The sequence below is a fragment of the Pseudomonas sp. RC4D1 genome, assembly GCF_018390395.1.
Lineage (GTDB): Bacteria > Pseudomonadota > Gammaproteobacteria > Pseudomonadales > Pseudomonadaceae > Aquipseudomonas > Aquipseudomonas danubii.
The window spans coordinates 616981-1387383 of the sequence record NZ_JAHBAW010000003.1; the positions used below are offsets into that span (position 1 = coordinate 616981).

Consider the following 770403-nt stretch of genomic DNA (forward strand, 5'->3'; position numbering starts at 1 on the left):
GCCGATGCTTGGCAGGTTGGCGGCATACACCGCCAGTTCCAGGCGTGAGCGCCGCTCGCGGGCATCGGCCAGCAGCTGTTTGCCCACGCCCTGGCCCTGGTGCTGCACACTGACGAAAATCGCTGCCAGCTGATCCTCATGCAGGCAGTAGAAACCCAGGAGTTGGCCGTCGCGTTCGGCCACTCGGGTCTGGGCATGGGGAATGTAGAGGTTGCGCATGTCCTCGACTTTGGCGCGCCAGAAATCGGGGTCGACAAAGTGGTGGGCCTGGATCGAGGCGTCCAGCCAGAGCGCCAGCAACGCTTGCAGATCGCTGCTTTGAAAGTCCCTGATCAGCATGTTTGGGGGCCTGTCTGTTTGAAATGTGCGCCGCACGCTACCCAGGTGGCGGCGGTCTGTCCAATGGTTGAGAGTCAAGGAAGTATTCGATGCTGGAAAGCAACCGCACCATCACCCTCTCGGGGGAGCAGGCCCTGCAAGCCCTGGCGGAACTGGAGTTCGTGTTGATCTCGCTGCACAAGATGGGCGCCTACTACAGGGATAAACCCGTGGCCGACTACCAGCGCGCCACCACCGATTTCATCGATAACCAGCAGGTCACCCAGCGCCTGGCGCAGGTGCGCAGGATTCTCAGCGAGCCCTTCGACCGCACCCTGGGGGAGGACGACATGGACGACATCGAGCGTCATGTGCAGGGGCTCGAACTGTGGCGCCCCGAGTAACCGCGCTGTCATTACCTGTCGTTTTTCAAGGAACCTGTCATGTCCCGCATCAGCCTCGCCACGGCGACCCCCACCACCAGCCTGGCGCTGGTCAAGTTTCTCCATCAACGCCTGGGCCTGTCCCTGAGCGTTGCCCAGGGCTATCTGCGCCGTGGCGCCGAGGGTTTCTTCTACAGCGCCAAGCTGTTTCACAACGACCATGTAGAGCGCGAGCAGGAACTGCGCGACATCCTCGCCTTCTTCAACAACGCCCAGGTGCCGCTGCTGATTGTCGAAAGCGACCCCGATGAGGAGTGGAACGGGGTTGCGCCCGAACCGTTGCAGGACTGCGCGATGCCCCAGGAGCACTTGTTCAATCTGCTCCAGGCCTATGAAGAGGATTATCAATAAGGCCCGGGAGCGGGCCTGTAGCCCCCAACTGAATGCGAGGTTTTCCTAAAGTTCTGGGCCCTGGGGTCGAGACGTTGGTGCTGTCCGTTGATCAATAAGGATATTTCGTGTTCAAAACCCTCCTCAGGGCCGCCGCCCTTATCGCCACCCTGGCGCTGACCGGCTGTGTCTCCTATAGCGTCACCGGCCCGCTGGGCGCGCCGCTGCATCCCGCGCCCATCAGCAGCCCGCGCACTGCGCAAATTGCCGATGTGCAGGTCACCGCGCCCGGTATCGACGAAGCCACACGCACCGCCATCAGCCGTTCTCTCACAGCCCAGCTGACCCCCTACGTCAAGAGTGCCGGCTACTTCCGTCAGCTCAGCGAATTCCCCACCCGCCTGGGCGAGGAGGACGTAGTGCTGAAGTTCAACATGACCTCCCTCAAGGGCCACCGCGCGCCTCACCCGGGCTACCTGCCTGGAGCCTTGCTGACCCTGACCGTATGGATCTGGGTCAACGGGCCGATCTACGTCGATAGCTTCGACCTGGCCGGCGAGCTGTCGATCGTCGATCGCAACGGCCAGGAACTGGCCAGTGCCAAGGAGCAGCTCAAGTTCGAGCGCAACGTCGGCCTGTACGGCCGTGAGTACTGGGCCCCGACCCAGGGCGCCAAGCAAATGAATGAACTGGTTGCCAAATTGCTCGACAACGCCAGCGCCCGGTTGGCACAACGCTAAGATCAAGGAGAGACACATGTTGGTTTCCATCAAGCACGTCCTGGTGCTCGGCGCAGTGCTGCTGAGCGGCTGCGTGTCCTACTCGCAACACGAACTGACAGCCGTCGGCACCTGGCCTCCGGCGGCACAGACCACCGAGCAAAAGCCCAGCGCCTTTGTGCGCACCACCGCCATGTACCAGGTCAACGGCGGCCCGGCCAATGCCGCCGCCGGCGCTCCGGCGGCCGCCTGGGAAACCGTGGTGGCCGACGCCTACCGCCAGTCCGGACGCTTTGCCCGGGTCAGCACCGACAAGGTCGAATCGGACCTGTATGCCGAAGCCACCCTGTACAACAACGAACAGTTCAGCATGGCCTCGGCCATCATCACCGGCGCCACCTTCTTCGTGATTCCGTCCACGGCCAAGAACACCTTCACCCTGGAGACGGTGTTCAAGGACAAGGACGGCAAGGAGCTGGGGCGGATTCGCAAGAGCGAGTCGGTGCGCACCTGGATGCAGTTGCTGCTGATCGTCGCCATTCCTTTCCAGGCGGATACCCGCGACGTGGTCCAGCAACTGGCCCGCAGCACCCTGGATGAAGCGGTGCAGCGCAAATTGCTGTAAGCCTCGCGCCGCTGGCCGGGCGCAGACAAAAACGCCGCGGGCTCTGATCGGAGCCCGCGGCGTTTTTTTTCGGATGCGGTTTACTTCAGCGCTGCGCCGCCCAGTAGGCATGCAACTGCCGCGCGGCAGGTTCGATGGCCGCGATCTGCTGGCGATGCTGCTCCAGGTCCAGGTCGGCGGGCAGTTCGAAGTTGTCCTGTTCGGCGCAGTCGATGATCAACTGCAGCGCCTGGACCTGCGGCGCCGGCATCTCCGGCCAGTTGCCCACGGCCACCCCGCGCAGGTAGCCGAAGCACCATTCTTCGGCCAGCAGCAGGTCCTGGCCCTGGTGTTCGGTCTGTTCGAAGCGCGCCTTGAACGCTTGCGGAGCCTGGGTCAATTGCGCGGCCAGGGTGTTGATGTGACGCACGCACAGGTCGATGAACTGCCGGCATTGCTCCGGGGTTTCCCAGGCCGGGTTTTCGCCGCCCCAGATGCCCGGGAACCATTCGGCGATATCGACTTGAGCCGGGCCCGACACCAGCGCGGTGAAGTAACCGTCCAGCTCGCAAGGATTGAGCACCGAGTGGTCGTCGCCGTACTGGAGCAGGGTGTCTTCGATCAGCTCGAAGTCGGCGGCGTTCAGTGGGGTGTTTTGCATGAGGGGAGTCCTGGAAAAAGCAGCGGCAAGTTTCCAGTTTTGAGCCACAAGCCGCAAGCCTGCTGCTTGTAGCTGAAACTTGCCGTCAGGTATCGCGCAGCAAGTCCTGGGCATCGAGCAGGCGGTAGGCGATTTCCGGGCGGTTCTCCATGGCTCGGCGGATGGCGGCGGGAATCGACTGCCGGGTCTTGCGGCACAGGCCGGGGTGCTCGGCCAGGGCGATCGTGATACCGCGCATGCTGCGCACTTCGTTGTCGCTGGGGGTGATCTCCACACGGACCCCCAGTTGCTGGTAGATCCGTCGCTGCATGTGCTCCAGGTCCGCCAGGTCCTTGAGATTTTCCAGGCGTTCGAGCAGGCGCTTTTCCTCCTGGCGCGTCAGATTGAGGATGCGCAGGTCGGCTCCGGGGGTGTCCAGCAACTGCTCGCGCTCGCAGATGCAGGCGCCGGGCGGACAGGGTTGGCGAAGGGCGAGGCTGGTGTTCATGGGAAAACATCATAGCGAGCCGGACGCGGCGCGCAGAGAAAAATGTGCGCGAGGGCGCATCCGTTTCCTAGGCTCATTCGCAGGATTGTTGTCTCGGCGCTAAAGGGGCGAGCTGATGAGCATGGAGATCCTCGACATGGAGTCTATGCGGCACCTGCCGCTGGCCGCCCTCAGCGATGAATTGCAGTTATTGCCGCCTCTGCTGGCGGGCGAGCAGCGGGCCTTTCGGCAGCATCAGGCCGCCGTGGCCGGGGTTGAGTCACCGGATGCTGGATTGTCCTGGTCGGCCTGCCCCGCAAAGCCCTTGCGGTTGGCGTCATCTCTTTAGTTCTCCCAATCAACCAGAAGAGTGGTTTCGAAATCCTGGCCACCGTAAAAAAGGCCCAAGATGACAACCTTCCGGGTCTCGACGGCAAAGGCGATCACGACCCGCTTGCGATAGTGTGTGATACGCAGGCCGGGGCGTATGTCATCCCGCTGGTTTCCCCGTTGAGGAAAGGTCTGCAGCGTTTGGCAATGGCTCACGATGGCGTCGGTATAGCGCTGGGCAATGTTTGGCGAGGCTGCCGTGGCTATATAGCGATAGAGCGCGGTTAGCTGCTCCAGAGCTTCTGGAGCAAATTCGACGGTGTGCGTCATTCCAGTTTGTTGCGGGCGTTCTGGTGCTCTGCTGACAACCGAGCACGGACCTGATCGACACTGAGTGTGCGTGAAGCGTCCGCTTTCAAGGCATCGTAGGCGGTTGCCACTTGGCCGGTGAGCCAGCTTTCCATGGCTCGATCACGAGCCATCAATGCCCGCAGGCCATCGCGTATGACTTCACTTTCGCTGGCATATTCACCAGTAGCGACTTTGGCTTTCACCGCGTCGGCCATCTGGTTTGGCAGGGTGATGCTGAATTGCTGAGTGCTACGCATGGGGAGTTTCTCCAGCTGAGTAGGATTTAATCCTACCCTCGCGCCGAGCAAAATGCATAGAACCCCTCATGCATGGGCTGTACCCGTCCGACTGAAGGTTGTACTCCTCTAGCCGCGTCGCGCCATCAACAGTACCGACGCCGCCCCCGACAACAGCACTGCGCAGGCGCGATTGAACAGGCGCTTGCCCCGGGGTTCGGCGAACCAGCGGCGCAGGTGCAGGCCCATGTAGGCGTAGGCGCAGATGGCGATCCACTCCAGCCCCAGGAACAGTGCGCCCAGGGTCAGGAACTGCGGGCCCATCGGCTGCGCCGGATCGACGAATTGCGGCAGGAAGGCGGTGAAGATCAGGATCGCCTTGGGGTTGCCCGCGGCCACCAGGAATTCCTGGCGGGCCAGGGCCCACAGGCCGACGCGGGCCGGGTCATCGGCCACTTCATTGCCGGGGTTGGCACGCCACAGTTGCCAGGCCAGGTACAGCAGATACCCCGCGCCGAGGATCTTGATGGCATGGAACAACAGTTCCGACGTCTGCAGGACCACCGCCAGGCCGGCGGCGGCCAGGGCGATCATGGCGGCGAAGGCCAGCAGCCGGCCGCTGCCCGCCAGGCACGATTGGCGATAGCCATAACGGGTGGCGTTGCTCACGGACAACAGGTTGTTCGGGCCGGGGGCCATGTTCAGGGCGAAACAGGCGGGGATGAACAGGCTCAGGGTGGCGAGATCCATACAGTCTCCGGGACAAGGCAAGGGAACGGGCCCACGCCATCGGCGACCTCGGGGCTGGCCGGGAGGTTGTTGCGGCGGGGGGCGATAAAATACGGGCCGCGTCGGGCGGGAGGCAAGTGCCTGGTTCGCGGTGCATCAAGGCTTGGCCAAGGTTGAGCGGGGAGGAGAGGCAGTGACAGTGATCGGGCAGGGCGACGGCAAGCCCCTCTCCCGGTGCCGACAGGGAGAGGGGCAAGGCACTCAGTTGATATTGATGTAGGGGTCCCAGTCGCAATAACCCACCACCTGGTTGTCACTGTCGACAATCATGAAGGCCCAGGTATAGGTGATGCTGCCTTGGCGCACGGCGCGGCCTTCCCAATAGAAATTCTTGACGCTCTGGGCGATGGGCTGCGCGGATGGATTGCTTTGATTGATGATCGGCATGGGCGTGTGGTTCAAGACCACCGGGGTGATGTCTTGCACGTAATTGGGGTTCTGTTGCGTCACTACCGGCGACGTCTGGGTGTACTGATACAGCAGCACCGTGTGGTACAGCCCCTCGGACAGGCTGGTGCTGCGCCAGTGGATCAGGTCGCCCTCCTTGAGGTTGACCGACAGTTCATCCGTACCTTCGCCGACTGGGGCGTTGTTGCGTCTGGCAACCATGTAGATCGCCTGACTGGAGAGCCTTACCCCGCCGGTGGTGAAGTTGTAGAGGTGGCTGGGCTGCGTCGGGTCGCTTTTTTGCAGGTTGAATGTTTGGCCGCTGTCGAATTGTTTGCCCTGGCTATTGAGAATGGTGTCCACATCAATGGTGACCATGATGTCGATGATGTTGTCGTTCATGTCCAGCTCCCTGCTGTCGCGTTAGATGCCTGGAGTGCCCAGGCAAACAGGCAATCGAGTTTCCGGGCGCGGCCACTGAGCATCGGTACCCGGGCCCCGGTTTGCCGGGCTTCGAGCTTGATGCACTTCCGTGAAGTCGCGAGTGGAATCTAGATCCTCAAGACGCTTAGTCAAATGGCCCGCTGTAAAAAGAGCGAGCACAAGACGAGCGGTGCAAGGCCAGGGGCAGGCGTCCGCTTGGGCGCCTTCGATCAGGCTGCGCCCAGGTGCTGGTCGAGCCATTGCGCCGCCTGAGTGGCATGGCTCAGGCCCAGGTCGTGGTCGGCCCCGGGCACGATGCGCAAGAGGGCTTGTGGCAACAGTCGGGCCAGACGCTGACCCACCGCCACCGGGCTGATGGGATCGCAGTCGCCCCACAGCAGCAGTACCGGCATGGGCAATTCCCCCAGGCGCGGGCCGAGGTTGCTGTGATCGTCGACAAACCAGCGGGGCAGTTGCGGATAGGTCGCGGTGTAATCCTTGCGCCAGTTACTGGCGCCCAGGTCGGACATGTCGACGCCGCCGGAGGTGACGCTCAACACCAGATGGGTGATCAGCTGCGGTCGCGCCAGGGCCGCACGCACCGCAATGATGCCGCCCATGGACTGGGCCACCAGCGCGGTGGGCTGGTCGATGCGTTGCAGCACCAGGTCCACCAGATCGTCCATGCCCTGCACGTCCGCCCGGGCCGGGGTGTCGCCAAAACCCGGCCAGCCCAGGTGCACCTGGCGCGCCGGATGGCGCAGCTGTGCGGCCAGCGGTTGCCAGAATTGACGATTGCCCGAGGCGCCGGGCAGGAACAACAGTTGTTGGGGGGCTTGGGGCATGGCATCGCTCCGGGTCCATGGGCAGTGGATTGAACCCTCGCGCTGACGGCAGGGTCGCGCGCGGCGCTAGAAAGTACGGTGCTCGGGCTGCGCGAGCAAGCGCTGTATCAGGCGACCGCGGCTCGCCATGCCGCCGCCCCGGGATCGGCCGCGACGGTTTATCATGCTGCGCTGCCGCCCGTTGCCCGCGCGACCAGGGGCTGCTCTTTTCGCCCACCGTGGAGGCGCCCGCCATGCCCGATCTGCAAAAGCCTGCTGCTATCCCTGAGTTCCCCGTGTGCCACGCCCGTGGCGGCACCTCCACCGGGCTGATCCTGGCCCGCGAAGCGTTGCCCCGGGACGAAGCCCTGGTGGAAGAACTGCTGCGCCACCTGATGGGCGTGCCGCTGCAGGGCGAGTGGCCGGGCAACACCCAGATCACCGGCCTGGGGCGCGGCGGGCCCACCAGCAACAAGGTGTTCATCGTCGAGCGCCGCCCCGGCGAGACGCGGATGATCAGCACCCTGGCGCAACTGGCGGCGGGCAAGAGCGCCATCGACTGGAGCGTCAACTGCGGCAACATGTCCGCGGCGCTGCCGCTGTACGCCCTGCAACGCGGCTGGCTGGAGCCCGGGGAGGGCGGTGGACAGATCGAGATCTACAACAGCAACACCCAGACCACGATGTATGCACGCCTGGGTTTTAGCGACGGACGCCTGCTCAGCGACACGCGAATTCCCGGGGTCAACGGGGTGTTTCCCGGGGTCGACCTGTTTCTCGACAAGCCGGTGGGGGCCAAAACCGGCGCGCTGTTTCCCACCGGGCAACGGGTCGACCTGCTGGACGGCATCGCCGCCACCTGCATCGATGTGGCGGTGCCCATGGTCATCCTGCGCGCAGCGGACCTGGGCCAGACCGGCGAGGAAACCCCGGCCGAACTCGACGCCGACCCGCAGTTCAAGGCGCGTCTGCTGGACCTGATGGTGCAAGGCGGCCTGCGCATGGGCCTGCGCAAGCGCGATGGCAGCCTGATGAGCGCCGACGACCTGCGGCGCAGCGAAACCATCCCGAAGATCTGCATCGTCAGCCCGGCGCGAGAAGGCGGGGATATCGCCACCCGCTACTTCACCCCGCAGAACGCCCACCCGTCCCTGGCGGTGTCCGGTGGCTGCTGCCTGGCGGCGGCCTGCCTGGCCGAGGGCACCGTGGCCCACGCCCTGTTGGCGCGGGCGCCGGTGCTAGGCGAGGAGCCGGGCGAATACCCGCTGGCGATTGAAAATCCCGCCGGGGTGCTGGAGACCCTGATCAACGCCCGACAGGTGTCCGGGGAGCTACTGATCGACGGCGCCGCCTACCGGCGCAGCGCGCAGATCCTGTTGCAGGGCAGTACACCGCTGTACAACGCCTCGCCCGAACTTACCGCCGCCCTTGGCGCCGCACACCGCGCATGACCCCACCCCGAATCCGCCTCGTGTAGCCGCTGCCGAAGGCTGCGAACGAGCCACAGGCTCGCGGCGATCCCCCAACCGCCGAGGCCCCTGCGGTGCCTTGCGCAGCCTGAGGCAGCGGCTACAGAGGTGCCCATGACGCCAGCGCCAGCATCCGCTTCATGTGGCCGCTGCCGAAGGCTGCGAACGAGCCGCAGGCTCGCCGGCGATCCCCCAACCGCTGAGGCCCCTGCGGTGCCTTGCGCAGCCTGCGGCAGCGGCTACAGAGGTGCCCGTGACGCCAGCGCTAGCATCCGCTTCATGTAGCCGCTGCCGAAGGCTGCGAACGAGCCGCAGGCTCGCCAGCGATCCCCCAACCGCTGAGGCCCCTGCGGTGCCTTGCGCAGCCTGCGGCAGCGGCTACAGAGGTGTCCGTGACGCCAGCGCTAGCATCCGTTTCGTGTAGCCGCTGCCGAAGGCTGCGAACGAGCCGCAGGCTCGCCAGCGATCTCGCAAACCGATGGGGTCTTGCGCAGCTCCACCCGCAGCTTGGGCGGGGCCCTGAATGCCAAAGGCATATCAGCGACCCTCGCCGCCATGAGGAAGAAACGGCGGCACCTTCTGCCGCAACAACTGGATCAACTCCGGGTCCATGAACTCGTAATCATCGGGAATGTTCAGGCACACAATCTGCTGCTCGCGCAGTTGCGCCTTGAAGCGCTTGCGCAGTTTTTCCCGGTGCCGGGTTTCCATCACCACAATCAGCCCGGCCCATTGCACCAGCTCCGGACCCAGGGGCACTTCGGCATCGTGGTTGAGCCCCGCCGAAGCGGTTTCGATCCCCGGCCAGTCGGCGAACAGCTGCTCGGCAGTAGGGCTACGCAGCTTGTTCTGGCTGCAGACAAACAAGACATTGAGCATTGGGCCGAACTCCTTGGCACAGACGCCCGGCCCGTGGAGGGCAGGGCAAAGGCGCTGATTTTTCGGGGCTTTTACTGCACTGTCCAGCAACTTGTGGCGGGCCGGACCAATTGCATTGGTCGGCGCCAGTTGCCCGCCGTGGGCCGAGGCTGCGAAACTGCCGGCCCCTTTACTCGCATCGCCCAGGCCATGTCCGCAGCCTTGTTCACCTCACCCCATCTTGGTCTGGCCCTCAGGCGCTGGCGCCTGTTGCACCGGGTCAAGCAACAGCACGCCGCCGAGCTGTTCGGCGTGGCGCAGTCGAGCATTTCCCGTTGGGAAAACGGCCAGCAAGCCATGGAACCGGCAGAGCGTGCGCGCCTGGAGCAACTGCTGGCGGCCAACCTCAGCGCCGCCGCCGATCAGGCACTGGCGCGGCTGGTGAACGACAGCCCGCGCGCCGTGCACCTGGTGTGCGACCTGACCCATCGCCTGCTGGCCTGTTCAGCGACCCGCGCCGGGCAGTTCGGCGTGCCCTTGAGCGAGTTGCTGGGCCAATCGCTGTGGGGCTTTTGCACCGAGGAAATCACCCGCAAGGAAGCCGCCCTGGATGACCTGGGCTGGCGCGCAGTGCTGGCGCCGCCGTCCGTGGAATTCTTCAGCGGCCACAACGATTCGGCCATCGTGCCCATCGCCCCCAGCCAGTGCCGCTGGACCCGCCTCAACCTGTCCGACGGCAACGCCGTGCGGCTGGTGGAAACCCTCTGAAGCGCCTGTCGAGGCCACGCCACGCATATTTTATCCGTGGACCGGGCTCCGGCCGCTGACTAGTCTGGTAAGCCATCGCCCGCCGCCCCACGGCGCGGGCCTCGTTCACTTGCAGCAGGCTTGTCCATGACCCCCGAACTTCTCAGCGGCCGCCTTGAATTCCTCCGTGAAGCGGAAAAACTCAAGGACGTGCTGCGCAGCGCCCACACCTCCAGCGGCCGCCAGGAAAGCACCGCCGAACACAGCTGGCGCCTGTGCCTGATGGCGCTGCTGTTCGAGGACCAACTGGGCGAACTGGACCTGCTGCGGGTGCTGAAACTGTGCATCGTCCACGACCTGGGGGAGGCCATTCACGGCGACATCCCGGCGGTGGCCCAGGCCGGCCATCCACACAAAAGCCAGCAAGAGCGCGACGACCTGCAATTTCTCGCCCGGTCCCTGGACGCCCCGGCCCGCCAGCGCCTGCTGGACCTGTGGGATGAATACGAAGGCGCCGCCAGCACCGAGGCGCGCACGGTCAAGGCGTTGGACAAGCTGGAAACCCTGCTGCAACACACCCAGGGCCAGAACCCGGCGGACTTCGACTACCGCTTCAACCTCGGCTACGGCCGCCGCTACACCGATGCCAGCCCGTTGTTCCAGGCCCTGCGCCAGCAGATCGACATCGACACCCAGCGTCGTCTGAACGCCCAGGGCTAAGCCGCTGTTCAGGATGTGCGGTGTTTGCTTTATGCGGCGTTGAACAAGCCTGAGCATCGCTCGCCAGAGGATGAACAGGCTCCAGGGGGCAGGGCGCCCGCTGCGAGCCTGGCACCTGTCATGGTTTTTTTCTGCCAGGGTCATCAAGCGAAGCTATTTTTACCTTCGCTTGTCCTTCACTACGCTGTTCACACGGTTGTCCAACCCGGGGCCAACGTCGAGCGGCAGGTTTCCGATGACCGAAGGAGTGACCCATGTCCAACGAATCCAAGTGCCCGTTCAAACACACTGCCGGCGAAGGCACCAGCAACCGTGACTGGTGGCCCGGCCAACTGAACCTGAAGATCCTCCACCAGCACTCGCCGCTGTCCGACCCGATGCCTAAGGACTTCGACTACGCCGCCGAATTCAAGACCCTGGACCTGGCCGCGGTGAAGCGCGACCTGCTGGCCTTGATGACCGACTCCCAACCCTGGTGGCCGGCGGATTTTGGCCACTACGGCCCGCTGTTCATCCGCATGGCCTGGCACAGCGCCGGCACCTACCGCATCGCCGATGGCCGTGGCGGCGCCGGGGGCGGGCAGCAGCGCTTCGCCCCGCTCAACAGCTGGCCGGACAACGTCAGCCTGGACAAGGCGCGGCGGCTGATCTGGCCGATCAAGCAGAAATACGGGCGCAAGATTTCCTGGGCCGACCTGATCATCCTCACCGGCAACGTCGCCCTGGAATCCATGGGTTTTAAAACCTTCGGCTTTGCCGGTGGCCGCCAGGACGTCTGGGAGCCGGAAGACCACGTCTACTGGGGCAGCGAAACCACCTGGCTCGGCGACCAGCGCTACAGCGGCGACCGCGAGCTGGAGAACCCCCTGGGGGCGGTGCAGATGGGCCTGATCTACGTCAACCCGGAAGGCCCCAACGGCAACCCCGACCCGCTGGCGGCAGCCCGCGACATCCGCGAAACCTTCGCCCGCATGGCCATGGACGACGAAGAAACCGTGGCCCTGATCGCCGGCGGCCACACCTTCGGCAAGACCCACGGCGCCGGCCCCGCGACCCACGTCGGCCCGGAACCGGAAGCCGCCGGCCTGGAAGAACAGGGCCTGGGCTGGAAAAGCAGCTTCGGCACGGGCGTTGGTGGCGACGCCATCACCAGCGGCCTGGAAGTGATCTGGACCACCACCCCGACCCGCTGGAGCAACGACTTCTTCGACCACCTGTTCGGCTTCGAATGGGAACTGACCACCAGCCCCGCCGGCGCCCACCAATGGCGGCCCAAAGCCGGCGCCGGGGCCGACAGCGTGCCCGACCCCCACGACCCGAATAAACGCCGCACGCCGTCGATGCTCACCACCGACTTGTCGCTGCGCTTCGACCCGGCCTACGAGGCCATCTCCCGGCGCTTCCACCAGCACCCCGAGCAACTGGCCGAAGCCTTCTCCCGGGCCTGGTTCAAACTCACCCACCGCGACATGGGCCCGCGCGCCCGCTACCTGGGCCCGGAAGTGCCGGCCGAGGAACTGATCTGGCAAGACCCGATTCCGGCGGTGAATCACCCGCTGATCGACGCCCAGGACATCCAGCAGCTCAAGGGCCAGATCCTCAACTCCGGCCTGTCGGTTGCGCAACTGGTGTCCACCGCCTGGGCCTCGGCCTCGACCTTCCGCGGCTCGGACAAGCGCGGCGGCGCCAACGGCGCACGGATTCGCCTGGCCCCGCAGAAGGACTGGGAGGTCAACCAACCGCAGCAACTGGCCCAGGTGCTGCGTGCCCTGGAAGCAGTGCAAAGCGCCTTCAACAGCGCGCAAAGCACTGGCAAGCGCGTATCCCTGGCGGACCTGATCGTCCTTGGCGGCTGCGCGGCGGTGGAACTGGCGGCGAAAAATGCCGGCTACAGCATCAGCGTGCCCTTCGCCCCGGGGCGCATGGACGCCAGCCAGGAACAGACCGACGTCGAATCCTTCGCCGTGCTGGAACCGGTGGCCGACGGCTTCCGTAACTACCTCAAGCCGGTTTCCGGCGTCACTGCCGAAGCCCTGCTGGTGGACAGAGCGCAACTGCTGACCCTGACCGCCCCGCAACTGACCGTACTGCTGGGCGGCCTGCGGGTGCTGGGTGCCAACGTCGGGCAATCGCCCCACGGCGTGTTCACCGCGCGCCCGGGCACCCTGAGCAACGACTTCTTCGTCAACCTGCTGGACATGGGCACCCAATGGAAACCCCAGTCCGAGGCCCGCGACCTGTACGAGGGCATCGACCGCGCCACTGGCCAGTACAAATGGAGCGGTACTCGGGTTGACCTGCTGCTGGGCTCCAACTCGCAACTGCGGGCCCTGGCCGAGGTGTATGCGGCCGCGGATGCGGGGGAGAAGTTCGTGAAGGACTTTGTCGCGGCCTGGGACAAGGTGATGAACCTGGACCGGTTCGATCTGCGCTGAGAGGTTTGCAAACCGGGTAAAACCACAACGCCTCCCTAGGGAGGCGTTGTTGCAGAGCGCTCACGGCACGAGCGCTGCAGATCAACGAGCGTCGCACCTGCAGCGCTCGCCCGACGCTTTACTGGGCCTTGAGGTACTCATTAAGAAACGCCTGGGCATCGCCATAGCTGGACAGGTTGCTGTCATAGCCCACCTTCAGCGGCTTGGCCTCACCCGGCAGATGCAGCTCGCCATAGCCTTCCTGAAGCAGCAGCACCACGAACTTCTGCTCGTCCACCTGAGTGAAGTAACGGGTGTCGCGGTCGGTTTGCTCCACGTTCATTTTCTGAATGCGCATGTTCCAGTCGTGGTCGGCGTCTTCCACCTGCACCAGCGCCTGATTGGCGCTGCGCTCACCGATGCGCAGGGTCCAGACCTTCACCCCGTGCGGCCCGGTGTAGGCCAGGATCTTGTCCGCCACCTGTGGCCGTTCCTCGGCCTGGGCCAGCCCGGTTCCCAGTACCCACGCCATGACCCACGCGGCCGCCCAACGGTAATAAAGCTGCATCCTTCTAGCTCCTGAACATGAAAAGGGGCGGTTATTGAAGCCGACCCATGCGGCGCTGCCAAGCACCCAAGGCAACAGGCGGGATAAAAAACCTTGGTGCACAACCCACGCCGTGCCACCCGCGAGTGGGTTACCATCCGCCGCCTCGGCGCCCCGCACGCGCTGGAGCGATGCACTGGCCCGGCAAGGCCGCCGGTCAACTTCCAGCCTCATCAGGACCCAGCCCCATGAGCCAACTCACCGCACTGATTGCCCAAGCGCAAGCCGGGCTTTCGGTCCAGCAAAACATTCCGCAGGAACGCTGGGAGGCCATCGCCACCCAGTGCGGCGCCGAGGAAATCGCCGAGATCAAAACCCGCATCGCCTCACTCAAGGCCGCCCGCGAAGCGGTGGAAGACTGGGACGGCGACACCCGCGATGACCTGTATTTCGCCATCGCCCACTTCACTCGGCTGCTGGAACTGGCCACCGCCCACGCACAAGTTCAATGAACATGTCGGTGACCGCACAAGGGATTATTTCTGCTACTAGCGGCTTTGCCAGCGCAACACCCATTGGCGTCGAAGTCATTGCAGTCGGCAGCTCCAGAACCTCGTCTTAAACAGTACAGACACGTATCAACTTCAACTCGATCGGTGGCGTTACGCTCTACTCAGAACGTGGGCGTTGGGTGGTGCAGACAAGAGGTCAAGCAGAAAGCGTGCTGAACAGCTGGCTGGTCGATACACAGCAGAAGGCTCAAGGCGTCGTTGACGCGGTGATGTTCTTTAAACGGAACTAAGGCTTGAAAGCCGCACATTTGGACTAGAGTACAAGGTGCCAGCAACTATCATCAATCGGTGAAAGGTATGTGAATCTATAGCTAGTATTTCCTCATGCTTGACTGGAGAGCGCACATCAAGAGGGAGCTGTAAATGAAGAAACTTATCTATATTTCTGCGGGACTACTAACAGTTTTCTTGTTTCTAGGAGTCTTGGCTCTTCAAACAGGCATACTGGGCCATGGTTCTTACCAACCTGCACCTGCACCTGAATCCCTTCCTCCCGACCTGCCAGAAGAACCTCCGCATACAGATGATTTCCTCGCTGCCGATCGGGCGTTGGAAGAATTGAGAATTGCAAATATTGCTTTTAATGCCCCTCAGAAAATCAACATAGAAGACAGCACTAAAATCCAACTTTTTTTGAGCTTGTCAAATTCAAGTGAAGAGCTAAGTAGTCGGATTACCGCTCCGGGAACACAGGAGTCAGCATCGATAAGAGTCTCTAAGGAAATGGAGGCACGTTTGACTGGGACGAATTTCTCAATATCAGCTATAAAAGCCGAAAGGCAGATGGTTACAGGGGGTTCAACAACTGAATGGGAATGGGTGGTTCAGCCAAAAAATGAAGGCAGTTCAACTCTTTATTTAACGCTCACTGCCATCGTTGACGTCAATGGCACCTCTGTTCAAAAAGCGATTCGCACCTTTGATCGGGAAATAGAGGTGGAAGTAACACTTCAACAGACTATTAGTTCATTCCTCAAAACGAATTGGCAATGGTTATGGGCCGCTATATTAATTCCTCTCGCTGGATGGGGCATCAAAGCGATAAGGACTAAGCCAATCCGTAGAACACCTGACTGAATGGAAACGACTATCAACTTCTGCTCTTTTAGTCTGTTTCCCTAGATTCCGTCGTTTGTGGATCTCAAAATGAGCGGAATGTTCAGTGCCCGGATGTGAACACGCCCAGTTTATCTAGGTCAGGATGTGGGGGCGCTACTGGGAGTGCGAAGCGACATGTGACATTGTTGGCACCATAGGGGTGGAAACGCCAGCAACGAGTTCTACAGTCACATGCAGGAAATTGGTTTAGTTCCACTGTTGAGTTCTTTGTATAGGCTTGAGCCAGATAAAGTGATCAGCGCTCATAGCGCTTAGCTCTTTGCTGTCGATTGGTTCGATTACCAGCGATTGAGTCGAATGATGTTGCTTGGTCGCTGGTGTCCATCGGAATGTTGCGCAGGCTCAATGGTGGCTCCGAAGAATATGTAGTGAAGGGCAGTAGGAGCCTTTTCGGTGACAGCACAAGCAGGCGTGATCGCTCAGATCCAACAACACAAGATTGCTGGAATTGCTTGACGCACACGCCGCGCCTTTGCACATTCCTGCCGCGATCGCTCCGATCGATAGGCCGCTTCTTCAGGACGAATACCCCATGAGCCAACTCACCGCACTGATCGCCCAAGCCCAAGCCGGGCTGTCGGTCCAGCAAAAAATTCCCCAGGAACGCTGGGAGGCCATCGCCACCCAGTGCGGCGCGGCGGAAATCGCCGAGATCAAAACCCGCATCGCCTCACTCAAGGCAGACAGGGAAGCCGTCGAAGACTGGGACGGCGACACCCGCGATGACCTGTATTTCGCCATCGCCGACTTCACCCGACTGCTGGAACTGGCCAGCGCCCACGCACAAGGTGAATGAGCATGTCGGCTGACCGCACAACGGATTATTTCGAGAGCAGCGAAGGCGCCGTGCGCCTATGGATAGAGCAGGGCAGTGCCATTCATCTCAAGGCCATCAGCCCGTACAACGACCCCGTGGAACTGACGGCAGAACAGGCCCTGGAACTGGCCCAGGCACTGCAACGCTTGGCCGGCCGCCTGGCCGACTGAATGAACGCCACGCTGCGGCTGACGCACCCCGGGCGCCCGAGCCCACTCAGACAAAATCCGCCGGTTCGAAGCGCTCGCTGGTGTCCATGCGGATAGCACGCAGGCCCAGCGTCTGCAGATGGGACTCATACAGCCCCAGGGCGCAATAGCTGACCAGCAAGCTGCGACGGCGCGCACCACTGGGGTTCAGACTGGCCCCATGCACCAGATCGGCATCGAACAGCAGCACGTCCCCCGCATTGCCCGCCAACTGCACCACCCGGGATTCATCACTGAAATCAAAGGGCGCCAACCGCTCCCCGGGGCGATGACTGCCGGGCACGATGCGCGTCGCGCCATTGGCCGGCCCATAGTCATCGAGATAGACCAGCGCCGTGACCCGGTCACCGAGGCGCTGGTCCGACAGATCCCGGTGCAACACCTGATGACCGCCCCCCGCCAACGGCTCGCGGCCCTCCACCTGCGCCAGAAAAAAGCCTTCCCCGATCAACTCCCCGGCCACCGCCAACACCGCCGGCAAGCGACACACCGCCTGCACCCGTGCATCCAGATCCACCAGCGCATGACGCCAGTCCGCCCCCCGAGGCACCGGCCATTGCTCGGGCCCAATCACCCCCGCCTCGAAAGCGGCCCGCAGCTCATCCAGCCAGTCGGCGGGCACTACCTGACGCAGCAACTGGTAACCGTTTTGATGGAGGTGTTCGCGGTCGATCATGAGGGGGGCAGATGTCCTTATCCGGGGTGGGGGAGAGCATAACGGCTCGCTAATCCGAGCGACATAACCGGCTACGGTTTAGCGGTTGCCCCTGCGTGAGCAGACCGCCTAGTCTGCTGCGGTCGCTGCAAAATCAGCGACCGGGCCTGAGAACCCGATCAGATGCAGGCACATTGTTGATCAGGGAGTTTCAATCATGTCTGCCGGTAATCTGTCTGAAATTTGCTGCTGTTCCTTTCGCCTTCCTCCGCTCAAAAGCCTCTGCTGCCAGACCCTGGCGGGAGGTGCACGATGAGCCATTCAAATTCAATCAAAACCCAAGGTTTTGTCACCTTTGGCCAATGTGCCGATCCTGAACTAACGTTGTTTCGCGTCAATGCGGATGTGCCTTTGCAGCAGGCGTTGGAGCAGGCTTCGACGCTGTTGTACTACGCCAAGAAACTTGCGCTGGATGCGGCTATGGAAGAGCAGGGGGAGCGGTATGCGTGGGCTGCGTACTTTTTGGCGGAGATGGGGAAGGCGGTGGTTGATGATGTGTGTTTGGGGTTGGGGGAAAGAGAGAGTTAGGGATACATCGTATGAGGTAAAAACGAACGCCGCTTACTGCTGGTTGGTAAGCGGCGTCTTTATGACTTTAGGGGTCGTTTTCGGCCAATAGCTGCCGATCGTGGGTGACCGCTTTGTCCCTTACTACTTGAATTCCCCGGAAGTGTTCTGACTGCTGAAGTGCTGCTGCACGCCGATCGCCACTGTCTACAAGGCGGTCGAGGATGACTAGCAGGCCGCGGGCTTGTGTGTGCGTCAGTGGGTAGTTGGCATGTGCGAGACCTTGGATGCCCCCCGAGATAGATGCAGGAATGGCCGCAGCCTTCCAGCGTTCGAGGCGTTATGACTTATGAGGCCGTTTTCGGTCGTTAGAGAGTATCTACGAATCTAGGGGCAGTTCAGCGTCCTTCACGGGCCAAGTTCAATGGACGTGATGATGGCACTGAGCTATGTTCGCTTGCACGATTAAGCGCGAAACCGCGTGATGACTCAGGAAAGGAATCGACGCGATGATTTACCAATGCAATGGATGCAACAGGACTACCTTCGAGACAGTATGCCCATGGTGCATGGGCTCCCAAGTATCGCCGTCATCAGAGCTCACTTTGCAACACCTCACTCCGCTGGATCCTTCGTTCTACCCCGATTTCCAATACAGATCCAAAGGTCTGATTAAAGACTTCCTTGGGAAGAAGAAGGAGCAGGCTCAGCTCAACGACCTTCTGAACAACGTGTTGAGAAAGTACGCGGAACTGAAGCAGCCATACTTTACGAACTTCATTCACACCACTCGTGAGAGTGCAGGCAGCAACGATGACCCGGGCGTGCCTGGCCCACGCTTGGACGGTGTTTATAGCGAGAGAGAATTGTTCCGGGAGGTATTGATTCGCAAGGGGTTCGACGAGCTCGAAGGGCTTCCATCTCTCTTGGAAAAACTGCTGGAGACCACCGCCTTCAACTCGGCCTATCTGGGATTTTCGAGAGAGCTGACCCGTCACATTCGAGCTGATCTTGTCAACACGTTCCGTTCTTGGATCGAAGAGGCTGGGACAACGTTCAGGTCTGACTTGGCCCTGTTCTACTATTACCTCTGGGAAAATGATGTTCCCTTTCCGAATGTCCAATTCAATCCCCAGGCAGCCTCCACATCTGGCGTGCCACTCCTTTCTCTACAGGCTTTTCGACATGGCTTGAGTCTATGTGAGGAAATCTATTTTGACATTCTCGTCGAGCGGTTGGGCTCGCAGCTCGAGCATTTCAATCCGAGTCAGTTCGTCACGATGTACTTGGTGGATGCCATGGACGGATTTCAGTTCGAAGCCTTTCTGGTTGAGATCTTCCAGACCATTGGATATGACGTCAGAGAGACCAAAAAGACGGCTGATCAAGGCGCCGACCTTTTTGTTAACCGGTTCGGTAAAAACATGGTCATCCAGGCTAAGAACTACTCTAGCTCTGTAGGCAACGCGGCTGTGCAGCAAGTCATCTCTGCTAAAGCCTTCTACGGATGCGACGACGCCATGGTAGTCACAAACTCCTATTACACAAAGTCTGCAAAAGAATTGGCCGGCACGGCGGGCGTGCGGCTGATTGACCGGGATGGACTTCAAAACTATCTAGATGACTACAACCAAAAACTCATTGAGGTCTTTCAAACAGAGGAGAATGCCTAGTCGTCAACTCGATAGGGCTTCTAGAGATAAACTAATATAATAAATGCAATGGAGATGCGTTATGACGGCAGACGCTTTTTGGAGACCGTTTGAGGTTGAAATATACGATTTTCATGGCTTGGTTAATGTGATTAATCAGGTGATGGAGAAAGCGCTAGAAAGAAATATTAGTTTTGCTTGGCGTGGGCAGGTTGATGCTAGTTGGGCGTTACATAGCTCTATCTATCGAAGAATGAATATTACTCGCGGCAAGATACTTCAGGAGGCAGATATTGAAAAAGCTGAGGGGGATATTCTTGTCGAGTTACATAGGTGGGGGCTTCATTCGTCTCCTCAAGGCGGAAGACTCTCAGTGCTGAAGCAGCTAGCTATGCTGCAGCACTATGGTGCACCTACACGGTTGATTGATATTACATTCAACGCGTGGGTTGGCGTTTGGTTCGCTGTCGAAGAAAAATGGAGTAACGGCGTTTTAAATAAAGATGTAGATGCTAGGTTATTTGCATTCGATGTTACCGATAGATTGATTAATGAGAGGGCTGAGTTTCGGCCGTGGGAGGACTTGTATCACCGGCCGTGGAAGAGTGGGGGTGTTAATCAACTTGATAGGAAGGAGTGGACAACTTCCGTGTACGCATGGAAGCCTTCAAGTCTAGATGCGCGAATTGCAGCTCAAAACGGCGGCTTTCTTTTTGGAGGAATTCCAGCCACCATCAAGCCGGACAAGAAGAGATTTCAGTTCCCTAAAACTAAAAATTTCAATGATGGATGGTGGTCAATCGAGGAAGGGAGAAAGGCATGTTGTATCGCCGCCAGACCTCATGTTTTTGAGCCAGCTAAAGGTAAGGGCGCTGGGCCGGGTGCACTCTATACCTTCAGAATTAAAGCTGCTGCCAAAGCTGATATAAGACAGCGACTGGAAAAGCTTTTTGGATATAGACACTCGACGATTTACCCGGATTTTTCTGGCTTTTCGTCATTTGGCGTCCCTTACATAAAGAGCTACTAGCAATGAAGGTAGTGTATGAACTTGCCTTGGCACTCAAGCTGCGCCGTCCTTAAATAATCGTAATCGACACTGAGTTTCGTTGGAGTTCCATTGTAAGCGGAGCTCAGAGATCTTCGACTTGTTGAGGAAAGCCTTTAGGTCAGGAGCTAAGCGGTCTATTCGGACACCCGAAGCCCTAGGTCTAAGCGCGGGCGAAGCTTTTCAAGCTAAAATCGAGATGCGGAGGCGATGGCTATTTTGGGATGAGGGCCGAGGTTTGCATTATTAGGGGCCACAAAGGCATAGTTCAAACGCCGGAATTCTCGGCTAGCACCAAGGACATGAACCAGAATGGGTCGGTTTGATACCAATATCTACGGCAGTCGGAGATTTGTGTCCTTCAGGGTTTTTTATGCGTAAATTTATCTATCGGTACAAGTATCTGCCCGACATGAGGGGCATCGAAGGCGTGATTGCCAACGGAACAATCAAGTTCACCCATCCGGCTAACTTCAACGATCCATTCGATTGCATGCCGAGCTCGAAATTCGGTGACTACTCTGGACTCAAAGCTAAGAATCCTGAAATGTACGGAGTCTTGGGGGGCAATATTCAGCATCCGGTGAAACGATTTGAGACTACCAGTAGGGTGCTTAGGTTGCTGGAGCAAAAAGTGTTGAGGGGAGAAATGATTTCGGATTTGCTTAGCGATGCATCTGTCCTGTCCCTTTCGAAAATACCTGACAGTATTCTGATGTGGTCGCACTACGCGAAATACCATACGGGTGCTGTCGTCGAGTTCAGAATTCCTATCGATAGGTACTATGAGCCTCACTTCGAGACTTACTATAACCTCCTGCCATTCGATGTTAAGTATTCCAGTGTCCGTCCGACGATGGAATACAGCGCTGCTCCTACTAATCCTAGGACTATCATTGACACTTTATTTATGACCAAATCCGAAGTTTGGGAATATGAGCAAGAGAGCAGAGTGATTAAAAATCGAGGGGGAGAGGGGGTTTTTGAATACAACCGCAAACTCCTGAATGCTGTGATAGTTGGAGCCAAGAGTACTGATCTAAAAACGATCCACGCCATGGTCAAAAATGCCTCTGGCGCTATCGGGCACGAAGTTGGATTTTTTAAAGCCGAGTTTTGCAATAAAACCTATGCGATAAAAATACCCAAATTCCGCATGAAAAAAGACAGCGAATAATCACCTTCACCGACGTTGTGTAAGAACGGCTTTATGAGGGCAGTCGGAGATTCTGTAGTCAGTCTAGCTCCTTCTGAAGACTAACAATTGCTTACAGGATGATGGGTGCCGATGGAGCTGATGTATTTGCACCCGCTTGAAAGTGAAGGATAGATGCCTGTAGTCCCCCCCCCCCATCTATAGTGTGATCATTGCTATCGCAACGGCTGTGCGTAAAGCTGAACTAGGGCGAGAGTGGGGTAGATCAGAACATTTTAGGGAGCAGAATCTGTAGTTGCAGGACAACGAACGTTATAAAAAAGGCACCACTCATGAAATATAGGCCCATCAGTATGAGGCGGCGGATGGGATGCATCGTGTTCTGCCAAAATGCAATCGTCTGAGCAAACGTTAAAGCTCCTGTGTGATCTGAAAATAGGTGATCCAACCCTTCAGTTTCGTTGCGAATGTTTACGGATCGTCGATTCGGGAGGTGAGAAGAAATACCGAGAGGGCATCTGTGCCAATTAAGTACCAGATCCCCAACCTTCAATTGCGGATTCCCCTGGATGTCATACTCGTTGAGCAAGTGAATAGTTAAGCGATGCATCAAGGGACGGTTACCCTCGTAGCCGTACGTTGGTGTGAACTCCCGCAAGTCAGATGGATGATCACCTTTTCGCCAGATGGTTACCTTACGTAAAGTGCAATATTCGAAAAGGGCGCGTTCGATATGAGCGCAGGCGTAACTGTCGAATCCCGCAAATGCCGGCACTCCATATCCAGACATAATCGCTTTAGCTGTTCTATCTTCTGACGTTTGCTCATTTAGCAGGTCAGGATGTGGCCACCATTCTCGCTTGCTCCACCACCGTCGCAATTCATCCTCAACCAGAGTACGAAGCCAAGCACTGGGCTGGTTTTCGAGTAGTCCGGGTTTTGAGGAAAGAGTTTGCTTCAACAAAAGAGGGCACCAGATTTCATACCAAAACACAGCTACTAAATAGGTCAAGCCCGCCAGCAGAAGCCATCCGAACGTGGTGGCTGCATCGCTGGCCTCACCATGCAGACCCGGAACGGCTTGGTAAAATGCGCTCACCAGCCCTCCAAAAGCTGCAAACCGGACTGCAGTGGTAGTCTTCAACTGTGACCAAAAGATCCAGCCTGTCCGCTGCCTCAACCAGTGGTACCGAACTTCCTGCTGAGTTGAGCGCTGGTTCGCTAGCAAGTTTTTGTACATGTCTTGAGCTGGGAACTCGTCGAGATACCACGCCAGAGGATTCCTTTCTCTGAAGCTGGCAGCCCGCTTCCTCCTGCGATGAGCTCTGACCATCGCGAAGTATTGCTCTGCAGTTTGAAAGAGCTCTTTGCTTCGTTCCCTGTCTTCAATATTGCCGCTCTCAGGCTCAGACATTCGCATTCCTTCCATGTCGAAATAAAAAATATGACCTCGTCTACCGAGCCGGCAGATCATAGCCCTGTGCCTTCATGTGTACGATCGAGTATAAGCTTGAACTCTCTGCATACTACGAAGTGGTAATGGCACTACCTCTCAGCAACTCCCCCTCAAAACGTCGGCGGAGTAATCACCCACAACACCACCGCATCCTCCTCCCCAGGATTCCCATACTTATGCGGTTCCTGGCTGGAGAAACTAAAGCTATCCCCCTCACTCAGCTGAAAATACCGTTCCCCCACCCACAGCTCAAAGCTCCCCGACAGCACATACCCGGCTTCCTCGCCCTCATGGCTGTAACTCTCCTTGCTGTAGGTCCCCGGTGGAAACCGCGAGTGCAAAAACTCCAACTGCCGGGTCGGTTGCGGGGTCAGCAACTGATCGATAATCCCGTTCTCATAATTCACCTGCAGCCGCTGTTTCTTGCGCACTACATAGCCCTGGTCCTCTGGCGCGGTCTGGGTTTCGCTGGCGAAGAACCATTGGATGGTCACGCCCAGGCTGCGGGCGATGTTGAACAGGGCGGGGATGGAGGGGTAGGCGAGGTTGCGTTCCAGTTGGCTGATGTAGCCGGCGGTGAGTTCGCTCTGCTGGGCCAGTTCGCTCAGGGTCAGGCCGCGGCGTTTGCGCAGGCCGCGGATGCGGGTGCCAAGAAACTGTGGGCCGCCAGGGGCCTGGTTGTCGGTGCCGGGCTCCGCTGCGGGAGGGCGGCTCGCGGGCGGCGTCTTGCTGCTGGGGTTCATGGCGGGCTCCGGACCAGGTGAACGGGCACATCCGGGCACCCGTCCTGCAAAAGGCCTGGAGTATAAAGCAGCCTCAAAGCGCCCAGGCGACTTTCAAGCCTTCGTGGATGGCTTCTTCCACGGTGCGCGGTGCCAGGCAGTCGCCGATGCGTTGGAAGGGCACCAGGCCCTTGAGTTGCTGGCCGAGGTCGTCCACGGATTGGTGGCCTTGGCACAGGACTAGGCTGTCGACGTTTTCCAGCAGCATGGGTTCGCCGCTGGCGGTGTGTTGCAGGTAGACGGTGCTGTCGTCGCAGCCGTAGAGGCGGGCGTAGGGGATGATCGGGATCGCCAGTTTGTGCAGTTCGCCGGCCATCTGGTCGCGCACGTACAGCGGCAGGCTTTCGCCGCAGTGGGTGCCGTTGACCGCCAGTTGCACTTGGTGCCCGGCGCGGACCAGGCGCTCGGCGATGCCGGGGCCGATCCAGTCGCAGCGCCAGTCGGCCACCACGACGCTGCGGCCCAGTTGCACTTCGTCCCGCAGCACTTGCCAGGCGTCCACCACTTGCAGGTCGCCGCCGCGTTCGAAGTTCGGCCAGTAGGGTTGGGCGCCGGTGGCGATGATCACGTGGTCGGGGTTTTCGCGCTCGATCAGGGCGCGGTCGACCCGGGTGTTGCGCACCACTTCCACACCGGCCAGTTGCATTTCCCGTTGCAGGTTGGTGCTGGCGCCGCCGAATTCGCTGCGCCGGGGCAGCAGTTGCGCCAGTTGGATCTGGCCGCCCAGTTGCGCGCTGGCTTCGTAGAGGGTCACGCGGTGACCGCGTTGGGCGGCCACCGCAGCGGCTTTCATCCCGGCCGGGCCGCCGCCCACCACCAGGATGCGTTTGCCGCGGGCGCTGGGCTTGGGCTGGCCGTAGAGCAGTTCGCGGCCGGTTTCCGGGTGCTGGATGCAGGAGATCGGCAGGCCCTTGTGGAAGTGGCCGATGCACGCCTGGTTGCAGGCGATGCAGGCGCGCACGTCCTCGCTGTGGCCGCGCTCGCTCTTGTTGGGCATCTGCGGGTCGCAGATCAGCGCGCGGGTCATGCCGCACACGTCGGCCTGGCCCTTGGCGATGATCGCTTCGGCTTCCTGGGGCTGGTTGATGCGCCCGGTAACGAACAGCGGGATCGACAGCTTGGCCTTGAAGGTGCCGGCTTCCCGGGCCAGATAAGCCGCTTCCACCGCCATGGGCGGCACGATGTGCACGGCGCCGCCGAGGGAGGCGGAGGTGCCAGCGACGATGTGCACGTAGTCCAGTTGCCCTTGCAGCAATTGCACGGCGGCCAGGGATTCATCTTCGGTGAGGCCTTCGGGGTCGCGTTCATCGGCGGAAATGCGCAGGCCGATGATGAACTCGGCATCGGTGCTGGCGCGCATGGCGCCGAGGATTTCCCGGATAAAGCGCAGGCGCTGTTCCAGCTCGCCGTTGTAGCCATCGGTGCGGCGGTTGACCCGCGGGTTGATGAACTGCGCCGGCAGGTAGCCGTGGCTGGCCACCAGTTCCACGCCGTCCAGCCCGGCCTGATGCAGGCGCCGGGCGGCGTCGGCGTAGCCCTGGATGATCTCGTCGATCATGTCCTGGTCCAGGGCCCGGGGCATGACCCGGAAGCGTTCGTTGGGCACCGCCGAGGGCGCGTAGGCCACCGCCAGCAGGCCGTCGGCGGACTCCATGATTTCCCGCCCCGGGTGGAAGATCTGCGACAGCACCACGGTGCCATGGGCGTGGCAGGTTTCGGCCAGGCGCCGGTAGCCGTCGATGCAGGCGTCGTCGGTGGCCATCAGCACGTGGCTGGTGTAGCGCGCACTGTCGTGGACCCCGGCCACCTGCAGCACGATCAGGCCGACGCCGCCTTCGGCCCGGGCGCGGTGGTAGGCAATCAGCTGTTCGTTGACCAGGTTATCGGTGGGCATCGAGGTGTCGTGGCCGCTGGACATGATGCGGTTCTTCAGGCGTTTGCCACGGATCTGCAAGGGTGCGAACAGGTGCGGGAAGGCGCTGGTCATTGCGGTGACTCCAGGCGGGCCAAGGGCAGGGGAGCACAGCCTTGGCGTTGTTATTGTTGGCCTATCAAAATTTACCGCCAGTAAAAAATCAACTTGTTTTTTTACTAAGGCTTGCAGTAGCTTCGACCTGCGCCCGCTTTTGGCGCGAACCTCACAACAATAAAAAAGGGCCGTGCCGGCGCCTGCCGGTGTGGCACCGCGACGAGGATTCACAGATGAAAGCGCTCACCCGCAAGCACGGTTGTTCTTTCCTGGCCCTGAGCCTGGCCTTGGGTCTGACCCTGGGCCAGCCGCTGATTCACAACAAGGCCCAGGCAGCCCCCGACATGGTGGTCGTGGCGTACGGCGGAGCCGGAGAAAAAGCCCAGGATGTGGCGTTGTTCCAACCCTTCAGCAAGGCCGATGGCAGCAAGCTGATCCAGAGCGAATACAACGGCGAAATGGCCCGGATCAAGGTCATGGTCGACACCGGCAACGTCGACTGGGACCTGGTGCAGATCGAAGGCCCGGACCTGATGCGCGGCTGCGACGAAGGCATGTACGAACCCCTGGACTGGAAGGCCCTGGGCCGTGCCGACCAGCTGATTCCCGATGCCGCCCAGCCCTGCGGCTCGGCGGTGCTGGTGTGGAGCGTGGCCATCGCCTATGACCGCAACAAGCTGGCCAAGGCCCCGACATCTTGGGCGGATTTCTGGGACGTCAAGCAGTTCCCCGGCAAGCGCGGCCTGCGCAAACGCGCGGTGTACAACCTGGAGTTCGCCTTGATGGCGGACGGGGTCAAGGTCGAGGACGTGTACAAGGTCCTGGCCACGCCCCAAGGGGTGGAGCGGGCCTTCGCCAAGCTGACTGAACTCAAGCCGTACATTCAGTGGTGGGAAGCCGGGGCCCAGCCGGGGCAGTGGCTGGCCGCCGGTGATGTGGTGATGACTTCCAGCTACAGCGGGCGTATCGCCGTGGCGGCCCAGGGCGGCGCCTCCCAGGCGGTGGTCTGGCCCGGCAGCCTGTATGGCATGGATTACTGGGCGATCATCAAGGGCTCGAAACACGTGGATCAGGCCAAGCGTTTCATCGCCTTCGCCAACCGCCCCGAGGTCCAGGTCGACTACGTCAAGCAGATCCCCTATGGCCCGACCAACACCCTGGCCGCGGCCAAGCTCGACCCGGCGCTGGCGCAGTGGGTGCCCACCTCGGAACAGAACCTCAAGGACGCCCTGGCGATGAACGTGGAGTTCTGGGTCGATCATGGCGAGGAGCTGGAAGAGCGCTTCAACGCCTGGGCCAGCAAGTAAGCGCAACGGGCTGGACGCCTGCGGGCGTCCGGTCCTATTGTTTGCCGGCTGTTTTTACCGACCCCGTTTGCCCGCCCACCCGCCTGGAGGACTCCAACAATGAACAATATCGCTCCCAGCCCCCACGCCCTGACCGAGCGCAGCGCCACCGAACAGCGCCTGCGCGAAGAGCTGGCGGCCTGCTACCGGTTGATCGCGCACTTTCGCATGACCGACCTGATCTTCACCCACATCTCGGTGCGCCTGCCCGGGCCCGAGCATCATTTCCTGATCAACCCCTACGGCCTGATGTTCCAGGAAATCACCGCCTCCAACCTGGTGAAGATCGACCTCAATGGCGAGGCCGTGGAGCCTTCGCCGTACCCGGTGAACCCTGCGGGTTTCGTGATCCACAGCGCGATTCATGGCGCCCGGGAAGACGCCCAGTGCGTGCTGCACACCCACACCAAGGCCGGTTGCGCGGTGGCGGCGCTCAAGTGCGGCTTGCTGCCGGTGAACCAGATTTCCATGGAGTTCTATGGCCGCGTGGCCTACCACGATTACGAAGGCGTGGCCCTGGACCTGGGCGAGCAGCAACGGCTGGTGGCTGACCTGGGGGACAAGAGCGTGCTGATGCTGCGCAACCATGGCTTGCTCACCGTGGGCGAAACCGTGAGCCAGGCGTTTTTGCGCATGTATTACCTGGAGAAAGCCTGCGAGATCCAACTGGCGGCCCAGGCGGCGGGGGAGATCGTGCTACCGCCGGACGCAGTCTGTGCCCACACCGAACGCCAATTCAACGACCCGGGCCGGCCACTGCAGGAAGGCGAGCTCAACGACCCGGACGCCATGCAACTGGCCTGGGCAGCGTTGCTGCGCCTGCTGGAGCGCATCGCCCCCGACTACCGCGCCTGACCACCCGTGGGTTTGTATCTACCTGTAGCCGCTGCTGAGCCCTGGCGAAGCTGCGAAAAGGCCCGCAGGGCCTTGCTTGACGATCTCCAGCCGAACCTGTGTCGCCTTCAAGATCGTTGCGTCCCTTCGGGCCGTGCGCAGCCTTCGGCAGCGGCTACAGGGACCGCGCCGTTTGTTGTTTTTGTCACGGTGCTCCCGGCTTTGTCATGTGTAGCCGCTGCTGAGCCCTGGCGAAGCTGCGAAAAGGCCCGCAAGGCCTTGCTTGACGATCTCCAGCCGAACCTGTGTCGTCTTAAAGATCGTTGCGTCCCTACGGGCCGTGCGCAGCCTTCGGCAGCGGCTACAGGGACCGCGCCGTTTGTTGTCTTTGTCACGGTGCTCCCGGCTTTGTCATGTGTAGCCGCTGCTGAGCCACGGCGAAGCTGCGAAAAGGCCCGCAGGGCCTTGCTTGGCGATCTCCAGCCGAACCTGTGGCGCCCGCAGGATCTTTGCGTCCCTACGACGGAGTGCCGCCCAGACCGTTCGCAGCCTGCGGCAGCGGCCACAGGAAGCGGTGCGGCTTGGGCGGCCACACAAACGCTGGATCGCCACGAAAGGCCTGTTGTACAGTCGTTCAGTTTCAATTTCCCGCCACTGTCCAAGGAACCCGCCCCATGAGCCAGGAAGCGCGCTTTTCCCGTCTGGAACCCGACCTGCGCAAGGCCGAGCTGATCGAGGCGACCCTGACCTGTCTCAAGCGCCACGGTTTTCAGGGGGCGTCGATCCGCAAGATCTCCGCCGAGGCCGGGGTGTCGGTGGGGCTGATCAGCCATCACTACGCCGGCAAGGACGAGTTGGTGGCCCAGGCGTATCGGGCGGTCACCGGGCGGGTCATGAACTTGCTGCGCGAAGCCATGGAGCAGGCCGCGCCCACTCCTCGGCAACGGTTGTCGGCGTTCTTTCGCGCCTCGTTCTGCGCCGAACTGCTGGACCCGCGGCTGCTGGATGCCTGGCTGGCGTTCTGGGGCGCGGTGAAGACTGCCGACGCGATCAATCTGGCCCATGAACATTCCTACGCCGAGTACCGCAATGAACTGGCGAGCCTGCTGGGCCAGCTGGCCGGGGACCAGGGCTGGGAACGCTTCGACGCCGATCTGGCGGCCATCAGCCTCAGTGCCTTGCTCGACGGCCTGTGGCTGGAGTCCGGGCTCAACCCCGGGACCTTCAGCCCGCAGCAGGGCGTGCAGATCTGTGAAGCCTGGGTTGAGGGCTTGCTGGCCAGCGGCGGGCGCGGGTTTATCAGGCCGACATAGGGCTGTTGATCGGTTGTTCAGTAATGGCTAGGCTGCTGCGCACAAGGTTTCTTTTCTAATAAAAATAATCAGGAAACAGGCGATGACTCCTCGGGTTTTGATCGTCGACGACGATCCGCTGATTCGCGAACTGCTTCAGGCTTATCTCTCTCAGGAAGGCTACGACGTGCATTGCGCCGCCACCGCGGAGCAGGCGGAGAGCTTTCTTGGCCAGCACACGGTGGACCTGCTGATGCTGGACATCCGCCTGCCGGGCAAGGACGGCCTGACCCTGACCCGGGAACTGCGGGTGCGCTCGGAAGTGGGGATCATCCTGATCACCGGGCGCAACGACGACATCGACCGCATCGTCGGCCTGGAATGCGGCGCCGACGACTACGTGATCAAACCCCTCAATCCTCGCGAGCTGGTGTCCCGGGCCAAGAACCTGGTGCGCCGGGTGCGCCATGCGCGCCAGCCGCAACCCCAGGCGTCGAGCCCGAGCCCGGTCAAGCAGTTCGCCGACTGGGCCCTGGACACCGACCGCCGTCGGCTGATCGATGCCGGGGGCGCTGAAACCCTGCTGACCCATGGCGAGTACCAACTGCTAAGCGTGTTCCTGCGCAACAGCGGTCACACCCTGAGCCGCGACCAGTTGATGGACCAGATCCGCAACCGCGAATGGGTGCCCAGCGACCGTTCCATCGACGTGCTAGTGGGCCGCCTGCGGCGCAAGCTGCACGACGACCCGGCCGAGCCGGAGCTGATCATCACCATCCACGGTGCCGGTTACCTGTTCACCGCCAGCGTGGCCGCCTGAATTGCTGCGCCGCGCAGTGGGCCTGTGCCTGAGCCTGTGCTTGATCCTGCTGGCTGGCCCGACGTTCGCTGAACCCCGGCCCGTGCTGCGTTATTGCGACTACCCGGTGTACCCGCCGATTTCCTGGAGCGACGGCCAGCAAGTGCGCGGGCTGGCGCCGACCCTGGTGCGTCAGGTGCTGGGGGACCTGGGTTATCAGGTGCAGGTGGTGGTGCTGGGCAACTGGAAGCGCTGCCTGCTGGACGCCGCCGCAGGCCGGGTGGATGTGGTGCTGGCCTACAGCACCAGCCAGCGCCAGCAGGAGCTGCTGTTTTCCCAGGTGCCGGTGCTGCGCGAAGAAGTCGCGCTGTTCGTCAACCGCCGCCATCTGCCGCGTTTTACGCACTTGCAGGACTTGCGGGCCTATCGCGGCGGCCTGCTGTTCGGCGAGAGCTACGGCCAGGATTTCGACCGCGAAGTGGTGCAGCACGGCAACATCGAATGGGTCTCCAGCAGTCAGCAGAACTTCGGCAAGCTGATTCGCCAGCGCATCGATTTCATCCCCCATGAACGCCGTACCGGGCAGCTGTTTATCGAGCAGCTGCCCGGTGCCGAGGACATCATCGCCTTGCCCCAGGCGGTGAGCGTCGACTACCTGCGCCTGGCGGTGTCGCGCCACTCGCCCCTGGCGCCGCGCATGGCCGAGATCGACGCGCAGTTGCAGCAGCAGGTGGACAGCGGCGCGGTGCAGCGCTGGCTGGCGCAAAGCCAGGACGACTACCGCGCCATGCTCAAGGCGCAACGGGAGACAGCGCCATGATCCCCCTGCGTTCCGCCGGCCTGTTGCGTCGCCTGCTGCTGTTTATCCTGCTGTTCAGCCTGTGCTTCACCGTGCTCGCCAGCAGCGTGCAGCTGTACTTCGAATACCGCCGGGAAATGCGCGAGATCGACAGCCGCATGGAGCTGATCCGCGCCGGTTACCTGGGCAGCCTGGAACGCAACCTGTGGGACCTCAACCAGGAGCAACTGACCGTGCAGTTGCAGGGGCTGGTGGATTTTTCCGACGTGGCCCGGGTGCACCTGATCAGCAACGATTTCGACTTGCAGCAGGGCAGCGCCGAGCTGATCGGGCCGCTGCGGGTCGAGCGTTTTCCCTTGAGCTATCAACCGCCGTCCGGGCCCTTGCGCCAATTGGGCGAGTTGCAGGTCAGCACCGACCTGGGGGCGGTGTATCGGCGCCTGTACGCCACCGGGCTGGCCAGCCTGTTGTGGATGAGCGTGTTTCTCTGCGGGCTGGCGGTGGCCTTGTCCGGGCTGTTCTACCGTCTGGTGACCCGGCACCTGCAGGTGATGGCCGATTTCGCCCGGCGCGTGGCGGCCGGCGAGCTGCACGAGCCCCTGCACCTGGACAAGCGCCAGCGCCCCGGCGGCGACGAGATCGACACCGTGGCCCGGGCCCTGGACGACATGCGCCGGGCAGTGCTCGACGACGTGCAGCGCCGCGAAGCCGACCGCCTGGCCTTGCAGGACAAGCGCGACGAATTGCAGAAAATGGTCCAGCGCCGCACCGCCAGCCTGATGCACGCCAAGGACGAGGCCGAAGCCGCCAACCTCGCCAAGTCGCGCTTTCTGGCGACCATGAGCCATGAACTGCGCACCCCGTTGAACGGCATCCTCGGCATGGCCGAACTGCTGCGCCAGGCGCCTCTGGATCAGCAGGACCGCCAGCGCTTGCAGGCCTTGCATCAGGCCGGGGAAGGCCTGCTGAGCATCCTCAACGAAGTGCTGTCCTTTGCTCGGTTGGAGGAGGGCGAAAGCCGCCCGGAACTGCGGGACTTCTCCCTGCGTCAGTTGCTGGAAGAAGTCACCACCTTGTTGCAGCCCCGGGCCGAGGCCAACCGCACCCGCCTGGAACTGCATATCGATGAGCAACTGGCGCCGCGTCAGCAGGGCGCCGAGCAGTACCTGCGCCAGGTGCTGAGCAACCTGCTGGCCAACGCCATTCGTTTTACCGAAGACGGCTGGGTGCGGGTCGAGGTGCAGGTGCTCGGCAGCACCGCCGAGGGCCAGCGCCTGCGCTGCTGCGTGCGCGACAACGGCATCGGCATTGCCGCGTCGATGCGCGAGAAGATCTTCGAGCGTTTCGTCCAGGCCAGTGACGAGGTGACCCGGCGCTATGGCGGCACCGGCCTGGGATTGGCCATCTGCAAGCACCTGCTGCAACAACTGGACGGACGCATCGGCGTGGACAGCGAGCTGGGGCAGGGCAGTTGTTTCTGGTTCGAGCTGCTGCTGGGAATTGCTCAAGAGCCCTTGCCGGCGCCCGCGATTCAGCTGCCGACGCAGGCTTTGAAAATCCTGGTGGTGGAAGACGTGGCCCTGAATCGCGAAGTGGCCAGCGGACTGCTTGAGCGTGACGGCCATCAGGTGTGGCTGGCGCAAGACGGTGAAAGCGCCCTGGCCCTGTGTCAGCGGCAAGCCTTCGACCTGTTGCTGCTGGATGTGCACTTGCCGGGCATCAGCGGAGTCGAGCTGTGCCGCGAGATCCGCCAGAGTCCCGGGCCCAATCGGCAGGTACGCATTGTCGCCCTGACCGCCAGCGTCCAGCCGTCCGTGGTGCGCGGTTATCTGCAGGCCGGGATGCAGGGCATTCTTGGCAAGCCGTTGCAACTGGAGAGCCTGCGGCAGGTGCTGGCCGGGCAGGCGCAGTTGCCGCAGGCCGACACAGAGGAGGGCTTGCTCGACCAGGGCTTGCTGGACACCCATCGCAGCCTGTTGGGCGAGCAGAAATTGCACAGCCTGCTTCAAGTCCTGGCCGATGCCCTGGATCAGCAACTGCCCCTGCTGACCGATGCCCTGGCCGCCGAAGACTGCACCGAAGTCCAGCACCTGGCCCATCGCCTGGCGGGCAGCGCCGATTCCCTGGGCTTCTGCGCCCTGGCCCGGGTGCTGCGGGAAGTGGAGGAGGCGGCGCAGCAGACGGATCGCCCGGCGCTGACGGCCCTGGCGGCGCGCCTGCATCCGTCATGGCAACAGTCCCGGGCCTTGCTGCAACAGTTGTTGGCGGCCTGACGTACAAAATCCTTACGACTTTTTACATCTTCGATCCTGGCGTTCAATCCGAACTTACATGGCTTTCCAATAATCGCTTGAGCCGCGCCCGCCGCGGTCTTCGAAGCTTATTGGAGATAATAATAATGAACTGCCTGCAAGCTGCTTCCGCCTTCCGCCACACCCCTTCGCTCCGCGCCCCGCGCCTTACCGACTGCTGAGGTGCGCCATGACAACCACCACTGAACGTAAAGGCGTCCACCTGACCCGGTCCTTGAAGAGCCGGCACATTTTCATGCTGTCCCTGGGCGGCGTGATCGGCACCGGGCTGTTCATGGGCTCCGGGGTCACCATCAACCAGGGCGGCCCCTGGGGGGCGATCCTCTCTTATTTGGTGGCCGGGTTCCTGATGTACCTGGTGATGGTCTGCCTCGGCGAGCTGTCGGTGCAGATGCCGGTGTCCGGCTCGTTCCAGGCCCACGCCACCAAGTACATCGGCCCGGCCACCGGCTTCATGATCGGCTGGGTCTACTGGATGAGCTGGGCCACCACCGTGGGCCTGGAGTTCACCGCCGCCGGCATGCTGATGCAGCGCTGGTTCCCCGACGTGCCGATCTGGTACTGGTCGGCGCTGTTCGTGGCCTTGCTGTTCGGCATCAACGCCCTGGCCACCCGCGCCTTTGGCGAGGCCGAATACTGGTTTGCCGGGATCAAGGTGCTGGCGATCCTGAGCTTTATCGTGGTGGGCGCGCTGGTGATCTTCGGCGTCATCGACCTGCCCAGCGGCGCCCCGGCGCCGATGTTCGACAACCTCAAGGGCGACTCCCTGCTCCCCAACGGCCTGCCGGCGGTGTTCGCGGTGATGATGACCGTGGTCTACGCCTTCCAGGGCTGCGAGATCATGGGCGTGGCCGCCGGCGAAACCGACCAGCCGGAAAAAAGCATTCCGCGGGCCGTGCGCAACGTGGTGTTCCGGGTGCTGATCTTCTACGTCCTGGCGGTGATGGTGCTGGCGGCGATCATTCCCTGGCAGCAAGCCGGGCTGGTGGAAAGCCCCTTCGTCCAGGTGTTCGACATGGTGGGCATTCCCTACGCTGCCGACCTGATGAACTTCGTGATCCTCACGGCGATTCTTTCGGTGGGCAACTCCGGGCTCTACGCTTCCACGCGCATCCTCTGGGCCATGTCCAAATCCGGCATGGCGCCCAAGGCCCTGTCGCCCCTGAGCAAACAGGGCGTGCCCCTGCGTGCCTTGTTCATCACTCTGTGCTTTGCCCTGATCTCGCTGATGACCAGCTTTATCGCCGCTGACACCCTGTTCATGGTGCTGATGGCCGTGAGCGGCATGGCCGGCACCGTGACTTGGATCGTCATCGCCCTGGCCCAGTACCGCTTCCGTCGCCAGTTCCTGCGCGAAGGGGGGCAACTGGAGCAGCTCAAGTACCGCGCGCCGTGGTTTCCTCTGGTGCCGTTGCTGTGCATCGTGCTGTGCAGCTCGTTGTTTGTGTTTCTGGCTATGGATGAAACCCAGCGGCCGTCGTTGTATTGGGGTTCGGGTTTTATTGCTCTGTGCTATGGCGCCTATTACCTGATGCAGCGCAAGCGTCAATTGCAACCTGTAGCGGCGGTTTAGGAGCCGGCTTGTCGGCGAAGGGGCCCGGGGGGCGTGCAGCGTCTGGGTGGGCGCCTTCGCTGGTCTTTGCGGCTTGAGGGGCGGGGTACATATCTGTTGCTGCGGTCACGGCTGCTTAGGGTTTTGCTCTTATAGCGGTGGGCGGGGTACATATCCGTTGCTGCGGTAACGGCCACTTAGGGTTTCGCCCTTACGGCGAGTCCCTTTTTTTCAAACGCCAAAAAAAGGAACCAAAAAACGCTTGCCCCTCCATGGGCCCCTCGCTGGGGCTCGGGGTTCCCTCTCTCCGGCATTGCTCCGGGGGCCCGCCGCCAACCGGCCATCCATGGCCGGGTGGCGGCTAGCTCGGCATCCATGCCGAGCTGCCCCCTACGCAACGCCTACGCTCGGCCGGCTGGGAAGGGGCCGGAAGATCAAGATCAAGATCAAAATCAAGATCAAAAGCCAAAGCCAAAGCCAAGGTGCGCAGGCCGGCTCTTTGTAGCCGCTGCCGAAGGCTGCGAAAGAGGGCGACGCGATATGTCAGGAAAATTGGGGGGGCAGGTTTAGCGTCTCCTGCGGAGCCGTTCGCAGCCTGCGGCAGCGGCTACAGGTAACGCGAACGGCAATGAAACAGGCCGGCCGGCAGGCCGCCGTCAGATTTTGATCTTGCTCTGGCTTTTGATCTTGATCTGAGCGCCCCGTTAACCACGATGGCCGAACGCAGGCATTGAGCCGTGGGTAACCCGGCAGGGATGCCGGGTTAGCCGCCACCCGGCCATGGATGGCCGGTGGCGGCGGCCCACGGATCAATGCCGGAGTGAGGGCATGCCGAGCCTAAGCGAGGCACCGAGTGGAGGGGCAGAAGCGTTTTGCTTACTTTTGCGCTTTTCAAAAGTGAGCCGCTGTAAGAGCGGAACCGCCAGCGGCCGCACCCGCAGGAATGGATATGTACCCAACCCCCGCTGTAAAAGCGGAACCATAAGCCGCCGCACCCGCAGCAACGGATATGCCCACCAATCAGACCGCCCCCTCATGTTTTACGACCGCCGCGCGCCCGAGCGGGAGCAAGCGCCCTGGCCACAAAAAACTCCCCCACCCGCACTTTTGTCGAGGCTTGTTCGAAGTTGTAACAACCCCCACGCAACAACTCCCAATGCCCAGATTTTTACCCAATAAAAACAAAGGGATATCTCAAAAAGTCGACCAAAACTCCCCCCAATCCCCCCAATTGCCGCCTTGTTGAACACTCGTTTAGTATCACCCTCAAGCCACCCCCTCACGCCAACCACAATAATTCGAGGACGCCCATGACCCTTTCATCGTCGCTGCTCAGCCGGATCGAAGCCGGCGTAGCCTGGATCACCCTCAACCGCCCGGCGCAACGCAACGCCCTGGACATCCCGACCCTCAAAGCGCTGCACAGCCTGCTGGACACCTGCAACAGCGACCCCAGCGTCCGAGCCGTGGTACTCACTGGTAGCGGCCGCAGTTTTTGCGCCGGTGCCGACCTGGCGGAGTGGGCCGAAGCCGAAGCCCGGGGCGCTCTGGAAAGCTACGGCTGGACCGAAACCGCCCACGCCTTGATGACCCGGCTGCAGAGCCTGGACAAACCCACCATCGCCGCCATCAACGGCACCGCCGTGGGCGCGGGCATGGACCTGAGCCTGTGCTGCGACCTGCGGGTGGCGGCGCAGTCGGCGCGGTTCAAGGCCGGCTACACCAGCATGGCTTACTCGCCGGATGCCGGCGCCAGCTGGCACCTGCCGCGCTTGATTGGCAGCGAACAGGCCAAGCGCCTGCTGTTTCTCGACGAATTGTGGAGCGCCGAACGGGCCCTGGCCGCCGGCTTGGTGGGCGAGGTGTGCGCCGACGATCAGTTGATCGCCAGCGTCAGTGAGCTGGCCGCGCGCTTGGCAGCGGGCCCGACCTTCGCCTTTGCCCAGACCAAGAAGCTGATCCGCCAGGGTGCCGAGCGCAGTTTGCCGCAGCAGTTGGCGGCCGAGCTGGCCGCCGGCCTGCTGTGCGGGCGCAGCGCCGACGGCGCCGAAGCCCTGCGCGCCGCCACGGAAAAACGCCCCCCACGTTTCCAAGGGTTGTAGGAGCGGTCGGGCAGCGCTCGGTTTGCCGGCGAAAGAGCCCCTGGGCCATGCGCCCATTTTGTAGGAGCCGGCTTGCCGGCGAAGGCGCCCGCAAGAACAGCGCCTTATTCAAGGGCCTCTTCGCCAGCAAGCTGGCTCCTACGGGAAGGTTTTTTCGGCAGGCCGTCCTGCCCGATCACTGTTTTTTTGCACCGTCACTCACTCACAGGTAGCGCCATGAATTTCCAACTCAGCCAAGAACAAGAAATGCTGGTGGACGCGGTTCGCAGTTTTGTCAGCAAGGAGTTGCTGCCCCACGAGGACGCGGTGGACCGCGCCGATGAGGTCAGTGCCGACCTCGCCGGGGAGATCCGCAGCAAGGCCATCGCCGCTGGTTTCTATGCCTTCAACATGCCCGAGGAAGTCGGCGGCGGCGGTCTGGACTACCTGTCCCAGGCGCTGATCGAGCGTGAACTGGCCAAGTGTTCCTGGGCCCTGCATGTGTTCGTGGCCCGGCCTTCGAAAATCCTCATGGCCTGCACCGGCTCGCAGATCGGCGACTACCTGCTGCCCTGCGTGCAAGGGCGCAAGGTCGACTGCTTCGCCCTGACCGAGCCCGGCGCCGGTTCCGACGCCAATGCGATCAAGACCCGCGCCGTGCGCGACGGCGGCGATTTTGTGCTCAACGGCAGCAAGCATTTCATCAGCCACGCCGGGCATGCGGATTTTGCCATTGTCTTTGCGGTCACCGGTACCTATGAGCACAACGGCCGCCAGCGCAACGCGGTGACTTCGTTCCTGGTGGATCGCGACACCCCGGGCCTGACCATCCGCCGTGGCCCCAAGTGCGTGAGCAACCGTGGCTACCACACCTTCGAGATGTTCTTCGACGACTGCCGGGTGCCGGCCAACAAGGTGCTGGGGGAGGTGGGCAAAGGCTGGGAAGTGGCTAACGCCTGGCTCACCGCCGGGCGGGTGATGGTCGCGGCCAACTGCGTCGGGCAGGCCCAGCGCGCCTTGGATGCCTCCCTGCAATGGGCGGCGGATCGCAAGCAGTTCGGCCAGGCCATCGGCAGCTACCAGGGGGTGTCGTTCAAGCTGGCGGACATGGCCACGCAGATCCGCGCCGCCGAGCTGTTGACCCTGCACACCGCCTGGAAGATGGACCAGGGCAGCATGACCGACGGCGAGGCCGGCATGGCCAAGCTGTTCGCCAGTGAAGTGTTGGGCCGGGTGGCCGACGAGGCGGTGCAGATCTACGGCGGCATGGGCCTGATGGACGAAGGGCCGGTGGAACGCATCTGGCGCAATGCGCGGATCGAGCGCATCTGGGAAGGCACGTCGGAGATCCAGCGCCACATCATTTCCCGTGAACTGCTGCGGCCGCTGATGCGCTGAACGCCCTGGAGAATTGCCGTCATGTCCCAGACCTTGCGTGACAATCTCAAACGCCTGCTGGCGCCCCGGCATCTGGCTTTCGTCGGTGGGCGCAGCATGGCCCGGGCCCTCAAGCGCTGCGCCGAAGGCGGTTTTGCCGGGCCCATGTGGCTGGTCAACCCGCAGCATGCCGAGCTCGATGGCGTGCCCTGCGTGGCCAGCATCGAACAGCTGCCCTGCGGCCCGGATGCGGTGTTCGTCGCCACCAACCGCGAGCTGACCCTGACCTGCGTCGCGGCGCTGGCGGCCAAGGGCGCGGGCGGGGCGATCTGCTACGCCTCGGGCTTTGCCGAAACCGGTGCCCAGGGCCAGGCCCTGCAACAGCAACTGCTGCAGGCGGCCGGTGACATGGCGCTGCTGGGCCCCAACTGCTACGGCCTGCTGGACTACCTGCACAGCGCCGCGCTGTGGCCGGTGGCCCATGGCGGTCAACCCGTGGAACGCGGTGTGGCGGTGCTGACCCAGAGCGGCAACTTTGCCTACAACCTGTCCATGAGCGATCGCTCGCTGCCGGTGGCCTACATGGCGTCGGTGGGCAATCAGGCGCAGTTGGGCATTGCCGAGCTGATGGACGTGCTGCTGGACGAACCCCGGGTCACGGCCATCGGCCTGCACCTGGAAGGGCTGAAGAATGTGCCGGGTTTTGCTCGGGCGGCGCATAAAGCCCTGGAGAAGGGCATTCCGATCATTGCCCTGAAGACCGGGGTGTCGCAGATCGGCGCCGAACTGGCCTTGAGTCACACCAGTTCGCTGTCGGGTTCCGATGCCTTGTACGACGCGTTGTTCCAGCGCCTGGGGGTGATCCGGGTCAGCGGCCCGGTGAGTTTTGTCGAGACCTTGAAGGCCGCCTCTTGTGGGCAGTTGCCGGCCGGCCCGCACCTGATGGCCCTGGCCTGTTCGGGGGGCGATGCCGGGCTGATCGCCGACTACGCCGAGCGCAACGGCCTGATGCTGCCCAAGCTGGATGCCGGGCAATGTGCAGAGCTGGCCGAGGTGCTGCCGGGCTACGCCAATCTGGTCAACCCGCTGGATTTCACCACGGCGATCTGGGGCGACGCCCAGGCCCTGCAAACCATGCTCGATAGCGCCCTGCGGACCGAGGCCGACAGCGCCATGCTGGTGCTGGATTACCCGGCCGAGTTCACCGGCGAGCGCAAGGAATGCGACCTGCTGCTGGAGCTGTTTTGCGCGGCGCTGGAACGCCACGGCAAGCGCGGTTTTGTCACTTCGGCCTTTCCCGAACTGCTGCCGGCCAGCGCCCGGGAGCGTTTGCATGCGCATGGCATTCCCGCCTTGCAAGGGGTGGAGGATGGCCTTGCAGCTTGGGGCCGGATCGTCGCCTATCAACAGCGACGCTCGGCGTTGCTGGCCCTGGGTGAATCAGCCCTGGTGCCGCTGTGCCCGCAGGCCCTGCACGGCGTCAGCGTGCTGCTGGACGAGTGGCAGTCCAAACAGGCCTTGCGCGGCTTCGGCCTGAGCATTCCGGACGGTGTGTTGAGCACCCCCGAGCAGGCCCTGAGCGCGGCCGCTGCGGTCGGTTATCCGCTGGTGCTCAAGGCGGTCAGCGCGCAGTTGCCGCACAAGACCGAGGCCGGGGCGGTGGCCCTGAATCTCAAGGACCCTGAAGCCCTGAGCGCAGCCCTGCGCTTGATGCGCACGCGGATCGCCGAGCATGCCCCCAGCGTGGCTTTTGAGCGGGTGCTGCTGGAACCCATGGCCGCGCCGCCCCTGGCGGAGTTGATTGTCGGCATCAAGCGTGAGAACGACTTCGCCCTGGCCCTGGTGATCGGTGCCGGCGGGGTGCTGGTGGAACTGCTCAAGGACAGTCGCAGCCTGCTGCTGCCCACCACCGAAGGGGCGATCCGCCAGGCCCTGCTCAGCCTGCGCAGCGCCGCCTTGCTGCAAGGTTTTCGCGGGCGCCCGACGGCTGATCTTGACGCCCTGGTGGCGGCCATCGGCGCGGTGGCGGACTACGCCTGCGAGCACGCCGGGCAACTGCTGGAACTGGATGTGAACCCATTGTTGGTCGGTGCCCAAGGCACCGTCGCGGTCGATGCGTTGATTCGCCTTGGCCAGGCTTGAGGAGAGAGACATGCACGATCAGACCTTGACCGGTGGCCAGGCCCTGGTACGCCTGCTGGCCGGCTACGGCGTCGACACGGTGTTTGGCATTCCCGGGGTGCACACCCTGGAGCTGTATCGCGGGCTGCCCGGCAGCGGCATCCGCCATGTGCTGACTCGGCATGAGCAGGGCGCGGGCTTCATGGCCGACGGTTACGCCCGGGTCAGTGGCAAGCCCGGGGTGTGCTTCGTCATCAGCGGCCCGGGGGTGACCAACGTCGCCACGCCGATTGGCCAGGCTTATGCCGACTCGATCCCGCTGCTGGTGATTTCCAGCGTCAACCACAGCGCCAGCCTGGGCAAGGGCTGGGGCTCGCTGCATGAAACCCAGGATCAGCGGGCGATGACCGTGCCTATCACCGCGTTCTCGGCCTTGGCCCTGAGCCCGGAAGACTTGCCCGAGCTGATCGCCCGGGCCTTTGCCGTGTTCGACAGCGAGCGCCCGCGCCCGGTGCACATCAGCGTGCCCCTGGATGTGCTGGCGGCCAAGGTCGCCCGGGACTGGACTGGCGAAGTGCGGCGGCGCCCGGCTCGCGGCCCGGCTGCGGCGGCGGATATCCAGCAGGCGGCAGACACACTGCGCAACGCCAAGCGGCCGATGATCATTGCCGGTGGCGGCGCGCTGCACGCCGCCGAGCAACTGCGGGCCCTGAGCACTCGGTTGGGCGCGGTGTTTTTCAGCAGCGTCGCCGGCAAGGGCCTGCTGCCGGACGAGGCGCCACTGAACGCCGGGGCGACCCTGTGTGTTGAGCCCGGCTGGCAGTTGATCAGTCAGGCCGACGTGGTGCTGGCGGTGGGCACCGAGATGGCCGACACCGACTATTGGCGCGAGCGCCTGCCGCTGAACGGCGAGCTGCTGCGCCTGGATGTCGACCCGCGCAAGTTCAATGACTTCTACCCGTGTTTGGTGGCCTTGCACGGCGATGCCCGCGCCACCCTGGACGCCTTGCTCCAGGCCTTGCCACCCACACCGGCCGAAGCGGGGGCGGCGATTCACGCGGTGGCCGATCTGCGTCAGGCGGTGCAGAACGGGCAGGGGCCTTTGCAACAGATTCACCGCTCGATCCTGCAACGGATTGCCGCTGAGTTGCCGGAGCACGGCTTTATCGCCAGCGACATGACCCAACTGGCCTACAGCGGCAACTACCTGTACCCGAGCCGGGCCACCCGCAGCTGGTTGCATCCCACCGGCTACGGCACCCTCGGCTACGGCTTGCCGGCGGGCATCGGCGCCAAGCTCGGTGCCCCCGAGCGCCCGGGGCTGGTGCTGGTGGGCGACGGCGGGTTTCTCTACACGGTGCAGGAACTGGCCACGGCGGTGGAGGAGCTGGACAGCCCGCTGGTGGTGCTGCTGTGGAACAACGACGCACTGGGGCAGATCCGCGATGACATGCTGGATCTGAACATCGAGCCCATTGGCGTGCTGCCGCGCAATCCGGATTTTGCCGCCCTGGCCCGGGCCTTTGGTTGCAGCGTCAGCCAGCCCGCCAGCCTCGATGAGTTGCAGCAGGAACTGCGCAGCGGCTTTGCCCGCAATGGCGTGACCCTGATCGAACTCAAGCACGCCTGCGCGCGTTGACCATCCCTTTTTGCCTGGAGCCTGAGCATGCGCTTTTCACAACTGACCCAACGTATTGCCGGAGACGGCGCCGCCGCCTGGGACATTCATTACCGGGCCCTGGCCAAACGCGAACGTGGCGAGGAAGTCTGGTTGCTGTCGGTGGGCGACCCGGATTTCGACACTCCGCAACCCATCGTCCAGGCGGCCATCGACAGCCTGCAGGCCGGCCACACCCATTACGCCGATGTGCGCGGCAAGCGCGCCTTGCGCGAGGCCATTGCCCGGCGCCATCAGCAGCGCAGCGGGCAAGTGGTGGATGCCGAGCAAGTGGTGGTGCTGGCCGGTGCCCAGTGCGCCCTGTACAGCGTGGCCCAGTGCCTGCTGGACCCGGGGGACGAGGTGATAGTGGCCGAGCCGATGTACGTCACCTATGAAGCGGTGTTCGGTGCCTGCAATGCCCAGGTGGTGCCGCTGCCGGTGCGGGCCGAGGACGGCTTTCGGGTGCAGCCCGAGGCGGTGGCTGCGCGCATCACCGGCAAGACCCGGGCCCTGGTGCTCAACAGCCCGCACAACCCCACGGGCGCCAGTATTCCCCGGGCCACCTGGGAAGCCCTGGCGGCGCTGTGCATCGAACATGACCTGTGGCTGATCTGCGACGAGGTCTACAGCGAGCTGCTGTACGACGGCGAACACGTCAGCCCGGCCAGCTTGCCGGGCATGGCCGAGCACACCGCGACCCTCAACAGCCTGTCCAAGTCCCACGCCATGACCGGCTGGCGCCTGGGCTGGGTGGTGGCGCCGACGGCCCTGGCCGCGCACCTGGAAAACCTCGCCCTGTGCATGCTTTATGGCTCGCCGGAATTCATCCAGGACGCCGCCGTGGCGGCCCTGGAGCAGCCCTTGCCGCAGTTGCGGGACATGGCCGAGGCCTATCGCCAGCGGCGGGATCTGGTCTGCGACTGCCTGGCCGATTGCCCCGGCGCCCGGCCGTTGAAGCCTGATGGCGGCATGTTCGTCATGGTCGACATCCGCGCCACCGGGCTCAGCGCCCAGGCCTTCAGCCAGCGCCTGTTGGACGAGCAGGGCGTCTCGGTGCTGGCCGGCGAAGCCTTCGGCCCCAGCGCCGCTGGGCATATCCGCCTGGGGCTGGTGCTGCAAGCGGATGACCTGCGCGAAGCCTGTCGGCGCATCGCCCTGTGCGCTGAGCACTGCCTGAGCCGCCGCGAAGCTTGCGCCACTTTGCCCACTGTTTGAGGAGTCTTCATGAAGGTACTGATCGTTCACGCCCACCCCGAGCCGCAATCCTTTACCGCCGCCTTGCGCGACCAGGCCCGCAGCACCTTGGAGGCCCAGGGGCATCAGGTGCAGGTCAGTGACCTGTACGCCATGAACTGGAACCCGGTGGCCAGCGCCGCCGACTTTGGCGCCCGGGATAATCCGGATTATCTGGTGTACGCCCTGGAGCAACGTCTGGGGGTGAAGAACGCCAGCATCGCCGCGGATATCCAGGGCGAGCTGGACAAGCTGCTGTGGGCTGACCTGTTGATCCTCAACTTCCCGGTGTTCTGGTTCTCGGTGCCGGCCATGCTCAAGGGCTGGATCGACCGGGTGCTGGTGTCGGGGGTGTGTTATGGCGGCAAGCGCTTCTATGACCAGGGTGGGCTGGCGGGCAAGAAGGCCCTGGTGACCCTGACCCTGGGCGGGCGCGAGCACATGTTTGGCGAGGGTGCGATCCATGGACCGCTCGAAGAGATGTTGCGCCCGTTGCTGCGGGGCACTTTGGCCTATGTGGGCTGTGACGTACTGGAACCGTTCGTGGCCTGGCATGTGCCTTACATCAGCCAGGAGGCCCGAGAAGAGTTTCTGCACAGCTACCAGCAGCGCTTGCAACACCTGGCGGACGAGCAACCGTTGGTTTTTCCACGTCTGGACCAATTCGACGAAGCTCTGCATCCACTGCCCCTGTAGCCGCTGCCGCAGGCTGCGAACGGCCCGCGAGGGCCGCGGCGTTCTTGAGATCGCTGCGAGTTTGGCGGGCGATCGTCAAGCAAGGTCCTGCGGACCTTTGCGCAGCTTCGCCGTGGCTCAGCAGCGGCTACAGGGCCAGTGCCGATCCGAGAGTTGTGTAGCCGCTGCCGCAGGCTGCGAACGGCTCCGCAGGAAACGCGGGGATCTTGAGGCCGCCCAAGATCGGCAGGCGATCGTCAAGCAAGGTCCTGCGGACCTTTGCGCAGCTTCGCCGTGGCTCAGCAGCGGCTACAGGGCCAGTGCCGAACGGGGTTGTGTAGCCGCTGCCGCAGGCTGCGAACGGCTCCGCAGGAGACGCGGGGATCTTAAGGCCGCCCAAGATCGGCAGGCGATCGTCAGGCAAGGCCCTTTGGACCTTTGCGCAGCTTCGCAGGCTCAGCAGCGGCTACAGGGGGCGGCGATTCTATGGGGCGCTCAGAAGCGCAGGGTTGCTCCGGTGGTCAGCCAGCGGTCGCGGTCTTCGGTCAGGTGCTGGCCAACGATCAGGTCCAGGTCCAGGTGCTGCCCCACGTGCAGGCGCGGGCCGGCCTGCCAGCCCTGTTCGCCGCCGCGCTGGCCGTAGCGCTCGGCAATCAGGGTCAGGCTCGGCATGAGGTCGTATTCCACACCGGTGCCCCAGGTCCAGCGGTGGTTCTGTTCTCCTTCGTCGTAGGCATGGGTCCAGCCGGCATTGAGGTTCAGGCGCAGGCGGTCGCTGGCGCTGAAGGTCAGGGGCAGGGTGAGGTCGCCGCCGTCGAAGCTGTGGTGGCGGTTCAGGGCCCAGTGGGCGGAGCCGGCCAGGGCCAGTTGCAGGCCCAGGTCTTCGCGGTTCAGCAGTTGGACCTTGATCTGCGGGCTGAGCTGGGTTTCGCCGTGATCGTCGGCCTGCTGGCGCTGCACGGCGGCCCCCAGTTGCACCCAGGGCAGTTGGCTGAAGGTGCAGGCCGGGGCAATCACGCTGTTGTGGCTGGAGCCTTGATGCCGGGTGCTCTGGTACCAGACATCGACATTGCATTCCCCGGGGGCGTTGATGGCGCCGTCATCCACTACATAGGCGCCGCCGGCGGCCTGGGCCTTGGAGCACAGGGCCAGGGTGGCGGTGGCACCGGCAGTGAGGGCGAGGAACAGCAGGTTGCGTTTGAGCATGCGGCTTTTTGCGGCAGGCAGGGTGTGGCCCCAGGAGGCGGAACGCGAGGAGCGATGTGGACGGTGCTTGGACATGGCGGATCTCGTTCTGTTGGGGCGCCGGACCGTTTAGTTGGAGAGCCGGCGCGGGTGGGTGCTGCGTGGGGTGTTTACTGGTCGTCGACCGATAGGGTCTGGATGCCGCGGACCCGGGCCTGGGCCAGCAGCTCTTCGGTGTCTTCCCCGCCGGGCAGGGCGAGGACGATGTCCGGGCGGCTGTCGGCCAGCATGAAGCTGTTGCGCAGGCGCTCGGCGTGTTTGCCGTGCAGTTGCCAGTTGGGCGGGTAGCGGACGATGTGGGCCCCGGTTTCCCGGGCCCAGTCCTCGATGTGGGCGCCGAGGAACTGGCTGCCGCCGTGGATCACCACCCGCACTTCGTGCAGGCGCTGGAAGGCTTCCAGGACCCGGCGACACAGGCGGCTGTCGGCGTAGTAGCGGCCGGCGCAGATCAGGACGCGCATGGGCTGTCCTCCTTGGCTCCGGTCACGGGGTGCTCGGCGCCGGGCGCGTCGGCCAGGGGCTCGCTGAGGTAGCCGTGCTCGATGTCGCGCTCACCGGCGCGCTCCAGGGCCGGGTAGGCCAGGGCGGCGATGTGGTGGTGGACTCGGCGGTAGTCGCGCAGCAGGCGCTGGAAGATGTCCCCGGATTCGGCCCAGGCACTCTGGTCTTCGCGCAGTTGGCGAAAGTGCTCGCGGCCGGCGGCGGCTTCCAGGCGCCGCACGTTTTCCTTGCGCGCCAGCAACTGGTGGGCGGTGGGCAGGTCTTCGCGCAGGAACACGGTGATGGCCAGGCTCAGGCTGTCCAGCAACTCCTGGTGCAGCGGGTACAGGGTGCCCAACTCGAAAGCGGAAAAGGCCTCGCCACGGCGCAGACGCCTTACTGCCAGTTGCGCCAGGCTGGTGGAAAGAATGTCGCCGGCGTGTTCCAGGTTGATCACCAGCAGCAGGATTTCCTGGGAGCGGTCGGCGTCCTGGTCGCTGATGCCTTCCTTGCCGATGTCCGCCAGGTAGGCGCGGATCGCCGCGCTGAGCAGGTCCAGGGACTGGTCGATGTGCCGCACCTGCTCGGCATGGGTGATGCTTGAGGTGCGAAACAGCTGCAGCACCCGGTCGAGCATGCTCGAAAGCATGTCGGCCATGCGCAGGGCTTCGCGGGCGGCGTTGGCTAGGCCGATATTGGCCACTTCCAGGCCGGCCTGGTCCAGGTACAGCGGCATGCCCGGATCGGTGACCGGGGCGGGAGCCGGCAGCAGCCGGGTCAGCAGCTTGCCCAGGGGCTCGGTGAAGCCAATGAACAGCAGGCCGAGGATCAGGCTGAAGGCGCTGTGCAGGTAGACCACCAGCAACTCCGGTGGCAGGGCTTGCACTGCGTCCAGGTGGGCCAGGGTGGTGATCCAGGGCAGCACCAGGACCACGCCCACCAGGCGCACCAGCAGGTTGCCCAGGGGCAGGCGCCGGGCCACGTTGCCGCTGGCGCCGAGCAGGGACGGTAGGGTGCCGCCCAGGTTGACCCCCAGCACCAGGGCCATGCTGGTGGCTGGCGACAGCAGGCCGGTGCTGGCCAGGGAGGCGATCAGTAGCACCACCGCGACGCTGGAGTGGCACATCCAGGTCAGCAGCATGGCCACCAGCAGCGCCAGCAACAGGTCGCCGTCGAGGCTGGTCATCACCAGCTGGAACACCGGGGTGCTTTCCACCGCGCCCAGGGTGGCGCCGAGCATGCCCAGGGCCAGCAGCATCAGGCCCAGGCCGATCAGCGCGCAGCCGATGCTTTCAAAGCGCGAGTCGTCCCGCAGGCGGAAGGTCAGGAAACCCGCCAGCAGCAGCACCGGGGCCAGCAGCGAGAGGTCGAGGCTGAGCAGCTGGACCACCAGGGTCGAGCCGATATTGGCCCCCAGCATCACCGCCAGCGCGGGGGCCAGGCCCAGGGTGCCGGCAGCGGTAAAGGAGCTGGCCATCAGGCTCACTGCGGTGCTGCTTTGCAGCACGCCAGTAATGCCGACGCCGCACAGCAGCGCCAGCCAGCGGTTGTTCAGGTGTTGCCCGAGCCAGTGCCGCAGTGGGCTGCCGAAGCCGCGCAGGAGTGATCCGCAGATCATCTGCGAACCCCACAGCAGCAGGGCGATGGCGCCGGCCAGGTTGATCAGAAGAGTGGTGCCCGACATGAGTGTGCTCCCGGGTCGGTGACAGGTTCAGGCCATCGCCACGCGCAGCGAGGCGCGGGTGAGGGCGGCGCTGAAACCCAGCAGAAAACGAATTTCAACGGCGCTCAGCAGGCCGCGGACATACAGCCGGATGCTCACGCGGGTGAGCAGGCGGGCGCAGGTGCACAGGCTGCAGACCAGCAGGGCCTGGAGGCCGCGTTGCAATATGGAAAAAGGCTTGAGATACATGGCGATGCTCCTTTCGGGCGTACAGCGTCGCCGTCGGCAGGGCGCTGGCCGCGCCGACGGTGGCATCGTTGGTTAGGTGTATCGGGCGCGGCCGGCCGGGGGCGGCCGCGCCGGGCTCACGCCCTTAGAACCAGGCCCTTAGAACCACTGCTTGAAGCGGCGGATGTACAGGGTCTTCATGGTCTGGGCGACCACGCAGTAGGCGAGCAGGGTGCCCACCAGCCAAGGGAAGTATTCCCACGGCAGCGGCACCAGGCCGACCATGCTGCCCAGAGGCGAGAAGGGCACGTAGATCCCCAGCGCCATCACCAGTCCCGTGGCCAGCATCACCGGCAGGGCCGCGGTGCTCTGGATGAACGGGATCTTGCGGGTACGCAGCATGTGCACCACCAGGGTCTGCGAGAGCAGGCCTTCGATGAACCAGCCGGACTGGAACAGGGCGGCCATTTCCACGCTGTTGGCGGCGAACACGTACCACATCAGAGCGAAGGTGGTGATGTCGAAGATCGACGAGGTCGGCCCGATCCACAGCATGAAGCGCCCGATGTTGTTGGCGTCCCACTTGCGCGGCTTGGCCAGGTATTCCTTGTCCATCTTGTCCCACGGCAGCGCCAGCTGGGAGAAGTCGTACATCAGGTTCTGCAGCAGCAGGTGGATCGCCAGCATCGGCAGGAAGGGGATGAAGGCACTGGCCACCAGCACCGAGAACACGTTGCCGAAGTTGGAGCTGGCGGTCATGTTCAGGTACTTCATGATGTTGCCGAAGGTCTCGCGACCCTTGATCACCCCTTCTTCCAGCACCATCAGGCTCTTTTCCAGGAGGATGATGTCCGCCGATTCCTTGGCGATGTCGGTGCCGCTGTCTACCGAGATGCCGACGTCGGCATCGCGCAGGGCCGGGGCGTCGTTGATGCCGTCGCCGAGGAAGCCCACGGTGTGGCCGTTGGCTTGCAGGGCCTTGAGCACCCGGGATTTCTGCAGGGGGGTGAGCTTGGCAAACACCGTGCGCTCTTCCACCAGGCGCCCGAGCACCTGGTCATCCATGTGCTCGATGTCGCGACCCAGCAGCGGTTCGCCCGCTTCCAGGCCCACTTCGCGGCAGATCTTCGCGGTGACGATGGGGTTGTCGCCGGTCAGCACCTTGACCGTCACGCCGTTGTCACGCAGGGCGGCGATGGCCGGGCCGGCGGTTTCCTTGGGCGGATCGAGGAAGGTCAGGAAGCCTTCGATCACCAGCTCGCGCTCATCGCTGGCGCTGTACTGGCTGCGGGTCTGGCCCTTGGGCAGGTCCCGAGTGCCCACCAGCAGCACGCGGAAGCCGTCGCGGTTGTAGTCCTCGGCCAGTTGCAGCAGGGCGGCGCGGCGCTCGGCGTCGAGGCTCACGGCCAGTCCGTCCTGGCGTACCCGGGTGGCGGTTTCCAGCATTTCTTCCACCGCGCCCTTGCACACCAACAGGTGATCGCCACGGGCGTCGGCAAGGATCACCGACAGGCGCCGACGGACGAAGTCGAAGGGCAGCTCATCGACCTTGCGCCAGGCGGCCGGCGGGGTGAAGTGCGGGTTGCCCTCGGCGAAGCTGACCACGGCGCGGTCCATCAGGTTCTTCATGCCGCTCTGGTGGTGGCTGTTGAGCCAGGCCAGTTGCAGCACCGCGTCGCAGCGGCTGCCGCTGATGTCGACGTGGTGTTCGAGGATGATCCGGTCCTGGGTCAGGGTGCCGGTCTTGTCGGTGCACAGCACGTCCATGGCGCCGAAGTTCTGGATCGCGTTGAGGCGCTTGACCACCACCTTGCGCTTGGCCATGGCCGCAGCGCCCTTGGCCAGGTTGGCGCTGACGATCATCGGCAGCATTTCCGGGGTCAGGCCGACGGCCACCGCCAGGGCGAACATGAAGGCTTCGGCCCAGTCGCCCTTGGTGAAACCATTGATCAGCAGCACCACTGGCACCATCACCAGCATGAAGCGGATCAGCAGCCAGCTGACGCTGTTGACCCCACGGTCGAAGGCGGTCTGGGTACGCGAGCCGACGATGGAGCGGGCCAGGGAGCCGAAGTAGGTGCGCCCGCCGGTGGCCACCACCACGGCGGTGGCGGTGCCGCTTACCACGTTGGTGCCCATGAAGCAGATGTTGGGCAGGTCCAGCAGGTCTTGCTGGTCGGCGGCCAGGGCCTGGGCGGATTTTTCCTGCACGGCCCCCAGGGTGTCGTATTTCTCCACCGGCAGGGCTTCGCCGGTGAGCACCGCCTGGCTGATGAACAGGTCACGGGATTCGATCAGGCGGATGTCCGCCGGGATCATGTCGCCGGCCGACAGCTGGATGATGTCGCCCACCACCAGTTCGCGCATCGGTACTTCGCGAACCCGGGCCTGCATGCCCATCTGCTCGCGGCGCAGTACTGCGGCGGTGGTGCGGACCATGGCCTTGAGGGCTTCGGCGGCCTTGGCCGAGCGGTGTTCCTGCCAGAAGCGCATCAGGCCGCTGGCCAGCACCATCACCAGGACGATGATCACGCCGGTCAGATCAGTTTCTTCGCCGGCTTGCAGCGGCAGCCAGAAGTCGGTGAAGAAACTGATACCGGTCAGGGTCATCAGCACATAGATGAAGGGGTTGTTGAAGGCTTGCAGCAATTGCACCAGGGCGTGAGGCGGACGGTCGTGGGCGACCTCGTTGTGGCCGTCCCGTTGCAGGCGGCCTTCGGCGTCCAGTTCAGTCAGGCCAGCGGTGCTGGAGTTGACGTTGGCCAGGGTCACGGCCAGGCCGTTCTGGGCTTCGCGGGCGGCACGCATCGACAGTTTGTTGCTGTCGCGGGTGGCGCTGGTGTTGCGGGAAGTTGTGGTTTTTACAGTCATTGCGTGTGCTCCTGCCGCCTGACTACGGCACGACACAGCGACCACTCAACTAATTAAAGACGAGCGAAAGTATGTCAAGCCGCAGGTTAGCGATCGATACGGATCTTGGCGTTTTTCAGGTTTTAACGTTCGCTGCCCAAACAATGAAGTTGAATGGACAGCGAACCTACTACTGGCCTCTTCCATAACTTTCTCCAGCAAGTTTTATTAACAAGAAGGCAATAAGGCGCCGTCAAACTTCCAAGTAAGAAGTTTGTGTGAAAACAACGGAAAGTGACCGTTGATTTATGGGTAAGTGCGCGCCCCGAGGTACAGGCCGAAGATCAGTCCGGCCTGCTGCAAGAGCAGGGCCGCGCCCCGACTCTGCGGGTCCTGGCTGTCGTCCAGGCTCCAGCGTTGTTGCAGCTGGCCGGTCATCGGGCAGACGCGCCAATTGGCCCGCAGGGCGGTGGCGGCGCAAGGTGAGGATGAGGAGAACGGCGAGCGTGCCAGAGCCTTGGGCTCACGGCACAGCTTGACCCGCATGGTGGCGGCAAAGGCGCGTACGCCGGGCATTACAGAAGATGTGAAGTGCATAACTTGTGCCTCGTGACCGGACTGGTTCCGGGGAGGCAAGTTACGTTGGAGCGTCAAGCCCTAGCGCAGCTCACCCGACCGCGGAGTCGAGTCCCGTCATTTTTCAGGGGTGCCTGGCGCTGCGCAGCGGCAGTGACCAGACAGCGTCTAGATACTGTGTCCATTGGCTTCTTTAGTGAGTTGAAAAAAGGCCGGATTTCCCGGCCCGCGCAATTTACTCAGGAGGGTCCATCGAGTCAAGGTTAAATTGCCTTGAATCGTTGTTCGATGATGAAGTTTCAGGTGAGGTTCAGCTTGAGGGATGAGTTCAGGCGTCGAGAGTGGGAAACATATAAGGGATACAAATAAAAAGTGCCCATGACCGATGGGGCGTCATGGGCACTGAATATAACTTCGCGGATTATCAGTTCAGCAAGTGCCGGGAGATATCCTTGTAAGTGTTGCTGTCGGTGGCGGCCATCAGTTGCCGTCCATCCTTTAAGGTGCCGATGAAGGTCACCTCGTTTTCAGTCCCCGCCATCAGGTAACCGGCAATGGCGCCTACCGGCCCCAGCAGCATGGCGCCAGCGATGCCATAGCCAAACGCGTCCTTGTTGGCGATGGGACTTTCAGTAGCGATTTCCAGGCTCTTGAAGGCCGATGCCTTGATCTCGACACCGGCGCTGTTGAGCACTGTCTTGAGCCTGAAGGTGCCGTGGCGGTACTCGCCGGCGCCCTGCAGAAAATCGCCCGATAAAACTTCAATATTTGCCATGTTGAATCATCCTTATCCAAGCATAACGAGACGGACCATTGAGCCCCTGGTCAGTGGGGGCGTCAACGGGGTTGCGATGAAGGGTGCTACCGCCAGTCCGCCTTCACCTGTCCTGAGCCTCGGTCAGGATCTCGCGCTCAATGCTGATCCAGATCAGGGCTGTGAAAGGTTGTAGCAGGGGATGGCGACTGGACCTCTATGTTCCGACCAGTGGCGGGCGCGGGCCGGAGGCAACGGGCAGGAAAAAGCGATGTTAAAAAATGTTAGATTGAAAAATATCTTCACATAATCCGCTCATTGGTGGATGATCATTCACAGCCAACGCTCAACCTGATAACAACAGCAACAGGATGGCCATGATGATCGCTTCGCTCCTGCCTCTCTCGGCACCGGTTCACGGTGCCATGCACCTTCCGGGCTTGCCGTCTGGCGCTGCGCCTGTTGCCGCTCTCTGTGTTGCATTTGCCGGACCTGCAATCCGGATTTCCCTGTCCTGCCCGGTTCTTGCCCGGCGCCTGTCCGGCGCGGCACAGTCCTGGTCTATTTCTGGAGTCCCCCATGAATAACAACAATGTCGGCGTCATCGGTCTTGGCGCCATGGGCCTGGGCATCGCCCGTTCGCTGTTGCGCAGCGGTTTCAAGGTGCACGCCTGCGATGTGCGTGCCGCGGTCACCGAGCAGTTCGCCGCTGAAGGCGGCGTGGCTTGCGCCTCGGCCGCGCAGTTGGCAGAGCAGTGCGAGGTAATCATCACCGTGGTGGTCAACGCCGAGCAGACCGAGAGCGTGCTGTTTGGCGAGGGCGGGGCGGTCGCGGCCCTGCGCCCCGGCAGCCTGGTGATCGGTTGCGCCACTGTGGCCCCGACCTACGCCGTGGACCTGGGCCAGCGCCTTGAGGCCCAGGGCTTGCTCTATCTGGATGCACCGATCTCCGGGGGCGCGGCCAAGGCTGCCGCCGGCGAGATGACCATGATGACTTCCGGCCCGGCCAGCGCTTACGCCAAGGCCGAGGCGATCCTTGCGGGCATGGCTGGCAAGGTCTACCGCCTGGGGGATGCCCACGGGCTGGGCTCCAAGGTCAAGATCATCAATCAGTTGCTGGCCGGGGTGCACATTGCCGCCTCCGCCGAAGCCATGGCCCTGGGCCTGCGCGAAGGGGTGGACGCCGATGCCCTGTACGAGGTGATCACCCACAGCGCCGGCAATTCCTGGATGTTCGAGAACCGCGTGCCGCATATCCTCAAGGCCGACTACACGCCCTCGTCCGCGGTGGACATCTTCGTCAAGGACCTGGGCCTGGTGCTGGATACCGCCCGCGCCAGCAAATTCCCGCTGCCGCTGTCGGCCACCGCGCACCAGATGTTCATGCAGGCTTCCAGCGCCGGTTTCGGTCGCGAGGACGACTCGGCGGTGATCAAGATCTTCCCGGGCATCGAGCTGCCCGTGGCCAAGCCTGATGCCGTTTGAGGAGCCTGTGATGACGACTTCCACTCCACGCCCGTTGCTGGGTTGCATCGCCGATGACTTCACCGGCGCCACCGACCTGGCCAACATGCTGGTGCGCGGCGGCATGCGCACGGTGCAGAGCATTGGCATTCCCAGCGCCGAAGTGGCCGCCGGCCTGGACGCCGACGCCGTGGTGATCGCGCTGAAGTCCCGCACCACCCCGGTGGGCGAGGCCGTGGCCGAATCCCTGGCGGCGCTGCAATGGCTGCGCGAGCAAGGCTGCGAACAGATCTTCTTCAAGTACTGCTCGACCTTCGACTCCACCGCGGCGGGCAACATCGGTCAGGTCAGCGAGGCGTTGCTCAAGGCGCTGGGTGGCGACTTCACCCTGGCCTGCCCGGCGTTTCCCGAGAATGGCCGGACGATTTTCCGCGGCCATCTGTTTGTCCAGGACCAGTTGCTCAACGAATCGGGCATGCAGCATCACCCGCTGACGCCGATGACCGACGCCAACCTGGTGCGGGTGCTGCAGGCGCAGACCGCACTGCCGGTGGGCCTGCTGCGCTACGACAGCGTGGCCCAGGGCGTGGACGCGGTGCGGGCGAAGATCGCCGAACTGCGGCAAAAGGGCGTCGCCATGGCGATTGCCGATGCGCTGTCCGATGCCGACCTCTATACCCTCGGCGCCGCCTGCGCCGACCTGCCGCTGTTGACCGGCGGTTCCGGGTTGGCCCTGGGCCTGCCGGAGAATTTCCGCCGCGCCGGCAAGTTGCGTGATCTCGACGCCGCGAATCTGCCGTCGGTGGCCGGTGGCGAAGTGGTGCTGGCCGGCAGCGCCTCGGCAGCCACCAATGCCCAGGTGGACGCCTGGCTTGAGGCCGAGCGTCCAGCCCTACGCATCGATCCCCTGGCCCTGGCAGCGGGCGAATCGGTGGTGGCCCAGGCCCTGGCCTTTGTCCAGGCGCAGCAGGACACGGTGCTGATCTACGCCACCAGCACTCCCGAGCAGGTCAAGGCGGTGCAGCGGCAATTGGGCGTCGAGCGTGCCGGGGCCCTGGTGGAGAACGCCCTGGGCGAGATCGCCCGTGGCCTGCGGGATAACGGCGTGCGGCGCTTTGTGGTGGCCGGCGGCGAAACCTCCGGAGCGGTGGTCAAGGCCCTAGGCGTGCGCCTGCTGCAGATCGGTGCGCAGATCGATCCCGGGGTGCCGGCCACGGTCAGCAGTGGCGGTGAACCCCTGGCCCTGGCCCTGAAGTCCGGCAACTTCGGCGGTCGCGACTTTTTCAGCAAGGCCCTGCGCCAACTGGCCGGAGGTCAGCCATGAGCCGCGAAAACGCCCTGCGCGAAGAAATCTGCGACGTCGGCCACAGCCTCTATCAACGCGGCTACACCGTGGGCAGCGCCGGCAATATCAGCGCGCGGCTCGACGATGGCTGGCTGATCACCCCTACCGATGTCTGCCTCGGGCGCCTCGATCCGGCAGCCATCGCCAAGGTCAACCTGGCGGGGGAGTGGGTCAGCGGCGACAAGCCGTCCAAGACCCTGGCCCTGCATCGCCAGGTGTATGACCGCAATCCGGGTGTGGGCGGGGTGGTGCACACCCATTCCACTCATCTGGTGGCACTGACCCTGGCCGGGGTCTGGCGCGACGACGACATCCTGCCGCCGCTGACCCCGTACCAGGTGATGAAGGTCGGGCACATTCCACTGATCGGCTACCAGCGTCCGGGTTCGCCCAAGGTCGCCGAGCAGGTGGCGCAACTGGCCAACCGGGTGCGCGGGGTGATGCTCGAACGCCTGGGCCCGGTGGTCTGGGAAAGCAGCGTGTCCAAGGCCAGCTATGCCCTGGAAGAACTGGAGGAAACCGCGCGCCTGTGGCTCATGAGCCAGCCGCGACCTGAGCCCCTGGATCAACACGCCCTGGACGAACTGCGGGACGCTTTCGGCACCGCCTGGTAATCACTGACAACGCTTCACGGCAAGCGCCCCCGGGAGCGCCATCGGGCTCTCGTGGGGAGCGGCTTGCCGGTAAAAAACAATAACAACAGGACTTCCCGAGATGAATGACTGCATTGGCTTTACGGGTTCCAGCGTCACCTGCAACACCTGCCAACCACTGGGTGGAGGGCTTGCCCAATGAGCCCGCTGATTCTGATGATCACTGCCGGGGCCGGCATCGCCCTGTTGCTGTTTCTGGTGCTCAAGTACAAGTTCCAGCCCTTTGTCGCGCTGATGCTGGTGAGCATCCTGGTGGCCCTGGTGGCCGGGGTGAAACCGGCGGAGCTGGTGGCCACCATCGAAGGCGGCATGGGCAAGACCCTTGGCCACATCGCCATCATCATTGCCCTGGGCGCCATGATCGGCCGCATCATCGAACTGTCCGGCGGTGCCGAGGCCTTGGCCAAGACCCTGATCGAGCGCTTCGGCAACCGCCGCACGCCCCTGGCCCTGACCATCGCCGGCTTCATCATCGGCGTGCCGGTGTTTTTCGAGGTCGGGGTGATCATCCTCATGCCCCTGGCCTACGGCGTGGCCCGCAGTGCGCGCAAGCCGCTGCTGGTGTTCGCCTTGCCGATGTGTGCCGCCTTGCTCACCGTGCATGCCTTCCTGCCGCCCCATCCGGGCGCGGTGGCGGCGGCCAGCCAACTGGGCGCGGACCTGGGTCGGGTGCTGATGTTCGGCCTGCCGCTGACCGCGCTGCTGTGCTACGTCGGCTACCGCGTGGCCGGGCGCATGACTCGACGCAACTACCCGATGACCGACGATATCCGTGCTGAAGTCTACGGTCCCCACGTCACCAACGAAGACCTGGCGGCCTGGAACAGTGGTGCCGAGCAATCGGCCAGCCCGCAAGCACTGGCGGCCGTGGCCCACATGGGCCTGGAGGAATCCACCGGCACTCTGGCGGCGAAACTGCCACCGGCGCCGCCACCGGGTTTCGGCCTGATCGTCAGCCTGATCCTGCTGCCTATCGTGTTGATCCTGCTGGGCACCCTGGCCACGTCCTTGCTGCCTCTGGAATCCACCCTGCGCGGCGTGTTGACCGTACTGGGGGCACCGCTGGTGGCGCTGCTGCTGGACACCTTGCTGTGTGCCTGGCTGCTGGGTTCGCGCCGCGGCTGGAGCCGCAGCCAGGTCTCCGACGTGATCGGTTCGGCCTTGCCCGGGGTGGCCATGGTGATCCTGATCGCCGGTGCCGGCGGGGTGTTCGGCAAGGTCCTGGTGGACACCGGGATCGGTGCCGTGGTCTCCGACATGCTGCGCACCACCGGCCTGCCGGTCCTGGCCCTGGGCTTTTTGCTGACCATGCTGCTGCGTGCCGTGCAAGGCTCCACCACCGTGGCCCTGGTGACCACGGCGGGCATCATCGCGCCGCTGATCGCCACCCTCGACCTGAGCCCCAACCACATGGCCCTGCTGTGCCTGGCCATGGGCGGTGGCGGGCTGGCCATGTCCCACATCAATGACGCCGGGTACTGGATCTTCACCAAGCTGGCCGGGCTCAACGTCGCCGATGGCCTGCGTACCTGGACCGTGATTACCACTTTGCTCGGCACCTTGGGGTTCTGTATTACCCTGCTGATCTGGCCGTTTGTCTGACCCTTTGTCCCAGGAGTTCCCATGCCTCGTTTTGCTGCCAACCTCAGCATGCTCTACCCGGAACATGCCTTTCTTGAACGTTTCGCCGCCGCAGCGGCAGACGGCTTCACGGCCGTGGAGTACCTGTTTCCCTACGACTACAGCCCCCAGGTGCTCAAGCAGCACCTGGACGACCACGGCCTGCAGCAGGCGCTGTTCAATGCGCCGCCCGGTGACTGGGCGGCGGGGGAGCGGGGCATCGTCTCCCTGCCCGGACGCGAGCAAGAGTTCCGCCAGGGCTTCGACAAGGCCCTGGAGTACGCCGCGGTGCTGGGCAATTCACGGATTCACGTGATGGCCGGTCTGCTGCCGTCGGAACAGGACCGGGCCCGCCATCACGCGGTGTACCTGGAGAACCTGGCCCATGCCACGGCCCAGGCGGCCAAGGTCGGAGTCACCGTGCTGCTGGAGCCGATCAACACCCGTGACATGCCGGGGTTCTTCCTCAATCGCCAGGACCAGGCCCAGGCCATCTGCAAGGAAGTCGGTGCGGCCAACCTCAAGGTGCAGTTCGACTGCTACCACTGCCAGATCGTCGAAGGCGACCTGGCGGTGAAGCTGCGTCGGGACCTGGCGGGCATCGGCCATATCCAGATCGCCGGGGTGCCGGATCGTCACGAGCCGGACCTTGGCGAGCTGAACTATCCCTACCTGTTCCAACTGCTGGACGAGCTTGGCTATGACGGCTGGGTCGGTTGCGAATACCGCCCCCGCGGCGACACCTCCGCCGGCCTGCAATGGCTGCGCGACTGGCAGGCGCGCCAAGGCTCGGCGGTGTAGCCGCTACTGCAGGTTGCGCAGGAAAAGGTATCTGGGGAACGTCGCGCAAGGCCCTGCGGGCATCGCTTTATGTAGCCGCTGCCGAAGGCTGCGAACGAGCCGCAGGCTCGCAGCGATTCCCCGACCGCCGAGGCCCCTGCGGTGCCTTCGCGCATCGCTTTATGTAGCCGCTGCCGAAGGCTGCGAACGAGCCGCAGGCTCGCAGCGATTCCCCGGCCGCCGAGGCCCCTGCGGGCCTTCGCGCATCGCTTTATGTAGCCGCTGCCGAAGGCTGCGAACGAGCCGCAGGCTCGCAGCGATTCCCCGACCGCCGAGGCCCCTGCGGTGCCTTGCGCAGCCTGCGGCAGCGGCTACAGAGGGTACGAAGGCCACGAACGGCTTGCGATGATTCGTAGCGATAAACACAGGAGTTTTTCCATGCAGCGTCTTGCCTGCCGGGCCGCGCTCGGCCTGATTTTGTCCCTGGGTGGTATGTCCCTGGCCGCGGCCGCGAGCTTGCCGCCGGCCACCGAGGGCGATTGGGTCGCCCCGCAGTTCACTTTCCACAACGGCGAACAGCTCGCCAACCTGAAACTGCACTACATCACCCTGGGCAACCCCAAGCACCCGGCGATCCTCTACCTGCACGGCACCTACCGGCCGGCCAGCGACCTGCTGAGCAAGGATTTTGGTGGCGAGCTGTTCGGCCCGGGGCAGCCTCTGGACGCGAGCAAGTACTACATCATTGCCACCGATGGCATTGGCGTCGGCCAGTCGAGCAAGCCTTCCGATGGCCTGCGCGCGCGGTTTCCCCAGTACAACTACGACGACATGGTCCAGGCCCAGTACCGGTTGGTCACCGAGGGGCTGGGGGTCAAGCACCTGCGCCTGATCATCGGCAACTCCATGGGCGGCATGCAGACCTGGCTCTGGGGCCAGCAATGGCCGCAGATGATGGACGCCCTGGTGCCCATGGCCTCCCAGCCCGGGGAAATGTCCTCGCGCAACTGGATGATGCGCCGGCTGCTGGTGGAGTCGATCAAGCAGGACCCGGCCTGGGACAACGGCAATTACCGGGTCCAACCGCCATCTCTGCGTCTGGCCAATGCGTTGTTCGCCACTGGCACCAGCGGCGGCACCCTGGCCTATCAGGCCCTGGCGCCGACCCGGGCCCAGGCCGACCAGTTGGTGGATGAACGCCTCAAGGCGCCACAGACCGCCGATGCCAACGACTTCATCTACCAGTGGCAGTCTTCGGCGGACTACAACGCCGCGCCGGGGTTAAGCAAGATCCAGGCGCCGGTGTTGGTGATCAACGCCGCGGACGATGAGCGCAATCCACCGGAAACCGGCACCCTGCAAGCGGCGCTCAAGCAAGTGAAAGATGCTCGCCTGCTGTTGATTCCCGCCAGCGCCGAAACTCGCGGGCACGGCACCACCGGCATGGCCCGGTTCTATGCTCGTGAGCTGGGGCAGTTCATGGCCGACACTGAGAGAGCCCACTAGGCTCTGTCCGAACAGTGTTGAGACGAAGGTCAGGCAAGGCGAAAACGGTCGAGGAACGGCCGGGGTCGCGTTCGACTTTACGGGGTGTAAATGAGCCTTCCGATCGGACTCGCGCGCGAGACCGTTTTCCACGCAGCTTCACCGAGTATCAAGGCTTTTCGTACAAAGCCTAGGGAGGGCTGTTCACTCTTTGTGGCGAGGCAGCGTGCTGATGCTGGGTGGCGCAGCCGCCCCAAACCTGGACGGCGCGACCTTTCGGGGATTGAGGGGCATCAGGCATTGCGTCAGCTGCGCAGATGAGCGGGAGCACGTTCCCTGGCCACGGATTGCAGGTGTTGGGGGCTATCGCTGGCCTCAGGATGGTGCCGGCAGCAGCAATTCCACCCCGTGCTTGCGAATGCCGTCCGCCGCTGCGGGGGCCAGGGCCGCGTCGCTGATGATGATGTCGAACTGCTCCAGGTCGGCGATCTTGTACATGCCGAAGGTGCCGTACTTGGAGCTGCTGGCCACCAGCACCACCTGGGTCGCCGATTGCATTGCCACCTGCTTGACCTCGACCTTCAACGCCGAGGGCGTGGTGAGGCCCCGGCGCAGGTCCCAGGAACTGGTGGAGATAAAGGCCACGTCCGTGACCACCTGGCGCAGGGTCGCCACTGCCAGCCCGCCAACGCAGGAATGGTTGGAATGGTCCAACTGCCCACCGGTGTGGATCACTGTCACTTGGGGCGCGTCGAGCAACGCCTGGACTACGCCGAAATCGTTGGTGATCACGGTCATGCCCGACAGCGCCTTGATGTAGGGCACGATCTCCAGGGTGCTGGTGCCGGCATCCAGGTACACCGTCATGTCCGCATGCAACAGGCCCGCCGCGAGCTTGGCCATGGCCTGCTTTTGCGGCAGTTCCACCACGGCCTTGGATTGATGGCTGGGCTCACTGTGCAACTGACTGGCGATGCGCACGCCACCGGTCACCGAATGGGCGCGGCCTTCCTGTTCCAGCAGGGCGATATCCCGGCGCACCGTCATGTGCGAGCAGTCGAACATCTCCATCAACTGATGCACGCTGAGTACCTGATGCTTGCGCAACTGGCGCAGGATCTGCTCGCGGCGCTGTTCCGGAATCATCGGGGCGTTGCTGTCAGTGGCGAGGTCCTTGGGACTGGGCATTGGGGCTCCGGATTGGCGGGTCGGCAAAGACAGAAATGGGCTCGTCATAGTAGCGAAACTCGCCGCCGCGGACGAGATTTACTGCCGTTCACGAGTCAGCAAATTCTATCTTGAGGCCGTCGTCAGCAGTTGCTTGAGCAGGCAGTGCGGTCGATATGCCAGCGCTGTTTGAGCCGTTGCAGGCTGCCATCGCGTTTCATCGCCTCCAGGGCCCGCTGCCAGCGGGCGACCCGGGCGGCGTCGACCTTGGGGGAAAAGGCGATGTAGGCGTCCTGGCGCATCAGCGGCATCTGGTAGCTCAACTGATCGAAGGGCATGCCTTCTTCGGCGGCAAAGGTGCTGACGCTCATGGTGTCGGCCACCAGGTATTGCACCCGTCCCAGTTGCAGCAGGCGAATCATGACCTGCGGGCTGTCCACCCCCCACAGATTGTCCAGCCCCTGTTGCTTGAGGTAGCGGTAGACCAGCCACTTGCGCGGTACGGCAATCTGCCCGCGGGTCTGGTGCAGGTCGGTGACCGCGCTGTGGTCGCCAGTGCGGGCGTACAGCGCGGTTTCGGTCTGCATCAGCGGCCCCACCCACTGATAGCGCGACTCGCGCTCGGCCGTGCGCAAAATGGTAAACACCGCGGTGTCTTCGGCCTCGCTGGCATCGCGCAAGGCGCGCAACATTGGCCGTTGCTGGACCTGCACCGGATCACCGGTGCGTTGCGCCAGGGCTTGCACCACCTCCACAGCGAAGCCCGTCATGTGCTCGCCCTGCTGGAAGTGCAGCGGCGGGTGGTTGTCGGTCAGCATGCGCAACTCGCCAGCGTGAGCGGTGAGACTCAACAGCGACAGCATGGTCCCCAGTACCCAGTTCATCGTGTTCCTTGAATAGACAGAAGAGCAAAGCTTAGTACGAGCCCTCACGAGGCGTCGCCAGAAAAAATACGGCGTCATGGGTCGGCACGCTGATAGAGCCGGGTGTTGGTCTCGTCACACTGACGACACTGCAGCAGCCGGCTTTCCGTCATCAAGGCCAGGGTTGAATACAGCCGGTCTTCGGTCAGTCTGGGTTGCCAGGCCTTGTCGGTACCGGACAGCAGGGAAACCAGGCCTTGGTCCTCGAGGCTGATGCGCAGCCTTGGCTTGGCCTCGGTCATGCGCATGGCGGCGATGCCGAAGTGCTGGCTCAGCAGGTTGTTCTCGATCAGGTTGAGGACCAGTTCCGACAGGCTGATCTGTTGTTTGCGCTGCAGTGAGCGAGCCCAGTACTGCAATGACAGCCGCGCCTGGCCCCCCTGGTCCAGATAGGCGCTGTGCCGGGGGCAGGCGCTGAGGTCCTGGGTGATGGCCGCCACCAGAAACAGCAACTGCAAGGCCTCGCCGGCGGCTTGCTCGTCGTGGTTGTCGATGTATTCCTGCAGATGGTCGATGCGCTCGAACAGATCCAGCTCGGCCACTTGCAGCCCCGCCTCCAGCAAGTTCGCGGCCTGCGGGGACAAGGCCCGGTAGTGTTCCAGGACCGCTTGCACCGAACTCTCGGCCCGCAGTGGGATGCAGTCCAGGGACAGCAGTCGGTCGCGCAGTGCCTCACTGCTGTGCAGGCCCTGGGCGATATGCAGTTCCATCCAGCCGAACAGGCTTTCAAAGGCCAGGCGCTGGGCCTGGCGCAATTGCAGGACTCGCCACAGTGCCTGGGTCGGGGCCAGTCCGGCCACCTGCTCGGCCGGGAAGTCGGACAGGGGCAGCAGCGCCATGGCCCGGCGCAGCACCGGCAGGCTGGTTTCGCTGCCCAGCACCTGCAACGTGGCGCGGATCAGGTTGATGGAACATTCGCGGTGGCTGGCCCTGGGGTTTTTCGCCGTTCCCGCAGGTGGGTAGAACTCGTCGCGAAAAATCTGCGCTTCCTGGCGGGTTGGCCAATTGCGCCCCCACTTCATATGCACGGCGCCGGCCTGCTCGACACTGCCCTGCAGGTCTTCGACGCAGATCAGCCACGGATAGAGCGCCAGCGTACGCAAACCTTTATCCAGGGCCCGGGCCAGTGCTTCACCCGCTTCGGTGACGCCGTAGGTGCCGTCGGGTTGCGGCCAGGCCAGGCCCAGGCCGGTGTCAGGCTTGAACGAGGGGCCGTACTGCACCGCATCGAACCAGCTGGGGCCGCGATGCCAGGCCTTGAAGTCCAGGGGGAAAGGGCCTTTGCCGGGCGGGCTGTACTGGCGATTGCCGGCCATGTAGGCACCGTCACCGACCAACTGATGGCTCCAGCCGAACAGCACCTCGATCTTTTCCCTGAAGCGTTGGAAGCGCTGACCCGCGGGCAGTTCGCCCGAGTAGGTCTGGTTGTGCTGATTGAAGATCCACACCGCCCAGCACATCACCGAATACGGGCGAATCCATTGGGTACCGTTGTTGATCCCGGGCATGAACTGGTCCATCAGTTCCAGGTTGGCCTGTCGCAGTCCGAGGTAATCCACGCCGCCGCTCTCACGCACGGACGGGGAGACGAAAAAGGCACGTTGTGGCAATGGGTTCATGGTTCGAGTGACACCATCAGGGCCTGGCAATACTGGCATTGGTTGATGCGGCGTTGTTTCAGGCGAGCAAGGGCTTCGCGCTCCACCGGGGCGTAGCACTGGCGGGTGTTGGGACAACTGCGGATGGTGCGGTGGTTGACCCGGTAGTAACCCGGCCGGGAGCTGTTGGGGGAGTGGATGTGTTGCAGCGCGGTGATCTCTTGCGCAGTGAAACGATCCGCCGGCAGGCGTTGCTGGCGGGCCTGTTGACGATCTTCGATGTAGCTGCTGAGCAACGCCCGCAAGGTGCTGGTGTGTTGCACCGCGTCCAGGGCTTCCAGGGCCTCGGCCACCCCGTGGTCCACCAGCCGTTGCGCAGGTTCCTGGTTGAACCAGCGTTGCGCCAGGTGCCGGGCCTGGACGAAGTCCACGGGCCCCTGGCCGTAGCGTTCCAGGTACTCATGCAGGGTGGTGGCGTCCAGCGTCCCCAGGGTTGTGCGAGAGGCCAGCCTGCCCGGCAGCGCCAGGGTGGCGGCCAGGCCGTAGACCGCTTCGTCCACCAGTGGGCGATCTTCGGCGGCCAGTTGGGCATGGTCGACGCAGTTGAGCCAGCGCTGGGCAAAATCCCGGGCATTGGCCGGCAGGTGCAGGCGACGCAGATAGAAGTCCAGGGCGACATGGCACCAGACATACAGCAGCTGGGCTTTCTTGCGGCTGCTCAGGCCCTTGAGGTTGACCAGACTCTGCAGGGGCTGGTTGAACTCGTTGATCAGGTTGGGAGAGGGCAGCGATTCGAGGTTGTGGTCCGACGCCGGATCGAAGTCGCCGTCTTCTCGACCATCGTCCAGCTCGATGATAGGTGCCGCATCACCGTGCCCCACGGGTCCTTGCCCGGGGTTGGCGTGGTGCAGCAAGCCTGCGATGGCCTGGAGCAACGCCCAACTGCCGTCGCGGCCGGTAGCGGCTTTGGCCACGCTCGGCAGCCAGTGGCGAGGGCGCTGGGGCGGCTGTAGCGCAGGCGGCTCGGTGCCGCCTGGCGGGTTGACGGGCGTCGTGGCGGGCTCAGTGCGCAGCGGAGCATCGGGCTCTTCGGGCAGTTGTTGCGCGTGCAGCACCAGGCAGTTGAGCAGGATCTGCAGGTCGCCCTGGGCTTGGTTGCCCCCCAGCAGTCGGCCCAGAGCCCCGCACAGGCTGCGAATCGGCAGGGGCATGCTCAGGTAGGCGTCAATGCAGACCCAGCCTCGGGCACTTTGTGTCGCGCGCTCCAAGCGAAGTTGCAGCCCCTCGTCCAGTCTGGAGTCCAGGGGCCGCTGTAGCGGCCAGACGAAGCCGCCTTGCGCGGTCAGTTGCAGTGGCGCCGTTTCGAGGACTTCTTCGGCGCACTCCAGGATCGCCAGCCATTCTCCGGCCAGCGCTTGCTGACCGATCAGCCGGCCTTCCAGCTGCTGTTCTTCGTTGAGGCGTGCATAGACGCACAGGGTCGCCTCCTGGTCCTGGCGCTCGAAGGCGTCCGCTTCATAGCGCGGTGCTTCGACGGGCTCCCAGCACTCGTCCGTGGCGCTGTCGAGCTTGCGCAGCACCGCCACTTCCACGTTGTCGGTGCTGTCCATGGAGGTCCGGGTGGCATTCACGCTGCCGGTCAGGGTCCAGCTGCCGGCGCCGCGCAACTCCAGCCACTTGGCGTGCAGCCGTCGCTGGTTGTGTTCGACCTTGGGCGTCACCCAGTCGATCTCGACTGGCCAGTCCCTGGTCTGCTCCAGGGGAAAGGAGCAGACGCCGTTGCCTGGAACCCCCACGGTGAGCCGAGGGATGCTCAAGGTCTTGAGCAGATGGCCCAGGGACTGTCCATCACGGCTGTGGAAGGGCGAAAGCAGCAGCAGGCTGTGCCAGCGCCGGCCTGCGGCGCGCTCGATCAATTGCTCGGTGATGGCGGTGTCCAGGGAATGCAGCAGTTCCACCGGCTGCGGTGGCGCCTGATCATGAAACTGCTGGCTGAGGGCCCGGGCCCGTTGAATGAAGGGCAAGAGGGCGCTGTCGTCGGCGATCTGCAGGTGCGGCCGGGTGCAGAGATTTTCCAGGAAGTCGGCGAAGTCGGCGAAAGCCCCCGGCTGCTCCCCGGCGCTGAGGACTTCCAGTACCTCGACATTGCCGCCGTGGCCGCCAAAGGTCAGGTTGCCGCTACCGACCATCAGCAGGTCCTGATCTTCGCCGCGCAGGTAGGTGATCTTCGGGTGGAAAATGCCGTCTTTGACCCGGACCGGAATCAAGGCGTAGTCCTTGCCTACATGCCGCGCCCGCAATTCCATCATCGAGGCGCGGTAACCCTGGATATCCACCAGCAGGGTGACTTTTTCACAGCCGGCTTTGCGCAGTCGAGGCAGCACGTAGCTTTCGAAGTAGGTCAGGCTCAGGGCATAGGTGGTGAACAGGGCCTCTTTCCACGGGCCGTTTTCGATGAAGTGCAGTGGCGACGGTCCGTTCGGGCCTGGGGGGTTCGGGGGGGACGCCATTGTGTTCTCCAGTCCATGGGGCGAGGCTCAAGTCGGTGGCTGATTATCGGGCAACGCAGCGCTGTTGCAAGTGTCGGTGATGTCACAGTGCTTGCATGGGGGCATGAGGCCGGGAAGGAGGGGGCAGAGGGATTTTTTTCATGAATGCTGCGTGAGTAAGAAGTCGACGCAGGTATTCTTGCAAAGCCCTTTTTGAATGGAATCGAACCATGTCCGCCTCCCTTGTACGTCCACTGCGGGCCAGTGGCTTGCTGCTCGCTGTCCTGGCCTGTGCCACCGCGACCCAGGCCAGCAGCTTCGACTGCGCCAAGGCCGCCAGTGCCAGTGAGAAGGCCATCTGCGCCGACCCCTATACCGCCGGGCTGGACAGCCAGCTGGGCAAGGCCTGGACGGCGACCCTGGCCGAGGCCAAGGACCCCAAGGCGCTGCGCCTGGGGCAGCGTGAATGGCTCAAGCAGCGCGACCAGTGTCAGGCCGACCTGGGCTGTCTGCGCAGCCAATACCTGAGCCGGCTGATGGTGCTGCGCTATGTGAATATTGCGTTCAACTGGCAGGGCACCTGGCAGCGGGTCTCGGTCAGCCCGTTCTACGGCGGTGAGCTGGTGATCCGGCGCAGCGGCGAAGATCGTCTGAGCTTCGACCTGTCGGCCATGGGCGGCGCCAATTCCGGTGCGCTGGCGGGCAAGCTGCAGCTCAAGGACGGTGAAGCCCGCTACAGCGTCGAGGGCTGCCAGCTGCGCTTGACCCCGCGCAACGGCCTGTTGCAGGTGACCCAGGAGGGCGACTCTTATGCCTGCGGCGCCGGTTCGGGGGTGTATTACGACGGGCTCTATGTGGCCTCCCGGCAAATCCTGGAGCACCAGTACGATTTGCTCTCCACCGCCCTGGTGCGTACCGAGGAAGAAGATCTGCGCGCCCGCAAGCTGCTGCAAAAGGATTACCAGACCCTGCTCGACAGCGGCTCAGTGTTCTCCCAGGACACCTCGGCTGAGCTCAAGGGCGCCGAGGTCACCGATATGTGGCTGCAAGGGTTGGCTAATACCAATGCGGCGATTTTCGTGCGCGGTGCCAAGGGCGAGTTGTGGGTCGCGCTGCTGGCAGTGGTGGGCCCTACCGATGAAGTGCGGGTGCACTACTACACCACCGAGCCTGAGTGGAAGCAGCGCCTGCCGGACGTGGTACAGCGCTGGTACGAGGCGCGCAGCCAGGGCCAGCAACTGCCGCTGGACATGATGCCCTGAAGCACAGGCGGGCCGGACTTCATCATCTGTTGATGAACGTGGCGGCAGAAATTTCGCCGGGTGGATGCTGAAGCCGGCCGGTGCAGCTGCTAGAGTCTCGGCCCGGGCCGCCTGGATATCGCCCCGAGGGTGCCGGCACAGGGGCGCCAAGCCTTGGCCTGCCGGACAAATTCCATCAGTTGGTGACGCGAAGCCATTGTGAGCGTCTACGACCTTAGCAAGTGACACTGCCGCCGCCGTTACCGGCGCCTGGCACATTGAAATTGGGAGATTGTAAATGGTCATCAAACCCCGCGTTCGCGGCTTTATCTGTGTGACGACCCATCCAGTGGGTTGCGAAGCCAACGTCAAGCAGCAGATCGATTACGTCACCCAGCAGGGCGCCATCGACGCAGGGCCTAAGAACGTGCTGGTCCTCGGCGCATCCACCGGTTACGGCCTGGCCGCGCGGATCACCGCGGCCTTCGGTTGCGGCGCCAACACCCTGGGGGTGTTCTTCGAGCGCGGCAGCGTTGACGGCAAACTGGGCACTGCCGGCTGGTACAACACCGCGGCGTTCCACAAGTTCGCCGAAGAAAAGGGCCTGTACGCCAAGAGCATCAACGGCGACGCCTTCTCCGACGCGGTCAAGGCCGAAACCATCGAAACCATCAAGCGCGACCTGGGCAAGATCGACCTGGTGGTCTACAGCCTGGCGGCGCCGCGCCGCACCCACCCCAAGACCGGTGAAGTGCTGAGCTCGACCCTCAAGCCCCTGGGCAAGTCCGTGACCCTGCGCGGTGTCGACACCGACAAGGAAATCGTCAAGGAAACCACCCTGCAGCCGGCGACCCAGGAAGAGATCGACGGCACCGTGGCAGTGATGGGCGGCGAAGACTGGCAGATGTGGATCGACGCGTTGCACGAAGCCGGTGTGCTGGCCGAAGGCGCGAAAACCACCGCCTTCACCTACCTGGGCGAGAAGCTGACCCACGACATCTACTGGAACGGCTCCATTGGCGAAGCCAAGAAGGACCTGGACCAGAAAGTCATCGGCATGCGCCAGCAACTGGCCGAGCTGGGCGGCGACGCTCGGGTGTCGGTGCTCAAGGCCGTGGTCACCCAGGCCAGCTCGGCGATCCCGATCATGCCGCTGTACCTGTCGCTGCTGTTCAAGGTGATGAAAGAGCAGGGCAGCCACGAAGGTTGCATCGAGCAGGTCTACGGCCTGTACAAGGACAGCCTGTACAACAGCGAGCCGGTGATCGACCAGGAAGGCCGCCTGCGTGCCGACTACAAGGAGCTGCAACCGCAGGTCCAGGACCGGGTCAAGCAACTGTGGGACCAGGTGACCAGCGAGAACCTCTACGAGATGACCGATTTCGTCGGTTACAAGCAAGAGTTCCTGCGCCTGTTCGGTTTCGAGATCGAAGGGGTCGACTACGAAGCCGACGTCGATCCGGACGTGAAGATCAGCAACCTGATCCAGCTGTAATCCGCGTCTAGCGTCAGCCAGCGCCCCTCCTTCGTGAGGGGCGTTGTCGTTTCTGCCCCCGTATTTCATCGAGGAGCCGGCTTGCCGGCGAAGAGGCCCGCACGTCTTGTGCTGGTCTTGGAGACGCCTTCGCTGGCAAGCCAGCTCCTACAGGTAGGTTCTGCTGTCGTGTAGGAGCCGGCTCCTACGGGGGTGGGGCAATTGCGCAAGATTGTTCAAGCCAGGGGGCGTCGGCAGATGGCACAGTCAGCGTCCGTTATCTGTGTGCAGGGTGTCATGTCCAGCGTTCTCTTACCTCGTGCCGCCTTTATCCGCGGCGCCATCGCCATCGTGCCGCTGTCCCTGGCCACCGCGCCTTGGGGGCTGCTGGCCGGTTCCATGGCCATCGAAGCCAATCTCACGCCGCTGCAGGGCCAGGGGCTGTCGAGCATCGTCTTTGCCGGCGCCGCGCAACTGGTGGCCATCGGCATGCTCAAGGGCGGGGCAGGGATCTTCTCGATCCTGCTGACCACCTTGCTGCTCACCTCCCAGCACTTGCTCTATGGCATGAGCCTGCGCTCGGTGATCTCGCCCTTGCCCGGGCGCTGGCGGGTGGGCCTGGGCTTTCTGCTCACCGATGAGCTGTTCGCCTTGACCAGCGCCCACGACAAGCAGCAGTTCGACCGCTGGTACGCCCTGGGCGTGGGCCTGACCTTTTATGTGGCCTGGAACCTGTTCACCCTGCTGGGCATCGTGCTGGGCAAGAGCATTCCGGGCCTGGAGCACCTGGGCCTGGACTTTTCCATCGCCGCCACCTTCATCGCCCTGATCACGCCGCTGGTGCGCAATGTGCCCACCGTGGTCTGTGTCGCAGTGTCGCTGTTCTGCTCGGTGCTGTTCAGTTACTGGCAGTGGGGCTCGGCGCTGGTGTTGTCGGGCCTGGCGGGGATGGCCGCGGGTTTTGTCTGCAACAAACTGTATCGGGGGCAAGCATGATGGTCTGGGCAGTCATCTTCGGCATGGGCCTGTTGGTCTTTCTCAATCGCTATGTGTTTCTCGAACCGCGCCTGCCGCTGCGCCTGAGCAGCAATGCCCGGCAGTTCCTCGGCTTTGCGGTGCCGGGCATGCTCACCGCCATCTGCGGGCCGATCGTGTTCATGCCCGATCACCAGTTGAACCTGCACTGGGACAATCCCTACCTGCTGAGCTCCCTGGTGGCCATTGCGCTGGTGATCTACACCCGCAACACCCTGGTCAGCATGTTGCTGAGCATGGGGTTCTTTTTCTTTCTGCGCTGGTGGCTCTGAGGGCCATTTGCGCTAGCCTGTGCCGCTTTCGGCGCAGGCCGACCTTTAAATCGCAACGGATGCATCGGATGAGCGACTTCCCCCACGATATCGACCTGGACGCGTTCTGGGACAGGGCCACCCACTGCAAGATCAACCAGGCACCGGCCAGCGCCGCCATGATCGCCGAGCTGCAAGCCGAGCTGGGCTATCGCCTGCCGCCGTCCTATGTGGCGTTCATGAATCGCTACAACGGCGGGCGCCCGCACCTGTGCTGTTGCCCCACCGAACAAGGCACCTCCTGGGCTGAGGACCACTGCGCGATCGACAGCTTCCTGAGCATTGGCCGCGACACCGCCTATTCGTTGGGCGGCAGCCTGGGCAGTCGTTTCAAAATCGAGAAATGGGGTTACCCGGACCTCGGGGTGTACATCTGCAATTGCCCGTCTGCCGGGCACGACATGGTGGCTCTGGACTACCGCGAATGCGGCCCCGAGGGCGAGCCGCGGGTGGTGCACGTGGACCAGGAACGCGACTACGCAGTGACCGTGCTGGCGCCGAACTTCGAGGCCTTTATCCGCGCTCTGGTGTCCCCCGAGGTCTACGACACCTCGGAGCAGGATTACCTGGACGATCTGGACAAGGTCGCCAGCGCGCCGTTCTCAGCGCTGCTGGAGGAGTTGCTCGAACAGTTCCACGAAGTGCCCGACCTGGGGCCGCTGATCCGCCAGATCGCCTTGCGCATCGTCCATGAAAAACGCTACTTCGCGCTGCATGCCGATCCGCTGTCGCAACTGCTGTATGACCTGCAGTTCTGGCTGTACCGCAACTGCTATCCGGTCAACGACGAAGAGTCGTACCTGCAGGTCTACTGCGACATGATCGCCTTCGCCAAGGGCTTCGGCACCGGTGGCTACGCCCCGGACTTCATCCGCGACTGGTTTCGGGCACGGCTGGCCGGCGGCCAAATGCGCCAGGCGGCGGACGGGTTGGTCTTGACGCCAGCCTATCGCGCGCAGTTGCTGGAACAACTCTCGGGGTTTCGCCCCTTCAGCCCAGACTCTCAGGAGCAGCCATGAGCGAGGCATCGATTCGCATCACCGCCGAACAGACCCTTTCTGATAATTGGTACGTGCTGAAGAAGTACAGCTTCGAGCTGCGTCGCCGCGACGGCAGCTGGCAGGCCCAGGACCGTGAGGTCTATGACCGGGGCAATGGCGCGACCATCCTGCTGTACAACCTCAAGCGGCGCACGGTGCTGCTGACCCGGCAGTTCCGCATGCCGGCTTTCGTCAACGACCACCACGGCTACCTGATCGAGACCGCTGCCGGCCTGCTGGACAACGTCAGCCCGGAGGTGCGCATCCGTCAGGAAGCGCAGGAGGAAACCGGTTGCCGGGTAGGCGAGGTGCAGAAGGTTTTCGAGGCCTTCATGAGCCCGGGTTCAGTGACCGAGCGGGTGCATTTCTTCATCGGTCATTACCAGGCCGAGGACCGCATCGATGAAGGCGGCGGACTGGAGCACGAAGGCGAGGACATCGAGGTCCTGGAGCTGGACATCGACCAGGCCCTGGGCATGATCGACAGCGGCGAAATCGTCGACGGCAAGACCATCATGCTCCTGCAATACCTGCAGCTGCATGTGCTCAAGCCGCGCAGCCTGATGGTGCTGGTGGCCGGCCCGTACCGTTCTGGCAGCGGCGACGATCCGGCAGTGCTGGCACGCAATGTCGCGGCCATGGAGCAATGCGCCGCCCAGGTGCTGGCGGCCGGGCATTTTCCGGTGCTGGGGGAGTGGGTGGCGTTGCCCATGACCCGGTTGGCGGGGTCCCTGGCGGTGGGCGATGAGATCTACAACGCGCAGTTCCACGCCTATGCCGAACGCTTGCTGGAGCGCTGTGATGCCGTGCTGCGCATCGGCGCGGCCTCGGCGGGCTGCGACGCCATGGTGCGGGTCGCCGAGCGCCTGGGCCTGAGTGTCTATCACCGGGTGGAGCAATTGCCGGCTGTGACGCCGGGCGCGCTCCGGGCTGATTCCGACGACTGATTCAGTGCAGCGCGGGTGGTCGGATCGATCGCCTGCGCTGGCCGTCAGCGCCAGCACCGCACCTGCACCCCACCTTTCAAGAACCCCCTCACCACAGCCGCAGCCTTCGTGCACCCGGCATTTCCAGGCCCCGCGGGAAAATACTGTCTATCGTCAATAGGCAAGCGCGAGCTTCGTCAAGGACTGTGTGGGGCAGGGCCTCACCGGTCGGTTTGTCGCCATGGCGCCTGGAGCATTATGGAAAACCTCGGTCAGGACCCATCTCAAGGACGCAGCACCTCCAATCAGGCGCTGACTCGTGCCACCTTGCTGGGGTGCTCGGGGCTGCTGCTGGCGCTGTTCCTCTTCACCGGCTTGCTGCTGGTGTACATCGCCCTCGACCAGAACCTTTCCGCCGAACAGCACAATCGCCTGGATATCGAAAAGGCCCTGCAATCGCTGGACAGCAATGCCCGCACCACGCTCAAGGACTATGCCCTGTGGGGTGACGCCTACCAGCACCTGCACCTGCAGGTCGACCTCGACTGGGCCTACACCCGGCAGAACTTCGGTCCGACCCTGTACCACGACCTGGGTTTTGACGGCGTGTTCGTGATCAGTCCGGCAGGCCGCACCGTGTACTCCCTGGTGGCTGGGCGATTGGAGTCGATGGATGCCCGGGACTGGCTGGGGGAACAGCTGGCGCCCCTGGTGCAGGAGGTACGTTCGCAAGCCGGCGGCAAGGCCATCAGCCGTTACCATGCCATCGCCGGGACCCCGGCGCTGGTGGTGGCCGACCTGTTGAACCCAGGCAACGACCCGCAAGTGCGTGCCGACAGCGGGCCTCAGTCGGTGCTGATTTTCGTTGCGCGCCTGGAACCGTCGCGATTGTTGGCGCTGGGGCAGGGACTGGGCATCGAACAGTTGCAGGTGGCCGGCCCCGCGCAGGCCGCCGCACTGCCGTCCCTGACCCTGCCCGACGGCGCCGGAGTCCTGCAATGGCAACCGACACGCCCCGGGCATCAGTTGCTGGTACTGGTGATGCCGTTGCTGCTGTTGGCGGGCCTGCTGGCGGGCATCATGGCCGGCTTTCTGTTGCGCCGGGCCGGCGCGGCGGCCCGGGTCATGGACGATCAGGTCCAGGCCCTGCGGGTCAGTCGTAGCGCCTTGCTGGCCAGTGAAGAACGCTTTCGCGACGTCGCCGAAGCAGCGTCCGACTGGATCTGGGAAGTGGACCGGCACTTGTGTTTCACCTACTTGTCCGAGCGTTTCGAGGTGGTCACCGGGCTCTCCCGGGAGTCTGCGCTGGGGCGGCCGATGAACGAGCTGCTGAGCTCCGAGCAGGGGTCGCTGCTCAACTGGCTGGCGGCCCCGGAGCGGCGTTCCCAGGCGATCCTGCAATGCGCTTACCTGGATGGCCACCGGCAGCCGCGGATCTGCCGCCTTTCGGTGCGAGCCATGGCCGCCGGTGGTTATCGGGGCACTGCCAGCGACATCACCGAGGAGGTCGCCGCAAGGCGGCGGATCGAGTACCTGTCCCAGCACGATGCCCTCACCGGACTGGCCAACCGTACGCGCATGCAGGAGTTTCTCGAAGGCAAGCTGTTGGCCCTGCCGACCCTGCAGGAGCCCTTGTTGATGCTCAGCGTCGACCTCGATCGCTTCAAGCCGGTGAACGATCTGCTGGGGCATGCGGCGGGCGACCAGGTGCTGCATGAGGTGTCCCAGCGTCTGGCCCAATGCCTGCGGGGCGAGGATCTGGTGGCCCGGGTCGGGGGCGACGAGTTTGTCCTGGTGGTCCCGGGGCAGGTTGCCCAACCCGAGATCGAAGGCCTGTGCCGGCGCCTGATCGAGCGGATCGAAGAGCCGTTCTACATTGCCGAGCATGAAGTCTTCATCAGTGCCAGCATCGGCATTGCCCGGGCGCCGGTGGATGCCAGCCTGGCGGAGGAGCTGCTGCGTTTTGCCGACATCGCCCTGTATGAGGCCAAGGCGGCGGGGCGCAGTACCTGGCGGTTCTATGCCAGCGACATGAATGTGCGGATCATCGAACGCCGCGGCCTGGAGCGCGACCTGCGCCACGCCATCGAGCAGGATCAGTTGCTGCTGCAGTTCCAGCCACGCTATCGGCTGGCGGACGGACAGCTGGTGGGCGCCGAGGCGGTGGTGCACTGGCGGCATCCTCAGCGTGGGCTGCTGGGGCCCGAGGTGTTCTTACCGATTGCCGAGGACACCGGGCTGATCCTGCCCTTGAGCAACTGGGTGCTGCACGCCGCCTGCCGCGCGGCCCGGGCCTGGCCCGAACGCCTGCTGCTGGCGGTCAACCTGTCGGCCGCCGAGTTCCAGCGCGGGCAACTGGTGGCCAGGATCAGGACCGTCCTGGGTCAGAGCGGGCTGGCGCCCTCGCGGCTGGTGCTGGAAATGACCGACAAGGCGCTGCTGGACGACGGTCGCCAGGTGCTGGAGATCATGCAGGGGCTCAAGGCCCTTGGGGTGCAACTGCTGATGGACGATTTCGGCAGTGGCTACTCGGCATTGCAGTACCTGCGGACCTTTCCCCTGGACGGCCTGAAGATCGACAGCAGCCTGGTGGCGGGACTGGGCGGCAATCAGGCCGGGCATTCGATTGTCCAGGCCATCGTCGATCTGGGGCATGCCTTGAATCTGAAGGTGATTGCCGAAGGTGTGGAAAGCCCGGAGCAGTACCAGGCGCTGCAGGACATTCAGTGCGATCAGGCCCAGGGGCCGCACCTGAGTCCGCCTCTGGACAGCGACGCCTGGGTGAGGCTGTGCACCGAGCTGTCCCAGGCCAGCCGCTTTACCACTTAAGGCGGACCTTGCAGCGCTCGCTGGCCGTTGTGCCGCGCTCGCAATCAGCGCCAGGGACGGGGAGGGCGTGCCCGGCTCAGACCGGGTCCGGACGATGGGGGCCCTGACGGATCGGCAGTTCCACCCGAAAGGTGCTGCCCACCCCCAACTGGCTGCGGACGCTGATTTGCCCGCCGTGTTTCTTGACGATCCCGTAGGACAGCGACAGGCCCAGCCCGGTGCCCTGGCCCACCGGCTTGGTGGTGAAAAAGGGGTCGAAGATCTTCTGCAGGTGCTGCTCGTCGATGCCGCAGCCACTGTCGCTGACTTCCAGCCAGACCCGCTCGCCTGCCACGCCGTTGCTCAGGGTGATGGTGCCGCGCTCGGGGCCTATGGCCTGGGCGGCATTGATCACCAGGTTCATCACCACCTGATTGAGCTGGGAGGGCAGGCACTCGATCTCTGGCAGCGGCTGGTAGTGCTTGATCAGGTCGGCCTTGTACTTGAGTTCGCTGGCGACGATGTTCAGGGTCGAGTCGATGCCCTGCTGCAGGTCCGCCATTTGCCAATGCTGGTCGCTGTCGACCCGGGAGAAATTCTTCAGGTCCTTGACGATCTGCTCGACCCGGCCGATGCCGTCCTTGGACTCCTTGATCAGCAGCGGGATGTCCTCCTGGAGAAAGTCCAGGTCGATGCTTTCGCGCAGGCTTTGCAGGCGCTTGCGCAACTCCGGCGCGGCGATGGCCTCTTCACTCTGGCGATAGGCCGTGAGCAGCTGGCTGATCTGTTCCAGGTAGCCCGCCAGGCTGCCGAGATTGGAGGCGACGAAGCCGATGGGGTTGTTGATCTCGTGGGCGACCCCGGCCGCCAGTTGCCCGAGGGAGGCCAGTTTCTCCGATTGCACCAGCTGGTTTTCCAGTTGCTTGCGCTCGTCGATTTCCTGTTGCAGGGCCGCGCCGGCCTGTCTCAGGTCCTCGGTGCGCTGCTCCACCAGGTCTTCGAGATGGTGCATCTGCAGCAGTGCACGGGCGGTCATCTCCCATTTGCTGGTGAGGGTGCTGGCCATCTGCTGGACTTCGATGTTGTCGAAGGGCTTCTTCAGGATCAGCAGGCGGTTGTGGCCGTGCAGACGCTCCAGCAGGTCCTCCCAGGAGTAGTCGGAATAGGCGGTGCACACCACCACCTGCAGGCGCGGGTCCTCTTGCCAGAGGCGCTCGATGGTCTGGGCTCCGTCCCAGCCCTGGGGCATGCGCATGTCGACGAAGGCCAGGGCATAGGGGCGCTGCTGTTCCAGGGCCTGGCAGACCTTGTTCAAGCCTTCCTGGCCGCCGTAGGCCGAGTCCAGTTCAAAGGGCTGTTGTCGGGGCTTGGCCTGGGCGCCGAACAACTGCGCTTCCAGGTCGTCCAGGCTGTTGGCGTCCGCCGCAGGCGGGGTGAGGATCTTGCGAAAGTCGTCGTGGATCGACGGGGTGTCGTCGATCAGCAGAATTCGCCGGTTGCTCAGATCGTCCATCATTGGCCCTCAGCGCTGATCAGCGGTATGTCCAGGGTAAAGGTCGCTCCCAGCCCCGGCCCGTCACTGTGCACGCTGAGCTGTCCGTCCATTTCCATGGCGGCCAGGGCGCAACTGTGCAGGCCGAAGCCGTGTCCTTCCTTGCGGGTGGTGAAACCGTGGGCAAAGATTCGCGTCAGGTTCTCGGCGGCAATGCCTTCGCCGCGGTCGCGGACTTGAATGCGCAAGGTCCGGTTGTCGATCACATGGGCACTCAGGGTCAGGGTCCGGGAGTGTTCGTCGAGATCGGACATGGCGTACTTGGCGTTGCTGATCAGGTTGATCAGGATCAGCAGCAGGCGGTGCTTGTCGCCCAGGACCGGTGGCACCTGGGTGTAGTCCTTGACCACCGTAACCTGATGCCGGGCCAGGGCGCCGGAGTTCATGCGCAAGGCGTCATCGATCAGTTCGCCGACCTGCAACGGCTCGATCAGCCGCGAGGCCCCGGCGTAGGACTGCTGGGTGGCGACGATTTCCTTGATGTGGTCGACGCTGCGCCCAAGCTGGGCCAGTTCGCTGCTCATGCCCTGTTGCTCGCTGGCAATGGCTTGTACCAGTTGGTTGAGGTAGCCGGGGAGCAGCTTGCCTTTTTCGTCCTCACTGAAAAAATGCCCCAGATCATGTTGATGCTGATTGATCAGTTCCATCGCCTTGCCCAGGCCCTGAGCCTTGCTGGAGCGCAGGGTGCGGCTGAGCATCTCGCTGGAGATGTTCACGCTGTTGAGCACGTTGCCGACGTTGTGCAGGACATTGGTGGCGATTTCCGCCATGCCGGCCTGGCGCGCGGCGTCCAGCAACTCGCTCTGGGCCTCCTTGAGTTCCCGGGTGCGTTCCTCGACCCGCTGCTCCAGGTGTTCATTGGCGCTCTGCAGGGCGGTGTTGACCCGACGGATGACGGCAAAGCTGCTGATCAGGCGGATCGCCAGATAGAGGATCAACAGCACCAGCAGCACCGAGAATGCCAGCAGATACTGGTGGGACTTCTGGTCCTGCAGGTCGGCCTGGAGCTGGTCGTGGTTGAGCAGGCGGGTGATGTCGTCCAGGCGTTCGGCCACCGGGACCGAGGTGAGCCGCTCCAGCAGTTCATTGACCACCGGCTGCTCGCGCAGGATCACGGCGACGTGCTTGCTGAGGATGTCCACCGGTTCTTGCATGGCGGGGGGCAGGCGTTCCTTGTTGACCGTCAGTTTGTTCAGCCCTACCAGGATGTCCGCGGCTTTGTCGCTGCTGGAGATCTGGGCGAACTCCAGGCTGCTGAGCAGCAGGTCGTAGGTGTCGATGGCAAAATTCTGCAGCGCCAGTCGCTGCTGATCATCGAGGTCGGCCAGCCGGCGCTGGATGTCGTCCTCGGCGTAGGGCAGGAATGCCAGGGAGTTGCGCAGCACCGCGTTGTGGGATTTGAACCGTTCCACCAGGCCGGCTTTTTCCTGGAAGGCATTGAGGAACGCCTGGTGACTGGCCTGCCAGGCCGCCGGGTCGCTGTGACCCTGTTGCGAGAGCTGATCGAAGTGCTGCCACACCTGGTTGATCTGCTGCACCGGCTGCACCAGCGGATCGTAGTCGTGGGTAATGGCGATGCGCGCCTTGAGCACTTCGGTTTCCCATTGGGCGTTCAATTGCTTGATCTGGCCGATCAGGTCCCGGGACAGGGCGAAGTTCGGGGATTGGCCGATCATGGTCTTGAAGTAGAGCAACGCCAGCGCCAGGACCAGGCCCAGGGCCACCAGGGTCAGGAGCGTGGAGGGCCAGCGGCGGCGCAACTTCATAGCGGCTTGCCCTGCCATTGCCCGGTGAGGGTCTGGAGAAACTTGACGATCAGGCGGGTGTCCTGGGGGTTGGGGGTACGGCCCAACTGGTACTTGAACATCACCTCCACGGCCTGTTCCAGGGTTTTTGCCGAGCCGTCGTGGAAGTAGGGGGCAGTGACCGCCACATTGCGCAGGCTGGGGACCTTGAACACGTTGCGGTCCTGCTCGTCGCCGGTGATCAGGAAACGCCCCAGGTCGGCGTCGGTGGGGTTGCCCCGGTCGGCAAAGTAGTCATTCATCACGCCGAACTTCTGGAACATGTTGCCGCCGATATTGACCCCTTGATGGCAGGCGATGCAGCCGTAGTCCTTGAACCGCTGGTAGCCGTACTTCTCCTCCTGGCTGAGGATCTCGGTGTTGCCTTGCAGGTACTGGTCGAAGCGCGAGCCGGCACTGAGCAGCGTCCGTTCATAACTGGCCAGGGCGTCCTGCACGTTGGCCGCGGTGATGGCGTCCGGGTACAGCGCGCCGAAGGCCTGGCGGTAGCTGGCGTCGTCATTCAGGGTGCGCAGCAGGTTGGGCCAGTTGTTGCCCATCTCGGTGGGGCTTTGCACCACGTTGTCGATCTGCGCCTGGAGGGTCTCGACGCGACCGTCCCAGAACTGGCGAAAGTTCAGCGCAGCGTTGAACACACTGGGGGTGTTGACCTGGGAGAGCTGGCCCTTGATGCCTTGGGACTTGACCTGTGCGTCGGCCCCACCCTGGTCCAGCCGATGACAGCTGGCGCAAGAGAGGCTGTTGTCCAGGGACAGGCGCGGCTCGTTGAACAGCCGCCTGCCCAGCTCCACCCGCTGGGGATCGAGGGTGGGTACTGCGGGCAGGGGCTTGAGCGGTTCGTCCAGCGGTGCCGGGAAGGCCGGCGGGGCGACAGCGGCCATCGCCCAGAACAGCAGGCCGATGAGGCTGTGCGAGCGGCGTTGGCGTTGTCTGGGCTGCTGTTCAGCGGTCATGGTCGGCTACCTGCTTCTGAGACGCCTGGGCCCGCAGCAGGCGGGCAAAACTGTCGGCCGGCAGGGCCTTGCTGAAGTAATAGCCCTGGCCTTCCTCGCAGCCCTGTTGCTTGAGGAACGCCAGTTGTTCCTGGGTTTCCACCCCTTCGGCGATGATGCTCAGGTTCAGGCTGCGCCCCAGTTGGATAATCGCGCTGACCAGGGCGGCGTCCTTGGGCTCGTGACTCAGGCCATGGATGAAGGACTGGTCGATCTTCAGCACGTCCACCGGGAACTTGCGCAGGTAGCTGAGGCTGGAATAGCCGGTGCCGAAATCGTCTACCGCCAGGCGCACCCCCAGGGCCTTGATGGCTTGCAGGGTGGCGAGGGTGGCTTCGACGTTCTGCATCAGTACCCCTTCGGTGATTTCCAGTTCCAGCAGGGTCGGGTCCAGGGCACTGTCCAGCAGTGCGCGCTGCAACTGCTGGAGCAACTGCGGTTGCCTGAAGTCGCTGGCCGAGAGGTTGACCGACAGGCGGATCGGCGCCAGTCCCGCCTGCTGCCAGGCACGGGACTGGCGGGTAGCTTCGCCCACTACCCACTGACTGATCCGGTTGATCAGGCCACTGTCCTCGGCCACTGGAATGAACTGGGCGGGGCTGATCCAGCCCTGTTGTGGGCTGAACCAGCGAATCAGCGCTTCGGCGCCCACCACCTGGCCCGAGGCCAGGTGGATCTTGGGCTGGTAGTGCAAACTCAACTCCTGGCGCTCCAGGGCCTGGCGGATGCCCGATTCCAGGTGTTGGCGTTCCCGGGCGCGGTGGGTCATGTCCTCGGTAAAGAAACCGTAGCCCCCCGGTGCCTGCTCCTTGCTGTTGCGCATGGCCATTTCGGCCTTCTTGATCAGGCTCAGGGCATCCTGGCCATCCTCGGGGTAGAGGCTGATCCCCAGGCTGGCGGTGACCCGCAGGTCGTGCCCGGCCACATCGTGGGGCTGGCTCACCGTCGCCAGGAGCTTTTCGGCGACGCTACGGACCTGGGGCGGCGGCTCCTGATCATGGAGCAGCACCACGAATTCGTCGGAGCCGTAGCGGAACACCGAGTCCGACTCGCGCATGCCGTGCTGCAGGCTGTGGGCGATCCTCTTGAGCAACTCGTCGCCGGCCGGGTAGCCCAGGGCATTGTTGATCCGCTTGAAACGGTCCAGCCCGAGGAACATCACCGCCAGCTGTTGCCCATAACGCCGGGCCCGAGCCATTGCCTGGCCCAGGCGATCGCCGAGCAAGGCGCTGGAGGGCAACCCGGTGAGGGTATCGTAGTGCAGCAGGTAGGAGACCTTGAGCAGTTCCGCGACCCGTTCCTCGATGGTGCGCTGCAGATCGTCGAGCTTGTGCCGCGCATCCTGGGTCATCTGCCACTTCCAGGTCAGGGCACTGGCCATCTGGCGGATTTCCAGGCTGTCGAAGGGCTTTTTCAGGATCAGCAACTGGTCGCCAAAGGCCAGGCGCTCGGCCATGGTTTCCCAGGAATAGTCCGAATAGGCGGTACACAGCGCGATCTGCAGATCCGGGTCGACCTTCCACAATTGCTCGATGGTTTCCAGGCCGTCCCAGCCCGGCGGCATGCGCATGTCGATGAAGGCCATGGCATAGGGGGTGTCTCGGGCCAGGGCCGACTCGACCATGGCCAGGGCCTCGCGACCCTGGAACGCCGAATCCAGGCTGAACACCTGGAGCGGGCGGGGGGGGACGCTGCCGAACAACTGGTCTTCGACCTGGCTCAGGGCCAGGTTCTGCGAGGGCATGAGGATCTTGTGGAAGTCTTCATGAATGGAGAGGCTGTCATCCACAATCAGCACCCGTCGGTTGACGCTCGCAGATGGTGAGTCCGAGGGGTCTTGCGAACTTGTCTGTGCGTCGCAGCCAGTGTCCATTGACTTTCCCTAGTGTTCTGAGCGCGCGTCCAACGCTGTGAGCATAGTCACTGGAACATGCGCCGTACGAGGTTTTTTCGATTTACATCCCCGGGTGAAAATCAAAAAAATAGCTAGGATTGTCTGGGCTGTAGCGCCGCTGGGCGCTGGCCGGGCGGAGCTGTCCGGGGAACGAGATGCAGGACAGGGGGACCCACCATGGAAGAGTTGCAGCCCACCGAACCAGGACAGCGTCCAAGCCTGTTGCTGGTGGATGACGAAGAATCGATCCTCAACAGCCTGCGGCGCCTGCTACGCAGCCAGCCCTATGAAGTGCTGCTGGCCGACAGCGGTGCCAGGGCCCTGGAAATCCTGGCCCAGCGTCCCGTTGACCTGGTGATGAGCGATGCGCGCATGCCCGACATGGACGGCGCCACCCTGCTGGCCCGGGTGCGCGAGGGCTACCCGGCCACCCGCAGGATTCTGCTCACCGGCTACGCCGACCTGAGCACCATCGTCAAGGCCGTCAACGAAGGGCAGATCCACCAGTACCTGAGCAAACCCTGGAACGACGAAGAGCTGCTGCTGATCCTGCGCCAGACCCTGGAATACCAGCACGCCGAGCGCGAGCTCAAGCGCCTGCAGCAACTGGTGCTGGAGCAGAACCGCCAGCTCAAGGTGAGCAACGCCGAACTGGAAAAGCGCGTGGCGTCCCGGACCGCCGAGCTGCAACAGACCGCCGACATGCTGGACCTGGCCTATGAAGAGCTCAAGCACAGCTATGTGACCGGCACTGAGGTGTTCTCGCTGCTGGCCAACCTGCGCCTGCCGGCGGACAAGCAGACCAACCGCAAGATCATCGAACTGGTGCGCGCCTGTTGCGCAAGCTACGGCCTGGACGAAACCGCCAGCCGTGACCTGACCATGGCCGCCGCCTTGTACAACATCGGCAAGCTGAGCTGGAGCGATGCCATGCTGGCCGCTCCGGCGGAGCTGTTGCGGCACGCCGATCAGGAGCGCTATCGGGCCTATCCCTCCCAGAGCGAGTCGCTGCTGATGACGCTGGAGCCGATGCAGGATGCGGCGCGGCTGATCCTCCATCATCAGGAACGCTGGGATGGCAGCGGCTTTCCCCAGCATCTGCGGGGCGAGGCGATTCCCTGGGGCGCCCGGCTACTGAAGCTGGTGGTGGACTTCATCGAGTTGCAGTGCGGGTTGATTCTGGAGCGGCGGATGAACAGCGACGAGGCTTTGCTGTTCATTCGCAAGTACGCCGGCCGTCTGTATGACCCGAACATGGTGGAAGGCTTTGTTCGGGTCTGTGCTGCCTACCTCAATGACGTGACCGTCGATGATCCGACGGTCCGGGTGCTGGGCACCCGTGATCTGCAGGCGGGGATGGTCCTGCGGCGCAACCTCAATGCCGACAACGGCATGCTGCTGCTCAATGCCGGCAAGGTGATCAGCGAGCCGCTGGTCCAGAAGCTGATTGCTTTTGAAGCCATGGAAGGGGGGCACTACAGCATTTTTGTCAGCGTGCCTGAAGCCCCAGGGCCGTCTCTGGACATCGGGCACTGATCGCCGCTCTTGATCTGTGCCCGGTTGTTCCGTCATCTTTCGCACCGCGCGCCGCCCCAGGCCCTGGCGCAGTGTCCCGCTGGCGCCTCGGCCGACGCTCGCTCGGCGGTCGTCGCGCCTGGCCGGCTTTGCCGGGGCACGGCGCGGCGAATGTCATGTTCCTGCAACCCCGGCATGCCAAGAAAGTGAAGCTGTGTGCCTGCAGCTGCACCCCGATGGCGTGGCCAGGACAATCCGATATCCCTAGGAGAGGTAACGATGAGAAAGTTTTTTGCCCTGATGGCAGCCTTGGTGCTGACCCTGGGGATGGTGGGCATCAGCGACGCGCGTCAGCCCAAACAGCAGCGCGAGTCGGTGGCGGGGGCTTTTGACTACTACCTGCTGGCTTTGTCCTGGTCACCGACCTTTTGCCTGATGCATCCGGAGAACGAACAGTGCTCGGGCAAGGGCTATGGGTTTGTCCTCCACGGTCTGTGGCCGCAATACGCCAAGGGCGGCTGGCCCCAGTCCTGCCCACCCTTGACCCCGCTGACGCAGGATGAGCGGGCCAAGGGACTGACCCTGTTTCCCACCGCCAAACTGATGAACCACGAATGGACCAAGCACGGCACCTGCAGTGGCCTGGGGGGCATGGGTTACCTGGATGCGACGGACAAGGCCCTGGCGACGGTGCAGATACCGCAAGCGCTGCAGCCTTCGACCGCGGTGCGTTACTTTGAAGCCACGCAGATTGCCCAGCAGTTTCGCCAGAGCAACCCGGGGATCGCCGAAAACGGCATCGCCATTCTCTGCAGCGGCCCCGAGCTTTCCGAAGTCCGGGTCTGCCTGACCAAGGACCTGGACTTTGGCGAGTGCGGCAAAGGCGTTAAAAACCAGTGCCGCGCCGGCCAGATCCGTATCCCGCCGATCCGCTGAAAGCGTCCGCGCGCCGCGCTGATCGGCGCCGACGGGGCATCGAGACTGTCGTGCCCCCACTTCTGTAGGAGCCGGCTTGCCGGCGAAGAGGTCCTCGAACCTTGCACCGGGCTTGAGGACGCTTTCGCTGGCACGCCAGCTCCTACGGGCCACAGGCACGTCAATTCCGATGCTCCGTAGGACAAGCCCCTTCAGGGCAGGTCGGCCAACAGGTTTTGCAGGTGTACGGCGGTGGCGGCGCTGCAATCCTGCATCGGTGCCCGCAGGTGTGGCTCGATCAGTCCCTGATGGGCCAGCAGGGCCTTCACCGGCGCCGGGTTGGGCTCGGCGAACAGCGCCTGAATCAGCGGCACCAGTTGCCGGAAGGTGGTCCTGGCCGCATCCAGCTGCTGGTCCCGCACCTGGCGCTGCAACTGCACGAACAACTCCGGACGAATGTGCGCCGCGGCCGCAATGGCGCCGCTAGCCCCCAGGCACAGGGCGCTGAACAGTTGCAGGTCTTCACCGCACAACACCTCTACCGCGCCACTGGCCAGCAGCGCCAGGGTCTTGTCCAGGTTGCCGCCACAGTCCTTGACCGCTGCAATCCGCGGATGACGCACGATGTTGAGCAGGGTGTCCTTATCCAGGTTGACCCCGGTGCGATAGGGAATGTCGTAGACGATCAGCGGCACGCTGGAAGCATCGGCGACGCTGTGGAAGAAGCTTTCCAGGGCCGCCTGGGAGGGGCGGATGTAATAGGGCGCAGGCACCAGCAGGGCCGCCACCGGGCGCTTGAGGATTTCCGTTTGCAGGCTCAGCAGCGATTTCAGGTTGTTGCCTGCCAGGCCCATGATGACTCGCCCGGCAGGGGCCTGTTCGAGCACGGCGTCGAGTACCGCCAGTTGTTCGTCCTTGTCCAGGGCCGCGGCTTCGCCGGTGGTGCCGCAGACCACCAGCCCGGCCACGCCGCTTTCCAGCAGATGGGCGCTCAGGCGCCGCAGGGCGGCAAAGTCGATGGCGCCATTGTGAAAGGGCGTGACGATGGGGACCCAGATTCCTTGAAACGATGACATGCGTGTTCTCCTGATGGTTGACCGTCGGGTCGTCGTCAGAAGAGTAGAAGGGCGTTAAGCAGGGGGCGGGTGTCCGTAGCGCTTGATGTCCTGTCAGCTCATCTGACGGGACACAGCGCCCCGGTCACATGAGCGACTGTTTCTTCGATTTAGAGTTGCAAGCCACCCAGGCTCCGGCCTTGGCCAGCAGGCCAATGGCGCGAGAATCGAGGGTAAGGGCTTGGGACATGGCTGGGGCAGACTCTGAAATCAGGCGCACAGTTTTAAAAGCCGGCGCGGGGTTTGTCAATCCTCGAACAGGGCTCGGTTGATTGGCTGCTGCCACGCCGGGTCAAGGCGGGTTCTACGCGGGTCACAGGGTCTTGACGGCGCGGCCGATGAACTGCACGGGGCCGGTAGGCCTGCCAACCGCCGAGCCTTGGCGATCTTCCAGGGTCAGTTCGAACAATTGGTTGGTTTGCAGGGGCGGCAGGTGATCAAGCGGCACACGCAACGGCTGGCCGGGCTTGACCAGCCCAAGAGACACCGGGCCCTTCCAGTCGTCGGCCTTGGTCCAGAACTCCAGGGCCTTGTCCGCCGGAACCTCGATGCTGCCCAGTGGAATCAACTGCAACTCCCGGGTGTCATTGGCTTGCACCACCCAGCCGGGTGATTTGTCCTGAGGGGCTACCAGCACCACCAGGTAACTGGGAGGGGCATCGGGGCGCAGCATCAGCAGGCTGGCCAACAGGACACTGGCGGCCAGGCCAGCAGCGGCCAATCCGCGCCACAGCGCCAGAGGGTTGAAGCGCCTGGCGCTATTTGCGGCCGAGACCGACTCAGGTTCAGCCAGTTGCTCCAGGCTGCGTTCTATACGCCGCCAAAGCCAGGGCGACGGCGTGACGGGAGCGGCCAAAGCGGTGAGGGGATGCAGGCGCTGTTCCCAGTTTTGCACGGCGCTACGCAGGGCGGGGTCATGGGGCAGGCGCTGTTCGAGCAGGCGACGTTGTTCGGCGTCCAGGGTGCCCAGGACATATTCACTGGCCAGGGCCTGGAGCGTGGGATCGCTGTCGTCCCGTGGACCGATATTCATCCCAGGCACTCCCGTAAAGCACTGAGACTGCGCTTGATCCAGGCTTTGACCGTCCCCAGCGGGGTGGTCGTTCTGGCGGCAATCTCCATGTGTGAATAGCCGTCCAGATAGGCCAGCAGGAGACACTCGCGGCGCTGTGAGGGCAGTTGCCCCAGGCAATGCTGAAGACGTCCGGCATCAGCCAGCACGGTGACTGCCTCTGTGTTCATGGCCAGCCCGTCAAGGGTGTCCAGGTGGTCTGCATAAGGTTCTTCAATAGGCACCTCACGGCCATGGCGGCGCAGGAAATTCAGCGCCAGATGCCGGGTGATGCTGAACATCCAGCCGCGGGCACTGCCCCGTTCGGGGTCGAAACTGCTTGCGCCTTGCCAGATTCGGATAAAGGCGTCGTGCAGGATGTCTTCGGCCAGGGCCGTGTCGCGTACCAGGCGTTTGGCGACGCCGAGCAAGCGCGGCCCTTCCACGTGATAAAGGGCTTCCAGAGCCTGGCGCTCACCTCGGGCACAAGCGGCGATGCAGCCTGCGTGGTCAAACAGGGGTTCGGGTAGAGACAAGGGCATTTACCTGCGACAGATGACAGCCACCGCCACCCAAGCGGTGCAGTGGCTGTCAGCAGCGTAGACCAGTTGCCAATGCCTGGCCTTGCATCTTGGGTGGCGAATCAGCGGGCCGCCCAGAAGATGTAGTCCGCCTGGTACTTCACTGTTTCACGGGTGCCCTTGTTAGCAGCGGTGCACGCGCTGCTGGGGGCCACGCCACCCTTGAGGGCTACTCGCTGAATGTAACTGACGCCGCTCATCAGCCCCTTGCCTTCGGCCGGATTGGCCTTGACCAGTTGATAGGGCAGGTTGCCGGCGCTGGACGGCGCCACGGCGACCTGGGTCCCGGTGATCTTCGAACCGTCCTTGGCCTGCCAGGTGGCTGGTGGGCCGAAGTAGTCACCCAGCACCTTGCCGCTGCGATCGCTGAGCACCGCCTTGGGGCCGACGAAGACCCATTCGGTCTCGCCCGGTGCATTGGCCTTGTCCCGGCACTCGTAGGTGATTTCACCGGTGCCCACGGTTTCCAGGGCAACTTTGTGGCCCTCCGGCACCTTGATGCTGTCGGGCAATGCGCTCTGCGCCTGGGCCACAGGCAGGGCGCCCAGGCAGGCGATGGTCAAGGTTGCGCTGAGGCAGAGAAGACGTTGTTTGGCGTGCATGGTGGCTCTCCATTGGGGATCGGTTCGGCAGTTTTCAGGACTGCTATGGGTACTACCCCTGAGCGACGTATCTGGATGCAGCGCCGAGAAAAAATATTCAGTGCAGCGGCATATCACCCGCTGCGGGTCATCCGGTGATCCTGGGCGTTGAGCCGGTAGAGCAGGCTCGGTGGCTGCCCGGGAAAGTCCTCCAGCTCGCCGTCCAGCGTCATCCCCAGGCGTTCCAGGGCCCGCCTGGACGGCAGGTTGTCGGGCCGCACCAGGCCGGTGACCCGGGGCGCCAGCAGTTCGCCGAAGGCCAGTTGCAGGGCCGCCTGGGCCATCTCGTTGGCGAAACCCTGGCCCCAGGCTTCGGGGGTGAAGCGAAAGTACAGGTTCAGCCCGGCCTCCTGCCCGAAGTGCGCCCGCATGAGTCCGCCAAAGCCGATGATCTGTTGCGGTGCGTCCAGCCGGGCGATTGCCCAGTAGCCAAAGCCGTACTGCTGCCAATGGGCAATCCAGCTGTGCAGCCGGTCGCTGGTGGCTTCGGCGCTGTCGGGGCCGCAGGGGTTGAAGCGGTGGGTCTGCGGGTCGCCGTGGATGGCGCAGGCCTGCGGTAGGTCGTCCAGGGTCGGTGGACGTAACAGCAGGCGTGTGGTGCGGGTGATGGACGACAACATGGACGAGGCTCTTTGCTTCAGATGAGATGGAGCGCCAGGTGGCAGGTGGTGGTCAGGCCTGTGCGGGTGGCCCCGGAGAAGGTAGGTGATCACCCCGGACTTTTCCATTGTCGTCAGGGCGCGCTGGTTGAAGCCGCGAGCAGGGCCCAGCCTGCGCAACGAACCGCTTGCCGCCGCTGCGGCGTCAGCCCGGCCAACGGTACAGGCTGGCGGGATAGCCCTGGGCGATGATCGGTGTCGGGGTTTGCCCCGGCAGCATGGCCTGCCAGAAATCCCGGGCGGGCAGGTTGGCGCTGAAGTGCATCACCTGCCAGGGCCCCTTGTAGTGCTCGAACAGTTGTTGCGTCACCTGCCGGCCGACGCCCAGGCGGCGCAGCCGTCGAGCGATGAACAGGTAGCCGAGGTTGTACCGCGCATCGCTGTCGCAGCGTTGCTGGTCGACGACGGCAAAGCCGGTCAGTTCCCCCGCCACCAGGATCAGCCAGGGATGGGTGGCCGGGTGGCGCCAGTAGTCGTCCAGGGCCTGGATGGCGTACAGCCCCTGGGCGGCGAATTTGAGTGGCAGCCACTGACTGAGCTCATAGAGATAGAACTGCATGAGGTTTTCCAGGCAGGGCCAGTCGTCGCGAGCGGCCGGGCGCAGTTCAAGATGGTCCATCAAGGGCGACTCCAGCCCCGATCGGTCCGAGGCGCAACGGGTGGTGGTGAAAAATGGGGAGTGGTTAAAGGGAATCTGCCACTGATCAATGCGCGCGTGAAGGTTTCTACGAGTTTGTTTTTCATAGGCGGAAGATGGAGTTTGCAGCGGCACTGGGTATTTTGGAAATAATGCTTCTCAATAATTAGAAAGTTAGCTTCCTATGTTTGGGGCGAATATTGATGTACATCACAAAAGTCTTTAATTCGGCGCGTTCAAGTGGGGTGGTGTGATGAATTTTCCGCACTCTGATCAATGCTCGAACCTAGACTTAAGTCGACTGGATCGATAGTGGCCATTTGCAATAATTGACTTGGCTCTGGAAAGTTCTGCGGGTAAGCAGAGGAAGTCTTCAGGTCATCGCAGGATGCGGAAGTTGTTGTTTGATAGTGAATGGCAATTGAATACTTTCCTGCGAGGCATTTCAGAATGAGAAACAATCTTCCTGTGACCCAGCGCGAGCTGGTGTTTCCTGCGGAACAGCGGCTGATTTCCGCCACCGATGTTCACGGCAAGATCACTTACTGCAATGACGAGTTTGTCGCGGTCAGTGGTTTCAGTCGGGAAGAACTGATCGGCAGCCCGCACAATATCGTGCGCCATCCGGACATGCCCGAAGCGGTGTTCGCGCACATGTGGTCCTACCTCAAGGACGGCAAGAGCTGGATGGGCATCGTCAAGAATCGCAGCAACAACGGCGATCACTACTGGGTCAACGCCTATGTCACGCCTATTTTCAGCAAGGGCGTGATCGCCGGCTACGAGTCGGTGCGGGTCAAGCCCGAACGTGAACAGGTAGAGCGCGCCAGCGCCCTGTATCAACGCATGCGCAGCGACAACCTGGCCTTGCCCTGGAGCTACCGGGTGGCCAGTGTCTGCGGCTTTGCCTTGCCGCCGCTGCTGGCCCTGGCGGCCACGGCCGGGGCCTACTGGCTGGGTGGCCCCTGGGCTGCGCTGGGGGCGGCGGTTCCCGGTTATTTCGCGGTCCAGGGTTATGCCTTCTATCGCGCGCGGCAGATGTTGCAACGCATCAGTTCGGTGTCCCTGGGCAGCTTTGACAGCGAGCTGATCGCGCGCACCTACACCGACGAACACGGCCCGGTCGCACAGTTGCAGATGATCCTGATCAGCGAATCGGCGAAAATCCGCACCGCCCTCAGCCGGCTTGGCGACTACGCCAATCAGGCGGCGTCCCTGGCCTCTACCAGCCAGAGCCTGTCCAAGCAGGCGGAAACGGCCCTGGGCAAACAGCGCGATGAAGCGGACATGGCCGCCACAGCCATGAACCAGATGGCCTCGTCGATTTCCGAAGTCTCGGTGCATATCCACGACACCGCCTCGGCCGCCGATCAGGTCAACAACCTGACCCAGGTAGGTTCCCAGGAAGCCCAGAAAACCCGGGTGGTGATCGAGAAGCTGGCGGACACCGTGGATGCGGTCAGCCATTCTGTGGAAGGCCTGGCCGAGGAAACCCAGTCCATCCAGCAGGCGGCGAACATGATCCGGTCCATCGCTGAACAGACCAATCTGCTGGCCCTCAATGCGGCGATCGAGGCAGCCCGTGCCGGCGAGCAGGGCCGTGGTTTTGCGGTGGTGGCCGACGAGGTGCGGGCCCTGGCCTCCAAGACCCGGGAGTCCACGCAGAGCATCCAGCGCATCATCATCACCTTGCAGGAAGTAGCCAGCCAGGCAGTGGAGGTGGCCCGCCAGGGCAGCATCGAGGCGCGTTCCGGGGTGGCCCAGGTGATCAGTACCCAGGAAGCCCTGAATGGCATCAACTCGGCGGTGGAGCGCATTCACCAGATGAGCCAGCAAATGGCCGCCGCGTCTGAGCAGCAAGCTCATGTGGCCGAGGAAATATCCGAGCAGATCACCAATATTGCCCGGGTCTCTGACCAGAACGCCGACATCGCCGTGCACTCCTCTTCAGTAGGCGGTGATCTGGAAACTACCGCTCATGAACTTAATGCCTTGGTGACCCGTTTCAACAATTGATCGCCAACGGCAATCAGAAACTTTTGTTAATCGCCAATTGATCAAGTTGATCAGGGCAGGGGGTTCGTATGTCCAGAGTGATGGAAACGGTAAACAGCCGTACTCAGTTGGCAGGGCCGAATCGTCTGGAACTATTATTATTTCGTTTTAATTAGTTGCAGTTGTATGGCATCAACCTGTTAAAAGTTAGGCTCTGTCCGAACAGTTTTGAGACGAAGGTCAGGGGCAGAGCGTCAATGCCCGACATTGATTACTTGATTGAAGTGAGAGCCACGCCAATGTCTGAGCTCAGTTATCAGCAAGCCTTGATGCTGTACCTCTCTGAACGTCCGGAGCTCGTTGCCCGGCTGGGGCTCGGGCGGCCCTCGGGCCACTGCTGGCAGCCCGGGGACTTGAGCGATTGGCAGCTCCAGCAGGCCGGTCTCCTGTTTGACGAAGAAGCCCAGCTGCGTGGCATCGGCACCTGGGAGTTGGCCCTGTCGTTCGTTGCTCGAACGCCCCAGGAACTGAGCCAGATGACCCTCCACGCGCATCGGGAAATCGCCGAGATGGTGGACATGGAGTGGGAGCAGTACTGCGCGCTGAATCATTTGCAGCACTAGCAGAGCCTGAGGGCAATTTTCTTCAATACCGGCTGGGTGCCTTGGCCTAACTTGTCCCGCAGTTGTTCCGACCAAGACAAGAGAGGCAAGCAATGAGCGTAGTGTTTTCCATGGCGGCCTTTGCCCTGGCCGCGTCTATCACCCCGGGGCCGGTGAACATCGTGGCCCTGGGCAGTGGCGCACGGTTCGGCTTCAGGGCCAGTTTGCGCCACGTGGCCGGGGCCACCCTGGGGTTTGTCCTGTTGCTGGTGCTGATTGGCCTGGGGTTGCACGAACTGCTGCGCCAGTGGCCGCTGCTGACCCAGGGCATTCGCCTGTTCGGCATAGCCTTCCTGTTGTACATGGCCTGGAAGCTGGCCCGGGACGATGGTCGCCTGGATGCCGACGCTGCGGCCCGAGCGCCGTCGGCCTGGTACGGCGCGCTGATGCAGTGGCTCAATCCCAAGGCCTGGCTGGCCTGCGTGGCCGGGATGGGCGCTTTTGCCGCCGACGGGGACGTGGGCCTGGTGTGGTTGTTCGCCGGGTTGTATTTGCTGATCTGCTACCTGTCGATTGCCTGCTGGGCCTATGCCGGCAGTTGCTTGCGGCACTACCTGAGCAACCCGGCGCAGATGCGTCTGTTCAACCGCTGCATGGCCGCGTTGCTGGCTGTCAGCGCGGCCTATCTGTGGGTCTAGCGTTGGCCGCGGTATTGACCGGGAGTGGCCGCCAGATGCTGTTTGAAGGCCCGCTGGAAATGCGCCTGATCGGCAAAGCCGGCCTCCAGTGCCACCTCGGCGATGGGCGCGCCGCTGCGCAGGCGAGCCTGGGCAAACTGCACCCGCTGGTTGACCAGGAAGGCGTGGGGCGGCATGCCGAATTGCTGCTTGAAGGCGCGGATCAGGTAGGACGGGGAAAGCTCGGCGACCCGGCAGATATCGTCCAGTCCCAGCGTTTCGGTGCAGTGCTGACGGATGTACTGCGCCGCTTGCAGCAGCTTTTCATTGCTGATCCGTGGCGGCCGCTCGGCGGGGTTCAGGCGTTGCTGCAAGTCGCTGAAGAAGATCACCGCGCAGCTGTGCTTGTGCAGGGGCTCGGCGTCGGGGTCCACCAGGGTCCGGTACAACTGCTCAAATTCGGCGAAGAGCTGGGGGTCCTGGCTGTGGGTTGTGCTGAAGGGACGAAAGTCCAGCTCCGGGCTGAAGCCCAGTTCGTGCTGCAGGGCGGTGAGCCAGGGTGTATCGACGTACAGCATGCGATAGGACCAGGGCTGGTCGTCGATGGGGTTGCAGGCATGCACCACCCCGGGGTTCATCAGCACCACGGTGCCGGCGCTGACCCGCCAGCGGGATTGCCCGCTGAGGTAGGTGCTCTGGCCGGCGGTGATGCTGCCGATGGAGAACTGTTCATGGGCGTGGCGGCTGTAGCAGACCTTGCGGCCATCGGCGATGGCGCGGGCCTCGATGAACGGCAAGGCCGGATCGCGCCAGAACTGCGGCGCCTGGTCGGGGGGCAGGGCAGGTTTCATCCTGAAGGTTCCATCAGCGGGAGCTGACGCGAGTGTATTAGCTCTTGCCGTCAAAGGCCCGTTGCAGTTGGTCGATATCGATTTTTTTCATCCCCAGCAGGGCCTGCATCACCCGTTGCGAGCGGCTTGGGTCGGTGGCGCACATCATCTGCGCCTTGTAGTCGAACCACAGGCAGGGGGTGATGGTTTGAATGCGCTGCATGGTGTCGGTCCTCTGCGGGTTGATCACGCTGGAACGTATTCAACCCGGCACAGGGGCGGTGCACCGCAGATCAGCTGCCGGGCGCGGCCTCAGAAGTCCCAGCGGGTGGTCAGTTGCAGGCTGCGGGGTTCACCGTAGAAACCGGTGCCGAAGTTGCCCAGGCCCGTGTAGTACTGCTTGTCGAACAGGTTCTTCACATTCAGGGTCGAGCTCAGGTGCGAGTTGAACTGGTAGCGGGCCATGGCATCCACCAGGTAGTAGCTGTCCTGGGTGATGCGTGAATCGTGTCCGCCATTGACCGGATCGTTGGGATCGGGCTGGAACACCTTGCCGAAGAAATCGCTCTGCCAGTTGACCCCGCCCCCTAGCGTCAGGCGTTCCCAGGCCCCGGACAGGCGATACGTGGTGAACAGCCGGGCCACCTGTTGTGGCGCGGTGGTTTGCAGGACCGAGCCGTAGACATAGTCGTTGTTGGCGTCGCGGGTGTGGTTGTAGCTGTAGCCGGCGGACAGGTTCCAGCCTTCGCGCAGCTCGCCGGCCACCTCGACCTCGAAGCCTTTGGTGGTGGAACCCTCGATCGGCTTGTAGATGCCCTCGGTGCTCCAGCCGCTGACCAGTTGCGCGACGTTGTCCTGCTCGATGCGGAACACCGCGAAGCTGGCATTGACCCGGCCGTCCAGGTACTCGGCCTTGATCCCCGCCTCATAGCTGTCGCCTTCCACCGGGTCGAGCAGTTTGCCGCTGACGTCCTTGCTCATCTGCGGCTGGTAGATGTTGGTGTAGCTGGTGTAGACCGAGTAGGTGTCATTCAGGTCATAGATCAGCCCGGCATAGGGGGTGACCACACCTGTTTGCTGATAGCGCAGGCGTACGTCGGCCCTGGTTGGATCGATGTAGTGGGTGTTGTCGATGCCCTTGAAGTCGCTGACCCGGGTGCCGAGGATCACCGCCAGCTCGTCGGTGGGCTTGAGCCGGGTGGCCAGGTAGGCGCCGGTCTGGCGCTGGAGGATGTCGTTGTCGCCGATCTTCGGGATGTCCGGCTTGGCGAACTCGCCGCGCCACTGGTAAATGCTGCCGCCCACCGGCGGGTACACCGAGCCGTGGACCGGGATGTCCTGTCTGGCGTTCATCAGCATGAAACCGGCGATCAGCTCGTGCTCGCGGCCGAACAGGCTGAAGGGCCCATGCAGGTTGATGTCCAGGTTGTCCTGAATCTGCTCGCCCTTGAACTTGCCCATGTACATGAACATGCCGTCACCGGTGGTCGGGTTCGGATTGCCGCCGCTGGCGGAGCCCAACAGGGTGTCGTGCTGGCGGCGCAGGCGGTCGTAGCTGACCTTCAGGGTCCAGTCATGGGCCAGTTGCTGTTCCAGGGAAGTGAACAGGGTCTGGTTGTTGAAGTCGCGGCGGCTCCAGTCGGTGGCCGGGTTGAACGAGCGCGAGAAGCGGGTGCGCGAGCCGTCGCTGAAGTACATCGGGAAGCCGGTCCAGGTGGCGCCCCGGGAGCGGGTGTTCTGCTGGTCCAGGCCCACCGTCAGCAAGGTGTCCGGGGTCAGGTCGGCTTCGAGAATGCCGTAGGCGATGTCCTTGGTGTTCTGGTAGTGATCCAGGTACGAGCTGCGGTCCTGATAGACCCCGACAAAACGCCCGCGCAGGTTGCCGCTTTCGGTCAGCGGGCCTGAGATATCGCCTTCACTGCGGTAGTTGTCCCAGGAGCCGACGGTGCCGGTGACCGAGGCCTTGAACTCACGGGTCGGGCGTTTGCGGATCAGGTTGACGGTGGCCGACGGGTCGCCGGAGCCGGTCATCAGGCCGGTGGCGCCCTTGATGATCTCCACCCGGTCGAAGGTCGCCATGTCGGTGCTGGTGGTGCCGTAGTCGTAGACCCCGTCGTAGGTGGTGTTGACGCCGTCGTACTGGAAGTTGGTGATGGGCATGCCGCGGCTGGAGAACTCCCAGCGCTCGCTGTCGTAGTTCTGCACGCTGACCCCGGGGGCCCGGCGCAGGGTGTCGGCAATGCTGCTGGTGCCCTGGTCGTCCATCTGCTGGCGGGTGATCACGGTCACCGATTGCGGGGTTTCCCGCAGCGACAGGTTGAGGCCGGTGGCCGAGGCGCTGGCGCCGGTGGTGTAGAGGTGGCTGTCCTCGGTGACGGCGCCCAGGCCCTGGGCCGAGACCTGGGTGGTGCCCAGTTGCAGCGGGCCGCTGTGGGCCGGGAGAGCTTGCAGCACATAGCCGCCGCTGACGGCCTGGGCTTGCAGGCCGCTGCCTTGCAGCAACTGTTGCAGGGCTTGCTCGACGCTGTAGCGGCCCCGCAGACCGGGACTCTGCTTGCCGGCGGCGAGGTCATTGTGGCCGGCGACAAAGACTGTGCTCTGTTCGGCGAAGCGATTGAGCACGGTGACCAGCGGGCCGGGGCCGATGTTGTAGGTCTGGCGCTGGCTGTCCGCTTGTTGGCTGGTGGGGTTTTCGGCGGCCTGGGCCCAGGGCGCGGGCAGGCACAGAAGGGCGCTGCACAGGGTCAGGGGACGCAGGGACAGGCGCAGGCGGGGACGGCTGGGGGTTGGCATGAGGTTCCCTTGTGGATCGGTAATGTGAGAGCTGTTACCGGGTTAACCGAACCAGAAAGACAAAAGGGAACCGCAACCTGAAAAAAAAGCTCACCGCGTGTTCAGGCCCGGGGTTCAAGGGTCACCCACCAGGAGGCCAGACGCTTGACGCGCACCGGCAGGGCAGCCTCCAGCAGCGCCAGGGCCTGGTCGGAGTCGTGCAGGGGAAAGGCCCCCATCACCGGCAGGCGGCCAATGGCCGGGTCACAGCCCAGGTGCCCCGGGCGATAGCGTCCCAACTCATCGAGCAGGTGCTCCAGCGGCAGGTTGTCGGCCAGCAACAGGCCGCGGCTCCAGGCCTCGCGGGCCGCGCTGGCGCCCAGCAGCGGGCCCAGTGCGCGGGCGTCGAAGGCCAGTTGCTGGCCGGCGTTGACCACCTGCACCTGGCCCCCTTCGGCGTTGCGTACTTGCACGGCCCCGGCGTAGACATTGAGCAGGGTGCGTTGCCCGTCCCGGCGCACGCTGAAGCGAGTGCCCAGGGCCTGCAGCCGTCCATGTTCGGTGTCCACCAGGAAGGGGCGCTGCGGGTCCTTGGCGGTGTCGATGAGGATTTCTCCCTGGTGCAGCAGCAACAGCCGCTCCAGGGCGCTGTAGCGCACATCCAGCGCACTCAGGGCATTGAGCCAGAGGTGAGTGCCATCGCTGAGGCGGGCATCGCGCACTTCCCCGGTGCCGGTGGCGAAGTCCGCCCGCCAACGGCCCAGTGCCTGGGGCAGCGCTGTACCGCGCCAGGTGCCCCAGCCCAGGCCGATCAACAACAGGCCGCCGAGCACCTGGCGCCGTGCCAGCGCCGGGCGCCGGTCACCGCGCAAGGCCTGGCCGGCGGCTTGCTGGGCCGCGGCGTCCTGCAACGGCAGCAGGCGCTGGCTGACCCGCTGCACATAACCCCAGGCCTGGCGGTGTTCCGGGGTCTGCTCGAACCAGGCCTGCCAGTGACGACGCTGCTCGTCGCTGACGGCTTCGTCCTGGAGTTGCACGTACCAATGGGCGGCCTGTTGCAGGCTGGCGTGGCTCAACCGGTTGCTGGTGTGTTCGCTCATGGCGTTCTACTCCACCAGCAGGCCATCGAGTTCGGCCTCCAGCAGTGCGCAATGCACCAGGGCCTGGGCCAGGTACTTCTTCACCATGCGCTCGCAGACGCCCAGCTCGATGGCAATCTCTCTGTAGGGGCGCCCGTGCAGTTGCGCCAGGATAAAGGCCTCGCGTACCCGCTGGGGCAGGCGGCCGAGCATGGCGTCCACTTCGTGCAGGGTCTCGACGATGATCGCCCGTTGCTCCGGGGACGGTTGCACCGCCTGGGGCCGCGCCGCCAGGGCCTGGAGCCAGGCCTGTTCCAGTTGCCGGCGGCGCCAGTGATCGATGCACAGGCCTCGGGCAATGGTGGCCAGATAGGAACGTTGCTGGACCTCGCCATCGAGCTGGGGTGGACGCTTGAGCACACGGACGAAGATCTCGTGGGCCAGGTCGGCGGCATCCCAGGCATGGTTCAGGCGCCGTCGCAGCAACTCGTAGAGCCAGCGGTGATGGGCGTCGTAGAGGTGGTGGACCACAGCGGGGCTGGCGGGTGGCGTCGAGGGCAAGGGCGTGGTCCGGTGACAGGCTGGGCTGTAAATGGGAATTGATCGCGATTAAAGCAAAAGCCCGAATGCCCTGCAAATGATATCGATTCGCCGTTGTGCGGCTGCCGATCAGGCCCGAACCTTGGAAAAAGACATCAAGTCTGGCGCCCGGGAGGCGATAAAACACTCAGGCCCCCTGTATTCAATGCTTGCTGGCAGGGGTTTCTTCAGTGGTATCGTCGCTTGCATCCGATTGTCACGGCTGGGCTGTGCAACCCGCTTGCCAGGCTGTGACGGCGCCGTCTGCGGGGGGCGGGCATGCAGTGGCAGAGGGAGAGGTTGATGCGGCAACCGAGGTTCAAGCTGTTTTTCACCCACCGCCTGGCGCTCCTGGCGGGCGCCGAGTCCTTGCGTTCGATACGTGAGGGGCTGCTCTGGCTGTTGCCCTGTCTGCTGGTTTCGGCGGTATTCCTGATACTGGCCCAATGCGCCCAGGCCCTGGGGGCTCCCAGTACCCTGGTGGACTTGCTGGCCGGGCTGCACAAGCGCATCAGTTCGATCATCCCCTTACTGGTGGCGGCGTCCATCGGCTACATGCTGGCGATCCAGTACCGCTTGCCCCAACTGCCGGTGGCCTTTCTCTGCCTGTCCCATGTGGTGATCGCCATCTACCTGCTGCGGGACTATCCGCTGGCGTCGGCGACGTTCGTGCTGTTCATTGCCATTGCCTCGCCTCTGGTCAATGTCCCGGTCATGGCCTGGCTGCATCGCCGACGCTGGACACGGCTGGTGGACGAGGGGCTGGTGGGGCACAACCTCAAGGGCACTATCAATATGGTGCTGCCGGGGGTGCTGACGTCCCTGGCGCTGGTGGCGGTGCTGCAGTCGCTGTTGCAGGTCCACGACTTTGCCTACGTGCAAGGCCCGATCGACATCGACAGCCTGGACTATCCCTACTTCAACGCGATCCTTTTGACCACGACTAACTCCCTGCTGTGGTTCTTCGGCATTCACGGCACCTACGCCATGCAGCCGTTGATGGAGGTGATGGATCAGGCGGTGGCCCTCAATGCCGCCGATCACGCTGCCGGGCAGCCCCTGCGCTATGCCCTCAACAGTGGCTTGCTGGGCTGTTTCGCCTTTATTGGCGGCTCCGGCGGCTCCCTGGCCCTGGTGCTGGCGATCCTCGGTTTTTCCAAGAGCCGTTCCATGCGCCTGCTGGCGCTGGCGAGCCTGGCGCTGTCGCTGTTCAACGTCAACGAACTGCTGCTGTTCGGCCTGCCGATCATTCTCAACCCGCGCTTGCTGGTGCCGTTCATGCTGGTGCCCATGGTCAATGCCTGCCTGGCACTGCTGGTGGTGCAGCAGGGCTGGGTGAGCCCGGCGCTGGTCAGTGTGCCCTTTACCTCACCGGTGCTGCTCAATGCCTACCTGAGCACCCAGGGCGATTGGGGCGCGGTGCTCCTGCAACTGGTGCTGCTGGGCGTCGGTACGCTGATCTACACGCCTTATGTGCGCAGCATCCAGCGCCAGGGCGAAGGCAGCGAGCAGGTGTACCTGAAGGCCTTCGACGCCACCTTCCATGGCCTTGAGGAGCGCGGCCGGCTGTTGGAGCTGGACCCGATGGTGGCGGCCTACAAACAGGCGGCCCAGCAGTCCTTGCAACTGGCGCGGATCCAGCAGTTGAGCGGCTACGACTTCCACCTGGAGTATCAGCCCCAGGTGGCCAAGGGCAGTGGTCTGTGTACGGGGTGCGAGGCGCTGATCCGTGCCCGGGATGCCCAGGGGCAGGTCAAGTCGCCCTGGGAGCTGCTGCAATGGCTGGGGCAGGCCGGGCTGATGCCCGAGGTGGATTTCTGGGTGGCGTCCCAGGCGGTGCGCCAGCACCTGGCCTGGAGCAAGATCGGGTTCGAGTTGCCCATCACCATCAATATCTCCAGCGCCACCCTGGCCTCGGCGGAACATGGCCGGCGCCTGCTGGAGATTCTGGCCCGGGCCCATGGCCAGGTGTCGGTGGAGATCACTGAGGACGCCCTGGTGGGGGATGCGCTGCTGACCCAGCAATGGATCGGCAAATTGCATGCCCTGGGCGCGCGGGTCTATATCGACGACTTCGGCACCGGCTTCTCGGCCTTGAGCTACCTGCATCAGTTTCCGGTGGACGGGATCAAGATCGACCGCAGCTTCGTCCTGGCCCAGCGCGAGCCCAAGGGTGCCCAGGTGCTCAACGGTCTGCTGCGTTTTTGCGAAACCCTCAAGCTCCAGGTGGTGGTCGAAGGGGTGGAGACCGGTGAGCAGCTGGATTTCTTGCAGTCCAGTTCGGAGTTGATCATCCAGGGCTGGTACTTCAGCAAGTCCTTGCCCGGGGAGCAGATTCCCGGTTTTGTCAGCCAGCGGGCGCGCAGTGCCCTGGCGGCCAGCGAAGACTGAGCGGCGGCGTCAAGGGGGCGACCTGAAGGCCGGGCGATCCGGGCGTGGCAACGCTTGACCCTGCCACTGGGGAGCGATCCGCAGGCACTGTTTCTCGACGCCCAGCAACAACTGCAGCTGGCAAAACGCAGCTTGGGGTTTGCGGTCATATTGACTTTATTGTCGTCTTAATGACCTTTTTTGCTCGTTGTCAAAAAGACTGTGCAAAGCGCAGGACCGCGGTTTGCGGCAGATCTGGCGCTGGCATGAATCGTGATGGGGATGGGGCATATCGCCACTGATTGGCCGAGGAGCCCCACGATGATCCGCTACTGCAATTGGCCACTGTCTGTCCTGATTCCGGGGAGGGCGGCCTGTGTCTTTGCCTGAACGTTGGCGGCAATGGGCCGCACAGCCATTGTGGAGCCTGGGCTTCCGGCCGTTTTTCCTGGCGGGAGCCGCCTTTGCCTGCCTGGCCCTGCTGGGCTGGGGGCTGTGGCTGCACGGCGCCCTGAGTGGCCTGCAACCGGTGGCCGGGATGCTGGCATGGCACCGTCACGAAATGCTCTTTGGCTTCGCGGTGGCGATCATTGCCGGATTCCTGCTCACGGCGGTGGCCAACTGGACCGGCCGTCCGGGCCTGAGCCGCACCCCGCTGCTGTTGCTGTGGCTGGTTTGGCTGGCGGGGCGCCTGGCCTGGTGGCTGCCGCTGCCGGTCCCGCTGTTCCTCAGCGTGCAGTTGGCCTTCATACCGCTGCTGGTGGCCGTCATCGGGCGCGAGCTGTGGTGCGCCGGCAAGCGCGAGAATTACCCCATGGTCGTGGTGCTGGGGCTGCTGGCGCTGTTTCAGGGCCTGACCCTGTGGGGCCTGCTGGAGCACCAGGACAGCTGGCAGCGGCGTGGCGAACTGGGCGCCTTGTGGCTGGTGGCGACCTTGATGACGGTGATCGGCGGGCGGGTGATCGGTTTCTTCATCCAGCGCGGCCTGCAACTGCCGCCCGCGGCGCCGGCATCGCCCTGGCCGACCCGGGTGCTGCTGGTGGGCAGCCTGCTGGTGGCACTGTCCATGGCCCTGGGCGGCGGCGAGGCCCCGCACGGCTGGCTGGCGCCGGTGTTTGCCGTGCTGGTGGGCCTGCATGGCTGGCGCCTGTGGCGCTGGCACCAGCCGCGGCTGTGGCGCGTGCCGCTGCTCTGGTCGCTGTACCTGGCGTACCTGTGGCTGGCCCTGGCGACCCTGGGCATGGCGCTCTGGCACCTGGGCTGGGCCGTGCCGCAGAGCCTGGTGACCCATGCTCTGGCGGTGGGCGGCCTGGGCGGGCTGGTGCTGGGAATGATCGCCCGGGTCAGTCTTGGCCACAGCGGGCGGCCGCTGCAGGTGACCGGGGCCATGGCTGGTGCTTTCGCCTTGCTGTTCCTGGCGGCGGTGTGTCGGGTGCTGCTGGTGCCGTTCAGCAGTTTGGGGTTAGGGGGCTCGGCGGTGCTGGGGGCGCTGGCGTTTGCCCTGTTCGTTGGCGGATATGCGCGGATTCTGCTGACGCCACGGCGTTGACACGCATCAAGTAGCGACATCGAGCCACATCGTTACCAGTAAGGCGGTGGTCAAACTGGACTACGCTTGCGGTCTTAGCCGCGAATGGAGTCAGCGATGTTGTACCCAAGCAAACCCAACAATGAGGCCCTGCGAATTCAGACCCTGCGCGAGCTGAATGTCCTCGATACTTCGCCGCAAGAGCGCTTCGACCGCCTGACCCGGCTGGCCAAGCGCCTGTTCAATGTGCCGATCGCCCTGGTCAGCCTGGTGGATAGCGACCGGCAATGGTTCAAGTCCTGTGTGGGGCTGAGCGCCACCGAGACTTCGCGGGATATTTCCTTCTGCGGCCACGCCATTCTCGGTGACCAGATTCTCACCGTCTGCGACGCCGAGCTGGACGAGCGTTTCCATGACAACCCGCTGGTCGTCGGCGAGCCGGGAATTCGTTTCTATGCCGGTTGCCCATTGACCGTGCCCAATGGCAGCAAGCTAGGCACCCTGTGCCTGATCGACGTCAAGCCCCGGGACTTGGACGATGAGGAGCGCGCCTTGCTGCGGGACCTGGCGCGCATGGCCGAGCAGGAGCTGGCAGCGGTACAGATGGCCAGCATGGATGAGATGACCCTGCTGTCCAATCGCCGCGGCTTCGAAGCCCTGGCCCGGCACGCCCTCGGGGTCTGCAAGCGCTTGAAGAAGCCGGCGACCCTGCTGTTTTTCGACCTCAACGAGTTCAAGCACATCAACGACAGCTTCGGCCATGCCGAAGGCGACGGGGCATTGAAGACCTTTGCCGATGTGCTGCGCATTGCCTTTCGCGAGAGCGATGTGATTGGCCGCCTGGGCGGCGATGAGTTCGTGGCCCTGCTGAGCGCTGCCGATCACGTCGAGACTTCGGCGATCATGGCGCGCCTCGGTGAGCTCCTCAATGAACGCAACGCCACCCTGAAACGTGGCTACGACATCCGCTTCAGCGTCGGCCAGATCGAATACGACGCCGGACGCCATCCTGACATCGAGGCGTTGCTGGCGGACGCCGACAAGGCCATGTACCTGCACAAGCAGGCTGGCAAGCGGGCTCGCTGAGGGTTGCTGCCGCCAAGCCCTGCCCGGTGACGCGGGGCAGGGAAGGGCGTCAGTGGCAGGGCGCTATTGGCCGCGCTCCATCAGCGGTGGGCTATAGCTTTCCTCGATGTCGACCCCGGCCGCCCTGGCTCGGCTTTCAACTTCTGAGCGACGTTGCAGCCGTTCTTTCAAATGCGCAGGGAACAGGGTTCTCCATTGGGCTCTTTGTGCCTCTGCAAAGTCGCGGGTCCAGAACGTGTCCAGGGACATCAGGTTCAGGCTTATCAAGTAGACAGCGCTTTGCAGGGGGGCGCTTTTCGAGTCGTAGCGCAGGGCTCGGACATGCGCAATGTAGTTGCCGTGATAGAGATACCAGTCATAGAACATGTTGTTGCCCAGCCACTGCTCAAGGCTCATCTCATGGTTGGCATCGAACAGCGGGTGGCTGAGTGGCTGGGTACCCAGGAGGCTTTCCTTCCAGTCCAGCTTGTGCAACTCGCCAGCGGCTATTCGGGGGTCGGAAGGGAAGTAGTATTTTTGCCATCCAGCGTTCTTCAACGTCCTGAGAAGGTTATAGACAAGCGCCTTGTTGGCCTCGTGAGTGCTGTTGTCCGGCAGCCCGCGAAGGTCGATGTTCAATGCCTGGATGGTGTTTGAGGTATTGCCATCAACGGCAATCAGCAGCCCGGCCACCTGATCCAGTTCAAGCGTGCCCTCGGGCTGGGCCAGGCTCAGGTCAAGGAGTGCTCCCTGACGATCCGCCTCATACCAACATAGGTTGACCGCATCCAGGCAGTCGGCGGTAAAGCTCACCGGGCTCTTTTCCAGGAACTCGGCAACCGGTGTGCCCAAGGGGATGTGCAGGCGTGCGACGCTGCTCTGGGTTTTATTCGGGGCTTTATCTTGAGTGTGGTCGCAGCCGGCTAGAAAAAGTACGAGCAACAGATAGCACAGCTTCATGTTCGGCCTTTGCAATGAGCCGGAGGGGGCAGGGTGGCGAGTGCGCAAGCCCCCTCGCCGCAGCCAGCAATCACTCGTCGAGGTTGCCCATGGCGGTAGTGTTGAAACCGCCGTCCACGTACATGATCTCGCCGCTGATGCCGGAGGCCAGGTCCGAGCAGAGGAAGGCGCCGGCGTTGCCGACTTCCTCGATGGTGACGTTGCGCCGCAGCGGGGTCTGGGCTTCGTTGGCCGCCAGCATCTTGCGGAAGTTCTTGATCCCCGAGGCAGCCAGGGTGCGGATCGGGCCGGCGGAGACGGCGTTGACCCGAGTGCCTTCCGGGCCCAGGGAACCGGCCAGGTAGCGCACGCCGGCTTCCAGCGAGGCCTTGGCCATGCCCATCACGTTGTAGTTGGGCATGGTGCGCTCGGCACCCAGGTAGGACAGGGTCAGCAGGCTGCCGTTGCGGCCCTTCATCAGCTCGCGACCGGCCTTGGCCAGGGCCACGAAGCTGTAGGCGCTGATGTCGTGGGCAATGCGAAAGCCTTCGCGGGTGGTGGCGTCGGTGAAGTCGCCTTCGAGTTGATCGCCCGGGGCGAAGCCTACTGAGTGGACGATGCAGTCCAGGCCGTCCCATTGTTTACCCAACTCGGTGAAGACCTGGGCGATCTGCTCGTCGCTGGCCACGTCGCAAGGGAAGCACAGCTCGGCGCTGGAGCCCCAGCCGGCGGCGAACTCCTCGACCCGGCCCTTGAGTTTTTCGTTCTGATAAGTGAAGGCCAGCTCGGCGCCTTCACGGTGCATGGCGGCGGCAATGCCGGAGGCGATCGACAGCTTGCTGGCGACACCGACGATCAGGACACGCTTCCCAGCGAGAAAACCCATAAGTAGCTACTCCTGTTGCAGGTTATTGGGCGTGTGCCGGAGCCAGGAAGGCGGCTTCCAGCAGTTGCTGTGTGTAAGGGTGTTGCGGGGCGTCGAAGATATGCCGTGCGTCACCCTGTTCCACCACCTGGCCGTGCTTGATCACCATCAACTGGTGGCTCAGGGCCTTGACCACCGCCAGGTCGTGGCTGATGAACAGGTAGGTCAGGTTGTACTTGCGTTGCAGGTTGCGCAGCAGTTCCACCACCTGGCGCTGCACGGTGCGGTCCAGGGCCGAGGTCGGCTCGTCCAGCAGGATCAGCCGCGGCTTGAGCACCAGGGCCCGGGCGATGGCGATGCGCTGACGCTGGCCACCGGAAAACTCATGGGGGTAGCGGTGCCGGGTGTCCGGGTCCAGGCCGACTTCCTTGAGCGCTTCGATGATCGCTTGTTCCTGCTCCTGTTCGCTGCCGATCTTGTGAATGCGCAAGCCTTCGCCAACGATCTGGCTCACGCTCATGCGCGGGCTGAGGCTGCCAAAGGGGTCCTGGAACACCACCTGCATTTCCCGCCGCAGCGGCCGCACCTGGTGCTGGGACAGGGCGTCCAGCTGCTGCCCCTCGAAACGAATCCCGCCCTGGCTGGCGATCAGGCGCAGGATCGCCAGGCCCAGGGTCGACTTGCCCGAGCCGCTTTCGCCGACGATGCCCAGGGTCTGGCCCTGGGGCAGGCTGAAGTGGATGCCGTCCACCGCCTTGACGTGATCCACGGTGCTGCGCAGCAGGCCTTTCTTGATCGGGAACCAGACCTTGAGATTGTCCACTTCCAGCAACGGCGGGCCGATCGGGTTGTTCGCCGGGGTGCCGCTGGGCTCCGCGGCCAGCAATTCCCGGGTGTAGGGATGCTGCGGCGCGCGGAACAGCTCCTCACAGGACGCCTGCTCGACGATGCAGCCCTTTTGCATGACGCAGACCCGGTGGGCAATGCGCCGTACCAGGTTCAGGTCGTGGCTGATCAGCAGCAAGGCCATGCCCAGGCGCGCCTGCAGTTCCTTGAGCAGCTCGAGGATCTTCAACTGCACGGTGACGTCCAGGGCGGTGGTCGGTTCGTCGGCGATCAGCAGCTCCGGCTCGTTGGCCAGGGCCATGGCGATCATCACCCGTTGCCGCTGGCCGCCGGAGAGTTCGTGGGGCAGGGCCTTGAGGCGCTTGTGCGGCTCGGGAATGCCCACCAGTTCCAGCAGTTCCAGGGTGCGCTTGCTGGCGATCTTGCCGGTCAGGCCCTTGTGGATGCCCAGCACTTCGTTGATCTGCTTCTCGATGCTGTGCAGCGGGTTCAGCGAGGTCATGGGTTCCTGGAAGATCATGGCGATGCGGTTGCCGCGAATGTGGCGCAGGGTCTTCTCGTTCAGGGTCAGCAGGTCGTGCCCGGCGTACTGGATGCTGCCGGATGGGTGCTGGGCCAGGGGGTAGGGCAAAAGGCGCAGGATCGAGTGGGCGGTCACCGATTTGCCGGAGCCGCTTTCCCCCACCAGGGCCAGGGTTTCGCCGCGCTTGATGTCGAAGCTGATGCCTTCCACCACGCGCTGGCACTGGGCGCCGGCGACGAACTCCACCGCCAGGTCGCGGACTTCGATCAGAGTGTCCTGGGTCATGTCATTTCCTCGGGTCGAAGGCATCGCGGGCGGATTCGCCGATAAACACCAGCAGGCTGAGCATGAGCGCCAGCACGGCAAAGGCACTGATGCCCAGCCAGGGCGCCTGCAGGTTGGACTTGCCCTGGGCCACCAGCTCGCCCAGGGACGGCGCCCCCGGCGGCAGGCCGAAGCCGAGGAAGTCCAGGGCGGTGAGGGTGCCGATGGCGCCCGTGAGGATGAAGGGCATGAAGGTCATGGTGGAGACCATGGCGTTGGGCAGGATGTGGCGGAACATGATGGCGCCGTTCTGCATGCCCAGGGCCCGGGCCGCGCGCACGTATTCCAGGTTGCGCCCGCGCAGGAACTCGGCGCGCACCACGTCCACCAGGCTCATCCAGGAAAACAGCAGCATGATCCCCAGCAGCCACCAGAAGTTGGGCTGCACGAAGCTGGCCAGGATGATCAGCAGGTAGAGCACCGGCAGCCCGGACCAGATTTCCAGGAAGCGTTGCCCGGCCAGGTCCACCCAGCCGCCGTAGAAGCCCTGCAGGGCGCCGGCGATGACCCCGATGATCGAGCTGAGGATGGTCAGGGTCAGGGCGAACAGCACCGAGATGCGAAACCCGTAGATCACCCGGGCCAGCACATCGCGGCCCTGGTCGTCGGTGCCCAGCAGGTTGTCCGTCGAGGGTGGCGCCGGGGCCGGCACCCGCAGGTCGTAGTTGATGCTCTGGTAGCTGTAGGGGATCGGCGCCCACAGCACCCAGGCGTCCTTCTGTGCCAGCAGCTCGCGGATGTAGGGGCTCTTGTAGTTGGCTTCCAGGGGGAATTCGCCGCCGAAGGTGGTTTCCGGGTAGCGCTTGAGGGCCGGGAAGTACCAGCCGCCTTCGTAGTGCACCACCAGCGGCTTGTCGTTGGCGATCAGTTCGGCGCCCAGGCTGAGGACGAACAGCACCAAAAACAGCCACAGCGACCACCAGCCGCGTTTGTTGGCCTTGAAGCGCTCGAAGCGCCGGCGATTGAGGGGGGACAGGTTCATCTCAATGCTCCCGGCTGTCGAAGTCGATGCGTGGGTCCACCAGGGTGTAGGTCAGGTCGCCGATCAGTTTCACCACCAGCCCCAGCAGGGTGAAGATGAACAGGGTGCCGAACACCACCGGGTAGTCGCGGTTGATCGCCGCCTCGAAGCTCATCAGGCCCAGGCCGTCGAGGGAGAAAATCACCTCCACCAACAGGGACCCGGTGAAGAAGATGCCGATGAAGGCCGAGGGGAAGCCGGCGATCACCAACAGCATGGCGTTGCGGAACACGTGACCGTAGAGCACCCGGCGCTGGGTCAGACCCTTGGCTTTGGCGGTGACCACGTACTGTTTGTTGATCTCGTCGAGGAAGCTGTTCTTGGTCAGCAGGGTCATGGTGGCGAAGTGGCCAATCACCAGGGCTGTGACCGGCAGCGCCAGGTGCCAGAAGTAATCGAGGATCTTGCGGCCCCAGCTCAGCTGGTCGAAGTCGTTGGAGGTCAGGCCGCGTAACGGGAACCAGTTGAAATAGCTGCCGCCGGCGAACACCACGATCAGCAGGATGGCGAACAGGAAGGCCGGGATCGCGTAGCCGACGATGATCGCCGAGCTGGTCCAGACATCGAAGTGGCTACCGTGGCGGGTGGCCTTGGCGATCCCCAGGGGGATCGACACCAGGTACATGATCAGGGTGCTCCACAACCCGAGGGAGATGGACACCGGCATCTTTTCCTTGATCAGGTCCACCACCTTGGCGTCACGGAAGAAGCTGTTGCCGAAATCCAGGGTGGCGTAGTTCTTGATCATGATCCACAGGCGTTCCGGCGCCGACTTGTCGAAGCCGTACATGTGCTCGATTTCCTTGATCAGCGCCGGGTCCAGGCCCTGGGCGCCACGGTAGCTGGAGCCGGCCACCGAGACTTCGGCGCCGCCGCCGGCGATGCGGCTGGTGGCGCCGTCGAAACCTTCGAGCTTGGCGATCATCTGCTCCACCGGCCCGCCGGGGGCGGCCTGGATGATCACGAAGTTGATCAGCAGGATGCCCAGCAGGGTGGGGATGATCAGCAGCAGTCGGCGAACGATATAGGCCAGCATGTCATTGCTCCCTGTCGGCTGTGGCCGCCTGGTCCGGGGCCGGTTCTACGGCAGGCTTGGCATCGGGTTTGATCCACCAGGTGTTGATGCCGATGTCGTACTTGGGCGCGACTTGCGGGTGGCCGATGTGATCCCAGTAGGCCACGCGCCAGGTCTTGATGTGCCAGTTGGGGATCACGTAGTAGCCCCATTGCAGGACCCGGTCCAGGGCCCGGGCGTGGGCCACCAGGCTGGCGCGCGAATCGGCGTTGATCAGGCTTTCCACCAGGGTGTCGATGGCCGGGTCCTTGAGGCCGATGTAGTTGCGGCTGCCGGGCTTGTCGGCGCTGGAGGACATCCAGAACTCGCGCTGCTCGTTACCCGGGGAGTTGGACTGGGGAAAGCTGCCGACGATCATGTCGAAGTCCCGCGAGCGCACCCGGGTGATGTACTGGGACACGTCGACCCGGCGGATCACCAGGTCGATGCCCAGGTCGGCCAGGTTGCGCTTGAACGGCAGCAGCACCCGCTCGAACTCGGTCTGGGCCAGGAGGAACTCGATCACCACCGGTTTGCCATGGGCGTCCACCATCTTGTCGTCGACGATGCGCCAGCCGGCTTCCTGCAGCAGTTGGTAGGCCTGGCGCTGCTGGGCGCGGATCATGCCGCTGCCGTCGCACACCGAAGGCGAGAAGGCCTGGTCGAACACCTGGGGCGGGATCTTGCCCCGCAGCGGTTCGAGAATCGCCAGCTCCTCCGGGCCCGGCAGGCCGGTGGCGGCCATCTCCGAGTTCTCGAAGTAACTGCGGGTGCGGGTGTAGGCGCCATTGAACAGCTGCTTGTTGCTCCATTCAAAATCCAGCAGCAGGCTCAGGGCGTGGCGTACCCGCACGTCCTGGAACAGCGGCCGGCGGGTGTTGAAGACAAAACCCTGCATGCCGGTGGGGTTGCCGTTGGCGATCTGTTCCTTGATCAAGCGGCCCTGGGCCACGGCCGGGGTGTTGTAGGCGTTGGCCCAGTTCTTCGCGCTCATCTCCAGCCAGTAGTCGAACTGCCCGGCCTTGAGGGCTTCCAGGGCCACGGTGTTGTCGCGGTAGTAATCGCTGGTGATCACGTCGAAGTTGTAGAAGCCGCGGTTGACCGGCAGGTCGCGGCCCCAGTAGTCCTTGACCCGCTCGTAGCGGATCGAGCGTCCGGCCTTGACCGCGGTCACCCGGTAGGGGCCGCTGCCCAGGGGCACTTCCAGGTTGCTCTTGGCAAAGTCGCGGCTTTCCCACCAGTGCTTGGGCAGGACCGTCAGTTGGCCGAGGATCAGCGGCAGTTCACGGTTGTTGCTGTGCTTGAACTTGAACAGCACCCGCAGCGGGTCTTCGGCGATCACCTGGTCGACGTCGGCGTAGTAGCCGCGGTACAGCGGCGAGCCGGCGCTCATCAGGGTCTGGAAGCTGAACACCACGTCCTCGGCACGAATCGGCTGGCCGTCATTGAAACGCGCTTCCGGGCGCAGGTAGAAACGCACCCAGCTGTTGTCCGGGGCTTTCTCGATCTTGCCCGCCACCAGCCCGTACTCGGTGAAGGGCTCGTCCAGGCTCTGGGCCATCAGGGTGTCGTAGATCAGGCCGATGTTCTGCTCGGGCACGCCTTTGCTGATGAATGGATTGAGGCTGTCGAAGCTGCCGAAACCGGCCATGCGGAAGGTGCCACCCTTGGGCGCATCGGGGTTGACGAAGTCGAAGTGCTGGAAGTTCGCCGGGTATTTCGGCGCTTCGTTGTACAGGGTCAGGGCATGTTGCGGCGCAGCCTGGGCACAGCAGGCGATGACGCCGAACAACAGGCCGCTGGTGCGCAGGAGCAGGGCACGCAGAGGCATCATTGGGGACTCTCCAGGGACTTCAGCCACCAGGCGTTCAAGCCCAGGTTGTAGGGCGGCGTGGTGACCAAGGCGAACCGGTTACGGTAGGCCAGTCGGTGATAGTTGAGGTACCAGTTGGGAATCATGTAGTGCTGCCACAGCAGCACCCGGTCCAGGGCGCGGCCGGCGGCCAGTTGCTCGTCGCGGCTCTGGGCGGCCAGCAGTTGCTCCAGCAGGTGATCGACTATGGGGTTGTTGATGCCTGCATAGTTCTTGCTGCCCTTGACCGAGACCTGGCTGGAGTGGAAGTACTGCCATTGCTCCAGGCCCGGGCTCAGGGTCTGGTTGAGGGTCATGAGGATCATGTCGTAGTCGAACTGGTCCAGGCGCTGCTTGTATTGCGCCCGGTCCACGGTACGCAGGCGCGCGTCGATGCCGATGCTGGCCAGGTTCTCCACATAGGGCTGGAGAATGCGCTCCAGGTTGGGATTGACCAGCATCAGCTCGAAGCGCAGCGGCTGCCCGGCGCTGTTCTGCAGGCGCTGGCCATTTAGCTTCCAGCCGGCTTCGGCCAAAAGCCCCAGGGCGCGGCGCAGGGTATCGCGGGGGATGCCGCGGCCCTCGGTACGGGGCAGGCTGAAGGCCTGGGTGAAGAGATTGGGGGGCAGTTGCTCGCGGTAGGGCGAGAGCAGCAGCCATTCGTGCCCCACCGGCAGGCCCGTGGCGGAGAATTCGCTGTTGGGGTAGTAGCTCAGGGCGCGCTGGTAGGCGCCGCTGAACAGGGTGCGGTTGGTCCATTGGAAGTCGAACATCAGGCCCAGGGCCTCACGCACCCGCACATCGGCGAAAGTCCCGCGGCGGGTGTTCATGAACAGGCCCTGGGTCTGGGTGGGGATCTGGTGCGCCACCTGGGCCTTGATCACCTCGCCGCGATTGAGCGCCGGGAAGTTGTAGCCGTTGGCCCAGTTCTTGGCCTGGTGCTCGATGTAGATGTCGAACTCGCCGGCCTTGAAGGCTTCGAAGGCGACGTCGCTGTCGCGGTAGAACTCCACCTCGACCCGGTCGAAGTTGTTGAAGCCGCGCTTGACCGGCAAGTCCTTGCCCCAATAGTCCTTGACCCGTTCGAACACCAGTTGGCGTCCGGGCTGGACCTGGGTGATGCGATAGGGGCCGCTGCCCAGGGGCGGGGTGAAGGTGGTGGCCTTGAAGTCGCGGTCTTTCCAGTAGTGCTGGGGCAGGACTGGCAACTCCCCCAGACGCAGGATCAGCAGGGGGTTGCCGGCGCGCTTGAAGACGAAGCGGATGCGCTGCGGGCCGAGGATATCCACCCGCTGCACCTCCTGCAGGTTGGTGCGGTACTGCGGGTGACCTTCCTTGAGCAGCAGGCGGTAGGAAAACGCCACGTCATAGGCGGTGATCGGCTTGCCGTCGTGAAAGCGTGCCTCGGGGCGCAGGTTGAACACCACCCAGCTGCGGTCCTCGCTGTATTCCACGGAGCGGGCGATCAGGCCGTAGCTGGAAGTGGGTTCATCGCCGGAGGGCGCATAGAGGCCGGTGCCCACCATCAACGGCTCGTTGAGCTCGTTGACGCCGTATTGCAGGAAGTTCGGCGTGGCGACCGGGCTGATGCCCTTGAAGGTATAGGGATTGAGGGTGTCGAAGGTGCCAAAGGCCATGACCCGCAAGGTGCCGCCTTTGGGCGCCACGGGATTGACCCAGTCGAAGTGGGTGAATTTGGCCGGGTACTTGAGCGTGCCAAACTGCGCGTAACCATGACTTTCGGTGATCGTCGCGCTTGCGGGAAAGCTCAAGGCCAGACTGATGAAGAACAGAAGGAGGGGACGCATCGAGTCAGAGATCCGATCCAGGCGGCTTGGGCTTTGTGCTCCGTACAGTAACAGCTTGTATCAGCAGGAAAAAGCGCGCTTTTTCTGCGGCTTGTGTAGCGAGGGGGCTGGCTCCCGTTGGGGCGCGCAGCGCCCATTGACCCAGGCGCCGCGTGACTTCAGATACCCTCAGCTTTCAGGGCTTGCCGGTGCTGTGCACTGGAGCGCGAGCCCGCTCCCTCGCCACAACGAGCCGGGTTGCCCTGTCAGTGCGGCAGGTAGACCGTGAGCATCTGGCCCGGCTTGAGGGCCTGGGCTGCGCGCGGGTTCCAGCGCTTGAGGTGCTGCATTTCCACATTGAAACGCTTGGCCACGATGTACAGCGAGTCGCCTTGCTTGACCTTGTAGCGGGTCGATTTCTGCTTGCCGCTGCTGGCGACGGTGGTTTTCTTGCCGGCGGCCTTGCGGGTGTCCTGCATCACCAGGGTCTGGCCGACCTTGAGGTTCTTGCCGCTGAGCTTGTTCCAGCGTTGCAGGTCCTGCACATCCACCTTGTTGGCCTTGGCGATCAGGGTCAGGTTGTCGCCGTTCTTGACCCGATAGATGCGCTTGGGCCGCAGCGAGTCGCGGCCTTCGTCGCGGTCGAAGACCGGCTTGAGGGAGCGTTTGCTGATCAGCTCTTCGGGTTTCATGGTGGACAGGCTGGTGGTCAGCAGCTGTGCCTTGGACGTTGGCACCAGCAGGTGTTGCGGGCCATCGACGGTGGTGCGCTGCTTGAACGCCGGATTGAGCTGGAACAGCTCGTCCTCGTCGATGTTGGCCACCGCCGCGACCTTGGACAGGTCCATGCGCTGGTTGATTTCCACGACCTGGAAGTAGGGTTCGTTGGCGATCGGGTTGAGATTGACGCCGTAGGCTTGCGGGGCCAGCACCACCTGGGACAGGGCCAGCAGCTTGGGTACATAGGCCTGGGTTTCCGTCGGCAGCGGCAGGTTCCAGTAGTCGGTGGGCAGGCCGAGCTTCTCGTTACGCTCAATGGCCCGGCTGACCGTGCCTTCGCCGGCGTTGTAGGCGGCCAGTGCCAGCAGCCAGTCGCCGTTGAACATGTCGTGCAGGCGGGTCAGGTAGTCCAGCGCCGCGGTGGTCGACGCGGTGATGTCGCGTCGGCCATCGTAGAAGCGGGTCTGGCGCAGGTTGAAGTAGCGACCGGTGGCCGGGACGAACTGCCAGAGTCCCACCGCATCGGCCCGGGAATAGGCCAGCGGGTTGTAGGCGCTTTCGATGACTGGCAGCAGCGCCAGTTCCAGCGGCATGTTGCGCTCTTCGAGACGTTCGACGATGTAGTGGATATAGAGGCTACCGCGCTCGCCGGCGTTTTCCAGGAAGGAAGGGTTACTGGCGAACCACAGGCGCTGTTGTTCAATACGCGGGTTGACGCCCTGGCCTTCTTGCAGTTGGAACCCCTGGCGCATGCGTTCCCAGACATCCTGGGGGACTTGCGGGCTTGGCTGGTTGCTCAGCCAGATGGGTTTCTGCTTGATGCGGGCGTTGAAATTCTGAGTGTGTGTCGCGTCGCTCTGCGGGGCATGACCGGTGCTTTGGCAGCCCGCAAGAGTCGCTGACACAGCTACCGCGATGGCCTGGGCCAAGCGCGTCAATGCGTCTGAACTGATGGAATAACGAATAGATGACGACATTGGCTGGAAGTAAGTTCCGGGCAAAAATGTCGGGCGATTCTAGAAAGCACCCGGGGTGCGGTCAACCATTCAGAATTTTTGTGCCAACAGTTGGCCGGCTTAGAACTTATCTTTCCAGGCCCTCAGGGCCGCAAAGACCGCACTCTGGGACGGGTTATCCTGGCCATTCCGTTCGTCCGCTTTTTGTTTAACGGATGTTTCACCGGTACGCAAAAACGGGTTGGTCAGTTTCTCCAGGGCCAGGGTTGATGGCAGGGTCATGCGCCCTTGCTCGCGCATTTGCTCGACCTTTTCCAGACGCTGGGCAATGTCCGGGTTGGCGGGTTCCACTGCCTGGGCGAAGCGCAGGTTGCTCAGGGTGTATTCGTGGGTGCAGTAGATCAGGGTGTCGTCCGGCAGCGCGGCGAGGCGGCTGAGGGAATGGTGCATCTGCTCTGGGGTACCTTCGAACAGGCGGCCGCAACCGGCGGCGAACAGGGTGTCGCCACAGAACAGCAGGCCGTGATGGTAGTAGGCGATATGCCCCAGGGTATGGCCCGGTACGGCGAACACCTCGAAGTCCCAGCCGAGGATGTTGGCGTGGTCGTTGTCGTTCAGGGCCACGTCGCGTCCGGGGATCTTTTCCTGTGCCGGGCCGTAGACCGTGGCGCCACTGTGCTGTTTCAGGCGCTCGACACCGCCGACATGATCGTGGTGATGGTGGGTCACCAGGATGTCGCTCAGGCTCCAGCCCGGGTGCTGTTCCAGCCAGGCCAGTACCGGCGCCGCATCCCCGGGATCGACGACGGCGCAGCGCTGGCTGCGATGATCTTGTAACAACCAGATGTAGTTGTCGGTGAAGGCGGGCAGGGCACTGATCTGTATCATCTTTGGATTCGCCAAGCGGAAAACAATGGCGCATCTTAGAACTTCTTGGCGTGTTGGAGAATGCAATGACCGATAAAGCCTTCGCTCAGGCAGATCCCGACTGGCTGGCCCTGATCAGTGCGGCCCGGGACTGGTTGTCCGGCCCTCTGGGGCAGTTTCTGCTGGATGAAGAGCGACGCATGCTTGAAGAAGAGCTGGGGCGTTTCTTCGGCGGTTACCTGGTGCATTACGGGCCCTCGGCGCAGACCCCGCCGGCGGCGCCCCAGGTGCAGCGCAATGTACGCCTGGGCGCGCCGTTGCCCGGGGTTGAGATCGTCTGTGAGGAACAGGCCTGGCCCTTGAGCGAACATGCCGCCGATGTGGTGGTGCTGCAACACGGCCTGGATTTCTGCCTGTCGCCCCACGGCCTGCTGCGCGAGGCGGCCAGCAGCGTAAGGCCCGGCGGCCACTTGCTGATTATCGGTATCAACCCCTGGAGCACCTGGGGCCTGCGCCACGTCTTCGCCCATGATGCCTTGCGCCAGGCCCGCTGCATCTCGTCGTCGCGGGTGGGCGACTGGCTCAACCTGCTGGGGTTCGCGCTGGAGAAACGCCGCTTCGGGTGCTATCGTCCGCCGCTTGCCTCGCAGGCATGGCAGGCACGATTGGCGGGCTGGGAGCGCAAGGCCGGGCAGTGGCAGCTGGCCGGTGGCGGCTTTTACCTGCTGGTGGCGCGCAAGATCGCCGTCGGCCTGCGCCCGGTGCGCCAGGTGCGACGCGAACCCATGGGCAAGCTGTTGCCACTGCCCATGGCCAAGGTCAATCGCCGTAACAGCGAACCCTGACGACCTGCAGCAACCTTCTTTTTATATAGACCGGCCGAGTGACCTCGGCCCTGGGCGCTGTCGACCGCAATCGGCAGGCCTACTGGCAATTTTCTGATGGAAGGCGTGGATGAGCGATAGCGTAGAAATCTTTACCGACGGTGCCTGCAAGGGCAATCCCGGCCCTGGTGGCTGGGGCGCTTTGTTGGTGTGCAAGGGGGTCGAGAAGGAACTCTGGGGCGGCGAAGCCAACACCACCAACAATCGCATGGAATTGATGGCGGCGATTCGCGGCCTGGAAGAGCTCAAGCGCCAGTGCGACGTGTTGCTGGTCACCGACTCGCAGTACGTGATGAAGGGCATCAACGAGTGGATGGCCAACTGGAAGAAGCGCGGCTGGAAGACCGCAGCCAAGGAGCCGGTGAAGAACGCTGACCTGTGGCAGCAACTGGATGAGCAGGTCAACCGCCACAACGTCACCTGGAAATGGGTGCGTGGCCACACCGGCCATCACGGTAACGAGCGTGCCGACCAGTTGGCCAACCGGGGTGTAGACGAGGTTCGCGGCTACAAGGGCTGATGGCGTTACAGGGTGAGGATCGCCGCAGCCAGTTGGGTGTCGCTGTAGGCCGGGTTGTGCAGCACCTGGCGAATCCTCTGCAGCGCCGACTCCAGCTGTACGCCGCGAATCGCCCCGTTGCTGGCGATAAAGGCCGCGGCATCGCTGCGGGCTTTCAGGACGATCTTGTCGTCCTTGAACGAGCTGCTGATCCCGGCGGTGCCTTCGCTGCTGGTCAGCAGCCCGCTCATGCTCAGGTCGGTGCTGATCACCAGGCTGGTGGCCTGGCCGGAGTTGTTGAACAGACCGGCCAGCAGCAGGATTGGCAGGTAGCGCCGGAGTGTCGTCATGGCTGGAAAAGTCCGTGGGGAAGATCGGCGGCACCCTAGCAGGCGAGCCTTCGGCCCACCTCAGCAGCTTTGCTAATAACTGTTAAAAAGTGCGCGGCAGCGGCGTGACCGGTGCGCGCACAGTCCATGGGTTGGGCATGCTAAAATCCCGCCCTTTGCCAGATTGAGAACGGACCACTGATGGCCAACAGATCTGTTGTACTCGATACCGAAACCACCGGTATGCCGGTGACCGACGGTCACCGGATCATTGAAATCGGTTGCGTCGAGTTGATCGGTCGGCGCCTGACCGGGCGGCATTTCCACGTTTACCTGCAACCGGATCGCGAGAGTGATGAGGGCGCCATCGGCGTTCACGGCATCACCAACGAGTTCCTGGTGGGCAAGCCGCGTTTCGCCGAAGTCGCCGATGAGTTCTTCGACTTTATCAAGGGCGCGCAGCTGATCATCCACAACGCGGCGTTCGACGTTGGTTTCATCAACAACGAATTCGCCTTGATGGGGCAGCACGAGCGGGCGGACATCACCCAGCACTGCACCATCCTTGACACCCTGATGATGGCCCGTGAGCGGCACCCGGGGCAGCGCAACAGCCTCGACGCCCTGTGCAAGCGCTACGGTGTCGACAACTCCGGCCGTGAATTGCACGGCGCCTTGCTCGACTCGGAGATCCTGGCCGACGTCTACCTGACCATGACCGGTGGCCAGACCAGCCTGTCCCTGGCGGGCAATGCCTCGGATGGCAACGGCTCTGGTGAAGGTGCGGGCCGGGCCTCGGAGATCCGCCGGTTGCCGGCCGAGCGGCCGCGGGGGCGGATCATCCGCGCCAGCGAAGCCGAGTTGGCCGAGCATCAGACGCGCCTGGAGATCATCGCCAAGTCTGCCGGCGCCCCGGCCCTGTGGACCCAGTTGCTCGAAAACCAACACTAAGCCTTTGTCGTCCGTGGCCCCGTAGCCGCTGCCGCAGGCTGCGAACGGCTCCTTAGGAGATGCGGCGCTCTTGAGGGCGCTGGAGATTTGGCGGGAGATCGTCAAGCAAGGTCCTGCGGACCTTTTCGCAGCCTCGCTGTGGCTCGGCAGCGGCTACAGGGTAATGCCGAGCCGAGAGTGTTGTAGCCGCTGCCGCAGGCTGCGAACGGCTCCGAAGGCGACAGAGGTTTGTCGGGAGATCGCCAAGCAAGGCCCTGTGGGCCTTCACGCAGCTTCGCCATGGCTCAGCAGCGGCTACAGGTGTGTGGGGCGTGGGCCGGCAATTGTGCCTGTGCGACCTTTTGTTACATCGAGTCTGTGCTCGGGGTGACAGGCGACGCCAGGAGCTTCTACCCTGAGTCCATTGGCGGGACCTACCCGCCGCCTCAGGACAGCCTGCCCCATGTATAAAGACCTGCAGTTTCCGATCCTGATCGTGCACCGCGATATCAAGTCCGACACGGTGGCGGGAGACCGGGTGCGGGGCATCGCCCGGGAGCTGGAGAAGGACGGGTTCAGCATCTTTTCCGCGGTCAACTACGCCGAAGGGCGACTGGTGGCTTCTACCCATCACGGCCTGGCCTGCATGTTGATCGCTGCCGAGGGCGCCGGGGAAAACACCCATCTTCTGCAAAACATGGTGGAGCTGATCCGCCTGGCCCGGGTACGCGCACCCTTGTTGCCGATCTTCGCCCTCGGGGAGCAGATGACCCTGGAAAACGCCCCCGCCGATGCCATGAGCGAGCTCAACCAGCTGCGGGGCATTCTCTACCTGTTCGAGGACACGGTGCCGTTCCTGGCCCGGCAAGTGGCCCGGGCCGCGCGCAATTATCTCGACGGCCTGCTGCCGCCGTTCTTCAAGGCCCTGGTGCAGCACACCGCCGATTCCAACTATTCCTGGCACACCCCGGGGCACGGCGGTGGCGTGGCCTATCGCAAGAGCCCGGTGGGCCAGGCGTTTCACCAGTTCTTCGGGGAGAACACCCTGCGTTCGGACCTGTCGGTGTCAGTGCCGGAGCTGGGTTCGCTGCTGGACCACACCGGGCCCCTGGCGGAAGCCGAGGCGCGGGCAGCGCGCAATTTCGGTGCCGACCATACCTTCTTCGTGATCAATGGCACCTCCACCGCCAACAAGATCGTCTGGCATTCCATGGTGGGGCGCGATGACCTGGTGCTGGTGGATCGCAACTGCCACAAGTCGGTGTTGCACTCGATCATCATGACCGGGGCCATCCCCCTGTACCTGTGTCCTGAACGTAATGAACTGGGGATCATCGGGCCGATTCCCTTGAGCGAGTTCAGCCCCGAGTCGATCCAGGCCAAGATCGACGCCAGTCCGCTGACCCGTGGTCGGCCGCCCAAGGTCAAGCTGGCGGTGGTCACCAACTCCACCTATGACGGCCTGTGCTACAACGCCGAGCTGATCAAGCAAAGCCTGGGCAACAGTGTCGAGGTGCTGCATTTCGACGAGGCCTGGTATGCCTACGCGGCCTTCCACGAATTCTTCGCCGGGCGTTACGGCATGGGCACCTCGCGCTCCGCTGACAGCCCCCTGGTGTTCACCACCCATTCCACCCACAAGCTGCTGGCGGCTTTCAGTCAGGCGTCGATGATCCATGTGCAGGATGGCGGCGCCCGACAACTGGATCGGGACCGCTTCAACGAAGCCTTCATGATGCACATCTCGACGTCGCCGCAGTACAGCATCATTGCCTCGCTGGATGTGGCCTCGGCGATGATGGAAGGGCCGGCGGGGCGCTCGCTGCTACAGGAAATGTTCGATGAAGCCCTGAGCTTCCGCCGGGCCTTGGCCAATCTGCGGCAGAACATCGCCGCCGATGACTGGTGGTTCTCGATCTGGCAGCCGGAGCGGGTCGAAGGCATCGATCAGGTGCGCACCGGCGACTGGTTGCTGGAGCCCGAAGGCGAGTGGCACGGTTTTGCCGGCGTCACCGACGACTATGTGCTGCTCGATCCGATCAAGGTGACCCTGGTGATGCCCGGCCTTACCGCTGGCGGGGCCTTGAGTGAACACGGAATTCCCGCGGCCGTGGTCAGCAAGTTCCTCTGGGAGCGCGGGCTGGTGGTGGAAAAGACCGGGCTCTATTCGTTCCTGGTGCTGTTCTCCATGGGCATCACCAAGGGCAAGTGGAGCACGCTGCTCACCGAGCTGCTGGAGTTCAAGCGCAACTACGACGCCAATGTCAGTCTGGCCAGTTGCCTGCCCAGCGTCGCCGGGCAGGACCCGCAGCGCTATCAGGGCATGGGCTTGCAGGATCTGTGCGACCAGTTGCACGCCTGCTACCGCAGCAACGCCACGGCCAAGCACCTCAAGCGCATGTACACGGTGCTGCCGGAGGTGGCGATGAAGCCCGCCGATGCCTATGACCATCTGGTGCGCGGCGAAGTGGAGGCGGTGTCCATCGATCAACTGCAGGGGCGTATCGCAGCGGTGATGCTGGTGCCATACCCGCCGGGTATTCCGCTGATCATGCCCGGTGAGCGATTTACCGAAGCGACCCGCTCGATCATCGACTACCTGGCCTTTGCCCGAGCGTTCGACAGCAGTTTCCCGGGGTTCGTCGCCGATGTGCATGGCCTGCAGCATGACGACCAGGACCATGGCCGGCAGTACACCGTCGATTGCGTCAAAGCATGAGGAGTTTTCCTGCTATGCAACCTGTGGTGAATCCCAAGTATCCGGGACTGGCGATCCGTGTGGCCGACGAGGGCTTCGCCGCCTATGTCTGGGGCAGCGACTTCAGCTTCGAAGTCAGTGCCTACGCCGAGGCCGAGCGGGGCATGCCGGTGGCGGACTGGCCGCTGCGCAGGATCGTGCCTTACCGCAAGTGCTATGGCATCGATCCCGAGGAATTCAGCAGTTACCGCAACGCCGCGGACAGCGAGATCTTCATGGCCTACCTGGACGACCAGCCCGTGGGGCACGTGGTGGTCAGCACCAATTGGAACGGTTACGGGCATATCGACGAGTTGGCGGTGCATGCGCCGGCCCGGCGGCACGGCGTCGCCAAGGGGCTGCTGGAGGTGGCGCAGTTCTGGAGTCGCAAGAAGCAGTTGCCGGGGGTGATGCTGGAAACCCAGAACAACAACCTCGGCGCCTGTCGCCTGTATGAGCGCTGCGGCTACGTGGTGGGCGGGGTGGATCACCTGCGTTATCGCGGCATCGATCCGAATACCAGCGAGGTGGCGATTTTCTGGTACCGGCTGTTTACCGATGAGCCTCAGGCGTAACGGTCCTAGCCGGCCAGCAGCGTTTCGGCCTGCTCGGTCAGCAGTTCCAGCAGGGCGCCGAGCAGGGGCGAGTCCTCGCCAGAACTGCGGCGCAAGGCGTACAGCGTGACACTGATGGGGGGTGACAAGGGGCAGGCATCGAGCCCGGCGCCACGGGCACCCACGGCGGTGAACGGGTCGACGATGGCCAGGCCCTCGCCGGCCTCCACCAGGCTGCGCATCATCTGGTAGGTCTGTACCCGGGTCTGGATTACCGGGCTTGGGCGCAGATTCTGCAGCTTGCTGGTGAGTATCACGCTCAGCGGGTCCTGGCCCTCCAGGCCCACCATGGCCTGGCCCGCCAGCTCCTGCAGGGCTACGTATTTCTGCTTGGGTTGCAGCCAGCCATGGGGCGCCAGCAAAAACAGCTTGCCCTGAGCCAGGGCCTGGCTGTGGATGTCCGGGTGTTCGGGGTCATGCAGGCTCAGGCCCAGGTCACAGTCGTGCAGCAGCAGGCTGTGGACCATGTCGCGGGTGCTCTGGCTGAGGAGGCTGCAGGGCGTATCGGCGAAGCGCCGGCGCAGGGCCGCGATGCACTGAGGCAGCAGTTGCTGGACCAGCGGGGGCGTGCCAACGATGCGCAAAGGCGGCGCCTGATGAAACCTCAGGCTGTCAGCCAGGCGTTGTACCGGCTCGAAAGCGTCGTACACCCGGTTGATTGCCGGTTGCAGTTCCCGGGCTTCGCGAGTGGCCTGCAAGCGCCCGCGCACGCTGGCGAACAGCATGAACCCCAATTGGCTTTCGGCATCGCGTAGCAGGGCTTCGACTTCAGCCACCGAGAGTTGCAGCAGCTCGGCGGCGGTGCCCAGGTGGGCGGTTTGCAGGAGCGCCTGAATCACTTCGATATGACGTAAACGCATGCTTGAAGTCCATGTCCAGCCGGTTAGGGAGTCAGGCGTTGAATCCTACCCCAAGTCCGGGCCGGCGGGCATGATCACTCACTGACATAGGTTTCCGGCTCCCGCACGATGGTGACGTCCGATTGCACCAGCAGGAATTGATTGTCATCGAGCTTCTTGACCCGGTCGCCAATGGCCAGGCGGTAGGTGGTAACGGGCTCCGAGCTGGCCTGGTCGCCCTCTGCGGGCATGGATTCCTGGAACTCGTGCACTGAATACACCCGTCCCTCGGCATCTCTTGCATGGAATTGTCCGACAAGTACTGCTGCCATCTTTAGAGCCTCTGGAGATAAAACACGCAAATTCGGTGCTGTAGACCCGACGTGTGCAAGGTAAGTTTTGCCGGCCGGAAAAAATAATCCGCCGTCGCAGCAGGCGGCCTCCCAGGTCTTGGAACTTATGCAGGGAAATGGTTTGTGTGGGGTAGCAGGCGACCCCCAGGCTCATCTATAACTAACACCTTCTTCAAGCCAAGGGTTGGAATGCAATGAGCAATGTCTACAAAGTCGCAGTGCTGGTCGGCAGTCTGAGAAAACAATCCCTGAATCGCAAGGTGGCCCTGGCGCTGGCCGAGCTGGCGCCGGCGAACCTGCAGTTGAGCATCGTCGAGATTGGCGATCTGGCGCTGTACAACGAAGACATCGACGTGACGCCTCCCGCGGCCTACACCCGCTTTCGCGAACAGATCGGCGCTGCCGATGCGGTACTGTTCGTCACCCCGGAGTACAACCGCTCGGTACCGGCAGCCCTGAAGAACGCCATCGACGTGGGTTCGCGTCCCTATGGCAAAAGTGCCTGGAGCGGCAAGCCCGGAGCGGTGATCAGCGTTTCCCCCGGGGCCATCGGCGGCTTCGGTGCCAACCACCACCTGCGCCAATCCCTGGTATTCCTCAATGTGCCGTGCATGCAGCAGCCCGAAGCCTACTTGGGCGGCGCCGGCTCGGCGTTCGACGAAGCGGGCAAGCTGTCGGAAGCGACCCGGCCGTTCCTGCAGAACTTCATCACCGCCTACGGCCAATGGGTCGAGCAGCACAAGAAGGCTTGAGTGCTGTCTGTCACCCACATTCTCCTGCTGTGGTAGGCACCGGTTTGCCGGCGAACGGGCTCCTGGGGCTTGTATCAGCCTCAGGTGCACGGTCGCTGGCAAGCCAGCTCCTGCGCTAGTCCCCTCTTTATTCAAGATTTCTTAGTCATGTTGATTGCAGTATCGATTTTCTTGCTGACCATTACCCTGGTGATCTGGCAGCCCAAAGGCCTGGGCGTCGGTTGGAGCGCGGTGTTCGGCGCGCTCCTGGCCCTGTTCTGCGGCGTGGTGCAACTGGCCGACATCCCGGTGGTGTGGCAGATCATCTGGAACGCCACCGGCACCTTCGTTGCGCTGATCATCATCAGCCTGCTGCTGGACGAGGCCGGGTTCTTCGCCTGGGCGGCCCTGCATGTGGCGCGCTGGGGGCGGGGCAGGGGGCGACGGCTGTTCGCCTTCATGGTGCTGTTGGGAGCCCTGGTGTCGGCCCTGTTCGCCAACGACGGCGCGGCGCTGATCCTCACGCCCATCGTCATTTCCATGCTGCTGGCCTTGCGCTTTTCTGCCGCCACGACCCTGGCTTTCGTCATGGGGGCCGGCTTCATCGCCGACACCGCAAGCTTGCCGCTGGTGGTGTCGAACCTGGTGAACATCGTCTCCGCGGACTTCTTCCAGATAGGTTTCAACCGTTATGCGGCGGTGATGCTGCCGGTCAACCTGGTGAGCGTCGCGGCGACCCTGGCGGTGCTGCTGTGGTTTTTCCGCCGGGACATCCCTGAGCAGTACGATCCGCGGCAACTGGCCGAGCCGGCCAGTGCCATCCATGACCGGGCGACCTTCATCGCCGGCTGGTGGGTGCTGCTGATCCTGCTGCTGGGCTGTTTTGCCCTGGAGCCGCTGGGGATTCCCATCAGCGCTATTTCCGCGGTCTGCGCCACCTTGCTGCTGGTGATCGCGGCACGTGGGCACAAGATATCCACCCGCAAAGTGCTCAAGGAAGCGCCATGGCAGATCGTGATTTTCTCCTTGGGCATGTATCTGGTGGTTTATGGCTTGCGCAATGCCGGGCTGACCGGGTACCTGGCGGGCTGGCTCGACGGCTTTGCCGCTGGTGGCGTCTGGGGGGCGGCGCTGGGCACCGGATTGCTGACGGCGGGGCTGTCATCGGTGATGAACAATTTGCCCACGGTGCTGATCGCTGCCTTGTCCATCGATGCCAGTCAGGCCACCGGGGTGGTCAAGGAAGCGATGATCTACGCCAATGTCATTGGCAGCGACCTGGGGCCGAAAATCACCCCCATCGGCAGCCTGGCCACATTGCTTTGGCTGCATGTGCTTGAACGCAAGGGTATCCATATTGGCTGGGGTTATTACTTCCGGGTCGGCATCGTGCTGACACTGCCGGTGCTGCTGGTGACCCTGGCGGCCCTGGCGTTGCGGCTTTCCCTGGTATAGCGAAACCCCACCGAGCCGGCTTGCCGGCGAAGGGGGCGGCGAGATGTGTGCCCGGCGGGGGAGGACTTTCGCTGGCACGCCAGCGCCTACGCAGGTTGGTCTCTGGGCGCTAGGGGCTGGGTCGCGGGGACGTTGGGCCAGAGGTCGGCCACCAGGAACAGGCGCTCGGCTTCTTCCCAGCCCCCTTCGGCTGTTTCCACCAGTCGTACCAGCAGCTGCGCCGGGGCCTGGGCGTCCAGTTCTGCAAGCCATTGCTGCAGTTGCCCGGCCGTCCAGGCCTGTTCGGCCGGATAGTGAGCCGGAGCCAGCCAGGCGTGGCGGGGCAGGGGCTGCCAACGCCCGGGTGCGCTCTGGGCGATGAAGGCGGGCCAGTCACGCTGGTGCAGCCAGCGCCCTCGCAGGTGCTGCGGGTGAGCGCCTTGAGGTGGTTCGGCGTGGCCCGGCCAGGGATAGAGCAGGTAGCCCCCCAGCCACAGGTGGGCGCTGAACTGCTGGATATCCAGCGCCGCCAAGGCTTCGCGGCTTTCGGCGCGGGCGGAAATCGGCAGTTGGTGCTCGTCCAGGTGCGCCAGCTTGCGGTCCAGGCGGTCGTGACAGCCCGGGCCAAGCCATTGCGCGCTGTCGCAGCCGTTGCCGTGCTGCGGGCCCAGGTAGAGCTTGATCGCCAGCTCCAGGTGATGCACGCCTTCGCGGTCGCGCAGCAGCATGTCCAGTTCACCGAGGGTGTGCCCCTCACGGCGGATCGGCAGGTTGGCCGCCAGCAGTTCCACCCCCGGCGCATGCTGCACGGCAAATTGCCAGAGGCGTTCGTAGTACAGGCCCAGGCGCCGGGTCCGACCCTGATTCAGCCAATGGCGCAAGGCGCGGTTGTCCAGATCCTGGCATCGCAGCCAGTGGGCCAGCAGTTGTGGCGCCAGCACCCAGTCGCTGCCGGCCAGGGGGTGGCGCTGTGGCCAGGGCGTATGGCTGAGCATCGGCGGCGCGAGGATGACCCAGGCGAGGTCGCGGACTTCAGGTTGACGCAACTGGCGGGGGAGGCTGAGCAAATCCGGGAACAGGAGCATCTTGCGAGCATAGACGCAAACCTGTGCCGTTCGCGATAAATGCGTGCCACTCGCAGTTGCGTCGCCTGCTCCCAAGCGCCCGTGGCTGAAAGGATTTTGTCTAACGCCGGGTTTCGCCCATAATCCTCCGTTTCGCCCGTACCCGAATTCCGCAGGAGCCCCATGGAGCAGTTTCGCAATATCGGCATTATCGGTCGCCTGGGCAGTTCCCAGGTGCTGGACACAGTTCGCCGACTGAAGAAGTTTCTGCTGGCGCGCCACCTGCACGTGATCCTTGAAGACACCATCGCCGAAGTGCTGCCGGGCCACGGTCTGCAGACCTCCTCGCGCAAGCTGTTGGGCGAGGTCTGCGACATGGTCATCGTGGTCGGCGGCGACGGCAGCCTGCTGGGCGCCGCTCGGGCCCTGGCCCGGCACAATATTCCGGTGCTGGGGATCAACCGCGGCAGCCTGGGCTTTCTCACCGACATCCGCCCCGATGAGCTGGAAGTCAAGGTTGCTGAAGTGCTCGACGGTCACTACCTGGTGGAAAACCGCTTCCTGCTGCAGGCCGAAGTCCGTCGCCATGCCGAGGCCATCGGCCAGGGCGATGCGCTCAACGACGTGGTGCTGCACCCGGGCAAGTCGACGCGGATGATCGAGTTCGAGATCTACATCGACGGCCAGTTCGTCTGCAGCCAGAAGGCCGACGGCCTGATCGTCGCCACGCCTACCGGTTCTACGGCCTACGCGCTGTCCGCCGGCGGCCCGATCATGCATCCCAAGCTGGATGCCATTGTGATTGTGCCGATGTACCCCCATACCTTGTCTGGAAGGCCGATCGTGGTCGATGGCAACAGTGAGCTGAAAATCGTCGTGTCCAAAGATATGCAGATCTATCCGCAAGTCTCCTGTGACGGGCAGAACCACTTCACCTGTGCCCCGGGCGACACCATCACGGTCAGCAAGAAGGCGCAGAAGCTGCGCCTGATCCATCCGCTGGACCACAACTACTACGAGGTCTGTCGGACCAAACTCGGCTGGGGCAGCCGACTGGGCGGTGGAGGCGACTGATGCTCGATCCCGCGCGTAGCTACGACCTGATCGGTGACGTGCACGGTTGCGCCCTGACCCTGGAGCACTTGCTGGATCGGCTCGGGTATCACAAGCAGGGCGGCGTCTGGCGGCACCCGTCGCGCATGGCGGTGTTCCTCGGTGACATCATCGACCGCGGCCCGCGAATCCGTGAATCGCTGCATATCGTCCACGACATGGTGGTGGCCGGCCAGGCGCTGTGCATCATGGGCAACCATGAATTCAACGCCCTGGGCTGGAGCACCCCGGCGGCGGCCGGCAGCGGCAAGCAGTTCGTGCGCGAACACACCCCGCGCCATGCCCGACTGATCCACGAAACCCTGACCCAGTTCGAACACCACCCTGGTGACTGGCACGACTTCCTCGAGTGGTTCTATGAACTGCCGCTGTTCGTCGACGCCGGGCGCTTTCGCGTGGTGCACGCTTGCTGGGATGCCGGCCTGATCGCGCCCCTGCGCCAGCAGTATCCGGACGGTTGCATCGATCGAGCCTTCCTCCAGGCCTCGGCGCTGCCCGACAGTTTTGCCAGCACCGCCTTCGATCGCCTGCTGCGCGGCACCGACATGCGCCTGCCCCACGGCCTGACCATGACCAGCGGTGACGGCCTGACCCGGGCGTTCTTTCGCACCAAGTTCTGGGAAGACGACCCGCAGACCTACGGCGACATCGTCTTCCAGCCCGATGCCTTGCCCGATCCAGTGGCGCGCACGCCGTTGTCCCCAGCCGAGAAAAACAGCCTGCTGCGCTACGGCGCCGACGAACCGATGCTGTTCGTCGGCCACTACTGGCGCAGCGGCAAGCCGGCGCCGATCCGGCCCAACCTGGCGTGCCTGGATTACAGCGCGGTGCTCTACGGCAAGCTCGCCGCGTATCGGCTGGACCAGGAAACCCGCCTGGACCCGAATAAATTTGTCTGGGTCGACGTCGAGCGGCCCGAGGTGTTGCGATGAGCGCGGTAGCGGTTTTGCGTCTGCCCCTGGCCACGGATCTGAGTGGTTTCGTCAAACTGCTGCAGCGCATGCAGGTGCCGCACCGAGTCAGTGAGGAGGCCGGCGAGCAGGTGCTCTGGGTGCCGGAATCCATCAGTGAGGATGTGCGGGGCCTGTACCAGCGCTTTCCCCAGGGCGATCCCGAGCAGCAACTGGATATCCCGCAGGCGGCCACCCCGGCCCGCGTCGGCCTGGGGGAGCAGTTGCGCCGCAGCCCGATTACCGCGTTGATCCTGCTGCTGAGCCTGGCGGTTTGCGGCATCACCTTGCTGGGGGACAACCTGCAAACCCTCGGCTGGTTTACCTTCCTCGAGTTCCGCGTGGTCGGCGACTACATCCAGTTCAGTTCCCTGGCCGACAGCCTGGCGGCGGGGCAGTGGTGGCGCCTGGTGACGCCGATGCTGATCCACTTCGGCATCCTGCATATCGCCATGAACGGCATGTGGTACTGGGAGCTGGGGCGGCGTATCGAGTTGCGCCAGGGCAGCATCAACCTGCTGGGCTTGACCCTGCTGTTCAGCCTGGTGTCCAACTACGCCCAATACTATTTCAGTGGCCCGACCCTGTTCGGCGGCCTGTCCGGGGTGCTCTACGGTCTGCTCGGGCATTGCTGGATCTACCAATTACTGTCCCCCAACCCCATCTACCGCCTGCCCCGGGGCGTGCTGGTGATGATGCTGGTGTGGCTGCTGCTGTGCCTGTCCGGGCTGGTGTCGATGATCGGTTTCGGCGAAATCGCCAACGCCGCCCACGTCGGCGGGCTGCTCGTCGGTTGCCTTACTGGTTTGTTGGGCGGCTTGTACAGTCGCCGTAAACTGGCCCTTTGAATGCTGGAGTCTTGTATGTCGTCCTTTGTCGAAATGATCGAAAACATCACCCCCGAGATCTACCAGAGCCTGAAGCTGGCGGTAGAAATCGGCAAATGGTCCGACGGCCGCAAGCTCACCGCCGAGCAGCGCGAACTGTCGCTGCAGGCGATGATCGCCTGGGAAATGCAGAACCTGCCCGAGGACCAGCGCACCGGCTACATGGGCCCGCAGGAATGCGCTTCGAAGTCGGCGCCGGTGCCGAACATCCTGTTCAAGTCGGATGCCATCCATTGATCGAGATTGGCCGCGGTTCCATCAGCAAAATGTCGGCACGCCTGGACGGGCCGAATGTTCAGTACGCTTTTCGCCTGGGTGACAGCGAGGTGCCGGTCAACCCCCTGATCGGTACTCAGGTGCGCCTGGAATACCTGGGGGCGATCCACTGCACCCACTGCGGGCGCAAGACCAAGACCAGTTTCAGCCAGGGTTACTGCTATCCGTGCATGACCAAGCTGGCCCAGTGCGATATCTGCATCATGAGTCCGGAACGTTGCCACTACGACGCCGGCACCTGCCGCGAGCCGTCCTGGGGCGAGCAGTTCTGCATGACCGATCACGTGGTCTATTTGGCCAACTCCTCGGGGATCAAGGTCGGTATCACCCGCGCCACCCAGTTGCCGACCCGCTGGCTCGACCAGGGCGCCAGCCAGGCGCTGCCGATCATGCGCGTGGCGACCCGCCAGCAATCGGGCTTCGTCGAGGATCTGTTCCGCTCCCAGGTGGCGGACAAGACCAACTGGCGTGCCTTGCTCAAGGGCGATGCCCAGGCGGTGGACCTGGTGGCGGTGCGCGAGCAACTGTTTGAATCCTGCGCCGAGGGCCTGTTGGCCCTGCAGGAGCGTTTCGGCCTGCAGGCGATTCAGCCGGTGACCGATATCGAGCCCCTGGAGATTCGTTATCCGGTCGAGCAGTACCCGGCCAAGATCGTCAGCTTCAACCTGGACAAGAACCCGATTGCCGAAGGCACGCTGCTGGGGATCAAGGGCCAGTACCTGATCTTCGACACCGGCGTGATCAACATTCGTAAGTACACGGCCTACCAGCTCGCCGTGCATCAGTAGAAGGAATTCGCCATGCGCACCGACCAACCGAAGATGATCTACCTGAAGGACTATCAGGCCCCCGAGTACCTGATCGACGAGACCCACCTGACCTTCGAGTTGTTCGAGGACCACAGCCTGGTCCATGCGCAGCTGGTGATGCGTCGCAACCCGGCCCGTGGCGCCGGGCTGCCGCCGCTGGTGCTGGATGGCCAGCAGCTGGAGCTGCTATCGGTGAGCCTCGCCGATCAGCCGCTGAGTGCTGACGACTACCAGCTGGACGACAGCCACCTGACCCTGCACCCCACCAGCGCCAGCTTCACCCTGGACACCAGCGTGAAGATCCACCCGGAAAGCAACACCGCCCTGGAAGGCCTGTACAAGTCCAGTGGCATGTTCTGCACCCAGTGCGAAGCCGAGGGCTTTCGCAAGATCACCTATTACCTCGATCGCCCGGATGTGATGAGCAAGTTCACCACCACCGTGGTGGCCGAGCAGCACAGCTACCCGGTGCTGCTCTCCAACGGCAACCCCATCGCCAGCGGCCCCGGTGAAGACGGCCGGCACTGGGCGACCTGGGAAGACCCGTTCATGAAACCCGCCTACCTGTTTGCCCTGGTGGCCGGTGACCTGTGGTGCGTGGAAGACAGCTTCCGCACCCAGAGCGGCCGCGATGTGGCGCTGCGCATCTATGTCGAGCCGGAAAATATCGACAAGTGCCAGCACGCCATGAACAGCCTGAAAAAGTCCATGCGCTGGGACGAAGAGACCTACGGCCGTGAATACGACCTGGACATCTTCATGATTGTCGCGGTGAACGACTTCAACATGGGCGCCATGGAAAACAAGGGCCTGAACATCTTCAACTCCAGCGCCGTGCTGGCCCGTGCCGAAACCGCCACCGACGCCGCCCACCAGCGGGTCGAGGCCATCGTCGCCCACGAATACTTCCACAACTGGTCGGGCAACCGCGTGACCTGCCGCGACTGGTTCCAGCTGTCGCTCAAGGAAGGCTTCACGGTGTTCCGCGATGCCGGTTTCTCCGCGGACATGAACTCGCGCACCGTCAAGCGCATTCAGGACGTGGCCTACCTGCGCACCCACCAGTTCGCCGAAGACGCCGGCCCCATGGCCCATGCCGTGCGCCCGGAAAGCTTTATCGAGATTTCCAACTTCTACACCCTGACCGTGTACGAAAAGGGTTCGGAAGTGGTGGGCATGATCCACACCTTGCTCGGGGCTGAAGGTTTCCGTAAGGGCAGTGACCTGTACTTCGAGCGCCATGACGGTCAGGCCGTGACCTGTGACGATTTCGTCAAGGCCATGGAAGATGCCAACGGCGTCGATCTGACCCAGTTCAAACGCTGGTACAGCCAGGCCGGTACGCCACGGCTGGCGGTCAGCGAGTCCTACGACGCGGCGGCCAAGACCTACAGCCTGACCTTCCGCCAGAGCTGCCCGCAGACCCCGGACAAAGTGGAGAAACTGTCGTTCGTGATCCCGGTGGAGCTTGGCCTGCTGGACTCGAAAGGGGCGGGTATGGCCCTGCGCCTGTCCGGCGAAAACGCCGCCCAGGGGACTTCCCGGGTGATCTCGGTGACCGAGGCCGAGCAGACCTTCACCTTCGTCGATATCGCCGAACATCCGTTGCCATCGCTGCTGCGGGGCTTCTCGGCGCCGGTGAAGCTCAGCTTCCCCTACAACCGCGACCAGCTGATGTTCCTCATGCAGCACGACAGCGACGGTTTCAACCGTTGGGACGCCGGCCAGCAGTTGGCCGTGCAAGTACTGCAAGAACTGATTGCCCAGCATCAGCAGGGTCAGGCGCTGGTGATGGACGACCGTCTGGTGACCGCCCTGGGCACCGTGCTGGCGGATGACAGCCTGGACCAGGCCATGGTCGCGGAAATGCTCTCCCTGCCGGGCGAGGCCTATCTGACCGAGATCAGCGAAGTGGCGGATGTCGAGGCGATCCATGCGGCTCGCGAGTTTGCCCGCCAGCAACTGGCTGACAGCCTGTTCGATGCGCTGTGGAAGCGTTATCAGGCTAACCGGGCAGTGTCCAAGGCCACGGCCTATGTCGCCGAGTCCGAGCACTTTGCCCGTCGCGCGCTGCAGAACATTGCGTTGTCCTATCTGATGTTGACCCGCAAGCCCGAAGTGCTGGCGGCGGCCATCGAGCAGTTCGACAGCGCCGACAACATGACCGAGCGCCTCACCGCCCTGGCGGTGCTGGTCAACTCGCCGTTCGAGGCCGAGAAGGCCCAGGCTCTGGCAGTGTTCGCCGAGAACTTCAAGGACAACGCCCTAGTCATGGACCAGTGGTTCAGCGTCCAGGCCGGCAGCCCGTTGCCGGGCGGCCTGGAGCGGGTCAAGGCGCTGATGCAGCACCCGGCGTTCAACCTCAAGAACCCGAACAAGGTGCGGGCGTTGGTGGGGGCTTTTGCCGGGCAGAACCTGATCAACTTCCATGCGGCGGATGGTTCGGGTTATCGCTTCCTGGCGGATCTGGTGATCCAGCTCAACGGCTTCAACCCGCAGATTGCCTCGCGGCAACTGGCGCCACTGACTCGCTGGCGCAAATACGACAGCGCCCGCCAGGCGCTGATGAAGGGCGAACTGGAGCGCATCCGTGCTTCCGGCGATCTCTCCAGCGACGTGTTCGAAGTGGTGAGCAAAAGCCTCGCCTGACGGCGGCAGCGGCTACGCCTGTAGCCGCTGCTGAGCCTGCGAAGCTGCGCCAAGCTCCGCAGGACCTTGCTTGGCGATCGCTGTCATACCTCTGTCGGTCTTGAGATCGATGCGTCCCTGCGACGCAGTGCCGCCCAGACCGTTCGCAGTCTGCAGCAGCGGCTACAGAGGGGGCAGTGCGCTGCTCAAGTCGCGGTGATAGTTCTGCGCGCCAATGGCGTGCAGGATGCCCACTCGCTCAAGCTTGGCATGAACCTTCAGGTTGGCTTCGCACAGTTTCACCACGATCCCGCGCTTGTGCAGCTGACCTATCACTTCCTCCAGGGTCTGCAGCCCAGTGATATCCATGAACGGCACATGCTTGAGGCGGATGATCAGCAGCCTGGGATCGCTATGGGTCTGGGCCAGGGCCCGTTCAAAGGTTTCGGCAGCGCCAAAGAACAGGGGGCCTTCGATGGTATAGATCAGCACCCCAGCAGGCAGGTGCCCGCGTCCTTTGCCGCGCAATTCATTCTCCAGATCCTCTCCCACCACTTGCTGCACCTCCACCGAGGAGGCCATGCGCCGCAGAAAATGCAGCATCGCCAGGATCACTCCGATGTTCACCGCGATCACCAGATCACTGAACACCGTCAGCACAAAGGTACACAGCAGGATCGCCACATCCGCCCGGGGCGCGCGTTGCACCATGCGCTTGAAGTGGTGCAGCTCACTCATGTTGTAGGCCACCACGAACAGGATCGCCGCCAGGGCGCACAACGGGATATTGGCCGCCAGCGGCGCGAGAAACAGGATGATCAGCACCAGCACCACGGCGTGGGTGATGCCGGCCAGCGGGCTGCTGCCGCCGTTGCGGATGTTGGTGGCGGTGCGAGCAATGGCGCCGGTGGCGGCGAACCCGCCAAACAGCGGCGTGGCCAGGTTGGCGATGCCCTGGCCGATCAGTTCCTGGTTGGAGTCGTGGCGGGTGCCGGCCATGCCGTCGGCCACCACCGCCGACAACAGTGATTCGATGGCTCCGAGCATGGCGATGGCGAAGGCCGGTCCTATCAGGTCGAGTATCCGTGGCAGGCTGATCTCGGGCAGTTGCAGGGTCGGCAAGCCCTGGGGAATGCCGCCAAAGGCACTGCCGATGGTGGCCACGCCCTGGAACTGGAACAGTGACTGCAAGGCGGTGGCCAGGACCATGGCAACCAGCGGCGCCGGCAGGCGCTTGAGCGCGGGGATCTTGGGTACCCACAACAGCAGCGCCAGGCTGAGCAAGGCCAGCAGGGTGGTGGCCAGGTGCAGTTCGGGCAGGGCTTGCAGCAGGTGCCAGAGCTTCTGGTGGAAGTGCTCGCCCTGGACGGCGGGCAGGCCGAAAAAGTCTTTCCACTGGCTGACCCAGATGATCACCCCGATCCCGGCGGTGAAGCCGAGAATTACCGGGTCGGGGATGAATTTGATCAGGGCGCCCAGGCGGCTGATGCCCAGCAGGAACAGGATGATCCCGGCCATCATGGTCGCCAGCTGCAGGCCGTCGACCCCGTACTTGGCGGTGACCCCGGCGAGAATCACGATAAAGGCCCCGGTGGGGCCGGCGATCTGCAAGCGGCTACCGCCGAACAGCGACACCAGCAGGCCACCGACGATGGCGGTGTAGATGCCCTGTTCCGGCTTGACCCCGGAGGCGATGGCAAACGCCATGGCCAGGGGCAGCGCCACCACGCCGACAATCACCCCAGCCACCAGGTTGCGAGCCCAGTGCCGGGGGCCGAGCAAGCCAGCCTTCCACGCCTCGCGTATGGCAATCATGCGTCACTCCTGAAGGTCATCGGGCTCGCCACCCACGCAGCTCATCATAGTCAACGCTGGGTAGCGGCGGCTTATGCCCTGGATCAGCCTTTGGTCGTGTACCGGCGCTACACGCCGACAGGCCGCGCAAACCTCAGCTAAATTGACAAGCTTTTCGTACCGGCATCAACGCTTCCTCGCCTGCTGCAGAGGAGCATCGATCAGCCCAGCGAATGCCCGAGCATTCAGGGGCCTTGCCAGACGCGGTGATTAACAAAAGATAACGTGGCGTTGATTGTCAGACCTTTCCAAAGCCCGATAGGATAGCCCGCAGCCGAAGGGGCTCTAGAGTGCAGGTTTCAGGACGATCTTCACGGTCGGTCCAGGCATCGCAAACCCCTGAAGGCGCCCTGAGAGGTCAAATGACCTGACAATAATAATGGGGGAATGGTCTATGAGTGAGCCTGTCATGGGTGTAGTTGTTGGCCGCCCGCCGGCGCTGCGCACGTTCGCATTGCTGGCTACAGCGCTCTCGCTGTTGGGTGTCGTGACGCTGTCGACACCGGTCCTGGCCGCTGCCACCGCAGCGGATACTGTCTATTCCATCGAATCGCCCAAGGCGGTGAAAAGCCTGATGCTCGATGTGGTCCACGCCGGCAAGCGCCTGGTGGCAGTGGGCGACCGCGGGCACATTCTCTATTCCGACGATCAGGGAGCGTCCTGGGTGCAGGCCAAGGTGCCCACCCGGCAACTGCTGACCGCGGTGTATTTTGTCGATGACCAGCACGGCTGGGCGGTGGGCCACGATGCCCAGGTCCTGGCCAGCACCGATGGCGGTGTCACCTGGAGTCGGCAGTTCCAGGACCTCAAGCGTGAAGCGCCCTTGCTCGATGTCTGGTTCAAGGACACCCGCAACGGCTACGCCGTCGGTGCCTATGGCGCGTTGCTGGAAACCACCGACGGTGGCCAGCACTGGGAAGACGTCAGCGATCGCCTGGACAACGAAGACCAGTTCCACCTCAACGCCATTGCCCAGGTCAAGGATTCCGGACTGTTCATCGTCGGCGAGCAGGGCAGCCTGTTCCGCTCCGCCGATGACGGGCAGACCTGGGAACGCCTCGAAGGCCCCTATGAAGGCTCGCTGTTCGGCGTGATCGCTACCGGCCAGCCGGCGACCCTGCTGGTGTTCGGCCTGCGGGGCAATCTCTATCGTTCCACTGATTTCGGCAACACTTGGGAGCAGGTGGAGTTGAACGCTGCCCGTGGCGCCCTGGAGTTCGGCCTGTCGGGTGCTACCTTGCTGGACGACGGCTCGCTGGTGATCGTCGGCAACGGCGGCAGCGTGATCCGCAGTACCGACCACGGCCAGACCTTCAGCGTATTCAACCGTGCGGACCGCCTCTCGCTGTCGGCGGTGACCGCTGCCGGCAATGGCAAGCTGATCCTGGCCGGGCAGGGCGGGGTGCGGATCTCTGCGGCAACCGGCGCTGACGTCGGCAAATAAGCCGGGCACATAATAAGAAGGTGGGGAATTCCATGAGCAGTCATCACCAGGACAAGGCGAACTTTCTCGAACGCCTGATTTTCAACAACCGCCCGGCAGTGATCTTCATTTGCCTCTTGGTCAGCGCTTTTCTGTTCTGGCAGGCGACCCTGATTCGGCCTTCCACCAGTTTCGAAAAGATGATCCCGCTCAAGCACCCGTTCATCGAGCGGATGATGGAGCACCGCAATGACCTGGCCAACCTGGGCAACACCGTGCGTATCTCGGTGGCGGCCCGCGACGGCGACATCTTCACCCAGGAGTACATGGAGACCCTGCGGCAGATCAACGACGAGGTGTTCTACATCTCTGGCGTCGATCGCTCCGGGCTCAAGTCGCTGTGGAGCCCCAGCGTGCGCTGGACCGAGGTGACCGAAGAAGGTTTCGCCGGTGGCGAGGTGATTCCCCAGAGCTATAACGGCTCGCCCGAAAGCCTCGACCAGTTGCGCAACAACGTCCTCAAGTCCGGCCAGGTCGGGCGCCTGGTGGCCAACGATTTCAAATCCAGCATCGTCGACATCCCGTTGCTGGAGTCCTACCCGGACCCTCAGGACCAGGGCAAGCTGCTGGCCCTGGACTACCAGAAGTTCTCCCACCAGCTGGAAGAAAAGATCCGCGACAAGTTCGAAGCGCAGAACCCCAATGTGAAGATCCACATTGTCGGTTTCGCCAAGAAGGTCGGCGACCTGATCGATGGCCTGATCATGGTGGTGATGTTCTTCGGCGTGGCCTTCATCATCACCTTGGTGCTGCTGTACTGGTTCACCTGGTGCATCCGCAGCACCATCGCGGTGCTGATCACCACCCTGGTGGCGGTGGTCTGGCAGCTGGGGCTGATGCATGCCTTCGGCTTTGGCCTGGACCCGTACTCGATGCTGGTGCCGTTCCTGATCTTCGCCATCGGCATCTCCCACGGGGTGCAGAAGATCAACGGCATCGCCCTGCAGTCCAGTGACGCCGACAACGCCCTGACCGCGGCGCGGCGGACCTTCCGCCAACTGTTCCTGCCGGGGATGATCGCCATCCTCGCCGACGCCGTGGGCTTCATCACCTTGCTGATCATCGACATCGGGGTGATCCGCGAGCTGGCCATCGGTGCCTCCATCGGTGTGGCGGTGATCGTGTTCACCAACCTGATCCTGCTGCCAGTGGCGATTTCCTACGTCGGCATCAGCAAGCGCGCCATCGAACGCAGCAAGAAGGATGCCTCCCGCGAGCATCCGTTCTGGCGCCTGCTGTCGAATTTTGCCAGCCCCAAAGTGGCACCGATCTCCATCGCCCTGGCCCTGGTGGCCTTTGGCGGCGGCCTCTGGTACAGCCAGAATCTGAAGATCGGCGACCTCGACCAGGGCGCGCCGGAGCTGCGTCCCGACTCGCGCTACAACAAGGACAACAACTTCATCATCAGCAACTACTCCACCAGCTCCGACGTTTTGGTGGTGATGGTCAAGACCGCGTCCGAAGGTTGCTCGCGCTATGAAGCCATGGCTCCCATCGACGAGCTGATGTGGAAGATGCAGAACACCGAGGGCGTGCAGTCGGCGATCTCCCTGGTGACTGTGTCCAAGCAGATGATCAAGGGCATGAACGAGGGCAACCTGAAATGGGAAACCCTGTCGCGCAACCCCGATGTGCTCAACAACTCCATTGCCCGGGCCGACGGCCTGTACAACAACAACTGCTCCCTGGCGCCGGTGCTGGTGTTCCTCAATGACCACAAGGCCGCGACCCTGGACCGCGCGGTGCATACGGTGCAGGAATTCGCCGCGCAGCACAACAAGGATGGCCTGGAGTTCATCCTCGCCGCCGGCAACGCCGGGATCGAGGCGGCCACCAACGAAGTGATCAAGGAGTCCGAGCTGACCATCCTGATCCTGGTGTACATCTGTGTGGCCGGCATGTGCATGATCACCTTCCGCTCCTGGGCGGCGACCCTGTGCATCGTCCTGCCGCTGGTGCTGACCTCGGTGCTGGGCAACGCGTTGATGGCCTTCATGGGCATCGGCGTCAAGGTCGCGACCTTGCCGGTGGTGGCGCTGGGGGTGGGCATCGGTGTCGACTACGGCATCTATATCTACAGCCGTCTGGAAAGCTTCCTGCGTGCCGGACTGCCGTTGCAGGAGGCTTACTACCAGACCCTGCGTTCCACCGGCAAGGCGGTGCTGTTCACCGGCCTGTGCCTGGCCATCGGCGTGTGCACCTGGATCTTCTCGGCGATCAAGTTCCAGGCCGACATGGGCCTGATGCTGACCTTCATGCTGCTGTGGAACATGTTCGGTGCCCTGTGGCTGCTGCCGGCCCTGGCGCGGTTCCTGATCAAGCCGGAGAAGCTGGCGGGGCAGAAGGGCAACTCGCTGTTCGCTCACTGATCCAGGCGTTTTGAACACTCAGCCGCGCCCTCGGGCGCGGCTTTTTCATGCCTGCTCCCAGGGCATGAACAGGCTGGCGCCGCAGGGCAATGCCAGACCCCTTCGACAGTGCCCGCAGGCCGCACCGGCGGCGAGTGATGACTGGACGCAATACGGGCCCGATCCTTGGGCGCCGATCAGCTATGATTGCGCCTTTCCAATTGATGATTGATTGCTATGACCGCTGCTACCGACACCTTGCTCACCGCCCTTGAAGCCTGCGACATGCTGGAAATCGACGGCCTGCACGCCTTCGATTTCACCCTCGACGAGCAGCGCCTGCTGATCGAGTGCATGGATGGCCGTGCCGCCAAGCGCTGGAGCTTTACCCTGGCCCAGGTGCAGGCCGCGACTTTTGATCAGGCGCTGCAGAGCTGGACCCTGGTCGCTGATTCCGGCGAGCACCGCCTGGTGTGCATGAGCGCGTTCAGTGCCCGCGACGAAGAGGAGAGTGAGCATGAAGATGCGTAATTTCTGGCCGCTGTTGATGGCCGGCAGTGTTGGTGCCATGGCGGTCCAGGCCGCGCCGGCAGAGACCCAGGAACTGCTGGTGGGTTCCTACACCCAAGGGCAGAGCCAGGGCCTGTATCGCCTGCGTTTCAACGAGGGGACCGGGCGGATCGATGCCAAGCCGTTGCAAGTGGTGAAGAGCTCCAACCCGTCCTGGCTGACCCTCTCCAAGGACCAGAAATTCGTCTTTGTGGTGAATGAAAACAGCCCGGGGCAGGTTGACCCCATCGGTCGTGTCAGCAGCTACAGCCTGGCGCCCAAGACCCATCAACTGAACCTGATCAACCAGGTGCAGAGCCAGGGCAACGAGCCTACTCACTCCAGCCTGAGCGCCGACGGCAACTACCTGTTCGTCAGCAACTATTCGGTGGACGTGGACCCGGGTGGCAGCCTGGCGGTGGTGCCGGTCAGCGCCGACGGCCATCTGTCGCCGGTGGTGCAGCTCACCAGCCATCCGGGCAGCCGGGTCGATCCCGAGCGCCAGCAGTCGGCCCACGTGCATTCGTCGGTGTCGTCCCCGGACGGCCAGTTCGTGTTCGCCAACGACCTGGGGGCAGACAAGATCTTTGTCTACCGCTACGACCCCAAGGCCAATCCGGAACACCCGCTGACGCCCGCCGAACCGGCCTTTGTCCAACTGCCCCCAGGCAGTGGTCCGCGCCACTTGCTGTTCAGTGCCGATGGCAAGCGTGCCTACCTGACCCTGGAGATGAGCGCCCAGGTGGCGGTCTTTGACTATCAGGACGGCAAGCTGACCCAGCGTCAGTTGCTGGATCTGGCGGCCAATGGCTCCAAGGAGAAAAAGGCCGCCGCGGCCCTGCATGCCTCCAAGGACGGCCAGTACCTGTATGTCAGTAACCGTGGCACGGCCAACCAGTTGCTGGTGTTCGCCATCGACCCGAGCAACGGCCAGCTCAAGGAGATCCAGCGCCGTTCCGTGGAAGGCGATCACCCGCGGGAGTTCAGCCTCGATCCGAGCAACCGCTACGTGCTGATCGGCAACCAGAAAAGCAATGAAATCGTGGTGATCGAACGTGACGCCAAGACCGGTTTCCTCGGCAAGACGGTGCAGAAACTGCCCTTCGAAGCCCCCAGCGACATCAAGTTCCTGGTGCGTCAATAGACCGCAGGCCCCGGTATCCGGGGCCTGACTGCTTCTATCAATCACGCTGATAATAGCTACTGCCGCAAAGCATTTTTTCCCGCCAACCCTCGGGAGTAAGTTTGCTCAACAGCCCACACGGGCAAGCAAGCCAACTGAATCCGAGGGTTATACCGATGAACTTCAATCTCTTCTCCGTGATCGCAGCCTCCGCCATTTCCGCCAGCGTGGCCCTGCCAGCCAGCGCCAACGTGGAAATCAGCCGCAAGACATCCTCCACCAACACCTACACCCAGAAGTACCTGCAACAAAGCGCCAACTTCTACGCCGCCCTGGATCACAAGAGCCACGGCTGATCGGCTAGCGTTACGCCTGTGCTGGCTAGCCACCTGGCATGTCCAGCGCGATATCCACGTTGCCCCGTAGCCACTGAGTTCCTCACACGATTTGCGCCCAAGCCGGCATGGCTTGCCGACCTTGCGATCGACAAGCTCTGCTTCATGTCATAGGGGAGGGCGCAAGGGGGAGGTTTGCTCAGGCCTGGCTGATGTCCAGCAATCGAGGCATGGCAATCGCCAGATAATCCTGCGTATCGAGCACCATCGACGCATCCAGCCGCCCCGCGTTGAAGGCTATTTCTGCGTAGCCTGTGGTCAAGGCCGGATCGACGATCAATTGAATCCGCTCATCGAAAACAAAAGGAGGGATGGCGCCGATCCGGCACCCGGTCAGTTCCATGGCGGTTTCGGCCTTCACCAGCTCGGCTTTTTTCCCGCCCAGGGCCGCTCCGACTTTCTTCATGTCCAGCTTCTGGTCGCCCGGCAGTATCACCAGGGCATAGGGTCCGGGCTGCCCCTTGAGGGAGCAAAGCATGGCCTTCGCGCCTTGGCCGGGCTCGGTGCCACGGATTTCGGCGACGCGCGCCGACTGGCCCTCGGCATCGTGCATCAACACCCGGTAGGAGGCTGAGCGGGCATCGAGTAGTGCCACGAGGCGATCGAACATCGGATGCATGTAGTTTTCCTCTGGTTTACAGGAGCATGTCGTAGGACAGTTTGCTGATCAGAATCACCAACAACACCAGGAATAGAGCCCGGACAAAGGGCACGCCCTTATGAACGGCCAGCCAGGTGCCAGTGAGCGCGCCCAGGATGTTGAATGCCGCCATGGGAATTGCGATCAGGTAGAGCACGTTGCCCGTTGGGATGAAGAACATGAGTGCCGCTACGTTGGTCGCGATGTTCACCAGCTTGGCCGACGCCGAGGCATGCAGAAAGTCGAAGGCGAAGCAGCGGATGAACAGGAAGATCAGGAAGCTGCCAGTGCCGGGACCGAACAGGCCATCGTAGAAACCGATGGCGCCGCCGATGACGATCGCCAGCAGTTTTTCCTTGGTACCGATGCGCATGGGTTTGTGCAGGGCGCCGAAATCTTTCTTCCAGAAGGTGTAGATCGCCATCAGTACAATCAACACCAGCACCGCCGGCCGGATCATCGACTGAGGTACGAACGACACCGTGGCGGCGCCGAAGAAGGCCATGACAAAGGCCGCGCAGGCGGCGGGGATCACAAGCCCCCAGTTGATCACCACCTTGCGCACGAAGGATCGGGCCGCGAATGCGGTGCCGCAGGCGGCCGCGACCTTGTTGGTACCCAGCAGCGCCGCCGGCTGAGCGGTGGGGAGCACGTTGAATAGCGCAGGAATCTGGATCAGTCCGCCGCCGCCCACCGCCGCATCGATCAGGCCGGCGGCGAAGGCGAACATGCAAAGGATGACAATATCGACCATGAAATCAGGCTCTGCCTATGTAGGGTTGATGAGGGGCCAGCGGCACCACGCGTGCCGGATCATTGACCCCGAAGACCCGCAACATCCAGCGATCACGGCCGTCGTAGCGGGGTGTAAAACCATCCCGGGCATGCAGGGTTTGCTGGTTCTTGAAGATCAGCATGTCCCCTGGTTGCAGCAGTATGTGGTGCACGACATCGGGATGATCGGCGGCGGCGGCGAACAGTTGGAGGGCAAACTGCGCATTGGCGCAGGTCGCTTCGACACTCGCTTTGTTGTAGCGGCAATACAGGTCACCGGTTGCGCTTCTGTACAGCAAGGGGACGTTTTCCAGCACATTCCCCTGTTTGCCGAAGGAGGCCGGTCGGCGAACGGTGAAGTTCGGTCGTAACAATTCCTCTTCGACACAGGCCGGCAGAATGGCCAGCACCTCGTCAATGGCGACGATGCGCGTCGGCACATCGAGCTCGCAGCGCAGGCCGGTCAGGGACAGGTACTCCGGACAGGCCGACAACTGCGAGACGGGTTCGCAGGTCAAAGGCAGGTGAGGGTTGTCGACGTGCATGCCCAGGTCCGCGCGCGAGCCATAGGAGCTCTTTTCGGTCTCTCGCTTGTGCTTGGGCGATACGTGACGGAACACGGTGTCGTTGCTTTCACCCTCGTAGGCCAGAGGACGGGTTTGCAGGGTTTGCAGCACGGACAAGATAGCCCCGGCCAGCGTTGATACGTTCTCGATACCCGGCTCCAGGTCATAGGGCGTGGCCGGCAGTTGCGGGTCCAGCGGCAGCCCCCTGACGATCATCGCCACGTCACGGGCCTGTGGAAAATTGCGTAGCTGCTGGATTTTCTCCGGGCACAGGGCACTTTCCAGCAGCCGCCCCAGGGCCGGCATGTGGCGGATACCCGAGGCACTATCGGTCACGTCCAGCGCTGCCAGACCGGCCTGAAGTGTGCGTTGTTCTTCGAGCGACAGATGAATTTGCGGTATCTCCCGTCGGGTCGAAGTCACTGATTTTTTTTCCAGCCATTCATGAGTGACTTCATCAACACAAGCTGCGGCTTTCCCGATTACTTCATCCAGCTTTGACACGTCCTTGCGCTCCTGTTTGCCCCATCCTTGTGGGTTGAGCGGGAAGGTTAACGGAAGGGCCTTTTTTTGTGTTGCAATGCCGCGTTGTGAAAAATGCAATGAGGTGGACAGTGGCATTGAATATGTTGGGGGAACTTGAAGCCTTCGCGACCGTGGCTCGCAAGCGCAGCTTCGTCGCCGCGGCACGGACGCTGGGGCGCTCCCCCAGCGCACTGACCCGTGCCGTTCAAGCCCTGGAGGAAAGTGTGGGGCTCAAGTTGTTCAATCGCTCCTCCAATGCCGTGAGCTTGACCGAAGCGGGTGAATGCTTATTGCCCCACGCGTACAAAATGCTCGACCTGCAACGTGAGGTGGATGAAGACCTGTCCGGTCTCAGCGGCCTGGCCTCCGGCTGGATCCGTTTTTCCGCCCCCGAGTTTCTCGGACAAGGGGTATTGCCCCGGTTGATCGCGCAATACTGCGAGCGTTATCCAGACGTTAATGTCGATGTGATTTTCACCGATGAGATCATCGACCCGGCCAAGAGCAAGCTGGACTTCTCGATTCGCGGCGCGTTTCCACAATCCAGCGACTTGATCGGCTTTGCGCTCTGGAGTTACTCACGTTATCTGTACGCCAGCCCCGGCTACCTGGAGCGCAACGGCATGCCCGACTCCATCGAGGCACTGGAGTCGCATTCGCTGATCCTGCATACGGCGCCACGGATTCTCAAGGAGTGGAATTTTCGCAGTGAGGAGCAGGCCATCAGCTTTCGGGTTCACCCCAAATTTCGTTTCAGCTCCGGTCTGGCGGTATTCCAGGCAGCCCTGGCGGGCGTCGGGATCGCCCGCTTGGCGGATTGGATGGCGGAGCCCGAAGTGGCAGCAGGGCGCCTGCTCCGGGTTTGTCCTGAGTACAAGCTCACCTCCAGCAGCGGTGAGAGCCCACAGATGCACGCGGTGTACCCGGCCGGAAATTTGCCGCTGCGGGTGAAGGCATTGCTGGAGATGATCCGCGACTTAGGTGAAAGCCTCGAATGTAAACGCGGCTCAGCACAAATTATGCTTGGCAGTGGCACATAGCCATGTGTTTAAATTTGACGCTGAATTATTGACTCTTTCCCGAGCAAGGATCGAAAGCATGCTGACGCGTCTGGCTGTGGTTCTGCTGTTGCTCTATTCCACCCCCATCCTGTCTTCTGCCCAGCCTGTGGAAGGCGAGCCAGAGACCTCTCGCGAGCGTTTGACCAGCCTGTTGCAGGACTGACGTTCGAGGTTGGATTGAGCGTGGCAATCAAGGAAGGAACGGGTCCCGGAATCGGGACCCGTTTGTCTGGGTTCAGTCCTTGGACGAACCGCGTTTTACCAGTTTCATGACCACCACGAAGAACACCGGGACGAAGATCACCGCCAGGGTCGCGGTGATCATGCCGCCGATCACCCCGGTGCCGATGGCCTGCTGGCTGGCGGAACTGGCGCCGGTGGCAATGGCCAGGGGCACCACGCCGAGGATGAAGGCCAGGGACGTCATGACGATCGGCCGCAGACGCAGGCGTGCTGCCTGCACCGTGGCGTCGATCAGGTCGTGGCCTTCGTCGTACAGGCTCTTGGCGAACTCGATGATCAGGATCGCGTTCTTCGCCGACAGGCCGATGATGGTGATCAGGCCGACCTTGAAGAACACGTCGTTGGGCATCCCGCGCAAGCTCACCGCCAGCACCGCACCCAGCACCCCCAGGGGCACCACCAGCAGCACCGAGGTCGGAATCGACCAGCTCTCGTAGAGCGCCGCCAGGCACAGGAACACGATCAGCAGCGACAGGCCCAGCAACAGCGGCGCCTGACTGCCCGAGAGGCGTTCCTGCAGCGACAGACCGGTCCACTCCAGGCCCAGGCCGGCGGGCAACTGGCTCACCAGTCGCTCGACTTCCTGCATGGCTTCACCGGTGCTGTGGCCCGGAGCCGGTTCGCCGGAAATGGCAATCGCCGGGTAGCCGTTGTAGCGGGTCAGCTGGGCCGGCCCCAGGGTCCAGGTGGCGCGGACGAAAGCAGACAGCGGCACCATCTTGCCGGCGCTGTTGCGCACGTTCATCCGCAGCAGGTCCTCGACCTGGCTGCGTTGATCGCCTTCGGCCTGGACCACCACCCGCTGCATGCGTCCCTGGTTGGGGAAGTCGTTGATATAGGCCGAGCCCAGGGCCGTGGACAGCAGGTTGCCGATATCGGCGAAGGACACGCCCAGGGCGTTGGCCTGCTTGCGGTCGACTTCCAGTTGCACCTGGGGCGCTTCGGCCAGGGCGCTCTCGCGGACGTTGGCCAGGATCGGGCTCTTTTCCGTGGCAGCCAGCAGCTCGGTCCGGGCCTGCATCAGCGCGGCGTGGCCGACGCCGCCACGGTCCTGCAGACGGAATTCGAAGCCACTGGAGGTGCCCAGGCCGTCGATCGGCGGCGGCAGTACGGCGTACACCACGGCGTCCTTGATCGCACTCAGGGCGCCGTTGGCGCGGTCGGCAATGGCCATGGCCGAGTCGTCGCTGCCCCGTTGCGACCAGTCCTTGAGGGTGGTGAAGGCTAGGGCCGCGTTCTGTCCGCTCCCGGAGAAGCTGAAGCCGAGGATGATGGTGCTGTCGCCCACCCCCGGTTCGCCGGCGTTATGCGCCTCGATCTGTTCCACCACCTTGATCGTGCGGTTCTGGCTGGCCCCGGGCGGCAGCTGGATGTCGGTGATGGTGTAGCCCTGGTCTTCCACCGGGAGGAACGAGGAGGGCAGGCGGCTGAACAGCAGCGCCATGATCGCCAGCAGCGCGACGTAGATCAGCAAGTAGCGACCGGTGCGCTTGAGGGCATAGCTCACGCCGCCCTCGTAGCGGTTGCTCAGGCTTTCGAAACGCCGGTTGAACCAGCCGAAGAAACCGCTGCGTTCATGGTGTTCGCCCTTGGCAATGGGCTTGAGCAGGGTGGCGCACAGGGCCGGGGTCAGGGTCAGGGCGAGGAAGGCCGAGAACAGGATCGAGGTGGCCATGGACAGGGAGAACTGCTGGTAGATCACCCCCACCGAACCCGGCATGAAGGCCATGGGAATGAACACGGCGACCAGCACCAGGGTGATGCCGATGATGGCCCCGGTGATCTGCTTCATGGCCTTGCGCGTGGCCTCCTTGGGCGACAGGCCCTCGGTGGCCATGATCCGCTCGACGTTCTCCACCACCACGATGGCATCGTCCACCAGGATGCCGATGGCCAGCACCATGCCGAACATGGTCAGCACGTTGATGGAGAACCCCAGGGCCAGCATGGTGGCGAAGGTGCCCATCAGCGCCACCGGCACCACCAGGGTCGGGATCAGGGTGTAGCGGATGTTCTGCAGGAACAGGAACATCACCAGGAACACCAGGGCCATGGCTTCCATCAGGGTGTAGATCACTTTGGTGATCGAGACCTTGACGAAGGGCGAGGTGTCATAGGGGATCTTGTATTCCACGCCGGTGGGGAAGTAGCGTGACAGTTCGTCCATCTTGGCGCGGATCAGGGTCGCGGTATTCAGCGCGTTGGCCCCGGGGGACAGCTGCACGCCAACAGCGGTGGAGGGCTTGCCGTTCAGGCGTGTGCCGAACTGGTATTCCTGGCTGCCGACTTCCACCCGCGCCACATCGCCGATGCGCACCGTGGAGCCATCGGGATTGGCCCGCAGGACAATGTCGGCGAACTCTTCCGGCGTGCTCAGCTGGCCCTTGACCAGGATGGTGGCGGTGATTTCCTGGCTCGACGGGTTGGGCAGATCGCCGATGCTGCCTGCCGGCACCTGGGCGTTTTGCGCGCTGATGGCGGCATTGACGTCCGCCGGGGTCAGGTTGAAACCGATCAGCTTCTGCGGGTCGAGCCAGATGCGCATGGCTCGCTCGGCGCCGTACAGCTGGGCCTTGCCAACCCCGTCCACGCGGCGGATCTCGTTCATCACGTTGCGCGCCAGGTAGTCGCTGAGGGCCACATCGTTGAGGCGCCCGTCATTGGAGGTCAGGGTGATCAGCAACAGGAAGCCGGCGGAGACTTTCTCCACCTGCAGGCCTTGCTGGGTCACGGCCTGGGGCAGGCGCGGCTCCACCGCCTTGAGGCGGTTCTGCACGTCCACCTGGGCCAGCTCCGGGTTGGTGCCGGGCTGGAAGGTGGCAGTGATGGTGGCGCTGCCCAGGCTGCTCTGGGAGGAGAAGTACAGCAGGTGGTCGGCACCGTTGAGCTCCTGCTCGATCAGGCTGACCACCGACTCGTCCAGGGTCTGCGCCGAGGCACCCGGATAGGCCGCGTAGATCTCGATCTGCGGCGGTGCCACGGTGGGGTACTGCGCCACCGGCAGTTGGGGAATCGCCAGGGCGCCACCCAACAGGATGAAGAAGGCGACCACCCAGGCGAATACCGGGCGGTCAATAAAGAATTGCGGCATGTCGTACTACCTACTGGCCAGGATTCTGAGCGAGCGGAAGGGGCGTGTCGTCGATCTGCACCAGCTCGCCGGGACGGGCGTGCTGCAAGCCTTCGACAATGATGCGGTCACCGGGCTTGAGCCCTTCGGTGACGATCCAGCGGTCTTTCTGTACCCCGCCCAGTTGCACCGGGTGTTGCACCACACGGTTTTCGGCATTCACCAGCAACACCTGGGCGACGCCGGCGCTGTCACGCTGGATGGCCCGTTGCGGCACGCTGATGCCCTGCTGGTTGACGGCCTGCTCCAGGCGCACGCGCACGAAGCTGCCGGGCAACAGATCGAGGTCCGGGTTGGGGAACTCGCTACGCAGGATGATCTGCCCGGTGCTCGGGTCGACGCTGATGTCGGCGAACAGCAGTTTGCCCGGCAACGGATAGAGGCTGCCGTCGTCCTGGATCAGGGTGGCCTTGGCCTGGTCCTTGCCCACCTGTTGCAACTGCCCGGCCCGCAAGGCCCGGCGCAGTTCATTGAGCTCACGGGTGGATTGGGTCAGGTCGGCGTGGATCGGGTCCAGTTGCTGGATCAGCGCCAGAGGCGTGGTTTCGTTCTGGCCCACCAGGGCGCCTTCGGTCACCAGGGCGCGGCCGACGCGACCGGAAATCGGCGCGGTAACGGTGGCGAAATCCAGATTGAGCCTGGCACGTTTGACTGCGGCCTGATTGGCCGCGACTTCGGCATCGGCCTGGCGCCGGGTCGCCCGGGCGTTGTCGTATTCCTGGCCGCTGATGGCCTGGTCGGCGATCAGCTTGGCAAAGCGTTGTTCCTGCAGGCGCGCCTGGAAGGCACTGGCCTCGGCCTTGCGCAGGTTGGCCCGGGCGCTGTCCAGGTCGGCCTGGAAGGGCGCAGGGTCAATGCGGAACAGCACGTCACCCTGCTTGACGTCGGAACCCTCGCGGAAGGTCCGTTGCAGCACCACCCCGGCCACCCGGGCACGGACTTCGGCGATCCGCGGTGCGGCGATGCGCCCGCTCAGTTCGCTGGTGATGGACAGGGCCTGGCTCTGGATCGTCTCGATCCGCACCGTGGCGGTCGGTGGTGTCTGTTCGCCCTCGGTTTGGCCGCAGGCGCTCAGCGCCCCTGCCAGAACCAACAGGCAGAGTGGCGCGAAGAGTTTATTCGACATGCTGATACCCCAATAATGACCTCGGCATGCTAAGGGCATGAGTCAAGGCCCGCTGTGAAGCTGTGTAGGTGCTGTGTGAAAAAGTGTGAAGCAGGCGCGCCCGGGCTGCCGCTGTTGTATATCCTTGGCGCCTCGCTGGTTGTAGCCGGTGCTCTATAAGAAACGCCGGTACTCTGTATTTCTTCAATAAAGACCTCAGCTCATGCCCAATATTCTTCTCGTCGAAGACGACTCCGCCCTCTCGGAACTGATTGCCAGTTATCTGGAGCGCAACGGCTATCAGGTCAGTGTGATCAGTCGTGGCGATCAGGTGCGGGAGCGGGCCAAGAGCAATCCGCCGGACCTGGTGATCCTCGACCTGATGTTGCCGGGGCTGGACGGTTTGCAGGTCTGCCGTTTGTTGCGCGCCGACTCGGCGACTTTGCCGATCCTGATGCTGACCGCGCGCGATGATAGCCATGATCAGGTCCTGGGGCTGGAAATGGGCGCCGACGACTATGTGACAAAACCTTGCGAACCGCGAGTGCTGTTGGCACGGGTGCGTACCTTGTTGCGCCGCAGCAGTCTGAGTGAGCCGCAGACCGCCAGCGACCAGATCCTCATGGGCAACCTGTGCATCGACCTCTCCGAGCGCACCGTGACCTGGCGCGAGCAGTTGGTGGAACTGTCCAGCGGTGAGTACAACCTGCTGGTGGTGCTGGCCCGGCACGCCGGTGAAGTGCTCAGTCGCGACCAGATCCTCCAGCGGTTGCGGGGCATCGAGTTCAACGGCACCGATCGCTCGGTGGACGTGGCCATCTCCAAGTTGCGACGCAAGTTCGACGACCATGCCGGCGAGGCGCGCAAGATCAAGACCGTCTGGGGCAAGGGCTATCTGTTCAGCCGTTCCGAGTGGGAATGCTGAGTCCATGCTGCGCATCCTGATCCGGCTGTACCTGATCACCATCGTCGCCTTCAGCGCAGCGATCTACCTGATTCCCGACCTGGTGATCAAGGTCTTCCACGAGCGTTTCCTGGACTACAACCTGGATCAGTCCCGCGGGCTGCAGAGCTTGATCGTCAAGCAGTTTCGCGCCATGCCTGCGTCCCAGTGGCCGACCCTGGCCGAGGAAATGGACGAGGAGTTCCACCCGCTGCAGGTGGCTCTTGTGCGCATCGACGATGCGGACTTCAGCCTTTACGAACGTGAGCGCCTGGAACGCGGCGAGAAGGTCGTGCGCCTGGGAGACTGGGGCTGGCGCACACTGGCAGTGTCGCCGCTGGATGACCAGCTGGCGGTGAAGCTGGTGGTGCCGCCGGACCCTCTGGACGTCAACCTGCTGTACTGGAGCATCAACGTGCTGATCGTCGCGGTGCTGCTGGCCTGCCTGCTGCTTTGGGTCAGGCCCCACTGGCGCGATCTGGAGCGCTTGAAGCGCACCGCCGAGCGCTTCGGCAAGGGCCACTTGAGTGAACGCACGCAACTGCCCGGCAGCTCCAACATCGGCAGCCTGGCCCATGTCTTCGACACCATGGCCGGGGACATCGAGCAACTCCTGAACCAGCAGCGGGACTTGCTCAATGCGGTGTCCCACGAGTTGCGCACGCCTTTGACCCGACTGGATTTCGGCCTGGCCCTGGTGCTCTCCGACGATCTGCCTGCCGCCAGCCGCGAGCGTCTGCAAGGGTTGGTGGCGCATATTCGTGAACTGGATGAACTGGTGCTGGAGCTGCTGTCCTACAGCCGCCTGCAGAATCCGGCCTGCCTGCCGGAGCAGGTCGAGGTGTCGCTGGACGAGTTCATCGACAGCATCCTCGGCAGCGTTGACGATGAACTGGAATCGGACATCGTCATCGATGTCCTGCTGCACGGCACCCTGGAGCGTTTCACCCTGGACCCGCGGCTGACTGCCCGGGCCCTGCAGAACCTGCTGCGCAATGCCACCCGTTACTGTGAGAAACGCATCCAGGTGGGCGTTCTGGTCAGCGACGAGGGGTGTGAAATCTGGGTCGACGACGACGGCATCGGCATTCCTGACGACGAGCGCGAGCGGGTATTCGAACCCTTCTACCGCCTGGACCGCAGCCGCGACCGCGCCACCGGCGGATTCGGCCTGGGCCTGGCCATCAGCCGCCGGGCCCTGGAAGCCCAGGACGGCACCCTGACCGTGGAAGCCTCGCCCCTGGGTGGCGCGCGTTTTCGCCTGAGCCTGCCGCCCCCGACCACCCGCTGAACGGCGCCCACGGCCTTGTCGCCGCTGCCGAGCCTGCGAGGCTGCGATCGTCGACGCAGTCGGCGCAAAGCTGGAACAACGCGGCGTCTGCTCCAGCGTGCCCTCAGGGCCCGTTCGCAGCCTGCGGCAGCGGCTACACAAACCGGCGTGCCTTCAAGGGCGCGCGCCAGCCTGCGGCCAGTCCCGTTTTTGGCCAATGCGCTGCCTTACGGGGCGGCGCCACCACTTGCTATAGTTCGGCCCTCATTTTCCGCCCAGTAAAGGATCACTGCCATGTCCGAATACCAAGCCTTTCGCGTCGAACTCGCTGACAACATCGCCCATGTGCAGATCAATCGGCCGGAAAAGATCAATGCCATGAACGCCGCGTTCTGGAGCGAGATCGTCGAGATCTTCCGCTGGATCGATGACACCGATGCGGTGCGGGTGGTGGTGCTCAGTGGCGCCGGCAAGCATTTTTCCTCAGGTATAGACCTGATGCTGCTGGCTGGCGTGGCCAACGAACTGGGCAAGGACGTGGGCCGCAATGCCCGTCTGCTAAGGCGCAAGATTCTCCAGTTGCAATCCTCCTTCACCGCCGTGGACAACTGCCGCAAGCCGGTGCTGGCGGCGATCCAGGGCTATTGCCTCGGGGGCGCCATCGACCTGATCAGCGCCTGCGACATGCGCTATGCCGCTGACGATGCCCAGTTCTCCATCAAGGAAATCGATATCGGCATGGCGGCGGATGTCGGCACATTGCAACGTTTGCCACGTATCATCGGCGACGGCATGCTGCGCGAGCTGGCCTACACTGGGCGCACCTTCGGTGCCGAGGAAGCGCGCAGCATCGGCCTGGTCAACCGCACCTACAGCGATGCCGCCAGCCTGCTGGACGGGGTCATGGAGATTGCCCGGGAGATTGCCGCCAAATCGCCGATCGCGGTCAGCGGCACCAAGGAAATGCTCAGCTACATGCGTGACCACCGGATCGATGACGGCCTGGAATATGTCGCCACCTGGAACGCCGCCATGTTGCAGTCCAACGACTTGCGTGTGGCCATTGCCGCCCACATGAGCAAACAGAAACCCGAATTTCTGGATTGATTGACGATGATTGCACGCTGGACCACCGCAGTACTCGACACCGACCTTCCTGGCGGCTGGGCCGTGGCCCGCGGCCCGGAAGGCTTTCTCCATGACGACAACGGCGCGCTGTTCCCGCGGCACTGGCTCAAGGGCCAGGACCTGCCGCTGCTGGCGGAACACGGCATCGGCCACCTCGATGGCGAGCCGGTGTACCTGCTGGAACTCAGTGGCCGCACCGAGGTGCCGGGCTGTCGCTGGAAAAGCCTGCGAGCCTTCATGCTGGAGGGCGATCACACCCTGTACAAGGTCCTGGGCTACGCCGCACAGATCGGCACCTGGGCCCGGGAGCATCGCTTTTGCGGCAGTTGCGGCCGAGCCACGCGGCAAGTGCCGGGGGAGCGGGCAATGTATTGCGAGCCCTGCGATCTGCGGGCCTATCCGCGCATTTCACCGAGCATGATCGTGCTGATCACCCGGGGCGACGAGATTCTTCTGGCCCGTTCTCCGCGTTTCGTTACGGGTGTCTACAGCACCCTGGCCGGCTTTGCCGAGCCCGGCGAGTCGGCGGAGGATTGCCTGATCCGCGAGGTGCGGGAGGAGGTGAGCATCGAGGTCAGGAACATCCAGTACGTGGGCAGTCAGTGCTGGCCGTTCCCGCATTCGATGATGCTGGGCTTCCATGCCGAATACGCCGCTGGCGAGATCATCCCCCAGGAAGACGAGATCGAGGATGCCCAGTGGTTCAACGTGCACGCGCTGCCGCCGTTGCCGGCCTCGCGCTCGATTGCCCGCTACCTGATCGACCTCTATGTGGCGCGCCGTCTAGGCCACGCTGAACCAGTGCTGCCAGGCTAGGCGCACGGTCAACCCCAGGACCACGGTGATGAACACCGGGCGAATGAACTTGGCACCACCGCTGATGGCGGTGCGTGCGCCGAAGAACGCCCCGACCATCACCGACAGGCCCATGCACAGGCCGATGATCCAGTCCACCTGCCCGGAGAACACGAACACCGACAGCGCCGCGATGTTGCTGACGAAGTTCATGCTGCGGGCCACGCCGCTGGCCTTGACCAGGTCGATGGGGTACAGCAGCAGGCTGCTCACGGTCCAGAACGCCCCGGTGCCGGGCCCGGCCACGCCGTCATAGAAGCCCAGGCTGAAGCCCTGGCTCGATTGCCACTTCTTCTTGATCGGTGCGTCGCTGTCCAGCGGCGCCTTGGGGGTGCCGCCGAACAGCAGGTACAGGCCACAGGCGAAGACGATCACCGGCAGCATCTTGTTCAGCCACTCGGCCGGCAGGTAATGGGCGACGATGGCCCCGGTCAGCGCCCCCACCAGGGTGCCGACAATGGCGTGGGTCCATTGCCGGGGGTGGAACAGCTTGCGGCGATAGAAGGTGAAGCTGGCGGTGGCGGAACCGAAGGTCGAACTGAGCTTGTTGGTGCCCAGGACCAAGTGCGGCGGCAGCCCGGCCGTCAGCAGGGCCGGCGTGGTGAGCAGCCCGCCGCCGCCAGCGATGGCGTCGATGAAACCGGCGATGAATGCTACGAGGGCGAGAATGGCGAGGGTGGTCAGGTCTACGCTGAGTTCGAAGGGCATGGATTCGGCTTATTGTTCGGCGGGAAGCGCAAAGGGGGCTGCGCGCAAGACCGCCATCTTACCTGCAACTCCGCCCGCTGCGCGACCGCCTCGACCTTGGTCTGATACCCCTATCCCAGGCGCCGGCTTACCGGCGAGTGAGCCCCTGAGTCTTGCGCACGATCGGAGGACGCCCTCACTGGCAAGCCAGCTCCTACGGACGGCGCATGGCCCGGAAAGCGTAGGAGCCGGCTTGCCGGCGAATGGGCCCTTGAGCCTTGTGGCACCACCGGAGGGTGCCTTCGCTGGCAAGCCAGCTCCTACGGACGGTGCAGGGAAGGGTCAGCGTTGCGGGCCGTTGCCGATCTGCCAGACAAAGGGCGGTTCGCTGCCGTTGATACGCCAGTCACCGACAATCCGTGCCTTGTAGATCACCGGGTTATGGGACGACACGGTCCGCGCATTGCGCCAATGCCGATCCAGGGCCTTGCCCTGGCGAATGTCCGAAGCCCCCAGGGCATTGAACAGTTCGCTGGTGGCGCGCTGGATCAGTTCGCTCACCACCACCTGGGCCGTGGCCGATTCGATTTCCGCGGCCACATTGGCTTCACGTTCCTTCACCTGATCCCCGGCAAAGCGCGCCAGGTACGCTCGTTGCGCCGGCGCCGCTGCCCGTACTGTCGCCGCCTCGGCGGCATACACCAGGGCTGCAATCTCGCCCACCACCTGCTGCACCTGGGCGTCGGCGCTGACCTGCGGTGCGTTGCCATGGCTGTAGATGCGTTTGCGCAACCGCACTTCGTGAGCCACATCGCGCAGCGCGGCGCGGCCGATCCCGGACAGGGTCGCCAGCAGCACCAGTTGATAGAAGGCGGTCTGGTATTTGAAGCGGGTGGCGAAGTCGATGAGGTTCTCGGCCTCCACTTCGGCGTCGGTAAAGCGCGAGGTGCCACTGCCGGTGGTGCGCTGGCCGAAACCGTCCCAGTCATCGCTCTGCTGGATGCCGCTCTGGCGAGTTCTTACGGCGGCAATCACATCGCCGCCGGTATCGCTGCGCTGGGCGTAGACATCGATCCAGTCGGAAAAAATGCTGCCGGTGCTGTAGAACTTCTCGCCATTGAGGCGCCATTTTTCGCCGTCCGGCGTCACCTTGGTGATCACTTGGCCAATCTCCACCGCGCCGATTTCAGTCCAGGCGCAGCCGACGATATCGCCCTCGACAAAACGCTTGAACCATAGGTCCCGGGCCGGGCCAGGGGGCGCATTGAGGCGATCCTCGGCAAAGGCGAAGTGCCCGCGCAGGGCCTGGGGCACATTGGCATCGGCCTCGGCCAGCTCGATCAGCAGTTGAAACAGCTGGGGCAGGGAGGCGCCGCCACCACCGTATTCCACCGGCACCCGCAGCGCGCCGAAGCCGGCCTCCTTGAGCCATTGGATAGGTTCATAAGGCAAGGTGCGGCTGTGCTCGCGCTCCACGGCACCGGCGGCGATCTTCTGGAAGATTGGCCGGAAGCGTTCGGCCAGGGCTTCGTAGTCGACGCCTACGGACAGCGGATTGATTACCTGATGTTCGGTCATGGTGTGGCTCCTGGGGCAGGCAGTAAAAAACAGTAGGTGTCGAAGCTGATTGCACACAGCATGCCGGAATCCCCAGTGCCGGTTTGCCTGGGCGCGGTCGGGGACGAGCCTCCGGCAACTGTTGTCCGGGCAACAGTTGATCAACAAATCGGTTGATTGCAGGTTTTTTGGATGGCCTGTCGCAGCTGTTGCAAGTGGCGCTTGCAGGGGGCACCGAAGTCGCCCCTGCAACCCTGGCAAGCCGCTGCGGGCCTGGTCCTGCGCCGCGGGCCTGTGCCTTGCCCGGGCTCCGGAACAAGGCTTGCGCTGGCGCTGTCGGGCGCTGGCACGCTTGCTGCTCTGGTCCTTGCACCTTAATCAGTCCCGAGGACCGAACCATGAGTCAGCAAGCCGTCAAATTTGCGTATTGGGTGCCTAACGTCAGTGGCGGGCTGGTGGTGAGCAAGATCGAACAGCGCACCCACTGGGGCATCGACTACAACCGCAAGCTGGCGCAGATCGCCGAAGCGGCGGGCTTTGAATATGCCCTGACGCAGATCCGCTTCACTGCCGGTTACGGCGCCGAATACCAGCATGAGTCGGTGGCCTTCAGCCATGCGCTGTTGGCGGCAACCGACAAGCTCAAAGTGATCGCGGCGATCCTGCCCGGGCCCTGGCAACCGGCCCTGGCGGCCAAGCAACTGGCGACCATCGATCAACTGACCAATGGCCGCATCGCGGTAAACATTGTCAGCGGCTGGTTCAAGGGCGAGTTCCAGGCCATCGGCGAGCACTGGCTCGAACACGATGAGCGTTATCGCCGTTCCGAGGAGTTCATCCGGTCCCTGCGCGGGATCTGGAGCCAGGACCACTTCACCTTCAAGGGGGACTTCTATCGCTTCGACAATTACAGCCTCAAACCCAAGCCCCTGGGGCAACCGGAAATCTTCCAGGGCGGCAGTTCGCGGGCGGCCCGGGACATGGCCGCGAGGGTGTCGGACTGGTACTTCACCAATGGCAACAGCGTGGAGGGCATCAAGGCCCAGGTTGACGATATTCGTGCCAAGGCCGCCGCCAACCAGCATTCGGTGAAAGTCGGGGTGAATGCCTTTGTGATCGCCCGGGACACCGAGGAAGAAGCCCGGGCGGTGCTGGCGGAAATCATCGACAAGGCCGATCCGGAGGCAGTGAATGCCTTTGGCGATGCAGCCAAGCAGGCCGGCAAGGCCTCACCGGAGGGTGAGGGCAACTGGGCCAAGTCCAGCTTCGAGGACCTGGTGCAATACAACGACGGCTTCAAGACCAACCTGATCGGCACCCCGCAGCAGATTGCCCAGCGGATTGTCGCCTTGAAGGCGGTGGGGGTGGATCTGGTCCTGGCGGGCTTCCTGCATTTTCAGGAGGAGGTTGAGTATTTCGGCCAGCGCGTACTGCCGTTGGTGCGGGAGCTGGAAGCCCAGGCCCTGCTCAAGGAGCAAGAAGCCGCAGCTTGAATGGCGTGTTGCTTGCCGGCGAAGAGGCCCGCAAGCCTTGCATCGCCCTCGAAGACGCCTTCGCTGGCAAGCCAGCTCCTACGGGAAGGTGTTGTGCGAGGTTGCTTGTAGGAGCCGGTTTGCCGGCGAAAGGGCCCCTGGGTCTTGTGCAAGGCTTGAGGACGCTTTCGCTGGCAAGCCAGCTCCTACAGGGGCGGGTGGGTTACAGGCCCAGGTCGCTGAGGCCTGGATGGTCATCCGGGCGCCGGCCCAGAGGCCAGTGGAATTTGCGCTCGGTTGCCTTGATCGGCATGTCGTTGACGCAGGCAAAACGCCGGGCCATCAGCCCTTGTTCGTCGAACTCCCAGTTCTCGTTGCCGTAGGAGCGGAACCAGTTGCCCGAGTCGTCATGCCATTCGTAGGCGTAGCGCACGGCGATGCGGTTGTCGGTAAAGGCCCAGAGTTCCTTGATCAGGCGGTAATCCAGTTCCTTGGCCCATTTGCGGGCGAGGAAGGCCTTGGCCTCTTCGCGGTTGTGGGCAAACTCGGCGCGGTTGCGCCATTGGGTGTCCAGGGTATACGCCAGGGATACCCGTTCCGGGTCCCGGGAGTTCCAGCCATCTTCGGCCAGACGGATCTTTTCAATCGCCGACTCGCGAGTGAAAGGTGGAAGGGGCGGGCGCACTTGAGCGTTAGACGACATGACTTGTCTCCAATAAAAGTTGCTGTTCAAACAAAGCAGTTGCTCTTGTTTAAAACAATCAGAGGTCCAATAACTTTCGCGCCATGCATTGCGCATTATCAGCAGCACTGTGATCGCCCATGACAAGGGCAACGGTAATGGCGCCATCGATCAGGATCAGCAGTTGCGCTGCCAGTTCCTTTGGATGTTGCACGCCATGTTCCTGGCAAAGCTCGGTCACGTAATCGAGCAGTTTCTGTTTATGTTGTTTGGCCACCTGGCGCACCGGGTCCTGGGGATCGCCGGTCTCGCCGCTGGTGTTGATAAAGGCGCAGCCGCGGAAACCTTCGGACCCGAACCAGTCCCTGAGTACGCTGAACAGCGCCAGCAGCCGCTGTGCAGAGCCTTCGGCCTTGCCCACTTCAGTCCTGTACCAGTGCATCCAGCGCTGGTCGCGACGTTCCAGGGCGGCCACCACCAGTTCGTCCTTGTTGCTGAAATAGCGATAGACGCTCTTTCTCGAGACCCCGGCGGTCTTCACCAACAGATCCATGCCAGTGGCGGCAATGCCGCTCTTGTAGATCAGCTTCTCGGTGACGTCGAGGATGATGTCGCGTGTTTCAGAGGGAGTGATTTCGTTCATGGCGCAAAGAGTAGAACGATCGTTCTCCTTGGTCAATCCTGTTATTCAAGCTTTTATATTCAGCGGTCTTTCTCACAGGTGCTGGCTTGCCGGCCAAGGTAATTTCCAGGGCAGTGCAAGACTCAAGATGCTTTGCGCCAGCAAGCCGGTTACTTCAGAACGGGCTGACAGGGGACTCAGCCTGTTCCATGGTGTAAGCTCTTGCGCTCTTTGGATTTGAGCCACTGCGAGCCCTATGCCGTCGCTTTTCAAACGTTCCTTGCTGCCCAAACTGCGTAGCTTCCCCCTGGCTGCCGAAGCCTTCACCACTCTGACTGGCGCTGCGCAATTTCGTCGCACTCTGCTGGAGCAAATTGCCCAGGCCCGGCGGCGCATCTATATCGTCGCGCTGTACCTGCAGCAGGATGAGGCCGGTCAGGAAATCCTCGATGCCTTGCATGCCGCCAAGGCTGCGCGCCCGGAACTCGAGGTGCTTGTGGTGGTGGACTGGCTGCGGGCCCAGCGCGGCCTGATCGGCGCCGGCAAGCAGCCGGGCAACTCGGCCTGGTATCAGGAAATGACCCGTACCCACGCCACCGAAGTGCCGATCTACGGCGTGCCGGTGCAGACCCGGGAGCTGTTCGGGGTCCTGCACCTCAAGGGCTTCGTGATCGACGATTGCGTGCTCTACAGCGGCGCCAGCCTGAACAACGTGTACCTGCACAAGTTCGACAAGTACCGCTTCGACCGTTACCACCTGCTGCACAACCGCGCCCTGGCCGACTCCATGCACCATCTGGTGCAGCACGGCCTGGTGGCGTCGCGGGCGGTACATCGCCTGGACCTGCCGAACCTGCCGACCACCCGCAGTCTGCGTAACGACATCGGCGACCTGCGCAGTCGCCTCAAGCACGCCACCTACGACACCACCGCTGGTGGCCTGGACAAGAGCGGGCTGTCGGTCAGTCCGTTGCTCGGCGTCGGCAAGGGCAACCCGCTGAACCGGATCATCTGCGAACTGATCGCCGGGGCCCGCCAGCAACTGACCATCTGCACCCCGTATTTCAACCTGCCCTTGGTGGTGACCCGGGAAATCAATCGGGCCCTGGAGCGCGGGGTGAAGATCGACATCATTGTCGGCGACAAAACCGCCAACGACTTCTATATCCCGCCCAGCGAGCCGTTCAAGGTCATCGCGGCCCTGCCTTACCTGTACGAGATCAGCCTGCGACGCTTTGCCAAGCGCCACCAGAAAGTCATCGACAGCGGCCTGCTCAACCTGCACCTGTGGCGTGACGGCGACAACACCTACCACCTCAAGGGCCTGTGGGTGGATGAGCGCTACACCTTGCTTACCGGCAACAACCTCAATCCCCGGGCCTTCCGCCTGGACCTGGAGAACGCCCTGTTACTGGACGATCCCAAGGGCGAGTTGCTGGAGGCGCGTCGTGCCGAACAGGCCGAGATCTACCGCCATACCCGGCGCATCGAGCACTTCCAGTACCTGGACAGCCTGGTGGACTACCCCGAGGCGGTGGGCAAGTTCCTGCGTCGGGTCAGCCGGGTGCGCATCGAACGCCTGCTCTACCGCATGCTGTAGCCTGTAGCCGCTGCCGAGCCTGCGAGGCTGCGCAAAGGTCCGCAGGACCTTCAGCGCTCCCAGGAACGACGCCTTCTACAGAGCCGTTCGCAGCCTGCGGCAGCGGCTACAAAAGCTCTGCGATAACACCTGTAGCCGCTGCCGAGCCTGCGAGGCTGCGCAAAGGTCCGCAGGACCTTCAGCGCCCCGAAGAACGACGCTTCCTGCAGAGCCGTTCGCAGCCTGCGGCAGCGGCTACAGGGATCGGGGGGTTGGCCAGATGGCGATCAGTACCAGCAACACCGCCGCCAGCAGGTAGGGCAGGCGCGGTTCGATGGCGTAGATCAGGCTGCCGGCCATGGGGCCGATGACCACGCCCAGGCCCTGGGCCGCGCCGATGCTGCCAGCCGTCGCGCCCTGTTCCGAGGCCTCTACGGCATTGGCCGCCAGGGCCGAGAACGATGGAAACACCCCACCCATGCCTGCCGCCGAGACAAAGAACGCCAGCCACAGGCCCCAGGCACTGTCCACCAGCATGCTGCCGGCATAGCCCAGCGCCGACAGCAGGGCGCCGTAGCGGATCATCCGCAGCGGCGGCCATTCCAGCTTGCGCACCACCAACTGCGCGCAGATCAGTGCCACGCCGACCATGGCCAGGGCCACCCCGGCCGTCTGGGCGGCATCGGCGGGACTCATGCGCAGCCGGTCCAGGGCATAGAAGCTGACGGTGATCTGGGCAATCGACACACAGAGCATGGCGACAAAGGCCACCACCATGGGCCGGCGCAGCCTTGGGTCGCCCAGGCGTACCTGGGTCGGGGCATGGGCCAGGTGCAGTTCCTGGCGCGGCAACTGGTAGCGCAGCACCACAAATGCCAACAGCGGCAGCACCGCCATGGCGTAGAACGGCAGACTGAGGCTGTAGCGGGCCAGCAAGGCGGCCACCGCAGGACCCACCACCAAGCCCACGGCGTTGGCGGCGCCCAGGGTGGCCATGGCGCGGGCGCGGTGCTGGGGTTCGACGTTATCGGCGATCAGGGCGAAGCCGCCCACCGGGATCGCCGCATAAAAGGCGCCGATCAGCCCGCGGCCAAGCATCAGGCCGAGAAAGGCCATGGCGACGCTGGGCAGCGACTGCAGCGACAGGTCGATGAACAGGCACAGGGCCCAGTAGGCGAGGGTGAAGCCGGCCGTGCCCAGCAGCAGTACCCGACGCCGCCCGAAGCGGTCACTGGCATGGCCCCAGGGGCGCGCCAGGAGCATCCAGATCACCCCGGAAACGGTCACGGCGGCGCCCGCATGCCAGGTTTCCAGGTGCAGGGCCCGGGAGATCGGGCCAATCAGCGAGACGAAGGCCATCATCGACATGGTGCAGGCCATGTAGGCGGCCATCAGCGGCAGCAGCGAGAAGGGTTTGGCAGCCAGCGGCGTGGCCGCTGCTGTGGAGCGAGACATAGTGGGTCTTCCATGAAAGCCGTTGGGCCGTGAACGTTATCGGGATAACGGGCAACCGCCCAGCCTTATCTGCGTCGGTGATGGCAGCACCCTTCAGGCGCCGGCTTGTCAGCGAAGCGGGCGACCAGGACGAAGAGGCAATTGGGGCCTGTGTTGTTCTGGGCGTCGCTTTGGCTGGCCAGCCAATTCCTGCACCAGCCAACTCCTGCATGAGCTGGCTCTGGTGAGGGCGGGCTCAGTTCAGGCCCAGTTTGCCGCGCAGGGTGGAGAGGTCTTCGGCCAGGGTGTTGACCGGACCGATCAGGGCCTTGCGGTCGTTTTCCTTGACCTTGTCGTAGGTCATGAAGCCGCCCTCCGGGGTTTTGTACTTGGCGAGGATCTTGTTCACCGTGGCGAAGTTCTTGTCCACCTTGGCGACAAAGGCTGGGTCCTGTTTCGCGATCTGCCCACGGAACAGGTCGACGATTTTCTTTGCGCCGTCGATGTTGCCCTGGAAGTCGTAGAGGTCGGTGTGGCTGTAGCGGTCTTCTTCTCCGGAGACCTTGGTCGCGGCCACTTCCTCCAGCAGGGCGGCGGCACCCCCCACGACCTTTTCCGGTGGGAAGGTCAGGCCGGCGACGCGGGTCTGCAGGTCCTTGACGTCCTTGTTCAGGCCGTCGGCGAGCTCGCCCAGGCCTTCGGTGCTGTTTTCCGAGAACAGCGAATATTCCAGGCGGTGGAAGCCGGTGAAGTCTTCGGCCTTGACGCCTTGCTCGTGGTCGTCGACCCGGGAGTCGATGGCGGCATCCAGGTCGCTGAAGAGTTCGGCGATGGGTTCGATCGACTCGTAGTAGACCCGAGTCGGTGCGTAGAGCTTCCTGGCGCTGGCCAGGTCGCCCTGTTTCACCGCGTCGGTGAACTCTTGGGTGTGGCTGGCCAGTTCATCGAGCTGCTCGGTGACGTAGATCTTGTAATCGGAGATCGGCCCCACCAGCTCCAGGGGCGCAGCGGCGGCGAACGCCGACAGCGGAGTGTGGAGCAAGCCAAGGGTCAGCAACACAGCGAGGGGCGACTTTTTCATGGGACTTTTCCGTGGGGGTTGAAGTGTCATGGGGGTCAGGCGGTGGTGTTCGGTCGGGTGGCTTCGAGCAACGAGCGACCGATGAAATCGCCGGCGCCGGTGACCCCCGGCAAGCTGAAGAAGTAGCCGCCACCGGTAGGCTTGAGGTACTCCTCCAGAGGCTCGCCGTTGAGGCGGGTCTGGACGGCGATAAAGCCTTTTTCCAGGTCCGCCTGGTAGCAGATGAACAGCAGGCCCATGTCCAGCTGGCCGTTCTTGTTGACCCCATTGGAGTAGTTGAACGGCCGGCGCAGGATCAGGTTTTGCCGGGTCTGTGGGGTGCGCGGGTTGGCCAGGCGGATGTGGGCATCGAGCTTGGTCAGCTTGCCGTGGGGGTCACGGGCGTAGTCGGGGACCTGGCTTTCTTTCTGGCCATCCATGGGCGCGCCCGTGGTCTTGACCCGGCCGATGATGCTTTCCTGCTCCTGCAGCGGGGTGCGGTCCCAGCGCTCGACAAAATTGCGGATGATCCGTACCGCCTGGTAGCTGCCGTGGGTTGCCCAGGCCGGTTCGTCGCTACCGGGCTGGACCCAGACGATCTGCTGCATGGCTTGCTGGTCATTGGAGTCGGGGTTGGCCGAGCCGTCGCGAAAGCCCAGGAAGTTGCGCGCGCTCTGCGCTGGCTCCCCGGGCTTGGCCGGCGCCTGGGGCGGCACGCTGCCTTCCTGCTTCCAGCGCACCAGCAGCAGGTCGGGGAGGTTTTTCACGATGTCGCGCAGGGCGTGGATATTGGTGTCGGCGGTGTTGGAGCAGAACTGCAGGCTCAGGTCGCCATGGCAGCAGGCCGGCTCCAGGGCATCGTTGGGAAAACCCACCATGCGGATCAGGCGCTTGGGTTTGGCGGCGGCCAGGCCAAAACGTTCGTCGAACAACGATTCGCCCACCGACACGGTGATGGTCAGGTTGTCCGGGGTCACTACCGGGCCGAGGATGCCGGAATCCAGGGGCGGCAGTTTCGGGTCGACCTGGGCCACCGGCCCGCCGCTCATGAGAAAGGCGATGCGTTCGTCGAGGGTACGGAACAGTCGCTCCAGGTCGTCGCGGTCGCTGGCCAGCACATCGAAGGACACCAGCATGCCCGAGGTCGGGCGCGGGGTGACGATGCCGCTCTGGTGCTGGCCGTGGTAGTCGTGGCGGTCCTGGGTCTTGTCGCTGCTGGGGGCCTGGGTGACCTGGGCTGCGGCGCCGGCGGCCATGGCCGGGCCACTCAGGCTGCTGCCGGCCAGGGCCACTCCGGCGGCGCCCATGCCCAGCAGCACGCGCCGGCGCTGGGCGGAAAAGCACGGGTTGGATGGATCGGAATCGTTCATTGAAAACTCGTCTGGTTACAGGCCGGAGAGGCCGAGTGCGGGATCGATGGCGTCGAGAGCGTCGGCCAGGGCCTTGGCCTTGTCGGCGATCTCTTTGCGTTGTGCGGCGCTGACCTTGTCGTAGTCCAGGTAGCCGGCGTCGTCGCGCAGGCTGGCGAGCCGGGTGTCCAGTGCATTGGTGGCGTTGTCGATCTGGGGCAACAACCGGGCAGCGGACTTGGCCAGCAAGGGGCGCAGCAGGTCGAGGACCTTGCGGGTGGTTGTCAGGTTGGCGGCAAAGCCGTTGAGGTCGCTGTGGCTGTAGCGCTCTTCCTCGCCGCTGCTGGCCCGCTGGTCGGCAAGGCTGCGCAGGTTGCGTGCGACGATGCTCACCAGTTGTTCCGGCGCCAGGGTTTGGGCCAGCAGTTGCTCCTTGAGGCGCGAGACGTTGCTGGACAGCTGCTTCGCGACCGGAGCCAGGCCGGCCAGGTCGCGTTTCTGGAACAGGCCGTATTCCAGGCGGTGGAAGCCACTGAAGCCCGGGTCCTGTTCCCGCTGTTCGAAATAGTCGGCGCGGGCGTTGATGGCGTTGTCCAGCGCGGCCAGGCGCTGGGCGGCCGGGGCCAGTTGCTGGTAGGCGGCGCGGGCCGGCAGGTACAGGGCTTGTGCCTGCTTCAGGTCACCGGCATCGATGGCCTGTTGCAGAGCGTTCACCGCCTTGATCAGGGCACCGCCTTGGGTGCTCAGGTAAACCCGGAATTCCGCCAGTGGGCCGATAAAGGCCACCATCGAAGGCCGGGCCTTGGCCTGGGCCTCGGACTGCGCGGTCGGGGTCACGTGCAGGGTGCCGCGCGGGTTGCTCAGCAACCCGCACGTGATGGCGTAGTCGCCCGGTTGCAGGGTGGCGTTGATCACCTGGCTTAGGCCCGGAGCGATGTTCTCCCGCTCCTCGACCACCAGCACGCCATCGAGGATTTCCCATTCCACGGCTCGGTCCGAGCGGTTGACGATGCGAAAGCTGGCGTGGCCTGCCGGCACCGTCAGCGCGTTGGGCTCACAGCTGTGGGGATGGAGGGTCACGGTGATTTCGCCCTGGTGGGCCTGGCGCTTGCTGGCGGCCCGTTGCGAGGCGTAATAGAACAGCCCGCCGGCGGCGATCATGACGATCACCGAGCCGGCAACCGCCCAGCGCAGGGCGCGGGGCGGCGAGGCCTGGGGAGAGGCTTGCTGGGTCATTGAGGGAGCCTTACTGACTGGAAACGGAAGATGCTGAGCCGGGCGCCTTGGCCGGGGCGCCACCGGGCAGGAAGAACAGCACCAGGGTCACGCCCAGGTACAGCACATAGGCGCCTAAGGTGCTGAGGGTGGGGGCGTCCTGGTAGCCGAACATGCCGGCCAGCACCGAGCCCAAAGGGCCATCCATGGGCAGGCTGGCGCTGACATCGAAGAGCACGCTCTGCAGGTGGTTCCAGACCCCGGCTTCATGCAGGGCCTGCACCGAGTTGGCGAGGATGCCGGCGGCCACCACCAGGATGAACAGCCCGGTCCAGCGGAAGAAGGCGGCGAGGTTCAGGCGCATGCTGCCGGTATAGATCAGGAAACCGACGATGATCGCCACGATCAGCCCCAGCAGGGCGCCGAGCGGCGCGCCCGGGCCTTCGCTCTGCTGGAACACCGCCAGCAGGAAGAACACGGTTTCCAGGCCTTCCCGGGCGACGGCGAAGAACACCATGGCGATCAGCGCCGTGATCTGATGCCGGGAGCCGGCCAGGGCCTGGTCCAGGGAGGCTTGCAGGGAGTGCTTGATCGAGCGCGCCACCTTGCGCATCCAGAACACCATGGAACTGAGAATGCCTACGGCCACCAGGCCGACGATGCCCTCGAAGAGTTCCTGCTGCTTTTGCGGGAATTCGGCGCTCATCAGCTCCAGGCCGCCGCCCACCAGCAGGGCCAGGGCCGCGGCGAGAAACACTCCGATCCACACCGCGGGCATCCACTGGCCACGGCCGGTCTGCTTCAGGTAGCTGGCGATGATGCCAACGATAAGCGCGGCTTCAATCCCTTCGCGCAGCATGATCAGAAATGGAACAAGCATTCAGCACCGGCGGGGCAATGGGTAGGGAGCTAACTTGTAACATAATGATACTCATTGCCAAATGAAGATCATTGACATCTGCTGAACCTAGGCTGAACGAGGTTTATTTACCAGTGTTCGCGCTCTGTAGGAGCCGGCTTGCCGGCGAAGAGGCCCCTGAGCCCTGCGCAGGACGTTGGACCGCCCTCGCTGGCAAGCCAACTGCTACGGGGCGGGGCGATCAGCCCAGGTTCTGCTCGGTCAGGCGTTGCACCGCCAGGCGGCGGTAATGGGAAGGGGTCATGCCCTTGAGTTGCTGGAAGCGGCGATTGAAGTTGGAGATGTTGTTGAATCCCGACTCGAAGCACACGTCGGTCACCGGTTTGTCGCCATCGGCCAGCAGTTCGCAGGATTTGCTGATCCGCAGGCGATTGACGAACTCGATGAAGCAGCGCCCCGTGGCCTGTTTGAACACCCGGGAGAAGTAGGTGGGCTTCATCCCCAGGTACTGGGCCACTTCCTCCAGGGGCAGCTCTCGGGCGTAGTGGGCAAAGATGTAGTCCACGGCACGGTTGGTGCGGTCGACACTGTGTTCGTCCGCCAGTTGCACGTGGGTGGCGCCGGACAGCAGTTGATAGTCGTCGCAGGCCGCCAGCAGTTCCATGAGGATGAAAAAGTGGCCGAGGCGGGTGATGCCGCTGGAATCGGCAATGCGCTGCATCAGGGGCAGGGCCTGGGCGATGGTGTGCTTGCAGCGGAACTCGATACCGTATTGCGCCCGCTCCAGCAGCGGGCTGAGGTTCTTCAGTTCGGTGAACACCTGGCTGCCGCTGTCGAACAGTTCGTCGGTGAAGTTCACCAGCATGTCGCGCTTGGCCACGACCTCGTCCTCGGCCACCTGGCTGATCCAGTTGTGGGGCAGGTTGGGGCCGGTCAGGAACAGCGTCTGCGGATAGAAGTTGCCAATGTAGTCGCCGATGAACACCTTGCCGGAGCTGGCGACGATCAGGTGCAGTTCGTATTCCTTGTGGAAGTGCCAGCGCACCAGGGGGCAGGGGAAGCCGTGCTGGCGATAGATGATCGACAGGCCGTTATGGTCGTCCATCAACTCGTAGGAGGGGTCGCTGATCTTGCCGGTTCGACTCATGGCGCGGGACTGTTCTTGTTGTTGGCCGCGCTGATAATGCCTTGTGCCCCGCCCGCGCACCAGTAGGAGCTGGCTTGCCAGCGAAGAGGTCCTTGAGGGCGATGCAGGGCTTGCGGGCCTCTTCGCCGGCAAGCCGACTCCTACAGGGAGTTTGCGTGTCTCGCCCGTAGGAGCAGGGGGTCATGGGGCAGGGCGGTTCTTGGCTTCGATCCATTGCGCCATGTATTGGGTGCTCTTGTGATGGTGGTGTCGCAGCATGGCGCCGGTGAAGTTGTCCCGGCGCAACTGCTCCAGGTGCTGGCGGCAGTCTTGCAGGCGCTGGATCAGGGCCGGGCCGTGGACTTGCTGGCGGTAGCGCGCTTCAAGCAACCGCCGGCCATCGGTCTGGGCCTGTTCCCACAACTGTTGGTCCTGGTACAGGCGCACGGCCGCGGTCGCCAGGGCGCTGGCCGATTCGGCCACCGCGCCCGGCCAGGGCAGGCCATCCTGGGACATGGATTCGCTGCCCACCGGCGTGGTGACGCTGGGCGTGCCGCAGAGCATGGCGTCCAGCAGCTTGCCCTTGATCCCGGCGCCAAAACGCAGGGGGGCCAGGCAGATCCGCGCGGCGCTCATCACCTGCAGCGCGTCTTGCGCCCAGTTCATGATGTAAAAGCCCTGGGCCGGGTTGTGCAGGGCTGCCGCCTTGGGCGGGGTGTAGGCGCCGTACAGGTGCAGTTGCGCGCCAGGCAGTTGCTGGCGGATCAGCGGCCACACGCGGTTTTTCATCCAGAGCACGGCGTCCCAGTTCGGCGCGTGGCGGAAATTGCCGATGCTGAGGAAGTGCGCCCGCTGTTCGAAGGGCGGGAAGTCCTGCGGCAGTTGTTCCAGCATCAAGGGGCACCAGTGCAGCAGCGCCGGAGGCAGGCGGAACTGCTGCACCAGCAGCTCGATCTCCACCTCGGAGATCATCAGGCTCAGGTCGCAGCGGTAGATGGCGGCGATCTCGCGCTTGGCCAGGTCGGTGTCGGCCATGTGCTGGAATTCTTCTGTCGCTGCCTGGGTGAACAGGGCACTGAAGTCATCTTCGTCGGCGCAGGCCTTGAGGTGGTCCTTGAGGCGCTGATGCCGGGCATGGCGCAGGCATTGCAAATCCGAGGTTTCCAGGACCCGCAGGGCATTCGGGCAGTGTTGCTCGACCCGCCAGCCGAACTGTTCTTCCATCATGAACTGGTCGAACAGCACGATGTCCGGGGCCAGTTCGGCGACAAAGCGGTCAAAACTGCTGTTGTTGAGCTCGATCGGGCATTCGCGGATACCCAGGGCCGTCAGGTCCTCCTTGTGTTCGCCCTCTTTGGCCGGGCTGCTGAAGGTCAGCTCCCAGCCCTGGTCGAGGAAACTCTGGAGGATCTGCATCATGTGCCCGCCGGCGGCGGAGGAGCGGGGTTCGGGCCAGACGTAACCAATGATCAGGACTTTGGTTGCGGCGGTGGGACTCATGAGGGGCGATTCCTGGCAGGCAAGGGCAAAAAAAGGCCGCCATTAAACCACAGCACGTCAGCGGCGGATCAGGCCGCTGCCGGGCTCAACCGAGGATGCTGCGCACCTTGTCCCGCAACTGGTCGATGGAGAAGGGCTTGCCGATCACCGACATGCCGGCAGGCACGTCGATGGACTCGGCATAGCCGCTGGCAAACAGCACCGGCAGGTGCGGACGCAGTTGCCGGGCGCGTTCGGCCAGTTCACGGCCGTTCATGCCGGGCAGGCCGACATCGGTCATCAGCAGGTCGATGGTCTGTTGCGGGTTTTCCAGCAGGCTCAGCGCGGCGTCACTGCCATCAGCCTCCAGGACGCTGAATTCGAGCTCTTCGAGAACATCGACAATCAGCATGCGCACGATGGCATCGTCTTCGACGACTAGGATGGTGGAGACGCTGGCGGGCATAGGGACTCTCTCAAGAAATGGGTGGTACGGGGCGCTGCGACAGGCGGCCCTGTGCATCAGTAAGTGGCGACTGGCCACAAGTTCCCGAAGCTGTACAGAAAAATGCTGTTGTACAAGCGCCGGCAAGAATAACCGCTTCCCTTGTCCCAGGGCAGGTCCAATCGCAGTTGTGAACCCATGGGTTATAAAAAATAGCTGCGATGGCCGAATGTGGGGCAAACTTCGTTTTTTTTCCTGCGCCAAGGTCCATCAAATGATCCGTCCGTCATCGGTTGATGAACAGAGTTTTCGCAAGCTGCTGACCCGCAACATCAGCCTGCCCCTCGGTGTAGGCGTGCTCAGCGCGGTTTTTTTCGTGTCCCTGATCACCTACCTGCTCTCGGTCATCCAGTGGGTGCAGCACACTGACCGGGTGATCAACAATCTCAACGAGGCGGCGCGCCTGACCATCGACCTGGAAACCGGCATGCGCGGGTTCCTGATCACCGGCGATGAGCATTTCCTCGACCCTTATGAAGTGGCCAAGCCACGCATCCTCAGCGAGCTCAATGGGCTGCGTGATCTGGTCGCCGACAACCCGCAGCAGGTCGACCGCCTCAAGCGCCTGGAAGCCCTGCAGCTGGAGTGGAACAACTTCTCCCTGAGCATGATCGAGCTGCGTCGGCAGAACGGCGACTACCGTGGCGCGGTGCAGGCCGGGCGGGGCAAGCGCCTGACCGACGAGATCCGCAAGGAATACGAGGATGCGGTGGGCATGGAGCAGCAGTTGCGCCTGGAGCGTAATGAGAGCGTCAGCCGCACCACCATTTTCAGCGTGATCCTGTACCTGTTGTTCGTGGTGGGCATCAGCGGCTTGCTGGCCTATGTCGGGCGTCGGGATCTGCTGGCGCTGTCCAAAAGCTACAGCGACAACCTCGAGGCCCAGGAAAACAGCGCCCGGCGCCTGGAACAGCAGGCCTGGCTGCGCAACGGCCAGACCGAACTGGCCGAACAGATGCTCGGCCAACTGACCCTGAACCTGCTGGGGCGCAATATCCTCCAGTTCTGCGCCCATTACCTGGGGACACCGGTGGCGGCGCTGTATGTCCGTGAAGATCACGGCGGCCTCAAGCGTGTGGCTTCTTATGGATTTTCCCGTGAGCTGGAGCAGCAAGAGCAGTCGCTGTATGGCGATGAGGGCCTGGTGGGCCAGGCCGCGCAGCACAAGCGCCTGATCCGCCTGGACGATGTGCCGGTGGATTACTTCAAGGTCAGCTCCGGCCTGGGCGAGGGCGCGCCGCGCAGCGTGCTGGTGGTGCCGACCCGTGATGACGACCGGGTCAATGGCGTGATCGAGCTGGGCTTCCTGCGGGCGCTGAGCGATCGCGATGTGGAGTTGCTGGAGCTGATTGCCGGCAATATCGGCACCTCCATCGAAGCCGCGCGCTACCGCCAGCGCCTTCAGGAAGTGCTGGCCGAAACCCAGCAGCTCAACGAAGAGTTGCAGGTGCAGCAGGAAGAATTGAAGACCGCCAACGAGGAGTTGGAGGAGCAGTCGCGGATTCTCAAGGAGTCCCAGGTGCACCTGGAAACGCAGCAGGTGGAACTGGAACAGACCAACGAACAGCTGGCCGAGCAGGCGCAGATCCTCGCCGAGCAGCGCGACGCCATGGACCGCAAGAACAGCGAGTTGAACGAGGCGCAGACCCAGCTTGAAGAGCGCGCCGAAGAACTGCAGCGCTCCAGCAAGTACAAGTCCGAATTCCTCGCCAACATGTCCCACGAACTGCGCACACCGCTCAACAGTTCGTTGATCCTGGCCAAGTTGCTGGCGGAAAACCCCCAGGAGAACCTCACTGCCGAGCAGGTCAAGTTCGCCGAGTCGATCTATTCCGCCGGCAACGACCTGCTGAACCTGATCAATGACATCCTGGATATCTCCAAGGTCGAGGCGGGCAAGCTCGAAGTGCGTCCGGAAAATGCCAGCGTGCCACGCCTGGTGGACGGCTTGCGCAGCCTGTTCCAGCCGTTGACCGCGGACAAGGGCCTGGCCTTCAAGGTGGAGCTGCAACCGGGGGCGCCACAGAGGCTGTTCACGGATCGCCAGCGGGTCGAACAGATACTCAAGAACCTGCTGTCCAACGCGGTCAAGTTCACCGAAAGGGGCCAGGTCAGCCTGAGCGTTGGTGCTCAGCCGGGGGGCGGTATCGCCTTTGTCGTGCAGGATTCGGGGATCGGCATCGCCCAGGACCAGCAGGAAAGCATTTTCGAAGCCTTCCGCCAGGCCGACGGCACCACCAACCGGCGTTATGGCGGCACTGGCCTGGGGCTGTCGATCTCCCGGGATCTGGCGACCTTGCTGGGGGGCTCCATCAGCGTCAGCAGTGAGCCGGGGCAGGGCAGCATTTTCACGCTGGTGCTGCCAGAGCAGTACAGCGAGGCGGCCGAGCCGGTGCTGGCGCCAGCACCTGCAATGATGCCGGTGGCGGCGCCTGTTGCACCCAGTGCGCCGTTGCCGGTGGCTGAAGTGCCTGGCAGTGAGATCCCGCGCTTTGCCGATGACCGGGACAAGGCCCCATTCAGCAGCCGCTGCATCCTGGTGGTGGAAGATGAGCCGAATTTTGCGCATATCCTCTTCGATCTGGCCCACGAACTGGGTTACCACTGCCTGGTGGCCCATGGCGCCGATGAGGGCTACAGCCTGGCCGAGCAGTACATCCCGGACGCCATCCTGCTGGACATGCGCCTGCCCGACCATTCCGGCCTGACCGTGCTCCAACGCCTCAAGGAACATGCCCAGACCCGGCACATCCCGGTGCACGTGATCTCGGTGGAAGACCGGGTGGAAGCGGCCATGCACATGGGCGCCGTGGGCTACGCGGTGAAACCCACCACCCGCGAGGAGCTCAAGGACGTCTTCGCCCGCCTGGAAGCCAAGCTGACGCAGAAGGTCAAGCGCGTGCTGCTGGTGGAGGACGACGACCTGCAACGCGACAGCATTGCCCGGCTGATCGGCGACGACGATATCGAGATCACCGCCGTGGGCCTGGCCCAGGATGCCCTGGACCTGCTGCGCGAGAATGTCTACGACTGCATGGTCATCGACCTCAAGCTGCCGGACATGCTCGGCAACGACCTGCTCAAGCGCATGTCCACCGAGGACATCTGCTCCTTCCCGCCGGTGATCGTCTATACCGGGCGCAACCTGACCCGAGATGAAGAGACCGAGCTGCGCAAGTATTCCCGTTCGATCATCATCAAGGGCGCCCGCTCGCCGGAGCGCCTGCTGGATGAAGTGACGTTGTTTCTGCACAAAGTCGAATCCCAGTTGTCCCATGAGCGGCAGAAGATGCTCAAGACCGCCCGCAGCCGCGACAAGGTCTTCGAGGGGCGCAAGATCCTCCTGGTGGATGATGACGTGCGCAACATCTTTGCCTTGACCAGCGCCCTGGAACACAAGGGCGCGGTGGTGGTGATCGGCCGTAACGGCCATGAGGCCATCGCCAGACTCAATGAAGTCGAGGATATCGACCTGGTGCTTATGGACGTGATGATGCCGGAGATGGACGGTTTCGAAGCCACGGTGCAGATCCGCAAGGACCCGCGCTGGCGCAAGCTGCCCATCATCGCCGTGACCGCCAAGGCCATGAAGGATGATCAGGAGCGCTGCCTGCAGGCCGGCTCCAACGACTACCTGGCCAAGCCGATCGATCTGGACCGGCTGTTTTCCCTTATCCGCGTATGGCTGCCGAAGATGGAAAGAATTTAGTGGAGCGTAATACCGAGATCGAACTGCGTTTGCTGATCGAAGCTATTTATCTCAAATACAGCTACGACTTCCGCGACTACTCCGGTGCTTCGATCAAGCGCCGGGTCAACCACGCTTTGCGTCAGTTCGAGTGCAAGACCATTTCCGCGCTGCAGGAGCGGGTGCTGCACGACCCGACGGCGTTCATGCAATTGCTGCAGTTCCTGACCATTCCGGTGAGCGAGATGTTTCGCGACCCGTCGCACTTCCTGGCGATCCGCCAGGAGGTGGTGCCGCTGCTCAAGACCTACCCGTCGATCAAGATCTGGATCGCCGGCTGCAGCACCGGGGAAGAGGTCTATTCCATGGCCATCCTGCTGCGCGAAGAAGGGCTGCTGGAACGCACCATCATCTATGCCACGGACATCAATCCCAGCTCCCTGGAGAAGGCCAAGCAAGGCATCTTCTCCCTGGAGAACGTGCGGGCCTACACCCACAACTACCAGCAGGCCGGCGGCCAGCGTTCCTTTGCCGACTACTACACCGCAGCCTACGACTACGCGATCTTCGACAAGAGCCTGCGGGAGAACGTGACCTTCGCCGACCACAGCCTGGCGACCGACAGCGTATTCTCTGAAACTCAATTGATTTCATGCCGTAACGTATTGATTTACTTCAATAAAAAATTGCAGGATCGGGCCTTCGGACTGTTCCATGAGTCGCTCTGCCACCGGGGTTTCCTGGTGCTGGGCAGCAAGGAGACCCTGGACTTTTCTGCCTACGGCAAGCACTTCGAACCCTTGGTCAAACAAGAACGGATCTACCGCAAGACATGAACCAGCAGACTGCCGGACACAACCTCTGGCCACGGGTCGAGGCCGTTGTGGTGGGCGCATCCGCCGGTGGCGTGGAGGCGTTGTTGAATCTGTTCAGTGACTTTCCCCAGGACTTTCGCCTGCCGGTGATCGTGGTCCTGCATCTGCCGGACGAGCGTCGCAGCCAGTTGGCGGACATCTTCGACCGGCGCCTGGCGCTATCGGTGAAGGAGGCTGAGGACAAGGAGCAGATCGTCCCCGGTACCTTGTACTTCGCTGCCCCCGGTTATCACTTGTCGGTGGAGCAGGACCGCAGCCTGTCCCTGAGCCAGGAGGAGCGGCTGCACCATTCCCGTCCCGCCATCGACTACCTGTTCGAATCCGCGGCTGATGCCTACGGCAATAGCCTGGCCGCCGTGCTGCTGACCGGGGCCAACCAGGACGGCGCCTGGGGGTTGGCGCAGATCAAGCGCCAGGGCGGCCTGACCATTGTCCAGGACCCCCGCGAAGCCCAGGTCGCGACCATGCCGGAAGCGGCCCTGGCCCTGCAGCAACCGGATTACATTCTCCCTTTGCGCGGCATCAGCCGTCTGCTTGCCGAGCTGGAACGAACCTCATGTTAAGTACTATTCAAGCCAAGCTGCTGATCGTCGACGATCTGCCGGAGAACCTGCTGGCCCTGGAAGCGCTGATCAAGCGCGAGGACCGCCTGGTGTACAAGGCGCTGTCGGCCGACGAGGCCTTGTCGCTGCTGCTCCAGCATGAGTTCGCCATGGCCATCCTCGATGTACAGATGCCGGGCATGAATGGCTTCGAGCTGGCCGAGTTGATGCGCGGCACCGAGAAGACCAAGCACATCCCCATCGTTTTCGTCAGTGCTGCCGGACGCGAGCTCAACTACGCCTTCAAGGGCTACGAGAGCGGGGCGGTGGACTTCCTGCACAAGCCCCTGGACATCCACGCGGTGAAGAGCAAGGTCAATGTGTTCGTCGACCTGTACCGCCAGAGCAAGGCCATGAAGCAGCAGGTCGAGGCCCTGGAGCAGAGCCGGCGTGAGCAGGAGGCGTTGCTCAACAAGCTTCAGGCCACCCAGAACGAGCTGGAGCAGGCGGTGCGCATGCGCGATGACTTCATGTCCATCGTCGCCCATGAAGTGCGCACGCCCCTCAATGGCCTGATCCTGGAAACCCAGCTGCGCAAGATGCACCTGGCCCGGGAGAACGCTGCCGCCTTCAGCCTGGACAAGATGCACGCCATGGTGGATCGCGACGAGCGCCAGATCAAAAGCCTGATCCGCCTGATCGAAGACATGCTGGACATCTCGCGGATTCGCACTGGCAAGCTGTCGATTCGCCCGTCCCGGTTTGACCTGGCGCAGTTGGTACGCGGGTTGGTGGAAAACTTCGCGCCCCAGGTGGAAGCTGCGCAATCGTCCCTGAGCCTGGAAGCCGAGCAGCCGTTGCAAGGCCACTGGGACGAATTCCGCATCGAACAGGTGATTTCCAATCTGCTGACCAATGCCTTGCGCTACGGCGCCAAGAGCCCCATCCAAGTCCGGGTCTATGCCCAGGACGGCGAGGCCCGGGTCGAGGTGCGCGATCATGGGATTGGCATCAGCGAAGAGAACCAGAAGCGAATTTTCCAGCAGTTCGAGCGGGTCAGCGCCAGCCACGTGGCGGCGGGCCTTGGGCTTGGGCTGTTTATTTCCGAGCAGATCGTCACTGCCCATGGCGGCACCATCAGTGTTGAAAGCCGGATTGGCGAGGGCGCGCTGTTTCGCGTGAGCCTGCCCTTGTCGACGACCGACGAATGACTAAAAGCGTAATGCTCACGCAACCTCTGCGTGACCCAATGGTCGTAACAGCAGCAATTGATCGAGCAAAGGTTTTCCATGAGTGAAGATGCACAAGACGTCGTACTGATCGTCGAAGATGAACCCGTCATCCTGATGCTGCTGGCCGACTATCTGTCGGGCCTGGGCTACCGGGTACTCCAGGCGGAAAATGGCGAGCAGGCGTTCGAGATCCTGGCCAGCAAGCCGCACCTGGATGTGATGATCACCGACTACCGGCTGCCCGGCGGCATTACCGGGGTGATGATCGCTGAGCCGGCAGTGAAGCTGCGCCCGGACCTCAAGGTGATTTTCATCAGCGGCTATCCCAACGAAATCCTCGAGTGCGGCAGCCCCATCACCCGCAAGGCACCGATCCTGGCCAAGCCCTTCGACCTCAACAGCCTGCAGGAGCAGATCCAGCAACTGCTGGCTTGAGCCGGTCCTCAGTCGCGGATCATCTCCTGCACCTTGGCGGTCAGCAGGTCGAAGGTGAAGGGCTTGGTGATCAGTTGCATGCCGGGGTCGAGGAAGCCGCCCCGGGCGGCAGCGTGCTCGGCGTAGCCGGTGATGAACAGGACTTTCAGTTGCGGGCGGATCTGCCGCCCGATCTCCGCCAGTTGCCGGCCGTTCATGCCCGGCAAGCCCACATCGCTGATCAATAGGTCGATGCGTTGCCCCGAATCGAGGATCGGCATGGCGCTGCGGGCGTCGCCGGCTTCGACAAAGGCGTAGCCCAGCTCGCCGAGTACCGCGCTGACCAGCACCCGGACCGCCGGATCATCCTCGACGATCAGCACCGTCTCGCCGTTCTGTGCGGTGCCCGACTGGTGCTCCAGCGGCTGTTCATGCAGCTCCGCACTGCCCCGATAGCGCGGCAGGTACAGGCTGACCTCGGTGCCCCGGCCCAGTGTGCTGTTGAGGGACACGTGGCCGTGGGACTGCTTGCTGAAGCCATAGATCATCGACAGCCCGAGCCCGGTGCCCTGGCCGATGGGCTTGGTGGTGAAGAAGGGGTCGAACACCCGATGGATGATGGCGTCGGGCATGCCGCAGCCGTTGTCGCTGACTCGCAGCAGCACGTAGTCGCCGGGTTCGAGGTTGTCGTGGGCCTGGGTGAAGTCCGGGCCCAGGTGCTGATTGAGGGTTTCCACCAGCAGCCGGCCGCCATTGGGCATGGCATCCCGGGCGTTGAGGACCAGATTGAGCAGGGCGCTTTCCAGCTGGTTGGGGTCGGCCTCGGCGATCCACAGTTGCGGGCACAGCTGCATGTCCAGCTGGATGCTTTCGCTGAGGCTGCGTTGCAGCAGTTCGCCCATGGACGTCACCAGGGCATTCATTTCCACTGGCTTGGAGTCCAGCGACTGGCGCCGGGAGAAGGCCAGCAGGCGATGGGTCAGGCCGGCGGCGCGATTGGCCGAGGTGACCCCCAGGTCGATCAGTCGGTCCAGGTCTTCGGTGCGGCCCCGGGCCAGGCGCCGGCGCAGCAGCTCCAGGCTGCCGATGATGCCGGTGAGCATGTTGTTGAAGTCATGGGCGATGCCGCCAGTGAGCTGGCCCACGGCTTCCATCTTTTGCGACTGGCGCAGGGCTTCCTCGTTGTGCCGCAGTTGCGCCGTGCGCTCTTGCACCTGCTGTTCCAGGGTTTCCAGGGTGCATTGCAGGCGCAGTTCGCTCTGGCTCAGGTCGATCAGCCGGTCCCGGGCTTCGTATTGGCGACGGCGTCCGCGCAGGGCGGCGCTGACCAGGCTGATCAGAGTGGCCGGATGGAAGGGCCGTTCGAGGAAGCTGACGTTGCCCAGGGGCACGCTGAAGCCTGAGGCCGGGTTCTGCTCCGGACCGCCGTGCTGGGTCAGCAGCACGATGGGCAGGTCGGACCAGGCCGGTTGTTGTTGCAGATGGCGCAGCAGGGGGGCCAGGTCGACCCCGCGCAAAGCCTCGGCGGCGATGATCACCAGCCCGGCACCGTGCTCCAGCTCTGCGCACAGGACCGGCAGATCCGGGCAGATCAGGCTGCGAAATCCCGCCTCGTTGAGCATCATCTGCGCCAGCTGGCTGTCACGGCCGTGGGGCGTAAGCACCAGGGCGCGTTCGGAAAATGCCAGGTCCTGGGTCATCGCCCCTCGTCCCGAAGCAGCGGTTTGCTTTCGCCCAGGTAGGTGGGCACGCCGCGCAGTACGCCCTGGAAGGCTTCCAGGGGTTCGCCGATGGTCAGCCCGCGAGCGCCGATGCGGTATTCACGGATGGTGGACTCGTGGCTGCCGGTGCGTTTCTTGATGATGGAGATGGCCCGACGCACCTTGCCCAGGGCCTCGAAGTAGCGCAGCAGGACCACGGTGTCCGCCAGGTAGGTGATGTCCACCGGGGCCTGCATGTCGCCCACCAGGCCGTGCTGGGCCACGGTCATGAAGGTCGCGGCGCCCTGGCGATTGAGGTACAGCAGCAGTTCGTGCATGTGCAGCACCAGGGCGTTTTCCTCGGGCATGGCCGCCTGGTAGCCGTTGATGCTGTCGATCACCACGGTCTTGATCCGTTGTTGGTCGACACAGCGCCGGACCCGGTAGGACAGTTCCCCCGGGGACAGTTCTGCGGCGTCCACTTGCTCGATCACCAGATTGCCGGTGGCTTGCAGGGCCTCCAGGTCGATGCCCATGTTGCGCATGCGTTCCAACAGCAGCCCCAGCTCTTCGTCGAAGATGAACAGCGCGGCTTTCTCGCCCCGGGCCACGGCGGCCGCGGCGAAGATCATCGAAATAAGCGATTTGCCGGTACCGGCGGGGCCGAGGATCAGGGTGCTGGAACCGCTTTCGATGCCGCCTCCCAGGAGCGCGTCCATTTCCGCAATGCCGCTTGTCAGGGTCAGGCGCTCGTTGCGGCCCCGGTGTTCGGCAGCCACCAGCCTTGGGAAGACATGGACCCCGTCGCCCATGATGGTGAAATCATGGAAGCCGCCGCGGTACTTCTGGCCACGGTATTTCACCACCCGGACGCGCCGGCGCTCGGCGCCGTAGCTGGGGGTCAGCTCTTCCAGGCGGATCACCCCGTGGGCCACGCTGTGCACGGTCTTGTCCAGGGATTCGGTGGTCAGGTCGTCCAGGAGCAGCACGGTGGCGTCATAGCGCACGAAGTAGTGCTTGATCGCCAGGATCTGTCGCCGGTAGCGCAGGGAACTCTGGGCCAGCAGGCGGATTTCCGAGAGGCTGTCGAGCACCACCCGCGTCGGCTTGACCCGTTCCACCACGTCGAAGATCTGCCGGGTGGCTTCCCCCAGCTCCAGGTCCGAGGAATACAGCAGGCTTTGCTGGTGCTCGGCGTTGAGCAGGCTTTCCGGTGGGGTCAGCTCGAAGATGTGGATGTTGTGGTCCAGCTGCCAGCCGTGGGACTGGGCGCCCTGGCGCAGTTCGCGCTCGGTTTCCGAGAGGGTGATGTACAGGCAGCGCTCACCGGCCAGGGCGCCGGCACGCAGAAAATGCAAGGCCACGGTGGTCTTGCCGGTGCCGGGTTCGCCTTCCAGCAGGAATACATGGCTGCGTGATAATCCTCCAGAGAGAATATCGTCCAGGCCTTCGACGCCAGTGGCGGCTTTTTCGCTGAGCAACGCAGATGAGGTCGACAAACAATGCCCTCGCACATATGGGTCCAGGTGATCGGCGATGGCGACGAACGCCTTGATATCGCTGATAAATCACTTGACCGTCTGCCGTTGCCACGGTTCAACCTTTTGTTGTGTAGCCGCTGCCGCAGGCTGCGAACGGCTTGGGCGGCATGCCGACGTAGCAGGCGCGGGGATCTTGAGGGCGGCAAAGGTTTGGCTGGGGATCGCCAGGCAAGGCCCTGCGGGCCTTTTCGCAGCCTCGCGGGCTCGGCAGCGGCTACAGGCCCTGCTGCAGGGCCGGGTCGTCGGGGTTCTGCTGTTCCAGCTGGGCCAGCAACACCTGGACGTTCTGCAACTGGCCGCTCTCTTTCCAATAGTTGATCAGCAGCACCCGCGCCTTGCGGTTGTAAGGCTGGCGCTGGACGATTTCCTCCAGTTGCTTCTGCGCCGCCTCCAGCTCCTGCTGGCTGTGCAGGGTGGTGGCCAGGTCGTAGCGGTAGGCGGCGTTGTTGGGTTCCAGTTCCACCGCCCGCGACAGGCCCAGCAGGGCGAATTCGCCTTGGCCGTGGTGCAGCAGCCAGAGCCCCAGGGCATGTTGCAGGTAGGCGGAGTCTTGCTGGGCCTGCAGTTGCTTGGCCAGCAACTGGCGGGCGGCGTCGCTCTGGCCTTGCTTGTCCAGCACTTCGATCTGCAGCACCACCGCTTGCAGGTTGTCCGGGGCCAGGCGCAGGGCCTGTTCCAGGGTCTGCTGGGCCTTGCTCAGGTTGGCGTTGTGCAGGTACAGGCGGGCCAGTTGGTATTGGGCCTCGACGTCGTCACCCCGGGTCTTGAGCACCTGGGTGTATTCGTCGATCACCTGCTGCAGCGGGCCGAAGTACAGGCCCTGGTCATCCGGGCTCAGGCCGAGCAGGGCGTCTACCGCGGCAAAGCGCACGCTTTGCTCATGATCGTCGAGCAAGGGGCCGAGCAGTAGGCTGCGCTGGCCACTGGGAACCAGGCCGAGCACGCTCTTGATCGCTGCTTTGCGCACCTCGGGCGAGGGGTGATAGAGGTCGGCGTCCGCCAGCTTCAGGGCCTGGGGGCTGGGGTAGTTGGGCAATACCGCCAGCAGGCGGGTGCGCTGCTGGTCATTGAGGTCGGGGCGCGCCAGTTGCTGGTACAGCACCCGTGCTGCGCCCGGCTGGCCGTTGCGGGCTTTCTCCAGGGCCGGGCCGTAGCCATGCTTGATCGCTTCGGGAACCGCTGGCGGGCTGCTGCGCAGAAAGGTCCAGGCCAGGGCCAGGGCGATAACGAGCAACAGGCTGATCAGCAGGTAGCGACGGGGCAGGGGCATGCAGGAATCCGGAAGCTGGCGACTTTTGGAAGGCGCAAGCTTCGGTCAGGAATGGGCCTGAGTCAAACCCGGGTTCAGGTCAGTACGTATTCCTGGGGTTGCAGTGGTGGCGGCAGGTCCCGGTGCCCCAGTGCGGCCAGGACTTCACGCTCCAGGCCGCGCAATAGAGCGTTGCACGGCAGATCATTGTCGTCGTAGCCAAAGGGGTCTTCGAGGTCATTGCCGATTTCGTCGAGGCCCAGGAAGGTGTAGCTGACGATGGCGGTGAAGATCGGTGTCAGCCAGCCCAGGGGCTCGGCCATGGCAAAGGGCAGGAGGATGCAGAACAGGTAGATGGTGCGGTGCAGCAGCAAGGTGTAGGGGAAGGGCAGCGGGGTGTTCTGGATGCGTTCGCAGGCGGCCTGGACCTGGCTCAGGCTGACCAGGCGGGTTTCCATCTGGGTGTAGCGCCATTCACTGATCAGCCCCTGTTGCGCCCACTGCGAGCAGCGCTGGCCGATGCGTTGCAACTGGGCATCGGTGAGGTTGGGGTGCTGCGGGTCGATGTCGGCCTGGGCCCAGGGTTGCAGGGCGCGGGCTTCGTCTTCATGGCGCAGACGGGCAATCAGGCTGTGGGCGAAGCCGCAGAGGTCGCGCAGCAGGCCCTCGCGCTGGTGATGAGCGTCGATGATCAGGCTTTCGCGGATCAGCGAACGGACCTCGATGATCAACTGCCCCAACTGCTTGCGGCCTTCCCACCAGCGGTCGTAGCAAGCGTTGTTGCGAAAACTCATGAAGATCGACAGCGACAGGCCCAGCAGGGTGAAGGGCGTGGCATTGACCTTGGAGAAATAGGTGGGCTGCAGGGTTTCCACCAGGACGATGACCGACGCCAGCAGGGTGATCAGCACGCAGCGCAAGGCAATGCGCTTGGCGATCGAGCCCTTGAGGGCAAAGAGGATGCTGATCAGGTTGGGCTTGGGGCGGACGATCATGAGGGCTGAGGCCAGGGCAATTACGCGGCGAGTGAAGAGTAGGAGGGCGCTGTAGGGCTGTCCAATCGCAACGATCGACCGAATGATCGATTGTCTCTATCGGCCGCCGGCCCTTGCCTGACGATTGCCCGCGGAGCCTTGAGCGGCCTTGCGATCCTGGCGTCCCTTCGGGCCGTTCGCAGCCTGCGGCAGCGGCTACAGGGAGCTGTGTAGCTGCTGTCGAGCCTGCGGCGAGGCTGCGCGAAGGTCCGCAGGACCTTGCTTGGCGATGTCGTGGCAAAAAAAAGCCCCGCGACCGAATGATCCACGGGGCAAAACATTGGTTGGTTGCGGCCAACCAAAGGAGCTCGTTGCAAATCCTTACTGGCTGGCCACCGTCTCCGGCTGCCAGCCACCGCCCAGGGCCTTGTAGATGGCGACAATGCCGCGGTACAGGTCGACTTCGGCCTGGGCCTGGGCATCTTCGGCCGCCAGCCGTTCACGCTGGGCGTCCAGCAGCACCAGGAAGTCCACGGTGCCTTCGCGGTAGCGGATCTCGGCCAGGTCCGCGGCGGCTCGGCTGGACTCGCTCTGACGAATCAAGGAGATCAGCCGTTGCTGGCGCTTGCCGTAGTCGCTGAAGGCGTTTTCCGATTCTTCCAGGGCCAGCAGCACTTGCTGCTCGTAGCTGGCCAGGGCGCCGTCGGCATTGGCGTCGGCACCCCGCAGGCGGGCCCGTACGCTGCCCAGGTCAAAGGCCGCCCAGGTGATGCTCGGGCCCAGGGCCCAGGCACTGGCCGCCGATGAGCCGATCTGTGAACCGCGTCCGGCGGTGAAGCCGAGGAAGCCGCTGAGGCTGACCCGTGGAAACAGGTCGGCCTTGGCCACGCCAATCCGTGCGGTGGCCGCCGCCAGCTGGCGTTCGGCGCTGAGGATATCGGGACGACGTTGCAGCAGCTCGCCCGGGTCGCCAATCGGCAGGGCCTTGGCAATCGCCGGCAGCTGCGCCGGCGACAGGTCGACGCTGAGCTGGTCCGGACGCTCACCCAGCAGGGTGGCGATGCGGTTGCGCTGGCGGGTCTGCTCGGCCTGCAACTGCGGCACGCTGGCTTCCACCGAGGCCAGGCGGGCATCGGCGCGGACCACGTCGAGCTGGTCGCCGACCCCGGCGTCGCGCAGGCTTTCGGTGATCTTGCGCGAGGCCTGCTGGTTGTCCAGGTTGGCCAGGGCGATCTTTTCCCGCAGCTGTGCGCCGCGCAACTGGCCGTAGGCGTCAACCAGCTCGGCGATCATGGTCACTTGCAGCTGATACAGGTCGGCCTCGGCGGCTTGCTGGTCGGCGTCGGTGGCTTCCAGGTTGCGCTGGATGCGGCCAAACAGGTCCAGCTCCCAGGCCATGTCCAGGCCCAGGTCGTAGCGCTCGCTCTTGACCCGCTTGGTGGTCTGCCCCGGAATCTGCCCCTTGGCTTGGTCGCTGCTGGCGCGGCTGGTGATGGTGGGCATGGCGTCATTGCTGGCGTCATCGCGAATTGCCCGGGCGGCCCGCAGGCGAGCGAAGGCCACCCGCAGTTCACGGTTGCCCTGCAAGGATTTGCTCACCAGCTGGTTCAGGGTCGGGTCATCGAACTGCTGCCACCAGATGCCTTCGAAGCGTGCGCGGTCGAAGTTCTTCTGGCCCGCGGCGCCATCGGTGGCGGCGCTGATGTGCGCCGCCTCGGTGGTTGGGCTCTGGTAGTCCGGACCGACGGCGCAGGCACCGAGGGCCAGCACCAGCAGGCTCGGCAGGAAGACTTTGGCACTCATTGTTGCGTCTCCAGTTGCAGGGCGCGGGCGGCTTTGCGGGCCTCGCTGCGCTCCACATAATTGCGGATCAGGACATAGAACACTGGGGTCAGCAGCAGGCCGAAGAAGGTCACCCCGAGCATCCCGGAGAACACTGCGACGCCCATGGCGTGACGCATTTCCGCACCGGCGCCGCTGGAGATCACCAGGGGCACCACGCCCATGATGAAGGCGAAGGAGGTCATCAGGATCGGCCGCAGACGCAGGCGGCAGGCTTCCAGTACCGCCGCCAGCGGGTCGAGGCCTTCCTCTTGCTTGTCCTTGGCGAACTCGACGATCAGGATCGCGTTCTTGCAGGCCAGGCCCACCAGTACGATCAGGCCGATCTGGGTGAAGATGTTGTTGTCGCCACCGGAGATGATCACCCCGGTAATCGCCGACAGCAGGGTCATCGGCACGATCAGGATCACCGCCAGCGGCAGGCTCCAGCTCTCGTATTGCGCGGCCAGTACCAGGAAGGCCAGCAGCACGCAGAGCGGGAAGACGAACAGGGCGGTGTTACCGGCCAGGATCTGCTGGTAGGTCAGCTCGGTCCATTCGTAGGTCATGCCGTTGGGCAGTTCTTCCTTGAGCAGTTTCTCGATCGCCGCTTCCGCTTGCCCGGAGCTGTAGCCCGGGGCGGCCGCGCCGTTGATTTCCGCGGTAACGAAGCCGTTGTAGTGCATCACGCGGTCGGGACCGGCGGTGTCGCTGACCTTGATGAAGGTCGCCAGGGGAATCATCTCGCCCTTGTTGTTGCGCACTTTCAGCTGGCCGATCTGTTCGGGCTCGAGACGGAACTGCTGCTCGGCCTGGACGTTGACCTGGTAGGTGCGGCCAAAGCGGTTGAAGTCGTTGGCATACAGCGAACCCAGGTAGATCTGCAGGGTGTCGAAGATGTCGGAAATCGCCACGCCGTGGGTCTTGGCCTTTTCCCGGTCGATGGCCGCGTCCACCTGAGGCACGTTGACCTGGTAGCTGGTGAACAGCCCGGCCAGTTCCGGCACGCTGCGGCTCTTGGTGATGACGTTCTGCACTTCTTTATACAGCTCGTCGTAACCCAGCCCGCTGCGGTCTTCCACTTGCAGGCGGAAGCCACCAATGGTCCCCAGGCCCTGTACCGGCGGCGGTGGGAAGATCGCCATGTAGGCGTCCTGGATATCGGCGTACTTGCCGTTCAGGGCGCCGGCGATGGCCCCGGCGGACATGCTCGGGTCCTTGCGCTCATCGAAGGGCTTCAAGGTGACGAAGACGATGCCGTTGTTCGGGCTGTTGGTGAAGCCGTTGATCGACAGGCCGGGGAAGGCCACCGCGCTTTCCACGCCGGGCTGCTTGAGGGCGATGTCGGACATGCGCTTGATCACGTCTTCGGTGCGGTCCAGGCTGGCGGCGTCCGGCAGTTGGGCGAAGGCCACCAGGTACTGCTTGTCCTGGGCCGGCACGAAGCCGGTCGGGGTGTGGGCGAAGCCGAACCAGGTCAGCACCATCAGGCCGGCATAGAGGAACAGGGCGATGCCGCTGCCGCGGATGACCCGGCGCACGGTGCCGACGTAGCCATGGCTGGCGCGATCGAAGAAGCGGTTGAAGGGTTTGAACAGCCAGCCCCCCAGCAGCTTGTCGAGGATCTTCGAGAAGCGGTCCTTGGGCGCATGGTGTTCCTTGAGCAGTACCGCGGCCAGGGCCGGCGACAGGGTCAGGGAGTTGAAGGCCGAGATCACCGTGGAGATGGCAATGGTCAGGGCGAACTGCTTGTAGAACTGCCCGGTCAGGCCGCTGATGAAGGCAGCCGGTACGAACACCGCGCACAGCACCAGGGCGGTGGCGATGATCGGGCCGGTCACTTCACGCATGGCGCGTTGGGTGGCCTCCACCGGGTTCAGCCCCAGGCCGATGTTCCGTTCGACGTTCTCCACCACCACGATGGCGTCGTCCACCACGATACCGATGGCCAGCACCAGGCCGAACAGCGACAGGGCATTGAGGGAGAAGCCGAACAGGTGCATCACCGCGAAGGTGCCGATCAGCGACACCGGTACGGCCACCAGCGGGATGATCGAGGCGCGCCAGGTCTGCAGGAACAGGATCACCACCAGTACCACCAGGATCAGCGCTTCGAACAGGGTGTGCACCACCGCTTCGATGGAGCCGCGGACGAAGATGGTCGGGTCGTAGACGATGCTGAAGTCCATGCCCTGCGGGAAGCTCTGCTTGAGTTCGGCCATCTTGGCCCGCACTTCATTGGAGATCTCGATGGCGTTGGAGCCCGGGCGCTGGAAGATCGGGATCGCCACTGCCGGCTGGTTGTTGAGCAGCGAACGCAGGGCGTACTGGCTCGACCCCAGTTCGATGCGGGCGATGTCTTTCAGGCGAGTGATCTCACCGTCTTCGCCTGAGCGAATGATGATGTTCTCGAACTCTTCCTCGGTGACCAGTCGGCCCTGGGTGTTGACCGACAGCTGGAAGCTGGTGGCGCTGGGCGCAGGTGGTGCGCCCAGGGCACCGGCGGCGACCTGACGGTTCTGTTCACGGATCGCAGTGACCACGTCGGTGGCGGTCAGGTTGCGCGAAGCGGTCTTGTTCGGATCGAGCCAGACCCGCAGCGAGTAGTCGCCCATGCCGAACAGCTGTACATCCCCCACGCCGCCCAGGCGCGCCAGCTCATCCTTGATGTTGAGCAGGGCGTAGTTGGACAGGTAGAGCATGTCGTAGCGTTTGTCCGGCGAGGTCAGGTGGACCACCATGGTCAGGTCCGGAGAGGCCTTGTCCACGGTGATACCGATGCGCGTCACTTCTTCCGGCAGCTTGGGCTGGGTGCGGGTTACGCGGTTCTGCACCTGCACCTGAGCGTTGTCCAGGTCGGTGCCCAGGGCGAAGGTGATGGTCAGGGTGATCTTGCCGTCGGCGGTGGATTGCGAGGACATGTAGAGCATGTTCTCGACTCCGGTGATGGCTTGTTCCAGTGGCGCGGCCACGGTTTCACCGATGACTTTCGGGTTGGCCCCCGGGAAGTTGGCGCGCACCACCACGGTGGGCGGCACCACTTCCGGGTATTCGCTGATGGGCAGCTGGAACAGCGAGATGGCGCCGGCGATCAGGATCAGCAGCGACAGCACCGCGGCGAAGATCGGCCTTGAAATGAAAAACTGGGAAAAATTCATCTTGAGAGTCGTCCCTTAACCGCGCGGTGTCGCAGCGGCGAGTTTCACAGCCGGAGCCGCCTTGGCAGGGGTGACCTGCGGCAGGTTGCTGGCTTCCAGTGCTTGGCGTTGTTGGGCCAGGGCGGCGAGGGTTTCCTGGCTGGCCATGGGGATCACTTCAGGTGTGACCGGGGCACCGGGACGTGCCCGCTGCAAGCCCTTGACGATGATGGTGTCGTCCTTGCTCAGCCCGTTGCGTACGATGCGCAGGCCTTCGATCTTCGGCCCCAGCTCCACGGCGCGGTAGGCCGGCTTGTTGTCGGCGTCCATCACCAGCACGAACTTCTTGCCCAGGTCGGTGCCCACGGCCTCGTCATTGATCAGCATCGCCGAGTAGGTGCCGCTGCCCACCAGTTTCAGGCGCGCATACAGGCCCGGGGTGTAGCTGCCGTCACGGTTGTCGAACACGGCGCGGCCGCGGATGGTGCCGGTCTTGGGGTTGACCTGGTTGTCGACGAAGTTCATCTGGCCCAGGTGCGGGTGGCCTTCTTCATTGGACAGGCCCAGGTACACCGGGGTGGTCTGGCCGCGCTGACCCTGGCGGGCGAGTTGGGTGTACTTGAGGTACACACGTTCGTCGGCGTCGAAGTAGGCGTAGACCTTGTCGGTGGACACCAGGCTGGTGAGCGGGGTGACATCGGCGGTCACCAGGTTGCCGGCGGTGATCTGTGCGCGGCTGACGCGACCGCTGATGGGGGCCACCACCCGGGTAAAGCTCAGGTTGAGCTTGGCCAGGTCCAGTTGAGCCTGGATCGCATCGACTCCGGCCCGGGCTTCCTGGGCGGCGCTGCTGCGGGTGTCGGCCAGCTCGGCGGAAATCGCGTTGCTGGTCAGCAGGCGCTGGCCGCGCTGGGCTTCGTTGGCACTGCGGGTGGCGGTGGCCCGGGCTTGTTGCAGCTGGGCTTCGAGGCGGCGGACTTCAGCCTGGAAGGGGCGCGGGTCGATCTGGAACAGCAGGTCGCCTTTCTTCACCAGGGCGCCTTCGGTGAACGCCACCTGATCGATCTGGCCCGAGACCCGTGGCCGGATTTCCACGGTTTCCGGGGCTTCCAGGCGTCCGGTGAACTCATCCCATTCGTTGACCGGCTGCTCCAGCACCTTGGCCACACTGACCTTGGCAGCGGGCGGGGCGGAGGCGGTTTCCGGGGCTTTGCCGCAGGCACTCATGACCAGAACGGCGAGGGCGGCTAAGGGGTAACGCAAGAGTTTGACTGACTGGTCCATGGTTCATCCGCCAAGGTAATTTGAGATGGGCGGATGATGCTCGGCAGGGTGGTATCTCACGAATCGAATGAAGCGAAGGTAACTATCATTCGGAATGATATAAGCCCCAAGCGAGCCCTCTAGCCTGCACCTTTCGTTAGGGTGCTATCAATCCCCTGGTATGCAATTGATTGTTGCCGCATACGCAACATTGCCCGCCGGAGCAGGGGGCAGCTGTCGGCGAACAGGCCCTCCTGTCTTTGTATTCGGGCATTGCAGAGATTGTTTGAACGGCTCGCAGGCGCCTGTCGCGCAGGGACCTTCTGCGGGTCATGCGGGGCGTGTTGAGCGCTTTTTGCAGATGACTCCACTTGACAGCGAAGGGTTTGAAGACGCGTAATATGTCGCAATGTTAACGTTAACCTAGATAAGAACAAGAGGGTCGTCACATGCAGCTTGCCGCCAAACGCGAGTACTGGCTTATCAGTGGTTTATTGTTTTTCTTCTTCTTTTCGTGGTCATCCAGCTATTCGCTGTTCTCTATCTGGCTGCATCGAGTCATTGGCTTGAATGGCACGGAAACCGGGTTCATTTTCGCCGCCAACGCCATTGCGGCGTTGCTGGTTCAGCCCTTCTACGGCGCTCTTCAAGACCGCCTCGGGCTGTCCAAAAAGCTGTTGGTATGGATTGGCATCTTGCTCTGCGCTGCGGCCCCGTTTGCCATTTATGTCTACGCCGGCCTGTTGGCGCAGAACGTGGTGCTCGGCGCCTTGGTCGGTGCGGCGTTTCTGGCGCTGGCGATGCTGGCAGGCGTGGGGGTAATCGAGTCCTACACGGAGCGTTTGTCACGTCATGCGGGGTTCGAGTTTGGAACCACCCGAATGTGGGGATCGTTGGGCTGGGCCAGCGCGACCGGTGTGGTCGGCGTGGTGTTCAACATTGATCCTGACATTGCTTTTTACATGAGCAGCGCCGCCGGCGTCGTGTTCCTGCTGATCCTGTCCCGCCTGGACCTTGACCGTTTGAACCAGCCGGCTGCCCAGGCGGGCACCATTGCCCACCCCGTGCGCCTGAACGATCTCTGGAAGTTGCTGACACTCCCGCGATTCTGGGCTTTCAGCCTCTACCTGACGGGGGTGTGCGGGATCTACATGATCTACGAGCAACAGTTTCCGGTGTATTTCTCCTCGTTTTTCCCGACCCCGGAGGAGGGCACCCGCGCCTATGGCTACCTGAACTCGTCTCAGGTGCTGGTCGAGGCGGTCTTGATGCTGTTTGCACCCTGGGTGGTCAGCCGTACAGGCGCCAAATACGGGCTGATCCTGGCCGGCAGCATCATGTTTGTACGCATCCTTGGCTCCGGGATGGCAACGCAGGCCTGGGCTATCGCCGCCTGCAAGATGTTGCACGCCTTGGAAGTGCCCATCTTGCTGGTCTCGATATTCAAATACATTTCGCTGAACTTCGACTCTCGGCTGTCCGCCTCGATCTACCTGGTGGGATTCCAGTTCGCCCAGCAATTGACCGCCATGCTGCTATCGCCGCTGGTGGGCTACGGCTACGACCATTTCGGTTTCTCCAGCGTCTACGTGCTGATGGCAGGCCTGGTCGGCGTTTGCCTGTTGCTGTCATGGACCTTGTTGCGCAAGGACCCCGTGCGCGGCGCCGCTCAAGACCGGTCTGGCGATTCGCCGGAGCTGCCTGCCATCGCTCAATCTGCCCTTCGTTATGAACCCTAGACAGGAACCGGCCATGCACGCTGCACTGTTAGAGCAAGCGCATCGCGCTATCGAAAAAAAGCTGCCCGAGCGGGAGGATGACTATCGCCTGGCCTATCACCTTGCGCCGCCGGCAGGATGGATGAATGACCCGAACGGCCTGGTGTTTTTTCGCGGTGAATACCATGTGTTCTACCAACATCATCCCTATTCGGCTAAGTGGGGGCCGATGCACTGGGGGCATGCCAAGAGCCGCGACCTGGTGCACTGGGAGCATCTGCCCATCGCGCTGGCGCCTGGCGACGCCGATGACCGCGATGGCTGCTTTTCAGGATCTGCGGTGGTCGCGGACGACAGGCTGTACCTGATCTACACCGGGCATACCTGGCTGGGTGCGCCGGGTGATGAGCGGCACATTCGTCAGGTCCAGTGCCTGGCCAGCAGCATCGATGGCGTTTCGTTCAGCAAGCACGGGGCGGTGATCGATACGGCGCCTGAGCCGAGCATCATGCATTTTCGCGATCCCAAGGTGTGGCGGCGAGGAGAGCAGTGGTGGATGGCCCTGGGCGCTCGCCAAGGCGACGACCCGCTGCTCCTGCTCTATCGCTCCGACGATCTGCATCACTGGAAGTACCTCAGGTGCGCGCTGCAGGGGCGACGCGAGTCGGACGGCTACATGTGGGAGTGTCCGGACCTGTTCGAACTCGATGGCAACGATGTGTTTCTCTATTCGCCTCAAGGCCTGAAGCCCAGCGGTTATGACAACTGGAACAAGTTCCAGAACAGCTATCGGATGGGCCTGCTGGACGACCGTGGATACTTCAGCGAGTGCGGTGAGCCGCGTGAACTGGATCATGGCCACGATTTTTATGCGGCGCAGACCCTGCTGGCGCCGGACGGACGCCGCCTGTTGTGGGCCTGGATGGACATGTGGGAGAGCCCGATGCCGAGTCAGGCGCAGCACTGGTGTGGTGCGCTGTCGCTGCCTCGTGAACTGAGCCGTAATGGCGAGCGCCTGCGCATGCGGCCGGCTCGCGAGCTGAAGGCGCTACGCCAGTCGCAACGGACACTGGCGATCGGCGTGGTCGAATCCGGCAATTGCCTGCTCGATGAGCGAGGGACGTTACTGGAGTTCGAACTGTCCCTGGACCTGGCTGGCAGCACTGCTGAGCGCTTTGGGCTGGCGCTGCGTTGCAGTGAGGATCAGCAAGAGCGGACCCTGGTGTATTTCGATGCGATGGCGCGCCGCCTGGTGCTGGACAGGCAACACTCGGGAGTGGGGGTGAGCGGTGCGCGCAGCGTGCCGATAGCCAAGGGACAAACGCGGATAGACTTGCGGATTTTCCTTGATCGTTCGTCTATCGAGGTGTTTGTCGATGACGGCGCTTATAGCTTGAGCAGCCGGATCTATCCTCGTCCGGACAGCCAGGCGGTCATGGCGTTTGCGGTCAATGGCAGCGCTGGGTTTGGCGATGCGTCGGTCTGGCACCTGGCCGATCTGCGCCTCTGACCCTGGTGATCGGCCATGGGCGCGCGACGTCTGGCGATGTGTTGTCATGCTTTTGCCAAGCATGACATGATGCCCGGCCATACAAGCATTGGCACCTGCGAATGGCCTCAGTTAAAGATGTCGCGCACCTCGCAGGGGTTTCCTTGATGACGGTGTCCAGGGCGCTCAATACCCCGGAAAAAGTCAATCAGGAAACCCTGGCGAAAGTCCTGCAAGCGGTTGAGACCCTGGGTTATGTCCCCAGTCTTTCTGCCCGACAGATCCGCGGCGGCGCTTCCCGTAGCAAAACCATTGGCGTCTTCGCGCTGGATACCGCCACCACGCCCTTCGCCGTGGAAATGCTCCTGTCCATGGAGCGCACCGCCCGGGAACACGGCTGGAATGTCTTCATCCTCAACGTGTTCGAAGTGCCGCCGAGCCAGCAGACCATCGACCTGATGCTGTCCCACCAGCCTGACGGAATCATCTTCAGCGCCATGCAGCTGCGGACCATCGAGATCCCCCCGGCGTTGCGCAGCCTGCCGCTGGTGCTGAGCAATTGCATGAGCCTTGAGTCCGGGGTGGCCTGTTATGTGCCTGACGATGCCGACGGCCAGTATCAGGCTGTGCGGCATGCGCTCAAGCGTGGCTACCGCCGTCCGTTGTGCATCAACCTGCCACAAGCCAGCCTGGCCTGGGAGCAGCGCCAGCTTGGATTGTGTCGAGCCCTCACTGAGGCTGGAATATCCGTGGCCGATGTTCCTCAATACAGCCTGTCCCAGGATGACGCCTATCAGGAAACGATCGCCGCGCTGGAGACGCAATTGCAAGCGTCGCAAGGAGCGCCAGCGTTCGATCTTCTTATCTGTGGTAACGACCGCATCGCTTTGCTGGCTTACCAGTACTTGCTAAGTCGCGGTCTGCGTATTCCGCAGGACGTGGCGGTTCTGGGGTACGACAACATGATCGGTGTTGCCGAGCTGTTCTATCCGCCGCTCAGTACCGTGCAGTTGCCGTATTACGAGATGGGGCGGCGTTCTGCTCAATACCTCATCGAGCGCTGGGAACAGCCGACGATTCACAGGGTTGCGTGCCCGCTGGTGGAACGCGAATCCTGCTGAACGGCATGGCTGACAGGACAATGCGCGCACCCGGTGGGTGCTCATGATCCTGGTGCTGGCGAATCGTCGGCCGGCCTTTACATTTTTTGACTGCAGATTCACTGATTAATACAACTCCGGCTTCAGCAAAGTTTGATACTGCGTGCTCTACCGTCCCGAAGGATTCTCCGCTCGGGGTATCGCTCCAAATGCACGAAAGGAATCATCCGGATGTATCTCTCTCATAGGCTCACGGGGATCGGTCTGTGTACCGCGTTGTTTGTCCTGGCAGGTTGCGCGCCCACTTCAATAGCCGGACTCGGGGCCAACAATGTGCGCATCACCCACAACGAACCGGGACGTGAATGCCAGTTTCTTGGTGATGTCACCGGCAGTCAGGGCGACTTTTTATTGGGCAGTATCACGGGTAACGCCAATCTCGAAACCGGCGCCCGCAACGACCTGAAAAACAAGGCCGCGGCGCTGGGGGGCAACCGGGTTTACCTGCTCACTCAGCGCGCAGGGCAGACCGGTTCGGACAATCGCCTGGAGCAAACCAACGTGACGCTTTCGGGCAATGTCTATCGCTGTCCCGAGTCCTGAGCCGGCGGCCTGCCGCTGAGCGCTGAACATCTTTCCCCGTCAATGGCCGAGCTGTCAGCGCTATGGATGTCGGCATCGGTTCGGGAGCGGTCAGCGCCGGGATCTGCGTCCGCTGCTGCCAATGATCATGCGCTGGTGATGTGTTGAACGGAGCGCTCGGCCATTTCTGCTGCCGAGCCCGCAGCAGGATGATGCTTGCAGCGGGCGCCTCAGGAGGGGAGGGACAGCAACCAGGCGCTGAAGGTCTTGAACGCCGGAAAGTGCTGGTAGCGCGCGGCACAGGTCAGGTAATAGTTGCGGCCGCTTTCCATGGGGTCGAACAGCTTGACCACGGCTCCAGACTCGATTTCCTCCTGCACCAGGATATCGGGAACCAGCCCGATACCTATGCCTGCGGCCACCGCCTGGATCAGGTGGGCGGTGAGCTCGAAGCTGGGACCCGTGCGCATTTTCTGGTGATCCAGGTTGTTGAAGTCGAACCAATCAGACCAGCCGTTGGGGCGAGACACCACATTGAGCAGCAAATGATGGGGGAGCTCGTCCAGCGATAGCTCGGGGTTGCCTGCCAGGGCCTTGGGGCTGGCGATGACGATCAGTTTTTCTCGCAGCAGCAGGTGCGACACGTAGCCCGGCCAGTCCCCTTTCCCCGCACAGATGATGGCCTGCATGTCGCCCACGCTGGAGGGGTTGTCGGCGTGAATGATCCTTGAATGGATATGCACCAGGTTCCTGGGATGACGGGCATAAAACTCATGCATTTTCGGCAGCAGCCATTTTGAGCCGAACGTCGGAAGCACCGCCAGGTTCAACGGGCCATCTTCTTCCTTGAAGGCAATGGTCTGCAGGGTGGCGCTGCGAATGCGCCCCAATGCGGCGCTGAGCTCATGCTGGTACAGGGCGCCGGCGGCGGTGAGTTCGATTTTTCTGCCCTCGCGCTTGAACAGCGAGATCTCCAGCTGCGATTCCAGGGCCTGCACTTGCCGGCTGACCGCGCTTTGGGTCAGGGCCAGTTCGTCCGCGGCTTTGGTGAAGCTGCAATGGCGGGCGGCGGCCTCGAAGGCGACCAGCAGGGACATTGAAGGGGTCAGTCGGCGTGGGTTCATTCATAAAGCTCATGCAAAAGCTGCAGGTTTTACGTTTGTGTGAAACGTCTTGGCCCCACAAAATCGTGGGTGCGCCCCTTGCCATGCAGCAGCTGTCGGGGGGTAAGCATACATAACGAGAATGCTCAGATTAGCGGTATCGCCAGTAGGAATTCCAGCATGATTGCCCGGTTGTCTCCCCATGAAGTCAAAAACCCAGCCTGCGAGTTGTTCCTGGCTCGCCTGGAACAGGAAGGTTTCCAGGGAGAAATCGCTCGCGATCATGGGCTCAGGACCGTGCTGGCGACCGACAACTCGATCTATCAGCGCCTGCCGCAAGCCGCGGTGTTTCCGCGCAATGTGCAGGATGTTCAGCTGTTGGCCCGCCTCGTGGCGCTGGCGCCATTCAGCTCGGTGGTACTCACGCCGCGGGGCGGAGGAACTGGCACCAATGGTCAATCGTTGACCAGCGGGATCGTGGTCGACTTGTCGCGCCACATGAACGGCATCCTTGAGATCAACGTCGAGGAGCGCTGGGTGCGGGTGCAAAGCGGCGTGGTCAAAGACCAGCTCAACGCGGCGTTGAAGCCCCATGGACTGTTTTTTGCGCCCGAGCTGTCGACGTCGAACCGGGCCACCATCGGCGGCATGATCAACACCGACGCAAGCGGCCAGGGCAGCTGCACCTATGGCAAGACCCGTGATCATGTCCTGGCGCTGTCGACCATTCTCATCGGTGGCGAGCGGCTCGACAGTGCGCCCCTGGAGCCTGAGCAGTGGCAGGCACAGGCCCGTCGCGAAGACAAGGTGGGCGCGATCCATCGCTGTGCATCGCAGATCGTGGAGCAATACGCCGAGCTGATCGAACACACCTTTCCCAAGCTGAACCGTTGCCTGACGGGGTACGACCTGGCGCATCTGCAGGAGCCCAACGAGCGACTCAATCTGAACAGTGTCCTGTGCGGCTCCGAAGGTTCGCTGGGTTTCATTGTGGAAGCCACGCTCAATGTGCTGCCTGTCCCCCGGTACTCGATCCTGGTCAATGTGCGGTATGCAGGCTTCATGGATGCGTTGCGCGACGCCAAGGCGTTGATGCAGCTCAAGCCGCTGTCCATCGAGACGGTGGACTCCAAGGTCCTCGGGTTGGCGATGAACGACATCGTCTGGCACGGCGTCGCCGAGTACTTTCCCCAAGACCCCGAGGTGCCGACCCTGGGCATCAACCTGGTTGAATTCAGCGGCGACGACGAGGCGGCCTTGCTGCAACGCGTGGATGAATTTGTCCTGCACCTGCAGCGTGACACCCGCGTGGTGCGATTGGGGCACACCCTGGCCGTCGGCGCCCAGGCAGTGCAGCGGGTCTACGCGATGCGCAAGCGGGCCGTGGGGTTGCTGGGCAATGTCAAAGGCTCCGCCCGGCCCCAGCCGTTCGTCGAAGATACCGCCGTTCCTCCCGAGCACCTGGCTGATTTCATTGCGCAGTTCCGCGAGTTGCTCGATAGCCATGGCCTGGAATATGGCATGTTCGGTCACGTGGACGCCGGGGTCCTGCATGTGCGGCCGATCCTGGACATGAAAGACCCCGCTCAGGCGGCCCTGATCCGGCCCATTTCCGACGCCGTCGCCGAGCTCACGCACAAGCACGGCGGCTTGCTCTGGGGCGAGCACGGCAAAGGGTTGCGGTCGCAATACGTGCCCGACTACTTCGGCGAACTCTATCCGGCCCTGCAGGAGCTCAAGGCGGCTTTTGACCCGCACAACCAACTCAACCCGGGCAAGATCGCCACGCCCAAGACGCTGCCCGACGCCCGGTTGACCCGGGTGGACGAGGTCCGGTTGCGGGGCGAGCTTGATCGCACCATCGATGAACGGGTCTGGTCGCACTACGACGCCGCGGTGCATTGCAACGGCAACGGCGCCTGCTACAACTTCGACCCCGATGACGCCATGTGTCCGTCCTGGAAAGGCACCCGCAATAGACTGCACTCGCCCAAGGGGCGCGCGTCGCTGGTGCGTGAGTGGCTGCGCTTGCAGGGCCAGCAAGGTGTCGATGTGCTGGAAGTGGCTCTCTCATCCAGGTCCGCGCTGCTCGGCCTGCCCAGGCGTGCGCTCAATACGCTGGCACGGAAGCTGGGCCAGAAAGACTTTTCCCACGAGGTCTACGAGGCGATGGCCGGGTGCCTCGCCTGCAAGTCCTGTGCGGGGCAGTGCCCGGTGAAAGTCAATGTGCCGGACTTTCGCTCGCGGTTTTTGCAGCTGTACCACAGTCGCTATCTGCGCCCGTTGAAGGATTACCTCATCGGTTCCCTTGAGTACACCATTCCCCACTTCGCCCGCGTGCCGCGCTTGTACAACGGGATCATCGGCTCGCGGATGGTGGGGGCGTTTCTGCGGCGGGTGGCCGGAATGATCGACAGTCCGCTGCTGAGCCTGCTGGATTTTGATGAGGTTTGCCGGCGGTGGAACGTGCGCGTGGCGTCGCCTGCGCTGCTTGAGCGGCTGGACGAGGCGCAACGGGCTCGCAGCGTGATTCTCGTGCAGGACGCCTTTACCCGTTACTTCGAAACACCGCTGCTGGCCGATTGGATCGAACTGATTTCCAGGCTGGGGTTTGAGGTGTATATCGCGCCGTTCGCGGCCAATGGCAAGCCGCTGCAGGTCCAGGGCTTTTTGAAAGCCTTCGCAAAGGCTGCGCATTGCAACGGCCGATCGCTGCGCCAGCTGCACCGATATCAGATTCCATTGGTGGGTCTTGATCCGGCGATGACCCTGGTTTATCGGCAGGAGTACGCCAAGACCCTGGGTCAGGATCAGGCCCCGAGCGTGCTGCTGCCGCAGGAATGGCTGGCCCAGGTACTGGTGCCGTCAGCGCTGGGCGCGGACCAGGAGACTTACCACTTTGTGCCGCACTGCACCGAGAAAACCAACGAGCCGGGCAGCGTGGCGCTGTGGCAGACGATCTTCGCCCGAGTCGGCCTGAAGTTGCAGGTGCAAGCCAGCGGCTGCTGTGGGATGTCCGGAACCTACGGCCACGAAACCCAGAACGCCGGGACCTCGGAGGTCATTTACCGCCAGTCCTGGGGCCCCTTGGTGGCCCGTCTCAATGGGGCCGGGCGCCTGCTGGCGGATGGCTACTCGTGCCGCAGCCAGGTCAAGCGCAAGGACGGACAGACCGTCCAGCACCCGCTCCAGGCCTTGCTGAAGTTGCTGCGCGGCGCCGACCAAGCTGGGCGTCTTCAGAAGCCGTAGAGCTGTGCCGGGTTGTCCACCAGGATCTGCTTGATCAGCGCGTCATCGTTTTCAACCCAGTCGAACAGCATCTCCAGCAGGCTGGCGTCGTTGGGCATCGGCACCGGTATGCACGGATGTGGCCAATCGCTTGCCCACAGCAGCCGGTTCGGATTGGCTTCGATCAACGCCCGGGCGTAGGGCGTTACGTCGTCATAAGGAAAGTCCTTCGACGCGGTAAAGCGATAGGCGCCGGAAAGCTTGACCCACACCCGGCCTTCTTGCAGCAGGCGCAGCAGGTCGGTGAATCCCGGGTGGTTCAGCCCGCAACTGGTGGGCATGTGCCCCATGTGGTCGATGACGACTGGCACCGGCAGGCTGGCCACGGTTTCGTACAAGTCGGCGAATTCGGTGATATCGATCAGCAACTGAAGGTGCCAGCCAAGGGGGGCGACTTTTTCCGCCAGGGCCGCAACATCCGATACCTCGACGCCACTTTTAAAGATCAGGTTGACGCGCACGCCGCGAACCCCGAGGCGATGCATCGCCTGCAGGGTTTGGCTATCGGTGTCGGTATCGATCACCACAACCCCGCGCAATGCGCTGCCCCCTTGCTTCAGCGCCGCCAGGGTGGTGCTGTTGTCCGCCCCGTAGACACTGGGTTGGACGATGACTGCGCGACTCAACCCCAGGGTTTTCTGGACGTGCTCAAAGGCCTCCAGGGGAGCGGGGGGCGGCGTGTAGGAACGGTGAGGGGAGAACGGTTGCCCATGCTCGTCACCAAAGACGTGGAAGTGGCAGTCGCATGCCCCGTCCGGCAAGGTGCGTTGCAGTTTGCGCGGCTCGGGATCCGGGCCTGCGCATTGCGGGGCATAGGTTTCGCCCAGCGAACTCATGCGAGTGATTTCCCAGCCTTGCAATCCCCGCAACCCATTGCGCTCGGCGGAGTTGATGATCTGTTGCCAGGTGGCGCGCCTGGCTAGGTCGGGGTCGCCGAGCTTGATCGCGTCAAAGATCGCCTGGTGTTCGGCCAGCAGGGTTTCGCCGAGGTCGCTCGAACGCACCAGGCGGTTCTCCAGCAAGGCCGCTTCGTAGACGTGGCTGCAGAGAAAGATGATGAAGTTGCGAAAGTACTCATTGCCTGTGGCGTCGGCAATGGCGCGCTTGAACTGCAGGCTGTGCTCCAGCATGTCCTGAGGGTTTTGCAGGCCGTCGCGCAGGGTGTCCAGCGCCGCCGCGATCTTGTTCAACTGATTGAGTGAGCGACGGCGGGCGGCCATGGCGGCTGCGGCGACTTCGAGGTCCAGGCGCAGTTCGTAGAGCTGGCGCAGCTTGGTGCTGTCGGTCAGTTCCTCTTGAGTGATGCGGAAGCTGCTCTGGTTGGCTTCGGTGGCAACAAACACCCCAAGCCCTTGGCGACTGATGACGAGGCCAGCCGAACTGAGCCGCGCCACGGCTTCACGCACGACATTTCGGCTAACGGCGAAGGCTTCGGCTAAGCGGCTTTCGGTGGGGATGCGATCACCGGGACGGAGTCGACCTTCACGTATTTCACTTTCCAGATAACGAAAGATCTCAACCGAGAAGTGATCACGTCGGCCAATTGCTTTTATAGTCATTTTTCTCAGTCATCGAATGTCGGTTTCAAAAGCTTGAAACGTAGAACGCCCGCGTAACGAACGATACGCGGGCGTTACTCTAACAAATGATGTCTGGTTCAGTGCAATTGCTTGCCCCTGGTTTCCGGGAGGAAGCAGGTCACCACCAGGACCAGGCAGTAGGCACCTCCGGCGAACATCGCAATCGCGGTGCCCAGGCTGTATTGGGCACTGATGAAACCGACGAGTCCCGGGAACAGTGCGCCCACCGCGCGCCCGAAGTTATAGGAGAACGCCTGGCCGTTGGCCCTCACTGCCGAAGGATAAAGTTCCGTCAGAAAGGCCCCCATGCCGCTGTAGATACCGGATGCGGCGAACCCCAAGGGAAAGCCGAGAATCAGCATCTGGGTATTGGTCAGGTTCAGTTGCATGTAGCAGATCACGCTGATGGCCGACAGAACTGCGAAGAGGATGAAGTTGGCGCGGCGCCCCAGCCGGTCAGACAGGTAGGCACCGCAGACATAGCCGAAGAATGAACCCAGGATGACCACCAGCAGGTAGCTGCCGGTGCCGAAGACTGACAGGCCCTTCTCCAGCTTCAGATAGGCCGGCAACCAGGTGGTGATCGCGTAGTAGCCACCTTGTACCCCCATGCACAGCAGCGCGGACAACAGGGTGGTGCGCAGCAGCGAGGGGGAGAAGATGTGCCAGAAGGCCACCCTGTTGCCTGTTTCGCTCTGGTGCTTTTTGCTCTGCAGGAACACCTCGGGTTCTGGCACGTATTTACGAATGTAGAGCACCAGGAGTGCAGGTGCGATGCCGATCCAGAACAGCGAGCGCCAGGCAAGGTCTTCGGGAAGGTAGCTGAAGGCCACTGTGTAGAGCAGCGCGGCCGCGCCCCAGCCAATGGCCCATCCGCTCTGCACGATACCCACGGCCTTGCCGCGATGTTCCGCTCGGACCATTTCGCCGATCAGCACCGAGCCCACTGCCCACTCGCCGCCGAACCCGAGGCCTTGCAGCGCACGAAGGACAAACAGCTGTTCGAAGTTTTGCGCGAAGCCGATCAGTACGGTGCAGATCGAGAACCACAGAATGCTGATCTGCAGCAGCCGCACCCGACCGTAGCGGTCAGCCAGGATCCCCGCTCCCCATCCGCCAATGGACGAAAACAGCAAGGTCACGGTGCTCAGCAGTCCCACTGATCCCTTGTCGATGTGCCAGAGGGTCATCAAGGAGGCGATGACGAAGGTGAACACCATGAAGTCCAGGGCGTCCAGCGCCCAGCCACCCAATGCGGAATAGAAGGTGCGTTTTTCAACGGTATTAAGTTCGCTAAACCAGCTCATTATTGTTCTCCGTGCAGCACCTTAGTGCCGCTGGGTTATTGTTTTTGTTATTTGAAGTCGTACAGAACGGCGGGGTTATCGACCAGGATGCTCTGTCGTTGGCGTTCATCGGGCGCCCATGAGTACAAGCGATCCAGTAATGAACCGGTGTCGGGCGTGCTTTCGAGCGCTACGTGGGGCCAGTCGCTGCCCCAAACCATTCGTTCGGGGGCAACGCCCAGCAAGGCATGGGCCAGCGCATCCGTATCGGCATAGTCCGGATGCCGCTCACTCAGGCGATAAGCGCCCGACAACTTGACCCACCAACCGTGTTCCGCCACGTTTCTCAGCAGCAACTCGAACCCCGGCTCCTTGACGCCCAGGCGGGCCGGGAAGTGTCCGAAGTGATCGATCACCACGGGGCAGGGCAGCCTGGCTATCCGTGCCTGCAGCTCGCTTAACAGCCGGACATCAATCAAAAACTGCAGATGCCAGCCAAGGTCGGCAACTCGATGGGCAAGACGCTCCATCAAGTCCAGATTCACGCCGCCGCGAAACAGCACGTTGATGCGAACTCCACGCACACCCAAGGCGTGCATGTGCGCCAGTTCGTCATCGCCGATTCGTTCGTCGACTACCGCGACGCCCCTCAGTCGATCGTGATGACGTTGCAACACCTCGAGCATGTAGCGGTTATCGGTGCCGTAGACGCTCGGCTGCACCAGAACCCCGCGCTGCATCCCCGTGGCCCGCAACATGTCCAGATACAGCGCCTCAGGTGCGGGAGGCGGGGTGTAACTGCGCTCGGGTACCAGGGGATAGCGCTCAAAATCAGCACAGATCACATGCGCATGGGTGTCGCATGCACCTGTCGGCAGCACGAAGCTCGGGGCTTGGATCGTTTCTCTCGGGGCGGCACAGGAGGGCGGCCACGCTGTGGCGGATTTGGGGTGAGGCATGGATTTCATCTCCTCGACAGCTCTTCGCACGCCTTGGCGGTTGCAGAGCGGTACTTGTTGGTTGTTGGTTGTAGGTTGTCCAACAAGTGATGGCATGTTGAATTTTTGCCCTGGCCTTGTCAATGGATGCAGGTGGGGATTTCGCGCGACGCGCTTCGGTGATGGCTAGGGGGGGAATAGCGGTCTTGGGTGCTAATGGGAATTTGTATTAATTGCGAATGGTTTTGTATAGCATGCGCCGGAGTTTTTTGGCGGTTTCACCCCTTGTATTGGCCTATTCGTAAAGGTTTTTTCTCTCCATGCGCCGAACCCTGCTTTCCATTTGTGTGCTGCAAGCGTTGTCGTCTACCTCATGGGCTGAACAAGCGCAGGTAAAGCCCTCAACCCTTGAGTTGGGCACGGCCGATGTCATCGGCACCGAGACTTACGAAAGGGCAGATGGTCCGGTGCAGGGTTATCGCGCAACGCGCTCGGCCAGCGCCACGCGGACCGATACCTCGATCCATGAAACCCCGCAGTCGATCAGTGTGGTCGCCAAGGATGCGGTGGAGGATCTTGGAGCCACGCGTTTGCAGGACGCGCTGGACTACGCCGGGGGCGTGGGGCGGGCGAACAATTTTGGTGGGCAGGGGCTGACCACGTTTACCGTCCGTGGCTTCACCACCGGCGAGTTTTACCGCAACGGTTTTCCCATCAATCGCGGCTATCCGAACATGCCGGATGCCAACACCATTGAACGCCTTGAAGTGCTGCGCGGCCCGGCAACCATGCTTTATGGCCGGGGTGATCCTGGCGGTACTTTCAACGTGGTTTCCAAACAGCCGTTGCCCGAGCGCACGGTCACCCTGGGCAGTCAACTGAACGACCAGGGCATGAGGCGCGGCACGTTGGACGCTTCCGGGCCGCTCGACGAAGACGGGCGCCTGGCCTATCGACTGAACGTCGTGGGCGAGGGGGGCGACACCTTCCGCGATCATGTCGACACCGAGCGCTACGGTGTCACGCCGGTGCTCAGCTGGCAGGTAAGCGACGCGACCAGGCTGATTTTCGAAGGCGATTTCATGCGTAACAACGCGCCTCTGGATCGAGGCGTTACCCGTTACGCGAAGCAGATTGGCAGCGCTTCTCGCGACAGTTTTTTCGGTGAAAAAGACGTTGGCAAACTGCACAACGACAACAACATGGCGCAACTGCGCTTCGAACACCTGCTCAATGACGACTGGACCCTGGGGGGTGGTGTGCAGTGGCTCGATGGTTCGCTCAAGGGCAACGCGGTCGAGGCCAACGGTATTGCCGCTGACGGCCGCACCTTGGGGCGCAACTTCAACTATCGCAAGCTGGAATGGACCGACCGGGATGCCCAGCTCAACCTGACCGGCCATTTCGATACCGCCGGTTTGCAGCACACTTTGCTCACCGGTATCGAATACGAAGACTACGACTACCAGTCGATCATTCAACGCTCCAGTGGTGCTGTCGGTGCGTACCCCATCGACCTCTTCGATCCGCTGTACGGCCAGCCGCGTCCGGCCCTGACCCGCACGCCGACTCATGACAAGGAAAACCTCAAGACTTATGCCGCGTTCGTGCAGGATCAAGTGGCCCTGACCGACAAACTGAAAGTGCTGGCAGGGGCGCGTTTCGAACGCTTCGAACATGACTATGAAACCTATGTACCCGGCGGCAAGAGTTGGCAGGCCAGTGACAACGCGGTCACACCGCGCATTGGCGTGAGCTACGACTTGACCGAGACCTTGGCGCTCTACGCCGATACCGCTCGCTCGTTCAAGCCCAACACCGGCGCCAGCCGGCTCGGCGGCGGGTTTGCGCCGGAGAAGGGCAAGTCTTATGAAATGGGTCTCAAGTGGGAAGCACTGGATCAGCAGTTGAGTGTCGACGCGGCGATCTATCAGATCGAAAAGCGCAACGTCTTGACCACCGACCCTGTTGACTCGACCTTCAGCGTGGCCGCCGGTGAAGTGCGAAGCCGTGGTTTCGATGTCAACGTTGCCGGCAACCTGACACCCGAATGGCGCGTGATCGGCGGCTACGCCTATGTCGATGCCGAAGTCACCAAGGACAACGTGCTGCGCTCTGGCACGCGGCTGCTGAACATCCCGAAAAACAGCTTCAGCCTGCTGAATATGTACGAGTTCCAGGACGGCATGCTCAAGGGCCTGGGCCTGGGGAGCGGACTCAGGTACGTCGACGAGCGCGCCGGGCAAACCGCCAATACCGGGTTTTCGATGGGCAGCTACACCGTTGTCGATTTGCTCGGTTTCTACAAGGTCAATGACAAGGTGCGGCTGAATCTGGATCTGAAAAACCTGTTTGACCGTGATTATGAAGAGGGCGCGTTCGGCAACGTTTACGCTTATCCGGGGGCTCCGCGAACGCTGCAGGTCGGCATTGCCTACACCTTGTAGTGGGTGTGTTCTGCTGGCACGGGCCGAGCTTGTTCCGCTGACACGATGGTAATCGTGCCTGTTTGCAATGGGACCTTGTGCCGGTGATACACAGCAACTCCAAAACCAAGAGAGCCTCGAAATGAGTCGACCGTACAATTTCCTTGTCGCCCATCTGAAAAAGGAGGGTTCGGCACAACTGCCTGCCGTCAGCGTCTCTTTAAGGGAATGGTTTGGGCAGTTGGGAGTGGCCATTGAACGCTTCGGTAACAATGCCGGGAAAGTCGTCAAGTTCTCTGAGAAAAATCATCAAAAGAACTTGCTGGCTCCCGATTCCGCAGGAGTAACGCTTTATTCCGAGCGAATCTGGTCAAAGGATGAATGCGACGAATCGATGAACTGTCATGTCAGTGCCGTTTTCCTGCACGACAATGGCTTGCTCTTGAGCGTCGCAGACGAGGTCATGAGTCTCGAGCAACTGATCGAATCGTTCTGGCGTCTGGAGGACTTTGCCGAGCTCTTTGAATATCTGTATGCCTATCAGGAAAGCCAGGGTTACGGAACCGGGTTCGGCTTGGGCTTTTACACCCCGGACGAGTTGCACCCTTTGATGTGGGAGGGGCGTAACCAGGTCGGCAAATGGGCAGCGTCCACTCGAAATGCAGTCGATGCTCACTACATCAGGGATGTTTTTGACTTCAATGGGTTCAGTGAGGAAAAACTGAATGCCTTGCCAGCGCAAAAGCAAAGCGCACTGGAGTCGGTGATGAATCGGTTCGGTGAGCGTCAGTTGCGAAACGGCTGGAATGTCTGGCGCATGACTGGCGACGATCAGTGCAACGCCAGAAAAGAGCTGATTGCCAGCGATGTGCTCGCCGCCTTCTCTGCATGAGGGCCGAGTGTTGGCATTGATGCGCAATTGCCCCGCCTGCTGAGGGCAAGACTGCCCCAACATGGATAGGTAGATACCGCGTACAGACGGCCTTAGCCTTGAAGGCTGCTTGGGTCAGCGGTTTTTCGGCAGATGGGTCAATTCTTCATCAGCGCCTACAACCCTGGCGCCACTACCTTGGATTGCAACACTCATCCAATAATCGGTGGATGTTGAAGGCGACACTGGTCGATCTCAAAGGCTATCCGGATCGCCGAAGAACATTTTGACTAGGCTCTAGTGTGATGGTTTCAGGCCATAAAAAACAAGCTATGCCCCCACTTTTGCCCCCGCTGCATGTGATGCACGAGCGAGTTCGCATGGTGATTTCTGACAGAGGTCTTGGGTGGTAGAGATTGGCTTAGCATGGCCGAGGTCATGCTGCCCGATTTACGACAACCCGGCGAGTTCACAGGAGACCTATTCGCTCAGACTCAGCCCGGACGTAACGGTAACGCGATACGGACGATGGATGCCATCAATGCACGCTGTGGGAGAGGCACGGTGCGCTCTGGAATCGTACCTGCCGAGCCTGGTCGTGGAATGCGCCGTGAGTTGATGAGCAGGAATTTCACCTTGCACCTGGATCAACTGTGGAGCGTCAATTGAAGGTGACGGCGTCTCGGACTTCCTTATACTACTCAGCCCCAAGGCTGCCATGGCGACTCGTGGGCGGCCGTTCAAAAGGCGTTACACAAGGACATTGAAATGCACGAGGAAGCCGCCGAAGTAAAGGCAAAACTGCTCGTAGAAATAGAGAAGGATCGTAGCTCTATCAACGAGCAGATTGGACGGATAAAGGCCGAGCTCGACGCTCCGGCTGTTCCTGAGGACGACGATAGTCGTACTCAAGAGCAGCGATATCGCAAACGTGCGTTGGAGTACTTTCTCCAGAAGAACGAGGCTGCGGCGGCCGAAATTGACGAGTACATCAAGGTTCAACTCGAGAACGCTTCGCTCAGTCTCGCGATTCAATGGAGACCTGAGGGAGAGAAGATGTTTGGCCTAGGGTCACTCATGGGCTTGAGGCCGCCGAGTCTCGATGATGCCCTCACCTATAGCTATCGGTTCCGTAATCGGAAAACCCGAAACTTCGATCCCGATCTCCTGGAGGAAATGGATTTTCGCTTCCTGTCGCTACCTGTACCTACGTACTACGAAAACATCGACCAAATCCGGGCGTACTACAAGGACCGGGAGGTGAGCGATGACTACTACCAGGTAGCCGATTGGTACATCGAGGACAGCATCATTCCGAGGTTCTTGGAGGCTGGCCGTAACGACATTCATGTTGCTGGCAAGGGCGATCTCGTAGAGCACATCGTCGAGCGCTTCAAGGAACGTGATTACATTTCGTTGTCGTTCATCCTGCCGCCGTTCATCGAGGGAACCATTCACGGCATCTGCCAGACGCTTGGCTTGAAGGAGTCGATGAGTGAGAGAGCTGCTCTCAATCAACTGCTCAAGACGATTCAGAAGCACACCGATCTAATCGGCATGGAGTACCTCCTCTTCATCATGCCAATTCGTCGCAATCGCATTGCCCATGGTCGGGATCTGTACGCCAGCTATCGGGAGGTCGCAGTGAGCTTCATGCTTGATCTTGACCTGCTTCTGGTGCTTGCCAAGCGAAGTGATCTTCCGCTGAATGGTCTTCTGGATGTGTTGCGGCAGCCGACAATAAAGAAGGTCAAAAAGATCTTCACCATGGGAATCGAACAGCATCACGCCCGGCTCGAGTCCGAATGCAGGGCGTTGGGCCAGTGGATCAACACGGATGAGTTCTGGAGCCAACTGGATAAGCAACTCACACAAACGGATGTCGAGTCCAAGGAAACCCATCGCTTTGTGAGCAAGCTCGAATATCATTCGGTTTTGTTTGGCGATGATGATGTCGCTTCGCAGATTAAGGCGCGTGGTAAGGAGTTTCTGCGTACCTTGCCCGCTGCACGCCAGCGTCTGCTGGAAGATTCAGAAAAGAGAGCGCGCATGCTCGAGTCGCTCAAAGCCAGGCTTGATCGTCACGATTGAACCTCGCCCTCATTGCGCTTTGGTTTTCTCGATCTCTTGCAGGCGGTCACGCACGGTACTGCCTTCGTAGGCTCCTCGAGCGCCCGCCGCACGAGCACCGTGGCGCTGGAAGATCATCTTCGGTGAGTTGGAGGTGCGTGTCTCACTCGTCAGTCGTGGAGATGGGGCAGGCTTTCTCCGTTCGCAATCCAGTACTTTTGAGATGTTTGAGCATGCATTTGAGGCGGTGCTATGGGCGGAGTCAAGAGAATGATGGAAGAGGACATGGAGCGAGGTTTCTCGCGAGTCGAGGACACGTTTGTGTGCTTACGCTGCGTCGAAGATGACGGCCTCAAAGCTTTCATCAAGGATAATTCGGTGAGAGGGACCTGCAGCTATTGCAATGGAAACCGACGCGTCGCTGACATGAATTACGTGATTGAGCACGTTTTCAATAGTCTCTCAATAGAGTGGGGCGAAGCTACGAATGAGGGGCTCGCTTACGAAACCCGTGAAGGAGGCTGGCAGGGCCGCGTATGCGGCACATGGGAGCTTCTCTACTACCACGGCCCCGAGTGTTCGGAAGAAGTGTTCGACACTATCGCCGGATCCATGCACGACGTGGCATGGTGCGAGAGAGATCCGTATTCATTACCCATAGATCGAACGCTGGTCTACGGATGGCAGAGCTTCAGTCATTTCATCATTCACACAGCACGATTCGTGTTTTACAAAGCTGTGAACACCTCATATGCAGCTGATCAGCACGATGAGATGAACCCGGTCGACATTCTTGAAACGCTGGGGAGCGTGGCGAAAAAGCTCGACCTAATTGATACAGTGCCTACAGGACAGTCGATCTTCCGCGTTCGCATCGTCGATCCTGAGGTTCACCTCACCCGAGCTAGTGAGCTTGGGCCGCCACCAGCCGCGCATGCGAACATGCCGAACCGGATGAGCCCCGTGGGAATCCCTATGTTCTACGGGGCGTTCGATCAAGACACCGCCATTCGTGAAACCTACGATCCTGCTGAGGGAGCCCTTAAGAAGGCAGCCACCGGCGAGTTTTCGCCTATCAGGGATCTGCGGGTGGTTGATCTGTCCCGCTCGTTTTATGTGCCGAGCCTTTTCGATCCTGAACTGCAAACGCTAAGGCCATACTTCAGCTTCATGTGTAACTTCGTCGAGGATTTCACCAAACCGATCGAGCGAAGCGATCGAGCTCACGCGGACTATGTTCCGACCCAGGTGGTGACTGAGTATTTCAGGCACGTCTACCGTACCGATGACGATCATCAAATTGATGGGATCATCTACCCGAGTTCGAAGACTGGGAACAAGGCGATCGTTATTTTTGCTGATGCTTCAGGCTGTATCGACGCTGGCGATACGTCTAGTGATCGAACGCTGTTGCGGCTCGACAGAGCATTCGACGTTGACTTGGCCGACTTCGCGGCAGGCGAAGATGACGATGAGATCTTCTGACTATCTGCAGATGCCCTGGGGAAGCAGGGTGAATCGCCCCGGATTCTCTAGACACCTTGCAAGCTCATTGTGGACTGCCCCCGGCATCGTAGACATCTCCAGCCTATGCTTTGAGCATAGGAGGAAGTTTATGAGCACCCAACGATTCACGCCGGAATTCAAGGCAGAAGCCGTCAGGCAAGTCATTGAGCGCGGATACTCCGTTGCGGAAACAGCAGAGCGCCTCGGCGTTTCGACCCACAGCCTCTACAAATGGGTCAAAGCCGTGACGCCTGACAAAACCGAGAAACAGGCCAGCGAACTGCTCGAAGCCAAAAGCGAGATTTTACGGCTGCGAGCCCAAATGCGACGCTTGGAAGAAGAGCGCGACATCTTAAAAAACTGCCTCTGCGGCGCTCCGCAGCCCATTGCATTAGAAACACGGGCGCTACACTGAGTTAGTTGGACAGTGGTCGCTGGCTTTTTGGAGGCTTTGACCCCGTCAAAAAACATGACCCAGGGGAAGCTGCGGACCCGTGATTGGTGGCACGTGCCGTGACCCCGTTTAGGAATGTGATCTGATCCGAGTCCCCGTCCAACATCTCTGCGTTGGAGGGTTGTCATGAAAAAGTCTGCTACTCAAATCGGCCTGCCGATCATCAATGAACGGGCGGCCGGCATCGATATCGGTTCAAGGTTTCACGTCGTGGCGATTCCGCCAGGACTGTCCAAGGAGTCTATTCGAACCTTTCAAGCGTTCACCGGCGATATAGAGAAGATGGCAACCTGGCTGATCGACGTCGGCATCCAAACAGTAGCCATGGAGTCGACCGGTGTTTACTGGATTCCAGTTTACGAAATCCTTGAGACCCATGGACTTCACGTCGTATTGGCGAACGCGCGCGATGCTCGGGCCGTACCCGGGCGCAAGACGGATGTGAATGATGCTCAGTGGATTCAAAGGCTGCATGCCTGCGGACTGCTGCGCGCAAGCTTTCAGCCTGATCGAGCCATCTCGGCGTTACGTAGTTATCTCCGGCTCCGAGAGCGCCATCTTGACTATGCAGCGGCTCATATCCAACACATGCAAAAAGCGCTCACCCATATGAATCTTCAGTTACATCATGTGGTCAGCGACATCACGGGCGTGACCGGTATGCGGATCATCCGGGCCATCGTGGCCGGGGAACGCGACGTCTCAAGGCTGGCAAGTTTGCGTGATACGCGCTGCAAATCCAGTGAACAGACGATCCACGACGCGTTGATTGGCAACTACCAACCCGAACATGTCTTTGCCCTTACGCAAGCGCTGGCCATGTATGATGCTTATCAAGAGCAGTTGCTCATCTGCGATCAGCAGATTGCCAGAAGCCTCTCCAGCCTTTCCCTGCAACAGCCTCCGCCGACAGAGCCCTTACCGAAGGCCCGACATAACACTCGGCAACCCAACGCCTTGGCCTTTGAAGTGCGCCCCCTGCTTTACCAGCTAGTCGGCGTCGATCTGACGCAAATACACGGCATTGGCCCCTATCTCGCGCTCCGCCTGGTGGCTGAGTGCGGCACGGACCTCAGCCGATGGCCCACAGCTCATCATTTCACTTCCTGGCTGACGCTTGCTCCTGGTTGTCGCATCAGTGGCGGAAAGGTGCTGTCGGCCCACACCAGGAAAACCAACAATCGGGTGACCGCGCATCTTCGGCTCGCCGCGGTGACTATCGGTCGAACGAGCACGGCCCTTGGGGCCTTTTACCGACGCCTGTCAGCCCGCATCGGCAAGGCGAAAGCGGTCACTGCCACCGCCCGGAAAATTGCCATCTTGTTCTACAATGCCATGCGGTTCGGCATGGCCTATCAGGATCCAGGTGCAGACCACTACGAGCAGAAGTACCGAGAGCGCGTCGTTAAGAGCCTCCATCGGCGTGCTGCGGAGTTTGGATTTTCGCTGCTGCCTATGGAAGGTGTTTCTTAGGAAGGCAGCGCGGTACTTCGCCAGGGAACCCGAGTGAAATACCGATTTATGAACGAGCACCGACATCAATACGCGATCACTACGCTGTGTCGGGTTCTGCAAGTTGCTCGTGCCGGGTTCTATCAATGGCTACACAAGCCTGTTTCTGATCGAGAAAAAGAGAATGGTCGGCTGTTAGGGCTGATCCGCGACTCCTATGCGGCCAGTCGAGGTGTGTATGGTGCACGGAGGGTGTTTGCTGACTTGCGCGAGGCTGGAGAAAGTTGCGGCAAGCACCGTGTCGCGGCGCTGATGCGCACCAATAAAATCAAGGCGCTCAGAGGCTATAAAGCCCCGCGCGCAATCAAAGGGCGGCCATCGATCATTGCCCCCAATCGACTCAACCGGGCGTTCACTGTCGATGCCCCTAATAAGGCTTGGGTTACCGATATCACTTACATCCGGACGTGGCAGGGCTGGTTATATCTGGCCGTCGTACTGGATCTGTATGCTCGCAAAGTGGTCGGCTGGTCAATGAAGCCAACGCTGGGCAAGGAGCTGGCATTGGATGCACTGCTCATGGCGGTATGGCGCCGAAAACCCAAAACCAGAGTCATCGTGCATTCGGATCAGGGTAGCCAATATGGCAGCGATGACTGGAAACGTTTTTGTTTGGCCAACCACCTAGAGCCGTGTATGAGCCGCCGAGGAAACTGCTGGGATAATGCCGTGGCGGAGTCTTTTTTCAGCAGCCTGAAAAAAGAACGCATTCGCAAGAGGATCTACAAAACCCGTAACATGGCCCGTGCCGACGTATTCGATTACATTGAAGCGTTTTACAAGCGAACGCGTCGTCACAGTTACTTGGGCGGCGTCAGTCCTGAGGCCTTCGAAAGTGCCTCACTTTGAGGCTGGAAAATGTCTATGAGGGCGGGGGCAGTCCAAATGATTGCAATTCAGTTAGTACTTGTTGGTCGTTTGGATTTTCAATCTTCGGGGGTAGAAGGGTCCTTACGGGCTTTTGAAAACCGACGTGATCATTGGGCGACGGTTGTCCTGCAAGCGATGCCTGTGTCAGCCACTGCGACATCAACCCAGCAAGCGCTCAGACTGCTCCAACGGCAATGAGCACTCTGCGTATTTGAGCTGAGGTGATCCGATAGCATTCAACGGCGATAGGGAACTGTCGCAGGTGATTTTTCGAGAAGAAGATTGTTGAGCCTCAGACTGGGGGCATCCTTTTCAAACCATCCAAAGCATGCCCTCAGATATGCCCCCAATGTAGCAATCCACTGGAGTTGGATGGATCTCCATGGTCTATGAAAAGGCAGAAATGATCAGATAAACAGCCCGCCAGACGGCCCCTATAGACTCTCAGGATCGCCAAAAAACATCTGAATCCGCGAACGCAACCAGCGCTCTCCCGGGTCGTTGTCCTGGGAGCCGCGCCAGGCCATGTGCAGCTCGAAGCTGCGCACCGGCAGGGGCGGGTCTTCGGCGCGTACGCCGCCGGCGGCGGTGAGCGCTTCGGCGGTGTAGTCGGGCACGGTGGCAAGGATGTCGGTGCCGGCCAGCAGGGTGCTCAGACCGTTGAATTGCGGCACGGCGAGTACCACATGGCGCTTGCGTCCGAGCTTCTCCAGTTCTTCATCGATAAAGCCGCTCAGGTCCCCGGCGAACGACACCAGGGCGTGAGGGCGGGCGCAGAAGTCATCCAGGCTCAGGGCGCCCGGAACGGTGTCGGCACGCAGCAGTTTGGGCAGGCTGCGGCGCAGGACTTTGCGCTTGGCGTTGGCCGGCAGGTCGGCGGTGTAGCTGACGCCGATGGAGATTTCACCGGAGGCCAGCAGCGACGGCATCAACAGGTAGTTGGCCCGGCGCACCACCAGTACGATGCCCGGGGCTTCGGCGCGCAGGCGCTTGAGCAGCATCGGCAGGAGGGCAAACTCCGCGTCGTCGGACAGGCCAATGCGGAACACCGTGGTGCTGGTGGCCGGGTCGAACTCGGCGGCGCGGCTGACGGCGGTGGAGATCGAGTCCAGGGCCGGTGAGAGCAGGGCGAAGATTTCCACGGCCCTTGCCGACGGCTCCATGCTGCGGCCGGTGCGTACAAATAGCGGGTCGTCGAACAAGTTGCGCAGCCGCGACAGGGCGGCACTGATGGCTGGCTGACCGAGAAACAGCTTCTCGGCGGCGCGAGTCACACTGCGTTCGTGCATCAGTGTCTCGAACACAATCAATAGATTCAGGTCGACACGACGCAGGTCATTACGATTCATCTGGAGTCCTGGCAGAGTCAGCGAACTTGACGGGAGCGGCCATATCGGAACAATGGCCGGCGTGAATCTTACGGGTAAAGGCTGGTACTCTGCATCGGCTAAATGTTGTTTGTTTGTGCTCAGGCTGCGGCCCGACACGCTGTTCGCCCCGATTTTCAAGGGCACGGAATCAATGACAGACATGTCGACTATTAATAGGCACTGATAGTCTTGCTTTCAAAGCCCGGATAAAGTTCGCGGCATTAGAGGTTAATTTGACGAGGTTTGCGATGTCCCGCACGATTCGTTTTCACAAGTTTGGACCGGCCGAGGTGCTCAAATGCGAAGAGCATGCGGCCTCGTTGCCTGCGCCAGGCGAAGTGCAGGTACGAGTCGAAGCCATCGGTATCAGTTGGTACGACGTGCTCTGGCGGCAGAACCTGGCGTCGTCCCATGCGCGTCTGCCGTCCGGCCTCGGGCATGAAATGGCCGGCGTGGTCACGGCGGTAGGCGAGGGCGTCGACGACCTCGCGGTCGGTGACAAGGTCGCCAGTTTTCCCGCGCAAAGCCCCAATGACTACCCGGTGTATGGCGAGCAGATCGTCCTGCCACGCTCGGCCCTGACCCGTTATCCGGATGTGCTTAGCCCTATCGAAGCCGCGGTGCATTACACGCCGCTGTTGATCGCCTATTTCGCCTACGCTGACCTTGCGCGGGTCAAGCCCGGGCAGTTCGCCCTGGTCACCGATGCCAGCCACTGTGCCGGCCCGTCCTTTGTGCAGTTGGGCAAGGCCCTGGGTGTGCGGGTGATTGCCGCTACCAAGACCGCTGAAGAACGTGAGTACCTGCTGTCCCTCGGCGCCGAGAAGGTGATTGTCACCGAAGAGCAGGACCTGCTGATGCAGATCAACAAGCTCACCAACAATCGCGGGGTCGATGTGGTGTTCGACGGTCTGGGCGGTCCGCAGATGTCGATGCTCGGTGATGTCCTGGCGCCTCGCGGCAGCCTGGTGTTGTACGGCCTGCAAGGCGGCAACCAGACTCCATTCCCGGCCTGTGCGGCGTTCCAGAAGAACATCCAGTTCTTTGTCCACTGCATCGGCAACTTCACCGGCAAGCCGGAGCTGGGGATCATTCAGGATCAGGTGGCGTTGCAGCGTGCGCTGCGCGACATCAACCAGCTGACTGCAGATCGAGTGCTGGTGCCCTTGAAGACCCGAGTCTTCCCCTTCAGCGAGTTTGTCGAGGCGCACCGTTACATGGACGAATGTCCATGTCGCGAACGGGTTGCGCTGCAGGTCGAACCGGCCTGATTCCCCCAACGCCAGGCCAAGCCTGGCGTTTTTGTATCTGTATCTTTGTCGGCCCCGGCTTGTCGGCCAATGGGGCCTGAGCCTCGTGCAAGCCTTGAGGCTGTTTTGCCTGGCAAGCCAGTTCCTGCGTAAGCCAGCTCCTGCTTCAGTCAGCTGAGAAAGGCGGGGTTGTTCTGGGATAGATTTCGTCGCGCGGTGGTCAAACTGCCAGTAAACTGCGCTCCATTTCCGAACCATCCTTTTTCAGAGGTTTTGCATGACTCTCAGTCCTTTTGCGGGCAAGCCGGCACCCGTTGAGTTGCTGGTCGATATCCCGCGACTGGTTACGGCGTATTACACCGGTCAGCCCGATGCATCGGTGCCCACCCAGCGCGTGGCTTTCGGCACCTCCGGGCACCGCGGCAGCTCGTTCGATCTGAGTTTCAATGAATGGCATGTCCTGGCCATCAGCCAGGCCATCTGTCTGTACCGCGAAGCCCAGGGCATCACCGGGCCGCTGTTTGTCGGCATCGATACCCACGCACTGTCGACCCCGGCCGGGGCCAGTGCCCTGGAAGTCCTGGCCGCCAACGGCGTGACCGTGATGATTGCTGCCGGTGACGAGTACACCCCGACGCCGGCGGTGTCCCATGCCATCCTCTGCTACAACCGCGGTCGCACTTCGGGCCTGGCGGACGGGATCGTTATCACCCCGTCCCACAACCCGCCACAAAGCGGCGGCTACAAGTACAACCCCACCAATGGCGGCCCGGCCGACACCCACATCACCAAGTGGATCGAAGCCAAGGCCAACGAATTGCTGGCGGCCAAGCTCGCCGGGGTCAAACGCATCAGCTACGAGCAAGCGCTGAAGGCCGACACCACCCATCGCCACGACTACCTCAACACCTATGTCGCCGACCTGATCAACGTCATCGACCTGGACGCGATCCGCAACGCCAAGCTGCGCCTGGGCGTGGACCCGCTGGGTGGAGCAGGGGTGCGTTACTGGTCGGCAATCGCCGAGCACTACCGCCTTGACCTGGAGGTGGTGAACAAGCAAGTGGACGCCACCTTCCGTTTCATGTCGGTGGACTGGGACGGGCAGATCCGCATGGACCCATCCTCCAGCTATGCCATGCAAGGGCTGATCGGTCTGAAAGAACGCTTTGACGTGGCCTTTGCTTGCGACCCCGATCATGACCGCCACGGCATCGTGACCCCAAGCGGCGGCCTGCTGGCGCCCAACAACTACCTGGCGGTGTCCATCGACTATCTGTTCCAGAACCGTCCGCAATGGCGTGCCGATGCCGCCGTGGGCAAGACCGTGGTCAGCAGTGGCTTGATCGATCGGGTGACGGCACGCCTGGGTCGTCGCCTGTACGAAGTGCCGGTGGGCTTCAAGTGGTTTGCCGATGGCCTGTTCGATGGCTCTCTGGGCTTTGGTGGCGAAGAAAGTGCTGGTGCTTCTTTCCTGCGCAAGGATGGCGGCGTTTGGTGCACCGACAAGGACGGCCTGATCCCGTCGCTGCTGGCCGCTGAAATGACCGCGCGCACCGGCCGTGATCCAAGCCAGGCTTACCGCGCGCTGTGCGATGAACTGGGCGAACCTTTCTCGGTGCGGGTCGATGCCAAGGCCAATCCGCAGCAGAAAGCCTTGCTCAGCAAGCTCTCCCCGCAACAAGTGACCTCGACCCAGTTGGCTGGCGAGCCGATCCAGCAGATCCTCAGCCAGGCCCCGGGTAACGATCAGGCCATTGGCGGCCTGAAAGTCATGACTGAGAACGGCTGGTTCGCCGCACGCCCGTCTGGCACCGAAGACATCTACAAGATCTACGCTGAAAGCTTCATCGGCGACGACCACCTCAAGCAGCTGGTGCAGGAAGCCCAGACCCTGGTGGACACCGCCATCAGCGGCAACTGATTCACGTCGGAGCCGGCTCGCCGGCGAAAAGGTCCTTGAGACGGACACAGGTCTTGCGGATGCGTTCGCTGGCAAGCCAGCTCCTACGGTGGTTGTTCATTGCACGATCTGTGTAGCCGGCTAGCGGGCAAATAAAAAGGGGCGACCAGCATGGTCGCCCCTTTTTTATTTGCCGCTGCGGTTCAAGCCAGGTCTACCAGCACGATTTCGCTGTCTTGCACGGCGCTCACCCGCAGCACCCGCTCATCTTCGATTGCAACACCGTCTCGAGCTTCGGCACGCAAGCCGTTGATCTCGATCACCCCGGTCGCCGGCACCAGATAAGCCCGACGTCCTGCGTCCAGGTGATACTCGGCGGTTTCCCCGGCCTTCAGGTTGGCCGCTACCAGCCGCGCATCGGCACGAATACGCAAGCTTTCCTCATCGCCATCCTTGCCGCTGGCCAGGGTCACGAACCCTTCGCGCAACCCTTTGGGAAAAGGCTTGGCGCCCCAAGACGGCGCGGAGCCGGCCTGGTTGGGAATGATCCAGATCTGGAAGATCTTGGTCGGCGTGGCTTCCAGGTTGTATTCGCTGTGGGCGATCCCGGTCCCCGCACTCATCACCTGCACGTCACCGGCTTCGGTGCGTCCCTTGTTGCCCAGGTTGTCCTGGTGGCTGATGGCGCCTTCGCGAACGTAGGTGATGATTTCCATGTCCCGGTGCGGATGCTGGGGGAAGCCGGTGCCGGGAGCGATTACGTCATCGTTCCACACCCGCAGGTTGCCCCAGTGCATGCGCTTGGGGTCATGGTACTCGGCGAAGGAAAAGTGGTGATGGGCATCCAGCCAGCCGTGGTGAGCGCCACCCAGGGAGCTGAAAGGTCTGAGTTCAAGCATGATCGTCTCCTCAAAAGGGCTCGTAATGGCTCGTTGGACCCGGGCCAAAAAACGATAACCGTTGGTTGATGGCGTGCATCTTCCATCAGCTATTGATCGATAAAAAGCGCAAAAAATGCCGTAATCCAATCGTAAAATTGGATGGTTTTTTTGTCGCAGAGCTGGTGTTAAACCTTCGGTTCATCGCTTAAGTTAATGACCCGCAAGCAATTCGCTGGATACCGTGAAAAAATCCGGCGACCATTACCGCTCAGTCTCATCCCCTGGAGTCCGCGTGTCGCAACACAGCCCCGATCTGCCCCCCGATCTTTTGCCCCTGGCTCAGATGCCCCTGTTGAAGCGCTTGGCGGCGCGGTTTTTCGGCCATGGCCTGAATCGCCTGCGGGCTCAGCATCGCGCGTCCTGGCTGCACGGTCAGGCCGACGGCTTTCGCAGCGGGCACACGGCAGGCGTGGAATACGGCTACCAGGAGGGACGGCTCGAAGGGCTGGAGGAAGGGCGTCAGGTGCTGCTGATTCGCGACAGTCGCAACACCGAGCACCGGCCGCCGGGGGTGGATGACCGGCTGTTCGACGACTGGCGCCTGCCGCTGAGCGCCGAGTTGAAAAAACGCTTCAAGGCCGATGTCTCCCGGTTGCTGGCGCCGCAGTCCCAGCCCAGCGCCGCCCAATGGAAGATGATTTTCAGCGACACGCCTGCCACTGCAGTGATTGCCGGGGCCGGGGCGGGCAAGTCGACTTCTTTGGTATTGCGCCTGCTTTTGCTCAATCACTACCTGGGATTCGAGCTGGATTCCATGACCGTAGTGACCTTCACCCGGGAGTCACGCAAGGATTTCATCAACAAGCTGGTGCAGGTCTTTGCCCTGTGGGGCCGGGCGCTCAGCCCCCGGGAAGCCCGGGATCTGGTGCGCACCTTCCATTCGCGGATCTTGCCCATGGTGCGCAGTCTGCCGGGGTTCGAACGCCTTCAGGCCTTCGAGAACCTCAGTGAGCGGGTGCAGGGGGCCGAAGACGAGGTGGACAGCAATCCCTTCGTCCTGCGAATCAACGACGCCCAGCGCAAGCACCTCAATGCCTGCTACCAGGCGCTGTACCGCAGCGACGAACGCTTCCGCCTGGCGCTCAAGCCCTTGCTGCGCCACGCCTTGCAGCTCAAGGAGCTGGAGCGCGATCACCCCGATGTACAGAAGCGCGTAGCGGTCACCGAGTTGGCAGCCAAACGTGATGAGGAGCTCTGCGACACCGTGGAAGACCTGTGGTTTCGTGCCGGGGCCTGGCCGATCAAGGGCATCGAGCCTCAGCGCCAGAGCTTTGAAATCAACGGGTCGACCTTCCATTGCCATGGCTATGCCGCTGAGCTGGATGCCTGGGTGGTACTGGGCTTCGACCCGCGGGAGAACCCGCAGATCAGCCGGCCCGGAGCCAAGCTGACGGTGCGGGCGGAGTGGGCGGTAAAGCGCACCCTGTTTCAAGCTTTCTGTCGTAAGCCATTGATTTGGTTGGATAGTTACGAGTCGTCCAAGCGAGCTTTGGGCGCCTTTTCTGCCGAGGTCAGTGCCGGCCCGGGCTTCGACTACAAGGTCAAGGGCGAGCTGGCTTCGGCGCCGTTGCTGGATTGTTTTGTTGCCGCCGCCGGTTTTATCGAGAACCTGGGGCTGGATGTGGGCGACGCGGTCGGCAACATGAGCTTTGCCCAGGATGATCCGGACCGATTCTTCTTCGAGGCCTTGAGCCTGTTCTGGCGAGCCCTTGAAGACCACTTGCTGGATCAGTCGCCGCCGATCATGAGCTACAACCGGATGTTCGCCCTGTTCAGCGAGCGCTCCCCGGAAAACTTCAAGCTGCTCAGCGACAGTTGCCTGAGGCCGATGTCGCATCTGATGATCGACGAGTTTCAAGACGTTTCGCCGCAGATCGTGTCTTGGATCAAGGCCAGTCTCAGGGAGATTCGCAGCCGTGGCGCGGCCCTGCACGTGGGGCGTGGAGCCCAGCATTCTTCCTTGCTCTGCGTGGGCGATGACTGGCAATCGATCTACGGCTGGCGCGGCAGTTCGCCGAAGTACTTTATCGAGTTCAACAAGGAGTTCCCGTCTCCGGCCACCAATCGAGTCATGCTCAGCGAGAACTACCGCAGTCATCAGCATGTGATCGATGCGGCGGAGCATATTGTTCGCGCAGCCCCGGCGATTGCCGGGAAGAAGGCCAAGGCCAGTGGCGAGGCCAAGGACCTATGGCCGGTGCAAGTACTGGATCGTGACGATCAGGGCCTGGCCCAGCGCCTGGCAGAGCACTATCGGCAGGGCGATTCAATCTTGATGCTGTTTCGAAAAACTAGCGATAAGTTATTGATAGAAGAGCATATTTTACCAATAGTTAATGTTGATTCTAGCTTGCCGCCCGCGGCTCGACGGCTCAAGCAACTCACCTATCACAGTGCCAAGGGCTTGCAGGCGGACGCGGTGTTCCTGCTGGGAGATTGCCAGCACCTGAGCAGCTCGCCCTACAAGAATCAGGTGTATCGCATGGCCGGCCTGGGCAAGGATGGCGACGCCGAACCCTACGACAGCGCGCAGAAGGACGAGATCCTGCGCCTGGCTTATGTGGGGATCACTCGGGCGGCCAAGCACTGCTACTGGTACGTCGATCGCCAGGAGGCGGCGGCGGGCAATGCGCCCAAGGCTTCGGACCGGGTGCCCCGAGACAAGCCATATTTCCGCGACCTGCGGCAATGATGACGAAAAAAGCCCGCCGGTCAGGCGGGCTTCGGTCGATGGGGCCTGGCGTCAGGCCTTGAGTGTCAGGGACGGAGCAAAGGCCTCCAGTTCATCTTCCACCGCCTCGATTATTCGTTCGACATCCGCGGCGCTCATCACCGTGGCACAGGGAATGCCGGCGATGGCGATCATGGTTTCGCCGCTGGCACGGTCGAAGAGCCGGGCGATCATGCTGCCTGGCGCATCCATGCTGGCCTCGAAGCCCAGGGGATGAAAATGCCAGCGCATCAGCTGGCAGGCGTTGGGAAAGGTGACTTTGCTGGCCCAGACTCTGTTCATCGGTGGCCCACCTTGATTCATTGAGCGCTTCCTTGTGCTCGCGGTAGGAACGATCGGCTCGTCAATGACCCGATCAGTCAAGGGTTTAAAAATAGCACCGGCTTGTGACCGCTCGCAGTTTTTTTGCCCACCGTCCGGCGGTTCACTCGCAGATTTTTGATGCACGTCATGTATTCGCCCAAATGGGGCTGGAGAACCCGGGTCCTTGGCTGGAGGACGGTCATTGATGCCTCTGCCGAAGTTCGGCAAGCTGCGCTTTTTTGGCTGTTCGAGATCCTTATGACTGCCCCTGACGACGGGCCTCTGCAAACCCAGGCCACCGGTGAAACCGTGATGCGTTATCACCTTTGCTGGAAGCACCGCGACCTCGATGGCGTGATGGCGCTTTACCATCCGCAAATCCAGTACAACGACTTTTTCCAGAATCGCACCCTGGGCCTCGCTGAGCTGCGGGAATACGTGCGTGTGAGCATGCCCCGCGCGCCCGATGAGGCCCTGGAGCACTGTGATCGCATTCGCCTGGATGGCAACACGGCCTTTATCCAGTATCAGGTGACCCTGCGGGGTGGCCAGGGCCTGGTGTCGTTCCGCTCCAGTGAAGCGATTACCGTGCGCGACGGCCTGATTTGGCGGGTCAATGAATATGCGTCCCTGGTGCGTGAACCGGCGCCGGACAGCTCTTCAGCCAGCCTGCGCCCGGCGGTCAGCCGCCTGGGGCTGTCGCCGCGCCAGTTGAGTTTCATGGCCGAGGACTTGCAACAGTACTTCCAGCGCCAGCAGCCTTACCTCGATCCGCAACTGGACCTGCAGCGGGTCGCCCGGGAGTGCGGCTACAGCCGCAATCAGATTTCCTACCTGCTCAATCAGGTGCTGGGCCAAAGCTTCTACCGTTATGTGAACCAGGCGCGCCTGCAGCATGTGCTGACGGCCCTGGACCAGGCCGCGCCGCCGCTTCGGGTCGACGAACTGGCCTTTGCGGCCGGGTTCAATTCCCTGTCGGCGTTCTACAGCTGTTTTCGCCAGCACACCGGGCAGTCGCCCAAGGCTTATGCCAAACAAATTTCTTTGCGTGCACGCGCGCAAGACAGCCCCTGAAGACAGGGACTAGGATCGCCGCATTCGAAGTTCGGATTGCGGAGTGCTTGCATGCCAGCGTGGCGCAGTATCAGTTTGTGGATGGACCAGTTGGACGAGCCGCTGTTGCCGCGCCCGTCCCTTGAGCAAGACCTTGATCTGGACGTGGCGATCATTGGCGCCGGTTACACCGGGCTGTGGACGGCCTATTACCTCAAGCGCCAAGCGCCGCAGCTCAAGGTGGCGGTGATCGAGGCCCAGACCGCAGGTTTCGGCGCCTCGGGGCGCAATGGCGGCTGGCTGATGGGCAATCTGCTGGGAGAAGACCGCCTGCTGGCAGGGCTGTCGCCGGAGCAGCGTCGAGCCTCTTTCGACCTGCTGCATGGCATTCCCGATGAGGTGGCCAACGTCATCGAACGGGAAGGCATCGACTGCGATTACCGCAAAGGCGGGGTGCTGTATTGCGCGGCCCGCTATCCCGAGCAGGAAACCAGCCTGCGCCAGTACCTGGACAAGCTCTACGCCCAGGGCCTGAACCAGGACGATTACCGCTGGCTGAACCCCGAGCAACTGGCTCAGCAGTTGCGGGTGGCCAACGCCTATGGCGCTATCTATGCCCCCCATTGCGCCACCATCCAGCCGGCCAAGCTGGTGCGCGGGCTGGCGCGTGCGGTGGAGCGCCTGGGGGTGAACATTTACGAGAACAGCCCGGTGACCCATTGGCAGGCCGGCAGCCTGCAGACCCGCCACGCCGCAGTGCGCAGCCGCTGGATAGTGCCGGCGGTGGAGGGGTACTCAGTGACCTTGCCGCCCCTGGGTCGTTATCAGTTGCCGGTGCAAAGCCTGCTGGTGGCCACCGAGCCCCTGCCGGAATCGACCTGGGACGAAATCGGTCTGAACCAGGGCCAGGCCTTCAGCGAAAGCAGTCGCCAGGTCACTTACGGTCAGCGCTCCATGGATAACCGCCTGGTGTTTGGTGCCCGGGGTGGATATCAGTTCGCCAGCAAGCTGCGCCACGATTTCGACCTGAGTCGGGACGAGGTCGAGCTGCGTCGCTACCTGTTCGGCGAGCTGTTCCCGCAATTGAAGAATGTGCGCATCACTCATTCCTGGGGCGGCAACCTGGGCATGTCCCGGCACTTCATGCCGCACATGCTGTGTGACCGGCGCAAGGGCATCGCCTTGTCCGGTGGCTACGGCGGCGAAGGCGTCGGCGCAAGCAATCTGGGTGGCCGGACCCTGGCCGACCTGATTCTGCAGCACGACAGCCCGCTGGTCCGCCAACCCTGGGTGTTGGCGCAAAGCGGCCTCGACGCCCTGCGGGTCTGGGAGCCTGAACCCTGCCGCTGGCTGGGCTACAACGCGATCATTCGCAGCTTTGTCCATGAAGACCAGACCCTGGCCAACCCGGCTTCGCCTGCGTGGCGACGGCGTCTGGCCAGCCGGGTCGCCGGGTTCATGGAAGGTTTCATGCACTGAGTCGGGTTTCTTGCACCGAACGATGTCCGTTCGGGTTTTTCAACCAAAGGTAGAGCCATGAGCATCACGCAATTCAAGCACACCGCCACGGTCACCCTGGACGAGTCGGCGCCGGTCGCCGTGCCCCTGGGGACGCCCGTAGCCGTGACATCGGTGACTGCCGTCGAACGCAACGACGGGGTCGAAACCGGGATCTGGGAATGTACTCCGGGGCGCTGGCGGCGGCAGATCGTCGCCCAGGAGTTCTGTCATTTCATCCAGGGCCGCTGCACCTTCACGCCCGACCATGGCGAGCCCCTGCACATAGAAGCCGGCGATGCACTGATGTTGCCGGCCAACAGCACCGGCATCTGGGATATCCAGGAAACGGTGCGCAAGACCTACGTCTTGATTTTCTGATCCTTTGATTGCCTGCCTATAACAAAACCAGCCACAGGTATCGACTCATGATCCGCAAGACTTGCACTTTGCTGTTACTCAGCCCCTTGTTCCTGGGCGCTTCTCTGGCCCAGGCCGCCGACACGGTCAAGATCTACAACTGGTCGGACTACATTGCCCCGGACACCACCAAGCAGTTCCAGAAGGAAACCGGGACAGGTTTCACCTATGACGTCTACGACAGCAACGAGACCCTGGACGGCAAGCTGATGACCGGTAAATCCGGTTACGACGTGGTGTTCCCCTCCAACCATTTCATGGCGCGGCAGATCCAGGGCGAGGCGTTGAAGAAGCTCGACAAGAGCCAGTTGCCCAACTGGAAGAACCTCAACCCGGCGTTGCTCAAAGCGCTGGAGGTCAATGACCCGGGCAACCAGCACGGTTTTCCGTACCTGTGGGGCAGCACCGGGATTGGCTACAACGTGGCCAAGATCAAGGAAGTGCTGGGGGATGACGCACCGCTGGAATCCTGGGACCTGATCTTCAAGCCCGAGTACATGCAGAAGCTGCAGAAGTGCGGCGTGGCGATTCTCGACAACGGCCCCGAACTGATTCCCACGGCCTTGAATTACCTGGGGCTGCCACACCACAGCAAGAACCCGGCGGACTACAAGAAAGCCGAGGCGCTGCTGATGAAGGTCCGGCCTTATGTCAGCTACTTCCATTCGTCGAAGTACACCAGCGACCTGGCCAACGGCAATATCTGCGTGGCGGTGGGGTTCTCCGGGGACATCCTGCAAGCGGAGAGCCGGGCCAGGGAAGCGAAGAACGGGGTGGAGATCGGCTATTCGATTCCCAAGGAAGGCTCGCCGATCTGGTTCGACATGGTGGCCATGCCTGTGGACGCACCGGATGAGAAGGCCGGGTATGCCTTCATGAACTACCTGCTGCGCCCGGACGTAATGGCCAACATCAGCAACTACGTGCATTACGCCAATGGCAACCAGCAAGCCGATGCTCTGGTCGACCCAGCGATCAAGAACGACACCAAGGTTTACCCGAGCCCGGCCATGATGGACAAGTTGTTTGCCCTGGAAGCCATGCCGCTGGACATCGACCGTATCCGCACCCGCTTGTGGAACAAGATCCGCAGCGGCAACTGATCCCCATCCCCACAAGCTGCGTAGGAGCCGGCTTGCCGGCGAAGAGGCCTCAGAGGCAAGCACTGCCCTTGAGGACGCCTTCGCTGGCAAGCCAGCGCCTACAACTGGCTGTTTTCCGGGAGCAGGGCGCCGCCGTCCACTATCAGGGTCTGGCCGGTGATGTAGCCGGCCTGTGGCGAGGCCAGGAACAGCATGGCGTAGGCAATGTCCTCAGGCGTTCCCAGGCGCCCGAGGGGAATGCCCCTGGACAGGGTCGCGGCGTCATCAGGTCATGGCGGGCGGCGCCGATCGCCGTACCCTGGGAATGCCCGTGGCCGTGACATCGATGACCGCCGTCGAAGGCAGCGACGGGGTCGAAACCGGGATCTGGGAATGCGCCCCCGGGGTGCTCGCGACGCCTTTGATCGGCTCGCCTCTTGCAAAATCGGCGTTGGATGAAGTCAGCCCAAAATACGCCGCTACGTCAGACCACCCTTAGCGGCGGGCTGATTAGGCGCAAAGGACCTCCGCAACACCTTCCTCTATAGCCAACGCCTTTGCATTTTAGAAATGCTAATTCGGAAACAGAATTTGCATCGCTTTTGCGGCCGGCTAGAGTCAACTCGAACAAGCACATTGATGTGGCTCTTGCACGGATGCACGGAGACTGGCGGCCTCTACCTCATGGCCGGCAGTTCGCCTTGAAACAAGGAGTGTTATGAACAAGCCGATCAAGAATATCGTCATCGTGGGCGGCGGTACTGCGGGCTGGATGGCCGCCTCGTACCTCGTCCGGGCGCTCCAACAGCAGGTAAACATCACGCTCATCGAGTCTGCGGCGATCCCCCGGATCGGCGTGGGCGAGGCGACCATCCCGAGTTTGCAGAAGGTGTTCTTCGACTTCCTCGGGATACCGGAGCGGGAGTGGATGCCCCAAGTGAACGGCGCGTTCAAGGCCGCGATCAAGTTCGTGAATTGGAGAAAGCCTCCCGACCACTCGCGCGACGATTACTTCTACCATTTGTTCGGCAGCGTGCCGAACTGCGACGGCGTACCGCTTACCCACTACTGGCTGCGCAAGCGCGAACAGGGCTTCCAGCAGCCGATGGAGTACGCGTGCTATCCGCAGCCCGGGGCGCTTGACGGCAAGCTGGCACCGTGCCTGCTCGACGGCACCCGCCAGATGTCCCACGCGTGGCACTTCGACGCGCACCTGGTGGCCGACTTCTTGAAGCGCTGGGCCGTCGAACGCGGTGTGAACCGTGTGGTCGACGAAGTCGTGGAGGTTCGCCTGAACGACCGCGGCTACATCTCCACCCTGTTAACCAAGGAAGGTCGGACGCTGGAGGGAGACCTGTTCATCGACTGCTCCGGCATGCGGGGGCTCCTGATCAATCAGGCCCTGAAGGAGCCCTTCATCGACATGTCCGACTATCTGCTGTGCGACAGCGCGGTCGCCAGCGCCGTGCCCAATGACGACGTGCGCGAGGGGGTCGAGCCGTACACCTCCGCGATCGCCATGAACTCGGGGTGGACCTGGAAGATTCCGATGCTGGGCCGGTTCGGCAGCGGCTACGTCTTCTCGAGCAAGTTCACCTCGCGCGACCAGGCCACCGCCGACTTCCTCAACCTCTGGGGCCTCTCGGACAATCAGTCGCTCAACCAGATCAAGTTTCGGGTCGGGCGCAACAAGCGGGCGTGGGTCAACAACTGCGTCTCGATCGGGTTGTCGTCGTGTTTTCTGGAGCCCCTGGAATCGACGGGAATCTACTTCATCTACGCCGCGCTTTACCAACTCGTGAAGCACTTCCCCGACACCTCGTTCGACCCGCGGTTGAGCGACGCATTCAACGCCGAGATCGTCTACATGTTCGACGACTGTCGAGACTTCGTCCAGGCGCACTATTTCACCACGTCGCGCGAAGACACGCCGTTTTGGCTCGCGAACCGGCATGAGCTGCGGCTCTCGGATGCCATCAAAGAGAAGGTTCAGCGCTACAAGGCGGGACTGCCGCTGACCACCACGTCGTTCGACGATTCCACGTACTACGAGACCTTCGACTACGAATTCAAGAACTTCTGGTTGAACGGCAACTACTACTGCATCTTTGCCGGCTTAGGCATGCTGCCCGACCGGTCGCTGCCGCTCTTGCAGCACCGACCGGAGTCGATCGAGAAGGCCGAGGCGATGTTCGCCAGCATCCGGCGCGAGGCCGAGCGTCTGCGCACGAGCCTGCCGACGAACTACGACTACCTGCGGTCGCTGCGTGACGGCGATGCGGGGCAGTCGCGCAACCAGCGCGGGCCGACACTCGCGGCGAAGGAAGGCCTGTAGTGGAACGCACCTTGAACCGGGTATCCGCATTCGCGGCCACGCACGCCGCCGTGGCGGCCTGCGATCCGCTACAGGCGCGCTCGCTGGTTCTGCAGCTGCCGGGCCTGAATCGTAACAAGGACGTGCCGGGCATCGTCGGCCTGCTGCGCGAGTTCCTCCCGGTGCGCGGCGTGCCCTCCGGCTGGGGCTTCGTCGAAGCCGCTGCCGCGATGCGGGACATCGGTTTCTTCCTGGGGTCGCTCAAGCGGCACGGACATGAGCCTACCGACGTGGTGCCCGGGCTTGAGCTGGTGCTGCTCGACCTGGCACGCGCGACCGACCTGCCGCCGCGCGAGACGCTCCTGCATGTGACGGTCTGGAACCCCGCGGCGGCCGACGCGCAGCGGAGCTACACAGGGCTCCGCGACGAAGCGCACCTGCTCGATAGCGTGCGCATCTCGATGGCGGCCCTCGAGGCGGCCATCGCGGTGACCGTCGAGCTGTCCGATGTGCCCCTGCGGTCGCCCGCGTTCGCGCAAGGGTGCGACGAGCTAGCAGCCTATCTGGAGAAAATGGTCGAATCGATCGTCTACGCGTACCGCTTCATCTCGCCGCAGGTCTTCTACGATGAGCTGCGCCCCTTCTACGAACCGATTCGAGTCGGGGGCCAGAGTTACCTCGGCCCCGGAGCCGTAGAAATGCCCCTCTTCGTGCTGGAACACGTCCTGTGGGGCTCGCAATCGGAAGACCAAGCTTATCGAGAATTCAAAGAGACGTACCTGCCCTACGTGCTTCCCGCGTACAGGGCGGTCTACGCTCGGTTCGCTGGGGGGCCGGCGATCATCGATCGCGCGCTCGCCGAGGCGCGAGCGGTCGATGCACGAGGCGAGTCCGTCCGGGCTGGGCTGACAGCCCTCGAGCGGGTCTTCAAGGTGCTGCTGCGCTTCCGGGCGCCTCACCTTAAATTGGCGGAGCGGGCGTACGAAGCCGGGCGAAGCGGCCCCGCAACCGGCAGCGGAGGGTACGCGCCCAGCATGATCGGCGATCTACTCACGCTCACGTGTGCCGTGCGGTCCCGCATCCGCGCTGCGCTCGACGAATCCTGACGCGCACGGCCAGGTCCTATCTGACAAGGAGAGTTTGCCCCATGACTCAGCAGAGCCCCGCGAACGGGCGCGATAGCAACCATTTCGACGTGATCATCCTCGGCTCCGGCATGTCCGGAACCCAGATGGGGGCCATCCTGGCCAAACAACAGTTTCGCGTGCTGATCATCGAGGAGTCGTCGCACCCGCGCTTCACGATCGGCGAATCGTCGATCCCCGAGACGTCGCTCATGAACCGCATCATTGCTGATCGCTACGGCATTCCGGAGCTGGGCCACATTACGTCGTTCTACTCGACGCAACGTTACGTCTCGTCGAGCACGGGCATCAAGCGCAACTTCGGCTTCGTGTTCCACAAGCCCGGCCAGGAGCACGACCCGAAGGAGTTCACGCAGTGCGTCATTCCCGAGCTGCCGTGGGGACCGGAGAGCCATTATTACCGGCAAGACGTCGACGCCTACCTGTTGCAAGCCGCCATTAAGTACGGCTGCAAGGTTCGCCAGAAGACCAGCGTGACCGAATACCACGCCGATAAAGACGGCGTCGCGGTGACCACCGCCGAGGGCGAACGGTTCACCGGCCGGTACATGATCGACTGCGGAGGCCCGCGCGCGCCGCTCGCGACCAAGTTCAAGCTCCGCGAAGAACCGTGTCGCTTCAAGACGCACTCGCGCAGCCTCTACACGCACATGCTCGGGGTCAAGCCGTTCGATGACATCTTCAAGGTCAAGGGGCAGCGCTGGCGCTGGCACGAGGGCACCTTGCACCACATGTTCACAGGAGGCTGGCTCTGGGTGATTCCGTTCAACAACCACCCGCGGTCGACCAACAACCTGGTGAGCGTCGGCCTGCAGCTCGATCCGCGTGTCTACCCGAAAACGGACATCAGCGCGCAGCAAGAATTCGATGAGTTCCTCGCGCGGTTCCCGAGTATCGGAGCTCAGTTCCGGGACGCCGTGCCGGTGCGCGATTGGGTCAAGACCGACCGCCTGCAGTTCTCGTCGACCGCCTGCGTCGGCGACCGCTACTGCCTGATGCTGCACGCGAACGGGTTCATCGACCCGCTCTTCTCCCGGGGGCTCGAGAACACCGCGGTGACCATCCACGCGCTTGCGGCGCGTCTCATCAAGGCGCTACGCGACGACGACTTCTCCCCCGAGCGCTTCGAGTACATCGAGCGCCTGCAGCAAAAGCTTTTGGACCACAACGACGACTTCGTCAGCTGCTGCTACACGGCGTTCTCGGACTTCCGCCTATGGGACGCGTTCCACAGGCTGTGGGCGGTCGGCACAATCCTCGGGCAGTTCCGGCTCGTGCAAGCCCACGCGAGGTTCCGCGCGTCGCGCGACGAGGGCGACCTCGATCACCTCGACAACGACCCCCCGTACCTCGGGTACCTGTGCGCGGACATGGAGCAGTACTACCAGTTGTTCAACGACGCCAAAGCCGAGGTCGAGGCCGTGAGCGCCGGGCGTAAGTCGGCCGAGGAGGCCGCGGTGCGGATTCACGCCCTCATCGACGAACGCGACTTCGCCAAGCCGATGTTCGGCTTCGGGTACTGCATCACCGGGGACAAGCCGCAGCTCAACAACTCGAAGTACAGCCTGCTGCCGGCGATGAAGCTGATGTACTGGACGCAGACCCGTGCGCCGGCAGAGGTGAAAAAGTACTTCGACTACAACCCGATGTTCGCGCTGCTCAAGGCGTACGTCACAACCCGCATCGGCTTGGTTCTGAAGAAGTAGTCGGTCGAGGACGACACAAAAGCGATGAACAACATTCAACTGGATCAAGCGAGCGTCAAGAAGCACTCCCCGGGGGCGTACGACGCGACCACGCGCGTGGCCGCGAGCTGGTACGTCGCAATGCGCTCGCACGACCTCAAGGGCAAGCCGAAGGAGTTGACGCTCTTCGGCCGTCCGTGCGTGGCGTGGCGCGGAGCGACGGGGCGGGCAGTGGTGATGGACCGCCACTGTTCGCACCTGGGCGCGAACCTGGCTGACGGGCGGGTCAAGGACGGGTGCATCCAATGCCCGTTTCACCACTGGCGGTACGACGAGCAGGGCAAGTGCGTTCACATCCCCGGCCACAGCCAGGCGGTGTGCCGGCTGGAGCCCGTGCCGCGCGGGGCGCGCCAGCCGACGTTGGTCACCGCCGAGCGATACGGCTACGTGTGGGTCTGGTACGGCTCCCCGCAGCCGCTGCACCCGCTGCCCGAGATCGCCGCGGCCGACGTCGACAACGGCGACTTTATGCACCTGCACTTCGCGTTCGAGACGACGACGGCGGTCTTGCGGATCGTCGAGAACTTCTACGATGCGCAGCACGCGACCCCCGTGCACGCGCTCCCGATCTCGGCCTTCGAGCTCAAGCTTTTCGACGACTGGCGCCGGTGGCCGGAGGTTGAGTCGCTGGCCCGGGCGGGCGCGTGGTTCGGTGCCGGGATCGACTTCACCGTGAACCGCTACTTCGGCCCCCTCGGCATGCTGTCGCGCGCGCTCGGCATGAACATGTCGCAGATGAACCTGCACTTCGATGGCTACCCCGGCGGTTGCGTCATGACCGTTGCCCTGGACGGAGACGTCAAATACAAGCTGCTCCAGTGTGTGACGCCGGTGAGCGACGGCAAGAACGTCATGCACATGCTCATCTCGATCAAGAAGGTGGGCGGCGCCCTGCGCCGTGCGACCGACTTCGTGCTGTTTGGGCTGCAGACCAGACAGGCCGCGGGGTACGACGTCAAAATCTGGAACGGGATGAAGCCGGACGGCGGCGGCGTGTACAGCAAGTACGACAAGCTCGTGCTCAAGTACCGTGCGTTCTACCGGGGCTGGGTCGACCGCGTCGCGGGTGAGCGGTGATGCATGAGGCCGAGCCGGTATCGGCCGCGTCGCTCCGCCAGGCGCTCGCGAACCTGGCGAGCTGCGTCGCGGCCACCCGCTTCGCGTCGGCGTCGCTCTTTCCGAGGTACTCATGACCATCTGGCTGTTGCAACTCGTGCTGGTGATCGCGCTCTGCAATGTCTGCGGCCGCATTGCCGAACGCCTCGGCCAGTGCGCGGTCGTCGGCGAGATCGCGGCCGGTCTGCTGTTGGGACCTTCGCTGTTCGGCGTGATCGCACCGAGTTTCTACGACCTGTTGTTCGGCCCACGTACGCTGTCAGCCATGGCGCAAGTCGGCGAAGTCGGCCTGATACTGCTGATGTTTCAGATCGGTCTGCATATGGAGTTGAGCGAGACGCTGCGCGGCAGGCGCTGGCGCATACCTGTCGCGATCGCGGCGTGCGGGCTCATCGCGCCGGCCGCGATCGGCATGATCGTCGCCAGCGTCTCGAAAGATACGCTTGCCAGCGACGTGCCGGCGCTGCCCTACATACTCTTCTGCGGTGTTGCGCTTGCGGTATCAGCGGTACCGGTGATGGCGCGCATCATCGACGACCTGGCGCTCAGCGCCATGGTGGGCGCACGGCACGCAATGTCTGCCGCGATGCTGACGGATGCGCTCGGATGGATGCTGCTTGCAACGATTGCCTCGCTCTCGAGCGGCCCTGGCTGGGCATTTGTGCGCATGCTCGTCAGCCTGCTCGTGTATCTGGTGCTGTGCGCGCTCCTGGTGCGCTTCGTGGTTCGACCGGCGCTTGCGCGGCTCGCATTGACTGCGCATGCGGCGCGCGACCGCTTGGCCGTTTTGCTTTGCTTCGTAATAGCGTCGGCACTCGCGACGTCGCTGATCGGATTCCATAGCGCATTTGGCGCACTTGCGGCGGCGCTGTTTGTGCGGCGCGTGCCCGGCGTCGCGAAGGAGTGGCGCGACAACGTCGAAGGCTTCGTCAAGCTTGTGCTGATGCCGGTGTTTTTCGCGTATGCGGGGCTGCATGCCTCGGTCGGCACGATCGACGACGCGGCATCCTGGATGTGGTTCGGTGTATTCCTCGCGGGCGGATTCATCGGCAAGTTCGGCGGCAGCTATCTGGGCGCGCGTGCCACCGGGCTTGTGCCACACGATGCGATGCTGGTGAGCTCGTTGATGAATACGCGCGGCTTGATGGAGCTAATCGTCCTGTCGATCGGTCTGCAGATGCAGATCCTTCCACCAAAGGTCTACACGATCCTCGTGGTGTTCGCGCTGGTGACGACGGCGCTGACCGCACCGCTGGTTCGATTCACGCTGCGCGTGCAATCGCGCGCAATGAGCCAACAGGCCATCTGAGCCAGCTTGAGGGGAGAGATCACCATGAATGCTGCCACCGAAACCAAGGCTCAGGATTTGCTCGATGCCGAGGGCTGCGATGTTCGCGATGTCCGCGAGCTGCGCAACTTGCTGGGGCAGTTTGCTACCGGTGTGACCGTGATCACCACGCGCACCGCTGAGGGCCGCAACGTCGGTGTGACAGCCAACTCGTTCTCCTCACTCTCGCTATCGCCGGCGCTGGTGCTCTGGAGCCTGGCACGCACCGCACCGAGCCTGAAGTTTTTTTGCTCGGCGAGTCACTTCGCCATCAATGTGCTGGGCGCGCACCAGCACCACTTGTCGGAGCAGTTCGCACGGGCAGCCGCTGACAAGTTCGCCGGTGTAGCTCATTCCTATGGCAAGGCGGGATCCCCGGTGCTGGACGATGTGGTGGCAGTGCTGGTGTGCCGTAACGTCACCCAGTACGAGGGCGGTGATCACCTGATCTTCATTGGCGAGATCGAACAATACCGATACAGCGGCGCAGAACCGCTGGTCTTCCATGCAGGCCAGTACCGGGGTTTAGGGAGCAATGAAACAGAAAGTGCACTCAAGCTCGAATAGCCCGGTTTGTGTGATCCTCTGGCGGTAGGGGGCACTGATCTGCGTCCGGATTGCGTAGTGCCACAGTTCATCTTGAGCAACTTCCCAGCGCCTACAACTGGCTGTTTTCCGGGAGCAGGGCGCCGCCGTCCACTATCAGGGTCTGGCCGGTGATGTAGCCGGCCTGTGGCGAGGCCAGGAACAACATGGCGTAGGCAATGTCCTCAGGCGTTCCCAGGCGCCCGAGGGGAATGCCCCTGGACAGGGTCGCGGCGTCGCCGAGGTTGTCCATGGCTTGGGTGGCGATAAGCCCCGGTTCGACGCCGTTGACGGTGATCCCATACTCCGCCAGTTCCAGTGCCGCTGCACGAATGAAGCCATTGACCCCCGCCTTGGACGCCGCGTAGTGGGCCAGTCCGGGAATTGCCGTGCGTGGGCCGGTCACCGATGAGGTGACGACGATCCGCGGTGCTCGGGCCCGGCGTAGCGCCGGCAAGGCTGCCTGGGTCAGCCAGAAGCAGCTTTTCAGATTCACTGCCAAGGTGCTGTCGAGGGTCTGCTCCTCAAGCTCGGCCAGCTTCTGCATCGGAAAGATCCCGGCGTTGTGCAGCAGCAGGTCCAGGCCGCCAAAGGCGTCCAGGGTCGCCGCTACCGCCTGTTCGGCGGCTGCCCGGGTGCCGAGGTCCAGGGTCAGCAGCTCCGCTGTTCCGCCAGCCTGACGAATCAGGCGTTGGGTTTCGGCACCTGACGCAGCGCTGCGGGTGGCCAGCATGACCTTGGCGCCCCCGGCGGCGAACACCTGAGCGATCGCCCGGCCAATGCCTTGGCCCGAGCCGGTGACCAGGGCGATGCGCCCGCGGTCATCCTGGCTCATGGCTGGGCTCCTGGCAGGACCTGGGCCAGGCACTGGTCCAGCAGCCGATTGTGCAGGTCGACCTGCGCCTCGCTGGTGGCCGGACACATCAGGGCCATGTTGTGGAATGGGGTCAACAGCACCCCGCGATTGAGCAGGTACAGGTGCAGGTACGCCTCGATCAGAGCATGGCGGGCGTGGTGGGCTTCGCCACCGTTACGCGGGGCCTGCTGCATGAACAGGTATTCGACCCGGGCACCGATGCGGGTCACATGCCAGGGCAAGCCGTGCTTGCCGATGATGCTGTCGACGCCGGCTCGCAGGCGCTCCGCGAGCAGGAACATGCGTGCGTAGTTTTCATCGTTCATCACTTCGCTGAAGGTGGCGCGCATGGCGGCCATTTGCAGGGCGTTGCCGGCCAGGGTTCCACCGAAGCCGAAGTGGTTGATCGCCTGGCCCGGCTGGAAATGCGGCAGTACCCGCCAGATCCGTTCGGCCATGGCCAGGCTGCAGCCCCAGACAGCCGTGGGAATGCCCCCGGCGATGGATTTTCCCAGGACGAAGAAGTCCGGCTGCAAGCCCTGTTCGCCGCAATAGCCCCCCGGTCCACAGGACAGGGTATGGGTTTCGTCAATGATCAGCGGTACGTCATAGCGCTGGGTCAACTGCCGCAAGCCGTCATGGAAACCCGGGGCCGGAGGCACCATGCCGACGTTGGTCATGAAGGGTTCGGTCAGCACCGCGGCCACGTCGCCATGGGCCAGCGCCGCCTCCAGGGCCGGCAGGTCGTTGAACTCCACCAGTCGGGTGGTGGAGGCGTGCTGCAAGCCGTTGGCGTGCACGCCGTCTCGGGGAATCATCTGCCCCTGGGCGTCGAATTCCACCTGGGATTCGTCGACGCTGCCGTGGTAGTTGCAGTTGAACACCAGGACCTTCTGCCGTCCGGTGATCATCCGGCACAGGCGCAGGACAAAGCGGTTGGCATCGGTGGCTGAAGTGGTGACCTGCCAATAGGGCAGGCCAAAGCGCCGGCTCAGCTCCTTGCCGACCCACAGGCTGTCGGCGGTGGGCAGCATCAGCGTCGAGCCATGCAGTGCCTGTTCGGCAATGGCTGCGGCTACCGCCGGCTGGGCATGGCCGAACATGGCGCCGGTGTCGCCCAGGGCAAAGTCCACGTACTCGCGGCCGTCGCAATCGGTGAGGGTCGCACCACGGGCATCCGCCACCATGATCGGGTAGGCGCCGGGCCATTGCTGCATCCAGTGCAACGGCGCGCCGTACAGCCAGTGCTTGAGGTTTTCCTGATAGAAGGCGCCGGAGCGCGGGTGTTGCTCGACAAACAGCTGCAGTTCGGACTGATAGCAGCTGGCGACGCGTTGCAGATCAAGGCCCAGAGTCATGGAAGTATCCTGTGAAAAGCGCTGCCGGCTGGCGCTAGGACAAGCCGGCAGCGGTGCGGAATCAGGGGTGTTGGGTTCGGTTGAGGACCTGGGCCAGGGCGCCCACCGGGAAGTTGGCGGCATGGCTGAAGTCTGCACCCTGGTAGCCGAATATCTTGCCGTCGCTACGCCCGGCCTTGAGGTCGATCAGCACCAGGCCCAGGGTCGGGACGATCTTCTCGCGCCAGACAAACAGGTACAGCTGCTCGGCGATCTTGTAGTAGTGACAGCGGTCGGTGTCCGCCAGGCCTTGCTCGACACCCCTGAGGCACTGCCAGCTATAGAAGTTGGCATTCAGGTAGATGTGCTCGTAGGCCTCGCTGGCACTGTAGACATACTGGTTGCGCAGGCCGATCAGTTCGGAGGTGGGCGCATGTCGCGCAGTCTCGGCCGTGGGCAAGGCATCGATTGCACCCTGGAGGAACTGCGCCTTGACCGAGGTCAGCTCGCCGCCAGCCAGCGCCCGGCTGAACAGGTCGACGCCGCATTCGGCCTGGCTCGGCATCTGGCCGATCACGGCGGTGAAGCACTGGCGCTCAAGATCGAGGATCAGGCTTACCGAATGGGACTGGCCTTGCTCCCGCTTGAGAAAGTCCACCAGGTAGATACCGGGGCGTATCGAAGTGGCGCGATAGGGCAGGTCGTCACTGGCGGGCTGGCCGAGGCTGTTCCAGCGCAGGGTGTCGACAGCGAAGTGGTGTTCGATCTGCCAGCCGTTGTCGAAGTGCAGGGTCAAGGTGCGACCGGACAGATCATCCACCCCCGCAAGGATGTGATTGTCGTCTGCAAAACCGTCCGCCAGGGCGCCGACGGTGATCCACTCAGGTTGCTGATTCATGGCAAGGCTCTTGTCCAGGAAAGGAGAACCCCATGTTCTGCCTGGGCGCCGATGCCGCCCATCAACCAAATGGTTGAGCCGGTGGCCCGTTACAAGAACAGCGTGCTCACCAGCTCCGTGCGATTGCCGACCCCGACCTTGCGAAACAGGTTGATCAGGTGGGTCTTGACCGTGGGCAGCCCCAGGTCCAGGCGCCTGGCGATGCTCTTGTTGTCGGCACCATCGCGCAGCAGCCAGGCGATCTCCCGTTCCCTGGGGGTGAGGTTGGCCAGACGTTCGTCGACCTGGGAATAGGGCGCCAGGGCAGCGATTTCCAGCAGGCCCTGCAAGGCATGCAGGGTGCCCAGTTCGTCGACGCTGAAATGCCCCAGGGCGTTGTCCCGTAGCAGCGACAGGCCGGCGACGGGCCGTTCACCGTCACAGGCAAGAATTTCCACTACATCCAGTACCCCGTGACGTTGCAGGAACCCCTGGTAGACCTCGGTTGCATGACGGCCCTGCTGGGCCATGCCCATGTGCAGCGACAGCACCGGGCGCCCGGCGGCGGCACAGTTGCGTGGCTGCAACGGGTCGTAGTGGCGGTAGCGTTGCAAATAGGCCTGGTGCATCTGCTCGGGCATGCGGTACAGCGAGAAGTCCCGGGCCTGCAGGTTCGGATCGATGCGGTAGAAAGCGCAGAGGGTGGCGGGTACCACCCGGGTAAAGGCGGCGATGCAGCGTTGCCCCAGTTCATGGGCCCCGGGCAAGGAAGTGGGCGCAATCATCGGATAGCTCCTGGCTGCCGGCTGGGCAGTGGCTCGGGTGGTTGGGGACTGTGACGGGTGTGCGCTGTCCGTGTCAGGGCGAGTGAAAACCAGGAGCGGGGCGCCTGGCAAGCAGGGATGCAGCACAGGCTGCGGTCGCTGTTTGATTGACCGCAGCCGGTTGCAACGATCAGCGCTGGGCCTTGCTCAACCCCTCGGCGAGGGCATCGACTATGGCATCCACCTGTGGCTGCTGGATCACCAAGGGCGGCGAGAGAATGATCTTGGTGCCCACCGGGCGCACCATGACGCCATTGTCCCGGGCAATCTGTGCCACCTGATTGGCATAGCCACTCATGGGGTCGATGGGTTCGCGGGTGGTCTTGTCCGCCACCAGATCCAGGGCCAGCATCAAGCCCTGGCCCCGCACTTCACCGACGGTGTCGAAGCGCTCGACGAAGGGCCGCAGCTTGTCCAGCATGTAGTCGCCCATCTTCGCCGCGTTGGCCGGCAGGTCTTCCTTGACCACGATGTCCAGGCAGGCCAGGGCAGCAGCGCAGGCCACCGGGTGCCCGGAGTAGGTGTAGCCGTGCATGATGGCGCCGGTGAAGTTGGCGTTTTTCTCGAAGGCGGCCTCGATCCTCCGGTTGACCACTGTCGCGCCCAGGGGGATGTAGCCTGAGGTGATGCCCTTGGCCAGGCACATGATGTCGGGTTTGACTCCCCACAGGCGGCTGCCGAACATCGAGCCGCTGCGGCCGAAGCCGGTGACCACCTCGTCGGCGATCAGCAGGACGCCGTACTTGTCGCAGACTTCGCGGATCAGCGGCCAGTAGTTGGCCGGTGGCACTATCACGCCGCCGGCGCCCTGGATCGGCTCGGCAATGAAGGCGGCCACGGTGTCCGGGCTCTGGAACTGGATCTCCCGTTCCAGCAGGTCGGCGCAGATCTTGCCCAGCTCTTGCGGGTCCTGGCTGTAGGGGTTGCGGTACAGCCAGGGCGTATCGATGTGGTAGCAGCCGGGCAGCAGGGGCTCGTAGTTGCGCCGGAACACCGTGTTGCCGTTGACCGAGGCGCCACCGAAGTGGGTGCCGTGGTAGCCCTGGCGCAGGGAAATGAACTTGGTGCGGTCGGCCTGGCCTTCGAGCTTCCAGTACTGGCGGGCCAGCTTCAGGGCACTTTCGATGGCATCCGAACCGCCGGAACTGAAGGACACCCGGCACATGTCCTCGGGCTCCAGCAGGTTCATCAGCACCCGGGACAGCTCTTCGGCACGAGGGTGGCTGACCCCATCGAACAGCTGGAAATACTCCAGCTCATCGAGCTGGGCGGTGATGGCCGCTTTCACTTCCTTGCGGTTGTGGCCGACGTTGACGTTCCACAGCCCGGCGACGCCATCCACCAGCTGGTGGCCCTTGTCGTCATAGACATAGCAACCATCGCCGCGGACGATGCGTATCGGTTCGCGTTGCTTCATTTCGTTGGGGTGCAGCATGGGGTGCCAGAAACGGCTTGCTTGGCTCACGTTGAGTCTCCTGAAAACGCACGGACAGCGTGGAGCTATTAGTGCGTCATTTGCGGGCTCCTGGCTTGCCTCTGTGTGCCAGGACATTTGACCCAGGCTGCCAGTGGCGATTTGGCGGGTATCGCTGCCGGCCATTGGCAGGGGCTGGCTTGCCAGCGAGGGCGTCCGTGCAGGCGGCGCAAGGCTTGTGGGCCTGTGCGCCGGCAAGCCGGCTCCTACGGCCAGCGTAGGTGCCGCTGCCGCTGGCAGCCAGGGCCAAGTTTTGCGGCAGCCAGGATCAAGACGGCATCCGACTTTGGGCTCAAAGTCCACCTCGAACAAGGTCTACCTGCGAGGAATCAAGATGAGCGTTGCCATCGACCCACGTGTCGCTGCATTCATAGACAGTCAGCACGGCCTGCTGATTGACGGTCTCAGCCAGCCCGCGCTCTGCGGAGCACGGATGCCGGTGTACAACCCCGCCAGTGGCGAGCAGTTGACCCAGGTTGCCGCCGCCGCCCAGGCCGATGTGGATCTGGCGGTGGGGGCCGCGCGTCGGGCCTTCGAAGGCAGCTGGAAGGCGTTGCGTCCCGCCGATCGCGAGCGCCTGCTGTTGAAGCTGGCGGATCTGCTGGAGGCCAATGGCGAGGAGCTGGCGCAGTTGGAGACTCTCAACAACGGCCAGTCGATCCATCTGGCCCGGGCCCTGGAGGTGGGGGCGGCGGCGGAGTTCACCCGCTACATGGCCGGTTGGGCCACCAAGATCGAAGGCAAGAGCCTGGATGTATCCATCGCCGCGGTGCCGGGGGCACAGTACCGGGCTTATACGGTGCCGGAGCCGGTGGGCGTGGTGGGAGCCATTGTGCCGTGGAATTTCCCATTGCTGATGGCCATCTGGAAAATCGTCCCGGCCCTGGCTTGCGGCTGCACCGTGGTACTCAAGCCCGCCGACGAGACTCCGCTCACCGCGCTGCGCCTCGGCCAGCTTTGCCTGGAAGCAGGGATCGCCCCCGGCGTGGTCAACGTGGTGACCGGCAGTGGCGCCCAGGCCGGTGCCGCGCTGGCCGCCCATCCGGGGATCGACAAGCTGGCGTTCACCGGTTCGACCCAGGTCGGCAAGCTGATCGGCCACGCGGCGGTGGACAACATGACGCGCTTTTCCCTGGAACTGGGTGGCAAGTCGCCGGTGATCGTCCTCGACGACTGCGACCCGCAGACTGCTGCCGCCGGGGCTGCTGGGGCCATCTTCTTCAATCAGGGACAGGTCTGCACGGCGGGCTCGCGGCTGTATGTCCAGCGCGGGATCTACACCCAGGTGCTGGAGCGTCTGGTGGCCATTGCCGAGTCCTTGCGCATTGGCCCGGGGTTGGACGAGCAGGCACAGATCAATCCGCTGATTTCTGCCAAACAGCAGAAGCGCGTGCTGCAGATGGTCCAGCGCGGGGTCGAGGAGGGCGCCAAGGTGCTCTGTGGCGGAGTTGCCCATGGTGAGCAGGGCTTTTATGTCCGTCCCACGGTGGTGGCCAACGTCAACGCCAACCTGCAGCTGGTGCGCGAGGAGATTTTCGGCCCGGTGGTGGTCGCGACGCCTTTCGATTCTCTGGAGGAAGTGGTGGCCCTGGCCAATGACAACCAGTACGGGCTGGGTGCAAGTATCTGGTCCAACGATCTGAGTCAGGTCATGCAACTGATTCCCCAGATCAAGGCCGGCACCGTTTGGGTCAACACCCACAACATGCTGGACCCGTCGATGCCCTTCGGCGGTTACAAGCAATCGGGCATGGGCCGCGAGATGGGCCATGCGGCCATCGAGGCCTATACCGAGAACAAATCGGTGTGCATCGCTTATTGAGCACGCCCCACGCAGACGCCTTTGCCGGCCAGCCGGTTGACTGTAGGAGCCGGTTGGCCGGCGAAGAGGCCCCCAGGACAGGCGTCATTCTCATGGACGTCTTCGCTGGCAAGCCAGCGCCTACAGGGCGTGAACATGATTTCAGCTGCGTCAGACAGCCAAGCTCTGCGCCCTTGCCGGGCGTGCCCTTGAAATGCCTAGAACAACAATCATCAACCCATGCTTTCGAGGTTTACCATCATGTCGCTCAACGACAGACTCAAGCACCACCTGGATCAGGGCGTGGTCGGCTTTCCCACCGCGCTGGCCAGTGCCGTGGGCCTGATCATGGCCAGCCCGGTGATCCTGACGGCCACCACCGGATTCGGTATCGGTGGTGGAGCGTTCGCCGCGGCGATGGTGATCGCCCTGCTGATGATGCTGGCGCAATCCACCACCTTCGCCGAAGCGGCCTGCCTGTTGCCCACCAATGGCTCGGTCTATGACTACCTGGCCTGTGGCCTGGGTCGTTTCTTCGCCATCACCGGGACCTTGTCCGCCTACCTGATCGTGCATGTGTTTGCCGGGACGGCGGAAACCATTCTCAGTGGCGTCATGGCCCTGGTGAATTTCGAATCCCTCAATACCCTGCTGGAACAGAGCGGCAGCGCCTGGTTGGTGGGGGTCGGGTTGGTAGTGTTCTTCGGCCTGCTCAACGCGGTGGGCATCACCGCCTTCAGTCGTGCCGAGGTGATCCTGACCTTCGGCATGTGGACCACCCTGATCATCTTTGGCGTGCTCGGGGTCATCAAGGCCCCGGCTGTGGAGCTCGATGGCTGGTTCGGCGCGTCAATGGTGGGGACCGACCTGACGACCATCCTGTCCCTGGTGGGCATGGCCATGTTCATGTTCGTCGGCTGCGAGTTCGTCACCCCCCTGACCCCGGATGTACGCAAGGCCGCGAGGACCATTCCCCGGGCCATGGCCCTGGGGCTGGTAGGCGTCGCGGTGTGCATGTTCATCTACGGCGCAGCCATGAAGCGCCAGGTGGAAAACATTGCCCTGAGTGAGGATGGCAGCGTGCATTTACTGGATACGCCCATGGCCATCCCGCATTTCGCCGAGCAGATCATGGGGCCGTTCGGCCGTATCTGGCTGGGGATCGGCCTGCTGTTTGCCGGTGCCGCGACTATCAACACGTTGATGGCCGGCCTGCCGCGAATTCTCTATGGCATGGCCCTGGACGGGGCATTACCCAAGGTTTTCACCTACCTGCACCCGCGCTTCAAGACACCGCTGCTGTGCATCGCCGTGGCGGTCCTGATTCCCTGCCTGCATGCCTGGTGGCTGGGCGGCAGCACCGACAGCATCATGCACCTGGTGCTGGCGGCGGTCTGTGCTTGGAGCACCGCCTACCTGCTGGTCACCTTGTCGGTGGTGATGTTGCGCATTCGCCGGCCGGATTTGCCGCGGGCTTATAAATCGCCATGGTTTCCGTTGCCGCAGATCCTGTCTTCGGTGGGGATTGTCCTGGGCATGTGGTTCATCACTCCCCCCGGGATGAATCCACGGGATATCTATGTGCCCTTCGGCAGCATGTTGGGCCTGACTGCAATCTACGCGCTGGTCTGGACCCTGCTGGTACAGAAGGTCAATCCGTTTCGTCCGGTGCCGGTGGAGGAGGTGCTGGAACAGGCGCTGAGCCTGTCGCCGGATGAAGTGCCAAGCCCTCGGGAGAACCTGTCTGATGAATCTTTCAAGCTGGCGACAAAACCTCTTTGAGTTCTGGCACCGGGCACCTTCGGGCTATCGCCCGGGGGTCACCCTGGGTCAGGTGCGGCGGGATCTGGCGGGCCTGGATTTCACCCCTCGCTCTGCTGGGCTGGGTGTTTTCCACTGCCCGCAAAACGCTCTGGAGTTCGAAGTGCGGGAGCGTCCCCAGGCGCAGTTCCTGATGCATATCGTGGTTTGTGAGTGGCGTCTGCGGGTGCCCTGCGAGCGTCCCGGGCAAGCGCGGATCGGCCTGCGCCACACCGGGGCGATTCGTCGACAGGGCGTCGCCGCGCGATTGCTTGCGGGGGAGGCAGAGCAATGGGCGCCCTTGCTGCAGAAGCTGTGCAGTGATCAGTCGTTGCTGGAGCGGCTGCTGCCGCTGGACTTCAAGCACCTTGAGCTGTGGCGGGATGAGCAGGGCTGGCAAGTGCGCCTTGAACACTTTGGCGCCAGCGAGGTGGTCAATCGTTTACCGGGGTTCAGGCGCTACATACGCTTGAGTGTCCAACAGCGGGCGGCGCTGTTGGGCAGCTTCACTGAGTTGTACAAGCTTCTACGAGAATTCTGACCGACATAACCGTAAGCACTGGCATACACCCTGCTTAAGCCATAACAGACTATCCATGCTGTCAGGCTCCTTGCCTGGCAAATAGATAACATGTTAATGATATCGCCATAACAACAAAGGCGGTCTGAACCGGCTTATGGAGGTGCACAGTGCTTGCTTCGCATAGTTTCAGTTCCTGGGTAGGTGCCCTGCAGGGTGTCTGCGGTCGATTCGACGCCCGCCCGGCGCGCAATCCCGCCTTGTTTATCGGTGAAGTGGGTCTACAGGATTATGCCGGGCTGGAGGTGGCGCAGATCCGCACCAATGCCGGGCTGATCTCCCGTCAGAGCACCAAGGTCGACCATGAGGACGATCGCCATTGTTTCCTGATCATCCAGCGCAGTGGCCACGCTCGCCTGAGCCAGGATGGCGAGAGCATTGAGCTGGCTCCCGGCGACATGGCGTTGCTGGATTCGGCCGGTGCCTGTGAAATCGTGCCCCACGGCCTGATCGAGCACGCCTCGTTCCACCTGAGCCGGGAAGAGGTTTACCGGCATCTGCCGACCCCGCAGCGCAAGTTCGGCAAGTTGTCGCAAAACTGCGCCAGTGGTCGCCTGATGCGTTTGCTGGTGGAGCAGATCTGCGCCGGCGATCTGCAGGGGTGTGCGGCGCAGCAGGAGGGGCAGGCCCTGCAAGAGGCCCTGATCGCCTTGCTTGGGCCGACCCTGCGTCAGACGGCCAGCACTCTGGATGGCTTTGACGAGAACCTGCATGGCCAATGCCTGCGTGATCAGGCTCGGCAACTGATCAATCAATCCCTCAATGAGCCGGGCCTGACCCCGGTATCCCTGGCCGGGCAGTTGAATATTTCGGTGCGCCAGCTGTACCGACTGTTTGAGGAGCAGGGCGACAGCGTGTGTCGCTTCATCCAGCGCTCCCGGCTCAAGCGCAGCGCGGCGGACCTGAGCAACCCGCAGCTGCGTAACGAATCCATCACCGATATCGCCTTCAAGTGGGGGTTTACCGATTCGGCGCATTTCAGCCGGACGTTCAAGAAGCATTTCGAACAGTCGCCCCGTGACTTCCGCGCCCGCTCCCTGAACGCGTAGGCGCCGGAGTTTCGCATCGCCCTCAAAAACGGCAACGCTGGCTACGTAGGAGCCGGCTTGCCGGCGAAGGGGTCCTTGAGTTTTGCGCTGCCCTTGAGGACGCCTTAGCTGGCTGTGTAGGAGCCGGCTTGCCGGCGAAGAGGCCCTTGAGTTTTGCGTTGTTCTTGAGGACGCCTTCGCTGGCAAGCCAGCTCCTACGGCAAGCGGGCAAGCGGGCAGGCAAGCAATAACGCAAGACCGCGAAAAGACCGTCAACAGCAGCCTGAACAGGGGCGTCAGGGATTTTCCAGATCATGCCCCAGGGATTGGATGAACAACGAAAACAACTCGGGCTGGCTGGAGATGTCCAGCTTGGCGTAAAGGTGGCGGCGGTGCACCTTGATGGTGTCCGGCGAGATTTTCAAACGCTCGGCCATGGCTTTGGAAGAAAAACCCCGGAGGATCAGTCGGGCAATCTCCAGCTCCCGATCCGACAGCACCGCGCTGCCGAAATGGCTCAGGGCATCGCGAATCTGGCTGGCCATTTCCTCTGCAACCGGGGCCTGGGGACGTATCTGGCTGTGTTGCCAATGCTGTTGCATCAGTGGCAGCACCCAGGCCGCAAAGGTCGTGAGCTGGCCGATTTCCTCGCGATTGAAGACCCGTTGGTTGCCCAGTGACAGGGACAGGGTGCCGGCTTCGGGCAGTTGCAGGATGAATTGCACTTCATCTTCCAGGACGTTGTCGTGGAAGTAGCTGAGAAAGTACTCGCTCTGGCGGAAGTGGTCCGGGGCCACTTCTTCCAGGCGGTACAGGCCGCTGGGGTAGCCCTCGCGACAGGCCTGGAAGAACGGGTCCAGCAGGTACAGGCCATTGAGGTAGGTGAGCATCGACGCCGGTTTGCTGCTGGGCTCCGCGTCATATTCCTCAAGGGCCCGGGGCGGACCATCCACCGGGTAGAAGATCGCCAGGGCATTGTCGAACGGCGTGGCCTGGTGCAACAGCAGGATCAGCTGTTTCCAGAATCGCGGGTTGCCGATCAGCGTAAGGGTGCGACCCAGGCCGGCGTGCATGCCGACCTCCCTGAACAGATTACTCAAAGACCTTGCTCCATTGATGCGTCGAAAGTGCCGTAGAAGGGTTTCGTCGATTTGCCTGTTGCCGTCAAGGGGAGTACTCCAATAGGGGAATTGGTCGCCGTCATGTGACTGCCTAGAGTAGTTCCCAGCCAGTGCGTCCCAGAGCGCACACGCCCGATGGATTTCGTTTCTGCCTCAGACCAACAATAAACACGAGGATAACGATATGAGCTCTCCCTCCGTGCCCGACGGCGCGCTGAAACCAACCTTGAGTGTGTTCGATGTGGTGGCTATCACTGTTTCCGGTGTGACCCCCGCCAGTTCCGTGTTCGTGATCGCGCCCTTTGCCATCCACCAGGCCGGCAGCGGGGTGTTCCTGGCGTTCGTCATGGCCGGGTTGCTGGCACTGATGTTTGCCTTCTGTTACGCCGAGCTGGGCCGGGCCCATAACAGTGCCGGCGGTGAGTACGTGTATGCCAAGCGCGTGTTTGGCGGCATGGCCGGCTATGCCACCTTCCTCACGGTGCTGGTGATGTTGCTGTTCATCCCTCCGGTACTGGCCACTGGAGCCGCCACCTATTTGAACAATGCCCTGGGTACCGACTTCGACTCCCAGACCGTAGCCCTGGTGATAGTGGTCTGCAGCTATCTGCTGGGCATCCTCAACATCAAGCTCAATGCCTGGATCACCGGCACTTGCCTGTTGCTGGAGGTGGCGGCGTTGCTGGTGATTGTCTGGCTGGGCTTTGGCAACGCCACGCAACCGGTGAGCATTCTTTTGCAACCGCAGATCGTCGATCACGGTGCATTGCAGATGGCGCCCTGGGCCCTGGTGATCGGTGCGGTGGGTATCGGTCTGTTTTCCTACAACGGCTACGGGCCGGCGGTGCTGCTGGCCGAAGACATGAAGTGCAAGGGGCGCGGCGTGCACAAGGCGGTGCTCTGGTCCCTGGTGCTGGTGGTGATCATCGAACTGGTGCCGCTCACCGCGCTGCTGATCGGCGCGCCGTCCTTGAGCGCGATGCTGGCCAGCCCAGATCCCATCGGCTACCTACTCACCAGCCATGGCAATGAAACCCTCGCCAGGGTGGTCAGTGGCGGGATCTTCCTGTCGGTGTTCAACGCCATTGTCGCGATCGTCATCCAGATCGGCCGGGTGGTGTTCAGCAGCGGCCGCGACGCCCTGTGGACGACCACCATCAACCGCCTGTTCACGCGGATTCATCCACGCTGGGACTCGCCATGGCTGGCTACGTTGTTCCTGGCGATTCCTTCGGCAGTACTCAGTTTCAGCTCGAATCTGGCGGACCTCACGTCCTTCAGTGTGTTGCTGATCATGCTGGTGTACCTGATCGTTGCCCTCAGCGCGCTGATGAGCCGGGTGCTGCTGCGCGACCGCGAGCATCCCTATCGCATGCCCCTGTGGCCGGTACCGGCGCTGCTGGCGGTGATGGGCGCGGGGTATCTGCTGATCAATCTGTTCCTCGAGGCGTCCCTGCGGGACATCATGGTGATTATCGGGCTGCTGGCACTGTCGGTGATTCTCTATGGCACCAATGGCCGGTACAGCCCGGCGTTTCAGAAATTGTAAGGAGTGGTTATGCGAGCACGTCAATTGGGCATCAGCCTGGGTCTGGGGACACCAGGCCCGTTCAATGCGATCACCGACGTCCCCGGGGTACGGGTGGGGCACAGCACCCTGAAAGCCAGCGTGGGCGGCAAGCAGGTGCGCACCGGGGTCACTCTGGTCCAGCCCCGGGCCGGGCATGCGCGGCAACAGCCCTGTTTCGCCGGTTGCCATGTGCTCAACGGCAATGGCGATGCCACGGGGCTGGAGTGGATTCGCGAGGCGGGCACCCTGACCACGCCGCTGGCCATTACCAATACCCACAGCGTCGGCGTGGTGCGCGACACCCTGATCGCCCTGGAGCGCGAGGCCCTGGCGGACCCCGCCGTGTACTGGTGCATGCCGGTGGTGATGGAAACCTACGACGGCCTGCTGAACGATATCTGGGGTCAGCATGTGGGGCCGCAACAGGTGCGCGAGGCCATGGCCAGCGCCGAATCCGGGCCGGTGGCCGAAGGCGCGGTAGGCGGCGGCACCGGGATGATCTGTCATGAGTTCAAGGGCGGGATCGGTACCGCCTCCCGGCGGCTGGCGGCAGCGCAGGGCGGCTACACCGTCGGCGCTCTGGTCCAGGCCAACCACGGCAAGCGTGAAGAATTGCGGGTGGACGGTTACCCGGTGGGGCGTCATCTGGGAGGGATTGCCTCACCTTTTGCCGAGCGCGGCACCCCGGGCATGGGCTCGATCGTGGTGATCCTGGCCACTGATGCACCGCTACTGCCCCATCAGTGCCAGCGGCTGGCCCAGCGTGCTTCCATCGGCATTGCCCGCACCGGTGGCGGCACCGAAGATTCCAGTGGCGATATCTTCCTGGCCTTTGCCACGGGAAACCGGGACTTGCCCGCTGCGGATTATGGACGCAAGGACCTGGCGTTCACTGCACCTCTGGCGATGCTCAACAACGATCACATCTCGCCGCTGTTCAGCGCAGCGGCCGAGGCGGTGGAGGAGGCCATCATCAATGCCATGCTGGCAGCCGAGCCGATGACCAGTGCCGACGGGGTGCAAGTACCGGCGCTGACCCCGCAAGCATTGAGGCAAGCATTGGAACTAACTGGTTGGAACATGAAATAACCGACTAAGAAGTGCGACGCAATCGACATAATTTTCTACATGGATATTTAATAATTAAATTGTAGATTGTCGGACAATGCCTGGCGCTAATCGGCTGGAAAAGAATCTTTTAAGTGCACGGTCATTGTTTGCGGGAGTTTGTCGGAACAGTGGAATTTGGCGTCAAAAAAGTAGTGGACGCCTGATTTCAAATTGTGTCAGCTTTCTTTCGCCTGCTTAGGGCGAGTGATAGGACGATCTCGCCAGGGATTGTCGCTATCTGACAAAAACTGTTCCATTGATTACAAGGAAGTGTGTTTATGTCGACAATAAAAAAGAGCGCTATTGCATCTGCCGAACAGCAACTCGAGCCATTGGCCGCAGCAAGTTCGGCTTATAACCAGATCAATAGCTTTAGCCACCAATACGATCGTGGCGGCAATCTCACGGTTAACGGCAAGCCTTCGTTCTCAGTCGATCAAGCCGCCACGCAATTGCTGCGTGACGGCGCGGCGTTCAAGGACCTGAACGGTAACGGCAAAATCGATCTGTCCTATACCTTCCTGACCTCGGCCTCCTCGAGCACCATGTACAAGCACGGTATCTCCGGGTTCAGCCAGTTCAGTGCCCAGCAGAAGGCCCAAGCAGTGCTGGCCATGCAATCCTGGGCCGATGTGGCCAATGTCGTGTTTACCGAGAAAGCCTCGGGTGGCGACGCTCGCATGACCTTCGGCAACTACAGTGGTGGCCAGGACGGCGCGGCGGCCTTCGCCTACCTGCCGGGCACCGGTGCCGGTTACGACGGTACCTCCTGGTACCTGATCAACAGCAGCTACACCCAGAACAAGAATCCCGACCTGAACAACTATGGCCGTCAGACCCTGACCCATGAGATCGGTCACACCCTGGGCCTGGCTCACCCTGGCGACTACAACGCAGGCGAAGGCAACCCAAGCTACAAGGACGCCAGCTACGGCCAGGACACGCGTGGCTACAGCATCATGAGCTACTGGAGTGAAAGCAACACCAGCCAGAACTTCAGCAAGGGCGGGGTCGTGGCCTATTCGTCCGGTCCGCTGATGGACGATATCGCGGCCATCCAGAAACTCTACGGGGCCAACTACGGCACCCGTGCCGGCGATACCACCTATGGCTTCAACTCCAACACCGGGCGCGACTTCTACAGCGCCAGTTCGTCTGCCGACAAGCTGGTGTTCTCGGTGTGGGACGGTGGTGGCAACGATACCCTGGACTTCTCCGGGTTCACTCAAAACCAGAAGATCAACCTCAATGAGGCCTCGTTCTCCGACGTTGGCGGCATGGTGGGTAACGTTTCCATTGCTCAGGGCGTGACCGTGGAGAACGCCATCGGCGGTTCGGGCAACGATCTGTTGATCGGCAACAACGCTGCCAACGTGCTCAAGGGAGGTGCCGGCAACGACATCATCTACGGTGGCGGTGGCGCCGATAAGCTCTGGGGCGGTTCGGGTTCGGACACCTTCGTGTTCGGCGCCAGTTCCGACTCCAAACCGGGCGCGGCCGACCAGATCATGGATTTTGTCAGCGGCCTGGACAAGATCGATCTGACCGGTATCACCAAGGGTGCAGGCTTGCACTTCGTCAACGCCTTCACCGGCGCGGTGGGTGACGCCATCCTCACTACCTCCGGGGGCATCAGCACCCTGTCCGTGGACTTCTCCGGGCACGGCGTGGCGGACTTCCTGGTCAGCACCGTTGGCCAGGCAGCCGTCAGTGACATCGTGGCCTGAGTGAAGTAGGCGGAAGGCGGCGCCGATGCGCTGCCTTCCGTTCTTGCATTGGCCCCGGGGCTGAGCGAGTCTACCGGGCGGACGGAGCACCCTATGACCCCACACACCTTGAGTTGCAAGGCGGCCACCTGGCTGCTGGCGACGCTGACGATCTTTTATGGAGCACTCACCATGGCAAGCAGCCTGCGTTTGGCGGACCCCTCGGAACTGGTTGGACACTGGCAGTTGCAGCAACAGAGCGAGCCTGGCGGCGCCTGCGCCCTGGACCTGCTGCAAAACGCAGCCCTGGGAGACGGCGCCGAGTGCCTGTCGAAGTGGATCGGTGAGGCGGCGGTGGGCTGGTTTCCGGAGCCCGACGGTATTGCCATCACGGGACGGGAAGGTTCAAGGATTATCTTTTTCAGTCGACAGAGAGAAGGCCTGTACGAAGCGCGCCTCAAAGGCGACGGTTTGATCGTGTTACAGCGTGCTGGCTAATTAAGGCAGCAGGTTGTTCGTTTAATCTTGGGTGGTTGTGGTTTTAGTTTTACCACTCTTTTAATCGACAGGTTTTTAACCGGATGACTGTTAACTACAGTTGTCTGGTTTGGGTGTGTCTGCAGACTTTGAGACTAAGGGGCACACATCTTTAGTTGCGCCGTATATGAGGTGCTCGCGTTCGGCGCGCAGGGTCGGCTCAGGGAAATGTTGAAGATGCTGAATAATAGTCATCCTGCACCACTGTTCAAGGCATTGGGCGAATACAAGGGCATCCTGATCAGTGTCGGCTGTTTCACCGCGTTGATTAATGTGCTGATGCTGGTGCCCTCCATCTATATGTTGCAAGTCTACGACCGGGTGCTGTCTTCGCAGAATGAGACCACCCTGGTGATGCTGTCGCTGATGGTGGTGGGCTTTTTCCTGTTTATCGGGCTGCTGGAAGTGGTGCGCAGCTTTATCGTCATCCGCATCGGCAGCCAGTTGGAGCGCCGCTTCAACCTGCGGGTGTATCAGGCGGCATTCGAACGCAACCTGGCCCGTGGCGAAGGCCATGCCGGCCAGTCACTGGGCGATTTGACCCATATCCGCCAGTTCCTCACCGGGCCGGCGTTGTTCGCCTTCTTCGATGCCCCCTGGTTTCCCATCTACCTGCTGGTGATCTATGCCTTCAACGTCTGGCTCGGGGTGTTCGCCACGGTGGGCGCGGTGTTGCTGATCGCCCTGGCGTGCCTGAATGAAGCCATGACCAAGAAACCCCTGGCCGAGGCCAGCGGTTTTTCGCAACGCTCCACCCAATTGGCCACCAGCCATTTGCACAATGCCGAGACCATTCAGGCGATGGGCATGCTTGGTGCCTTGCGCAAGCGCTGGTTTGCCGTGCACTCGCGCTTTCTCGGCTTGCAGAACGAGGCCAGCGACACAGGTTCGGTGATCAGTTCCCTGAGCAAGACCCTGCGTCTGTGCCTGCAATCCCTGGTGCTGGGCCTGGGCGCCTTGCTGGTGATCAAGGGCGACATGACCGCGGGGATGATGATCGCCGGGTCGATCCTCATGGGCCGGGTCCTGAGTCCCATCGACCAGTTGATCGCGGTGTGGAAGCAATGGAGTTCGGCCAAGCTGGCCTATGGTCGACTGGACGCGCTGCTGCGCGAGTTCCCACCCAGTGACAGCGCCATGTCGTTGCCGGCGCCCAAGGGCCAGGTGAGTTTCGAGCAGGTCAGCGCCGGGCCTCCCGGACGTCGGGCGGCGACCCTGCAGCAGGTGAGCTTCAGTATCAATGCCGGTGAAGTGCTCGGGGTGCTGGGGGCCTCCGGTTCCGGCAAGTCGACCCTGGCTCGGGTACTGGTGGGCGTCTGGCCGACCCTGGCCGGCACGGTGCGCCTGGACGGCGCCGACATTCATCGCTGGAATCGCGATGAGTTGGGTCCCTACATCGGCTATTTGCCCCAGGACATCGAACTCTTCACCGGCAGCATCGCCGAGAACATCGCACGCTTTCGCCAGGCCGACCCGGAGCAGGTGGTCCAGGCCGCGCAGCTGGCCGGAGTGCACGAGTTGATCCTGCGCCTGCCTCAAGGCTACGACACCGTGCTTGGCGATGACGGCAGCGGCCTGTCCGGGGGCCAGAAGCAGCGGGTGGCCCTGGCCCGGGCCTTGTATGGCAATCCCAGCCTGGTGGTGCTCGACGAACCCAACTCCAACCTCGACACCGTGGGCGAGAGCGCCCTGGCGGCGGCGATTGCCCAGCTCAAGGCCCGGGGGACCAGCGTGGTTCTGGTGACCCATCGCTCGTCGGTGCTGGCCCTGGCCGACAAGCTGCTGGTGCTCAATGAAGGTCGCCTGCAGGCCTTTGGCCCCAGCCAGGAAGTACTCAAGGCGTTGGCCGGTGCCCAGCAGCCCCAGTCACTCCAACCCCAGGAACCGGCCAGACCCGCCGCTGCAGCCGCACCCGGTGGCTTGAGCATGAGCCGCCAGTATCAGGCTCCGACACGGAACAAAGGCGCATGAGCAAGGACAGCAACATGATGATCGAAGAGGGTTACGCGCCGGAACGGGTTGAGCGTGATGCGGGCTTTTTCGCGCGCATGGGCTGGATACTGGCCCTGGTGGGGGCCGGCAGTTTTTTCATCTGGGCTGCGCTGGCTCCACTGGATCAGGGGATTCCCGTGCAAGGCACGGTGGTGGTGTCCGGCAAGCGCAAAGCGGTGCAGTCCATGAGCAGCGGGGTGGTCAGCCGGATTCTGGTGCGCGAGGGCCAAAGCGTGAAGCAGGGCCAGCCGTTGTTCCGCCTGGATCAGACCCAGGTGGCGGCGGACGTGCAGTCGCTGCAGGCCCAGTACCGCATGGCCATGGCCAGCCTGGCGCGCTGGCGCAGTGAGCGCGACAACCTCAAGCAGGTGGACTTCCCGCCGCAACTGAGCAACAGCGACGACCCACGCCTGGCCCTGGTGCTGGAAGGCCAGCGCCAATTGTTCAGCAGCCGCCGTGAGGCGTTCTCCCGCGAGCAGGCGGGCATCCGCGCCAATATCGAAGGCGCCACCGCGCAACTGGCCGGCATGCGCCGGGCGCGCACCGACCTGGGCAGCCAAGCCGAGTCCCTGCGCCAGCAACTGAGCAACCTGCAACCTTTGGCCGACAACGGCTACATCCCGCGCAACCGCTTGTTGGAATACCAGCGCCAGTTGTCCCAGGTGCAACAGGAGCTGGCGCAGAACACCGGTGAAAGCGGGCGCATCGAGCAGGGCATTCTCGAGTCCCGGCTCAAGCTGCAACAGCACAGCGAGGAGTACCAGAAAGAGGTCCGCAGCCAATTGGCCGAAGCCCAGCTCAAGACCCAGACCCTGGAGCAGCAACTGACCTCCGCCGGCTTCGACTTGCAGCACAGCGAAATCATCGCCACTGCCGACGGCATCGCGGTCAACCTTGGGGTACACACCGAAGGCGCCGTGGTGCGCCAGGGTGAAACCCTGCTGGAAATCGTGCCCCAGGGCACGCACCTGGAAGTGGAAGGGCGGTTGCCGGTCAATCTGGTGGACAAGGTCGGCCCCCATCTGCCGGTGGACATCCTGTTCACCGCCTTCAACCAGAGCCGCACGCCACGGGTGCCGGGGGAAGTCAGCCTGATATCCGCCGACCAGATGGTCGACGAGAAGACCGGCATGCCGTACTACGTGCTGCGCAGCAGCGTCAGCGACCAGGCCATGGAGAAGCTCAACGGCCTGGTGATCAAGCCGGGGATGCCGGCGGAGATGTTCGTGCGCACAGGCGAGCGTTCACTGCTCAACTACCTGTTCAAGCCTCTGCTCGACCGGGCCAGCTCTGCATTGACCGAAGAATAAGGATGTCGCGTCGTATGAGTAAGCTTTCCATTCTCGCCGCGGCCTTGTCCTTGCTGGTGTGCCAGGGGGCCCAGGCCATGGGCCCGTTCCAGATCTACGAGCAGGCCCTGCGCAACGATCCAGTGTTTCTCGGCGCCATCAAGGAGCGCGATGCCGGCCTGGAAAACCGCGCCATCGGCCGCGCCGGTCTGCTGCCCAAGGTGGGCTACAGCTACAACAAGGGCCACAACAACTCCAAGGTCACCTACCTGGACACGGTGCGCGGCAGCGTCAGCGAAAAACGCAACTACGACAGCTACGGCTCGTCCCTGACCCTGCAGCAGCCGCTGATCGACTACGAGGCCTACGCCAACTACCGCAAGGGCGTGGCCCAGGCCCTGTTCGCCGACGAGAACTTTCGCGGCAAGAGCCAGGAGTTGCTGGTGCGGGTGCTCAGTTACTACACCAAGGCCCTGTTCGCCCAGGATCAGATCGAGATCGCCCTGGCCAAGAAGAAGGCCTTCGAGCAACAGTTCCAGCAGAACCGGCACATGTTCGAGCAGGGCGAGGGCACCCGTACCGATATCCTCGAGGCCGAGTCGCGCTACGAGCTGGCCACCGCCGAGGAGATCGAGGCCCGGGACGAACAGGACGCGGCCTTGCGTGAACTGGGGGCGCTGATTGGCGTGCCCGACCTCGACGTGCGCGACCTCGACCCCTTGCAGGAAAACTTCCAGTCCTTTGCTCTGAGCCCGGCCAATTACGACACCTGGCATGAGATGGCCCTGAGCAACAACCCGGTGCTGGCCTCCCAGCGGCAACGGGTCGAGGTGGCGCGTTATGAAGTGGAGCGCAACCGCGCCGGGCACCTGCCCAAGCTCAGCGCCTACGCCAGCGTGCGGCAGAACGAATCGGAAAGCGGCAACACCTACAACCAGCGCTACGACACCAACACCATCGGCATCGAAGTCAGCCTGCCGCTGTACGCCGGTGGCGGGGTGTCGGCCTCCACTCGCCAGGCCAGCCGCGCCATGGAGCAGGCCGAATACGAACTGGACGGCAAGACTCGGGAAACCCTGATTGAACTGCGCCGGCAATTCAGTGCCTGTCTATCGGGGGTGAGCAAATTGCGCGCCTACCAGAAGGCCCTGACCTCGGCCGAGGCCCTGGTGGTGTCCACCAGGCAGAGCATTCTTGGCGGTGAGCGGGTCAACCTGGATGCGCTCAATGCCGAGCAGCAGCTCTACACCACCCGACGTGACCTGGCCCAGGCCCGGTATGACTACCTGATGGCCTGGACCAAGTTGCATTACTACGCCGGAACCTTGCGTGAAGAAGATCTGGCCCGGGTCGATGAGGCCTTTGGTCAGCGCACCGGTCCCTGACGGGCCGCAGGATAAAAAGGAGAAACGCACATGAGCATCTTCGACTACAAAAACGCCGTGGGCGGTGCCGGCAAGGCCCAGTACAGCGAGGCCATCACCCTGGCCTTGTATGCAGGCAATCCCACCGGCGAGGCCTTGCCGGGCACGTCCTGGCGACCCATCAGCGCCTCGCAGTTGGGCTATCAGGGCCACGTCAGCGCCCAGGGCACCATTTCCGGCGAGCAGTCTTCGGTCAGCGACGCCCAGGTCGAGATCCTCGGCAAGTACGACGGCGCCGGGCAGTTGCTGTCCATCGGCATCAGCTTTCGCGGCACCGACAGCCTCAAGGACGGCCTCAACGACCTGCAGGCGGCCTTTGTCTCCGGCTTTGCCGACAACTACAGCCGCCTGGCCTTCGACAACCTGCTGGGCAAGGTCGCCGCCTTCGCCGCGGCCCAGGGCCTGAGCGGCAGCGATGTGCTGGTCACCGGGCACAGCCTGGGCGGGTTGGCGGTCAACAGCCTGGCGACCCTGAGCACGGAGCACTGGGGCGGCTTCTTCCAGGACGCCCACTACCTGGCCTTCGCCTCGCCGACCCAGAGCGCCAGCGACAAGGTGCTGAATATCGGTTATGAAAACGACCCGGTGTTCCGTGCCCTGGACGGCACCCACTTCAACGCCTCGTCCCTGGGCACCCACGACAAGCCACAGGAGTCGGCCACCAACAATATCGTCAGCTTTACCGATCACTATTCGTCGTTGTCCGGCAAGCTGGTGCCCCAGAGCATCCTCAACCCCTGGTCCTGGTCGGCCCATAGCGCGGTCGACTACGCCGCGGGGCTCAACCGGGTGATCAATTCGGACTTCTATGACCTGACCAGTCGCGATTCGACGGTGGTGGTTTCCAACCTGTCCGAGGACAAGCGCGACCAGGTCTGGGTCAAGGACCTGAATCTCTACGCCGACCAGCACAGCGGCAGCACCTTCATCATCGGCACCCAGAGCAACGACCTGCTGCACGGCGGCAAGGGCAACGATTACCTCGATGGCGGGGCCGGTGATGACCGTTTCCGCGACGACGGCGGCTACAACATCATCCATGGCGGCTCGGGTCATAACGTTTTGCAGCTGCAGCAGCCGCTGAAGAACTTCTCCATTGCCAATGACGGCGACGGCACTTTGTACGTCCGCGATGCCTACGGCGGCATCAGCATGACCCGGGATATCGGCGCCCTGGTCAGTCACGAGGCCGGGAGCTGGTGGCAACTGCTCGGCAAGGACGTCAGCTACAGCGTGACCGCCGACGGCTTGCAGAACGGCAACCAGTGGACCGCCTACAACCACTCCCTCAATGGCGATGCCTATGGCAATGCCCTGGTGGCCGATATCAATGGCGACTGGCTGTTCGGCCATGGCGGCGACGACCTGCTGAGCAGCGATAAGGCCAACGTGACCTTTGTCGGCGGTGCCGGCAACGACGTCATGTACTCCAGCGGAGGTGGCAGCAACACGTTCCTGTTCAGCGGCAACTTCGGCCTCGACCTGATCCACGGCTACCAGAACAGCGACAAGCTGGTGTTCATGGGCGTGCCCGGCATCGATGCCCATTACGACTACAGCCAGCACCTGTCCCAGAGCGGCAACGACACCTTGCTCAAGGTGGGCGACTACTCGGTGACCCTGGTGGGCATCGGTATGGAGGGGCTCAACGGTTCAGGCATCGTGTTCGCCTGATTCAGCCTCGGCCGGGGGAGCGCAGGATTCGCTCCCCCGGGCTTTGCGGACCTTGAACCCAGAGAGAGTCGGGGTGGCTCCCCTGAAGTCGCCGGCAACATCCTGATCCGTCCTGGATGGACGATCGAACAACAACAAAAAACGAGAAGTCATCAACATGGATGTCAGATGTCATCAGTTCAACAGGCTGGCGGGCACCCTGTGCCTGGCGTTTGCCGCAGGCCTGCCGTTGACGGCCGCCCAACGCCGTTCGGCACACCGGCCAGTGGGGCGTTCCCGCCCCCCCATGCCATCGGCGCTCTGGCGCTAGCCATGGCACCTTTCCCTTATCTGAACAGCCAGCAAGCCCAGCAGGTGCTGCCAAGCCCCGTGCGCCTGTGCTGCTGCCTTGGCGCGCCTGGGGTGTTGGTGAGCGACACAAGGGTGTCGGAGTCAATCTGCAATGGCGTTTCCACGACGTCATTCGAGCGGCGGGCAGGGAGCCTGCCAGGGCCATTTCGCAACACAACTAAGGAAGGTCGTAGTGAAGCAAGTCAAACGCAAGGATGGCGCTGTGCTGGGGCAGGAACGGGGATGGTTGACCCTGGCTCCGGCACTGTTGGGTTGGGTGGCGCTGCTGGGCACGGCCCAGGCGGCGCCCTATGTGGAGAACGGCCGCCGGGGCGACGCCGGCAGCTGGCGCAGCGCCGAGTTCAAGGCCGATTGGGGCCTGGGGGCGATTCATGCCGACAGTGCCTATGCCGCCGGTTACAGCGGCAAGGGCGTCAAGCTGGGGATCTTCGACCAGCCGGTGTATGCCCAGCATCCGGAGTTCGCCAGCCCGGGCAAGGTGCTGACCCTGGTCACCAGCGGCACTCGCCAGTACACCGATCCCTATATTCCGGTGCAGGCCGGCGATGCCTTCGTCTATGACGGCCGACCTTCGGTGGGCTCGGACGGCAAGCTGGGGTCCCACGGCACCCATGTCGGCGGGATCGCCGCCGGCAACCGCGATGGCGGGGCGATGCACGGGGTGGCCTTCGACGCCCAGATCATCAGCGCCGACAACGGCGATCCGGGCCCGGAGGACGGCATCATCCTCGGTAACGATGGCGCGGTGTACAAGGCCGGCTGGGACGGCCTGGTGGCCAGTGGCGCGCGGATCATCAACAACAGCTGGGGCATCGGCATTACCGAGCACTTCAGCCAGGGCGGTCGTGATCCGGCGTTCCCGCACTTCACCCTGGACGATGCCCGGGCGCAGTTCGCGCAGATCCAGCCGTTGCTGGGCAGTTTGCCGGGCGGCGCCTACGACGGGGCGATCGCCGCAGCCCGCAGCGGGGTGCTGACGATTTTCGCCGCCGGCAACGATTACAACCTGAACAACCCCGACGCTATTGCCGGGCTGGCCTACTTCGTGCCGCAGATTGCCCCCAACTGGCTGACCGTGGCGGCGTTGCAGCAGAACCCCGATACCGGCAGCGCCGATCCCTATGTCATCAGTACCTTTTCTTCCCGCTGCGGCTACACCGCGAGCTTCTGCGTATCGGCCCCCGGCACCCGGATCTACAGCTCGGTGATCGGCGGCACCAGCCTGGAGAACATGACCCTGGGCTACGCCAACAAGAACGGCACGTCCATGGCTGCGCCCCATGCGGCTGGCGCCGCGGCGGTGCTGATGGAGCGTTTCCCCTACATGAGCGCGGCGCAGGTGGCCAGCGTCCTGCGCACCACGGCCACCGACCTGGGTGCCCCGGGCATCGATGCCTTGTACGGCTGGGGGATGATCGATCTGGGCAAGGGGATTCGCGGGCCCGGCATGCTGGTGACCGAAGCGGATATCCCTGAGGAGTTCCGTATCCAGGGCGGCTACGGTTCGACCCAGTTCGTCGCTGACCTGCCGGGCTATGGCGCGCTGCTGGATGCCGGCAAGCCGACCCAGCGGCGCTGCAATGACATCAGCTGCGTACTGGATATCTGGAGCAACGACATCAGTGGCCACGGCGGCCTGACCAAGCAGGGCGTCGGCACCCTGGTGCTCAGCGGCGCCAATACCTACGCCGGGCCGACCCTGGTCAATCAGGGGCGGCTGGCGGTCAACGGCTCGCTGCTGTCGGCGGTGACGGTGAACGCTGGTGGCATCCTCGGCGGCACGGGCCGCGTGGGCGCACTGACCGCCAACGCGGGCGCGATTGTGGCCCCGGGCAACTCCATCGGCACCTTGCATGTCAGCTCCGATGTGAACTTCCTCCCGGGTTCGACCTACGCGGTGGAGGTGTCCCCCAGCGGTAGCGACCGGATTGTCAGCGACGGCCAGGCCACCCTCGGCGGAGCCAGCCTGGCCCTGGAGCTGGAAAACCCGGGATTGTCCCTCAATGCGCAACGGGTCCCGAGCCTGGTGGGGCGGCAGCTGGACATCCTGCAGGCCGCCAATGGCGTACAGGGCAGCTTCGGCCCGGTGCTTTCCAACTCGCTGTTTCTGGGGGGCAACCTCAATTACAGCGCCGGCGGTGTTCAGCTGTCGGTGGCGCGCAATGCCACCTCGTTCAGCAGCATCGGCCTGAGCCCCAACCAGCGTTCGGTGGCCGATGCTGCCGAGCAACTGGGGGCGGGCAACCCGGTGTATGAAAGCCTGCTGCTGGCCGCCAGCGCGGCCAGTGCACAACAGGCCTTCGAGCAACTGTCCGGGGAAATTCATCCGGCCGTTGGCAGCCAGTTGCTCAATGACAACCGCTACCTGCGTGACGCGATGGGTGAGCGGCTACGCCAGCAGGGCGGGGACGCGGTGCCTACCGTCGAGGGCGGCGAGCAGGGGCTGTGGCTCAAGACCCTGGGCGCCTGGGGCAAGGCCGACGGCGGCCAGGATCGAGCCGGCTATACCAGCTCCATCGGCGGCCTGCTGGCCGGCTTCGACGGGCAACTGGACCCGAGCACCCGCCTGGGCGTGTTCACCGGCTACAGCGACAGTTCGCTGAGCATGGGCGATGGCCGGCATTCTTCGGCCAGCATCGACAGCTACCACCTGGGTGCCTACGCCGGACGCGAGCTTGCACAACTGCGCCTGAGCCTGGGCGGTTCCTACAGCTGGCACCGCATCGCCACTCGGCGCGAGCTGCAATATGACGAGGTTGCCGATCGCCAGAAGAGCAAGCGTGATGCCCGCAGCCTGCAGCTGTTCGGCGAGGCGGCGTGGCACCTGGATCTGCAGCCCATGGCCCTGGAACCCTTTGCCAGCCTGGCCTATGTGCATGTGGATAGCGAGCGTTTCAAGGAGCACGGCGGCGCCACGGCACTCAAGGGCGATAGCGACAATCGCGAGGCCTGGCTCTCGACCCTGGGCATGCGCGCCGGCAAGCAGTTGCAGTTGTCTTCCGGGCAGACTGTGGAACTGTCCGCTACCCTCGGCTGGCAGCACAATCTGAGCGCCACCGGCGCCGACCAGCATCTGGCGTTTGCCGACGGTGGACAAAGCTACAAGGTGCAGAGCCTGTCACTGGACCGCGATGCGGCGGTCGTCGGTGCACGGGCGGGCATTGCCCTGGGTCGACAGACCCGGGTCAATCTGGATTACAACGGGTTGCTGGGCAGCCGTGACCGGAACCATGGGGTCGGCTTGACCCTGGACTGGACTTTCTAAGACCCAGGCAACGGATGTGCAAGGTGTTGTACAGGTCCTCCAGACCCGGAAACGGGGCCTGCGAGGGCCTGAGCTTTCTCTGACAATTCCAACAATAGAGAGGCAATACCATGGGTGTGTTTGACTACAAGAACTTCACCGCAGCCGACTCCAAAGCGCTGTTTTCCGATGCGCTGGCGATCACGCTGTATTCCTATCACAACCTCGACAACGGCTTTGCCGTGGGTTACCAGCACAACGGCTTCGGCCTTGGCCTGCCGGCGACCCTGATCACCGCGCTGATCGGCAGCAGTGATTCCCAGGGCGTCATCCCCGGCATTCCCTGGAATCCGGATTCGGAGCAGGCCGCTAAAGACGCGTTGCACCAGGCGGGGTGGTCCACCCTCAGTGCCCAGCAACTGGGCTACAGCGGCAAGGTGGATGCCCGGGGCACATTCTTCGGCGAGAAGGACGGCTACGGCACGGCCCAGGTGGAGATCCTCGGCAAGTACGATGCCCAGGGCCACCTGAGTTCCATCGGCATCGCCTTTCGCGGCACCAGCGGCCCCCGGGAATCGGTGATCGGCGACACCATCGGTGATGTCATCAGTGACCTGCTGGCCGCCCTGGGACCCAAGGACTATGCGAAGAACTACGCCGGTGAGGCCTTCGGCAAACTGTTCGCCGATGTGGCGGCTTTTGCCCAGGCCAATGGCCTGTCGGGCAAGGACATCCTGGTCAGTGGCCACAGCCTGGGCGGGCTGGGGGTCAACAGCCTGGCGGACCTGAGCAGCGAACGCTGGTCCGGGTTCTACAAGGATGCCAACTACATCGCCTATGCCTCGCCGACCCAGAGCACCAGCGACAAGGTGTTGAACATCGGTTATGAAAACGACCCGGTGTTCCGCGCCCTGGACGGTTACAACTTCAACCTGTCGTCCCTGGGTGTGCACGACGCCCAGCAGGACTCGGCCACCAACAACATCGTCAACTTCAACGACCATTACGCCTCGACCCTGTGGAACGCGCTGCCGTTCTCGATCCTCAACATCCCCACCTGGATTTCTCACTTGCCCACCGGCTACGGCGATGGCCTGACCCGGGTGCTGCAGTCGCAGTTCTATGACTTCACCAGCAAGGACTCCACCATTGTCGTGGCCAATCTGTCGGACCCGGCCCGGGGTAGCACCTGGGTCCAGGATCTGAACCGCAACGCCGATACCCACAAGGGCAGCACCTTCATCATTGGCAGCGACGGCAACGACCTGATCCAGGGCGGGGGCGGCAACGATTACCTGGAAGGCCGCGACGGCAACGACACCTTCCGCGATGACGGCGGCTACAACATCATCCTCGGCGGCAAGGGCAGCAACACCCTGGACCTGCAGCACTCGGTGAAGGACTACAGCTTCGCCAGCGACGGCGCCGGGACCCTGTACGTGCGCGACGCCAGCGGCGGGATCAGCATGACCCGCGACATCGGCGCCATTCAGAGCAAGGAGCCGGGGTTTCTCTGGGGGCTGTTCAAGGATGATGTGTTCCACCAGGTCACCGACCAGGGGTTGAAGGTGGGCAGCCAACTGACCCAGTACGCGTCTTCGGTGAAGGGCGACGGCGGCGACAACCTGCTCAAGGCCCATGCCGGCGGCGATTGGCTGTTCGGCCTGGACGGCAACGATCACCTGATCGGCGGCAAGGGCAACGATGTCTTCGTCGGTGGCGCCGGCAATGACCTGATGGAGTCGGGTGGGGGCAACAACACCTTCCTGTTCACCGGTCATTTCGGCCAGGACCGCATCCTCGGCTACCAGAGTGGCGACAAGCTGGTGTTCATGGGGGTGAGCGGCGTGCTGCCGGACCAGGACTATCGGGCCCACGCCAGTAGCAGCGGCAATGACACCGTGCTGACCTTCGGCCATGACTCGGTGACCCTGGTGGGCGTCAGCCTCGCGCACCTCAACGGCTCGGGCATCACCCTCGCCTGATGGACCCGCAGCGTGGGGCTCGCAACGGGCTCCGCGCTGACTTGGCAAGAAAATCGTGACCTGTCGGTCTATTGGCGACTCAAATACTTGTAAAACCCAAGCCTGGTCATGCGTTACCCAAGGTATTGAGCAGTAATCGATTCAAGGAAAAGGCAGGAGAGTGTTGACAGTGAGTAATAGCAAGAGGTGTGCGGGCGGACTGGTGCTGGCCCTGTGGGCGCTCATGGCATCGGCTGAAGAGCTGCCTCAGAGCTCGATTCTGAAACGTTACGGAGTAACCCCGGATCAATTGCCGGCCGGCCAGCCGGCGTCAGCCGAGAAAGAGGAGCCAGCACCCAGTCGCTTCAATCTGCAGCCGGAGCAACCCATTGCAAATTTCCGTCTGGGGGACGGCAAGGCGCCAGAAAGCACGGGCAACATCAGTATCGATAACGCCGAAGCCCGGGAGCGGCAGCGCTGCCAGCAAGTGCGTGACGAGATGTCAAAGCGCGGCAAGCCCCTGGGGATTGTCTGCGAGCCGGGGCAGGGACCCTTTCCCTGGTCGCACTGAGGTGCACGGCTGAATCATTGTTCCTGGCGAACGGTGGCCACATCGTCCGCCTTGACCCGGATGGTCTTGCCGGAAATGTCCTGGAATTCGTAGAAGCCATCAGCGGTCTTGGTCTTGGGCTGGTCCCGGGTCAGGTACTGGGTACCGTTCTGCAAGGTCACCACGGTGGGTGAGGCGCAGCCGGTCAGGGCCAGGGCGGCGACACTGGCCAGGAGCAATCCCAGGTTCTTCACATTCATATAGACCTCTTATCGGTAGGGGTATCCGTGTTGCGCCGGACACTATAAGCATGGCCCCTTGGTGTCGTGAACACGACGAAAGTTCGCCTGGGCACTGGAAAAATCTTCTTCCCGCCATTTATCCAATAGTGTTTGCCAGACTGGGGCGTCGGCTGTTATCTGTACGCATAACCAGTACCAGTCCAGCCGTGGCGTCTTCGTTCAGTGACTTCCAATCCCCTCGAGAACCCCTTTTATTACCTGCACAACTTCCAGCAAGTCCTGAACTGGCTGGAGCTGCGCTATGCCGATGTGCTGCGCGATGAAGAGCAGCGTTTCATCACCGATTTCGCGCAGTTGCCCCAGCCATCCCAGGCCTTGCTGGTGCGCATGGTGATGCGCAAGGGGCGGCATTTTCGCCTCGGCAAGTTGCGTTACCCGGAGATCGGCGACAGCGCCCGGGCCCTGCAGCCGTTGCTGGCGTTGGGCTGGGTCGATGAGCAGGCACCCTTGGCCCTGGACGAGTTGTTCGGCCTGTTGCAAAAGGCCGAGATCCTGCAGTGCTTCAGTGACCAGGGGCTGGTGGCCAAGGCCAAGAAGAACCAGTGGCTGGAGACCCTGCAGGCGCTGTACCCGCAACCCCGGGCGTTCGGCCAATGGTGCCCGGCACTGGCGGACCGGCTGCTGAGCCTGACGGTCATGCCGTTGTGCGATCGCCTGCGCTTGATGTTCTTCGGCAATCTCTACCAGGACTGGTCGGAATTCGTGCTGGCGGACCTGGGGATCTACAGCTACGAAAAGGTCGAGATCAGTGCCGATGCCCGTGGCTTGCGCAGCCGTGACGACGTGGACGGCTTCATCTACCTGCACCAGTGTCAGGAAGCCTTCGAGGCCGGGGAGGAGGTGGACGCGGTGCTCGCGCGCATCGCGGCTTTCAGCACCGCCAACCCCTGGCTGGAGAAACGCCGCGGCAAGCTGTTGTTCCAGCTGGGGCAGCATTGCGAGCGGTTGACGGACTGGCGGCAGGCCCGGGAGATCTACCAGCAATGTGCCTACCCCGGTGCTCGCCTGCGGTTGATCCGGGTCCTGGAGCTCAGTGCCGAGTATCAGGCGGCGCTGGCGCTGGCCGAGCAGGCTGCGGCGGCGCCCCAGAGCGCCGCCGAGGCCCAGCAGCTGCTGCGGGTCATGCCCCGGCTGCGGCGCAAGCTGGGTGGCCCGCCAGCGCCTCGGACGGTCAGCCGTGAGGTGGCGCGACTGGACCTGTGCCTGCCCCGTGACGCCGATGGGCTGGCGGTGGAGCTGCATGTCCAGGCCCATCTGCAGCAGCCCCAGGCGCCGGTGCACTACGTGGAAAACAGCCTGATCAATTCGCTGTTCGGGTTGCTGTGCTGGCCGGCGATCTTCGCCCCCTTGCCCGGGGCGTTCTTCCACCCGTTCCAGCGCGGGCCGGTGGATCTGCTGAGCGAGGACTTTCATCAGCGGCGCAGCGATCTGTTCCAGGCCTGCCTGGAGGAGCTGGACGATGGTCGCTACCGGGACAGCATCCGCCAGCGGTTTGTCGACAAGTGGGGCCTGCAGTCGCCCTTCGTGTTCTGGGGGGCCTTGACCGAGGAGTTGCTGGAGCAGGCCCTCGACTGCCTGCCGGCCGAGCACCTGAAACACTGGTTTGAGCGCCTGTTGCTGGATATCAAGGCCAACCGGGCCGGTATGCCGGACCTGATCCAGTTCTGGCCCGAGGCCAGGACCTACCGGATGATCGAGGTCAAGGGTCCGGGCGACCGCCTGCAGGACAACCAGCTGCGCTGGCTGGACTTCTGCCAGGAGCACCGGATGCCGGTGGCGGTGTGCTATGTGCAATGGCAGGACCTGTCGACGTGAGTTACCGCATTGCGGTGCGCGCCTTGTGCGAGTTCAGCGCCAAGAGCGGCGACCTGGATCTGCGTTTCACCCCATCGCCTACCGCCCTGGAGGGAATAGTCGGGCACCGCACCGTGGCATCCCGGCGCAATCCCGGCTACCAGAGCGAAGTGGCCCTGGAGGGTCAATACGGCGAGTTGCTGGTCAAGGGCCGGGCGGACGGTTATGACCCGGCGCAGAACCTCCTGGAGGAGATCAAGACCTATCGGGGCGACCTGGCGCGCATGCCCGACAACCACCGGCAACTGCACTGGGCCCAGGCCAAGGTCTATGGCTGGCTTTTGTGCCAGAGCCTGCAACTGCCGAGTATCCGGGTCTCGCTGGTGTATTTCGACATCCTCAGCGAGCAGGAAACCGCCCTGGTGGAGGAGCACAGTGCCGAGGCATTGCAGGAGTTCTTCAATCGGCAGTGCGCGGTGTTCCTGGAGTGGGCGCAGCAGGAAATGCGCCACCGCGAGGCCCGGGACCAGGCCACTGGGGCCCTGGTTTTTCCCCATGGCGAGTTCCGCCCTGGCCAGCGGCACCTGGCGGAATCGGTGTACAAGGCGGTCAGCACTGGCCGTTGCCTGCTGGCCCAGGCGCCCACCGGTATCGGCAAGACCCTGGGCACGATCTTTCCCATGCTCAAGGCCATGGCCCCGCAGCAACTGGACAAGCTGCTGTTTCTCACCGCCAAGACCCCGGGGCGGCAATTGGCGCTGGATGCGGCCCGGGTGCTGTTCGCCAGCCAGTCCCAACTGCCGTTGCGGGTCCTGGAGCTGGTGGCCCGGGACAAGGCCTGCGAACACCTGGACAAGGCTTGCCACGGCGAGTCCTGTCCGCTGGCCAAGGGGTTCTACCAGCGCCTGCCCGCGGCGCGTCAGGCGGCCAGCCAGGTGCCGATGCTGGATCGCCAGGCGCTGCGCGAGGTGGCCCTGGCGCATCAGGTCTGTCCTTACTACCTGAGTCAGGAGATGGCCCGCTGGAGCGATCTGGTGGTGGCCGACTACAACTATTATTTCGATTTCAGCGCCTTGCTGTTCGGCCTGGCCCAGGCCAATCAATGGCAAGTGGCGGTGCTGGTGGACGAGGCCCATAACCTGGTGGAGCGCGGGCGTGGCATGTACAGCGCCAGCCTGGATCAACAAACGCTGGCCAGCGTGCGCAGCACTGCGCCCCAGGCGCTGAAAAGTTCGTTGCAACGGCTCAACCGCGAATGGAACGCCTTGCACAAGGAACAGCTCGCGCCATACCAGGCCTATGACCAACTCCCGACGGCCTTGCTCAGGGCGCTGGCCTTGTGTGTCGCGGCCCTGGGGGACTACTTCAACGAGCAGCCTCAGGGCCTGGACGTTGGTTTGCAGGGGCTGTATTTCGAACTGCTGCAATTTGCCCGGGTGGCGGAGCTGTTCGATGAACAGCAGTTCATCTTCGATATCAGCAAGCGCTCCCTGAGTGCCAGGCGCAGCCTGTCGCGGCTGAGCCTGCGCAACGTGGTGCCGGCGCCGCTACTCGGGCCGCGACTGACGGCGGCCCGCAGTACGGTGCTGTTTTCCGCCACCCTCAACCCGCAGCATTACTACCGCGACCTGCTGGGATTGCCCCAGACCACGGTGTGGCTGGACGTGGAGTCGCCGTTTGCCGCCGCGCAACTGGACGTGCATATCGTCAGCCGCATCTCCACCCGCTATGTGCATCGACAGGCGTCCCTGGCGCCCATCGTCGAACTGTTGGCCCAGCAGTTCGCTGCGCGGCCGGGCAACTACCTGGCGTTCTTCAGCAGCTTTGATTACCTGCAGCAAGTGGCCGAGCTGTTGGCTCGCGAGCACCCGCAGATTCCCCTGTGGTTGCAGTCCAGGGGCATGGATGAAGCGTCGCGTCTGGGCTTTCTCCAGCAGTTTCGTGCAGAGGGGCAGGGCATCGGGTTCGCCGTGCTCGGCGGGGCTTTCGGCGAGGGCATCGACTTGCCGGGCTCAAAACTCATTGGCGCCTTTGTCGCCACCCTCGGGCTGCCTCAGCTCAACCCGTTGAACGAGCAGATGAAACAACGCATGGCCCGGCTGTTCGGCTCCGGGTACGACTACACCTACCTCTATCCCGGACTGCAGAAAGTGGTGCAAGCGGCAGGGCGGGTGATTCGCAGCCAGGCCGATCGGGGCGTGTTGATGTTGATCGACGATCGCTTTGCCGAGCCCAGGGTGCGGCAGTTGTTGCCAAGCTGGTGGGCCGTGGACGCCCAAGACCCGGCGTCGGCTGGTGAGATTTCGAGGTGATAGCGCGGAGCTGAAGCCGCTTGCCCCCGGCGTTTGTGCGCCGGGGGCGAGGGTCACTGGCCCTGGCGGACCCGGACGAAGCGCCGCAGGGTCTGGCCTGGCCCGGTGCTGAAGCGGGTTGGCCGGGGTTGGCCTTCATCGGCGGCGATGAACACGAAGTCGTCCTCAGTCAGCTCATAGCTGGCGGGCAAGGGCTTGCCCGCATCCGCGCCGATGGAGTCGATCCAGGTGATCGACTTGGGGGTGGTGCTGCTGTCGAGGGTGAAGCTTCCGGCCAGCAGCACGTCTCCCGCCACCGTCAGCACGCGAAACTGATCACCTTCGATCAGGGTCAGGGCTCCGGGCGCACTGTGCTCGTCCGGCGGGTTCAGCACGCCGCTGTCCTCCATTGAGATTTGCTCCCAGGCTCCCTGCAGGCGTTGAAGTTCCAGCGAGTCGTTGCTCCTGGTTGATGATGCAGTATCCATTGTCGATCAATTCCTTGTGGGGGCGTTCAGTTGAAGATATTGCGGCCTATGCAGTAGGTCAGCAGGTCCTGGTCGCTCTGTACCTCCAGCTTGCGCATGGCGGAGATCTTCTGGGCACTGATGGTCTTGGAGCTGCGGTTCTGGCTGCGGGCGATGTCGCTGACGCTTTTGCCGGACACGAACAGGCGGAGGATTTCGAACTCCTTGGGCGACAGGGTGGAGATGCGCTCATCGATCGCCACATTGGATTCCATCACCGAGTTGGAAGCCGGCTCCAGACTGCGGTAGACGCCTTTTTGCGCGATGGCCTTGAGGGCGGTCTGGATCTCTTCGTGCAGCTGGCTTTTCTGGATGACCCCAACCACGCCCAACTCGTGCAGGCGGGTGAGGATCAGTTGGTTGGAAATCATGGTGAGGATCAGGATCTGCAGGTGCGGAAAGTTACGCTTGAGGTATTCCACCAGCTTCAGGCCATCACCGTAGGGTGAGTCTCCAGGCATGTTGTAGTCGGTGATCACGATGTCCACCTGTTTGGCTTCCAATTGCTGGATCAGGCCTTTGGAACACACCGCTTCACCGACGATTTCGAAACGTTCGTCGCGCTCCATCAACTCGCGTACGCCCAGCAAGACAATAGGGTGATCGTCAGCAATGACTACTTTCAGTTTTTCCATGGCAAACACACCCGTGTAATACGCAAATGAGTAAAGAAACATGAGACTGACGGTACATTAAACCCTGCCACCCATTATTCAAGGGGCAACAGGAGTTCCGACAAGTGCTGCATCAGTTGCCTGACTTGAGCTACCAGTGTCGGGCTCAGGGTGTTTTCCAGTAATTGGCACTCCAGTTCGGCGCAGGCCCTGGCCAGCGCCCCGGCCTGCACCGCCCCCATGGCCCCGGCAATACTGTGCAGACGCTCGGCCGCCGCCTTGCCGGAGCCGGTTTCCAGGGCTTTGGCCAGCCGTTGCAGGTCATCGTGCATGGTGCTGAGAAACAGCGGTCGCATCCGCTCCGAGACCTGAATACGGTCTCTGACGGGGTGGGGTGACACGGGCCGGTTTTCGCTTTGCAACCCAGGTCTGGCGGCGAGCGGGGCGCTTTTGCCGGGCACCTGGCAGAGTTTCGACAATTGCCCCCGCAGGGTCTGCAGGCTCATGGGCTTGACGATCCAGCTGTTCATTCCGGTAGCCAGGCAACGGCGGCCTTCCTCGCGCAAGGCATTGGCAGTGACGCCGATGATCGGCAGTTCCGGCTCCCTCAGACGCAACTCTCTGGCCAGGTCGTAGCCGTTCATGACCGGCATGTTGACGTCGGTCAAGGCGATGTCGAACCGTTGCGGCAGCCACTGTTCCAGGGCTTGCTCACCATTGGCCGCCAGGGTTACCTGGCAACCCAGGGCCTCCAGCTGCTCCTTGATGATGGCCTGGTTGATGGGGTTGTCTTCCGCCACCAGGATGTTCAGGTTCAGGCATTGCAAGGTGTCGGGTTCGCGCTGTGCCAGATGCAGCGGCTGTCCCTGGCGGGCCAGCGCTGCGGCCTGGGCGATGGCACGAATGTCGTGGGCGTCGACCTCCCAGTGCGCCGGCTGCAAGCTGCTGCTGTGCCAACGACCGCTGGAACTGGCACTGACGCAGGGGCCGGGCCAGGTGGGCTGGGCGTCCCGGGGCAGCATGTCGATCAGGACGCTGCTCTGGGGGTTGTCATCCCAGCTGGTGGGCAGCGGATAGGCCTGGACCCCCAGGCGGTTGAGCCAGTCGCACGTGCTTTTCATCAGTTCCGGCACCGGTGCGCGGACATACACAGGTGGTCCTTCGGGCAGTGGCTCGGCTCCCGACAAGGTCCCCGGCAGGCGTTGCAGGGTCAGGCGCAGGGAAAAGCTGCTGCCCAGCCCTGGCTCGCTGATGACCTGCATCTGCCCACCCATCATGTCGCTCAGGCGCTGGCAGATCGTCAGACCCAGCCCGGCCCCGGCTTCGCTGGAAGCGTCGCGGACCTGATAGAAGGGGTCGAACAACTGGGGTTGCTGCAAGGGCGAGATGCCAATCCCGGTATCGGTGACTTGCCATTCGATGCTGGCCTGGCGCACGTCCTGCTCCAGCACCCGGACGCGCAGTACCACCCGGCCGCAATCGGTGAACTTGATCGCATTGCTCAGCAGGTTGCTGAGAATCTGCTGGATACGGTTGGCGTCCCCCAGCATCAGGTCCGGCAGGCTCGGGTCGATGCAGGCGTAGAACAGCAGCCCGCGGCGTTCGGCAAAGGCGGCGTAGGCGTGCAAGGCATCTTCTACCAAGTCCAGGGGGCAGAACGCCTCCGGGTCGATGCTCATCTGCCCGGATTCGATCTTGGAGACGTCGAGAACGTCGCTGATCAGTTGGAACAAGGTGCTGGAGGAGCGCTGGATGGTTTGCAGGTAATCGCTCTGGCGCGGATCCAGTTGGGTCAGGCCCAGCAGTTCAAGGGTGCCGAGCATGCCATAGAGCGGGGTACGGATCTCGTGGCTCATGGTGGCGAGGAACAGGGTCTTGGCTTCGTTGGCCGCGTCCGCCGAACGTCTGGCCTGTTCCAGTACCTGGGCGTCCTCGACATGCTGGGTGACGTCGTTGAAGGTGCAGAGCAGCACCTCCTGGCCCTGGTAGCGGGTCGAGACCAGGCCAACCTGCAAATGGCGTCCGTCGACATCGAGACTGGTCTCGTCGTTGTCCATCAAACGCTGGTCCTGCTGCAGCAGGGCCAGCAGTTTTGTCGTGCCTTGCCATTGTTCGGCCTGACGATTTTCCAGCAGCACTTTGAAGTCTTCCCGACGCACCACACACAGGCCCGTGGGCGCGGTGTCGAGTACCACCCGGCTGAAGGCTTCACTCTCGGCAATGCTCTGGTGCGCCAGTTGCGCCGGCGTCACTACCTTGTTGCGATACCAGCGACTGGCGGCCCAGCCGCTGAAGAAGGCGCCCAGGGCCAGGGTCAGCAGGCCTGCCAGGGTCCACAGGGCGTAGCCGAAGTAGCTCTTGTAGCTGATGCTGTAGATCCCGGTCCAGAGCGCCGGGGTGTGGCTCGTCACCTTGAAGACCATCCCTTGCCAGCCGAAGTTGAGGCCCTCGTGCAGGGCGTCGGCACGGACGTGGGAGCCGGTGAGGATGCTGCCGGAAGGTTCGATCAGGGTGAAGTCGTCATAGATCGACCAGTTCATGAGGCGCTCGATGTTATTGACATCGTCCAGGTTCAGCAGCGAGGCGACCACCATCGACTCGTGCGTGCCCTGGGTGCGCAACTGTTGCGGCCCTGCATGCAGGCTGATGTAGGCCAGCAGCTTGGGGGAAACCTGCGCCGAGGCCGGAACATTGTATGTTTCCCAGTAGACCTGATTGTTCGGAAGGTCGTTGTTCTTCACTGCCAGGTGCCGCAGGACCCTATCCACCACGCCGCTGTAGGGCATGTCGCTGTTCCAGGGAGTGCCGCGGGAGTGCCGCGCTGCGGGTACGCTGATGTCGAAGTTGCCGAAGGTGTTGAAGAGTAAGGTGCGTGGTGCTTGATAGTGCGAGGTGGACCAGAAGGCACCGTAGAACGTCGACAGGTGCATGCCCAGGGCGAACACCTTGGGCAGCTCGCTGGCGGCCAGTTGCTGGTGATTGAAGTTCAGGCTGAAAGGCGTCGAATAGGGCGCTTGTTGCCCTTCGTAAGCGGTTTCTCCCTCGCTGGGCAGGGGCTGCTGCAGATACTGCGCAGTGGGTTCGTCGGCCAGCAATGCCTGTATGGACGGGTGGCTGGCCAGGCGCCGGAGGAACAGCTCTTGTTCCTGGATGTTTTCCATCAGTCCGGTGAAATGCAGCTTTACCGTGCTGTCCTGTTCATTGATCAGGCGTTGGGCGGCCCAGTAGAGAAGGGTGAACAGCAGCAGCGCCAGGCCCGCGAGAATCAACAGACCCTTGTTCAACCGGATCGAGCTTCGACTGAGACTCTCCAGGAAGGTGTCGCGGTATTTCATCACTGAATTCCCAAATGCATATAAGGGCCTCGATTCCGAGATTCCTCTCTCTGAAGCAAGGCCGTCAGCGATGAGTGAAGGTTGCGTGGGTGAGCAAAGGGCTCATCGGCTAGTACAGGGTCGCTGGTCCGTCTTGGGCCAGTAGTTGTTGAAACTGTTGCGAGGACACCGCGTGGGAAATCAGGAAGCCCTGCACCTGGGTGCAGTCGATTTTGCGCAGCAGGGCCAGTTCCTGTGCGCTCTCCACGCCCTCGGCGACCACTGTCAGGCCCAGTTGGCGGCCCAGCGCAATGATGCTGGTCAGGGCCTGGGCGATTTCCTCGTTGTTGTGGCAGCCCTGGACCAGGGCCCGATCGATCTTCAGCTCGGTAAAGGGCGTCGACACCAGATTCATGTAGGAGCTGTAGCCCTTGCCGAAATCGTCCTGGGACAGGCCGAAACCCTTGATGCGCAGGCGGCAGGCACCGGCGTAGAAGTTGCTGATGTGTTCCGGAGTGGAGCACTCCATCAGCTCGAAGCAGATCTTGCCGGGTATGCCCTGGCGCTGGATCACGAAGTCATGCAGTCGATCGGCCAGGTCGGCGCTGTTGAGCAGGTGGGTTGGCAGATTGATCGACACCGGAATGTCATAGCCGTCTTCCCGCCAGCGCACCTGAGCTTCCAGAGCCTGTTCGAGGATCAGCCACAACAGCTCCTCTTCGAGTCCCGCCTCGGTGAGTTCCGGTAGAAAGTCGCAGGGCAACAGCATGCCGTGTTGCGGGTGCATCCAGCGCACCAGCGCCTCGGCGGCGACGATGCGGCCGTTGTTCAGGGCTTTCTTGGGCTGGAACCAGGCTTGAATCTGCGAATTGCGCAGGGCGTGTTGCAGGGTCTCAGTGCTGCACTCGACCCAGATCGCTGGCGGCGGCTCGCTGCTGATCAGCTCCGGTAGCTGCGCAGTGAGGCTGCGCAGTGCCGCCAGGCTCACGGGTTTGGAAATCAAGCCTATGACCCGCAGGCCCAGGTTTCGAGCCACCAGGCTGGCGCCCATCAACATGCGCCTGGAGGAGGCACTCATGATTGCCAGGGCCGGGCGTACGCGGTGCTTGGCCAGGCCCTGGATGAACTGCACACCGTCCATGCCAGGCATCAGCAGATCTGTCAGTACCAGATCGAAATGCCGTTGCTTGAGACGCTCGAGAGCCTCGGAACCGTTGCTCGCGACCTCCAGCTGGTAAGGCCCCAGCTCGTTGAACAAGTGTTGCAGGTACATGTACTGAAACGGCTGATCTTCGACGATCAAAATGCTACAGGACTTCATGAGGGGCTCTTTCATAGGGCGCCAGATAGTTGAACAACGCTCTTAGTGCAAAGGGCTTGACCAGGCAGTGGTTCATCCCGGCTGCAAGACAGAGCTCTTCTTCTCCGCGCATTGCATTGGCCGTCGCCCCGATGATCGGGATCGAACAGCCTTGACGTCGAAGCTCCTTGGCCAGTTCATAGCCGTTGAGCTTCGGCATGTTCACATCAGTCAACACCACGTCGAAGTGCCCGTTTCTCCAGATGGACAAGGCATCTTCTCCGTTCGAGGCCAGTTCCACGCTGCAGCCCAGCTCCTCCAACTGGTCCTTGAGGATCAACTGGTTGATCACGTTGTCTTCGGCCACCAGCACATGCAGGCTGAGTTTTTTCAGTTCGCGGCTGTCGGTATGTTCCTCGCTCTGGGCCACCCAGACGCCCTGTGCCTGGCTCACCGCCTGGTGGATCGCCCGCAGGTTGTTGGTGTTCACCTGCCAGCTGCCGCCACGGATCCGCGGTTCGTTGTGGCCGTCACCACTGGCGAGCACCAGAGGGCCCTGCCAATCGGGCTCCAGGCGATGTTCGACGATCCCCGGGTGCAGCTCGATCAGCACGTTGCCGCGGCTGCGATCCGACTGCGTGGGCAGGCTGAACTGGGCCCGGGCGCCCCAGCGCCGTAACCACCCGGCCACGGATTCCGCCAGTTCGCGGACCGGGGACACCACATAGATCATCTCCGGCAAAAGCGGGCTGATCAGCGGGGTGTGGGACACCATGGGGCAGGCTTCCAGGGGCAGGGTGAGGGTAAAGCTGCTGCCCAGCCCGAGTTCGCTGACCATGCGGATGTTGCCGTTCATCAACTGCGTCAGGCGCTGGCAGATCGGCAGGCCCAGGCCCGTGCCGGCGATGACATTGGTGTTGCCTTCGGTCTGGTAGAAGGGTTCGAAGATCAGCGCCTGGTCGTCCTGGGCGATGCCGCGGCCAGTGTCAGATACCTGCCAGAGGATGTTGCTGCGTTCGCCGTCACGACTGTCCACCCGGACTCGCAGGACGATACGTCCTGAGTCGGTGAACTTGACCGCGTTGTTCAGCAGGTTGCTGAGGATCTGGCGGATCCGTGTGACATCACCAAGAAGAATTTCCGGCAACTGCGGGTCCACGCAAGCATAGAACTGCAGTCCCTTGGCGTGGGCGGCAGCGGCATAGCCCTGGATGATCTCGTGCACCAGATCCAGGGAGGAGAATTCACTGAGTTCCAGGGCCAACTGCCCGGCCTCGATCTTGGACACATCCAGCACGTCGCAAATCAGTTGCAGCAGAGTGCCGGAGGAGCCTTCGATGGCCCGCAGGTAATCCTTTTGCTGGTTGTCCAGGTGGGTTCGGGAGAGCAGCTCAAGGGTGCCGAGCACGCCGTACAGCGGTGTGCGGATTTCGTGGCTCATGGTGGCCAGGAACAGCGTCTTGGCTTCGTTGGCGGTATCGGCCAGGCGTTTGGCTTCTTCCAGGGCCGCTTCGATCTGCTTGCGTGCACTGATATCGCTGAAGGCACAGAACAGCACGTCCTCGCCGTTGTAGCGGGTCGGTGCCGAGCTGAGATAGAGATGGCGGCCATCGGCGGTTTCAAAGTAATCCGAACTATTGGGGCGGTTGGGATCGAAGGCCTGTTCGATCCAGCCGGCACAGAGTTGATCGCGCTCGGTGCCATTGCCCAGCCATTGCTGAGACAGGGTGTTCTCCAGCACCACCTGGCCATCGCTGCGGCGCAGCACGCACAGGGCTACCGGAGCGATCTGGATCACGTCGCGACTGAAAGCTTCGCTTTCGATCAAGGCTTGGATCCGGTCCAGCGCTGGAGCGATCAGGCGCACCTCGACCCAGTGGGTCAAGAAACCGATCAGTGCCATGCCGAACAGGCTGATGAGCAAGGCTACAAACAATTGCGGCCAAAGACTCTTGAGCAGATTGTGCAAGTCGAAGGAGTACACCAGTTGCCAGTCCGATGACCCCAGTTGCTTGCGGATCACCAGATGGTCGGGCCACCAGCGGCCGCCGAGAAAGCCGAAGAAGCTGCCGCCCTTGACCTGCTGCACGTCCTCGCTCAGTTGTGCGCTGGGGGTGCTGCTGAAAATCAGCCCGCCGTGGGAATTGAACATCATGAAATCCCCGGCGCTCTGGTCACTGAGGGCCGCGGAGACACTCTTGCCGTCCATCTCCAGACCCAGCCAGCCAGAGTTGGCGTAGCGCTCGTCAAGGCGGGTGAAAATGTACAACTGGGCAGTGCCCGAGGAGTGATCCATCAACCACAACTCTTCACCCGGCGGGACTTCGGAGAACTTCAGCGTGGCCAATTTGGCCAGCAGCGGTCCGGGCAGATACGCCGATTCAGGCTGGGTACTGAACAGCCGTTGCACTTGGGATTGTTCGCCGCCGGGGACATACAGCAGGTTCAACTGTTTGCTTTTGAGATAGTCGCGCATGCGTTTGGTAAGCCAGATCCCCCATTGGTTTCCCTCCGGCCCACCCAGATGCAAGTGGATTTCCTCCGCCGGGTCGGCACTGGGCTCGTAGGCCTCGTTCTGCCGGGATTTGTGTACGGCGGACAGGCTCAGGCTTTCCAGCAGGGCTTCACGGCTGGTGAAGAAAGTCTGGGCTTCGGCAATGGCGCTGCTCATGTAGCTGCGCCGTTGTGACAACTCGTTGCTGATACTTGAACGCAAGAAGTTGTAAACGGCACCCAGCAGGCCGATCAAAAAAATCAGCGCCACGACACGAAGCAGCCGACGGGCTGCTTCAGGACTGGAAAAAAGGGGATTGATCTGATGCAGGTAGCTTTTTAATCTCATCCGCCAACTGTAATTGTGGGGCATGCCAACCAGGGATCAGACAATTCTTAAATAGCTGGGTACAAAGTAGCTTTGTGGTGTTTATGTTTATCTGGAACTTAGTTGTTTGTCTGAAACAGCAACTTTCCTATCAGCCATTTTCTTGCAACTAGTCTTTTGTAACTTTTCCTGAAATCGAGAGTTTCTTATTCCGTTACAGCGGTTTCAGACCATCTCCAGGTGCTGTTTACGCCGGGGCGGAGTAAACACTTGATCCAGGGCTTGCAGGTCCTGGGGTTCCAGTTGCAGTTCACCGGCCTGGGCGTTGAGCCGTAGGTGCGCCGGGCGCACTGCCTTGGGAATCACCAGCACCTGGTCCTGGCGCAGCAACCAGGCCAGGGCTACCTGGGCTGAGGTAACCCCGTGGTTCCGGGCAATCTGCTGCAATACCGGTTCGGCCAGCAAGGCGCCGCCCTGGCCGATCGGGCAATAGGCCATAAGCGGCATCCGTCGCTGCTGGCAGGCGGGCAACAGGTCGAACTCGATACCCCGCGACTCCAGGTTGTACAGCACTTGATTGGTGGCGCAGGCCGGTGCATCCAGTTCCTCCAGGTCAGCCACGTCGAAGTTGGAGACCCCCCAACGGCGAATTTTTCCGGCTTCGCGCAGCCGTTCGAAGGCTTCGACGGTTTCCGCCAGCGGATACTGTCCGCGCCAGTGCAGCAGGTACAGGTCGATGACCTCGGTACCCAGGCGTTGCAGGCTGCGTTCGCAGGCCAAAGGCAGGCCCTTGCGACTGGCATTGTGGGGATACACCTTGCTCACCAGGAACACCTGATCGCGGCGCCCGGCAATGGCCTGGCCGACCACCTCCTCGGCGCCGCCTTCGCCGTACATCTCCGCGGTGTCGATCAGGGTCATGCCCAGCTCGATTCCGCTGCGCAGCGCGGCGATTTCCTGATCCCGCTGCCGGCGATCCTCCCCCATGCGCCAAGTGCCCTGGCCAATGACCGGAACCTGGGTATCCGCGAGCTCGAGCGTGCGCATGCTGCCTCCTGGGATCTGTAGCGAGTCGGATGGGGAGGGCACAGGGAAACAAAGCCATGGGCGGCGGTCAAGGCCCGCCAAGCCCAGGGCGAGGGTGGAAATCATATATTCCTAAAATGCATAAAATTCTAATTATTTATTCCTTTGAAGGCTTTGGCTAAAGGTGCATGTTTGTCACCAGCCGCTCAATTCCAGAGTCCGGTGCCAGCAGAGGAATTTTCAGCATGACCATTCAAGCGATCAACGTACGCAACCAGTTCAAAGGCGTGATCAAGGAGATCCACGAAGGCCAGGTGGTTTCGGAAATCGACGTGCAGACCGCTTCGGGCATTGTCACCTCGGTGATCACCACCCGCTCGGTGCGCGACCTGGAACTGAAGATCGGCAGTGAAGTGATCGCCTTCGTGAAGTCCACTGAAGTGTCCATCGCCAAGCTCTGAGACACGCACCTCGGACGTCGTCAATTCACAGGGGAGTGAAACATGCCGCACTCGCTGGATATCACCGCGTTACCCGTGCTCGACCTGAGCCAGTTGGAGGGGCGCCCGGAGCAGCGCCAGGCCTTTCTCCGGAGCCTGCGCCAGGCGGCGCGGGACGTCGGGTTCTTCTACCTCACCGGGCACGGCATCGACAGTGGCCTGCTGCGTCGGGTGCAGGATCAGGCCCGGGCCTTCTTTGCCTTGCCCGACGCCGATAAGGCGGCGGTGGGCATGATCCACTCGCCGCATTTTCGCGGCTACAACCGTGCGGCCTCGGAGATTACCCGAGGCCAGCCGGACCTGCGGGAGCAGTTCGACCTGGGTGCCGAGCGCCAAGCCTTGCCGCTGGACCCGCAAAGTCCACCCTGGGCCCGCCTGCAAGGTCCCAATCAGTGGCCGGCACAGTTGCCGCACTTCAAGCCCCTGTTGTTGGAGTGGCAGCAGGCAATGACCGGCATGTCGCTGCGCCTGCTGCGAGGTTTTGCCCAGGCCCTGTCATTGCCGGAGCATGCTTTCGACCCCTTGTACGGCGAGCGGCCCAATGAACATATCAAGCTGATCCGCTATCCCGGCCGCGCCCCGGGACAAAGCAACCAGGGCGTAGGCGCCCACAAGGATTCCGGATTCCTCAGCTTTTTGCTGCAGGACCAGCAGGCCGGTCTGCAGGTGGAAGTGCAAGAGGGCCGCTGGATCGATGCACTCCCCAGGGACAACACCCTGGTGGTGAACATCGGCGAGCTGCTGGAACTGGCCACCCACGGCTACCTGCGAGCCACGGTGCACCGGGTGCTCTCGCCACCGGCGGACCGCGATCGCTTGTCGATTGCCTTTTTCCTCGGCGCCCAACTGGACGCTCGAGTGCCGCTGTACCCCTTGCCCGCAGCCCTGTTGCAGGAAGCCCGGGGCCCGGCCAGCGATCCGGACAACCCATTGTTTCGTGAAGTGGGCTGGAACTACCTCAAGGGCCGCCTGCGCTCCCACCCCGATGTCGCCCAGCGCTTCTACCCCGATGCCCTGGTCCCCAAGGCCCTGAGTGCCTGACCCCGATTCGCCGACCCAAGGACATAACCATGTTGAACAAGAACCTGTTTGCCCTGGCGCTGCTGGCCGGCCTGGGTCACTTTCTGCCGGCGGTTGCCGCGCAGCCGTTGCGGGTCGCGGCAGACCCGGTGCCCCACGCGCAGATCCTCGCGTATGTGCAGAAGCTCGACCCGCAACTGGCGTTGCAGATCATCGAGATTCCCAACGGCGTGAACTCCAATGAGTTGCTGGCCCACGGCGATGTGGACGCCAACTACTTCCAGCACCTGCCTTATCTCAAGTCCCAGGAGCAGGCCCTGGGCCAGCCGTTCGCGGTGGCCGCCAGCGTGCACATCGAACCCCTGGGCATCTACTCCCAGCGGCACAAGAGCTTCGATCAGGTACCACAGGGCGGCACAGTGGCGGTGCCCAACAATGTCACCAACCTGAGCCGTGCCCTGTACCTGTTGCAGAGTTACCAGCTGATCCGCCTCAAGCCCGGCTTCAGCGATCCGGCCCGTGACCAGGCCACCCCCAAGGACATCGCCGACAACCCCAGGCAGTTGAAGATTCTGGAAATCGAATCACCGCAGATTCCCCGGGCCCTGGAGGATGTCGACCTGGCGGTGATCAACGGCAACTACGCCCTGGAAGCGGGCCTGGTGCCAGCCAAGGATGCCCTGGGGCTGGAACAGGCCGAACACAATCCCTACGCCAATATCCTGGTGACCACCCCCCAACTGCAGGACGACCCACGCATCCGGCAGCTGGCCAAGGACCTGCGTTCTCCTGAAGTGGTCAAGTACATCACCGAGTCCTACAAGGGTTCGGTGATCCCGGCCGCGGACCGCCAGCCATGATCCAGGTGGAGCAGGTCAGCAAGGTCTATGGCGAAGGCCAGCCGCCGGCCCTGGATCGGGTGTCACTGACGGTTCCCGACGGCGCGGTCTACGGCATTCTCGGCCGCAGCGGTGCCGGCAAGTCGACCCTGTTGCGCTGCCTGAACCTGCTGGAGCGCCCCAGCAGCGGGCGCATCCTGATCGATGGCCAGGACCTCGGCGCGCTGTCCGAAGGCCAGCTGCGCAGGCAGCGCCAGGGCATCGGCATGATCTTCCAGGGCTTCAACCTGCTGCATTCACGCACGGTGCAGGACAACGTCGCCGTGCCTCTGGAAATCGCCGGCCTGGGCAAGCCGCAGCGACAAGCCCGGGTCCTGGAACTGTTGGATCTGGTAGGGCTGAGCGACAAGGCCCAGGCCTTTCCTTCCCAACTGTCCGGTGGCCAGAAGCAACGGGTAGGCATTGCCCGAGCCCTGGCCGCCGGCCCCCGTTATCTGCTCTCGGATGAAGCCACCAGCGCCCTGGACCCGGAAACCACCGCCTCGATCCTGCAACTGCTGGCGCAAATCAACCGCGAGCTGGGGCTGACCATCGTGCTGATCACCCACGAGCTGGAGGTGGTCAAATCCATCTGCAGCCATGCCGCTTCCCTGGCCCAGGGCCGGTTGCTGGAGTGCGGTGCGATTGCCCAACTGCTTGCAGACCCGCAATCGGCCCTGGGTCGCGCCTTGCTGCCGGGCTACAACCTGCCGTTCAACGGCAGCCAGCCCGAGGCCGAGCTGACATTTTTTGACAACCAGCGTGCCGCGCCGCTGCTTGCGCAACTGAGTCGCCAGCAGGCGTTGGAGCTCAAGGTGCTGGCTGGCGGGGTCGAGTCGGTGGGCGGCCGGCGGGTAGGGCGCCTGCGCATCGCTGCCGCCGGTGCCGACGTCGGAAAATTCCAGCAACTGCTGACGGCCCTGGCCCAGCGCGGCATCCGGAGTGAACGCCTGTGAACCGCAGTATTGATTGGCAGGAACTGGCGCAACTGCTGATAAACGCCACCGGCGAGACCCTGTACATGGTGCTCCTGGCCTCGCTGTTCACGGTGCTGATCGGCTTGCCTCTGGGCGTGCTGCTGTTCGTCAGCCGCAAGGGCGGCCTGCGCCCCATGCTGCGGATCAATCGCCTGCTGGGCACCCTGGTCAACCTGGGACGTTCCTTGCCCTTTGTGGTGCTGCTGATCGCCTTGATTCCCCTGACCCGGCTGGTGGTCGGCACCACCCTGGGCAGCACCGCAGCGGTGGTGCCCATCACCATCGGCGCCTTTCCATTTTTTGCACGGATCGTCGAGAACGCCCTGGATGAGGTGGACAAGGGCCGGATCGAAGCGATCCTGGCCATGGGCGGGCATATCGGCCATGTGATCTTCAAGGCGCTGCTGCCGGAGGCCTTGCCGGCACTGCTGGCGGGGCTGACCCTGACCCTGGTGATGCTGATCGGCTTTTCCTCCATGGCCGGCGTCATCGGGGGCGGCGGCCTGGGCGACCTGGCGATCCGCTACGGCTATCAACGTTTCAACAACCAGATCATGGTGGCCACGGTGCTGGTCCTGGTGTTGCTGGTGCAGGGAGTACAGAGCGGCGGCGACAGGCTGGTGCGCTCCCTGGCGCACCGCCGTTAAACCCTGTGCGGGTGCCACTCAGCGCCCTTCATGCTGCTTGCGATAGGCCCCGGGCTGCAGGCCCACGGCCTTGGTGAAGGCCCGGGTGAAGGCGGCGATGGATTGATAACCCACGCTCGCCGCTGCCTGCTCCACGGTCTGGTTGGCCTTGAGCAATTGGCAGGCGTGGCGCATGCGCAGGGCCAGCAGCACCTGCCCCGGGGACTGCCCGGCCAGTTCATTGAAACGCTTGAAGAACGCCGAACGCGACAGCCCGGTCAGGGCCGCCATGCTTTCCAGGGGCCAGGGCTGGCCGGGTTGCTGGATCAACTGTTCCAGCAGCGGGGCAAATCCCGGGTGCCGAGCCAGGGCCACCAGGCCGCCGAGGTCCTGGTTGTCGCTGACCTGTTGGCGCAGCACATAGAGGAACAGCAGGTGGCTGAGACGCTCCAGCAAGGCCGAGGACGGTGCCGGGGTGCGCTGGCACTCGTCGAGAATCAGTTGGAACAGTGCGCGGGCGGCGCTGAGGGACGGATCGCCGGCCCGCAGGATCAGCCAGCCCGGCAAGCCGTCGATAATCAGCGAAGACAATCCCGACTTGAAGTGGAAGAAGCCGCAGACCAGGCCCACGCCATCCTGGGCGCTGGAATCCAGGGCCGTCATGGCCATGCGCGGCAGTTGTTGCGCCACTGCGGACTGCTGGGCGCTGGACAGTCGATAGCCCAGGTCCTGTAGCAGAAACACCGCATCCCCGGCGTCCAGGCGCAGCGCCTCGGGCACGCCATCGATGTGCAGCCAGCAATGGCCCTGGACGATCAGGTGGAAACTGGCCCGGGCCAGCCCCTGGGTGCTGGCGTGCCAGCCACCGCAGTAACGCCCGACATGAAACAGGCTGGCATCCAGTTCCAGGCCTTCTAATAACCAATCAACCAAGGGGCTTGATGAAATCATCTAAGGGAAACACTCAGGAGCAAGTAATCGCTACTTTAGAATATGGATCGGAATTCTTATAACCAACAGACTTGACGCACACCTACATACCAGGAGTCCACTCCATGTCCCGCGTCACTCTACACACCTTGCACAGCGCCCCAGAAGCCGCCCGGCCATTTCTTGAAAATGCCCTGAAAAATTCCGGCTACATTCCCAACCTGCTGGGCATCCTGGCCAACGCCCCGGCCGCCCTGGAGACCTACGTCACGGTCTCGGGCCTCAACGCCAAGGCTGATCTGAGCCTGGCGGAGCGGGAAGTGGTGCAGTTGATCGCCGCTACCACCCATGGCTGCGATTTCTGTGTCGCAGGTCATACCGCGGTGGCCCTGAACAAGGCCAAACTCCCGGACCCGGTGATCAGCGCCCTGCGTGAGCAGAGCAGCTTGCCCGAGGCCCGTCTGGAAGCCCTAGCGGCCTTCGCTCGGGAAGTGATCGCCACCCGGGGCAAGGTCAGCGACCAGGGCTACGCCCAGTTCAAGGCCGCAGGGTACAGCGAAGGCAACGCCCTGGAAGTGATCCTGGGCATCAGCCTGGCGACCCTGTGCAATTTTGCCAACGTGTTCGCCGGGACCGAACTGAACCCCGAGCTGGCCCAGTATCGCTGGTCGGCCCAAGGTCAATGATTCAAGGCGCCGGTTATCCAACGGCGCCCCCTTCAAGGAGAAAACCACATGCTCAGTGCGCACTTGAGTGAATGGCTGGATGCCCAGGCCCAGGCGCTGGACCAGGGTCACTGCGATCCCCAGCAGGTACTCGCTCGCCTCGCCGGGGCCGATGTGCTGCGGGTCGGCATCGACCAGGAACTGGGGGGCAGCGGCGGCGAGCTGACCGATGCCCTGGAAGTCATGGCCGCGGTGGCCAGTCACTCCCTGGCGGCCGCCTTCGTGTTCTGGGGCCAGCGGGCCTTTATCGAATACCTGCTGCACAGTCCCAACCAGGCGCTGCGCGAGCGCTTGCTGCCCTCGTTGCTCAGTGGCGAGCTGGCCGGGGCCACCGGGCTGTCCAACGCCATGAAATTCCTGTCCGGGATCGAGGCGCTGCAAGTCAAGGCCCGGGACCAGGGCCAGGGCTGGAGCCTCAACGGCCGCCTGCACTGGGTCACCAACCTGCGCAAGAGCGGTTTTGTGGTGGCGGCGGCCATCGAGCACGAGGAGGGCGATGCGCCCTTTATCCTGGCGATCCCCGATGCCTTGCCCGGGCTGCAGCGCTCCGACGATCTGCAACTGATGGGCCTGCAATCGAGCAACACCGCGGCCCTGGACTTGAGTCAGGTGCAGGTTCCGCGAGACTGGCTGCTGCACGAGGACGCCCGAGTCTTCCTGCCGGCCGTGCGCCCGGCCTTTCTCGGTCTGCAATGTGCCCTGGCCATCGGCCTGGCGCGCCGGGCCCTCAGGGAAGTGGAAAGCCATGTCCAGGGCGCCCGCTCGATTCTCATGGAGCCGTTGCACGAGCAGCGCCAGCACCTGGAACAGACCGTTGCCGAGCTCAAGGAGGGTCTGCTCGACGGGCGTTTCCTGACCCAGCCCGCTGCGCTGTTCCGGGTGCGCATCGCCTTGGCCGAGGCCACTGCCAACGCCGTGCAACTGGAGTTGCAGGCCAGCGGTGGCAAGGCCTACCTCAATGAATTCGGCAGCGGCTTTGCCCGGCGCTGGCGCGAGTCGGCCTTTGTGCCCATCGTCACGCCAAGCCTGGTGCAATTGCGTGCCGAACTGCAGCGCCAGGCGCGTAACGCAGCATGAGCGCGTTGTTGAATGCGCAGAACATCAGTCTGGGCTATCCCGGGGCCGAGGGCTGGCACGCGGTGCTGGAAGACTTCGAGCTGCAACTGCAAGCCGGCGAAGTGGTGTCCATCCTCGGCCCCAGCGGGGTCGGCAAGTCCAGCCTGTTGCGGGTCCTGGCCGGCCTGCAGCAGCCCCACAAGGGGCAGGTCAGCCTGTTGGGCGAGGTGCTCAGCGGTCCTCATCCTCGGGTCGCGGTGGCCTTCCAGGACCCCAGCCTGTTGCCCTGGCTGACCCTGGAGCACAACGTCGCCTTCGGCCTGGATTTTGCCCGCCAGCCGCACCTGAGCCAGGCGCAGCGTCAGGCCCGTATCGACCACGCCATCGCCGCCGTTGGCCTGGACCATGCCCGTCGGCAGTACCCGGCCCAGCTCTCCGGCGGCATGGCCCAGCGCACCGCCCTGGCCCGCTGCCTGGCCCGGCAGCCGCAAGTCTTGCTGTTGGACGAACCCTTCGGCGCCCTGGACGAGGTGACCCGGGCCGACATGCAGCAACTGCTGCTCAAGGTGATCGGCCAGCACCGCACGGCCGCGCTGCTGATCACCCACGACATCGACGAAGCCCTGCTGTTGTCCGATCGGGTGCTGCTACTGGGTAACAGCCCGGCGCACACCCTCGGCCAGTGGCACATCGACCTGCCGGCGCCCCGTGCCGAACGGATCGAGGAACTGGGCGCCTTGCGTATCGAGATTCTCAAAACCCTTCGGCGGGCGAGCCGCAACCCCCTTAATTCCCCATTGCCTGCACCGTCGGAGATTGACCATGTGCCTGGACGACTTCACCCACACGCGTCGTGACTTCCTCAAACTCAGCGCGCTGCTGACCGCCGGCGGCGCCTTGCCGCTGCTCAACAGCCTGCACGCCCGCGCCGCCCAGGAGCCGGATGCGCCAGTACGCATTGGCTACCTGCCGATCACCGACGCCACGCCCTTGCTGGTGGCCCACAACAACGGCCTGTTCGAGGCCGAGGGCATCAAGGCCGAACGCCCGGTGCTGCTGCGCAGCTGGGCGCAGGTGATCGAGGCGTTCATTTCCGGGCAGGTCAATGTCATTCACCTGCTGTCGCCGATGACCGTCTGGGCCCGCTACGGCAGCCGGGTGCCGGCCAAGGTGGTGGCCTGGAACCATGTCGGCGGCTCCGGCCTGACCGTGGCCCCAGGCATTACCGAGATCAAGCAATTGGCGGGAAAGTCGGTGGCGATTCCGTTCTGGTACTCGATCCACAACGTGGTGGTGCAGCAACTGTTTCGCGACAACGGCCTGGTGCCGGTGAGCAAGGCCGCCGGCAGCGCCCTGGGCGCCAACGAGGTCAACCTGCTGGTGCTGCCGCCATCGGACATGCCGCCGGCCCTGGCCAGCCAGCGCATTGCCGGCTACATCGTCGCCGAGCCCTTCAACGCCCTGGCCGAAGAGCTCAAGGTGGGGCGGGTACAGCGCTTTACCGGGGATGTCTGGCGCAATCACGCCTGCTGCGTGGTGTTCATGCATGAGCACGACCTGAACATCCGCCCCGAGTGGTCGCAGAAAGTGGTCAACGCCATCGTCAAGGCCCAGCTCTGGACCCGGGACCACCGCGCCGAGGCTGCGCAGTTGCTGTCCAAGGACGGCAGCAATCGCTACACGCCCCATGCGCCTCAGGTGCTCAATCGAGTGCTGGCGCCAGCGGCCAGCGACCGTGAGGCTTATCTGGCCAGCGGCGCGATCCAGCACAGCCACTGGGACGAGTCGCGCATCGACTTCCAGCCGTATCCGTTTCCCAGTTACACCGAGGAATTGGTCAAGCGCCTCAAGGACACCCTGATCGAGGGCGACAAGGGCTTTCTCGCCAACCTCGACCCGGCGCAGACCGCCCAGGACCTGGTGGACGATCGCTTTGTGCGCAACGCCATCGCCGCAGTGGGCGGGCTCAAGGCGTTCGGTCTGGCAGACAGCTTCGAACGCAGCGAGGAGTTTGGTCTTTGATGGGCAAGCAACCTTCCTCCCTGAGCCATTGGGTCCTGGGCCTGGCGGGGCTGCTGAGCCTGCTGCTGGGCTGGTGGCTGGGGGTGCACCTGCTGGGAGGCGGCAACGGCCTGGCGGCGCGTTTCTCCCCCGAGGCGACCTTCGCCAGCCTGGTGGAACTGCTGGGGCGCGGCGAGCTGTATGAGCATGTGCTGGTGAGCCTCAAGCGCATCTTGGTAGGGCTGCTCCTGGCCTTGCTGATCGGCGTGCCCCTGGGTCTGCTGGTGGGCAGCTACCGGCACCTGGAGGCGGCGACCACCCCGGCGTTCCAGTTCTTGCGGATGATCTCGCCGCTGTCCTGGATGCCCGTGGTGGTGATGCTGATGGGGGTAGGGGACCAACCGATCTACTTCCTCCTGGCGTTTGCCGCCCTGTGGCCGATCCTGCTCAACACCGCGGCCGGCGTGCGTCAACTGGACCCGCGCTGGCTGCAACTGAGCCGCAGCCTCAGCGCCACCCGCTGGGAAACCTTGCGCAAGGTGATCTTGCCCGGGGTGGTGGGGCATGTCCTGACCGGGGTGCGACTGTCCATCGGCATTCTCTGGATCGTCCTGGTGCCCTGCGAAATGCTCGGTGTCAGCGCCGGCCTGGGCTACTTCATCCTCGACACCCGGGACCGCCTGGCCTACTCGGAACTGATGGCCATGGTGCTGCTGATCGGCGTGCTCGGGTTTGCCCTCGACGCCCTTGCCCGTGGCCTGCACCGACGCTGGTCCCATGCCTGATCCGGCTCCCTCTCCCGCAGGCGCCGGCTTGTCGGCGAACAGGTCATGGAGACAGTCGTGCGTGCCGCCACGCCTTCAAGCCGGGTCAGCGCTGCTCTGCTCCGGCGGAACCTGGGCCTGACGGGCCTGTTGCAGCAGAGCGACCCATTCATTGGCGAAGCGGTGACAGTCCCCCGGCCAGCGCGCAGTCAGTAGATTGCGGTCGCGGACCACAAAGCCGCGCTCGGGGTGCTGTGCTGAATCCCGGCGCGGCAGCCAGGGCCCGGAAAGAAAATCCGCCGGGCTGGCCAGTACCTGCTTGATCTCTTGCTCGACGCTGTGGTCGTAGGTGCGGTAATAGCGCCCCAGCCACGGCGCGGTGACGATCCAGGCCGCCAGTTCCATGGCTCCTGCGAGCAGGGCGGTGACCTTGCGCCCGTAGAGCACCGAGCGCCCGCTGTCGGGGTCGATGCAGCGGGCCAGCGCGAGTGGGCCGTGACACACCGCGGCCACGGGTTTGTCGGCCTTGAAGAACGCCAGGATGATTCGCCTCACATCCGCGGACTCCAGCAGGCTGCGCATGCCCCGGGCATGCCCGCCCGGAATCAGCAGGCCCTCGAAGGCTTGCGGATCGACGTCGGCATAGTTCAGGGGGCTGAGAAACGCCGGGTCGCGCGTCATGCTGTGGTAGTGCTCAAGGTCAGCGGCGGGGGTCATCAACAGCGGATTGAGCGGACCGAAGCCCAAGCTCACCAGGCGCGAGTCGGCGTAGGCCGGGAACCCCAGGGGCGTGGCGAATTGCGCGTCAAAGCCAGCGTCCCTGGCGGCCTGCCAGGGCAGGCTGCTTTCGGTGGGGTCGTAGTCGGCGTGGGGCAGCAGGATCAGGATCATGGCGCGCGCTCGCAGCACAAAGGGTGCGCTGCAGGTTAGCAGCCCCTGGCGTGCGTGCAGGCGCTCATGGCACGCCGCTGGCGCAGCGTGTCATGGCTGCCCACTTGGCCGCTCACTTGGCCGCCACGGCGGCGCGGGTGCGTTCGATCTCTTGCACCAGGCCGTCGATGCGTTGCAGCTGCTCGCGGTTGTCGTGGTCCCAGGGATGGAAGCCCGGCTTGAAGAATTGCAGCCAGGGCAGGGCGATGCGCGGGAACACGCCCTTGGGACCGTAGAGGTACTTGATCACCTGCCACAGGCCGCGCCAGTGACCACCGCGACGGCGGTCGGCGATGAGCATGCGCACATGGAAGTCGAACACCACCAGCCAGAAGGTCAGGGTGGTGAAGAGCATGGTCCCGGTGCGGATCAGGTAGCGCTTGGGCCCGGGCTTGAGCACGGTGTTAAAGACGTCGTAGGACACCGATTTGTGTTCGGTTTCCTCCAGGGCGTGCCACAGCCACATCTGCCGATAGCCTTCCACCGAATCGCCGAAACGGCTGGGGTCGCGCAGCAGCAGGTCGGCAAGGATCGCCGTGTAGTGTTCCAGGGCCACGGTGATGGCCAGGTTGAAGGCCGCGGGGAAGTGCTTTTTCTGGAAGTCGAGGATCATCCGCAGCCGTCGATCCAGCAAATGGGCCGGCAGCCCGGCGTCCTGTAGCAAGTCGTTGTAGCGCACGTGCTCGCGGCTGTGCATGGCTTCCTGGCCGATGAAGCCCTGGATCTCGCGCTTGAGCTCGGGGTCGTGAATCTGCTCGCGGTAATGGCGCACGCTGTCCATGAAGAACAGTTCGCCGGCAGGAAACAGCAGGGACAGGGCATTGAAGAAGTGGCTCACGTGGCTGCCTTGTTCGTGCCAGTCGCAGGCACGTTCGGCAGGCAGTTCGACCTGGATGTCGCGGCGGATGGGCAGCATGGCTGGCGCTCCTCTAGACATGAAATGGGTACGCGGCGCTACAGGCCGCGCTCGTCCTGGGCCTCGTAGACTGCCGGCCGTTCCTGGCCCGGCTTGGGCGCCATGCGCCGGCTGATCCACACCACCAGGGCCTGATAGGCGCCGGGCAGCAGGCGCACCAGCAGATCGAGGAAGTGCGCGTCGCGGCCGATCAGCACCCGGCGCTTGTTTTTGCGCACCCCGAGCAGGATCAGCTTGGCGGCGGTTTCGGCGCCGGTGATGAAGAGCTTTTCGAAGTCATCCCGGGCCTGCTGTTCATTGTCGATCAGGAAGCCCTTGACGTTGTCGCTGATGCGGCTGCTGCGGGCGATGTCGGTACGGATGCCGCCCGGGTGCACGCAAGTGGCAGAGACGCCGTTGCCTTGCAGGTCCAGCTCCTGGCGCAGGGATTCGGTAAAGCCGCGTACGGCGAACTTGGTGGCGTTGTAGCCGCTCATGCCCGGTTGGGAGAACAGGCCGAAGACGCTGGAGGTGTTGATGATATGGCCGTCGCCGGATTGCTTGAGGTAGGGCAGGAAGGCCTGGGTGCCGTGGACCACGCCCCAGAAATTGACGTCGACGATCCACTCCAGGTCCGCCAGGCTCGAACCTTCCACGGTGCTGGACAGGGCCACGCCGGCATTGTTGAAGATCAGGTTGATCTGCCCGTGTTCGGCGGCGCTGGCGGCGGCCCAGGCGAACATCGCTTGGCGGTCGCCGACGTCCAGTTCCTGGCTGCTGATGCGCAATGGCAGCAAGGTCGCGGCCCGGGCCTGGGTCACGGTCTGGGCCAGTCCCTGGGGGTTCTTGTCGGCCAGGGCCAGGTGGCAACCCTCGCGGGCCAGGGCAATGGCCAGGGCACGACCCATGCCGGAGGCGGCGCCGGTGATGGCCGCGACTTTACCGTTAAAATTTTTCATCGATGGCGGCCTCTTGCAAGTTCAACGGGCGCGCTGCGGCCGGCGTGGCGGCAGTCCCGGGGTGAAGCAGGTGAGTGGTCAGGTAGTCCTGGAGCTGGAAGTGCTGCACGGTCTTCCTGAAGCTCCAGGTAGAGCCGGGCCAGAGGGTGGTGTTCTGGCCGCTGCGGGGGTCCAGGTACCAGCTGCGGCAACCGCCGGTGGACCAGATGGCCCCGGCCAGGCGCTGTTGCAGACGCTGGTTGTACTGGCTCTCGACCTGGGGCTTGACCTCCAGGCTGGCGATGCCGTCCAGGCGCATCCGCTCCAGGGCCTTGAGGATGTAGTCCACCTGAGCCTCGATCATCAGGATCATCGAGTTGTGCCCAAGACCGGTGTTGGGGCCGACGATCATGAACAAGTTGGGAAAGCCCGGCAGGCAGGTGCCGAGGTAGGCATGGGCGCCCCTGGACCAGGCGTCCATCAGGTCCTGGCCCCGACGGCCGAAGAGCAGGCCCTGGGGAATCGGGTCGGTGGCCTGGAAGCCGGTGCCGAAGATGATGCAGTCCACCGGGTGGCGGGTGCCGTCGGCGGTGATCACGGCATCGCTGTCGATGCGCTGGATGGCATCGCTGATGACCCCCACATTGCCCCGGGACAGGGCCGGGTAGTAATCGTTGGAAATCAGGATGCGCTTGCAGCCGATGGTGTAGTCGGGCGTCAGGCGTTGGCGCAGGAGGGGATCGGCGACTTGCTTGCGCAGGTGCCGCAGGGCCACGCGCTGCACCACTTTCATCAGTTTCGGCCGACGGGAGAAGGCGATCACCCGGCTTTCCAGGGCCCAGTACAGCGCCGAGCGCACCAGCCGCTGGGTGAAGGGCAGGTGCTTGAAGGCCCAGCGTTCCGCCGCGCTGAGCTGGCGGTCGGGCTTGGGCATGATCCACGGCGGGGTGCGCTGGAACAGCTTGAGCTGCGCCACCCGGGGAGCGATTTTCGGGACGAACTGAATGGCACTGGCGCCCGTGCCTATGACCGCCACGCGCTTGCCTTGCAGGGAGTAGCGATGGTCCCACTGCTGGGAGTGAAAGCGCTTGCCGGTGAAGGTGTCCAGGCCGGGAATCTGCGGGATCGCCGGACGCGAAAGGCCGCCCATGCCGGACACCAGCACCCGCGCGCTGACCTTGCGGCCATTGCTGAACCTCAGTTGCCAGCGCTCTGAAACCTCATCGAAGACCGCCTGCTCCAGGCCCATGTTGAAGTGCAGAAAGGGCGCCAGGGCGAAGTCCCTGGCGCAGTTCTCCAGGTACTCGCGGATTTCCGCCTGGGGCGCGAACTGCCGGGTCCAGTTCGGGTTGGGTGCGAAGGAAAAGGAGTAAACGTGGGATTGCACGTCGCAGGCGCAGCCGGGGTAGTGATTGTCGCGCCAGGTGCCCCCCAGGGACGCGGCTTGTTCGGCGACCAGGAAGTCTTGCAGCCCGGCTTGCTTGAGCTTGATCGCCATGCACAGCCCGGCGAAACCGGCGCCGATGATGGCGATGTCAACGACCTCGGGGTCGTTGGGTGGCGAGTACGCATTCATGGTGTGTACCTCGATTGTGGTGACGCTTGGGGTGACTTTCGTCGGTGAGTGAAACCTCAGGATTGCACAATTTAAAATAATGTTTTAAAAATTAATTTAAATAAATCACCTGAAAAAGTCACCTACGCCATTCGCTTGTGGATCTTGCAGGGCTCATCCGGACCTGGGATGAGACGCCACAGGCAGTACCGGGCCAAGGCGACAGCCACTGCGGCGGATCATCCTGGTCCTGCAGCGCGGCGCAGGGAAGCTGGGGGGACGGGTTATGCAGTGGCTGGTAGCGGCGGCGGTATTTCTGGCGGTCAGCGCGGTGCTTTGGGTGGTGAGCTTGCGTATCAACCGCAGGATCGAACGTCAGGTGCCGATCAACGGACGCTTTCTCGAAGTCGGCGGTGAACGCCTGCACTACACCGACGAGGGCCGCGGCCCGGCACTGCTGATGATCCATGGCCTGTCCGGCTGCGGTCGCAACCTGACCCATTCCCTGGCGCCGCAACTGCGCGAACGGTTCCGGGTGATCACCCTCGACCGCCCCGGCTCAGGCTATTCCACTCGGGCCCGCGGTGCGGCGGCGGACCTGCCGGCCCAGGCCAGCCTGGTGGCCAAGTTCATTCGCACCCTGGACCTGGGGCAGCCGCTGGTACTCGGGCATTCCCTGGGCGGCGCCGTGGCCCTGTCTTTGGCGCTGGATCATCCGCAATCGGTGTCCGGGCTGATCCTGGTGGCGCCCTTGACCCATCCGCAACGCATGCTGCCCTGGGTGTTCCTGTCCCTGGGAGTACGTCCGGCCTTCCTGCGTCGCTGGATGTCCCTGACCCTGGCGGCGCCCATGGCGATGCTCGGTCGTCGCGGTCTGGTGAAGGCGATATTCGCCCCGGACCCGGTGCCCGAGGACTTTGCCGAGCGTGGCGGCGGCTTGTTGGGGATGCGTTCGGACAACTTCTATAACGCCTCCAGCGAGATCGCGGTGGTCAATCGCGCCTTGCCGGGCATGGTCAAGCGCTACCCCAGCCTGAAGCTGCCGGTGGGGCTGATCTATGGTTCGGCGGACTCGATACTCAATTACCGCCGGCATGGCGAGGCCATGGTGGGCAAGGTGCCTGGGTTGCAACTTGAGATCGTTCCAGGTCGGGGGCACATGCTGCCCATCAGCGCCGTCGAGCGAGTGGTGGCCATGGTCGAGCACATTGCTGCACAAGCCGCACCACAGCGCAGCGCCACCGTGCTGCGCCCGCCGTTCGCGGCATCCCGAGCAGGCTAGGGGCGTTGTAGGTGGCGATTGCGATCGTCGCGCAACGACTCTGGCAGCAGCTGTAAAGGCTTCACGGGCGACATTCAAAACAGGCCGAGAAAATAGTTGACGAGCTAACGAACCCGAGCTATTTTTTTAAAAAAATGTTTTGAATGTTTTTTTTGAAAGTGCAATTGAGCGATTAAAATAATGAAAATAACGCCATTTCACGCTTTTGTTTTTTCATCTGTTCACGCTCCCTACAGCGCCGTCGCGCTGTCCTCTATGGCATCCCTGCCGACGGCCATCCTGCGGAGGCTGCCATGACTGTCTCCGTGGCGGCACCCGGCGTCTGGACCGATGGCAAGCGTCACCTCTGGTGGCTGGGCACCTTGCCGATGATCACCCCCTTGCTTGCAGGCCTGTTTGCACTGACCACCGGTGTCCAGGTGTTCTGGTGGAGCGGGGTGGTGGTGATCTTCGGCCTGATTCCCCTGATTGACGGCCTGCTCGGAGAGGACGCCAGCAACCCGCCGGAATCCGCGGTTCCCGATCTGGAAAAACAACCCTACTACCGTTTCATCGTCTACAGCTGCGCCGTGCTCTCGGTGGTGTCCCTGGTAGTCACCGCCTGGATGGCCATCAAGGGGGTCGACTGGATCATGGCCGGTGGCTTGTTGCAGCTTAGTGAACAGCTGCACCTGCAGGGCAGCCTGGCGAGCTTCGCGGCCTTCCTGACCGAACGTGCGCAACTGCATGGCAGCGTCGGCTGGTTCACTTACCTGGGCATGGCCATGTCCACGGGTGCCGCCACCGGCATCGCCATCAACATCGCCCATGAGCTGGGGCACAAGAACCGCGGGATGTCCAAGTTCCTGGCCAAGCTGGCCCTGGCCTCGACTTTCTACGGGCACTTCTTCGTCGAACACAACCGTGGTCACCACGTGCGCGTGGCAACCCCTGAAGATCCCGCCAGCTCTCGTCTTGGCGAATCCTTCTGGAGCTTCCTGCCGCGTACTGTGTGGTTCAGCCTGCGCTCGGCCTGGCACCTGGAAAGCGAGCGCCTGCACAAGCTCGGGCTGCCGACCCTGCACTGGAAGAACGGCGTGCTCAGTGCCTGGCTGTACAGCGTGGTGCTCTGGGGCGTGCTGATCGCCTGGCTCGGCGCGGCGGTGATTCCCTTCCTGGTGATCCAGGGCATCTACGGTTTCTCCCTGCTGGAAGTGGTGAACTACGTCGAGCACTACGGTCTGCTGCGGCAGAAACAGCCCAACGGCCGGTATGAGCGCTGCTCGCCACGTCATTCCTGGAATAGCAACCGCATTGTCACCAACATCTTCCTGTTCCAGCTGCAGCGTCACTCTGACCACCATGCCAACCCGACCCGTTCGTACCAGGCCTTGCGCCACTTCGACGAGTCCCCGCAACTGCCCTATGGCTACGCCACCATGATCGTCTGGGCCTATGTGCCGGCGCTCTGGCGGCGACTGATGGACCACCGGGTCCTGGCCCATTACTCGGGGGATGTGCGGTTGGCCAACCTGCATCCGGCCAAGCGTGCCGAACTGCTCAAGCAATACGGTTTCACCGACACCGATTGAGACACCGCTCTTTAGTTGGACCGCTCACCCCTTCAAGTGCCCGTGAACCGCCTGCGTTTGCCTGCTTGAAGGGTGAGCCCCGAATACAGAAGTCCTTGAACACGTTGACCGACAACAACAATAAGCAACTGTAAGGAAGTCACGGATGTCTATTTCACCTCTGCTCGCTGCCCGTCTGTTCGTGGTCATGCTGGGTGTGTCACTGATGGGCGCCGCCGATGCGGCGCGCATCGAGCCGGCCAACACCGAGTTCACCGCCAAGGGGCCCATCAGCTTCGCCAAAAGCATCATCAATGCCGACTGCACCATCCAGGTCAGCGGCAAGGTCAGCCCCGACGGCAGCTTCGCCAGCGTCGAGAAAGTCGACTTCAGCGGCGGCCTCAAGTGTGGCCAGGTGGAAGCCACGCACCTGCCCTGGAAGCTGATTGCCAAGGATGAAACCAGCGGCGCCATGTCCGGCATCCAGGTCACCGTACACGCCCCCCTGGTGGGCGGCGATTGCGGGCCGAGCACCGCCGAAGGCAGTTGGAACAACCGCACCGGCAAGCTGGAGGCGACCCAGGTCAGCCTTGAGGGCGGCTGCACCATCAAGACCGTATCGATCCAGATGCCGCCCACGTTCCGGGTTGCGCCCTGAGTCACGACAGATTCCATGGAGGGACGCTGATGAACTTGCGATCAAGTAGTCCGAAAGCGCCGGCAGCTCAAGCCCGGTCGGTATCGCCATAGCGTGCTCCAGCACCGAATTCGGTCGAACTGGAGAGCCGATGGCGTCATCGACACCCTGGCAAGGCTGATAACCCCCTGGCAACTGCCTGTTGCCTAAATCTTGAGGAAAACAACAATGCAAAGCATCAAGACTCTGGTATCCGTAGCTTCTTTCGCCATCTGCCTGGGCGCCGCGTCGATGGCCAACGCTGCCACCATTGCACCTGCCGGTGCGTCCTTCTCGGCACCGGGCACCATCTCGGTGTCTTCGCCGGCATCGTTTGGGATTCCAGTCAATTGCAACATCAACTTCACCGGTACCGTGGCGGCCAACGGCTCCAATGCCTCGATCACCGGCGCCACCGTCAGCGGTAGCAACTCGCTGTGCGGCGTGCCGGTTCTGCTGAACCTGCCTTGGACCCTGACCGCCTCCAGCGCTACCGCAGGCACCGTGACCGGGGTCAACTTCAAGATCCTCTCCAACTGCAGCAGCACGCCGGTGACCATCAACGCCACCTGGAACAACGCCACCAACACCCTGAGCATTCCTTCGGCGCAATCCGTCGGCAGTTGCAAAATCACGGCGTTGAGCGTCAAGCCGAACCCAGCCTTCACCGTAACCCCTTGAAGTTGATCTGACTTCAGCCTGTTGATCACTTGCTGAAAAAACAGGCGCCTCGTTTGAGGCGCCTGTTGCAACGCCCTGGATCGGTGGTGGCCGATCGCGGTCGATAATAATAAGGAGTGGGGCATGAATAATAAGAAACACAAGATCCAGGCCGCTATTGGCCTGGCGGTGCTGGGTGGCCTGATTGGTTCCGGGTCGGTGCAGGCGGGTGGTTTCTCAACTCCGACCTATGGCGCTCCAGGCTGGGGTCGGGCGTTTGGTGGTGGTTCGCTGTTCAAGAATGATCCCAGTGCTGCGTACAACAACCCGGCAGCCATGGCGTTCATCGATCACAACGTGGCACAGATGACCGTGGATTACGCGCGGATCAAGATGAAGTTCAAAGGCAACGTCAACGACTATCAGGGGAATCCGGCCTCCATCACTCCCGTGGATGACACCGGCGCTCCCAGCGGCGCGGCGATGCCCCTGACCGGCGATGGCGGGGAGGGTGGTTTCACCGCCTGGCTGCCCACCGGTTTCATGGTGATGCCGATCAACGATCGCTTTGCTTTTGGCCTTAGCCAGGTCGTGCCCTTGGGCATGCGCAGCACCTGGGACGAAGGCTGGAAAGGTCGTGACTTCGCCGTGGATACCAAGATTGAGACTGTCGGCCTGACCGGGGCCCTGTCGTTCAAGGTCCGTGAGGACTTCTCCATCGGTGCCGGGGTCATCGTGCAGCACAGCAAGGGCTTCGTCAGCCAGAACCTCAACGTCAGTGGTTCGGCGGGCATGTCGGTGCTTCCTGGAGCGCCCTCGGGCATTGGCTCCAACCTGATGCGGGTCAAGGTCGATAACACCTCGGTCGGCTGGTTTACCGGCATCACCTGGAAACCCACCGAGCAGGACACCCTGGGCCTGAACTATCACGCCAAGATCAAGAACAAGATGGAGGGCAAGTACAACATTCGCGCCGACGCCCTGGGCCGCAATTTCATGACCCAGCCGGCCGGTCCCAACGGTGAAACCCTGACCGAACTGGCTTATCCGGGCCTCAAGCTAAACCCCGATGGTGCCAACGCCAGTACTCAACTGGACATTCCGGCTACCGCCGGCCTGGACTGGGTCCACGTGTTCAACGATCGCTTCACCATGGGCGCCAGTCTGCTCTGGACCCAGTGGTCGTCGTTCAAGGACCTGACGCTGAAGTCCGATGGCAACACCCTGGTGGCGATTCCTTACAACTACAAGGACTCGATGATGTACTCCCTGGGTGGCGACTATCGCTTCACCGATGAGCTGACCCTGCGCGCTGGTGTGGCCTTCGACCAGACCCCGACTCGCAATTCGACCCGTGACCCACGGATTCCGGATAACGATCGCTGGTTCACTTCCATCGGTTTTGGCTATGACATCAAGGCCATTCCCGGGCTGACCATCGACGGCGCCTATTCCCGGCAGTTCGTCAAAGAGGCCAAGCTCAAGACCGTCAACGTTGACCGTCTCGGCGGTTCCACCATCGACGGCAAAGTCGACTCCAAGGGCGAAGTGGTGAGTCTCTCCGCGACCTATCACTTCTGAGGCCTCGCGCTTCATCCATGCCTTGAGATAACGGCAGTACCAAGGGATTGTGCGACTGTCGTTGGCTGGACGGGTCACCTCAGGACCCGTCTCGACCTGCCTGCTTTTCCAACCTTTGGCTGACATCGTTCAGCCGTTATGCGTTGTCGAAAACACTCAAAACAATATTTAAAAATAAAATTTGAAACATGCTTCTTTCCTTTGTAGGGTGATCGTCGAGGGGCCGGCACAACGCCCGGGCTCCCAGTGGTTGTCTCGTTAGAACAAGAGAGGTATTCCATGATTGTCTGGTTATTGGTGGGACTCGCCGCAGCCTGTGCACTGGCCTATCGCCAGGCCGCCGCGGCCCTGTGGCTGGGCAGCGGCCTGGTGTGGCTGGCGGCAGGTTATCTGTTCAATCTGGTGGGCACCCTGGGACTGACCCTCGGCGTGCTGCTGGTGCTGGCGCCGGCCGCGCTGCTGAGCATCAAGCCCCTGCGCCGCGCCTTGCTCACCCGCAAGGCCCTGGCCATGTTCCGCAAGATCATGCCGGCCATGTCCGACACCGAGCGCGCCGCCATCGAATCCGGCACGGTCTGGTGGGACGCCGAGCTGTTCAGCGGCAAGCCCGACTGGCCACGCCTGCTGCAGGCCGCCCCGGCCAGTCTGAGCGCCGAAGAGCAGGCGTTCATGGACAACGAAGTGGAAACCCTGTGCAACATGGCCAACGACTGGGAGACCACCCAGATCTGGCAGGACCTGTCGCCCAAGGCCTGGCAATACACCAAGGACGCGGGTTTCCTGGGGATGATCATTCCCAAGCAATACGGCGGCAAAGGCTTCTCCCATTACGCCCATTCCCAAGTGGTGATGAAGCTTTCCACCCGCTGCTCGGCGGCGGCGATCTCGGTGATGGTGCCCAACTCCCTGGGCCCGGCCGAGCTATTGCTGCACTACGGCACCGAGGCCCAGCGCCAGCATTACCTGCCGCGCCTGGCCCGTGGCGAAGACATTCCGTGCTTTGCCCTGACCAGCCCCTATGCCGGTTCCGACGCCGGGGCGATTCCCGATGTGGGGGTGGTGTGCAAGGGCCAGTTCGACGGCCAGGAAGTACTGGGCTTTCGCGTCACCTGGGACAAGCGCTACATCACCCTGGGCCCCATCGCCACGGTGCTGGGCCTGGCCTTTCGCGCCGAAGATCCGGACGGCCTGCTGGGTAGCAAGGGCAGCCTGGGGATTACCTGCGCACTGATTCCCACCACCCATCCGGGGGTCAATACTGGGCGTCGCCACTGGCCGCTGAACGCGGTGTTCCAGAACGGCCCGACCACCGGCAAGGATGTGTTCATTCCCCTGGAATGGGTGATCGGCGGTGGCGCTCAAGTGGGCAATGGCTGGCGCATGCTGATGGAGTGCCTGGCGGCCGGGCGGGCGATTTCCCTGCCGTCGGCCAACGTCGGCCTGGGCAAGGTGGCAGTACGCGGCACCACGGCCTATGCGGCGATGCGCAAGCAGTTCGGCCTGCCCATCGGCAAGTTCGAAGGGGTGCAGGCGCCGTTGGCGCGCATGGCCGGGCACCTGTATGCCTGCGATGCGGTGCGCAAGGTTTCGGTGGCATCCCTGGATGCCGGCGAGAAACCTTCGGTGATCTCGGCGATTGCCAAATACCACGTCACCGAACGCGCCCGGGCTATCGTCAACGACGGCATGGACATCGTCGCCGGCAAGGGCATCTGCATGGGCCCCAACAACTTCCTGGCCCGGGCCTACCAGCAAAGCCCGATCGCCATCACCGTGGAAGGCGCGAACATCATGACCCGCTGCCTGATCATCTACGGCCAGGGGCTGATCCGTTGCCATCCTTATGTGTTCCGTGAAATGGAAGCCGCTCGCGATGGTGGACGCAAAGGCCTGGAAGCGTTCGACAGCGCCATGTTCGGCCATATCAGCTTTGTCTGCGCCAACACCGTGCGCGCCGCGGTGCATGCGCTGACTGGCGGCCGCCTGATCAAGGCCCCGGCCAACACCGACAAGGCCCTGGCTGGCTATTACCGGCAGATCCAGCGTCTGTCGGTGGTGCTGGCCCTGGCTTCGGACATTTCCATGGGCGTGCTGGGCGGTGCCCTCAAGCGCAAGGAAAGCATCACCGGACGCCTGGGGGACATTCTTTCCCAGCTGTACATCCTGTCCTGCGTGTTGAAGCGTTTCGAGGACGATGGCCGGCCCCAGGCCGATCTGCCGCTGGTGCATTGGGCGGCCCAGGATGCCCTGCTGCGGGCCCATGAAGCCCTGGCCGAGGTGCTGGACAACTATCCGTCCAGAGCGGCTGCGCGGATTATTCGTGGCCTGAGCTTCCCCCTGGGCATTCCCCAGCACAAACCCAGCGACCGCTTGCTGGCCGAGGTGGCCGAGCTGGTGCAAACCCCAGGCGCCACCCGCGACCGCCTGTTGGCCGACTCCTACATCCCGCAACCGGACATCGACAAACTGGCCTACGGCGAACTGGCGTTCCGCCTGCAACCGCAAGTGGAACTGATCGAGGCCCGGCTCAAGCCGGCGATCAAGCAGGGCGCCCTGGCGCCGTTGCCGATCTCCCGCGAGGCCTTCGGCGTGTGGCGGGTCCAGGCTCTGGAACAGCAGTTGATCAGCCAGGACGAAGACGAGCTGCTCAGTCGTTACGTGGAATACGGCGATCACGCGATCCAGGTCGACGACTTCCCCCAGGACTTCGGTCTGCTGGAAGCCTTGCAACAGCGTCAGGCGCACTTCGAGCAAAGCGCCAAGCCGGCCTCGCGCAAACGCGCTGCCAGCAGCGAAGACGCGGTGCTGGCCAGCGATTCGGCCTATTGAGCCTCTACTGGATTGGATCGGGATCTCTTTATGTCTGACGGTTATCTTTCGTTCGTCAATTCCGGGTGGGGCCGCTGGCTGGCCCAGCGGACCGGCCTGCCACAACCGCTGCCGCTGCAACGCCAGCGCGAGGGGCAGGGCGGCAACCTGATCAACCCGGTGGTCCTCGCCGCGGCGCCCGAGGGGCGCCTTCTGGGCGAGCTGCAACGGATCTTCGCCGCCACCGACACCGTGGCGGCCCAGGCCGCAAGCATCAACGCGCCCTCGACCGTGAAGGTCCAGGGCCTGGTCTTCGACGCCAGCGGGCTGGCGGATATCGCCCAGCTCGATGAGCTGTACCGCTTCTTCCACGCCAATGTCCGGCGCCTGACCGCCCACGGTCGGGTGCTGGTGCTGGGCACGCCGCCGGAGCACTGCAAGGCGCTGGCCCAGGCCGTGGCGCAGCGGGCCCTGGAGGGTTTCGTGCGTTCCCTGGGCAAGGAGTTGCGCCGGGCCATTACCGCGCAACTGCTGTATGTCGAGCCCGGTGCCGAAGGTGAACTGGACAGCAGCCTGCGATTTTTCCTGTCCCGTCGTTCGGCTTATGTCTCGGGGCAGGTGGTGCGCATCGGCGAGCCGGTGGACGTGCCCAGGCACATCAATTGGGCCCAGCCACTGGAGGGCCGGCGGGCCCTGGTCACGGGGGCCTGTCGCGGCATCGGCCTGGCCATTGCCCAGGTCCTGGCCCGGGAAGGCGCCCAGGTGGTGTGCCTGGACATTCCCCAGGTCGAGGCTGAGTTGCAGCAGGCGGCAGCGGGCCTCAAGGGCAGCGCCCTGGCCCTGGACATCACCGCTTCTGGTGCCGGGCAGCGGCTGCTGGAGTTCGTCGGTGAGCACGGTGCTTTCGATATCGTCGTGCACAACGCCGGCATCACCCAGGACAAGACCTTGGCGAAGATGACTGAAGCCGCTTGGCGCAAGGTCATGGCCGTCAACCTGGAAGCACCGCTGTTACTGAGCCAGGCGCTGCTGGAGGGCCAGGGCCTGAACCCGGGGGGACGGATCGTCTGTGTCTCGTCGATTTCCGGGATCGCCGGCAACCTCGGGCAGAGCAACTACGCCACGTCCAAGGCCGGGGTCATCGGTCTGGTGGAGAGTCTGGGGCCACTGGCGGCGCGTCAGCAGATCACGGTCAACGCGGTGGCACCGGGCTTTATCGAAACCCAGATGACCGCGAAGATCCCGCTGCTGATTCGCGAGGCCGGACGGCGCATGAATTCCATGTCCCAGGGCGGTCAGGCCGTGGATGTGGCGCAAACCATCGCCTGGCTGGCCCATCCGGGCTCCGGCGGGATCAATGGACAGGTGGTCCGCGTCTGCGGACAAAGCCTGCTGGGGGCCTGAACCATGAATGCCGACTCTGCCATTCGCATCATCGAACCGCCGCCGTCCCGGGGCCAGTTGCTGTACGACGGCATCCGCAGCTTGCGCAAGCCCAAACTGGAGGCCGTCCCCAAGCTGCCCAGCGAGCGCCTTGTGCGCCCGGCGGTGGAGCTGCAGGCCGCCGAAATCGCCCGTTATGCCCAGGCCTGTGGCTTTCGCCGGGAGCACGGTGTGCCGCTGGCCTTTCCCCATACCCTGGCTTTCCCGTTGCACCTGTTGCTGCTGACCCACCCGACGTTTCCCTATCCGGCCAGCGGCATGGTCCACCTGGCCAACCGTATCCGTCAGTACCAGAAGCTGGAGGAAGGGCAGGCCCTGCGCCTGGAAGTGTTTGCCGAGCGTTGGCTGGCCCATCCCAAGGGCCAGGCCTTGTCGATTGCCACCCGGGCCCACAGTGGCGGCAGCCTGGTCTGGGAAAGCGACAGCCTGTATCTGCGCCGTGGCGTCAGCGCGCCCATTGGTGAGCCCTGGCAAGGCTCGCTGCCGCTGGATGAACAGGCCCTGGTGCGCACTCAACGTTGGAGCCTGGGGGGCGACCTGGGGCGGCGCTTTGCCCAGGTCAGCGGCGATTTCAATCCGATCCACACCTCCTGGCTCGGCGCCCGGCTGTTCGGTTTCCGTCGGCCCATCGCCCACGGCATGTGGACCCTGGGCCGGGCACTGGCAGCGCAGCAACCGCCCCATCCACTGGCGGCGGCGGAGCTGGATTGCGAGTTCAAGCTGCCGATCTTCCTGCCGGCGGCGGTGACCCTGTGGAACCGTCTGCCCGACGGTCCGCGCCATGCGTTCGAAGTGCGCAACAACGCGGGGGACAAACCCCACATGCGCGGCCTATTTATCTGGGGAGCTGGGCAATGACTGAGTACAGTTTCAATCCGGCGCCGGTGCGCCGGGTGGCGATCATCGGCGGCAACCGGATTCCGTTCGCCCGTTCCAATACGGTGTATGCCAACGACAGCAACCAGGACCTGCTGGTGGCGGCGTTGCAGGGGCTGGTGGATCGCTACGGCCTGTCGGGCCAGCGCCTGGGGGAGTTCGCCGCGGGGGCGGTGATCAAGCATTCCCGGGATTTCAACCTGGCCCGGGAAAGCCTGCTGTCCACCACGCTGTCGCCGCAGACCCCGGCCTACGACGTGCAGCAGGCGTGCGGCACCGGGCTGGAGGCGGCGCTGCTGGTGGCCAACAAGATCGCCCTGGGGCAGATCGAAGTGGGCATCGCCGGTGGTGCCGACACCACTTCCGATGCGCCCATCGGCATCAACGAAGGGCTGCGGCGGACCTTGCTCCAGGCCAATCGCGCCAAGGGCGCCGGCAACAAACTGCGCAGCTTGCTCAAGGTGCGCCCGGGGATGTTGTTCAAGCCGCTGTTGCCGCGCAACGGCGAGCCGCGCACCGGCCTGTCCATGGGTGAGCACTGTGAAGAAATGGCCAAGCGCTGGCATATCAAGCGTCTGGCCCAGGATGAACTGGCCCTTGCCAGCCACCAGCAACTGCAGGCCGCTTATCAGCGCGGCTTCTTCGACGACCTGATCACCCCGTATCGCGGCCTGACCCGGGACAACAACCTGCGGGCCGATGCCAGCCTGGAGAAGCTCGCCGGCCTGGGCCCGGCCTACGACCGCCACAACGGCACCCTGACCGCCGGTAACTCGACCCCGCTCACCGACGGCGCCTCAGTGGTGCTGCTGGCCAGCGAGGAGTGGGCCGCCGCCCACAACCTGCCGGTGCTGGCCTACCTGCGGACCGGGGAAACTGCCGCAGTGAACTTCGTCGACGGTACGGAAGGGCTGCTGATGGCTCCGGCCTACGCGGTGCCGCGCATGCTCGCCCGGGAAGGCCTGGGCTTGCAGGACTTTGACTTCTACGAGATTCACGAGGCTTTCGCCGCCCAGGTACTGTGCACCCTCAAGGCCTGGGAAGACCCCGACTACTGCAAGGACAAACTCGGCCTCGACGGCGCCCTAGGCAGCATCGAGCGCAGCAAACTCAACGTCAACGGCGGCTCCCTGGGCTGCGGGCATCCCTTTGCCGCCACCGGCGGGCGCCTGTTGGCGACCCTGGCCAAGGCGATCCACCAGCGCGGTTCCGGCCGCGGGCTGATTTCCGTTTGTGCAGCCGGCGGGCTGGGTATCACCGCCATCGTCGAAAAATAAAATAACCAGGAGACTGCCAATGAGTGTCGTGAGCCTGCAACCCGCCGAGCGTATCTGGCTGAACGCTTACCTGCCGGGTGTGCCCAGCGATATCGAAGCCGACATCGACCGCTACCCGTCGCTGCGGGAAGTGTTCCTCGAACACGTGGACAAGTACCGCCACCGGGTGGCCTACGTCAGTATCGGCACCGAGATGGGCTACGACCTCTGGGAGAAGCGCGTATTCGCCTTCGCCGCCTGGTTGCAATCCAAAGGGGTGAAGAAGGGCGATCGGGTGGCCCTGATGATGCCCAACTGCCTGCAATATCCGATCTGCCTGTTCGGCACCCTGTTGGTGGGGGCGGTGGTGGTCAACGTCAACCCGCTGTACACCGCCCATGAACTGCGGCACCTGCTCAAGGACAGCGGCGCCGAAACCGTGGTGATCTTCGAGAACTTCGCCCACACCCTGGAGCAGGCGATGCCGGGCAGCCAATTGAAGAACGTGGTGGTGGCCGCCATTGGCGACTTGCTGGGCACCTTCAAGGGCGCGGCCTTGAACTTCGCCCTGCGCCATGTGCAGAAGCAGGTGCCCAAGTTCAACCTGCCGGGCTCGATCCGCTTCCCGGCGATGATGAAACTGGCCGCCGTGCTGGAGCCCCGTCCAGTGGAGCTGAAGCAGGATGACATTGCCTTCCTGCAATACACCGGCGGCACCACCGGCGATGCCAAGGGCGCCATGCTCACCCACCGCAACATCCTCGCCAACCTGATGCAGGCCAAGGCCTGGGTTGGCGACCAGTTGGACGAAAACCAGCAGGAAACCAACGTCACCTTGCTGCCGCTGTATCACGTGCTGTCACTGACGGTGAACTGCCTGATGTTCATGTGCCTGGGCGGGCGCAACATCCTGATCGCCAACCCCCGGGACGTGAAGCGGGTGCAGATGATCCTGCGCAAGGAGAAGTTCAGCGGCATCGTCGGGGTCAACACCCTGTTCAACGGCTTGCTGGAGAACGAAGAGTTTCGTGGCCGGGACTTCTCCGACCTGAAGCTGGCCATCGCCGGCGGCATGGCCACCCACACCGCCGTGGCCCGGCGCTGGAAGGAAGTCACCGGGGTGCCGATCATCGAAGGCTACGGCCTGACCGAATGCTCGCCGGTGGTGAGCATCAGCCCCATCGACATCGCGCGCATGCGCGAGGGGGACTTCACCGGGACCATCGGCGTGCCGCTGCCGTCGACCTGGGTGCGTTTCGTGCGTGAGGACGGCGAACTGGCGGAGCTGGGCGAGGAGGGCGAGTTGCAGGTGCGTGGCCCCCAAGTGATGAAGGGCTACTGGCAGCGTCCGGAAGAAACCGCCAAGGTCCTGGACCGTCACGGCTGGCTGTCCACCGGGGATATCGGGGTGATGAACGAGCAGGGTTTCATCCGCCTGGTGGACCGCAAGAAGGACATGATCCTGGTGTCCGGCTTTAACGTGTACCCCAACGAGATCGAAGATGTGGTGGCCTTGCATCCGGGCGTGGCGGAAGTGGCGGCGATCGGGGTCGAGGATGGGGTGACGGGGGAGAAGGTGAAGATCTTCGTGGTGCGCAAGGACCCGAACCTGACCCAGGAGCAGTTGCTGGCCCACTGCCGCGAGTACCTGACCGGCTACAAGGTGCCGCGCTACGTCGAGTTCCGCACCGAAGAGTTGCCCAAGACCACCGTGGGCAAGGTGCTGCGCCGCGCCCTGCGTTAGTTCCGAGGGCGCCCGAGGTTGTTCTGAAGATCGCCAAGCAAGGCCCTGCGGGCCTTTTCGCAGCCTCGCCGGGGCTCGGCAGCGGCTACGATCGGTGTAGCCGCTGCCGAAGGCTGCGAACGGCCCGCAGGGGCGCAAGAGTCCCGAGGGCGCTAGAGGTCAGGCAAGCCTGAACCTACAAGGCGTTGGGCAGGCGGACCTGGCCCGGCTGCAGGCCAAACACTTCGACACCCTCAGCCGTCGATTGGCCCACGCTCACCGGCAGCCGTTGTGCCGGCTGATCGGCGCTCGCCCGATATTCCACACTCATGCCATCTGCGCCGCGCTGGATCGCTGCCGGCGGGATCACGATTGCCTGGTCGTTGCGGTAGGTGATGATGGTCAATCGCGCACTCATGCCCAGGCGCACCCGCTGCAGTTGTTCCCGGGTCAGCGTAGGGATCGACAAGGTCACCGGGAACTGTGCGCTGGCACCGCTGGCGTCGCCGGGCAGGGCCAGGCTGCTGACGATGTCCACCTGGCCATTGAGGCGTTCGCCATCAAAGCCGTCACCGAGGATTTCCACGCTCTGGCCCTGACGCAGCTGGTTGATGTCCAGCTCCGAGACCTTGCTGACGATCTTCAGTTGCTCGATGTTGGCCAGACCGAACAGGGCCTGGCCCTGGCCGACCTTGCTGCCGGTTTGCACCGGGCCCGAGGCCCCTGCCGAGGCGATTTGGCTCAGGTTGACGCCCGGCGCCGGCACCACGATGCCGGCAAACGGCGCGGTGACGTCCTTGCCCGCCAGTAGGGCGCGCAGGGCTTCGTATTTGACCGTGGCATTGGTCAGTTCCATCTCGGCAATCTGCCGGTATTCGCCCTTGCCCTGATCCAGGGCCTGTTGCAGCTCGCCCTGGGCCGCGCTCAGGTCCAGGCGCTGGGTCTGCAGTTGTTGGGTCAGGTCGTCCAGTTCGTTGCGGGGAATGATGCCCCGGGCAAACAGGCTCTGGCTTTCACTGAGCTTGCGCTCGGAATTGCTGACCGCCATCTGCGAGGAACGCAAGGTCCGCCGGGCACGGGTGACCTGGGCGCTGTTGTTCCAGTCCTGCAGTTCCTGGACGCTGCGTCGGGCCTTGAGCTGGACCGACAAGGCTTCGCGCAACTGGATCTCGATCAGGCTGGGGTCCATTTTCAGCAGGGTCTGGCCGGCCTCCACCCGTTGGCCCTGTTCCACCAGGTTGGCCAGGACAATGCCGTCGAACGGCGCGGTCAGGCTGATGGTGCGCTGGGGTTCGATCTTGCCCACCAGGCCGATCTGATGAATCAGCGGCGCGCTGCTGACCTCGATCCAGCGGCCCTTGTCAGTCGCTGTGTGGTCCGGGGCGTGGTAACCGCTCAGGGCCACGCCGGCCAAGGCCAGCACCACCAGCGCCGCGCCCCCTTGCAGGTAGCGTTTGCGCGAGCTTTTCTGCTCAGTAGTCATTGAGCGCAATGTCCCAGGTCTCCAAGGTCGTGCCCAGGGTCAGGTCCAGTTGGGTCTGGGCGTTGAGGTAGGCGATAAGTGCGTTGAGGCGGGCGTTTTCACTGGTGCGCAGGTCGCTTTCATAGCTCAGCACCTGAAAGTTGCTGGAGCGTCCGGCGCTGAGTTTTTCCCGTTCGATCTCCAGTTTGCGCTTGGACAGTTCCACCGCGCGCTGGGCAATTTCGTACTGGCGCCAACGGGTGCCGAGGTCGCGCACCACGTCATTGACACCGCGCTCCAGGGCCTGGCGGGCATCGGCCAGGACCAGCGCCTGGTTTTCCACGTCGACCCGGGCATGGACTTCCGCCTGGCGGGTACTGAGGTCGCCAATGGGGATTTGCACCTGGACCCCGGCATAGCTGTCCCAGGTCCTGCCCGCGCCATTGCCGCCGTCGTTGTCGTAGCGGTTGCGCACCTGGTTGGCACCGGCCACCAGGGACACGTCCCAACGGCCCTGGTCCTTGGCGATCACCAGGTTCAGATCGGCCTGCTGGCTGCCGAGCAAGGTCGCCAGGTAACTGGGTTGCTGGAGCTGGGCCAGGCGCAGGGCGTCCTGCTGGTCGATGCTGATCCTGGCGGCCTCCAGGGCGTCGCTGGCGCGAATGCGCGTGGACAGGTCCAGGGCCAGCAGCCGCAGCAGCGACAGGCGATTGATGTCCACCTGATTGCGCGCTTCTTCGACCCCCAGTTCCTGGCTGGCGATATCGGCTTCGGTCTGCACGATCTCAAACTCGGCCATGCGCCCGGCGGCGATCAGCGCCTTGTTCACCTGGAGCAGGGCATTGGCGCGCTTGAGGGCATCCTCGACGATCGCCAGCTGTTGCTGGGCCCGCAACAGCTCGCGGTAGGCGCCGATGATGTCGCTGATGGTCTGCGCCACGTTGGCCTTGAGGTTGAGGCGATAGGCCTGTTCGTTGATCCGCGCCAGGCGTAGCGGGGCGGTGGTCACATCCCAGCCGGCGCCCTTGAGCAGGGGCTGGATAATCGCCAGGTCGAGGCCGTCGCGCCGGTAGTAGCCGGCCCGATTGGCATTGCTCAACTCTTGCCGCCAGGCCATGTTCAAGCGGGTGCCGTACTCCCCCAGCAAACTGGAACTGGGCGTGAGCATGGCGTTGCGTACCCCGTCGTTGCTGCCCTTGTTGGCCTGGTAGGTACCACTGAGCAGCAGCTTGGGATTGAAGGCATCTTCCGAGACCCGCAGATCGAACTTCTGCGCCACGCGCTGCAAGTAGGCGCTGCGAATCCCGCGGTTGTTGCGCAGGCCCAGGTAGACCGCATCGGCGAGGGTCAGGTCGGTCTGCTGCTGGCTCAACAGGACGCTGCGTTCATAACCGCTGTGCAGGGTCGGGGCTGACGCTTGGCGAGCCACATTCATGTCCTGGGAGGCGGCTTGCCCCAAGGGGCTGATCAGCCACAGCAGCAACAGCCCGGCGCGTTGGCGATCATTCATCGCGCAGCGCCTCCACCGGTTGCAGGCGCGAGGCCGAGATGGCCGGGTACAGGCCGAAGAACAGGCCGATCAACAAGGTGCTGCCGATGCCCAGGGGCAAGGATGCAGAGGCCAGGGAAAACTGCCAGCCGGAAACCCGGGCATAGAGGTAGGCGGCGCTCATGCCCAGCACCGCCCCGGACAGGGCACCGACCGCCGTCAGGGTCACGGCTTCGAGCAGGAACAGGTTGCGGATATCCCGGCGCCTGGCGCCCAGGGCCATGCGGATGCCGATCTCGCGACGCCGTTCTGAGACGTTCATCAGCATCACGTTCATCACCCCGACGCCGCCCCCCACCAGGGAGATGCCCCCCAGGGCCATCAGCAGGTAACCGAAGGTGCGGCTTTGCCGGGTCATGCCGTCGATGATCTTTTGCGGTATCTGTACTTCCACGCCCCGTCCCGGTAGCTGTTTTTTCAGCGCATCGCCCAGGGCCGTGGCCAGTTGGTTCATGTCCTGGGAGGGCGCGGCGCGGGCTATCAGGTTGCTGATCTGCGCACTGGAGGAAATCCGCCGCATGCCCTCCAGGGGCACGAACAGGGATTCGTTGGTCTGCACCGGGATCAGCACGGCAGCCGGTTGCGGTTGCAGGATGCCAATCACCTGGAACAGATAGTCATTGATGCGGATTCTGTCGCCCAGGCGCAGTGGGTCATGGGGCTGGCTCAGTGCCTGGGCCACTTGTGCCCCCACCACCGCGTAGGTTTCGGCGGCATCGAATTCCGAGAGGAAGCGTCCTTGCTGCAGCTGCAGGCGCATGGCGTCGGTCAGTGCCGCGGTGCTGCCCACCAGGTTGGCGTTGGTGGTGCGTCCCTGGAACACCACCGGGCCGCTGAACAATGCCACCGGGGCGATGTGCAGCAGGTTGGGCAGGGCCTTGTACAGGGTGGCGATGTCCAGTACCGCCGGCATGGGCGTGCGCGCCCCCGAAGTGTCGGGGAACTGCACCGCCAGGGTGTCGGTGCCCATGTCCTGGAAGATGGCCGCGGCGTCTTCGGCGGCGTTGTGGCCGATATTGATCAGGGCCACCACCGATGAACTGCCGATGACGATCCCCAGCAGAGCCAGGATCGAACGCTTGCCTAGGGTGCGCAGGCTGACGAAGGCTTCGTGCAGCAACTGGCTGGCGCTTTGCTCGACCTTGAGGCTCATGCCGGGCAGACCTCCTGGACCACGCCGTTGGTGACCCGGATCTGCCGCTCCAGGCGCTGGGCGATGCCCGGGTCGTGGGTGACGATGATCAGGGTCACCTGGCGCTCGCGGTTCAGCGACAGCAGCAGGTCCATGATCTCCTGGGCGGTGTGGCTGTCGAGGTTGCCGGTGGGTTCGTCGGCGAGGATCACCGAGGGTTCGCCCACCAGGGCCCGGGCAATCGCCACCCGCTGGCGCTGACCGCCGGAGAGGTCCGCCGGGCGGTGGTGGGCCCGTTGCCCCAGGCCCACCTGATCGAGCATGTGCTGGGCGCGTTCCAGCGATTCACGCCGTGCCACTCCGCGATAGCTCAGGGGCAGGGCGACATTGTCCAGGGCACTGAGGCGCGGCAGCAGGTTGAAACTCTGGAAGACGAAGCCGATCTGCTGGTTGCGGATCGCCGCCAGTTGGTCGGGGCTGGCGCGGAAGATATCGTGCCCGGCAAAGCGATAGTCGCCGTTGTCGGGCAGGTCCAGCAGGCCGAGGATGTTGAGCAGGGTGCTCTTGCCGGAACCGGAGGCACCGAGAATGGCGCAGCTTTCACCGGCTTCGATGGACAGGGAAACGTTCTTGAGAATGTGGAGCGGTTGCTCCGCCAGCCGATAGCTCTTGCCTATGCCTTGCAGGGAGATAAAACCTGGGTCGATTATCGTCGCTGTCATCGCTTACCGCGCCGGCTGGCTCGACTGAATGCTTGAACACTCCCACCACGTAGGGCTCGTGCAGCGGGGGGTCAGGGGCAACGCCAAGCTCTGGTTTTATTTATTATTTTAAAAAATTTGTTTGAATAGTAACTGCGTTCATCCTGGCGCGCCAGCTGTCTGAACCGGGTAATTGCGGGCTTTTTTCGGGATTTTTCTACCAGGAACCCGCGGGTCACAAAACGGCCTCGGGCCGCTGGGGACGTCCCTGAGACGCTTGCTTTTAGGGCTTCTCGCGGGTATAAAAAATCAAATTTTTTTTTAAAACACTGTTCGAACGGTCAGTTTTTCATCCCAGCAAAGGTTAGTCCTCCATGGTCGCCAAGAAACTCAGTGCCCCCAATGTCACCAAGACCCGACTGCTGGAAGCGACCGAGGCATTGTTCATCAAGTACGGCTACGACGCCGTGCTGCTGCGTCAGATCACCGAGCGCGCCCAGGTCAACCTGGCGGCGGTGAACTATCACTTCGGCGACAAGGATTCGCTGATGAAAGCCTTGCTGATGCAGCGCCTGGGCCCCCTCAACGATCAACGCCTGGAGCTGTTGGCCAAATGTGAAGAGCAGGCCCAGGGACCGCTGGATTGCGAGACCCTGCTGGGGGTGCTGTTCGCCCCGGCCATGGGCCTGGAGCGCAGTGATGAAAGCGGTGGCCTGGAAGGCCGGTCGTTCATCCGTTTCCTGGGCCGGGTGTACAGCGATACCTCGCCCTTCATTCAGGAATACCTCAAGGAACACTACCAACCGGTGTTCGAGCGCTTCTTCAAGGCCTTCGCCCTGGCGCTGCCGGACCTGCCGCGCAACGAATTGGGGGTGCGCCTGCAGTTTGCCCTCAAGGCGATTTCCGGGGTGATGGCCGGCACCGAACTGCGCCTGCTGATGCAGGCCATGAGCCTGGGCCGTCCGGCCACTGACGCCGAAGTCATGGCCAAGCTGATCAGCCTGGTGTCGGCGGCGATTCGTGCGCCCATGCAGGATCCCGACTCCGAGCAGGCCCTGGAAAAGGTCTTGAACACTCAGCGCCTGATTCGTCAGCACAGCCAGTCCCAGGTCGGAATGATTTCCGCCTGAGGGGCTGCCGCTCCTGCCAGCACCGCACAGTGCCGGCAGCAGCGGCAGTGTCATTCGAAGCATCAATATTGCTCAGGGCTGCGGCCGCCATCTGCCAGGTTCTGCTCCTCGCATCGACCCTGGAGCGCCCGGCATCCAGAATGAGCGGCCACAACGGATCAATGCGCTGTTGCTGGATTTTCCGCAGCGACGGTTCTCCTGGAGAACCTGCCCGCTCCGTAGCAAGCGAGATGGGCCGGCGAAGGCGGGCGGTCAACCGAGCATTTCCCGCATCCGGTGCCAGAGCATGCCCAGGGCCAGCAGCGGTGCGCGCAGGGCTGGGCCGCCGGGGAAGGTCATGTGTGGGACGGCGCTGAACACATCCAGGCCATGGCTGTGCCCGGCATGGATGGCTTCGGCCAGCAGCCGTGCAGTCCAGTGGGTGACATTCAGGCCATGGCCGGAATAGCCCTGGGCGTAGTACACGTTGGGGTACTGGTGCAGCCGACCTACCTGGGGGAAGCGATTGGCGGTGATGCCAATCTTGCCGCCCCACTGGAAGTCGATGGCCACATCCTGCAACTGGGCAAATACCTTGAGCATCTTCGGCCGCATGTAGGCGCCGATGTCCGCAGGATCTCGTCCTGAATAGTGGCAGGCACCGCCGAACAGCAGGCGTCGATCCGCCGTCAGCCGGTAGTAGTCCAGGCCCACTTTCTGGTCGCACAGCGCCAGGTTCTGCGGGATCAACTGTGTCGCCAACTCCTCAGGCAATGGCTCGGTGGTGATGATGTAGCTGCCGGCGGGCAGCACCTTGCCGCTCAGGCGTGGCTCCAGTTCATCCAGGTGGGCGTTGCATCCGAGCACCAGGCTGGCGGCGCGCACGGTGCCTGTGGCGCAACGCACCTCGACGCGGTTGCCATGCACCAGCTCCAGCACCGGGCTCTGTTCGAAGATCCTTACCCCCAGGGACGCCGCGACCCGCGCTTCCCCCAGCACCAGCTTGAGTGGGTGCAAATGCCCCGAACCCATGTCCACCAGGCCCCCGGCATACACCGGGGAGTCCACCACCTGACGCATGTCCTGAGGCGCCACCAGGCGGGTAGGGTGGCGGTAGCCCAGGCTCGCCAGATGCTCCTGTTCTGCCTGGAACGCCGCGAACTGGGCCCGGGTATTGGCCAGCTCGCAGAAGCCCCAGCGCAGGTCGCAATCGATGCCGTGTTCGGCGATGCGCTGGCGCACCACCTCCACTGACTCGATCCCGGCATGCTCAAGGTATTTCACCCCCTCCTTGCCGACGTAGCGGGCAAAGCCGCTGACGTCATGGCCAATACCGCGGATCAGTTGGCCGCCATTGCGCCCACTGGCGCCCCAGCCAATGCGCCGGCCTTCCAGGAGAATCACCGACAGCCCGCGCTGGGCCAGTTCGATGGCGGTGTTGACCCCGGTGAAACCACCGCCGATGACACAGACATCGGCGCTCAGGTTCCCGTCCAGGGACGGGTAGCCGGGCAGGCTGCCGGCGGAGGCGGCGTAGTAGGAGCGGGCGTGCCCATTGGCACTGCCCGAAAGGTTTGGCTGAATCATTTGTTGGACTTCACTTTGCTCCAGGAGCGGGTCATCAAGCGCATGATGGCCGGCGACTGGGTGGTGGAGATGTACAGTTTGTCGAGCACGTCCTGAGGCGGGTACACCTCGGGATTGTTCACCAGCTCGGCGTCCATGTACGGCTGGGAGGCCGGGTTGGGGTTGGCATAGCCGACATAGCCGCTGACCTTGGCGATCACTTGCGGGTCCAGCAGGTAATTGATGAAGGCGTGAGCCTCCTTGACGTTGCCGGCATCGGCGGGAATCGCCAGCAGGTCGAACCACAGGTTGCTGCCTTCCTTGGGAATGGCGTAGGCGATGTTCACCCCGTTCTTGGCTTCCTTGGCCCGATTGGCGGCCTGGAACACATCCCCGGAGTAGCCGAAGGCGATGCAGATATCACCGTTGGCCAGGTCCGAGACGTACTTGGAGGAATGGAAGTAGGTGATGTACGGGCGCAGGGTCAGCAGCTTGGCCTCGGCTTTCTTGTAGTCCTCGGGATTTTCACTGCGCGGGTCCAGCCCCAGGTAGTTGAGCACCGCCGGAAACACCTCGTCCGACGAGTCCATCATCGACACCCCGCACTGCTGGAGCTTCTTCAGGTTCGCAGGCTCCAACAGCACCGCCCAGGAGTCGATGCGCTCGATGCCCAGCACCTGCTTGACCTTGTCGACGTTATAGCCGATGCCGTTGGTGCCCCACAGGTAGGGCACCGAGTACTGGTTGCCGGGGTCGTTCTGCTCCAGCAGCGCCAGCAGCTTGGGGTCCAGGTTCTTCCAGTTGGGCAACTGCGAGCGGTCCAGCTTGAGGAACGCGCCGGCCTTCACCTGGCGCGCCAGGAAATGGTTGGAGGGCACCACCACGTCGTAGCCGGTGCGCCCGGCCAGCAACTTGCCCTCCAGGGTTTCGTTGGAGTCGAACACGTCGTAGATCACCTTGACCCCGGTTTGCCCCTGGAAGTCGGCGAGGGTGGTCTGGCCGATGTAGTCGGTCCAGTTGTACACGCTGACGCTGGGTTGTGCCTGGACGGCGGTGCTGCACAAGACCGCCAGTGCGGCCGGGATCACTGCTTGCAAAAGACGCATATCGACACCTCTTCGGGTTGTTTTTATTGATTGCAGAAGGTGGGGAAATCAGACGCTGAGCAGCAGGAACTCACGTTCCCAGGAGCTGATCACGCGCTTGAAGTTCTCGTGTTCGGCGCGCTTGACCGCCACATAGCCACGGACGAACTTGCGCCCCAGGTACTGCTCGATGGTCGGGCAATCCTCCATGTGCGCCAGCGCGTCCTCGATGGTGATCGGCAGGCGCAGGTTACGGCGTTCATAGGCCCGGCCTTCCACCGGGGCGCTGGGCTCGATGCCCTCGACCATGCCCAGGTAGCCGCACAGCAGGCTGGCGGCAATCGCCAGGTAAGGGTTGGCATCGGCGCCGGGAAGGCGGTTTTCCACGCGCATGGCGTCGGGGCTGGCGGTGGGCACCCGCAGGCCGACGGTACGGTTTTCCTCGCCCCATTCGACGTTCACCGGGGCCGAGGTGTCCGGCAAAAAGCGGCGGAACGAGTTGACGTTGGGGGCGAACATCGGCAGCACCTTGGGGATGTACTTCTGCAGGCCGCCGATGTGGTGCAGGAACAGCTGGCTCTTCTGCCCATGTTCGTCGACGAAGATCGGCTTGCCGGTGGCGATGTCCACCACGCTCTGGTGCAGGTGCATGGCGCTGCCGGGCTCATCGGCCACCGGCTTGGCCATGAAGGTGGCGGTGACGTTGTGCTTGAGCGCGGCCTCGCGCAGGGTGCGCTTGAACACGGTGATCTGGTCCGCCAGATCCAGGGCGTCGCCGTGGCGGAAGTTGATTTCCATCTGTGCCGGGCCGTCTTCGTGGATCAGCGTGTCCAGGTCCAGGCCCTGGGCTTCGCACCAGTCATAGACGTCTTCGAACAGCGGGTCGAACTCGTTGGCGGCATCGATGGAGAACGACTGGCGGCCGCTTTCCGCCCGTCCCGAACGGCCCAGGGGCGCCTTGAGCGGCAGGTCCGGGTCTTCGCAGCGCTGGGTCAGGTAGAACTCCATTTCCGGGGCGACGATCGGCTGCCAGCCCTTGTCGGTGTACAGCTGCAGCACTTTTTTCAGCACGTTGCGCGGCGACAGCTCGATGGGGTTGCCGAACTTGTCGAAGGTGTCGTGGATGACGATGGCCGTGGGCTCGATAGCCCAGGGCACCAGGTAGATCGATGACGAGTCGGGGCGGCAGATCATGTCGATGTCCGCCGGGTCCAGCAGTTCGTAGTACAGGTCGTCGTCGACAAAATCCCCGGTTACCGTTTGCAGCAGGACACTTTCCGGCAGGCGCATGCCGCGCTCATGCAGGAACTTGTTGGTGGGCGCGATCTTGCCGCGGGCAATGCCGGTCAGGTCGCTGACCACGCACTCTACTTCGGTAATCTTGTGATCTTTCAGCCAGGAGGAAAGCTGATCGAAAGGGGCGTTCATAAAGACCTCGATGATTGGTTTTGTCTGCACCGAGGTGAGCGGGAGTATCCCGGCAAGGCTTCCCCTGCGGCGCATTGGCGACTATCTTGGGCGAGCCTTGTTGTTCCATCTATCCACTTTAAGCAGCACCAAAGCGCACCAAAAGAGTGCGCAAGGTCCCCCGATGACAGCGTCCAATCCGCTTCAGGTTCAAGCCTTCAACACCTTCGATGTCGCCGATCAGATCCGTGCTACCCCGGGTTGGGTCCAGCACTACCAGCAGATGTCCCCCGGGCATTTCAACGGCCTGGTGCGCTACCTCGACCTGCAGGGCGTAGAGATCTACGAGGAGTGCATGAACACCCGGGTCGAGCAGAATTTCAGTGCCCCGCAAGGCGCCCTGGCGTTCTGTTTCGATCGCAGCGACAACGCCCTCTACCTGCTCAATGGCGAGAGCCGCAACATCTGGATCACCCCGGAGAACTACCAGGAAGTGGCGGTGGTGTTCGGCCCCGAATTCGTCCAGCGCCAGGGCCTGGGAGTGGAACGCCTGGAGGGCCTGTTCATGGCCCCGCTGACCAACCAGCAGAATGCCCTGTTCTGCCGCTGGCTGAGCGCCACCTTGACCCGCCTGTCCCAGACCCTCGACCCACCCAGCCGCGAAGCGCTGACCCAGCAACTGCTGGACGACTGCCTGTACATCCTCGACAACGCCTGCGTGCGCCTGGACCCGGGCAGCCTGCAACGGCGCAACGAGGAGCGGGGCATCATGCAGCGGGTGGCGCAATGGGCCGCCGACGTCCCTGAAGAAACCCTCAACCTGCTGGAGCTGTCCCAGGTGGCCGGGGTCTCCCTGCGCCAGTTGCAGAGTGCGTTCAAGGCCTTTACCGGCATGGCCCCCAGCCAATGGCTGCGCCTGCGCCGGCTCAACAGCGCACACCGGGAGTTGCTCAGCCGTGGCCCTGGCGAAACCACCGTGGCCGAGGTGGCGATGCACTGGTCGTTCTGGCACCTGGGACGCTTCTCCAGCAGCTATCGAGCGCTGTTCAAGGAGTTGCCCAGCCAGACTCTGAAACGCCATGGCCGCGCCTGACCCATAGCGAAGAAGCCCGCAAACCCTGCATCGCCCTCAACACAGTCTTCGCCGGCAAGCCGGCTCCTGCAAGGCGCTGGGCGGCCGATTCGCGAAAGCGCCGGCAGCGCTCTATTCTCGGTGTGGGCTGTCTTCCTGGGGCGTGCAATGCTTGAAACCATCGACCTGACCAACGCCGCCGCGGCCCTGGGGATCGGCATGCTGGTGGGCCTGGAGCGCGAGCGGCGCAAAGGGCAGGGGCCTCAGCGTGGCAGCGCCGGGTTGCGTACCTTCGCCATCACCGCGCTGTTGGGGTTCATCGGCCAGCGAGTCGGCGGCCCGCTGCTGCTGGCCTCGCTGGCCATTGCGGTGGCCGGGTTGGTGACGGTGGCCTACTGGCGCAACGAGCAAGAGGACCCGGGGGTCACCAGCGAAGTGGCGCTGCTGGCGGTGCTGATCCTCGGGGCCTTATGTGGCACGGCCCCGGAGCTGGCGCTGGCCATCGCCGTTGTCATGACTGCCTTGCTGGCCTATCGACAGACACTCCATCACTTTGTGCGCAGTCAGTTGAGCGACCGGGAAATCGCCGATGGTCTGACCCTGCTGGTGGCGGCGCTGGTGATCCTGCCCCTGGCGCCCGACCGGTTCATCGGTCCCTATGGCGCCTTCAACCTGCGCACCATAGGCACCCTGACCGTGCTGTTGATGGCGGTGGGCGCCTTGGGACATGTGGCGGTACGAGCCCTGGGCACCCATTACGGGTATGCCCTGAGCGCCGTAGCGTCGGGGTTCGTGTCCAGCACCTTGACCATCGTCTCCATGGGCCAGCGGGTCGCCAACGCGCCGCAGCAGGTCCGGACCCTCGGCGCGGCGGCGATTCTCTCCAACCTGGCCACGGTGGCGCAGATCGGCCTGATTCTGGCGACGGTCGATAGCGCGCTGCTGCAGGCCATGTGGCTGCCCCTGCTGCTGGGGGGCGCGAGCACGGCGCTGTATGCCGCCTGCCTGATGTTTCCCCGCACCGATCCCGGCAGCGTCGAACCGGTCAGCGACAAGGGCGCGTTCAATCCCAAGCTGGCCTTGATCGTGGCCCTGACCATGAGCGCCATCACCTTCGCGTCTTCGCTCATGCTCAACTATTTCGGGCAGTTGGGGGTGATGTTGACCGCGCTGATTAGCGGTTTTGCCGATGCCCATGCGTCCACGGCGTCCATTGCTTCGCTGGTCAAGTCCGGGCAATTGCCCGCCGCGGCCATCGGCAGCGTGGTGATGCTGGCCGTCAGCAGCAACGCACTCAGCAAGTGCGTGCTGGCAGCCATCAGTGGCGGGCGGCGCTTTGCCCTCTGCGTCATACCCGGGCAGGTGCTGTTGACCCTGGCGATGTGGGGCGGCGTCTGGCTGCAGTAACCAGGCCCTGGAAAAAAAACGCGACGCCTGACAAAGATCAACTCGCCTCTGGCCAGAGCGCTCAGTCTTGAGTGCCCCTTGCGGTTTTTTTTCAAGCGCTTGAGCCGAGGTGAACCATGTCGCAAACACCACGTTTACTCTTGATCGCGCCCCAGCAGATGCAGCGCACCGCGGCTTTCGAGCGCACTGCGCAACTGGCCAAGGCCTTGCAACTGCCGGTGCACATGGTCGCCCTGGATCATCTTCAGGCGCTGACGCTGGCAGGGCTGTTCGACAGCGGCCAGGCCGAGCAATTGCAGGTGGCCTATCTGCAACAGCACCGGCAATGGCTGGAACAACAGGCGCAACCGATGCGCGAGCAGGGCCTGCAGGTGACGTGCGAGGCGCTGTGGGTCACCCAGCCGTATCAGGCGATCCAGCAGTTCGCCAATGAAATGCCCCTGGCCCTGATCATCAAGGATGCCCATGCCGAGTCGGCGATGCGGCGGATCTTCTATACCCCGCTGGACTGGCAACTCTTGCGCGACTGCACCTTGCCGGTGCATCTGGTGACCGAAGCCCGCCACCCGCGGCCGCGGCGGGTGCTGGCGATCATCGACGTGCTGCGCAGCGAAGTGCAGGACTTGCAGTTCAACGATCAGATCGTCGACGCGGCGGTAAAACTGGCCGAGCAGTGCGACGCCGAGCTGGACCTGCTGCATGTGTATGACTGGGTGGCGGTCTATGCCAAGGACACCGGCGCCGGCGCGCTGTCCTTGGCCAGTGGTTTGTATGAAGCCCTGGGCGCGGCGCAACACGAGGTTTATCGCGCGCTGGCGGAGCGCCACGGTGTGCCCCCGGAACGCAGTCACTTCATTGAAGGCATGCCGCTGCAGCAAATCTGCCGCTTCGCCGAGGAGCATCAGAGCGATGTGATTGTCATGGGCACCACCCAGCACCGTGGTGTGCACAAGCGCCTGGGCAGCACTGCCGAGCACCTGCTGTTGCAGGCACCCTGCAGTATCTGGGCGGTCAAGCCACCGCGCGAACCCCAGCAGTGACAGGGGCCGGCCACGCCCGCCATGGGGCGGCGTGGCAGCTCGGGTCAGAGGAACAGGCGGTGCACCACCTGATGGGCATCGTCGGGATCGGTACGGGTGGTGAAACCCAAGGCAGCGGCCAGCTCACGCATCGGCTGGTTGTTGGCGCTGTCCACTGAATACATCTGCTGAAAACCATGCTGGCGGGCTGCGCGGATCAGGTGGGTCATCAGCAATGAGCCCAGGCCCAGGTGCTGCCATTCATCGGCGACAGTGACCGCGCATTCGCATTGATCGCCGGTGGCGGCGGCATAACGACTGACGCCGATTTCAATCAGTTTGCCGTTTTCATGCACCAGGGCTATGTATGCCAGGCGCTGCTTGCCATCGACGTCCATCAACTGGTTAAGCATGGCGGTGTCGGGCTCCTTGATCTGGGCCAGAAAACGCATGTGCCGGGAATCGGCGGACAGCCGCTTGATGAAATCGTATTCGCGCTGCCGATCCTGCTCTGTCAGGGGCCTGATCAGCACGTGGCGGCCATCATCAAGGGCTTCGATCCAGTGCTGACCGGTCACGCAGCCATAGGCTGCGGCGGCCTGGTCATTGTGTTCTTTGATGCTGAACATGGGGGCGATCCTCTAGGGATGATCAAGCGTGGCCCGCGACCCCAGGCCGCGTGGTTCCTATCCTTTACGCCTGTTGCAGGGGGCAGGATCTGATCTGGATCAGACGCGGCTCAGGGGCTCGGATATTCACTGCCGACGCGGCGTTAACCCGCCGCTTTGTGATTTTTATCAAGCCGGCGGCGCGGGTGGCGAGCATCATCGAGGCATCGGCTGGGGGCGCCCTGGCCGTTGTTCAGTGCGCCGTCCGGGAGGTGCCCATGTCCACACTGCAACGCGTGCTATTGATTGCACCTACGGCCCTGTCCCGCAGCCCGGCATTTGATCGCGCAAGCGCGTTGGCCCGGGCCTTGGGCGCCAGTTTGCACATCGTCGCCTTTGACTTCGTCGAGGTGCTGGAGGTGGCGGGGCTGTTCGATCATCAAGCCATGGCCCAGGCCCGGGAAGGCTACCTGCAGGTGCATCGGCATTGGCTGGAACAACAGGCCCGCTTCGAGCGGGCCCACGGTTTGCAGGTGAGCACCGAGGTGCTGTGGGCCAAGGCTCGCCTGCAGGAGATTCTCGACTATGTGAGCGACTACCACCCGGACCTGGTGGTCAAGGACGCCCAGCCGGTGCCAAGCCTCAGGCGCATCTTCTACCAGCCTCTGGACTGGTTGCTGCTGCGCGAGCTGCGCCAGCCGTTGCACCTGGTAACGGACTGCCGGCACCCCTTGCCGTTGAAGGTATTGGCCGCCCTGGACCTGTCCCATCTGGAATACCTGACCCAGGGCCTGAACCAACGCATTCTCGAGATGTGCGCGACCCTGGCCAAACACTGCGGTGCCCGGGTGCACTTGCTGAATGTGGTGGATTGGGCCACTGAGAACGCCACCGGCCTGCCGATCTACAGTCCTGACACCAACATCAGCTTGCGCGATGCGGTGAATGATGCGCAGCAGGAAGCCTTCGAGACCCTGGCCGAGCGCTACGCCATTGCCCCTGAGCACTGTTATCGCCTGGAGGGTGTGCCGCATCAGGTCATCGCACGCTTCGCCGCCGACAACGATTTCGACCTGATGGTCCTCGGGCGTGTGCATCGCCGAGGCTTGCAACGCTTCATCGGCTCCAGCGCCGAGCAACTGCTGTATCACACACCTTGCAGCCTGATGCTGGTGGAGCCTCAGGAGTGAGATCGGGCTTGAGCCGTGGCCCTGCCCGGCAGCCAGGAGATGACGATGCGCATTAGTTTTCTCGGTGCCGCCGGCACTGTCACCGGCAGCAAATACCTGTTGCAGCACGAGGGCCGGCATGTGCTGGTGGACTGCGGGCTGTTCCAGGGCTACAAGCAACTGCGCCAGCACAACTGGGAGGCCTTTGGCCTGCCACTGCGTGAACTGGATGCCATTGTCCTGACCCATGCTCACCTTGATCACAGCGGTTACCTGCCGGTGCTGGTGCGCAACGGCTATCGCGGGCCGGTGTATGCCACAGCGGCTACCTGCGAGTTGGCGAAGATTCTGCTGCGCGACAGCGGTCGCCTGCAGGAAGAGGAGGCGGCCTATGCCAATCGTCATGGCTATTCCAAGCACTCCCCGGCATTGCCGCTGTATACCGAGCGCGATGCCGAGCAGGCCCTGAAACTTCTGCACCCGGTGCAACTGCAGCACCGAGTGGAGGTGGTGCCGGGGATGCACATTCAATTGCGCGGTGCCGGGCATATTCTCGGCGCCGCCACGGTCCAGGTGGATGCCGCAGGCATGGCACTGGTGTTCTCCGGCGACCTGGGACGCATGCAGGACCCGGTGATGTTCGCCCCGCAAAGCATCGAACAGGCCGACTACCTGCTGGTGGAGTCGACCTATGGCGATCGCCTGCATTCCCGGGACGACCCCGAGCAGCAACTGGCTGACGTCATCAACCGCACCGCCCAGCGTGGCGGCATCACCCTGGTGCCGTCCTTTGCCGTGGGCCGCGCGCAGTTACTGATGTATCACCTGTATCGCTTGCGCCAGCGCCAGGCGATTCCCGACCTGCCCATCTACCTCAACAGCCCGATGGCCACCGACGCCACCCATCTGTACCAGCGCTTTCGCAGTGACCATCGGCTGTCCCGGGAAGAGTGCGAAGGCATGTGCCATGTCGCACACATCGTGCGCAGCACCCAGGAATCCATGGCCCTGGACTCGCTCAAGACCCCGGCGGTGATCATCGCCGCCAGCGGCATGGCCACCGGCGGTCGGGTGCTGTACCACCTCAAGGTACTGGCGCCCGACCCGGTCAACAGCCTATTGATTCCCGGGTTCCAGGCCGGCGGCACCCGTGGTGCGCAGATCATCGCTGGCGCCGAGTCGGTACGTATCCATGGCCGGGAAGTGCCGATCCGCGCCGAGGTCACGGCCATGCAGAGCCTCTCGGCCCATGCCGATGCCGACGAGATCATGCAATGGCTGCGAGGCTTCAAGCGCCCGCCGAAACACACCTACGTGGTCCACGGCGAGGCCAACGCCGCCGACACCTTGCGCCGGCGCATCAGCCTGGAACTGGGCTGGTCGGTGTCGGTGCCGGAATACCGGGACAGCGTGGAGTTGCAGCCTTGAGGGGCGGGGGACTATTCCCTGGCGGCGTTATGACAACCCGCCACCCGCTGTTTCAGGCCTTCCAGATCGAGGATCTGGACCTGCTTGCCGTCGATGATCACCAAGCCCTGATCCCGCAGATGGGCGATGCACCGGCAAATGGTTTCCAGGCGCAGGCCCAGGTAGGAGCCGATCTCCTCGCGGCGCATGCGCAGGACAAAGGCCCGTGACGAATAGCCCCGCAGGCTCAGGCGTTGCGACAGATTGAGCAGAAAGGCTGCCAGACGCTCGTCGGCGTTCATGTTGCCCATCTGCAGCAACATGCTGTGATCACGCACGATCTCCCGGCTGAGGATCTTGTTCAGGTTGTGCTGCAGCGAAGGCAGGGCCTGGGACAGCTGTTCCAACTGGGCAAAGGGAATCGGGCACACCTCGCCATCTTCCAGGGCAAAGGCGCTGCAGGCGTGCAGGTTGCTGCTGATGGCATCCAGCCCGAGAATCTCCCCGGCCATCTGAAACCCGGTGACCTGTTCACGACCGTCCACCGACAGCACGCTGGTCTTGAAGAACCCCAGGCGCACCGCGTACAGCGAGCTCAAGGGATCGCCGGCGCGATACAGCGTGTGGCCTTTCTTCACCCTGACCCGTTGCAGGATCAAGGTGTCCAGGCGTTCGACCTCCTGGTGGCTGAGGCCCAGGGGCAAACACAATTCCAGAACGCTGCAACTTGAGCAGGCGGCTTTGAGGTACTGCACCTGGATAGGGCGTGTCTCGAATGGCGGCATGGGGGGGCTCGCTGCAGTTGAGTCGGCTCAGGCCAGAGGAGGAGGGCGAGCCTGGTGATTGAATGTAGACCGATGCGGCCCGGGGAGCACGGTTAAACGATTTTAACATTCGCCGGTGGCGCCTGACGCTGATCCGGAGCGAGCAAGAGAAGGGGGGTGGCAATACGCCATAAAGCATTTAAAGTGAGCGCCCCCTCTCCCATGTTCAAGGATTGACGATGCGCAGGACTGGATTCTGGACCCGTTGCCAAACGACTTTGCTGACAAGCTGCCTGCTTAGCCTGCCATTGGCGGTACTAAGCCTTGAGACTCAGGCAGCGGAGCCTGATTTCATCACCCTGGTGATCGAGAACGAAGGCGACTATCCCATCACGTTTGAGCCGCCGTTCCACGTCGATTCTTCGGATTTCGAGCGCAAATACCCGGTAAGCGTGCCCAAATACGCCACCGCCAAGGGCCTTGAGTCCGGTCCCGTGGTGATCGGCGCGCGCCAGCAGGGCATGCTGGTGATGGCCTTGAGCAAACCGATGTTCAACATCTTCGATATCTTCCACAAGGATTGGGGTTTCAACCTCAAGTTCTGCCAGGAACGCGGGGCCTGCGACGAAGCCCGGCTCAGCGGGACCATCAGCTCCACCACCAGCTTCAACTGGAAGCAGTCGAAAAACTTCAGCCAAGCCCAAGTCAGCAACATGACCAACGACGAGCTGGAGGCCTATGCCAAGACCAAGGCCATGATCTCGGGCATTCTGAGCACCCTGGGCAGCGTTCTCGGCCTGCCGATCGGTGCGGGTGGCATGATCGGTGGCCTGCCGGATGCGCAGAACTTCAAGGTGACCCTGAAGCAGCAATGCAATGCACGCTTCTCGATGAACCTGGAGCCTTCGCTGGCACAGAACGGCGATTTTCTCGTCGACTTGCGGGTCAACCGCGTGCTGCCCAGCGACATGACCAACTTCAACGGTTTTGTCATCGACGACAGCGCTGTGGTCGGCAAGGGGTTGCGCCTGGTGGAAAACAACTGCCGCGATGGCCGGCAAGCCCAGTGCCTGATCAGATTCAACGGCGGCACCGATATCAAGAACCTCAACACCACCGAGTTCTCCGTCACCGATCGCGCCGGTTGCATCGCCGGCGACAAGCTGGCCTATTCCCAGGGCGCGTTCATGCTCAGCAACAAGGTCGGCTTCCCTGTGCGCTACACCCTGTTCATCAAGGACCGCATGGTCGACAACGGCGAAGTCTGGCCCGACCAGAACAAGGACCTGCGCCAGTTGGTGGGCCAGGTCATGGCCACCGTCGGCGACCAGGAATGCCCGCAGGCCCAGGACCCCTGGATGGGTGGGCGGCGCATGGGTGTCTGCCCGTTGCGCCTGGAAGTCCAGGGTGACGGTGGCCCGGGGCTCAAGGGCAGTCTGCGTTGCAGCCTGTCCATGCGCCAGGGCACCGTGGGCGACCCCAATGCCGACTACATGAACCTCTACAGCCTGACCGGTTGCACCCCGGCCATGCCGGCGTCCATCAGTCCGGTGGCCGGTTTCTACCAGATGGACGCCAAGCGTCTGGTGCCCCTCAGTGGCATGCACAAAATGATTTCCATCGAGCTGATCAAGCCGCAGCAGTAAGGACGTAAGCAGATGTCAGCCACACAGACTTTTACCGCCCCGGGTGGGCACGACGCGGCGCTGACCCGACGCGAGGACGACCTTCTGGACCGCTGGCCGGTGGCCAAGCTGGTCTACCGCATGATCACCGCGACGCCCTTGGGCTGGTCGGCGCGGATCGGCCTCTATGGTCAGTGGGGCAGCGGCAAGACCAGCGTGCTGAATTTTCTGCAGCAGATTGCTGAGAAGAACGACGATATTGTCATCCGGCTTCCCGCGTGGCGCACCACCGGGGAGCAGGAGTTCATCGTTCAGTTCTATCTGGCGCTGGCGGATACACTGCAACGTTCAGGTGTTGGCGAACCCTTCAAGCACTGGACCAAGCGCCAGTCGAAAAAGATCGCCGAGATCCTGGGAAAAGCCGCCAATAAAACCGCTGACCTCAAACTGCCCGAGTCGGCCAGCTACAGCGAAATCGTAACCTTGGCCGCCGGCGCGGCAGGGTTGGTCTTCGAGAAACTGAGCGAAATACTGCAACTGGAAAAAAGCGACCTGGATGCCCTGCGCAAGCAACTGGGCGATAGACGCATCATTGTCTTTGTCGACGACCTCGACCGTGCCGATCCCCGGATGCTCCCGACGACCCTGTTGACGCTGCGGGAACTTCTGGACTGGCCGGGATTTGTCTTTGTCCTGGCCTTCGACAAGGACGTGGTGGGCAAGGCACTTCGCTCCTATTCCGAAGCCTTCGGCGAGTCGGCCCAGCACTTTCTGGACAAGATCATCGATGTACCGGTGACCCTGCCCGAGCCAAGCCCGAAGCAGGTGCAGCGAATGGTCGCCAGGAACCTGAAATACTGCTGCCCATTCCTGCCGGACACGGCCATCGCGCAGACCGCCGAGTGGTTTCCCACCAATCCGCGCCAGGCCAAGCGCATCTGCCGCAGCTTGTCGGTGTTTGGCGCGGCGGCTGATCGACATGCCGAGGGCCAACTGGACTGGCGCGGAATCATCCTGCAGACCATCTTGCGTGAGACCGAGCCCAAGGTGGCCCAGGTGGTTGAAGAGCACTTGTTGGGTTTCCACTCGGCCTTCAGAGCCAACATGTTCGGCAATGCCAATACCAAGGAACAGGAGCAGCACAAGCAAGTAGCGCTCAACGCCGCACAATCTCCCAAGGATGAGATTAAGAACAAGCGCCTGCTGAAGTTGATCGAAGAGCTGGGCCATGCCAGAAGCAAACTGTCTCTGGCAAACATTCACTATGAGATGAGCCTGGCGGTCCGCGAAGTGGAGTTCACCATTCCCGAGTTTTCCCGGTTGGTGAAATCCTGGGGTGAATTCCAGAACGTCCAGACCCTCAACGACTTCATTCGTGATGCGGCCAGTCGTAGCGATGAAGGAGAGGTTGCCGTGGCCAGCGCGATGCTCAACATGGCGAATTTCCAGTATGGCGAGCAGTTGGGCAGAACCGCCTCGTTCTACTCACGGGAAGCCTTTGAGCGAGCGTTGAGCCGTGCCGGTGAGCTGCTGGGGTTGATCGAGTTCTGTTACACGGCCGATCTTCAGGGCGCCATATTCAAGGCTCGCAGCGAATATGACGTGTGTATCGGCTTTATCAGGAGCTTTTATGGGAGCGTCTCAAAGGACGGCAGCCAACCGGAAAGAGCGCTCCGAGAACGCGAGCTGCGATTGGCGGCGATCATTGCCGCTCAGTGCGATGATCCACAGCGCCTGTATCTGGATGCAGAGCCTATACAGGGCACGCTGCGTGTTCCTGCCTGGGAAGTTGCCCGAGCATATGAGCACTATGTGGATGCGTTGCGGACGGTGCTCGCGCCGCCTCTGATACACAGTGCCATCCAGGTGTTCGCCTTGCCCAATGGCGTAGCGAATGCACTGGGCCAGGATGATGCGCGACTGAAGTGGGTACTGACTGAAGAGCGCTCACCCCTGTATACCCAGGCCAGCAAAGACTTGGGATGCGCAGCCTTGAAGGAACTGATCGGCAGCACCCAGGAGCTGGGCGCCAGGGAAATACTGGCGAAGAACGCCTTGTCCTACCTTGGTGCGTTTACTGATCGATGGGAGTCTTCCTCTACCTGTGCAGAGCAGGCCACGCGCTACCTGGAATATATCCAGCTGGCTTGGCAAGCCCTCTGCCAGCTGGAGCCGACCATCCAGACCCGGGTATATCTGAAGAAGTTGAAGTCGCAGCTTGAAAAGCAGGTGGCAAGCCCGGGGTTGCTTGCCACTCCCGACTGGTGGAGTGGCAAGCCCGATGACATCGAGCACGAACTGCGAGGCATTTGACTCCGCGCAGCCTCTGCTCAATGGTGCGAGAAGTCATCGACCCAGGTGTCGATGACTTTCCTGGGCCTTCAGCACAGCGGTCGTGCTGCACTCACCCCGGCGGCAACAACCGCAATGGGTCCACCGGTACGCCATTGGCGCGGATTTCGAAGTACAACTGGGCGCGGTCGGTGTCCTGGGACCCGGCCTCGGCAATCTTCTGGCCCTTGATCACCATCTGGCCTTCCTTGACCACCAAGCGGCTGTTGTAGGCGTAGGTGCTGGTGTAGGAGGGGCCGTGCTGGAGGATCATCAGGTTGCCGTAACCGCGCATGTAGCCGGCGAACGCCACTTTGCCGCCCAGGGTGGCGTGGATGGGCTGGCCCTGAGTGGTGGCGATGCGGATGCCCTGGTTGAGCTTGCCGGTGGGGGAGAAACGGCCGATCAGCACCCCGCGCAGCGGCCAGCTCCAGCCTTGCAGGGTGACCTTGGGCATCGGCGGGGCGGGCGGTGCGGCCTTGACCTTGCTCTTGCTGGCGGTGCTGCGCGACTTGCTGCTGACCACGCGGGTGGTCCTGGTCGCGCCGCCAACCCGCAGCACCTGGCCGACTTCCACGGTGTAGGGCGCCTTGAGGCCGTTGAGCCGCGCCACTTCCTTCCAGTTGGTGCCATTGCGGCTGGCGATCGAATACAGCGTGTCGCCACGCTTGACCCGGTATTCACCGGCCTTGAGGGGCGCGTTGCCGCCAGGGCTGGAGGAATTGGAGCTGCAGGCCGATACCGCCAGCAGTAGTGCAATCAATAGAAGTCTTACCAACACACGGCAACCATTAAGTCCTGATAAAGCCCTGCAGCCCGAGCTGCCCGCGACGCGCCAGGCAAGCCGGCAACTATACCTGTTTGCGGCTTGAGAGGCGCGTTATAGACCGCAACATGCAGCGTTAAATTCAATGATTGTGTTGCTGGTTGAGCGCTGGGCCATCTAGCGTCAGGACTTATGACGCCGCAACGATCAGGCAGTGCTACGCCGATACACCGTCGCACTCCAATAGCGGCTGCCGGAGCGTTCTTGGCGACGCCAACCGGCGCCAGCCAGCTGTTTGCCAATCAGCCGATTCATCCAGCCGTGGCCGAGCAACAGCACGGGGCCCTGCTGGGTCAGGGACTGAAGTTGCAGGGCGGCGGCTGCCGCCCGACTCCGGGTCGCAGTGGCGGTTTCGACGTGCCTGGAGTAACCGCAGCACCACAGGATTCGCAGAATGGCCGCCCAGGTAATAGGTGACAGGCGTGGTTGTCGCCAAGGTCCATAAGGCAGTTGCGCCTCGCAGAACAGTGGGTCCACCAAGGTCGGTTGCAGCCCCAGGGCCTGCACCGATGCCAGTGCTCGAGGAGCGCTGCTGGAGACAATCACGGCGGCGCTGGCGGCCAGTTGCAGACTGGATGGTGGGGCTGGGTGCGCAGTGATTGCCGAGCGATCGTAGTCCTGGATCCAGCCCTGCATGTCGAGTGCTGAAATCCTGTCGTTCGCTATGCCTTCGGGTTGACCGTGACGCATGAGGATGATGGTGCTGTTCAAGGTCTGGTTACGTCCTGCTTGGTGCGGTTCGAGGAATGGGCGGCCGGCGCCTGTCTGGGAAGCCAGCCATGGTCCTGATACCAGGCCAGGGTATCGCTGATGGTGCGTTCCAGGGACCGGAAGCTCAGGTCCAGTTCCTGTTCGCTCTTGCTCGGGTCGAAACGGCTGCGACCGGATTCCTGAAGCATTAGACGCACCGTGGCCAGGCTCAGCAACACCGGCTTGCCGGTCAAGCGGGCATAGAGTTCCTGCACCGCCGCCAAGGTATAGAGCAAAGGGACTGGCAACGGGCGCACTGGGGTCCTGACGCCAGCGACACGCCCCAGCAGCGGTACCAGTTCGGCCATGGTCATGTGCCGGCCCGCCGCCAGGTAGCGTTCGCCCCGGCGTCCCTGGCGCGCGGCGGCAATCTGCGCCAGTGCCACATCGCGGGCGTCGACCACTGAGAAACTGCCTGGAACCAGGCCGGGCAGGCGGCCAAGCACCACGTCGTTGAGCAATTGTCCGGAGGACGTCGGCCCGATGTCTCCGGGGCCCCACATCCAGCCGGGCAGAACCATGCAGGCATGCATCTGCGGATGGCTCTCGAGGAACGCCAGCACTGCTTGATCGGCGAGGATCTTGCTGCGGTAGTAGTCATCCGCATCGGCGGGGTCACGCAGGCACGTCTCGTCGATCAGTTGGCCGGGCTCGCCCTTGAGCACGGCAATCGACGAGGTGTGGATGAAGCGGCGGATACCGGCGCTGTAGGCCCGCTCCAGTAAGCGCTGGGTGCCCAGGACGTTGATCTTCTGCAGTTGTTCCCAGTGACTGCCACCCTTGTAGTTGTCGCGAAAGAACGCCGCGGTATGAAACAGCGTGTCGCAGCCATGCAGTGCAGCGGCGAACCAGTCGACATCGGCCATGTCGCCCACCACCAGTTCCAACCCTGGCAGCGAACCGAACTGCTGTTCACCCTTGGCTCTTGAACGTACCAGGGCCTTGACCTGGCAGCCTCGGGCCAGCAGTTGCCGGACCAGATTGTTGCCCAGCAGGCCAGTGGCCCCGGTGACAAAGGTGTAATGCATTTCAGGGCGATAGCCGGCATCGGCGTTCGCTTGGGTGCGGTGTTCGGGGGCAGTGCTCATACGGTCCGTTCCATGGGTTTGGAGGGCGCTAGATATACCTTGGCCAGCACCACGGAAAAACAGCGAGTCCTGCATAATGGCTTTGCGAATTTGCAAAGCGACCAGCAGGGAGTAGGGCTTTGGAAGCGAATTGGGATGATCTGCGCCTGTTGCTGGCGGTCTGGCGGCGCGGCAGTTTTCTGCAGGCCGGCCAATTGCTGGGGGTGGCGGCCTCGACGGTGTCCCGTCGCTTGAGCCAATTGGAAACGGCCCTGGGCGAGCCACTGCTGCAAAGAGGTGTCGAGGGCTGTTGGCTGACGCCGCGGGGACAATCACTGGTGGAAGTCGCCCTGGCCGCAGAGGAAGGGCTGAGGCGCCAGAGCACTGTGGGCCTCACGCAGTCGCAGAGCGAACTGCGCGGCAGCATCCTGGTCAGTGCAGGCGAGGGCTTTGCCCCTTGGGTGCTGGAGGCAGCCCATCGGGTGACGTCGGTTCATCCAGGCTGCTCGGTGGAGCTGCAGGTGAGCGCCGAGTTTCACAAGCTGGCCCGCGGCGTGGCGGACATCGCGGTGCGCACTGCGCATCAGGGTGAGCCTTCGCTGATCTATCGCGCATTGGGCAAGCTTGAGTATGGCGTGTTCGCCAGTGCTGACTTGTTGCGCAGGTGCCCGGACATCACCCCGGCGACGGCCGCCACCATCGGCTTGCTTCCACCCCTGGACAACCTGCCGCAGATGCGCGCGGCCAAGGCCGCAGGCCTTGAGGGCCGGCAGATCAGGGTGAGTTCGTTCACGACTCAGGTCGAGGCGGTACGGCGCGGGATGGGGATTGCGGTCATGCCGCGGATTCTGGGGCGCGATCTGGTGGAGCTGTTTGCGTCGATGACGTTTCCAGCGATGGAGATCTATCTGGTGACCCGGCCTCAAGCCTTGAAGCAGGCGCATATCAAACACTGCTTCGAGGTTCTGGAGCAGGTTTTGAGTGAGGCACTGGCGCCTGGACAACCCGGCGCAATCCCTTAGGACTGCGCCGGTGCGTCACTCAGTGCGGCGCGCGGGGAATGGTCTTGAGCAGGTCTTCGGGGCTGATGTGGCCGACGACGGCTTCGGCGGCGGCGCTGCCCGGCAGCGGCAGGTCGAGGATGTGGCCCTTGATCTTGCCCACGACGTGCATTTCGCAGGGCTTGCAATCGAACTTCAAGGTCAGTACTTCGTCACCGTGCACCAGTTGCATCGGTGCCACCTTGGTGCGCACGCCGGTTACGCCCTTGGCCTGCTTGGGGCACAGGTTGAAAGAGAAACGCAGGCAGTGCTTGGTGATCATCACCGGCACGTCGCCGTGTTCCTCGTGTGCCTCGAAGGCAGCATCGATCAGTTGCACGCCGTGGCGGTGGTAGAAGTCGCGGGCCTTCTGGTTGTAGACGTTGGCCAGGAACGACAGGTGCGACTCCGGGTACACCGGCGGCGGGTTGCTTTCGGCCTTGCGCGTGCCCCGTGGATGAGCCGCGACGCGGGCCGTGTCCAGCGCTTCGATGACTTCCCGGCGCAGGGCCTTGAGCTGGGAATTGGGGATGAAGTACGCCTGGGGCGCATCCAGCTTGATGTCGGTGGCGTGGTAGAGGGTGGTGCCCAGTTGCCCCAGCAGGTCCTGCAGCTGCCCGAGGGCCTGCTCCGGCTTGTTGGCCACGCCGAACGGACCGTCCAGGGTGACGCTGGCGCTGATGCCTTCTTCGCTGGTGGCGGTCAGTTGCAGGCGTTCTTCACGCAGGGTGGCCAGCCAGGACAGGCCAATGCGCCGCTCGGCGGAGGTGCGGGTCAGGGCCTGCTGCCAGTTGTGGTCGAGGTTGCGGCTCAGCGGATGGTTGGGCCGCAGGCGCTGCAGGGCTTCGGGCATCTCGTTGGGTTCGACCCGATAGCGGTAGCGTTTCTCGCCGTCTTCTTCGAATTCGCCGCGGGCTTCGGCGATGTTGGCGCGAAAACCCACCACTTCACGCTTGACCAGCAGGTTGAGGCCGTCGCCGTTGGACAGCGGCTCGAAGGTCACCACTTGCAGGTCGCGCTTGCCGACTTTTTCCACGGTGCCCACTGGCAGCCCGGTGAAGGTCGGCGAGTCGAAGGCGCCGATGTCTATCTTGCGCTCGCTGACGAAGTAGTCGGTGCTGCCACGGTGAAAGGTCTTGTCTGGATCGGGGACGAAGAAGTGCGCGGTGCGGCCGCTGGAGGCGCGGGCCAGGTCCGGACGGTCTTCGAGGACGTCGTCCAGGCGCTGACGGTAGTAGGCCGTGATGTTCTTCACATAGGCCATGTCCTTGTAGCGCCCCTCGATCTTGAACGAGCGTACGCCGGCTTCCACCAGGGCGCGGATGTTGGCGCTCTGGTTGTTGTCCTTCATCGACAGCAGGTGCTTCTCGTAGGCGATCACGCCGCCGTGCTCGTCTTTCAGGGTGTAGGGCAGGCGGCAGGCCTGGGAACAGTCGCCGCGGTTGGCGCTGCGGCCGGTCTGGGCGTGGGAGATATTGCACTGACCGGAAAAGGCCACGCACAAGGCGCCGTGAATGAAAAACTCGATGGCCGCGTCGGTTTCGGCGGCGATGGCGCTGATTTCCTTGAGGTTCAGTTCACGGGCCAGCACCAGTTGGGAGAAACCGGCCTGGTCGAGGAACCTGGCCCGCTCCAGGGTGCGGATATCGGTCTGGGTGCTGGCATGCAGCTCGATGGGCGGAATATCCAGCTCCATCACCCCCAGGTCCTGGACGATCAACGCATCGACACCCGCGTCGTACAACTGATGGATCAGCTTGCGCGCCGGCTCCAGTTCGTTGTCGTGGAGGATGGTGTTGAGGGTGGTGAACACCCGGGCGTGATAGCGGCGGGCGAACTCCACCAACTGGGCGATCTCGCCCACCTCGTTGCTGGCGTTGTGACGGGCGCCGAAGCTCGGGCCACCGATGTACACCGCATCGGCGCCATGCAGGATGGCTTCGCGGGCGATGGCCACATCGCGGGCAGGGCTGAGCAGTTCCAGGTGATGTTTGGGCAAGGACATGTTTTTTTAGTCAGGCTTATCAGGATCAAGGCGCGCATTGTAGCGGCGAAACGCGTGCCCGGCACCCGTATGCTGCCCGGTGGCGGCCACGCATTGCGCGCAGCCGCGAATAAACCCGCGGCGTCAGGCCTTGGCGGCCATCGCGGTGACCTCCACGCGCATGCCTTCCACCGCCAGGGCGGCCACGCCAACGGCGGCGCGCACCGGCCAGGGCTTGGCGAAGAAACGTTGGTAGACCTCGTTGAACGCGGCGCGGTCGGCCATGTCGGTGAGGTAGATGGTCAGGTGCATGACCCGGTCCATGGAACTGCCGGCTCGCTCCAGGGCCACTTTCAGCGCCTGCAGGGTGCATTCGCTCTGCAGGGTGATGTCCCCCAGTTCCAGGCTACCGTCGGCGCGGGTCGGGATCTGAGTGGAAACCAGGATGCCGTTGAACGCGGCGACGTCGGAGGAGATGGAGTCCGCGTCCGGGTCGGGGGTGAAGATGAGGTCTGGGTTGGCCATGGGGGTCTCTTGTTCGAGGGAAAACGGTTCGCAAGGATGAGTGGGTGCCGATTGAAGTTCAAGTTATGAGGGTCTTTTTCCGGTCCTCATCCCATGCGTCGTCCAGGTCACGCTTGCAGGCTCAGGAGCCTGTTCACATCGCGGACCCGTTGCGCGTCGGCTGCGGGAGCGCTTTTGAGCATAAAGCTGAGCTTGTCGTCAGCGAACTTCATTCCCGGCTACCGGCCTGGAACAGTTGCAGGAAGCCTTGCAGGGTGTTGTCGACGAAGCGCTGGTCCGAGGTGCCGGCGGGAAAGTGCAGGACGCCATGGATCACCAGCGACGCCAGGCCATGGGTATAGGACCAGCCGGCGAGGGCGGCCCGACGGACCTCGGGGTGTTCGATGTCCAGTTCGAGGATCTCGGCAATGATCCGTCGCAGCTCGCCAAAGGCTTGGTTGCGGGCATTGAGTAAGAGGGGCGGCATCTCGCCAGTGGCGAACTCGGGGCCGAACATCAGCTGGTAAAGCGCCGGGTTGGCGCGGGCAAAACTGAAGTAGGCCAGGCAGGCATCGCGCAATTTTTGCAGGCCACTCTGGGTACTGTCCCGGGGCAACACCTGGGCCAATTCGTGAAAGCCTTGAGCGGCCAAGTGGCCGATGAGCTCCGCGCGATTGGCGTAATGGTGATAGGCCGCCGTGGCACTGACCCCGACCCGTTCGGACACCGCGCGCAGCGACAGCTTGGTCGGGCCGACTTCCTCAAGCATGTCCCGGGCCGCATCGAGCAGTTGCGGTGCCAGATTGCCCACGTGGTAGGAATCCCGTGAGCGCGAGGAGTGCTTGGTCATGTTTGGAAGGCCCCGAATGGCTTCGACTGAAAGGCAAAAAAAAGCGCCGAAATCTTATCATGAGCCATAATCTTGACGGCGCTAAGATTGGCTCGTAGCCTGGGCGCCACAACAACAAGACCGCTTAAGGAAGCCCCCTATGTCAGAACTGAAACTGCAACCCCAGGCCGCCGTATCCTTGCAACGCTGGCACGCCATGGTCGCCGGGCAAGACCTGCACGACTTGCCCGGACTGCTGGACCCCAAGGTGGTGTTTCGTTCGCCCATGGCCCATACCGCCTACCCGGGAGCTCAGGTCGTGGCGACCATCCTTGGCACGGTGCTCAATGTCTTCGAGGACTTTGCCTATCACCGCGAGCTGGCCACCGCCGATGGCCTGAACGTGGTGCTGGAGTTCAGCGCCCGGGTCGGCGACAAACAGGTCAAGGGCATCGACATGATCCGCTTTGACGAGGGCGGCAAGATTGTCGAATTCGAGGTCATGGTGCGGCCCATGAGTGGGTTGCAGGCCCTGGGAGAGGAAATGGGCAAGCGTTTGTCCGCCTACCTCGCCGCCAGCAAGGGAGCGCCGTCGGCACCCTGAGAAGCCGGGTTATTCGAGGGTTTCACCGGCGGCCGGGCTCAGCCAGGTCGCCACCACCCGCCGATCCAGCTCTTCCCAGTCCGCCATTCCCAGCACCCGAGTGGTGTTCAGGCCGCGCAAATAGCCGCGCAGTTGGTAGGCAACCGCCTGCAATGCCTGCGGGTCTGCGCTGTTGTCACGCAATACGCTTTCATACTCGATCAGGTAGTCGGCCACCCGCTCGCGAAATTCGGGCAGGACGGCATCGCGGATAAGGTCAAAAGTTCGCACGCAAGAATCCCTTTTAGTTGTAGTTGGACTGCCGGGCAGTCTGCCCGCAGGGCAACTATTGGTTCAAGTGATAGTGACAATCAAAAAACAGCTATTTTGTCGGACGCGTCAACCGTGGAAAATCGCCGCCCTCGATAGCGCCCGCAGGGTTCACCCCGTGGCGCCCTGTACCCGCGTTCTTGACTCCAGGATGTGTCCGATGCGCCTTTTACCCCTGTTTGCCATGACTTCTGCCGCTGTTGTGCTGGCCGGCTGCGCCTCTGCGCCGAACAACCCGAGCCTGGTCATGCAGACCCGCAAAACCCCCGCCCAATACGCCGATTGCGTGATGCCCAAGCTGCAGAGCAGCGACCAGACCGCTACCGTTTCGCAATCACAGCGCGGCTACCGGATCGTGGTCACCAGCAAGGTCGCGGCGGACAACGTGCTGGAAGCCTACAAGGCGCCCAACGGCGGCAAGGTATTCCTCTATGAGCGGCATTTGCTGGCCTCCAGCTTTGCCCCGTCCCATTTCGAAAAGACCGCACAAGACTGCCTGTAACCCGCCGGGGCTCATGGCTTCCTGGCGCGGGCGCTGCGGCGACAGCGTTCGGAACACCAGCGCACCTCATCCCAGCAACGCGCCCAGCGTTTGCGCCAGGTGAAGGGCCGGCCGCAGGCGGCGCAGTCCTTGCGCGGCAGGTCGGATTTCTTCACAGGGGCTCTCCAGCGTCCAGGCGCGCCAGCAACTCCTCGCCCCGTTGCCAGATGGCGTCCCGGCGCGGGGCGTCCATGCGCTGCAGGTTGCGATAGGTCAGCGCCAGGCGCGGATTGGCGCCCAGTTGCTCCTGGTGGCGGATCAGGAAATGCCAGTACAGGGCGTTGAACGGGCAGGCATCGCTGCCGGTGGCCTGGTCCACCCGGTAACGGCAGCCGCCGCAGTAGTCGGACATCCGCTGGATATAGCGACCGCTGGCGCAATAGGGCTTGGAGCCCAGGTAGCCACCGTCGGCATGCATCACCATGCCCAGGGTATTGGGCAGTTCGACCCAGTCGAAGGCATCCAGGTAGACCGCCAGGTACCAGTCGCAGATGGCCTTGGGGGCGATGCCGGCCAGCAGGGCAAAATTGCCGGTGACCATCAGCCGCTGGATATGGTGGGCGTAACCCAGTTCCAGGGTCTGGCCAATGGCCTGGGACATGCAGCGCATGTCGGTGGCGCCGCTCCAGTAGAACTCCGGCAGGGCCCGGGTATTGCCCAGGCCGTTGAGCTCGGCGTATTCCGGCATGCGCAGCCAGTAGATGCCGCGTACATATTCACGCCAGCCGATCAGTTGGCGGATGAAACCCTCCGCGGCATTCAGCGCCACCCGGTTCTCGCGGTAGGCACGCTCGACATCGGCGCAGAGTTGGCGCACATCCAGCAGGCCGATGTTCAGCGCGGCGCTGATCCGCGCATGAAACAGAAAGGGCTCGCCCTCGGCCATGGCGTCCTGGTAATCGCCGAACGCGGCCAGGGAAAAGTCGAGGAAGTGCTGCCACAGCTCCTGCGCCTGCTCGTGGGTCACCGGATAGTCGAAGCGCGCCAGGTCACCGTAGTGATCGCTGAAGCGCTGGCCTACCAGTTGGAGTACCTCGCGGGTAATGGCGTCGTGGCCGAAGCGCGCCGCAAAGGGCCCGCGCAAGCCCCGGGGCAGGGCCTTGCGGTTGTCGGCATCGAGGTTCCAGGTGCCACCGCAGGGGCGGCCATCGGGCTCCAGCAGCAGGCCGCTTTGCCTGCGCATCTCGCGGTAGAAATACTCCATGCGCAACGACGTCCGTCCGGCCGCCCAATCGCGGAACGCTTCGCGCGAACACAGGAACCGCCGATCCACATGAACAGTCAGGGGCAGGCCGGCATCGCGCAGGGCCTGTTCCAGCCGCCATTCTCCGCACTCGGTGACATGCAATTGAGCCGCACCGAGGGCCGTCTGCCAGCGCCGCAACTCGCCATGAAGGCTGCCGCTGTTGTCAGGGTCGTCCAGCTTGACGTAGATCACCCGCCAGCCTTGCTCGCGCAGGCGCTCGGCAAAGTGGCGCATGGCGCTGAAGATCAGCAGGATTTTCTGTGGATGATGGCGGACATACCGCGCTTCGCTGTCGACTTCGGCCATCAGCAGTGTGTCGTGGACCGGGTCCAGGACCTTGAGCAACTCCAGGTCGAACGACAACTGGTCGCCCAGCACCAGCCCCAGTCGGCCGCCAGCGCCGGCGGCTACCACGGCAGACGCTCGCCGTCGTAGGCAAAGAACTGGCCGCTGTCGGCCGCACTCAGGCGGTCGATCAGCGTCAGCAGCTCCCAGGCCGCCACGCTGGCCGGACGCGCCGCCGCGGAGCCGCGAAACGGTTGCGACAGCTGTGACACCACCGTGCCGGGATGCAGGCTGAGCAGACGGGCCCCGGGCCGGGTTCGCGCCAGTTCGATGGCCGCGGTTTTAACCAGCATGTTCAGCGCGGCCTTGGAGGCGCGATAGGCGTACCAGCCGCCCAGGCGGTTGTCGCTGATGCTGCCGACCTTGGCCGACAGCAGCGCCATCGCGCCCTGGGGCGCCAGCAAGGGCAGAAAGTGCCGCAGGACCAAGGCCGGGCCCACGGCATTGACCTGGAACACTGCCTTGAGCGCCTGGTCTTCAAGGGCGGCGTAGGTTTTTTCCGGTTTGATGTCGGCGCGATGCAGCAGACCGGCGGCATGCACGATCAGCTGGTAGGGCGCCTCACCCGCCAATTCGGCGGCGGCCCGGGCAATGCTGTCGGGCTGTTCAAGGTCGAGCGCGGGAAGCGTGCCGCGGGACAGGGCGCGCACCCCGGCGCAGCGCGGGTCCTCTTCGAGCCACTGGCAAAAGGCCGAGCCCAGCGCGCCGCTGGCGCCAATCACCAGAGCACGATAGCCCGCACCCAGGGACTGCATGTTAAAGGTAGTGCTCATTGTGTTTTACCCACCGATTGACGTGGCAGCGAGCCTGACTCCCTGCTCGCACTGTCAAAATCCATGAGTAATAGTTGTACATAAAATTTGATTTTGTACAGGATTTTTGCAGCGATTGCGGCTAAAAAGTCTTCAGGGTGAAGCCGCTGCCGGCTTCGGCAATGGAAGGAGAGGGCAATGTGGGGTTTTTGCTTGATGCTTGGCCTGGTATTGGTCGTGGCGCTGTTCCTTTGCCTGCGCCGTCGCTGGCCGAGGGTGCGGCGACCGGTGCGCAAGGCCAGTGCCTGTCTGGGCGGCGAAGAGCAGCACCCGCTCGATTAGGTTGTACGTGTGCGATTGTGCTGTACAGCTTTGCTCTATGGCTGTGCTGATCATGATTCGCCCGCCGGCACAGGAGTCCGGCGGGCGGAGCGCTCCATCAAGCAGCAACCCCCAGCCAAGGCAGCGCCAGGTACAGCTTGATCACGATGGCGTTGCTGATGTCGATAAAAAATGCCCCCACCATCGGCACCACCAGGAATGCCATTGGCGATGGTCCGTAGCGCTGGGTCACCGCCTGCATATTGGCGATGGCCGTCGGCGTCGCGCCTAGCCCGAAACCGCAATGGCCGGCAGCCAGGACCGCAGCGTCATAGTTGCGGCCCATGACGCGGAAGGTGACGAAGATCGCAAACAGCGCCATCACCAGGGTCTGCACGGCCAGCAGAATCAGGATGGGCAGGGCCAGGCTGGCCAGATCCCACAGCCGCAGCGACATCAAGGCAATCGCCAGGAACAGCGACAGGCTCACGTTGCCCAGCAGCGACACTTCCTGATCGAAGACCTGATGCCAGCCCAGCGCCGACAGGCCATTGCGCAACACCACCCCGACGAACAGCACGCAGACGAAGGTCGGCAGTTCCAGCGCCGTGCCCTGGATCAAGCCGCTGAGAAAACTCCCGGCCTGCAGGCTGATGGCAACCAGGGCCAGGGTCTCGATGAAACTCAGCGCGGTGATCTGCCGCTCCTTGTAGGGCTGCTCATAGCCTCTGGGCAAGCGCGGTTCGCCTTGCACGGCCCCAGGGGTTTGCACCCTCTTGACCAGCAGGCGAGCGACCGGCCCGCCGATCAAGCCCCCCAGCACCAGGCCGAAGGTGGCCGAGGCCATGGCGATTTCGGGGGCCGAGGCCAGGCCATATTGCTCCTTGAACACTGCGCCCCAGGCTCCGCCCGTGCCGTGACCGCCGGACAGTGTCACAGAGCCGGTCAACAGCCCCATCAAGGGATCAAGCCCCAGCGCCTTGGCCAGACCAATGCCCATGGCGTTCTGTACCAGCAGAAAACCGGTGACCAGCAGCAGGAATACCGCCAGGTTGCGCCCACCTTTTTTCAGGCTGGCAAAGTCTGCGCTCAGGCCAATGGTGGCAAAGAAGGCCAGCATCAAGGGCGCCTGGAGCGAGGTATCAATGCGGACTTCCATGTCCCCCATACCCCGCAGCAGCAGAAGCAGCAAGGCCACCACCAAGCCTCCGGCCACAGGTTCGGGAATATTGTAGGCACGCAAGAAACCGACTCGGGTGACAAGGCCACGCCCCAGTAACAGCACCAACGATGCGGCCACCAGGGTTCCATAGAAGTCCAGTTGGACCATTCGCACACTCCTCAGTCTGGGTTTCTGGACGCACTGTCTGCCAGTCGCGCCAGCGGCTAGGGTTGAGAGGCCTCAACCTGATTGATTGCGGGCTGGACGGCGGTTACTGGCTTGCGACCTGCACGGATAGCCACGCACATTGCCTGGCGCCGATCGATCAAGTCGGGCCGTTGGATAAGGCTGTCGCGCAGCGGCAGGCGCATTGAGTGGTCGCGCCGCTGCCGGTAGTCGGTCTGGTGTTCTGCGTGGGAGGTTTTCAAGTAATTGATTCACGCCCGCACTTTGCGCCCGCAATGGCGGGCTGATTGCATTGCGCTGGCGTTAAGAGCGGATTAACAGAGGCCCAGGCGTGCGTGGAAAGCGGGTTTTTAAGAAATGTCTGATCAGGGGGCGAGATCAGGCGAGGGCGCATCCCCGAGCAGGATCGATTTGAACTACTGGTTTTGCAGGCACTCCACGGCAGAAGGGACAAGATTTCTTCGCCCAGACGTGTCGCCACCAGGGAAAAACCATGAAGTCCGTCGATGATTTCCGGCTTGAGGCGTACAAGCTGCTACTTGAGCTGGATGCTGCAACGACGAGCATGATGATGCTGGTTTCCGCACGACAGACCTGCGGGCCTGAGTGGGAGAACGCAACCCGCAGGCATCAGCAGGCTTTTGAGGCCTGGACGCTGTTTCTTAGAAGCCAGGCCCCGGAGCCCTCTTTATAGGGACAGGGCCACATCCAATAGCGCTTCTATACGCGGCTATAGGGTGTACTATCGAATTCTTCTCACCCACTATCAGCCAGCCATGTCCACGCTAAGCGAAGAGAGCCGCCAGATCGTAGCTTCTCTGGCGCGAAGTGTTGGCCCGGAGGCTGACGTTGCAAGCATCGCCCAGGCGATTGTCTCAACCTTGCAGCGCATGAGCCGCGCCCTCACGCCGATTATCGGTGAGCAGGGGGTTGCCGCTCTTTACTGCCGCAGCCTTCATCTGTGCATCTCGGCGCAACCGCGCCTGGCCGGCCTCTATGACGGGCTACAGGCCGAATTGAACCTGACGGCCCTCAAGTCGGTACTCATAGAGCAAAGCCCGGCCGAGGCGCTGTTTTTCGGTGAAGTGATGCTCACCACCTTCTATGAACTGCTGACCACGCTGATTGGTCCCTCGCTCACTGCACGCTTGCTGAGTGGCGTGTGGGAGCCTTTCTTGAGCGATCCCCCTTCGCAGGAACATGCGCCATGAGCAGCAAAGTCACGATCAACCGCTTGGCCACTGGCGTGCCAGGACTGGACGAGGTGCTGGGCGGAGGATTGCCGGAGTTTTCGTTCAATCTGATCGCCGGCCCGCCGGGCTGCGGCAAGACCACCCTGGCTCACCAGATGATGTTCGCCCTGGCGACGCCGCAGCGTCCGGCGCTGTTCTTTACGGTGCTCGGGGAGCCGCCGTTGAAGATGCTCCGCTATCAGCAACAGTTCGACTTTTTTGACAGCGCAGCGATCAACCAGTCGATTCACTACATCAACCTGGCCGACGACACCCAGGCCGGCGACCTCGACGAGGTACTACGGCGTATCGTCAGTGAGGTCCAGGCTCACTCGCCGGGGTTGGTGTTCGTCGATTCCTTTCGTTCGGTGGTGCTGGCAAGCCAGACCCGGGACAACCCCAACAACAACCTGCCGCTGTTCGTCCAGCAGTTGGGCATGTTGATGACCACATGGCAGGCGACCACCTTCCTCATCGGTGAATACTTCAATGAAACCGACACCAACCCGGTGTTCACCGTTGCCGACGGCTTGATCTGGTTGCGTCAGAGCGTTCAGCGCAACTCCATGGTGCGCAAGATGGAAATCATGAAGATGCGTGGCCAGCCGACGCTGCCGGGGCTGCACACCTTTCGCATCGCCACTTCGGGAGTCCGGGTTTTTGCACCGGCGGCCATCAGCACCGTTGAAACGCCACTGGAGTTCCCCATCAAGCGCCTGAAGATGGGCGTTGCGCGTCTTGACGACATGCTCGGTGGCGGCCTGCCACAGGGGTATTCGCTGCTGGTGGCCGGACCGTCGGGCTCGGGCAAGAGCATTCTGGCGGCGACCTTCCTCGCCGAAGGCGCGCGCAACGGTGAAACCGGCGTGATTGCAGTGTTCGAGCAACGACCCAACCATTCGCAGAACCCCACCCTGGCCGCCCTGATCCACAGTGGCCAGGTTGGCCTGGTGGACAGCCGGGCCGCTGATTTGTCGATCGATGAAATAGTCCATCTGCTGCTGACCGAGATCACCCGGATCAAGGCGACCCGAGTGGTGGTGGATTCACTGTCCGGCTTCGAGCTGGCCCTGGCGCCGACTTTTCGCGAGGATTTTCGCGAATCACTGGCGCGGATGGTCAGCGCGCTGACCGGCGCCGGCATTACCGTGCTGCTGACCTCGGAGTTGGAAGATCGCTACACCGACCTGCGCTTCAGTCCCTACGGTACGGCGTTTCTCACCGATGCCATCATCGTCCAGCGCTACATCGAAGTGCAAAGCCGTTTGCAGCGCATCATGGCGGTGGTCAAGGTGCGAGCCAGCGCTCATTCCGATGAGCTGCGCCTGTACCAGATCGATGATGACGGCTTGCAGATCGGCGAAATGCTGCCTGATCAGGAAGGCCTGCTCGGCGGTCGTCCCACCCGGCAACACGTGGACAAAGGCGAGGTGTGAGTAGAAAACAATGAACGAGGTCAATGGCAAGACCGACCAGGCCGCCACGGCGGCTCGTGAACTGTTGCTCCTCGGCCAGAAAATCGTCCAGGCGCGCGCAGTTCTGGCGTCGTTGCAAAAAGAACTGGGCGAAGCCAACACCCGGGTCGGCGATAGCCAGTACATCGAGCAACTGATCGAGGCCAATCAGCAACTGGTACAGGCCATCCTGCTGGCGCAATCCAACGCGCAGGAGGCCTTGCGCATCCAGCAGGAGCAGCCGTTGAACCTGGAGATGCGCGAAGCCAATGAGCAGTTGGTGATTGCAGCGCTCAGCGCGCAACACCTGCAGGCCACCGCCGAGCAACTGCTGGAGCAACAGCGGCACATCCTGGTACTGGTGGCCCATGAACTGCGCCACCCACTGACGCCCATCAGCATGATTGCCGGCCGCCTGGCCCGGGTCCCCAGTGAAGAGCTGCCACGAATGCAGGCACTGATCGAAGGTCAGGTGCAGCATATGTCGCGGCTTGTGGATGATCTGCTGGATGTCTCCCGGGTCAGCACCGGCAAGCTGCACCTGGATCGCCAGGTGGTGGACTTGAGGCAGATTGTCGATGACGCCATCGAGACCTGTAGACCCTTGATGAAGGCCCGGCATCTGCACTTCAGTGCCCAGCGACCGGATGACCCGTTGCCGGTCGAAGGCGACCCGGTGCGTCTCAAGCAGATTCTCGGCAACCTGCTGGGCAATGCTGCCAAATACACCCCCGCAGAGGGGCAGGTGACGCTTTCGGTCAGCACCCGGGGCGATGCCGTGCAACTGACGGTTTGCGATAACGGTATTGGCATTTCTGCCAAAGCCCTGCCGTTTATCTTCGAACCCTTCATTCAGGACGCCCATGCTATCGGCTTCAATGGCGCCGGGCTGGGCATCGGCCTTACGGTGGTGCGCGAACTGGTGGAAGCCCATGGCGGAACAGTGCAAGGCATGAGTGAAGGCAGCGGCAAAGGCAGTCGCTTCGTCGTGATTCTGCCCCTGGTGAGCGATTTAATTTCCACCCCCAACCCGTAGCGGTGATCGCCTGATGCCATCACTGCCAAGGCTGATAGCCTTGATCCAGAGCCTTGAAGTGCTAAGTCGTCAATATATTGGCCCTTGTTTGGCTTTGTAGCTGAAAAAATAATAAATCGACGCAATATTGACGCGATAGTATTTTTATCCCAGTATCCGGCCGCTGAACGCTTGATTTTATTGATGTTTTTTTGACGTCAGGGTTTCGGGCGTTCTTCCAGAAAGGCGTTTCAGCCTTTGAATAAGCGTGAGTAACCAGGGAAATATTGGCCATAGGGGCTAATAGCCATGGCGTATTCAGTGGGTGTGCTAGTTTCAAACGGCGCAGCTGCGATATTTTTCTTCGGGATGATCTATGTCTACTGAACGGATACTGGTGACAGGGGGCGCAGGCTTCATCGGTTCTCACCTGGTTGATGCGCTGTTGGCCAAAGGCTATGGGGTCCGGGTTCTGGATGACCTTTCGACCGGCAAGGTCAGCAATCTGCCGATGGACAATCCGCAACTGCAACTTGTAGTGGGGGATGTGGCCGATGCCGCGGCCCTGGCAGAAGCCATGCACGGCTGTGGCGCGGTGGTGCACTTGGCGGCTGTCGCTTCGGTCCAGGCCTCGGTCGAGGACCCGGTGCGCACCCACCAGAGCAACTTCATCGGCACGCTGCGGGTGTGCGAGGCCATGGTCGCCGCCGGCATCCGTCGAGTGGTGTTTGCGTCCAGTGCGGCGGTCTATGGCAATAACGGGGAGGGCACCCCGATCAACGAAGACACGCCCAAGTCTCCCCTCACGCCCTATGCGGCGGACAAGCTCGCCAGTGAGTACTACCTGGATTTCTACCGTCGCCAGCATGGCCTGGAGCCGGTCATCCTGCGCTTCTTCAATATCTTCGGGCCGCGCCAGGACCCATCGTCGCCGTACTCCGGCGTGATCAGCATCTTCAGCGAACGGGCCAAGCGCGCACGCCCCATCACCGTGTTCGGTGATGGTGGCCAAACCCGCGACTTTGTCTATGTTGAGGACTTGGTGAAGATCCTGGTCCAGGGCCTTGAACATCCGGCACCTGCAGCCGATGCCACCAACGTCGGCCTCAGCGGCGTGACCACCCTCAATGACCTGATTGCCGCTCTGGAACAGATCAGCGGCCAACCCCTGAACGTCAGCCATGGGGCGGCCCGTTCTGGCGATATCCGCCATTCCAAGGCCGACAACCGGCGTTTGTTGGAGCGTTTCGACCTGGGCACGCCCACCAGCCTGACCGAAGGCTTGGCTAGGCTGTACCGCAGTCTTTAGCTTTGCGGGCTTGCACTGACCCGTTTCCGGGGACTTGAGCGTTTGCTGTTGTGCGGATTGATTGACTTGAAGAGTGAGTGATGGACATGGAGTTTCGCCGGGGGAGTGTCTGCACAGTGGTTCGGCGTCTGTTTACTGCATTAGCGTTATGTGCCGGCCATTCGCTGGTGCAAGCCGCCCCGGCGGCTCCCGCCAGCGTCGGTTTCTGGTACGCCGAGCAACCGCCGCTGCCGGAGCTGGCGCAGTTCGAGTGGGCGGTGGTCGAGCCCGGTCATATGGCCCCAGGGGATGTCGCTACCTTGCGCAAGCTGGGCAGCCAGCCGTTCGCCTACCTGTCGGTGGGCGAGTTCGACGGCGATCGCGCCGCACTGGACAAGGAAGCCCTGAGCCACGGAGCCAGCGCCATCCGCAACAAGGCGTGGAACAGCCAGGTGATGGACATCGCCACCCCGGCCTGGCGCGAACACCTGTTCAAGCGTGCCAAGGCGTTGCAGGACCAGGGTTATGCCGGTCTGTTCCTCGATACCCTGGACAGCTTCCAGTTGCTTCCCGAAGCCGATCGCGAACCGCAACGCCAGGCCCTGGCGTCGTTCCTGCGGGAACTGCACAGCCGCCTGCCGAACCTCAAACTGTTCTTCAACCGGGGGTTCGAGGTCTTGGGCGAACTCGACGGCGTCGCCTCGGCCGTGGCGGTCGAATCGATCCATGCCGGCTGGGATGCCTCGACCAAGCGTTATCGTCCGGTGTCCGAGTCCGATCGCAACTGGCTCGAAGGCGAACTCAAACCACTGCGGGCAAAAAACATTCCACTGGTGGCCATCGACTACTTGCCGTCCAACCGTCGTGAAGAGGCGCGCAAGCTGGTGCGCCAGTTGAGTCAGGAAGGCTTTATCCCGGTGGTCACCACCCCGGACCTGAATGCCATCAGCATGAGCACCGTGGAAGTGCAGCCGCGGCGCATCGCCATGCTCTATGACCCGCGTGAAGGTGAACTCTACGACCACGCCGGGCACCGGATGCTGGGCGGCCTGCTGGAATACCTGGGCTATCGGGTCGACTACCTGCCCGCCGATGACAGCCTGCCGTCCTACAGCTTCGCCGGCCTCTATGCCGGGGTGGTGCTGTGGATGACCAGCGGCCCGCCCCAGGACAGTCGTGCCTTTAACAGCTGGATTGGCCAACGCCTGGACGAACAGGTGCCGTTGGCCATCATGGCCGGGCTGCCCATCGAGGATCGCGCACTGCTCAAGCGCCTGGGGCTGAACCTCGCAGCGCCAGGGGCTCGCGGGGCACTGCAGGTGCTGAGCCAGGACAAGACGCTGATCGGTGGTTTCGAAGCGCCGGTCGTGGCCCGTTCCCGTGAACTGACCCGGGTGACGCTGCTGCCCGACGGGCCGAAACCGGCACTGTTGCTGGGCGATGACAAGGGTGGCAAGTACGCCCCCGTGGCCATCGGCGCCTGGGGCGGCATGGCCTTGGCGCCTTATGTGGTGGAGTCCAATATCGAGCGTAGCCGCTGGATTCTCGACCCCTTCGCCTTTATCCAGAAAGCCCTGCGTCTGCCGGCGCAACCGCGCCCGGACACCACCACCGAGAACGGCCGGCGGATCGCCACCGTGCATATCGACGGCGACGGCTTTCCCTCCCGCGCCGAAGTGCGCGGCACCCCGTATTCCGGGCGCCAGGTGCTGGATGACTACATTCGTCCCAACCCGTACCTGACCTCGGTGTCGATCATCGAAGGGGAGATCGGGCCCAAGGGCATGTCGCCGTTTCTCGCCAGGGAACTGGAGCCGATCGCCCAGGAGATCTTTGCCGACCCCAAGGTCGAGGTGGCCACCCACACCTACAGTCACCCGTTCTACCTGCAGCCGGAGAAGGCCAAGAAGGACGAGGACTTCAGCGCCGAATACGGCCTGCGCCTGAATATCCCGGGGTACAAGAACCTGGATTACAAGCGCGAGATCCTCGGCTCGCGGGACTACATCAATAGCCGCCTGACCACCGCGCAGAAGCCGGTGAAGCTGCTCTTCTGGCCGGGGGACGCGCTGCCCAGCGCCGAGACCATCAAGCTGGCCTACGACGCCGGACTGAAAAACGTCAACGGCGGGCAGACCATCCTGACCAAGGCCAATTCCTCGTTGACCGGCCTGTACCCCTTGCTGCGTCCCACCGAAGGCGGCTTGCAGTACTACGCGCCGGTGATCAACGAGAACATGTACACCAACCTCTGGAAAGGCCCGTATTACGGCTTTCGCGACGTGATCGACACCTTCGAACTGACCGACAGCCCACGGCGCCTGCGGGGCATTCACCTGTACTACCACTTCTATTCGGGGACCAAGCAGGCGTCGATCAAGGCCATGACCGACATCTATCAGTTCATGCGTGGCCAGCAGCCGATGTCCTTGTGGATGAGCGACTACCTGGATCGGATCCATGGCCTGTACCAGGCCAGCCTGGCCCGTACGCTCAATGGTGACTGGCAGGTTCGCGGCATGGATGGCTTGCGCACCCTGCGCCTGGACCCGGCGCTGGGCTGGCCGGACCTCGGCCGTTCCCAGGGCGTAGCGGGGGTCCGCGATCTGCCCCAGGGGCGTTATGTGGCCTTGAGCCGCGATCATGCGCTGCTGGCCCTGCGTCCTGAGCGTGATCCACGTCCGGCTCTGGAGCTGGCGAACATTCCCCTGCGTGACTGGCGCTATGTCAGCGATCGACAGGTGACGTTCTCATTTGCCGGTCAATTCAACCTGGAGTTCTCGGTGCGTTCGGCCAGCCCCTGCCGGGTCGAGGTCCAGGGCCAACGTTATGCCGGCAAGTCCGAGCAGGGCCTGTGGCATTTCCAACTTCCCATGAAGCAGGTGAGTAATGCCCAACTCCTCTGCAACTAAGGCCCCACGCGCGCGGCTGCTCAATCCCTGGGCGTTGCTGGTGGTGGCGATTGTCGTCGGTATCTTGCTGTGGGCGACCTATCGCAACGAAGATGCGTTCCGTCCCAAGGGCGGCCAACCGGATGAAGTGTCCGCCAGCTATGCCGAAGTCCTGCTGGCGGCCCACCCGGAAAACAACGAGTTGCGCACTCAGTTGCTCGATCTGCTGATTCAACTGGGCGACTACCCGAGAGCGGAAAAGCACCTGGCGCAGTGGTCACAGCCCGATCCGGCGCTGAAGGCCTACTACCGCTTGCAACTCGATGCCCTGGCGCTGAACAACAGCACTGACAGCGCCGCGTTACAGGCCCTGGCCGAGCGCTTCAAGGCCTTTGACTACAAGGCACTGCCCAGCCCGCAGCTCGAGCGCCTGGCCACTCTGGCCTTGAGCGCCCAGGCCCCGGGACTGGCAGCCGATGCCTATACCGAGCTGGCCCGTCGCGATCCCAAGCAGCGCGATCAATGGCTACCCGAGGCGGCCAAGTGGTACCAGGCCAGCGAGCAACCCGGGCGCGCCGCCGATCTCTATGTGCAACTGCTCGATGCCAGCCAGACGCCGCAAGAGCGTCGCCAGTTCCTGGAGAAAGCCTTCAAGAGCCTGGTGGCAGCGGATCGTGGCGATCAGGCCGCCGAGCTGCTGGCCCGGGAGCTGGCCACCCAGCCGGACGCGCTGGATGCGGCGCTGCTGGATCAGGGCGTCGACGTGGCGGTGGCGCACAACCGCAGGGACCTGGCCGAGCAGTTCTTCAGTGCCTGGCGCAAGTTGCAACCCGACAGCCCGGAAGTGCTGGCCAAGGAATTCAAGCAGCGCCTGGCCTTCGGTGACCTCGAAGGTGCATATGCCGTGGGCTCGCAGCTGCTGGAGCTGCATCCGGATGATCCGCTGCTGCTGGAGCAGATGGCCCACATTGCCGAATGGCAGGGCGATTCGGCCTCGGCCCTGGGCTACTGGATCAGCCTGAGCAAGCTGCGCAACAACCCGGCCGAGTTCGAGCACACCTGGCGCCTGGCGATGCAGACCTACGATTTCGACCGGGGCATTCCACTGCTGGCGGGGATCATGGAGACCCGGGCCTTGAGCGATGTCGAACTCGATGCCCTGGTGTACGCCGAAGAATCCAGGGGCACGCCCGAGCAGGGGGAACAGTGGCTGCGCCGCTATGTCGGCAAATACCCGAAACACCGGCTGGCCTGGGTCCGCCTGTTGCAGAACCTGGAAAACACCGCGCAGTACCCGCAGCGGCTGGCGGTCTGGAAGCGCTTCGCCGGCCTTTATCCGTTGACCAGCACCGAGCGGGTGGACTGGGCCAACAACCACCTCAAGCTGTTCGACAGCCCGTCGGCCTGGAAGGTGATCACCGCAGTCGACGGCAACAAGATCGATGACTTCAACTACTGGCAGTCCCGTGCCGCACTGGCTTGGGACCTGGAGTTGGACGATGAACTGCAGCTGGCACTGGAGAAGATGCTGGCCATCAAGGGCTCGCTCAATAGTGGCGACGAGAGTGAGTTGATTGCCCTCTATCGCGTCCGCGACCCGCGCAAGGCCTTGCAGTTGACCGTCGACAGTTGGCGCCGTGAGCACAATCCGCAACGCCTGATTGCGGCCCTGCAACTGGCCCAGGAGCTTCAGGACTGGCCACTGGTGGTCGACCTGCTCAAGGAAGCCGACCAGTACCCGGATGCCTCCGACCGCTCCCAGGTCCTGGCTGCCCGCGGTGCGCTGGCGGTGCAACAAGGCCGTACCGACGAGGCCCTGCGCCTGTATCGCCTGGGCTTGAGCCGCTTCCCGGATGACAACACCTTCCGCGAGCGCCTGATGTGGCTGTATGTCGACCTGGGTCGCACTGGCGAGCTCAAGCCGCTGTTGCAGCAATGGCGCTCCCTGGCCCGCGGTGACAGCACCCTATGGTTGCCGTTTGCCGCTGCCAGTCAGTTGCTCGGGCGCAATACCGAGGCCCTGGCCTGGTACCGCCTGTACCTGCGGAGCAACCCACAGGACTGGATGGTCCAGGCGGCCTACGCCGACGCCCTGGAAGGCGCGGGTTATGCCGACTCGGCCCAGCGCCTGCGGCTCAAGCTCAACCGCGAAGTAACGCCTGAGCAGATCCGCGCCACGCCTCAGGGCTATGCGACCTGGCTGCGCCTGGTGGCCAGCAGCTACTCGTCGCGCAAGGCGCTGAACAAGGCGATGCAATGGCAGGACGGCTCCAAGCCGATGCTGCAGTTGTGGTTCGACCAGATGCTGGCCCGCCTGGATGAGATCAATCAGTCGACGCAGAAAGATGACTGGCTGGCCTGGGCCCGCGTCCGTGGCCTCAAGGTCAATCGCTACGAACAGATCCAGGAAGCCCTGCGCGGCAACAACCGCCAGGCCCTGGAACGCCTGGTGGCCAGCGACGACCTGGACCCGGCGCAACGGGTCGAGGCCCTGAACAGCCTGGGGCGCAGTGGCGAAGCGCTGGCCGTGGACCTGTCGGCGCTGGGCGAGGACCAGCCTGCGTCGCTCCGTGAGCAATTGCGGCGCCAGGCCATCGAATTGACCGAGCGCACCCCCCAGGGTGTGCAGATCGCCTGGGATCGCCAGGACTACGGCGGACTGGTGTTCAACGGCCCGCGCCTCACCGCGGCGCGTTACCTGAACGACAACTGGTACGCCAAGCTGGTACTGGAGCAGGGCCGATACAGCGGCGATGTCCTCGACCCATCGCGCCTGGGCAACGAGACCAACACCGAATTGACCTTGCAGCGGCAGTTGGAGAACGGCAACTACAAGCTGATTTTCGACAGCAGCCTGCGCAAGGACGATGACCGCAACGGCCTGGGCGCCAGCCGTACCTGGCAGGTGGACAGCGGCAACGAACTGGACGTCGGCGCCGATTGGCATCGCAAGAACGAGGACAGCGGCTACATGCGCACCTTCGGCCGGCAGGATGATGTCTGGGTCGGTGGGCGGCATCGCTATTCGGCCCGTGACCAGTTGTCCTGGAGCCTGGCCCAGCGCTGGTTCTCGACCCGCGGCGGCGATGACCTGGGCAATGGTCAGGCGTTGAAGATCGAGTTCGACCACACCCTGCAGTTCGAAGGGCCGAACTGGCAATTGCGCAGCGGTATCGATTACCAGCAAAACAGCCTGAACAACCGTTCGCTGCCCAACCTGGCCAATACCCTGGGTGGGGGCATCGACCTGATCGGGGCCGAACTCGACAATCCGGACCAGATCAACAGCCAGACCCTGCTGCAGAAACACTACGGCCAGCTGTTCTTCGGCAGTTCGTGGCGGCGTGGCTTCCCGGGGGCATTGAACCGCACGCGCGGGCAATACACCTGGCTGGTGGACGTCAGCACCGGCTGGCAGTGGACCGACAACACTATCAACTACGCCATCAGTACCGGTATCGGCACCGAGGTCATAGGGGATGACGAATTGGCAGTGACCTTCGGCTACCAGTCGGCGCCACAAGGCGGAACTGGCCAGTCCGGTGGCACCGCAGGTGTCAGCTACAGCGTGCGTTTCGGACGCTGATCATGGAATTCAAAGAGGAGTGAACCTTATGCAATCCATTCGTTGCGTGAGTCTGGCGATGGCCGCTTTGCTGATGGCCGGCTGCACCAGCTTTACCGGTCAAGACAGCCCTGAACTGTCCAAGAGTGCGCGCTGGGGCGTGTTGCCGCTGGTCAACTATTCCCAGACGCCCCAGGCCGGGGAGCGCAGTGAGCAGATTCTGCTCAGCGTGCTGAGCAGCCGCGGCCTGCAACCCCAGGTCTACAGCGGCGCGCCGGGGCAGGGCGAGCAGGCCTTGCTCGACGACAACGAGCGTCTGGCCGGTGCCATGGATTGGGCCCGCGAGCAGAAGCTCGACTATGTGGTGTCCGGCAGTGTTGAAGAGTGGCAGTACAAAAATGGCCTGGATGGCGAGCCGGCGGTGGGCATCAGCCTGCGGGTGGTCGAGGCGGGCACCGGCAAAGTGCTCTGGAGCAATAGTGGCGCCCGTGCCGGCTGGTCTCGTGAAAGCCTGGCTGGCGCAGCGCAGAAGGTGCTCGACAAGCTTGTCGGTGGCCTTAGGATCGAGTGACTGTCATGAGCTCTCCACACATGGACTACGCGCTGGCGCCCCGCGCCAGCGGTCCGGCGTCATGGCTGGAAACATTCCTGGTGACCGCGCTGGTCATCGGCTTGGGGCTGTGGCTGACGCCGCAGGACCCTTTGCAAGTACAGGCCGAGTTCCCCTGGCCGGTGCTGGCGCCGTTGTTGCTGGGCGTGCGCTACGGCTTTGTCCGCGGCCTGATCAGCGCCAGCCTGCTGGTGGCGGCGTTCTTCATCCTGCGTCAGTCGGGGCTGGAGGCTTACGCGCCTATCGCTTCGTCCTACATCGTCGGCGTGCTGGTCTGCGGCATGCTCGTGGGCGAGGTGCGCGACCTGTGGGAGCGGCGCCTGTTGCGCTTGCAGATGGCCAACGAGTATCGCCAGTACCGACTCGACGACTTCACCCGGGCGCACCAGATCCTGCGGGTGTCCCATGATCGCCTGGAACAGCGTCTGGCCGGCAGCGACCAGAGCCTGCGCAGTTCCTTGCTGGGCCTGCGCGAGCGCCTGCGCGCGGTGCCCAATGGCGATGATTCGCTGACCCTACTGGCCGAGCCGGTGCTGACCCTGCTGGGCCAGTACGGCTCGTTGCGGGTGGCCGGGCTGTACCGTGTGGAGCAGGCCGGTAGCGCGCCTCCCACCCTGACGCTGCTGGCCTCCACCGGGACCATGGGCCCCCTGGACAACCAGGACCTGCTGGTGCGTTTGTGCCTGGAGCGCGAAGAGCTGGTGAGTGTGCGTGAAGAGCTGCTCGACAGCGGCGGGCAGGCGTCGGTGTCGTCCCTGCAGGCCTGTATTCCCTTGGTCGATACCCAGGGGCGGGTGCTGGCGATTCTCGCGGTGCGGCAAATGCCGTTCTTTGCCTTCCAGGAGCGCACCCTCAGCCTGCTGGCGCTGCTGGCCGGGCATATCGCCGACCTGCTGCACCCGGATTCACAGGTACTGCAGCTGGAAAACGCCGACGCCCAGCACTTCACCCGCCAGCTCAAGCGTTCGCTGGTGGATGTCGAGCAACACGGTCTGTCCGGATGCCTCTACGCCTTTGAACTGACCCAGCCCAACGATGAACTGGCGCGGCTGTTCGAGCGCAGCCAGCGCGGGCTGGACCTGCACCTGAGCCTGGTCAACGGGCGCGGGCACGGGCTGTTGCTGGTGCTGTTGCCATTGACCAGTGCCGAGGGCGCCCAAGGCTACCTGGCGCGCCTGGGCAAGCTGGTTCACGAGCACTTCGGCATGAACGTGGACCTGGCCAGCCTGGGGGTCACGGTGCTGCCTTACGACCTGGAGTCGGCCCGGCAACGCGATGGGCTGCGTAACTTCCTGTACAACGAGTGTGGCCTGAATGATCAGCAAGTGGCTGTTTAGCGGAGCGCTGTTTTTCGAGGTGGGGAGCTGGGCCAGTCTGACGACTCAATTGCCCGGCCTACAGATCGCGCTGCTGTATGCAATGTCCCACGGTATCGCCTGCGGCCTGCTGACGGCGGCGGTGTGGCTGCTGCTGCCGGCCCGCTATCGCCGGCCGTTGCCCTGGAGCCCGCTGTTCATTTTCAGCCTGGCGTTCTTTGTACCGTTGCTGGGCTCGGTCGGGGTGATTGCCGCGATCTTTCCGGCGCTGTATCTGCCGCGCAAGCGCGAGACGCAGATGTGGCAGGCGGTTGGCATTCCCGAACTGCCGTTTCGCGCCCAGACCCATCTGCATTCGCCGACCTTCGGCGACAGCGGCTTGCAGGATGTGCTGCGCCACGCCCCGGACCCCGACCAGCGCCTGGCAGCGCTGCTCGCCACCCGCAAGATGCCGGGCAAGGAAGCGGTGCCGATCCTCAAGCTGGCCCTGGGAGATCCCAGCGACGATGTCCGCCTGCTGGCCTATTCGATGCTCGACAAGCAGGAAACCGACATCAACCAGCGCATCCAGACCGCCCTCGAACAGTTGCCCGGTGCCGCGCCGAAGAAGGCCGGCGCCTTGCATGCCACCCTGGCGCGCTGGTACTGGGAGCTGGCCTACCTGGGCCTGGCCCAGGGCAGCGTCCAGCAGCACGTGCTAGGGCAAGCCGGCGAGCATGCCGAGCTGGCGCTGGAGGCGGGAGAGGGCGGCGAGTTGCTGTTGCTGGCCGGGCGTATCGCCCTTGAGCGGGGCGACATTGGCAAGGCGCGACTGCACATGCACCAGGCCCAGGAAGCGGGCATGGACCCGGCCAAGGTCTTGCCGTTTCGGGCCGAGATCGCCTTTGAAACCGGCAACTATTCAGAGATTCCCGCGCTGCTCAAAAGCTTGCCGCCGCAGATGCAACAACGTCCGCCCTTTGCCGGGCTGGTAAGGACCTGGACATGAAAACCGCCGTCAACCCAACGCCCATTGCCGATGTCTGCCTGTTGCTCGAGGGCACCTGGCCTTATGTGCGCGGCGGTGTGTCCAGCTGGATTCACCAGATGATCCTCGGTCTGCCGCAACTGACCTTTTCCGTGCTGTTCATTGGGGGGCAGCGCGAAGCCTACGGTCAGCGCCGCTACGAGATCCCGGCCAACGTGGTGCACATCGAAGAAGTGTATCTGGAGGAGGCCTGGCGCAATCCCAAGCACAAGCGGGTTGCCCACACGGCGTCCCTGGAGGAATTGAGCAACCTGTACCGTTACCTGCACAACCCGGAGAAACCGGCCGCCGAGCTGGGCATTGGCGTGCTCGATTCACTGGCCCAGGCGCGTATCACCCTGGATGACGTGCTTTACAGTCGTCCCAGCTGGGAGGCGCTGACCGAAGGTTACGAACAGCACTGTGCCGATCCGTCCTTCGTCAACTATTTCTGGACCCTGCGCACCATGCAGTCGCCGTTGCTGATGCTCGCCGATGCCGCCCGGCACATGCCGCGGACCCGGGTCCTGCACTCGATTTCAACCGGTTATGCCGGGCTGGTGGGCTGCATTCTCAAGCAGCTGTGGGGCTGCCAGTTGCTGCTCAGCGAACATGGGATCTACACCAAGGAGCGCAAGATCGACCTGGCTCAAGCCAGCTGGATCGCCGAAAACAGCAACCAGGCGCTCAACGACAGCATGGACGCAGGCTCCGGTTACATCCGCATGCTCTGGGTGCGCTTCTTCGAGCGCATCGGTCATCTGGTCTACGAAAGCGCCGACCAGATCATTGCTCTGTACGACGGCAACCGCCAGCGCCAGATCAAGGACGGCGCTCCGGCCGAACGCACCCAGGTGATTCCCAACGGCATCAACCTGGACGTCTGGACCCAGGCCCTTGAGTCCCGGGCCGACGGCATCGCTCCGGTGGTCGGGCTGATCGGCCGGGTGGTGCCGATCAAGGACGTGAAGACCTTCCTGCGGGCCATGCGCGGGGTGGTCAGCGTCATGCCCCAGGTCGAAGGCTGGATCGTCGGGCCGGAAGAGGAAGACCCCGAGTACGTCGCCGAGTGTCGCAGCCTGGTGGCCAGTCTCGGGCTGGAGCAAAAGGTGCTGTTCCTCGGGTTCCAGAAGATCCAGGACATCCTGCCGCAACTGGGCCTGATGGTGCTGACCTCCATCAGTGAGGCCCAGCCCCTGGTGATTCTCGAAGCCTGGGCCGCCGGCACGCCGGTGGTGAGCAGCGACGTGGGCTCCTGCCGTGAGCTGATCGAGGGCGGCGAGGCGGCCGACCGCGATCTGGGGCTGGCCGGGGAAGTGGTGGCCATCGCCGATCCCCAAGCCACGTCCCAGGCGATCATCGACCTGCTGCGTAGTCCCGAACGCTGGAAGTCCGCCCAGGCCGCCGGCTTGCTGCGGGTGCACCGCTATTACAGCGAAACCCTGATGATCGAACGCTATCGCGCGCTGTATGACACCGCCATGAGCACCGCACACAAGGAGGCTGTGTAAAATGGCCGGCATCGGTTTTGAACTGCGCAAGATTCTCTCCCGCGACTCCTACACGGCGACGCTGCACGCCTATGTCTATGCCGGGCTGATCAGCTCCGGACCCTGGGTGCTGTCGATTCTCAGCGTGATGCTGGTGGGGGTCATCAGCCTGGGGCTGGTGATTCCGGAGGTGTTGATCCGCCAGTTCCTGATCACCGTGACCTACCTGATGGCCACGTCGCTGATCCTCACCGGCGGTTTGCAGCTGTTCTTCACCCGTTTTGTCTCCGACCGCCTGTTCGAGCGCAAGTACGAGCAGATCCTGCCGAACCTGGTGGGTGTACTGCTGCTGGTGACCCTGGGCTCCGGGGTGCTGGGCATCGTGCTGTTGAGCTCCTTGTTCGACCAGCCGCTGCTCTACCGCCTGCTGACCCTGGCCAACTTCGTGGTGCTGTGCAACCTGTGGCTGGTGATCATCTTTCTCTCGGGGATGAAGGCCTATAACCGCATCCTGCTGGTGATGCTGGTGGGCTACGGACTGATGGTCGGCAGCGCATTCTTCCTGCGGCACATGGGCATGGAAGGCTTGTTGCTGGCGTTGCTGCTGGGGCATAGCTCGCTGTTGTTCCTGTTTCTCTACGACATCCTGCGCGAGTACCGGGCGGAAAAGCTGGTGGCCTTCGACTTCCTCGACCGTCGCCAGGTGTTCCTCAGCCTGCTGTTGACCGGGTTTTGCTACAACCTGGGCATCTGGATCGACAAGTTCATCTTCTGGTTCAACCCGGACACCTCCAGCCAGGTGATCGGGCCGATGCGCGCCTCGATCCTCTACGACTTGCCGATCTTCCTCGCCTACCTGGCGATCATTCCCGGCATGGCGGTGTTTCTGGTCAGGATCGAAACCGACTTCGCCGAGTGGTACGACCGGCTGTTTCGCGCGGTGCGCGACGGCGAGACCCTGCAGCATATCGGCTCGCTGAAAGCCGAGATGACCTTCTCGATCCGCCAGGGCCTGCTGGAAATCTGCAAGGTCCAGGGGCTGACGGTGGTGCTGCTGTTTCTCTTCGGTCCGCGCCTGCTGGAGTGGCTGGGGATGTCCAGTTACTACCTGCCGCTGTTCTACATCGACCTGATCGGGGTGAGCATCCAGGTGGTGTTCATGGCGATCCTCAACGTGTTTTTCTACCTCGACAAACGCGCGATCGTGCTGGAGCTGTGCCTGTTCTTCGTCGCCCTCAACGCCGCCTTGACCCTGCTGAGCCTGCACCTGGGGCCGAGCTACTTCGGTTATGGCTTTACCCTGTCGCTGCTGATCTGCGTATTGCTGGGGCTGGCGCGGCTGTCGACGGCGCTGGATGACCTGGAGTACGAGACCTTCATGCTCTCGCGTTGAGGTCGTGGGGAAGGGGAGGATGGGTATCTGTTTTTTAGAGGTTGACACAGAGCAACGGCCAGTTGTATCGCACTCAACACCAGCTCAGTCGGCATGTTCAGGGACATGGATCAGCTGACTATCTTGCGTGAGAACAAGTCGAGCAACGCGGCCAGACACAGTTAGTCACTGTGAGTCTGTATGTCATAAATGTTTGCCCCTCAAGTCTGATTCCCTTATTCGACAACCCCGGCAAACACAAGCCCACACACGGGAACCGTGTCCTTGTTAGGCCGTTCATTTTCGATCGAAAAGGGTAGCGAGAAAGGATCTTTTTCTTGCAAAGGTTAATGATGCTGGCAGAATGCGCGCTTTTCGAAAAAGGTAGAAAGCTGTTGGCTTTGTGTGACCTTTAATAGAGCGGAAGTGGTCGACTTTAAAAGCTGCCTGAGCATTGGACTCATATCCGGCCTAAAAAACTCTCTCCTTATTGTGCTGGGCGCAGTGCTGGGATTGACTCTCGGTATTACCATTGCCCTGTAGCGATACCTCATTCATAGCAAAAAAACGGCAGTGGTCAGCCCTGTCACACTGGACATTTTTACCTCGACGCTGCACGTGACTTCTACCAAGACGCTGGTGCATGACTGAAAAGGCACCAAAGTACCTGCAATGCCGCCGCCCTGCGATTTAGTGGTATCAGTAGGGCGGCAGCTCATTCTATAATTCCTCATTTTGCGCTGTAGTCATGCCTTCTAATGTTAGATCGGTGAGGGCGCAACCATCGACCCACGATTATGTCGCCTCGTGGGCTCGGGCGAATCTCCTGAATGGTTTCATGGAGTTAGATTACGAATCGGCAAATATGCTTCGCATATCGAATGGAGCTATTGTTTTTGAAACTTACCCAGACCAGGGTTCCTGATGTCGTTGTTATCGAACCCAATGTATTTGACGATGATCGCGGCTGGTTTATGGAAACCTTCAACGAACCTGCGTTTCATGCTCGCCTGAGAGCTTTGGGGCTTGCGCTTCCTCGCCCACTCATTCAGGACAATCATTCCAGCTCGAAGAAAGGCGTGCTACGTGGATTGCACTTCCAGCTCGCACCGCATGCTCAAGGCAAGCTTGTTCGTGTAGTCAAAGGGGCTGCCTGGGACGTTGCTGTGGATATCCGCAAAGGTTCGCCTACCTACGGCATGTGGGTCGGTGAGGAGCTGACTGCTGAAAACCGCAAGATGATGTGGATTCCCGAAGGCTTTGCCCATGGGTTCATCGCCCTGGAAGACGATACCCACTTCCTTTACAAGACCACCGATGTTTACAGTAAGGAGAGCGAGGGCAGTCTGGCTTGGGATGATCCAGACCTAGCCATCCAGTGGCCGCGAATCGGCGAGCCGAATGTTAGTGAAAAGGACCGCAAGGCGCCCGCATTCAAGGACTTCGAAGGTGTGGATGTTCCAGCTGCGAAATCCGATGTGGTGCTTCAGCAGTTCCGTGTAATCGGTGACGAGCGCGGTAGCCTGATTTCGCTTGAATGCGCTGACAACGTGCCTTTTATTATCAAGCGTGTGTATTACATCTTCAGTACTCAGGCTGACGTCAGCCGCGGCTTTCATGCTCATCGCGATCTGCAGCAGTTGGCCATTTGTGTCTCCGGCAAATGCCGCATGACCCTTGACGACGGCCACAGTCGTCAAGATGTCTGGCTAGACAAACCGAATAAGGGCGTCCTTATTCGCAATCTCATCTGGCGGGAAATGCATGATTTCAGTGAGGACTGCGTACTGATGGTGCTCGCCAGTGGGCACTACGATGAATCAGACTACATCCGCAACTACGAGGACTTTGTGAAGGAGGTTGCCAATGGAAAAAAATAATAAACTAGTCATTGTTGGAGCTGGAGAGCTCGCAATGATTGCTTACGAGTACTTCACCTACGACTCCTCCTACGAAGTTGTCGGTTTTGCCGTCGAGCGTGACTATCTACAGGAAGAATCCCTGTATGACCTGCCGATCGTCGCATTCGAGGATTTGCAGCAGCACTTTCCAGCCGAAGCACATGAAGCCTTCGTGGCAATTCCCGCTTCCGGTTTGAACCGGCTGCGTACCCGCCTGTATCTGGCGGTGAAGGAGCTTGGGTATACCTGCGCGACCTACATCAGTTCCCGCGCCTTTGTCTGGCGCAATGCGAAGATCGGCGACAACTGCTTTATCTTCGAGCACAACACCGTCCAGCCTTTTGTCGAGATCGGCAACAACGTGATTCTGTGGAGCGGAAACCACATCGGCCATCGTTCGGTGATCGAAGATAACTGCTTCCTGTCTTCCCACGTGGTCGTTTCCGGCTATTGCCGGATCGGTAGTTCTTCGTTCATTGGCGTCAACGCGACAATTAACGATCGGATCAATATTGCGCGTGATTGCGTGGTGGCTTCCGGCTCTCTCGTCAACAAGCACTTGCAGGAGCCGGAGCGCATTTACTACGGCGCCCCCGCCCAGGAGCTACCGAAGAAAAGTGCACTCAAGGTCAAGTTTTAGGAAGCCTCATGAACTGGAAAAAGCTAGGACTGGTGTTCTCTCAGGACGGGAGTGTCGCTTGGCGCAGAAACTCTGCCTTGACTCCGACCCCCTTTCTGCTGAACGAGCGGGTCATTCGCATCTATGCGGGTTTCCGCGATGATGATGGCATCAGCCGAATCGGTTATGTCGACGTAGACAGCCAGGACCCTACACGGGTCATCAAAGTATCCGACAAGCCGGTGCTGGATCGCGGTCGGGATGGTTGCTTCGATGACAACGGCGTGATCATGGGCGATGTGGTTCGTGATGGCGAACTCCTGCGTATGTATTACGTGGGTTTCCAACTGGTCAAGCGTGCCAAGTTCCTGGCGTTTACCGGGCTGGCTGAAAGCCGCGATGGTGGGGAAACGTTCCAGCGCGTCAGCGAGGCTCCGGTCCTGGATCGCTCCATCGAAGGCAATACAATTCGTGCGGTGCACACAGCCTTATATGAGAACGGTGTATGGAAGATCTGGTATGCCGTTGGTGATGATTGGCAGATGATCAATGGAGCCCCCTATCCGAAGTACAACATCTGGTATTCCGAATCTGTCGATGGTCGCGCCTTTGCTCCACAAGGCAAGCTGTGCGTAGATGTCCAGGGCGACGAGTACCGCATCGGTCGGCCCTCGGTATACAAGACAGCCACTGGTTACATGATGTTCTACACCAAGGGTGGAACCAGTGGTGATGACTACTTTCCGGGCGTTGCCTACTCGCTTGACGGCGTTTCCTGGGAGCGCAAGGATGAGACTTTTGGCCTGGCACTTTCCGAGTCTGGCTTCGATGACCTTCATCTGTGCTATCCGCGCCTGGTAACCGCAGGTTCACGCACCTTCTGTTTCTACAACGGAAACAACATGGGTAGCGAGGGCTTTGGTGTGGCGGAGTTGCTGGCAGAATGAAATGCGTTGCCTATCAACCTGAGGCTCGGCAGGAATGGGATGAGTGGGTCGAAGCTGCTCGCACCCCTCTGTTCTTCTTCAAGCGAAATTTCATGGAGTACCACGCCGAACGCTTCCAAGATGCGTCGCTGATGTTCTACGAGGAGGACAAGCTGGTTGCCGTTCTCCCAGCGTCGCGTCGAGGCGACGAGTTGGTCAGTCATGGCGGATTGACGTTCGGCGGTCTTGTATTCAATGCCAAGGTGCGGGCCAACACAGTGCTTGAAGTATTCGAAGCGCTGGTCACTCATGCTCGTAATTCCGGTTGCAAACACATTCTTTACAAGACCATTCCTTATGTCTTCGCCAATCAGGGGGTGCAGGAAGATTTGTATGCCCTGACTCGCCTCGGTGCAAGCTTGGTGCGTCGCGATTTGTCTAGCGTCATCCACCTTGATAACCGACCCAAGCTGTCCAAGGGGCGCAAATGGCTGATCGCCAGAGCTGCCAAGCTCGGCCTTGAAGCGACGGTATCAACCGATTGGGATGCATTCCTCACCCTGCTAAGCGAAGCCCTGGAGCGCCACGGCGCCAAACCAGTGCATACGGCAGATGAGTTGCGTTTGTTGCAGTCGCGATTCCCGAAGAATATAGAACTCAAGACCACCTGGCATGAAGGTCGGCTGGTGGCAGGGGCGGTGCTATTCCACTTCGGGCAGGTAACCCATACCCAGTATCTTGCAACTAACGATGAAGGCAAGGACATGGGGGCCCTGGATGCCCTGATCGAGACCTGCATTCGCGAATGCGAAGGCAATGGTGCCAAGTACTTCAGTTTTGGTATTTCCACAGAAGATGCAGGCAAGGCATTGAACTCCGGGTTGATCAACCAAAAGGAGAACTTTGGTGCGCGTGGATTGGTTCTGGACTTTTACGAGATCAGCATAAAGTGATTAGCTTCCTCGATCTGAAAAAACTCAACGCGGCCTACGCTAGCGAACTGCAAGAAGCCTGTGCCCGGGTCATCGATTCCGGTTGGTACATCGGAGGCCAGGAGCTCTCCTCGTTCGAGCGCGAGTTCGCCTATTACTGTGGCGCCAGTAACTGCGTTGGCGTGGCCAATGGTCTGGACGCCTTGACCCTGACCCTGCGCGCCTGGAAAGAAATGGGCCGTCTGCGTGAGGGAGACGAAGTCATAGTGCCCGCCAACACCTACATCGCAAGTGTGCTGGCCATCACCGAAAACCGCCTCGTGCCGGTGTTAGTTGAGCCGGATCCTGCGACCTTCAATCTGTCTGCCGCCGGCGTGCGCGCCGCGCTGACCGAGAAGACCAAAGCCGTCATAGCTGTGCACTTGTACGGCCAGTTGGCGGATATGCCGGGCATCATGGACCTGGCGCACGAGCGCGATCTGCTAGTACTGGAAGACGCTGCACAATCTCACGGTGCCAGCATCGATGGCCAGAAGGCAGGGGCATGGGGGCATGCCGCTGGTTTCAGCTTCTATCCGGGCAAGAACCTGGGTGCACTGGGTGACGCAGGCGCTTTGGTGACCAACGATGCCGAATTGGCGAAGGTGGTCCGTGGCTTGGGCAACTATGGCAGCTACAAGAAGTACGAAAACCAGTATCAGGGCGTGAATAGCCGCCTGGATGAAATTCAGGCTGCCATGCTAAAAGTCAAACTGGCGCATCTGGACAGTGAAATCGCCGCACGGCGCCAAGTGGCCGATGCTTATCGCGCAGGTATCAACAACGCCTCGATACAGTTGCCGGCCGTGGCAGATGAGCAGGCACATGTCTGGCATCTGTTTGTGGTTCGTTGCGAACGCCGTGACGAGCTGCAGAAGTTTCTCACTGAGCAAGGCGTACAGACCCTGATCCACTACCCGATCCCGCCGCACAAGCAGCAAGCCTATGCCGCTTATGGCTCGCTGTCCTTGCCGACTACCGAGACCATCCATCGTGAAGTGCTGAGCCTGCCGATCAGTCCTGTAATGAGCGATGACGAAATCGCCGCCGTGGTGCGTGCAGTCAACGCATTCTCCTGACATCACGTCACCGGTCGGGGAGGGTAGCGCCCCGGCCTTTATTGGTTTTGGTCCGCAGTCCATTGAACATATTCAAGACAAGTATTCTCACGGCGATCGCCACAGCCGCCCGGCTGCTCTCGGGTTTTATCGTGATGAAGCTGGTGGCCGTGCTTTCAGGGCCACAGGGTGTTGCCCAGCTCGGGCAGTTTATGAGCCTAACCGCGTTGCTCGTGGTATTTGCCGGCGGTGGCGTTGGGCCTGGCGTCGTCAAGTATCTTGCCGAATACAAAGGAGATGACGAAAAGGTCAGGACTCTACTCAGCTCGGCGTTCAGCTTTACCCTGGTCGCCTCCCTGAGCATGTGCGTTCTGGTGTTGCTATTCAGCCGCACCATCGCCGACTGGCTACTGGAAAGCCAGGAATTCCAGTGGCTGATCATTGTTCTGGCGATAGCGCAGATCTTCGTAGCCATGCACAACCTGGTCATCGCTACCGTCAACGGCATGATGGATGTCAAGCGTCTGGCGCTGATTCACGTCTCTGGCTCCGCTGTGGGGGTGGTGCTACCGTCGGTGCTGGGCTACTACTACAAGCTTGATGGCGTATTACTGGCGTTTGTTGTAGGCCAGGCCGCGCTGCTGCTTATCAGCTTTGCAGCCTACAAGTGCAGCGGTTACTTCAGTTGGTCGAGCATTGGCTGGAACTCTGATCGCCAGAGCTTTTCCCGCCTTGCACGGTTTTCCCTGATGACGCTGACCTCGGCGCTGATGGCTCCGATCGTCCAGATCGCGGTGCGTAACTACCTCGCGGGGGAGTTTTCCTGGGAAGAGGTGGGGTACTGGCAGGCGGTGTCCAAGGTATCCGAAGCCTATTTGTTGTTCATCACCATGGCGATCAGTGTCTATTATCTGCCGAAGTTATCGGCATTGACCGAACGCCAGGCATTCAAGGATGAAATCCGCAAGGGTTTTCTTGTCCTTATGCCATTGGTCGTGCTCTCTGCGCTGGTAATTTACTGGTGTCGTGAGTTGGTGACCAATGTCCTATTTTCTGACGATTTCCACGGAGCCTTGTACCTCTATGCACCGCAGTTGATTGGCGACGTGGTCAAGGTGGCGGCATTTTTGTTGTCCTATGTCATGCTGGCGAAAGCCATGACACGAATATTCTTTATTTCGGAAGTAGTCTTCGGCCTCACCTATTTTATCTGGGCAGTGGTGCTTACTCAGCAGTTCGGACTTATTGGCTCTATGTATGCATTTATCATTAATTATCTGATCTATTTTGTTTTTTCCGCAATTGTTGCTTCGCGCTACATAACTAAAATGTAATAAGGCTCGCCGCAGTGATGCGGCTGCCATAAGGGGGGAATCTAGTATGGCTGTGGTTAGCGTAATGATGCCAACATACAACGCCGAGCTGTATATTGCCGCCGCGCTGGATTCGATTCTTCAGCAGGACCATCCCGATATCCAGATCGTTGTGTCTGATGATGCCTCGAAGGACAGAACCCAGGCCATCATTCGCGAATATGCCGAGCGTTTTCCGCAAAAGATCAAGGCGATATTCAACGAAGAGAACGTCGGGGTGACTCGGAACTGTAATATCGCCCTTAGTCAATGTACCGGCGACTATGTTTCGCTATTTGCTGGCGACGACCTGATGCTGCCTGGCAAGCTGTCCAGCCAGGTGGCACTGATGGAAAGCGATCCTGAGTGCGTTCTGTGCTATCACCCGGTCGAAATTTTCGATTCTGATACGGGGAAGACTTTTTTCGTAACCAACCAGCACCCGCGGGAAGATGTTTATAACTGTCAGGACCTGCTGTTGAAAGGCGGTATCCCGGGTGGATGCTCGATCATGTTGCGGCGTACTGCATTGCCCCAGGGTGGCTATGACGAACGCTTGAAGACAGTTAGCGACTGGCTTTTTTTCCTGGAAATTTCCATGCAGGGTCGCCTGTGCAAGCTTGACAAGGTGTTGGCTCGTTATCGCAAGCATGCCGGTGGCGCGAGCCGCCTGACCTATCAGTTGCTCACCGAATCCCTGAAGGCTCTCGACCTGTTCCAACAGAAATTCCCCGAGCGCAGCGAGTTATCGCCGCTGATTGCTCAGGCCAAAGCACGTTATGTCGCAGGCGAAGCCTTTCGGCAACTGAATGAAGATCCGATCCTTGCCTTGAAGCTGGCTGGCGAGGTGTTGGGCTGTCAAGCGAGTGCGAAGTATCGCGCACTGTATATGGCGGCCTGGGTGAATCGCCATATACCGGGCGGGCGCTTGTTGCTGGGCTGGGCGTCCACGCGACTGAAGTATTTCCTAAAGCGTGTTGTGGGCTGAGGAGGGTATTCTTTTCGCTTTGTCAATTTTGGGTATGTTGCTGGCTGGTTGATACGACAGTGTTTTCATCTTTATTCACTTTGGTTTGGTGCCGGGAAACCCTTAATGATTCATGCGCTCATAGTCTTTCGGCTACTGTACGCTGTTGGTTGCTTGTATCTTATGGTATTGCAACCAGCATCTAACTATCTTCCGTTACCGGGCACTGGTACTTAACTCGCTCAGTTGATTGCTATTTCCAGTGTCGTTCATATTGCAATCTGGCCCTCTTGAGGAGTGGAAGCCAGAGGGCTACCAATCATATGATTCTTAACTTTTAATGCTATTCGTGGTAAATTTCGCCTTTTTTGGTTATGTCGAATTTAACCCGAGCCCATAACTTTCAGCGCGTTGCTCCGGTTGAAGTACCGACAATGCATGCACGCCGATTTCTAGGAGAGGAAAATGTCAAAAAAAGTACTTGTGACCGGCGGCGCTGGCTTCATTGGTTCCCATCTGATCCCAAAGCTAATAGCGTCTGGCTACCAAGTGCGTGTGCTGGATTCCCTGTCTCCACAGATCCACGGTGTGATTCCCCGTGATCTGGACTGGCTCAGTGGCGAAGGAATCGAGTTCCTGCGTGGTGATGTCACCCGTCGCAGCGACTGGGAAGAGGCTTTGCAAGTTGTCGACGCTGTTGTTCACCTGGCTGCGGAAACCGGTACCGGGCAATCGATGTACCAAGTCGCTCGCTACAACGAAGTGAACAGTCAAGGCACCGCTCTGATGTTCGATGTGCTCGGCAAGATGGACGCGCATCAGGTCAAGCGCGTGGTGCTGTCGTCCAGTCGCTCCATCTACGGCGAAGGTGCCTATGTGCATCCGCAGACCGGAGCCCGTGTTTATCCAGCGGCGCGTACTGGCGAGCAACTGCAAAAGCAGCAATGGGAGCCGGTCTGCCCGGACACCGGCGCAGCACTGCAAATGGTTGCCACCCATGAGACCGACCTGATATCTCCAGCCTCCATCTATGCCGCGACCAAATATGCTCAGGAAGACCTGGTACGTATCGGCTGCCAGTCGATGGGTATTGGCTATGCGATGTTGCGGCTGCAGAACGTCTATGGCGAGCGTCAGTCGCTGAACAACCCTTACACCGGTATTCTCTCGATCTTCTCCACTAAAATTCGCCGTAACAGCGAACTGCCACTGTTTGAAGATGGCGAAGAAAGCCGCGACTTCATCCACGTCGAGGACGTCACCGATGCTCTGCTGGCGGCGGTGGCTGTAGAGAATGCGCCTAATACCACCATCAACGTGGGTAGTGGCATCGCGACCTCAGTTCGCAACGTTGCCGAAGAACTGTCATGCGCTTTCGGCAAGACCCCGAACCTAACAGTTACCGGTCAATTCCGCATCGGCGATATCCGGCATAACTTTGCTGACATCTCGCGCTTGGAGAAACTCCTGGGCCTCAAGCCGAAGGTTTCCCTGACCCAGGGTTTGCAACGCTTTGCCCAGTGGGTCAGCAGTCAGCCTCTGCCGGAAGACCAACTGGAAAGGGCCAACCAGGAGTTGCGTGACCGGAAACTGATGAACTGAAGGCTTCCTCATGAGCACAGATGAGATTGGGCTGTTTCGTTTACTGACCATGGATGCTAGGCGTCATCGGCAATTGCTCGGTGGACGTGTTGACGTATCACTACCGAGACTGTGCTTGGGCATGCTCTCGCCACGCTTTGTGCCGGTACTCTTGTGCCGGTTGGCCTATTTCTCTCAACGCATGCGCCTGTCGCCCCTGGCGAAGATTTTTTCGTTGCTGAACTTCATGTTCTTTGGGATTGAAATCGCTGCGGCCTGCCGCATTGGTCCGGGCCTGTTTTTCCCGCATACCCAAGGTACCGTGATCGGCGCCTACCGCATCGGTAGCAACGCCATCATCTACCAGGGTGTAACGGTAGGTGCCCGTGATCTGGATTTTACCTACGACGAGCACCACCGTCCGGTGCTGGGCGATGGGGTGATGCTGGGCGCCGGGGCCAAGGTGCTTGGCGGAATTCAGCTGGGCAATGGCGTCACCGTAGCAGCCAACGCAGTACTGTTGATGTCGGTACCTGACCACTCCGTGGTAGGTGGTATTCCGGCGAAGATTCTAAAGACTCGGAACGATGTAGTTTGAAGTATTCACTGGCGAATAAGAAAGTACTCTTGGTGGCTCCCCAGTTCTTCGGGTATGAGCAGGAAATACGCGGCGAAATCGAGCGACACGGTGCAAAAGTGGACTTTCTGCTTGATCGTCCATTCACTTCGGCATTTCTCAAGGCGGTTACACTCTGGCGGCGTCAATGGGTAATGGCTGCCGCAGAGCGCTATTACCAGAAAAATACCGATACCAGTGCCGATTATGACTATGTCTTTGTAGTCAATGGCCAGACGCTGTCTGCACAGATTCTGGAGCAGTGGCGCGGCCACTTCAAAAGGGCGAAGTTCTTCCTCTACATGTGGGATTCCTTTGGCAACCGCAAGGATGTAGTGGCCAACTTGCGCTATTTCGATCACGCCTTCACCTTTGATCGCGACGACGCAACCAATCACCAAATCCATTTTCGTCCGTTGTTCTTCTCCAAGGGCTTTGAAATCGCTGCCGATACCCCGGTGCAGTGGGATGTCAGTTTTATTGGCACGGCCCACACCGACCGTTACGCGGTGGCCTCCAAGGTTGCCCGCCAACTGGGTAGCGGCGTGCGGGCGCATTGGTATTTGTTTCTCCAAGCCAAGTGGGTGTACTGGTTGTACAAGGTCATCAACCCAGGATTCCGTCCGGCGAAGCAGAGCGATTTCAGGTTCGACCCACTGACCAAGGCCGATGTGCAGAAGGTCTTTTTCGGTTCGGCCGCAGTGCTCGACATCGAGCATCCACGTCAAACCGGTTTGACCATGCGAACCTTGGAAACCCTCGGTGCGCGCAAGAAACTGATCACTACCAATGTCAGCGTGGAGTCCTACGACTTTTTTCTGGCGAGTAATATTTGTGTGATTGATCGGGATAACCCGTTGATCCCGGAAGAGTTTCTTCAAACACCCTACATTGACGTAGATCCATCCATCTATCATCGCTACCGGCTCGAAGGCTGGCTGGATGAATTACTGGAGAAAGAACTGGGATGAAAGTTCTGGTAACGGGAGCAAATGGATTTATCGGGCGGGCCTTATGCTTGGCTCTGGTGGCCCGAGGAGATGAAGTACTCGGGTTGGTCCGTTCGGGCAAATCCGACGTTGCAGGGGTGACAGTGATCCCGGCTGCTCTGGATAACGAGGTGGCGCTGCAGAAAGCGCTCGAAGGCGTTGAATGCGTTGTCCATCTGGCGGGGCGCGCCCACCTGCTCGTTGATACTGCGGCGGACCCGCTGGCTGAGTTTCGTGCAGTCAACCGCGACGCAACGCTTCGTCTTGCCGCTTTGGCACAGGAAGCGGGAGTGCGCCGCTTCGTATTCATGAGCTCCATCGGGGTGAATGGCTCCCATACCGGGACTCAAGCTTTTTCCGAGTCCAGTCCGGTTGCTCCGCACGCCGACTACGCGCAATCCAAGCTGGAAGCCGAGCAGGGGCTACGCACGCAGATGGCCGGAGGCTCGACCGAACTGGTTATCATTCGTCCGCCGCTGGTCTACACGGCTCATGCGCCAGGGAATTTCCGTCGTTTGTTGAAACTGGTTTCCAGCGGTGCACCATTGCCATTTTCACTAGTGCACAACCAGCGCACCATGGTTGCCTTGGAAAACCTTCTCGACTTCATCCTTCTCAGCACCACCCATCCTCAGGCCGCCAACCAGTTGTATCTGGTCGCTGATGCGCAGTCCGTGTCGACCCGGGAAATCGTCGAGTACCTTGCCAAGGGCATGTCGCGCCGCTGTATCAACTTGCCGGTCCCACCATTCGTCCTGCGTATGGGGCTGACCGCCCTAGGCAAGGCCTCCCTGCATACTCAACTGTGCTGTTCCCTGGTCATAGCCACCGACAAGGCCCGCGATCTAGGTTGGGTGCCAAGGATATCTGCACAGGAGGCTTTGATCGCTGCCGGTCGCAACTACCTTTTGTTGCAACGCTAATCGACCTTATGTCTTGGCGGTTAATCTGGCGGTGATTGTGATCAACGCATTGTTGCTGTTGTCAATCTCTGATCAGGCGAGGCGCTCGGCACTCCCACTGCCCGTGCTGTATGGCTCGTCGACGCAGCATGCTGTTTCCCGTGCGTGGCTGCGTTAGAGCGTTTTTTTGCATGCCCCTCGAAAGTGAGAGGCGCCAAGGAGTTGTAATGCGTGTGGCTGAGTCAGGACTACAACGCCCCGTCGTCAGAAGTGGCTTTTTAGGCAAGCTATTCTGTCTCTGTTTCCTGCTGGCCCCCATTCTAGCCAACCTGAATGGGGTCGGAAAATTCTCCATCGGCGATCTGGCGGTTTTCTTCTGCCTGCTCATTGGAGTCTTGTCATTGCGCAAGATCGATACTTTCTGTTTGCTCGGTCTGTTCTCGATCATCGCTCAGTCCTGCGTCTCAGTATTTTTCTATGTGAGCCATTATCCGGATGGCATTTTCATACTGGCCAGGATGGCATTGTACATGTCGTCTTTTTTCATTTTCCTTGCTCTATGCCGACAGCCAGATTTCTCCACCCCCCTGATCAGCGGCTATCTGAAGCTATCGATAATTTTCTCGGTACTGCTGATCATGCAAGTTGTGGCCTATCACCTGTTCGGAGTGGTTTTCGCCTATATCAATACGCCACTGGATATCCAGCCGAACTCGGTCCTGAAATTAAATATCGCTACCCAGGGTTTCCGCAGCGGTGGTTTGTTCAAGGAGCCAAGTTACTTTGCGACCTTCGTTGCGCCCGCAGTGATATACACGGCTTCCTGCAAGCGCTTCTGGTTGTGGGGCCTGATCAGCGCAGCGCTCGTGCTATCGACTTCCGCCCTGGGTTTCATCTTTATCGCGCTGTCGCTGATACGTTTCTTCAGTCCACGCAGCCTGGTGATTCTCCTGCCGATCGGACTGCTCTCCGCCAGTCTGATTCTGTCGGGGGCAGTTCCGATTCTGCCCGACCGGGTCATGGAAACCCTGGAGGGGGGTGGCAGCCTGTCTATTCGTGTGGTGCAGCCTTTCACTCGGGTGTTCATGGAGAGTGAAAACCTCTTCCTGCCAAGTTACGAGGCTTTGAAGGATTTGGCCGATCCGAAAATCGCTGTGGAAATCTGGTTCAACTCTTTTACCTACTCGGTGGTGGTCTACGGCATTCTCGTGTTGATCCCACTTTTGCTGATGTTTCTGGCCGTCGGCGCGACCTGCGTGCCGCTGGCGATCATCCTGCTGGTGACGACCAATGGTTTGACTAACCCGTACTTCGTAGTCTCCATCGTATCCCTGAGCGTGCTGATGCTGAGTCTGAAGCCACGGCTCGAGCATCCGCTTACTGTTTCCCAAGAAGCTATCTGAAAAAGTTAGTCTGGTATCCCGGTAGTGTGTGCAATGTGAAATATATGGATTCAACGGGGAGGGCGTCCTGATGGGATGGAGTTAACAGGTGAGTGCTGAATGCAAATGGCGCCAGGCGGCCAGAAACGGTGCCTTGTTTTGTTGACAATCTGTGGACTTGCCTGACAGCAGACAACCAAACACTAAACATTGAGATATTAAACACGCCGCAAGCGCCACGCTGGCTGACGCGCAGGATGCTAGCGATTGAAACCCGAAGCGCTGTCCGTCAACCCCGCTCGTAGTCAAGACCCGCCGCGGGCAGGTGCGGCGGGTTCCCGGGACAGCCTTAAGTTTTAGTTAAAACGCTTCAATCAAACCGCTGATTATCATTCGCAATTGGCTGACTCAGACTGCGTTCGTGCCTCCACGCTCCCTGGAGCAAGCAACGAGCGGTCTATGCCAGTCACTATTGCACCACCCCGCAGCCTGTTTTCAGCGGACGCGCCGCTATGACGACGCTGTCTGCCACCTCATCCGCGGCCGATACGGCCGTTCACTCAGCCTTGGCCTGTTGCCATCTGCTGCTGCAACTGACCCAGGAACGCCTACCGCCAGCTGCGCAGCCGCCATCTCAGGAGCAGCCCCCCTCGTCGGACCTGCGCCAGGCCCTCAGGGACTATGCGCGCAACGCCGGCGTTGATCTGCGCCTGGAACGCCTGGCGCTGGTCCGACTGACGCCGAAGATGCTGCCCCTGGTCTGGCGCAACCACAGCGGCGAATTCATGCTGCTGGCGCGGCTCTCGGACACCCAGGCGCTGGTGCAGCGACCTTTAATGCCGACCCCGGACATGCTCGATCGCCAGCAGTTGGCCGAGCAGTGGAGCGGGGAGGTGATTCGCCTGCGTCAGAGCGGTTTGCGCTTCGATCTGTCCTGGTTCGTACCGGAGCTGCTGCGCCACCGGCGGATACTCGGCGAAGTGCTGCTGTGCTCGCTGTTGCTGCAGGTGCTGGCCCTGGCGACGCCGCTGTTCTTCCAGGCGGTGATGGACAAGGTCATGGTGCACCGGGCGCTGTCGACCCTCGACGTGCTGGTGCTGACCCTGGTGCTGGTGGGCCTGTTCGAGGTGCTGCTCAAGGGCTTGCGTGAATACCTGGCGGCGCACACCGCCAATCGCATCGACATCGGCCTTGGGGTCAAGCTCTTGCGCCATCTGCTGGGCTTGCCGTTGCTGTACTTCAAGCAACGCCAGGTGGGGGCGATCATCACCCGGGTCCAGGAGCTGGACAGCATCCGCGAGTTCCTCACCGGTTCGCTGCTGACCCTGTGTGTCGACGTGGCCTTCACCCTGGTGTTCTTTGCGGTCATGGCCTGGATTTCCTGGCCATTGACCCTGCTGGTGCTGCTGACCCTGCCGCTGTATGCGCTGCTGGCCTGGTTCAGCACCGGCCCGCTGGAGAAGCGCATCGAGCGCCAGTTCTACAGCGCGGCGCGCAACACCGCCTTTCTCAATGAAAGCGTCAGCAGCAGCGAAACCATCAAGAGCCTGGCGGTGGAGCCGCGCATGCAGCGTCGCTGGGAGTCGCAGACGGCGCAGATGGTCGAGGCCGGGTTTGCCAGCCAGACCCTGGGCAGCGCCATCAGCCAGAGCGTGATGCTGTTGCAGAAAGTCACCGCGGTGGCGGTGATCTGCTGGGGCGCGAGCCGTGTCATCGACCTGCAGATGAGCATCGGCCAGTTGATTGCCTTCAACATGATGCTGTCCCACGTCAGCCAGCCTGTGGCCAAGCTGATCGAGGTCTGGCAGCAGTTCGTCCGGGTGCGGGTGTCGGTGGACAAGCTGGGCGACATGCTCAACCTGCCGGTGGAGCAGGCCGAGGGGGATTTGCGTCCGGCACAGGCCTTGCGTGGCGAAGTGCGCATCGAACAGTTGGTGTTCCGCTACCGTCCGGAACTTGCGTGGGTGCTGCGCGGCCTGGACTTGCATATCGCCGCCGGGCAGACCCTGGGTATCGTCGGGCCGTCCGGCTCCGGCAAGAGCACGCTGACCCGCCTGCTGCAGAAACTCTACACCCCCGATGGCGGGCGCATCCTGATCGACGGCTTGCCCCTGGATCAGTTGCAGCCGGCCTGGTTGCGCAGCCAGATTGGCGTGGTGCTCCAGGAGAACTACCTGTTCAACCGCAGCGTGCGCCACAACATCGCCCTGCGCCATCCCACGGCCTCCCTGGAAAGCGTGATTGCCGCGGCGCGCCTGGCCGGTGCCCATGATTTCATCCTGCGCCTGCCCCTGGGCTACGACACCGTGCTGGCCGAAGCCGGCAGCTCGTTGTCCGGCGGCCAGCGGCAACGCATCGCCATTGCCCGGGCACTGATGGGCGACCCGCGCCTGCTGATTTTCGACGAAGCCACCAGCGCCCTGGATGACGAATCCCAGGCGCTGATCCAGGACAACATGGCGAGCATCGCCCAGGGACGCACGGTGATCATCATTGCCCATCGGCTGTCTGCGGTACGGCATTGCCAACGCATCATCGCCCTGGAACAGGGGCGTATCAGCGAATCCGGCAGCCATCAGCAACTCTTGGCCAACGGCGGTTGCTACGCGCGCCTGTGGGCGTTGCAGCAGGCGCTGTGCAAGGAGGCGTCATGATGTTCGGCACGCTGTTGTCTCGCTGGCGCCGCGTTTGGCAGCGCCTGGGTGATGCGCGGACGCGGCTCAAGCGCAGCCGCGACGAGTACGAGTTCCAGCCCGGCTACCTGGAAATTGTCGAGCGGCCACCGGCGCCCTGGGCGCGCTGCACGGCGCTGCTGCTGATCCTGGCGATCCTGCTGGCCCTGGGCTGGGCGATTTTCGGTTTTCTCGACATTCATGCCAGTGCCGCCGGGCGCCTCATGGTCTCCAGCTACACCAAGGTGATCCAGGCCCACGAGGCGGGTGAAGTCCGGGCCATCCACGTACGTGACGGCCAGCGAGTCAAGGCCGGCGAGGTGCTGGTGGCGCTGAACCCGATTGGCATCGACGCCGAACTGAGCGAGTTGCGCACGCAACTGGACTTCAAGCGTCTGGAGCTGGCCCGGGCCCGTGCACTGCTGACCCCGGAGCCCTTGCACAGCTATCAGGCACCGGCGGGCCTGGATGCACAACAGGTAGCAGCGGCCCGGGAGCAACTGCTCAGTACCTGGAAGGAAATCAGCGCCAACCTGGACAGCCTCAACGCCGAGATCGCCATCAACCAGGCCAATCAGCGGGCCCGGGGCAGCGAGATCAGCGCCCTGGGCAAGCTGTCCAGCAATGTGCGCAAACGGCTCCATGCACGCCGGGCGATGGCGGCTGAACAATTGATGCCTATGGTCGAGTTGCTTGAGCAGGAAAAGGAGCAACTGGAAGTCGAGCGTTCGCTGGCCCAGCAACAGGCCGAGCTGCAGGTGCTCAAGGCCCAGGCGCAGAACCGTCGCGAGCAGCGCGACAGCTTCCTGGCCAGGACCCAGCGCGAGCAGCACGAATTGCTCAACCGCAGCCAACAGGAGATCGCGGTGCTTGAGCAGCAACTGATTCGCGGCCGCGACCGCCAGCGCCTGCAAACCCTGCTGGCACCGGTGGACGGCGTGGTCCAGCAACTGGCGGTGCATACCCTGGGCGGCGCCGTGCAAGCGGCGCAACAGTTGCTGGTGATCGTGCCCGAAGGGGCCGAGCTGGATGCCGAGGTCATGGTGCTGAACAAGGACGTGGGCTTCGTCAGGGCCGGCCAGCCTGTGGAGATCAAGGTGGATGCGTTTCCCTACACCCGCTACGGCACCTTGCGCGGCACGGTGGAGCATGTCTCCGGTGATGCCATCAAGGACGAACAGCTGGGGCTGGTGTTCCCCACGCGGATTCGCCTGGAGCGTGCGGCCATTGCCGCGGGGCAGGGCTGGATGCCCTTGCAGGCGGGGATGAGCGTGACCGGCGAGATTCGCACCGGCGAGCGGCGGGTGATCAATTACCTGCTGAGCCCGATTCGTGAGTATCAGTCCGAAGCGTTGCGGGAGCGTTGAACATGACCCGCGCTTTCGATGCCGCTTGCGAACCCTCAGCGACGCTGCTCGACACCGGCCTGCACGCCCTGGCCTGGGCCGCCCGGCGCTTCGACCTGAACATCAGCGTGGCGCAACTGACTCACCGCCTGGGACGGGTTGAAGGTCCGGCCGACAGCCTTGACCTGCGGCGCTGCGCCGGCTGGATCGGCCTGCGCGCACGGGCGGTGCAGAGCCGGGTGCAGCGCCTGCATCACCTGCCGCTGCCGGCACTGTTGAACACCACTCACGGCTGGGCGGTGCTGGAGGCGGTGGAGGACGAGCAGGTCCGGGTGTTCTGGCCGCTGCAGGGGCAATGCCAGAGCCTGTCGCGCCAGGAACTGGCGACGCTTTGGCAGGGCCAGGATCAGCGAACGGGAGAGGTGCTGCTGCTGGCCGAGCGGCACGTGCAACTCAAGACCGGTGGTTTTGGTGTCTCCTGGTTCCTGCCGTCGATCCTCAAGCATGGGCGCCAGTTTCGCAGCGTGCTGCTGGTGTCGCTGATGCTGCAAGGGGTGGCGCTGGTCACGCCGCTGCTGTTCGAGAACATCATCGACCGGGTCCTGGTCAGTCGCGGCCTGTCGAGCCTGCAAGTGCTGGGGATCGCCATGCTGGCCCTGGCGCTGTTCGAGCCGTTGTTCGGCCTGTTGCGGTCCTGGCTGTTCAGCAATGTGGCGAGCAAGATCAACGCCGAGCTGTCCGCGCGCCTGTACCAGCACCTGATCCAGTTGCCGCTGGAGTACTTCCAGCGCCGCCAGAGCGGCGAGATCATCGCCCGGGTCGGCGAGATGCAGCAGGTCCGCCAGTTTCTCACCGGCTCAGCCTTGACCCTGGTGCTGGACCTGGCGTTCTGCGGGCTGTTCATCGCCGTGATGTACAGCTATGCACCGCTGCTGACCTGGGTGGTGGTGGGTTCCCTGGCCCTGTATTTCCTTTTCTGGCTGTGCGTGGGGCCCTTGCTGCGCAGCCGGGCCTTGCGCGAATACGAGTTGAATGCGGCCAACACGGCGTTTCTCACCGAGACCGTGAGCGGCATCGAGACCATCAAGACCGGGGCCATCGAAAGCGCCTTCCAGCAGCAGTGGCAGCGCCAGCTGGCGGCCTATGTGCGGGCGGCGTTCCACACCCGCATCGTCGGCATCTGGGCCGGGCAGGGCATCGGCCTGATCCAGAAGCTGACCGCGGCGCTGTTGCTCTGGTGGGGCGTAATGCTGGTGCTGGACGGCCAGTTGAGCCCCGGTCAGCTGGTGGCCTTCAACATGCTGGCCGGGCATGTGGTGGAGCCGATCCTGCGCCTGGCCCAGGTCTGGCAGGACTTTCAGCACACGCTGATTTCCCTGCGCCGCCTGGGGGACATTCTCGACAGCGACTGTGAAAGCGGTAGCGGCGGTCTGGCCTCGGTGCCGGCGTTGCAGGGCGCCGTGAGCTTCCAGGGGGTGCGCTTTCGCTACGAAGAAGACGGCCAGGAGGTGCTGCGCCAGCTGGATTTGGAGATCCAGCCGGGCGAGTTCGTCGGCATTACCGGGCCCTCCGGTTCCGGCAAGTCGACCCTGACCCGCCTGCTGCAGCGCCTCTATGTGCCCCAGCACGGCCGGGTGCTGGTGGACGGCATCGACCTGGCCATCGCCGACCCGGTGGCCCTGCGCCGCAACATGAGCGTGGTGCTCCAGGAGAGTGTGCTGTTCGCCGGCAGCATTGCCCAGAACATCCGCCTGTGCCGGCCTCAGGCCAGCGATGCCGAAGTGCAGCACGCTGCGAGTCTGGCCGGGGCGGCGTCCTTTATCGAGGCCCTGGCCCAAGGCTACGAGACCGAGGTGGGTGAGCGGGGCGGCCAGCTCTCCGGCGGCCAGCGGCAACGCATTGCCCTGGCCCGGGCCCTGCTGACCAACCCCGGCATCCTGTTGCTGGACGAAGCCACCAGTGCCCTGGACTACGAGTCGGAAGCGGCGGTGATGGCCAATCTGCAGGGCATCGTCCGCGGCCGCACGGTGATCAGTGTCGCCCATCGCCTCAACACCCTGCGCCACGCGGACCGGATTCTGGTCATCGATCAGGGCCGGGTGCTCGAACAAGGCACACATCAACAGCTGCTCGCCCTGGACGGCGTGTATGCCCGGCAATGGGCACTGCAGATGAAGGATTGACCCCACCCACGGCAGGAGGACTCAGCCACCCGTCATGTCTCCCCACTCCGCATATCCATAGGCAGCCCTGCGCAATACGCAGGGCCCGGCTCAAAACAGACAAAGGATCATTGCAATGGCTTTTATGTCCAAGGACTTCACGCGCCTGCTCAATACCCTGATCGACCAACAGATCAAGACGGCAGGGCGGCAAACCGAATGGTTCCACATGAGCGCCGACGAGCGTGCCGAGTACATCGGCCAGGTCGGCGAGCGCCTGCTGGAAATGCAGCAGAGCACCCTGAGCGTGCTGGCCGCCCAGCACTACCAGATGCAGGACAACCCGGTCTCGGTGGGCGACCAGTTGCAGGTGCTGCGACAACGCCGCAAAGAAATGAAGGCCATCGCCGACACCCCGGCCACCCTTGCGTACAAGCAGCAACTGGACCGCGACATCCTGTTGTACAGCCGCCAGGACACGGCGATCAGCCACTATGACAGCACCTGGAACAAGGCCCTGCGGCTGCTCAGTCCTGGTGGCGCCAAGGCCGAGGTCCTGCAAGCCGATGCGCCGGCCAAGCAGAAAGAGCTCAAGGGCCGGATCAACCGCCTGGAGAAGCTCCTGAGCGTGCAGGTTGCCGACTCCACCTTCAGTCAGGCCTACGTGACCCTGTTCTCCGAGCTGCAGGCCTACAAGGAGGTGAGTACTCGCTACAACGCCTGGCTCAAGGCCGCACCGCAGCAGCAGGCCGCGAGCCTGGCGGCACTGGCCAAGCCGCCTCGGGCTTCCGACGAGCTGCCGGTGAACCTGTCACTGCTGATGATGGAAGAGCGCCCGGGTTACATCCGCATGAACGTGGCACTGGTCAATGCCAGTACCGATGGGCGCTTCAAGGACTTCTACCTGGACCACGGCCGGCTGGTGGTGCCCACCGACGGCGTGCTGAATTTTTCCTTTGGCACCGCGGCCCGGTCCCTGGCCTGGCAGCAACAGTACCGGCTCAAGAGCGAGCCGCCGTCCATGCGCTCGCCGACCTATGCACCGATTCGCTCGGTGCTGGTCAAGACCGGGTTCGTCGAGCAGTACTTTGCCAACCATCTGGTGTCGGAAAGCTCCCTGCGTGAAGGCTTCAAGGCCCAGGTGCTGAGCAACGGCCACAAGCTGCTGTTGACCAACGTCGATCGCAAGGTGCCCAACCAGGTCGGCATCCAGGTATCGGGCCAGTCGCCCGGCACCAGCGTGCCTCGCGAAGTGCCCCTGGCCAGCGCCTTGAGCGAGCTGATCAACCAGAACGCGGACCTCAGCAGCTTCCAGACCCTGGGCGTCGAAGACTATCGGCAGAACAGCTACCACCCGGACCGCGACGGCCTGTTCGTCAATATTCATGAGCTGGAGCGCTCAGTCGGCTTTGCCGAGCACCAGTACCTGCTGGAAATGCCCCAGGGCGACGCTTTCCGTTCGGCGACGCCGTTTGCCCTGATGACCGTCGAGGGCGACAAGGTCAGCAGCAGCCACCTGAGCAAGGCTCAGACCGAGGCTTTGTACCAATACAACGCGGCGTTTTTCGAGCGCCTGGAACAACTGCGCGACAAGGGCTTCAAGGCCAGCCGGCTGTTCGAAGGCAGCAGCGAGCGCGCCACCTTCGTGCAACAGCTGACGCGCTTGCTCGAACGCAACCACATCACTCCGGCCGGGGTGCTGCTGGCGCAACACAGCCGTCCGAGCCTGCGGGATATCAAGGGCAACAACCTGAACAAGGTGCTGTGGGAACAGGCCTTCGCCGCGTCGGTCTGGCAGAGCCACGACAACGATCAGTTGCTGTTCGACCTGGGGCAGAACCTGGTGCAGAGCCAGGCACTGGGCAAGGTCCTGCAAGGCGGCTATCTGCAAAGCGACATTGCCCAGGCCAAGTTGCTGCTGGCACCGCTGTATGAACAGTGGCGCGCCCAGGCGATCGAGGTGGAAACCCAGCGCGTGGCCAGCGCCAACGCCGCGCAGCATCCAGGCAACCCGAAGGTGCATGTCTTCGATCAGGTGGCGCTGGAGCGCGGCCTGGACAGCAAACTGCTGAACCTGTTGTTGAGCGGCCCCCAGGGCCTGGCGCCGGCCGACGGCGCCTTGCGGCCGACGGTCGAGGCGCTGTTGTCCGGCGACCAGGGCCGCAGCCTGCGCAAGCAGGCGTTGTTCCATGCCCTGCGCCCCGTGGCCGACAACTTTTCCAAGGCTGCGGTGCCGGTCAATGCCCATGCCGCGCTGACGCCGAAAACCGGCACCGACAAGGTCATGATCAACAACCGGCTGAATCAGCCCGACCCCTACCTGATCCTCAATACCCACCCGGAGCAGGCCCAGACCGATAAAGCACTGCTGATCCAGGACGACAAGTACCGCAGCTACAGCCAGTTCCGTCCCGACCCGAACAATGAAGCCACGCGCTATATGAACGATTTGGACACCCCGTTCGTGGGGGGCATCTCCGGGACCACCCAGACCGTCAGCAATGCCTTGCCGGAGTTGCTCGGTAGTGTGCCGAGCGTCAAGCAGTACTGGCAGTTCCAGATGGCCAACGCGGCCTTCATGATCCGCAACGGCTATCACTCGTTCTTCGAAACCCTGTATGTCGCCGCCCGCTATGAACCCCAGGGGCCGGACAGCATCGGCCAGGACCTGCTGCAGACCTTCGACCGCTACCGTGCCCAAGGGCGCCGCGAGGCCTTGCACGGGGAGCTGTACGACGCGGTGATGGCCCGAGTCCTGCCCATCGTCAATCAAGGCCTGGCGCCGAGCGAGGAGTTCCATCCGCCGCGCTTCACCGACCTCGGCCCGCTGCCCGCGCTGTTGGGGCAGGCCGCCAAGGACCGGCAACTCAAGAGCGGATTGGTGGGGCTCGAGGCCGGCTTCGAACCACGCCAGGGCAGCGCCGACATTCATCAGTTTGCCGCCGACCCGGTGCAGTTCGCCCAGACCCACACCCTCAGCGCCGAGGCCCTGGTCAAGGCGGGACGCTTGCCGGCCCAGGGCAACGTGCAGTTGGTGGAAGTCGCGCCCAAGCTGTATGAGCTCGAATACACCGAGCACAGCGCCAACTCCGTGAGCGCCGCGAGCGCGGACAGCGTGCCGGCGTATTTCCTCGGCTACAACGGGCCGAACCAGGCCAACGCCGCGCCGGCCTATGTGGACATTCCCCGGCAGGCGCGCCCGGGCAGCTTCCTGTTTACCGGTAGCTTGTCGGGCTGCTCGCTGGTGGTGACCCGCCTGGACGCCGATACCTATCGGGTCTATCACGACGGTCGGGTCAACAGTTCGCTGCTGTACGACAACGTGGTGATGGCGGTCGACTACAAGGACTACCAGGTGGCCGGCACGGCCGAGGGCCTGGCTGCGGCGTACATGCAATTCGTCGACGGCCAGTGGCAACTGGTGTTCCAGCGCCAGGAGTACCAGCGCGAAGGGCAGATGGTCTGGCCGAAGTTGCGCGAGGGGGCAGAGCCGCTTGCCATCCAGACCGCCGACAGCCAGGTGCAGGAGCGCAACCGGACCCAGTTCGCCGAGTACCGCGAACAGGTGCACCAGAACCTGAAGAAAGTCGCGAGCCAGTTCGGCGTGTCCAGCGAAGGGGTGGCCGATGGTGTCTACAACGGCGGCGATTTCTCTGCCGAGCATCCGGCCATTGCCGCCTGGAATCGGCTGCGCGAAGCGGTCCAGGCCAAGGTCAGTGCCGACATCGAACAGCTCAGCAACCAGCGCTATCAACTTCAGGAGCAGCGGCGCGGGGCGGGCGACAAGCGCCTGATCGATCAGCAGATCAAGCAGCTCAACCTCACCCAGGATTTCTACCGGGCGCAGTACGAGCCGGTATTGCGTGAGGCCGCTTCGGTGGAAAAGACCTGGCTCTGGCAGCAGATCCAGGCCCAGCAAGGCAGCGCTGCGGTGGTGCGCACCGACGACACGGCGATCCAGGGTGGCGGCGATGAGCGCAGCACCAGCGTCGGCGAGCGCTACGCCATAGCCGAGGCCTATCAGCGCGGGGCCCGGGGCACGGCCTTCAGCGATGGCGTGCGGGATTTCCGCGAGATCAAGATCCCCGGGCTGGACGGCAAGCAGTCGGCCCTGGAAATGAAGCGCCTGTTTCTCGACGGCCAGCTCACGCCTGGGCAGCGTGGCGCCTTGAGTGCTCGCATCAGCGAAACCAGCCAGGCCGAATACATTGACAAGGTGCTGCGCCAGACCGCGACCTTCAGTGAAGATTTCCAGGGCGCCGGCAGTGTCTTCAGTCAGTTGGCGCCCCAGGACTTTTACCTGTCGCTGGTGGGGGATCGCTCCGGCGGTCGCTGCTACCCGCTGGTGCGGGCCATGGCCGTGGCCCTGGCCAATGGCGGCGAGGCGGGGGTCAACAGCCTGGTGCAGAAGCTGTTCCTGGCCTCGGCCGATCCCCAGGCCGGCAGCTCGACCTTGCTCAAGAACAGCCTGATCCGCCTGCATTCCAATGTCGACGCGGTCCAGGCTTCCAAGGCGCTGGGGCAGTTCCAGTTGTCCGACGTGGTGGCGCGGCTGGCCAACAGCAGCAGCGACTCGATGTTTGCCCTCAACACCCAGAACCACTCGATGCTGGTGGGCAGTACCCAGGGGCCCGAAGGCCGTCGCTACTACTTCTATGACCCGAACGTGGGGATCTTCGCCTTCGATTCCAGCAAGGGCCTGGCCAAGGCCATGGAGCAGCACCTGGTGCGCCGCAAACTGGCGGCGCACTACGGCTCGTTCGGCAGCCAGTCGCAGCCGGCCTTCAACCTGGTCGAGATCGACACCCACAAGATGGCCGAGGTGCCGCTGGGCAGCGGGCTGAATGTCGCCGATCTGTCTCGTCCCGAGGAGTTGGCCGGCGTCATCGGCCAACGCCGTCAGGTGGAGCAGGCGGTGGGGGCCCAGCAGCGTGTCAGCCAGGACCTGCGCCTGGGTGCGGCGCTGACCACCTTCGACGCCGAGCAATGGGGCGCGCGCTTCGACGCCGCCAGCACCCGACTGGCCCAGGAGCACCAGCTGGGCAGCCAGTGGATACCGATCATCGCCAACACCGAGGCGCAGCCGGAGGGCGGCTATCGGGTGCAGTTCATCAACCGTGACCAGCCCGAGCAGACCCGCTGGCTGAGCACCGACGACGGCACCTTTGTCGAATTCCGCCGTTTCGTCGATGAGCACATGAGCGTGCTCAGCGAGCACTTCACCCTGGAACACGGGCAGATCCGGCCCCGCGCCGGGGTCAGCGAAGCGGCGCATGTGGACGGCCTGAACGCGGGCTTTGCGGTCCAGACCCTGATCCAGTGGTTGGCCGACAAGAACCGCAAGGACGCAGCCCAGGGCGTGGTGTCACCGGACCTGGCCACGGCCCTGAAGATCCATAGCTACCTGGGCCTGGCGCAGATCGGCCACGGCACCCTGCAAGATGTGGCCAAGGTCACCCAGCTGGTACAAACCGCGTTGCGCGGCGAGGCCCTGGCCGCCGAGTCCTCGCTCAAGGACTTTGCCTCGACCCTGGGGCACACGGTCAACGAGGGTGCAGGCGTGCTGTTTGGCGGGGCCATGGTCGGCCTGGATGCCTATGAGCTGGCCCACGCCGAAAACGATGTGCAAAAAGCCGTATTCGGCACCCAACTGGCGTTCGATTCGGCGAGTTTTGTCAGTGGCGCGGCGGGTATCGGTGCCGGGTTGGTCGGCGCCTCGACCACCGCAGCGGTGCTGGGCGGCGCGGGGGTGATCCTCGGCGGCCTGGCGGTAGGCTTCACGGCACTGGCCCAGGCCTTTGGCGCGGTGGCCGAAGACGCCAAGGCGGTGGGACGTTACTTCGATACCCTGGACAAGGCCTATCAAGGCAACGGCTACCGTTATGACGAGAAACAGCAGGTGCTGGTGCCGCTGCCCGGAGCGGTGGTCAAGCGCCTCGACCTGCGCTCAAGCGAGGTCGGTTTCGACAGCCAGTACATCTACCGCACCCATCACGGTTCCACCGGCTCCGGGGCGATCAACTACTTCTTCTGGGTTGGCGACTTTCCGCGGATGATCCACGACCGCGCCCAGGCGATCGAGGTGCGCAGCGGCATTGGCCACGGCGCCCAGCCGCCCAAACTCGACCACGGCGACAGCCGGACGGTGATCCTGCCGGGCACGCCCAAGTCCTACATCAGCTACGAGTACATGATCCTGCCGGGGGCCACCACCCGGCATGACACGGGCTTCGATGTGATTCGCAGGCTCGAGCAGGACCGGCGCTTCGACTACGACTTCTACATCTTCCCGAGCGAGGAGACGATCCGCAGGATTCACCAGGAGTACGTCGAGACGCCGGTGGAGGTGCTACTGGACAGGAGCAACCGGCAATTGGTGGTACCGCAATTGCCCAAGGAGCTCTACGGCTACCTGCGCTACGACATCCAGGGCGCCGGCGGCGAATACCTGATCGGTCTCAACCAAGGCGCCGAGGTCAGGCTCAGCAACGAGGCCGGCAGTCAGCGGTCACGCTGGATCATCGACAGCAGCCAGCTGGAGAGCGACAGCATCACGGTGGCCAAGGACCATTTGCTGGTGGGCGGGGTCAAGGTCAGGCTCGATCCGGCCCAAAGCGGCGAGGTGCTGCTGGTCAACGCCAAGGGCGAAGTGCGGGCAGTCGATTTTGTCGGCCAGACCACTGACGTGGTCAAGGAAGACGCCAGCCAATGGCAAGTGCCCGGGCAGCGCATCGAACAGCACCTCAAGGACCTGGCCCAGGCCCATCAGTTGCACGGCCAATACGTGCTGGTGGAGAACTACAAGCACGGTGAGCGCAATGTCGGTCGGGCGTACTACGACGTCGCCAAGGACCGCATGCTGTTCACCGACACCGATGTGCAACAGGCTGGCAACGCCCAGCTGGGTGCGGTCATCGGCGAGCATGCCTACTTCGTCGATGCCCAGAACGCCGCCGCCTGGCGGGTCGACATTGCCAGCGGCAAGGTCGATGCGCAGTTCGCCCCGTCGTTCAACCAGAGCGCCGGCCAGATCAGCCGGTTCTGGCAAGAGGGCGACGCGGTGTATCTGGCCCGTCGTTATCAGCTCAAGGAACGGGAAGCCGAGCTGAGCTTCCGTATCCTCGGTGACCGGATGGAGCTGGTGGGGGTGGTCGGCGATGAGTCGCTGCTGCAACTGTCGGCAAGCAACAGTCAGCATGGCAAGGACGCCAAGACCCTGCTCAGTACCCTGCTCAAGGGCTACGAGGCTCAGACCACCCCGCGCGACACCCCGGTGTACAGCCTGGGCGCGCCCCTGCTGGAGCCGACCGCGGCAGAGCTGATCACGGTATTTGGCCTGGATAACGCCAAAGTCGCGCACCGCTACTGGGTGCGCAGCAGCGATGGTGTGGTGATCAAGCCGAACCTGGCGCCACCGGCCGGGCAGGCGCCGAGTGCCGATGCATCGGGGCAGGTGCAAAGTGCCTGGAAGATTCCGGCGGACCTGGTGTTGGCCGGCAGCCTGGCCCAGCCCGGTGGCCAGGAGGTGTTCTATTTCTACAGCCAGGCGCAGCAGGTGCTGTTCCGCCAGGAAGGGCCGGGGCAGCAGGTGCTCGATGCCGGCCAGCCAAGCGCCTTGCGCCTGACCACGCCGCCCCTGGCCAATGTGCTCAATCTCAACGGCCATCTGCTGGCCGTGACCAAGGACGGGCGCATGGCGCGGATCGAGGCGACCGGGCGCCTGAGCTATGAGGCGGTCAACGAGCATTGGCTCAAGGGGCGCAGTAGCTGGTGGAAGGACCTCGCCGAGGTCGCCGGCAGCAACGCCACCCTGGCGGTATTCGGGGTCAAGGCTGCCGACGGCAAGCGTGCGCTGCCAGTGTGGTACCACAACGCTCAGGTGGTGGTGGCGTCGTCCGCGCTGCAAGACAAGCCGCTGCAGTTTCTCGGCTTCGACGGTGCCAGTGGCAGTGCCCGGCTGTTCGAGCCCGAGAGCGGCAAGCTCTATCTGCAGCCGCCGCTGACATCACAGGCACTGCCGAGCGCGTTTGGCAACGATGAGGTGCTTGAGGCCTCGGCCCAATTGCCGGCCGCCATTGACTGGATGCCCACGCTGCAACTGCGCTCGGCAGTCCAGGTCGATGCCGGCTTGCGCTTGACCACCGTGCAGGGCGAAGTGCTGCTGCGCAGCAACAACGGCGATGTGCAGTTGGTGGCCGTGGACAAGGGCTGGCAGCAGGCACATCTGGGCAATCTGCCCCAGGCCCTGGCGACCGTGGCCGGACAGTGGGGCGCCAAAGGCGTGTTGACCTTGCAGGATGGCGCCAGCCGCGGCTGGTTCGATATCGCCAGTGGGCAGATGTTTGCCAGCAACGGCATTGCGGGCAGCGACCTGCGCTTTATCGGGGTCGTCGCCGGGACGCCGAACTCGGCCTATGTCTATAGCCCGACCGAGCAGGCGCTGTATCAGCTCAAGGACGGCAAGGCACTGCAGCTTGGCCATTACGCCAATGTCGAGCGCATCGGCTCCTCGCTGCTGCTTCAGGGCGCCAGCGGCAATGGTCATCAGGATGATCTGGCGCCGCCGTTGATTGCCGGGGTCGACAGTGTGGTGCTGCACGGCGGCGCCGGGGATGACACCTACCGCCTGACTCCGGCGATGTGGGCGCATTACCGCACGGTGGTCATCGACAACGACGATCCGGGCCTGGCCCTGGACCGGGTGATCCTGCCAGTGGCCGATGGCAAGAACATCCTCGTCAGCCGGCGGGGTGAGGACGTGCAGCTGACCGACACGGGCAGTGGCACGGCCCTAGTGCTGCGCCAGGTGCTGGGCAGCCAGGCGGCCGCCCATGGGCATTTGCTGATCGAGCTCAAAGGCGATTCGTCGATGCTCAGCGTCGAGCAGCTGCTCAAGGGCTTTGGCCCGAGCGGATCGGCCCGGGACAGCGTGTTCGAGCTGGCCTGGAGCCAGCGCGAGACGCTACCGGCGGCGAACGCTCTGAGCTCGGCGGCGAATGAGCTGGACTCGGCTCCGGATGGCCAGGGCCCCAGCCTGGCAAAACTCAGCGGGGCCATGGCGGCCTTCGCTGACACGGGTGGCGCTCGCGAACAGCTGCCCAAACACCATCAGGCCGCGCAGGCGGTGCTGGTGCCTTCACTGACCTGACCGCGCAGAAGCAACACAGGAGGGGCGCAAAGCCTCTCCTGTCTGCGGCTCCCTCTTTTCCCGGTGTTAGATCCAACCATGAGCAAACCCATGAATTCGCGGCAGCGAGCCTTTGCCGGCTGGCTGCTTGTCGTCCCGCTGCTGGTGGCGCCCCTGGCGCAGGCGGTGCCATTGCCTCAGCAAGACCTGCCACAAGACTCAGCGCAGCATCCGCCACCCCCTATGTCACAACAGCGGCCCCAGGCGCTGCCCAGTGACCTGTGGCGGGTGTACCTGGATGCCCGGCAGAACAACAGCGAGCTGGCGGCGGCCCAGGCCGATCAGGCGGCCCGCGCCGAGGCAGTGCCCCAGGCCAGGGCCGGCCTGCTGCCCACGCTGTCCGCCAGCGCCGATCTGAATGCCACCCGCACCTCCCTGCAACAGCCGCGGCAGGACACCCGGCGCGGTGGCAGCAGTTATCAGGCGGTGCTGAACCAGCCAATATTCCGCGCCGATCGCTGGTTCACCCTCAAGGCCGCGCAAGCCGAAGACCAGCAGGCCCAGTTGGAGCTGGCCGCCGCCGAGCAGAAACTCATGTTCGACAGCGCCCAGGCCTATTTCGGCCTGCTCAAGGCCCAGGATGCCTTGGCGGCGGCCAAGGCCGAGGAAGCGGCGCTCAAGCGCCAGCAGCAACTGGCCGAGCGCGGCTTGCAACTGGGCCTGTCGGACCGCACCGATGTGCTGCAGGCCCAGGCCGGGCATGACACCGCGCGGGCCAACCGCATCGTCGCGCAGAAGCAGACCGACGATGCCTTCGAAGCCTTGGACACTCTGACGCATCAGCAGTACCAGGCGATCCAGGGGCTGCGCCACGACATGCCGGTGCTGTTGCCCGAACCCAACGACGCCCGGCGCTGGGTGGACACCGCCGTGCGCCAGAACCTGACCCTGCAGGCCAGCCAGTTCGCCCTGGAGGCGACACAGCAGACCCTGAGCGCGCGCAAGGCCGGGCACGCGCCGACCCTGGATGCGGTGCTGCGCTACCAGATCGGTGACAACGACAGCCTGGGTTACGGCAACAGCGACATCCGCGGCAATGGCTACGGCGGCAACGTCGAGCAGCGCACGGTCGGGCTGCAGTTGAATATTCCGCTGTTCAGCGGCGGCCAGACCCGCTCCCAGGTGCGCGAAGCCCACCAGCGGATGAACCAGCGCGAGTCCCTCAACGACGGCTTGCGACGTCAGGTCGTGGAGCAGACCCGCAACCTGCATCGTGGCCTCAACAGCGGTGTCGATCAGGTGCAGGCGCGGCGCCAGTCGATCATTTCCAACCAGGGCGCGGTGCTGGCCTCGCAGATGGGCTTTCAAGTCGGAACCCGCAATATCGTCGATGTGCTGGAGGCGCAGCGTCAGCTGTACAACGCCGTGCGCCAGTACAACAACAGCCGCTATGACTACATTCTCGACACCCTGCGGCTCAAGCAAGCGGTGGGAACCTTGTCGCCCCAGGACCTCAAGGCGCTTTGTGATTACCTCAAGGCCGACTACGATCCGGACCTGGATTTTCTGCCGCCGGAGTTTCCACGCCGGCTGGCAAAACGCTGACAGGGCCTGGCAAGGCACCGGGCCAGGGTTGGCGGGCATGGTTTTTTCAAGGTAAAGGGGCGAGCGGTTGTACGGGTTATTGGACTTCTTCGACAGTCACAAACGCTGCTGTTATGCCTTGGGTGTGGTGATCGCGGTCGGCGCCGCAGTGGCGTTGGGTAACTACTACCGGGTGCAGGTCGAAGACGTCTACCGGGCCAGCGTCCAGATGCAGACCCAGGAGCAGGCCCAGGACCTGGAACAATGGAAGTCCAACGGCTTTGCCATTGGCGCACTGTCGATCCTCGGGCGCCACAACCCCTGGCTCAAGCGCATCGTCCTGGAGCCTGCGCCCTCTGCCGAGCTGATGGAACGGGCCACCCAGCCGCTCAAGACCCTGTCCCTGGTGGTGGATGCCAACCATGCGTTTGTCCTCAACCGGGACGGGGTGGTGGTGGCCGCCTACGACCAGCAGGGACAGACGCCCCTGGGGCTGAATGTGGCCTTTCGTCCCTACTTCAAAGTGGCCCTCAATGGCGGCAGCAGTGTCTACGGCGCCATCAGCACCAGCACCGGCACGCGCATGTTCTACATGGCGGTGCCGATCTTCGAGTCGCGTACGCGCCAGGACAAGGTGATCGGGGTGCTGGTGGCGCGGTTTGACGCCGATACGCTCGATGCCAGCTTGAGCAAGCCGTACAGCGCCGATCTGCAGATGATCCTGTCCCCCAGTGGCGTGGTGCTGGCTGCCAGTTCCCCGGACTTGGTCCTCAAGTCCGACCGCGCCTGGCCCTGGAACCGCTTCACCGGGGAGATCCGCCGCCAGTTCGGCGACTATCGGTTTGCCAACGGGGTGCCCGAGCGCTTGCCCTTCGATGCCCACCAGCCGGTGGTCCGGCTGGACGGCCGGCGCTACAGCCTGTCCCGGGTGGATTTCGACTGGAATGACCCGAGCGGCCCCTGGACCCTGATCACCCTGGGCGACCTGGATGCACTGTTACCGGCGGAACAGGTGCTGCTGATCGAAGGAGTGAGTGCCCTGGTGTTCTTGCTGTTGCTGTGGGGCGGTCTGCGGCGTCTGGCCGATGCCCGGCGGCACAAGCGTGACGTGGCGCAGATCGAGCAGAGCGAACAGCGCCTGGACATGGCCCTGCAAAGCGGGGCCCTGGGGCTGTGGGACTGGAACCTGCGCCTGGGGACCGTCATCAACAACGATGTCTGGCTGCAGATTCTTGGCTACAGCAAACAGCAGATGGAACAGGCCTTCGGCCATGGCCTGGAGCGCTGGACCGCTCTGGTGCACCCGGATGACTACGCGCCGGTGATGGCCCGGCTCAAGGCGCACCTGAACGATGAAGTCGGCGAATACCGCGCCGAATACCGCATGCGCAACAAAGAGGGGCAATGGCTGTGGGTCATGGACATCGGCAAGATCATGCAGCGCGACGCCAGTGGCGCGCCGACGCGGGTCACCGGGGTGCTGCAGGACATCAGCGAGCGCAAGGCGGTGGAAGCGCAAATCCAGCAATCACGGCGCGATGCCGAGCGAGCGACCCAGGCCAAGTCGGAATTTCTCGACTGCATGTCCCATGAAATCCGCACGCCGCTGAACGCGATCATCGGCATGGCCCATCTGGTCCAGGACTTGCCGTTGGAGCCGGTGCAGCGCGACTACATCGAAAAGATCGACCGCGCGGCCAAGCACCTGATGGGCACCATCAACGGCGTGCTGGATCTGTCGAAGATCGAGGCCGGCAAGCTGAGCATGGAGCAAACCGGCTTTGACCTGCGGGAGCTGGTGGACGATGTGTTGCTGCTGGTTCGCCAGCGCGCAGAGGAAAAGGCGCTGCGGTTGCAGCTGGATATTCCGGCGTCACTGCCGCGCCGTTACGTCGGTGATCCACTGCGTCTGGCCCAGGTGCTGACCAACCTGGTGGACAACGCGATCAAGTTCACCGAGGCCGGCCATGTCTGTATCGGTGTGTGCCTGGTGCGCCAGTGGGATCATCAGGCCCTGCTGTGCTTCAGCGTCACCGACACCGGGGTAGGCATCAGCGACGAGCAGCAGGCCCGTTTGTTCAATGCCTTTGTCCAGGCCGACCGGACCATCAGTCGGCGTTACGGCGGCAGCGGCCTGGGGCTGACCATCTCGAAGAAAATCGTGCAACTGATGCAGGGCGATATCTGGGTCAATAGCCGGCTGGGGCAGGGCGCGACGTTCAAGTTCAGCGTGCAGCTGGGGCTGGCGCCGCCAGCGCTTGAGCAAGGGCACGCCTCAAGCGGCACTGCGCCTGCCGGGCCATCGATGGGCGACGTCGCGGGGCCGGGTCTGGTCAATGCCCCGGCCCGCTGGCTGGCGGGGAAACGGGTGCTGGTGGTCGAGGATAACCGTCTCAACCAGGAAGTGCTGCAGGGCCTGCTGCAGCGCGTCGGGGTCCAGGTGGTGCTGGCGGTCAATGGTGCCGAGGCCTTGCGCCTGTTGCTGGAGCAGGGGCATTTCGATGCCGTGCTGATGGATTGCCAGATGCCGGTCATGGACGGCTTCGACACCACGCGCAAGATTCGTGGCTACCCCCATTTGCAGTCCCTGCCGATCATTGCCGTGACCGCCAGTAATCAGACCGATGTGCAGGGCAGGGCGCTGGCGGCCGGCATGAGCGATCTGCTGAGCAAGCCCCTGGAGGTCGCGGCGTTCTATCGGACCCTGGTGCGCTGGATCGCAGCCACGGACATACCGCTCGCGCAGAGCGCAGCGCTGCCGGATGCAAGCGTCTTGACCTCGACCTACGAAGGAATCGACACCGCGCTGGGGCTGGCGGTGGTCAACCAGGACCTGGCTCTGCACCGCAAACTCTTGGTCGACTTTCGTGACGGCCAGCAGCAGGTCATCGAGCGCTTGTGGCACGCCCATGCCGCCGGGGACTTGGCCGCCATCGGCTTTCTGGCCCACAGCCTGCAGGGCAATGCCGGGAGCATCGGCGCCACGGCGGTCAAGGAGGCCGCTAGACAGCTTGAGGAACAGGCAGCCGGGCCAGCAGCACTGGGGCCGCTGATCGAGCATCTGGCGCAGTGCCTGGAGCCGGTACTGGCCGGCCTGGCGTCCCTGCCAGTGGCGAACGAGGATCTGGCAGCGCCGAGCCAGGGACTGGACGCGGAGCAGGTGCTGGCGCTGGAGCGGCTGGCCCAGCTGCTGCGCAAGCATAATGCCCAGGCCCTGGCGCTGATTGATGAGCTGTACGAGCAATACCCGTGCGGCCCGCTGCGGGCCATTCAAGAGCGGATCTACCGCTTGGAGTTCCAGCAGGCCCTTGACCTGCTAATGGACTTGCAGGGCTAGCGGCTGTTCTGGCTCAGGGCCTGATAGCGGGCCATGCGGTCAGTGCAGTGCTCGACCAGGCATTGATGCAAGGCGCGCAGCGACGAAGTGATCTGCGAGCGGTGCGATACCACCAGATTCAGCGGCGCAGGGTCCGATTGCCAGCCCGGCAGCAGCGCCAGCAAGCGACCGGCGAGCAGGTCCTCGACGACATTCAGCAGCGGCAGGTTGACCACGCCGTGGCCGGCCACGGCCCAGCGCCGTGCGGCATCGCCATCATCACAGCAAAAGTGCCCTTGCACCGGCACGTCCTCGACCTTGCCGGCGCCATGGAAACGCCAGCGACTCTCCGGGCGGCCGATGCTGTGACAGATGATGCATTCGTGTTCGCTCAACTGTTGCGGCGACTCAGGCTGGCCATGTTCCGCCAGGTAATCGGGCGCGGCGCAGGCAATGAAGTAATGCTGCTTGAGTACCGGCAGCTCGACCAGATCCAGCGCCTGGTTCTTGCCATAGCGCAACGCCGCATCGAAGCGGCCCTTGAGCAGGTCCTCTTGCTTGTCGCTCAGCGCCAGCTTGATGTACATGCGCGGCCGCTCATGCTTGAGCCGGGCGAGCATGTCCAGCAGCAAGTTGCGGCCCAGGTCGGAAGACACCGTGAGTTCCAGCATGCCGTCATCGTGGCGCAACGAGCGCTTGCCGTTGGCCAGGATCTTCAACGCGTGCTGGGCACTGTCCAGGTAGCGTGCGCCTTCGGGGGTGAGCTTCATGGTGCGAGTGGAGCGGGTGAACAGCCGCACCCCGAGGCGACTTTCCAGGCGCTTGAGCCCCAGGCTGGCGGCAGCCGGGGTGATCGACATGACGCGGGCAGCGGGGGACAGGCCCTGCAGCTCGGCGATCAGAATGAACAGCTCCAGATCCGCGAAGTTAGGCATTGGCCAGGCTCACCCTCCGTTCACCGGCCAAAAAAGGTCTGTGACGAACTGAGCAAGGCCGCCGACAGCGCCTGCGGGTCGCCGTCGATGCATTGCTCGAACCCGGGCTGGCGGTACAGCTGGCCCATGGCATGCGCATGCCGACTGTGGAGGTCCTCGGGCGCGCTCTGCAGCAGGCTCAGGTGGTAGTTCAGCGCCAGGGCAAACAGACGGGCCGAGAGTGGCAACTGCTCGCCGCTGGGCAGCTCCCCAGGGCCCTTGAGCAAGGCGTCGGCGTGGGTCATTTTCCAGGCGAGGTTGAGGATCGGATCTTCCGGCTCGGCGTGGGCGAGAATCTCTTCAATCAGCAGCCTGCTGTGGCCCAGGGCCTGATCGATGCGGCTGCCCGGCTGATTGAGGCCCATCAGCGCCAGGCAGGCGGCGCTGCGAAAGGCCGCGGGGTCGCGCCGGCTCAGGCTGCTGCGCAGCACAATCGACAGGCTGTCGAGCAGGGCTTGGAGACGGATCAGCGGATTGCCGGCCAGTTGCAGGGTCAATGCACTGACAAAACCGTCGCGCATGTCGCTGCCGGCGCAAGGCCCGGGCGCCGCTGGCAGGCCATGCAGGGGCTTGTTGCGGTAGCCCAGTTGCGTGGCCACCCGGGCCAGTACCACCGGCGGCGAAATCGGCTTGGCGATGTAATCGGCGGCGCCCAGCAGCAGCCCCAGGCGTTCATCTTCGACGCTGCTGCGCGAGGTGAGGAAAATCACCGGAATGGTTGCAGTCGCCGGGTCGCTCTTGAGCGCGCTGAGCACCTGGAAGCCGTCCATCTCAGGCATCAGGATGTCGAGAATGATCAGGTCGGGACTGGCGCTGCGCGCCAGGGCCAGGCCGCGCTCGCTGTTCTTCGCCAGCAGCACTTCATATTCGCTGGTCAAGGTTTTCGACAGCACGATCAACGACTGCGGATCATCGTCGATCGCCAGGAGGGTATAGGGCTTGGGAGCATGCTCTGCGGGCATGACGAGGGGCCTGAACAAAATAGGCCGGCAGTCTAACTTATTTGCGTTATGGGCTCCTAGCGTCCAGCTGCCGCAGTCGCTGCGCCCACGCTTCGGCCGGTACACAGGCCGGGCGCGGGGAGGGGATGCAAGACCGAGTATCAAGGCTTTTCGTACAAAGCCTAAGGATGGGACTGATGGTTGATAACCTGCGTCAGCTTCGCCAGGACGCCAGCAACCGCAGCATTCAATAGCGCCAGAAAACCGGAGTAATCAGTACCAGCACCGTCAGGATCTCCAGGCGCCCCAGAAGCATGCCGATGGTCAGCAGCCATTTCGCCGCATCAGGCAGCGATGAGAAGTTGCCGGCAGGCCCGATGATGCTGCCCAACCCGGGGCCGACGTTGCACACTGCGGTTGCAGCGCCGCTCAGTGCCGTCGTCCAGTCCAGGCCGATCAGGCCAAGCCCCAGGGCCAGTAGTGCGATGGTGATGGTGAAGAAGAACGAGAACGTCAGCAGCGAGCGCACAATATCCTCGTCGATGGGATGGCCGTTGTACTTTTTCTGAATCACCGCCCGTGGGTGAATCAACTGCTTCAGACTGCTGATCAGCAGACTTGCAGCGACCTGGAAACGGAAAATCTTCAAACCACCAGCCGTGGAGCCCGAGCAGCCGCCGACAAAGGTCAGGTAAAAGAACAGCAACACTGCAAAACTACCCCACGTGGTGTAGTCACCCACGGCGATGCCGGTGGTGGTGACCACTGACGTCACATTGATCGCCACAATCCGCAGTGCATCCCACCATCCGTAATCGCTGTGCCAGGACAGCCAGGTTCCCACCGCCAGGGAGATGACGATGAGGAAACCCAGGAAGCCACGGACCTGATGATCCTTCAACAGTGCACGCCGATTGCCTCGCAACGTCGCCACATAGAGCGTGAAGGGCAGGCTGCCTAGGATCATGATGACCACCGCGATCCAGTGTATGGCCGGTTGAGTCCAATGTCCGAGCGAAGCATCGGAAGTCGAAAAACCTCCAGTTGAAATCAGTGACATGGCGTGATTGACCGCTTCGAAAGGCGTCATCCCGGCAATCCACAGCGCCAGGGTTGCCAAGCCGGTGAGCCCCAGATAGACCAGCAGGATCGACTTGGCTGCGACGTGGGAGCGAGGCGCAACCTTTTCCGACCAGTCCGAGGATTCGGTCTGGAACAAGCGCATGCCCCCGACCCGCAACAATGGCAGCACCGCCACGGCCATGCCGATGAAACCGATACCGCCCAGCCAGTGCAGCATGGAGCGCCAGATCAGCAGACCAGGCGAGGCCGAGTCCAGCCCGGTAAGGACGGTCGAGCCTGTGGTCGTGATACCCGACATCGTTTCAAAGAAGGCATCGGTGTAGCTGATGTGGTGAATGAACACCATGGGCAATGCGGCAAAGATACACACAACCAGCCAACTGCCCGTGGTCAGCAGGTACATGTCGCGGGGCCGCAGTTGAGTGCTTTTGGCGCTGCGTTGCACAACCAGCAACAGGCCCGTGACAAAGGTAATCATGCTGGACCAGAGGAACGCGGACAGCTCCTCGTTGCGGTCATGGATCAGTAACGTGATCATCGGAATAGCCATGCTGATGGCCAGGGTGATCAGAAAAATACCCAAGATGAAACCGATAAGCCGCATTGCCGCGATTGACATAAAAACCAGCCTGCTGAGTGATAACCGCGCAGCATCGGATATCTGTGCCTGGAGCGCTATAAAGTTTCAGTAAATATTTGCCGGGAGGGCGCTCGCGCCATTGAAGTCCTGCTTCGCCCGTTGTGTTGTTCGATGTTAAAGTCGCCGCCATGAAATTGTCCCGCCCCGACCGTTCGCTCATTGCCTGGACCCTGTATTTTTGTGTCCTGTTCAATGTGTTCGCCTGCGGTTTGGGGCACGGCCAGATGATGGGCTTTGCCCTCAACGGCGTGGGCGGGCAGTTCTGCTCCTCCCTGGGCAGCAAGGCCCCGGTGCAGACATCCGACTTCAGCGATCAGAGCGCCAGTACCTGGGCCGGCAGTTTTTCCTGCCCGGTCTGTTCGGGAGCCGCGCTCAGTCTGGTTCTGCTGTTTTGCCTGAGCTGGCTGCTGCGTATCGGCCAGCTCAGGCGCCGTGCGCTTGAACCGCGCTGCAAGGCGCCCCCGCGCTATTCCTGGCCATCAGCCAACCCCAGGGCTTCTCCCCACGCTTGCGCATGACCTTTGTTATTCGCACGTCCCCCGGTCAATGGGCCGAGGACGTGTGCATGGTTATGGCTGAGATGGAAAGGAGCACGAGATGCCTCGAATCATTCAAGGTTGGCAACAGCGCCTGCTGCCCGTAGCCCGCAAAGCGGGCAAGCGCCGCTGGAGGCTGACATGCGCGCACTAGCAATCCCTTCTGGCGCCTCCCGTCTGGTGAGTAAAAGCACACGGGTAAACAACCACGGCGACTTTCTGCTGCCGTTTCCCGATTACCCGAGCAACGCCCGCAGCTTCGTGCACCTGGATGCGCGCCTGCTGCCGTACTGGCACACCCTGTTCGATGTCTGTCCGGGGCTGCTCAAGCTTGATCCTCCGGATGGCTTGAATATCTTCCGCGGGTTCATGACCTGGGCCTATCGCAATCATCCGCCACTGAACTGGACCTATTACCTGAGCGTGTGCCGCTGGCTGCTGGGTTCACGCTACCAAGCGCGGATCAACGAGGAGCATGTAGAGGCGTTCATGAGCGCAGCGGCTGCGCGCTGGATCAACACCGACGACAGTCAGGCACGCGGCCTGGTGCTGGCCTGGCGCGATTCACCGGACTGGGTGTTTGACTGGAAGGTGGCGTCGCGTTCGGTGCCGGCGGTCAATGGCGAGCCGGAAGAATATCCGCCGGTGCCTTGGGACTTTGCCTGGTGCCCGTTAAGTGGCAAGGGGGGCTCGGGTTTCCGGCGCTGGTTGCCGATTCCCTGAGCCCGGCATCGGTCCAACGCCTTGCGGTGCTTGCTGAGCGGCCTTGGCGCAAGCGCTGACTCCCGGCAGACGCAAGGTCTGCCGGGGGCCTTGCATTACTGCGGCAGCAGCACGCTGTCCACCACATGAATCACCCCATTGGACTGCATGACATCGGCGATGCTGATCGCGGCCTTGGCGCCTTTGGCATCGATGACCCAGAGCTTGCCTTCATAGGGTTTGACGGTCAGCGCTTCGCCCTGGACGGTCTTGAGCGTGACCTGTCCGCCATTTTGCTTGGCCTCGGCCATCAGTTGCCCGGCGGTTTGGGTTCCGGGCACCACATGGTAGGTCAGGATCTTCGTCAGGTCGGCCTTGTGCTCAGGCTTGACCAGGGTCTCGACCGTGCCGGCCGGCAGCTTGGCGAACGCCTCGTTGGTGGGCGCAAACACAGTGAACGGGCCTTTGCTGTTGAGGGTGTCCACCAGCCCCGCGGCCTTGACCGCCGTGACCAGGGTGGTGTGGTCCTTGGAGTTGACCGCGTTCTCCACGATGGTTTTGCTGGGGTACATCGCAGCGCCACCGACCATCACCGTATCGGCGGCGAAAGCGCTGAGGGGGGCAGCGACGGAGAATACGGCGAAGCAGACAGCGGCCAGGCGTTTGCTAAAGGTTTGCATGATGCAGCTCCTCGATTATTCGGCCCTCCTGATGAGGGTGCTGAATGTACGGTGCGCATCGGCAAACGGATGCAGCGCTGGCCGATTTTTGTGACCAGCGCTCGGTCAAGCGACTCTGAAGCGCCTGCCCAGGCTGCGCTGCAAGCGCAGAACAGGGCAGGGCGCGCGGCGCCTTACTTCGACATCCAACTGATCACCGCTTGGTAATCCTCGGCGCTGCAATCCATGCACAAGCCACGGGGCGGCATGGCATTGAAGCCTTCGGTCACGTGCTTGACCAATACGTCAGTGCCTTGAGCCAGGCGCGGCTTCCAGGCTTCCTGATCGCCTTTTTTCGGCGCCATGGGCAACTGCCCGCTGTGGCAGGCGGTGCAGGCGCGGTTGAACACTGCCTGTGGGTCCTGGGCGGCGTGAGCACTGGTGAATGCGAGTAAACAGGCGGCAGCCAATAGGGTCTTCATGATGGTCCTCATCGTGTTCTTATCATCAGGTTGTCGCGCATCCGCGCGGTCGAGGCAGTGTAGAGAGGGGATTTTTACGCCCATACTGCGACAGCCTGCCGCAGGTGCTGGCAGCCAGCGCTCAGTTGAGCGATCCACCTGAAGAGGGCAGTCGGCCTGTGGCAGGTTGTCGCACGTCAGGCTGGCAAAGCCTGCGTGCTACATTGCCGGCCGACGGGATGCTTTCTCTAGGCAGGGTTACATCACGTCACTGAGTGCCGGTGTTTCGCGAGGAGCCCGGCACTCTTTTGCAGATTTCACGGGTCGGGCCTGGCAGGCATCGACGCTAACGATCAGGCACTCAAGCACGGAACATGCCCCTTCACCGGGCATCGCTGATACACCCAAACGGCAGGGACACTTGCATGATCTTCAACCGGCACCGGCGACACGCTAGGCCCACGCTCGACCTGCTGGTCTGCCTGTTGGCCATGGTCTTGCAGGCGGTGACCTGGGCCAGCATGCCGATGCCCGTCGCGGGCTCCAGCGCCAGCGATGAGTGGCTGCTGGTGTGCACCGCCCAAGGCATGCAGCGCGTGTCCCTTGCCGAGTTCCAGGCCCGCGCCGGCCAGGATCAGGATCAGAATCAGGATGACAGCCAGGGGCTGGGGGCTGCCCAAGGTTGTGCCCTGTGCCCCTTTGTCGGTGGTGTGGCGCTGCAGCCGGCCTGGTCTTTGCTGTCGGCAGATGGCGGTGACCATGGGGTCCCAAGCGCGCCTGCAGATACCCGTCCTCCCGTCAGCAAGAGCTACGACACCTCCCAGGCCAGGGCGCCGCCGGCCATCGGCTGATCGCCTGTCATCACGCCAGCCCTGAAGTTGTAGGCCTGGCGCACTTTCGTGATCACCTTTGGACGTCCTGTCATGTCTGCTATGACCCCGGTAGCGGCCGCCTTGCGCGTTGCCGAACCTTTTGCCGTGCATTCTTTTCATCACACTGGCGCCGCCCATGGCGGGCCGGGCCGGCGCCGCTGGCCATTGTCGCTGCTGACGATTTCCTGCGCGCTGGCCATCAACAGCGCTTATGGACAAGCTTCGGCCTCGGACGAGGCCACGTCGCCTTTCGCCCTGGACACCACCACCATCACCGCAACCCGCACCGCCAACAGTGGGTTTGCGCTGCCGGCGTCGGTGTCGGTTGTCGATCGCCAGCAACTCGATGACGCCCAGGTCAATACCCTGGCGACGGCCCTGCGCACCCTGCCCAACGTGAACTACGGCGGTGGCCCCCGGGCCGCCGCGCAAAGTCCGGCGATCCGCGGCCTGCAGGGACCGCGGATCATCCTCACCGTGGATGGCGCGCGGCGTAACAATGACGGTGGGGTCAACACACCGCTGCTGATCGATCCGGACCTGATCCGGCAGATCGACGTGGTCCGTGGGCCAATGTCCGCCGCTTATGGCAGCGGCGGGCTGGGCGGGGTGATGGCCATCGAGACGCTCAATGCCGACGACATTCTTGACCCGGGCCAAAGCAGTGGTGGCCGGATCAAGGCCGGTTATCGCAGCGCCAACCGCGAGTCGTCGAGCAACCTGACCCTGGCCGCGCGCGGGGATCGGGCGGATGTTCTGGCCAGCGGCACCTACCGTGACTACGGCACCATTCATACCGGGGCCAGCGGCGCCGACGCCCAGTACCCCAATGACGGCCAGCTCAAGAGTGGCCTGCTCAAGACCCGTTTCTCGCCCAACGAGCTGAACCATTTCGAGCTGGGTTACCAGCGCTTTGCCGACGAGATGGTCGGCCCAACCAACCCTGGCGGCAACCTGCTGTTTCCGTTCTCGCAGAAACTCCAGCGTGAACAGGAGCAGTACAACGCCAGCTGGGCCTTCGAGGATGCCGAGCAGCGTTTGCTGGATGGCAAGCTGGCGGTTTACCAGACGCGCTTCACCCTCGACGGCGACAGCCGTTCGGTGCCACGCCAACCCACCACCGCGACCCAGACCAAGACCCTGGGCGCCAGCCTGCAGAACACCAGCCGCATCGAGGTGGGGAGCGGTTCGCACCATCGTGTGACCTACGGCGTGGACGGTTACCGCGACACCAACGAAAACGCCTCCGACGGTCAGTCCAACAGCGTGTTGCCCAATGGCCAGATGCGCGCCCTGGGTGGTTTTGTTCAGGATGAGATGGCCTTTCTCGACGACTGGACCCTGATTGCCGCCCTGCGCCATGACGACTATCGCCTGACATCCCCCGGCCAGGACGACTCCAGCCACAGCCGGCTTTCGCCCAAGGTGGCGCTCAAGTATCAGCCCTGGGAATTCCTCGGGGTGTTCGTCAGCTACGGCGAGGCGTTCCGCGCGCCCACCATGACCGAGATGTTCGGCAACCTGAACACTCGCCGGGCGCTGTTCAATTTTCGCCCCAATCCCGGCCTCAAGCCGGAAACCAGCAAGACCCGGGAGGTCGGTACCACGCTGGCGTTCGATGACCTGCTGGCCGGGGGCGACAGCCTACGGGCCAAGGTCACCTACTTTCGCGAAGACGTCGACGACCTGATCGATCAGCAGGTGGTCGGCCGTTATGCGCGCCAGGCGCCGTTTGCCGGCACCGGGATGATCTTCCAGCGGGTCAACGTGGCCCAGGCCGAGCGCCATGGCGGCGAGGCGCAACTGAGCTACCAATGGCAGCGCCTGTCCCTGGGCGCCGGCTATTCGCGGCTGCGCTCGCGCAATGCCGACACCGGGGCGCAGTTGTATGCACCGCCGGACAAGTTGGTGCTCGGCGGCCAATACCGCCTGGATGAGCACTGGTCCCTGAACTACCAGGGCCAGTACGTCTGGGCCCAGGACTACGACGCCACCGAGCTGCGGCGGCGCAAGGGCTACGTGATCCACGACATCGGAGGTGCCTTCGAGTACCGCCAATACCGCGCCGATCTGGGCGTCAGCAACCTGTTCGACAAGGCCTACAGCACTTATCAGCAGTCGTTGGCCAACACCTTTACCTATGAAGAAGGCCGCAGCGTGAACCTCACGCTGAGCGCGCGTTTCTGACCTCGGGAGCTTCACGATGGGTTATTTGACTTCACGCCTTGCCCTGATCGCCCTGGCCGGCCTGGCCGGGTGCGCCGCTAAGGAACCAGTGCCCCCTGCCGAGCAGGCGGTCACTGTGGATTTCGCCCTGGTGGCCGGCGCTCAGCCGGTGAAATGCGGCCAACCCTTTGGCCCACTGGGCCGCGACCGCAAGAGGCTGTCGCTGCACGATGCGCGCTTCTATCTACAGGACGTGGCCCTGATCGACGCGGCGGGCCAGCGGGTGCCCCTGCGCCTGGATATCAATGACTGGCAGGACGCCCAGGTGGCCTTGCTCGACTTCGAAGACGGCAGTGGGCATTGCGCAGGTGGCACGCCAGGCACCCACACCCAGGTATCCGGCCACGTACCACCCGGGCACTATCGGGGTCTGAGCCTGACCCTGGGCGTGCCGGAGGCGTTGAACCACACCAGCACCGAACTGCAGGGCGCGCCCCTGGACCTGGCCGCCATGGGCTGGAGCTGGCAGGCCGGGCGCAAGTTCATCAAGGTCGAGGTCGATCCTGTCGGCGGCGTGACCAAGGTCGACGGCGCCAGGGCCAACACTTGGTACCTGCACCTGGGCGCCACTGGCTGCAACGGCAACCCGGTGACCGGTGAGACGGTGGCGTGCCAGCGGGCCAACCGCATTTCCCTGACGCTGCCGGACTTCGACCCGGCCAGGCAGCAGGTGGCTCTGGACCTGGCGGCGTTGTTCCAGGACAGCACGCTAGGCGAAGACCGGGGCGCGGCAGTGGGCTGCATGAGCGGCCCGAGCGATCCGGAGTGCGTGACCCTGTTCCCGCGCCTGGGCCTGGATTTGAACAGTGGCCAGCCTGTGCAACCCGGGCATTCGCCGGTTTTTGCGGCGCGCGCAAAGCCATGAAGGGCAGGGGCGGATACCGGCTCGCAGGGCTGCTGCTGAGCGTGCTGGTGGCCTGGCCGGTGGCTGCGCAGGACTGGCACTGGCAACTGCCGTCCCATGTGCCGGAACCGCGGGTGCCAGCGGATAACCCGATGTCGGCGGTCAAGGTCGAGCTGGGTCGGCGGCTGTTCTATGACCCGCGACTGTCGGCCACGGGCAACCGCTCCTGCAGCGCTTGCCACCTGCAGGAGCGGGCCTTCAGCGACGGTCGCGCGCTGTCGGTGGGCGACACCGGGGAACTGACTCACCGCAATGCCCCTGGGCTGGCCAACAGTGCCTGGAACGCCACCTATAACTGGGCGGCGCCGGCCATCGTCAGCCTGGAGCGACAGATGGAAGTCCCGCTGTTTGGCGACGACCCGATCGAGATGGGGGTCAATGACGGCAATCGCCAGCAGATCCTCGCGCGACTGGCGGCCGATCCGCTGTACCCGCCGCTGTTCCGCCAGGCCTTCGCCGATCAGCCGCAGCCGTTGAGCATGGCCTCGGTGATCCGGGCGATCTCGGCCTTCGAGCGTTCCATCGTCTCGGTGGACAGCCGTTATGACCGCTACCTGCAGGGCCGCGAGCAACTAAGCGAGAGCGAGCAGCGGGGCATGGCGCTGTTCTTTGGCGAGCGCGCCGAATGCCATCACTGTCACGGCAGCTTCAATTTCAACGATCAGGTGGTGCATGCCCGCAGCCGGGTGGTGGACACCCCGTTTCACAACACCGGGCTGTACAACATCGACGGCGCCGGCGGCTTTCCCTTCCCCAATCGCGGGCTCTATGAAAGCACCGGCAAGCCCGAGGACATGGGCGCCTTTCGTGCCCCGAGCCTGCGCAACGTCGAGGTCACCGGGCCCTATATGCACGACGGCAGCCTGGCCACGCTGGAAGCGGTGATCGACTTCTACTCCGAGGGTGGTCGCTTGATCGCCAGCGGCCCGCAGCAGGGCGATGGGCGCCTGAACCCGCACAAGAGTGGGCTGATTGCGCGCATCGATTTCACCGCGCAAGAGAAGCGCGACCTGCTGGCCTTTCTCAAGGCCCTGACCGACGACTCGCTGCTCCATGACCCGCGCTGGCAAGACCCATGGAAGCGCCGGCCTTGATCCGATCCCCATCACCACGCTCGTTCCCGCCGGGAGCAAGGAGGCTGCTCGTAAGAAAACCACCCGCTGCACCGCGTTACCTCAACGGCGAATTCGCCAAACCGCGGGCGCTTGTGCCCGCTCATTCATGCAAGGAGCAATACCCATGAGCATCAAGATCGCTAAAAAACACAGCCTGCACATCGCCGGTCGCGCCGGGGCCTGCTGCGCCTCGTGCTGTGCCCCGGTAGGCGTTAACTAAAAGCCTTCCCGCCACGTGCCCGGCGTGCGTGGCGGGTCTTGAGCAAGGAGGTGCAGGACCATGCGTATCGGCTTCAACTACACCCTGGGAGACACCGCGCCCCTGGTACGAAAGCTGCTGGAGGCCGGTCACATCGACTATGTCGAGCTGTTGATCGACAACTTTCTGGCCGTGCCCATCGACGAACTGGAGGCTGGCTTTGCCGCGCCGGTGGGCTTTCACATCATGTTTTCCAAGTTCATTGAAAACGACACGCCGGCCCTTGAAAGCCTGGCCCGACGTTTGCGTGAGCTGATCGAGCGCTTGCGGCCGCTGTATGTGTCCGATCACGTGGCGCGCTTCAGTCATGACGGGCGTCAGCTGTATCACCTGGCGGAAATCGACTATGTGGGCGATTACCCGCAGGTGCGCGAGCGCGTCGACTGGTGGCAGCAGCAATTGGGTTGTCAGCTGCTGCTGGAGAACTACCCGTCGATCATGGACGGTGGCCACGACGCCCCGGCCTTTCATGAACGGCTCTATCGCGATACCGGCGCGGGGGTGTTGTTCGACGCCTCCAATGCGGTCTGTGCTCACCTCAACTGCGGCGTGCCCCTGGAGGCCTGGGAGGGCGTGATTGAACACTCATCGCACTTTCATACCGCCGGCTACAACCTGTCGATCCTGCAGCCGCATTTGATTCTCGACACCCATGATCAGGTGCTTTCCGAGGCCACCCTGGGGTTCTTGCAACGCTATCGCGGGCTGTTCGACGGTCCCGATGCAACGCTGACCTACGAACGCGACGGCCGTTTCGACGAGGCCGAAATCATCGGCGACCTGCAACGGCTGCGGGGCATTTTTCCCTCGTCGCCTGTGGAGCCGCGGACATGAAGACCGAGCACCCATTGCCCAGGACCGACAAGCAGCTGCTGCATGCCTTGAGCGTGCCGCAACGCCAGGGCGATTACCCCCGTGACTCCCGGGCCTTCGTACGCATCGACAGCAGCCTGCGGGTCTACTGGCACACCCTGTTCGATATCTGCCCGGGCTTGCTGGAGCTGTCCGGGCCGGACGGGCTGGCGATCTTTCGCCCATTCATGAGCTGGGCGGCGCAGCAGCGGCTGTCGCTGAACTGGACCTATTACCTGTGGCTGGATGTCTGGTTGCAGCAATCGGCCTTTGCCCGGCAAGTGACTCCGGCCCTGCGCTACCAACTGATGGGCGCCTCGGCGGCGCGCTGGGCCACCGGTGACCGCAGCGAGGCCAACGGCATCTTCCTCGCCGCCGCGGACCTGCCGGATCTGGTCTGTGGCTGGAAAACCCAGACCCTGGAAGGCGCCAGGGACATCGAGCAGATCGAGCTGGCCGAACCACTGCCGGCACCAGAGGCCGCCTTTGGCTATTTCACGGTGCACAGCCGGCATCTGCAAGACGGCTTTCCCGGTTGGACCGATGTCCCGCGTTGAACAGCGGGACAGGCCAGCGCTGACGGTACGCGGCAGGGCGTTCTGGGCCGGCTTTGCGGCCCTGGTGCTGGCCTTCGCGGTAGCGCAGATGCTGGCCCAGATCGACCTCGGCATGCTGGCGCACCAGGCCCCGGGCATGCCGGCGGCCTACGTGATGCTGGCGCGTCTGGCGCTGCTCGATCTGCTGGCCAGCATGGCGCTGGGATCGGTGGTTTCGGTCCAGGTCGCCCGAGCGCTCCGCGAGGGGCGAGCGGGGCCGGTGATACGTGGTGCATTGACGCTGGCGGCAATCCTCGGGCTGCTACTGAGCCTTGTCGGCTTGCTGGCCTATCCGCCGCTGGCGGCCAGCCTCAGCGCTGACGATGCCGCACTGCGAGCACTGCTGCTCAGCGCCATTCCCTGGTTCGCGGCGACGGCGCCGTTGCGCCTGCTCAATGGCTGCGCGGCGTTCATCCTGCACGCCTCGCAACAGGGGCCGCTGGTGGTGCGCTGGAAACTCTGGGAGCTGCTGGCCAAGGTGGTGCTCAACCTGTTGTTCATCGAGTGTCTGGGGTTTGGCTTCGCCGGTTGCTTCATGGCATCGCTGCTGATGCACCTGGGTTCCTGCGTCTGGGTGCTGTGGCGCTTGCAGCCGCTGATGGGGCGTGGGCGCTGGCTGCCCGCAGCGGACTGGGCCAGAGCGGTGCTGCGTCAGAGCACCTGGGAAGGGCTGCGACTGCTGTCCATGCAACTGCTGGGGCTGATGACCCTGGTGCTGTTCGCGGCGCCGCAGATTGCCCCGGTCGATACCCAGCGTCTGGATGCCTTCGCGGCCGCAAGCTTTCTGGCGCTGTTGGTGTTTGCGCCGTTGGTGGCGCTGATCCGCTTTCTGGCCATGCGCTTTGCCGGCCTGGCCCCGCACGAGGTGTCGCGACTGCTCAAGCAGCTGTTGCGCCTGGGGGTGCCGGGCATGGCATTGCTGGGTGGACTACTGATTCTGCTCGGCCCCTGGTTGGGGCAATGGGTGTATGCCCAGCAGGGCAGGTGGTGGAGCAGCTTTGTGCTGATGCTGGGGGTGTCGCTGCCGGTCCGTTTGGCCACCAATGCGTTGCGCGCGGCTTTGCAGAGCCTGGGTGAGTTTGTCGTCATTGCCAAGGTGGATGCGCTGCTGGGATGGGCGGTTGGCCTGCCGCTCCTGGTGCTCGGGTTGCGCCTGGACATACCCGTCGTTGCCTATGGTTATGTGCTGGTGCCGGAAGCGCTGGCCCTGCTTTGGCTGGCCAGGCGCATTCAATGCATTTGTGCAACGAGCCCGCCCCCCGGCGGGCTCTGTGAAGCCATGCGCGGTGACAGGGTTCAATGACCGACGGTGAAACCGTAGGCGCCATCACTCTTGTGGGTGTCAACCGACACCGCATGCCATTCAACCTTGTACTCGCCGGGCGCCAGTGGCTGTTGTGGGGTGACGATCAGGGTTTTCTGATCGCCCGCAGCGTTGGCAATGCTCTTGATCGCCACGTCCGTGCCCGCGCTGCTGACCTTGACCTGGGTGAACTGGGCTTCGACGCCTTCGGAAAACACCAGGCGCAACTCCTTCGGCGCGCTGACGGTGGCGTCGGCGGCCGGGGTTTCGCTCTTCAGATGAGCATGGGCGAACGCCGAACCGGCGCTGGTCAGGGAGGCCAGCAGGGCCAGGGTGGTGAGGATTTTTTTCGAACCGTAGGCGGTCATGGGCAGTGCCTCTTGTCAGGGGTGGGTATAGATGCGTGGGGCAACCCGGACGACTGGCGCCCGGGCGGGGTGGTTGATCAGAAGTCCAGGGTGATACCGGTATAGAGTGCGCGACCATCGCCCGGCGAATGCAGCGAAGCCTTGGCGCCGTCCGGGTCGTACCAGACGTATTCGTAGTAGCGGTTGGTGAGGTTCTTCAACTGCAGGTCGACACTCACTGACTCAGTGACCTTGTAGGTGGCGCCGAGGTTCATCAGCACGTAACCGCCATAGGTGCCCTGGGTGTTTTCCCGCTCCAGGTAATAGTGGGTCTGGCCGTTCATCCAGGCAGTCAGTTGCAGGGCAGGGGTCAGGTGGTAGCTGACCCCCGCGTTGTACAGGTGATGGGGAATGTGATCGATTTCCTGGCCCTGGCTGTTGGGCAAGGTGGCACTGGGCTTGAGGATTTTCGAGTACTGCCAGGAATAGGCCAGCCACAGGTCGGTGCGTTCGTCGGGGCGCAGGTTGAGTTGCAGGTCGTAACCCCAGCGCCGGGTTTCGCCGACGTTGTCCGACTCGCCACTGGGGTCGTTGAGCCGGCGGCTGACTTCGCCACTGGCATCCTGCCGCCAGTAAGCCACTCGGCCGTCAACCCAATCGGTTGGGGTGAACTTGACCCCGGTTTCCCAGCCTTCGTTGATCGACGGCGCCAGGTCGGTGTCGCGGGGCGGGATCTTGTAAGCCGCCGCGCCGGTGCCGACCTGAAAGGTGCGGCCCCAGTTGGCGTACAGACTGGCCACGGTCCAGGGCGAATACACCACGCTGAGTTTGGGTTGCTTGATCAGCCCGTAGTCGTTGATGTCGTAGTCCAGGCCGGTCATTTGGTTAGTGAAGTCGCCCTGGATCTTGTCCACCCGGTAGGCCGGCACGATCTTCAGCGACTCGAACGGCTTGATCTCGGCCTGCACGTAAGCGCCGTAGGTGTCGAAGTCGAACTGCTGATCCCGGGTCTGGGCCAGGCGTGCGCGGTTCTGGGTACGGTAACGCTCGCTGCGGTTTTGTTGCTGTTGCACATCCGCGCCGCCTTCCAGCGCAAAGGCGTAGAGCCAGCTGACTTGCGGGCGCCAGGTCAGGGAGGTGAGGGCGCCGTACTGGGTTTCGTAGGTGTCGCGCTCCTGCTGGGAGCTGGTGCGCCAGTACTGGGTCCAGCGCCGGTCATCAAAGGTGTTGACGTAGGTCTTGGCCGACCAGGCCAGGGTGTCGGCCAGGTCCGTGTCCAGATGCAGACTGAGCTGATTCATGCGCCGCGTGCCTTTGTCCGTGGCGTTGTAGCTGTTGCTCATGGTCGGGTGCTGGCGAGCATCGCTCTGGCTCAGGTAACCCGGCTCCTGAGCCTCGGTTTCGTAGTGCCGGGCGATCAGGCCGAGACGGTAGCTGCCGTCGTCCGGTGTGTAGAACCATTTGCCGGACAGGGAGAATTTGTCCGCTTGAGCATGGTCGCGATAGCCATCGGCCTTCTGGTAGGCGAAGAAGTAGTTCTGGGTCCAGTTGCTGCCCTCGATGCCCTTGGCCAGTTGGGTTTCCTGGGTATTGAAACTGCCGTAGCGCAGGCGGGCCTTGGTGTAGTCGCCGCTGCTGCGAGTGAGCATGTTGACGTTGCCGGCGATGTTGTTCAGGCCGTAACGGGCATCGCTGGTGCCGCGCACCACTTCGATGCTGTCCAGCTCCATGGGGAAGATCATGTCCATGAACGGCATGTTGCCGTCGTTGCTGTTGCTCGGGATGCCGTCGATCAGCAGCTTGACCGCGTTGACCTCACCCTCGCCGTTGAATCCGCGAAAGGAGATCTTGCCGGAGGTGGTGCCCTGGTTGAACTCCGTAAGCATCACCCCCGGTGCGCGGCTGAACAGCTCCCAACTGTAGTTGACCGGCATTTTTTCCAGGATGTCGCTGCCCAGGATGTCCACCGAACTGAGCACACTGCGGGTACTCAAGGGGCCGCTGCTTTCGGCATCGCCGCCCTGGACGGTGACAGTGCCCAGGGTCAGGGTCGAGTTCTCGACCTTGGGCGTTTCAGCCAGGGCGGCAGACAGCGGGCTCAGGGCCAGCAGACCGCAGCTCAGCAGCGGCCAGAGGGCAGGGGAGACGGACACAGTCTTTGCCCGAGGCAAAGCAACACGAACAGGCATGAGCATAAGCAACTTCCAGACAGCCAGGTTTTCCCTGGGGCACAAATCGCCGGCCGAACCGCTACGCCGGCTGGGGAAAGGAGATGGGGGCGGTGATGGGGGCTTATTGTCCGCGGGCCAGGATCGAAAGTCTTGCCGGGGGCTGCAGGACCTACATGCGACAGGCTGCCGCAGGTTGTTTCCTGCTTGCGCAGACGTTTCCTACAACCCCCAGTTGCGGCGGTGGCCGCTCTGGCCCCTGGTACGGGGAGCCGGCACTGCGGCGAACCGTCGCAGCTGTCATGTACTGCAACCCCCGTTTTCGTCAAACACCTCGACGGAGGAGCGACGGGGCGTTCACGCTATTCAAAGACAAGGTCATAGGGCGCGGGCAGAGCGCAGAGAGACGTCATTCGGCAGGTTTTCAACGGCTTGTGGGTGGCGCCTCAAGGCCGTGCCGTCGGCGTCGAACAGATGCAGGTTGTCGACTTCCAGCTGCAGTTCGACCCGATCACCCGCCTGCCATCCGGCGCTCACCTCACAACGACAGACCAGAGGCTCGTCCTGACCCGTTTCGAGGTGCACATAGGTTTCGCTGCCCAGGTATTCGACCCCGGTCACGACGATGCCGGCGGCTCCCTCAGCCGCTTTGAGGGAAATGTGCTCCGGGCGAATCCCCAGGCTCAGCGGCGTGTCTGCCGCCAGGTTCGAGCTGTCGAAGGGCAGGGAGCGCATGCCCCAAACGGGGGTGTCGACCAGGCTGGTTTGGCCAGGTGTATGCAGGTGCGCCGCCAGAAAGTTCATTCTGGGCGAGCCGAGAAAGCCGGCGACGAAGCGACTGGCCGGACGTTCATAGAGTTCGCGCGGTGAACCGACCTGCTCTACGCGACCGCCATTGAGCACGACAATTTTGTCGGCCAGGGTCATGGCTTCCACCTGATCGTGGGTGACGTAGATGATGGTCGAGCCCAGTCGAGCATGCAGGCGGGCGATCTCGTTGCGCATCTGCACCCGCAAGGACGCATCCAGGTTGGAAAGCGGCTCATCGAACAACAAGATGTCCGGTTCCCGCGCCATGGCTCTGCCCATGGCCACGCGCTGACGCTGCCCTCCAGACAGTTCTTTGGGCTTGCGTTGCAGCAGTTTGTCCAATTGCAGGATGTGCGCGGTTTTCAGCACCCGCTCGCGCAAGCTGCTCTTTTCAGTCTTGGCCAGTTTGAGACCAAAACTGATGTTGTCGTAGACGCTCATGTGCGGGTACAGCGCATAGGACTGAAATACCATGCCGACGCCACGCTCGCGCGGCTCCAGGTCGTTGACCCGTCGCCCATCGATCAGCAGGTCGCCGGCGCAGATCGAATCCAGTCCTGCGACCAGTCGCAGCAGGGTCGACTTTCCACAGCCAGAAGGGCCGACGAAGACCACGAATTCGCCCGCAGCGATCTCCAGGCTGACATCACGAAGAATCCGCACGCCGCCCAATTGTTTGTTCACGTTATCTAGCTTCAGTTTGATCACGATGCTGTTCCTTGTAGTTGTTGGGCATCAACCCTTTAACGCGCCGGCCGTGAGACCGGAAACAATTCGGCGCTGGAAGATCAGCACCAGAATCACCAGGGGAACGGTGACCAGCACGGATGCGGCCATCAACAGTCCCCAAGGCAGCTCGTGGGGACTCCCGCCGGAAATCAGGGCGATGGCGACCGGCACCGTGCGCTGGGTGTCTGTGAGGGTGAAGGTCAGGGCAAACAGGAACTCGTTCCACGCGGCGATAAAGGCCAATAAGCCAGTGGTGACCAGTGCCGGCCAGAGCAGCGGCAGCAGCACACGAGTCAGCGCGACCCAGGGCGAAGCGCCATCCATGATTGCCGCTTCCTCCAGTTCGTGAGGGAGCTGCCCCATGAACGTGGTCAGCACCCAGACAGTGAAGGGCAGGGTGAAAATGGTGTAGCTCAGGATCAACGCCCAAGAGGTGTTGTACAGACCCAGGGCGCGGATCACTTCGAACAGCCCCGACAGTACAGCGACCTGGGGAAACATCGACACGCCGAGAACCATCATCAATACCGTGCCGCGCCCACGGAACTTCACCCTTCCCAAGGCATAGGCGGCCGTCACACTGAGGAACAGCGCCAGGGTCACCACGCACAGTGCGACCATCAGCGAGTTACCGATCGCCCGCAGGAATGAGGCTTGGTGAAGTACCGCCGCGTAGTGGGAGAAGTCGGGGCTGTCGATCCAGTAGCTGACTGCGAACAAGGCACTGGACGGCTTGAGTGAAGTCACGATGGCGTAATAGAAAGGGAAGACCGCATACAGCAACAGCACCCCGATCAGGCACCAGAATCCGCAGCGCAACAGCGCTTTTTTGAGGAGACGCGGGCTCATGCTCGAACCTCCATCTGACGGCGTCCGAGGTACAGGTAAAGCGTGGCGATTAGCGCAACGACCAGAAACAGCAGAGTCGAGGCCGCGCTGCCATAGCCAACATCCTGGAACTCCACCAGGTGTTGGCGGGCATAGACCGACATGCTCATGGTGCTGGACGAATTTGAGGTCAGCACATAGATGACATCGAATACCCGCAGGGAGTCGAGGATGCGGAAAATCGCGGCCACCAGCAATGCCGGCATCAACAGTGGAAGCGTGACGCGCCAGAACACTTTCAGCGGATGAATCCCATCGACCCTGGCGGCTTCGTAGCAATCGCTCGGCAACATCTGCAAGGCCGCCAGCATCAGCAGCGTGACAAAAGGCAAGGTCTTCCAGACGTCGACGATGATCACTGCCCACATCGACAGATCCGCATCTGCGGTCCAGGCCAGAGGCGCGTCTATCAGCCCGAGGCTCAGCATCAGGTGATTGATGATGCCGAACTGGTCATTGAGCATCCATGACCAGATCTTGGCTGAGACAATGGTAGGAATCGCCCATGGAATCAGGATCAGCGCACGCACCAGGGAACGGCCTGTGAACTGGATGTTCAGCAGCAACGCCACCAGCAGCCCCAGGACGACTTCCAGTCCCACCGACACCAGGGTGAAATACAACGTGTTGCGCACAGCGTTCCACCACTGTGGATCGACCAGGATGCCCGACCAGTTGGAACCGTCGTGGAACAGATAATTGCTCAAGCCGACAAAGGTGCCGCCAGCGGTGTCCGCCAGGTTGGCGTCGGTCAGGCTGAACCAGAATGTGCGCAACAGCGGCCAGGCCGCCACCAGGGCCAGACACAGCAGCATTGGTGTCAGAAACAGCCATGCGGCGCGTACTCGGCGACGCTGTAGGGGCGTCTCCCGGGTGAGCAGGAGCGCGTCACTGGAGACGTGGTTAGTAGAGACAGACATGGTGATTTCCTTCCCTGTGGCTTACCAGTTCCGACGTTTGATGCGTGTGAGTTCGCTTTCCAGTTCGGCCAGTGCCTGATCGACAGGCAATTCGCCCGCCAGCACGCCATGCACGCGATCGAAGAACGCATTGGAGACCCGTGGATAGCGATCGGCGGTTATTGAGGCGGGGCGCATGACCCCATCGTTGAGGATGCTGTGGAGCTGAGCGTAGTAAGGCATGGCCGCGAGCAGTTCGGGATCCTGATACAGCGACTCGATCACCGGGTTATAGGCGCCTATCAGGGCACGGCGTTTTTGCTGTTGGGCGCTGGTCAGGTAGCTCACCAGCTCTGCGGCCAGTTTGGGCTGGGTGCTGTAGCGCGATACCGCCAGGCCCCACCCGCCGAGGGTGGATGCATGGTTGCCGGTCTCGCCGCCTCGGGGCAGGGGAGCGACCCCAACCTTGTCTTTTACGGCACTGTCCTGGCTTTGCACCAGGGCCCAGACATAAGGCCAGTTACGCATGAACAGCGCATTTCCCGACTGGAATACGCCACGTCCTTCTTCCTCGGTGTAATTGAGCACGCCACGCGGGGAGATGTCTCCTACCCAGCTTTTGGCCAGGGTCAAGGCAGCTTTTGAGGCCTGGGTGTTAACGATGATGTCTCCTCGTGGATTGACCAGTCCGCCTCCCGGTTGGCTGCTGATCCACTCCAGCGCATTGCACGTCAGCCCTTCGTAGGCGCGCCCCTGAAATATGTAGCCCCACACATTGGGGTTGCCGGCGTTGCGCTCGGCCTGTTGCACATCTCTGGCGGTAGCGGTCATTTCCTCCCACGTCTGGGGCACCTGCTTGTTGTACTTCTCGAGCAAGTCCTTGCGGTAATACAGCAGACCCGAGTCGGTGAACCACGGCATGGTCACCAGCCGTCCGTTTACCGTGGCGTTATCAATCTGGGCCTGGAAGTAGCCTTGGGTCGCGTCGGCTGGCAGCCCCTCGCGCAGATCCATCAGATGTTTGGCCAGCATCCCCGGCCACACCATATCGATTTGAATGATGTCGATGTCGGTGGACTGCGCACTGAGGATCTGTTGGTAGAACGACAGCCTTTCGGTCGCCGAGTTAGGCGTGGAAACCACCTCGACGTGGTTGCCGGTCTGTTTCGACCACGCGTCGACTGCCTCCTTGCAGAGTTGTAACTCTGCACCTACCGCACCGCACGAGATCGTCAAATCAGCGGCGGTGGAGACAGACGGAAGTCCGGCACTGAGGGTGAGCAGCACTGCTGGAAGGAGAGATTTGAGCTGTTTCATGAAGGCCTCTTTATTTTTGTTTTTAGAGAAGTTAACGTTAACACGGCAAATGTAACAGCACATTTTCGATAAGGCATCTTTTTTGTCGAATTGGACCCTCACCACTCGCGAAAAAAGCGCTCTGTCGCTGGAACAAAACAATAAAAATAAAACAGGGAAATCCACATGCAGAAAGCATCAAGATGGCTACTTGCAGGCGTGCTCAGCAGCTCGGCGGCGACCTCTCAGGCCGCGACTCTGGAAGAGCGCATGGCCGCGTTCGAGGCCCGTGCCAGTGCAGCGGAAAAGCGCGCAGCCGCAGCCGAACAGCAAACCCAGGCACTTGCCAGAGAATTGCAACAGATCAAGCTCGCCACCTCCGCTTTGCAGCCTGCAGCATCCACTGCATCCCAGGCCACGAATCCCGTTGTGGACACCCGACTGGCAAAACTCGAAGCCCGCCAGGAAAGCATGGAAAAGCAGGCCAGCACTTCAAACCTCACTGATGGATTCAGCTTCAACGGCTACGCCCGTTCCGGATTGCTGATCGACGAGGGGCTTGGTGGTGGTCGCGGCGGCCCTTATACAACTCCGGCCGGATCGGTGGGGGGAGCAGTCGGGCGGCTCGGTAACGAAGACGACACCTACATGCGCATAGACCTGTCGAAAGAAATCTATGCGCAGAATGGCACCCGTTCCAAATTCACGGTGTCCATCGCCGACGGAGTGGAAAGCTCCAATGACTGGACCGCCGACGAAAGCAAACTGAACGTGCGCCAGGTGTTCACAACGCTCGACCATATCGCTGCGTTCAAGGGCAATCCCGTGTTCGAGAACGCCACCCTGTGGGCAGGCAAGCGATTTGACCGGGATAACTTCGATATCCACTGGATGGACTCGGACGTCGTCTACCTGGCCGGTACCGGCGGTGGAATCTACGACGTGCAGATGAACAAGGATTGGCGCTCGAATTACTCCTTGATCGGGCGTAGCTACGGGGATTTCAGTCAAGGGGGTCTTAATGCCGATGTGGCGAGTTACATCCTGACCTCCAACCAGTTCTTCGAGGAGGGCCAGTGGCAGTGGATGTTCAATGGCATCGGCGCAAAGAAAAACGATTTCGGTACCCGCACCAATAAAGCGGGTTTGACGCCTGCGGATTCCGGCTTGCACAGCATGCTGGCCAATCACCAGAAAAACTTTTTCGGCAGAGAAGGCTTCTTCAAAACGGCACTGCTCTATGGGCAAGGTCTGGGGGCAGAGGTCAAGAACGTTGGTTCGGATGGTGAACTGATTGACGAGGCCCGGGCTCTGCGTCTTGCTCTTTACGGCGAGACCCCGATTGCGCCTGACTGGCGCATCGGACCCAGCTTGCTGGCCGAGCAGAGCAAGGATAGATACGTCAAGGGTGACGACTACCGCTGGCTGACCTTGAACATGCGCTTGGCGAACACAATCAACAGCAACTTCGAGATGGCCTACGAACTGAGCTGGCAAACCATGGACCTCGACCCCAAGGGCTATCTACAACGTAATGCGGTCGACGGTAACTTCTGGAAGTTCACCGTCGCCCCGACATTCAAACTTGACGTTGGAGACCTTCTCACACGTCCGGAAATGCGAGTGTTCGCAAGCTACATGAATTGGTCTTCGGATCTGGACAAGTACAGTACCTCAGACTCCTTCGGCAAGACGGACTTCAACGCCGGAGGTGTATGGCAATACGGTATACAAATGGAAACCTGGTTTTAATAGTTGAACGCGCCGGCAAACACGCCTTCAGCGCGTCTGCCGGCTGTTGTTGCATTGAGTAAGAGACTACCGGTCGGAACTGATCAGCCAGCAGTTATCCCGGTAACAAAAAATTGAGGAAATGAGATGGTATTGCCTCGCGCGGTCATATTTGGCGAAGCCCTGATCGACCTTGTCCAAGGCACGCCTGGACAGTGGAAGGGTTACCCTGGTGGTGCACCCTGGAACGTTGCACGAGCCTTAAGTCGCTTGGGTGTCAGCAGCGCTTTTGCTGGGTCGGTGAGCTTAGATTCATTGGGTGACGAGATCGTTTTGCAGTCGGAAGCGGCAGGATTGGATATGCGCTTTATCCAACGAGTCGATCGAGATCCTCTGGTCGCCATCGTTCCATCGAGCCGTCCTCCAAGGTACTTTTTTGCTGGAGAGGCCGATCTGTTTTTTGATCCGGACCTGATGCCCGAAGGATGGCTCAAGCAAGCAGAGCTGTGTCATTTCAGCTGCATCAGTTTAGCTCGACAGCCACTCGCAGATACGCTGGTTAACATTGCTCAGCAGGCCAAAGCAGCCGGTAAACGGGTTAGCTATGATCCGAACTGGCGCAATTTAATGGGTAGTCATTATCGGGAGCAGACCTTCCCGACCATGACCAGCCTTGCTGACATGATTAAGCTGTCCGACGAAGACCTGCGGCACATTTATCCAGGGCTGAGCGAACAGCAGGCAATGCATGAGCTTCGCGCGCTTAATCCTCAGGCGCAGATATTGTTGACCCGAGGGGAACACGGGATGACCCTCCACACCCCGGACAGCCAACTCGATCAGCCGGCTATTGCCGTGAACGTGCAAGACACGGTTGGAGCAGGGGACGCTTGTATGGCCGGTTGGCTGGCTGCAGAGTTGTTGGGGATCTCAGGCTTGAGAGAGCGCCTGCGATTTTCAGCGGCTTGCGCATCCATATCCTGCCGCCATGCCGGAGCCCATGCTCCTTCGCTGGCTGATGTGGAAGGTTTGCTCACTACCTAGCGTTCAGTTGGAAGCGTTGCTCAATCGCTGAAGCTCAAGTTGCCTGGCGGCACTGGCTTCGAGGTTGGCACGCTCTTCATCCAGATACTGATAAATGCTCTGGAGGTTGGCGATCTTCTGTGTGATTTCTGCCATCTTCTTTTCGATTAACTTAGCGCCTTCAGCACAATCGATCTGCTTGTTGCGTTGCGCATCCAGAATCTCGCCTATTTCCCCCAGGGAAAACCCCATGCTTTGCGCGCGCTGGATAAAGTCCAGATCTTGCAGGGTTTGCGCTGTGTAAACGCGATAGTTGTTCGTTCGCCGCTGCGATGAGATCAGGCCGATTTGCTCGTAGTAACGCAGCGTATGGCGACTGGCACCACTGCGGGCCTCGATTTCACCGATCTTCATAAAACATCCCTTGACTGTAGAGTTGGGTCGATAGTTTACGCTTGATTTCTTACCTTAAACAAGGAACGGGGAAATGAGCGTGGAGTGCTTTGTCACGGGGGGTACCGGCTTCATCGGCCAACATCTGGTGGCTCATCTGAGTGCAAAAGGTCACACCGTTCGGGTGTTGATGCGGCGCCCAGAGCGACTGACTGAATTGCGCGAGCAAGTCGTCAAATTGGGAGGGAGTGCAGCCCGGGTATTTGCCGTAGCTGGCGATCTGGAGCGGGACAACCTCGGTCTGAGTCCTGCTGACCGAGAACAGCTAAGGCAGGCCAGAGTCGTATTTCACCTGGGCGCCCACTTCGCCTGGGGGCTGTCCTTGGAGCAGTCTCGTGCGGTGAACGTAGAAGGGGCAAAGCGGGTGGCGCTGTTGGCGGTGGAGCAAAACAGCCGCTTAGTGATGATCGGCGGCTACATGCTGAAAAATCATGAACATCTGCAACGCATCGGAATTGATCCTTGTTCTGCGCAGCAGACCCATTGGCCTGCCGTCTACCGGCGTGTCGGCGGTTACGAGGCGAGCAAGCTGGAGGCGCATTTTGCGACCCTGGAGCTCATGTCCGCCAAGGGCGGGGAGATCACCGTTGTCCACCCCGCGACAGTTTGTGGCCACAGCCGCACGGGGCATATCCTTGACGGCCAGCCGCTGGTGGAGCTGATACGCAACCTGATACAGGGAAAGCTCACTGCCGTGCCCGGTACCGCCAAGCACTGGCTGCCACTGGTCACCGTGGATTACCTGGTTGAGCTGATGGTGGTGAGCGCTTTTGATCCTGCCATGGTGGGCCAGGAACTGCTGGCGCTGGATGAGCAAACTCCCAACTTGCAAGAACTGCTGGTACAGGTGGCACAACCTTTGGGCTTGAAGCCTCCCAGGCATCACATTTCGCTGCGATTGCTGAAGTTGCTGTTGAGCATTCCTCCCGTCGCCCGGTTTATGAATACAAAACCCGAAGCCTTGGACTTTATCCAGACCACTCGTTTTGATATGGCTGCGGTCGAGCAGTTTGCCAAAAGCCATGGAATCGCCAAACCGGATATACGTCAGTCCTTGCAGCACACCGCAACGTTCGTCAACTCATCTTGCATAGCCAAGGGCTAAGCCCGCCGAGTTCGCCCTTCGGGGCGACACCGCAGTCATCCGCACTATGCTGCGGCAGCTGTGGTGGTGCTGATGGCCAGTGTCGAATCCAAGGCGTGCGGCTGGAGTACACCTTTACACTTCAGAGGGCGATTAGCTTCCTGCTCGGGTCTTGCTGCATGAAGAGCAGGATGTCGAAAACCCGACCCGGTTCGACTTGAAGGGCAGGGTGATCGCTCTTCTGAACGGCCTTAATCAACAACTCCTTGTTTTGCCCCCAACAGTGGCCAAGCGAGAAGGGCAGTCTGCAGAGCTTTTGACCAGCAGCTTTGAGGGTGTCGCTGGGGAGCAGGTACTGAGTGCTACTGAATCCTCGAAAGCCCGCGTGCTTCAATCCATTCCTGACCTGGCTATCCAGTGCTGGCATGAATCCCGTTATGAGGAGTAATGCTTTCATGGGGTAGGTGACGTTGGTGTTATTAGCGAACAGCGCGTCTGCCAACATCCTCAAGACCCCGAGCAGCTCTGCATCAAAGTGAACCGCTGACGGATACATCCCCTCGGTGGTGAAGATCCGTCGATCTTCGGATGACAGCGCGAATGCCCCCAGTTGGTGAGTGTCAAAACGGACAAGCTTGGCGTGCAGGTTCGGATTGCAAAGCCCGGCTGCGGCTTCAGCCGGCAGATGCAGTATTGGGGCTTTCCGCGAGCCAGCGCCCCAGTTCAACAAGGCATTTCGAAGCACGTCGGCTAGTAATTCGGCGTTATGCGGCGTAGGTGTCGCCAGGTAGGCCTTGGAGACCTCCCTAACCCGAAAGAAGTCCTCATGGTAGGAGGAGTTGAAGCTGTTGATCGCTGAACGGATATCTTGCTCTTCACCAATCACTCTAAGCATGTCTGATCCATTGAATAAGGCGGGCAAGCACTTTTGATTTTCGCCCTGGGGGTGATGAAATAGCGCAGCGTCCGGCGCCTTGCTCATGTTGTGGAGCTGAATGCTCATGAATTGATGTTCATGAGCCTTCAGCTCTCTATGGGGCCGCCCCTTTTTCGGGTCGTTTTTTTCGGGTCGCTGCAGCGCGTGCAGATTGAATGCGCTTGTCTCTTTCGTGCTAGACCGACGCAGCTCACCCCTGGGCGATTGACCCTGCCTGCTCTTGATAGCCTTTGCGCAGTTTCTCCGCGATCAGCTTTTCTGCTTCACGCAAAGCGCGTTCGGGACTGTCGAGGGACTTGATCAGGGTCTGGCCCTTGGTGCCGATACGGCCGAAATTCACCATCACCTCAGCCTCGGCGACGCCGATACGCCAGAACTTGTTGGAATTGCCCTCACCAAAGGTGAACTCGCGCATCAAGGGTGACGCTTCAGTGGTGACTGGCGGCTGGGCTTGGATCTCGATGGTTTCCTCTGGCTGTTGCGGTTCTGGAAGTGCAACGGCTTCCTCGCCCCTGAGTAACGCTTCGATGCGATTGAGCACCTCTTCTTGGTCGCGCAGCCAGTCATTACTGAGCACGTCGATGATCTTCCAACCAAAGCTGCGTAGTACCGTCGGGCGGAAAATGTAGCGCTCACGTACGTCAGGGGCGGCCGCGGTATCACTGTCCAGCAGTACGCCGAGGCTGAAGTGTTCACCACTGGCGTCACTGATCGCGAGGTCGCAACGGAACTGCGAACGTCCGACATATTCCTGAACCGAATGCCCGCGCTTTCGCAACGCGGCAGCGAGGGCGCCGCGCAGGTGATCCTTGGGCAGGCTGACGGCAAAGGACTGCTTGGCGCCCGGATTGAGGTTGGCGAGGATACCCTGGGAGCGCGGCGCATCCCCGCTGGCACTGGCCTGGGCGAACTGCAGGAACGCGCGCAGTGCGGCGGCACCATCGTTGTGGGTGTTGGTGATGGCTTCGGACTCAATGCTGGAGACAATCGCCATGCGCTTGCGGGCGCGACTGAAGATCACATTGAGGCGTTTTTCCCCACCACGCTGGTTGATCGGGCCGAAGTTCATCAGCATCTTGCCGTTCGGTCCTGGCGCGTAACAGATGCTCAGGATGATCACATCACGCTCATCGCCCTGGACGTTTTCCAGGTTCTTGACGAACAGGCCATTGAACTGCCCGGCATCTTCACGCACGTACTCGCGCTCAAGCCGTGTGGCAAAGGCCGAGTCGCCGCTGGCCAAGTCTTCCAGGGCCTGCTCGATGGCGCCTTGCTGGGCCTCGGAAAAGGCCACGATACCCAGGCTCAGCCCCGTCTCCCGTTGCAGCAGCTCCCGTACCAGGTTGGCGATGTACCGCGCTTCGGCCAGGTTGCTGCGGCTGAGGTAGACACCATCGGTCATCTTCAAGAAGCTGATCGGGCTGTCGAGCAGCGCGTCGGCGCCGCGGATGACGGCCTGGGCGTCCGTGGAGTCCAGTGCGGTTTGGGCCGGGGCAGGGCGCTCGATACGACGGTCGGGAATGGTGATCAGCCGCCCTTCGTAGAACGCCGCGTTAGAAAAGCTGATCAAGGCTTCGTGGCGGCTGCGGTAGTGCCAGGCCAGGAGGGTTGCCGGCAAGTTTCGCGCGGCCTGGCTCAGCAGGCTGTCGGCATCAAGGTTGATTGCGATCTGTTCGCCATCCTCCATGGCAATCAGTTCGTTGTCGTCCTGGTCGCCGGCACTGGAGAAGAAGTTGGTCGGTGGCAATTGCATCTCGTCACCGACCACAATCACCTGCTGCGCACGGCTCAGTGCCGGCACGGCTTCTTCGCTGGGGATCTGACTGGCTTCGTCGAAAATCACCACGTCAAACAGGTCCGGGGTCAAAGGCAGGGTGTCGGACACCGACAGCGGGCTCATCAACCAGATGGGCTTGAGGTCGTTGATCACGAGGCCACTGTCGCCACTCGCCATTTCGCGAATGGAGCGATAGCGCATGGTCTTGCCCAGTTCATGTTCCAGTTCACGTCGGCCTTTGGCGTAGGCTTTCTTGAACTCACGGGCCTGGGCGTCGAGTTGAGTCACCGACATCGCCGATTGCTTCACATGCTCCAGAAAACGCTGGTGCAACGTGGCGCTAAGCACCTGCGCGTTGCTTTTGAGCAGGTTGCATTCAGCCTGGCTGACCGCGCGCGCGGCCAAACTCAAGGCCGGGCCGTCGAAGCGCGCCAGCTGCGGATTGGCGCGGTACAGGCGGGTCAGGTTTTCCTGGGCAATCAAACCGTCCAGTACGCGTTGCGCCAAGGCGTACTGTTGCACGACCGCCAGGCAGACAGGATCGGCTTGGTGCAGCTCATTGAGCAGGGGCAGGGTGTCGGGCAGTTCGTCGAGTTCTTCACGCAGATCGCGCAGGTACTCGGCCAACTCGACCAGGCTCAGCGCCGGGTCGAACACACAATGTTGCGCGACCAGCTCGGCCAAGCGCGCCACCGGCTGGCGCAGGCTGGCTTCCTGGCGTACACCGGACAGGGCGTCGGGATTACCCCGCAGGCCCTCAACCCATTGGCGCAACAGCGGTGATGCGCTCAGTTGCTGGAGCAAGGCTTGCAGGTTGTGCAGGAACAGGTCGACATCCGGGATGCCGTAACGCTCTTGCAGGCGTTGCTGCTCGGCGTGCAGCTCGGCAGTGACGCGATGCTCGCGGGCCAGGTTGTCTAGCACGCTCCCGAAACTGGGTCGAATCGCGTGCTGACTGAAGTCGTAGCGTCGTTGCAGTTCACCGCGCAGTCGCCACCAGGCCGGTTGCAGCCAACGCAGGAGCGAGCCTTCCAGCCGCTGTACCAGATCGATGGCAGCCTGGGTGTCCTGGGGCGCGAGTTTTTCACGCCAGTGGTGGGTGGATTCACGGGCGTTGTGTTGCTGTACGGCCAGTGCTTGCAGCGCGGCCTGCTCGGCGTGCAGCGCTTGGGCGCCTGATGAGCCCGGTTCCAGCAGGTCGAGGTGCACTGCCAGGTTGGCGCTGGTCAATTGTTCGGCGGCCTGGGTCAGCACGCACGCATCCGCCAGGCGGGTGCCCCCGGACAACAGGCTCGACGATGACTCGAAAAATTGCTCGACGCTGTCCATCAGCCCACTGGCTTCATCCAGGAACGCCTTGAGTTGGCCGTAGGCATGTTCGTGGGTAATCAGGCTTGAGGCCAAATGGCTGAAAGGATGACGTGCGAAGCTGTCGAGGCCGAAACGTTCTTTGATCGCCTGATACACGCGCCCCGTCAGCTCGCTTTGTGCCTGCCACTGACGCCATTCGGGTAAACGTTCCAAGGCTTCGGGGGGCAGCTTGGCAGCAACGGGCGGCAGTTCGATCAGATGACCTACCAACTCGCGTACCGAACATGCCAAGGACTCCGGCACCCCACGCATTGCCTGTTCAAAACGCTCGATCAAGCCCAGCTGTTGGCTCAGGCCAGCCAGCAAGGCGTCGCGCCGGGCTTGCAACTGCGACGACTGCGCATCACCGGCGATCCAGCGCTCATAGCACTCGCGCAGGTTGCTCACGAAGGCCTTCTTGTCGGTCTGGGAATCGTGGATCAGGCAGCACAACTCACCCAGTTGACTTTGTTGCAGGCGATGGAACACAACGTCCAGCGCTGCACGTTTTTCACAAACAAACAGCACGCGCAGGCCACGAGCGGCGTAGTCCGCGATCAGGTTGGTGATGGTCTGGGATTTGCCGGTGCCTGGCGGTCCCTGGATGATGAAGTTACGCCCGGTACGGGCCAGGCTGACGGCCGCATTCTGCGTGGCGTCGCCTGCCACCACGTTCCACTGTTCGGGCAACGGGGTCGGCTCGGGGGCCTGGACCTCGACGTCCCGAGGCTCGATGGAGAACATCCGGTCAAAGGCTTCGTTCTGCGCCGGTTCGTCGATCAACTGTGCGTAGTCACGCACCAGCGACATCTTGCGATAATTGAAGTTGGCCAGGGTCACCTGGGTCAGGTCTATGTCCCAGGCGTAGCGATGCCCCTGGTTCTCGGGCATGGCGAAGGTGCTGTTTTCGGCGCTGCTGGCAACCATCTGAGGGTGTTGGTTGCGCAGAACGGGCTTGGCGCCTATGGCCAGACGCAGCGGCAACTCGCTGGGTAGCACCTTCTGCTGGAACAACTGCTGGCCCAGCGGACGGAAATCTTCGCGGTCGTAGCTGAAATCCGGCTTCACCAAAGGCGTCGACATGCGCTGGCGGGCACGACGGCGCTGGAAGTGGTGCAGATGCTGCACGGCTTTCTGGTGGATCAGTTCGATTTGCGGTTTGCTTTGCAGGTGTAACTCGACGCCGGGCTCGGTCAGTTTGATCTGGCGCGCAATATCGGCGTGGATGTCTTCCACCGAAGTCTTTTGCAGGTCGACGGTTTCCGGCAACTGGATGTCGTAGAGCTGACGCAATTGATGACGCAGTACCGGGTTGAATTCGGCCTCGGTTTCGTCGCACTGCAACACGAACTGGTCACGTACCCCCTTTTTGCGACTCAACTCTACCGGCAACCACAGCAGCGGGGTGACGATGCGTTCTTCCGGCGTGTCCTTGAGGTTGTGCCAGCGCATGAACGCCACCACCAGGCGCAGGTTGCTGAAGCCGAATTCGGCGCGGTCGCGACGGGTTTCCTGGATGATGCGCTCCAGCGACGCCTGCAGCCAGGTCTGGTCTTCAAAGCGCAGCCATTGCTGCAGGCCGACAGGTTTGCCGCCCAGTACTTGTTCGGAGAATCCGCCGAAGGTGGGTTGCCAGGTACACAGCGCTTCGGGCCGGATACTTTCAATGCGCATCACCAACGGAACGCTGGCCACGGTCAAGTTGACGCTGGTCTGGGTCGGCCGGAAATACAGCAAGCGATTGCGACGCGAAAGGTCAAACAACCGGTTGCGCAGATGTTCCAGCACCACAGTGCGTCGCGAAGCCGGGCCTTCGGCCTGGGCCAACACACGCTCGACATCCAGGCTGGCCGGCTGTTCGCGCCAGGACTCCAAGCGGCGTGCCAGCGAGCCCACATCAGTGGCGCGTTCATGGCGGTTGAGCTCGGTCATCTCGACGATCAAGTTGGCCAGCACCGGGTTGAGCCGGCCATTGAGCTGGAACAGGTTGCGCCGGTGCGCGGCGAACGACTTGAGGTCGTTGACGTCGGCAAAATCCAAGCCGCAGGCCAGGCACGCGAGCAACTGACCGAGCTGGAAAATATCGGTGATTTCGTCGTGATGCCCGAGCCGATGTTCCCAACTGTGCAAGTCCGTGAGGAACACCGGGTGGTTGATGGGCTGCTGCAGGTCTTCCTGGACTTGCAGGTCGGTAATGGCCACGCCGGTTTCCGAATCCCGGGTCAGGCGGACCTTGCCGACGATATTCAGCGCCGACTCTGGATTGGGCTGCACCTGCTTGATCGCCTCCAGCGCCAGTCGCGGCGACTGGCCGTCGGGGTGGCGCAGTTGCAGGGTGCGTTCCGGGCCTAGCACCACATCCAGGTAACTGAGCTGGGCAACATGCCCCCGCTCATGCAATTGCGCCACCTGGCGCAGCAGCGGCAGCGCCAGGAACAGCACATCGTCGATGGGCACGGCGGCGCCATCGTGGCTCTGCAGCAATTGAGCGAAGTTCAGCGGTTGAGTTATTGGGTCCATGTGTCGACCTCCGCCTTGAGCGCACGAACAATCGGGTCGAGCTCACGTTTGGGGAATTTGATATCGCGCTTGAGCACGTTGATGAAGTCGTCGGCGCTGCCGAGTTTTTTCGCCGTGCGAGCGGCATGCAGCAAGGCTTCATCCCGCAGGTCACGGTCGACCAGGCACAGGTCGAGCATGATGAAGTGCAGGTATTCGTGAATGCTCGCGTCGATGCGCTCGGCATTCAGCGTGCCGAGGTCCAGCGGTGTTTCAGGCGCCTTCCAGTCGGGAAAGAAGCCGCGCACCTGATTGAGCACCGCCTCGGACTGCAACACCGTGTTGCCGATGAAGCGGGCGATGAAGCCGCGGGTGAGGGCGGTCAACTCGACCTGGTCGGTCACGTCCAGGCGGTTGAGCGACAAGGGCCCGCGCAATCGGCGGTGCAGCCAGGCGTCGCTATCCGGGAGCTGTCGCCACCAGCTTTCCACCGCTTGGGAACGCAGAAAAGTCTCCGGATGGGAAACGCCCTGGGACAACGGCGCATCCTTGCCATCCAGTTCACGGGCCTGTTGCAGATAGCTGGCGGCATCGACGCTGAGAATCCCGGTGTGGACCTTGACCAGCGAGGTGATGGAGGCTTGCGCACAGCCAGCCGCCAACGCCGCCCCGCGGTCGGCATAGATTTCGGTGTGCAGGCTATATAAACGTGCGGTCTGTTCCAGGCTCGGAGGCGTGTACACATCGGCCATCGCGTGATTGAGAATCCGCTCGGCGGTGAGGTAGTCGCCCTCGTGCTCCGACCACAAGCGGTAATGCGCCAGTTCATGCCCCAGCAACGCCAGCAGCTCCTGAGCATCGAGTCGTTCAAGGATCGGCCCGTAGAACACCACATGCACCTCACCGGCCAGGTAATACAGGCTGGCATTCATGGTGCCATCGCCGGCCTGGTAGAGGGTCGCGGGGGCCTCGATCTGCAGGCGTTGCAACGCCGTCTCACAGGCCTGATAAGCCTGCGAGTGCGTTTCCGGGCTCAGGCGATAGGTGTCTCGCAGCAATTGGGCGCGCACATCCTGGGCGTGTTCCTGCTGAACGCCCAGGGATGAGGCCCAAGCCCACACCGCAGGTTCACTGGTTTTCAGGTAGTCGACCACCTGCTGGTGGTAAGGCAATGGCGTCAGGCTGGTGATATCCAGCGCGGGGGTACTCATCGTTCAAACATCCTTGAGGATACGGCTCCATGAGCTGCGCCTGCGCAGCAGAGGCTTGGGCTGGCATCCCGGTATCAGTGATCGGCAATAAAAGCGGAGCATACCTAGGGGTTAGTGAAATTACTTGTGAAAGTACATAACCCTTTCGATCGACGCAAAAGCTGCTCCAGCTCATGGCGCCAAGTGGCCCGATTCGCTTGAATACGCGCCCGCGTCGCCTGGCCAAACAAGAGAGCCGCCAGAGCGCAACCAAACACTAGAACGCAATACTTCGAAAGGACCCGGCATGTCGTTATCGCGCTGTCTATCTGGCCTGTCCAACTTGTTGCACTACCGCCGCGAATGGTTTCGCGCCGACCTGCGGGCCGGGTTGTCCGTGGCGGCTATCCAGATCCCGATCGCCATTGCCTATGCGCAGATTGTCGGTCTGCCGCCGCAATATGGGCTCTACGCCTGTGTGCTGCCGATGATTGTCTATGCCTTGATCGGCAGCTCGCGGCAACTGATGGTCGGCCCCGATGCCGCCACTTGCGCCATGCTCGGCGGGGCCGTGGCGCCTTTGGCCATGGGCGACCTGCAGCGTACCGTCGAATTGTCGATGATCGTCACCGTGCTGGTGGGCCTGATGCTGATTGCCGCCGGGATCGCCCGAGCGGGTTTTATCGCCAGCTTCTTCTCGCGGCCGATCCTCATCGGCTACCTCAACGGCATCGGTCTGAGCCTGATCGCCGGGCAAATGGGCAAGGTGGTGGGCTTCAAGATCGAAGGCGACGGCTTCATTCTGGGGTTGGCGGACTTCCTCCAGCGGCTGGGGGAGATCCATGGCCTGACCCTGGTCGTTGGCCTGGCCAGCCTGGGCCTGTTGATCTGGCTGCCGCGACGCTACCCGCGGCTGCCGGCAGCGCTGCTGACGGTGGCGCTGTTCACCTTGCTGGCCGGGCTCTTGGGCTTCGACCGCTTCGGGGTGGCGATCCTCGGCCCTGTGCCGGCCGGGATTCCCGAGTTGTCCTGGCCCAAGACCACCCTGGAGGAAAGCAAGAGCCTGCTGCGCGACGCGCTGGGCATCGCCACCGTGAGTTTTTGCAGCGCCATGCTCACTGCCCGCAGCTTCGCCGCACGCCATGGCTACGCGATCAACGCCAACCATGAGTTCATCGCCCTGGGCCTGAGCAACCTGGCGGCCGGAGCCTCCCAGGGCTTTGCCATCAGCGGCGCGGATTCGCGTACCGCGGTCAACGACATGGCCGGAGGCAAGAGCCAGTTGGTGGGCATCATCGCCGCCCTGGCGATTGCGCTGATTCTGCTGTTTTTCACCGCGCCCATGGCGTGGATTCCGCAGCCGGCCCTGGGCGCGGTGCTGTTGATGGCGGGCTGGGGCTTGCTCGACGTCAAGTCCCTGAAGCAGATCTACCGCCTCAGCCGCTTCGAGTTCTGGCTGTGCCTGCTGACCACCGTCAGCGTGCTGGGCCTGGGCGTGCTGCCGGGCATCATCTTCGCCGTGACCCTGGCCATCCTGCGCCTGCTGTACAGCATCTACCAACCCACCTACGCGGTGCTGGGCTGGATGCCGGGCATCGAAGGCCAGGTGGACATCCGCCAGTACCCGCAAGCGCGCACCGTGCCCGGCCTGGTGGTGTATCGCTTCGACGACGCGATCCTGTTCTTCAACGCCGACTACTTCAAGATGCGCCTGCTGGAAACCGTGCAGCGCGAGAGCCAGCCCGAGGTGGTGCTGTTCAATGCCGAGGCGGTGACCGATATCGATGTCAGCGGCATCGCGGTGCTGCGGGAAATCCGCGAAACCCTGGCCGCCCAGGGCATCTACTTCGCCATCGCCCGTGCTCGCGGTACTTTCCTGGCGATGCTGGAACGCTCGGGGATGACCCGGGAAATGGACGGCCAGTTGCTGTTCAGTTCGGTGCGTTCGGGGATCAGGGCCTACCGCATATGGCGCAACAGCATGCGCGGCAAGCAGTGATGCAGAGGAGGGTGGCCGGCAGGGAGCGACCCCGCCGGCGCTTGACCGAAGTTCAGCCGAGCCGGCGAGGCCTCACTGGGTGATGGTCATGCTGCGCCCAGGCCCGCTGCGGCGGTTGCCAGAAGTCGGCAGGACTGGGACACAGGCACTGCGGGCATGCCCCAGGTTCAGGGGAGAAGAGAGCGGCAGTGTGTCAGGGCGCGTCGAGGTAGGATTTTCGTATTCTCTCCAGCGTGCCGTCCTTGCGCAGCGCCTCGACCGCCGCGCTCAGCTTGCGCACCAGCACCGCGTCGCAGTTTTTGGAGCAGGCCAGGTACAGATCGGTGCTCATCAAGGCCGGACTGACCTGCAACGGCTGATTCGACAGCTTGCGCCAGATGCTTTGCGTTTCGGGAATGCCATTGAACCAGGCGTCGACCCGTCCCATCAGCAGCAGTTGCGCCGGGTTCTCGCCAATTTCAAACGGATAGATCTGGTTGTCGCTGAAGCCTTCAGCCCGGAGCTTCTGCTCTTGGGCGCTGCCTCGGCCAACGGCGATCCGGGCAAAGGTTTCCCGCGCCTGCTGCAGGGTTTCAACGCGTTTGTGGAGACTGAAGAAGGCTCGGTCCATGGTCATGATGGGCGCGATCCAGGTGTAATCGGCTTCTCTTTCCGGGGTGCGCGACAGCGGAATGATCAGCTTGTCGACACCCCTGCGCACGCTTTGCTGGGCGCGTGCCCAGGGCACTTCGATGCAGTTGAGCTCATAACCGGCCTGGGTCGCAGCCTCCAGCGTCGCATCGCCGACGATGCCATGCAGCCCGGTTTTATCGAGCATGCTCAAGGGCGGGGCTTCGGCGATGTACAAGTCGATGCCAAGGGGCGCTGCGCCAGAGCTTGGCGACGCACTCAACGCCAGAAAGAACAGCGCCGCCGTAACGGGCGCCCCCCTACGGCGTAGCGATTGACTCAGATAACCCATGGCAGTAGCTCAATCAATACAGTGGCAATTCATGCTCTCGAATGGCTGCAGCATATTCGACAAGTGCAGGAGCCGACCATCGACAGCCGGCAAAATTTGCCAGGAAGGCTGGGGGTCCCATGACCTTTTCTGAGGCCGAGCGATGGGCCTCTGGAAGATAGGCAAGCAGCATCTGCAGCGAAAAAGGCCAGTGGCCAATTCCCGACACTGTACTTGCACGCCGGTGTTTCAAGTGCCTCATCACCGATTTTGTGCATGGAACCGACCACATCGATCTGTCGCTGATTGATGCTCGGACCTCCGGCGCAGGTTCGGCCGGGAATCAGGACTTCACCTTCCTCGGCGAGTGGAACGGCGTCGGCAACGAGTTCAACAACCAGGCGCAATTGAAGTACCACTTCGTGAATGTCGGCGGAGTCGATCACACCTACGTGGAGGGCAACGTAAACACGGGGAATGCGGCTGATATCCAGATCGATCTGGTTGGGCATATCGCACTGACGGCAAGCGATTTCGTTGGCGTGGTCTAGTCGTTAACGCACACAAGGCGCCCTCGAGTCAATTTGCTCGGGGGTTCGACTGGGGCTTCAACACGCGCCTGCTGGAAACCGTGCAGCGCGAGAGCCAGCCTGGCGATGCTGGAACGCTCGGGGATGACCCGGGAAATGGACGGCCAGTTGCTGTTCAGTTCGGTGCGTTCGGGGATCAGGGCCTACCGCATATGGCGCAACAGCATGCGCGGCAAGCAGTGATGCAGAGGAGGGTGGCCAGCAGGGAGCGACCCCGCCGGCACTTGACCGAAGTTCAGCCGAGCCGGCACGGCCTTACTGGGTGATGGTCATGCTGCTGGTGGCCTGGACCGAGCCGTAGCGGATGCGCGGATAAGTCGGATCGGCGTAGCTGAAATCCATCACTGTGCCGACGGAGCCGAAGTACAGGGCCTGGCAATTGAAGTTCACCGCCACCTGGCCGCCGTAAGGGGTGACCCCGATGGCGACCTGGGTCGGCCCGGTCCATTCGATCTTGCACCCCAACGTACCGCCTGCTGCGCCGGCGTTGTATCCGCGACAGTTCAAGGTGGCGTTGCCGTTGCTGGTATTGGGAAAGCCTGCCCATCTGGCAATGGCCAGGTTGGCCGAGCAGGACGTGTTGACGCTGCTGGCGCCCGGGGCGAGCTTGTAGACCCCGGACGGTGGCGCAAGTGTTGCCGTGACGGGCGTCAATGGCAGGGCGGCAAGGCTCGATGCCGCCTGGTTTTCCACCACGGTGGTGGGCGACGGCGGGAGCTTGCACACCACCACGGCGCCGACGTCGTCGGACTTCTTCAACTCACCCAGCGCAGTGATATCGGCGCCGCCCTTCGACTCGCAGAAGAGTTTGCGTAACTGGGCTTTTTCTTCACTGTCAGCCGTGGACGAGGCCTGGGCCAAAGGTGCAAGGGCCAGGCCAATGACTCCAGCCATCAGCACGCTTGAAAGTTTCATGATCGATTCCTTATCGGGGTTATGACTGGCTGCACCCTATGAGCACCAGGCGGTTTTTTTCATGACAAAAGCTCGGGTGTTGCGCGCAAACAGGGCCGCTGGAGTTTTGCCCTTTCGGGACTTGACCTGATGCCGCTGTCTGCTGTTGAATGCGCGCCCTAAAGCCTCTGCAACCTTTTCTCCAAGTGGTGAAGCCAGTGCCCTACGCCAGCCAACACGCCTGATACCGACGACGGTCCATCCTGCCTGATGGCTGCCCGTGCCTATGCGCGGCGGCGCTTGATTGCCATGCCTGCCTGATCCTGTCGTTGGTTTTTCTCTGTTTTCGAGGACAAACCCATGCACATGGATATTCGTGCCACCGCGCACAACCTGGAACTGCTCAAATACCCCCGCACGCCCCATCTGCAAGGCTCGCGCCTGCAAGATGGCGACACTGACACTGGCCAGGTGCGCTATGCCGCCCTGGCCGGGCAGTGGCTGGTGGTGGAAGAAAAACTCGATGGCGCCAACGCCGGCATCAGCTTTAGCGCGAGCGGCGAGTTGCGCCTGCAATCTCGCGGTCACTACCTCACTGGCGGTGGTCGCGAGCGCCAGTTCAATCTGTTCAAGCAGTGGGCCGTGGCTCACGAACACTGGTTGCTGGAGCGCCTGGAAGATCGCTTCGTGCTGTATGGCGAATGGCTGCACAAGAAGCACTCGGTGTTCTACGACCGCTTGCCACATTATTTCTGCGAATTCGATGTGTGGGACCGCGCCACAGGGCTGTTCCTCTCCACCGCGGCGCGCCGGTGCCTGCTCGAGGGCGGGCCGGTGCTGTCGGTGCCGGTGCTGTACGAAGGCCCGGCGCCGCGCCGGCATGCCGAGCTGCTGGCGCTGGTGGGCGATTCGCTGGCCAAGACCGAGCGCTGGCGCGAGGTGTTCGAGCAGGTGGTGCGCCGCGAAGGCCTCGACCTGGCCCGTGCCTGGCGCCAGTGCGACCGTTCCAGCCGCATGGAGGGCCTGTACCTGAAGCTCGAGGACGAGCAGCAGACCCTAGGCCGACTCAAGTGGGTACGCCAGGACTTCGTCCAGGCCATCCTCGATGCCGACCAGCACCATGCCAACCAACCCTTCATCCCCAATCAGCTGGCCGACGGCGTCGACCTCTATGCCCCGCGCCTGTCCATGGACTGGCAGGGCCCACGCCACGGCTACTGAAGGAGCATCCCGATATGGATATTCGACAACTGCAACAACTGGTCCCCGAGCCGGGGCGCGATATGGACGTCGCCGCCTGCCTGGCGGCCATCCCGGCCCTGGCGCGCCTGGCCGATACACCGCAAGACCCGACCTACCACGCCGAGGGCGATGTGTGGATTCATACCCGCCTGGTAGTCGAAGCCTTGCTGGCGCAACCCGCCTACCAGCAGGCCAGCGCCGAGCAGCGCTTTGTGCTGTTCTTCGCCGCCCTGTTGCACGATATCGCCAAGCCCGACACCACGGTGATCGACCCGGATACCGGGCGTATCGGCCAGCCCGGCCACTCGCGCCGGGGCGCAGTGGACGCGCGGCTGCTGTTGTGGCGCGCCGGCGTGCCATTCGAGCTGCGCGAGCAGATCTGCCGCATCATCGCCGTGCACCAGGTGCCGTTTTTCGCCCTGCAGGGTGATCGCAGCGGCCGCAGCGCTGAGTTCCTGTTGCACAAACTGTCCTGGGAACTGCCGCTGTGGATGCTCTGCGCCGTGGCCGAGGCCGATATGCAGGGCCGCGATTACGCCGGCAAGGCCGATGTACTGGACGCCATCGAACTGTGGCGCGAACTGGCGCAGGAGGAGGGCTGCTTGCACGGGCCGCGGGCCTTTGTCGACGACTACACACGCATTCAATACCTGCGTGGCGCCCGGGTACATCCCGACTACCCACTGCACGCGCCGCAGGGCTCGTCGGTGGTGATGCTCTCGGGCCTGCCGGCCAGCGGCAAGGACACCTGGACCGCGCAACATTACCCGGAGCTGCCGGTGGTGTCGTTCGACGACGCGCGCCAGGCCCTGGGCCTGCGCCACGGACAGAACGAAGGCGCCGCTGCGCATTACGCCATCGACCGGGCCAAGGCCTTGTTGCGCGAGCACAAACCCTTTGTGTGGAACTCCACGCACCTGTCGGCGCAGATGCGCAACCGCACCCTGGACTTGCTCTACGGCTACGGCGCCGAGGTGGAAATTCTTTACCTGGAGCGACCCGAGGACGAAATCATGCGGCGCAACCAGAAGCGCGATACCTCGCTGCGCAACGATGATATCCGCCGCATGTTGTTCAAGTGGGAAGTGCCGCTGCCGACCGAGGCGCACCGGGTGGTTTATCAGGCGGTGACGGGGTGAGTGGCACTTACGTTCCTGATATAAGTCCGCACTTCATTAAAAAAAAGCTTTCAAAGTTTATAGCAGAGCAAAAGAAAATAAATAAATGACTTAACAAGTACGGATGGAGCCCCTCCTAAAAATGAAGCTTACAGATATCTACAGTAAAATAATCAGCGAAGAACCGTACAATGACATGGATGTATTCTTCGAGAACTATAAAAGCTTTGAAGAAATTCCACTTGTGTCAAGATACAGTCGCTTAAAGCTCTTGAAGGATGAGCTGAGCGGCAGCGGGGCTTCTAACTTTCTGACAGGGCTCGCTGTGTTTCTTTTGAATACTTTAAGATTGTTAGAAGTATCAAGAAGTGAAAGTGTGTTTTTTGCCGTGAGCTTTACAGACTTTGAGGGGTTGGAGGAACAAGGCATCCTCATACCTAATATATTTATTTATCCAAAGCCGGCCTCGGTCGGTTTTTTGGAAAAAGTACGAGAAAATGATGGAGGTCTTGAGTCACGGGAGATGCAAGAAGTAAAAAGCCATTTTTCCAACTGCGGGGTAGAAACTGCTTTTGTTTTTTATGAAAGTAGATTTCATGACGCCGTTTGCGCTGAGGAAATTGTAAGGGTATTTGCTGTTCCCAGGACTTGTTGAGTGCAAAGAACTCGTCTGTTCGATGAAGATGAGAAATTTCTTTGGCGCCTAGTTAAGGTTCAGTCCGTGGCACTGTAGGTGTTACTCAAGTCAGTACTTGATGGGAGATGGTAGAAGCTTTAAGTGTCTTGCAGATGGCAGTGTGGATGACTAGGTTGGCCTGAATGAAGCCTACCGCGTCTAGACGGATCATTCTTCAAGGAGCAGTGGAGTCATCCAGTTGTTGGCGCTGATATGACCTTGACCCAGTCGACTGATTTTGAATGAACCATCAGCCTCAGTGCCTTGAATGCGAAAGATGCATAACCGCGTGAGCGAGCAGCAGATCAATGCCAGCATAATACGTAATTTAACATAATATACATTATGCGAATGATGATATGTGCGACTTGGGGCTCTGGTGTCGAGATTTTTTAAATATGCGAAAAAACAGCTAAATGTGAAGCGGGATACAAATCAGCTTCTTAGCGAGTACGACGCTTAGCAGTGACCTGAAAAGATTATTTAAATATGCGTATCAGGCTCAGATCCCAGATCAGGTCGCCTATGGCCAGCGTCATCTGCTTTCACGACGTGACATGGTGATGACAGCCCACCGCAGCGCCGTGTCTCTGCCGTCCCCAAACTGGGCGTTTGTCCTCCTGGTTCACGAATTACTTCCTGTGACCGTTATGTGCGTCATCTTCCGTGCGTCAGCTTGGACGATGCTGACCCTCAGCAGCCACATACGTCAGGCCAGTTCCCAGGATGTCGTTCATACCAGGAGCTCTCGACGGCGCATGTATGTTGCCTTTTCACGCCTCAAGTGGGTTTGAATAAACAGCGCGGATCCTATAGGACGTGAATACGTGCTTCTGGCTGTCGGTGAGGTTTGAGCGAAATGAAGCGACGGCTATGCGCTACAGCTCTCGGGCCTAGCTGTATTTAGAGAAGCTGCAGCGATTCTTGAGTACGGGTGCTGATAATTTAGCTACTGCAGATCACCTGAAGATCGCACCCAATGGTTTCCTTCAGGTAGACCATGGCAGCGGCAATAACCATGTCTTGATCCTCACTGCGCCTGGAAGCGGAAATGCCTGGCTGCACGATTAGTACTTCAGCCTCGATAAACTTGAATCGGCTTTCTCGGAGAATCTCGTTCAACCTAGCCGAGCTTCCCTGAAAGAATCGCGTAGTACGTTCTGCAGATCTGAGCCGCTCCTCGCGTCCCAAAATGTGACGACATAAATCTGCAAATTTCCATTTCCACTTCGCGGAACGTACGGCCTGGGAGCATACTTCGACGGCATCCTTGATCCGCTGGCCTGACGTCGTCGCACCAGAGAATTTGCAATGAACGAGCGACAGCCTGATCAAGGTGTCTTCCACATTTATACAAACAAGGTCGGCAGCTTCGCCGGCGCTATCGTCATCGAACACAATGTCGAAACCGCCCGCAATGTATTCCTGAGCGGCACGCCACTGAATCGAGTCGACCCTGCCCTCGCCGTCTTTCCAGTAACTCTCTTTGGTAAGATCGGTTGCCCCCCATACCCAAGGCTCAAACTGAGCTGGATTCAATGTCAGCTCGCGAGGATTACGTGGCTCGATAAGCAGGTTTCCATCTAGCTCGCTCAAATCGATAAAGCGCACCAGCGGTGGGAACCCACATAGGAATTCATCGAGCCGTTTTGTCATCTTTCCGATCGTGATATGCACTAAGTCGGTGCCCGCCTGGTCGATCCGGTAACCCAATTGATCATCGAGCCTCAGCACGAACGCACCGGCCACGTTGTCCTCAGTTGTGATTAAAGAAAATTCGAGTGTTTCTGCGGTCAAACGATCAAAGCTAAGCTCGTACATATAGAGAGGTCGTGCTCCATCAATCGACCCAGTGCTTAGCAGAACCTTTTCTTCAGGTTTGCTGAGCAGTTCGCTAGGCCATTCAATCGACAGAACGATCTTGTCTACCGGAAGCTGATGAATTTCTTTCGGCATCAGCAGGTTCGCAATGATGCCTTCAATGTTGATCGACTCATCGAGCAACTTCGCCCCAATGCCGCAGCACCATGCCAGCAGTTCGGGTATTGAGCCCTGCTCTTTCGACCAGACGCGACCTTTGACCGAGCAACCTACTGACACTCGATCCCCATGCTCCCACCCTGTGCCACTGACATTATTCTTCACGGAGTTACTGCGCTCTGTCAGACCAAGCGCTTCATCGACGTTTTCCCCCGTGTACATTGCGAAGCTGAGATTGCGACGTCCATGCTTAGTCACGCCGATGTTCTGCAACATGAGCCGATTGATACGTCCCAGGATACGGAAAATCTGCTGGCCTTTGATAAGCGCTGACTCACCAGTCGTAGCACTGGCCAACTCAGGGAATAGCGAGTCGTGATCGGTCGAAGAGAGATAAAGCAATCCTTGATCGATATCATGGTGCAGCACAAAGAGCGCCCACTCGCAGTCCGTTACGCCTTTGGTACTCGTCCAACGAACTCGGGACTCATTGCGAGTCACAAAGTAGAGCGTCGGGCTGGTCGTATGCTTCCATACCGCTTGCAGCTTAAGATGCCCTGGTAGCCCTTCATGGAAACGCTCAGCCCAAAACTCTGTAGCCCGATACACAGCCGTACTGAATTTGGGTTTGAGCAATTGCGGAGAGAGCACAATCGACTCAGGCGCTTCAAGGTCATCCAGCCGACGTGAGGCCTGCAGAAACACAACGAGGTCAGCATGATCGCGCGCAGCAGCCGAACTCATCTCTGAGAGAATCCTATTCCAATCTGCGTCTTCACTATAGAGCCGCTCCAGAGCATCGGAAACGACCTTGTCACCGATGTTGGCAACAACTGTTGCGTCGCCAATGTTGCTGGCGGCAACCCTGGTAAACCGCCCAACGAATTGCAGCAAGATGGCTAGGCTTCTGTGCATGTCATGCACTGCTGCGACTTTCAACTGTGGTAAGTCAAAACCCTCCCCCAGCATCCCTACGCAGACTACGATCTTGGCCGCCCTGCTCTTCAAAGCCTCTAATCGCGTTGCTGCTTCCGGCGACTCGGAGTGAATCAGGACTGGCTGGAGCTCGGGGGCAAGCTCGCGGTATATGCGCTCTACCTCCATTGCCCGGGAAATGCTTGAGCACCGCGCCATCAAGAGATGATCCAGACCATCAGCAAGGTCATGTTTGAGCTGCCGTATTGCCTTTTCAGCTATCGCACGGTCAGACGCTGACGACCCGACATTCACTGGCGCAAAGTGGATATGCTTGAAGTAACCGTCTCGCTGTGCCGCGCCGAGCGAGTAACTGAAGATCACTTTGCCATCGACTAGCTGGGTATCCCGACGAAAAGGTGTCGCCGTGAACTGAAGAGTCGGCACGCCATTAAGTGCTGTCTTCAGGTGAGCCCAAGAACTGGCTGGTACATGGTGGGCCTCATCCAGAATGAGCGCCTGGCATCGTGTGCTGAGTTCATTAATCAGGTTGGCCTCCATGCTGACACCAATGGAACCGATGGTAGACACGATCACGTTGCAGTGTTGGAACATCAGTAAATCAGAGAGCGTTTTGGCTCGTTTACTCATGATGCCCACAATCGGATTCGACACCTGTGCAGGGAGGACGCCGATGTCTCTGAGCAAACCAAACGTGAGGAATTTGTCTGCCGTTTGAGTCCGCAGAGCATCCCAAGGCACCACTACTAGTAACGGCCAACGACCAAATGCCGCGAGGGCTGCCAACATGGTTTCAGTTTTGCCAGTGCCGGTCGGCATAACCACCGTCGCCGGTGTCCATTCCAGGCTCCAGTGTGCTCCAATTGCATGCAATGCACCCAGCTGCGGTGGGCGTAGGCCCCGAGTGAGCTGCTCGCCGTTTGGCCCCCGTTTTTCCGCACGATAGCTAAGCACGCCATCCCACTGGGACGCGATTTCATCAGCTACAGCACGAGGGCCTATCTCTGTGCGGCGATGCTTGAACTCGTCCAGCAATCGATGCCTGGCCCAGACGTATTTGTCGTTATCTTCAATCAATATTCCGTCGACGCCCTCTGGTAACTGAACATCGCGGCGTGAAGTCACGATAACGCGCTCGTCATTGTCGAAGCGGATTAAGGGCTGCTTGATCCGAGCGGAGACATTAATCGACGTCTGAGCGACTTTGCCGACCTGCAGTGCTGGTCGGATCACGTGCTGTACCACGCCGATAGAATATCGCTCTTGAAAAACAATCGGGGGCAGCGTGAACATGCTTGTCTTCCGTGACCTAGACAGCTACTTGTAACAAGGCGATGTGGCTGTCGGTGTTTGAGGTGGGCATATTGATATCACGAAATAAAACCGGTGCCTACGTTAGTGACATCTCTCCTCTCCTACGCGATCGACACGGAGCTCGACTGTGCGACGCGATTACGGTCGAACACTACCGCAAAACTCGCACATCAACCGCTGCAGGATGAGTGTTGGTAATCATTGCAAGTGCCGCTGCTGAACGTATTGGCAAGGAAACGCTGTATTTTCGGTCCGGATTGGATCCCTGGATAGACGATGGCACAATGCCTCCTGGCGCCGTGGGTGAGGTTCCGCAGGGCCGTCAGCGCTTCAGAGATGCCGCCGCACGCAATGTCTGGCACGGTAGTAGGCAGAAAACTTCGCCCGATGGGGCAATGGCACGAGGCGCAATGAACGTGGATGTAAACCAATTGGCAGATTTCGCAGCGCTTAAGAAACTGGCTGCGGCGCTATGGCAACAAGACGGAACATTCCACGGCGCTGCCATTATGGTCGGTGCGGGCTTTAGCCGGAGCGCAGCCATCAGCGGCAATCCAGCGCAAAAAATGCCCTTGTGGTTTGAGCTCTGCAAGCAAATGGGCGAGGAACTGGGCTCTTCGAGCTCCGACCCGCTACGCCTGGCGGAAGAGTATCAAGCGTTTTTTGGCCCCCAGTCGATGCATGACAGCCTGAAGACGGCCGTCAATGACCAAGCATTTCAGCCCGGCGCCCTGCATGATGACTTGTTGCGGTTGCCGTGGTCGGAGGTGTTGACCACCAATTGGGATACATTGTTGGAGCGAGCTGCAGCGGCGTTACCGGAGAGGGTTTACAACGTGGTGCGCAAACAGGAGGACCTGGCAAGCGCCAGGTCTCCGCGCATCGTCAAACTGCATGGCACCATCGTTCTCGATAACCATCTGGTATTTACCCAGGAAGATTATCGGAGGTATCCCGCTCGGTATGCCGCTTTCGTCAACTACGCCCGGCAAGTGTTCATTGAAAACGAACTTTGTTTACTGGGTTTTTCTGGCGAAGATCCCAATTTCCTTGCCTGGGCGGGCTGGGTCCGTGATCATCTGGCCGGACATGCGCGTCGTATCTACCTGGTGGGAGCGCTTGGGCTCAACGCGGCCAAGCGAAAGTACCTCGAATCGATCAATATCGCCCCCATCGATTTGGGACCGCTGGTCGCTGAGTATGATGACCCGGAGCTTGCTCATCGTGAAGCAACCAAACTGTTTCTCCAGGCCCTTGTTGACCTCAAGCCGAAGGCGGAGAGCGCTTGGTCACCGGTTTATCTCAACCAGCCAATCCAACAGAACAAGCACATCGATGCGTTCCTGCAGGAACAGAATTACAAGTGGTTCGAAGACAGCCTTGCCACCTTGCAAGCGGACCGAAACAGCTACCCAGGGTGGTTAGTCTTGCCGGCCCGCCTACAAGACCGCGTTCTTGAACAGGCCCGTTTCCATGCTTTCTCAGCCAGTACTCTGCGGCGGCTGCCGGAGCAACTGCGCGCCCGCCTGATCTACGAGCGTGTCTGGCGCGGATACCTGGCACACGATCCGCTTGATGCTGAGTTTTCCCAGTTGCTGCTGGACACTGTGCTCGACGAGCAAAGCCCGCTTTCCAAACGAGAGCGCCTGGAGGGCGCGGTGCTGCTGCTGAAAAACCAGCGCTGGGCCGATGATGTTCCCGACTCCTGGAGTCGCGTGGAGGATTTTATTGCGTCCAACACCAAACACTGGTCTGACGCGGCGAACGAGATGGCCTATTACCGGGCCATCCAAGCACGGGATGCGTTCGACTATGAAGAACTGCAAATGCAATGTGACCGGATTTCCATCGACGAACCCTGGTGGAAGCTGCGCAAAGCCTCGCTGCTGGTAGAACTCGGCACGCTCGATGAAGCGAACCTGCTGGTCGCGCAGGCCTATCGCGAGCTTCTCGTACTTCATCACCAAAACCGGCGGTCACTGTTCCTGCTTTCTCGACTCGCCTGGGCCCACTGGTTTTATCATGTGTTGGACCTCGCCGGGCAGTCGTCGCCCTTCCCCTCTCTCTATCGGGAGCATCGATGCGATCCCTGGGCGATCCTCGATGACTTAAGGGCCAGTATCGACAATGCACTCGATCGGCAACGCAAAGACAACGCAGTAGTACCCAACTTTGCCCCTGGCAGCTACCGCGACGGATCCAACAGCGTGTCTTTCACCTCCGGTTTACATCCCCTGATCGTTATGACAGGGCTATTGGATACGGTAGGCATTCCTCTGCTCTGGCAACAAAGAGGCTTGGTCAGTCGCCAGGCGGAAAAGTTGGTCGAGTTGGAGGGCGTGGACGGGCTCTATAGCTTTTCGCTTGCTGTGCGGGGCGCGAACACAGAGTCTGCTGAAATCATCAAGAAAACGTTCAGCAGGCTCCGAGTTGCCCGCTTCAAGTACGCTCAAGTCGAACAACTTGCCGATCAGTGCGTGCGCGCGATCAATTATTGGAAAGCTAGGGCCGCCGAGCGAGCAGGCCCAGGCGTACGCGCGGCGCTGCCCAACTTGTGTGTGTTCATCGAAATCTTGGCGCGCATCAGCGTTCGACTGCCCCCTGATCGGTCCCGACAATTATTCATTTTGGCAACCGAACTCAGTAAACAACCCGCTCTACAGCCGCTTTGGCTGAAGGGAGCCCTGCAGCATCTGCTGCGCTATTCGCTGGAAAGTGTTCCTAAGGATGACCAGGCCGACTTGGTGCAGCACGCACTGGAGGTGCCATTGACGCATGAGATCGGTCTCAGTGCTAACAGCGATTGGCCAAACCCGGTGATTGAAAAACCCGGAGAGCGCCTGGCGAACCCTGTCATCGATCGGCGGATCGCGCAGATCATTCAGTCGGTGAACGCCGATAGTAAAGACACCAGCGCAGCCTTGATCAGACTGCTCCCGTTGCTTGAAGCGAACTACCTTACTCCATCAGAGCGCGATAGCTTGCTCCAGCAAGTGTGGGGCAGCGACCCCGCCAATCCCAGTCTGCAGGGCGCCAACCGATTGTTCGCTCATGCCTTGCTTAAACTCCCGAGCCATCAGCCAGAGACGCTCAAAAATCGATTGAGCGTTAAGCTGTTTGAGGCAGGTGCGGAGGGTTTGTTCGAAGACGAATTGTTGGAAGATCTGATCAACTCGGTGGGATCTGTCACCGCAGATATCAGGCCCAGCGCCGAGCAGGCACAACGCTACTTCGAGCTGATGACACGCTGGCGACCGAAAGCGCAAAGTCAGCTGGAAATCGCGTTCTCGCACGGTGGCGAGCAAAGGAAAGCGGCACTCATCAGTAAAGCGTTGGGGCTGGTTGTGGCGCGACACCTGGAAGGCCTGCCGAACGAAACGATGTTTGCCCAACTCGACCTATTTTACCGAGAGGTCCAAGCACCCGGAGCATTGGTCGCGTTTATCTATTTCGCCGACACCCATCCTGTCGCCTCCCTTGTCGAGAAGACCTTGCGACTTGCGCTGCAACACCAAGATGCCAAATTCGTAAGCTATGCCGCTTATGCGATCCGCGAATGGCGCACTCGAGTCGACAGCCCGATCACCCGCCGCCTGGTGAGCTTGCTTGTCATGATTTTTGGCCCCCAGCGCCTGAGCGCATTGCCGGAGGTCATTGAGTCATTGCGTACGTTGCATGAGCGAGGTCTGCTCTCAGCAGAGGAAGCCGGGTCAGTGATCGACACGCTGCCGGTGGTGTTTGATTGCGCCCGCTATGACGAGACCGGCGACCTCGGGTATGAGGCAGCTACTATTTCGATTGTCAGGACCAAATGTGTGCAACTGGCCCGCAGCCTCAGCGCAAACCGTGGCGATCCCTGCGCGGAGCTTGATCGCATCATGGCCGAAGCCAAGGAGGATCCCTTGCCTGAAGTCCGGTTCGCCTAGTCAAGGGCGCACACCGAATGCTCTGGGCGATGCTGCCGCCGGTGCAGTACGCCCTTGATCCGTCAGGCGGGCTTGGTCCTGTGTTTGCGCGGCGCTCGCGCTTCGCTCGGTGCCTTTCTGGCTTCGGCGAGCTGTTGGGTCAGCGTGTCTGCGCGAGCCGTCGCCGCCGCGGACTGTTCGCGCGCGCTGAGGATGTCCTGCTGTGCAAGTTGCACCTGCTGTTGCATGGCCTCGTAGCGCTGGGTCAGATCTACCAGAAGATGTTGCCGCTGTTCATGCTCCCCCCTTAGCGCTTGGAGTTGCGCTTGCGCAATGCCCCGTTGCTCGCGCGCCGCGGTCAGCTCGGTCTGACTGCCTAGCAGGGCTTGCTGGAGCATATGCTGGCGCTGGTTGAGGTCCCGAAGCTGGCCGGCAACAACCTTGCTCTCCTCGCGGGCCCGATCGATTTCTCGATAGGCGCGATCCTCCACATCGCGGGTATAACGTTGCTGCTCAATGCGCGCTTGCTCGGCGTGTTCACGGCTTTCGTGCAATTGCTGCTGTACTTCAACCATCTGATGACGGGCGTCGTCGCGCTGCGTTAGCAGCTCGTCGCGCTGGACGCGTAGGTCATCAATCTGCGCCTGACGCTGGATCAGTAACTGCTCAAGGTCGGCTAGGCGGGTTTCCGCGCTCTGTCGCGCTACCACGGCCTCAGCTATCAATTGCCGCGCCTGGGCAACGTCCAGGCGGGCACGGGCTTCCAGCGCAGCCAACGCTTCGCGCTCCTCGGCCAGGACCTGACGCTGACCGGCCAACGCCTGCTCGGCCGCCCCCTGAGCCAAGATGGTCGCCTGCTGCCAGATCGCAACAAAGGCCTGCGCCACTTCCGCCGGCAGCCCGGGCAGCCGCGTTTCGCCGCGCAGGCGCCCGGCGAGCTGTTCCCACCACTGATCGAGTAAGGCACCGACCCGTGCCGGACTACCTCGGCCGAGCTCTAGGCGTACTCGCTCGACCGTTGGCCGTTCACCGCGGGCCAGCACCGTGTCCGCCGCCGCGAACACGTCGTTTTCCGGCACACCTACTGCCATGGCCTATCTCCAGCTATATTAGGTCTGATAATGAAAGATTATCCGATCTTATTTTCTAATTTATGGAATTATAATACGTTGAACGTAATAAATATTACAAATCAACTACCCTTGGTCGACGAAACCCCGCTAGACCCACATGCCCTGGCGCTCCACGCCCAGGAAGCGGCAGCGGCCTTTATCGCCGCCGGCACCGCGGCCAACACCGTGCGCAGCTACCGCAGCGCCCTCGTCTACTGGTCGGCGTGGCTGCAGTTACGATATGGCCAAGCGCTCAGCGATACACCGCTGCCGGCCACCGTGGCCGTGCAGTTCGTCCTCGACCACCTGGCGCGGCCGTTGGCCGACGGCGGCTGGGCGCATTTGCTGCCGCCATCAATCGACGCGGCGTTGGTTACCGCCGGGATCAAGGCTCGGCTGGGACCGCTGGCATTTAACACGGTCAGCCACCGCCTCGCGGTGTTGGGTAAATGGCACCGGATCAAGGACTGGGACAGTCCAAGCGAGGCCTCGGTGCTGAAGACCCTGCTGCGCGAAGCGCGCAAGGCCCAGTCGCGTCAGGGCGTGAGCGTGCGCAAAAAGAGTGCGATCGTGCTCGAGCCACTGCAGGCGCTGCTCGCCACCTGCACCGACGGCGCCCGCGGGGTACGCGACCGCGCCCTGCTCCTGCTGGCCTGGAGCGGTGGCGGTCGGCGCCGTTCGGAAGTGGTGGGTCTGCAAGTGAGCGATGTGCGCCAACTGGATGCCGACACCTGGCTGTATGCCCTCGGCACGACCAAGACCGACACCACCGGCGCGCGGCGGGAGAAGCCGCTACGTGGCCCGGCGGCGCAGGCGCTCGCTGCCTGGCTGGCCGCCGCTCCTGCCGAGAGTGGCCCGCTATTTCGCCGCCTGTACAAGGGTGGCAAGGTCGGCACTTCGGGCTTGTCGGCTGATCAGGTGGCGCGCATCGTCCAGCGCCGCGCGCAATTGGCCGGGCTGGAGGGCGACTGGGCCGCACACAGCCTGCGCTCGGGTTTTGTTACCGAGGCCGGACGCCAGGGGGTACCGTTGGGTGAGGTCATGGCGATGACCGAACATCGTAGCGTGACCACGGTGATGGGGTACTTCCAGGCTGGGGCGCTGCTGGAGAGCCGCGCCAGCCAATTGTATGGCGGGTCTCCGCTGGCTGAAGTGCTCAGCAACAAGCCGGAGGTGGAGGCTGACTAGCAAGCCAAGAGCTGGCCGGATAGCCGCTTCATTAGCCTCCGTCTTGTCGTCGATCGTTGCCGATTGAGTTGGCCCGGTAACTGCCGCGCTGGTTTCCTGTCGAAATCCTGGGGCCGGCCGTTTACGACAGCTCTGTAAGCAGATGGATACTCAACCTTGCGCAGCGGTATATCTCCTGATACATGCCGAACGCTATGATGGCGCGGGGTGTGTATCCAGGCATTTGGTTCAGCACTCATAACGATGGACTGTCAGAGGTGCCGATGAAGATCACCAAGAACCTGAACACCTACGAAATCGAAGACCTCTACCCGTTTTGCCAAGAAGATGCCTCCCTTCGGTTGCCCAAAAGCATGAGCCATGGCGGCTTGTTCGGGGTTGATGCTGCGCTGGCTCAGCTGGTGATCAGCTGGGCTCGCGCTCATGAGCAAAGCGTTCTGCACCTCTATGCCGATATGGAAAGCGCTCCTGACCAGATCCTGCACCTAGGCAAGACAGCCGCAGGTCTTGCGGCACTGATCATGTCCTCTAGCATCGAGACAGAAGCTCACGAGACAATAGAAAAGCGCGCCGCGCTCACCGTCATCAGACCCCTCATTGAAGCTATGTACGAAGGAGATCTTCGTAACACATCAAGCGAGCGAGGCGCTCGCCCTAAAGCCATCAACCTCTTCAGCATCAACTTTGCGAAGATGGAGTTCATCAAGCCCTTCTACTACGGCGAGACTTCTCCGCAGATCCACTCTCACACCTCGTTTGCAAGCCTGCTGGAAATGTCGTCTGCGCTCATGCACACGAAGCAGGACAAGAAAGCACTTCATCGAGGCGGATTGCCTGCCTTAGGCAGCGTGCTTGCTGAGCTGATCGCAAATGCCGACCAGCACTCGGTCACCGATGTCCATGGGGTCAAATATAAGAAAGGTCTGCGAGGCACCTCAGTGAAAGCCAGCAGGATCAAGAAAGAGGACATCCACCTCGTTTCAGACAAAGAGCCGCAATTTGCCTTGTTCGTAATGCGAAATATGCTCAGGGGCGCGGAATACCTAGACTTTATTGAAATTTCAGTGATCGACAGTGGGCCGGGCTTGGCACGTCGGTGGCTTTCAGCCAAGAAAGGCGCTCCCGTGGAGGCCTTGAACGACCTCCCCCTGGCAGAAGAGCTCGAGGCCACTTTGGAATGTTTCAAAAAACATGTCACTACCAAAGATTCAGCAACCTCCGGCATGGGGCTGCACAACGCAGTCCAGGCACTCAATAAGCTGAAGGCCTATGTGCGTCTCCGCACCGGGAGGGTCTGCCTTTACCAGGCCTTCCAAGGCCAAGACCAGGTCGTGGAATACAACCCCAAAAATTGGAGCGGTGACCGTGAGCTGGCGGCAGCTGAAGGCACTGTATTCACCATCTGCATTCCGGTGAACTGAGATGCCAGACCTGTTCGATTTTGAAGTAATCCTCACCCCCGCCCCGGATGCTGAGCCCGCTCACGTGGTGGTGTTTTTCGCAGGTCCAGAACAAATCACAGACGCCCATATTACCGAGGCCCTGCAGAAACGGCTGAACAACTACATCCTCCCCGATCATGTGAGCTTCCTCGTCCCCGACTGTCACCGGACATGGATTCAGGAGCAATGTGCTGACAAGTCGTCACCTATCGCCATCGCCCTTGAGCGTCGCTCTAGCGGCGGAGCACCCTCCTACGGCTTCTCCTTCTTCAATGAGCATGGGGAGATCATTAAATACGTAAAGGTCGCCGGCACTGACAAGGGAATTGGCAAGCTACTCACGCGAGCGGCTGATGCGTTTGTACAGGCAGGAATGAAGAAGCTGGTCAAATGCACCTCCGTGCTGACAAAGGCTCCTGCTGGCTTCTTGTTCTCGAAACCCTCATCCCGAGCCTCCAACTACTTCATTCGTGCCGAGAATTTGCTCACCGAAACGCTTCATTCCCATTTCCTGGCCTTCACCTGCCTGAGAGTGATCAAAGAGGCTGCCGAGGGCGGCATGCGAGAACCAGACACCATTTACCTCGATACCATGGCATTCCTACCAGTTGCGCTCTCGATCCAACTGCTCCAGGCGAAGTTCGGCACGCAGACGATTCAGAGCATCCAGTCCTTCCACTCTCACGACGGCCTGAAGGACGGCCCATTGCCTGATGGATCCTCGTCGCTTTGCTTGATTTCTGCCTCGACCAACTGTGGTTTGGCAAAAGAGTGGATCAAGGTCAACGGAGCGCCGCCTACCCGGGTAGCCACCTTCCTCTCGTTCCTCGCCGATTCTGAGTCATGCACGGTACTGCATACTATCGAGAAGCCTGAGGATTTCGAATCGTTCGCTGAGACGGAATCGACCGAAGGCCGCAAGTTGATCCGCATCCACGGCGAGCGGTTTGTGGCCCAGCACACCGAGACTCGACTGCTCAACATCAGCATGGGGCATTTGCCAGAAGGACTGCAGAGCAGATTTTTCTCGTTTATGGGCAAGGGCCTCTTTAGCTGCTTCAGTCAAATTCCCAACAGGGAACGATTTCGGACTGTCCAGGTAGACAAGGACAAGCTGGTCCGTACCAGCGACTTCGATCAATGGTTCAAGAAGGTGTTGATGGAGGAGTCTCCCGCATCGACCTCACTTATCATTCATGACGATGACAAGGCAAGTGCAAAGATGGCTGCTGACGCCTTGGCGTTCCTTCAAGCTAAGGGCCTCACCTGCGAAGTCGTGAGCGCTTCAATGTTTGACCCTAAAGAAAAATTTCACGGGTCGGTGATCGTCGTGGCAGCTGCAGCAGAGCGAGGCACCTTGCTCCTCAGCATTAGCCGTCGCCTGCGGTCAGCCCAACAATCTGGCACACGCATTTATCTTGTGGGGGCGCTGTTGGGTCGCTCCTATGAGTTGATGGCAGAGCTGGCCGCAAACCTTACGCAGCCGCCAAAAGGAAGCCGAAAGTACGTTTTCAAACCCTTCATCGAAATTCCAGCTGCCAGTCTGGCTTGTAACAGCCACTGGCATCAGGAGTACAAACATCTCAGTCGCATGATCACGTTCGATGGCACCGGCGTGTCGGAATTGGTCAAAGCTCGCATTGAGGCGTTCGACACTGCGGGTGCGAACGGCCTTATCGACCAGGCTTTCTGGCCGAGCAGCTATCAAACTGGCCAGATGAGGCTTACCAAGGGCTTTGCCTTCGTGAGTAGTGATAAGGACGTCACCGTCGCCGCTTGCGCTGACATCTTCCTGACTATTTTGTGGATTCTGCAGAACGCCCGGGAAAGCGCCAAGATTGCAGACTCGAAACGCCTTGAATCGGGTGAGCTTCAACAGGTGCTGCTCTCGCCCGAGATATTTTCCCGCTATGACGACGGAATCATTCAAGGGGCGTTTCTCCGAGCCGCACTGCCTACCGAACTGGACTACAGCGCTCATGAAACTCACAGCGCGTCCATGGCAGACATCATCTTGCGAGTCGTCCAAGGCCACGGCTTCGAGCGTGGTGATGCCTCAATGGAGTTCGTCACTGCCCTGGCCATTGGGAAGATTCGTCTTCACAAAGAGGTTGATGAGAAGTTGCGAAGCAACATCAAGCTAGCTCTCCTGGGTAAGGTTGAGGACATTGAGCTTCTGCTTGGCGAGGAGTCACCTATCTAGCATAACCATGGTACCGGCCGCCGGGTATCAGGAACTAGAGCACCGGATTCCGGGACGCAATTGTCAGTGACCACCATGCTCGGGATATCGCAACATAGAAGAGCTCGGCGACGGCCTACTCGGTGAGGGAATATGGCGTCGGGAATAGCACGTGGTCGTACTCTGTAGGTGCTGACGCCGAATTGATCCGGTGGCCGATGCCGCGACCCAACACCAATCGGAAAAAATCCAGCACTGGGAATGGTTCACAAGGTGTGAGCCTGGGTCAGTAAAACTTCGGTAGCTAGGTCAATCCTGTAGTAGCAATAACAAATAGACATCTGACCGTTACGCTTCATAAGCAAAGGGGATCAACGGGAGACTCCGAGTTGTAAGGCTTGTGCTAGCATCCAATTTGATCCGAAGATCGAGGTCGGCAGCGATGAAGCACCCAGTTCAGCCGGAAAATAGTCTCTCTGAGATTTCGGAAGGTAAACAGAATCGCCGTGATGCGTTAATGCTTGCTGTTAGCCTTGCTTCGCCGTCTGAGTTAGAAGGACCTGCTAAGCGTTTGAAAGAAGTGATGAGAAAACCTGATGGATCGCACCGTCAACGCATTCCGCCCCCAGAGTTCTCTCGTTAGATAAGAGTGGTTCCCTATCTCAAATGCCGACGCTCATTCAGTCTAGGCTTGCTTTATATCTGGAAAAACACGTTGCGCCGACGGTATACCGTAGTGATAGGTCAATCAGCTGCCAAGAATAATAGACTGTTGCCACTGACGCCGAATTGACCCAGGGGCCGATGCCGCGCTGACCCAACACAAATCGGAAAAATCCAGCGCTGGGAATGGTTCAAAAGGTATGAGCCTGGGTCAGTAAAACTTCGGTAGCTAGGTCAATTCTGTGCTGGCGATAACAGGCCAGGCTCAGGTGTAGCTCTTCGCACAATCGTCGCTCGGCATGAGTGCGGTAGCATTAGATTACGTATACAGTTTGGCTAGCTTTCCAATAAATAGCGAAAATGTGTGCGAATGGGAGCGCTCCAACCGTCGGCGCGCTCCTTCAGCCAATCCAGGTAACTGGGCATCCTCACCGCGTCGCTGTGCATCGATCTCCAGAACCGCTCAATATTGTTGTCGTATATTGGGACACCGCTGAGCCGCCACATGCACACGCAATTCGGCAGCTTCAAAAATAAGCCAAGCAAGGCAAACATGGCCATGCGGATCTGAGCGGAGTGTTCCCCTACGTCTTTGCACAAAAAAGCTTCACAACCTGCCTCTGGCGGTAAATTAGAGCGCAGAGAACAACATGCCTTGATATTCAGAAGCCAGGCGATTTGCGAGCGTGGATCAAACGGATAGATTCTCTTTTTTCCTATTATCGCCAGGATATCGTCCATTAACAGCTCAATCTCAGGGACGCTCGCCGCAAGCTCGACATCGCCGATGGTAACGGTCCCGCGCTGCACACAGACCTGATACCAGCACTGAAAATGCCAGGCCATGAGCTTCAAAATTTGGCGCGTCGAACACCGATAACTCCACCATTGCTCAGTTGACTGAAACGCCAGGTGCGTAAAAAATCTCCATGGTAAATCGAACTGGACGATTGAAAGCAGCGCGGCAGGCGCCGAGGTACTGTCTCCTATATACAGGCAGCAGCCGTGTACCGGACACACATTGAACCACCAATAGAACCAGTTGATTCTCAATGAGGGTTGTCGACCGCATCGAAAATCATTGAGGAGGCATAACTGGCAAAACTGCAGGCGCCTCTCGGGCGGTGCCTTGAGCCAGTCACCGGGCAAGGGAAATGATCGTCTTAAGCATTCGTTTGAAATGCCTAGTGCCATGGATAACTCTTCCGTCACCGCGCGAGTTAGGTTGCCATCAGCGTCTTCGACACGCAGCCGCTTTAGGCAGTCAGTGGCACGTATAAAGGGTACAGGATTTCGGGTGCGCAACCCCCTGGCAAGCCACGCAGAGAAAGCCTCTTGAGGTACAGGCTTAAGCAGTCCGCCGAAGTGCGCGTTACTCCTCATGGTCGAAACGATCGAGATATGGCGGGATGTCGGCGGCCTTTTCCAAGCAATCCAGGTCAATTTCTTCCTTGCGGTCCAAAATTGCCCAAACCGCACCCCGGGTAATCCGCTTGACTATGGCATCGGTGATACCGCCCGTGGCGCTCAGCAGGAACTTAACCTTCTCTTGCCGCCAGAGTTCCGATGGTCTCCTCAGTGGCAACGCGCTCTCATACCCGGCTAGAAATGACCTGAAGCTCTCGTTTTCTTTCCAGCGCGGCAGATCGTATATTTGAAAGCGGCGCTCTAGCTGGGCATCACTACTGATGGCATGCACGGCGTCATCGACGCCGAATGCAATGATCGACAGCGACATCGGCGGGCTACTCAGCGCTCTCAGAAAGGCCAGGTTCTTTCGCTGATCAACCCGCCCGGCATTGAGGAGATTGTGCACCTCATCGATCAGCACCAGGCGCATGCTCCTCAACTGAGCCAGTCGACAAAACGCCTCGGGAACCAGACCATTGCGAATTTTGCCAATTGGTACTCCCAGAGCCTCACTGATGCTGTCTTCGAAACCGCGCAAGCTAGGATCCGGGGATAGGCTGAATGAAATGTAGCCGTAGGAATCTACATGCCTCTTTCTGAGGTTCTCCATATCCAACTGAATTCTTTCAAAAAGACTGGTTTTACCCATTCCCGGGCGACCGGAAATCAAGATGCATTGCGCCTGAGTTTTGGGAGGCATTTCATAGACCGCTCTGACCGCGGTCCTGACCGAACTAACTTGAGGGTAGTTGACCCAGCAATCCTTATAGATGCTGCCGATTCGGCCTTTGTCCCCGAGGAGCGCGAGGTTGCGACGCTGTGGTGAAATGTGCTCCAAGCTCAATGCATCTTTCATAGGCACTCACCTCATCATGGGCGCCGGCCCCTATTCTTCGATCTCGTAAGCTTTCGGCTTAAAGCTGTAATCCGTCGACGCGGGGCGATCCGGAACCGCAATTTTTTCATTAAGTGGATGACCCGGATCGGTGAAGCGAGTTTTTTTTCGCTCTCTCATTTTTCGCGCCTGCTTGCTTTTCACACCAGCGGCATTTACGAGTGTTTCGTTTTTTTTGATTAGATTGAATACTTCCGCAGCGGGAACCCTGCGTTCGCTCTCATCCTTTAATTGTGCTCTCAACCGCTTAAATTCCGTGAGTGTGGTATTCGGCAACCGCAGATCCGCGTAACCCAGCTCTATATACGTCCGCTCGCCGGTGGGGAGTACCCACACTTTGCTTAATGACTCCGGATCGTAGCGCACAGTGCACTTTGTCCCGATGTCAAAGCGCTTCAAGGTTGAAGAGTAGTAATCGATGTTATGAAGCCTGACGCCCGACCGACCGATCACCCTTTTTTTTATTGGCATGAAGTCGATCAGCAGGCGCAATTGATCGTCAATAATCGGCGGATAGGCAAAGCCACCATCCTTGTTGAGGTAATGCTTCTCCCACTGAAGCAGCGGTGAGCAGCCGAGTGCTGAGTGTGTTGTTTTGTGATAGATCTCGACCTCTCGGATGAACCACTCTCGAAACTCAGGAAACGATAGCGTGGCATGCTGATCGCTTTTGTAGTGGCCTTTATCTTTTGCCGAGGACATGGTGGTTCCCGGCAACATATGGACTTTTCCCATCAACGTGCCGATCAGGCGTTCAATGTGGGCTCCGTTGTGGGGCGTACCTTTGGGTCTAAACGTCAACTCAATGCCATACCACCGACAGCTATCAGATAAATTTTTCGACCTGAACTCCCTGGCATTGTCGACGTGGATTCTTTTCGGTACGCCGTAGAACGGATATTCCCCACCAGTAAAACCGTACGTTTTTAACCAGCGCTCCTTGGGCAATATTGAATGGGAGATACACAGCGCTACCGACATCGCCGAGGGATACGACAAGGATAAATAAAAGCCGAGCACCACCCGCGTATATACGTCGATGGCGATAGTGACCCAGGGGCGGATCAGCGGCAGTCGCTGGTCACTGTCGACGATAATGCAATCGACAAGGGCATGATCTATCTGGATCAGCTCCAGAGGCGCCTCAGGCTGTATCTTTCCTCCACGAACCTCGTAGGTCTGACGCGCGGCTTTCGAGCCTGATTTCTTGGCCAGTAGTGCGCGTGGCTTACGTTCTCTAATTCTGTTGGCTATGGTGGCGGTGCTCGGTGCCTGAATGGACAGTGCTCGGCAGCGCTCCATCACTTTTACGATGATGCTCTTAGAGGTTACCCCAGGACCGCCATAGCATTCATCAATGGTTTCTTGGATGATGCCCTCCGCATTCGCCTCGATCATCTTGGTTCCTTTGGACCTGCCGCGTAGCTGCGGGAGCAGGCTCAACGGGCCCACATTCATGTCCAACCTGGTCAAGAGCCTGCGAACTTGGGATGCGCTCATCCCTAGCGCTGCGGTGCATTGCGCCATATCTTGCCTGGAGAGAGGGCTCTTGCCGACCATCGGAGACAGGACGTAAAACCGCTTTGACGCCAACTGAAGGTCAGTCTCCTTTACATCTTCGATGAGAGGCGTTTTTTGTATCTGGGCGATTTCATGATCCGAGAACGTTGGGGGGCTTTTTAGCTCACATTCGATTTCTCCAGGCGATAGCAAGACCGCTTCTCCGGTAACAATATCCCTTGCCTGTATTTTATTTGAAGAAACGGAGGCGATGATCTCCAGCTTTTTATTACCGACCAGCACTAGAACGCCCGGAGTTATGCTTATTTGTTGCATGGCTTCACCCACAACAAAACACGCGATACTGGGCTAAAAATCTAGTTAAATATGCGTAATTTTCAAGATTGCGATGTTGCTACTCGGTAATGGGCAATGGAAAACCTTATTTTTCAACCACCTATAGCTCGCGCATATTTAGTTAATCTCGACATCTGGTGTTGAGATTTCGAGCCTGGCACAGGCTTCGATCACTCTGCAGCAACTTGTACCTGGATCTCATTAAAGCGTAAGTCAAACAGGCTCGGGACACCTGACGACAACTCCGTTCCGTCGCGGTTGGCTTATCCGAGCAGGTCATGAGAATCTACACTCTCAAACCACAGCTACCCATAATTGAGGTCACGGATGAAATTCAAGTTGTCCTTCACGCGCACCAACAAATCAGACTCAATGGAAATAGACATTTTCACACTTGAAGTCGATGCTCATGTTGAGCCAAAACGAATCGCTGATTTTGATCAAGGCACAGCTTCAGTTTGCTTTGGATACCCAGGAAGCGCCGAGGAATACAGTATTGTCAGTCCACCCACCCAGGATGACCTAGTAGTTTTGGAGCTGGCCGGCAAACCGATTTTCAGACTTTGGCAGCGAGATTCGGATGATTTGAGCATTGGTGCACCGGTTACAGTGAGCCAAGGCGAATTCGACCAGAGTCAGGGCCGTGTTACCCGACGATCCTGGTGATACACGCGCAATAAGATGGAGGGGCCATGAATTCTGGTCCCTTCGCCTCCGTATCCGTATATATTCATATATATTTAATTCAACTAAATCACCATTTAGTTGAGTTAATCCTGCGTCCTCTTTCCAATATCCCCCTCGCCCCACAACTGCCGGCTTAGTTGCGGTTTCGCTCTATCCGTGGGCATCGACGCAGAACTCGGGAGTGTCCAACTATTTTGTATTAACAGTGATAACAAAACGCTATTAGAGGCCTTGTTCCTCGAGCTCGCATTCAGGCCAAGAGCCTTTAAGTTATGCGGTCTACAGCGCTAAACGCGGTGTGTCCGGAGCATCGCCAGAGGGTCAAAAACGCCTTTCGAACGCTTGTTCAGCGACCTCGACAGACCAAGAAGCACACCTAGACTCTCACCCGGTTCAGCCAGCTGAATCATGCCCAACACACGAAAAGGATATTCAACATGAACGCCTTCACCTCGGTAAACACCGTCACCACCCCCCTGACCATCAACAGCCAGTCCACCGCGACCTACAACGGCGACCCCAACCAGACCACCAAAGTGACCTTCAGCTATCAGAACAACCTGCTGTGGGCCACCCAGGTCAACAACACCGCAACTGTCCAGACTCTCAGCGCTGACACCTCCGCCGGCCCGGTCATCCTGCGCAAGGGTGCCCAGGTCAAACTGCAGAACGTGGGTTCGGCGTTCAGCATCCTGTTCACCGGGGTGATTATCGACAGCGGCTCGGAAACACCGTTCAACAACACCAACATCGGGACCTTCACCCTGTCGTGATCGACTCGGGCTCCTAGGCCGGAGCCCATTTGCGAAGCCGGCATGGCGCCGGCTTTGCTTCATGCAATATGGGACATGGACGGTACCCTCGCGTGACCAGGCAACGGATGCTCTACACCCGGATTCTCTGGGCAACCCTCGGCGCGATCCTGGCGACTGCAATGTGGCTGATGACCACCGGCAGCCGCTTGCCAACGGTATCCAGCAGCCACGACCAGGCCCTTTCCAGCAGCGATGCCATCGCGCCAGCCGCGGATTGCGTCGACCTCTCGCCCTCCTCCTCTGCCACCACCAATGATCCTTGCGTACCGGGCCCCGTGCTGCTGCCCGGGATGAAGGTCAATCGCCAGGTCGGTCCGGTGTTGTTCGTGCTGGTGGTGGACAGCAACGAAGCCCGGGTCAATGCCCAGGTTTCCCTGGGCAACGCCGCCCTGACCGACTTGAACATGACCGCCGCCGCTCCCACCGCCGACTTCAATCTGGCCAACGGCGATGGCCAGCGAGTCTGGGGCAGCCTGGGCGCCTTTTTCTGCGCACCGCCCAACACTTCGCACCTGCTGGCCGACTTCACCATCGAGAACCTGCGCGACAGCGGTAAACCCGTGACCCAGGCCTATCGTGGCGACCTGATCCGCTGGCAGAGCCCGATCACCAGCGTCCTGGCCCGCTACCGCCAGCCCTTGCTGCCGGACCTGCAGGTGATCGTGGAACTGCTGGACCCCTACAAGGCCGACAGCAGCAACGCGCTGACCGCCCAGGTGAGTTTCTATTACGCCAGCGATCTGATCGACCGCTACACCCTCATGGCCACCGCCACCCCGGTGAGCCTGCGACAGTCCAGCGTCGGGCCGGTGCGCATCGAGGGCGGACTCCTGGACTTTCGTCCCGCCACCCAGGAGCAGCAAGGGCAGCTCAGCCTGGATGGCACTTTCCAGTCCGGTCACAACCCACCGAACCACTACGTCGGCAGCGTCGCCGACTGGTCGTGGATCCGTGGCCGCGCCGACAATTGCAGGGGATAGACATGACCAGCACGTCCGACTATCAGCAGATCGCCCACAGCGCCGCCTACGCCCTGCCGGATGCCAGCGGCTATGGCTGGCGCGGTTATGTCATGCCCAAAGGCACCGCGCCCGGGAGCCTGCCGGCCAGCCTGAGCCCGGCCGACGCCTTCGACAAATATGCCGGCCATTACCTGTTCGCCCCCAGCGAACCGGCCGCCCTGCGCAGCGACCCCACGGCATTCGTCAACGCCCTGTACGACTTTCTATTCGCCGTCGACCAGCGCAACTTCGTCGGCCGCGCGCTGCTGTGGCTGCCCGGCTCCAGCCTGCCGGCGCCTCAGGCCTTCAACAGCTACGGCCTGCGCATCAGCGTGACGGCCCCCAGCCAGGTGCAGAACAACCTCAACCTGCAGCTTGGCGATCGCCTGACGTTCTTTATCAACTTCGGCACCTACGTCAAATACGACCCGGACTTCAACGCCCTGCGCCTCAAATCCAATGCCGGCATCACCATGGGCTTGATCGACAAGCTGGCGGCCGACAGCGGCCTGCAGCTGACACCGCCGCAACAGCCGCTGGCCTACGTGCCCCTGGACGGCAATCAGGCCGGCAGCCTGACCTACGCCTTGACTTACAGCAGCCAGCCCGCCCTCAAGTATTTCCCGACCGGCTTTACCTATGTGGCCAACACCACAGGCGGCCAGAGCGTGCTCAATTACCCGGTGTTCAACCCCAACGGCATGCCCGCCAAACTGACCATGGGCGGCGTGCTCGACCCGCTGGACCCGCTCAATCAGAACATCGCCGCGGCGCAACTGGCCGCCGGTCTGATCCGTACTGCCATGAGCTTCGCCAACACCGGCACGACCGCGTTGCCCAGCCAGTGGCGCAGCACCGCCGGCAACCCGATCAGCCTGATCCCGCTCAATGGCCTGGACGCCAACGGTTGGCCCCGGCCCTATGCCGCCAGCCTGGTGTTCTGTGCCCAAGGCGGCAGCTACAGCCTGACGCTGGCCGGCGACTTTGGCTTGAGCCTGCCGGCCGCCAGCGCCGGGCAGAACCTGCTGTGCGGGATCTTCGGCACCGAGTGGCTGAGCTTTACCGCCTACAACTCTTCCCTGAGCCCGCAAGACAACGACCGCTTGCGCCTGTTGGCGGCGCAACCGGCCTATGCCCCGGTGTTTCCGTTCCAGACCAGCAGCCTGGTCACGCCCACCAGTGGCGCGGTCAGCGCCCTGCTGAACAACGCGCACCGGACCTCCTGGTGCAGCCTGGTGGCCGGCGCCTCCACCCCGGCCTACAGCGCCCAGCCCGACGGCAGCCCGCTCTATGGCCAGAGCCGCAGCAACGGCGCCACACCGCTGCTGGCCCCGGCCGCGCCGAGCACACCCCTGCCCCAGGACGCCGGGTTTGCTTTCCCGCTGGTGCCCTACGCGGGGGTCAGCAGCAACGCCAGCCTCAACCTGACCCAGTTTGAAAGCGAGATCCTCGCCGCCTCGCGCAAGAGCCTGATCAGCGCCGCGACCCTGCCGGGCAAACAAGCCGCGCGGGCCCGGCGCCTGCAACGGCTGCTGACCGCCGACGCGGCACAACCCAATCGGGCGACCACTCCACAAGGCCTGCTGGTGGACCTGGACGCCGACGGCGTCGGCTACGCCAAGGTGCTGCTGGCCCGCTCGCCATCCACCCAGGGGCCGCTGGACTTTGCCTTCGTGCAGCCCAGCGAGGCCCTGCACGAGGCTTTGCAGACCAACCAGCTGTTTCTGGTGGGGGTCAATCCGCTGCCGTTCTTCACCCAGGGCGCAAGCTTCAGCAACCGCATGGACATCGCCGACTGGCGCTTTATCGCCAACATCGGCGTCGGTGTGCAAACCACCAGCTACCGCAATGTGCTGATCATGAAGTACTGCGCCGGCAGCCTGAAGGAGCGCATCGACAACCCCAATCGCTGGACCATGCCCGAGACGTTCTCGAAAACCGCGGACCTCGCGCCGGGCCTGGAAACCCTGGCCTACACCGGTCTGTCCCAGTGGCTGCAGGACTTCATCGCTGTCGCAGAAGCCAAGGCCGCGGCCAGCCCCGACAGCCTCTACGCCGACTTCGTCGCCCAGGTCAGCGACCCAGCCTGGAACGGCTTCATGGTGCTCAACGCCGACCTGCCCCTGGACAGCCTGCCCGAGCAGCTGGCCGGCATCGCCGCCGGCATCGACTACAGCCGCTTCCTGGCCCACCATTTTGGCGCCAGTGTCAGCCGCATCAGCCAACAGGGCGACACCCTGGATATCCAGGGCATCTCCACCCTGTTCGGCCTGATCGACTACCAGAACCCCGCCTATGAGCAGGCCCAGGCCAACGGCGCGGCCCCGGACATGCCGGTGGCCCTGAGCACCAGCAATGGTTACGCCTTCAGTGTCCTGCAGTTGCAGGCGCTGTTCCGCCAATCGCGGCTGGTGACCTTCAACAGCCGCATCCAGCTGAGCCTGGACCTGCTGTTCGGCTCGCCGATCCGCGCCACCCTGCGCGCCGGCCAGCCCAGCGCGGTGAACGCCATGGTGCTCGACGGCAGCGCCCTGCAACAGAACGACACCACCACCTACGTGTTCGAGCAGAGCCAGAGCTACCTGTTCAACCTCGACAGCAACGTGCTGCCGGCCGCCTCGGTCAACCGCATTCAGTTCAACACCCTGGGCAGCCCGGACGGCGGGGTCACCACCGCCAGCCGCTTTCTGCTCTGGGGCAAGCTGGATTTCACCCTGCTCAAGACCTCGGACGGGCCCTTCGACCTGCTGTCCTTCGGCAGCGCCGACGGCAGCCCGAGCAACCAGGGCCTGGCCTACACCAACCTGGAAATCGCCATGGCCTTTCCCAGCGCCACGCCCAATGCCGTGGGTTTTGCCTTCAACCCCGACAACCTCGGGTTCGACCCGGCCACCAGCCAGGTGCGCGGACAGAGTCTGTACAAGGGCTTCACCCTGCAGCTCAAGCAGTTCATCCAGGCACCGGCGCAGAAAAAGCCCGCGGACTATGGCTTCCTCCCGGTGTTGCCGCAGGACCTGGCGCTCAAGGCGCTGTCGGGCGCCTGGTCGGGCATCGTCTACAAGGTCACCATGGGCTCCCCCGGGTCCCTGGTGTCGGGCACCGGTTTCGAGTCCGACCTGCTGATCGCCTGGTCGCCCGGCAGCAAGAGCAGCGACGCCAGCCCAATGCTTTTTGTCGGCCTCAGCCTGCCCGGCGCCGCGCCGTCGGCCAGCGTGTTTTCCCTGCAGGGCATCATCAAGGTCTCCACCGGGCCGATCAAACTGCTGTACCAGACCATCCCCGGTCAGACCGACACCCAGGCCAGGTTCTTCAACCTGCAACTGACCGATATCGGCATCAAGATCCTCGGCATCGCCAAGTTGCCGCCGGGCGCCACCCTGCAGTTCTTCCTGTTCGGCGACCCGCAATCCTCCGGCAGCCTGGGCTGGTACGCCGCCTACGTCAAAGACCCGCAGAGCAAGACCGCCAGCCTGCTCGCCGTGGAGTCGGGCCAGTCCACGCAACCGGCATTGACCGGACCATCGGAGGTGACGCCATGACTCGGGTCCTGTACTGGAACATCGAGAGCTTCGGCTACAACAAGATCCGCCCGCTGAGCACCAAGCGCGATCGCAACGGCGCCCTGATTCCCGACCTTGACGCCGCCGACCGACTGGCCCTGATCCTGGCCCATATCACCGCGTTCAACCCGGACATCTTCGTCGTGGTGGAGACGGCCAGCGGTCCGAGCCATGGCCCCGGATCGCTGATTTCCCCCACCGGCGGCTGGCAGGGCTGCGCCGAACTGCTGCTGCGCATCCGCAACCAGACCGGCGTGCCCTGGAACCTGGTGCCGCCCCTGGTGGTCGGCCAGGCCGGGCGCGCCGAGGGCGTCGCGGTGTTCTACAAGCCGGTGATCCCGGCGGGCGGCGGCGTGGCGGCGGGCAAGCGCTTGTTCACCGGTCCCAACGCCTGGTCGCCGGCGGGCAATGGCATCAGCTTCAACCCCCAGGTGCTGGCCCCGCCGGCCGCTGGCAACTACCCGGCGTTGCAGACCCAGACCTGCTTCAGCGTGCCCAACCGGGCCATTCCGCCCACGGCGCTGAACCCGGGCAACCTCAACGAGAGCCGCTGCGCGGCGCGGGTCGCGTTCGTCGACAATTTCGGCGCCGCGATCAACTACGGCGGCTTGCGCGAACCCTACATGGTGACCTTCTGCGAAACCGTCGACGGCCCACCGGAGGTGGTGCAGCGCAACCTCACGCTGTTCGCCATCCACTCGCCGCCGCAATATGTCGCGGCCAACGCCTACCTCAACGCCCTGGCCAATGTGCGCGACATCAGCGCCGCCCTGGGCGCGCTGGAAACCCGGATCATCACCGGCGACTTCAACGTCAACCTGTTGAGCCAGAACGGCAACGATCCGGGGCGTTATGGCGCCCTCACCGCCCTGGGCTACGGCCTGCAACTGCAACCTCCGGCCCTGGCCCCGCCGCCGGCGCTGGAGGCCTACACCGGCTACTTCGCCACCCACCTGCGCAGTCGCAACGCGAGCATCTTCTGGTCGACCAACGCCGGGGCCGTGCCCTATCCGGGCTACCGCTACATCGGTTCGTCCAACAGCAGCAGCCTGTATTCCATCGACAACATCCTGGTGCGCGGCGGCGCAGCGGGCAATTTCACCATCGCCAACACCGTGGTCGGGGTGCCGCTGAACGTGGTCAACCCCGCGCCCGGCGGTGCGCCCATGGGCCTGGTGGCCATGGCCAGCGATTTCCAGGCGCCGCCGCTCGCCTGGATCCCGGCGCCCCCCGCCCCCGCCCCGGCATTCGCCGCGGGCGATCGGCAACGCTACCGCGGCTGGCGCAACCTGGGGCACATCCGCTCCACCAGCGATCACCTGGCCCTGTTTGTGACGGTCTGAACAAGGAGAAGACAGATGGCCAACAGCCCCCTGAGCAACCTCGCCGCGGCCCTGACCGGCGATGCCGGCGCGCCGATCGTCCTCACCCGCGACTACCTGATCGCCGGCCTGGCGGACGCCACGGTCAGCGTGTCCGCCACCCTGGACAACGACCTCAAGGCGGCCTTCCAGTCGCCAGTCGCCGGGCTCACGGTCAACCTCACCGCGCAGAGCGTGCAGCCGCTGAACCCCGCCACCCAGACCTTCAAGGTCACCGGGGTCAGCGCGCGCTTCCTGCAACAGGACATCCAGCAGGGGCTGGTACTGACCTTCGGCCTCACGGGCGCTGTCGGGGCCCAGAGCCTGAGCCTGGAAATCGTCACCACCCCGGCCAGCTGGACCTGGGCCGACCTGTCGAGCTTCGCCACCGGCATTCCCTTCAAGTGGACCGGAATCAGCAACGCGGTCTTCACCTTCAAGGCCAGCCAGGGGCCACGCCAGGGCTTCGCCGCCCAGCTGACGCCGCCGACCCAGCTCAGCACCGCGGTCGCGGTGGTGCAGAACCTGGGATTCCCGACCCTGGCCCTGCCCTTTACCGGCAGCATGGACTTCGCCAAGGTCGACGGGGTCGAGGTGTTCATGCCCACCACCACTTTGCAGGCGCCGTTCCTCAACGTCAGCGGCGGCCTGAAGCTGCTGTACCTGAACGTCGATACCCCGGTGTTCGGCCTGATCATCGGCCCGCCGGAACTGCAGGACGGCGAAGACCCGGCCGAAGCCTTCTACGACCAGCAGGTCAGCCTGTATTTCGGCCTCAACCTGAGCCTCACCGACCAGAACGGCAAGTCCGTCGACTACCAGATGCGCGCCCTGGCCCAGATCAACAACGGCAGCGCCTTCAATTTCTACCTCGGCCACAGCGATGACGGCAGCGCCCTGCTGACCCCGGCGACCATCATCGGCCTGTTGGACAACAACGGCAGCTTCTTCAGCGGCACGCCACCGGTGCTGCAACAGTTTCTCTCCGGAATCGGCCTGCGCAGCCTGGCCCTGAGTGGCGTCACCCGCCCGAAACTGGCCCTGAGCACCGCCAGCGTGACCCTGGGCGCCGACCCCACGGTGATCAATCTCGAGCATCCCTGGGTGCCCCTGCAGGACCCGACCAACCAGCTGGTGTTCGGCGTCACCGATTTCGAACTGGTGTGGGGGATCAACTTCCTGCCCGAGGGCAACGCCCAGAGCTTTCTGTTCCAGACCCGCTTCCTGTTGTTGCCCGAGGTGTTCAAGGGCAAGACCGCGGACGAAAACGGCCTGTTCTTTGTCCAGTTCAATTCCGACCTGCAACTGCTGGCGCGCTTCGACGGCACGGCCAACCTCAATGACCTGATCGCCACCTTGACCGCTCAGTTGATCCGCATCCCCAAGAGTTTCGTCGACGCCTCGCTGTCCGACGTCGGCCTGAGCCTGGATGTGGGTGCCAAGAGCTACGCCTTCAACGCCGGTTTCGAGCTCGACCTGAACCTGTTCAGCGTCGCTGGCAAGCCGATTCTCTCGGTCACCGACGGCCAGCTGTACATCAAGGCCACCACGCCCACCAGCGCCAGCGGCAACAATGCCCCGGCGGTGACCACCTACCAGGCGGGGATCGGTGGCCTGGTCGGCATCGGTCCGTATTTCGCCAACGCCAGCCTCGACTACGACGGCAGCAAGACCCCGGCCACCTGGCAAGTCGCCGCGCAACTGGCGCAGCCGGTGGACGTGCAACAGCTGGTCAGCCAGTTCCTCAGCTTCGGCGGGACCTTCAGCTTTCCGGATTTCCTGCCCGGCCAACTGCTGGTCAACACCCTGGAGGTGGACGCCAGCCTGAGCACCGGCAACACCCCGCTCGACAGCTACACGGTGGCCGGCAGCCTGCGCTGGACCTTCAACCTGGGCCAGGCCTTCAGCGTCGACACCCTGGCCACCCTGAGCCTGAGCTACGACGCCAGCAAGCCGGCGAACCAGCAGTACAGCGGCAGCGCCACCACCCTGTGGGATTTCAGCTTTCTCAACGACAGCGTGCTGCTGGGCTACAGCTTCGCCCCCGACAACCAGGGCAGCAACGCCCAGCTGACCCTGTCCTGGGAAGGCCTGACGGCGGTTTATCAGGTCGACAAAAAGGCCCTGACCTTCACCCTGAAGAACTGGAGCCTGGGCCGGCTGATCCAGAAACTCATGCAATCGCTGAGCGACCCGTATTTCACCCTGAGCTCGCCCTGGGACGTGCTCAACCAGATTTCCCTCGACGGCCTGTCGCTGATCATCAACCTGGAAAACAGCAGCGGCAGTAGCGTGCCGAGCATCAGCGCCAAGTACACCCTGGCGAGCAAGATCGACCTGGGGTTCATGAGCATCGACGGCCTAGTGTTCGAGCGCAAAAAGGTCAATGGCGTGGACAAGATCACCCTGGGCATCGATGGTTCTTCGGTGTTCAAGGGCAACAACCCCCAGGAGCAGCAGGACTGGAGCAACCTGCTGGACCCGAGCAAAGGCCAGCCAGTGGACAAGCTGCCGACGGTGCCGGGCCAGGGCACGGACTACTTCAGCCTGCCGCTGCTGGTCCTCGGCCAGCGGGTGGCCATCAGCGGCTACGACAGCTTTGCCAACACCAAGGCGGTGATCGACGCCCTGAAGGACGTGCCGTCGACTACCGGTTACACCAACCCGCTGAACCCCAGCGACAGCGGCAGCAAGGGCGTGCCCTACTACAACCGCAACAGCGACTGGCTGATCGCCGGGCAACTGTTGCTGCTCAAGACCGGCAAGGACTGGACCGTCGACCTGATGCTGGTGTTCAACGACCCCAACCTCTATGGCCTGCGCCTGGCCCTGGCCGGGGAGAAAGCCAAGGCCCTGGGCAACCTAGTGCTGGACATCCTGTACAAGAAGATCACCGACGACGTCGGCGTGTACCAGATCGAATGGACCTTCCCCGACAGCATCCGCAACCTCAACTTCGGCGCGGTGTCCATCGTGCTGCCGGAGATCGGGGTGAAGATCTACACCAACGGCGACTTCTTCATCGACATCGGTTTTCCCTACAACCTGGACTTCACCCGCTCGTTCTCGATTTCCGCGATCGTCTACGGCGTGCCGGTGCTCGGCGCCGGCGGTTTCTACCTGGGCAAGCTGTCGTCGGTGACCGCCACCCAGGTGCCGAAAACCACCCAGGGCACCTTCGACCCGGTGATCGTCTTCGGTCTCGGCCTGCAGCTGGGCCTGGGCTACAACTTCGTCAAGGGGCCGCTCAAGGCCGGTTTCGCCCTGACCGTGTTCGGCATCCTGGAAGGCACCATCGCCGCCTTCCACGCCTATCGTCCGTCCACCGCCCTGGTGCCGGCCGGCAAGAGCGTGCAGGACGACTACTACTTCAAGATCCAGGGCACGGTCGGGGTCATCGGCCTGCTCTACGGCAGCATCGACTTCGCCATCATCTCGGCCGCGGTCAACGTGCGCATCACCCTGTCGCTGTCCCTGACCTACGAGAGCTACAAGCCGATTCCAATTGCCGCCCGGGCCACGGTGGAGGTCAGCGTCAAGGTCAAGATCGACCTCGGCCTGTTCAGCTTCAGCATCAGTTTTTCCTTCCATGCCGACGTCTCGGCGCGCTTCGAGATCAACGCCATCGAGAGCGGCCCGGCGCCCTGGGCCGAACCCGGCCTGCTGCTGGCGCGCCAGGCCCGCCATGTCCAGCTGGCCAGTGCGCGGCGGGCCACCACGCCGCAACCGATGACGCTGCTGCGCGCCGCCGGCAAACCGCTGCTGAACCTCTACGCCACGCCGCAATTCACCGTGCTGTGCAACGAGGGCGCCAGCGACTACGCCGACCAGCAAGGAGCCTTCGTGTTCCTGCTGACCATGGACGCGCCCTCGCCGACCCGGGCCTCGGCCGACAGCGCCGGCAACAGCAGCTTCGAACGCCTGTGTGCCGACTACCTGCCCTGGCTGGTGGGCAGCCTGGGCTCGGCCAGCAGCGAGCAGGACACCCTGGCCGACATCCTCGGCACTTTGGTGGACAAGGCCATGCTCGAGGAGGACATCAAACGCCTGGCCGACCTGGCCAACCCGCCGTTCGGCATCAGCGAGCTGCTGACCTTCCTGTCGTCCTTCGAGGTCAGCATCACCCTGCCCGACGCCACCAACCAGGCGCAGATCCAGCAGGTACTGCAAGCCGGCTCGGTGCTGTTTCCGGTGTTCGACGGTCTGTCCCTGGGTGTGCCCCTGGCCAATGCCGGCAGCGCGACCGTGGATTTCGCCCACTACGTGGGCACCAACAGCACCTACCGCAGCAATGTCGCGCAGATGTTCAAGGAGCTGGCCGCGCTGGTGACCAGCGAGGAAACGCCGACGCCGGCACTGCGCGCCGCGGCGGACGACAGCGAATCCATGGCCGCGGTGATCTTCACCGATGCCTTCATGGTCATCGGCCGGCAACTGCTGCAGGTCGCGCTGAACGCCTTCGACGATTACGCCTATGCCACGGCCAATGGCAACTCCGTCAGCGCGATCCTGAGCTGGACCAACGACCTGCGCGGCAACAACCTGACCCTGGACGACATCGTCCGGCCCAACGCCGAAGTCGCCCTGAGCGACGGCCTGACCCTGGATATCCCGCTGCCGGCCTACACCCTGCAGAGCGGCGACACACTGGCCAAGGTCGCCGCGGCCTGGTCCGACAGCAGCGTGCCGGCGCGCTGGAGCACCAGCGCCTCGGGGCTGATCCTGGCCAATGGCAACTCGTTGGTGATCGCCGCCAATCAGGTGATCAGCCTGCCGGTGGGCAACGACATCCACCAGTACACCACCGGCCCCGGGGAAACCTTCAACGGCCTGGCCCGGGCCCTGGGCGTGACGCTGGCGCAACTGGCCCAGGACAGCGCGCTCTACGCCATGCCCGGGCTACTGCTGGCCGGCCAGCCCCTGCTGCTGCCGAACCTGGCGTACCGCACCGCCGGCGACAGCCTCAACAGCGCCGGCGCGCGCTTCGGCGTCAGTGCCATGGCCCTGTTCAGCGACCCGGCGTCGGCCAACTTCAGGGTGGCGCCCCTGTTCGACAAGCCGCAGATCACCCTGACTTCACTCAACAGCCTGTACACCGAGGACCTGTGGAATCTGCTGGTGACCACCGACCAGTTGTCGCAACTGGCGGGCATGCTCTCGCGCTTTCTGGCCTACGGCCTGCGCCTGCCGGCGAACCCGGCGGGCATGGGCGGCCTGAGCCTGAGCCCGGCGTTTCTCTACCCCGCCCAGCAGAACGCCTATGGCCTGTACCAGTTGACCGGGCAGCAGTTCCCGACCCCGGCCGACCTCTTGCCCGGCAGCGACTTGCCCATCAGCCTGAGCCGGGCCGCCACCAGCCACGGGGTCGATCTGTCGTTCGTGCAGATCGCCGGGGCCAGCAGCGGCTCGATGAACCTGAATCAGGCCTACAGCAACCTCAGCGGGGTACTGGCCTACGCCCGGCAAGGCAAGTTCCAGCCGGCGCCGCGCATCGAGCTGCTGCCCACCGTGGCCCGCAGCCCGAAAGACTACGCGGTGAAAAGCGTGTCCCTGTGGTCGACCGCCGACCTGCAGCAATTGCGCAACCTCTGTCAGCCGGGGCTGCGGGCCAGCAGCGAGGGCGGCGCCAGCGTGCAACCCATGCTCTGGTCCCTGCCCGACGGCCTGATCCAGCTGATCAACCAGCGGGTTGGCAACCTCGCCCGGCAGTTGCCGAAGCTGACGCAGCAAATCCCCTACCTGCCGGCGTTCACCCCGTGCGAGGTGTCCACCGACCCGGCGACCCTGGAAACCACCCGCCGCGAAATCCCGGCCTACAGCTACGCGACCCGGGTCGATTTCACCATCAAGCGCCTGCCCCAGGCCGAACCCGGGGCCATCGCCGGCAGCGGCAGCAACCTGTCCTACACCTATGAACTGCTCGGCCCGTCGGCCACCGACGCGCAATTGCTGGAACGCCTGCTGATCGCGGTCAGCGAGCTGGGCAGCGCGATCATCAGCGGCCAGTTCCTGCTGATGCCCCAGGGCAACGCCAAGGCCAGCAACCTGCTGAGCCAGGCCGCCAGCGATTTCCTGGCCTTCCTGACCCAGACCAACCTGTCCACCGAAACCAACCCGCCGCCGGCCCTGATGGCCGCGCGCCTGGCCGAAGAAGCCGGGCCGCGGGGCATCCTCAATCCGCCCGAGGAAGTGGTCAAGCTGCTCTGGGAACTGTCCACCGTGCGCTCCGGCGGCTACTACCTGAGCTATTACGATGCGATCGCCGCCGCCGGCCTGCCCGACAGCATCTTCGACGACAGCGGCACGGCCACCCTGACCCTGGTGGTGACCTACCCCCGCGACGCGCTCGACGGCCGCCTGTGCAACTTCGTCAACGCCTTCGTCAGCACCGACACGGTGATCCAGCAGGGCAGCCACATGACCCTGCGTTCGGCCGCCACCGCCGACAGCAGCCAACCGACCAGCGCCGGCGACAGCCTCGATAGCCTCGCGGCCTTCTACGGCATCGGCACTGGACGCATCGCCGAGCTCAATGCCGGCGTAACGCTGAGCAAGGCGGCGCAGGTGCCAGTGGACGGCATCATTCACCTGGTGACCCCGGCCGAGGCCAGCGCCGGCAACGGCCAGAGCGCGAGCATTCTCGACAACCTGGCGCGCTACTACTCGGTGGGCGCGCTGCAACCGATCAGCGCCACGCAGATCGCCAACCTCAACCCCGGGGTCAGCGCCGCCGGCGGCGTGGCGCTGTTCATCCCGGCCCTGACCTATGTCGTCGACGCCAGCCTGGCGCCGGGCAACAGCCTGCAGTCTCTGGCTACCTACTACGGCCTTGACCTGGACGCCCTGGCGGTGAGTGCCGCGCAGGTCACCGGGCTGTTCAGCGTCGGCAGCAGCCTGAGCATCGACACCCAGACCTTCGATCTGCAAGCGGTGTTCAAACAGGGCAACGCGGCCTTCAGTGTGCTGCGCAACAACCCGCCGCCGGTGGATTCGCCAAGCCTGGACCCGGACGGCTACGCCAGCGCCTACCTGTACAACCTGTACTCGGTGCTGTCCGCCGGGCTCGACGGTTCGCCCTGGTTCAGCGCCAGCGAGCTGGCCCTGCCCTTCGGCCCGCAGCGGCCGGACAGTGGCGTCGACTCGCCCGAGGCCCAGGCCCACCGCCAGGCCATGCGCGATCCGCAAAGCCGCGCCCGGGCCCTCGATGCCCTGGCCGAAGACAGCCAGTACAGCTACCAGCAGACCCTTGGCCTGGCCCGGCGCGCCACCAGCAATGCCGCGCCAGTGCCGGCCCGGCCCGGGCTGCCGAGCGCCGCGGACAACCCCTACCGTGGCGTGGGCAGCTTCGCTCAGGTCAACCTGACCTGGCTGGACATCTTCGGCAACATCACCGTCACCCCCTTCCAGGCCCCCACGCCTGGTTATCCCGGCAGCCTCAATCACCCGCCGCTGCCGCTGCGTTACTGCGACCGACTGATCGCCCTGTCGGCCTGGCCCAATACCCGCAGCTTCTATACCTACGAAGCCGTTGCCGGTGGCGCGCAACTGGTGATCAGCCTGAGCCTCGACACTTCCAGCTATGACCCGGCCGGCGGTGACAACGTCAAGGAGCAGGCCAAGAAGGACCTGGGGATGTTCAACCTGATCTACTACCAGCTGAATCAGTCCTACAAGGATTTGCAGTTGCCCTGGTGCCAGGGCCGCGCGGTCAGCGTGGAACTGGTCAACAGCCTGTTCGCCCAGCCCCTGAGCCGACTCGACGACAGCCAGGCGCAGCCGCTGCTGGACTACGTCAACGGGGTGATCCTGTACCTCGCCCAAGTGGTCCAGGGCACCCGCCCCGCCGCGCCGGCCACGGTGCAACTGAAGCTGGCGGTGGACATCGACGCCCTGGCTCCGGGCTCGATCCTGCCCCTGAGCCTGACCCTCAGCCTGCGCCGGGTGGCGGCGCTGGTGGAGCCGGATGTCGCCGGCCTGGAAGGTGGCGTGGCGGTGACCAGCACCCTGCTGCCGGTCCCCGACGCGCTGAGCGCCAGCACCAGCGGCTACAGCCAGTTCGCCCGGGCCTTCGAGGCCCTGTTCCAGCGGGCCGGGGCCTGGATGACCCGGGTCGGCAGCGGCACCGCGGACCCGGGCAGCACCCCGGACGGCCGCAGCCAGACCCTGTGGGCCGCGCGCTTCGCCCTCGGCGACGGCAACGACGGCATCCGTTACCGCATCGATCCGGCCCCGGGCTACTTCGCCGCCCAGCCGATCGCCCGCAGCCTGACCTCGGACAGCGTGCAGATCTACCCCAACTACCAGCCGGACCAGCCATTCCCGAGCGGCGATCCAGTGACCTTGACCCTCACCGGGGTCGATCAGAACCTGTGGTTCGAAACCGCCCTCAAGGCCATCGACGGCTTCCTCGCACCGACCTACGCGCCCTCGGTGTTTCTGCTCGACACCCTGCTGGGCAGCAAGGACCCGCTCAAGGACGGCAACCTGGGGAAAATCCTCAGCGCCAAGCAGACCCTGGCCGACGCTATTGCATCGACCATCAAGCCGGTGCTCTCGGCGGGCCCGCAGGATGGCCCGGCACGGGCCGCGGCGGGCGAGAAGCTGCGCCAGACCCTGCTCAACCAGTTGTATTCGGCCTACAGCACCACCGCCATCGTCGGCTTCTCGGTGCAAGGCAGCGCCACCGGCGAGCCTCTGTCGTTGTACGGCCAGCCAACGGTGGCGAGCGCCGCCAAAGTGGCGGGCAACAGCGAAGCGCCGGAGGCCGGCAACGACAACTATGCCTTTGGCAGCGGTCGTATCGGCCTGCCCGACGCCCCTGGGGAAAGCGCCCTGGCGTTTGTCTTCAATTCGCGCAACGAGGCGGCAAGAAGCTACGTGCCGCTGGACCTGGAGCTGCAGATCAGCCACCTGGAGCATGACGTGCGCAACGTGCCGGGCATCAGCGGCTACACCCAGTCGAACTGGATCTCGCTGATCTCCGGCCCCTTGCGGGTGCCCCTGGCCGACGGTCAGACCCTGAACCTGCCGGTGCTGCTGCGGGCCCTGCCCGAGCCGCCGACCATCCAGGGGCAGACGGCGACGGCCTGGGCCCAGGTGCCGCAGCAAGTCTCGGACCTGAGCAAGTGGACCTACGCCTTCGACTCACTGGTGCGCGGCACGGCCCAGGACAGCCTGAATGTGGCCATCGCCCTCAACACGCCGACCGTCGATGCTGCGCTGCGCAGTGTCGACAAGAGCCTGGTCACCGCCCTGGCGCAATTCGTCAGTGTGTACCCGAGCATTGAAGTGGCGATGCAGGACAATCTCAGCGCGATCAACTTCGGCGAACCCACCGCGGTGCAGATTGCCGCGGCGCAACAGGCGGTGGAGGCCTTCGTCTACATCGTCCAGCAAGTTACCGAGGCCTACGATGCCTGGGCCCGGCCGCTGTTGCGCAGCGCCGCGGCGTTTGTCGCGCCCCAGGCCCTGACCTGCAGCTTCAGCCAGGTCCTGGCACCGGTGACGGTGGATGGCCAGGAGCGGGCCGAAACCCTGCTGCTGGATGTCAGCATCAATCAGGTGGCGGCCAGCTACGATCCGGCCAGCGGGCAGATCAGCGCCACCCTGCCAGAGTTCGGCAAGGTCAGCCTGCCGGTGCCACTGGTGCAGATCGCCCCGCAACAGTACGAGGCGGTGAGCGTGGTCGATCCGAGCAACCCGGGGCTGATCGCCTACCGCTACCGGCTCAAGGGCAGCCAGCCGGCCGTCTGGCTCGACTACGCGGACGCACTGCTGATCGACGAGCGCCGCACCAGCCTGCCGGCCCTCAACCTGTTCGACCACCAGAACGCCTGGGCCTCGCTGTCGGTGGAGCGCAACCGCATCCTGTTCCCCGCAGCGGATATCGGCACCCTGCAGACCAATGCGCTGTTCCGCTTCTCGACGCCGGTGGTGCGCTTTGTCGAAAGCATCAGCCCGCACATCAGCCAAGGCACCTTCTCCCTGGACAACCTGCCGGTGCCGAACGCCAGCCTGGACGACTACCTGGAGGTGTTTTTCGCCGCCCTGGGCGCCGGCAGCAATGGCACCACGGTGCAGGTCGGCATGGAGGGCCGCTACAGCTACGAGGTCGCAGCGCCCGGCGTGGTCGCGCGCACCGTGCTGCCGGCGGCGCTGCTGTTGCCGGTGGCGACCTCGCTGAACAGCCCGCCGGCCTTCACCAGCGCCTTCAGCCAGGCCATCGACCGCTGGCGGCTGGCCGAACAGGTCACGCTCCAGGGCAACGCCCGGGTCGACCTGACCCTGCGGGCCTTCAGCGCCGACGATCCGGCGCAACTGGCACGGGGCGCGGTGGCCGCGGACAACCAGCCACCGCTGCTGAGCATCGAAACCCTCTGGGTATCCGCAAGCAAGGTTCCACCGGAACAAGGAGGTGCATGAGGCCACCACTACCGCGCACTGTTGATGAAGATGACCGGTTTAAATCAAACATATTGGAGTACACCACATGAACGGACACACCAATCCCTCCTTTGACGAAGCCATGCCACTGGGGGTGTCTGATGCGCAATTCATCAATGACCTGCATGAGCTACTGGAGCGCCACGGCAACCTGGATCGCTTCGGACTCTGCCTGCTGCACGATCACTTCGCGGTCGCCGAGGACGAGATCCTGCTCGAATGCAACGACCATGAAGCCCGCACCCTGCACCTGGATGTGGTCAAGCGCGGCGCGCTGCCGGAGAGCAAGTTCACCAGCTGGCGCATCGGCGGCCCTCGGGCCGAGGCCCTCACCGCTTGCGCCATGGACAAGTGCAAGGTCGAAGCCCTGACCGCTTGTGCCATGGATAAGTGCAAGGTCGAAGCCTTGACCGCTTGCGCCATGGATAAGTGCAAGGTCGAGGCCCTGACTGCTTGTGCCATGGACAAGTGCAAGGTCGAAGCCTTGACCGCCTGCGCCATGGATAAATGCAAAGTTGAAGCCCTGACTGCTTGTGCCATGGACAAGTGCAAGTAGTTCCAGGTCCTGCCGATGGCCAGTGGCGGGCACGGGAGGCCGATCGGCTGCCGTGCTCGTCCTGGCTCGCGCAGTTTTATCAGCGGCGCCACGGTGCCTTGGTCGGTTCCGGCACCGCGGCGCTGGAACTGGCGTTGCGCCAGCTGGGGGTCACCGGCACCTGGCGGGTCGCGGTTCCGGCCGCCACCTGCCATCAAGTGGTGGCCGCCGTCCTCAATGCCGGCGCGATACCGGTGATTATCGAAAACGCCGCCGACCTGCTGCTCAGCAGCGAGGCGCTGGCGCCCCATATCCATGGTCTGGACGCGGTGATCGCGGTCCATCAATACGGCTTGCCTTGCGACATCCCGGCCTTGCGCCAGTTGCTCGGCACGCGCCTGCCCATCATCGAAGACAGCGCCGGCGCCTGGGATCTGTGCTGTCCCGGCGCATCACTGGTGGTCACCTCCCTGGGCCACGGCAAGGCCCTGGACATTGGCGGCGGTGGCGCGCTGTTCGGTGACCTCGCGGTGGATGGCGATATCGACGTCTGGTCGCCGGGCCAGCGTTCCCGCGCACGCCCGGCCTTGAGCCCGGCCCTGTCGATTCATGCCCTGCCGGCGCTGATACCCGCCGTCGCCAGGGCCCAGGCCCGCAGCCAGCGCCTGCGGCAGCAGATGCCCGGGCTGCTGGCGCGCTTGCGCGATGCCGGCCTGGAGCCCTGGACCGCGGCTGGATCGGCGCTGCCCAACGGTCAATACCTGGCGATCCGCACCCGCGAACCGCAGTTGTTCGAACGCCTGCGCCACAGCCCCCATGCCGAAGCCCTGGGGGTCTGCGCCCCGGCGGCCGGCGCGCTGCGGGAGCTGCCCATGCTGCGCGGCCGTGGCGAAGTGGCCCAGGGGCCACAAGCCAGCCTGGAACTGCGCCGCAACTGGGTCCTGCTGGACCCGATCGCCGCCCTCGACCACCCCGAGCGCCTGGATGCCTGGGCCGGAGACACTCGATGAACAGTCCCGCCGCCTGGCAACCCCAGCACGATCTGAACCAGCCTTTCGCCGCAGGCCCACGGGTGCAACGACTGGCCGACTACGCCCAGAGCGGTCAGACGCTGAGTACGGAACAGTTGCTCGGGGTGGCCGGTGCGCGGGTGCTGTTCGCCAACTACCCGGCGCTGCGCGCCGACTTCGACGCCCCCTGGGAGGGGGCAACGGAGGAGGCCCAGCAGGCGGCCATCGACCGCTGGCTGCTGCGCAACGCTGCTTATATATCCACCAGCCAGGCAGCGGCCCAGGGCATCAACACCCCGATTGCCCTGGACGATCGACGGGTAACGGGCTGGCGTCCGCCGCGTTATGGGCGCGCCGCGGTGCTGTGCGCGCCGGCCAGCGAGCAGGTGCTGTTCGACATCAAGGGCATTGGCGTGCCGCCGGACGAAGCCCCGCAGTTGCCCCATTCCAACGGCTTGCTGACCCTGGCCGAGGCGGTGCATGAAGTACTGATGGAGCACCTGGTGTTCGCCGCCATGAACCACGCCGGCGCGGCGATCACGCCATTGCCGGCCTATGCCCTAATCGACCTGGGCTTCGATGCCTTGTGGCATGACGGGCGTGCGGCGGAACCGGCGGTGCTGCTGTTGCGTCGGGCCTGCACCCGCCCGCGCTGCCAGTGGCAACGCTATTGGCAGGGCCCCGAACTGGCCGGGGCCCTGATGCAGGCCGAGCTTCTGCTGCGGCGTTATGGCTTGACCGCCAGCAGCTGCGGCGCGGTGCGCTTTCACCTGTGCCGGGAGAACGGCGAACTGCAGGTCAGACGCGATGAGCAAAGGCTGGCGGTCAGTGCTCAGGTGGCCGCGACGCTGCACCGCCTGTTGAGCGCCAACCGGGGTGCGCCGTTACTGATTGATGGGGTCAATGTGCAACTGGCGGGGGTGTCCAGCGTGGCGCCGTTGCAACTGCAGGTGATGGACTTTGGCCGCTATCGGTTTGCCGAGCGTTTCGAACATCACCTGTACGCCTGGATCGACGCCGATTACCAGAACCTCAACGGCCTGTACCTGGCGCCGGACGATCCGCGCTACGTCCAGCCCGATCCGCGCCTGAGCCTGGCACGCAGTGCCGAGGGCCGGTGTTTCGCCGAACTGCAACGCCAGGTCGAGGGGTTTCGCCAGGGCGGCGAACCCCAGCGTCTGTGCCAGGCGTTGCGCGCCGCCCTGGCGGAAGCCTGCCGGCCATTGCGCCGCCAGGCCTGACTCCCGGGGCTGGACGGGGCTCAGTGCTTGACCATGCCTGTCGCGGGTCGGCCTCCACGATCAGGGTGATCGCGCTCAATGAAGCGGCGCAGTCCTTCCTGGGTTTCAGGGGCGTGGATCGAGCGATTGAAGCACTGGGCTTCTATCTTCAAACCTTCGACCAAGGGCAATCCGTATCCCCGGATGGCCGCTTCCTTGTCCGAGCGCATCGCCGGTTGCGGCAGACCGGCCAGCACCTGGGCCAATTCCAGCGCGCGCTTGAGGGAGCGCCCGCTGGGCACTATTTCGTTGACCAGGCCGATGCGGTAGGCCTCTTGGGCATCGATCACCTTGCCGGTCAGAATCAGTTCCATGGCCCGGCCCATGCCGACAATCCGCGGCAGGCGCTGGGTGCCGCCGTCCGCCAGGCCGATGTTCCAGCGGCGGCAGGTGACGCCGAACGAGGCATGCTCTTCGGCAATGCGCATATCGGCAAAACAGGCCCACTCCAGGCCACCGGCATAGGCCACGCCATTGACGGCGGCGATCACCGGTTTATAGACGTCGACCCAACGGCTGGGGCCGATGATTCCGGGACGTTCGCCACGATCATGGGCGGCCATTTCCTCGGCGCTCGACGGCACCAGTTGCGCGGCGGCCTTGAGGTCGCCGCCGGCACAAAAGGCCCGATCGCCGGTGCCGGTAATGATCGCTACCAGGGCCGTGTCGTCGTCGCGAAAACGCGTCCAGGCGTCGATCAATTCAAGGTGGGTCACAGGGCCGATGCAGTTGCGCTGCTCGGGGCGATTGAAGCGGATGACCACTACGGGTCCGTGCTGCTCGTAGGCGATTTCCTTGAAGTTCATGGCAGCTCCTGTTGCAGGTCGTGGCGCGGTTGAGCGAAACCCGAGTGCAGTATAGGCAGCCCTGGCGAGCGCTCCCGTCCGGCATCCGCGCTCAGCTCGAACTGGCACCCTTGCAATCCACCCTGTTAGCCTGCTCATCCGTCCCCTGACCGCAGAGCTGCAGCATGACGCCTTCAGCGCAATTCTGGCGCGACCCGAACCTGCCTTACGTAGAAAGCCGCCGAGCCTGTGACAGCCGCGCCAACTACAGGGCCCACAGCCACCCGACAGTGTCCATCGGCGCCGTGGACCGTGGCGTCAGCCTGTTCAGTGGCGGCGCCGAGGGACCCACCCTGATCCAGGCCGGCAGCGTGGTGTTCGTCCCGGCCCATTGCGCCCATGCCTGCAATCCCCAGCCCGACACGGCCTGGAGCTACCAGATGCTGCACCTGGAGCCGCGCTGGGTCGAAGGCGTGCGCCTGGAAGCACAGCAGCAGGCGGCATTGGCGCCTGGCCAGGTGCTGTTGAGTCACGACGGGGATCTGTACCAGCGCTTTTGCCGCCTCAACGACCTGCTGTTCTCCACCGCCAGTTGGCAAGACAAGGAAGCAGCGCTGATCGAGTTCATTGGCGACTTTCCGCTGCAGGGGCAGCCGGTGATTGCCCTGGCCGCCGATCCGGGCCTGGCCGGCGCCGGGGTCCGGCGGGTCATGCAATTTCTGCAACAGGGGGCGCAACAGGCTCACCCGCTGCAGCGCCTGGCAACGCTGGCGGGCCTCAGCCGCTACCAACTGATCCGGGCCTTTCGCGCCGCCACCGGGATGACGCCCCACGCCTACCAATTGAACCAGCGCATCATCCAGGCCCGCACCTCGCTGCAGGCCGGCGAGGCCCCGGCGGCCCTGGCCCAGCGTTTGGGCTTTGCCGATCAGGCGCACTTCCAGCGGGTGTTCAAGGCCCATGTCGGGGTCACCCCGGGTTTGTACAAGCGCTGAAGGCCGCGCAATTTTCTTCAATACCCCAGCGCTGACGCCCGGCAGACTTCCAGCCCCTTCTCGCCTCTGGAAGTCTGCCTTCATGATTCAACAGTTCCTGCTGGTCGCCGCCGCGCATTTTCTCGCCCTGCTCTCCCCCGGGCCGGACTTTTTCCTGGTGGCGCGCCTGTCCATGGCCAGCGGCTGGAAACCGGCCACCGGCGCCTGCCTGGGCATCGCCCTGGCCAACGGTCTGTTCATTGTCCTGGCCTTTGGCGGGGTCTCGGTATTGCGCCCCGACAGCTGGCTGTTCCTGGCGATCCAACTGGCCGGTTGTGGCTACCTGTTTTACCTGGGCTGGCTGTTCATCCGTCACGCTGGCACCAGTTCCCTGGCTGCGGTGGATGCCCAGGGCGACAGCCGGGCGCTGCACCGGGCCACCTGGTGGCGCGGCCTGGGCGCGGGTCTGCTTTCGGGCCTGCTCAACCCGAAGAACGCCCTGTTCTATGTCAGCCTGGCGTCCCTGGTGGGCGCCCAGACCAGCACCGCCTGGAAGCTGGTCTATGGCGTATGGATGTTCAGCGTGGTGCTGCTGTGGGATGTGTTGGTGGCGCTGGCCATTGGCAATGGCCGGGTACGGCAGCGCTTCTCTTGCGCCCTGCCCTGGCTGGAACGAATCACCGGAGTGATCCTGATCCTCATGGCACTGGCCGTGATCGCGGCCACCCTGTTGCGCCACTGAGCCGGGCACTTGAGTCAGGTTCTAAACCGAGCATTGAATCGACGGCCGTCCTGCACGTTGAAAGTTACAAATAAACAACAAAGCAACACGCGGTTGTCATCCTTGACAGTCGATAGTGTGCGAAGCGCATATCAGCTGCCGGGCAGGACCACGGGCCTTGCCCTTCTCCCCAACGCACAGGAGTACAGCCATGTCACAACAGCCTCGCCTGGGATGCGGCGCCGCTATCGTCCGCGATGGCCAGTTACTGCTGGTCAAGCGCCTGCGGGACCCCGAGGCCGGTTGCTGGGGATTGCCCGGAGACAAGGTCGATTGGCTGGAACCGGTGGAGCAGGCCATGCGCCGTGAAATCCTCGAAGCGCTCGGACTGACCCTGCAAGGCGTCAGCCTGTTATGCGTGGCGGACCAGATCGACGCCGAACGGCAGGAACATTGGGTTTGCCCGGTGTACCTGGCCTCCGCCCCGGCCATGGCGCCGCGTAACAACGAGCCGCACAAGCACAGCGACATCGCCTGGTTCGAGCTGGACCGGTTGCCCAAGCCCCTGACCCTGGCCACCCGCGCCGCCGTGCGGGCGCTGGTGCAGATCGCGGCGCTGGAAGATTGAACGCGCATATCGCCCAAGGCCCAGAGGTTGATCGTCCGGGGCATGGCTGCAACAGCAGGACCCGCCTCCGGGCAGCGTTCGACACTTGGCCGTGAGTCCGGCTCAATCCACAACCCAGACTGCGACCGATGGCCGCAGGCATTGGTCTAATTAGCCCGCCGCTGCTTTCGTCTGTTTGCTACCATGCGCGGGTTTTTGCCTGTCTGGCTGTTCAAAGGGCGTTATTTCATGAGTGTTTTGCTGACTCGCCGCACCCTGCTTACCAGCGCCGGGGTGCTTGGCCTGGGCCTGCTCGCCGGTTGCGACAACAGTCCCCGACTGTCCTTCAAATATGGCAAGGACCTGAGCAATCAGATTCTCGGCCGCACCTTCAAACTCACCGATTCCCAGGGCGAAACCAAGTCGCTGTCCAGCTACCGTGGCCTGATGCCGATGATCTTCTTCGGCTTCACCCAGTGCCCGGCGGTCTGCCCCACCACCCTGGCCCGCGCCGCCCAGGCCAAGAAGCTCATGGGCCGCGACGGCGACCGCCTGAAAGTGGTGTTCATCACCCTGGACCCCGAGCGCGACACGCCCGAGGTGCTTGACGCCTACGTCAAAGCCTTCGACCCGAGCTTCGAGGCGCTTTACGGCACCCTGGAAGAAACCGCGGCCACCGCCAAGGAATTTGGCGTGTTCTACGAAAAGATCCCCAGCGGTTCGACCTACACCCTGTCCCACACCGCCACCAGTTTCGTCTACGACTCCCGGGGCACCTTGCGCCTGGGTCTGTCCCAGTCCCTCAACGCCCAAGAGTGCGCGGAAGATCTGCTCACCGTCATGGAGGTCTGTTAATGAACTCGCAACGTCGCCCATCCCGGATCCAATCCGCCCTGCTGATGCTCTCCCTGCTGGGCCTGGCCGGCACCGCCAGCGCCGCGACCCAGGTGGACAACGCCTGGGTCCGCGCCACCGTCCCTGGCCAGCACGCCAGCGGCGCCTTCATGGACCTCACCGCCAGCAGCGACAGCAAGCTGGTTGAAGTGCAATCGCCCGTGGCCAAGAACGTGCAGATCCATCAGTCGAGCATGCACAACGACGTGATGAGCATGCAGCAAGTGGACGCCTTGGCCCTGCCGGCCGGGAAGAAAGTCAGCCTGGACAGCCACGGCTATCACGTGATGCTCATGGAGCTCACCGGCCAGATCAAGGCCGGGGACACAGTGCCTCTGACCCTGATCGTGGAAAACGCCAAGGGCGAGAAGGAAACCATCAAGGTCCAAGCCCAGGCCCGCGCGCTGAATGCGCCGGATCACAGCATGATGAAGCACTAAAGCGAATGAGCGGAAACGGCCCTAGGGGCCAATAAAGACGCCGCGTTCTCCTGAGTAGAACGCGGCGTTTTTTATGCCTGTGGCCAAGCGCTCTGGCCTGAAAAGTTCAACAATCGACAGTGGTTTGAATACGCCGTTGGCTATTTTCCGCGCCCTCGTCATATGCGAATCTACGCGCCATTTTTCACTAATGGCTCATAGCCATTTCACCCAGCCATCTGGCTCGACAGTCAGGGCTCAAGGCCTGGACTGGAAAACAATGATCAGGGATTCGATATGTCGCCAGAGCGCACTGTGATCCATGTGCTTTTTTTTGCCGGAAAATCGGGACGGCCGATTGTACTGCCATTGACCGATGCTTATGAGGCGGTGATTCATCCAGCCGAGGAGCCCCATGACTCTCCCTCTTTCACTCTGGAAATAACTCGGTCCTCCAGCACCTGCAGCCGACGGCCGTTGGATGTGGCCTCGTTCACTACTCTTTATGGCGAGAATGGCAGCGGCAAGACTGAGATGTTGCTGAAACTGTGCGAGGGACTGGCTGATTGGGATACTAAATCCAAAGTCAGCGTTCTTTGGGAAAACGATCAGGGGCTGTACCTTGCAAAAGGTGTTTCGCTTAACAAAACCAAGCTGCTTTCCAGCCTCCAGATCACTCAAGACACATTTTCCGTACCGCCTGACTTTTCGGCGGTTTTCTACACTACCTCTCCGTTTGAAAAGGTCAGGCGCGCCCTCTTACGTCGTCGAAAAGTAAAGGATGTCAGCCCGCGGTTTGGCCTAGTCGTGGAATCAGAGATGGTCGCTGCATTCAATGCTTATCCCTTTCTCAAGGACAAGGACACTTTCGTGTCCGAGGCCAAGGCAGAAATAAAGCTCAAGCCAGTCTCATTGGTCGATTTGGTGAAGTCATATGCTGTGGACGGAGCCAGAACCTACAAGGCCCTGGCGCCGGAAATGAAGACCCGGCTGCATGAAGTCGACAGGCGCTCGTCAGTACAGACGAGATTTATCTGCTCTTTTGCCGTCCTGGAATGTCTGGACAGAGTGACCGCGGAAAAACTTCATCTACTGATCGATGCATTGCTGGCGATGATTGAGGTTCACGGCCCCTGGCTCAACGACCTGTTGCTGGTTGACCTCCCTCAACTGCCCACACTGGCAGGAGACGACCTTCTGGCCGAGCAACTGCTCAAGGCGCGCAATGCACTGGACGTTATCCGTCCCCTGTTTAATAACGTCAACACCTGGAGACGGCAGGCCACTTTGGCTTACCTAGATCAGCAAGCCGGTCATCAGATCCGTCAACATGAAGGTGAGTTTTCCGAAGTGGCGGCGCTGGGCTTGCTGCAGTTCTCCTTCAAGCAATTGAGCTCCGGCCAGGCCAGCATGATGTCCCTGTACTGCGCCATCGCCAGGGCTTTCGGTGAGTTTGAGCGCGAATCGCAGGATCGGTTGATGCTGTTGTGCATCGATGAAGGTGAAATGTTCATGCACCCCAAGTGGCAACGCATGTACATCGACAGCCTGCTGAAATTCATCAAGGAGTTCGGTTCCCTGGCCAAAAGAACTCACGTGTTCATTTCCACTCATTCTCTGATCATCGCCGCCGACACCCCGGCCGGTCGCCTGTTCGACCTGGACAACCAGCAACTGACCAATGCCTTCGGCTACACCCCCAAGCAAACCTTGAACTCGGTCTTCGCTGTCGGAGACTTCACGGGCGAGTTCAATCTGCAGTTGCTGACCAAGCTCTCCGCCGTCCTGAACCGAGAAGATCAGGACCCGCAAAGCATCGGGCACGCCAGGCAGATCGCTGGAACATTGGCCAACGATGAACTCAGACGCCATGTGCAACAGCAACTGAACGTGCTGATCGGGAGCGAAGATGCTCAAGCTTAAGGTGGCTTCGCCGGATGTTGCCAAACAGCATCTAGAAACTTTGGGCAAACGTTTTGACGAGGCCATGAGTGCCTGGAAGTCACCCTTCGCCGGTTATCCGCCCTTCACATCAGACTTGAAGAGGGTGTTGCAGAGCGAGCGCGATTTCATACTTGTCGGCGATGTAAGCCGACTACACAAGGTGATCCAACAGGTCAAACACAAAGCCGGGCCCCTTGATCATTACTTGCGAAATCGACCCAGCGCAAAGTCCGGCGTTCGGCAGGCCGATATGGAGAAGTTGATCACCAAGCTGGGCGAAATCTTCGACTACAGCAAATTCATCTACAAGGGCGTCGGCTGGAACGCCTACAAGCTGGTAGGCAGTTACTCATTGCGCATCTGCCCTTACTGCCATCTGCACCATGTGAACTACCACGGCCAGAAAGCCGGCGACCCAAAGAAACTGGAGTTGCGGCCTCCCCTCGATCATTTCTTGCCGAAGTCGATCTACCCCTATCTGGCGGTGTCGCTGTACAACCTGGTGCCCTCTTGTCACCAGTGCAACTCCTCAATCAAGGGGGATGAAGACCCGTCCGAGACGATGCCTCATCCATTCGACACTAGCGTCGCTCTGGATATGAGCTTCACCCTCAAGGGTTCGCCCCTTGGGATTGCCGGAGTCACCCATGAAGAACTGGGGCTGACGGTCACCGGCAACAGCACCTGGGATGAGTTCGCCACCTTCTTTCACCTGCAAGAGCGCTACCAATGGTATGCCCCGGAGGTGACCGACATGCTCAAGCGCAAGCAGTTTCGGGATGAAAGCGATACGGTCGTCCAGTCGCTGATGCGCGCGGATTTCATTCTCGGCTTCGATCCACTCGACTATGAAAAACGTGCCCTGGGCATTTGCCTGCGGGACATCGCCAGGCGCCAGGGCGTGCTTTGAGCCTCAGTAAATCCCCCGCGCCAACCACACCGTCAGCCCGCAGCACTCCGGGTCTTCACTGACCTGCTGCACCACCTCGAAACCGTGGGTATCGAGCAAGGTGCAGTATTCCCCCGGGTCCAGGCTCGCGTGGTACAGGGCCTCGCCTTCGAACTCGCCGATGGCCTCCCCTGCTGCTGGTCCGCTGGTGAACATCAGGGCGCAGCCTGGGCCGGCGTGGCGTTCGAACACGGCAAACATGGCGCGCTGATCGTCCGGGCTCAGGTGGAACAGGCTGTTCCAGGCCAGAATGCCGGCAAAGTCCTGGTCCAGGGCCAGACCGCGCATGTCGGCGTTGATCCACTGCTGTTGGGGAAAGCGCTGGCGACACTGATCCAGCAAGGCGGCGCTGCTGTCGACGCCAGTGACCGCGTATCCATGTTCGAGCAAATAGCGCGCTACCGGCTCGCCACCGCCGCACCCCAGGTCCAGTACCTGTCGGCCAGACCCCATGACCTGGCGAAAGCGTTCGAACCAGGCTTGTTCGCTGTGAAATGCCTGGGTGTTGGCCCGGCGCGCACGGTCCCAAGCTTGGGCATGACGCTGATACAGATCGACGATGTGACGGGCGGATTCGTGCATCCACAGGCTTCCTTGTGCTGTTCGGTGGCCGCGAATTACAGCACAAGGGCGCCAGGCAAAGCGAAGTTGGCGGTGCTGCGTTATGTGGCCTGGCCGTTGGCATCCCAGGCCACCGGGGCCTGGCCAAGGAACTGACGCAGTTCGGCCAGCAGCTTGTCGCTGGAGTGGCTGCTGGGCCGGTCGGCGACAAACCTCAGGCCCGGCATGATTGCCTGCACTCCGTCGTAGTGCCACTGCCCAGGAGTGAGCTCCGTTTCCTGCAAGGCCCGGGCGAAGATCGCCAGGTCCCGACGGGCCCGGGGAATGCCGCTGCTGCGCTCGACCCAGCTTTCATAACGCTGGCGGATTTCGATACGCCCCTGATTGACGATGGCCAGCACCGCGCAGCGGCTGCGATTGTGCAACGCCACCGGCGACAGGCCGAAGTACTCGCCCTCGCCCTGCCATGCGCCGTCAGGCAGGCGAAAGATCGCCAGATCGATGTCCGGGTACTCTTCGATCCGTGTGGCGGGATGCTCCACCAGCGCCGTGCTGCGCTGCAGCTCCTGCATGGCCGGGTCGTACAGTTCGGCGTAACGCCGGGTGTTATCCAGCACATCGGCCAGTTGCGGCAGCAGTGCGGTGAAACGCGCCATGAGTTGCCGGTCGTTGCCGCCCTGGCTGTGGCTGCGCACTCGGGCGGCCAGGGCATGCAGGGTAAAGGCGCAGTGCAGGGCCTGGGACGAAGTGCCCCGGGTGAAGTCGCCGAGTCGTGCGATATCGATCAGCAATTGACGGTGCCGCAGGGCCTGCTCGGGGGCCAGGAAGGCGTAGACCGAGGCCAGCCCGTCAAGATCGAAATGATCGCTGGTGATCACCTGCGCCTGTTCCACCCTCAGCCCCTGCTGGAGAAAGATCAGGGCGCTGGTGGTGGACAGGTTGGCCTTGTAGGCGCTGGGAGTCTTGTTGGCCGGCCAATGGGACAGGGTCAGCACGGTGGCCGGATTGTCGATGGAATCCAGGGAGATATTGGACCGTCTGCGGGTCTGGCCCAGGGGCAGGAATCCATAGGGGCTGTGGGGCCCCAGGCGCCAGGGTTGCAAGCCAAGCTCCAGCGGCGCTTCGCCGGCGCCGGGCGCCGATCGCTGATGCAACTGCCGGGGCAGCTCCCGCAGCGCCGGCGTTGCGCTGCTGAGTTCGCCCGAACCGTCCAGGCGATAGCTGAACTGGCGCAGGTTCTCCCGGCGCAGGTCCCGGGGGTTGCCATTGCACACCCCGCAGCCCGGGCCGCCGAGGACGCTGAGCAGATCGGTGAACTGATTGTCGGCAATGCCGATGGCGCGTCCCCCCAGCAGACGAAGGTCCAGGTGCGCGAACAATGGGGCGACTCCCGGATCGAAAAGGAAGCCCTGTTCCTGGCAAGCGGTATTGAGGCTGTTCATCTGTATGTCCTTGGAGAGTGATGAGTCAGGCAGGCCTCAGGCCTCGGCCAGCGCCCGGGTATGGTGGCGCCGGACCTGACGCATGCTGATAAACAGCAGGGCCGATACCCCGGCGTAGAGACCGAACAGCCAGGCCGCGGCCTGGGCCGTACCGGCAACACCGGCGCTGGAGCTGAGTCCGGCCAGGTTGACAATCATCCCCGCCAGCGCCGCGCCCAGGGCCGTGGCCACCAGTTGCACCGTGGTGATCGAAGCGCCCGCCAGCTCCTTCTGGTCATCGGCCGCGTTTTCCAGGACTCGGGACAACAGATGGGGCCACGCCAGGCCGATCCCTGTGCCCACCAGCAACATGGCCAGGCACACCGCCCCCAGGCTCAGGAGCGGCGTGGCCGTGGCAGGCATGAACAGACAGGCCAGGAGCAGGCCGGCCACCACCAGAAACGGCCCGCTGGCGATGGCCCGGGCCGCGCCCAGGGGGCTCAGGCCAGAGCTGAAGATCGCCCCCAGTGTCCAGCCGGCCGCCATCAGCGCGGCGATGTAACCCGCCAGCAAGGGCGTCTGCTGATGCAGTTCTTGCAGGAACAGCGGCACAAAGACCTCGCTGGTCATGCCCACCACCAGCAGCGCCATGGAGAGGTACAGCGCCAGCAAGGGGCTGCCGGACTTCAGGCTGTCGCGGGGCAAGAGACGTTTGCCGGAGCGGTTCTCCAGCACCACCACCAGCAGCAACAGGCCCAGACCGACGCCCAGGCCCAGCGCGTTGTACCCGGGCGAAGGTGTGATGCTGCCAATGGAGATCGCCAGCACCACCGCGGTCAGCAACACCAGTTGCAGCCCGGGAATGGGACTGCGGGGCGCCGTTTCGCGGCTTTTGCCCGGTAACAGGGCGATCGCCAGCAGCATGAACAGCAAGGTGCAGGGCAGCAGCACCCAGAACGCCGCACGCCAGGCGCCGTGTTCGGCGAAGACCCCGCCCACGGCTGGGCCGATCAGGGTGGCCGCGCCCCACATGGCGGAAATCAGCGCCATCGCCCGGGGCCATAGCGGCTCGTCGAACACCAGGCGGATCATCGCGTAGGGCAAGGCGAACAGCAGCCCTCCGCCCAGGCCCTGGACACTGCGCCCGATGATCAGCCAGCCCATGTCCGGGGCCAGGGCACACAGGCCGCAACCGAGCATGAACACCAGGCCGGCCAGGGCATAGGCGAGCTTCGGCCCCAGTATCCCCAGGGCCCGGGTGGACAGCACCGAACCTATGATCGAGGCCACCACGAACAAGGTGGTATTCCAGGCGTAGTAGTCCAGGCCGCCGATATCCTTGACCACCGAAGGCAACAGCGTGGTGACCAGGTACACATTGATTGCATGCAGCGCCACGCCACCGGCCAGGGCTGCCGAGCGCAGTCCGTTCTTGCCCAGTAACAGTGCTGACCATCCGTTTGTCGAAGCCATGCCTTGCTCCCTTAGGGTGTTCGATAAAGCCGCACTGTATTACACAAGTAATTACTTTGATAATTAATTTTTCATCGTCTCGCTCTCTTGCCCAATCCGCCGTTCAAAGCGCGACAATCGCCGGGCCCCTTGGCCGGAGCCTGTTATGCTTGCGCGGTTAGCAGCGTCCTGCACGCCCTTGATACCCCACTTGCGCATTGGTTAATGGCCCAGCATGTCCTCGATATCCTCCCCTGCCGAGAAGAAGAACCCCGGAGCCACCGCCGAGCGAATTCTGTTTCTGCTGAAAACCCGCGGCCCCTTGAAAACCGCCGACCTGGCCCCGCTGCTCAAGGTGTCCCTGGAAGCCACCCGCCAGCAGCTACAGAAACTGCTGGACGCTGAACTGATCGCCGGGCAGATGATGCCGGCCCAGGGCGCCGGGCGTCCGTCGCAGAAATGGGTGTTGACCGAGCAGGCCCAGGCCCGTTTTCCCGACACCCATGCCCACCTGACCCTGCAACTGATCGATTCGATTCGCGCGGTCTATGGGGCCGACGGCGTGGAACGCATCGTCACTGATATGGAGCGGGTCAACACCGCGCAGTACCTCGACGTCTGCGCCCCGCTACCGACCCTGGAAGAACGGGTCCGGGCCCTGGCGCAGATCCGTGAAGTCGCCGGCTACATGGCCAGTGTCGAGGCCGACGGCGAGGGCTGGCTATTGATCGAGAGTCACTGTCCGATCTGTGTCGCGGCCCAGCAGTGCCAGGGCTTCTGCCGCTCCGAACTGCAAGTGTTCCAGGCCGCCATTGGCGACCTGGGGCAGGTGCAGCGCGTGGAGCACCTGATCACTGGCGATCGACGCTGCGTTTATCGCATCAGCGCCCTCCAACCGAGTCCCCGCCCGTGATCGCCCCGACCCTGTCGCGCCTGCTCAAGGGTGGCGCGCTGATCCTCGGCGTTGCCGCACTCACCCTGCTGGCCTGGCGTGCCTACGACAGCGAGCGGGGTCCGGCGCTGCAACCCTGGCACCTGCGGGTGCCCCATGAACTGAGCATCGAACAGATCGATCGCGCCGACTGGGCGGCCTGGATGCAGGCCGAGGAGCGTTTGTTTGCCGAAGTCCGGCGTGAAGTCAGCGACCGCCTGGACCCGACCCAGGTCCCGCCCTTCAACCGTTATCGCGTGGACAGCCGGGTCTACCCGCCCCGCTTTGCCACCGACTGGAACCGCTCCTACCTGCTGCGGCCCTCAGGCACGCCACGGGGCGTGGTGGTGCTGCTGCATGGTTTGACCGACTCGCCCTACAGCTTGCGCCACGTTGCCAGGCGCTACGTCGAGCACGGTTACCTGGCCATCGGCCTGCGCCTGCCCGGCCACGGCACGGTGCCGGCCGGCCTGACCGACGCCCACTGGCAGGACTGGCTGGCCGCTACCCGCCTGGCCCTGCGTGCCGCTCGGGCCGAAGTCCCGGCGCCTGCGCCCTTGCATGTCGTCGGTTACTCCAACGGTGGTGCCCTGGCGGTCAAGTACGCCCTGGACGCCCTGGACAATCCGCAGTTGCCCCAGGCCCAGCGCCTGGTACTGATTTCGCCGATGATCGGCGTAGCCCCGTCGGCGCGCTTTGCCGGTGTGGCCGGCTGGCCGGCGGTGTTTCCGGCCTTCAGCAAGGCGGCCTGGCTGAACCTGCGCCCTGAGTACAACCCATTCAAGTACAACTCGTTTCCGGTCAATGCCGCGCGCCAGTCATGGCTGCTGACCGATGCCCTGCAAAGCCAGTTGCTGGCCCTGGTGGGCGACCCGCGCCTGAACCGGTTGCCACCGATCCTCAGCTTCCAGTCACTGACCGATGCCACAGTCAGTACCCCCGCCCTGGTCAGCGGCCTGTACCGGCAACTGCCGGCCAACGGTAGTGAACTGGTGATTTTCGACCTCAACCGGGACCGGGACTTCGAAGGCCTGCTGGACCCCGCCAGCCTCACCTCCCTGGCCAGCCTGCTGCCGGCACCGCCGCGCAACTACAGCACCCGGGTGCTGACCAATGAAGGCAGCGACGGCGCGACCCTGGCCGAAGTCAGCACCCCCGCCCTGAGCCTGGACAGCCAGCTACGGCCCCTGGATCTAGCCTATCCGGCGGGGGTGTTTTCCTTGTCCCACGTGGCCTTGCCGTTCCCTGTGGACGACGGTTTGTACGGGACCCAGCCCACCCCCGGAGAAGACTTCGGCGTGCACCTGGGCACCATCGCCGCCCGCGGTGAACGCGGCGTGCTGGTGGTGCCCATGGAGGAACTGATGCGCCTGACCGCCAACCCGTTCTTCCCCTACCTGATCCAGCGCATCGAAGCCGATATAGATCAAGCAACAGTTCAATCATTGATTCGCTGAATAGCTGGATGTTAGCGTCTGCCCCCTTTTCCCCCTTGATTTCCGAGGGGGCACGACTGTCGCGATGGCAGGGAACCCTGATGAAAGCAATGCTTCGAACCCAAGCCGCGGGCCTGGCCCTGCTGCTGGCCGCCGCCAGCCAGACGCTGCAAGCCGCCGCGCAACAGGACTACTGGTACGTGCAGACCAGCGTCTACACCAACCACTGGAGCAACGATCCCGACCACAACAACCACCAGGATCTGATCGGCCTGGAGCGCAACTACGCCGACGGTCAATTGTGGGGCGTGAGCACCTTTCGCAACTCCTTCTCCCAGCGCTCCTACTACGCGTACCTGGGCAAGGCCTGGGAACACGCCGACTGGCCGGTCTACGCCAAGCTCAGCGGCGGCCTGATCCAGGGCTACAAGGGCGACTACAAGGATAAGATCCCGTTGAACCACTTTGGCGTGGCGCCGGTGCTGATTCCGGCGGTGGGCGTGCACTACGGACCGGTGGGCACCGAGCTGGTGGTGCTGGGCGCTGCCGCAGTGATGGTCAACGTCGGCTACCGCTTCTGAGCCCCGGCAAACTCGCACAATCGTACAAGACGCTGTCTCGCTGCCTTTCCTAGACTCCCTCGACCAATGACTGGGGCGCCGCTCCGGGTCTTTGCCTCGGTAATGAGCAAAAGGTGAGGAAACCTATGCAGGTCGAGCAACAGATGCCGTTCGCACAAAGCACGTCAGGTGCTCTGCGCAGGGTGGCCCCGGCCGCGCTGGCCATTGTCCCGGTGAGCATGCTGTTCGGCCTGCTGGCAGGTCGCGCCGACTGGTCACTGCTGGAGGTGGCACTGGTGGGGATGCTGGGATTCACCGGCAGCGGTCAGTTCGCCGCCCTGCCCCTGGCCCAGTCGGGAGCCGGGTTCTTCACCCTGCTGCTGGTCTCGGCTTCGATCAACAGCCGTTACCTGCCCATTGCCTTCACCTCCAGCCCACGGTTGCCCCGGGGGTTCCTGCAAAAGGCCGCGGCGGCCCATATGCTGGGGGACGAGGCCTACGCCACCGAGCACGAACGGGACAATCCGGTCACGGTGCTGGTGATACGCGCAACGATCTTCCTGACCTGGGCACTGGCCGGGGTGCTGGGGGCATGGCTGGGCAAATGGCTGCCGCTGCAGTGGATCGGCACCGAGGTCAACCTGGGCTACCCGGCCAGCGTGGTGCTGATGTACCTGTCGCTGGCGCAGTTGCGCAGCCGCTTGAGCCTGGCGCACGAACGTCGTCTGGCCATCTTGTCGATGGTGGCGCTCTGTGTCGCGGTGACCCTGGTATTGATCATGCTCCTGGGCACCCTGTACTTCTGGATTCCCAGTGTGCTGATCAGCACTGTCCTGCTTTCCAGGGCCAAGCCATGAACGATTCGGCCTGGGTCACCATTGCTGCGCTACTGGCCACCAGTTGCCTGGTGCGGATCATTCCGGCGTTCGTGAGCATCCGCCTGCAACCCGGCCTGCAGCGTTGCCTGGAGCGGGTGCTGCCGGTGGCGGTGTTCATCAACTTCGCGGTGTACATCGCCTTCAGCGAGATGAGCCGCGAGCCCCTGGCAGCCTCGGTGTCCCTGTTGCTGGTGGGGCTCATTGCCCTGAGCAACAGCCTGGGCTTGATCAGCACCGCGGCGATTGGCACGGCGGCCTATTTTACGGTCCTGCACCTGAGCGCTGCGGCCTGATGCAGACCGGTTTCGGGACTATGGTTGATCCTCGCAACCCAGTCCCTGGCGCTGGGGCTCTTCATCCGCCAGGGTCTTGCCGGTACGGGCCATGATCTGCCCCTGCAAGGCCCGCAACTCACTGCCGTCCAGACGCTTGCAGCTGTTGATTTCCCAGACATCGCCGGTGGCGGTGCTCACCGAGAACAGCCCCCAGTACTCAGTGGCGCCGGCCTTGGGATCGTTGTAGCCGAGGCTGAAGTCGAAGTAGCCCGGATGCGGCGGCTGGCCGCTGTCGTCCTGCAGGTCACCATCGACAAAGACCCCGGGTTTGCTCAGTTGATAGTCCTGATGCTTCAAGGCTACCAGCAGCACTTCCTGGGCCTGCTCGCGGGTCAGGCCCGTGGCCTTGACCTCATCCGGCTGCAGCACTGCACCGGCACAGGCGACGAGTGCCGCGCAGGCCAGGGGCAGGCCCAGCAGCCATGCGTGGGGATTTTTTCTCAGCACGCCATGCGCCCTCTGACCGCGACAATGATCTTCGCCAGGTACTCGGCAAAACCGTTGCGGCCACCGGAGGCCGCGTCGCCACTGTTGTAGCCGCTGCGCACCAGGGCCTGGGCGAACTCCATGGGGTCGCGCTTGCTGCGCACCGACGAGCCATAGCGCAAGGCGAAGGACTGGGCACACTTCTGGAACGAGTCGAACTTCGCCACCTTGATGTTGGCGTTGCCCTGGGGCGCCTCGGCCCCGCTCTGCAGGGGCGCCGGGGCATGCAAGGAGAAATAGTTATTGAGCTCGCGGGCAATACGTCCGGCGCCGTACTGGCTCTCCTGGGCCGCCAGGCCAAGGATGTTTTCCACCGGCAGGTCCAGTTGATCGGCGATCGGCTGGCAGGCTGCCTTGTATTTGCTGACAAAAGTCACGGCATTGGTGTTGTTGCACAGTTTGGCGCTCACGATTGCTCCCTCATTTGACTGGTCGATTCCATTTGCCACAGGTGAAACATGCCGATTATAGAGCAGCATCCAGGCCTTGCCTCAGGCCTGCGCACCGATACCAATGACTGATTTCACGCAAAAAATTGACGCTTTTTTCTCGTTATACACTCTAGATTGCAAGTGATTTCTACGTGCCGCGCCTCTCCCTCATGAGCGGCGCCACTTTGAACAAGGACCGCACGATGAACAGTCCTGCCAGCGAAGCAGATGAATACTTGATGATGCAGGCCGCCCACTGGTGCATCCGCCTGCGTGAGGCCGATTGCAGCCTGGATGAACGCCAGGCGTTCGAAGACTGGCTGCAGAGTGACCCAAGCCACGCCTTTGAGTACGCCAAAATGCTCGAGGCCTGGGACCTGACCGGGCATCTGTCCCCTTCCCGGTCGACCTGTTGAACGGCTGACACTCACAGGTCAAAGCGGTCGATGGCCCGGCGTCGTTCATTGTCATCACGCATGTCATAGCTGGCGGTGGTCTGGATATTGGTGTGGTGCGCCAGCTTCTGGGCGATCGACAGGTCATGTTCCTCGATCACCCGGGTAATGAACGAACGACGAAAGTCGTGGGGCATGATGCGCACGCCAACCTGGGCGCCCCGCTGGCGGGCGATGTAGTAGATGGCGTGCTTGCTGATGCGTTCACGGGTGATATGACCACCGCGACGGATCCGGTTGAACAGGAAAGCGTCGTCCTCAAGGCCTGCCGGCAAGTCTGCGCGACGCAGGTCCAGCCAGGCCTGGAGCTTGTCGAAGGCCCAGGCCGGGGCGTACTTGATCAGTTGCTTGTTGCCCTTGGCCAGCACCTGCAGGCTGCGCTGGACGAAGTCCACCTGGGCCAGGTCCAGGTTCACCGATTCGGACTTGCGCATGCCCGAGCCGTACAGCACCGCGATGATTGCCGCGTCGCGCACGCCCTGGGGCCGCGGGTCGGCGGCACACACCGCCATCAGGTCCTGGATCAGCCCGCGCTTGAGATTGCGCCCCCGGGACAGGCGTGTACCGCCCATGGCCTTGACCGAGCGCATTTTCAGCAGATGGTCCTGGCTGATCAGACTGCTGCGCCAGGCTTCGTTCATCACCCCGCGCAGGGCATTGACGTACAGCGACGAGGTATTCGGGGCATAGCCGTCACGGCGCAATGTGGCCACCAGGGCCGTCACCTGTTCGGGTTGCAGGTGGTGCCAGGGGATATCCTCAAGGTTGAGTTCGTCATACCCCAGGCGATCGGCGGCGTCCTGCAGCACGTAACGCAGGGTCGACTGGCTGGAGGGCGCCAGACGGGCCAGGTACAGGCGCAACGGGTTGGCCTTGTGCGCGTTGTCGGCAACGGCCGGTTGTTCCTGCGAAGTCATGCTCCCCCCGAAGGCAAAGACGATGCCGGAGCGCAGTTCCCTGCGCCGTTCATGGCCAAGTTCAAGACACCGTTCAAAGCCTCCTGCAAGCGCTCCTTAAAGTGCTTCTTCAAGCCCTTGAAATGGCTGCCGGCACCCCGCCGCACTACAACCTTGACAGCAAACTGAACACTAGCTGTCTGGCCCGCAGAAAAACGGACTTTTGCCCTATTTTTCATATTCGTTTCACATTTTTCCGCTTAATCTCAGCCACCAACAAGCCTCCTGCCGAACGCAGTGCTTTCTCAGGTTGTCAAGATAACACCTTGATCTGCATTTACTTTTAACAAACACCTTCTTTACTCAAACGCTGCATGGATCGCCACCCCGGCCCAATAACTGGATGAGCCTTGATGACTGCATGACCTCCCCCGCGCTCCATCAATCGTTCGTTCGCATCACCCCGTATTTCCGGCATCAGCTAAACCCGAGGTAACCATGAACCAGGCTTTCCTTCCTTTCTCGCGCCCGAGTATCGGCGACGAAGAGATAGCTGCAGTGGAGCAGGTTCTGCGCTCCGGCTGGATCACCACCGGCCCGAAAAACCAGGAACTTGAACAGCAATTCGCCGACCGCGTCGGCGCCCGCCACGCCGTGGCCCTGTCGTCGGCCACCGGCGCCATGCACATCACCCTGCTGGCCCTGGGCATCGGTCCGGGGGATGAAGTCATCACCCCGTCGCAGACCTGGGTCTCCACCGCCAACATGATCTGCCTGCTGGGGGCGACCCCGGTATTCGTCGATGTCGATCCCGACACCCTGATGAGCGACGCCGCCACCATCGAGGCGGCCATTACGCCACGGACCAAGGCCATCATCCCGGTGCACTACGCCGGCGCCGCCTTCGACCTGGACCCGCTGTACGCCCTGGCGGACAAGCACGGCATCCCGGTGATCGAAGACGCCGCCCACGCCGCCGGCACCACCTATCGCGGCCGCGCCATCGGCGCGCGGGGCACGGCAATCTTTTCCTTCCATGCCATCAAGAACATGACCTGCGCCGAAGGTGCGATGTTCGTCAGCGACGACCAAGCCCTGGCCGACCGGGTGCGCATGCTCAAGTTCCACGGTCTGGGGGTGGACGCCTACGATCGCCTGACCCACGGTCGCAAGCCCCAGGCCCAAGTGATCGAGCCCGGATTCAAGTACAACCTGGCGGACATCAACGCCGCCATCGCCCTGGTACAGCTGCAGCGCCTGGACGACATCAACGCCAAGCGCGAAGTGCTGGCCAAGGCTTACCTGGAGCGCCTCGAAGGCCTGCCGGTACAACCCCTGCACCTGCCCCAGTACCCGCAGCAGCACGCCTGGCACCTGTTCATCCTGCGCATCGACGCCGAACGCTGCGGCCTGGACCGTGAAGCCTTCATGAAGGGCCTGCAGGAGCAGAACATCGGCACCGGCATCCACTTCATCGCCACTCACCTGCATACCTATTATCGACAGCGCTTCGCCGATGTGCGGCTGCCACACACCGAATGGAACTCGGCGCGTCTATGCTCGATCCCACTGTTCCCGGACATGACCCTCGACGATGTCGAACGGGTCTCCGATGCCATTGCCAACCTCCTGGACTGAAGCCTTTGAAACCTTACCCAATCCAGTTCGTGTCGATCGTCATTCCGGTCTACAACGAAGAACAGAGCCTGCCGGAGCTGCTGCGCCGCACCGAAGCGGCCTGCCGCCAGCTCAAGCACGACTTTGAAATCGTCCTGGTGGACGACGGCAGCCGCGACCAGTCGGCGACCCTCCTGCAAGAAGCCGCCGAGCGCGAAGGCAGCCCCGTAGTTGCGGTGATCCTCAACCGCAACTACGGTCAGCACGCGGCGATCATGGCCGGCTTCGCGCAGTGCCGCGGCGACGTGGTCATCACCCTCGACGCCGACCTGCAGAACCCGCCGGAAGAAATCCCGCGCCTGGTGGCCCAGGCCGAGCTCGGCTACGACGTGGTCGGCACTGTGCGCAACAACCGCCAGGACTCGGCCTTCCGTCGCTGGCCGTCGAAGCTGATCAACCTCGCTGTGCAGCGCTCCACCGGTGTGGCCATGAGCGACTACGGCTGCATGCTGCGGGCCTACCGCCGCACCATCATCGACGCGATGCTGGCCTGCACCGAACGCAGCACCTTTATCCCGATCCTGGCCAACAGCTTCGCCCGGCACACCACCGAGGTGCTGGTGGAGCACGCCGAGCGCGAGCACGGCGACTCCAAGTACAGCCCGATGCGCCTGATCAATCTGATGTTCGATCTGATCACCTGCATGACCACCACCCCCCTGCGGCTGCTGAGCATCATCGGTTTCGGCATGGCCGGCGTCGGCGCGCTGTTCGCCCTGATGCTGATCATCCTGCGGCTGATCTTCGGCGCCACCTGGGCCGGCGACGGCACCTTCGTGCTGTTTGCGGTGCTGTTCGTGTTCACCGGTGGCCAGTTCATCGGCATGGGTCTTTTGGGTGAATACCTGGGACGCATGTACAGCGACGTACGGGCCCGCCCGCGCTTCTTCATCGAAAAAGTCTTGCGCAGCCAGCCGGCGGTCCCCGCCCCGGCTGTCACTGTCGACGGTTTAACTTCCACTCATACTGATCAGGTTTCGCCATGAGCAATAAAGCTGTTGTCTTCGCCTACCACGATATTGGCTGTGCGGGCATCGAAGCCCTGCTCAATGCAGGCTACGAGATCGCTGCCGTGTTCACCCACGCCGACGATCCCAAGGAGAACACCTTCTACGGCTCCGTCGCCCAGCTGTGCGCCCGCAAAGGCATTGCCGTGCATGCCCCGGAAGATGCCAACCACCCGCTGTGGATCGAGCGCATCAGCAAACTCGACCCGGACTACCTGTTCTCCTTCTACTACCGCAATCTGCTGAGCGAACCCCTGCTGGCCACCGCCCGCAAGGGTGCGTTCAACCTGCACGGCTCGCTGCTGCCGAGCTACCGCGGCCGTGCTCCGGCCAACTGGGTGCTGGTCAAGGGCGAAACCGAAACCGGCGTGACCCTGCACCGCATGGTCAAGCGTGCCGACGCCGGGGCCATCATCGCCCAGCAGCGCGTGGCCATCGAACGCAGCGACACCGCCCTGAGCCTGCACCACAAACTGCGTGACGCCGCTGCCAGCCTGCTACGCGACACCCTGCCGGCGCTGGCCCAGGGCAAGATCACCGAGACCGCCCAGGACGAATCCAAGGCCAGCTACTACGGTCGCCGTACTGCAGCCGATGGCAAGATCGAATGGAAGCGCCCCGCCGAAGAACTGTTCAACCTGGTACGCGCAGTGACCCAGCCTTACCCGGGGGCCTTCTGCGCCGTCGGCGAGCACAAGCTGATCGTCTGGAGCGCCGAAGTTGCCAAGGGCAACGAAGGCCAGGCCCCGGGCCGGGTCATCAGCGTCGACCCGCTGCGCATCGCCTGTGGCGAAGACTCCCTGGTGATCACCTCCGGCCAGCGCAACGCCAACGGCCTGTACCTGGGTGGCCCGCAACTGGCCAATGAGCTGGGTCTGGTGGACGGCTCCCTGCTGCGCGGTGCCGAGTCCGGCCGCAAGCCACGCCGCACCCGCGTGCTGATCCTCGGCGTCAACGGCTTTATCGGTAATCACCTGTCCGAGCGCCTGCTGCGTGACGACAAGTACGACGTCTACGGCCTGGACATCGGCTCAGACGCCATCGAGCGCCTGCGCAGCCATCCGAACTTCCACTTCGTCGAAGGCGATATCAGCATCCACTCCGAGTGGATCGAATATCACATCAAGAAGTGCGACGTGGTCCTGCCGCTGGTGGCCATCGCCACCCCGATCGAATACACCCGCAACCCACTGCGCGTGTTCGAGCTGGACTTCGAAGAGAACCTCAAGCTGGTTCGCTACTGCGTCAAGTACAACAAGCGGGTGATTTTCCCGTCGACCTCGGAAGTCTATGGCATGTGCCAGGACAACAACTTCGATGAAGACAGCTCCAACCTGATCGTGGGTCCGATCAACAAGCAACGCTGGATCTACTCGGTGTCCAAACAGTTGCTGGACCGGGTGATCTGGGCCTACGGCGCCAAGGGCCTGAACTTCACCCTGTTCCGTCCGTTCAACTGGATGGGCCCGCGCCTGGACCGCCTGGACTCGGCCCGTATCGGCAGCTCCCGCGCCATCACCCAGCTGATCCTCAACCTGGTGGAAGGCACGCCGATCCGTCTGTTCGACGGTGGCGAGCAGAAGCGCTGCTTCACTGACATCGCCGACGGCATCGAAGCCCTGGCGCGCATCGTCGACAACGACAACGACTGCTGCAACGGCCAGATCATCAACATCGGCAACCCGGACAACGAAGCCAGCATCCGTCAGCTGGGCGAAGAGCTGCTGCGTCAGTTCGAAGCTCACCCGCTGCGCAGCAACTTCCCGCCGTTCGCCGGTTTCCGCGACGTCGAGAGCAAGGCGTTCTACGGTGCCGGCTACCAGGACGTGGAACACCGCAAGCCCAGCATCGCCAATGCCAAGCGCCTGCTGAACTGGGAGCCGACCGTGGAGATGAGCCAAACCATCGGCAATACCCTGGACTTCTTCCTGCGTGAAGCGATGCTGGAAATCGCCGATCGTTCCAAAGAAGAAGCTCGCTGATGCAAGCAGGTCTGCGCATTGATGTCGATACCTACCGCGGCACCCGGGAGGGGGTGCCACGGCTGCTCGAATCGCTGGAGGAAGCCGGGGTCAAGGCCACGTTCTTCTTCAGCGTCGGGCCGGACAACATGGGGCGCCACCTGTGGCGCCTGATCCGTCCGCAGTTCCTCTGGAAAATGCTGCGTTCCAATGCCGCGGGCCTGTACGGCTGGGACATTCTCCTGGCTGGCACCGCCTGGCCGGGCAAACCCATCGGCCGCGACCTGGGGCACTTGATGCGCCAGACCCTGGCCGCCGGTCATGAAGTTGGCCTGCACGCCTGGGATCATCACGGCTGGCAGGCCAACACCGGGCGCTGGAGTCAGGCACAGCTGATCGAACAGATCCGCCGTGGCGTCGACAGCCTCAACGATATTCTCGGGCAAGCGGTGAGCTGCTCGGCGTCTGCCGGTTGGCGCGCCGATGAACGCGTCATCGAAGCCAAGCAACAGTTCGGCTTTCGCTACAACAGCGACTGCCGCGGCCAGAGCCTGTTCCAGCCACGACTGGCGGACGGCAGCCTGGGCGCCCCACAGATTCCGGTGGACCTGCCGACCTTCGACGAAGTGGTCGGGCCGGTGGTGGCCGCCAAGGATTTCAACCGCTACATCCTCGACCGGTTCAGTCCGGACAAACTCAATGTCTACACCGTGCATGCAGAAGTAGAAGGGATTCTCATGGCCAATGATTTCCGCCAGTTGCTGGCCAGCGCCAAGCAACGCGACATCCACTTTCAACCCCTGGGGCAGATGCTCCCGGCGGATCTGGCCAGCCTGCCGGCGGGCAAGGTCGTGCGTGGCGCGCTGCAAGGCCGTGAAGGCTGGCTGGGAGTGCAAGGCGCATGACCAGACGTTGGGCCCTGCCGCTGCTGCTGATCGCTTTCGGTCTGTTCTACCTGTTGCCCATGGCCACCCACGGCCTGTGGATTCCCGATGAAACCCGCTACGCGCAGATCAGCCAGGAAATGCTCCTGACCGGCAAATGGGCGTCGCCGCACTTCATGGGCATCCGCTATTTCGAAAAACCCGTGGCCGGCTACTGGATGATCGCCATCGGCCAGGCGCTGTTTGGCGACAACCTGTTTGGCGTGCGCGTGGCGTCGGCCCTGAGCACCGGCTTGAGCGTGGTCCTGGCCTACCTGTTGGCCAGGCGCCTGTGGAACGACCCGCGCAAGAGCCTGGCCAGCGCCCTGCTCTACATGAGTTTTACCGTGGTGGCGCTGCAGGCCGGCTACGCCAACCTCGATCCGCAGTTCACCTTCTGGGTCAACCTGAGCCTGGTGGCACTGTGGTTCACCTTCGACTGCCAGAGCCGACGCGGACAGATCGGCGCCTGGGTGCTGCTGGGGCTGGCCTGCGGCATGGGCTTCATGACCAAGGGCTTTCTGGCCTGGCTGCTGCCGGTGCTGGTGGCCCTGCCCTACGCCATCTGGCAGAAGCGCCTGCGCTCGCTGCTGACCTATGGCGGCATCGGCGTGCTGGTGGCGATTCTGGTCAGCCTGCCCTGGGCCCTGGCGGTGCATGCCCAGGAGCCGGACTACTGGCGGTTCTTCTTCTGGCATGAGCACATCCGCCGCTTTGCCGGTGAAGACGCGCAGCACGCCTCGCCCTGGTGGTACTACCTGCCGTTGCTGGTGGGCTTCTGCGTGCCTTGGGTGCTGCTGTTGCCAGCCAGCCTGAAGCAGGCCTGGGAACAACGGCGGCTGAACAGCAGCGGCTTCCTGCTGCTGTGGCTGGTGCTGCCCCTGGCCTTCTTCAGCCTGAGCAAAGGCAAGCTGCCGGCCTACATTCTGCCCTGCCTGCTGCCTGTGGCCCTGCTGATGGGTCACACCCTGATGGACCGTCTGACCGCCGGCAAGACCCGTATCCTCAGCCTCAATGGTGTGCTCAACCTGCTGGCCGGCCTGTTGGCCCTGCTGGCCTTGGTGTACTTCCAACTGAAGAAACCGGTGTATGTGGACGAGCCCCAGCACCTGGTCCTGGTATACATCCTGTTGCTGGGCTGGATCATCAGCAACCTGTTGCAGGCCATGCGCCCCTTGAGCCTGTGGGCCGCCCCGGCACTGGGCAGCTTCCTGCTGGTGGCCCTGGCCCCGGCGGCGCTGCCGAACAAGGTGGTCTACAACAAGATTCCCGACCAGTTCATCATCGATCACGTGGCCGAACTGGGTCAGGCCAAGGCCCTGCTGAGCAACGACCTGGGTGCTGCCGCTGCGCTGGCCTGGCGCCTGCGTCGCCCCGACGTGACCCTTTACAACACCCAGGGCGAAGTGAAGTACGGCCTGGGCTACGAGGACACTGCGGCGCGCAAGGTCGACCTGAACCAAGTCCAGCCGTGGATCGAGCAAGCCCGTAAGCAAGGCTCGATCGGCGTGGTGATGCGGGTCAAGAGCAGCGACGAGGAACATGAAGTCGAGCTGCTGCCCAAGGATGCCAAGCGCTACGAGCAAGGCAATATCGTGATCTTCATCATTCCCCAGAGTCAGCCATGAGCCTGTTGTTGCTGTTGCTCGCCTGCGGGCTGACCTGCCTGGGCCAGGTGGCGCAGAAGTTCGCCGTGGAAAGCTGGCGTGACCAGCCCTCCGGCATCCTGCAAAAACTGCGTTCCGGCTGGCTGTGGCTAGCCCTGTTCAGCCTCGGCCTGGGCCTGCTGGTGTGGCTTTTGGTGCTGCAACGCATGGAGGTGGGTGTGGCCTACCCGATGCTCAGCCTGAATTTCGTGTTTATCACCCTGATCGCCCGCTTCGTCTTCCATGAGCCCATCGACCGTCGCCATTGGCTCGGCGTGGCCCTGGTGATTGGCGGCGTGCTGCTGTTGAGTCGCCACGCATGAGCCGGGTCAAGGGTTTTGCCTTCGCCCTGGGCAGTGTGGCTCTGGTCAGCGGCGCCCAGTTGGGCATGCGCTGGAGCATGACCCGCCTGCCCGCCCCGGATCAGTGGCTGTCGGCGCTGAGTGCTGGCAGCGTCGATCTGGCCGCCCTGGGGGTGGTGATCGCAGCCATCGCTGCTTACGCCCTGTCGATGCTCTGCTGGCTCCTGGCCCTGCGCGACCTGCCCCTGGGCCGGGCCTATTCGCTGCTCAGCATCAGCTACGCCCTGGTCTACCTGCTGGCCGCCAGCCTGCCGCTGTTCAACGAACCCTTCACGCTTGCCAAAAGCCTCGGGGTGGCCCTGGTCATCCTTGGGGTCATCACCATCAACTCTCGATCTGCACCCGCGACAAGTCCCAGGAATACCCCATGAAAATCAGTGTATTTGGAAGTGGTTACGTCGGCCTCGTACAAGCCGCCGTATTGGCTGAAGTCGGCCACGATGTCATCTGCATGGACATCGACGAGCAAAAGGTCAAACAGCTGCAACAAGGCTACGTGAGCATCTTCGAGCCGGGGCTGGCCAGCCTGGTCAAGGAAAACCTCGAAGCCAAGCGCCTGCACTTCACCACCGATGAAAAACTCGCGGTGCAACACGGCCAGGTGCTGTTCATTGCCGTGGGCACGCCGTCCAGCGAAGACGGTTCGGCGGACCTGCGCTATGTGCTGTCGGTGGGCGACGCAGTGGCCCGCCACCGTGAGAAGCCGGTGATCCTGGTGGAAAAATCCACGGTGCCGGTGGGCACCGGCGACACCTTGAAGGCGCACATAGAGAAGGTCCTGGACGGCCGCCCGCTGCAGTTCGATATCGTTTCCAACCCGGAATTTCTCAAGGAAGGCTCGGCCGTCACCGACTGCCGCCGTCCGGACCGGATCATCATCGGCTGTGAACGCGAGGAAGTGCGCGATGTGATGCGCAACCTTTACGCGCCGTTCAACCGCAACCACGACCGCATCATGTTCATGGACCTGCGCAGCGCCGAGCTGACCAAGTACGCGGCCAACTGCATGCTGGCCACCAAGATCAGCTTCATCAACCAGATCGCCGAGCTGGCCGAGCACCTGGGGGCAGACATCGAATCGGTGCGCTTGGGCATCGGCGCCGACTCGCGGATCGGCTATCACTTCATCTACCCCGGTTGCGGCTACGGCGGCTCCTGCTTCCCCAAGGACATGCGCGCCCTGATCCACAGCGCCGAGCAAGCCCACTGCTCCAGTGACCTGTTGCAAGCGGTGGAAGCCATCAACGAGCGGCAGAAACACAAGCTGTTCGAACGCATCAAGGCGTTCTACAAAGGCGACCTTGAAGGCAAGACCTTTGCCCTCTGGGGCCTGGCGTTCAAGCCCAACACCGACGACATGCGCGACGCACCGAGCCGGGTGCTGCTGGACGCGCTGTTCGCGGCCGGTGCTGAAGTCCGGGCCTTCGACCCGGAAGCCATGCAGGAAACCCAGCGTCTGTACCCGGACGAATCGCGCCTGATGCTCATGGGCACTCCGGAATCGGTGCTCCATGGCGCCGACGCGCTGATCATCTGCACCGAATGGCAGCAGTTCAAGGCGCCGGATTTCGACCTGATCCATCAGCGTCTCAAAGCGCCAGTGATCTTCGATGGACGCAACCTGTACGACGCCGAACGCCTGGCGCGCAACGGTTTCACCTACTTCCCGATAGGTCGCGGTGAATCGCGCAACCTGCCGATTCCGCACCAGCAGTGGTCCACCGAGGCCTGAATGAACCCGCACTCCAGTTCCCCTGCGAACACATTACTTTGGCAATCGTTGGGGCTGGGGCTGCTGGCCTTGCTGCTGTTCTGCGCCGGCGCCGGCCACGATTCGGTCATCGGCTTCGACTCGCGCTTTGTGCTTTTCGCCAAGGAGATGCTGCGCCATGGGCCGGGGTTCTTCCCTACCACCTATGGCCAGCCCTACGCTGACTATTCCAGTGCCTCGACCCTGCTGGTGTGGCTGTTTTCCCTGCCCACCGGGCAGGTCACCAGCTTTACCGCCTGGCTGCCGACGGCCATTGCTTCAGCGCTGATCGTCAGCCTGATCTATCGCCTGCTGGCACCCTACTCCCGCACCTGGGCCCTGCTCAGCGTGGCTTTGCTGCTGCTGAGCAATACCTTTATCAGCGAAACCCGTGCTGTCTCCCTGGACCAGATGCTCGCCGCAGTGTCCCTGGCGGTGTTCTACCTGGGTTATGCCCACGACCATTTCGGTGCCCGCCGGCACCTGGGCTGGATCTTCCTCTTGCTGGTGCTGGGCTTTGCCATTCGCGGCCCCATCGGCCTGGTGATTCCCACCGGCATGCTGTGCAGCTACTACCTGCTGGGCGGTCAATGGCGCCGTTTGTTCGGCGTCGGTTTCAGCGCGCTGTTGCTGCTGGTGGCCTGCGTCGGCCTGCTGCTGTGGCTGGCCAAGCTCAGCGGTGGCCAGGCCTTTGTCGACGAGGTGATCCGCATGCAGTTCATGGGACGCATGGACGGCAGCGAAGGCTCCAGCGATGTCCTTTATTACTTCACCAGCTCTCTGGGCAACTACGCCCTGGCCTATCCCCTGGCGATCCTCGCCTGGGTTGCGGTGTTGCTCAATCGCCCTGCGGAACAGGGCCCGGCCCTGAAACTGTTGCGTCTGTGCACTGCTGCCGGGCTGATCGTGATGATCGGCTTGTCGATTCCCCAAGCGAAAAAGGCCCGCTACCTGCTGCCGATGCTGCCCATGGCGGCGATCGTTGCGGCTTATCCGTTCCAGGCCGGACGCGGGCGGGTCATGGGCTGGCTGCGGGGGCTGATCCAGGGCCTGTGGCTGCTGCTGCCCGGGTTGCTGATGGTGGGACTGCTGGTACTGCGGCGCAAATTCCCTGAACAGCTCACCCACCTCTTGCCCATGCTGCTGATCCTCGGCCTGTTGCAAGCGCTGTCCCTGGGGTTGCTGTTCAAGCGCCAGTGGCGCGCCGTGGGCCTGGCCTACAGCGCGGTGCTGGCGGTCTGGGCCTGTTACATCGGGGTCTTCGAACCGGTGGAGCAGCGTCTCTATGACACTCGCGCCTTCAGCCTCGGCGCCATGCAACTGATCGAGGCCGACCCGGCACCGGTAGTCCTGCACCGCATGGGCAAGGACGCCAAGGCGATCAAGTTCATGGTCAACCTGGATCGGGACCTGCAGCCACAGTTCACCGATCAGGCTGCCGCCCTGGCCCAAGTGCCGGCCCCGGCCTGGGTGATTCTTGATCAGAGCGATCTGCCCAGCCTGCAAGGCACGCCCCTGGCCGGGCTGACTCCGGTGCTGAGCGGGCGTTTCGACAAGAACGACTTCGTCTTGCTGCACCTGCCCAAGAGCGCTGCCACGCCACCCTGAAAGCGTTGCGCAACCCCCTGGCGGCTCCTTACACTCGCGCCCATGACTATTCAGATCCGCCGGGCGCGGGTGGCTGACGCGGCCTTCCTCCCCGCCATTGAAACCTCGGCTGCGGCATTGTTTCGCAGTGATCCGCAACTGGCCTGGCTGGCCGACGCCGAGGTGGCCGATGCCCAGAGCCATCGAGAAAACATCCAACACCACCCGGTCTGGGTTGCGCTGACAGAGGACGGTACCCGCTGCGCCTTTCTCAATGCCCAGGTCTGCGACCTGGAACTGCATGTGTGGGAAATTTCCGTTGCCACTGGCCACCAGGGCCAAGGCATTGGCAAGCGCCTGTTGCAGGCGGCACGCGAGTTCGCCCTGGAACAGCAGCTCACGGCCCTGACCCTCAGCACCTTCCGCGAACTGGCGTGGAACGAACCTTTCTACCAGCGCCAGGGCTTTGTCACCCTGCAACCTGCACAACTGAGCCCGCGCCTGCGCCAGGTCCTGGCCGATGAAACACAGCACGGCCTGCCCGAATCACGCCGCTGCGCCATGCGCCTGAGCTTGTAAAAACGCACTGCCACACTCACTGCTGGAGCTGGCCCAGGGGGCTGGCTGTAGGGGCTGGCTTGCTAGCGAAAGCGCCCTCAAGACCCGCTCCCAACTCCAAGCCCTCTTCGCTCCCTTCGCCGGCAAACCGGCGCGTTATACAGCAAAATAAATGCACTTAAACGGCATTATTATGAATTTGTCAGCTACACCAATGCTCGGCACACTGTGCCCGTTCCTCCCCCAAATGTTGGAACGTTCAAGGGCTTTCTGGTGATCCAGGCAAGCCCTTCTTTTTGCCCGTCGTTTAGCCCTGGACCGTTCTTGCCGATGTTTGCCCGCTGGAAACCCGCCGCCATCAATACCCGCCCACTGGAATGGAGCCGTGCCGCCATCGGCATGGCCCTGGGCACCCTGTTCAGTGTCTGGCTCTGCGCCCAGGTGTTCGGCATGCCGGTGGCGCTGCACCTGATCGGTCCGCTGGGGGCCTCGGCGGTGCTGCTGTTTGCCGTGTCTTCCGGGGCCCTGGCCCAGCCCTGGTCGATCCTCGGCGGCTACCTGTGCGCCGGGGTCGTGGCCTTGCTGGTGGCTCATGTCCTGGGCCGGACCCTGGGCAGCGCCTGCCTCGCGGCGGGCATGGCCCTGGTGCTGATGTGCTGGTTGCGTTGCCTGCATCCCCCGGCCGGCGCCCTGGCCCTGACCCTGGTGCTGGCAGACCCGGCCAGCGTGGCTTTGGAGTGGCGGGAACTGGGTCCGGTGATGCTCGCGGCGGCCAGCCTGTTGGCCAGTGCCTTGGCCTACAACAACCTGACGCGGATTCGTTACCCCAAGGGCCCGAGCGATACTCCGGTGCTGCTGCCCTCGGCGGCCCCCGCCGACAGCCTGGCGATCACCGCCGAAGACCTCAAGCAGGCCCTGGCCGAGATGGAAGAATTCTTCGACGTCACCCCTGAAGACCTTGAGCAACTGATCCACGCCAGCGAAGCCCACGCCCGCCGGCGCAGCATTGGCCAGGTCCTGTCCTCGCGGCCCTGATAGCGCCCTAACCTTCGCCCTCGCCGGTGCTGACTTGCCAGCCAAGACAGCTTCAGAAGCGCCGCACGCGTAAAAGGCCTGTTCGCTGGCAAGCCGGTTCCTGCAAGGGCATCGTCGATTGCGCGCCAGGCGCAGCCACTGGCTGGCCAGCGCAGGTGCGCTCAAGTGCGGTGCCAGGCTCAAGTCAGTGGGTTCAAACCATCGGCGACCAGCGCTGGGACCAGTCGTGGTCTTGTTCGATCACCTCGCGCAATACCGCAAAAGCCTGCTGCAGCTGCGCCGAGTCGCGCTCCCGGGCATACAGCAGGTAAGTGGGAAAACTGAATTCCGGGGCCCTCTCCACCCGTTCCAGCACACCGCTGTCCAGGTAGCTCTGCACCACCCGGGTGCGGAAATAGCCGCTGCCACCGGCGTCGAGGATGAACTGCAGCGCCAGGGGCCCAAGGTTGAAGCCCACCGCGGCCTTGGCCTGCTCCGGTAATGCGGCGTCGTGCTGACGGCGAAAATCATCGCCCCAGTCGATGTACACATAAGGCTCGGGACGCCCCGCCAGGCGCACCTGGATCAATTTCTCCTCCAGCAATTGCTCGACCTGCAATCCCGCGCAATACAGCGGCTGGAACACCAGCGCCGCGTCCAGCACGCCCAACTCCAGTTGCCGTTGCAGGCTCGCGCCTTCGGCGATCTGGGTGCGTACCGCATGGTTGGGCAGTGCCTGGCGCAGGCCTCGTACCCAATTGAGCATCAGCGGATTGCACAGGCTCAACTCACCGCCGATGTGCAGCACGTTGCGATAGCCCGCCAGCAACGGCAGGTCGCGCTGGGCGGCCTCCCAGGTCTGCACCAGCTGATTGGCATAGGCGATAAAGGCCTCGCCATTGGCGGTGGGTCGGGCGCCGGCGCGGTTGCGTACCAGCAGTTTGCAGTTGAGCTGGCCTTCCAGGTTCTGCACCCGGGCGCTGATGGCGGTCTGGGTCAGGTGCAGGCGTTCGGCGGCGGCGATCAGGCTGCCGCTGCGGACGATTTCCAGGAAGGTGCGGGCCAGATCGATGTCCATGGTGCCTCGCCGGCAAAAAATTCGAGCGCCATTGTAGCGGCGCTCGTACCGTCGTGCCCCTAGGCCGCGGACATTCGCCGGATCGGCACCGACGCTGCGGGCCAGAGCGCTGGCGCAAGATTGAGGGCGGCTTTTTCAACATGCAAAAATGCACAGTCAACCTGCAGTTTTCGGGGTTGTACTGGGCAAAATTGCACTGTTACGATCCGTCGATGCTCGCGCGCGAGCCTCATATAAAAAACAATAAAAGCAGGGAGTTAGTGATGACTGCTCAGGTTTCATCCCAGGCGACACAGGACCTCGACGCCACCCCCGGCGAAGTACTGGTCGAGGTGCGCAACCACATCGGTCACCTGACCCTCAACCGCCCCGCCGGTCTCAATGCCATCACCCTGTCGATGGTGCGTACCTTGCAGCAACAACTGGACACCTGGGCCCAGGACCCGCTGATTCACGCGGTGGTGCTGCGCGGCGCCGGTGAAAAGGCTTTCTGCGCCGGCGGCGACATCCGCTCGCTGTACGACAGCTATCAGAGCGGCGATACCCTGCACGAGGATTTCTTCGTCGAGGAGTACGCCCTGGACCTGACCATCCACCATTACCGCAAGCCAGTGCTGGCCCTGATGGACGGCTTTGTCCTCGGCGGCGGCATGGGCCTGGTGCAAGGCGCCGACCTGCGAGTGGTCACCGAGCGCAGCCGCCTGGCGATGCCGGAAGTGGCCATCGGTTACTTCCCGGATGTGGGCGGCAGCTACTTCCTCTCACGGATTCCCGGCGAACTGGGCATCTACCTTGGGGTCAGCGGCGTGCAGATCCGCGCCGCCGATGCCCTGTACTGCGGCCTCGCGGACTGGCACCTGGAAAGCGACAAGCTGAGCCTGCTGGACCAGCGCCTGGATCGCCTGCACTGGAGCGACTCACCGCTCAAGGACCTGCAGGGCCTGCTGGCCAAGCTGGCGGTACAGACCTTGCCCGATGCGCCACTGCAAGCCTTGCGCCCGGCCATCGACCACTTCTTCGCCCTGCCGGACATGGCCAGCATCGTCGAGCAATTGCGCAGCGTGACGATTGCCGACAGCCACGAGTGGGCCAAGACCACCGCCGACTTGCTGGAAATCCGCTCGCCCCTGGCCATGGCCGTGACCTTGCAGATGCTGCGCCACGGCCGCCACTTGAGCCTGGAACAGTGCTTCGCCCTGGAGCTGCACCTGGACCGTCAATGGTTCGAACGGGGTGACCTGATGGAAGGCGTACGCGCCCTGATCATCGACAAAGACAAGACCCCCCGCTGGAATCCGCCGACCCTGGCAGCCCTTGAGGCCGAACGGGTAGCGAGTTTCTTCAGCGGTTTCGACGGCAGCGGGAGCTGAACTCATGCACGACATCGAATTGACCGAAGAACAAGTGATGATCCGCGACATGGCCCGGGATTTTGCCCGGGGCGAGATCGCGCCCCATGCCCAGGCCTGGGAAAAAGCCGGCTGGATCGACGACGCCCTGGTGCGCAAGATGGGCGAACTGGGCCTGTTGGGCATGGTGGTTCCCGAAGAATGGGGCGGCAGCTACCTGGACTACGTGGCCTATGCCCTGGCGGTGGAGGAAATCTCCGCCGGCGATGGCGCAACCGGCGCGCTGATGAGCATCCACAACTCGGTGGGCTGCGGGCCGATCCTCAACTACGGCAGCCAGGAACAGAAACAGCAATGGCTACCGCGCCTGGCCAGCGGCGAAGCCATCGGCTGCTTTTGCCTGACCGAGCCCCAGGCCGGTTCCGAAGCCCACAACCTGCGCACCCGCGCCGAACTACGCGATGGCCAGTGGGTGATCAACGGCGCCAAGCAGTTCGTCAGCAACGGCAAGCGCGCCCAACTGGCCATCGTCTTTGCAGTGACCGACCCGGAACTGGGCAAGAAAGGCCTCTCGGCGTTCCTGGTGCCCACCGACACCCCGGGGTTCATCGTCGACCGCACCGAACACAAGATGGGTATTCGCGCCTCCGACACCTGCGCCGTGACCCTCAACCAATGCACGATCCCCGAAGCCAACCTGCTGGGCGAACGGGGCAAGGGCCTGGCCATTGCCCTGTCCAACCTCGAAGGCGGCCGCATCGGCATCGCCGCCCAGGCCCTGGGCATCGCCCGTGCGGCTTTTGAAGCGGCCCTGGCCTACGCCCGGGAACGGGTGCAGTTCGACAAACCGATCATCGAACACCAGAGCATCGCCAACCTGCTGGCCGACATGCACACCCGACTCAATGCCGCACGCTTGCTGATCCTGCATGCCGCGCGCCTGCGCAGCGCCGGCCAGCCGTGCCTGTCCGAAGCCTCCCAGGCCAAGCTGTTCGCTTCGGAAATGGCCGAGAAGGTCTGCTCCTCGGCGATGCAGATCCATGGCGGCTACGGGTATCTGGAGGACTATCCGGTGGAGCGCTACTACCGCGATGCGCGGATCACCCAGATCTACGAAGGTTCCAGCGAGATCCAGCGCCTGCTGATTGCCCGCGAGCTCAAGCACTATCAGCTCTAGGCGCTAACGCCGCCCACAAAAAAATCGCAGCCCAGGCTGCGATTTTTTATGGCTGCTCCCCCGGAGCCGGCTTACCGGCGAAGAGGCCCTTGAGCGTGGCGTCGCCCTGCTGGACGCCTTCGCTGGCAAGCCAGCGCCTACACAAGCCTGCCCCTTCGCAAGCGGCTTTCTACAACAAGCGAGGTTCAACGGTCATGGCGGAAGCCTTTCTGGCTGAGGTACAGGCCGTCACGGGCGGGGCCGAACTGGCAAAGCAACGTCCATAGTTCAGAGGCTGCTCAGCGGCTTGAACCCAGTGACTGAGTAACGACAGGCAGCCAATAAACAACAATATGCGGTGCATCGAAACAGCCCTCTCCCTTTGACCCGGGTCTTCAGCGCAGCTTGATCAGCCAGCGCTAGAGATCATCCATCCAGTTGTCCTTGGGCCTCAGCTCAGCCAGAAACTCTTCCAGCGTGTAATCCTCTTCCACAACCGGCATCCGCGATGTGGCAGGAGCAGCCGTTGCAGGTTTTACCGAGGCACCGTCATCGCTGCTGGCGGTTTGGGGCATCAGGTTGATGCCAAATTTGTTGCCAACGGGCTTTTGCCCAGGTGTCGGCGAGGTGATGGTGATAAGGGTCGCTTGATCCTTGCGGCGCAGAGGCATGACCACACTGGTGTCGGCATTCTGGTAACTGGCCATGGTCGCCAACGCGATACCCACGAACGGCGAGGCGGCGCCGGTATCGCCCAGGCGCAGGGTCAGGTCGTAACCCTCGCGGGAGTCGAGCAGGTCCAGAGAGCTGTGGGCAGCCGTCAGAGCAGGAAGCAGCTCGGCCAGTGGCGTGCTGTTCAGGCCGCCGTCGTAGAACACCCGGGCCGGTGCGGGCGTAACGGCATCAGTGGCTTTTTTCCAGCCAGCGGCCAGTTGAGTGGTCAAGGCTTCGCGCTTGAGGCGCTCGCCGTTGTCCGGGCGCTGCAGGGAAACCGTGACCGGGCGATGAATCCTGGCCAGCACTGGCAAGGCGTCCCATTGTTCAAAAGCGCGCTCGGTCCAGGGCTGCGGGATGAACTCCGAAGGTTGGAACTCCACCGCCGGTTTACGCCAGCCCCAACCGCTGAATTCAGGATCGATCTTGTTCTGGTTGACCTTGGTGAAGGGGGCGTAATAGCGCAGCCATTCGACACGTTCGGGGCGACCGACGACCAGGGCGACCATTGAATCGGTGAGTTCACCTGGCTTACGTGGCCCTGGTCCACCGATCAATGGGGCTTTTTTGGCAGAAAGCGCATAGGACATGCTGAAGCCTTCATTGGTGTAGACCAATACAGCAGGAAGGTCAGGGTTACGCTCGAACAGTTGGAACAGGTTTTCCAGCAAAGTTTCAGGAGTGTCATTACAGATGATGCCATCCTGCAGGTTACGAATGCGATGCCAATGAAGTCCCGCAGGAGTTCGCATGTCATTAACCATGACAGATAAGCTGCCCCGGGTTCTTTCAGGTGTAAAACGAAGGTTCGGAGTTTTAGGACTCCAACCTGAAACCACAGTAATAGTGGGAATCGGCCACTTCTCTAAAAAATCCCTTAATCCCAGCTCCAGTGCATCCGTTTCCCGTTTTTCATATGCCATATCCTTATCATCGGCGGTTATTGGATACTTCTTCGGATCCATAGGTAGGATGCTCCCTACATGTAGTGCTTCCTCTTGTTTTAAGTTTTTTTCCTGCAACTCGTTCCAAATCTGCCCCTGCCTGAACACATCCAGACTTATGCCAATGCTGAGTACATCCAGGGTTTCCAAACGAGGCGACGTAGTGGGGGCACGGTAACGAGGTTCAACGGTCATGATTGAGTCCTTCCTGGACGAGGTATAAGTAGTCACAGACGTGGCCGCACTGGCAAAACAACGAGTCGATGTCAGTGAAGTTTCGGCTGCCTGAACCAAGTGGCAGGTCAGCAACACAGCAGTGAAAAACCAAAATTTAAGCTCTCGACGCATCAGGCACTTCCCCCAAAACGAACGGAGTGTCCCGCTCTTTGCTCCTTTAGAGACTGTGCTGCTACCAAGGAAGGCATGTCATCTCCGACAGCCGTCGGCAATGCACCACTCTTACGGTACGTTACTGTGGAGTTAATCAATTCGCGGCTACTAGCGTCTTCTTGAAGAAAGAATTCCGATACCGCTTCATCTGGAAGGTCCTGTTCTGTCTCAAACTGAGAGTTGGCACTAGCTCGTGTTCTCTCCCAATCCAACCGCCAATCCGCCACCCGACACAAATACGCATAAAACGTCACATCATCCACGCTCTCCCCCGCCCCTATCGCCACGTCATACGCCAGCACTCGCCGGCTATGTTCAGGGTTGTTTGGAATGGCCGAGTGGAAAGACAGCGCTTCTTCGTGCTCCTTGTCCTTGCCGCCACTTTGCAGGCGCATGCGTGCCTCGTAGGGAGTTTCCGAACGCGTCACCAGCACCTTGCCGTCATCGGTCGCTCGGGCGGCAAACACGTGGGTGGTTTCAGATATCTCCTTGCCTTCGTTGAGGGCCTTTTGAACGCTGCCAATGTCGCGTCCGTGCTTGAAGGCGACGGCCTCGTCGATCGCCTCCAGCCGGCTGTGCCGGGTGCTTTCGGGGGTCCAGGCTTTATTGCTGATCGCAATCGCGGCGTCGATGGGCGCCAGTTTGTCCTTGATCTGATAGACACCGCTGTTGGAGTCCGCTCCCGGCATGACCACTGTGCCATCGGCGTCAAAGTTGGTTTCAACGGGCACTGGCAATAACGGTGCGGTCAGCATCACCGACTTCCCTTGCTCAAGGGAGGCGCGGGCCACGGACATCCGCTGCAGGCAAGGCAGACCGGTGTCTTCCCAGGTGTCCTCCCCCTGAAGCAGCAATGGGTAGGCATGGGGCGGCGTGTGCAAACCGATCAGTTCCTTTTCGCCACCGCGCTTGCGCAGGGTAAAGATTCGCTGGTGGAAACTCAGCGGCAAGGTCCGGCGCAATGGCTTGCCATACAGCTGCTCGTCAACACCCTGCCAGCCGATTCCCTGGACGTTGGCCAGGCCAACGGTCTGGTCCTGTGGGGTGAAATACAGGTAGACACTGCCTCGGTTGTCGCGCTCGTTGAAGGCAATGCGCTTGGCGTCAATCGTGGTTTCGCAGGCGCTGCCACCGCTCCAGCCAGGCCCGCCAATAGCGCCATAACCCTGGCAGTTCTTGAGGGCAATACTCGTCAAGGCCGGGTACGGATTGGGCGCTGCGGTAATGAACTGCAGGATGGCGTCAAGGGTCGCCAGGCGGGCCTCGGCCGTCTGCTGCACGCCGAAGCCCTGAAGCTTCTCCATGTTGGGTTCGCGCAGGCTGTAGGGCGAGTTGATCATCACCACGCCGTCGGCCGGCCGCACCTTGTCTTCATTGAGAAAGGCATGGGCCAATAACGTGATGAGCGTGCCTTGGCTGTGGCCCACCACATTCACCGTGTCGTTGGGGTAGCGCTTGCGGATGATCCTGATCAGCATCGCCAGGCGCATCGCCGCCAGCACCATGTAGCGGCGTCCAGGCGCGGAGAACAATGGGTGAGTCAGCTCGCCGGCAAGCAGATTCAGGGAGATGAAGCCAAACAGCTTGCCGTTGAAGCCCTTGCCCCACATGTCCGGCAGGTTGGTGGTGGCATTGACGAAGTGCCCACCCTCCAGGGTGCCCGCCTTGTCCAGGCGGTTTCTGTTGCGATCCATCCACTCGCCGTGGGGCGCATCCTTGATGATGTGCTTCTCTTCCTCGCGAAAGCCCCAGTAGAACGGAATAACCACGCTGCGGGCGTCGGTGCCGTTGGCCGCGGCGGCGAATTTGCGCCGGTAGTACACAGCGTCAGGGTTGCTGGCCTTGCCCTCATCGTCCTCGGGCAAGCTGTAGCCGGCCGGACGCAGAAAGCCCGGATTGCTCACGCCATTGGGCAGGGTCGGCGCCATGTCCAGGCGCTCGTTGAGCCCCTCGCACAGGCCGCGCTCGATGCGCTCGTAGCAACCGGCCAGGTCGTTGACGCCGTGCACCACGATGGTCACGCAGGGCTTGGGGGGCGGCGCGATCAGGTGCACATCGCCACCGCCTGGCAGGGTGATCGCTTCAGCGGTGCAAATGGTCCTCATCCGAACGGCGTCATTCATCGTGCTAGTCCTCCTTGATGGCACTGATGCGGCGCAAAACAAAGCCGGCGCCGCACCATAACAAAGGACCAGGACGATAAATCTAGGAGTTCTCTGAAAGGCGCTCGGACTCGGGGCGCCTGATTGTCACAGGTGCCGCCGAGGCAAAAAACATCGATTTGCCGGCGATCAGCGCTGTGCGTTGAAAAAAACATTCAACGCAAGATCCGGAGTTCAGCGCCGTTCGCCGCGGCCTAGGGTTGGCCCAACGCTCATGCAAAGGAGGTCAATCATGAAACAACTGCAAGACAAAGTCGCGATTGTGACGGGGGCCACGTCGGGAATCGGTCAGGCTGCCGCCCGGCTGTTCGCCCAAGAGGGCGCGCGCCTGATAGTGACCGGTCGTCGGGGCGACGCCCTGGATGCGTTGGTCGCCCAGATCCAGCAAGCCGGTGGCGAGGCACTCGGGGTTGCCGGTGACATTCGCAGCGAGGCACTGGCCGAACGTCTTGTGGCGCTGGCGCTGGAGCGTTTCGGTGGCTTGGATATCGCGTTCAACAACGCCGGAATGACCGGTGAAACCCGGTCCGTCTCCGAGTTGACCCTGGGCCAGTGGCAGGCCGTGCTCGACTGCAACTTGACCAGTGCCTTTCTTGGGGCCAAGTACCAGTTGCCTGCTCTGCGCAGCCGGGGCGCAGGGTCGATCATTTTCACTTCCAGCTTTGTCGGGCACCACGTCGGTTTTCCCGGCATGGCGGCGTATGCCGCGAGCAAGGCCGCGCTGATCGGCTTGACCCAGGTCATCGCGGCTGAAGAAGGCCCCCATGGCATTCGCGCCAACGCGCTACTGCCCGGAGGCACCGACACGCCAATGGGCCGAGCAGCCACCGACACGCCAGAGAAACGCGCCTTTGTCGAAAACCTGCATGCCCTCAAGCGCCTCGCCCGTCCCGAGGAAATTGCCCGTGCGGCGCTGTTCCTCGCGTCGGACGCCGCCAGTTTCGTCAGCGGGACGGCGATGCTGGTTGAGGGGGGAGTTTCCATCAACCGCAGCTAGGGTCTGTTCCCGTTTGGTGACGAGCCGCGTTGCTGGGCCAAACGGGAACAGCCCCTAGGCGCTGCGGTTGAGGCTGCGGGGACGCTGGATGAACGCCGCGTCCTGCCAGGGGCGGTGCGCTTACTGATCCTTGAACTGCGGATCACGCTTGGCGATGAAGGCGGCCATGCCCTCTTTCTGGTCCTGGGTGGCGAACGCCGCGTGGAACACCCGGCGTTCGAAGCGCACGCCTTCGGACAGGCTGACTTCGAAGGCGCGGTTCACGCTTTCCTTGATCATCATGCTCACCGGGATCGATTTTGCGGCAATCAGGGCGGCGACTTTCAGGGCCTCTTCCACCAGGTCGTCCGCTGGGACGATGCGCGCGACGATGCCGCAACGCTCGGCTTCCACGGCGTCGATAAAGCGTCCGGTCAGGCACATTTCCATGGCCTTGGCCTTGCCCACGGCGCGGGTCAGGCGCTGGGTGCCGCCCATGCCCGGCAATACGCCAAGGTTGATTTCCGGCTGGCCGAACTTGGCGTTGTCGCCGGCCAGGATGAAGTCGCACATCAAGGCCAGTTCGCAACCGCCGCCCAGGGCAAAGCCGTTGACCGCGGCGATGATCGGCTTGCGCCGGTTGGCCACGCGGTCGCTGTCGCTGAACAGGTCGTCGAGGTAGATCTGCGGGTAGGTGAGTTCGGCCATTTCCTTGATGTCGGCACCGGCGGCGAAGGCTTTCTTCGAGCCGGTGATGACGATGCAGCCGATCTGCGGGTCGGCTTCCAGGCGGTCCAGGGCCAGGTTCACTTCACCGACGATCTGCGCGTTGAGGGCGTTCAGCGCCTGGGGACGGTTGAGGGTGATCAGACCGACGCGGTCCTTGATGTCCAACAAAATGGTTTCGTAGCTCATGAATCAGCTCCTGCTAAAAGTCAGAGATTGCGCGAAATGACCATGCGCTGGATGTCGCTGGTGCCTTCGTAGATCTGGCAGATGCGCACGTCGCGGTAGATGCGCTCCAGCGGGAAGTCGCTCAAGTAGCCATAACCGCCCAGGGTTTGCAACGCCGCCGAACAGACCTTCTCGGCCATTTCCGAGGCGAACAGTTTGGCCATCGAGGCTTCCACCAGGGCCGGCTTGCCGCTGTCGCGCAGGGCGGCGGCGTAGTGCACCATTTGGCGCGCCACGGCAATCTGGGTAGCCATGTCCGCCAGGCGGAACGCCACGGCCTGGTGCTCGATGATCGGCTTGCCGAAGGTCTCGCGCTCACGGGCGTAGTCGCGCGCCGCTTCGAACGCCGCCCGGGCCATGCCCACCGCCTGCGAGGCAATGCCCACGCGCCCGCCTTCAAGGTTGGCCAGGGCGATCTTGTAGCCCTCGCCCTCCTCCCCCAGGCGGTTGGCCAGCGGCACCTTCACATCCTCGAAAAGGATCTGGCAGGTGTCGCTGGCGTGCTGGCCGAGCTTGTCCTCGATGCGCGCGACCTTATAGCCCGGCGAGTCGGTGGGCACGATAAAGGCGCTGATGCCGCGCTTGCCGGCCGCCGGGTCGGTGACCGCGAACACGATCACCACCCCGGCGTTCTGCCCCGAGGTGATGAATTGCTTGCAGCCGTTGAGCACATAGTGATCGCCATCGCGACGGGCCCGGGTCTTCAGGCTGCTGGCATCGGAGCCGGCCTGGGGCTCGGTCAAGGCGAAGGCGCCGAGCATGGCGCCGCTGGCCAGGGGCTTGAGGAAACGCTCTTTCTGCTCGTCATTGCCGAACTTGAGGATCGGCACACAGCCCACCGAGTTGTGCACGCTCATGATGGTGGAGCAGGCGCCGTCACCGGCGGCGATTTCTTCCAGGGCCATGGCATAGGCCAGGTAGCCGGTGTCGCAACCGCCCCATTGTTCAGGCACCAGCATGCCGAAGAAACCCAGCTCGGCCATCTCGGCAATGGCTTCCTTGGGAAAGCGGTGCTCGCGATCCCACTCGGCGGCGAAAGGCTTGAGGCGTTCCTGGGCAAATTGCCGGGCCGCGTCGCTGATCTGCTGTTGTTCGTCATTGGGCAACATCGGGATTCCTCGTTACAGGCATTCAACGGCCATGGCCGTGGCTTCACCACCGCCGATGCAGATCGCGGCCACGCCACGCTTTAGGCCCTTCTGGCGCAGTGCCGACAGCAGAGTCACCAGAATCCGCGCACCGGAGGCGCCGATGGGGTGGCCCAGGGCGCAGGCGCCACCGTGGACGTTGACCTTGGCGTGGGGGATTTCCAGCTTGCTCATGGTCACCAGGCTGACCACAGCGAAGGCTTCGTTGATCTCGAACAGGTCCACGTCCTGCAAGGACCAGCCGGTCTTTTTCATCAATCGCTCGATGGCGCCCACGGGAGCCACCGGGAACAGCCCCGGAGTGTCGGCGAAGGCCGAGTGGCCATGGATGACCGCCAAGGGCTTGAGGCCGCGTTTCTCGGCTGCGGAACGACGCATCAGCACCAGGGCCGCAGCACCGTCGGAGATCGAACTGGAGTTGGCGGCGGTGACCGTTCCACCGTCGCGGAACGCCGGCTTCAGGGTGGCGATCTTGTCCAGCTTGGCCTTGGGCGGCTGCTCGTCATCGCTGATCAGCTTCGACTCTTTGCCGATCATTACCTGCAGGGGAACGATCTCGTCCTTGAACAGGCCGTCCTTGATCGCCTGCTGGGCGCGGGTCAGGGAGGCCACGGCAAATTCATCCTGAGCCTGACGGGTGAAACCGTTGGCCTCGGCACAGTCTTCGGCGAAGGTGCCCATCAGGCGGCCCTTGTCGTAGGCGTCTTCCAGGCCATCGAGGAACATGTGATCCAGGACCTTGCCGTGGCCCATGCGGTAGCCGCTGCGGGCACGGTCCAGCAGGTATGGGGCGTTGGACATGCTTTCCATGCCACCGGCGATCACCACCTCGGCGCTGCCGGCCAGCAGCATGTCGTGGGCCAGGATGGTGGCTTCCATACCGGAACCGCACATCTTGTTCAGGGTGGTGCAGCGGGTGCCCTTGTCCAGGCCAGCGCCTAGAGCGGCCTGGCGCGCCGGGGCCTGGCCGAGGCCGGCAGACAGCACACAGCCGAACAGCACTTCTTCTACCGCGTCAGCCGCGATGCCGGCCCGCTGTACCGCGGCACGGATGGCCTCGCTCCCCAGTTGCGGGGCGCTGAGGCCTTTGAGCTCACCCTGGAAACCGCCCATGGGGGTGCGGACGGCGCTGACAATGACAATCGGATCGTGGGCAATGGACATGAGAATTCCTCCTTACTTGGCGGCCATGCGCAAGGCACCGTCGAGACGGATCACCTCACCGTTGAGCATGCTGTTTTCAATGATATGCCGCACCAGCGCAGCGTACTCGGCGGGTTTGCCCAGGCGCGGCGGAAACGGCACGCCCGCGGCCAGACCGGCCCGTACTTCCTCGCTCATGCCGGCCATCATCGGGGTTTCGAAGATCCCCGGAGCGATGGTCATCACCCGGATGCCGAAGCGTGCCAGCTCACGGGCCACCGGCAGGGTCAGGCTGGCGATGGCGCCCTTGGAGGCGGCATAGGCGGCCTGGCCGATCTGCCCGTCGAAGGCGGCGATGGAGGCGGTGTTGATGATCACCCCGCGCTCGCCCTCGGCATTGGCAGTGCTTTCGGCGATGGCCGCCGCGGCCAGGCGCAACAGGTTGAAACTGCCGATCAGGTTGACGTTGATCACCTGGCTGAAGCTGGCCAAAGCGTGGGGGCCATTCTTGCCGAGGATTTTCTCGCCCCGCACGATACCGGCGCAGTTGACCAGCCCGTTGAGCTTGCCAAAGGCCTTGACCGTGGCCTGCACCGCCGCTTCGGCCGCCGCTTCCTGGCTGATGTCCGCCACCACGCTCTGGCAGCCCAGTTGCTGGGCCTTGGCCGCCACGGCCTCGGCGTTGAGGTCCACCAGCATCACTTTGGCGCCGGCGGCGACGAGCATTTCAGCGCTGGCGGCACCGAGGCCGGACGCACCGCCACTGACGAGAAACACCTGGTTTGCAATGTCCATCATTCAAATCCTGTTCATGCGGTAGCTGTTGACGCCGCGGCCTCTTGAGCCTTGGCGATTTCCTGGTTGCGCAAGATAAAGCGCTGCAATTTGCCGCTGGGGGTTTTCGGCAAGTCGCTGACAAATTCGATTTCGCGGGGGTAGGAATGGGCCGCCAGGCGCTTGCGCACGTGCTGGCGCAACTCCTCGGCCAACTCCGGGGTGGCGCGGTACTGCTCGCTGAGCACCACAAAGGCTTTCACCAGTTCGGTGCGTTCGGGATCGGGCTTGCCTACCACCGCCGCTTCCACCACCGCCGGGTGTTCGATCAGGGCGCTTTCCACATCGAAAGGGCCCACCCGATAGCCGGAGGTGGTGATCACATCATCGCTGCGGCCGACAAAGCTGATGCTGCCGTCCTGGTTCAGCTCGACGGTGTCTCCGCTGAGGTAGTAATCGCCGACAAAGGCCTTGGTCGGCACCCCGGCGTAACCGGCGAACCAGCACATCGGCGACTGCCTGCGGTCGATGGCCAGGATCCCCGGCTGACCGACACCCAGCTCCCGGTACTCTTCGTCCAGCACTACGATGCGGTGGCCCGGCGAGGCAAAGCCGGCGGCGCCGACATGCACCGGGTGGTCCAGGCCGTGGTGGTTGCACAGCACCATGCCCAGCTCGGTCTGGCCGTAGTGGTCGTGGATCACCACGTCCAGCTGCTCGGCGAACCAACGGATCACTTCCGGGTTCAGCGGCTCGCCGGCGCTGCTGACGATGCGCAGGCGGCCCTTGATCGACCGGGCGAACTGGTCGCCACCGGCGATCAGCAGGCGGTAGGCCGTGGGCGAACCGGTGAGGTTGGTGATGCCGTACTTGTTGATCACCCGGCAGGTGCTTTCCAGGGTGAAGGGGCCGTCGTAGAAAGTGATCGGGTGGCCCAGGCCCAGGGGCCCGGTGACGCCGAAATAGATGCCATAGGCCCAGCCCGGGTCGGCGACGTTCCAGAAGGCGTCTTCCGGGCGCAGGTCCACGGCGTCGCGGGTGTAGGCCTGGAACGCGACAATGGCCTTGAGCGGCACTTCCAGGGCCTTGGACGGGCCGGTGGTGCCGGAGGTGAACATCAGCAGGAAGGGGTCTTCACCACTGAGCAGCACCGGTTCGCACTGGGCCGGGTACTGTTCCAGCTCGGCCCAGAAACTGAAATCGCCGCGCACGATGCCCTGGCCCTTGGCGCCTCCCACTGTGACGACGGTGGGGCAATCGGCGACCTCCAGGAGCTTGGGTCGGTTGACCCCATCGGTGACCACCACCTTGGCCTGGGAACTGTTCAAGCGATGCTCGATGGCCTTGGGGCCAAAGGCAGTGAACAGCGGCTGGTACACCGCGCCGATACGCCAGGTGGCAAGCACCGTGATCAAGAGTTCGACATTGCGCGGCAACAGTCCGGCGACCTTGTCGCCCTTGCCGACCCCCTGGGCCAGGAGGAAATTGGCCAGGCGAGCGGCCTTGTCCTGCAATTCAGTGAAGGTGTAGGTGGCGCTGCTGCCGTCCCGGCCTTCCCAGAACAGCGCGATACGACCAGGCAATGCATGCCGGTCACAACATTCGACACAGGCATTGAGCGCCGACAGCGAGCCTGCAAGGGCGGCGTCGACGGTGTGCTGATAGTTGAACTCTTTGATAGCGGACAGGTAGTTGCGCATTGCCAGAATCCCTCGCTGTTCTTATTAGGATGGGAACCTCATGAAAACCGGGGAAATACTGGCGCCAGAGCCCTCGCGGAACAATGGTCAAAGCTATCAAGTTGCGTGACCGGTTTGGCCAAGCGCCCGCTCCAACAGATCCGGCGAGATGGCCGGATCTGTCGGAGCGGCGCATGGCTTGCGGGCCTCTTCGCCGGGCAAGCCGGCTCCTACGAGAGGTCCGGGTCGTTGAGGATCAGGCTGCGATAGTGCCCGGGGTTGGAGCCGGACCATTTGCGAAACGCCTTGTAGAACGAGCTGGTATCGGCAAACCCCAGGCGCCCGGCTATCTCGGCGAAACTCAGTTGCGGCTCTGCCAGCCAGACAATCGCCAGTTCCTTGCGCACGCTGTCCTTGAGGGCCTGGTAGCTCTGGCCCTCTTCCGCCAGGCGCCGGCGCAGGGTCGAGGCGGACATGCACAGGCTCTGGGCCAGGCTTTCACTCTCCGGCCACTGCTCACCCGGCAATTGCCGCAGTTGCTGCTTGATGCGGCTGGCCAGGCTTTCGGGATCGCGGTATTTCACCAGGATATTGGCCGGGGCATGGGCCAGAAAGCGCTTGAGTTCCGCCTCGCTGCGCTTGATGGGCAGGTCCAGGCAGTCGGCGGCGATGATCATCCGCGTGCGCGGCCGGTCAAAGCGCAGGTTGTCGGAGAACATCACCCGGTAGTCGTCGCAGAAATCCGGCTGCGGGCAACGCAGTTCGATGGCCAGGATCGGAATCCGCCGGCCCGCCAGCCAGCAGGCCACGCCGTGGACGATCATCCAGTAAGTGAAGTAGGTAAAGGCCCGCCGCGGCTCGTGTTCATCCTCCAGCAGGACGATTTCCGCCAGGCTCTGCTGGTGCACCAGTTGCGCCGGCAGGCGCTCGAACATCAGCGACAGAAAGCCCAGTACCGAGTCCAGCCCCATGGCCAGGGTCGGCTGGGCCATGGCCGAGCGGCAGAGAAAGGCCAGGCTGCCGGACTTGAGCTTGCGCGGGTCCATACCGAAGAACTCGTCATCCAGACGCCGGGCCAGCAGGCGCCAGAGCCGCGCATAGGCACTGGCCGGGACCCGTGCCCGGCCCTGCTGCAAGCCCGCCGGATCGATGCCGACCTTGTGCAGCACTTCATCGGTGGCCGCGCCCGGAGCGCAGCTTTGCAGCAGCGCCTCACGCACCAGTTGCATAGAGATGGTGTCTTTTTCGGACATCGTGGCCAAGGGTTTCCTGGATCGGGGTTTAGGACGGCCATCTTAGGCAGTGATCGGAAAAATGCCAGTGGGCTTTGGGCTAAAAGTCGCCTCCCGCCCACCTTGAAACCGATACGGATTCGCGGGCTCCGTAGCGGCTTGAACCCGGGGCAAGCCCTGCAAATCGAGACCCGGGCCCTGGCAGCGGCAGCAAAGCAGTGCAAAAAAGTATCAACTCCAGTGTCATGGATGATTTGTCAGCGCCGCGTTTGAGGGCTGTAATCAGCCCACATTCTTCCTCTCTGGCGGAAGACATAACAACAATAACCGTCCTTCTGTCGCCAGCACTGGCGCAGAAGAGGAGTGACCGATGAAACCTTGCACCCAAGCCCTGCTCCTCAGCACCTGCATGACCCTCAGCAGCGTCACCTTCGGCGCCCAGACCCTGACCATCGCCACCGTCAACAACAGCGACATGATCCGCATGCAACGGCTGTCGAAAACCTTCGAGAGCCAGCACCCGGACATCCAGCTGAACTGGGTGGTGCTGGAAGAAAACGTCCTGCGCCAGCGCCTGACCACCGACATCGCCACCCAGGGCGGCCAGTTCGACGTGCTCACCATCGGCATGTACGAAGCCGCACTCTGGGGCGCCAAGGGCTGGCTGCAACCGATGCAGGACCTGCCCGCCGCCTATGACCTGGACGATGTCTTCCCTTCGGTCCGTGAAGGGCTGTCGGTCAAGGGCACCCTCTACGCCCTGCCGTTCTATGCCGAAAGCTCCATGACCTACTACCGCACCGACCTGTTCCAGGCGGCCGGCCTGAGCATGCCGGAGCGGCCGACCTGGGAGCAGATTGGCGAATTCGCCGCCAAGCTCAACAAGCCCGAGCAGGAGCAATACGGCCTGTGCCTGCGGGGCAAGGCCGGCTGGGGCGAGAACATGGCCCTGATCACCACCTTGGCCAACAGCTACGGCGCACGCTGGTTCGATGAACAATGGCAGCCCGAGTTCAGCGGACCAGAATGGAAGAACGCCCTGAGCTTCTATGTCGACAACATGAAGAAGTCCGGCCCGCCCGGGGCCTCGAGCAACGGTTTCAATGAAAACCTGGCGCTGTTCAACAGTGGCAAGTGCGCGATCTGGGTCGACGCCAGCGTCGCCGGCTCCTTTGTCACCGACCAGAGCCAGAGCAAGGTCGCCGAGCAGGTGGGCTTCACCTACGCGCCGCACCAAGTCACCGACAAGGGCAGCGCCTGGCTGTACTCCTGGTCCCTGGCGATCCCCGCCAGCTCCAAGGCCAAGGACGCCGCGAAGACCTTCACCACCTGGGCCACCTCCAAGGAATACGCAGCCCTGGTGGCCGAGAAGGACGGCATCGCCAATGTGCCGCCGGGCACCCGCGCCTCCACCTACAGCCAGGCCTACATGAGCGCCGCGCCGTTCGCCCGGATCACCCTGGAATCACTGAAGGCCGTGGACCCGAGCAAACCGACCCTCAAGCCGGTGCCCTACATCGGCATCCAGCTGGTGACCATTCCCGAGTTCCAGGCCATCGGCACCCAGGTCGGCAAGCTGTTTTCCGCGGCGCTGATCGGCCAGACCACCGTGGACCAGGCCCTGGCAGCCGCGCAGCAGAGCACCGAGCGGGAAATGAAGCGCGCCGGCTACCCGAAATAACCCGGCACGCCTTGTAGGAGCCGGCTGGCCGGCGAAGAGGCCCTTGAGTCTTGCGCAGTGTTCAAGGACGCCTTCGCTGGCAAGCCAGCGCCTACGCGCAATCCGGCCATGCCAGCGCAGTGTCGCGCCCCCTCATACCCAACTGGTTGTGATCCTCATGAAAACCTCGACTGCCAAGCTCCATCAGCCAGCGCAGGCGGCCCCCCGCAAGCGTCGCCTGGCCAGCCCCGGCTGGTTCCTGGTCAGCCCCTCGGTGGCGTTGTTGCTGCTGTGGATGATCGTGCCCCTGGGCATGACCCTGTACTTCTCGCTGATCCGCTACAACCTGCTGTACCCCGGTGAAAACCAGTTCGTGGGCCTGGAGAACTTCAGCTACTTCCTCAGCGACTCGGGCTTTGTGCCCGGGGCCACCAACACCCTGTTGCTGGTGGGCAGCGTGCTGCTGATCAGCGTGGTGCTCGGGGTGCTGATCAGTGCCCTGCTGGAGGCCAGCGAGTTCCTCGGCCGGGGCATTGTCCGGGTCCTGCTGATCTCGCCGTTCTTCATCATGCCCACGGTGGGCGCGCTGATCTGGAAGAACCTGATTTTCCACCCGGTCTCGGGGATTCTGGCGGCGCTGTGGAAGCTGTTCGGCGCCCAGCCAGTGGACTGGCTGGCCCACTACCCGCTGCTGTCGATCATCATCATCGTCTCCTGGCAGTGGCTGCCGTTCGCCATCCTGATCCTGATGACCGCCATGCAGTCCCTGGACCAGGAACAGAAAGAGGCCGCGCGCCTGGACGGTGCCGGCCCCATCGCGATCTTCTGGCACCTGACCCTGCCCCACCTGGCGCGCCCCATCGCCGTGGTGGTGATGATCGAGACCATCTTCCTGCTTTCGGTGTTCGCCGAAATCTTCACCACCACCAACGGCGGCCCGGGCTACGCCTCGACCAACCTGGCCTACCTGATCTACAACCAGGCGCTGGTGCAGTTCGACGTGGGCATGGCGTCCGCCGGCGGCCTGATCGCCGTGGTCATCGCCAACATCGCCGCGATCATCCTGGTACGGATGATCGGCAAGAACCTGACTGACCAGAGCTGAGGTGCCCGCCATGACCCTGCAACAATCCCGACGCCTGCAAAGCCTGCTACTGGGCACCCTGGCCTGGGCCATCGCGATCCTGATCTTCTTCCCGATCTTCTGGATGGTGCTGACCAGCTTCAAGAGCGAGATCGACGCCTTTGCCACGCCGCCGCAGTTCATCTTCACCCCCACACTGGAGAACTACCTGCACATCAACGAGCGCAGCAACTACCTGGCCTTCGCCTGGAACTCGGTGGTGATCTCCTTCAGTGCCACCGCCCTGAGCCTGCTGATCGCGGTGCCTGCGGCCTACTCCATGGCCTTCTACGAGACCCGCAACACCAAGCGCACCCTGCTGTGGATGCTCTCCACCAAGATGCTGCCACCGGTGGGGGTGCTGATGCCCATCTACCTGCTGGCCAAGAGTTTCGGCCTGCTGGACACGCGCATCGCGCTGATCGTGATCTACACCCTGATCAACCTGCCGATCGTGGTGTGGATGGTTTACACCTACTTCAAGGACATCCCCCGGGACATTCTCGAAGCCGCGCGCCTGGACGGCGCGACCCTGGCCCAGGAAATGCTCCGGGTGCTGATGCCCATCGCCAAGGGCGGCCTGGCCTCCACCGCGCTGCTGTCGCTGATCCTGTGCTGGAACGAAGCCTTCTGGTCGCTGAACCTGACCTCCTCCAATGCCGCCCCGCTGACCGCGCTGATCGCCTCCTACTCCAGCCCCGAAGGGCTGTTCTGGGCCAAGCTCTCGGCGGTCTCGACCCTGGCCTGCGCGCCGATCCTGATCTTCGGCTGGATCAGCCAGAAGCAACTGGTGCGCGGCCTGTCCTTTGGCGCAGTGAAGTAACCCTCGAATTCTGGAGACATCCCATGGCTCACCTGAAAATCAGCAACCTGCAAAAAGGCTTCGAAGGCTTCGAGATCATCAAGGGCATCGACCTTGAAGTGAACGACAAGGAATTCGTGGTCTTCGTCGGCCCCTCCGGCTGCGGCAAATCCACCCTGCTGCGGCTGATCGCCGGGCTGGAGGAGGTCAGCAGCGGCAGCATCGAGCTGGACGGGCGCGACATCACCCAAGTCAGCCCGGCCAAGCGCGACCTGGCCATGGTGTTCCAGACCTACGCCCTGTACCCGCACATGAGCGTGCGCAAGAACATGTCCTTCGCCCTGGACCTGGCCGGGGTCGACAAGGCCCAGGTGCAACAGAAGGTCGACGAGGCGGCGCGCATTCTCGAACTGGGGCCGATGCTCGAACGCAAGCCCAAGCAACTCTCCGGCGGCCAGCGCCAGCGCGTGGCCATCGGCCGGGCCATCGTGCGCAACCCGAAGATCTTCCTGTTCGACGAACCCCTGTCCAACCTCGATGCCGCGCTGCGGGTGCAGATGCGCCTGGAGCTGGCACGCCTGCACCAGGAGCTGCAGGCCACCATGATCTACGTGACCCACGATCAGGTCGAAGCCATGACCCTGGCGGACAAGGTGGTGGTGCTCAACGGCGGTCGGGTGGAACAGGTGGGTTCGCCCCTGGAGCTCTATCACCGCCCGGCCAACCTGTTTGTCGCAGGCTTTCTCGGCACACCGAAGATGGGCTTTCTCAAGGGCAGCGTCAGCCAGGTGGACGGCCAGGGGTGCGAGGTGCAACTGCAGGCCGGAGCGCGCCTGCGCCTGAGCCAAAGCCATCCGCAGCTCAAGGTCGGTAGCCCGGTGACCCTGGGCATTCGCCCCGAACACCTGGAGCTGGGCGAGCCCGGCCCCGGCAGCCTGCCAGTCACCAGCGACGTGGCCGAGCGCCTGGGCAGCGACACCTTCTGCCATGTGCGCAGCACCTGCGGCGAGGCCCTGACCCTGCGTATCCGCGGTGATCTGGCCAGCCGCTGCGGCGAGCAACTGCACCTGCGCCTGGACCCCGAGCACTGCCACCTGTTCGATGCCCAAGGCGTCGCTGTTCCCCGTTCCCTGCGCGCCGCCGCCTGATGGCCGCCGCCCGATTACCGAGAGCCCTTGCATGAAACTCAATCGCTTCAACCTCAGCCAGCTCCCGCCCCAGGTGCAGGTGCCGGCCTACAGTACCGCCGACACCCGCCAGGGCATCGTGCACATCGGCGTCGGCGGTTTTCACCGGGCGCACCAGGCCTACTACACCGACGCCCTGATGAACCAGGGCCTGGGCCTGGACTGGAGCATCTGCGGGGTCGGCCTGCGCGCCGAGGACCGCCGCGCCCGAGACGACCTGGCGGGCCAGGACTGCCTCTACACCCTGTTCGAACTGGGGGACGGTGACGACCACGAAGTGCGGGTGATCGGCTCCATCAGCCAGATGCTGCTGGCCGAAGACGGCCCCCAGGCGCTGATCGACAAGCTGGCCAGCCCAGAGATCCGCATCGTCTCCCTGACCATCACCGAGGGCGGTTACTGCATCGATGACAGCAGCGGCGAGTTCATGCTCCACCTGCCGCAGATCCAGCACGACCTGGCCCACCCCCAGCAGCCACGCACGGTGTTCGGCTTCCTCTGTGCCGCCCTGGCCAAGCGTCGCGCCGCGGGCATTGCGGCTTTCACCCTGATGTCCTGCGATAACCTGCCCCACAACGGCGCCGTGACCCGCAAGGCACTGCTGGCGTTTGCCGCCCGGCGCGACGCCGACCTGCACGACTGGATCGCCAGCCAGGTGAGCTTCCCCAATGCCATGGTGGACCGCATCACCCCCATGACCAGCACCGCCCACCGCCTGCAACTGCACGACCAGCACGGCATCGACGATGCCTGGCCGGTGGTGTGCGAGCCCTTTGTGCAGTGGGTCCTGGAAGACCAGTTCGTCAACGGCCGCCCGGCCTGGGAACAGGTGGGCGTGCAGTTCACCGACGACGTCACGCCCTACGAAGAGATGAAGATCAAGCTGCTCAACGGCAGCCACCTGGCCCTGACCTACCTGGGCTTTCTCAAGGGCTACCGCTTCGTCCACGAAACCATGAACGACCCGCTGTTCGTCGCCTACATGCGCGCCTACATGGACCTGGACGTGACCCCGCAACTGGCGCCGGTGCCGGGCATCGACCTGGCGGCCTACAAGGACACGCTGGTCCAGCGCTTTTCCAACCAGGCCATCGCCGACCAGCTGGAGCGGGTGTGCAGCGACGGCTCGTCGAAATTTCCCAAGTTCACCGTGCCCACCCTCAACCGCCTGATCGCCGAGGGCCGCGATACCGAGCGGGCGGCCCTGGTGGTGGCCGCCTGGGCCCTGTACCTGCGGGGCGTGGACGAAAACGGCGTGCGCTACACGATTGCCGATCCACGGGCCGAGTTCTGCCAGGCCCTGGTGGCGGACGACACCCTGCTGACCCAGCGCCTGCTGGGAGTGGAGGAAATCTTCGGCCCGGCGATCCCCAGGTCCGCCGAGTTCGTCGACGCCTTTGAGCGCTGCTTCAACAGCCTGCGCGAGCATGGCGTCAGCCGGACCCTGGAACGCCTGCTGGCCAAGCCAGCGCGTCCAGCGCGGAGCGCAGGATGAGCACGGCCGCGCTGTACCTGGGTCTTGATTGTGGCACCCAGGGCACCAAGGCCCTGATCCTCGACAGCCACAGCGGCGCCGTCCTGGGCCTGGGCGCCGCCCCCCACAGCCTGATCAGCGGCGCCAACGGCCGACGCGAGCAAGACCCCGGGCAATGGCTGCAAGCCTGCATCAGCGCCACCCACCAGGCGTTGCAGGCGGCCGGGGTCGATGGCCGGGACATTCTTGGCCTTGCGGTCTCCGGCCAGCAGCACGGCCTGGTGCTGCTGGATGACCAAGGCCTGGTGCTGCGTCCGGCAAAGCTCTGGTGCGACACCGAAACCGTGGCCGAGAACCAGCGCCTGCTGGATCACCTGGGGGGCGAGCAAGGGTCCCTGGAGCGACTGGGTATCGCCCTGGCGCCGGGGTACACCCTGTCGAAGCTGCTGTGGACCCGGGAACAGCACCCCGCCTTGTTCCAGCGCATCGCCCATATCCTGCTGCCCCACGATTACCTCAACTTCTGGCTGACCGGGCGCTGCTGCAGCGAATACGGCGACGCCTCCGGCACCGGTTACTTCAATGTCCGCCGGCGTGACTGGGACCGGGCCCTGCTGGCCCACATCGACCCCGAGGGCCGCCTGGAGCGTGCCTTGCCGGAACTGATCGAGGCCCAGCAGCCGGTGGGGCCGATACTGCCGCAGATGGCCGGGCTCCTGGGCATCAACCCCCTGGCCCTGGTGGCCAGCGGCGGTGGCGACAACATGCTCGGGGCCATCGGCACCGGCAATATCGAGCCCGGCATCATCACCCTGAGCCTGGGCTCTTCCGGCACCCTGTATGCCTATGCCGAGCAGCCGCTGGTCAGCCACGCGTCGGTGGCGTCCTTCTGCTCGTCCAGCGGTGGCTGGCTGCCGCTGATCTGCACCATGAACCTGACCAACGCCACCACCCTGGTGCGCCAACTGCTGGAGCTGGACCTGGACAGCTTCAACCGCTTGGCGGGCCAGGCGCCAATCGGCGCCGAAGGCTTGTGCCTGCTGCCGTTCTTCAATGGCGAGCGGGTCCCCGCCCTGCCCCAGGCCCGTGGCAGCCTGCTGGGCATGACCCTGGACAACCTGACCCAGGCCAACCTGTGCCGCGCGGTGCTGGAGGGCACCACCTTCGGCCTGCGCTACGGCCTCGACCTGCTGCGGGCCAATGGCTTGCAAAGCCAGAGCATCCGCCTGATCGGCGGCGGCTCGAAAAGTCCGCTATGGCGGCAGATGGTCGCCGATATCATGCACACCCCGGTGATCTGCACCCGTGAAGCCGAAGCCGCCGCCCTGGGTGCGGCGATCCAGGCGGCCTGGTGCCATGGACGGCAGACGGACCCGGCCTTTAGCCTGGCGCAACTCTGTGAACGCTGCGTAAGCCTCGACCTCGACAGCCAGACCTGGCCCCAGGCCGAACAGGTGAAAGCCTACGAGCCGGCGTATGCACGCTATCAACAGCATCTGGCGACCCTTTGAAGAGCGAATGACTATGTATCTGGTGTGTGGCGAAGCGCTGTTCGATTGTTTCAGCGTCGATGACGCAAGTACCCAAGCCAATAAAGTGCAGTTCCAGGCCATTGCCGGGGGCTCGCCCTTCAACGTGGCGCTGGGCCTGCGTCGCCTGGGCATTGACGTGGCCCTGCTGGCCGGGCTGTCGCGGGATTACCTGGGCCAACGCCTGCGACGGGTACTGCAGGACGAAGGGGTCAACACCCGGTACCTGCAGGAGTTCGACGCCCCCACCACCCTGGCCATGGTGGCGGTCGGCGCCGACGGCTCGCCCCACTACAGCTTCCGTGGCGAAGGCTGTGCCGATCGCCAGCTTCTGCAGGAGCACCTGCCGGAGCTGGAGCCGAGCGTGCGCGGCTTGCACATCGGCTCGTTTTCCCTGGTGGTGCAGCCGATTGCCGACACCCTGCTGGCCCTGGTGCTTCGTGAGCGGGGGCGACGCCTGATCAGTCTCGATCCCAATGTGCGACTCAACCCGCAGCCGGATATCCAGCTGTGGCGTCAGCGTATCGGTGAACTGGTGCAGCATGCCGACCTGATCAAGGTCAGCGACGAGGACCTGGCCCAGTTGTATCCCGGGCAGGCGCCCGAGGAACTGATCCACGGCTGGCTGCAAGAGCATGCGCAGTTGGTGTTCCTGACCCGTGGCAGCCAGGGCGCCACAGTATTCAGTGCACGACATGGCAGCTGGTCGGTGGCCTCGCCCCAGGTGCAGGTGGCCGACACCGTGGGCGCCGGTGACACCTTCCAGGCGGCGTTGATCGCCTGGCTCACCGAACAGGGCCTGGACTCGCCTCAGGGCCTGGGGCAACTGACCCCTGCCCAGATCGACAGCCTGCTGCGATTTGCCGTCCAGGCCGCGGCGCTGACCTGCACCCGCACCGGCCCGGACCTGCCCTACCGCCATCAACTGCAACCGCTATAGAAGCCGGCTTGCCGGCGAAGAGGCCCGTCAGCCTTGCGCCGATTCGGGCGACGCCTTCGCCGGCAAGCCAGCTCCTACAACATTCAGCGCCACCGTGGTGCTTTTCCTGGGCCTTGGTCAGAGCAACGAGAAGTTGTAGCTGACGATCAGGCGGGTCTCGTCCATGTCACGGGCGATCTTCTGGTAGTTGCTGCGGTAAGTGGCGTTACGCAGGCGCAGGCTCACGTCCTTGAAGGTGCCGCTCTGCACCACGTATTTGAGCTCGCTGTCGCGCTCCCACTCGCGACCTTCACGCAGGCTGCCCGGCACCTTGATGTGGTCACCGCTGACGTAACGGGTCAGAAAGCTCAAGCCATTGAGGCCGAGTGCCTTGAAGTCGTAGTCGTAGCGCAGTTGCCAGGAACGTTCCTGGATCGCGGCGAAGTCGTTGACCTGGACGTAGTTCACCAGGTACGGGTTGCTGCCATCCAGGTAGGGCATCGAGTTGTCGCCATACATGCGCTGCCAGCCGGCACTGAACACATGGCCGCCCAGGCTGTAGCCCAAGAGGGTGCTCAAGGCACGGTTATCGATGCTGCCGGCGCGCTCGGCGCCACTGTCGGCGCTCTTGAGCAGGCGCAAGTCGCCCTTCAATACCCCGGGCCCCAGCGGTTGGTTGGCCAACAGGCCGACAAAATGCTGGCGGTAGATGTCTTCCAGCTCGGCGTAGTGGTACTGGCCGGTCAGGCGCTCATTGAACTGGTAGTCCACGCCGTAGGTGTCGAAGTGGTCCGCGGTGGTGTTGCAGGCATAGCGCTTGTTCTTGCAGTGCACGCGAATGTCCTGGGCATCGGTGGAGTCCCGGGCGGTGTAGCGGTTCAAGCGCGCAGCCGTCAGGGTCAGGCCCTTGACCTCCTTGGACGTGAGCACGGCACCGTTGAACATCGTCGGCAGCAGGCGTCCGTCGTTGTACTTGAGCAATGGCAGGTCCGGCAGTTGCGCACCGTATTTGAACACCGTCCGGGACATTCGCACCTTGGCGGTCAAGCCCAGCTTGGCGTACTGATCCGCAGAACCCCGTGGGTCGTGTCCGCTGGAAGGCAAGAGACCACTGTTGCTGCGGTCAGGGCTGGAATCCAGCTTGATACCCAACATGCCCAAGGCATCCAGGCCAACACCCACGGTGCCTTCGGTGTAGCCCGATTGCAGGTTGAGGATGAAACCCTGGGCCGACTCTTCACGCTTGGAAGCCCCCTGATCAGTGCGGGTGTGACCGTCGCGAAAGTCCCGATTGAAGTAGACCGTGCGTGACTCCAGCTTGGCGCTGCTGTCCTCGACAAAACCACCGGCCTGGGCCAGCGGGGCAAATCCTGCGCACAGGACGACAGCTCCGAGGCCCAGGAGTGGGCACGGATTGAGTAACGCAAAAGGGGGACGCATGAACGGGCTCCAGCAGAAAATCAGTGACGCGAGGTAAAGAAAGACCCAGGTGAAATCCATCCCACGAATCAAAAGTCGCAGGCTGAATTGATTGAATCAATGAAGGTCGGCAATGATGGCAGATGGCCCGCCCTGCCCCCAACCCGACTTTAGTCTGACTCCCCCAGTCGCCGCGACTGCACTCACTGCCCAAGCCGTCGAACAGCCATAACCAGCAGAAAAGCTGTCAATTTTGGCAAATTTCAGCACGATAAGACCGGTCAAAAAACCTGACTAAATAATCAGAAAACTACCTGACCAAGACAGCGCAATAGTCAATAGTGGCGAAAAAGCATCATATTTTTTACGTTTTTACCTACCGTTCGTCGGTTTTATTATTCTTTCTGAACAACTGATCAAGTATTTGACGCTTTCCATTATGACCATCATCAATCAATCTAACTTATTGTTTTAAAAGGATTTGTCATCAATAAAAGATTCACCGAAAACGCCAGCGTCATTTATGCATCACCGCAAAACGTCAATTAACCGTCTCAACCTTATGATAGTGTCAAAAAAAGAGCGTGATAGCGGCCATGTGCCACACGCCTTTTTCAGAAGGTGAGGCATGCCCTCACCCAACACTCATCATGGACGAGGTCGTTCCCTTGGAAGTCAGCGTTTTTGGTACTGGCTATGTTGGCCTGGTGCAAGCAGTTGCCCTCGCCGATGTCGGGCATAACGTGGTCTGTGTCGATATCGACAGCCATAAGATTGCCCAGCTGCAACGTTCCATTCCTCCGATTCACGAGCCGGGTCTGGCGACCCTGATCGAAGAGAATCAAAAGGCCGGCCGACTGCACTTCACCACCCAGGCCAGCGATGCAGTGGGCCATGGCCAGGTGATTTTCATCGCAGTCGGCACGCCCTCCAACGAAGACGGCTCGGCGGACCTGGACCATGTCCTGGCAGTGGCCCGCAACATTGCCAGTCTGATGCACAGCGACAAGACCCTGGTGATCAAATCCACCGTACCGGTGGGTACTGCTGACCTGGTGATCGAGACGGTCGCCGAACAACTGGCGGACCTGGGCAAGTCCCAACTGCGGGTGCACGTGGCCTCCAATCCGGAGTTTCTCAAGGAGGGCTCGGCGGTGGCCGACTGCATGCGTCCGGACCGGATCGTCGTCGGCTGTTCCCACGAACGGCCCCGCCAGCAGTTGAGCGAGCTGTACGCACCGTTCAACCACAACCATGACCGCCTGATGTTCATGGATAACCGCAGCGCCGAACTGGTCAAGTACGCCGCCAACGCGATGCTCGCCACTCGCATCAGCTTCATGAACGAGATGGCCAACCTGGCGGAGCGCCTGGGGGTGGACATCAATGCTGTGCGCAAAGGCATCGGCGCCGACCCGCGTATCGGCTACCACTTCATTTACCCCGGCGCCGGTTTCGGCGGCTCGTGCTTCCCCAAAGACCTGCGGGCGCTGATCCACACCGCGGAAAGCCACGGGCTGGAGCCGCACATGCTCAAGACCGTGCGTGACGTCAATGAACAGCAGCGCCATGTGCTGTTTCGCAAGCTCAAGGCGCACTTGGGGGACAACCTCAAGGGCAAGGTCATTGCGTTGTGGGGGCTGGCCTTCAAGCCCAACACCGATGACATGCGCGAAGCCACCAGCCGCTACCTGATGGAAGCGCTGTGGCAGGCCGGGGCCAAGGTCCATGCCTACGACCCGGAAGCCATGACCGAATGCCGACGGCTGTACGGCTACCGCGACGACCTGCAGCTGTGCGCAACCCGTGACGACACCCTGCAAGGCGCAGACGCCCTGGTGATCTGCACCGAGTGGAAAGCCTTTCGCGTGGTGGACTTCAAGCTGCTGCACGACACCCTCAACGATCGCCTGATCGTCGACGGCCGCAACCTGTACAACCCGCAACAGGCAGCGGACGCCGGCCTGCATTACCTGAGCATCGGCCTGCCCTACCGCGTACCGGAGGCGCTGCGCGCATGAATATCCTGATCACCGGGGCCGCCGGTTTCATCGGCGCCCATACCGCACTGCGCTTGCTCAAGGATGGGCATCAGGTCACCGGACTGGATAATTTCAACGACTACTACGACCCCCAGCTCAAGCGCGACCGGGTGCGCTGGGTCGAACAGCAAGTGGGACACTTCCCCCTGCAACGCCTGGACCTGGCGGACAGCGAGGGCCTGGAGCGGCTGTTCGCCGAAGTCCGGCCCCAGGTGGTGATCAACCTCGCCGCCCAGGCCGGGGTGCGCTACTCCCTGGAAAACCCCAAGGCCTACCTGGACAGCAACCTCTCAGGCTTCCTCAACCTGCTGGAAATGTGCCGGCGCTACCCGGTGGAGCACCTGATCTACGCCTCATCGAGCTCGGTGTACGGGGCCAACCAGCAAACGCCGTACAAGGTCAGCGACAACGTCGACCACCCGCTGTCGCTGTACGCGGCGAGCAAGAAAGCCAACGAACTGATGGCCCACAGTTACAGCCACCTGTTCGGGGTGCCGGCCACCGGCCTGCGCTTCTTCACCGTCTACGGTCCCTGGGGCCGGCCGGACATGTCGCCGATCCTGTTCGCCGACGCCATCAGCCAGGGCCGGCCGTTGAAGCTGTTCAACTACGGCCTGCACCAGCGCGACTTCACCTATGTCGACGACATCGTCGAGTCCCTGGTACGCCTGCTGGGCAAGCCGCCGGTGCGCGACCCGCTGTGGGACCGCGAACAACCGGACCCGTCCACCAGCATGGCGCCCTGGCGGCTGTTCAATATCGGCGGCCAGCGCCCGGTGGAACTCAAGGAGTACGTGGCAACCCTGGAAAAGCTCCTCGGACGCCAGGCCCAGGTGGAGTACCTGCCCCTGCAGCCCGGTGACGTGCTCAACACCTGCGCCGACGTCAGTGCCCTGGAAAACCTCACCGGCTTCGGCCCCCAGGTGACCCTGGAAGAGGGCCTGAAGCACTTCGTCCAGTGGTACCTGAGCTACTACCCGGGCGGCGCGTCCTGAGCCCACGCCCCTGGGCGTTTTTACCCAACCTTTGCTATGGAAGTATTCCCGGTGGATATGGAAAGACCCTTCTCATTGCCTGCAACCGAGGTGCCGGCGCCTGCTCGCATCGACCGGCGCAACGATCCGTTCCGGCGCAAAGTCCAGGCCGCCATCGAGCTGCAACAGCATGGCTGGATCAGCGGCCGCGACGGCGGCCGGCCCTGGACCCTGTCACGCAGCAAGCGCCTGACCTCGGCGCTGCTGGCGGCGACGCTGCTGGTGCTGCTGTCGCCGGTGCTGTTGACGGTCGCGCTGTTGATCAAGCTCAGCAGCCCCGGGCCGGTGTTCTTCGTCCAGTTGCGCACCGGTTTTCGTGGCCGGCGCTTCGGCATGTACAAATTCCGCACCATGGTGGTCAACGCCGAAGCCTTGAAGGACTCGGTGCGCCACCTGAACAAGCACGGCCCGGATTCGGTGGACTTCAAGATCGACCGCGACCCGCGGATCACCGGCATCGGCGGTTTCCTGCGGCGCACCAGCCTCGACGAATTGCCGAACCTGATCAACGTGGTACTCGGCCAGATGCGCATCGTCGGCCCGCGTCCGACCTCGTTCCACGCCCAGACCTACAAGGAACACCACCTCGGGCGCCTGAGCATCTACCCCGGGATCACCGGCCTGTGGCAAGTGTCCGGACGCAGCGACGTGGACTTCGACGGTCGGGTCACCCTCGACATGACCTACATCTTCCAGCAGAGCCCCTGGCTCGACCTGAAGATCCTGATCAAAACCCCTTTCAAGGTCCTCAATGGCCATGGAGCAAGTTGAAATGGCGGCAGCAACCCTAGCCAGTCTGAAGATCCAGCGTCCCAGCGAAAGCAACCTGGCGGTGACCGTGCTCGACCGCGAGCTGCGGGTGATCCTGCTGACGGCGGCCAACCGCAACAGCGGCATCACCAGCAGCAGCCTGAGCATGGCCAGCGAACTGGCGCGCACCAGCCGCGGCCGGGTCCTGCTGGTGGACACCAGCCTTTCGGACAACAGCCTGACCCGGCGCCTGGACCTGGGCGAACGCCCGGGCTTTCTCGACCTGGCCCTGGCCGATACCCCGCCGCTCATGGCGCAGTGCATCGAAAGCAGCGATGAACTGGGCTTCGATTTCCTGCCCCTGGGCCGCCGCCAGCAATACGCCGAGCGCCTGACCCCGGAACTGCTGCAGGAACTGTTGCAGGCCCTGGCCGCGGACTATCGCTTCGTGATCATCGATGGCGACCCGGTGTACAGCAGCGGCGACATCCTCACCCTGAGCACTCAGGTGGACGGCGTGGTGCTGGTGGTACGCAGCGAGGAAACCCGCTGGGAAGTGGCCCAGGCCGCGGCGCAGCGCTTGATCCAGGCCGAGGCGAAGCTGATCGGCAGCGTGTTCAACGCCCGCAAGTACTACATGCCCAAGTGGGTTTATGACCGTCTCTGACCGGCACAAGGACCGTGTAACCATGAACAAGCCAAGACTCTCCCTGCTGGGCCTGTCGTTGCTGGCCGCCCTCGGCGGCTGCGTCAACCGCGAGCCGCAGCAGATGCCGGTGCAGATCCTCAGCGCCCCGGCCGACCAGGCCCAGCTCACCGAGGTCATGCCCATCGAACAGGTGCTGCGCCCGCAGGACGTGCTCGATGTGATCTTCCATATCGGCACCACCAGCCAGCAGCGCTACTTGGTGCAGCCCGGCGATCAGGTGGACGTGAGCTTCCTCACCGCGCCGGAACTGGGGGGCAGCAAGCTGGTACTGCCCGACGGCAGCATCGACATGCCCTACGTGGGCAATCTCCAGGTCGCCGGGCTGTCCGCCGAACAGGCGCGCCAGGCCCTGGAAGCCCAGTACGCCAAGGTCCTGAAGAAGCCGCAGATCACCTTCTCGATCTCCCACGCCATGGCCCAGCTGGACAACCTGCGCACCAGCCTGACCAACCCGGCCACCGGTCTGAGCAGGGAGATCGTGGTGGGTTCCGATGGCCGCGCCAGCTTTCCGCTGCTGGGCAGTCTGTCCTTGCAGGGCAAGAGCCTCAGCGAGCTGCAGACCCTGATCAACCAGCGCTACGCCAAGGAAGTGGGCCAGGTCAGCGTCGATGTGCTGCTCAAGACCACCGCCGCCAACGAAGTGTTCGTGATGGGCGAAGTCGGCCAGCCCGGGGCCTACCCGATCCGCCGGCCAATCTCGGTGCTTGAAGCCCTGACCCTGGCCAAGGGCGCCGGACCCACCGCGCGCCTGGACTCGGTGGTGATCATGCGGCGCAAGGGCAATCAGGTCGAAGCCCGGGTCTATGACGCCGATGCGGCGCTGGACGGCAAGGCCCTGCAGTTCGCCTACCTGCAACCGGACGACATGCTCTACGTGCCCAAGACCCGCCTGGCCAAGGCCGGGGCCCTGAGCAAGCAGCTGGCGGACGTGATCATGTTCCAGGGTGTCGGGTTCAGCTTCGGCTACCGCGTCGACAACAAAGAAACGAACAACAACTGAGTTCCCTCTTGATGACCAAGATCGAAAACTACCTGCACGAGTTTCTGCTCGTGTTCTTTGTCAATCGACGCCTGATCAAGCGGGTGTTCCTCGGTTTCGCCCTGATTGCGCTGGTGCTGCCGCTGGTGCTCAAGCAGAGCTTCGAGATCACCGCCGAAGTCATTGTGCAGTCCAAGAAACTGTCGCAGACCGACGCCAACACCGTGCTCACCCCGGACAGCGACAAGTTCATCCCGCCGTCCCTGGCGGACATGGAGACCGAGAGCAATATCCTGCGCTCGCCGACCCTGATTCGCGACACCATCGACCAGCTGCGCCGCGAAGGCCAGTTCGGCGGCAGCGAAGGCCTGTTGACCCGGCTGATATTCAAGCCGATCCGCAACGGCCTGATCGATCCGCTGCGCAACCATGTGATCAACCCGGTACGCGGTTTCTTCGGCCTGGCCGTGGACCCGGTGCGTGACACCAGCCTGGATGCCTTCACCGATCAGGCGGTCAAGGACCTGAAGATCGGCACCCTGCCCGGCTCCAATGTGATCTCCATCGTCTACGCCAGCCCCAATGCCGCCGAAGGCACGCGCTTCGTCGAGCGCCTGCTGGCCAACTACCTGAAGAACCGCCAGGACCTGCAATCCAACGAACTGCCCGAAGCCTTCTACGAGCAGAAGAAGGCCCAGTACCAGTCGCGCCTGGATGACCTGGAAGGCAAGCGCCAGGCCCTGCTGGAAGCGGCCCATGCCTCCGACCCCAAGGAAGAGATCACCTTCCGCCTCAATGCCATCAACACCGAGGAACAGTCCCTCAACGGCTACCGCGACCAGGCCCTGGAGAACCAGCGCCGCCTGGATTACCTGCAGAAGAACCTGAGCGCCGCACGCAAGGCCGGCATCACCGACTACACCTTCCCCTTCGCCTTCGCCAACACCGTGGACAACGTTGCCTACGAAGACCGCGAGATCAAGCAACTGGGCGAACAACTGACCAATCTGGTCAGCCAGTACGGCACCACCGCCGACACCTACCGCGCCGACAGCGTGCCGATGCAGCAGCAGCGCGAGCAGATCGTGCGGGCCCGGGCGCAGTTCCTCAAAGTGGTGGAAAACCGTGTTCGCGAGCGCAGCAGCGACCTGCAGATCACCCAATCGGTGATCGCGCAGAAAACCGCGCGCATCAACGACTACAAGGCCCGGGTCCGCGACCTGCAGGAAGTGCTGAGCAAGCTGCGCCAACTGGACACTGAAATCGACGCCTTGCACAAAGCCTTCTTCACCTACACCCAGCGCTACGAAGAGAGCCGCGGCGAGCGCCTGATCAGTGGCGAGCTGTCCAACGCCCGGGTGCTCAGCCAGCCTTACGAACCCAGCGAAGCGGCCTTTCCCAAGCCGATGCTGATCATTCCCCTGGGCCTGCTCACCGGCCTGCTGCTGGCGATTGCCCTGGGTTATGTCTACGAGTTCTTCGATCACCGCTTCAAGCACCCGGCCCAGGTCAGTGATCACCTTGGCCTGCCGGTGCTGATGGTGCTCAACGCGGTTGAAGAGCAACAGGTCAATCCCTATCCACGCTGGACCTGGCGCTGGGCCTGGTATTGGGCCAAACAGTGAACGACCTGAGCCTGGCCGCACAGCCTATCGTGCACCTGATCCACAGCGGCGGCTTCTATGGCGCCGAACGCATGCTGCTGGATCATTGCCGGATCACTCCGGGACAGCATCGGGTGGTGTTCATCAATGCCCCGCAGAGCTTGCTGCAGCGGTTCAGCGAGGCCGGAGTGCCCAGCCATAACTGCCACTGCTTGAAGGCGCTGCTGGCCCATCTGCGGCAGCAGCCCGGCCTGCTCAACGCCCACAACTTCAAGGCCCAGGTGTTCGCCTGGGTCTGTGCCCGGCGCCTGCAACTGCCCCTGGTGCTGACCCAGCACGGCTTCACGCCGCGCAGCCTGAAACAGAAGCTCTACACCTGGATCAGCCTGCGCCTGTGCCGCAGCCCTCAGGTGCGCCGGGTGGCCTGTGTGGCCCAAAGCATTGCCCAGTTGCACCGCCAGGCCGGCGTGGCCGAGGGCAAGCTGCGGGTCATTCCCAACGGCCTGCCCGAGCCCAAGCGGGTGCTGCCGGTGAACCAGGATGGGCCGCCGCTGCGGGAGGCCGAAATACGCCGCGACGAGATGGAGCCGATGGTGGGCTTCGTCGGACGCCTGAGCGCGGAAAAGGGCCCGGACCTGTTTCTCGACGCACTGATCAACCTGTGCCGGCAGCGCCCCACGCTCAAGGCGGTGCTGCTCGGTGACGGCGAACAGAACCAGGCCTTGCGCCAGCGCATCGACGCTGCCGGGCTGTCGCTGCGCATTCTGTTGCCCGGTTACCAGCAGGACATGCAGCCCTGGCTCAAGCGCTTGAATGTGCTGGTGCTCAGTTCGCGCACCGAAGGCACGCCGATGATCCTGTTGGAAGCCATGCAGGCCGGCACCCCGGTGGTGGCCTTTGCCGTGGGCGGCATTCCCGATGTCCTGCAACACCGGCAGAACGGCTTGCTGGCCAAGCCCCTGGACAGCGTTGACCTGGAGCGGCGCATCGGCCAGTTGCTGGATCAACCGGCCCTGGCCGAGGAACTGGCCCAGGCCGCCCGCGTCACCCAGCGCAAGCACTATCACCTGCCCACCCTGGCCCGCAGTTGGGATGAGCTGTATCGCCTGGCCAGGGAGAGCACCCCGGTATGATCGCCGCCCCGTTTCTCGGCCTCCTCTTGGGCCTGGCCAGCCTGCTGCTGCTCGCCAGCCCCTGGCCGTTTCTGGCGCCGCTGGTGGTGGTCGGGCTGGTGGGCCTGGCCCTGCTCTATCGCCGCCCGGGCTGGGGCCTGCTGGGCATCTGCGCCCTGGTGCCCTTCGAGGGCCTGTTCAAGGACAGCGCGTTCTCCGGGGCCAAGCTGCTGGGGGCCTCGCTGATCCTGATCATGCTGTTCAAGCTGCTGTTGCGGCACATCCCCGATACCCGCCTGCGCAGCAACCTGTGGCGGGCCCTGGGGCCGTTCCTGCTGTGCCTGCTGCTGAGCCTGATGTACAGCGAGAACCTGCTGGTGTCCCTGGACAGCCTGCGAGAACTGGCCGTGGGCCTGGTGCTGTTCTTCGTCACCTTGCTGATCGCCCGGGAAACCAACCTGCTGATGCTCTGCCGCCTGCTGGCGGTCAGTGTGGCCATCACCTGTGTGATCGCGCTGATCTCCGCCAAGTATCAGGTCGGCGGTCGGGCCATCGGCCTGCTGCAGGACGCCAACTACTTTGCCCTGCTGATCGCCATGGCGGTGCCGCCGGCGATCCTCCTCGCCCTGCGCTCGCCCCACTGGCCGGGGCGGCTGTTCTGGGCCGGCATCAGCCTGACCCTGATGGCCGGGATGACCAAGACCGACTCGCGCTCCGGCCTGTTGGTGGTGCTGTTCACCATCGCCATTGGCCTGTGGCACTACCGCGACCGGCTCAAGGGCCTGCGGCCCAAGCACCTGGGATTCGCCATGTTCGCCGTGGCAATCGTCGTGCCCCTGGGCATCGCCGTGCTGCCAGCCGAATACGTGGCGCGAATTCAGTCCCTGAGCATGCTCAAGTCCGGCGCGCATTCGGCGGACACCTCCCTGGGCCGACGGACTTCCTACCTGGTGGTGGGCGGCCAGATGATCCGCGAGAACCCGCTGCTGGGCTCGGGCCTGGGCACCTTCCCGATTCATTACGCGCGGACCGGCTTCGCCAGCAGCTTCTCGGAAAACATGAACGAGCCCGACCTGTTCCGCCGGGCCCACAACACCTACCTGGAACTGTTCAGCGAACTGGGCATTCCCGGCGGCCTGAGCTTCGTGGTGCTGATGCTCATGGGCCTGCGCAACTTCGAGCGGGCGCGCCAGGGCTTCCTCGCCCGGGGCCAGCGTGAACAGGCGGACATCGCCACCCACCTGGGCCTGAGCCTGTTGGCCATGGCGCTGTTCCTGCTGTTTCTCAGCGCGCCGAACCACAAGTACCTGTGGATCTTCCTGGCCCTGTCCAGCGTGCTGCGGCTCGAAGCCGAAGAAGATCCGGCGCCCACCTCATAAATGCAAACCTGGCCAAGGGAGGCAAAGATGCAAAGGATCAGCGTGATCGTGCCCATGTACAACGAGGCACGTCACATCACCCGGACCCTGGACAGCGTGATCCTCGCCGCCCGGGTCGCGGCCATCGACTACGAGTTGATCGTGGTGGACAACGGCTCCACCGACCAGGGGCCGCAACGGGCCCGTGAGCTGGGGGCGCGAGTGCTGCTGTGCCCGGGCCTGGGCATCGGCGCCTTGCGCAATCGCGGCGCCGCCGTGGCCACTGGCGATTGCCTGGCGTTTCTCGACGCCGACATCGAGGTGCCCGGCAACTGGCTGCAACTCTGGCAGCAGGCCCTGGCGGACAACCGCGCCGAGGTCTTTGCCCTGGACTGCGCCGCCCCGGACTGCGCGCCCTGGTTCGCCCGGGCCTGGCAGCGCCGCAGCCTGGCGGGCAGTCAGCCGGCGCGCCTGCTGCATTGGATGCCAACCCCCAACCTGTGCCTGAAACGGGTCTGGTTCGAGCGGGTCGGCGGCTTCGACGAACACTTGCGCACCGGCGAAGACAAGGACTTCGGTCTGCGACTGCACGCTGCCGGCGCCCGCCAGTTGAGCCTGTCTGAGCCCCAGGTGCTGCATTGGGGTTTTGAAGGCAGCTGGGGCGAATGGGCCGGCAAGGAGCGCTGGCGCCAGGGCAGCCACCTGCAGCTGCTCAAGGGGGGCGGCCTCAACCTGCGTCTGTTGCGCTTTCCCCTGCTGTGCCTGGCCTGTGCCTTGCTGAGCCTGCTGGCGCTGTTCGGCCTGCTGCTGGGCCAGCCGGGCGGCGCCGCGCTATGCCTGCTGCTGGGTTCCCTGGCGCCCCTGGTCCTGGCCCTGCGTCAGGGGCTGCGCCAGCGCGATCTGCTGTTTGTCCTGCAACTCTGGCTGCTGCATTGGGTGCGCCTGCACCTGGGCGCCGTGGCCCTGGTGCAGGGTCTGTTCAACCGTTCTGTCGTGAGACCTGACCGTGGCTAAAACTATTTTCTGGCTGTGCCTGTTACTGCCCTTCTATGCCTGGATCGGTTATCCCCTGCTGCTGGCCCTGCTCAGCCTGTTCGTGCGGCCGCGCCCGCTGCAGACGGGTGAGCCGCTGTCGGTCAGCGTGATCATCGCCGCCCACAACGAAGGCCCGCACATCGAGCACAAGCTGCGCACCTTGCTGCAGCAGGACTACCCGGCCACGGACCTGCAGATCATCCTCGCCAGCGACGGTTCCAGCGACGATACCGTGGCCACCGCCCTGGCGGTGCGCGACTCGCGGGTGCTGGTTCTGGACCTGCCCCGGGTGGGCAAGGCCGGGGCCCTGAACGCCGCGGTGGAACTGGCGCGCAACGACATCCTGGTGTTCACCGACGCCGACAACCAATGGTCCGGCGACACCCTGGGCAAGCTCCTGGCGCCCCTGGCCGACCCACAGGTTGGCGCCTGCGGCGGGCACATGATCATCCCCGACCCGGGGCACAACCTGAGCCTGGGCGACAGCCTGTACCGGCACTACGAAGCCTGGTTGCGCCAGGCCGAGAACCGCACCGGCTGCATGGTGTCCGCCGACGGCGCGCTGCTGGCCCTGCGCCGCGAGCTGTTCCAGCACATTCCCGCCGAAGTCAACGATGACTTCTTCATCAGCACCTGCGCCCCGGTGGCCGGCAAGCGCATCGTCTATGTGGAGGAGGCCCAGGTCCTGGACCAGGGCGTGGACGAAGCCGGCAAGCAATATCGCCGGCGCCTGCGGGTCACGGTCGGCGGCCTGCAGAGCCTGGCTCAGCGCCGCGAGCTGATGAATCCCTTGCGCCACGGTGCCTACGCCATTGCCCTGATCAGCCACAAGCTGATCCGCCGCCTGGCCCCGGTGCTGTTGCTGCCATTGCTGTTGAGCAATCTGTGGCTGTGGAACGCCGGCGCCTTCTACAGCCTGGGCCTGGCGGCCCAACTGCTGGGTTACGCGGCCGGTGTGATGGGGCTGCTGGACAGTCGCGGGCGCCTGCCCAAGGTATTTCGTCTCGCCGGCTTCGTGCTGGTGACCCTGGCCGGCATGAGCATGGGCCTCTGGCAGTTTCTCCGCGGGCGGCGCTACGCCCTGTGGAACCCACAACAGAATCGCTGACATGGCCATCAAACAATCCTTCAAGCGCCTGCTCGGCAGCGCCTATCTGCACAGCTTCGGCCGTATCCGCCTGAGCGACGCCGGCGCGGTGCTGATGCTGCACCGGGTAGTGGCCGATTCCACGGACGCCAGCCTGCCCCATCGGGCGCCGCTGTGTGTCGGCCAGGGGCATTTCGAACACTTGCTGCGCTGGCTGCGTCGGCACTTCGACTGTGTGCCCTTGCAGCACCTGCTGGAGTTGCCCGCGGGCGACCGGCCCCGGGTGGCCCTGACCTTCGACGATGGCTGGCGGGACAATGCCGAGGTCGCCTATCCCCTGCTGGAGCGCTACGAGGTGCCGGCGAGCATCTTCCTGTCCACGGACTTCATCGGCAAGCGCCAGGGTTTCTGGTGGGAGTCCATTGGTGAAACCCTGTGGCAACAGGCCGACAGCGCCGCCGCTCAACCGCTGTTGACACAGTTGCGGGCCCTGGCGCTGGCACCACCACCGGAGCTATTGCAACCCGGCGCCAGCCGCGCTCGCAGCGGCATCCTCGGGGGCTACCTGCAACAGCTCAAAGGCCTGCCGCCCCAGACCCTGCAAGCCCTGGCCGACAGTTGCCCCGACGACAGCGCGCCCCACAGCCTGGACTGGGCCCAGGTCCAGCGCCTGGAACGCTCGGCACTGGTGCGCTTTGGTCCCCATGGTGCCAGCCACGGCATTCTCACCCGGCTCGACGGCGCCGCGATGCGGGCCGATCTGCAGCGCTCCCACCATGCCTTGCAGGAGCACTGTCAGACGCCGCTGGGGATCTATTGCTACCCCAATGGCGATCACAATCCCGAGGTGCGCGCAGCGGTGGCCGAACTGGGTTATCGCTATGCCCTGGGCACCCGCCCGGGGCTGATCGAGGCCGATGGCAATCCGCTGCTGGCCCTGCCCCGCATCGATGTCAGCCACGCCAGCGCTGGACGCCCCGGGCTGCTGGCCTGGCGCCTGCTCCAGGGAGCCCGAGCATGAAGCGCGGCAGCTACCTCTGGCACCTGGCCCTGAGCATGGGCACCCGACTGGCGATGATCGGCCTGCGGCTGCTGCGCAACGTGTTGCTGGCGCGCCTGCTGGGCCCGGCGGATCGCGGCCTGTTCGCCCTGCTCAGCACCCTGCCGGACCTGATCGCGGCCCTGACCAGCGGCGGCCTCAATACCGCCGTCGGCTATGAAGCCGCCCGCCAACGCCCCATGGGACTGTTGCTGACTCAGGTGCTGGTCTACGGCTGCCTGCTGGCCAGCCTGCTGACGCTGGCCGGGCTGGCCCTGATGAACACCTGGGGCAGTCACTGGGAACTGAGCCTGCAACTGGGCGACCTGGCCTGGCTGTTGTTGCTGGCGGTGCCGATCACCGTGCTCAAGAGCGGTCTGTTGACCCTGCACAACGCGGACGGTCGGGTCGAAGCCTTCAATGCCCTGCGCCTGCTGGAATCCCTGGTGCCACTGCTGCTGTTCGTCGGGCTGTGGTGGATCTGGCGCGACCAGCCGCTGTCGGCGGCCCTGGTCAGCTGGCTGGGCGGCACCGTGCTGGTGGTGGTGGTCGGCTGGTGCTGGCTGCGCCGCTGGCATGACCTGCGCTTGCGCTGGCAGGCCGGTGAACAGGGCAAGCTGCTGCGCTACAGCGCCCAGAGCCACCCGGGGGTGTTGTCGCAACAGTTGATGCTGCGCTCGGACTACCTGTTCATCGGCGCCCTGCTGGACCCCGTCGCTCTGGGCTGGTACGCCATGGCCAGCGCCGCCGCCGAACTGCTGCTGATCATTCCCGAGGCGGTGACCACGCCGCTGATGAAACGCCTGCTGCAACAAGGTTCCGGTATCGAAGAACTGACGGCCCTGGCCCTGCGCCTGACGGCCACGGTAATGCTTGGCGCCTGCCTGGGCATGGCGCTGATCGGCCAGTGGCTGATCGTCACCCTGTTCGGCGCCGCCTACGCCCCAGCCTACGACGCGCTGCTGGCCCTGCTGCCGGGGCTGTTCGGCCTGTGCTACGCCAGCATCCTGCGCCTGGACCTGCTGGGCAAACAGCGCCCCGGCAGCCTGTCGCTGCTGCTGGCCGGGGGCGCGCTGCTGAACCTGTTCCTCAACGCGGTATTGATTGCGCCACTGGGCATCGTCGGCGCCGGCCTGGCCTCGTCGATGGCCTACCTGGCGGTGAGCCTGGTGATGCTCGGCCTGTACTGCCACCTCAGCGGCGTGGCCTGGTACCGCACCCTGATCCTGCTACCTGGAGACATTGTCTACGTGCGCCATCTACTGCGCCCTAAGGAAACGGCCTGATGAAACCCTGTTCCCTGCTCGCCCTGATGCTGATCGCGGCGGCCTCATCCCTGCACGCGGAGCCCATGCAATGGGGGGATATCCGCGACGGCAGCCTGTACCTGCAAGCCGACAGCGCCGACACCCTGCAACTGCGCTGGAGCCCGGCCTGGCAAAGCGACGCCAACCAGGAACAGCTGTACCTGCTGCAACCGGACGGCCAGTTGCTGCAACAGCTGGACATCCGCGCCGACCAACCTTACGGCCAGCGGGAGATCCAGCTGCCCGCCGCCCGCGGCGACTATCGCCTGCAAGTGCCTGGCTACAGCTTTCGCAACTTCAAGGTCGGCCATGACCGTTCGACCCTGGCCCAGTTCGAGCCGGCCAAGGTGCATTTCAGTGCCGATGTGCCCAGCGGCGTCGAGCTGTACTTTCGCGTGGCCGCCGGAGAGCAGGCGCATCTGGCGGGCAAATACTACGGCGGGGTCAGCGTGCTTCAGGCCACGCGCCTGAGCGACGGCCAGCAGGTACGCCTGCCGTTGGTGGAGCACCCGCACTATGGGCAGTTCGACCAGAGCGCCTTGCCGGTGGCCCAGCAGGACGAAGTCTGGCGCCTGTCCCTGGGCGGCTCCGGCAAGGTGGCGTTCTGGCTCGACGGCACTGCCAACCTGTTCGCCCAGGACCTGCGTCAGCTGCACCCGCTGCAATGGACGCCGGCGCGGGTCGAGCTGCGCCTCAAACCCCAGGTGCGCGGTCCCAGCCCGCACCTGGGGGTCGCCCTGCCCTATGCCGAGCCGCCGTCGTCGACCTTCGAACTGCTGCGCGCCCTGGGCCCGCAGGCTGCCAACTTCTACAGCTTCGTCGATGTGATCCAGCAAGAACCCCAGCGGGAAATCACCTTTCGCCGGCTGTACCGCGAAGACTTCAAGATCGAGCGCGACATCACCTTGCTGGCCGGCACCGGCCGCCGGGCCGTGCTGGACGCCGACAGCGCCACCCTGGCCGGGCTCGACGCCTGGCTGGCGGACAGCGTGCGCCTGGGCAACCAGGGCCTGCATTACCTGGCCTTTGCCGACGAACCCAACCTCAACTTCACCAGCTACGCGGCGTTTGCCGCCTATTTTGCGCAAATGCTGGAACACACCAAAGCCAACTCCGACGCCCGCGCCGCCGGAGTGCGCATTGCCATGCCGGTGAGTTCACGACTGCTGGACGGTCCCTTTCGCATTGGCGCCGGGCAACGCCGGGGCATCGACTGGGCCCGGCAATTGCTGGCCGAACACGGTGCCGACATCGATGCCCTGGCCTGGCACGAATGGATGGTCCGCGACCTGCTGGCCACCCGTCGCTATCGCACCAGCGTGCGCGCCGCCGCCGATCTGGTGGGCCTCGATGCGCAGGGCCGGCCACGCAAGGCGCTGTTGCTGAGCCAGACCAACATCTCCAGTGGCCCGGACCTGAGCCCCTATCAGCAGGACACCCACTACGCCGCCCTGTGGTGGGCCTCGGTGGTGATCAACGCCTCCCAGGACGGTCTGCTGGACATGCTCAACTGGTTCCAGGCCGCCGACGAACCCGAATACCCCAAGGGCATGCTGTCCCAGCAGGATGCCCAGCGCTTCAGCCTGAAGCCGGTGGCCGTGGCCCAGCAGTTCATCCGGCAGCATTGGCTGGGCCAGGTCCAGGCCCTGGACAACCCCTCCTTTGAGGTGGATGCCCTGGCCCTGCGCGACGGTCAGCGCCACAGCCTGCTGGGGGTGGCCAAGACGCCGCGCACGCAAAACGTCGAACTGGGCGACGCCCGCATCTGCCAAGCGAACCCCACCCTCGAACTGCTGGGCGCCGATGGCCGCAGCCGTCACACCGAGCTGCATTGCAGCGATGGCCGGGCCAGCTTCCAAGTGCCCGGTGAAACCCTGTTTGCCTTGACCTGGAAAACCCTATGAGTCGCTTGACCGGCCTGTTGGCCAAAATCCGCCGCAAGGGCCTGCGGGGCAGCCTGCGGGTCTTTTCTGAACGCTTCTTCTATTACCACTGGGAGCTGCTGACCCTGGAGCGCTCCCTGGCCTTGCCGGTGCCCTGCCCCATCAACCCCAGCCGCTGGCCCCAGGTGCCCATTACCCGGGAGTTGCTGCCGGCCTTCGACAAGTACTTCAAGGCCCAGCTGCCGGCCATTCGCGGCCTGCTGGACAAGGGCAACCGGGGCAGCGCGCACCTGGACCCGGACGGCAACGTGATGATGATGGTCTGGGTCAGCGAGCGCGATTACTACGACGATCAGCTGTACCGCTGCTGGATGCGCATGCCGCCGGGCTGCCTGTACCAGTTTGCCGGTGAATGCGCGCCGCCGTTTCGCGGCTCGGGGGTGGTGATCCTGGCGCAGAAGATGCTCTGGGACGAGTACCGCGAGCGGGGCTTCAAAGCCACCCGGGCCCTGGTCAATGTGCGCAACGAGCCGGCGCTGAAGATGCACATGCGCCTGGGTTTCCAGGAAGTCGGCGAATCCCTGCACGTCTACTGCCTGCTGCGCTGCCTGCATTTCCACCGGCGTCGCCCTTATCACCAGACGCGCCTGCATCACTTGCGCCGGGGTCGCCTGGCCGAGTCACCGGCCCCAGCCACTGAAATAGACAAGGAGCGGACGTGAACCTGCGTTGGCAATGGTGCACCAGCCTGAGTGCCCAGGATTTCCCGGTAAAGGCCTATGAACAGCTACGGCAAACCGTCGAGCAGGCCACGCCGTTCAATCGTTTGAGCTGGTTGCGAGGCGCCGAACAGGCACTGCAGGATCAGCAGCTGCAGATTCTGCTGGGCTGGCAGGACCAGCGCCTGCTGCTGTGCCTGCCGCTGATCCGCGGCCGCGAATCCAGGGCCGGGCTGACCCTGCAGGTGGTCCGCCACCTGGGCCATCCCTTGAGCGACCGCCTGGCGCTGCTGGTGGCCGCTCAAGCACAAGACGCCATGCCCGCGGCCCTGCGGGAAATCCGCCGGCAACTGCCCCATGACCTGCTGCAATTCCATGAACTGGTGGATGCCGCCCCCCTGCTGACGCCCTGGCGCCGGGCAAGCGGGTACAGCGAACAGTCCCTGAGCTGCCGCGCGCCAGAACACCTGATCGTCCCCAGCGACCAGGAGGAAGCCAGCGGCACCCTGCGTTACGAGCTGCGCCGGGCCAAAAAGCGCTGTGCGGAGATTGACGCCCGGGTGATCCGCGTGACGCCCCAGGCCGACGGTATCGATGCGGTACTGGACATGCTCCGCGAGGTGGAACAGGCCAGCTGGAAAGGCGCCGACGGCCTGGGGATCTTCTCTGGAGCACAACGCCAACAGTGGATGCACACGGCGTTGCATGGCCTGGCGGCCGAGGGTTGCGTGCGGGTGGTGATGCTGGAACACCAGGGCCGCTGCATCAGCTATCGCCTGGGCCTGCTGGAGCGCGGTCGCCTGTATGACTACAACATCGCCTTCCTCGCCGACTACGCCAACCTGGGCAGTGGCCGCCTGCTGCTGGACGAATGGATTCGCTGGGGCCTGGAGGAAGGCTGGCGGTGGGTGGACGCTTCCCGGGTCAGCCTCAGCCGCTCCAGCCATCAGTTGCATGAACGCATGAGCGGCCTGGTGGAGCACCAGCGCTGGAGCTTCTACTCCTGGCGTCCCCGCGGCCTGCTGGCCGGTGTTGCCGAGCGCCTCTGGCAACAGCTCAAACCTCATCTCAAGGCCTGGCGCGAGCGCCGCCAGACCCACTCCGCACAAGGGGCTCGCCCATGAAACACACCCCGGCCGTCACCCGAGCGCAGCGGGTCATCGTCAACGCCGACGACTTCGGCCTCGACCTGGACTACAACCAACTGACCCTGCGTGCCTTCCAGCGCGGGGTGATCAGTTCCGCCACCCTGATGGCCAACATGCCGGCCTTCGAGGATGCCTGTCGCTTGAGCCACGAGCACGCCTTGCTGGGACGCATAGGCCTGCATTTCAACCTCACCTACGGCGCGCCCCTGAGCCAGGGCATCCGCAGCCAGGCACTGTTCTGCAATGCCCAGGGGCAGTTCGACCTGAACCTGCCGCGCTCCGTCCTGCGCCTGCCGCCGGCAACCGCCGAGGCCGTGTGGCAGGAACTGGCGACGCAATGGCAGCGCTGTGTCGACCAGGGGCTGCGGCCCAGTCACATCGACTCCCACCAGCACGTGCACAATCTGTGGCCGGTGGCGGCCATCGTTGCCCGCTTCGCCGCCCGCCAAGGGGTGCCGGTGCGCCTGGCGCGCAATGTCGGCGGCAATATCGGCCCCCTCAAGCGCCTGTTCAAAAGTGCGTTGAACTGGCGTATTGGCTGGCTCGCGGGACGCTGGGTGAACACGGTGTGTACGCCGAAGGATCTGCTGGACGGCTTCATCCCCGCGGGGGTGGTCGAAGTGGTGGCCCACCCGACGCAGTTGGCCGACGGCGATTTTGGCGACGATTACCTGCCCCCGGAACAATCCCTGGAGCAACTGTTGAACCGCGCCTTGCCCAGTCATCAGCGGATTGCCTACAGCGAACTGTGAAACCGGACCGGGCGTGACCCGGGAGCAGTCGGTCGCTGGATCGTATATGGGACGGGAACTAAATATTTCAAAATCTATCAATGATCTCTTAATGATAGATTAATCCTAAATCAACACTCTGTTCCGGAGCGCACTGGCCCGCAACGCTTTTAGGGCTTCGTGCAGCGGGTTCAGTCCCCAGACTGAACCGTCATTGCCTGTAATGGAGAACCAATATGAACACACACAAGCGCTTTGCCCTGGCCGCCCTGGCCCTGTGCGGATTCAGCGGCCTGGCCCAGGCCTCGGATGTCAATGTCGAGGTGGTGCCCTATGAGTACGGCATGCGCCTGGACGTCGCCAAGGTCATCTCCATGACCGAGCCGCCGACCAGCCGCTGTGAGGTCGTGACCGCCAATATGCGCTACATCAACAAGGCTGGAGAACTGGCGGAAATCTCCTACCAGAAGCACGCCCACGCCTGCATGTACGAAAACTGATGCGCCGTGCCCTAGCCAGAGCGGCCGGCGCTGGTGAGCGTTGTCAGGGGACCGCGCTCAATGGGCCCTGCGCTTGAGGCCAGACAGCCCGCCCGGGGCATTGGCCAGGTCGTAGCGCAGTTCGGCGATCAGTTCGTTGATTTCCCGGCAGCCATTGAGCTGCGCAGCGTCGATACCGCTGACCACCAGCTCGACCCGGTCGGTTTCATGGTCGCCATAGACCTTGACCGTCATCGACAGGTCCGGGCTCAGGGTGCATTGGCAGCGTTTGGGCAGAAAGCTGCTCTCAATGATGTTGCGCAGTTCCAGGGCAGATAAAAACATGCTGACGCTCTCCTTTTATTCAACACGACCAATGATTGGGCGAATGCCTGCTGGCCGCGACGTCCATGTTCGCTAGCGATTCTGGCTCAGGTCCGTTTTGTCCTGACAGACGAAGCCAGACTACAGAGTAAGCGGCTTTGGCGACCTTGCTAAATTCGATTTCGCTCTCAGTACCAGGGGTTTTGACTTTAACGCCGGGAATGGCAGGCGGTTGCGCTGTTGGTTTGCCGCCCCGCAGAATGCCCGGGTCGTTGTGCCAGCCTTGCTCAACAGCGTGGCCCGCTCGAAGAGTCACACCTGATACAAGGCTGATCCTTGCCCTCGCCCGGAGTTCCCTCCTTGATTACCTGCCATGTCAAATACGTGATCGATCCCTACCAACTGGCCGAATTCGAAGCCTATTCCAAAGCCTGGATCGCTGTGGTCAGGCGTTTGGGCGGCACCCATCATGGCTATTTCCTGCCCTCGGAAGGGGCCAGCAACATTGCCTATTGCCTGTTCAGCTTCCCGTCACTGGCCGATTACGAAGCCTACCGCCAGAGCGCTCTGAGCGATCCGGACAGCGTGGCCCTGGTGGCGTCGGTGATGAAGAAAAAATTCATCCTCAGTTACGAGCGCAGCTTCCTGCGCCCGCTGCTCTCCTAAGAACCAGCCGGGCGGCGTTCCGCTTGCCGGCGAAGAGGCCTGAAAGGCGGGTGCCGCCCTAGCCGGCATCTTCGCTGGCAAGCTCGCGTCTACATCGGCAGGCTGCTCAAGGCGGCGCGTTCGACGACGTGGCGCAGGCTGTCGAAATTGATGTTGGCGCCGGAGTCGATGGCCACCAGGGTCTGGCCGCTGCTGCCGCTGCGGGCTACGTATTCCTTGATCCCGGCCACCGCCAGGGCGCCCGACGGCTCGGTGATGGAGCGGGTGTCGTCGTAGATGTCCTTGATCGCGGCGCACAACTGGTCGTTGCTGACGCTGATCACCTGATCCACGTGATGGCGGCAGATCTGGAAGCCATGCTCGCCGATCTGCGCCACTGCAACGCCGTCGGCAAAGGTCCCGACCCGGGGCAATACCACCCGTTCCCCCGCGGCGAGCGCCTGTTGCAGGCAATTGGAATGCTCGGATTCGACACCCACGATACGGATCTCCGGCCGCAGGTATTTGACGTAGGCGGCGATCCCGGCGATCAACCCACCACCGCCCACCGGGACGAAGATCGCGTCCAGCGCCCCCTGTTGCTGGCGCAGGATCTCCATGGCCACGGTGCCTTGGCCGGCAATCACATGGGGGTCATCGAAAGGTGAAACAAAGGTGCCCCCAGTGCGCTGGGCCAGGCTCAGGGCGTGGGCCAGGGCAAAGGGAAAGCTTTCGCCATGCAGGATCGCCTCGGCGCCACGACTGCTTACGCCCAATACCTTGAGCTCAGGAGTGCTGTCGGGCATGACGATGCTGGCCTTGATCCCCAGCTCCCGCGCGGCCAGGGCCACACCCTGGGCATGATTGCCGGCGGACGCGGTGACCACCCCGCGCTGCCTTTGCTCGGCGGTGAGCTGGGCCAGACGGTTATAGGCGCCGCGGATCTTGAAGGAAAAGGTCGGCTGCAGGTCTTCGCGCTTGAGCAGGATCTGGTTGCCCAGCCGCTGCGACAAGGCGGGCGCCGCCTGCAGCGGCGTGCAGATCGCCAAGTCGTAGACCGGCGCGGCGAGGATCATCTTCACATAGCGTTCCAGCAGGGCCATGTCGGCGCTGGGCTGGGGCGTGCTGGCAAGACGGCTGGGGCAATGCATGATGGATCTCCTGGCTGTGTTCGGAGCCCGGGAGACAGAGAGAAAAAACCCGCCTCCAGGGCGGGTTGGGTGCAGTCGTCAGCAAGCCCGCCAATCAGGAATGGCGGTAATAATGCTTGGCTGGGAACGATTGGCAGAAAAAGTCATGGACCGGAAACTAACCGCGCCAGCCCCTGGCGGTCAACGCATTTCTGCGAGGCTCACGCACAGCAACACCGCTCCCCCACCTGCTCCCCGCTTGCGGCTGACTATACGAAACATATACGATTCATATATTCCCTCAAGAGAGCCCCCTATCCACATGGGTATCGTCAAAATCTCCGATGAACTGCACCAGCAGATCCGCGTCGCCAGCGCCGCCATGGACCGCTCGATCAACGCCCAGGCCGAATTCTGGATCAAGATCGGTCTCTTGGCCGAGCTCAACCCACACCTGGCCTATAACGACCTGATCAACAAACTGCTGCTGGACAAACCCGACCTGCTCAGGGGGCGCCCATGACCCAGGCCCTGATCAAGACTCCGGAACAACTGGCGCTGATGCGCGAATCCGGGCGCCTGCTAGCCCAGGTGTTCGACTTTCTCGACGGTTTTGTCGCCGCCGGCCTGTCCACCCTGGAGCTGGACAGCGCGGTGGAACATTTCATCCGCCATGAGCTCAAGGCACGCCCGGCGAGCAAGGGTCAGTACAACTACCCCTACTGCATCAACACCTCGATCAACGAAGTGGTGTGCCACGGCATGCCTCATCCCAAGGCGGTGCTCAAGGACGGGGATATCGTCAACATCGACATCACCCTGGAAAAGCACGGCTACATCGCCGACGCCAGCAAGATGTACCTGATCGGCCAGGTCGGCCCCAAGGCTCAACGCCTGGTCGACACCACCTTCGAGGCCATGTGGGCGGCGATCAAGGTGGTGCGCCCGGGCGCTCGCCTCGGCGACATCGGTCATGCCATCCAGTCTCACGCCGAAGCCAGGGGTTACAGCGTGGTCCGCGAATACTGCGGCCACGGCATTGGCCGGCAGATGCACGAAGAACCGCAGATCCTGCACTTCGGCCGCCCAGGCACCGGCCTGGAACTGCGCGAAGGCATGGTCTTCACCATTGAACCCATGCTCAACCAGGGCAGTGCCCGGGTCCGCGGGCTCAAGGACGGCTGGACCGTGGTCACCCGCGACCATGGCCTTTCCGCCCAGTGGGAACACACGGTAGCGGTGACCCGCGACGGTTTCGAAGTGCTGACCCTGCAAGCGTCTTAAGGCTCACACGACCTTGTCGCCATGGCCGGTGAGCCGACGCAGCCCCAGGGACATGGCCCCAGCGGCCAGCAACATGGCCAGCAGCAACAGCGAGTAGGCGACCCACCACGGCGTGCCTGCGGTCATCATGCTGAATTCGGACATGCCGCCGATGCTGGCAATCAGGTTGAGCGGCAGGAACACCACGTTGATCAGGGTCAGTTTGCGCAGCAACTGGTTGGTGCTGTTGTTCATCAGGTTGCCCCGGGCATCCATCAGCCCGGCGAACACCGTGGAGTAGATCTCCGCCTGCTTGTAACACTGGTTGTTCTCGATGATCAGGTCGTCGATCAGGCCGATGGCCTGGCTGCCGAACTGCTCCTTCTCGGCGTGGTTGCGCAGGCGGGTCAGCAGCGCGCCGTTGCTGTGCAAGGCATTGAGGTAATAGATCAGGCTCTCGCTGAGATTGAACATCTGCATCAGGTGGCGGTTTTCCATCGAGCTGTTGAACTTGTGCTGCAGCTCCCGGGCCACCAGCTTGATCACCTTGAGGTGGCCCAGGTAGTGATGGATGTTGTTGAACAGCAGGTCCAGCAGCACATCCAGCGGGCTGTGCAGGTTGTGCCGCGCCCCCAGCCCTTGGAGCGGCGTATCGTCGGGAGCGATCACCAGCAACCGGTCCGCAGAAAACAGCAGGCCGCAGGACGACACCTCGAAGGACAGGCTACCGCCGCCGGAATAGTTTTCCGGGCGCTTCCAGATCAGGAACAGGTAATCGGGATGAAACTCGATGCGCGACACCTCGTCCGGGTCCAGCGCCGAGGCCAGGGCGTGCTCATCGAGCTTGAAGGCACTGTGCAGCAAATCACGCTCTGCCAGGTCCGGGTTGCTGAACAGCATGACCTGGGCATCCAGTTCCGGGACGGCTTGCAGGCCGCCATGGGCCAGTCGATAGCTGTGGATCATCGCCGCCTCACCAGGCCTGGCCGCGACGCTTGAGCTCCAGGCGGCGCACGAACTCTTCCAGTACCAGGGAATACAGGTCGTCCTGCAGGTAGGCGTCCTCGATACCGGCGTCGAGATTGGGGTTGTCGTTGACCTCGATCACCACCACCTTGTCGCCGGACTGCTTGAGATCGACCCCGTACAGACCGTCGCCGATCAGGTTGGCCGTCTTCACGGCCAGCTCCACCACGGCCCGCGGCGCCTCGTGTACCGCCAGGGTGCGGCACTCGCCGTTGATGTCCTGGCCCTTGGCCTTGTGGTTGTAGATCTGCCAGTGGCCCTTGGACATGAAGTACTGGCAGGCAAAGATCGGCTTGCGGTTGAGCACGCCAATGCGCCAGTCGTACTCGGTGTAGAAGAACTCCTGGGCCAGCAGCAGCACCGAGTGCTCGAACAGTTCGGCGGTGGCCGCCAGCAAGGCCTGTTGGCTCTCGACCTTGATCACGCCTCGCGAGAAACAGCCATCGGGAATCTTCAGCACCAAGGGAAAGCCCAGGCGTTCGCCGACCCGTTCGAAGTCTTCCGGTCGCTCCTTGTAGAGGATCTCGGTGGCGGGCATCCCCAACTGATGGCCCTTGAGCAGGTCAGTGAGGTAGACCTTGTTGGTGCAGCGCAGGATCGAGGTGGGGTCATCCATCACCACCAGCCCTTCACTCTCGGCCTTCTTGGCAAAACGATAGGTGTGGTTGTCGACGCTGGTGGTTTCGCGAATCAGCAACGCATCGTATTCGGCAAGACGGGAGTAATCCTTCTTCTCGATCAACTCCACATCGATGCCCAGCCCCTTGCCAACCCGGATGAAGCTTTCCAGCGCCCGGGCATTGGAAGGCGGCAGGACTTCTTGGGGATCGTGAAGTATCGCCAGGTCATAACGGGCCAACTGCCTTGAGCGTGGAATACGCCAGACCTTGCGACTGAAACTGTCCAGAGAGTTGGCGAACTGATCTTCCTGATCCTCTCGCAACTTATGCAAGGCCCCGGACTTCACGCCTTCGATACGCCATGTGTTAGTTCGTTTGAAATCAACTAACAAGATCGGACACGGAAACAGCTCGAACAACTGACGAGCCAGTTCCTGCAAGGGCTCGATATGGGTCCGGCCAAAATACAGCGTCAGGGTAAAACCTTCGGTATCACTGTAGAGGTGATTGCTCAGGGCTTTTTCCAGGGCCTTGTCCAGGTCGTCCAGGGCCAATCCATAGAGGGCCTTGCGGGTCAGTTCACTGATGGTCCGTACCGATGGAATCACCCGGTGGCCGCGGGCTTCAGCCAGCAGCGAGCAGTAGTAGCCGTGTCCCAGGTACTTGTAGCTGCGGCACAGGTTGATCACCTGAACCCGTTTTCCCGGAGCACGTTCGCGGCTCTGCTCGAGGTACTCCTGGGCCGTGAGAATATCTTCACTGGGAAAGTAGGAAGCCCAGTCTTCCTTGCGTTCGACAATGATAATCACCTGACTTGAAGCTTTATCCCCTGGGGAAAAATAACTTGCCGAAGTGATTGTCGCCGGCAAACTTTGCTCGGATACTTCTCGCCAATGACCTTGTACCGCTGACATAAAGTTCGCTCTCGCTTAAGAACCTGACCCTTTCTATTAAGCACGAACTTTTTTCGAAGTCTCGTTTCGTTACGCAACTTTTACGGCGGTTATATGGATCTTGTCTTTCGCACTGCAACCCCCGACGATCTGCCGGCGCTGGTGGCCCTGGAACAGCAATGTTTCACCAGCGACCGGCTGACTCCACGCAGCTTCCAATGGATGATCAGCCGCGCCCACGGGCAACTGCTGGTGGCCGAGCATCAGGCGCGATTGCTGGGCTATGCCGTGGTGCTGTTTCATCGCGGCACCTCGCTGGCGCGGCTGTACTCCATCGCCATTGCCGAAGACGCCCGGGGCCTTGGCCTGGGCCGGCGCCTGCTGCAACGGATCGAGGCCTGTGCCCTGGAACACGACTGCGCCTATCTGCGCCTGGAAGTGCGCACCGACAACCCGGCCGCGATTGCCCTGTACGAACGCCATGGCTACCGGCGTTTTGCCCGCATCCACGACTACTACGAAGACCACGCCGACGCTTTGCGCCTGGAGAAACGCATTCTCCAGCACCGTGAGACCCGCAGCATCCGCGTGCCCTACTACCAGCAGACCACCGACTTCACCTGCGGTCCGGCCTGCTTGCTGATGGCCATGGCCGCCCTGCAGCCATCGCGGCCCCTGGAGCGCCGAGAGGAACTGCAGATCTGGCGTGAAGCCACCACCGTATTCATGACCGCCGGCCATGGCGGCTGCAGCCCCCAGGGCCTGGCGCTGTCCGCCTGGCGCCGCGGCTTTGCCGTGCGCCTGCAGGTCAACAGCGCCGGGCCACTGTTTCTCAGCGGCGTGCGCGACGAGCATAAAAAGGACGTCATGCGCCTGGTCCACGACGAGTTCTGCAAGGAGCTGGATGCCAGCGATGTGCAACAGGTACTGGGTGGCCCTCTGGACCTGCCGAGGTTACTGAGTGCGGGCGGCCAGCCCCTGGTGCTGATCAGCAGCTATCGCCTGACCCGCTCCAAGGCGCCCCATTGGGTGATAGTCACCGACTGCGACGAGGACTTCGTCTACCTGCATGACCCGGATGTCGACCATAGCCAGCATCGCCAGCCGATGGACTGCCAGCACCTGCCGGTCAGCCACAGCGAGTTCGACAAAATGTGCAGCTTCGGCAGCAGCAAACTGCGGGCCGCCGTCATCCTCTCCACGCGCCCCCAAGCGTAGGAGCCGGCTTGCCGGCGCAGCGGCCCTGCCCTCGCCGCCGCCCTTGGCTGGCGAGCCAGCTACAGCAGCGAGCTGGCTCGGTGTTGGGGATGGGGATGGGGATGGGGATGGGGATGGGGATGGCGCGGATTATTCCAGGCCAACCTTGTACAGGCCGCCCTGATCTTCGTCGGTGAGGATGTAGAGATAACCGTCCGGGCCCTGGCGCACGTCACGGATACGCGCATTGAGGTCGCCCAGCAGGCGCTCTTCATGGGTGACACGGTCGCCGTCAAATTGCAGGCGGATCAGTTCACGGCTGGCCAGGGCGCCGATGAACAGGTTGTGCTGCCAGGGTTTGAAGCGATCACCGTCATAGAACGCCATGCCGCTGATGCCGGGTGACTTCTCCCAGACATGATGAGGGCCCACGGTGCCTGGCGCTGTCTGGCCACCGGCCTCGGGAATCGGTTGGCCGGAGTAGTTGACCCCGTGAGTCGCCAGAGGCCAGCCGTAGTTCTTGGCCCGTTCGATGAGGTTGATCTCGTCACCGCCCTTGGGTCCGTGCTCGTTCTCCCACAAGGTGCCGCTCCAGGGGTTGAGCGTCGCGCCCTGTGGATTGCGGTGGCCGTAGCTCCAGATCTCCGGACGCACCCCGGGCTGGCCGACAAAGGGGTTGTCGTCCGGCACCCGGCCATCGGCGTACAGGCGCACGATCTTGCCCTGGAGTTTGTCCAGGTCCTGGGCGGTGGCCCGGTTGTTGTTCTCGCCCAGGGTGATGAACAGGTAGCCGTCGCGGTCGAACACCAGGCGAGAACCGAAGTGGTTGCCGGTGGACAGCTTCGGCTCCTGGCGGAAGATCACCTTGAAGTCCTTGAGCCCGCTCAGGTCGTCGGCCAATCGGCCCCGGCCGACCGCAGTGCCGGCTGTGCCGTTCTCGCCACCGCCTTCGGCGTAGGACAGATACACCAGGCGGTCCTGCTTGAAGTCCGGCGACAGCACCACGTCCAGCAAGCCGCCCTGGCCATTGGCCCAGACCTTGGGCACCCCGTTCAAGGGGGCCGAAAGCTTGCCGTCCGGGCTCACCAGCCGCAGGCTGCCGGGACGCTCGGTGACCAGCATGCCTTGGCGATCCGGCAGGAAGGCCAGGGCCCAGGGGTGGTTCAAACCTTGCACCAGCGGCGTCAGGCTCAGAGTGCCCTGCTCGCTGGGAAACGACTGTTCGCCCGCCGCCGAGACCGGCAACGCGCTGCCCAGCAGGACGCTGGCGCACAAGGTGGCGAAAAGGGTTTTACGCAACATGCTCGCTTCCTTCTGTGGATCAAGAAATTCCCTCGCGCCCCAGGCAGGCGGCGCCGACAACGCAGTACACCGGCATCTTAGCGCCGGTTGTTCGGATCGTTGGCTCGGGGGCTTTGCACTCGGGGATCGGGGTTGGGGCGCTGCACGCCGCCCCGGGGATAACCGTTGCCGATACCGCCGTTCTCCAGGGTGGGCCGCCGGACGCTGGGGGCGGTGCTAGGGCCGCGCACAGGCGGGCTGATGGGCTGGGTGCCCTGCATGCTGTTGGGATTGGCCCGGCGAATGGGGTTGCTGTAGGGATCGTTGTTGCCGCTGTTGGGCAGGTTCTGCGCCAGCAGCAGAGTGCTGGGCAAGTGCGGGGACGGGAGCGGTTCAGGAGCGGCGGCCCAGACGGCGCCACTGGCCCAACTCAGCGCGATGAATGCGGCAAACCTGCGAGCCAGACTGTTCATGACAAGCCTCCTGAAGAGCGACAAGGTATCGAATACGATTCCACGCTACGCCCAGGGTTCGCCTTTGTTAATTAAATAATCCTGCAGAACATGTAACACCCGGTATCCGCGGCCCGCCATTGGCGGCGCCGCGTTACCGCTGTGCAGAAGGCGGATGGCCCATCAGATATAGATGAACAGCAACAGCAGTGCGGCGAAGATCGCCCACTTTTCCAGGTAGTAACGGGTGCGGTTGCGCTTCTTCAGTTCCTTGCCCCGCAGGCGGATCTTATACAGCTTGTTGAAGGCACGGTTCAGGCCACCGGTCTTGTCCCCGGCATCGTTGGGCGAACCGGCAGCGGACATCACCGTGCGGCTGAACCAGCCGTTGAACGCCGCAGCCCAGCGATACTTCATCGGCCGCTCCACGTCGCAGAACAGAATGATGCGGTTCTGATCGGTGGTGTTTTCCGCGTAGTGGATATAGGTCTCGTCGAACATCACCGCTTCGCCGTCGCGCCAGTGATAGCGCTCGCCATCGACCTCGATGTAGCAGCCTTCGTTGTTCGGCGTGGACAGCCCCAGATGGTAGCGATAGGAACCGGCATACGGATCGCGGTGACGCACCAGCTTGGAGCCCGGTGGCAGCTCGGCAAACATCGCTGCCTTGATCGAGCCGATGCTCTGCACCAGCTCGGTGGTGCGCGGGCACAGCTTCATCGCCGAAGGGTGGCTGTCGCCGTACCACTTCAGATAGAAGCGTTTCCAGCCGGTCTTGAAGAACGAGTTGAAACCCACATCGTTGTACTGATCCGAGCGCTTGATCTCACCGGCCTGCAACAGGTTCTGGCCCTCGGCACGAATCTCTTCCCAGTGTTCCTGCAGCTTGTTCATCTCGGGAAAGTCGGCCGGGTCCAGGTAGGGCCGGTTGGGAAACTTGGAGAACAGATAAAGGAAGCAGTTGATGGGGGCCAGGAAGGTGGAGTGATCACTCAGTTGGCGACCCAGCTTGTGGCGCACGCGCCCCCGCAGGTGTACGTACGCAATGGATAAAACGTATACAGCGGCAATGATGAGTTTCACGGAAATTGTCACACTTCAGAAGAGAGCATGCTGCGCCCCTGAAAGCCCGAAGGGCCAAAGGCAAATGGCAGCGTCTGAGTTGAAAAAAGCGCAATCGGCGAACATCTTCGTCGTCGATCCGACCCTCGGCGTCCGGCCGTCGGATCGCATTTTAGCCACAGTTTGTAACCAATGGTTAACTCAAATTTGTGAAAAGCTGCGCGACTTCTGTCGAAATTTGCCTGTATTGCGCCAGGTTTTGCCTCAGCTCAATAAAATGCCCTCCAGCGCTCTGGCCGGCACAAACGGGCTGCGTTGGCCGGACTCCCGAGGTATCCTGCCGAGCGCTTTTTTCTTTGTACCCGGCAAGGATCGCTGAATTGATCGACCCCACACCGCTCCCGATCCTGGTCCTGCTGCCTGGAATGGATGGCACCGGCAGGCTGTTCGACCCCCTGCTCCACGCCCTGCCCCCGAACGTAGCGGTGCAGGTGCTGCGCTATCCCCCCGATCAGGTGCTGGACTACCCCGCCCTGGTAGAGCGGGTATGGCAACAACTGCCGCTGGACCGTCCTTTCGTGTTGCTGGGCGAGTCGTTTTCCGGGCCGGTGGCCGTCAGCATCGCCGCCCGACGACCCAGCGCCTTGCTGGGGCTGGTGCTGTGCAGCAGCTTTGTGCGCAATCCACGTTCGGCACTGGCGCCGCTGTCACCGTTGCTCAAGCTGCTGCCCTTGCGACACCTGCCATTCTGGCCGATGGATGCCTTGTTGCTCGGCGGTTTTTCCACTGCCTCCCTGCGCAGCGCCCTGGCGGCAGCCATCGCCCAGGTAACGCCCCAAGTACTGCGGGCCCGGTTGCAGTCAGTGATTGCGGTGGATGCTAGCCAGGCCCTGGTGGCCACGGATGTACCGCTGCTTTACCTCCAGGCCCGCCACGACCGGCTGGTGCCGGCCTCGGCATCCATCCTGATCCGGCAACTGCGCAAGGACGCCCGGCTGGTGGCCATAGACGGCCCCCACTGCCTGCTTCAGGCCGCACCCACTGAGGCCGCCATGCACTTGCAGCGGTTCATGCACGAGTTGGCTCAGGCCCGGGTTGCACTTAACGGCAGTTGAACATCGGCCATTGCGGCGAAAATCCCTACCCGAGCGTCATACAACTGCTCGGTTACATATGCGACAATGCGCACAAATTCCAACATGCACCCCGCACTCTTTGCTCAGCAACCCGGCCCCGTCGCCGGAATGTTGCGCTCGACGTACGCCCGCTGGCTCAGTTCCACACCCAGACCGGCCCGACCTGGAAGGCTCCAGATCGCGCTTCGTGGATTCAAGGCTGGCGCTAAATCATTGGTAGGTAAGTAATTGATCTCCACAGCTAACATCACCATGCAGTTCGGCGCCAAGCCACTGTTCGAGAACGTTTCGGTCAAGTTCAACGGTGGCAACCGTTACGGCCTGATCGGCGCCAACGGTTGCGGCAAGTCGACCTTCATGAAAATCCTCGGTGGCGACCTCGAGCCGTCCGGCGGCCAGGTCATGCTGGAGCCGAACGTGCGCCTGGGTAAACTGCGCCAGGACCAGTTCGCCTACGAAGAATTCACCGTGATCGACACCGTGATCATGGGTCACGAAGAGCTGTGGAAGGTCAAGGCCGAGCGCGACCGCATCTACTCGCTGCCGGAAATGACTGAAGAAGACGGCATGGCCGTGGCCGAGCTGGAAACCGAATTCGCCGAGATGGACGGCTACACCGCCGAATCCCGCGCCGGTGAGCTGCTGCTGGGCCTGGGCATTCCCCTGGAACAGCATTTCGGCCCGATGACCGAAGTCGCTCCAGGCTGGAAGCTGCGGGTGCTGCTGGCCCAGGCACTGTTCTCCGATCCGGAAGTGCTGCTGCTGGACGAACCGACCAACCACCTGGACATCAACACCATCCGCTGGCTGGAAAACATTCTCACGGCGCGTAACAGCACCATGATCATCATTTCCCACGACCGGCACTTCCTGAACAGTGTCTGCACCCACATGGCCGACCTGGACTACGGCGAGCTGCGCCTGTTCCCGGGCAACTACGACGAGTACATGATCGCCGCGACCCAGTCCCGCGAGCAGCTGCTGTCGGACAACGCCAAGAAGAAAGCCCAGATCGCCGAACTGCAGACCTTCGTCAGCCGCTTCTCGGCCAACGCCTCGAAAGCCAAGCAGGCCACTTCCCGGGCCAAGCAGATCGACAAGATCCAGCTGGCCGAAGTCAAGCCGTCGAGCCGGGTCAGTCCGTTCATCCGCTTCGAACAGACCAAGAAGCTGCACCGCCAGGCGGTGACCCTGGAGCGCATGTCCAAGGGTTTCGATGGCAAGACCCTGTTCCAGAACTTCAGCTTCACCGTCGAAGCCGGCGAGCGCGTGGCGATCATCGGCCCCAACGGTATCGGCAAGACCACCCTGCTGCGCACCCTGGTGGGCGAGCTGACCCCGGACGCCGGTACCGTCAAGTGGACTGAAAGCGCGGAAATCGGCTACTACGCCCAGGACCACGCCCATGACTTCGAAGACGACGTCAGCCTGTTCGACTGGATGGGCCAGTGGACCCAGGGCGAGCAGATGATCCGTGGCACCCTGGGCCGCATGCTGTTCTCCAACGACGAGATCCTCAAGTCGGTGAAGGTGATTTCCGGTGGTGAGCAAGGCCGCATGCTGTTCGGCAAGCTGATCCTGCAAAAGCCCAACGTGCTGGTGATGGACGAACCGACCAACCACTTGGACATGGAATCCATCGAGGCCTTGAACCTGGCCCTGGAAAACTACCCGGGCACCCTGATCTTCGTCAGCCACGACCGTGAATTCGTCTCGTCCCTGGCCACTCGCATCATCGAGTTGAGCCCAAGCGGCGTGACCGACTTCAGCGGCACCTACGACGACTATCTGCGTAGCCAGGGCGTGATGTTCTAAAGCGGCAGCCTGTTTCAAGCCACAAGCGTCAAGAGAAGCCCCGTCCGTTGTGACGGGGCTTTTTCGTATGCGCCCCCCCCCCCTCTCGTAGGAGCCGGCTTGCCGGCGAAAAGGCCCTTGAGTCGGCATTGCCCCTGAGAACGCCTTCGCTGGCAAGCCAGCTCCTACGGGGCGGAGGGGCAAGATAGTTAGCCTGCTTCCTTTTATGATCGCGGCACGCGATGATGCGGATCTCTAACCGCCGCCCGCGAACGAGCCTTCATGCCCGAGCCACAGACCTCCGCTCAAAGCTCCATGGCGATCACCCTGCAGATCGTCTCCATCGTCTTCTATACCTTTATCGCCTTCCTCTGCATCGGCCTGCCAATCGCGGTGCTGCCGGGCTACGTCCACGAACAGCTGGGCTTCAGCGCGGTGATTGCCGGGCTGACCATCGGCGCGCAATACCTGGCCACCCTGCTCAGCCGGCCCATGGCCGGGCGCATGTCGGACACCGTGGGCACCAAGCGCTCGATCATCTACGGCTTGCTGGGGATTCTCCTCAGCGGGCTTTTGACCCTGATTTCAGTGTGGCTGGAACACTGGCCACTGCTGAGCCTTGCCGTGCTGTTGGGCGGACGCCTGCTGCTGGGCGTGGCCCAAGGCTTGATCGGGGTCGGCACCATCAGTTGGTGCATGGGCCAGGTGGGCGCGGAACACACGGCACGCTCGATTTCCTGGAACGGCATTGCCTCCTACGGCGCCATTGCCATCGGCGCGCCGCTGGGGGTGGTGATGGTTGAGCAATACGGTTTCACCAGCCTGGGCATCGCCCTGTCGGTTCTGGCGGTGCTGGCCCTGCTGCTGATTCGCAACAAACCCTCGGTGCCGGTGATTCGCGGCGAGCGCCTGCCGTTCTGGGCGGTCTTCGGGCGCATTGCCCCCTTCGGCGCCAGCCTCAGCCTGGCCTCCATCGGCTATGGCACCCTGACCACCTTCATCACCTTGTTCTACCTGAGCCGCGGCTGGACCGGCGCCGCCTATTGCCTGACGGTGTTCGGGGTGTGCTTCATCTGCTCGCGGTTGCTGTTCATCTCCAGCATCAGCCGCTTTGGCGGCTTTCGCTCGGCCATTGCCTGCATGTGCGTCGAAACCCTGGGGCTGGCCCTGCTCTGGCTGGCACCGTCCACGGCCTGGGCGCTGATCGGCGCCGGGCTCACCGGCTTCGGCTTGTCGCTGGTGTACCCGGCGCTGGGGGTGGAAGCCATCAAACAAGTGCCCAACAGCAGCCGCGGTGCCGGTTTGAGTGCCTATGCGGTGTTTTTCGATCTGGCCCTGGCCATCGCCGGCCCCTTGATGGGCGCGGTGGCGCTGAACCTGGGGTATTCGTGGATTTTCTTCTGCGCCGCCCTGCTCTCGATCACCGGCCTGGGACTGACGCTGCTGCTCAAGCGCCGGGCCGGTGCCTGAGTTACTGGTCGGCGGTCTGCATCCCTGCCCGGCTCGGCCGGCCCAGGGTATGGGTGAAGAACTTGCCGGCTTCGGCAATCAGGTTGCGATGGATATCCTCGCGGTCGACGCCGTCGGCATCGGTGCACAGGGCCGGCATGGCCGCCAACTGCTCGACGCTGCACGGCGCCATGAACACGAAGTGCCCGGCGCCGGCCAGCAGCTTGAAGTCCGGGGCCACGGGCAGCTTGCGCGCCAGGGCCGCGGCATTCTTGTCCAGGGCCACCAGCTGGTCGCCATCGCCGCTGTAGAGCAGCACGGGCACATGCACCCCGGCCAGGGTCTGGCGACCGAATTTCAGGCTCAGGGGCGCCATCAGCATCAGTGCATGCACCCGCGGGTCGGCCACTGGCTGCAGATCCTCGCGGTCGACAATCAGTTCGCCCTGGGTATTGCAGGCATCGCGATCATCAGGACGTTCCTGGCAGTAACGCCGCAGGCGGTCCAGGTCAGGCGTGGCGCCGGACAGGATCAAGGCGGTCTCGCCGCCGGCGGAATAACCGATGACCCCGACCTGATCGGCATTGACGAAGGGCGACAGCATCGGGTCGCCAAGGGTGGCGGTTATGGCTTCGGAAATCTGGATCGGCCGTCCGTAGAGGTTGCTCAAGGTGCCCAGGCGGCTGTGGTCCTTGGAGTTGTCACCGGGATGAATCACCGCCACCACGACAAAACCCTTGCGTGCCAGGGACGTCGCCAGGTCATGCAGGGCCAGGGGTGTACCGGTATTGCCGTGGGACAGCATCAGCATCGGGAAGCGGCCGATGGCGACCTTGGCATCCCGGGATGCGGCGATCTGATACCCCTCGACCCGACTGGGGTGCTCGATGCCGGTGGACGGGTAAAAGGCAATGGCGCGCATCGGCTGCAGGTCCAGGGGATCGAGAAAGCTCATCTCATGAAAGCCCACGCTCCAGTGCGGGTGTGGCGCGGGAGCGGCCTGCACTGAAATCGGGCTGCCGAGCAGGCACATCAGTAACACTGCACAAACACGCTTCATCACACGCCCACCTTTGCCGCCGGATCGAGAAAGCCCGTTACCCCTGCCATCCCTTGCTGCCAAGGCCTTGAAGCAAAATTGGCCCGTCAGTGCGAATGCACCGCCAGGGAGCACGACTCCCAGCCTCGAAAAACCTGCATAACCTGGGCCAGCAACACTGAGAACGCCCACAAAAAAACTCCGCATTCTGATCACTTCAAGCAGTCATCAGAATACGGAGTCTAGTGGCGCTTGCCGTGCCGGAAAGCGTCTTTACACAAGCCTTAAGCCGCGGCGAAGAGCTGTTCGCTGATCTGCGCCTGGGCGTCGCTCATGGCTTTGTTGCGCACGTCTTCACCGTACCCCAGGCCGTGAGCGCGAACGAATTCGATATCGGTGATACCGAGGAAGCCGAACAGCACCTTGAGGTAGTCCTCATGAGCCGCCCCAGTGGCCTGGCCGACATGCAAGCCGCCGGAGGTGGAGACCACTATGACCTTCTTGCCGCCGCACAGGCCTTGCGGGCCGGCTTCGGTGTAGCGGAAGGTCTGGCCGGCCACGGCGATGCGGTCGATCCAGGCCTTGAGCTGGGTCGGGATGGTGAAGTTGTACATGGGCGCCGCAATCAACACTGCGTCGGCGGCCTGGAATTCGGCCAGGGCCTGGGCGCTGAGTTCGGCTTCGTGCTTTTGCGCAGCATCACGCAGCTCGGCGGCGGTACCGGCGGCCACCAGGGTCGCAGCGGAGAAGTGGCTGATGGCATCGCCGGCCAGGTCGCGATAGGTCACTGCCAGGTCAGGCTGGGCGGTTTTCCAGGCCTGGACCACGGCGTGGCTCAGTTGGCGGGACGCCGAGTTGTCACCCAGGATGCTGGAATCGATATGCAAGAGTTTCATGTGGGATCTCCAAGTGAGGACCGCCACTGGGCGATCGGATGCTGGCAATCCTACAGATGAATTCAATAGCTGATTAGTCGGCATAAATGCGATAGTTCGTCCCATCAGCAGGACAATCGAGCCTTTCCCCATGCAAGACCTCAACGATCTCTATTACTTCGCCAAAGTGGTGGAAGCCGGTGGCTTCGCCGCCGCCGGGCGCCAATTGGGCATTCCCAAGTCGCGTCTGTCGCGGCGCATCGCCGAACTGGAGGAGCGTCTCAAGGCCCGGCTGCTGCAGCGCACGACCCGGCAGCTCAAGCTCACCGCCGTGGGCGAGCGCTACCTGCGCCATTGCCAGGCCATGTTGCTGGAAGCGGAGATGGCCGACGAAGCCGTGGCCAGCATGGCCAGCGAACCCCGGGGACGCCTACGGGTGTCGAGCCCGGTGGGCCTGGCCCATGAATTGCTGACGCCACTGGTGAGCAGCTTTCTGGAGAAATACCCGCAGGTGCAGCTGGAGATGCTGTTGCTCAACCGCCGTGTCGACCTGGTGACCGAAGGCATAGATGTGGCCCTGCGAGTACGCGAGCAAGGCGACGAAGACCCTTTGTTGGTCACCCGGCGTCTGCGCCCGGCGCAAACGGCGATGGTCGCCTCCCCGGCCTTCCTGCGGGACAACCCGGTGACCCACCCGCAAGACCTGAGGCACCTGCCCATACTCGGCGCCCTAGAGGCCGACCGGCTGGTACACCTGCGGCTGCTGGATCAACAGGGCAACGCCTGCGACCTGGCCCTGGAAGCGCGCCTGGGCATCGATGACTTCATCGTCCGTCGCGCCTGCGCCCTCGCCGGCCTGGGCTGCACCGTGCTGCCGATGCTGTACTGCGAGGCCGAACTGGCCAGCGGTCAGCTGGTGCAACTGCTCCCCGAGTGGTCACTGCCCGGCGGCTGGCTGCAAGCGGTGTATCCTCACCGCCGGGGTGTATTGCCGGCCGTGCGGGCCTGGATCGAACACCTGAGTGAATCCTTCGAACGTTGTGGAGAACGTGCCCTGTGAAAGCTGCAACCCTGAATGAAGAGCAAGTGGCGCAATTCTGCCTGGGCCTGCCAGGCGCGCGGGAAGACTACAAATGGGGCGGCGTGCGGGTGTTCTCGATTGCCGGCAACAAGATGTTTGCGTTGCAGAACCTGCGGGGCGAGTCCCTGGCCTTCAAAGTCGACCGGGAACTGTTTCTTGGCCATGTCGATCGTCCGGGCATTGCCCCGGCGCCCTATCTGGCCCGGGCTCACTGGATCATCATGCACAGCCCCTACCCGCTGGGGGCCGAGGAACTCAAGGCCTTGCTGCAGGCGTCCCATCAATTGGTGGTGAGCAAGCTGCCCAAGCGCACCCAGGTCGGCCTGCTGCTCTAGAACAGGCTCAGCAGCCCGCTTTCCAGGAACAACCGATCAATCCAATAGACCTGATGCAAGGCCACGATCAGCCAGAACAGCGCCTGATAGGACACCTTGCGGGTCTTGTGCCGCAACAGTTGCTGAGCCAGCAAGGCACCGGGCCAGCCACCGGCCAGCTCCAGAGCGTGCAGGACCTTCTCCGGCGTGCGCTGCCCCTCGGCCCTGGCCCGGCGCTTGTCGTGCCAGTACAGCAGGAAGGTCAACAGGCTGACGGCGCCATAGGCGACCAGGGGGATGATCGAGATTGCTCGCCACCACAGGGATAACGAGCCGAACAACGGCAGTGCGCACAGCAGGACCCATACCAGCAACTTGAGCTTCAGATTGTGGATGCGCGCGCCACTGCCGGCGCGCGGTTCGCTGCGGCCCGTCGTCACGGCTGGACCGCCGTCCAGTCGACCCAACCGAACTGCCAGGTCGCCAGGATCAGCAGGCCGAAGGCAATGCGATACCAGGCAAACGCCGCATAGCTGTGGCTGGCAATGAACTTCAGCAGGCCCTTGACCGCGATCATGGCGAAGATGAAGGCCGTGACGAAGCCGATGGCGAACACCGGAAAATCATCCGGCTGGAACAGGTCGCGGTACTTGTAGCCGGAGTACACCGCGGCCCCCACCATGGTGGGCATCGCCAGGAAGAACGAGAACTCGGTGGCGGTCTTGCGCGACAGGCCGAACAGCAGCCCGCCAATGATGGTCGAGCCGGAACGCGAGGTCCCCGGGATCATTGCCAGGCATTGGGCGCAACCGACCTTGAGCGCGTCCTTCCAGGTAATGTCGTCCACCGTCTCGGCATGTACCTGATGCTGCCGGCGCTCGGCCCACAACATGATGATGCCGCCAACCACCAGGGCCGAAGCCACGGTGATGGGGTTGAACAGGTAAGCGTGAATCAGGTCGGCGAAGATCACCCCCAGCACCACCGCTGGCAGGAAAGCGATCAGCAGGTTGACGGTGAAGCGCTGGGCCTTGGGTTGGGTGGGCAAGCCCAGTACCACATCGAAGATCTTGCGCCGAAATTCCCAGACAACCGCAAGAATCGCCCCCAGTTGAATGATGATGTTGAAGGCCATCGCCCGCTCGCCCCCAAAGTCGAGCAAGTCGGCGACGATGATCTGGTGCCCGGTACTGCTGATGGGTAAAAACTCGGTCAGGCCTTCGACAATCCCAAGTATCAATGCCTGCGCGGCGGTCCAAAAATCCATCAATCCCCCATAAGGCGATGCTCCAGGCATGCCTCTTTTTTAAGTATTCAAAGCCATTACTGCGACGAGCGTAGCCGAGTTTTCGGCGCCCATAAGATCAACACAAACCTATGAAAATTCTGTGAAAAATTCAGAAAGGTTCAGGTTTTGCGTGAAGGCGCCGAAATCCTAACAGACAGGCGCAAAATGCGCCTGTGGTGTTATTGGACTTCCGTAGGGTTGGCGCTCGAAGGCAGGCGTGCTTGGATGCTCACGGCCTTTTATGACAAGAACAAGAATCTGGAGTGACCGGATGATGAATAGCTTACGCAAGATGTCCATCAGTCAGCGTTTGTGGCTGATCCTGATCGTGGCGGTGCTGACCCTGGTGACCTTGGGCGTGATGATGCTCAAGCAGATTCATGGCGACCTGTACCAGGCCAAGGCGCAGAAGACCCAGCACGTGGTGCAGACCGCCGCCGGCGTGCTCACTTACTACCAGGGCCTGGAAGCCGCCGGCAGCATGAGCCGCGAACAGGCACAGAAACAGGCGCTGCAGGTGATTCGCGGGCTGCGCTACAACCAGAACGACTACTTCTGGATCAACGATCTGACGCCGGTCATGATCATGCACCCGGCCAACCCCAAGCTCGACGGACAGAACCTGGCGGCAGTCAAGGACCCGGACGGCTTCGAAGTGTTCAACGAAATGGTGGCCCTGGCCAAGTCCAAGGGCGCCGGCATGGTGGACTATCGCTGGCCCAAGCCCGGGGCCGAGCAGCCGGTACAGAAGACCTCCTATATCCAGCTGTTCCAGCCCTGGGGCTGGATCATCGGCTCCGGGATCTACATCGATGACCTGCAACAGGAGTTCTATGCCCAGGTACTGCGGGCCTCCTCTGTCGGCCTGGTGATTGCCCTGCTGATGGCGGGCCTGGTGGTACTGATCGTGCGCAGCATCGTCAGCCCGCTGCGCGAGACCGTGCACGCCATGGCCAATATCGCCAGCGGCGAAAGCGACCTGACCCGCAGCCTGGATACCCATGGCCAGGATGAAGTCACCGAGCTGGCCCGACACTTCAACGGTTTCACCGCCAAATTGCGTGGGGTCGTGACGCAGTTGCAGACCAGCGCCGCGGCCCTGGAACAGTCCTCCAACGAGCTGGGCAGCAACGCCGCCGAGGCCCAGGAGCGCAGCCAGCAACAGTCCCAGCAGATGGAACAGGTGGCCGCAGCCATCAGTCAGGTCACCAGTGGCGTTCAGGATGTTGCGAGAAATGCCGAGCACGCCGCCAGTGAAGTGCGCGAGGCCGAAGCCCAGGCCCAGCAAGGCCAGGTCAATATCGACGGCAGCCTGCAGCAGATCGATCAGCTGTCGAGCACCATCGATCAGGCGGTGGAAGTGATCCGCACCCTGGCGGCAGAAAGCACCCAGATCGGCACCGTACTGGAAGTGATCCGCTCCATTGCCGAACAGACCAATCTGCTGGCCCTGAACGCCGCCATCGAGGCGGCCCGGGCCGGGGAACAGGGTCGGGGTTTTGCCGTGGTGGCCGACGAGGTGCGCCTGCTGGCCCAGCGCACCCAGCAATCGACCGCAGAAATCCAGGGCATGATCGAGCGCTTGCAGAATCACTCGGAAGCGGCGGTCAAGGTGATTGGCGACAGCAGCCGCGCGTCGCAGTTGACCATCGAGCAGGCGGGCCTGGCCGGTACCAGCCTCAATGCCATCGGCCAGGCACTGCGCACCCTCAACGGCCTGAACGCCTCGATTGCCAGCGCCACCCTGCAACAGGCCCATGTGGTGGAAGACATCAACCACAACGTCGGCCAGGCGGCGGGCCTGTCCCAGGGCACCGCTCTGGCGGCCCAGCACTCCAGCGCCGCCAGCCGCCACCTCAAGGAGCTGTCGGAACAGCTCAATGGCCTGCTGCGTCAGTTCCGCGTCTGAGTCACTTCAGGGTCTGGGCCCCGGGCTGACGCCCAAGGCCCAGACTGGGTACAATCCGCCCCCTCCTCCACTTCCCCAAGGAACCGCCATGTCCGGGCTTGAACTGTTTGCCGCTGCGCTAGGCGTCATCGCCGTCTGGCTGACGGTTAAACAGAACCCCTGGTGCTGGCCCATCGGCCTGGTCATGGTGTTGCTCTACAGCTGGATCTTCTACGAGGTCAAACTCTATTCCGACATGCTGCTGCAGGTGGTCTACGCCGTGCTGCAGCTCTATGGCTGGTGGCAGTGGACCCGTGGCGGCGACCGCCATCAGGGGCGCCCGGTCAGCCAGTTGCAGCCCGTCGGCTTGTTCCAGGGCCTGACCCTCGGCGCGCTGGGCAGCCTGATGCTGGGAGCGGCCATGGCCCACTGGACCGATGCCGCGCAACCCTGGCTCGACGCCGCCCTGACCGCCTTCAGCCTGGTAGCCCAATGGTGGATGGCGCAGAAGCGCGTGCAATGCTGGCCGCTGTGGATCGCCGTGGATGTGATCTTCGTGGGTCTATTCATCTACAAGGAGCTGTACCTGACCGCGGCCCTCTACGCCCTGTTCACCCTGCTGGCGGTCCAGGGCTGGCGCACCTGGCGCGCCGACCCGGCGTTGCAGTCGTGAAGGTACTGGTGCTGACCGGCCCCGAGTCCAGTGGCAAAAGCTGGCTGGCGGCCGAGCTGCAAGCGCACTTCGGCGGCATCCAGGTGGGTGAGTACGTGCGCCACTTCATCGAGCAGGAGTGCCGCGATACCTGCCTGGCGGACATCCCCGAGATCGCCCGTGGCCAGTTGGCCTGGGAGGACCAGGCCCGGGCCCGGCAACCCGCCCTGCTGATTCTCGACACCCACCTGCTGAGCAACCTGCTGTGGAGCCGGACCCTGTTCGGCGACTGCCCGCCGTGGCTGGAAACCCAGTTGCTGGCCCGGCATTACCACCTGCACCTGCTGCTGTCCCCGGAGGATGTGGCCTGGAGCGACGACGGTCAGCGCTGCCAGCCGCAACTGGCGCAGCGTCAGGCTTTCTTCGACGCCACGCAGCAGTGGCTGGACCTGCACGCGCAGCCTTATCGGATCATTCGCGGCGATTGGCAGGAGCGCCGGCAGCAGGCCTTCGCCCTGGTTCGACAACTGCTGCTGGACTGATCCCGCCGCAGGTGCGCCCCACCAGAGTGTCCATTCCTGAAACACTCCCCTGGCGATCAGGCCGCCATTTTCGGGGGCGGCGCCCACTGTCGGCGAAACTGTTGCGCCACTGATACACCCCCGCAGCAACCCTTGTTCCAGAGCATTGTCCCGGTTATGGCCAATGGCCGTCGGTGGTGTCTGTCTCAATCCTGAAACACCTGCTGCGCCCTTTTTCCCAGCATTTTCCCAACCCATTGATTCTTCGCAAGAAATCAAAAGCGGCACGGCTTCTGCTCTCTCCCTCTCAACGCTGACTAGGGCCAGCACTGAGAAGAAGGAATACCGCCGTGGGGACTCTGAACAAAAGTTTCACCCGCATACTGCTGATCGGCTGTGCCGTCAGCGCGGTGTCCAGTCTTCCGGTTCTGGCGGCGGGCAATGGCGAGATCATCATCCAGCGCACCTTACAGGCACAGCCCCTTGGCCGTGCGCCTCTGCAGAAAGATCCCAATCCTGTTTCGGTCAATACCAACCCTTCAACGTTGGTCAATCAGATGACCGGCAATGAAATGACCGATGGCGATTTCGCCGGCATCAGGACTGGCGCGCTGATCCGCGGCACCGTGCTGTCCGGCAACAGCGGTGTACCGGGGATGAATGTCCTGAGCAACAGCAATAGCCATGGCCTGCCAGGCATGGCAGTGGGTCATGGTGGCGGCGCCGGGGCCAGTATTTCCGGCTCGATCAATCGGAGCATCAACACCGGCATGGCTCCCTTGAAAAATATCGGGGGCCAATAAGATGAATCGCTCAGTCCTGTTCCTTGCCTTGCTCGCCTGCTCCGGGGCCATGGCCGACTCCACCAATCAAGCCGCCGCCACCTCCAGCATCCAGAACTCCGGCACCGGCTACACAGGCAACTTCAACGTCAACCAGGCCGCCGGCGACCAGCAACAACAGACCAACGTACGGGCCATTGCCATCGGCACCAACGCCACGGCCACCACCAGCGTCAACCAACGCATCACCACGCCAGCCGACCGCTCGGTCAATACCAGCAGCACCATCGGCGGCAACTCTTTCAGCAACGGCAGCGGCGCACTGGGCGTGAACCAGTCGGCCGGGGCCAACAACCAGATGGCCAATGCCCTGCGGATCAGCATCAGCGCCAATCCGCAAAGCATTGACGACAGCGCCCTGTCCCAACAGAACGTGGCGCTGTTACCAAACTCGGGAGCAACTGGCACTCAACAAGGCAGCCGCCAGGTCGTTACCAGCGACCAGGCCTTCACCGGCAGCCGTGGAGTGATTCAGGTGAACCAGAGTGCCGGGGTGGGGAACCGAATGGCTAACACCCTGAGCATACGGGTCGCAGATTGACCCCTCGTAGTGCAATTAGAAAGTACCAACACTTAACCAACTAATAAGCACCGGAGAAACACCATGAAACCTACAATGGCTCTCAAACCACTGGTTTTCGCACTGGCCGCAGTCATGGCAATGGCCGCCCAGGCAGGTGGAAATAACAACGGTCACAACGGCGGTCATGGCAATGGCCATGACGATCATGATAGAGGTCCAGATCTCGGCACTCTGCTGCAAATCACCGCCGGGGCCGGTGCTGCAGTGATCGACGTGCAGACCAGCACCTCCAACGTGGTGAAAAACCAGGGCACCAACAACAACGCCAAGATGGACAACTCCCTCAACAACTCCAACGGCAACATGGGCGCCAACGTCGCCGCCGGCGACGGCAACCAACAAGACAACGCCGCTGCCCTGGCAACCGCTGACGAAAGCTTCATCTTCGGCAGCGCCGTGGCAGCTTCCAGCGCCACCCAGATCAATAGCAACAACCATGTGAAAAACTCTTCGACACAGAACAACGCTGTGTTGAACAACTCCGGCAACAACGGTTCCGGCAACATCGGCATCAACGTCACCGCCGGCAACTTCAACCAACAGAAAAACAACCTGGCCATCGCCGTGTCCGGCGGTCGCGTGGCAACCGCAGCAGCGGCGGCCAACCAGTCTACGACCAATCTGGTCGTAGAGAACAAAGGCGTCCAGGCCTACAAAAAAGACACCCTCTCGGGCGGCTTCGTGGCCTACGGCACCTATAAAGGCACCGGCAGCGGCAAGATCGAAGGCGACGATCATCACGGCGGCGGCTATGGCAATAACAACCGCGGTGGTGGCCACGACAACGACGATCAAAAATTCACCTTCAAGGAACAAGGCACCATCGAACTGGCTGGCTACTGGACCCAGCAAGTGCTGACCAAAGACGGCTGGAAAAACCCAGTGGTCAACAACGCCAGCATGACCAACTCGATGAACGGCTTCTCCGGCAACGGCGGCGCCAACGTCTCGGCTGGTGTGGGCAACCAACAAAGCAACTCGCTGTCCATCGCCGCTGGCTGCAAAGCCTGCATGTAATCGCGATCGTAACGAAAGCCCCGGAAACGGGGCTTTTCCACAGTCCGACTCAGGCGTAACGATCATGCGTACTGCGATCCTCTCCCTCCTGCTGTGCCTCTGTGTTCCCGTTGAGGCTGCGCAGATGGCCGTCGCCGGCCTGCCCGGTGGCAACCTGATCTTCAAACAGGTGCAGAGCGTACGTGAACGCAAGTTCAGCGACATCGTCGAGCAGAAGACCGACTTCAGTTGCGCCGCCGCCGCGCTGGCGACCGTTCTGCGCCAGGCCTACTGGCTTGACGTCGATGAGGAGCACGTCATCAAGGGCATGCTGGTCAATTCGGATCAGAATCTGGTCCGCACCCAGGGCTTTTCCATGCTCGATATGAAGCGCTACGTGGAAAGCATCGGCATGCGCGCCCGAGGCTACCGGATTCCGCCCGACAAGCTCGAAGCGGTGACCATTCCGGTGGTGGTACTGATGGAAATTCGCGGCTACAAGCACTTCGTGGTGATGCAGCGGGCCCAGAAAGGCTGGGTCTACATCGGTGACCCGGTATTGGGTCACAAGCGTTACTCCCATGAAGACTTCGTCAAAGGCTGGAATGGAATCGTGTTCGCCATCATCGGTCCCGGCTACGACAAGACCAACGCCTTGCTCGACCCGCCTGCCCCGCTGACCGCGAAAAACAAGCTCGATGGTTTCTACCCGGTCAAAGACACGGACCTGATGGACTTCGGTTTTATCCAGAGCGACTTCTTCTAGAAGTCCGAACAATCATAAAGGGGCAGGACGCTCCGGGAGCAGCAAGCAGATGAAGACTTCATACTGGCTGGCAGCCGCCTGCCTGGCAGCAGCTCTTCCAGCCCATGCTGGTTTCAAGCCCGAACTTATCCAGGATCAGGAATTATCGCAGTTACGGGGCCGTTACGTGATGCCGGGGCGGATTATCAGCTTCGGCATTGTCATGAGCAGTACCTGGCGCAACGCCAGCGGTGACCTGATCGGTGCGACCACCTCGCTGCAGATCCAGCAAGCCACCATCAAACCGGAATTCTACGTCTCCACCATCACCCAGACCGGTGACGGCACCACGCCGCCCCCAGGCACCGGCAATGTGATCGGCGGTGCAGGCCTGGCCAATGGCCAGGGCGTGACCCAGAGCGTGAGAGCCGCCGGTGATGGCAATTCTGCCTACAACAACATCAGCATCAATGTCACAGAGGCCAACCAGGCGCCCGCCTTGGCCGCTGGGGCCGGCCAGGCCTTGATGAGCGGCCAGACCATCACCGGCAGCAACGCCGCCGGTAGCGTGGCAGTATCGGCCCTCAATGGCGGTATCCAGATGGCGATACAGGCCAACGGCAATCAGGGCAGCGCCCTGCAGCAAGTGGCCCAGGGCAATCTGTTGCAGAACACCCAGTTGATGGGTAACAGCAACCTGGTCAACAACCTGACTCAACTCAATGTGGTGCTCAGAAACAACGGGCCCAGTAACGGTGTTTTGGACTGCAACCTGACAACGCTAGACGCTCTACGCAAATTCTGATCTTGAACTACGCTGATTCTCGACCATTGGGGTTCAAAAGGGACGGTTTATTTCATGTATCGATCGGTTTCACTGCGCGCAGTCATGTGTTTAAGCACTCTATTTCCAGCGGCGCTGGTTCAAGCCGCGCCGGATGCCGATGTAGAGACCCTGAAACGCGAACTTCTGGAGCTCAAGCAACGTTACGAAGTGCAGCAGAAGGCCCTGGCGGTACTGGAGCAGCGAGTCCGGCAGGTAGAAGACCAACCCGCGGCACCACCGCCCAAGCGCCTGGCCAAATCGCCAGCTGATCTCAGAGGCAATCAACAGGTTGCCGGCACTGGCGCCGCAGCGGCGTCCGGAGGAGCAGCCGGGGGCGCTTCCTACGGTCAGTCGCTCAAGGACGATTCGGCTCCGGCCCAAAGCGTCAGCAACCTGTACGACGAGGCCAGTGGCTTCTTCGGTGGCGGCAAGTTCAGCGTCGAGACCGGCTTGACCTACGCCCGCTACGACGCTCGGCAACTCACAGTCAACGGCTTCCTTGCGCTGGACTCGATCTTTCTCGGCAACATCAACCTGGACCGGATCAAATCCGATACCTGGACCCTGGACCTGACCGCTCGCTATAACCTCAACAACCGCTGGCAATTCGACATCAACGCCCCCGTGCTGTATCGCGAGTCCACCTTCCAGTCCGGTGGTGGCGGCGGTGCCGGCACCCAGACCACCGAAGAATCGGTGACCCGTGACCCGACATTGGGGGACGTGAACTTCGGCGTGGCTTACAAATTCCTCGACGAATCGGAGTTCTGGCCCGACGCCGTGGCGACCCTGCGAGTCAAGGCCCCCACCGGCAAGGAACCGTTCGGGATCAAGCTGGTGCAATCTGCGGGCAACAACAACCTGTACGTGCCTGAAAGCCTGCCGACCGGTAACGGTGTCTGGTCGATCACCCCCGGGATCTCCCTGGTCAAGACTTTCGATCCGGCGGTGCTGTTCGGCACCTTGGCCTACACCCACAACCTGGAAGAGTCGTTTGACGACATCAGTTCCACGGTTGGCAGCAAGACCCCTGGCAAAGTCCGCCTGGGCGACAGCTTCCAGATCGGCGCCGGTGTGGCTTTCGCCCTCAACGAGAAGATGAGCATGTCCTTCTCGGTGTCCGACCTGATACAGCGCAAGAGCAAACTCAAGCAGGATGGCGGCGATTGGCAGTCGGTGGTTTCCAGCGACGCCAACGCCGGTTACTTCAACGTCGGCATGACCATTGCGGCCACCGACAACCTGACCATTGTGCCCAACCTGTCCATCGGCATGACCGAGGACGCCCCGGCCTTCACCTTCAGCCTGAAATTCCCTTACTACTTCTGATCCACCGGCAAAAACGCCAAGGCCCGCGGCGATTCCCCAATCGCAGCGGGCCTTGGCGTTTTTACCGCCCTAGCGGATCTGGTGTTTGTGCAGCAAACGGTAGAAAGTCGGACGCGAGATGCCCAGGACCCGGGCGGCAACGCTGAGGTTGTCACTGTGCCGGTTGAGCACGTCGCACAGGGCCTGACGCTCGGCGCGGTGCTTGTAGTCCTCCAGGGTGCCCATGGGCAGATCCTGGGCTTGCAGGCCTTGCAAGCCCAGATCACTGGCCTGAATCTGCCGGCCCTCGGCCAGTACCAGGCCCCGGCGCACCCGGTTGGCCAGTTCGCGGACATTACCCGGCCAGTCGTGCTTGCCCATGGCCACCAGGGCGTCCTCACTGAAACTGCGTGGCCGGCGTCCGGTTTCCTGGCTGTAGAAGTGGGCAAAGTGGCTGGCCAGCATCCCTAAATCGCCATGACGCTCACGCAGTGGCGCGGTAATCACCTGCAGCACGTTCAACCGGTAATACAGGTCCTCACGAAAACGACCGCTGGTGATGGCCGCCTCAAGGTCCACGTGGGTCGCAGCCAGGACCCTGACATCCACCGGTATCGGCTGGCTGCCGCCTACACGCTCGATGTGCTTTTCCTGCAGGAAGCGCAGCAGATTGGCTTGCAGCTCCAGCGGCAGATCGCCGATCTCATCGAGGAACAAGGTGCCGCCGTGGGCCGCCTCGATGCGCCCGACCTTGCGCTGGTGCGCCCCGGTAAAAGCGCCCTTTTCATGGCCGAAGAGTTCGGACTGGATCAGGTGTTCGGGAATCGCCCCACAGTTGATCGCCACAAAAGGCTTGTCGTGACGCTGGGACTGGCGATGCAGGGTACGCGCCACCAACTCCTTGCCGGTGCCGCTCTCGCCGCGGATCAGTACCGGCGACTCGGTGGGCGCCAGCTTGCTCAGCAGCTTGCGCAGGTCGCGGATGGGCCGGCTGCTCCCCAACAACTCGTGCTCGGGCTGGTCCACATGGACCGCGCCCTGGCCCCTGAGGCGGGCCATGCCGAAGGCCCGTCCCAGGGTCACCTGGACCCGGGAGACGTCGAACGGCAGGGTATGGAAGTCGAAAAACCATTCGCAGACAAAGTCACCGACCTTTTGCAGGCGCAGGACTTCCGGACTCAGCACCGCGATCCACTCGGTGCCGCTGTGGCTGATCAGGTCCTTGACCGCTTCCGGACGCTCCAGGTGAAAGGGTTGCAGGCGCAGCAAGCCGACATCGCAGGAGCGCTCGCGGGCAGACTCCAGGTCACAGCTGTCCACATCCCAGCCAATAGCGCGCAGCCCGGGCAGAAGACGATGGCAGTCATCACAGGGGTCGACCACCAGCAAGCGGCGCTGCACGGGAGCTTCGAGCATGACTGGTCCTTGGCGCCAAAAGAGGGAAAAGTTATTAGAAACAGTGGTTTGGCAAACCTGGCTGTAACGTTAGCAAGAACTTGACGCTTGAATGTATCAATTGCTTATAGCGCTGCTTACCAAAGGAACTAACGCGCTGCCAGAACTTCGCCCCGAGCGACTGATTGTCGCAGTCTTTTTTTAAGAACCCCCGTAACTAATGGTGTTGTCACAGGGCCCACGTACGAAAGTTGTAAAAACTTGTTTTTCAGTGTGACCCGATCACTACCTCAGTGCATCAGTACAAGTGACCAGCCGAACGGTAAGCCCAACCGACGGCACATCATCTGATTGGGCACATAGAGAGAAGACCCCATGAACGCCCCGCTCCGTAGAAACGAAGCACTTTTGATCGCCGACCGCGCATTCAAGCCTTTTCAATGCGTGGCCTGGGCCCCACAGGACGGGAACGGCGAGCTCAGCCTGAGCGTCATCGACCGTACCAGTACCCGTATCGGTCACACCCAGATTCCCAGCAGCGCCTACTCCGATCCAGCCCAACTGGAAGACCTGCTCAAACAAGCCCGCGCTGAACTGAGCCAGGAAGGTTATATCTTGCAGTCCTGGGCCATGCCCAAGTAAGTGATGCTGTTAGCGGATCACCCGAACAGGTGATCCGCTACTTAGGCAAAACAACTAAGCACGCTATCTATTTTTCCCTCGCTGCAACTTTTATCTTCAGCGTAGTGGTTGTTTTCGCTAGTGCAGAAGCTGCACCTCCTCGCTATTTCCAACCAGTGTCCCTTTTGCTTCATCGATGCCCTATCAGGGCCGCCCCATTAGCGGGTCACTGATACTGTGTGCCCCGGTTTCCAGTCGTCCGGCTACCCTGCGCAACCAGCCTGCGTCACTGCGCAGGGTCAAGTCATACCAGCCACCGCTGGACTCACAGGCGAAAACCTGGCGCACCTCTGCTCCCCCAGGCACGACCAGGGTCCATGGCCCCTGTTGGGTATAAGGGCAGCGATCGATAGTGACCGACATCCCACGCGTGCCCGGATTGCTCAGGGTGAACTGCAGTTGGTTATTGCTGGACGTCACCAACAGCTCAGGCTGGAGCTGTTGCAGTTGGCCGCTGAAGCTGCGGTGGAAGCCATTGGGACCCAATACCCACAGCTGGTAGCGCTCCACCACTGGCCAGCTGTCCTGCAGCGCCTTGCCGGCCTCCACCGTGTAGCGCCGCGGGATATCGCTCAGGTGCAGGCCGTCGTACACATGGAACACCGCGCCCTGCTCGCCAGTGTTCTGCAGGCTCAGGGACAGGGTCTTGGCCTTGGGGTCCACCTGGCTGTCGACATGCAGACGATAAGGCAGTGCCCGTGAAGGTCGGGCCAGCCGCGGCTGGTGCGGTGGCAACTGCTGGCTGGCCAAGGGTAACGGCACCTGGAGCAGCTTCTCCTGGCGCTGGCGCAAACCGTCGGCGGCCTGCCGGGTGGTGGTCTGCAGCGCCGGCAATGGCTCATGGTTGGGGTCGACGAAATTCAACGCCGACGTCAGGTCGCCACATACCGCCCGCCGCCATGCACTGATATTGGGCTCGCGCACGCCAAAGCGTTTTTCGAGAAATTGCAGCACCGAGGTGTGATCGAACACCTGGGAATTGACCCAGCCTCCCCGGCTCCAGGGAGACAGCACCAGCATCGGCACCCGCGGCCCGGGGCCATACACACCGCCATCGGGCAGCGGTTGCTGGGTCGAACCGGGTGGCGCCGGATGCTTGAACAGTTCGCTGTCGAAACCCAGCGTGGACTTGCCGGCAAAGCTGCCATCCTGACGCTGGGAAGGTGCCGACGGCGACGGCATATGATCGAAGAAGCCATCGTTTTCATCGTAGGTCAGCAACAGCACGGTCTTGCTCCAGACCTCGGGATTGCGAGTCAACGCCAGGAGAATCTCCTGGGTGAACCAGCCGCCCTGGACCGGACTCGATGGGCCGGGATGCTCGGAATAGGCGGCCGGCGCCACAATCCAGCTGACCTGGGGCAACTTGCCGGCCTGCACGTCATTGCGAAATCCACCAATGATCGCCTCCAGATTGCTGCCGCTGCTGGCCGGCAAGGTATTGCCATTGCCCTTGTACAACGCAGCGACGGCGTTCAAGGCATCGCTGTAAGGCACAAAGGCATTGAAGTCCTTGGGCGGTTGGGCCGGATTGCCCACCTGTACGCTGGCGGCGCGGTACTGACGGAAGCCGGCCAGGGGGTTGTCGCCAAAATTGTCCGGCAGGTGCTGGTAGACCTTCCAACTGACACCCTGCTCTTCCAGGCGTTCGGGATAGGTCTTCCAGCTGTAGCCGACGTTTACCGCGCCCGGGCCATCCCATTCGTTGACCACCGCAGCGACCTTTGCCGCGCTCGGGCCGTTGCTGCCGGTCCAGAGAAACAACCGGTTGGGGTTGGTCCCGGCGTGTACCGAACAGTGATAGGCGTCGCACAGGGTGAAGGTGTTGGCCAGGGCGAACTGGAATGGCAGCTCCTGCTCACGGTAATAGCCCATGGACGTCGCTGTCTTGTGGGTCGGCCAGGCACTCATGCGGCCATTATCCCAGGCCGAATGGGCATCCACCCATGAATGAGGCGTGCCACTGACGCGCTGGGCGTTGCCTTTGCTGCTGTCCAGGTGATAGGGCATCACCAGCCGGCCCTTACCCTGTTGCTCCCAGACCGTGCGCTGACCGGGCAGTGGAATGGTAAAGCGGTCGCTGAAGCCCCGTACCCCGGGAAAAGTACCGAAGTAATGATCGAAAGAGCGATTTTCCTGCATCAGGATCACTACGTGTTCGACATCCTTGATCGTCCCCGTACGGTTATTCGCCGGTATGGCCAGGGCTTGGCGAATAGCCAGGGGCAAGGATGAAAAGAATGAACCGATAGCGGCCGCTTGCAATAGCTTCCTGCGTGAAAGACTGGGCATGGGTCTTTGAATCCTTGTGGTTGCAGCGCGATATATGACGCTGCAAGCAAAAGTATTCATTTCAAATAACAAGGCAGTGACATTGCCATTGCAATTGCATCAAGCCGATATTGCCCAGACCTGCGACTTCGCAAATAGACCATGTTTTCAAGGTTGCAAAAGAATGTTTTATGAAGAAAACACCCGAGCTTGCAAACTTGTCATCAATCGCCAGGTCCAGAAACAATATCGACCCGTTGCCTTACTGAAGATTGTCCGCCACTTCATTGCGTTGAACCCGCAACGGATTGAACGCCAGCCGGATAAACTGCGGGTCCCGCGCGAGTTTGTAGTTCGGACCGACAAAGTACTCCTTGGCCCCCGGATCACTCTTGCCGAGATATAGAATCCAGGCCGTTGTAATACCGGCGAACTCGTTTTCCCGGACACTGCGTACCGGACTGAAATGGGTGGCGTTATGGGCCGTGGCACTCCATCCCGGCACCGCCTTGATCAACCCGCCCTGCCAGAGCCGCGGCCAGGCCCAGGCCGGCACCACTACATCCGCGGCCCCGGTAAGCACCAGGGTCGGGGTCTTGACGGTGGAGCCCAGGCCTATGGGCCCGGGTTCGATGGGCAGCGAGCCGATGTAGCGCAGCTGTGGATCGATGCCCTGCAAGGTGCCAGGCAGCAGGCTCGACGAGAGGATCGACGCCCCGCCGCCAGCGGAATGCCCCGCCACTATCGTGCGAGACAGATCGACCTTGCCGAACAACGGTGAGGTTGGGTCCTGGTTGAGCTTGCTCAGCTCAAGGGCACCCAGGACATGCATGGTGGGCGCGGTGTTGATGAAGTCGGAGGAGATGATCACGATAAAGCCGTAACTCGCCCACAGCCTCATCAAATCGGTGTATTGCCCCTGATTGGAAAGGATGCCGCCAACAAAGTTGACCACCGGCAACTTGTCCAGATTCCTTATATTGCTCGGATAATAAACACTGGTGGAAACCGGACTGGCAAACCCATAGGGAAAGGACGAATTGCATTGAACGCTGTTGTCCAGCAGCATGATCCTCGCCAATACACCCAACAGACCGCGACAGTCACTCAAGACCGCATTGGTAGTGACCTTGTAGGGCCCTGGAGACTTGGCATATTGATCATTGGCCAGCCCCAGTGCCGGAACAAGTTGCGAGGCACTGGCCAGACTCCCAAAAGCAACTAAGACTCCAGCCAAACATAGTTGCACTGCCACCTTGCGTATCGATCTCATTGATAGTTCCTTTATCTGCCTGCTTTCCCTGCAAGACCGGATACTCCCTCCTGGCCGTGCACTCACTACTGCCAATCACCTGAACTTCATCTCACTGCAACAAGCCTGAAACACTCAACCTTAGTTGCCCAGCGGACTCTGGCGACCCTAGAACAAGACAAATTCCAAGGTCAATCCTTATTCAAGCTAGAGCAGCCCACCGAAGCGCCGATAGAAGCTTTCCCCCACATCCGGTAGCGGGCCATCAGCGCTCTCCAGAGCCGTGGCCAGCCACTCCTCGGCCTTGGCCTGGATCAAGCGATAGATGTTGCGACACAGCTGGCGCGCAGCACGACCCTCCCAATCGCCGGGAAGCAGTTCGTCCGGCAACTGCGGGTCGCGCAGCAACAGCTTGCGGTACTCATGAATCAGCAGCAGGCGAGCCAGGAAACAGTCGGATGGTTGCAACTGCTCCTGCTCGCGCAGGGCCTGCCAGAGGGGGCGAAACAGTTGGATGAATTCACTGTAATGGGCTGCCAGTTCGTCAATGTTCCAGCTCTCGCGCACCTGCTGGCGCAGGGCCCTGGAGCCGAGCACGTCCTCGGGTGCAGTGGCAAAGACAATGGTGTCGTCCTGGGCGCCAAGCTCCAGCAAGGTGGCATTGATATCGGCGCGATCGCTGCGCGGGCACGCCAGCATCAGCGGCGACATCGCGGCAAACCCTTGCCACTCCAACTCTTCACGCACTTGCTTGCGCAACTCCGGTTGCAGTTGTCCGAGCATTACCAGGCTCCAGGAACCATCCCAGGCCGGCACACCGGCGCTGTAGACCCGCTTGAACGCCTTGTCGAATCGCCGGCGACCGGCCAGGGTCAGGCTGTAGTAACTGCGGCGCCCGACCTTTTCGGCAGTCAGCCACCCCTCCTTGCTCAGGCGGAAGATCGAAGTGCGGATCAGCCGCTCGTTGATCCCCATGGGCTCCAGCAGTTGAATCAGGCTGCCCAGCCAGACGGTGCCGCCATGGGGTTCGATGGCATCGCCGTACAGGGTGATGATCAGCGAACTGGCGCGGATCGGGGTCTGCTCCTGAAAGCGTTTGATCAGATGGTTCAGTGGCGCTAGGGACGACATGGGCGTACCGAAAAAAAAGGAAGGAATATAGCCGGTTTCAGGCCGTCGCAGCGGCCCGGGGTGTTCATTGGCCGGCCTTGGGACGAAAGCCGCCGTCGGCGATTCGCGGCCGGTCGTCCTCGACCCGAGACAGCGGCTCACAGACTTGCATCTGCTCCAGGCAGCGACGGGTCAAGTGCTGGTACTCCCGAGTGCCGGCCAGCTTCCAGGCCACTTCCTCGTCGCTCAACTGACGCGTGACCCGCGCCGGCGTGCCCATCACCAGCGATTGCGGCGCGCATTCGAAACCGGCCTTGACCAGCGCCGCCGCCGAAACGAAGGAACGCGGCGCAATGAAGGCGTTGTCCATCACCACCGCATTCATGCCCACCAGCGCGTCGGCGCCAATCCGGCAACCGTGCAACACTGCGCCATGGCCGACATGGCCATTGCGCTCCACCACCGTGTCGCTATCAGGGAAACCATGCATCACACAGGTGTCCTGCAGATTGGCCCCCTCTTCGAGGACAATCCGGCCAAAATCCCCCCGCAGGCTGGCCAGGGGGCCGACATAGCAATGGGGGCCGACTATCACATCGCCGATCAGCACCGCCGAAGGGTGCACATAGGCACTGGGATCGACCACCGGAATCAAGCCATCAAGGCTGTAGCACGTCATGCTGCTTCCCTCTCTGATCAGCAGAAACTGCTGTTGTTGGAGCGGCTGGGGGGCGCTGCACTTGCCCGCGAATACAACGCCGAGAATGCACGACGCCACCCAATCCAGGATACCGATACAACGCGGACGGCATTTTGTATCAGGTTATTCTCGGTACACAACCGTTCTCCAAGACACAGGCCTGACTCGCCACAGGCGCCACAACCCGCAAAGCATAAAGGATACGGCCTCAATTACCGGCCCAAGGCAGCATCCCATCGACCTGCCGCCCCGAATAGAACGCAGCTGAAGCCGAAAGATAGGACACATTAAAAATCTATTAATCTTGATTTTATGTATCACATTGGCGATATACTCGGCGAAAACCGGCTCCCGGGCCGACCCGACAATCGAGCCGGCAACCGGCCGCATCACTCCGAGGACATCCACCATGCCTCAACACCCGACCATGAACTTTGCCACCATCCTGTTCTCCATCAGCGAGGGCGTCGCCCTCCTCAGCCTCAACCGTCCCGAACAGCTCAACAGTTTCAACCCACAGATGCATGGCGAGGTGCAGGCGGCCCTCAAGCACGTGCGCAACAACCCCGAGGTGCGGGTCCTGCTCCTGACCGGCGAAGGCCGCGGCTTCTGCGCGGGGCAGGACCTTGGCGAGCGCGACGTCGCCCCCGGCGATGCAGCGCCTGACCTGGGGGAATCCATCGAACAGTTCTACAACCCGCTGGTGCGCGAGCTGCGCGACCTGCCATTGCCGGTGATCTGTGCGGTCAATGGCGTGGCCGCCGGCGCTGGCGCCAACCTGCCCCTGGCCTGCGACCTGGTACTGGCAGCGCGCTCCGCGAGCTTTATCCAGGCCTTCTGCAAACTCGGGCTGATTCCCGATTCCGGCGGCACCTGGCTGCTGCCACGGCTGGTGGGCATGGCCCGGGCCAAGGCCCTGGCCATGCTCGGCAACCGCCTGAGCGCCGAACAGGCCGAGCAATGGGGACTGATCTACCAGTGCGTGGACGACGCCCTGCTGCGCGATGAAGCCCTGAGCCTGGCCCGACACCTGGCGACTCAACCCACCTATGGTCTGGCGCTGATCAAGCGCAGCCTGAATGCCAGCCTGCACAACAGCTTCGACCAGCAACTGGAGCTGGAGCGCGACCTGCAACGCCTGGCGGGACGCAGCGAAGACTATCGAGAAGGCGTCAGCGCCTTCATGGACAAGCGCCCTCCTGTGTTCAAGGGGCGCTGACATGGCCCCGCTGCGTCGTAGCGCAGAGACTGCCGCAGCGGGTGCCGGGGCATGGGCACCCCCCTGATCCTCCAGAGGCGCCAACCCGCGCCTGCAGAACTCCCCGCAAGCCCTTCGTGCCTCTTGCGGGTCATGCACTCAGAACCCGCAGTGACGGGTTGAACGACAACAACAATACGAGTGACACCATGAACATGCCGATAGCCAGAACCGTGCCCGAAGCGCCGCTGGACCCGATGGAAACCGCCAGCATCGACCACTTGCGCCAGCATCAGCTGGAGCGCCTGCGCTGGAGCCTGAACCACGCCTACGCCAACGTCCCCCTGTATCGCCAGCGCTTCGACGCCCTGGGCGTGCACCCCCAGGACATCCAGCGCCTGGAGGACCTTGCCCAACTGCCCTTCACCACCAAGTCCGACCTGCGGGACAACTACCCCTACGGCATGTTCGCGGTACCCATGCAGGAGGTGGTGCGCCTGCATGCCTCCAGCGGCACCACCGGCAAGCCCACGGTGGTGGGCTATACCCGCAACGACATCGACACCTGGGCCCAGGTGGTGGCCCGGTCGATCCGCGCGGCCGGCGGCCGACCCGGCGACAAGGTGCATGTTTCCTATGGCTACGGCCTGTTCACCGGCGGCCTGGGGGCACACTACGGTGCCGAACGCCTGGGGTGCACCGTGATTCCCATGTCCGGCGGCCAGACCGAGAAGCAGGTGCAACTGATCAAGGATTTCCAGCCGGACATCATCATGGTCACGCCGTCCTACATGCTCAATATCGCCGACGAGATCGAACGCCAGGGCCTCGATCCCCACAAGCTGGCCCTGCGCCTGGGAATCTTCGGCGCCGAACCCTGGACCGACGAACTGCGCAGCGCCATCGAGCAGCGCCTGGGCATCCGCGCCCTGGATATCTACGGGCTGTCGGAGATCATCGGTCCGGGAGTGGCCATGGAATGCGCCGAGACCCGCGACGGCCCGACCCTCTGGGAGGATCATTTCTACCCCGAAATCATCGACCCGCTGACCGCTCAGGTGCTGCCCGATGGCGAAATGGGCGAGCTGGTGCTCACCTCCCTGAGCAAGGAGGCACTGCCGATGATCCGTTACCGCACCCGCGACCTGACCCGCCTGCTGCCGGGGACGGCGCGGCCCATGCGGCGCATCGACAAGATCACCGGGCGCAGTGACGACATGCTGATCATTCGCGGGGTCAATGTGTTTCCCACCCAGGTGGAGGAGCAAGTGCTCAAAGCCGTGCACCTGGCCCCCTGTTACGAGATCCATCTGTATCGCCACGGCAACCTCGACAGCGTCGACATTCACGTCGAGCTCAAGAGCGAGCATCAGCAACTGGGGGATGAACAGCAAAGGGCCATCTGCAGCGAGCTCAGTCGCCACATAAAGACCCATATCGGCATCAGCTCACGTATCGTTTTACAGCCCCCCTTCAGCATCAAGCGTTCGGAAGGCAAGGCCTGCCGAGTGGTCGACCGCCGCAAATAGCGTTGACACAAGCACTGGAGCCCCGCCATGACGGGGCTTTTTTTCGCCCGCCATTCAAGCCGCGAGGCAAAGCGATACAGAAACAAAACATGACACGTTATTTTGTGTTTGATATTTGTTTGTGTATCACATATAAACATTCACAGCCTCACCCACACCTGCAACCCGGGAGACACTCATGTACGCACAGCTGGTAGAGACGGGGATCAAGCGCATCAAGCCGCTGGCAGAAATGTCCGAGCAGGAGCGCACCTTCCAGGAAAAAATCGACGGGGAAATCAAGATCGAGGCCAAGAACTGGATGCCCGATGCCTACCGCCAAACCCTGATCCGGCAGATTTCCCAGCACGCCCATTCGGAAATCGTCGGCATGCTGCCCGAAGGCAACTGGGTCACCCGCGCCCCGACCCTCAAGCGCAAGCTGCAACTGATGGCCAAGATCCAGGACGAAGCCGGCCACGGCCTGTACCTGTACAGCGCCATGGAAACCCTCGGCGCCGATCGCGACGAGGAAATCGCCAAGCTCCACAGCGGCCGGGCCAAGTATTCGAGCATCTTCAACTACCCGACCCTGAACTGGGCCGACATGGGCGCGGTGGGCTGGCTGGTGGACGGTGCCGCCATCGTCAATCAGGTGGTGCTGCAACGCACCTCCTATGGCCCCTACTCCCGGGCCATGGTGCGCATCTGCAAGGAAGAGAGCTTCCACCAGCGCCAGGGCTACGAAATCCTCCTGACCATGATGCGCGAGGGCAACCCGGCACAGCGGGAGATGGTCCAGGACGCCATCAACCGCCTCTGGTGGCCAGCGCTGATGATGTTCGGCCCCAGCGACGAACACTCCCCCAACAGTGCCCAGTCCATGGCCTGGAAGATCAAGCGCCAGAGCAACGACGAACTGCGCCAGCGCTTCATCGACCAGACCATCCCGCAGCTGGAACTGCTGGGCTGCACCTGCCCCGACCCGGAGCTGAAGTGGAACGCCGAGCGCGGCCACTACGACTTCGGCGAAATCCAGTGGCAGGAATTCTACGAGGTGCTCAAGGGCAACGGCCCGTGCAACCAGGAGCGCCTGGAGACTCGCCGCCAAGCCATCGACGACGGCGCCTGGGTGCGGGCCGCCGCCGTGGCCCACGCCCAGAAGAAAGCCCAGAAGAAAGCCAACAAGAACGCCGCCTGAGCGCGCCCAGCCTGATCCGGAGTCAATGCCATGTCTGAATGGACCCTTTACGAAGTCTTCGTGCGCAGCAAGCACGGCCTCAATCACAAACATGTGGGCAGCGTGCATGCCGCCGACGACGCCATGGCCATGAACAATGCCCGGGACCTGTACACCCGACGCAGCGAAGGCGTCAGCCTGTGGGTGGTGCCCTCGGCGCAGATTGTCGCCTCCTCCCCGGATGACAAGGACCCGCTGTTCGATCCTGCTGACGACAAGGTCTACCGCCACGCCAGCTTCTACCAGCTGCCCCCTGAAGTCGGACACATGTGAGGCCGGCCATGAACCCTGCAAACGATCTGATCAACCACCTGTTGCGCCTCGGCGACAGCGCCCTGATCCAGGGCCAGCGCCTGTGCGAATGGTGCGGCCGGGCCCCGGCCCTGGAAGAAGAACTGGCGCTGATGAATGTCGGCCTCGATCTGGTGGGCCAGGCCCGCAACTGGCTGGACTATGCCGCCGAACTGCTGGCCGATGGGCGCGACGCCGATCACTTGGCCTTCCGCCGGGACGAGCGGGCCTACCGCAACCTGTTGCTGGTGGAGCAGCCCAATGGCGATTTTGCGGTCACCCTGCTCAAGCAGTTTTTCTACGACGCCTGGCACCTGGAAACCCTCAAGGGCCTGAGCCACTCGACGGATCAGCGGATGGCCGCAATCGCCGCCAAGGCAGTCAAGGAAGTCACCTACCACCTGCGCCGCTCCAGCGAATGGGTCGAGCGCCTGGGAGACGGCACCGAGGAAAGCCACCAGCGCATGCTTCAGGCGATCCCGCGGCTGTGGCGCTTCACTGGCGAGCTGATCGACCAACACGCCGCTGAAATCGAACTGCACCGGGCCGGCCTGTGGGCCGATCCGGTCCAGGTGGCCGACGCCTGGCGCGCCTGCGTCGAAACCCTGTTCGCCCGGGCCACCCTGCCCGTGCCCGAAGCCCCGAGCCACTTCTATCTGGATGCGCGCCAGGGCCTGCACACCGAGCACCTGGGCCCGCTGCTGGCCCAGATGCAATTCCTGCCGAGGGCCTATCCCGATGCGGTCTGGTGAATTGATCGGCAGCGACCAGGGTGCGCGCGCGCTGCAACAAGGCGATCTGGAGCTGGCCTGGAGCACCCTGGATCAGGTCATGGACCCAGAGGTGCCAGTGGTCAGCGTGCTCGACCTGGGTATCGTGCGCGACCTGGGCTGGCAGGCCGGCCATCTGCAGGTGGCGGTCACGCCGACCTACTCCGGCTGCCCGGCCACCGAAGTGATCGAGAGCGATATCCGCCAGGCCCTGGAACAGGCCGGTTTCCAGGCCCCGCGGCTGATACGCCAGCTGACCCCGGCCTGGACCACCGACTGGATCACCGAGCGCGGTCGCCAGCGCCTGCGGGCCTATGGCATCGCGCCGCCCTCGGGCAGCAGCAAGCGCAGCCTGCTGGGGGACGCGCCCCAGGTGCTCTGCCCGCAATGCGCCAGCGCCCACAGCGAGCGCCTCAGCGAATTCGGTTCCACCGCCTGCAAGGCCCTGTACCGCTGCCGCGACTGCCTGGAACCCTTCGACTATTTCAAGTGCATCTGAGCCGCTCGCCGCCTCAGAGGAGAACCATCATGAGCCAGTTCCATCCCCTGACCATCAAGGACGTGCGCAGCGAAACCCGCGACGCGGTGTCCATCGCCTTCGACATACCCCAGCACCTGCAAGCGCAGTTCCACTTCACCCAGGGCCAGCATCTGGTGCTGCGCGCCGAGCTTGAGGGCGAGGAGGTACGGCGCTCTTATTCGATCTGCAGCGGCGTCAATGACGGCGAACTGCGCATCGCGGTGAAGCGCGTCGTCGGCGGGCGCTTTTCGGCGTTTGCCAACGAACAGCTCAAACCCGGGCAGTCGCTGGACGTCATGCCCCCTGCAGGCCGCTTCCATGTCGAGTTGGAGCCGAGCCGGCGCGGCCACTACCTGGCGGTGGCCGCAGGCAGCGGCATCACGCCGATCCTGTCGATCATCAAGAGCACCCTGGAAGGCGAGCCGCTCAGCCGCTTCACCCTGCTCTACGGCAACCGTTCCAGTGCCTCGGCACTGTTTCGCGAACAGCTGGAGGACCTGAAGAACCTCTATCTGCAGCGCCTGAACCTGGTGTTCGTGTTCAGTCGTGAACAGCAGGACATCGACCTCTATAACGGCCGCATCACCCAGGACAAATGCCAGCAACTGTTTTCCCGCTGGCTCGACGTCCAGAAACTGGACGCGGCCTTCATCTGCGGCCCCCAGGCCATGACCGAAACCGTGCGCGACAGCCTCAAGGCCGCCGGCATGGGCGCCGAGCGCATCCACTTCGAACTGTTCCACGCCGCCGGTGACAGCCAGAAGCGTCAGGCCCGGGAAGCCGCCCGCGCCCAGGACCCGCAGGTCAGCCAGATCACTGTGATCAGCGATGGCCGGGCACTGGCCTTCGACCTGCCGCGCAACAGCCTGAGCCTGCTAGATGCCGGCAACGCCCAGGGCGCCGAACTGCCCTATTCGTGCAAGGCCGGGGTCTGCTCCACCTGCAAATGCAAGGTCGTCGAAGGTGAGGTGGAAATGGACAGCAACCACGCCCTGGAAGATTACGAAGTGGCGGCCGGTTACGTCCTTGCCTGCCAGTCGTTCCCGGTCAGCGACAAGGTGGTGCTGGACTTCGACCAGCTCTGAGCGAACCGGTAGTGCGCGTGCCCATAACAAGAACAACAGAGAAAACCTCATGAGCCCACAAGAGATAGACCGCATCACCTGCCACCCGGACTTTATCCAGCTGGTGCGGCGCAAACAGCGACTCTACTGGTCACTGACCCTGATCATGCTCCTGGCCTACTACGGCTTCGTCCTGCTGGTGGCCTTTCACCCCGGCCTGCTGGGCCAGTCGCTGTCCGGCGGGGCCACCAGCGTCGGCATGCCAGTGGGGGTGGCGATGATCGTCCTGGCCTTCGCCCTGACCGGCTTCTACGTTTACCGAGCCAACCAACTGCTGGACCCGCTGAACGACAAACTCAAGCGCGAGTACCGGTCATGAAGCGCGGTGCAGGAGTCATCCTGCTGCCCTGCCTGCTGGCCTCGGACCTGGCCCTGGCCACCGACGACAGCGCCCGCGCGCTGAACTGGAACGCCATCGGCATGTTCCTGGTGTTCGTCCTACTGACCCTGGGGATCACCCGCTGGGCCGCCTTGCGTACCCGCTCGGCCAAGGACTTCTACACCGCCGGCGGCGGCATGAGCGGCCTGCAGAACGGCCTCGCGATTGCCGGTGACATGATCTCCGCGGCGTCCTTCCTCGGCATCTCGGCGATGATGTTCCTCAATGGCTACGACGGCCTGCTGTACGCCCTGGGGGTTCTGGCCGGCTGGCCGATCATCCTGTTTCTGATCGCCGAACGCTTGCGCAACCTGGGCACCTACACCTTCGCCGACGTGGTCTCCTATCGCCTGGCCCAGACCCCGGTGCGCCTGACCTCGGCGTTCGGCACCCTGACCGTGGCCCTGATGTACCTGGTGGCGCAGATGGTCGGCGCCGGCAAGTTGATCGAACTGCTGTTCGGCCTCAGCTACCTCCATGCGGTGATGCTGGTGGGCCTGCTGATGGTCTGCTACGTGACCTTCGGCGGCATGCTGGCCACCACCTGGGTGCAGATCATCAAGGCGGTGATGCTGCTGTCGGGCACCAGTTTCATGGCCTTCATGGTGCTCAAGCACTTCGGTTTCAGCACCGAGGCGCTGTTCGCCCGAGCCAGTGCGGTACACGCCAAAGGCAGCGCGATCATGGCCCCCGGCGGGCTGCTGTCGAACCCCATCGACGCCATTTCCCTGGGCCTGGGAATGATGTTCGGCACCGCCGGGCTGCCCCATATCCTCATGCGTTTCTTCACCGTCAGCGACGCGCGGGAAGCGCGCAAGAGCGTGCTCTATGCCACTGGTTTCATCGGCTACTTCTATCTGTTGCTGATCGTGGTCGGCTTCGGCGCGATCGTCATGGTCGGCACCGAGCCCGAGTACCGCGACGCCAGCGGCGCCATCATCGGCGGCGCCAACATGATCGCAGTGCATCTGGCCCAGGCGGTGGGCGGCAACCTGTTCCTGGGTTTCATCTCGGCCGTGGCCTTCGCCACCATTCTCGCGGTGGTGGCCGGGCTGGCACTGTCCGGCGCTTCGGCGGTGTCCCATGACCTGTATGCCTGCGTGATGCGCAAAGGCCAGGCCAGCACCCAGCAGGAAATGCGCGTCTCGAAGATCGCCACCTTGTGCATCGGCGTTCTGGCGGTGCTCTTGGGGCTGTTGTTCGAATCGCAGAACATCGCCTTTCTCTCGGGGCTGGTGCTGGCGATAGCCGCGTCGGTGAATTTCCCGGTGCTGTTTCTTTCCATGTTCTGGAAAGGCCTGACCACCCGGGGCGCAGTGGGCGGCAGCCTGGCCGGGCTGATCTCGGCGATTGTCCTGCTGATCCTCAGCCCGGCGGTCTGGGTCAATGTGCTGCACCACCCCCAGGCGCTGTTTCCCTACGCCAACCCCGCACTGTTTTCCATGAGCCTGGCGTTCTTTGCCGCTTGGGCCTTGTCCGTCAGCGACCGCTCGCCCCGGGCCGAGCTGGAGCGCGGCCGCTACCTGGCGCAGTTCATCCGTTCCATGACCGGCATCGGCGCCTCCGGCGCCAGCCATCACTGAGTTGCCTCCCGGCGCCCAGCACGCTGCGCCGGCCCTCAATTGACCCTGACCCTTCGGAGCCTTTCTCCCATGCCACAGTCTCCTACCCTGCAAAGCTTTATCGGCGGCCGCTGGATCGGCCAGCACCCGGCCCAGGCCTTGCGCAGCGCCATCGATGGCCATGAAGTGGCGCGTACCCATGAAGAGCCCCTGGACTTCGCCGAAGCGCTGCAACATGGGCGCGTGAACGGCGCCCGAGCGCTGCTGGCCCTGGATTTCCAGCAGCGGGCCCAGCGCCTCAAGGCCCTGGCGCTGTACCTTGGCGAACGCAAGGAACAGCTGTACGCCCTGTCCCACCACAGCGGCGCGACCCGGGCCGACAGCTGGATCGACATCGAAGGCGGCAACAGCACCTTGTTCAGCTACGCCGGACTCGGCGCCCGCGAGCTGCCCTCGGGCAACCTGCTGCACGAAGGCCCGGCGCAATCCCTGAGCAAGCTCGGCAGCTTTGCCGGCACCCATATTCTGGTGCCCCGGGGCGGCGTGGCGGTGCACATCAATGCGTTCAACTTTCCCATCTGGGGCATGCTGGAGAAGTTCGCCCCCTGCTTTCTCGCCGGCATGCCGTGCATCGTCAAGCCCGCCAGCGCTACCAGCTACCTGACCGAGGCCGCCGTGCGCCTGATGCATGAATCCGGCTTGCTGCCCGAAGGCAGCCTGCAACTGGTGATCGGCGGCACCGGCGACCTGCTGGATCGCCTGCAAGGCCAGGACCTGGTGACGTTCACCGGTTCCGCCGTCACCGCCGGCAAACTGCGATCCAACCCCAACCTGATCCGCCACTCGGTGCCCTTCAATGCCGAAGCCGACTCGCTGAACTGCGCGATCCTGGCACCGGACGTGACCCCGGATGACCCGGAATTCGAGCTGTTCATCAAGGAAGTGGTGCGGGAAATGACGGTCAAGGCCGGTCAGAAATGCACCGCTATCCGCCGCGCCATCGTTCCGGCCAAACAGCTGGATGCCGTGGCCACGGGCTTGCGCGAGCGCCTGTCGAAGGTGGTGGTCGGCGATCCGTCGGTGGAAGGCGTACGCATGGGCGCCCTGGCCTCCCATGAGCAACAGCAGGACGTGGCCGAACGCCTGGAGAGCCTGCTGCACAGCAGCGATCTGTTGTTCGGCGCCCGGGACGGCTTCGAGCCCCGGGGCGACAACGTCAGCCAGGGCGCGTTCTTTGCCCCAACCCTGCTGCTGTGCCGTGATCCCCTGGCTCAGGGCGGCGCCCACGATATCGAGGCCTTTGGCCCGGTCAGCAGCCTGATGGCCTACGACGACCTGGACCAGGCCCTGGACCTGGCCGCTCGCGGCAAGGGCAGCCTGGTGGCCAGCCTGGTGACCAAGGACCCGGGCATCGCCGCCCAGGTCATTCCTCGGGCCGCGGCCTGGCATGGCCGGCTGCTGGTGCTGGACCGCGAGTGCGCCGGCGAATCCACCGGCCACGGCTCGCCATTGCCGCAACTCAAGCACGGTGGCCCCGGTCGCGCCGGTGGCGGTGAAGAGCTGGGCGGCCTGCGGGCGGTCAAGCACTACCTGCAGCGAGCCGCAGTGCAGGGCTCGCCGAGCATGCTGGCGGCAGTGACCGGTGAATACGTGCGCGGCGCCAAGGTCATCGAAACCGAGGTCCACCCGTTCCGCCGGCACTTCCAGGACCTGCAGATCGGCGAGTCCCTGCTGACCCACCGCCGCACCGTGACCGAGGCCGATCTGGTGAACTTCGGCTGCCTGTCCGGGGACCACTTCTATATGCACTTCGACGAGATCGCCGCCAAGGACTCCCAATTCGGCAAACGTATTGCCCACGGCTACTTCGTGCTCTCGGCGGCGGCCGGGCTGTTCGTGTCCCCGGCACCGGGCCCGGTGCTGGCCAACTATGGCCTGGACAGCCTGCGCTTCATCAGCCCGGTGGGCATTGGCGACACCCTGCAAGCGCGGCTGACCTGCAAGCGCAAGATCGACCAGGGTAAACAGAGCCCCCAGGGCACGCCGCAGGGGGTGGTGGCCTGGGACGTGGAAGTAACCAATCAACTGGGTGAGCTGGTGGCCAGCTACGACATCCTGACCCTGGTTGCCAAGCGCACCCCCTGACCGCAGGCGCCGGCTTGCGAGCAAATGGCCCTCACGACGCTGTCGCTCTTGAGAACGCCTTCGCCAGCCAGCTGGCTCCTACAAGAACTGGCCGCGACACCACCCGCTGTAGGAGCCGGCTTGCCGGCGAATGGCACTCACGACGCTGTCGTCCTTGGGAACGCCTTCGCCAGCAAGCTGGCTCCTGCAAGAGGGTGCCGGCGATCGTGCAGAAGCTTGGGTGGGGCAGATTGTGGCAAAAGATTTCATGGGTTCTTGATTCTCAATCCGGCTTGCGGCAAGTTGCGCGCTTCTCACTATTAGGAGCAGCCCATGTCCGGCTCAATGGCCCAGGCGTTCGCGCACAATTTTCTCGGCCACTCACCCCGCTGGTACAAGGCAAGCATTGTCGCGTTCCTGCTGCTCAATCCGCTGCTGTTCTTCGCGGTCAGCCCGGCCGCAGCGGGCTGGTGCCTGGTGATCGAGTTCATCTTCACCCTGGCCATGGCCCTCAAGTGCTACCCCTTGATGCCCGGTGGCCTGCTGTTGGTGCAAGCGCTATTGCTGGGCATGGCCACGCCCCAGGCGCTGTACGACGAGCTGGTGCACAATTTCCCGGTGATCCTGCTGCTGATGTTCATGGTGGCCGGCATCTACTTCATGAAAGAACTGCTGCTGTTCCTGTTCTCCCGGCTGCTGCTGGGGGTGCGCTCCAAGGCGCTTTTGGGGCTGCTGTTCTGCTTTCTGTCGGCCTTCCTCTCGGCCTTTCTCGACGCCCTGACCGTGACTGCGGTGATCATCAGCGCCGCGGTGGGCTTCTACTCGGTGTACCACCGGGTAGCCTCCGGCAATGACCCGCGCCAGGACAGCGGCTATGGCGACGATCAGCATCTGCCAACCCTGCACCACGACGACCTGGAGCAGTTCCGCGCCTTTCTGCGCAGCCTGTTGATGCACGGTGCCGTGGGCACGGCGCTGGGAGGCGTATGCACCCTGGTGGGCGAACCACAGAACCTGCTGATCGGCCATGAGATGGGCTGGCACTTCGCCGAGTTCTTCCTCAAGGTGGCGCCGGTTTCGCTGCCGGTGCTGGCCGCCGGACTGGTGACCTGCGTACTCCTGGAAAAACTGCGCTGGTTCGGCTACGGCACGCTGCTGCCGGACAACGTGCGCAAGGTACTGGCCAACTACGCGGCCGAAGACGACGCCCAGCGCACCGCACGGCAGCGGGCGGCGTTGCTGGTCCAGGGGCTGGCGGCGCTGATCCTGATTGTCGGCCTGGCCCTGCACGTCGCGGAAGTCGGGCTGATCGGCCTGCTGGTGATTGTGCTGATCACCGCCTTCACCGGGATTACCGACGAGCACCGCCTGGGCAACGCCTTCAAGGACGCCATGCCCTTCACCGCCCTGCTGGTGGTGTTTTTTGCCGTGGTGGCGGTGATTCACCAGCAACAGCTGTTCGTGCCGCTGATCCAGTGGGTGCTGGCGCTACCGGCGGACCAGCAGCCAGGCATGCTGTTCATTGCCAATGGCCTGCTGTCGGCCATCAGCGACAACGTGTTCGTCGCCACCATCTACATCACCGAGGTGAAACAGGCCTTTGTCTCCGGGCAGATGAGTCGCGAACACTTCGAGACCCTGGCGATCGCCATCAACACCGGCACCAACCTGCCCAGCGTCGCCACGCCCAATGGCCAGGCCGCCTTCCTGTTTCTGCTGACCTCGGCGATTGCGCCGCTGGTGCGCCTGTCCTACGGACGGATGGTGTGGATGGCCCTGCCCTACACCGTGGTGATGGGCCTGCTGGGCTGGTATGCGGTGAGTTACTGGTTGTAGCGCTGGAGGATGTTTGAAGGGCTGAGGCGCTGATCCGGGTGCAACGGGGTGCCGTCCATATCGCTGAGCAGGAACGCGATGGACCGCACCTTGCCCCCTTCACCCGAGGGCGTGCCAGACGCGGCCATCCCGGGCCAGCAACTCATCAGCGGCATCCGGGCCATCCTCACCCGCAGGGTAAGTCTGCACGCTCGCGTCCTGCTTCCAGGCATCGAGGAAAGGCTGCACGGCGCGCCATCCGTTCTCGATATTGTCCGCCCGCTGAAACAGCGTCTGGTCACCGACCAGGCAGTCGTAGATCAGCGTCTCGTAGCCGGTGGACGGCTGCATTTCGAAGAAATCCCGATAGGCGAAGCCCAGTTCGATATTGGCCATGTCCAGGCTCGGCCCGGGCTTTTTCGCCAGCAGGTCGAACCACATGCCTTCATTGGGCTGGATCTGAATCCGCAGGTAAGTCGGCGACAGCTGGTCGACTTCGGTATCGCGAAACTGCGCGTAGGGTGCCGGTTTGAAGCAAATGACGATTTCGGTGTCGCGCACGCTCATGCGCTTGCCGGTGCGCAGGTAGAACGGCACCCCGACCCAGCGCCAGTTGTCGATCATCACCTTCAGCGCGACATAGGTTTCGGTATTGCTGTCCGGCGCGACATTAGCTTCTTCGCGGTAACCCGCCAGGGCCTTGCCCGCCACTTCGGCGGCGCGGTACTGGCCGCGCACCGAGTTGGCTCGCGCCTCCTCCAGTGACCAGGGGCGGATCGCCCCCACCACCTTGGCCTTCTCGCCGCGCACTGCATCGGCGCCAAAGGCCGCTGGAGGCTCCATGGCCACCATCGCCAGGAGTTGGAACAGGTGGTTGGGCACCATGTCTCGCAGGGCGCCGGTGTGTTCATAAAAGCTGCCACGGGTTTGGACCCCGACGGTTTCCGCCGCGGTGATCTGCACGTGGTCGATGTAATGGTTGTTCCAGAACGCCTCGAACAGGCTGTTGGAAAAACGGCTGACCAGGATGTTCTGGACCGTTTCCTTGCCCAGGTAATGGTCGATGCGATAGATCTGCTTCTCGCTCATGACCTTGAGCAAGCAGGCATTGAGGGCCTCGGCGCTCTGCAGATCGGAGCCGAAGGGCTTCTCGATGACCACCCGGCGAAAGGCCTCCGGCCCCTCCGCAAGCAACCCCGAAGCCCCCAGGCGCTGCACCACTTCACTGAAGAAGCGCGGCGCGGTGGCCAGGTAGAACACCGCGTTGCCGGTGCCGCTGGCGGCAATTCGCGCCGCCAGTTCGGCATAGGTGGAGTCGTCGAGGAAGTCGCCCTGGACGTAGCTGATGCCACGGGTCAGGTGGGCCCAGGCGGCGGCGTCCACGGACGCCCCCTGGCCTTGTTTGCTCAGCACTTCATCGCGAAGGAAGTCTTCCAGCAAGGTGGCGAACTCAGCGTCGCTCACCGCGTTGTGGTCGACGCCGACAATCCGCAGCCCCTCATCCAGCAGACCGTCGCGGCTCAGGTTGTACAGCGCCGGCGTCAACAGGCGCTTGACCAGATCACCGCGGGCGCCGAACAGGAACAGCGTGGTCGGCGGCGCGGGCAACGCCTTGGACTTCTTTCGCGTAGAGGTCATTTCTTACCGGTCTCCACATGGCCGCCAAAGCCGAAGCGCATGGCCGACAGCAGCTTGTCGCCGTAGGTGCCCTGGCCGCGGGAGCGGTAGCGGGAGAACAACGAGTTGGACAGCACCGGAACCGGCACCGCCTGCTCCATGGCCGCTTCAATGGTCCAGCGCCCTTCGCCACTGTCGGCCACGGCACCGGAAAAACCGTCGAGCTTCGGATCGCCGGCCAGGGCATCGGCGGTCAGGTCCAGCAACCAGGAGGACACCACGCTGCCACGCCGCCAGACTTCGGCGATGTCCGCCACATTGAGGTCGAAGCGCTGATCCTCCGGCAGGATGTCCGAAGACTTGGTCTTGAGAATGTCAAAGCCCTCGGCGAAGGCCTGCATCATCCCGTACTCGATGCCGTTGTGGATCATCTTGACGAAATGCCCGGCACCGGCAGGACCGGCATGGATATAGCCACGCTCGGCACGGTCGTCATCAGAAACACGGTCCTTGGTCCGTGGAATCGAACCCAGGCCGGGGGCCAGGGCGGCGAACAGCGGGTCCAGGCGCAGCACTTCATCGGCATCGCCGCCGATCATCATGCAGTAGCCGCGCTCCAGGCCCCAGACGCCGCCGGAGGTGCCGACATCGATGTACTTCAGGCCCTTTTGCGCCAGGTCCCGGGCACGGCGGATGTCGTCCTTATAGTAGGTGTTGCCGCCGTCGATGATCACATCACCCGGTTCCAGCAACTGGCTCAGGGTGTCGATGGTCTCTTCGGTGGGTGCGCCGGCGGGCAGCATGACCCAGACCGCGCGGGGTTTTTCCAGGCCGGCCACCAGGGCCGGCAGGTCGGCGACGCCCTTGGCGCCTTCGGCGGCCAGGGTGCTGACGAAATCGGTGTTGCGGTCAAAGACTACGGTCTCGTGCCCATTGAGCATCAGGCGCCGTGCAATGTTGCCGCCCATGCGGCCCAGTCCAATAATCCCCAGTTGCATGTGCTGATGCTCCTACTGCAAAAAATTCAGATCAAAAATGTATAGCCCAAAGGGCTGGGTGCAAACGTCGAGGGGCGCAACTATACAAGGCGAGACGCTCCAAGACAGCGCAATCTTCAGACATAACGCCAGTTTTTGCGGCCACCTGCGCGCAACGCAGCGCGCCCAAGCCCGATCTCTTGCCCCTCGGCCGGCGCGAACCGCGTGGAGATTAGTCCCGGCACTGGGGGCGAAGTTTCTCAGAAACTGGGGGGATAACGACGCAAAACACCAGGAAGGCACAACGACCACGAAAAATAAAAAAGTTCCAATTGCGCTAAAAAGAAATAAAATTGCCGCCTTCAGGCTGCGTGAAAACGTCACGAGTGAAGGCAAGACGGTTGCCTGACACCGTGGTTTTCGCGCTGCCGACGATAGTGCTTTGCGCAAGGGATGCGACCAGCGAAGCATAGTTGAGGCACTCCATTTGCGAGGTGAAGCAATGGGCACAGTACTACCGGCACGACCAGCACAGACTCTCTACGTGACCATTCGTCGTGACGAATTGCGCCAACTCAAAGACGAGCGCGATCAACTGCAACGGGAACTCGCCCAATTGCGCCTGCTGTTGCAGAACCAGGGACAAGCCCCTGCCGTAGCGCTGCAGCGCCCCTAAGCAACCTCAGCTGTGCCCCGGAACGCAGGCCCGGCCTGCGTTCACCGCTCTACCCGCTCCCTTTCCTGCCACCTATCTCCCGCCACACCTGATCCCGCCGCCTGCTACGCCGGACAAAAATCCAACGCTGCGCTAACGAACTTTTCACACTTGCCTATCGATACTCCCGGCCATTGTGGCCGTCTTGTTACAGACGGCGGCCTTCATTCGCAGCGCTGAACCGGCGCGCAATGATCACGGAACGGCGGGGAGCGCTGAATGGCATTGTTCAAACGCAGTAACACGTCTGCGACAGGTTTTGACTGGATGGGGCTGCTCTGGCTGTTCCTGTTCTTCTGGTATTTCTCCGGCATCACCCAACTGCTGATTCAACTGACGGACACGTCCGGCTTCGCCGGTTTCCGCCAGGCGTTCTTCATGAGCGCCATCTGGCTGGCGCCGATGCTGCTGTTCCCGGCACGCACCAGAGTCATGGCGGCAGTGATCGGCGTGGTGCTCTGGGCCTGCTCCATGGCCAGCCTGGGCTATTTCTTCGTCTATCAGCAGGAGTTCTCGCAAAGCGTCATCTTCATCATGTTCGAGTCCAACCCCTCGGAGGCCGGTGAATACCTGACGCAGTACTTTGCCTGGTGGATGCTCCTGGCGTTCCTGGCCCACACCGCCTTCGCCCTCTTCCTCTGGACCCGCCTGCGCCCGGTGTACCTGCCCCGGGGCCAGGCCCTGATGGCTGCCGTGGCGATCCTGGTGGCGATTGTCGGCTACCCGCTGATCAAGCAAATCGCTCGCACCGACACCCTGGCCGACGGCCTGGAGAAATTCGAAACCCGTATCGAACCCGCCGTGCCGTGGCAGATGGTGGTCGCTTATCGCCGCTACCGTGAGCAACTGAACGGCATGCAGGGCATGCTCGACAGCGTCAGCAAGATCCCGCCGCTGACCAACCTCAAGGACAGCATGGCCAACCAGCCGGCCACCCTGGTGCTGGTGATCGGCGAGTCCACCAACCGCCAGCGCATGAGCCTCTACGGCTACCCGCGCCAGACCACCCCGGAGCTGGACAAGCTCAAGGACCAGCTGGCGGTGTTCGACAACGTCATCACCCCGCGCCCCTACACCATCGAGGCGTTGCAACAGGTGCTGACCTTCGCCGACGAAGAAAACCCCGATCTCTACCTCAAGACGCCGTCCCTGGTCAGCGTGATGAAGCAGGCCGGCTACAAGACCTACTGGATCACCAACCAGCAGACCATGACCAAGCGCAACACCATGCTCACCACCTTCTCCGAGCAGGCGGACGAGCAGGTGTACCTGAACAACAACCGCAACCAGAACGCCCGCCAGTACGACGGCGACGTGCTCGAGCCCTTCTCCAAGGCCCTGGCCGACAGCGCCCCGCGCAAGTTCATCGTGGTCCACCTGCTGGGCACCCACATGAGCTACCAGTACCGCTACCCGCCAAGCTACGACAAATTCACCGATCGCCAGGGCGTGCCGGCCGGTGTGCGTGACGATCAACTGCCGACCTACAACAGCTACGACAACGCGGTGCTGTACAACGACTTCGTGGTCTCCAGCCTGATCAAGGATTACGCCAAGACCGACCCCAACGGTTTCCTGCTGTACCTGTCGGACCACGGCGAAGACGTCTTCGACTCCGCCGGCCACGACACCCTGGGACGCAACGAAGGCAAGCCCACGGCGCCGATGTACACCATCCCGTTCATGGCCTGGGCCTCGCCGAAGTGGCGGCAAACCCACGACTGGAACTTTGCTTCCGACCTCAGCCGCCCTTACAGCAGCTCCCAGCTGATTCATACCTGGGCCGATCTGGCGGGCTTGAGTTTCGACCAGCTGGACCACAGCCGCAGCCTGGTCAGCGACAGCTTCAAGCCGCGCCCGCTGCTGATTGGCGACCCCTACTCACGCCAGAGCAAGGCGCTGATCGACTTCAGCCTGATGAAACCCAAAGCGCCGACGGAAGCGACCGTGGTCCAGAAGTAAGAACCCGACTCGGGGGCCGCAACGGCCCCCATCCCTGCGGGGCCCGGCATGCCGGCAAAGGCGCCATCCTGCCTTGCAGCGAGCTCTGCGACGCCCTCGCTGGCCAACCAGCTGCTACAGGCTTTGATTGTCTGCAGACACAGGCTGTGACTGCCTGCAGACACATAATGTCAAGAATGTAATATCCCGCTCAGGCTGACGTTAACCCTCACTTAATACACTTCGCTGAAACTTGCCCCATCACTTCTTGTGCAGGGACGAAACAAGTTACCGAACACTCTTAAGTAGGAAACGCAGTATGAAACTTTCAACTTTGGTATTTAGCGGTTTGATTCTCGCCACTTCCAGTGCAGCCTTTGCCGAAGGCGGAGCCGAGCATATGCAACGCTTTTACGAGAACTTCCGGGTCAATCAGCAACAGATTCACGGCGATAAAAACCAGAACCTCGCCAAGACCGAGCAAGACAAGGCCGGTACCCACTATTCCGCACCGGACGCCAAGCAACAACAGCCCGGCGCCTGATACATCTTCAACGCAGTACCCACTCTGGACAATGTGCTCCTTTGGCAGAGATGGACGTTTGGCGCCCTCTATAGGGCGCCTTTTTTTATCCGCTGGCAGACCCTCACTGTCACGCCAATGACAGGAATATTACAACTCTGTCATCCGCCACTTTCCCTGCGTGCAATCAACTAGCATGCCTGCGCCCAAGCACTCACCCGCTATCGGGTGACCTGGCTAATCCTATGAATTAGCTGATTAATTTTCTTGACCCTGTAGCTACTTCAGGCTTCACCCTGCACTCATTCGATAATGCCCAAGCGGTTTGGAGAGGATCTGGCAATGCGTATTCTGGTGGTTGAAGACGAACCCAAAACAGCGGACTACCTGCATCAAGGCCTGAGTGAAAGTGGTTATGTCGTGGACCGTGCCAACAATGGCGTGGACGGCCTGCACCTGATACAGCAACAACCTTACGAGTTGGTGATCCTGGATATAAACCTGCCGGGCCAAGATGGCTGGCAAGTGTTGGAACATATGCGCGGACATTCTCCGGCCCGGGTCATGATGTTGACCGCTCGCGGGCGCCTGGAAGACAAAGTCAAAGGGCTGGATATGGGCGCCGATGATTATCTGGTCAAACCTTTTCAATTTCCCGAGTTGCTGGCCCGGGTCCGGACCTTGATTCGCCGCAGCGAACCCGTGTCCCAGCCGCAAGTATTGCAAGTGGCCGACTTGCAACTTGATCCTCGCCGGCATCGGGCTTATCGCGGTGACCGCCGGATAGATCTCACGACCAAGGAATTCACCCTGTTGCATGTATTGATGCGCCACTCGGGGGAAGTGCTGACTCGCACGCAAATCATTTCCCTGGTCTGGGACATGAACTTCGACTGCGACACCAATGTGGTGGAAGTCTCCATCAGCCGCCTGCGGGCCAAGATCGATGATGCCAGTGAGGTCAAGCTGATCCACACCCTGCGCGGTGTCGGTTATGTCCTGGAAGTGCGCCAATGACGCACCAGCCGGCGGCGCCGACCAACAGCAGCCTGTCCATGCGCCTGGGGCTGACCGTCAGCCTGATGGGGGCGGCCCTGGTCCTGCTGCTGGCGACCCTGGCCTATCTGGCCCTGAACCACGAGCTGGACAACCTGGCGCGCAAGGGCCTGGAGAGCAAGCTGGAACAGATCCAGCACAGCCTCACCAGCGACCTCAAGAGCAGCGACCTGGCCGCCCGCCCCCACTCCCTGCTGGACCTGGTGATGGGCCACGACAATCTGCAATTGAACATCCTGAGCAGCGCCCCTCTGGCCGAACCCTTGCTCAATGTTGGCGGCATCGCTGAGCAACCGCTGCCCCGGGCCCTGAGGGAGAGCAGCGCCGAGGGTTACCTCGACTGGCGCGACAGCCGCGGCAATCCCTTGCTCAGCGCCACCCGGCAAATGAACCTGCGCAATGGCGAGCCGGTGCGAGTGGTGTTGAGCCTGGACCGTGGCAATGACCAGGCACTGCTCAGCGCCTACCTGCGCTCCACGGTGATTGCCCTGCCCCTGTTGCTGCTGCTGATCGGCATGGGTGCCTGGTGGCTGGTGCAAAGGGGCCTGCTGCCCCTGCAGCAGTTCACCCGGGTCGCCGCCAAGGTCACCACCCAGGACCTGACCCATCGCCTGAACCTGGACAAGCTGCCCCGGGAGCTGGCGGAACTGGGCCAGGGCATCAACGTCATGCTGCAGCGCCTGGATGGCGGCGTGCAGCGCCTGTCGCAGTTCTCCGACGACCTAGCCCACGAACTGCGCTCGCCCATCAGCAACCTGATGGGCAAGGCCCAAGTGACCCTGTCCCGCGAGCGCCCCCCGGAGGAATACAAGGCCGTGCTGGAGGCCAGCATCGAGGAGCTGGAGCGGGTCACACGAATCGTCGCCGACATGCTGTTCCTGGCCCAGGTCAGCCAGCCGGCTTCCCAGGCCCGCTTTGCCCGGGTGTCTCTGGGCGAGGAAGCACGGCGGGTCATGGACCTGTTTGCCCTCAGCGCCGAGGACAGGCAACTGCAGCTGGAACTGCGCGGTGACGCCTGGGTGCTGGGGGATCGCCTGATGATCCAGCGGGCCATTTCCAACCTGTTGTCCAACGCCATCCGCCATTGCCCGGATCAGGGCCGGATCGAGCTGCGGATCGAGCGCCAATTGCAGAGCGTGAGCCTCGCCGTGGGCAATCCCGGGCCGGGCATCGCTGCCTGCCACCTGCCCCATCTGTTCGAGCGTTTCTATCGGGTCGACAGCAGTCGCGCCCGAGCCGAAGGTGGCACCGGGCTGGGCCTGGCAATCGTACGCTCGATCATGAACCTGCATCAGGGCCGCACCGAGGTCGACAGCGTACCGGACAGCCTCACCGAGTTCCGCCTGGTGTTCCCCAAGCTCGACCCGGCATTGCACGACGCTTAGAGCAGTCAGCCCCGCTCCCCTACAGCACCAGGGCGGGGCCTGACATCGGACATTACAAAGCTTTGCTCCAGAACAGCATGCGGCCATGGGCGGGATCGAGCATGGCATTGGCGAAACCGCAGGCCTGGTAGGCGGCCTGGGCCTGGGCGTTGCCTTCCAGCACTTCCAGGGTGATCTTGCAGCAACCCCGTTGCCGGGCAATGTCCTCGACCTTCTGCAGCATCCGCTTGCTCAGGCCCTGGCCGCGAAAGCTGTCCAGCACCACCACGTCGTGGACATTCACCAGGGGCCGGCAGGCAAAGGTGGAAAAGCCCTCGAAGCAGTTCACCAGCCCCACCGGCTGCCCCCCGGCAAAGGCCAGCACGCTGAACGCCTGAGGTCGCTTGGCCAGCTCTGCCGGCAGTTGCTGAAGCTGGTCCGGCGCCAGGGCCTGGCCGCCGCCCATGGGGTCCTGGGCGTAATGATTGAGCAGCACACCTATGGCTTCGGCATGCACCGGGTTGCTGTAACTGGCTTGCAGCACCACGACATCGGCAACGTCCATGTTCATCCTCGATCAATGCAGTGAAAGTGAGCGTTCAGGGCTCAGGCAGCCTCGATTGTAGGCTGGGGGATTTGACCAAACGAAGATTTTTCTCCCTCCTTCTACAGAAAAATCCTAATGATTGGCCAGGATGAACCACAGCCGGAAGCTCTTCCCCTCAAGCGCGAGGCTGGCTGGCAAACCGTTGCAACTGCATTTCCTGCAGGCGGCTCAAGGTGCGGCGGAAGGGAAACTCCAGGTAACCCTCGGTGTACAGCTGCTCCATCGGTACCTGGGCCTCCAGATAGAGCGGCACCTTGCGGTCGTAACATTCATCCACCAGGGCAATGAAGCGGCGCACGCTGTCGTCATGGATCGACAGTTGCGGCAATTCGCGATCCCCTGCCACCACCCGCTGGGCGCCATCCTCGGTGCCTCGGGCAATGCGTCCCGGGCGTTGCTGGGCACTGAGGTTGGGGACCTGGCTGAGGAGGATTGCGCTGAACCTGTCACACAGCGCCATGAAGTCCATGGCGGAAAACGGCTGTTCGCACAGATCGGCAAAACGGCACCAGATCACGCTGCCGGCGGCCTTGACCACCTGCACCGGCCGATAGCCGATCAGCAGCGGCTCAGTGGAGACCGCCTGGCCGCCGCTCAACTGCTGGAACAAGGGTTCCAGGGCGCTGGGCTGGCCCTCGGCACTGAGCCAGTAGCGCTGCGCGGCAGCCCCCGGGTGCAGACGGTGATCCTGCTCGCCGTCCACCGCCACCACTTGCATATGCTGGCTGATGGCGCTGATGGCCGGCAGGAAACGTTCACGATTGAAGCCCTCGGCATACAGCTGCTCGGGAGGCTGGTTGGAGGTGCAGACCATGACCACGCCCTGCTCGAACATCACCTGGAACAGGCGCCCGAGAATGATCGCATCACCGATGTCGTTGACGAACAACTCATCGAAGCACAGCACCCGCACCTCTTCGGCGAGCTCCCGGGCCAGGGCCTGCAAGGGATCGGCGGTGCCGGTGAGCTGGAACGAACGCTGATGCACCCAGCCCATGAAGTGATGAAAGTGCTGACGCCGCGCCGGCACCCGCAGGCTCTGGTAGAACTGATCCATGAGCCAGGTCTTGCCCCGCCCGACCGCCCCCCACAGATAGACCCCTTGCACCGCTGTACGCCCCTGATGCAAGGCCTCGTGACAGTTCTGCAAGGCTTGCACGGCCCGCGCCTGTGCCTCATCGGCGACGAAGCCGTCCTGCTCCAGGGCATGCCGATAGGCGCTCAAGGGGGAATCGAATGGCATGGGCCGCGGGCCTCCCGGCAAAAAAGCCGCAGTATGCCACCGCGCCCCACTCCATGGAGGAACCGGCTTGCCGACGAACCGCTCGACACACCGGTCGACAAGCCTCAGCGGGAGATATCCAGCCGTGCAATCCGTCCCTGCGGGTCCAGGCGAAAGGTGTAGCGCAGCGTCTGGGGGCTGGCGGAAAAATCCCCGCAGACCAGGCTGTCCAGCAACACCTTGCCGGTACGCTGCTGGACCCCGAGGATCTGCAGCCGCGGACGCACGCGATGGCTGGCGTCCATCCAGCGGGCAATCTCCTGCGGTCCGACCCGGTGCTCTCGCTCGTCGAACACTTGGGCCTCGGCAGCAAAGATCGCCGCCGCCACCGAGCTGTCGCCAGTGTTGGCCGCCATCACGTAGGCGCGGATCGCCGGGGCCAGTGAAACGTCGATACCTGACATGAGAAAAGCTCCTGATGAGTCGATGATCGCGCCATGTTAAAAGCCCCGCGTGTCATTTCCTGTCAGGAGTGAATTGACCGCCCTGCTCGTCCTTTTGCAGGCACTGGCGCCAGGCCCGCAGCCAATCGCTGCGCCGCCCCGGATAGGCCTGTCCCTGCTCCTGGGCCGCGGCAATGCGGTCGGTGCGAAAGGTCCGGTAATCGCCCCGCAGCTCACACCAGGCAACGATCACCCGGGCCTCGTTGAGAAACCCCAGAGCCAAGGGCCAGATCAGCCGCTGGCTGGGGTTGCGATTGACGTCGGCATAGTCGATCAACAGCTTGGCCTGGTGCCGGATCGCCTGGCGGAACACGTTCAACGACACGCTGTTGTCGGGAAAGCCCCAGCCCGCGGGGCCCGGCAGCAAGGTCGGATTGCGCAGGGCATCCTGGGCCGCCGGGGCCAGCACGGCGGCGATCTTGGCCATGGCATCGGCCGCGGCCTTGCTCAGCACCTCGTCGCCACGCTGATCGACATAACGCAAGCCCAGGACCACGGCCTCGGTCTCGTCGGCATTGAGCATCAAGGGCGGCAGGAACAGCCCGCTGCGCAACACATAGCCGATGCCCGCCTCACCGTAGATCGGCGCGCCCAGTGAAGTGAGCTCGGCGATATCGCGGTACAGGGTGCGCTCGGACACCTCCAGCTCCGCCGCCAGGGTGGCTGCGGTAACGGGACGGCTCTTGCCCCGCAGCATCTGCAACAGGGTGAGTAAACGGCTGGCTCGCGACACCTTGGGTGGACTCCGGAGAAAAAACACCGGCGCAGAATATCAGAGCCTCCTGACAGTCAGTGTCAGGAGGCTTGCGAGGCGAGGCAGGCAATGTCCACGGATGCCACGGGCCCGAAGCGTGCTCCGCAACGGCTGGTGGTGCCGGTGTCGAAGGGCACGCCACCGAGGAAGACCTGCTGCGGGCCTTTGCCTGGGCCGTGCCGATCCCGGGGCATGGCCCCTCAGTAGGCCATGCTCCAGCTCAGGGTGTAGGTGCGGCCACGACCCTGGTAGTCATACAAGTAGTCCGGCCCATAGGTCGGTGAGTAGAACAGCTTGGCGCGCTGGCCCCAGACGGTGCTGTATTGCTTGTCCAGCAGGTTCTGGATACCGCCGCTGAAGGTGCCGAAGTCGGTGTCGTGGCTGCCCAGCAGGTCGAAGGTGGTGTAGCCGTCGATGGTGTTGGGGGCATCGACGCTGTGAGTGGCGTCGATGACCTTGACCGCATCGTCCTTGAGGGTGAAGGCGTGGTTGCCCTGCAGGCGAACGTTGCTGCTGTCACCCTTCCAGCCGATGAAGGCGGTGAGTTTCGACAGCGAGGCATAACGGGCGTCGCGCTTGCTCCAGCCGCCGTTCTTGTTCTCCTCCTCGGAACGCACGGCATGCAGGGTGCCGCCCACTTCCCAGCCGCTCTGGAAGTGCCGGGTCAGGGCGCTCTCAAAGCCGTAGTCGCGGCTTTTCTGATCCTTGACGTCAATGGTCAGGGTGGCCTGGTCGGTGCTGATCACCTTGTCCGACCAGATGTAGTACAGCGCCGCCTGGGCCTCCCAGTCGCTATCGGAGAAGCGCCAGCCGGTCTCCACCTGGCGGCTCTTGATCCCGGCCAGGGGGTTGTCGTCGACGCTCAGGCCCGGCTTGCCGTAGAACTTGGCCGGGTCCGGCAGATCGAAGCCCTCGCCGTAGTTGACCCAGACCTGATGACCGTTCTTGAAGTCGTAGATGCTGCCCAGGTTGTACAGGTTGACCGCATATTGGTTGCTGCCACCGGGGACGTTCTTGAAGCGGCCGACATCCACGTCCATCTGCTGACGCCGGTAGCCGCCGGAAACCGTCAGGTTGTCGGTGGCATGCCAGTCCAGCTGGGCGTAGCCGGACAGGCCGTCGACCCGATAGCTGGGATAGCGCGGCGCCTTGCTCAGGGTCACCAGATCCAGACCGCCACTGTCCGAGGAAATCTGCTGATCGAAGGTGCTCTGCTCGGCGTTGAAGCGCTCACGGTCCAGGTCAACGCCGTAGGTGAGCTTGAAGGCATCGAGCTCCTTGGCGAACAGCGCCTTGAGGCTGGTGACCTCGAAATTCTGCTGCGACGCGGCAAAGTACACGCCCTTGGAGCCCGCGGGACTGCCGCTGTTGTAGTAGGGGAACGGGAAGAAGTTGTTGTCTTCCTTGCGGTACGAGGCCTGCAGGTAGAAGTCCTGGCCCAGCACATCGCTGTGGTGATAGTTGGCGTTGAGCAGCAGGCGCTTGGTACGCGGCTCCAGGTCGGTGGAATAGCCGCCCCGCAGCTCGGCGTTTTCCAGGTTGGACGGTGCCCGGTACTTGAGGTTGGGGAAATAGATCCCGGTGCTGCCGTGGTTGCCCGAGTCGTAGTACTGGGCCAGCAGGTCCAGGCTCTGCTCGTCATTGAACTGCAGGGCCAGGCTGCCCATCAGGTCCAGGGTGCGGTTGTACTGCAGGTCGGTCTGGGTGTTGTCGATGAAGATCTGCTTGCCGGCGCCGTCATAGAACGCCTGGTTCTGCTCCCCCGCCACCGCCAGCCGGCCGCTGATGGCTTCGTTGCCGCCGCTCACCGACTGGGCGACGCGGGTGCTCAGGTCGTCGCTGTTGTTGAAGCCACTGCTGGCCCCCAGCTGGGTCTCGAACCGCGCCGGGCCCGGTTCGCCTTTCTTGGTGACGATATTGATGATGCCGCCGGTGGCGCCGCCGCCGTAGATGGCGCTGGCCCCGGACAGCACTTCGACGCGCTCGACGTTGAACGGCGAAATGCTGTCGAACTGCCGGGACAGGCCCCGGGAACTGTTCTGGCTGACCCCGTCGATCATCACCAGGACGTTGCGCCCGCGCATGTTCTGGCCATAGTTGGTGCGCCCTTCAGGGGCCAGGTCGAGGCCCGGTACCAGCTTGCCAATGGCTTCCTTGAGGCTGACGCCAGTGCTCAGTTGCTCGCGCAGCTGGCTCTGCTCCACCACCCACACCGTGCCGGGGATCTCACTGATGGCGGTGCTGGTGCGCGACGCCACGCTGACCTGGGTCGGCTTGAGGTTGAGGCTGGCGGCCGGCGCCGCGCGGCGCAGGATCACCGTACGCGAATCACTGAAGGACCAGCTCATGCCGCTGCCGGCCAGCAGTGTCTGCAGGGCCTGGGCCACCGTGACCTCGCCATTCAGGGCCGGTGCTTGCAGGCCGTCCACATCAGCGGTGGTGTACAGCAGGCGCAGGTCGGCCTGATCGGCAAAACGGGTCAGCGCCTGATCCAGGGGCTGGGCCACCAGCTTGAGCGCCACCCGGCGCTCCTGGGTGCTGCTGCCCTGGCTGGTGGAGCTGGCGTCCTGCGCCTGGGCCAGCAGTGGGCTCAAGGCACCGGCGAACAGCGCCTGGGCCAGTAATGTGCGGCGCATGAGGTGTTGACCGCGCCCCAGTATCGACAGCTTGAACATAGCTTTCACGTGTTCCTTCCCAGCCCGTTGAAATGACGTCAATGAGAATGATTGTCTTCTCAGTCTCACTACGACGATTGGCCGGGAAAGAACTTGCAGTGCCCCAAGCAAAAAAAATCCACTCAGTGCAAAACCGCCAGCCACGGCAGGTAGGTAACCTGCAGCGGATAGCGCTGCTGCAAGGCCTGCAGCGAACCCTGCGGGTCGTGCAGATCGAACACACCGCTGATGGCCAGGGCCGCCAACTGGCTATCGGAGATCAGAATGCGACCATGCTGATAACGCTCCAGCTCGCCAATCACCTCCCCCAGGGGGCGACCGTTGAAGATCAGCTTGCCCCGCTGCCAGGCGGTGAGACTGGCAGCGTCCACGGCTTGCTGGGCCAGCAGCGGCTGGCCGGATTGATACTGCAGGCGCTGATCGGCCTGGAGCAGCACCGGCGCATGATCACCAGTGAACTGCACCTGGCCTTCACGCACCACCACCGTCAACCGGCTGCCGTCGCGGCGCAGGCTGAAGGCGCTGGCGGCACTGTGCAGGTATTGGGCGTCGGCCTGCACCACAAACGGCCGTTGCGGGTCGGCAACCGGCTCGAACAGCGCCTCGCCAGATTGCAGGATCACCCGGCGCTCGCCCGCCGAGTACGCCACCGACAATGCGCTACCGCTGTTGAGCGTGACCCTGGAACCGTCCGCCAGGGTGATGTGCTGTTGCTGGCCGACCGCAGTGTGGTAGTCCGAGGTCAGGGCCGGCCACTGCCACCAACCGACGCCGCTGGCCACGGCCAGTACCAGGGACGCCACCAGCGCCGGCCAACCACGCCAGGAACCGGTGGCTGTCGCCGCCCGGTGCTGTTCGGCGGCCCGGGTCTGGCCCAGGTCGCCCCACAGCTGCTGCGCCTCTTGCGCTGCTGCCGCGTGGGCCGGACTGGTCTGGCGCCATTGCTGATAGGCCATGCGCTGGGCCGCCGTGGCGTTGCCGGAATGCAGCAACACCTGCCATTCGAGTGCAGCGTCTTCAAGGCTTTGGGAGTGTTCGGTCATGGGGATGTCGGCGGCGGGCAAGGGGGAATCACTCATGATGCTGTTGCAGCCAGTCGCGGCAATGGCGCAGGGCCTGGCCGATGTATTTTGCCACCATGCTTTCGGAAACGCCCAGGCGTAACGCAATCTGCGCCTGAGTCAGGCCTTCCAGGCGATTGAGCAGCAAGGCCTGGCGGGCGTTGTCCGAGAGTTGCGCCAGGGCCTCGTCGAGCACCGCCAGGCGTTCCTTGGCCAGCAGCACCGCTTCCGGCGCCGGTGCCGGGTCCACCACTTCACTGTGTTGCTCAGTGTCGCTGAGATTGGCCGCCAGACGCTGCTCGCGGCGCAGGGTATCGATGGCCAGGTTGCCGGCAACGCGAAAAATGAAACGGCGATCGTTGTGCACCTCCACCGTCTGCTGGTCGACCTTGAGCAGCTTGAGGTAGGTGTCCTGGGCCACGTCCGCCGCCCGTTGGCGATCGCTCATGCGCCGGGTGAGAAACTTCAGCAGATCGTCGTAGTGCTCTTGAAAGCTGCGCAGCAGGCTGGGTATGGGCAGCATCGAGGGAAGGTCCGCAAATCGGGGAGGCGGATTATTCCACAACGGCAAATGAGAAACAGTATCTTTCGTATCCCTGCAAAATTGACCCTTTGCGCCTGTTTGCCCTTCTGACAACAGGACCTTTCTGGCATCCTGCGCCTCCTTTTTTCTGACCGGGTGCGCAAGTCTTGTCTGATGCCATGACATTGCGGCCCAAGTCCCGTCCACTTTCCGGCGTGCGCCCTGGCGTTTTCGCACGCCACTGGCAGGCCTTCTCCCATGACCGCACCTGATCGTTCCCCTCCCCGCTACAAGTCCGACCTGATCTACGGCCTCAATGACCGTCCGCATTTCAGCGCGGCGATCTTCGCCGCCCTGCAACATGTGCTGGCCAGTTTTGTCGGCATCATCAGCCCAACCCTGATCTTCGGCGGCGTGCTGGGCCTTGAGAGCGAACTGCCCTACCTGATCAGCATGGCGCTGTTCGTCTCCGGCCTGGGCACCTTCGTCCAGGCCCGGCGCCTGGGGCCCATCGGCTCGGGCCTGCTGTGCGTGCAGGGCACCAGTTTCTCGTTTATCAGCGTGCTGCTCAGCGCCGGCTTCATGGTCAAGGGCCGTGGCGGCGACACCAATGAGATCCTCTCCACCATCTTCGGCATCTGCTTTGTCGCGGCCTTTATCGAGATGTTCCTCAGCCAGTTCATCGGCAAGCTGCGCAAGCTGATCACCCCGGTGGTCACCGGCACCATCATCACCCTGATGGGCCTGTCGCTGATCAAGGTGGCGGTCACCGACATGGCCGGCGGCTACGGCGCCAGCGACCTGGGTGCGGCGAGCAACCTGGGGCTGGCGGCCCTGGTGCTGCTGACCATTGTCGTGCTCAACCGTTTCAACCACCCGATGCTGCGCCTGGGCTCGATCGTCATCGGCCTGACCCTGGGCTTCGTGGTGGCCTGGATGCTGGGCCGGGTGGACATGGCGGCCATGCCCGAGGTGCCACTGGTGAGCGTGCCGGTGCCGTTCAAGTACGGTTTTTCCTTCGACCTGATTGCCTTTATTCCGCTGGCGGTGATCTTCCTGATTTCGCCCCTGGAAGCGGCCGGCGACCTGACCGCCAACTCGATGATTTCCCAGCAGCCGGTGAAAGGCCCGCTGTACATCAAGCGCATCAAGTCCGGGCTGCTGGCGGATGGTTTCAACTCGGCGGTGGCGGCGGTGTTCAACAGCTTGCCGATGGTGACCTTTGCCCAGAACAACGGGGTGATCCAGCTGACCGGCGTGGCCAGCCGCTACGTGGCCTACTTCATTGCCGGGCTGCTGGTGTTGCTGGGGCTGTTCCCGGTGATCGGCGCGGTGCTGCAACTGATGCCCAAACCGGTGCTGGGCGGCGCCACCCTGATCATGTTCGGCACCGTGGCCGTGGCCGGGATCAAGATCCTCGCCGAAGCCGGCCTGCATCGGCGCAACGTGCTGATCGTGGCCATTTCCTTGGGCATGGGCCTGGGGGTGGCGGCGGTGCCGGAAGTGCTGCGTGAGCTGCCCAAGGCGCTGCACAATATCTTCGAGTCGCCGATTACCGTGGGCGCTTTCTGCGCGATCTTCCTCAACATTTTCCTGCCGGAGGAATTCCTTGAGCTGGAAGAGGATGAGTTCGACCCCGAAGCGGCGACCCTCAAGGTGATGCAAGACCCGGACATGAGCGCTAAAGCGAACTCCTGAGGCTGGCGGGCGTCTATGCTGCGTGCGCGGGTGATGGGCTCTCGGCCTTGGAGGTTGGTCGGGGGTTTTCCAGGCAAGGCCCTGCGGGCCTTGTCGCAGCCTCGCAGGCTCGGCAGCGGCTACAAGGTGCCGGTCCGCCATTCATTTCCATTGCCGACAGGTATGCCATGCGTAGATTGATCGCCTTGACCCTGGTACTGCTCAGTCTCAGCGCCTGTGCGCTGTTGCCCAACCGCGACCCGCTGGCGATCAACGTGGTGGGCATCGAGCCACTGCCCAGCCAGGAGCTGGAAATGCGCTTCGCGGTGAAGCTGCGCCTGCAGAACCCCAACGAAAATGCCATCGACTACAACGGTGTCGCCCTGGACCTGGAAGTCAACGGCCGCCCGCTGGCGTCCGGGGTCAGCGACCAGCGCGGGCATATCGGCCGTTACTCGGAGGACATCCTGGTGATTCCGGTCAGCGTCTCGGCGTTTTCCGTCCTGCGCCAGACCCTGGGGTTGAGCCAGACCCAGACCTTGGACAACCTGCCCTACGTACTGCGAGGCAAGCTGGCCGGCGGCCTGTTCGGCACCCAGCGCTTCATCGATCGCGGGCAGATCAGCCTGAGCAACCCGGGCGCCTGGTAAGTCCTAGAACACCGACCAGCCGATGCGTTGGCTGAGCAGCTCCAAGGCCGCCATGCCCACCAGAGAGTTGCCGGCGCTGTTGAGTTCCGGTGACCACACGCACACCGTGAACTGCCCCGGCACCACCGCGACAATCCCCCCGCCTACACCGCTCTTGCCCGGCAAGCCGACCCGATAGGCGAAATTGCCGGCTTCGTCGTACAGGCCACTGGTGGCCATGATCGAGTTGACCTGCTGGGTCTGGCGCCGGGTGAGGATCTGCTCGCCGCTGTGCTTGCAGAAACCGTCGTTGGCCAGGAAACAGAACGCCCGGGCCAGATCGACGCAGCTCATGCGCAAGGCGCAGTGGCTGAAATAACTGCGCAGCACCGCCTCCACATCGTTATGGAAGTTGCCGAAGGACTGCATCAGGTAGGCCATGGCCGCGTTGCGGGCGCGATGCTGGTATTCCGAATCGGCCACGCGGCCATCCACCATCACCTGACTGTTGCCCGACAGGCGCCGGACAAAGTCGCGCATGGACAAGGCCGGCGCGGCGAAGCGCGACTGGTTGATGTCGCAGATCACCAGCGCCCCGGCATTGATAAAGGGGTTGCGCGGCCGACCCCGCTCGAACTCCAGCTGCACCAGGGAGTTGAACGGCTGCCCCGAAGGCTCGTGACCCAGGCGCTCCCAGATCGCCTCGCCGGAATGACCGATGGCCTGCACCAGACTGAAGACCTTGGAAATACTCTGCACCGAGAACGGCGTGTCGGCGTCACCGGCGCTGAACACCTGGCCGTCGTTGCCATACACGGCAATCCCCAGCTGGTTGGCTGGCACATCGACCAGGGCGGGAATGTAGTTGGCGACCTGGCCTTGGCCGATCAGGGGGCGGACTTCATCGAGGATCTGGTTCAACAGGGCTTGCATGGTCGGGCTCATCGTCACGGGCCCCGATACGGCTGCGGGGCTATGGCTGCTAGACGCGCGCCAGAGCCTGCGCAGCACACCCGCGTGCAAATCCTCCGCACCTCGCAGGCGCTAGCCGGGCCAACGCCATCGCGGAGCCGGTTTGTCAGCCCAAACACTCCCTAGCCCTGCACAGGTCTTGAGGGGCCCTTCGCCGGCAAGCCAGCTGCTACTCGCCAGTTGCAGCAATGCCCAGCACATGAAATCGAAATGCAATTGAGATTCGATCATTTTCAGCAATCATAAAACACCGGATCGATGACCAACATCAGCTTGAATTAAGGTTCAAGCGCTAGAATGGCACTCGGTCACGCGCAAAAAACCTGTCATATCCAGCTTTACCCCAGCGCCACACCATTCCATGCATCGCTCCCTTTGGCAGCGCCCACCCGTTGCAAAGGGGCCCTTTGCGGCAGTCGATGTTCATGCCATGACGGCATTTCCTGAGCGGAGTCATGCACCCTTGAAAACCTGGCACACGATCGTCGGTGTCCTGCTGATCACCACCTTCACCCTCCTGCTGGAGATTCCTTCCGCCACCTGGCTGACCTCCGCCACCCTGAGCATGATCCTGGGCAGCACGGCCTTGGCCTACATGGCCCTGTCCTGCCTGCTGGCCGCCCGCTGGGGCTTGGTCGAGCGCCTGTTCGGCGGCCTCGACCGGGTCTATGAGGTGCATAAATGGCTGGGCATCTGGGCCCTGGCGTTCGCCAGCTATCACCTGGTGTTCAAGGCCAACCTGGAAGAATGGAACAGCGTGCCGATCCTCGAACTGTCGAAGTACTGGACACGCCTGGTGCGCCAACTGAGCTACGTGGCCCTGGGCCTGATCGTGCTCCTGGCGCTGAACCGCAACATTCCCTACAGCCAGTGGCGCTGGTGGCACAAGCTGTCCGGACCGCTGTTTCTGATCGTCATCCTGCACGGGCTGAGCTTCAAGTCGCCCATCACCCTGGACTCGCCCTCGGGTATCTGGCTCGGCGCGCTGTGCATCCTCGGGGTGCTCGGGGCCCTGTACAAGCTGCTGCTCTACCCTTTCGTGGCCAAGGTCGGCGAGTACCAGGTGAGCGCGGTCAAGGTGGAGAAGAACTCCCTGCACCTGGAACTGACGCCCCTGGGTCGGGGCTTTCCGTTCAAGGCCGGCCAGTTCGCCTTTTTGTCGATGCAGGAAAAGGGCCTGCGCGAGCCGCACCCCTTCACCATCGCCAGCGCCCAGAGCGAAGACGGGCGTATCGAATTCGTGATCCGCGCCCTCGGCGACTACACCCAACGGCTGCGCAAGCAGGTGCAACCCGGCATGCGCGCTGACCTCTACGCGCCTTATGGTCGCTTCAAGCGGCCCCAAGAAGCGGCTCGGGAAATCTGGATCGGCGGCGGCGTGGGCATCTCGCCGTTCATTTCGTGGCTGCAGGATTCGGCCGCCGGGCAGTTCGACAAGGCGACCCTGGTGTACTGCTACAACCCGTCCCGGGCCTTTCCCAGCGTCGACACCCTGCAAGGCATGGCCCAGGCCCGTGGCGTGGACTTCGTCGCCAACAGCGGCGGCACCGAGTCCCTGGCCCAGACCCTCAAACGCACGGCCACGGAAACCGACCCGCAGCAGATCCAGATCAGCTTCTGCGGACCCAAGGGCCTGCTGGCCCAGGTGCGGGAGTTGATGAACGAGTACCGGATTCCCGAAGGCAACCTGCACTACGAGTTCTTCGAGTTCCGCTGATCAGTCACGGGCCTGACACGGGTGGCGCGGCTCATGCAACGCCACCCTCACCACCAGGGCAGCCAGCAGGGTGATGACCATCAACACCTGCAACAGCTGGCTGAATGCCTGGGAGTAGATGTGCAGCAACCCTTCCCGGGACAACGTCGGCAAGGACCCGGCACTGGCCGCCAGATCGCCACCGGCCAACTGCCGCGCGGCCAGCAGCGACTCCCCCGGCGGCGCCAGGCTTGCAAGGCCGTGCTGCAACAGCCCCGCCAGCAGCGCCACCACCAAGGCCAGGGCAATGCCCTCACCCGCCACCCGGGTGGTACTGAAGATGCCACTGGCCATGCCGGCCCGCTCCTTGGGCACCACGCTCACCGACAGCCCATCCATCAAGCCCCAGGGCAATCCGCTGCCCAGGCCGATCACCAGCAATGGCCAGGCCCGCTCGACCGCGGCCTGCCCCGGCTCGATCCGACTGAGCCAGAACAGCCCGCCGGCAGCCACCAGCAAACCCAGGCTCGACAGGTTGCCGGCGCTGAACCAGCGGTTGAGCCAGCCCGCGGCAAAGGGCACCACCAACATCGGCGCCGACAGGGCCATCATCAGGATTCCGGCGTCGATCTCGCTGTAGCCTTCGACGCCGATAAAGCGGATCGGCAGCAGGATCAGCAGCACCACGTAGCAGTAGCAGGTGGCGATGGGCAGCACTTGCACCCCGACAAAGCGCGGGTAGCGAAACAGCGACAGGTCAAGCATCGGCCGCGAGGCCCGGCGCTCCACAGCAATGAACAGCCCCAGTGCCAGCAGCGCTCCCGCCAGCAACAACAGGACCCAGGGGCTGTCCCAACCACTCTGGGGCGCCAGCAGAATGCCCCAGGTGAGAAGCACCAGGGCCAGGGTGAAACTCAAGGTGCCGGGCCAGTCCACGCCCCGGGCCTCGGGGTCCCGGGACTCCTCCATGCGCGGCACGCCAAAGCCCAGGGCCAGACCGCCGATCAGCGCTCCGGAGACAAAGATCCCGCGCCAGCCGCTGTGCTCGATCAGGACCCCGGCAAGGATCGGCCCAAAGGCCAGACCGACGCCGAAGGTGGTGCCCAGCAGGCTGAAGACGCGGGTTCGCGCAGGCCCTTCGAAGGCCTGGGCCAGGGCGGCCGAGCCACCGGCCAGGGCAGCGGCGCCTGCCAGCCCCTGGACCCCGCGCAACAGGTTGAGCCACAGCAGCGACGGCACGAACACCAGGGCCAGGGAGCTCAGGCCGAACAGCGCCACCCCCAGGCTGAACAAACGCTTGCGACCGTACTCGTCGGCCAGGGTGCCGGCCGCCATCAGCACACTGCCAAAGGTCAGCATGAAGGCGTTGGTGGTCCAGCTCAGGGCCAGCGGGCTGCCCCCCAGTTCGCGGCCAATGGCCGGCGTCGCCACCGCCACGCCGACAAAGGTCAGGGGCAACATCAAGGCCGCCAGACAGACCGCAGCCAGTACGCCATAGGAAGCCCGCTCGCGGGCACGGGCCGGCTGCCCCAGGGACAATTCGAGTTCAGGATTCACACACACCTCTCAGCCCTGGCAACCCGGGCGATTTGCAGAAAAATCCATGATAGGTGTGCCGCAATAGGCGAAAAACCAGGCATTCTTCCGCTCTTTACGGACAAAAACGCTGCAATCGAGGTGAGCGATGGACAACCTTAACGGCCTGCAGGTGTTTGTCTGCGTGGTCCGCAGCGGCAGCCTGGTGGGGGCCGGCGAGCGTCTTGGACTGTCCGCCTCAGCGGTGGGCAAGGCCCTGGCGCGCCTGGAACAACGACTCGGCGTACGCCTGCTCAATCGCAGCACCCGGCGCCTGAGCCTGACCGACGAAGGCGCGCTGTTCTACGAGCGCGGCCAGCGTATCGTCGACGAGGTGCTGGAGGCCGAGGCCGAGCTGGCGCGGATCAGCGACAAGCCCCGGGGCCGGCTGCGGGTCAGCCTGCCCGCCATCGGCTATCGCATGCTGCTGCCGATCCTGCCGGAATTCGCCGCGCGCTATCCGGACATCGAGCTGGACCTGGACTTCAACGACCGGCTGATCGACGTGATCGCCGAAGGCGTCGACGCGGTGATCCGCAGCGGCGAGCTGCCAGACTCCCAACTCAAGTCCAGGAGCCTCGGTCCCTTCGGCTTCGTACTGATCGGCGCCCCCGGCTACTTTGCCCAGCGCGGCATCCCGCACACCCCCCAGGACCTGGAGCGGCACGCCTGCCTGCGCTACAAGTTCCCCGGCGGCAGCGTGCTGCAGCCATGGAATCTGCGCCTGCCCGACGGCGCGCCGCCGCTGGTACTGGGCAGCGCCCTGACCAGCAACAACCTGGAGTCGTTGATCCACGCCGCAAGCCAGGGCCTGGGCATCGCCTACGTGCCCGAATTCGTGGTTTGCGGCGCCCTGGCCGACGGCAGCCTGATCTCGGTGCTGGACGACTATCAGCAAGAGCGCGGCAAGTTCTCCATTCTCTGGCCCAGCAGCCGGCACTTGCTGCCAAAATTGCGGGTCTTCGTCGACTTTCTCAGCCAACGACTGAGGCTAGGCAACGCCCACAAGGAGTCCCGCTCATGATCGACCCTGTTCCCACCCTGCACACCGAACGCCTGCTGCTGCGCCCCCTGGAACTGGCGGACGCCGAGGCCATCCAGCAGCTTTTTCCGCAGTGGGAAGTGGTGCGCTACCTCAATGCCGTGGTGCCCTGGCCCTACCCGGCCGACGGCGCCCTGAGCTACCTGCGGGACATGGCCCTGCCGGCCATGGCCCGGGGCACAGAATGGCACTGGACGATCCGATTGCGCAGCAAGCCTGAGCAAATGATCGGCAGCATCAGCCTGATGGACGAAGCCGACAACAACCGCGGTTTCTGGCTGGCCCCGCCCTGGCAAGGCCAGGGTTACATGAGCGAAGCCTGCACCGTGGTCGACGAGTTCTGGTTCGAAGTGCTGCAACGACCGCTGATGCGGGTGCCCAAGGCTGCGCCGAACCAGGGCTCGCGGCGCATCTCCGAGCGTGGCGGCATGCGCCTGGTGCGCTCCGAGAGCGGCGACTTCGTCGGCGGGCATTTCCCCTTGGACATCTGGGAAATCACCCGCGAGCAGTGGCGCCGCCGACGCTGAGCAACACCGGCGACTCAGATAAAGCGCACCCCGGATCGGGGGCGCTGGTCCACGCTCAGTTCAAACACATCCGGACGCGCATAGTGGCCGACCACGTCGTAGTCATAGCGGGCCTTCACCAGGTCAGCCGTGTCGATCTCGGCGCTGATCAGCCCGGCGCTGCCCACCAGCGGCCCGGCCAATACATCGCCCATGGGCCCCACGATGACGCTGCCACCGGCAATCAGCGGGCGCTCTGCCGGCCAATTGGCAATCTCCAGCCCCAGTTCCTGGGGCGAGGCCTGGACCTGACAGGCGCTGACCACGAAACAACGACCTTCATGGGCGATGTGACGCATGCTCACCTGCCACATCTCGCGCTCGTCCACCGTGGGCGCGCACCAGACTTCGATGCCCTGGGCGTACATCGCGGTGCGCAGCAACGGCATCATGTTTTCCCAGCAGATCACCGCGCCGACCCGTCCCACCTGGGTGTCCAGCACCGGCAGGGTCGAGCCGTCACCCTGGCCCCAGATCAGGCGCTCGGTGCCGGTGGGCATCAACTTGCGATGCTTGGCCACCAGCCCCTGCTGTGGATCGAAATACAGCGCCGTGCAATACAGGGTGCTGCCACTGCGCTCGATCACCCCCAGCACCAGATGGGCTCCGGTACGGGCCGACAGCCCGGCCAGCGCCTCGGTCTCCGCACCCGGCACATCGATGGCATTGGCAAAGTAACGGGCAAAGGCTTCGCGCCCCTCCGGCAGGCGGTAACCCAGTTGGGTGCCGAAGCCTTCGCCCTTGGGATAGCCCCCCAGCAGCGCTTCGGGCATCACCACCAACTGCGCACCCGCTTCGATGATGGCGCCCTCATAGGAGAGGATCTGCTCCAGGGTGGCGGCCTTGCCTTCTGGCAAGGCACCGATTTGCAGCGCGGCGACGATGGACTTGGGCATGACATGACTCCTCGAACGATCAGGTGTTGCGCATTGTCCTGCCGCCGCTGATCATCGATAAACCCCAACCCAGTGCTTAATGATATGAACCAGATGAATATCGCCAGCGTCGACCTCAACCTGCTCAAGGCCTTCGAAGCCCTGCATGACGAGTCCAGCGCCAGCCGCGCGGCCCTGCGCCTGGGAGTGACCCAATCGGCCGTGAGTGCAGCCTTGCGCCGCCTGCGCGAGTTGTATGGCGATCAATTGTTCGTTCGCACTGGCCGCGGACTGGCGCCGACCCTCAAGGCCAATCAATTGAAGCCGGTGGTCACTGAGGCCCTGAACAAATGTCGCCAGAGCCTGGCCATGGTTGCCCCGCACAGCGCCGATTATCAGGGACGCTCGGTGACGGTCGGCCTGTCGGATGATTTCGAGATTGCCTACGGTCGGCGCCTTATCGAAGCCGTGGCCCGCCGTGCACCCAAGTTGCGGCTGATCTTCCGCCAGACCCACAGCCAGATCGTCGCCGAGGCGCTGTTGCAGCGCAGCGTCGACCTGGCCATCAGCGCCGGTGGCTTTGCCGAGCGCCTGCTCAGTCGGCAGGTGCTGGGGGAAGGCGACTACCTGTGCCTGGCGGACCCGGCCAGCCTGACCCCCGGGCAACGGCAGATCGACCTTGAGGAGTTCGTTCGGCGCGAACACCTGCTGGTGTCGTCACAAGGGTTTATCGGCATCACCGATGAAGGATTGGCGAATCTGGGGCTCAGTCGCCAGGTCTGCGCCTCGACCACGCATTTTGCCGCGCTGCCCTTTCTGCTCAAGGGCAGCCAGGCGGTGGCGACCATTCCTGCCCATGCCGCGCGGCGCATCGCCGAGTTCACCGGCCTGCAGCTGCTGCCCTGCCCCCTGGCGCTGCCGCGCTATCCGATCGAACTGGGCTGGCGCACCAGCCCGCAGATAGACCCGCTGCTGGTAAAGGTACGTGAAGCGATTGTCGAGTGTTTCGCGATTACTTGTTCGCCGCCATCAGCCGATTGACTTCACTGCGCACCATGTTGGAGTACTCCGGCGGCGACATGCCGTCCAGTTCCGCGCGCACCCACTCGGCCCACTTGCCCTTGCGCTTGCCGCGCTCGCCGAACAACCGTGCCGCCTCGCCCTTGGCCTTGCCCAGGTTGCTCTGCCACAAGTCGAACAGACGGGACTTCTCGTCCTCGATGGCGGCGCGTTCGGCCAGGGTCTTGTTAGCCAGATTGAAACTCATGGGAAATTCCTGCTGCGTAAAATAGGCGCCATCTTACACTGTAGGGGCTGACGGTTTTACTCAAGGGTGGCGAGCAAGGTGCAAAATGGCTGCAACTTTTGCCCCAGCGCCGGACTCCATTGCTTGTACCCGATGACTGCAGCCGCTGCCGCAGGCTGCTAGCGACTTGGGCAATACGCCTGATACCGCAGGCGTGCCCTTGCACCACCGACCACATTTCCAAGGAAAAACTTCATGGCTCGCAAATCTGCCGCGCAAGCGGAAAACGATCAAATCAAGGACCAGGCCTTCAGCGAACTGCAGGCGCTGATCGAAGAATCGGAAAAGCTGCTCAAGGGCAGCGCTAGCCTGGTGGGCGAAGAAGGTGAAAGCTTGCGCCAGCAAGTGAGCCTCAAACTCAAGCAGGCGCTGGACTCGGTGAACAACGTGCGCGAGCGCAGCAAGCCGGTGGTGGACGCCACCGAGCAATACATCGGTGGCCACCCGTGGCAGACCGTGGCCATCTCCGCTGGCGTTGGCCTGGTGGTCGGCCTGTTGCTGGGCCGGCGCTCGTAACCGCCCCGCTCGCTCCAGGGCCAGGCGCGCCAGTGGCGGCCTGGCCTTTTTTCGTTTCAGGCCTGCGCCAGCGCCCGCAGCTGTTGCAGTTGCTCCACGCCAATGGCGATTCCCTTTTGCAGCGAACGTTCGCGCTGCTGATGCCGACGATCCCCCGGTAGGCGCTTGAGTCCCACCGCGTGCATCTGCCGCACCAATTCCTGGCTGCGCTCGGCGAAGCTCTGTCCGGCGGCCTTGCTCGGATCGATGACGATCAGTAACTGCCCGGTCCAGGGCGTCTTGGCCCCAGGATGGTTGGACCAGTCGAACTCGAAGGAGAAGTGACCTCCGGTCAGGGCCGCGGCCAGCAACTCCACCATCATCGACAGGGCCGAACCTTTGTGGCCGCCAAACGGCAGCAAGGCGCCGCCTTCGAGAATCGCCTTGGGGTCCTGGGTCGGCTGCCCCAGGCTGTCGACGCCGATGCCAAGGGGCAAGCGCTCGCCCTTGCGCGCGGCGATCTGCACATCGCCGTGGGCGATGGCACTGGTGGCCAGGTCGAAGACAATCGGCTGGCCCTGGGCCTGGGGCGCAGCGAAGGCAATCGGATTGGTGCCGAACAACGGCCGGTCGGCGCCGTGAGGCACGACACAGGTCATGCTGTTGACCACGCTCAGGGCCACCAGCCCCTCTTCGGCAAAGGGCTCGACATCAGGCCAGAGTGCGGCGAAATGGTGCGAGTTACGGATCGCCAGCACCGCGATCCCGGCGTTGCGGGCCTTGCTGACCAGCAGCTCGCGAGCGGCCGCCAGGGCCGGTTGGGCAAAGCCGTTGCCAGCGTCGACCCGGACAAAGGCCGCCGCAACGTCTTCCACCACAGGCACCGCCCGACCATCGACCCAGCCACTGGCCAGGGTCGAGACATAGCCGGGGATACGAAACACACCATGACTCTGGGCACCGTCGCGCTCAGCGGCGGCGCAGTTCTCGGCCAGGCAACGGGCCACTTCGGCGCGGCAGCCATGACGCAGGAAAATCGTCTCCAGCAACTGCACCAAGGCCGGCAGAGAGAGGTATTGGCAAGGCGTTTCAACAACCAGGGACGATGCAGACATCTGAAGCTCCAGAGTAATTATTGGAGGGGGCGACAGCGTGTGACCCGGCGATTAAACAACGCTGACTGTTGGCCCTGTCAACCCGATCCCATGGCTCGCAAGGAAGGTGCCAGAGTTGCAGGCCAACAGACACGGCCGCAAGGCGTGCCCATTTGTAGACACTTTGGATACACAGCGGGTTTTCAGGGCGTGGCCGATGAAAATAAGTTCACTTTGATGCGCATTAGCCATGACGGCTGTTCTACAAGCCTTGCGCCGGAGGGTAGAATGCGGGAAATCAGGAAGAGTCAATGAGCGAACAGATCCTCTCAGAAGCCGAATACGACGCCATTACCCAAGCTGCGGCGCAATGGTGCATGCGTTTGCATGAAGCCGACTGCAGCGATGCGGAGCGTCTGGCCTTTCAGCAATGGCATGATGCCGACCCCCTGCACGCTTTCGAATACGAGGCGATGCGGGAGATATGGGAAGTGGCCGATCAACTGCCGCCCTCCACTCTGGCGCCGGCTCCGGTCAAGCCTGCCCCCCGGCGCACCTGGCAGCATTACGGTGCAGCCGCGGCCGTCGCTCTGTGCGCCCTGCCCCTGGCCGCCTACAGCGGTTGGGAACTGGGCTGGCTGCCATCGTCCTACGAACATTTCGAAGCCGGCGACAGCCTGCGCAACGTGACCCTGGCCGACGGCAGCCAGGTGGAACTGAACCTGGGCAGCAGCCTGACCTACAGCAACTACAAGGATCAGCGCCGGGTCACCCTGAAGAAGGGCGAGGCGTTCTTCAAGGTCAGCCACGACAGCAGCCATCCGTTCGTGGTCAAGGCCGCCCAAGGCCAGATCAAGGTCACCGGCACCCAGTTCAACGTGTGGATGTATGAGGATCAGGTACGGGTCACCCTGCTTCAGGGCTCGGTGCTGGTCACCAGCAATACCGCGCTGCCCGGCGAAGGTTTCCGCCTGGAACCGGGCATGCAGGCTCACTACAAGGATGGCGACTACGCGCCGCAGATCAGCCAGACCTACAGCAACGACAGTTCCCTGGCCTGGCGCAACGGCAAACTGGTGCTGGACAACCTGGCCCTCAGCGATGCCCTGCCACTGATCAATCGCTACCTGGACACCCCGGTGCAGCTGGCTGACAGCTCGACCGGCAAGATCCGCGTGGGCGGCATCTACAACACCCGGGAAATCAGGAGCCTGCTGACTTCGTTGCCCAAGGTGCTGCCGGTCTACCTGACGCGCAATCGCGACGGCAACCCGGTGATCAATTCGTTGCCCCAGTCCCCGCCAAAAAGCTGAAGGCCGCCCCGTTACGGGGGCGGCCTCGATTCCTGTCAACCTCTGACACCCACTACCTGGCCAATGGCTGCGAATCCTGGCGCGGCTCCTGGATCAGTTGCGACTGATACTGGCCATCGGCGCGGATCTGCGCCTCGGTAAAGGGCAGCACACTCCACTGATTCCGGGCAAAGGCCTCGGTCTGGTCGCGAAAGTGCGGCGACGCCGGATCGCTGGACAGGGAAAACGCCAGCAGGCCCAGGGCCCGCGGCCCCTGCTCATCGAAACTGACCACATTCAGGTAGCTGGTGCCGCTCACCACCTCGCGCTTGCCGTCGGCGCCCGGCACGCTCTGGATAGCGTTGTACACCCCCAGGCTTTCCGGGCCGCCAGGCACCGGGGTCGGCCGCCCGCCCTGGCTCACCTGCTGGATATCGCCCCAGCGCACATCGGCGCCCAGCCCGGCCTGCGCCACTTGCTGCGCCGAGGCCAGCATCGCCTCACGCAGGGCCTGGGCCACTGCTGGACGGCTGATGGCCAGGCCCCGTGGCGTGTGCTGCGGGTCCTTGGGGTCGAAGGCGACACGCCAGATATCCGGACGCTGCAACAGCGGCTGCATGATGCCCTGGAAATGCACGAAGCCCAGGCCCGTCTGCAACCCGGCGCTGCGGTCCCAGGACTTGAGGCTGGCGCACAGCGCGGCCAGTCGCTGGGCGTCGGGCCCCAGGTCCTGCGCGCAGAATTGCAGCAGGTCCGGCATCACCTGACCGGCCAGGTACACCTGATCATCGGTGACCATATGCTGCAGATCGCTGACCTGGGCCTTGGGCATCCGGCTCAAGCGATCCAGGGCGAAACGCGCACGCATCTTCAGGGGTACGTCCTGCTGGCTGATCACCGGCGAAAAGCCCTGCAGCGGCGCCGCCGGGTTGACCATCCAGGCCGAGTCATTGGAATGCTGCAGGTAGTCGTTGCGCGCCAGTTGCGGCAATTGGCCGGCAGCGAAGATCCCCGGCTGGGCCGCCGCCGGGTCGATGTCCCAGGCGCAGGTGCTGCGGGAACCATCAAGGACGATGACCTGGGTGCCGACCCGTGGATCGCTGCACTGGGCGAGCTTGGCCTGGGTGACGTTGGGCACCACCGACTGGTTCATGTACAGCGCACGGCCCTGGTCATCTGCCGCCAGGGTGTTGACCCAGGGAATGCCCTGCAACTGATGCACGCTGTCTTGCAGGCCCGTCACGCTGTCGGCCTGGTTCATCGCGTACCACTGGGCCAGCACCCGGGTGTTGTCGAGGTTGGCATCACGCAAGCTGTAGGCATGTTCGCGGTCCCAGTCCAGCTCCCCCGGCCACTGCACCACCGGGCCGAAGACCGAGCTGTAGAGGGTCCGCGACTCGCTATGCAACTGACCATCCGCGCCTTTGACCTGCACCGTCACACTCTGGCGCTCCAGGGGTTGCGAGCGGCCATCCAGCAGATAGCGGGTCGGGTCCTTGGGGTCCAATTGCAGGCGGTACAGGGTGAAATGCTTGGATGCATCCACCGTGTGGGTCCAGGCCAGGTGCTGGTTGAAACCTATATTGATCAGCGGCAGGCCGGGCAAGGCGGCCCCCATCACATCCAGCTGGCCGGGAATGGTCAGGTGCATCTGATAGAAACGCATGGCGCCGATCCAGGGGAAATGCGGGTTGGCCAGCAGCAGGCCGCGACCGTTGAACGAACGCTCGCTGCCGATGGCCACCGCATTGCTGCCACGGTCCAGGGCGAAACCTTGCTGGCGGGCTGCCGCCAGTTGCCAGTGCCCCTCGCTCAGTGCCGCCTGGGCCGTGACGCCCGGGGGCGTGGCTCCCGCCAGGGCCTCGGCGAACTGCCCGGCGCCGCCTTCCACCAGCAGGCGCCGGGTCAGCTTCACCAGGTCCGAGGTGGCCAGCGGCCGTACCCAGTCGCCCTGGCACTGCTCAGGCAGCCCCTGGCCCCGGCGCTCCGCCAACTGGCGGTTGTAGCCCTCGACATAACCCTGCATGCGCTCACGCACCGCCGGCGGCTGCGCCTGCCAAAAGCCGGCCACCGCCTGGGGCGTATTCAACCAACTGAAAAACACGTCGCTGCTCAGGTTGTCCCGCTGCTCCAGAGTCTGAGCTTCGGCACCGAAGTACCGGGCCCGCTCGGCGTTCACCGTCAGCACTTCATTGGCCATCAGGCACAGATTGTCCTGGGCATAGGCGTAACCGATGCCATAACCCAGGCCGCGCTCGTCGCTGGCACGGATATGCGGGACACCAAAGCTGGTGCGGCGAATCTCGGCACGGGTCGGTTCGGGCTGCGCCTGTGCATGGGCACCGCAACTGAGACTTAGAAACAGGGCTGCAAGGCAAAAATGCGGTAACTGCCTGGAAATGATCACGCCGACTCCTGATGCAAAAATACAGAACCAGGACTGGTGTGCAGCAAGGGTTGGGCAACGCCGCCAGTCTGGGAATCCGGCCGCGCACGGATCAACCGACGCCTGCCTGCCCCTATGGACGAATGGCCGCCGAAAAAATTACCCCCCCGGAGGTCAACACCGACCTGGCGCTGACAGGTCAGCGACTTGATACCGACAATTTTTCTACATCCCGGGCTTCATGATTTGCCGTGCTCGTTCGTCTAGTTACTAGGATCTGTACGAAAGCTCACCGAGCAAAGATCAGGCAAGGCAAAAACAGGCGAGGAAGCGGAGTGTAGGGACCTACATGAGCATTCCGAGCCTGTTTTTAACGCAGCATGATCGAAGCGCAGGTAGTTTTCGGACAGAACCTAGAGCACCCATCATTCTTTTCCTGATACGGCTCTGCTAAGGAGTTTTTGCATGTACAACCCGCAACTGCCAATGGACGGCATCACCGTGAACAACACGCCTTCCCTGAATGCCGGCGCCGGTGTCTTCGGCAAGAACGCCGAGCGCAACAGTAACGAACGGATCAAGCAGCTGCTGAAAAGCTTTGGCCTGCGCACCAGCCTGATTCGCCTGAAAGTCATCGACGCCCTGCTCACCGCCGCCCAGAGCGAGCGCTCCCTGGGTGTGCGGGGGGTCCACAGTCAACTGCTGGAACTGGATATTCCACTGTCGTTCTTAAGCGTGCGGGAAGTCTTGAAGCGCCTGTGCAGCGAGGGCGTGCTGACCCTCAACGCCGACAAGAGCTACAGCCTGCATCAGCAGGCCGCAGCGGTGCTCGACGGTCTCTCCTGAGACGGTCGAGCCACGGCTCAGGGCTTGACCTTGCGGCGCATCACGCCATTGATCACCACCACGACCACCGCCACGCCAATGGCGATGTACTGGAACAGTTTTTCACTGATGACGCCGTGGTTCTGCAGGTAGGAAAGGCCAAGCATGATCCCCAGTACCACCAGGGAAATCAGGATCGAGTATTTCAAGCGTTGTGACTGGGTCATTGCGGGGTCCTGAAGCTGAAAATGTATCCGCCGTGTATCAAGAACGATGCCAAGCACCTACCCGGATTCGGGGATGCGCCGGGGAAATCGGGGTCACATGGTACAGGCGCGAAAGAGATTTTTCTCCTTCATCGTCCTGTCGAGTTCCCTGTGCCCTTTGAGGATTGAGAAATGTTCCGTCGAATCACACTGCTGATTCCCCTGCTGGCGATCCTGGCCCTGTCAGGCTGCATCATCATGCCCCGCGATGGCGGGCATCACCGTTACTACGACGGCGGCCCGGGCTACTACCACCGCTGAGTCATTCGGCCAGTCCATCGGCCCCGCTGAATCTGCCACTCCCCCAACCAACGCCCGCCCCGCTGCGGGCGTTCTGCTCTTTGTGACAAACCTTCAGGGTCGCGAGGTGCCATTGCCAGGGCGGGCGAACAACTCCAGCAACCAGTCGACGAAGACCCGCACCCGGGTGGACAGATGACGCTGAGGCGGATACATCGCGGTCAGCGGCAGCGACGGTACCGGAAAATCCTCCAGGACCTCGCGCAAGACCCCGGCCCGCAACTGTCGGGCAACGTTGTAATACGGCGTCTGCACCAGTCCGTAACCGGCTTCGCAGGCCGCCAGGTAGCCGTCGGCGCTGTTGACCGCCACCTGCTTGGGCAACTCCATCGGGCGCAACTGGCCATCGATGTAGAACTCCAGGCCATAACGCTTGCCGCTGACACTGGAGAAATACTCCACCATCCGATGCCCTTGCAGGTCGGCCAGCGACTGGGGCGTTCCCTGTTGCTGCAGGTAGCCCGGGCTGGCGCACGTCACTTGCTGCAACTGCACCAGCGGCCGGGCCACCAGGCTGTCATCCAGGGTCGGGCCGCCCCGCAAGGCGCAATCCACGCCCTCCCGGATCAGGTCCACGGGGCGGTCATTGAGGCCGATCTCCAACTCGATCAGCGGGTAGCGGGCGGAAAACTCCGGTAACGCAGGAATCACGATCAGCCGACCGATGCCCACCGGCATATCGATGCGCAAGAGCCCCCAGGGGTTGTGCCGGGTCACCGAAAATGCCGCTTCGGCCTCCTCCAGGTCCGCCAGCAGGCGCACGCAGCGCTGGTAATAGGCGGCGCCGTCCAGGGTCGGGCTCACCTGACGGGTAGTGCGGTGCAGAAGCTGCACGCCCAGGTGAGCTTCCAGTTGCTTGATCAGGATGGTGACCGAGGCCGCCGGCATGTGCAGATCCTCGGCGGCCCTGGCAAAGCCGCCCAGCTCGACAATCCGGGTGAAAACGCGCATGGCGTTGAAACGGTCCATGAAACAGGCTCGCGATTATTTGGATAATGATAATAGTGTTAGCGCTTTTAGCCTGTTTATGCGGTTTTTGTCGAGTAGCACACTGAGCGTTCTTTCCCACTCATCGGAGTATTGAGCGATGCACACTCGACAACTGGGCCATCAGGGTCCGCAGGTTTCTGCCATTGGCCTGGGCTGCATGGGCATGAGCGATTTCTACACCACCGGCAACAACCCCAAGGAGGCCATTGCCACCCTGCACCGCGCCCTGGAACTGGGGATCAACCTGCTGGACACCGCCGATATGTACGGCCCCCACAGCAACGAGGAACTGATCGGCCAGGCGATTCGCGGCAAGCACCAGCAAGTGTTCCTGGCCAGCAAGTTCGGCATCGTCCGCGATCCGGGCGATGCGCAGGCTCGCGGCGTCAACGGCCGTCCCGAATACGTGCGCGCATCCATCGACGGCAGCCTGCGGCGCCTAGGCGTGGAAACCCTGGACCTGTATTACCTGCATCGGGTCGACCCGGACGTGGCCATCGAAGAAACCGTCGGCGCCATGGCGGAGCTGGTCCAGGCCGGCAAGGTGCGCTATTTGGGCTTGAGCGAAGCCTCGGCCAGCACGCTTGAGCGCGCTCATAAGGTGCATCCCATCAGCGCCCTGCAAAGTGAATACTCGCTGTGGAGCCGGGATCAGGAAGACAACGGTTGCCTGGCCGCCTGCCAGCGCCTGGGAATCGCCTTTGTCCCCTACAGCCCGCTGGGCCGTGGTTTTCTGACCGGCGCCCTGAAAAGTCCTGATGACTTTGCCGCCGACGATTTCCGGCGTTCCAACCCGCGTTTCCAAGGCGAGAATTTCCAGCGCAACCTGCAACTGGTGAAGCAGGTGCAGCAACTGGCGGCGGACAAACAGGTCAGCGCCGGGCAACTGGCCCTGGCCTGGGTGCTGGCACAGGGCGACTACCTGATCCCGATTCCCGGAACCAAGCAACGGCGCTATCTGGAGGAAAACGTGGCAGCGCTGCAGATCCGCCTGAGTGCCGCGGAGCTGGCTTCGCTGGAGGGCATTTTCAGCCCGCAGGCCACCGCAGGTCCCCGGTACACCGAGGAGGTGATGGCGCTGCTGAATCGCTGACGCAAGGAACGCGGCGCGGGCTCGGCAAGAGCGCGCGCCGCGGCTGGATCAGGCTTTGGCGGAGACGTTCTTGTCGGTCACCGTAGTGCCGTTGCCCTTGCCATAGTTCTGCAGGCTCTGCAGGACGTAGATGGCCTTCTTGTACTCGGGAACCAGGTAGTTGGCGTACTTGTTGCCCTTGATGTTGTTGTTCTGGATGTCATCGAGCTTCATCGCGAAGTATTCCAGGGCATTGAACGGCTCATCCGGGTTCTTCGGAATGCCGAAACGGTCGAACTTGTCGCCGGCGTTGATCAGGTTCAACGCGGTGATGTCGGAAATCAGGCCGTTGTTCTTGAGGAAGGTACTCATGCCACCCAGGGACTTGGTGGTCACGTTGGTCGGGTCGAAACCCTTGATCTGCTTGTGAAGCTTCAACTGGTCCATCTTGCGGATATCCAGCACGGTGGGGTTGCTTCCCACCAGGCTCAACATCTGCCGTACCTTGGCACTTTGCGAGACCGGCTTGGAGGAACCGCTGCCACCGCCGTCCTGCACCAACAGACCCGCCTTGCTGGTCCAGCCTCCAACGTATCCGATTGCCATGCTGACACTCCTGTAGTCCGGCTTGCCAATCCTCCTGTTCAGCCTGGCTCAGAGAGGACCGGAAAAGTCTTATCTGGCGTCTGAAACTGGGTGCAAGCCGTGATGAATCATCTGAATGGGCGCAAGTATCAACGCCAGGACGACCTCCCAACAACGCTTTATTTCCACAAATTACAATTTCTGTACAAACTCGACACAATTAGCCAGAAGGCCCGATTTAAGCGGCGCCGGCTGTTTTCAGCACCCGCAAACCCTGATCTTTTCCTGCTCGCAATCGAACCGTTCAGCGGCTGTCTGACCCTCCTCTGTGTCACCTGCGACACTTTTTCAACGACATCGAAGTTTTTTGGACGATCGTACTAAAGAGCAGAAAAACCGCGCCGACATCCTGAGGATGCCCCGACAAGGCTCCCCCCTCTCCAAATAATAAAAAACGCTCGGTAAGGACAGGTCCCATGCCCGCTTTGCGCACGATTCAAGCCCGCTACACGCTCTTTCTGGTCCTGTTCATTGTCCTGATGCTGGTACTCACAGTCGTGGGCATCAGCCAAATGGTGGCGCCCAAGCTGCGCCACACCGAGGAACAGGTGGTCCTCAATCGCATCGCCGAAGTGGCGCAGCGCATTCAGGGCGAGTTGAACAAGGTCCAGGCCCAGCAACGCAGCATCACCCAGACCGTGCCCCTGCTCGACAGCGACAGCATCGACAAGGTCCTGCCCGGCCTGGTGGACCAGTACGGCGAGCAGAAGGTCTTCGGCGGCGGGATCTGGCCCCTGCCCGGCCAGCGCACTGCGGGGCGCAACAAGCACAGCACCTTCTGGCACCGTGATGCGTCGGGCCAGCTGGTGGTCAACACCTTCTGGAACAGCGACCCGGCCCCCAACTACTACGACCAGTCCTGGTACAAAGGCGGCCTGCAGAGCGCTCCCGGCCAGTGCGCCTGGGCCGCGGCCTACAAGGACGACGCCAGCGCCGAGCCACGCACCAACTGCGCCATGGCCATCCGCCGCGACGGCCAACCCTGGGGCGTGGCCACCATCGACGTCACCCTGGGTTTCTTCAACGACCTGGTGGCCCGCCAGGAGAAAGAGCTCGACGCCCAGATGCTGATCGTCGAGGCCGACGGCAAGGTCATCAGCAACAGCTCGCGGATCAATGGCCCGATCGTGCTGAAGAACATCCGGGAACTGGCCGCCGGCTCGCCCTTCGCGGCCCAGGTCAAGAGCGCCCTGGAACGTCGCGACAACAGCGCCCAACGTATCGAGTTCGATAACGCCGGGGTGCCCAGCACCTTCTTCATGCGCGCCATCGAAGGCACCCCGTGGTTCCTCGCCAGCGCCCTGCCCACCCACCTGATCACCGCCCAGCGCGACGATGTGCTGAGCACCCTGAGCCTGTTGCAGATCCCCATGGTGATCCTGCTGGTGCTGCTGCAGGTCTATGCGATCCGCCAACTGGTGCAGCGGATGAAGATCCTCAAGGGCAATATCGATGCCCTGGCCACCGGTGACGCCGACCTGACCCGGCGCATCGTGATCCGCGCCGAGGACGAACTGGGGGCCATCGGGCACTCGGTCAACCACTTCATCCAGTACCTGCAGAACATGATCGGCGAAGTCACCCAGGCCACCGAAGCCATGGCCGGCAGCCTGGCGCAGTTGCAGCAGACCTCGGCCCACAGCCAGCAGATCCTGATGCGCCACGCCTCGGAAACCGACCAGACCGTGACCGCCATCACCGAGATGAGCAGCACGGCCGACAGCGTCGCGGCCAACGCCGCCCAGACCGCGGACTTCACCCGGCGCGCCAACGAGCATGCCGAACACTCGCGGGTGGTGGTGGGCGAAGCCTCCGGCAGCGTCATTGCGCTGATCGACGAAGTGGCCGATGCCACCCACAAGGTCGAGGCCATGCAAGCCGACGCCCAGCGCATCACCGAGATCCTCGGGGTGATCGGCGCCATTGCCGGGCAGACCAACCTGCTGGCCCTCAACGCCGCCATCGAGGCGGCCCGGGCTGGGGAGCAGGGACGCGGCTTTGCCGTGGTCGCCGATGAGGTCCGGGCCCTGGCCGCGCGGACCCAGGACAGCACCTCGCAAATCAACGAAATGCTCAGCCGCCTGACCCAGGGCGTGAGCTCCTCGGTCAGCGCCATGGAAAACACCCAGGCCAGTTGCCAGTCCGCGGCGGATGCCACGGCCCGGGTCAACAGCGGCCTGGATGAAATGGCCGACTCGGTGAACCAGATCAACAGCCTGAGCACCCAGATCGCCACCGCCGCCGAACAGCAGAGCGCGGTGACCGAGGAGATCAACCGCAGCATGGTCAGCATCCGACACATGGTCGAGGAGCTGGTGGAGAGTGCCCGAGCCGGTGAAAGCAATACCCAGAGCCTGCTGCAGGCCAATGCCCAGGTCAGCCACCTGATGAGCCGCTTCAAAGTCCGCTGAACGGTCTGCCGCCGCCGCTGGCACCCCCAGGCGGCGGGACTATATTGGAGGCTCCGGTCACAAGGAAGTGGGGTGCATCATGGGTCAGCGCCAATCACATCTGCTGCAAGAGCGGCTCAGCCACGAGCTGTATATCCAGGCCGATATCGACACTATCTATTACTACGTGACCCAGCCGGACCGCTGGCCGGAGTGGCAGCCCTCCTGCCTGCGGGCCGACACCGGCTTTTGTGGCTCGCTGCCGGCGGGTCACCGCTTCAGCGAAGTCATGAATCTGCTCGGAGTACAGATCCCCATGAGCTATCGCGTGCTGAACGCGGTATTTCCCAAGGAGTTCAAGGCCGTCTTCAGCTCCGCGGCCCTGGACGGCACTGTCCATTACCAACTGAACAAGCAGAGCGACGGTACGCTGTTGCGGCACACGCTGGACTATTGCACCGACCTGCAACTGAGCGGCCTGCGGGCGCGCATGGAACAACTGTCGACCCAGGCCCTGGGCAATCTCAAGCAACGTCTGGAGCATCCGGGCGACTGACAAATCTGTAATGCCCGCCTCAGTTTCCTGACAGCCAGCGCTGATTAGAGTCCCCTCCAATCCGCTGACCGACTGGAAGCCTGCCATGCCGTTCCCCCCATCAAGACACAGCCCGTCCCGACGCACCTTCGTCAAGGCCCTGGCGGCCGGAGGCGTTCTCGCCGGTCTGGGGCTGTGGCGCAATCCGGTCTGGGCCATCAACAGTCCGGGTCAGCCCGAGGTCGCGGCAGGCACCGATTTCGACCTGTCCATTGGCCAGTTGCCGGTGAACTTCAGCGGCCAGCCGCGCCAGGCCATGACGGTCAACGGCAGCCTGCCCGGCCCCCTGCTGCGCTGGCGCGAGGGCGACCGGGTCACCCTGCGGGTGCGCAACCGGCTGCACCAGATGACGTCGATCCACTGGCACGGGATCATCCTGCCCGCCGACATGGACGGCGTACCCGGTCTGAGCTTCGAAGGCATCGAGCCCGGCGGTCTGTACCGCTATTCATTCCCGGTCAAGCAGCATGGCACCTACTGGTACCACAGCCATTCCGGGCTCCAGGAACAACTGGGGGTGTACGGGGCACTGGTGATCGACGCCCGGGAGCCGGAGCCCTTCACGTACGACCGCGACTACGTGGTGCTGCTGTCGGACTGGAGCGACGAGGCGCCGGAACAGATCCTGCGCACCCTGAAAAAGCAGTCCGACTACTACAACCGGCACAAACGCACCCTCGCTGACTTCATCGAAGACGTCGGCCGCGACGGCTGGGCCGCCACTGTGGCCGAGCGCACAATGTGGGCGCAGATGAACATGACCCCCACCGACCTTGCCGACGTCAGCGGCGCCACCTACACCTACCTGCTCAATGGCCAGGCACCGGACAACCACTGGACCGGACTGTTCCGCCCCGGCGAACGCCTGCGCCTGCGGCTGATCAATGCCTCGGCCATGACCTACTTCGACCTGCGCATTCCCGGCGTGAAAATGACCGTGGTGGCAGCCGATGGCCAGCACGTGGAGCCGGTATCGGTGGATGAGCTGCGGATCGCCGTGGCAGAAACCTTCGACGTGCTGGTGCAGCCCAGCGCCGGTGCCCATAGTCTGTTCGCTCAGGCCATGGACCGCAGCGGCTACGCGCTGGGCTCCCTGAGCAGCGTCCCCGGCCTCAAGGCCCCGACGCCGGCCCTGGACCCCAGGCCGCTGCTGACCCTGGAGGACATGGGTATGGCCTCGATGCCCGGCATGGACCACGCGGAGATGCCGGGCATGCGGCACGAATCGATGGCCATGCCCGGCATGGACCACGGCGCGATGAGCAGCCAGATCCCCCATCCAGCCTCGGAAACCGCCAACCCGCTGGTGGACATGCAAGCCATGAATCCCCAGCCACGCCTGGACGACCCTGGCCTCGGCCTGCGCCACAACGGCCGTCGGGTGCTGACCTACGCCGATCTGAAAAGCACCTTCGCCGACCCCGACGGCCGCGAACCGAGCCGTACCCTGACCCTGCACCTGACCGGCCATATGGAAAAGTTCGCCTGGTCTTTCGACGGCATCGCCTTTGCCGAGGCCGAGCCCCTGCGCCTGGAGTATGGCGAGCGAGTGCGGATTGAACTGGTGAACGACAGCATGATGAGCCACCCCATCCACCTGCATGGCATGTGGAGCGACCTTGAGGACGAACACGGCCGTTTCCAGGTGCGCAAGCACACCATCGACATGCCGCCGGGCACCCGCCGCTGCTACCGGGTCACGGCCGATGCCCTGGGGCGCTGGGCCTACCACTGCCATCTGCTGTACCACATGGAGAGCGGCATGTTCCGCGAAGTCCGGGTCGAAGAACGGGAGGTGCCCCATGCCGATTGAGACGCCCCTGCTGCCACTGCTGCCGGGCGGGCTGACCGGTCTCGGCCTGGGCATCGTCCTGCTGGCCTGGCCCGGTACCCCGGCCCATGGTCAGTCCATGCCCGGTATGGACCACGACACCCGGGCACCACAACAGATGCCCGGACACGACATGCGCGGCATGGATCACTCAACGATGCCGGGCCTGCAAGTCGCAGCCCCCTTGCAAAGCCGTACACCGATTGCGCCGTTGACCGATGCCGATCGCCGGGCGGTCTATCCAAGCGCGGCCGGTCACGTCCTCCACGGCAAGTCGCTGAACAGTTTTTTCCTGGTGGAGCGGCTCGAATGGCAGGACGCCGAGCGCGGCACGAGCCTGGGCTGGGAGGTCAATGGCTGGATAGGTGGCGACCGTGACCGGCTGTGGCTGCGCAGCGAGGGTGAACGCACCCGGGGCGTCACTGAGCATGCCGAGCTGCAAGCCCTCTGGGGCCACGCCATCAGCCCCTGGTGGGATCTGGTCAGCGGCCTGCGTCAGGACTTCAAGCCCGGCACGGCCCAGACCTGGGCAGCCCTGGGCCTGCAAGGCATGGCGCTGTACAACGTCGAAAGCCAGGTCACCGCCTATCTTGGAGAAGGCGGCCAGAGCGCCTTGCGGGTCGAGGCCGACTACGACCTGCTGCTGACCCAGCGCCTGATCCTGCAGCCGTCGGCGCAACTCAACCTGTACGGCCGCAACGATCCGCAACGGGGCCAGGGCGCCGGCCTGGCCGAAAGCGAAATCGGCCTGCGGCTGCGCTATGAACTGCGCCGGGAATTCGCACCTTATATAGGTGTGACCTGGAACCGCAGCCATGGGCGGACCGCCGACTACGCCCGCAACGACGGCGAACCGGACAACGGCGCTCGCCTGGTGCTGGGGCTGCGAATGTGGTTCTAGAACCCTTGCTCCGCGCCCGGGGCTTGGTATCAACTTGAAACAAAAGCCGCCGGCAGCTGGCAAAAAAAGCCGCAAAATGCACCACCCCCAGCGTGTCCCCACAAGGGCCGGCCCTGCCAGCGCCCCTTATTCAACAGCGACAACGAGACTTTCGATGAAAACTTCACTGCGTCTAGCGGCCCTGTCCGCCCTGCTGATCGGCTCCCTGGCTCAGGCGGGCGAACTGATCCCCATCGACGTGCACCGAGATGCCAACTGCGGCTGCTGCAAAAAGTGGATCGAGCACCTGCAGGACAACGGCTTTGCCGTCACCGACCACGTGGAAAGCAACATGAGCGCGGTCAAACAGCGCTTGGGCGTGGCCCCGCGCCTGGGCTCCTGTCACACCGCGGTGATCGACGGCAAGTTCGTCGAAGGCCACGTGCCTGCTGAACAGGTCCTGGCCTTGCGCAAGCGCGACGACCTGCTGGGCATCGCCGCCCCGGGCATGCCCATGGGCTCCCCCGGCATGGAAATGGACGGCATGGGCGCCGACGCCTTCCAAGTCATCGGCCTGACCCGTGACGGCCAGGATGTCGTGGTAGCGGACTACCCGGCCCGTTGATCGCCAGCGCCTACCTCGGCCTGTTTCTCGCCGCCTTCGCCGCCGCCACCCTGCTGCCCCTGCAGTCGGAAGCGCTGCTGGTGGGCCTGCTGCACAACAGCCAACTGACGGTACTCGGGCTGTGGCTGGTGGCAACCCTGGGCAACGTCCTGGGCTCCCTGGTCAACTGGTGGCTGGGGCAGCGCCTTGACACCTACAAGGAGCGTCGCTGGTTCCCCGTTAGTCCGAAGCACCTGGAGCGGGCCCGGGTGCACTACCAGCGTTACGGCCACTGGACGCTGCTGCTGAGCTGGATGCCGGTGATCGGCGATCCGCTGACCCTGGTGGCAGGCGTCATGGGCGAACCCCTCAAGCGTTTCCTGCTGATCGTCAGCCTGGCCAAAGGCGCCCGCTACGCCGTGCTGGTGTGGCTGACCCTGGGCTGGCTCGGCTGAGCCGCTCCGCGCTCAACCGGGCCTTGGGTCGCAAACAAATCCCCGGGGCCCTGCCCATTTTCGGGCAAGGCCACCAGCGATCTGCACCAACCCCTGGCGCGCCCTCACCGTTTTCGCGCCGAGGCCATGTCACCCGCGCTCTGCTGCGGTGCACGGCCGACCTTTCGTCGGGATAGATCCGTCGCCCTGCGCCCGCGCCGAATCAACGCCCCGCCCTGCCCGACGCTGCTCTAGGTTCTGTCCTAGACTGATTTTCGCATTGTGACCGAGCGGTCACTTTGGCATTGAAAAAGTCGAAACTTTTCGCGTCGGCCCAAGGTCAGGTTAAAGGTAGGGTCGCTGCCACTGGTGCATTCCTTGCAACGGCTCCTCCACCCTTTCTGCTGCAGCGCTCGAGCAGCTCAGGCTGATCGATGTGTGGCGCAATTGCGCCCGGCCACAGGAATGGCCCGACAGCAGCGCTTGAGACAGCAGAACAGATCAATAAAACGGGAGAGACCTATGATCAGCGCCGCATTGGACACTCAGGGAGAGCATCCTCAACAGCAGGCCGGTGAACGTGCCCCCCAGGCGATTTCCATCCCTGGAGGCAAGACCCTGCTGCCGCTGGCTCGTCAGAATCCCAACCGCAAGCGGGTGCTGTTCGTCACTTCGGAAATCGCCGATCTGGTGAAAACCGGCGGCCTGGGCGACGTCTCCGCCGCCCTGCCCCGGGCCATGGCCCACCTGCACGATGTGCGGGTGCTGATTCCCGGCTATCCCCAGGTGCTGCACAGCGAGAACCCCATCCATATCATCGGCGAGCTGGGGGGCCACGCGGCGCTGCCGGCCTGCAAGATCGGGCGCATGGACATGCCCGACGGCCTGGTGATCTATGTGCTGATCTGCCCGGAGCTGTACGAGCGCGAAGGCACGCCCTACGGCGCCAACAATGGCCGCGACTGGCCCGACAACCACATTCGCTTTGCCCGCCTGGGGCTGGCCGCCGCCGACATCGCCGCCAACCTGGCGCAGATCCACTGGTGCCCCGACCTGGTGCACGCCCACGACTGGCCCGCCGGGCTGGCCCCGGCCTACATGCACTGGCGCGGGCAGCGCACCCCGACCCTGTTCACCATCCATAACCTGGCCTACCAGGGCGTGGTCAGCCTGGCCTCGTGCCCGGAGCTGGGCATCCCCGAACACGCCCTGCAACAGGAAGGCATGGAGTTCTACGGCAAGCTGTCGTTCCTCAAGGCCGGCATGGCCTACGCCAGCCACATCACCACTGTGAGCGCCACCTACGCCCAGGAAATCACTACCCCGGCCTTCGGCTGCGGCCTCGACGGTTTTCTCGCCAGCAAGACCCAGCAAGGCTTGCTCAGTGGCATCCCCAACGGCATCGACGAAAGCTGGGACGCAGCCACCGATGCGCACCTGTTCTGCCCCTTCAGCATGGGTGATTGGAACGGCAAGGCGGCCAACGCCGCCCATGTGCGGCAGATGTTCGGTCTCGACCCCAGCAACGGCCCGCTGTTCGCCGTGGTCTCGCGGCTGGTCTACCAGAAGGGCCTGGACCTCACCGAGGGCGTGGCCGAATTCATCGTCGCCAACGGCGGCCAGATCGCCATCATCGGCCGCGGGGAACCGGAAGAGGAACAATCCATGCGCGCCCTGGCCCGGCGTTTTCCCGGGCGCATCGGGGTCAATATCGGCTTCAATGAAACCGACGCCCGGCGCATGTTCGCCGGCAGCGACTTTCTGCTCATGCCGTCACGCTACGAGCCCTGCGGGCTGAGCCAGATGTACGCCCAGCGCTTCGGTTCGCTGCCGGTGGCGCGCAACACCGGCGGCCTGGCGGACACCATCGAGAATGGCGTCACCGGCTTTCTGTTCGACGAATCCACGGTCGCCAGCTACCAGGAGGCGCTGACCCGGGCGTTCAAGGTCTTCGCCTATCCAGCGCTGCTCAACGCCATGCGCTGCCGGGCCATGGCCGCCCCGTTCAACTGGTGCAAGGCGGTGGAACCCTACGCCGAACTCTACGAACAACTGGTGGCCAAGGCCCTGGGGCAGGCCACCCGACAATAAAGGGGCCTGGACCCATGCCATCAAGCACCCTGCACAGCTGGACCCACGGCGCAGTGATGCTGGATAGCGAGCACACCCGGTTCGCCCTGTGGGCCCCGGATGCCCGTGAAGTCAGCGTTGCACTGGCGGACGGCCAATCACTGCCGATGCGGCCCGAGGCCGACGGCTGGTTCGTGACTCAGGCGCGCTGCCCGGCGGGCAGCCGCTACCGCTACACCATCGATCGGCAGATCCAGGTGCCGGACCCGGCCTCCCAGGCCCAGGACGGCGATGTGCATGGCCCCAGCCTGGTGGTCGACCACAACGCCTACGCCTGGCAGCAGCCCCAGTGGCGTGGCCGGCCCTGGCACGAGGCGGTGATCTACGAACTGCATGTCGGGGTCATGGGCGGCTACCTGGCGGTGCAGCAGGCCCTGCCGGCCCTGGTGGACCTGGGGGTGACCGCCATCGAGCTGATGCCCCTGGCGGAGTTCCCCGGCGAGCGCAACTGGGGCTACGACGGCGTCCTGCCCTACGCCCCTGAAGCCTCCTACGGGGCTCCCGACGACCTCAAGGCCCTGATCGACGCCGCCCACGGTCTGGGCCTGGCGGTGATCCTCGACGTGGTCTACAACCACTTCGGCCCCGACGGCAACCACCTGCAGCGCTACGCCAAGGGCTTCTTCCGCGAGGATCTGCACACCCCCTGGGGCGCGGCCATCGACTTTCGCCGGCGGCAGGTGCGCGACTTCTTCATCGACAACGCCCTGATGTGGCTGCTGGAGTACCGTTTCGACGGCCTGCGCCTGGACGCCGTGCACGCCATCGACGACCCGGACTTTCTCCATGAACTGGCCCAGCGGGTACGCCAGGCGGTGCCGGCGTCGCGCCAGGTGTGGCTCAACCTGGAAAACGAGTTCAACCAGGCCAGCCTGCTGCAGCAGGGTTTCGACGCCCAGTGGAACGACGACGGGCACAACGCCCTGCACGTGCTGCTCACCGGGGAAACCGACGCTTACTACGCCGATTTCGCCGACGCCCCCACCGCGCAACTGGCCCGCTGCCTGAGCCAGGGCTTCGCCTTCCAGGGCCATGCCAACCGCCACGGCCAATCCCGGGGCGAACCCAGCGGCCACCTGCCCCCCAGCGCCTTTGTGCTGTTCCTGCAAAACCACGACCAGATCGGCAACCGGGCCTTTGGCGAGCGCCTCAACCAGCTGGCGCCGACCCAGGCGCTGCAGGCGGCCACGGTGTTGCTGTTGTTGTCGCCGATGATCCCGCTGCTGTTCATGGGCGATGAAGTGGCGGCCCAGGAGCCGTTCCTGTTCTTCACCAGCCACCAGGGGGAACTGGCCGAGGCCGTGCGCCAGGGCCGGCGCAACGAGTTCGCCGCCTTCAGCGCCTTTGCCGACGCCGCCCAGCGCCAGCGCATCCCCGATCCCAACGCCCCCTCGACCTTCCAGGCATCACGGCCCCGGCCCCAGTCGCAACAGGCCGAAACGACCCGTGAGCTGTACCGCAGCCTGCTGCGTATCCGCCACCGCGAACTGATCCCACGCCTGCCCGGCGCCCAGGCCCTGGACACCCGGGTGCTGGCCGAAGGCGCCCTGAGCGCACGCTGGCGCCTGGGTGACGGCAGCCTGCTGCGCATCGACCTCAACCTCAGCCCACACCGGGTCGAACTGGAGCCCGAAGCAACAGCACAACTGTGGTTTGAACACCCACCGCGAGCACTTGAACACTGGCAGCAGGGCTGGTTACCCGCCTTCAGCGCAGTGGTGCAACTGGACAGCGGGCCTTGCCCCACCGCCCCCGATGGAGAACGCCGATGAGCGATGCGCAACTGGAAATACTCGCCAGCCGCGCCGGCCTGGCAGTGGATTGGATCGACGCCAACGGCCGACCGCAAAAGGTTGAGGCGCGGGTGTTGCGGGCCGTGCTGGCGGGCCTGGGCCACCCCGCCGACAGCGACCAGGAAATCGCCGACAGCCTGCAGCAGTTGCACCAACTGCAGCAAAGCCGGCACCTGCCACCGCTGCTGACCGCCGACGTCGGCCAGGGCCTGGACCTGGCCCGGTACTTCGCACCCGGGACCCGCTGTGCCATCGAGCTGGAAAACGGCGAACCACTGTCGTTGCAGCTCGATGAACAGAGCGTGCTGCCAGGGCAGATCCCGGTGGGTTACCACTCGGTGCGCATCGAGGAGGAACACTTCACCCTCGCGGTGGCCCCCGCACGCTGCTACAGCGTGGCCGACGCCGTGGGCCAGCCGACCCCGCGAGCCTGGGGCCTGAGCGTACAGCTGTATGCCCTGCGCCGCCCCGGTGACGGTGGATTCGGCGATACCCAGGCACTGGAAGAGCTGGCCCGGCAAGCCGCCGAGCGCGGCGCCGATGCCCTGGCCATCAGCCCGCTGCACGCCATGTTCAACAGCGATCCTCAGCGCTACAGCCCCTACTCGCCCTCCAGCCGGCTGTTTCTCAACAGCCTGTACGCCGCTCCCGGGGCCATTCTCGGCGACCGGGCCTGGCGCAGCGCCATCGAATCCTGTGGCCTTGGCCAGACCTTGCAAGCCCTGGAACAGCAACCACTGATCGACTGGCCCCAGGCGGCCCAGGCCAAGCAACAAGCACTGCGCGCCCTGTACGAAGGCTTCTGCCACGGCCAGCACCCCCTGCACGAGGACTTCGCCAGCTATCGCCGCAGCGCCGGCGAAGCCCTGGAAAACCACTGCCGGTTCGAGGCCATCCAGGCCGAGCGCGCCGCCCGCGGCGAAGACCTGGACTGGCGTCACTGGCCGCAACACTGGCGTAACCCGGCGAGCCCGGCCCTAGCCCGGTTCGCCGAGGAGCAGGCCCATGAAATCGGCTTCCATGCCTTCTGCCAGTGGCTGATCGCCCGCAGCCTGGAACGGGCGCAGAGCGCGGCCCACAGCAGCGGCATGGGCATCGGCCTGATCGCCGACCTGGCGGTGGGCGCCGACGGCGGTGGCAGCCAGGCCTGGAGCCGCCAGGAGCAGTTGCTGGCGTCCCTGACCGTGGGTGCGCCACCGGACATCCTCAATCGCCAGGGCCAGGGCTGGGGCATCTGCGCCTTCTCTCCCGAAGGTTTGCAGCGCCATGGTTATCGCGCCTTCATCGAAATGCTCCGGGCCAACTTCGCCCATGCCGGCGGCTTGCGCATTGACCATGTGATGGGCTTGCAACGGCTCTGGGTGATCCCGTCGGGAGCGCCGCCCTGCGACGGCGCCTACCTGTACTACCCGGTGGACGATCTGCTGCGCCTGCTGACCCTCGAATCCCATCGGCACCAGGCCATTGTCCTCGGCGAGGACCTGGGGACGGTGCCCGACGGCCTGCGGGAAAAGCTCGCCGCCCGGGCCATGCTCGGCATGCGCGTGCTTTTGTTCGAACAGGACCACGGCTGCCACTTCAAGCCGATCCTGGACTGGCCGGACAACGCCCTGGCCACCACCAGCACCCACGATCTGCCCACCCTCAACGGCTGGTGGCAGGGCCGCGACATCGACTGGAACCTGCGCCTGGGCATGGTGGATGAACAGGGCGCGCGGCAATGGCGCGAACACCGCCAGCGCGAGCGTGACGGCCTGCGCCAGGCCCTGGCCCAGGACCCACAGAACTTTCACCAAGAGGCCCACGAAGCCGACCAAGTGCTGGACGCCAGCGTGCGCTTTCTTGGCCATACCCGTGCGCCCCTGGTGCTGCTGCCCCTGGAAGATGCCCTGGGCATCGATGAACAGGCCAACCTGCCCGGCACCCTCGACAGCCACCCCAACTGGCGCCGCCGCCTGGCCAGTGCCAGCCGGCGCCTGCTGGACGACAGCGATGCCGCCCGGCGCCTGGAACTGCTGGCCTGCGCCCGGCAACAAGCCCTAGAGCGTGACCGATGAACCTGCCGTCCCTGCCCTTGCTGCGGGCCAGCCTGCGCCTGCAGTTTCATCAAGGCTTCACCCTCGACGACGCCGTACCCCTGGTGCCCTACTTCGCCCGCCTGGGCATCAGCCATCTCTATGCCTCACCCCTGCTCCGGGCCCGGGCCGGCTCCCAGCACGGCTATGACGTGGTGGACCCGACCCAGATCAACCCGGAGCTGGGGGGCGAAGCGGCCCTGCGGCGCCTGGTGGCGGCCCTGCGTCAACAAGGGATGGGGCTGATCCTCGACATCGTGTCCAACCACATGGCCGTGGGCGGCAGCGACAACCCCTGGTGGCTGGACCTGCTGCAATGGGGGCGGCTGAGCCCCTATGGCGAATTCTTCGATATCCAGTGGCACTCCGCGGACCCGCTGATGGAAGGCCAGTTGCTCCTGCCGTTCCTCGACAGCGACTATGGCGTGGCGCTGCAGGAAGGCCGCTTGAAGCTGCGCCTGGACGACGACCTGGGGGGCTTTCACGTACAGCACCACGAACATTGCTTTCCCATCTGCCCCTGGGACTACGCACCACTGCTGCGACTTCCGGAGCCGTTGGACGCCGAGTCCAGCAGCGCCCTGAAATCCCTGGCCGACGGTTTTGCGGCGTTGCGCTTCAACGGCGCCGCCCATGCCCAGGCCCGGCCCCTGCAACAAGCCCTGACACACCAACTGCGCCAGCCGTCAGTGCGCCAGGCCATCGACGCCCACTTGCAAGGCTACGACTCGCGCCAGGCCGGCGGCTTCACGCGTTTGCATCAGTTGCTGGAACAACAGAGCTACCGTCTGGCCAGCTGGCGCACCGCAGCCGATGACATCAATTGGCGGCGTTTCTTCGACGTCAATGAACTGGGGGGCCTGCGGGTCGAACGCCCGGCCGTGTTCGAAGCCACCCACGCCAAGGTCTTCCAGCTGATCGAAGAAAACCTGGTGGATGGCCTGCGCATCGACCACATCGATGGCCTGGCCGATCCCCGGGGTTACTGCCGCAAGCTGCGGCGCCGGGTCGACCGCCTGCGTCCAGGCCAGCACCTGCCGATCTACGTCGAGAAGATCCTCGGCGCGGACGAGACCCTGCATCGCGACTGGGGCGTGGACGGCAGCACCGGCTACGAATTCATGAACCAGCTGTCGCTGTTGCAACAGGCCCCCGCCGGCCAGCCGCTGCTGGCAGAGCTGTGGAGCCGGCACAGCCAGCGGTCGCCGCAGTTCGGCGAGGAAGCCCTGCAGGCACGCCAGCAGATCCTCAACGGTTCCCTGGCCGGTGACTTTGAAAACGTGGCCCAGGCGCTGCTGCAAGTGGCGCGGCTGGACCTGATGAGCCGCGACCTGACCCTGGGGGCCATCCGCCGGGCGCTGCAGGAGCTGATCGTGCACTTTCCGGTGTACCGCACCTACATCGGTGCCCAGGGCCGCGGGCCCCAGGACCAGCGGTTTTTCCAACAGGCCATGGACGGCGCCCGAGGCCGCCTGAGCGAAGCCGACTGGCCGGTACTCGATTGCCTGGAGCGCTGGCTCGGCGGCCAGGGCTGGCGCCGGCAACCCCCGGGCCGGGCGCGCAAACTGCTGCGCCACGCCTGCGTGCGCTTCCAGCAACTGACCTCGCCGGCCGCGGCCAAGGCCGTGGAAGACACCGCCTTCTACCGCTCGGCGGTGCTCCTGGCGCGCAATGACGTGGGCTTCAACAGCGAACAGTTCAGCGCGCCGATCTCGGCCTTCCACAGCGCTTGCCAGCAGCGCCTGGACAGCTTCCCCGACAACCTGCTGACCAGCGCCACCCATGACCACAAGCGTGGCGAAGACAGCCGCGCGCGCCTGGCCCTGCTCAGTGAGCGGGCCCCCTGGTATGCCGGCCAAGTGGCCAGTTGGCGGCTGTTGGCTGCCCCCTTGCACCAGCACCCCGACGCCCCTTCGGCAGGCGATGAACTGATCCTCTATCAGACCCTGCTGGGCAGTTGGCCCCTGGATTTGCAGGCCGAGGATCAGCCGGGCCTGGAGCGCTATGCCCAGCGCATCTGGCAATGGCAACTCAAGGCCCTGCGTGAAGCCAAGCTGCACAGCAGTTGGGCAGCCCCCAATCCTGATTACGAAGAGGGTGTTCAGGCGTTCGTCAGCGCCGTGCTGGTCTCGCCGCAAGGCCTGGCCCTGCGCCAGTCGCTTGCGGCGGCAGCCAACAGCATCGCCCCTGGCGGCGCCCTCAACAGCCTGGCGCAAACTTTGCTGCGCATGACCGTACCAGGGGTGCCGGACCTGTATCAGGGCAACGACTTCTGGGACTTCAGCCTGGTGGACCCGGACAACCGCCGACTGCCGGACTACCCGGCCCGGCACCGCGCCCTGGACAGCCCGCGCGATCCTCGGCAGTGGCTGGCCCAGTGGCGTGACGGACGTATCAAGCAGGGCCTGATTGCCCGCACCCTGGGCCTGCGCGGTCAGTACCCGCAGCTGTTCCAGCGCGGCAGCTACCAGCCGCTGACGGTGCTGGGGCAGGAAGCCGGCCGGGTGCTGGCGTTCATGCGTGAATACCAGGAGCAACGAGCCGTGGTGATAGTGCCGATCCAGGTCGCCGGCCTGCTGGATGACAGTGCAATCCCCAAGGTGGATGCGCAGCGATGGGGCGATACCCGGGTGCAACTACCGTTCACCGCTTCGGGCCGCAACCTGAATGGACTTTTTTCAACCGGAGCAGTCACACCCCACAAGGAATTGCTGATCAGCGCCGTATTGCAAGACTTTCCACTCAACCTTTTGATTCAACATTGAGTTCAGTCCAGGAGCATTGCGATGAGTACCGACGACAAACGCATACGTGAATTCGCCTATCAGATCTGGGAGTCGGAAGGGAAACCGGAGGGCCACGAAGCCCGACATTGGGAAATGGCCCGCAAGCTCGCCGAGGCCGAGGCCCTGGCCCCGAGCCAGCCGCCCAAGGGCGCCAAGAGCAAATCTGCCGCCGCCAGTCCGCCCGGCAAGAGCGCCAGCAAACCCAAGGCCAAGTCGGCCGCCGCGGTGGTAGTGCCGCCGGGAGAGAAGCCTGCGGCGCCGAAGAAACCCCGGGCACCGCGCAAGCCGCCAGCCCACTGACGACACTCCCGCCCCTCTATCGCCCTGAACCGGTGGCGCGCCCGCACGCCACCCTGGATGGCTTCGCCCTGGAAAACCCAAGGCGGGCCCCCTGATCCTTTTTGCAGGAGCAACCATGAGCAGATCCAAGCAGACTCCGCCGACTCCCGAGAACGAACCCTCGCGCATCCGTGAAGGCCTGCCCTTCCCTCTGGGCGCCACCTGGGATGGCCTGGGCGTCAACTTCGCACTGTTCTCGGCCAATGCCACCAAGGTCGAACTGTGCCTGTTTGACGCTGCCGGCGAAGTGGAGCTCGAACGTATCGAACTGCCCGAATACACCGACGAAATCTTCCATGGCTACCTGCCCGACGCTCACCCCGGGCTGATCTACGGCTACCGAGTGCACGGTCCCTATGAGCCGGCCAACGGTCACCGTTTCAACCCCAACAAACTGTTGATCGACCCCTATGCCAAGCAGCTGGTGGGCCAATTGAAATGGTCCGAGGCGCTGTTCGGCTACACCATCGGCCATCCTGACGCCGACCTCAGCTTTGATGAACGGGACAGCGCGCCCTTCGTGCCCAAGTGCAAAGTCATCGACCCGGCCCATACCTGGGGCCACGACCATCGGGTCAGCGTGCCCTGGGACAAGACCATCCTCTACGAGACCCACGTGCGCGGTTTCACCATGACCCACCCCGCAGTGCCGGAACACCTGCGGGGGACCTTTGCCGGGCTGATGGTGGACGACGTGCTGGAGCACATCCGCAAGCTTGGCGTCTCGTCGGTGGAGCTGCTGCCGATCCATGCCTTCGTCAACGACCAGCACCTGCTGCACAAGGGCATGACCAACTACTGGGGCTACAACAGCATCGCCTTCTTCGCCCCGGACCCGCGCTACCTGTCCAGCGGCAAGATCGCCGAGTTCAAGGAAATGGTCGCGCACCTGCATGAGGCCGGGCTGGAGGTGCTGCTGGACGTGGTCTACAACCACACCGCCGAAGGCAACGAGCAAGGCCCGACCCTGTCCATGCGCGGCATCGACAACGCCTCCTACTACCGCCTGATGCCCGACGACAAGCGCTTCTACATCAACGATTCCGGCACCGGCAACACCCTGGACCTGAGCCATCCCTGCGTGCTGCAGATGGTCACCGACTCCCTGCGCTACTGGGCCACGGAAATGCACGTGGACGGCTTCCGCTTCGACCTGGCGACCATCCTCGGCCGCTACCACGATGGTTTCGACGAGCGCCACAGCTTTCTCGTGGCTTGCCGCCAGGACCCGGTGCTGCGCCAGGTGAAAATGATCGCCGAACCCTGGGACTGTGGCCCCGGCGGTTATCAGGTGGGCAATTTCCCACCGGGCTGGGTGGAGTGGAATGATCGTTTCCGCGACACGGTGCGGGCCTTCTGGAAAGGCGACGACGGCCAGTTGGCGGACTTTGCCGGACGCCTGACCGCCTCTGGGGAGATGTTCAACCAGCGCGGCCGCCGCCCCTATGCCTCGCTCAACTTCGTCACCGCCCACGACGGTTTCACCCTCCGCGATCTGGTGTCCTACAACGACAAGCACAACCAGGCCAATGACGAGAACAACCAGGACGGCAGCAACAACAACCTGTCCTGGAACCATGGCGTCGAAGGTCCCAGCGACGACCCCCAGATCAACGCCCTGCGCCTGCGCCAGATGCGCAACTTCTTCGCCACCCTGCTGCTGGCCCAGGGGACGCCGATGCTGGTGGCCGGCGACGAATTCGCCCGCACCCAGCACGGCAACAACAACGCCTACTGCCAGGACAGCGAGATCGGCTGGATCAACTGGAACCTGGATGCCGACGGCAAGTCGCTGCTCAAGTTCGTCAAGCGCCTGATCAAGCTGCGCCTGAGCTACCCGATCCTGCGCCGCGGGCGTTTCCTGGTGGGCAACTACAACGAGGACATCGGCGTCAAGGACGTCACCTGGCTGGCTCCCGATGGCAGCGAAATGACCACCGAGCACTGGCAGGATGCCCATGGCCGCTGCCTGGGCATGCTGCTGGACGGCCGCGCCCAGGAAACCGGCATCCGCCGCCCAGGGTCCGACGCCACGGTGCTGCTGGTGGTCAACGCCCACCACGACATCGTCAACTTCCGCCTGCCGCAAGTGCCGGCCGGTGAGTTCTGGACCTGCATGCTCGACACCCACCAGCCGGCGGTGCACGGCCAGGAGCGCTTCGCCTTTGGCCACGAGTACTCGGTGACCGGGCGATCGCTGCTGTTCTTCGAGCTTGAGCATGAACAGGACGACTGAGCGCAAGCCTTGCAGCGCGGCCTCGATGCCGCCTTGGCCGACAAGCCAAGCGTCGGCAAATTCCAGGCATTCGTCAGGAGTTCGGGCCTGGCAACAAAATGCGACTACCCTGAGAAACGGGTCGCAATCGACAAATTCAACTCAACCCTCTGTGTAGGCAGCCACGGGCTGAGTATGATTGCGCTCGGATCAGGGTGCCCCAAAGGTATGGAGCACCGGTACATGACGCTGAGGCAGATGCCATGGAATCAGCGTACGTGCAAACCCAGGGTCGCCACTGAACGGATGTTCAGGCCTCATTGCCGTGACCCGGAAAACAGGGATGTGACACCTCATGAAAGCCATAACCGCAATAGACAACAGCTGGCCCAGCCAGATCTGGAACGGTGCCCGCCACCTGGCCGACGTTCCCCCCATCAACCTCGGCAATCTGGTTCCACCCGGCTCCCGGGCCGTGATCATCGCCCCCCACCCCGGCGATGAAGTGGTAGCCAGCGGCGGCCTGCTGCAAGTGCTGGCCCACCATGGCCACCCCCTGCAACTGATCTCCATCAGCGACGGCAGCGCCAGTCACCCAGGTTCCGAGCTGTGGCCCAAGCGCCGCCTCAGCGTGTTCCGGCCCCAGGAAAGCGCCGAGGCCCTGCGCCGCCTGGGGCTGCCCCTGCACAGCCTGAAGTGGATTCGTGGTGGCTTTGCCGACAGTGCCCTGAGCGAGCGCGAACAGCAATTGGCACCATTCATCAGCCGTTACCTGCGCGACAGCGATGTGGTGTTCAGCACCTGGCGCGGCGACGGCAACCTCGATCACGAAGCCGTGGGCCGGGCCGCGGCCAAGGCTGCCGGCCAGGTGGGCGCGCGCTTCTACGAGATTCCGATCTGGGCCTGGCACTGGTCCTCGCGCGAGGAGCACCAGATTCCCTGGCAGCGGGCACGCAAGCTGCGCCTGGACACCTGGACCGTGGCCCGCAAGCGCCACGCGGCCCACGCCTACGCCAGCCAGCTGCAGGGCGAACCGGAAATCGGCCTGGAACCGTCGCTGTCGCCGATTCTGCTGGAGCGCCTGCGCCTGCCCTACGAAATCATCCTGATGTAGGCCGGGCCCGGGCGGAAAATAACCTGAACGCGAGTGCCGGCCATCAGTCCCATGAGAAACCGTCACTGATTCACAGGAGTGAGCGTGAGCAGCGAGTCCACCCGCCAGCCCCAGCCGGGAAGCATCCAGCGTCTGCAGATCCTGACCGTCAACACCCACAAGGGTTTCACCGCCCTCAACCGACGTTTCATTCTCCCGGAGCTGCGCGAAGCGGTACGCAGCACCCAGGCCGACCTGGTGTTTCTCCAGGAAGTGCTGGGCGAGCATGAACGCCATGCGTCGCGCCTGGACAACTGGCCGCAGCAGTCGCAGTACGAGTTTCTCGCCGACAGCATGTGGAGCGATTACGCCTACGGACGCAATGCGGTGTACCCCGACGGTCATCACGGCAACGCCCTGTTGTCCAAGTACCCGATCCGCCAGTACCGCAACCTGGATGTTTCCATCACCGGCCCCGAGCGCCGCGGCTTGCTGCACTGTGTCCTGGATGTACCCGGATACGCCGAGGTGCACGCCATCTGCGTGCACCTCGGCCTGTTGGAAAGCCACCGGCAACTGCAACTGGCGCTGCTCTGCCAACTGCTCGAATCCCTGCCCGAGGACGCGCCGGTGATCATTGCCGGCGACTTCAACGACTGGCAGATGCACGGCAATGTCGCCCTGGGCCGGCGCGACGACCTGCACGAAGCCTTCGAACGCCATCACGGCCGCCCGGCCAAGACCTACCCCGCGCGCTGGCCCTTGCTGCGCCTGGACCGGGTCTACCTGCGCAATGCCAGCAGCCACCGGCCACAGATCCTCGGCAACAAGCCCTGGACCCACCTCTCCGATCACCTGCCCCTGGCGGTGGAGGTGCAACTGCCGCCCGTGGCCGCACCGCGGACATCGAGCGATGAACGCTAAAACCGCGATCGTCCCGGCTCACGGATTCCGGGGCGGTGCCGCCCAGTGGCAGCAGGTCTGGTCGACCTGCTGAACCCTGGCGACGAGCAAATCCACGGGCTGGAGTCGCCCCTGATCGCCCTGCCCGCCCCACATCCCTGGCATTCGGACAAAGTGCCATTTTTCAGTGATTTGGCCGCCCAAAAATAACCCTTCCGTTTGTCAGTCATTTTCTTGACGAGCCCCCTGCTCTCTCCTTAGCTACCAATAACCACCCCTGGAAAAAGTAACCGGGAAAAGGCCGAAAACACCTGCTGCAGAGCGGGTCGGCGGACTTTACCCGATTGAATCCGGCTGCCTCTCGAACGGGGGTGGGAGAGGCGCCCCCAACGAGATAAAGCATGCATTTGCAAGGTAGACCTCCATGAATACCTCACTCACCTCAAGCCCTCTGCCGTTCGCCTTGTGCAGCCTGTACACATCCTTGCTGTTGTGCTCCATGGAGGTCGCGGCGTCCCCGGGGGAGGACACCGACAACACCGGGTACCCCTCAACCCTGAGCAGCCTGCCGATCAGCGCCCCACCCCTGGGCAGCCCGCGACCGAGCGACTTCGCGGTCCTGGACCGGCCCGGACTGCCGACGCACCTTGAAGTCGGCTACCTGGCGCTGCCCGGCGCTGGCGGCGAACCGCGCAAAGGCCCCCTGCTCTACAGCATCCAGAACAACGGCACCACCCAACAGATCGGCCTGCTGAGTACCCCCAACACCTACACCCTCACCCAAGGCAGCGCCCCGAGCACCGTCAACGACCCACGCAATGCCGGGCTCAGCGTCCAGGGACAAGGCCTGGGCGCCTTCTGGAGGCTGCAGGGTGCCGAGGGCTGGCACCTGGACATGTCCGCCAGCGGCGGCCGGGTCAGCGGTTTCAGTCGCAATGAGCAGGGCCGGGGCATGACCACCGAAGGCAACGCCATGACCTTTTCCGTGCAGGGCGGCGTGGCCATAGGCCTGAGTGACAACTGGGTGATCGAACCCCAGGCCCAGGTGATCAACCAACGCATTCGCCTGGACGGTGGCAATAGCAGTAACGACCTCAACGCCTGGAGCGGCCGTGTCGGCGCGCGCCTGCAAGGGCGCTATGATGTCCACGGCCTGCCCCTGGAACCCTATGTGCGCACCAACCTCTGGCATACGGTCTACAGCGGCGAGACCCTGAGCCTGGACCAGGTGGACAAGATCAGCAGCAGCCGCAAATCCTCCACCGTAGAGGTTGGCCTGGGGCTGGTGGCCAGGGTCACCCCCGCCGTGAGCCTGTACGTCAGTGCCGACTACAGCAGCGATGTGGATGACAACGACCTCAACGGCCTGATCGGCAGCCTGGGCGTGCGCATGCGTTGGTGATGCACCCAGGACGGTGCCGGTAATGGCCTGATGTTGACCATTACCGGCCACCCGCGGCTAAAGGCTGTCGGGGCGCAGGATCAACACCGCCAGGGGCGGCAGGTTGAGCACCAGGGACAGGGCCTGGCCATGGCTGCCCTGTTCTTCACTGAAGGCTTCGCCGCCATTGCCATAGTTGGAACCGGCATAGAGTTGCGAATCGCTGTTGAGCAGCTCGCTCCAGCGTCCCGCCAGCGGCACGCCGACGCGGTAGGCCTGGCGCGGCACCGGGGTGAAGTTGGCCACCACCAGCAAGGGCTCACCGGTTTTGCTCCAGCGCAACCAGGCATAGACGCTGTTGATCGCATCGTCGCCGATCAGCCACTGGAAACCCTGGGGCACGTCGTCCTGGTCATGCAACGCCGGGTACTGGCGATACAGCCGGTTGAGGTCGCCCACCAATTGCTGCACGCCCCGGTGCTCCGGGTACTGCAGCAGGTACCAGTCCAGTTGCTGATCGTGATTCCACTCGCGCCACTGGCCGAACTCGCAGCCCATGAACAGCAGTTTCTTGCCCGGATGGGCCCACATGAAGCTCAGGTAAGCCCGCAGGTTGGCGAACTTCTGCCAGCGATCGCCTGGCATCTTGTCGATCAGCGAATGCTTGCCGTGCACCACCTCGTCATGGGAAATCGGCAGGATGAAACGCTCGGACCAGGCGTACACCAGCCCGAAGCTCAGTTCGTTGTGGTGATGGGCGCGGTACACCGGGTCCTGCTGGATGTAATGCAGGGAGTCGTGCATCCAGCCCATGTTCCATTTGTAGGCAAAGCCCAGGCCGCCCTGGTCGGTGCGCTGGCTGACCCCGGGCCAGGCGGTGGATTCCTCGGCAATCACCAGGGCGCCCGGCGCTTCCAGGGCCACCACATCGTTGAGGTGGCGCAGAAAGTCGATGGCTTCCAGATTCTCGCGGCCACCGTGGCGGTTCGGCACCCATTCACCGGCCTTGCGCGAATAGTCGCGATAGAGCATCGACGCCACCGCATCCACCCGCAGACCGTCGACATGGAAATGTTTGAGCCAGTGCAGCGCCGAGGCCAGCATGAAACCGTGCACTTCCGTGCGCCCGAGGTTGTAGATCAGGGTGTCCCAGTCCTGGTGAAAGCCCTCCAGGGGGTTGCCGTACTCATAGAGCGCGGTGCCGTCGAACTGGGCCAGGCCATGGGTATCGGTGGGAAAGTGCGCCGGCACCCAGTCGAGGATCACACCGATATCCGCCTGGTGGCAGGCATCGACAAAGGCGGCGAAATCCTGGGGCGAGCCATAGCGGGCACTGGGGGCGAACTGTGACAGCGGTTGATACCCCCAGGAACCGCCGAAAGGGTGTTCCATGATCGGCATCAGCTCGATATGGGTGAAGCCCAGGTCCTTGACGTAGGGGATCAGGCGTTCGGCCAGCTCGGCCCAACTGTACTGGCGGGCCACTTCCCCAAGGTCATCTACTTCGCACTGCCAGGAGCCGGCGTGCAACTCGTAGATGGACAAGGGCGCATCGGTTCGCTGATGTTCGCCCCTGGCCTGCATCCATGCCTGGTCCTGCCAGTGGAATTGCAAGGGCTCGGCGACCCTGGACGCGGTGTCCGGCGGCAACTGGGTGGCCAGGGCCATGGGGTCGGCCTTGAGCGGCAGGATGCCCTGGGGCCCGAGAATCTCGTACTTGTAGGCCTCTCCAGGTTGCAGGCGCGGAACGAACAGCTCCCAGACCCCGGAGGGATGCCGCAGGCGCATTGGGTGGCGCCGCCCGTCCCAGATATTGAAGTCCCCCACCACCGAAACCCGCCGGGCGTTGGGCGCCCAGACTGCAAAGCGCACGCCCTGGACGCCGTCCACGGTGGTCGGTTGCGCCCCCAGGCAGGAGCCGAGGTCACGATGATTGCCTTCGGCGAACAGATACAGATCCATCTCCCCCAGCAACGGGCCGAAGCTGTAGGGGTCTTCACTGACCTGCTCGCCACCGGCCCACTGCACCCGCAGCAGATAGGGCCGGCCCTGGCTGAAATGCCCGGCAAACAGCCCGGGCACTTCGGCGGCGTGGAGGCTGCCGAGCACTTGCTGCTGCTCCCGGTCCAGCACCTGCACGCTCAGGGCGCCGGGCAGATAGGCCCGGATGAATTGCCCGCCGGCACCATCTCCGTGGGGCCCGAGCACAGCGAACGGATCAGGATGCTCGGCCCGCACCAAGGCATCGATGACCTCGGCTGAAGGGAGCAATGCCGGTTGGTTCTTTCCCTGTTCCTTGTTCGAGACACTCATGACTGCTCTCCATCACGCTCAAGATCGGAAAAGGGGTCCAGTTCACGCAACAGCCCCACCAGGCCGTGCAAGGGCACAGGCAGCCAGGTGGGCCGGTTTTCCGCTTCATAGGCCAGCTCATAGGCGGCCTTCTCCAGACTGAACAGGGCCAGTGCGGCATCCGCAGCCGCCGGGTCCTGCCACTCATGGGCAAGACTAGCCGTCGCCAGCCGATACGCCTGGACAAAGGCTTGCCGCGCCTCCTGCAGATAACGACGGACCACCCGTTGCCGGGCCTGCTCGGCCATGTGCGCGCCCTCCACCGCTGGCGTCTCCAGGGCCATGGCGGCAGCGTAGTCGAAGGAGCGCAACACCCCGCTGACATCCTTGTACGGGCTGTGCTTGCCCCGACGCTCTGCCAGAGGCCGCGCCGGCTCACCCTCGAAGTCGATCAGGTAGGCATCGCCCTTGACCACCAGCACCTGCCCCAGATGCAGGTCACCATGCACCCGAATCCGCAGCCCACCCACCAACTGCCTGGCCAGTTGCTGGATGTGACCGAGGATTTTCGTCTTGTGCTGCAACAATCGGCTCACCCGATTCTGGTCGCCAGGACTCAGCTCGCCCTGATGCTGCTGGAGCAACTGCAACCCCCGTTCCACTTGTGCCGCCACCTGACGATTCCAGGCCTGGGTGTCCTTGAGGGTGCTCACTTGCGGTGCAAAGTCCGGTGGGCTGTCGGGGGCCGCCAGCAACAGGTGCATTTCTCCCAGACGCTGCCCCAGCAGGCCGGCGAAATCCTCAAGCTCCCCGAGGGCGTTGTAGTGTTGTTCCTGCTCGGACATGGCCTGCGCCCACTCATCGCGGATAGCCCGCTCCAGGTTGTTCTGGGTCCATTCCCAGGCATCCCCCTGATTGCTCAGGTAGCCCTGGGCGATCATCAGCAGATGATCCTCGCCCTGCTCATCGCGGCGCACCACCGAGCCCAGCAAGGGCGAGATATGGCGGAATCCGGCGGCAGTGAGGAAGGCGCCCATTTCCAGTTCCGGGTGAATGCCTCCTTCCACCCTGCGAATCAGCTTGAGCACCAGGCTGCCCCCCACCACCACCGAGCTGTTGGACTGTTGCGCCGAGAGGTAGCGCACCTCGGAGTCGCCGGTCAGCCCCAACTCGGCCAACCGCTCGGTGCCGTCGAAACGGATCTGCCCGGCAGCACTGTCCAGCCGGGTCTGCGCCTGCAGGGCCTGCAGCACGCTGCGCACGAAACTGTCGAGGGCGAAGGCGTCGGTGATCAGCCCGACCTGGCGCCCGCGCCGCACCCGGGCCATGGCCAGTTGCTGAGGCAAGGCACTGCCGAGCGGCTCTTCCGCGAGCAGGCCGAAGGGCAGTTGATAGCGCTGGCGCTGCCCATCGCTGGTGACCTCGATCTCGCTGAGCAGCACGGGATGCTGGGGATCGCCAAAACCTACGCCGTAGGCGATCTGTGCCTGCTCGATGGCGCTGTCCTTGCCAGCGAACCAGCGGCGCTTGGGCAGCCAGTGGGGCAAGACGCTGTGCTCCAGCGTGGTGCGCGATGGCGCTTCGAGCAATTCTTCGAGGCGTTTTTTCAGCACCAGGGTGGTGAAGTCCGGCAGGCTCTGGGCCGGTTCCACATGCCAGCTGGGCATCTGGTTTTCTGCCGCCAGAACGAACCAGTAGAAGCCGTAGGGCGCCAGGGTCAGGAGGAAACTCAACTGGCCGATGGGAGGAAAGGCATTTCCGCCGAGCATCTCCACCGGCACCATGCCGGCGAAGGCCGACAGGTCCAGTTCCGCCGCCTGGGCACTGCGCGAGACGTTGGCCACGCAGAGGATGATTTCCTGCTTGCCGTCAGGCCCCGTGTATTCCCGGGTATAGGCCAGAATCCGCCGGTTGCTCGGCGACAGCATCTTCAGCGTGCCCCGGCCAAAGGCCTTGGACTGCTTGCGCACCGCCAGCATGCGCCGGGTCCAGTTGAGCAACGAGTGGGGATCGCCGGACTGGGTCTCGACGTTGACCGACTGATAGCCATACAGCGGGTCCATGATCGGCGGCAGCACCAGGCTCGCCGGGTCGGCGCGGGAAAAGCCGCCATTGCGGTCGATGGACCACTGCATCGGCGTGCGCACGCCGTCGCGGTCCCCCAGGTAGATGTTGTCGCCCATGCCGATCTCGTCGCCGTAATACAGGGTCGGGGTGCCGGGCATCGACAGCAGCAGACTGTTGAGCAGTTCGATGCGCCGCCGGTCGCGCTCCATCAGCGGCGCCAGGCGCCGACGAATCCCCAGGTTGATCCGCGCCCGGCGGTCGGCGGCGTAGTAGTTCCACAGGTAGTCGCGCTCCTTGTCGGTGACCATTTCCAGGGTCAGCTCATCGTGGTTGCGCAGAAAGATCGCCCACTGGCAGTGGGCCGGAATCTCCGGGGTCTGGCGCAGGATATCGGTAATGGGGAAGCGGTCTTCCTGGGCCAGGGCCATGTACATGCGCGGCATCAGCGGGAAGTGAAAGGCCATGTGGCATTCGTCGCCGTCGTCGCCATTGGTTGATTGGCCAAAGTACAGCTGGGTGTCCTCCGGCCACTGGTTGGCCTCGGCCAGGAGCATGCGATCCGGGTAGTGGGCGTCGATCTCGGCGCGGATCTGCTTGAGCACGTCGTGGGTCTCGGGCAGGTTCTCGTTGTGGGTGCCATCGCGCTCGATCAGGTAGGGAATGGCGTCCAGGCGCAGGCCGTCGATGCCCATGTCCAGCCAGTAGCGCATCACCGAGAGCACCGCCTTCATCACCTGGGGATTGTCGAAATTGAGGTCCGGCTGGTGGGAATAGAAACGGTGCCAGAAGTACTGGCCGGCCACCGGGTCCCAGGTCCAGTTGGACGTTTCGGTATCCAGGAAGATGATCCGCGTGCCGGCGTATTTCTGCTCGTCGTCGGACCACACGTAAAAGTTGCGCGCCGCCGAACCGGGCCGGGCCTTGCGCGCCCGCTGGAACCAGGGGTGCTGGTCCGAGGTGTGATTGATCACCAGCTCGGTGATCACCCGCAGCTCGCGCTTATGGGCCTCGGCGATAAAGCGCCGGACGTCGGCCAGGGTGCCGTAGTCAGGGCTGACCCCGCGGTACTCGGCGATGTCGTAGCCGTCGTCACGGCGTGGCGAGGGGTAGAACGGCAACAGCCAGAGGGTGTTGACCCCCAGCTCCTTGATGTAGTCGAGCTTGGCGATCAGTCCGGGAAAGTCGCCGATCCCGTCGTTATTGGAATCGAAATAGGACTTCACATGCACCTGGTAGATCACCGCGTCCTTGTACCAGAGCGGGTCCTTGATAAAGGTCGCTGAGCGGGGTTTCTTGGCCATGTCGGACTCCTGAAAAAATGAATGAGCGCCGACGCACCTACCGATGCGCCACGACAACCGTAGGAGCTGGCTTGCCAGCGAAGGCGTCAGCCAGCCCGGCGCAAGGCTCACGGGCCTCTTCGCCGGCAAGCCGGCTCCTACAGGGGACTGATGCGCCAGATGCCGAAGGGTTGCGCCGGCTCCAGGCGCATGAATTGGGTCTTGCCGTACCAGGTCCAGCGATGGCCGTTCATCAGGTCCTCCCCCTGGGTGGCGGCATCGTCAGCCAGCCCCAGCTCCCACAGCGGCAGTTCGAAATGGGCCTCCTGGGCATTGAAGGGATCGAGGCTGACCGCCACCAGGACGAAGTTGTCGCCCTCGGCGTTGCGTTTGCCGAAATACAGGATCTGATCGTTCCAGGCGTTGTACAGCTTGAGCCCCAGGTGACTGTGCAGCGCCGGGTTCTGCCGACGGATGCGGTTGAGCTGGGCGATCTCGGCAATGATGTTGCCGGCGGCGTTGAAATCCCGGGGCCGGATCTCGTACTTCTCCGAATCCAGGTACTCCTCCTTGCCCGGCACCGGCGCCGATTCACAGAGTTCAAACCCGGAGTACATGCCCCACAGCCCCGAGCCCATGCTGGCCAGCACCGCGCGGATCAGAAACCCCGGGCGCCCCGAGTCATGCAGAAACGCCGGATTGATGTCCGGGGTGTTGACGAAGAAGTTCGGCCGGAAGCACTCGCGCCACGGCGACTGATTGAGCTCGCTGAAGTAGCTGGCCAGCTCGCTCTTGGTGTTGCGCCAGGTGAAGTAGGTGTAGCTCTGGGTGTAACCGACCTTGCCCAGGCGCGCCATCATCGCCGGGGTGGTAAAGGCCTCGGCGAGGAAGATCACCTCCGGGTACTGGCGGCGCACGTCGCCGATCAGCCATTGCCAGAACGGCAGCGGCTTGGTGTGGGGGTTGTCCACGCGAAAGGTCTTGACCCCCTCCTCGACCCAGCCGATGACGATGTCCCGCAGTTCCAGCCACAGGCTGGGTATGGCGTCGGCGGCATAGAAGTCGAGGTTGACGATGTCCTGATACTTCTTCGGTGGGTTCTCGGCGTACTTGATGGTGCCGTCCGGGCGCCAGTTGAACCAGCCCGGGTGCTGCTTGAGCCAGGGATGGTCCTGGGAACACTGGATGGCGAAATCCAGGGCGATCTCCAGGCCGTGGTCGGCAGCGGCGGCTACCAGACGACGGAAATCATCCAGGCTGCCCAACTGCGGATGGATCGCCTCGTGGCCGCCCTCCTCGCTGCCAATCGCGTAGGGACTGCCGGGGTCGCCCGGGGCCGCCGTCAACGCGTTGTTGCGCCCCTTGCGGTGGCTGCGGCCAATGGGATGGATGGGCGGGAAATACAGCACGTCGAAGCCCATGTCATGGATCATCGACAGTCGCGAGTGGACGTCGTTGAAAGTGCCATGGCGGGAAGGATGCTCGGTGATCGAGCGCGGAAACAGCTCGTACCAGCTGGCGAACTGCGCCTGTACCCGCTCCACATCCAGCGGGTATTCGGGGCTCAGGCTCAGGTAGGGCCGGTGGTCGGCCTCGGCCATCAGCCGGGCACTGGAATCCTTGAGAAACAAGGCGACCTGCTCGGTCTCCAGCAAGCCGGCAAGCTGTTGTTGCAGCGCCAGCAATCGCTCGCGCAACGGCCCTTCGCTACGCTCGGCGGCTTGCTGCACCGAAGTCCGCCCCTCTTGCAACTCCAGGCTCACCGGCACCCCGGCCCGGTGTTTTTTCTCCAGTTCGTAACAGAAGCTGGCGAACTGATCGATCCAGGCTTCGATACAAAAACGATAGCGGCCCACGGTGGGCACGGGAAAGCGCCCCAGCCAGCCGTCGTTGCCCTGGTCCTCAAGGGCCTGGCTGCTCCAGGCGTCCTGCTGCTCCTCGCGCCAGCGCACCCGCACGGCCAGTTTGTCGTGGCCGTCGGCGAACACCTTGCACGTCACCTCGACCTCTTGGCCGGCCACCGCCTTGACCGCGAACTGCCCACCGTCGAGGACCGGGCGGGTGTTCTCGATGGCAATGCGCGGCAGCAACAAGGCCTGAGACAAGGGCAACTGCGCCTGGTATTGCTGTTCAGTCGGTTTTTCTGCAGTCATTGAGCATCACCCCTTTAACGCGCCATGGACGCTCTGGTCGCAGGGCGCCCAGCGCCCCGATGAATCAATGCACCTTGTTTCCGAGCCACCGGCATCGGCGAAAGTTCACCGCGATCGCTGGCCAAATCGACGGGAATCAATTCCCTGCTCCCAGGGTCCACCCAGAGAGCCCGTGCATCGACAAGCACAAAGGAGGCCACAGCGATGAATATCCCGATCCCGGCAGAAACTCCCGATCCGAACATCGACCAACCGACCCTGCCCCCCAGCGAGCCGCAACCGGTTCCCGAGCAGGAACCACCAGAGACCACCCCACCGCCCAAGGGCGATCCTCCCAATACCATGCCGCCGGTGGTGGTCACGCATGGAGCGTCGACCCGCTGACACCACAGCAGCCAGCTTGCCGGCCAAAACACCCGCCCTCTTGACGGGCCTGTTCGCCGGCAGCCGGCTCCTGCACCCGCGGCCTGCAACGACCACCGTTGATCGCCGCTGCCGAACCCTGGCCAGGCCCTGCAGCCTAATCTGTACGCCCATTGCCAAGAGGTACGCATCATGAGCCTGCGCATCGAAAACCAGACCTGCTACATCGACACCGACACCCTCCACCAACGCCTTCCCGCCAGCGCCCTGACCGTCATCACCGACGCTGCCAAATCCATGTCGGCGGTGGAGCTGGCGGGAGAACGCATCTACGTCACCGAAGCAGAAGCCGATGCTTTGACCGTAGCAGGCGCCACCGACGGTCGGCGCCATCTGAAGGCCACCGACGGTGATTCGGTGATTTGACTGATCTGGATCAGGGCTCGCCGCGAAGGCCTGTGCCAGAGGCCCCTGCGGCCTTCCCTGGTGGCTCTTGAGGGGGTGCAGCAAGTTGTCGCAGGGGCACCGTAAAGGCTCATCTGATACGGTTTTTTATCAAATACCTGAGTCTGTTATGCAAACAGATCCGTGGTCATAGTTGCGCGGCCTGATGGAGGCTGATGAGCGAACGACCATGAGCGAAAGAATCCCCGTCCGATTAGTAGAGACCTTCGAACCTTCACCCCCTAAACAGATGAAGTCGAAGACCACCGACAAACACGTTTACACCCGTAGCTTCACCGGTTTGTTCCGTACCCTGCGCATGACCGGCGCAGGTTTCCTGTTCCTGCTGTTCTTCGGCACGGTCTGGTTGAACTGGGGCGGCCGCCAGGCGGTGCTCTGGGACCTGGCCGAAAGCAAGTTCCACATCTTCGGCGCGACCTTCTGGCCTCAGGACTTCATCCTCCTCTCGGCGCTGCTGATCATCTGCGCCTTCGGCCTGTTCGCCATCACGGTGTTCGCCGGCCGGGTCTGGTGCGGCTACACCTGCCCGCAAAGTTCATGGACCTGGCTGTTCATGTGGTGCGAGAAGGTCACTGAAGGTGAACGCAACCAGCGCATCAAGCTGCAAGCTGCGCCCTGGGGCCTGAACAAGCTGGCCCGCCGGGCCATGAAGCACACCTTGTGGCTGGGCATCAGCCTGCTCACCGGTCTGACCTTCGTTGGCTACTTCACCCCGATCCGCCCTCTGGCCCAGGAACTGCTGACCCTGCAGATCGGTGGCCTGAGTCTGTTCTGGGTGCTGTTCTTCGCTGCGGCCACCTACATTAACGCCGGCTGGCTGCGCGAGGCGGTGTGCATGCACATGTGCCCTTATGCGCGCTTCCAGAGCGTGATGTTCGACAAGGACACCCTGACCATCTCCTACAACCCGGTGCGCGGTGAAAGCCGCGGCCCGCGCAAGCGTGACGTCAAGCCCGCCGACGTCGGCCTGGGCGACTGCATCGACTGCCAGGTGTGCGTGCAGGTCTGCCCTACCGGCATCGACATTCGTGACGGCCTGCAGATGGAATGCATCGGCTGCGCCGCCTGCATCGACGCCTGCGACTCGATCATGGACAAGATGGGCTACGCCCGGGGCCTGATCGCCTACACCTCGGAACACCAACTGCAAGGGGGCAAGACTCACCTGCTGCGGCCGCGCCTGGTGGGCTACAGCGCGGTGCTGCTGGTGATGATCGGCGCCCTGGCCCTGGCCCTGGTACAACGGCCGATGGTGTCCCTGGACGTGAGCAAGGACCGTGGCCTGTTCCGCGAAAACGCCTTGGGGCAGATCGAGAACATCTACAGCCTGAAGATCATCAACAAGACCCAGGAGCGCCAGAACTACCGCCTGGCCCTGGTGGATGGCGATGGTTTCGAACTGCAGGGCAAGACCGAACTGAGCCTGGCCCCGGGCGAAATCACCGACCTGCCGGTCTCGGTGGCGATGACCCAGGACCGCCCACAAAGCAGCTCCCAGGCCATCAGCTTCAAGGTCGCCGACAGCGATGAGCCAAGCGTCTACGCCATCGCCAAAAGCCGTTTTGTTGCGCCGATGAACCGCTGAGCCTCTAGAATGCCGTGGCCAGGGAGCCTGCTGCCGTCCCTCGGCCACGGGAACCCTGTACTCGACGCCGCCATGGGCCCCACCCTGGCCGTCGAGCCCTCCCTTGCGAATCTGAACACCTAGACCCGATGACCAGACTGGATCTTGCACCGCAGATGAAACGCTACGAAAAATTCGCCGACGACATCGCCGAACTGATCCGCTCCGGGGTCCTGGGCCCTGGCCAGCGCGTGCCTTCGGTGCGCTACGCCAGCCAGACCTACGGGGTCAGCCCGTCAACCGTGTTTCAGGCCTATTACCTGCTGGAGCGTCGCGGTCTGATCCGTGCCCGCCCGCGCTCCGGCTACTTCGTCAATGCTCACGCACCGAGCCCGTTCTCCGAGCCGGTGATCAGCAGCGAAGTCAACGAATCCACCGAAGTCGATGTCAGCGAACTGGTGTTCTCGGTGCTCGACTCGATCAAGGACCCGAGCACCGTGCCCTTCGGCTCGGCCTTCCCCAGCCCGACCCTGTTCCCCCTGCAACGCCTGTCCCGCTCCCTGGCCAGCGCCAGCCGCGAGATGGACCCGCGGGTGGTGGTCACCGACATGTCCCCGGGCAACCCGCAACTGCGCCGCCAGATCGCCCTGCGCTACATGGTGGCCGGGCTGATGCTGCCCATGGAGGAACTGCTGATCACCAACGGCGCCCTGGAGGCCCTTAACCTGTGCCTGCAGGCCGTGACCGAACCCGGCGACCTGGTGGCCATCGAGGCCCCGGCCTTCTATGCCAGCCTGCAAGTGCTGGAACGGCTCAAGCTCAAGGCGGTGGAAATTCCCGTGCACCCGCGAGACGGCATCGACCTCGGCGTCCTGGCCCAGACCCTGGAGCGGCACCCGATCAAGGCCTGCTGGTGCATGACCAACTTCCAGAACCCCATGGGCGCGAGCATGCCCGAGGCCAAGAAGCAGGAACTGGTGGAACTGCTGCGCCAGCATCAAGTGCCACTGATCGAAGACGACGTCTACGCCGAGCTGTACTACGGCCAGCAAGCGCCAAAACCGGCCAAGGCCTTCGACACCGAAGGCCTGGTGATGCACTGCGGCTCCTTCGCCAAGAGCCTGGCCCCCGGCTACCGCATCGGCTGGGTGGCCGCCGGGCGTTACGCGCAGAAAATCGAACGGCTGAAACTCATGACCTCACTGTGCGCCTCGATGCCGGCCCAGGCGGCGATTGCCGACTACCTGCAGCACGGCGGCTACGACCGCCACCTGCGCAAACTGCGCTACGCCCTGGAAGAACAACAGAGCGCCATGCTGGCGGCGATTGCCCGCTACTTCCCGGCGCAGACCCGGGTCAGCCAGCCGGCGGGCGGCTACTTCCTGTGGCTGGAACTGCCACCGCAGATGGACTCGTTGAAACTGTTCCAGATGGCCCTGGCCCAGGGCATCAGCATCGCCCCCGGACCGATCTTTTCCCCGACCCAGCGCTTTCGCAACTGCATCCGCCTGAACTACGGCAGCCCCTGGAACGAAGCGGCGGAACAGGCCATGGAAACCCTGGGGCGGATCATCCGCTCCTTTTGAGTGGTGCGGCGCAGGGGGTAGCAGGTTTAGCGTCTGCTGCGCCGGAATGCCGCCCAAGCCGTTCGCAGCCTGCGGCAGCGGCTACACAAATCCCCGATCGGCATTGGCCCTGTAGCCGCTGCTGAGCCACGGCGAAGCTGCGCAAAGGTCCGCAGGACCTTGCCTGACGATCGCCTGTCGATCTTGGGCGGCCTTAAGATCCCCGCGTCTCCTGCGGAGCCGTTCGCAGCCTGCGGCAGCGGCTACACAACCCCGTTCGGCATTGGCCCTGTAGCCGCTGCTGAGCCACAGCGAAGCTGCGCAAAGGTCCGCAGGACCTTCGCCCCTGCCAAGAGCAACGTCGCCCTGTAAAGGACAAATGAAACTAGGCCGGCCGGTAGGCCGCCGTCTTGCTCTTGATCTTGATCTTGATCTTGATCTGAACGCCCCGTTAACCACGATGGCCGAACGCAGGCATTGAGCCGTGGGTAACCCGGCAGGACGCCGGGTTAGCCGCCACCCGGCCATGGATGGCCGGTGGCGGCGGCCCACGGATCAATGCCGGAGTGAGGGCATGCCGAGCCTAAGCGAGGCACCGAGTGGAGGGGCAAGAGCCTTTGGTTACTTTGGGCTCTTTCCAAAGTGACTCGCCGTAAGGGCGAAACCATAAGTGGCCGTGACCGCAGCAACGGATATGCCCCCCAATCAGGAGACCCAAACAATGCCCACTCAGCCCCTCCAGCTCCCCTACGCCTGGGCCAAATCCCAACGCATTCTCCTGCGTCACAGCGAGCAGGGCGCCACCCTGCTGGTCTGCCCCTCGACCCCCGGCTGGTCCATCAGCGAAGCCCGCCGCCAGTTCGGCCCCGCACGCCTGGAACGCATCCGCGATGACGAACTCGACGGGCTCTTGGCCACGGCCTACGCCGACACCGGCAGCGCCGCAGCGGTGGTCGGGGCCGCGGAGAATGAGGTGGACCTGGACCGCCTGATGCAGGACATGCCGGAAATCACCGACCTGCTGGACACCCAGGACGGCGCCCCGGTGATCCGCATGATCAACGCCTTGCTCACCCAGGCCGCGCGGGACGAGGCCAGTGATATTCATATCGAGCCCTTTGAAACCCACTCGGTGGTGCGCTACCGGGTCGACGGCACCCTGCGCGATGTGGTCTCGCCGCGCAAGGCGCTGCACGGGGCGCTGGTGTCGCGGATCAAGATCATGGCCCAGTTGGATATCGCCGAAAAACGCTTGCCCCAGGACGGCCGCATCGCCTTGCGGGTGGCCGGGCGGCCCATCGACATTCGGGTATCCACGGTGCCCACCGGCCATGGCGAGCGGGTGGTGATGCGGCTGCTGGACAAGCAGGCCGGGCGCCTGCAATTGGAAACCCTGGGCATGGACCCGGACCTGCTGGCGCGTCTGGATGGCCTGATCCGCCAGCCCCACGGCATCGTCCTGGTCACCGGGCCCACCGGCAGCGGCAAGACCACCAGCCTCTACGCCGCCCTGGCCCGGCTGGATGCCAGCACCAGCAATATCCTCACCGTCGAAGACCCGGTGGAATACGACCTGCCGGGCATCAGCCAGATCCAGGTCAACGCCAAGATCGACATGACCTTCGCCCTGGCCCTGCGGGCGATTCTGCGCCAGGACCCGGATGTGATCATGATCGGCGAGATCCGCGATCTGGAAACCGCGCAGATCGCGGTCCAGGCCTCGCTTACCGGGCACTTGGTGCTGGCGACCCTGCACACCAACGACGCAGTGTCGGCGGTCAACCGCCTGATCGACATGGGGGTGGAGCCTTTCCTCCTGGCCTCGTCGATGCTCGGGGTGCTGGCCCAGCGGCTGGTGCGGCGCTTGTGCAACCAGTGCAAGCAAGCCGATCCGGCCAATCCCGGCACCTGGCACCCGGTGGGCTGCCCGGCCTGTAACCACATCGGCTACAGCGGCCGCACCGGGATTCATGAGCTGTTCTGCATCGACGATGACATCCGCAGCCTGATCCACCAGGGCGCTGACGAGCAGGCCCTGCGGGCCGCAGCGCGGCGAGCCGGGATGCTGAGCATGCGTGAGGATGGCGAGCGCTGGGTACGCAGCGGCGCCACCGCACCGGAAGAAATCCTACGTGTGACACGGGACGCCTGATGAATCGCTATCGCTACGAAGCCGCCGACGCCCTCGGCAAGATCGAATCCGGACACCTGGAAGCCGACAGCCAGGGCGCGGCTTTCGCCAGCCTGCGCAGCCGCGGCCTGACCGCGCTGCAGGTGCAACTGGACAGCAACCCAGGCAGCGGCGCAGCTGGGGGGCTCTTCAGCCCCAGGCTCAGCGACAACGACCTGGCCTGGGCCACGCGCCAGCTGGCCAGCCTGCTGGGGGCCAGTCTGCCTCTGGAGGCGGCGCTCAGCGCCACGGTAGAGCAGGCCGAGCGCAAGCACATTGCCCAGACCCTGAGCGCGGTGCGCGCGGATGTGCGCAGCGGCATGCGCCTGGCCGAGGCCCTGGCGGCGCGGCCCCGGGACTTTCCGGAAATCTACCGGGCACTGATTGCCGCAGGTGAAGAGTCCGGCGACCTGGCCCAGGTCATGGAGCGGCTGGCGGACTATATCGAGGAGCGCAACGGCCTGCGGGGCAAGATCCTCACTGCCTTTATCTACCCCGGGGTGGTGGGCCTGGTGTCCATCGGCATCGTGATCTTTTTGCTCAGTTATGTGGTGCCCCAGGTGGTCAGCGCCTTTTCCCAGGCCCGCCAGGACCTGCCGGGGCTGACCCTGGCCATGCTCAATGCCAGCGACTTCATTCGTGCCTGGGGCATCCAGTGTTTCGGCGCCCTGGTGGCGGGGTTCTGGGGGTGGCGGCTGTACCTGCGCAACCCCCGGGCACGCTTGAGCTGGCACAGCCGGATTCTGCGCCTGCCGCTGTTCGGGCGTTTTGTCCTGGGGTTGAACACCGCGCGTTTCGCCTCGACCCTGGCGATTCTCAGTGGCGCCGGGGTGCCGCTGCTGCGGGCCCTGGACGCGGCGCGCCAGACCCTGTCCAACGACCGCCTGAGCCAGAGCGTCAGCGAGGCCACGGCCAAGGTGCGCGAGGGGGCCAACCTCGCGGCTGCGCTGCGGGTGGAGAAAGTCTTCCCGCCGGTGCTGATCCACCTGATCGCCAGTGGTGAAAAGACCGGGGCCTTGCCGCCGATGCTGGAGCGGGCGGCCCTGACCCTGTCGCGGGATATCGAACGCCGGGCCATGGGCATGACCGCGTTGCTCGAACCGCTGATGATCGTGGTCATGGGCGGTGTGGTGCTGGTGATCGTGATGGCGGTGATGCTGCCGATCATCGAGATCAACCAACTGGTGACCTGAACCGCACAACCCGACCTGACCTGACCCCGTCCGGCCCGGTCTGGGCCGGTCCGTAGGAGCTGGCTTGCCAGCGAAGGCGTCGGCCCCGGCGATGCAGGTCTCGCGGGCCCCTTCGCCGGCAAGCCGGCTCCTACGAGAGCGAAGGTGTGGTCCGAAGGGCAGGGCAGCCAGAAAATTTCACGCGGCCTGCCTCACTCCCGACCCGGCAATCGGCCAAGCTCGGGTTCCTTGTTCTGTCATGTTCCGGCGCTGTCTGCACTAGCTTCGGCGCTTGCAGAGCGATGCCGGCGCCAGCTCGGGCAACCTGGCGCTCACCTACCCGGGAAAGGCCCGGAAAACGGCGCCAAACACCCGAGAATCTTTTGCCAAAACAGTCGGTTTCTCCCGAGGTTTTTTCCTTTATCTGTCACCGGAAGCTGCGAACTTCTCTCTCCATGGCCTCACCCCTCAAGCCCTCTGGATCAAGGCTTCTGGCCCGAGTGCCATGGCGTCATGCAAGAGCTATTCACCCAACGTACGAACACGACGAAAGGAGATTCTTCATGTTTAAGCGCAACGTTCTCGCGGCATCCCTGACCCTGGCTGCCCTGTGCTCGGCACAGGCTGCCCTGGCTGATATCAACGGCGGTGGCGCCACCCTGCCACAACCGCTGTACCAGACCGCTGGCGTACTGACCGCCGGCTTCGCTCCCTACATCGGCGTAGGCAGCGGCAACGGCAAGGCTGCCTTCCTGAACAACGACTACACCAAGTTCGTGGCCGGCACTACCGGCAAGAACGTGCACTGGGCCGGTAGCGATTCCAAGCTCTCTGCCGCTGAACTGAGCGCCTACGCCACCGGTCACGAAGCGGCCTGGGGCAAACTGATCCAGGTGCCTTCGGTGGCCACTTCGGTTGCCATTCCGTTCAACAAGGCCGGCACTGCTGCGGTCAACCTGAGCGTCAATGACCTGTGCGGCGTGTTCTCCGGCCGTGTTTCCGACTGGAGCCAGATCGCCGGTTCAGGCCGTACTGGCGCCATCACCGTGGTTTACCGCAACGAAAGCAGCGGCACCACCGAGCTGTTCACCCGCTTCCTGAACGCCAAATGCGCCGAGACCGGCACCTTCGGCGTGACCACCAACTTCGCTACCAGCTACACCGGTGGCCTGCCTGCCGGCGCTGTGGCCGCAGTGGGCAGCCAAGGCGTGATGGATGCCCTGAACGCCGGCGACGGCCGCATCACCTACATGAGCCCGGACTACGCCGCGCCAAGCCTGGCCGGTCTGGACGACGCCACCAAGGTGGCCAAGGTGGCCGGCGTTTCGCCTGCACCTGCCAACGTTTCCGCCGCCATCGGTGGCGTTCCGGTTCCAGCTGCGGCCGATCGCGGCAATCCGGACAAGTGGGTACCTGTCTTCGGCAAGGCCGGCGCGACCGGCACCGTGCCTTATCCCGATACTGGCTACCCAATCCTGGGCTTCACCAACCTGATCTTCAGCCAGTGCTATGCCGACGCCACTCAGAGCGGCCAGGTGCGTGACTTCTTCGCCCGTCACTACGGCGCGACCACCAACAACGACGCGGCCATCACCGCCAACCGTTTCGTACCACTGCCTACCGCTTGGAAAACCGCGATCCGCACCACCTTCGTGACCGCTTCCAACACCCTGAGCATCGGCAACACCAACGTCTGCAACAACATCGGTCGTCCGCTGTAACGGCGAACCCCACCGAGCGGCAACACCCGATCAGCAACGGTTTCGGCCGTTGCTGATTTTTTTCATCCAGCATCTGTTCAGAGCGCGCATCCAGCGGGCTTACGCCCTCCGAACGGCCAGTGACATCACCGGATAGGAAAGGAGTCTTGTCATGCCCAAAGCTCAATGGTTGATCGCTTCACTGTTATACGGCGCGTTCTGCGTCCAGCAGGCCCAGGCGGATATCAACGGTGGAGGCTCGACCTTTACCCGGCCGCTGTATCAGACCGCCGGGGTGTTGACCGCGGGGTTTGCGCCCTACATTGGCGCGGATCAGGGCCGGGACAAGGTGGCTTTTCTACAGAACAACTACAGCGTGCTGGTGCCTGGCGCAGCCCCCAAGACCGTGCATTGGGTGGCCAGTGAGTCGAGGCTGAGCGCGGTGGAACTGAGCAACTACGCCTTGGCCCATCAGGCGCAGTTCGGCAAGCTGATCCAGGTGCCTTCGGCAGCGACGAGCGTTGCAATTCCGTTCAACAAGCCCGGCAGCCATGAACTGGACCTGAGCATCGACACCTTGTGTGGGGTGTTCTCGGGGCGTCTGTCCCGCTGGGAGTTGATCCAGGGTTCCGCACGTAGCGGCCCGATCACCGTGGTTTATCCCAAAGGTAGCAGCGGCTTCACCGAGCTGTTCACGCGTTTCCTGAATGCCAAGTGCAATGAAACCGGGACCTTTGCCGTGACCACCTACTTTGATTCCAGCTATTCGGGCGGGCTGCCGGCCGGCGCGCTGGCGGCCAATAGCGGTGACGCCATCATGACGGCGGTGAATGCCTGGGATGGCGCCATCACCTTCATGAGCCCGGCCCTTGCGGCACCGACCCTGGCCGGTCTGGATGACGGGAACAAGGTGGCCAGGATTACCGGCGTCTCGCCGGCGCCGGCCAACATTGTCAATGCCATCAACAGCGTTGCGCTGCCTCCCATCGCCGAGCGCAGTAACCCGGACAAGTGGGTGCCGGTGTTCGGCAGGAACTGGGAACAGGGCGTCTTGCCTTATCCGCAGAGCGGCTATCCGATCCTGGGCTACACCAACCTGATCTTCAGCCAGTGCTATGCCGATGCCACTCAAAGCAATCAGGTCCGTGACTTCTTGGCTCGCCACTATGGCGCGCTTGAGCCCCGAAACAATGACCAGGCAATCAGGGCTCAGGGCATGCTGCCCTTGCACCCGTCCTGGAAAGTCGCCGTGCGTTCCAGCTTCCTGAGCGCCACCAATGCCTTGAGCATCGGCAATCCCAACGTCTGCAACGGAATCGGCCGGCCACTGTGAGCTGGCTCCGGCAGCGGCTTGGGCCGTTGCCGGAGCCCAACGTCGCCTGCATTACACCCGCTAGATGAATTTTCCGTGACATCCGTTCGGTCGCGCCCCGCGCCAACGGCCTATCCCCTAAAGCAGTGACGCGTGCCCTGGGCCCTATCAGCGTCGCGCTCCCGTGGGCGTCATAACAAAGGATGAGTAGTCATGGTTCGCTGCAAACCACCGGTCAAATCCCCAGCCCTGCGCCTTGATGGCGAGTTGCCGAGCCTGCGGCTCAAGCCCCTGGCCCAGGCCATTGCCTTGCTGATGGTGGCGGGCAGTGCCCATGGCGCCACGGCCTTCAGTTCCGGCTGGTTTGCCGCCAAGGGCGCGTCCCAGGCCGCCACCGCCGCGCGCACCAACGGCCAGGTGCCGGGGATTCCGTCGTTGTCCCAGCAGACCCGGGCCAACCAGCAGTTGCAGCGTTCCTTGAGCAATCTCAACGCCAGCGTCGCCGCCATTGCCGCCCAGCAGGCGGCCCAGGCCGCAGCGCGTCAGGCGGCGTTCGGCACGGTGAGCCAGATTCCCGATGGCCTCGGCCAGGGCGGGCTCAAGGTCGACAACAGCCTGGCCCAGGGCTGGATCAACGCCAAGGGTCCGGTGCAGAGCCAGTCCGGCGGCAAGACCACGGTGACCATCGAACAGACCGCCGACAAAGCCATCCTCAACTGGGAGACCTTCAACGTCGGGCGCAACACCACCGTGGATTTCCAGCAGCAGTCCAACTGGGCGCTGCTGAACAAGGTCAACGACCCCAACGGTCGGCCCAGCGAGATCCAGGGCCAGATCAAGGGCGCCGGTACGGTGATGATCATGAACCGCAACGGGGTGATCTTCAGCGGCACCAGCCAGGTCAACGTGCGCAACCTGGTGGCGGCTGCGGCCACCATCAGCGACGAGCAGTTCACCAAGCAAGGCCTTTATGTGGACGCCAACGGCACCCAGCCGACCTTCACCGATGCCCTGGGCAAGGTCCAGGTGCAGCGCGGCGCGCTGATCCAGACCCACCCGGCGGCCAGCTCCACCGAGTCTGGCGGCTACGCCTTGCTGCTGGGGTCGGAAGTGGAAAACGCCGGCACCATCGTCACCGCCAAGGGCCAGACCACCCTGGCTGCCGGCGACAGTTTCTACATCCGCCGCGGGGTCGGCACCAGCGGCAACCAGCACTCGACGACACGGGGCAACGAGGTCGCCACCTCGCTCAAGCCCGGCAGCACGGCGGGCACGGTCAGCAACACTGGCCTGATCATGGCGTCCACCGGCGACATCACCCTGACCGGGCACCGGGTGCAACAGAACGGCGTGGCCCTGGCCAGCACCTCGGTGGACACCCGCGGCACCCTCCATTTGCTCAACGCCGCCAGCGACAGCACCGGCAGCGTGACCCTGGGGCAGGGCAGCACCACCGCGATCCTGCTGGACAGCAGTGGCAACACCGCCCTGGACAGCCAGCGCAACAATGGTCTGATCAACCTCGACGGCACCCCGACCAACCTGATCACCGGGCAGTTCAACAATTTGAGCAGCGTGGCCGACCGCAGCGACCAGTCGCGGGTGGAGATCGTCAGCGGCGGCACCGTGGATTTTCAGAACGGCTCCATCACCCTGGCCACCGGTGGTCAGGTGGCGGTCAGTGCCGGGCAGCGCAGTCTGGTGCGCGACGGCGCGGTGATCGACGTGGCCGGCGCGGTCGGGGTCAAGGTGGCGATGGAGTCCAACACCATCAAGATCAACGTCCAGGGCAACGAGCAGCGCGACTCGGCGGGCAACCGCGACAGCGGCCAGTTGATCAACAACGACGTCTGGGTCGACCTGCGCGAGCTGGTGTTCGTTCCGGCGGGCACCAACGGCTATGCCACTGATCGCTGGTACACCGCCGGCGGCCTGCTGGAAGTGGGCGGCTACCTGGGCACCCAGGGCCACAACATTGGCGAGTGGATGGCCCAGGGCGGCACCCTGACCTTCACCGGCAAGGAGGTGGTGACCCAGTCCGGGGCCCAGTTGAACCTGTCCGGCGGCACCGTCGACGTGCAGGCCGGCTATATCCAGCAGACCTGGCTCAAGGGCGTTGACGGGCGCCTTTACGAGCTGTCCCGAGCCCCGGGGGATTTGCTCTACACCGGCATCTACAAGGGCTACGTGGACAGCAGCCCGCGCTGGGGCCGCACCGATTACTACTACAACCCGCTGATTGCCCAGCAGCGCCGCTACGAGGCCGGCTACAGCGTCGGCCGCGACGCCGGCAAGCTGGTGATCGGCACCGGCAATGCAGTGCTTGAAGGCCAGCTGGTCAGCGAAGTGTTCAAGGGCGACCGCCAGACCCAGGCGCCCAACGTCAACCTCGACGGCTACCAGCAATCGCACAAGGCCGCGGCCCAGCGCGCGCAACTGATCATTGGCAACTACACGCCGATCTACAACAAGGCCAGCGGCACCCTGCGCTATGCCCTGAGCCCGACCGTGGACAAGGTGCTGATCGAGGCCAACCAGCAGCAGATTGCCGACGGCCTGGACCTCACCACAGCCCTGCCGGCCAACCGCCAGGGCCAGCTGGTGCTCGACAGCGACACCCTCAACGGCTTCCAGTTGGGGGCGATCAAGGTCGGCGCCAAACAGCAGATTCAGGTCAACGGCGCGCTGCAGGTGGCGCACGGTGGCGACATCACTCTGTTCGGCCCCCAGGTCCAGCTCAACGCCAACCTCACGGCCCACGGCGGCAGCATCAACGCCGGCAACGTGCTGAACCAGGTGGATGTGAACCGCAACTTTGTGGTCGGCGATGTGATCCTCGCGCCCAGCGGCGGCGCCCAGGCCCGGGTCAATGTGGCCGATGGGGTCAAGCTGGATGTCAGCGGACGCTGGAGCAACCTGGCCCTGGACCCGTCGGACAGCAGCGGCCTGGCCTTTATCAACGGTGGCAAGCTGTCGTTGCGCAGCAGCGGCGACCTCAACCTGGGCAACGGCACCCTGGTGGATGCCAGCTCCGGCGCCAGCCTCGGCTATGACGGTAAGGCCAGCGGTGGCAAGGGCGGCGACGTGACCCTGGCCGCCGACGGCCAGCTCGACCTCAAGGGCGAGCTGCGCGGCCATGGTGTCAACGGTGGCGGCACCCTGGCCCTGCAGGCGCACAAGGTGCTGATCGGCGCCAAGGACGTGGCCCCGCAAGCCGGAACCTTGCAACTGGCGGGGGACTTCTTCAACAAGGGTTTCGGTGCCTACGACATCACCGGCAATGAAGGCCTGACGGTGGCCGACGGCGCCCAGGTCGAGGTCAAGATGCCGGTCTACCGCTTCGGAGCCCAGGCTGGCAGCAGTGCCACTGGCAGCGATCCGGCCAGCGTTCTGCAGCCCTGGCTGCCGGACCTGTACCAGCAAGACGCGGCCAAAGGCGTGCTGACCCAGCGCCGTGGCGCCGGGTTGACCCTGAGCGCCGGCAATCAGTACTCCACGGCTGCCCAGTTGGCCACCACGGCGTTGACCGTGGGGCAGGGCGCGGTGATCAGTGTCGACCCGGGGCAGGCCATCAACCTGCGCAGCGTCGGTCAACTGACGATGAACGGCACCCTCAATGCCTGGGGCGGTAGCGTCAGCCTCGGTGGTTTGACCGTGGCCAGTTCCGAGGCCGCCAATGCCGCCGGCCACGGGCGTTCGATCTGGGTCGGCGAGCAGGCGCTGATCGACGTGGCGGCGCGGGCGGTGAGCGCGGTGGACAACCGTGGCCGCCTTTACGGTCAGGTGCGCAATGGCGGCAAGATCGCCATCGGCGGCGAGATCGACCTGGCCAGCGGCATTGCCAAGGCCAGCGACCTGTTTGTGGTGGTGCGCGACGGTGCGCGTCTTGACGCTTCCGGGGCCCAGGCGGCCCTGGACATTCCCGGCCAGGGCCGGGTGCAGGTGGCCAGCAACGGTGGCAGCATCAGCTTCGCCTCCAACAACGGCCTGTACCTGGACGGCAGCTTCGTCGCCCGGGCCGGGGGCGCCGGCGCGGCGGGGGGCACCTTGTCCCTGGCCCTGGAAAGCCCGTACTACATCAAGAACGCGGTCAACGACCGGGTGCTCAAGGCGCGGGAGCTGGTGCTGAGCCAGATCCACCAGGGCAGTGGGCTACCCGCCAGCGCCGACGCCGCAGCCGCCAGCCTGGAGTACGGCCATGGCCGTCTCGGGGTGGATCAGGTCACGGCTGGCGGTTTCGACAATCTGGCGCTGCTGAGCAACGGCCTGCTGAGCTTCGACGGCGATGTGTCGCTGAACATGGGCCAGAGCCTGCGCCTGTACAGCGGCGCGCTGAACCTGAGCGAGAGTGCCGCGGCCAACGCCCGGGTCAATCTGTCGGCGCCCTACCTGTTGCTGGCGGGCATCCTCGCGCCCCTGGAAGCCAAGGATCAGTACCTGCGGCCGGTGTCCACCGGCACGCCGTCGCAACGGGCCACCCAGGCCCAGTTCAACGCCAGCGCCAACCTGATCGATGTGCGCGGCAACGTGGTGTTCGGCAGCAAGGGCACCTTGCGCCAGGCCGACAACAGCCTGCTGAGCGTCGAGCGCCGTGGCTTCGACCATGTGCAATTGACCAGCCAGGGCGATATGCGTTTCCTCGCCGGGGCCGGTGCCGATGTGATCGCCAAGGGCATCAGCACCCAGCTGCTGACCCAGGGCGACATGACCCTGCGGGCCGCGCAGCTGTACCCGGCCACCGAGGTCGGGGCCCGGGTGATTGCCGGTTACCTCAACGATATCTCCGGCACCCGCATCAACTTCGACCCCAGCCGTACCCTGACCATCGGCCGCACCGGAAATGGCGACCCGGCGGTGCCGTACTCGGCCTTCGGCCGCCTGCAACTGGGCGCGGCCACCATCAAGCAGGGCGGGGTGATCCGTGCGCCCCTGGGCCTGATCGAGATCGGCAACCTGGGCGCCAGCCAGGTAGAGTTGCTGCCCGGCAGCCTGACCTCGGTCAGCGGCAAGGGCCTGGTATTGCCTTACGGCGGCACCGTCGACGGTCAGGTCTACAAGTACAACGGCAAGACCGTGACCTTCCTCGGCCAGGGCGCCCTGGTGAATGAGAACAGCGACCTGAGCGTCGGGGTGATCCTCGGGGGCCAGTCGGTGCAGGTGCAACCCAATGCCACCGTGGACCTGTCCGGTGGCGGCGAGCTGCTGGGGGCCGGGTTCATTTCCGGGCGCGGCGGTTCCACCGATGCGCGCTACAGCCCGCTGGTGCAGATCGGCGCCAACGGCAGCTTCATCCTGCCGGGCCTGGGCAGCAACCCGATCTACGCCATTGTCCCCGGGGCACAGCCAGGCTATGCGCCGGTGGCCCCGGAAGGCGGCGCGGTGGACCCGTTGATCGGTCAGCAGATCACCATCGGCAGTGGCGTGCCGGGGCTGGCGGCGGGCACCTACACCCTGATGCCGTCCACCTATGCGCTGATGCCGGGGGCCTTTCGCGTCGAAATCAACGGCTTGGCCGGGCTTGGCAGCGAAAGCGCGGCCCAGCAGCTGCGCAATGGCTCCTGGTCCACCGCCGGGCGCCTGTCGATCGCCAACACCGGGATCAGCAACAGCGTGGCCAGCCAGTTGATCCTGACCTCGGCCGATACCCTGCGGCGTTATTCCCAGTACAACGAAACCGGCTACGCCCAGTTCGCCCTGGCCGATGCGGCACGCCTCGGGGTGCCCCGGCCGATGCTGCCGGTGGACGCCAAGACCCTGAAGCTGGCGCTGCAAGCGGGGGCCGGGGCGGAGGCCTTCTCCTTCCGCGGCATCGGTCGCTTCGACGCCGCCCAGGGCGGCTACGGCGGCACCGTGGCGATCTTGAACATGGGCAGCGGCGGCATTGAAGTGGTGACCAGCGGCAAGTCGGCCACCAGCGGCTTCAGCGGCGTCACCCTGGACGCGGACAGCCTCAATACCCTGGGCGCGGCGCGGCTGATGCTCGGTGGCCTGACGCTGGTCAAATACGGCCAGGGCGGCAACTACATCACCCTGGCCGAAGGCATCAACACGCCCAAGGGCTCTATCACCTTGCGCGAAGGCGTGACCCTGGCCGCGCCGGAAGTCTTCCTGGTGAGCAACAGCGGCGAGATCGTCCTGGAGCAGGGTGCCTCGATCAACACCCTGGGTCGCGGCAAGGCCAGCTATGACGCCCGGGACGGCTTCACCTACCAGGTGGCCAATATGCTGGCGGTGTCCAATGGCCTGCTCAATGTCATCAGCAAGGTCCAGGCCGGCGGGCAAAGCAGCGGCGGCATCAAGGTCGGTTCCTGCGCCAGCGCGCCCTGCAGCGGGCAGACCGCGCTGTATTCCGACGGCAGCATCGTCGCCCTGACCGACAACACCTTCGAACTGGGTGATCAGGTGCGCTACGGCACCCGCCACCTGAACCTGGGCCTGAACAACATCAATGTCGGCAGCCCCGAAGCCCTGGCGGCCGCGGCGGCGGGCAACCGCCTGCCCAGTGGCATGACCCTGACCCAGCAGGTACTGGACCGCCTGCTGCGCGGCGACACCCAGTTCGGTGCGCCGGCCCTGGAGACCCTGCAGCTCTCGGCGCGGGACGGTTTCAACTTCTACGGCAGCGCCACCCTGGACACCTACGACCCGCTGAGCGGCAAGTCGCTGCTGAGCAACCTGATGCTCTCCACTCCGGCGATCTACGGCGCGGGCGGGGCCAATGACGTGGCCAGCATCCACACCGCCAACCTGATCTGGCAGGGCGCCGTGACCCCGGCCGGGGCGGTGGTGGCCGGAGGGGCCGGGACCGGCAGCGGGCGCCTTGCGATCGACGCCGAGCGCATCGAGTTCGGCTACGGCGCCTTCGCCCAGCCCAGCACCACCCAGAGCTTCGACCGCCTGGCCCTGGGCTTTGCCAACGTCAACCTGAATGCCAGCCAGCGCATCACCGCCAACCACAAGGGCAGCCTGGCGGTCTACCAGAGCCAGGGCGCCTTCGACCCGCTCAGCGGCTTTGCCTACAGTGGTGGCAACCTGAATATCCTCACCCCGCTGATGACTGGCGAGGCCGGCTCGGTGAACCGCATAACTGCCGGTGGCGCCATCGACATCGGTGCCTCGGCGGGCCCCCGTGGCGCGGCCAATGGCCAGGGCGCGGAACTGTCCCTGCAGGGCGACAGCATCCGTCTGGCCAGCGCCGTGGTCCTGCCCAGCGGCAAGGTGACCCTGGGCGCCCGTGGCGATGTGCTGCTGACCGACGCGGCGCGGGTCGATGTGGCCGGTCGCGCCATCGCGTTCAACGACCTGACCCGATACGGCGCCGGCGGCGAAGTGCTGTTGCAAAGTCGCAGCGGCAACGTGCTGCAGGGGGCCGGCTCGACCATTGATCTTTCGGCCAGCCACAACCAGGCCGGCAAGCTGCGGGTGGTGGCGCTGGACAGCGCGGCCGGGCGGGTCGACCTGGCGGGCAGCATCCTCGGCGGCAGCAGTGGCCAGTACGATGCCGGTGGCACCCTGGTGCCGTTCCTCGGCGGCGCGGTGGAAATCCAGGCCCAGCACCTGGGCAGCAGCGGCAGCCTGGACGAGCAGTTCGCCGCCCTCAACCAGCGCCTGAACCAGGGGCAGGTCTTTGGCGCCCGCAGCTTCCAGCTCAAGCAGGGCGACCTGAGCATTGGCGACGGGGTCAAGGCCAGCAGCGTCAACGTCTCGCTGGACCACGGCAGCCTGCGAGTCACCGGGCGGGTGGACGCCAGTGGCGCTCGGGTCGGCAGCATCAACCTGGCGGCCAGCCAGGGCCTGAACCTGGACAGCGGCGCGCTGCTGGACGCCCACGGCAGCACGCTGCGAGTCGACAGCTTCGGCAAGATCATCGACTCGCCGAACCGCGCCAGCGTGGTCCTGAGCTCGGGCCAGGGCCGCCTGACCCTGGCCGACGGCGCACGCATCGACCTGCGCCACGGCACCGATGTGGCGTCGGGCAGCGCCCCGGGGCAGAACGACGGCCGCAGCCGCGGCACCCTGGAGCTGAACGCGCCGCGGATCGTCCAGGCGGACCAGAGCAGCAATGACATCGACATCGATGCCCGTGGCCGCCTGGATATCCAGGGTGCGCGCTCGATCGCGGTCAACGGCATGATCAGCTACGACGATGCCACGGAAAAAACCGACGCCACCGCCAGCGGGCGTCCTTACCAGGAGATCACCCAGGCCTACCTGGATGCCAAGCACCTGCAAAGCACTGCCTTTATCAACGCTGCGCTGCAGAACAACGACCTGCTGCACAACAAGCTGGCCGGCCTGAACAACGCCACCTACGCCGATGCCTTGCACTTGCGGCCCGGGGTGCAGATCGTCAGCAAGACCGCCGACGGCGACCTGGTGGTGCAGGGCGACCTGGACCTGTCCGGTTACCGTTACGCCAGCCTCAACCCCCACACCCAGAAGGACGACAACGTCTACGGCTCCGGTGAAGTGGGCAGCCTGAGCCTGCGCGCCGGTGGCGACCTGAACGTCTACGGCAGCATCAACGATGGTTTCGCGCCGCCGCCGGGCACCGATGACGACAACGGCTGGATTTTGCGGGCCGGCATCGACTTCACCGGTGGCGATATCGTGATTCCGGGGGGCGGCCTGTCCCTGGCCGATGGCACCCTGTTCCCCGGTGGCAGCACCCTCAACTACGACTTGCCGATCAAGGCCCTGACCCTGCCGCAGGGCACGCGCCTGCCAGTGGCGGCAACCCTCAGCGAGAGCCTGGTGCTGCCGGCGGGCACGGTGCTGGCCGCCGCGGTGCGCGACAGCAACGGTACGCTGCTGTTCGCCGCCGGCACCCTGTTGAACCAGAGCCTGACCCTGAGCCCGGGCAGTGTATTGGAGGCCGGCACCCTGCTGACCGCCAATACCGCGGTGAATGCCCTGACCTGGCCCAAGGGCGTGCCCCTGCCGGGCGTAGCCGGGGCGCGTAACCTGGTGGTGCTCGACGGTGGCAAAGACCTGTCCCGTGGGGCGCTGATTCCTTCGGGCACCGATATCAAGCTGCCGGGCGGGGTGGCCTCGGTGCTGTTGCGGCCGGAAAACGGCGGGCGCCAGGGCAAGCTCTGGGCCATCGCGCCGATGCTGACAGAGGGTGCACAGTCCTGGTCCCTGCGCCTGGTGGCCGGGGCCGACACCGCGGCGGCCGACAGCCGCGTGCTGCAGAGCCAGCCCACGGCCGGCAACCTGCATCTGGCGGACAGCCATTACGGGATGTTCGGCCAGGCGCAGTATGTCTGGACCGAAGAGGGCTCCCTGGACTTCTTCGGCGACGACAGCATGGTCGGCCAGCCGGTCAACTTCGACGAGTTCGGTGACCCTGCGCTGTGTGATAACACCCCCAGCTACTGCGCCGTTGGCGATTCCTACACCCTGGTGCCTAGCAGCACCCGGTTTAGCGTCGTGCGCACCGGTGCCGCCGACCTCGACCTGCTGGCGGCGGGCAACCTGAGCATGGATTCGCTGTTCGGCGTGTACACCGCCGGCACCTCCTCCAGTGCCACCTCGGCCAGCGATCCCTACAACCTGGCGCGGGGAGGCAACGGCCAGAAAGTGCTGAACAACGTCGCTGGCGGCTACGAGTCCCTGGTGGACGGTGGCGCTGGCAGTGTCTACCGGGCCTGGTACCCGGACGGCGGTGGCAACCTGCGGATCAAGGTCGGGGCGAACCTCGGCGGCAATATCGTGACCCTGCCCAACCAACTGCCCCCGGGCCGCCCGGTGGCCAGCGACACCGGCAACGACTCCAGCAACGTGGGCAACTGGCTGTGGCGCCAGGGCAACGACCTGAGCGGCGGCGTGGCGCGGGACACCGCCTGGTGGATCAACTTCGGCACCTACACCGCCAACAGCGCCGGCGGCGCCGATCAGATGGTCGGCTTCACCGGCTTCGGCACCCTGGGCGGCGGCAACCTGGAGGTCGAGGTCGGCGGTGATGCCGGCGCCCTGGCGCCCATGGCAGCGCCGATCTACGCCAGCTACGTCAACCCGCGCAGCACCGGGCTGATCCTGGCGGTGGGCAGCACCGGCCGGGTGGCCGCCGATGGCAGCCGGCAAGTGACCGGCGGTGGCGACCTGACCCTGCGCGTCGGTGGGCAGGTCAACCCCTACAGCCAGGTCGGCTTTGGCGTGTTCAACGGCGCCCTGGTGAACCTGCGCGGCCATGCGCAACTGAGCAGCGCGGCCCTGGGCAGCCTGAACCTGCACTACGGCGCCCAGGCGGCGGACCAGAGCCGCAGCGAAACCCGGGCCTTCGAGCCGCAGCGGGCGACCCTGGCGGTGGCCGCAGGCGGCATGACCCTGATGCCGGGCGATGCCACCTTCAGCCTGTCGACCCGTGGCGACCTGGTGCTGCAGACCGTGGCCGACCCCGGGCGCGCCCCCCTGGCCAATGGTTGGGCCTACCAGGGCGCCAGCGGGGCCACCGGCATCGGCCAGAGCTGGTTCTCCTTGTGGACCGAGCGCAGCGCCATCGACCTGTACTCGGCCGGGGGCAACCTCACGCCGTTGACCAGGGGCACGGAAACCGACATGGCCACCGTCTACCCGCCGACCCTGCGCGCCGTGGCGGCCAGCGGCAGCCTCTACTACGGCCAATCCAGCCTGTATGAGGCGGGGGCGGCGGTGGTTCCGGCGGCACTGGTGCTGGCGCCTTCGCTGAACGGTCAGTTGCAGCTGCTGGCCGGTGACTCGATCTACGGTGGCGAGTTGACCGTCAGCCGCTCCAGCGCCTCGGCGCAGGCGCTGGCGACCCCCGAGCACCCAGCCTTCATGGCCACCAGCGCGACCCTGGAAGGGATTCCCCTGGCGGCCAGCGGCAATCTCTCCGCCGATGGCAACCGAGCCCGCGGCGGGGTGTTCCCGCTGTTTGCCTTCGGCCCCAACACGGCGACCAACCAGTGGGCGGGCAACACCGAGCCGTCGCGGTTCTATGCCATCAACGGCGACTTGCTGGGGGTCAGCAGCGGCCGCGTCCTGACCCTCACCACGGCGTCCGACCCACGCCTGGGGCAGACCTACTATGAAGGCGGTGGCGCGGTCTGGATGAAGGCCGGCCAGGACATCGTCAGCAGCGGCACCGGTCTTGGCGGGGCCAAGGGCGGCAACAGCACCTATGGCGAATACACCTTCAGCGGCAACCTGTTCGTGCACCACAACCCCAGCGACATCTCCATCGCCAGTGCCGGGCGCGACATCCTCTACAGCAGCTTCAACGTTGCCGGCCCCGGGACCCTGGAGCTGACCGCGGGGCGCAACATCCTCATGGAAGATCGGGTCAGCGTCACCAGCCTCGGCGCCGTGGCGGCGGGGGACAGCCGTCCCGGGGCGAGCATCGTGATGCAGGCCGGGGTCGGTGCCAGCGGCCCGGATTATCGACGCTTTGTCGAGGCCTATCTGGACCCGAGCCGCCTGGCTCAGCCTGGCGAAAGCCTCTCGGCGGGCAAGGTGGCCAAGACCTACGAGGGTGAGCTGGTGGACTGGCTGGCGCAGCGCTTCGATTTTGTCGGCGACAGCGCCCAGGCCCGGGCCTACTACGCGGCCTTGCCGGCGGAGCAGCAGCGGGTGTTTGCCCGGGAGGTGTATTTTGCCGAGCTCAAGGCCGCCGGCCGCGAGTACACCCAGGACGGCGGGATACGCCAGGGCAGCTATGCCCGGGGCCGGGCGGCGATTGCCGGGCTGTTCCCGAGTACCGATGTGGCCGGTAACCCGATCACCTACAAGGGCGATATCACCCTGTTCGGCGGCGCCGGGGTGCACACCGATTTTGGCGGCAATATCCAGATGCTGACCCCGGGCGGCCACCAGACCTTCGGCATCGAAGGCACGGCGCCGCCGGCCTCGGCCGGGGTCATCACCCAGGGCGCGGGGGACATCCAGCTGTACTCCCTGGGCAGCATCCTCCTGGGCCAGAGCCGGATCATGACCACCTTCGGCGGCTCGATCATGGGCTGGTCGGCGGCGGGCGACATCAACGCCGGCCGGGGCTCCAAGACCACCGTGGTCTACACCCCGCCCAAGCGGGTCTACGACACCTGGGGCAACGTCAGCCTGTCACCGTCGGTGCCCAGCACCGGGGCCGGGATCGCCACCCTCAACCCGATTCCCGAGGTGGCGGCCGGCGACATCGACCTGATCGCGCCCCTGGGCACCATCGATGCCGGCGAGGCGGGTATCCGGGTCTCGGGCAACGTCAACATCGCTGCACTGCGGGTGGTCAACGCGGCGAACATCCAGACCCAGGGCAAGTCGTCCGGGGTGCCGGTCACGGCGGCGGTCAACACCGGCGCCATGAGCTCGGCCAGTGCCGCAGGCTCGGCGGCGTCCCAGGCAGCGGAGGACGCGGCGCGCAATCAGCAGGCGGCAGCGAAGCAGGGCCGGGCGTCCATCGTCACCGTGGAAGTGCTGGGCTTTGGTTCCGAACCGGTGCAGCGCCAGCGCGAAGAAGCCAGCCGCACCCCGGGCTACAACCCCGACAGCCCGGTGCAGGTCCTGGGGGCCGGGCCCTTGAGCGAACAGGCCCGGGCGCGCCTGACCGATGAGGAGCGTGGGCAACTGACGCTGTAAGGTTCTCTCGTGGTAGCAAGGCGTGGGAGGAAGGTGCTGCCCAGGGGGCGTATAGCCCTGGGCAGCGACGGCCCCGCCGTGGCGGGGCCGTTTTGCAGCGGGTGGTCAAACCGTGGCGATCATGCAGCCTATGGCGCCGGATTCCTGGTAGATGACCCGGGTGTTGTGGGCGTTGGCGAAGTCCCGCAAGCCACGTTTGGCGACGTCGCTGTACCCCACGGCCACAGCCCAGCGTGCCGCGACGGGGCTGGTGTACTTGGTGAGTTTTTCGATGTCCTTCTGGGTTTCGGCCAGCAGCTTGTTGCCGGCGTTGGTGGCACTTTCCACCTTCAGCTCAATGGCGTAGTTCTCACCGTTTTGCTGGGCCAGCACGTCCAGGCGCAGGCCTGAATTCGGATTGGGATAGGGCACTTCGCGGGCGGCGGCCACATGGGCCGAACGCAGCAGCATCAGAAACTCCACTTGAAACCACACCTCCCAGGCGGCGCCGGTGCTGATGGCGGCTTCGATGCGGGCGTGGTCGCTGAGGATGAGTTGGCTGAGGTCGGTGTTTTTCATCGGGTATTCCTCTTTGTTGGGTGTGCAAAGAGGAACGTGCGGAAGGTGGCGGGTGTGAATCTGCTGGCCGTGCCAGCACAGGATCAAGCCTCAAACCGCCTTCCTGGCTACAGGCTGGCTCAAGTTGGCCGCGCCCAGGCAGTAGAACAGCCCACCGGCGACTATGAACGCTCCCAGCATGTAGAAGATCCAGTGCGCCGGCTGGCTGGCCAGGATCATGCCGCAGAGTATCGGGCCCAGGGCGCCGCCGAGGCTGGAGAGGTTCTGGGCCCCGTAGTACAGGCCCCGCAACGGCTCAGGGGCGATCAGGTCGATGAACATGTACTCGGCGGGAAACACGATGATTTCCCCCAGGGTGAACACCACCATCGACAGTACCCACAGCGGCAGGCTGGTGGACAGGCCAAACCCGCTGATCCCCAGCAGGAACAGCCCCAGCCCGGTTGCCAGCCAGCGGTTCAGATGGCGCGGGGAAATCCTGCGGCCAATGCTGTACTGCAAGGCGATCACCAGTAGGGCGTTGGTCGCCACCAGGGTGCTGATGATGCGGTAGGTGGCCTCCGGGGACGTGGTAACCACCAGGTACTGCGAGAGGTAGGCCGAGAACTGGCCAAAGACCACGGCGCTGAGCAGGCCGCCAAGGGTGAAGCACACCAGGCGGTAGTCCCGCAGCAGCTGTTTGCCCAGGGTCAGGAAGGAGAGCGGCGTGGCTGTGGCGCCAGCGGCATCCAGCTGTCTGTCGCCCCAGATGTGGTGGATTGCCAGGAACCCGGCGCCCAGGGCGGCGGATATCAGGAACGGCAGGCTGATACTCAGGTGCGCCAGCCCGGCGCCGAGAAACGGGCCCACGGCGTAGCCGATGTTGGTCAGGGTGTACTTGATCGAAAAGGCTTCGCTGCGTTGCTCCACCGGCAGGCGCTGGGCAAAGCCGGCCTTGATCGCGATGTCGATCACCGCGTAGGCCAGGTTGATCAGCACCAGGCACAGGTAGAACAGCCACAGCTGGCGGGCGGTGAAGGTGCCGACAAAACCCAGGGTGAACAGCGCGCAGCAGCCGAGGATCAGGCGGTGGCTGGGGGTCCTGTCCACCAGGAATCCGCCATACAGGCTCAGCAGCGAACCGAGGATCAGGCTGCTGCCGATCACCAGGCCGATGTCGCTGACCGGCAGGCCGAAAGCACTGTTCAGGTAGATCACCAGATAGGGCAGGGTGATGGCCCGGGCCAGGGTCAGCACCAGGGTGCCGGTGAGCAGCAGGTTGATCGCCTTTGGGTAGCCTTTCAGGGTGCGCAGCATCCGTGCCTCATCGTCTGTAGCAGGGTCTTGGAAGAATGCCAGCCAGCTTACTGGGGAATCTGATTCTGTTTTATGATGTTTTTTACCCAATGAATGGAATCAGATTCATGAATGCGAGGCACCGATGTTTTCTTCCGAGCGCTTGAAGGGGATCGATGTATTTGTCTGCGTCGCCGACTGCGGCAGCTTCAAGGCCGCGGCCGAGCGCCTCAACCTCACCGCTTCCGCCGTCAGCAAGGCGATTGCCCGGCTGGAAGGGCGGTTGCAGGCGCGGCTGTTCCAGCGCACCACTCGAAGCCTGGCGCTGACCGACGCGGGGACGGCTTTCTACCGCACCTGCAGCGGTGTGCTGGCCGATCTGGAAGAGGCCGAGCTGGCACTGAACGCGGAACACACCGAGCTGCGGGGGCGGGTGCGCATCGATCTGCCCGGGACCTTTGGCCGCTCCCAGGTACTGGCTGCCGTGTTGCGGTTTGCCCGGGAACACCCCGGTTTGCAGCCGCACATCACCTTTTCCGATTCCGCCATCGACCCCCTCGAAGCCGGCGTGGACATTGCCGTGCGCCTCGGCGGTTCGGAGCTGTGGCCGGCGGCACTGGGGCATCGCTGCCTGGGCCGTGAGTGGCACCTGTTCTGCGCCTCCCCCGATTACTTGCGGCGCCATGGCACGCCGCTGACCGACCAGGACCTGGAACGGCACCAGTGCATTGCCTATGGCTGGGTGGACGGCCGGGTCAGCCCCTGGAACTTTGCGACCGGGCGTCCGGGCGAGAGCGAGCGCCGGGTCATGTCCGCCAGTTGCGTGGTGGGGGATGGCGAGGGGCTGTTGATGACCGTGCTGGACGGTTACGGCATCGCGCAGTTGCCGTCGTGGCTGGTCAAGCAGCAACTGGCGCAAGGCACCCTGGTCGAAGTGCTGCCGCAGTGGGCCAGCGAAGGGCAGGCGATCCATCTGCTGTGGCTGAAAAGCCGGCAGGGGTTGCCCAAGGTCAGTGCATTGCTGGAGGTGCTGGAACGGAGTCTGGGGGGATGAACATGAAGAAAAATGGCAGGGGCGGCTGGATTCGAACCAACGCATGGCAGGATCAAAACCTGCTGCCTTACCGCTTGGCGACGCCCCTGTAGCTGTTGCGACGTTACTTGCTTTGAATGCCGGTCCGGGGAGGGCCGCTGCAAGAACGGGCGCAAATTTATCAATTTCTGCGCGGGCTGTGAAGCCCCAAAAGCAAAAAAATGAGTTTGAAAACAGCTGCTTAGTCTTTTTCAGTGCTCTTTTGCTGTCGGTAGGGCTCAGCTCGTCAGGTAAGCGGCCTGTGAATCCGTCAAGGGTTGGGCCCTGTCCAGGGCGCGGCGGATGGCCCGCAACTCTGCGCCTTCAAGGGCGCGGCGGCCCAATTCATAGTCGTCACCCCCGGGGCCAAGGTGCACCGAAAACAGCCCGAACAGTTGCTCGCCAACTGCTTCGAGGAAGATTTCCATATAGGTTTCGTCGCGGCGGTAGGCGCTGAGGTAGATCAGCCCCTGGACCTCGGCGCGACCACAGTTGTGGATGGCATCCCAGGTCAGGCAGCTACCCTGTTTGCTCTCGATCAGGGGCATGGACCAGGCGTCCTGTGCCAGCGGTTGGGCGCGCAGGGCCGCCGGCAGCGGCTGGCAGGACAGGACCAGGAAGCGGTACCTCGGCCGGCCATGGTGGATGGCATTGCGTGGTGCTGGCAGCTCGGGCGCCGGGCCGGTGATCCGGACCTGCAGCAGCTGGCTCAGGGCAATTTCCGACGGCTGCTCGTTCCAGCCATTGAGGTCGGCAATCGGCGGGCACCAGATCAGTTGCAGGGTTTCGCCGATCAGGATGCCGTCCCGGTGCTGGAAGAAGGCCGAGTGTTCCTCGCCCACCACGGGCAGCAAGTCGTGCAGGTGCAAGGTCGGCGCGCCGTAGTCGATGCCCAGGTCGGTGGACCAGAACAGCGGGGCGCAGGTTTTCAGGGGTGCCGGCATGGGAGCGAGCCTGTGATGGGGAGGGGAGGATTCTTCGGTAACTGGCGCCGGATGTCACCTGTGCCTGACTCAATCGGCTACATCCTCTGGCGCGATGCGACCGTGACAGCGTTCAGCCGCGCACTAGTATAGGGAGCCTGAAGCAAGACCTATAAGAACAGCACAAGGACACACGTATGCGACGCTGGAACGGCTGGGGGGATGCATCCACGGTGGTCGAATTGCCGGCCCAGGGCGCGGGGTTTCTCGCCGAGCGCCTGGGCCCGGGGCGCCGCTTGCCGGAGGCGACTCTGGAACAGGCGCTGGCCAAGGTGCCGGCCTCACGCCTTGCTGCCCACCCGCTGTATTGCATTGATCCCCAGGAGCGCCTGCTGCATGCCCGCGGCCAGAGCCTGCCGGACTGGCTGGCCCTGCGCGAAGGCGAGCTGGGGGTCTACCCGGATGCCGTGGCCTTTCCGGAAACCGCCGAGCAGATCCGTCAGTTGCTGGCCCTGGCCGAGGACCGGGACCTGTGCCTGATTCCCTACGGCGGCGGCACCTCGGTGGCCGGGCACATCAATCCGGGCTGGTCCGAGCGGCCGGTGCTGACGGTGTCCCTGGCGCGCATGAGCCGCCTGCTGGACCTTGACGAAGACAGCCAGCTGGCGACCTTCGGCCCTGGGGCCAGTGGCCCGCAGGTGGAGAGCCAGCTGCGGGCCCGGGGTTACACCCTGGGGCACTTCCCCCAGTCCTGGGAGCTGTCGACCCTCGGGGGCTGGGTGGCCAGCCGCTCCAGTGGCCAGCAGTCGCTGCGCTATGGGCGCATCGAGCAGCTGTTCGCCGGGGGCACCCTGGAGACCTTTGCCGGGCCGATGCCCATCGCCACCTTTCCGGCGTCTGCGGCCGGGCCGGATCTGCGGGAAGTGGTACTGGGCAGCGAAGGGCGCTTCGGGATCATTTCCGAGGTCAAGGTCAGGGTCAGCCGCTTGCCGGACGACGAGCGCTTCTACGGGGTGTTCCTGCCGGACTGGACCCAGGCGCTGCAAGCGGTGCGCGCCCTGGCCCAGGCCCGGGTGCCGCTGTCGATGCTGCGCCTGTCCAATGCCCTGGAGACCGAAACCCAATTGGCCCTGGCCGGCCATCCCACGCAGATCGCCTGGCTGGAAAAATACCTGGCCCTGCGCGGCGCGGGGCCGGGCAAGTGCCTGCTGACCTTCGGCGTGACCGGCAATCGCCAGCAGAACGCCTTGTCCCTGCGTCACGCCCGGCGCCAGCTCAAGGGGTTTGGCGGGGTCTTTACCGGGACGTTGCTGGGCAAGAAGTGGGCGCAGAACCGTTTTCGCTTTCCCTACCTGCGCGAAAGCCTGTGGAACGCCGGCTATCTGGTGGACACCCTGGAAACCGCCACCGACTGGAGCAACGTTGACCGCCTGTTGCAACGCATCGAGGGCAGCCTGCGTGATGGTCTGGCCGCCGAGGGCGAGCAGGTGCATGTGTTCACTCACCTGTCCCATGTCTATGGCGAAGGGTCGAGCATCTACACCACTTACGTATTCCGCCCCGACGCCCACTACCCGGCGACCCTGGCGCGCTGGCAGGCCCTCAAGCACGCCGCCAGCCAGACCATCGTCAATCACCACGGCACCATCAGCCACCAGCACGGGGTGGGCAAGGACCATGCGCCGTACCTGCGGCGGGAGAAGGGCGCGCTGGCCATCGACACCCTGCAGGCCTTGAGCCGCCACTTCGATCCCGCCGGGCGCCTCAACCCCGGCACCCTGCTGGAGCAGTGACGCCATGAGCCAGGACTGGAACGGCCAGTGGCGCCAACAGGCGCTGCCCGGGCTGGGGGCGCAACCCTGGGACCTGATCGTGATCGGCGGCGGCATCAGCGGCGCCGGCATCCTGCGGGAAGCGGCGCGGCGCGGCTGGCGTTGCCTGTTGCTGGAGCAGCGGGACTTTGCCTGGGGCACCTCCAGCCGTTCCTCGAAGATGGTCCATGGCGGCTTGCGCTACATCGCCAAGGGCCAGTGGCGCCTGACCCGGGACTCGGTACGCGAGCGCCAGCGCCTGCTGCAGGAAGCCCCCGGGCTGGTGGAGCCCATGAGTTTCCTGATGCCCCATTACCGCGGCAAGTTTCCCGGACCCAAGGTGTTCGGCGGCCTGTTGACCCTGTATGACGCCCTGGCCGGGCGCCGCAACCACTGCTTTCACGATGCCGCGCACCTGCGCTTCCTGGCTCCGGGGGTGAAGGAGCCGGGCCTGCTGGGGGGCACCAGTTTCCTGGATGCCCTGACCGACGATGCGCGCCTGGTGATGCGGGTGCTGGCCGAAGCCCGGGCCGATGGCGCCGTGGCCATCAATGGCCTGCGGGTGACCCGCCTGCTGCGGGAGAACGGGCGCGTGTGCGGGGTGGCGATCGAGGACAGTGAAACGGGTGCAGTGCAAACCCTTGGCTGCGCGGCCCTGGCGGTGGCCACCGGAGCCTGGGCCGAGCGTCTGCGCCCGGCCCAGGCTCCGCGCCAGCTGCGCCCGTTGCGCGGCAGTCATTTGCTGTTGCCGGGTTGGCGCCTGCCGGTGGCCCAGGCGTTGAGCTTCATGCATGCCGAGGACGGTCGGCCGGTGTTCGTCTTCCCCTGGGAAGGCGCCACGGTGGTGGGCACTACCGATCTTGATCACCGCGACGATCTGGACCAGAGCGCCAGCATCAGTCAGGAAGAACTGCGCTATCTGCTGGTCGCCTGCGCCCAGCAGTTTCCCCAGGCTCAGGTCAGCGCCGCCGATGTGCTCTCGACCTGGGCCGGGGTGCGCCCGGTGGTGGCCGGCGCGGGGGGGGAGCAGCAGGGCAAGCCGTCCAACGAAACCCGCGAGCATGTGCTGTGGCAGGAGCCGGGCTGCGTGACCCTGGCCGGCGGCAAGCTCACCACCTTCCGGCCCCAGGCCATCGAGGTGCTGCAAGCCTGTGGCGCCATGCTCGGGCGCAACGTGGAGGACGACGGCGAACCGGTGTTCGCCCCTCAGGCGCCGGTGGATATTCCCGGGCTCAGCGCGGCTCAAGTGCGGCGTCTGGCCGGGCGCCATGGCCGCGACTTGCCCCGCGTAGCGCAGCGGGTGGCCGAGCTGGGCGGCGATTGCGTCGGCGTCAGCGACACCCTGTGGGCCGAGCTGGCCTTTGCCGCCGAGGCGGAAATGGTCCTGCACCTGGACGACCTGCTGCTGCGCCGTACCCGGCTCGGTCTGTTGCTGGCCGAAGGCGCGGCGCAGTACTTGCCGGCCATCCGCCGCCTGTGCCAGCCCCGGCTGGGCTGGGACGATGCGCGCTGGCTGGCCGAAGAACAGCGCTATCGCGACCTGTGGCAGCGCCATCACAGCCTGCCCCCCGTCACCGATTGAGCCCCAACCAAGAGAGCCCCATGGACAACCACAACAACAATAAGCAGGACTACCTGCTGGCGATCGACAACGGCACCCAAAGCGTGCGCGCGCTGCTGTTCGACCTGTCGGGCAACTTGCTGGGCAAGGGCAAGGTGGAGCTGGAGGCCTATTTTTCGACCCAGCCCGGCTGGGCCGAACAGCACCCGGACTATTACTGGGCCAAGCTCGGCGAAGCCTGCCAGCTCTTGTGGCAGCAGACCGGTATCGACCGTTCGCAGATCCGCGGCGTGTCCCTGACCACCCAGCGCGGCACCCTGATCAATGTCGATGCCCAGGGCAAGGCCCTGCGTCCGGCCATTCTCTGGCTCGACCAGCGCCAGGCCGAGGTCGAGGGTCGGATCAAGGGACCTTGGGGCTGGCTGTTCAAGCTGATCGGCGCCGAGGCCACAGTGGACTATTTTCGGGCCCAGGCCGAAGCCAACTGGGTGGCCCAGCAGCAACCCGAGGTGTGGGCCGCCACTGACAAGTTCCTGCTGCTCTCGGGCTTTCTCACCCATCGCCTGACCGGCAACTTTGTCGACTCCGTTGGCTGTTGCGTGGCGTACCTGCCGTTCGACTACAAGCGCCTGCGCTGGGCCGCCCCCAGCGACTGGAAATGGCAGGCTCTGGCGGTGCGTCAGGAGCAGTTGCCGACCCTGCTCAAACCCGGCGAAACCCTGGGCCGGATCAGCGCCGAAGCAAGCCGCCACACCGGTATTCCCGAGGGCCTGCCACTGATTGCCGCCGGTGCCGACAAGGCTTGCGAAGTCCTGGGCTCGGGCGTCCAGGATTCCACCACCGCCTGCCTGTCCTACGGCACCACGGCCACCATCACCACCACCCGTTCCCGTTACCTGGAAGTGGTGCCGCTGATCCCGCCGTACCCGGCGGCGATGCCGAACCACTACAACTGCGAGGTGATGATCTTCCGCGGTTACTGGATGGTCAGCTGGTTCAAGCAACAGTTCGGCCTGCGGGAAGTGCAGCAGGCGGCCGAGCAGGGGCTGGAGGCGGAACAGCTGTTTGATGCCCTGGTCCAGGCGGTGCCGCCCGGGTCCATGGGCCTGACCCTGCAACCCTACTGGTCGCCGGGCATCCGCGAGCCGGGCATGGAAGCCAAGGGCGCGATGATCGGCTTTGGCGACGTGCACACCCGGGCCCATATCTACCGGGCCATCCTTGAAGGCCTGGCTTACGCCTTGCGCCAGGGCATGGAGCGCATGGAGAAACGCTCCAAGCTGAAGATCACTCGCCTGCGGGTGGCCGGTGGTGGCTCCCAGAGCGATGCGGCGATGCAACTGACGGCGGACATCTTCGGCCTGCCGGTGGAGCGCCCCCATGTCTATGAAGCCTCGGGGCTGGGGGCGGTGATCGCCTGTGCGGTGGGCCTGGGCCTGTACCCGGACTTTCCCACGGCCATCAGCGCCATGACCCGGGTCGGCGCGGTGTTCGAGCCACAGCCGCAAGCGCAGCAGATGTACCAGCGGCTGTACAGCGAGGTCTACCTGCGCATGTACCGCCAGCTCAAGCCGCTGTACCAGAGCATCCGCGAGATCACCGGGTATCCGGCCTAAGGACACGGCAAGCGCAGGTCGCAGGGGCAAGGATTCCCTGGCGAAAAAAAAGGTCCTGCGGGGCAAGGCTCATCTATCGTCATCAAGGTAGACGGATCTCTCCGAAAACCTGAACCGACGAGCTGAACATGAACCGCCAGGAAGCACTGAACATCCTATGGAAGCGACTGTTCATCATCTTTGTGCTGCTGTTGGCGGCGTCCCTGGGAGCGGTCGCCCTGGCCGACGGTTACACCATCCCCTCGGTGGTGTTCATCGTCGGCAATATCGGCGGTTACGTGGGGTTTCACCGGCAACTGTCACACCTTTGCGAGGAGGAGATCATCAGCCTGTGCAGTTCCTGGTTCAATGTGCTGCTGCCGTCGTTCATTGGCGGCATCCTGGCGGGCCTGCTGTACATCCTGTTCATCTCCGGCGTGGTGCAAGGGGAGCTGTTTCCCGAGATCGTCAGGGACAAGAGTTGCAACTACCCCGAGAACAGCTTCTATGTGATTTTCTGCCAGCACGCTGACGGCTACGCCGCCTATGGCAAGTTGCTGTTCTGGTCCTTTGTTGCGGGTTTCAACCAGAACTACGTGGTCGATCTGATCGAAAACATCAAGGGCAGTAAAAAAGCGCAGGGTGAAGCATGAGCGAAGACAGCAAGAGCCAAGCCAGCCAGGTCAAAGGCCCGGCGTCGTACTTTCCTTCCATTGAAAAAAACTACGGTCAGCCCATCAGCCACTGGCTGGAGCTTCTTGGCGCCCTCAGCGGCAAGAAGCACATGGAACTGGTGGCCTGGCTCAAATCCGAACACGGCATGGGCCATGGTCATGCCAATGCCTTGGTGGCGCACTTTCTGGCGGGGGCCAAGAACCCTTAGTGCTGCGTGCTGGACGCTGTGGCTTCGCCAGTGAAGGCGTGACTGCCGACATCCGCTTTCCTGGCGAAAAAAAGCCCAATTCCCCTGTGTTCTCTTGGTTCTTTCCTGCGTCGCAACTTGCATTGCCCCCTTTCTGCCTGTCGGAGTTTTCTCGATGTCTTCGCCAAAATCCTTGCCCACGGCCCTGTTGGGCCTGGCCCTTGCCTGCCCGGCAATCGCCGAGACCCGGAGCGTGGAGCTGGCCCCGGCGCAGGTCCTGGGGCAGGAGCAGGGCGCTGAGGGACAGCAGGTGGCAGAGGCCGAGGCGCGGCTGGCCCAGGTGCCGGGCGCCAGCAATGTGGTGGACATGCGCCGGCCGCTGCAAGGCCGGGTGGCCAGCAACCAGGATGTGCTGGCCTATCAGCCAGGGGTCTACGCCCAGTCCGCCGGGAACGAAGGGGTGAAGGTCTCGATCCGTGGTTCGGGCATCAACCGCGCGCCGGGGGCCCATGCCTCGGGGCTGTACACCATGCTCGACGGCTTGCCCCTGACCGGCCCCGGCGGCACCCCCTATGAGTTGCTGGAGCCCCTGTGGGTCGATCACGTAGAGGTGCTGCGCGGCGCCAATGGTTTCGACCGTGGCGCCCTGGCCCTGGGGGGCGCCATCGACTACATCAGCCACACCGGCTACGACGCACCACTGTTGCAGGTGCGCTACGCCACCGGCAGCCACGGTTATCAGCAGCGCCAGGTCAGCTCCGGGCAAGTGCTGGGGGATTTCGACTACTACGTGTCGCTGACCGACGCCAACGCCGACGGCTACCAGGACCACACCCGCAGCCAGAGCAAGGGGGTGATTGGCAACTTCGGCTATCGCTTCAATCCGAACCTGGAGACGCGTTTCTACCTGCGCTACCGCGAGACCGACAACGATCTGGCCGGACGGGTCAGCAAGCATTCCATCGAGCACGACCCGCGGGCGGCCAACCCGCTGTATGTCAGCCGCGATGACCGGCGCAAGCAGCCGGGCAGCACCTTTGTCGGCAACAAGACCACCTATTACATCGACGATGATTCGAGCATCCAGACTGGCCTGGTCTACCACGACTACCCGATGGACCTGCGCGAAGGCCCCAACCGCCTGAAGGTGGCCTACAGCGACGTCAGCGGCACCTTCGACTACAAGCGCCGCGACACTCTCTGGGGCCGGGAAAGCCGCAGCACCCTGGGCCTGCGGGTCACCAAGCACCTGCCCAATGACGGGGCCAGCGAGTTTGTGCGGATTCCTACCAGCAATACCAAGAACTATGCCCCGGGCACGCGAATCCGCAACTTCACTTACCAGGGCTCGGATACGGTCCTGCACTTTGGCAATGATCTGGAGATCGCCGATGACCTGTGGCTGACCACGGGGCTGGCGGCCATCTACACCCGGCGCGAAAGCGCGGTGACCTACCCCGAGGGCGGCGGCAAGACCAGCCTCGGCGATTGGGACTACGCGCCGCGCCTGGGCCTGCGCTACCAGCTGACGCCGAATGTGCAGCTGTTTGGCAACCTCAGCCGCTCGGTGGAAGCACCGCACCCCTGGTCGCTGATCTATAGCTCGAACCTGCGTTTCCCGTTTGACAGCGGCGTCGCCACGGGCGCCCAGCGCGATCCGATCAAGCTGCGCAACCAGACCGCCACCACCCTGGAACTCGGCGGCCGTGGCGACAGTGGCGTGGGGCAGTGGAACCTGGCCTGGTACTACGCCCAGGTGCGCCACGAACTGCTCTCCGTATTGCCGGACCCCAGCGCCACCACGCCCTATGAACTCAACGCCAGCCCCACAGTGCACCAGGGCGTGGAAGCCAGCCTGCAGAGTGAGCTGTGGTCGCAGCCGGGCGTCGGCCGCTTGAGCCTGCGCCAGGCCTACACCTTCAGCGACTTCCACTACCGCGACGATTCGCGCTTTGGCGACAACCGCCTACCGGGCCTGCCGATGCACTATTACCAGGGCGAGCTGCGCTACGACTGGCCCCTGGGTTTCTTCGCCGCCGTCAACACCCAACTGGTGTCCAAGGTGGCGGTGGATTACGCCAACAGTTACTACGCCGATCCTTACGCGCTGTTCGGCGCCACCCTGGGCTACAACGCGCCAAAGAACGACTGGCAGACCTGGGTCGATGTGCGCAACCTGACCAACAAGCGCTACGCCGCCACCGTCACTCCGGGCTACGACGACAAGGGGCTGGACGCGGCGCGCTCGACGCCGGGAGAAGGCTTGGGGGTGTACCTGGGCGTGTCCTGGAGCCTGCGCTGACAGCAGGGCGCCCAGAGCAAAAAGTGCCCGCAGCAGCGGGCACTCTGTTCCTGCCTGGCAGCGTCAGCCCAGGCAGACCGGCTTACCACTGACCCGAGAAGACGCAGGTCAGGGCTTCGATGGCGCTGAATTTCCACAACGAATCGCCGCAGTCGCTGGCGAAGGCGTGGGCGTTGGAGGCCGTGAGCGCCAGGGCGATGGCCGAGGCGTAGACGATTTTCTTGAGTGACATGGGAAAGCTCCTTGTTATGAATCCGCACGTTCTTGTGAGCGCCATCCTGAAGGGGGTGGTGGTGCGGACTATAAGCTCGCCCTGGGCCAGGGACCATTAGCCCGAGTGTGCTAATGGCCCATTCCCATTATTGCGTCTGGCGCTGACTCAGTTACGAAAATACAGCTCGTCCAGCTGCCGCCGGCGGATCACCAGGTACTCCTCCCAGACCTTGGGGAAATCCTCGTCCCGGGTGAGGGGGAAGGTCAGGTAGTAAGTCCGACCACTGACACTGATGTACTCCCGCACTCGCTTGTACGCCGGTTGCTCCAGCAGCGAAATGTATTCGTCATAGGCGTAGTGGTAGTGGGAAATCGTCACCCGATGGGGCGCGATCATGCAGCGGGAGAAGTCGATCACCCAGCCGTGACTCATGCCGTTGCCCAGGTACCCGTAGACCCCGTCCTCGGACAGGCTGATGTGATTTCGTGCCTGCTCGCCATCCTCGTCGTTGACCAGCACGATCTGGGTTTCGAAATAGCGGATGGCCTGTTGCTCGGGGCCGCGCAGGTGCAGGTTCCAGCTGATGGCGCCCATGCGGAATTCACCTTGTTCGGCAAATTCGGCAATCCAGCCGTTGGCGAGGGTAATGCGGTGTGTGGTCATGGTCAGTGGTCCGGCTCGGGCGGTATATGGGGGAAGGGCGCTAGTGGCGTGGCGCGGGGATTGTAACCACCAGGCTGGGGGCATGGCTTTATATCAATGGAGAAAATGGAGCGCTGCAAACAATGCTTCTATAGTGTTTTTGCAGCATAAAAAAAGCTGAAAACAAACCCCCAACGGTTGCCGATAGCAAAGAGTCTCTCCTTTAGCAGGATGCGCCCATGTTCAATACTCGTTTGAAAATGCAGTTGCAGTCTCTTCAGTCGGAGCTTTCAGTGGCTCGACAGTTGCTCAACGGGATTGAGACTTGCCTTGTGCGTGCGGTCCTTGACGCCAACTACAACGTTATAGATGCCAATGAAGGCTTTCTGAACATGTTGGGGTGTGGCGCCAACCAAGTGCTGAACAAACCGCTCGACAATTTCATTCCGCAGTATGTGCGGCAGATGGATTGTTATCGTCGTTTGCTCGACAGCGTGAACAACCACGACGCGGTTATCGATACTTACCGTTTTCAGCGTCCCGATGGTGGACTGTCGTGGTTTCGTGGCCTCTGGCAACCGATTGTCAATCAACAGGGGCAATTGGAAAGTATCCATGCCTTTGGTTCGAACATCACCGAGACCGTTGACACTTCGGCGGAGAATTCGGCGTTCATTCAAGCGCTGCTGCGCTCCACCGCGGTGATCGAGTTCGATCTTCAAGGCCATATCCTGCAAGCAAACGAGCAGTTTCTGCGCTCAATGGGCTATGAACTTGGGCAAATCAAAGGCAAGCACCACAGCATGTTCTGTGACCCAGCCGATGCCGCGTCCAGTCATTACAAGGAGTTCTGGGCGACCCTCAATCGCGGTGAATTCGTGGCTGACCGTTTCAAGCGCGTCGATGCTCATGGTCGAGTCGTTTGGCTGGAAGCGACCTACAACCCGGTGCACAACGCACAGGGCGTCCTTTACAAGGTGGTCAAGTTCGCCACGGTCATTACCGAGCAAGTGGCTCGCGAGCAGCAGGTGAACGAGGCGGCGACCATCGCGTTCGAGATCTCCCAACAAACCGACATCAGCGCCCGTCGAGGCGCCGATGTGGTGCAGAACACCGTGCAAACGATGCGCATGATCTCGGATGAAATGCAGGCGGCATCCGCCGGGATTGAAGCCTTGGGCAAGCAATCACTGCTGATCAGCTCGATTGTCCAGACCATTGGCGGCATTGCCCAACAGACCAACTTGCTTGCGCTCAACGCAGCAATCGAGGCGGCGCGGGCCGGTGAGCAGGGCCGGGGGTTTGCCGTGGTCGCCGATGAAGTGAGGCAGTTGGCGGGGCGCACCAGTGCCGCTACCGAAGAAATCGTCAGCGTTGTACAGCAGAACCAGAGTCTGGCGGATGCAGCCGTAAGCGGCATGGCCAACAGTCGCGGGCAGGCTGAAGAAGGCCTGGCACTTGCCAACGAGGCCGGCTCGGTGATTCTCGAAATCCAGGAGGGTGCGCGCCAGGTTGTGGGGGCCGTGGGGCGTTTCGCCAATCAGCTGAAATAGCCTGCGCAGCATAACGTTGCGCGCCCCTGGCGGTGCATCGCTGTGGTGCGTTGTCAGGCTGGTAAAGGCCCGGGGCGCCTCATGGGCGCCCCGGGCCTTGCGCTTAGCGAGCGGGTGACAAGGCCGGCGTGCGTGGTGGAATCAGGCGCTTGCTGCCGGTGGATTCGAAGGCCGACGCCAGGCGCAGCAGGCTCGAGTCGTCATAGGCGCGGCCGGCGAAGGTCAGGCCGACCGGCATGCCGATGTCTGCCATCACGCCCATCGGCACGGTCACCGTGGGCACGCCCAGGTGGCGGATCGCAAGGTTGCCGTTGGCCACCCACACGCCATTGCTCCAGGCGATGTCCGCCGACTCGGGATTGATGTCGGCATCGGCCGGGCCGACGTCGGCCACGGTGGGGAACAGCACCGCGTCCAGCCCCAGGCGATCCATCCACTCTTCCAGATCGATGCGCCGGGTCTGCTCCAGGCCGCGCAGGCCGTCGGCCAGGGAGGCGATCTGGTCCCAGGTCTTGAGCCCGCGCTTGGCCATGGTTACGTACTGGTCCATGCCGGCGGCCAGGTCGTCTTCGCGGTTGGGCAGGGTGCCGGGGTCGTGGGGGAAGATCTGCGGCCCGTCGACATCCGCCAGGCGGTTGAGCTTGGGGTCGTCGTTGGCCCGCAGGAAGTCGTCGAAGGCCCAGCCCGACAGTTCCCACAGCTCGTCATGGAGGAACTCCTTGCTGACCAGGCCGCGGTTGTACACCGTCGGTGCCCCGGGGCGGTCGCCTTCGCAGTTGGACACCAGCGGGAAATCCACTTCCAGGACTTCGGCGCCGGCGGCTTCCAGGGCGCGACGCGCCTGTTCCCAGAGGCTGATCACCGACGGCCGGGTGTGGATGCGCTGGCCGGTGGGGCCGCCGATGCCGGGCTTGTCGCTGGTGCCGGCTTCCGGGTCAGCGTTGATGTACATGCGTGGTACGCCAAAGCGCTTGCCCTTGAGCGCCGCGGCATCGGCCGCCAGTTGCGGGTAGGACGCCGGGCGCACCGAGCTCACGCTGGGGATCGGCACCCAGGGTTGCAGGCGCCACAGGTCGCCGCGGGTGTCGGGGTCTTCGGCCACCACCACATCCAGCACTTGCAGCAGGTCGGCCATGGTCCGGGCGAAGGGCACCACCACGTCCATGGTCGGGGTCAGCGGCCAGTTGCCGCGCACCGAAATCACCCCACGCGATGGTGTGTAGGCGCACAGGCCATTGTTGGAGGCCGGGCCACGCCCGCTGGACCAGGTTTCCTCGGCCAGGCCGAAGGCGGCGAAGCTGGCGGCGGTGGCCGTGCCGGCGCCATTGGAGGAGCCCGAGGCAAAGGGCGCGGTCAGGTAAGCGGCGTTGTAGGGGCTTTCCGCGCGGCCATACACCCCGCGCTGCATGCCGCCGTTGGCCATGGGCGGCATATTGGTCTTGCCCAGGCAGATGGCCCCGGCGCCCCGCAGGCGCTCGATGGTGAAGGCATCGCGGTAGGCCACCAGCTCGGCGAAGGCCGGGCTGCCCGATGCAGCCGTCAGGCCCTTGACCAGATAGCTGTCCTTGGCGGTGTAGGGAATGCCGTCCAGTGGGCCTAGGGTCTGGCCCTTGGCGCGACGCTCATCGGACGCTTCGGCTTCCTTCAGGGCTTCAGGGTTGCGCACCACCACGGCGTTGAGGGCGGTGGCGGTATCGGGGCCATCGTAGGCGTCGATCCGCGCCAGATAGGCCTGGACCAGTTCCACGGCGGTGGTCCGGCCTGATTCCAGGGCGGCGCGCAGGTCGGCAATGGACACTTCGGTGACTTCGATCATGGGGCTACCGCCGTTGGCTGGTGGGTGAGGAGGTCAAGAGGGCGCAACGGAGCGCGGGTGTTCGGGTAATGGCTGTGCATGGTGATTCTCGTGGTACGGCTGGGCACGACAAGGGGTGCAAGGGAAAACTGTGGGCCTTTTTAGCATCTAGCGCGGGGCAGAGGAACCGTTGAACTCGCCCAGGTAGTCCAGCGTCGGCGTGCTTTGCGGCGGGCGCTGATTGGGCCCGGAGGCAACCGATCGCTGGTCGCCATCAATCGACTCGCTGCCGACGATGATGAAGTGGCTGTAATGCGCCTTGATCCGCGAGCGCAGCCGCTGTTGCTCGGCATCACTGCGGATCAGCGATTCCAGGTATTGCGGGCAGTCGTCTTTGCCGATCAGCTCGACGAAATCGGCGTCCATGTAGTAGCCCAATTCCTGCCTGAGGCGCCAGCTGGGATTGCGCGCTTCCCAGGCGCTGAATTCGGCGTCGCTGGCATCCGCCGCAGGTTCGGGCTCCCACTGTTCGAAGGCGAACCGTTCAGCCTCGGCCTGGCTGGGGAAGTGGGCGGCGAACAGGTGAAAGGCGAAGTAGGCCTCGGCGGCTTCGAGCAGGGCCAGGTTGGCGGACTCGGCCTGTTCCTGGGGCTGGACCGGATCGACCGTTGCATCCTCTTCATGGGGCGCCTGGAGTGTGTCAGTGGCCGACGGTGCTGGCTTTTCGAGAGGGTCGAACAAGGTGCTGAAGACGCTCATGGACGGTCCTTGCGATCAGTGATGCGGGCGGTTGGGGGGCAACCCTGGCCTGAGGTGGCGCATTGTGCCGGGTTGGGGCGGGTCTGAACACCACGGGCCGTGCGCCACTGGACGCCTGGTCATTTTATCGATTGCCAATCGGAGCAACCCGGGTAGACTGCGCGGCTCTAACACCTGACGCCTTTATAGCCAAACAGTGCAGGCGTTTCGACGATGTTCGACGGATGATTATCCATGTGACTAGGGCGCACGGACGTGAATGATCCATAGCCGGCAGGCAGTTGGCGCAACATCGAAATCCACTGTCTGCTTGCTCATCCGGACTTTTTTACATGCCTACCCGGCCCAAGCCCAAGCTTAATCTTCGTGTGCTGATTCTGGTCTTCGTACTGTTTGCAGCATTAGCCACCCTGGCCAACAGCTTCTGGGTCATGTTCAAGATCCAGAAGCAGGAACTCATCGAAAACGCCCTGCAAGTCAACCAGGCCTATGCCGCTCGGATCGCCTCCGGTGTGGAGCAGGTGCTCAGTTCCGATCAGGAACGCTTGAAGTATGCCGCCGCTGTCCTGGGCGGGGACTTTGACGACTCGCAACGACTGGCCGGCGAAGCCCGGCGCTTGCTGGGGCAGGACAACAGCTTCAACTCGGTACTGATCACCAACGCGACCGGCACCATCATCGCCTCAATGCCCGAGCACCTGAATCTCAATGGCCAGTCCCTGCAAGACCAGACGCCGCTCAGGCTGCGTCAACCGATCATCAGCAAGGCCTTCAAGTCCATTGCCGGCAATCTGCTGGTTTTTGTATCCCAGCCGGTGTTTGACGGCAAAGGGCGGTACTTGGGGCTGGTCGGCGGCAGCATCCGGCTTGAACAGAAGAACGCCCTTCAAGACTTGATGGACCGGCAGGTACGTGAAGATGGCGCCCATGTCTATCTGGTGGACAGTAATCGGCGGGTTCTCTATCACCCCTATCCCGAGCAAATCGGCCAGATCGTTGCCGAGGACCCGATCGTCGATGCGGCCTTGAGCCAGGGCGGGGGTTCATTGCAGGCGCTGGATGCCCAGGGCGTGGAAATGCTCGCGGGTTTCACCCATGTGCCCAGCAGCGGTTGGGGGGTGATCGCCCAGCAGCCCCTCGGCAACATCCAGGCCACGCTGCAGGTAACCATGTCCAAAGTCGCCAAGGGCATACTGCCGCTGGCGTTGTTCGGCCTGGTGCTGATCTGGTGGTTGGGGACGAGGATTTCGGCGCCGCTGTCGCGGCTGGCCGAGAGTGCCAAGCGCCTGGACAGCCCTGAGAGCTATGAGCGCATCAGCGCGATCCCGGCGCAGTACTCTGAAAGTTGGCAGATTCGTCGGGCGCTGCTGCTGGGCACCAGCCTGCTCCAGGAAAAGATCGGCCGGCTCAACCAGCAGGCGCAAAGTGATGCGCTGACCGGGCTGGCCAACCGGCGGGCGATGCAGGACACCCTGGCGCACTGGCAACAGGCCAATCAGCCGTTCGCCATCGTTTCCATGGACATCGATCACTTCAAACGGGTGAACGACACCTTCGGCCATGGCGTGGGGGATGAAACCCTGAGAGCGATTGCCGACCTGATGAAGCAAAACTCGCGCACTGACGACCTGCCGTGCCGGGTGGGTGGCGAGGAGTTTGTCCTGCTCTTGCCGAACAGTTCGCTACGGGCTGCAACCGATGTCGCAGAGCGCCTGCGAGCCTCGATCGCCGCGGCGCAGATCGATACCGTCGGGCACATTACGGTTTCGTTGGGCGTCAGCGTGTGGCAGCCGGGAAGTGGTTCGATCACCGCTGCGTTGGAAAAGGCCGACCAGTTGTTGTATCAGGCCAAGCAGAAGGGACGTAATTGCGTGGTAGCCGAACAGCGCTCGCTGGCCGTCAGTTGAACACGGCGGCTGCCGTCGGCTTGCTTGCACAGCGGCCAGTACCGGAGAATCCACCCGGTCCGATACCCAGCAGAGGCAAGCCGCATGCATTACCCGAAACAACTCAGCCCGGAGTTTTCCGGGGCGTTGCGCACCTTCAGTTTCTGGGTCGCCAACGGCACCCTCGGCTACCCGCTGCTGGAGGGCGTCGATTATCGCAGTTGCCTGAGCGAAGAGCCGAGCATGCTGGAGATGGCCTACGCGATTTTTGCCAATGTGCTGGAGCTGGACGAAGAGGGCGTACCGGTGAATGCCAAGTACGCCGAGTACCGTGCCGCTCAATACATTCGCCAGTATTGCGATCCGGGCTACACCGTCGTGCCGGCATTCGAGGAATGGGAGCAGGAGCTGTACGGCCCGCCCGAGCGAGAAGACCGCAAGCCCTGGCCGCCGGGGATGCGCAATGGCTAACGCGTCGCTGTCGGAGCGAGCAAACGCGCTCCTCAGGTATCTGCTGGTGTGATCAGCCAGGGGGCGTCTGGCTAGTTGTGGGAGCGAGCTTGCTGGCGATGGCCGTCAACGAAAACGCCGCGTTCACTGGGTGAACGCGGCGTTTTTGAGTGCTTCGCGAGCAAGCTCGCTCCTACGGGTACAGGCAGAGGCGGGCGCTGTGTCAGCGGTTGGCTGCGCTCCACTTGGCCCGCGCCGCGTGCAGCTTCTTGTAGCTGTCGATCAGCCGCAGGTGACGGTCCAGGCCTTCGAGCTGCAGGTTGGTCGGGGTCAGGCCGTAGAAGCGCACGCTACCGTCCACCGAGCCGATCACCGCGTCCATCCGTTCGTTGCCGAACATGCGGCGCAGATTGGCTTCGTAGTCGCCCAGCTCCAGTTCGTCGTCCAGCTCCACTTCCAGCACCGCGTTCAAGGCCTGATAGAACAGCCCGCGCTCGACGGTGTTGTCGTTGTATTGCAGGAACATCTCCACCAGTTCCTTGGCCGGGTCGAACTGCCCCAGGGCCACGTGGAGCAGCAGCTTGAGTTCGAGGATGGTCAACTGGCCCCAGGCGGTGTTGTCGTCGAACTCGATGCCGATCAGGGTGGTGATGTCGGTGTAGTCGTCCAGCTCGCTTTCTTCCAGGCGCTCCAGCAGTGAGCGCAAACCGTCTTCGTCCAGGCTGTGCAGGTTGAGGATGTCTTCACGGAAGAACAGCGCCTTGTTGGTGTTGTCCCAGATCAGGTCGTCCACCGGGTAGATTTCCGAATAGTCCGGCACCAGGATGCGGCAGGCGGTGGCCCCCAGGTGCTGGTACACCGCCATGTAGACTTCCTTGCCCAGGCCTTCGAGGATGCCGAACAGGGTCGCGGCTTCCTCGGCGCTGGCTTTTTCCCTTTCACTGAAGCCGCTCTGGCTGGTGAAGTCCCACTCGACGAATTCGAAGTCCGCCTTGGCACTGAAGAAACGCCACGACACCACGCCGCTGGAATCGATGAAGTGCTCGACGAAGTTGTTCGGCTCCATCAGCGCCTGGCTTTCAAAGGTCGGTTGCGGCAGGTCGTTCAAGCCTTCGAAGCTGCGGCCCTGGAGCAGTTCGGTGAGGCTGCGCTCCAGCGCCACCTCGAAGCTCGGGTGAGCGCCGAACGAAGCAAACACGCCGCCGGTGCGCGGGTTCATCAGGGTCACGCACATCACCGGGAACTCACCGCCCATGGACGCGTCCTTGACCAGCACCGGGAAGCCTTGCTCTTCCAGGCCCTGGATGCCCGCCAGAATGCTCGGGTACTTGGCCAGCACTTCCTGGGGCACGTCCGGCAGGGCCAGCTCGCCTTCGAGGATCTGGCGCTTGACCGCCCGCTCGAAGATCTCCGACAGGCACTGCACCTGGGCTTCGGCCAGGGTGTTGCCGGCGCTCATGCCGTTGCTCAGGTACAGGTTCTCGATCAGGTTGGAGGGGAAGTACACCACCTCGCCGTCGGACTGGCGCACGTAGGGCAGGCAGCAGATGCCGCGCTCGATATTGCCCGAGTTGGTGTCGTACAGGTGGGAGCCGCGCAGCTCGCCATCGGGGTTGTAGATGGCCAGGCAGTGTTCGTCGAGGATCTCCTTGGGCAACTCGTCCTTGCGCCCCGGCTGGAACCAGCGCTCGTCCGGGTAATGCACGAACTCGGCGTTGGCGATTTCCTCGCCCCAGAACTGGTCGTTGTAGAAGAAGTTGCAGTTCAGGCGCTCGATGAACTCGCCCAGGGCCGACGCCAGGGCACTTTCCTTGGTCGCGCCCTTGCCGTTGGTGAAGCACATCGGCGACTGCGCATCGCGGATATGCAGCGACCAGACGTTGGGCACGATATTGCGCCACGAAGCGATTTCGATCTTCATCCCCAGACCCGCGAGAATCCCGGACATGTTGGCGATGGTCTGCTCCAGGGGCAGGTCCTTGCCGGCAATGTAGGTGCCTGCGCTGGCGCCCGATTGCGGCATCAACAGCGCCTGGGCGTCGGCGTCGAGGTTTTCCACTTCCTCGATGATGAACTCGGGGCCGGTCTGCACCACCTTCTTCACGGTGCAACGGTCGATGGAACGCAGGATGCCCTGGCGGTCCTTGTCGGAGATGTCCGCCGGCAGTTCGACCTGGATCTTGAAGATCTGGTTGTAGCGGTTTTCCGGATCGACAATGTTGTTCTGCGACAGGCGGATATTGTCGGTGGGGATGTTGCGGGTCTGGCAGTACAGCTTGACGAAGTACGCCGCGCACAGCGCCGAAGAAGCCAGGAAATAGTCGAACGGACCCGGCGCCGAACCATCGCCTTTGTAGCGGATCGGTTGGTCGGCCACCACCGTGAAGTCGTCGAACTTGGCTTCAAGTCGAAGGTTGTCGAGAAAGTTGACCTTGATTTCCATGGGGGGCACCGGCATCACAAAGCAAAAAATGGCGGGCATTATCCGGGATTTTGCGCGGCAGTGGGGCGGTTTTTGGGCCGGCGCGTACCCACGGGCGCCAAGCGGTGGCCTTGATCCGATGAACAGGGCGTTTGGCGGATGTTAATCTGCGCCTCCCGGACAAACGGTGGGCCAGTGGATGCAGAGGATGTTGAGTGAAGCCGAGCTTTACAAGGTGCTGGAAGCGATCGAAAGCGACGCCTGCCATGACCTGAATCGTCTGTATGACGGGATGCAGATAGACCGGTGTGCTCTTTTCAATCAAGTCGCCATGGCGGTGGCCCGGCTCTTTATCGAGGGGCGGCGCGACTTTCATTACGGCGATGCGGTCATGAATACCTTGTTCAGTGACATGGTTGATCTGTCCTTGCACGCTGACATGCCCGAGCCGGCCTTTTCCATCTACCTCGCGTTTGATGCCGGAGAGTATCGTCACCCGGGGGATGGGCAGGATGAGTTGCCTTGGGAAAAGTGGACGCGGCCGGCGCTTGAACGGATTCTGCACGAAGCCGATGAGGGGGCGTCGGCCGAGGTTTAGCCGGCCTGGGTTGTCGCCAGAAAAGCCGACGGACCTACGGCTCCAGCATCAAACGGCGCCAAAGGATCTGTGGCGGCGCAACAGCATCCGCCGGCACTTGCGGTGCAGGTTTGTCCGGCGCCTGCGCTGGCGTTGCCTCGTCGGGTTCAGGGGCTGTCGTCGATTCAGTCGGGTCATCGGTAGGCGCTGTGGTCATTTGATCTTGATCACCACCTTGCCCTTGGCTCGTCCCTGCTCGACGTACTGCAAGGCCTCTGCCGTCGATTCGAAACTGAAGCTGCGGTCAACCACGGGCTTGATGATGCCGGCCTCGATCAGCGCGGTGATCTGTTGCAGTTGGGCGCCATCGGCTCGCATGAACACAAAGGCGTAGCGGACGTCCCGCTGGCGCGCCTTGCGCCGGATACCGAAGCTCAAGAGGCGCATGACCTGCTGCAACGGCCAGGCCAGCCCTTGCTCCTGGGCGAACTGCACCGTGGGTGGCCCGGAGATGGAAATCAGCTGGCCACCGGGCTTGAGCACCTGGAGTGATTTCTTCAGCACGTCGTCGCCGAGGCTGTTGAGCACCACGTCGTAGCCGTGCAGGACGTCTTCGAAGTGCTGCTGCGTGTAGTCGATCACCTGATCGGCCCCCAGCGCTTTGACCCATTGGACATTCCCCGTGCTGGTGGTGGTCGCGACAAAGGCGCCAAGGTGCTTGGCAAGTTGGATGGCCAGGGTGCCGACGCCGCCTGAGCCTGCATGGATCAGCACTTTCTGGCCTTTTTTCAGTTGCGCGGTTTCCACCAGCACTTGCCAGGCAGTCAGGGCCACCAGGGGAATGGACGCGGCTTGCGCCATGTCGATGTTGGCCGGCTTGAGAGCGACCGCGTCCTGATGCACGGCGATCCATTGGGCAAAGGTGCCGATCCGCGTTTGCGGCGGGCGAGCATAAACGGCATCGCCGGGTTTGAAACGCCGCACTTGCGGGCCGACTTCGACCACGACCCCTGCCAGGTCATTGCCCAATATCAGCGGCAATTTATAAGGCAGGATCAGCTTGAATTCGCCCTGGCGGATTTTCGAATCCAGCAGGTTGACGCTGCTGGCATGAACCTCGATCAATACATCGTGGGGCCCCACCTCGGGCGTGGGGACTTCGCTCAGGCGTCCGCTGTTCTTGCCGTAGCGATCAATTGAAAATGCCTTCATGGGGGTGCGGCTCTGTTGGATTGGCGTCAGTAGGGGGTGTTCTGTTGCGGTTGCGGCCAGGTGCTGTCAGTCATCAAGGAACGTCAATGCCCGGGTCACGAAGTCCGTGCGGTGCTGGAAAATGCTGCCGTGGCCGGCGTCCTCATACAGCACAAGCTGCGCATGGGGGATGCGCTCAGCCAGGGCGCGCGAGTTGACGCTGGGCACCATGAGGTCGTTGTCGCCGTTGACCACCAGCGTCGGCGTTTTCAGGTGTTGCAGATCGTGCGGCGTCTGTTTGCCCCATGCCGTGATGGCCTGCAACTGCCGCAGGAAAGCCCTCGGCGTCGGGCCCTTGTCGCGATTTTTTCGGCGTGTTTTGAGCCGTTGCAGATACGCCGAGGCGGCTCGGCGACCATTGTCCGTCGACGTGAAGAACAGGTAGACCTTGGGATCGCGCAAGGTCAGCAAGCCTTTGAGCATCAAGGGCCAGGTCACCGAGCCGACCTTGTCGATACCGCTGCCGCCGGCCGGTCCGGTGCCGGTGAGAATCAAGCGGCGCACCAATTCGGGGGCCTTGAGGGCGATGTCCTGAGCAACGAAGCCGCCGAGTGAAAAGCCCAGTACATCGACGCTCTTGAACCCCAGGGCCTGGATCAACTCAATGGCGTCTTGCGCCATTTCGCCGATCGTCCGGGGGGCGACGCCACCCGAGCCGCCGATGCCGCGATAGTCGGTGGTGATGACTCGTCGGGTCTGTGCCAGCCCATCGATGATGGCCGGGTCGAAGTTGTCCAGCACCGCGCCCCAATGGTTGAACAGCACCAGGGGCACGCCGCCCGCGGGACCGGTATCGCGATAGGCGAAGGGAATGCCCCTGACCGTGATCGACTGGTTCGCCGCGTTGATGAACGACGTCTGCAAAGCCGGGGGGAGAGTTGTCTGTGTTGGGTTCATTGCTACTCCGAACAGCGGACCGGATTCGTCGCAGTACCTGCCGCGAATCCGCCGCGAAAGCTCGCTACCTGAAGATCACTGTTGGGACTGGTAACGCTGGGCAACCTCGGACTGGCGGACCTGCCCGAGCAGGGCTTGACGCGCGTTCTGCAGGTCATCCCAGCGCTCAGCCTGTTGCAGCGGCGGGATGGTCACCGCTTCGCGCCGATCAAAGCCGACCAGTGCGGCGTCCACCAGATCGCCCACTTCCATGATTTCGTCCAGGGTGTTGATGTCGATGCCGGAGCGGTCCCAGATTTCCGTGCGGGTGGCCGCCGGTAGCACGGCTTGCACGTACACGCCCAGGGGCGACAGCTCCAGGCTCAGGCCCTGGGACAGGAACAACACGAAGGCCTTGGTGGCGCCATAGACCGACATGCCGAACTCCGGTGCCAGGCTCACCACCGAACCGATGTTGATGATCGCGCCGGCGCCTGCTTCGGCCAGACGCGGGGCGATGGCCCTGGACAGGCGTACCAGCGCCGTGGTGTTGAGGGCCACCAGTTGCGCCATGTGATCAGCGTTTTGCTCGGTGAAGCGGCCGGACAGCGCGGCGCCGGCGTTGTTGACCAGGATGCCGATCCGGGCGTCGTCGCGCAGACGGGCTTCCACCGCCGTCAGATCGCCGGGCTGGGTCAGGTCCGCGACCATGACATCAATGGCGACCTGGTGTTCGTCTCGTAGCTTGGCGGCCAGTGCGTCCAGGCGCGCCTGATCGCGGGCGACCAGCACCAGATCGTGGCCGCGTTGTGCAAAGCGCTCGGCGTAGGTGGCGCCAATGCCGCTGGAGGCGCCGGTGATGAGAACGGTAGGGCGAGTGTTCATGGGGGGATCTCTCTTTCAGGAAAGGGACAGACAACTGGTGTGAGCGGGTAGGGCTCAGTTGGCGCGGGTGCCCGACTCGGCCAAGGTCGGGTAGTCGATATAGCCCGTCGCGCCGCCGCCATAGAGCGTGGCGGGATTGAAGGCGGACAGCGGCGCACCGCTTTGCAGGCGCTCCACCAGATCCGGGTTAGCAATGAACGGGCGACCGAAGGCGATCAGATCGGCCTGGTCTTCGGCGAGCCGCGAGGTCGCCAGCTCCAGGTCATAGCCGTTGTTGGCGATGTAGGTGTTTTTGAAGCGCTGGCGCAGGGCGGCGAAATCCAATGGCGCCACGTCACGCGGGCCACCGGTCGCGCCTTCGACCATGTGCAGGTAAACCACGCCGAGGGCGTCGAGTTGATCGACGAGGTAATCGAATTGCGCCTGCGGATTGCTGCTGGAGACACCGTTGGCCGGCGACACCGGCGACAAGCGCACCCCGGTGCGATCTGCGCCGATTTCATTGATCACGGCTGCGGTGACTTCGAGCAACAGGCGCGCACGGTTTTCAATCGAGCCGCCGTAAGCATCGGTGCGCACGTTGGCGCTGTCCTTGAGGAACTGATCCAGCAAGTAGCCGTTCGCGCCGTGAATTTCCACGCCGTCAAACCCGGCGGCAATGGCGTTTGCCGCGGCCTGGCGGAAGTCGGTGACTATCCCCGGCAGTTCGCTGATGTCCAGTGCGCGCGGCGCGCTGGCGTCTTCAAAGCGGTTGTTGACGAACACCTGGGTGGCCGCGCGCAACGCGGAAGGGGCCACGGGGGCGGCGCCGTTTTCTTGCAGGTCAACGTGGGACACGCGGCCGACATGCCACAGTTGCGCAAAGATCTTTGCGCCCTTGGCGTGCACGGCGTCGGTCACGGTGCGCCAGCCCTCAATCTGCGCCTGGGTGTAGATCCCGGGGGTGTCCTGATAGCCCTGGCCCTGTTGGGAAATCTGCGTGGCTTCGCTGATCAGCAAGCCGGCGCTAGCGCGTTGGCTGTAATAGGTGGCGGCGAATTCGCTGGGAACAGAGCCTGCGCCGGCGCGGTTGCGGGTCAGTGGCGCGAGGACGATGCGGTTCGACAGCGCGAGGGCGCCGAGGGTGTAAGGGGTGAACAGGTTCTGATCGGTCATCTGGTGTCTCTTGCGTGCCCGTGGGTGGAGGTCGGTGGTGCGTGCAATTAGGATGATGATCGAAATCTAAACTGTCAACGGTTTTGATTATGGTCGACATCTATGTATGATCGGCCCCATGATTTTCCGATGCATAGGAGGTATTGCAGGTGAGAGTGAGCAAGGCCCAGGCGCAGGCCAATCGAGAGCACATCGTTGAAACGGCTTCTGAGTTGTTCCGTGAGCGCGGCTTCGACGGTGTGGGGGTGTCGGACCTCATGGCGGCGGCCGGTTTCACCCATGGAGGTTTCTACAAGCATTTCGGTTCGAAGGCCGATCTCATGGCCGAGGCCTCGGCCTGCAGCCTTGCCAAGTCGCTGGCTGGCCTGCAAGCGCTCGATGTGCCTGGCTTCATCGACGTCTATGTGACCCGAGAACACCGCGACGAACGTGGCGGCGGTTGCACCATGGCCGCATTGGGTGGCGACGCGGCGCGTCAATCGGATGATGTGAAAGCGAGGTTTGCCGAAGGGATCGAGCACACCCTGAAAACCCTGGGGGACAAATACCCGACCCGGCCGGATGCCGCACCGGGTGAGGGCAGGCAGAAAATGATCGACCTGCTGTCGCGTGCGGTCGGTGCGATTATTTTGTCCCGTGCCTGCCCGGATGATTCCGCGCTGGCGGATGAGATTCTTGAGGTGTGCCGCGCTGAGATGTTTGCTTCGTTGCCGGTTGATAAAGACCAGCCGGCGTGAAGGGCGACGATTCAAGCCGATAGTGGTGTGGCGCACCAGCACCCGCAGCAGCCCCGGCGGTGGACTCACCCGCGCGAACGGTTAACGGCTGAACCATTGAGGCTGCTGTGCTCTGCTTGCTCTTAGAGCTTCATGCCCACCGCCAGTCGGTTAAAGGCATTCATCAAGGACACGGCCAACGTCAGATCGGAAATTTCGACGTCACTGAAGTGCGCTTTCAGGGGATCGTACAGCGCGTCGGGTGCGCCCTTGTCGTGAACGTAGGTGAGGGTCTCGGTCCAGGCCAGGGCGGCGCGCTCGCGGTCGTTGAACAGTTCGCTGACGCGCCAGCCGGCGAGGCAATCCAGCTTTTCCTGGGCGACTCCACATTCACGCAGGGTCTGCGAGTGCTTGCCCAGGCAGAACGAGCAGCCGTTGATCTGCGACACGCGCAAAAACACCAGTTCCACCAGGGGCAAGCCCAGGGGGCTGGCGACCAGGGCGGTGTTGGTGGCGAGCAGGCCTTGATAGGCGGCCGGCGACAGGGTGGCAAAGGGCAGTCTGAGTTGGCTCATGGTGAAACTCCGATAGGGAAAAAAGTGATCAGGCACAAACGAGGGGGTTGAACAGGGGCTGCAAGGACAGTGCGCTGCGGGCCTCGTCGAGGGTTTCACGCACGGCCTCGTCACCGAATACCAAGCCCTGCAGATAGGTGAACTGCAGGTCGAACAGGCCGAGGGTGTTCAACACCTGGCGCAGGTAAGGCGTCAGAAAGTCCGGTTGGCGTGCCCGTTCGCCCTGGTGAAAACCGCCGGAACTGACCAGGACATGCACCGGGCGGTCCTTCAATAGCCCGACCTTGCCCTCCGGGCCGGAGCTGAAGGTCCGGTGAATGCGTAGCACATAGTCGATCCACAGCTTGAGCGCGGCCGGCAGGGTGAAGTTGTGCATGGGCGTGGCAATCAGCAGGGCATCGCAGCGTTCCAGCTCACGAATCAGCTCTTCGGATACCTCGAACAGTGGCGCGTCGAAGGGCGTGGCGGTGGTCAGGGCGTGGGCGTAGTCCATGCCCAGCGGCGGCAACGGATTGGCCCCCAGATCGCGCTCGACCCGTTCCAGGTGTGGATAGCGTTGGCGCAGGGCGCTCACCAGTTCCAGTGCCAGCTGATTGCCATGGGAAACCTGGCCACGGGGACTGGCGTTGATCAGCAGCAGGTTGTTCATGCCGGCTCCCCACCCTGAAGTCGCTGAGTGAAATGCATGCCCCGGGCCAGCAGCCCCTGGCGGAAATAGAAGCGCTGGGCCAGGGGCATATGCAGGCCGGTATCCAGGACCAAGTGCTCGCATTGACGCTGCACGGCCTCATCCCGCACCGCGCTCAACAGCCGCGCTCCCAAGCCGCTGCGCTGAAGCTCCGGGCTCACGACCAGGTCATCGACGTAGATGAAGCGCCCGTAGAGCAGGTTTTCCAGCTCGCGGTAACCCGCCAGGCCGACGATGCGCTCAGCGTCCCACGCGGCGAGCAAGCGATAGCCCTGCTCGGTTTGCCGGGCCACTTGGGCGACATAGGCCGCCGGGCTGGTGAGGTGCGGGCGCAAGACACGCATCAAGTCGAAACTGGCCGCCAGGGCCGCTTCGCTGTCGAGGTGTTGAAGGGGGTAGGGCATGGTCGTCATCCGCTGCAAAGAGATGACCCACTGTAGAAGGTCAATGGCTTAAGCTACAGGGCCAAAAAATGCATAAATGACTAGGCCATGATCCTTCCTTTCGAATTGGACCGCAGCCAGACTGCGCCGATCTATCGCCAGCTTTACCAGCGGTTTCGCGAGTCGATTGCCGATGGCCGCCTGCGTCCGGGAGACCGCGTGCCTGCCGTTCGCGCCTTGGCGGCGGAGCTGAACCTGGCGCGAGGCACCGTGGAAGCGGCCTATCAACTGCTGATAGGCGAGGGCTACCTGATTGCTCGCGGGGCCGCCGGGACCATTGTCACCCCGCAACTGGCGCCGATTTGTGCGCCCGTGCAGCGCGCCCCGGTGGCAGCAACGACCCACCAAGCCACCCATGCCGGCATATCGCCCTTGGCACTGCAAATGGGCCTGCCAGCGCTGGACGCCTTTCCGCGCAAACTCTGGACCCGCCTGGCGGGCCGGCAACTGCGCCAGGCGGGCGTCGAAGGCCTGGTCTACCCGGACGCCCGCGGCTACGCCCCGTTGCGGGCGGCCATTGCCTCCTACCTGGGGATTTCCCGCGGCATCACCTGCCACCCGGAGCAGATTTTCGTCTGCGCCGGCTACCGCGCCTGTCTCGACCTGATCAGCCACACCCTGATGCGTCCAGGCGCCACCTGCTGGCTGGAGGAACCCGGCTACTTCATGGCCAGGAACGCGCTGCTGGAAGCCGGCGCACAGTTGGTGCCGGTGCCCGTGGACGATCAGGGCCTGGACGTCGCCCAAGGCATCGCCCGCGCCCCAGAGGCCGGCTTTGCCGTGGTCACCCCGACCCACCAGAGCCCGCTGGGGGTGTCGCTGTCCCTGCCGGGGGGGGGGGGGGGGGGGGGGGGGGGGGCCCGCGGGGGGGGGGGGGGGGGGGGGCGCCCGGGCGGGGGGGGGGGGCGGGGGGGGCGGGCCCCCCCCGCCAGGGGAGCTGGATCATCGAGGACGATTACGACAGTGAGTTCCGCTACCAAGGCAAACCCTTGCCCGCCCTCAAGAGCCTCGACCAGCAGGGCCGCGTGCTCTACACCGGCACCTTCAGCAAAGTCCTGTTTCCAGGGCTGCGCCTGGCCTACCTGGTGGTGCCCGCCGAACAGACCCCAGCGTTCGCCCGCCAGGCGGATCGTCTGCACAATCACTGCCCGCATCTACTTCAAGCGACCGTCACCGCCTTCCTCAACGAGGGTCACTTCGCACGGCATCTAAATAAAATGCGCGGCCTCTACGCGCGACGCCGTCAATGGCTGATCGATGCGTTGCATCAACAGTTTGCCGAGGGTTTACAGATAAACCCTCAAGCAGGCGGCATGCACTTGGTCGCCGGTCTTGGGCAAGGGAATGATGTCGAGCTCGCCCAGCGCGCCCGGGCGGTGGGCATCGCGGTTGAGCCGCTGTCACAGTGGTACCTGGAAGCCCAGTCCAGGCAGGGTCTGGGGATGGGCTTCACCAACGTTGCCAGTGCCGAACAGGCATCGACGCTGGCGCTGCGCTTGGCGCAAGTCATCCAGTGAAGAAGGGAGCTGATTGTTACTGTCGAGAAATGGCCCGCAGCAAGGTTTGAGTCGCAACAGTCCCGCCGGGACCACTTCGCGATGGAGCACTTTTTTCTGAGCTTGAAAAGGGAACGCATGTGGCGGTGTGGTTATACCAACCCTGCCGAAGCAAGCAGCGACATCGCTGAACGAGGTGTCTGTTTGCCGCGGCGTTGCTGCGTATCGCAAGGTTGGATGTTCTGGTATAGAAACACTCCACTCAAGCCAAGGACGACGACTGTGCAGATACGCAAGATGACTCACGAAGACCTGCCGAGCGCCGCTGCCCTTTGCCTGGAAGCGTTCATGCTGGCGGTTGCGCCTTCGCTGTCAGCGCAGGGCGTGGAAACCTTCGCCAAGGTAGCGGCAAAGGAGGCGTTTGCCGAACGAATGGCGAGTGACAACCTGATGCTGGTTTGTGTCACAGAGGGAACCCTGGTCGGACTGATCGAGCTCAAGGAAGGACGCCATGTGGCGATGCTGTTCGTTGCGCCGCTGTGGCAGCGTCGCGGCGTTGGCAAACGCTTGGTGAACGCAGCTCTGGAGCAGGCCAGAGCCGATGTGGTAACCGTCAGAGCGTCTCTGTCCTCAGTGGCAGCTTACGAAGGTTACGGTTTCGCCTTGGCTGGGGAGGAGGGCGAGTTTGCCGGGCTGATTTATCAGCCGATGGAGAAGCGGCTGCAGTCCTTCAATACTGGCAAAAACCGACTAGAACCAGCCTCTGAGTTTTAAGCGCTTGCTTAAGCAATCTCGTGTTTCTGATCGGCAACAACGGAGAATCTATGCCAGCAGAAGTAAGTCAAAAGAATGGACTGACGCTGACCATCCTGTCGTGTCCAAGCGGCCGGCCACGCTGTGTTCTGGTTCGGCTCACCGGCACTGCGCTGCACGCAGAAATAGCCTCGGAAAAGACCTCAGCCGGAGATGTGCAGCAACCGATGGACGAGTTCTTCAGGTCGCTAGCGCAACTTGAAGAGGGCACTGCTCAAGATTGGCTTTCTGAAGGCCAGGATCTGGCCTTTTCTGCCAGCAGAGATCCATTGTTTCCAGGGTTGGTTTTTTTACGCATCTACTTAGGCTCAACTTCAGATGACGACTGTGATTGGCAGATCAATGGGTCGTTGTTACTCACCCCGACCCAAGTCGCTCTGTTTGCCGAAAAGTTGAAGCAGATTTAACCGATCGGCTTTTCTATTCGATTCATAACCGGCCTCAGCCACCATCCATCGTCTGCTCTGGCAATGCCCTTTCTCCAAGCGTCATTCCACGTAGCGCAGCCAAAGGTGTGTCCGCTCGCGGATCGCCTGGACGACCGCTGAAATCACCGCTTGCCGGTTCTCATCAGGGGTGTTGTAGAGCGCACAAAAATCCTTCGCCACGGCGTTGGCGACGTGCAGGTCGGCAGGCGCTGCACGCAGGAAACCGAGGTAAGACGCGCCAACCCCCATCAATTCATAACCGTGGGCCTGGGCAAAATGGCGCGCTAGCGCATAGTTTTGCGCGGGGCCCAGGTCGCAACTGAAATAGCCGTTGGGAAACGCAGCCAGTGCCTGGCAGGCATGCTCGACCGGAACCAGGAGCGCCGAGAGAGGTTGGTCGAGCAGTGAAACCGGATTGTCCTGATAGTCCATCCATTCCTGCAGGGCGGGCTGGTCAAGGGTCAGGCCGTGGGCGCAAGCATCTTCGAACGAGCTGCCGGCCACCAGCTCGGTGAAGTTGCGCAAGCAGATTGCGAACTCGGCTTTGGTGGTGGAATAGCCCAGGTATTCGCCCTGTTCGAAGCATTCGGCAGGTAACTGGGCAATGTCCTGTTCCGAGGCCTCGTCCAGTCCCAGGTTGTTACGGGCATGCCCGCAGGTGTAGCGAGCCTGGGGCAGATCATCCAGCGAGAAGAGGGGCCTGAAGCCTGGGTGGTTGCCGGCGATCTGGCGGTAGGCGTCGATCAGCTCATCCAGGCTGGAAATGGCGCTCAGGCTGTACTCATCGCAGGTGCCGGCAGCGGGGTTGCCAGGCATTGCGTTACCGCGAAATTGCATATCCATCGAAGTGCTCCCTGCTTAGGGTTGATGTTCAGGTCAATGATTCAGCTTTTCTGCGCGCCAGCGCACCACCTGCCAGCACCGCCGGCATGATGGCCAGGCAGCAGCTGATATGCACCCAGCTTATTTGGCTTAAGGAGAAGATCCCCACGGGAACGCCCCACACCAACAAAATGATGACCCCGACCCAGATGGCGGGACGCAAGGAGCGGGTCGCGTGGGTCCGGGTGCTGACAAATCCCCCCAGCCCTGCCATGAGGGCCCAGCTCAGCACCGTCAGCCATTGAACGCTATGCAGGCTGACCAGTTGATTGTGCTGTTGTTTCCAACCCGGTTCGCCAAGGGCAACGAACGCAGGCGGGAGAAACTGTGCAATGACCAGCCCGAAAACAGGCAGCACCAGGGCGCAGGAGAGCAGGCCGAAGAGAATGGCTTTAAACATGGGGTGTTCGACATCCGTGTTGAGAGGGGCTTGGAGGGTGTTGCTGATGGGATGCGGGGTTCGTGAGGCATCCAGGCTATGCAGTGGTTTGCTTACGGTTTCCCGGCAGGGATCGTCATCGAGATCGATAGCGTCAAGAGAGAACATCCTGTTTTGGCATGAAGAATCGAGCGAAGAGTTCGGATTGCGACTTGATGTTCAGCTTGGCGTAAATGTTGCGACGGTGAACCTTTATCGTCTCTGCCGAGAGGGAAAGTTTGCCAGCGATCTCCTTGTTGGAAAAGCCACTGAGCAACAGCCTGAGTACATCGCTCTCGCGGGTGGTTATTTGTGTGCCTAGCTGGCTAATGGTTTCGGGCCATTGCGGCGGGGCGCTGAGGTTTTTCTCGACATCCGTTTCAAAGCACATGCGCTGATGCATCAACGCAGTGACCCACGGCTTGATCAGATCCAGCATCGTGATCTGTTCTTGATTGAAGTGCACGCCGCTGCCAATGGAGATGCACAGGGTTCTGTCGGCATCGAGCTGGATGTTGTATTGCACTTCATCGACAGAAATGTATTGCGCAAAGTACTTGTGGTAGTACTCGGTTTCCCGAAAGTACTCCGGCGCAATATCCAGCAGGTGAAAGAATCCGCTCTGCGGGTTTTCTCGATTGGCGATATAAAAGGGGTCCAGCAGATATAGCCCCTTTACATACAGGTGAATAAACGCATCCACCTCTTCCACATCGGCTACTTCGGGAAGGCTGACCACTTGTACTTGTTGATTGCTGAAGATCAGCACGACCCAGTTATCGATCTGCACATATTCATTGAGTGTGCGAATAAGCGAACTCCAGAAGTCTGGACGGTTCAGCTGCATGATCAGTTTTCCAATCGAGCGGTGCCAAGCCAGGCTATGCAGGTCGAGTGGCATTTTCTACCCCTTTAGGGTTAGGGAGTCGTAGGTAAAAGGTAAGTAATCGTAGGTATTTACTATTGCCCAAGGCTCGGTATATTCGCCTTCAAGGTTTACGACAGCCATGAGGGCACGTCGTCTAGACAGGGATGTTGCATGAGAAAATCACCTTTGCGAACCGTTTTTTCGGTCGCGTTGCTCTGCGCCGGAATCAGTACATCCGCAGGTGCAGTAGAGCCAGGGATGTACCTGTACAACTGGTTCGGGCTGCTGGCTCCGGAAACGCCAAAAGAGTTCGAACAGGCCACGGGCACCCGAATTCACATGGATGCCTTCGACAGCGCCGAGATCATGCAGAGCAAGGTCATGGCCGGACGCACCGGCTATGACGTGGTGGTGGCGACCTCCAATGTGTTGCCCAGCCTGATCGAGGCGGGGGTGCTGCAGCCGCTGGACCCTGCCCAACTGAGTAACCTGTCCCACGTCGACCCGGCCATCCTGGCCCAACTTGCGGTCAACGACCCAGGCAATCGCTACGCTGTGCCTTATTTGTGGGGCACCACCGGCATTGGCTATGACGTGGATAAAGTCAAAGCGGCATTGGGTGATCATGCGCCAGTCGATAGTTGGGACTTGATCTTCAAGGAAGAGAACATCAGCAAGCTCAAGTCTTGCGGTGTGGCCATGCTTGATTCGCCCAGCGAGATCATTTCGATTGCCTTGAATTACCTTGGGCTCCCCAGCAATAGCAAGAACCCGGATGATTACCAGAAGGCTCAGGAACTGCTGTTGAAGATCCGGCCTTATATCGTTTATTTCGATTCCTCCAGAATTGACACTGACTTGGCGGGCGGCAACATTTGTGTCGTGGTGGGCTGGGCTAATGGCGCCCTGGCGGCGCAGGCCGCCAACGAAAGTGCCAACACCGGACGCACGATCAGCTACAGCCTGCCTCGCGAAGGTGCGTTGGTCTGGTCGGAAAACCTGGTGCTGCTCAAAGACGCGCCTCACCCAAAAGAAGGCCTGGCGTTTATCAATTACATGATGCGTCCGGAAGTGATTGCCAAAACGTCAAATCACACGCTGTATCCTAATGCCAATAAGGATGCCACCGAGTTTGTCCAGCAGAAGTTGCGCGATAACCCATGGATATATCCAGACAAGGCAACCGTCGCAACACTGGTTCCGCTTGAACCGCTGCCATTGAAGTTGGAGCGCATCCGGACGCGGGTCTGGACCAAGGTGAAGAGCAGTATCTGATCGGGTTTGACTCTTCCTCTCCTGCGCCATGCACGTTTTATAGCGAGTGCGGGCTCATTATTTAAAACATTCGTTGAAATGTATTCGTCATGCGGGAAATTAACTTTCCCGCATGGCGGTATGCGCCTGTGTCCATTCAATACCTGATCCAAGAGGAGCACAGTGGATGTTCAGCCCAGCCAATCAAACGCACTTCTGTTTGACCATCGACGGTTTTGCGCATGACGTTCAAGTGCTCGCATTCACCGGGGAAGAGGCGATCAGCAAGCCTTACTTTTTCAAGGTGGAGTGTGTGAGTGAGCGACCCGACCTGGAACTGCAAAGCCTCGTCGACAGGGAGGCCTTCCTGGCTTTCGATGGCCACGGCAATGGCATTCACGGGCGCATCTATCACATCGCCCAATGTGCGGACACCCAGTGCTACAACCTGGCCCTGGTTCCGCACCTGTCCTACTTGCGCCACCGCACCAACCAGAGGATCTATCAGCAGTTTTCGGTGCCGGCCATCGTTGCCCTGATTCTCGAAGAACACGGGATTCTGGGCGATGCCTACCGCTTTGAGTTGGACTCGACCTACCCCGAGCGTGATTGCTGTACCCAGTTTGGTGAAACGGATTTGCACTTCATCCAGCGCTTGTGTGAGGAGGAGGGGATTCACTTTCACTTCCAGCACAGTGCTCAGGGTCATGTGCTGGTGTTTGGCGATCATCAGGCGGTTTTTCCCAGGATCGAGCAAGCCACGGCTGTCGTCCCCGAGGGCGACAGGCGGGCCAACGAGCGACTGATCAAGCCCGCCAGGCAGCTCACCCCGCAGGCCGGTGAGCACCGCCGCGCGGCCTACCGTCCGCTTGAAAGCCAAGGTCAGCAAACCGGGTTAGCCAGTGGCCATGTTCTGGAAATTCCCGGCCCGCCGGGCCAAGAGCGCAATGAGCCATGGCTTCTGACTCGGGTCATCCATGAAGGCAGACAGCCACAGGTATTGAATGAGTACGCCAGTGGCGACCCGGCTGACGATGACCGGCATCCGGGTTACTGCAATCGCTTCATGCTTGTGCCGGGGGATGCGCTCTATCGTCCGCCTTTGGCTCACGAGAAACCGCAGGTGCCCAGCCAGACTGCGCTGGTTATCGCCATGGAAGATGAAGCGCTGCGCACTGATGGGCGCTGCGCGAGGCTCAAGGTCAAGTTTCCCTGGGATCGGGAAGGTCGGTTTGACGACAAAAGCAGCTGTTGGCTAGGAGGCGCTGCCAATTGGCAGTGCGAATTGACGCCACTGCGAACGGGCGTGGAAGTCAGGGTCACCTTTCTTGAAAGCGACCCCGATCAACCGTTGATCAGCGGTTGCCTGTGCTGTCAGTGATTCGATGCTGAGCATGCCTTGCTCGCTCATACGCAGCGCAACTGACGGGTTTTTGCGGCGGGTTGACGGACCTGTGGTCAACGAAGACCAGCTGGCCGTCAGCGTTTACCGCGCCGTCGCTGTTTTCAGTTGCCACGGTTTGAAACTCAGCCACAGCAACACCCCAGGTACCTGCAACGCAATCATCACGCCCAGCGACCACTGATAAGCCTCCACCGGATGCCCTTGTCCACTGGCCGGCCACAGGTTCAGGATCTCTCCCATCAACCATTGCAAGGCGAACGCCAGCACGAACACCACCAGGTTGAACGACGAGCTGACCCGCCCGGCCAGTTCAGGCGATACCGACTGGGCTACGATCGCGTAGTTCATGGTGGTGGAGGTGCCGAAGAAGCTGAACCCCATGGCAATCAGCAGCGGCGACACCGGCAGTCCGCTGATCATCAGCGATTGAAACACGATGAAGATCGCAACCCCGGCGCCGCACACCATGATCGGCTGCACACCAAAGCGGCGCAGGTAGTCGGTGATCGAGCCGAAGGCCAGCGAACCTGCCACCATCGCCACGGTGCCCCAGAGCAAGGTATTGGCCATGCTCGACTCGCTCAGCTGGGCGACATCGCGTAGCCACGGTCCCATCCACAGCGACAGCACCGACATGTAGATCGCATGGGCAAACACCGAGTACAACGCCAGTCGCCAGAATACCCACGAGGAGTAAAGCGTCCCCACGGCCTTGGACATTTCGGCCAGAGTGGTGTGCTTGGGTTTGTAGGTGCGCGGCACGCTCAGGTGAATGACCGCGCTGACGAACAGAGTCAACAGCGCCAGAATCAAGAACGCTTCACGCCATGAGATCCACTTGAGCAGTTCATGCAGCGGCGTGGTGGACGCCATGGCGCCCAGGCCGCCTACCGACAACAGGCACGCCGTACTCAGCGGCAGGCGCTCGACCGGCAGCCAGATGGTGCACGCCTTGATCGCACTCATCAGCGAACCGGCAACCCCCAGGCCGATCAGGCCGCGACCGATGATCAGACCCAGCTCAGTATGGGAGAAGCTGAAAATCAGCGAGCCCAATACCGCGAACAACAGCATGGGGGCCTGCACGCTGCGCGGACCGTAGCGGTCGAGCATGACGCCGAGCGGAATCTGCGCCGCGGCGAAGGTCAGAAAGTACACGCCGGTCAGCAGGCCCATGCTGCTGGCCGGCAGGTGCAGTTCCTGCTCCAGGTCCACATAGATCAAAGCGTTGACCGTGCGAAACAGGTACGAGACGAAATGGCCGAGGCCAAAGGGAATGAATATGGTCAAAAACAGGTACACAAACGTGTGCTTTATTTCCTGGTCGGCCTTGGCGCAAGAGGCTGTATTTTCTTTACTCATGTCGCAAGAGCCTCGCATGTGGAAAAGGTTGTGCGTATTTCACAGCAGAAACGCCCCCGTGCCTCTTCAAGCCAAAGTTCATCGGGGCACGGTCGCATTTCCGAGAACTTGACGTGGCCAGCGTTCTTCAGCGCATTGCTGATGCCGTCGAAGGACAAAGGGTTGTCGAAGTCGAGGAACAGCGGTTTGGGTTCGGTATCGATCTTGACGAAGGCATAGCGGGGCAAACCATGAGCGCCAGCCCAGGCACGCCATTGCAGGGTGTGTTCAAGCTCGTCGATCGAGCCCTTCGGTTCCGGCAGGCGATCGCGGGCAAATAGCCAGGAAGCGCGCTTGTAGAGGGTCCGGCCCAACCAGATACGGCGGTGATCGTGTTTGGCCACGGCGCTGCCGGCCAGGGCGAAGCCCAGCCGATGCAAGGGCGTGGAATACACGCACAGCAAGTCTTCGCTGAACTGACCTAGGGCGTCGACCACTTGCAGGCGACCGTTCACCCGCAGCACTTTTGCCCTGCCGGCGGCAAACTGCTGGTGCGCTGCGACACAACCGCCGCCAGACGGCAGCACCAATTGCAGGTAGGAGGGCTGCAATGGCCAGTCGATGTGGGAGCGCTGATAGCTCTCGGGCGAGTCAGCCAGTACCAGGCGCGGGCGTTGGAAAATCGCCTCCACCTGTTGGTTTATCTGCGTATTGAAGGGTCCGAACGGGGCGGCAACGGGCTGGCTCAGCGTATGAACTGCCGGGTGCACTTCACCGACGATGATTTCGTAGTCGCCGCGATTGAAAGCCTCGACCGACGCGCTGGAGAGCAGGATATCCGGAGAGTGAAAGTCGCTGCCGAACACCTCGAAGCCTTCGACATCCAGACGAGTGTTCAGCAGGCTGATCAGGCGCTCGACGTCCGCAGCACAAAGACGCACTTCGGCATGCTCCGGGAAGTCCTGCAGCAGTTGCGCCCAAGCGGTTTCCAGGCACTGATCGAGGTCGCCGATGATGCGCGCCTCAAGTGCAGGCAACAGAGGGGCAAGGGTGTTGAGCAGGTCGAGAAAATCAACCGGTTTGCCGGGGTTGGCCACCTGGCGCTGCTCCCAGACCTCAATGAAGGCCTGATTGAGCTGGTGCGCGATGGCTTTGATCAGCCACTGATTGATGCGCATCAGCGGCGCCAGTTCTTGGTTGATTTGGTCGAGCATGGCTTGCCCAAGGCTGATGTTCATGTTTCTCGAACAATCTTCGTACAGCGGGTAACGCCCGACATACATGGCGCCGGTTTCTCGGCTGAGGTCGACCCCGGCCTCGCCAAGCAGTTGGTTCAAGCGTTCCAGGCATTCGGTCCGACGCATCAGGTCGCCGTGGGCATAGTCACGGCGCAAGCCCTCCAGTGCTTCAAGGCGCGATTGCCAGAGCTGGTTGAACGGGTCGGATACCCCCGCGTTGGCCAAACAGCGTTGCAGCTGCACGATGGGGTGACGCTCACGGGGTGACATTTGCCAGCCCCGGCGCACGATACGTTTGCTCACCAGGTGCTCCAGCAGATCGCGCAATGTGCCAGCCGCATCTTCCGGACAGTTGTTCAATATCCCCGCATAAGTGGCGGCTCGACCCGGGTGCTCGCTGATGTACTGCAGTACCTGGGCGGTTTGCGGGTTGAGGCGCTGGCTTTTGCCAATCGGCATGAACAGGGTCTGTTCGTGCAGGTAGCAGCCGGTATTGAGCTGCAAGGGCATAAGGTCGGTGTCTGGGCATTGCTGGTTGATCTGTTCGACCAACCGCTGTACCACCCAATTCTCGAAGAAGGTGTGGCGATCCTTGATCCACGCCGTGTCATCCTGGGTCAGATGCACATTGGCCGTCTGCCGGGTATCGAACCGGCCCCAGGCCAAAGGTCCGAAAAAACTGGAGGTATCGTTCTTGGCGCAGAAACGTTGCGCGTAACTCCAGCCCAAGCGCAGCTTCTGCTTTTTGCGGCTGTCGTTCCTGCTGTGCCGATCCCTGATCAGCTCACGGATGCGTGTCAACGCCGACGGGTTGGAGATGAACAAGGCCTCGGCCACCGCTTCGTCATCCAGGAAGTCGATCAGCCCTTGGCGGGCGCTCTCCAGATAGGCGTCATATTCCCGGGCGGCTTCTTCAGGCGCTGACGTTCGCGCCAGCAAAGCATTCCAGTGTTGCAAAGCCCCACCGAGAGGTTCGCGCAGTACTTCTGGCAGATCGGTGGGTTGCAGGGCCTGGTTCTCGTTGAGTTTGCGGATGAATTTGCGGCAGGCCTGGGGCGAATGCGCGTTGGCCTTTTCAAGTAGCGTCGCCTTCAGCGTCTGCAAGGAGCGGAAGTCTTGCTCGAAGGCGCGGCATGCCGGCAGGTCGGCGAATCGGCCCAGATCCGTCAAGTGATGAATGGGGAAGCCGGTCGAGCGCAGCCAGAAGTACTGTGAGCTTTCCATGGTCTAGGCTGGCATCCTGATGGCGTTGAGTCGATGCAGCTTATCGAGCAGTGCCAAGTCTTCGCCGCTGGGTTGTGCGGCGCTGGAACCCAGTATCTGCATCAAGCTTGCGAGTGACTGTGGTTGCTCCAGGCAGTGATAGAGGTACGCAGCGCGCGGGCTGATCAGGGTGAATTTGTGGCGCGCCTCAGGGGTGGGCAAATACACCAAGATGTGCTCGCTGGCTTCCTCCGGTCTGCTACGCCCGAGCAGGCTTTTATCACGCAACCAGTGCGACAGCGCATAGCGACTCTGGTAAATGCGTGCACCGTCGGTGCGTTGATAAGTGCCCGGCACTGCGGCACTGGTTTCCACCAGCCCGATGTAGAGGCGCACAGATTCGCGTTCAAGGCCCATCAGGTCGCGAATCTGCGGGTAGTCGGCGAGTTCCTGGCGCTCGAGCAGAAAGCCCAATGCCGCATCGCAATAGCCATACACTCTTGGCCCGTAGTCGAACCACTCTTGTTGGCGCAGGAATGCCTTGGACAGTGCCGGCAGGTCCAGGTCGATGTTGAGCAGCGCGCGCAGCGTCAATGGCGCGCCGGTTTCCAGCGCATTGATAAAGGAATTGACCAAGCGGAACTGATAGTTTTCGACGAACCATTTCACTCTTTCAAACTGACTGCCATAGGCCTGCAGAATCACCCGCTCGTTATCAGGAAAGTGTTCCAGCCATTGAGTCGCGCCTTGAGCTTCGAACAACTGCTGCTGCAGTGTTTCATCGCGTAGCAGGCGTCGCCACAGCTTCCAGACCTGCTCAGCATCCATGCGTCAGCTCCTGTGCCGCTTTTGTGTAGTGATTCCAGATGTTCTGTGCGCGCCGCACATCGGTGACGATCATGTGTTCGTCGTTGGCGTCCATCACGCGTGTCAGTGCGTGGTGAGCCTGCCCCTGGTATTCGAGGATGATCGCCGAGGGTTGGCAGCGGGACATGAGTTCCTGGTACAGATCCCAAACAGGTTCGGGCACACACGAGTCATGCCAGTCGTGGTAGAGCCCCTCATGCCAGCTGCCACCTGCCAGATGCACAGAGATCACCTTGTCCAACGGCAAGGTGTCGAGGTAGTCGCGCAAGTCGAAGTTTTTCAGGTTCAGGTGGTTGGTGTAGATGTTGTGCAAGTCCAGGTGCAAGAAGGTGCCGGACTGCTGCACGAGACGGGCCAGGAACTCGGCTTCGCGCATTTCTGCACCCGGGCATTGCAAGTAATAGGCGGCGTTTTCATGGGCCAGTGGCATCCCATAATGTGCCTGCAAAGCCTTCGCGCGTTCGGCGCAGCGCAGAACCTCTGCATTGGAAAACTGCAGCGGGCTGCTCCAGATATCCAGCCAGGAGTTGTCGCCATAAAAACAATGGTTGGCGACCCATGGGCTGTTCAGCATCTTGGCCAGGGGCACATGGCGTTGCACAGCGGCGGTTTCTTCAAGCGGGCTGAAACCAAAGTCGCAACCGTAGTTGGAATGCGCCAGCAAGGTGAATTTCTCAGCCAGCCGATTGATCATCGCCTGGGCCGCGGGCTTGATGATCTGCGGGCCATCCATAGGGGCCATGATGTTGTCGAGCAGTATTTCCAGCACATCGACTTCGATGTCCTCAAATGGAAACCAGTCGAGGATCTCGGGGTTGTACTGGATACCCACACCAATCGGTTCGGGCTTAACGAAGTGAGCCATGTGGTTGCCCAGTTTGAGGAAGGGGAGGCTCCCTCGACGTCAAGCCGAGGAAGCTCGGAGCGATCAGGCGAAAACTTTGCTTTCGATGATTTCGATATCGTCGAGGTCGAACTCCTCGAACGGTGCATCGGTAAGGGCTTGCGGCGCGACGTCGGCCGGGGCGGTTGTGGTGGTGGGTTCATCCATGGCGGCAATAGCCGGAGTCACTGTAGGTTGAGTCATGACACTGTCCTTATGGGTGGTTGAAAAGGCGAATCAGGGTGGCTGCGATGAAGCTCCAGGCGATGACCCAGCCCAGGCAGGTCAACAGGAATGTGCTCCAGTAGAGCCTGCGCAATGCAGGGGAAAGGCTTTCCTGCGGCGCGCTGCGCCAATGGCGCTTTACATAGTTGAAAGCACGCTGGCGCAGGCGCGGTTGCCCCAGCACTTCGGTAATCGCCAGGTAGGTGTCGCCATTGAAGATGGGCAGCAGGGTGGGGATGAGGGAAATGCACGAAGCCACGATCATCACCACGAAAAGGGCGGGTAAAACCCCTTGGGTGTCACGGAACATCGCCCACAGGGCAATGCCCACTCCCGCATACAGAAGGCTGACCAAGGGGCCTGCCAGAATGGTGATCACCCGTTGGTTCAGCGGTAGCTGCGACCATTGCGTCTGCACCGGACGTACCCAACCGGTGGCGAGCAACAAGTAGATGCCGATCCCGAAATCGTTGACCTTGACCCCATAGTGACGACAGGCCATCGCGTGCCCCAGTTCGTGAAGGGCGATGGAGGTCAGGATCACCGGGAAGTGCCAGAGCAGCCAGCGGTAACTGTGGATATAGGTGGCGCTGACATCGGCCATGAAGCTGTCCAAGTGCGCGCCCAGGTACACGAAGCTCAACAGGGACAAGGCCAGCAGCGGCAAAATGAATGCCGCGCGGCAGCACCAGGGCGCCAACCGGTAAAGATGATCAAGCAATGGCTGCGGGTTGGTTTTAACCAGGTTAATCAGCAAATGCTCTTTCAGCGGGCCATAGGTTATGCCCGTGGCGGGATCGCGCAGGTCCTTTTTATGATCCGTTTGCTCGCTGCTCAGCAGTTTCAGGTTGAGCAGTTTGCGCTCGAACTGCGCAAGCTTCTCGGGGCTGACCTTGATTCGATGCTGCGCCAGGGCGGCGTCGACAATCGCTTGCAGGTTTCGCTGGCCATCGAACAGCAAGGCAAGTGAGTACTCGGCCTGGCCCAGTTCAAAACCGATATCACTACGGGGGTCGTAGAGGTTGTAGCGCCGGGTGACCGCGTCTGCTGGCGGTGGTGTCACGACCAGATCATCCCTGAAACAGGAATGGACGCGGGCACTCGACTTTTCGAGGGCATAGGCCGAGGCACTCATGTGCGGGGTCGCATCGAGTGCAGGCTTGGCATGTAGGACTCCTGCAGTGCCTTGCGGCCCTGAGCCTTGATGCTATCGAGGTGCTCGGTGGCAGGCTGGGCACAGGCTCGCCCCAGTACGAACACCGCCCCCGGTCGGGTCGGCCCGCACACGGGCTCATGGGTGGTCTGGATCGGCTCCCAACCATGCCGGTACATCAGGTGCTCGATACTGCTGGCACTCAAGTAGCGGCGATGGTTATGGGTTAGAAACCCTTGTTTGATGCCATAACCCAACGCGCGACCTTCAATCAGCAGCAATCCGTCCTCGGCACTGGCCTGCCGGCAAAGCTGCATGACCTGGTTGACGTCATGAACATGCTCCAGCGAACCATTGATGATGATCAGGTTGTAATCACCCGTGGGGCTCATGTGTTCGGCGCCCACCAGGTCGATGTCCAGGCCGATATTCTTGCCGTATTCGACGTAGGCCCGGTCGGGGTCATTGCCTCTGACTGTCCAGCCGCGCTTGGCAAAAGGAATCATCAGGCCGCCGGCGGAGCAACCGACGTCAAGCATTTTGCCTTTGGCGGGAAGCACATCTTGCAGGTACTGATACAGATGTTCGCCGCGGCGTACCTGGTCCAGAAAGAAGGCGCGCTCCGGCTCCGTATTGCCGAACAAACTCAGGCGGTAGAACTTGTCGTAGTAAGCGCTGTAGAAGGCTTCGTCGAAGCGGTATTGCTGGAAAATATGCCCACAATCCTGGCAGCCGAGCACTGGCAATGCCACCGCCTGGTCACCGGGGCCCTGGACACTTTCCAGCAAAACCCGATGATCTTTGGAATTGCAAAGTTCACAATCCATTTTCTGCGCACGAAAGGTTTCAGGCATTTGCAATAGTTGCAAATACTGTTGTTCTATAGTTGTACTCACAATGAAGCTCCATTCACTTAATGCAGAAGAAGCCTTCAAAGCAAATATATTTGAAAATACTGGTTATATCCTTGAAGCCGGCGCGGGATAACATGTCGATATTGCCGGCCGTGGAAAAAGGCTCAAGTACACCTTTCAAACTTCTGGTCTTCGCCAGGATTTCCTCGGCGTTATAACCTTGGTCGCGCTTATAATCTACATACAGGCTGCTGAGAATGTCTTGAAAGCGTGCATCTGGGCCGCGTACTTTTTCAAACATGATAAAAGCACCGCCCCAGTTCAAGGTCTCGTAGATACGATCGAACAAGGCTTGGCGAATGCGCGGGTGCACGAACTGAATAGTGTAATAAGCAACTATCAGATCACTTTTTTCATAGGGAAAGGTCAGGATATCGTCGGTAACGAAGCTGACGTTGTGCTGCGGCGACGCGCTCAAGAGCTCATTCGCCTTGCGCGTCATGGCCTCTTCCACATCAATGCCCACCCACTTCACCGAGGCGCAGTGACGCTGTGCAAGTTGCCGAGTGAGGGTGCCGGTGGAACTACCCAGTTCGTAGCAGGTGCTATCACTCTTTACAAAAAAGTCGCTGAGCGACAGCACGATGTTATGCCCGTCCTTATATTTAGGTACGGACTTCGAAACATGGGAGTCAAAGTGTTGCGGGGTACTGCCTCCGAAACTCCATGAGGCATTACTCGACTCTACGCCGTCACCGACGGTTTCGTAGAGAGTGGCAGGCGAGGTAATTAGGGAAGACATGTATGTCACATCCTTGTCCGATACCAATAGGGGTGTACTAGTACAACGAGATTCCTTTCTCTTGGACGGGAGAGTATCCAGTCTTAGTTAACGTGTCATCATTTTTTTTTGCGAACAATAAAGGTGCAGGCGCACCAAAAAGGTGCGATAAATCGCTGTTGAGAATAGTCCGCAGTACACACCGATTGTTGATGTTCTCGGTACTTGAGGTTGCACTGTTTGAGGCGATGGATCTTCCATCGCCTTGAAGGCGCATCAAGCCGCCAGGCAGAGGGCTCGGACCGCGCTCGATAGTGATTCGTTGTTTGACATCATCGGCCTGATTCCCGGTATCGATCCTGAGGCCAGGGCTTCTTCATGACTGTTTGGCAGCGTAGGTCTCGCCCGTCAGCAGCATGACGCCTTCTTTTGAGCTGACGCGGGTGATGCTGTTGATCACGACATTAAGGCCGCTTGAATGCGGGAACAGCGAAAACAACAACTCGAAATACAGGTAGTCCTGCACCAGGCGCGCCGCCAGATCGGGATGGTCTTGCAAGAGCGCCCTGAAGCTTGGGTAACCCAGCTGTGCAAGCTCCGGAATGTCGACAAAACCCTGGTCGATATCGTCGGTTTTGCATTCGGCGGCGAAGGTGTCGGCGCAGTCAAGAAAACACTGCGGCAGATCGTGGTGGTGGATGCGCAGTTCATAGGGCGCTGCTGGGATCGTCAGTGCCTCGCCGAAGCCCAGGCTGCGATAGCCGATGGTTTTTGGGTCGATGAGTTGGTCGGCTGAGGTGAATTTCATGATGTGCTTTCGGGTTGCTCGGGTGATGAAGGGGGTGGCTATCTTCGAGCCTTCTCGCTTGGGGTTTGGCGGTTGCGACGTAGTAAAGGATATAGCCTGAATACACTAGGGAGCCTGCTGCCACTTCGTTGTCGAAGCAGTGCTTTAGTTCATTCTCATCCGCAAAACCGTATTCCAGGAGCCTATTCTCGGCAAAGCCGGCCAGCCTCGATAGGGTTACTCCGTCGATTTCTCCCTGCTCGCCAAAGTCAAAGCTCACCGTTGCTGTGGGTAAGTGAACGGCGCAGCCAAAACCGTGCTTGAAGTAACGAATACCGCCAGCTAGTTCTCCTTGATCCGGGATATCGGTTCCCACCCAATCGGCGTTGCTGGCGGGGAGGGGAATGGCGGATTGTTGCATCAGTTCGACAGCCGTGCGGATGCTGGCCTGGTAGTCGGAAACAAGATGGGCGAGGTGCGGGTTCATGGGCATTCACGTCGAGGTTGAAGGGGCGGGGAGCCTGGTTTTCCCCAGAGGCGCTTGATCAGTTCCTGCATCGCGTTGTAGTGCCCGGTGCGCAGCCAATTTTGACATACCTTGAGAGTCGACCTTGGGGGGGGCTGGCCTCTATCTATGGGTTGCATCGTTCAATGATGAGTTTTTTGGTTCATTGGTGAGCTCGGAGCACATTGCCACTATCTGAGCTATAAACATCTAAATGAAGCGTGTTTTAGAGGGATCTACCAATGAGTAGTACTACGTCGACAAGCCCGAGCTTCCACATTTTTCCATATAAAATTGAACTTTTTGGCTGTTCTTCTCTAACCACCATGCTTTCCCCAGCAGCCACAGTAGATCAACTATTAATCGGCAATATGCTTCCTGATTACATAGTGGCGACTCAGGAATATTACTTCACGGGCGATATGTGCTCGACTTGGTTTATATCTAGGTCACTATTGCAGCTATGTGGCCAAGCGTCAGATGTACCTTCCGAAGAAAGGAGTCATTCATGAAAAGCGTCGCACTGATAACGATTCATGGCATGGGGAAAATCAAACCGGGATATTTTCGAGATCTTGAAGAGGGGGTCATCGAAAAGCTCGGGAGTAAGAAGTGGGATAAAGTATCCTTCAAGAACATACAGTATGCCCCTGTTTTACAAGGTCCTCAGGATGAGCTATGGAATGCCATGTTGAAGGAGAAAACCAATGAGCTTGATGCGCTGAAAATACGACAATTCTTTCTGTTTGGTTTTGGGGATGCCGGGTCTTTGGAATACAGTGCGCAAAAGGACCCGAGCAAATATCTAGCTGTCCAAAAAGAAATCCAAAATGTTTTGTTGTCTGCATTCGAAGAGTGCGGTAGTGATCCGAATACGCCAATAGTTTTGATTGCTCAGTCTTTGGGTTGCCAAGTCATATCGAATTATCTGTGGGATGCCCAAAATGGAAGGTATATATTTTCATCACCCGATACCGGTCCGAAGGCGAATTTTCTTAAGCTGAAGTCGCTCAATAATCTAATTACAACGGGGTGCAATATCCCCATCTTCGTCTCAGGTCTGGACGCAAGGGTTTGCTTTGATCCGCCAAGCCCCAATTTTACCTGGGATAACTACTATGATCAGGATGACGTATTAGGCTGGCCATTACGCCAACTTGGAAAGAATTACAATATTGTTCATGATCATTCGATTAATGCCGGTGGCATACTTTCGTCATGGAACGTCGCGAGCCATGGTGAGTATTGGTCTGATAAAGATGTAATTTCCGCAGTGTCGACAAGACTGATGGAACACCTATAGATGGATTTAAAATGCCCCGGCGCCTAGGTTTGTCAATCCGATTCACGCCGGGGCAACGGTGTACCTGAAAAGCTCTGATGAAAATCAGACTATATGAGGAACAGGTTATGCTTTCAACGCCTCAGCGACCTGAAGTAGATAACAATACGATAAAGTTGCAAGTGGGCATAATAGCCATGGTGCTTGCGAATGTAACGGACTTTCTTTCGGGAGGGGACATAACTTCTATAAGTGCTTCGTATCATGAGAGTGAATGGGGGCGCAATTTGTTTGTTGGGTTGCTTTTTGCGATATCTGCTTTTATGCTCGCGTACAATGGCTTTTCGCGAAAAGAGATGTTGCTTAGTAAAGTGGCGGCCGTTGCCGCATTTGGTGTTGCAATATTTCCATGCGGGTGTAATGGATATATAGAAACCATACCTCATGTGCACTATGTTTCTGCTGCTGTGATGTTTTCCATATTGGCTTATTTTTGTTACTTGTTTCGTGGGCGTGCTGAGTCCAAGGGGCATGTTGAGGCAAGGCGGCGATCGGTGATTTATACCTTCTGTGGCGTTGCAATAGTTTTTTCAATGCTGGTGATGGTTGTTGATCATGTTTTTAATGATGCGTTATCTGGCTTTATTCCGAGACTTACTTTTTATTGTGAGCGGGTTGGCTTGATCGCATTCGGCATATCCTGGTTGACCGCCAGTAAGTTGCTCCCGGTCATTTCTGCGGATGACGAGAGGATTCATCCATTTAAATAGACGTCTCAGTTGGAAAGTCACGTGTTGGAATCATTAACTAAGCGGAAAGATACGGATGTTTGATGAGCTGACGTTTACCTGTGAAATACCTGAGAAAAAAGATGCTTATGTCGGTGCTGGGGCCTGCCTGCCCACTGATCTGGCTTGGCCCTGTTCGCCTGATGGAGTGCCGCTCACACACCTCATGGCCTTGCCTGGAAGCTGGTTTTCAGGAGCCTTGATCGACAGGAATTATTGGGTTTCGGTTTTTATGCCTTATCAGCCGGGTGAAGTGGCTCACTATCGAAAGCTGCGCGCCATTGACGGTCGTTCGCAAGCAATTGTCATGGGCTATGTTCGAGCCGGTTCCGAGCGGAATGAGGCGGCTCAGCCGATTTCAGATCGCGGGACGGTGCGGCTAGGGGTGAACGCCGACGTGGACGATGATGAAAACCTGGCCTCGAAGTTGGATGGCGTGGACGCTTGGCTGCAGTCGCCTGTTTCAGCGGGGGCAGGGCGTAGAAGGGTTTCCATTTATGGGGGCGATCTGGATAGAGCGCTGCCTGAGCATAAAGGCGTGCTTTCGGATGGCATGGGGTATCTGTTTCTGGATGAGGACTTTTCAGAGAGGACAGGCGCGGGGATTGGTCGGTTCTTTTTGCAGTTGGGGTAGGGCGATACGGCGCTATTGAACTGATGCTCAGAAAGGCAGCATGGAAACGCCCTGTCACTTGGTCGGAGCTTTGCCTAAGTGTCTGCGGCTTTTGGAAGCTACCCGTTTGGACTCGCCGGTATCGCTACCTTTCTCAGGGAGCAAGTTCCAGGAAGTTTTGCGACCGCTGTTCTCGTCAAAGGCATAGGACGGATGTGCTAGATAGCCCTTTGCTACATGTTCAGGGTGCGAAGCTATTGCCTCCAAAAATAACGGCAAAGGACCGCCCCCATGACCGCTTTTACAAGGCAGCTTTTGCCTGCCGCATTACTGTGTAGTGCCCTCGCTGCCCAGGCGAGCGAAGTGCTGAAGGGCGACTACTGGGTCGTTCACTACCAGGGTGCCTTGGGCAAGAATCAGGTGTTCATCGCCGACGGCGACCCCACTCACATCATCAATCGTCCAGGTGGCGCGAAATCATTGGGTGTCTATCAACTTTACGAAGAGCCCGGCAAACCCAACTTCACCTCTTACGATGTCGAAATCGATTGTGCGAAGAACCGCGTGCGCATCATGGATGCGGCGGATTTCCACAGCGTGTTCAATGAATTTCGCAATGCGAAGTATTCCAGCCAGTGGCAGAGCAAACCTGACGCCTGGCTGGCACAAAGCCGTGACTTTGTCTGTAAGCCGACTGAACGCCAGGCCAAGAAGATGGAGCACTTGGGTGTGATGTCCGCGTCGCAAATGAGCAAGGCAGGACCGCAGTTCTTCGAGATATTGAATCGCGAGACGGCCAAGGCGGCCATCATGCAGAAGATAGATGAAGGGTTCGCGCAGATGTCTGCCAAGTAACCTGGCCTTCAGGGAGAAGACCTTATGAACCGATTGTTTATGTTGGCCCTGCTCGCCACCTTGCTCAGTGGCTGCGCATCATTGTCGGCCAGTAGTGCCTGGAAAGATCGCCCGGTGGGCGAACTGATCGACTTCTTCGGCGTGCCAAGGCAGATCATGGTAGCGCCGGAGGAAGATATGGTCGTGCTCAGATATGTCCGTGACAGTAGCTATGTTTCACGTGAAGCAGCGGGTACTTACACGGGGCCGCAGAACGGGCAACTTGTGCACGCAGAATACTGGGAAGACGTGCAGCACTCAGGCAGTTGCGAAATCAATGTGTTCGTCAACAGAGCGCGACTGGTGGAGAAGGTGCGAACTAAAGGGCGTTGTGTAGCGGTCGAGATGGGGCCGGCAGGGTAGGAGTGGGCTGCTGGCGAGGGCAGATGCCACGAACAGGCACATCAAGACAGTGGTCGTCGACCTGCGCTACGGGCGCGTGCATGGCGCACTTTGGGGCTCGAAGAGATCGGCAACCCTGTACCAGGTCTCATCCGAGAACTCGTAACGCTTTGCAATTGCAGAATTCCTTCTTGTAGAGGAGTAGGGGCTTTACAAAAACTGAGCTAACGAGGGTGCATGATTGGGGTTCCGGGTTTTCGTACAGAGTCTCCCAAAGCGGCCCTTCACGAGGGGCAGGAACCGGCCAAAAGCGGACTTAACGTGAACCATTCTGTGCTAGCAATTTTGAGACTGAGAAGCTCTTTACCTCTTCAGATAGGCGCGCCTACGACCGCTTTCAGCTGCGGCCGGATCAGCAGGGAGAGGTGTAAGCAGGGGACGTCTTGATTCACAGGAAAGGGCAGGTATCGCGCTTCGGAGTCAGAATGGTGGTTCGACGTATCGCCCGAGTCACTCCCACCCGTAGCACTAAAAGATCCTGAGCGCAGATTTTTGGATCCTGCGGGGCTTTGGCAATGCGCTGGAATAGGCCGTCGTAGATGATGACCTCGTCGAACTCCTTCCCTTTGGACTTATGTATCGTCATTAGGTGGATGCCGCGCCAGTCCTTTTGAGCTGCAGCGAAATGCTCCTGCATCAAGGCACTGCGGACTGCTTCCTCAGCCCCCTTGTACTCTCCCTGGGCACGCCACAGCGCACCCAAGTTAGCCCGCAGTACCGAGCCACGATGAAGAAGTCGAAGGTAGCGAGCATCTGTTGCTACTTGCTTCAAGGCTACCGCAGCGGACGATTGCAACAGGCCGCGCAGCTGCAACCAGTCCTCCGCAGGGTCGCCCGTTAATTGCAGTTGCTGCCGCAACTCTGCGATACGCTGAACTTCGCTGACAATCAGCTGGCGTTTGGCACCGCGGATCTTTCCCGATGAGAGGAATCCGCTAAGAGCACCTGCCAGGTCCAGCTCGGACTGGGGGGTAGGCTTGCCTCCGCGGCGTCCACGAATGTGCGAGTGAAGTGCACCAAGCATGCGGCTCGCCACATCGCCAGCCGTCCCCCCCTCCAGTAACGTGGCGATAACGCCAGCGGCGAGAGCCGGCGGTTCAGCATCCATTGCAACGTCGTGATGTAGCTCTGGCAGACCATCAGCTGCAGAAGAAAGGTAATCAGAAAGCTCGAGCATCAGCCGCTTGGATGGCACCAGGATCGCGATCGATTTGTCCGGTATTGCCTTGAGGCGATCCAACGCCGAGAGCACTGCGGCCTTGGCATTGAAGTGCAGGCTCTTTCCATACATGAAGCCGTAACGCGTGATTTTTACCTGCTGATAGACCTTGCCCTTGTTTGCGCCAGTGAGCAGGTCATTCCCATAGGTCGTGATATCGGTACCGCTGCTGCGGTGGTTTTCACCTGCGAAATCGAAGTGGACGGCGCCGAAGATCTCCAGAAAGTCGCCAACCCGCCTAGGATCAGCGCCTCGAAACTCATAGATCCGCTGTTCAGGGTCGGCCAGAGCAATGAGGCGACTACGCTTTCCAAGCTGCTGGATCAGCGCCCATTCATCACAGTTTGTGTCCTGAAACTCGTCGAGGATGATAATGGGATAGGCGTCGGAGAAGATGGCGCTTAGCCGGTCACTACGGCTCAGCAGTTCGCTGACCAAGCTTGCGAACAAGTCGAAATGCAGGCGGCCCTCGTGCTCGAATAGGCGTCGCTTCTCATTTTCGTGCTGGGCCTTATCGATATCTGCCAAATGCGCTGCTGCCTCGGGTGGTGGCAGAAGCTGCAAGCTCGGCCTGCCATTCAACAGATATGCGTGGCTTCGGAGAATGCTCCAAGCAAAACCGTGGTACGTGCTGACCTCAAGTTGCTTCAGGTCCTCGCGAGAAATCAGCTCAGAAGCCTTTTCGATGATGCGCGCTACGGTAGGCCTGGCGAAGCTCAAGAAGAGGATCTTCTGGCCTGGCTTGAGTACCCCTGAGCGAATCTCATCACGAGCTTTGACCAGCGCGACGTGTGTTTTGCCTGCACCAGGACCACCTAGCGCCAAGGTGTGCCCAGCGCACGCCAGGAAGCCGCGCTTCTGATCGCTCCACACTTCCGTCATGCCAGAGGCTGGGGCGGGGACGGTTGGAACTTCCCATAGGCTGCTGCCAATGGCGGTGGCTTGGCTGCAGCCTCTGGGAGAGGGGGCACGCCGGCTAGCTGGGGAGGTAATGGAGGCGGCTGAGGTGGCTCAATGACGTTCTTGATGGCTGCCAGCGTGGTTCTCACGTATTCGGGCATGTCATTGGCGGTTGGACAGGAGGCGAGCAAGTCGCCGGCGTCGCCACCGCCTTTGGCCCAGCCAAAATAGTGCGACAGAGCTACCTGCAGATTGGCCAGCGGTGTTGCGGGTGTTGGTGTGTATGCCGCGAGATGCTGCGGCCAATCACCGCCAACAACCACAACAGCAGCATAGCTGCGGAGTGCCACCTCAGACGCGCCATACAAGACAAGGTTTTCAAAGCCCTTAGTCGCAGACTCATAGGCATGATCGACCGAGGCAGTGATGGTTGCGAGCGCCTCCGGCGTTTGCTTGTCAAATACGGCGAACACGACCTTGCCGAGTGAGCGGAAGAATGCACCCAGTGGCGCGACATTGGTCTCGCCGCGGGCGTCGACGATAGCCACACCTAGGTTTTCGAGCGATTTGAATCGCGTGGGATCCAGCTCGGCGAGCCGGCGGGCAGCGGCAGGCAATGCGTCGAACTCCGTACGGCCCTCAAGTACAAGTACGTAGCGTGCCAGCAGGGCTTCGCAGAACCGTGCTTTGAATTCTGTGCGATAGGCCTTGGGCTTGACTGCTGGCGGATATGTAGCAGGCACCCCGGTCATAACACCGGCCGTGCGCTTGAGAACCACTACCTGGGCAGGCTCGAACTCCTCCAGCACGTAGGGTGAGTGGGAGGTGAAGATGGCCTGTGCCGACTTCTGGCGCAGCGAATTGATGATTCGTTTCTGGGTGTGCGGCGGAAGCGCGATCTCTGGCTCTTCCATCGCGAAGATCACGCTTTGCTTGAGTTCGGCGATGATCGAAAGCAGAGCCAATACCAGCGTGTTAATCGTGCCAGTGCCTTGGTGCTGATATGGGGCGGAATAGACTGAGCCGTCCGGCCTTTTCGCTCCAGTACCCATGAAGACAGTCAGGGTTCGACGGAGCATGTCGCGAGTGAGGTCCGAAACCCGCATGTGGGGTTGCTCTGCCCAGTCGGATGGTACGTAGTGCCGTACTGCATCTTGGACTGCGACAAGCAACTCGCCGATGTCCTCGGTCTCTCCAACTGGCAGTGCCCTCAGCTGGTCGAGCAAATCCTCCCACATAGTCAGTCGTGTTTCCTTCAGCCGAAGGATCACGTCCAACAAAGAGCCCCGTTCCAGGCTGAGTGCGCGAGCTCCGGTCCGCAGCGTGCGCAGATAAAGAAAACCGCATTTTCGTTTGTCGGGCGCAGAGAACCGGGGGTAGGAGCCATCCGGCATTTCGGGAGTGGCGTAATAGGTATCCCCAGCGAAGTCGTCCTCATCTACGTCATACCAACCGTTGAAGAAGACGCGTATTGCCGCTCCGACATGGGGCGCATCTGTTCCCTCCGGGGGTGCCCCTACAAGCAATGACTTGGTCTGTGTATCCCACCACTCGATATGGTCCCGGAAATGCCGCAGTTGCTCATCAGAGAGTCCCGCGACAATAACCTCGACCTGGATCGGGACGACCTCGTTCTTGGCCGGGTCTACGTACGTACCGGCATAGAAATCGTGCTCATCAATTACAGGGCGACGACTCAGGCGCTCCGGGCCAAGTACCAAGTCCACCGCTTCCAGCAATGTGGACTTGCCGGCGTTATTGTCACCGATAAAAGCAGTGTGTCCATTGAGGTGGACCTCACCGTAGGCGATGCCTCTGAAGTTCCGGACGCGAACACGCACAAGATGCACTTCGACCCTCCTTGTCTAGCGGAAACCAATCTACTGATTCTAGTGCGTCATGGTAGGTGCGATTCGACTGTATCGCTACTTGAGGGCTCCTTCGGGCCGAGTCGCGTACCGCGCGCCCGCAGCCAAGGGCCGCTATTGGCCGATTGCAGCCACTTTTAAAAGACTTTTCCCCCCTAAAAAGTCCAAGACCCCATTTGAAACGCTCCGCGCTACCAAGCAGCGCGGAGCGCCCAGGCGTCAGGCTTGAAGCCGCCAGCCCATCACTCCCAACAGGTCGCAGCTGTCACGCAGCAGAATCGCCGCTGCGTTGGAGATATGTTGCAGGTCGGTGTCGTCAGCACTCTTGAACTCTGCGCGGGAGAGGCTTTCCAGCAGTTGAGTGACCGCTAGTAAACGTGCGGTGCCGTTGGCATGCAGCACGTCCAATGGTGCGGTCTTGTCGATAAAGAGGCAGGGGATCAGGCAGTCGATGCCGGTGATGGGAATAAATCGTTGGTTCATGAGGATCACTCCGCTGTTGGTTAAGGGAGCCGCTCAGATCGTCGCCAAACGAAAGGGTGGCAGCTGTACGCAGGTTGGCGAACCGGATTAACCAACAGAAAACCGGCAGACCCTGAAGGTCTCCCGCGCACAGCCACCATAGAAAGGCAGCCGTGACCATAAATGTTCGACGGCTAGCGCTGCAAGCGTGACTGCCTGTTGGTTGATTTCCAGGTCGCCAAACCCGGTCGCCATTGGGGCGAGTGGGGACTATGGGCGTTGGGTCTTGGGGGGACAAGTCAGACGCGTCTGCAAGTTTTGTAGGATTGAGGAGGGGGACTTGGCGGCCTGCGAGCCGGCCAGTTTTTCTGGGTTGTTGGGGGTACATATCCATTCCTGCGGGTGCGGCCGCTGGCGGTTTCGCTCTTACAGCGAGTCACTTTTACCAAACGCCGTAAAAGTAACCAAAAGGGCTTGCCCCTCCATGGGCCCCTCGCTAGGGCTCGGGGTGCCCTCTCTCCGGCATTGCTCCGGGGGCCGCCGCCAACCGGCCATCCATGGCCGGGTGGCGGCTAGCTCGGCATCCTTGCCGAGCTGCCCCCTGCTCAACGCCTGCGTTCGGCCGGCTGGGAAGGGGCTTGAAGATCAAGATCAAAAGCCAAAGCCAAAGCCACGGCTAACGGCGCGCCCGTCCGGGCGGCGCATTTTTAAGCCTTCTTCAGCTCAACAATTCCTTCCCGTAGGAGCCGGCTTGCCGGCGAAGAGGGCGGTCTGGTCGTGCGCGGAATAAAGACAGGTCAGCGTTGTCCGACCGGCTGTCTTCGCCGGCAAGCCGGCTCCTACAACGTTCGCGCGCTTCCCTCGTGAATGAAGCTTTTATGACAAAAGTTCGGTAGCACATGGCCACGCACGTCTTGGGTATGTAACGCGCTTGAGGGGGCCGCCAGGCCACTTTTTTAAGCCGAGGCGGGACGCCGGGAGTGAGGCTATGGGGACTATGGAACGCTACTCGAAAGTGGGCATGCAGGAGCTGGATCAACGGCTGTCGAAGATCGTCGAGGCGGCGCGCAAGAAGCCGGTGTCGGTCTATCGCTACGGCGCGCCGTGGGTCTGGATCGTGTCCCAGGATGATTGGCAGGGCGCCTTGAAGGAGGTGGCCAGCTATATCCCGCCGGGGCATTCGCTGGTGCTGCTGCGTCCGCAGATCGATGAGTTGCTGGATCAGCACCGCGATTTGCTCCAGGGCCTCAATGCCGAGCCCGGCATGCTGATCGCGCCGCGTACGGTGATGCACATTCTGTTGCTGCAGTTGCTGTATTCGGTGCCCAGCGAGCAGCAGCTGTATGAACAGCTCAGTTACAACCTGTTGTTCCGTTGGTTCGTCGGTCTGGATCTGAACCAGAAGGTCTGGAGCTTCAGTGTCCTGAGTCGCGACATCGCCACGCTGTTGAACAACCCGCGGGCGGTGCAGTTGATTCAGAAAATCATTGGTGAAGTGTTTTGCGGCGCTCTGCTGCAAATGCCCGAGTTCTCGCTGAATTTTGCGCTGTTGCACACCTGGCTGGCGCGCCACGAAAACACCTCGATCAGCAGCAATTGAAGCGGCCAAACGCTGTGCAGACGGCGACGGCAATGCGCGTACGCGCGCCAATTTTCAGTTTTTTAGGGGGCGGTGTGGAGCATCTGGGCAAATCAGGGCGACCCGGCAGTGGCGGGCGCTGGTGGCCGTTGTGCGGCTGGTTGACGTTGCTGGCGCTGGCGCCAGCGGTGCAGGCCGAGGAGGGCGAGCCGGTTGCGGTCGAAGCCACGGCGGCGCGTTTGGTGGACGTCAATGAATACTTCGTGCGCGGCAATACCGTGCTCGATGCCCGGGCCATCGAGGAGGCGGTGTACCCGTTCCTCGGCCCGCAAAAAGCCCTGGCCGATATCGAAGGCGCCCGGGATGCGCTGCAGAAGGTCTATCAGGAGCGCGGCTACCAGTCGGTGTTCGTCGAGCTGCCGGAGCAGAAGGTCGAGGACGGCATCGTTTATCTGCAGGTCAGTGAAACCAAGGTCGGTCGGGTGCGGGTGGTGGGGGCCAAGCATTACTCGCCGGTGGAGATCCGCGATCAGGTGCCGGCGCTGCAGGAAGGTCAGGTGCCGGATTTTGCCACGGTGCAAAGCCAGCTGGCCGGGCTCAATCGTGGCGCCGGGCGCCAGGTCATGCCGTTGGTGCGCGAAGGCCAGCGCCCGGGGACCATGGACGTGGACCTGCAAGTGGAAGACCAGAACCCCTGGCACGCCAGCGTCGGCCTGAACAACGACTACAGCGCCGACACCGAGAAGCTGCGCACGGTGGTCAATGTCGGCTACGACAACCTTTGGCAACTGGGCCACAGCATTTCCCTGACCTATTTCACCGCGCCCCAGGACACCGACAACGCCAAGGTCTGGTCCGGCTCCTACAGCGCGCCTTTGAGCGAGCGCTGGGCCTTGCAGTTCTCCGGTTACCAGTCCGACAGCAACATCGCCACCATCGGCGGCAGCAACGTGCTGGGCAAGGGCCATTCCTACGGGGTGTCGGCGATCTACACCTTGCCCGCGGCCGGCAACTGGGCCAACTCGCTGTCGGTGGGCGTGGACTTCAAGGACTTCGAGGAAGAGATGCGCTTTGGCCGCAGCAGCGACCAGATTCCGTTGAAGTACGCCCCGGTGACCTTTGGCTACAACGGCTACCGCTACAGCGAAAAATCCCAGCTCGGCCTGGGCCTGAACCTGATCGTCGGCACTCGGCGCTTCTTCGGCTACGGCAGCGACGCCGAGGAGTTCCACTACAAGCGCGACGAGGCCAGCGCCAGTTTCTCGGTGCTCAAGGGCGACCTGAATTTCACCTACACCTTTGCCAACGACTGGCAGTCGGCGTCCAAGACCGCCTTCCAGCTGGCCTCGGGGCCCCTGGTGTCCAACGAGCAGTATTCCGCTGGCGGCGCCACTTCGGTGCGCGGCTATCTGGCCGCCGAGCGCACCGGGGATGAGGGCTATCTGTTCTCCCAGGAGCTGCGCACGCCGTCCCTGGCCAAGTTCCTCGGCAGCTACGTGCAGGAGTGGCGCTTCTATGCCTTTGCCGAAGGCGCGCACCTGTCCCTGCACGACCCGCTGCCCGAGCAGGAGGACCAATACAGCCTGGCCAGCGTTGGCCTCGGCACCCGCGCCAGTTTGAGCAAGTGGCTGTCCGGCAGCCTCGACTGGGGCTACCCGCTCAAGGACGGCCCCAACACCCAGAAATACGACCCGCGCCTGCACTTCAGTGTGCAAGCGACGTTCTGACTTTACGGAGACCCTTCACATGCAACGCTTATTCCTGAGCCTGTTGATCTGCCTGGGCTTCGTGCTCCCGGCCACGGCCCATGCCTGGTGGCAGGACGACTGGCATTACCGCAAGCAGATCAGCGTGGACACCACCCCGCAAGGCGCCGCCATCAACGAGGCCCTGGGCCGCACCGCGCTGCTGGTACGCCTGCACACCGGCAACTTCACCTTCGACGGGGTCAAGGAAGACGGCGCCGACCTGCGCTTTGTCGCCGCCGATGACAAGACTCTGCTCAACCACCAGATCGAAAGCTTCGACCCGCTGATGGGCATGGCGCTGATCTGGGTCGATGTGCCCAAGGTCGAAGGCGGCCAGCGCCAGGACATCTGGATGTACTACGGCAACCAGAAGGCCCCGAGCACCGCCAATGGCCAGCTGACCTTCGACCCCAGCTACACCGCGATCTACCACTTCGACGGCAGCAACGGCACTCCGGCCAAAGACACCACGGCCTACGGCAACACCGCGCAGAACGCCACCGGCGCGGCGATTGACGGGGTCATCGGCCGGGCCTTGCAGTTCAGCGGCCAGCCGCTGTTGCTGCCGGCCAGCCCGTCGCTGCAGCACAACGCCGGCGGCGCCTTCACCTTCAGCGCCTGGGTGCGCCTGGATCAGGCCAGCGGCGAACAACTGCTGCTGGCCCGTCGCGAAGGCGCCGGCAGCTTGCTGATCGGCATCAACCAGGGCCTGCCCTTCGTCGAAGTGGACGGCCAGCGCGCCGCCTCCACTCAGCCGCTGAACCCGGGGCAGTGGCAGCACCTGGCCCTGAGCGGCGAGGGCAGCCGACTCGCGCTGTACGTCAACGGCCGCGAAACCGCGAGCCTGGTCCAGGCTATTCCCACCTTCAATTCGCCGTTGGCCATCGGTGCCGACCTGCCGCCGGCTGCCGGGGCCGAGGCCAGCCACTTCCTGCCATTCACCGGGGCCCTGGACGAGCTGCGCCTGTCCAAGGTGGCGCGTCCGGCGGCACTGATCCTGGCTGATGCCAGCGCCCAGGGCGCCGAGTCGAAGCTGGTGGTCTACGGCGTCGATGAAGAACAGTCGGGTTTTGGTTTCGGCAGCCTGGGCTTCCTGCTCAAGGCGGTGCCGGTGGATGCCTGGGTGATCATCCTGGTGCTGGTGGGGATGATGATCCAGTCCTGGGTGATCATGCTGCGCAAGAACCGCATGGTCGGCCGGGTCAGCGCCGCCAATGCGCTGTTTCGCGAGCAGTTCGCCAAGGTCGGCACGCGCCTGGAGATGTTCGCCGACGATCAGGTCCTGGCCAGTCGCCTGGAGCACTCCTCGCTGTGGCGCCTGTACCTGGTGGCGGTGAAAGAGATCCGCACCCGCCGCGAGCAGGGCGCCGATACCTCCTCGGTGTCGGCGGCCACCATCGAGGCCATCCGCTGCTCCATGGACGGGGTGCGTACCCGGGAAAACCAGCAGTTGAGTTCCAAGCTCTCGACCCTGTCCAACGCCATTGCCGGCGGCCCCTACATCGGCCTGTTGGGCACGGTGCTGGGGATCATGGTGGTGTTCCTCGGCACCGCCATGGCCGGTGACGTCAACATCAACGCCATCGCCCCGGGCATGGCCGCGGCCCTGCTGGCCACCGCCATGGGCCTGTTCGTCGCGATTCCGGCGCTGTTTGGCTACAACCGCCTGATCACCCGCAACAAGGAAGTCGGCGCCGACATGCGGGTGTTCGTCGACGAGTTCATCACCCGGCTGGCGGAGCTGCATGGCAAGAGCCAGCACAGCGAGAACGCCCACTGGCGGGTCAGTCACAGCAACGCGTCGGTTCCGGCCTGAGGAGAACTGCCATGGCTTCCGTGAACGCCTCCCATGACGACGAAGACGATGCCGCCGTCGACAGCATCAACATCACGCCCCTGGTGGACGTGCTGATGGTGGTGTTGGTGATGTTCATCCTCACCGCCACCGCCCAGGTCTCGGGCATCCAGATCCACCTGCCCAAGGCCAGCGCCTCGGTGTCGCTGTCCGAGGCCAAGACCAAGGCCATTTCGGTGAACGACGGCGGCCAGGTGTTCCTCGATGCCTACCCGGTGACCCTGGGCGAGCTGGAAGAGCGCCTGCGCATCGAGAAGGCGCAGAACCCGGACTTCCCGATCATCGTCCGTGGCGATGCCACGGTGCAGTACCAGAAGGTCATCGAAGTCCTCGACCTGCTGCGCCGCCTGGAGTTGTCCCAGGTCGGCCTGGTCACCGGCAAACCGAGCCAGGGCTGAGCCATGACCGCACAACAACCCATCGAACTGCCTCCGGTGCAGAACAAACCGCGAGCCGTGCAGCTGCTGAAGTGGGGCGCTGGATTGCTGCTGGGGGCCGTGGCCGCCTGGTTTTTGTGGCAGTGGGCCAATGACATGGCCGGGGTGCGCCGGGAGGCGCCCAAAGTGCCAACCATCATCCCGCTGCCGCCGCCTCCGGAAACGCCGCCACCGCCGCCGGAAAAACCCAAGGAGCCGGAGCCGGTGGAAGAAAAGATCCCGGAACCCGAACCCACGCCCACCCCTGAGGAGGTCAAGCCGGAGGAGGAGGCACCGCCATCGCCGGCGGACGATCTGGCCAACCCGATGCAGATCGACGGCGATGCCCAGTCCGGTAACGACGGCTTCAACGTCGGCGCCGGCAAGGGCGGCGGCATGGCCGGCGCCGGTGGCGGCGGGCTGGGCACCGGCACCTACAAGCAGTACCTGGCGGCGACCTTCCAGCGCGCGCTGCGCGAGGACCCGGAGCTGCGCAAGAAGGCCTATGCGCTGCAGGTGGACCTGTGGCTCGGCGCCGACGGGCAAGTGACCCGCGCCGAACTGGCCGGCTCCAGCGGCAATCCCGAGACCGACCAGCAGGTGCTGGCGGCACTGCGGGCCACGCCGCGCCTGAAAGAGCGCATGCCGGCCTCCCTGACTTTGCCGGTGCGCCTGTCCCTCAAGGGCCGGCGTCCGGAATGAGCGAACCCCTATTTGCAGTTTCTACAGGAGTTGTGTGCAGATGATTTCCACCGTGAATCGATTGACCCTGGCGCTCGGCATGGTCGCCCTGACCCTGGCCGGACAGGCCGCGGCTGCCGCCGCGCCTTCGGAGAACGCCACGATCAACCTGATCCGTCTGTTGGTGCAGCAGGGGGTATTGAAGCAGGAGCAGGCCGACGGGCTGATTGCCCAGGCCGAGAAAGAGGCCCAGCAGGCCCGCGCCGCCACCGCTGTGGCCGCTACCGGCCCCGCTGCGGCGCCCGGTGATGTGCGGGTGCAATACGTACCGGCCATCGTCCGCGAGCAGATCCGTGATCAGGTCAAGGCCGAGGTCATGGCCACCGCCAAGCAGGAAAACTGGGCCCAGCCCAACACCTTCCCGGACTGGGTCTCGCGCATCAGCTTTGACGGTGACATCCGCCTGCGCCAGGAGTCGCGGTTCTTTGCCGACAACAACAGCAACGAGCTCGTCGACTACGCCAAACTCAACGACAACGGCCCCTACGACGTCAACAAGGACACCAACAGCAAGCTGCCGCCGCTGCTCAACAGCCGCGAGGACCGCGACAACCTGTTCCGCCTGCGGGCGCGCCTGGGGATGAAGGCGGTGATCTCGCCGGAATGGACCGCCGGCATCCGCATCGGCACCGGCTCGGACAACAACCCGGTGTCCACCACCCAGACCCTGGGCGGCGGCTTCGGCAAGAAGGACATCTGGCTCGACCAGGGCTACCTGACCTGGAAGGCCACCCAGGACCTGACCCTGACCGGCGGGCGGATCGCCAACCCGTTCTATTCCACCGACATGCTGTATTCCAACGACCTGAACTTCGACGGTGTGGCGGCGATCTTCAACCACAAGCTGGGCAGCGACTGGGGCCTGTTCGGCACCCTGGGCGCCTTCCCGGTGGAGTACACCAACGACACCGCCACCAGCAACGGCTTCGACAAGAACGAGAGCGACACCAAGTGGCTGTTCGGCGGGCAGATCGGCGCCAACTGGAAGATCAACCGCAGCAACAGCCTCAAGGGCGCCTTGGCCTACTACCGCTTCGACGACATCGAAGGCCAGCGCTCCAGCCCTTGTGCGCCTTGGGCCGGGGCCCCGGGCTGCGACACCGACGGCTCGCGCGTGGCCTTCATGCAGAAGGGCAACAGCGTGTTCCTGCTGCGCGACATTACCCCCAACCCGGCCACCCCGGGCCTGACCCCGCAGCCGCAGTTCGTCGGCCTGGCCTCCAAGTTCGACGTGCTCGACCTGAACCTGGCCTGGGACACCGAGCTGCCGGACGACCTGCGCCTGCGCAGCCAGACCAACTTCATCCGCAACCTGGCCTACGACAAGGGCGAGATGCTCAAGCGCAGCGAGGGCGAGATCGTCAACAACATCAACCGCAACGGCCAGTTCGAAAGTGGCGGCAACGCGCTGCTGGTGCAGTTCACCCTGGGCAACGCCCTGGAGATGAAGAAGTCCGGCGATTGGAACCTGCTGGCCGGTTACAAGTACATCCAGCCCGATGCCTTGCCCGACGGTTTCAACGATTCCTCGTTCCATCTGGGGGGCACCAACGCCAAGGGCTATTTCGTCGGCGGCAATTACGGCATCGACAAGAACATCTACGCCACGGCCCGCTACATGAGCGCCTCGGAAGTCTACGGGCCGCGTTATGAAGTCGATGTCATGCAGCTTGAACTCAACACGCGCTTCTAAGCATCAGGAGGAAGGTTATGAACAGCCGAGCGAGGGCAGGGGCGGTCAGCCTGTTAGTGGCCTGGGGCGTGCTGGCCAGCGCCAGCGCTAGCGCCGAAGGCATGGAGGAGCGCCTGCGCACCCAGTTGCGCAGCACCACCCAGCAGTTGCAGGCCCTGCAAAGCGAGCAGGCCCAGGCCGCGGCGGCGCGGATCGCCGCCGAGAACGCGGCCAAGCAAGCCCAGGCCGAGGTCAAGCAACTGAGTGCCGAGCTGGCCAAGACCCGCGGCGTGGCCGAGCAACTGGCCGGCCAGCAGCAGAACCTGCAAAGCCAGGCCCAAGCCCAGGCGGCGGCCAGCAGCGAGCAGTTGGGCAAGTTCAAGAAAGCCTACGAGGACTTGCTGGTGCTGGCCCGGGGCAAGGAGGCGGAGCGGGCGAAATTGCAGGCGCAATTGAGCGAACGTGACACACAAGTGCAGCAATGCGCGGTCAAGAATCAACAGATGTACGACGTCGCCAAACAGATTCTGGCGGCCTACGAAAAGATCGACGTGGCTGAGCTGGTGAAAATCCGCCAGCCCTTCGCCGGCAGCGCCCGGGTCAAGTTCGAGGAACTGGCCCAGGGCTTTGGCGACGAGCTTTACCAGACCCAGTTCGACGCCCCGCAGGCGGCGAGCGCCCACTGATCACCAGGGAAGAGATGACCATGACTTTGATTACCAGCGTCACCACCGACAGCCTCACCGACCTGCTGCAAGGCGCCGGCTACCGGGTCAACCAGACCGAACAGAACGGCATCGTGCAGTTGCTCAGCGCCAGCCAGGGCATCGGCTACGCCGTGCGTTTCGGCAACCCGGGCAGCGAGGCCGGGCACTATGTGGACTTCACCTACAGCTGCGCCTTGCGGGTGCAGGGCGAGCTGCCGGCCGGGCTTGCGCAATTGTGGAACGCTTCGCGGCGCTTTGCCCGGTTGTCGCTGCAGGGCGAATTCCTGGTGATGGAGATGGACGTGGTGGTGGCCGGGGTCGGCGAGACTCACCTGCGCAGCCAGCTGGAGTTGTGGGATCGGCTGTTGCAGGAGTTCATCGTTTACCTGCGCGAATACAGCCAGCAGGCGGCCCAGTTGCAGGCCCAGGCCGAGCAGCCCCAGGCGCCACAAAGCCAACCCCAGGAAGAGGTGGCCAGCCTGTGAAAAAGCCGACCCTGGTGGTCGGTGCCGGGGCACTGACCCTGCTTGGCCTGGCGCTGGGGCTGGCCCTGCGCCCGGGCAACGACCCGGTGGCAGCGCAGCAGCCGGCACCGACCGTGCTGCAACAGTCACTGGCGACAACACCGACCGTGGCGCGCCTGGGCAACCAGCAGGTGGCGGCCGAGGAACTCAAGGCGCTGTTCGCCAGCCTGCCCGAGGAGTCCCGGGGGCAATTGCGTGGCAACCGCCCGGCCCTGGAAGCCTGGATACGTTCACGTTTGGCGGAAAAGGCCGTGCTGGAACAGGCCGATGCCCAGGGCTGGCGCCAGCGCCCGGAGGTGGAGCAGCAGACCCGCGCCGCCACCGAGCAGATCGTGTTTCGCGACTATCTGCAGTCGGTCAGCCAGGTGCCGGCGGACTACCCCAGCGCCGCCGAACTGCAGCAGGCCTATGACAGCGGCAAGTCGGCGTGGCTGACCCCGCCGCTGTACCGGGTCAGCCAGATCTTCCTCGCCGTCGCCGACCCGCAGGCTGTCGAGCAGGTACGGCGCCAGGCCCAGGAACTGAGCCGCAAGGCCCAGGCCGCGCCGGGGGAGTTTGCCGCCTTGGCGGCGCAGTATTCCCAGGACTCGGGCAGCGCCCAGCGCGGTGGCGACGCGGGGCTGCAACCCTTGCAGCAACTGGTGCCGGAAGTGCGCAGCGCCGTGGCCCGGCTCAAGGTCGGTGGCGTCTCCGACGTGGTGCAGAGCGCGGCGGGTTTCCATGTGCTCAAGCTCACCGAACAGCAACCGGCGCGCACTGCCAGCCTGGACGAACTGCGTGATCGCCTGACCCAGGCCCTGCGCGCCCAGCGCCAGGAGCAGATCGCCAAGGCCTACCTGGAAGGCATGCTCAACACCGCGACCCTGAGCATCGATGGCGCGGTGCTCAATCAGGTACTGGAGGACAAGCTGTAGGCGCTGGCTTGTCAGCGAAGGCGGTCTCACGGTCCCCGCCGCCCGCCAAGGAAGCAACACTCAACAAGACAGGGAGTCACCAATGTCATTTCTCGAACCCGCTCCACACCAGGGTGTCGCACCCTACGTTGCGCCCCAGGAACCCCGGGAAGCCTGGCTGGCCCTGGCCGCCGGGGTCGATCCTGAGGTCGCCCAGTATTTCCTGGTCAGTGCCCGCTGCGGTTGCTTCATGCAGGCAGCCCGCAGCCTGAACATCAAGGCCACGCTGTTGCGCAAGCAACTGGCCTTGCTGGAAGAGCACCTGCGCCGTTCACTGTTCTGTTATCAGGGGAGTGCCTTGAGCCTGAGTCGCGAGGGCCTGCAACTGCAGGCACAACTGATTGCCCTGGCCCACCAGCGGCGGCTGCCGGTGATCGAGCAGCCGTTGATTCGGGTTGCCGTGGCGCAAACCATTCTCCACGACATTCTCGGTCGCGACCTGATCGCCTTGCTGCGGCGCAATGCCAGCGCCCGCCTGGAGATCATCTCCATCGACAGCGACCTGTCCCTGCAAGCCCTGAGCGCCGATCTGGTGCTGTGGCTGGCGGCCGAAGACTCACCGCTGCCGGGGCCCAGTTTCGCCACCCGCGAGCCGCTGCCCCTGGCGCGCATCGACTACCTGCCACATATCGCCAAGCGCTACTCGCGGGTGGCGGCCCGTCCCGACAGCCTCGACGACCTGGCCGACTACATGCTGGTGCAGTGGCAGCACGACTGTCAGGTAGAGCCGTTCCGGCCCTGGAACAGCCTGGTGGAACAACGCCTGGCAGGGGTGGTGCACGTCCATGTCTATGAACTGATGCTGGAGATGATCCGCTGCAGCGCCTGCATCGGCTTGCTGCCTCAGTACATCAGCCATTTCGACCGCGGCCTGACTGCCTTGCCGGGGTTGTTCAGCGAGCCCATGCAGCGCCGGGCCTGGCTGGCGGTGAATGCCCAGGTGCAGCATGAGGAACAGGTGCAGCAACTGGTGGAGCTGATCCTCAACACCTTCAGCGAGCGTGAGGATTGGTTTGTTTGAGGCGCGCCGCCCCGTGGGAGTGGCCCGGTCCGAACGCTTGGCGCTGTCCGGACCGGGCACTCAGGCTCATGCCTTGGTTTCAGGGGGCATGAGATCCTCCCAGTCGTCTGGCATGTCGGCGGTGCTGGTGTTCTTGTCGGGGAAGTGGGCGATGTTCCACTGGGTGTCGGTGCTGAACTCGTCGCCGAGCAGGTCTTTGGCGATAGCGTTGGCTTTGATGGCCTCCTGCCGGTTTGCCGGCACGTCACCCTCAAGGTCCTCGCCCTCTGGGTTGATCCATACGCCTGGCGCCGGGTTGACGCCAGGGTCACCGGCGTAGGCGTCTTGCAGGCGCTTGCGCTCTGCCACGATCTCGGCTGCTTCAGCCCGGGGAATGCCACGGGCCACAAGCAGTGCTTGTTCCATGGCGTCGATTTGCCGTTGTTTGAGCTCAAATGCGTCGTTGTCATCTTTGTAGGACATCGGGTGGTTCCTTGTGCATTGCTTGTTCAGTGGATGGGGTCCACCGAGGCGGTTTCTGACTGACCTCGGAGGCCCGACACGTTAATTGATGGCCGCGCCCCGATTTGTGCAATTCAACGAGGGGATGACGGGAAAATGTTGTAGCGCCACGACGAACCTCTCAGGATGGGCGCAGAACAACGGAGGGTGGGCGCGGTTTGATTAACAGGATTCCCAAGTTTCACGAAGTCATCGAGCTGTTTTACGAGCGTGCAGTGTTCAAAAGGTCGAAGGAGCCCTTGCCACGGCAGGGCCAAAGCCTGGAGCAGCGCCAGAAGCGCGAGGCGGCAATGCTTGACGTAGTGACACGGCGAATCACGGGCGGGACCGATGATCCGCTGCTGACCCCGGTGTTGGGCAATGTGCGGGAGATTCACAAGCACCTGGGGGTTGTGGCCCTGTTTCCCGACAAGGACGTAGGTGCTGCGCACTTGTATTTCTGGCTGATCGTGTGGCCACAGCTTGAGCAGATGTTTGAGGACGCGCTGGAGAACGAGCAGGCATCGATCCCATTGCGCTATCTGGCACGTTGCCATGAGTGCTATGGGGACCGGCTGTTCGGCGACCCGGTGGCGACCCGGGAGGCCATTCTGGCGAGCCTGGAAGCGTCTCTGCTACAGGTCGCGCAGGGCTTGAAGATTCCCCAGCAAAGGGCGCTGGTGGCTGTCTTGCAGTTCCTGCGATGCTTGGGGCGCCTGATTCGTCATGATTCGTTTCCCGCTAGAACTTCGGTCGACGCGCCCTTGAAGGCGTTGGAGTTGGCATTGGGTCGACCGCTGAAGAAAGCCCAGGCCGTCATCCAGCAACTGGAGCAGTTGCTCGAAGGTGCCAAGGTGCTGCATGCCGCTGGTCGCTGGTCGTTGCCGGAGCCCCGGCCGGTGCTGCCGGATGAGTTGCACGAAGTACACCGCAACCTTTATCGGCAGGCCAGGCGTGATGCCAGGGTTGGCGGACGCTTGCCGAGCTTGCAGTTCGGCACCCTGGTGAGCCTTTTCAAAGCCCGGATCAAGCATGTGGAACCCGGTGACTTTCTGTCGCAACACGCCAGGCAAGTAGGGCGTTCAAAGGCGACTCGCAGCCTGATCGAGCACAATGCCGGGCAGTTCCATGCCTATGTCTTGCTGGAGCAGATCAAGAGTGACCTTGATGTCGGGCGCCGGCTGCAACGGGTCGAAAACAGTGTTCAGGTGTTGGTTAGGAGATACGGGGCAGACCGGGAGCACTGGCTGGCACTGTTCCAGGACATGCCGTTGTCGCTGTTCCTGCTCAACGCAATCTTTTCTTCTTCCTTGACCCTGATTCAGCGGCTTCTGGGTGAGGAGGCGTTCGCAAAGGCCGCGTTGGCCCTCAGGCCCCTGGTCGAGGCTGCACAAACCGAAGGGCCGCAGCGTGAGCAACTGCTTGCAGTGGCGGCTCAACAGCAGATCAAGGCGCTCAAGATGCTGTTGGATACCTATCACGCCCAGCATCACCTGGGGTGGCTGGCGATGGAGCTCCTTGCCTTCGTCTATGCCTTCAAATACAAGTACGACCCAGGGTTCCAGCCCCATGCCACGGACAAGCTGGAGGCGATTCTCGATGACTGTGTCGATCAACGGGACATCCGTCACCGGATTGCCTATGAAACCCAATTCGGCCGTTGTACGCGCACCCTGAGCCCGATGGGCACGGATGTGGCGCTCATCATGATCCACCAATACAACCGCTACATCCTCGCTCACTGTGAACACCCGCTTGAGTACCTGTGCAATCCGTTGCAGCGCCTGAGCGAGCTTCTGCAAGCTGCCTTGAGCGCCGCCAGTGCCGAGGGGGAGATCGAGGCGGCGATCCTCAAGCGCTGCATCAATGCAGCGTTCGGAACGGGCAAGGATAAGTCGGTCATGCGCATTGGCGGCCTGCGTCCTTACGAGTGCCTGCGTGATGTGCGCTTCTATCTGTCGGCATTGCACCTGGCCCCGCTAGAAACCTTGAACCCGGGGGTGTTTCGCTACCTGGCATTGCCTGATGCCTTGCAGCATCAGGTGCTACAGCTGCTTTCACCTGCACGCTACGCCGAGGATCTGCGGCGCCAGCACAGTCAGTCGCCCGAGCTGCAGGGCAATGGTTTCTGAGGCCTGTGCCGCTCTGCGCTTGAGTGCCTCGCCAGCGTCGCACTCATGCCCTTACACTCGATGGCCATTTCCACTTCAAGGAAGACCGGCCATGCCTAACGCCAATCCCACTATCGTTATCGAGCGTTGCACCGAAGCCCATATCGACGGCCTGACCGCGTTGTACAGCGAACCCAGCGTGGCGGCCCAGACCCTGCAACTGCCTTACCAATCCCGCGAGTTGTGGCGCAAGCGCGTGGGGCTGGGGCAGGACAATGAAGGGCTGGTGGCCCTGGTGGCCCTGCACCAGGGCGCGGTGATCGGCAGTTGCAGCCTGCAGCAGGTGGCGCGGGTGCGCCGCGCCCATTGCGCGGACGTGGCCATGGGGGTGTCCCCTGCCTGGCAGCGCCAGGGCGTCGGCAGCCGTCTGCTGGCGGCGGTGCTGGAGGTGGCGGATAACTGGATGAACCTGCGCCGGGTCGAACTCACGGTGTATGCCGACAACCAGGCGGCCATCGGCCTGTACCAGAAGTTCGGCTTTGAAACCGAAGGCCAGCTGCGGGACTACGCCATCCGTGGCGGGCAATACGTCGACGTGCTGAGCATGGCCCGTCTGCGTCGTTGAGGCCGGGTTTGTGTAGCCGCTGCCGCAGGCTGCGAACGGCTTGGGCGGCATTCCGACGCAGGAGACGCAGGGATCTTGAGTCCGCCCGAGGTTCGGCAGGTGATCGCCAAGCAAGGCCCTGCGGGCCTTTTCGCAGCCTCGCCAGGGCTCGGCAGCGGCTACAGGTCAGTGCCGAGCCATTTTGTAGCCGCTGCCGCAGGCTGCGATCGGCTCCGCAGGAGACGCAGGGATCTTGAGTCCGCCCCAGGTTCGGCAGGCGATCGCCAAGCAAGGCCCTGCGGGCCTTGAGGTTCACTCCAGCAAAGCAAAATCCACCGCCGCCCGGGCATGTAATTCGGTGGTGTCGAGCAGGGGCAGGGGGCTGTGCTCTGGCTTGAGCAGCAGGCCGATTTCCGTGCAGCCGAGGATGATGGCCTGGGCGCCGCGGGCCCTGAGTGATTCGATCACCTGCTGGTACACCCGGCGCGACGCGTCGCTGATGACCCCCACGCACAATTCCTCATAGATGATCCGGTGCACCGCCTGGCGCTCCTGCGCATCGGGCACCAGTACATTCAGTCCTTGTTGGCTCAGGCGGCTCTTGAGGAACTCCTGCTCCATGGTGAAGGCGGTGCCCAGCAGCCCGACGTTCAGGGTGCCGGCCGCGAGAGCGGCCTGGGCCGTGGGGTCGGCGATATGCAGGAAGGGCACGGCAGTGGCCGCCTGAATCTGCTCGGCCACCTTGTGCATGGTGTTGGTACAGAGCACCAGGCACTCGGCGCCGCCGTCCTGCAATCGCTGGGCGGCGTCTATCAGAATCCGCGCCGCTTCATCCCAGCGCCCGGCGTGCTGGGCCTGTTCGACAGGCCCGAAGTCGACGCTGTACATTAGCAACCGCGCCGAGCGCAGCGGCCCCAATTGATCGCGAACCTGCTGATTGATCAGGCGGTAGTATTCGGCGCTGGACTCCCAGCTCATGCCGCCGATCAGGCCGATGGTGCGCATGGGCAACTCCTCTGTGGTGTGGGTGAGTGAGCTTCAGTTTCGTCTCGCCCGAGCTGGCGATCTATCAGGAAATTTCACATGCCCGAGGTCCTCGAACACCGTCTGCTGGGCGGGCGGCTGCTTCTGCAACTGTTGCCCGCAGCCGCCTACAGCGCGCGCGATCCGGCGCAGTGGCAGACCCTGGGTGTGACCCTGGAACGCCAGCGCGGGGTGCATGCCATCGACTCCGATCGGCGCGAGGATTTCGACACCTGGCCCGGCACCCTGGCCTTGACGCCCAAGGGCGTTGAGGTGTTCTCCGAATCTGCCCGTGGCGGCGAATACCTGCTGGCGCGCTGGCAGGAGCAGACGCCGCTGATCCCCGGCGAGCGCCGCCTGCAGCGTCCGGGGCATGCCGAGGCCCTGGCCCTGGGGCGTGAAGCCCGGCGCCTGCTGTTGGCACCTGTCATCGATGAGTTGGCCCTGGAGCACTGTGCCCTGGCCTTTGTCGGCCTGTCCCAGTCCCGCCAGCGCCCCACCGCAGCGTTACCACGCCTGAGCCAGGTGCTGGAGCAGATCGCCGACCAGTACGCCCAGCCCTTGTCCCTGGCGCAATTGGCACTCACTTACGGTCACAACGAACTGCGCCTGCTGCGGGACTTTCGCCGCGCCGTCGGCCTGACGCCCCATGCCTGGATCACCGAGGTGCGGCTGCAGGCAGCCCGGCGCTTGCTGGAACGCACGGACCTGCCCCTGGCGGCCATTGCCCACGACAGCGGCTTTGCCCACCAATCGCACTTGGGCAGCGCCTTGCGCAAAAGCCTCGGCCTGACCCCGCGCCAGTACCGGCTGCGTTTTCACTCCTGTCTCCCTGTACCTGTCCGGTATCCCAGCCGCGGGCAGTAAACGGCCCGCAGCGACATGCTGGGGCAAGGCCGGTGCCAGCGGCTAGAGGAATGGGCTGGCCCTGGGGTAAACACCCCAACGCCCGGGACCGGCATCTGCCATGATCAATACCGGCGACCTGCTGTTCCCAAGGGTCGATGCCAGGGACACACCGCAATGGACGATATCCAGCAACTGGGCGAGATGCTCCGCCACTACGCCGCCAGCGAAGCCCACAAGAAGCAGCTGTTCGACAGCCAGTCGGTGGTTTGGGCCCGGCGTATTCATGAGCTGTTCGGGCAGATTGAACAGTGGTTGGCACCGGTGCTGCTGCCGGATCTGCTGGAGCTGCACCGCGAGCCTTATGTGGCCTTCAGTCCGGCATTGCCGTTGGAAAGCTCCAGCTTCTACAGCGAGAAGCTGACCATCGTCATCGCTGGCAAACCAGTGGAGTTCGTCCCGGATGTGATGGGGCCCAATGGGCAGATTTCCCTGGCGGTGATCGGCCTGACGGCGGCGCGCCTGGGCAGTGTTTCCCTGGTGGGCGAGGCCAGCGGCGCCTGGCAATGGCGCAAGACCAACGGCCTCAAGGACCCCGACACCTTCGTTTTCGACGGCAATTTCCTGGCGGCCCAATTGCAGAGCCTGATCCCCCGCGAGCGCGCCTGATGCAGGCGCTGGCTCGCCGGCGAAAGCGAGCGCCGGCCATGTGCAGGTCTTGCGGGCCCCTTCGCCGGCAAGCCGGCTCCTACGGAGTGCGTTACATGTCCAGGTTGATCCATCCCGGCTTGGGCTCTTCCGGCGCCACGGCGTTGATCTTCTTGCCAGTGGCCAATTCCACGCGATGCGCTACGTCGGGGTCGTCGGCAAAGGGAATCAGGCTGGCGTCATCCAGGCTCTTGGCGCTCTGGTGGCGCAGGCAGTACTCGATGCTGAGGTAGAGAAACGCCACCCCCAGCAGATTGAACAGAATATCCATCGCTCATCCGGCTCCCTAAAAAAGCCGCCGGTCACTGGGACCGGCGGGCAATGCCTGGCTCAGGCGATCTGCGCGTCGCCCAGGGCCAGATCTTCATCGGCCACGCGTACGGTGCGCCAGGTGTTGTAGGCCATCAGCAGCATGCCGCTGAGGAAGAACACGCCACCGGCAAAACGCACCACGAACCCCGGATGGCTGGCCACCAGGGCCTCGACGAAGGAGTAGGTGAGGGTGCCGTCTTCGTTGACCGCGCGCCACATCAGGCCCTGGGTGATGCCGTTGACCCACATTGAAGCGATGTAGAGCACGGTGCCGATGGTGGCCAGCCAGAAGTGCAGGTTGATCAGCGGCACGCTGTACATCTGCTCGCGGCCGAAGACCTTGGGCACCATGTGGTAGATCGCACCGAAGGTGATCATTGCCACCCAGCCCAGGGCCCCGGCGTGCACATGGCCGATGGTCCAGTCGGTGTAGTGGGACAGGGCGTTGACGGTCTTGATCGCCATCATCGGGCCTTCGAAGGTCGACATGCCGTAGAACGCCAGGGACAGCACCAGAAAGCGCAGGATCGGGTCGGTGCGCAACTTATGCCAGGCGCCCGAGAGGGTCATCATGCCGTTGATCATGCCGCCCCAGCTCGGGGCCAGGAGGATCAGCGACATGGCCATGCCCAGGGACTGGGCCCAGTCCGGCAGGGCGGTGTAGTGCAAGTGGTGCGGGCCGGCCCAGATGTACAGGGTGATCAGCGCCCAGAAGTGCACGATGGACAGGCGATAGGAATACACCGGGCGTCCGACTTGCTTGGGCACGAAGTAGTACATCATCCCGAGAAAGCCGGTAGTCAGGAAGAAGCCCACGGCGTTGTGCCCGTACCACCACTGGACCATGGCGTCGGTGGCGCCGGAATACACCGGGTAGGACTTGAACCAGTCCACCGGGATCGACAGGTGGTTGACCACATGAAGCATGGCGATCACCAGGATGAAGGCGCCGAAGAACCAGTTGCCGACATAGATGTGCTGGCTCTTGCGCCGCACCACCGTGGTGAAGAAGACGATGGCATAGGCCACCCAGACCACCGCCATCCACACCGCGCCGGCGAATTCGATCTCGGCGTATTCCTTGGTGGTGGTGTAGCCCAGGGGCAGGGTGATCAGCATGATCACGATCACCGACTGCCAGCCCCAGAAGGTGAAGGCGGCCAGGGTGTCGGAGTACAGCCGCACCTGGCAGGTACGCTGTACTGCGTAGTAGCTGGCGGCGAACTGGGCGCTGCCGGCAAAGCCGAAGATCACCAGGCTGGTGTGCAGCGGCCGCAGGCGGCCGAAGGTGCTCCAGGGCAGATCGAGGTTCATCTCCGGCCACACCAGTTGCGAGGCGATCCACACCCCCATGGCCATGCCGATCACGCCCCATACCACGGTTGCGACGACGAATTGGCGAACCACCTTGTAGTTGTAAGCCTGTCCGATTGTTGCTGAGTTCATGGTCAATGCTTCCACGTTTGCAAAGTCTTGCCAGGCCACCCGGTCTGGCACGGGGTGCACTGTAGGAATCAGCGGGGAAACAAAACAGGCTCAGAAAAACTGCATTAATACGGATCAGATTTATCTCATGTCCACGGCGCTATGGTGGCGGCTGATATGGTTTTTTAGTTTTTACCTGAATCTGTAACGTTCTGCGCCGTACGCGCATAGTCGCCCCCTCACAATACGCGCCGTTTCGAGCACGACCAGCACCGATGAGGATGAGGTAGGCACATGTATCAGTACGACGACTATGACCGGGCCCTGGTCTTTGAGCGGGTGGCGCAGTTTCGTGATCAGGTCGAGCGCTTCATGGGCGGCCAACTGAGTGAGGAGGAGTTCCTGCCCCTGCGCCTGCAGAACGGCCTGTATATGCAGAAGCACGCCTACATGCTGCGGGTGGCGATTCCCTACGGCACCCTGAGTGCCCGGCAGATGCGTACCCTGGCCAGCATCGCCCGGGATTTCGACCGCGGCTACGGTCACTTCACCACCCGGCAGAACCTGCAGTTCAACTGGATCGAGCTGGCCCAGGTGCCGGACATCCTGCAGCGCCTGGCCGAGGTGGAGATGCACGCCATCCAGACCTCCGGCAACTGCGTACGCAACATCACCACCGAGGCCTTTGCCGGGGTCGCCGCCGATGAGTACCTGGACCCGCGCCCCCTGGCGGAGATCCTGCGCCAGTGGTCCACCATCAACCCGGAATTCCTGTTCCTGCCACGCAAGTTCAAGATCGCCATCTGCTCGGCCAGGCAGGACCGCGCGGCGATCATGATGCATGACATCGGCCTGTATCTTTATCGTGCCCGCAGCGGCGAAATGCTTTTGCGCGTGATCGTCGGCGGGGGCCTGGGGCGCACGCCGATCCTTGGCCTGCAGATTCGCGACGGGCTGCCCTGGCAGCACCTGCTGTCCTACGTCGAGGCGGTGCTGCGGGTCTACAACCGCTATGGCCGGCGTGACAACAAGTACAAGGCGCGGATCAAGATCCTGGTCAAGGCCCTGGGCATCGAGGCCTTCGCCAAGGAAGTGGAGGAGGAGTGGCAGCACCTCAAGGACGGTCCGGCGCAGCTCACCGACGAAGAGTACCAGCGGGTCGCCAGCGCCTTCGTGCCGCCGATCTACGAGCGCCTGGCGGACACCGATCTGGATTACGGCAGCCACCTGGCCGAGTCGCCGGCCTTCGCCCGCTGGGTGGCGCGCAATGTGCACCCGCACAAGGTGCCGGGTTACACCTGCGTGGTGCTGTCCACCAAACCGGGGCCAAGCTCGCCGCCGGGGGACGTCACCGGTCAGCAGATGGAGGCGGTGGCCGACTGGTCCGAGCGTTTCGGCTTCGGCGAGATCCGTATTGCCCATGAACAGAACATCGTCTTGCCGGATGTGCCCAAGTCGCAGCTGTTCGAGCTTTGGCAGTGTGCCTCTGAGCACGGCCTGGGCACCGCCAACGCGGGCTTGCTGACCGACATCATCGCCTGCCCGGGCGGCGACTTCTGTGCCCTGGCCAACGCCAGGTCGCTGCCGATTACCCTGGCCATCCAGCAGCGCTTCGAGGACCTGGACTACCTCCATGACCTGGGGGACATCAGCCTGAACATCTCCGGCTGCATGAACGCCTGCGGCCACCACCACATCGGCAATATCGGCATCCTCGGGGTCGACAAGAACGGCAGCGAGTGGTTCCAGGTCACCCTGGGCGGCGCCAAGGGGCGTGACAGCGCCCTGGGCAAGGTGATCGGGCCGTCCTTCAGCGCCGAGGAAATCCCCGAAGTGATCGAGCGCATCATCGCCACCTTCGTGCGCTACCGCGAAAGCGACGAACCCTTCGTCGAGACCCTGCAGCGCATCGGCCTGGAGCCGTTCAAGGAGCGGGTCTATCCCAAGGCCCTGGAGGCGCTGGCATGAACAATCTGCTGCGGCTGTGCGAGGGCGAAGCCCAATTGGTCGAGGACGATGCCTGGAGCCTGGTGCGCGGGGTTGACGATACGCTGCCCGACGGGCCGCTGATCCTGCCCCTGGCCCTGTGGCTGATGCGTCGCATCGAGCATCACCCGGCCCGGGACGGCGTATGGATCGGCCCGGATGACGAAGTGGAAAGCCTCAAGCCCTGGCTCAAGCTGATCCCGCTGATTGCCGTGGACTTCCCGAGCTTTCGTGATGGCCGGGGCTACAGCCAGGCCTACCTGCTGCGTACCCGCCTGGGCTGGATGGGCGAGTTGCGGGCCATTGGCGACGTGCTGCGCGATCAACTGAGCCATATGCGTCAGTGCGGCTTCGACAGCTTTGCCGTGCGCGAAGACAAATGCGCCCTGGACGCTCTCAAGGGACTGGTGGGCATGAGCGTGCTCTATGGCCGCTCAGTGATCGAGCCCCGCCCGCTGTTCCGCCGCCGGTAACCGCCGGCACCTTTCCCGTAGGAGCCGGCTTGCCGGCGAAGGGGCCCCGAAGATGGCTTTCGCCGGGGCCCCTGGGGCCTTTCCATCCTAAAAACACCCTGCCCAGCGACAAACTTTTGGCTATACCTGTAACTCCCCTGGCCAGTTTCTGGCTGTTTCACCTACAGGAGTTACCCATGAAACTTGCATTGATGATCGGCACGGCGTGCCTTGCCTCTTTGGCCATGGTCGGCTGCTCCAGCAACGTGACCCAGCCCGACGAATACTCCGGGTTTCTCCAGGATTACAGCCGACTCAAGGAGGCCAAGTCGCCCTCCGGGGTGGAGGTGATGCGCTGGATCGATCCCAAGCTGGATACCGACCGGTACCGGGCGATCTACATCGAACCCACCCAGTTCTATCCGCAGCCACAAGCCACGGCGAAGATTCCCCAGAGCACCCTCGACGGCATCAATCAGTACTACGACCAGGCCCTCAGGCGTGAGGCGGCGCGCAGCCTGCCCCTGGCTCAAGGCCCCGGGCCGGGGGTGCTAGTGGTGCGGGCGGCAATCACGGCGGTCAGCAGTAAAACCGAAGGCCTGAAGCCTTATGAAATCATTCCTGTGGCCCTGGTGGCAGCGGCGGTCAGCACCGCCAGCGGAATTCGCGACCAGCAAACCACGCTGGGCACCGAGGCAGTGTTTCTCGATGGCAGCAGCGGCAAGGTCATTGCCCAGGTGGTGCGCAAGGGCACTGGCAAGCCCCTGGAAAACGACACGCAAGTGATGAAGGCCGAAGACGTGAAGAACGTCATCGACGGTTGGGCGGCGGACTTCCACCAGTCTTTCGCCAAGTTCAAGGGGCGTTAGGGCCTGACTGTTCGGCGGCGGCCAACAGGGCCGCTGCCGCTTCAATAGTCCACCTGGGCCTGCTTGTTGTAGTAGCTGAGCAGCGAGTCGTAGGCCCGCATGACGGCGTGATAGTCCTCGCTCAGATGCTGTGGCTCAGCCTGTTTCTGCCAGTCCTGATGCAGGGCGAGCAAGGCTTGCTGATAGCGCTGCGCCGGCCGCGTGATCTGGCTCCACAGGTAATAGGCCGGTTGCGTGCGGCTGCTCTGTGGTCGGTTGCGCAAGGGCTGCCCGGCATCCCAGGTCCGTTGCAGGTCCTGGCTGGCCTGTGCCAGTTGCGCCGGGGTCAGGGTTTTCTCGCGCATGCCCTGGCTGATCTGCTCCACCGTGAGTCGCGCCTGGATCATGTAGTCCAGCAGGTGCCAGTGGATGTCCTGCCCCAGGCGTTGCTCAAGCAGCCGCTGTTGCTCGCGTCGGGCGCCGATGTCTGCGCTCGCCAGGGCCGCGCGCAGGTCGGCGGAGGCTTGCAGGTAGTGGTCGAACTTGGGCTTGAGCAGGGCAACAGTGGCCGCGTCTTTCTCGGCCGGCATGTAAGCACCGGGTACGGCGCTGGAATGAGCGCGACGGGCCAGGTTGGCCTGGTGCAGTGCGTCGATGTAGCGCTCGGCCAGGCCGATCAGCGGGGCGTCGGGTTGCAGGTGGCGCAGCCGATAGAGCATGCGCGGTTCGCAGTCGCGGGCGGGCAGGGTATCCATGTCGGTCTTCGCGCCGTCTGCGAAGTCCTTGGCATTGTTCAGCAGGTCGGTGAACGCCGCGCGCCAGGCCGCTTGAGTGCCGTAGGTGTAGTAGCCCAGGCGCCAAGGCACATCGTATTGGTTGACGCAGTCGATCAGCGGCGCCCTGGCCGCGGCCTGGGCGCTGGCGGGGCTGTCCAGGCCGGCCAGCCACAGTTCGAAGCGGGCGATCGGGGCTCCGGCAGCCAGGAGCGCAAACAAGCCGAAAATCAGCGTGCAACCGAAAAGCAACAAGGGGCGTTGGCTCATGGCCGCTCCTCCTTGGGGTACCACTGCTCCTGGGTGGCCGGTGCTGCGCACTCGGGGGTATCGGCCGGCATGCGCGCGCACAGCCGTTCGGTCCAGGGCTGCAGGCCCTGATAACGCCCGGCGGTGTAGCGCTCGTCGAACCACTTGAGGGTGGCGATGACGGCCACCAGCAGCACCAGTCCTGTGCCCAGCAGCAGGCGACGCGGCCAGGGGTTGATGCGTTGCCAGGCGTTCAGCGGGTCGATCTGGCGCTGACGGGCCAGGGCCACCAGCAGCAGGACCCCGAGATAAGTGATAGTGGCTACTGGGTGGATCGCCACGCCCAGCAGTGCGCCCAGCAGCGCCGCGGGCAGCAGGTCGCGGATCAGCTGCACGTCGTGATAGGGCGTCTGGTGCCGAGGCAGGTGTTGGCTGAGGCGCTCGTCCCACTGGAACAGGCGTTGGCTCAGGGGGCGCCAAAGTCGCTGTAGCCCTTCGCCCGCGGCGCAGAAGCACAGGGCCCAGACCAGCGTGACGCCGATAATCTCCCAGGGGCTGCTGTCTTGCCCGGCGTAATCGGCCATTGCGCCGGTGAGGCAGGCCAGGACCACCCCCAGGAGCATCGGCCAGCTGTTGATCGCGTGTTCCCAGTCCCGCCAGAAGTAGGGGTTGCTGGCGGGCATGCCGGCGGCGACTTCCGGGTAGTCTGCCGCCAGGCTTGCGGCCAGCTTGTGGCAGGCCTGCCAGTCCAGGTTGCCCAGGTGTCGGGCCCAGGCGCGGCGCTGACTGAAGCTCAGGGGCGCGAGTAACAAGCGTGCCGCACGGTGTTCCGGGGTGCTCGGCGGTTCGCTCGCCAGTTGTTGCTGGTGGGCCAGGTACAGCGGTGCCTGATGGCGTTTCAACAGCCGCGGCCAGAGCTGTTCCGGGCAGTTGTCTGCACTGTTGGTGTGCCAGCCTTGGCCGGCACAGACCGCCTGGAACACCGCCACCGACCAATAAGGACTGTTGGCCAGTGTTTGTGCCAGCCATTGGTTGAACCATTGTCGGTGTTGCAGGTGCAGCAGCCAGGCATGGGCTGAACGCTGGGCGTAGGCCTTCAGGAACGCCGCTTCATCCTTGGCCTCCAGGGCTGCGGCCAGTGGCTCTTGTACTCGCTGATAGAGCTGCTGCTGCAACTCCTGCACCAGATACTCCGGCAGATCCAGGCGTTGCCAGGCACTCATCCAGCGCAGACGCTCGAACCCCCAGTGCAACACCGCGTCGGCTTGCGCCGGGTGTTCGACGCAATAGCGCAGCAGGGCCAGTTCGAACTCATAGGCGCACGCCTGCTCCTGGGCCTGCTGATAGCGCTGGTCGAGCTGATCGACAGGCAGCTCCTTGAGCAGCATGGCCACCCGCTGCACCGGTGACAGCGCCAAGGTTGCCGGCGCGTTGTCTGCCCAGGTCTCGAGCGTCTCCAGGGGCTCGTTCTGTTGCTCCCAATCCTTATGGGCGAGTGCCTCTTCATAGGCGTCGCGCAAGCGTTGGAAACCTTGCGGGTCTTCATCCGGACGGGTCTGCTTGAGCAGCCTGGCGTAGTGGCGCTTGATGGTCCGGGTATCTGCGGTGGCGGGCAGGCCGAGTAGGGTCCAGCAACTCATTGGGCGGTAAAACTCCGTGCAACCGGCAGCAACATCCAGTAATGGATGGAGGAAATTGCGCACCCTACCGGTTTCCCGGATAAAAGTCCTCGACTCGAATCCGTCTATTGAAAAGCAGGAAGGCCAGGACGGTTCAGCGTTGGCCGTAGGGGGCGGCAGGGATCGGGTCTGCGCTGATTTGCCATGCGCGGAAGCTGTGCTCCGAGCTGTATGGGGCTGCTCGAAGGGAATGGACAACCTCAAGTGATTTATGACTATTGCCTTATTATCTATAAGGTTAAGTTAATGTTGTTTATAGAATAATAAAGCCAATAAAAACAACTAGTTATAGGATTATCCTAATCCGTTATGTGATGTGTATTCTGGTTGAGGAAGGAGCTTTCAGGTATGCCCGTAGTTGAACGCACGACTTTTCTGGCAGGTTGCAGCCCGGCTCAGGTCCTGGATTTCTGTCTTGAGGGGGGCAACTTTCCGAAGATCTTTCCCGAGCCCGTCACGCCCTTGGGGGGCATCGATCTGAACGATCTGCGGATCAGCGCCGGGCGCCAGTTCAGCTTCAGGCACTGGATGTGGGGTGTCATTCCGGCGACATGGACGGTGGTTATACGTGAGGTGGGCGAGCGGCATTTTGTCGATGAAATGCTCAAGGGGCCGTTGCGAGCCTTTCGCCATGAGCATCGGGTGGAGGCCGCCGAAGGGGGGACCCTGTACACCGACCGGGTGACCTATCGGGCCATCGGCGGTGCACCTTTGGAACGGTTGGTGGTCAACGCCTACATGGCGCGGATTTTCGATGCCCGGCACCGCAACATGGTGCGCTTGCTGAGCGTCGAGCCGTCTTCGTGATTCTCTGTGTGGATAGCCAAGGAGCATGCCGTGAGCAAGAAAATTCTAGTGGTCCTGACCAGCGTGGCCAAGTACCCGACCTTGAACCGTGCCACCGGCCTGTGGCTGGGTGAGGCGGTGCACTTTGTGAAAAAGGTCGAGGCGGCAGGGTTCGAGGTGGATTACGTCAGCCCCAAGGGCGGTTATGTGCCCATCGATCCCCACAGCCTGGCCATGGCGGACGACACCGACTGGCAGTGGTACCAGGACAGCGCTTTCATGAGCCGCCTGGGCGCGACCCTGAAGCCGGAGCAGGTCCGCTCCAAGGATTACCTGGCTATCTATTACGCCGGCGGGCATGGCGTGGTTTGGGATTTCCCCGACAACCCCGAGTTGCAGGCCCTGAGCCGTGACATCTACGAGCAGGGTGGTTATGTCAGTTCGGTCTGCCATGGCGCGGCGGGCTTGCTCAACATCAGGCTCAGCGATGGCTCGCTGCTGATTGCCGGCAAGCAGGTCACCGGGTTCTCCAATGAAGAGGAAAAGCTGGTCGAGCTGGACCAATACGTGCCGTACCTGACGGAAACCGAACTGGTCAAGCGCGGTGCCCTGTACCAGAAGGCCGCCGCGCCCTGGGCACCATTTGCCGTGCAGGACCAGCGGGTGATCACCGGGCAAAACCCGGCCTCCGGCGGCCCGGTCGCGGACTTGCTGCTGGCGCACCTGTAGGAGTCGGCTTGCCGGCGAAAGGGCCCTTGAGCCTTGCGGTGCTCTTGCGGACGTCTTCGCTGGCAAGCCAGCTCCTTCGATTACCGATTACCGATTACCGATTACCGATTACCGATCCATGATCGGCGATCATTGCGCGGCTCGCCGGGGCGTTGCTGAAGCGGTTTGTTGGACAATTTATCCGCCCGGCAATAGGTGCCCGCGCGGTTTCATGCTTAACTTCGGCCTCTCAAGAATTTCTCATTGCTGTTCCATCATCACTGTTCAATAAAGGACTCCGTTCATGGCTCAAGTCACTCTCAAAGGCAACCCGGTTCAGGTCAACGGCCAACTGCCGCAAGTGGGTTCCAAAGCCCCTGCGTTCTCCCTGGTAGGCGCCGGTCTGGCCGATGTTTCCCTGAGCAGCCTCGCCGGCAAGCGCAAGGTGCTGAACATCTTCCCAAGCGTCGACACCCCGACCTGCGCGACCTCGGTACGCAAGTTCAACGCCCAGGCCAACGAGCTGGCCAACACCGTGGTGCTGTGCATCTCCGCTGACCTGCCGTTCGCCCAGGCCCGTTTCTGCGGCGCCGAAGGCCTGGAAAACGTGCAGAACCTGTCGACCCTGCGCGGTCGCGAGTTCATCGAAAACTACGGCGTGGCCATCGCCGACGGCCCGCTGGCCGGCCTGACCGCCCGCGCCGTGGTGGTGCTGGATGAAAACGACACCGTGCTGCACAGCGAGCTGGTCAAGGAAATCGCCGAAGAGCCGAACTACGACGCGGCCCTGGCCGTGCTCAAGTAACAGGTTTTACAATTATTCACGGCCTGGCTCTGTCCAGGCCGTTTTTATTTGTGCTTCAGTGGCTTAGCGCCGCACCTTGAAACGTCAGTCAAAGGTAAATTGCCGGTAAAGGCGCTTTGCTAAAACCGCTCTAGTGCTTATCTTTCAGCCTTCCCCAAAGAAGACTCCCACGCGCCCAATGGTTGATCACTCCATGCAATCCTCTGCTCCCCGCAACTCTCGTCGCTGGCTGTTCGGCCTGTTTGTCCTGCTACTGGTGATCGGCCTGTGCTGGAAATTCTGGCCCGCCGGCAGCGCCCCCCAAGAGGGTGCACAGGCGAAGGCCGCGGCCGGGCATACCGGACGCAGCGGCAGCCTGCGCCCTGGCTTCGGCGGTGCCAGCGGGCCGATCCCGGTGCGGGTGGCGCCGGTGACTCAGGGTGACTTCCCGCTGTACTACAAGGCCCTGGGCACAGTGACGGCGCTCAACACCATCAATGTGCGTAGCCGGGTAGCGGGGGAGCTGGTCAAGGTCAACTTCGAGGAAGGGCAGATGGTCAAGGCCGGCGACCTGCTGGCGCAGATCGATCCGCGTCCTTATCAGAACGCCTTGCTCCAGGCCGAAGGCACCTTGCTGCAGAACCAGGCCCAGCTGAAGAACGCCCAGGTCGACCTTGAGCGTTATCGCGGCCTGTACGCCCAGGACAGCATCGCCAAACAGACCCTGGACACCGCTGCGGCGCTGGTGGGCCAGTACCAGGGCACGGTCAAGACCAATCAGGCGGCGGTCAACGACGCCAAGCTCAACCTCGAATTCACCAATATCCGTGCGCCCATCGCCGGACGCGTGGGCCTGCGTCAGCTGGACGTGGGCAACCTGGTGTCGGCCAACGACACCACGGCACTGGTGATCATCACCCAGACCCAGCCCATCAGCGTGGCCTTCACCCTGCCGGAGAACAGCCTGGACACCGTGCTCAAGCGCTACCACAGCGGCGCCAAGCTGCCGGTGGAAGCCTGGGACCGTGGCGATGTGAAATTGCAGGCCAGCGGCATGCTGCAGAGCCTGGACAACCAGATCGACACCACCACCGGCACCCTGAAGTTCAAGGCGCGCTTCGATAACCGCGACCAGGGCCTGTTCCCCAATCAGTTCGTCAATGTGCGGCTGCTGGCCGACACCCTGAAGAACGTGGTGCTGGCACCTTCGGCCGCGATCCAGTTCGGCACCAACGGCACCTTCGTCTACGCCCTGGATGGTGATAACAAGGTGAAGATCCGCCAACTGCAGGTGAGCGACAGCAACGGCGACCTGACGGTGATCAAGGACGGCCTCAAGGCCGGCGACCGGGTGGTGATGGAAGGCACCGACCGCCTCAAGGACGGCAGCGAGGTGGAAGTGGTCAACGACAGCAGCGAAGTGCCCACCAGCCCCACCGAACACCTGCAGGGCAAGCCCGCCGCTGCGCCGGCCGCGGATGGCAAGCCGGCTGATGGCAAGGCGCAAAAGGTCGGCGCATGAATTTCTCGCGACTGTTCATCCTGCGTCCGGTAGCCACCACCCTGAGCATGCTGGCCATTGTCCTGGCCGGCCTGATCGCCTATCGCCTGTTGCCGGTCTCGGCCTTGCCCCAGGTGGACTACCCGACCATCCGGGTCATGACCCTGTACCCCGGGGCCAGCCCGGACGTGATGACCAGCGCGGTCACCGCGCCCCTGGAGCGCCAGTTCGGGCAGATGCCCGGCCTGACCCAGATGGCCTCCACCAGCTCCGGTGGCGCCTCGGTGCTGACCCTGCGTTTCAGCCTCGACATCAATATGGACGTGGCCGAGCAACAGGTGCAGGCGGCCATCAACGCCGCCACCAACTTGCTGCCCAAGGATCTGCCGGCGCCGCCGGTGTACAACAAGGTCAACCCGGCGGACACCCCGGTGCTGACCCTGGCCATCACTTCCAAGACCATGCTGCTGCCCAAGCTCAATGACTTGGTCGACACCCGCATGGCACAGAAGATCGCCCAGATCAGCGGCGTCGGCATGGTCAGCATCGCCGGGGGCCAGCGCCAGGCGGTGCGGATCAAGGTCAACCCCGAGGCTTTGGCGGCCAATGGCCTGAACCTGGCGGATGTGCGCACCTTGATTGCCGCGTCCAACGTCAATCAGCCCAAGGGCAACTTCGACGGCCCGACCCGGGTCTCCATGCTCGATGCCAACGACCAGCTGACCTCGCCCAAGGATTACGCCGAGCTGATCCTGGCCTACAAGAATGGCGCACCGCTGCGCCTGAAGGATGTCGCCGAGATCGTCGACGGCGCCGAGAACGAGCGGCTGGCGGCCTGGGCCAACGAAAACCAGGCAGTGCTGCTCAATATCCAGCGCCAGCCCGGGGCCAACGTGATCGAGGTGGTGGACCGGATCAAGGCGCTGCTGCCGAGCATCACCGACAACCTGCCGGCGGGCCTGGACGTCACGGTGCTCACCGACCGCACCCAGACCATCCGCGCCTCGGTCAAGGATGTGCAGCACGAGCTGTTCATCGCCATCGCCCTGGTGGTGATGGTGACCTTCCTCTTTCTGCGTCGCGCCAGCGCCACCCTCATTCCGTCGATTGCCGTGCCGCTGTCGCTGATCGGCACCTTCGGGGTGATGTACCTGGCCGGTTTTTCGGTGAACAACCTGACCCTGATGGCCCTGACCATCGCCACCGGTTTCGTGGTGGACGATGCCATCGTCATGCTGGAGAACATCTCGCGCTTTATCGAGGAGGGCGACAGCCCGATGCAGGCGGCGCTCAAGGGCGCCAAGCAGATCGGTTTCACCCTGATCTCCCTGACCCTGTCGCTGATCGCGGTGCTGATCCCGCTGCTGTTCATGGCGGATGTGGTGGGCCGGCTGTTCCGCGAATTCGCCATCACCCTGGCGGTGGCGATCCTGATTTCCCTGGTGGTGTCCCTGACCCTGACGCCGATGATGTGCGCGCGGTTGCTCAAGCGTGAGCCCAAGCCTGAAGAGCAGGGGCGTTTCTACCGCGCCAGCGGCGCCTGGATCGACTGGTTGATCGAAAGCTACGGGCGCAAGTTGCAATGGGTGCTCAAGCATCAGTTCCTGACCCTGATGGTGGCCGTCGGCACCCTGGGCCTGACCGTGTTTCTGTACCTGGTGGTGCCCAAGGGCTTCTTCCCGGTGCAGGACACCGGAGTCATCCAGGGCATTTCCGAGGCGCCGCAGTCGGTGTCCTTCGCCGCCATGAGCCAACGCCAGCAAGACCTGGCGAAGATCATCCTGCAGGACCCGGCCGTGGAAAGCCTGTCGTCCTACATCGGCGTCGACGGCGACAATGCGACCCTCAACAGTGGCCGTCTGCTGATCAACCTCAAGCCCCACAACCAGCGTGACCTGAGCGCGGCCCAGGTGATTGCGCGGATTCAGCCTGAGGTGGACAAACTGCTGGGCATCCGCCTGTTCATGCAGCCGGTGCAGGATCTGACCATTGAGGACCGGGTCAGTCGGACCCAGTACCAGTTCAGCCTGTCTTCGCCGGACGCCGAGCTGCTGGCCCTGTGGAGCGGGCGCCTGAGCGAAGCCCTGGCCCAGCGCCCGGAACTCACCGACGTGGCCAGCGACCTGCAGGACAAGGGCCTGCAGGTGTACCTGGTGATCGACCGCGATGCGGCGTCCCGGGTCGGGGTTTCGGTGGCCAACATCACCGACGCCCTGTACGACGCTTTCGGCCAGCGGCAGATTTCCACCATCTACACCCAGGCCAGCCAGTACCGGGTGGTGCTCCAGGCCCAGGCCGGCGAGCGCATCGGCCCCCAGGCCCTGGAGCAGATCCACGTCAAGACCACCGACGGCGGGCAAGTGCGGCTGTCGAGCCTGGCCCATGTCGAGGAGCGCCAGGCGCAACTGGCCATCGCCCATATCGGCCAGTTCCCGGCGGTGATGATGTCCTTCAACCTGGCGCCCGGTGTGGCCCTGGGGGAGGCGGTGAACGTCATCGAACAGGTGCAGCAGGACATTGGCATGCCAGTGGGGGTGCAGACCCGCTTCCAGGGCGCCGCCGAGGCCTTCCAGGCCTCGCTGTCGAGCACCTTGCTGCTGATCCTGGCGGCGGTGGTGACCATGTACATCGTCCTGGGGGTGCTCTACGAGAGCTACATCCACCCGATCACCATTCTCTCCACCCTGCCTTCGGCGGCGGTGGGGGCCTTGCTGGCGCTGATCCTCAGCGGCAATGACCTGGGCATGATCGCGATCATCGGCATCATCCTGCTGATCGGCATCGTCAAGAAGAACGCGATCATGATGATCGACTTCGCCCTCGACGCCGAACGCCACCAGGGCATGGCCCCGGAACAGGCCATCTACCAGGCGGCGCTGCTGCGTTTCCGGCCGATCCTGATGACCACCCTGGCGGCGCTGTTCGGCGCCGTGCCGCTGATGCTGGCCACGGGTTCCGGTGCCGAACTGCGCCAGCCCCTGGGCCTGGTGATGGTGGGCGGCCTGTTGGTGAGCCAGGTGCTGACCCTGTTCACCACGCCGGTGATCTACCTGTACTTCGACCGCCTGGGTCGGCGCTTCGGCAAAGGTGAAGACGCCCAAGAGGTGGAGGCATGAAGGGCCGCAGCCAGCCTCCAGCCCGGGGCGTTCAGCCATGAACCTGTCCGGACCTTTCATCAAACGTCCGGTGGCAACCATGCTGCTGTCGTTGGCGATCATGCTGCTGGGCGGGGTCAGCTTCGGCCTGCTGCCGGTGTCGCCGCTGCCGCAGATGGATTTCCCGGTGATCGTGGTCCAGGCCAGCCTGCCCGGGGCCAGCCCCGAGGTCATGGCGTCCACCGTGGCCACGCCGCTTGAGCGCTCGTTCGGCGCGATTGCCGGGGTCAACACCATGAGCAGCCGCTCCAGCCAGGGCTCGACCCGGGTGATCCTGCAGTTCGACCTGGACCGCGACATCAACGGCGCAGCCCGGGAAGTGCAGGCGGCCATCAACGCCTCGCGCAACCTGCTGCCCAGCGGCATGCGCAGCATGCCCACCTACAAGAAGGTCAACCCGTCCCAGGCGCCGATCATGGTGCTGTCGCTGACCTCCGATGTGCTGGAGAAGGGCCAGCTCTACGACCTGGCCTCGACCATCCTGTCCCAGAGCCTGTCCCAGGTGCAGGGCGTGGGCGAAGTGCAGATCGGCGGCAGCTCCTTGCCGGCGGTGCGCATCGAGCTGGAGCCGCAGTTGCTCAACCAGTACGGCGTGGCCCTGGACGACGTGCGCAACGCCATTGCCAACGCCAACCAGCGTCGGCCCAAGGGTTCGGTGGAGGATGACCAGCGGCTGTGGCAGATCCAGGCCAACGATCAGCTGGAAAAGGCCCGCGACTACGAGCCGCTGATCATCCACTACAAGGACGGTGCGGCCCTGCGTCTGAAAGACGTGGCCAAGGTCAGCGACGGCGTGGAAGACCGCTATAACAGCGGTTTCTTCAACGACGATGCGGCGGTGCTGCTGGTGATCAACCGTCAGGCCGGGGCCAACATCATCGAGACGGTGAACGAGATCAAGGCCCAGTTGCCGGCGTTGCAGGCGGTGCTGCCGGCCAGCGTCAAGCTCAACCTGGCCATGGACCGCTCGCCGGTGATCAAGGCCACCCTGCACGAGGCGGAGATGACCCTGTTGATCGCCGTGGCCCTGGTGATCCTGGTGGTGTTCCTGTTCCTTGGCAATTTCCGCGCGTCGGTGATCCCGACCCTGGCGGTGCCGGTGTCCCTGGTGGGCACGTTCGCCATCATGTACCTGTACGGGTTCTCCCTGAACAACCTGTCGCTGATGGCGCTGATCCTCGCCACCGGGCTGGTGGTGGACGACGCCATCGTGGTCCTGGAGAACATTTCCCGGCACATCGACGAAGGTATTGCGCCGATGAAGGCGGCGTACCTGGGGGCCAAGGAGGTGGGCTTCACCCTGCTGTCGATGAACGTGTCGCTGGTGGCGGTGTTCCTGTCGATCCTGTTCATGGGCGGGATCATCGAGAGCCTGTTTCGTGAGTTCTCCATCACCCTGGCAGCGGCCATCGTGGTGTCCCTGGTGGTGTCCCTGACCCTGACCCCGATGCTCTGCGCCCGTTGGCTCAAGCCCCACACCCCGGGCCAGGAAAACGCCTTGCAACGCTGGAGCCGGCGCAGCAACGAGTGGATGGTGGGCAAGTACGCCACCAGCCTGGACTGGGTGCTGCGGCACAAGCGCCTGACCCTGCTCAGCCTACTGGTCACCATTGGCGTCAACGTGGCCCTGTACGTGGTGGTGCCCAAGACCTTCATGCCGCAGCAGGACACCGGCCAGTTGATCGGCTTCGTGCGCGGCGACGACGGCCTGTCCTTCAGCGTGATGCAGCCGAAGATGGAGATCTTCCGCCGCGCGGTGCTCAAGGACGCCGCGGTGGAAAGCGTGGCCGGCTTTATCGGCGGCAGCAACGGCACCAACAACGCCTTCATGCTGGTGCGCCTCAAGCCGATCAAGGAGCGCGACATCTCGGCGCAGAAGGTCATCGAGCGTTTACGCAAGGAAATGCCCAAGGTGCCCGGCGCGCAACTGATGCTGATGGCCGACCAGGACCTGCAGTTCGGCGGCGGCCGCGAGCAGACCACCTCGCAGTATTCCTACATCCTGCAAAGCGGCGATCTGGGCGAGCTGCGCCAGTGGTACCCGAAAGTGGTGACCGCGCTGCGCGCCTTGCCTGAGCTGACCGCCATCGACGCCCGCGAAGGCCACGGCGCCCAGCAAGTGACTCTGATCGTCGACCGTGACCAGGCCAAGCGCCTGGGGGTGGACATGGACATGGTCACCGCCGTGCTCAACAACGCCTACAGCCAGCGGCAGATCTCCACCATCTACGACAGCCTCAACCAGTATCAGGTGGTGATGGAGGTCAACCCGAAATACGCCCGGGACCCGATTACCCTGAATCAGGTGCAGGTGATCACCAGCGAGGGCGCGCGGATTCCCTTGTCGACCATCGCCCACTATGAAAACAGCCTGGAAGACGACCGGGTCAGCCACGAAGGGCAGTTCGCCTCGGAAAGCATTTCCTTCGACATGGCCGAAGGCGTGACGGTGGAGCAGGGCACCGCGGCTATCGAGCGGGCGATTGCCAAGCTGGGCATGCCCGAGGACGTGATCGTCAAGATGGCCGGCACCGCCGACGCCTTCGCCGCCACCCAGAAGAGCCAGCCGTTCATGATTCTCGGGGCATTGCTGGCAGTGTATCTGGTGCTTGGGGTGCTCTATGAAAGCTACATTCACCCGCTGACCATCCTCTCCACACTGCCGTCGGCCGGGGTCGGCGCCTTGCTCTCGATCTACGTGCTGGGCGGCGAGTTCAGCCTGATCTCGCTGCTGGGGCTGTTCCTGCTGATCGGGGTGGTGAAGAAGAACGCGATCCTGATGATCGACCTGGCGCTGCAACTGGAGCGCCACCAGGGCCTGGACCCGCTGCAATCGATCCGCAGTGCCTGCCTGCAACGCCTGCGGCCGATCCTGATGACCACCCTGGCGGCGATCCTGGGTGCCTTGCCGTTGTTGCTGGGCAACGCCGAAGGCTCGGAAATGCGCCAGCCCCTGGGCCTGACCATCATTGGCGGCCTGGTCTTCAGCCAGATCCTGACCCTTTACACCACCCCGGTGGTCTACCTCTACCTCGATCGCCTGCGCCACAAGTTCAACCACTGGCGTGGGGTCCGTACCGATGCTGCTCTGGAAACGCCGCTATGACCGACCAATCGTCCCGTCCTGTTTCTCCGCTGTCCGCCCAGCGCCTGGCCATGGCCCGGGGTTCGCGGGCCTTGAGCCTGGGCCTGTGCGTGGCGCTGCTCAGTGCCTGCGCCATCGGTCCCGACTATCAGCGGCCCCAGGTGGCCGAACCGGTGCAGTACAAGGAGGCCCAGGGCTGGCGTCAGGCCAACCCCAGCGATGCCCTGGCCCGTGGCGCCTGGTGGGAGCTGTACGGCGACACGCAGCTCAATGGCCTGATCGAGAAGCTCAACAACTCCAACCAGAGCGTCGCTCAATCGGAAGCGCAATACCGTCAGGCCCAGGCCCTGGTGCGCAGCTCCCGGGGGGCGTTCTTTCCCAGTGTCGACTTGAGCGCCGGCAAGACCCGCGCTAGCCAGGGCACCGGCAGCAGCAACTCGGGGCTGAGCAGTTCCAGCAGCGGCATTCGTGACACCTACAACACCCAATTGGGGGTGAGCTGGGAGGCGGACATCTGGGGCAAGCTGCGCCGTGGCCTGGAAGCCAATCAAGCCAGTGCCGAGGCGAGCTTCGCCGATCTGGCGGCCATGCGCCTGAGCCAGCAGTCGGAGCTGGTGCAGAACTACCTGCAACTGCGGGTGATCGATGAGCAGAAGCGCTTGTTGGAAGCCACGGTAGCGGCTTACCAGCGCTCCCTGACCATGACCCAGAACCAGTATCAGGCCGGGGTGTCCGGCAAGGATGCGGTGGCCCAGGCCCAGACCCAGCTCAAAAGCACCCAGGCCGACCTGATCGACCTGATCTGGCAGCGGGCGCAGTTCGAGAACGCCATCGCAGTGTTGATCGGCGTGCCGCCGGCGCAGTTCAACCTGGCAGAAACCTCGCAGATTCCGGCGCTGCCCCAGGTGCCCCTGGCGCTGCCCTCGCAGTTGCTGGAGCGGCGTCCGGACATCGCCTCGGCGGAGCGTTCGGTGATCGCGGCCAACGCCAATATCGGCGTGGCCAAGGCCGCCTATTACCCGGACCTGACCCTGAGCCTGGCCGGAGGCTACAGCAGCAGTACCTACGCCGACTGGATCAGCGTGCCGAACCGGTTCTGGTCGGTGGGGCCGAAACTGGCCATGACCCTGTTCGATGGTGGCCAGCGCTCGGCGGAAGTGGATCGCACTGAAGCCGCCTACGACCAGACCGTGGCCAAGTACCGACAGACTGTGCTCGACGGTTTCCGCGAGGTGGAGAACTACATGATCCAGCTCAAGGTTCTGGAAGACGAAGCCCAGGTGCGCCAGCAGGCCCTGGATTCGGCGCGTGAGGCCCTGCGCCTGACCGAGAACCAGTACAAGGCCGGATTGATCGCCTACCTGGACGTGGTCACCAGCCAGGCCACTGCCCTGAGCAACGAACGCAGCGTCCTCAGCCTGCTGCAGAGCCGGTTGATTGCCAGCGTGCAATTGATCGCCGCGCTGGGGGGGGGCTGGGATGGTCAGGTGCAGGGCGAAGAGCAGAAATAGGCCGCCGCCAGGGCTTTGCGCAGGGGGAGATGCATGCCCCCTGCGACATGGGCAAAGCCTTTGGCCACAAGGGCTGTAGGGGTATTAAGGGCCCGTGCCAGACGTTCTGTCTGGCTACTGGCTTTTTGCTCACTTTGTAGATGCGTTCTTCTACGCAATCAGTACAATCTGCGCTTTTTCCCGCCGAGCAAACTGTCGGCACAACGACCAAGAGATGCCCCATGCTCATCGGTAGTTACTCCCCCGCACTGGTCGTGATTTCCATTTTCGTGGCGATCCTCGCTTCCTATACCGCCCTTGATCTCACCGGTCGCATTGCCACCACCAAAGGCCGTGCAGCCTATCTATGGATGTGCGGCGGAGCCCTGGCCATGGGCGTTGGTGTGTGGTCGATGCACTTTATCGGCATGCTCGCCTTCGAACTGCCTGTGGCGCTGGGCTATGACATTGCGCTAACCGCCTTGTCCCTGCTGATCTCGATCCTGTCTTGCGGTTTTGCCCTGTGGCTGGTGAGCCAGCCGCGTCTGCCGCTGGGGCAATTGCTGTTCGGTGCCTTGATCATGGGCACCGGCATCAGCGGCATGCACTACACCGGCATGGCGGCCATGCGCATGCAGCCGGGTATCGACTACGACCCGAGCCTGTTCAGCGCCTCGTTGCTGATTGCCTTTGGTGCTTCGCTGGCGGCGCTGTGGATCGCCTTTCGCCTGCGCCAGAACACGCCCCATGTGCGTCTTGCCCGTACCGGCGCGGCGATTGTGATGGGCTTTGCCATTGTCGGTATGCACTACACCGGCATGGCCGCGGCGCGTTTCGCCGATGGCAGCTTCTGCGGTGCGCTGGGCAGTGGCTTGAGCGGCAACGGCCTGGACAATCTGGTGCTGATCACCACCCTGGCGGTGCTGATCATTGCCTTGCTGACCTCGGTGCTGGATGCGCGCCTGGAAGCCCGCACCGCAGTGCTGGCGCAGTCCTTGACCGAGGCCAACAAAGAACTGACCCAGCTGGCCCTGCACGACACCCTGACCGGGTTGCCCAATCGCATCCTGCTGGCGGACCGCATCGATCAGGCCATGCACCGGGTCACCGCCCATGGTGGCTGCTTTGCGCTGATGTTCATCGATCTGGACGGCTTCAAGCCGGTCAATGACGCCTTCGGTCACCACATGGGCGACCAGTTGCTGCGAGAAGTGGCCCAGCGCCTGCGAGAGGACCTGCGCACTGAGGACACCCTGGCGCGGATCGGTGGCGACGAGTTCGTGCTGCTGGTACAGCTCGGCGAGCCGGAAGATGCCCTGCGGCTGGCGGCACGCCAGGTGGGCCTGGTGTCCTGTTCGTTCCGCGTGGCCGACCACGATTTGCAGATCTCCGCCAGCATCGGCATCGCGGTGTATCCCGGCAATGGCCTGACCGCCCAGGAACTGTTGATGAACGCCGACGCGGCCATGTATCACGCCAAGGCCACCGGCAAGAACGGCTACAGCTTTTTCGACGCATCGATGAACACCAATGCCCGGCGTCAACTGCAGTTGCTTCAGGACCTGCGCAATGCCCTGGAGCATCAGCAGTTCCGCCTGTATTACCAACCCAAGTTCGATGCCAGCAATGGTCGTCCGGTGGGGGCCGAGGCCCTGTTGCGCTGGGAACATCCGCAGCACGGCCTGCTGCTGCCGGACAAGTTCATCGAATTGGCGGAGAAGAGCGGGCTGATCATCGCCATCGGCGACTGGGTGCTGCAGGAAGCCTGCCGACAGATGCGCGAGTGGTATGTCCTGGGCTATACCCACTGGCGGATCGCGGTGAACCTCTCGGCCCTGCAGTTCTGTCACGTGGGGCTGGTCAAGAGCGTGCAGGAGGCCTTGCAGCGCTACCAGTTGCCGGCCAATAACCTGACCCTGGAGATCACCGAGACCACGGCGATGAACGACGCCGACGTCAGCATGATCGTCCTGCAGCAGTTGGCGGACATGGGGGTGGACCTGTCCATCGACGACTTCGGCACCGGCTATTCGAGCCTGATGTACCTCAAGCGCCTGCCGGCCAACGAGCTGAAGATCGACCGTGGCTTTGTCCGCGACCTGGAGCACGACAGCGACGACGCCGCCATCGTCTCGGCGATTGTCGCCCTGGGGCAGGCCCTGGGCCTGCGCATCGTCGCCGAGGGGGTGGAAACCGGGGTGCAGCAGACCTTCCTCACCCAACTGGGCTGCGATTCGTTGCAGGGCTATTACCTGGGCCAGCCATTGCCGCCCGAAGGCTTCATGCAGGGCATTCAGCTGGCTGAACACAAGTCCTGAGCGGGGCCCTGAGCGAATCCCTGGCTGCAGTTCCTGCGACCTTTGGATAGGGGCTGATTGATGTCACTGCGGTTTTCATCGCTGCCGGTGCAGTGTTTAATGACGGGCGTTGAAACGATCAGTCAGGGAGTCGGCAGCATGGACAAAGTCATCGTCATCACCGGTGGCGGGCGGGGAATCGGCGCAGCCACGGCGTTGCTGGCTGCTCAGCAGGGTTTCAAGGTGTGCATCAACTATCAGGCCGACGAACAGTCGGCTCAGCAGGTTCTGGAGCAGGTCCGTGCCCTGGGCGCCCAGGCCATTGCGGTGCGGGCCGATGTCAGCATCGAGGACGAGGTCATTGGCCTGTTTCACCGGGTCGACAACGAACTGGGTCGGGTCACGGCCCTGGTCAACAACGCCGGCACCGTGGGGCACAAGTCCCGTCTCGACGAAATGTCCGAATTCCGTATCCAGAAGATCATGAAGACCAATGTCATGGGGCCGATCCTCTGCGCCAAGCACGCGGTGCTGCGCATGTCGCCGCGCCATGGCGGGCAGGGTGGCAGCATCGTCAACGTGTCGTCGGTTGCCGCGCGCCTGGGGGCTCCCGGCGAGTACGTCGACTACGCCGCCTCCAAGGGCGCGCTGGACACTTTCACCATCGGTCTGTCCAAGGAAGTGGCGGGCGAGGGCATCCGCGTCAATGCGGTGCGTCCGGGCTACATCTACACCGATTTTCATGCCCTGAGCGGCGATGCCGACCGGGTCAGCAAACTGGAGTCGGCGATTCCCATGGGGCGTGGCGGACGTCCCGACGAAGTGGCCGAAGCCATTCTCTGGCTGCTGTCGGACAAGGCTTCCTACGCCACCGGCACCTTCGTAGACCTGGGCGGCGGCCGCTGAGCCCCCGCAAGTCTGCGGCCTATCCCGTAGGAGCTGGCGTGCCGGCGAAGGGGCCCTCAAGCCTTGCGCCGACCTCGCAGGCGCCTTCGCTGGCAAGCCAGCTCCTACGGTTTTCTCAGCGGGCGCGGCGGCGGCCGGGGCCGATCAGCAGGGCCAGCAACAGCCCCAGCACGCTGATGCCAAAGCTCATCAACTGTGGCATCAGGTAGCCCTGGGTTTCCCCCGGGCGGGTGCAGCTGTAGCCATATCCATTGCCTTGTTCATGGGCCCAGACGCCCGGTGTGGCGCTCACGTCCACGGGCGCCGAAGGCGCGGGTTCCTCACTGGAGAACCCCAGGTTCGAATGGCTCGCGCTGCGCCTTTCCAGCTGTTCGATGGCCTGCAGCTGAGCGTCGTTGCAGCGGTTATGCGCCCAATTACCGACCACCACCAGGACGGACAGCAGAAGCAGCAGCGGCACCGGGTAGTAACGCCGGGTCCGCAGCAGGGGCGCCACCACCAGCCCGGCCAGGAAACCCGCCAGCAGCAGATTGACCCAGAACCACGGGCCGCCTTCCCAGCTCGGCGGTATCAGCTGCACCAGCAGCGGGGGCAGCACAACGCGGGCGAACAGCAGGCACAGGGCGGCCGCGAGCAGGGTGATCAGCAGGGTCTTGATCCAGGATTTCATGGGCAATGCATAACCTTTAAGGAGGGGCGGTAAACGCGGTCTATCAGTGCTGCGCCAGCTGTTGGGGAATCGGCGGCGGGGTAAAGCGCCTGGCGTAGTCGAGCAGGTCCCGGGGGAAGACCATGTGCTTGACCGCACTGTCGTCCAGGCCATACAGGTAGGCCACTGCCGCGGCTTCAAAGGCCCAGTAGCCGAAGTAGGATTCACCGTCCAGGTGGCTGTCGTGCCATGGGGCCTGTTCGAACGCTTCATACCACTGGTCGCAGTACTCCACCAGCAGCTCCCGGGCCTCGTCCGCTTGATCGGCGTAGATGGCCCTGATCAGCGGCGTATAGACCGGGTGGTACCACTCATCGATGTCTGCGCGGCCCGGCAGGCAGGGCTTGAGCAGGTCCTCGATCAGGGTGTCCTCGGCGTGGAAGCCGGCGCGGTCCTGCAGCGCCACCATGCGCGGCAGCAGGTCGCGGCGTTGCAGCAGGATGCACAGGCTGATGACCTGCACGTATTCCTCGTACTGGTCGAGGTAGTCCTCGATGTTCAGCGGCGCGATATCGGGCACCTCGTTGCACAGGGCCAAGGTGCGCTGATGCTCCTCGTAGCTGGCGATCAGTGCGTCCAGCTCCTGGGCCAGCTCCGGCATGGCCTTGCCGCCGGTGTAGCCCAGGATCAGATGGTCCAGGCGTGCTCGCTTGACCTCCCAGGCCTTGAGCGAGGCTTCCTGCCCGGGGTAGTCCTCTTCCATAGAATGTGTCTGCCAATGGGCTTCGGTACCCGCCAGGAACTCCAGGAGGATGTGGTACTGCTTCGGGTCGAGGAACACTTGCCTGCGTTGCATGTCAGTACCTGGTCTCAGTGGAAGGGCATCGGCGGCGGGGTAAAGCGCCGGGCGTAGTCGAGCATCTCCCGGGGGAAGATCATGTGCTTGACCGCGCTGTCGTCCAGGCCATACAGGTAGGCCACGGCAGCCGCTTCAAAGGCCCAGTAGCCGAAATAGGAACCCTCGTCGCCGTCCAGGTGGCTGTCGTGCCATGGGGCCTGTTCGAACGCCTCGTACCACTGGTTGCAGTACTCCACTAGCAGCTCCCGAGGTTCATCCGGATCTTCGGTGTAGATGGCCCGGATCAGGGGCGTGGAGACGTCGTGGAACCACTGATCAACGTCTTCACGATCCGGCAGGTAGGCCTTGAGCAGGTCCTCGATCAGGGTGTCCTGGCCGCCAAAGCCGGCACGGTCCTGCAGCAGCACCAGACGCGGTAGCAGGTCGCTGCGTTGCAGCAGGATGCACAGGCTGATGACCTGGACATATTCCTCGTACTCGTCGGGGTAGTCTTGGATGTTCAGCGGCGCGACATCCGGCCGTTCTTCATAAACCCCCATCTTGCGCTGGTAGTCCTCGTAGCCTTCGATCACCCCATCCAGCTCCCGGGCCAGTTGCTCCATGGGGGCACCGCCGGTGTAGCCCAGGATCAGGTGGTGCAGGCGCGCGCGGCACACATTGGAGGCCTTGAGGGAGGCTTCCTGCTCGGGGCTGTCGGACATCATCGAATGGGCCTGCCAATGGGCCTCTTCGCCGGCCAGGCTTTCGAGGAGGTCGTGGTACTGCTTGTGGCTGAGAAACACTTGTCTGCGGTTCATGTCGGTGCCTTGGCTCGGTAGACGCGAATCAGGGATAAGGGCGCCCGCGAGTGGGCTGGCCCGCAGGGTTGGATCGAGGATGGAATGGGGCACTCATCGCCGGCAGGAGGCGTGTTTCAGTCCTGCGCCGCCTGCTGGGGAATCGGCGGCGGGGTAAAGCGCCGGGCGTAGTCGAGCAGGTCCCGGGGGAAGACCATGTGCTTGACCGCACTGTCGTCCAGGCCATACAGGTAGGCCACTGCCGCGGCCTCGAAGGCCCAGTAGCCGAAGTAGTAACCACCCTCGTCCATGTCCAGGTGGCTGTCGTACCACGAGGCGTGCTCGAAGGACTGGTACCACTGGTTGCAGTACTCCACCAGCAGGTCCCGAGGTTCGTCCGGGTCTTCGCTGTAGATCGCCCAGATCAGGGGCGAGTAGAGGGTGTGGTACCACTCATCGAGGTCGGCGCGATCCGGCAGGTAGGGTTTGAGCAGATCCTCGATCAGGGTGTCCTCGGCATGGTAGCCGGCACGGTCCTGCAACAGCGCCACCCGGGGCAGCAGGTCGCCGCGTTGCAGCAGGATGCACAGGCTGATGACCTGTACATATTCTTCGTAATCGTGGGGGTAGTCGTCGATGTTCAGCGGCGCGATATTCGGCAGTTCTTCACAAAGCCCCAGCTTGCGCTGGTAGTCCTCGTAGCCCTCGATCAACCCGTCCAGTTCCTGGGCCAACGCCTCCATGGACGCACCGCCGGTGTAGTTCAGGATCAGATGATGCAGGCGCGCGTCCTTGACTTCCGCGGCCTTGAGGGCGGCTTCTTGCTCGGGGCTGTCGGCCGTCATCGAGTGCATCTGCCAGCGGGCTTCGGTGCCCGCCAGGCTTTCCAGGTAGCGGTGGTAATGGGCGTGGCTGAGAAACACTTGTCTGCGGTTCATCTTGGCGCCTTGTCTCAGTAGACGGGAATCAGGGTGAAGGGCGCCTTGCGCTGCGAGGTTTCCAGCAGCAGGGTCGCCAGGTCCACTTCGGCCGGCTCCAGGTCGAGCTGCTCCAGTTCCTCTTCCAGCTGCTGCGCATTGGCGGGAAGGGCCGAGATCGGTTGGCGCAGGTAGGGGCGCGGGTCTTCGCCGTAGTAGACCTTGGCCGGACCGGGAGGAATGCCCTCCAGGCGGGCGAAGCCCTCTTCGTCAAGGTTGCCTTCGGCTTGCGAGCCGTCGCTGAAGATCACTCGGTAGGCGGCGCCGGACACCGGTTCCAGGTTGGGGTAGTGCAGGTTCAGCTCCAGCCAGTGGTCTTCGCCGGTGAGCTGTTCCATACCCTGGTTGACGTCCCGGGTGATGCGCGCGGCATCGCGGGTTTCAGGCTGCGCAGCGCGGTTGATGGTTGGCGTGCCGGCTTCCAGGGAGGACTGTGGCTTGGGCTGCAGGGCCGGGCCGCGGCTGTGGGCGGCGGCCGAGTTGTTGCGCTGTTCGGCGATCCACGGGGCGATGCGCTCTTGCACCGTCACCATGAGGAAGTCGGTGTGTTCGCAGGCTTCGTTGAGGTTGTGCAGCACCAGGCGCTGCTGCTGGGGCGTGAGGCCGTTGAAGGTGGTGGAGGCGCTCACGCCGCGGATGATCTCGGGCAGCTCTTCGGCCAGGCGCACGGGGTCCAGGCACTTTTCCAGCAGTTGTTCGGGGCTGGTTTTCAGGCGGCAGGCCAAGAGGGTGTGGCGGATCAGGTCGAAGAGCTTTTCGGCGTGGCGCTGGGGCGCGCGATTGATCAGGCGCAGGAGGATCTTCAGGCCTTGCCCGGGGCCGGGAATCCAGCCGATCAGGGCCAGGGCCAGGTCGAAGAAGGCGTCTTCCTCGTCCTTGGGGTTGTTGATGGCGTCCAGTTCGAAGATCGCCTGGATGCAGTCGTAGGCGTTGAGTTCCTGGGTCAGCAGTGGCAGGCGGCCGCGTTCGATGGCCTTGATCAGTTCGGCCTTGGCCTCTGGGTAATCGTCGTAATACAGGTCTTCGACCATGACGTGTTCCTTTCCCTGGAAAATTGGAGCGCGGATGCTGAATGAATTGAGGGGGTGGGGCAAGGTGCTTTGGCGGTTTTTTTATGTTGGGAGGTGTTCATTGTTGTGGTGAGGGGGACGTTTGGTTTTGTGTGGGGGGGGGG

Annotated in this window: 625 protein-coding genes, 1 tRNA gene and 11 pseudogenes (1 of these 637 only partly in view); 392 read left to right on the forward strand and 245 right to left on the reverse strand. The window is 62.9% G+C overall.

Annotated elements, in window-relative coordinates; all coding sequences use genetic code 11:
- Positions 1 to 339, reverse strand: partial view of an N-acetyltransferase gene (locus KHO49_RS27820; protein ID WP_349628997.1) — the 5' portion only. It extends 90 nt beyond the left edge of the window; the window shows 339 of its 429 coding nt (coding positions 1–339); it begins with the start codon at positions 337 to 339; its stop codon lies beyond the left edge, outside the window.
- Positions 340 to 428: 89 nt separating this feature from the next.
- Between KHO49_RS27820 and KHO49_RS27825 the strand changes: the two genes are divergently transcribed.
- The 4 genes from KHO49_RS27825 to KHO49_RS27840 all read left to right on the forward strand — a co-directional run bounded on the left by KHO49_RS27825 (position 429) and on the right by KHO49_RS27840 (position 2435).
- Entirely contained in the window at positions 429 to 722 is a 294-nt protein-coding gene (locus KHO49_RS27825; RefSeq protein ID WP_110653538.1) for a hypothetical protein, read from the forward strand.
- 39 nt (positions 723 to 761) lie between these two features.
- Complete coding sequence (locus tag KHO49_RS27830; RefSeq protein ID WP_102879710.1) at positions 762 to 1112, forward strand: hypothetical protein; 351 nt, start codon at positions 762 to 764, stop codon at positions 1110 to 1112.
- A gap of 107 nt (positions 1113 to 1219) precedes the next feature.
- Entirely contained in the window at positions 1220 to 1831 is a 612-nt protein-coding gene (locus KHO49_RS27835) for a hypothetical protein (RefSeq protein WP_213666228.1), read from the forward strand.
- A gap of 16 nt (positions 1832 to 1847) precedes the next feature.
- Entirely contained in the window at positions 1848 to 2435 is a 588-nt protein-coding gene (locus KHO49_RS27840; RefSeq protein ID WP_110597002.1) for a hypothetical protein, read from the forward strand.
- A gap of 85 nt (positions 2436 to 2520) precedes the next feature.
- On the opposite strand, the gene KHO49_RS27845 is transcribed toward KHO49_RS27840, so the two are convergent.
- Both KHO49_RS27845 and KHO49_RS27850 read right to left on the reverse strand, forming a co-directional pair.
- Positions 2521 to 3075 (reverse strand): UPF0149 family protein, encoded by a 555-nt coding sequence (locus KHO49_RS27845; RefSeq protein WP_213666229.1) that lies wholly within the window; start codon positions 3073 to 3075, stop codon positions 2521 to 2523.
- 85 nt (positions 3076 to 3160) lie between these two features.
- Complete coding sequence (locus KHO49_RS27850; RefSeq protein ID WP_123393887.1) at positions 3161 to 3562, reverse strand: hypothetical protein; 402 nt, start codon at positions 3560 to 3562, stop codon at positions 3161 to 3163.
- Positions 3563 to 3677: 115 nt separating this feature from the next.
- Here KHO49_RS27850 and KHO49_RS27855 point away from each other — a divergent pair, with 115 nt between their 5' ends.
- Complete coding sequence (locus KHO49_RS27855) at positions 3678 to 3890, forward strand: hypothetical protein (protein ID WP_213666230.1); 213 nt, start codon at positions 3678 to 3680, stop codon at positions 3888 to 3890.
- Here the strand turns inward: KHO49_RS27855 and KHO49_RS27860 are convergent.
- From KHO49_RS27860 to KHO49_RS27880, 5 genes are all read right to left on the reverse strand, one after another.
- Positions 3887 to 4201 carry a type II toxin-antitoxin system RelE/ParE family toxin gene (locus KHO49_RS27860; RefSeq protein ID WP_102879704.1) on the reverse strand — a complete coding sequence of 105 codons (315 nt, stop codon included), beginning with the start codon at positions 4199 to 4201 and terminating at the stop codon, positions 3887 to 3889. The genes KHO49_RS27855 and KHO49_RS27860 overlap by 4 nt on opposite strands.
- Positions 4198 to 4479 (reverse strand): ribbon-helix-helix domain-containing protein, encoded by a 282-nt coding sequence (locus tag KHO49_RS27865; protein WP_102879703.1) that lies wholly within the window; start codon positions 4477 to 4479, stop codon positions 4198 to 4200. Before KHO49_RS27865 ends, KHO49_RS27860 begins: the two co-directional genes overlap by 4 nt.
- Before the next feature lie 108 nt (positions 4480 to 4587).
- Complete coding sequence (locus KHO49_RS27870) at positions 4588 to 5208, reverse strand: LysE family translocator (protein ID WP_110653541.1); 621 nt, start codon at positions 5206 to 5208, stop codon at positions 4588 to 4590.
- Between the two features lie 240 nt (positions 5209 to 5448).
- A complete protein-coding gene (locus KHO49_RS27875; protein ID WP_102879701.1) occupies positions 5449 to 6036 on the reverse strand; it encodes an AidA/PixA family protein in 588 nt (195 codons plus the stop codon).
- Between the two features lie 251 nt (positions 6037 to 6287).
- The gene (locus KHO49_RS27880; RefSeq protein ID WP_213666231.1) at positions 6288 to 6902 is read right to left on the reverse strand and encodes an alpha/beta fold hydrolase; all 615 of its coding nucleotides are present in this window, start codon (positions 6900 to 6902) and stop codon (positions 6288 to 6290) included.
- A gap of 233 nt (positions 6903 to 7135) precedes the next feature.
- On the opposite strand from KHO49_RS27880, the gene KHO49_RS27885 reads away from it, so the two are divergent.
- Complete coding sequence (locus KHO49_RS27885; protein ID WP_213666232.1) at positions 7136 to 8332, forward strand: PrpF domain-containing protein; 1197 nt, start codon at positions 7136 to 7138, stop codon at positions 8330 to 8332.
- Between the two features lie 555 nt (positions 8333 to 8887).
- Here the strand turns inward: KHO49_RS27885 and KHO49_RS27890 are convergent.
- A complete protein-coding gene (locus tag KHO49_RS27890) occupies positions 8888 to 9229 on the reverse strand; it encodes a low molecular weight protein tyrosine phosphatase family protein (protein ID WP_213666233.1) in 342 nt (113 codons plus the stop codon).
- A gap of 189 nt (positions 9230 to 9418) precedes the next feature.
- Between KHO49_RS27890 and KHO49_RS27895 the strand changes: the two genes are divergently transcribed.
- From KHO49_RS27895 to katG, 3 genes are all read left to right on the forward strand, one after another.
- Positions 9419 to 9976: a helix-turn-helix domain-containing protein gene (locus KHO49_RS27895; RefSeq protein ID WP_213666234.1), complete on the forward strand. Its 558-nt coding sequence runs from the start codon at positions 9419 to 9421 to the stop codon at positions 9974 to 9976.
- Positions 9977 to 10102: 126 nt separating this feature from the next.
- Positions 10103 to 10675, forward strand: coding sequence for an HD domain-containing protein (locus KHO49_RS27900; protein WP_213666235.1), 573 nt, complete (start codon positions 10103 to 10105; stop codon positions 10673 to 10675).
- 254 nt (positions 10676 to 10929) lie between these two features.
- Complete coding sequence (gene katG, locus KHO49_RS27905) at positions 10930 to 13110, forward strand: catalase/peroxidase HPI (RefSeq protein ID WP_213666236.1); 2181 nt, start codon at positions 10930 to 10932, stop codon at positions 13108 to 13110.
- A gap of 118 nt (positions 13111 to 13228) precedes the next feature.
- Here katG and KHO49_RS27910 read toward each other — a convergent pair whose 3' ends face one another.
- Complete coding sequence (locus KHO49_RS27910; RefSeq protein ID WP_213666237.1) at positions 13229 to 13657, reverse strand: hypothetical protein; 429 nt, start codon at positions 13655 to 13657, stop codon at positions 13229 to 13231.
- Between the two features lie 227 nt (positions 13658 to 13884).
- Between KHO49_RS27910 and KHO49_RS27915 the strand changes: the two genes are divergently transcribed.
- The 4 genes from KHO49_RS27915 (at position 13885) to KHO49_RS27930 (ending at position 16314) form a co-directional block, all read left to right on the forward strand.
- On the forward strand, positions 13885 to 14148 hold the full coding sequence (locus KHO49_RS27915; protein WP_110597012.1) for a hypothetical protein: 264 nt from the start codon (positions 13885 to 13887) through the stop codon (positions 14146 to 14148).
- Between the two features lie 423 nt (positions 14149 to 14571).
- Entirely contained in the window at positions 14572 to 15285 is a 714-nt protein-coding gene (locus KHO49_RS27920) for a hypothetical protein (protein WP_213666238.1), read from the forward strand.
- Positions 15286 to 15859: 574 nt separating this feature from the next.
- Positions 15860 to 16123 (forward strand): hypothetical protein, encoded by a 264-nt coding sequence (locus KHO49_RS27925; protein WP_213666239.1) that lies wholly within the window; start codon positions 15860 to 15862, stop codon positions 16121 to 16123.
- A gap of 2 nt (positions 16124 to 16125) precedes the next feature.
- Entirely contained in the window at positions 16126 to 16314 is a 189-nt protein-coding gene (locus KHO49_RS27930; RefSeq protein ID WP_249735877.1) for a hypothetical protein, read from the forward strand.
- A 46-nt stretch (positions 16315 to 16360) separates the two neighbouring features.
- Here the strand turns inward: KHO49_RS27930 and KHO49_RS27935 are convergent, their stop codons facing one another.
- Complete coding sequence (locus tag KHO49_RS27935; RefSeq protein ID WP_213666241.1) at positions 16361 to 17029, reverse strand: phytanoyl-CoA dioxygenase family protein; 669 nt, start codon at positions 17027 to 17029, stop codon at positions 16361 to 16363.
- A gap of 291 nt (positions 17030 to 17320) precedes the next feature.
- On the opposite strand from KHO49_RS27935, the gene KHO49_RS27940 reads away from it, so the two are divergent.
- The 4 genes from KHO49_RS27940 (at position 17321) to KHO49_RS27955 (ending at position 21452) form a co-directional block, all read left to right on the forward strand.
- A complete protein-coding gene (locus tag KHO49_RS27940; protein ID WP_213666242.1) occupies positions 17321 to 17596 on the forward strand; it encodes a DUF3077 domain-containing protein in 276 nt (91 codons plus the stop codon).
- Between the two features lie 488 nt (positions 17597 to 18084).
- On the forward strand, positions 18085 to 19248 hold the full coding sequence (locus KHO49_RS27945) for a restriction endonuclease (protein ID WP_213666243.1): 1164 nt from the start codon (positions 18085 to 18087) through the stop codon (positions 19246 to 19248).
- 61 nt (positions 19249 to 19309) lie between these two features.
- Positions 19310 to 20257 (forward strand): FRG domain-containing protein, encoded by a 948-nt coding sequence (locus KHO49_RS27950; RefSeq protein ID WP_213666244.1) that lies wholly within the window; start codon positions 19310 to 19312, stop codon positions 20255 to 20257.
- 391 nt (positions 20258 to 20648) lie between these two features.
- Positions 20649 to 21452, forward strand: coding sequence for a DUF2971 domain-containing protein (locus KHO49_RS27955; protein ID WP_213666245.1), 804 nt, complete (start codon positions 20649 to 20651; stop codon positions 21450 to 21452).
- Between the two features lie 244 nt (positions 21453 to 21696).
- On the opposite strand, the gene KHO49_RS27960 is transcribed toward KHO49_RS27955, so the two are convergent.
- From KHO49_RS27960 to KHO49_RS27970, 3 genes are all read right to left on the reverse strand, one after another.
- Complete coding sequence (locus KHO49_RS27960) at positions 21697 to 22845, reverse strand: hypothetical protein (RefSeq protein WP_213666246.1); 1149 nt, start codon at positions 22843 to 22845, stop codon at positions 21697 to 21699.
- Between the two features lie 152 nt (positions 22846 to 22997).
- Complete coding sequence (locus tag KHO49_RS27965; protein ID WP_047304621.1) at positions 22998 to 23630, reverse strand: cupin domain-containing protein; 633 nt, start codon at positions 23628 to 23630, stop codon at positions 22998 to 23000.
- A gap of 73 nt (positions 23631 to 23703) precedes the next feature.
- Positions 23704 to 25656 carry an oxidoreductase gene (locus KHO49_RS27970; protein WP_213666247.1) on the reverse strand — a complete coding sequence of 651 codons (1953 nt, stop codon included), beginning with the start codon at positions 25654 to 25656 and terminating at the stop codon, positions 23704 to 23706.
- A gap of 215 nt (positions 25657 to 25871) precedes the next feature.
- Here KHO49_RS27970 and KHO49_RS27975 point away from each other — a divergent pair, with 215 nt between their 5' ends.
- The 13 genes from KHO49_RS27975 (at position 25872) to KHO49_RS28035 (ending at position 43740) form a co-directional block, all read left to right on the forward strand.
- The gene (locus tag KHO49_RS27975) at positions 25872 to 26945 is read left to right on the forward strand and encodes an ABC transporter substrate-binding protein (RefSeq protein WP_213666248.1); all 1074 of its coding nucleotides are present in this window, start codon (positions 25872 to 25874) and stop codon (positions 26943 to 26945) included.
- A 99-nt stretch (positions 26946 to 27044) separates the two neighbouring features.
- Positions 27045 to 27839 (forward strand): class II aldolase/adducin family protein, encoded by a 795-nt coding sequence (locus KHO49_RS27980; RefSeq protein WP_213666249.1) that lies wholly within the window; start codon positions 27045 to 27047, stop codon positions 27837 to 27839.
- 653 nt (positions 27840 to 28492) lie between these two features.
- Positions 28493 to 29131 carry a TetR family transcriptional regulator C-terminal domain-containing protein gene (locus KHO49_RS27985; RefSeq protein ID WP_213666250.1) on the forward strand — a complete coding sequence of 213 codons (639 nt, stop codon included), beginning with the start codon at positions 28493 to 28495 and terminating at the stop codon, positions 29129 to 29131.
- Between the two features lie 82 nt (positions 29132 to 29213).
- Positions 29214 to 29930 carry a response regulator gene (locus tag KHO49_RS27990; RefSeq protein WP_047304616.1) on the forward strand — a complete coding sequence of 239 codons (717 nt, stop codon included), beginning with the start codon at positions 29214 to 29216 and terminating at the stop codon, positions 29928 to 29930.
- Position 29931: 1 nt separating this feature from the next.
- A complete protein-coding gene (locus KHO49_RS27995) occupies positions 29932 to 30729 on the forward strand; it encodes a substrate-binding periplasmic protein (RefSeq protein ID WP_213666251.1) in 798 nt (265 codons plus the stop codon).
- Positions 30726 to 32981, forward strand: a complete 2256-nt coding sequence (locus tag KHO49_RS28000) for an ATP-binding protein (protein ID WP_213666252.1) — start codon at positions 30726 to 30728, stop codon at positions 32979 to 32981. Before KHO49_RS27995 ends, KHO49_RS28000 begins: the two co-directional genes overlap by 4 nt.
- A 208-nt stretch (positions 32982 to 33189) precedes the next feature.
- Positions 33190 to 34593: an amino acid permease gene (locus KHO49_RS28005; protein WP_213666253.1), complete on the forward strand. Its 1404-nt coding sequence runs from the start codon at positions 33190 to 33192 to the stop codon at positions 34591 to 34593.
- A 1289-nt stretch (positions 34594 to 35882) separates the two neighbouring features.
- On the forward strand, positions 35883 to 36674 hold the full coding sequence (locus tag KHO49_RS28010; protein ID WP_213666254.1) for an enoyl-CoA hydratase/isomerase family protein: 792 nt from the start codon (positions 35883 to 35885) through the stop codon (positions 36672 to 36674).
- Between the two features lie 216 nt (positions 36675 to 36890).
- Complete coding sequence (locus KHO49_RS28015; protein ID WP_110595526.1) at positions 36891 to 38051, forward strand: acyl-CoA dehydrogenase family protein; 1161 nt, start codon at positions 36891 to 36893, stop codon at positions 38049 to 38051.
- 21 nt (positions 38052 to 38072) lie between these two features.
- A complete protein-coding gene (locus tag KHO49_RS28020) occupies positions 38073 to 40172 on the forward strand; it encodes an acetate--CoA ligase family protein (protein ID WP_213666255.1) in 2100 nt (699 codons plus the stop codon).
- A gap of 10 nt (positions 40173 to 40182) precedes the next feature.
- The gene (locus KHO49_RS28025) at positions 40183 to 41790 is read left to right on the forward strand and encodes a 5-guanidino-2-oxopentanoate decarboxylase (protein WP_213666256.1); all 1608 of its coding nucleotides are present in this window, start codon (positions 40183 to 40185) and stop codon (positions 41788 to 41790) included.
- A 27-nt stretch (positions 41791 to 41817) separates the two neighbouring features.
- Complete coding sequence (locus tag KHO49_RS28030) at positions 41818 to 43026, forward strand: pyridoxal phosphate-dependent aminotransferase (protein WP_213666257.1); 1209 nt, start codon at positions 41818 to 41820, stop codon at positions 43024 to 43026.
- A gap of 9 nt (positions 43027 to 43035) precedes the next feature.
- Positions 43036 to 43740: an NAD(P)H-dependent oxidoreductase gene (locus KHO49_RS28035; RefSeq protein ID WP_123391116.1), complete on the forward strand. Its 705-nt coding sequence runs from the start codon at positions 43036 to 43038 to the stop codon at positions 43738 to 43740.
- 474 nt (positions 43741 to 44214) lie between these two features.
- On the opposite strand, the gene KHO49_RS28040 is transcribed toward KHO49_RS28035, so the two are convergent.
- From KHO49_RS28040 to KHO49_RS28070, 7 genes are all read right to left on the reverse strand, one after another.
- Positions 44215 to 45000 carry a PA4824 family protein gene (locus KHO49_RS28040; RefSeq protein WP_213666258.1) on the reverse strand — a complete coding sequence of 262 codons (786 nt, stop codon included), beginning with the start codon at positions 44998 to 45000 and terminating at the stop codon, positions 44215 to 44217.
- 74 nt (positions 45001 to 45074) lie between these two features.
- A complete protein-coding gene (locus KHO49_RS28045) occupies positions 45075 to 45425 on the reverse strand; it encodes a DUF2493 domain-containing protein (RefSeq protein WP_092314336.1) in 351 nt (116 codons plus the stop codon).
- Complete coding sequence (locus KHO49_RS28050; RefSeq protein WP_213666259.1) at positions 45413 to 47128, reverse strand: Na/Pi cotransporter family protein; 1716 nt, start codon at positions 47126 to 47128, stop codon at positions 45413 to 45415. The genes KHO49_RS28045 and KHO49_RS28050 overlap by 13 nt, the downstream gene beginning before the upstream one ends.
- A gap of 27 nt (positions 47129 to 47155) precedes the next feature.
- Positions 47156 to 47356, reverse strand: a complete 201-nt coding sequence (locus tag KHO49_RS28055; protein WP_110595533.1) for a hypothetical protein — start codon at positions 47354 to 47356, stop codon at positions 47156 to 47158.
- A 138-nt stretch (positions 47357 to 47494) separates the two neighbouring features.
- Entirely contained in the window at positions 47495 to 50206 is a 2712-nt protein-coding gene (mgtA, locus tag KHO49_RS28060) for a magnesium-translocating P-type ATPase (RefSeq protein ID WP_102879668.1), read from the reverse strand.
- Between the two features lie 285 nt (positions 50207 to 50491).
- Positions 50492 to 50782, reverse strand: coding sequence for a hypothetical protein (locus tag KHO49_RS28065; protein ID WP_102864541.1), 291 nt, complete (start codon positions 50780 to 50782; stop codon positions 50492 to 50494).
- A gap of 403 nt (positions 50783 to 51185) precedes the next feature.
- Positions 51186 to 51536, reverse strand: coding sequence for a hypothetical protein (locus KHO49_RS28070; protein WP_025128277.1), 351 nt, complete (start codon positions 51534 to 51536; stop codon positions 51186 to 51188).
- A gap of 558 nt (positions 51537 to 52094) precedes the next feature.
- Between KHO49_RS28070 and ltnD the strand changes: the two genes are divergently transcribed.
- From ltnD to KHO49_RS28100, 6 genes are all read left to right on the forward strand, one after another.
- Positions 52095 to 53000, forward strand: coding sequence for an L-threonate dehydrogenase (gene ltnD, locus KHO49_RS28075; protein ID WP_213666260.1), 906 nt, complete (start codon positions 52095 to 52097; stop codon positions 52998 to 53000).
- Between the two features lie 10 nt (positions 53001 to 53010).
- Positions 53011 to 54303, forward strand: a complete 1293-nt coding sequence (otnK, locus tag KHO49_RS28080; protein ID WP_102879666.1) for a 3-oxo-tetronate kinase — start codon at positions 53011 to 53013, stop codon at positions 54301 to 54303.
- Positions 54300 to 54938 (forward strand): 3-oxo-tetronate 4-phosphate decarboxylase, encoded by a 639-nt coding sequence (gene otnC, locus KHO49_RS28085; protein ID WP_102879665.1) that lies wholly within the window; start codon positions 54300 to 54302, stop codon positions 54936 to 54938. The genes otnK and otnC overlap by 4 nt, the downstream gene beginning before the upstream one ends.
- A gap of 177 nt (positions 54939 to 55115) precedes the next feature.
- Positions 55116 to 56579 carry a GntT/GntP/DsdX family permease gene (locus tag KHO49_RS28090; RefSeq protein WP_213666261.1) on the forward strand — a complete coding sequence of 488 codons (1464 nt, stop codon included), beginning with the start codon at positions 55116 to 55118 and terminating at the stop codon, positions 56577 to 56579.
- A 21-nt stretch (positions 56580 to 56600) separates the two neighbouring features.
- A complete protein-coding gene (gene otnI, locus KHO49_RS28095; protein WP_213666262.1) occupies positions 56601 to 57398 on the forward strand; it encodes a 2-oxo-tetronate isomerase in 798 nt (265 codons plus the stop codon).
- A gap of 417 nt (positions 57399 to 57815) precedes the next feature.
- Positions 57816 to 58883, forward strand: a complete 1068-nt coding sequence (locus KHO49_RS28100) for an alpha/beta fold hydrolase (protein ID WP_102879662.1) — start codon at positions 57816 to 57818, stop codon at positions 58881 to 58883.
- A gap of 354 nt (positions 58884 to 59237) precedes the next feature.
- On the opposite strand, the gene KHO49_RS28105 is transcribed toward KHO49_RS28100, so the two are convergent.
- From KHO49_RS28105 to KHO49_RS28120, 4 genes are all read right to left on the reverse strand, one after another.
- On the reverse strand, positions 59238 to 60050 hold the full coding sequence (locus KHO49_RS28105; protein WP_102879661.1) for a DeoR/GlpR family DNA-binding transcription regulator: 813 nt from the start codon (positions 60048 to 60050) through the stop codon (positions 59238 to 59240).
- 122 nt (positions 60051 to 60172) lie between these two features.
- Positions 60173 to 60913 carry a substrate-binding periplasmic protein gene (locus KHO49_RS28110; RefSeq protein WP_110651531.1) on the reverse strand — a complete coding sequence of 247 codons (741 nt, stop codon included), beginning with the start codon at positions 60911 to 60913 and terminating at the stop codon, positions 60173 to 60175.
- A 74-nt stretch (positions 60914 to 60987) separates the two neighbouring features.
- Positions 60988 to 62571: a hypothetical protein gene (locus tag KHO49_RS28115; RefSeq protein WP_213666263.1), complete on the reverse strand. Its 1584-nt coding sequence runs from the start codon at positions 62569 to 62571 to the stop codon at positions 60988 to 60990.
- Positions 62568 to 65060, reverse strand: a complete 2493-nt coding sequence (locus KHO49_RS28120) for a phospholipase D family protein (protein WP_110651533.1) — start codon at positions 65058 to 65060, stop codon at positions 62568 to 62570. Before KHO49_RS28120 ends, KHO49_RS28115 begins: the two co-directional genes overlap by 4 nt.
- A gap of 209 nt (positions 65061 to 65269) precedes the next feature.
- Here KHO49_RS28120 and KHO49_RS28125 point away from each other — a divergent pair, with 209 nt between their 5' ends.
- From KHO49_RS28125 to KHO49_RS28155, 7 genes are all read left to right on the forward strand, one after another.
- Positions 65270 to 66301 (forward strand): lysozyme inhibitor LprI family protein, encoded by a 1032-nt coding sequence (locus tag KHO49_RS28125; protein ID WP_110651534.1) that lies wholly within the window; start codon positions 65270 to 65272, stop codon positions 66299 to 66301.
- Positions 66302 to 66578: 277 nt separating this feature from the next.
- Complete coding sequence (gene fabV, locus KHO49_RS28130; RefSeq protein ID WP_102879659.1) at positions 66579 to 67775, forward strand: enoyl-ACP reductase FabV; 1197 nt, start codon at positions 66579 to 66581, stop codon at positions 67773 to 67775.
- A 276-nt stretch (positions 67776 to 68051) separates the two neighbouring features.
- Complete coding sequence (locus KHO49_RS28135; protein WP_110595543.1) at positions 68052 to 68750, forward strand: AzlC family ABC transporter permease; 699 nt, start codon at positions 68052 to 68054, stop codon at positions 68748 to 68750.
- Entirely contained in the window at positions 68750 to 69061 is a 312-nt protein-coding gene (locus KHO49_RS28140) for an AzlD domain-containing protein (protein WP_162884178.1), read from the forward strand. The genes KHO49_RS28135 and KHO49_RS28140 overlap by 1 nt, the downstream gene beginning before the upstream one ends.
- Positions 69062 to 69129: 68 nt before the next feature.
- The gene (locus KHO49_RS28145; RefSeq protein WP_213666264.1) at positions 69130 to 70119 is read left to right on the forward strand and encodes an SMI1/KNR4 family protein; all 990 of its coding nucleotides are present in this window, start codon (positions 69130 to 69132) and stop codon (positions 70117 to 70119) included.
- On the forward strand, positions 70116 to 71087 hold the full coding sequence (gene nudK, locus KHO49_RS28150; RefSeq protein WP_213666265.1) for a GDP-mannose pyrophosphatase NudK: 972 nt from the start codon (positions 70116 to 70118) through the stop codon (positions 71085 to 71087). Before KHO49_RS28145 ends, nudK begins: the two co-directional genes overlap by 4 nt.
- 237 nt (positions 71088 to 71324) lie before the next feature.
- Positions 71325 to 73895: a bifunctional diguanylate cyclase/phosphodiesterase gene (locus KHO49_RS28155; protein WP_213666266.1), complete on the forward strand. Its 2571-nt coding sequence runs from the start codon at positions 71325 to 71327 to the stop codon at positions 73893 to 73895.
- Between the two features lie 76 nt (positions 73896 to 73971).
- On the opposite strand, the gene KHO49_RS28160 is transcribed toward KHO49_RS28155, so the two are convergent.
- From KHO49_RS28160 to KHO49_RS28175, 4 genes are read right to left on the reverse strand one after another with little or no spacing between them, the layout of a single operon-like run.
- Complete coding sequence (locus tag KHO49_RS28160) at positions 73972 to 75387, reverse strand: ATP-binding protein (RefSeq protein WP_213666508.1); 1416 nt, start codon at positions 75385 to 75387, stop codon at positions 73972 to 73974.
- Positions 75387 to 77192, reverse strand: coding sequence for a DAHL domain-containing sensor histidine kinase (locus tag KHO49_RS28165; protein WP_213666267.1), 1806 nt, complete (start codon positions 77190 to 77192; stop codon positions 75387 to 75389). Before KHO49_RS28165 ends, KHO49_RS28160 begins: the two co-directional genes overlap by 1 nt.
- A complete protein-coding gene (locus KHO49_RS28170; RefSeq protein ID WP_170002477.1) occupies positions 77189 to 78184 on the reverse strand; it encodes a cytochrome-c peroxidase in 996 nt (331 codons plus the stop codon). Before KHO49_RS28170 ends, KHO49_RS28165 begins: the two co-directional genes overlap by 4 nt.
- Complete coding sequence (locus tag KHO49_RS28175; protein WP_213666268.1) at positions 78174 to 80096, reverse strand: putative bifunctional diguanylate cyclase/phosphodiesterase; 1923 nt, start codon at positions 80094 to 80096, stop codon at positions 78174 to 78176. The genes KHO49_RS28170 and KHO49_RS28175 overlap by 11 nt, the downstream gene beginning before the upstream one ends.
- Before the next feature lie 198 nt (positions 80097 to 80294).
- On the opposite strand from KHO49_RS28175, the gene nosR reads away from it, so the two are divergent.
- Both nosR and KHO49_RS28185 read left to right on the forward strand, forming a co-directional pair.
- Positions 80295 to 81653, forward strand: coding sequence for a response regulator c-di-GMP phosphodiesterase, NosR family (gene nosR, locus KHO49_RS28180; protein WP_102879650.1), 1359 nt, complete (start codon positions 80295 to 80297; stop codon positions 81651 to 81653).
- Between the two features lie 258 nt (positions 81654 to 81911).
- Entirely contained in the window at positions 81912 to 82568 is a 657-nt protein-coding gene (locus tag KHO49_RS28185) for a ribonuclease T2 family protein (protein WP_213666269.1), read from the forward strand.
- Between the two features lie 191 nt (positions 82569 to 82759).
- Here the strand turns inward: KHO49_RS28185 and dapA are convergent, their stop codons facing one another.
- The 6 genes from dapA to KHO49_RS28215 all read right to left on the reverse strand — a co-directional run bounded on the left by dapA (position 82760) and on the right by KHO49_RS28215 (position 87213).
- Positions 82760 to 83623 (reverse strand): 4-hydroxy-tetrahydrodipicolinate synthase, encoded by an 864-nt coding sequence (gene dapA / locus KHO49_RS28190; protein WP_110595549.1) that lies wholly within the window; start codon positions 83621 to 83623, stop codon positions 82760 to 82762.
- 352 nt (positions 83624 to 83975) lie between these two features.
- Positions 83976 to 84695 carry an anti-sigma factor gene (locus tag KHO49_RS28195; RefSeq protein ID WP_213666270.1) on the reverse strand — a complete coding sequence of 240 codons (720 nt, stop codon included), beginning with the start codon at positions 84693 to 84695 and terminating at the stop codon, positions 83976 to 83978.
- Positions 84692 to 85249 carry a sigma-70 family RNA polymerase sigma factor gene (locus tag KHO49_RS28200; RefSeq protein WP_502938050.1) on the reverse strand — a complete coding sequence of 186 codons (558 nt, stop codon included), beginning with the start codon at positions 85247 to 85249 and terminating at the stop codon, positions 84692 to 84694. The genes KHO49_RS28195 and KHO49_RS28200 overlap by 4 nt, the downstream gene beginning before the upstream one ends.
- Positions 85250 to 85356: 107 nt before the next feature.
- Positions 85357 to 85896, reverse strand: a complete 540-nt coding sequence (locus tag KHO49_RS28205; protein WP_102864566.1) for a DUF3455 domain-containing protein — start codon at positions 85894 to 85896, stop codon at positions 85357 to 85359.
- Between the two features lie 113 nt (positions 85897 to 86009).
- The gene (locus KHO49_RS28210; protein WP_110595552.1) at positions 86010 to 86555 is read right to left on the reverse strand and encodes a GNAT family N-acetyltransferase; all 546 of its coding nucleotides are present in this window, start codon (positions 86553 to 86555) and stop codon (positions 86010 to 86012) included.
- 184 nt (positions 86556 to 86739) lie between these two features.
- Positions 86740 to 87213, reverse strand: a complete 474-nt coding sequence (locus KHO49_RS28215) for a GNAT family N-acetyltransferase (protein WP_102864568.1) — start codon at positions 87211 to 87213, stop codon at positions 86740 to 86742.
- A 468-nt stretch (positions 87214 to 87681) separates the two neighbouring features.
- On the opposite strand from KHO49_RS28215, the pseudogene KHO49_RS31670 reads away from it, so the two are divergent.
- From KHO49_RS31670 to KHO49_RS28230, 5 genes and pseudogenes are all read left to right on the forward strand, one after another.
- Positions 87682 to 87996, forward strand: a pseudogene (locus KHO49_RS31670) (PAS domain-containing protein); the annotation flags it as partial.
- 81 nt (positions 87997 to 88077) lie between these two features.
- Complete coding sequence (locus tag KHO49_RS28220) at positions 88078 to 89247, forward strand: methyl-accepting chemotaxis protein (RefSeq protein ID WP_420793733.1); 1170 nt, start codon at positions 88078 to 88080, stop codon at positions 89245 to 89247.
- A gap of 68 nt (positions 89248 to 89315) precedes the next feature.
- Positions 89316 to 89399 (forward strand): annotated as a pseudogene (locus KHO49_RS31675) (hypothetical protein); the annotation flags it as partial.
- Positions 89400 to 89525: 126 nt separating this feature from the next.
- On the forward strand, positions 89526 to 89849 hold the full coding sequence (locus KHO49_RS28225; RefSeq protein WP_146232629.1) for a DUF6388 family protein: 324 nt from the start codon (positions 89526 to 89528) through the stop codon (positions 89847 to 89849).
- 92 nt (positions 89850 to 89941) lie between these two features.
- The gene (locus tag KHO49_RS28230) at positions 89942 to 90526 is read left to right on the forward strand and encodes a LysE family translocator (RefSeq protein WP_213666272.1); all 585 of its coding nucleotides are present in this window, start codon (positions 89942 to 89944) and stop codon (positions 90524 to 90526) included.
- Here KHO49_RS28230 and KHO49_RS28235 read toward each other — a convergent pair.
- The 5 genes from KHO49_RS28235 to KHO49_RS28255 form a co-directional block, all read right to left on the reverse strand.
- A complete protein-coding gene (locus tag KHO49_RS28235) occupies positions 90523 to 91356 on the reverse strand; it encodes an AraC family transcriptional regulator (RefSeq protein WP_110651547.1) in 834 nt (277 codons plus the stop codon). The genes KHO49_RS28230 and KHO49_RS28235 overlap by 4 nt on opposite strands.
- Before the next feature lie 37 nt (positions 91357 to 91393).
- Positions 91394 to 91558, reverse strand: coding sequence for a hypothetical protein (locus tag KHO49_RS28240; protein ID WP_249735878.1), 165 nt, complete (start codon positions 91556 to 91558; stop codon positions 91394 to 91396).
- Between the two features lie 89 nt (positions 91559 to 91647).
- The gene (locus KHO49_RS28245) at positions 91648 to 94128 is read right to left on the reverse strand and encodes a TonB-dependent siderophore receptor (RefSeq protein WP_213666273.1); all 2481 of its coding nucleotides are present in this window, start codon (positions 94126 to 94128) and stop codon (positions 91648 to 91650) included.
- A gap of 101 nt (positions 94129 to 94229) precedes the next feature.
- Positions 94230 to 95207 (reverse strand): FecR domain-containing protein, encoded by a 978-nt coding sequence (locus KHO49_RS28250; protein ID WP_170002469.1) that lies wholly within the window; start codon positions 95205 to 95207, stop codon positions 94230 to 94232.
- Between the two features lie 6 nt (positions 95208 to 95213).
- Positions 95214 to 95747 carry a sigma-70 family RNA polymerase sigma factor gene (locus KHO49_RS28255; protein ID WP_102879636.1) on the reverse strand — a complete coding sequence of 178 codons (534 nt, stop codon included), beginning with the start codon at positions 95745 to 95747 and terminating at the stop codon, positions 95214 to 95216.
- A gap of 321 nt (positions 95748 to 96068) precedes the next feature.
- Between KHO49_RS28255 and KHO49_RS28260 the strand changes: the two genes are divergently transcribed.
- From KHO49_RS28260 to KHO49_RS28270, 3 genes are all read left to right on the forward strand, one after another.
- On the forward strand, positions 96069 to 98156 hold the full coding sequence (locus KHO49_RS28260) for an EAL domain-containing protein (protein ID WP_110595559.1): 2088 nt from the start codon (positions 96069 to 96071) through the stop codon (positions 98154 to 98156).
- Positions 98157 to 98511: 355 nt separating this feature from the next.
- The gene (locus KHO49_RS28265; protein WP_213666274.1) at positions 98512 to 99684 is read left to right on the forward strand and encodes an NnrS family protein; all 1173 of its coding nucleotides are present in this window, start codon (positions 98512 to 98514) and stop codon (positions 99682 to 99684) included.
- A gap of 96 nt (positions 99685 to 99780) precedes the next feature.
- Positions 99781 to 100749, forward strand: a complete 969-nt coding sequence (locus KHO49_RS28270; protein ID WP_110595561.1) for a GGDEF domain-containing protein — start codon at positions 99781 to 99783, stop codon at positions 100747 to 100749.
- A 63-nt stretch (positions 100750 to 100812) separates the two neighbouring features.
- On the opposite strand, the gene KHO49_RS28275 is transcribed toward KHO49_RS28270, so the two are convergent.
- From KHO49_RS28275 to gloB, 9 genes are all read right to left on the reverse strand, one after another.
- Positions 100813 to 101688, reverse strand: coding sequence for a hypothetical protein (locus KHO49_RS28275; RefSeq protein WP_213666275.1), 876 nt, complete (start codon positions 101686 to 101688; stop codon positions 100813 to 100815).
- Between the two features lie 70 nt (positions 101689 to 101758).
- On the reverse strand, positions 101759 to 102553 hold the full coding sequence (fabI, locus tag KHO49_RS28280; RefSeq protein WP_110595562.1) for an enoyl-ACP reductase FabI: 795 nt from the start codon (positions 102551 to 102553) through the stop codon (positions 101759 to 101761).
- A gap of 22 nt (positions 102554 to 102575) precedes the next feature.
- The gene (locus tag KHO49_RS28285; RefSeq protein WP_110595563.1) at positions 102576 to 104186 is read right to left on the reverse strand and encodes an ABC transporter ATP-binding protein; all 1611 of its coding nucleotides are present in this window, start codon (positions 104184 to 104186) and stop codon (positions 102576 to 102578) included.
- 1 nt (position 104187) lies between these two features.
- A complete protein-coding gene (locus KHO49_RS28290; protein WP_102879629.1) occupies positions 104188 to 105207 on the reverse strand; it encodes an ABC transporter permease in 1020 nt (339 codons plus the stop codon).
- 1 nt (position 105208) lies between these two features.
- Positions 105209 to 106282, reverse strand: coding sequence for a microcin C ABC transporter permease YejB (locus tag KHO49_RS28295; RefSeq protein ID WP_016964272.1), 1074 nt, complete (start codon positions 106280 to 106282; stop codon positions 105209 to 105211).
- Between the two features lies 1 nt (position 106283).
- Positions 106284 to 108134, reverse strand: a complete 1851-nt coding sequence (locus tag KHO49_RS28300) for an extracellular solute-binding protein (RefSeq protein WP_213666276.1) — start codon at positions 108132 to 108134, stop codon at positions 106284 to 106286.
- Positions 108131 to 109960, reverse strand: a complete 1830-nt coding sequence (locus KHO49_RS28305; protein ID WP_102879627.1) for an extracellular solute-binding protein — start codon at positions 109958 to 109960, stop codon at positions 108131 to 108133. The genes KHO49_RS28300 and KHO49_RS28305 overlap by 4 nt, the downstream gene beginning before the upstream one ends.
- 245 nt (positions 109961 to 110205) lie before the next feature.
- A complete protein-coding gene (locus KHO49_RS28310) occupies positions 110206 to 111636 on the reverse strand; it encodes a transglycosylase SLT domain-containing protein (RefSeq protein ID WP_102879626.1) in 1431 nt (476 codons plus the stop codon).
- Between the two features lie 99 nt (positions 111637 to 111735).
- A complete protein-coding gene (gloB, locus tag KHO49_RS28315) occupies positions 111736 to 112503 on the reverse strand; it encodes a hydroxyacylglutathione hydrolase (protein ID WP_213666277.1) in 768 nt (255 codons plus the stop codon).
- Positions 112504 to 112568: 65 nt separating this feature from the next.
- Between gloB and KHO49_RS28320 the strand changes: the two genes are divergently transcribed.
- Together KHO49_RS28320 and rnhA are read left to right on the forward strand one after the other, a co-directional pair.
- Positions 112569 to 113327, forward strand: a complete 759-nt coding sequence (locus KHO49_RS28320) for a methyltransferase domain-containing protein (RefSeq protein ID WP_102865229.1) — start codon at positions 112569 to 112571, stop codon at positions 113325 to 113327.
- A gap of 109 nt (positions 113328 to 113436) precedes the next feature.
- Entirely contained in the window at positions 113437 to 113886 is a 450-nt protein-coding gene (gene rnhA, locus KHO49_RS28325) for a ribonuclease HI (protein ID WP_102865228.1), read from the forward strand.
- 5 nt (positions 113887 to 113891) lie between these two features.
- Here the strand turns inward: rnhA and KHO49_RS28330 are convergent, their stop codons facing one another.
- Entirely contained in the window at positions 113892 to 114215 is a 324-nt protein-coding gene (locus tag KHO49_RS28330) for a DUF2388 domain-containing protein (protein WP_110595567.1), read from the reverse strand.
- Positions 114216 to 114395: 180 nt separating this feature from the next.
- On the opposite strand from KHO49_RS28330, the gene dnaQ reads away from it, so the two are divergent.
- The 3 genes from dnaQ to KHO49_RS28345 all read left to right on the forward strand — a co-directional run bounded on the left by dnaQ (position 114396) and on the right by KHO49_RS28345 (position 118436).
- On the forward strand, positions 114396 to 115145 hold the full coding sequence (gene dnaQ / locus KHO49_RS28335) for a DNA polymerase III subunit epsilon (protein ID WP_102865226.1): 750 nt from the start codon (positions 114396 to 114398) through the stop codon (positions 115143 to 115145).
- 442 nt (positions 115146 to 115587) lie between these two features.
- Positions 115588 to 117843 carry an Orn/Lys/Arg family decarboxylase gene (locus tag KHO49_RS28340; protein WP_213666278.1) on the forward strand — a complete coding sequence of 752 codons (2256 nt, stop codon included), beginning with the start codon at positions 115588 to 115590 and terminating at the stop codon, positions 117841 to 117843.
- A gap of 14 nt (positions 117844 to 117857) precedes the next feature.
- Positions 117858 to 118436 carry a GNAT family N-acetyltransferase gene (locus tag KHO49_RS28345; protein WP_110595568.1) on the forward strand — a complete coding sequence of 193 codons (579 nt, stop codon included), beginning with the start codon at positions 117858 to 117860 and terminating at the stop codon, positions 118434 to 118436.
- 5 nt (positions 118437 to 118441) lie between these two features.
- Here KHO49_RS28345 and KHO49_RS28350 read toward each other — a convergent pair whose 3' ends face one another.
- Together KHO49_RS28350 and KHO49_RS28355 are read right to left on the reverse strand one after the other, a co-directional pair.
- Positions 118442 to 119335 (reverse strand): LysR family transcriptional regulator, encoded by an 894-nt coding sequence (locus KHO49_RS28350; protein WP_102865223.1) that lies wholly within the window; start codon positions 119333 to 119335, stop codon positions 118442 to 118444.
- Between the two features lie 74 nt (positions 119336 to 119409).
- Positions 119410 to 119646 carry a hypothetical protein gene (locus KHO49_RS28355; RefSeq protein ID WP_102865222.1) on the reverse strand — a complete coding sequence of 79 codons (237 nt, stop codon included), beginning with the start codon at positions 119644 to 119646 and terminating at the stop codon, positions 119410 to 119412.
- Between the two features lie 215 nt (positions 119647 to 119861).
- Between KHO49_RS28355 and KHO49_RS28360 the strand changes: the two genes are divergently transcribed.
- Both KHO49_RS28360 and KHO49_RS28365 read left to right on the forward strand, forming a co-directional pair.
- Complete coding sequence (locus tag KHO49_RS28360) at positions 119862 to 120419, forward strand: NADPH-dependent FMN reductase (protein ID WP_102865221.1); 558 nt, start codon at positions 119862 to 119864, stop codon at positions 120417 to 120419.
- A gap of 147 nt (positions 120420 to 120566) precedes the next feature.
- On the forward strand, positions 120567 to 121853 hold the full coding sequence (locus tag KHO49_RS28365) for an arsenic transporter (protein WP_170002453.1): 1287 nt from the start codon (positions 120567 to 120569) through the stop codon (positions 121851 to 121853).
- Positions 121854 to 121939: 86 nt separating this feature from the next.
- On the opposite strand, the gene KHO49_RS28370 is transcribed toward KHO49_RS28365, so the two are convergent.
- Positions 121940 to 122917, reverse strand: coding sequence for a DUF1853 family protein (locus KHO49_RS28370; protein ID WP_213666279.1), 978 nt, complete (start codon positions 122915 to 122917; stop codon positions 121940 to 121942).
- 162 nt (positions 122918 to 123079) lie between these two features.
- On the opposite strand from KHO49_RS28370, the gene KHO49_RS28375 reads away from it, so the two are divergent.
- From KHO49_RS28375 to pepN, 6 genes are read left to right on the forward strand one after another with little or no spacing between them, the layout of a single operon-like run.
- Positions 123080 to 123970, forward strand: coding sequence for an NAD(+) kinase (locus KHO49_RS28375; RefSeq protein ID WP_007920913.1), 891 nt, complete (start codon positions 123080 to 123082; stop codon positions 123968 to 123970).
- Positions 123967 to 124941: a metallophosphoesterase gene (locus KHO49_RS28380; protein ID WP_181430804.1), complete on the forward strand. Its 975-nt coding sequence runs from the start codon at positions 123967 to 123969 to the stop codon at positions 124939 to 124941. Before KHO49_RS28375 ends, KHO49_RS28380 begins: the two co-directional genes overlap by 4 nt.
- Positions 124938 to 125807, forward strand: a complete 870-nt coding sequence (locus KHO49_RS28385) for a rhomboid family intramembrane serine protease (protein WP_102879620.1) — start codon at positions 124938 to 124940, stop codon at positions 125805 to 125807. Before KHO49_RS28380 ends, KHO49_RS28385 begins: the two co-directional genes overlap by 4 nt.
- A 15-nt stretch (positions 125808 to 125822) precedes the next feature.
- Positions 125823 to 126083, forward strand: coding sequence for a YeaC family protein (locus KHO49_RS28390; RefSeq protein ID WP_011061566.1), 261 nt, complete (start codon positions 125823 to 125825; stop codon positions 126081 to 126083).
- Positions 126080 to 126910: a DUF2797 domain-containing protein gene (locus KHO49_RS28395; RefSeq protein ID WP_102879619.1), complete on the forward strand. Its 831-nt coding sequence runs from the start codon at positions 126080 to 126082 to the stop codon at positions 126908 to 126910. Before KHO49_RS28390 ends, KHO49_RS28395 begins: the two co-directional genes overlap by 4 nt.
- A 12-nt stretch (positions 126911 to 126922) precedes the next feature.
- Entirely contained in the window at positions 126923 to 129580 is a 2658-nt protein-coding gene (gene pepN / locus KHO49_RS28400) for an aminopeptidase N (RefSeq protein WP_213666280.1), read from the forward strand.
- A 162-nt stretch (positions 129581 to 129742) separates the two neighbouring features.
- Here pepN and KHO49_RS28405 read toward each other — a convergent pair whose 3' ends face one another.
- Positions 129743 to 131374 carry a SulP family inorganic anion transporter gene (locus tag KHO49_RS28405; RefSeq protein WP_123391046.1) on the reverse strand — a complete coding sequence of 544 codons (1632 nt, stop codon included), beginning with the start codon at positions 131372 to 131374 and terminating at the stop codon, positions 129743 to 129745.
- Positions 131375 to 131807: 433 nt separating this feature from the next.
- On the opposite strand from KHO49_RS28405, the gene KHO49_RS28410 reads away from it, so the two are divergent.
- From KHO49_RS28410 to KHO49_RS28430, 5 genes are all read left to right on the forward strand, one after another.
- Complete coding sequence (locus tag KHO49_RS28410; RefSeq protein ID WP_213666281.1) at positions 131808 to 132857, forward strand: WD40/YVTN/BNR-like repeat-containing protein; 1050 nt, start codon at positions 131808 to 131810, stop codon at positions 132855 to 132857.
- A 32-nt stretch (positions 132858 to 132889) separates the two neighbouring features.
- Positions 132890 to 135265 (forward strand): efflux RND transporter permease subunit, encoded by a 2376-nt coding sequence (locus KHO49_RS28415; protein WP_213666282.1) that lies wholly within the window; start codon positions 132890 to 132892, stop codon positions 135263 to 135265.
- A 216-nt stretch (positions 135266 to 135481) separates the two neighbouring features.
- A complete protein-coding gene (locus KHO49_RS28420; RefSeq protein WP_102865212.1) occupies positions 135482 to 135775 on the forward strand; it encodes a DUF5629 family protein in 294 nt (97 codons plus the stop codon).
- Positions 135762 to 136937: a lactonase family protein gene (locus KHO49_RS28425; RefSeq protein WP_102879615.1), complete on the forward strand. Its 1176-nt coding sequence runs from the start codon at positions 135762 to 135764 to the stop codon at positions 136935 to 136937. The genes KHO49_RS28420 and KHO49_RS28425 overlap by 14 nt, the downstream gene beginning before the upstream one ends.
- Before the next feature lie 155 nt (positions 136938 to 137092).
- Positions 137093 to 137272 (forward strand): hypothetical protein, encoded by a 180-nt coding sequence (locus KHO49_RS28430; protein ID WP_102865210.1) that lies wholly within the window; start codon positions 137093 to 137095, stop codon positions 137270 to 137272.
- Between the two features lie 178 nt (positions 137273 to 137450).
- Here the strand turns inward: KHO49_RS28430 and KHO49_RS28435 are convergent, their stop codons facing one another.
- The 3 genes from KHO49_RS28435 to KHO49_RS28445 are packed head-to-tail and all read right to left on the reverse strand — an operon-like array spanning position 137451 to position 139912.
- Complete coding sequence (locus KHO49_RS28435) at positions 137451 to 137930, reverse strand: YbaK/prolyl-tRNA synthetase associated domain-containing protein (RefSeq protein WP_080963096.1); 480 nt, start codon at positions 137928 to 137930, stop codon at positions 137451 to 137453.
- 16 nt (positions 137931 to 137946) lie between these two features.
- Positions 137947 to 138705, reverse strand: a complete 759-nt coding sequence (locus tag KHO49_RS28440) for a sulfite exporter TauE/SafE family protein (RefSeq protein ID WP_213666283.1) — start codon at positions 138703 to 138705, stop codon at positions 137947 to 137949.
- Between the two features lie 4 nt (positions 138706 to 138709).
- The gene (locus KHO49_RS28445; protein ID WP_249735879.1) at positions 138710 to 139912 is read right to left on the reverse strand and encodes a TauD/TfdA family dioxygenase; all 1203 of its coding nucleotides are present in this window, start codon (positions 139910 to 139912) and stop codon (positions 138710 to 138712) included.
- Between KHO49_RS28445 and KHO49_RS28450 the strand changes: the two genes are divergently transcribed.
- Positions 139906 to 140856: a LysR family transcriptional regulator gene (locus KHO49_RS28450; RefSeq protein WP_102879613.1), complete on the forward strand. Its 951-nt coding sequence runs from the start codon at positions 139906 to 139908 to the stop codon at positions 140854 to 140856. The two genes, KHO49_RS28445 and KHO49_RS28450, sit on opposite strands and share 7 nt — an antisense overlap.
- A gap of 58 nt (positions 140857 to 140914) precedes the next feature.
- Positions 140915 to 141040: a hypothetical protein gene (locus KHO49_RS31335; protein ID WP_016965043.1), complete on the forward strand. Its 126-nt coding sequence runs from the start codon at positions 140915 to 140917 to the stop codon at positions 141038 to 141040.
- Between the two features lie 72 nt (positions 141041 to 141112).
- Here the strand turns inward: KHO49_RS31335 and KHO49_RS28455 are convergent, their stop codons facing one another.
- Positions 141113 to 144211, reverse strand: a complete 3099-nt coding sequence (locus KHO49_RS28455; protein ID WP_102879612.1) for an efflux RND transporter permease subunit — start codon at positions 144209 to 144211, stop codon at positions 141113 to 141115.
- Between the two features lie 10 nt (positions 144212 to 144221).
- Entirely contained in the window at positions 144222 to 145376 is a 1155-nt protein-coding gene (locus KHO49_RS28460) for an efflux RND transporter periplasmic adaptor subunit (protein ID WP_102879611.1), read from the reverse strand.
- Positions 145377 to 145578: 202 nt separating this feature from the next.
- On the opposite strand from KHO49_RS28460, the gene KHO49_RS28465 reads away from it, so the two are divergent.
- The 4 genes from KHO49_RS28465 (at position 145579) to nudC (ending at position 149512) form a co-directional block, all read left to right on the forward strand.
- Positions 145579 to 146280 carry a response regulator gene (locus KHO49_RS28465; protein WP_102879610.1) on the forward strand — a complete coding sequence of 234 codons (702 nt, stop codon included), beginning with the start codon at positions 145579 to 145581 and terminating at the stop codon, positions 146278 to 146280.
- Between the two features lie 4 nt (positions 146281 to 146284).
- Positions 146285 to 147589 (forward strand): ATP-binding protein, encoded by a 1305-nt coding sequence (locus KHO49_RS28470; protein WP_102879609.1) that lies wholly within the window; start codon positions 146285 to 146287, stop codon positions 147587 to 147589.
- 273 nt (positions 147590 to 147862) lie between these two features.
- Positions 147863 to 148675 (forward strand): crotonase/enoyl-CoA hydratase family protein, encoded by an 813-nt coding sequence (locus tag KHO49_RS28475; RefSeq protein ID WP_102865202.1) that lies wholly within the window; start codon positions 147863 to 147865, stop codon positions 148673 to 148675.
- Between the two features lie 6 nt (positions 148676 to 148681).
- Positions 148682 to 149512: an NAD(+) diphosphatase gene (gene nudC / locus KHO49_RS28480; RefSeq protein WP_213666284.1), complete on the forward strand. Its 831-nt coding sequence runs from the start codon at positions 148682 to 148684 to the stop codon at positions 149510 to 149512.
- Here nudC and KHO49_RS28485 read toward each other — a convergent pair.
- A complete protein-coding gene (locus KHO49_RS28485; protein ID WP_011061548.1) occupies positions 149480 to 150259 on the reverse strand; it encodes a TSUP family transporter in 780 nt (259 codons plus the stop codon). The genes nudC and KHO49_RS28485 overlap by 33 nt on opposite strands.
- A 321-nt stretch (positions 150260 to 150580) precedes the next feature.
- Positions 150581 to 151816, reverse strand: coding sequence for an acyl-CoA dehydrogenase family protein (locus KHO49_RS28490; RefSeq protein ID WP_110595575.1), 1236 nt, complete (start codon positions 151814 to 151816; stop codon positions 150581 to 150583).
- A gap of 377 nt (positions 151817 to 152193) precedes the next feature.
- Between KHO49_RS28490 and sfnG the strand changes: the two genes are divergently transcribed.
- Positions 152194 to 153288 (forward strand): dimethylsulfone monooxygenase SfnG, encoded by a 1095-nt coding sequence (gene sfnG, locus KHO49_RS28495; protein ID WP_102865199.1) that lies wholly within the window; start codon positions 152194 to 152196, stop codon positions 153286 to 153288.
- Positions 153289 to 153490: 202 nt separating this feature from the next.
- Here the strand turns inward: sfnG and KHO49_RS28500 are convergent, their stop codons facing one another.
- On the reverse strand, positions 153491 to 153970 hold the full coding sequence (locus KHO49_RS28500) for a nuclear transport factor 2 family protein (RefSeq protein ID WP_016965720.1): 480 nt from the start codon (positions 153968 to 153970) through the stop codon (positions 153491 to 153493).
- A gap of 58 nt (positions 153971 to 154028) precedes the next feature.
- Entirely contained in the window at positions 154029 to 154592 is a 564-nt protein-coding gene (locus KHO49_RS28505) for a TetR/AcrR family transcriptional regulator (protein ID WP_102865197.1), read from the reverse strand.
- Positions 154593 to 154827: 235 nt separating this feature from the next.
- Between KHO49_RS28505 and pssA the strand changes: the two genes are divergently transcribed.
- On the forward strand, positions 154828 to 156171 hold the full coding sequence (gene pssA / locus KHO49_RS28510; RefSeq protein ID WP_102865196.1) for a CDP-diacylglycerol--serine O-phosphatidyltransferase: 1344 nt from the start codon (positions 154828 to 154830) through the stop codon (positions 156169 to 156171).
- A gap of 234 nt (positions 156172 to 156405) precedes the next feature.
- On the opposite strand, the gene KHO49_RS28515 is transcribed toward pssA, so the two are convergent.
- From KHO49_RS28515 to KHO49_RS28550, 8 genes are all read right to left on the reverse strand, one after another.
- Positions 156406 to 157605 carry an MFS transporter gene (locus tag KHO49_RS28515; RefSeq protein ID WP_213666285.1) on the reverse strand — a complete coding sequence of 400 codons (1200 nt, stop codon included), beginning with the start codon at positions 157603 to 157605 and terminating at the stop codon, positions 156406 to 156408.
- A 235-nt stretch (positions 157606 to 157840) separates the two neighbouring features.
- Complete coding sequence (gene efeO / locus KHO49_RS28520) at positions 157841 to 158665, reverse strand: iron uptake system protein EfeO (protein ID WP_213666286.1); 825 nt, start codon at positions 158663 to 158665, stop codon at positions 157841 to 157843.
- Between the two features lie 35 nt (positions 158666 to 158700).
- Positions 158701 to 160014 carry an iron uptake transporter deferrochelatase/peroxidase subunit gene (gene efeB / locus KHO49_RS28525; protein WP_213666287.1) on the reverse strand — a complete coding sequence of 438 codons (1314 nt, stop codon included), beginning with the start codon at positions 160012 to 160014 and terminating at the stop codon, positions 158701 to 158703.
- 15 nt (positions 160015 to 160029) lie between these two features.
- Positions 160030 to 161229, reverse strand: a complete 1200-nt coding sequence (gene efeO, locus KHO49_RS28530) for an iron uptake system protein EfeO (RefSeq protein WP_213666288.1) — start codon at positions 161227 to 161229, stop codon at positions 160030 to 160032.
- A gap of 10 nt (positions 161230 to 161239) precedes the next feature.
- Positions 161240 to 162088: an iron uptake transporter permease EfeU gene (gene efeU / locus KHO49_RS28535; RefSeq protein WP_213666289.1), complete on the reverse strand. Its 849-nt coding sequence runs from the start codon at positions 162086 to 162088 to the stop codon at positions 161240 to 161242.
- 220 nt (positions 162089 to 162308) lie between these two features.
- Positions 162309 to 163214 carry an AraC family transcriptional regulator gene (locus KHO49_RS28540; protein ID WP_213666290.1) on the reverse strand — a complete coding sequence of 302 codons (906 nt, stop codon included), beginning with the start codon at positions 163212 to 163214 and terminating at the stop codon, positions 162309 to 162311.
- A 180-nt stretch (positions 163215 to 163394) separates the two neighbouring features.
- Positions 163395 to 164693 (reverse strand): glycosyltransferase, encoded by a 1299-nt coding sequence (locus tag KHO49_RS28545; RefSeq protein ID WP_213666291.1) that lies wholly within the window; start codon positions 164691 to 164693, stop codon positions 163395 to 163397.
- Positions 164694 to 164778: 85 nt separating this feature from the next.
- Entirely contained in the window at positions 164779 to 165138 is a 360-nt protein-coding gene (locus KHO49_RS28550; RefSeq protein WP_102865187.1) for a response regulator, read from the reverse strand.
- A gap of 253 nt (positions 165139 to 165391) precedes the next feature.
- Here KHO49_RS28550 and KHO49_RS28555 point away from each other — a divergent pair, with 253 nt between their 5' ends.
- The 5 genes from KHO49_RS28555 to KHO49_RS28575 all read left to right on the forward strand — a co-directional run bounded on the left by KHO49_RS28555 (position 165392) and on the right by KHO49_RS28575 (position 171949).
- Positions 165392 to 168886, forward strand: coding sequence for a response regulator (locus tag KHO49_RS28555; RefSeq protein WP_102879598.1), 3495 nt, complete (start codon positions 165392 to 165394; stop codon positions 168884 to 168886).
- A complete protein-coding gene (locus KHO49_RS28560; RefSeq protein WP_222933699.1) occupies positions 168859 to 169701 on the forward strand; it encodes a CheR family methyltransferase in 843 nt (280 codons plus the stop codon). Before KHO49_RS28555 ends, KHO49_RS28560 begins: the two co-directional genes overlap by 28 nt.
- Positions 169698 to 170303, forward strand: a complete 606-nt coding sequence (locus KHO49_RS28565; protein ID WP_102879597.1) for a chemotaxis protein CheB — start codon at positions 169698 to 169700, stop codon at positions 170301 to 170303. The genes KHO49_RS28560 and KHO49_RS28565 overlap by 4 nt, the downstream gene beginning before the upstream one ends.
- Positions 170297 to 171493 (forward strand): hybrid sensor histidine kinase/response regulator, encoded by a 1197-nt coding sequence (locus KHO49_RS28570; protein WP_102879596.1) that lies wholly within the window; start codon positions 170297 to 170299, stop codon positions 171491 to 171493. Before KHO49_RS28565 ends, KHO49_RS28570 begins: the two co-directional genes overlap by 7 nt.
- Before the next feature lie 78 nt (positions 171494 to 171571).
- Positions 171572 to 171949: a response regulator gene (locus KHO49_RS28575; protein ID WP_011061530.1), complete on the forward strand. Its 378-nt coding sequence runs from the start codon at positions 171572 to 171574 to the stop codon at positions 171947 to 171949.
- Between the two features lie 8 nt (positions 171950 to 171957).
- Here the strand turns inward: KHO49_RS28575 and KHO49_RS28580 are convergent, their stop codons facing one another.
- The 7 genes from KHO49_RS28580 to mexE all read right to left on the reverse strand — a co-directional run bounded on the left by KHO49_RS28580 (position 171958) and on the right by mexE (position 183634).
- Positions 171958 to 173628 carry a response regulator gene (locus KHO49_RS28580; RefSeq protein WP_213666292.1) on the reverse strand — a complete coding sequence of 557 codons (1671 nt, stop codon included), beginning with the start codon at positions 173626 to 173628 and terminating at the stop codon, positions 171958 to 171960.
- The gene (locus KHO49_RS28585; RefSeq protein ID WP_102879594.1) at positions 173625 to 175127 is read right to left on the reverse strand and encodes an ATPase domain-containing protein; all 1503 of its coding nucleotides are present in this window, start codon (positions 175125 to 175127) and stop codon (positions 173625 to 173627) included. Before KHO49_RS28585 ends, KHO49_RS28580 begins: the two co-directional genes overlap by 4 nt.
- Before the next feature lie 256 nt (positions 175128 to 175383).
- Positions 175384 to 176439 (reverse strand): HEAT repeat domain-containing protein, encoded by a 1056-nt coding sequence (locus KHO49_RS28590; protein WP_102879593.1) that lies wholly within the window; start codon positions 176437 to 176439, stop codon positions 175384 to 175386.
- Positions 176440 to 176513: 74 nt separating this feature from the next.
- A complete protein-coding gene (locus KHO49_RS28595) occupies positions 176514 to 177413 on the reverse strand; it encodes a bestrophin family protein (protein ID WP_213666293.1) in 900 nt (299 codons plus the stop codon).
- A gap of 360 nt (positions 177414 to 177773) precedes the next feature.
- Complete coding sequence (locus tag KHO49_RS28600) at positions 177774 to 179195, reverse strand: efflux transporter outer membrane subunit (RefSeq protein WP_110651572.1); 1422 nt, start codon at positions 179193 to 179195, stop codon at positions 177774 to 177776.
- Complete coding sequence (locus KHO49_RS28605; RefSeq protein WP_102879591.1) at positions 179192 to 182371, reverse strand: efflux RND transporter permease subunit; 3180 nt, start codon at positions 182369 to 182371, stop codon at positions 179192 to 179194. The genes KHO49_RS28600 and KHO49_RS28605 overlap by 4 nt, the downstream gene beginning before the upstream one ends.
- Before the next feature lie 15 nt (positions 182372 to 182386).
- The gene (gene mexE / locus KHO49_RS28610; RefSeq protein WP_110595588.1) at positions 182387 to 183634 is read right to left on the reverse strand and encodes a multidrug efflux RND transporter periplasmic adaptor subunit MexE; all 1248 of its coding nucleotides are present in this window, start codon (positions 183632 to 183634) and stop codon (positions 182387 to 182389) included.
- Positions 183635 to 184062: 428 nt separating this feature from the next.
- On the opposite strand from mexE, the gene KHO49_RS28615 reads away from it, so the two are divergent.
- The 4 genes from KHO49_RS28615 (at position 184063) to KHO49_RS28630 (ending at position 188523) form a co-directional block, all read left to right on the forward strand.
- The gene (locus KHO49_RS28615; RefSeq protein WP_170002424.1) at positions 184063 to 185352 is read left to right on the forward strand and encodes an MFS transporter; all 1290 of its coding nucleotides are present in this window, start codon (positions 184063 to 184065) and stop codon (positions 185350 to 185352) included.
- Between the two features lie 13 nt (positions 185353 to 185365).
- Positions 185366 to 186841 (forward strand): glycoside hydrolase family 32 protein, encoded by a 1476-nt coding sequence (locus tag KHO49_RS28620; protein ID WP_110595589.1) that lies wholly within the window; start codon positions 185366 to 185368, stop codon positions 186839 to 186841.
- A gap of 101 nt (positions 186842 to 186942) precedes the next feature.
- On the forward strand, positions 186943 to 187941 hold the full coding sequence (locus KHO49_RS28625) for a LacI family DNA-binding transcriptional regulator (RefSeq protein WP_102879587.1): 999 nt from the start codon (positions 186943 to 186945) through the stop codon (positions 187939 to 187941).
- A 210-nt stretch (positions 187942 to 188151) separates the two neighbouring features.
- Positions 188152 to 188523 carry a DUF4156 domain-containing protein gene (locus KHO49_RS28630; protein WP_213666294.1) on the forward strand — a complete coding sequence of 124 codons (372 nt, stop codon included), beginning with the start codon at positions 188152 to 188154 and terminating at the stop codon, positions 188521 to 188523.
- 209 nt (positions 188524 to 188732) lie between these two features.
- On the opposite strand, the gene KHO49_RS28635 is transcribed toward KHO49_RS28630, so the two are convergent.
- Complete coding sequence (locus KHO49_RS28635; RefSeq protein WP_110651576.1) at positions 188733 to 189626, reverse strand: LysR substrate-binding domain-containing protein; 894 nt, start codon at positions 189624 to 189626, stop codon at positions 188733 to 188735.
- Positions 189627 to 189785: 159 nt separating this feature from the next.
- On the opposite strand from KHO49_RS28635, the gene ydiJ reads away from it, so the two are divergent.
- Positions 189786 to 192854: a D-2-hydroxyglutarate dehydrogenase YdiJ gene (ydiJ, locus tag KHO49_RS28640; protein ID WP_213666295.1), complete on the forward strand. Its 3069-nt coding sequence runs from the start codon at positions 189786 to 189788 to the stop codon at positions 192852 to 192854.
- Here the strand turns inward: ydiJ and KHO49_RS28645 are convergent.
- From KHO49_RS28645 to KHO49_RS28655, 3 genes are all read right to left on the reverse strand, one after another.
- Complete coding sequence (locus tag KHO49_RS28645) at positions 192842 to 194452, reverse strand: amidohydrolase family protein (protein ID WP_213666296.1); 1611 nt, start codon at positions 194450 to 194452, stop codon at positions 192842 to 192844. The genes ydiJ and KHO49_RS28645 overlap by 13 nt on opposite strands.
- A gap of 98 nt (positions 194453 to 194550) precedes the next feature.
- Positions 194551 to 195780, reverse strand: a complete 1230-nt coding sequence (locus KHO49_RS28650; protein WP_047304692.1) for an MFS transporter — start codon at positions 195778 to 195780, stop codon at positions 194551 to 194553.
- Between the two features lie 47 nt (positions 195781 to 195827).
- On the reverse strand, positions 195828 to 196718 hold the full coding sequence (locus KHO49_RS28655; protein ID WP_213666297.1) for an amidohydrolase family protein: 891 nt from the start codon (positions 196716 to 196718) through the stop codon (positions 195828 to 195830).
- Positions 196719 to 197017: 299 nt separating this feature from the next.
- Here KHO49_RS28655 and KHO49_RS28660 point away from each other — a divergent pair, with 299 nt between their 5' ends.
- The 8 genes and pseudogenes from KHO49_RS28660 to KHO49_RS28695 all read left to right on the forward strand — a co-directional run.
- Positions 197018 to 199144, forward strand: a complete 2127-nt coding sequence (locus KHO49_RS28660) for a TonB-dependent siderophore receptor (RefSeq protein ID WP_213666298.1) — start codon at positions 197018 to 197020, stop codon at positions 199142 to 199144.
- A 121-nt stretch (positions 199145 to 199265) separates the two neighbouring features.
- Positions 199266 to 200015 carry a hypothetical protein gene (locus KHO49_RS28665; RefSeq protein WP_213666299.1) on the forward strand — a complete coding sequence of 250 codons (750 nt, stop codon included), beginning with the start codon at positions 199266 to 199268 and terminating at the stop codon, positions 200013 to 200015.
- A gap of 507 nt (positions 200016 to 200522) precedes the next feature.
- Positions 200523 to 200663: a DUF4113 domain-containing protein gene (locus KHO49_RS31380; RefSeq protein ID WP_235664483.1), complete on the forward strand. Its 141-nt coding sequence runs from the start codon at positions 200523 to 200525 to the stop codon at positions 200661 to 200663.
- 99 nt (positions 200664 to 200762) lie between these two features.
- A complete protein-coding gene (locus KHO49_RS28675; protein ID WP_213666301.1) occupies positions 200763 to 202085 on the forward strand; it encodes a hypothetical protein in 1323 nt (440 codons plus the stop codon).
- 249 nt (positions 202086 to 202334) lie between these two features.
- Positions 202335 to 203549 (forward strand): HEPN-associated N-terminal domain-containing protein, encoded by a 1215-nt coding sequence (locus KHO49_RS28680; RefSeq protein ID WP_249735880.1) that lies wholly within the window; start codon positions 202335 to 202337, stop codon positions 203547 to 203549.
- A 130-nt stretch (positions 203550 to 203679) separates the two neighbouring features.
- Positions 203680 to 203928: pseudogene (locus KHO49_RS28685) on the forward strand (transposase); the annotation flags it as partial.
- 222 nt (positions 203929 to 204150) lie between these two features.
- The gene (locus KHO49_RS28690) at positions 204151 to 205497 is read left to right on the forward strand and encodes an IS110 family RNA-guided transposase (protein WP_213665779.1); all 1347 of its coding nucleotides are present in this window, start codon (positions 204151 to 204153) and stop codon (positions 205495 to 205497) included.
- Positions 205498 to 206385, forward strand: a pseudogene (locus tag KHO49_RS28695) (IS3 family transposase); the annotation flags it as partial. It abuts the gene before it with no gap.
- Positions 206386 to 206840: 455 nt separating this feature from the next.
- Here KHO49_RS28695 and KHO49_RS28700 read toward each other — a convergent pair.
- Entirely contained in the window at positions 206841 to 207755 is a 915-nt protein-coding gene (locus tag KHO49_RS28700) for a LysR family transcriptional regulator (RefSeq protein WP_115582388.1), read from the reverse strand.
- Positions 207756 to 208024: 269 nt separating this feature from the next.
- Here KHO49_RS28700 and KHO49_RS28705 point away from each other — a divergent pair, with 269 nt between their 5' ends.
- Entirely contained in the window at positions 208025 to 209047 is a 1023-nt protein-coding gene (locus KHO49_RS28705) for a zinc-dependent alcohol dehydrogenase family protein (RefSeq protein ID WP_102879467.1), read from the forward strand.
- A gap of 256 nt (positions 209048 to 209303) precedes the next feature.
- A complete protein-coding gene (gene pgm / locus KHO49_RS28710) occupies positions 209304 to 210950 on the forward strand; it encodes a phosphoglucomutase (alpha-D-glucose-1,6-bisphosphate-dependent) (protein ID WP_102879466.1) in 1647 nt (548 codons plus the stop codon).
- A gap of 182 nt (positions 210951 to 211132) precedes the next feature.
- Here the strand turns inward: pgm and KHO49_RS28715 are convergent, their stop codons facing one another.
- Positions 211133 to 211828: a pirin family protein gene (locus KHO49_RS28715; RefSeq protein ID WP_102879465.1), complete on the reverse strand. Its 696-nt coding sequence runs from the start codon at positions 211826 to 211828 to the stop codon at positions 211133 to 211135.
- A 274-nt stretch (positions 211829 to 212102) separates the two neighbouring features.
- Between KHO49_RS28715 and KHO49_RS28720 the strand changes: the two genes are divergently transcribed.
- Positions 212103 to 214562 carry a UvrD-helicase domain-containing protein gene (locus KHO49_RS28720; protein WP_213666303.1) on the forward strand — a complete coding sequence of 820 codons (2460 nt, stop codon included), beginning with the start codon at positions 212103 to 212105 and terminating at the stop codon, positions 214560 to 214562.
- Between the two features lie 51 nt (positions 214563 to 214613).
- Here KHO49_RS28720 and KHO49_RS28725 read toward each other — a convergent pair whose 3' ends face one another.
- Positions 214614 to 214883 (reverse strand): DUF1652 domain-containing protein, encoded by a 270-nt coding sequence (locus KHO49_RS28725; protein WP_102865161.1) that lies wholly within the window; start codon positions 214881 to 214883, stop codon positions 214614 to 214616.
- 279 nt (positions 214884 to 215162) lie between these two features.
- Between KHO49_RS28725 and KHO49_RS28730 the strand changes: the two genes are divergently transcribed.
- From KHO49_RS28730 to KHO49_RS28745, 4 genes are read left to right on the forward strand one after another with little or no spacing between them, the layout of a single operon-like run.
- A complete protein-coding gene (locus KHO49_RS28730; protein ID WP_213666304.1) occupies positions 215163 to 215978 on the forward strand; it encodes a helix-turn-helix domain-containing protein in 816 nt (271 codons plus the stop codon).
- A 51-nt stretch (positions 215979 to 216029) separates the two neighbouring features.
- The gene (locus tag KHO49_RS28735) at positions 216030 to 217436 is read left to right on the forward strand and encodes an NAD(P)/FAD-dependent oxidoreductase (protein ID WP_102879462.1); all 1407 of its coding nucleotides are present in this window, start codon (positions 216030 to 216032) and stop codon (positions 217434 to 217436) included.
- A gap of 57 nt (positions 217437 to 217493) precedes the next feature.
- The gene (locus tag KHO49_RS28740; RefSeq protein ID WP_102865158.1) at positions 217494 to 217835 is read left to right on the forward strand and encodes a cupin domain-containing protein; all 342 of its coding nucleotides are present in this window, start codon (positions 217494 to 217496) and stop codon (positions 217833 to 217835) included.
- A gap of 47 nt (positions 217836 to 217882) precedes the next feature.
- Positions 217883 to 218977, forward strand: coding sequence for a polyamine ABC transporter substrate-binding protein (locus KHO49_RS28745; RefSeq protein WP_213666305.1), 1095 nt, complete (start codon positions 217883 to 217885; stop codon positions 218975 to 218977).
- 98 nt (positions 218978 to 219075) lie between these two features.
- On the opposite strand, the pseudogene KHO49_RS28750 reads toward KHO49_RS28745, so the two are convergent.
- Positions 219076 to 219240: pseudogene (locus tag KHO49_RS28750) on the reverse strand (SDR family oxidoreductase); the annotation flags it as partial.
- Between the two features lie 35 nt (positions 219241 to 219275).
- Here KHO49_RS28750 and KHO49_RS28755 point away from each other — a divergent pair.
- The 7 genes and pseudogenes from KHO49_RS28755 to KHO49_RS28785 form a co-directional block, all read left to right on the forward strand.
- Positions 219276 to 219362 (forward strand): annotated as a pseudogene (locus KHO49_RS28755) (cupin domain-containing protein); the annotation flags it as partial.
- A 312-nt stretch (positions 219363 to 219674) separates the two neighbouring features.
- Entirely contained in the window at positions 219675 to 221291 is a 1617-nt protein-coding gene (gene prnA, locus KHO49_RS28760; RefSeq protein WP_213666306.1) for a tryptophan 7-halogenase PrnA, read from the forward strand.
- Positions 221291 to 222376: a monodechloroaminopyrrolnitrin synthase PrnB gene (gene prnB / locus KHO49_RS28765; protein ID WP_213666307.1), complete on the forward strand. Its 1086-nt coding sequence runs from the start codon at positions 221291 to 221293 to the stop codon at positions 222374 to 222376. The genes prnA and prnB overlap by 1 nt, the downstream gene beginning before the upstream one ends.
- A 41-nt stretch (positions 222377 to 222417) precedes the next feature.
- Entirely contained in the window at positions 222418 to 224121 is a 1704-nt protein-coding gene (prnC, locus tag KHO49_RS28770) for a monodechloroaminopyrrolnitrin halogenase PrnC (RefSeq protein WP_102865153.1), read from the forward strand.
- A gap of 24 nt (positions 224122 to 224145) precedes the next feature.
- Complete coding sequence (prnD, locus tag KHO49_RS28775; RefSeq protein ID WP_213666308.1) at positions 224146 to 225237, forward strand: aminopyrrolnitrin oxygenase PrnD; 1092 nt, start codon at positions 224146 to 224148, stop codon at positions 225235 to 225237.
- A gap of 112 nt (positions 225238 to 225349) precedes the next feature.
- Positions 225350 to 226585: a cation:proton antiporter gene (locus tag KHO49_RS28780; protein ID WP_213666309.1), complete on the forward strand. Its 1236-nt coding sequence runs from the start codon at positions 225350 to 225352 to the stop codon at positions 226583 to 226585.
- A 24-nt stretch (positions 226586 to 226609) separates the two neighbouring features.
- Positions 226610 to 227170 (forward strand): flavin reductase family protein, encoded by a 561-nt coding sequence (locus KHO49_RS28785; protein ID WP_110595603.1) that lies wholly within the window; start codon positions 226610 to 226612, stop codon positions 227168 to 227170.
- A 91-nt stretch (positions 227171 to 227261) separates the two neighbouring features.
- Here KHO49_RS28785 and KHO49_RS28790 read toward each other — a convergent pair whose 3' ends face one another.
- The 5 genes from KHO49_RS28790 to KHO49_RS28810 form a co-directional block, all read right to left on the reverse strand.
- Complete coding sequence (locus KHO49_RS28790) at positions 227262 to 228023, reverse strand: SDR family oxidoreductase (protein ID WP_115579971.1); 762 nt, start codon at positions 228021 to 228023, stop codon at positions 227262 to 227264.
- The gene (locus KHO49_RS28795) at positions 228020 to 229402 is read right to left on the reverse strand and encodes an aspartate aminotransferase family protein (protein WP_213666310.1); all 1383 of its coding nucleotides are present in this window, start codon (positions 229400 to 229402) and stop codon (positions 228020 to 228022) included. Before KHO49_RS28795 ends, KHO49_RS28790 begins: the two co-directional genes overlap by 4 nt.
- A gap of 61 nt (positions 229403 to 229463) precedes the next feature.
- Positions 229464 to 230279, reverse strand: coding sequence for a molybdenum cofactor biosynthesis F family protein (locus KHO49_RS28800; protein WP_213666311.1), 816 nt, complete (start codon positions 230277 to 230279; stop codon positions 229464 to 229466).
- Positions 230280 to 230368: 89 nt separating this feature from the next.
- On the reverse strand, positions 230369 to 231043 hold the full coding sequence (locus tag KHO49_RS28805; protein ID WP_102879457.1) for a helix-turn-helix transcriptional regulator: 675 nt from the start codon (positions 231041 to 231043) through the stop codon (positions 230369 to 230371).
- Between the two features lie 169 nt (positions 231044 to 231212).
- Complete coding sequence (locus KHO49_RS28810; protein WP_213666312.1) at positions 231213 to 232547, reverse strand: aspartate aminotransferase family protein; 1335 nt, start codon at positions 232545 to 232547, stop codon at positions 231213 to 231215.
- A gap of 343 nt (positions 232548 to 232890) precedes the next feature.
- On the opposite strand from KHO49_RS28810, the gene KHO49_RS28815 reads away from it, so the two are divergent.
- The 4 genes from KHO49_RS28815 to feaR all read left to right on the forward strand — a co-directional run bounded on the left by KHO49_RS28815 (position 232891) and on the right by feaR (position 237786).
- Complete coding sequence (locus KHO49_RS28815; RefSeq protein WP_123390987.1) at positions 232891 to 234378, forward strand: aldehyde dehydrogenase family protein; 1488 nt, start codon at positions 232891 to 232893, stop codon at positions 234376 to 234378.
- Between the two features lie 240 nt (positions 234379 to 234618).
- Entirely contained in the window at positions 234619 to 236139 is a 1521-nt protein-coding gene (locus KHO49_RS28820; RefSeq protein WP_123390984.1) for an APC family permease, read from the forward strand.
- Positions 236105 to 236698 (forward strand): DUF3156 family protein, encoded by a 594-nt coding sequence (locus tag KHO49_RS28825; protein WP_102879453.1) that lies wholly within the window; start codon positions 236105 to 236107, stop codon positions 236696 to 236698. Before KHO49_RS28820 ends, KHO49_RS28825 begins: the two co-directional genes overlap by 35 nt.
- A 149-nt stretch (positions 236699 to 236847) precedes the next feature.
- Positions 236848 to 237786 carry a transcriptional regulator FeaR gene (gene feaR, locus KHO49_RS28830; RefSeq protein WP_102879452.1) on the forward strand — a complete coding sequence of 313 codons (939 nt, stop codon included), beginning with the start codon at positions 236848 to 236850 and terminating at the stop codon, positions 237784 to 237786.
- Positions 237787 to 238061: 275 nt separating this feature from the next.
- Here feaR and KHO49_RS28835 read toward each other — a convergent pair whose 3' ends face one another.
- On the reverse strand, positions 238062 to 238865 hold the full coding sequence (locus tag KHO49_RS28835; protein WP_102879451.1) for a helix-turn-helix transcriptional regulator: 804 nt from the start codon (positions 238863 to 238865) through the stop codon (positions 238062 to 238064).
- Positions 238866 to 239070: 205 nt separating this feature from the next.
- Between KHO49_RS28835 and KHO49_RS28840 the strand changes: the two genes are divergently transcribed.
- The 11 genes from KHO49_RS28840 (at position 239071) to KHO49_RS28890 (ending at position 256318) form a co-directional block, all read left to right on the forward strand.
- On the forward strand, positions 239071 to 240435 hold the full coding sequence (locus KHO49_RS28840; RefSeq protein WP_213666313.1) for an APC family permease: 1365 nt from the start codon (positions 239071 to 239073) through the stop codon (positions 240433 to 240435).
- Between the two features lie 9 nt (positions 240436 to 240444).
- The gene (locus KHO49_RS28845; RefSeq protein ID WP_102879449.1) at positions 240445 to 241545 is read left to right on the forward strand and encodes a DmpA family aminopeptidase; all 1101 of its coding nucleotides are present in this window, start codon (positions 240445 to 240447) and stop codon (positions 241543 to 241545) included.
- A 299-nt stretch (positions 241546 to 241844) separates the two neighbouring features.
- Positions 241845 to 243293: a serralysin family metalloprotease gene (locus KHO49_RS28850; protein ID WP_102879448.1), complete on the forward strand. Its 1449-nt coding sequence runs from the start codon at positions 241845 to 241847 to the stop codon at positions 243291 to 243293.
- 93 nt (positions 243294 to 243386) lie between these two features.
- Positions 243387 to 243770, forward strand: a complete 384-nt coding sequence (locus tag KHO49_RS28855) for an AprI/Inh family metalloprotease inhibitor (RefSeq protein ID WP_102879447.1) — start codon at positions 243387 to 243389, stop codon at positions 243768 to 243770.
- Positions 243771 to 243986: 216 nt separating this feature from the next.
- Positions 243987 to 245780, forward strand: coding sequence for a type I secretion system permease/ATPase (locus tag KHO49_RS28860; RefSeq protein ID WP_110651812.1), 1794 nt, complete (start codon positions 243987 to 243989; stop codon positions 245778 to 245780).
- 14 nt (positions 245781 to 245794) lie between these two features.
- Complete coding sequence (locus KHO49_RS28865; RefSeq protein WP_372819941.1) at positions 245795 to 247111, forward strand: HlyD family type I secretion periplasmic adaptor subunit; 1317 nt, start codon at positions 245795 to 245797, stop codon at positions 247109 to 247111.
- 14 nt (positions 247112 to 247125) lie between these two features.
- On the forward strand, positions 247126 to 248475 hold the full coding sequence (locus KHO49_RS28870; RefSeq protein WP_372342519.1) for a TolC family outer membrane protein: 1350 nt from the start codon (positions 247126 to 247128) through the stop codon (positions 248473 to 248475).
- A gap of 30 nt (positions 248476 to 248505) precedes the next feature.
- Entirely contained in the window at positions 248506 to 250188 is a 1683-nt protein-coding gene (locus KHO49_RS28875) for a polyurethane esterase (RefSeq protein WP_213666314.1), read from the forward strand.
- A 523-nt stretch (positions 250189 to 250711) separates the two neighbouring features.
- A complete protein-coding gene (locus KHO49_RS28880) occupies positions 250712 to 253804 on the forward strand; it encodes an autotransporter domain-containing protein (protein WP_349628998.1) in 3093 nt (1030 codons plus the stop codon).
- Positions 253805 to 253914: 110 nt separating this feature from the next.
- Entirely contained in the window at positions 253915 to 255768 is a 1854-nt protein-coding gene (locus KHO49_RS28885) for a polyurethane esterase (RefSeq protein ID WP_213666316.1), read from the forward strand.
- A 169-nt stretch (positions 255769 to 255937) separates the two neighbouring features.
- Positions 255938 to 256318: a hypothetical protein gene (locus KHO49_RS28890; RefSeq protein WP_170003823.1), complete on the forward strand. Its 381-nt coding sequence runs from the start codon at positions 255938 to 255940 to the stop codon at positions 256316 to 256318.
- Between the two features lie 14 nt (positions 256319 to 256332).
- Here KHO49_RS28890 and KHO49_RS28895 read toward each other — a convergent pair whose 3' ends face one another.
- Entirely contained in the window at positions 256333 to 256557 is a 225-nt protein-coding gene (locus tag KHO49_RS28895) for a YgdI/YgdR family lipoprotein (RefSeq protein ID WP_102865128.1), read from the reverse strand.
- A gap of 204 nt (positions 256558 to 256761) precedes the next feature.
- On the opposite strand from KHO49_RS28895, the gene KHO49_RS28900 reads away from it, so the two are divergent.
- Positions 256762 to 258414 (forward strand): VRR-NUC domain-containing protein, encoded by a 1653-nt coding sequence (locus tag KHO49_RS28900; RefSeq protein WP_102865127.1) that lies wholly within the window; start codon positions 256762 to 256764, stop codon positions 258412 to 258414.
- Positions 258411 to 260705, forward strand: coding sequence for an ATP-dependent DNA helicase (locus tag KHO49_RS28905; protein ID WP_110595618.1), 2295 nt, complete (start codon positions 258411 to 258413; stop codon positions 260703 to 260705). The genes KHO49_RS28900 and KHO49_RS28905 overlap by 4 nt, the downstream gene beginning before the upstream one ends.
- A gap of 53 nt (positions 260706 to 260758) precedes the next feature.
- On the opposite strand, the gene KHO49_RS28910 is transcribed toward KHO49_RS28905, so the two are convergent.
- The 6 genes from KHO49_RS28910 to KHO49_RS28935 all read right to left on the reverse strand — a co-directional run bounded on the left by KHO49_RS28910 (position 260759) and on the right by KHO49_RS28935 (position 270307).
- Positions 260759 to 261172: a TIGR03067 domain-containing protein gene (locus tag KHO49_RS28910; protein ID WP_170003819.1), complete on the reverse strand. Its 414-nt coding sequence runs from the start codon at positions 261170 to 261172 to the stop codon at positions 260759 to 260761.
- A gap of 26 nt (positions 261173 to 261198) precedes the next feature.
- Complete coding sequence (locus KHO49_RS28915; protein WP_102865251.1) at positions 261199 to 261846, reverse strand: response regulator; 648 nt, start codon at positions 261844 to 261846, stop codon at positions 261199 to 261201.
- A 74-nt stretch (positions 261847 to 261920) separates the two neighbouring features.
- On the reverse strand, positions 261921 to 265160 hold the full coding sequence (locus tag KHO49_RS28920; RefSeq protein WP_213666317.1) for a hybrid sensor histidine kinase/response regulator: 3240 nt from the start codon (positions 265158 to 265160) through the stop codon (positions 261921 to 261923).
- A gap of 109 nt (positions 265161 to 265269) precedes the next feature.
- Positions 265270 to 266475 carry a response regulator cyclic di-GMP phosphodiesterase PvrR gene (gene pvrR, locus KHO49_RS28925; RefSeq protein WP_465254603.1) on the reverse strand — a complete coding sequence of 402 codons (1206 nt, stop codon included), beginning with the start codon at positions 266473 to 266475 and terminating at the stop codon, positions 265270 to 265272.
- Entirely contained in the window at positions 266447 to 269281 is a 2835-nt protein-coding gene (locus tag KHO49_RS28930; protein WP_213666318.1) for an ATP-binding protein, read from the reverse strand. The genes pvrR and KHO49_RS28930 overlap by 29 nt, the downstream gene beginning before the upstream one ends.
- 204 nt (positions 269282 to 269485) lie before the next feature.
- Positions 269486 to 270307, reverse strand: a complete 822-nt coding sequence (locus KHO49_RS28935; protein ID WP_102865122.1) for an aldo/keto reductase — start codon at positions 270305 to 270307, stop codon at positions 269486 to 269488.
- A gap of 224 nt (positions 270308 to 270531) precedes the next feature.
- Between KHO49_RS28935 and KHO49_RS28940 the strand changes: the two genes are divergently transcribed.
- Genes KHO49_RS28940 through KHO49_RS28960 form a run of 5 tightly spaced genes read left to right on the forward strand, consistent with a single transcriptional unit; the run spans position 270532 to position 274308 of the window.
- On the forward strand, positions 270532 to 270747 hold the full coding sequence (locus KHO49_RS28940) for a TOBE domain-containing protein (protein WP_102865121.1): 216 nt from the start codon (positions 270532 to 270534) through the stop codon (positions 270745 to 270747).
- Between the two features lie 42 nt (positions 270748 to 270789).
- On the forward strand, positions 270790 to 271827 hold the full coding sequence (locus tag KHO49_RS28945) for an isopenicillin N synthase family dioxygenase (RefSeq protein ID WP_213666319.1): 1038 nt from the start codon (positions 270790 to 270792) through the stop codon (positions 271825 to 271827).
- A 29-nt stretch (positions 271828 to 271856) separates the two neighbouring features.
- Positions 271857 to 272666, forward strand: a complete 810-nt coding sequence (locus tag KHO49_RS28950; protein ID WP_213666320.1) for a MetQ/NlpA family ABC transporter substrate-binding protein — start codon at positions 271857 to 271859, stop codon at positions 272664 to 272666.
- Positions 272663 to 273640: a methionine ABC transporter ATP-binding protein gene (locus KHO49_RS28955; protein WP_213666321.1), complete on the forward strand. Its 978-nt coding sequence runs from the start codon at positions 272663 to 272665 to the stop codon at positions 273638 to 273640. The genes KHO49_RS28950 and KHO49_RS28955 overlap by 4 nt, the downstream gene beginning before the upstream one ends.
- On the forward strand, positions 273637 to 274308 hold the full coding sequence (locus KHO49_RS28960) for a methionine ABC transporter permease (RefSeq protein WP_213666322.1): 672 nt from the start codon (positions 273637 to 273639) through the stop codon (positions 274306 to 274308). The genes KHO49_RS28955 and KHO49_RS28960 overlap by 4 nt, the downstream gene beginning before the upstream one ends.
- An 18-nt stretch (positions 274309 to 274326) precedes the next feature.
- On the opposite strand, the gene KHO49_RS28965 is transcribed toward KHO49_RS28960, so the two are convergent.
- Positions 274327 to 275238 (reverse strand): AraC family transcriptional regulator, encoded by a 912-nt coding sequence (locus KHO49_RS28965; protein ID WP_102865116.1) that lies wholly within the window; start codon positions 275236 to 275238, stop codon positions 274327 to 274329.
- A gap of 104 nt (positions 275239 to 275342) precedes the next feature.
- Between KHO49_RS28965 and KHO49_RS28970 the strand changes: the two genes are divergently transcribed.
- From KHO49_RS28970 to KHO49_RS28990, 5 genes are read left to right on the forward strand one after another with little or no spacing between them, the layout of a single operon-like run.
- Positions 275343 to 275903 carry a carboxymuconolactone decarboxylase family protein gene (locus KHO49_RS28970; RefSeq protein ID WP_102879428.1) on the forward strand — a complete coding sequence of 187 codons (561 nt, stop codon included), beginning with the start codon at positions 275343 to 275345 and terminating at the stop codon, positions 275901 to 275903.
- A gap of 48 nt (positions 275904 to 275951) precedes the next feature.
- Positions 275952 to 277019 carry an acyl-CoA dehydrogenase family protein gene (locus tag KHO49_RS28975; protein WP_213666323.1) on the forward strand — a complete coding sequence of 356 codons (1068 nt, stop codon included), beginning with the start codon at positions 275952 to 275954 and terminating at the stop codon, positions 277017 to 277019.
- Positions 277016 to 277855 (forward strand): ABC transporter ATP-binding protein, encoded by an 840-nt coding sequence (locus KHO49_RS28980; RefSeq protein ID WP_213666324.1) that lies wholly within the window; start codon positions 277016 to 277018, stop codon positions 277853 to 277855. Before KHO49_RS28975 ends, KHO49_RS28980 begins: the two co-directional genes overlap by 4 nt.
- Entirely contained in the window at positions 277821 to 279020 is a 1200-nt protein-coding gene (locus tag KHO49_RS28985) for an ABC transporter substrate-binding protein (RefSeq protein WP_213666325.1), read from the forward strand. The genes KHO49_RS28980 and KHO49_RS28985 overlap by 35 nt, the downstream gene beginning before the upstream one ends.
- Complete coding sequence (locus tag KHO49_RS28990) at positions 279020 to 279784, forward strand: ABC transporter permease (RefSeq protein ID WP_102865111.1); 765 nt, start codon at positions 279020 to 279022, stop codon at positions 279782 to 279784. Before KHO49_RS28985 ends, KHO49_RS28990 begins: the two co-directional genes overlap by 1 nt.
- Positions 279785 to 279859: 75 nt before the next feature.
- Here KHO49_RS28990 and KHO49_RS28995 read toward each other — a convergent pair whose 3' ends face one another.
- The 4 genes from KHO49_RS28995 to KHO49_RS29010 all read right to left on the reverse strand — a co-directional run bounded on the left by KHO49_RS28995 (position 279860) and on the right by KHO49_RS29010 (position 284102).
- The gene (locus KHO49_RS28995; RefSeq protein ID WP_213666326.1) at positions 279860 to 280654 is read right to left on the reverse strand and encodes a type 1 glutamine amidotransferase domain-containing protein; all 795 of its coding nucleotides are present in this window, start codon (positions 280652 to 280654) and stop codon (positions 279860 to 279862) included.
- A gap of 112 nt (positions 280655 to 280766) precedes the next feature.
- Positions 280767 to 281609: a metal-dependent hydrolase gene (locus KHO49_RS29000; protein WP_123390953.1), complete on the reverse strand. Its 843-nt coding sequence runs from the start codon at positions 281607 to 281609 to the stop codon at positions 280767 to 280769.
- 38 nt (positions 281610 to 281647) lie between these two features.
- A complete protein-coding gene (locus KHO49_RS29005; protein WP_213666327.1) occupies positions 281648 to 282547 on the reverse strand; it encodes an SDR family NAD(P)-dependent oxidoreductase in 900 nt (299 codons plus the stop codon).
- Positions 282534 to 284102, reverse strand: coding sequence for a flavin-containing monooxygenase (locus KHO49_RS29010; protein WP_213666328.1), 1569 nt, complete (start codon positions 284100 to 284102; stop codon positions 282534 to 282536). The genes KHO49_RS29005 and KHO49_RS29010 overlap by 14 nt, the downstream gene beginning before the upstream one ends.
- 265 nt (positions 284103 to 284367) lie before the next feature.
- Here KHO49_RS29010 and KHO49_RS29015 point away from each other — a divergent pair, with 265 nt between their 5' ends.
- The 10 genes from KHO49_RS29015 (at position 284368) to KHO49_RS29060 (ending at position 297957) form a co-directional block, all read left to right on the forward strand.
- Positions 284368 to 285363 (forward strand): alpha/beta fold hydrolase, encoded by a 996-nt coding sequence (locus KHO49_RS29015; RefSeq protein WP_110651629.1) that lies wholly within the window; start codon positions 284368 to 284370, stop codon positions 285361 to 285363.
- Positions 285364 to 285656: 293 nt separating this feature from the next.
- Entirely contained in the window at positions 285657 to 286934 is a 1278-nt protein-coding gene (locus KHO49_RS29020) for an alkane 1-monooxygenase (RefSeq protein WP_102879419.1), read from the forward strand.
- 145 nt (positions 286935 to 287079) lie between these two features.
- Positions 287080 to 287571, forward strand: coding sequence for an alkane oxidation protein activator PraA (gene praA, locus KHO49_RS29025; protein WP_102865104.1), 492 nt, complete (start codon positions 287080 to 287082; stop codon positions 287569 to 287571).
- A 207-nt stretch (positions 287572 to 287778) separates the two neighbouring features.
- Positions 287779 to 288270, forward strand: a complete 492-nt coding sequence (praB, locus tag KHO49_RS29030) for an alkane oxidation protein activator PraB (protein ID WP_102879418.1) — start codon at positions 287779 to 287781, stop codon at positions 288268 to 288270.
- A 123-nt stretch (positions 288271 to 288393) separates the two neighbouring features.
- Positions 288394 to 289830 (forward strand): outer membrane protein transport protein, encoded by a 1437-nt coding sequence (locus KHO49_RS29035; RefSeq protein ID WP_102865102.1) that lies wholly within the window; start codon positions 288394 to 288396, stop codon positions 289828 to 289830.
- A gap of 279 nt (positions 289831 to 290109) precedes the next feature.
- On the forward strand, positions 290110 to 292659 hold the full coding sequence (locus KHO49_RS29040; protein WP_102879417.1) for an acyl-CoA dehydrogenase: 2550 nt from the start codon (positions 290110 to 290112) through the stop codon (positions 292657 to 292659).
- A 30-nt stretch (positions 292660 to 292689) separates the two neighbouring features.
- A complete protein-coding gene (locus KHO49_RS29045) occupies positions 292690 to 294042 on the forward strand; it encodes a 3-oxoacyl-ACP reductase (protein WP_213666329.1) in 1353 nt (450 codons plus the stop codon).
- 3 nt (positions 294043 to 294045) lie between these two features.
- A complete protein-coding gene (locus tag KHO49_RS29050; protein WP_110595634.1) occupies positions 294046 to 294939 on the forward strand; it encodes a MaoC family dehydratase in 894 nt (297 codons plus the stop codon).
- Entirely contained in the window at positions 294936 to 296234 is a 1299-nt protein-coding gene (locus tag KHO49_RS29055; RefSeq protein WP_110651637.1) for an acetyl-CoA C-acetyltransferase, read from the forward strand. Before KHO49_RS29050 ends, KHO49_RS29055 begins: the two co-directional genes overlap by 4 nt.
- Before the next feature lie 19 nt (positions 296235 to 296253).
- Complete coding sequence (locus KHO49_RS29060; protein WP_102879413.1) at positions 296254 to 297957, forward strand: AMP-binding protein; 1704 nt, start codon at positions 296254 to 296256, stop codon at positions 297955 to 297957.
- A gap of 175 nt (positions 297958 to 298132) precedes the next feature.
- Here the strand turns inward: KHO49_RS29060 and KHO49_RS29065 are convergent, their stop codons facing one another.
- The 4 genes from KHO49_RS29065 to KHO49_RS29080 are packed head-to-tail and all read right to left on the reverse strand — an operon-like array spanning position 298133 to position 302801.
- Positions 298133 to 299419, reverse strand: a complete 1287-nt coding sequence (locus tag KHO49_RS29065; RefSeq protein ID WP_110651639.1) for an efflux RND transporter periplasmic adaptor subunit — start codon at positions 299417 to 299419, stop codon at positions 298133 to 298135.
- Positions 299409 to 300908, reverse strand: a complete 1500-nt coding sequence (locus KHO49_RS29070; RefSeq protein WP_110595636.1) for a TolC family protein — start codon at positions 300906 to 300908, stop codon at positions 299409 to 299411. The genes KHO49_RS29065 and KHO49_RS29070 overlap by 11 nt, the downstream gene beginning before the upstream one ends.
- A complete protein-coding gene (locus tag KHO49_RS29075; protein WP_213666330.1) occupies positions 300901 to 302100 on the reverse strand; it encodes an ABC transporter permease in 1200 nt (399 codons plus the stop codon). Before KHO49_RS29075 ends, KHO49_RS29070 begins: the two co-directional genes overlap by 8 nt.
- Complete coding sequence (locus tag KHO49_RS29080) at positions 302097 to 302801, reverse strand: ABC transporter ATP-binding protein (protein ID WP_102879409.1); 705 nt, start codon at positions 302799 to 302801, stop codon at positions 302097 to 302099. The genes KHO49_RS29075 and KHO49_RS29080 overlap by 4 nt, the downstream gene beginning before the upstream one ends.
- Before the next feature lie 353 nt (positions 302802 to 303154).
- On the opposite strand from KHO49_RS29080, the gene KHO49_RS29085 reads away from it, so the two are divergent.
- On the forward strand, positions 303155 to 303910 hold the full coding sequence (locus tag KHO49_RS29085; protein WP_102879408.1) for a TetR/AcrR family transcriptional regulator: 756 nt from the start codon (positions 303155 to 303157) through the stop codon (positions 303908 to 303910).
- A gap of 252 nt (positions 303911 to 304162) precedes the next feature.
- Here KHO49_RS29085 and KHO49_RS29090 read toward each other — a convergent pair whose 3' ends face one another.
- The 3 genes from KHO49_RS29090 to KHO49_RS29100 are packed head-to-tail and all read right to left on the reverse strand — an operon-like array spanning position 304163 to position 307968.
- The gene (locus tag KHO49_RS29090; protein WP_213666331.1) at positions 304163 to 305476 is read right to left on the reverse strand and encodes an NAD(P)/FAD-dependent oxidoreductase; all 1314 of its coding nucleotides are present in this window, start codon (positions 305474 to 305476) and stop codon (positions 304163 to 304165) included.
- Complete coding sequence (locus tag KHO49_RS29095; protein WP_102879406.1) at positions 305473 to 306561, reverse strand: polyamine ABC transporter substrate-binding protein; 1089 nt, start codon at positions 306559 to 306561, stop codon at positions 305473 to 305475. Before KHO49_RS29095 ends, KHO49_RS29090 begins: the two co-directional genes overlap by 4 nt.
- Before the next feature lie 48 nt (positions 306562 to 306609).
- Complete coding sequence (locus tag KHO49_RS29100; RefSeq protein ID WP_102879405.1) at positions 306610 to 307968, reverse strand: glutamine synthetase family protein; 1359 nt, start codon at positions 307966 to 307968, stop codon at positions 306610 to 306612.
- A 163-nt stretch (positions 307969 to 308131) separates the two neighbouring features.
- Here KHO49_RS29100 and KHO49_RS29105 point away from each other — a divergent pair, with 163 nt between their 5' ends.
- From KHO49_RS29105 to KHO49_RS29115, 3 genes are all read left to right on the forward strand, one after another.
- Entirely contained in the window at positions 308132 to 309040 is a 909-nt protein-coding gene (locus KHO49_RS29105) for a helix-turn-helix domain-containing protein (protein WP_102879404.1), read from the forward strand.
- Between the two features lie 147 nt (positions 309041 to 309187).
- Complete coding sequence (locus tag KHO49_RS29110) at positions 309188 to 310426, forward strand: MgtC/SapB family protein (RefSeq protein ID WP_102879403.1); 1239 nt, start codon at positions 309188 to 309190, stop codon at positions 310424 to 310426.
- A gap of 116 nt (positions 310427 to 310542) precedes the next feature.
- On the forward strand, positions 310543 to 311466 hold the full coding sequence (locus KHO49_RS29115) for a universal stress protein (RefSeq protein WP_102879402.1): 924 nt from the start codon (positions 310543 to 310545) through the stop codon (positions 311464 to 311466).
- Positions 311467 to 311510: 44 nt separating this feature from the next.
- On the opposite strand, the gene KHO49_RS29120 is transcribed toward KHO49_RS29115, so the two are convergent.
- Positions 311511 to 312074: a GNAT family N-acetyltransferase gene (locus tag KHO49_RS29120; protein ID WP_102879401.1), complete on the reverse strand. Its 564-nt coding sequence runs from the start codon at positions 312072 to 312074 to the stop codon at positions 311511 to 311513.
- 257 nt (positions 312075 to 312331) lie between these two features.
- On the opposite strand from KHO49_RS29120, the gene KHO49_RS29125 reads away from it, so the two are divergent.
- Both KHO49_RS29125 and KHO49_RS29130 read left to right on the forward strand, forming a co-directional pair.
- Complete coding sequence (locus KHO49_RS29125; RefSeq protein WP_102879400.1) at positions 312332 to 313243, forward strand: universal stress protein; 912 nt, start codon at positions 312332 to 312334, stop codon at positions 313241 to 313243.
- A 45-nt stretch (positions 313244 to 313288) separates the two neighbouring features.
- On the forward strand, positions 313289 to 314650 hold the full coding sequence (locus KHO49_RS29130; RefSeq protein ID WP_102879399.1) for an MBL fold metallo-hydrolase RNA specificity domain-containing protein: 1362 nt from the start codon (positions 313289 to 313291) through the stop codon (positions 314648 to 314650).
- A gap of 11 nt (positions 314651 to 314661) precedes the next feature.
- Here KHO49_RS29130 and fnr read toward each other — a convergent pair whose 3' ends face one another.
- The gene (gene fnr / locus KHO49_RS29135; RefSeq protein ID WP_170002991.1) at positions 314662 to 315414 is read right to left on the reverse strand and encodes a fumarate/nitrate reduction transcriptional regulator Fnr; all 753 of its coding nucleotides are present in this window, start codon (positions 315412 to 315414) and stop codon (positions 314662 to 314664) included.
- A gap of 218 nt (positions 315415 to 315632) precedes the next feature.
- On the opposite strand from fnr, the gene KHO49_RS29140 reads away from it, so the two are divergent.
- Together KHO49_RS29140 and KHO49_RS29145 are read left to right on the forward strand one after the other, a co-directional pair.
- On the forward strand, positions 315633 to 317039 hold the full coding sequence (locus tag KHO49_RS29140) for a hypothetical protein (protein ID WP_213666332.1): 1407 nt from the start codon (positions 315633 to 315635) through the stop codon (positions 317037 to 317039).
- Between the two features lie 12 nt (positions 317040 to 317051).
- Positions 317052 to 319331 (forward strand): KAP family P-loop NTPase fold protein, encoded by a 2280-nt coding sequence (locus tag KHO49_RS29145; protein ID WP_213666333.1) that lies wholly within the window; start codon positions 317052 to 317054, stop codon positions 319329 to 319331.
- A gap of 91 nt (positions 319332 to 319422) precedes the next feature.
- Here the strand turns inward: KHO49_RS29145 and KHO49_RS29150 are convergent, their stop codons facing one another.
- From KHO49_RS29150 to KHO49_RS29160, 3 genes are all read right to left on the reverse strand, one after another.
- The gene (locus tag KHO49_RS29150) at positions 319423 to 320130 is read right to left on the reverse strand and encodes a peptidoglycan DD-metalloendopeptidase family protein (RefSeq protein ID WP_213666334.1); all 708 of its coding nucleotides are present in this window, start codon (positions 320128 to 320130) and stop codon (positions 319423 to 319425) included.
- 192 nt (positions 320131 to 320322) lie between these two features.
- On the reverse strand, positions 320323 to 320865 hold the full coding sequence (locus KHO49_RS29155; RefSeq protein ID WP_213666509.1) for a histidine phosphatase family protein: 543 nt from the start codon (positions 320863 to 320865) through the stop codon (positions 320323 to 320325).
- Positions 320866 to 320882: 17 nt separating this feature from the next.
- Complete coding sequence (locus KHO49_RS29160) at positions 320883 to 321953, reverse strand: SDR family oxidoreductase (protein WP_110595745.1); 1071 nt, start codon at positions 321951 to 321953, stop codon at positions 320883 to 320885.
- 179 nt (positions 321954 to 322132) lie between these two features.
- Between KHO49_RS29160 and KHO49_RS29165 the strand changes: the two genes are divergently transcribed.
- Entirely contained in the window at positions 322133 to 323014 is an 882-nt protein-coding gene (locus KHO49_RS29165; protein WP_123390915.1) for a LysR family transcriptional regulator, read from the forward strand.
- Between the two features lie 19 nt (positions 323015 to 323033).
- Here the strand turns inward: KHO49_RS29165 and KHO49_RS29170 are convergent, their stop codons facing one another.
- The 3 genes from KHO49_RS29170 to KHO49_RS29180 all read right to left on the reverse strand — a co-directional run bounded on the left by KHO49_RS29170 (position 323034) and on the right by KHO49_RS29180 (position 326370).
- On the reverse strand, positions 323034 to 325037 hold the full coding sequence (locus KHO49_RS29170) for a peptidase U32 family protein (protein WP_110595649.1): 2004 nt from the start codon (positions 325035 to 325037) through the stop codon (positions 323034 to 323036).
- Between the two features lie 123 nt (positions 325038 to 325160).
- Positions 325161 to 325541: a RidA family protein gene (locus tag KHO49_RS29175; protein WP_102865077.1), complete on the reverse strand. Its 381-nt coding sequence runs from the start codon at positions 325539 to 325541 to the stop codon at positions 325161 to 325163.
- Positions 325542 to 325749: 208 nt separating this feature from the next.
- Positions 325750 to 326370 (reverse strand): TetR/AcrR family transcriptional regulator, encoded by a 621-nt coding sequence (locus tag KHO49_RS29180; protein WP_110595654.1) that lies wholly within the window; start codon positions 326368 to 326370, stop codon positions 325750 to 325752.
- Between the two features lie 139 nt (positions 326371 to 326509).
- Here KHO49_RS29180 and KHO49_RS29185 point away from each other — a divergent pair, with 139 nt between their 5' ends.
- Positions 326510 to 326953 carry a nuclear transport factor 2 family protein gene (locus tag KHO49_RS29185; RefSeq protein WP_213666335.1) on the forward strand — a complete coding sequence of 148 codons (444 nt, stop codon included), beginning with the start codon at positions 326510 to 326512 and terminating at the stop codon, positions 326951 to 326953.
- A gap of 9 nt (positions 326954 to 326962) precedes the next feature.
- On the opposite strand, the gene KHO49_RS29190 is transcribed toward KHO49_RS29185, so the two are convergent.
- Positions 326963 to 327223 carry a hypothetical protein gene (locus KHO49_RS29190; RefSeq protein ID WP_213666336.1) on the reverse strand — a complete coding sequence of 87 codons (261 nt, stop codon included), beginning with the start codon at positions 327221 to 327223 and terminating at the stop codon, positions 326963 to 326965.
- Between the two features lie 199 nt (positions 327224 to 327422).
- On the opposite strand from KHO49_RS29190, the gene KHO49_RS29195 reads away from it, so the two are divergent.
- Positions 327423 to 327764, forward strand: coding sequence for a hypothetical protein (locus KHO49_RS29195; protein WP_102879384.1), 342 nt, complete (start codon positions 327423 to 327425; stop codon positions 327762 to 327764).
- Positions 327765 to 327775: 11 nt separating this feature from the next.
- Here KHO49_RS29195 and KHO49_RS29200 read toward each other — a convergent pair whose 3' ends face one another.
- From KHO49_RS29200 to KHO49_RS29210, 3 genes are read right to left on the reverse strand one after another with little or no spacing between them, the layout of a single operon-like run.
- The gene (locus KHO49_RS29200; protein ID WP_102879383.1) at positions 327776 to 327919 is read right to left on the reverse strand and encodes a DUF2256 domain-containing protein; all 144 of its coding nucleotides are present in this window, start codon (positions 327917 to 327919) and stop codon (positions 327776 to 327778) included.
- Positions 327916 to 329463, reverse strand: a complete 1548-nt coding sequence (locus KHO49_RS29205; RefSeq protein ID WP_213666337.1) for a cryptochrome/photolyase family protein — start codon at positions 329461 to 329463, stop codon at positions 327916 to 327918. The genes KHO49_RS29200 and KHO49_RS29205 overlap by 4 nt, the downstream gene beginning before the upstream one ends.
- Positions 329457 to 330167, reverse strand: coding sequence for an SDR family oxidoreductase (locus tag KHO49_RS29210; RefSeq protein ID WP_213666338.1), 711 nt, complete (start codon positions 330165 to 330167; stop codon positions 329457 to 329459). Before KHO49_RS29210 ends, KHO49_RS29205 begins: the two co-directional genes overlap by 7 nt.
- A gap of 177 nt (positions 330168 to 330344) precedes the next feature.
- Here KHO49_RS29210 and KHO49_RS29215 point away from each other — a divergent pair, with 177 nt between their 5' ends.
- The gene (locus tag KHO49_RS29215) at positions 330345 to 330488 is read left to right on the forward strand and encodes a hypothetical protein (protein WP_170003011.1); all 144 of its coding nucleotides are present in this window, start codon (positions 330345 to 330347) and stop codon (positions 330486 to 330488) included.
- A 97-nt stretch (positions 330489 to 330585) separates the two neighbouring features.
- Here KHO49_RS29215 and gltS read toward each other — a convergent pair whose 3' ends face one another.
- Complete coding sequence (gene gltS / locus KHO49_RS29220; RefSeq protein ID WP_110651677.1) at positions 330586 to 331797, reverse strand: sodium/glutamate symporter; 1212 nt, start codon at positions 331795 to 331797, stop codon at positions 330586 to 330588.
- Positions 331798 to 332308: 511 nt separating this feature from the next.
- On the opposite strand from gltS, the gene KHO49_RS29225 reads away from it, so the two are divergent.
- The 30 genes and pseudogenes from KHO49_RS29225 (at position 332309) to KHO49_RS29370 (ending at position 382546) form a co-directional block, all read left to right on the forward strand.
- Positions 332309 to 332509 carry a hypothetical protein gene (locus KHO49_RS29225; protein ID WP_110651679.1) on the forward strand — a complete coding sequence of 67 codons (201 nt, stop codon included), beginning with the start codon at positions 332309 to 332311 and terminating at the stop codon, positions 332507 to 332509.
- Positions 332510 to 332591: 82 nt separating this feature from the next.
- Positions 332592 to 333026 carry a hypothetical protein gene (locus KHO49_RS29230; RefSeq protein WP_249735884.1) on the forward strand — a complete coding sequence of 145 codons (435 nt, stop codon included), beginning with the start codon at positions 332592 to 332594 and terminating at the stop codon, positions 333024 to 333026.
- Positions 333023 to 334483 (forward strand): ATPase domain-containing protein, encoded by a 1461-nt coding sequence (locus tag KHO49_RS29235; protein WP_213666339.1) that lies wholly within the window; start codon positions 333023 to 333025, stop codon positions 334481 to 334483. The genes KHO49_RS29230 and KHO49_RS29235 overlap by 4 nt, the downstream gene beginning before the upstream one ends.
- Before the next feature lie 10 nt (positions 334484 to 334493).
- Positions 334494 to 335537: a sensor histidine kinase gene (locus tag KHO49_RS29240; RefSeq protein ID WP_110651681.1), complete on the forward strand. Its 1044-nt coding sequence runs from the start codon at positions 334494 to 334496 to the stop codon at positions 335535 to 335537.
- A 355-nt stretch (positions 335538 to 335892) separates the two neighbouring features.
- Positions 335893 to 336825: a UDP-N-acetylglucosamine C4-epimerase PelX gene (pelX, locus tag KHO49_RS29245; RefSeq protein ID WP_170003015.1), complete on the forward strand. Its 933-nt coding sequence runs from the start codon at positions 335893 to 335895 to the stop codon at positions 336823 to 336825.
- Positions 336826 to 336905: 80 nt separating this feature from the next.
- Complete coding sequence (locus tag KHO49_RS29250; RefSeq protein WP_102879376.1) at positions 336906 to 339716, forward strand: bifunctional glycoside hydrolase/polysaccharide deacetylase family protein; 2811 nt, start codon at positions 336906 to 336908, stop codon at positions 339714 to 339716.
- The gene (locus tag KHO49_RS29255) at positions 339694 to 343281 is read left to right on the forward strand and encodes a tetratricopeptide repeat protein (protein WP_213666340.1); all 3588 of its coding nucleotides are present in this window, start codon (positions 339694 to 339696) and stop codon (positions 343279 to 343281) included. Before KHO49_RS29250 ends, KHO49_RS29255 begins: the two co-directional genes overlap by 23 nt.
- Positions 343282 to 343309: 28 nt before the next feature.
- Positions 343310 to 343831, forward strand: coding sequence for a penicillin-binding protein activator LpoB (locus KHO49_RS29260; RefSeq protein WP_102865063.1), 522 nt, complete (start codon positions 343310 to 343312; stop codon positions 343829 to 343831).
- 5 nt (positions 343832 to 343836) lie between these two features.
- On the forward strand, positions 343837 to 345207 hold the full coding sequence (locus KHO49_RS29265) for a PelD GGDEF domain-containing protein (protein WP_102879374.1): 1371 nt from the start codon (positions 343837 to 343839) through the stop codon (positions 345205 to 345207).
- Positions 345185 to 346174, forward strand: coding sequence for a tetratricopeptide repeat protein (locus KHO49_RS29270; RefSeq protein WP_213666341.1), 990 nt, complete (start codon positions 345185 to 345187; stop codon positions 346172 to 346174). The genes KHO49_RS29265 and KHO49_RS29270 overlap by 23 nt, the downstream gene beginning before the upstream one ends.
- Entirely contained in the window at positions 346171 to 347703 is a 1533-nt protein-coding gene (pelF, locus tag KHO49_RS29275) for a GT4 family glycosyltransferase PelF (protein ID WP_213666342.1), read from the forward strand. Before KHO49_RS29270 ends, pelF begins: the two co-directional genes overlap by 4 nt.
- A gap of 1 nt (position 347704) precedes the next feature.
- Positions 347705 to 349075 carry an exopolysaccharide Pel transporter PelG gene (gene pelG, locus KHO49_RS29280; protein WP_110595666.1) on the forward strand — a complete coding sequence of 457 codons (1371 nt, stop codon included), beginning with the start codon at positions 347705 to 347707 and terminating at the stop codon, positions 349073 to 349075.
- 875 nt (positions 349076 to 349950) lie between these two features.
- The gene (gene rfbC, locus KHO49_RS31385) at positions 349951 to 350934 is read left to right on the forward strand and encodes a dTDP-4-dehydrorhamnose 3,5-epimerase (protein ID WP_213666343.1); all 984 of its coding nucleotides are present in this window, start codon (positions 349951 to 349953) and stop codon (positions 350932 to 350934) included.
- Positions 350921 to 351595, forward strand: coding sequence for an acetyltransferase (locus tag KHO49_RS29290; protein WP_123390891.1), 675 nt, complete (start codon positions 350921 to 350923; stop codon positions 351593 to 351595). Before rfbC ends, KHO49_RS29290 begins: the two co-directional genes overlap by 14 nt.
- A gap of 8 nt (positions 351596 to 351603) precedes the next feature.
- Positions 351604 to 352521: a glycoside hydrolase family protein gene (locus KHO49_RS29295; RefSeq protein ID WP_123390889.1), complete on the forward strand. Its 918-nt coding sequence runs from the start codon at positions 351604 to 351606 to the stop codon at positions 352519 to 352521.
- The gene (locus KHO49_RS29300) at positions 352518 to 353453 is read left to right on the forward strand and encodes a GNAT family N-acetyltransferase (RefSeq protein WP_213666344.1); all 936 of its coding nucleotides are present in this window, start codon (positions 352518 to 352520) and stop codon (positions 353451 to 353453) included. Before KHO49_RS29295 ends, KHO49_RS29300 begins: the two co-directional genes overlap by 4 nt.
- Positions 353450 to 354550, forward strand: a complete 1101-nt coding sequence (locus tag KHO49_RS29305; RefSeq protein ID WP_213666345.1) for a DegT/DnrJ/EryC1/StrS family aminotransferase — start codon at positions 353450 to 353452, stop codon at positions 354548 to 354550. The genes KHO49_RS29300 and KHO49_RS29305 overlap by 4 nt, the downstream gene beginning before the upstream one ends.
- A 62-nt stretch (positions 354551 to 354612) precedes the next feature.
- Positions 354613 to 355863 (forward strand): O-antigen translocase, encoded by a 1251-nt coding sequence (locus KHO49_RS29310; protein WP_123391146.1) that lies wholly within the window; start codon positions 354613 to 354615, stop codon positions 355861 to 355863.
- Between the two features lie 16 nt (positions 355864 to 355879).
- A pseudogene (locus KHO49_RS29315) lies at positions 355880 to 356869 on the forward strand (glycosyltransferase); the annotation flags it as partial.
- Positions 356870 to 357313: 444 nt separating this feature from the next.
- Positions 357314 to 358450 carry an NAD-dependent epimerase/dehydratase family protein gene (locus KHO49_RS29320; RefSeq protein ID WP_213666346.1) on the forward strand — a complete coding sequence of 379 codons (1137 nt, stop codon included), beginning with the start codon at positions 357314 to 357316 and terminating at the stop codon, positions 358448 to 358450.
- Between the two features lie 121 nt (positions 358451 to 358571).
- The gene (locus KHO49_RS29325) at positions 358572 to 359027 is read left to right on the forward strand and encodes a serine O-acetyltransferase (protein WP_213666347.1); all 456 of its coding nucleotides are present in this window, start codon (positions 358572 to 358574) and stop codon (positions 359025 to 359027) included.
- Positions 359024 to 360016, forward strand: a complete 993-nt coding sequence (locus KHO49_RS29330; protein WP_134929044.1) for a WaaS/CpsH family glycosyltransferase — start codon at positions 359024 to 359026, stop codon at positions 360014 to 360016. Before KHO49_RS29325 ends, KHO49_RS29330 begins: the two co-directional genes overlap by 4 nt.
- The gene (locus tag KHO49_RS29335; RefSeq protein ID WP_213666348.1) at positions 360013 to 360957 is read left to right on the forward strand and encodes an NAD-dependent epimerase/dehydratase family protein; all 945 of its coding nucleotides are present in this window, start codon (positions 360013 to 360015) and stop codon (positions 360955 to 360957) included. Before KHO49_RS29330 ends, KHO49_RS29335 begins: the two co-directional genes overlap by 4 nt.
- Positions 360958 to 361163: 206 nt before the next feature.
- Positions 361164 to 362339 (forward strand): hypothetical protein, encoded by a 1176-nt coding sequence (locus tag KHO49_RS29340; protein WP_123390870.1) that lies wholly within the window; start codon positions 361164 to 361166, stop codon positions 362337 to 362339.
- Between the two features lie 491 nt (positions 362340 to 362830).
- Positions 362831 to 364972 carry a type I secretion system permease/ATPase gene (locus KHO49_RS29345; protein ID WP_213666349.1) on the forward strand — a complete coding sequence of 714 codons (2142 nt, stop codon included), beginning with the start codon at positions 362831 to 362833 and terminating at the stop codon, positions 364970 to 364972.
- Positions 364969 to 366357 (forward strand): HlyD family type I secretion periplasmic adaptor subunit, encoded by a 1389-nt coding sequence (locus KHO49_RS29350; protein ID WP_213666350.1) that lies wholly within the window; start codon positions 364969 to 364971, stop codon positions 366355 to 366357. Before KHO49_RS29345 ends, KHO49_RS29350 begins: the two co-directional genes overlap by 4 nt.
- Before the next feature lie 2 nt (positions 366358 to 366359).
- Positions 366360 to 368519 carry a type I secretion system permease/ATPase gene (locus KHO49_RS29355; protein ID WP_110651693.1) on the forward strand — a complete coding sequence of 720 codons (2160 nt, stop codon included), beginning with the start codon at positions 366360 to 366362 and terminating at the stop codon, positions 368517 to 368519.
- A gap of 115 nt (positions 368520 to 368634) precedes the next feature.
- Positions 368635 to 377646, forward strand: coding sequence for a TcdA/TcdB pore-forming domain-containing protein (locus KHO49_RS29360; protein ID WP_213666351.1), 9012 nt, complete (start codon positions 368635 to 368637; stop codon positions 377644 to 377646).
- A gap of 78 nt (positions 377647 to 377724) precedes the next feature.
- The gene (locus tag KHO49_RS29365) at positions 377725 to 379230 is read left to right on the forward strand and encodes a TolC family outer membrane protein (protein WP_213666352.1); all 1506 of its coding nucleotides are present in this window, start codon (positions 377725 to 377727) and stop codon (positions 379228 to 379230) included.
- A gap of 79 nt (positions 379231 to 379309) precedes the next feature.
- Positions 379310 to 382546 carry a PAS domain-containing hybrid sensor histidine kinase/response regulator family protein gene (locus KHO49_RS29370; RefSeq protein ID WP_213666510.1) on the forward strand — a complete coding sequence of 1079 codons (3237 nt, stop codon included), beginning with the start codon at positions 379310 to 379312 and terminating at the stop codon, positions 382544 to 382546.
- On the opposite strand, the gene KHO49_RS29375 is transcribed toward KHO49_RS29370, so the two are convergent.
- From KHO49_RS29375 to KHO49_RS29385, 3 genes are all read right to left on the reverse strand, one after another.
- Complete coding sequence (locus tag KHO49_RS29375; protein ID WP_102879364.1) at positions 382543 to 383460, reverse strand: LysR family transcriptional regulator; 918 nt, start codon at positions 383458 to 383460, stop codon at positions 382543 to 382545. The genes KHO49_RS29370 and KHO49_RS29375 overlap by 4 nt on opposite strands.
- Before the next feature lie 20 nt (positions 383461 to 383480).
- Positions 383481 to 384461, reverse strand: a complete 981-nt coding sequence (locus KHO49_RS29380) for a response regulator (RefSeq protein WP_213666353.1) — start codon at positions 384459 to 384461, stop codon at positions 383481 to 383483.
- A gap of 226 nt (positions 384462 to 384687) precedes the next feature.
- Positions 384688 to 386142, reverse strand: coding sequence for a TrkH family potassium uptake protein (locus KHO49_RS29385; RefSeq protein ID WP_213666354.1), 1455 nt, complete (start codon positions 386140 to 386142; stop codon positions 384688 to 384690).
- Positions 386143 to 386291: 149 nt separating this feature from the next.
- Between KHO49_RS29385 and KHO49_RS29390 the strand changes: the two genes are divergently transcribed.
- Both KHO49_RS29390 and KHO49_RS29395 read left to right on the forward strand, forming a co-directional pair.
- Positions 386292 to 386681 (forward strand): DUF2946 domain-containing protein, encoded by a 390-nt coding sequence (locus KHO49_RS29390; RefSeq protein WP_123391144.1) that lies wholly within the window; start codon positions 386292 to 386294, stop codon positions 386679 to 386681.
- Between the two features lie 159 nt (positions 386682 to 386840).
- The gene (locus KHO49_RS29395) at positions 386841 to 387422 is read left to right on the forward strand and encodes a putative natural product biosynthesis protein (protein ID WP_213666355.1); all 582 of its coding nucleotides are present in this window, start codon (positions 386841 to 386843) and stop codon (positions 387420 to 387422) included.
- Between the two features lie 95 nt (positions 387423 to 387517).
- Here the strand turns inward: KHO49_RS29395 and KHO49_RS29400 are convergent, their stop codons facing one another.
- A complete protein-coding gene (locus tag KHO49_RS29400; RefSeq protein ID WP_102879360.1) occupies positions 387518 to 388081 on the reverse strand; it encodes a fasciclin domain-containing protein in 564 nt (187 codons plus the stop codon).
- 173 nt (positions 388082 to 388254) lie between these two features.
- Positions 388255 to 388545: a c-type cytochrome gene (locus KHO49_RS29405; RefSeq protein ID WP_373634190.1), complete on the reverse strand. Its 291-nt coding sequence runs from the start codon at positions 388543 to 388545 to the stop codon at positions 388255 to 388257.
- A gap of 401 nt (positions 388546 to 388946) precedes the next feature.
- On the opposite strand from KHO49_RS29405, the gene KHO49_RS29410 reads away from it, so the two are divergent.
- The 8 genes from KHO49_RS29410 (at position 388947) to mbnM (ending at position 396648) form a co-directional block, all read left to right on the forward strand.
- The gene (locus KHO49_RS29410; protein ID WP_102879358.1) at positions 388947 to 389372 is read left to right on the forward strand and encodes a DUF2946 family protein; all 426 of its coding nucleotides are present in this window, start codon (positions 388947 to 388949) and stop codon (positions 389370 to 389372) included.
- A gap of 72 nt (positions 389373 to 389444) precedes the next feature.
- Positions 389445 to 391580, forward strand: coding sequence for a TonB-dependent hemoglobin/transferrin/lactoferrin family receptor (locus KHO49_RS29415; RefSeq protein ID WP_213666356.1), 2136 nt, complete (start codon positions 389445 to 389447; stop codon positions 391578 to 391580).
- A gap of 16 nt (positions 391581 to 391596) precedes the next feature.
- Complete coding sequence (locus tag KHO49_RS29420) at positions 391597 to 392484, forward strand: MbnP family copper-binding protein (protein ID WP_213666357.1); 888 nt, start codon at positions 391597 to 391599, stop codon at positions 392482 to 392484.
- Positions 392481 to 393617 (forward strand): methanobactin export MATE transporter MbnM, encoded by a 1137-nt coding sequence (locus tag KHO49_RS29425; RefSeq protein WP_102879355.1) that lies wholly within the window; start codon positions 392481 to 392483, stop codon positions 393615 to 393617. The genes KHO49_RS29420 and KHO49_RS29425 overlap by 4 nt, the downstream gene beginning before the upstream one ends.
- Positions 393618 to 393762: 145 nt before the next feature.
- Positions 393763 to 393858, forward strand: a complete 96-nt coding sequence (gene mbnA / locus KHO49_RS29430; protein ID WP_213666358.1) for a methanobactin — start codon at positions 393763 to 393765, stop codon at positions 393856 to 393858.
- A gap of 60 nt (positions 393859 to 393918) precedes the next feature.
- Positions 393919 to 394731, forward strand: a complete 813-nt coding sequence (mbnB, locus tag KHO49_RS29435; RefSeq protein WP_123390851.1) for a methanobactin biosynthesis protein MbnB — start codon at positions 393919 to 393921, stop codon at positions 394729 to 394731.
- The gene (gene mbnC, locus KHO49_RS29440) at positions 394728 to 395306 is read left to right on the forward strand and encodes a methanobactin biosynthesis protein MbnC (protein WP_102879353.1); all 579 of its coding nucleotides are present in this window, start codon (positions 394728 to 394730) and stop codon (positions 395304 to 395306) included. Before mbnB ends, mbnC begins: the two co-directional genes overlap by 4 nt.
- Positions 395293 to 396648, forward strand: coding sequence for a hypothetical protein (mbnM, locus tag KHO49_RS29445; protein ID WP_123390850.1), 1356 nt, complete (start codon positions 395293 to 395295; stop codon positions 396646 to 396648). Before mbnC ends, mbnM begins: the two co-directional genes overlap by 14 nt.
- Here the strand turns inward: mbnM and copC are convergent.
- From copC to KHO49_RS29475, 6 genes are all read right to left on the reverse strand, one after another.
- Positions 396642 to 397016, reverse strand: coding sequence for a copper homeostasis periplasmic binding protein CopC (gene copC / locus KHO49_RS29450; RefSeq protein ID WP_102879351.1), 375 nt, complete (start codon positions 397014 to 397016; stop codon positions 396642 to 396644). The genes mbnM and copC overlap by 7 nt on opposite strands.
- Before the next feature lie 77 nt (positions 397017 to 397093).
- A complete protein-coding gene (locus tag KHO49_RS29455) occupies positions 397094 to 399184 on the reverse strand; it encodes a TonB-dependent receptor (protein ID WP_102880056.1) in 2091 nt (696 codons plus the stop codon).
- A 357-nt stretch (positions 399185 to 399541) separates the two neighbouring features.
- Positions 399542 to 400681, reverse strand: a complete 1140-nt coding sequence (locus KHO49_RS29460) for an ABC transporter ATP-binding protein (RefSeq protein WP_213666359.1) — start codon at positions 400679 to 400681, stop codon at positions 399542 to 399544.
- 27 nt (positions 400682 to 400708) lie between these two features.
- Complete coding sequence (locus tag KHO49_RS29465) at positions 400709 to 401551, reverse strand: carbohydrate ABC transporter permease (RefSeq protein WP_213666360.1); 843 nt, start codon at positions 401549 to 401551, stop codon at positions 400709 to 400711.
- A complete protein-coding gene (locus KHO49_RS29470; RefSeq protein WP_213666361.1) occupies positions 401548 to 402510 on the reverse strand; it encodes a carbohydrate ABC transporter permease in 963 nt (320 codons plus the stop codon). The genes KHO49_RS29465 and KHO49_RS29470 overlap by 4 nt, the downstream gene beginning before the upstream one ends.
- Before the next feature lie 21 nt (positions 402511 to 402531).
- On the reverse strand, positions 402532 to 403806 hold the full coding sequence (locus KHO49_RS29475) for an ABC transporter substrate-binding protein (protein WP_213666362.1): 1275 nt from the start codon (positions 403804 to 403806) through the stop codon (positions 402532 to 402534).
- Positions 403807 to 403971: 165 nt separating this feature from the next.
- Between KHO49_RS29475 and KHO49_RS29480 the strand changes: the two genes are divergently transcribed.
- Together KHO49_RS29480 and KHO49_RS29485 are read left to right on the forward strand one after the other, a co-directional pair.
- Positions 403972 to 405537, forward strand: coding sequence for a carbohydrate porin (locus tag KHO49_RS29480; protein ID WP_213666363.1), 1566 nt, complete (start codon positions 403972 to 403974; stop codon positions 405535 to 405537).
- Positions 405538 to 405663: 126 nt separating this feature from the next.
- Positions 405664 to 406560: a carbohydrate kinase family protein gene (locus KHO49_RS29485; RefSeq protein ID WP_213666364.1), complete on the forward strand. Its 897-nt coding sequence runs from the start codon at positions 405664 to 405666 to the stop codon at positions 406558 to 406560.
- A 3-nt stretch (positions 406561 to 406563) separates the two neighbouring features.
- Here the strand turns inward: KHO49_RS29485 and KHO49_RS29490 are convergent, their stop codons facing one another.
- The gene (locus KHO49_RS29490; RefSeq protein WP_102879344.1) at positions 406564 to 406953 is read right to left on the reverse strand and encodes a MerR family transcriptional regulator; all 390 of its coding nucleotides are present in this window, start codon (positions 406951 to 406953) and stop codon (positions 406564 to 406566) included.
- A gap of 73 nt (positions 406954 to 407026) precedes the next feature.
- Between KHO49_RS29490 and KHO49_RS29495 the strand changes: the two genes are divergently transcribed.
- Entirely contained in the window at positions 407027 to 408097 is a 1071-nt protein-coding gene (locus KHO49_RS29495) for an SDR family oxidoreductase (protein ID WP_213666365.1), read from the forward strand.
- Positions 408098 to 408218: 121 nt separating this feature from the next.
- On the opposite strand, the gene KHO49_RS29500 is transcribed toward KHO49_RS29495, so the two are convergent.
- The 3 genes from KHO49_RS29500 to KHO49_RS29510 all read right to left on the reverse strand — a co-directional run bounded on the left by KHO49_RS29500 (position 408219) and on the right by KHO49_RS29510 (position 415850).
- Positions 408219 to 409079, reverse strand: a complete 861-nt coding sequence (locus KHO49_RS29500) for a hypothetical protein (protein WP_213666366.1) — start codon at positions 409077 to 409079, stop codon at positions 408219 to 408221.
- Between the two features lie 124 nt (positions 409080 to 409203).
- The gene (locus KHO49_RS29505) at positions 409204 to 414660 is read right to left on the reverse strand and encodes a WGR domain-containing protein (RefSeq protein ID WP_213666367.1); all 5457 of its coding nucleotides are present in this window, start codon (positions 414658 to 414660) and stop codon (positions 409204 to 409206) included.
- Positions 414648 to 415850, reverse strand: coding sequence for a M48 family metalloprotease (locus tag KHO49_RS29510; protein ID WP_213666368.1), 1203 nt, complete (start codon positions 415848 to 415850; stop codon positions 414648 to 414650). The genes KHO49_RS29505 and KHO49_RS29510 overlap by 13 nt, the downstream gene beginning before the upstream one ends.
- A gap of 286 nt (positions 415851 to 416136) precedes the next feature.
- On the opposite strand from KHO49_RS29510, the gene KHO49_RS29515 reads away from it, so the two are divergent.
- Positions 416137 to 417828 (forward strand): SulP family inorganic anion transporter, encoded by a 1692-nt coding sequence (locus KHO49_RS29515; RefSeq protein ID WP_213666369.1) that lies wholly within the window; start codon positions 416137 to 416139, stop codon positions 417826 to 417828.
- Positions 417829 to 418021: 193 nt separating this feature from the next.
- Here KHO49_RS29515 and KHO49_RS29520 read toward each other — a convergent pair whose 3' ends face one another.
- Positions 418022 to 418789, reverse strand: a complete 768-nt coding sequence (locus KHO49_RS29520) for a substrate-binding periplasmic protein (protein WP_110651735.1) — start codon at positions 418787 to 418789, stop codon at positions 418022 to 418024.
- A 239-nt stretch (positions 418790 to 419028) separates the two neighbouring features.
- Here KHO49_RS29520 and KHO49_RS29525 point away from each other — a divergent pair, with 239 nt between their 5' ends.
- Positions 419029 to 419319: a M10 family metallopeptidase C-terminal domain-containing protein gene (locus KHO49_RS29525; RefSeq protein WP_258379213.1), complete on the forward strand. Its 291-nt coding sequence runs from the start codon at positions 419029 to 419031 to the stop codon at positions 419317 to 419319.
- A 294-nt stretch (positions 419320 to 419613) separates the two neighbouring features.
- On the opposite strand, the gene KHO49_RS29530 is transcribed toward KHO49_RS29525, so the two are convergent.
- A complete protein-coding gene (locus KHO49_RS29530) occupies positions 419614 to 420273 on the reverse strand; it encodes a hypothetical protein (RefSeq protein ID WP_110651741.1) in 660 nt (219 codons plus the stop codon).
- A 339-nt stretch (positions 420274 to 420612) separates the two neighbouring features.
- Between KHO49_RS29530 and KHO49_RS29535 the strand changes: the two genes are divergently transcribed.
- From KHO49_RS29535 to KHO49_RS29545, 3 genes are all read left to right on the forward strand, one after another.
- A complete protein-coding gene (locus KHO49_RS29535) occupies positions 420613 to 421473 on the forward strand; it encodes an RNA ligase family protein (protein ID WP_213666370.1) in 861 nt (286 codons plus the stop codon).
- 14 nt (positions 421474 to 421487) lie between these two features.
- Positions 421488 to 422633: an AAA family ATPase gene (locus KHO49_RS29540; protein ID WP_213666371.1), complete on the forward strand. Its 1146-nt coding sequence runs from the start codon at positions 421488 to 421490 to the stop codon at positions 422631 to 422633.
- 121 nt (positions 422634 to 422754) lie between these two features.
- Entirely contained in the window at positions 422755 to 423267 is a 513-nt protein-coding gene (locus KHO49_RS29545) for an Imm15 family immunity protein (RefSeq protein ID WP_249735885.1), read from the forward strand.
- Positions 423268 to 424233: 966 nt separating this feature from the next.
- Here KHO49_RS29545 and KHO49_RS29550 read toward each other — a convergent pair.
- The gene (locus tag KHO49_RS29550; RefSeq protein ID WP_213666373.1) at positions 424234 to 427497 is read right to left on the reverse strand and encodes a DEAD/DEAH box helicase; all 3264 of its coding nucleotides are present in this window, start codon (positions 427495 to 427497) and stop codon (positions 424234 to 424236) included.
- Positions 427498 to 427709: 212 nt separating this feature from the next.
- Between KHO49_RS29550 and KHO49_RS29555 the strand changes: the two genes are divergently transcribed.
- On the forward strand, positions 427710 to 431444 hold the full coding sequence (locus KHO49_RS29555; protein ID WP_213666374.1) for an SIR2 family NAD-dependent protein deacylase: 3735 nt from the start codon (positions 427710 to 427712) through the stop codon (positions 431442 to 431444).
- Positions 431445 to 431506: 62 nt separating this feature from the next.
- On the opposite strand, the gene KHO49_RS29560 is transcribed toward KHO49_RS29555, so the two are convergent.
- Complete coding sequence (locus KHO49_RS29560; RefSeq protein WP_213666375.1) at positions 431507 to 432514, reverse strand: DNA-binding protein; 1008 nt, start codon at positions 432512 to 432514, stop codon at positions 431507 to 431509.
- A gap of 78 nt (positions 432515 to 432592) precedes the next feature.
- Here KHO49_RS29560 and KHO49_RS29565 point away from each other — a divergent pair, with 78 nt between their 5' ends.
- From KHO49_RS29565 to KHO49_RS29575, 3 genes are all read left to right on the forward strand, one after another.
- Entirely contained in the window at positions 432593 to 433723 is a 1131-nt protein-coding gene (locus KHO49_RS29565) for a tyrosine-type recombinase/integrase (RefSeq protein ID WP_213666376.1), read from the forward strand.
- Between the two features lie 263 nt (positions 433724 to 433986).
- On the forward strand, positions 433987 to 435144 hold the full coding sequence (locus tag KHO49_RS29570) for an ATP-binding protein (RefSeq protein ID WP_213666377.1): 1158 nt from the start codon (positions 433987 to 433989) through the stop codon (positions 435142 to 435144).
- 1 nt (position 435145) lies between these two features.
- Entirely contained in the window at positions 435146 to 437368 is a 2223-nt protein-coding gene (locus tag KHO49_RS29575; RefSeq protein WP_213666378.1) for a hypothetical protein, read from the forward strand.
- Positions 437369 to 438346: 978 nt separating this feature from the next.
- Here the strand turns inward: KHO49_RS29575 and KHO49_RS29580 are convergent.
- The 3 genes from KHO49_RS29580 to KHO49_RS29590 all read right to left on the reverse strand — a co-directional run bounded on the left by KHO49_RS29580 (position 438347) and on the right by KHO49_RS29590 (position 442151).
- The gene (locus tag KHO49_RS29580; RefSeq protein ID WP_213666379.1) at positions 438347 to 439204 is read right to left on the reverse strand and encodes a hypothetical protein; all 858 of its coding nucleotides are present in this window, start codon (positions 439202 to 439204) and stop codon (positions 438347 to 438349) included.
- Positions 439205 to 439382: 178 nt separating this feature from the next.
- The gene (locus KHO49_RS29585) at positions 439383 to 440276 is read right to left on the reverse strand and encodes a TniB family NTP-binding protein (protein WP_191487906.1); all 894 of its coding nucleotides are present in this window, start codon (positions 440274 to 440276) and stop codon (positions 439383 to 439385) included.
- A 30-nt stretch (positions 440277 to 440306) separates the two neighbouring features.
- Positions 440307 to 442151, reverse strand: coding sequence for a TnsB C-terminal domain-containing protein (locus KHO49_RS29590; RefSeq protein WP_213666380.1), 1845 nt, complete (start codon positions 442149 to 442151; stop codon positions 440307 to 440309).
- 348 nt (positions 442152 to 442499) lie between these two features.
- On the opposite strand from KHO49_RS29590, the gene KHO49_RS29595 reads away from it, so the two are divergent.
- From KHO49_RS29595 to KHO49_RS29635, 9 genes are all read left to right on the forward strand, one after another.
- Positions 442500 to 442838 carry a hypothetical protein gene (locus KHO49_RS29595; protein WP_146232634.1) on the forward strand — a complete coding sequence of 113 codons (339 nt, stop codon included), beginning with the start codon at positions 442500 to 442502 and terminating at the stop codon, positions 442836 to 442838.
- 458 nt (positions 442839 to 443296) lie between these two features.
- Positions 443297 to 443632, forward strand: coding sequence for a hypothetical protein (locus tag KHO49_RS29600; protein ID WP_102879333.1), 336 nt, complete (start codon positions 443297 to 443299; stop codon positions 443630 to 443632).
- Between the two features lie 92 nt (positions 443633 to 443724).
- Positions 443725 to 444654 (forward strand): hypothetical protein, encoded by a 930-nt coding sequence (locus KHO49_RS29605; RefSeq protein WP_213666381.1) that lies wholly within the window; start codon positions 443725 to 443727, stop codon positions 444652 to 444654.
- 2 nt (positions 444655 to 444656) lie between these two features.
- Positions 444657 to 448214, forward strand: coding sequence for a hypothetical protein (locus tag KHO49_RS29610; RefSeq protein WP_213666382.1), 3558 nt, complete (start codon positions 444657 to 444659; stop codon positions 448212 to 448214).
- On the forward strand, positions 448211 to 449578 hold the full coding sequence (locus KHO49_RS29615; RefSeq protein ID WP_213666383.1) for a hypothetical protein: 1368 nt from the start codon (positions 448211 to 448213) through the stop codon (positions 449576 to 449578). Before KHO49_RS29610 ends, KHO49_RS29615 begins: the two co-directional genes overlap by 4 nt.
- Before the next feature lie 15 nt (positions 449579 to 449593).
- Positions 449594 to 460018, forward strand: coding sequence for a hypothetical protein (locus KHO49_RS29620; protein WP_213666384.1), 10425 nt, complete (start codon positions 449594 to 449596; stop codon positions 460016 to 460018).
- A 67-nt stretch (positions 460019 to 460085) separates the two neighbouring features.
- Positions 460086 to 460595: a hypothetical protein gene (locus KHO49_RS29625; RefSeq protein WP_102879328.1), complete on the forward strand. Its 510-nt coding sequence runs from the start codon at positions 460086 to 460088 to the stop codon at positions 460593 to 460595.
- Positions 460586 to 461584 (forward strand): DegT/DnrJ/EryC1/StrS family aminotransferase, encoded by a 999-nt coding sequence (locus KHO49_RS29630; protein ID WP_213666385.1) that lies wholly within the window; start codon positions 460586 to 460588, stop codon positions 461582 to 461584. Before KHO49_RS29625 ends, KHO49_RS29630 begins: the two co-directional genes overlap by 10 nt.
- Positions 461581 to 462825, forward strand: a complete 1245-nt coding sequence (locus KHO49_RS29635; protein WP_213666386.1) for a hypothetical protein — start codon at positions 461581 to 461583, stop codon at positions 462823 to 462825. The genes KHO49_RS29630 and KHO49_RS29635 overlap by 4 nt, the downstream gene beginning before the upstream one ends.
- A 20-nt stretch (positions 462826 to 462845) precedes the next feature.
- On the opposite strand, the gene KHO49_RS29640 is transcribed toward KHO49_RS29635, so the two are convergent.
- Positions 462846 to 463670, reverse strand: coding sequence for an enoyl-CoA hydratase/isomerase family protein (locus KHO49_RS29640; RefSeq protein ID WP_213666387.1), 825 nt, complete (start codon positions 463668 to 463670; stop codon positions 462846 to 462848).
- A 164-nt stretch (positions 463671 to 463834) separates the two neighbouring features.
- Between KHO49_RS29640 and KHO49_RS29645 the strand changes: the two genes are divergently transcribed.
- The 7 genes from KHO49_RS29645 to KHO49_RS29675 all read left to right on the forward strand — a co-directional run bounded on the left by KHO49_RS29645 (position 463835) and on the right by KHO49_RS29675 (position 470118).
- Entirely contained in the window at positions 463835 to 464644 is an 810-nt protein-coding gene (locus KHO49_RS29645; protein ID WP_102879324.1) for an AraC family transcriptional regulator, read from the forward strand.
- 85 nt (positions 464645 to 464729) lie between these two features.
- A complete protein-coding gene (locus KHO49_RS29650; RefSeq protein ID WP_213666511.1) occupies positions 464730 to 465365 on the forward strand; it encodes a LysE family translocator in 636 nt (211 codons plus the stop codon).
- A gap of 190 nt (positions 465366 to 465555) precedes the next feature.
- Positions 465556 to 465972, forward strand: a complete 417-nt coding sequence (locus tag KHO49_RS29655) for an NUDIX hydrolase (RefSeq protein WP_213666388.1) — start codon at positions 465556 to 465558, stop codon at positions 465970 to 465972.
- Between the two features lie 228 nt (positions 465973 to 466200).
- Entirely contained in the window at positions 466201 to 466806 is a 606-nt protein-coding gene (locus tag KHO49_RS29660) for an SCO family protein (RefSeq protein ID WP_102880055.1), read from the forward strand.
- Complete coding sequence (locus tag KHO49_RS29665; RefSeq protein WP_123390814.1) at positions 466806 to 467285, forward strand: copper chaperone PCu(A)C; 480 nt, start codon at positions 466806 to 466808, stop codon at positions 467283 to 467285. The genes KHO49_RS29660 and KHO49_RS29665 overlap by 1 nt, the downstream gene beginning before the upstream one ends.
- A 276-nt stretch (positions 467286 to 467561) precedes the next feature.
- Positions 467562 to 469187, forward strand: a complete 1626-nt coding sequence (locus tag KHO49_RS29670) for an AAA family ATPase (RefSeq protein ID WP_213666389.1) — start codon at positions 467562 to 467564, stop codon at positions 469185 to 469187.
- Entirely contained in the window at positions 469174 to 470118 is a 945-nt protein-coding gene (locus KHO49_RS29675; protein WP_123390810.1) for a hypothetical protein, read from the forward strand. The genes KHO49_RS29670 and KHO49_RS29675 overlap by 14 nt, the downstream gene beginning before the upstream one ends.
- Before the next feature lie 3 nt (positions 470119 to 470121).
- On the opposite strand, the gene KHO49_RS29680 is transcribed toward KHO49_RS29675, so the two are convergent.
- The 3 genes from KHO49_RS29680 to KHO49_RS29690 all read right to left on the reverse strand — a co-directional run bounded on the left by KHO49_RS29680 (position 470122) and on the right by KHO49_RS29690 (position 473612).
- Positions 470122 to 470739, reverse strand: coding sequence for a class I SAM-dependent methyltransferase (locus KHO49_RS29680; RefSeq protein WP_213666390.1), 618 nt, complete (start codon positions 470737 to 470739; stop codon positions 470122 to 470124).
- A gap of 80 nt (positions 470740 to 470819) precedes the next feature.
- On the reverse strand, positions 470820 to 472160 hold the full coding sequence (locus KHO49_RS29685; protein ID WP_213666391.1) for a DUF6687 family protein: 1341 nt from the start codon (positions 472158 to 472160) through the stop codon (positions 470820 to 470822).
- Positions 472161 to 472196: 36 nt separating this feature from the next.
- Positions 472197 to 473612 carry an MFS transporter gene (locus KHO49_RS29690; protein ID WP_110651781.1) on the reverse strand — a complete coding sequence of 472 codons (1416 nt, stop codon included), beginning with the start codon at positions 473610 to 473612 and terminating at the stop codon, positions 472197 to 472199.
- A 214-nt stretch (positions 473613 to 473826) separates the two neighbouring features.
- Between KHO49_RS29690 and KHO49_RS29695 the strand changes: the two genes are divergently transcribed.
- From KHO49_RS29695 to KHO49_RS29715, 5 genes are all read left to right on the forward strand, one after another.
- Positions 473827 to 474504: a helix-turn-helix transcriptional regulator gene (locus tag KHO49_RS29695; RefSeq protein ID WP_180988385.1), complete on the forward strand. Its 678-nt coding sequence runs from the start codon at positions 473827 to 473829 to the stop codon at positions 474502 to 474504.
- A complete protein-coding gene (locus tag KHO49_RS29700; RefSeq protein ID WP_213666392.1) occupies positions 474501 to 475979 on the forward strand; it encodes an alpha/beta hydrolase in 1479 nt (492 codons plus the stop codon). The genes KHO49_RS29695 and KHO49_RS29700 overlap by 4 nt, the downstream gene beginning before the upstream one ends.
- 89 nt (positions 475980 to 476068) lie before the next feature.
- Complete coding sequence (locus KHO49_RS29705) at positions 476069 to 476539, forward strand: sn-glycerol-3-phosphate transporter (protein WP_102880054.1); 471 nt, start codon at positions 476069 to 476071, stop codon at positions 476537 to 476539.
- 125 nt (positions 476540 to 476664) lie between these two features.
- Positions 476665 to 477375, forward strand: coding sequence for an AzlC family ABC transporter permease (locus KHO49_RS29710; RefSeq protein WP_249735888.1), 711 nt, complete (start codon positions 476665 to 476667; stop codon positions 477373 to 477375).
- Positions 477372 to 477689 (forward strand): hypothetical protein, encoded by a 318-nt coding sequence (locus tag KHO49_RS29715; protein ID WP_102879316.1) that lies wholly within the window; start codon positions 477372 to 477374, stop codon positions 477687 to 477689. Before KHO49_RS29710 ends, KHO49_RS29715 begins: the two co-directional genes overlap by 4 nt.
- A gap of 18 nt (positions 477690 to 477707) precedes the next feature.
- Here the strand turns inward: KHO49_RS29715 and KHO49_RS29720 are convergent, their stop codons facing one another.
- Together KHO49_RS29720 and KHO49_RS29725 are read right to left on the reverse strand one after the other, a co-directional pair.
- Positions 477708 to 478178 carry a Tgi2PP family T6SS immunity protein gene (locus KHO49_RS29720; protein ID WP_102864995.1) on the reverse strand — a complete coding sequence of 157 codons (471 nt, stop codon included), beginning with the start codon at positions 478176 to 478178 and terminating at the stop codon, positions 477708 to 477710.
- Entirely contained in the window at positions 478172 to 478627 is a 456-nt protein-coding gene (locus KHO49_RS29725; RefSeq protein WP_242553852.1) for a glucosaminidase domain-containing protein, read from the reverse strand. The genes KHO49_RS29720 and KHO49_RS29725 overlap by 7 nt, the downstream gene beginning before the upstream one ends.
- A gap of 224 nt (positions 478628 to 478851) precedes the next feature.
- On the opposite strand from KHO49_RS29725, the gene KHO49_RS29730 reads away from it, so the two are divergent.
- Positions 478852 to 479064, forward strand: coding sequence for a FecR/PupR family sigma factor regulator (locus KHO49_RS29730; RefSeq protein WP_213666393.1), 213 nt, complete (start codon positions 478852 to 478854; stop codon positions 479062 to 479064).
- 11 nt (positions 479065 to 479075) lie between these two features.
- Here KHO49_RS29730 and KHO49_RS29735 read toward each other — a convergent pair whose 3' ends face one another.
- Positions 479076 to 480020, reverse strand: a complete 945-nt coding sequence (locus KHO49_RS29735; RefSeq protein ID WP_102864992.1) for a site-specific integrase — start codon at positions 480018 to 480020, stop codon at positions 479076 to 479078.
- 477 nt (positions 480021 to 480497) lie between these two features.
- Here KHO49_RS29735 and arnB point away from each other — a divergent pair, with 477 nt between their 5' ends.
- The 11 genes from arnB to KHO49_RS29790 all read left to right on the forward strand — a co-directional run bounded on the left by arnB (position 480498) and on the right by KHO49_RS29790 (position 492505).
- On the forward strand, positions 480498 to 481637 hold the full coding sequence (gene arnB, locus KHO49_RS29740) for a UDP-4-amino-4-deoxy-L-arabinose aminotransferase (protein WP_102864991.1): 1140 nt from the start codon (positions 480498 to 480500) through the stop codon (positions 481635 to 481637).
- A 5-nt stretch (positions 481638 to 481642) separates the two neighbouring features.
- Positions 481643 to 482662 carry an undecaprenyl-phosphate 4-deoxy-4-formamido-L-arabinose transferase gene (gene arnC, locus KHO49_RS29745; RefSeq protein ID WP_102864990.1) on the forward strand — a complete coding sequence of 340 codons (1020 nt, stop codon included), beginning with the start codon at positions 481643 to 481645 and terminating at the stop codon, positions 482660 to 482662.
- Entirely contained in the window at positions 482659 to 484665 is a 2007-nt protein-coding gene (gene arnA / locus KHO49_RS29750) for a bifunctional UDP-4-amino-4-deoxy-L-arabinose formyltransferase/UDP-glucuronic acid oxidase ArnA (RefSeq protein WP_102879313.1), read from the forward strand. Before arnC ends, arnA begins: the two co-directional genes overlap by 4 nt.
- A complete protein-coding gene (gene arnD, locus KHO49_RS29755) occupies positions 484665 to 485549 on the forward strand; it encodes a 4-deoxy-4-formamido-L-arabinose-phosphoundecaprenol deformylase (protein WP_110595719.1) in 885 nt (294 codons plus the stop codon). Before arnA ends, arnD begins: the two co-directional genes overlap by 1 nt.
- A complete protein-coding gene (gene arnT, locus KHO49_RS29760; RefSeq protein ID WP_110595720.1) occupies positions 485546 to 487195 on the forward strand; it encodes a lipid IV(A) 4-amino-4-deoxy-L-arabinosyltransferase in 1650 nt (549 codons plus the stop codon). Before arnD ends, arnT begins: the two co-directional genes overlap by 4 nt.
- A complete protein-coding gene (arnE, locus tag KHO49_RS29765; RefSeq protein WP_102879310.1) occupies positions 487192 to 487536 on the forward strand; it encodes a 4-amino-4-deoxy-L-arabinose-phosphoundecaprenol flippase subunit ArnE in 345 nt (114 codons plus the stop codon). The genes arnT and arnE overlap by 4 nt, the downstream gene beginning before the upstream one ends.
- Positions 487533 to 487946, forward strand: a complete 414-nt coding sequence (gene arnF, locus KHO49_RS29770) for a 4-amino-4-deoxy-L-arabinose-phosphoundecaprenol flippase subunit ArnF (protein ID WP_102879309.1) — start codon at positions 487533 to 487535, stop codon at positions 487944 to 487946. Before arnE ends, arnF begins: the two co-directional genes overlap by 4 nt.
- On the forward strand, positions 487943 to 489307 hold the full coding sequence (locus KHO49_RS29775) for a UDP-glucose dehydrogenase family protein (RefSeq protein WP_110651796.1): 1365 nt from the start codon (positions 487943 to 487945) through the stop codon (positions 489305 to 489307). The genes arnF and KHO49_RS29775 overlap by 4 nt, the downstream gene beginning before the upstream one ends.
- Positions 489308 to 490933 (forward strand): ArnT family glycosyltransferase, encoded by a 1626-nt coding sequence (locus tag KHO49_RS29780; protein WP_102879307.1) that lies wholly within the window; start codon positions 489308 to 489310, stop codon positions 490931 to 490933.
- 42 nt (positions 490934 to 490975) lie between these two features.
- Complete coding sequence (locus KHO49_RS29785) at positions 490976 to 491491, forward strand: GNAT family N-acetyltransferase (protein WP_102879306.1); 516 nt, start codon at positions 490976 to 490978, stop codon at positions 491489 to 491491.
- 309 nt (positions 491492 to 491800) lie between these two features.
- Positions 491801 to 492505: an HPP family protein gene (locus tag KHO49_RS29790; RefSeq protein ID WP_102879305.1), complete on the forward strand. Its 705-nt coding sequence runs from the start codon at positions 491801 to 491803 to the stop codon at positions 492503 to 492505.
- A gap of 193 nt (positions 492506 to 492698) precedes the next feature.
- Here KHO49_RS29790 and KHO49_RS29795 read toward each other — a convergent pair whose 3' ends face one another.
- Positions 492699 to 493562 (reverse strand): LysR family transcriptional regulator, encoded by an 864-nt coding sequence (locus tag KHO49_RS29795; protein WP_213666394.1) that lies wholly within the window; start codon positions 493560 to 493562, stop codon positions 492699 to 492701.
- A gap of 263 nt (positions 493563 to 493825) precedes the next feature.
- Here KHO49_RS29795 and KHO49_RS29800 point away from each other — a divergent pair, with 263 nt between their 5' ends.
- Entirely contained in the window at positions 493826 to 494932 is a 1107-nt protein-coding gene (locus KHO49_RS29800) for an enoyl-CoA hydratase/isomerase family protein (RefSeq protein ID WP_213666395.1), read from the forward strand.
- A 4-nt stretch (positions 494933 to 494936) separates the two neighbouring features.
- Positions 494937 to 496088, forward strand: coding sequence for an acyl-CoA dehydrogenase family protein (locus tag KHO49_RS29805; protein ID WP_102879302.1), 1152 nt, complete (start codon positions 494937 to 494939; stop codon positions 496086 to 496088).
- 398 nt (positions 496089 to 496486) lie between these two features.
- On the opposite strand, the gene KHO49_RS29810 is transcribed toward KHO49_RS29805, so the two are convergent.
- Positions 496487 to 498073, reverse strand: coding sequence for a type VI lipase adapter Tla3 domain-containing protein (locus KHO49_RS29810; protein WP_102879301.1), 1587 nt, complete (start codon positions 498071 to 498073; stop codon positions 496487 to 496489).
- Positions 498073 to 500238: a T6SS effector phospholipase Tle3 domain-containing protein gene (locus KHO49_RS29815; protein ID WP_213666396.1), complete on the reverse strand. Its 2166-nt coding sequence runs from the start codon at positions 500236 to 500238 to the stop codon at positions 498073 to 498075. The genes KHO49_RS29810 and KHO49_RS29815 overlap by 1 nt, the downstream gene beginning before the upstream one ends.
- A 271-nt stretch (positions 500239 to 500509) precedes the next feature.
- Between KHO49_RS29815 and KHO49_RS29820 the strand changes: the two genes are divergently transcribed.
- Positions 500510 to 501274 (forward strand): SDR family oxidoreductase, encoded by a 765-nt coding sequence (locus tag KHO49_RS29820; protein ID WP_102879299.1) that lies wholly within the window; start codon positions 500510 to 500512, stop codon positions 501272 to 501274.
- 120 nt (positions 501275 to 501394) lie between these two features.
- On the opposite strand, the gene KHO49_RS29825 is transcribed toward KHO49_RS29820, so the two are convergent.
- The 6 genes from KHO49_RS29825 to KHO49_RS29850 form a co-directional block, all read right to left on the reverse strand.
- Positions 501395 to 502168, reverse strand: a complete 774-nt coding sequence (locus tag KHO49_RS29825; RefSeq protein WP_102879298.1) for an enoyl-CoA hydratase — start codon at positions 502166 to 502168, stop codon at positions 501395 to 501397.
- A gap of 20 nt (positions 502169 to 502188) precedes the next feature.
- Positions 502189 to 503316: an acyl-CoA dehydrogenase gene (locus KHO49_RS29830; protein ID WP_213666397.1), complete on the reverse strand. Its 1128-nt coding sequence runs from the start codon at positions 503314 to 503316 to the stop codon at positions 502189 to 502191.
- A gap of 12 nt (positions 503317 to 503328) precedes the next feature.
- The gene (locus KHO49_RS29835; RefSeq protein ID WP_213666398.1) at positions 503329 to 504519 is read right to left on the reverse strand and encodes an acetyl-CoA C-acyltransferase; all 1191 of its coding nucleotides are present in this window, start codon (positions 504517 to 504519) and stop codon (positions 503329 to 503331) included.
- 12 nt (positions 504520 to 504531) lie between these two features.
- Entirely contained in the window at positions 504532 to 505293 is a 762-nt protein-coding gene (locus KHO49_RS29840; protein WP_123390772.1) for an SDR family NAD(P)-dependent oxidoreductase, read from the reverse strand.
- A gap of 14 nt (positions 505294 to 505307) precedes the next feature.
- On the reverse strand, positions 505308 to 506972 hold the full coding sequence (locus KHO49_RS29845) for an AMP-binding protein (RefSeq protein WP_102879294.1): 1665 nt from the start codon (positions 506970 to 506972) through the stop codon (positions 505308 to 505310).
- A gap of 209 nt (positions 506973 to 507181) precedes the next feature.
- On the reverse strand, positions 507182 to 508204 hold the full coding sequence (locus KHO49_RS29850; protein WP_102863555.1) for an AraC family transcriptional regulator: 1023 nt from the start codon (positions 508202 to 508204) through the stop codon (positions 507182 to 507184).
- Between the two features lie 388 nt (positions 508205 to 508592).
- On the opposite strand from KHO49_RS29850, the gene KHO49_RS29855 reads away from it, so the two are divergent.
- The 7 genes from KHO49_RS29855 to KHO49_RS29885 all read left to right on the forward strand — a co-directional run bounded on the left by KHO49_RS29855 (position 508593) and on the right by KHO49_RS29885 (position 516898).
- The gene (locus KHO49_RS29855) at positions 508593 to 509864 is read left to right on the forward strand and encodes an ABC transporter substrate-binding protein (protein WP_249735932.1); all 1272 of its coding nucleotides are present in this window, start codon (positions 508593 to 508595) and stop codon (positions 509862 to 509864) included.
- Between the two features lie 157 nt (positions 509865 to 510021).
- Entirely contained in the window at positions 510022 to 510948 is a 927-nt protein-coding gene (locus tag KHO49_RS29860) for a carbohydrate ABC transporter permease (RefSeq protein ID WP_213666399.1), read from the forward strand.
- A gap of 10 nt (positions 510949 to 510958) precedes the next feature.
- Positions 510959 to 511789, forward strand: a complete 831-nt coding sequence (locus tag KHO49_RS29865) for a carbohydrate ABC transporter permease (RefSeq protein ID WP_123390765.1) — start codon at positions 510959 to 510961, stop codon at positions 511787 to 511789.
- Positions 511790 to 511812: 23 nt separating this feature from the next.
- Positions 511813 to 512916 carry an ABC transporter ATP-binding protein gene (locus KHO49_RS29870; RefSeq protein ID WP_102863551.1) on the forward strand — a complete coding sequence of 368 codons (1104 nt, stop codon included), beginning with the start codon at positions 511813 to 511815 and terminating at the stop codon, positions 512914 to 512916.
- Positions 512917 to 512947: 31 nt separating this feature from the next.
- Positions 512948 to 514450: a mannitol dehydrogenase family protein gene (locus KHO49_RS29875; protein ID WP_213666400.1), complete on the forward strand. Its 1503-nt coding sequence runs from the start codon at positions 512948 to 512950 to the stop codon at positions 514448 to 514450.
- The gene (gene xylB, locus KHO49_RS29880; protein ID WP_213666401.1) at positions 514447 to 515940 is read left to right on the forward strand and encodes a xylulokinase; all 1494 of its coding nucleotides are present in this window, start codon (positions 514447 to 514449) and stop codon (positions 515938 to 515940) included. Before KHO49_RS29875 ends, xylB begins: the two co-directional genes overlap by 4 nt.
- Before the next feature lie 13 nt (positions 515941 to 515953).
- Positions 515954 to 516898, forward strand: a complete 945-nt coding sequence (locus KHO49_RS29885) for a carbohydrate kinase family protein (protein ID WP_213666513.1) — start codon at positions 515954 to 515956, stop codon at positions 516896 to 516898.
- A 117-nt stretch (positions 516899 to 517015) separates the two neighbouring features.
- Here the strand turns inward: KHO49_RS29885 and KHO49_RS29890 are convergent, their stop codons facing one another.
- Complete coding sequence (locus KHO49_RS29890) at positions 517016 to 518317, reverse strand: OprD family porin (RefSeq protein WP_123391138.1); 1302 nt, start codon at positions 518315 to 518317, stop codon at positions 517016 to 517018.
- 647 nt (positions 518318 to 518964) lie between these two features.
- Between KHO49_RS29890 and KHO49_RS29895 the strand changes: the two genes are divergently transcribed.
- The 17 genes from KHO49_RS29895 to KHO49_RS29975 all read left to right on the forward strand — a co-directional run bounded on the left by KHO49_RS29895 (position 518965) and on the right by KHO49_RS29975 (position 537333).
- Entirely contained in the window at positions 518965 to 520317 is a 1353-nt protein-coding gene (locus KHO49_RS29895; protein ID WP_110653237.1) for a UDP-glucose dehydrogenase family protein, read from the forward strand.
- Entirely contained in the window at positions 520314 to 521333 is a 1020-nt protein-coding gene (locus KHO49_RS29900; protein ID WP_102879285.1) for an NAD-dependent epimerase, read from the forward strand. Before KHO49_RS29895 ends, KHO49_RS29900 begins: the two co-directional genes overlap by 4 nt.
- 57 nt (positions 521334 to 521390) lie before the next feature.
- On the forward strand, positions 521391 to 522143 hold the full coding sequence (locus KHO49_RS29905; protein WP_102879284.1) for a sugar transferase: 753 nt from the start codon (positions 521391 to 521393) through the stop codon (positions 522141 to 522143).
- 1 nt (position 522144) lies between these two features.
- Complete coding sequence (locus KHO49_RS29910) at positions 522145 to 522789, forward strand: CpsD/CapB family tyrosine-protein kinase (protein ID WP_213666402.1); 645 nt, start codon at positions 522145 to 522147, stop codon at positions 522787 to 522789.
- A gap of 22 nt (positions 522790 to 522811) precedes the next feature.
- Positions 522812 to 523831 carry a polysaccharide biosynthesis/export family protein gene (locus tag KHO49_RS29915; protein WP_213666403.1) on the forward strand — a complete coding sequence of 340 codons (1020 nt, stop codon included), beginning with the start codon at positions 522812 to 522814 and terminating at the stop codon, positions 523829 to 523831.
- 11 nt (positions 523832 to 523842) lie between these two features.
- Positions 523843 to 525435 carry a GumC family protein gene (locus tag KHO49_RS29920; protein WP_110597023.1) on the forward strand — a complete coding sequence of 531 codons (1593 nt, stop codon included), beginning with the start codon at positions 523843 to 523845 and terminating at the stop codon, positions 525433 to 525435.
- Positions 525420 to 526547, forward strand: a complete 1128-nt coding sequence (locus tag KHO49_RS29925) for a glycosyltransferase family 4 protein (RefSeq protein WP_213666404.1) — start codon at positions 525420 to 525422, stop codon at positions 526545 to 526547. Before KHO49_RS29920 ends, KHO49_RS29925 begins: the two co-directional genes overlap by 16 nt.
- A complete protein-coding gene (locus KHO49_RS29930) occupies positions 526544 to 527905 on the forward strand; it encodes an O-antigen ligase family protein (protein WP_213666405.1) in 1362 nt (453 codons plus the stop codon). The genes KHO49_RS29925 and KHO49_RS29930 overlap by 4 nt, the downstream gene beginning before the upstream one ends.
- 27 nt (positions 527906 to 527932) lie before the next feature.
- The gene (locus KHO49_RS29935; protein ID WP_170002834.1) at positions 527933 to 528898 is read left to right on the forward strand and encodes a glycosyltransferase family 2 protein; all 966 of its coding nucleotides are present in this window, start codon (positions 527933 to 527935) and stop codon (positions 528896 to 528898) included.
- On the forward strand, positions 528891 to 530027 hold the full coding sequence (locus KHO49_RS29940; protein WP_102879277.1) for a glycosyltransferase: 1137 nt from the start codon (positions 528891 to 528893) through the stop codon (positions 530025 to 530027). The genes KHO49_RS29935 and KHO49_RS29940 overlap by 8 nt, the downstream gene beginning before the upstream one ends.
- Position 530028: 1 nt before the next feature.
- Positions 530029 to 531027, forward strand: coding sequence for a polysaccharide deacetylase family protein (locus KHO49_RS29945; RefSeq protein ID WP_213666406.1), 999 nt, complete (start codon positions 530029 to 530031; stop codon positions 531025 to 531027).
- Entirely contained in the window at positions 531024 to 532331 is a 1308-nt protein-coding gene (locus KHO49_RS29950; RefSeq protein ID WP_123390743.1) for a lipopolysaccharide biosynthesis protein, read from the forward strand. The genes KHO49_RS29945 and KHO49_RS29950 overlap by 4 nt, the downstream gene beginning before the upstream one ends.
- A complete protein-coding gene (locus tag KHO49_RS29955) occupies positions 532331 to 534256 on the forward strand; it encodes a hypothetical protein (protein WP_213666407.1) in 1926 nt (641 codons plus the stop codon). The genes KHO49_RS29950 and KHO49_RS29955 overlap by 1 nt, the downstream gene beginning before the upstream one ends.
- Positions 534253 to 534957, forward strand: a complete 705-nt coding sequence (locus tag KHO49_RS29960) for an N-acetyltransferase (protein WP_102863534.1) — start codon at positions 534253 to 534255, stop codon at positions 534955 to 534957. The genes KHO49_RS29955 and KHO49_RS29960 overlap by 4 nt, the downstream gene beginning before the upstream one ends.
- A complete protein-coding gene (locus tag KHO49_RS29965) occupies positions 534954 to 536078 on the forward strand; it encodes a GNAT family N-acetyltransferase (protein ID WP_213666408.1) in 1125 nt (374 codons plus the stop codon). The genes KHO49_RS29960 and KHO49_RS29965 overlap by 4 nt, the downstream gene beginning before the upstream one ends.
- On the forward strand, positions 536075 to 536854 hold the full coding sequence (locus KHO49_RS29970; protein ID WP_213666409.1) for a ChbG/HpnK family deacetylase: 780 nt from the start codon (positions 536075 to 536077) through the stop codon (positions 536852 to 536854). The genes KHO49_RS29965 and KHO49_RS29970 overlap by 4 nt, the downstream gene beginning before the upstream one ends.
- A 215-nt stretch (positions 536855 to 537069) precedes the next feature.
- The gene (locus tag KHO49_RS29975; RefSeq protein WP_102879271.1) at positions 537070 to 537333 is read left to right on the forward strand and encodes a DUF2790 domain-containing protein; all 264 of its coding nucleotides are present in this window, start codon (positions 537070 to 537072) and stop codon (positions 537331 to 537333) included.
- Between the two features lie 57 nt (positions 537334 to 537390).
- Here KHO49_RS29975 and KHO49_RS29980 read toward each other — a convergent pair whose 3' ends face one another.
- Complete coding sequence (locus KHO49_RS29980) at positions 537391 to 537657, reverse strand: DUF1652 domain-containing protein (RefSeq protein ID WP_102863530.1); 267 nt, start codon at positions 537655 to 537657, stop codon at positions 537391 to 537393.
- A gap of 339 nt (positions 537658 to 537996) precedes the next feature.
- Between KHO49_RS29980 and KHO49_RS29985 the strand changes: the two genes are divergently transcribed.
- Positions 537997 to 538302: an NIPSNAP family protein gene (locus KHO49_RS29985; protein WP_102863529.1), complete on the forward strand. Its 306-nt coding sequence runs from the start codon at positions 537997 to 537999 to the stop codon at positions 538300 to 538302.
- A 107-nt stretch (positions 538303 to 538409) separates the two neighbouring features.
- On the opposite strand, the pseudogene ilvA reads toward KHO49_RS29985, so the two are convergent.
- Positions 538410 to 539432 (reverse strand): annotated as a pseudogene (gene ilvA, locus KHO49_RS29990) (threonine ammonia-lyase, biosynthetic); the annotation flags it as partial.
- Between the two features lie 301 nt (positions 539433 to 539733).
- Between ilvA and KHO49_RS29995 the strand changes: the two are divergent.
- Together KHO49_RS29995 and map are read left to right on the forward strand one after the other, a co-directional pair.
- Positions 539734 to 539934: a ParD-like family protein gene (locus tag KHO49_RS29995; protein WP_213666410.1), complete on the forward strand. Its 201-nt coding sequence runs from the start codon at positions 539734 to 539736 to the stop codon at positions 539932 to 539934.
- Positions 539931 to 540695: a type I methionyl aminopeptidase gene (gene map / locus KHO49_RS30000; protein WP_110597033.1), complete on the forward strand. Its 765-nt coding sequence runs from the start codon at positions 539931 to 539933 to the stop codon at positions 540693 to 540695. Before KHO49_RS29995 ends, map begins: the two co-directional genes overlap by 4 nt.
- 3 nt (positions 540696 to 540698) lie before the next feature.
- Here map and KHO49_RS30005 read toward each other — a convergent pair whose 3' ends face one another.
- Positions 540699 to 541640: a magnesium transporter CorA family protein gene (locus KHO49_RS30005; protein ID WP_213666411.1), complete on the reverse strand. Its 942-nt coding sequence runs from the start codon at positions 541638 to 541640 to the stop codon at positions 540699 to 540701.
- 7 nt (positions 541641 to 541647) lie between these two features.
- Positions 541648 to 543234 carry a RimK family ATP-grasp domain-containing protein gene (locus KHO49_RS30010; protein ID WP_102879267.1) on the reverse strand — a complete coding sequence of 529 codons (1587 nt, stop codon included), beginning with the start codon at positions 543232 to 543234 and terminating at the stop codon, positions 541648 to 541650.
- A 93-nt stretch (positions 543235 to 543327) separates the two neighbouring features.
- On the opposite strand from KHO49_RS30010, the gene rimI reads away from it, so the two are divergent.
- The gene (gene rimI, locus KHO49_RS30015) at positions 543328 to 544431 is read left to right on the forward strand and encodes a ribosomal protein S18-alanine N-acetyltransferase (RefSeq protein WP_102879266.1); all 1104 of its coding nucleotides are present in this window, start codon (positions 543328 to 543330) and stop codon (positions 544429 to 544431) included.
- 129 nt (positions 544432 to 544560) lie between these two features.
- On the opposite strand, the gene KHO49_RS30020 is transcribed toward rimI, so the two are convergent.
- The 3 genes from KHO49_RS30020 to lpxO form a co-directional block, all read right to left on the reverse strand.
- The gene (locus KHO49_RS30020) at positions 544561 to 545712 is read right to left on the reverse strand and encodes a PQQ-dependent sugar dehydrogenase (RefSeq protein WP_102879265.1); all 1152 of its coding nucleotides are present in this window, start codon (positions 545710 to 545712) and stop codon (positions 544561 to 544563) included.
- Positions 545713 to 545789: 77 nt separating this feature from the next.
- Complete coding sequence (locus KHO49_RS30025; RefSeq protein ID WP_102879264.1) at positions 545790 to 546164, reverse strand: hypothetical protein; 375 nt, start codon at positions 546162 to 546164, stop codon at positions 545790 to 545792.
- 162 nt (positions 546165 to 546326) lie between these two features.
- On the reverse strand, positions 546327 to 547226 hold the full coding sequence (gene lpxO / locus KHO49_RS30030; protein WP_102863520.1) for a lipid A hydroxylase LpxO: 900 nt from the start codon (positions 547224 to 547226) through the stop codon (positions 546327 to 546329).
- Here lpxO and KHO49_RS30035 point away from each other — a divergent pair.
- The 4 genes from KHO49_RS30035 to KHO49_RS30050 all read left to right on the forward strand — a co-directional run bounded on the left by KHO49_RS30035 (position 547189) and on the right by KHO49_RS30050 (position 551605).
- Positions 547189 to 547584, forward strand: a complete 396-nt coding sequence (locus KHO49_RS30035) for a hypothetical protein (protein WP_213666521.1) — start codon at positions 547189 to 547191, stop codon at positions 547582 to 547584. The two genes, lpxO and KHO49_RS30035, sit on opposite strands and share 38 nt — an antisense overlap.
- A 1-nt stretch (position 547585) precedes the next feature.
- Positions 547586 to 548320 carry an alpha/beta fold hydrolase gene (locus KHO49_RS30040; protein WP_213666412.1) on the forward strand — a complete coding sequence of 245 codons (735 nt, stop codon included), beginning with the start codon at positions 547586 to 547588 and terminating at the stop codon, positions 548318 to 548320.
- Positions 548321 to 548569: 249 nt separating this feature from the next.
- Positions 548570 to 550156: an ABC-F family ATPase gene (locus KHO49_RS30045; protein WP_102863518.1), complete on the forward strand. Its 1587-nt coding sequence runs from the start codon at positions 548570 to 548572 to the stop codon at positions 550154 to 550156.
- 261 nt (positions 550157 to 550417) lie between these two features.
- Complete coding sequence (locus tag KHO49_RS30050) at positions 550418 to 551605, forward strand: MFS transporter (RefSeq protein WP_102879261.1); 1188 nt, start codon at positions 550418 to 550420, stop codon at positions 551603 to 551605.
- Position 551606: 1 nt separating this feature from the next.
- On the opposite strand, the gene KHO49_RS30055 is transcribed toward KHO49_RS30050, so the two are convergent.
- Both KHO49_RS30055 and KHO49_RS30060 read right to left on the reverse strand, forming a co-directional pair.
- Entirely contained in the window at positions 551607 to 552644 is a 1038-nt protein-coding gene (locus tag KHO49_RS30055) for an alpha/beta hydrolase family protein (RefSeq protein WP_213666413.1), read from the reverse strand.
- 263 nt (positions 552645 to 552907) lie between these two features.
- Positions 552908 to 553519, reverse strand: a complete 612-nt coding sequence (locus KHO49_RS30060) for an FMN-dependent NADH-azoreductase (protein WP_213666414.1) — start codon at positions 553517 to 553519, stop codon at positions 552908 to 552910.
- A gap of 130 nt (positions 553520 to 553649) precedes the next feature.
- Between KHO49_RS30060 and KHO49_RS30065 the strand changes: the two genes are divergently transcribed.
- Positions 553650 to 554558, forward strand: a complete 909-nt coding sequence (locus KHO49_RS30065) for a LysR substrate-binding domain-containing protein (protein WP_102879258.1) — start codon at positions 553650 to 553652, stop codon at positions 554556 to 554558.
- An 11-nt stretch (positions 554559 to 554569) separates the two neighbouring features.
- Entirely contained in the window at positions 554570 to 554914 is a 345-nt protein-coding gene (locus tag KHO49_RS30070) for an MmcQ/YjbR family DNA-binding protein (protein WP_213666514.1), read from the forward strand.
- Here the strand turns inward: KHO49_RS30070 and KHO49_RS30075 are convergent.
- The gene (locus tag KHO49_RS30075; RefSeq protein ID WP_213666415.1) at positions 554911 to 555333 is read right to left on the reverse strand and encodes a DUF1294 domain-containing protein; all 423 of its coding nucleotides are present in this window, start codon (positions 555331 to 555333) and stop codon (positions 554911 to 554913) included. The two genes, KHO49_RS30070 and KHO49_RS30075, sit on opposite strands and share 4 nt — an antisense overlap.
- The gene (locus KHO49_RS30080; protein ID WP_102879255.1) at positions 555330 to 556160 is read right to left on the reverse strand and encodes an undecaprenyl-diphosphate phosphatase; all 831 of its coding nucleotides are present in this window, start codon (positions 556158 to 556160) and stop codon (positions 555330 to 555332) included. Before KHO49_RS30080 ends, KHO49_RS30075 begins: the two co-directional genes overlap by 4 nt.
- Before the next feature lie 295 nt (positions 556161 to 556455).
- On the opposite strand from KHO49_RS30080, the gene KHO49_RS30085 reads away from it, so the two are divergent.
- The 9 genes from KHO49_RS30085 (at position 556456) to fapF (ending at position 564563) form a co-directional block, all read left to right on the forward strand.
- The gene (locus tag KHO49_RS30085) at positions 556456 to 558090 is read left to right on the forward strand and encodes a methyl-accepting chemotaxis protein (RefSeq protein ID WP_102880051.1); all 1635 of its coding nucleotides are present in this window, start codon (positions 556456 to 556458) and stop codon (positions 558088 to 558090) included.
- A gap of 88 nt (positions 558091 to 558178) precedes the next feature.
- The gene (gene pnuC, locus KHO49_RS30090; RefSeq protein WP_213666416.1) at positions 558179 to 558742 is read left to right on the forward strand and encodes a nicotinamide riboside transporter PnuC; all 564 of its coding nucleotides are present in this window, start codon (positions 558179 to 558181) and stop codon (positions 558740 to 558742) included.
- On the forward strand, positions 558739 to 559263 hold the full coding sequence (locus KHO49_RS30095) for an AAA family ATPase (RefSeq protein ID WP_213666417.1): 525 nt from the start codon (positions 558739 to 558741) through the stop codon (positions 559261 to 559263). Before pnuC ends, KHO49_RS30095 begins: the two co-directional genes overlap by 4 nt.
- A 329-nt stretch (positions 559264 to 559592) precedes the next feature.
- Positions 559593 to 560045: a functional amyloid chaperone FapA gene (gene fapA, locus KHO49_RS30100; protein WP_213666418.1), complete on the forward strand. Its 453-nt coding sequence runs from the start codon at positions 559593 to 559595 to the stop codon at positions 560043 to 560045.
- A 1-nt stretch (position 560046) separates the two neighbouring features.
- Positions 560047 to 560625, forward strand: coding sequence for a fibril amyloid subunit FapB (fapB, locus tag KHO49_RS30105; protein ID WP_213666419.1), 579 nt, complete (start codon positions 560047 to 560049; stop codon positions 560623 to 560625).
- Positions 560626 to 560688: 63 nt separating this feature from the next.
- Positions 560689 to 561684 carry an amyloid-like fimbrin subunit FapC gene (fapC, locus tag KHO49_RS30110; protein ID WP_213666420.1) on the forward strand — a complete coding sequence of 332 codons (996 nt, stop codon included), beginning with the start codon at positions 560689 to 560691 and terminating at the stop codon, positions 561682 to 561684.
- A 64-nt stretch (positions 561685 to 561748) separates the two neighbouring features.
- Positions 561749 to 562429, forward strand: coding sequence for a fibril amyloid maturation endopeptidase FapD (gene fapD / locus KHO49_RS30115; protein ID WP_213666421.1), 681 nt, complete (start codon positions 561749 to 561751; stop codon positions 562427 to 562429).
- 49 nt (positions 562430 to 562478) lie between these two features.
- Positions 562479 to 563213 carry a fibril amyloid subunit FapE gene (fapE, locus tag KHO49_RS30120; protein ID WP_102879249.1) on the forward strand — a complete coding sequence of 245 codons (735 nt, stop codon included), beginning with the start codon at positions 562479 to 562481 and terminating at the stop codon, positions 563211 to 563213.
- Positions 563214 to 563267: 54 nt separating this feature from the next.
- Complete coding sequence (gene fapF / locus KHO49_RS30125) at positions 563268 to 564563, forward strand: fibril amyloid transporter FapF (RefSeq protein WP_123390718.1); 1296 nt, start codon at positions 563268 to 563270, stop codon at positions 564561 to 564563.
- 69 nt (positions 564564 to 564632) lie between these two features.
- On the opposite strand, the gene KHO49_RS30130 is transcribed toward fapF, so the two are convergent.
- The gene (locus KHO49_RS30130; RefSeq protein WP_110597043.1) at positions 564633 to 565958 is read right to left on the reverse strand and encodes a sigma-54 dependent transcriptional regulator; all 1326 of its coding nucleotides are present in this window, start codon (positions 565956 to 565958) and stop codon (positions 564633 to 564635) included.
- A gap of 354 nt (positions 565959 to 566312) precedes the next feature.
- Here KHO49_RS30130 and KHO49_RS30135 point away from each other — a divergent pair, with 354 nt between their 5' ends.
- The gene (locus KHO49_RS30135) at positions 566313 to 566579 is read left to right on the forward strand and encodes a hypothetical protein (RefSeq protein WP_102863502.1); all 267 of its coding nucleotides are present in this window, start codon (positions 566313 to 566315) and stop codon (positions 566577 to 566579) included.
- Between the two features lie 183 nt (positions 566580 to 566762).
- Here KHO49_RS30135 and KHO49_RS30140 read toward each other — a convergent pair whose 3' ends face one another.
- From KHO49_RS30140 to paaY, 4 genes are all read right to left on the reverse strand, one after another.
- Positions 566763 to 568910: a phosphocholine-specific phospholipase C gene (locus tag KHO49_RS30140; protein WP_213666422.1), complete on the reverse strand. Its 2148-nt coding sequence runs from the start codon at positions 568908 to 568910 to the stop codon at positions 566763 to 566765.
- Between the two features lie 241 nt (positions 568911 to 569151).
- Complete coding sequence (locus KHO49_RS30145; RefSeq protein ID WP_213666423.1) at positions 569152 to 570162, reverse strand: poly(ethylene terephthalate) hydrolase family protein; 1011 nt, start codon at positions 570160 to 570162, stop codon at positions 569152 to 569154.
- A gap of 186 nt (positions 570163 to 570348) precedes the next feature.
- Positions 570349 to 571272 carry a phenylacetic acid degradation operon negative regulatory protein PaaX gene (paaX, locus tag KHO49_RS30150; RefSeq protein WP_102863499.1) on the reverse strand — a complete coding sequence of 308 codons (924 nt, stop codon included), beginning with the start codon at positions 571270 to 571272 and terminating at the stop codon, positions 570349 to 570351.
- A 64-nt stretch (positions 571273 to 571336) separates the two neighbouring features.
- Positions 571337 to 571930, reverse strand: coding sequence for a phenylacetic acid degradation protein PaaY (gene paaY, locus KHO49_RS30155; RefSeq protein ID WP_213666424.1), 594 nt, complete (start codon positions 571928 to 571930; stop codon positions 571337 to 571339).
- 448 nt (positions 571931 to 572378) lie between these two features.
- Here paaY and paaG point away from each other — a divergent pair, with 448 nt between their 5' ends.
- From paaG to nhaB, 11 genes are all read left to right on the forward strand, one after another.
- A complete protein-coding gene (gene paaG, locus KHO49_RS30160) occupies positions 572379 to 573170 on the forward strand; it encodes a 2-(1,2-epoxy-1,2-dihydrophenyl)acetyl-CoA isomerase PaaG (RefSeq protein WP_213666515.1) in 792 nt (263 codons plus the stop codon).
- Positions 573171 to 573358: 188 nt separating this feature from the next.
- A complete protein-coding gene (paaK, locus tag KHO49_RS30165; protein WP_102879242.1) occupies positions 573359 to 574678 on the forward strand; it encodes a phenylacetate--CoA ligase PaaK in 1320 nt (439 codons plus the stop codon).
- 178 nt (positions 574679 to 574856) lie between these two features.
- Positions 574857 to 575858: a 1,2-phenylacetyl-CoA epoxidase subunit PaaA gene (gene paaA, locus KHO49_RS30170; RefSeq protein WP_102879241.1), complete on the forward strand. Its 1002-nt coding sequence runs from the start codon at positions 574857 to 574859 to the stop codon at positions 575856 to 575858.
- A 30-nt stretch (positions 575859 to 575888) separates the two neighbouring features.
- Complete coding sequence (paaB, locus tag KHO49_RS30175) at positions 575889 to 576170, forward strand: 1,2-phenylacetyl-CoA epoxidase subunit PaaB (protein WP_110597045.1); 282 nt, start codon at positions 575889 to 575891, stop codon at positions 576168 to 576170.
- A gap of 8 nt (positions 576171 to 576178) precedes the next feature.
- Entirely contained in the window at positions 576179 to 576940 is a 762-nt protein-coding gene (gene paaC / locus KHO49_RS30180; protein WP_213666425.1) for a 1,2-phenylacetyl-CoA epoxidase subunit PaaC, read from the forward strand.
- Complete coding sequence (gene paaD / locus KHO49_RS30185) at positions 576927 to 577457, forward strand: 1,2-phenylacetyl-CoA epoxidase subunit PaaD (RefSeq protein WP_213666426.1); 531 nt, start codon at positions 576927 to 576929, stop codon at positions 577455 to 577457. The genes paaC and paaD overlap by 14 nt, the downstream gene beginning before the upstream one ends.
- A gap of 29 nt (positions 577458 to 577486) precedes the next feature.
- Positions 577487 to 578563 (forward strand): 1,2-phenylacetyl-CoA epoxidase subunit PaaE, encoded by a 1077-nt coding sequence (gene paaE, locus KHO49_RS30190; protein ID WP_213666427.1) that lies wholly within the window; start codon positions 577487 to 577489, stop codon positions 578561 to 578563.
- A 49-nt stretch (positions 578564 to 578612) separates the two neighbouring features.
- On the forward strand, positions 578613 to 578921 hold the full coding sequence (locus KHO49_RS30195; RefSeq protein WP_102879236.1) for a DUF485 domain-containing protein: 309 nt from the start codon (positions 578613 to 578615) through the stop codon (positions 578919 to 578921).
- Entirely contained in the window at positions 578918 to 580564 is a 1647-nt protein-coding gene (locus KHO49_RS30200) for a cation acetate symporter (protein WP_213666428.1), read from the forward strand. Before KHO49_RS30195 ends, KHO49_RS30200 begins: the two co-directional genes overlap by 4 nt.
- A 69-nt stretch (positions 580565 to 580633) precedes the next feature.
- Positions 580634 to 582688 (forward strand): phenylacetic acid degradation bifunctional protein PaaZ, encoded by a 2055-nt coding sequence (gene paaZ / locus KHO49_RS30205; protein ID WP_213666429.1) that lies wholly within the window; start codon positions 580634 to 580636, stop codon positions 582686 to 582688.
- Between the two features lie 312 nt (positions 582689 to 583000).
- Positions 583001 to 584503 carry a sodium/proton antiporter NhaB gene (gene nhaB / locus KHO49_RS30210; RefSeq protein ID WP_102863489.1) on the forward strand — a complete coding sequence of 501 codons (1503 nt, stop codon included), beginning with the start codon at positions 583001 to 583003 and terminating at the stop codon, positions 584501 to 584503.
- Here the strand turns inward: nhaB and KHO49_RS31215 are convergent.
- Genes KHO49_RS31215 through gnd form a run of 3 tightly spaced genes read right to left on the reverse strand, consistent with a single transcriptional unit; the run spans position 584491 to position 587097 of the window.
- Positions 584491 to 584592 carry an HAD family hydrolase gene (locus KHO49_RS31215; protein WP_249735890.1) on the reverse strand — a complete coding sequence of 34 codons (102 nt, stop codon included), beginning with the start codon at positions 584590 to 584592 and terminating at the stop codon, positions 584491 to 584493. The genes nhaB and KHO49_RS31215 overlap by 13 nt on opposite strands.
- Positions 584593 to 584602: 10 nt before the next feature.
- The gene (gene zwf / locus KHO49_RS30215) at positions 584603 to 586120 is read right to left on the reverse strand and encodes a glucose-6-phosphate dehydrogenase (protein WP_213666430.1); all 1518 of its coding nucleotides are present in this window, start codon (positions 586118 to 586120) and stop codon (positions 584603 to 584605) included.
- Entirely contained in the window at positions 586117 to 587097 is a 981-nt protein-coding gene (gene gnd, locus KHO49_RS30220) for a phosphogluconate dehydrogenase (NAD(+)-dependent, decarboxylating) (protein ID WP_102879231.1), read from the reverse strand. Before gnd ends, zwf begins: the two co-directional genes overlap by 4 nt.
- A gap of 481 nt (positions 587098 to 587578) precedes the next feature.
- On the opposite strand from gnd, the gene KHO49_RS30225 reads away from it, so the two are divergent.
- From KHO49_RS30225 to KHO49_RS30245, 5 genes are all read left to right on the forward strand, one after another.
- Positions 587579 to 587752: a DUF6026 family protein gene (locus KHO49_RS30225; RefSeq protein ID WP_170002794.1), complete on the forward strand. Its 174-nt coding sequence runs from the start codon at positions 587579 to 587581 to the stop codon at positions 587750 to 587752.
- A gap of 258 nt (positions 587753 to 588010) precedes the next feature.
- Complete coding sequence (locus KHO49_RS30230) at positions 588011 to 589753, forward strand: phosphoethanolamine transferase CptA (protein ID WP_213666431.1); 1743 nt, start codon at positions 588011 to 588013, stop codon at positions 589751 to 589753.
- Between the two features lie 298 nt (positions 589754 to 590051).
- A complete protein-coding gene (locus tag KHO49_RS30235; RefSeq protein ID WP_102879229.1) occupies positions 590052 to 590276 on the forward strand; it encodes a hypothetical protein in 225 nt (74 codons plus the stop codon).
- 321 nt (positions 590277 to 590597) lie between these two features.
- Positions 590598 to 591272, forward strand: coding sequence for a heavy metal response regulator transcription factor (locus KHO49_RS30240; RefSeq protein ID WP_102863484.1), 675 nt, complete (start codon positions 590598 to 590600; stop codon positions 591270 to 591272).
- On the forward strand, positions 591269 to 592696 hold the full coding sequence (locus tag KHO49_RS30245) for a heavy metal sensor histidine kinase (protein ID WP_213666432.1): 1428 nt from the start codon (positions 591269 to 591271) through the stop codon (positions 592694 to 592696). The genes KHO49_RS30240 and KHO49_RS30245 overlap by 4 nt, the downstream gene beginning before the upstream one ends.
- A 52-nt stretch (positions 592697 to 592748) precedes the next feature.
- Here KHO49_RS30245 and KHO49_RS30250 read toward each other — a convergent pair whose 3' ends face one another.
- The 8 genes from KHO49_RS30250 to KHO49_RS30285 form a co-directional block, all read right to left on the reverse strand.
- Entirely contained in the window at positions 592749 to 593240 is a 492-nt protein-coding gene (locus KHO49_RS30250; RefSeq protein ID WP_102863585.1) for a GNAT family N-acetyltransferase, read from the reverse strand.
- 157 nt (positions 593241 to 593397) lie between these two features.
- Positions 593398 to 594525, reverse strand: coding sequence for a cell division protein ZapE (gene zapE, locus KHO49_RS30255; protein WP_102879227.1), 1128 nt, complete (start codon positions 594523 to 594525; stop codon positions 593398 to 593400).
- A gap of 104 nt (positions 594526 to 594629) precedes the next feature.
- Positions 594630 to 594968 (reverse strand): ketosteroid isomerase, encoded by a 339-nt coding sequence (locus KHO49_RS30260; RefSeq protein ID WP_102879226.1) that lies wholly within the window; start codon positions 594966 to 594968, stop codon positions 594630 to 594632.
- 52 nt (positions 594969 to 595020) lie between these two features.
- Complete coding sequence (locus tag KHO49_RS30265) at positions 595021 to 595740, reverse strand: helix-turn-helix transcriptional regulator (protein ID WP_102863480.1); 720 nt, start codon at positions 595738 to 595740, stop codon at positions 595021 to 595023.
- Between the two features lie 62 nt (positions 595741 to 595802).
- Entirely contained in the window at positions 595803 to 595955 is a 153-nt protein-coding gene (locus KHO49_RS30270) for a hypothetical protein (RefSeq protein WP_180988383.1), read from the reverse strand.
- Between the two features lie 6 nt (positions 595956 to 595961).
- Positions 595962 to 598397, reverse strand: a complete 2436-nt coding sequence (locus KHO49_RS30275) for a TonB-dependent receptor (protein ID WP_249735937.1) — start codon at positions 598395 to 598397, stop codon at positions 595962 to 595964.
- Positions 598398 to 598558: 161 nt separating this feature from the next.
- Entirely contained in the window at positions 598559 to 599515 is a 957-nt protein-coding gene (locus KHO49_RS30280) for a FecR family protein (RefSeq protein ID WP_102879224.1), read from the reverse strand.
- On the reverse strand, positions 599508 to 600020 hold the full coding sequence (locus tag KHO49_RS30285; RefSeq protein WP_102879223.1) for an RNA polymerase sigma factor: 513 nt from the start codon (positions 600018 to 600020) through the stop codon (positions 599508 to 599510). Before KHO49_RS30285 ends, KHO49_RS30280 begins: the two co-directional genes overlap by 8 nt.
- A 258-nt stretch (positions 600021 to 600278) precedes the next feature.
- Here KHO49_RS30285 and KHO49_RS30290 point away from each other — a divergent pair, with 258 nt between their 5' ends.
- Both KHO49_RS30290 and KHO49_RS30295 read left to right on the forward strand, forming a co-directional pair.
- The gene (locus tag KHO49_RS30290; RefSeq protein WP_102879222.1) at positions 600279 to 601718 is read left to right on the forward strand and encodes a nucleobase:cation symporter-2 family protein; all 1440 of its coding nucleotides are present in this window, start codon (positions 600279 to 600281) and stop codon (positions 601716 to 601718) included.
- Between the two features lie 167 nt (positions 601719 to 601885).
- Positions 601886 to 602347: an LEA/WHy family protein gene (locus KHO49_RS30295; protein WP_102879221.1), complete on the forward strand. Its 462-nt coding sequence runs from the start codon at positions 601886 to 601888 to the stop codon at positions 602345 to 602347.
- A gap of 3 nt (positions 602348 to 602350) precedes the next feature.
- Here KHO49_RS30295 and glsB read toward each other — a convergent pair whose 3' ends face one another.
- On the reverse strand, positions 602351 to 603259 hold the full coding sequence (gene glsB / locus KHO49_RS30300) for a glutaminase B (protein WP_213666433.1): 909 nt from the start codon (positions 603257 to 603259) through the stop codon (positions 602351 to 602353).
- A gap of 502 nt (positions 603260 to 603761) precedes the next feature.
- On the opposite strand from glsB, the gene KHO49_RS30305 reads away from it, so the two are divergent.
- The gene (locus tag KHO49_RS30305; protein ID WP_102879219.1) at positions 603762 to 605015 is read left to right on the forward strand and encodes a ferredoxin reductase family protein; all 1254 of its coding nucleotides are present in this window, start codon (positions 603762 to 603764) and stop codon (positions 605013 to 605015) included.
- On the opposite strand, the gene KHO49_RS30310 is transcribed toward KHO49_RS30305, so the two are convergent.
- Positions 605016 to 606551: an MFS transporter gene (locus KHO49_RS30310; RefSeq protein WP_213666434.1), complete on the reverse strand. Its 1536-nt coding sequence runs from the start codon at positions 606549 to 606551 to the stop codon at positions 605016 to 605018.
- Between the two features lie 127 nt (positions 606552 to 606678).
- Here KHO49_RS30310 and KHO49_RS30315 point away from each other — a divergent pair, with 127 nt between their 5' ends.
- Positions 606679 to 607593 (forward strand): LysR family transcriptional regulator, encoded by a 915-nt coding sequence (locus KHO49_RS30315; RefSeq protein ID WP_110653217.1) that lies wholly within the window; start codon positions 606679 to 606681, stop codon positions 607591 to 607593.
- Positions 607590 to 608138 (forward strand): GNAT family N-acetyltransferase, encoded by a 549-nt coding sequence (locus tag KHO49_RS30320; protein ID WP_110596918.1) that lies wholly within the window; start codon positions 607590 to 607592, stop codon positions 608136 to 608138. The genes KHO49_RS30315 and KHO49_RS30320 overlap by 4 nt, the downstream gene beginning before the upstream one ends.
- Positions 608139 to 608152: 14 nt before the next feature.
- Here the strand turns inward: KHO49_RS30320 and KHO49_RS30325 are convergent, their stop codons facing one another.
- Positions 608153 to 609073 carry a carbon-nitrogen hydrolase family protein gene (locus KHO49_RS30325; protein ID WP_110653219.1) on the reverse strand — a complete coding sequence of 307 codons (921 nt, stop codon included), beginning with the start codon at positions 609071 to 609073 and terminating at the stop codon, positions 608153 to 608155.
- An 84-nt stretch (positions 609074 to 609157) separates the two neighbouring features.
- Here KHO49_RS30325 and KHO49_RS30330 point away from each other — a divergent pair, with 84 nt between their 5' ends.
- Positions 609158 to 610093 (forward strand): LysR family transcriptional regulator, encoded by a 936-nt coding sequence (locus KHO49_RS30330; RefSeq protein WP_110596916.1) that lies wholly within the window; start codon positions 609158 to 609160, stop codon positions 610091 to 610093.
- On the opposite strand, the gene KHO49_RS30335 is transcribed toward KHO49_RS30330, so the two are convergent.
- On the reverse strand, positions 610065 to 610319 hold the full coding sequence (locus tag KHO49_RS30335; RefSeq protein ID WP_011061196.1) for a hypothetical protein: 255 nt from the start codon (positions 610317 to 610319) through the stop codon (positions 610065 to 610067). The two genes, KHO49_RS30330 and KHO49_RS30335, sit on opposite strands and share 29 nt — an antisense overlap.
- 234 nt (positions 610320 to 610553) lie before the next feature.
- On the opposite strand from KHO49_RS30335, the gene KHO49_RS30340 reads away from it, so the two are divergent.
- Positions 610554 to 610874: an ElaB/YgaM/YqjD family protein gene (locus tag KHO49_RS30340; RefSeq protein ID WP_102863467.1), complete on the forward strand. Its 321-nt coding sequence runs from the start codon at positions 610554 to 610556 to the stop codon at positions 610872 to 610874.
- A 56-nt stretch (positions 610875 to 610930) separates the two neighbouring features.
- On the opposite strand, the gene KHO49_RS30345 is transcribed toward KHO49_RS30340, so the two are convergent.
- Positions 610931 to 611968 (reverse strand): Ldh family oxidoreductase, encoded by a 1038-nt coding sequence (locus KHO49_RS30345; RefSeq protein WP_213666435.1) that lies wholly within the window; start codon positions 611966 to 611968, stop codon positions 610931 to 610933.
- A 290-nt stretch (positions 611969 to 612258) separates the two neighbouring features.
- On the opposite strand from KHO49_RS30345, the gene KHO49_RS30350 reads away from it, so the two are divergent.
- Positions 612259 to 613260, forward strand: coding sequence for a FecR family protein (locus KHO49_RS30350; protein ID WP_102863465.1), 1002 nt, complete (start codon positions 612259 to 612261; stop codon positions 613258 to 613260).
- Positions 613261 to 613312: 52 nt separating this feature from the next.
- Here the strand turns inward: KHO49_RS30350 and pvdQ are convergent, their stop codons facing one another.
- Positions 613313 to 615646: a bifunctional acylase PvdQ gene (pvdQ, locus tag KHO49_RS30355; RefSeq protein WP_213666436.1), complete on the reverse strand. Its 2334-nt coding sequence runs from the start codon at positions 615644 to 615646 to the stop codon at positions 613313 to 613315.
- 444 nt (positions 615647 to 616090) lie between these two features.
- Between pvdQ and KHO49_RS30360 the strand changes: the two genes are divergently transcribed.
- Entirely contained in the window at positions 616091 to 616471 is a 381-nt protein-coding gene (locus KHO49_RS30360) for a fe2+ zn2+ uptake regulation protein (RefSeq protein ID WP_102863463.1), read from the forward strand.
- Between the two features lie 17 nt (positions 616472 to 616488).
- Here the strand turns inward: KHO49_RS30360 and KHO49_RS30365 are convergent, their stop codons facing one another.
- The gene (locus KHO49_RS30365) at positions 616489 to 616677 is read right to left on the reverse strand and encodes a hypothetical protein (protein ID WP_042941707.1); all 189 of its coding nucleotides are present in this window, start codon (positions 616675 to 616677) and stop codon (positions 616489 to 616491) included.
- A 171-nt stretch (positions 616678 to 616848) separates the two neighbouring features.
- Here KHO49_RS30365 and KHO49_RS31340 point away from each other — a divergent pair, with 171 nt between their 5' ends.
- Positions 616849 to 616977: a hypothetical protein gene (locus KHO49_RS31340; protein ID WP_016966338.1), complete on the forward strand. Its 129-nt coding sequence runs from the start codon at positions 616849 to 616851 to the stop codon at positions 616975 to 616977.
- A 93-nt stretch (positions 616978 to 617070) separates the two neighbouring features.
- On the opposite strand, the gene KHO49_RS30370 is transcribed toward KHO49_RS31340, so the two are convergent.
- Positions 617071 to 617985 (reverse strand): LysR family transcriptional regulator, encoded by a 915-nt coding sequence (locus tag KHO49_RS30370; protein WP_213666437.1) that lies wholly within the window; start codon positions 617983 to 617985, stop codon positions 617071 to 617073.
- A 118-nt stretch (positions 617986 to 618103) separates the two neighbouring features.
- Between KHO49_RS30370 and KHO49_RS30375 the strand changes: the two genes are divergently transcribed.
- On the forward strand, positions 618104 to 619099 hold the full coding sequence (locus KHO49_RS30375) for an aldo/keto reductase (RefSeq protein ID WP_213666438.1): 996 nt from the start codon (positions 618104 to 618106) through the stop codon (positions 619097 to 619099).
- Between the two features lie 48 nt (positions 619100 to 619147).
- Here KHO49_RS30375 and KHO49_RS30380 read toward each other — a convergent pair whose 3' ends face one another.
- A complete protein-coding gene (locus KHO49_RS30380; protein ID WP_102863460.1) occupies positions 619148 to 619684 on the reverse strand; it encodes a hypothetical protein in 537 nt (178 codons plus the stop codon).
- A gap of 455 nt (positions 619685 to 620139) precedes the next feature.
- On the opposite strand from KHO49_RS30380, the gene KHO49_RS30385 reads away from it, so the two are divergent.
- The 15 genes from KHO49_RS30385 (at position 620140) to KHO49_RS30455 (ending at position 641193) form a co-directional block, all read left to right on the forward strand.
- Positions 620140 to 622134: a methyl-accepting chemotaxis protein gene (locus KHO49_RS30385; RefSeq protein ID WP_213666439.1), complete on the forward strand. Its 1995-nt coding sequence runs from the start codon at positions 620140 to 620142 to the stop codon at positions 622132 to 622134.
- A gap of 79 nt (positions 622135 to 622213) precedes the next feature.
- On the forward strand, positions 622214 to 622669 hold the full coding sequence (locus KHO49_RS30390; protein WP_213666440.1) for an SRPBCC family protein: 456 nt from the start codon (positions 622214 to 622216) through the stop codon (positions 622667 to 622669).
- Between the two features lie 85 nt (positions 622670 to 622754).
- Complete coding sequence (locus KHO49_RS30395) at positions 622755 to 624521, forward strand: copper resistance system multicopper oxidase (protein ID WP_213666441.1); 1767 nt, start codon at positions 622755 to 622757, stop codon at positions 624519 to 624521.
- The gene (locus tag KHO49_RS30400; RefSeq protein WP_213666442.1) at positions 624511 to 625440 is read left to right on the forward strand and encodes a copper resistance protein B; all 930 of its coding nucleotides are present in this window, start codon (positions 624511 to 624513) and stop codon (positions 625438 to 625440) included. The genes KHO49_RS30395 and KHO49_RS30400 overlap by 11 nt, the downstream gene beginning before the upstream one ends.
- A gap of 154 nt (positions 625441 to 625594) precedes the next feature.
- The gene (locus KHO49_RS30405) at positions 625595 to 626044 is read left to right on the forward strand and encodes a DUF411 domain-containing protein (protein ID WP_102879207.1); all 450 of its coding nucleotides are present in this window, start codon (positions 625595 to 625597) and stop codon (positions 626042 to 626044) included.
- Positions 626041 to 626478 (forward strand): YqaA family protein, encoded by a 438-nt coding sequence (locus KHO49_RS30410; RefSeq protein ID WP_102863454.1) that lies wholly within the window; start codon positions 626041 to 626043, stop codon positions 626476 to 626478. Before KHO49_RS30405 ends, KHO49_RS30410 begins: the two co-directional genes overlap by 4 nt.
- A gap of 501 nt (positions 626479 to 626979) precedes the next feature.
- Positions 626980 to 628548: a glycogen synthase GlgA gene (gene glgA / locus KHO49_RS30415; RefSeq protein ID WP_213666443.1), complete on the forward strand. Its 1569-nt coding sequence runs from the start codon at positions 626980 to 626982 to the stop codon at positions 628546 to 628548.
- A 14-nt stretch (positions 628549 to 628562) separates the two neighbouring features.
- The gene (treZ, locus tag KHO49_RS30420) at positions 628563 to 630359 is read left to right on the forward strand and encodes a malto-oligosyltrehalose trehalohydrolase (protein ID WP_213666444.1); all 1797 of its coding nucleotides are present in this window, start codon (positions 628563 to 628565) and stop codon (positions 630357 to 630359) included.
- Entirely contained in the window at positions 630356 to 632437 is a 2082-nt protein-coding gene (malQ, locus tag KHO49_RS30425) for a 4-alpha-glucanotransferase (protein WP_110596906.1), read from the forward strand. The genes treZ and malQ overlap by 4 nt, the downstream gene beginning before the upstream one ends.
- Complete coding sequence (locus KHO49_RS30430; protein WP_213666445.1) at positions 632434 to 635220, forward strand: malto-oligosyltrehalose synthase; 2787 nt, start codon at positions 632434 to 632436, stop codon at positions 635218 to 635220. The genes malQ and KHO49_RS30430 overlap by 4 nt, the downstream gene beginning before the upstream one ends.
- Positions 635221 to 635241: 21 nt before the next feature.
- On the forward strand, positions 635242 to 635541 hold the full coding sequence (locus tag KHO49_RS30435; RefSeq protein WP_102879202.1) for a DUF2934 domain-containing protein: 300 nt from the start codon (positions 635242 to 635244) through the stop codon (positions 635539 to 635541).
- Between the two features lie 115 nt (positions 635542 to 635656).
- A complete protein-coding gene (glgX, locus tag KHO49_RS30440; RefSeq protein WP_213666446.1) occupies positions 635657 to 637816 on the forward strand; it encodes a glycogen debranching protein GlgX in 2160 nt (719 codons plus the stop codon).
- A gap of 334 nt (positions 637817 to 638150) precedes the next feature.
- Positions 638151 to 638909, forward strand: a complete 759-nt coding sequence (locus tag KHO49_RS30445) for a PIG-L deacetylase family protein (RefSeq protein WP_102863443.1) — start codon at positions 638151 to 638153, stop codon at positions 638907 to 638909.
- 84 nt (positions 638910 to 638993) lie between these two features.
- Complete coding sequence (locus KHO49_RS30450) at positions 638994 to 639812, forward strand: endonuclease/exonuclease/phosphatase family protein (protein ID WP_102879200.1); 819 nt, start codon at positions 638994 to 638996, stop codon at positions 639810 to 639812.
- 403 nt (positions 639813 to 640215) lie between these two features.
- On the forward strand, positions 640216 to 641193 hold the full coding sequence (locus KHO49_RS30455; RefSeq protein ID WP_110653231.1) for an autotransporter domain-containing protein: 978 nt from the start codon (positions 640216 to 640218) through the stop codon (positions 641191 to 641193).
- A 57-nt stretch (positions 641194 to 641250) separates the two neighbouring features.
- On the opposite strand, the gene glgB is transcribed toward KHO49_RS30455, so the two are convergent.
- The 3 genes from glgB to KHO49_RS30470 form a co-directional block, all read right to left on the reverse strand.
- Complete coding sequence (gene glgB, locus KHO49_RS30460) at positions 641251 to 643485, reverse strand: 1,4-alpha-glucan branching protein GlgB (RefSeq protein ID WP_213666447.1); 2235 nt, start codon at positions 643483 to 643485, stop codon at positions 641251 to 641253.
- Positions 643482 to 646832, reverse strand: coding sequence for a maltose alpha-D-glucosyltransferase (gene treS / locus KHO49_RS30465; protein WP_213666448.1), 3351 nt, complete (start codon positions 646830 to 646832; stop codon positions 643482 to 643484). Before treS ends, glgB begins: the two co-directional genes overlap by 4 nt.
- 137 nt (positions 646833 to 646969) lie before the next feature.
- A complete protein-coding gene (locus KHO49_RS30470) occupies positions 646970 to 648964 on the reverse strand; it encodes an alpha-1,4-glucan--maltose-1-phosphate maltosyltransferase (protein ID WP_213666449.1) in 1995 nt (664 codons plus the stop codon).
- Between the two features lie 204 nt (positions 648965 to 649168).
- On the opposite strand from KHO49_RS30470, the gene KHO49_RS30475 reads away from it, so the two are divergent.
- From KHO49_RS30475 to KHO49_RS30515, 9 genes are all read left to right on the forward strand, one after another.
- Positions 649169 to 649348: a hypothetical protein gene (locus tag KHO49_RS30475; RefSeq protein WP_102863437.1), complete on the forward strand. Its 180-nt coding sequence runs from the start codon at positions 649169 to 649171 to the stop codon at positions 649346 to 649348.
- Positions 649349 to 649519: 171 nt separating this feature from the next.
- Positions 649520 to 649753, forward strand: a complete 234-nt coding sequence (locus KHO49_RS30480) for a DUF3203 family protein (protein ID WP_102879194.1) — start codon at positions 649520 to 649522, stop codon at positions 649751 to 649753.
- Between the two features lie 208 nt (positions 649754 to 649961).
- The gene (gene ccoG, locus KHO49_RS30485) at positions 649962 to 651377 is read left to right on the forward strand and encodes a cytochrome c oxidase accessory protein CcoG (protein WP_102863435.1); all 1416 of its coding nucleotides are present in this window, start codon (positions 649962 to 649964) and stop codon (positions 651375 to 651377) included.
- 155 nt (positions 651378 to 651532) lie between these two features.
- Positions 651533 to 652942: a GntR family transcriptional regulator MpaR gene (mapR, locus tag KHO49_RS30490; protein WP_053151441.1), complete on the forward strand. Its 1410-nt coding sequence runs from the start codon at positions 651533 to 651535 to the stop codon at positions 652940 to 652942.
- Positions 652943 to 653642: 700 nt separating this feature from the next.
- Positions 653643 to 655073 carry a type II secretion system ATPase GspE gene (gspE, locus tag KHO49_RS30495; RefSeq protein WP_123390513.1) on the forward strand — a complete coding sequence of 477 codons (1431 nt, stop codon included), beginning with the start codon at positions 653643 to 653645 and terminating at the stop codon, positions 655071 to 655073.
- Complete coding sequence (gene gspF / locus KHO49_RS30500; RefSeq protein WP_102863338.1) at positions 655073 to 656284, forward strand: type II secretion system inner membrane protein GspF; 1212 nt, start codon at positions 655073 to 655075, stop codon at positions 656282 to 656284. The genes gspE and gspF overlap by 1 nt, the downstream gene beginning before the upstream one ends.
- Positions 656285 to 656826: 542 nt before the next feature.
- On the forward strand, positions 656827 to 657984 hold the full coding sequence (locus KHO49_RS30505; protein WP_102879118.1) for a substrate-binding domain-containing protein: 1158 nt from the start codon (positions 656827 to 656829) through the stop codon (positions 657982 to 657984).
- Between the two features lie 151 nt (positions 657985 to 658135).
- Positions 658136 to 659296: a substrate-binding domain-containing protein gene (locus tag KHO49_RS30510; RefSeq protein ID WP_213666450.1), complete on the forward strand. Its 1161-nt coding sequence runs from the start codon at positions 658136 to 658138 to the stop codon at positions 659294 to 659296.
- 192 nt (positions 659297 to 659488) lie between these two features.
- The gene (locus KHO49_RS30515) at positions 659489 to 671869 is read left to right on the forward strand and encodes a filamentous hemagglutinin family protein (protein ID WP_213666451.1); all 12381 of its coding nucleotides are present in this window, start codon (positions 659489 to 659491) and stop codon (positions 671867 to 671869) included.
- Between the two features lie 105 nt (positions 671870 to 671974).
- On the opposite strand, the gene KHO49_RS30520 is transcribed toward KHO49_RS30515, so the two are convergent.
- Entirely contained in the window at positions 671975 to 672427 is a 453-nt protein-coding gene (locus KHO49_RS30520) for a hypothetical protein (protein WP_110596895.1), read from the reverse strand.
- Between the two features lie 90 nt (positions 672428 to 672517).
- Positions 672518 to 673723, reverse strand: coding sequence for an MFS transporter (locus tag KHO49_RS30525; RefSeq protein ID WP_213666452.1), 1206 nt, complete (start codon positions 673721 to 673723; stop codon positions 672518 to 672520).
- A 124-nt stretch (positions 673724 to 673847) separates the two neighbouring features.
- Here KHO49_RS30525 and KHO49_RS30530 point away from each other — a divergent pair, with 124 nt between their 5' ends.
- Positions 673848 to 674756 carry a LysR family transcriptional regulator gene (locus tag KHO49_RS30530; protein ID WP_102879122.1) on the forward strand — a complete coding sequence of 303 codons (909 nt, stop codon included), beginning with the start codon at positions 673848 to 673850 and terminating at the stop codon, positions 674754 to 674756.
- Between the two features lie 13 nt (positions 674757 to 674769).
- Here the strand turns inward: KHO49_RS30530 and KHO49_RS30535 are convergent.
- Positions 674770 to 674844 (reverse strand) — tRNA-Gln (locus KHO49_RS30535).
- A 169-nt stretch (positions 674845 to 675013) separates the two neighbouring features.
- On the reverse strand, positions 675014 to 675718 hold the full coding sequence (locus KHO49_RS30540; RefSeq protein WP_213666453.1) for a hypothetical protein: 705 nt from the start codon (positions 675716 to 675718) through the stop codon (positions 675014 to 675016).
- A gap of 176 nt (positions 675719 to 675894) precedes the next feature.
- On the opposite strand from KHO49_RS30540, the gene KHO49_RS30545 reads away from it, so the two are divergent.
- The 6 genes from KHO49_RS30545 to KHO49_RS30570 all read left to right on the forward strand — a co-directional run bounded on the left by KHO49_RS30545 (position 675895) and on the right by KHO49_RS30570 (position 683828).
- Complete coding sequence (locus tag KHO49_RS30545; RefSeq protein WP_213666454.1) at positions 675895 to 677490, forward strand: FAD-binding oxidoreductase; 1596 nt, start codon at positions 675895 to 675897, stop codon at positions 677488 to 677490.
- 4 nt (positions 677491 to 677494) lie between these two features.
- Entirely contained in the window at positions 677495 to 679090 is a 1596-nt protein-coding gene (locus KHO49_RS30550; protein WP_213666455.1) for a glycerol-3-phosphate dehydrogenase/oxidase, read from the forward strand.
- 20 nt (positions 679091 to 679110) lie between these two features.
- Complete coding sequence (locus KHO49_RS30555) at positions 679111 to 680685, forward strand: FGGY-family carbohydrate kinase (protein WP_213666456.1); 1575 nt, start codon at positions 679111 to 679113, stop codon at positions 680683 to 680685.
- A gap of 128 nt (positions 680686 to 680813) precedes the next feature.
- Positions 680814 to 681317 (forward strand): hypothetical protein, encoded by a 504-nt coding sequence (locus KHO49_RS30560; protein ID WP_102863349.1) that lies wholly within the window; start codon positions 680814 to 680816, stop codon positions 681315 to 681317.
- Positions 681314 to 681547 carry a DUF4287 domain-containing protein gene (locus KHO49_RS30565; RefSeq protein ID WP_213666457.1) on the forward strand — a complete coding sequence of 78 codons (234 nt, stop codon included), beginning with the start codon at positions 681314 to 681316 and terminating at the stop codon, positions 681545 to 681547. Before KHO49_RS30560 ends, KHO49_RS30565 begins: the two co-directional genes overlap by 4 nt.
- A gap of 154 nt (positions 681548 to 681701) precedes the next feature.
- On the forward strand, positions 681702 to 683828 hold the full coding sequence (locus KHO49_RS30570; RefSeq protein WP_213666458.1) for a TonB-dependent receptor family protein: 2127 nt from the start codon (positions 681702 to 681704) through the stop codon (positions 683826 to 683828).
- Between the two features lie 82 nt (positions 683829 to 683910).
- Here the strand turns inward: KHO49_RS30570 and KHO49_RS30575 are convergent, their stop codons facing one another.
- A complete protein-coding gene (locus KHO49_RS30575; RefSeq protein ID WP_015635448.1) occupies positions 683911 to 684060 on the reverse strand; it encodes a hypothetical protein in 150 nt (49 codons plus the stop codon).
- 147 nt (positions 684061 to 684207) lie between these two features.
- Complete coding sequence (locus KHO49_RS30580) at positions 684208 to 684705, reverse strand: hypothetical protein (protein WP_213666459.1); 498 nt, start codon at positions 684703 to 684705, stop codon at positions 684208 to 684210.
- A gap of 239 nt (positions 684706 to 684944) precedes the next feature.
- Between KHO49_RS30580 and KHO49_RS31680 the strand changes: the two are divergent.
- Positions 684945 to 685700: pseudogene (locus KHO49_RS31680) on the forward strand (PAS domain-containing protein); the annotation flags it as partial.
- 102 nt (positions 685701 to 685802) lie between these two features.
- Positions 685803 to 686237, forward strand: a pseudogene (locus KHO49_RS31685) (methyl-accepting chemotaxis protein); the annotation flags it as partial.
- Positions 686238 to 686340: 103 nt separating this feature from the next.
- On the opposite strand, the gene KHO49_RS30590 reads toward KHO49_RS31685, so the two are convergent.
- Together KHO49_RS30590 and KHO49_RS30595 are read right to left on the reverse strand one after the other, a co-directional pair.
- Positions 686341 to 688053, reverse strand: a complete 1713-nt coding sequence (locus KHO49_RS30590; RefSeq protein ID WP_213666460.1) for an amidase — start codon at positions 688051 to 688053, stop codon at positions 686341 to 686343.
- A 147-nt stretch (positions 688054 to 688200) separates the two neighbouring features.
- Positions 688201 to 688791 (reverse strand): hypothetical protein, encoded by a 591-nt coding sequence (locus KHO49_RS30595; RefSeq protein WP_249735891.1) that lies wholly within the window; start codon positions 688789 to 688791, stop codon positions 688201 to 688203.
- Between the two features lie 332 nt (positions 688792 to 689123).
- On the opposite strand from KHO49_RS30595, the gene KHO49_RS30600 reads away from it, so the two are divergent.
- Positions 689124 to 690698, forward strand: coding sequence for a sensor domain-containing diguanylate cyclase (locus tag KHO49_RS30600; RefSeq protein ID WP_110653330.1), 1575 nt, complete (start codon positions 689124 to 689126; stop codon positions 690696 to 690698).
- An 84-nt stretch (positions 690699 to 690782) separates the two neighbouring features.
- Positions 690783 to 691148, forward strand: a complete 366-nt coding sequence (locus KHO49_RS30605) for a DUF7677 family protein (protein WP_102879133.1) — start codon at positions 690783 to 690785, stop codon at positions 691146 to 691148.
- A gap of 202 nt (positions 691149 to 691350) precedes the next feature.
- On the opposite strand, the gene KHO49_RS30610 is transcribed toward KHO49_RS30605, so the two are convergent.
- Positions 691351 to 693570, reverse strand: a complete 2220-nt coding sequence (locus tag KHO49_RS30610; protein WP_213666461.1) for an OsmC domain/YcaO domain-containing protein — start codon at positions 693568 to 693570, stop codon at positions 691351 to 691353.
- A 187-nt stretch (positions 693571 to 693757) separates the two neighbouring features.
- Here KHO49_RS30610 and KHO49_RS30615 point away from each other — a divergent pair, with 187 nt between their 5' ends.
- The gene (locus KHO49_RS30615) at positions 693758 to 694147 is read left to right on the forward strand and encodes a hypothetical protein (protein ID WP_249735892.1); all 390 of its coding nucleotides are present in this window, start codon (positions 693758 to 693760) and stop codon (positions 694145 to 694147) included.
- 192 nt (positions 694148 to 694339) lie between these two features.
- On the opposite strand, the gene KHO49_RS30620 is transcribed toward KHO49_RS30615, so the two are convergent.
- The 4 genes from KHO49_RS30620 to KHO49_RS30635 form a co-directional block, all read right to left on the reverse strand.
- Positions 694340 to 695338, reverse strand: coding sequence for an NADP-dependent oxidoreductase (locus tag KHO49_RS30620; protein ID WP_123390541.1), 999 nt, complete (start codon positions 695336 to 695338; stop codon positions 694340 to 694342).
- 66 nt (positions 695339 to 695404) lie between these two features.
- Positions 695405 to 696274, reverse strand: coding sequence for an alpha/beta fold hydrolase (locus KHO49_RS30625; RefSeq protein ID WP_213666463.1), 870 nt, complete (start codon positions 696272 to 696274; stop codon positions 695405 to 695407).
- A 75-nt stretch (positions 696275 to 696349) separates the two neighbouring features.
- On the reverse strand, positions 696350 to 697138 hold the full coding sequence (locus tag KHO49_RS30630) for an SDR family NAD(P)-dependent oxidoreductase (RefSeq protein WP_110653327.1): 789 nt from the start codon (positions 697136 to 697138) through the stop codon (positions 696350 to 696352).
- Between the two features lie 54 nt (positions 697139 to 697192).
- The gene (locus tag KHO49_RS30635; protein ID WP_213666464.1) at positions 697193 to 698293 is read right to left on the reverse strand and encodes an alkene reductase; all 1101 of its coding nucleotides are present in this window, start codon (positions 698291 to 698293) and stop codon (positions 697193 to 697195) included.
- Positions 698294 to 698442: 149 nt separating this feature from the next.
- Between KHO49_RS30635 and KHO49_RS30640 the strand changes: the two genes are divergently transcribed.
- Positions 698443 to 699030 carry a TetR/AcrR family transcriptional regulator gene (locus KHO49_RS30640; RefSeq protein WP_180988380.1) on the forward strand — a complete coding sequence of 196 codons (588 nt, stop codon included), beginning with the start codon at positions 698443 to 698445 and terminating at the stop codon, positions 699028 to 699030.
- A 122-nt stretch (positions 699031 to 699152) separates the two neighbouring features.
- Here KHO49_RS30640 and KHO49_RS30645 read toward each other — a convergent pair whose 3' ends face one another.
- From KHO49_RS30645 to KHO49_RS30655, 3 genes are read right to left on the reverse strand one after another with little or no spacing between them, the layout of a single operon-like run.
- Positions 699153 to 699584: a carboxymuconolactone decarboxylase family protein gene (locus KHO49_RS30645; protein ID WP_170003927.1), complete on the reverse strand. Its 432-nt coding sequence runs from the start codon at positions 699582 to 699584 to the stop codon at positions 699153 to 699155.
- A gap of 28 nt (positions 699585 to 699612) precedes the next feature.
- On the reverse strand, positions 699613 to 700233 hold the full coding sequence (locus tag KHO49_RS30650) for an FMN-dependent NADH-azoreductase (protein ID WP_213666465.1): 621 nt from the start codon (positions 700231 to 700233) through the stop codon (positions 699613 to 699615).
- Positions 700230 to 700676, reverse strand: a complete 447-nt coding sequence (locus tag KHO49_RS30655; RefSeq protein ID WP_170003931.1) for a GNAT family N-acetyltransferase — start codon at positions 700674 to 700676, stop codon at positions 700230 to 700232. Before KHO49_RS30655 ends, KHO49_RS30650 begins: the two co-directional genes overlap by 4 nt.
- 87 nt (positions 700677 to 700763) lie before the next feature.
- Between KHO49_RS30655 and KHO49_RS30660 the strand changes: the two are divergent.
- The 3 genes and pseudogenes from KHO49_RS30660 (at position 700764) to KHO49_RS30670 (ending at position 703431) form a co-directional block, all read left to right on the forward strand.
- A pseudogene (locus KHO49_RS30660) lies at positions 700764 to 702232 on the forward strand (aminotransferase-like domain-containing protein).
- Positions 702233 to 702493: 261 nt separating this feature from the next.
- Positions 702494 to 702985 carry a GNAT family N-acetyltransferase gene (locus KHO49_RS30665; RefSeq protein WP_213666466.1) on the forward strand — a complete coding sequence of 164 codons (492 nt, stop codon included), beginning with the start codon at positions 702494 to 702496 and terminating at the stop codon, positions 702983 to 702985.
- 50 nt (positions 702986 to 703035) lie between these two features.
- Positions 703036 to 703431, forward strand: coding sequence for a hypothetical protein (locus KHO49_RS30670; RefSeq protein WP_110596875.1), 396 nt, complete (start codon positions 703036 to 703038; stop codon positions 703429 to 703431).
- Between the two features lie 81 nt (positions 703432 to 703512).
- On the opposite strand, the gene KHO49_RS30675 is transcribed toward KHO49_RS30670, so the two are convergent.
- The 3 genes from KHO49_RS30675 to KHO49_RS30685 are packed head-to-tail and all read right to left on the reverse strand — an operon-like array spanning position 703513 to position 705653.
- On the reverse strand, positions 703513 to 704295 hold the full coding sequence (locus tag KHO49_RS30675) for a DUF4253 domain-containing protein (protein WP_249735894.1): 783 nt from the start codon (positions 704293 to 704295) through the stop codon (positions 703513 to 703515).
- A gap of 28 nt (positions 704296 to 704323) precedes the next feature.
- Complete coding sequence (locus KHO49_RS30680) at positions 704324 to 704881, reverse strand: hypothetical protein (RefSeq protein ID WP_213666467.1); 558 nt, start codon at positions 704879 to 704881, stop codon at positions 704324 to 704326.
- On the reverse strand, positions 704868 to 705653 hold the full coding sequence (locus KHO49_RS30685) for a response regulator transcription factor (protein WP_102863385.1): 786 nt from the start codon (positions 705651 to 705653) through the stop codon (positions 704868 to 704870). Before KHO49_RS30685 ends, KHO49_RS30680 begins: the two co-directional genes overlap by 14 nt.
- A 138-nt stretch (positions 705654 to 705791) precedes the next feature.
- Here KHO49_RS30685 and KHO49_RS30690 point away from each other — a divergent pair, with 138 nt between their 5' ends.
- Positions 705792 to 706895, forward strand: coding sequence for a polyamine ABC transporter substrate-binding protein (locus tag KHO49_RS30690; RefSeq protein WP_102879142.1), 1104 nt, complete (start codon positions 705792 to 705794; stop codon positions 706893 to 706895).
- 166 nt (positions 706896 to 707061) lie between these two features.
- On the forward strand, positions 707062 to 708255 hold the full coding sequence (locus KHO49_RS30695; RefSeq protein WP_213666468.1) for a contractile injection system protein, VgrG/Pvc8 family: 1194 nt from the start codon (positions 707062 to 707064) through the stop codon (positions 708253 to 708255).
- A gap of 105 nt (positions 708256 to 708360) precedes the next feature.
- Here KHO49_RS30695 and KHO49_RS30700 read toward each other — a convergent pair whose 3' ends face one another.
- The 10 genes from KHO49_RS30700 to KHO49_RS31690 all read right to left on the reverse strand — a co-directional run bounded on the left by KHO49_RS30700 (position 708361) and on the right by KHO49_RS31690 (position 718104).
- Positions 708361 to 709641 carry an MFS transporter gene (locus KHO49_RS30700; RefSeq protein ID WP_110653319.1) on the reverse strand — a complete coding sequence of 427 codons (1281 nt, stop codon included), beginning with the start codon at positions 709639 to 709641 and terminating at the stop codon, positions 708361 to 708363.
- Positions 709638 to 712082 carry a lantibiotic dehydratase gene (locus KHO49_RS30705; protein ID WP_213666469.1) on the reverse strand — a complete coding sequence of 815 codons (2445 nt, stop codon included), beginning with the start codon at positions 712080 to 712082 and terminating at the stop codon, positions 709638 to 709640. Before KHO49_RS30705 ends, KHO49_RS30700 begins: the two co-directional genes overlap by 4 nt.
- Before the next feature lie 3 nt (positions 712083 to 712085).
- Positions 712086 to 712889, reverse strand: a complete 804-nt coding sequence (gene tglI, locus KHO49_RS30710) for a peptidyl (S)-2-mercaptoglycine synthase subunit TglI (protein ID WP_110653317.1) — start codon at positions 712887 to 712889, stop codon at positions 712086 to 712088.
- Complete coding sequence (gene tglH / locus KHO49_RS30715; RefSeq protein WP_102879147.1) at positions 712879 to 713793, reverse strand: peptidyl (S)-2-mercaptoglycine synthase subunit TglH; 915 nt, start codon at positions 713791 to 713793, stop codon at positions 712879 to 712881. The genes tglI and tglH overlap by 11 nt, the downstream gene beginning before the upstream one ends.
- Before the next feature lie 63 nt (positions 713794 to 713856).
- Entirely contained in the window at positions 713857 to 714015 is a 159-nt protein-coding gene (tglA, locus tag KHO49_RS30720; RefSeq protein WP_185021120.1) for a 3-thiaglutamate biosynthesis pearlin carrier peptide TglA, read from the reverse strand.
- Between the two features lie 10 nt (positions 714016 to 714025).
- On the reverse strand, positions 714026 to 715099 hold the full coding sequence (locus tag KHO49_RS31390) for a M50 family metallopeptidase (protein ID WP_110596925.1): 1074 nt from the start codon (positions 715097 to 715099) through the stop codon (positions 714026 to 714028).
- 68 nt (positions 715100 to 715167) lie between these two features.
- Complete coding sequence (locus KHO49_RS30730; protein WP_249735895.1) at positions 715168 to 715977, reverse strand: class I SAM-dependent methyltransferase; 810 nt, start codon at positions 715975 to 715977, stop codon at positions 715168 to 715170.
- Between the two features lie 121 nt (positions 715978 to 716098).
- Positions 716099 to 716845, reverse strand: coding sequence for a methyltransferase domain-containing protein (locus KHO49_RS30735; RefSeq protein ID WP_102879149.1), 747 nt, complete (start codon positions 716843 to 716845; stop codon positions 716099 to 716101).
- 355 nt (positions 716846 to 717200) lie between these two features.
- Positions 717201 to 717632, reverse strand: coding sequence for a hypothetical protein (locus tag KHO49_RS30740; RefSeq protein ID WP_213666470.1), 432 nt, complete (start codon positions 717630 to 717632; stop codon positions 717201 to 717203).
- Positions 717532 to 718104, reverse strand: coding sequence for a DUF6896 domain-containing protein (locus KHO49_RS31690; RefSeq protein WP_502938132.1), 573 nt, complete (start codon positions 718102 to 718104; stop codon positions 717532 to 717534). The genes KHO49_RS30740 and KHO49_RS31690 overlap by 101 nt, the downstream gene beginning before the upstream one ends.
- A gap of 520 nt (positions 718105 to 718624) precedes the next feature.
- On the opposite strand from KHO49_RS31690, the gene KHO49_RS30745 reads away from it, so the two are divergent.
- The 5 genes from KHO49_RS30745 to KHO49_RS30765 all read left to right on the forward strand — a co-directional run bounded on the left by KHO49_RS30745 (position 718625) and on the right by KHO49_RS30765 (position 722056).
- Positions 718625 to 719419, forward strand: a complete 795-nt coding sequence (locus KHO49_RS30745) for a hypothetical protein (RefSeq protein WP_213666471.1) — start codon at positions 718625 to 718627, stop codon at positions 719417 to 719419.
- 77 nt (positions 719420 to 719496) lie between these two features.
- The gene (locus tag KHO49_RS30750) at positions 719497 to 720168 is read left to right on the forward strand and encodes a DUF998 domain-containing protein (RefSeq protein ID WP_249735896.1); all 672 of its coding nucleotides are present in this window, start codon (positions 719497 to 719499) and stop codon (positions 720166 to 720168) included.
- Positions 720169 to 720223: 55 nt separating this feature from the next.
- Positions 720224 to 720820 (forward strand): hypothetical protein, encoded by a 597-nt coding sequence (locus KHO49_RS30755; protein ID WP_213666472.1) that lies wholly within the window; start codon positions 720224 to 720226, stop codon positions 720818 to 720820.
- A 270-nt stretch (positions 720821 to 721090) separates the two neighbouring features.
- Complete coding sequence (locus tag KHO49_RS30760) at positions 721091 to 721654, forward strand: hypothetical protein (protein ID WP_213666473.1); 564 nt, start codon at positions 721091 to 721093, stop codon at positions 721652 to 721654.
- A gap of 24 nt (positions 721655 to 721678) precedes the next feature.
- On the forward strand, positions 721679 to 722056 hold the full coding sequence (locus tag KHO49_RS30765; protein WP_110653312.1) for a hypothetical protein: 378 nt from the start codon (positions 721679 to 721681) through the stop codon (positions 722054 to 722056).
- 427 nt (positions 722057 to 722483) lie between these two features.
- Here the strand turns inward: KHO49_RS30765 and KHO49_RS30770 are convergent, their stop codons facing one another.
- The 3 genes from KHO49_RS30770 to KHO49_RS30780 all read right to left on the reverse strand — a co-directional run bounded on the left by KHO49_RS30770 (position 722484) and on the right by KHO49_RS30780 (position 726565).
- Positions 722484 to 724196 (reverse strand): UvrD-helicase domain-containing protein, encoded by a 1713-nt coding sequence (locus tag KHO49_RS30770; RefSeq protein ID WP_115582037.1) that lies wholly within the window; start codon positions 724194 to 724196, stop codon positions 722484 to 722486.
- A complete protein-coding gene (locus tag KHO49_RS31395) occupies positions 724193 to 726064 on the reverse strand; it encodes an ATP-dependent nuclease (protein WP_115582038.1) in 1872 nt (623 codons plus the stop codon). The genes KHO49_RS30770 and KHO49_RS31395 overlap by 4 nt, the downstream gene beginning before the upstream one ends.
- Before the next feature lie 237 nt (positions 726065 to 726301).
- The gene (locus tag KHO49_RS30780; protein ID WP_213666474.1) at positions 726302 to 726565 is read right to left on the reverse strand and encodes a short-chain dehydrogenase; all 264 of its coding nucleotides are present in this window, start codon (positions 726563 to 726565) and stop codon (positions 726302 to 726304) included.
- Between the two features lie 976 nt (positions 726566 to 727541).
- On the opposite strand from KHO49_RS30780, the gene KHO49_RS30785 reads away from it, so the two are divergent.
- The 10 genes from KHO49_RS30785 (at position 727542) to KHO49_RS30830 (ending at position 737760) form a co-directional block, all read left to right on the forward strand.
- The gene (locus KHO49_RS30785; RefSeq protein ID WP_019093945.1) at positions 727542 to 728144 is read left to right on the forward strand and encodes a transposase; all 603 of its coding nucleotides are present in this window, start codon (positions 727542 to 727544) and stop codon (positions 728142 to 728144) included.
- Between the two features lie 32 nt (positions 728145 to 728176).
- Positions 728177 to 729850, forward strand: coding sequence for a ShlB/FhaC/HecB family hemolysin secretion/activation protein (locus KHO49_RS30790; RefSeq protein ID WP_249735897.1), 1674 nt, complete (start codon positions 728177 to 728179; stop codon positions 729848 to 729850).
- 19 nt (positions 729851 to 729869) lie between these two features.
- Positions 729870 to 731687 (forward strand): DUF2341 domain-containing protein, encoded by a 1818-nt coding sequence (locus KHO49_RS30795; protein WP_213666475.1) that lies wholly within the window; start codon positions 729870 to 729872, stop codon positions 731685 to 731687.
- An 11-nt stretch (positions 731688 to 731698) separates the two neighbouring features.
- Positions 731699 to 732124 (forward strand): ExbD/TolR family protein, encoded by a 426-nt coding sequence (locus KHO49_RS30800; RefSeq protein ID WP_011061113.1) that lies wholly within the window; start codon positions 731699 to 731701, stop codon positions 732122 to 732124.
- A gap of 3 nt (positions 732125 to 732127) precedes the next feature.
- Entirely contained in the window at positions 732128 to 732844 is a 717-nt protein-coding gene (locus tag KHO49_RS30805) for an energy transducer TonB family protein (RefSeq protein ID WP_102879159.1), read from the forward strand.
- Positions 732845 to 732884: 40 nt separating this feature from the next.
- Entirely contained in the window at positions 732885 to 734576 is a 1692-nt protein-coding gene (locus KHO49_RS30810; protein ID WP_102863407.1) for a putative porin, read from the forward strand.
- A gap of 17 nt (positions 734577 to 734593) precedes the next feature.
- A complete protein-coding gene (locus KHO49_RS30815; protein WP_213666476.1) occupies positions 734594 to 735241 on the forward strand; it encodes a DNA repair protein in 648 nt (215 codons plus the stop codon).
- A 20-nt stretch (positions 735242 to 735261) separates the two neighbouring features.
- Positions 735262 to 735747: a YbjN domain-containing protein gene (locus KHO49_RS30820; protein WP_213666477.1), complete on the forward strand. Its 486-nt coding sequence runs from the start codon at positions 735262 to 735264 to the stop codon at positions 735745 to 735747.
- Entirely contained in the window at positions 735744 to 736700 is a 957-nt protein-coding gene (locus KHO49_RS30825; protein ID WP_213666478.1) for a peptidylprolyl isomerase, read from the forward strand. Before KHO49_RS30820 ends, KHO49_RS30825 begins: the two co-directional genes overlap by 4 nt.
- A gap of 82 nt (positions 736701 to 736782) precedes the next feature.
- Complete coding sequence (locus tag KHO49_RS30830; RefSeq protein ID WP_102879164.1) at positions 736783 to 737760, forward strand: LysR family transcriptional regulator; 978 nt, start codon at positions 736783 to 736785, stop codon at positions 737758 to 737760.
- A 66-nt stretch (positions 737761 to 737826) separates the two neighbouring features.
- Here the strand turns inward: KHO49_RS30830 and KHO49_RS30835 are convergent, their stop codons facing one another.
- Positions 737827 to 738222: a hypothetical protein gene (locus KHO49_RS30835; protein WP_102879165.1), complete on the reverse strand. Its 396-nt coding sequence runs from the start codon at positions 738220 to 738222 to the stop codon at positions 737827 to 737829.
- A gap of 254 nt (positions 738223 to 738476) precedes the next feature.
- Between KHO49_RS30835 and KHO49_RS30840 the strand changes: the two genes are divergently transcribed.
- Both KHO49_RS30840 and KHO49_RS30845 read left to right on the forward strand, forming a co-directional pair.
- Entirely contained in the window at positions 738477 to 740372 is a 1896-nt protein-coding gene (locus tag KHO49_RS30840) for a hypothetical protein (protein WP_213666479.1), read from the forward strand.
- Between the two features lie 91 nt (positions 740373 to 740463).
- Positions 740464 to 740976, forward strand: coding sequence for a GNAT family N-acetyltransferase (locus KHO49_RS30845; RefSeq protein WP_213666480.1), 513 nt, complete (start codon positions 740464 to 740466; stop codon positions 740974 to 740976).
- A 291-nt stretch (positions 740977 to 741267) separates the two neighbouring features.
- On the opposite strand, the gene KHO49_RS30850 is transcribed toward KHO49_RS30845, so the two are convergent.
- Positions 741268 to 741960: an aspartate/glutamate racemase family protein gene (locus tag KHO49_RS30850; RefSeq protein ID WP_102879168.1), complete on the reverse strand. Its 693-nt coding sequence runs from the start codon at positions 741958 to 741960 to the stop codon at positions 741268 to 741270.
- Between the two features lie 78 nt (positions 741961 to 742038).
- Between KHO49_RS30850 and KHO49_RS30855 the strand changes: the two genes are divergently transcribed.
- Both KHO49_RS30855 and KHO49_RS30860 read left to right on the forward strand, forming a co-directional pair.
- On the forward strand, positions 742039 to 742845 hold the full coding sequence (locus tag KHO49_RS30855; protein ID WP_213666481.1) for a helix-turn-helix domain-containing protein: 807 nt from the start codon (positions 742039 to 742041) through the stop codon (positions 742843 to 742845).
- 156 nt (positions 742846 to 743001) lie between these two features.
- The gene (locus tag KHO49_RS30860) at positions 743002 to 743493 is read left to right on the forward strand and encodes a hypothetical protein (RefSeq protein ID WP_102879170.1); all 492 of its coding nucleotides are present in this window, start codon (positions 743002 to 743004) and stop codon (positions 743491 to 743493) included.
- A 91-nt stretch (positions 743494 to 743584) separates the two neighbouring features.
- Here the strand turns inward: KHO49_RS30860 and KHO49_RS30865 are convergent, their stop codons facing one another.
- Positions 743585 to 743803, reverse strand: coding sequence for a cbb3-type cytochrome c oxidase subunit 3 (locus tag KHO49_RS30865; RefSeq protein ID WP_110596855.1), 219 nt, complete (start codon positions 743801 to 743803; stop codon positions 743585 to 743587).
- 59 nt (positions 743804 to 743862) lie between these two features.
- The gene (ccoN, locus tag KHO49_RS30870) at positions 743863 to 745290 is read right to left on the reverse strand and encodes a cytochrome-c oxidase, cbb3-type subunit I (protein WP_170004376.1); all 1428 of its coding nucleotides are present in this window, start codon (positions 745288 to 745290) and stop codon (positions 743863 to 743865) included.
- 273 nt (positions 745291 to 745563) lie between these two features.
- Between ccoN and nirA the strand changes: the two genes are divergently transcribed.
- From nirA to KHO49_RS30885, 3 genes are all read left to right on the forward strand, one after another.
- Entirely contained in the window at positions 745564 to 747237 is a 1674-nt protein-coding gene (nirA, locus tag KHO49_RS30875) for a nitrite reductase NirA (RefSeq protein WP_102863418.1), read from the forward strand.
- On the forward strand, positions 747234 to 747728 hold the full coding sequence (locus tag KHO49_RS30880) for a DUF934 domain-containing protein (RefSeq protein WP_102879172.1): 495 nt from the start codon (positions 747234 to 747236) through the stop codon (positions 747726 to 747728). The genes nirA and KHO49_RS30880 overlap by 4 nt, the downstream gene beginning before the upstream one ends.
- Before the next feature lie 176 nt (positions 747729 to 747904).
- Positions 747905 to 748576 (forward strand): DUF3313 domain-containing protein, encoded by a 672-nt coding sequence (locus KHO49_RS30885; protein WP_213666482.1) that lies wholly within the window; start codon positions 747905 to 747907, stop codon positions 748574 to 748576.
- A gap of 41 nt (positions 748577 to 748617) precedes the next feature.
- On the opposite strand, the gene KHO49_RS30890 is transcribed toward KHO49_RS30885, so the two are convergent.
- On the reverse strand, positions 748618 to 749598 hold the full coding sequence (locus KHO49_RS30890; RefSeq protein WP_213666483.1) for a DUF3829 domain-containing protein: 981 nt from the start codon (positions 749596 to 749598) through the stop codon (positions 748618 to 748620).
- On the reverse strand, positions 749595 to 751217 hold the full coding sequence (locus tag KHO49_RS30895; protein ID WP_213666484.1) for a J domain-containing protein: 1623 nt from the start codon (positions 751215 to 751217) through the stop codon (positions 749595 to 749597). Before KHO49_RS30895 ends, KHO49_RS30890 begins: the two co-directional genes overlap by 4 nt.
- 387 nt (positions 751218 to 751604) lie before the next feature.
- Between KHO49_RS30895 and KHO49_RS30900 the strand changes: the two genes are divergently transcribed.
- The 9 genes from KHO49_RS30900 to KHO49_RS30940 all read left to right on the forward strand — a co-directional run bounded on the left by KHO49_RS30900 (position 751605) and on the right by KHO49_RS30940 (position 765968).
- Positions 751605 to 752063: an SRPBCC family protein gene (locus KHO49_RS30900; protein WP_213666485.1), complete on the forward strand. Its 459-nt coding sequence runs from the start codon at positions 751605 to 751607 to the stop codon at positions 752061 to 752063.
- A 30-nt stretch (positions 752064 to 752093) separates the two neighbouring features.
- Positions 752094 to 752771, forward strand: coding sequence for a type 1 glutamine amidotransferase domain-containing protein (locus KHO49_RS30905; RefSeq protein WP_213666486.1), 678 nt, complete (start codon positions 752094 to 752096; stop codon positions 752769 to 752771).
- Between the two features lie 283 nt (positions 752772 to 753054).
- The gene (tpx, locus tag KHO49_RS30910) at positions 753055 to 753555 is read left to right on the forward strand and encodes a thiol peroxidase (RefSeq protein WP_102863425.1); all 501 of its coding nucleotides are present in this window, start codon (positions 753055 to 753057) and stop codon (positions 753553 to 753555) included.
- A 178-nt stretch (positions 753556 to 753733) separates the two neighbouring features.
- Positions 753734 to 755056: an MdtA/MuxA family multidrug efflux RND transporter periplasmic adaptor subunit gene (locus KHO49_RS30915; protein WP_213666487.1), complete on the forward strand. Its 1323-nt coding sequence runs from the start codon at positions 753734 to 753736 to the stop codon at positions 755054 to 755056.
- Positions 755053 to 758151, forward strand: a complete 3099-nt coding sequence (locus tag KHO49_RS30920) for an MdtB/MuxB family multidrug efflux RND transporter permease subunit (protein ID WP_102863427.1) — start codon at positions 755053 to 755055, stop codon at positions 758149 to 758151. The genes KHO49_RS30915 and KHO49_RS30920 overlap by 4 nt, the downstream gene beginning before the upstream one ends.
- Positions 758152 to 758188: 37 nt before the next feature.
- Positions 758189 to 761296 (forward strand): efflux RND transporter permease subunit, encoded by a 3108-nt coding sequence (locus KHO49_RS30925; RefSeq protein WP_102863428.1) that lies wholly within the window; start codon positions 758189 to 758191, stop codon positions 761294 to 761296.
- Positions 761293 to 762786, forward strand: coding sequence for an efflux transporter outer membrane subunit (locus tag KHO49_RS30930; RefSeq protein WP_102879181.1), 1494 nt, complete (start codon positions 761293 to 761295; stop codon positions 762784 to 762786). The genes KHO49_RS30925 and KHO49_RS30930 overlap by 4 nt, the downstream gene beginning before the upstream one ends.
- A gap of 221 nt (positions 762787 to 763007) precedes the next feature.
- Entirely contained in the window at positions 763008 to 765083 is a 2076-nt protein-coding gene (locus KHO49_RS30935) for a putative bifunctional diguanylate cyclase/phosphodiesterase (RefSeq protein ID WP_213666488.1), read from the forward strand.
- A gap of 138 nt (positions 765084 to 765221) precedes the next feature.
- The gene (locus KHO49_RS30940) at positions 765222 to 765968 is read left to right on the forward strand and encodes an SDR family oxidoreductase (RefSeq protein ID WP_102879187.1); all 747 of its coding nucleotides are present in this window, start codon (positions 765222 to 765224) and stop codon (positions 765966 to 765968) included.
- 115 nt (positions 765969 to 766083) lie between these two features.
- Here KHO49_RS30940 and KHO49_RS30945 read toward each other — a convergent pair whose 3' ends face one another.
- From KHO49_RS30945 to KHO49_RS30965, 5 genes are all read right to left on the reverse strand, one after another.
- Positions 766084 to 766638 carry a hypothetical protein gene (locus KHO49_RS30945; protein WP_110596847.1) on the reverse strand — a complete coding sequence of 185 codons (555 nt, stop codon included), beginning with the start codon at positions 766636 to 766638 and terminating at the stop codon, positions 766084 to 766086.
- Positions 766639 to 766681: 43 nt separating this feature from the next.
- Positions 766682 to 767473, reverse strand: a complete 792-nt coding sequence (locus KHO49_RS30950; RefSeq protein WP_213666489.1) for a PoNe immunity protein domain-containing protein — start codon at positions 767471 to 767473, stop codon at positions 766682 to 766684.
- 14 nt (positions 767474 to 767487) lie between these two features.
- Positions 767488 to 768273: a PoNe immunity protein domain-containing protein gene (locus KHO49_RS30955; protein ID WP_110653287.1), complete on the reverse strand. Its 786-nt coding sequence runs from the start codon at positions 768271 to 768273 to the stop codon at positions 767488 to 767490.
- A gap of 116 nt (positions 768274 to 768389) precedes the next feature.
- On the reverse strand, positions 768390 to 769190 hold the full coding sequence (locus KHO49_RS30960; protein ID WP_170004404.1) for a PoNe immunity protein domain-containing protein: 801 nt from the start codon (positions 769188 to 769190) through the stop codon (positions 768390 to 768392).
- A gap of 14 nt (positions 769191 to 769204) precedes the next feature.
- A complete protein-coding gene (locus KHO49_RS30965) occupies positions 769205 to 770260 on the reverse strand; it encodes a hypothetical protein (protein ID WP_110653286.1) in 1056 nt (351 codons plus the stop codon).
- Positions 770261 to 770403 lie beyond the last annotated feature (143 nt).

Coding starts and splice junctions, on each gene's coding strand:
- KHO49_RS27825 (WP_110653538.1), top strand. CDS start 429: ATGCTGGAAAGCAACCGCACCATCACCCTCTCGGGGGAGCAGGCCCTG.
- KHO49_RS27830 (WP_102879710.1), top strand. CDS start 762: ATGTCCCGCATCAGCCTCGCCACGGCGACCCCCACCACCAGCCTGGCG.
- KHO49_RS27840 (WP_110597002.1), top strand. CDS start 1,848: ATGTTGGTTTCCATCAAGCACGTCCTGGTGCTCGGCGCAGTGCTGCTG.
- KHO49_RS27845 (WP_213666229.1), bottom strand. CDS start 3,075: ATGCAAAACACCCCACTGAACGCCGCCGACTTCGAGCTGATCGAAGAC.
- KHO49_RS27850 (WP_123393887.1), bottom strand. CDS start 3,562: ATGAACACCAGCCTCGCCCTTCGCCAACCCTGTCCGCCCGGCGCCTGC.
- KHO49_RS27855 (WP_213666230.1), top strand. CDS start 3,678: ATGAGCATGGAGATCCTCGACATGGAGTCTATGCGGCACCTGCCGCTG.
- KHO49_RS27860 (WP_102879704.1), bottom strand. CDS start 4,201: ATGACGCACACCGTCGAATTTGCTCCAGAAGCTCTGGAGCAGCTAACC.
- KHO49_RS27865 (WP_102879703.1), bottom strand. CDS start 4,479: ATGCGTAGCACTCAGCAATTCAGCATCACCCTGCCAAACCAGATGGCC.
- KHO49_RS27870 (WP_110653541.1), bottom strand. CDS start 5,208: ATGGATCTCGCCACCCTGAGCCTGTTCATCCCCGCCTGTTTCGCCCTG.
- KHO49_RS27875 (WP_102879701.1), bottom strand. CDS start 6,036: ATGAACGACAACATCATCGACATCATGGTCACCATTGATGTGGACACC.
- KHO49_RS27880 (WP_213666231.1), bottom strand. CDS start 6,902: ATGCCCCAAGCCCCCCAACAACTGTTGTTCCTGCCCGGCGCCTCGGGC.
- KHO49_RS27885 (WP_213666232.1), top strand. CDS start 7,136: ATGCCCGATCTGCAAAAGCCTGCTGCTATCCCTGAGTTCCCCGTGTGC.
- KHO49_RS27890 (WP_213666233.1), bottom strand. CDS start 9,229: ATGCTCAATGTCTTGTTTGTCTGCAGCCAGAACAAGCTGCGTAGCCCT.
- KHO49_RS27895 (WP_213666234.1), top strand. CDS start 9,419: ATGTCCGCAGCCTTGTTCACCTCACCCCATCTTGGTCTGGCCCTCAGG.
- KHO49_RS27900 (WP_213666235.1), top strand. CDS start 10,103: ATGACCCCCGAACTTCTCAGCGGCCGCCTTGAATTCCTCCGTGAAGCG.
- katG (WP_213666236.1), top strand. CDS start 10,930: ATGTCCAACGAATCCAAGTGCCCGTTCAAACACACTGCCGGCGAAGGC.
- KHO49_RS27910 (WP_213666237.1), bottom strand. CDS start 13,657: ATGCAGCTTTATTACCGTTGGGCGGCCGCGTGGGTCATGGCGTGGGTA.
- KHO49_RS27915 (WP_110597012.1), top strand. CDS start 13,885: ATGAGCCAACTCACCGCACTGATTGCCCAAGCGCAAGCCGGGCTTTCG.
- KHO49_RS27920 (WP_213666238.1), top strand. CDS start 14,572: ATGAAGAAACTTATCTATATTTCTGCGGGACTACTAACAGTTTTCTTG.
- KHO49_RS27925 (WP_213666239.1), top strand. CDS start 15,860: ATGAGCCAACTCACCGCACTGATCGCCCAAGCCCAAGCCGGGCTGTCG.
- KHO49_RS27930 (WP_249735877.1), top strand. CDS start 16,126: ATGTCGGCTGACCGCACAACGGATTATTTCGAGAGCAGCGAAGGCGCC.
- KHO49_RS27935 (WP_213666241.1), bottom strand. CDS start 17,029: ATGATCGACCGCGAACACCTCCATCAAAACGGTTACCAGTTGCTGCGT.
- KHO49_RS27940 (WP_213666242.1), top strand. CDS start 17,321: ATGAGCCATTCAAATTCAATCAAAACCCAAGGTTTTGTCACCTTTGGC.
- KHO49_RS27945 (WP_213666243.1), top strand. CDS start 18,085: ATGATTTACCAATGCAATGGATGCAACAGGACTACCTTCGAGACAGTA.
- KHO49_RS27950 (WP_213666244.1), top strand. CDS start 19,310: ATGACGGCAGACGCTTTTTGGAGACCGTTTGAGGTTGAAATATACGAT.
- KHO49_RS27955 (WP_213666245.1), top strand. CDS start 20,649: ATGCGTAAATTTATCTATCGGTACAAGTATCTGCCCGACATGAGGGGC.
- KHO49_RS27960 (WP_213666246.1), bottom strand. CDS start 22,845: ATGTCTGAGCCTGAGAGCGGCAATATTGAAGACAGGGAACGAAGCAAA.
- KHO49_RS27965 (WP_047304621.1), bottom strand. CDS start 23,630: ATGAACCCCAGCAGCAAGACGCCGCCCGCGAGCCGCCCTCCCGCAGCG.
- KHO49_RS27970 (WP_213666247.1), bottom strand. CDS start 25,656: ATGACCAGCGCCTTCCCGCACCTGTTCGCACCCTTGCAGATCCGTGGC.
- KHO49_RS27975 (WP_213666248.1), top strand. CDS start 25,872: ATGAAAGCGCTCACCCGCAAGCACGGTTGTTCTTTCCTGGCCCTGAGC.
- KHO49_RS27980 (WP_213666249.1), top strand. CDS start 27,045: ATGAACAATATCGCTCCCAGCCCCCACGCCCTGACCGAGCGCAGCGCC.
- KHO49_RS27985 (WP_213666250.1), top strand. CDS start 28,493: ATGAGCCAGGAAGCGCGCTTTTCCCGTCTGGAACCCGACCTGCGCAAG.
- KHO49_RS27990 (WP_047304616.1), top strand. CDS start 29,214: ATGACTCCTCGGGTTTTGATCGTCGACGACGATCCGCTGATTCGCGAA.
- KHO49_RS28000 (WP_213666252.1), top strand. CDS start 30,726: ATGATCCCCCTGCGTTCCGCCGGCCTGTTGCGTCGCCTGCTGCTGTTT.
- KHO49_RS28005 (WP_213666253.1), top strand. CDS start 33,190: ATGACAACCACCACTGAACGTAAAGGCGTCCACCTGACCCGGTCCTTG.
- KHO49_RS28010 (WP_213666254.1), top strand. CDS start 35,883: ATGACCCTTTCATCGTCGCTGCTCAGCCGGATCGAAGCCGGCGTAGCC.
- KHO49_RS28015 (WP_110595526.1), top strand. CDS start 36,891: ATGAATTTCCAACTCAGCCAAGAACAAGAAATGCTGGTGGACGCGGTT.
- KHO49_RS28020 (WP_213666255.1), top strand. CDS start 38,073: ATGTCCCAGACCTTGCGTGACAATCTCAAACGCCTGCTGGCGCCCCGG.
- KHO49_RS28025 (WP_213666256.1), top strand. CDS start 40,183: ATGCACGATCAGACCTTGACCGGTGGCCAGGCCCTGGTACGCCTGCTG.
- KHO49_RS28030 (WP_213666257.1), top strand. CDS start 41,818: ATGCGCTTTTCACAACTGACCCAACGTATTGCCGGAGACGGCGCCGCC.
- KHO49_RS28035 (WP_123391116.1), top strand. CDS start 43,036: ATGAAGGTACTGATCGTTCACGCCCACCCCGAGCCGCAATCCTTTACC.
- KHO49_RS28040 (WP_213666258.1), bottom strand. CDS start 45,000: ATGTCCAAGCACCGTCCACATCGCTCCTCGCGTTCCGCCTCCTGGGGC.
- KHO49_RS28045 (WP_092314336.1), bottom strand. CDS start 45,425: ATGCGCGTCCTGATCTGCGCCGGCCGCTACTACGCCGACAGCCGCCTG.
- KHO49_RS28050 (WP_213666259.1), bottom strand. CDS start 47,128: ATGTCGGGCACCACTCTTCTGATCAACCTGGCCGGCGCCATCGCCCTG.
- KHO49_RS28055 (WP_110595533.1), bottom strand. CDS start 47,356: ATGTATCTCAAGCCTTTTTCCATATTGCAACGCGGCCTCCAGGCCCTG.
- mgtA (WP_102879668.1), bottom strand. CDS start 50,206: ATGACTGTAAAAACCACAACTTCCCGCAACACCAGCGCCACCCGCGAC.
- KHO49_RS28065 (WP_102864541.1), bottom strand. CDS start 50,782: ATGCACTTCACATCTTCTGTAATGCCCGGCGTACGCGCCTTTGCCGCC.
- KHO49_RS28070 (WP_025128277.1), bottom strand. CDS start 51,536: ATGGCAAATATTGAAGTTTTATCGGGCGATTTTCTGCAGGGCGCCGGC.
- ltnD (WP_213666260.1), top strand. CDS start 52,095: ATGAATAACAACAATGTCGGCGTCATCGGTCTTGGCGCCATGGGCCTG.
- otnK (WP_102879666.1), top strand. CDS start 53,011: ATGACGACTTCCACTCCACGCCCGTTGCTGGGTTGCATCGCCGATGAC.
- otnC (WP_102879665.1), top strand. CDS start 54,300: ATGAGCCGCGAAAACGCCCTGCGCGAAGAAATCTGCGACGTCGGCCAC.
- KHO49_RS28090 (WP_213666261.1), top strand. CDS start 55,116: ATGAGCCCGCTGATTCTGATGATCACTGCCGGGGCCGGCATCGCCCTG.
- otnI (WP_213666262.1), top strand. CDS start 56,601: ATGCCTCGTTTTGCTGCCAACCTCAGCATGCTCTACCCGGAACATGCC.
- KHO49_RS28100 (WP_102879662.1), top strand. CDS start 57,816: ATGCAGCGTCTTGCCTGCCGGGCCGCGCTCGGCCTGATTTTGTCCCTG.
- KHO49_RS28105 (WP_102879661.1), bottom strand. CDS start 60,050: ATGCCCAGTCCCAAGGACCTCGCCACTGACAGCAACGCCCCGATGATT.
- KHO49_RS28110 (WP_110651531.1), bottom strand. CDS start 60,913: ATGAACTGGGTACTGGGGACCATGCTGTCGCTGTTGAGTCTCACCGCT.
- KHO49_RS28115 (WP_213666263.1), bottom strand. CDS start 62,571: ATGAACCCATTGCCACAACGTGCCTTTTTCGTCTCCCCGTCCGTGCGT.
- KHO49_RS28120 (WP_110651533.1), bottom strand. CDS start 65,060: ATGGCGTCCCCCCCGAACCCCCCAGGCCCGAACGGACCGTCGCCACTG.
- KHO49_RS28125 (WP_110651534.1), top strand. CDS start 65,270: ATGTCCGCCTCCCTTGTACGTCCACTGCGGGCCAGTGGCTTGCTGCTC.
- fabV (WP_102879659.1), top strand. CDS start 66,579: ATGGTCATCAAACCCCGCGTTCGCGGCTTTATCTGTGTGACGACCCAT.
- KHO49_RS28135 (WP_110595543.1), top strand. CDS start 68,052: ATGTCCAGCGTTCTCTTACCTCGTGCCGCCTTTATCCGCGGCGCCATC.
- KHO49_RS28140 (WP_162884178.1), top strand. CDS start 68,750: ATGGTCTGGGCAGTCATCTTCGGCATGGGCCTGTTGGTCTTTCTCAAT.
- KHO49_RS28145 (WP_213666264.1), top strand. CDS start 69,130: ATGAGCGACTTCCCCCACGATATCGACCTGGACGCGTTCTGGGACAGG.
- nudK (WP_213666265.1), top strand. CDS start 70,116: ATGAGCGAGGCATCGATTCGCATCACCGCCGAACAGACCCTTTCTGAT.
- KHO49_RS28155 (WP_213666266.1), top strand. CDS start 71,325: ATGGAAAACCTCGGTCAGGACCCATCTCAAGGACGCAGCACCTCCAAT.
- KHO49_RS28160 (WP_213666508.1), bottom strand. CDS start 75,387: ATGGACGATCTGAGCAACCGGCGAATTCTGCTGATCGACGACACCCCG.
- KHO49_RS28165 (WP_213666267.1), bottom strand. CDS start 77,192: ATGAAGTTGCGCCGCCGCTGGCCCTCCACGCTCCTGACCCTGGTGGCC.
- KHO49_RS28170 (WP_170002477.1), bottom strand. CDS start 78,184: ATGACCGCTGAACAGCAGCCCAGACAACGCCAACGCCGCTCGCACAGC.
- KHO49_RS28175 (WP_213666268.1), bottom strand. CDS start 80,096: ATGGACACTGGCTGCGACGCACAGACAAGTTCGCAAGACCCCTCGGAC.
- nosR (WP_102879650.1), top strand. CDS start 80,295: ATGGAAGAGTTGCAGCCCACCGAACCAGGACAGCGTCCAAGCCTGTTG.
- KHO49_RS28185 (WP_213666269.1), top strand. CDS start 81,912: ATGAGAAAGTTTTTTGCCCTGATGGCAGCCTTGGTGCTGACCCTGGGG.
- dapA (WP_110595549.1), bottom strand. CDS start 83,623: ATGTCATCGTTTCAAGGAATCTGGGTCCCCATCGTCACGCCCTTTCAC.
- KHO49_RS28195 (WP_213666270.1), bottom strand. CDS start 84,695: ATGAATATCGGTCCACGGGACGACAGCGATCCCACGCTCCAGGCCCTG.
- KHO49_RS28205 (WP_102864566.1), bottom strand. CDS start 85,896: ATGCACGCCAAACAACGTCTTCTCTGCCTCAGCGCAACCTTGACCATC.
- KHO49_RS28210 (WP_110595552.1), bottom strand. CDS start 86,555: ATGTTGTCGTCCATCACCCGCACCACACGCCTGCTGTTACGTCCACCG.
- KHO49_RS28215 (WP_102864568.1), bottom strand. CDS start 87,213: ATGGACCATCTTGAACTGCGCCCGGCCGCTCGCGACGACTGGCCCTGC.
- KHO49_RS28220 (WP_420793733.1), top strand. CDS start 88,078: ATGCGCAGCGACAACCTGGCCTTGCCCTGGAGCTACCGGGTGGCCAGT.
- KHO49_RS28225 (WP_146232629.1), top strand. CDS start 89,526: ATGTCTGAGCTCAGTTATCAGCAAGCCTTGATGCTGTACCTCTCTGAA.
- KHO49_RS28230 (WP_213666272.1), top strand. CDS start 89,942: ATGAGCGTAGTGTTTTCCATGGCGGCCTTTGCCCTGGCCGCGTCTATC.
- KHO49_RS28235 (WP_110651547.1), bottom strand. CDS start 91,356: ATGAAACCTGCCCTGCCCCCCGACCAGGCGCCGCAGTTCTGGCGCGAT.
- KHO49_RS28240 (WP_249735878.1), bottom strand. CDS start 91,558: ATGCAGCGCATTCAAACCATCACCCCCTGCCTGTGGTTCGACTACAAG.
- KHO49_RS28245 (WP_213666273.1), bottom strand. CDS start 94,128: ATGCCAACCCCCAGCCGTCCCCGCCTGCGCCTGTCCCTGCGTCCCCTG.
- KHO49_RS28250 (WP_170002469.1), bottom strand. CDS start 95,207: ATGAGCGAACACACCAGCAACCGGTTGAGCCACGCCAGCCTGCAACAG.
- KHO49_RS28260 (WP_110595559.1), top strand. CDS start 96,069: ATGCGGCAACCGAGGTTCAAGCTGTTTTTCACCCACCGCCTGGCGCTC.
- KHO49_RS28270 (WP_110595561.1), top strand. CDS start 99,781: ATGTTGTACCCAAGCAAACCCAACAATGAGGCCCTGCGAATTCAGACC.
- KHO49_RS28275 (WP_213666275.1), bottom strand. CDS start 101,688: ATGAAGCTGTGCTATCTGTTGCTCGTACTTTTTCTAGCCGGCTGCGAC.
- fabI (WP_110595562.1), bottom strand. CDS start 102,553: ATGGGTTTTCTCGCTGGGAAGCGTGTCCTGATCGTCGGTGTCGCCAGC.
- KHO49_RS28285 (WP_110595563.1), bottom strand. CDS start 104,186: ATGACCCAGGACACTCTGATCGAAGTCCGCGACCTGGCGGTGGAGTTC.
- KHO49_RS28290 (WP_102879629.1), bottom strand. CDS start 105,207: ATGAACCTGTCCCCCCTCAATCGCCGGCGCTTCGAGCGCTTCAAGGCC.
- KHO49_RS28295 (WP_016964272.1), bottom strand. CDS start 106,282: ATGCTGGCCTATATCGTTCGCCGACTGCTGCTGATCATCCCCACCCTG.
- KHO49_RS28300 (WP_213666276.1), bottom strand. CDS start 108,134: ATGATGCCTCTGCGTGCCCTGCTCCTGCGCACCAGCGGCCTGTTGTTC.
- KHO49_RS28305 (WP_102879627.1), bottom strand. CDS start 109,960: ATGCGTCCCCTCCTTCTGTTCTTCATCAGTCTGGCCTTGAGCTTTCCC.
- KHO49_RS28310 (WP_102879626.1), bottom strand. CDS start 111,636: ATGTCGTCATCTATTCGTTATTCCATCAGTTCAGACGCATTGACGCGC.
- gloB (WP_213666277.1), bottom strand. CDS start 112,503: ATGATACAGATCAGTGCCCTGCCCGCCTTCACCGACAACTACATCTGG.
- KHO49_RS28320 (WP_102865229.1), top strand. CDS start 112,569: ATGACCGATAAAGCCTTCGCTCAGGCAGATCCCGACTGGCTGGCCCTG.
- rnhA (WP_102865228.1), top strand. CDS start 113,437: ATGAGCGATAGCGTAGAAATCTTTACCGACGGTGCCTGCAAGGGCAAT.
- KHO49_RS28330 (WP_110595567.1), bottom strand. CDS start 114,215: ATGACGACACTCCGGCGCTACCTGCCAATCCTGCTGCTGGCCGGTCTG.
- dnaQ (WP_102865226.1), top strand. CDS start 114,396: ATGGCCAACAGATCTGTTGTACTCGATACCGAAACCACCGGTATGCCG.
- KHO49_RS28340 (WP_213666278.1), top strand. CDS start 115,588: ATGTATAAAGACCTGCAGTTTCCGATCCTGATCGTGCACCGCGATATC.
- KHO49_RS28345 (WP_110595568.1), top strand. CDS start 117,858: ATGCAACCTGTGGTGAATCCCAAGTATCCGGGACTGGCGATCCGTGTG.
- KHO49_RS28350 (WP_102865223.1), bottom strand. CDS start 119,335: ATGCGTTTACGTCATATCGAAGTGATTCAGGCGCTCCTGCAAACCGCC.
- KHO49_RS28355 (WP_102865222.1), bottom strand. CDS start 119,646: ATGGCAGCAGTACTTGTCGGACAATTCCATGCAAGAGATGCCGAGGGA.
- KHO49_RS28360 (WP_102865221.1), top strand. CDS start 119,862: ATGAGCAATGTCTACAAAGTCGCAGTGCTGGTCGGCAGTCTGAGAAAA.
- KHO49_RS28365 (WP_170002453.1), top strand. CDS start 120,567: ATGTTGATTGCAGTATCGATTTTCTTGCTGACCATTACCCTGGTGATC.
- KHO49_RS28370 (WP_213666279.1), bottom strand. CDS start 122,917: ATGCTCCTGTTCCCGGATTTGCTCAGCCTCCCCCGCCAGTTGCGTCAA.
- KHO49_RS28375 (WP_007920913.1), top strand. CDS start 123,080: ATGGAGCAGTTTCGCAATATCGGCATTATCGGTCGCCTGGGCAGTTCC.
- KHO49_RS28385 (WP_102879620.1), top strand. CDS start 124,938: ATGAGCGCGGTAGCGGTTTTGCGTCTGCCCCTGGCCACGGATCTGAGT.
- KHO49_RS28390 (WP_011061566.1), top strand. CDS start 125,823: ATGTCGTCCTTTGTCGAAATGATCGAAAACATCACCCCCGAGATCTAC.
- pepN (WP_213666280.1), top strand. CDS start 126,923: ATGCGCACCGACCAACCGAAGATGATCTACCTGAAGGACTATCAGGCC.
- KHO49_RS28405 (WP_123391046.1), bottom strand. CDS start 131,374: ATGATTGCCATACGCGAGGCGTGGAAGGCTGGCTTGCTCGGCCCCCGG.
- KHO49_RS28410 (WP_213666281.1), top strand. CDS start 131,808: ATGAGTGAGCCTGTCATGGGTGTAGTTGTTGGCCGCCCGCCGGCGCTG.
- KHO49_RS28415 (WP_213666282.1), top strand. CDS start 132,890: ATGAGCAGTCATCACCAGGACAAGGCGAACTTTCTCGAACGCCTGATT.
- KHO49_RS28420 (WP_102865212.1), top strand. CDS start 135,482: ATGACCGCTGCTACCGACACCTTGCTCACCGCCCTTGAAGCCTGCGAC.
- KHO49_RS28425 (WP_102879615.1), top strand. CDS start 135,762: ATGAAGATGCGTAATTTCTGGCCGCTGTTGATGGCCGGCAGTGTTGGT.
- KHO49_RS28430 (WP_102865210.1), top strand. CDS start 137,093: ATGAACTTCAATCTCTTCTCCGTGATCGCAGCCTCCGCCATTTCCGCC.
- KHO49_RS28435 (WP_080963096.1), bottom strand. CDS start 137,930: ATGCATCCGATGTTCGATCGCCTCGTGGCACTACTCGATGCCCGCTCA.
- KHO49_RS28440 (WP_213666283.1), bottom strand. CDS start 138,705: ATGGTCGATATTGTCATCCTTTGCATGTTCGCCTTCGCCGCCGGCCTG.
- KHO49_RS28445 (WP_249735879.1), bottom strand. CDS start 139,912: ATGCCACTGTCCACCTCATTGCATTTTTCACAACGCGGCATTGCAACA.
- KHO49_RS31335 (WP_016965043.1), top strand. CDS start 140,915: ATGCTGACGCGTCTGGCTGTGGTTCTGCTGTTGCTCTATTCCACCCCC.
- KHO49_RS28455 (WP_102879612.1), bottom strand. CDS start 144,211: ATGCCGCAATTCTTTATTGACCGCCCGGTATTCGCCTGGGTGGTCGCC.
- KHO49_RS28460 (WP_102879611.1), bottom strand. CDS start 145,376: ATGTCGAATAAACTCTTCGCGCCACTCTGCCTGTTGGTTCTGGCAGGG.
- KHO49_RS28465 (WP_102879610.1), top strand. CDS start 145,579: ATGCCCAATATTCTTCTCGTCGAAGACGACTCCGCCCTCTCGGAACTG.
- KHO49_RS28470 (WP_102879609.1), top strand. CDS start 146,285: ATGCTGCGCATCCTGATCCGGCTGTACCTGATCACCATCGTCGCCTTC.
- KHO49_RS28475 (WP_102865202.1), top strand. CDS start 147,863: ATGTCCGAATACCAAGCCTTTCGCGTCGAACTCGCTGACAACATCGCC.
- nudC (WP_213666284.1), top strand. CDS start 148,682: ATGATTGCACGCTGGACCACCGCAGTACTCGACACCGACCTTCCTGGC.
- KHO49_RS28485 (WP_011061548.1), bottom strand. CDS start 150,259: ATGCCCTTCGAACTCAGCGTAGACCTGACCACCCTCGCCATTCTCGCC.
- KHO49_RS28490 (WP_110595575.1), bottom strand. CDS start 151,816: ATGACCGAACATCAGGTAATCAATCCGCTGTCCGTAGGCGTCGACTAC.
- sfnG (WP_102865199.1), top strand. CDS start 152,194: ATGAGTCAGCAAGCCGTCAAATTTGCGTATTGGGTGCCTAACGTCAGT.
- KHO49_RS28500 (WP_016965720.1), bottom strand. CDS start 153,970: ATGTCGTCTAACGCTCAAGTGCGCCCGCCCCTTCCACCTTTCACTCGC.
- KHO49_RS28505 (WP_102865197.1), bottom strand. CDS start 154,592: ATGAACGAAATCACTCCCTCTGAAACACGCGACATCATCCTCGACGTC.
- pssA (WP_102865196.1), top strand. CDS start 154,828: ATGCCGTCGCTTTTCAAACGTTCCTTGCTGCCCAAACTGCGTAGCTTC.
- KHO49_RS28515 (WP_213666285.1), bottom strand. CDS start 157,605: ATGTCTCGCTCCACAGCAGCGGCCACGCCGCTGGCTGCCAAACCCTTC.
- efeO (WP_213666286.1), bottom strand. CDS start 158,665: ATGAAAAAGTCGCCCCTCGCTGTGTTGCTGACCCTTGGCTTGCTCCAC.
- efeB (WP_213666287.1), bottom strand. CDS start 160,014: ATGAACGATTCCGATCCATCCAACCCGTGCTTTTCCGCCCAGCGCCGG.
- efeO (WP_213666288.1), bottom strand. CDS start 161,229: ATGACCCAGCAAGCCTCTCCCCAGGCCTCGCCGCCCCGCGCCCTGCGC.
- efeU (WP_213666289.1), bottom strand. CDS start 162,088: ATGCTTGTTCCATTTCTGATCATGCTGCGCGAAGGGATTGAAGCCGCG.
- KHO49_RS28540 (WP_213666290.1), bottom strand. CDS start 163,214: ATGAGTCGAACCGGCAAGATCAGCGACCCCTCCTACGAGTTGATGGAC.
- KHO49_RS28545 (WP_213666291.1), bottom strand. CDS start 164,693: ATGAGTCCCACCGCCGCAACCAAAGTCCTGATCATTGGTTACGTCTGG.
- KHO49_RS28550 (WP_102865187.1), bottom strand. CDS start 165,138: ATGCCCGCCAGCGTCTCCACCATCCTAGTCGTCGAAGACGATGCCATC.
- KHO49_RS28555 (WP_102879598.1), top strand. CDS start 165,392: ATGATCCGTCCGTCATCGGTTGATGAACAGAGTTTTCGCAAGCTGCTG.
- KHO49_RS28560 (WP_222933699.1), top strand. CDS start 168,859: ATGGCTGCCGAAGATGGAAAGAATTTAGTGGAGCGTAATACCGAGATC.
- KHO49_RS28565 (WP_102879597.1), top strand. CDS start 169,698: ATGAACCAGCAGACTGCCGGACACAACCTCTGGCCACGGGTCGAGGCC.
- KHO49_RS28570 (WP_102879596.1), top strand. CDS start 170,297: ATGTTAAGTACTATTCAAGCCAAGCTGCTGATCGTCGACGATCTGCCG.
- KHO49_RS28575 (WP_011061530.1), top strand. CDS start 171,572: ATGAGTGAAGATGCACAAGACGTCGTACTGATCGTCGAAGATGAACCC.
- KHO49_RS28580 (WP_213666292.1), bottom strand. CDS start 173,628: ATGACCCAGGACCTGGCATTTTCCGAACGCGCCCTGGTGCTTACGCCC.
- KHO49_RS28590 (WP_102879593.1), bottom strand. CDS start 176,439: ATGCCCCTGCCCCGTCGCTACCTGCTGATCAGCCTGTTGCTCGTTATC.
- KHO49_RS28595 (WP_213666293.1), bottom strand. CDS start 177,413: ATGATCGTCCGCCCCAAGCCCAACCTGATCAGCATCCTCTTTGCCCTC.
- KHO49_RS28600 (WP_110651572.1), bottom strand. CDS start 179,195: ATGAGTGCCAAAGTCTTCCTGCCGAGCCTGCTGGTGCTGGCCCTCGGT.
- KHO49_RS28605 (WP_102879591.1), bottom strand. CDS start 182,371: ATGAATTTTTCCCAGTTTTTCATTTCAAGGCCGATCTTCGCCGCGGTG.
- mexE (WP_110595588.1), bottom strand. CDS start 183,634: ATGGACCAGTCAGTCAAACTCTTGCGTTACCCCTTAGCCGCCCTCGCC.
- KHO49_RS28615 (WP_170002424.1), top strand. CDS start 184,063: ATGCAGCTTGCCGCCAAACGCGAGTACTGGCTTATCAGTGGTTTATTG.
- KHO49_RS28620 (WP_110595589.1), top strand. CDS start 185,366: ATGCACGCTGCACTGTTAGAGCAAGCGCATCGCGCTATCGAAAAAAAG.
- KHO49_RS28625 (WP_102879587.1), top strand. CDS start 186,943: ATGGCCTCAGTTAAAGATGTCGCGCACCTCGCAGGGGTTTCCTTGATG.
- KHO49_RS28630 (WP_213666294.1), top strand. CDS start 188,152: ATGTATCTCTCTCATAGGCTCACGGGGATCGGTCTGTGTACCGCGTTG.
- KHO49_RS28635 (WP_110651576.1), bottom strand. CDS start 189,626: ATGAACCCACGCCGACTGACCCCTTCAATGTCCCTGCTGGTCGCCTTC.
- ydiJ (WP_213666295.1), top strand. CDS start 189,786: ATGATTGCCCGGTTGTCTCCCCATGAAGTCAAAAACCCAGCCTGCGAG.
- KHO49_RS28645 (WP_213666296.1), bottom strand. CDS start 194,452: ATGACTATAAAAGCAATTGGCCGACGTGATCACTTCTCGGTTGAGATC.
- KHO49_RS28650 (WP_047304692.1), bottom strand. CDS start 195,780: ATGAGCTGGTTTAGCGAACTTAATACCGTTGAAAAACGCACCTTCTAT.
- KHO49_RS28655 (WP_213666297.1), bottom strand. CDS start 196,718: ATGCCTCACCCCAAATCCGCCACAGCGTGGCCGCCCTCCTGTGCCGCC.
- KHO49_RS28660 (WP_213666298.1), top strand. CDS start 197,018: ATGCGCCGAACCCTGCTTTCCATTTGTGTGCTGCAAGCGTTGTCGTCT.
- KHO49_RS28665 (WP_213666299.1), top strand. CDS start 199,266: ATGAGTCGACCGTACAATTTCCTTGTCGCCCATCTGAAAAAGGAGGGT.
- KHO49_RS31380 (WP_235664483.1), top strand. CDS start 200,523: ATGGATGCCATCAATGCACGCTGTGGGAGAGGCACGGTGCGCTCTGGA.
- KHO49_RS28675 (WP_213666301.1), top strand. CDS start 200,763: ATGCACGAGGAAGCCGCCGAAGTAAAGGCAAAACTGCTCGTAGAAATA.
- KHO49_RS28680 (WP_249735880.1), top strand. CDS start 202,335: ATGATGGAAGAGGACATGGAGCGAGGTTTCTCGCGAGTCGAGGACACG.
- KHO49_RS28690 (WP_213665779.1), top strand. CDS start 204,151: ATGAAAAAGTCTGCTACTCAAATCGGCCTGCCGATCATCAATGAACGG.
- KHO49_RS28700 (WP_115582388.1), bottom strand. CDS start 207,755: ATGAATCGTAATGACCTGCGTCGTGTCGACCTGAATCTATTGATTGTG.
- KHO49_RS28705 (WP_102879467.1), top strand. CDS start 208,025: ATGTCCCGCACGATTCGTTTTCACAAGTTTGGACCGGCCGAGGTGCTC.
- pgm (WP_102879466.1), top strand. CDS start 209,304: ATGACTCTCAGTCCTTTTGCGGGCAAGCCGGCACCCGTTGAGTTGCTG.
- KHO49_RS28715 (WP_102879465.1), bottom strand. CDS start 211,828: ATGCTTGAACTCAGACCTTTCAGCTCCCTGGGTGGCGCTCACCACGGC.
- KHO49_RS28725 (WP_102865161.1), bottom strand. CDS start 214,883: ATGAACAGAGTCTGGGCCAGCAAAGTCACCTTTCCCAACGCCTGCCAG.
- KHO49_RS28730 (WP_213666304.1), top strand. CDS start 215,163: ATGACTGCCCCTGACGACGGGCCTCTGCAAACCCAGGCCACCGGTGAA.
- KHO49_RS28735 (WP_102879462.1), top strand. CDS start 216,030: ATGCCAGCGTGGCGCAGTATCAGTTTGTGGATGGACCAGTTGGACGAG.
- KHO49_RS28740 (WP_102865158.1), top strand. CDS start 217,494: ATGAGCATCACGCAATTCAAGCACACCGCCACGGTCACCCTGGACGAG.
- KHO49_RS28745 (WP_213666305.1), top strand. CDS start 217,883: ATGATCCGCAAGACTTGCACTTTGCTGTTACTCAGCCCCTTGTTCCTG.
- prnA (WP_213666306.1), top strand. CDS start 219,675: ATGAACAAGCCGATCAAGAATATCGTCATCGTGGGCGGCGGTACTGCG.
- prnC (WP_102865153.1), top strand. CDS start 222,418: ATGACTCAGCAGAGCCCCGCGAACGGGCGCGATAGCAACCATTTCGAC.
- prnD (WP_213666308.1), top strand. CDS start 224,146: ATGAACAACATTCAACTGGATCAAGCGAGCGTCAAGAAGCACTCCCCG.
- KHO49_RS28780 (WP_213666309.1), top strand. CDS start 225,350: ATGACCATCTGGCTGTTGCAACTCGTGCTGGTGATCGCGCTCTGCAAT.
- KHO49_RS28785 (WP_110595603.1), top strand. CDS start 226,610: ATGAATGCTGCCACCGAAACCAAGGCTCAGGATTTGCTCGATGCCGAG.
- KHO49_RS28790 (WP_115579971.1), bottom strand. CDS start 228,023: ATGAGCCAGGATGACCGCGGGCGCATCGCCCTGGTCACCGGCTCGGGC.
- KHO49_RS28795 (WP_213666310.1), bottom strand. CDS start 229,402: ATGACTCTGGGCCTTGATCTGCAACGCGTCGCCAGCTGCTATCAGTCC.
- KHO49_RS28800 (WP_213666311.1), bottom strand. CDS start 230,279: ATGAATCAGCAACCTGAGTGGATCACCGTCGGCGCCCTGGCGGACGGT.
- KHO49_RS28805 (WP_102879457.1), bottom strand. CDS start 231,043: ATGATTGCGCCCACTTCCTTGCCCGGGGCCCATGAACTGGGGCAACGC.
- KHO49_RS28815 (WP_123390987.1), top strand. CDS start 232,891: ATGAGCGTTGCCATCGACCCACGTGTCGCTGCATTCATAGACAGTCAG.
- KHO49_RS28820 (WP_123390984.1), top strand. CDS start 234,619: ATGTCGCTCAACGACAGACTCAAGCACCACCTGGATCAGGGCGTGGTC.
- KHO49_RS28825 (WP_102879453.1), top strand. CDS start 236,105: ATGAATCTTTCAAGCTGGCGACAAAACCTCTTTGAGTTCTGGCACCGG.
- KHO49_RS28840 (WP_213666313.1), top strand. CDS start 239,071: ATGAGCTCTCCCTCCGTGCCCGACGGCGCGCTGAAACCAACCTTGAGT.
- KHO49_RS28845 (WP_102879449.1), top strand. CDS start 240,445: ATGCGAGCACGTCAATTGGGCATCAGCCTGGGTCTGGGGACACCAGGC.
- KHO49_RS28850 (WP_102879448.1), top strand. CDS start 241,845: ATGTCGACAATAAAAAAGAGCGCTATTGCATCTGCCGAACAGCAACTC.
- KHO49_RS28855 (WP_102879447.1), top strand. CDS start 243,387: ATGACCCCACACACCTTGAGTTGCAAGGCGGCCACCTGGCTGCTGGCG.
- KHO49_RS28860 (WP_110651812.1), top strand. CDS start 243,987: ATGCTGAATAATAGTCATCCTGCACCACTGTTCAAGGCATTGGGCGAA.
- KHO49_RS28865 (WP_372819941.1), top strand. CDS start 245,795: ATGATGATCGAAGAGGGTTACGCGCCGGAACGGGTTGAGCGTGATGCG.
- KHO49_RS28870 (WP_372342519.1), top strand. CDS start 247,126: ATGAGTAAGCTTTCCATTCTCGCCGCGGCCTTGTCCTTGCTGGTGTGC.
- KHO49_RS28875 (WP_213666314.1), top strand. CDS start 248,506: ATGAGCATCTTCGACTACAAAAACGCCGTGGGCGGTGCCGGCAAGGCC.
- KHO49_RS28885 (WP_213666316.1), top strand. CDS start 253,915: ATGGGTGTGTTTGACTACAAGAACTTCACCGCAGCCGACTCCAAAGCG.
- KHO49_RS28895 (WP_102865128.1), bottom strand. CDS start 256,557: ATGAATGTGAAGAACCTGGGATTGCTCCTGGCCAGTGTCGCCGCCCTG.
- KHO49_RS28910 (WP_170003819.1), bottom strand. CDS start 261,172: ATGGATACTGCATCATCAACCAGGAGCAACGACTCGCTGGAACTTCAA.
- KHO49_RS28915 (WP_102865251.1), bottom strand. CDS start 261,846: ATGGAAAAACTGAAAGTAGTCATTGCTGACGATCACCCTATTGTCTTG.
- KHO49_RS28920 (WP_213666317.1), bottom strand. CDS start 265,160: ATGAAATACCGCGACACCTTCCTGGAGAGTCTCAGTCGAAGCTCGATC.
- pvrR (WP_465254603.1), bottom strand. CDS start 266,475: ATGAAAGAGCCCCTCATGAAGTCCTGTAGCATTTTGATCGTCGAAGAT.
- KHO49_RS28930 (WP_213666318.1), bottom strand. CDS start 269,281: ATGAGATTAAAAAGCTACCTGCATCAGATCAATCCCCTTTTTTCCAGT.
- KHO49_RS28935 (WP_102865122.1), bottom strand. CDS start 270,307: ATGCGCACGCTCGAGCTCGCGGATACCCAGGTTCCGGTCATTGGCCAG.
- KHO49_RS28940 (WP_102865121.1), top strand. CDS start 270,532: ATGACCATTCAAGCGATCAACGTACGCAACCAGTTCAAAGGCGTGATC.
- KHO49_RS28945 (WP_213666319.1), top strand. CDS start 270,790: ATGCCGCACTCGCTGGATATCACCGCGTTACCCGTGCTCGACCTGAGC.
- KHO49_RS28950 (WP_213666320.1), top strand. CDS start 271,857: ATGTTGAACAAGAACCTGTTTGCCCTGGCGCTGCTGGCCGGCCTGGGT.
- KHO49_RS28955 (WP_213666321.1), top strand. CDS start 272,663: ATGATCCAGGTGGAGCAGGTCAGCAAGGTCTATGGCGAAGGCCAGCCG.
- KHO49_RS28965 (WP_102865116.1), bottom strand. CDS start 275,238: ATGATTTCATCAAGCCCCTTGGTTGATTGGTTATTAGAAGGCCTGGAA.
- KHO49_RS28970 (WP_102879428.1), top strand. CDS start 275,343: ATGTCCCGCGTCACTCTACACACCTTGCACAGCGCCCCAGAAGCCGCC.
- KHO49_RS28975 (WP_213666323.1), top strand. CDS start 275,952: ATGCTCAGTGCGCACTTGAGTGAATGGCTGGATGCCCAGGCCCAGGCG.
- KHO49_RS28980 (WP_213666324.1), top strand. CDS start 277,016: ATGAGCGCGTTGTTGAATGCGCAGAACATCAGTCTGGGCTATCCCGGG.
- KHO49_RS28985 (WP_213666325.1), top strand. CDS start 277,821: ATGTGCCTGGACGACTTCACCCACACGCGTCGTGACTTCCTCAAACTC.
- KHO49_RS28990 (WP_102865111.1), top strand. CDS start 279,020: ATGGGCAAGCAACCTTCCTCCCTGAGCCATTGGGTCCTGGGCCTGGCG.
- KHO49_RS28995 (WP_213666326.1), bottom strand. CDS start 280,654: ATGATCCTGATCCTGCTGCCCCACGCCGACTACGACCCCACCGAAAGC.
- KHO49_RS29000 (WP_123390953.1), bottom strand. CDS start 281,609: ATGCTGCCCATCCGCCGCGACATCCAGGTCGAACTGCCTGCCGAACGT.
- KHO49_RS29005 (WP_213666327.1), bottom strand. CDS start 282,547: ATGAAAAATTTTAACGGTAAAGTCGCGGCCATCACCGGCGCCGCCTCC.
- KHO49_RS29010 (WP_213666328.1), bottom strand. CDS start 284,102: ATGAATGCGTACTCGCCACCCAACGACCCCGAGGTCGTTGACATCGCC.
- KHO49_RS29015 (WP_110651629.1), top strand. CDS start 284,368: ATGCAGTGGCTGGTAGCGGCGGCGGTATTTCTGGCGGTCAGCGCGGTG.
- KHO49_RS29020 (WP_102879419.1), top strand. CDS start 285,657: ATGACTGTCTCCGTGGCGGCACCCGGCGTCTGGACCGATGGCAAGCGT.
- praA (WP_102865104.1), top strand. CDS start 287,080: ATGTCTATTTCACCTCTGCTCGCTGCCCGTCTGTTCGTGGTCATGCTG.
- praB (WP_102879418.1), top strand. CDS start 287,779: ATGCAAAGCATCAAGACTCTGGTATCCGTAGCTTCTTTCGCCATCTGC.
- KHO49_RS29035 (WP_102865102.1), top strand. CDS start 288,394: ATGAATAATAAGAAACACAAGATCCAGGCCGCTATTGGCCTGGCGGTG.
- KHO49_RS29040 (WP_102879417.1), top strand. CDS start 290,110: ATGATTGTCTGGTTATTGGTGGGACTCGCCGCAGCCTGTGCACTGGCC.
- KHO49_RS29045 (WP_213666329.1), top strand. CDS start 292,690: ATGTCTGACGGTTATCTTTCGTTCGTCAATTCCGGGTGGGGCCGCTGG.
- KHO49_RS29050 (WP_110595634.1), top strand. CDS start 294,046: ATGAATGCCGACTCTGCCATTCGCATCATCGAACCGCCGCCGTCCCGG.
- KHO49_RS29055 (WP_110651637.1), top strand. CDS start 294,936: ATGACTGAGTACAGTTTCAATCCGGCGCCGGTGCGCCGGGTGGCGATC.
- KHO49_RS29060 (WP_102879413.1), top strand. CDS start 296,254: ATGAGTGTCGTGAGCCTGCAACCCGCCGAGCGTATCTGGCTGAACGCT.
- KHO49_RS29065 (WP_110651639.1), bottom strand. CDS start 299,419: ATGACTACTGAGCAGAAAAGCTCGCGCAAACGCTACCTGCAAGGGGGC.
- KHO49_RS29070 (WP_110595636.1), bottom strand. CDS start 300,908: ATGAATGATCGCCAACGCGCCGGGCTGTTGCTGCTGTGGCTGATCAGC.
- KHO49_RS29075 (WP_213666330.1), bottom strand. CDS start 302,100: ATGAGCCTCAAGGTCGAGCAAAGCGCCAGCCAGTTGCTGCACGAAGCC.
- KHO49_RS29080 (WP_102879409.1), bottom strand. CDS start 302,801: ATGACAGCGACGATAATCGACCCAGGTTTTATCTCCCTGCAAGGCATA.
- KHO49_RS29085 (WP_102879408.1), top strand. CDS start 303,155: ATGGTCGCCAAGAAACTCAGTGCCCCCAATGTCACCAAGACCCGACTG.
- KHO49_RS29090 (WP_213666331.1), bottom strand. CDS start 305,476: ATGATTCAGCCAAACCTTTCGGGCAGTGCCAATGGGCACGCCCGCTCC.
- KHO49_RS29095 (WP_102879406.1), bottom strand. CDS start 306,561: ATGCGTCTTTTGCAAGCAGTGATCCCGGCCGCACTGGCGGTCTTGTGC.
- KHO49_RS29100 (WP_102879405.1), bottom strand. CDS start 307,968: ATGAACGCCCCTTTCGATCAGCTTTCCTCCTGGCTGAAAGATCACAAG.
- KHO49_RS29105 (WP_102879404.1), top strand. CDS start 308,132: ATGACAGCGTCCAATCCGCTTCAGGTTCAAGCCTTCAACACCTTCGAT.
- KHO49_RS29110 (WP_102879403.1), top strand. CDS start 309,188: ATGCTTGAAACCATCGACCTGACCAACGCCGCCGCGGCCCTGGGGATC.
- KHO49_RS29115 (WP_102879402.1), top strand. CDS start 310,543: ATGTCGCAAACACCACGTTTACTCTTGATCGCGCCCCAGCAGATGCAG.
- KHO49_RS29120 (WP_102879401.1), bottom strand. CDS start 312,074: ATGTTCAGCATCAAAGAACACAATGACCAGGCCGCCGCAGCCTATGGC.
- KHO49_RS29125 (WP_102879400.1), top strand. CDS start 312,332: ATGTCCACACTGCAACGCGTGCTATTGATTGCACCTACGGCCCTGTCC.
- KHO49_RS29130 (WP_102879399.1), top strand. CDS start 313,289: ATGCGCATTAGTTTTCTCGGTGCCGCCGGCACTGTCACCGGCAGCAAA.
- fnr (WP_170002991.1), bottom strand. CDS start 315,414: ATGCCGCCATTCGAGACACGCCCTATCCAGGTGCAGTACCTCAAAGCC.
- KHO49_RS29140 (WP_213666332.1), top strand. CDS start 315,633: ATGCGCAGGACTGGATTCTGGACCCGTTGCCAAACGACTTTGCTGACA.
- KHO49_RS29145 (WP_213666333.1), top strand. CDS start 317,052: ATGTCAGCCACACAGACTTTTACCGCCCCGGGTGGGCACGACGCGGCG.
- KHO49_RS29155 (WP_213666509.1), bottom strand. CDS start 320,865: ATGCGTCACGGTCAACCCGAAGGCATAGCGAACGACAGGATTTCAGCA.
- KHO49_RS29160 (WP_110595745.1), bottom strand. CDS start 321,953: ATGCATTACACCTTTGTCACCGGGGCCACTGGCCTGCTGGGCAACAAT.
- KHO49_RS29170 (WP_110595649.1), bottom strand. CDS start 325,037: ATGTCCTTGCCCAAACATCACCTGGAACTGCTCAGCCCTGCCCGCGAT.
- KHO49_RS29175 (WP_102865077.1), bottom strand. CDS start 325,541: ATGGCCAACCCAGACCTCATCTTCACCCCCGACCCGGACGCGGACTCC.
- KHO49_RS29180 (WP_110595654.1), bottom strand. CDS start 326,370: ATGACCAAGCACTCCTCGCGCTCACGGGATTCCTACCACGTGGGCAAT.
- KHO49_RS29185 (WP_213666335.1), top strand. CDS start 326,510: ATGTCAGAACTGAAACTGCAACCCCAGGCCGCCGTATCCTTGCAACGC.
- KHO49_RS29195 (WP_102879384.1), top strand. CDS start 327,423: ATGCGCCTTTTACCCCTGTTTGCCATGACTTCTGCCGCTGTTGTGCTG.
- KHO49_RS29210 (WP_213666338.1), bottom strand. CDS start 330,167: ATGAGCACTACCTTTAACATGCAGTCCCTGGGTGCGGGCTATCGTGCT.
- KHO49_RS29215 (WP_170003011.1), top strand. CDS start 330,345: ATGTGGGGTTTTTGCTTGATGCTTGGCCTGGTATTGGTCGTGGCGCTG.
- gltS (WP_110651677.1), bottom strand. CDS start 331,797: ATGGTCCAACTGGACTTCTATGGAACCCTGGTGGCCGCATCGTTGGTG.
- KHO49_RS29225 (WP_110651679.1), top strand. CDS start 332,309: ATGAAGTCCGTCGATGATTTCCGGCTTGAGGCGTACAAGCTGCTACTT.
- KHO49_RS29230 (WP_249735884.1), top strand. CDS start 332,592: ATGTCCACGCTAAGCGAAGAGAGCCGCCAGATCGTAGCTTCTCTGGCG.
- KHO49_RS29235 (WP_213666339.1), top strand. CDS start 333,023: ATGAGCAGCAAAGTCACGATCAACCGCTTGGCCACTGGCGTGCCAGGA.
- KHO49_RS29240 (WP_110651681.1), top strand. CDS start 334,494: ATGAACGAGGTCAATGGCAAGACCGACCAGGCCGCCACGGCGGCTCGT.
- pelX (WP_170003015.1), top strand. CDS start 335,893: ATGTCTACTGAACGGATACTGGTGACAGGGGGCGCAGGCTTCATCGGT.
- KHO49_RS29250 (WP_102879376.1), top strand. CDS start 336,906: ATGGACATGGAGTTTCGCCGGGGGAGTGTCTGCACAGTGGTTCGGCGT.
- KHO49_RS29255 (WP_213666340.1), top strand. CDS start 339,694: ATGCCCAACTCCTCTGCAACTAAGGCCCCACGCGCGCGGCTGCTCAAT.
- KHO49_RS29260 (WP_102865063.1), top strand. CDS start 343,310: ATGCAATCCATTCGTTGCGTGAGTCTGGCGATGGCCGCTTTGCTGATG.
- KHO49_RS29265 (WP_102879374.1), top strand. CDS start 343,837: ATGAGCTCTCCACACATGGACTACGCGCTGGCGCCCCGCGCCAGCGGT.
- KHO49_RS29270 (WP_213666341.1), top strand. CDS start 345,185: ATGATCAGCAAGTGGCTGTTTAGCGGAGCGCTGTTTTTCGAGGTGGGG.
- pelF (WP_213666342.1), top strand. CDS start 346,171: ATGAAAACCGCCGTCAACCCAACGCCCATTGCCGATGTCTGCCTGTTG.
- pelG (WP_110595666.1), top strand. CDS start 347,705: ATGGCCGGCATCGGTTTTGAACTGCGCAAGATTCTCTCCCGCGACTCC.
- KHO49_RS29290 (WP_123390891.1), top strand. CDS start 350,921: ATGGAAAAAAATAATAAACTAGTCATTGTTGGAGCTGGAGAGCTCGCA.
- KHO49_RS29295 (WP_123390889.1), top strand. CDS start 351,604: ATGAACTGGAAAAAGCTAGGACTGGTGTTCTCTCAGGACGGGAGTGTC.
- KHO49_RS29300 (WP_213666344.1), top strand. CDS start 352,518: ATGAAATGCGTTGCCTATCAACCTGAGGCTCGGCAGGAATGGGATGAG.
- KHO49_RS29320 (WP_213666346.1), top strand. CDS start 357,314: ATGTCAAAAAAAGTACTTGTGACCGGCGGCGCTGGCTTCATTGGTTCC.
- KHO49_RS29325 (WP_213666347.1), top strand. CDS start 358,572: ATGCTCTCGCCACGCTTTGTGCCGGTACTCTTGTGCCGGTTGGCCTAT.
- KHO49_RS29335 (WP_213666348.1), top strand. CDS start 360,013: ATGAAAGTTCTGGTAACGGGAGCAAATGGATTTATCGGGCGGGCCTTA.
- KHO49_RS29340 (WP_123390870.1), top strand. CDS start 361,164: ATGCGTGTGGCTGAGTCAGGACTACAACGCCCCGTCGTCAGAAGTGGC.
- KHO49_RS29345 (WP_213666349.1), top strand. CDS start 362,831: ATGACGACGCTGTCTGCCACCTCATCCGCGGCCGATACGGCCGTTCAC.
- KHO49_RS29350 (WP_213666350.1), top strand. CDS start 364,969: ATGATGTTCGGCACGCTGTTGTCTCGCTGGCGCCGCGTTTGGCAGCGC.
- KHO49_RS29355 (WP_110651693.1), top strand. CDS start 366,360: ATGACCCGCGCTTTCGATGCCGCTTGCGAACCCTCAGCGACGCTGCTC.
- KHO49_RS29360 (WP_213666351.1), top strand. CDS start 368,635: ATGGCTTTTATGTCCAAGGACTTCACGCGCCTGCTCAATACCCTGATC.
- KHO49_RS29365 (WP_213666352.1), top strand. CDS start 377,725: ATGAGCAAACCCATGAATTCGCGGCAGCGAGCCTTTGCCGGCTGGCTG.
- KHO49_RS29375 (WP_102879364.1), bottom strand. CDS start 383,460: ATGCCTAACTTCGCGGATCTGGAGCTGTTCATTCTGATCGCCGAGCTG.
- KHO49_RS29380 (WP_213666353.1), bottom strand. CDS start 384,461: ATGCCCGCAGAGCATGCTCCCAAGCCCTATACCCTCCTGGCGATCGAC.
- KHO49_RS29385 (WP_213666354.1), bottom strand. CDS start 386,142: ATGTCAATCGCGGCAATGCGGCTTATCGGTTTCATCTTGGGTATTTTT.
- KHO49_RS29390 (WP_123391144.1), top strand. CDS start 386,292: ATGAAATTGTCCCGCCCCGACCGTTCGCTCATTGCCTGGACCCTGTAT.
- KHO49_RS29395 (WP_213666355.1), top strand. CDS start 386,841: ATGCGCGCACTAGCAATCCCTTCTGGCGCCTCCCGTCTGGTGAGTAAA.
- KHO49_RS29400 (WP_102879360.1), bottom strand. CDS start 388,081: ATGCAAACCTTTAGCAAACGCCTGGCCGCTGTCTGCTTCGCCGTATTC.
- KHO49_RS29410 (WP_102879358.1), top strand. CDS start 388,947: ATGATCTTCAACCGGCACCGGCGACACGCTAGGCCCACGCTCGACCTG.
- KHO49_RS29415 (WP_213666356.1), top strand. CDS start 389,445: ATGTCTGCTATGACCCCGGTAGCGGCCGCCTTGCGCGTTGCCGAACCT.
- KHO49_RS29420 (WP_213666357.1), top strand. CDS start 391,597: ATGGGTTATTTGACTTCACGCCTTGCCCTGATCGCCCTGGCCGGCCTG.
- KHO49_RS29425 (WP_102879355.1), top strand. CDS start 392,481: ATGAAGGGCAGGGGCGGATACCGGCTCGCAGGGCTGCTGCTGAGCGTG.
- mbnA (WP_213666358.1), top strand. CDS start 393,763: ATGAGCATCAAGATCGCTAAAAAACACAGCCTGCACATCGCCGGTCGC.
- mbnB (WP_123390851.1), top strand. CDS start 393,919: ATGCGTATCGGCTTCAACTACACCCTGGGAGACACCGCGCCCCTGGTA.
- mbnC (WP_102879353.1), top strand. CDS start 394,728: ATGAAGACCGAGCACCCATTGCCCAGGACCGACAAGCAGCTGCTGCAT.
- mbnM (WP_123390850.1), top strand. CDS start 395,293: ATGTCCCGCGTTGAACAGCGGGACAGGCCAGCGCTGACGGTACGCGGC.
- copC (WP_102879351.1), bottom strand. CDS start 397,016: ATGACCGCCTACGGTTCGAAAAAAATCCTCACCACCCTGGCCCTGCTG.
- KHO49_RS29455 (WP_102880056.1), bottom strand. CDS start 399,184: ATGCCTGTTCGTGTTGCTTTGCCTCGGGCAAAGACTGTGTCCGTCTCC.
- KHO49_RS29465 (WP_213666360.1), bottom strand. CDS start 401,551: ATGAGCCCGCGTCTCCTCAAAAAAGCGCTGTTGCGCTGCGGATTCTGG.
- KHO49_RS29470 (WP_213666361.1), bottom strand. CDS start 402,510: ATGTCTGTCTCTACTAACCACGTCTCCAGTGACGCGCTCCTGCTCACC.
- KHO49_RS29475 (WP_213666362.1), bottom strand. CDS start 403,806: ATGAAACAGCTCAAATCTCTCCTTCCAGCAGTGCTGCTCACCCTCAGT.
- KHO49_RS29480 (WP_213666363.1), top strand. CDS start 403,972: ATGCAGAAAGCATCAAGATGGCTACTTGCAGGCGTGCTCAGCAGCTCG.
- KHO49_RS29485 (WP_213666364.1), top strand. CDS start 405,664: ATGGTATTGCCTCGCGCGGTCATATTTGGCGAAGCCCTGATCGACCTT.
- KHO49_RS29490 (WP_102879344.1), bottom strand. CDS start 406,953: ATGAAGATCGGTGAAATCGAGGCCCGCAGTGGTGCCAGTCGCCATACG.
- KHO49_RS29495 (WP_213666365.1), top strand. CDS start 407,027: ATGAGCGTGGAGTGCTTTGTCACGGGGGGTACCGGCTTCATCGGCCAA.
- KHO49_RS29500 (WP_213666366.1), bottom strand. CDS start 409,079: ATGAGCATTCAGCTCCACAACATGAGCAAGGCGCCGGACGCTGCGCTA.
- KHO49_RS29505 (WP_213666367.1), bottom strand. CDS start 414,660: ATGGACCCAATAACTCAACCGCTGAACTTCGCTCAATTGCTGCAGAGC.
- KHO49_RS29510 (WP_213666368.1), bottom strand. CDS start 415,850: ATGAGTACCCCCGCGCTGGATATCACCAGCCTGACGCCATTGCCTTAC.
- KHO49_RS29515 (WP_213666369.1), top strand. CDS start 416,137: ATGTCGTTATCGCGCTGTCTATCTGGCCTGTCCAACTTGTTGCACTAC.
- KHO49_RS29520 (WP_110651735.1), bottom strand. CDS start 418,789: ATGGGTTATCTGAGTCAATCGCTACGCCGTAGGGGGGCGCCCGTTACG.
- KHO49_RS29530 (WP_110651741.1), bottom strand. CDS start 420,273: ATGAAACTTTCAAGCGTGCTGATGGCTGGAGTCATTGGCCTGGCCCTT.
- KHO49_RS29535 (WP_213666370.1), top strand. CDS start 420,613: ATGCACATGGATATTCGTGCCACCGCGCACAACCTGGAACTGCTCAAA.
- KHO49_RS29540 (WP_213666371.1), top strand. CDS start 421,488: ATGGATATTCGACAACTGCAACAACTGGTCCCCGAGCCGGGGCGCGAT.
- KHO49_RS29545 (WP_249735885.1), top strand. CDS start 422,755: ATGAAGCTTACAGATATCTACAGTAAAATAATCAGCGAAGAACCGTAC.
- KHO49_RS29550 (WP_213666373.1), bottom strand. CDS start 427,497: ATGTTCACGCTGCCCCCGATTGTTTTTCAAGAGCGATATTCTATCGGC.
- KHO49_RS29560 (WP_213666375.1), bottom strand. CDS start 432,514: ATGGCAGTAGGTGTGCCGGAAAACGACGTGTTCGCGGCGGCGGACACG.
- KHO49_RS29570 (WP_213666377.1), top strand. CDS start 433,987: ATGAAGATCACCAAGAACCTGAACACCTACGAAATCGAAGACCTCTAC.
- KHO49_RS29575 (WP_213666378.1), top strand. CDS start 435,146: ATGCCAGACCTGTTCGATTTTGAAGTAATCCTCACCCCCGCCCCGGAT.
- KHO49_RS29580 (WP_213666379.1), bottom strand. CDS start 439,204: ATGGCACTAGGCATTTCAAACGAATGCTTAAGACGATCATTTCCCTTG.
- KHO49_RS29585 (WP_191487906.1), bottom strand. CDS start 440,276: ATGAAAGATGCATTGAGCTTGGAGCACATTTCACCACAGCGTCGCAAC.
- KHO49_RS29590 (WP_213666380.1), bottom strand. CDS start 442,151: ATGCAACAAATAAGCATAACTCCGGGCGTTCTAGTGCTGGTCGGTAAT.
- KHO49_RS29595 (WP_146232634.1), top strand. CDS start 442,500: ATGAAATTCAAGTTGTCCTTCACGCGCACCAACAAATCAGACTCAATG.
- KHO49_RS29600 (WP_102879333.1), top strand. CDS start 443,297: ATGAACGCCTTCACCTCGGTAAACACCGTCACCACCCCCCTGACCATC.
- KHO49_RS29610 (WP_213666382.1), top strand. CDS start 444,657: ATGACCAGCACGTCCGACTATCAGCAGATCGCCCACAGCGCCGCCTAC.
- KHO49_RS29615 (WP_213666383.1), top strand. CDS start 448,211: ATGACTCGGGTCCTGTACTGGAACATCGAGAGCTTCGGCTACAACAAG.
- KHO49_RS29620 (WP_213666384.1), top strand. CDS start 449,594: ATGGCCAACAGCCCCCTGAGCAACCTCGCCGCGGCCCTGACCGGCGAT.
- KHO49_RS29625 (WP_102879328.1), top strand. CDS start 460,086: ATGAACGGACACACCAATCCCTCCTTTGACGAAGCCATGCCACTGGGG.
- KHO49_RS29635 (WP_213666386.1), top strand. CDS start 461,581: ATGAACAGTCCCGCCGCCTGGCAACCCCAGCACGATCTGAACCAGCCT.
- KHO49_RS29640 (WP_213666387.1), bottom strand. CDS start 463,670: ATGAACTTCAAGGAAATCGCCTACGAGCAGCACGGACCCGTAGTGGTC.
- KHO49_RS29645 (WP_102879324.1), top strand. CDS start 463,835: ATGACGCCTTCAGCGCAATTCTGGCGCGACCCGAACCTGCCTTACGTA.
- KHO49_RS29655 (WP_213666388.1), top strand. CDS start 465,556: ATGTCACAACAGCCTCGCCTGGGATGCGGCGCCGCTATCGTCCGCGAT.
- KHO49_RS29660 (WP_102880055.1), top strand. CDS start 466,201: ATGAGTGTTTTGCTGACTCGCCGCACCCTGCTTACCAGCGCCGGGGTG.
- KHO49_RS29665 (WP_123390814.1), top strand. CDS start 466,806: ATGAACTCGCAACGTCGCCCATCCCGGATCCAATCCGCCCTGCTGATG.
- KHO49_RS29670 (WP_213666389.1), top strand. CDS start 467,562: ATGTCGCCAGAGCGCACTGTGATCCATGTGCTTTTTTTTGCCGGAAAA.
- KHO49_RS29675 (WP_123390810.1), top strand. CDS start 469,174: ATGCTCAAGCTTAAGGTGGCTTCGCCGGATGTTGCCAAACAGCATCTA.
- KHO49_RS29680 (WP_213666390.1), bottom strand. CDS start 470,739: ATGCACGAATCCGCCCGTCACATCGTCGATCTGTATCAGCGTCATGCC.
- KHO49_RS29685 (WP_213666391.1), bottom strand. CDS start 472,160: ATGAACAGCCTCAATACCGCTTGCCAGGAACAGGGCTTCCTTTTCGAT.
- KHO49_RS29690 (WP_110651781.1), bottom strand. CDS start 473,612: ATGGCTTCGACAAACGGATGGTCAGCACTGTTACTGGGCAAGAACGGA.
- KHO49_RS29695 (WP_180988385.1), top strand. CDS start 473,827: ATGTCCTCGATATCCTCCCCTGCCGAGAAGAAGAACCCCGGAGCCACC.
- KHO49_RS29705 (WP_102880054.1), top strand. CDS start 476,069: ATGCTTCGAACCCAAGCCGCGGGCCTGGCCCTGCTGCTGGCCGCCGCC.
- KHO49_RS29710 (WP_249735888.1), top strand. CDS start 476,665: ATGCAGGTCGAGCAACAGATGCCGTTCGCACAAAGCACGTCAGGTGCT.
- KHO49_RS29715 (WP_102879316.1), top strand. CDS start 477,372: ATGAACGATTCGGCCTGGGTCACCATTGCTGCGCTACTGGCCACCAGT.
- KHO49_RS29730 (WP_213666393.1), top strand. CDS start 478,852: ATGAACAGTCCTGCCAGCGAAGCAGATGAATACTTGATGATGCAGGCC.
- KHO49_RS29735 (WP_102864992.1), bottom strand. CDS start 480,020: ATGACTTCGCAGGAACAACCGGCCGTTGCCGACAACGCGCACAAGGCC.
- arnB (WP_102864991.1), top strand. CDS start 480,498: ATGAACCAGGCTTTCCTTCCTTTCTCGCGCCCGAGTATCGGCGACGAA.
- arnA (WP_102879313.1), top strand. CDS start 482,659: ATGAGCAATAAAGCTGTTGTCTTCGCCTACCACGATATTGGCTGTGCG.
- arnD (WP_110595719.1), top strand. CDS start 484,665: ATGCAAGCAGGTCTGCGCATTGATGTCGATACCTACCGCGGCACCCGG.
- arnT (WP_110595720.1), top strand. CDS start 485,546: ATGACCAGACGTTGGGCCCTGCCGCTGCTGCTGATCGCTTTCGGTCTG.
- arnE (WP_102879310.1), top strand. CDS start 487,192: ATGAGCCTGTTGTTGCTGTTGCTCGCCTGCGGGCTGACCTGCCTGGGC.
- arnF (WP_102879309.1), top strand. CDS start 487,533: ATGAGCCGGGTCAAGGGTTTTGCCTTCGCCCTGGGCAGTGTGGCTCTG.
- KHO49_RS29775 (WP_110651796.1), top strand. CDS start 487,943: ATGAAAATCAGTGTATTTGGAAGTGGTTACGTCGGCCTCGTACAAGCC.
- KHO49_RS29780 (WP_102879307.1), top strand. CDS start 489,308: ATGAACCCGCACTCCAGTTCCCCTGCGAACACATTACTTTGGCAATCG.
- KHO49_RS29785 (WP_102879306.1), top strand. CDS start 490,976: ATGACTATTCAGATCCGCCGGGCGCGGGTGGCTGACGCGGCCTTCCTC.
- KHO49_RS29790 (WP_102879305.1), top strand. CDS start 491,801: ATGTTTGCCCGCTGGAAACCCGCCGCCATCAATACCCGCCCACTGGAA.
- KHO49_RS29795 (WP_213666394.1), bottom strand. CDS start 493,562: ATGGACATCGATCTGGCCCGCACCTTCCTGGAAATCGTCCGCAGCGGC.
- KHO49_RS29800 (WP_213666395.1), top strand. CDS start 493,826: ATGACTGCTCAGGTTTCATCCCAGGCGACACAGGACCTCGACGCCACC.
- KHO49_RS29805 (WP_102879302.1), top strand. CDS start 494,937: ATGCACGACATCGAATTGACCGAAGAACAAGTGATGATCCGCGACATG.
- KHO49_RS29810 (WP_102879301.1), bottom strand. CDS start 498,073: ATGCGTCGAGAGCTTAAATTTTGGTTTTTCACTGCTGTGTTGCTGACC.
- KHO49_RS29815 (WP_213666396.1), bottom strand. CDS start 500,238: ATGAATGACGCCGTTCGGATGAGGACCATTTGCACCGCTGAAGCGATC.
- KHO49_RS29820 (WP_102879299.1), top strand. CDS start 500,510: ATGAAACAACTGCAAGACAAAGTCGCGATTGTGACGGGGGCCACGTCG.
- KHO49_RS29825 (WP_102879298.1), bottom strand. CDS start 502,168: ATGAGCTACGAAACCATTTTGTTGGACATCAAGGACCGCGTCGGTCTG.
- KHO49_RS29830 (WP_213666397.1), bottom strand. CDS start 503,316: ATGTTGCCCAATGACGAACAACAGCAGATCAGCGACGCGGCCCGGCAA.
- KHO49_RS29835 (WP_213666398.1), bottom strand. CDS start 504,519: ATGTCCATTGCCCACGATCCGATTGTCATTGTCAGCGCCGTCCGCACC.
- KHO49_RS29840 (WP_123390772.1), bottom strand. CDS start 505,293: ATGGACATTGCAAACCAGGTGTTTCTCGTCAGTGGCGGTGCGTCCGGC.
- KHO49_RS29845 (WP_102879294.1), bottom strand. CDS start 506,972: ATGCGCAACTACCTGTCCGCTATCAAAGAGTTCAACTATCAGCACACC.
- KHO49_RS29850 (WP_102863555.1), bottom strand. CDS start 508,204: ATGTCCGAAAAAGACACCATCTCTATGCAACTGGTGCGTGAGGCGCTG.
- KHO49_RS29855 (WP_249735932.1), top strand. CDS start 508,593: ATGACCCTCAGCAGCGTCACCTTCGGCGCCCAGACCCTGACCATCGCC.
- KHO49_RS29860 (WP_213666399.1), top strand. CDS start 510,022: ATGAAAACCTCGACTGCCAAGCTCCATCAGCCAGCGCAGGCGGCCCCC.
- KHO49_RS29865 (WP_123390765.1), top strand. CDS start 510,959: ATGACCCTGCAACAATCCCGACGCCTGCAAAGCCTGCTACTGGGCACC.
- KHO49_RS29870 (WP_102863551.1), top strand. CDS start 511,813: ATGGCTCACCTGAAAATCAGCAACCTGCAAAAAGGCTTCGAAGGCTTC.
- KHO49_RS29875 (WP_213666400.1), top strand. CDS start 512,948: ATGAAACTCAATCGCTTCAACCTCAGCCAGCTCCCGCCCCAGGTGCAG.
- xylB (WP_213666401.1), top strand. CDS start 514,447: ATGAGCACGGCCGCGCTGTACCTGGGTCTTGATTGTGGCACCCAGGGC.
- KHO49_RS29885 (WP_213666513.1), top strand. CDS start 515,954: ATGTATCTGGTGTGTGGCGAAGCGCTGTTCGATTGTTTCAGCGTCGAT.
- KHO49_RS29890 (WP_123391138.1), bottom strand. CDS start 518,317: ATGCGTCCCCCTTTTGCGTTACTCAATCCGTGCCCACTCCTGGGCCTC.
- KHO49_RS29900 (WP_102879285.1), top strand. CDS start 520,314: ATGAATATCCTGATCACCGGGGCCGCCGGTTTCATCGGCGCCCATACC.
- KHO49_RS29905 (WP_102879284.1), top strand. CDS start 521,391: ATGGAAAGACCCTTCTCATTGCCTGCAACCGAGGTGCCGGCGCCTGCT.
- KHO49_RS29910 (WP_213666402.1), top strand. CDS start 522,145: ATGGCGGCAGCAACCCTAGCCAGTCTGAAGATCCAGCGTCCCAGCGAA.
- KHO49_RS29915 (WP_213666403.1), top strand. CDS start 522,812: ATGAACAAGCCAAGACTCTCCCTGCTGGGCCTGTCGTTGCTGGCCGCC.
- KHO49_RS29920 (WP_110597023.1), top strand. CDS start 523,843: ATGACCAAGATCGAAAACTACCTGCACGAGTTTCTGCTCGTGTTCTTT.
- KHO49_RS29930 (WP_213666405.1), top strand. CDS start 526,544: ATGATCGCCGCCCCGTTTCTCGGCCTCCTCTTGGGCCTGGCCAGCCTG.
- KHO49_RS29935 (WP_170002834.1), top strand. CDS start 527,933: ATGCAAAGGATCAGCGTGATCGTGCCCATGTACAACGAGGCACGTCAC.
- KHO49_RS29945 (WP_213666406.1), top strand. CDS start 530,029: ATGGCCATCAAACAATCCTTCAAGCGCCTGCTCGGCAGCGCCTATCTG.
- KHO49_RS29950 (WP_123390743.1), top strand. CDS start 531,024: ATGAAGCGCGGCAGCTACCTCTGGCACCTGGCCCTGAGCATGGGCACC.
- KHO49_RS29955 (WP_213666407.1), top strand. CDS start 532,331: ATGAAACCCTGTTCCCTGCTCGCCCTGATGCTGATCGCGGCGGCCTCA.
- KHO49_RS29960 (WP_102863534.1), top strand. CDS start 534,253: ATGAGTCGCTTGACCGGCCTGTTGGCCAAAATCCGCCGCAAGGGCCTG.
- KHO49_RS29970 (WP_213666409.1), top strand. CDS start 536,075: ATGAAACACACCCCGGCCGTCACCCGAGCGCAGCGGGTCATCGTCAAC.
- KHO49_RS29975 (WP_102879271.1), top strand. CDS start 537,070: ATGAACACACACAAGCGCTTTGCCCTGGCCGCCCTGGCCCTGTGCGGA.
- KHO49_RS29980 (WP_102863530.1), bottom strand. CDS start 537,657: ATGTTTTTATCTGCCCTGGAACTGCGCAACATCATTGAGAGCAGCTTT.
- KHO49_RS29995 (WP_213666410.1), top strand. CDS start 539,734: ATGGGTATCGTCAAAATCTCCGATGAACTGCACCAGCAGATCCGCGTC.
- map (WP_110597033.1), top strand. CDS start 539,931: ATGACCCAGGCCCTGATCAAGACTCCGGAACAACTGGCGCTGATGCGC.
- KHO49_RS30005 (WP_213666411.1), bottom strand. CDS start 541,640: ATGATCCACAGCTATCGACTGGCCCATGGCGGCCTGCAAGCCGTCCCG.
- KHO49_RS30010 (WP_102879267.1), bottom strand. CDS start 543,234: ATGTCAGCGGTACAAGGTCATTGGCGAGAAGTATCCGAGCAAAGTTTG.
- rimI (WP_102879266.1), top strand. CDS start 543,328: ATGGATCTTGTCTTTCGCACTGCAACCCCCGACGATCTGCCGGCGCTG.
- KHO49_RS30020 (WP_102879265.1), bottom strand. CDS start 545,712: ATGTTGCGTAAAACCCTTTTCGCCACCTTGTGCGCCAGCGTCCTGCTG.
- KHO49_RS30025 (WP_102879264.1), bottom strand. CDS start 546,164: ATGAACAGTCTGGCTCGCAGGTTTGCCGCATTCATCGCGCTGAGTTGG.
- KHO49_RS30035 (WP_213666521.1), top strand. CDS start 547,189: ATGGATAAAACGTATACAGCGGCAATGATGAGTTTCACGGAAATTGTC.
- KHO49_RS30050 (WP_102879261.1), top strand. CDS start 550,418: ATGCCCGAGCCACAGACCTCCGCTCAAAGCTCCATGGCGATCACCCTG.
- KHO49_RS30055 (WP_213666413.1), bottom strand. CDS start 552,644: ATGAAGCGTGTTTGTGCAGTGTTACTGATGTGCCTGCTCGGCAGCCCG.
- KHO49_RS30060 (WP_213666414.1), bottom strand. CDS start 553,519: ATGAAACTCTTGCATATCGATTCCAGCATCCTGGGTGACAACTCGGCG.
- KHO49_RS30065 (WP_102879258.1), top strand. CDS start 553,650: ATGCAAGACCTCAACGATCTCTATTACTTCGCCAAAGTGGTGGAAGCC.
- KHO49_RS30080 (WP_102879255.1), bottom strand. CDS start 556,160: ATGGATTTTTGGACCGCCGCGCAGGCATTGATACTTGGGATTGTCGAA.
- KHO49_RS30085 (WP_102880051.1), top strand. CDS start 556,456: ATGAATAGCTTACGCAAGATGTCCATCAGTCAGCGTTTGTGGCTGATC.
- pnuC (WP_213666416.1), top strand. CDS start 558,179: ATGTCCGGGCTTGAACTGTTTGCCGCTGCGCTAGGCGTCATCGCCGTC.
- fapB (WP_213666419.1), top strand. CDS start 560,047: ATGAATCGCTCAGTCCTGTTCCTTGCCTTGCTCGCCTGCTCCGGGGCC.
- fapC (WP_213666420.1), top strand. CDS start 560,689: ATGAAACCTACAATGGCTCTCAAACCACTGGTTTTCGCACTGGCCGCA.
- fapD (WP_213666421.1), top strand. CDS start 561,749: ATGCGTACTGCGATCCTCTCCCTCCTGCTGTGCCTCTGTGTTCCCGTT.
- fapE (WP_102879249.1), top strand. CDS start 562,479: ATGAAGACTTCATACTGGCTGGCAGCCGCCTGCCTGGCAGCAGCTCTT.
- fapF (WP_123390718.1), top strand. CDS start 563,268: ATGTATCGATCGGTTTCACTGCGCGCAGTCATGTGTTTAAGCACTCTA.
- KHO49_RS30130 (WP_110597043.1), bottom strand. CDS start 565,958: ATGCTCGAAGCTCCCGTGCAGCGCCGCTTGCTGGTGGTCGACCCCTGT.
- KHO49_RS30135 (WP_102863502.1), top strand. CDS start 566,313: ATGAACGCCCCGCTCCGTAGAAACGAAGCACTTTTGATCGCCGACCGC.
- KHO49_RS30140 (WP_213666422.1), bottom strand. CDS start 568,910: ATGCCCAGTCTTTCACGCAGGAAGCTATTGCAAGCGGCCGCTATCGGT.
- KHO49_RS30145 (WP_213666423.1), bottom strand. CDS start 570,162: ATGAGATCGATACGCAAGGTGGCAGTGCAACTATGTTTGGCTGGAGTC.
- paaX (WP_102863499.1), bottom strand. CDS start 571,272: ATGTCGTCCCTAGCGCCACTGAACCATCTGATCAAACGCTTTCAGGAG.
- paaY (WP_213666424.1), bottom strand. CDS start 571,930: ATGACGTGCTACAGCCTTGATGGCTTGATTCCGGTGGTCGATCCCAGT.
- paaG (WP_213666515.1), top strand. CDS start 572,379: ATGAACTTTGCCACCATCCTGTTCTCCATCAGCGAGGGCGTCGCCCTC.
- paaK (WP_102879242.1), top strand. CDS start 573,359: ATGAACATGCCGATAGCCAGAACCGTGCCCGAAGCGCCGCTGGACCCG.
- paaA (WP_102879241.1), top strand. CDS start 574,857: ATGTACGCACAGCTGGTAGAGACGGGGATCAAGCGCATCAAGCCGCTG.
- paaB (WP_110597045.1), top strand. CDS start 575,889: ATGTCTGAATGGACCCTTTACGAAGTCTTCGTGCGCAGCAAGCACGGC.
- paaC (WP_213666425.1), top strand. CDS start 576,179: ATGAACCCTGCAAACGATCTGATCAACCACCTGTTGCGCCTCGGCGAC.
- paaD (WP_213666426.1), top strand. CDS start 576,927: ATGCGGTCTGGTGAATTGATCGGCAGCGACCAGGGTGCGCGCGCGCTG.
- paaE (WP_213666427.1), top strand. CDS start 577,487: ATGAGCCAGTTCCATCCCCTGACCATCAAGGACGTGCGCAGCGAAACC.
- KHO49_RS30195 (WP_102879236.1), top strand. CDS start 578,613: ATGAGCCCACAAGAGATAGACCGCATCACCTGCCACCCGGACTTTATC.
- KHO49_RS30200 (WP_213666428.1), top strand. CDS start 578,918: ATGAAGCGCGGTGCAGGAGTCATCCTGCTGCCCTGCCTGCTGGCCTCG.
- paaZ (WP_213666429.1), top strand. CDS start 580,634: ATGCCACAGTCTCCTACCCTGCAAAGCTTTATCGGCGGCCGCTGGATC.
- nhaB (WP_102863489.1), top strand. CDS start 583,001: ATGTCCGGCTCAATGGCCCAGGCGTTCGCGCACAATTTTCTCGGCCAC.
- zwf (WP_213666430.1), bottom strand. CDS start 586,120: ATGACCTCTACGCGAAAGAAGTCCAAGGCGTTGCCCGCGCCGCCGACC.
- gnd (WP_102879231.1), bottom strand. CDS start 587,097: ATGCAACTGGGGATTATTGGACTGGGCCGCATGGGCGGCAACATTGCA.
- KHO49_RS30225 (WP_170002794.1), top strand. CDS start 587,579: ATGGGCACAGTACTACCGGCACGACCAGCACAGACTCTCTACGTGACC.
- KHO49_RS30230 (WP_213666431.1), top strand. CDS start 588,011: ATGGCATTGTTCAAACGCAGTAACACGTCTGCGACAGGTTTTGACTGG.
- KHO49_RS30235 (WP_102879229.1), top strand. CDS start 590,052: ATGAAACTTTCAACTTTGGTATTTAGCGGTTTGATTCTCGCCACTTCC.
- KHO49_RS30240 (WP_102863484.1), top strand. CDS start 590,598: ATGCGTATTCTGGTGGTTGAAGACGAACCCAAAACAGCGGACTACCTG.
- KHO49_RS30245 (WP_213666432.1), top strand. CDS start 591,269: ATGACGCACCAGCCGGCGGCGCCGACCAACAGCAGCCTGTCCATGCGC.
- KHO49_RS30250 (WP_102863585.1), bottom strand. CDS start 593,240: ATGGACGTTGCCGATGTCGTGGTGCTGCAAGCCAGTTACAGCAACCCG.
- zapE (WP_102879227.1), bottom strand. CDS start 594,525: ATGCCATTCGATTCCCCCTTGAGCGCCTATCGGCATGCCCTGGAGCAG.
- KHO49_RS30260 (WP_102879226.1), bottom strand. CDS start 594,968: ATGTCAGGTATCGACGTTTCACTGGCCCCGGCGATCCGCGCCTACGTG.
- KHO49_RS30270 (WP_180988383.1), bottom strand. CDS start 595,955: ATGCCCCGGGATCGGCACGGCCCAGGCAAAGGCCCGCAGCAGGTCTTC.
- KHO49_RS30275 (WP_249735937.1), bottom strand. CDS start 598,397: ATGCGCCGCACATTACTGGCCCAGGCGCTGTTCGCCGGTGCCTTGAGC.
- KHO49_RS30280 (WP_102879224.1), bottom strand. CDS start 599,515: ATGAGTGATTCCCCCTTGCCCGCCGCCGACATCCCCATGACCGAACAC.
- KHO49_RS30285 (WP_102879223.1), bottom strand. CDS start 600,020: ATGCTGCCCATACCCAGCCTGCTGCGCAGCTTTCAAGAGCACTACGAC.
- KHO49_RS30290 (WP_102879222.1), top strand. CDS start 600,279: ATGACCGCACCTGATCGTTCCCCTCCCCGCTACAAGTCCGACCTGATC.
- KHO49_RS30295 (WP_102879221.1), top strand. CDS start 601,886: ATGCGTAGATTGATCGCCTTGACCCTGGTACTGCTCAGTCTCAGCGCC.
- glsB (WP_213666433.1), bottom strand. CDS start 603,259: ATGCAAGCCCTGTTGAACCAGATCCTCGATGAAGTCCGCCCCCTGATC.
- KHO49_RS30315 (WP_110653217.1), top strand. CDS start 606,679: ATGGACAACCTTAACGGCCTGCAGGTGTTTGTCTGCGTGGTCCGCAGC.
- KHO49_RS30320 (WP_110596918.1), top strand. CDS start 607,590: ATGATCGACCCTGTTCCCACCCTGCACACCGAACGCCTGCTGCTGCGC.
- KHO49_RS30325 (WP_110653219.1), bottom strand. CDS start 609,073: ATGCCCAAGTCCATCGTCGCCGCGCTGCAAATCGGTGCCTTGCCAGAA.
- KHO49_RS30330 (WP_110596916.1), top strand. CDS start 609,158: ATGAACCAGATGAATATCGCCAGCGTCGACCTCAACCTGCTCAAGGCC.
- KHO49_RS30335 (WP_011061196.1), bottom strand. CDS start 610,319: ATGAGTTTCAATCTGGCTAACAAGACCCTGGCCGAACGCGCCGCCATC.
- KHO49_RS30340 (WP_102863467.1), top strand. CDS start 610,554: ATGGCTCGCAAATCTGCCGCGCAAGCGGAAAACGATCAAATCAAGGAC.
- KHO49_RS30345 (WP_213666435.1), bottom strand. CDS start 611,968: ATGTCTGCATCGTCCCTGGTTGTTGAAACGCCTTGCCAATACCTCTCT.
- KHO49_RS30350 (WP_102863465.1), top strand. CDS start 612,259: ATGAGCGAACAGATCCTCTCAGAAGCCGAATACGACGCCATTACCCAA.
- KHO49_RS30360 (WP_102863463.1), top strand. CDS start 616,091: ATGTACAACCCGCAACTGCCAATGGACGGCATCACCGTGAACAACACG.
- KHO49_RS30365 (WP_042941707.1), bottom strand. CDS start 616,677: ATGACCCAGTCACAACGCTTGAAATACTCGATCCTGATTTCCCTGGTG.
- KHO49_RS31340 (WP_016966338.1), top strand. CDS start 616,849: ATGTTCCGTCGAATCACACTGCTGATTCCCCTGCTGGCGATCCTGGCC.
- KHO49_RS30370 (WP_213666437.1), bottom strand. CDS start 617,985: ATGGACCGTTTCAACGCCATGCGCGTTTTCACCCGGATTGTCGAGCTG.
- KHO49_RS30375 (WP_213666438.1), top strand. CDS start 618,104: ATGCACACTCGACAACTGGGCCATCAGGGTCCGCAGGTTTCTGCCATT.
- KHO49_RS30380 (WP_102863460.1), bottom strand. CDS start 619,684: ATGGCAATCGGATACGTTGGAGGCTGGACCAGCAAGGCGGGTCTGTTG.
- KHO49_RS30385 (WP_213666439.1), top strand. CDS start 620,140: ATGCCCGCTTTGCGCACGATTCAAGCCCGCTACACGCTCTTTCTGGTC.
- KHO49_RS30390 (WP_213666440.1), top strand. CDS start 622,214: ATGGGTCAGCGCCAATCACATCTGCTGCAAGAGCGGCTCAGCCACGAG.
- KHO49_RS30395 (WP_213666441.1), top strand. CDS start 622,755: ATGCCGTTCCCCCCATCAAGACACAGCCCGTCCCGACGCACCTTCGTC.
- KHO49_RS30400 (WP_213666442.1), top strand. CDS start 624,511: ATGCCGATTGAGACGCCCCTGCTGCCACTGCTGCCGGGCGGGCTGACC.
- KHO49_RS30405 (WP_102879207.1), top strand. CDS start 625,595: ATGAAAACTTCACTGCGTCTAGCGGCCCTGTCCGCCCTGCTGATCGGC.
- glgA (WP_213666443.1), top strand. CDS start 626,980: ATGATCAGCGCCGCATTGGACACTCAGGGAGAGCATCCTCAACAGCAG.
- treZ (WP_213666444.1), top strand. CDS start 628,563: ATGCCATCAAGCACCCTGCACAGCTGGACCCACGGCGCAGTGATGCTG.
- malQ (WP_110596906.1), top strand. CDS start 630,356: ATGAGCGATGCGCAACTGGAAATACTCGCCAGCCGCGCCGGCCTGGCA.
- KHO49_RS30430 (WP_213666445.1), top strand. CDS start 632,434: ATGAACCTGCCGTCCCTGCCCTTGCTGCGGGCCAGCCTGCGCCTGCAG.
- KHO49_RS30435 (WP_102879202.1), top strand. CDS start 635,242: ATGAGTACCGACGACAAACGCATACGTGAATTCGCCTATCAGATCTGG.
- glgX (WP_213666446.1), top strand. CDS start 635,657: ATGAGCAGATCCAAGCAGACTCCGCCGACTCCCGAGAACGAACCCTCG.
- KHO49_RS30445 (WP_102863443.1), top strand. CDS start 638,151: ATGAAAGCCATAACCGCAATAGACAACAGCTGGCCCAGCCAGATCTGG.
- KHO49_RS30455 (WP_110653231.1), top strand. CDS start 640,216: ATGAATACCTCACTCACCTCAAGCCCTCTGCCGTTCGCCTTGTGCAGC.
- glgB (WP_213666447.1), bottom strand. CDS start 643,485: ATGAGTGTCTCGAACAAGGAACAGGGAAAGAACCAACCGGCATTGCTC.
- treS (WP_213666448.1), bottom strand. CDS start 646,832: ATGGCCAAGAAACCCCGCTCAGCGACCTTTATCAAGGACCCGCTCTGG.
- KHO49_RS30470 (WP_213666449.1), bottom strand. CDS start 648,964: ATGACTGCAGAAAAACCGACTGAACAGCAATACCAGGCGCAGTTGCCC.
- KHO49_RS30475 (WP_102863437.1), top strand. CDS start 649,169: ATGAATATCCCGATCCCGGCAGAAACTCCCGATCCGAACATCGACCAA.
- KHO49_RS30480 (WP_102879194.1), top strand. CDS start 649,520: ATGAGCCTGCGCATCGAAAACCAGACCTGCTACATCGACACCGACACC.
- ccoG (WP_102863435.1), top strand. CDS start 649,962: ATGAGCGAAAGAATCCCCGTCCGATTAGTAGAGACCTTCGAACCTTCA.
- mapR (WP_053151441.1), top strand. CDS start 651,533: ATGAAACGCTACGAAAAATTCGCCGACGACATCGCCGAACTGATCCGC.
- gspE (WP_123390513.1), top strand. CDS start 653,643: ATGCCCACTCAGCCCCTCCAGCTCCCCTACGCCTGGGCCAAATCCCAA.
- gspF (WP_102863338.1), top strand. CDS start 655,073: ATGAATCGCTATCGCTACGAAGCCGCCGACGCCCTCGGCAAGATCGAA.
- KHO49_RS30505 (WP_102879118.1), top strand. CDS start 656,827: ATGTTTAAGCGCAACGTTCTCGCGGCATCCCTGACCCTGGCTGCCCTG.
- KHO49_RS30510 (WP_213666450.1), top strand. CDS start 658,136: ATGCCCAAAGCTCAATGGTTGATCGCTTCACTGTTATACGGCGCGTTC.
- KHO49_RS30515 (WP_213666451.1), top strand. CDS start 659,489: ATGGTTCGCTGCAAACCACCGGTCAAATCCCCAGCCCTGCGCCTTGAT.
- KHO49_RS30520 (WP_110596895.1), bottom strand. CDS start 672,427: ATGAAAAACACCGACCTCAGCCAACTCATCCTCAGCGACCACGCCCGC.
- KHO49_RS30525 (WP_213666452.1), bottom strand. CDS start 673,723: ATGCTGCGCACCCTGAAAGGCTACCCAAAGGCGATCAACCTGCTGCTC.
- KHO49_RS30530 (WP_102879122.1), top strand. CDS start 673,848: ATGTTTTCTTCCGAGCGCTTGAAGGGGATCGATGTATTTGTCTGCGTC.
- KHO49_RS30540 (WP_213666453.1), bottom strand. CDS start 675,718: ATGCCGGCACCCCTGAAAACCTGCGCCCCGCTGTTCTGGTCCACCGAC.
- KHO49_RS30545 (WP_213666454.1), top strand. CDS start 675,895: ATGCGACGCTGGAACGGCTGGGGGGATGCATCCACGGTGGTCGAATTG.
- KHO49_RS30550 (WP_213666455.1), top strand. CDS start 677,495: ATGAGCCAGGACTGGAACGGCCAGTGGCGCCAACAGGCGCTGCCCGGG.
- KHO49_RS30555 (WP_213666456.1), top strand. CDS start 679,111: ATGGACAACCACAACAACAATAAGCAGGACTACCTGCTGGCGATCGAC.
- KHO49_RS30560 (WP_102863349.1), top strand. CDS start 680,814: ATGAACCGCCAGGAAGCACTGAACATCCTATGGAAGCGACTGTTCATC.
- KHO49_RS30565 (WP_213666457.1), top strand. CDS start 681,314: ATGAGCGAAGACAGCAAGAGCCAAGCCAGCCAGGTCAAAGGCCCGGCG.
- KHO49_RS30570 (WP_213666458.1), top strand. CDS start 681,702: ATGTCTTCGCCAAAATCCTTGCCCACGGCCCTGTTGGGCCTGGCCCTT.
- KHO49_RS30575 (WP_015635448.1), bottom strand. CDS start 684,060: ATGTCACTCAAGAAAATCGTCTACGCCTCGGCCATCGCCCTGGCGCTC.
- KHO49_RS30580 (WP_213666459.1), bottom strand. CDS start 684,705: ATGACCACACACCGCATTACCCTCGCCAACGGCTGGATTGCCGAATTT.
- KHO49_RS30590 (WP_213666460.1), bottom strand. CDS start 688,053: ATGATCGAAGTCACCGAAGTGTCCATTGCCGACCTGCGCGCCGCCCTG.
- KHO49_RS30595 (WP_249735891.1), bottom strand. CDS start 688,791: ATGAGCGTCTTCAGCACCTTGTTCGACCCTCTCGAAAAGCCAGCACCG.
- KHO49_RS30600 (WP_110653330.1), top strand. CDS start 689,124: ATGCCTACCCGGCCCAAGCCCAAGCTTAATCTTCGTGTGCTGATTCTG.
- KHO49_RS30605 (WP_102879133.1), top strand. CDS start 690,783: ATGCATTACCCGAAACAACTCAGCCCGGAGTTTTCCGGGGCGTTGCGC.
- KHO49_RS30610 (WP_213666461.1), bottom strand. CDS start 693,570: ATGGAAATCAAGGTCAACTTTCTCGACAACCTTCGACTTGAAGCCAAG.
- KHO49_RS30615 (WP_249735892.1), top strand. CDS start 693,758: ATGTTGAGTGAAGCCGAGCTTTACAAGGTGCTGGAAGCGATCGAAAGC.
- KHO49_RS30620 (WP_123390541.1), bottom strand. CDS start 695,338: ATGAAGGCATTTTCAATTGATCGCTACGGCAAGAACAGCGGACGCCTG.
- KHO49_RS30625 (WP_213666463.1), bottom strand. CDS start 696,274: ATGAACCCAACACAGACAACTCTCCCCCCGGCTTTGCAGACGTCGTTC.
- KHO49_RS30630 (WP_110653327.1), bottom strand. CDS start 697,138: ATGAACACTCGCCCTACCGTTCTCATCACCGGCGCCTCCAGCGGCATT.
- KHO49_RS30635 (WP_213666464.1), bottom strand. CDS start 698,293: ATGACCGATCAGAACCTGTTCACCCCTTACACCCTCGGCGCCCTCGCG.
- KHO49_RS30645 (WP_170003927.1), bottom strand. CDS start 699,584: ATGAGCCAACTCAGACTGCCCTTTGCCACCCTGTCGCCGGCCGCCTAT.
- KHO49_RS30650 (WP_213666465.1), bottom strand. CDS start 700,233: ATGAACAACCTGCTGCTGATCAACGCCAGTCCCCGTGGCCAGGTTTCC.
- KHO49_RS30655 (WP_170003931.1), bottom strand. CDS start 700,676: ATGCCCTACCCCCTTCAACACCTCGACAGCGAAGCGGCCCTGGCGGCC.
- KHO49_RS30670 (WP_110596875.1), top strand. CDS start 703,036: ATGCCAGCAGAAGTAAGTCAAAAGAATGGACTGACGCTGACCATCCTG.
- KHO49_RS30675 (WP_249735894.1), bottom strand. CDS start 704,295: ATGGATATGCAATTTCGCGGTAACGCAATGCCTGGCAACCCCGCTGCC.
- KHO49_RS30680 (WP_213666467.1), bottom strand. CDS start 704,881: ATGTTCTCTCTTGACGCTATCGATCTCGATGACGATCCCTGCCGGGAA.
- KHO49_RS30685 (WP_102863385.1), bottom strand. CDS start 705,653: ATGCCACTCGACCTGCATAGCCTGGCTTGGCACCGCTCGATTGGAAAA.
- KHO49_RS30690 (WP_102879142.1), top strand. CDS start 705,792: ATGAGAAAATCACCTTTGCGAACCGTTTTTTCGGTCGCGTTGCTCTGC.
- KHO49_RS30695 (WP_213666468.1), top strand. CDS start 707,062: ATGTTCAGCCCAGCCAATCAAACGCACTTCTGTTTGACCATCGACGGT.
- KHO49_RS30700 (WP_110653319.1), bottom strand. CDS start 709,641: ATGAGTAAAGAAAATACAGCCTCTTGCGCCAAGGCCGACCAGGAAATA.
- KHO49_RS30705 (WP_213666469.1), bottom strand. CDS start 712,082: ATGGAAAGCTCACAGTACTTCTGGCTGCGCTCGACCGGCTTCCCCATT.
- tglI (WP_110653317.1), bottom strand. CDS start 712,889: ATGGATGCTGAGCAGGTCTGGAAGCTGTGGCGACGCCTGCTACGCGAT.
- tglH (WP_102879147.1), bottom strand. CDS start 713,793: ATGGCTCACTTCGTTAAGCCCGAACCGATTGGTGTGGGTATCCAGTAC.
- tglA (WP_185021120.1), bottom strand. CDS start 714,015: ATGACTCAACCTACAGTGACTCCGGCTATTGCCGCCATGGATGAACCC.
- KHO49_RS30735 (WP_102879149.1), bottom strand. CDS start 716,845: ATGTCTTCCCTAATTACCTCGCCTGCCACTCTCTACGAAACCGTCGGT.
- KHO49_RS30740 (WP_213666470.1), bottom strand. CDS start 717,632: ATGAAATTCACCTCAGCCGACCAACTCATCGACCCAAAAACCATCGGC.
- KHO49_RS31690 (WP_502938132.1), bottom strand. CDS start 718,104: ATGCCCATGAACCCGCACCTCGCCCATCTTGTTTCCGACTACCAGGCC.
- KHO49_RS30745 (WP_213666471.1), top strand. CDS start 718,625: ATGAAAAGCGTCGCACTGATAACGATTCATGGCATGGGGAAAATCAAA.
- KHO49_RS30750 (WP_249735896.1), top strand. CDS start 719,497: ATGAAAATCAGACTATATGAGGAACAGGTTATGCTTTCAACGCCTCAG.
- KHO49_RS30755 (WP_213666472.1), top strand. CDS start 720,224: ATGTTTGATGAGCTGACGTTTACCTGTGAAATACCTGAGAAAAAAGAT.
- KHO49_RS30760 (WP_213666473.1), top strand. CDS start 721,091: ATGACCGCTTTTACAAGGCAGCTTTTGCCTGCCGCATTACTGTGTAGT.
- KHO49_RS30765 (WP_110653312.1), top strand. CDS start 721,679: ATGAACCGATTGTTTATGTTGGCCCTGCTCGCCACCTTGCTCAGTGGC.
- KHO49_RS30770 (WP_115582037.1), bottom strand. CDS start 724,196: ATGACGGAAGTGTGGAGCGATCAGAAGCGCGGCTTCCTGGCGTGCGCT.
- KHO49_RS30780 (WP_213666474.1), bottom strand. CDS start 726,565: ATGAACCAACGATTTATTCCCATCACCGGCATCGACTGCCTGATCCCC.
- KHO49_RS30785 (WP_019093945.1), top strand. CDS start 727,542: ATGGAACGCTACTCGAAAGTGGGCATGCAGGAGCTGGATCAACGGCTG.
- KHO49_RS30790 (WP_249735897.1), top strand. CDS start 728,177: ATGCGCGTACGCGCGCCAATTTTCAGTTTTTTAGGGGGCGGTGTGGAG.
- KHO49_RS30795 (WP_213666475.1), top strand. CDS start 729,870: ATGCAACGCTTATTCCTGAGCCTGTTGATCTGCCTGGGCTTCGTGCTC.
- KHO49_RS30800 (WP_011061113.1), top strand. CDS start 731,699: ATGGCTTCCGTGAACGCCTCCCATGACGACGAAGACGATGCCGCCGTC.
- KHO49_RS30805 (WP_102879159.1), top strand. CDS start 732,128: ATGACCGCACAACAACCCATCGAACTGCCTCCGGTGCAGAACAAACCG.
- KHO49_RS30810 (WP_102863407.1), top strand. CDS start 732,885: ATGATTTCCACCGTGAATCGATTGACCCTGGCGCTCGGCATGGTCGCC.
- KHO49_RS30815 (WP_213666476.1), top strand. CDS start 734,594: ATGAACAGCCGAGCGAGGGCAGGGGCGGTCAGCCTGTTAGTGGCCTGG.
- KHO49_RS30820 (WP_213666477.1), top strand. CDS start 735,262: ATGACTTTGATTACCAGCGTCACCACCGACAGCCTCACCGACCTGCTG.
- KHO49_RS30830 (WP_102879164.1), top strand. CDS start 736,783: ATGTCATTTCTCGAACCCGCTCCACACCAGGGTGTCGCACCCTACGTT.
- KHO49_RS30835 (WP_102879165.1), bottom strand. CDS start 738,222: ATGTCCTACAAAGATGACAACGACGCATTTGAGCTCAAACAACGGCAA.
- KHO49_RS30845 (WP_213666480.1), top strand. CDS start 740,464: ATGCCTAACGCCAATCCCACTATCGTTATCGAGCGTTGCACCGAAGCC.
- KHO49_RS30850 (WP_102879168.1), bottom strand. CDS start 741,960: ATGCGCACCATCGGCCTGATCGGCGGCATGAGCTGGGAGTCCAGCGCC.
- KHO49_RS30855 (WP_213666481.1), top strand. CDS start 742,039: ATGCCCGAGGTCCTCGAACACCGTCTGCTGGGCGGGCGGCTGCTTCTG.
- KHO49_RS30860 (WP_102879170.1), top strand. CDS start 743,002: ATGGACGATATCCAGCAACTGGGCGAGATGCTCCGCCACTACGCCGCC.
- KHO49_RS30865 (WP_110596855.1), bottom strand. CDS start 743,803: ATGGATATTCTGTTCAATCTGCTGGGGGTGGCGTTTCTCTACCTCAGC.
- ccoN (WP_170004376.1), bottom strand. CDS start 745,290: ATGAACTCAGCAACAATCGGACAGGCTTACAACTACAAGGTGGTTCGC.
- nirA (WP_102863418.1), top strand. CDS start 745,564: ATGTATCAGTACGACGACTATGACCGGGCCCTGGTCTTTGAGCGGGTG.
- KHO49_RS30880 (WP_102879172.1), top strand. CDS start 747,234: ATGAACAATCTGCTGCGGCTGTGCGAGGGCGAAGCCCAATTGGTCGAG.
- KHO49_RS30885 (WP_213666482.1), top strand. CDS start 747,905: ATGAAACTTGCATTGATGATCGGCACGGCGTGCCTTGCCTCTTTGGCC.
- KHO49_RS30890 (WP_213666483.1), bottom strand. CDS start 749,598: ATGAGCCAACGCCCCTTGTTGCTTTTCGGTTGCACGCTGATTTTCGGC.
- KHO49_RS30895 (WP_213666484.1), bottom strand. CDS start 751,217: ATGAGTTGCTGGACCCTACTCGGCCTGCCCGCCACCGCAGATACCCGG.
- KHO49_RS30900 (WP_213666485.1), top strand. CDS start 751,605: ATGCCCGTAGTTGAACGCACGACTTTTCTGGCAGGTTGCAGCCCGGCT.
- tpx (WP_102863425.1), top strand. CDS start 753,055: ATGGCTCAAGTCACTCTCAAAGGCAACCCGGTTCAGGTCAACGGCCAA.
- KHO49_RS30915 (WP_213666487.1), top strand. CDS start 753,734: ATGGTTGATCACTCCATGCAATCCTCTGCTCCCCGCAACTCTCGTCGC.
- KHO49_RS30920 (WP_102863427.1), top strand. CDS start 755,053: ATGAATTTCTCGCGACTGTTCATCCTGCGTCCGGTAGCCACCACCCTG.
- KHO49_RS30925 (WP_102863428.1), top strand. CDS start 758,189: ATGAACCTGTCCGGACCTTTCATCAAACGTCCGGTGGCAACCATGCTG.
- KHO49_RS30930 (WP_102879181.1), top strand. CDS start 761,293: ATGACCGACCAATCGTCCCGTCCTGTTTCTCCGCTGTCCGCCCAGCGC.
- KHO49_RS30935 (WP_213666488.1), top strand. CDS start 763,008: ATGCTCATCGGTAGTTACTCCCCCGCACTGGTCGTGATTTCCATTTTC.
- KHO49_RS30940 (WP_102879187.1), top strand. CDS start 765,222: ATGGACAAAGTCATCGTCATCACCGGTGGCGGGCGGGGAATCGGCGCA.
- KHO49_RS30945 (WP_110596847.1), bottom strand. CDS start 766,638: ATGAAATCCTGGATCAAGACCCTGCTGATCACCCTGCTCGCGGCCGCC.
- KHO49_RS30950 (WP_213666489.1), bottom strand. CDS start 767,473: ATGCAACGCAGGCAAGTGTTCCTCGACCCGAAGCAGTACCACATCCTC.
- KHO49_RS30955 (WP_110653287.1), bottom strand. CDS start 768,273: ATGAACCGCAGACAAGTGTTTCTCAGCCACAAGCAGTACCACGACCTC.
- KHO49_RS30960 (WP_170004404.1), bottom strand. CDS start 769,190: ATGAACCGCAGACAAGTGTTTCTCAGCCACGCCCATTACCACCGCTAC.
- KHO49_RS30965 (WP_110653286.1), bottom strand. CDS start 770,260: ATGGTCGAAGACCTGTATTACGACGATTACCCAGAGGCCAAGGCCGAA.